The 717,848-nt window shown below is 63.3% G+C and carries 649 protein-coding genes, 13 tRNA genes, 1 other RNA gene and 5 pseudogenes (1 of these 668 only partly in view); 439 read left to right on the plus strand and 229 right to left on the minus strand.

What is annotated here, in order from left to right:
• Window positions 1–603, plus strand: the 3' portion of a protein-coding gene (locus P8T11_RS25795; RefSeq protein ID WP_268079409.1) for a methyl-accepting chemotaxis protein. It extends 1,005 nt beyond the left edge of the window; 603 of the gene's 1,608 nt are visible here — the last part of the coding sequence; its start codon lies beyond the left edge, outside the window; the stop codon is at window positions 601–603.
• 206 nt (window positions 604–809) lie between these two features.
• On the opposite strand, the gene P8T11_RS25800 is transcribed toward P8T11_RS25795, so the two are convergent.
• Window positions 810–900 (minus strand) — tRNA-Ser (locus P8T11_RS25800).
• Between the two features lie 287 nt (window positions 901–1,187).
• Between P8T11_RS25800 and P8T11_RS25805 the strand changes: the two genes are divergently transcribed.
• The 3 genes from P8T11_RS25805 (at window position 1,188) to yaaA (ending at window position 4,070) form a co-directional block, all read left to right on the plus strand.
• Window positions 1,188–2,393 carry a cation:proton antiporter gene (locus tag P8T11_RS25805; RefSeq protein WP_268079408.1) on the plus strand — a complete coding sequence of 402 codons (1,206 nt, stop codon included), beginning with the start codon at window positions 1,188–1,190 and terminating at the stop codon, window positions 2,391–2,393.
• Window positions 2,394–2,498: 105 nt separating this feature from the next.
• Window positions 2,499–3,281, plus strand: coding sequence for a 3-hydroxybutyrate dehydrogenase (locus tag P8T11_RS25810; RefSeq protein WP_268079407.1), 783 nt, complete (start codon window positions 2,499–2,501; stop codon window positions 3,279–3,281).
• A gap of 15 nt (window positions 3,282–3,296) precedes the next feature.
• Window positions 3,297–4,070, plus strand: a complete 774-nt coding sequence (gene yaaA, locus P8T11_RS25815) for a peroxide stress protein YaaA (RefSeq protein WP_268079406.1) — start codon at window positions 3,297–3,299, stop codon at window positions 4,068–4,070.
• A gap of 829 nt (window positions 4,071–4,899) precedes the next feature.
• Here the strand turns inward: yaaA and P8T11_RS25820 are convergent.
• Entirely contained in the window at window positions 4,900–7,200 is a 2,301-nt protein-coding gene (locus P8T11_RS25820) for an FUSC family protein (protein WP_268079405.1), read from the minus strand.
• Window positions 7,201–7,692: 492 nt separating this feature from the next.
• Between P8T11_RS25820 and P8T11_RS25825 the strand changes: the two genes are divergently transcribed.
• From P8T11_RS25825 to pssA, 4 genes are all read left to right on the plus strand, one after another.
• On the plus strand, window positions 7,693–9,408 hold the full coding sequence (locus P8T11_RS25825) for an acetolactate synthase 3 catalytic subunit (RefSeq protein ID WP_268079404.1): 1,716 nt from the start codon (window positions 7,693–7,695) through the stop codon (window positions 9,406–9,408).
• A 10-nt stretch (window positions 9,409–9,418) separates the two neighbouring features.
• Window positions 9,419–9,910 (plus strand): acetolactate synthase small subunit, encoded by a 492-nt coding sequence (gene ilvN / locus P8T11_RS25830; RefSeq protein WP_050447174.1) that lies wholly within the window; start codon window positions 9,419–9,421, stop codon window positions 9,908–9,910.
• A gap of 76 nt (window positions 9,911–9,986) precedes the next feature.
• Window positions 9,987–11,003, plus strand: a complete 1,017-nt coding sequence (gene ilvC, locus P8T11_RS25835) for a ketol-acid reductoisomerase (RefSeq protein ID WP_046807014.1) — start codon at window positions 9,987–9,989, stop codon at window positions 11,001–11,003.
• Between the two features lie 166 nt (window positions 11,004–11,169).
• Window positions 11,170–11,943, plus strand: coding sequence for a CDP-diacylglycerol--serine O-phosphatidyltransferase (pssA, locus tag P8T11_RS25840; RefSeq protein ID WP_050447173.1), 774 nt, complete (start codon window positions 11,170–11,172; stop codon window positions 11,941–11,943).
• An 82-nt stretch (window positions 11,944–12,025) separates the two neighbouring features.
• Here the strand turns inward: pssA and P8T11_RS25845 are convergent, their stop codons facing one another.
• The gene (locus P8T11_RS25845) at window positions 12,026–12,544 is read right to left on the minus strand and encodes a hypothetical protein (protein ID WP_268079403.1); all 519 of its coding nucleotides are present in this window, start codon (window positions 12,542–12,544) and stop codon (window positions 12,026–12,028) included.
• A gap of 316 nt (window positions 12,545–12,860) precedes the next feature.
• Here P8T11_RS25845 and rpsO point away from each other — a divergent pair, with 316 nt between their 5' ends.
• The 6 genes from rpsO to P8T11_RS25875 all read left to right on the plus strand — a co-directional run bounded on the left by rpsO (window position 12,861) and on the right by P8T11_RS25875 (window position 19,890).
• A complete protein-coding gene (rpsO, locus tag P8T11_RS25850; protein ID WP_006223612.1) occupies window positions 12,861–13,130 on the plus strand; it encodes a 30S ribosomal protein S15 in 270 nt (89 codons plus the stop codon).
• Window positions 13,131–13,224: 94 nt separating this feature from the next.
• Window positions 13,225–15,387, plus strand: a complete 2,163-nt coding sequence (gene pnp / locus P8T11_RS25855) for a polyribonucleotide nucleotidyltransferase (RefSeq protein ID WP_268079402.1) — start codon at window positions 13,225–13,227, stop codon at window positions 15,385–15,387.
• Between the two features lie 114 nt (window positions 15,388–15,501).
• Window positions 15,502–16,227 carry a hypothetical protein gene (locus tag P8T11_RS25860; RefSeq protein ID WP_268079401.1) on the plus strand — a complete coding sequence of 242 codons (726 nt, stop codon included), beginning with the start codon at window positions 15,502–15,504 and terminating at the stop codon, window positions 16,225–16,227.
• Window positions 16,228–16,242: 15 nt separating this feature from the next.
• Window positions 16,243–17,460 (plus strand): threonine ammonia-lyase, encoded by a 1,218-nt coding sequence (locus tag P8T11_RS25865; RefSeq protein ID WP_268079400.1) that lies wholly within the window; start codon window positions 16,243–16,245, stop codon window positions 17,458–17,460.
• A 492-nt stretch (window positions 17,461–17,952) separates the two neighbouring features.
• Window positions 17,953–18,375: a tripartite tricarboxylate transporter TctB family protein gene (locus P8T11_RS25870; protein WP_268079399.1), complete on the plus strand. Its 423-nt coding sequence runs from the start codon at window positions 17,953–17,955 to the stop codon at window positions 18,373–18,375.
• 9 nt (window positions 18,376–18,384) lie between these two features.
• Window positions 18,385–19,890 carry a tripartite tricarboxylate transporter permease gene (locus P8T11_RS25875; protein WP_268079398.1) on the plus strand — a complete coding sequence of 502 codons (1,506 nt, stop codon included), beginning with the start codon at window positions 18,385–18,387 and terminating at the stop codon, window positions 19,888–19,890.
• 146 nt (window positions 19,891–20,036) lie between these two features.
• Here P8T11_RS25875 and P8T11_RS25880 read toward each other — a convergent pair whose 3' ends face one another.
• The 3 genes from P8T11_RS25880 to P8T11_RS25890 all read right to left on the minus strand — a co-directional run bounded on the left by P8T11_RS25880 (window position 20,037) and on the right by P8T11_RS25890 (window position 23,649).
• Window positions 20,037–20,585, minus strand: a complete 549-nt coding sequence (locus tag P8T11_RS25880) for a PIN domain-containing protein (protein ID WP_277550937.1) — start codon at window positions 20,583–20,585, stop codon at window positions 20,037–20,039.
• Window positions 20,586–21,074: 489 nt separating this feature from the next.
• On the minus strand, window positions 21,075–22,610 hold the full coding sequence (locus tag P8T11_RS25885; RefSeq protein ID WP_268079396.1) for a tetratricopeptide repeat protein: 1,536 nt from the start codon (window positions 22,608–22,610) through the stop codon (window positions 21,075–21,077).
• 103 nt (window positions 22,611–22,713) lie between these two features.
• The gene (locus P8T11_RS25890; protein WP_268079395.1) at window positions 22,714–23,649 is read right to left on the minus strand and encodes an RDD family protein; all 936 of its coding nucleotides are present in this window, start codon (window positions 23,647–23,649) and stop codon (window positions 22,714–22,716) included.
• A gap of 335 nt (window positions 23,650–23,984) precedes the next feature.
• Between P8T11_RS25890 and P8T11_RS25895 the strand changes: the two genes are divergently transcribed.
• The 4 genes from P8T11_RS25895 to P8T11_RS25910 all read left to right on the plus strand — a co-directional run bounded on the left by P8T11_RS25895 (window position 23,985) and on the right by P8T11_RS25910 (window position 28,261).
• Window positions 23,985–24,911 (plus strand): LysR family transcriptional regulator, encoded by a 927-nt coding sequence (locus P8T11_RS25895; RefSeq protein WP_268079394.1) that lies wholly within the window; start codon window positions 23,985–23,987, stop codon window positions 24,909–24,911.
• A 145-nt stretch (window positions 24,912–25,056) separates the two neighbouring features.
• A complete protein-coding gene (locus P8T11_RS25900) occupies window positions 25,057–26,265 on the plus strand; it encodes a CaiB/BaiF CoA transferase family protein (RefSeq protein WP_268079393.1) in 1,209 nt (402 codons plus the stop codon).
• Between the two features lie 72 nt (window positions 26,266–26,337).
• The gene (locus tag P8T11_RS25905; protein ID WP_268079392.1) at window positions 26,338–27,297 is read left to right on the plus strand and encodes a Bug family tripartite tricarboxylate transporter substrate binding protein; all 960 of its coding nucleotides are present in this window, start codon (window positions 26,338–26,340) and stop codon (window positions 27,295–27,297) included.
• A gap of 37 nt (window positions 27,298–27,334) precedes the next feature.
• Window positions 27,335–28,261: a hydroxymethylglutaryl-CoA lyase gene (locus tag P8T11_RS25910; RefSeq protein WP_268079391.1), complete on the plus strand. Its 927-nt coding sequence runs from the start codon at window positions 27,335–27,337 to the stop codon at window positions 28,259–28,261.
• Between the two features lie 62 nt (window positions 28,262–28,323).
• Here the strand turns inward: P8T11_RS25910 and P8T11_RS25915 are convergent.
• Window positions 28,324–28,411, minus strand: a tRNA-Ser gene (locus P8T11_RS25915).
• 142 nt (window positions 28,412–28,553) lie between these two features.
• Between P8T11_RS25915 and P8T11_RS25920 the strand changes: the two genes are divergently transcribed.
• The 13 genes and pseudogenes from P8T11_RS25920 (at window position 28,554) to P8T11_RS25975 (ending at window position 44,175) form a co-directional block, all read left to right on the plus strand.
• Entirely contained in the window at window positions 28,554–29,531 is a 978-nt protein-coding gene (locus P8T11_RS25920; RefSeq protein WP_268079390.1) for an NAD(P)H-quinone oxidoreductase, read from the plus strand.
• A gap of 130 nt (window positions 29,532–29,661) precedes the next feature.
• Complete coding sequence (gene tpiA / locus P8T11_RS25925) at window positions 29,662–30,408, plus strand: triose-phosphate isomerase (protein WP_268079389.1); 747 nt, start codon at window positions 29,662–29,664, stop codon at window positions 30,406–30,408.
• A gap of 21 nt (window positions 30,409–30,429) precedes the next feature.
• Entirely contained in the window at window positions 30,430–30,909 is a 480-nt protein-coding gene (gene secG, locus P8T11_RS25930; protein ID WP_100857442.1) for a preprotein translocase subunit SecG, read from the plus strand.
• A gap of 161 nt (window positions 30,910–31,070) precedes the next feature.
• Window positions 31,071–31,155 (plus strand) — tRNA-Leu (locus P8T11_RS25935).
• Between the two features lie 166 nt (window positions 31,156–31,321).
• Entirely contained in the window at window positions 31,322–32,596 is a 1,275-nt protein-coding gene (locus P8T11_RS25940; protein ID WP_268079388.1) for a tyrosine-type recombinase/integrase, read from the plus strand.
• Between the two features lie 606 nt (window positions 32,597–33,202).
• On the plus strand, window positions 33,203–33,448 hold the full coding sequence (locus P8T11_RS29275; RefSeq protein WP_431521708.1) for a helix-turn-helix transcriptional regulator: 246 nt from the start codon (window positions 33,203–33,205) through the stop codon (window positions 33,446–33,448).
• A gap of 101 nt (window positions 33,449–33,549) precedes the next feature.
• A complete protein-coding gene (locus P8T11_RS25945; RefSeq protein ID WP_268079387.1) occupies window positions 33,550–34,857 on the plus strand; it encodes a hypothetical protein in 1,308 nt (435 codons plus the stop codon).
• Between the two features lie 783 nt (window positions 34,858–35,640).
• A pseudogene (locus P8T11_RS29150) lies at window positions 35,641–36,845 on the plus strand (reverse transcriptase domain-containing protein).
• Window positions 36,846–37,297: 452 nt separating this feature from the next.
• Window positions 37,298–38,671, plus strand: a complete 1,374-nt coding sequence (locus P8T11_RS25955) for a metallophosphoesterase (RefSeq protein ID WP_268079385.1) — start codon at window positions 37,298–37,300, stop codon at window positions 38,669–38,671.
• Complete coding sequence (locus tag P8T11_RS25960; protein WP_268079384.1) at window positions 38,664–39,680, plus strand: GTPase-associated system all-helical protein GASH; 1,017 nt, start codon at window positions 38,664–38,666, stop codon at window positions 39,678–39,680. The genes P8T11_RS25955 and P8T11_RS25960 overlap by 8 nt, the downstream gene beginning before the upstream one ends.
• The gene (locus P8T11_RS25965) at window positions 39,677–40,696 is read left to right on the plus strand and encodes a TRAFAC clade GTPase domain-containing protein (RefSeq protein WP_268079383.1); all 1,020 of its coding nucleotides are present in this window, start codon (window positions 39,677–39,679) and stop codon (window positions 40,694–40,696) included. Before P8T11_RS25960 ends, P8T11_RS25965 begins: the two co-directional genes overlap by 4 nt.
• Window positions 40,693–41,541 (plus strand): hypothetical protein, encoded by an 849-nt coding sequence (locus P8T11_RS25970; RefSeq protein ID WP_268079382.1) that lies wholly within the window; start codon window positions 40,693–40,695, stop codon window positions 41,539–41,541. The genes P8T11_RS25965 and P8T11_RS25970 overlap by 4 nt, the downstream gene beginning before the upstream one ends.
• Window positions 41,542–41,550: 9 nt before the next feature.
• The gene (locus P8T11_RS25975; protein ID WP_268079381.1) at window positions 41,551–44,175 is read left to right on the plus strand and encodes a hypothetical protein; all 2,625 of its coding nucleotides are present in this window, start codon (window positions 41,551–41,553) and stop codon (window positions 44,173–44,175) included.
• A gap of 71 nt (window positions 44,176–44,246) precedes the next feature.
• On the opposite strand, the gene P8T11_RS25980 is transcribed toward P8T11_RS25975, so the two are convergent.
• Complete coding sequence (locus P8T11_RS25980) at window positions 44,247–44,855, minus strand: site-specific integrase (RefSeq protein WP_268079380.1); 609 nt, start codon at window positions 44,853–44,855, stop codon at window positions 44,247–44,249.
• A 70-nt stretch (window positions 44,856–44,925) separates the two neighbouring features.
• Here P8T11_RS25980 and P8T11_RS25985 point away from each other — a divergent pair.
• A protein-coding gene (locus tag P8T11_RS25985) for an IS3 family transposase (RefSeq protein ID WP_418910268.1) occupies window positions 44,926–46,043 on the plus strand; the annotation gives its coding sequence in 2 pieces (ribosomal slippage) (window positions 44,926–45,175 and window positions 45,175–46,043; 1,119 coding nt in all).
• On the opposite strand, the gene P8T11_RS25990 is transcribed toward P8T11_RS25985, so the two are convergent.
• The 4 genes from P8T11_RS25990 to P8T11_RS26005 form a co-directional block, all read right to left on the minus strand.
• The gene (locus P8T11_RS25990; RefSeq protein ID WP_268079378.1) at window positions 46,036–46,422 is read right to left on the minus strand and encodes a hypothetical protein; all 387 of its coding nucleotides are present in this window, start codon (window positions 46,420–46,422) and stop codon (window positions 46,036–46,038) included. The two genes, P8T11_RS25985 and P8T11_RS25990, sit on opposite strands and share 8 nt — an antisense overlap.
• A gap of 67 nt (window positions 46,423–46,489) precedes the next feature.
• Complete coding sequence (locus P8T11_RS25995; RefSeq protein WP_268079377.1) at window positions 46,490–47,161, minus strand: hypothetical protein; 672 nt, start codon at window positions 47,159–47,161, stop codon at window positions 46,490–46,492.
• Window positions 47,162–47,265: 104 nt separating this feature from the next.
• Window positions 47,266–47,631: a hypothetical protein gene (locus tag P8T11_RS26000; protein WP_268079376.1), complete on the minus strand. Its 366-nt coding sequence runs from the start codon at window positions 47,629–47,631 to the stop codon at window positions 47,266–47,268.
• Window positions 47,632–47,675: 44 nt separating this feature from the next.
• The gene (locus tag P8T11_RS26005) at window positions 47,676–48,155 is read right to left on the minus strand and encodes a hypothetical protein (protein ID WP_268079375.1); all 480 of its coding nucleotides are present in this window, start codon (window positions 48,153–48,155) and stop codon (window positions 47,676–47,678) included.
• Window positions 48,156–48,271: 116 nt separating this feature from the next.
• Here P8T11_RS26005 and P8T11_RS26010 point away from each other — a divergent pair, with 116 nt between their 5' ends.
• Window positions 48,272–48,499: a helix-turn-helix domain-containing protein gene (locus P8T11_RS26010; RefSeq protein WP_054480506.1), complete on the plus strand. Its 228-nt coding sequence runs from the start codon at window positions 48,272–48,274 to the stop codon at window positions 48,497–48,499.
• A gap of 2 nt (window positions 48,500–48,501) precedes the next feature.
• On the opposite strand, the gene P8T11_RS26015 is transcribed toward P8T11_RS26010, so the two are convergent.
• The 4 genes from P8T11_RS26015 to P8T11_RS26035 form a co-directional block, all read right to left on the minus strand.
• The gene (locus P8T11_RS26015) at window positions 48,502–49,011 is read right to left on the minus strand and encodes a hypothetical protein (RefSeq protein ID WP_268079374.1); all 510 of its coding nucleotides are present in this window, start codon (window positions 49,009–49,011) and stop codon (window positions 48,502–48,504) included.
• A gap of 488 nt (window positions 49,012–49,499) precedes the next feature.
• Window positions 49,500–49,805 (minus strand): hypothetical protein, encoded by a 306-nt coding sequence (locus P8T11_RS26020; RefSeq protein WP_268079373.1) that lies wholly within the window; start codon window positions 49,803–49,805, stop codon window positions 49,500–49,502.
• A gap of 369 nt (window positions 49,806–50,174) precedes the next feature.
• The gene (locus tag P8T11_RS26030; RefSeq protein ID WP_268079371.1) at window positions 50,175–50,954 is read right to left on the minus strand and encodes a tyrosine-protein phosphatase; all 780 of its coding nucleotides are present in this window, start codon (window positions 50,952–50,954) and stop codon (window positions 50,175–50,177) included.
• 81 nt (window positions 50,955–51,035) lie between these two features.
• Entirely contained in the window at window positions 51,036–51,530 is a 495-nt protein-coding gene (locus P8T11_RS26035) for a MarR family winged helix-turn-helix transcriptional regulator (RefSeq protein ID WP_268079370.1), read from the minus strand.
• Between the two features lie 143 nt (window positions 51,531–51,673).
• On the opposite strand from P8T11_RS26035, the gene P8T11_RS26040 reads away from it, so the two are divergent.
• From P8T11_RS26040 to P8T11_RS26060, 5 genes are all read left to right on the plus strand, one after another.
• On the plus strand, window positions 51,674–52,939 hold the full coding sequence (locus P8T11_RS26040) for a flavin-dependent oxidoreductase (RefSeq protein WP_268079369.1): 1,266 nt from the start codon (window positions 51,674–51,676) through the stop codon (window positions 52,937–52,939).
• Entirely contained in the window at window positions 52,936–53,421 is a 486-nt protein-coding gene (locus P8T11_RS26045; protein WP_268079368.1) for a DUF3237 domain-containing protein, read from the plus strand. The genes P8T11_RS26040 and P8T11_RS26045 overlap by 4 nt, the downstream gene beginning before the upstream one ends.
• A 50-nt stretch (window positions 53,422–53,471) precedes the next feature.
• On the plus strand, window positions 53,472–54,437 hold the full coding sequence (locus tag P8T11_RS26050) for a Bug family tripartite tricarboxylate transporter substrate binding protein (protein WP_268079367.1): 966 nt from the start codon (window positions 53,472–53,474) through the stop codon (window positions 54,435–54,437).
• Between the two features lie 777 nt (window positions 54,438–55,214).
• Window positions 55,215–55,814, plus strand: coding sequence for a nitroreductase family protein (locus tag P8T11_RS26055; protein ID WP_268079366.1), 600 nt, complete (start codon window positions 55,215–55,217; stop codon window positions 55,812–55,814).
• A gap of 214 nt (window positions 55,815–56,028) precedes the next feature.
• A complete protein-coding gene (locus P8T11_RS26060) occupies window positions 56,029–57,084 on the plus strand; it encodes a sensor domain-containing diguanylate cyclase (protein ID WP_268079365.1) in 1,056 nt (351 codons plus the stop codon).
• A 260-nt stretch (window positions 57,085–57,344) separates the two neighbouring features.
• Here P8T11_RS26060 and P8T11_RS26065 read toward each other — a convergent pair whose 3' ends face one another.
• The gene (locus P8T11_RS26065) at window positions 57,345–58,283 is read right to left on the minus strand and encodes a hypothetical protein (protein WP_268079364.1); all 939 of its coding nucleotides are present in this window, start codon (window positions 58,281–58,283) and stop codon (window positions 57,345–57,347) included.
• Window positions 58,284–58,475: 192 nt separating this feature from the next.
• Between P8T11_RS26065 and P8T11_RS26070 the strand changes: the two genes are divergently transcribed.
• Both P8T11_RS26070 and P8T11_RS26075 read left to right on the plus strand, forming a co-directional pair.
• On the plus strand, window positions 58,476–59,336 hold the full coding sequence (locus tag P8T11_RS26070) for a lysozyme inhibitor LprI family protein (RefSeq protein WP_268079363.1): 861 nt from the start codon (window positions 58,476–58,478) through the stop codon (window positions 59,334–59,336).
• Window positions 59,337–59,495: 159 nt separating this feature from the next.
• Window positions 59,496–65,621, plus strand: coding sequence for a DUF3320 domain-containing protein (locus tag P8T11_RS26075; RefSeq protein WP_268079362.1), 6,126 nt, complete (start codon window positions 59,496–59,498; stop codon window positions 65,619–65,621).
• A gap of 36 nt (window positions 65,622–65,657) precedes the next feature.
• Here P8T11_RS26075 and P8T11_RS26080 read toward each other — a convergent pair whose 3' ends face one another.
• A complete protein-coding gene (locus P8T11_RS26080; protein WP_268079361.1) occupies window positions 65,658–66,050 on the minus strand; it encodes a hypothetical protein in 393 nt (130 codons plus the stop codon).
• A 307-nt stretch (window positions 66,051–66,357) separates the two neighbouring features.
• Between P8T11_RS26080 and P8T11_RS26085 the strand changes: the two genes are divergently transcribed.
• The 3 genes from P8T11_RS26085 (at window position 66,358) to P8T11_RS26095 (ending at window position 70,055) form a co-directional block, all read left to right on the plus strand.
• A complete protein-coding gene (locus P8T11_RS26085) occupies window positions 66,358–67,080 on the plus strand; it encodes an META and DUF4377 domain-containing protein (RefSeq protein WP_277549606.1) in 723 nt (240 codons plus the stop codon).
• Window positions 67,081–67,346: 266 nt separating this feature from the next.
• Window positions 67,347–68,969, plus strand: coding sequence for a sulfatase family protein (locus P8T11_RS26090; RefSeq protein ID WP_268079358.1), 1,623 nt, complete (start codon window positions 67,347–67,349; stop codon window positions 68,967–68,969).
• A gap of 51 nt (window positions 68,970–69,020) precedes the next feature.
• Entirely contained in the window at window positions 69,021–70,055 is a 1,035-nt protein-coding gene (locus P8T11_RS26095; RefSeq protein ID WP_268079357.1) for a Bug family tripartite tricarboxylate transporter substrate binding protein, read from the plus strand.
• Between the two features lie 114 nt (window positions 70,056–70,169).
• Here the strand turns inward: P8T11_RS26095 and P8T11_RS26100 are convergent, their stop codons facing one another.
• From P8T11_RS26100 to P8T11_RS26120, 5 genes are all read right to left on the minus strand, one after another.
• Window positions 70,170–70,496, minus strand: a complete 327-nt coding sequence (locus P8T11_RS26100; RefSeq protein ID WP_268079356.1) for a DUF4148 domain-containing protein — start codon at window positions 70,494–70,496, stop codon at window positions 70,170–70,172.
• Window positions 70,497–70,644: 148 nt separating this feature from the next.
• Complete coding sequence (locus P8T11_RS26105; RefSeq protein ID WP_268079355.1) at window positions 70,645–71,730, minus strand: LuxR family transcriptional regulator; 1,086 nt, start codon at window positions 71,728–71,730, stop codon at window positions 70,645–70,647.
• A gap of 100 nt (window positions 71,731–71,830) precedes the next feature.
• Entirely contained in the window at window positions 71,831–72,973 is a 1,143-nt protein-coding gene (locus P8T11_RS26110; RefSeq protein WP_268082502.1) for an ABC transporter substrate-binding protein, read from the minus strand.
• A complete protein-coding gene (locus P8T11_RS26115; RefSeq protein ID WP_268079354.1) occupies window positions 72,966–74,420 on the minus strand; it encodes a sensor histidine kinase in 1,455 nt (484 codons plus the stop codon). The genes P8T11_RS26110 and P8T11_RS26115 overlap by 8 nt, the downstream gene beginning before the upstream one ends.
• 3 nt (window positions 74,421–74,423) lie before the next feature.
• Window positions 74,424–75,128, minus strand: a complete 705-nt coding sequence (locus P8T11_RS26120) for a response regulator transcription factor (RefSeq protein ID WP_268079353.1) — start codon at window positions 75,126–75,128, stop codon at window positions 74,424–74,426.
• A gap of 189 nt (window positions 75,129–75,317) precedes the next feature.
• Here P8T11_RS26120 and P8T11_RS26125 point away from each other — a divergent pair, with 189 nt between their 5' ends.
• Together P8T11_RS26125 and P8T11_RS26130 are read left to right on the plus strand one after the other, a co-directional pair.
• Entirely contained in the window at window positions 75,318–76,658 is a 1,341-nt protein-coding gene (locus tag P8T11_RS26125; RefSeq protein ID WP_277549605.1) for a CitMHS family transporter, read from the plus strand.
• 37 nt (window positions 76,659–76,695) lie between these two features.
• Window positions 76,696–77,436 carry an SDR family oxidoreductase gene (locus P8T11_RS26130; RefSeq protein ID WP_268079352.1) on the plus strand — a complete coding sequence of 247 codons (741 nt, stop codon included), beginning with the start codon at window positions 76,696–76,698 and terminating at the stop codon, window positions 77,434–77,436.
• A 40-nt stretch (window positions 77,437–77,476) separates the two neighbouring features.
• On the opposite strand, the gene P8T11_RS26135 is transcribed toward P8T11_RS26130, so the two are convergent.
• Together P8T11_RS26135 and P8T11_RS26140 are read right to left on the minus strand one after the other, a co-directional pair.
• On the minus strand, window positions 77,477–77,869 hold the full coding sequence (locus P8T11_RS26135) for a type II toxin-antitoxin system HicB family antitoxin (protein ID WP_268079351.1): 393 nt from the start codon (window positions 77,867–77,869) through the stop codon (window positions 77,477–77,479).
• A 49-nt stretch (window positions 77,870–77,918) separates the two neighbouring features.
• The gene (locus tag P8T11_RS26140) at window positions 77,919–78,101 is read right to left on the minus strand and encodes a type II toxin-antitoxin system HicA family toxin (protein ID WP_268079350.1); all 183 of its coding nucleotides are present in this window, start codon (window positions 78,099–78,101) and stop codon (window positions 77,919–77,921) included.
• A gap of 168 nt (window positions 78,102–78,269) precedes the next feature.
• Here P8T11_RS26140 and P8T11_RS26145 point away from each other — a divergent pair, with 168 nt between their 5' ends.
• Complete coding sequence (locus P8T11_RS26145; protein ID WP_268079349.1) at window positions 78,270–78,611, plus strand: hypothetical protein; 342 nt, start codon at window positions 78,270–78,272, stop codon at window positions 78,609–78,611.
• Between the two features lie 18 nt (window positions 78,612–78,629).
• Here P8T11_RS26145 and P8T11_RS26150 read toward each other — a convergent pair whose 3' ends face one another.
• Window positions 78,630–79,067, minus strand: a complete 438-nt coding sequence (locus tag P8T11_RS26150) for a hypothetical protein (RefSeq protein ID WP_268079348.1) — start codon at window positions 79,065–79,067, stop codon at window positions 78,630–78,632.
• A gap of 463 nt (window positions 79,068–79,530) precedes the next feature.
• Between P8T11_RS26150 and P8T11_RS26155 the strand changes: the two genes are divergently transcribed.
• The 9 genes from P8T11_RS26155 (at window position 79,531) to P8T11_RS26195 (ending at window position 88,220) form a co-directional block, all read left to right on the plus strand.
• On the plus strand, window positions 79,531–79,734 hold the full coding sequence (locus P8T11_RS26155; protein WP_050448526.1) for a cold-shock protein: 204 nt from the start codon (window positions 79,531–79,533) through the stop codon (window positions 79,732–79,734).
• A gap of 68 nt (window positions 79,735–79,802) precedes the next feature.
• Complete coding sequence (locus tag P8T11_RS26160) at window positions 79,803–80,060, plus strand: hypothetical protein (RefSeq protein WP_259251979.1); 258 nt, start codon at window positions 79,803–79,805, stop codon at window positions 80,058–80,060.
• Window positions 80,061–80,252: 192 nt separating this feature from the next.
• A complete protein-coding gene (locus P8T11_RS26165) occupies window positions 80,253–81,170 on the plus strand; it encodes a DUF808 domain-containing protein (protein ID WP_268079347.1) in 918 nt (305 codons plus the stop codon).
• Between the two features lie 250 nt (window positions 81,171–81,420).
• A complete protein-coding gene (locus P8T11_RS26170) occupies window positions 81,421–82,290 on the plus strand; it encodes an alpha/beta hydrolase (RefSeq protein WP_268079346.1) in 870 nt (289 codons plus the stop codon).
• Between the two features lie 61 nt (window positions 82,291–82,351).
• On the plus strand, window positions 82,352–83,296 hold the full coding sequence (locus P8T11_RS26175; protein WP_268079345.1) for an ABC transporter permease: 945 nt from the start codon (window positions 82,352–82,354) through the stop codon (window positions 83,294–83,296).
• On the plus strand, window positions 83,293–84,114 hold the full coding sequence (locus P8T11_RS26180) for an ABC transporter permease (RefSeq protein ID WP_268079344.1): 822 nt from the start codon (window positions 83,293–83,295) through the stop codon (window positions 84,112–84,114). The genes P8T11_RS26175 and P8T11_RS26180 overlap by 4 nt, the downstream gene beginning before the upstream one ends.
• Window positions 84,111–85,766: an ABC transporter ATP-binding protein gene (locus P8T11_RS26185; protein ID WP_268079343.1), complete on the plus strand. Its 1,656-nt coding sequence runs from the start codon at window positions 84,111–84,113 to the stop codon at window positions 85,764–85,766. The genes P8T11_RS26180 and P8T11_RS26185 overlap by 4 nt, the downstream gene beginning before the upstream one ends.
• Window positions 85,767–85,849: 83 nt before the next feature.
• Window positions 85,850–86,470, plus strand: a complete 621-nt coding sequence (locus tag P8T11_RS26190; protein ID WP_268079342.1) for a GntR family transcriptional regulator — start codon at window positions 85,850–85,852, stop codon at window positions 86,468–86,470.
• A 190-nt stretch (window positions 86,471–86,660) separates the two neighbouring features.
• On the plus strand, window positions 86,661–88,220 hold the full coding sequence (locus P8T11_RS26195; protein WP_268079341.1) for an ABC transporter substrate-binding protein: 1,560 nt from the start codon (window positions 86,661–86,663) through the stop codon (window positions 88,218–88,220).
• A gap of 225 nt (window positions 88,221–88,445) precedes the next feature.
• Here the strand turns inward: P8T11_RS26195 and P8T11_RS26200 are convergent, their stop codons facing one another.
• The 5 genes from P8T11_RS26200 to P8T11_RS26220 form a co-directional block, all read right to left on the minus strand.
• Window positions 88,446–90,035, minus strand: a complete 1,590-nt coding sequence (locus tag P8T11_RS26200; RefSeq protein WP_268079340.1) for an ABC transporter substrate-binding protein — start codon at window positions 90,033–90,035, stop codon at window positions 88,446–88,448.
• Between the two features lie 35 nt (window positions 90,036–90,070).
• On the minus strand, window positions 90,071–91,207 hold the full coding sequence (locus P8T11_RS26205) for a C45 family autoproteolytic acyltransferase/hydolase (RefSeq protein WP_268079339.1): 1,137 nt from the start codon (window positions 91,205–91,207) through the stop codon (window positions 90,071–90,073).
• A 202-nt stretch (window positions 91,208–91,409) separates the two neighbouring features.
• Complete coding sequence (locus P8T11_RS26210) at window positions 91,410–92,936, minus strand: efflux transporter outer membrane subunit (protein WP_268079338.1); 1,527 nt, start codon at window positions 92,934–92,936, stop codon at window positions 91,410–91,412.
• Window positions 92,936–96,124: an efflux RND transporter permease subunit gene (locus P8T11_RS26215; protein WP_268079337.1), complete on the minus strand. Its 3,189-nt coding sequence runs from the start codon at window positions 96,122–96,124 to the stop codon at window positions 92,936–92,938. The genes P8T11_RS26210 and P8T11_RS26215 overlap by 1 nt, the downstream gene beginning before the upstream one ends.
• Window positions 96,121–97,212, minus strand: coding sequence for an efflux RND transporter periplasmic adaptor subunit (locus P8T11_RS26220; protein WP_268082500.1), 1,092 nt, complete (start codon window positions 97,210–97,212; stop codon window positions 96,121–96,123). Before P8T11_RS26220 ends, P8T11_RS26215 begins: the two co-directional genes overlap by 4 nt.
• A 228-nt stretch (window positions 97,213–97,440) precedes the next feature.
• Here P8T11_RS26220 and P8T11_RS26225 point away from each other — a divergent pair, with 228 nt between their 5' ends.
• From P8T11_RS26225 to P8T11_RS26280, 12 genes are all read left to right on the plus strand, one after another.
• A complete protein-coding gene (locus P8T11_RS26225) occupies window positions 97,441–98,094 on the plus strand; it encodes a TetR/AcrR family transcriptional regulator (protein WP_268079336.1) in 654 nt (217 codons plus the stop codon).
• Window positions 98,095–98,313: 219 nt separating this feature from the next.
• Window positions 98,314–100,284, plus strand: a complete 1,971-nt coding sequence (locus tag P8T11_RS26230; RefSeq protein ID WP_268079335.1) for a BCCT family transporter — start codon at window positions 98,314–98,316, stop codon at window positions 100,282–100,284.
• Between the two features lie 171 nt (window positions 100,285–100,455).
• Window positions 100,456–101,622 (plus strand): efflux RND transporter periplasmic adaptor subunit, encoded by a 1,167-nt coding sequence (locus P8T11_RS26235; protein WP_268079334.1) that lies wholly within the window; start codon window positions 100,456–100,458, stop codon window positions 101,620–101,622.
• A gap of 16 nt (window positions 101,623–101,638) precedes the next feature.
• Complete coding sequence (locus tag P8T11_RS26240; RefSeq protein ID WP_268079333.1) at window positions 101,639–104,740, plus strand: MexW/MexI family multidrug efflux RND transporter permease subunit; 3,102 nt, start codon at window positions 101,639–101,641, stop codon at window positions 104,738–104,740.
• Between the two features lie 10 nt (window positions 104,741–104,750).
• The gene (locus P8T11_RS26245; protein ID WP_268079332.1) at window positions 104,751–106,202 is read left to right on the plus strand and encodes an efflux transporter outer membrane subunit; all 1,452 of its coding nucleotides are present in this window, start codon (window positions 104,751–104,753) and stop codon (window positions 106,200–106,202) included.
• 29 nt (window positions 106,203–106,231) lie between these two features.
• Window positions 106,232–106,900 (plus strand): helix-turn-helix transcriptional regulator, encoded by a 669-nt coding sequence (locus tag P8T11_RS26250; RefSeq protein ID WP_268079331.1) that lies wholly within the window; start codon window positions 106,232–106,234, stop codon window positions 106,898–106,900.
• Between the two features lie 198 nt (window positions 106,901–107,098).
• Complete coding sequence (locus P8T11_RS26255) at window positions 107,099–107,995, plus strand: LysR family transcriptional regulator (RefSeq protein ID WP_268079330.1); 897 nt, start codon at window positions 107,099–107,101, stop codon at window positions 107,993–107,995.
• Window positions 107,996–108,182: 187 nt separating this feature from the next.
• On the plus strand, window positions 108,183–109,685 hold the full coding sequence (locus P8T11_RS26260) for an ABC transporter substrate-binding protein (RefSeq protein ID WP_268079329.1): 1,503 nt from the start codon (window positions 108,183–108,185) through the stop codon (window positions 109,683–109,685).
• 83 nt (window positions 109,686–109,768) lie between these two features.
• On the plus strand, window positions 109,769–111,598 hold the full coding sequence (locus P8T11_RS26265) for a gamma-glutamyltransferase family protein (RefSeq protein ID WP_268079328.1): 1,830 nt from the start codon (window positions 109,769–109,771) through the stop codon (window positions 111,596–111,598).
• Window positions 111,599–111,718: 120 nt separating this feature from the next.
• Window positions 111,719–112,693 carry a diacylglycerol/lipid kinase family protein gene (locus tag P8T11_RS26270; protein WP_268079327.1) on the plus strand — a complete coding sequence of 325 codons (975 nt, stop codon included), beginning with the start codon at window positions 111,719–111,721 and terminating at the stop codon, window positions 112,691–112,693.
• Window positions 112,690–113,484, plus strand: coding sequence for a metallophosphoesterase family protein (locus P8T11_RS26275; RefSeq protein WP_268079326.1), 795 nt, complete (start codon window positions 112,690–112,692; stop codon window positions 113,482–113,484). The genes P8T11_RS26270 and P8T11_RS26275 overlap by 4 nt, the downstream gene beginning before the upstream one ends.
• Window positions 113,481–114,245, plus strand: a complete 765-nt coding sequence (locus P8T11_RS26280) for a phosphatase PAP2 family protein (RefSeq protein WP_268079325.1) — start codon at window positions 113,481–113,483, stop codon at window positions 114,243–114,245. The genes P8T11_RS26275 and P8T11_RS26280 overlap by 4 nt, the downstream gene beginning before the upstream one ends.
• Here P8T11_RS26280 and P8T11_RS26285 read toward each other — a convergent pair.
• Genes P8T11_RS26285 through P8T11_RS26295 form a run of 3 tightly spaced genes read right to left on the minus strand, consistent with a single transcriptional unit; the run spans window position 114,219 to window position 115,740 of the window.
• On the minus strand, window positions 114,219–114,686 hold the full coding sequence (locus tag P8T11_RS26285; RefSeq protein ID WP_268079324.1) for an NAD(P)-binding domain-containing protein: 468 nt from the start codon (window positions 114,684–114,686) through the stop codon (window positions 114,219–114,221). The two genes, P8T11_RS26280 and P8T11_RS26285, sit on opposite strands and share 27 nt — an antisense overlap.
• On the minus strand, window positions 114,683–115,126 hold the full coding sequence (locus P8T11_RS26290; RefSeq protein WP_268079323.1) for a PaaI family thioesterase: 444 nt from the start codon (window positions 115,124–115,126) through the stop codon (window positions 114,683–114,685). Before P8T11_RS26290 ends, P8T11_RS26285 begins: the two co-directional genes overlap by 4 nt.
• On the minus strand, window positions 115,123–115,740 hold the full coding sequence (locus tag P8T11_RS26295; protein WP_268079322.1) for a TetR/AcrR family transcriptional regulator: 618 nt from the start codon (window positions 115,738–115,740) through the stop codon (window positions 115,123–115,125). The genes P8T11_RS26290 and P8T11_RS26295 overlap by 4 nt, the downstream gene beginning before the upstream one ends.
• Window positions 115,741–116,201: 461 nt before the next feature.
• Here P8T11_RS26295 and P8T11_RS26300 point away from each other — a divergent pair, with 461 nt between their 5' ends.
• From P8T11_RS26300 to P8T11_RS26380, 17 genes are all read left to right on the plus strand, one after another.
• Entirely contained in the window at window positions 116,202–117,311 is a 1,110-nt protein-coding gene (locus P8T11_RS26300; protein ID WP_268079321.1) for a porin, read from the plus strand.
• Window positions 117,312–117,608: 297 nt separating this feature from the next.
• Window positions 117,609–117,968: an NADH-quinone oxidoreductase subunit A gene (locus P8T11_RS26305; protein WP_006217959.1), complete on the plus strand. Its 360-nt coding sequence runs from the start codon at window positions 117,609–117,611 to the stop codon at window positions 117,966–117,968.
• A 42-nt stretch (window positions 117,969–118,010) separates the two neighbouring features.
• Window positions 118,011–118,487 (plus strand): NuoB/complex I 20 kDa subunit family protein, encoded by a 477-nt coding sequence (locus P8T11_RS26310; RefSeq protein WP_006217960.1) that lies wholly within the window; start codon window positions 118,011–118,013, stop codon window positions 118,485–118,487.
• Between the two features lie 75 nt (window positions 118,488–118,562).
• Window positions 118,563–119,189: an NADH-quinone oxidoreductase subunit C gene (locus tag P8T11_RS26315; RefSeq protein WP_050448543.1), complete on the plus strand. Its 627-nt coding sequence runs from the start codon at window positions 118,563–118,565 to the stop codon at window positions 119,187–119,189.
• A gap of 3 nt (window positions 119,190–119,192) precedes the next feature.
• Entirely contained in the window at window positions 119,193–120,449 is a 1,257-nt protein-coding gene (locus tag P8T11_RS26320; protein WP_268079320.1) for an NADH-quinone oxidoreductase subunit D, read from the plus strand.
• Between the two features lie 47 nt (window positions 120,450–120,496).
• Window positions 120,497–120,991: an NADH-quinone oxidoreductase subunit NuoE gene (gene nuoE, locus P8T11_RS26325; RefSeq protein ID WP_006217963.1), complete on the plus strand. Its 495-nt coding sequence runs from the start codon at window positions 120,497–120,499 to the stop codon at window positions 120,989–120,991.
• Entirely contained in the window at window positions 120,988–122,355 is a 1,368-nt protein-coding gene (nuoF, locus tag P8T11_RS26330) for an NADH-quinone oxidoreductase subunit NuoF (protein ID WP_268079319.1), read from the plus strand. The genes nuoE and nuoF overlap by 4 nt, the downstream gene beginning before the upstream one ends.
• Window positions 122,356–122,370: 15 nt before the next feature.
• The gene (gene nuoG, locus P8T11_RS26335) at window positions 122,371–124,698 is read left to right on the plus strand and encodes an NADH-quinone oxidoreductase subunit NuoG (protein ID WP_268079318.1); all 2,328 of its coding nucleotides are present in this window, start codon (window positions 122,371–122,373) and stop codon (window positions 124,696–124,698) included.
• Window positions 124,698–125,771 carry an NADH-quinone oxidoreductase subunit NuoH gene (gene nuoH, locus P8T11_RS26340; protein WP_268079317.1) on the plus strand — a complete coding sequence of 358 codons (1,074 nt, stop codon included), beginning with the start codon at window positions 124,698–124,700 and terminating at the stop codon, window positions 125,769–125,771. The genes nuoG and nuoH overlap by 1 nt, the downstream gene beginning before the upstream one ends.
• A 21-nt stretch (window positions 125,772–125,792) precedes the next feature.
• Window positions 125,793–126,281, plus strand: a complete 489-nt coding sequence (gene nuoI, locus P8T11_RS26345) for an NADH-quinone oxidoreductase subunit NuoI (RefSeq protein ID WP_006217967.1) — start codon at window positions 125,793–125,795, stop codon at window positions 126,279–126,281.
• Window positions 126,282–126,298: 17 nt separating this feature from the next.
• The gene (locus P8T11_RS26350; RefSeq protein ID WP_268079316.1) at window positions 126,299–126,955 is read left to right on the plus strand and encodes an NADH-quinone oxidoreductase subunit J; all 657 of its coding nucleotides are present in this window, start codon (window positions 126,299–126,301) and stop codon (window positions 126,953–126,955) included.
• A complete protein-coding gene (nuoK, locus tag P8T11_RS26355) occupies window positions 126,952–127,260 on the plus strand; it encodes an NADH-quinone oxidoreductase subunit NuoK (protein ID WP_006217969.1) in 309 nt (102 codons plus the stop codon). The genes P8T11_RS26350 and nuoK overlap by 4 nt, the downstream gene beginning before the upstream one ends.
• A gap of 17 nt (window positions 127,261–127,277) precedes the next feature.
• Entirely contained in the window at window positions 127,278–129,320 is a 2,043-nt protein-coding gene (gene nuoL, locus P8T11_RS26360) for an NADH-quinone oxidoreductase subunit L (RefSeq protein ID WP_268079315.1), read from the plus strand.
• Entirely contained in the window at window positions 129,317–130,819 is a 1,503-nt protein-coding gene (locus tag P8T11_RS26365) for an NADH-quinone oxidoreductase subunit M (RefSeq protein WP_259251950.1), read from the plus strand. The genes nuoL and P8T11_RS26365 overlap by 4 nt, the downstream gene beginning before the upstream one ends.
• Before the next feature lie 9 nt (window positions 130,820–130,828).
• Window positions 130,829–132,313, plus strand: a complete 1,485-nt coding sequence (gene nuoN, locus P8T11_RS26370) for an NADH-quinone oxidoreductase subunit NuoN (protein ID WP_268079314.1) — start codon at window positions 130,829–130,831, stop codon at window positions 132,311–132,313.
• A 13-nt stretch (window positions 132,314–132,326) separates the two neighbouring features.
• Window positions 132,327–132,656, plus strand: a complete 330-nt coding sequence (locus P8T11_RS26375) for a DUF2818 family protein (protein ID WP_268079313.1) — start codon at window positions 132,327–132,329, stop codon at window positions 132,654–132,656.
• 261 nt (window positions 132,657–132,917) lie between these two features.
• Window positions 132,918–135,197: a TonB-dependent receptor gene (locus P8T11_RS26380; protein ID WP_268079312.1), complete on the plus strand. Its 2,280-nt coding sequence runs from the start codon at window positions 132,918–132,920 to the stop codon at window positions 135,195–135,197.
• 70 nt (window positions 135,198–135,267) lie between these two features.
• Here P8T11_RS26380 and serB read toward each other — a convergent pair whose 3' ends face one another.
• Window positions 135,268–136,125 (minus strand): phosphoserine phosphatase SerB, encoded by an 858-nt coding sequence (gene serB, locus P8T11_RS26385; RefSeq protein ID WP_268079311.1) that lies wholly within the window; start codon window positions 136,123–136,125, stop codon window positions 135,268–135,270.
• Between the two features lie 24 nt (window positions 136,126–136,149).
• Complete coding sequence (gene mfd / locus P8T11_RS26390; protein WP_268082499.1) at window positions 136,150–139,614, minus strand: transcription-repair coupling factor; 3,465 nt, start codon at window positions 139,612–139,614, stop codon at window positions 136,150–136,152.
• 47 nt (window positions 139,615–139,661) lie between these two features.
• Here mfd and ispD point away from each other — a divergent pair, with 47 nt between their 5' ends.
• The 3 genes from ispD (at window position 139,662) to P8T11_RS26405 (ending at window position 143,084) form a co-directional block, all read left to right on the plus strand.
• Window positions 139,662–140,345: a 2-C-methyl-D-erythritol 4-phosphate cytidylyltransferase gene (ispD, locus tag P8T11_RS26395; RefSeq protein ID WP_268079310.1), complete on the plus strand. Its 684-nt coding sequence runs from the start codon at window positions 139,662–139,664 to the stop codon at window positions 140,343–140,345.
• On the plus strand, window positions 140,342–140,833 hold the full coding sequence (gene ispF, locus P8T11_RS26400) for a 2-C-methyl-D-erythritol 2,4-cyclodiphosphate synthase (RefSeq protein WP_268079309.1): 492 nt from the start codon (window positions 140,342–140,344) through the stop codon (window positions 140,831–140,833). The genes ispD and ispF overlap by 4 nt, the downstream gene beginning before the upstream one ends.
• Window positions 140,834–140,951: 118 nt before the next feature.
• Entirely contained in the window at window positions 140,952–143,084 is a 2,133-nt protein-coding gene (locus P8T11_RS26405) for a DUF4344 domain-containing metallopeptidase (protein WP_268079308.1), read from the plus strand.
• A 109-nt stretch (window positions 143,085–143,193) separates the two neighbouring features.
• Here the strand turns inward: P8T11_RS26405 and P8T11_RS26410 are convergent, their stop codons facing one another.
• From P8T11_RS26410 to risA, 4 genes are all read right to left on the minus strand, one after another.
• On the minus strand, window positions 143,194–143,712 hold the full coding sequence (locus P8T11_RS26410) for a carboxymuconolactone decarboxylase family protein (protein ID WP_100857370.1): 519 nt from the start codon (window positions 143,710–143,712) through the stop codon (window positions 143,194–143,196).
• A gap of 73 nt (window positions 143,713–143,785) precedes the next feature.
• A complete protein-coding gene (locus P8T11_RS26415; RefSeq protein ID WP_006217982.1) occupies window positions 143,786–144,334 on the minus strand; it encodes a peroxiredoxin in 549 nt (182 codons plus the stop codon).
• A 59-nt stretch (window positions 144,335–144,393) separates the two neighbouring features.
• Window positions 144,394–145,788 (minus strand): sensor histidine kinase RisS, encoded by a 1,395-nt coding sequence (risS, locus tag P8T11_RS26420; protein ID WP_050448558.1) that lies wholly within the window; start codon window positions 145,786–145,788, stop codon window positions 144,394–144,396.
• Window positions 145,789–145,822: 34 nt separating this feature from the next.
• Window positions 145,823–146,557, minus strand: coding sequence for a response regulator transcription factor RisA (gene risA / locus P8T11_RS26425; RefSeq protein WP_003813882.1), 735 nt, complete (start codon window positions 146,555–146,557; stop codon window positions 145,823–145,825).
• A 131-nt stretch (window positions 146,558–146,688) separates the two neighbouring features.
• On the opposite strand from risA, the gene tsaB reads away from it, so the two are divergent.
• Together tsaB and P8T11_RS26435 are read left to right on the plus strand one after the other, a co-directional pair.
• A complete protein-coding gene (gene tsaB, locus P8T11_RS26430) occupies window positions 146,689–147,996 on the plus strand; it encodes a tRNA (adenosine(37)-N6)-threonylcarbamoyltransferase complex dimerization subunit type 1 TsaB (RefSeq protein ID WP_268079307.1) in 1,308 nt (435 codons plus the stop codon).
• Window positions 147,993–149,003 carry a uracil-DNA glycosylase gene (locus P8T11_RS26435; RefSeq protein WP_268079306.1) on the plus strand — a complete coding sequence of 337 codons (1,011 nt, stop codon included), beginning with the start codon at window positions 147,993–147,995 and terminating at the stop codon, window positions 149,001–149,003. The genes tsaB and P8T11_RS26435 overlap by 4 nt, the downstream gene beginning before the upstream one ends.
• A 79-nt stretch (window positions 149,004–149,082) precedes the next feature.
• Here P8T11_RS26435 and lplT read toward each other — a convergent pair whose 3' ends face one another.
• Window positions 149,083–150,396, minus strand: coding sequence for a lysophospholipid transporter LplT (gene lplT / locus P8T11_RS26440; protein ID WP_268079305.1), 1,314 nt, complete (start codon window positions 150,394–150,396; stop codon window positions 149,083–149,085).
• A 263-nt stretch (window positions 150,397–150,659) separates the two neighbouring features.
• Here lplT and smc point away from each other — a divergent pair, with 263 nt between their 5' ends.
• Genes smc through ligA form a run of 3 tightly spaced genes read left to right on the plus strand, consistent with a single transcriptional unit; the run spans window position 150,660 to window position 157,421 of the window.
• Window positions 150,660–154,193 (plus strand): chromosome segregation protein SMC, encoded by a 3,534-nt coding sequence (gene smc, locus P8T11_RS26445; RefSeq protein ID WP_268079304.1) that lies wholly within the window; start codon window positions 150,660–150,662, stop codon window positions 154,191–154,193.
• Window positions 154,194–154,238: 45 nt separating this feature from the next.
• On the plus strand, window positions 154,239–155,318 hold the full coding sequence (locus P8T11_RS26450; RefSeq protein ID WP_268079303.1) for a cell division protein ZipA C-terminal FtsZ-binding domain-containing protein: 1,080 nt from the start codon (window positions 154,239–154,241) through the stop codon (window positions 155,316–155,318).
• On the plus strand, window positions 155,319–157,421 hold the full coding sequence (gene ligA, locus P8T11_RS26455) for an NAD-dependent DNA ligase LigA (RefSeq protein ID WP_268079302.1): 2,103 nt from the start codon (window positions 155,319–155,321) through the stop codon (window positions 157,419–157,421).
• A 164-nt stretch (window positions 157,422–157,585) separates the two neighbouring features.
• On the opposite strand, the gene P8T11_RS26460 is transcribed toward ligA, so the two are convergent.
• From P8T11_RS26460 to msrB, 4 genes are all read right to left on the minus strand, one after another.
• The gene (locus P8T11_RS26460) at window positions 157,586–158,362 is read right to left on the minus strand and encodes a peptidylprolyl isomerase (protein WP_259251931.1); all 777 of its coding nucleotides are present in this window, start codon (window positions 158,360–158,362) and stop codon (window positions 157,586–157,588) included.
• Between the two features lie 17 nt (window positions 158,363–158,379).
• Window positions 158,380–158,649 carry a BolA family protein gene (locus tag P8T11_RS26465; protein ID WP_100857899.1) on the minus strand — a complete coding sequence of 90 codons (270 nt, stop codon included), beginning with the start codon at window positions 158,647–158,649 and terminating at the stop codon, window positions 158,380–158,382.
• A 91-nt stretch (window positions 158,650–158,740) separates the two neighbouring features.
• Complete coding sequence (locus P8T11_RS26470; protein ID WP_268079301.1) at window positions 158,741–159,316, minus strand: septation protein A; 576 nt, start codon at window positions 159,314–159,316, stop codon at window positions 158,741–158,743.
• Complete coding sequence (gene msrB, locus P8T11_RS26475) at window positions 159,317–159,715, minus strand: peptide-methionine (R)-S-oxide reductase MsrB (RefSeq protein WP_050447599.1); 399 nt, start codon at window positions 159,713–159,715, stop codon at window positions 159,317–159,319.
• A gap of 52 nt (window positions 159,716–159,767) precedes the next feature.
• Between msrB and P8T11_RS26480 the strand changes: the two genes are divergently transcribed.
• From P8T11_RS26480 to P8T11_RS26510, 7 genes are all read left to right on the plus strand, one after another.
• Entirely contained in the window at window positions 159,768–160,445 is a 678-nt protein-coding gene (locus P8T11_RS26480) for an energy-coupling factor ABC transporter ATP-binding protein (protein WP_268079300.1), read from the plus strand.
• The gene (locus tag P8T11_RS26485) at window positions 160,442–161,038 is read left to right on the plus strand and encodes an energy-coupling factor transporter transmembrane component T family protein (RefSeq protein ID WP_268079299.1); all 597 of its coding nucleotides are present in this window, start codon (window positions 160,442–160,444) and stop codon (window positions 161,036–161,038) included. Before P8T11_RS26480 ends, P8T11_RS26485 begins: the two co-directional genes overlap by 4 nt.
• A gap of 55 nt (window positions 161,039–161,093) precedes the next feature.
• Window positions 161,094–161,651, plus strand: coding sequence for a biotin transporter BioY (locus P8T11_RS26490; RefSeq protein WP_268079298.1), 558 nt, complete (start codon window positions 161,094–161,096; stop codon window positions 161,649–161,651).
• A gap of 297 nt (window positions 161,652–161,948) precedes the next feature.
• Entirely contained in the window at window positions 161,949–163,112 is a 1,164-nt protein-coding gene (locus P8T11_RS26495; RefSeq protein ID WP_268079297.1) for an ABC transporter substrate-binding protein, read from the plus strand.
• 167 nt (window positions 163,113–163,279) lie between these two features.
• A complete protein-coding gene (locus P8T11_RS26500; protein WP_268079296.1) occupies window positions 163,280–164,317 on the plus strand; it encodes a branched-chain amino acid ABC transporter permease in 1,038 nt (345 codons plus the stop codon).
• 5 nt (window positions 164,318–164,322) lie between these two features.
• Window positions 164,323–166,161 (plus strand): branched-chain amino acid ABC transporter ATP-binding protein/permease, encoded by a 1,839-nt coding sequence (locus tag P8T11_RS26505; RefSeq protein ID WP_268079295.1) that lies wholly within the window; start codon window positions 164,323–164,325, stop codon window positions 166,159–166,161.
• Complete coding sequence (locus tag P8T11_RS26510; RefSeq protein ID WP_268079294.1) at window positions 166,158–166,919, plus strand: ABC transporter ATP-binding protein; 762 nt, start codon at window positions 166,158–166,160, stop codon at window positions 166,917–166,919. Before P8T11_RS26505 ends, P8T11_RS26510 begins: the two co-directional genes overlap by 4 nt.
• A gap of 108 nt (window positions 166,920–167,027) precedes the next feature.
• Here P8T11_RS26510 and P8T11_RS26515 read toward each other — a convergent pair whose 3' ends face one another.
• From P8T11_RS26515 to fdxA, 12 genes are all read right to left on the minus strand, one after another.
• The gene (locus P8T11_RS26515) at window positions 167,028–167,879 is read right to left on the minus strand and encodes a branched-chain amino acid aminotransferase (protein ID WP_268079293.1); all 852 of its coding nucleotides are present in this window, start codon (window positions 167,877–167,879) and stop codon (window positions 167,028–167,030) included.
• A 102-nt stretch (window positions 167,880–167,981) separates the two neighbouring features.
• Window positions 167,982–169,019, minus strand: coding sequence for an ABC transporter substrate-binding protein (locus tag P8T11_RS26520; protein ID WP_268079292.1), 1,038 nt, complete (start codon window positions 169,017–169,019; stop codon window positions 167,982–167,984).
• A 107-nt stretch (window positions 169,020–169,126) separates the two neighbouring features.
• Window positions 169,127–170,110 (minus strand): branched-chain amino acid ABC transporter permease, encoded by a 984-nt coding sequence (locus P8T11_RS26525; protein WP_268079291.1) that lies wholly within the window; start codon window positions 170,108–170,110, stop codon window positions 169,127–169,129.
• Window positions 170,107–170,994, minus strand: a complete 888-nt coding sequence (locus tag P8T11_RS26530) for a branched-chain amino acid ABC transporter permease (protein ID WP_268079290.1) — start codon at window positions 170,992–170,994, stop codon at window positions 170,107–170,109. Before P8T11_RS26530 ends, P8T11_RS26525 begins: the two co-directional genes overlap by 4 nt.
• Before the next feature lie 97 nt (window positions 170,995–171,091).
• Window positions 171,092–172,306 (minus strand): ABC transporter substrate-binding protein, encoded by a 1,215-nt coding sequence (locus P8T11_RS26535; protein WP_268079289.1) that lies wholly within the window; start codon window positions 172,304–172,306, stop codon window positions 171,092–171,094.
• Between the two features lie 61 nt (window positions 172,307–172,367).
• Window positions 172,368–173,078 (minus strand): ABC transporter ATP-binding protein, encoded by a 711-nt coding sequence (locus P8T11_RS26540; RefSeq protein WP_268079288.1) that lies wholly within the window; start codon window positions 173,076–173,078, stop codon window positions 172,368–172,370.
• Window positions 173,075–173,848: an ABC transporter ATP-binding protein gene (locus P8T11_RS26545; protein ID WP_268079286.1), complete on the minus strand. Its 774-nt coding sequence runs from the start codon at window positions 173,846–173,848 to the stop codon at window positions 173,075–173,077. Before P8T11_RS26545 ends, P8T11_RS26540 begins: the two co-directional genes overlap by 4 nt.
• Before the next feature lie 543 nt (window positions 173,849–174,391).
• Window positions 174,392–175,027, minus strand: coding sequence for an endonuclease III (gene nth, locus P8T11_RS26550; RefSeq protein ID WP_268079284.1), 636 nt, complete (start codon window positions 175,025–175,027; stop codon window positions 174,392–174,394).
• Entirely contained in the window at window positions 175,024–175,662 is a 639-nt protein-coding gene (gene rsxB, locus P8T11_RS26555; protein WP_268079282.1) for an electron transport complex subunit RsxB, read from the minus strand. Before rsxB ends, nth begins: the two co-directional genes overlap by 4 nt.
• A 390-nt stretch (window positions 175,663–176,052) precedes the next feature.
• Window positions 176,053–177,279, minus strand: coding sequence for a polyhydroxyalkanoate depolymerase (locus P8T11_RS26560; RefSeq protein WP_100857345.1), 1,227 nt, complete (start codon window positions 177,277–177,279; stop codon window positions 176,053–176,055).
• Between the two features lie 212 nt (window positions 177,280–177,491).
• The gene (locus tag P8T11_RS26565) at window positions 177,492–178,292 is read right to left on the minus strand and encodes a ferredoxin--NADP reductase (RefSeq protein WP_268079280.1); all 801 of its coding nucleotides are present in this window, start codon (window positions 178,290–178,292) and stop codon (window positions 177,492–177,494) included.
• A 49-nt stretch (window positions 178,293–178,341) separates the two neighbouring features.
• The gene (fdxA, locus tag P8T11_RS26570) at window positions 178,342–178,665 is read right to left on the minus strand and encodes a ferredoxin FdxA (protein WP_013392198.1); all 324 of its coding nucleotides are present in this window, start codon (window positions 178,663–178,665) and stop codon (window positions 178,342–178,344) included.
• 123 nt (window positions 178,666–178,788) lie between these two features.
• On the opposite strand from fdxA, the gene pncB reads away from it, so the two are divergent.
• Both pncB and P8T11_RS26580 read left to right on the plus strand, forming a co-directional pair.
• Window positions 178,789–179,997, plus strand: coding sequence for a nicotinate phosphoribosyltransferase (gene pncB / locus P8T11_RS26575; protein WP_100857897.1), 1,209 nt, complete (start codon window positions 178,789–178,791; stop codon window positions 179,995–179,997).
• A gap of 71 nt (window positions 179,998–180,068) precedes the next feature.
• Window positions 180,069–180,419 carry a RidA family protein gene (locus P8T11_RS26580; RefSeq protein WP_268079279.1) on the plus strand — a complete coding sequence of 117 codons (351 nt, stop codon included), beginning with the start codon at window positions 180,069–180,071 and terminating at the stop codon, window positions 180,417–180,419.
• Window positions 180,420–180,537: 118 nt separating this feature from the next.
• Here the strand turns inward: P8T11_RS26580 and P8T11_RS26585 are convergent, their stop codons facing one another.
• Both P8T11_RS26585 and P8T11_RS26590 read right to left on the minus strand, forming a co-directional pair.
• Window positions 180,538–181,047 carry a flavodoxin family protein gene (locus P8T11_RS26585; RefSeq protein ID WP_268079278.1) on the minus strand — a complete coding sequence of 170 codons (510 nt, stop codon included), beginning with the start codon at window positions 181,045–181,047 and terminating at the stop codon, window positions 180,538–180,540.
• Window positions 181,044–181,877, minus strand: a complete 834-nt coding sequence (locus tag P8T11_RS26590) for a zinc-dependent peptidase (protein WP_268079277.1) — start codon at window positions 181,875–181,877, stop codon at window positions 181,044–181,046. Before P8T11_RS26590 ends, P8T11_RS26585 begins: the two co-directional genes overlap by 4 nt.
• A 104-nt stretch (window positions 181,878–181,981) precedes the next feature.
• Between P8T11_RS26590 and P8T11_RS26595 the strand changes: the two genes are divergently transcribed.
• Window positions 181,982–184,306: a RelA/SpoT family protein gene (locus P8T11_RS26595; protein ID WP_268079275.1), complete on the plus strand. Its 2,325-nt coding sequence runs from the start codon at window positions 181,982–181,984 to the stop codon at window positions 184,304–184,306.
• 126 nt (window positions 184,307–184,432) lie between these two features.
• Here the strand turns inward: P8T11_RS26595 and P8T11_RS26600 are convergent, their stop codons facing one another.
• On the minus strand, window positions 184,433–185,746 hold the full coding sequence (locus P8T11_RS26600) for an MFS transporter (RefSeq protein ID WP_268079274.1): 1,314 nt from the start codon (window positions 185,744–185,746) through the stop codon (window positions 184,433–184,435).
• A gap of 135 nt (window positions 185,747–185,881) precedes the next feature.
• Here P8T11_RS26600 and argE point away from each other — a divergent pair, with 135 nt between their 5' ends.
• The 5 genes from argE to P8T11_RS26625 all read left to right on the plus strand — a co-directional run bounded on the left by argE (window position 185,882) and on the right by P8T11_RS26625 (window position 190,949).
• Window positions 185,882–187,030, plus strand: coding sequence for an acetylornithine deacetylase (gene argE, locus P8T11_RS26605; RefSeq protein ID WP_268079273.1), 1,149 nt, complete (start codon window positions 185,882–185,884; stop codon window positions 187,028–187,030).
• A 126-nt stretch (window positions 187,031–187,156) separates the two neighbouring features.
• Window positions 187,157–188,356 (plus strand): tryptophan synthase subunit beta, encoded by a 1,200-nt coding sequence (gene trpB / locus P8T11_RS26610; RefSeq protein ID WP_268079272.1) that lies wholly within the window; start codon window positions 187,157–187,159, stop codon window positions 188,354–188,356.
• Between the two features lie 4 nt (window positions 188,357–188,360).
• Window positions 188,361–189,224 carry a tryptophan synthase subunit alpha gene (gene trpA, locus P8T11_RS26615; RefSeq protein ID WP_268079271.1) on the plus strand — a complete coding sequence of 288 codons (864 nt, stop codon included), beginning with the start codon at window positions 188,361–188,363 and terminating at the stop codon, window positions 189,222–189,224.
• A gap of 36 nt (window positions 189,225–189,260) precedes the next feature.
• Window positions 189,261–190,136, plus strand: a complete 876-nt coding sequence (gene accD, locus P8T11_RS26620) for an acetyl-CoA carboxylase, carboxyltransferase subunit beta (protein ID WP_268079270.1) — start codon at window positions 189,261–189,263, stop codon at window positions 190,134–190,136.
• 264 nt (window positions 190,137–190,400) lie between these two features.
• Complete coding sequence (locus P8T11_RS26625) at window positions 190,401–190,949, plus strand: acyloxyacyl hydrolase (RefSeq protein ID WP_268079269.1); 549 nt, start codon at window positions 190,401–190,403, stop codon at window positions 190,947–190,949.
• Between the two features lie 152 nt (window positions 190,950–191,101).
• Here the strand turns inward: P8T11_RS26625 and P8T11_RS26630 are convergent, their stop codons facing one another.
• Window positions 191,102–194,266 (minus strand): Rne/Rng family ribonuclease, encoded by a 3,165-nt coding sequence (locus tag P8T11_RS26630; RefSeq protein ID WP_268079268.1) that lies wholly within the window; start codon window positions 194,264–194,266, stop codon window positions 191,102–191,104.
• Window positions 194,267–194,790: 524 nt separating this feature from the next.
• Here P8T11_RS26630 and P8T11_RS26635 point away from each other — a divergent pair.
• From P8T11_RS26635 to msrQ, 4 genes are all read left to right on the plus strand, one after another.
• On the plus strand, window positions 194,791–195,753 hold the full coding sequence (locus P8T11_RS26635) for an RluA family pseudouridine synthase (protein ID WP_268079267.1): 963 nt from the start codon (window positions 194,791–194,793) through the stop codon (window positions 195,751–195,753).
• Window positions 195,754–195,755: 2 nt separating this feature from the next.
• Complete coding sequence (locus P8T11_RS26640; RefSeq protein WP_268079266.1) at window positions 195,756–196,421, plus strand: HAD family hydrolase; 666 nt, start codon at window positions 195,756–195,758, stop codon at window positions 196,419–196,421.
• 178 nt (window positions 196,422–196,599) lie between these two features.
• A complete protein-coding gene (msrP, locus tag P8T11_RS26645; protein WP_268082498.1) occupies window positions 196,600–197,562 on the plus strand; it encodes a protein-methionine-sulfoxide reductase catalytic subunit MsrP in 963 nt (320 codons plus the stop codon).
• 7 nt (window positions 197,563–197,569) lie between these two features.
• Window positions 197,570–198,217 (plus strand): protein-methionine-sulfoxide reductase heme-binding subunit MsrQ, encoded by a 648-nt coding sequence (msrQ, locus tag P8T11_RS26650; protein ID WP_268079264.1) that lies wholly within the window; start codon window positions 197,570–197,572, stop codon window positions 198,215–198,217.
• Between the two features lie 9 nt (window positions 198,218–198,226).
• On the opposite strand, the gene P8T11_RS26655 is transcribed toward msrQ, so the two are convergent.
• From P8T11_RS26655 to P8T11_RS26665, 3 genes are read right to left on the minus strand one after another with little or no spacing between them, the layout of a single operon-like run.
• Complete coding sequence (locus tag P8T11_RS26655; RefSeq protein WP_268079263.1) at window positions 198,227–199,012, minus strand: N-acetylmuramoyl-L-alanine amidase; 786 nt, start codon at window positions 199,010–199,012, stop codon at window positions 198,227–198,229.
• A gap of 3 nt (window positions 199,013–199,015) precedes the next feature.
• Window positions 199,016–199,726, minus strand: a complete 711-nt coding sequence (locus P8T11_RS26660) for an SAM-dependent methyltransferase (RefSeq protein WP_268079262.1) — start codon at window positions 199,724–199,726, stop codon at window positions 199,016–199,018.
• The gene (locus P8T11_RS26665) at window positions 199,723–200,325 is read right to left on the minus strand and encodes a Maf family nucleotide pyrophosphatase (RefSeq protein WP_268079261.1); all 603 of its coding nucleotides are present in this window, start codon (window positions 200,323–200,325) and stop codon (window positions 199,723–199,725) included. Before P8T11_RS26665 ends, P8T11_RS26660 begins: the two co-directional genes overlap by 4 nt.
• Window positions 200,326–200,523: 198 nt before the next feature.
• Between P8T11_RS26665 and P8T11_RS26670 the strand changes: the two genes are divergently transcribed.
• The 18 genes from P8T11_RS26670 (at window position 200,524) to P8T11_RS26755 (ending at window position 217,456) form a co-directional block, all read left to right on the plus strand.
• Window positions 200,524–201,120, plus strand: a complete 597-nt coding sequence (locus tag P8T11_RS26670) for a YceD family protein (protein ID WP_268082497.1) — start codon at window positions 200,524–200,526, stop codon at window positions 201,118–201,120.
• Between the two features lie 52 nt (window positions 201,121–201,172).
• Window positions 201,173–201,355 carry a 50S ribosomal protein L32 gene (gene rpmF, locus P8T11_RS26675; RefSeq protein ID WP_006218037.1) on the plus strand — a complete coding sequence of 61 codons (183 nt, stop codon included), beginning with the start codon at window positions 201,173–201,175 and terminating at the stop codon, window positions 201,353–201,355.
• 59 nt (window positions 201,356–201,414) lie between these two features.
• Window positions 201,415–202,482 (plus strand): phosphate acyltransferase PlsX, encoded by a 1,068-nt coding sequence (gene plsX, locus P8T11_RS26680; RefSeq protein ID WP_050447630.1) that lies wholly within the window; start codon window positions 201,415–201,417, stop codon window positions 202,480–202,482.
• On the plus strand, window positions 202,482–203,468 hold the full coding sequence (locus P8T11_RS26685; RefSeq protein WP_268079260.1) for a beta-ketoacyl-ACP synthase III: 987 nt from the start codon (window positions 202,482–202,484) through the stop codon (window positions 203,466–203,468). The genes plsX and P8T11_RS26685 overlap by 1 nt, the downstream gene beginning before the upstream one ends.
• A gap of 92 nt (window positions 203,469–203,560) precedes the next feature.
• Window positions 203,561–204,496, plus strand: a complete 936-nt coding sequence (gene fabD, locus P8T11_RS26690) for an ACP S-malonyltransferase (protein WP_268079259.1) — start codon at window positions 203,561–203,563, stop codon at window positions 204,494–204,496.
• A 4-nt stretch (window positions 204,497–204,500) separates the two neighbouring features.
• Window positions 204,501–205,250: a 3-oxoacyl-ACP reductase FabG gene (gene fabG / locus P8T11_RS26695; RefSeq protein WP_268079258.1), complete on the plus strand. Its 750-nt coding sequence runs from the start codon at window positions 204,501–204,503 to the stop codon at window positions 205,248–205,250.
• A gap of 215 nt (window positions 205,251–205,465) precedes the next feature.
• Entirely contained in the window at window positions 205,466–205,705 is a 240-nt protein-coding gene (gene acpP, locus P8T11_RS26700; protein ID WP_003813816.1) for an acyl carrier protein, read from the plus strand.
• Between the two features lie 185 nt (window positions 205,706–205,890).
• A complete protein-coding gene (gene fabF / locus P8T11_RS26705) occupies window positions 205,891–207,120 on the plus strand; it encodes a beta-ketoacyl-ACP synthase II (RefSeq protein ID WP_100857325.1) in 1,230 nt (409 codons plus the stop codon).
• A 492-nt stretch (window positions 207,121–207,612) separates the two neighbouring features.
• Complete coding sequence (gene rpoE / locus P8T11_RS26710; RefSeq protein ID WP_006218045.1) at window positions 207,613–208,212, plus strand: RNA polymerase sigma factor RpoE; 600 nt, start codon at window positions 207,613–207,615, stop codon at window positions 208,210–208,212.
• A 12-nt stretch (window positions 208,213–208,224) separates the two neighbouring features.
• Window positions 208,225–208,740, plus strand: a complete 516-nt coding sequence (locus P8T11_RS26715; protein WP_268079257.1) for a sigma-E factor negative regulatory protein — start codon at window positions 208,225–208,227, stop codon at window positions 208,738–208,740.
• Complete coding sequence (locus P8T11_RS26720) at window positions 208,740–209,786, plus strand: MucB/RseB C-terminal domain-containing protein (RefSeq protein ID WP_268079256.1); 1,047 nt, start codon at window positions 208,740–208,742, stop codon at window positions 209,784–209,786. The genes P8T11_RS26715 and P8T11_RS26720 overlap by 1 nt, the downstream gene beginning before the upstream one ends.
• Before the next feature lie 47 nt (window positions 209,787–209,833).
• Window positions 209,834–211,306 (plus strand): DegQ family serine endoprotease, encoded by a 1,473-nt coding sequence (locus P8T11_RS26725; protein ID WP_268079255.1) that lies wholly within the window; start codon window positions 209,834–209,836, stop codon window positions 211,304–211,306.
• A 290-nt stretch (window positions 211,307–211,596) separates the two neighbouring features.
• Complete coding sequence (gene lepA / locus P8T11_RS26730) at window positions 211,597–213,390, plus strand: translation elongation factor 4 (RefSeq protein WP_268079254.1); 1,794 nt, start codon at window positions 211,597–211,599, stop codon at window positions 213,388–213,390.
• Window positions 213,391–213,413: 23 nt separating this feature from the next.
• Window positions 213,414–214,298: a signal peptidase I gene (gene lepB / locus P8T11_RS26735; protein WP_268079253.1), complete on the plus strand. Its 885-nt coding sequence runs from the start codon at window positions 213,414–213,416 to the stop codon at window positions 214,296–214,298.
• A 2-nt stretch (window positions 214,299–214,300) separates the two neighbouring features.
• Entirely contained in the window at window positions 214,301–215,062 is a 762-nt protein-coding gene (gene rnc, locus P8T11_RS26740; protein WP_046802607.1) for a ribonuclease III, read from the plus strand.
• Window positions 215,059–215,949 carry a GTPase Era gene (gene era / locus P8T11_RS26745; protein WP_268079252.1) on the plus strand — a complete coding sequence of 297 codons (891 nt, stop codon included), beginning with the start codon at window positions 215,059–215,061 and terminating at the stop codon, window positions 215,947–215,949. The genes rnc and era overlap by 4 nt, the downstream gene beginning before the upstream one ends.
• Window positions 215,942–216,529, plus strand: coding sequence for a DNA repair protein RecO (gene recO / locus P8T11_RS26750; RefSeq protein ID WP_259251871.1), 588 nt, complete (start codon window positions 215,942–215,944; stop codon window positions 216,527–216,529). The genes era and recO overlap by 8 nt, the downstream gene beginning before the upstream one ends.
• Window positions 216,530–216,547: 18 nt before the next feature.
• Window positions 216,548–217,456 (plus strand): LysR family transcriptional regulator, encoded by a 909-nt coding sequence (locus P8T11_RS26755; protein ID WP_268079251.1) that lies wholly within the window; start codon window positions 216,548–216,550, stop codon window positions 217,454–217,456.
• 61 nt (window positions 217,457–217,517) lie between these two features.
• Here P8T11_RS26755 and P8T11_RS26760 read toward each other — a convergent pair whose 3' ends face one another.
• The 10 genes and pseudogenes from P8T11_RS26760 to P8T11_RS26800 form a co-directional block, all read right to left on the minus strand.
• A complete protein-coding gene (locus P8T11_RS26760; RefSeq protein ID WP_268079250.1) occupies window positions 217,518–218,618 on the minus strand; it encodes a pyridoxal-phosphate dependent enzyme in 1,101 nt (366 codons plus the stop codon).
• 3 nt (window positions 218,619–218,621) lie between these two features.
• Window positions 218,622–219,602, minus strand: a complete 981-nt coding sequence (locus tag P8T11_RS26765) for a succinylglutamate desuccinylase/aspartoacylase domain-containing protein (RefSeq protein ID WP_268079249.1) — start codon at window positions 219,600–219,602, stop codon at window positions 218,622–218,624.
• A gap of 31 nt (window positions 219,603–219,633) precedes the next feature.
• Window positions 219,634–219,696 (minus strand): annotated as a pseudogene (locus P8T11_RS29280) (hypothetical protein); the annotation flags it as partial.
• Window positions 219,697–219,708: 12 nt separating this feature from the next.
• Window positions 219,709–220,665, minus strand: coding sequence for a Bug family tripartite tricarboxylate transporter substrate binding protein (locus P8T11_RS26770; RefSeq protein ID WP_268079248.1), 957 nt, complete (start codon window positions 220,663–220,665; stop codon window positions 219,709–219,711).
• A gap of 90 nt (window positions 220,666–220,755) precedes the next feature.
• Window positions 220,756–222,048 (minus strand): NTP/NDP exchange transporter, encoded by a 1,293-nt coding sequence (locus tag P8T11_RS26775; protein WP_268079247.1) that lies wholly within the window; start codon window positions 222,046–222,048, stop codon window positions 220,756–220,758.
• 3 nt (window positions 222,049–222,051) lie between these two features.
• A complete protein-coding gene (locus tag P8T11_RS26780) occupies window positions 222,052–222,969 on the minus strand; it encodes an aldo/keto reductase (protein WP_268079246.1) in 918 nt (305 codons plus the stop codon).
• 68 nt (window positions 222,970–223,037) lie between these two features.
• A complete protein-coding gene (locus P8T11_RS26785) occupies window positions 223,038–223,748 on the minus strand; it encodes a Bax inhibitor-1/YccA family protein (protein ID WP_268079245.1) in 711 nt (236 codons plus the stop codon).
• Window positions 223,749–223,867: 119 nt separating this feature from the next.
• Window positions 223,868–224,284, minus strand: a complete 417-nt coding sequence (locus P8T11_RS26790; protein ID WP_268079244.1) for a hypothetical protein — start codon at window positions 224,282–224,284, stop codon at window positions 223,868–223,870.
• A 63-nt stretch (window positions 224,285–224,347) separates the two neighbouring features.
• The gene (locus tag P8T11_RS26795) at window positions 224,348–224,818 is read right to left on the minus strand and encodes a DNA polymerase III subunit chi (RefSeq protein WP_268079243.1); all 471 of its coding nucleotides are present in this window, start codon (window positions 224,816–224,818) and stop codon (window positions 224,348–224,350) included.
• A 22-nt stretch (window positions 224,819–224,840) separates the two neighbouring features.
• Entirely contained in the window at window positions 224,841–226,349 is a 1,509-nt protein-coding gene (locus P8T11_RS26800; RefSeq protein WP_268079242.1) for a leucyl aminopeptidase, read from the minus strand.
• A gap of 57 nt (window positions 226,350–226,406) precedes the next feature.
• Between P8T11_RS26800 and lptF the strand changes: the two genes are divergently transcribed.
• Window positions 226,407–227,516, plus strand: a complete 1,110-nt coding sequence (lptF, locus tag P8T11_RS26805) for an LPS export ABC transporter permease LptF (RefSeq protein WP_268079241.1) — start codon at window positions 226,407–226,409, stop codon at window positions 227,514–227,516.
• Window positions 227,517–227,594: 78 nt separating this feature from the next.
• Here lptF and P8T11_RS26810 read toward each other — a convergent pair whose 3' ends face one another.
• Window positions 227,595–228,515 carry a LysR family transcriptional regulator gene (locus P8T11_RS26810; RefSeq protein ID WP_050447653.1) on the minus strand — a complete coding sequence of 307 codons (921 nt, stop codon included), beginning with the start codon at window positions 228,513–228,515 and terminating at the stop codon, window positions 227,595–227,597.
• Window positions 228,516–228,729: 214 nt separating this feature from the next.
• On the opposite strand from P8T11_RS26810, the gene P8T11_RS26815 reads away from it, so the two are divergent.
• The 4 genes from P8T11_RS26815 (at window position 228,730) to P8T11_RS26830 (ending at window position 233,151) form a co-directional block, all read left to right on the plus strand.
• A complete protein-coding gene (locus P8T11_RS26815) occupies window positions 228,730–229,947 on the plus strand; it encodes an ABC transporter substrate-binding protein (RefSeq protein WP_268079240.1) in 1,218 nt (405 codons plus the stop codon).
• 98 nt (window positions 229,948–230,045) lie between these two features.
• Entirely contained in the window at window positions 230,046–231,539 is a 1,494-nt protein-coding gene (locus P8T11_RS26820; protein WP_230693665.1) for a CoA-acylating methylmalonate-semialdehyde dehydrogenase, read from the plus strand.
• Window positions 231,540–231,635: 96 nt separating this feature from the next.
• The gene (locus P8T11_RS26825; protein WP_268079239.1) at window positions 231,636–232,580 is read left to right on the plus strand and encodes a CysB family HTH-type transcriptional regulator; all 945 of its coding nucleotides are present in this window, start codon (window positions 231,636–231,638) and stop codon (window positions 232,578–232,580) included.
• A gap of 247 nt (window positions 232,581–232,827) precedes the next feature.
• Window positions 232,828–233,151, plus strand: coding sequence for a DUF2325 domain-containing protein (locus P8T11_RS26830; protein ID WP_035212827.1), 324 nt, complete (start codon window positions 232,828–232,830; stop codon window positions 233,149–233,151).
• A gap of 169 nt (window positions 233,152–233,320) precedes the next feature.
• Here P8T11_RS26830 and P8T11_RS26835 read toward each other — a convergent pair whose 3' ends face one another.
• A complete protein-coding gene (locus P8T11_RS26835) occupies window positions 233,321–233,992 on the minus strand; it encodes a C40 family peptidase (protein ID WP_268079238.1) in 672 nt (223 codons plus the stop codon).
• Window positions 233,993–234,238: 246 nt separating this feature from the next.
• Here P8T11_RS26835 and P8T11_RS26840 point away from each other — a divergent pair, with 246 nt between their 5' ends.
• From P8T11_RS26840 to ltaE, 6 genes are all read left to right on the plus strand, one after another.
• Window positions 234,239–236,167 carry a propionate--CoA ligase gene (locus P8T11_RS26840; protein WP_268082496.1) on the plus strand — a complete coding sequence of 643 codons (1,929 nt, stop codon included), beginning with the start codon at window positions 234,239–234,241 and terminating at the stop codon, window positions 236,165–236,167.
• Window positions 236,164–236,571 (plus strand): heme-binding protein, encoded by a 408-nt coding sequence (locus P8T11_RS26845; protein WP_006218075.1) that lies wholly within the window; start codon window positions 236,164–236,166, stop codon window positions 236,569–236,571. The genes P8T11_RS26840 and P8T11_RS26845 overlap by 4 nt, the downstream gene beginning before the upstream one ends.
• The gene (locus P8T11_RS26850) at window positions 236,568–237,911 is read left to right on the plus strand and encodes an MFS transporter (RefSeq protein ID WP_418910267.1); all 1,344 of its coding nucleotides are present in this window, start codon (window positions 236,568–236,570) and stop codon (window positions 237,909–237,911) included. Before P8T11_RS26845 ends, P8T11_RS26850 begins: the two co-directional genes overlap by 4 nt.
• A 269-nt stretch (window positions 237,912–238,180) precedes the next feature.
• Window positions 238,181–240,160, plus strand: coding sequence for an acetate--CoA ligase (gene acs, locus P8T11_RS26855; RefSeq protein WP_268079237.1), 1,980 nt, complete (start codon window positions 238,181–238,183; stop codon window positions 240,158–240,160).
• Window positions 240,161–240,301: 141 nt separating this feature from the next.
• Window positions 240,302–241,198, plus strand: a complete 897-nt coding sequence (locus P8T11_RS26860) for a DMT family transporter (protein WP_268079236.1) — start codon at window positions 240,302–240,304, stop codon at window positions 241,196–241,198.
• Window positions 241,199–241,248: 50 nt separating this feature from the next.
• The gene (gene ltaE / locus P8T11_RS26865; protein WP_268079235.1) at window positions 241,249–242,259 is read left to right on the plus strand and encodes a low-specificity L-threonine aldolase; all 1,011 of its coding nucleotides are present in this window, start codon (window positions 241,249–241,251) and stop codon (window positions 242,257–242,259) included.
• A gap of 15 nt (window positions 242,260–242,274) precedes the next feature.
• Here the strand turns inward: ltaE and P8T11_RS26870 are convergent, their stop codons facing one another.
• The 4 genes from P8T11_RS26870 to P8T11_RS26885 form a co-directional block, all read right to left on the minus strand.
• Window positions 242,275–242,619: an antibiotic biosynthesis monooxygenase family protein gene (locus tag P8T11_RS26870; RefSeq protein ID WP_268079233.1), complete on the minus strand. Its 345-nt coding sequence runs from the start codon at window positions 242,617–242,619 to the stop codon at window positions 242,275–242,277.
• Window positions 242,616–243,719: a cytochrome gene (locus P8T11_RS26875; RefSeq protein WP_268079232.1), complete on the minus strand. Its 1,104-nt coding sequence runs from the start codon at window positions 243,717–243,719 to the stop codon at window positions 242,616–242,618. Before P8T11_RS26875 ends, P8T11_RS26870 begins: the two co-directional genes overlap by 4 nt.
• A 71-nt stretch (window positions 243,720–243,790) precedes the next feature.
• Window positions 243,791–244,654, minus strand: a complete 864-nt coding sequence (locus P8T11_RS26880; RefSeq protein WP_268079231.1) for an NAD-dependent epimerase/dehydratase family protein — start codon at window positions 244,652–244,654, stop codon at window positions 243,791–243,793.
• Window positions 244,655–244,730: 76 nt separating this feature from the next.
• Window positions 244,731–246,377, minus strand: coding sequence for an electron transfer flavoprotein-ubiquinone oxidoreductase (locus P8T11_RS26885; protein WP_268079230.1), 1,647 nt, complete (start codon window positions 246,375–246,377; stop codon window positions 244,731–244,733).
• Window positions 246,378–246,490: 113 nt separating this feature from the next.
• On the opposite strand from P8T11_RS26885, the gene P8T11_RS26890 reads away from it, so the two are divergent.
• The 3 genes from P8T11_RS26890 to P8T11_RS26900 all read left to right on the plus strand — a co-directional run bounded on the left by P8T11_RS26890 (window position 246,491) and on the right by P8T11_RS26900 (window position 248,563).
• Window positions 246,491–246,952, plus strand: a complete 462-nt coding sequence (locus P8T11_RS26890) for an acyl-CoA thioesterase (protein ID WP_268079229.1) — start codon at window positions 246,491–246,493, stop codon at window positions 246,950–246,952.
• 249 nt (window positions 246,953–247,201) lie between these two features.
• Window positions 247,202–247,900, plus strand: a complete 699-nt coding sequence (locus tag P8T11_RS26895; RefSeq protein WP_050447666.1) for a CoA transferase subunit A — start codon at window positions 247,202–247,204, stop codon at window positions 247,898–247,900.
• Between the two features lie 12 nt (window positions 247,901–247,912).
• The gene (locus P8T11_RS26900; protein WP_050447667.1) at window positions 247,913–248,563 is read left to right on the plus strand and encodes a CoA transferase subunit B; all 651 of its coding nucleotides are present in this window, start codon (window positions 247,913–247,915) and stop codon (window positions 248,561–248,563) included.
• Between the two features lie 177 nt (window positions 248,564–248,740).
• Here the strand turns inward: P8T11_RS26900 and P8T11_RS26905 are convergent, their stop codons facing one another.
• A complete protein-coding gene (locus tag P8T11_RS26905) occupies window positions 248,741–249,193 on the minus strand; it encodes a GNAT family N-acetyltransferase (RefSeq protein ID WP_268079228.1) in 453 nt (150 codons plus the stop codon).
• Window positions 249,194–249,373: 180 nt separating this feature from the next.
• Between P8T11_RS26905 and P8T11_RS26910 the strand changes: the two genes are divergently transcribed.
• The 9 genes from P8T11_RS26910 to P8T11_RS26950 all read left to right on the plus strand — a co-directional run bounded on the left by P8T11_RS26910 (window position 249,374) and on the right by P8T11_RS26950 (window position 260,613).
• The gene (locus P8T11_RS26910; RefSeq protein WP_259251853.1) at window positions 249,374–250,249 is read left to right on the plus strand and encodes a MurR/RpiR family transcriptional regulator; all 876 of its coding nucleotides are present in this window, start codon (window positions 249,374–249,376) and stop codon (window positions 250,247–250,249) included.
• Window positions 250,246–251,226 carry an isoaspartyl peptidase/L-asparaginase family protein gene (locus P8T11_RS26915; RefSeq protein WP_268079227.1) on the plus strand — a complete coding sequence of 327 codons (981 nt, stop codon included), beginning with the start codon at window positions 250,246–250,248 and terminating at the stop codon, window positions 251,224–251,226. The genes P8T11_RS26910 and P8T11_RS26915 overlap by 4 nt, the downstream gene beginning before the upstream one ends.
• Window positions 251,227–251,265: 39 nt before the next feature.
• Complete coding sequence (locus P8T11_RS26920) at window positions 251,266–253,152, plus strand: dipeptide ABC transporter ATP-binding protein (RefSeq protein ID WP_268079226.1); 1,887 nt, start codon at window positions 251,266–251,268, stop codon at window positions 253,150–253,152.
• 66 nt (window positions 253,153–253,218) lie between these two features.
• Window positions 253,219–254,772: a glutathione ABC transporter substrate-binding protein GsiB gene (gene gsiB, locus P8T11_RS26925; protein WP_268079225.1), complete on the plus strand. Its 1,554-nt coding sequence runs from the start codon at window positions 253,219–253,221 to the stop codon at window positions 254,770–254,772.
• 89 nt (window positions 254,773–254,861) lie between these two features.
• Entirely contained in the window at window positions 254,862–255,782 is a 921-nt protein-coding gene (gene gsiC, locus P8T11_RS26930; protein ID WP_268079224.1) for a glutathione ABC transporter permease GsiC, read from the plus strand.
• A 7-nt stretch (window positions 255,783–255,789) separates the two neighbouring features.
• Window positions 255,790–256,689 (plus strand): glutathione ABC transporter permease GsiD, encoded by a 900-nt coding sequence (gene gsiD / locus P8T11_RS26935; RefSeq protein ID WP_268079223.1) that lies wholly within the window; start codon window positions 255,790–255,792, stop codon window positions 256,687–256,689.
• A gap of 152 nt (window positions 256,690–256,841) precedes the next feature.
• Window positions 256,842–257,936, plus strand: coding sequence for a P1 family peptidase (locus P8T11_RS26940; RefSeq protein WP_268079222.1), 1,095 nt, complete (start codon window positions 256,842–256,844; stop codon window positions 257,934–257,936).
• A 20-nt stretch (window positions 257,937–257,956) separates the two neighbouring features.
• Window positions 257,957–258,802 carry a M55 family metallopeptidase gene (locus P8T11_RS26945; RefSeq protein ID WP_268079221.1) on the plus strand — a complete coding sequence of 282 codons (846 nt, stop codon included), beginning with the start codon at window positions 257,957–257,959 and terminating at the stop codon, window positions 258,800–258,802.
• Between the two features lie 14 nt (window positions 258,803–258,816).
• Window positions 258,817–260,613, plus strand: coding sequence for an aminopeptidase P family protein (locus tag P8T11_RS26950; RefSeq protein ID WP_268079220.1), 1,797 nt, complete (start codon window positions 258,817–258,819; stop codon window positions 260,611–260,613).
• 350 nt (window positions 260,614–260,963) lie between these two features.
• Here the strand turns inward: P8T11_RS26950 and P8T11_RS26955 are convergent, their stop codons facing one another.
• Window positions 260,964–261,953: a hypothetical protein gene (locus P8T11_RS26955; RefSeq protein WP_268079219.1), complete on the minus strand. Its 990-nt coding sequence runs from the start codon at window positions 261,951–261,953 to the stop codon at window positions 260,964–260,966.
• A gap of 218 nt (window positions 261,954–262,171) precedes the next feature.
• Here P8T11_RS26955 and P8T11_RS26960 point away from each other — a divergent pair, with 218 nt between their 5' ends.
• The 4 genes from P8T11_RS26960 to ftsB all read left to right on the plus strand — a co-directional run bounded on the left by P8T11_RS26960 (window position 262,172) and on the right by ftsB (window position 266,075).
• Window positions 262,172–263,824: a CTP synthase gene (locus P8T11_RS26960; protein ID WP_259251845.1), complete on the plus strand. Its 1,653-nt coding sequence runs from the start codon at window positions 262,172–262,174 to the stop codon at window positions 263,822–263,824.
• Between the two features lie 202 nt (window positions 263,825–264,026).
• A complete protein-coding gene (locus P8T11_RS26965; RefSeq protein WP_046802646.1) occupies window positions 264,027–264,311 on the plus strand; it encodes a DUF1330 domain-containing protein in 285 nt (94 codons plus the stop codon).
• 4 nt (window positions 264,312–264,315) lie between these two features.
• A complete protein-coding gene (gene eno, locus P8T11_RS26970) occupies window positions 264,316–265,602 on the plus strand; it encodes a phosphopyruvate hydratase (protein ID WP_268079218.1) in 1,287 nt (428 codons plus the stop codon).
• Window positions 265,603–265,673: 71 nt separating this feature from the next.
• Window positions 265,674–266,075, plus strand: coding sequence for a cell division protein FtsB (gene ftsB, locus P8T11_RS26975; RefSeq protein ID WP_268079217.1), 402 nt, complete (start codon window positions 265,674–265,676; stop codon window positions 266,073–266,075).
• Window positions 266,076–266,082: 7 nt separating this feature from the next.
• On the opposite strand, the gene P8T11_RS26980 is transcribed toward ftsB, so the two are convergent.
• The 13 genes from P8T11_RS26980 to P8T11_RS27040 form a co-directional block, all read right to left on the minus strand.
• The gene (locus P8T11_RS26980) at window positions 266,083–266,802 is read right to left on the minus strand and encodes a TadE/TadG family type IV pilus assembly protein (RefSeq protein ID WP_268079216.1); all 720 of its coding nucleotides are present in this window, start codon (window positions 266,800–266,802) and stop codon (window positions 266,083–266,085) included.
• Between the two features lie 89 nt (window positions 266,803–266,891).
• Window positions 266,892–267,821: an Hsp33 family molecular chaperone HslO gene (gene hslO / locus P8T11_RS26985; RefSeq protein WP_268079215.1), complete on the minus strand. Its 930-nt coding sequence runs from the start codon at window positions 267,819–267,821 to the stop codon at window positions 266,892–266,894.
• 73 nt (window positions 267,822–267,894) lie between these two features.
• Window positions 267,895–268,416: a gamma carbonic anhydrase family protein gene (locus P8T11_RS26990; RefSeq protein ID WP_268079214.1), complete on the minus strand. Its 522-nt coding sequence runs from the start codon at window positions 268,414–268,416 to the stop codon at window positions 267,895–267,897.
• Between the two features lie 3 nt (window positions 268,417–268,419).
• Window positions 268,420–270,282: an acyl-CoA synthetase gene (locus P8T11_RS26995; protein WP_418910266.1), complete on the minus strand. Its 1,863-nt coding sequence runs from the start codon at window positions 270,280–270,282 to the stop codon at window positions 268,420–268,422.
• 129 nt (window positions 270,283–270,411) lie between these two features.
• Window positions 270,412–271,284 (minus strand): UDP-2,3-diacylglucosamine diphosphatase, encoded by an 873-nt coding sequence (locus P8T11_RS27000; protein ID WP_268079213.1) that lies wholly within the window; start codon window positions 271,282–271,284, stop codon window positions 270,412–270,414.
• Between the two features lie 96 nt (window positions 271,285–271,380).
• The gene (locus P8T11_RS27005) at window positions 271,381–271,899 is read right to left on the minus strand and encodes an RDD family protein (RefSeq protein ID WP_268079212.1); all 519 of its coding nucleotides are present in this window, start codon (window positions 271,897–271,899) and stop codon (window positions 271,381–271,383) included.
• 115 nt (window positions 271,900–272,014) lie between these two features.
• A complete protein-coding gene (locus P8T11_RS27010; protein WP_035212795.1) occupies window positions 272,015–272,203 on the minus strand; it encodes a hypothetical protein in 189 nt (62 codons plus the stop codon).
• Between the two features lie 257 nt (window positions 272,204–272,460).
• The gene (locus P8T11_RS27015; protein WP_326494535.1) at window positions 272,461–273,819 is read right to left on the minus strand and encodes a THUMP domain-containing class I SAM-dependent RNA methyltransferase; all 1,359 of its coding nucleotides are present in this window, start codon (window positions 273,817–273,819) and stop codon (window positions 272,461–272,463) included.
• Between the two features lie 574 nt (window positions 273,820–274,393).
• A complete protein-coding gene (locus P8T11_RS27020; protein WP_268079210.1) occupies window positions 274,394–274,822 on the minus strand; it encodes a CopD family protein in 429 nt (142 codons plus the stop codon).
• A gap of 255 nt (window positions 274,823–275,077) precedes the next feature.
• Window positions 275,078–276,526 carry a bifunctional 2-methylcitrate dehydratase/aconitate hydratase gene (locus tag P8T11_RS27025; RefSeq protein ID WP_268079209.1) on the minus strand — a complete coding sequence of 483 codons (1,449 nt, stop codon included), beginning with the start codon at window positions 276,524–276,526 and terminating at the stop codon, window positions 275,078–275,080.
• Window positions 276,527–276,602: 76 nt separating this feature from the next.
• Window positions 276,603–277,796 (minus strand): bifunctional 2-methylcitrate synthase/citrate synthase, encoded by a 1,194-nt coding sequence (gene prpC, locus P8T11_RS27030; protein ID WP_230693649.1) that lies wholly within the window; start codon window positions 277,794–277,796, stop codon window positions 276,603–276,605.
• A 96-nt stretch (window positions 277,797–277,892) separates the two neighbouring features.
• Entirely contained in the window at window positions 277,893–278,783 is an 891-nt protein-coding gene (prpB, locus tag P8T11_RS27035; RefSeq protein ID WP_259251834.1) for a methylisocitrate lyase, read from the minus strand.
• Window positions 278,784–278,961: 178 nt separating this feature from the next.
• Window positions 278,962–279,951, minus strand: a complete 990-nt coding sequence (locus P8T11_RS27040) for a malate dehydrogenase (RefSeq protein WP_006218122.1) — start codon at window positions 279,949–279,951, stop codon at window positions 278,962–278,964.
• A 346-nt stretch (window positions 279,952–280,297) separates the two neighbouring features.
• Here P8T11_RS27040 and P8T11_RS27045 point away from each other — a divergent pair, with 346 nt between their 5' ends.
• From P8T11_RS27045 to P8T11_RS27080, 8 genes are all read left to right on the plus strand, one after another.
• Window positions 280,298–281,077 (plus strand): GntR family transcriptional regulator, encoded by a 780-nt coding sequence (locus P8T11_RS27045; RefSeq protein WP_050449837.1) that lies wholly within the window; start codon window positions 280,298–280,300, stop codon window positions 281,075–281,077.
• 121 nt (window positions 281,078–281,198) lie between these two features.
• Window positions 281,199–281,615 (plus strand): succinate dehydrogenase, cytochrome b556 subunit, encoded by a 417-nt coding sequence (gene sdhC, locus P8T11_RS27050; protein WP_100857263.1) that lies wholly within the window; start codon window positions 281,199–281,201, stop codon window positions 281,613–281,615.
• Entirely contained in the window at window positions 281,616–281,999 is a 384-nt protein-coding gene (sdhD, locus tag P8T11_RS27055) for a succinate dehydrogenase, hydrophobic membrane anchor protein (RefSeq protein ID WP_100857262.1), read from the plus strand.
• A gap of 3 nt (window positions 282,000–282,002) precedes the next feature.
• Entirely contained in the window at window positions 282,003–283,781 is a 1,779-nt protein-coding gene (gene sdhA / locus P8T11_RS27060; RefSeq protein ID WP_268079207.1) for a succinate dehydrogenase flavoprotein subunit, read from the plus strand.
• Between the two features lie 18 nt (window positions 283,782–283,799).
• A complete protein-coding gene (locus P8T11_RS27065) occupies window positions 283,800–284,516 on the plus strand; it encodes a succinate dehydrogenase iron-sulfur subunit (RefSeq protein WP_268079206.1) in 717 nt (238 codons plus the stop codon).
• 37 nt (window positions 284,517–284,553) lie between these two features.
• Window positions 284,554–284,814, plus strand: coding sequence for a succinate dehydrogenase assembly factor 2 (locus tag P8T11_RS27070; protein WP_006218128.1), 261 nt, complete (start codon window positions 284,554–284,556; stop codon window positions 284,812–284,814).
• A 20-nt stretch (window positions 284,815–284,834) separates the two neighbouring features.
• Window positions 284,835–286,145 (plus strand): citrate synthase, encoded by a 1,311-nt coding sequence (gene gltA / locus P8T11_RS27075; protein WP_268079205.1) that lies wholly within the window; start codon window positions 284,835–284,837, stop codon window positions 286,143–286,145.
• Window positions 286,146–286,245: 100 nt separating this feature from the next.
• Window positions 286,246–287,379 carry a hypothetical protein gene (locus P8T11_RS27080; RefSeq protein WP_268079204.1) on the plus strand — a complete coding sequence of 378 codons (1,134 nt, stop codon included), beginning with the start codon at window positions 286,246–286,248 and terminating at the stop codon, window positions 287,377–287,379.
• Here P8T11_RS27080 and P8T11_RS27085 read toward each other — a convergent pair.
• The 3 genes from P8T11_RS27085 to mdeB all read right to left on the minus strand — a co-directional run bounded on the left by P8T11_RS27085 (window position 287,369) and on the right by mdeB (window position 293,400).
• Complete coding sequence (locus P8T11_RS27085) at window positions 287,369–287,821, minus strand: DUF2214 family protein (protein ID WP_268079203.1); 453 nt, start codon at window positions 287,819–287,821, stop codon at window positions 287,369–287,371. The genes P8T11_RS27080 and P8T11_RS27085 overlap by 11 nt on opposite strands.
• Before the next feature lie 153 nt (window positions 287,822–287,974).
• The gene (locus tag P8T11_RS27090; protein WP_268079202.1) at window positions 287,975–290,272 is read right to left on the minus strand and encodes an NADP-dependent malic enzyme; all 2,298 of its coding nucleotides are present in this window, start codon (window positions 290,270–290,272) and stop codon (window positions 287,975–287,977) included.
• 440 nt (window positions 290,273–290,712) lie between these two features.
• Entirely contained in the window at window positions 290,713–293,400 is a 2,688-nt protein-coding gene (mdeB, locus tag P8T11_RS27095) for an alpha-ketoglutarate dehydrogenase (RefSeq protein ID WP_268079201.1), read from the minus strand.
• 218 nt (window positions 293,401–293,618) lie between these two features.
• On the opposite strand from mdeB, the gene P8T11_RS27100 reads away from it, so the two are divergent.
• The gene (locus tag P8T11_RS27100; RefSeq protein ID WP_268079200.1) at window positions 293,619–295,676 is read left to right on the plus strand and encodes an OPT family oligopeptide transporter; all 2,058 of its coding nucleotides are present in this window, start codon (window positions 293,619–293,621) and stop codon (window positions 295,674–295,676) included.
• A 49-nt stretch (window positions 295,677–295,725) separates the two neighbouring features.
• Here P8T11_RS27100 and P8T11_RS27105 read toward each other — a convergent pair whose 3' ends face one another.
• The 4 genes from P8T11_RS27105 to puuE all read right to left on the minus strand — a co-directional run bounded on the left by P8T11_RS27105 (window position 295,726) and on the right by puuE (window position 301,417).
• Complete coding sequence (locus tag P8T11_RS27105) at window positions 295,726–297,231, minus strand: nucleobase:cation symporter-2 family protein (protein ID WP_268079199.1); 1,506 nt, start codon at window positions 297,229–297,231, stop codon at window positions 295,726–295,728.
• A gap of 215 nt (window positions 297,232–297,446) precedes the next feature.
• Window positions 297,447–298,676: a M20 family metallopeptidase gene (locus tag P8T11_RS27110; RefSeq protein WP_268079198.1), complete on the minus strand. Its 1,230-nt coding sequence runs from the start codon at window positions 298,674–298,676 to the stop codon at window positions 297,447–297,449.
• 6 nt (window positions 298,677–298,682) lie between these two features.
• Window positions 298,683–300,461, minus strand: coding sequence for a 2-oxo-4-hydroxy-4-carboxy-5-ureidoimidazoline decarboxylase (gene uraD, locus P8T11_RS27115; protein ID WP_268079197.1), 1,779 nt, complete (start codon window positions 300,459–300,461; stop codon window positions 298,683–298,685).
• An 11-nt stretch (window positions 300,462–300,472) separates the two neighbouring features.
• Window positions 300,473–301,417, minus strand: coding sequence for an allantoinase PuuE (gene puuE, locus P8T11_RS27120; RefSeq protein ID WP_268079196.1), 945 nt, complete (start codon window positions 301,415–301,417; stop codon window positions 300,473–300,475).
• 212 nt (window positions 301,418–301,629) lie between these two features.
• Between puuE and uraH the strand changes: the two genes are divergently transcribed.
• Together uraH and P8T11_RS27130 are read left to right on the plus strand one after the other, a co-directional pair.
• The gene (gene uraH, locus P8T11_RS27125; protein ID WP_268079195.1) at window positions 301,630–301,992 is read left to right on the plus strand and encodes a hydroxyisourate hydrolase; all 363 of its coding nucleotides are present in this window, start codon (window positions 301,630–301,632) and stop codon (window positions 301,990–301,992) included.
• Window positions 301,993–302,209: 217 nt separating this feature from the next.
• Window positions 302,210–303,415 (plus strand): urate hydroxylase PuuD, encoded by a 1,206-nt coding sequence (locus tag P8T11_RS27130; protein ID WP_268079194.1) that lies wholly within the window; start codon window positions 302,210–302,212, stop codon window positions 303,413–303,415.
• A gap of 76 nt (window positions 303,416–303,491) precedes the next feature.
• Here P8T11_RS27130 and P8T11_RS27135 read toward each other — a convergent pair whose 3' ends face one another.
• Window positions 303,492–304,508 (minus strand): 1-aminocyclopropane-1-carboxylate deaminase, encoded by a 1,017-nt coding sequence (locus P8T11_RS27135; RefSeq protein WP_050449820.1) that lies wholly within the window; start codon window positions 304,506–304,508, stop codon window positions 303,492–303,494.
• A 194-nt stretch (window positions 304,509–304,702) separates the two neighbouring features.
• On the opposite strand from P8T11_RS27135, the gene P8T11_RS27140 reads away from it, so the two are divergent.
• The 13 genes from P8T11_RS27140 to P8T11_RS27200 all read left to right on the plus strand — a co-directional run bounded on the left by P8T11_RS27140 (window position 304,703) and on the right by P8T11_RS27200 (window position 321,327).
• Window positions 304,703–305,173, plus strand: a complete 471-nt coding sequence (locus P8T11_RS27140; RefSeq protein ID WP_268079192.1) for an Lrp/AsnC family transcriptional regulator — start codon at window positions 304,703–304,705, stop codon at window positions 305,171–305,173.
• Window positions 305,174–305,503: 330 nt separating this feature from the next.
• On the plus strand, window positions 305,504–308,371 hold the full coding sequence (locus P8T11_RS27145; RefSeq protein ID WP_268079191.1) for a 2-oxoglutarate dehydrogenase E1 component: 2,868 nt from the start codon (window positions 305,504–305,506) through the stop codon (window positions 308,369–308,371).
• A gap of 103 nt (window positions 308,372–308,474) precedes the next feature.
• Window positions 308,475–309,707: a 2-oxoglutarate dehydrogenase complex dihydrolipoyllysine-residue succinyltransferase gene (gene odhB, locus P8T11_RS27150; RefSeq protein ID WP_259251815.1), complete on the plus strand. Its 1,233-nt coding sequence runs from the start codon at window positions 308,475–308,477 to the stop codon at window positions 309,705–309,707.
• Between the two features lie 129 nt (window positions 309,708–309,836).
• A complete protein-coding gene (gene lpdA, locus P8T11_RS27155; protein ID WP_050450282.1) occupies window positions 309,837–311,264 on the plus strand; it encodes a dihydrolipoyl dehydrogenase in 1,428 nt (475 codons plus the stop codon).
• Window positions 311,265–311,343: 79 nt separating this feature from the next.
• Window positions 311,344–312,435, plus strand: a complete 1,092-nt coding sequence (gene zapE, locus P8T11_RS27160) for a cell division protein ZapE (RefSeq protein ID WP_268079190.1) — start codon at window positions 311,344–311,346, stop codon at window positions 312,433–312,435.
• Between the two features lie 168 nt (window positions 312,436–312,603).
• Window positions 312,604–313,116, plus strand: coding sequence for a sigma-70 family RNA polymerase sigma factor (locus P8T11_RS27165; protein ID WP_268082495.1), 513 nt, complete (start codon window positions 312,604–312,606; stop codon window positions 313,114–313,116).
• Complete coding sequence (locus P8T11_RS27170) at window positions 313,109–314,068, plus strand: FecR domain-containing protein (RefSeq protein WP_268079189.1); 960 nt, start codon at window positions 313,109–313,111, stop codon at window positions 314,066–314,068. The genes P8T11_RS27165 and P8T11_RS27170 overlap by 8 nt, the downstream gene beginning before the upstream one ends.
• Window positions 314,069–314,180: 112 nt before the next feature.
• Window positions 314,181–316,673: a TonB-dependent siderophore receptor gene (locus P8T11_RS27175; RefSeq protein ID WP_418910349.1), complete on the plus strand. Its 2,493-nt coding sequence runs from the start codon at window positions 314,181–314,183 to the stop codon at window positions 316,671–316,673.
• A gap of 192 nt (window positions 316,674–316,865) precedes the next feature.
• Complete coding sequence (locus P8T11_RS27180) at window positions 316,866–317,498, plus strand: DUF4198 domain-containing protein (protein ID WP_277549601.1); 633 nt, start codon at window positions 316,866–316,868, stop codon at window positions 317,496–317,498.
• A 23-nt stretch (window positions 317,499–317,521) separates the two neighbouring features.
• Window positions 317,522–317,803, plus strand: coding sequence for a DUF3649 domain-containing protein (locus P8T11_RS27185; protein ID WP_268082493.1), 282 nt, complete (start codon window positions 317,522–317,524; stop codon window positions 317,801–317,803).
• Window positions 317,800–319,506, plus strand: a complete 1,707-nt coding sequence (locus P8T11_RS27190) for a PepSY-associated TM helix domain-containing protein (RefSeq protein WP_268079188.1) — start codon at window positions 317,800–317,802, stop codon at window positions 319,504–319,506. The genes P8T11_RS27185 and P8T11_RS27190 overlap by 4 nt, the downstream gene beginning before the upstream one ends.
• A complete protein-coding gene (locus tag P8T11_RS27195; protein ID WP_268079187.1) occupies window positions 319,503–319,826 on the plus strand; it encodes a DUF3325 domain-containing protein in 324 nt (107 codons plus the stop codon). The genes P8T11_RS27190 and P8T11_RS27195 overlap by 4 nt, the downstream gene beginning before the upstream one ends.
• 148 nt (window positions 319,827–319,974) lie before the next feature.
• Window positions 319,975–321,327 carry a tryptophan--tRNA ligase gene (locus P8T11_RS27200; RefSeq protein WP_268079186.1) on the plus strand — a complete coding sequence of 451 codons (1,353 nt, stop codon included), beginning with the start codon at window positions 319,975–319,977 and terminating at the stop codon, window positions 321,325–321,327.
• A gap of 86 nt (window positions 321,328–321,413) precedes the next feature.
• Here the strand turns inward: P8T11_RS27200 and P8T11_RS27205 are convergent, their stop codons facing one another.
• Window positions 321,414–321,920, minus strand: coding sequence for a hypothetical protein (locus tag P8T11_RS27205; protein WP_268079185.1), 507 nt, complete (start codon window positions 321,918–321,920; stop codon window positions 321,414–321,416).
• Between the two features lie 317 nt (window positions 321,921–322,237).
• Entirely contained in the window at window positions 322,238–324,616 is a 2,379-nt protein-coding gene (gene tex, locus P8T11_RS27210; RefSeq protein ID WP_268079184.1) for an RNA-binding transcriptional accessory protein Tex, read from the minus strand.
• Window positions 324,617–324,830: 214 nt separating this feature from the next.
• Here tex and P8T11_RS27215 point away from each other — a divergent pair, with 214 nt between their 5' ends.
• Window positions 324,831–326,981, plus strand: coding sequence for an ATP-dependent DNA helicase (locus P8T11_RS27215; protein WP_268079182.1), 2,151 nt, complete (start codon window positions 324,831–324,833; stop codon window positions 326,979–326,981).
• A 118-nt stretch (window positions 326,982–327,099) separates the two neighbouring features.
• Here the strand turns inward: P8T11_RS27215 and P8T11_RS27220 are convergent, their stop codons facing one another.
• Window positions 327,100–327,888, minus strand: coding sequence for an outer membrane protein assembly factor BamD (locus tag P8T11_RS27220; RefSeq protein ID WP_268082492.1), 789 nt, complete (start codon window positions 327,886–327,888; stop codon window positions 327,100–327,102).
• 107 nt (window positions 327,889–327,995) lie between these two features.
• Between P8T11_RS27220 and P8T11_RS27225 the strand changes: the two genes are divergently transcribed.
• The 10 genes from P8T11_RS27225 to P8T11_RS27270 all read left to right on the plus strand — a co-directional run bounded on the left by P8T11_RS27225 (window position 327,996) and on the right by P8T11_RS27270 (window position 337,410).
• On the plus strand, window positions 327,996–329,003 hold the full coding sequence (locus tag P8T11_RS27225) for an RluA family pseudouridine synthase (protein WP_268079181.1): 1,008 nt from the start codon (window positions 327,996–327,998) through the stop codon (window positions 329,001–329,003).
• Window positions 328,991–329,755 (plus strand): peptidoglycan editing factor PgeF, encoded by a 765-nt coding sequence (gene pgeF / locus P8T11_RS27230; RefSeq protein WP_268079179.1) that lies wholly within the window; start codon window positions 328,991–328,993, stop codon window positions 329,753–329,755. Before P8T11_RS27225 ends, pgeF begins: the two co-directional genes overlap by 13 nt.
• 123 nt (window positions 329,756–329,878) lie before the next feature.
• The gene (locus tag P8T11_RS27235; protein ID WP_268079178.1) at window positions 329,879–331,513 is read left to right on the plus strand and encodes a PHA/PHB synthase family protein; all 1,635 of its coding nucleotides are present in this window, start codon (window positions 329,879–329,881) and stop codon (window positions 331,511–331,513) included.
• A gap of 78 nt (window positions 331,514–331,591) precedes the next feature.
• Window positions 331,592–332,329 carry an acetoacetyl-CoA reductase gene (gene phbB / locus P8T11_RS27240; protein ID WP_050447831.1) on the plus strand — a complete coding sequence of 246 codons (738 nt, stop codon included), beginning with the start codon at window positions 331,592–331,594 and terminating at the stop codon, window positions 332,327–332,329.
• Between the two features lie 119 nt (window positions 332,330–332,448).
• Window positions 332,449–333,018 carry a polyhydroxyalkanoate synthesis repressor PhaR gene (gene phaR, locus P8T11_RS27245; protein WP_268079177.1) on the plus strand — a complete coding sequence of 190 codons (570 nt, stop codon included), beginning with the start codon at window positions 332,449–332,451 and terminating at the stop codon, window positions 333,016–333,018.
• A 235-nt stretch (window positions 333,019–333,253) separates the two neighbouring features.
• Window positions 333,254–333,790, plus strand: coding sequence for an iron transporter (locus P8T11_RS27250; protein WP_268079176.1), 537 nt, complete (start codon window positions 333,254–333,256; stop codon window positions 333,788–333,790).
• Between the two features lie 2 nt (window positions 333,791–333,792).
• Window positions 333,793–334,146 (plus strand): cupredoxin domain-containing protein, encoded by a 354-nt coding sequence (locus P8T11_RS27255; protein WP_050447918.1) that lies wholly within the window; start codon window positions 333,793–333,795, stop codon window positions 334,144–334,146.
• 13 nt (window positions 334,147–334,159) lie between these two features.
• A complete protein-coding gene (locus P8T11_RS27260; protein ID WP_268079175.1) occupies window positions 334,160–335,011 on the plus strand; it encodes an FTR1 family iron permease in 852 nt (283 codons plus the stop codon).
• Window positions 335,012–335,052: 41 nt separating this feature from the next.
• Entirely contained in the window at window positions 335,053–336,450 is a 1,398-nt protein-coding gene (locus P8T11_RS27265) for a 4Fe-4S binding protein (RefSeq protein ID WP_268079174.1), read from the plus strand.
• Between the two features lie 87 nt (window positions 336,451–336,537).
• Window positions 336,538–337,410 (plus strand): PhzF family phenazine biosynthesis protein, encoded by an 873-nt coding sequence (locus P8T11_RS27270; RefSeq protein WP_268079173.1) that lies wholly within the window; start codon window positions 336,538–336,540, stop codon window positions 337,408–337,410.
• Between the two features lie 114 nt (window positions 337,411–337,524).
• On the opposite strand, the gene P8T11_RS27275 is transcribed toward P8T11_RS27270, so the two are convergent.
• From P8T11_RS27275 to P8T11_RS27285, 3 genes are all read right to left on the minus strand, one after another.
• Window positions 337,525–337,860, minus strand: coding sequence for a BON domain-containing protein (locus P8T11_RS27275; RefSeq protein ID WP_268079172.1), 336 nt, complete (start codon window positions 337,858–337,860; stop codon window positions 337,525–337,527).
• Window positions 337,861–337,955: 95 nt separating this feature from the next.
• Complete coding sequence (locus P8T11_RS27280; protein WP_083447431.1) at window positions 337,956–338,120, minus strand: DUF1328 domain-containing protein; 165 nt, start codon at window positions 338,118–338,120, stop codon at window positions 337,956–337,958.
• 44 nt (window positions 338,121–338,164) lie between these two features.
• Complete coding sequence (locus P8T11_RS27285) at window positions 338,165–338,365, minus strand: CsbD family protein (protein WP_050447836.1); 201 nt, start codon at window positions 338,363–338,365, stop codon at window positions 338,165–338,167.
• A gap of 382 nt (window positions 338,366–338,747) precedes the next feature.
• Between P8T11_RS27285 and P8T11_RS27290 the strand changes: the two genes are divergently transcribed.
• Window positions 338,748–338,876 (plus strand): hypothetical protein, encoded by a 129-nt coding sequence (locus P8T11_RS27290; protein WP_259251789.1) that lies wholly within the window; start codon window positions 338,748–338,750, stop codon window positions 338,874–338,876.
• 162 nt (window positions 338,877–339,038) lie between these two features.
• On the opposite strand, the gene cphA (P8T11_RS27295) is transcribed toward P8T11_RS27290, so the two are convergent.
• Together cphA (P8T11_RS27295) and cphA (P8T11_RS27300) are read right to left on the minus strand one after the other, a co-directional pair.
• The gene (cphA, locus tag P8T11_RS27295; protein ID WP_268079171.1) at window positions 339,039–341,609 is read right to left on the minus strand and encodes a cyanophycin synthetase; all 2,571 of its coding nucleotides are present in this window, start codon (window positions 341,607–341,609) and stop codon (window positions 339,039–339,041) included.
• A gap of 14 nt (window positions 341,610–341,623) precedes the next feature.
• Entirely contained in the window at window positions 341,624–344,239 is a 2,616-nt protein-coding gene (cphA, locus tag P8T11_RS27300; protein WP_268079170.1) for a cyanophycin synthetase, read from the minus strand.
• A gap of 269 nt (window positions 344,240–344,508) precedes the next feature.
• On the opposite strand from cphA (P8T11_RS27300), the gene P8T11_RS27305 reads away from it, so the two are divergent.
• Together P8T11_RS27305 and P8T11_RS27310 are read left to right on the plus strand one after the other, a co-directional pair.
• The gene (locus tag P8T11_RS27305) at window positions 344,509–346,794 is read left to right on the plus strand and encodes an ABC transporter ATP-binding protein (RefSeq protein WP_268079169.1); all 2,286 of its coding nucleotides are present in this window, start codon (window positions 344,509–344,511) and stop codon (window positions 346,792–346,794) included.
• 24 nt (window positions 346,795–346,818) lie between these two features.
• Window positions 346,819–347,301, plus strand: coding sequence for a DUF1854 domain-containing protein (locus tag P8T11_RS27310; RefSeq protein WP_268079168.1), 483 nt, complete (start codon window positions 346,819–346,821; stop codon window positions 347,299–347,301).
• Between the two features lie 27 nt (window positions 347,302–347,328).
• Here P8T11_RS27310 and P8T11_RS27315 read toward each other — a convergent pair whose 3' ends face one another.
• A complete protein-coding gene (locus P8T11_RS27315) occupies window positions 347,329–348,459 on the minus strand; it encodes a GNAT family N-acetyltransferase (RefSeq protein ID WP_268079167.1) in 1,131 nt (376 codons plus the stop codon).
• A gap of 95 nt (window positions 348,460–348,554) precedes the next feature.
• On the opposite strand from P8T11_RS27315, the gene P8T11_RS27320 reads away from it, so the two are divergent.
• The 5 genes from P8T11_RS27320 (at window position 348,555) to P8T11_RS27340 (ending at window position 352,941) form a co-directional block, all read left to right on the plus strand.
• On the plus strand, window positions 348,555–349,400 hold the full coding sequence (locus tag P8T11_RS27320; RefSeq protein ID WP_268079166.1) for a ferritin-like domain-containing protein: 846 nt from the start codon (window positions 348,555–348,557) through the stop codon (window positions 349,398–349,400).
• Window positions 349,397–350,110 carry an MOSC domain-containing protein gene (locus tag P8T11_RS27325; RefSeq protein WP_268079165.1) on the plus strand — a complete coding sequence of 238 codons (714 nt, stop codon included), beginning with the start codon at window positions 349,397–349,399 and terminating at the stop codon, window positions 350,108–350,110. Before P8T11_RS27320 ends, P8T11_RS27325 begins: the two co-directional genes overlap by 4 nt.
• A gap of 47 nt (window positions 350,111–350,157) precedes the next feature.
• On the plus strand, window positions 350,158–351,399 hold the full coding sequence (locus tag P8T11_RS27330) for a lytic murein transglycosylase (RefSeq protein ID WP_268082491.1): 1,242 nt from the start codon (window positions 350,158–350,160) through the stop codon (window positions 351,397–351,399).
• A 118-nt stretch (window positions 351,400–351,517) separates the two neighbouring features.
• Window positions 351,518–351,931: a YidB family protein gene (locus tag P8T11_RS27335; protein ID WP_050447845.1), complete on the plus strand. Its 414-nt coding sequence runs from the start codon at window positions 351,518–351,520 to the stop codon at window positions 351,929–351,931.
• Window positions 351,932–352,017: 86 nt separating this feature from the next.
• On the plus strand, window positions 352,018–352,941 hold the full coding sequence (locus P8T11_RS27340; protein WP_268079164.1) for a DUF4434 domain-containing protein: 924 nt from the start codon (window positions 352,018–352,020) through the stop codon (window positions 352,939–352,941).
• A gap of 47 nt (window positions 352,942–352,988) precedes the next feature.
• Here the strand turns inward: P8T11_RS27340 and P8T11_RS27345 are convergent, their stop codons facing one another.
• From P8T11_RS27345 to ompA, 9 genes are all read right to left on the minus strand, one after another.
• On the minus strand, window positions 352,989–355,817 hold the full coding sequence (locus tag P8T11_RS27345) for an NfrA family protein (RefSeq protein ID WP_268079163.1): 2,829 nt from the start codon (window positions 355,815–355,817) through the stop codon (window positions 352,989–352,991).
• Entirely contained in the window at window positions 355,814–357,508 is a 1,695-nt protein-coding gene (locus P8T11_RS27350) for a glycosyl transferase family protein (RefSeq protein ID WP_268079162.1), read from the minus strand. Before P8T11_RS27350 ends, P8T11_RS27345 begins: the two co-directional genes overlap by 4 nt.
• Before the next feature lie 18 nt (window positions 357,509–357,526).
• Entirely contained in the window at window positions 357,527–359,740 is a 2,214-nt protein-coding gene (locus P8T11_RS27355; protein ID WP_268079161.1) for a cellulose biosynthesis cyclic di-GMP-binding regulatory protein BcsB, read from the minus strand.
• A 35-nt stretch (window positions 359,741–359,775) separates the two neighbouring features.
• On the minus strand, window positions 359,776–360,936 hold the full coding sequence (wecB, locus tag P8T11_RS27360) for a non-hydrolyzing UDP-N-acetylglucosamine 2-epimerase (RefSeq protein WP_277549600.1): 1,161 nt from the start codon (window positions 360,934–360,936) through the stop codon (window positions 359,776–359,778).
• Between the two features lie 217 nt (window positions 360,937–361,153).
• Window positions 361,154–361,543: a transfer-messenger RNA gene (ssrA, locus tag P8T11_RS27365) on the minus strand.
• A 91-nt stretch (window positions 361,544–361,634) separates the two neighbouring features.
• Complete coding sequence (locus tag P8T11_RS27370) at window positions 361,635–362,813, minus strand: MFS transporter (protein WP_268079159.1); 1,179 nt, start codon at window positions 362,811–362,813, stop codon at window positions 361,635–361,637.
• 441 nt (window positions 362,814–363,254) lie between these two features.
• A complete protein-coding gene (locus P8T11_RS27375) occupies window positions 363,255–363,929 on the minus strand; it encodes an HAD-IA family hydrolase (protein ID WP_268079158.1) in 675 nt (224 codons plus the stop codon).
• Window positions 363,926–364,654, minus strand: a complete 729-nt coding sequence (gene ubiG, locus P8T11_RS27380) for a bifunctional 2-polyprenyl-6-hydroxyphenol methylase/3-demethylubiquinol 3-O-methyltransferase UbiG (RefSeq protein ID WP_268079157.1) — start codon at window positions 364,652–364,654, stop codon at window positions 363,926–363,928. The genes P8T11_RS27375 and ubiG overlap by 4 nt, the downstream gene beginning before the upstream one ends.
• Before the next feature lie 152 nt (window positions 364,655–364,806).
• Window positions 364,807–365,388, minus strand: a complete 582-nt coding sequence (gene ompA / locus P8T11_RS27385) for an outer membrane protein OmpA (protein WP_268079156.1) — start codon at window positions 365,386–365,388, stop codon at window positions 364,807–364,809.
• A gap of 412 nt (window positions 365,389–365,800) precedes the next feature.
• Between ompA and gyrA the strand changes: the two genes are divergently transcribed.
• The 15 genes from gyrA to cysM all read left to right on the plus strand — a co-directional run bounded on the left by gyrA (window position 365,801) and on the right by cysM (window position 382,420).
• Window positions 365,801–368,485 carry a DNA gyrase subunit A gene (gene gyrA / locus P8T11_RS27390; protein WP_268079155.1) on the plus strand — a complete coding sequence of 895 codons (2,685 nt, stop codon included), beginning with the start codon at window positions 365,801–365,803 and terminating at the stop codon, window positions 368,483–368,485.
• Window positions 368,485–369,615 carry a 3-phosphoserine/phosphohydroxythreonine transaminase gene (gene serC / locus P8T11_RS27395; protein ID WP_268079154.1) on the plus strand — a complete coding sequence of 377 codons (1,131 nt, stop codon included), beginning with the start codon at window positions 368,485–368,487 and terminating at the stop codon, window positions 369,613–369,615. Before gyrA ends, serC begins: the two co-directional genes overlap by 1 nt.
• Window positions 369,608–370,693 carry a prephenate dehydratase gene (gene pheA, locus P8T11_RS27400; protein WP_268079153.1) on the plus strand — a complete coding sequence of 362 codons (1,086 nt, stop codon included), beginning with the start codon at window positions 369,608–369,610 and terminating at the stop codon, window positions 370,691–370,693. Before serC ends, pheA begins: the two co-directional genes overlap by 8 nt.
• A gap of 9 nt (window positions 370,694–370,702) precedes the next feature.
• Window positions 370,703–371,824, plus strand: a complete 1,122-nt coding sequence (gene hisC / locus P8T11_RS27405) for a histidinol-phosphate transaminase (protein WP_268079152.1) — start codon at window positions 370,703–370,705, stop codon at window positions 371,822–371,824.
• Entirely contained in the window at window positions 371,821–372,723 is a 903-nt protein-coding gene (locus tag P8T11_RS27410) for a prephenate dehydrogenase (RefSeq protein ID WP_268079151.1), read from the plus strand. Before hisC ends, P8T11_RS27410 begins: the two co-directional genes overlap by 4 nt.
• Before the next feature lie 5 nt (window positions 372,724–372,728).
• The gene (gene aroA, locus P8T11_RS27415) at window positions 372,729–374,051 is read left to right on the plus strand and encodes a 3-phosphoshikimate 1-carboxyvinyltransferase (RefSeq protein ID WP_268079150.1); all 1,323 of its coding nucleotides are present in this window, start codon (window positions 372,729–372,731) and stop codon (window positions 374,049–374,051) included.
• 12 nt (window positions 374,052–374,063) lie between these two features.
• Entirely contained in the window at window positions 374,064–374,774 is a 711-nt protein-coding gene (cmk, locus tag P8T11_RS27420) for a (d)CMP kinase (RefSeq protein WP_268079149.1), read from the plus strand.
• 217 nt (window positions 374,775–374,991) lie between these two features.
• Window positions 374,992–376,704, plus strand: a complete 1,713-nt coding sequence (rpsA, locus tag P8T11_RS27425; protein WP_006225145.1) for a 30S ribosomal protein S1 — start codon at window positions 374,992–374,994, stop codon at window positions 376,702–376,704.
• A gap of 3 nt (window positions 376,705–376,707) precedes the next feature.
• On the plus strand, window positions 376,708–377,067 hold the full coding sequence (locus tag P8T11_RS27430) for an integration host factor subunit beta (RefSeq protein WP_046802728.1): 360 nt from the start codon (window positions 376,708–376,710) through the stop codon (window positions 377,065–377,067).
• Window positions 377,068–377,206: 139 nt separating this feature from the next.
• A complete protein-coding gene (locus tag P8T11_RS27435; RefSeq protein WP_006225143.1) occupies window positions 377,207–377,521 on the plus strand; it encodes a LapA family protein in 315 nt (104 codons plus the stop codon).
• 60 nt (window positions 377,522–377,581) lie between these two features.
• On the plus strand, window positions 377,582–378,796 hold the full coding sequence (gene lapB / locus P8T11_RS27440; protein ID WP_268079148.1) for a lipopolysaccharide assembly protein LapB: 1,215 nt from the start codon (window positions 377,582–377,584) through the stop codon (window positions 378,794–378,796).
• Window positions 378,793–379,734 (plus strand): D-glycero-beta-D-manno-heptose-7-phosphate kinase, encoded by a 942-nt coding sequence (gene rfaE1 / locus P8T11_RS27445; RefSeq protein ID WP_268079147.1) that lies wholly within the window; start codon window positions 378,793–378,795, stop codon window positions 379,732–379,734. The genes lapB and rfaE1 overlap by 4 nt, the downstream gene beginning before the upstream one ends.
• A complete protein-coding gene (gene rfaD / locus P8T11_RS27450) occupies window positions 379,731–380,720 on the plus strand; it encodes an ADP-glyceromanno-heptose 6-epimerase (protein ID WP_268079146.1) in 990 nt (329 codons plus the stop codon). The genes rfaE1 and rfaD overlap by 4 nt, the downstream gene beginning before the upstream one ends.
• Before the next feature lie 187 nt (window positions 380,721–380,907).
• Complete coding sequence (locus P8T11_RS27455; RefSeq protein WP_268079145.1) at window positions 380,908–381,429, plus strand: ComEA family DNA-binding protein; 522 nt, start codon at window positions 380,908–380,910, stop codon at window positions 381,427–381,429.
• Between the two features lie 82 nt (window positions 381,430–381,511).
• Complete coding sequence (gene cysM / locus P8T11_RS27460) at window positions 381,512–382,420, plus strand: cysteine synthase CysM (RefSeq protein ID WP_100857887.1); 909 nt, start codon at window positions 381,512–381,514, stop codon at window positions 382,418–382,420.
• A 98-nt stretch (window positions 382,421–382,518) separates the two neighbouring features.
• Here cysM and mltB read toward each other — a convergent pair whose 3' ends face one another.
• On the minus strand, window positions 382,519–383,673 hold the full coding sequence (gene mltB, locus P8T11_RS27465; RefSeq protein WP_268079144.1) for a lytic murein transglycosylase B: 1,155 nt from the start codon (window positions 383,671–383,673) through the stop codon (window positions 382,519–382,521).
• 10 nt (window positions 383,674–383,683) lie between these two features.
• On the opposite strand from mltB, the gene P8T11_RS27470 reads away from it, so the two are divergent.
• From P8T11_RS27470 to P8T11_RS27550, 17 genes are all read left to right on the plus strand, one after another.
• Window positions 383,684–384,607 (plus strand): histone deacetylase family protein, encoded by a 924-nt coding sequence (locus P8T11_RS27470; RefSeq protein WP_268079143.1) that lies wholly within the window; start codon window positions 383,684–383,686, stop codon window positions 384,605–384,607.
• A 70-nt stretch (window positions 384,608–384,677) separates the two neighbouring features.
• The gene (locus P8T11_RS27475; protein ID WP_268079142.1) at window positions 384,678–385,427 is read left to right on the plus strand and encodes an electron transfer flavoprotein subunit beta/FixA family protein; all 750 of its coding nucleotides are present in this window, start codon (window positions 384,678–384,680) and stop codon (window positions 385,425–385,427) included.
• Window positions 385,427–386,356, plus strand: coding sequence for an electron transfer flavoprotein subunit alpha/FixB family protein (locus P8T11_RS27480; protein ID WP_268079141.1), 930 nt, complete (start codon window positions 385,427–385,429; stop codon window positions 386,354–386,356). The genes P8T11_RS27475 and P8T11_RS27480 overlap by 1 nt, the downstream gene beginning before the upstream one ends.
• A gap of 197 nt (window positions 386,357–386,553) precedes the next feature.
• A complete protein-coding gene (aspT, locus tag P8T11_RS27485) occupies window positions 386,554–388,245 on the plus strand; it encodes an aspartate-alanine antiporter (RefSeq protein WP_268079140.1) in 1,692 nt (563 codons plus the stop codon).
• Window positions 388,246–388,270: 25 nt separating this feature from the next.
• Window positions 388,271–390,097 carry a bifunctional aspartate transaminase/aspartate 4-decarboxylase gene (locus tag P8T11_RS27490; RefSeq protein WP_268079139.1) on the plus strand — a complete coding sequence of 609 codons (1,827 nt, stop codon included), beginning with the start codon at window positions 388,271–388,273 and terminating at the stop codon, window positions 390,095–390,097.
• A 26-nt stretch (window positions 390,098–390,123) separates the two neighbouring features.
• Window positions 390,124–391,824 carry an aspartate-alanine antiporter gene (gene aspT / locus P8T11_RS27495; RefSeq protein WP_268079138.1) on the plus strand — a complete coding sequence of 567 codons (1,701 nt, stop codon included), beginning with the start codon at window positions 390,124–390,126 and terminating at the stop codon, window positions 391,822–391,824.
• A gap of 71 nt (window positions 391,825–391,895) precedes the next feature.
• Window positions 391,896–393,722, plus strand: coding sequence for an acyl-CoA dehydrogenase (locus P8T11_RS27500; protein ID WP_268079137.1), 1,827 nt, complete (start codon window positions 391,896–391,898; stop codon window positions 393,720–393,722).
• 148 nt (window positions 393,723–393,870) lie between these two features.
• Complete coding sequence (locus P8T11_RS27505) at window positions 393,871–394,512, plus strand: peroxiredoxin (protein ID WP_100857180.1); 642 nt, start codon at window positions 393,871–393,873, stop codon at window positions 394,510–394,512.
• Between the two features lie 214 nt (window positions 394,513–394,726).
• Window positions 394,727–395,755: a sulfate ABC transporter substrate-binding protein gene (locus tag P8T11_RS27510; protein WP_268079136.1), complete on the plus strand. Its 1,029-nt coding sequence runs from the start codon at window positions 394,727–394,729 to the stop codon at window positions 395,753–395,755.
• Window positions 395,756–395,779: 24 nt separating this feature from the next.
• A complete protein-coding gene (cysT, locus tag P8T11_RS27515) occupies window positions 395,780–396,670 on the plus strand; it encodes a sulfate ABC transporter permease subunit CysT (RefSeq protein WP_268079135.1) in 891 nt (296 codons plus the stop codon).
• Window positions 396,667–397,569 carry a sulfate ABC transporter permease subunit CysW gene (gene cysW / locus P8T11_RS27520; protein ID WP_268079134.1) on the plus strand — a complete coding sequence of 301 codons (903 nt, stop codon included), beginning with the start codon at window positions 396,667–396,669 and terminating at the stop codon, window positions 397,567–397,569. Before cysT ends, cysW begins: the two co-directional genes overlap by 4 nt.
• Window positions 397,570–397,596: 27 nt before the next feature.
• Window positions 397,597–398,661: a sulfate/molybdate ABC transporter ATP-binding protein gene (locus P8T11_RS27525; protein WP_268079133.1), complete on the plus strand. Its 1,065-nt coding sequence runs from the start codon at window positions 397,597–397,599 to the stop codon at window positions 398,659–398,661.
• Window positions 398,658–399,404 (plus strand): phosphoadenylyl-sulfate reductase, encoded by a 747-nt coding sequence (locus tag P8T11_RS27530; RefSeq protein ID WP_268079132.1) that lies wholly within the window; start codon window positions 398,658–398,660, stop codon window positions 399,402–399,404. The genes P8T11_RS27525 and P8T11_RS27530 overlap by 4 nt, the downstream gene beginning before the upstream one ends.
• Before the next feature lie 41 nt (window positions 399,405–399,445).
• Window positions 399,446–400,354, plus strand: coding sequence for a sulfate adenylyltransferase subunit CysD (gene cysD, locus P8T11_RS27535; protein WP_268079131.1), 909 nt, complete (start codon window positions 399,446–399,448; stop codon window positions 400,352–400,354).
• Window positions 400,355–400,393: 39 nt separating this feature from the next.
• Window positions 400,394–401,692 carry a sulfate adenylyltransferase subunit 1 gene (locus tag P8T11_RS27540; RefSeq protein WP_268079130.1) on the plus strand — a complete coding sequence of 433 codons (1,299 nt, stop codon included), beginning with the start codon at window positions 400,394–400,396 and terminating at the stop codon, window positions 401,690–401,692.
• A gap of 212 nt (window positions 401,693–401,904) precedes the next feature.
• Window positions 401,905–403,383, plus strand: a complete 1,479-nt coding sequence (locus P8T11_RS27545; RefSeq protein WP_268079129.1) for a PA0069 family radical SAM protein — start codon at window positions 401,905–401,907, stop codon at window positions 403,381–403,383.
• 62 nt (window positions 403,384–403,445) lie between these two features.
• On the plus strand, window positions 403,446–403,952 hold the full coding sequence (locus P8T11_RS27550) for a hypothetical protein (RefSeq protein WP_268079128.1): 507 nt from the start codon (window positions 403,446–403,448) through the stop codon (window positions 403,950–403,952).
• A gap of 30 nt (window positions 403,953–403,982) precedes the next feature.
• On the opposite strand, the gene P8T11_RS27555 is transcribed toward P8T11_RS27550, so the two are convergent.
• Complete coding sequence (locus P8T11_RS27555) at window positions 403,983–404,855, minus strand: DMT family transporter (protein ID WP_268079127.1); 873 nt, start codon at window positions 404,853–404,855, stop codon at window positions 403,983–403,985.
• 219 nt (window positions 404,856–405,074) lie between these two features.
• Between P8T11_RS27555 and rplS the strand changes: the two genes are divergently transcribed.
• Both rplS and P8T11_RS27565 read left to right on the plus strand, forming a co-directional pair.
• A complete protein-coding gene (gene rplS, locus P8T11_RS27560) occupies window positions 405,075–405,455 on the plus strand; it encodes a 50S ribosomal protein L19 (RefSeq protein WP_006218237.1) in 381 nt (126 codons plus the stop codon).
• Window positions 405,456–405,578: 123 nt separating this feature from the next.
• The gene (locus tag P8T11_RS27565) at window positions 405,579–406,310 is read left to right on the plus strand and encodes a CoA pyrophosphatase (protein ID WP_268079126.1); all 732 of its coding nucleotides are present in this window, start codon (window positions 405,579–405,581) and stop codon (window positions 406,308–406,310) included.
• Between the two features lie 86 nt (window positions 406,311–406,396).
• On the opposite strand, the gene rsgA is transcribed toward P8T11_RS27565, so the two are convergent.
• A complete protein-coding gene (gene rsgA, locus P8T11_RS27570; protein WP_268079125.1) occupies window positions 406,397–407,353 on the minus strand; it encodes a ribosome small subunit-dependent GTPase A in 957 nt (318 codons plus the stop codon).
• Window positions 407,350–408,600 (minus strand): M48 family metallopeptidase, encoded by a 1,251-nt coding sequence (locus tag P8T11_RS27575; RefSeq protein ID WP_268079124.1) that lies wholly within the window; start codon window positions 408,598–408,600, stop codon window positions 407,350–407,352. Before P8T11_RS27575 ends, rsgA begins: the two co-directional genes overlap by 4 nt.
• Before the next feature lie 60 nt (window positions 408,601–408,660).
• Between P8T11_RS27575 and orn the strand changes: the two genes are divergently transcribed.
• Together orn and P8T11_RS27585 are read left to right on the plus strand one after the other, a co-directional pair.
• Entirely contained in the window at window positions 408,661–409,206 is a 546-nt protein-coding gene (gene orn, locus P8T11_RS27580; RefSeq protein WP_050447887.1) for an oligoribonuclease, read from the plus strand.
• Between the two features lie 70 nt (window positions 409,207–409,276).
• The gene (locus P8T11_RS27585; RefSeq protein WP_268079123.1) at window positions 409,277–409,906 is read left to right on the plus strand and encodes an NAD(P)H-hydrate epimerase; all 630 of its coding nucleotides are present in this window, start codon (window positions 409,277–409,279) and stop codon (window positions 409,904–409,906) included.
• 57 nt (window positions 409,907–409,963) lie between these two features.
• Here P8T11_RS27585 and paaX read toward each other — a convergent pair whose 3' ends face one another.
• Window positions 409,964–410,893 carry a phenylacetic acid degradation operon negative regulatory protein PaaX gene (gene paaX, locus P8T11_RS27590; RefSeq protein WP_268079122.1) on the minus strand — a complete coding sequence of 310 codons (930 nt, stop codon included), beginning with the start codon at window positions 410,891–410,893 and terminating at the stop codon, window positions 409,964–409,966.
• Window positions 410,894–411,066: 173 nt separating this feature from the next.
• Between paaX and paaA the strand changes: the two genes are divergently transcribed.
• The 9 genes from paaA (at window position 411,067) to paaK (ending at window position 419,300) form a co-directional block, all read left to right on the plus strand.
• Window positions 411,067–412,056, plus strand: a complete 990-nt coding sequence (gene paaA / locus P8T11_RS27595; RefSeq protein WP_268079121.1) for a 1,2-phenylacetyl-CoA epoxidase subunit PaaA — start codon at window positions 411,067–411,069, stop codon at window positions 412,054–412,056.
• Between the two features lie 136 nt (window positions 412,057–412,192).
• Entirely contained in the window at window positions 412,193–412,477 is a 285-nt protein-coding gene (gene paaB / locus P8T11_RS27600) for a 1,2-phenylacetyl-CoA epoxidase subunit PaaB (protein ID WP_050447891.1), read from the plus strand.
• A gap of 14 nt (window positions 412,478–412,491) precedes the next feature.
• Window positions 412,492–413,256 carry a 1,2-phenylacetyl-CoA epoxidase subunit PaaC gene (paaC, locus tag P8T11_RS27605; RefSeq protein WP_268079120.1) on the plus strand — a complete coding sequence of 255 codons (765 nt, stop codon included), beginning with the start codon at window positions 412,492–412,494 and terminating at the stop codon, window positions 413,254–413,256.
• Window positions 413,253–413,759, plus strand: a complete 507-nt coding sequence (gene paaD / locus P8T11_RS27610) for a 1,2-phenylacetyl-CoA epoxidase subunit PaaD (RefSeq protein WP_100857884.1) — start codon at window positions 413,253–413,255, stop codon at window positions 413,757–413,759. The genes paaC and paaD overlap by 4 nt, the downstream gene beginning before the upstream one ends.
• Before the next feature lie 13 nt (window positions 413,760–413,772).
• On the plus strand, window positions 413,773–414,858 hold the full coding sequence (gene paaE / locus P8T11_RS27615) for a 1,2-phenylacetyl-CoA epoxidase subunit PaaE (RefSeq protein WP_046802758.1): 1,086 nt from the start codon (window positions 413,773–413,775) through the stop codon (window positions 414,856–414,858).
• Window positions 414,859–414,905: 47 nt separating this feature from the next.
• Complete coding sequence (gene paaN, locus P8T11_RS27620; protein ID WP_268079119.1) at window positions 414,906–416,570, plus strand: phenylacetic acid degradation protein PaaN; 1,665 nt, start codon at window positions 414,906–414,908, stop codon at window positions 416,568–416,570.
• Window positions 416,571–416,584: 14 nt separating this feature from the next.
• On the plus strand, window positions 416,585–417,373 hold the full coding sequence (gene paaG / locus P8T11_RS27625) for a 2-(1,2-epoxy-1,2-dihydrophenyl)acetyl-CoA isomerase PaaG (protein WP_050447896.1): 789 nt from the start codon (window positions 416,585–416,587) through the stop codon (window positions 417,371–417,373).
• The gene (paaI, locus tag P8T11_RS27630) at window positions 417,373–417,843 is read left to right on the plus strand and encodes a hydroxyphenylacetyl-CoA thioesterase PaaI (protein WP_268079118.1); all 471 of its coding nucleotides are present in this window, start codon (window positions 417,373–417,375) and stop codon (window positions 417,841–417,843) included. The genes paaG and paaI overlap by 1 nt, the downstream gene beginning before the upstream one ends.
• 137 nt (window positions 417,844–417,980) lie before the next feature.
• Entirely contained in the window at window positions 417,981–419,300 is a 1,320-nt protein-coding gene (gene paaK, locus P8T11_RS27635) for a phenylacetate--CoA ligase PaaK (protein WP_100857161.1), read from the plus strand.
• A gap of 100 nt (window positions 419,301–419,400) precedes the next feature.
• Here the strand turns inward: paaK and P8T11_RS27640 are convergent, their stop codons facing one another.
• From P8T11_RS27640 to radC, 7 genes are all read right to left on the minus strand, one after another.
• On the minus strand, window positions 419,401–420,801 hold the full coding sequence (locus P8T11_RS27640; RefSeq protein WP_268079117.1) for an MATE family efflux transporter: 1,401 nt from the start codon (window positions 420,799–420,801) through the stop codon (window positions 419,401–419,403).
• Window positions 420,798–422,528, minus strand: coding sequence for an ArnT family glycosyltransferase (locus P8T11_RS27645; RefSeq protein WP_268079116.1), 1,731 nt, complete (start codon window positions 422,526–422,528; stop codon window positions 420,798–420,800). Before P8T11_RS27645 ends, P8T11_RS27640 begins: the two co-directional genes overlap by 4 nt.
• A gap of 124 nt (window positions 422,529–422,652) precedes the next feature.
• On the minus strand, window positions 422,653–422,919 hold the full coding sequence (locus P8T11_RS27650) for a type B 50S ribosomal protein L31 (protein ID WP_268079115.1): 267 nt from the start codon (window positions 422,917–422,919) through the stop codon (window positions 422,653–422,655).
• Window positions 422,920–423,171: 252 nt separating this feature from the next.
• Entirely contained in the window at window positions 423,172–424,020 is an 849-nt protein-coding gene (gene kynA / locus P8T11_RS27655; protein ID WP_268079114.1) for a tryptophan 2,3-dioxygenase, read from the minus strand.
• On the minus strand, window positions 424,017–424,139 hold the full coding sequence (locus P8T11_RS27660) for a hypothetical protein (protein WP_268079113.1): 123 nt from the start codon (window positions 424,137–424,139) through the stop codon (window positions 424,017–424,019). Before P8T11_RS27660 ends, kynA begins: the two co-directional genes overlap by 4 nt.
• A 66-nt stretch (window positions 424,140–424,205) precedes the next feature.
• A complete protein-coding gene (gene kynB, locus P8T11_RS27665) occupies window positions 424,206–424,832 on the minus strand; it encodes an arylformamidase (protein WP_006218257.1) in 627 nt (208 codons plus the stop codon).
• A gap of 194 nt (window positions 424,833–425,026) precedes the next feature.
• Entirely contained in the window at window positions 425,027–425,704 is a 678-nt protein-coding gene (radC, locus tag P8T11_RS27670; RefSeq protein ID WP_268079112.1) for a RadC family protein, read from the minus strand.
• A 49-nt stretch (window positions 425,705–425,753) separates the two neighbouring features.
• Here radC and P8T11_RS27675 point away from each other — a divergent pair, with 49 nt between their 5' ends.
• Genes P8T11_RS27675 through maiA form a run of 3 tightly spaced genes read left to right on the plus strand, consistent with a single transcriptional unit; the run spans window position 425,754 to window position 427,900 of the window.
• Window positions 425,754–426,230, plus strand: a complete 477-nt coding sequence (locus tag P8T11_RS27675) for an FKBP-type peptidyl-prolyl cis-trans isomerase (RefSeq protein WP_083447433.1) — start codon at window positions 425,754–425,756, stop codon at window positions 426,228–426,230.
• On the plus strand, window positions 426,230–427,207 hold the full coding sequence (gene ispH, locus P8T11_RS27680) for a 4-hydroxy-3-methylbut-2-enyl diphosphate reductase (RefSeq protein WP_127183819.1): 978 nt from the start codon (window positions 426,230–426,232) through the stop codon (window positions 427,205–427,207). The genes P8T11_RS27675 and ispH overlap by 1 nt, the downstream gene beginning before the upstream one ends.
• 48 nt (window positions 427,208–427,255) lie before the next feature.
• Window positions 427,256–427,900: a maleylacetoacetate isomerase gene (maiA, locus tag P8T11_RS27685; protein WP_268079111.1), complete on the plus strand. Its 645-nt coding sequence runs from the start codon at window positions 427,256–427,258 to the stop codon at window positions 427,898–427,900.
• Between the two features lie 22 nt (window positions 427,901–427,922).
• Here maiA and P8T11_RS27690 read toward each other — a convergent pair whose 3' ends face one another.
• The 4 genes from P8T11_RS27690 to P8T11_RS27705 all read right to left on the minus strand — a co-directional run bounded on the left by P8T11_RS27690 (window position 427,923) and on the right by P8T11_RS27705 (window position 431,671).
• Window positions 427,923–429,365 carry a DegQ family serine endoprotease gene (locus P8T11_RS27690; protein ID WP_268079110.1) on the minus strand — a complete coding sequence of 481 codons (1,443 nt, stop codon included), beginning with the start codon at window positions 429,363–429,365 and terminating at the stop codon, window positions 427,923–427,925.
• Window positions 429,366–429,464: 99 nt separating this feature from the next.
• Window positions 429,465–430,799 (minus strand): ATP-binding protein, encoded by a 1,335-nt coding sequence (locus tag P8T11_RS27695; RefSeq protein WP_268079109.1) that lies wholly within the window; start codon window positions 430,797–430,799, stop codon window positions 429,465–429,467.
• Window positions 430,796–431,455 carry a response regulator gene (locus P8T11_RS27700; protein ID WP_268079108.1) on the minus strand — a complete coding sequence of 220 codons (660 nt, stop codon included), beginning with the start codon at window positions 431,453–431,455 and terminating at the stop codon, window positions 430,796–430,798. The genes P8T11_RS27695 and P8T11_RS27700 overlap by 4 nt, the downstream gene beginning before the upstream one ends.
• Before the next feature lie 140 nt (window positions 431,456–431,595).
• Window positions 431,596–431,671 (minus strand) — tRNA-Thr (locus P8T11_RS27705).
• Between the two features lie 235 nt (window positions 431,672–431,906).
• On the opposite strand from P8T11_RS27705, the gene P8T11_RS27710 reads away from it, so the two are divergent.
• From P8T11_RS27710 to P8T11_RS27720, 3 genes and pseudogenes are all read left to right on the plus strand, one after another.
• Window positions 431,907–431,982: transfer RNA gene (locus P8T11_RS27710), tRNA-Asn, on the plus strand.
• A gap of 156 nt (window positions 431,983–432,138) precedes the next feature.
• Window positions 432,139–433,169 (plus strand): annotated as a pseudogene (locus P8T11_RS27715) (CobW family GTP-binding protein).
• Between the two features lie 114 nt (window positions 433,170–433,283).
• Window positions 433,284–434,189 (plus strand): LysR family transcriptional regulator, encoded by a 906-nt coding sequence (locus P8T11_RS27720; protein WP_268079107.1) that lies wholly within the window; start codon window positions 433,284–433,286, stop codon window positions 434,187–434,189.
• A gap of 628 nt (window positions 434,190–434,817) precedes the next feature.
• Here P8T11_RS27720 and P8T11_RS27725 read toward each other — a convergent pair.
• Window positions 434,818–434,894: transfer RNA gene (locus P8T11_RS27725), tRNA-Met, on the minus strand.
• A gap of 67 nt (window positions 434,895–434,961) precedes the next feature.
• On the opposite strand from P8T11_RS27725, the gene scpB reads away from it, so the two are divergent.
• The 8 genes from scpB (at window position 434,962) to typA (ending at window position 446,659) form a co-directional block, all read left to right on the plus strand.
• A complete protein-coding gene (gene scpB, locus P8T11_RS27730) occupies window positions 434,962–436,155 on the plus strand; it encodes an SMC-Scp complex subunit ScpB (protein WP_418910348.1) in 1,194 nt (397 codons plus the stop codon).
• Between the two features lie 35 nt (window positions 436,156–436,190).
• Complete coding sequence (rluB, locus tag P8T11_RS27735) at window positions 436,191–438,014, plus strand: 23S rRNA pseudouridine(2605) synthase RluB (protein WP_268079105.1); 1,824 nt, start codon at window positions 436,191–436,193, stop codon at window positions 438,012–438,014.
• A 483-nt stretch (window positions 438,015–438,497) separates the two neighbouring features.
• A complete protein-coding gene (gene rimP, locus P8T11_RS27740; RefSeq protein ID WP_268079104.1) occupies window positions 438,498–439,001 on the plus strand; it encodes a ribosome maturation factor RimP in 504 nt (167 codons plus the stop codon).
• Window positions 438,998–440,476, plus strand: a complete 1,479-nt coding sequence (nusA, locus tag P8T11_RS27745; RefSeq protein WP_268079103.1) for a transcription termination factor NusA — start codon at window positions 438,998–439,000, stop codon at window positions 440,474–440,476. Before rimP ends, nusA begins: the two co-directional genes overlap by 4 nt.
• Window positions 440,477–440,571: 95 nt before the next feature.
• Window positions 440,572–443,622 (plus strand): translation initiation factor IF-2, encoded by a 3,051-nt coding sequence (gene infB, locus P8T11_RS27750; protein ID WP_268079102.1) that lies wholly within the window; start codon window positions 440,572–440,574, stop codon window positions 443,620–443,622.
• A 23-nt stretch (window positions 443,623–443,645) separates the two neighbouring features.
• A complete protein-coding gene (gene rbfA / locus P8T11_RS27755) occupies window positions 443,646–444,047 on the plus strand; it encodes a 30S ribosome-binding factor RbfA (protein WP_006218273.1) in 402 nt (133 codons plus the stop codon).
• Between the two features lie 39 nt (window positions 444,048–444,086).
• Window positions 444,087–444,839 (plus strand): tRNA pseudouridine(55) synthase TruB, encoded by a 753-nt coding sequence (truB, locus tag P8T11_RS27760; protein WP_050446074.1) that lies wholly within the window; start codon window positions 444,087–444,089, stop codon window positions 444,837–444,839.
• Window positions 444,836–446,659: a translational GTPase TypA gene (gene typA / locus P8T11_RS27765; protein ID WP_050446073.1), complete on the plus strand. Its 1,824-nt coding sequence runs from the start codon at window positions 444,836–444,838 to the stop codon at window positions 446,657–446,659. Before truB ends, typA begins: the two co-directional genes overlap by 4 nt.
• A gap of 94 nt (window positions 446,660–446,753) precedes the next feature.
• On the opposite strand, the gene P8T11_RS27770 is transcribed toward typA, so the two are convergent.
• A complete protein-coding gene (locus tag P8T11_RS27770) occupies window positions 446,754–447,152 on the minus strand; it encodes a tautomerase family protein (RefSeq protein ID WP_268079101.1) in 399 nt (132 codons plus the stop codon).
• Between the two features lie 108 nt (window positions 447,153–447,260).
• Here P8T11_RS27770 and P8T11_RS27775 point away from each other — a divergent pair, with 108 nt between their 5' ends.
• Both P8T11_RS27775 and P8T11_RS27780 read left to right on the plus strand, forming a co-directional pair.
• A complete protein-coding gene (locus P8T11_RS27775) occupies window positions 447,261–448,127 on the plus strand; it encodes a LysR family transcriptional regulator (RefSeq protein ID WP_268079100.1) in 867 nt (288 codons plus the stop codon).
• 88 nt (window positions 448,128–448,215) lie between these two features.
• Window positions 448,216–449,637, plus strand: coding sequence for a M20 family metallopeptidase (locus P8T11_RS27780; RefSeq protein WP_268079099.1), 1,422 nt, complete (start codon window positions 448,216–448,218; stop codon window positions 449,635–449,637).
• A gap of 38 nt (window positions 449,638–449,675) precedes the next feature.
• On the opposite strand, the gene P8T11_RS27785 is transcribed toward P8T11_RS27780, so the two are convergent.
• Window positions 449,676–450,302, minus strand: coding sequence for a TIGR00730 family Rossman fold protein (locus P8T11_RS27785; RefSeq protein ID WP_268082489.1), 627 nt, complete (start codon window positions 450,300–450,302; stop codon window positions 449,676–449,678).
• Between the two features lie 52 nt (window positions 450,303–450,354).
• Between P8T11_RS27785 and polA the strand changes: the two genes are divergently transcribed.
• The 3 genes from polA (at window position 450,355) to P8T11_RS27800 (ending at window position 454,894) form a co-directional block, all read left to right on the plus strand.
• Window positions 450,355–453,072, plus strand: coding sequence for a DNA polymerase I (gene polA, locus P8T11_RS27790; RefSeq protein ID WP_268079098.1), 2,718 nt, complete (start codon window positions 450,355–450,357; stop codon window positions 453,070–453,072).
• 117 nt (window positions 453,073–453,189) lie between these two features.
• Window positions 453,190–454,029, plus strand: coding sequence for a ZIP family metal transporter (locus tag P8T11_RS27795; protein WP_268079097.1), 840 nt, complete (start codon window positions 453,190–453,192; stop codon window positions 454,027–454,029).
• 76 nt (window positions 454,030–454,105) lie between these two features.
• On the plus strand, window positions 454,106–454,894 hold the full coding sequence (locus P8T11_RS27800; RefSeq protein ID WP_268079096.1) for a dienelactone hydrolase family protein: 789 nt from the start codon (window positions 454,106–454,108) through the stop codon (window positions 454,892–454,894).
• Between the two features lie 49 nt (window positions 454,895–454,943).
• Here the strand turns inward: P8T11_RS27800 and P8T11_RS27805 are convergent, their stop codons facing one another.
• Window positions 454,944–456,605 carry a Na/Pi cotransporter family protein gene (locus P8T11_RS27805; protein WP_268079095.1) on the minus strand — a complete coding sequence of 554 codons (1,662 nt, stop codon included), beginning with the start codon at window positions 456,603–456,605 and terminating at the stop codon, window positions 454,944–454,946.
• A 173-nt stretch (window positions 456,606–456,778) separates the two neighbouring features.
• Between P8T11_RS27805 and P8T11_RS27810 the strand changes: the two genes are divergently transcribed.
• Complete coding sequence (locus P8T11_RS27810; protein ID WP_268079094.1) at window positions 456,779–458,170, plus strand: L-serine ammonia-lyase; 1,392 nt, start codon at window positions 456,779–456,781, stop codon at window positions 458,168–458,170.
• Between the two features lie 95 nt (window positions 458,171–458,265).
• Here P8T11_RS27810 and htpX read toward each other — a convergent pair whose 3' ends face one another.
• The gene (htpX, locus tag P8T11_RS27815; protein ID WP_268079093.1) at window positions 458,266–459,147 is read right to left on the minus strand and encodes a protease HtpX; all 882 of its coding nucleotides are present in this window, start codon (window positions 459,145–459,147) and stop codon (window positions 458,266–458,268) included.
• Window positions 459,148–459,300: 153 nt separating this feature from the next.
• On the opposite strand from htpX, the gene P8T11_RS27820 reads away from it, so the two are divergent.
• Together P8T11_RS27820 and P8T11_RS27825 are read left to right on the plus strand one after the other, a co-directional pair.
• The gene (locus P8T11_RS27820) at window positions 459,301–460,155 is read left to right on the plus strand and encodes a DMT family transporter (RefSeq protein ID WP_268079092.1); all 855 of its coding nucleotides are present in this window, start codon (window positions 459,301–459,303) and stop codon (window positions 460,153–460,155) included.
• Between the two features lie 31 nt (window positions 460,156–460,186).
• On the plus strand, window positions 460,187–461,053 hold the full coding sequence (locus tag P8T11_RS27825) for a sulfurtransferase (protein ID WP_268079091.1): 867 nt from the start codon (window positions 460,187–460,189) through the stop codon (window positions 461,051–461,053).
• A gap of 122 nt (window positions 461,054–461,175) precedes the next feature.
• On the opposite strand, the gene P8T11_RS27830 is transcribed toward P8T11_RS27825, so the two are convergent.
• Both P8T11_RS27830 and P8T11_RS27835 read right to left on the minus strand, forming a co-directional pair.
• Window positions 461,176–461,745: a phosphonate degradation HD-domain oxygenase gene (locus tag P8T11_RS27830; protein ID WP_100857135.1), complete on the minus strand. Its 570-nt coding sequence runs from the start codon at window positions 461,743–461,745 to the stop codon at window positions 461,176–461,178.
• A gap of 52 nt (window positions 461,746–461,797) precedes the next feature.
• Window positions 461,798–462,661, minus strand: a complete 864-nt coding sequence (locus P8T11_RS27835) for a LysR family transcriptional regulator (RefSeq protein WP_268079090.1) — start codon at window positions 462,659–462,661, stop codon at window positions 461,798–461,800.
• Window positions 462,662–462,807: 146 nt separating this feature from the next.
• On the opposite strand from P8T11_RS27835, the gene P8T11_RS27840 reads away from it, so the two are divergent.
• The 5 genes from P8T11_RS27840 to P8T11_RS27860 all read left to right on the plus strand — a co-directional run bounded on the left by P8T11_RS27840 (window position 462,808) and on the right by P8T11_RS27860 (window position 468,824).
• Window positions 462,808–463,881 (plus strand): putative 2-aminoethylphosphonate ABC transporter ATP-binding protein, encoded by a 1,074-nt coding sequence (locus P8T11_RS27840; protein ID WP_268079089.1) that lies wholly within the window; start codon window positions 462,808–462,810, stop codon window positions 463,879–463,881.
• Window positions 463,859–465,670 (plus strand): putative 2-aminoethylphosphonate ABC transporter permease subunit, encoded by a 1,812-nt coding sequence (locus tag P8T11_RS27845; RefSeq protein WP_418910265.1) that lies wholly within the window; start codon window positions 463,859–463,861, stop codon window positions 465,668–465,670. The genes P8T11_RS27840 and P8T11_RS27845 overlap by 23 nt, the downstream gene beginning before the upstream one ends.
• 15 nt (window positions 465,671–465,685) lie before the next feature.
• Entirely contained in the window at window positions 465,686–466,516 is an 831-nt protein-coding gene (gene phnX, locus P8T11_RS27850) for a phosphonoacetaldehyde hydrolase (RefSeq protein WP_268079087.1), read from the plus strand.
• A 141-nt stretch (window positions 466,517–466,657) separates the two neighbouring features.
• Window positions 466,658–467,680: a putative 2-aminoethylphosphonate ABC transporter substrate-binding protein gene (locus tag P8T11_RS27855; RefSeq protein ID WP_268079086.1), complete on the plus strand. Its 1,023-nt coding sequence runs from the start codon at window positions 466,658–466,660 to the stop codon at window positions 467,678–467,680.
• Between the two features lie 13 nt (window positions 467,681–467,693).
• On the plus strand, window positions 467,694–468,824 hold the full coding sequence (locus tag P8T11_RS27860) for a TIGR03364 family FAD-dependent oxidoreductase (protein WP_268079085.1): 1,131 nt from the start codon (window positions 467,694–467,696) through the stop codon (window positions 468,822–468,824).
• Between the two features lie 89 nt (window positions 468,825–468,913).
• Here P8T11_RS27860 and P8T11_RS27865 read toward each other — a convergent pair whose 3' ends face one another.
• The 3 genes from P8T11_RS27865 to P8T11_RS27875 form a co-directional block, all read right to left on the minus strand.
• Complete coding sequence (locus P8T11_RS27865; RefSeq protein WP_268079084.1) at window positions 468,914–470,059, minus strand: aromatic ring-hydroxylating oxygenase subunit alpha; 1,146 nt, start codon at window positions 470,057–470,059, stop codon at window positions 468,914–468,916.
• Between the two features lie 293 nt (window positions 470,060–470,352).
• Window positions 470,353–471,363: an acyltransferase gene (locus P8T11_RS27870; protein WP_268079083.1), complete on the minus strand. Its 1,011-nt coding sequence runs from the start codon at window positions 471,361–471,363 to the stop codon at window positions 470,353–470,355.
• Window positions 471,364–471,615: 252 nt separating this feature from the next.
• Window positions 471,616–472,584 carry a Bug family tripartite tricarboxylate transporter substrate binding protein gene (locus P8T11_RS27875; RefSeq protein ID WP_268079082.1) on the minus strand — a complete coding sequence of 323 codons (969 nt, stop codon included), beginning with the start codon at window positions 472,582–472,584 and terminating at the stop codon, window positions 471,616–471,618.
• A 168-nt stretch (window positions 472,585–472,752) separates the two neighbouring features.
• Between P8T11_RS27875 and P8T11_RS27880 the strand changes: the two genes are divergently transcribed.
• From P8T11_RS27880 to P8T11_RS27935, 12 genes are all read left to right on the plus strand, one after another.
• Window positions 472,753–473,607, plus strand: a complete 855-nt coding sequence (locus tag P8T11_RS27880; RefSeq protein ID WP_268079081.1) for an IclR family transcriptional regulator — start codon at window positions 472,753–472,755, stop codon at window positions 473,605–473,607.
• A gap of 82 nt (window positions 473,608–473,689) precedes the next feature.
• Window positions 473,690–473,956, plus strand: coding sequence for an exodeoxyribonuclease VII small subunit (locus tag P8T11_RS27885; RefSeq protein ID WP_268079080.1), 267 nt, complete (start codon window positions 473,690–473,692; stop codon window positions 473,954–473,956).
• A gap of 7 nt (window positions 473,957–473,963) precedes the next feature.
• Window positions 473,964–474,875, plus strand: coding sequence for a polyprenyl synthetase family protein (locus tag P8T11_RS27890; protein WP_268079079.1), 912 nt, complete (start codon window positions 473,964–473,966; stop codon window positions 474,873–474,875).
• A 53-nt stretch (window positions 474,876–474,928) separates the two neighbouring features.
• Window positions 474,929–476,791: a 1-deoxy-D-xylulose-5-phosphate synthase gene (gene dxs / locus P8T11_RS27895; RefSeq protein ID WP_268079078.1), complete on the plus strand. Its 1,863-nt coding sequence runs from the start codon at window positions 474,929–474,931 to the stop codon at window positions 476,789–476,791.
• 186 nt (window positions 476,792–476,977) lie between these two features.
• A complete protein-coding gene (folE2, locus tag P8T11_RS27900) occupies window positions 476,978–477,775 on the plus strand; it encodes a GTP cyclohydrolase FolE2 (RefSeq protein WP_050446047.1) in 798 nt (265 codons plus the stop codon).
• Between the two features lie 7 nt (window positions 477,776–477,782).
• Window positions 477,783–478,706 (plus strand): DUF817 domain-containing protein, encoded by a 924-nt coding sequence (locus P8T11_RS27905; RefSeq protein ID WP_268082488.1) that lies wholly within the window; start codon window positions 477,783–477,785, stop codon window positions 478,704–478,706.
• Between the two features lie 250 nt (window positions 478,707–478,956).
• On the plus strand, window positions 478,957–479,331 hold the full coding sequence (rpsF, locus tag P8T11_RS27910) for a 30S ribosomal protein S6 (RefSeq protein ID WP_006218306.1): 375 nt from the start codon (window positions 478,957–478,959) through the stop codon (window positions 479,329–479,331).
• A gap of 51 nt (window positions 479,332–479,382) precedes the next feature.
• The gene (gene priB / locus P8T11_RS27915; RefSeq protein WP_050446043.1) at window positions 479,383–479,706 is read left to right on the plus strand and encodes a primosomal replication protein N; all 324 of its coding nucleotides are present in this window, start codon (window positions 479,383–479,385) and stop codon (window positions 479,704–479,706) included.
• 120 nt (window positions 479,707–479,826) lie between these two features.
• Entirely contained in the window at window positions 479,827–480,099 is a 273-nt protein-coding gene (gene rpsR / locus P8T11_RS27920; protein ID WP_006218308.1) for a 30S ribosomal protein S18, read from the plus strand.
• Window positions 480,100–480,113: 14 nt separating this feature from the next.
• Window positions 480,114–480,569 (plus strand): 50S ribosomal protein L9, encoded by a 456-nt coding sequence (gene rplI, locus P8T11_RS27925; protein WP_268079077.1) that lies wholly within the window; start codon window positions 480,114–480,116, stop codon window positions 480,567–480,569.
• Window positions 480,570–480,697: 128 nt separating this feature from the next.
• Entirely contained in the window at window positions 480,698–481,537 is an 840-nt protein-coding gene (locus P8T11_RS27930; RefSeq protein WP_268079076.1) for a hypothetical protein, read from the plus strand.
• Window positions 481,534–482,916 carry a replicative DNA helicase gene (locus P8T11_RS27935; protein WP_006218311.1) on the plus strand — a complete coding sequence of 461 codons (1,383 nt, stop codon included), beginning with the start codon at window positions 481,534–481,536 and terminating at the stop codon, window positions 482,914–482,916. The genes P8T11_RS27930 and P8T11_RS27935 overlap by 4 nt, the downstream gene beginning before the upstream one ends.
• A gap of 68 nt (window positions 482,917–482,984) precedes the next feature.
• On the opposite strand, the gene P8T11_RS27940 is transcribed toward P8T11_RS27935, so the two are convergent.
• The 5 genes from P8T11_RS27940 to P8T11_RS27960 form a co-directional block, all read right to left on the minus strand.
• Window positions 482,985–483,962 (minus strand): bile acid:sodium symporter family protein, encoded by a 978-nt coding sequence (locus tag P8T11_RS27940; RefSeq protein ID WP_268079075.1) that lies wholly within the window; start codon window positions 483,960–483,962, stop codon window positions 482,985–482,987.
• Between the two features lie 126 nt (window positions 483,963–484,088).
• Complete coding sequence (pdxA, locus tag P8T11_RS27945) at window positions 484,089–485,069, minus strand: 4-hydroxythreonine-4-phosphate dehydrogenase PdxA (RefSeq protein WP_268079074.1); 981 nt, start codon at window positions 485,067–485,069, stop codon at window positions 484,089–484,091.
• Window positions 485,066–485,374 carry a hypothetical protein gene (locus P8T11_RS27950; protein WP_268079073.1) on the minus strand — a complete coding sequence of 103 codons (309 nt, stop codon included), beginning with the start codon at window positions 485,372–485,374 and terminating at the stop codon, window positions 485,066–485,068. The genes pdxA and P8T11_RS27950 overlap by 4 nt, the downstream gene beginning before the upstream one ends.
• Window positions 485,375–485,465: 91 nt before the next feature.
• Complete coding sequence (locus P8T11_RS27955) at window positions 485,466–485,924, minus strand: Lrp/AsnC family transcriptional regulator (RefSeq protein WP_268079072.1); 459 nt, start codon at window positions 485,922–485,924, stop codon at window positions 485,466–485,468.
• Window positions 485,925–486,001: 77 nt separating this feature from the next.
• Window positions 486,002–486,607, minus strand: a complete 606-nt coding sequence (locus tag P8T11_RS27960) for a hypothetical protein (RefSeq protein ID WP_268079071.1) — start codon at window positions 486,605–486,607, stop codon at window positions 486,002–486,004.
• 190 nt (window positions 486,608–486,797) lie between these two features.
• Between P8T11_RS27960 and P8T11_RS27965 the strand changes: the two genes are divergently transcribed.
• Window positions 486,798–487,043: a hypothetical protein gene (locus tag P8T11_RS27965; RefSeq protein WP_268079070.1), complete on the plus strand. Its 246-nt coding sequence runs from the start codon at window positions 486,798–486,800 to the stop codon at window positions 487,041–487,043.
• A gap of 199 nt (window positions 487,044–487,242) precedes the next feature.
• Window positions 487,243–487,515 (plus strand): hypothetical protein, encoded by a 273-nt coding sequence (locus tag P8T11_RS27970; RefSeq protein ID WP_230693601.1) that lies wholly within the window; start codon window positions 487,243–487,245, stop codon window positions 487,513–487,515.
• Between the two features lie 7 nt (window positions 487,516–487,522).
• On the opposite strand, the gene P8T11_RS27975 is transcribed toward P8T11_RS27970, so the two are convergent.
• On the minus strand, window positions 487,523–488,089 hold the full coding sequence (locus P8T11_RS27975) for a DedA family protein (RefSeq protein ID WP_268079069.1): 567 nt from the start codon (window positions 488,087–488,089) through the stop codon (window positions 487,523–487,525).
• Window positions 488,086–489,525 (minus strand): PLP-dependent aminotransferase family protein, encoded by a 1,440-nt coding sequence (locus P8T11_RS27980; RefSeq protein ID WP_268079068.1) that lies wholly within the window; start codon window positions 489,523–489,525, stop codon window positions 488,086–488,088. The genes P8T11_RS27975 and P8T11_RS27980 overlap by 4 nt, the downstream gene beginning before the upstream one ends.
• A 169-nt stretch (window positions 489,526–489,694) precedes the next feature.
• Here P8T11_RS27980 and P8T11_RS27985 point away from each other — a divergent pair, with 169 nt between their 5' ends.
• The 4 genes from P8T11_RS27985 (at window position 489,695) to P8T11_RS28000 (ending at window position 492,357) form a co-directional block, all read left to right on the plus strand.
• Window positions 489,695–490,072: a hypothetical protein gene (locus P8T11_RS27985; RefSeq protein ID WP_268079067.1), complete on the plus strand. Its 378-nt coding sequence runs from the start codon at window positions 489,695–489,697 to the stop codon at window positions 490,070–490,072.
• Between the two features lie 24 nt (window positions 490,073–490,096).
• A tRNA-Met gene (locus P8T11_RS27990) sits at window positions 490,097–490,173 on the plus strand.
• Between the two features lie 193 nt (window positions 490,174–490,366).
• Entirely contained in the window at window positions 490,367–490,711 is a 345-nt protein-coding gene (locus P8T11_RS27995) for a hypothetical protein (RefSeq protein WP_268079066.1), read from the plus strand.
• A 332-nt stretch (window positions 490,712–491,043) separates the two neighbouring features.
• Window positions 491,044–492,357: a TIGR03862 family flavoprotein gene (locus P8T11_RS28000; RefSeq protein WP_268079065.1), complete on the plus strand. Its 1,314-nt coding sequence runs from the start codon at window positions 491,044–491,046 to the stop codon at window positions 492,355–492,357.
• A gap of 3 nt (window positions 492,358–492,360) precedes the next feature.
• Here P8T11_RS28000 and P8T11_RS28005 read toward each other — a convergent pair whose 3' ends face one another.
• Both P8T11_RS28005 and P8T11_RS28010 read right to left on the minus strand, forming a co-directional pair.
• Window positions 492,361–492,768 carry a hypothetical protein gene (locus P8T11_RS28005; protein ID WP_268079064.1) on the minus strand — a complete coding sequence of 136 codons (408 nt, stop codon included), beginning with the start codon at window positions 492,766–492,768 and terminating at the stop codon, window positions 492,361–492,363.
• A gap of 62 nt (window positions 492,769–492,830) precedes the next feature.
• Window positions 492,831–493,190 (minus strand): hypothetical protein, encoded by a 360-nt coding sequence (locus tag P8T11_RS28010; protein WP_268079063.1) that lies wholly within the window; start codon window positions 493,188–493,190, stop codon window positions 492,831–492,833.
• Between the two features lie 164 nt (window positions 493,191–493,354).
• Here P8T11_RS28010 and P8T11_RS28015 point away from each other — a divergent pair, with 164 nt between their 5' ends.
• From P8T11_RS28015 to P8T11_RS28035, 5 genes are all read left to right on the plus strand, one after another.
• On the plus strand, window positions 493,355–493,483 hold the full coding sequence (locus P8T11_RS28015) for an entericidin A/B family lipoprotein (RefSeq protein WP_050446030.1): 129 nt from the start codon (window positions 493,355–493,357) through the stop codon (window positions 493,481–493,483).
• 127 nt (window positions 493,484–493,610) lie between these two features.
• The gene (locus tag P8T11_RS28020; protein WP_268079062.1) at window positions 493,611–494,042 is read left to right on the plus strand and encodes a BPTD_2524 family lipoprotein; all 432 of its coding nucleotides are present in this window, start codon (window positions 493,611–493,613) and stop codon (window positions 494,040–494,042) included.
• 3 nt (window positions 494,043–494,045) lie between these two features.
• A complete protein-coding gene (locus P8T11_RS28025; protein ID WP_268079061.1) occupies window positions 494,046–494,453 on the plus strand; it encodes a hypothetical protein in 408 nt (135 codons plus the stop codon).
• Window positions 494,454–494,561: 108 nt separating this feature from the next.
• Window positions 494,562–495,854 (plus strand): aspartate carbamoyltransferase, encoded by a 1,293-nt coding sequence (locus P8T11_RS28030; RefSeq protein ID WP_268079060.1) that lies wholly within the window; start codon window positions 494,562–494,564, stop codon window positions 495,852–495,854.
• A 126-nt stretch (window positions 495,855–495,980) separates the two neighbouring features.
• Entirely contained in the window at window positions 495,981–497,402 is a 1,422-nt protein-coding gene (locus tag P8T11_RS28035; RefSeq protein ID WP_268079059.1) for a diguanylate cyclase, read from the plus strand.
• A gap of 231 nt (window positions 497,403–497,633) precedes the next feature.
• Here P8T11_RS28035 and P8T11_RS28040 read toward each other — a convergent pair whose 3' ends face one another.
• Window positions 497,634–498,533: a recombination-associated protein RdgC gene (locus P8T11_RS28040; RefSeq protein WP_259251670.1), complete on the minus strand. Its 900-nt coding sequence runs from the start codon at window positions 498,531–498,533 to the stop codon at window positions 497,634–497,636.
• Window positions 498,534–498,684: 151 nt separating this feature from the next.
• Between P8T11_RS28040 and P8T11_RS28045 the strand changes: the two genes are divergently transcribed.
• Window positions 498,685–498,894 carry a hypothetical protein gene (locus tag P8T11_RS28045; protein WP_259251669.1) on the plus strand — a complete coding sequence of 70 codons (210 nt, stop codon included), beginning with the start codon at window positions 498,685–498,687 and terminating at the stop codon, window positions 498,892–498,894.
• A gap of 309 nt (window positions 498,895–499,203) precedes the next feature.
• Here the strand turns inward: P8T11_RS28045 and P8T11_RS28050 are convergent, their stop codons facing one another.
• The 3 genes from P8T11_RS28050 to P8T11_RS28060 form a co-directional block, all read right to left on the minus strand.
• Entirely contained in the window at window positions 499,204–500,865 is a 1,662-nt protein-coding gene (locus tag P8T11_RS28050; RefSeq protein ID WP_418910347.1) for an MFS transporter, read from the minus strand.
• A gap of 221 nt (window positions 500,866–501,086) precedes the next feature.
• Entirely contained in the window at window positions 501,087–502,463 is a 1,377-nt protein-coding gene (locus P8T11_RS28055) for a sensor histidine kinase (protein WP_268082487.1), read from the minus strand.
• Window positions 502,464–502,575: 112 nt separating this feature from the next.
• Complete coding sequence (locus P8T11_RS28060; protein ID WP_006218337.1) at window positions 502,576–503,265, minus strand: response regulator transcription factor; 690 nt, start codon at window positions 503,263–503,265, stop codon at window positions 502,576–502,578.
• 262 nt (window positions 503,266–503,527) lie between these two features.
• Here P8T11_RS28060 and recA point away from each other — a divergent pair, with 262 nt between their 5' ends.
• Together recA and recX are read left to right on the plus strand one after the other, a co-directional pair.
• Window positions 503,528–504,589 carry a recombinase RecA gene (recA, locus tag P8T11_RS28065; RefSeq protein WP_268079057.1) on the plus strand — a complete coding sequence of 354 codons (1,062 nt, stop codon included), beginning with the start codon at window positions 503,528–503,530 and terminating at the stop codon, window positions 504,587–504,589.
• A gap of 122 nt (window positions 504,590–504,711) precedes the next feature.
• Window positions 504,712–505,440 carry a recombination regulator RecX gene (gene recX / locus P8T11_RS28070; protein WP_268079056.1) on the plus strand — a complete coding sequence of 243 codons (729 nt, stop codon included), beginning with the start codon at window positions 504,712–504,714 and terminating at the stop codon, window positions 505,438–505,440.
• 114 nt (window positions 505,441–505,554) lie between these two features.
• Here recX and P8T11_RS28075 read toward each other — a convergent pair whose 3' ends face one another.
• Window positions 505,555–506,475, minus strand: a complete 921-nt coding sequence (locus P8T11_RS28075) for a LysR family transcriptional regulator (protein ID WP_268079055.1) — start codon at window positions 506,473–506,475, stop codon at window positions 505,555–505,557.
• 141 nt (window positions 506,476–506,616) lie between these two features.
• On the opposite strand from P8T11_RS28075, the gene metE reads away from it, so the two are divergent.
• The 11 genes from metE (at window position 506,617) to ppa (ending at window position 518,872) form a co-directional block, all read left to right on the plus strand.
• Complete coding sequence (gene metE / locus P8T11_RS28080) at window positions 506,617–508,914, plus strand: 5-methyltetrahydropteroyltriglutamate--homocysteine S-methyltransferase (protein ID WP_268079054.1); 2,298 nt, start codon at window positions 506,617–506,619, stop codon at window positions 508,912–508,914.
• Window positions 508,915–509,006: 92 nt separating this feature from the next.
• On the plus strand, window positions 509,007–509,609 hold the full coding sequence (locus P8T11_RS28085) for a DUF2889 domain-containing protein (protein ID WP_268079053.1): 603 nt from the start codon (window positions 509,007–509,009) through the stop codon (window positions 509,607–509,609).
• Window positions 509,610–509,619: 10 nt separating this feature from the next.
• Window positions 509,620–510,780 (plus strand): ADP-forming succinate--CoA ligase subunit beta, encoded by a 1,161-nt coding sequence (gene sucC, locus P8T11_RS28090; protein WP_100857097.1) that lies wholly within the window; start codon window positions 509,620–509,622, stop codon window positions 510,778–510,780.
• Between the two features lie 103 nt (window positions 510,781–510,883).
• Window positions 510,884–511,765, plus strand: a complete 882-nt coding sequence (sucD, locus tag P8T11_RS28095; protein WP_050446014.1) for a succinate--CoA ligase subunit alpha — start codon at window positions 510,884–510,886, stop codon at window positions 511,763–511,765.
• Between the two features lie 286 nt (window positions 511,766–512,051).
• Window positions 512,052–512,750 carry a TerC family protein gene (locus P8T11_RS28100; protein WP_050446013.1) on the plus strand — a complete coding sequence of 233 codons (699 nt, stop codon included), beginning with the start codon at window positions 512,052–512,054 and terminating at the stop codon, window positions 512,748–512,750.
• 117 nt (window positions 512,751–512,867) lie between these two features.
• The gene (locus tag P8T11_RS28105) at window positions 512,868–513,587 is read left to right on the plus strand and encodes a TerC family protein (RefSeq protein ID WP_039883011.1); all 720 of its coding nucleotides are present in this window, start codon (window positions 512,868–512,870) and stop codon (window positions 513,585–513,587) included.
• A gap of 118 nt (window positions 513,588–513,705) precedes the next feature.
• Window positions 513,706–514,653, plus strand: coding sequence for a hydroxymethylbilane synthase (gene hemC / locus P8T11_RS28110; protein WP_268079052.1), 948 nt, complete (start codon window positions 513,706–513,708; stop codon window positions 514,651–514,653).
• Entirely contained in the window at window positions 514,653–515,453 is an 801-nt protein-coding gene (locus P8T11_RS28115; protein ID WP_268079051.1) for a uroporphyrinogen-III synthase, read from the plus strand. The genes hemC and P8T11_RS28115 overlap by 1 nt, the downstream gene beginning before the upstream one ends.
• 37 nt (window positions 515,454–515,490) lie before the next feature.
• Window positions 515,491–516,684: a uroporphyrinogen-III C-methyltransferase gene (locus tag P8T11_RS28120; protein WP_268079050.1), complete on the plus strand. Its 1,194-nt coding sequence runs from the start codon at window positions 515,491–515,493 to the stop codon at window positions 516,682–516,684.
• A gap of 5 nt (window positions 516,685–516,689) precedes the next feature.
• Window positions 516,690–518,309, plus strand: a complete 1,620-nt coding sequence (locus P8T11_RS28125; protein WP_268079049.1) for a heme biosynthesis HemY N-terminal domain-containing protein — start codon at window positions 516,690–516,692, stop codon at window positions 518,307–518,309.
• A 32-nt stretch (window positions 518,310–518,341) separates the two neighbouring features.
• Window positions 518,342–518,872 carry an inorganic diphosphatase gene (gene ppa / locus P8T11_RS28130; protein WP_050446009.1) on the plus strand — a complete coding sequence of 177 codons (531 nt, stop codon included), beginning with the start codon at window positions 518,342–518,344 and terminating at the stop codon, window positions 518,870–518,872.
• Here ppa and P8T11_RS28135 read toward each other — a convergent pair whose 3' ends face one another.
• The 4 genes from P8T11_RS28135 to P8T11_RS28150 all read right to left on the minus strand — a co-directional run bounded on the left by P8T11_RS28135 (window position 518,873) and on the right by P8T11_RS28150 (window position 522,195).
• A complete protein-coding gene (locus P8T11_RS28135) occupies window positions 518,873–519,709 on the minus strand; it encodes an IclR family transcriptional regulator (protein WP_268079048.1) in 837 nt (278 codons plus the stop codon).
• Between the two features lie 15 nt (window positions 519,710–519,724).
• Window positions 519,725–520,486, minus strand: coding sequence for an SDR family oxidoreductase (locus tag P8T11_RS28140; protein WP_268079047.1), 762 nt, complete (start codon window positions 520,484–520,486; stop codon window positions 519,725–519,727).
• Window positions 520,486–521,697, minus strand: a complete 1,212-nt coding sequence (locus P8T11_RS28145; protein ID WP_050446003.1) for an ABC transporter substrate-binding protein — start codon at window positions 521,695–521,697, stop codon at window positions 520,486–520,488. The genes P8T11_RS28140 and P8T11_RS28145 overlap by 1 nt, the downstream gene beginning before the upstream one ends.
• Before the next feature lie 99 nt (window positions 521,698–521,796).
• The gene (locus P8T11_RS28150; protein ID WP_050446001.1) at window positions 521,797–522,195 is read right to left on the minus strand and encodes a cupin domain-containing protein; all 399 of its coding nucleotides are present in this window, start codon (window positions 522,193–522,195) and stop codon (window positions 521,797–521,799) included.
• Between the two features lie 174 nt (window positions 522,196–522,369).
• Here P8T11_RS28150 and P8T11_RS28155 point away from each other — a divergent pair, with 174 nt between their 5' ends.
• The 7 genes from P8T11_RS28155 to P8T11_RS28185 all read left to right on the plus strand — a co-directional run bounded on the left by P8T11_RS28155 (window position 522,370) and on the right by P8T11_RS28185 (window position 527,835).
• Complete coding sequence (locus tag P8T11_RS28155) at window positions 522,370–523,149, plus strand: SDR family NAD(P)-dependent oxidoreductase (protein ID WP_268079046.1); 780 nt, start codon at window positions 522,370–522,372, stop codon at window positions 523,147–523,149.
• 10 nt (window positions 523,150–523,159) lie between these two features.
• Window positions 523,160–523,930, plus strand: a complete 771-nt coding sequence (locus tag P8T11_RS28160) for an ABC transporter ATP-binding protein (protein WP_268079045.1) — start codon at window positions 523,160–523,162, stop codon at window positions 523,928–523,930.
• Between the two features lies 1 nt (window position 523,931).
• Window positions 523,932–524,624, plus strand: a complete 693-nt coding sequence (locus P8T11_RS28165; protein WP_268079044.1) for an ABC transporter ATP-binding protein — start codon at window positions 523,932–523,934, stop codon at window positions 524,622–524,624.
• Window positions 524,625–524,637: 13 nt separating this feature from the next.
• Window positions 524,638–526,515 carry an ABC transporter permease gene (locus tag P8T11_RS28170; protein ID WP_268079043.1) on the plus strand — a complete coding sequence of 626 codons (1,878 nt, stop codon included), beginning with the start codon at window positions 524,638–524,640 and terminating at the stop codon, window positions 526,513–526,515.
• Entirely contained in the window at window positions 526,515–526,817 is a 303-nt protein-coding gene (locus P8T11_RS28175) for a Dabb family protein (protein WP_268079042.1), read from the plus strand. The genes P8T11_RS28170 and P8T11_RS28175 overlap by 1 nt, the downstream gene beginning before the upstream one ends.
• Before the next feature lie 151 nt (window positions 526,818–526,968).
• Window positions 526,969–527,664 (plus strand): fumarylacetoacetate hydrolase family protein, encoded by a 696-nt coding sequence (locus P8T11_RS28180; RefSeq protein WP_268079041.1) that lies wholly within the window; start codon window positions 526,969–526,971, stop codon window positions 527,662–527,664.
• Between the two features lie 39 nt (window positions 527,665–527,703).
• A complete protein-coding gene (locus tag P8T11_RS28185) occupies window positions 527,704–527,835 on the plus strand; it encodes an entericidin A/B family lipoprotein (protein WP_006218367.1) in 132 nt (43 codons plus the stop codon).
• Window positions 527,836–527,948: 113 nt separating this feature from the next.
• Here the strand turns inward: P8T11_RS28185 and P8T11_RS28190 are convergent, their stop codons facing one another.
• The 3 genes from P8T11_RS28190 to P8T11_RS28200 are packed head-to-tail and all read right to left on the minus strand — an operon-like array spanning window position 527,949 to window position 530,628.
• Window positions 527,949–529,649 (minus strand): PhoH family protein, encoded by a 1,701-nt coding sequence (locus P8T11_RS28190; protein ID WP_268079040.1) that lies wholly within the window; start codon window positions 529,647–529,649, stop codon window positions 527,949–527,951.
• Window positions 529,650–529,705: 56 nt separating this feature from the next.
• Entirely contained in the window at window positions 529,706–530,170 is a 465-nt protein-coding gene (locus P8T11_RS28195) for a peroxiredoxin (RefSeq protein WP_050445991.1), read from the minus strand.
• Window positions 530,167–530,628: an Mth938-like domain-containing protein gene (locus tag P8T11_RS28200; RefSeq protein WP_268079039.1), complete on the minus strand. Its 462-nt coding sequence runs from the start codon at window positions 530,626–530,628 to the stop codon at window positions 530,167–530,169. The genes P8T11_RS28195 and P8T11_RS28200 overlap by 4 nt, the downstream gene beginning before the upstream one ends.
• 328 nt (window positions 530,629–530,956) lie before the next feature.
• Between P8T11_RS28200 and alaC the strand changes: the two genes are divergently transcribed.
• The 4 genes from alaC to P8T11_RS28220 all read left to right on the plus strand — a co-directional run bounded on the left by alaC (window position 530,957) and on the right by P8T11_RS28220 (window position 535,307).
• Complete coding sequence (gene alaC, locus P8T11_RS28205) at window positions 530,957–532,144, plus strand: alanine transaminase (protein ID WP_050445988.1); 1,188 nt, start codon at window positions 530,957–530,959, stop codon at window positions 532,142–532,144.
• A 47-nt stretch (window positions 532,145–532,191) separates the two neighbouring features.
• A complete protein-coding gene (locus P8T11_RS28210; RefSeq protein ID WP_268082486.1) occupies window positions 532,192–533,496 on the plus strand; it encodes a homoserine dehydrogenase in 1,305 nt (434 codons plus the stop codon).
• On the plus strand, window positions 533,493–534,902 hold the full coding sequence (gene thrC, locus P8T11_RS28215; RefSeq protein ID WP_268079038.1) for a threonine synthase: 1,410 nt from the start codon (window positions 533,493–533,495) through the stop codon (window positions 534,900–534,902). The genes P8T11_RS28210 and thrC overlap by 4 nt, the downstream gene beginning before the upstream one ends.
• A gap of 183 nt (window positions 534,903–535,085) precedes the next feature.
• Window positions 535,086–535,307, plus strand: coding sequence for a YgdI/YgdR family lipoprotein (locus P8T11_RS28220; RefSeq protein ID WP_050445986.1), 222 nt, complete (start codon window positions 535,086–535,088; stop codon window positions 535,305–535,307).
• Between the two features lie 73 nt (window positions 535,308–535,380).
• Here the strand turns inward: P8T11_RS28220 and P8T11_RS28225 are convergent, their stop codons facing one another.
• Window positions 535,381–536,400, minus strand: coding sequence for a class 1 fructose-bisphosphatase (locus P8T11_RS28225; RefSeq protein WP_268079037.1), 1,020 nt, complete (start codon window positions 536,398–536,400; stop codon window positions 535,381–535,383).
• Between the two features lie 10 nt (window positions 536,401–536,410).
• Window positions 536,411–539,116, minus strand: coding sequence for an aminopeptidase N (gene pepN, locus P8T11_RS28230; RefSeq protein WP_268079036.1), 2,706 nt, complete (start codon window positions 539,114–539,116; stop codon window positions 536,411–536,413).
• Window positions 539,117–539,266: 150 nt separating this feature from the next.
• Between pepN and P8T11_RS28235 the strand changes: the two genes are divergently transcribed.
• Window positions 539,267–539,914: a DUF4136 domain-containing protein gene (locus P8T11_RS28235; protein ID WP_268079035.1), complete on the plus strand. Its 648-nt coding sequence runs from the start codon at window positions 539,267–539,269 to the stop codon at window positions 539,912–539,914.
• A gap of 87 nt (window positions 539,915–540,001) precedes the next feature.
• Here the strand turns inward: P8T11_RS28235 and P8T11_RS28240 are convergent, their stop codons facing one another.
• Window positions 540,002–540,385, minus strand: a complete 384-nt coding sequence (locus P8T11_RS28240; RefSeq protein WP_268079034.1) for an H-NS histone family protein — start codon at window positions 540,383–540,385, stop codon at window positions 540,002–540,004.
• 814 nt (window positions 540,386–541,199) lie between these two features.
• Between P8T11_RS28240 and tldD the strand changes: the two genes are divergently transcribed.
• The 6 genes from tldD (at window position 541,200) to glcF (ending at window position 549,579) form a co-directional block, all read left to right on the plus strand.
• Window positions 541,200–542,660, plus strand: coding sequence for a metalloprotease TldD (tldD, locus tag P8T11_RS28245; RefSeq protein ID WP_050445979.1), 1,461 nt, complete (start codon window positions 541,200–541,202; stop codon window positions 542,658–542,660).
• 278 nt (window positions 542,661–542,938) lie between these two features.
• Window positions 542,939–544,012, plus strand: coding sequence for a 3-deoxy-7-phosphoheptulonate synthase AroG (gene aroG / locus P8T11_RS28250; protein ID WP_268079033.1), 1,074 nt, complete (start codon window positions 542,939–542,941; stop codon window positions 544,010–544,012).
• A 138-nt stretch (window positions 544,013–544,150) separates the two neighbouring features.
• Complete coding sequence (locus P8T11_RS28255) at window positions 544,151–545,560, plus strand: FAD-binding oxidoreductase (protein ID WP_268079032.1); 1,410 nt, start codon at window positions 544,151–544,153, stop codon at window positions 545,558–545,560.
• A gap of 165 nt (window positions 545,561–545,725) precedes the next feature.
• On the plus strand, window positions 545,726–547,225 hold the full coding sequence (locus P8T11_RS28260; protein WP_230693586.1) for an FAD-linked oxidase C-terminal domain-containing protein: 1,500 nt from the start codon (window positions 545,726–545,728) through the stop codon (window positions 547,223–547,225).
• Between the two features lie 11 nt (window positions 547,226–547,236).
• Window positions 547,237–548,337 (plus strand): glycolate oxidase subunit GlcE, encoded by a 1,101-nt coding sequence (glcE, locus tag P8T11_RS28265; RefSeq protein ID WP_268079031.1) that lies wholly within the window; start codon window positions 547,237–547,239, stop codon window positions 548,335–548,337.
• Window positions 548,338–548,343: 6 nt separating this feature from the next.
• Window positions 548,344–549,579 (plus strand): glycolate oxidase subunit GlcF, encoded by a 1,236-nt coding sequence (gene glcF / locus P8T11_RS28270; RefSeq protein WP_268079030.1) that lies wholly within the window; start codon window positions 548,344–548,346, stop codon window positions 549,577–549,579.
• A gap of 93 nt (window positions 549,580–549,672) precedes the next feature.
• Here glcF and P8T11_RS28275 read toward each other — a convergent pair whose 3' ends face one another.
• The 5 genes from P8T11_RS28275 to P8T11_RS28295 all read right to left on the minus strand — a co-directional run bounded on the left by P8T11_RS28275 (window position 549,673) and on the right by P8T11_RS28295 (window position 554,998).
• On the minus strand, window positions 549,673–551,112 hold the full coding sequence (locus tag P8T11_RS28275; protein WP_268079029.1) for an NAD(P)(+) transhydrogenase (Re/Si-specific) subunit beta: 1,440 nt from the start codon (window positions 551,110–551,112) through the stop codon (window positions 549,673–549,675).
• Window positions 551,109–551,426, minus strand: coding sequence for an NAD(P) transhydrogenase subunit alpha (locus P8T11_RS28280; RefSeq protein WP_006224972.1), 318 nt, complete (start codon window positions 551,424–551,426; stop codon window positions 551,109–551,111). The genes P8T11_RS28275 and P8T11_RS28280 overlap by 4 nt, the downstream gene beginning before the upstream one ends.
• A gap of 2 nt (window positions 551,427–551,428) precedes the next feature.
• Window positions 551,429–552,547 (minus strand): Re/Si-specific NAD(P)(+) transhydrogenase subunit alpha, encoded by a 1,119-nt coding sequence (locus P8T11_RS28285; protein WP_268079028.1) that lies wholly within the window; start codon window positions 552,545–552,547, stop codon window positions 551,429–551,431.
• A gap of 515 nt (window positions 552,548–553,062) precedes the next feature.
• Window positions 553,063–553,938, minus strand: a complete 876-nt coding sequence (locus P8T11_RS28290) for an N-formylglutamate amidohydrolase (RefSeq protein ID WP_268079027.1) — start codon at window positions 553,936–553,938, stop codon at window positions 553,063–553,065.
• Between the two features lie 70 nt (window positions 553,939–554,008).
• Complete coding sequence (locus P8T11_RS28295) at window positions 554,009–554,998, minus strand: Bug family tripartite tricarboxylate transporter substrate binding protein (protein ID WP_268079026.1); 990 nt, start codon at window positions 554,996–554,998, stop codon at window positions 554,009–554,011.
• Between the two features lie 260 nt (window positions 554,999–555,258).
• Between P8T11_RS28295 and P8T11_RS28300 the strand changes: the two genes are divergently transcribed.
• From P8T11_RS28300 to P8T11_RS28310, 3 genes are all read left to right on the plus strand, one after another.
• Complete coding sequence (locus P8T11_RS28300; protein ID WP_268079025.1) at window positions 555,259–556,185, plus strand: LysR substrate-binding domain-containing protein; 927 nt, start codon at window positions 555,259–555,261, stop codon at window positions 556,183–556,185.
• A 7-nt stretch (window positions 556,186–556,192) separates the two neighbouring features.
• The gene (gene mnmA / locus P8T11_RS28305; RefSeq protein ID WP_268079024.1) at window positions 556,193–557,311 is read left to right on the plus strand and encodes a tRNA 2-thiouridine(34) synthase MnmA; all 1,119 of its coding nucleotides are present in this window, start codon (window positions 556,193–556,195) and stop codon (window positions 557,309–557,311) included.
• A 102-nt stretch (window positions 557,312–557,413) separates the two neighbouring features.
• Window positions 557,414–558,235, plus strand: coding sequence for a sulfite exporter TauE/SafE family protein (locus P8T11_RS28310; protein WP_268079023.1), 822 nt, complete (start codon window positions 557,414–557,416; stop codon window positions 558,233–558,235).
• A 120-nt stretch (window positions 558,236–558,355) separates the two neighbouring features.
• Here P8T11_RS28310 and P8T11_RS28315 read toward each other — a convergent pair whose 3' ends face one another.
• Window positions 558,356–558,967 carry a glutathione S-transferase gene (locus tag P8T11_RS28315; RefSeq protein ID WP_268079022.1) on the minus strand — a complete coding sequence of 204 codons (612 nt, stop codon included), beginning with the start codon at window positions 558,965–558,967 and terminating at the stop codon, window positions 558,356–558,358.
• A gap of 161 nt (window positions 558,968–559,128) precedes the next feature.
• Between P8T11_RS28315 and purB the strand changes: the two genes are divergently transcribed.
• The gene (purB, locus tag P8T11_RS28320; RefSeq protein WP_268079021.1) at window positions 559,129–560,505 is read left to right on the plus strand and encodes an adenylosuccinate lyase; all 1,377 of its coding nucleotides are present in this window, start codon (window positions 559,129–559,131) and stop codon (window positions 560,503–560,505) included.
• Window positions 560,506–560,563: 58 nt separating this feature from the next.
• On the plus strand, window positions 560,564–561,022 hold the full coding sequence (locus tag P8T11_RS28325) for a c-type cytochrome (protein WP_268079020.1): 459 nt from the start codon (window positions 560,564–560,566) through the stop codon (window positions 561,020–561,022).
• 102 nt (window positions 561,023–561,124) lie between these two features.
• Here the strand turns inward: P8T11_RS28325 and P8T11_RS28330 are convergent, their stop codons facing one another.
• The 3 genes from P8T11_RS28330 to P8T11_RS28340 form a co-directional block, all read right to left on the minus strand.
• A complete protein-coding gene (locus tag P8T11_RS28330) occupies window positions 561,125–561,817 on the minus strand; it encodes a cytochrome b/b6 domain-containing protein (RefSeq protein WP_268079019.1) in 693 nt (230 codons plus the stop codon).
• A 133-nt stretch (window positions 561,818–561,950) separates the two neighbouring features.
• Window positions 561,951–562,232 (minus strand): hypothetical protein, encoded by a 282-nt coding sequence (locus P8T11_RS28335; RefSeq protein WP_268079018.1) that lies wholly within the window; start codon window positions 562,230–562,232, stop codon window positions 561,951–561,953.
• Between the two features lie 754 nt (window positions 562,233–562,986).
• A complete protein-coding gene (locus P8T11_RS28340) occupies window positions 562,987–563,346 on the minus strand; it encodes a hypothetical protein (RefSeq protein ID WP_268079017.1) in 360 nt (119 codons plus the stop codon).
• Between the two features lie 236 nt (window positions 563,347–563,582).
• Here P8T11_RS28340 and P8T11_RS28345 point away from each other — a divergent pair, with 236 nt between their 5' ends.
• Both P8T11_RS28345 and P8T11_RS28350 read left to right on the plus strand, forming a co-directional pair.
• Window positions 563,583–564,287 (plus strand): DUF3053 family protein, encoded by a 705-nt coding sequence (locus tag P8T11_RS28345; protein ID WP_268079016.1) that lies wholly within the window; start codon window positions 563,583–563,585, stop codon window positions 564,285–564,287.
• A 67-nt stretch (window positions 564,288–564,354) separates the two neighbouring features.
• A complete protein-coding gene (locus P8T11_RS28350) occupies window positions 564,355–565,446 on the plus strand; it encodes an AI-2E family transporter (protein ID WP_268079015.1) in 1,092 nt (363 codons plus the stop codon).
• Between the two features lie 29 nt (window positions 565,447–565,475).
• Here P8T11_RS28350 and P8T11_RS28355 read toward each other — a convergent pair whose 3' ends face one another.
• Window positions 565,476–567,329 (minus strand): DUF4153 domain-containing protein, encoded by a 1,854-nt coding sequence (locus P8T11_RS28355; protein ID WP_268079014.1) that lies wholly within the window; start codon window positions 567,327–567,329, stop codon window positions 565,476–565,478.
• A gap of 261 nt (window positions 567,330–567,590) precedes the next feature.
• On the opposite strand from P8T11_RS28355, the gene P8T11_RS28360 reads away from it, so the two are divergent.
• On the plus strand, window positions 567,591–569,165 hold the full coding sequence (locus P8T11_RS28360; protein ID WP_268079013.1) for a sensor domain-containing diguanylate cyclase: 1,575 nt from the start codon (window positions 567,591–567,593) through the stop codon (window positions 569,163–569,165).
• A 20-nt stretch (window positions 569,166–569,185) separates the two neighbouring features.
• On the opposite strand, the gene P8T11_RS28365 is transcribed toward P8T11_RS28360, so the two are convergent.
• Window positions 569,186–569,440, minus strand: a complete 255-nt coding sequence (locus P8T11_RS28365; RefSeq protein ID WP_268079012.1) for a 6-phosphofructokinase — start codon at window positions 569,438–569,440, stop codon at window positions 569,186–569,188.
• Between the two features lie 163 nt (window positions 569,441–569,603).
• Between P8T11_RS28365 and yddG the strand changes: the two genes are divergently transcribed.
• Complete coding sequence (yddG, locus tag P8T11_RS28370; protein ID WP_268079011.1) at window positions 569,604–570,509, plus strand: aromatic amino acid DMT transporter YddG; 906 nt, start codon at window positions 569,604–569,606, stop codon at window positions 570,507–570,509.
• A gap of 32 nt (window positions 570,510–570,541) precedes the next feature.
• On the opposite strand, the gene P8T11_RS28375 is transcribed toward yddG, so the two are convergent.
• Window positions 570,542–570,733: a hypothetical protein gene (locus P8T11_RS28375; protein WP_050445949.1), complete on the minus strand. Its 192-nt coding sequence runs from the start codon at window positions 570,731–570,733 to the stop codon at window positions 570,542–570,544.
• Between the two features lie 261 nt (window positions 570,734–570,994).
• Between P8T11_RS28375 and P8T11_RS28380 the strand changes: the two genes are divergently transcribed.
• The 3 genes from P8T11_RS28380 (at window position 570,995) to P8T11_RS28390 (ending at window position 572,732) form a co-directional block, all read left to right on the plus strand.
• Window positions 570,995–571,246, plus strand: coding sequence for a hypothetical protein (locus P8T11_RS28380; RefSeq protein WP_268079010.1), 252 nt, complete (start codon window positions 570,995–570,997; stop codon window positions 571,244–571,246).
• A 152-nt stretch (window positions 571,247–571,398) separates the two neighbouring features.
• Window positions 571,399–571,590: a hypothetical protein gene (locus P8T11_RS28385; RefSeq protein WP_268079009.1), complete on the plus strand. Its 192-nt coding sequence runs from the start codon at window positions 571,399–571,401 to the stop codon at window positions 571,588–571,590.
• Window positions 571,591–571,811: 221 nt separating this feature from the next.
• The gene (locus P8T11_RS28390) at window positions 571,812–572,732 is read left to right on the plus strand and encodes a hypothetical protein (protein ID WP_268079008.1); all 921 of its coding nucleotides are present in this window, start codon (window positions 571,812–571,814) and stop codon (window positions 572,730–572,732) included.
• A gap of 95 nt (window positions 572,733–572,827) precedes the next feature.
• Here P8T11_RS28390 and P8T11_RS28395 read toward each other — a convergent pair.
• From P8T11_RS28395 to egtD, 3 genes and pseudogenes are all read right to left on the minus strand, one after another.
• Window positions 572,828–572,904: transfer RNA gene (locus tag P8T11_RS28395), tRNA-Met, on the minus strand.
• Between the two features lie 127 nt (window positions 572,905–573,031).
• Window positions 573,032–574,347, minus strand: a pseudogene (gene egtB / locus P8T11_RS28400) (ergothioneine biosynthesis protein EgtB).
• 36 nt (window positions 574,348–574,383) lie between these two features.
• On the minus strand, window positions 574,384–575,361 hold the full coding sequence (gene egtD, locus P8T11_RS28405; protein WP_268079006.1) for an L-histidine N(alpha)-methyltransferase: 978 nt from the start codon (window positions 575,359–575,361) through the stop codon (window positions 574,384–574,386).
• A gap of 333 nt (window positions 575,362–575,694) precedes the next feature.
• Here egtD and P8T11_RS28410 point away from each other — a divergent pair, with 333 nt between their 5' ends.
• Both P8T11_RS28410 and P8T11_RS28415 read left to right on the plus strand, forming a co-directional pair.
• Window positions 575,695–576,027: a DUF883 family protein gene (locus tag P8T11_RS28410; RefSeq protein ID WP_268079005.1), complete on the plus strand. Its 333-nt coding sequence runs from the start codon at window positions 575,695–575,697 to the stop codon at window positions 576,025–576,027.
• A 126-nt stretch (window positions 576,028–576,153) separates the two neighbouring features.
• On the plus strand, window positions 576,154–577,539 hold the full coding sequence (locus P8T11_RS28415) for a phospholipase D-like domain-containing protein (RefSeq protein WP_268082485.1): 1,386 nt from the start codon (window positions 576,154–576,156) through the stop codon (window positions 577,537–577,539).
• Window positions 577,540–577,575: 36 nt separating this feature from the next.
• Here the strand turns inward: P8T11_RS28415 and P8T11_RS28420 are convergent, their stop codons facing one another.
• The 5 genes from P8T11_RS28420 to P8T11_RS28440 form a co-directional block, all read right to left on the minus strand.
• A complete protein-coding gene (locus tag P8T11_RS28420; RefSeq protein ID WP_268079004.1) occupies window positions 577,576–579,216 on the minus strand; it encodes an FMN-binding glutamate synthase family protein in 1,641 nt (546 codons plus the stop codon).
• A gap of 117 nt (window positions 579,217–579,333) precedes the next feature.
• Complete coding sequence (locus tag P8T11_RS28425) at window positions 579,334–580,557, minus strand: YeeE/YedE family protein (RefSeq protein WP_268079003.1); 1,224 nt, start codon at window positions 580,555–580,557, stop codon at window positions 579,334–579,336.
• 166 nt (window positions 580,558–580,723) lie between these two features.
• Entirely contained in the window at window positions 580,724–582,004 is a 1,281-nt protein-coding gene (locus tag P8T11_RS28430) for an arsenic transporter (protein ID WP_268079002.1), read from the minus strand.
• Window positions 582,005–582,013: 9 nt separating this feature from the next.
• Window positions 582,014–582,958, minus strand: coding sequence for an AEC family transporter (locus P8T11_RS28435; RefSeq protein ID WP_268079001.1), 945 nt, complete (start codon window positions 582,956–582,958; stop codon window positions 582,014–582,016).
• A 28-nt stretch (window positions 582,959–582,986) separates the two neighbouring features.
• The gene (locus P8T11_RS28440) at window positions 582,987–583,895 is read right to left on the minus strand and encodes a DMT family transporter (RefSeq protein WP_268082484.1); all 909 of its coding nucleotides are present in this window, start codon (window positions 583,893–583,895) and stop codon (window positions 582,987–582,989) included.
• 112 nt (window positions 583,896–584,007) lie between these two features.
• On the opposite strand from P8T11_RS28440, the gene P8T11_RS28445 reads away from it, so the two are divergent.
• Complete coding sequence (locus P8T11_RS28445; protein ID WP_418910264.1) at window positions 584,008–584,457, plus strand: GNAT family N-acetyltransferase; 450 nt, start codon at window positions 584,008–584,010, stop codon at window positions 584,455–584,457.
• Between the two features lie 145 nt (window positions 584,458–584,602).
• On the opposite strand, the gene P8T11_RS28450 is transcribed toward P8T11_RS28445, so the two are convergent.
• Window positions 584,603–584,687 (minus strand) — tRNA-Leu (locus P8T11_RS28450).
• Between the two features lie 140 nt (window positions 584,688–584,827).
• Here P8T11_RS28450 and P8T11_RS28455 point away from each other — a divergent pair.
• Entirely contained in the window at window positions 584,828–585,439 is a 612-nt protein-coding gene (locus tag P8T11_RS28455; RefSeq protein WP_268078999.1) for a tRNA-uridine aminocarboxypropyltransferase, read from the plus strand.
• A 208-nt stretch (window positions 585,440–585,647) separates the two neighbouring features.
• Here the strand turns inward: P8T11_RS28455 and P8T11_RS28460 are convergent.
• Window positions 585,648–585,732: transfer RNA gene (locus P8T11_RS28460), tRNA-Leu, on the minus strand.
• A gap of 106 nt (window positions 585,733–585,838) precedes the next feature.
• Window positions 585,839–585,923 (minus strand) — tRNA-Leu (locus tag P8T11_RS28465).
• A 279-nt stretch (window positions 585,924–586,202) separates the two neighbouring features.
• Here P8T11_RS28465 and rnr point away from each other — a divergent pair.
• From rnr to P8T11_RS28500, 7 genes are all read left to right on the plus strand, one after another.
• Window positions 586,203–588,668 carry a ribonuclease R gene (gene rnr / locus P8T11_RS28470; protein WP_268078998.1) on the plus strand — a complete coding sequence of 822 codons (2,466 nt, stop codon included), beginning with the start codon at window positions 586,203–586,205 and terminating at the stop codon, window positions 588,666–588,668.
• 142 nt (window positions 588,669–588,810) lie between these two features.
• Complete coding sequence (rlmB, locus tag P8T11_RS28475; protein ID WP_100857043.1) at window positions 588,811–589,548, plus strand: 23S rRNA (guanosine(2251)-2'-O)-methyltransferase RlmB; 738 nt, start codon at window positions 588,811–588,813, stop codon at window positions 589,546–589,548.
• Window positions 589,549–589,609: 61 nt separating this feature from the next.
• The gene (locus P8T11_RS28480) at window positions 589,610–590,854 is read left to right on the plus strand and encodes a cystathionine gamma-synthase family protein (RefSeq protein ID WP_268078997.1); all 1,245 of its coding nucleotides are present in this window, start codon (window positions 589,610–589,612) and stop codon (window positions 590,852–590,854) included.
• A gap of 56 nt (window positions 590,855–590,910) precedes the next feature.
• Complete coding sequence (locus P8T11_RS28485) at window positions 590,911–591,591, plus strand: Fe2+-dependent dioxygenase (protein ID WP_268078996.1); 681 nt, start codon at window positions 590,911–590,913, stop codon at window positions 591,589–591,591.
• A 358-nt stretch (window positions 591,592–591,949) separates the two neighbouring features.
• Window positions 591,950–592,222: an HU family DNA-binding protein gene (locus P8T11_RS28490; protein ID WP_003812968.1), complete on the plus strand. Its 273-nt coding sequence runs from the start codon at window positions 591,950–591,952 to the stop codon at window positions 592,220–592,222.
• Window positions 592,223–592,391: 169 nt separating this feature from the next.
• Window positions 592,392–592,467 (plus strand) — tRNA-Val (locus P8T11_RS28495).
• 232 nt (window positions 592,468–592,699) lie between these two features.
• On the plus strand, window positions 592,700–593,761 hold the full coding sequence (locus tag P8T11_RS28500) for a site-specific integrase (protein ID WP_268078995.1): 1,062 nt from the start codon (window positions 592,700–592,702) through the stop codon (window positions 593,759–593,761).
• On the opposite strand, the gene P8T11_RS28505 is transcribed toward P8T11_RS28500, so the two are convergent.
• Genes P8T11_RS28505 through P8T11_RS28540 form a run of 8 tightly spaced genes read right to left on the minus strand, consistent with a single transcriptional unit; the run spans window position 593,682 to window position 599,184 of the window.
• Complete coding sequence (locus P8T11_RS28505; RefSeq protein WP_347404732.1) at window positions 593,682–594,095, minus strand: helix-turn-helix domain-containing protein; 414 nt, start codon at window positions 594,093–594,095, stop codon at window positions 593,682–593,684. The genes P8T11_RS28500 and P8T11_RS28505 overlap by 80 nt on opposite strands.
• Window positions 594,034–595,278 carry a hypothetical protein gene (locus P8T11_RS28510; protein ID WP_268078994.1) on the minus strand — a complete coding sequence of 415 codons (1,245 nt, stop codon included), beginning with the start codon at window positions 595,276–595,278 and terminating at the stop codon, window positions 594,034–594,036. Before P8T11_RS28510 ends, P8T11_RS28505 begins: the two co-directional genes overlap by 62 nt.
• Entirely contained in the window at window positions 595,275–596,843 is a 1,569-nt protein-coding gene (locus P8T11_RS28515; protein WP_268078993.1) for a DNA cytosine methyltransferase, read from the minus strand. Before P8T11_RS28515 ends, P8T11_RS28510 begins: the two co-directional genes overlap by 4 nt.
• Window positions 596,843–597,373, minus strand: coding sequence for a hypothetical protein (locus P8T11_RS28520; protein WP_268078992.1), 531 nt, complete (start codon window positions 597,371–597,373; stop codon window positions 596,843–596,845). Before P8T11_RS28520 ends, P8T11_RS28515 begins: the two co-directional genes overlap by 1 nt.
• On the minus strand, window positions 597,370–597,837 hold the full coding sequence (locus P8T11_RS28525; RefSeq protein WP_268078991.1) for a hypothetical protein: 468 nt from the start codon (window positions 597,835–597,837) through the stop codon (window positions 597,370–597,372). Before P8T11_RS28525 ends, P8T11_RS28520 begins: the two co-directional genes overlap by 4 nt.
• Complete coding sequence (locus P8T11_RS28530) at window positions 597,834–598,628, minus strand: ParB/RepB/Spo0J family partition protein (protein ID WP_268078990.1); 795 nt, start codon at window positions 598,626–598,628, stop codon at window positions 597,834–597,836. The genes P8T11_RS28525 and P8T11_RS28530 overlap by 4 nt, the downstream gene beginning before the upstream one ends.
• A 14-nt stretch (window positions 598,629–598,642) precedes the next feature.
• Window positions 598,643–598,951 carry a hypothetical protein gene (locus P8T11_RS28535; RefSeq protein WP_268078989.1) on the minus strand — a complete coding sequence of 103 codons (309 nt, stop codon included), beginning with the start codon at window positions 598,949–598,951 and terminating at the stop codon, window positions 598,643–598,645.
• Complete coding sequence (locus tag P8T11_RS28540) at window positions 598,948–599,184, minus strand: hypothetical protein (RefSeq protein WP_268078988.1); 237 nt, start codon at window positions 599,182–599,184, stop codon at window positions 598,948–598,950. Before P8T11_RS28540 ends, P8T11_RS28535 begins: the two co-directional genes overlap by 4 nt.
• A 184-nt stretch (window positions 599,185–599,368) precedes the next feature.
• On the opposite strand from P8T11_RS28540, the gene P8T11_RS28545 reads away from it, so the two are divergent.
• Together P8T11_RS28545 and P8T11_RS28550 are read left to right on the plus strand one after the other, a co-directional pair.
• Window positions 599,369–600,109, plus strand: coding sequence for a hypothetical protein (locus P8T11_RS28545; RefSeq protein ID WP_268078987.1), 741 nt, complete (start codon window positions 599,369–599,371; stop codon window positions 600,107–600,109).
• A gap of 356 nt (window positions 600,110–600,465) precedes the next feature.
• Window positions 600,466–600,867 (plus strand): hypothetical protein, encoded by a 402-nt coding sequence (locus P8T11_RS28550; RefSeq protein WP_268078986.1) that lies wholly within the window; start codon window positions 600,466–600,468, stop codon window positions 600,865–600,867.
• Window positions 600,868–601,096: 229 nt separating this feature from the next.
• On the opposite strand, the gene P8T11_RS28555 is transcribed toward P8T11_RS28550, so the two are convergent.
• The gene (locus P8T11_RS28555; protein WP_268078985.1) at window positions 601,097–602,455 is read right to left on the minus strand and encodes a sensor domain-containing diguanylate cyclase; all 1,359 of its coding nucleotides are present in this window, start codon (window positions 602,453–602,455) and stop codon (window positions 601,097–601,099) included.
• Between the two features lie 1,338 nt (window positions 602,456–603,793).
• The gene (locus P8T11_RS28560; RefSeq protein ID WP_268078984.1) at window positions 603,794–604,825 is read right to left on the minus strand and encodes a S24 family peptidase; all 1,032 of its coding nucleotides are present in this window, start codon (window positions 604,823–604,825) and stop codon (window positions 603,794–603,796) included.
• Between the two features lie 70 nt (window positions 604,826–604,895).
• Here P8T11_RS28560 and P8T11_RS28565 point away from each other — a divergent pair, with 70 nt between their 5' ends.
• The 13 genes from P8T11_RS28565 (at window position 604,896) to P8T11_RS28620 (ending at window position 611,603) form a co-directional block, all read left to right on the plus strand.
• Window positions 604,896–605,138, plus strand: coding sequence for a transcriptional regulator (locus P8T11_RS28565; protein ID WP_268078983.1), 243 nt, complete (start codon window positions 604,896–604,898; stop codon window positions 605,136–605,138).
• Window positions 605,139–605,285: 147 nt separating this feature from the next.
• Window positions 605,286–605,732, plus strand: a complete 447-nt coding sequence (locus P8T11_RS28570) for a phage regulatory CII family protein (protein WP_268078982.1) — start codon at window positions 605,286–605,288, stop codon at window positions 605,730–605,732.
• Window positions 605,733–605,758: 26 nt separating this feature from the next.
• Window positions 605,759–606,034, plus strand: a complete 276-nt coding sequence (locus P8T11_RS28575) for a hypothetical protein (RefSeq protein WP_268078981.1) — start codon at window positions 605,759–605,761, stop codon at window positions 606,032–606,034.
• Window positions 606,027–606,332 (plus strand): hypothetical protein, encoded by a 306-nt coding sequence (locus tag P8T11_RS28580; RefSeq protein ID WP_268078980.1) that lies wholly within the window; start codon window positions 606,027–606,029, stop codon window positions 606,330–606,332. Before P8T11_RS28575 ends, P8T11_RS28580 begins: the two co-directional genes overlap by 8 nt.
• Window positions 606,332–606,823, plus strand: coding sequence for a nuclease domain-containing protein (locus P8T11_RS28585; RefSeq protein WP_268078979.1), 492 nt, complete (start codon window positions 606,332–606,334; stop codon window positions 606,821–606,823). The genes P8T11_RS28580 and P8T11_RS28585 overlap by 1 nt, the downstream gene beginning before the upstream one ends.
• A complete protein-coding gene (locus P8T11_RS28590; protein WP_268078978.1) occupies window positions 606,820–607,644 on the plus strand; it encodes a helix-turn-helix domain-containing protein in 825 nt (274 codons plus the stop codon). Before P8T11_RS28585 ends, P8T11_RS28590 begins: the two co-directional genes overlap by 4 nt.
• On the plus strand, window positions 607,641–609,005 hold the full coding sequence (locus P8T11_RS28595) for a replicative DNA helicase (RefSeq protein WP_268078977.1): 1,365 nt from the start codon (window positions 607,641–607,643) through the stop codon (window positions 609,003–609,005). Before P8T11_RS28590 ends, P8T11_RS28595 begins: the two co-directional genes overlap by 4 nt.
• Window positions 609,006–609,011: 6 nt before the next feature.
• The gene (locus P8T11_RS29285; RefSeq protein WP_418910263.1) at window positions 609,012–609,206 is read left to right on the plus strand and encodes a DUF7696 family protein; all 195 of its coding nucleotides are present in this window, start codon (window positions 609,012–609,014) and stop codon (window positions 609,204–609,206) included.
• Between the two features lie 8 nt (window positions 609,207–609,214).
• A complete protein-coding gene (locus tag P8T11_RS28600; protein ID WP_278072157.1) occupies window positions 609,215–609,565 on the plus strand; it encodes a putative PDDEXK endonuclease in 351 nt (116 codons plus the stop codon).
• Window positions 609,566–609,626: 61 nt separating this feature from the next.
• Window positions 609,627–610,268 (plus strand): hypothetical protein, encoded by a 642-nt coding sequence (locus tag P8T11_RS28605; RefSeq protein WP_268078975.1) that lies wholly within the window; start codon window positions 609,627–609,629, stop codon window positions 610,266–610,268.
• A gap of 190 nt (window positions 610,269–610,458) precedes the next feature.
• Window positions 610,459–610,803, plus strand: coding sequence for a hypothetical protein (locus tag P8T11_RS28610; protein WP_259246314.1), 345 nt, complete (start codon window positions 610,459–610,461; stop codon window positions 610,801–610,803).
• A 221-nt stretch (window positions 610,804–611,024) separates the two neighbouring features.
• Window positions 611,025–611,360: a hypothetical protein gene (locus P8T11_RS28615; protein ID WP_268078974.1), complete on the plus strand. Its 336-nt coding sequence runs from the start codon at window positions 611,025–611,027 to the stop codon at window positions 611,358–611,360.
• A 169-nt stretch (window positions 611,361–611,529) separates the two neighbouring features.
• Window positions 611,530–611,603, plus strand: a tRNA-Gly gene (locus P8T11_RS28620).
• On the opposite strand, the gene P8T11_RS28625 is transcribed toward P8T11_RS28620, so the two are convergent.
• Entirely contained in the window at window positions 611,572–611,847 is a 276-nt protein-coding gene (locus tag P8T11_RS28625; RefSeq protein WP_268078973.1) for a hypothetical protein, read from the minus strand. The two genes, P8T11_RS28620 and P8T11_RS28625, sit on opposite strands and share 32 nt — an antisense overlap.
• A gap of 182 nt (window positions 611,848–612,029) precedes the next feature.
• Window positions 612,030–612,470: a hypothetical protein gene (locus P8T11_RS28630; RefSeq protein WP_268078972.1), complete on the minus strand. Its 441-nt coding sequence runs from the start codon at window positions 612,468–612,470 to the stop codon at window positions 612,030–612,032.
• Window positions 612,471–612,838: 368 nt separating this feature from the next.
• Between P8T11_RS28630 and P8T11_RS28635 the strand changes: the two genes are divergently transcribed.
• Window positions 612,839–613,609 (plus strand): DNA adenine methylase, encoded by a 771-nt coding sequence (locus P8T11_RS28635; protein WP_268078971.1) that lies wholly within the window; start codon window positions 612,839–612,841, stop codon window positions 613,607–613,609.
• Window positions 613,610–613,643: 34 nt separating this feature from the next.
• Here the strand turns inward: P8T11_RS28635 and P8T11_RS29155 are convergent, their stop codons facing one another.
• On the minus strand, window positions 613,644–614,381 hold the full coding sequence (locus tag P8T11_RS29155) for a response regulator (protein ID WP_326494511.1): 738 nt from the start codon (window positions 614,379–614,381) through the stop codon (window positions 613,644–613,646).
• A gap of 270 nt (window positions 614,382–614,651) precedes the next feature.
• Here P8T11_RS29155 and P8T11_RS28650 point away from each other — a divergent pair, with 270 nt between their 5' ends.
• The 28 genes and pseudogenes from P8T11_RS28650 to P8T11_RS28785 all read left to right on the plus strand — a co-directional run bounded on the left by P8T11_RS28650 (window position 614,652) and on the right by P8T11_RS28785 (window position 640,660).
• Window positions 614,652–615,437, plus strand: coding sequence for a hypothetical protein (locus P8T11_RS28650; protein ID WP_268078970.1), 786 nt, complete (start codon window positions 614,652–614,654; stop codon window positions 615,435–615,437).
• Window positions 615,434–615,928, plus strand: coding sequence for a terminase small subunit (locus P8T11_RS28655; protein ID WP_268078969.1), 495 nt, complete (start codon window positions 615,434–615,436; stop codon window positions 615,926–615,928). The genes P8T11_RS28650 and P8T11_RS28655 overlap by 4 nt, the downstream gene beginning before the upstream one ends.
• 2 nt (window positions 615,929–615,930) lie before the next feature.
• Entirely contained in the window at window positions 615,931–617,997 is a 2,067-nt protein-coding gene (locus P8T11_RS28660) for a phage terminase large subunit family protein (RefSeq protein WP_268078968.1), read from the plus strand.
• Window positions 617,998–618,042: 45 nt separating this feature from the next.
• On the plus strand, window positions 618,043–618,249 hold the full coding sequence (locus P8T11_RS28665) for a phage head-tail joining protein (protein ID WP_100856701.1): 207 nt from the start codon (window positions 618,043–618,045) through the stop codon (window positions 618,247–618,249).
• Window positions 618,246–619,765 (plus strand): annotated as a pseudogene (locus tag P8T11_RS28670) (phage portal protein). Before P8T11_RS28665 ends, P8T11_RS28670 begins: the two are co-directional and overlap by 4 nt.
• 11 nt (window positions 619,766–619,776) lie before the next feature.
• Window positions 619,777–620,925, plus strand: coding sequence for a head maturation protease, ClpP-related (locus tag P8T11_RS28675; RefSeq protein WP_268078965.1), 1,149 nt, complete (start codon window positions 619,777–619,779; stop codon window positions 620,923–620,925).
• 26 nt (window positions 620,926–620,951) lie between these two features.
• Window positions 620,952–621,302 carry a head decoration protein gene (locus tag P8T11_RS28680; RefSeq protein ID WP_268078964.1) on the plus strand — a complete coding sequence of 117 codons (351 nt, stop codon included), beginning with the start codon at window positions 620,952–620,954 and terminating at the stop codon, window positions 621,300–621,302.
• 78 nt (window positions 621,303–621,380) lie between these two features.
• On the plus strand, window positions 621,381–622,385 hold the full coding sequence (locus P8T11_RS28685; RefSeq protein WP_268078963.1) for a major capsid protein: 1,005 nt from the start codon (window positions 621,381–621,383) through the stop codon (window positions 622,383–622,385).
• Window positions 622,385–622,696, plus strand: coding sequence for a head-tail joining protein (locus tag P8T11_RS28690; protein ID WP_268078962.1), 312 nt, complete (start codon window positions 622,385–622,387; stop codon window positions 622,694–622,696). The genes P8T11_RS28685 and P8T11_RS28690 overlap by 1 nt, the downstream gene beginning before the upstream one ends.
• Window positions 622,693–623,109 carry a hypothetical protein gene (locus tag P8T11_RS28695; RefSeq protein WP_268078961.1) on the plus strand — a complete coding sequence of 139 codons (417 nt, stop codon included), beginning with the start codon at window positions 622,693–622,695 and terminating at the stop codon, window positions 623,107–623,109. The genes P8T11_RS28690 and P8T11_RS28695 overlap by 4 nt, the downstream gene beginning before the upstream one ends.
• Window positions 623,110–623,131: 22 nt before the next feature.
• On the plus strand, window positions 623,132–623,329 hold the full coding sequence (locus P8T11_RS28700; RefSeq protein ID WP_268078960.1) for a hypothetical protein: 198 nt from the start codon (window positions 623,132–623,134) through the stop codon (window positions 623,327–623,329).
• Window positions 623,330–623,371: 42 nt separating this feature from the next.
• Window positions 623,372–624,307 (plus strand): phage tail tube protein, encoded by a 936-nt coding sequence (locus P8T11_RS28705; RefSeq protein ID WP_268078959.1) that lies wholly within the window; start codon window positions 623,372–623,374, stop codon window positions 624,305–624,307.
• 80 nt (window positions 624,308–624,387) lie between these two features.
• Window positions 624,388–624,798 carry a hypothetical protein gene (locus P8T11_RS28710; RefSeq protein WP_268078958.1) on the plus strand — a complete coding sequence of 137 codons (411 nt, stop codon included), beginning with the start codon at window positions 624,388–624,390 and terminating at the stop codon, window positions 624,796–624,798.
• Window positions 624,799–624,818: 20 nt separating this feature from the next.
• Window positions 624,819–625,181, plus strand: a complete 363-nt coding sequence (locus tag P8T11_RS28715; RefSeq protein WP_268078957.1) for a DUF1799 domain-containing protein — start codon at window positions 624,819–624,821, stop codon at window positions 625,179–625,181.
• Between the two features lie 35 nt (window positions 625,182–625,216).
• Window positions 625,217–628,213, plus strand: a complete 2,997-nt coding sequence (locus tag P8T11_RS28720; protein WP_268078956.1) for a phage tail tape measure protein — start codon at window positions 625,217–625,219, stop codon at window positions 628,211–628,213.
• Between the two features lie 2 nt (window positions 628,214–628,215).
• Window positions 628,216–628,551 carry a phage tail protein gene (locus P8T11_RS28725; RefSeq protein WP_278072158.1) on the plus strand — a complete coding sequence of 112 codons (336 nt, stop codon included), beginning with the start codon at window positions 628,216–628,218 and terminating at the stop codon, window positions 628,549–628,551.
• A 5-nt stretch (window positions 628,552–628,556) separates the two neighbouring features.
• Window positions 628,557–631,163, plus strand: coding sequence for a pyocin knob domain-containing protein (locus tag P8T11_RS28730; protein ID WP_268078955.1), 2,607 nt, complete (start codon window positions 628,557–628,559; stop codon window positions 631,161–631,163).
• Between the two features lie 7 nt (window positions 631,164–631,170).
• Complete coding sequence (locus tag P8T11_RS28735) at window positions 631,171–631,611, plus strand: hypothetical protein (RefSeq protein WP_268078954.1); 441 nt, start codon at window positions 631,171–631,173, stop codon at window positions 631,609–631,611.
• A 9-nt stretch (window positions 631,612–631,620) separates the two neighbouring features.
• Window positions 631,621–632,349 (plus strand): phage minor tail protein L, encoded by a 729-nt coding sequence (locus P8T11_RS28740; protein WP_268078953.1) that lies wholly within the window; start codon window positions 631,621–631,623, stop codon window positions 632,347–632,349.
• Between the two features lie 2 nt (window positions 632,350–632,351).
• Window positions 632,352–633,131, plus strand: coding sequence for a C40 family peptidase (locus P8T11_RS28745; protein ID WP_268078952.1), 780 nt, complete (start codon window positions 632,352–632,354; stop codon window positions 633,129–633,131).
• Window positions 633,128–633,721 (plus strand): tail assembly protein, encoded by a 594-nt coding sequence (locus tag P8T11_RS28750; RefSeq protein ID WP_268078951.1) that lies wholly within the window; start codon window positions 633,128–633,130, stop codon window positions 633,719–633,721. The genes P8T11_RS28745 and P8T11_RS28750 overlap by 4 nt, the downstream gene beginning before the upstream one ends.
• Complete coding sequence (locus P8T11_RS28755; RefSeq protein WP_268078950.1) at window positions 633,718–637,128, plus strand: host specificity protein J; 3,411 nt, start codon at window positions 633,718–633,720, stop codon at window positions 637,126–637,128. Before P8T11_RS28750 ends, P8T11_RS28755 begins: the two co-directional genes overlap by 4 nt.
• 1 nt (window position 637,129) lies before the next feature.
• Window positions 637,130–637,423 (plus strand): hypothetical protein, encoded by a 294-nt coding sequence (locus P8T11_RS28760; RefSeq protein WP_268078949.1) that lies wholly within the window; start codon window positions 637,130–637,132, stop codon window positions 637,421–637,423.
• On the plus strand, window positions 637,424–638,089 hold the full coding sequence (locus tag P8T11_RS28765) for a hypothetical protein (protein WP_268078948.1): 666 nt from the start codon (window positions 637,424–637,426) through the stop codon (window positions 638,087–638,089).
• A gap of 103 nt (window positions 638,090–638,192) precedes the next feature.
• The gene (locus P8T11_RS28770) at window positions 638,193–638,636 is read left to right on the plus strand and encodes a hypothetical protein (protein WP_268078947.1); all 444 of its coding nucleotides are present in this window, start codon (window positions 638,193–638,195) and stop codon (window positions 638,634–638,636) included.
• Window positions 638,637–638,638: 2 nt separating this feature from the next.
• Window positions 638,639–639,133: a hypothetical protein gene (locus P8T11_RS28775; protein ID WP_268078946.1), complete on the plus strand. Its 495-nt coding sequence runs from the start codon at window positions 638,639–638,641 to the stop codon at window positions 639,131–639,133.
• Window positions 639,117–639,383: a hypothetical protein gene (locus P8T11_RS28780; protein ID WP_268078945.1), complete on the plus strand. Its 267-nt coding sequence runs from the start codon at window positions 639,117–639,119 to the stop codon at window positions 639,381–639,383. The genes P8T11_RS28775 and P8T11_RS28780 overlap by 17 nt, the downstream gene beginning before the upstream one ends.
• 665 nt (window positions 639,384–640,048) lie before the next feature.
• On the plus strand, window positions 640,049–640,660 hold the full coding sequence (locus tag P8T11_RS28785; RefSeq protein ID WP_268078944.1) for a ferritin-like domain-containing protein: 612 nt from the start codon (window positions 640,049–640,051) through the stop codon (window positions 640,658–640,660).
• 277 nt (window positions 640,661–640,937) lie between these two features.
• Here the strand turns inward: P8T11_RS28785 and P8T11_RS28790 are convergent, their stop codons facing one another.
• From P8T11_RS28790 to P8T11_RS28800, 4 genes are all read right to left on the minus strand, one after another.
• Window positions 640,938–641,114 (minus strand): DUF3606 domain-containing protein, encoded by a 177-nt coding sequence (locus P8T11_RS28790; protein WP_268078943.1) that lies wholly within the window; start codon window positions 641,112–641,114, stop codon window positions 640,938–640,940.
• Window positions 641,115–641,833: 719 nt separating this feature from the next.
• On the minus strand, window positions 641,834–642,244 hold the full coding sequence (locus P8T11_RS29160; protein ID WP_347404733.1) for a CrpP-related protein: 411 nt from the start codon (window positions 642,242–642,244) through the stop codon (window positions 641,834–641,836).
• Window positions 642,195–642,503, minus strand: coding sequence for a hypothetical protein (locus tag P8T11_RS28795; RefSeq protein ID WP_268078942.1), 309 nt, complete (start codon window positions 642,501–642,503; stop codon window positions 642,195–642,197). The genes P8T11_RS29160 and P8T11_RS28795 overlap by 50 nt, the downstream gene beginning before the upstream one ends.
• A gap of 54 nt (window positions 642,504–642,557) precedes the next feature.
• Window positions 642,558–643,247: an SOS response-associated peptidase gene (locus tag P8T11_RS28800; RefSeq protein WP_268078941.1), complete on the minus strand. Its 690-nt coding sequence runs from the start codon at window positions 643,245–643,247 to the stop codon at window positions 642,558–642,560.
• A gap of 554 nt (window positions 643,248–643,801) precedes the next feature.
• Between P8T11_RS28800 and P8T11_RS28805 the strand changes: the two genes are divergently transcribed.
• From P8T11_RS28805 to P8T11_RS28830, 6 genes are all read left to right on the plus strand, one after another.
• Complete coding sequence (locus P8T11_RS28805) at window positions 643,802–644,617, plus strand: energy transducer TonB (protein ID WP_268078940.1); 816 nt, start codon at window positions 643,802–643,804, stop codon at window positions 644,615–644,617.
• A 1-nt stretch (window position 644,618) separates the two neighbouring features.
• On the plus strand, window positions 644,619–645,572 hold the full coding sequence (locus tag P8T11_RS28810) for a MotA/TolQ/ExbB proton channel family protein (protein WP_268078939.1): 954 nt from the start codon (window positions 644,619–644,621) through the stop codon (window positions 645,570–645,572).
• The gene (locus P8T11_RS28815) at window positions 645,572–646,075 is read left to right on the plus strand and encodes an ExbD/TolR family protein (RefSeq protein ID WP_268078938.1); all 504 of its coding nucleotides are present in this window, start codon (window positions 645,572–645,574) and stop codon (window positions 646,073–646,075) included. Before P8T11_RS28810 ends, P8T11_RS28815 begins: the two co-directional genes overlap by 1 nt.
• 63 nt (window positions 646,076–646,138) lie before the next feature.
• Window positions 646,139–646,810, plus strand: coding sequence for a response regulator transcription factor (locus P8T11_RS28820; protein WP_006218435.1), 672 nt, complete (start codon window positions 646,139–646,141; stop codon window positions 646,808–646,810).
• Between the two features lie 66 nt (window positions 646,811–646,876).
• Entirely contained in the window at window positions 646,877–647,992 is a 1,116-nt protein-coding gene (locus P8T11_RS28825; protein ID WP_259251588.1) for a sensor histidine kinase, read from the plus strand.
• Window positions 647,989–649,917 (plus strand): potassium transporter Kup, encoded by a 1,929-nt coding sequence (locus P8T11_RS28830; protein WP_277549588.1) that lies wholly within the window; start codon window positions 647,989–647,991, stop codon window positions 649,915–649,917. Before P8T11_RS28825 ends, P8T11_RS28830 begins: the two co-directional genes overlap by 4 nt.
• Window positions 649,918–650,020: 103 nt before the next feature.
• Here P8T11_RS28830 and argG read toward each other — a convergent pair whose 3' ends face one another.
• The gene (argG, locus tag P8T11_RS28835; RefSeq protein WP_046805493.1) at window positions 650,021–651,361 is read right to left on the minus strand and encodes an argininosuccinate synthase; all 1,341 of its coding nucleotides are present in this window, start codon (window positions 651,359–651,361) and stop codon (window positions 650,021–650,023) included.
• A 265-nt stretch (window positions 651,362–651,626) separates the two neighbouring features.
• Window positions 651,627–652,535, minus strand: a complete 909-nt coding sequence (locus P8T11_RS28840; RefSeq protein ID WP_268078936.1) for a LysR substrate-binding domain-containing protein — start codon at window positions 652,533–652,535, stop codon at window positions 651,627–651,629.
• Window positions 652,536–652,604: 69 nt separating this feature from the next.
• Here P8T11_RS28840 and P8T11_RS28845 point away from each other — a divergent pair, with 69 nt between their 5' ends.
• The 5 genes from P8T11_RS28845 (at window position 652,605) to P8T11_RS28865 (ending at window position 655,829) form a co-directional block, all read left to right on the plus strand.
• Window positions 652,605–653,510 carry an amidohydrolase family protein gene (locus P8T11_RS28845; protein WP_418910346.1) on the plus strand — a complete coding sequence of 302 codons (906 nt, stop codon included), beginning with the start codon at window positions 652,605–652,607 and terminating at the stop codon, window positions 653,508–653,510.
• A gap of 78 nt (window positions 653,511–653,588) precedes the next feature.
• Window positions 653,589–654,542 carry a Bug family tripartite tricarboxylate transporter substrate binding protein gene (locus tag P8T11_RS28850; protein ID WP_268078935.1) on the plus strand — a complete coding sequence of 318 codons (954 nt, stop codon included), beginning with the start codon at window positions 653,589–653,591 and terminating at the stop codon, window positions 654,540–654,542.
• 2 nt (window positions 654,543–654,544) lie between these two features.
• Window positions 654,545–655,075, plus strand: coding sequence for a carboxymuconolactone decarboxylase family protein (locus P8T11_RS28855; RefSeq protein ID WP_268078934.1), 531 nt, complete (start codon window positions 654,545–654,547; stop codon window positions 655,073–655,075).
• Window positions 655,076–655,096: 21 nt separating this feature from the next.
• The gene (locus P8T11_RS28860; protein ID WP_268082480.1) at window positions 655,097–655,660 is read left to right on the plus strand and encodes a DUF4286 family protein; all 564 of its coding nucleotides are present in this window, start codon (window positions 655,097–655,099) and stop codon (window positions 655,658–655,660) included.
• Window positions 655,661–655,691: 31 nt separating this feature from the next.
• Window positions 655,692–655,829: a hypothetical protein gene (locus tag P8T11_RS28865; RefSeq protein ID WP_268078933.1), complete on the plus strand. Its 138-nt coding sequence runs from the start codon at window positions 655,692–655,694 to the stop codon at window positions 655,827–655,829.
• A gap of 278 nt (window positions 655,830–656,107) precedes the next feature.
• On the opposite strand, the gene argF is transcribed toward P8T11_RS28865, so the two are convergent.
• Together argF and P8T11_RS28875 are read right to left on the minus strand one after the other, a co-directional pair.
• On the minus strand, window positions 656,108–657,046 hold the full coding sequence (gene argF / locus P8T11_RS28870; RefSeq protein ID WP_268078932.1) for an ornithine carbamoyltransferase: 939 nt from the start codon (window positions 657,044–657,046) through the stop codon (window positions 656,108–656,110).
• 14 nt (window positions 657,047–657,060) lie between these two features.
• Window positions 657,061–658,284, minus strand: coding sequence for an aspartate aminotransferase family protein (locus P8T11_RS28875; RefSeq protein ID WP_268078931.1), 1,224 nt, complete (start codon window positions 658,282–658,284; stop codon window positions 657,061–657,063).
• A gap of 188 nt (window positions 658,285–658,472) precedes the next feature.
• Here P8T11_RS28875 and P8T11_RS28880 point away from each other — a divergent pair, with 188 nt between their 5' ends.
• The gene (locus P8T11_RS28880; protein WP_100857029.1) at window positions 658,473–658,763 is read left to right on the plus strand and encodes a DUF3579 domain-containing protein; all 291 of its coding nucleotides are present in this window, start codon (window positions 658,473–658,475) and stop codon (window positions 658,761–658,763) included.
• A gap of 100 nt (window positions 658,764–658,863) precedes the next feature.
• Here the strand turns inward: P8T11_RS28880 and P8T11_RS28885 are convergent, their stop codons facing one another.
• Entirely contained in the window at window positions 658,864–659,583 is a 720-nt protein-coding gene (locus tag P8T11_RS28885) for a GntR family transcriptional regulator (RefSeq protein WP_268078930.1), read from the minus strand.
• A 257-nt stretch (window positions 659,584–659,840) separates the two neighbouring features.
• On the opposite strand from P8T11_RS28885, the gene P8T11_RS28890 reads away from it, so the two are divergent.
• From P8T11_RS28890 to P8T11_RS28925, 8 genes are all read left to right on the plus strand, one after another.
• The gene (locus tag P8T11_RS28890; protein ID WP_278072159.1) at window positions 659,841–660,569 is read left to right on the plus strand and encodes an aspartate/glutamate racemase family protein; all 729 of its coding nucleotides are present in this window, start codon (window positions 659,841–659,843) and stop codon (window positions 660,567–660,569) included.
• Between the two features lie 110 nt (window positions 660,570–660,679).
• Window positions 660,680–662,257 (plus strand): ABC transporter substrate-binding protein, encoded by a 1,578-nt coding sequence (locus P8T11_RS28895; protein WP_268078928.1) that lies wholly within the window; start codon window positions 660,680–660,682, stop codon window positions 662,255–662,257.
• A gap of 75 nt (window positions 662,258–662,332) precedes the next feature.
• The gene (locus P8T11_RS28900; protein WP_050445919.1) at window positions 662,333–663,325 is read left to right on the plus strand and encodes an ABC transporter permease; all 993 of its coding nucleotides are present in this window, start codon (window positions 662,333–662,335) and stop codon (window positions 663,323–663,325) included.
• On the plus strand, window positions 663,315–664,256 hold the full coding sequence (locus tag P8T11_RS28905) for an ABC transporter permease (RefSeq protein WP_268078927.1): 942 nt from the start codon (window positions 663,315–663,317) through the stop codon (window positions 664,254–664,256). The genes P8T11_RS28900 and P8T11_RS28905 overlap by 11 nt, the downstream gene beginning before the upstream one ends.
• Window positions 664,257–664,282: 26 nt before the next feature.
• Window positions 664,283–665,476: an amidohydrolase family protein gene (locus P8T11_RS28910; protein WP_268078926.1), complete on the plus strand. Its 1,194-nt coding sequence runs from the start codon at window positions 664,283–664,285 to the stop codon at window positions 665,474–665,476.
• On the plus strand, window positions 665,476–666,975 hold the full coding sequence (locus tag P8T11_RS28915) for an amidohydrolase family protein (protein WP_268082479.1): 1,500 nt from the start codon (window positions 665,476–665,478) through the stop codon (window positions 666,973–666,975). Before P8T11_RS28910 ends, P8T11_RS28915 begins: the two co-directional genes overlap by 1 nt.
• Window positions 666,972–667,997: an ABC transporter ATP-binding protein gene (locus P8T11_RS28920; RefSeq protein ID WP_268078925.1), complete on the plus strand. Its 1,026-nt coding sequence runs from the start codon at window positions 666,972–666,974 to the stop codon at window positions 667,995–667,997. The genes P8T11_RS28915 and P8T11_RS28920 overlap by 4 nt, the downstream gene beginning before the upstream one ends.
• On the plus strand, window positions 667,987–668,970 hold the full coding sequence (locus P8T11_RS28925; RefSeq protein ID WP_268078924.1) for an ABC transporter ATP-binding protein: 984 nt from the start codon (window positions 667,987–667,989) through the stop codon (window positions 668,968–668,970). Before P8T11_RS28920 ends, P8T11_RS28925 begins: the two co-directional genes overlap by 11 nt.
• A 46-nt stretch (window positions 668,971–669,016) precedes the next feature.
• Here P8T11_RS28925 and P8T11_RS28930 read toward each other — a convergent pair whose 3' ends face one another.
• From P8T11_RS28930 to P8T11_RS28940, 3 genes are all read right to left on the minus strand, one after another.
• Window positions 669,017–670,294, minus strand: coding sequence for a TRAP transporter large permease (locus P8T11_RS28930; protein ID WP_268078923.1), 1,278 nt, complete (start codon window positions 670,292–670,294; stop codon window positions 669,017–669,019).
• 35 nt (window positions 670,295–670,329) lie between these two features.
• Window positions 670,330–670,830, minus strand: a complete 501-nt coding sequence (locus P8T11_RS28935; RefSeq protein ID WP_268078922.1) for a TRAP transporter small permease — start codon at window positions 670,828–670,830, stop codon at window positions 670,330–670,332.
• Between the two features lie 102 nt (window positions 670,831–670,932).
• A complete protein-coding gene (locus P8T11_RS28940) occupies window positions 670,933–671,907 on the minus strand; it encodes a TRAP transporter substrate-binding protein (RefSeq protein ID WP_268078921.1) in 975 nt (324 codons plus the stop codon).
• Between the two features lie 101 nt (window positions 671,908–672,008).
• Here P8T11_RS28940 and P8T11_RS28945 point away from each other — a divergent pair, with 101 nt between their 5' ends.
• The 9 genes from P8T11_RS28945 to P8T11_RS28985 all read left to right on the plus strand — a co-directional run bounded on the left by P8T11_RS28945 (window position 672,009) and on the right by P8T11_RS28985 (window position 680,916).
• Window positions 672,009–674,546 (plus strand): ABC transporter permease, encoded by a 2,538-nt coding sequence (locus tag P8T11_RS28945; protein ID WP_268078920.1) that lies wholly within the window; start codon window positions 672,009–672,011, stop codon window positions 674,544–674,546.
• On the plus strand, window positions 674,546–674,968 hold the full coding sequence (locus tag P8T11_RS28950; protein WP_167401057.1) for a group II truncated hemoglobin: 423 nt from the start codon (window positions 674,546–674,548) through the stop codon (window positions 674,966–674,968). Before P8T11_RS28945 ends, P8T11_RS28950 begins: the two co-directional genes overlap by 1 nt.
• 70 nt (window positions 674,969–675,038) lie before the next feature.
• On the plus strand, window positions 675,039–675,707 hold the full coding sequence (locus P8T11_RS28955; RefSeq protein WP_268082478.1) for a 3-deoxy-D-manno-octulosonic acid kinase: 669 nt from the start codon (window positions 675,039–675,041) through the stop codon (window positions 675,705–675,707).
• Window positions 675,708–675,849: 142 nt separating this feature from the next.
• Window positions 675,850–676,953 carry a polyamine ABC transporter substrate-binding protein gene (locus tag P8T11_RS28960; protein WP_268078919.1) on the plus strand — a complete coding sequence of 368 codons (1,104 nt, stop codon included), beginning with the start codon at window positions 675,850–675,852 and terminating at the stop codon, window positions 676,951–676,953.
• A 6-nt stretch (window positions 676,954–676,959) separates the two neighbouring features.
• Entirely contained in the window at window positions 676,960–678,087 is a 1,128-nt protein-coding gene (locus P8T11_RS28965) for an ABC transporter ATP-binding protein (RefSeq protein ID WP_268078918.1), read from the plus strand.
• Window positions 678,084–679,004 (plus strand): ABC transporter permease subunit, encoded by a 921-nt coding sequence (locus P8T11_RS28970; protein WP_268078917.1) that lies wholly within the window; start codon window positions 678,084–678,086, stop codon window positions 679,002–679,004. Before P8T11_RS28965 ends, P8T11_RS28970 begins: the two co-directional genes overlap by 4 nt.
• Window positions 679,001–679,810, plus strand: coding sequence for an ABC transporter permease subunit (locus P8T11_RS28975; RefSeq protein ID WP_268078916.1), 810 nt, complete (start codon window positions 679,001–679,003; stop codon window positions 679,808–679,810). Before P8T11_RS28970 ends, P8T11_RS28975 begins: the two co-directional genes overlap by 4 nt.
• Window positions 679,807–680,163 carry an arsenate reductase gene (locus P8T11_RS28980; RefSeq protein WP_268078915.1) on the plus strand — a complete coding sequence of 119 codons (357 nt, stop codon included), beginning with the start codon at window positions 679,807–679,809 and terminating at the stop codon, window positions 680,161–680,163. Before P8T11_RS28975 ends, P8T11_RS28980 begins: the two co-directional genes overlap by 4 nt.
• A 15-nt stretch (window positions 680,164–680,178) precedes the next feature.
• Entirely contained in the window at window positions 680,179–680,916 is a 738-nt protein-coding gene (locus P8T11_RS28985) for a DNA-3-methyladenine glycosylase (RefSeq protein WP_268078914.1), read from the plus strand.
• On the opposite strand, the gene P8T11_RS28990 is transcribed toward P8T11_RS28985, so the two are convergent.
• A complete protein-coding gene (locus P8T11_RS28990; protein WP_268078913.1) occupies window positions 680,913–681,614 on the minus strand; it encodes a PhoP regulatory network YrbL family protein in 702 nt (233 codons plus the stop codon). The two genes, P8T11_RS28985 and P8T11_RS28990, sit on opposite strands and share 4 nt — an antisense overlap.
• Window positions 681,615–681,747: 133 nt before the next feature.
• Here P8T11_RS28990 and rmuC point away from each other — a divergent pair, with 133 nt between their 5' ends.
• From rmuC to phoU, 5 genes are all read left to right on the plus strand, one after another.
• Window positions 681,748–683,175 carry a DNA recombination protein RmuC gene (gene rmuC / locus P8T11_RS28995; RefSeq protein WP_268078912.1) on the plus strand — a complete coding sequence of 476 codons (1,428 nt, stop codon included), beginning with the start codon at window positions 681,748–681,750 and terminating at the stop codon, window positions 683,173–683,175.
• A gap of 253 nt (window positions 683,176–683,428) precedes the next feature.
• On the plus strand, window positions 683,429–684,955 hold the full coding sequence (locus tag P8T11_RS29000) for an amidase (RefSeq protein ID WP_268078911.1): 1,527 nt from the start codon (window positions 683,429–683,431) through the stop codon (window positions 684,953–684,955).
• Window positions 684,956–685,022: 67 nt separating this feature from the next.
• Window positions 685,023–686,699, plus strand: a complete 1,677-nt coding sequence (locus P8T11_RS29005; protein ID WP_268078910.1) for an isovaleryl-CoA dehydrogenase — start codon at window positions 685,023–685,025, stop codon at window positions 686,697–686,699.
• 39 nt (window positions 686,700–686,738) lie between these two features.
• Window positions 686,739–687,419: a ribose-5-phosphate isomerase RpiA gene (gene rpiA, locus P8T11_RS29010; RefSeq protein ID WP_259251559.1), complete on the plus strand. Its 681-nt coding sequence runs from the start codon at window positions 686,739–686,741 to the stop codon at window positions 687,417–687,419.
• A gap of 228 nt (window positions 687,420–687,647) precedes the next feature.
• Complete coding sequence (gene phoU, locus P8T11_RS29015) at window positions 687,648–688,370, plus strand: phosphate signaling complex protein PhoU (RefSeq protein WP_100857007.1); 723 nt, start codon at window positions 687,648–687,650, stop codon at window positions 688,368–688,370.
• A gap of 111 nt (window positions 688,371–688,481) precedes the next feature.
• Here the strand turns inward: phoU and P8T11_RS29020 are convergent, their stop codons facing one another.
• From P8T11_RS29020 to argA, 3 genes are all read right to left on the minus strand, one after another.
• Complete coding sequence (locus P8T11_RS29020) at window positions 688,482–690,431, minus strand: phosphocholine-specific phospholipase C (protein WP_268078909.1); 1,950 nt, start codon at window positions 690,429–690,431, stop codon at window positions 688,482–688,484.
• 185 nt (window positions 690,432–690,616) lie between these two features.
• A complete protein-coding gene (locus tag P8T11_RS29025; RefSeq protein WP_006218476.1) occupies window positions 690,617–690,889 on the minus strand; it encodes an oxidative damage protection protein in 273 nt (90 codons plus the stop codon).
• Between the two features lie 119 nt (window positions 690,890–691,008).
• Window positions 691,009–692,367: an amino-acid N-acetyltransferase gene (argA, locus tag P8T11_RS29030; protein WP_268078908.1), complete on the minus strand. Its 1,359-nt coding sequence runs from the start codon at window positions 692,365–692,367 to the stop codon at window positions 691,009–691,011.
• Window positions 692,368–692,584: 217 nt separating this feature from the next.
• Here argA and hrpA point away from each other — a divergent pair, with 217 nt between their 5' ends.
• A complete protein-coding gene (gene hrpA, locus P8T11_RS29035; RefSeq protein WP_268078907.1) occupies window positions 692,585–696,619 on the plus strand; it encodes an ATP-dependent RNA helicase HrpA in 4,035 nt (1,344 codons plus the stop codon).
• Window positions 696,620–696,688: 69 nt separating this feature from the next.
• Here the strand turns inward: hrpA and lpxO are convergent, their stop codons facing one another.
• Window positions 696,689–697,588 carry a lipid A hydroxylase LpxO gene (gene lpxO / locus P8T11_RS29040; RefSeq protein ID WP_268078906.1) on the minus strand — a complete coding sequence of 300 codons (900 nt, stop codon included), beginning with the start codon at window positions 697,586–697,588 and terminating at the stop codon, window positions 696,689–696,691.
• A gap of 129 nt (window positions 697,589–697,717) precedes the next feature.
• Here lpxO and dnaE point away from each other — a divergent pair, with 129 nt between their 5' ends.
• Genes dnaE through P8T11_RS29075 form a run of 7 tightly spaced genes read left to right on the plus strand, consistent with a single transcriptional unit; the run spans window position 697,718 to window position 706,888 of the window.
• Window positions 697,718–701,209: a DNA polymerase III subunit alpha gene (dnaE, locus tag P8T11_RS29045; RefSeq protein ID WP_268078905.1), complete on the plus strand. Its 3,492-nt coding sequence runs from the start codon at window positions 697,718–697,720 to the stop codon at window positions 701,207–701,209.
• Window positions 701,209–702,309, plus strand: coding sequence for a glycosyltransferase family 4 protein (locus P8T11_RS29050; RefSeq protein WP_268078904.1), 1,101 nt, complete (start codon window positions 701,209–701,211; stop codon window positions 702,307–702,309). The genes dnaE and P8T11_RS29050 overlap by 1 nt, the downstream gene beginning before the upstream one ends.
• The gene (locus P8T11_RS29055; RefSeq protein WP_268078903.1) at window positions 702,306–703,154 is read left to right on the plus strand and encodes a polysaccharide deacetylase family protein; all 849 of its coding nucleotides are present in this window, start codon (window positions 702,306–702,308) and stop codon (window positions 703,152–703,154) included. Before P8T11_RS29050 ends, P8T11_RS29055 begins: the two co-directional genes overlap by 4 nt.
• Window positions 703,151–703,903, plus strand: a complete 753-nt coding sequence (locus P8T11_RS29060) for a glycosyltransferase family 2 protein (protein WP_268078902.1) — start codon at window positions 703,151–703,153, stop codon at window positions 703,901–703,903. Before P8T11_RS29055 ends, P8T11_RS29060 begins: the two co-directional genes overlap by 4 nt.
• On the plus strand, window positions 703,900–705,024 hold the full coding sequence (locus P8T11_RS29065; protein WP_268078901.1) for a glycosyltransferase: 1,125 nt from the start codon (window positions 703,900–703,902) through the stop codon (window positions 705,022–705,024). The genes P8T11_RS29060 and P8T11_RS29065 overlap by 4 nt, the downstream gene beginning before the upstream one ends.
• Window positions 705,025–705,033: 9 nt before the next feature.
• Complete coding sequence (locus P8T11_RS29070; protein WP_268078900.1) at window positions 705,034–705,759, plus strand: polysaccharide deacetylase family protein; 726 nt, start codon at window positions 705,034–705,036, stop codon at window positions 705,757–705,759.
• On the plus strand, window positions 705,734–706,888 hold the full coding sequence (locus tag P8T11_RS29075) for a glycosyltransferase family 4 protein (RefSeq protein WP_268078899.1): 1,155 nt from the start codon (window positions 705,734–705,736) through the stop codon (window positions 706,886–706,888). The genes P8T11_RS29070 and P8T11_RS29075 overlap by 26 nt, the downstream gene beginning before the upstream one ends.
• Before the next feature lie 34 nt (window positions 706,889–706,922).
• Here P8T11_RS29075 and P8T11_RS29080 read toward each other — a convergent pair whose 3' ends face one another.
• From P8T11_RS29080 to P8T11_RS29090, 3 genes are read right to left on the minus strand one after another with little or no spacing between them, the layout of a single operon-like run.
• Window positions 706,923–707,204 (minus strand): YkgJ family cysteine cluster protein, encoded by a 282-nt coding sequence (locus P8T11_RS29080; RefSeq protein WP_391442059.1) that lies wholly within the window; start codon window positions 707,202–707,204, stop codon window positions 706,923–706,925.
• Window positions 707,201–707,965 (minus strand): YdcF family protein, encoded by a 765-nt coding sequence (locus P8T11_RS29085; RefSeq protein WP_268078898.1) that lies wholly within the window; start codon window positions 707,963–707,965, stop codon window positions 707,201–707,203. The genes P8T11_RS29080 and P8T11_RS29085 overlap by 4 nt, the downstream gene beginning before the upstream one ends.
• Window positions 707,966–707,981: 16 nt before the next feature.
• A complete protein-coding gene (locus P8T11_RS29090; protein WP_268078897.1) occupies window positions 707,982–708,953 on the minus strand; it encodes a glycosyltransferase family 9 protein in 972 nt (323 codons plus the stop codon).
• A gap of 107 nt (window positions 708,954–709,060) precedes the next feature.
• Here P8T11_RS29090 and msbA point away from each other — a divergent pair, with 107 nt between their 5' ends.
• The 4 genes from msbA to P8T11_RS29110 all read left to right on the plus strand — a co-directional run bounded on the left by msbA (window position 709,061) and on the right by P8T11_RS29110 (window position 714,715).
• The gene (msbA, locus tag P8T11_RS29095) at window positions 709,061–710,836 is read left to right on the plus strand and encodes a lipid A export permease/ATP-binding protein MsbA (protein ID WP_268078896.1); all 1,776 of its coding nucleotides are present in this window, start codon (window positions 709,061–709,063) and stop codon (window positions 710,834–710,836) included.
• A gap of 66 nt (window positions 710,837–710,902) precedes the next feature.
• Window positions 710,903–712,711: a monovalent cation:proton antiporter-2 (CPA2) family protein gene (locus tag P8T11_RS29100; RefSeq protein ID WP_268078895.1), complete on the plus strand. Its 1,809-nt coding sequence runs from the start codon at window positions 710,903–710,905 to the stop codon at window positions 712,709–712,711.
• 121 nt (window positions 712,712–712,832) lie between these two features.
• Window positions 712,833–713,063 carry a hypothetical protein gene (locus tag P8T11_RS29105; protein WP_268078894.1) on the plus strand — a complete coding sequence of 77 codons (231 nt, stop codon included), beginning with the start codon at window positions 712,833–712,835 and terminating at the stop codon, window positions 713,061–713,063.
• Window positions 713,064–713,248: 185 nt separating this feature from the next.
• A complete protein-coding gene (locus P8T11_RS29110) occupies window positions 713,249–714,715 on the plus strand; it encodes a sensor domain-containing diguanylate cyclase (protein WP_268078893.1) in 1,467 nt (488 codons plus the stop codon).
• 12 nt (window positions 714,716–714,727) lie between these two features.
• Here the strand turns inward: P8T11_RS29110 and P8T11_RS29115 are convergent, their stop codons facing one another.
• Both P8T11_RS29115 and rng read right to left on the minus strand, forming a co-directional pair.
• The gene (locus P8T11_RS29115) at window positions 714,728–715,429 is read right to left on the minus strand and encodes a DUF3053 domain-containing protein (RefSeq protein WP_268078892.1); all 702 of its coding nucleotides are present in this window, start codon (window positions 715,427–715,429) and stop codon (window positions 714,728–714,730) included.
• 188 nt (window positions 715,430–715,617) lie between these two features.
• Window positions 715,618–717,099: a ribonuclease G gene (gene rng / locus P8T11_RS29120; RefSeq protein ID WP_268078891.1), complete on the minus strand. Its 1,482-nt coding sequence runs from the start codon at window positions 717,097–717,099 to the stop codon at window positions 715,618–715,620.
• Window positions 717,100–717,848 lie beyond the last annotated feature (749 nt).

Raw genomic sequence — 717,848 nt, forward strand, 5'->3', positions numbered from 1 at the left:
GCGACGGTGTCCGAGGTGGTCAGCACCATGAGCGCGATTTCGTCCAGCTCGGTCAAGATCGCCGATATCGTGTCGGTGATCGACGGCATTGCCTTCCAGACCAACATCCTGGCGTTGAACGCCGCGGTGGAAGCCGCGCGGGCGGGCGAGCAGGGCAAGGGTTTCGCGGTGGTGGCGGCCGAGGTCCGCACGCTGGCGCAACGCAGCGCGCAGGCCGCCAAGGAAATCAAGACGCTGATCGAAGACACGGTGCAAAAGATCAGTCAGGGCTCGATCAGCGCCGAGCGCGCCGGCACCACGATGCAGGAAATCGTCAGCTCGGTGCAGCGCGTGACCGACATCATGGGCGAAATCGCCGCGGCATCGGCCGAGCAGGCCGACGGCATCGAACAGGTCAACCGCGCGGTGTCGCAAATGGACGAGGTGACGCAGCAGAACGCGGCGCTGGTGGAAGAGGCCGCTGCCGCGGCCGGCTCAATGCAGGACCAGGCAGCGGACCTGACGCGCGCGGTCAGTGCGTTCAAATTGCCGGGGGGAGGAAGTGTGGGGCGGGCTCCGGAACGGATCGCGATCGGCCACGCGCTTGCTACCGTGGGGCAGTAGGACAGCGCGAGGGAAGTAGTCCAGGCGCAATCTGGGCTACGACCATGGGTCCATGGCCGGGGTCATAGTCATGGGTTTCAGCCATGGGTCTAAGCCATGGGTCTAAGCCATGGGTCTAAGCCATGGGTCATGGCTTGGCCCATAGCCCACCCAGCGCCACAAAGAAAAAAGCCCCTGATTTCTCAGGGGCTTCGTTCTTGAATACTTGGCGGAGAGGGTGGGATTCGAACCCACGGTACGGGGATACCGTACGCCTGATTTCGAGTCAGGTACATTCGACCACTCTGCCACCTCTCCGTGGCTGGGTTCCAAAACGGTGATCACTTATTTGAAGGGTTCCTTCTTGAGGATTTCCCTTCACGTTTCGTTTTCACTTCAAGATCCCTGGTCGGAAGGATCTTCGTTGTTGGAGCAGCGAAGCCCGCAATTCTACAGGAAATTTTTCCTGTGTGTAAAGAGGGCAAAAAAAATTATTGAAAGGGTGCAGAGCGCACTTCCGGCGGCGCCGATCTTTGTCCAGAATTCGCCCATCCGGGCATCGCGCGCCCAAGCCTACACCAGCCGCCAAGGCGGCATCCTGTTTCATGGACCTGATTCTTATCCTCTTGCTTGCCGCCGTGCTGTGCGTGCCCATTACGCAGCGGCTGGGGTTGGGCGCCATTCCCGGTTACCTGATCGCGGGGGTACTGATCGGACCGTCGTGTCTGAAGCTGGTGACCAATGTCGACACCATGATCAATGTGTCGCAGTGGGGTGTGGTGATGATGCTGTTCATCATCGGGCTGGAGCTGTCGCCCAGGCGGCTATGGGCCATGCGCAGCGAGGTCTTCCTGGTGGGAAGCTTGCAGATGCTGGTTTGCGGGTTGCTGCTGGGGCTGGTGTTTGGCGTGGCGCTCAGGCATCTGGCCGGGATGGAGTGGCAGGCGGCGGTGTTGTGCGGGCTGTCGCTTGCCTTGTCGTCGACGGCGGTGGCGTTGCGGCTGCTGGATGAGCGCAGCTTGACCCGAACGCCGTTGGGCCGCTCGGCCTTGGGCGTGTTGCTGTTTCAGGACATGGCGGCCATTCCGATGCTGGTGGCGGCGGGCTTGCTGGGGTCTGAGGGCACGTCGGCCCCGTCTTTCAAGGAAGCGCTGATCGCCGTGGCGGTGGTGGCGCTGGCCTACCGGCTGCGGCTCTTGGGCTGGGCCGCCAAGGCGCAGTTGAATGAACTTTTTACCGCGGCGGCCTTGCTGATGGTGGTGGGCGCCGCGCAACTGTTCGACTATGCGGGCCTGTCGGCGGGCCTGGGCGGATTTCTGGTCGGGGTGTTGATGGCTGAATCCCGCTATCGGCACGACCTGGAAAAAGCCATCGACCCGTTCAAAGGGCTATTGCTGGGCCTGTTCTTCCTGGCGATCGGCATGTCTGTCAACCTGAAGGTGGTGGCCGACCACTGGACGTTCATCATCGGCTGCGTTGCCGCCTTGCTGGCGATCAAGGCGCTGGTCCTGTATGGATTTGCGCGCTTCATGGGCCTGCCGCGCTACCACCGGCTGCTGTTCGCCATGGTGCTGGCGCAGGGCGGGGAATTCAGTTTCGCCATCTTCAATGAGGCCTGGGACAATCACTTGATCAGCCTGGAGCATCGCGACGTGCTGTCCGTGGTGGTCGCCATATCAATGGGCGTGGTGCCGGTGTTGATCAAGCTGTTGGAGCGCGTGCCGGAGAACCGTGGCGGCATGGCGGATCTGCCTTCGGCTGCCGATGCGGGGTCTGGCTCGGACTCGTCCGACAAACCACCAGGCGCTTGACCCCGCGGCCCGTGGGGTCATGACAAGATTACCGTCAGGTCGGGCGGCTACACTTGACCACGCTTTACGCTTTTCGTCCCTATGCCAGACCACAGGAGAATGCTCATGCTCAAAGGAAAAGTTGCCCTTGTCACCGGTTCCACCAGCGGTATCGGCCTGGGGATCGCCACCGCCTTCGCCCAGCAAGGCGCCGATATCGTCCTGAATGGTTTTGGCGACGCCGCCGCGATCGAGAAAGAGCGCGCGGGCCTGGCCGAGAAGTATGGCGTGAAGGTGATCTACGACGGTGCCGACCTGTCCAAGGGCGATGCGGTGCGTGGGCTGGTGGAAAACGCGGTGCGTCAGATGGGCCGCATCGACATCCTGGTCAACAACGCCGGTATCCAGCACACCGCGCTGATCGAAGACTTTCCGGTTGAAAAGTGGGACGCCATTTTGGCGCTGAACCTGTCGGCGGTGTTTCATGGCACGGCGGCCGCCCTGCCGCACATGAAGAAGCAGGGCTTTGGCCGCATCATCAATATTGCGTCGGCGCACGGACTGGTGGCGTCGGCCAACAAGTCGGCCTATGTGGCCGCCAAGCATGGCGTGGTGGGCTTCACCAAGGTCACGGCGCTGGAAACGGCCGGGCAGGGCATCACCGCCAACGCCATCTGCCCGGGCTGGGTTCGTACCCCGCTGGTGGAAAAGCAGATCACCGCCATGGCTGAAAAGAACGGCGTTGACCAGGAAACCGCCGCGCGCGAACTGCTCAGCGAAAAGCAGCCGTCGCTGCAATTCGTGACCCCGGAACAACTTGGCGGCACGGCCGTGTTCCTGGCATCCGACGCCGCGGCGCAAATTACCGGCACGTCGGTCTCGGTCGATGGCGGCTGGACGGCGCGTTAATAGAGGAACTCTGGAATGTTGTTTTTGCTTTCTCCCGCCAAGAAGCTGGACTACGACTCGCCCCTGCATATCGAGACGCACACCCAGCCGCTGTTCGTGGACCAGGCCGCCGGCCTGATCAAGGTGCTGAAGACCAAGTCGGCGGAAGATATTGCTGACTTGATGAGCCTGAGTCCGGCGCTGTCGGAACTGAATGCGCAGCGTTACGCGCATTGGAAGCGCAGCTTCACCCAGGCGAATTCGCGTCAGGCCGTGTTGGCGTTCAACGGCGATGTGTACGAAGGGCTGGATGCGTCCAGCCTGTCGGCCAAGCAGCTGGATTGGGCGCAAGAGCACGTGGCCATCCTCAGTGGCTTGTACGGCGTGCTGCGCCCGTTGGACCTGATGCAGCCGTATCGCCTGGAAATGGGTACGCGGCTGGAGACGTCCAAGGGCAAGAACCTGTATGAGTATTGGGGGTCGACGATCGCCGATTATCTGAATGAGCGTCAGGCGGGCAAGAAGTCGCCGGTGATTGTCAACTTGGCGTCCGAGGAATACTTCAAGTCGGTCGACTTGAAAACGCTGAAGGCGCGCGTGGTGCAATGCGTGTTCCAGGACTGGAAGAACGGCGCCTGGAAAATCATCAGCTTCCACGCCAAGCGCGCGCGCGGGCTGATGGCGCGCTACGCGATCCAGCATAAGGTTGCCAAGCCGGAAGGGTTGCAGGGCTTTGACCTGGAAGGCTACGCCTACGACGCATCTGTTTCAACGGAAGACAAGCTGGTGTTCCGTCGTAAGGTGGGGTGATTGTGATGGGTTCCGCGCGTTAAGCGGTAGGTTGCTTGCGCGGTCTAACCCGCGCTGCACCCATCCTACGTTTTGTGGTGCGTCGGGGCGATCGTGATGGGTTTCGCGCGATTGGCGGTGGGTTCTTGCCCCGGGTCAACGCGCGCTGCACCCATCCTACGTTTCGGGGCGAATTGGGGCGATCGCGATGGGTTTCGCGCGATTGGCGGTGGGTTCTTGCCCCGGGTCAACGCGCGCTGCACCCATCCTACGTTTCGGGGCGAATTGGGGCGATCGTGATGGGTTTCGCGCGATTGGCGGTGGGTTCTTGCCGGGGGCAACGCGCGCTGCACCCATCCTACGTTCCGGGGCGAATTGGGGCGATCGTGATGGGTTTCGCGCGATTGGCGGCGGGTTCTTGGCCGGGGGCAACGCGCGCTGCACCCATCCTACGTTTCGGGGCGAATTGGGGCGATCGTGATGGGTTTCGCGCGATTGGCGGCGGGTTCTTGCCGGGGGCAACGCGCGCTGCACCCATCCTACGTTTCGGGGCGAATTGGGGCGATCGCGATGGGTTTCGCGCGATTGGCGGTGGGTTCTTGCCGGGGGCAACGCGCGCTGCACCCATCCTACGTTCCGGGCAAACTGGCACGATCGTAGGATGGGTGTGGCGCGAGACCGTTTTAAAAAGAAAGAAATCGCTCAACGCGCGAACCCATCAAGCAGCGCTGAATTTTTAACAGGATCAGCCACAAGCTCGCGGGTGTCTGATGGGTTGCGCGCGATCGGCGGACCCTTCTTGCCCACGTCAACCCGCGCTGCACCCATCCTACCTATCCAACCGCATCATTCACGCTGCCGCCGCTACGGGCGGGCTATGCGTGGGGTCGGCCAGCGCTTGCAGTTCCTGGCGGATCATGTGCGCTGCTTTCAGCATCTGCTTCAGCGGATACGCCAACGCCGCCTGTTCGCCGGCCGTGTCGAACTGCGTGGGCAGGGGCGTGGCGATTTGGGGGCGCTTTTCGTCCAGCAGGTCGACCATGCCGTTCAGCGCCAACTGCACCGCTTCAGGCGTCTTGGGTAGCGCCGCCAGAATGGGTATTGCCGCCGTGATCTGCGACGCCAGCACATGGTTCTGGATCAGCAGGTTGTTTAATTCCGGCACGCTGAGCTGGTGCGATTTGGGTTCGCTCATCATGCGGTAGAACGCTTCGGCGAAATTGCTGAATGCAATGTGCACGTTCTTGCGAGCCAGGCGCCAGGCCAGGTCGGCATCGATGACGGCGGGGGTGTCCGCGGCGGCGGTGGCGTTTGTTGCGGCGTTCGCGGCTGTGGTCGTGGCGGTATTCGTACCCGCAGTCGTACCCGCATTTGCGCCCGCATTCGTGGCGGGCCCCGCGTGCGTTTGCATGGCTTCAACGTAGCGCAGCCCGGCCAGCAAGTATTCCCGGTTGGCGCGGGTGGCGGCGGCGGCCAGAGGTTTCAGATAGCGTGCTTCCCACCACGGCAGGATGTAGCTGCAGATCAGCGCCAGCGCGCAGCCCAGCAGCGTGTCGATGGCGCGTTCGCCAATCACCGACATCGACACGGTGCCCGGCGACACGAAGTGGAACACCAGCACCACGAAGAGCGTGTTGAAGATGGCGCTGGCCATGTAGTTCAGTTGCACCAGGCTGTTGCCCATGATGCAGGCGCCCAGCAGCACGGCGAACAGGATCTCGGGGCGGTCGGTCAGATTGAACAGCAGCAGCGCGCAAATGCAGCCGATCAAGGTGCCGCCCAGCCGCCAGCCATTGCGCTGCCGCGTCAGCGCGAAGCCGGGCTTCATGATGATGACGATGGTCAGCATGATCCAGTAGTTGTGCGCGGAAAACTCCGGCGACAGCCAGCGGCTGGCCAGTGTCATGGCGATGGCGGCGGCCGCTGTCACCCGCAGCGCGTAACGGAAATGCGGCGAATCCAGCCGCAGGTTGCTGGTCAACAGCCCAAAGCGGAATTCCTGGCGCGAGATGAAGCGCGTCAACGATTTGTTGATGCGCAGCACGTCGGTGGGCTTGGCGTCCGGCGATGCCGCCGTGTGGTCGGCCAGGCGGTCGACGATGCGGGCCGAATTGCGCAGGCGGCGCAGTACCTGGATGATCAGCGCCAGCATCTCGGGTTCGCGCTCGCCCAGGCCTTGCTGCTTGAGCTGTTCGATTTCGTATTCGATGGCGCGCAGTTCCGCCTTGGCGCTGCTGCGGTACTGCACCTGGCGGCCGCGCGACACGTCCAGCGCAATGCGGTTGAGTTCCAGCGACATCTTCACCAGCGCGTCGCGCATGAACATCAGGCAGTCATTGCCCGCCAGCGTGCGACGCAGCGCGGCGTAGTCGGTGTGGGTGGCGACCAGCGTGTCCAGCAGTTGCAGCATGTCGACGAACATGTTCCAGATCATCACGCGCTGGCGGTCGCCCACGCCCTTGCCGCGCGGCAGGGCGCGCAGCACCATGTCGCGCGCCGCCTGGTGTTTTTCCGTCATGACGGACTGGCGCTGGATCAGGGTGCGATAGGCCTCGTCCAGGTCGGCCGTCTCGTCGTAGAAGGCGGCGCGGGCGGCCACGTAGTCGGCCGTGGCGAACAGCGCCACAGACATGGCCTGCTGTTCCTCGCGCAGCCAGAACAGGCGCGAAAATCCCAGGCTGAACACCACATAGAAAAGCGCCCCGCCCAAGGTGGCGACGGCGTGCGCGAACACTTCGTGTGGCTGTAGCGGCGAATGCATCGTCAAGGTCATCAGCAGCAGGCCGGCAAAGCCGATCAGCCCGCCGCGCTTGCCGAACACCGTGAACATCGAATAGACGAAGCATTGTGCAATCACCACCAGCCAGATCAGGATGGGATTGGTGGAAGCGAGCCCCGTGATGATGACGGTAATGGTGCCCAGCGCGGCCCCGCCCAGCATTTCATTGGTGCGATGGCGCTGCGGCCCGCCCGGTTGGTCGATGATGGCCAGGCACTGCGCGCCGAAGGTCGCAACCAGCCCGGTGGTGTAGTTGCCGAACAGCCCGCCCAGCACCAGCACGGGCAACAGCATGCCAACCCCCTGGCGCACCCCTCCGAAGAAGTAGTGGCTGTAGAGGAAACGGCGAATGCTGGCAATGCGCAAATCCATGGGGCGGGTCTGGGTTCGAGGCGACGCAACAAGTATAGAGAGGCCGAGGGATTTTTAGGGGTCGGATGGTTACCGGACTTTCCCGCAATTTGCACTGCATCGCGCGCGCAACGGTCGTTTCACGTCGATTTGCTACCTTTGACGCAACGCGGTAAATTCCACCTCTTGCGCCGGTCTGCCTATCCGATACCGGCGCGTTGAGGCGGATGGTACGGGTCACCTCCCCAGCCATCCTGCCGCAGTGATACTTGCTGTTGGCCGCGCCACAAGCGTGTGTTGCCAAAGCTTCCATTTCGACCTCCAGCGTCCCCAAGGGGCGTTTGCACTGCGTTCTGTCGAGCGTGTGCCGGGTCGGCAGGGTGTCCGGGTGGCGTGGCTCCGTGAGCCGCTAAGCGCCGGATCATGTTGTCGTAGCCGGTATGGGTTCCGTTGCCGCCGTATCCGGGCGAGCAGCAGTCAGGGTTGCAGGGCCGGTACTGAAAGGAAATAAACATGGAAATGAATGGCGCCGATATCGTCGTGCGCTGCCTGGCCGATGAGGGCGTGGAACACGTTTTCGGCTATCCCGGCGGCGCAGTGCTTTACATCTACGACGCGATCTTCAAGCAAGACAAATTTCAGCATATCCTGGTTCGTCACGAGCAAGCCGCCGTGCACGCCGCCGATGCCTATTCGCGCTCGTCGCAAAAGGTTGGCGTCTGCCTTGTGACCAGCGGCCCGGGCGTGACCAATGCCGTCACCGGCATCGCCACCGCCTATATGGATTCCATCCCCATGGTCATCATCAGCGGGCAAGTGCCCACTGCGGCCATCGGCGAAGATGCGTTCCAGGAATGCGACACCGTCGGCATCACGCGCCCCTGCGTCAAGCACAACTTCCTGGTGCGTGACGTCAAGGATCTGGCCGAAACGATGCGCCGCGCGTTCTACATCGCGCGCACGGGCCGCCCCGGCCCGGTGCTGGTCGATATCCCCAAGGACATCACCGTCGCGCAGTGCAAGTACACGCCGCCCAAGGGCGAGATCTCGATGCGTTCCTACGCGCCCGTCAACAAGGGCCACCAGGGGCAAATCAAGAAAGCCGTGCAGATGCTGCTGGCCGCCGAACGGCCCATGATCTACACCGGTGGCGGGGTCATCCTGTCGAACGCCGCGCCCGAGCTCAACAAGCTGGTGTCGCAACTGGGCGCGCCCTGCACCAGCACCCTGATGGGTCTGGGCGGCTACCCGGCCAGCAGCGGCCAGTTCGTGGGCATGCCCGGCATGCACGGCACCTACGAAGCCAATATGGCGATGCAGCACTGTGACGTGCTGCTGGCCATTGGCGCGCGTTTCGATGACCGCGTGATCGGCAACCCCAAGCACTTCGCGCAGAACGCCCGCAAGATCATCCATATCGATATCGACCCGTCGTCGATCTCCAAGCGCGTGCGCGTGGACGTCCCGATCGTCGGCAACGTCAAGGATGTGCTGGCCGACCTGTCCACCCAATTCGAAGTGGCGGCCGCCGAGCACAAGCCCGCGTCCATCACCAAGTGGTGGGAGCAGGTCGAGACCTGGCGCGGCAAGGAATGCCTGAAGTTCGCCAATTCGGACGAAGTCATCAAGCCGCAGTACGTGGTGGAAAAGCTCTGGGAAGTGACGGGCGGCGACGCTTTCGTCACGTCCGACGTGGGCCAGCACCAGATGTGGGCGGCCCAGTACTACAAGTTTGACAAGCCGCGCCGCTGGATCAACTCCGGTGGCCTGGGCACCATGGGTGTGGGGCTGCCGTACGCCATGGGCGTGCAGATGGCCAACCCTGGGCACGACGTCGCCGTCATCACCGGCGAAGCGTCGATCCAGATGAACATCCAGGAACTGTCGACCTGCCATCAATACCGCCTGACGCCCAAGATCGTCTGCCTGAACAACCGTTTTCTGGGCATGGTCCGGCAATGGCAGCAGATCGATTACGGCTCGCGCTATTCCGAGTCCTACATGGATTCGCTGCCCGACTTCGTCAAGGTGGCCGAAGCCTACGGCCATGTGGGTCTGCGCATTGAGCGTCCGGCGGATGTCGAACCCGCGCTGCGCGAAGCCTTTGGCAAGCACAAGGAACGCCTGGTCTTTCTGGACTTCATCACCGACCGCACTGAAAACGTGTGGCCGATGGTCAAGGCCGGCCGTGGGCTGACCGAAATGCTGCTTGGCTCTGAAGACCTGTAAGGAGGCCCCCATGAAGCACGTGATTTCCGTCCTCCTCGAAAACGAACCCGGCGCGCTGTCGCGCGTGGTGGGGCTGTTTTCCGCGCGGGGCTACAACATTGAAACCCTGACCGTGGCGCCCACCGAGGACGCCACGCTGTCGCGCATGACCATCGTGACCACCGGCTCGGATGATGTGATCGAACAGATCACCAAGCACCTGAACCGCCTGGTGGATGTCGTTAAAGTGGTGGACCTGACCGAAGGCGCCCACATCGAGCGCGAGCTGATGCTGGTGAAGGTGCGCGCCGTTGGCAAGGAACGCGAAGAGATGAAGCGCATGGCGGATATTTTCCGTGGCCGCATCATCGACGTGACCGACAAGTCCTACACCATCGAATTGACCGGGGTGCAGGAAAAAGTACAGGCCTTCCTGGAGGCCCTGGACCGCAGTGCCATCCTTGAAACCGTACGCACCGGCGTGTCCGGCATCGGACGCGGTGAACGGATTTTGAAGATTTGACCGGCCTTCCAGGCCACGCCACACCCTACATCTGAATTAATCGAATATCCAAAATACTGGAATCTGGAGCACAACCATGAAAGTTTTCTACGACAAAGACTGCGATCTGTCCCTCATCAAAGGCAAGACCGTTGCCATCATCGGCTACGGTTCGCAAGGCCATGCGCACGCGCAGAACCTGCATGAATCGGGCGTGAAGGTCATCGTCGGCCTGCGCAAGGACGGCGCTTCGTGGAACAAGGCCGCCAACGCTGGCCTGGAAGTCAAGGAAGTGGCTGATGCCGTGAAGGCCGCCGACATCGTCATGATGTTGCTGCCCGACGAGAACATCGCCTCGGTCTACAACAAGGAAGTGCACGGCAACATCAAGGCCGGCGCCGCCCTGGCTTTCGCCCACGGCTTCAACGTCCACTACGGTCAGGTCGTGCCGCGTGAAGACATCGACGTCATCATGATCGCCCCGAAGGCCCCCGGCCACACGGTGCGCAACACGTACAAGCAAGGTGGCGGCGTGCCCCACTTGGTGGCCGTGTACCAGGACAAGTCGGGCGCCGCGCGTGACGTGGCCCTGTCGTACGCCAGCGCCAACGGCGGCGGCCGTGCCGGCATCATCGAAACCAACTTCCGCGAAGAAACCGAAACCGACCTGTTCGGCGAACAAGCCGTGCTGTGCGGCGGTACCGTCGAACTGATCAAGGCCGGTTTCGACACCCTGGTGGAAGCCGGCTACGCGCCCGAAATGGCGTACTTCGAATGCCTGCACGAACTGAAGCTGATCGTCGACCTGATCTATGAAGGCGGCATCGCCAACATGAACTACTCGATTTCGAACAACGCCGAATTCGGCGAGTACGAAACGGGCCCGAAGATCGTCACCGACGAAACCCGCAAGGCCATGCGCCAGTGCCTGACGGACATCCAGACCGGCGAATACGCCAAGAAGTTCATCCTGGAAAACACCGCCGGTGCCCCGACGCTGACCTCGCGTCGCCGCATCAACGCGGAATCTCAGATCGAGCAAGTGGGCGGCAAGCTGCGCGCCATGATGCCCTGGATCGCCGCCAACAAGCTGGTGGACAAGTCCAAGAACTGATCGACGCCCGGCGCGGGCTGGCCCCGCGCCCCGTCTGCCAAGACGGCATGCCTCTACAGGGCATGCCTTTTTTTATTGCCTTTTCCCCAGGCATGGCACTTGCTCTGTCCCGCAAGCGGGGCCATATGAGTTAACCTTTCACAGTCCGTTGTAAGTTATTGAGACCATGCCCAATTTTTCCATGCGCGATTCCGAGAACCGCCACCGAAGTATCTACTTGCTGCCCAACGCATTCACCACCGCTGCGCTGTTTGCGGGGTTCTATGCCGTTGTGCAGGCAATGAATGATCGCTTCGAAGTTGCCGCCATCGCCATTTTCGTGGCCATGGTGCTGGACGGCATGGATGGCCGGGTGGCTCGCCTGACCAACACGCAATCGGCATTTGGTGAGCAATATGACTCTTTGTCCGACATGACGTCTTTTGGCGTGGCGCCCGCGCTGGTCATGTACGAATGGATTCTGAATGACCTGGGCCGTTGGGGCTGGCTGGCCGCCTTTGTCTATGTGGCCGGTGCAGCGCTGCGCCTGGCGCGGTTCAACACCAACATCGCCGTCGTCGACAAACGTTATTTCCAGGGCTTGCCCAGCCCGGCCGCTGCCGCGCTGGTGGCGGGTTTTGTGTGGCTGGCGGTGGACAACAAGCTGCCCATTCACGACAGCCTGATGGCTTGGGTGGCGTTCACGCTGACCATGTACGCTGGCATCACCATGGTGTCCAACGCCCCGTTCTTCAGTGGCAAGAGTTTTGCGCTGGGCCGTAGCGTGCCGTTCTGGGGCATCCTGCTGGTGGTGGCGGTATTCGTGTTCGTGTCCAGCGACCCCCCGGTCGTGCTGTTCGGGCTGTTCGTGCTGTATGGCTTGTCGGGTTGGGTCATGTGGGGCTGGCGCTGGAACAAGGCGCGCCGCCTGACGCAAGAGCGCCGCAGCCATTCGTCCTGATCCGCTGATCGCTGCTTTTCAACGCGCAGCCATTTAAAAAACCCGCCAGTTCTTATTGGCGGGTTTTTTGTTGATGGCGAGTTCAGCGCCACATGAATCTGTCGTCGTCGTACATGGGGTCGGGGCCAGGGTGGAAGTGCGTCACCTTGCTGCCGTCGCGGCTCATGTAGACGTACATCAGCGAATTCCACACGCCGTTTTCCTTGTACCGATACGACCACACGACTTCGCGCTTTTCGCCCAGGCCCGTTTGATCGATTTGGGCGGGTGGCCCGAATTCGCAGCGTACGCGGTCTGGCCCCCAATCGCCGGTTTCCAGCACTTTGAAGTGCGCGTCCGTCAGCAGGGGCAGCACCTGGCCCACGCGGCCGTCGGTGCCGACGTTGGTACCCCAGGCGTATTGGCCCATGGGCTGTTGCGTCCAGATGACGCGGCGCCCGCCACCGGCTTGGGGGCATTCGAAGTTGGGTTGGCCGAATTGGGTAAGCACTTCCCCGTAGGGAGTACCGGGCGGGATCTGAGTCATGTTGGCGCAAGCCGCCAAGCTGGCGATCGCCAGGGTCGCCAGGGCCACACGCGCGGGCCTGAAATATTTAGACATGTGTTTGCTCCTCAAGGGCGCCGGTCGGGGCGCTGCGGCCGGTACCGGCCCCCAAAACCACCTGTGGGGTAATTCTAGCGAATCAGCTATAATCGCCGAGCTTTATCAAGTGTATTGATTTTGCAAGATGCTTTGCGCCGGCAGTCTGGCTGCAGAGTGGCCCCCAACCTGGAACATTCCGTGTGTGGTGGACCATTCTGGCAGCTATTGAAGCAGCAGTGAGAAAGCAAAAACGCTTATCGCCGGAATTCACGCAAATTTTTTCCAAACCACGTCAGGGCACCTCGGCCCTGTCGCATGTCCGAAGAGGTCATCAATGTCTGTAGCTGACATCAAGAAATCCGATATCGTTGCGCAATTCCAACGCGCTCAAGGCGATACCGGCTCCCCCGAAGTTCAGGTGGCTCTGCTCACCGCCCGTATCAACGAACTGACTGGTCACTTCAAAGAACACATGAAGGACCATCACTCGCGCCGCGGTCTGCTGCGTATGGTCAGCCGTCGCCGCAAGCTGCTCGACTATCTCAAGGGCCGCAATCCCGATTCGTACCGCGCTCTGATCGAAAAACTCGGTCTGCGCAAGTGATCGACGGGGCTGGCTCCCCATGACGCAATAACCGTGGTCGGTGCGACGTATTGTCGCAGCGGCCACGGTTTTTCATTTGTAAGGAATAATCGTCATGTTCAACAAAGTGACAAAATCGTTCCAGTACGGCCAGCACACGGTCGTCCTGGAAACTGGCGAGATCGCTCGCCAGGCCTCCGGCGCCGTTGTGGTGTCGATCGAGGACACCGTTGTCCTGGCCACCGTTGTGGCCTCCAAGAAGGCCAAGCCGGGTCAAACGTTTTTCCCGCTGACCGTCGACTACATCGAGAAGACCTACGCCGCCGGCCGTATTCCGGGTGGGTTCTTCAAGCGTGAAGGCAAGCCCTCCGAAAAGGAAACGCTGACCTCGCGCCTGATCGACCGTCCGCTGCGCCCGCTGTTCCCGGAAGACTTCTACAACGAAGTCCAGGTGGTCATCCACACGCTGTCGGTCAACCCCGAGATTGATCCCGACATGGCCGCCATGATCGGCGCCTCGGCCGCACTGGCCATTTCGGGCATCCCGTTCAACGGCCCGATCGGCGCCGCGCGCGTGGGCTACATCGACGGCCAATACGTCCTGAACCCGACCGCGTCGCAACTGAAGTCGTCCAAGCTGGACCTGGTGGTTGCCGGTACGGAAAACGCCGTACTGATGGTGGAATCGGAAGCCCAACAGCTTTCCGAGGAAATCATGCTGGGCGGCGTGGTGTTTGGCCACGAGCAGATGCAGTCCGTCATCAACGCCATTCACGAACTGGTCAAGGATGCCGGCAAGCCCGAATGGGATTGGCAAGCGCCCGCCAAGGATGAAGCCCTGATCGCCGCCGTGACCGCGGCTGCCCAGGATGGCCTGAACGCCGCCTACCAGATCCGCGACAAGCAGGCCCGCACCGCCAAGCTGCGCGAAGTGTCGGCCGACGTGTCGGCCAAGCTGGCTGCCGCCGCCGCTGAAAAGGGCGAGCCGCTGCCTGACGCCGTGACCGTCGACAACATCATGTTCTCGCTGGAATCGGCCATCGTTCGCGGTCAGATCCTGAACGGCGAACCGCGTATCGACGGTCGCGACACCCGCACCGTTCGCCCCATCAGCGTGCGTCTGGGCGTGCTGCCCCGCGCACACGGCAGCGCGCTGTTCACCCGTGGTGAAACGCAGGCGTTGGTCGTGGCCACGCTGGGCACCAAGCAAGACGAGCAGATCATCGACGCGCTCATGGGTGAATACCGCGACCGCTTCATGATGCACTACAACATGCCTCCGTTCGCCACCGGCGAAACGGGCCGCATCGGTGTACCCAAGCGCCGCGAAATCGGTCACGGCCGTCTGGCCAAGCGCGCGCTGATCCCGCTGCTGCCGGCACCGGAAGATTTCCAGTATTCGATCCGCATCGTGTCGGAAATCACCGAGTCCAACGGCTCGTCGTCGATGGCTTCGGTCTGCGGCGGCTCGCTGGCCATGATGGACGCTGGCGTGCCGGTCAAGGATCACGTGGCCGGCGTGGCCATGGGTCTGATCCTGGACGGCGGCAAGTTCGCCGTGCTGACCGACATTCTGGGTGACGAAGACCACCTGGGCGACATGGACTTCAAGGTTGCGGGCACCGAAAACGGCGTCACCGCACTGCAGATGGACATCAAGATCCAGGGCATCACCAAGGAAATCATGCAAGTGGCGCTGGCGCAAGCCCGCGAAGGCCGCCTGCACATCCTGACCAAGATGAAGGAAGCGCTGGACGGTTCGCGTGGCGAGCTCTCGGCTTTCGCCCCGCGCATGCTGACCATCAAGATCAACCCCGAGAAGATCCGTGACGTGATCGGCAAGGGCGGCGCCACCATCCGCGCGCTGACCGAAGAAACCGGCACGCAGATCGACATCTCCGACGACGGCACGATCGTGATCGCCAGCGTTGACGAAGCGCAGGCCAAAGAAGCCCAGCGCCGCATCGTCGAACTGACGGCCGACGTTGAAGTGGGCCAGATGTACGAAGGCTCGGTCCTGCGTCTGCTGGACTTCGGCGCCATCGTGCAAGTGCTGCCGGGCCGCGACGGCCTGCTGCACATCTCGGAAATCGCCAACTACCGCATCGCGAACATCAACGATGTGCTGAAGGTCGGCCAGCAAGTCCGCGTCAAGGTCATCGAGGCCGACGACAAGGGCCGCCTGCGCCTGTCCATCAAGGCAATCGGCGGTATCGAAGCGCAGCAACCCGCTGCCGCTCCCGATGCAGCCCCCCAATCGGAACCGCAAGCTGAATAAGCTTGCTGCCTGATTGAACGAAGAACGGCACCGCAAGGTGCCGTTTTTTTTGGGCCTGGCCACCTTTCCTGTAAAGTCTTGCGCCAGACGGAGGGAATAACGGATGAGCCAAGCATGAGGGGATGGGCGGCGGGCACCACCGCCGTGGCGCTGCTTGCCGCGCTGCTGACCGGCTGCATGAGCAGCCCCGGTCCGGGCCAGCGCGGGCCCAAAGGCGAAGCCATGTCCGCCGACCAGTTCGGCCAGACGGATTTCAACCGCACGGTCACGCTGGAAGTGCGCGACAACCTGGACAGTCTGTATTCGCTGCTGGACAAACTCTACCGCCGCAACCCTCGCGAATGGCGCAAGACCGGCGTGGCGGACCACAAGACAGCCGTTGACCGCGTCAAGCACGCCATCGAAGTCCGCGTTCCGCCGGGCGACCTGGCCGGCCTGCGAGACATTCAGATCCTGGCGGTGTCGTTGGACCCGAACTACACCGGCGACCGCGTTGGCGCCTTCATTTATGGCCTGGCGGACACCATCATCGCGGCGCACAACGGCAAGACCCGCCTGTACGCCACCGACGCGCTGGACGGTCAGCGGGTCTACAATGCCGCACGGAATGTCGAGGCCGCCGCCTGGCTGCTGGCGTCGCGCCGCAACAACCAGGGCGAACTGCTTTTGCTGGCCAATGAAATGTCTCCCACCGCCACGAACCTGAGCTTCGAGCGCGAGTTCGGCGCCATCATTGGCCGGCTGGACCTGATCGCCAACCTGCTTGGTGAAAATTCGCGCCGCATCGGCATCAACTATGCGCAGGGCCTCCTGCTGTTCAATTTTCTGCCTGTGCGTTAACAGGATCTTCCCATCGTGATCGATATCGTTTCCATCCAGACCGCCCGCGACAACCTGCGCGGCCAGGTGCTGAAGACCCCCTTTACCCTGTCGCGCACGCTGTCCGACATCTTCGGCGCCGAGATCTGGCTGAAGTTCGAGAACCTGCAGTTCACGGCATCGTTCAAGGAACGCGGCTCCCTGAACCGCATGCTGACCCTGTCGGCCGACGAGCGCGCCAAGGGCGTGATCGCGGTGTCGGCTGGCAACCACGCCCAAGGCGTGGCCTACCATGCGCAGCGCATGGGCGTGCCCGCGGTGATCGTGATGCCGCGCTTCACGCCCACGGTCAAGGTGGCCAACACGCGCCGTTTCGGCGCCGAAGTGGTGCTGGCCGGCGATTCCTTTGACGATGCCAAGGCACATGGCTACGAACTTGCCCAGGCGCGTGGCCTGATCATGATCCATCCCTACGATGACGAGGCCGTCATTTCAGGGCAGGGCACCGTAGCGCTTGAAATGCTGGAAGATCAGCCGCAGCTCGATATGCTGGTGATCGCCATCGGCGGCGGCGGTTTGATGTCAGGGGTTGCCACGGCGGCCAAGGCCTTGAAACCGGGCATCGAGATCGTGGGGGTGCAGACTGAACGCTTTCCGTCCATGTACGCGGCCGTCAAGGGCGTGGCCATGCCGCAGGGGCAATACACCATCGCGGAAGGCATTGCGGTGAAGTCGCCCGGCGCGCTGACGCAGCCCATCGTCGCCAAGCTGGTCGACCATATTGAACTGGTCAGCGAAAGCGACATCGAGCACGCTATCGTCGTGCTGCTGGAGATTGAGAAGACCGTGGTTGAAGGCGCGGGCGCCGCGGGGCTGGCCGCGCTGCTGCGCGCGCAGGAAGCGGGCAGCGACCGGTTCAAGGGCAAGCGCATCGGCCTGGTGCTGACCGGCGGCAATATCGACCCGCTGATGCTGGGCGAACTGATCGAACGCGGCATGGTGCGCGCCGGCCGCCTGGCCCGCATCCGCGTGGACCTGCGTGACCTGCCCGGCGCGCTGGCGCATGCCACCAAGCTCATCGCCGATGCCCAGGCGAACATCACCGAAGTGCACCATCAGCGCGCCTTCACGTCGCTGCCGGTACGCAACGTTGAAGTGGACTTCGTGCTGCAAACGCGCGGGCCGGAACATATTCTTGAAGTGATCGACGTGCTGAACGCCGCGGGCTTCGCGGCCAGCAACCATGACCACTGACCACTGACCGGGGCGGCCACAAAGGCCGCGATTCCCTTCCGTTCAGACATCAAGCGCCCGCACTTCGCGGGCGTTTTCATTTGCTCCTGCCCGGTTCAGTCGGAAGTCGTTGCAAAAAAAAATGTGGGGCGCAGGCAGCGCACAAAATTTTTTTTTGCCGCCCATGGAACTTTTTTCAATCTTTCAAACATCCCCACGCTGTCTGGGCTGAAAGCAAATTGAAGGTATCTCGCAAGCCGGCATCCGAGCTGATTGCGAATAATTTGTCCACTATTTGACCTAGGGATATCCCGGAAAAACTTATGGTTCCCCCGGATGTTCGATATGTCGCCATGCGATTTAGCATTCCCCACTTCGCTTTTCCGCCTGTCGCTCTGTTCAGGGCGGGAGGGCGTAGAGATAAGGCGCGCCACTTTTCAGCGATGTTCCGGCGCGTCAGACTAGGGAGACTGCAGCTTGATAAGAAACAGACAGGACTTTTGGTCCGGAGCCATGTTTATTGCTATTGGTGGCGCCTTTTCCATACAGGCCACCGAATATTCCATGGGAAGCGCGGCCCGCATGGGACCGGGATACTTCCCGTTCTGGCTGGGCATCGTGCTGGCGCTGATGGGCGCGGTCGTGCTGATCAGCGCGCTGGCCAAGAGCGCCGATACCACCACCATCACCCGCTACGATTTCCGCATCCTCTTCCTGGTGATCGGGTCGGTGGTGCTCTACGGTTTCGCGCTGCGGTACCTGGGGCTTTACATCTCGGTGTTCCTGCTGGTTCTCGTCAGCAGCCTCGCCAGCCATGAATTCAATTGGAAAGTCGCCGTCGCCAACGGCCTGTTCCTGGTGGCGTTCTCCTACCTTGCCTTCATACGCGGCCTGGGTTTGATATTTCCGCTGTGGCCCAGCGTTTTCGGCAACTAGGAGACAACAATGGAACTTCTACAAAACCTGATGCTGGGTTTCTCCGTGGCGTTCACCCCGGAAAACCTCAGCTATGCATTCCTGGGTTGCCTGCTGGGCACGCTGGTCGGCGTTTTGCCGGGGTTGGGCCCCGTTCCCACCATCGCCATGCTGCTTCCCATCACGTATGTGTTGCCGCCCACGGCCGGCCTGATCATGCTGGCGGGCATTTACTACGGCACCCAGTACGGCGGTTCGACCACGGCCATTCTGGTGAACTTGCCCGGCGAGACGTCCGCGGTGGTGACGGTGCTGGACGGCCACCAGATGGCGCGCAATGGCAGAGCGGGCGCCGCGCTGTCCCTTGCCGCCATCGGCTCATTTTTCGCGGGTAGCGTAGCCACCGTGCTGATCGCGGCATTTGCGCCGCCCTTGGCGGAAGTGGCGTTTGCGTTCGGCCCGGCGGAGTACTTTTCGCTGATGGCGCTGGGCCTGATCGGTGCGGTCGTGCTGGCCTCGGGCTCGCTGCCCAAAGCCATCTGCATGATCTTGCTGGGCCTGCTGCTGGGCATGGTGGGTACCGACGTCAATTCCGGGGTCGCCCGCTACGACTTCAGCATTCCGGAGCTGCAGGACGGTATCGATTTCGCGATTGTGGCCATGGGTGTTTTCGGCCTGTCGGAAATCATGGCCAACCTGGAGCAGAAAGAGAATCGCGTCGAGATCACCGACAAGGTGGGTTCGCTGTACCCCAGCCGCCAGGAATTCCGCGAAGCGGCACCCGCCATCATCCGGGGTACCGCCCTGGGTTCGGCGCTGGGTATCTTGCCCGGTGGCGGTTCGGTGTTGTCGGCGTTTGCCTCCTACACGCTTGAGAAGAAGCTGTCGAAAGAGCCCGAGCGCTTTGGCAAGGGCCATCCGGCCGGTCTGGCGGGGCCGGAGTCGGCCAACAACGCCGGCGCGCAAACCTCGTTCATTCCCTTGCTGACGCTGGGTATTCCGGGCAACGCGGTGATGGCGTTGATGGTGGGGGCTATGACCATCCACAACATCCAGCCCGGCCCGCAAGTGATGACCAGCCACCCCGATCTGTTCTGGGGCCTGATCGCCTCGATGTGGATCGGCAACCTGATGCTGGTGATCCTGAACCTGCCGCTGATCGGCATCTGGGTGAAATTGCTGCGCGTGCCTTACCGCATGCTGTTCCCGGCCATTCTCGTGTTCTGCACGATCGGGGTGTACTCACTGAACTACAACGTGTTCGATATCTTCATGTTCGCCATCTTTGGCGTCATTGGGTATATCTGGAGCAAGTTGGGTTGCGAGGGCGCGCCGCTGTTGCTGGGCTTGGTGCTGGGTCCCATGATGGAAGAAAACTTCCGCCGGGCGCTGTTGCTGTCGCGAGGTGATTTCAGCACGTTCGTCACCCGCCCGCTGTCGGCGACGCTGCTGGCCATGGCCGCCATCCTGCTGGTGCTGGTGATGCTGCCGGCCCTGCGCAAGAAACGCGAGGAAACGTTCGTCGAGGTCGACTGACCACGGGGAACAAGATTGGCTCCGGGCCTGGTGCGGCGCAAGCTGCCCAGGCTCGCTTTTTTTGAGTCTGCCTTGCTGACACGTCCCGAATTTCCTTCCAGCCAACTCGACTTTCAGGAAGCTGTCAGATTGCTTTCAGCTTTCTTTCAGGCTGTCTCGCGCGCCACCAGGCTCTTTAAGCCATACAAGCGTTCACGATGCAAGATGGTGGCCAACGGCAACGGCTCGCGGTCCAACGCGATGTAGTCGGCGGGAATCTGGGCCACGGCCTCGCGCATGCGCGCCGCGTCGGCCTGCCACCATTGCACCAGCATGCGGTCCGGGTTGTAGACGTCCAGGCCCTGGCGGCGCAATTCCGAACGGTTGAAATCCTTCAGATTCCAGGTCAGCACCTGCACCACGGGCGGCTGCTGCAAGCCACAGCGTGCTCGCCGCGCCAATCCGGCCGCAATCACATGGAAGTCCTTCGGGTCGCTGTAGCGCAGCGATGCTTCGTACACCTGCGTATCGACCTCGTTGGCCAGGGGAAAGCTGGCGTTCATCTCGGCCCAGAACTCAGCCAGCACTTCGGGCGGAATATCCCAGATGCGCGCCGCGTTGCGCCGCCATTCTTCACCGATGCGTTCGGTCCAGACGGGGGTGAACACGCCAGCCGCGGCCAGACGCAACAACAGCCTGCGCAGGATGCCGGACATCAGGACGCAGGCGTCCAGGACGATGAAGGGAGGGGGGGCGGAAGGAGCGGTCAAGTGTGGTCGTCCGGCCAAGCGCAATGGCCTGGCCTGTGCAAGCTGCGGGCGCAGCAGGTGGTGCCCGAGACCGGAATCGAACCGGTACGGCCTTGCGGCCGAGGGATTTTCTTACCACTTCGGCTTTCGCCGCCAGCGCGGGTGCGCTGTTCGTGGTCTGGAGCACGCCTTCACCATAGCCTTGCGGCCGTAGGTGCCCGCCGTCTGCTCTCTACACCTTCCCCGATTTTTCAATCGGGGCTTGGCTCGGCGTTGGCTCGGAACAGGTCCAGGGCGTTCGCCGAGTTTGACGGGCTACACCTTTGGAGTTTCCCCCAAAGGGCTCAAATTTTTTAAGTCCCTTGTGTCTACCAATTTCACCACTCGGGCGGTGCGCGGCCCTTTGCAAGGGTCGGCAGCGGGCGTGACTATAACATCCCGCTGCCCGCGCCCGGGCTACTTGCGGCCGAACAGCCGGCCAAGCAAGCCGGCGGGTTTGGAGGCGGCCGCTTCGGCTTCCAGCGCGTTCTTCATCGACAGCTCTTGAAAATAGGGCTTGCCGTTTTGCTGGTAGGACGCGGAGGCCTGGCGATAGGCCACGGCCGATTCGGCGTGACGCTTCATCTGGCCGAAGATCCTGCCACGCGCAAACAGCGCCCAACTGCGATAGTCGGGGTCCAGCGCAAGCAGGCGGTCGCAGGCCGCCAGCCCTTCGTCATGGCGCTTGGCGGCGATCAGCGCGTTGATGCGTTCGGCATGCAGGGGGCCGCTGTCGGACCAGCGTTCCAGGGTGGTGTCGGCGTAGGCTACGGCCTCGTCGGCGCGGTCCAGGTGGGTCAGCGCTTCGATGCGCGCGCGGCGCCATTTCAGCCAGTCCGGGTCCAGCGAAATGGCCACTTCCGCCAGCGGCAGCGCTTCGTCGTGGCGTTCCAGGTAGTTCAGCATGTCGGCGGCGTTGCCGGGCAGGAAATCGTCGCCGGGCGCAAGCTCGTAGCCTTTCAGGTAATACGCCAGCGCGGCTTCCCAGTTGCGCTGGTCGCGCTGGGCGTTACCCGCCACGAACAGCAACTGGGCGTCGCCGCTATCAAGCGGATCCAGGCCTAGCAGCGCCTGTTCGGCCAGTTCGGGTTTGCCGGCGCGCACGTATTCGCGGGCTTGTTCCTTGCGGCCTTCCCAGCCCGTGTCGGACAGCGCATCCAGATGGCGCCACAGGGGCACGGCTTCGTCCGCGCGACCCAGCCGGTGTAGCGAGCGTGCCTTGCCTTCCAGCGGCCAGTCCCAGTCGGGTTCGCGCCGCAGCAGGCTGGTCCATTCTTCCACCGCGTCGGCGTCGCGGCCCATGGCTTGCAGGCAGGACGCGCGGTTGTGCTGAATGGCGTTCTCTTCGCCCAGGATGGCGCGGGCGCGGTCGAACATGGCGATGGCGTTGTTCAAATCGCCCAGGCGGCGGTAGTTGTTGCCGGCGTCGTACAGAAAGCCACCATTGTTAGGCGCCAGGGCGACGGCGCGCTGATGGTAGGGCAGGGCATCCGCGTAGCGGCCGGCGTTGTGCAGGTTTGAGCCGATATAGCAATGGGGTGCGGCGGCGGCCGATCGGATCTGAGAGGCTCGCGTCCAACTGGCGATGGCGTCGTCCAGGCGGCGATCGTTGATCAGCAGATAGGCTTCGGCCATCAGCAAGCCGTAGTGGGAGGGGGCGCGTTGCCGAGCGTCGCGCACGGCGCGCCAGGCTTCCTGTTCGTCGCCTTCGTCGTAGCGCACCACGGCCTGCACGGCGATGGCGTCGCTGCATTGCGGGTCCAGCGCCAGGGCGCGGGCCACGTCGGCGTCACGCTGGGCGTAGGCCTTGCGCTGGGCGTGGCAGCGGGCGCGCAAGCCCCAGACGGTGGCTGAACCGGGCTGTTCGCGCACGGCCTGTTCGCACAGCGAGAGCATTTTGGGCAGGTCGCTGCCGTCTTCGGCGCGTTGGATGGCTTCGATCAAGGCGGACATGTGTGGGGTTCCGTCGTGGGGGGCTGTCGTGGGGTTCTGCCGCGGGGTTCTGCCGCGGGTTTCTGTCGTTTTACAAGGCAGCTTGTGACCAAGGCCGGGCGGCTTATCGCGCGAAGGCGCTGGCGTCGTGGCGGCAAGAGTAGGTGCGGTCGCTGGCGGGGATGTCGTCGCTGCCGCATTCCCACCGCCGCACGCCGCCGCCCTTGCGTTCGGCGCGCAGTTCCGGCACGTAGACCAGATGCTTGCCCGCCAGGCTGGGGGTGCCGTCGGTACTGGGCATGCCGGCAATCGTGAAGCGCAAGACGCCGTTGACCGGATTCATCTCCACCTTGGAAAACCCGCTGTCCTGCATCGACTTCGCGCTGATGCCCAGGTCGTCCAGGCTGGCCGGAAATTTCTGGGTGCGCCGATAGTGATTTTCCGCCAGCCGTCGCACGGGGTCGGAGACCAGGTCCAGGCGGTTGATGTCCGCGTGCAGCGGGTTGTCGCTGTTGCTATCGCCGGTGGCATTGATGCCAATGACGATGCCCACCACGACCAGCGCCAGGATGCCGAAAACGGTGAACAGAAACTTGCCCGCGCCGGTGACTGAGGGGGCTCGGGCGACGGCGGCATGCATCGCGCGCGGGTTCGCATCGCGCGTGACCACGTGCGTGCCCGCCAAGGCGTTGTGCATGGCGCGTTCGCCAAAGATCATCTGCTGCAAATGGTGGAACAGGCCGGGCAGCAGCAGGTTCACCGTGTACTTCAGGCTATGGCGCCATAGCGAGCGCAGCAGGCCCGGGGCCTGGCCCTTGCGATTGACCACCCGCTGCTTCAAGACACGCTTGCCCGGCGAACCGTTACCCCAAGCGTCCATGAAAGCGGGCAGGAACCAGCCGATCAAGCCGGCGGCAAAGGCAATCAAAAAGGGCGGTTGGTTGCCGGTCAGGCCTTCGTAGGTCAGTTGGGCGGCCATGATCAAGACGATCATCCCGACCGCCATGACGATGGCGTCGATGGCGCTCGCGCCCAGCCGGGTCCAGATGTTGGGAAACACTTGCGCAGTGTGTTGCGCGGACTGGGCAGGCGCTTTGGACGCGGGGACTTTTGATGGTTTGGTTTTTTGTTTACCGGGAGCAGGCGCGGCGGGGACGGGCAAGGGCGCCTGGCAACTGAAGCATTGCGTATTGGAGGCGGGGTTTTGCCAATTGCAGCGGGGGCATTGCATGGAAGCGGGAATCCTGGTGATGCCGGGGCCGTACAACCACGACCGGAGCGCGGATGATACTCAAGTCTTGCGCTAGGGAAAACCCGAATCACCGCGCCCACGAACAACGCGGGACACTCTCGGCCATGAAGCCCGCCCAAGCCCCATCAAGCGCACCAAGTCCATTGAGCGCCTCCAGCCCCTCAAGCGCCTCCAGCCCCGTCCGCGATATCGATCCCTTGTCGCTGCGCCTGTTCTTATCCGCCTTGGAAGAAGGCAGCCTGGCACGGGCCGCCGCGCGCGAGAACATCGTGCCGTCGGCGGTCAGCAAGCGCATGTCGGAAATGGAGGAAGCGTTTGGCGTGCCGTTGCTTGAGCGCGGCGTCAAGGGCGTGCAGGCCACGCCGGCCGGCAACGCGCTGGCCACGCATGTGCGCCGGCTGTTGCAGGACCTGGAACACATGCACCGCGAGATGGCGGGCTTTGCGACGGGCGTGCGCGGGCGCGTGCGCCTGGCGGTCAGCGTGGCGGCCTTGTCGGGCGACTTGCCCGCGCAGATCCAATCGTTTCGCCGGGCGCACCCCGAGATCGACATCCTGCTGCAGGAAGACACGACGCAAGCCGCTTTTCGCGCCGTGCTGGAAGGGCAGGCGGACGTGGCGGCGGGGTCGGACTTCGGGCATGACGGCTTGCAGGTGTTCCCGTACGGGCATTGCGAGCTGGCCGCCGTGGTGCCAGGCCAGCATGTGCTGGCCCAGCGCGAAACGCTGGACTATGCGCAACTGCTGCCTTTCGAGCAGATCGAACTGAACCGTGACAACGGTATCAGCAGCGTGTTCGAGCAGACTGCGCAGGCGATGGGCGTGACGCGGCGCATCAGCGCCCGTGTCAGCGGGCACGAGACGATCTGCACGTTGGTTGCGCGCGGCATGGGCGTGGCGGTGGTGCCGCTATATCTGAAGGCACGCCAGGCCCATCTGGATATCCGCTTCATCCCGCTGACGGGGCCGTGGTCCAGCACGCCCTTGTGCATCGCCGTTCGGGACCCGGATGCACTGGCGCCCGCCGCGCGAACCTTGCTGGCGCATCTGGGGGTGCTGCCGTCGGCGTGAAGGCGAGCAGGCTCGGGCCTACCTACTTAGGGGCTTACCCGGACGTTCCCAAACGAGAATGCCCCGGTGATGAAAGACCGCTACCCGCGATGCGCCGACGCCCGCGATCATGCTTGCATCTTCACCGGCCAACAAGGACATTCCGATGAGCGCAGCACCGCCTTCACCCTTCATGGACAGCGCTGAATTGCCGTTGCGCGGCATCAAGGTGCTGGAACTGTCACACATGATCATGGGGCCGGCGGCGGGCCTGTCGCTGGCTGATCTGGGCGCCGACGTCATCAAGGTGGAACCGATAGACGGTGACCGTACTCGCCGGCTGAAGGGTTCGGGCAGCGGCTACTTTCCGGTGTTCAACCGCAATAAACAAAGCCTGGCCATCGACCTGAGATCGGCCCAGGGCCAGGAGCTGGTGCGCCAGTTGGCGCTGCAAACCGACATGGTGGTGGAGAACTTCCGCGACGGCAGCCTGGCGCAGTATGGGCTGGACTATGAATCGCTGTCGGCCGAAAACCCCAGGCTGATCTACGTGTCGCTCAAGGGTTTCTTGTCGGGCCCTTACAAGCACAGGACGGCGCTGGATGAAGTGGTGCAGATGATGGGCGGCCTGGCCTATATCAACGGCGGCGCCGACACGCCCCAGCGCGTGGCCGCGTCGGTCAACGACATCCTGGGCGGCACGTTTGGCGTGGTGGGCGCCTTGGCCGCACTGCACGATCGCCACGCCACGGGGCGCGGCCGCCACGTGCGGTCCGGCCTGTTCGAAAACAACCTTCTGCTGGTCGCGCAGTTCATCGCGCAATTCCAGTTGACCGGCACCGCGCCCAAACCCATGGGCGCCGAGCGCAAGCCGCCATGGGGCGTGTACGACGTGTTCGAAACCGCTGATGGCCGCGTGTTTGTGGCGGTGGTGGGCGACGCGCAATGGCGCAACTTCGCGCAAAAATTCCTGCCGCCCGAATGGGCCGCCGACCCGCGCCTGGCCACGGCGGTCGACCGCGAAGCCGCGCGCTCCTGGCTGGTGCCGGGCGTGGCCGAGATCCTGAAATCCTGGAACACCGCCGACCTGTGCGCCGCGCTGGAAGCGGCCAACCTGTCTTACGGCCCGATCCGCCAGCCCCACGACTTGCTGGATGATGCCCATTTGACCGCCGGCGGCGCGTTGCTGAAGACGCGGCTGCCCGACGGCGGCGAGATATCGGCGGCGGCGCTGCCGCTTGAATTCGACGGCCGCAAGGCCGGCAAGCGCATGGATCCGCCCGACCAAGGCGCCCACACCCACGCCATCTTGCAGGGGCTGGGGCTGGATGCCGCGCGCATCGACGCCCTGCGCGCCGCGGGAGTGATTGCATGACCGGGCCTTAGCGCCCGGAACCCTGTCGAGGCGGCGTCAGACCGCCAAGACATCCATCAAAGAGGAGACAACATGATCCGTAAACTCGCCGCGCTGGCTGTACTGGCCGTCGCCTGCACCGCTCAGGCCCAGGACTATCCCAGCAAGCCGATCCGCATCATCATCCCGTCCACGCCGGGCGGCGGCACCGATTACATCGGCCGCCTGATGAGCACCAAGCTGCATGAACTGAACGGCTGGACGGTCGTGCCCGAAAACAAGCCCGGCGCGGGCACGGCACTAGGCCTGGCCGAGGCGGCGCGCGCGCCCGCACAGGGCTATGACCTGGTGATCGGCCAATCGGACAAAGTCACGCTGATTCCGCTACTGATGAAAGTGGCTTATGACCCTGTCCAGGACCTGACGCCGGTCGCGCTGGTGGCCACCACCCCGATGGTGCTGCTGGTGTCTGACGCGTCGCCCTACAAGACGCTGCCCGACGTGATCGAGGCGGCCAAGAAAGCGCCCAACCAGATTTCATACGGCACCTCGGGAACCGGGGGCGGCGTGCATATCGCCATGGAAATGCTGCAGCACGAAGCCGGCTTCAAGATGCAGCACGTGCCTTACAAGGGCTCGGCGCCGGCGCTGGCGGACCTGATGGGCGGGCATTTGCAGTTTGCGGGATCGTCGATTTCGTCGGCGGCTTCGTTGATCAAATCGGGCAAGGTCCGCGCGCTGGCGGTGACCTCGCCCAAGCGCAACGCCGCGCTGCCCGACGTGCCCACGGTGGCCGAGCTGGGCTACAAGGATTTCAGCGTGGTGACCTACTACGGTGTGCTGGCGCCCTCCAAGACACCCAAGAACATCGTCCAGCGGCTGAACGCCGACTTCAACAAACTGCTGTCTAAGAAAGACGTGCGTGACGCGCTGGCCGCGCAGGGCCTGGAAGCCGATCCCGTTTCCAGTGCGCAGTTCGCCTCGCTGATCCAGGCGGATATTGGCAAGGCCAAGCAGACGATCAAGAGCGCGGGCATTGTGGTCCAGCAATGATCTTGCAGCGGTATCGGCAGCGACAACGGAGCACCATATGAACCAGGAAGTCAGGATTTGCGAAGTGGGTCCGCGCGATGGGCTGCAGATGGCGCGGGGCATGATGCCCACCGCCGCCAAATTGCGGTGGATCGGCCAACTGGCGGCGGCCGGCCTGCGTGAAATCGAGGTGGGCAGCTTCGTGTCGCCCCGGCTGGTGCCGCAGATGGCCGATACGGGCAGCGTGTTGCCCGAAGCGCTAGGAATCGACGGGCTGACCGTCTGCGCGCTGGCATGCAACCTGAAAGGCGCCATCGCCGCGTACGAGGCCGGTGCGCACGTCCTGTCGTTTCCCATTTCGGTCAGCGACACGCACAGCCGCGCCAATGTGGGCAAGGGCACGGATGCGCAGGTGGAAATGATGGCGTCCATCGTGGACTGGGTGCGCGCGCAGCCGCGCCCCATGCGGATCGACGCGGCGGTGGCCACGGCGTTTGGCTGCTCGCTGGAAGGCCCCGTGCCCGTTCACCGGGTGGCCGAGGTGGCCGCCGCCGTGGCGCGCACGGGCGTGGATGAAATCGCACTGGCGGACACGGTGGGCTACGCGCACCCAGAGCAAGTACGCCAGGTCGTGCGCGCCACCCAGGACGCGGTGGGCGCTCGGCTGACCAAACTGCACCTGCACGACACGATGGGGTTGGGGCTGGCCAATGCACTGGCGGGGCTGGACGAAGGCATCCGTGCGTTCGACTCCTGCCTGGGCGGCCTGGGCGGTTGCCCGTTCGCGCCGGGGGCGTCCGGCAACATCGTCACGGAAGACCTGGTGTTCATGCTGGAAAGCATGGGCTACCGCACGGGCGTGGATTTGCCCCGTCTATTGGCCGCGCGTGCGTTGCTGGCCGACGCCCTGCCTCAGGAAGCGCTGCGCAGCGGCGTCGCGGCGGCGGGCATTCCGAAGACCTTTCGGGCCGGTATGCAGGGGTGACGAGGGGGGGCACGGAGGAAAGCAGCCGCGCCGCAAGGGCGTGGTGGCTGCCATCGAGGGTCTGGCGGAAGCGGTGAGATTCGAACTCACGAACGGTTGCCCGTTGCCGGTTTTCAAGACCGGTGCAATCGACCACTCTGCCACGCTTCCGGGTGATGCTGTGCCGCGGGTCAGGCTGCGGCGTTACGGCTGTTGGGCGATTCGGCCGTCAGGCAAACATTCTGCCAAAACCAAAACGCGAGATGCCGTAAAGGGCGCAATAATAATCTATTTGCTGCAAAGGAGGCACGCGATGCATGCTGTAGAAATCTCCCGCCCCGGCGGCCCCGACGTTCTGGTCCCCGTAGAACGTCCCACGCCCGAGCCCGGCGCGGGTGAAGTCCTGATCAAAGTCAGCGCCGCGGGCATCAACCGCCCCGACGTGTTCCAGCGCAAGGGCAACTACGCACCGCCGCGCGGCGTGTCCGATCTGCCGGGCCTGGAAGTGGCTGGCGAAATCGTCGGCGGTGACGTGGCCGACAGCGGCTTTGCCATCGGCGACAAGGTCTGCGCCCTGGTCGCGGGCGGCGGTTACGCCGAATACTGCGTTGCGCCGGCCGCGCAATGCCTGCCCATCCCCAAAGGCCTGTCCGACATCGAAGCCGCCGGTTTGCCCGAAACCTATTTCACGGTCTGGAGCAACGTGTTCGATCGCGGCCGCCTGTCCGAAGGCGAGATCCTGCTGGTGCATGGCGGCGCAAGCGGCATCGGCACCACGGCGATCCAGTTGGCGCGCGCGATGGGCAATAAAGTCTATGCCACGGTCGGCAGCGATGACCGGGCCCGCGCCGTCGAAGCGCTGGGCGCCGAAAAGGGCATCAACTACAAGACTCACGACTTCGTGAAGGAAGTCATGGACGCGACCGACGGTAGCGGTGTGGACGTCATCCTGGACATGGTGGCCGGCGATTACATCGCGCGCGACATGCAGTGCCTGGCCGACGACGGCCGTATCGTCATCATTGCGCAGTTGGGCGGATCGCGCGCCGACGTGGACACTTCGCAGGTCATGCGCCGTCGCCTGACGATCACGGGGTCCACCTTGCGTCCCCGTCCGGTCGCCTTCAAGGGCGCCATCGCCCGCGCCTTGCGCGAGCAGGCCTGGCCCTTGCTGGAAAAAGGGGCCATCAAGCCGATCGTGCACGCTACCTTCCCGCTGGCCGAAGCCTCCAAGGCCCACGCCATGATGGAAGGCGGTGAAAACATCGGCAAAATCATCCTGACGATGTAAGAATCGCGCGGCGTTCGGCGTATCGCCGCGCAACAGGATACAATCTCGGGTTTCGCCTGGAATTTTTTCCAGGCAGTCCCGTGCGCGGTTGCATCATCCCCCCGGGGCTCACCCACTCTGACACCCTGCCATGACTTCAGTCGAAAACCGCGCCCGCCTTGTGCTGGGCAACTGGAAGATGCACGGCAACCTGGCCGAGAACGCCGCGTTGCTGACCGAGCTGCGCGCCGCGGACGCCGCGAGCCACTGCGAGATCGGCATCTGTGTTCCGTTTCCCTATCTGGCGCAAGCCGGCTCGGCCCTGACTGGAAGCAGCGTGTCCTGGGGCGCGCAAGACGTCAGCGCGCACGAAAAGGGCGCCTACACGGGTGAAGTGTCCGGCGCCATGCTGAAAGAATTTGGTTGCCGCTGGGCATTGGCTGGCCACTCCGAGCGCCGCGTGCTGCACGGTGAAACCGACGAAATCGTCGCCGCCAAGGCGCAAGCCGCGCTGGCCGCTGGCCTGACCCCGGTGGTCTGCGTGGGCGAATCGCTCGCTGACCGCGAAGCCGGCAATACGCTGGCCGTCATCGAACGCCAGTTGAAGCCTGTGTTGGCGCTGGGCACCGATGCCGTGTCGCGCATGGTCCTGGCCTACGAGCCCGTCTGGGCCATCGGCACCGGCCGCACCGCCAGCCCCGAGCAGGCACAGGAAGTCCACGGCGCCATCCGCGCCGCCTTGCGCGCGCTGGGCGCCGCGCAAGTACAGGTTTTGTACGGCGGCAGCGTAAAAGCTGCCAACGCCGCCAGTTTGTTCGCCATGACTGATATCGACGGGGCCCTGGTCGGCGGCGCGTCGCTAGTGGCTGAAGAATTTTTGCGTATTGCCGCCATCTAAGTTTCCGTTCCGGAGTCTGTAATGCCCTTGATGCTTAAACTTTTGCTGGCCGTCCAAGTGATATCGGCGCTGGCTATCATCGTTCTGGTCCTGCTGCAGCAGGGCAAGGGCGCCGACATGGGGTCCGCTTTCGGTAGCGGCTCGTCCGGCAGCCTGTTCGGTGCCACTGGCGCCGCCAACTTCCTGTCGCGCGCCACCAAGTGGGCCGCCGTGGTCTTCTTCGCGTCCACCGCCGGCCTGGCCTACGTCAGCCACAAGGGCACCAGCGGCCCCGCCGTTGATTCGGGCGTGATGCAGAACTTCCCGGCCGACCGCTCCGTGCCGCAAGTGCCGGGCGCCGCTCCCGCCGCACCGGCTACCGGTGGTGCTTCGGTTCCGGGCGCCGCATCGGTTCCGGCTGCTCCTGCTGCTCCCGCCGCGCCGGCCAAGCCCGACGCCTCGGTGCCGTCCGCACCGGCTCCCGCCACGACGGAAAAGCCGGCGGAAACGCCCGCCAAGTAAATTCAGGCATGCTCAAAAAGGCCGGCGCGCAAACGCCGGCTTTTTTTCGCGCGGGCCGGATCGCCTTGCCTTGCAGGCGGGCTTCCGGCGTCAGCAAATTCCGTGCTAGAATGCTCGACTTTCTGGCCTTGCCTACGGGAAAGCCTAGAAAACTGGTGAAAGCCGACGTGGTGAAATTGGTAGACACGCTATCTTGAGGGGGTAGTGGCGAAAGCTGTGCGAGTTCGAGTCTCGCCGTCGGCACCAAGAATTTGTCCCAGGTTGTCCCTGGGTGTGTAAAGAGCCCGCATCTCTCTCTATGAGAATGCGGGTTTTTTGTTGCCTGCCGTCTCAGTTTGTCCATTAGCATCCATTGCGTTTGAGTAGCGGTTTGAGTATGTTTTTGGCCACATACTCAAAATGGGCCCTATTTATGCCTAGCTTGGCAAAAGGACTGACTGACCTTGCGGTCAGGAATGCAAAACGGAAAGACAAGCGCTATACCCTTGCAGACGGCGGAGGCTTGCATCTGGACGTACTACCTTCTGGCAGAAAATCTTGGTTCGCGCGGTACCGGCTGCCCGACGGAAAGCAGCGCACCGTAGTCCTAGGTTTATATCCAGTTGTGAGCCTCGCCGAAGCTCGTCTTAAGACGGAAGAGGTCCAGTTCGCTAGCAGGACTGGTGGACCCATTGTCGGGGCGCGAGTTGAGGCAAAGATGCACGTTCAGGCGCTGACCACGGAGCAAGAGCGTGTTCAACAGGCGGCCGAGGAAGCTAAACGCTATTCGTTCGCCCAGCTGTCCGAGGCATGGCTATCATTCCGGAAGGCCAGTTGGGCTCCTGAGAGCTATCGCAAGGCCCAATATGTCGTTCGGAAATTACTTCAACCGGCCATCGGCGGACGAGACATGCGCACATTGCGTAGTCCTGATGTGACCGACACGCTGCGGGACATTGCGGCTGCTACTCCTAGCTTGGCCAAGAAAGCCCAGCAGTACCTAAACGGCGTTATTGAGTATTGCATCCACGAAGGTGTCCGTTCGGACGATCAGGTGCTCAGGCTAAAGGGTGTTCTTCCGAGTCATGCGGGTGGGCACGTGCCGGCGGTGACCCGTCAGCAAGACGTTGGCCGATTGATGAGGACGATCCAAACCTATGAAGGCAGCGTGGTGGTTCGTTACGCGTTGCTGCTCGCAGCCTGGACTGCCTTGCGCCCGGGAGTGGTGGCGAGCGCAATGTGGTCGGAAATCAATCTGAATATGGCGGAATGGCATATCTCGGGCAGGAACGCCGACGGATCTCTACGCATGAAGACGGGGCATGCCCACATCGTTAGTCTGCCAACTCAGGCTGTCGCGATGCTGCTGGAGATGCAGCGATTCTCTGGTGGGGATGTGTTCGTCTTCCCCGCAGTAGGAAAGCTGAAAAATCCCCATTTGCATCGGGATGCGCTTTCCCGGGCGTTGCGATTGATGGGGTTCGCCGGCGAACACAGCCCTCACGGCTTTCGCGCCATGCTTCGGACCATTGCGCGCGAGCGACTTAAGGTCGACTTCGACGTGCTGGAAGCGCAGCTTGCCCATGCCAAAAGGGACCAAATCCAGAAAGCTTATGATCGAACGGGCTTTGTGGACGAACGTCGCGAGGCAATGCAGCGATGGGCAGACTATTTGGATGCACAGGCAGCGCAAGTAAGTGGAACCTGACCGTCACCTTTGACCACGTGAGGTGTTTGAGTCCTGATGCAGCCTTAACACTATGGTCCATGACAGCCGGGCACGCGAAGCGGGCCACCGCTATAACGGTGTATCGCCACCACTTTCAGGTGCGCCAGTTGAGCTGATTTCACGTAATGGTGGATCCCACCCCAGCGCGTAGCTCGTGAACTCTGGTACGCTTCTCGTAGCCCTACATGTGCCCGGTCATACCGGGGCGTGCCAAGTCTCTCAGGCTTGGAAATCAATTGGTTTGAATGTCCAGCCAATGAGCCCGAGCACCTGCCAGGTGCGCTTGTCTACAGGTCCGCTAGGCCTGTCAGGCTCCAGTTCGAGACGAAGAGACTCCTTCGTCAAGACTGCTCGACTTGCTGCTTCGGTGTAACGCCGGAGGAGAGGTTTCCCTTCAAACCTCTTGCAGTCAAAAATCAGACGCTTGCTTGTGATGCGAAGCCGTTGGGGCGGCTGCTATTGAGACAGGATGTGGGTAACTCTCGCTCCGCCTTGTTTCGCCATCCCGGTAAGCACCTCACAATCCCGAGAGTGCACAAGGATGCACTTATGCACCACAAGACGCTTGTAAGCGTGCCGCGAGCTATGGAGCTTAGCGGTCACCACAGCCGATCCTCGTTCTATCGTCGCATCAAGACTGATCCCATGTTCCCGCGGCCCATAAAGCTCGGCCGATCCACACGTTTCGTGCTGGAAGAGATCGTAGATTGGGTTGAAGGCAAGATTGCGGAACGAGATGGATCCTCTCATCTTGAGCATTTGAAGCTGAGGCGGGGAGGAGGCTTTCAGCAGCGTGCAGATGGCGAGAGGCCGGCGCAAGACTCCAGTTGATCGTCACACTCGACGCTCGAACAGAAGAACGCGGAGGTCGTCGGTAACGCAGTTGCTGTTGCCGACGGCCCATATGCCAATCCCTCAGTTTTTTGCACACGATGATCGACTATATCCACCTCAAAGGGTGCCTTGGGGTCGTCCAAAGCCACCATTCGCTATGCTTTGATCATGTGACGTTTTCTACGTTTGATGGGAAGAGAACAAAGCAGACAACGACCTATTTGACTAGCCCCCTCACTGGCGCCCAGATCGAGCTTAGACCTACCGTCGAATACAGACCAGAAGGGCGCATTCTTTACGCTGAATTCCGCATACCCGTCGCCGCATCCCTAATCGGCCAGAACTGCATCCATGGTGGATTGAGCAGCGTGCTCTTTGAAATGAAGCTTCTGTCGACGCTCATTCGCCTCCTATTGATCGAGCAAGGCTTCACCAAAGCCGAAAGCGAATTGTTCATCAGCTCCGCCATCATCACGATGCTGGAGCTGACTTGGCACGTGCAAACCAAAAATCAGTCGGCGGCGAATAAGCGTTTGCGGGCAGCCATCGAACATCTCGCTGCTTTGGAATCGGTCAGTTCCCGTCATGACATTCACGTTCGTAAGGTGGATCAATGGACTTCGCGGGGCGCGACTTCCGTGCTGGCGCACGCTAAGAGCGACTGTTCGTTGCGCATGTACATCAAGGGCGAACAGATGAGAGGGGGCGGCAGCGGATCAAAACAAGGAGGCTTTCTTACGCATGACTTGCGTATCCGGCGAGATGACATTCTTGGCGCGATCGAAGGGCAAGTGCGAGTGGAGGTTTTGCTTGGGGAGGTTGTGCTTCGAAGGTGTGGGCTAGAGCGGCCAAGGCGACTGCAGGATGCTTCTCACCTTCAATTGGTCAAGGCTATCTGTTTTGCCCTAGGGGAGTTTCGGCTCGCTCATTTGGGTGACGGGGAGTACCAGGATTTCGACAATGCCAAAGATGGCTTGTCCCAGGACAACAAGCAGCTGCTGGAGCGTTATGAGTCTGGCGAGGATGTGTTGGTGGCGTTGTCCGATTCGAAGGGAACGCGAACGCGCCAGACATTGTTGAGTTGTGGGGTAGACATTGCCTTGCCTAGGCCATTGGGCTTGGACCCGTTTCGACGGTCATTGTCAGGCCAGATTGCGATTGAGAAAATGGCCCGCTTCGGGCGGAAGGCAGCGGATCTAACGGTAACGACGGAGACTAGTAGGAGAATAGGTAGTTCCTTGCTGCTTATGCTTCAGCATGCTCGTGACGCTGAGTATCCCAGCAAAATTCCGCCGGATTCACTTTCTGAATGGCTTACCGCGCGTGACGCGCGGCTGGGGCGGGCGCGTATGGTTCGCCGGCGACGGGAATCGAACGATGCCATCTGTGATCAAGTGGATGTTTAGCAATAGTTGTTCGAAAGTTAAGTCCTAGACGAAGATGACCGTCGATCCCTTTCGTTGGCGTTCTGGGGGCAGTCGGATGAGAGGCGGCAGCAAGGGAACTGGTCTATCGTGTTGTTGGCCGCCCGCTGTCTAGCGCGTTCATCTGAGCATCAAAGCCTTCACTGCGATAGAATCGTCAGCGCTAGAGCGCCAATTGCATCTTTGCGGTTGCGCTGCACGTGACCAAGCGGCCAAATGGCGCTACCGCGAGATATCGCGGGAGCGTCACCGGCGGCATCAACGGAACAGTGACCTCCCACGAGGCGCGAGGCGTTGGGGCTGTCGGCTTGACTTGCCTGGAGTCGCCTTCTTCCCCGGGTTCTATTGGGAGGGCGAATAAGAAGCGAGCAGGGCATGCCAAAGGCAGGGACGCGGGCGATCAAGCAAACACGACTGAGAGTCGCGGCCGATTTCCTTTCCTAGCGCGCGCCTTCGTATATTTCTGGACTTTGGCGGCTGCTATCGCCATCTGCGAAGGCACTTTTGGTATAAAAGGAGAGTTAATGGGACGCATTCTTATTTGTGGCAGCGATGTTGCATGCAGCGAGTCTGTTTCATCAGTAACGGTTGCGCTGCACGTGACCAAGCGGCAAAATGGCGCTACCGCGAGATATCGCGGGAGCGTCACCGGCGGCATCAACGGAACAGTGACCTCCCACGAGGCGCGAGGCGTTGGGGCTGTCGGCTAGGCCTTCAAACACGCTGAGACCCGGGGAATTCAAACTCAGCGTTGTACCTGGATGAATGGCAAACGCATACCAGAAAGTTTTCTCTAGAGATTCACTGTTGGGTGCTTGGCGGCATTTATATAAAAATGCAAAGCCCTCAAGCCGTAACACGGTCGGTAGTGACGAAATCTCGATAAACGACTTCGAGCGAAATGTCCACGTGCATCTTCGCTTGCTCCACAACGATCTTGCGTTGGGTCATTACAAATTTAGCGACCTGCGTCCTGTGTTGCTGAAGAAGCGCAACGGAAAAGATCGGCTGATTTGTATTCCGACCGTGCGGGATAGGGTGGTCCAAAGGGCCATTCTCAATTTTCTCGCGGACAAATACAGTCCCAAACTACAAAACAGAATAAGCTATGGCTTCCTGCCTAATAGGTCGGTACAGGAGGCTGCCGCAGTCGCGGTACGTATTCGGAATGTGAAGAAGTGGGTGTTCAAGACGGATATCACGGCTTTTTTTGACAGAATTCCGAGAGAGGAATTGATTCGGAGAGTTCAGTCTCTCGTCCGGGAATCCAGTCTTCATCAGCTGTTGAGGTCTGCGGTGTCCTGTGAGGTCGGAGCAGCCGAGAGAAGTCACCAGCGCCGTATAAGTAAGCTAGGGATTCGTTCTGGTATCGGGGTCAGGCAAGGAATGCCGTTGTCCCCTTTTTTTCGAATGTCTTGCTGCGGGAATTTGATGAGACCTTGGTCAAACGCCAATATCAGGCGGTGAGGTATGCTGACGACTTAATATTTTTCGCCGACTCTGAAGCTGAGTGTTTAAAAATATTTGATTATTGCCATGCAGAGTTGGGAAAATTCGGACTCGAAATTCCTTCAATAGGAAAAGATTCGAAATCCGAGATCTACGCTCCTTCCTCTGCTGCGGAATTTTTGGGGCTGTCATTGGCACCAGTGAGGAATAGCGATAGCTATACCTTGATGCTCTCTTCCAAACAGATCGAGCAAATTCGCAAAGAAATGGGAGCGTTCTCGTCCCTTGGGGAACTGCTTTCTCGAGGTATTACGCTGAAGAATATTGTTCCCGCTGTGAGCGCAAAAGCTGCCGGGTATTTGCACGCCTACCAGTGTTGCAGTAATTACCCTGAGCTTGAAAGTCTATTGGTGGAACTCACTGATGACGCGTTGAGGCGACTATACAGGAATGGGCTTGGCTTAGACCTCCATAAAATGTCGAGTGCGGCCTTGCGGTTTTTGGGTCTTCCTGGGCGCTAGACCCCGCCCATTGCTCAAAAAATGATGGTCGCTCAAACTATCGATAATGGTGTGTTTTCGTTGCTTGGTGTTTGGCCGCCAGTATTATTGTGGGTGGGTATTAATCTAATTATAAATATTCTTTTTCCACTTGTTGGTAGTTGTTTTTTAATATGAACTTTACTAAAGAGTGGTGCGTTTCGTACTATTTTATGGTCAATCATTCGGCACGAGATGCTGCTGATGTTAGTCAGCGGTTGTTGTGTCTGTGCGGGATGTGTTCCGGAGGTGGCGGCGTCATGCAACGGAACCGCGGCTCCCCGCAGTGGAAAGTGCGCCTAAGGCGTAACCTCTCCGCACTCGATTTATGGGTTCGGGGGTGTGCTAGGGATGCGAGCGTCGGTCGTATAGAACTTCGTGTGTCGAAATGTTAGACTCTTGGAAAGCGGATTGGGCCGCAAGAGACTCTTCATATGCCAGCAGTTTTCGTCCACGTTTCTGATATTCACTTCGGCCAAGAAAAAGGCGACGCGATACAGACGCACACTGATGTAAAAGCGCAACTGATATCGGATGCCTCCAGCGTAGTTAGATCCTTATCTTCCAAAGTGGCGACTGGCATTCTTGTCACAGGTGATATCGTTCAGTCAGGAAAATCTGATCAGTATCATGATGCGGGCGAATGGCTTGATCAATTGGCGGAGGCCGTAGGGTGTCAGAGATACGATATCCAAATGGTGCCAGGAAATCATGATCTGGACCGAGCAAAAATGTCACACAGCGTTGAGAGTCTTTTACCCAAACTCCGTAGTGGTGATGCGGCAGAATATGAGAATATTCTTAATAATGATGTCGATCGAGCTGCGTTGTTTTCTCGGTTTGAGAATTATGCACGGTTTAGCGAGGCATATAATTGCCCACTTAATAGTCATGGCAAGTTTACCGATAAAGCAGTAGAACTCGCGCCGCATCGTCGGATTCGGTTTGTGCGTATGAATTCTGCACTGCTATGTACAGGTACTGAGAAGCAGGACTGCCCCGAGCTGTTTGTTGGTGCTCGACAGTTCGCCCATATTCCTAGGGTTGCGGGCGAGGAAAATATAGTGCTAATCCATCATCCATTGAGCTGGTTCAAGGATGCTGGTGATGCAAAACGGTATATCCGAAGCCGAGCCCGAATTTTTATCTCCGGACACGAACATAATCCGAGGGTAATGGTGGAATCCGTGGAAAGTGGCTGCGACTTTATGATGCTTGCCGCCGGGGCGACCGTCCCTTTCAAGTCTGACGAACGCTACACTTATACCTATAACGTGCTTGTTTTCGACTGGGACGTCACTCATGATGCCCTAAGGGTCGACATCATTCCTAGAGCTTGGAACGCCGAGTTGACTCGGTTTGATCCTGATGAAGTGCGTCTTGGTACTCGAGAACCTCGATATATACTTCAATCGCCAAATTTCCGCAGGGCCGCCAAACTTGGTGCGGAACTGGTGCGTGGTTCCGTCCAAGACGTGGATACACTTGTGGCTGTCGAGGCTGTTACATCGGACGACGCATCGTCGGCACAATCATGCGATTCAAAGGTGATAGATGCCATGATTTCGCAAGAGCCGGATGGTTACCGACTTCTATTGCTGCGGTTCTTCAGAGATATCTCGGCATTGGATAGGCTCCGCATATTAATTGAATTTGGTGCGGTGCCCGAGGATCTTGAAGAACCAATCACGCATAGCGTTGAACGAGAATTCTTAGATCAACTTATTGATGATGGTTACTTAGAACACCTAAACCAGAGAATTGATCAAACGATTTCGGCCCGGGGCCATGGAGGAGCCAATGAATAGACTTGCAACACATATGCGAATCGCCAATCTCTCGGTTTCCAATGAGGAAATCAGGGAGCGTGAGCAAGCGATCAGTACTCTATTAACAGCATGGAAATCTCTGGATCAACCGGGCCAGCTTATTGATAAGGCGGCAGATATAGCCAGTTGTCTCCACGGCGACGGTACTCCCTCGGTGCTCCTCGGTCAGGAGGTCGAAGCGGCGATCCAGGTGAATGGACCCGCTTACGTTTACATGGAGCGTCCTTTAGATGTGGGTGTTTGCGCGGCGCTAGTCGCGATGGATATGGTTTCGGCCCTTGAGGATCGTACTGGGACGTCGCCGTTAGATTTATTTGCCGCTGCATTGTGGTCGGCACTCGCCTATCAGGCGCCACTTGTCGAAATCCGGCGTGAAGCCTTGCGCGGCGAATTGCTTTCGGCCTGCCGCGATCGCTGTATTTCCGCCGCCAACGCAGCTCGCGAGCGCTACGACGTGGACGAATTTGACGAGGATGAAACGTACGAAGATATCGATGCTGTCAAAGACGTTGCATGTTCAGCAGTTGCGTCGCTCAAACAAAATGCACTTCTAGACCGAGAGGAGTTGAATTTTTTATGGTGGGTGCTACTACAGCGCAGCCGGCTTTTAAATAAGCCGCTTGAGAAAATTGCTGAACCGGTTCGTCTGCTTGCGTGCGCCATTGAAGGAGCTACGTATCTCACAGCGCTGCCGGCAGAAGCTCATCGAGATATGGTTCTCCGTACTTTAGATGCCGATCCGAAACTTAATCATAAAGGGCTATTGAAGGCCATAGGTTCTGATCGCGAAGCGTTGGCTGTGGCATATAGTGCTGCCAATATTGTGACTCGGTTGCCTACGGTCTTTCCGGTTCTACATTCATTGAGTGCAGATATCTCAGGGAACGAAGGCATCGCGACCGTACGGTCGTCCTCGGAGTGGGCTATGCGCACCTTCCTGGAGGCTGCAATCGTAAAACTCTACCACTCAAGTACGGTGGTTTCGTGAATATCACCTGCTCCTACGATGGTTGTACTGTTGCGGAGACGGAGATTTGCGTTCTCGATAATGCGCCGGAGAGCTGCCCTAATCGTATTACGATGATGGCGGTTCCAAACTCCACGTCGACACCGGAAGCGTGGGATGCTCTAAATCCTGGCGATGTTGTACTTCCCTCGCCAGGAGAGTATCGCTCGTTCCCCGCGAGTACCACGCTCGGTCCTGAGGCTGTCAATAGTCTTATGCGTCGACGCTATGTGACCGTCGTTGGAATTCTAGGGGAGCCGGAGTCTGGTAAAACCGCAGCCTTGGTAAGTCTTTATTTGTTGATTGCTAACGCAAAATTGGCCGGTTGGTCTTATGCTGATAGCCAAAGCTTGCTGGCATTTGAGGATATCGCTCGCGGCAGCCGGCAGTGGAATAGTGGAGCTCCACCAGAGCAGATGACTGTTCATACGCACCTCGCGGATGAGCGAAGCCCAGGCTTTCTTCATTTACGTCTGCGCAGGGATTTGGATGGGAAGCACATTGATTTTGCTTTGCCGGACCTGCCTGGCGAATGGACTACAGATTTGCTCCTATCGGCAAAGTGGGAGAGATTGGAATTCTTGAGTTCTGCTGACGTTATTTGGCTAGTGGTGGACGGCCGTACTCTGATAGATAGGGGCAGACGGCAAATGGTAACTGTTCGCTTGGGTCAGTTGGCGGGTCGGCTTAAAGCATGTATGCCAGAAGGAGTTCCCAGGCTCCTACTGGTCGTAACTCATCGAGATGTCGGAGCAGTCCCACGTGAGACGGTAGACCGTATTCGTGGTGAATTCGCAAAACATGAACAACAGTTGGAAATCATTGAAATCGCGTCATTTTCGAAGATCACCAATGCGGAGGGCATCAAGCCAGGGCATGGAATGGTCAATCTTGTCGAAAGAAGTATAAATTCTTCGGCCGACCCGTTCCCGTTTTGGCCTGATGGTCAATCCACTAATAGTCAGCGGTCCTTTCTGAATTTTCGGAGAGAGATTTGAATAGCAACTCAATTATTGTTCTAGGAGGTCCAGATTCGGGGAAGACCAACTATATCGGTCGCCTCTGGCTGTCCCTCGATTCTCAACAGAATGCGCTAGTGGCTAAAGATGTTGCGCCAAATCTGGACTATGTGATTGATACCGCTGAACACCTCTGCGCGGGAAATTTTGCGCCGAGATCTGAGCATTCGGATGCTCGTCGTGACTTCGAGGTTGTCGTACATGAGGCCAATGGTAGCAGTAGCGCTACGATAGTCATTCCAGATATTTCTGGCGAGTTGTGGCGGGTTGCCGTTGACACAGGCGAACTGGATTCGTCTTGGATGGAAACACTAGAGAATGCTAGTGGCGCCCTCCTGTTTGTTCGTTTTGGATCTAAGAAAAATGTTGGCGCGATGAATTGGGTCACGCACGCGGCGCTGATGGCAAAACGCCGCAGGCAGGGGCCTTCTGGCACTCCGACTCAAGTTATGCTGTGCGAACTATTCCGCTTTTTGGAGCTTAAGCTGCGGACACGCGTCGACGGTAGTCCGCCCCGAGTTGCTCTTGTCGTGGCTGCGTGGGACTTAGTTGATAAAGAAACTTTCGATGCCGGGCCCGAAAAATATCTCGCTAAGGAGTTTCCGTTGATTGCTGGGAAGCTCTTGGACACAAGGTTGGATGTCAGAGTTTTTGGAGTCAGCGTTGTGGGGGGAGACCTGCAAGATGACGCGGAGTATCGGCATCGCTTCCTCGATGGATCCATTCATGACCATGGATGGGTGGCATTGAAGAATCCGAGCAACAGTCAATGGTCTAAGGTATCTGACCTTACCCTGCCTGTGGCTTGGGTGGTTGGGCTGTGAGCACATCACGTGATTAAGATCGAGTCGCAATTGCATGGTTACCGCCACGGTCACGAGTTGATCGAGACGACAGTGCCGTTGGAAAAGGGGGATCAGGCTGTTGTCGACCGCTTATCTGATGTCGCCGGTCCATTGCGATCGGGCGACACTTTTTCACCCTATTTCGCAACCTATCCGCTGCCAAGCGGTAAGTGGACAGTGTTGGCACGGACATGGCCCGATGATACCGTGTCCCGTCCTGGATGTGTTCGCACGCTAAGCTTGCTCATACCGGCCGAAGCGTGGGCCAATTCGCCGAGTGTCTCGCCCTTTATCAAGCTGTTGGATAAGCGTGAGCTTCCGTCGGCGGCATTGCGAATGAGTATTACGGAACCGCAGGAAATGCCGTTGCCGCCTGCTCCACTATTTAGCGCCTCTGAGCTGCTGGAAGCCTTGTTTCTTGAGGAGCAACGTCCTGTTGCGATTTTTGACGCCCCGGAGCCGGAGCTCATCGCTACACGGTTACTTACGGCACTTTGGCCCTCGATGCGTCGCCAGTTTGCCCTATCCACCTTGGCATTGTCTCCCCGCCGCATAGAGGGTCGAGAATTCAATCTGGTGTTTGCGCCTCGAAGCGCGCGACAAAAGTTCTCCGAGTGGGCTGGCCGACGTGTGGACGGTCAAGCGAGAGTTGGGGCTCGTCACCGCTGGACGAGTTCCATTGTGGAACGAGTGTTCGGAGCTCCTGTCCCGAGGCTAGTCGAGGATAGCGATCTGTATGGTGCGAATCAGGTTGAGGATGCTACTGGCGCATTGTTACGTATTTCTTTATTGTGGGACGAGTTGCTGACCAAGGTGGAGCATTCTCCAGCCGCGGCATTGGGTTTGCTCGACATTGCTAAGAGTCGGTCCGTGTTGTCTTCCCAGGCGATGACTACTGTGCAAAGTGTATTAGCGAGTGCAACACGCAGGGCAGTCGATGAGTTACCTATTCAAGACGCTTGGATTCTAATCGGAGCTATAGCCCGCAAAATACATGCCACCCCCTTCGCCACAGAATTCCACTCGCTGCAATCCGCTGCTGCACTACTAGCGCGAAAGGATCCAACCGGTGCATTGCACCTGTTGACCTTGGATGATCCGGTGGATGCTTTATCGAGTTTAGTCGCGCCAATCGCGATGGGAGTCGCTGAATATTGCTCCATGAGGGGGAAGGTGTTGCCATGGGATGTTTTTTCTGCCGTTCCCCAAAAGAGAGTCGTACAGCTTCTGATAGATGGGCCTGCACTTGCGCGTACCATTGCGTTTTCGCGAGAGATGCAGGCTGAGGTTTTGGCTTATGTGGTCGGACTCTCACTTGAAATGTTCGTGGCCGTCCGTGATGCGTTGTTGCCAAATCTAGTGGAAAACTTTCAAGTCGGGCTGGCCAGTCATTTTATCGCATCGTTGGATGCCGATACGCTTTTGAAAACTGTTCATGAATTGATCGGAACGAATGATCTTTCTGCTACATCTTTCCTAAGACCGCTTGCGGCGCGCGCCCGCGCTGTCCAGGCAGCGAATGGATTGCGAGGTTTACTTAAGAGAGTACAAGATGATGCACGCCGCATCGCGCTCATCCAGGCTTCGCTTGATCCTAGAAAGGAAGACATTGAATGGCTGCTGAACGATTCTGATTTGACTGAAACAGAGTCGCAAAAAATACTAGTCGACCTCCTCGTCTCCGCGGATGAGCAACAGTTCCGGGCACTGCTGTCTGAGGAGATGTTGCGCAACACCCTTTTGGTTCGTATTCCTTCTTCAGCGCGAGATGTATTTTGTCGCTTGTTGCGCGAAGGAAATCTCCCTCTTGATCAGCATGTGGCGGTGCTACGGCGGGTGCTCGATGACCGCTGTCTTCAAGATGATGACCATATTGATATCGCATTCGGTGCACTCGAGCGTTGTCTCGTCGATCATTTTTCCGGCGATGAGATTGAGGTAATCGGGAGCCTTCTAAATTTTGTGGGTCCAGTACTGAATCCAAGATGGGCAATTTCGCAGGGACTCGGAAATTCACTGGATGGGTCGTTAATTCGTCGTAACTTACTTGCGTTTGAAAGTACATCCACGGATGCGCGGTCACGTATAGTGAATTCACTTGATGAGCTCTCGGAGGCCCTCGGTAAACGTTGGTCTCTGGATTTAGATGCGCACTCCGCGCAGGCCTGCGCTAATCTATTTTGGAGTGCTGCACAGCTACAATCCCCGGACCTGCTAACCGCTACGGCCCGGATGGTGCGCCTTTTATTCCGCTCCCGAGAATGGCCAGTTTCCGCAATAATGCCGGCTACATTTCCAGTGGTGTACCGAGAGCTCGCTGCCGGCGACGACGTGCCTGATATGCTTAAATTCATGTCTTTTTTTGACTGGGACAAATGCAAGGCGGCACGGCGGGAGTTGATCGACGCGTTTGATTCTTCAGAGTGGGACGTTGCCGATCTTGCATTAACAATATGTCTATGCCCGCATGAAGAGAAATTCGTGCATCGCATAGCTCGAAGCTTCCGCGGGGATGCGCTTTTAAACAAGTTGGCGCGAAGCCTGGAGCGCCTGCCGCAGTCATGCGGCGAACGCTTGGAGGTTGCCATACGTGACGTTCGGATGGACCGCTAAGTTGCTATTACTAGTGTGTCTCTGAATCGGGTCGCGGTTATTGGTTACGACAGGCGAAGGAACTTGATTCCCTATAGCAAAGATGGAATCGCGCGCCTATCTAAAGGTCTAATGTACTGAACGAGTGTTGCCGTTGAGCGGTGCCCCGTCTGTTGTTTAATCTGAAAAAGTTGTAGTCCTGACATCGCAGCGGTGGTGACATATCCGGCTCGCAAGCTGTGACCCGAGACGAATTGGGGATCGGAACCAATACGCCGATATGAAGCCTTGACAATTAGCGCCACTGATTGATCGGTGAGGGCATTTTCGCCTATGGTGTCGTGACGAGTGACGCGTCGGAACACATAGCCAGACTCAATGCCCGCCAAGGCTTTCCATTGTTCTAAGGCCTCAACCGGGCATCTAGCGCCTTTGGCACGAGGAATGAATACCATTCGCCCCGCACCTTCTTGGTCTGTCTTGGAGCGTCGAAGTTCGATCTCGATACCTTCATTGACTGTCGAGATATGTTCGCATTGAATGGCGACCAGTTCCGCACGTCGGAATGCTCCAGCGAAGCCAATAAGTAAAAGGGCGCGATCTCTCGCCGCCTTCATTGGCTTCTGCTGGTCGACTAGGGCAAGCATCTCCAATAAATCATCTTTGATGATCGCCCGCACACGGCGTTGTGAAATGCCCAAGGCGTAAGCTCCCCCTTCAGGTAGACACCGCCCGGTAGAATTTCGGAGCCTCCCTGAGTTGGAGATTCCCTTGAAGAAAAGCAGATTTACCGAGAGCCAGATCGTTGCTGTTCTGAAGGAAGGCGAAGCCGGCATGCCGGTCGCCGAGCTGTGCCGCAAACACGGCATCAGCAACGCCACGTATTACCTTTGGAAGAGCAAGTTCTCCGGCGTTCAAGTTTCCGAGTTGCAGAGGCTGCGCGAACTGGAAGCTGAAAACGCCAAGCTCAAACGCATGTTTGCCGACTTGGCGCTGGAGAATGCAGCGATCAAGGATGTCTTGAATCGAAAATCCTGACGCCGTCGGCCAGGCGCGAAGTGGTGGGACAGCTGGTGCAAGCCAAGCTCTCAATCACGCGCGCTTGTCAGATTGCCGGCCTATCGCGGGCGGCGTACTACAAGAAGCCAATGCCGGCATCTGAGCGGGATTCCCAAGTCATTGATGCTCTCAATGCCATTGTGACTCGGCATGGGCGTTGGGGATTCTGGAAGTGTTTCACCCGGCTGCGCCTCGACGGTCGCGGCTGGAACAAAAAGCGCGTTCATCGGGTGTACTGCGACATGGGTCTGAATTTGCCTCGGCGCTGCAAAAAGCGGCTTCCCGACCGACCGCGACAGCCGCTGGATCTGGCCACAGAGCCTAATCGTTGTTGGGCGCTCGACTTCATGCATGACGCTCTCTACTGCGGCCGGCGGTTTCGCACTCTGAACGTGATCGACGAGGCGAACCGGGAGTGCTTGGCCATCGAGGTAGGCGTGTCCATCCCGTCTGCACGCCTCATTCGGGTATTGAGCCGTTTGATCGACTGCTATGGGCCGCCTGACGCAATACGCCTGGATAACGGTCCGGAGATGATCTCAGAGGCGTTCACCCAATGGGCTAGCGCAAAGGGCATCGCGATCCGCTATATCCAGCCGGGCAAGCCAAACCAGAACGCTTTCATTGAGCGCTTCAATCGAACTTATCGAACCGAGGTGCTCGACGCGCACCTGTTCGCCAACCTTGAGCAGGTCCAGGCGATTACCGATCAATGGCTGGTCGATTACAACCAGTACCGCCCGCATGAATCGCTGGGTGGCCTCCCGCCGGTGCAATTCATGCCCCGGCTAACCCTTGCTCCGATCGTCTATCAACCGATGTCTACTTGACAGGGGTGCTTACGAAGGTTTTACGAATACCTTGCATGGTCTGTCGCACGCTGACGTGGACGGCAGGAGACTTCAGGTTTTGATCTTGATGGGCACAGTGGATGCCGATCAGTCTGCGCTCTATGGTCGCTACGGCCAAAGTTGCTGCGAGCTTGGCCAGATATGCGCACAGCTGTTGTGGCGTCGCCGGCAGCTTTCCACCGTTCGCCAAAAAGTGAGCGAGATCGGTCGCATATGCTTTCTTCGTGACGGCTGATCGGGCTGCATCAATGTAACGCTCTGCCGTCATTGACACGGCAGTACTCTCGGGAACGCTTCGAGAGGGCTTGGAGGCATTAGTCTTTGATGCCATGGCGGCATTTCTGCTGGTGTTTTTCATGGTCGGAATGAAGTCCTCTTGGAACGTGCCCTATTGACGTCGGGAAGCTGGGCGAACGGGAGCCAGGTCAAGGGTAGTAATCAGCCAGATGGGATCGACAAGCGATAGGGAGCTCGCGGATATACAGGAGTACCTGCCCTAAATCGGCAAGTAGCGAACCAGCACTTGCAATGGACTGTCGTGGCGCGGCGGCATTACCTACATGGTCCAGCGGGACACTGGCGAGAAGCGAGCCAAGCCCCGCGATGCCTTGATGCAGGCAATCGAGCTTGAGGTCTAGTTGTGAGGCCAATGCCAGCAGGAGTTCAGGATCTGCCTCTGCGAAGTCGACACGAGGATCTGCAGTTTTTGGCAACAAGCAGAGCATCGCGCAAGGGTCACGCAATAGGGCTCTATGGGTGGCTGATTTCGGTTCGAGCCCATGTTCAAATTCCTTTGGCAGCAGGAGCGTCGTAGCGGACCTGTCAGCCTCGGTAATGACCCATAGCCGCTCGCCCGCTACTTCACACGAGGATATGACGGGGTTGCCATGTATAGCCGCTGCCTCGTTGGCCAAGGCGTCCTCCGGTTGTACATCGCCCCAATCGCCAGACCGGTGGCGTAACAACATCTGGAATGGGTTCAGGTTCGCGCGCTGCAATAGGTTCAATGCGCCTGGAGTTGCCACGACTTCACTAAGTGGAATGGGTAGACCGCGGCGCTGCGCAGCTGAGGAAGTGTCACAGTGAGATGCTTGCATGGGATTTCGCTTTTGATTGGCAAGAAGGCGTTGGGCATCAGAAATGCAAAAGAGCCAAGGTGTGTGGCCTTGGGTCCTGCGGAGGATGCTGCTAGTCGAGAGGGTTACTTCTGGCCGTACTTGCCAGCCATAGAACCGGCAGCGTTCATGCCGCAGTAGCTGTCGCATCCCTTTGTGGTCACTTGAACGGCGCGATTGGAGAAGTTCAACAGCACGACGCACTGGTCCGCCGGGTCTTCCGACGTCCAGGCCGCTCGGGTGCCGTCAATAGGGCGAGCAAATAACGGCTCGTCTTCTCCCAGGCTGCATGCATGGGTACCCACATTGGTGTTAAAGGCGAACTGGACGCCTTGCGGGGATTCTTTGACGATTAGCTCGCCGCCTTGCTTGATGTATTTGCCCGTGACTCCTGCAAGGGCAGGTGGGCTAGACAGAGCTAGAAGTAGTGCCAACGCGTACGAACGCATCATGAGTTCCTTAGAGAGTTGGGATGAAACACAGAATGGGCGGATTGCTAGCGGCCTGGCATGACGAATTCTTCTTGAGGGCGTCCTAGAAGTCGCCAGCCTTGTTCGGACTGGATTAGCAGCACCGCACCTCGCAGGACGGTCTGTCGCGTTTGCGCGTTCACTGCGCCCGCCATACCAGCGACGACATTGCCCATTTCGCCCATGCAGGGTTTGTTGCGAGGGTCATCGACGAATGCACGCACACCTGCGTAGGTGGTGCGGGCGAAATCGTCGCGGAGCGTCAATGTCGCTTCGTAGTCGAGTCGGAACTTGTCGCCTCGGCGGACGCTGTCGATCTTCCTCGCGTTTGAAATAGTCCACAGAGGCCAGCCAGAGAATCGGCCTTCAAGATAGTTTTTGGCTTCCGCATTGCCTGGCGCCGCTGCTCCGCAGCCTGTCGTGAGAAGAGCCGCAACAATGCCTACGAAGGCTAGCGTCGCTTTGTGGATGGGGTGTCTGCTAAAGGCTTTTAGTTGGGTCGGCATATCAAGGGGCTAAAAATTCTTAAAAATCACACTTTGGGTTTGGTTGCAGGGCTAAATGTACCAAAACCAAACTCAAAGTGTGTGGATGGGAGGTAAGGGATAAGAAAAACTGCGGCATGTCTAACCCAACGCAAAAGTGTGATGCGCAGGTGTTGTTCGCCGCGAACATGCGCCGCATTCGCAAAGAAAAGCAGCTAACTCAGGAGCAGGTGGCTGAAAGGGCGGGCCTGCATCCGAACTACGTGTCTTCTGTGGAGCGCGGGGAACGCAATCTATCGATCGCCAACATCGAACGCATCGCAGCCGCACTCGGTGTCACGATGGCGGAACTGGTCACCCCATAGTTCTACTTGCCGGCGGCGCTTTTCGTGGCCATGGGATGCACGCCGATGTACCAGGCCGCACCAAGCGGCTTAAGGTCAGTTCGGACATGCTCGGGCGTCTCGATCCAGTATGCAGGGTCAATCACGTAGGCAATGGTGGTCTTTGGAGTGTGGCTCGCCGACGCTCGGTGGAATAGCACGTGGCGGCCGATTTCCTTGTCGGGGTCGTAGTTCACCATCAGGATGGCCAGATCCGGGACATCCGCCAACTTGCTCACTTCTTTGTAGACAGTGGCAACCCAGCCGTAGTGCGCCAGAAGTCCGGCAATCAGGTCTTCGGTGATCCAGTAGGGACCATGCTCGGGATGCTTGAACTGCCTCACAGCGAGGTCGCGGACCTCTGCAAGCGGTTTCCCTGTGATGCTGGCGATGCATGCGAAGGCACAATCGAAGTCGTTGTTCTGGGCGACGCGAGCGAAGGCGGGCTGGAAGCCCTCTGCGGTCGAGGTTACGGTGCTGGGTATGCTGGGCATGACACATTCCTTCGTTTCAGGTGCGCGCAACGAAGCCGCCCAGGGACATCAGGGGCACTCAATGGACAAACGGGGAGAGGCGGAAAGTGCAGATTGCCGTTGAGGCAGTCGTCTTTCTGGCAGCGTTGCGGCGCTGGTTGAGGGGCGCGCCGAGGGCTAAACTCCGGCGTGCTAAAACCAGCTTAGGGGTGGCTGCCGTGTCGGATCAACAACAAAATAACTTTGGCAGTTGGCAACTAGAGCGCGGCGTTGTCTCGAAGCAGGCAGCCCTGTAGCGGGTTGCTCTGGCAACGAAGAAGGGCCCAGTCAGCCAAATTTGAGTATGTTTTTGAGTAGGTTTCGCCGATAGGTGGAGAAATTTACCTATGTAGTTCGAGTTTCGCCGTCGCACCAAGAATTCCTCGCAAAAAGTTCGCTAAGGACAAGCCCGCTGAAAACGCAAAGTTTCAGCGGGCTTTTTGCTTTTGGCTTTTAACCCAGCGTTTGGCTCAATGAAGATTGCCCCCAAACGCCAGCACCCCCACCACAAACGTTATCCCTCCCACCGCCGCTAACCCATACGCGCGCTTCGCCGCCATCGCGTTGCCACGGCTCATGCCGATGGCCAGCGTAATCAGCGACCATAGTCCCGTGAAGGATAGAAGCGCCAGCGTGTACACCCAGTCCGAAAGATCGTAGCCGCCGCCACCGATGGACGGGCTTGCGGAATGCTTGGGCCATAGCAAGGCCACGAGCGTGCCCGCAACCACGGCAAACACGGCGAGCCAGGCCAGGAAAGCGCGGTCTTTCAGCATGGTTTCGATCCTGATGTTTGAGTTAGGGGATGTAATGCACGCCTCTAAATGGGGACAAACGGCTGGTATAAAGACCGTTGTAGTGTCAACGTAGGCGAGCAAATGTCGATTCAATCATTGGTCCGTTGCGGGGCGGCAGTGGCGCTTCTCGCAATGGGTTCGGGGTGTTCTTTAGTCGGACTTGGAGATTCCCGGAGTAGCGAGTGTCAGTGGTACCGCAGCAGTTGCATGCACGAGGGGTCATACGACCCGGGCGAAGAGGACTACGCGGAAGAGGAAGCGAAGCGCCTGAACGAAGAATCTGCCGACCGCTTGCGGCGCAGTTCCGGCGATTGATCCCGCAATGGACCCTGCCTTGGGCCGCACCGGTCAGCGCTCCAGATAGTGGTCCCGCAAGACGTCCACGTCTATCTTCAGCACATCCTTCAGATAGCGGTCCATGCCACCAAATTCCTGCTTGATGGCTTGCACCGAGGCATCCAGGTAGGCGGGCGCCACTTCCAGCAGAGGCATCATCACGTCTTCCGTGACGCCGCGCTCGGAGGACTTGGTGAGGATGTCCTGAAAGAACCGGGCGTTGCAGTGATTCGATTCCAGATAGTTCGACACGATCTCGTCATGCGCCACGCCTAGGGCCGACAACAGCAGCAGCGACGCGAAGCCGGTGCGGTCCTTGCCCGCGGTGCAATGGAACAGCAGCGTCTTGCCGGTCATCGCCGTTTTCAGGAAGCCGCCGAACGGCTCTTGGTAGCGCGAGGGAAACTCGCGATAAATCTCCATCATCATGGTGGTGCTGAAGGCTTGCGTGGCCTCGCGCAAGCGTGGCAACAACACGGCCATGGCCATATTGCCGTCCAGCACCGGCGATGCAATCCAGTGGAAGCGTTTGCCGAAGTGCGCTTCGTCCTGGGCTTTTTCAGGATCGGCGCGAAAGTCGATGACCGCTTCCAATCCCAATGCGCCTAGCCGTTCCAGATCGGCGGCGCTGGCCCGGCCCGGGTTGCCGCTGCGAAAGAGCTTGCCCGTGCGCAAGCGCCGCCCATCAATGCCGGTCAGCCCGCCTAGGTCGCGCGCGTTGTGGACTTTTTCCAGGGGCAGGCGGCGTTCAAGCGCTGCCTGGGTGGCGACGAAGCTTTCCGTGCGAGGCATGGCGGTGGGCATGGGTACCTGAAGGGCAAGATTGAGTCGGACGATCGTATCACCGCGACGTGACTCGCATTACCCGAAGCGCTATCCGCCCAGCTTTCCCAGCAAGCCGATCAGTTGCCGCTTTTCCGCCGCGTCCAGCTGATGGCTGATACGGGCGTCGTGTGCCTCGACGGCCTGCGTGATGTCGGCCAGCACCTTGCTGCCCGCCGCCGTCATCGTCAGTGAATAGGCACGCTTGTCGTGCTCGACGTCCAGCTTTTCTACGTACCCCAAGCCTTGCAAGTGGTTCACGATTTGCACGGCGCCTGAGCGGGCGATGCCCAGGATGCGCGCCAGGTCGGTGAGCTTCAGGTTGGCATTGGCCGCGATCAACGTCAGGGCGGAAAAGCGTTGCGGCGTGATGTCCCACGGCGCAAGGGCGGCCAGGAAGTCTTCGTAGATGACGATCTGCGCACGCCGGATGGCGTAGCCGATCAGGCCGTCCAGCGCGCCGTACTGGATACCCGGGACATGGGGCTCAAATTGCTCGCCGCGCGCGGCGGGGCGGCGGGGGCGTTGGGATGCGGCTCGGGACATGGGGGGGGCAGGGGTCTTGATGCCGGGGGCCTCAACACTAATGCAGTCGGGGGCGCCGCGCCATGGGGTTACGGGAAATCCCCGGGGTGCGCAGAGTATCTGATTTTTGTTATGTTGCATAACAAATAAAACCAGGAGTAGACATGCAAATCGTCATTGCCGGGGCCGGCATCGGCGGTCTGACGCTTGCGCTGATGTTGCATCGGCGCGGCATCGATTGCCGCGTGTATGAAAGCGCGCAGGAACTCAGGCCCTTGGGCGTCGGCATCAACCTGCTGCCGCACGCCGTCAGTGAACTGGAGCAGCTAGGGCTGATGCCCGGGCTGGCCGAGCGCGCTATCGAAACCTCGCAACTGCACTACTACAACAAGCTTGGCCAGCCGATCTGGCGCGAGCCGCGCGGGCTACAGGCGGGCTATCCCTTGCCGCAGTTTTCCGTGCATCGCGGAGAGTTCCAGATGATGCTGGCGCAAGCCGTGCGCGAACGCCTGGGCGAGGGCGCCATCGTCACGGGTATGGTGCTGGAATCCGCCGAGCAGGACGCAAGCGGCGCCACCGCCGTGTTCCGGCGGCGCGCGGACGGGACCACGCATCGCGTGCATGGCGACATCCTGGTGGGGGCGGATGGCATTCATTCCGCGCTTCGCCGCCAACTGCATCCCATCGGCGACGAACCCCGCTTTTCCGGGCGCATGTTGTGGCGCGCGGTGACCGAGGCCCCGCCGTACCTGGACGGCCGCAGCATGTTCATGGCGGGCCACCAGGACCAGAAGTTCGTCTGCTATCCCATTTCGGAACCCTTGCGCCGCCAAGGGCGTTCGCTGATCAACTGGATCGCGGAGCTCTCGGTGCCGGATGCCGAACTGCCCGCCACCGACTGGAACCGCCAGGTCGACAAATCCGTCTTCGCGGATCGCTTTGCCGATTGGCGCTGGGACTGGATCGACATTCCCGCCATCATCGATGGCGCAGAAGCCATTTACGAATTTCCGCTTGTGGACCGTGACCCCCTGCCGCGTTGGACGCGGGGCCGCGTTACGCTCTTGGGCGACGCCGCGCACCCCATGTACCCCATCGGTTCGAACGGTTCGGCTCAGGCCATCCTGGACGCGCGTTGCTTGTCGGACTGGTTGGCGCAAGCGGCCGCCGGCGGTGTTCGCACGCTTGACATCGCGTTGCTGGAATATGAGGCCGAACGCCTGCCGCGCACGGCCGGCATCGTATTGCGCAACCGCTTGAATGGCCCAGAGCAGGTCATGCAGATGGCCGAAGAGCGCGCGCCGCAAGGCTTTACGGACATACACGACGTGATCACGCAAGAAGAGCTGGCGGCGGTATCGCTGCGCTACAAACAACTGGCAGGGTTTGACCCCGCCGCCTTGAAGAAGCGCCGGGAGTCAACACCATGAGCCGTCCCGAGGCATCGGCGGACGCCCTGGCGCCGCGACTGGAACATATAACGACGGTCATCGTCGAGGTCGGCCCGCCGCAAGAAGTGGGCGACACCCCGCAGGGCCGACGCCGCGTCATTCCGATCACGGGCGGCACGGTGGATGGCCCGCGCTTGCGCGGCAAAGTGCTGCCGGGCGGTGCGGATTTCCAGATCATCCGCTCGGCCACGTACACCGACATCCATGCGCGCTACGTCATCGAAACCACCGACGGCGAACGCATCTACGTCGAAAACACCGGCATACGCACAGGCCACGCGGATGACATCGCCCGCCTGGTGCGCGGTGAACCCGTGGACCCCGCACGCATTTATTTCCGCAGCTATCCGCGCTTTGAAACCGCATCGCCGGGTTTGGCGTGGATGAACGAAAGCCTTTTCATCGGCACAGGCGCGCGCTATCCCGACCGGGTTGAGCTGCGCTTCTACCGCATTTGCTGAACCCTCGGCATCCGCCGTGGCATGAATATAAAAACGACCTGGAGACAACCATGACCTCAACGCTGCGCCGCCTGTTGGGCGGTTTCATGCTGTGCCTGCCCATCGCCGCGATGGCGCAATTTCCCAATGGCCCCGTGCGCCTGAATGTGGGTTTCCCGCCAGGCACCGGGCCCGACATCGTGGCGCGCACGCTGTCGCAACACATGGGCCCGCTGCTGGGCGAAAGCGTGGTGGTGGAAAACAAGGTGGGCGCGGGCGGGCAGATCGCCGCGCAGACCGTGGCGCGCAGCCCGGCCGATGGCCAAACGATCTTGCTGGGCGAGGTCGGCTCCATCAGCATTTCGCCCGCCACCTATCGCAACCTGAACTACGACCCGCCGCGCGATTTTGCGCCCATCTCCGAAGTGGTGCGCGCCGACTTCGTGCTGGTGGTGCCGGTCGACTCTCCGTACAAGGACCTGGCTGCGTTCGTTGCGGGTGGCAAGAAGGCGTCGGACAGAATCAACTTCGCCACCTTCGGCGCGGGCACGCCAGGCCACTTCGGCGCCGAGCTTTTTGCGCGCGAAGCGGGCATGAAGATCGAGGCCATCCATTACCGTTCAACGGGTGATGCGGTGTCGGGCCTGGTGTCCGGCGCGGTGCAGGCGGCGTTTGTGACCACGGCGCTGGCCGTGCCGCAGGTGCAGGGCGGCAAGATGCGCGCGCTGGCCATTACCGGCGCGCAACGTTCGCCCGCCTTGGCCACGGTGCCCACCTTTGCCGAAGGCGGCTTGCCGGATGTCAATTTCGGGGCGTGGTTCGCCTTGTTCGCGCCCGCCGGTACGCCGGACGCGGTGTTGAACCGTTTGCAGAAAGACAGCGCCGCCGCGCTGCGTCAGCCGGCCGCGGTGCGCAGCCTGACCGAGGCCGGCTTCGTCGTTGTCGGTTCCGACCGGAAGGCGTTGCAGACCTTGTTGTCCGCCGAATCCAAGCGCTGGTCAGACGTGGTGAAAGCCACGGGCTTTCGGGCGGATTGATCGGGCGTGGGGCCGAGATGGCGGAATAACCCCAGCAAGTCGCCCGCGCGTCGCCTTAAAAATGACACAGCGCAACTCGTAGGATGGGTGGAGCGCGAGAGGCCCTTGGGCGAGAACACGGCCGACCAACGCGCGAAACCCATCAAGCAACGCCGAATTTTTGAAAGGCTTAGCCCCCATACAAGCGCTGCCCGATGGGTTTCGCGCGTTCAGCGGTGATGTTCTTAGGAACAGTCTCCCGCGCTCCACCCATCCTACGGACTACGTCGCCGCCAGATGACGTGATGTAGCTCGTAGGATGGGTGGAGCGCGAGAGGCCCTTGGGCGAGAACACGGCTGCCCAACGCGCGAAACCCATCAAGCAACGCTGAATTTTTGAAAAGCTTAGCCACCATGCAAGCGCTGCCCGATGGGTTTCGCGCGTTCAGCGATGGCGTCTTTAGAGACAGCCTCCCGCGCTCCACCCATCCTACGAGGTGCTACGTCGGCGTGCGGGTCGCGCCCGAGTATGCCTACCACCTGGTGTACCCGGCAGGGAGCGATGCGGATCCACGGGTCTGTGCGTTGCGGGATTGGATGCTGGAAATCGTGCGGGCGGGGCAGTCGGAAATTGCCCTGTAGGTGACATCATTCGCGCCATTGGTTCCATCAATAGAACAGTTTGTTCCGTCCAAAATCGGCCGTTTTGAGGCGGGAGCTAGTGCAGCCGTCACGGTCCTGCCGTTAGAATTCCTTCCCATATCACCCCCTATCTACCAGTCGAAAGGTCAAAGTCACATGAGCAACGCTTATCTCGACGCACTGAAAAAGCGCCGTACGCAGTATTCGCTGGGTCGCAACGTGTCGGCCTCCAAGGAAGCACTGACGACCCTGATTCAAGACGCGATCAAGCACAGCCCGTCGTCGTTCAATTCGCAAAGCTCGCGCGCCGTTATTCTGTTTGGCGCCGAAAGCGTGAAGCTCTGGGACCTGGCTATTGAAGAGGTGCGCAAGGTGGCCCCGGCTGAAGGGTTCGACAAGACCGAAGCCAAGCTCAAGAGCTTTGCCGCCGGCGTCGGCACAGTGTTGTTCTTCGAAGACCAGGACGTCGTGCGCAGCCTGCAAGAGAAGTTTGCCCTGTACGCCGACAACTTCCCGGTGTGGTCGGAACAGGCGGGCGGCATGGCCCAACTGTCGGTCTGGTCAACCCTGGCCAACGCCGACGTCGGCGCCAGCCTGCAACACTACAACCCGCTGATCGACGGCGTGGTGGCGCGTGAATGGAACGTGCCCGCCTCGTGGAAGCTGCGCGCGCAAATGCCCTTCGGCTCGAACGAAAACGGCTTTGGCGACAAGCCCTTCATGGACGACGCCGAGCGTTTCCGCGTGGCAGGCTGATCAGCCTGAAGCGGGCGGTGCAAGCCGCCTGAGTGCTCCAGTAACGAAAACCCGCACTTCCCCCAACTGGGGGAGTGCGGGTTTTTGCATGATGCGCCGTCCGGGCGAGTCAGCGCTACCTCGCGTGCATAATGTTCGTTTGACCGGCCCGGCCCGTATGCGCCGGGCTCGCCATACCGCGCGGCAGGCGTCGCGCGCCTCGAGGAGACGCAATATGGATCCGATACTTGCCGGACTGTCGAATTCACTGCCTCAAGCCAAGACGGTTGAGCAATTGACCCGCCCGCTGCTGGACATGTTGGGCAGCGTGACGGGGCTGGAATCCACCTACCTGACCGCCATCGACCTGAAAGCCGATCTGCAGCATGTGCGGTTCGCCCGCAATGTGGGCGACATGCAGATTCCCGAGGGCCTGTCGGTGCCGTGGTCGGACACACTGTGCAAGCGAGCGCTGGAAGAAGGCCGCATGTGCACAAGCGACGTCGCCACCTGCTGGTCGGATTCCGAAGCCGCCCGCCAGTTGGGCATCCAGACATACGTGAGCGCGCCGGTACGCACGGACGAAGGCACGTTGCTTGGCACGCTGTGCGCGGCCAGCGCGCAACAACATCAGATTCCGCCGCAGGCCGAGGCCGTGTTGAAGTTGTTCTCCAACGTCATCGCCAATTTCCTGGAACGCGAAATCTTGATGGAGCAACTGCAGGCCGCGAATGTCCAGTTGATGTCCTACGCGCTGACTGATCCCTTGACCGGCCTGCCCAATCGCCGCGCCGTGTACGAAGAACTGGAACGGCTGGAAAAGCGGGCGCTGCGCGAAGGCAGCAGCGTCCTGGTCGGTGTGATCGACCTGGACGGCTTCAAGGGCATCAACGATACCTATGGCCACCAGCAAGGCGATGTGTTCCTGCAAGACATTTCCCGGCGGCTGGCCAGCTCCTTGCGCACGTCCGACATGCTGGGCCGCATCGGCGGCGACGAGTTCGTGCTGATCGGCCCCGGCCCCGCCATCGAACGCGGCAATATCGGCCCGGGCGGCGAGGCGCAAGGCGGCGAAGCCGCAGACGCCGCCCGCGCGCTGGAGGAACGCGCCACCGAAGCCACCATCGGCCGCTATCAACTGGGCGATGCGGTGGAACCCTATGAAGGCGCCAGCGTCGGCGTGGTGGCGGTCGACCCGCGCGGCCTGGACGCCGAAGCCGCGGTCCGTCTTGCCGATGCACGCATGTATGACATCAAGCGCGCGCGCAAAGGAGCGCGGACGATACATTGAGAGGCTCTTCCAGCGCATGCCTGCGCACGGGACGTCGTTCCCCCAATTCGTAGGATGGGTGAAGCGCGAGATACCAACAACAAGAACGCCGCCGCCGCAACGCGCGCAACCCATCATGCAGACGTTGCGTTGTGGCTGCAGGCCAAAAGAACCGGGATGCTGCATGATGGGTTGCGCGCGTTGAGGCGGTTGGATTTTTGCCTTGAGTCTTTCGCGCTTCACCCATCCTACGCCGTCAAATTGGTGGAACGCCGTGCCCATCATCGATACCTGCGTTCCACCGCCGACCACTTCAACGTCTTGCGCCACTTGCCGCCTTGCTGGCGCAGTTGCAGGTCAAAGTACCCGTCTGTTTTCTCTGGCAGCACCACCAGGATGTTGCTGGCGTCGGACATGTCGTGGTCGCGTGTGCCGTCGGGGTGCCAGTCGCCGGCGATGGATTTGAAGAATGACATGGGCTGCGCGAACACCACGCGCAGCGTGGGGCCGTCGATGTGGAACAGGTACAGGGCCTCGAAGTTGGCGCCACCGCCGGAATACCCTTCGCTCCATCCGGCGCGCACGCCGAAGGCCACGGCGCCGGGGGCGATCTTGTAGGCGGCCAGGTCGAAGCGCTTCCATTCCGTGGGCATCGACAGGAGAGGGGCGTTGGGGTCTTCCGTTGCCAGGTCCTGGGGCAAGTCGATGTCGGTATTGCGCCAGTCGGTGGGCGTCTTGACGGGGCCATCGGTGCGGGCCAGCAGCGTGGGGGCCTTGCCCGGCGTCGTGCCGAACACGCCGAACCAGACGCTGTTCTTGTCATCGTCGCTGGACAGGTCGGCGCATTCGCCGCCGCCGAACTTGATCAGTCGCGCCGCGCGTTCGGGCGTGGCCGCCAGGCACACCATCGCGACAAACGTTCCCGGGCGTTGCGCCCAGGGTTTGGCACCCGCTACCAGCAGCCGTTTGGGATCCTGGCCAGGGGCCAATTGCTGCACCAGGAAGTCGCGTGTGAAGCCGGCGGGCAGCGCAACGCCAAGCCCGTCGGGTTGCGGCGCGCCGCTCATCTGGCTGTCGTACATTCTGCGGGCGTCTTCCGTCTGGATGGCGCTGCGGGCCTTGTCCAGCGAGGGCACGGTGGTGTCCGCCCATGCCGAGGGCACGTGCAGCCCGCAGGCCAACAGCGGGGACAACAGGAGCGGGGCGAGTCGGATGCGCATGGGTAGGGAGCGGGTCTCGGTAGAGGAAGCGGAAGTGGAAGTGGAAGCCGGCGCAGGATAGCCCGGGTACACGTTTCAGAGCGTTGAACTCTGTTTCTATTTTGTAAGTGGTTTTCATGCAGAATGGCGCGCTGCGCTTGCGTCACTAGCCGCAAAGCCAAACCGGCAGCCCTTGCAAGAGAGAAGAACGCAATGACATTGGCACGTTCCGCATTTTCCGCACGCTCCGCAGGTTTCGCGGGTTTCGCAGTTAAGGGCCTATTCCTGGCCGGCGTGTTCGCGCTGTCCTCGCCGGCGATGGCGATCAATTGCGCCAAGGCCGGCACCGCCGTCGAAAAGCTGATCTGCGCCGACAAGGCAACGGTGGCGGCCGATGCCGGGCTGAACCGCGCTTACCAGGCGATCTTGAAGCAGGCCCCGGACGACAGCATCCGCGCGATGCTGGTCGCCAGCCAGAAGCGCTGGCTCCAGGCGCGTGACCGTGCGCTGGACCGCCTGCTCACGGACCCTGACGCCGTGCCGGATGACAAGAGCGCGAGCAAAATTGCGCGCGAGCTGATCGAGAACCGCAGCGCGCAGTTCAAGGAAACCGGCAAAGGGTCCGCCACGCCCACCATCATTCGCCGGGCAGTTCAGCAGCAGCAGTTCCAGTCCCAATTCACGGGCGGCGCGTTCGCGGGCTTTTGGACGTCTTGCGACGTGCTGCCGCATGATTACTACGACTGCTTCGCGATTCGCCACTACCAGAACAACGACCGCGTGTGCTCGGTGGACGAATCCTGGGCGTCGGGGGCGGTCTACACCAAGCGCTACGTCGCCAACGTGGTTGACGGCAAGCCGCGTGTGATCGCGTCCTGCTCGTTCAGTAGTGCCGACGAGGCCTGCGCCACCGTCGGCGATACGAAGGCGAATTGGAACCGGCAGCCCCAGGCGCCGCAGTACGTGTATGCCGACAAGCCGCTGCCGAAGCTGGATGGCGAGATCGACGCGTCGGACGATACCGAATGGGTGCAGGCCTGCCTGACGGACCCGGCATATCCACCAGGGCAATAGCACGGCGGGGGCTGTGTAAGGCGCATACCGCTGATATTCACGCCGATACGCAAAACTTTCTGTTTCCAGCGGGCAGCGGCGTCATCGCGTCTTAAAATCCTGCATTGCAGATTTTCGCTGCCGGCATAGGCCCGCGCGGAACCGAACCGAGAGATATCGATGGATAAGCGACAAGACCTGGAACCGCCGGCGATCCAGGAGGGCGCGGCGCAGACCGGCGCGATGCAGGCGGACGTGGTGGATGCCCCGGGGCCGAACACGCTCGACGCCATCACCATCGATATCGAAGCTGATCCCACGCTAGGCTACGCCTCGATTCAGAACGCGGTTCCCATCGTTCGGACGCTGCGCGTGACAAACCGCTCGGCGCACACCTTCGAGAACATCGAAGTCCGGCTTCGCTGCAACCCCGCCTTTGCCCAACCGGTGACGCTGCGCTTTGACGTGTTGGTGCCGGGAGAAATTCACCGGATTTCCCCGCTGGACCTGACGCCCGACCACAGCTACGTGGCCGACTTGCAAGAAGCCGTGCGCGCCAGCATCGGTGTGGTGGTGCAGTCCGGCATGCAGGAAATAGGCCGGGCTTCGCAAGCGATTACCGTGTTGGCCTATGACCAATGGGCCGGCACGCGCGCCTTGCCGGAATTGTTGGCCGCGTTTTCCATGCCGAACAATCCGGCCGTGGACGGGCTGATCGGCAAGGCGTCCAAGCTGCTGCGCGCGCAGCACGCCGATCTGCAGATGAACGGCTACCAGTCCAAAAGCCGCGACGTTGTGTGGAAGCAGGTGTCTGCCATCTACAGCACGCTGGCGGCCGAATCGCTGCATTACGCCGAGCCGCCCGCGTCTTTCGGCGTGGACGGCCAGAAGATCCGCACGCCGGATCGCATCATGGACGCGCGGGTCGCAACGTGCCTGGACCTGGCGATGCTGTTCTCGTCCTGCCTGGAGCAGGCCGGCTTGCGGCCGGTCATCCTGATGAAGGACGGGCACGCCTGGGTGGGCGTGTGGCTGCATCAAGCGTGCTTTGCAGACCCGTTGACGGACGACGTGCAGGCGGTAAGAAAGCGCGTGGACAGCGGCGAATTCCTGGTCTTTGAAACGACCGGCATCGCGCAGCATCCCAACTTCCGGCCGTCGTTGCGACGCGCGTTGGAACAGGGCGCGGCGCATCTGCGCGAAGAGAACACCTTTCGATACGCCATCGACGTGCATCGCGCGCGGGAATTGCAGATCAAGCCCTTGCCGTCGCGGGGGGTGTCGGTTGCGCCGACGGATGCCGATGACGCCGAGCTTCCCGCCACCATCGAACCCACGCCTGACCTGCCGCCGCTGGACCCGGAATTCGTGATCAGCCTGGAGCCCGCCGACGACACGCCGGAAGGCCGGCTGGCCAAGTGGAAATCGCGCCTGTTGGACCTGACGCTGCGCAACCGTCTGCTGAACTTCAAGCTGACCAAGTCGACCTTGCCGCTCGTCGTGCCGGACCTGGCGCGGCTGGAAGACGCCATTGTCGATGGCAGCGAATTCCGCATTCGCCCGTTGCCCGCCGCGTTGATGGATGGCAGCGACCCGCGCGTGGCCGAGGTGCATGTGGGCCGGGGCGGCCGTGCGCCGCTGGACGACATGGCGCTGGACGCACTGAGCAACAAGGAACTGATCGCGCGCGTCGCGCAGGAAGCGCTGGACGCCAACCTGCTGACCATCTTCGGCGCGGCACGCACCGGGCAGGAAGAGGGCGGCGCCAACACGCTGTACCTGGCGATGGGCATGCTGCGCTGGACCGAAAGCCCCGGCGCGGAAAGCGCGCATCTGGCGCCGCTGATCCTGGTGCCGGTGTCGCTGCAACGGCAGTCGGTGCGCAGCGGCTTCCGGCTGGTGCGCCACGACGACGAGACCATCATCAACCCCACCTTGCTGCAGATGCTGCGCAACAACTACGAGCTGCGCATTCCGGGCCTGGATGTCCTGCCCGCTGATGACAAGGGCGTGGACGTGGCGCGCGTGTTGCAGGCGTTCCGGCTGGCCGTGCGGGAAATCGCGGGCTGGGAGGTGCTGGAACAGGTGCATCTGGGGATCTTCTCGTTCACCAAGTACCTGATGTGGAAAGACCTGCAAGACCGCACCGAGCAGTTGAAAGCCAACCGCGTCGTCAGGCATTTGATTGATCACCCGGGGCAGGCGTTTGCAAAAGAACCTTTTGATCAACGCTTTGACCGCCTGGACGACAGCTACAAGCCCGAAGACCTGCTGACGCCGCTGCTGTCCGATTCGTCGCAATTGAAGGCGATCTGCGCGGTGGACGCGGGCCGCGACCTGGTGCTGGAAGGACCGCCCGGCACGGGCAAGAGCCAGACCATCACGAACCTGATCGCGCATCTGCTGGCGCGCGGCAAGACGGTGTTGTTCGTCTCGGAAAAAATGGCCGCGCTGGAAGTGGTGCACCGCCGTTTGGCCAATATTGGCCTGGGCCCGTTCTGCCTGGAACTACATTCGTCCAAGGCGCGCAAATCCGAGGTGCTGCAACAGCTTGGAAAGGCGCTGGACCACAGCGGCCAGCGCACCGGCGATGACTGGGCGCGTGAAGCCGAGCGCCTGACCGTGCTGCGCCAGGACTTGAACGGCTTGGTCGATGCGCTGCATCACACGCATGCCAATGGCCTGACGGTGTATGACGCCATTGGCACCTGCATCCAGAACGCGGGCAAGGAGCCGTCGCCGATGTTCTGGGCCGATGCGCAGGCGCATCAAGTCAAAGACCTTGCGCAACTGCGCGAGACCGCGCGCCGCATGTCGACCTTGTCCAAGGAACTTGGCGTGTTGCATGGCCATCCGCTGGCGCATATCGGCATGGCCGAATGGAGCCCCAGTTGGCAAGATGCGCTGCTGGCGGCGGCGCAGGCGCTGGAGCAAGCGGTGGCAGGCTTCCAGGCGCAGGCGATTGCTGCGGGCGAGGGCGTCGGGGTGCCGGCGCAAGGCTTGAGCCTGGATGCCTACGCGCATCTGGATCAGTTGTTCGACGTGCTGCTTGCCGCGCCCCAAGTGCCTGCGGGCTTGGCCACGCAAGCGCACGACCCGGCCGCCCGCTTTCAAGTGCAGGTGCTGGCTCGCCACGGCCTGGCGCGCAACGCGCATTGGGCGCAGGTGGGCGCGCAATGGAACGCGCAGTTGGCCGAGCTTGATGCGAATACGCTGAAGGCCGAGTGGCTGTCCGCATGTTCGGCATGGTGGCCGAAGTCTGTCTTCGCCAAGGGCGGCATCCGCAAGCGGCTGGCGATGTATCGCACGGACGGCCAGCGGCCGGACGAGGCCGCGATTACCGCCATGCTGGCGCCCTTGGCGCTGGTGAATACCGAAGACCGCGAACTGGCTGTGTTGAAGGCAGACGCGCAGCGTTTGCTGCAAGACAGCTACACGGGTCTGTCCACGGATTGGGAACAGGTCCAGCGCCATGAGCAATGGGCGGCGCGGTTTGCCGATGCGGTCACGCAGGTGGCGGGCGACCCCGTCTCCGCTGCCGACTTGCGAACCCGCCTGCAAGCGCTGGTGGGTGAAAACCGCGCCTTCCTGCAACCGGGTTCGCCGCTGGGTAAGTCGTTGCTGGCCTATCGGGACGCGTGGCGTGCATTGCAAGACCGGATGGCGGAAGTTGATGCGCTGGCCAAACCCACCGAAGCGCTGGCGGGCGCATCGGATGCCAACGGCGCGTTGGAACGCATTCAGGGCGTGCTGGCGGGCTGGCGTCATAACAAGCAGTTCTTGATGCCGTGGTGTGTATGGCGCCAGGCGCGCGAGCAAGCCATTGCGTCGCAACTGCAAGGCCTGGTCGCATCTCTTGAGCAGGGCCGCGTGCCGTTGGAGCAGATCGAAGCGCATTTTGAGTTCAGCTACCGCAACTGGTGGGTGAAGAAGGTCATCGACCATACCCCCGTGTTGCGTGCGTTTTCCAGCGCCGACCACGAGCGCAAGATCCGCGAATTCCGCGATGCCGACGACCGCTTCCAGAAACTGACGTCGTCCTACATCGCCGCTGTGTTGGCCGGCAAAGTTCCCGATGGCAACGGCGTGCTGGTCAGCCCGGACAGCGAGCTGGGCCTGCTGCGCCGCGAACTGCAAAAGAAGACGCGCCACGTTCCCGTGCGCCAACTGATGCAGCGCTTGCCCTCCCTGCTGCCCAAGCTCAAGCCTTGCCTGCTGATGTCGCCCTTGTCGGTTGCGCAGTATCTGGACGCCGGCCATTCGCAGTTTGATGTGGTGGTGTTCGATGAAGCCTCGCAGATTCCAGTGTGGGATTCGGTAGGCGCCATTGCGCGCGGTCAGCAAGTGGTGGTGGTGGGCGACACCAAGCAGTTGCCGCCCACCAGCTTCTTCAGCAAGTCCACGCCGGAAGACGATGGCGCGGGTGACGATGGCCAGGTCGAAGACCTGGAGAGCATCCTGGATGAATGCCTGGGCGCCGACATGAACCGCCTGCGTTTGCAGTGGCATTACCGCAGCAAGCACGAGAGCCTGATCACGTTCAGCAACGTCACCTATTACGACTCGCAGCTGATCACCTTCCCGTCGCCCGTGACGGATGACTTGGCCGTGCGCCTGGAGAAGGTCGCGGGCATCTACGACCGGGGCGGCAGCCGCACCAACCGCCGCGAAGCCGAAGCCATCGTGCAAGGCATCGAACAGCACTATCTGGACAAGTCCCGCCGCCGTCAGACCTTGGGCGTGGTGACGTTCAACCAGCCGCAGCAATCCCTGATCGAAACCCTGCTGGACGCGCGCCGCCGCGCCAATGCGGAACTCGACAAGGCGATCTCGGCGCAATCCCGTGAACCGTTGTTCATCAAGAACCTGGAGAACGTGCAGGGCGACGAGCGTGACGTGATTTATTTTTCGATTACGTTTGGCCCGGACCCCGCCGGAAAGATGACGATGAACTTCGGGCCGCTGAACGGCGAAGGCGGACACCGCCGTCTGAACGTGGCGATCTCCCGCGCGCGCGAAGGCGTGGTGATCTACAGCACGTTGATGCCGGAACAGATCGACCTGTCGCGCGTGCGCGCCCGGGGTGTGCGCGACTTGAAGCACTACCTGGAGTTTGCGCTGAAAGGGCCGCGCGCCTTGGTCGAGCAGTCGCTGCCGACCGGCCGCGAGCCGGACAGCCCGTTTGAAACCCAGGTCATCAAGGTGCTGCGCAATCATGGCTGGGTGGTGCACCCGCAAGTGGGCTGCTCCGGCTACCGCATCGACATGGGCGTGGTGGACCCGCGCGCGCCGGGGCGCTATCTGATGGGCATCGAGTGCGACGGCCGTGCGTATCACTCAGGCGCCACCGCGCGCGATCGCGATCGCTTGCGTCAGGTGGTGCTTGAAGGGCTGGGCTGGCGCTTGCATCGGGTGTGGTCCACCGACTGGTGGATCAACCCTGAACGAGAGGTGGAGAAGATCTTGGCCCGCTTGAATGCGGAGCTGGAACGCATGGTCGAGGGCGAGCCTGATGTGGAGGACGCAGAGGCTGAAGGCGAAGCCGAAGTTGAAGCCGAGGTCGAAAGCGAAGTTGACGCCGAAGCTGCTATTCAAGCGGAAGCCGCAATCGGAGCCGGAGCCGATGCCAGAGCCGATGCCAGAGCCGCTACCGAACCCGAAGGCGCCGTGGAGTTTGTGATCAAGACCGAAGAGGGCGATATCGCGTGGGCGTCGGCGCACAGCGCGAAAGTCAGCGCATCCACGGGCGGCATCGCGACCTATCAACTGGCCGACCTGAGCACTGCCGCCGGTGACCCAGACGCCTTCTACAGCCGCGCCAACAACGCGCAATTGGCGGAACAATTACGCCTGGTCATCGACACTGAAGGCCCCATTGCCGAGACCGTGCTGCACCGTAAAGTCGCCCGCGCCTGGGGCCTGGAACGCACAGGCGTCCGGATCGTTGAACGGTTGCGGACCTTGACCCCGATGGAAGTGGGTCAGACGGATGAAGGCGAGGCCACGTTCTATTGGCCCGCCGGCGTCACACCCGAAACCTGGACCGGCTTTCGCGGCGCAAGCGACGACGACGCCACGCGCCGCCGCGTGGATGATGTCTGCATCCAGGAACTGGCGAACGGCGTGCTGCACGTGCTGGCCATGACCGGCAACGCGCCGAAATCGGATGTGATCAAGTCAGTGTGCCGGCTGCTGGGCATGTCGCGTACGTTGGCGGATGCGGAAGCACGCATCGGACACGCGATAGCCGGCCTGGCGCAGCGAGGCGTGGTGCGGGAAGAGATGGGGATGTTGCGGGTGGGGTAGAGGGGGCGTGCGGGGCGTTACGGCGCAGTGACAGGGTCACGCATAAAAATTCCGTAGCGCTCCTCCGACGATCAATGCCAAGACCGAAACGGTCATTCCGCCGTAAGCGAGGAACAGCGGAATTTTTATATCGGAAGGTATGGTGCGAACATCGCTTTCAACATAAATCTTATGAATATTGTTGAGTGGCCAAAAATTCGCTTTATGAAGGGATAGCCATATCAAAAGCGTTGTGGCAATGGCCAGTTTTTCATAGAGCGTTAGCTGGGATCTGGTCCTGCCCTTCGCTATAGGGTGGCTCGTCAATCGGATGGCGTCGTCAAGTTTGAAGTAGTAGAAGTACGCTGCAGAAGAAATATAAACGACGAACGCCAAGACGAAGACCAGTCCTGCAATGGCGCCGATGTGTTGTCCGCTTAGTTCTGTCATTCAAATCAACTCGTATCCGTTTGTACTCAAGTTGGCGCCCAGCGACTTACCAAGAGCGGCCCGTTTCATTGCTTTGGACTCCGGAATAGCGGGCCCAACAACCGCGCCCTCCAGCAAGATTTTGAAACCCTCTGGCCCGCGCTTCGCCTGATCCGTCCATACCACGGACGTAGAATGCCGCTTTTGATCAGTGCCATACGGCTCATAGGAACGAACCATGAAAAAAATAATCCTACTTGCGTCCGCATGCGCCGCGCTGCTACAGGCTTGCGCTCCCGTTTCGTCTCCCAGCGAAGGATCGTCCTCCATGCCCACTTCTACCGCGACGTCGCCCGCCAGCCAACTGAGCTTGCCCGCGTATTACTGGCGTCTGGTCTCCGCCACCGATGCAGCCGGCAAGTCGATTCCGACCTTGCAGCCGGGCGTTGAGCATCAGCTGCGCCTGGCCTTCACGAAGGAGGCCTTGAATATCCGGGGGGGCTGCAATACGCAGTTTGGCGGTTATCGCTATCAGAATGGCGTGCTGCAAGTGGATAACCTGGCGTCCACGATGAAGGCTTGCGAGCAGAGTTTGATGCAACTGGATGCCGAGATCAACGAGCGCCTGAAGGGCGATCTGCGGACGACGCTGTCTGGCGATACGCATGAGCCCGCGCTGGAGCTCGTGGGCAAGGACGGCACCGTGCTGAAGTTCGTGGGTGAACCCACGCCCGAGACGCTGTATGGCAGCGCGGGCGAGATCATGTTCCTGGAAGTGGCTGCCAAGAAGGCCGAGTGCAGCCATCCCATGATTCCCAACTACCAATGCCTGATGGTGCGTGAGCGCCGCTATAACGAAGCCGGCGTGCAGCAGCCGACGCAGGAAAAATGGCATCCGCTGTATCAATCCATCGAAGGGTTCGAGCACCAGGAAGGCGTGCGCACCGTGCTGCGCGTGAAGCGCTACGACTGGAGGAACCCGCCGGCCGACGCACCGTCCAAGGTGTATGTGCTGGATATGGTGGTGGAGCAGGACGCGTCGAAGAAGTAAGCGTAAGGACGTCAATCAAAATGCCGGGCCGCTCAAGCGGCCCGGCATTTTTTTGGGCGAGACGTTCGTCGGTTTCCTGACAGCGTGAGCGTCAGCGAATTGGCTCAGCGTGTTCTGCGTCCGCGGGTTATCTCAATCGACAGTGCTAGCGACCCCGCGAATACGTCCTACATAAGGGGCTACAGGCTCGCAGGCGCTCAAAGCGCTACCCATAATGGCCGCATCAAAACAGCCAGGCCGACATGAGCCAAAGGCAAGGAGACCCGATGCAGCCCGCTATGCAGTCCAACTTGCAGCCCAACTTGCAGCCCAACTTTCTGCTGTTCATCACGGATCAGCAGCGCGCGGATCACGTGGGGAGTTACGGCAACGCCCTGCTGCAAACCCCGGCGCTGGATGCCTTGGCCGAACAGGGGTGGTCCGCCGACCGCTTCTATGTCGCGTCACCGATCTGCATGCCCAATCGCGCCACATTGATGACGGGCCGCATGCCTTCGGCGCATGGGGTGCGCCACAACGGCATTGCACTATCCCAGCGCGCAACGACTTTTGTTGAACGGCTGCGCGGCGCCGGCTACGCCACCGCGCTGATCGGGAAATCGCACTTGCAGAACATGACGGGAGCGGGCCCCGCCTGGCCACCGCCAAACGACAACGTTACACGGGGCGAAGCGTGGCGGCCCGAGCCCGGCGACTACGACCAAGAGTGGGGGCCAATGTGGCGCGATCATCCCGGCCATGACGTGAAGACGCCGTTCTACGGCTTCGACCACGTGCGCTTGGCGCTTGATCACGGCGATCAGGTCGGTGGCCATTACGCACGCTGGCTTGCCCTGGAACACCCAGAAGCGCGGCGGGTGTGGGGGCCGGAGCACGCTTTCAGCACGCCGGATTTCGTGCTGACCCAGCACCGTCAGGCGTGGCGCACGCGAGTCCCCGAGGAATGCTCCACCACCGCCTACATCGGTGACCAAACCATTGCTCAACTGCGCCAGCACGCCGCCGGCCCAGCCCCGTTCTTCATCCAGTGTTCATTTCCTGATCCGCACCATCCCTACACGCCGCCTGGCAAATATTGGGACCAGTATCGGCCGGACGACGTGACGCTGCCGGTATCGTTTCACGCCAGCCGGGCCGTCCATCATCATCCACCCCCGCACGTGGCGTGGTTGTATCGGCAGCGCGATCTGAACATGGCGGTCAAACACACGCCGGCCGTATTCGCCTGCACCGAACGCGAAGCGCGGGAAGCGATTGCGCTGAACTACGGTTCCATCAGCCATATCGACGCGACGATCGGTCGCGTCATTCAGGCGTTGCGCGACACGGGCCTGGACAAGAAAACGGTGGTTATTTTCACCAGCGACCACGGCGACTTCTTCGGCGACCACCAACTATTGTTCAAAGGCCCCATCCACTATCAGGGCCTGATCCGCACGCCGTTCATCTGGCACGACCCACAAGCCACGCCGGCCGCCTCGCGCAGCCAAGCGCTGTGCTCCACGGCTGATATCGCCGCCACCGTGCTGGCGCGCGCGGGGGTGCCCGCCTACAACGGCATGCAAGGCCAATCCCTGCTGCCCTTGATGGCTGGCGCCTGTGACACGGTGCGCGATGCGCTGCTGATCGAAGAGGAAGGCCAACGCACGATGTTCGGCTTTCCCGGCCGCACGCGAATGCGAACGCTGCAAACGACGCGCCACCGCTTGAGTGTGTACGCCGACGCGGATTGGGGCGAACTGTACGACCTGCACGAAGACCCGCACGAACTGCGCAATCTCTGGCACGACCCCGCTGCGGAGACGCGGCGCGGTGAGCTGCTGATGGCGCTGTCGCAAACGATGATCCGCCACGCGGAAACCAGCCCGAACCCCTCGGCAATGGCCTGATTTTTTCGCCAGGCAGGCTGCCTGCCAGCCGCCGCCACCCAGGAGAACACCATGTTCAAGTCATCGCGGTTCTTGTTTTGCTCGGCGTCGTTCATTTGCACGGCGTTGTTCGTTGCAAGCACGACGGCCGCTGCCCAGGCCGCCGCGGCACCGGCTGCCGCAGCACCGGCCGCCGCTCCCACCAATTACCCCTCGCGTTCCATTCGGCTGATCGTCAATTCCTCGCCCGCGGGTCCTTTGGATATCTGCGCCCGCGCCATTTCAATGCACGCCGGCAAGCTGTTGGGCCAGACGATCATCGTCGAGAATCGTCCGGGGGCATCCGGCAACATCGGCGCCAAGGCCGTCGCCAATGCTGATCCTGACGGCTACACACTTCTGCTGACCCTGGATACTCTGATGACGGTCAACCCGCACGTCTTCAAGGACCGGGCCGAAGACTACACCCAAAGCCTGGAGCCGCTCAGCATCGCGGGCAGCTTCGGATTGGCGCTTGCCGTTCGCCCCGACCTGGGCGTGGCGACGCTACAAGATTTCTTGCACTTCGCCAAATCGAATGTCATCACTTATTCGTCCGCCGGCTACGGCAGCCCGGGAAACCTGGCTTTCGAAAAGCTCAAGCTGAGCCTCGGCTTCGACGTGACGCACGTTCCTTTCCGGGGCAGCGCGGGCGCCGTCAACGCCTTGCTGGGAGATCAGATCCAGGCTGGATTCCTGGCGGCGTCGGCGGTGCAGCCGCACGTCAAGGCAGGCAAGATGCGCGCGCTGGCCGTTTCATCGCGCGACCCCGACCCTGATTTGCCCGGCGTGTCAGCGATGGCGCAGTTGGGCGTGGAATCCTTGAAGGACTTTGAAGCGGCCTTCGCCTTTCTTGTGATGGCGCCGCGGGGTGTACCGGCCGATGTTGCCGCGAAGTGGGACGAAACCCTGGCGCAGGTGTACGCGTCGCCGGAGTTTCTGGCCAGCATTGCCAGCCTGGGCATGCGTGCACCATTTTCCGGCCACGCTGTAGCGAAAGAATGGGTGCAAACCCGGTCGGGAAGTTGGGCCGACGTGATTGAATCGGCGGGGATCAAGGGCGAGTAGCAGAACGAAGAAAGCGCAGAGAACGCAGCGGCAACCATCAAGATCACACCGCCCGATGGCGGCAGACCGGAAAACTTCACTACCGGCCTTTGCCGCCATGCCTATCCGCCATGCTCACCATTTGCCTTGACCCTGCGACGGCGACTGCATCGGGGGCGTGGCATTGGTGGGTTGCACCGTGTCCACGTACTTTCTATAGCTGGCGACATATGCCCCACTGTAGATGTCGGGCGTCTCATCGCCTTCCCATTTTTGCTCGACGCCAGACTCCCGCCAGGCGGTCAGGTCGCGCATGACGTCGTCGTGGCTTTTCGGGACATCGGGCGTTTGCACGGCGGTCGTAGGCGCGACGGCCTGTTGCGCAAAAGTGGGGCCGGAGAGCAGGCCGGCGGCGGCCAGCACCACCGGGACGAACACACGGAACGAAAGGACAGTCTTCATGAACGACTCCTTGATCACGATAGCAATCCCTCTCCCTCATGGCTTCGGACTCATCGTAGGGCCGCATGGGTGCCCACCGCATACCCAAAATTGATTACGCCCGGCGTGGACGCCCGGGACGGCTACCGGGGCGCATACTGCGTTTGCGCTACAGCAGGGATGCCAGCCGCACCAGTTCCGCCTGACGGCTGCATTCCATCTTGCTCAGCAACGAGGCAACCTGCTTGCGCACGGTCAGCACGGATGACTGGCGCAGCGTGGCCACCTCTTCCACGCTGTGGCCCGCCGCCAGGCCCGCCAGCACGGCGGCTTCGGCGTGGGTGATGTCGAACACGGATTGCAGCTTGTCGACGTCGGGCTTGGCGAAGGCGCTTTTGCGGCGCAAGCGCACCAGCAGCAGCCGGCCCCCCAGCAGGCTCAACGCATCGGGCGCGGCGCTGATGTCCATCCAGTCGAATTCACCCCAGCCTGCGGCCGTGGCCAGCGATCGTGTGCGGCCGTCGTTGAAGGTGGCGGCGCAGTAGACATCGAAAAGGCGCTGGCTTTTGGCGTCGATGTGGCGCAGCTTGTCGCCGCGCACGATCCAGCCGCGGGCCTCTTCCACATAGTGCCGAGCCAGCGCCGAGATCTTGTTGACCATGGACGCCTGGTTGATCAGCAGCACCGCTTCGTTGACTTCCGAAAAGGCGCTTTCCACCGATTTCCAGCCGATGGCCAAGGCCTTCTGGCGCTGTGCAAGCTGGCTTTGCAGCAGGCGGAAGTACTGGGCGAAGTCGCCCGTCTGCAGGCGCTTGCTGGCTTTGGCGTCGATGGTGGAGCGCTGGAAGCCGATGGACGCATGCAGCACGGAATTGGACTCGACGATCAGCGAAATAATCTGCGCCATGCGGTGCTTGACCATGAAGTCGGCGTAGAACTCCGTGCGCTGCAGTTGGGCGCTGCTGTACATGCGGGCGGTGTCCAGCCAGGTGCCGGCGGGCGCCGTGCGCGAGTCATGTTCCAGCACGTCGTGACGGTAGTAATGCCCCTGGTAGTCCGCGAAGCAGGCGTCGGAAAAGCCGATGGCGGACAGGTTTGACAGCTTGTTGCGCGCGTCGAACACGATCAATGTGCCGCTGTCGGCGCCAACCAGATCGCGCGCTGTGCGCAGGATGTCTTGCCAGGGCGGGTTGGAGTCGGTCAGATGGTGCACGGCCTCCATTGCGCGGGAGAAGACAATCTGATGCTTGAGCATGGTGTGTCTCCAACGTGGCCGTCGGGCCGAGCGGAAATTATGCGCGCGAATTTGCGATCATTGCGCAACATTCATGCGTCATCCAGGCTGCGGCGTTGAATTAATGATCAGCTTGATGCGTGCGTACCGGGATGTTTCCATCAGGGCGGGGCGCGTCACCCGGCGGCAGGATCGCTGCCCGCCATAGATCCAGGAAATGACGTTTTTTCAGCGTATCCAGATACACCAGCAATCCCACGCCCAGCGCCATCGGGCGGATGCCCGTTGCCGGAATGACCGAGGCATTGACGGGCCGCATGCCGGATTGCTTTGCCAGCATTTCCTGTCCGCGTGGCGATAGCAGGTAGTCCAGCAACAAGGCGCCCAGGTCGCCACGCGGCGCCTGCTTGGGAATGATCGCGGACCGCGACAGCATCAGCGTGTAGTCCTGCGGGTAGATGATGGCCAGTGGCGCGCCCTGGTCGATGCGGTGCCGCGTGTAAGACTCCAGCAGGTTGTAGGCCAGCGTGATCTCGCCGCGTTCCAGCTTGTCCAGCGCGTCTTCGGTGGATTCGTGGGTGGTGACGCCATTGCGGCCGAACGCGGCCAGCAAGGCGCCGGCCATGCTGTCCAGGCGCGTGTCCTGCGTGGCGGCCAGATAGCCGATGCCGCTGCCCTGCACGTCGTAGGTCGAAATGCTGTTGGCCAACGGGCGGTCGGGGGCTTGCAGCAGGGAAAGCAGCGCGCGGCGCGTATGCGGCACGCGCGCGGCGGCGAGTTTGTCCGTGTTGTAGACCATGACGATGGGGTCGGTGCCGATGCTGAACACTTCGTCGCGCCAATTCGCCCAGGCGGGCAGGGCGCGGGTTTCCGCCGACACGTGGCGCTGCGCATGGCCGTCGTTGACCAGCTTGGTCTGCAGATCCATGGCGCTGCTGATGATCAGGTCGGGGCCGCGCTTGGCGGTGGCGTCGCCCTGCGCGCGCGCGACCGTGTCCTGATACAGCTGCTGCGTGGACAGCTCGGTGTATTCCAGCCGGATGCCGGGGTTCAACCGGCTGAAGTCTTGCAGGACGCCCTTGAACACCTCCACGCTGTTGGACGCATGCAGGACCAGCACGTTCTTGCTGTCCGCGGCGCCAAGCGTCAGGCCGTCGCGGCTGACTTCGGCGGCCGTCGCGTTGCTCACGGTCGCCACGGCCGCAACCGACAGCAAGGCGGTGGCGCCAAGCAGCCTGCCCACCCCGGCCAGCGCGCTACGCATCATGATGGCTCGCCGGTAAGGTAATGACCGCATCCAGGCCGCCGCCCACGCGGTTGCTCAAACTGAGTTGGCCTTGGTGGATAACAACAACGCGCTTGACGATGGACAGGCCCAGCCCCGCACCGGCGGCGCGCGGGTTGGGGCCGCGCGTGAAGCGATCGAACGCGGCGTTGGCCAACGCGGGTGGGATGCCCGGCCCGGGGTCGGAGACGGTGATGCGCCAGCCCTTATCGTGGGCGTTGAGCGTGATGTCGATGTGACCATCAGGGTGGCTGTCGGTGGGGCTGGACGGACGGCTGGAAATGCCGGCGCCGTGTCGCAAGGCGTTGTCGATCAGGTTCTTGAAGGCTTCGCGCAGCATCAGGCTGTCGCCCTGGATGGTTGGTGTTTGGCGGCCAGGCACTTGGCCGGACGCGACGTCGGGCAGGTGCAGGCGCACATCGGGCTGGGGGGCGGCTTGCGGCACGGTGTCATAGGCGGCCTGGCGCAGCAGTTCGGCCAGGTCGACCGCTTGAAACTGCTTGACGTTGCTGCGGTGGATGACGCTGGCGTCGCTAAGCAATTGGTTGACCAGCCGTGACAGTTTCTCGGCATTGCGCAAGACGGCCAACAGGCTGCGGCGCTGTTCGGCGGGGTCGTCTTCATCCAGCGCCACTTCCATCTGCGCATGCAGCGCGGCCAGCGGCGTGCGCAACTGGTGGGCGGCTTCGGCGATGAACAGGCGCAAGGTGTCGAGGTTGTCGGATAGCCGGGCCATGAACCCGTCCAGCGAATGCACCAGCGTATCCAGTTCCTGGGGCACGGGCGCCGCGATGGGGTGCAGGTCGGACGCGCTGCGCGTGGCCAACTCGTGTTCGATGCGTTGGATGGGCGACAGGGAACGTTGCAAGCCCCAGTAGGCCAGCGCAAGCGCCGCACCGATGAAACCGATCAGCGCCAAAGTGCCTTGCCAGAGAATGCTGTCGGCCAGCGCGTTGCGGGCTTCTCGGGTCTGCGCAACCTGGATCACGGCAGCTTCGGCGCTGCGCGGCCCGGCGATCTTGCGTTCCATCCAGGCAACGCGCACGGGCTCGCCCTGGTAACGGGCGGTATACAGCTGAGGCGTATCGTCGGCGTTTGTGCGGTCCGGTGCCGTGGGCAGATCGGCGTAACCGGAAATCAGCGATCCCGCCGTGGTCGCGACGCGATAGAACACCCGGTCGCGCGGCGCCTGTTCCAGCAAGGCCAGCGCGGCGTAGGGCATGTCCATCTGCCATTCGCCTTGCACCAGTTGCAGGCTGTCGGCCATGGACAGGACAGATGCGCGCAGCAACTGGTCGTAGGTGGTGTCCGCGGTTTGCTGGGCGTAGCCGCGCACCAGCAGGTAGAGCGCGGCCAGGCCTACGGCGAACAAGGCCAGCAGCATCGCCAACAGGCGGCGTCGGATGGAAATGCGGCCTGGCTTCACGGGCTAGTCCTGCGGCGTGCCGGGCGCGGTGCTGTCAGACGGGGCCGTGGACGTCAGCAGGTAGCCGGTGCCGCGCTGCGTTTCGATGCGTAGCGGCGAGCCTTCCAGCTTGCGGCGCAGCCGGGCGATGTAGACCTCGATGGCGTTGGGCGCGGCGTCATCGTCGAAGGCGAAGAGCTTGTTGGCAATCTCGGTCTTGCTGACGGCGCGGTTCATGCCGGCCAGCAGAATCTCCAGCAGGCTGTATTCGCGTTTGGGCAGGTCGATGCGCTGTCCGCCCAGGGACACGTGGCGCGCGGCGCTGTCGATGATCAGGTCGCCAAAGCGCAGGACGCCGGCGGCTTGCGCGCTGGGCCGGCGCAGCAAGGCGCGGCAGCGCGCTTCCAGTTCGCGGAAGTCAAAGGGCTTGGCCAGATAGTCGTCGGCGCCGGTATCCAGGGCGTGGACGCGGTCTTCGATGTCGATGCGGGCCGTCAGCGCCAGTACCGGCGTCTTGCTGCCCCGGTCGCGCAGGCGGTGCAGGATGTCAAAGCCCGACATGCGGGGCAGGCCGATATCCAGGATGACCAGGTCGAAGGTTTCGTATTGCAGTACGCCGTCGGCGCTAAGACCGTCGCCTTGAAGGTCCACGGCATGGCCGAGACGGCGCAGCCGGCGGACGAGGGCGTCGGCCAGATCCTCGTCGTCTTCGATCACCAGGATGCGCATCGGCTGATTGTAGCTGCGTCCAAACGCGTCACTTTCCCTGGGGCGGCCGCCTGTGGAACGGCGCGAAGAGCCGCCCGGGGTTTTAGAAAACGACAGGTTCCAGACAGCTTTTCTTCCTAGTCTTCCGCACCTGCCTCCCTTGCTGGGGGCGGCGCCACACATAACAACGACTAGTCGGAGATACCCCTCATGCTGTTGACCCTGCTTGGCTTTGGCATGGTGATCACGTTCATGACGTTGATCATGACCAAGCGCCTGTCGCCCTTGGTCGCCCTGATTCTTGTCCCCATTATTTTTGCGCTGCTGGGCGGCTTTGGCGCCGGCATCGACAAGATGATGCTGGACGGCATCCGCAAGATTGCGCCCACCGGCGTGATGCTGATGTTCGCCATCCTGTATTTCGGGGTGATGATCGACGCCGGCCTGTTCGACCCCATCGTCGGCCGCATCCTGCGCGCCGTGAAGGGCGACCCGCTGAAGATCGTGGTGGGCACGACGGTGCTGGCGCTGGTGATTTCATTGGATGGCGACGGCTCGACCACCTACATGATCGTGGTGGCCTCGATGCTGCCGCTGTACCGCCGCCTGAAGATGAACGCGCTGTCCATGACCTGCCTGGCCATGCTGGCCAGCGGCATCATGAACCTGACGCCATGGGGCGGGCCGACGGCGCGTGCCGCCAGCGCCCTGCATGTGGATGCGGGCGACATCTTCATTCCGCTGGTGCCGGTGATGGGGGTGGCCATCGTGGCGCTGCTGATCCTGGCTTTCCTGCTGGGCCTGAAAGAGCGCCGCCGCCTGGGCGTGCTGTCGTTGCCGGATGGCGCATCGCTGCATGCCGGCTACGACGAGGACGGCCCCAAGAACCTGCCGGAAATCGAGGTCGACCACGACCTGCGCCGTCCCAAGCTGCTGTGGGTGAACGCCGGCTTGACGCTGGCGCTGATGGTCAGCCTGGTGATGGGTGTTCTGCCGCTGCCGGTGCTGTTCATGATCGCGTTCGCGATCGCCCTGATCATCAACTATCCGAACCTGGCCGAACAGCGCCGCCGCGTTGCGCAGCACGCGGGCAATGTGCTGTCGGTGGTGTCGTTGATTTTCGCGGCGGGCATCTTCACGGGCATTTTGTCCGGCACGGGCATGGTGGAAGCGATGTCGCGCAGCCTGCTTGCCGTGATTCCGGATGCGATGGGCCCGTACCTGGCGGTCATTACCGCGCTGGTCAGCCTGCCGTTCACGTTCTTCATGTCGAACGACGCCTTCTATTTCGGGGTGCTGCCCATTCTGAGCGAAGCGGCGCAGGGCTACGGCATTTCGGCCGTTGAAATGGCGCGCGCGTCACTCATCGGGCAGCCGGTGCACTTGTTGAGCCCGCTGGTGCCGTCCACCTATCTGCTGGTGGGCCTGGCCGGCGTGGAATTCGGCGACCACCAACGCTATTCGCTGAAGTGGGCCACGCTGGTCTGCATGGTGATGCTGGTAGCCGCCCTGGCGTTTGGCCTGTTCCCGCTTGTGGGCGCGGTCGCTTGATTCGCGGCGCATGCCGCACATTGATTAAGGAGTGGTCATGGCTTTGCGTATCGCTTATGTCACCAGCGGAATGGGCCACACAGGCACCGCCATTTGCCAGGCGCTGCATCAGGCGGGACACCGCGTGGTGGCTGGCTGCGGCCCGCGTTCCTTGCGCCGGGATAGTTGGTTGAAGGAACAGACGTCCTTGGGCTACGACTTCGTCGCGTCCGAGGGCGATGCCACTGATTGGGCATCGACGGAGGCGGCGTTCGCGAAAGTCCGCCGCGAGGTCGGCGAGATCGACGTGCTGGTCAACAACGCCGGGTCGATGCTGGACATGCGCTTTCGCCAGATGGGCTATGCGGACTGGGCAGCGGTGCTGCGCAGCAATCTGGACACGCTGTTCAACAGCACCAAGCAGGTGGTCGACAGCATGGCCGACCGGGGCTGGGGGCGCATCATCAACATTGGTTCGGTGGCGGCGGAAAAAGGGCAGATCGGGCAGATCAATTACGCCACGGCCAAGGGCGCGGTAATAGGCTTCACGCGGTCGCTGGCGCAGGAGGTGGCGGCGCGCGGCGTCACGGTGAACCTGGTGTCGCCAGGCTTCATCGCCGACGACACCGTGAAGGCCTTTCCGCCCGCGCTGCTGGACCGCATCATCGAAAGCGTGCCGGTCGGACGCCTGGGCACCGCCCACGACCTGGCCGGGCTGTGCGCCTGGCTGGCCTCCGACGAGGCCGCCTTCGTGACGGGCGCCAACTACGCGATCAACGGCGGCGTGTATATGAGTTGAAGGCGGGGGGCGGGTGTGGGCTGTCTGCTAGTCGCGGAATCTAGTGCGTCAACGCCAGATGAGCGATGTAGCCAGATCGGCTTTCTCCCGCCGCACGCGCTTTGGCGTCGATCCTTGCAAGGATTCGGCGGGGCAGCGTGATGTTGATGCGTTCGATGGTGTCGTCCATGACGGCCGGATCGATTTCAACGATGGCCCAAATCCAGCCTGCGAATTCTGGATTCGCTTGGTGACCCGCAATGCTGGTGGCAACGGGCACGGGGGTGCCACTATCCAACGCGGTTTCAATCCACAGTTCGATCGCTTCTTTTGCGTTCTCGATAGCTTCGTCTATGCCTGAGTCGGCGGCGGAAAAGCAGCCCGGCAGATCTGGCACGACGACGCCCCACGCTTGCGTCTCGCTGCCGGGTTCAATGGCGATTGGATATTTCATGAGTTTCCTTGGCAAGCCATGTGCGGACCAGTGGTCCAGCGATACCGGGCTACTTCAGGCCGGCTTGCGTCAGCAGCTTCGTAACCAGTCCGATTCCCAAGTCTTTCTTGGGGTGAGGCACGCTGATATGCCCAGGTTTTTGCGGGTGGACGAAAATGTGATGCGAGCCTTTCGCATGTCGGAATACCCAGCCCGCTTGGCGAAGCTGTCTGATGATCTCGCGGCTGTTCATGATGTGTACCATACACACCGAGAAATTGGGAAGGGGCCAAATGGGTCGTTTATCGGACCCAATTACACGAATCGGCGCTCACGTGGGGCGATCCTGGCCAGGATTGATTCGCGAGCAAAGTCCCTGTGCCAAAATGCACCGTTTTGAATTTCAACAGGGAGCGGTTCGATGCAAGCTAAGTGGTTGGCGGTGGCAGGCGCGTTGGCTATGTTGGGGCTGGCCGGATGCGGCAAGAAAAACGAATACCCCGAGAGCGTGCGCCGCGTGACCTATAGCGCTTGCGTGGAAGGCTTCAAGAAAAGCGCGGGCGCGCTGCCCGATGTGGACGCGCGTGCAGACACCTATTGCAATTGCGTGCTGGACGGCTTGCAGAAGTCCGTGCCGCTCAAGGACTACACCGCCTATGACAGCATGCTGATCACGAACGAAAAAGGCGCGGAGCGCGATCGGATTGAAGCACTGGTCAATGGCGTCGTGAATATGTGCGTGGCGCAGCAGACGCAAAAGTAGTGCTGCTTGCCCGGGCGACTAGCGCCCCAGCTTCATCGACACGTCCGTATGCGTGCCACGGTCCAGGTCCGCGCCCAGGGGCTGATCCCATTCGGGCAGGTTGAGAAGTTCCTTGCTGACTTCGCCCGCTTCGATGCGGCGTGCGATGTCGTCCAGCAGCAGCGTGCGGCTGGCAAAACCCTTGCCTTGCAGGTCGCGGGCAAACAGCCGGTACGTCAGATTGGGTTCTTCGCCTTTCATCACGCCCAGATCCAGGATACGGCCTTGCTCGTTGCGCATCAGCAAATGGCCGGGCCGGGCATAGATGCGGTAAATGCGCCATGGCGAAGCAATGGCGGCGTGGTCGCGCTGCGGTTCGCGCCTGGGCTCGCCACTCGGGGTAGGGCGCTGCGCCGATGGCAGCAACTTGACGCAGGCGTTGGCGAATCTGGCGATCGACCTTCGGATAGCGCTCACGCTTGAACCGTGAGCCGCGCGTGCGCGAGGAAAGACAGTTGCGTGTTGAGGCTTGTGCGCGCGTAGCGCTTGGGCTGGTGGTGCATGGCCATACTCCTGTATGGCGATACGGCGAGGTGACGCGCGTTCAAGCACCATTGCGGCAGCATACGCCCTTTCTCGTTCGGGTATACGCTTATCCAGGCTTGGTTACGCAATAAGCAATGCCAAGGGGAATTCCCAGGTCCTTATTACACGGTGATTTCGTGAATTCGTGTTTATTTGTCGCGTTACTCATGCTTGCGTGGTAATTGGAAACGCCGATTGACATTGCCCACCCCTGCACCCATAGTGGATATGAAGCTTTTCGAGCATCGCGATTTTCGTCCGGTCTTGCTCCCCTTGGGGCGCTTCATTGTTCGCAGTCCTTTCCTTGATAGGCTCATCTTCGCGAGCAGTGCTCGCATTTAAAAGGAATGAGATTATGGAAACCGGAATCGTCAAATGGTTTAACGATGCGAAAGGATTTGGCTTCATCATGCCCGAGGACGGCGGCAAGGATTTATTCGCACATTTCTCGGAAATCGTCAGTGAAGGGCACAAAGTGCTGATGGAAAACCAACGCGTCAGCTACGTCACCGCACAAGGCGCGAAAGGCCCTCACGCCACGCAAATTCGCGCTTTGTAAATAAAGGCCCGGTGGGCCTTTTACTTTGGGCCTTTAATGTTGGGCCTTTAAATACAGAAGGGGCTTTCATGTTTCACAACAATATGGTTTACAAGGGCTATCGGCTTACCGCCAATGTTTCCCGGATAGCAGTCGGGGGCAGCGGCCGGCCCGCGTTCACCGCAACGGTAGCGGTTGAATTGGCGGCCGACCAAGACAAATTGAACGAGCATCATGCCGTGCCGCTGTTCGAATCAGGCGGATTTGTCTCCAGCCCGGGCATGGCGGTGGATGCCGCGATCAATCATGGCCGGCTTGTGGTTGATTCGCATGCCAGGCCGTCTTGAAATGCCGTGGCATCGCGCTGCGCACCGTCCAGTCAGGGCCGCCCAATCGGGCGGCCTTTTTGTTGGCGCGCGTGGCGCACTTGCGTGCCGGTGTGTGGGACCGCGCGGCATAATGCGACGGTTGCCGGGTGACAAGAAAACGCGCTGCCGCCTGTAAACTCGGAACACCTTCATGGGTTCAGGAGATGCTTGATGGCCGGCAGCAGTTTCTTTGCATTGTTCGACGACATCGCGACCATTCTGGACGATGTTTCCGTCATGACCAAAGTCGCGGCCAAGAAGACGGCCGGCGTGCTGGGCGATGACCTGGCGCTGAACGCGCAGCAGGTGAGCGGGGTGCCGGTCAACCGGGAACTGCCCGTGGTGTGGGCGGTGGCCAAGGGCTCGTTCATCAACAAGCTGATCCTGGTGCCGTCGGCGCTGCTGATCAGCGCGTTCGCGCCCTGGGCGGTGACGCCGCTGCTGATGCTGGGCGGCGCGTTTCTCTGCTACGAAGGCGTAGAGAAACTGGCGCACAAATTCCTGCCGCATGGCGAGTCTGACGAGGGCAACCACGCGGCGCGCGCGCAAGCCCTTCAGGACACAGCGGTGGACATGGTTGCGTTTGAACGCAACAAGATCAAAGGCGCCATTCGGACAGACTTCATCCTGTCGGCCGAAATCATCGTCATCAGCCTCGGGGCGGTGGCGGGCGCGGATTTCACGCGCCAGGTGGCGGTGCTGTCCATCATCGCCATCGCGATGACGGTCGGCGTGTATGGCCTGGTGGCCGGTATCGTCAAGCTGGACGATCTGGGCTTGCACCTGAGCCAGAAGCGCACGCAGGCGGTGGCGTGGCTGGGCCGGGGCATCGTGGGGGCCGCGCCCTATCTGATGAAGACCTTGTCGGTGGTTGGCACCGCCGCGATGTTCATGGTGGGCGGCGCCATCCTCACGCACGGCATTGCGCCGGTACACGCGGCCGTTGAACACGCCGCGGCCGCGGTGGGCGGCGGTGGCGTGGTGCACGCGTTGACGTCCACCGTTCTCAACGCCCTGTTCGGCATTGTGGCCGGCGCGGTGGTGCTGGGTGTGGTCAACGTCGTCAAACGGCTGTTCAAGAAAAGCTGAATGCGGGATTAAGTCCCAAGACGAGACTTTAGGACGAAGCCCGAAGACCGTCCCGGAGTGGCCATTTCCGGCCCTCCGGGCCTTGTCGTTGCGCGCTTGGCTGCGCATCACGCCCCAGCCTAGGGAATCCCCTGCCTTGTTGCCCGGAAACGCATATGCCTAAAATTGGCGCCAATTTATGTGATCATTATCTCGATCATCGGCAGCCAACCATGCGTCCGCCCCTAGCGGCCATGGACATGAGGAAATCATGCAGTCCAACGCAGCTATCGCCTTGACTCCCGACGCCGCCCTGGCGCGGGCCATCTACGACCTGGGCCACAGCACGGTCTTCGCGGCGCGTACCGATCCGCGCTTTTCCTATTGCATGTATGTGCCACCGCACATCGACACCGCCAAGCATCCGATGGAGCTTGTCGTGATCATGCACGGCACCGGTCGCGCCTTCGTGGAATACCGCGATGCGTTCGCGGAGTTCGCGCGCTGGAATGACTGCATCGTGCTCTGCCCGTTGTTCCCCGTGGGCCCCTTGGGCGACGGCAACCGCGACGGCTTCAAGCAACTGCTTGAAGGCGAGATCCGCTACGACCAGATCCTTCTCGACATGGTGGCCGAAGTGGGCGAGAAGTTCGGCCTGCCGTTCAAGAAGTTCGGCTTGTTCGGCTATTCCGGAGGCGGCCAGTTTGTGAACCGCTTCGCCTACCTGCATCCTGAACGCCTGTGGGCCGTATCGATCGGCGCGCCAGGCTCGGTGACGCTGCTGGACCCCAGCCAGGATTGGTGGGTTGGCGTGCGCGACGCCGAAACCCGCTTTGGCAAGGGCGTTGACATCGAAGCGCTCAAGCAGGTGGCGGTGCACATGATTGTGGGCAAGGCCGACCTGGAAACCTGGGAAATCACCCATCGCGAAGGCGGCAAGTTCTTCATGCCCGGCGCCAACGACGCCGGCAAGACGCGCCCCGAACGACTGGAGTCGCTGCGCCGTTCTTTCGAAGCGGCGGGCGTGAAGGCAGTGCTGGACGTGGTGGACAACGTGCCGCACGACGGCCTGAAATGCGTGGGTCAGGTGCAGGACTTCCTGGCGCGCGCGCTGCGCAAGTTGCGGCATCAGGAAAACTGACATTGCCGGGCCGGGGCGGCGCGGATATCCGCCCGTCCGTGTTCAGGATTAGGAGAGGGGCATGCTGCGTTTCGCACTATCCCGAATTGTCATGGCGATACCGACCCTGCTGATCGTGGCGGTGACGGTGTTTGTGATGATCCGGCTGATTCCGGGCGATCCCGCCCAATTGCTGCTGGGCGACCTGGCCACGCCGGCCGCGCTGGCGGACCTGCGGGCGCGGTTGGGGCTGGACCAGACCTGGCTTGCCCAGTTCGGCATCTGGTTTGGCAACATGTTGCACGGTGACCTGGGCGCGTCCATCAATACCGGCCAACCCGTGCTGCCCCTGGTGTGGGAGCGCTTCCTGATCAGCGGGCGCGTGGTGCTGGTGGCCGTGCTGTTCGCCGCATTGGTGGCGGTGCCGGCGGGCATGATCGCGGCCTGGAAGCAGAACAAATGGCCCGACCTGTTCCTGGTGGGCTCGGCCACGCTGCTGGTGTCCATCCCGACCTTCTGGCTGGGTTTGCTGCTGCTGATTTTCTTTGGCTTGAAGCTGCAATGGCTGCCGGTGGTGGGGTATGTGTCGATCGGCGAAGACTGGAAGGCCGGCCTGTTGTATCTGGCCATGCCCATCCTGACGCTGTTCCTGCACGAAATCGGTGTGCTGATGCGCATGGCGCGCGCCAGCACGCTGGAGGTGCTGCGGCTGGACTACATCACGCATGCGCGCGCCAAGGGCCTGTCTGAATCGGCCGTGCTGATGCGCCACGCCTTCCGCAACGCGTTCGGGCCAACCTGGACGTTGATCGGCCTGGTGCTGGGCAACCTGCTGGGCGGCATCGCGGTGGTGGAAACGGTGTTCACCATTCCCGGGCTTGGGCGCCTGCTGGTGGACTCCATCTTCGCGCGCGATTACCCGGTGATCCAGGGCTGCCTGCTGTTCGTAGGCGTGGTCTATGTAGTGGTGAACCTGCTGATCGACCTGTGCTATCCCATCTTCGACCCGAGAGTGACCGCCGAATGAAAAAGCGAATTCCCGCCAACGCGCTCCTGGGCGGCCTGATCGTCGGGGCGATGATCGTTGCGGCGCTCATGGGCGCCTTCTGGACACCGCACGATCCGCTAAAAATCAACTTCGTCGCGCGGCTCAAGCCGCCGGGCGGAGACTTCCTGCTGGGCACGGATGAGTTCGGCCGCGACGAACTGTCGCGGTTGCTGGCCGGTGCGTCCAGCAGCGTCTGGATCAGCCTGTTGACGGTGACCTTCGCCATCGTGGCGGGCACCGCCATCGGCACGCTGACCGGCTTCGTGCGCGGTTGGACCGACCGCATCATCATGGCTTTCAACAATGCACTGCTGGCCTTTCCGGGCCTGCTGTTGGCCTTGGGCCTCTTGGCCGTGGTGGGCGCCAACAAGTACGGCATCATCCTGGCGCTGGGCCTGGCGTATACGCCATCGGTGACGCGCATCGTGCGCGGCACGGTGCTGTCCCTGCGCGAGAAGGAGTTCATCGAATCGTCCCGCGTGCTGGGCAATTCCGAGCTCTACACCATGTTCCGGCATGTGCTGCCCAACTGCGTGGCGCCCTTGACCGTGCTGGCCACGTCCATGTTCGGCTGGGTGATCCTGGCGGAAAGCGCGCTGTCCTTCCTGGGCCTGGGGGTGCCGCCGCCCGCGCCCACCTGGGGCAATATGCTGGCCGCCGCGCGTCCGTTCATGGCGCAGGCGTCGTACCTATCCATTCTTCCCGGCCTGGCCATCGCGCTTGCGCTGCTGGGCATCAACCTGCTGGGCGATGCGGTGCGAGACCGTCTCGACCCCCGCATGAGGGGCGTGCAATGAGCGCACTGGTATCCGTATCGAACCTGACCCTGACCGTGGGGCAGGGAGGGCGCGAGATCGTCAGCGAGGTGTCGTTTGATGTGGCGCCGGGTGAAATGGTGGGCATCGTGGGCGAATCGGGCAGTGGCAAGACGCAGGCCGCCCGCGCCATCATGGGCCTCACGCCCGCGCCGTTGGTGGTGGCGGGCGGCGCCATCCAGTTCGAAGGCGTGGATGTGACGAAGGCGGACGCCTCGGTGCTACGCAAGCTGCGTGGCGCGCGCATCGGCATGGTGTTCCAGGAACCGATGACATCCCTGAACCCGTCCATGCCGATCGGCCGTCAACTGGACGAGGGCTTGAAACTGCATCGCCGGACCTTGTCCACGGCGCAACGCCGCGAACGCATCCTGGAAATGCTGCGCCGGGTGGGAATCCGCGACCCCAATGCCGCGATGGACGCCTGGCCGCACGAGTTTTCAGGTGGCATGCGCCAGCGCATGATGCTGGCTTCGGTGATGCTGCTGCAGCCCGCGCTGCTGATTGCCGATGAACCCACCACCGCGTTGGATGCCGTGGTGCAGCGCGACGTGCTGGAATTGATGGTGGACCTGACGCGCGAGCACAACACGGCCGTGCTGATGATCAGCCACGACCTGCCGATGGTGGCGCGCTACACCGAGCGCATGGTCGTCATGCAGCACGGCAAGGTACTGGAAGCCGGCACCACCGCGGGCATTCTGGAGCGGCCGAGGCACCCGTACACGCGCAAGCTGCTGGACGCGATGCCGCGCCGGCTGCCGGCTCGCAAGCTGGCGCAGGAGGCGCCCATCGTCGAGGTCCAGGGTCTGGTGGTGGACTACGCCGGCCACCAGCGCCTGTTCTCGCGCACCAGCGCCAAGCGGGCGTTGAACGGCATCGACCTGCACGTCAAGCCGCGCGAGGTTGTCGCGGTAGTGGGCGGGTCCGGCTCGGGCAAGACGACGCTGGGCCGCGCCATTGCGGGGCTGCTAGCGCCCACGTCCGGCCAGATCCTGTTTCGTGGCCAGCCGGTTAGCCGTCGGTCGGCGGCCTGGCGCGATTATCGATTGAACTGCCAGATGGTGTTCCAAGACCCGTATTCATCGCTGGATCCGCGCATGACGATCGGCCAATTGGTGGGCGAAGGCCTGCGCATGGTGGACGGCCTGTCGGCGGCCGACAAGCGCCGTCGCGTGGACGAGGTGCTGGCCGAAGTGGGCCTGGGATCCGAATACGCCAAGCGCTTTCCGCACGAAATGTCGGGTGGCCAGCGCCAGCGCGTCGCCATCGCGCGCGCCATCGTGCGCCGGCCGGCATTCGTGATTGCCGATGAGCCCGTGTCCGCGCTGGACGTGACCGTGCGCGCGCAGGTGCTGGATCTGTTTGCCGACCTGCAGGAACGGCACGGCTTTTCGTGCCTGTTCATCAGCCACGACCTGGGCGTCGTGGAGCAGGTGGCTGACCGCGTGGTGGTCATGCGCGATGGCGGCATCGTCGAGCAAGGTTCACGCGACGCGGTGTTCGACCGGCCGCAAGAGGAATACACGCGCAGCCTGTTGCAGGCGATCCCGGCGCTGGAATCCACCGAGAGCGGGGGCGTGCGGCTGCGTTGGCGCCTGGAGGGGCAGGAACCCATGCGGGCGATCGCTTGATGCGGGGCAGGGAACCCCCTGCTTTCGCTGCAAGCACTTCCGCCTAAAATACGCGCTTTGGAACTGACACACGGGAGTGGTCCATGCCGAAAGCGGCAGCGATGCAACCCGGCCTGGTTGACCGTATTGCCCATGATATTCAGTCGGGTGTGTATGGTCCCGGCGCCTGGTTGAAACAGATCGACCTGCAAGAACGCTATGACGCCAAGCGCCTGGACGTGCGGCGGGCGCTAGATCAATTGGCCGCCAAACGGCTGATTGCGCACATCCCCAACCGGGGCTATCACGTCTACGCCATGGACCCGGACGTGCACCTGCAGATCCGTGACATCCGCATCCTGCTTGAGACGGGCGCGGCTGCTGATTTGATGCCCAACGTCACGGCCGCCAAAGTGCGCGCGCTGCGCACGCTGGCCGAACGTTTCGCGAAACTGCTGCAGGATGGCACCTTGCTGGAACAGTACGAGGTCAATCTGGCGTTTCATGCGGCCATGTACGACATGTGCGGCAACCGCGAACTGGCCGCGCTGATCCAGGAAACGCGCGCGCGGGGTCCTGCCGCCCCGGCCAAGGAATGGGTCACCCGTTCACGCATTGAGATCTCGGCGCGCGAGCACTTCGACATGGTCGATGCGTTGGAAGCGCGCGACGTGAAGCGGTTGCAGAAGATCATCTCGCAGCACGTCGGGCAGGACATTTCCTGACGCGCGCGCCAGACCCGGAATCTGACCTTGCCACGCCCACGCGGCGGCCTCCTGCAAAGAGGCCGCCGTTTTTTTGTCTGCGTTTCAGGGATACCCCGTATGGCGGCCGAGATCGTAGCCTCCATAATTAGCAGATTATTTTGGCGCCAAAATATGCGTGAAATCTGCGCCACACGCCGGGGAGTCTTGCATGCACCACCCATTCGTTCCCAGAGCGCTCTCGCTCTGCCTGGCGCTTGCCGCCGCCGCGCCGGTTCATGCCGCCGTGCTCACTATCGCGCAGCCGGCCGACATCCGTTCGACAAACCCGGGCGTCAACCGAGATAACACCACGGACGGCGTGGTGCTGAACATGGTGGAGGGGCTGGTGGGCTACCGCGAAGACGGCACCGTCGGCCCGCTGCTGGCCAAGTCGGTGGACTTGTCGGCGGATGGGCTGACCTACACCTTCACGCTGCGTGATGGCGTCAAGTTCCATAACGGCGCCACGCTGACCTCGGCCGACGTGCTTTGGAGCTGGCAACGCTACATGGACGCCAAGACGGACTGGCGCTGCCGCAGCGATTTCGACGGGCGCAACGGCTTGAAGGTCACGGAGGTAAGCGCGCCGGACCCGAAGACGGTCGTGATGAAGGTGGACCGCAAGTCGGCCGTCTTCCTGGATTCCCTGGCGCGCACGGACTGCGGCATGACCGCCATCTTGTCCAAGGATTCGGTGGCGGCCGATGGCTCATGGATCAAGCCGATCGGCACCGGCCCCTACATGTTCAAGGAATGGAAACGCGGCGAATATACGCTGCTGACCGCGTTCAAGGACTACGCCTCGCCGCCGGGCGACAAGCCTGACGGCTACCTGGGTTCGAAACGGCCGTTGGTGGACGACGTGAAGTTCCTGGTGGTGCCGGACCCGTCCACCTCCAAGGCCGGCCTGATGTCGGGTGCCATCGATGCCAGTCAGATCACCAACACGGATGTGGGCGAACTGAAGAGCGTCAAGACACTGACCGTGTTCAGCCCGCATGATGCCGTCAAGCATGTGCTGTTGTTCCAGACGCGGGACCCGGTGCTGAAGAACGTGAAGATGCGCCAGGCAATCGCTGCGTCGTTGGACATTCCGCAAGTGGTGGCAGCTGCGTCCGAAGGCTTGGGTCAACTGAATAACTCTGCCGTCTACGCGGGGTCGGCCTATTACAAGGACGCCGAAAAGCGGGGCTACAAGTACGATCCGGCACGCGCGCAGCAGTTGCTGAAAGAAGCCGGCTACGCGGGCGAGCCAGTGGTGATCTATGCGAACAAGCGCGCCCACGTGCCGAGCTATCAGGTGGCGGTGATTGCGCAAGCGATGATGCAGGCGGTGGGTATCAACGCCAAGATCGAGGTGCTGGAATGGGCCACGCAACTGGACCGCTACAACACAGGTAAATACCAGATCAGTTCATTCTCTTATTCATCGCGGCTGGACCCGGCGCTTAGCTTCGAGCAGTTCTCGGGCGACAAGACGAAGCAGCCGCGCAAGGTCTGGGACGACCCGGCGGCGCAGAAGCTGATTGATGAGAGTTTCCTGGAATCAGATCCGGCAAAACGCCAGGCGCTGTTCGATAAGTTGCATGCGTTGATGCTGGAACAAACGCCGATGCTGATGCTGTACAACGGGGCAGACGCCTGGGCGACGAACAAGCGGGTCGAGGGGTTTTCGGTGTGGGAAGGGAAGCCGAGGGCTTGGGAGACGAGGTTAGTGGGGGGGAAGTAGGGTAGGACGAGATGGGTTGCGCGCGGCGTATATCGGGGTTCGAATCGTGGGTGGTTCGCGCTTCACCCATCCTACGGGGCGTATTTGTAGGATGGGTGAAGTGCGCGAATGTCTGGCCGCGAAAGCCGGCGCGGATCGCACGTAACCCATCAGCGGCGGCTGCTGATGGGTTGCGCGCGGCATGTATCGGGTTTCGAACAAGCGGTGTCTCGCGCTACACCCATCCTACCGGGGGGGGCCTTGCGCGGGTGCCGTTGGCGCTGCGCGCTCGACTTCCCAGGCTCGCGGTTTTTTCACGGCCCAGGGTTGGTAGCCCTTGATGTTGTCTCGATAGGCGCCGATATCCAGTCCGTTGTAGAGCGGGATGCTGGGCACGTCAGCCAGGAACAACCTATGCAACTGATCAAACGACGCCTGTCGCTTGGCCGGGTCGGAATCCACCGACGCTGCTTCCACCAGCTTCAACGCCTCTGCGTTGTCCCAGATCTTGCGTGGCTGCTTGGTCTTGTCGCCCGTTACCATCTCGTAGTTCAGCGCCGCGTCCAGGCGCGCCGAATACGGGAACGTCATCATCTGATATTTGCCTGCGTTGTAGCGGTCTAGCTGGGTCGCCCATTCCACCACCGACAACTGTGCGTTGATGCCCACCGATTGCAGCATCGCCTGCACGATCACGGCCGAGTTATACGATTGCGGATAGCGCTTGGTGGTCAGGATGGTCAGCGCCTGCCCCTTGTAGCCGGACTCCTTCAGCAGCTTCTGCGCCTGGGCGGGGTCATAGTCCCACCCAAGCTTTTGCGTGGCATCGTGGTAGGGCGACACCAGCGGCACGATGGAATTGTTGGGCTGGGCCAGGCCTTCGGTGACGGCGGCGGCCAACTGCTTGTAATCGATGGCGTGCGCCAAGGCCTGGCGCATCTTCACGTTCGACAAGGCCGGGTCCTTGGTTTGCAGCAGCAGCGCCGTCATGCTCATCACCGGCGCATAAGCCACCTTCACGTTCGGCGTGCCTTGCAATACTGGCACGTCGTTGTTGGACACGTCTTCGATGATGTCGATGTTGCCGCGTTGCAAGGCGGCCTTGGCGGTGGAGTCGTCCGGCACGATCATGAAGCGCACTTCGTCCACCAGCGGGCGCTTGGAACCCGTGTAGCCGTCGCGCTTGCCGTCCAGGTTGGCGTAGCCCGCGAACCTGGTCAGGCGGATGTATTCACCGCGCTTCCATTCCGCCAGCTCGAAAGGGCCGGTGCCAATGGGCTTGATCCAGGCACCATCCGCACCGACCGAATCCTTGGAAAGAATGCCGGTGCCGCCGCAGTCGATGCGGGCCAAGGACGCCAGGAACAAGCTGCTGGGCTTTTCCAGGTGGTAGATGACCGTGCGCGCATCGGGCGCTTCCACGCCCGTCACCTTCACCGTGCCGCGGCCATCGAATTCGCTGGCACAGCGCCAGCCGGAATTCGCGGCGGTGTAGTGTTGCCAGCTCCACAGCACGTCGGCCGAGGTCATCGGCTTGCCGTTGTGGAACGTCACCCCGTCACGCAAGGTGAACGTGTAGGTCTTGCCGTCCGGGCTGACCTGCACGGACTTGGCCAGCAGCGGGCGCACCTCGGCATCTTCGCCATAGGCGACCAGGCCTTCCACGATGTGCATCACCACCGCGTCGCTGTTGCTGTCGCGGTTGACGCCCGGTTCGGTTGAGCGGATGTCGGCGGTCATCGAGATGCGCAGCGGCAAGTTGGCTTGCGCATGGGCCGTGCCGGCCAGGCTGGCCAGCGCCAGCGCAACCGCGGCGTTCAGGCAATGGATCTTCATTGAAACTTCCTTGGGTTGCGCGGGCGTGCCAGGGGTCAGGCGGCGGCCAGCAGTTCGGGTTCGGCGGTCAGGCTGTAGCGGGTAAACGTGCGGTTCAGCGCGGGCAGGGGCGCCACCTCCATCAGCCCGGCGGCGGGTTCCATGACCACCATGGCCACGGTGGCCGACAGGTTGTCGTGGCTGCCGGGGCGAGGCGGGCGGCATACGGAATAGGGCGCGCCGAAGTCGTCGAACAGCGCGCGCTTGAGGTCTTCGCGCGTCAGATGTTTCTTCTCATTCAGCAGACGGCGCACGCGCCAGTCGCGGTAGGCGCTTTCCGGCGTGCTGGCGCGTCCCGTGTCGCGCAACTTCGACAGTGCCACTTCGCTGACCCAGTGGTTGGCGTGCACGATCAGGTCATCGCTGCCCGGGTAGATCGGGAAGGCCTCGTCGGTGGTGCACTCATAGTCCACGCCAAAACCCGCCGCCATGCCCAGCATGATGTTGTTGGAGCATGACTTGGCCGTCGTGGCCACGGCCTTGATGGCCAGGGCGAAGTGTTCCTGTTCCAGCACCTTGCGGCGAATCAGTGACAGCGGCACGCCCAGTTGGCGGAAGTCGCGGTCGGATTCCAGGTAGTTGGCGGTGATGGACACGCCGGCGCTGTTCAGGCCGCTGCGGGCCAGGCCGCCCGCTTCCACGAAGGTCAGCATGTCCGGGCCGTTGTCGTTGCGCACGCGCAGCACGATGGCCGTCTCGGCGCATTCGGCGCGCCAGTCCCAGTTTTGCCCGTGGATCAGCTTGCCGTTGGCCGAGCGCGTGGGCAGGATCAACGCGCCCGTGCAGCCGTCCCCGGGTTCCAGTTCGGCCGCCTTCTTCTTGTCGGCGCGGGCCTTGGCCACGACTTCCGTGCGCGCGTTGACCATCACGATGTCTTCGAACGGCACGTCGGCGCCGGCCGCGATGCCGCGCATTTCTTCCACGTAGTGCGGTGCAAAGTGCTCGATTTCGCGGGCGAAGTGGGCGATGAGTTCGGTGCGCGCCATGGCGTCGTAGCCCAGTTCGACCAGCGTCTGGCCGTACATGGCCGCGCTTTTGCGCACGCGCGCCGCGGCTTGCTGGCCATAGGAACGGCCGCGGGCCTCGGGCGTGCCGGAAACTGATACGAAGGGAAATTGGGTGGTTTGGGTCATGGACGGGATGCGGCGTTGCGCGCCGTGAAGTCGGAAGGGGAGAAACCAGCGTTGCAAAAATGTTAGCTTATTTTGGCGCCAATATTGCTCAGGGTTTACCCAATGGAGAAGAAAAGCGGGCACAAAAAAACAGGCCCCCGGCGCTGTACGCATGGGGGCCTTTTGTGCGGTCAAGCCGCGCTGATGACAACCGTGCGCGCTGTCAGGGTACCTGCGCCGCCATTTCCGATGCACGCGCGGGGGAACCCATGGCCTGGAACAGAGCCGCCGTTTCCGTCAGCCGGGCATTCGCATATTCCAATTCACGCAGGCGCGCCGCCACATAGTGCTGTTCGGCCGCGAACTCGGTGTAAGGCGCCAGCGCACCCAGGCGTACACGGCTGGCTGTGTTGCGGTAGGACTGCTCGGCCGCGCGGCGGGAGGCCTCGGCCGAGGCCAGCGCCTGCCCGTCGGCGTCCAGCCGCGCCAAGGTATCGGCCACGTCCTGGAATGCGGTCAGCACGGTTTGCTTGTATTGCAGCACCGACGCCTCGTAGCGTTCCTTGGCCGCGCGGCGCTCGGCCAGCAGGGCGCCGCCATGGAAGATGGGCTGGGTGAGCGATGCGCCGATGGCCCAGATGGAACCCGCGCCCGACAGGGCCGCCGGCCAACTGAAGCCGCCTTTGCCCATGGAGGCGGACAGCGACAGGCTGGGGAACAACTGCGCGGTGGCCACGCCCACGTCGGCGGCGGCAGCCTGCACCACCGCGTCGGCCACCAGGATGTCGGGGCGCGAGGCCAACAGCTCGGAGGGCACGACCACCGGCACCTGCGCCGGCACCGCCAGCATGCTGAAGGCCAGGTCGTCCGGTGCCTGGTCGGGGCTGCGGCCCAGCAGCACCGCCAGCGCATGGCGCGTGGCCTGCCATTGCGCACGCAGGCCGGGCAGCGAGGCCTCCAGCGTGGCGGCATCCTGGTCGGCATCCAAGGCGTCGTTCTGCGAGGCCGACCCCAGTTCATAACGGCGTTGCGTATCGCGCGCCACCTGGCGCAGCAACACCACCTGCTTTTCGGTCAGCGCGACCCGTTCGGCCAGTGATGCCGACCTGATGGCGCCGGTGACGATATTGCCGGCCAGTGAGCGCCGCGCGGATTCCAGCTGGAAGGCCTGCTGCTCGACTTGCGCCGCCAACGAGGCATTGGCAAAGCGCGCCGCGCCGAACAGGTCCAGGTCATAGCTGGCCTGGACCTGGCCGGTGAAGACGTTATAGAGCGCCGTGGGCTGGGGCAGGTTGGGCATGGTCAGCGCGCGGTTGCGCGTGGCGCTGGCGCCTGCGTCTACCGAGGGCAGCAGCGACGAATTCACCTGCGCGCGCAACTGTTCGCGCGCGCTGGCCAGGTTGCGTTCGGCTGCCGCCAGGTTGGGGCTGTTGGCCAAGCCTTCCTGCACCAGGGCGTTCAACGCATCGGAACCATAACGCTTCCACCATTCGGGCACGGGCCGCGCGCCCTGTTCAAAGCGCTGCGCCACACCTTGTGCGGTGGCGCCCTGGGCGGGCGTCGGTTCCACGCCGTACCGGGCAGGCGAGGCCATCGCGGGCGGCTTGCTGTCCGGCGCGAAGGCGCAGGCGCTCAAGGCCAGCAGCAAGGGTAAAACCACGGGCAAAGCCAAGGGCCGGGTCAGCGGCCGCGCGCCAGGGCGGGCGGAAGGGATCGCCGGGGTCGGACGAGTCGGGTGGATCTTCATCATCAAGCTCCTCGTTCCAGCGTGTCGGCGGCGTTGGCGCCGGGCGGCACGCCTTCGGGCTCGTCGCGCTCGTCGTGCCGTACGCGGAACCAGGCGGCATACAGCGCGGGCAGGAAGAACAGTGTCAGCACCGTGGCGCTGGTGATGCCGCCCATCAATGCGGTGGCCATGGGGCCGAAGAAGTTGCTGCGCAAGAGCGGAATCAGCGCCAGCACGGCGGCGGCGGCCGTCAACACAATCGGACGGAAGCGCCGCGCGGTGGCGCCCACAATCGCATCCACGCGCTTGTGGCCGTTCAGGATGTCTTGCTCGATCTGGTCAACCAGAATCACCGAGTTGCGCATGATGATGCCGAACATGGCGATGACGCCCAGCATGGCCACGAAGCCGAAGGGCTTGCCGAACAGCAACAGCGCCGCCACCACGCCGATCAGGCCCAGCGGCGCGGTCAGCACCACCATCAGCACACGCGCGAAGCTTTGTAGTTGCACCATCAGCAGCGTCAGCACGGCCACCGCCATCAACGGCATTTGCGCGTTGATGGACGATTGGCCCTTGGCGCTTTCCTCGACGGGCCCGCCGACTTCGATCCGGTAGCCCACCGGCAGGTCGGCGCGGAGCGCGTCCAGCTTCTTGTTGATGGCATGGGTGACGTCGATGCCTTCCGCGCCGCTCACCACGTCGGCCTGCACCGTGATGGTGGGCTGGCGGTCGCGTTCCCAGATCACGCCGTATTCCAGGTCGTAATGCACCTGCCCCAGGCTGCCCAGCGGCACGGGGCCATTGGGTGTGGGCATGGCCAGCGTGGCCAGGCGGGCCGGGTCCACCCGTTCTTCGCGCGGCGCGCGCAGGCTGACGTTGATGAGCTTGTCGCGTTCGCGGTACTGCGTCACGGTATAGCCCGACAGCGTCATGGCCAGGAAGTCAGAGATGTCGCTGGAACTGATGCCCAGTTCGCGCGCCTTCTGCTGGTCGATCTCGAAACGCACCGACCGTTCCGAGGGCTCGTCCCAGTCGAACTGTGTGTTGACCGAGCGGCTGTCGGCACGGACTTCCGCGGCCACTTTCTCTGCCACCGCGCGCACTTCCGGAATCTTGTCGCCACTGACGCGGAACTGCACCTGGTAGCCGACGGGTGGCCCGTTTTCAAGCCGCGACAGCCGGGTGCGGATGGCCGGAAAATGCTCGCGCAGCATCGGTTCCAGCCAACTGGCCAGCTTTTCGCGGTCTTCCACGGAATGCGCGGTAATGACCAGTTGGCCAAAGTTCGGCGTGGCCAATTGCTGGTCTAGCGGCAGGTAGAAACGCGGCGCGCCGGTGCCCACGAAGCTGACCGTGTGGTCGATCTCGGGCCGACCCTCCAGCGCCTTTTCCACGCGCTCGACCTGGCGCAGCGTAGCCGCGAACGACGCGCCTTCTTGCAGGCGCACGTCCACCAGCAGTTCGGTGCGGTCCGAGCTGGGAAAGAATTGTTGCGGCACGAACTTAAAGCCCGCCATCGCGATGACGAAGATCACCACCGTGCCCGCCAGCACCCAGAAGCGGCGGTCCACGCACCACGCGACCCAGCCGCGCAGCCGCTGGTAGAAGCGGGTGTTGTAGATGTCGTGTTCGTGATCGTGCGGCAGATGCGCTTCACGCTTGCGTTCAGGCAGCAGCCGATACCCAAGAAGCGGAATCAGGACCACGGCGGCGAACCACGACGTGATCAGCGCAATGGCCGACACCTGGAAGATTGAACGGGTGTATTCGCCGGTGCTGGACTTGGCCAGCGCAATCGGCAGAAAGCCCGCCACGGTGACCAGCGTGCCGGTCAGCATGGGAAACGCGGTGCTGGTGTAGGCAAAGGCGGCGGCGCGCGCGCGGCTCCAGCCCTGCTCCAGCTTCACCGCCATCATTTCCACGGCGATGATGGCGTCGTCCACCAGCAGGCCCAGCGCCAGCACCAAGGTGCCCAGCGACACCTTGTGCAGGCCGATGCCGAACATGTCCATGAACAGCGCGGTGATGGCCAGCACCACCGGAATGGAAATCACCACCACCATGCCGGTGCGCAAGCCCAAGGACACCAGGCTGACGATCAGCACGATGGCCACGGCCTCGGCGACCGAGCGCAGGAATTCATCCACGGAATCCGACACGGCGTCCGGCATGCTGGAGACTTCGGTCAGCGTCAGCCCGGCAGGCAGTTGCGCCTTCAGCTTTTCAAAGCTCGTGTCCAGGGATTCGCCCAGGCGCACCACGTCCTGGCCCGGCTGCATGGTGATGCCGATGCCCAGCACGGGGGCGCCGCCGAATCGCATTTGTTCAATGGGCGGGTCGTCGTAGCCACGGTGGATGGTGGCGATGTCGCCCAGCCGGATCGACTTGCCGTTTACGCGGATCAGCGTATCCGCCAGCGCGCGGCTGTTGTCGAACTGCCCGGTGGGCCGCACGAAGATGCGGTCGTCGGCGGTGGTCAGGGTGCCGGCGCCGGCCACCGCGTTCTGCGTGTTGATGGCTTGCGCAATCTGTTGGGGCGACACGCCCAAGCGCGTCAGTTGCGTGTTGGAGATTTCGATGTAGACATGTTCGGCCGGGTCGGCAAAGTAGTCGACCTTGGCCACGCCGGGCACACGCAGCAGCACGGTGCGCAGGCGGTCGGCGTAGTCATGCAGTTGGGCGGGCGTGAAGCCGTCGCCGTGCAGGGTGTAGATGTTGGTGTAGACGTCGCCAAATTCATCGTTGAAGAACGGGCCTTGCACGCCTTGCGGCAGCGTGGCCTGGATGTCGCCCACCTTCTTGCGGATCTGGTACCACTGGTCGGCCACCGTGTTGGCGGGCGCCGAGTCTTTCATGGTGTAGAAGATCAGCGATTCGCCGGGCCGGGAATAGCTGCGCAGGAAGTCCGTGTTGGCGGTTTCCTGCAGCTTCTTGCCGATGCGGTCGGTGACCTGTTCCTGCACCTGCTGCGCGGTGGCGCCGGGCCACAGGGTCTTGATGACCATCACGCGGAAGGTGAAGGGCGGGTCTTCGGACTGGGCCAGCTTGGAATACGACAGCACGCCAAACAGCGTGACCAGCGTAATCAGGAAAATCACCAGCGGCTGGTGGCGCAGCGCCCAGGCCGACAGGTTGAATTTGCCTTCGTTGTGCTCGTGGCCCGGGGCATTGCCGGATTCTTGACCAGGTTCTTGGGGGCCGGCGCTCATGATGCGAAGTCCTCGGGGTGCAAGGGCGCCACGGGGCGGACTTTTTCACCGGCGGTCACCGTATGCACCCCTTGCCAGACCACGCGCTCGCCGGCCTGCACGCCGTTGGACAGCGTGACCGTGCGAGCGTCGTAGCGCAGCACCTTCACCCGGCGCAGTTCCAGCGTGTCTTCTTGCGGCTTAACGACCCACACGGCGGGTTCCTTGCCGTCATGGAACAGCGCCGTGGCGGGCACGGTGTAGGTGGCCTGGCTTGCGGCGCCGGGGTTGTCGAAGCTGATGTTGGCGGTCATGCCCAACCGCACCTCGGGCGATGGCGATTCCAGCGTGAGCTTGACGCGGTAGGTGCGGCTTTGCGGATCGGCGGCGGGCGCGATCTCGCGCAGCACGGCGGCAAAGGTCTGGCCGGGCAGGGGCCCCAAGGTGACGCTGGCGCGTTGCCCCACGGTCAGCCCCGCCAGCACGCTTTCCGGCACGTCGCAGATGGCGTCGATATCGCCGGCCCAGGCCAGTTGGTAGACGGGCGTGCCCGCGGCCACGTTCTGGCCCGTGTCGGCCTCTTCGGCAGTGATGACACCGGCCTGGTCGGCTTGCAGCGTGGTGTATTCAAGCTGGTCGGCCGACAGCGCGGCCTGTTGCGCGGCCTGGTCGCGTTGCGCCAATGCCGAGGCATAGGCGTTGCGGGTCTGTTCCAACTGGTTCGTCGCGATCAGGTTTTCGCGCGCCTGGGCGCGGTCGCGTTCCAACTGCTGGCGGGCGTACGTCAATTGATGCTGTGCGGCCGACAACTGGGCCTTTGCGGCCGCGGCGTTCTTGGCGGCGTCGGCCGGGTCCAGCTTGGCTACGACCTGCCCCGGCACCACGCTGTCACCCAGCCTGACCTTGCGTTCAATGATCTTGCCGCCCACGCGGAAGGACAGCGGCGTGCTGTAGCGCGCCTGGACTTCGCCCGGCAAGATCCACGCGGGCAGTCGCTCGTCGGCCTGGGTCGGCATGGCGACCACGGGGCGGGGGGCGGGGGCCGGCGCGTCTTTGCGCCCGCAGGCCGATACGGCCAAGGCCAAGGCCAGCGCGGCCGGCAGCGCCAGGCGACGCGTCCAGGTCCAGCGATGCGCAAAGGCAGGGGAGGAGGCCGCGTCGACGGCAGGGGTGCTCACCGGCGAATGTGGGCGGGAACCAGGGAAATTCACGAAACACCTCGCGGCGCGAAGGGGGGAAAAGAGGAATGGAACTCGATACGGCCTGAATTCTAATGCGGCAATGTATTCGGATACAAGACTGTATTTGAAATTGCGGCCAATGCTAAACTTCCCGCCATGTCAAAAGTCCGCCTTACCCGTGAACAAAGCCGAGACCAGACGCGCCAGCGTCTGCTGGACGCTGCGCAATCGGTTTTTCTCAGCAAGGGTTTTGTGGCCGCTAGCGTTGAAGACATCGCCGAACTGGCGGGATACACCCGCGGGGCCTTCTATTCCAATTTCGGCAGCAAGTCCGAACTTTTCCTGCAATTGCTCAGGCGCGATCACGACAAAGTGATGGCCGACATGCGCGCCATCTTCGAAGCAGGCGAATCGCGCCAGCAAATGGAGGCGCGCGTGCTGGCGTACTACAGCACGCACCACCGCGAAAACGACTGCTTCCTGCTCTGGATGGAAGGCAAGCTGCAAGCGGCGCGCGACCCGGATTTTCGCGTGGGCTTCACCGACTGCCTGCGTGAGTTGCGCGCGGCCACCACCGAATACGTGCGTCAGTTTTCCGCCCAGGTCGGCACGCCGCTGCCGCTGCCCGCCGAACAGTTGGCGGTGGGTTTGCTGGCCTTGTCGGACGGCATGCAGTTCAGCTATGCCTTCGACCCGCAAGGGGTCAGCCTGGAAATGACCGAAGCCGTGCTGGCGGGCTTTTTCCGCCGCGTGGTGTTTGGCGAGCCATCGCCAGAGACGGCGGCGGACGCTCAGTCGGACGGCGACTAAGCCGGCACCAAGGCGGCACCAAGCCGGCACCAAGGCGGCCAACAGGGCGGTCAGTCCAGACAGCGAAACTCGGCGATACCCATGATGTATCGCCCGGTACACAATTTTTTGAGATTGTCATCCGCACGCTGGCCGTGATAGTAATACCTGCGGCGCACAGTCGGACTGAGGGGGACTGCGCGCCGGATATTTCCACCCTCGGGCGAAAGGAGCTGCTGCATGACTTCAGAAACCCGACCATCCACCATCAATCGACCTGTGTTTTTTCCGGCGGCCATTTTCACGCTGCTGCTGGTCGGGTTCGCGATTCTTGCGCCCAAGCAGGCGCAGACCGTGTTCGACGCCGTGCAAGGCTGGATCCTGGGCAACGTCAGTTGGTTCTACATCCTGGTCGTGGCGATTATCTTGCTGGCCGTGGTGTTCCTGGCGGTCAGCCGGTATGGCGACATCAAGCTGGGGCCTGATCACAGCGAACCCGATTACCGCAACTTCACCTGGTTTGCGATGCTGTTTTCCGCGGGCATGGGCATCGGCCTGATGTTCTTCGGGGTGGCCGAACCGGTGATGCACTTCATGTCGCCGCCCGTGGGCGAAGGCGGCACCGCCATCGCGGCGCGCGAGGCGATGAAGATCACCTTCTTCCACTGGGGCCTGCATGCCTGGGCCATCTACGCAGTGGTGGCGCTGGTGCTGGCGTTCTTCAGCTATCGGCATGGCTTGCCGCTGACGTTGCGCTCGGCCTTGTATCCGCTGATCGGCAACCGCATCCATGGGCCGATCGGGCACGCCGTCGACATCTTCGCCATTCTTGGCACCGTGTTGGGCGTGGCGACTTCGCTAGGGCTGGGCGTGGCGCAGATCAACAGCGGGCTGAATCACCTGTTCGGCATACCGGTCGGGGTCACGACGCAGATCATCCTGATCATCATCACCTGCGGGCTGGCGACGATATCGGTGGCCAGCGGGCTGGACAAGGGCATCCGCATCCTGTCCGAAACCAACCTGGTGCTGGCCGCGGTGCTGCTGCTGTTTGTGTTGGTGGTGGGCCCCACCGTGTTTCTGCTTCAGACCTTTGTTCAGAACACGGGCACGTACCTGTCCGATATCGTCAACAAGACCTTCAACCTGTACGCCTACGAACCCACCGACTGGATCGGCGGCTGGACGCTGTTCTATTGGGGCTGGTGGATTGCGTGGTCGCCCTTCGTGGGCATGTTCATTGCACGTATCTCGCGCGGGCGCACCATCCGCGAGTTCGTCACCGGCGTGCTGCTGGTGCCGGCGGGCTTCACGCTGTTCTGGATGACCGTGTTTGGCGACACCGCCATCCACATGATCCTGGTGGACAAGGTGCAGGGCTTTGCGGAAGTGGTGGACGCCGATTCCTCGCTGGCCTTGTTCGCCTTTCTTGAGCAACTGCCCTGGAGCGGGCTGCTGTCGATCATTGCCATTGCGATGGTGGCGGTTTTCTTCGTGACCTCGGCCGACTCGGGGGCGCTGGTGGTTGATTTGCTGGCCTCGGGCGGATCCGACCGCACGCCGGTGTGGCAGCGCATCTTCTGGTCGCTGCTGATGGGCGCGGTGGCTATCGCCCTGTTGCTGGCGGATGGGCTGAAAGCCTTGCAGACCGCCACCATCGCCAGTGCGCTGCCGTTCTCGGTCATTTTGCTGTTGTCCCTGTGGGGCTTGTTCAAGGCGCTGAAGCTGGACGCCACCAAGCGCGGCATCCGCTACCAGTCATTGACCTTGTCGCGCCCCGCGCGCGGTGGGCAGTCCTGGGAGCGCCGGCTGCGCAACATGGTGATGATGCCGCGCCGTTCGCACGTGCAACGCTTTATCAGCGACGTGGTCCGGCCCGCGCTGGAAGACGTGGCTGACGAACTGCGCAAGCAGGGCTACGCCGTTGAAGTGCGCGAAAACGAAACTGACGGCAGCGCCGTGCTTGAGGTGTCCCATGGCGAGCACCTGGACTTCTCGTATGCCGTGCAGCCCGAGGCCTTTGTGCGCCCCAGCCTGACGCCGGACGAGGCCGCCGACGAAGATGAACGCAAGTACTTCCGCGCTGAAGTGCATTTGCGCGAAGGCGGGCAGGACTACGACATCATGGGCTGGAGCCGAGATGCCGTCATCGGCGACATCCTGGACCAGTACGAACGCCATCGCCATTACCTGCACATGGTTCGAACCTGAACCCCCGCCTTGCCGGAACTTCGCGTCTGACCCAAAACCGCCAGCATCGCCTGGCGGTTTTTTTTGCCCGATAGCATGGCGCTATCCCTTGCATTGCATCGTCCACTTTGACGAACCGAGCCGAATCATGGATTATCCAAGCTTATTCTTGGATAAATAAAAGAGAGAATCATGAAGGCGAAATCTGGGGCATGGGCGGCGGCTATCGCCGTGCTGGTGCTGGCGGTGGCAGGTGGGCTGGCGTGGAAGTACAGCCAGGCGTCGCAGCAGGGCGAATGGGCGATGGCACCCGCCAAGGTGGCCGTGGCGCCCGCGGTGCAGGCGGCGTTTCCGATGGCCTTGAGCGGGATCGGGTCCCTGGAGGCGACGCGCCAGGTGCAGGTGCCGGCGGAAGTGGACGGCCGCGTCACGCAGATCCTTTTCACGGCGGGCCAGCAGGTCAAGGCCGGCCAATTGCTGGTGCAGATGAACGATGCGCCCGAGCAGGGCGAGCTGGCGCGCCTGCAAGCGCAGGCCCGCAATGCGCGCGCCTTGCTGGAACGCACGCGGCGCCTGGTGCCGCAACAGGCGGCCACGCGGGAACAGTTGGAGCAGGCGCAGGCGGACTATGACCAAGCCGCCGCCGACATCAAGCGGGTGCAGGCCCTGATCGAGCAAAAGCGGGTCAAGGCGCCCTTTGATGGCGTGCTGGGTGTGCGGCGCGTCAACCTGGGCCAGTTCGCCCGGGCGGGCGACGCGCTGGTATCGCTGACGGACGCCTCCACCATGTACGCCAACATCACTTTGCCCGAACAGGCGCTGGGCGCGGTGCGCGCCGGGCAGCCGGTGACGGTGACGGTGGACGCCCACGCCGGACGCGCGTTCGCCGGCCAGGTGACCACAGTAGAACCACAGGTGGATGCCGGTTCGCGCACGGTGCGCGTGCAAGCCACCTTGGCCAACGCCGACGGGGCGCTTGCGGCCGGCATGTTCGCGCACGGCCGCATCGGCCTGCCCGACCGCCCCAATGTGATCACCGTGCCCGAAACCGCCGTCAGCTACAGCGCCTATGGCGATTCCGTGTTCGTGCTGGCGGGCCCCAAGGCCGACCAGAAAGGCGCTGCCGCCACGGTGCGGCAAGCCTATGTCAAAACCGCCGAACGCGTGGGCGGCCGGGTGGTCGTGACCGAAGGCCTGGAAGCGGGCGACCAGGTGGTGACGGCGGGCCAACTGCGCCTGCACAACGGCGCGGCGGTTGAAGTCATTCCGTCCGATACCGTTGCGCTGGGCGCGTCTGTACAAACCCCGGCGCAAACCCCGACGCAAACCGTGGCGCAGGCCCCGGTGCAGGCTGATTGACGCGGCGGAGGCAAGCATGACTTTCACCGATCTCTTCGTGCGCCGGCCGGTGCTGGCCCTGGTGGTCAGCACCCTGATCCTGCTGCTGGGCATCAAGGCGCTAAGCGGCCTGCCGGTGCGGCAGTATCCGCTGACTGAAAGCACCACCATCACCATCACCACGCAATACCCGGGCGCATCGCCCGAGCTGATGCAGGGCTTTGTCACGCAACCCATCGCGCAATCCGTGGCCACGGTGGAAGGCATCGACTACCTGTCGTCGTCCTCCACCCAGGGCCGCAGCGTCATCACGGTGCGGATGAAGCTGAACGCCGACTCCAACAAGGCCATGACCGAGGTCATGGCCAAGGTCAACGAGGTCAAGTACCGGCTGCCGCAAGACGTCTACGACCCGGTGCTGGTCAAGTCCGCGGGCGAGGCGACGGCCGTGGCCTATGTGGGCTTCTCCAGCAGCACGCTGTCATTGGCGGCGCTGACCGATTACCTGTCGCGCGTGGTGCAGCCGCAGTTGTCGTCGATAGACGGCGTGGCCAGCGTGGAACTCTACGGCGGGCAAAAGCTGGCGATGCGTGTCTGGCTGGATCCCAACCGTATGGCGGCCCGCGGCATTTCGGCCGGCGAACTGGCAGAGGCGCTGCGCGACAACAACGTGCAGGCGGCGCCCGGCCAGGCCAAGGGCCTGTATGTCGTGTCCAACATCCAGGTCAACACCGACCTGGTCAATGTGGCGGAATTCCGCGACCTGGTCGTCAAGCGCGATGGCGATGCGCTGGTGCGCTTGGGCGATGTGGCCACGGTGGAACTGGGGGCGGCATCCACCGATTCCAGTGGCCTGATGGACGGCGAACCGGCCGTCTACTTCGGCCTGAACGCCTCGCCGGTCGGCAACCCGCTGGTTATCGTCAAGCGCTTGCAGGAACTGGTGCCCAACATCAAGCAGAACCTTCCGCCGGGCACCAGCGTGCAAGTGCCCTTCGAGCTGGCGCGCTTCATCAGCGCGTCCATCGACGGCGTGATGCAAACCCTGCTGGAAGCCATTGCCATCGTGGTGGTGGTGATCTTTCTTTGCCTGGGCTCGTTGCGCGCGGTGCTGATTCCCGTCGTCACCATTCCGCTGTCCATGTTGGGCGGGGCGGCCATCATGGCGCTGTTCGGCTTCAGCGTGAACCTGTTGACGCTGCTGGCGATGGTGCTGGCTATCGGCCTGGTGGTGGACGACGCCATCGTGGTGGTGGAAAACGTGCACCGGCATATCGAAGAGGGCAAATCGCCCGTGCGGGCGGCGTTGATCGGCGCGCGTGAAGTCGCGGGGCCGGTGATCGCCATGACCATCACGCTGGCCGCGGTGTATGCGCCCATCGGCCTGATGGGCGGGCTGACCGGGTCGCTCTTCAAGGAGTTCGCCTTTACGCTGGCGGGCGCGGTGGTGGTGTCGGGGGTCATTGCGCTGACCCTGTCGCCGGTCATGAGTTCGTTTCTGCTGAACAGCCGTGTGTCCGAGGGCTGGATGGCGCGCCGCGCCGAGCACTTCTTTGGCCGCTTGGGCAACGCCTATGGCAGCGTGCTGGACGTGTCGCTGCGGCATCGTTGGGTGACCGGGCTGATCGCGGTGGCGGTGCTGATCAGCCTGCCGTTCCTGTACAACGCCGCGCAGCGTGAGCTGGCGCCGGTGGAAGACCAGTCCACCGTGCTGACCGCGATCAAGTCGCCGCAGCATGCCAATATTGATTACGTGGAGAAGTTCGGCAAGAAGTGGGACGACGTAATGAAGACCGTGCCCGAGCAGAAGGGGCGCTGGCTGATCAACGGATCAGATGGCGTGTCCAACAGCATCGGCGGGGTCGACTTCGTGGACTGGCAGGACCGCAAGCGCAGCGCCGACGAGATCCAGGCTCACATGCAGTCGCTGGCCAATCAGGTGGAAGGCAGCAACATCTTCGCGTTCCAGTTGCCGTCGTTGCCGGGTTCCACCGGCGGCCTGCCGGTGCAGATGGTGCTGATGAGCGCGGCGGATTACCCGGTGGTCTACGAGGCCATGGAAGGCTTGAAGAAAGCCGCGCGCGAAAGCGGCCTGTTCATGGTGGTGGATAGCGACCTGGACTACAACAACCCCGTGGTGCAGTTGAAGGTGGACCGCGCCAAGGCCAACAGCCTGGGCGTCACCATGAAAGCCATCGGCGATACGCTGGCGGTGCTGGTGGGCGAAAACTACGTCAACCGCTTCGGCATGGACGGGCGTTCGTATGACGTCATTCCGCAAAGCCAGCGCGACCAACGTGTGTCTCCTGAAGCGTTGGCGCAATTCCACGTCAAGAGCGCCAGCGGCGCGCAGGTGCCGTTGTCCAACCTGGTCACGGTGTCCATGGGCGTGGAGCCCAATTCGCTGACCCAGTTCAACCAGTTGAATGCCGCCACCTTCCAGGCCATACCGATGCCCGGCGTCACCATGGGTGATGCGGTGAAGTTCCTGTCGGCACAGGCGCAGCGCTTGCCCGCCGGCTTCAGCTATGACTGGCAATCGGATGCGCGCCAGTTCAGCCAGGAAGGCTCGGCGCTGATGATCACCTTTCTCTTTGCCATCATCGTCATCTATCTGGTGCTGGCCGCCCAGTACGAGAGCTTGCGCGACCCCTTCATCATTCTGGTCAGCGTGCCCATGTCGATTTGCGGCGCGCTGATTCCGCTGGCGCTGGGCATGGCCACCATCAATATCTACACGCAGATCGGCCTGGTGACGTTGATCGGCCTGATCAGCAAGCACGGCATTTTGATGGTGGAGTTCGCCAACGAGATGCAGCTTAGCCACGGGCTGGATCGGCGCGCGGCGATGGAGCAGGCCGCCCGCATTCGGCTGCGTCCCATCTTGATGACAACGGCCGCGATGGTGATGGGGCTGATCCCGCTGCTGTTCGCCACGGGGGCGGGCGCGCATAGCCGCTATAGCCTGGGTCTGGTGATTGTGGTGGGGCTGTTGGTGGGCACGCTGTTCACGCTGTTTGTGCTGCCCACCGTGTACACCGTGTTCGCCCGTGACCATCGGGCCGCCCACGACACGCCGCGAGCGCGTGAATTGTTGACGGCGCAGGCGGAAGACGCCCGTCCGGCGACCACGCATTAAGGATGCAACCATGACTCATATACCTCGACTCCATCGCATCCGCCGCGCGACGGCTGTATCGATGGCCACCCTGGCGCTGGCGGGCTGCGCTGTCGGCCCTGACTACCAAACACCGCAAGCCGCGCCAGTGACGCTGGACAGCCCCGAGCAAGCACTGTTTTCCGCCGATCAGGTGCAGCGAACCTGGTGGAAACAACTGCAAGACCCCCAGTTGGACCGCCTTGTGGACCTGGCGTTACGCCGCAACCACGACATCCGCATCGCCCAGGCCCGCCTGGCAGAATCCCGCGCGGTGCTGGATGAAAAGGAACTGGACCGCCTGCCCGCCGTCACGCTGGACGGACGCTACGAGCGCAGCCTGTCGCAAGCCAACGCCGGCGAGGCCGGCCAGCGCAATCTGGCGCAAAGCTACCGGGCGGGCTTTGACGCCACCTGGGAGCTGGACCTGTTCGGCCGGCTGCGCTACGCGGCGCAAGGCGCGGCGGCGCGCAGCGAAGCGCAAGCGGCGGACCTGGCCCAGACGCGCATCGTGGTGGCGGCCGAGGTCGCGCGCAATTACTTCGAACTGCGTGGCGCCGAGCAGCGCCTGGCCGTGGCGCAGGCGAATCTGGACAGCCAGCGCGACAGCCTCCGTGTAACGCAGGCCCTGGTTGCGGCGGGCCGGGGCGACGAAGGCGACCTGGCCAGCGCGCGCGCCGAACTGGAAACCGTGCAAGCCAGCGTGCCGGTGCAGGTGACGGCCAAGCGCCTGGCGCGTTACCGGCTGGCGGTGCTGGCGGGGCTGCGGCCGGTGGAACTGGCTGAGCTGGACGCAGGGTCGCCGCTGGCTCCCTTGGCTGCCCGCCTGCCGATTGGCGACGTGGCGGCCTTGCTGTCGCGCCGGCCAGACGTGGCGGCGGCCGAGCGCAACATGGCGGCTGCCAACGCGGACGTGGGCGTGGCCACCGCCGAGCTCTATCCGCGCATCGACCTGGGCGGCTTCCTGGGCTTTGTCGCGTTGCGCGGGGCCGACTTCGGGTCGGCCTCAAGCCGGGCATTCAGCGTGGCGTCCGGCGTAAGCTGGCCTGCCTTGCATCTGCCGACGGCGCTGGCCCGCAAGCGCGCGGCGGTTGCGCGGTCGGAAGGCGTGGTGGCGCGCTACGAGCAGACGGTGTTGCAGGCGGTGGAAGAACTGGAATCGGCGCTGACTGAATTCGGCCAGACGCAGCAGCGCCTGGGTAACCTAGCGCAGGCGGCAGCCTATAGCGGCCGCGCGGCCGAGCTTGCGCAACTGCGCTATCGCGAGGGCAGCGCGCCGTATTTGACGGTGCTGGACGCGCAGCGTACGCTTTTGCGCGCCCAGGACGCCGTGGCGGTGGCCGAAACCGAATCCTATACGCGCCTGGTTGCCCTGTATAAAGCCGTGGGCGGAGGCTGGCAGGCGCCGGGCCAGGCGGAATCGGCCGAGATCATGGCACCATAGGAACCATCACCCGGAGTATCGAACCCCTCATGTCCGACAGCCTGTCCCACCCCGTCACCTGGATGCCACATCAGCCGGCGGACCGCGTGCTCATGATCTTGAAGACGCGCGGCCCGCAGTCCACCGCGGTCATCGCGAAGGCCATGGACGTGACCGCCGAGGCCGTGCGCCAGCAGGTGACGCGCTTGCATGCCGACGGGCTGGTGGACTCCGAAAGCCGCAGTGCGGGGCGCGGCCGGCCTACCCAGATCTGGTTCCTGACCGAGGCCGGTCATAGCCGTTTTCCCGACACGCACGCCGAAATGACGGTGCAGATGATCGGCGCCGTGCGGCAGGTGTTCGGCGAAGAGGGGGTGGAAAAGCTGATTCAGGCGCGCGAGGGCGCGATGCTGGACGGCTACCAGAAGGCGATGGCGGGGGCGCAGGATTTGCAGGCCCGGTTGGAACGCCTGGTGCAGGTGAGGTCAGCCGAAGGCTATATGGCGGAATTGCGTGCTGACGGTGACGGCTTTTTGTTTATCGAGAACCACTGTCCGATATGTTCGGCGGCCAAGGCCTGTATGGGGTTTTGCCGGAGCGAGCTGGACCTGTTCCGCAAGGTGTTGGGGGCGGGGGTTAGAGTAGAGCGCGAAGAGCATATTCTTGGCGGGGCGCGGCGGTGTGCTTATCGGGTGGGGGTGGGGGCTGGCGTTGATTGATGGGTTGCGCGCGTTGGGGATCGGGGTTTTTGGGGCGGGGGTTGCGCGCTTCACCCATCCTACGCGGGCTTAGGCGTTGCCCATGTCGCCGAACAAGCGTTACCCATGTGTCCGAACGGGCGTTACCGATGTCGCCGAACAGGTTCCGCGTCTGTCCCTGGTCCATGCGGGTCCGTATACCCTATTTGACGTTTGCTTATGACTCTCAAGCAACTTGAAGCGTTTTACTGGGCGGCTACCTGCGCCAGCTTTGCCGTGGCCGCTGAACGCTTGCACCTGTCGGTGTCGTCGCTGTCCAAGCGCATCACCGAACTTGAGGATGCGCTGGGGCAGCCGTTGTTTGATCGCAGCGGGCACAAGGCCGCGCTGACCGACGCGGGGCAACGGCTGGTGCCGCAGGCGCGCGAATTGCTGGCGGCGGCCGACCAGGTGCGCGCATCGATGGCTGAAACCCCGGGCTTGCGCGGCCGCTGTCGCTTCGGCGTGGGCGAGCTGACCGCGTTGACCTGGCTGCCGCGCCTGATCGGGGTGGTGCGCGCGGCGTATCCCGACCTGGTGCTGGAACCGTATGTGGACATTGGCCAGGTGCTGGAGCAGCGGGTGGCCGATGGCGAACTGGACTTCGCCGTCATCGCGGGCAGATCCTCGCGCGCGAACATCGCATCGACCCCGATTGGCGAGGCCCGCTTCGCCTGGGCGGCGGCGCCCGCCGTGCTGGAGGGCGAAACCCGCATGACCCCGGCCTTGCTGGCCCGCTTGCCGTTGGTGATGCTGCCGGCGGGTGCGGGCACGACCCGCATCATTGACGATTGGTTGGCGGGGCGCGAGGCGGCGGGCGAACGCCTCTGCTGCAACAACTGGGGCGCCATCGTTGGCCTGCTGATCGAAGGTACGGGCGTCGGGTTGATTCCGGAGCATTGGGCGCGGGCGCTGCAAGCCGAGGGCAGCCTGCGCATGCTGCAAGGCGACCCCGAACCCGCCGCCTTGCCCTATGCGTTCCAGCAGCGGCGCGACGACGCCCGCCCACTGGTCGCCCGCCTGCGTGAATCGGTGGCGGCGGCCGTGGATTTTTCCGCGCCTTGCCGCTTGCCCTGATCCTTCGTCAGCCTGATCCCTGCTTGGCCAACCTCGGCCTGTCCTGCCCCAGCCGCCTGACTTTCGCGGCGGGCGTCCGCAAGGCGGCCGATCCTTGCCCGAGGACGGGGGCCTGACCCGCGCCCCTCTATACAATCGCCGCGCGCCTGGCGCAGAATCCAACAAGATGCATCGACGGAGATCTTTCATGCGTAAACTTTGCCTCGCCATGGCCATGGCGGGAATGCTGGCTAGCGGCCTGGCGCAAGCCCAGTCCACCCTTCGTATCGGCTTGCAGGACGATCCGGACGTGCTGGATCCGGCGCGCGCGCGCACGTTCGTGGGCCGCATCGTGTTCGCCTCGCTGTGCGACAAGCTGGTTGATATCTCGCCCGATCTGAAGTTCGTGCCGCAGTTGGCACAGTCCTGGACGATCGGCCCCGACAACAAAACCCTGACGTTCAAGCTGCGCACCGACGCGGTCTTCCATGACGGCACGCCAGTCAACGCTGCCGCGGTCAAGGCCAACCTGGATCGCGCCCGCACGCTGCCCGACAGCAACCGCAAGAGCGAACTTGCCACCGTGGCCAGCGTGGATGCGCCCGACGAGCACACCGTTGTGCTGAACCTGTCGCAACCCGACGCCTCGCTGCTGTCGCAATTGTCTGACCGTGCCGGCATGATGATGTCGCCCGCCAGCTTCGACAAGGATCCCGGCGGCAAGCCGGTGTGTTCCGGCCCGTACCAGTTCAAGGAGCGCGTGCAGAACGACCGCATCGTGCTCGAGAAATTTCCCAAGTATTGGGACGCCGCCAACTACCATTTCGACCGTCTGGTCTTCACGCCGATTCCCGACACCACCGTGCGCCTGAACAACCTGCGCGCGGGCGATCTGGACATCATCGAGCGCGTGGCGCCCAGCGACGCCAAGGCGGTGAAGGACGACAGCAACTTGCGCCTGGCGCCCGTGACCGGCCTGGGCTTCCAGTCCATCTCGATCAATCTGGGCAATGGTGCGCGCGCCGACAACCCGCTGGCCAAGGACAAGCGCGTGCGTCAGGCGCTGGACCTGGCGATTGACCGCGATGTGCTGAACCAGGTGATCGGTGAAGGCATGTTCCAGCCCGCCTACCAACCGTTCCCGCCCGCCAGCTTTGCCTACAACACCGCGTTCGAACACAAGGGCCGCGACCCGAAGAAGGCGCAGGCGCTGCTGAAGGAAGCCGGGTTTGACCGCGTGAAGTTCGAGATCACCTTCGGCAACAACACCACCATGCAGCAGGTGTTCGAGCTGGTGCAGGCGATGGGTTCCGAAGCCGGCTTTGACATCACGCTGCGTCCGGTGGAATTCGCGTCGCTGCAATCGTCGCTGGCGCGCGGAGATTTCCAGGTGGGCCAAAGCGGCTGGTCGGGTCGGGTCGATCCCAGCGGCAATATCCACCAGTACCTCAGTTGCAAGGGCAATCTGAACGACGGCAAGTTCTGCGACGCCGGCGTGGACAAGCTGCTGAACGACGCGCGTGCCGAAGCCGACACGGCCAAGCGCCGCGCCCTGTACGACCAGGTGCTGACCAGCATGCAGGACCAGCGCCCCATCATCTACCTGTTCTATCTGCCGTGGACGTTCGGCGTGCAGAAAAAGCTAGAGGGCTTCGTGCCTTACCCTGACGGCCTGATCCGCCTGAAGGGCGTGACCGTCGCCAAGAAGTAAGCTCGGCGGCCAACGACGGGATCCGGTTTCGGATCCCGTTTTTCATAGCGCGGGCGGCGCGTGCCGCCACTACAGGAAGCATCATGTTTACGACTCGCCCGGAAATCCTAGGCACCTTCGGTGTGGTGACCTCTACCCATTGGCTGGCCAGCGCGGCCGGCATGTCGCTGCTGGAGCGCGGCGGCAATGCCTTCGACGCCTGCGCGGCGTCGGCCTTTGTGCTGCAAGTGGTGGAGCCTCACCTGGTCGGCCCGGCCGGCGAAGTGCCGGCGGTTTTCTATTCGGCGCGCACCGGCAAGTTGGAAGTGCTGTGCGGCCAGGGCACCACGCCCGCCGCCGCCACGCTTGAACGCTACCGCGCCGAAGGGCTGAAGCTGATCCCCGGCAATGGCCTGCTGGCCACGGTGATACCCGGCGCCTTTGACGCCTGGATGCTGCTGCTGCGCGACCACGGCACGATGCGTGTGCGCGATGTGCTGGAACCCGCCATCTATTACGCCGAACACGGCCATGCGCTGATGCCGCGCATTTCGAACACCATTGCGGGTCTGAAGGATTTCTTTGAAACCCATTGGCCCAGTACCGCCCAGGTCTACGTGCCGGGCGGCAAGGTGCCTGAAGCCCGCAAGCTATTCCGCAACCCGGCGCTGGCGCGCACGTGGACGCGCGTGCTGAAAGAGGCCGAAAGCGTAGGCGCCGACCGCGAACGCCAGATCGAGGCCGCCCGCGACGCGTTCTATCGCGGTTTCATTGCCGAAGAGATCGACCGGTTCGCACGCAATACGGACGTCATGGACGAAAGCGGCACCACGCACCGTGGCGTCATCACGGCCGATGACCTGGCCGGCTGGTCGGCCAGCTACGACACCCCACTGACCTACGACTACCACGGCTACACCGTGGCCAAGGCGGGCGCCTGGAGCCAGGGGCCGGTGTTCCTGCAAACGCTGGCGCTGTTAAAGGACATGGACCTGGCGGGCGTGGGGCCGAACAGCGTTGAATTCATCCACCGCGTCACCGAGGCGATGAAGCTGGCGTTTGCCGACCGCGAGGCCTATTACGGCGACCCGGCTTTCATCGACGTGCCGCTGGCGCATTTGCTGTCCGACGCTTACAACGCCGAACGTCGCGCGCTGATCGGCGAAACGGCGTCGCACGACCTGCTGCCTGGCACGGTGCCTGGCTTCGAAGCGCAGGTAGCGCGCGTGATGGATACGCTGCAACGCCTGTCGCCGGTGTCCGCGCCCGGCAGCGCCACCAATGAGCCCACGCTGGCGGATATGCGGGCGTCCGATGTGCGCGCTTCTGATATAAGCGCTTCCGCCAAGCGCGGCGACACCACGCATGTGGACGTGATCGACCGCTGGGGCAACATGATCTCGGCCACGCCCTCGGGCGGCTGGTTCCAATCGTCACCCGTGATTCCCGAACTGGGTTTTGGCCTGAATACGCGCGCCCAGATGTTCTGGCTGGAAGAGGGCCTGCCCGGCACGTTGGCGCCGGGCAAGCGTCCGCGCACCACGCTGACACCGTCCTTGGCGCTGCGCGACGGCAAGCCGTATCTGGCTTTCGGCACGCCGGGCGGGGACCAGCAGGAACAATGGCAGTTGCTGTTCTTCCTGCGTCACGTGCACCATGGCCTCAACCTGCAGGAAGCGATTGACCTGCCGATGTCGCACACCATGCATTTCCCCACGTCGTTCTACCCGCGCGATCGCAAGCCGGGCCACCTGGCGGTGGAAGCCAGCTTTGGCGCCGACGTGATCGATGGCCTGCGCCAGCGCGGGCATCAGATCGAAGAAGTGCCCGAATGGTCGGTCGGCCGCTTGACGGCCGCCTCGCGGGATGAAGACGGCCTCTTGCATGCGGCGGCCACGCCGCGCCTGATGCAGGCCTACGCCATCGGTCGCTGACGGTCGGCAAGCCGGGCGCCATGGATATGGCGCCCGGTTTTTTCGGACCTCTCCGGGCGGTTCGGCCCCTAGTGCGCTAGCGCCTTGCGGCGTTTTGCCGGCATGGGCTATCTTTCTCCCATGACCTTATCCGATCAGCGCCCAGGCACCGGAGCGCGCTCCCTGACGGGACAAGAGCCGCTATTCATCGTCCTCAACACAGGATCAGGGCGCGGCGACGCGCAGGTTCTGCAAGACACCATCCGCGGCATCCTCGACGAGGCGGGCCGACGCTACACGCTGATGGCGGTGGACGACCCCACGCACCTGACCGAAACGGCGCAGGCCGCCGTCAAGCGCGCCCAGGACGAGCAGGGCGTCGTCATCGCGGCGGGCGGCGATGGCACGCTCAACGCGGTCGCCGCCACCGTGCTGGGCAAGGGTGTGCCATTCGGCATCCTGCCGCAGGGCACGTTCAATTATTTCGGGCGAACCTACGGTATCTCGCAAGATACGGATGTCGCGTTGCGCGGCTTTCTTCAGGGGCAGATCGAACCCGTGCGGGTCGGCCAATTGAATGGCCGGCTGTTCCTGGTCAACGCCAGCCTGGGCCTTTACCCCACCTTGCTGGAAGACCGCGAGGCCTACAAGCAGCGCTTCGGCCGCAGCCGGATGGTGGCGCTGTGGTCGGGGCTGGTCACCTTGCTGCGCGCGCCGCGCCAACTGCGGCTGCAACTGGAAGAAGAGGGCGGCGTCCGCGACCTGCGCACGCCGACGCTGGTGGTGGGCAACAACAAACTGCAACTGGAACATGTCGGCATCGAGTCGAGTGACCTGGAACGCAACCGCCTTGTTGCGATGACGGTCAAGCCGGTCGGCACGCTTGCGTTGTACGGGCTGCTGGTGCGCGGCCTGTTCAGCCGCCTGGGCGAAGCCGAACACGTCATCAGCTTCGGTTTTGACCGCATGCGGGTGCGAATACGCGGGCGCAGCCGCGTCAAGGTGGCGATGGACGGCGAGATTTCCTGGCTGAACACGCCGCTTGAATTCAAGGTGGCAGATGAAAAGCTGCCGCTGGTGGTGCCCGCGGACTCGCCATTCCTGGACCGCTCATGACGCGGATACTGCAATTGTCCGACACGCATTTCGGTACGGAACGCAAACCCGTGGTGGAGGCGGCGCTGGATCTGGCGCGCGCGCTGAAGCCTGATCTGGTGGTGCTTAGTGGTGACATCACCCAGCGCGCGCGGCGGGCGCAGTTCGCCGTGGCACGCCGGTTCATCGAGCGCCTGTCGCTGCCCGTGCTGGCGGTGCCGGGCAACCACGACATCCCGCTGTACAACGTATTCGCCCGCGCGCTCAATCCTTACGGCAATTACCGGCGCGCGTTGGGCGCGGTGCTGGAACCTGTGTTCGAAAGCCCCGGGCTGCTGGCCGTTGGGGTGAACACCACGCGGCCGCGCCGCCATAAAGACGGCGAAATCTCTGACACGCAGATCGCCCGGGTTGCGCAACGCCTGCGCCAGGCGCGGCCGGGTCAGTTGCGCATCGTGGTGGCGCATCACCCCGTTCGCGCCAAGGTGGAGTCCGACTTGTCCAACTTGCTGAAAGGGCGCGAACGCGCACTGGCGGCGTGGGCGCAGGCGGGCATCGATCTGGTCTTGGGCGGGCATATTCATCTGCCCTATGTGCTGCCGCTGTCGTCGGCGAACGGTCCGGCGGGCTGGATCGTGCAGGCGGGTACCGCGTGCTCGCGCCGGGTTCGCGGCAGCGTGCCGAATTCGGTGAACGTGATCACGCACGAAGATGAGGGCGGCCAGCCGCTTTGCCATGTTGAACGCTGGGATTACGCGGAAGCCACGCACGTTTTCGCGCCTGTCGACAAGACGCTGGTGACCCTTACATGAACGACGTGTATGCGGAGTGGGTCGCGTCCCACGCCATGGAATTGTTTATTGCGCTGCCGGTGTTGACCGGAGCGGCAGCGCTGTTTGTCGTGCGTGCGTATGTCGGCGGGTCCACCGTGACGCGCCGCGTGATGGTCGGTGCCGGGGTGTCTGCCGCGCTGCTGACCTTTCTGGTGCTGGCCGCCGCCGTGCACAGCCAAGGGCGCGTCGTGGCCTTCGACGGCGCCCTGGCCAACGCGCTGAGCATGTCGATGGATGCGTCGCTGCTGTGGTTGCTGTCCTGGTTCACGTATCTGGGCGATCGCACCTTCCTGACCGTGCTCGGCGTGGCGATGACGCTCTATCTGCTTTGGACCGGGTGGTGGCGGCTGGCGGCGTTCTGCGCCATCACCACCGGCTTGGGTGGGGCGCTTAACTGGGTGCTCAAGCACACGTTCGAGCGCGTCCGCCCCGAACATGACCACGGGTTTGTCGCCGCCACGGGGTGGAGCTTTCCCAGCGGCCATGCCTCGGCGGCAATGGCCGTGTATGGTACGGCCTGCTATCTGGTCTGGCGTTTGGCGCCTGCCCCGTGGCGCTGGCCCTGCGTGGCGGGAGCGGCGGCGTTGATCATGGCGATCGGCCTTAGCCGCATCCTGCTGCAAGTGCATTTCGCCAGCGACGTGACGGCGGGGTTTGCCGTCACCCTGGCATGGCTGGCGGTCTGCGTGGCCATGGCCGAGCGCTATTGCGGTTCACGCCGGGCAGAGGAGCAGCTTTAACAGCCGCTGCCGCACGCTGCTCGCGGCTTCGGCTTCGGCTTCGGCTTCGGCTTCGGCTTCGGCGGTCGGCCCGGGTAGCCCCGTGTAGCGTCCACCCGCGTGGGCAATGGCGCGATCCAATTGCTGGGCGCGTTCTGGCGGCGGCGGGGTCAGGTCCACGATCAGCTTGCCCTGGATCGGCGCCGTCACCTCGCCGTCGCTGAACCGTTCCAGCGTGCGATCAATCTCGCGTTCCCGTGGCAAGGCCAGCACGATGGTGTCCGATTCCATCAGCGCCTCACGCGCCGACGTCGCCAGCGTGGCCGAGCCGCGAAATGGTTCGCAGCGTTCGGGGTCGATGTCATACAGGGTCAACGCGATGTCTGGTTCGGCGTCCAGCAAGCACCGGGCAGCCTTGGTGCCGGTGTCGCCCATGCCCACGATGCTGATGCGCAGGCTCATGGCTTGGGCACGGACCACGTGCTCACGATATGGGCAAGCGGTTCGTCCGAGCCTTCCCCAGTCAAAATGACTTCGCCTGCCGACAGCCTGCCCACCTTCAGGAGTCGGGCATCCGCATGGATGGCCCCGGCGGGGCTTTTGCGCAGAAAATTGATGGTCAGGCTGGCCGTGACGGCGTGGCTTTGACCCGTGGCGCCAACCACGGCGGCATACATGGCCAAGTCCGCCAGGCCCATCAGCATCGGGCCGGCGACAATGCCGCCCAGGCGCTGGTGCGCGTCGCGGGCGGGCAGCACCGCGCGGGCGGTGCCGCGGCCGATCTGCAGTACCTCGATGCCCAGCAAGAGAGAGAAAGGGTGCTGGTCGGCCAGCAGGATGTGGAAATCGGCCAGGCTGATCAGGGGCGCGTCGGTATCGGCGGCCAAGGCGGTTGCGGTCATCGTTGCTCCAGGGCGAGGCAATACTGGTCCAGCAAGTCGTCGGCCTGCTGATCCAGGGATTTCAGGCGATGGGTATGCAGCAACAGCAATAAGCCCATCAGATAGGTGAACAGGTTCATCTGCTCGATCGCCACGGTGCCCGCGTCCCATCCCTTGGTGCGGGCCAACGCGCCGCCCAGCAGGTCCACGCATTGCCGCAGGCGTGCATTCAGCTTTTCGTCCATGTCCCGGCCCAGGCCCCTGGGGCCCAGCCCCTGGAACAAATACATGCCCAGGGAAAAGTCGGTCCGGCGCTGGGCGTAATAGCCGAAGAAGGCGCGGATGGTCTTGCGGGCGGCGCCGGAGGCGGGGCCGGTGCTTGCCGCCTCATCCAGATGCACATGCAGGCGCCCGAGCGATTCATCCAACAACGCGCCGTAAAGGGTTTCCTTGCCTGCGAACCAGGGGTAAATGGCGCCCGTAGTGCAGCCGGCTTCCTTGGCAATTGCCCGTATCGTCGTTTTCTCGAGCCCGTCGCGCTCAAAAACGCGCTGCGCCGCGTCCAGGATCATCTGACGCCGCAGTGCGTTCAGCCGTTCGGTTCTTTCGGCGCGGGCGGTCGGGGTGGCGGCCATGAGGGGGGGCGGAAATCAGCGTGTGAGAGCACTGATAATATCGACGATTTTTTCAAATAACAATGTTATTTGCCGCGCCGAAATGGCTGCGGGAACGCCATGGTGTCTACAGACATTCAGACGGATTCGCGGTACAAACGCACCTGAAGCAGGCATGAAAGCGGGTTGAAAGAACGCCGGTCAAATCGCTTCAATAATTAGGGGCAGGGCTGAAAGTCGCATGGATACGTGCTTGCCTGTTTTTCCTCGGGTTAGCCCTAACACCTTTGCCGCGCCGCTTGCGCGATGTTGCAAGATCCCAACAGGGGTGTCGCAAACGTGCACTTTTCTGATGCCGACCATAGCCAGTCCCCCCGATTTTTGATGCAATAGCGTCAACTTCCCTTCGCGGAGTTAGGGGGGCGGCAGGCTGGTTTGCTGGATTGCTGCTCTTGTCACTCAAATCAACGGAGATTTCTTAAATGAAAAAGACTCTGCTCGCTGCCGCCCTGCTCGCCGGTTTTGCCGGTGTCGCCCAGGCAGAAACGTCTGTCACCCTGTACGGCATCATCGACACGGGCCTCGGCTACAACAAGATCAGCGGTGCTGGCGAAGCCAACGGCAGCCGTTTCGGCATGATCAACGGCGTCCAAAACGGTTCGCGCTGGGGTCTGCGTGGTTCGGAAGATCTGGGTGACGGCCTGCGCGCTGTTTTCCAACTGGAATCCGGCTTTGATTCGGGTAACGGCCGCTCGGCTCAAGGTGGCCGTCTGTTCGGTCGTCAAGCCACCGTCGGTCTGGCCAGCGACAGCTGGGGCCAACTGGACTTCGGTCGTCAAACCAACATCGCGTCGAAGTACTTCGGCTCGATCGATCCGTTCGGCGCCGGCTTCGGCCAAGCCAACATCGGCGTTGGCCTGAGCGCTGCCAACACGCAACGCTACGACAACATGGTCATGTATCAGACCCCGTCGTACAGCGGCTTCCAGTTCGGCGTTGGTTACTCGTTCAATGCTGACGACACCGACACCGCCGAAACCGGCTGGCGCACTGCCGACAACACCCGCGCGATCACCACCGGTCTGCGCTATGTCAACGGCCCGCTGAACGTGGCCCTGACGTATGACCAGTTGAACGCTTCGAACAAGCTGTCGACCGACGCTACCGACGCTACCCCGCGTATGTACGCCATCGGCGCTTCGTACGACTTTGAAGTTGTGAAGCTCGCCCTGGCCTATGGCCGCACGACCGACGGCTGGTTCGCTGGTCAAGGCGTGAACAGCGACGCTGGCAACATCGGCTTCGGTGGCAACCAGTTCGCAGACGGCTTCAAGTCGAACTCGTACATGGTTGGCCTGTCGGCTCCGATCGGCGGCGCAAGCAAGCTGTTCGGTTCGTGGCAGATGGTTGACCCGTCGAACACCGAGCTGACCGGTGGCGACGAAACGATGAACGTGTTCTCGCTGGGTTACACCTACGACCTGTCCAAGCGCACCAACCTGTACGCTTACGGTTCGTACGCCAAGGACTTCGCCTTCATCGACGGCGTCAAGTCGACCGCTGTCGGCGTCGGTGTCCGTCACCGCTTCTAATCCACTGCAGGGCGCAAGCCCTGTCTGGATTTAAAACGCAAGCGAACGAACGGGCTGCGGCTCGTTCGTATGAAGCCACCCTTCGGGGTGGCTTTTTTTCGTGCTTTGGTTTGATTTTTGATGACGCGCAGGTGCTTGTCAGTTGAGTCCTGTATGCTTGCCGTTCTGCCTTGAAAACTGCGATTGTTCCATTTGAAGAATGCAGTCTTTCACCTCTTGTTCAAGCTACAGAGTTCAGCCGGAAGTAACCACGCGAATGCTACAATCCTAAGGTTTGCGCATTTGACGGACGCCTGAATGAACCTGCAACAGTATTTTCCCGTCCTGCTGTTTATCGTAGTGGCCACCCTTATCGGGTTCGCGCTTCTAACGGCCGGCTCCCTCCTTGGCCCGCGGCGTCCCTACGCTGAGAAGCTGTCGCCCTATGAGTGCGGCTTCGAAGCGTTCGAAGACGCCCGCATGAAGTTTGACGTGCGCTACTACCTGGTGGCGATTTTGTTCATTCTTTTCGACCTGGAAATCGCGTTCCTGTTTCCGTGGGCCATCGCCCAAGGCACAGTCGGACTCGTCGGTTTCTGGACGGTCATGGTTTTCCTAGCCGTGTTGACCGTCGGCTTCATCTACGAATGGAAAAAGGGCGCGCTGGACTGGGAATAAACCCCCCGGGGTTTTCTTCACCGCACGCTATCAGAGACGAATATGGCAATAGACGGCATTCTCAAGCAAGGGTTCATCACAACCAGCGCCGACAAGTTCCTTAATTGGGCGAAGACCGGCTCCATGTGGCCCATGACCTTCGGTCTGGCCTGTTGCGCGGTTGAGATGATGCACGCGGGCGCGGCCCGCTACGACCTGGACCAGTTCGGCATCATCTTCCGGCCCAGTCCGCGTCAGTCCGATCTGATGATCGTTGCTGGCACGCTGTGCAACAAGATGGCGCCGGCGCTGCGCAAGGTTTACGACCAGATGCCCGAGCCGCGTTGGGTCGTGTCCATGGGCTCCTGTGCCAATGGCGGTGGCTACTACCACTACTCGTATTCCGTGGTTCGTGGCTGCGACCGCATCGTACCGGTAGACGTCTACGTGCCGGGCTGCCCGCCCACGGCCGAGGCGCTGGTCTACGGCTTGCTGCAAATGCAGAACAAGATCCGCCTGACCAACACGATTGCGCGCTGATCCTTCGCCCCGTTGGCGGCAGTGCTTGCCACCGACCCTGCGAAACCAGCGTATCGGTTCACCTAAGCGTACAAGATGATGACCAGGCTCGAAACCCTGAAAAACAATTTGCAGACCACCCTCGGCGCGGACATCGCGCTGACCGAGGCGTTGGGCGAGCTGACGCTCGAAGTGCCCGCGCAGCAGTGGTTCTCCGTCTGCAACAAGCTGCGCACCGAAGCCGGTCTGCGCTTTGAAACCTGTATCGACCTCTGTGGCGTCGACTACCTGACCTGGGGCAACGGCACGCGCCAACTGCCCGAGGAACCCACCGCCAAGGTGCACCGCGCGCGCTTCGCCGTGGTGATTCACCTGCTGTCCATCGAACACAACTGGCGCCTGCGTGTCCGCACCTGGGCCGCCGACGATGAATTCCCGATCGTCGCGTCGTTGATGGAATGCTGGCCGGCCGTGGGCTGGTTCGAGCGCGAAGCGTTCGACCTGTACGGCATCGTCTTCGAAGGCCACCCCGACCTGCGCCGCATCCTGACCGACTACGGCTTCATCGGTCACCCGTTCCGCAAGGACTTCCCGCTGTCGGGCACCGTCGAAATGCGTTACGACCCCGAACAACGGCGCGTCATTTACCAGCCGGTCACGATCGATCCGCGCGAGATCACCCCGCGCGTGGTCCGCGAAGACTCCTACGGCTTGGGGCGTTAAATCATGGCAGAAATCAAGAACTACACGCTTAACTTCGGGCCTCAGCATCCGGCCGCGCACGGTGTGTTGCGCCTGGTGCTGGAACTGGACGGCGAAGTCATCCAGCGCGCCGATCCGCACATCGGCCTGCTGCATCGCGCCACCGAAAAGCTGGCCGAGCACAAGACCTACATCCAGGCGCTGCCCTACATGGACCGCCTGGACTACGTGTCCATGATGTGCAACGAGCACGCCTACGTCATGGCCATCGAAAAGCTGCTGGGCGTTGAAGCCCCGCTGCGCGCGCAGTACATCCGCGTGATGTTCGACGAAATCACGCGCTTGCTGAACCACCTGATGTCCCTGGGTTCACACGCGCTCGACGTGGGCGCCATGGCCGTGTTCCTGTACGCCTTCCGTGAACGCGAAGACCTGATGGACTGCTACGAAGCGGTCTCCGGCGCGCGCATGCACGCGGCTTACTACCGTCCGGGTGGCGTCTACCGCGATTTGCCGGACACGATGCCGCAGTACGGCGACACCAGCAAATACCGCGGCGACAAAGAAATGCGCATCATGAATGACGCGCGTTCGGGCTCGCTGCTGGACTTCATCGAAGACTTCACCAACCGCTTCCCGGCCTGCGTCGACGAGTACGAAACGCTGCTCACCGACAACCGCATCTGGAAGCAACGCCTGGTGGGCATCGGCGTGGTCGACCCCGATCGCGCCAAGGCGCTGGGCTTCACCGGCCCGATGCTGCGCGGCTCCGGCGTCGCCTGGGACTTGCGCAAGACGCAGCCCTACGAAGTCTATGACCTGCTTGATTTCGACATCCCCGTGGGTGTCAACGGCGACTGCTACGACCGCTACCTGGTCCGCATCGCTGAAATGCGTGAAAGTAACCGCATCATCCGCCAGTGCGTGGAATGGCTGCGCAACAACCCGGGTCCGGTCATGATCGAGAATCACAAGATCGCCCCGCCCAGCCGCACCGCCATGAAGACCAACATGGAAGAGCTGATCCATCACTTCAAGCTCTTCACCGAAGGTTTCCACGTGCCCCCGGGCGAGTCTTATGCCTCGGTGGAGCATCCCAAGGGCGAGTTCGGCATCTATCTGGTGTCGGACGGCGCCAACAAGCCTTACCGCCTGAAGATTCGGGCCCCCGGCTTTGTCCACCTGCAAGCGCTGGATGAAATGTCGCGCGGTCACATGATCGCCGACGCCGTCACCATCATTGGTACGCAGGACATCGTTTTCGGCGAGATCGATCGCTGATCCGCCCAGACAGTCACGAGCACGCCCGCATAACCCGGATTCAAACTATGCTGCTTTCCGAACAGGCCTACCAGAAAATCGACCGAGAACTCGCGAAGTTCCCGGCCGACCAGCGGCAGTCCGCCATCATGGCCTCGCTTGCCATCGCGCAAGAAGAGAAGGGCTGGTTGGCTACCGAAACCATTGAAGATGTGGCCAATTACATTGGCGTCCCGCCCATTGCGGTGCAGGAAGTCGCCACGTTCTACAACATGTTCGACGTCAAGCCCGTCGGCAAGAACAAGATCGCCGTTTGCACGAACCTGCCCTGTGCCTTGCGCGATGGCGACCGTGCTGGCGAATACCTCAAGCGCAAGCTGGGTGTCGACTACCGCCAAACCACCGCCGACGGCCAGTTCACGCTGGTTGAAGGCGAATGCATGGGCGCTTGCGGCGATTCCCCCGTGCTGATCGTGAACAACAAGCATATGTGCGTGCGCATGACCGACGAGAAGCTGGACGCGCTGGTCGCGGCCCTCAAGGTGCAAGGAGAGTCGGCATGAACGCGCCCGACCTGTACAAGCAGTTCGCGCAGGGGCTGGACCCCAACCCGCTGAACGACGAGTCCAATTCGATGTGCCTGCACGGCCGCCACATCAAGCCGCAGATCATGGCTGATGTCGACGGCGCCAACTGGCGCCTTGAAGACTACGTCAAGCGCGGTGGCTACGAAGCCCTGAAGAAGATCCTGACGACCGGCATGAAGCCGGAAGACGTGATCGCCGAAGTCAAGGCGTCGGGTCTGCGCGGCCGTGGCGGCGCGGGCTTCCCGACCGGCCTGAAGTGGAGCTTCATGCCGCGCGCGTTCCCCGGTCAGAAGTACCTCGTCTGCAACTCGGACGAAGGCGAGCCGGGCACGTTCAAGGACCGCGACATCCTGCGCTTCAATCCGCACATCGTGATTGAAGGCATGGCGATCGCGGCCTACGCCATGGGCATCAGCGTCGGCTACAACTACATCCACGGCGAAATCTTCGAAGTGTACGAACGCTTTGAAGAGGCACTGGAAGAGGCGCGCGCCGCCGGCTTCCTGGGCGACAAGATCCTGGGTTCGGACTACAGCTTCCAGCTGCATGCATTCCACGGCTACGGCGCCTACATCTGCGGCGAAGAAACCGCGCTGCTGGAATCGCTGGAAGGCAAGAAGGGCCAACCGCGCTTCAAGCCGCCGTTCCCGGCCAGCTTCGGCCTGTACGGCAAGCCCACCACGATCAACAACACGGAAACGTTCGCGGCCGTGCCGTGGATCATCCGCAACAGCGGCCAGGCCTACCTGGAAGTCGGCAAGCCGAACAACGGCGGCACCAAGCTGTTCTCGATCACCGGCGACGTCGAACGCCCCGGCAACTACGAGATTCCGCTGGGCACCCCGTTCTCGACGCTGCTGGAACTGGCGGGCGGCATGCGCGGCGGCAAGAAACTGAAGGCAGTGATCCCTGGCGGATCCAGCGCCCCGGTGCTGCCGGCCGACATCATGATGGAATGCACGATGGACTATGACTCCATCGCCAAGGCCGGCTCGATGCTCGGCTCTGGCGCGGTGATCGTCATGGACGAAACGCGCTGCATGGTGAAGTCGCTGCAGCGCCTGTCGTACTTCTATTTCGAGGAAAGCTGCGGCCAGTGCACGCCGTGCCGCGAAGGCACCGGCTGGCTCTACCGCATGGTGCATCGCATCGAAAATGGTCACGGCCGTCCGGAAGATCTGGACTTGCTGGACAACGTGGCAGGCAACATCATGGGCCGCACCATCTGCGCCCTGGGTGACGCCGCCGCCATGCCCGTCCGTGGCTTCCTCAAGCATTTTCGCGACGAATTCGCGCACCACATCGAGCATAAGTCTTGTGTGGTCCCGCAATATCTGTAGGTCTCAGGAACAGCAATGGTTGAACTAACCGTCGACGGCAATCAGGTCGAAGTGCCCGAAGGCAGCATGGTCATGCATGCCGCTCAGAAAGTCGGGCTTTACGTGCCGCATTTCTGCTACCACAAGAAACTGTCCATCGCGGCCAACTGCCGGATGTGCCTGGTTGAAGTGGAAAAAGCGCCCAAGGCGCTGCCCGCCTGCGCCACGCCCGTGACCAACGGCATGGTCGTCCACACCTGCTCTGAAAAGGCTCGCGCCGCTCAGAAGTCGGTGATGGAATTCTTGCTCATCAATCACCCCCTTGACTGCCCGATCTGCGATCAGGGCGGCGAATGCCAGTTGCAGGATCTGGCCGTGGGTTACGGTGGCTCTTCCTCGCGTTACCAAGAGGAAAAGCGCGTCGTCTTCCACAAGGATCTGGGTCCGCTGGTTTCCGCCGAGGAAATGAGCCGCTGCATCCACTGCACCCGCTGCGTGCGCTTCGGCCAGGAAATCGCCGGCGTCATGGAATTGGGCATGCTGGGCCGTGGCGAGCACTCCGAGATCACGACGTTTGTCGGCCGCTCGATCGAGTCCGAACTGTCGGGCAACATGATCGACATCTGTCCGGTGGGCGCGCTGACCTCCAAGCCCTTCCGCTACAGCGCCCGCACCTGGGAACTGGCCCGCCGCCGTTCGGTCAGCCCGCACGACAGCCTGGGCGCCAACCTGGTGGTCCAGGTCAAGGGCGACCGCGTCATGCGCGTGGTGCCGTTCGAAGACGAAGCCGTCAACGAATGCTGGATCAGCGACCGCGACCGCTTCTCGTACGAAGGCCTGAACAGCGACGACCGCCTGACCGCCCCGATGATCAAGGGCACCGACGGCAAGTGGCAGGAAGCCTCGTGGGCTGACGCGCTGCAAGCGGTAGCCCAAGGCCTGTCGCGCGTTCGCGATAGCTTCGGCGCCGGCCAGATCGGCGCGCTGGCGTCCGAATACGCCACCACCGAAGAATATGCGCTGCTGGGCCGCCTGGTTCGCGCGCTGGGTTCCGAGAACATCGATTTCCGCCTGCGCCAGACCGACCCGGCTTTCGACGCCGCGTTGACCGGTGCTCCGTGGCTGGGCATGCCCATCGCTGAACTCGACAACCTGGACCGCGTCCTGGTCGTCGGCTCGTTCCTGCGCAAGGATCACCCGCTGATGGCGCAACGCCTGCGTCAAGCCGCCAAGCGCGGTACGCAGATCCTGATGGTCGACAGCGCCGCTGACGATCCTCTGATGCCCATCGCCGCCCGCATCACCGTGGCTCCGTCCGAGCTGCCGCGCGCGCTGGCCGAAGTGGCCGTCGCCCTGGCGCAAGCCAAGGAACAGGCCGTGCCGGCCGAATTCGCCTCGGTCACCCCGGGCGAAAACGCCAAGATCATCGCCGCCAGCCTAGCTTCCGGTGCCAACACCGCCGTGCTGCTGGGCAACCTGGCCGTGGCCAGCGCCCAAGCTTCGACGCTGGCCGCCAACGGCCGCGCCGTGGCGAACCTGGCCGGTGGCAAGTTCGGCTTCCTGACTTCCGGCGGCAACACCGTCGGCGGTTACCTGGCCGGCGCCGTGCCGGGCAAGGGCGGCAAGAACGCCGCCGCCATGCTGGCGGAGCCGCTCAAGGCCTACATCGTGCTGCACGCCGAGCCGCTGCTGGATGCCGACAACGGCCAGCAAGCCATCGCGGCGCTGCGTGGCGCGCAGTTCGCCGTGGCCCTGACGCCTTACCGCTCGGCCGCCGCCGAATGGGCCGACGTCATGCTGCCGGTGTCGCCGTTCACCGAAACCTCGGGCACCTTCGTCAACGCGCAAGGCCTGGCCCAGAGCTTCAAGGGCACGGTCACGCCGTTGGGCCAGACCCGCCCGGGCTGGAAGGTCCTGCGCGTGCTGGGCAACGTGCTGCATTTGGCCGGCTTTGACGATGAAACGTCGGAATCGGTTCGCGACGCCGCCCTGGCCGGTGGCATCGAAGGCCGCCTGTCCAACGACGTCAAGGCGCCGCTGAGCCTGGGTCAGGCACTGACCGGCCTGGAGCGCGTGGCCGACGTGCCGATCTACCGCACCGACGCCATGGTTCGCCGCTCGGAGCCGCTGCAAGCGTCCCCGGCCTCCAAGAAGCCGGCTGCCGCCATGAACGGCCGCACGCTTACCAGCCTGGGCCTGACGGCCGGGGTCAAGGTGCGCGTGGCGGGTGCGCAAGGCGCCGTCGAACTCGAAACCGTGCAGGATGATGCCGTGGCCGACCGTGCCGTGCGCATTTCCGCAGCCTTTGATAACACCGCAGCCCTGGGTGGCGCATTCGGTCAACTCAGCGTGGAGCGTGCCTGATGGAATGGCTTAATGTTCTTGAGCGCCACGGGCAGGAGCTGCTGGGCCCGACGGTCTGGATGGTCCTCTGGACCCTCATCAAGATTGTGATCATCGCCGTGCCGATCATTCTGTGCGTTGCGTACCTGACGTACTGGGAACGCAAGATGATCGGCGCCATGCACGTGCGCATGGGTCCGAACCGCGTCGGTTTCAAGGGGCTGTTGCAGCCGTTTGCCGACGTGTTCAAGCTGCTGACCAAGGAAGTCGTGGTTCCCAGCCAGGCCAACAAGGTGCTGTTCATCGTGGCCCCCGTGGTCACGCTGATGCCCGCGCTGGCCGCCTGGGCCGTGGTTCCCTTCGGCCCCGATATCGTGCTGGCCAACGTCAACGCCGGCCTGCTGTACATCATGGCCATCACGTCCATCGGCGTGTATGGCGTGATCGTGGCGGGTTGGGCGTCGAACTCCAAGTACGCCTTCCTGGGCGCGCTGCGCGCTTCGGCACAGATGCTGTCCTACGAACTGGCCATCGGCTTCGTGCTCGTCACGGTGCTGCTGGTGTCGGGCAGCCTGAACATGTCCGAAATCGTCAACGTCCAGAACCGCGGCTGGTTTGCGGAAAAGGGCCTGACGTTCATGTCCTGGAACTGGCTGCCGCTGTTGCCGCTGTTCGTGATCTACGTGATTTCGGCCGTGGCTGAAACCAACCGTCACCCCTTCGACGTCGTCGAAGGCGAATCGGAAATCGTGGCCGGCCACATGGTCGAGTACTCGGGTATGGCCTTCGCCCTGTTCTTCCTGGGTGAATACGCCAACATGATCCTGCTGTCCTGCATGGCGTCGATCATGTTCCTGGGCGGCTGGGCTTCCCCGATCGACATCGCGCCGTTGACCTGGATTCCGGGTTGGATCTGGCTGGGTCTGAAGACGTTCTTCGTGGTCTCGTTGTTTGTGTGGTTCCGCGCATCGTTCCCGCGCTACCGCTATGACCAGATCATGCGTTTGGGTTGGAAAATCTTCATCCCGCTGACCGGCGTTTGGCTGGTCGTGGTGGCGATCTGGATGCAGACGCCCTGGAACATTTGGCGCTAAGCCGCCAGGCAGAGGCAGGATATGGAAGCGATCAAAGATTTCTTCGGCAGCCTGATGCTGACCGAGTTGCTCAAGGGCATGCGCCTGACGGGCAAGTACTTTTTCAAGCGCAAGGTCACCTTGCGTTATCCGCAGGAAAAGACGCCCACGTCGGCGCGATTCCGCGGCCTGCACGCATTGCGCCGCTACCCCAACGGGGAAGAGCGCTGCATTGCGTGCAAGCTGTGCGAAGCCGTGTGCCCGGCCTTGGCGATCACCATCGAATCGGACCAGCGCGAGGACGGCACCCGCCGCACCACGCGTTACGACATCGATCTGACCAAGTGCATTTTCTGCGGCTTCTGTGAGGAAAGCTGCCCCGTGGACTCGATCGTGGAAACCCATATCCACGAATACCACGGTGAGAAGCGCGGCGACCTGTATTTCACCAAAGACATGCTGCTCGCCGTGGGCGACCGCTACGAAGCCGACATCGCCCGCCGCCGGGCCGACGACGCTCCTTACCGTTGAAGCCCAGGGTCTGATCCATGACTTTTACCACTGTCCTTTTCTACATACTGGCCGCCGTGCTGGTGATCGCGGCGTTCCGCGTGATCACCGCGCGTAGTCCGGTCACCGCGGTATTGCACCTGATCCTGGCATTCTCCAACGCAGCCATGCTGTGGATGCTGCTGGGCGCTGAGTTCCTGGCCTTGTTGCTGGTGCTGGTGTACGTGGGCGCCGTGATGGTGCTCTTCCTCTTCGTCGTGATGATGCTGGACATCCGCATGGATGCCATGCGCCAGGGCCTGAAGACCTACCTGCCGCTGGGCCTGGTGATCGGTCTGGTGCTGGTGCTGGAAATGTCGTTCGTGCTGGGTTCCACCTGGTACGGCGCGGGTCCGCAAGCCCCGGTCGCTGGCGACTACAACAACGCCCGCGCGCTCGGCGAAGCCATGTACACGCAGTACATCTACGCCATTGAAGTGGGTGCCGCGCTGCTGCTGGTGGGCATGGTCGCCGCGATTGCGCTGACGCTGCGCCGCCGCCGCGACGTGAAGTACAACGACCCGGTAGCCGCCGTGCGCGTCCGCTCGAAGGACCGCTTCCGCATGGTCAGCATGCCCGCCCAGAGCGAGCGTGCCCAAGCCAAGCGTGATGCGTCGTCCGGCGCCGCCGCCGCGCCCCAAGGAGAAAAACAATGACGCTGACGCTGGCCCACTATCTGATCCTTGGGGCGATCCTGTTCGCCATCGGGATCTTCGGCATCTTCCTGAACCGCCGCAACCTGATCATTCTCTTGATGTCCATCGAGCTCGTGCTCCTGGCCGTCAACATGAACTTCGTGGCGTTCTCCAGCTGGTTCGGCGACACCGCCGGCCAGGTGTTCGTGTTCTTCATCCTGACCGTGGCCGCCGCTGAAGCGGCGATCGGCCTGGCCATTTTGGTGCTGCTGTTCCGCAACCTGAACACGATCAACGTTGACGAACTCGATCGCCTGAAGGGCTGACGGGGTATTGGAAGAAAATGTCTAGCTCACCCAATCTCTACTTGCTCATCGCGCTGGCACCGCTGGCCGGAGCAATTCTCGCGGGCCTTTTCGGCACCGGCTTCCTGGGCCGTCCCATCGGCCGCCGCGCATCCCACGTCATCACCATTCTTGGCGTGCTCATCTCGGCCATCGGTTCGGTGGTGGTGCTGGGCGACGTCCTGAACGGCCTGCGCTTTGACGGCGCGGTCTACACCTGGAGCCTCATCGGCCAGACCAAGCTGGAAATCGGCTTCCTGATCGATCCGCTGTCGGCCATGATGATGGTCGTGGTGACCTCCGTGTCGCTGATGGTGCACATCTACACCATCGGCTACATGGCTGACGACCCCGGCTATCAGCGCTTCTTCTCGTACATCTCGCTGTTCACGTTCTCCATGCTGATGCTGGTGATGTCGAACAACATGGTGCAGCTGTTCTTCGGCTGGGAAGCAGTGGGCCTGGTGTCGTACCTGCTGATCGGTTTCTGGTACACCCGCCCGACGGCCATCTTCGCCAACATGAAGGCATTCCTGATCAACCGCGTTGGTGACTTCGGCTTCGTGCTGGGTATCGGCCTGTTGTTCGCGTACGCCGGCACGATGCACTACGGCGAAGTCTTCGCCCAAGCCGACAAGCTGGCCGCGATGACCCTGCCGGGTTCTGACTGGATGCTGCTGACCGTGGCGTGTATCTGCCTGTTCATCGGCGCCATGGGCAAATCGGCCCAGGTTCCGCTGCACGCCTGGCTGCCTGACTCCATGGAAGGCCCGACCCCGATCTCCGCGCTGATCCACGCCGCCACCATGGTGACGGCCGGTATCTTCATGGTGGCGCGCTTCTCGCCGCTGTTCGAACTGTCGGACGTGGCGCTGTCGTTCATCATCGTGATCGGCGCCATCGGCGCGCTGTTCCTGGGCATCCTGGGCATCATCCAGACGGACATCAAGCGCGTTGTCGCGTACTCCACGCTGTCGCAGCTGGGCTACATGACCGTCGCGCTGGGCGCCTCGGCCTACTCGGTGGCCATTTTCCACCTGATGACCCACGCCTTCTTCAAGGCGCTGCTGTTCCTGGGCGCGGGCTCGGTCATCATCGGCATGCACCACGACCAGGACATCCGCAACATGGGCGGCCTGCGCAAGTACATGCCCATCACCTGGATCACGTTCCTGCTGGGTACGCTGGCCCTGGTTGGCACGCCGTTCTTCTCGGGTTTCTACTCGAAGGAAAACATCATCGAAGCGGCCGGCCACGCCAACGTCTGGGGCGCAAGCTTCGCGTACTACGCCGTGCTGATCGGTGTGTTCGTGACGTCGCTGTACTCGTTCCGCGTGTACTTCCTGGTCTTCCACGGCAAGGAACGCTTTGACACCAGCGACCACGGTCACGGCCACGACGATCATGCCCATGACGACCACGGTCACGGTCACGATGACCACGGCCACGGCCATCATGGCGGCAAGCCGCATGAGTCGCCCTGGGTGGTGACGCTGCCGCTGATCCTGCTGGCGATTCCGTCGGTGCTGGTTGGCGCCTGGGCGGTTGACCCGATGCTGTTCGGCAAGTTCTTCAACGGCGTGATCACGGTGCTGCCGCAGCATCCGGCCATGCACGAACTGCAAGAAGAATGGCACGGCTGGGTTGCCTATGGCCTGCATGCCTTCCAGACCCTGCCGTTCTGGCTGGTCGTGGCTGGTTTCGTCATTGCCTGGTACTGCTACCTGATCAATCCCAAGGTTCCGGCCGCCATCAAGGCCAACCTGTCCGGCGTGAACAAGGTGCTTGAAAACAAGTACTACGTGGACTGGGTCAACGAGCAGATCATCGCTCGCGGCATGCGCGCCCTGGGCCGTGGCCTGTGGCAGACAGGCGACCGTGGCATCATCGATGGCCTGCTGGTCAACGGTAGCGCTCGCCTGGTCGGCTGGGTGGCCGCGGTCAGCCGCCACCTGCAGTCCGGCTTCATCTATCACTACGCGTTCGCGATGATCATCGGCATCATGGCGCTGGTGACTTTCTTTGTGCTGATTCCCCAATGATGGCAAGCGAGATGGCATCCAACACTTTCCCCTGGCTCACGCTTGCGATCTTTGTCCCGATCGTATTCGGCCTGCTGGTGCTGGCGGTGGGCCGTGACGACCGTCCCGGTCTGGCGCGCGGCTTGTCGCTGGCTGGCGCCGTTGCCGGTTTCCTCGTCACGATTCCGCTCTACACCGGTTTTGACAACACCACGGCTGCCATGCAGTTCGTGGAAAAGGCCTCGTGGATCGAAGCCTTCAACGTCAACTACCACCTGGGCATCGACGGCATTTCTCTGTGGTTCGTCCTCCTGACCGCGTTCATCACCGTCATCGTGGTGCTGGCCGGCTGGGAAGTCATCACCAGCCGCGTGGCGCAGTACATGGCCGCCTTCCTGATCCTGTCGGGTCTGATGGTGGGCGTGTTCGCCGCGCTGGACGGCATGCTGTTCTACGTGTTCTTCGAAGCCACGCTGATCCCGATGTACATCATCATCGGGGCGTGGGGCGGCGATAACCGTATCTACGCGGCATTCAAGTTCTTCCTTTACACGCTGATGGGTTCCCTGTTGACCCTGATCGCGTTCATCTACCTGTGGCATGCATCGGGTGGTTCGTTCGACATCCTGACCTGGCACCAGGTCAAGCTGGGCCAGACCGAACAGATCCTGATCTTCGTGGCGCTGCTGGCGGCGTTCGCGGTGAAGGTGCCGATGTGGCCGGTGCACACGTGGTTGCCGGACGTGCACGTGGAAGCGCCCACGGGCGGCTCCATCGTGCTGGCCGCAATCATGCTGAAGCTGGGCGCCTATGGCTTCCTGCGCTTCTCGCTGCCGATCACGCCCGATGCCTCGCACAGCTTGGCCGGCCTGATGATCACGCTGTCGCTGATCGCGGTGATCTATATCGGCCTGGTGGCGATCATCCAGGAAGACATGAAGAAGCTGGTGGCTTATTCGTCGGTGGCCCACATGGGTTTCGTGACGCTGGGCTTCTTCATCTTCAACACGGCCGGCGTCGAAGGCGCCATCGTGCAGATGATTTCCCACGGCTTCGTGTCGGGCGCCATGTTCATGTGTATCGGCGTCTTGTACGACCGCATGCACTCGCGCCAGATCGCCGATTACGGTGGTGTGGTCAACGTGATGCCGCGTTTCGCCACGTTCTTCATCCTGTTCTCGATGGCCAACAGCGGCCTGCCGGCCACCAGCGGTTTCGTCGGCGAGTTCATGGTGATCATGGGCGCGGTCGAGCACAACTTCTGGATCGGCCTGTTGGCGGCTACCGCCCTGATCATGGGTGCTGCGTATTCGCTGTGGATGGTCAAGCGTGTGGTCCTGGGCGACATCGCCAATGACCACGTCCGCGAGCTGACCGATATCAACCGCCGCGAATTTGTGATTCTTGGCGTGATGGCGATCGCCGTGTTGTACATGGGGATCTATCCCAAGCCCTTTACCGACGTCATGCACGTATCGGTCGAGGCCCTGCTGCAACACGTTGCCGTCTCGAAACTGTAAGACAAGACAATGATGCAATCCCAAATCGATTTCGCCCTGGCGGCGCCGGAAATCCTTCTGCTGGTTTCCGGCCTGGCTATCCTGCTCGTCGACGCGGTCAGCAATCACCCCGAGCGCAAGCCGACGTTTCTGCTGACCCTGCTGGTGTTGGGCGCGCTGACCGTCGTGTCGGCCGTCCAATGGATGAACGGCGTTGCGGGCGCGACCTTCCACGGTCTGTACGTCACCGACGAACTGTCGCACCTGCTGAAGATCGCGTCCTACATTGCCGTGGGCGCCACGCTGGTCTATGGCCGTGTCTATGCGCAAGTGCGTGACATGCTCAAGGGCGGCGAGCTCTACGTCCTGACGCTGTTCGCGCTGCTGGGCCAGATGGTCATGATTTCCTCCGGGAACCTGATCTCCATCTACCTGGGCCTGGAACTGATGTCGCTGGCGCTGTACGCGCTGATCGCGCTGCGCCGCGATGACGTCGTCGCCACCGAAGCCGCCATGAAGTACTTCGTGCTGGGCGCGTTGGCCTCGGGCTTCCTGCTGTACGGCATGTCGATGGTCTACGGCGCCACGGGTCACCTGGACCTGGCTGAAGTGTCCAAGGTCATCGCCGCCGGCCAAGCCGAGAAGATGGCGCTGGTCTTCGGCATCGTGTTCCTGGTGTCGGGCCTGGCGTTCAAGCTGGGCGCCGTGCCGTTCCACATGTGGGTGCCGGACGTCTACCAAGGTTCGCCGACTGCCGTCACGCTGATCCTGGGCGGCGCGCCCAAGCTGGCCGCCTTCGCCATCACCCTGCGCCTGCTGGTGGATGGCCTGCATGGCCTGGCCGCCGACTGGCAGCCGATGCTGATGATCCTGGCGGTGCTGTCGCTGGCGATCGGTAACCTGACCGCCATCGCGCAGACCAACTTCAAGCGCATGCTGGCGTATTCGACCATCTCGCACATGGGCTTCGTGCTGCTGGGCCTGATGTCGGGTGCGGTGGATGGCAAACCGGAACTGTCGTCGGCCGCCTATGGCGCGTCGCTGTTCTACATGCTGACCTACGTGCTGACCACGCTGGCCAGCTTCGGCATCGTGTTGCTGCTGTCGCGTCAGGGTTTCGAGTGCGAGCACATCGACGATCTGAAGGGCCTGAACCGCCGCAGCCCGTGGCATGCCTTCATCGTGCTGCTGCTGATGTTCTCGCTGGCCGGCATTCCGCCGCTGGTGGGCTTCTACGCCAAGCTGGCCGTGCTGCAAGCGCTGATCAGCGCGGGCCACGTGACGCTGGCGGTGGTGGCGGTGCTGTTCTCGCTGATCGGTGCGTTCTACTACCTGCGTGTCGTCAAGGTCGTTTACTTCGATGAGCCGGTGGCTGATGTGGCCCCGATCGTCGCGACCTGCGGCCAACGCGGTCTGCTGTCGATCAACGGCGCCATGATGCTGGTGCTGGGCTTGTTGCCCGGTGGCCTGATGGCACTGTGCGTACAGGCCATCCGGTCGTCGCTGAGCCTGTAAGCGGGATACAGCCATGAACCAGACGCTGGCGGTATGGCTGTTGATCGCGCTGGCGCTGGTCAGCGCCAACCTGCCGTTCCTGACCGAACGGGTGTTTGCCGTCTTGCCCTGGAAGCAGGGTGGGGCGGTGGCGGTCAAGCCGTTCTGGATGCGTCTGGTTGAAGTGCTGGTGTTTTACGCCATCGTCGGCGCGTTGGGTTTTGCCTTCGAGTCCACGCTGGGCAATCGGTTTGCCCAGACGTGGGAGTTCTACGCCATTACCCTCAGCCTGTATCTGGTGCTGGCCTATCCGGGCTTCGTGTATCGCTATTTATTCAAGCGTCACCCTCGCTTGCGGGTGTAAAAGCCCCGCCAGTACCTTGAAAACGCCCTACGGGGCGTTTTTCTTTTGGGTGCTTGAAACTCATCACACCTCGGGCCTCGCGGCTTGGAGAGGCTATGGCGGCCGGCGGCGACCGTGTCCCCCTATGCGCCGCCACTGTTGTTTTTTCATCTTTTTGCGCACCACTCAGCTTTCATTCAGGTGTCATTCAGCCGCCAGGATCAAAATCGCAACCTGTAAAAAAACAAGAATCGTTGCTATTCACGTTCTGGAGAAGCTGGTTTGAAGCCCCAAGATTCGTATTCACTGAATACGCTCGCTACCTCGCTTGCCGCGGCCATAGCGGCGCCCGCCCTGTTCATCAGCCCCTACGCCGCCGCGCAGTCCGCGGATTCGGGCGTCACGCAGCTTGCGCCGGTGCGGGTAGAGGGCGAAGGCTCTTCATACCAGACCACCACGGTGCCGTCGCCCAAGATGACGGCACCTCTGCTGGACACGCCGCGCACGGTGCAGGTGGTGCCGAAACAGGTGATCCAGGACCAAGCCGCGTCGACCTTGCAGGACGTGCTGCGCAACTCGCCGGGCATCACGTTCGGCGCTGGCGAAGGCGGCCGTCCGGGCGGCGACTTGCCCATCATCCGCGGTCAGAATTCCGCAGGCAGCCTGTTCCTGGACGGTATCCGCGATTCCAGCACGCAGGTGCGCGACACCTTCAACCTGGAACAGGTGGAAGTCATCAAGGGCCCGGACTCGGTGTATTCGGGCCGGGGGGGCGCGGGCGGCAGCATCAACATGGTCAGCAAGGCCCCCAAGGTGACGGACTTCACCGAAGCCACCGCGCAGATCGGCACCGACAACAACTATCGCGCCACCATCGACAGCAACTGGCGCCTGGCCGATAAGGCCGCGTTCCGCTTGAACGTGATGGGCAACAAGGGCGATGTGGCCGGCCGCGACAATGCCGTGGACTTCGAACGCTGGGGCGTGGCGCCGTCCTTGATGCTGGGCGTGGGTACGCCGACGCGCATCACGCTGAGCTACTACCACTATCAAGACGACAGCATGCCGGATTACTCGATCCCGTATGACCCCAAGACGGGGCAGTCGGTGACGGAGACCATGGGCGTCAGCCGCAAGTCGTTTTACGGACTGACCGGGCGCGACTTCATGAAGACGCGCGACGACGTGGCCACCGTGGACTTCCAGCATGATTTTTCCGACAAGCTGCAACTGCGCAACGTGACCCGCTATGGCCGTGGCACGACGGACTTCGCCGCCACCAACCCGGACGACAGCAAGCTGAACGTGCCCAATGGGCTGGTGTACCGTGCCTTGAAGTCGGGTTACTACGTCACCAAGAGCTTCGCCAACCAGACCGACCTGACGGGTGAATTCGAGACGGGCAGTCTCAAGCATTCGTTCGACCTGGGCTTCGAATACAGCAACATCAAGCAGGACAAGGATGGCTACAAGGAATCGGGTGTGCCCACGGGCGGCAGCAACTGCGTGACCGCAACCAGCGCCGCCGGCGTCAACACCTACGCCAACCCGGCACTGTGCGCGTCCTTGTGGGACCCGGACCCCGGCACCGACTACCCGGGCACCCTGACCCGCAACAACAACCCCGCGCGCTACAACACGGACACCTTGGCGCTCTACGGGTTTGACACCATCAAGTTCAACGAGCAGTGGCAAGCCAGCCTGGGCGCGCGCTGGGACAACTACCGTACCAGCGGCAGCAACATCGCCGCCGGCCGTAACGACCCGGCGGGCACGCCGGATTTCTACAGCACCAGCCGCAACGACAACCTGTTCAACTACCAGGTCGGCCTGGCGTACAAGCCCTTGCCCAACGGCACCATCTACGCCACCTACGGCACCTCGTCCACGCCCTCGGCCATTGCGGCCAGCGCCACCAGTGATGCCACGTCGCTGAGCAATTCATCGCTGGAACCTGAAAAGAGCCGCACCGTGGAAGTGGGCACCAAGTGGCAAGTCTTCGACGACCGCCTGACGCTGTCGGCAGCGGCATTCCACGACATCCGCAAGAACACCAGCGTGGCCGTGTCGGCCACTGAAGTGGCGCAGGTGGGCGAGGCCAAGGTGCGCGGCATCGAACTGGGCTTCTCGGGCAGCATCACGCCCAAGTGGAACGTGTTCGGTGGCTACACCTTCATGGACAGCGAAATGACCAAGGGCGCCTACAACAGCGGCGCCGTCGGCCAGGACCTGCCCAACACCCCGCGCAATGCCTTCAGCCTGTGGACCACCTACAAGGTATTGCCCAAGCTGACGGTGGGCGGTGGCGCCTATTACGTGGACAAGGTCTACGGCAATTCAGACGCCACCCGCAACGCCAACGGCACGCCCAAGGCGCGCTGGGTGCCGTCGTACTGGCGTTTCGACGCCATGGCGGCCTACGAATTCAACGAACACTATTCGGCGCAGTTGAACGTGCTGAACCTGTTCGACGAAACGTACTACACCAAGGCCTACGCGGCGCACTATGCGGCGCTGGGTACCGGCCGCGCGGCGTTGTTGACGCTGAAGATGCGCTACTGAGCGGGCGCGGGAATGAAAATAGCCACCTTGATCGGTGGCTATTTTTTTGCCTGCTGAAATCCGGCCGAAATCAGCTTTCAAACCAGTTCAACACGCCGTCCAGCCCGGTGACGTTCAAGGCGAAGCGCGTTTGCTCGCGCACCACCGGCTTGGCGTGATAGGCCACGGGGAAGCCCGCGGCGCCCAGCATCAGCAAGTCGTTGGCGCCATCGCCCATGGCGATGATCTGGTCTTTGGTGGCGCCGTGGGTACGCGCGAATTCGCGCAGGTAGACGGCTTTGGCCTGCGCGTCCAGGATGTCGCCCAGCACGTGGCCGGTCAGCACGCCGTTGTCGATTTCCAGCGTATTGGCGTGGGCGCTGTCCAGCTTCAGGCGTTCGCGCAGGCGGTCGGTAAAGAAGGTGAAGCCGCCCGACACCAGCAGCACCTTGATGCCGGCTGCCTGCGCCGTGGAGATGAGCCGTTCGGCGCCGGGGTTCAGGCGCAGCTTTTCCACATAGACCTGTTCCAGCGCCTCGGCCGGCACGCCCTTGAGCAGCGCGACGCGGCGGCGCAGGCTTTCGGCGAAGTCCTTGATTTCACCGCGCATGGCGGCTTCGGTGATTTCAGACACCTTGTCCTTCACGCCCACCACGCCTGCGATCTCGTCAATGCACTCGATGTTGATCAGCGTGGAATCCATGTCCATCGCCAGCACCTTGCAGTCAGACAGCTTCAGCCCGGCAGGCACGAACGCCACATCGACACCGTGCTGTTCGGCCCAGGCCACCACTTCGGCGCGGGTCAGGGCGTCGTGCTGAACGTCCAGCAAGCGGGCGGCGGTGTTGCTGATGCGCGCCACGCCCTGGGCCTGGGCCATGGCGGCCAGTTGCTCGGCCTGTTCGATGCGAAGGCCGGGGGATTGGACGACAAGGTGATGGGTGGTCATAAGAAAAGTAAGAAGGTCGTGGATTTACTTCAAGGCACGCAGCACGGCGCGAACGGCGTCTGAGCGAGCGGGGATCTGCGCGGCTTTGATCTCAACGCGCAATTTATCCTGTCCGGCCAGTTTGATGTTGCGTTGGCGTTGCACCAGTTCGATGATGCGGGCCGGGTCGACGCTGGTCTTGGGGCCAAACTGGATCAGCGCCTGGGTTTCGCTGGCGTCGATCTTGACAATGCCTAGCGGCTGCGCGGCCAGGCGCAGGCGATGCGAGGTCAAGAGAGTTTGTGCCGCTTCGGGCAGCTTGCCGAAGCGGTCGATGAGTTCTTCCTGGATGCGGATCAGGTCGTCTTCGTCGGCGGCGTGCGCCAGGCGCTTGTAGATGCCCAGGCGTGCATGCACGTCGGCGCAGTAGTCGGACGGCAGCAGGGCGGGCGCATGCAAATTGACTTCGCAGGCCAGGTTGAAGGGCGCGTCCAGGTCCGGCTCTTCGCCCGCGCGCAGCGCGCGTACGGCTTCGTTGAGCATCTCGTTGTACATCGAGAAGCCCACTTCCTGGATGTTGCCCGACTGCGAATCCCCCAGTACTTCGCCGGTGCCGCGGATTTCCAGGTCGTGCATGGCCAGGTAGAAGCCGGACCCCAGTTCCTCCATGGCCTGGATCGCTTCCAGGCGCTTCTTGGCATTGCTGGTGATGGCGTCTTCGCCGGGCGTCAGCAGGTAGGCGTAGGCCTGATGGTGCGAGCGGCCCACGCGGCCGCGCAACTGGTGCAACTGCGCCAGCCCGAAGCGGTCGGCGCGGTGGATCACGATGGTGTTGGCGGTGGGCACGTCGATGCCGGTCTCAATGATGGTGGTACACAGCAGCACGTTGTAGCGCTGCTGGTAGAAGCCCTTCATCACCTGTTCCAGCTCGCGCTCGGGCATCTGGCCGTGCGCCACCGCAATGCGCGCTTCCGGCACCAGTTCTTCCAGGCGGGCACGGCGGTTGTGGATGGTTTCCACCTCGTTGTGCAGGAAGTAGCACTGGCCGCCGCGCTTGAGTTCGCGCAACAGCGCTTCGCGCAGCGTGCTGCCGTCTTCGCGGCGCACGAAGGTCTTGATGGCCAGGCGCTTTTGCGGCGCGGTGGCGATGACGGAGAAATCTCGGATGCCTTCCAGCGACATGCCCAGCGTGCGCGGAATGGGGGTGGCCGTCAGCGTCAGCACGTCGACCTCGGCGCGCAGCGCCTTCAGCGCTTCTTTCTGGCGCACGCCAAAGCGGTGTTCCTCGTCGATGATGACCAGTCCCAGGCGTTTGAATTTCACATCCTTGGACAGGATCTTGTGCGTGCCGATCACGATGTCGACCCGGCCGTCGTTGATGCCTTCGACGGCGGCCGCCACTTCCTTGGCGGAACGGAAACGCGACAGTTCCACCACGCGCACGGGCCAATCGGCAAAGCGGTCGGAAAACGTCTGCGCGTGCTGTTCGGCCAGCAGCGTGGTGGGGCAGAGCAGGGCGACCTGCTTGCCGTTGGCCACGGCCAGGAAGGCGGCGCGCAAGGCCACTTCGGTCTTGCCGAAGCCCACATCGCCGCAGACCAGCCGGTCCATCGGGCGGCCCGACGTCATGTCGGCGATCACGGCTTCGATGGCGGCGCGCTGGTCGACGGTTTCCTCGAAGCCGAAGCCCTCGGCGAACGCCTGGTAATCGTTCAAGGGCAGGTTGAAGGCGAAGCCTTCGCGGGCCGCGCGCTGCGCATACAGCGCCAGCAGTTCGGCGGCGGTGTCGCGCACTTGCTTGGCGGCCTTGCGGCGCGCCTTGTCCCACTGGCCGGAACCCAGTTGGTGCAGCGGCGCCGCGTCGGGGTCGGCGCCGCTGTAGCGCGCGATCACATGCAGTTGTGACACCGGCACGTAGAGCGTGCTGCCGTTGGCGTATTCAAGATGGAGGAATTCCATCTCGCCTTCGCCCATATCCATGTTGACCAGACCGTGGTAGCGGCCGATGCCGTGCTGCGCGTGGACGACGGGATCGCCGGCGCGCAGTTCGGACAGGTCGCGCACCATGGCTTCGACGTTGCTGGCGCGTTCCTGGTCGCGCTTGCCACGGCGGCCCGTGTTGGCGTGGCCTGGGTACAGGTCGTTTTCGGTCAGGAAGGCCAGGTTGGCTTGCGGCAGGCCGAAGCCCGTGGCCAGCGGCGCGGCGACGATGCCGAAGTTGGCGTCCGACGCCAGGAAGGCTTCGATCGTGTCGGGCTGCGCGTCCGGCGTGACGCCGAATTCGTTCAGCATCTGCACCAGGGTCTCGCGCCGGCCGGCGGAGTCGGCGCATAGCAATACCCGGGTCTCGCGTGTTTGGACCAAGGCGCGCAGCTTGGCGATGGGGGCGTCGGAACGGCGCGCCACGCTGACGTCGGGCACGGCGCGGAAATCGGGATGCGGGTCGCCGGCGGTCAAGGACAGGCGGCGGAATTCCTTGAGCCGCGTGTACAGCGTTTCGTTATCCAGGAACAACGCCGAAGGCGGCAGCACGGGGCGCTCGCGGTCGCTCTTGAGGAAGTTGTAGCGGCTGGACGTGTCCTGATTGAAGCGCTGGATGGCGTCGTCGATATCGCCAATGGTGACGGTGACCGTGCCCTGGGTCAGGTAATCGAAGAGCGTGGCGGTTTCTTCGAAGAACAGGGGCAGGTAGTACTCGACGCCGGCGAACGGGATGCCGTTGCCGATATCTTTATAGGGCAGGGCGCGGGACGGATCGCCCTCGAAAATTTCGCGAAAGCGCGCGCGGAAACGGGTGCGCGAGTCTTCGTCCATGGGAAATTCGCGGCCGGGCAGCAACTGGACTTCGCGCACGGGGTACAGGCTGCGCTGGGTGTCCACGTCGAAGCTGCGGATGGTTTCGATTTCGTCGTCGAACAGGTCCAGCCGGTAGGGCACGACCGAGCCCATGGGAAACAGGTCGATCAGACCACCCCGCAGGCAGAATTCGCCTGGCGCGGTGACCTGGGTCACGTGGTTGTAGTTGGCCAGCGTCAACTGCGCGCGCAAGGCCGCTTCGTTCAGCTTGTCTTTCTGCCTGAACGAAAACGTGTAGGCGGCCAGGAACGACGGCGGCGCCAGGCGGTACAAGGCGGTGGTGATGGGCACCGTCAGCACGTCCACTGTCTTCATCATCAGCGAATGCAGCGTGTGCAGGCGCTGGGAAATCAGATCCTGGTGCGGCGAAAAGGCGTCGTAGGGCAGCGTTTCCCAGTCCGGCAACTGGCTGACGCGCAAGTCCGGCGCGAAAAGCTGAATCTCTTCGGCCAGCCGCTGGGCCTCCACCGGCTCGGCGGTCAGGATGACCACGGGCGCGGACGCCTGACGGGCCAAGTCCGCCAGTAGCCAGGCGTCTCCCGAGCCGGGCGGCCGGGGCTGCGCATAGCGCGCGCCGGCTTTCAGCGCGGACAAAGTTGAGGCGGTCGCGGGGACGGGCGGCGCGGCGGTGGCGGGGGAAGTGGGGGTGGGCATCAGGGTGGAAGCAGGCATCAAGCGGAAGATTATAAAATCACCGCACCATGTCTGACTCAATCATTGCAATCGTTCCCGCCGCGGGCGTTGGCGCCCGTGCCAGCCAGCCCGGCGCCGAGCCCGTGCCCAAGCAATATCGTCCATTGGCCGGACAGCCCATGCTGCGCCATGCGGTGCTTGCCTTGCTGGCCGATGAGCGCGTGTCGCAGGTGCGGGTGGCAGTGACGCCGGGCGATGGCTGGGTGGACGCGGCACTGGCGGGCTTGCCGCGCACCGTTTGGCGCGCGTGCGGCGGCGCGACGCGGGCCGATACCGTGGCTGGCGCACTGGCCGATAGCGGCGTGGCCGACGATACCTGGGTGCTGGTGCACGATGCGGCCCGCCCCGGGCTGCCTGAAAGCGCGTTGCGCCGCTTGATCGACGCCTGCCTGGCTGACCCCGTGGGCGGCCTGCTGGCGTTGCCCGTGGCCGACACCGTCAAGGGCGGGCACGATCGCGTCGAACGCACGCTGGACCGCAATGGCCTGTGGCTGGCGCAGACGCCGCAAATGTTTCGGGCCGGTGTGCTGCGCGATGCGCTGACGGCGGCCTCCGTGAATGGCGTGACCGTTACCGACGAAGCCTCGGCGCTTGAGGCGGCCGGCTACGCGCCGTTGCTGGTCCCCGGCGCCTTGCGCAATTTCAAGGTGACGTGGCCGGATGATTTCGAACTGATGGAAAAATGGTTATGAGCATTCCTTTTCGCGTCGGGCAGGGCTTTGACGTGCATGCGTTGGTCGAAGGCCGGCCGCTGATCATCGGCGGTGTCACGATCCCGCACACCCATGGTTTGCTGGGCCATTCCGATGCCGACGTGCTGCTGCACGCCATTACCGACGCGCTGCTGGGCGCAGCGGGCCTGGGCGATATCGGGCGGCATTTTCCGGATACCGATCCCGCCTTCAAGGGGGCAGACAGCCGTGTGCTGTTGCGCGAAGCCATGGCGCGCGTGCGCGCCGCGGGCTGGACGCCCGTCAACATCGACGCGACGTTGCATGCGCAGGCCCCCAAGATCGGCCCGCACGCGCCCGCCATGGTGAAGAACATTGCGGCCGATATCGGGCTGGCCGAGGCCGATGTGAACATCAAGGCCAAGACCAACGAAGGCTTGGGTTACCTGGGCCGCAAGGAGGGCATCGCCGCCACCGTTGTCACGCTGCTGGCCCGGACGGACGCGTGATCGACGCGTGATCACGCCTGCCATTTACGTTGGCATACATCTTTAACAAATGAATAAGCGGGTCCATATGATTCGGAATATTCTGCGCGCTACCTAAATCTGATCATGAGAAATTCGGATGCATTTACGTGGCGCAGCCCTGCTTTTCGTCCTTGGTGCAGTGTGCGCTCCGGCGCACGCCGAATTTGAACAACAGCTTGGGCCTCTGGCGGGCACGGTCAAGCAGCAGCTGTTGCAGGGCTGGACGGCAGGGCTGCAGGATGGCTGGTTCACCTTGCGGAACCCGGGTACGCCCGGTAGCGAGCAAACGCTTTACGTGAATGTGGGCCCTGCGCCGGATGCCGGCCGCATTACCGACGTCAACGTGGTCGTCAGTTCACAAAACCCCAAGGCTTCCATCGGCGTGGTGCTGAACAACCGCCCGCGCAAAAGCCTGTGCCTGCTTGAGATTTCGGCGGACAAGAATACTCAGCTATTCTGTCTGGAAGGCCAGAACCGCCGCGATTTCGGCTCGGTGCCCAATGTGGCCAAGCTGGACGGCTCGGACCGCATCAAAGTGGTTGAAGTGCCCGGCGCCGCGCGCTTCATCGTGAACGGCCAGAAGATCGGCGACGTTGCCGATGTGCCCGCGCTGGGCGGCGACATCGGCATCATGGCGTATGACGTTGGCACGTTCGGCGTTGCGGACTTTGCCATCACCACCAACAAGGGCACTCCGCAAGCCGCGCAAAATCCGCCGCCTGCCGGACTGCCGCCCCGGTCCGGACTACCGCCTCGTGGTGGTGGCGCGGGGACCAGTCCGCAGAACACGCAGCCGCCCGCCGCGCCGCCGCAGTCGGCACCCGCGCAAGGCAGCAATAATTCCGGCTTGCAGGGCGCGGGTCCGTACCCGCGTTTCGGCGGCGACACCGAGCGTATCGTCGCGGTGTACATCGGCCTGATGAAGAGCATTTTCATGCACGAATTCGGCCATGCCTTGATCGGCGAATTGGAATTGCCGTCGACCGGCGCGGAAGAAGACGCCGTGGATATCTACGCGGCGCTGCAGATCGTGGAACCCACCATGTACCCGTCGGGCAGCAAGGACGTGGACCGCATGGCGCGCGAAGCCGCAACCTATGCCGCTTTGCAGTGGTACTACAGCGGCAAGCTTTCCGAGGGTAAGGGCCAGGCCCCCTCGGCATGGCAGGACGAGCATACCGGCGACCTGAAGCGCTTTCGCAACATGCTGTGCATCATGTACGGCGGCAACCCCGAAGTGTTTGAATCCGTCGTGCGACAAACCGGCTTTGAAGACCGCACCAAGGCGCGTTGCACCGACGAATTCAACAAGCAGAATCGCGCCTGGCGCAAGATTCTGGCGCCTCATACCCGCGTGGGAACCTGGACACCCGATGGCTTGCAGCCCGCCAACGCGCCTGGCGCGCCAGTGAACGTGGTGTTTGAACCGTCCACGCGCAAGATCGGCAATCTGTTCGCCAAGCATCTGTCGGACGCCATCAGCGAAAACATCAAGCTCTTGGGCAAGACCTATGTGCTGCCGCGCCCCGTGAACGTGGTCTTCAAGGACTGCGGCAAGCTGAACGCCTGGTACAGCCCGCGTGAAGGCTCGATCACCATGTGCTATGAGCTGATCGAGAACATCGCGGTGATGATCTCGGACATTGAAATGGGCACCGTGGGTGGCGAAGTGGTCGCCAAGGATGGTTCGGCGCCGCCGCCGCGCCAGCAAGCGCCCGCTGGGCAAGGACAAGGGCAAGGCCGAGGGCAGGGCGCTGCCGCGCCGACCGGCCCCTTTGATGAACTGAAAGACAGCGGCGTGCCGGCCACCACCTTGCTGTTCACGGCGCCTTATAAAGGCCCGACGCCTGTTCAGCACTACCGCGCCAAGGTCATCACGACCAAGGACCTGGTGCCGCTGATAACGAACAACAAGAATATCGTCATCGTCGATACCAGCGGGCTGCGCGATACGCTGCCCATCGCCTATCCGTTGGCCGACGCGGGGTCGGACGGCAGCGTCAAGGACCACCTGCAAGGCGCGCTGGATGACTGGCTGTTGAAGAAGGCGGGTGGCAATCGCGGCGTGCCGATTGTGCTGATGGGCGCCAGCATGAATGATCGATCGTCGTACAACGCGGCCTTGCGTGTCGGGACGTTGGGTTGGGATGCCTACTGGTACCGGGGCGGCATGGAAGCCTGGGTGGCCAATGGGCTGCCGACGGCGCCGGTGAAGCCGGCGCAGAACTAAGCCTCGGTTGCCGGCAGACAGCGGCAAGCGATAAAAAGCCCGCCTGTTTTTACGCAGGCGGGCTTCTTCGTTTTCGGCCCGAGTTTTCAGGCTGGGGCTTCAGACCGGCTTACTTGCCCTGTGCGGCCAGCGCCAGGGCGGCGGCGTTGACGACCGCGGCAATCCGGCCGGCGTCGCGCAGTTGTTCCGTCGACACGCCGTCGTTCTTCAGGTTTTCATAGTGCGAGGCCACGCAGAAATGGCACTTGCCAATGATCGAAGCGACCAGCGCGAACAGTTCGAAGCGCTTTTTCTCGACGCCACCATGGGTGGCGTAGGCGTTCATGCGCAACTGGGCGGGCAGGCTCTTCAGGTTGGCGTCACCGGTCATTTCCACATAGGGATACCAGGTGTTGTTCATGCCCATCAGCGCGGACGCGGTCAGGGCGGCGTTGGCGTCGCCTTCCGACAGGCCGCTTTTGAAGGCCTCGACCAGCACCGGGCTGCGGGCGGCATACGCGGCCGACAGGGCGGCGCCCACGGCGTCTTCCGGCGCCAGGGTCGAACGGGCAATCACGGCGTCCAGATTCAGGCGGATATCCTTGGCCCAATCCGGGAGCTGTTCCTTAATGGTGGTAAGAAATTCCATAGTTTTTACCTATAATCTAGCGCAATGAAAGCCCAGCGAGGAGCCTGCAAGCAGGCCCCGGCTGGGCTGGAAATTACAGCGTAGCGCCGCCAACCGTACGGTTGCACGGGCACAGTTCGTCGGTTTGCAGACCGTCGAGCAGACGCAGAACTTCTTCCGGGTTACGGCCGACGTTCAGGTTGTTCACCGAAACGTGCTGGATCGTGTTGTCCGGGTCAACGATGAACGTGGCGCGCAGGGCAACGCCAGCACCCTTTTCGCGGACGCCCAGTTGGTCGATCAGGGCACCGGTGGTGTCGCCGAATTGGTAGTGGCCCAGCTTGTTCAGGTCCGGATGCTCACGGCGCCATGCCAGCTTGACGAATTCGTTGTCGGTGGAGCCGCCCAGCAGGACGGCGTCGCGGTCTTCGAAATCCTTGGCCAGCTTGTTGAAGCCGACGATTTCGGTCGGGCACACAAACGTGAAGTCTTTCGGGTAGAAGTAGATCACCTTCCACTTGCCGGGGAACGAGCTTTCGGTGATGTCTTCAAACGCCGACACGCCATTTTCTTCGTGCTGGTTGAAGCCGGGCTTGACGCCGGTGACCTTGAAGGGCTCGAGTTTGTCGCCAACAGTTTTCATGTTTACTCCCAGTAGTTGTTGGTGGAGATAAGGCAGTGCCTTAAACCATAAATTCTACGCTATGGATTATCGTTGTCTAATTGATAATTCCTAAACTTGGCTTTGGGCAACTCTATCCGCGCGGTCAGTCCGCCGCCCTCGCGCGGTAGCATCCGCAACGACCCGCCGACGTGCTTGAGCAGGCGCTCGACAATGGCCAGGCCCAGCCCCGCGCCGCTCACGCCAGTACGTGCCGCTTCGCCGCGCGAGAAAGGCCGCAGCAAGCGGTCGACATCTTCGGGCGCGATGCCCGGACCACGGTCGCAGACTTCGATCACGATCATGCCGCCCTCGGCTTGCAGCGTCATGACAAGATGGGCCATGCCGTCGGTGGATCGCCCATAGCGGCGGGCGTTTTCGATCAGGTTGCTGACCACGCGCTTCAGATCCAGCGCCGTGATCCGGGCGCGCAACCCGGGTTCCAGCGATGCCTCGAGTTCGCCGCCCAGCGACGCGGTGTGGCTGCGCTCGCGTTCGTACAGTTCGGCCAGCACGGCCGAAATGTCCGTCGCCAATTGCGGCAGCGAGCCCGCCGGCCGCGCGTATTCCATCAGCTGCCCGATGCTGTGGTCGATCTGGCCCAGGTCTTCGTCAATGGCCTGGCGCGCATCTTCCGACACGCCGCTGAGTTCGATTTCCAGGCGCATGCGCGCAAGCGGGGTGCGTAAGTCGTGCGAGATCCCCGCCAGCATCAGCTCGCGATCGGCCTCGGCCTGCCGCAAGTCCTTGGCCATCCGGTTGAACGAGGCGTTCAAGTCGCGGATTTCCAGCGGGCCTTGCTCCGGCAAGGCGGCAGGCGTTTCACCACGCGACAGTACTTGGGCCGCGCGCGCGAGCCGGGACAGGGGCCGGTTCACGAACCCCACGCTGACCGCCGCGCCGACAAGGGAAAGCAGCAACGCCGTGGCGCCCCATCCCAGCCATTCGATCCCGCCGGTCAGCCCGATCTGCTCTCGCTCGAACACCAGCCAGTACAGGTCTTTTTCAATCTGGAAGCTGACCCAGAAGCCGGGTACCTGGTTCACCCCCCAGGCGATCTGGGTTTCCGGACCGAAGCGCGTACGGATGTGCTGGGCCACCCGCTGCCAGTAGTCGTCGTCGGGAAGGGCTTCGGCAAAGTCGGTGACTTCGCGCGGATAGACCTGAATGCCTTCGTTGGTGGCCAGGTCAAGCAGGAGCTTGCTGCGTTCGCCGTTCTGGGAATAGATCAGCGCCGTGCGCGTGATATTGACGGCCGTGATCACCCGCTGCGCCATTTGATTGGCGCGCGGTCCCAGCTCCATGCTGAAAAAAACTTGTAGCCACGCGCCCAGGCTGACCAGCATCAGCGCGGCAAGCAGCAGGAACGTGCGGCCGAACAAGCCGAGCCGCAAACGTGAAGTCAGGTTCCTGAAGGTTCTGCGCAAGCGGGGCACGAGGCTGCGCTCCTGCCCAGGGCGGGCGACTCGGTCAGCTACCACCGTCCGGCACAAACACGTATCCAAGACCCCAAACGGTCTGGATGAACACGGGCTTGGACGGATTGGGTTCAATCAGCTTGCGCAGGCGCGAGATCTGAACGTCAAGGCTGCGATCGAAAGCTTCGTATTCGCGGCCACGCGCCAGTTCCATGAGCTTGTCGCGGGACAGGGGAATCTTCGGATGGCGCGCAAAGACCTTGAGCACCGAGAATTCACCCGTGGTGATGGGCACCTGTTCTCCGTTGCGCGTGAGCGTACGGGTGGACAAGTTCAGCACGTAGGGGCCGAAGGCGATGGATTCGTTCTCCTGGCTGGGGGCGCCGGGATGCTCCTCGGTGCCGCGGCGGCGCAGGATCGCGTTGATCCGTGCCAGCAGTTCCCGGGGGTTGAACGGTTTGGACAGGTAATCGTCCGCGCCCATCTCCAGGCCCACGATGCGGTCGATTTCTTCCGCTTTGGCCGTGAGCATGATGATGGGGGTGTTGTCGTGGCCACCGCGCAGCCGGCGACAGATGGACAAGCCATCTTCGCCGGGCAGCATCAGATCCAGCACGAGCAAATCAAAGTGCTCGCGTTGCCAGAGTTTGCCCATCTCTTTGGCGTCTTCGGCAACGAAAACGTTGAATCCCTGCTCGGACAAATACCGGCGCAGCAAATCGCGCAAGCGCGGATCATCGTCGACGACGAGGATTTTTCGGGTGGGGGTGGTGTTTTGCGTATTCATGGCCGGAAATGTAACAGTGACAAGAACCAGCGGCTAGTGGGCGTTCACAAGATATTACACATTGCGAACCATGGTTGAAATCCCCCTTACAACCGGGGGCGAAGCCGCCGTATTTCGTACAATCTGCATCTATGGAACTAAACCTGCTGGCTTTGGAAACGTCTTCGTCCCGTTGTGGGGTGGCCCTTTTGCGCGTGCTCGATGGCCGCCTGGAGGTCATGACCCGCGAGCACGAGGGGTCTCAAGAGCATGCGGAACGGCTCTTGCCGATGGCGGGCGAACTGCTGGCCGAGTCCGGCCTGAAGCCCGATGCGCTGCATGCCGTGGCGTTTGGGCAGGGCCCGGGCGGCTTTACCGGCTTGCGCGTGGCTTGCGGGATGGCGCAAGGGATGGGGTTGGGGCTGGGTATACCCGTAGTGCCCGTAGTGTCCCACCAGGCGGTCGCCGCCCAAGTGTCCCAGGCGACGCCGGCAGACGCCATCATTGTGGCGCTGGATGCCCGCATGAACGAGGTTTATCTTGCCGTCTACCGCCGCCAGGAGGCCGCAGTGGCTGATGACGCCGGCTGGGACGTGTTGCAAGCCCCCTTGCTGATCGCGGCGGCCGAAGTTGTGCCCTGGACGGCGCATTATCTGAGCCAGTGGTCGGCCCAGGTGGGCCAGCCGCTGCAACCGCTGCTGGCGGGCGATGCCTGGGATGCCTACGCGGCCGATATGAATCCGCCCGCCGCGTGGCGCCGCGCCACGGATGCATTGCGTCCCGAGGCTGCCAGCGTGGCCCGCTTGGCGCGCCAGGGCTGGCTGCGCGGCGAAGCGCTGCCGCCCGAATCCGCCGCGCCGCTGTATGTGCGCGACAAGGTCGCATTCACCACCGCCGAGCGCATGCGCGGCGAGGGCGGCAACCCCAAGGCTCAGCCTACGCTGGCGTCGCAGGCCCATCAAACCCCCGAAAGCCCCGCCATCCCCGAAACTCCTGCAACTCTGCAGCCGCTGACGCTAGCTGATCTGGACGACGTGGTGGCGCTGGAAGCGCAAGTGCAGGCGTTTCCCTGGACGCGCGGCAATTTCGCGGACGCGCTGGCGTCGGGCTACGGTGCCTGGGTGTTGCGGCGTGAGGGCAAGGTAGCGGCTTTTTGCATTTTGATGTTCGCGCCCGACGTGGCGCATCTGCTGGTGATCGCCGTGTCCAAACATTTGCATCGTCAAGGCCTGGGCGGCATCTTGCTGGACTGGTGTGAGCAGCAAGCGCGTGAGCGCGGGCTGGAAGGCGTGTTGCTGGAGGTGCGCCCGTCCAATACGTCGGCGGTCAGTTTCTACCAGCACCATGGTTATTTGCAGATCGGCGTGCGGCGGGGGTATTACCCCGCTGAGAAGGGCGCACGCGAAGATGCGCTGGTCATGCAGAAGCGCTTTAACGCCGTGGCCGAGGTGGCGGCATGAGCCTGCCAACCCCCGCGACGGCGCCACGCGTCAATCCGCTACAGCGGATCTGGCTGCGCGAAATCGGCATGGAGCGCCTGTGGTTAAGGCCAGCGCCTGTCGTCACTCCCCCGGCTGTCACGGCTCCGGTTGCGGCCCCTTCAGCTGACATGGCTTCCGCCGTCACGTCGCAAGCCACTGTTTCAAAAGCAGTTTCTCCAGTTCCGCCTGCCGCGCCGACGATTGCCGCGAACGCGGTCGCGCCTGCCGCCGCCGTGGCGCAAGACGCCGTCGCCGCGGTCGAGCAGCCTGCGCAGGCTGTCGTTCCCACAGGGCGGGCCAGCGGGCGTCCGACGATTCCGGCATCCATCCTGAACCGCAGCGGCCCGCCACCGCGTCCGGTCCCCAAGACGGTCGAGGACGAGGCCGTCGAAGCGCCGCGCGTTCCGGTGGCCGAAGCCGTCAAGAACGCCACCCTGGACGAATTGCGCGAGCAGGTCGTGGCATGCACGGCGTGTGGCCTATGCCAGGGCCGCCGCCACGCCGTGTTTGGCCAAGGTGCGACGCCCACCCGTTGGCTGGTCGTCGGCGAGGCGCCCGGCGAGCAAGAGGACCGGCAGGGCCATCCTTTTGTCGGCCGCTCCGGGCAGTTGCTGGACGCCATGCTGGCCGCCGTGGGCATGAGCCGCGACACCGATGTCTTCATCACCAACGTGATCAAGTGCCGGCCGCCGGGCAACCGCAATCCCAAGCCCGAGGAAATCGCGTCGTGCAGCCCCTATCTGATGCGGCAGATTGCGCTGCTCAAGCCCGAACGCATTCTGGTGCTGGGCCGTTTCGCGGCGCAGACGCTGCTGGGCACGGATGCCACGATCGGCAGCCTGCGCGGCCGCGTGCATCAGTTGAAGACGGACGACGGCGCCGAAATCCCGCTTATCGTCAGCTATCATCCGGCCTATCTGCTGCGCAGCCCGTCTGAAAAGGCGCGTGCCTGGCAAGACCTGAAGCTGGCGTCGCGAATGGTTTGATGTCGAATCGGTCGGCGCACGGGCGAAAAAAAACCGGGGGTTGGTTCACATCCCCGGTTTTTTCTTTCAGATCAATCGTTTAGTGCGTGGAGTCCAGTGCGCGACCGTGGCCTTCCTGGCCAATCTGATCGTGCAGCCCGGGGTCGTCCTGCATGTTGCGCTTGCTCCAGCGCATGAACACCACCATCAGCACGGCGACGACGGTGCCGAAGATGACGATGATGATGTTGATGGGTAGTTGCAGCCACAGCAGCAGCGTGTACATCGCCACCATCAACAGAATGTTGAGCTGTTCGTTGAAGTTCTGCACGGCGATGGAATGGCCCGCCGACAGCAGCACGTGGCCGCGATGCTGCAGCAGGGCGTTCATCGGCACGACGAAGAAGCCGGCCAGGCCCCCGGTGATGAGCAGCAGCAGGTAGACGCTCCAGGGCGAATAGACCAGCGGCATCAGCAGCACGACCAGGCCCATGGCGGCGCCCACCGGCAACACGGTCAGGGCGCGGCGCAGCGGGATTCGGCCGGCCAGGATGGAACCCACCACCGTACCCAGCGCGGCCACGCCCATCAGCATCGACGCCTTGTCCAATTGATAGCCCAGGTGGCTGCGGCCCCATTCGATGACGATAAGCTGCAGCGTTGCGCCCGCGCCCCAGAACAGCGTGGTGACGGCCAGCGAGATCTGCCCCAGCTTGTCTTTCCAGAGCACGCAAACGTAGCCCCAGAAGGTACGCATCAGCCGAACCGGGTTTTTCTGCTGCGGCGGATAACGCACGTGCGTGCGCGGAATCAACAGATTGCAAAGCGCTGCCAGCAGATACACAAAGGCGATCACCAGGATGGCGGCCTCGGCCGGCGTGTGCACCAGGCTGCCGATGAAGGAATGGCTGAGCAGCGCGGTGGATACCGACGACGAGATAAGCAGGCCGCCCAGCACCGTGCCCAGGATGATGGAGAAGACGGTCAGGCCCTCGATCCAGCTATTGCCCTTGACCAGCATGTGCGGGGGCAGCATTTCGGTGACGATGCCGTACTTGGCGGGGGAATACGCGGCGGCGCCGATACCCACGACCGCGTAGGCGGCGCACACCAGGTAGGTTTGGTATTCGGGGGCGACGCCGATGCTGGCGTACGAGAACATCAGCAGGCAGCCCGCCACTTTCAGGGCATTCGTGGAGAACATCACGCGGCCCTTGGGAAAGGAGTCCGCCAGGGCGCCGACAAAGGCCGCCAGCACCACATAGGCCAGCGCGAAGGACCATTTCATCATGGGCGCCAACCAGTCGGGGCCGTGCAGCTCCTGTATCAAGGCGATGGCTGCGATGAACAGCGCATTGTCCGCCAATGACGAGAAGGCCTGCGCGGCCATGACCAGATAGAAACCACGTTTCAAGAATGTCCCCGTTCTTTGGCCAGCGCCCGGCCAGTCCGCGTGAAAATTATGTGTCGTGCCAAAAAGTGTCAGGGAGTATAGCCGGTGCCTTGCCGTGGGCCATTGAGCGTTTGCCCGCGAGTTGACCGTTGCTGACGTTTGGCCACGGACTGCCTGCGGTATCATACGACCCATATGTGAGCCGGCCCTTCTTGGGCCGGTTTGCAATCTGTGCGGCAGGTCCGTTAACGCCTTTCGTCAACCCACCCCGTCGTCATCGTACTGTGCGTCTTACTCAGCTAAAACTCGCCGGCTTCAAGTCCTTCGTCGATCCCACCGTGATTCCCGTGCCCAGCCAACTGGTCGGCGTGGTGGGTCCGAACGGCTGCGGAAAATCGAACATCATCGACGCCGTCCGCTGGGTGCTGGGCGAGGCCAAGGCCTCGGAACTGCGCGGCGAGTCCATGCAGGACGTCATTTTCAACGGCTCGGGCAACCGCAAGCCCGCCGCCCGGGCCTCGGTGGAAATGGTGTTCGACAACAGCGAAGGGCGCGCCGCCGGCCAGTGGAGCACCTACGCCGAAATCGCCGTACGGCGGGTGCTGACCCGGGACGGCACCAGCAGCTATTTCGTCAACAACCAGCAGGTTCGGCGGCGCGACATCCACGACATCTTCCTGGGCACCGGCCTGGGCGCGCGCGGCTACGCCATCATCGGGCAGGGCATGATCAACCGCCTGATCGAGGCGCGCCCCGAAGAACTGCGGGTATTCCTGGAAGAAGCGGCCGGCGTGTCGCGCTACAAGGAACGCCGCCGCGAGACCGAAAACCGCCTGTCCGACACGCGCGAAAACCTGACCCGCGTTGAAGACATCCTGCGCGAGCTCAATAGCCAGCTTGAAAAGCTGGAGGCCCAGGCCGAAGTCGCCACGCGTTACCGCGAGCTTCAGGCCGACGGCGAAAAGAAGCAGCATTCCCTGTGGTTCCTGAAGGAAACCGGGGCGCGCGAAGAGCGCGCCAGGAAGGCCCAGGAAATGGCGCAGGCCCAGAACGAGCTCGAAGCCGCCATTGCTGGCTTGCGGGCGGGCGAAGCGGCGCTGGAATCCCGCCGTCAGGCCCACTATGCGGCCAGCGACGCGGTGCATACCGCGCAGGGCGCGCTGTATGAGGCCAACGCCCAGGTCAGCCGCCTGGAAGCCGAAATCCGCCATGTGGTCGATTCCCGCAATCGCTTGCAGTCGCGCCGCGACCAGTTGCAGCAGCAGATCGCGGAATGGACCAGCCAGCGCGAGCATTGCACTGAACAAATCGCCCAGGCCGAAGACGACCTGGCCGCCGCCGCCGCCCGCACCGAAGAGGCGCGCGCCGCCGCGGAAGACGCCCAGGCCGGCTTGCCCTCGGTTGAACAGCGCGTGCGCGAAGCCGCGTCCGGCCGTGACGAGATGCGCGCCGCCCTGGCCCGCGTCGAACAGAACCTGGCGCTGGTCGCCCAAACCCAGCGCGACGCCGATCGCCAGATGCAGGTGCTGGAGCAGCGCCGTGAGCGCTTGCAGCAGGAACTGCGTGAGCTGCACGCCCCGGATCCCATCCGCCTGGAACAACTGGCGGGCGACCGTCTGGCGGGCGAAGACCAACTGCAGGAAGCCCAGGAAGAACTGGCCACGCTGGAAGGCCGCGTGCCGGAAGCAGATGCCGAGCGCAGCCGCGCCCAGGCCGCCGCGCAGACCGACGCGCAGAACCTGGCTCGCCTTGAGGCCCGCCTGTCGGCCTTGGTGAAGTTGCAGGAAGACGTGCAGAAGCAGGGCGCCCTGGAACCCTGGCTGGCCAAGCACGAGCTTGCCGGTCTGTCGCGCCTGTGGCAGAAGCTGCATGTGGAGCCGGGTTGGGAAACCGCCCTGGAATCCGCGCTGCGCGAACGCATGGCCTCGATGGAAGTGCGCAACCTGGATTGGGCCCGCGCCTTCGCCGAAGATGCACCGCCCGCCCGGCTGGCCTTTTACCAATTGCCTGTCGCGGCCCCCGTGCCGCCCGCGCCCGCCGGTCTTACCTCGTTGGCCAGCCTGCTGCGCATCACGGATCCCGACCTGCGCACGCTGCTGAATGAATGGCTGGCCGGTATCTACACCGCCACCGACGTCACTCAGGCCCTGGCCATGCGGGCAAGCTTGCCCGCGGGCAGCGCCTGCGTGGTCAAGGCGGGCCATCTGATCGACGCGCACAGCGTTCGCTTTTACGCGCCCGATTCCGAACAGGCCGGCCTGTTGGCCCGCCAACAGGAAATCGAAAACCTGCAACGCGAGATCAAGGCCCAGCAGTTGATCGCGGATCAGGCCCGCGCGGCAGTCGCCCGCGCCGAAGCGGCCTGGCAGCAGGTCACGCAAGCCATCGCCCCGGCGCGCACGCGCGTGGCCGAGGTCACGCGCCGCGTACACGACATCCAGTTGGAGCACTCGCGGCTGCAGCAGCAGGCGGAGCAATCCGGCGAACGCGCCTCGCGTCTGCGTCAGGACCTGGAAGAAATCAAGGTTCAGGAAGAAGACCTGCGCGCCACCCGCGAAGAAGCGGAAGCCCGCTTCGAGACACTGGACGAAGAACTGGCCGAGCATCAATCGCGCTTTGCCGATGCCGAGATCGACGGCGAAACCCTGGCCGCCCAGGCCGAAGCCGCGCGCACGCGTCTGCGCGAGCTGGAGCGCGCCGCCCAGGAAGCCGAATTCGCCGAGCGCGGCATCCAGGTCCGCATCACCGACCTGCAACGCAATCAGCAATTGGCCGCCGACCAAAGCCAGCGTGGCGCGGTTGAGCTGGAACAACTGATGGGCGATCTGGTCGAGCTGGATGCCTCGGCTTCGCAAGCCGGTTTGCAGGACGCCCTGGAAGCCCGCGCCGAGCGCGAGGAAGCGTTGTCGCGCGCGCGCCAGGAACTGGAAAACCTGGCCGCCTTGCTGCGCGGGGCCGACGAAGACCGCCAGCAGCAGGAACAGACGTTGGAACCGCGCCGCGCGCGCATCATGGAACTGCAATTGCAGGAACAGGCCGCCCGCCTGGCCGAAGAGCAGTTCACCGAACAATTGAACGCGCGCGAAGTCGACCGCGAGGCGCTGGCGCAAGACCTGGCCAACCAGCCGGACGAATGGCGTCGCGCCAGTTGGCTGCAACAGGAAGTGGGGCGGATCTCGCGCCAGATCGAATCGTTGGGCTCGGTCAACCTGGCGGCCTTGGACGAACTGAACACGTCGCGCGAACGCAAGGGCTTCCTGGATTCACAACACCAGGACTTGATGACCGCCATCGAGACCCTGGAAGACGCCATCCGCAAGATCGACCGTGAAACGCGCGAGCTGCTGCAAGAGACGTTCAACATCGTGAACGGCCACTTCGGCGAGCTCTTCCCCAAGCTTTTCGGCGGGGGCGAGGCCAAGCTCAGCATGACCGGCGAAGAAATTCTCGACGCGGGCGTGCAGGTGATGGCCCAGCCGCCCGGCAAGCGCAACAGCACGATCCACCTGCTTTCCGGCGGCGAAAAAGCGCTGACCGCAACCGCGTTGGTGTTCGCGCTGTTCAAGCTGAACCCGGCGCCGTTCTGCCTGCTGGACGAGGTGGACGCGCCGTTGGACGACGCCAATACGGAACGCTATGCGAACCTGGTCGCCAACATGAGCGAGCAAACCCAATTCCTTTTCATTTCGCACAACAAGATCGCCATGCAGATGGCCAAGCAACTGATCGGCGTAACCATGCAAGAGCAAGGGGTTTCGCGTATCGTTGCGGTAGACATAGATTCGGCCGTGCAAATGATGGCCTCCGAAGCGGCATAAACCCTCTATTTAGAATGGCGCCGCCTTCTGGCGCGGGATGTACACATGAGTGATTTGCAGATCGGGCTGATAGCCCTGGGCGTCTTGCTGATACTGCTGGTGTTGGGATTCAACTGGTGGCAGGACCGTCGTGTCCGGCGCAAGATGCAGAGCCATTTCCCCACGTCTGAACAGGATCCGCTGCTGGGTGCGGGCGCCGCTGCCGGTGCCTCCTCGGCCACGGCGGCTGGCGCCAGCCGGCGCGAACCCGGCATGGGCGGGGACGCCCCGCGCGCGCAACCGGGCCAACCTGCCCCGGTGGATCCGGGCAGCGACGCCGACGACGCCGAAGAGCCCGATCCGGCCTGCGAAGTGGTCATTGAAATCAACTTCGCGGAGCCCGTGCGCGGCGCTGACCTGCTTCCCTATATGCAAAGCCTGCGTCATGTTGGCCGCAAGCCCATGCGCGTGTTTGCCGAAACCGACCAGCGCCGCCACCGCGCGCGCGTGCATCCTGCCGAGTCCTATGCATCGATGCAATTGGCCGTGTTGCTGGCCAACCGTAGCGGCCCGCTGACCGCCATCGAATGGTCGCAGGCCTGGGCGCGTGCCCAAGACATGGCTGAACGCTTCGACGCCACCATCGAAGGCCCGGACCAGCAAGCCGTGCTGGAGCAGGGCGCGCGCCTCGACGACACCTGCGCCGCACTGGACACCCAAGTGGGTCTGACCTTGTTGTTGGGTTCGGCCCAGCCGGCGGCGGAAGTGCTTGCCGTTGCCCGCGACACCGGTTTCCTGGCCGACGGCAACCGTCTTGCCTGGCCCGCTGAAAACGGCGTCACCCGCTTCACCTTGTCGCGCGCTGACGGCGCCACCTTCGATGCGGGCATGGGGGGCGTGGAACGCCTCTACCTGTTGCTGGATGTGCCGTGCGCGCCGGCTGACAAGCGCGCCTTTGGCCGCATGGTGGACGTGGGCCGCGACCTGGCCGCTCGCCTGCGCGCGGAACTGGTGGATGACCAAGGCAAGCCGCTGGCCGAAGGGTCGGAAACCGTTATCGACGAACGCCTGCAAGTGTTGTTCGAACAGCTTGAGCAAGCGGGCCTGCCCGCCGGAAGCGAGCGTGCTCAACGGGTGTTTGCATAAATGAGTGGCGTGTCTGGTGAGGTCAACCCCGCGGAAACCGCGGCGCGGCTGCGTGCCGAGATTGAGCAGCACAACGTCCGCTACTACGTCAATGACGAGCCCTCGGTTTCGGATGCCGAATACGACGGCTTGATGCGGCAGCTTGAAGCCCTTGAGGCCGAGCACCCTGAACTTGTCACACCCGAATCGCCCACGCAGCGCGTGGGTGCCGCGCCCGTCTCTGCCTTTGGCAGCGTGCGCCATGCGGTGCCGATGCTGTCGCTGAATAACGCATTCGACGAAGAAGAAGTCGTGGCGTTCGACCGCCGCGTGACGGATACCCTGCGCGGCGCGGGCCTGCTGGGCCCGGCGCAGCAGGCTGATTATTTCTGTGAACTGAAGCTCGACGGGCTGGCGATCAGTTTGCGCTACGAAGACGGCCGGCTGGTTCAGGCCGCGACACGCGGCGACGGCCAGACCGGTGAAGACGTCACCTCCAATATCCGCACGATCAAGGCCATTCCGTTGCAGCTACAGGGCGCTGCCCCGAAGGTGCTGGAAGTGCGCGGCGAAGTGCTGATGAACCGCGCCGACTTCGAAAAATTGAACGTGGCTCAGGCCAAGCGTGACGAAAAAGTCTTCGTCAACCCGCGCAATGCCGCGGCTGGCAGCCTGCGCCAACTGGACCCTCGCATCACCGCCAAACGCCCGTTGCGCTTTTTCGCCTATGGCTGGGGCGAGGTGCATGGCCTGCCTGGCAAGCAAAGCGGCTTGTTCGACGAGGCAACGGCGGGCGCCGGCCAGGCGTCGCAACTGCCTGAAGCGTCACATGGCGCCATGCTGGCCTGGCTCCACACCCTGGGCCTGCCCGTCAATCTGAAGCACAACCACCGCGCCACGGGCGCTGAAGGCTTGATGGCGTTCTACGCCCAGGTGGGTGCGATGCGCGCCAGCTTGCCCTACGACATCGACGGCGTGGTCTACAAGGTGGATTCCCTGCCGGCGCAGAAGGTGCTGGGTTTTGTGGCGCGCGCGCCGCGCTTCGCCCTGGCCCATAAGTTCGCCGCCGAGGAAGCCACCACGACGCTGCTGGACATCGAAGTCCAGGTCGGCCGCACCGGTGCCATCACCCCGGTGGCGCGGCTGAAGCCCGTATTCGTGGGCGGCGTCACCGTCACCAACGCTACGCTGCATAACGAAGACGAAATTCGCCGCAAGGACGTGCGCAAGGGTGACACGGTCATCGTGCGGCGGGCCGGTGATGTCATCCCCGAAGTGCTGGGCCCTGTGCTTGAAAAGCGCCCCGACGACGCGCAGGAATTCATCATGCCCACGGCCTGCCCGGTGTGTGGCTCGGCCATTGAACGGCTTGAAGACGAAACCATTGCGCGCTGCACGGGTGGCCTGTTCTGCGGCGCCCAGCGCAAGCAGACCTTGTGGCACGCGGCCAGCCGCAAGGCGCTGGATATCGAAGGCCTGGGTGAAAAGCTGGTGGACCAGTTGGTGGACAGCGGCCGGGTCAAGACCTTGGCCGACCTGTACAGCCTTCGCCCGCTGGAGCTCGTAGGCCTGGACCGCATGGGCCAGAAGTCCGCTGACAACCTGGTGGCCGCCATCGACAAGGCGCGCGAACCCGGCTTGAATCGCCTGCTGTTCGCGCTGGGCATCCGCCATGTTGGGGAAACCACCGCGCGCGATGTCGCACGGCATTTCGGCAGCATCGACGCCATCATGGACGCCGATGAAGACGCGCTGTCGTCCGTGCCGGACGTGGGCCCGGTGGTGGCGGCATCCATTCGCCGCTTCTTCGCCGAGCAGCACAACCGCGACGTGATCGAGCAATTGAAGGCGCAGGGCGTTAACCCCGTGGCCGAAGCCGTGCCGCAAAGCACCACGCTGGCGGGCAAGACCTTTGTGCTGACCGGCACCTTGCCCAACTGGACGCGCGAAGAGGCGTCGATGCACATCCAGGCGGCGGGCGGCAAGGTCAGCGGGTCGGTGTCCAAGAAGACCGCGTATCTGGTGGCAGGCGCCGAGGCCGGCAGCAAGCTGACGAAGGCGCAGGAACTGGGCGTCACCGTGTTGGACGAGGACGCGTTGAAAGAACTGCTGGGCATGTCGTAGCCGGACGTGATCAAAAGACGGTAGATCAACGGCAGTAGGCCAACACGCAAATCAAAAAGCTGCACGCCCCAAGGCGCGCAGCTTTTTTTTGGTTCTAGTGCACGATCCGCAAGCGCACAAAAAAACTGCCCGCATGGGCGGGCAGTTTCAGGTCTGGCGCAGGCTTACTGGATCTTGGCCTTGTCGCGCAGTTGCTTCTGGTAGTCGGCCAGGGTTTGCTGGCGCAGCATTTCTTCCAGTTGCGGACGCACTTGGTCCAGCGGCGGGAATTCCACCGGGCGAGTGTCGTCAACCTTGATGATGTGCCAGCCGAACTGGGTCTGAATCGGCTTGTCGACCATTTCGCCCTTCTTCAGTTGGGTCACGGCTTGCGCGAACGGCTGGACGTAGTTGGTCGGGGGAGCCCAACCCAGATCGCCACCCTTTTCGGCGCTGCCGGGGTCCTTCGAGTTCTTCTTGGCCAGATCGTCGAACTTGTTCTTGTTGCTCTTGATCTGGGCCAGCAGGTCATTGGCCGTCTTCTCGTCTTCGACGAGGATGTGGCGGACCTTGTATTCCATCTTGCCGGCTTGTTCCTGCTTGATCTTGTCGTATTCAGCAGTGACCTTGGCGTCCGACACCGGGTGCTTGGCCAGGTAGTCGGCCATCAGGGCACGAACCAGGATGCCTTGGCGGGCCAGTTCGATTTCGGTCTGAACGTCGGCTTGCTTGGCGATGCCGCTGGATTCGGCGGCCTGCACGAAGATCTGGCGGTTGATCATTTCTTGCTTGACCTGTTCGCGCAGTTGCGGCGAATCGGTGGCGCCCTGGCTGACCAGCAGCTTGACGAATTGATCCAAATTCTTTTGCGGAATGGCCTTGCCGTTAACGGTGGCCACGTTCTGCGCGAAAGCAGGCACGGCGATGACGCAGGCCGCAGCCAGCATGACGATGCGTTTCATGAATATCCTTTTACTTTCTATTTGGGAGCCTGGGCATCTAGCGCAAGCGCATGAATCGGATAGGGGATCAAATCTTGCAAATGATGATACACCAGCCTATGTCGCGCTACGGCGGAGAGCCCCGTGAAGCAAGGCGCTACGATGTGCACGCGATAGTGGCCGGCGCCGTTTTTACTGCCTTCGTGGCCGGCATGCAAATGCGAGTCGTCCAGGATGTCCAGCGTGACGGGATCCAGGGCGGCCAGGCGCTCCCGGATCAGGGTGATGCGGTCGGTGGTTTCTGACATGGCGGCAATATGAAAGTTCCGGCGCGCGCACTTGTCAGTGCGCGCTGATGATTGGACCGTTGGAGTGGAGCGTCTTGGGCCGTCTGGCGGATCAGGGTTTGCTCGGCGGGGTGTCCGAGCCAGCGTTTTCGTCGGTCTGGATGTGCTTGCCCAGCCAGACCGATTGCCCGATCACGAAGACGATCATCAGGCCCATCAGGCCAAAGGCCTTGAAGCTGACCCATTGCGACTCGGTGAAATGGCCCGAGAACGCCACATACAGGTTCAGCGCGCCCGCTACCAGGAAGAAGGCTGCCCAGACCAGGTTGAGCTTGTCCCATGCCGCATCGGGCAGTTGAATCTGTTTTTCCATCAGGCGGCGGATCAGGTTGCGGCCGAACAGCAGGCGGGCGAAGACCAGCGCGCCGCCGAACAGCCAGTACAGCACCGTGGGCTTCCACTTGATGAACACATCGCTATGCAGCCAGATGGTGGCGCCGCCGAAGACCAGGATGACGGTCAGGTTCACCCAATGCATGGCTTCGGTGGGGCGGCCCGTTACCTTCAACCAGACAATCTGCAATACGGCGGCCGCCATGGCGACGGCCGTGGCGGTGAAGATGTCCGTGTACCGATAGGCAATGAAGAACAGGAACAGCGGGAACAGGTCGAACAGAAACTTCTTCATTCAGTTTTCTATGGGTTCAAACGTCATCGACAGGGAATTGATGCAATAGCGCAGCCCGGTGGGCGGCGGGCCGTCGGGAAAGACGTGACCCAGGTGTGAATCGCAGACGTTGCACAGCACTTCGGTGCGGACCATGCCGTGGGTCGTGTCGCGCTCTTCGCGCACCAATTCGGGATCCAGCGCCTGGAAATAGCTGGGCCAGCCACAGCCGGCGTCGAATTTGGTGTCGGATGCGAACAGGGCCGTGCCACAGCCCACGCAGCGGTATATGCCCGGCGTGGTCGTATCCCAGTAACGCCCGGTGAATGCGCGTTCGGTACCTTTTTGACGGGTGACCACGTATTCTTCGGGGGAAAGTTGTGCGCGCCATTCGGCGTCGGATTTGCGTACTTTTTCCATATCAGCTCTTGGAGTCCCGATGCCCGAAATGGTTCGGGCATAATCCCGCCCCATGTTAATCGAGTTTGACCAGGCGGTAGTGTCGACGCCCCAGGCGGAAGTGTTGCGCGGGGTGAGCGTAACCCTGGCCGAACGGCGCATCGGCATTGTCGGACCCAACGGCGCGGGCAAGAGCACGCTGGCGCGCCTGGTCAACGGCCTGGTGGTGCCTTCGGCGGGCAGCGTGCGGGTGGACGGCCTGGATACCCGCCACGACTTGAAGGCCGTGCGCCGCCGCGTGGGCTTCGTATTCCAGAACCCGGAAAACCAGATCGTGTTTCCCAATGTGCGCGAAGACCTGGCGTTTGGCCTGAAGCGCCTGGAGCCGGACAAGGCGCGGCGCGAATCACGCATCGACAGCCAATTGAACGCGCTGGGCGTGGGCCACCTGGCCGACCGCAGCAGCCACACGCTGTCCGGCGGCGAGCGCCAACTGGTGGCGCTGGCGGCAGTGCTGGTCATGGAACCGGCGCTGGTCGTCTTTGACGAACCGACCACGCAATTGGACCTGCGCAACCGCAACCGGGTCCGCCATGCCATTGCGGCGCTGCCCCACGACGCGATTGTCGTCAGCCACGATCTGGAATTACTGGAAGATTTTGACCGGGTGCTGGTGGTGCGCGAGGGCGCCATCGCCGCCGACGACACGCCCGCGGCGGCCTTGCGCTGGTATCGGGAGCACTGCGCATGATCGAACCGCTTTACGTTGCCGGCCGCTCGGCGCTGCACCGGTTGCCCGCCTGGCTGAAGCTGGCCGCGCTGGTGGCGGCCGGGGCAAGCCTGTTCGTACTGCGCGACCCCCGTTGGCTGGGCGCGGCGTTCGCGGCGGCGGCCCTGCTGGTGTGGTCGACCGGCGTCTCGGCGGCTGCCGTCTGGCGCCAGGTGCGCGGGCTGTTGTGGGTGTTGCTGGCGGTGGGCGTGTTCACGGGTGTGTTCCAAGGCTGGGTTGAGGCCCTGGCGGTGGTGCTGCGCGTGGGGGCCATGGTGGGGTTGGCGCTGGCGGTGACGCTGGCGACTCGTACCTCGGACCTGATCGCCGTCTGCGAACGCGCCTTGATGCCGCTGGAGCGCATCGGGCTGCTGGACGCCGGCAAGGTGGCGCTGGCCCTGGCGCTGGCCTTGCGTTTCGTACCCGAAATCTGGCGCAACTTTCACGAGATTCGCGAAGCCCAGGCGGCGCGCGGCTTAGGCGCCCACCCGCTTGCGTTGATCGTGCCGCTGATTGTGCTGACCTTGAAGCGTGCCCAGGAAGTGGCCGAAGCTATTGACGCGCGCAGTGCCTGAGCGGACCGCCCGCCGTCGTGATCCCACGCCGTATTGATTCCATAAAGGTGAACCCATGAAATCCCACAACACCGTGCTGATCGCGCTGTTCGCGGCGCTGATCGTCGTCCTGAGCCTGATTCCGCCCATTCCCCTGCCGGGCATTCCCGTGCCGATCACCTTGCAGACGCTGGGTGCCATGCTGGCCGGCGCCATGCTGGGCCCGGTGCGCGGGGCGCTGGCTTGCCTGCTCTATCTGGTTTTGGCGGCGATCGGGCTGCCTGTGCTGCCTGGTGGGCGCGGTGGCCTGGGCGCATTCCTGGGGCCGACGGGCGGTTTCCTGGTGGGCATGGCGGTGGGCGCATTGGTGATCGGCTGGCTGGCGCGCATGCTGGCGGCGCGTGCAGCGCGGGATTGGGCGAAGCTGGGCGGCTACATGGTCGCCTGCGTGGTGGGCGGTATCTTGGTCGTGTATGCCTTCGGGGTGCCGTGGCTGGCATCCGTTACGAAGATGGGCTTGCCCAAGGCGGCGGCCGCCGTTGCGGTATTCCTGCCGGGCGATCTCATCAAAGCCGTGATTGCGGCGTGGGTGGCGTCGCGGGTAGAGCGTGTCTGGCCGATGCTGGGCCGTTAGCCGCCATGCCGGGCGTCGGGTGACAGCACCGTAACCGGGCACCGGCCGGCTTTGCGGCATGCTCCAATTTCCAAGGGAATCCCCCAACAGACGTGCCGAAAGTTTTTCAAGTACAAGTTCGCCATTAACGAATGCGTTTGCTGAATCAATGTTTCCGCAGCACATCAGGGATTTACCGTAGTTGCGCGGCGTCATTTGATACTGTTTTAACCCTATAATATTTTTTTCTGTATAACTTTAACTAGGCTCGCTTCGCCTCAATCGAGGCACATAAGAGCCATCACAGGAGACAAAAATATGCGCAAGCACTTCGGCTTGTCCGCGGCGGCTGCCGCTTTCGCCCTGGCCGTGCCGCTCCTGGCGAGCGCGCAGGTCAAGGTAGGCGTAACGGTGTCCAGCACCGGCCCGGCCGCCTCGCTGGGTATCCCCGAACGCAATACCGTGGCGCTGCTGCCCAAGGAAGTGGCAGGCCAGAAGATCGAATGGATCGTCCTGGACGACGCCACCGATACCACCCAAGCCGTCAAGAACTCGCGCAAGCTGGCCACCGACGACAAGGTCGATGTGCTGATCGGTACGTCCGTGACGCCGGGCTCGCTGGCCATGGTCGACGTGGCCGCCGAAGCCAAGGTGCCGATGATCAGCGTGGCCGCCAGCGCCAAGATCGTCGAACCCGTGGATGACAAGCGCCGCTGGGTCTTCAAGACCCCGCAGAACGACGCGCTGATGGCCGGCGCCCTGGCTGACGCCATGGCCAAGTCCAAGGTCAAGACGCTGGGCTTCATCGGCTTTGCCGACGCCTACGGCGACGGCTGGCTGGACGTGATGCAAAAGGCCGCCAAGGCCAAGGGCATTGAAATCGTCGCCATCGAAAAATACAGCCGTACCGACACCAGCGTGACGGGCCAGGTGCTCAAGCTGGTCGGCGCAAAGCCGGACGCCATCCTGATCGCCGGCGCCGGCACCCCGTCGGCGCTGCCGCAAAAGGAACTGAAGGCCCGCAACTACGGCGGCACCATCTACCAAACCCACGGCGCTGCCAACAACGACGTGCTGCGCGTTTGCGGCAAGGACTGCAATGGCATGTACCTGCCGGCCGGTCCGCTGCTGGTTGCCGCCCAATTGCCCGATTCGAACCCGGTCAAGAAGTCGGCCCTGGCTTATGTCGAGACCTACGAAAAGGCCAACGGCGCCAATTCCACCAACACGTTCGGCGGCCACATGTGGGATGCCGGCCAACTGGTCGTGACGGCGCTGCCCGTGGCGCTGAAGACCGGCGCCAAGCCCGGTACGCCGGAATTCCGCGCCGCCATGCGCGACGCCCTGGAAGGCGTGAAGAACCTGGCTGCGTCGCAGGGCGTGTTCAACATGTCGCCCACCGACCACGCCGGCTTCGACGAGCGTTCGCGCGTCATCGTCAAGGTCGAAAATGGCAAGTGGGTTTATCAGCCCGACCTGTAATTTCCCCAGGATTGCCCGATCCACGGATGTGCAACGCAAAGGGGGCGCCAGTGGCTGGCGCTTGCCTTGCGGCGCCTGAGCAATGCTTCGCACCGGCCTTTCCGGCCGGTGTGTCGTATCAGTGTTCCGGGCGGGGCCGGAACACCAAGAATCAATAAGGTTGTTAGATGGATTCCACAATTGCGCTGATCCTGCTGCAAGACGGTGTCGTCAACGGTGCTATCTATGCCCTTCTGGGTATGGCTCTGGTGCTGGTTTTCGCCGTTACGCGCGTCATTTTCATTCCCCAGGGTGAGTTCGTGGCGTTCGGCGCCCTGACCCTGGCCATGCTGGTTGACGGCAAAATGCCGGGCACGGCCTACCTGCTGCCACTGCTGGGCGCCTTGTGCCTGGCGATGGAACTGGTGCGTGCGCTGCGCACCCGCAACTTCGCCGGACTGCCCAAAACCTTCGTCATCAGCCTCGTCCTGCCTTTGGCCCTGTTCTGGCTGACCAAGAGCTACACCGCGCCCGACAACTCGTTGTGGCTGAACATGCTGTTGACGCTGTTGCTGGTGATCCCGATGGGGCCGATGGTCTATCGCATCGTCTATCAACCCCTGGCCGAAGCCACGGTGCTGGTGCTGCTGATCGTCTCGGTCGCGGTGCACTTCGCGCTGACCGGCCTGGCGTTGGTGTTCTTTGGCGCTGAAGGCTGGCGCACGCCGCCGTTCGTCAGCGGGCAAGTCGACTTCGGCTTCATGACCTGGTCCGCGCAAAGCCTCTTCGTGGTGGCCACCTGCGGGCTGCTCATCACCGCGCTGTGGCTGTTCTTCGGCAAGACGCTGTATGGCCGCGCGCTGCGCGCCACGGCCGTGAACCGTCGCGGTGCCCGCCTGGTGGGCATCAGCACCACCATGTCCGGCAGCCTGACGTTCACGTTGGCGACCGCCATTGGCGCCATGTCCGGCATGTTGATCGCGCCCATCACGACCGTGTATTACGACACCGGTTTCCTGATCGGCCTGAAGGGCTTCGTGGGCGCCATCATCGGCGGCCTGGCCAGCTACCCCGTGGCCGCCGCCGGCTCGCTGTTGGTCGGTGTGCTGGAATCGTTCTCGTCCTTCTGGGCAAGCGCCTATAAGGAAGTGATCGTCTTTACCTTGATTATCCCGGTTCTGGTCTGGCGTTCGTTCAGCACCCATCACGTGGACGAAGAGGAATAAACGCCATGAATCGCATTCTGCTTGCTGTATTCATCGTCGTCCTGGTGGGCCTGCCATTGCTGCCGGTCACGCCCGAATTCTGGGTGACGCAACTCAACTACATCGGTCTGGCCAGCCTGATCGTGCTGGGCCTGGTATTGCTGACCGGCGTGGGCGGCTTGACGTCGTTCGGGCAGGCCGCGTTTGTCGGGCTGGGCGCCTACACCACGGCGTTCCTGACCACGCAGTACGACGTGTCGCCCTGGCTGGCGTTGCCGGTGGGCCTGGTCTTGACCGCTGTCGTCGCCTACCTGCTGGGCGCGATCACCCTGCGCCTGTCCGGCCACTACCTGCCGCTGGGCACCATTGCGTGGGGCCTGTCCTTGTACTTCCTGTTCGGCAACATCGACTGGCTGGGCAAGCACGACGGTATTGCCGGCATCGAGCCCATCAGCATCTTCGGGGTGTCGCTGGCCAGCGGTCGCAACATCTATTACCTGATCTGGGTATTCGTGCTGCTGGCGCTGTGGGCCACCCGCAACCTGCTCAATTCGCGTCCGGGCCGTGCCATCCGTGCCTTGAAGAGCGGCGCGGGCATGGCGGAATCCATGGGCGTGAACACCGCGGCCTACAAGGTTGTGATCTTTGTCTGGGCGGCCTTGCTGGCCTGCATTTCGGGCTGGCTCTACGCACACATGCAGCGCGCCGTCAGCCCCAGCCCGTTTGGCATCAACTACGGCATCGAATACCTGTTCATGGCGGTCGTGGGCGGCGCGGGCTACGTCTGGGGCGCCTTGCTGGGTTCCGGCGTCATCCTGGTGCTGAAGGACCAGTTGCAGAATTGGCTGCCCAAGCTGCTGGACACCAACGCCAACTTCGAGATGATCGTCTTCGGCGTGCTGCTGATCCTGATGCTGCAATACGCACGCAATGGCCTGTGGCCCATTCTGGCGGGCTGGTGGAGCAGCATTACCGGCGCCGATGGCTCGCGCCGCAACCTTGCGCCGCCCGCTGCCGCGCCGGCTTTGCCGACGCGCGCCCGTCCCCAGGCGGGCCAGGTGGTGCTGGAAGTGGACGCCATCCGCAAGGAATTCGGTGGGCTGGTCGCCGTGAACGACATCACGTTCAAAGTCAGCTCGGGTGAAATCATGGGCCTGATCGGCCCCAATGGCGCCGGCAAGAGCACGACGTTCAACCTGATCAGCGGCGTGTTGCCGGTGACGCGCGGCAAGGTCACGTTCATGGGCCAGCGCATCGACAACCGCTCGGCGCGCGAGATCGCCAAGTTGGGCGTCGGCCGCACGTTCCAACACGTGCAATTGCTGCCGGGCATGAGCGTGCTGGAAAATGTGGCGTTGGGCGCGCACTTGCGGTCCGACGTGGGTGTGCTGGCGGGCGCCTTGCATTCGGATCGCGCCCGCGAGGCGCAACTGCTGCATGAAGCCGCCGAGCAGATCAAGCGCGTTGGCCTGGGCGAATACCTGTACGAACAGGCGGGCAACCTGGCGCTGGGCCAGCAACGCATCCTGGAAATCGCGCGCGCCCTGGCGTCCGATCCGGTGCTGCTGCTGCTGGACGAGCCGGCCGCCGGCCTGCGCTACAAGGAAAAGCAAGACCTGGCTCGCGTGCTGGAGCAACTGCGCTCGGAAGGCATGAGCATTTTGCTGGTCGAACACGATATGGATTTTGTCATGCGCCTGACCAACCACCTGGTGGTGATGGACTTCGGCACCAAGCTGGCCGAAGGCGTGCCCGCCGACGTGCAAAAGAACCCAGCGGTGCTGGAAGCCTATTTGGGCGGCATCGATGACGACCTGCCCGAAGCGGATCAGGCCAAGCCCGTGTCCGCGGGAGGTGTGCAATGAACGCAACCCAATCGCCCGTGCTGGAAGTCAGCAACCTGTCGGCGCGTTACGGCAAGGTCGGCGCGCTGGTCGGCGCATCGTTGACCGTGCCGGCCGGCAGCATCGTTACCGTGATCGGCGCCAACGGTGCCGGCAAATCCACCATGCTGAACGCCATGATGGGTTCCTTGCCGCAAACCGGCCATGCGGCCGGCAGTGTGCAATACGCGGGCACCGACGTGTCCGGCTGGCAGGTCGAGCGCCGCGTGGCGGCCGGCATGTCGCTGGTGCCCGAGCGCCGCGAATTGTTCGGCACCATGTCCGTCGAAGACAACCTGCTGCTGGGCGGCTTTCGCCGCTACCGCGCCCGCGAGGCCGGCTGGCGCGACACGCTGAATGAAGTGTTCGACCTGTTTCCACGCCTGCGCGAGCGCCGTGGGCAACAGGCCGGCACCTTGTCGGGCGGCGAACGCCAGATGCTGGCCGTAGGCCGCGCGCTGATGGCCAAGCCCACCTTGCTGATGCTGGATGAGCCCAGCCTTGGCCTGGCGCCGCGCATTGTGCGCGAGATCTTCCACATCATTGCCCGCCTGCGCGAAACCGGCGTGGCGATCTTGCTGGTCGAGCAAAACGCCCGCGCGGCGCTGCAAGTGGCGGATTACGGCTATGTGCTGGAAACCGGTGAAGTCATCCTGCATGGCCCGGCGCGCGAACTGGCCGGCAACCCGAAGGTGATCGAAAGCTATCTGGGCTTGGGCAAGGGCGCCGAAGCGGACTGACCCGTACCCTGAGTCACCTTTCTGGCTGATTCGATGGCCAAGAAAAATGCCGCGATCCTGATTCGGATCGCGGCATTTTTTTGCGCGCTTGCGGCGCGATGCAGGGCCCTATGCGGACTGGCGGCCGGTGCTTTCCGCGTAATCCATATACAGCTTGTGTGCGCGACGGGCCATCGGGCCGTACTCCAGCGCGCGGTCTTCCACGCGATTCACGTGCACCACCTTGCCGTAGTTACCGCTTGAGAACACTTCGTCCGCGTCTTCGATGTCGGCGCGGGTCAGGCTGCGTTCCTGCACCTCGACGCCATCGGCTTGCAGCAGGGCCAATACGCGGCGGCGCGTGATGCCGTTCAGGAAGGTGCCATTGTCCACGGGGGTGGAAACCACGCCATTCTTGGCGATCCACAGATTGCTGGTGGCGAACTCGGCAATATTGCCCGCGCCGTCCAGCATGATGGCGTTGTCGAAACCCTTCTCGGCGGCTTCGCGGATGGCGCGTTGGCCGTTCGGATACAGGCACGATGCCTTGGCGTCGGTGGGCGCCATGTTCGGCCACGAGCGCGCGTAGCTGGAAAAGCAGGCCGAAAAGCCAAGTTCGCCCGGCATCGGCACCTTGAACACGTGCAATACGAACTGGGTCTTGTCGGCATCCGGCAGCAGGAAACCGTCGGCGCAATAGAACATCGGCTTGATGTAGAGCTCGGTGCCGGCCGGGAACTTGGCAACGGCTTCCAGGCACAGCTTCTGGATGTCTTCCCAGCCAATCTGCGGCTTCATCAGCATTTTTTCGGCCGAACGCACGACACGCTGGCAGTGCAGGTCCAGGTCAGGCGTGAGGCCGCGGAAAGCGCGCGCGCCGTCAAAGACCATGCTGGCCATCCAGAAGGCGTGGTCGGCCGGGCCGAGCAGTTTGGGGTTTTCAGTGGTCCAGTGACCGTCGTGCCAATACAGGGCGTCCATGTTGGAATCTTCCTTCGCTTGAATCGGGGGGCGCCGCGTTGGCGCCGAAACGTCAGGATACAGGAGGCGGCCGGCGTCCACGGCCGGCCGCCCCTGGAAAATCTACTCCTTTTGCAGCGCCGCCTGCACGCGGTCGGCAACGTCCGCGGGCATCCATTGCCGCCAGACAGAGCCGTATTGCTTCAGGAAATAGCGCGAGGCGTCCTCGGGTTCCTTGCCTTCGTTTTCCAGCCAGCCCAGGGTGGCGTCGATGGCCTCATCGGGCACCGTCAGCTTGGTGAGAAATTCGGTGATCTTCGGCGCTTGCTTGGCAAACGCCGCATTGACGCCGGTGACCACGGGGTTGGGCTTGAATTCAGTGGCAACGGGATTGGCGCACTTGGGATCCGTCATGCAGGTGTAGGCGGCCTGATCGAAGGCGGGCAGTTCCAGCTTCACCAGGTCCAGCGCGCCGACCAGCGAGGTGGGTGTCCAGTAGTAAAAGACGATGTCGCGCTTGCGCTTGTAGGCCGATACGATGGCAGCCTTCTGCGCGGCGCCCGAGCCGGGCGCGAACAGCGAATAGTCCTTGTCCAGCTTCAGCGCGCGCAGCAGGTTGTCGTTCAGCGTGCCGCAGGCCCAGCCGGCAGGGCAGCCGTAGATGCGGCCGCGCCCCGGATCTTCGGGGTCGATGAATACCTCTTTGAAGCGCGTCAGGTCGGATGCGGACTTCAAGTCAGGATGGCGCTCGGCCGTGTAGCGCGGGATATACCAGCCTTCGCCTGCGTCGTACACGTGGCCCACGCCCAGTGCTTTGCCGCTGGCAAGCGCTTTTTTCCAGGCGCCTTCGATCTGGCCCGGCCAGACCTCCGGTGTCACGTCCACGTCGCCGCGTTGCAGCGCCGCCAGCATCGGCAGCGTTTCGCCGATTTCAACGGTGGTCTTGCAGCCGTAGCCATGTTCCAACACGTAGCGTTCGATGCCGGCCAGCACCAGGTTGGACTCCCAGTTCAGGCCGCTGAAACGGACCGGGCGATCAACTTCGCAGGTCGGGGCGGGCGATGTGGCTGGAGGTGGGGCGGCGGATGCGGTGGGGGCGATGAACGCCGCGGCCAGCGCGAATGCGCCAAGAACGGGGGCGAGCGGATGCGGGTTGCGCATGGTCAGGCACCTGTGAAGTTGGGTGCGTTTTATTGTACGGGCGGATGCCGGCATTCAATGCAAACGGGGCCGCGTGATGCGGCCCCGTTGGGATGGCGTGTCGCGCTTCAGGCGCGGGCAGCGCGGCGCTTTTCGATAAAGGCGCCAAGTTCGCCCACGATGCCGCGCCGGAACGCCAGCACGCAGATCACAAAGATCAGCCCGATCACGATGGTGACGGATTCACCCAAGCGCAGGAACCAATCCACGCCGGTCAGGTTGGCCATCATCTGGCCAAAGTCGCCCACCTTGTTCTCAAGCAGCACCACGATGAACGCGCCCAGGATGGGGCCGGTCAAGGTGCCCAGCCCGCCGATCAGCGTCATCAAGATGACCAGCCCGGACATTTGCCAAGTGGCATCCGACAGGGTGGCCGATACGAACACCAGCGTCTTGGTGGCGCCCGCCAGGCCAGCCAAGGCGGCGGACAGGACAAAGGCAAGCAGCTTGAAGCGATCAACGTCATAGCCCAGCGAAACGGCGCGCGGCTCGTTCTCGCGCAGGGCTTGCAGCACTTGCCCGAAGGGTGAGTGCACCGTGCGCCAGATGATGAAATAGCCAATGACGAAGATGGCCATCACCAGGTAGTACAGGTTGATGTCCTGGGATAGATCAATGAAGCCGAACAACGTGCCGCGCGGCACGCTTTGCAGCCCGTCTTCGCCACCCGTGAAATGGGCTTGCAGGAAAAAGAAGAACACCATCTGCGACAGTGCCAGCGTGATCATGGCGAAGTAGATGCCGCTGCGCCGGATGGCGATCGCGCCCATCGCCAGCCCCAGCAGCGCTGCCACGCCCACGCCGAACAGCAGGCCGATTTCGGTGGGAAAGCCCCATACTTTCATCGCGTGCCCGGCCGCGTAGGCCGCACTGCCCAGGAAGGCGGCGTGCCCGAAGGACAGCAGGCCGGTAAACCCCAGCAGCAGGTTGAACGCGCAGGCGAAAAGCGCGTAACACATGATCTTCATGACAAAGATCGGGTACACCCCCAGAAAGGGAAGAGCGGCCACCACGACGGCCAGTACCGCATAGCCCAGGAATTGACGATTCATTTTTCTTTTCCGAACAGCCCGGCCGGGCGGATCAACAGAACAATGGCCATGATGATGAACACGACGGTGCTGGAGGCTTCGGGCCAGAACACCTTTGTCAGTCCTTCAATCACACCCAGGCCCAGACCAGTGACGATGGCGCCCATGATGGACCCCATGCCGCCAATCACGACCACGGCGAACACGACGATGATGAGGTTGGACCCCATCAGCGGGGAAATCTGCAGAACGGGCGCCGCCAGCACGCCGGCAAAGCCCGCCAGCGCCACGCCGAAACCATAGGTCAGCGTAATCATGCGGGGCACGTTCACGCCAAAGGCCTCGACCAGGCGCGGGTTTTCGGTGCCAGCGCGCAGCAGGGCGCCCAGGCGGGTGCGTTCGATCACGAACCAGGTCGCCATGCAGACCACTACCGACGCCACCACGACCCAGCCCCGGTAGTTCGGCAGGAACATAAAGCCCAGGTTGGTCGCGCCGCGCAGCGCGTCGGGCGTGGGATAGGGTTGGCCCGACACGCCGTAGAAGCTGCGGAACAGCCCCTCGATCAGCAGCGTCAACCCGAAGGTGAGCAGCAAGCCGTAAAGGTGGTCCAGCTTGTACAGGTGCCTGAGCAAGAGCTTTTCAATGATGATGCCGAAGAGCCCGACGACCAGCGGCGCCAGAATCAACATCACCCAATAGTTCAACCCCAGGTACGACAGCCCCATCCAGGCGACGAACGCGCCCAGCATGTAGAGCGCGCCGTGCGCGAAGTTGATGACGTTCAGCAGCCCGAAGATCACGGCAAGCCCGAGCGACAGCATGGCATAGAAGGAACCGTTGACCAGGCCCAGTAATAGCTGGCCGAGCAAGGCCTGTATAGGGATGCCAAAAAGGTCAGTCATCTTGTGAAAATCCTGCGCGTACGGATGGAAGCGAGCAAATTCAAGGTGCGGCCAGGGCCTGGGCCAGGCCGCACCTTGGGGTCACATGAGCTGGGAATTATTTCTTGACCAGCTTGCAGGTGGATTCGGACAACTTGGTATAGACCTCGTCGCCGGGCAGCGTCGCCACGACCTTGTAGTAGTCCCACGGGGCCTTGGATTCGGCCGGCGTCTTGACCTGCATCAGGTACATGTCGTGGACCATGCGGCCGTCTTCGCGCACGTGGCCGTTCTGGGCGAAGAAGTCGTTGACCTTGTTCGACTTCATCCACTTCATGATGGTGTCGCCATCGTCCGACCCCGAGGCCTTGACGCCGTTCAGGTAGAACATGGCTGCCGAGTAGTCACCGGCCTGCAGCATCGACGGCTTGCGGCCGACCTTGCTTTCGAACTTCTTGCTCCAGGCGCGCGAGGCGTCGTTCAGATCCCAGTACCAGCCCGTGGTCAGGTACATGTTCTGGGTGGTCTTCAAGCCCAGCGCGTGGATGTCGTTGATGAACACGAGCAGGCCGGCCATCTTCATGCTCTGCGTCACGCCGAATTCATTCGCGGCCTTGACGGAATTGCTGAAGTCGCCGCCCGCATTGGCCAGGCCCAGGATCTGTGCCTTCGAGGCCTGGGCCTGCAGCAGGAACGAGGAGAAGTCGGCGGTGCCCAGCGGTGCGCGCACTTCGCCCTTGATTTCGCCGCCGGCGTCCTTGACGACCTTGATGGTGTCGCGCTCAAGCGCATGGCCGAAAGCGTAGTCGGCGGTCAGGAAGAACCAGCTCTTGCCGCCGTCTTTCACCACGGCCGAGCCCGTGCCGCGCGCCAGCGCCACGGTGTCGTAGGCATAGTGCACGGTGTAGGGCGAACATTGGGCGTTGGTCAGGTCGGAAGCGCCCGCGCCGATGGCGATGAACGGCTTCTTCTTTTCGGCTGCCACGGCCGCCATGGCCAGGCTGGTGGCCGAGTTCGTGCCGGCGATGATGACGTCGACCTTCTGTTGATCGAACCATTCGCGAGCGCGGGCGGATGCAATGTCGGCCTTGTTCTGATGGTCGGCGGAGACGACCTCGATCTTCTTGCCGTTGATGGTCCCGCCCATCTCGTCGATTGCCATGCGAATCGCGTCCAGACCGGCCTTGCCGTCGATGTCGGAATACACACCCGACATGTCGGTGATGAAGCCGATGCGGATGACATCGTCGGAGATACCTTGCGCGTGGGCGGTGGCCCCTGCAAATCCCAGGCCCGCCATGGCCAGTGCAGCAGTGATGGTGTGCAGCTTCATGGGATGACTCCTCTTCCCTACGGTGTAGTGTTGCCGGGGTTCCGGCGGATGACAGGTTGTTTTAGACGCCCAGCAATTCGTTGAGCGTGTCCTGTTTTTCTGAAAGTTCTGCAGCTTCGAAATGTTCGACGATCTGCCCGTGCTCCATGACATAGAAGCGATCGGCCAGCGGCGCCGCGAAGCGGAAATTCTGCTCGACCATGACGATGGTGTAGCCGCGCTGTTTTAGCGCCGTGATCATGCGGGCCAGCGACTGCACGATGACGGGCGCCAAGCCTTCGGAGATCTCGTCCAGCAGCAGCAGGTTGGCACCGGTGCGCAAGATGCGCGCGACCGCCAGCATCTGCTGTTCGCCGCCCGACAAGCGCGTGCCCGGAGAATTCCGGCGCTCTTGCAGGTTGGGAAACATGTCATAGATTTCGGCCAGCGACATGCCGCCGCCCAGCGAACCGACCACAGGCGGCAGCAGCAGGTTTTCTTCGCAAGACAGGCTGGCGAAGATGCCGCGTTCTTCGGGGCAATAGCCTACGCCCAGATGCGCAATCTTGTAGGTGGGCAGGTCGATGGCTTCGGTGCCATGGATGCGCACCGAACCCTTGCGGGATCCGGTCAAACCCAGGATGGCCCGCAGCGTCGTGGTGCGGCCGGCGCCATTGCGGCCCAGCAACGTGACCACTTCACCTTGGCCCACGCGCATATCCACGCCATGCAGGATATGCGATTCCCCGTACCAGGCTTGCAAGCCCGAGATTTCAAGTGCCGGGGTGCTCATGCGTGCGCTCCTTGAAGTTCGCCGTCGGTGGTGCCCATGTAGGCCTCCATCACGGCGGGATGGCGCGAGACTTCAGCGTACGAACCCTCGGCCAGCACCGAGCCGCGCGCCAGCACGGTGATGGTGTTGGCGATGGAGGACACCACGTTCATGTTGTGCTCCACCATCAGGATCGTGCGCCCGGCGCTGACGCGCTTGATCAGTTGCGTGACGCGGTGCACGTCTTCGTGCCCCATGCCCTGCGTGGGCTCGTCAAGCAGCATCAGTTCCGGCTCCATGGCCAGCGTCGTGGCGATTTCCAGCGCGCGCTTGCGGCCGTATGGCAGGTTCACCGTGGTCTCGTCCGCGAAGGCACCCAGGTCCACCTGTTCAAGCAGCGCGCGAGCGGGCTCGTTCAATGCGTCCAGGCGCTTGTCGCTTTGCCAGAAGTGGAACGACAGCCCGGTCTTGCGCTGCAGGCCGATGCGCACGTTCTCCAGCACGGTCAGGTGAGGGAACACCGCCGAGATCTGGAACGAACGGATAATGCCGCGCCGCGCGATTTGCGCGGGACGTTCGCCGGTAATGTCGACGCCGTTGAACTTGATGGTTCCCGACGTAGGCGATAAAAACTTGGTAAGCAGGTTGAAGCATGTCGTCTTGCCCGCGCCGTTCGGCCCGATCAAGGCATGAATCTCGCCCCGCTTGATACGCAAATCGACCCCATTGACCGCGACGAATCCGCGGAATTCCTTGGTGAGGCCTTTTGTCTCCAGGATTGTGTCATCCATGTCCGCTGCACCAGCGTTGTATTTATATGGTCTCTGCCTGCCGTCATTGCGCCAAGCCCCCGAAGGGCAGAAATCCTAACGATCTTTCGTAGTTTTCCGATGAGTTGCCGGCGAGTATGCGGACGTCCTCCTCAAAATTCCATGAGGGTTTTACATAGGTTTTGCAGTGCGGAAAGGGCAATTGTCGGCAGGCCGACAATACGAGCGGCGCAAGGCGGGAAAACCCTTTTTACTGAGCAATGCGTTGCAGCAAAACCGCTGTGACATGCGCTGTCTGTAGGATGGGTGTAGCGCGCACAGACCTACAAAAAAACCCGGATGGACAGCGCGCGAAACCCATCAAGCAGCGGTTGAACAATAAGAAATTCAGCCACAGCACAACGTCCGTGTGATGGGTTTCGCGCGAACGGCGTCAGTGTCCCAGGCGCAGGTCATGGCGCGCTGCACCCATCCTACGATTCGCCAAGCCCCGACAACGAGCCCACGGGAAGTCCACCACGAGCCCACCAAGAACCCGTCACGCCCACCCCGAATCATTCCAGATCACGCCACCGTCTTCTGCTTGAATTCGCACAAATCCGAGATGCCGCATTGCGGGCACTTGGGGGTGCGTGCCACGCAGATGTAGCGGCCGTGCAAAATCAGCCAGTGATGCGCGTCCTGGATGTATTCGCGGGGGACGAATTTGACGAGCTTGTCTTCAACTTCCAGCACGTTCTTGCCCGGTGCGATACCGGTGCGGTTCGACACGCGGAAAATGTGCGTGTCCACCGCCATCGTGGGTTGGCCGAAGGCGGTGTTGAGTACGACGTTGGCCGTCTTGCGGCCCACGCCGGGCAGCGATTCCAGCGCCTCGCGCGTTTGCGGGACTTCGCCGCCATGATGCTCAAGCAAGATCCGACAGGTGGCGATCGTGTTCTTGGCCTTGGTGCGATACAGCCCGATGGTCTTGATGAAATCGGACAGGCCTTCTTCACCCAGCGCCAGCAAGGCTTCAGGCGTGCCGTATTGCGGGAAGAACTTGCGCGTGGCGATGTTGACGGATTTGTCGGTGGCCTGCGCCGACAGCAGCACCGCGATCAGCAACTGGAACGGCGTGTCGTATTCCAGTTCAGTGGTGGGGTTCGGGTTGGCCGCTTGCAGGCGGGCGAAGATTTCACGGCGTTTGGCTGCGTTCATGACTGCGTGGGATTGCGGCGGGCCCGGGCGCGGGCCAGCGCGGATTCAATGGCAGAGCGCTTGCGGTCTTCGCTTTGTGCGTTGTCGGCTGCCGGAGCGCTGGGCGCGGCGGGCGTCTCTGGCGCCATCAGGCGCGCATTGTCGGCGGCCAGGCGCTCAACGCGAGCCAGGTGGTTGCGATGCCGCTGGCGGCTGATGGTGGCGTCCTGCACGGTCCAGGCGCGTCCGGCGGGCACCATCTGAATACAGTCCACAGGACAGGGCGCCACGCACAGATCGCAGCCGGTGCACCAATCGGCAAGCACGGTGTGCATGTGCTTGTTGGCGCCCACAATGGCATCGACGGGACAGGCCTGTATGCACAGCGTACAGCCGATGCAGTGCGATTCATCGATGCGAGCAACCAGCAGCGGACCCGGTTCGCCGCGCTCAAGATCCAGCGGCAGGGCAGGGGTTTGCAACAGCGCTGACAGCGCGGCAATCCCTTCATCGCCACCGGGCGGGCAACGGTTGATAGGCGCCAAGCCTTCCGCGATGGCCTCGGCATAAGGCCGACAGCCGTCATAGCCGCACTTGGTACATTGCGTCTGAGGCAGCAAAGCGTCAATACGGTCCGCAAGCAAACAAGAATCCATTAATCTGCAACAAAAAAACGTACGATGGCCGAAACGCGGCACCGGACGATGGCTGAAGCGCGCACCCGTGGCTGGGTGAAGCGCGCACCCGTGGCTGGGTGAAGCGCGCACCCGTAGGATGGGTGAAGCGCGCACCCGTAGGATGGGTGAAGCGCGGCACTGCCAAGGCAAGAACCCAATCCCCCAACGCGCGCAACCCATCAAGCAGCGCCCGCACCAAGCCACCCCCGCCACAGCACCAACGCACCCAACAAATAGCCCAACGCGCGCAACCCATCAAACTGCGCAGGTGCCGTGGCAACTTCCACCACAGCACCCACCCATCTGATGAATTACGCGCGCTAGAGGCCCAAGACCAGGATCAGGGGCAGGCTTCGAGCTTAGCTAAGCCTACGCCGACTGCCGGATGAATTCGGCAATTTTAGGGCAGATCATCTCGCGCCAGCGGCGGCCCGAGAAAATCCCGTAATGGCCGCAATTCGGCGCCGTGTAGTGCGACTTGCGCTCGGCCGGGATGTTCTTGCACAGCTTGATCGCCGCGCGCGTCTGGCCCTGGCCCGAAATATCGTCCAGCTCGCCTTCAATGGTGAAGAGAGCAACCTGCTTGATATCCGCGGGACGCACGGTCTGGCCGTCGACTTCCCACGTACCGCTGGGCAGCGCGAAGTCCTGGAACACCATGCGGATCGTGTCCAGGTAGAACTCGGCCGGCATGTCCAGCACCGCGTTGTATTCGTCGTAGAAACGGCGATGCGCCTCGGCGTCGCTATCGTCGCCACGCAGCAGGTCCAGGTAGAACTCGTAATGCGACTTCATGTGGCGGTCCGGGTTCATGGCCATGAACCCGGCGTGCTGCAGAAAGCCCGGATACACCTTGCGGCCGGCACCCGGATAGCGCGGCGGCACGGGGTGGATCACCTGGCTTTCAAACCAGGAATACGGCTTGGTCGTGGCCAGGCGATTCACCTGCGTGGGTGACTGGCGCGGGTCGATGGGGCCGCCCATCATCACCATGCTGCGCGGCTGGCAGGGGTCGTTGGCGGTCGCCATCAGCGACACGGCGGCCAGCACCGGCACGGTGGGCTGGCAAACCGAAATGACGTGCACGTCCGGACCCAGGTGGCGGATGAAATCCTGCACGTAGCGGACATAGTCGTTCAGGTGGAACGGTCCGGCCGACAGGGGCACCATGCGGGCGTCGACCCAATCTGTCACGTAGACGTCATGCGCGGGCAACAGGGCGCGCACGGTGTCGCGCAACAAGGTGGCGTGGTGACCGGAAAGCGGCGCAACCAGCAGTACCTTCGGGTCATCCTTGTTGGCGCCGCGCACGTCGCGGTGAAAGTGCACCAGTCGGCAGAAGGGCTTGTCCAGCGCAACGGCTTCGGTCACGCGGACCGACTTGCCATTGATGTCGGTGGCGGGCAGATTCCAGGCGGGCTTCTGGTATTCCTTGCCGATACGCGTCATCAACTCATACCCGGCGGCCATTTGGCGGGAAATCGGGGTGTAAGCAAGGGGGCTGTAGGGGCTGGAGAACAGCTGAGAACCGGCATCCGTGAATGCAGCGAACGGAGTCAGGAAGGCGCGCTGCATTTCGTGCAATTGGTACAGCATTTGGGAGATGTCCTTCTGGGTCGTGCGTGTGACCCGATTATTGCGCCGCGGACTAAAGATATATCCAATCAGCCTAAAGAAACTGCCACAACAACCGGGAATATGTTGCTAAAAAGAGACCCGTCATCCCATTACGCACCAGTTTAGGGCGTTTTTCGGCCATGCATAGAGACTAAACGGAGGATTTATGCACTACGCCGGGCAGTGTGGGATCACCAGTAATTTTCCACCGCCAGGTTGCCGGGAATGCCCCGGCGGCCGGGCTTGAAACCGCGTTCGCCCAGCAACTTGCGAGCGTCCGCCAGCATGTCCGGGTTGCCACACAGCATGACCTTCGCCTGCTCGGGATCCAGCGGCAGCCCGGCTAATTGTTCGAGCCGGCCATCGGCGATCAGGGTGGTCAGGCGTTCTTGCGGCATGCCGGGCAGCGCTTCGCGGGTGGCGATGGGCAGGTACACCAGCTTATGCGGATCGGCCGCGAACAGCGGCGCCAGGTCCGGCTGCTTGCCCCAGGATTCAATTTCTTCGCGGTAGGCCAATTCCGCCTTGGTGCGCACGCCGTGCACCAGGATGATGCGACGATAGGCGCGCCAGGTTGCGGGGTCGCGCAGGATGGACAGATAGGCTGACAGCCCCGTGCCGGAGGCCAGCAGCCACAGGTCGCCGCCCGGCGCGAAGCGCTCAAGGGTCAGGAATCCGTAGGGGGCTTTTTCGACGTACAACGCGTCGCCCGGTTGCAACTGCGCCATGCGCGGGCTGAACAGGCCGTCGGGGACCACGATGGAATAGAACTCCAGCCCGGACTCATGCGGGGCGGAAACCATCGAATATGCGCGCCAGAGCGTGGGCGGACCATCGGGATCATCGGCACTTGGCAAACCGACCCGGGCGAACTGGCCCGGCAGGAACGTATACCCGTCGTCGCGCGTCACGCGCAAAGAGAACAACTTGTCGGGCACCCAGGTATGAACGTGGGTTACGGTCTGGCGCGTGTATTTGGAGTCGTCGGTCATCGGGGCATCGCGCGAGGCCGGCCGCCAAAAGGAAGCCGGCTCTCGTGGATTATTTTTCCAGGTATTGCAGCTTGTCCTGCTTGCCGTTCCATTCGTCGGCGTCCGGCAGGGGCTTCTTGGCGCGGCTGATGCTGGCGAACTCGGGCGAGAGCTCAGCGTTCAGGGCGATGAAATTCATCTGATCCTGCGGCACATCTTCTTCGGCGTAGATGGCATTGGCCGGGCATTCCGGGATGCAGACCGCGCAGTCGATGCATTCGTCAGGGTCGATCACGAGGAAATTCGGACCCTCACGAAAACAGTCCACCGGGCACACATCAACGCAATCGGTGTACTTGCACTTAATACAGTTTTCGGTGACAACGTGGGTCATTCAGGAACTCCGGGATCGGCGGCTTTTGTGTCTTGTTGGGCGGATTTTACCCAATGCGCGCCCAATGTGCCGGTAATACCCGTATTGACATCGTGGCCCATGGCCCTGAACCCCGTGTTCTCTATGCTATGGTGTCGCGAAACGATACGCGCAACCATGATAATCACCTCGCTGCTCGACACCGATCTGTATAAATTCAGCATGATGCAGGTGGTACTGCATCAGTTTCCCGCTGCTCAGGTCGAGTACCGTTACAAGTGCCGCACCGCTGGGGCCGACTTGCGCCCCTATCTGGACGAAATCCGCGAAGAGGTGCACCAACTGTGCCAGTTGCGCTTCACCCAGGACGAACTGGATTACCTGGGCGGCTTGCGCTTCATCAAAAGCGACTTCGTCGACTTCCTTGGCTTGTTCCACCTGCCCGAGCGCTGCATCCACATCAGCGAAGGCGATGCGCCCGGCGAGATCTCGATTGAAGTGAAAGGCCCCTGGCTGCACACGATTCTGTTCGAGATCCCGGTGCTGGCCATCGTCAACGAGGTCTACTTCCGCAACACGCGCAAGAACCCCGACTGGGAAGAGGGCCGCCAACGCCTGCAGTCCAAGATGCACCTGGTGCTGGACGACCCCGCGCTGGCCGATTTCCGCGTGGCCGAATATGGCACACGCCGCCGCTTCTCGAAGGTCTGGCACCAGGAAGTGGTGTCCACCATGAAAGCCCAGATGGGCGAGCACTTCGCCGGCACCAGCAATGTGTTGCTGGCCAAGCAGCACGAAGTCCTGCCGCTGGGCACGATGGGCCACGAATACCTGCAAGCCTGCCAGGCGCTGGGCCCGCGCCTGCGCGATTCGCAGGTGTTCGCCCTGGAAGTCTGGGCCAAGGAATACCGTGGCGACCTGGGCATTGCCCTGTCGGACGTGTATGGCATGGACGCCTTCCTGCGCGACTTCGACATGTATTTCTGCAAGCTGTTCGACGGCGCCCGCCATGATTCCGGCGACCCCTTCGTCTGGGGCGAACGCCTGCTTGAGCACTATCGCAAGAACCGCGTGGACCCGCGCGCGAAGACGCTGGTGTTCTCGGATTCGTTGACGTTCCCGCGCGCCATCGAGCTGGCGCGCCAGTTCGCCGGGCGCTGCAAGGTGTCGTTCGGCATCGGCACCAACCTGACCAACGACCTGGGCCACGAGCCGCTGCAGATCGTCATGAAGATGGTTCGCTGCAACGGGCAACCGGTGGCCAAGGTGTCCGACGCACCGGAAAAGACCATGTGCGACGATCCCGCCTACTTGGCCTACTTGCGCCAGGTGTTCCAGCTACCCCCCGCCTGAGGGCGGCTCGGGGTACATTGCTGGCTTCCTTGTTTTGATCCAACCCACCACTTGACTCTAGGGGAATATTCATGAGCAGCATCAAGCGCTTCCACGTCACCAAGCGCCTGTCGGACATGGCCGTGTACAACGGTGTCGCGTATCTGGCAGGCCAGGTGCCGGACGACGCCAAGCTGGACATCACCGGCCAGACCGAGCAAGTGCTCGCCACGATCGACCGCCTGCTGGCCGAAGCCGGCACCGACAAGACCAAGATCCTGATGGCCCAGATCTACGTGGCCAACATCAAGGAATTCGACGGCATGAACAAGGCCTGGGACGCTTGGGTTGCTGACGGCAATTCGCCCCCGCGCGCCACCGTCGAAGCCCGTTTGGCCAATCCCGACTTCAAGGTCGAGATCATCGTGACGGCCGCGATCTAAGCGAACCCCGCTTGCTTGCGAAAAGCCCTTCGGCATGCCGAAGGGCTTTTTCTTGCGCGCTCATCAACGGTGACCCTGGTCTGGCGCGTCGTCAGTTCGCCGTGTCAGCCGTTCGGTGTCAGCCTCCCATCAACACCGTCGCCGCCAAAAACCCGCCCAGTTCCTCGCATCGAGCCAGATCCGCCTGCGGCACCACCTTCTCGGCCCAGATCTGCTCGCCCGTCTGCGCGCCCAGGTTGACGATCAAGGCGGGCGCTAGCGCCTTCAGCCGCCAGCCGTTGCAGATCCGCTCAAGCTGCCGCGCCGCGCCCGTGCCGTCGCTGCCGGCGCTGATGGCGCAGGCATAAGGCAGCCCCTGGATGCGATCCAGCACGGCGTAGTAATTGCGGTCGAAAAACTCTTTCATTTCCCCGCTCAGGCTGGCCAGATTTTCCGGCGCGCAGAACAGATAGCCCTGGCTGGCAAGCAGGGCATCGGCCTCGACGTCAGCCGCGCGGCGCAGCTCGATGCGCAATTCGTCGGCCTGTTCCAGTTGCGCCGCGGCCGCTGCCGCACCCCGGGCGGCGGCCTCGGACATTTGCCGCGCGGCGCCCGTACGCGAATGCCAGACGATCAGCAGTTGCTTCATGCGTAGCGTTCCAAGGTGTCTTGCCGGTAGTACGCCCGCAGCAGGGCATGCCATTCGGGCAAGGCCTGCTGCATGGGGGCGGGGTCCACAAAAAAGTGTTCGGAGCTGACGGCGAAGAATTCCGCTTCGTCCGTGGCGGCATACGGGTCCAGCGGCAGTTGGCCGTACCAGGCGTCCGCGTCTTCGCTCTCGGGGTCCACGTCGTGCGGGATGGCGGCTTCAACGGCATCCAGGGCGGCAATGAAGCGGTCCAGGCTGTCGTCCAAAACGCGGCGCCACACCTGCGGCTTCAGGTCGGGGTGGGCGGCCAGCGACGGCATGCCGTCCGCCATGCCTGAGCGCAGGTCCAGCTTGTGGGCGAATTCATGGATGATCACGTTGAAGCCGCCCTCGGACAACTGCGTGTCTTCCCAGGACAGCACCAACGGGCCGCCTTCCCAGGCTTCACCCGCCGCGTCCTCGATGAATTCGTGGACCACGCCGTCATCGTCCTGGCGTGTGCGCGGAATGCGGAAGCTGGCGGGGTACACGATGATCTCGTCCCAGCCTTCATACAGTTCGGGTGACAGGTTCAGGATGGGCAGGCTGGCCTGGGCGGCGATCGACAAACGCATGAAGTCCGAGACCTCAAGACCCTGCGCGCCATTGATGGTTTTGCTGGCCAGCAGCCAGGCCGACCGCGCCAGCAATTGCGCGGTTTCGTCGGCGTTCAACACCGCCAGGAAAGGATGGGCATCCAGCACCTGCCGCCACAGTTGCGGCGAGATGCGGGCTTGCATCTCGGCCACTGCCGACGGGCGGGCGCCCCGGCCCTTGAGCCAGCGCAACATAAGCTTTGGTTCCTTCTATATGCCGGAATCGGCGGGGGATTCAGCGTAACCAAACGCTAGTGTAGAGTGTCGGGATATCAACCTACCCACGCACGACGCCTGTGATGTCCGTCCCGCCTGTTATCGACGCGCCTTCGCCTTTCGACGCTTCCTGGCGGCAGGAGGTTGGCGCGGGTTTGGACGCTGCCGGCGTTGCCTTGATCGACCAGGCCGTTGCCTGGGCCATCCCCCGTTTTGAAGGGCAGCACGCCCTGACCGGCGAGCCTTTGGCAAGCCACGGCGCCGGTGTCGTCCGCATCCTGGCGGCCTTGCATACCGACGCCGCTACACGCGCCGCCGCGTTGCTGGCAGCCTTGCCCACCGACTTGATGGCGCCCGCACCGGCCTTGCGTAACGACCCGATCGCCACGGCGTTCGGCGCTGAAGTCGCGCGGCTGGTGCAGGGCACCCGCGCCTTGCTGCGCTTGGGCGTGGTCGCCCGGCAGGCCAGCGACGCCGAAGCCGAAACCGGTTCGCAAAAGGAAATGCAGCGCAAGATGCTGCTTGCCATGGCGGCCGACCTGCGCATCGTGTTGATGCGGTTGGCGTCCCGTCTGCGTACTTTGCGCTGGCACGCGGAAAGCAAGGCCCCGTGCTCGACCGACTTCGCCCGCGAAACGCTGGACCTGTACGCCCCGCTGGCAAACCGCCTGGGCATCTGGCAAATCAAATGGGAAATGGAAGACCTGTCTTTCCGCTTCCTGGAGCCCGACCGCTACAAGCAGATCGCCCGCTTGCTGGAAGAAAAGCGGATTGAGCGCGAGGCCTTCATCGCCGGCGCCATCGACCGCCTGCAAACGGCGCTGACCAAGGCCGGCATCGATGCCGAAGTCAGCGGCCGGCCCAAGCACATCTACAGCATCTGGAACAAGATGCGCGTCAAGCGTCTGGATTTTTCCCAGATGTATGACCTGCGCGCCCTGCGCATCATCGTCGACGATGTGCGCGCCTGCTACACGGCGTTGGGGCTGGTGCACGAAATGTGGACGCCGCTGTCCGACGAGTTCGACGATTACATTTCCCGGCCCAAGCCCAACGGCTACCGTTCGCTGCATACCGTGGTGGCGGACGATGACGGCCGCCCGTTCGAAGTGCAGATCCGCACGCGCGAGATGCACCAGTTTGCCGAGTACGGCATGGCGGCGCATTGGCGCTACAAGGAAGCGGGCGCCAAGGGCGGCCAGGTTGCCGCGTCAAGCGAGTACGACCGCCAACTGGCGTGGATGCGCCAGTTGCTGGCCTGGAACAGCGATGTCGAAGGTGGCGGCGAGCCGGGGCAAGAGGTCGGCAAATCCGACGCAAGCAAAATTGAATCCGGCAAATCCGACTCCGGCAAGACCGCTTCCGGCAAGCCCGCATCCAGCAAGAACCGCAATGCGATCAAGCCGCCGCCACACACGGATGAACGCATCTACGTGCTGACGCCGCAGGCGCGCGTGATCGAGCTGCCCGCCGGCGCCACGCCGGTGGACTTCGCTTACCACCTGCATACCGACCTGGGACACCGCTGCCGGGGCGCCCGTGTCGATGGGCAGATGGTGCCGCTGCAGACCCATCTGTCCACGGGGCAGACCGTGGAGATCATCTCGGCCAAGTCGGGCGGGCCGTCGCGGGATTGGCTGAATCCCCAATTGGGGTTTCTGGCAAGCCCACGCGCGCGCGCCAAGGTGAGGATGTGGTTCAACGCCATTGAATTGCAGCAACGCATCACGCAGGGCCAGGCGCTGGTGGAAAAAGAACTGCAACGCCTGGGCAAGACCGCGATCAACCTTGAACAGTTGGCGCAGAACCTGGGCTTTGCGCGCGCCGATGACCTATACGTGGCGGCGGCCAAGGAAGAGTTCAGCCTGCGCCAGATCGACAGCGTATTCCAGCAGCCGGCGCCGGCCACCGAACCGCAACCCGCGGCGCTGCGCCACGCCAGTGCCGGCAGTGCCGAGAAAAGCGGCAAGAGCGGTGTGCTGGTGGTGGGCGTGGGGTCCTTGCTGACGCAGTTGGCGCGCTGCTGCCGCCCCGCGCCGCCCGATGCCATCGCCGGCTTTGTCACCCGTGGCCGTGGCGTGTCCATCCACCGTAGCGACTGCCACAGCTATCTGGCGTTGGCCGCGCGCGAACCCGAACGCGTCATCGACGTGGCTTGGGGTGAAACGTCAGACACTTTCTATCCGGTGGACATCAGCGTGCGCGCGCACGACCGCCCCGGCCTGCTGCGCGACCTGTCAGAAGTGTTTGCGCGCTTGCGCCTGAACGTGGTGGGTGTGAACACGCAAAGCAAGCAGTCGCTGGCCCATATGGTGTTCACGGTGGAAGTGCGCGGGGGCGAATCGCTGACCCGGGCGCTGGACGCCCTGGCCGAAGTGGCGGGCGTGTCCTCGGCGTCGCGCCGATAGGGCTTATTTACGATAGGGCTTGCTGACGATAGGGCTTGCTGACGATAGGGCTTGCTGACGATAGGGCTGACTTATTAGCCCCCCCTGGGCCATGCGGCCGCAGGGGGACAGGGGTGGTGCCCAGGTTTAGTGGTCCAGATTGTCGTGCGCGCGATCGCGCATGAAGAACGACGCAACCAGGCCCAGCGCCACGCCGAACATCACGTAGTAGGCGGGTGCCATCGGCGAGCCGGTGGTCTTGATCAGCCACGTCACGATGAACTGCGCGAAGCCGCCGAAGATCATCACGGCCACGTTGTAGGCCAGGGACAGGCCCACGGACCGCACGCGCGCCGGGAACAATTCCGCCATCACCGTGCTGAACACGCCGAAGAAGGCCGACACGAAGAAGCAGACCACGATCTGCACCGTCAGCAGGCGGCCGATCGACGGCGCGTCCGACAGCCAGTGATACAGCGGGTACAGCACGATCAGGTAGCCGATCAGCGAACCGATCACCAACGGACGGCGGCCGATACGGTCGGACCACGCGCCCATGAACGGCGTCATCAGCACCATCAGCGCCGCGCCTGCCATCTGCACCATGAAGGTTTCCTTCATCGGCAGCTTCAGGATCTGCGTGGAGTAGGTCACCAGGTACGTGAAGGTGATGTAGATGGACACCGTGGCAGTCACGACCAGGCCCACGCCTATCATCGTTTCGCGCGTGTGGCTCTTGATCATCTGGACGAGGCTCAGGCGCTGCACTTCACCGCGCGCGGCGGCCTGACGGTCTTCTTCCTGCATCTGCTTGAAGACGTCGGTTTCGTCGATGTTGCGGCGGATATAGATCGCGATGGGAACAATCACCAGGCCAAGGGCGAACGGCAGGCGCCAGGCCCAGTCGGCAATCTGTTGCTGCGTGAAGAACTCGGTGATCAGCGTGCCGCAGGCCGCGCCGATCAGCAAGGCCAGCATCTGGCCGGCCATCTGCCACGACCCGTAGAAGCCGCGCTTGCCGTTAGGCGCCATTTCAATCAGCAGCGCCGTGGACGTGCCGAATTCCCCGCCCGCCGAAAAGCCCTGCAACAGGCGCGCGATCAAGATGAAGATGGGGGCCAGGATGCCGGCCGCGTGGTAGGTGGGGGCCACCGTGATCAGCGCAATGGACACGGCCATCAGCGACGTCACCATCACCATGGCCGCCTTGCGCCCCTTCTTGTCGCCGTACAGGCCCAGGATGATGCCGCCCACGGGGCGCATGAAAAAGCCGACGCCGAAGATGGCCGTCGTCATCAGGATGGCATTGAGCTCGCTGCCGGGCAGAGTGGGGTCGGTGGGGAAAAACAGCTTCGCGATGATAGGCGTCATGAACGCGAACACCAGGAAGTCATACCATTCAAGGGCGTTGCCTATGACTGCGGCCACGATGTTGCGTGTGGGAACTGCTTTGTGCTGCACGGTTTCTCCTAATGGGGCTGGCTTCAATTCGGGCGACATTCTAGGCGCTTAACGCGTGAACAGTGCGGGACGCTATTCGAGACGAACGCGCTTCCTGGCTTTACACTCCTGTTTTTTCCCCCAAAGAGAAGTGACATGAACGCGCGCACCTGGCTGGAAACGCTGGTGGGTTTCGATACCACCAGCCGCAATTCCAATCTTGCCCTGATCGAAACCGTTCGCGATTGGCTCAAGGGCCAGGGCGTTGATGCATGGCTCTCGCACAATCCCGAGCGCACCAAGGCCAACCTGTTCGCTACCCTGCCGGGGCAAGACGGCGAGCAAGGCGGCATCGTGTTGTCGGGCCACACGGACGTCGTGCCCGTGGATGGCCAGGACTGGAGCACGGACCCGTTCAAGCTTGTCGAAAAAGACGGGCTTCTCTATGGGCGCGGCGCCTGCGACATGAAGGGCTTCATCGCCGGTTCGCTGGCGCTGGTGCCGGAATTCCTGGCCATGCCGCGCAAGAAGCCGATCCATCTGGCGTTTTCGTACGACGAAGAAGTGGGCTGCGCCGGGGCACCGTACATGCTGGCCGACCTGCTGGAACGCGGCGTCCGGCCCGAAGGCTGCGTGGTGGGCGAGCCCACCGGCATGCAGGTGGTGGTGGCGCACAAGGGCATCAACCTGTTCCGCTGCAAGGTGCATGGCAAGGCGGCGCACTCGTCGCTGACCCCGCGCGGCTGCAACGCCATTGAATACGCCGCCCGCCTGATCTGCCGCATCCGCGACCTGGCCGACAGCTTCAAGGCCAACGGCCCGTACGACCAGTTCTATGACGTGCCGTTCTCCACGATGACCACCAACCAGATTCGTGGCGGCATTGCGGTCAACACCATCCCCGAGCTCTGTGAATTCACCTATGAATTCCGTAACTTGCCGGGCATGCAACCCGACCAGATCCAGGCAGAAGTCGAAAAATACGTGCGTGATGAGCTGTTGCCGCGCATGAAAGCCGAATTCGACGGGGCCACCATCGAAATCGAAACGGGCGCCGCGGCCCCGGCGCTGGAAGCCTCGGAAGAAGCCGCCATTACCCAGTTGGTGCGCGCGCTGACCGAAGACCGCGACACCCGCAAGGTGGCCTATGGCACCGAAGCCGGCCTGTTCCAGGGCATCGGCATCCCCACGGTGGTCTGCGGCCCCGGCCATATCGAACAGGCACACAAGCCCGATGAATTTGTGGCGATGGATCAAATGGCGTCGTGCGAGACCTTCCTGCGCCGCCTGGGCCAGTCGCTCTAAGTGTTTGCCGGGCCAGGCCGGGGACGGGTTCTCCGGCCCGGCTTGGCTCGGGTCAGGTAAAATAACGGGTTGCAAACCGGATTTGCGGCCGGCACTGGCTTGCCGTGATACCGGGGGAGATGCTTGGTGAAACCTTACGACTTTCCGGATGCCAAGGGCCATTTCGGTCCCTATGGCGGTGTTTTCGTGGCGGAAACGCTGATGCACGCGCTCGACGAGCTGCGGGCAGCCTATGACCATTACCGTGTCGATCCCGCCTTCCTGGAAGAGTTCAACTACGAACTCAAGCACTTTGTCGGCCGGCCCAGCCCGGTCTACTACGCCCGCCGCTGGTCGGAAATGCTGGGCGGCGCGCAGATCTGGTTCAAGCGCGAAGACCTGAACCACACCGGCGCGCACAAGGTCAACAACTGCATCGGCCAGGCGCTGCTGGCCAAGCGCATGGGCAAGCCCCGCGTCATCGCCGAAACCGGCGCCGGCCAGCACGGCGTGGCCACGGCCACGGTGGCAGCCCGCTACGGCATGGAATGCGTGGTCTACATGGGTAGCGAAGACATCCGGCGCCAAGCGTCCAACGTCTACCGCATGAAGCTGCTGGGCGCCACGGTCGTACCCGTCACGTCCGGTTCGCGCACCCTGAAAGACGCGCTGAACGAAGCCATGCGCGACTGGGTCACCAACATCGAGAACACGTTCTACATCATCGGCACGGTGGCGGGCCCTGACCCCTACCCCCGCATGGTGCGTGATTTCCAAACCGTCATCGGCAACGAATGCCTGACGCAAATGCCTGAAGCCCTCGGCCGCCAGCCCGACTACGTCGTGGCGGCGGTGGGCGGCGGTTCCAACGCCATGGGCATCTTCCACCCCTATATTCCCTACGAGAACGTACGCCTGATCGGCGTCGAAGCCGCGGGCGAGGGCATGGATAGCGGCAAGCACGCCGCGTCGCTGGCGGCTGGCCAGGTGGGTGTGCTGCACGGCAACCGTACCTATGTCATGCAGAACGCCGACGGCCAGGTTCAAGAAACGCATTCCGTCTCGGCAGGCCTGGACTACCCAGGCGTCGGCCCTGAACACGCCTGGCTGAAGGATTCCGGCCGCGCTGAATACGCGGGGATCACCGACGATGAAGCCCTGAAGGCCTTCCACGACTGCTGCCGCATCGAAGGCATCATGCCGGCGCTGGAGTCGTCGCACGCCATCGCACAAGCCGTGAAGATGGCCACCACGCTGCCGCGTGACGCCGTCATCCTGGTCAATTTGTCGGGCCGCGGCGACAAAGACATGCATACCGTCGCCGAACGTGCCGGTATCGAGCTCTAACAACATGACAACTCGCATTGATCGTATCGCTGCGGCCTTCGCCCGCACCGCCGAATCCGGCCGTGCCGCGGCGCTGATTCCCTACATCGCGGCTGGCGATCCTTCGCCCGCCGCCACCGTGGCCGTGATGCACGCGCTGGTCGAGGCCGGCGCCGACATCATCGAACTCGGGGTGCCGTTCTCCGACCCCATGGCTGATGGCCCCGTGATCCAGCGCGCGGCCGACCGCGCCATTGCCCAAGGCGTGGGCCTGGCCCGCGTGTTGGAACTGGTGGCCGAATTCCGTCAACGCGATACCGAAACGCCGGTGGTGCTGATGGGCTACGCCAACCCCATCGAACGCATGGGCCAGTCTGAATTCGCCGCCAACGCCGAACGCGCAGGCGTGGACGGTGTGCTGGTCGTGGACTATCCGCCGGAAGAAGTCATCGAATTCGCGTCGACGCTGGGCGCGCACGGCATTGCCCCAATTTTTCTCTTGGCCCCCACCTCGACCGAGGCGCGCATCAAGGCCGTGGCGCAGGTGGCGCGCGGCTATGTGTATTACGTGTCGCTCAAGGGCGTCACGGGCGCGGGCTCGCTCAATACCGACGACGTCGCCGAGCGCGTGGCCGTCATCCGCCGCCACATGGGCAGCATTCCGGTGGGCGTGGGCTTCGGCATCCGCGACGCCGAAAGCGCCCAGCGCGTGGCGCGCGTGGCCGACGCGGTGGTCATCGGCAGCAAACTGATTGAAACGATGGAGCAGGCGGTGGCGGACGCTCCGGCTGCCCAGCAAACCAACGCCGCAGTCACCGCCGCCAGCGGCTGGCTGCGCACCATCCGGCACGCGCTGGATCAAGTAAAACGAGACGGCGCGTCGGCCTGAGCGGCCGTGCGCGACCTCTAACGGGATGAAAAATCAATGAGCTGGATCGAAAAACTCCTGCCTCCTCGCATCAATAAAAACAGCGACAGCGGCGCCCGCCGCGTCCCGGAAGGCCTGTGGGTGAAATGCCCGTCGTGCGAATCGGTGCTGTACAGCGAAGACCTGGCCGCCAACCTGCACGTGTGCCCCAAGTGCGATCACCACATGCGTATTGGCGCCCGCGCCCGCATCGACTCGCTGCTGGACATGGAAGGCCGGGTTGAAATTGGCCAGAACACGCGGTCCGTGGATACGCTGAAGTTCAAGGACACCCGCAAGTATCCCGAGCGCCTGCAAGAGGCCGTCAAGCAAACGGGTGAGTCCGATGCGCTGGTGGTCATGAGCGGTTCGATTCGCGGCGTGCCCGCCACGCTGGCCTGCTTCGAATTCGAGTTCATGGGCGGGTCCATGGGTTCGGTTGTGGGCGAACGCTTTGCGCGTGGCGCCCAGGCAGCCCTGGACAACAAAACGCCGTTCATCTGCGTGGCCGCTTCGGGTGGCGCGCGCATGCAGGAAAGCCTGCTGTCACTGATGCAGATGGCCAAGACGAACGCCATGTTGACCCGCCTGTCGGCGGCCGGCCTGCCGTTCATCAGCGTGCTGACCGACCCCACCATGGGCGGTGTATCGGCCAGCTTCGCCTTCATGGGCGACGTGGTCATTGCCGAGCCCAAGGCGCTGATCGGTTTTGCCGGCCCGCGCGTGATCGAGCAGACGGTGCGCGAGAAGCTGCCCGAAGGCTTCCAGCGTTCGGAGTTCCTGCTGCAAAAGGGCGCAATTGATATGGTGGTTGATCGCCGCCAACTGCGCGAGGAAATCGCGCGCTTGCTGGCCTTGCTGACCAATCAGCCGGCGGATGTCGTGACGGCCTGATCCGCCGCGCGAATTTAGGGGCCGGCCGGGCCCAAATTCAATGACAAATGCCGTCGTCAGCTTAGCGCTCGCGACGGCATTTTCGTTCAGCCGCCCGTGGGGTTTGTGACGCCGCCTACTGGATCTCGTATCGATTGTGACTGCGGTTTTCGGAACAGTGTTTTCCACCCTGTTTATGTTGCCATATTGCGACAAGGCGCAAGCCATCCGGCCCGTATTTTGCTATGTTGCCTGCTAGTCCTAGATATCTACGGAGTTACCTTCATGCTGTCGACCAAAAAGAAACTGCTCACGCGCCTTGTCGGTGTGGCACTGGCCGGCGCGGCTACGATGGCCAGCGCCCAATCCTCGGAAGGCACCCAGGGCGGCGTAAGCCTGCATTACGGCATCGGTGACCACTACAAGCGCCTGACGTTGAACTACGAGACCCCGTCGGTCTGGACGTACCATTTCGGCGGCAATTGGGGCCGCCTGGATCTCACGCCCGAGATCGGCGCGTCGTACTGGCAGGCGGATGGCTCGCGTTCGCCGGGCCACGTCTGGCAACTGAATGCGATCCCCATGTTCCGTTGGTGGACGGGCGAGCGCTTCTACCTTGAAGCCGGTATCGGCGCCACCTTGTTTTCCAGCACGCGCTTTGCCGACGAGAACATCAGCACTGCCTTCCAGTTTGGTGACCACGTTGGCTTGGGCTTTTTGCTTACCCCGAACAACCGGATCGGCCTGCGTTACTCGCACTTCTCCAACGCCAGCATCAAGCGTCCCAACCCCGGCCTGGATGTGGTGCAGCTGACCTACACGTATCAGTTCTGATTCTGCGCTGGGCAGAATGTGAAAAACCCTCGCCACCGAGGGTTTTTTTTCGTCCTGCGTTTGCGTGCAGGTTTCGATAGGCTGCGGCAGGCAACAAAAAAAGGCCGCCCGGTTTTAACCGGGCGGCCTCTTGGCGCTTAGTGCTTTGCGGCTCAGTGGCGCGTTTCGACTTGAACCAGAGGTTCGTTCGATACCGCTGCAACCGGCTTGCGCTCACGGCCCAGACGGGTCGGCGTGTGCGCCGCGGCGATGCGCAGCTGGGTTTGCGCATGGCGGTCCGGATCGGTTTCCACCCACTTCAAACCAGCGGCGTTGACCACGTCGTGCAACGCTTGAGCCTTGGCCGACGGAGCCGTTGCCGGCATCACGATGGGCTGGGCATCGGTCTGTGCGGGGGCTGCCGGTACGGGGGGCGTCACTACGGGTTCGACTGCGGCGGCTTGCACCGGCTGCTCGGCGGGGGCCTGGGCCGGCGCGGCGGGTTCCACGGCAACCGGCTGGGTCACCTGAGGAGCCGCTTGCACGGGCTGGGCCACGGGTTCGACGGTGGTTTGCTCCGGTTCGGCCTTGGCGGCTTCGGCCGGCGTTTCTGCCGCGCTGGTTACTGCAGCAACCGAGGTTTCGGTCTGGGTTTCAGCCGGGGCTTCGACCTGGGCTTGAGCCGGGACTTGGGTCGGGACCTGAATCGGTGCTTGAGCCGGAACTTCGGCAGGCGCTTCAACCTTCACGGTTTCAGCCGGCTTGGACTCGACGATCTGAGCTTCCGTCACCTTGGTTTCGACAACTTGCGTCGGCGCCACCGGGGCGGCGGGAGCGGTTTCCGAGGCAGTGGCCGGAGCAGCAGCCGGGGTGGCTTCCACCGAGGCTGTCAACGCTGCGGGAACAGCGGCGTTGTCGGCTTGATCGGCGGATTCGTCATCCGAACCCTCATCCTGTTGCTCGTCGCTACCGGCCAGGCCAGCTTCGTCCGGGCTGCGGCGGCCACGACGGCTGCGGCGGCGGCGGCGCTTGCGTTCCGGATCGGCTGCGCCTTCGGCGCCTTCAGCCATGGGGATGCCATCAGCGGTTTGCTCGGCGGCGTCAGCGGCGTCGGTCGAGGCGTCGGCGGCGTGCTTGGTGTCGGGCAGGGCGGTCGCAACGGACTGCGCCAGCGCGGCCACCATGCTTTCCTGTTCGCTCATCGGCGCGTCGGACTGACCTTCTTCGCGGCGGTTGCGGCCACGGCCACGGCGGCGGTTACGGCCGGCGCCGGAGTCGTCGCCATTGGCCTGGTCAGCCTGGTCAGGGCGGTTGGACGCCAGGGCGGCTTGCGCTGCCTGGCCTTCGCGGTCGCCACGGGCCTCGTTGCGGTTACCGCGATCGCCACGTTCGCCGCGCTCGCCTTCACCGCGACGGTTGCCGCGAGCGTGGTGACGGCCGCCTTCGCTGCCTTCAGCGCCTTCGCCGCGCGATTCGCCACGGCGACTGTTGCGGTTGCGGTCCGAACCATGGCGTTCACCACGGCGTTCCTGGCCGTCATGTCCCGTGCGGCCCTTGCCACGGCCGGAAGCGGTGCGCTTGGTGCTGTCTTCCGTGGTGGCGGGGGCCGGCTTGGCGGCTTCGGAGCCTCCGGTCAGCCAGCCGACCAGGCGCTTGAACAAGCCACCCAGGCCACCGGTAGCGGCCGGAGCGGCAGGGGCGGCGACAGGAGCAGCGGGCGTGGAAACCGGGGCGGGCTGCGAGGGCGTAATACCCTTGACCAGCGCTTCCGGGCGAGCCTTGATTTCGCTTTCGCGCGGCTGCCAGGGAGCATCCGTGGCCGGCGCTTCAACCAGTTCGAAGCTGGTCTTCAGCTCTTCCAGGCGCGGATCATCGTGGCGCAGGCGCTCGATGTGGTGATGCGGTGTTTCCAGATGCTTGTTCGGGATCAGCATCAGGTTGACCTTCAGGCGGGCTTCCATCTTGGTGATGTCGGCGCGCTTTTCGTTCAGAAGGTAGGTGGCGACATCCACCGGCACCTGGGCGTGGACCGCCGCGGTATTTTCCTTCATGGCCTCTTCTTGCAGCAGGCGCAACACATGCAGGGCGCTGGATTCGGCATCGCGGATCACGCCGGTGCCGTTGCAGCGCGGGCAGGTGATGTGCGAGCCTTCGTTCAGGGCCGGGCGCAGGCGCTGACGCGACAGTTCCATCAGGCCAAAGCGCGAAATCTTGCCCATTTGCACACGGGCGCGGTCGAAATGGAGGGCGTCACGCAGGCGCTGTTCAACGGCGCGCTGGTTCTTGCTGTCTTCCATGTCGATGAAGTCGATGACGATCAGGCCGCCCAAGTCGCGCAAGCGCAACTGGCGGGCCACTTCGTCGGCCGCTTCGGAGTTGGTGCGCAGCGCGGTTTCCTCGATGTCGGCGCCGCGCGTGGAGCGGGCGGAGTTCACGTCGACGGAAACCAGGGCTTCGGTGTGGTCGATCACGATGGCGCCGCCCGAGGGCAGTTGCACCGTGCGCGAATACGCCGTTTCAATCTGGTGTTCGATCTGGAAGCGCGAGAACAGCGGGATGTCGTCACGGTAGCGTTTGACGCGCTGGACGTTGTCCGGCATCACCACGCTCATGAAGGCGGTGGCCTGGTCGGCGATCTCGTCGGTGTCGATCAGGATCTCGCCGATTTCGGGCGAGAAATAATCGCGGATGGCCCGGATGACCAGGCTGGATTCCAGATAGATGAGGATGGGCGCGGAGTTGTCGCGGGCGGCGCCGTCGATGGCGGTCCACAACTGCAACAGATAGGACAAGTCCCACTGGAGTTCTTCGACGTTGCGGCCGATGCCGGCGGTGCGAGCAATGATGCTCATGCCCTGGGGCAGATCAAGCTGCTCCATGGTGTCGCGCAGTTCCTGGCGGTCTTCACCCTCGACGCGGCGCGAAACACCACCGCCACGGGGGTTGTTGGGCATCAGGACCAGGTAGCGGCCAGCCAGCGAGATGAACGTGGTCAGGGCTGCGCCCTTGTTGCCGCGTTCTTCCTTTTCGACCTGAACGATCAGTTCCTGGCCTTCGCGCAGCGCATCCTGGATGCGGGCGCTACGGACATCGACGCCTTCCTTGAAGAAGCTGCGAGCCACTTCCTTGAAGGGCAGAAAGCCGTGACGGTCTTCACCGTAGTTGACGAAGCAAGCTTCCAGGCCGGGTTCGATCCGGGTAATGACACCTTTGTAGATGTTGCCTTTGCGTTGTTCGCGGCCGGCAGTCTCGATGTCGAGGTCGATGAGTTTTTGCCCATCAACGATAGCGACGCGTAATTCTTCCTGATGCGTCGCATTGAACAGCATGCGCTTCATGAGAGGGTTTCTCCGTTGTCATGACGCGCCGATATCGGCGCGTGACCTCGGGTCACTCGGGCTGCGGCTGAAGCGGGCAAGAAATGCGGACCGTACCTGGGCGGCGCCCAGGCGTATCCGCCGCGGGTCAGGCGGGCACGTCGTGCCGTGGGGCACGGGGTTCTGTCAGCAGGAGGGTCAGCTTCACTGAATGTGGTTTGACGGAAAAATTGCTGTGAACGGCAGTTGCGGTCGGATTGGTTGCCTACACGCAGCTGGTGCTTTAAATATGCGACGATTCTTGCAGTGCTTCAGAGCCGCTTGCGGCATGCAACGGACCTGCTGGGACAGCGGGCAAAGTGAATGCCACACCACTATCCGGCAGGGCGCGGTTGCGCCGGCGACCAAGAGACCCAGGGGTTGAATCAGCAGGCAGTACAATGGCGGCCCGCGCGCTCGACGGAGTTGCGTACTTGTTTGCATCTCTACGCCAGGCGGCTAGTTCAGCCCCTTAAGGCTGTCCCGATTATATGTCGCTTTCCGCAATGCGCAAAGAAACTTCCTCCCCCATATCCCCCTCTAAAGCCGCCCCCGCCGTCCGTATGGTGGAGGTCGATGGCGAACACGCCGGCCAGCGTCTGGACAACTTCCTGATGCGCTTGTGCAAGGGCGTTCCCAAAACGCATATCTACAAAGCCATCCGTGGCGGCGAGGTACGCGTAAACAAGGGACGCATCTCGGTCGACTATCGCATCGTCGAAGGCGACATCGTCCGCATTCCGCCCTTGCGATTGCCTGACCCGGGCAAGCCCCGCCCCGTGCCGGGCGCCGAGTTTCCCGTCGTGTTCGAAGACGATGCGCTGCTGGTTGTGGACAAGCCGGCCGGCGTCGCGGTGCACGGCGGCAGTGGTGTGTCCTTCGGGGTAATCGAACAACTGCGCGCGGCGCGGCCGGACGCCAAGTTTCTTGAGCTGGTGCATCGGCTGGACCGGGAAACGTCCGGGCTGCTCATGGTGGCCAAGAAGCGCAGCGCCTTGCTGGCCCTGCACGCCATGCTGCGCGAAGGCAAGGGCGACAAGCATTACCTGGCCCTGGTCGAAGGCGACTGGGTGAACGACCGTCAGCACATCAAGCTGGGCCTGTCCAAATGGACCACCCAGTCTGGTGAGCGCCGCGTCAAGGTGGACCCCGACGGCCAGACCGCGCACACCATCATCACGCTCAAACAGCGTTTTGGCCGTTACAGTCTGGTCGACGCGGAACTGCGCACGGGCCGCACCCATCAAATCCGGGTGCACTTGGCAGCCAGCGGCTTTCCCATCGTGGGCGACGATAAATACGGCCATGACGACGTCCGCGCCGAATTCTCGCGCATGGGTTTTGGCCGGATGTTTCTGCACGCCCACCAACTGACCTTGGCCCATCCGGTAACCGGCGAGCCCATGACGCTTACCGCCGAGCTGCCCCCTGCCTGCCAAAAATTACTGAAACAACTGGAGTCGGTCTGATTATGTCGTCGTATTCGCTGGTTGTTTTTGACTGGGATGGCACCCTGATGGACTCCACGCACAGCATCGTGGCCGCCATCCAGGGCGCGTGTCGCGACCTGGAACTGGCGGTGCCCTCGACGTCCGAGGCAAGCTGGGTGATTGGTCTGTCCCTGGAAAGCGCGTTGCGCCGTGCCGTGCCGGAACTGACGCAGGCCATGATGCCGCGCTTCCTGGAACGCTATCGCACGCACTATCTGCTGCGCGATCCCGAACTGCGCTTGTTTGACGGCATTCCCGAGCTGCTGACCGAACTGGCCGGCCAGAACGTGCGATTGGCCGTAGCCACCGGCAAAAGCCGGGTGGGCCTGACCCGCGCCCTGGCCGCGACCGGTCTGGGGCCCTTGTTTGACGCTACCCGCACGGCCGATGAAACCTTCAGCAAACCGCATCCCGCCATGTTGCATGAGCTGATGCAGGAGTTGGACGTGGAGCCTGGTCGTGTGGTGATGGTGGGTGACACCTCGCACGACCTGCAGATGGCGGTCAACGCGGGCGTGCATGGTCTGGGGGTGACATATGGCGCCCATACCATGAAGGAGCTTGAGGGTTGCGCACCCCAAGCTGTGCTGGATAGCGTGCCGCTTGTGCGCGATTGGCTATTGCCCCGCGTGTCGGCAAGCGCCTGATTGGTGAATGGTCAGATGCACGGCCATCCCGCGGGTCGGGAACGTCTGGCTTCGCGGCGAGTCAATCTGAACATGCCCAGCCGCTGGCGTGCCGCCGCGGAATATCATGGGGCTGCGCGACGTCTATGTGTTGCGCAGGGTGCTGCCATGGCTGGATAGTGCCAAACCGGAGACCACGATGTTGATACGCAAGCCCGACGATATTCTTCCGTCCGAAATCACCGACGAGGCGGTCTGGCGTTCGCGCCGTGAATTGATGCTGCGCGCCGGAATGACGGCGGCAGCCGTGGGCCTGTCCGGCTGGGCCTCTCGTAGCGCCTTCGCGCAGGACGCCGGGGCCTTGGTCGGCAAGTCAAACGCCGCTCTTAGCGTGATGGACAAGCAAACCTCGCTGGCTGACATCACCTCCTACAACAACTACTACGAATTCGGGCTCGATAAAGGCGATCCTGCCGCCAAGGCTGGCAAATTGCAGACCCGGCCCTGGAGCGTCAGCGTCGAGGGCGAAGTCGGCAAGCCGCGCACGTTCACCATCGAAGAACTGCTCAAGCTGGCGCCGATGGAAGATCGCGTCTATCGCCTGCGCTGCGTTGAGGGCTGGTCCATGGTGATCCCGTGGGTGGGGTATTCGGTGTCGGAACTGCTCAAGCAGGTCGAACCCACGGGCAATGCCAAGTACGTGGAATTCGTGACGGCGGTGCAGCGCGAGAACATGCCCGGCGTGCGCGCCGGAGTCCTGGATTGGCCGTATGTGGAAGCGTTGCGCATCGATGAGGCCATGAACCCGCTGGCCATGTTGGTGTTCGGCCTGTATGGCAAGGTCTTGCCCAACCAGAACGGCGCGCCCTTGCGGCTGGCCGTGCCATGGAAGTACGGCTTCAAGTCGGCCAAGTCCCTGGTGAAGATCCGCTTGGTGGAAAAAATGCCGACGTCGTCCTGGGTCAAGGCGGCGCCCCAGGAATACGGCTTTTACGCCAATGTGAACCCCAACGTGCCCCATCCCCGCTGGAGCCAGGCCACTGAGCGCCGCATTGGTGAAGACGGGCTCTTCACGCCCAAGCGTAAGACCCTGATGTTCAACGGCTACGGCGAGCAGGTGGCCTCGCTCTACCAGGGCATGGACCTGAAAGCGAATTACTGACAGCAACATGTCCGAGGCCTCTACCCAGCGAGCAAGCGCGCCGCCGCGCAAGGCGCAGCTTTCCGCCAAGACCGTTGGGCGCTTCAAGCCCCTTTTGTTTCTGCTGGGTCTGGCGCCGTTCGCGCGCTGGATCTGGCTGGGTCTGGACAATGGCCTGACGGCGAACCCGGTTGAGTTCCTGACCCGCTCGTCCGGCACATGGACCCTTGTCTGTCTGCTGGTCACCCTGTCGATCACGCCCTTGCGCCGATTGACAGGGCAGCCCGCGCTGGTGCGCGTGCGGCGCATGTGCGGCCTGTTTGCCTTCTTCTACGGCGCCATGCATTTCATGGCCTGGGTGTGGTGGGACCGGGGCCTGGATCCCCAAGCCATGTTGCAGGATATAGTCGAACGCCCTTTCATTACGGTGGGGTTCGCCGCCTTTGTGCTGATGACGGCGCTGGCTGCGACGTCCACGCAATGGGCCATGCGCAAGCTTGGCAAACGCTGGCAACAACTGCACCGAGCCGTCTATGCCATCGGCCTGCTGGCGGTGCTGCACTACTGGTGGCACAAGGCCGGCAAGAACGATTTCACCGAGCCCGCCTTGTATGCGGCCGTGCTGGCCTTGCTGCTGGGCTGGCGAATCGTGGCGTGGTGGCGCCGCAGGGGCTAGGGGCGGCTGCTACAGCATGGCCAGCATGATGGCGGCGGTTTCCGCGTCTGGCTGGCCGTCGTGCAGGGCAGGCCGGTAATGCATCTGGAACGCCGCCAGCGTGTTGATGGTGGCCCGATCAAGTACGCCGTCCTGCGGGCAGGCATAGCCCAGGCGCTGCAATTGCTTCTGAAACCAGGCCACATCGGGGACGCCTTCGATCCGCAGGCGTGCCAGGTGCTCGGCTGCTCCGGTTTCGTCGTACCAGCGTCCGATGCCCGCGGTGGCCAGCGCCTTCCAGGGGAACAGCGGTCCGGGGTCCACCTTGCGCTGCGGCGCGATGTCACTGTGACCGACCACGTTTTCCGGGGCGATGCCGTGGCGTTGAATAAGATCGCGCAACAGAATGGTCAGCGCGCGCACCTGGCGGTCGTCATAGGCATGCCAGACCGGCTTGCCGTCAGGGCCTTCGGTCCAGCCCGCGTTGACGATTTCGATGCCGATCGACGTGCTGTTCATGGCAATGTTGCCGTACCAGGAACTGGCGCCGGCATGCCATGCAGCACGATTTTCATCCACAAGGCGGTAGGCGCGGCCGGAGTCGGCAATCAGGTAGTGCGAGCTGACCTTGCCGCGCGACAGCAGTTTGAGCGACGTGGGGTCGTCAACGCTGGTGTAGTGCAGGACGATGCTGCGTACGCGGCTTGCCTGGCTGACGGCGGTGATTGAGGTGTCCAGGTCCAGCCCGGCCGGGCCGCGCGTGGCGCAGCCGGCCAGCACTGCCGTGGCCAGCAGGGTGGTAATAAGGCGTAGCATCGATCAGCGGGCCAGGTAGAGGAACAGCGTGGGTAGCTTGTCCAGTTGAGGTGCCGGCAGCTTTTTCCAGTCGGCGATGGTGTGCGTGACCACCCATTCGTCCGCGGTGGTGACCGAGCGCGCCACGCACAGCTTCGTGTCGCCTTTCAGGCTGGCCAGCAGCGTGGCGAACATGGCGGCGTTGCGATAGGGCGTTTCGATCAGCAACTGGGTCTGATTGTGCTTGGCGGAATGCTGCTCCCAGGCCTTCAGTTGCTTGGCGCGCTCGGCGGCATCCACTGGGGCGTAGCCATGGAAGGCGAAGCGCTGCCCGTCCAGCCCGCTCGCCATGAGGCCCAGCAAGATGGACGAGGGGCCGACCCAAGGCCGGACCGGTATTCCCATGCGATGGGCGGCGTCAACGACCTTGGCGCCCGGGTCGGCGACTGCCGGGCAGCCGGCCTCGGATACCAGGCCGATTTCCGCGCCTTGCTTCACCGGCGTCAACCAGGCATTGATCTGGCCGGCGTCGATCTTGTCGGTCAGGGTATGTATGGTGATTTCCTGCAGCGGGCGAGTGGTGCCGATCAGCTTGAGAAAGGCGCGCGCGGTCTTGGCGTTTTCGGCGATGTAGGTGTCCAGTCGTCCGGCCAGTGCGCGCACGTCGGTCGGCAACCAGCGTTCAGGTGGGGCGTCGCCCAGGCCGACGGGAATCAGGTGCAGGGCGCCGTTCATGCCGGTGCGCCCGGGGCGTCCAGCGGGTCTAGCCCGAACTGCGCCAGCATGCGTGTCAGCGCGATCAGCGGCAGCCCGATAATGGCGGTGGGGTCATCGCTCTGGATGCTTTCCATCAGGGCGATGCCCAGGCTTTCCGCCTTGGCGCTGCCTGCGGTATCGTAAGGTTCCTCGGCGCGCAGATAGGCGTCGATGGCGGATTCCGACAGTTGGCGGAAACGGCAGAGCGTAACGATGTCGGCTTTTTCCACCCGCTGGCCGTCGGTGACCGCCAGTGCGCTGTGAAATGCCACGGTTTGCCCTGACAATGCTCGTAATTGCGCTTGGGCGCCGGGAAAATTCCCCGGCTTGCCGATGGGCTGGCCATCAATGGTGGCCACTTGATCCGACCCGATCACGATGCTGCCCGGGTGTTTGGCCGCCACCGCCATGGCCTTGGCGATCGATAGCCGCAAGGCCAGCGCTTCAGGCGTTTCCCCGGGGTGTGGCGTTTCGTCTACATCAGGGGAAATGGCGGTAAAGGGCAGGCGCAGGCGCAACAGCAATTCCTTGCGGTAACGCGAGCTGGACGCGAGGATCAGGCTAGACTTTGAAGGCATTCGGTATTTGACGGTTAAGCGTAAGTCGCAGTATTATCTAACGTTTTGCGGGATTTTTGCAGCCGAAAAGGCATGGGGCTGAAAAGCATGGGGCTGAAAAGCGCGGGGCTGAAAAGCGCGGGGCTGAAAAGCGTCGGGCTGAAAAGCACTGTGCTGAAAAGCGAAAGGCAACAATCAAAGTCCCGCGAATGCAAAGGATTGATCATCAAGCGCATCGATGCATTCGCATTTGCCCATAGTGGCAAGGAAGCGCAAGGCACCATACCTCTTGTGCGGTTTACGCGCGCGGTTGAAGGGTTACCCGAACAACCGCTGGGCGAGGCTGGGCTTGTGACGTGGTCCGTGCGCGGTGAAATTGGCAAGTCGGGGCTGTTGCTTGGCCGGCCGCTTCTGCATGTTCATGTGCAAGCGAATCCGGTGCTGGTGTGCCAGCGGTGCAATGCGCCGTTCGTATACCCGATCGATAGCGAAGTCCTCTTGCAGCTGGTTAAGTCTGAATCCGATCTTGATGATGGTTTTACCAACGGTGATGTCACCGACGGTTATGCCGGCAGCGAAGACGAAGACGAAGAAGGAAATGGTTTTGTGTCCAACCAACCTGAAAAGGTGGTGGGTTCGCATCACTTTGATCTGCTGGCCCAGATCGAAGATGAGCTCATTCTGAGCGTTCCGTATGTGCCCAAGCATGAAGTATGCCCGGGCGCGCAGGCCAACGTCAGCGAAGTTCCTGAAGAACCCGCTGTCAAGCGTCCGTCGCCGTTTGCGGTGCTGGAACAACTGAAGCACAAAGATTGAGATCAACATCGGGCCGCATCGCGTACAATGCGCCCCGTTTCTAGGAGTCATCATGGCCGTTCAACAAAACAAGAAGTCCCCCTCCAAGCGCGGTATGCACCGTTCGCACGATTTTCTGGTTGCTCCGTCGACCGCCATCGAGCCGAACACCGGTGAAACCCACCTGCGTCACCACATCAGCCCCAATGGCTTCTACCGTGGCCGCAAGGTCCTGAAGACCAAGGCCGACGAATAAGGCCCCCGGGCCGAACTCGTACTCGGACCAATTCGGCTGAGCGCTGATACCTGGCACCCGTGATACGCATCGCCATAGACTGTATGGGCGGAGACTTCGGTCTGCCCGTCACGATTCCGGCTGCGATCGAGTTCGCCCGGCAATTTCCGGATACCCGGCTATTGCTGGTCGGGCTTCCCGACGCGATCGAAGCGGCGCTCTCTGAGCACCGCGACGTTGCGCGTGATCGTATGGAAATCGTGGCGGCTTCTGAAGTCGTCACCATGGACGACCCTGTCGAGGTCGCCCTGCGCCGCAAAAAAGACTCCTCCATGCGCCTGGCCGCCCAGTCCGTCAAGGATGGGCGCGCCGACGCCTGCGTTTCCGCGGGCAACACTGGCGCGTGGATGGCCATTTCACGCTACGTGCTCAAGACGCTGGACGGCATTGACCGCCCCGCGATCGCCACGTCCATTCCGAATCAGACGGGCCGCGCCACCACGGTGCTGGACCTGGGCGCGAATGTGGACTGCACGGCCGAGCACCTTCTGCAATTCGCCATCATGGGCGCCGCGCTGTCGCAGGCGGTCGACCATCGTGAGAATCCCACCGTGGGCCTGCTCAACATCGGCGAAGAAGTCATCAAGGGCAACGAAGTCGTCAAGGAAGCCGCCGAGCTTCTGCGCGGCAGCCCATTGAATTTCTACGGCAACGTGGAAGGCAACGACATCTTCAAGGGTACGGTCGACGTCGTGGTCTGCGATGGCTTCGTCGGCAACGTCGTGCTCAAGTCTGTCGAAGGGCTGGCGAAGATGCTGTCCAGCATCATCCACGAAGAGTTCAAACGCAATATTTTCACGTTGCTGGCCGGGGCTATCGCCAAGCCCGTGCTGAACCGTCTGCGCAACCGCGTCGATAACCGCCGCTATAACGGCGCCGCGTTGTTGGGCCTGCGCGGCGTGGTGATCAAGAGCCACGGTTCCGCGGATGTCTACGCCTACGGTTTTGCATTGCAGCGCGCCCGTGAAGCCGTAGTGAGTAAACTGCTGGAGCGCACCGCTCAAACGGTCGCTCAGATTACCAAGCGCGTTCAGTCGGAAGAGGGCGCCGCAACGCCTCCCGCGAACGTGGCTGGGGACACCGCTTGATGGATACCGCAATGAAATATTCCGCAATCGCGGGCACCGGCAGCTTCTTGCCGGAACGCGTGGTTTCGAATGACGAACTGGCAGCGGAACTGGCGACGCGCGATATCGCCACGTCCGATGAGTGGATCGTTGAGCGCACGGGCATCCGTCAGCGCCACCTTGCCGAGCGTGGCGTCACGACCAGCCAGCTTGCCACCGAGGCGTCGCGCCGTGCGCTGGCCGACGCGGGCGTTGAAGCGTCCGACGTGGACCTGATCATCGTCGCGACCTCCACCCCCGATTTCGTATTCCCCAGCACCGCCTGCCTGGTGCAAGCCAATCTGGGCGCCAAGGGCTCGGCCGCGTTCGACGTGCAGGCCGTGTGCAGCGGCTTCGTCTATGCGCTCACTACCGCCGACAGCTTCATTCGCGCGGGCCGTGCCCGTTGCGCGCTGGTGATCGGCGCGGAAGTTTTCTCCCGCATCCTGGACTGGAACGACCGCAGCACTTGCGTGTTGTTCGGCGACGGCGCGGGTGCCGTGGTGCTGAAAGCATCGGACGAACCGGGCATCATGGCCGCGCAGTTGCATGCCGACGGCAGCCAGATGAAGATCCTGAGCGCCGCGGGCAACGTGGCTTATGGCGACGTCACGGGCGACCCGTTCCTGCGCATGGATGGTCAGGCCGTCTTCAAGCAGGCCGTCACCGTGCTGGACCGTTCGGCGCGCGACACGTGCTCGGAAGCCGGTGTTGAACTCGCGGATGTCGACTGGCTGATCCCTCATCAAGCCAATGTACGCATCCTGAATTTCCTGGCACGCAAATTGGCCGTGCCGGTCGAGAAAGTCGTCATCACTGTTGATACGCACGCCAACACGTCGGCTGCCAGCGTGCCGTTGGCGCTGGATGCCGCGCGCCGCGATGGCCGCGTCAAGCCGGGTCAGCTCATCCTGATGCAAGGCGTGGGTGGCGGATTCACCTGGGGCTCGGTACTGGCCCGCATGTAAGCGTGTGTCCAGGCGGGTGGCGCGACGTGCGCCGCCGCCGAGTGCGCGCCCGACATTCCACACAGACACTGAATCAATCCAACCGGTTAATCATGAAAATTGCTTTTGTCTTTCCAGGCCAAGGGTCCCAGGCTGTCGGCATGCTGGATGCCTGGTCGGGCGTCGCTGCCGTCACGGACACCGTGGCGCGCGCTTCCGAGGCCCTGGGCCAGGACCTGGGTGCCCTGATCGCGCAAGGTCCTGCGGAACAACTCAATCTGACCACCAACACGCAACCGGCCATGTTGACCGCGGGCGTGGCGTTCTACGCCGCCTGGGCTGCCGCCGGTGGCCGCAAGCCCGACGTTGTCGCCGGTCATAGCTTGGGTGAATACGCGGCCCTGACCGCGGCAGGTTCGCTCACGCTGGAAGACGCTGTGCGTCTGGTGCGCGTGCGCGCCGATGCCATGCAGGCCGCCGTGCCCGTGGGTACGGGCGCCATGGCCGCCATCCTGGGGCTGGACGACGATGCCGTGCGCGCCGCATGTGCCGCCGCCGCTCAAGGTGAAGTCGTCGAAGCCGTGAACTTCAATGCGCCCGCGCAGGTTGTGATCGCCGGCCACAAGGCCGCTGTCGAACGTGCCTGCGAGCTGGCCAAGGCTGCGGGCGCCAAGCGAGCGCTGTTGCTGCCCGTGTCCGCACCGTTCCATTCCAGCCTGCTCAAGCCCGCCGCCGATGTGCTGGCTGGCGCGCTGGCGAACGCGACTGTGTCCGCGCCGCAGATCAAGGTCATCAACAACGTCGACGTGGCTTCGCCCACGGAAGCTGGTGCAATCCGGGATGCGCTGGTGCGCCAGGCATGGCATCCTGTGCGCTGGGTCGAAACCCTGCGCGCCATGAAGGCGCAGGGCGTCACGCACGTTATTGAATGCGGTCCTGGCAAAGTGCTGGCCGGCTTGACCAAACGCATTGATCCCGAACTTACTGGCCTGGCCATTACCGATCCCGCTTCGCTTGAAGCCGCGTTGGCCGTTGTTAACGGAAATTAAAGACATGGACAACTCGATCGAACTGCAAGGCAAGATCGCGCTGGTGACCGGCGCCACGCGCGGCATCGGCCGTGCCATCGCCCAGGAACTCGCAGCGCGCGGCGCTACCGTGGTCGGCACCGCCACCACCGAATCCGGAGCGGCTGCCATTACGGAAGCCCTGGCGCCGTTTGGTGGTCGTGGCGTGGTGCTGAACGTGACTGATGCCGAAGCCTGCGACGCGCTGATCGACGCGCTGGCCAAAGACGGCGGCGGCCCGCACATCCTGGTCAATAATGCCGGCATCACGCGCGATACGCTCGCGATGCGCATGAAAGACGACGATTGGTCCGCGGTGCTGGATACCAACCTGACCTCCGTATTCCGCCTGTCGCGCGCCGTCATGCGCAGCATGATGAAGGCCCGTTGGGGCCGCATCATCAATGTGACCTCGGTGGTCGGCTCCAGCGGCAACGCGGGCCAGGCGAACTACGCCGCCGCGAAGGCGGGCGTGTCGGGTATGTCGCGTGCGCTGGCCCGTGAGTTGGGTAGCCGCAACATCACCGTGAACTGCGTCGCGCCCGGCTTCATCGACACCGACATGACGCGCGCGCTGGCTGAGAGCCAGACCTCGGCGCTGCTGCAACAGATTCCGCTGGGCCGTTTGGGCTCGCCGGAAGACATCGCCCATGCGGTGGCCTTTTTGTCCGGGCCGCAAGCGGGTTACATTACCGGCACCACCCTGCACGTCAACGGCGGGATGTACATGCAATAAATCACGAATTGCGCGTCAGGCGGCTCCGGCCGCCGTGCCTTGCCGGGTAGCCGGCGTGGGCGGCACGCAGTTCAACCGGAAACGCCGCATACCGGTATTCCTGTGCCCCAACGGGCGACAGAACAAGTGCGCGGTGTTATTTTTGTCACGGCCAGGCGTTGCTTTCCTCTACGCTTGGCTATAATTCGCGGGATTTTTCCCAATTGGAGATCTGCATGGAAAGCATCGAACAGCGCGTCAAGAAGATCGTCGCTGAACAACTTGGCGTCAACGAAGCCGAGATCAAGAACGAATCCTCCTTCCTTGACGACCTCGGTGCCGATTCGCTCGACATGGTCGAACTGGTCATGGCGCTCGAAGACGAATTCGAGACCGAGATCCCCGACGAAGAGGCCGAAAAGATCACGACCGTGCAACAAGCGATTGACTACATCAATTCGCACGGTAAGCAGTAAGCTCGACTTATATCCTTCTGGTTGCCCGACTTTCGGGGTCAACCGGGAAACGGGGCGGTTTCAGGAATTTGCCGTGTGGTCCGCGTGCGGGAAGGGCGTTGTAAAGCCCGACCCGCTTTCGCGTGGGCCACACGTGCAGCGCATCCCGAAAACCGCCTTTCTTTTGTCTGTTTGAGGAGTCATCCGTGAAGCGACGTGTCGTCATCACCGGCCTGGGTATCGTTTCTCCCGTTGGAAACGACCTGACCACCGCTTGGGACAATATCGTCAACGGACGTTCTGGCATCAGCCGCATCACCCGTTTCGATCCCTCGGCCATCACCACGCATATTGCTGGCGAAGTCAAAGACTTCGACATCAGCACCTATATCTCGAGCAAAGAAGCCCGCCAGATGGATACCTTCATCCATTACGGCCTGGCCGCCGGGATGCAGGCATGGCGTGATTGCGGTCTGGAAGTCACCGAAGCCAATGCCGAGCGCATTGGCGTGATCGTGGGCTCCGGCATCGGCGGTTTGCCGCGTATCGAAGAAACCCAGGTCGAATACATGGCCAAGGGTCCGCGACGGATTTCGCCGTTCTTCGTGCCGGGTTCGCTGATCAACCTGATCTCCGGTCATTTGTCCATTGCCTATGGCATGAAGGGCCCCAGCTACGCCGTGGTTTCGGCCTGCACGACTGGCCTGCATTGCATCGGCGACGCTGCCCGCCTGATTGAATACGGCGATGCTGACGTCATGGTGGCGGGCGGTGCTGAATCGACCGTGTCGCCGCTGGGCATCGGCGGTTTTGCCGCCATGCGTGCCTTGTCGACCCGCAACGATGATCCTCAGACGGCTTCGCGCCCCTGGGATCGTGACCGCGACGGCTTCGTTCTGGGCGAAGGCGCCGGCGTCCTGGTGCTGGAAGAGTACGAGCACGCCAAGAAGCGCGGCGCGCGCATCTATGGCGAGCTGGCCGGTTACGGCATGAGCTCGGACGCGCACCACATCACGGCTCCGGACAAGGACGGCCCGCGCCGAGGTGTCATCAACGCGCTGCGCAACGGCGGCCTGAACGTGGACGACATCCAGTACGTCAACGCGCATGGCACGTCGACCCCTCTGGGCGACAAGAACGAGACCGACGCGCTGAAGCTGGCCTTCGGCGATCACGCCAAGAAGCTGGTGGTCAATTCCACCAAGTCCATGACCGGGCACTTGCTCGGCGCGGCCGGCGGCATTGAGGCGGTTTTCACGACCTTGGCCGTGTACAACCAGGTTTCGCCCCCCACCATCAACATCTTCAATCAAGATCCTGAATGCGATCTCGACTACTGCGCGAACGAAGCGCGGCAGATGAAGATTGAAGTCGGTCTTTCCAACTCGTTTGGCTTCGGCGGCACCAACGGCTCGATGGCCGTACGCCGGGTCTGATTTGGAAGGCTCCGACGCAGGACGCTGGTCGTTTCGTGTGCCCATCGGGCGGCCGGCCGGCGTCCATGCCCTGTGCGGTCTGGCCGTCGTTGTCGCGGCTGGCTGCGCCTTGAGGGCGCTGTCCTGGCACGGCACGGCGGCAGAGGCCGCGGCGATGGCGATTGCGTTGCTGCTTGTGCCGGCCTGGCTGTTACACTCTGCACGGAGCGGACCGTCCCCAGTATCGGCGTTGCGCACGGCTGGGGTGGGTAGCTGGCAGGTTCGCCAGCCGCAAGGCTGGCAAGACGCGCGGCTGTTGGATCGCCTGCGCGGCCCTCGCTGGCTTACGCTCATTTTGCAGCCATTGCCCACCGGGAGTACCGTCTTTACAAATAGCACAATCACCCTCACCGTCTGGCAGCGGACGTTGCACCCCGAGTCCTGGCGGCGCCTTTGCCTGCTGACCAGCACGGGGCAGCACGCTCGGCCGGCGGCACGTAGGCGGGAGACGTCATGAGCGAGCGCGAAGTCGACGCGGAGTTGGTCGCGCGCGTTCAACGAGGCGACAAGAAGGCCTTTGATCTGTTGGTGCTCAAGTACCAGCGCAAGATCCTGCGCCTGCTGGCTCGGATGATCCGCGACCCCTCGGAAATCGAGGACGTAGCCCAGGAAGCATTCATCAAGGCTTATCGGGCCTTGCCGCAATTTCGGGGCGATAGCGCGTTCTACACCTGGTTGTATCGTATCGCTATCAATACGGCGCGCAATTGGCTGGCCTCGCAGGGCCGACGCCCCAGCGCGCCCAATGCGATAGAAACGGAAGACGGTGAAACTTTTAACGAAACCGACAACCTAACGGACATAAGCACGCCGGAATCCATGGTTGCCAGCCGCGAAATCGCCGAGACGGTGAACGCGGCCATCGAGGAATTGCCCGAAGAGTTGCGCACCGCAATTGTCCTGCGTGAAATCGAAGGTATGAGTTACGAAGACATCGCCCAAAGCATGGATTGCCCCATTGGTACGGTGCGCTCCCGCATTTTTCGTGCGCGTGAGGCCATTGCGACCAAATTGCGTCCATTGCTAGGCACCGATGCCGAGCGTCGCTGGTAAGGAGTGGCAGTCATGCAAACAGCAGCCAAGTCCGTTGAGATCGCCGAGGCCTCCTGGGAGGAATCGGTTTCCGCCTGGATGGACGGAGAAGATTCCGACGATATTATTTCCAGCCTGTTGTCCAAGGAAGGACGTCAGACCTGGGACACCTATCATTTGATCGGTGATTCTCTACGCAATGCCGACCTGGCGTTGACGCCCAGTGCCGCGTTCCAGGCGCGACTGGCGCGCGCGCTTGATGCGGAGCTGCCTATCGTGGCCGCGCCGCGGCGACGTTCGCCGTTGCGGGTCGGCCTGTCTGGTCTGGCCGTGGCGGCTGCGGTGGCTACGGTCGCCTGGGTGGCGCAACCTTACCTGACCGGCACGCCGGCCACGGAAGTGCGCGTGCTGGCCGATGCCAGCGGCACGCCTGCCTCTGCCTCCGCAGCTGATGATGCCGGCCTGCGCGACTACCTCGAGGCCCATCGCCAGATGGCGGGCCCCAGCGCGGTGCGACAAGTCTCGTTCGACGCCGGAGCCGGACGTTGATGGCGCTGGCGTTACCGACACGTTGGCCGCGCGCAGCCTCCTGGAACGCACATCGAGCCGGATGGTTTGCCGCTACGCTTCTGACCGCTTTTCTGTCTGCCCATGAGCCTGCACGCGCCGCCGACGCGGCCCCCGCCGCCGATGATGTCGTCCAGCTGCTGACGCGCATCCAGCAGGCCGCGCGCAAGCAGGACTACGCGGGCGTCTTCATGTATCAGCAGGGCGAGTTGATCCAGTCTTCGCGGCTGGTGCACGTTTTGGACGGCACCGGTGAACGTGAACGGTTGGAGATCCTGGATGGCCAGCCGCGCGAATACCTGCGTCACAATGATGACGTACAGTGCCTGATTCCCGAGCGCAAGACCGTCCTGATCGAGCGCCGGCGCGGGGACCGCTTTCCCGGCTTGTTGCTGGGCGATCCGGCCAATCTTGCCGAGCACTACAAAATTCGCACCGAGTCCAAGCTGCATCGGGTGGCGGGCCGCGAATGTCGCCTGATCACGATCGAACCGCTGGACAAGCTGCGCTACGGTTACCGCCTTTGCGCCGACGTTGAAACCAATCTGCTGCTTAAGGCGCAAACGTTGAATGCGGCCCGCGGCGTGGTTGAGCAGGTGTCGTTCACGTCGCTGCGCCTGGGGGCGGATGTCGATCCGCAACAGTTGAGTTCGCAGTGGAGCACGCGCGACTGGAAGGTGCTGGAATCGGCCATGAAGCCGGTGGACCTGGCGGCCCAAGGTTGGCGCATTCCCGCTCCCAAGGGTTTCAAGGTGATCATGCAGGTGTCGCGTTCGATGGGACACGGCGCGGCGGTCAGCCAGATGGTGTTGTCCGATGGCCTGGCGGCTATTTCGGTCTTCATCGAGCCTTACGACAGTGAGCGCGGACATCATCCTCCGTTGGGTGCCGCGCAGCGTGGATCCATTACGGTTTACGGCACGCGCATTGCTGACTTCTGGTTGACGGCCATGGGCGAGGTGCCCGTGGAAACGCTGGAACAATTGGCGCAAGCGACAGAATACGTGCCGGCCGCTGGGGCCAAGTGATGCACGCTCAAGCCCCCAGGCAGCAAGCAGCAACTTCGGAGTAATTTATGAAAGCAATGACGGTGTCGAACGCTTTTTTCCGGCGCTTTCTGGCGGCCGTGGCGGCAGGGGTTTTCATGTCTGCCGCCTATGTGCCCGCTTCTGTGGCGCAAACGCCCTTGGTGGCGTTGCCCGACTTCACGGGAATCGTCGAAAAAGCCGACCCGGCGGTTGTCAACATCCGTACGACGGCCACCGTGCCGGTCCGCGGGGCAGGCCCCGGCGGCGGTAGCGACCCCTACGAACTCTTCCGCTGGTTCTTCGGCCCCGACATTCAACCCCCTGGTGGCGGCGGGCAAGTGCCTGCACCGCGCCAACGTCCCCAGCCTGAAGAGCGCACCGTGCCGCGCGGCGTCGGGTCCGGCTTTTTCGTGTCTGACGATGGCTACATCCTGACGAACAATCACGTTGTGGTGGATGCAACGGATATCTACGTCACCTTGACCGACGGCCGTGAATTCAAGGCCAAAGTTATCGGCACCGATGAACGTACCGACGTGGCGCTGATCAAGATCGATGCCAAGGACATGGTTCCGCTGGTCATTGGCGACCCCAAGAAGCTGAAGAAGGGCCAATGGGTGCTGGCGATCGGTTCGCCGTTTGGTCTGGACTCCACCGTAACCTCGGGCATTGTCAGCGCGATCGGTCGCGATACCGGTGAATATCTGCCGTTCATCCAGACAGACGTCGCCGTGAATCCGGGTAATTCGGGTGGGCCCTTGATCAACCTGGATGGCGAGGTGGTGGGTATCAATTCCCAGATCATTTCGCGTAGCGGTGGCTTCATGGGTATTTCCCTGGCCATTCCCATCGACGAAGCGATGCGTGTCGTGGACCAACTGCGCACGACCGGCAAGGTCACGCGCGGACGGGTTGGCGTGCAAATCGGCGAAGTGGGCAAGGACGTGGCCGAGGCCATTGGGCTGCCCAAGGCGGAAGGCGCGCTGGTCAGCAGCGTTGAAGTCGACGGGCCTGCCGAGCAGGCGGGCGTGCAGCCGGGTGACGTGATCCTGAAGTTCAATAATGAACCGATCAAGCGCTGGTCCGACCTGCCGCGCATCGTGGGCGAAACCAAGCCGGGCACGCGCGCCGCCATGGAAGTGTGGCGCAAGGGCAAGAGCCTGACGTTGTCGGTCAAGGTCGGTGAGATCCCGACCGAAAAGGCGGCGGCCGCCGACAAGAAGGCCGCGCCCGTGCCGGAAGTGACCAATGCGCTGGGCCTGGGTGTGGTGGATGTGCCGGTCGACGTGCAAAAGAAGCTGCGCATCAAGGGCGGTGTCCAGGTGAAGGTCGCCGAGGGCGCGGCCGGCAAGGCCGGTCTGCAGGAAGGCGACATCGTGTTGGCTTTGAACGACACCGACGTGACTGGCGCCAAGCAATTCGGCGAACTCGTGGCCAAGCTAGACAAGAGCCGCACCGTGGGCCTGCTGGTTCGCCGCGGGGACCAGACGCAATGGGTCGCGGTGCCTGCATCGAAGTAGGGCGGGTTCGCCCCGCTGGGGCGCCTTTTTGCCAGGCTGCGGGTAGCCGGCAGAAAAAAATGCCCAAGACCGGCTAAAATGGCTGGTTGCCGCAAGAGGGGGCGCTTGGCGCCCCCTCGTTTTGCCCGGGGGGCTGGGTGATGCCTGGATGTCGGGCCTTGCCTGGATGTCGGGTTTTGCCCGAATTTCGGGTTTCACCCGTCGGTGCCCCTCTCTCGTCAGCCGTGCCTTCTCCGGCGGCGCTGTCTTCCGGCCTGGTGCCAAGTGTTCCGTCCCTTATAATTTCAAGCATGCAGCATATTCGCAACTTCTCCATCATTGCCCACATCGATCATGGCAAATCGACCTTGGCCGATCGCTTGATCCAGCGCTGCGGCGGATTGGCGGATCGCGAAATGTCGGCGCAGGTGCTCGATTCCATGGAAATCGAACGCGAGCGCGGCATCACCATCAAGGCCCAGACCGCTTCCTTGCAATACAAGGCGAATGACGGCAAGGTCTACAACCTGAACCTGATCGACACCCCGGGGCACGTGGACTTTTCCTACGAAGTCAGCCGCTCGCTGTCGGCTTGCGAAGGCGCGCTGCTGGTGGTGGATGCGTCGCAGGGCGTGGAAGCGCAGACGGTCGCCAACTGCTACACCGCCATCGAGCTGGGCGTGGAAGTGGTGCCCGTGCTGAACAAGATGGACCTGCCGCAGGCAGATCCCGACGGCGCGCGTCAGGAAGTGGAAGACGTGATCGGCATTGATGCATCCGAAGCCGTGCTGGCCAGCGCCAAGACGGGCATGGGCATCGACGAAATTCTGGAAACCATCGTGGCGCGCGTGCCGGCGCCCAAGGGCGATCCCGAGGCGCCGCTGCAAGCCCTGATCATTGACTCGTGGTTCGATAACTACGTGGGCGTGGTCATGCTGGTGCGCATCATCAACGGCGTGCTCAAGCCCAAGGACAAGATCCTGCTGATGGCCTCTGGCGCCACCCACCTTTGCGAGCAGACCGGTGTGTTCACGCCGAAGTCGCAGCAGCGTCCGCATTTGTCGGCGGGCGAAGTGGGCTTCATCATCGCCGGCATCAAGCAGTTGGAAGACGCCAAAGTCGGTGACACGGTCACGCTGGCCAACAAGCCGGCACCCTCCGCGCTGCCCGGCTTCAAGGAAGTGAAGCCGCAGGTGTTCGCTGGCCTGTATCCGGTGGAAAGCTCTGAATACGATCAACTGCGCGATTCGCTCGACAAGCTCAAGCTGAACGACGCCGCGCTGATGTTCGAGCCGGAAGTGTCGCAAGCCCTGGGTTTTGGCTTCCGCTGCGGCTTCCTGGGCTTGTTGCACATGGAAATCGTGCAAGAACGCCTGGAGCGCGAGTTCGACATGGACATCATCACCACCGCGCCGTCGGTGGTGTATGAGGTCGAGCAGCGTGATGGTTCCGTGATTACCGTCGAAAGCCCGTCGCGCATGCCCGAAGTGGGCAAGATCCAGGACATTCGCGAACCCATCGTGAAGGTCACGCTGTTCATGCCGCAGGACTATGTCGGCCCGGTCATGACCCTGTGCAACAACAAACGGGGTTCGCAGGTCAACATGAGCTATCACGGCCGTCAGGTGCACCTGGTGTACGAGATTCCGCTGGCCGAAATCGTGCTCGACTTCTTCGACAAGCTGAAGTCGGTATCGCGCGGCTACGCGTCGATGGACTACGAATTCCTGGAATACCGCTCGGCCGACGTGGTGCGCGTTGATCTGCTCATCAACAACGACCGTGTCGACGCGCTGGCCGTGATCGTTCACCGCAGCAATGCCCGCCATCGCGCTCGTGACGTCGTCACCCGCATGCGTGGGCTGATTCCCCGCCAGATGTTTGACGTGGTCATCCAGGCTGCCATCGGCGCGGAAATCATCGCGCGCGAAAACGTGAAGGCGCTGCGCAAGAACGTGCTGGCCAAGTGCTACGGCGGCGATATCTCGCGCAAGAAGAAGCTGCTTGAAAAGCAGAAGGCCGGCAAGAAGCGCATGAAGCAGGTGGGTAGCGTTGAGATTCCGCAGGAGGCGTTCCTGGCCATCCTGCAAGTGGAAGACAAGTAGAACCAAAAGAAGGCGGTTAGCTGATGAGTTGGAACTTTGCCCTGATCCTGTTTGTTCTGCTGGTCTTGACCGGCATTATCTGGGTGCTTGATCTGGCGGTGCTGCGGCGTGGCCGTGAAGCGCGGGCGCAAGCGGCAATGGCGCAGTACGATGCGGCCCTGGTCGGAGACGCCCAGGAAGCCGAACGCCTGCGCCGCGAAGCCGGCGACATTGCGCGACGCGTGCCCTGGTGGATCGAATACGCCGTCAGCTTCTTTCCCGTCATTCTGTTTGTGTTCATGCTGCGCTCGTTCGTGGTGGAACCGTTCCGGATTCCGTCGGGTTCCATGTTGCCCACGCTGCAGTCCGGTGACCTGATCCTGGTGAACAAGTTCAGCTATGGCTTGCGCCTGCCCGTGATCGACAAGAAAGTGATCGACATCGGCGAACCCAAGCGCGGCGACGTGTTCGTGTTCCGCTATCCCGTTGATCCGGACGTGGACTACATCAAGCGCGTGGTGGGCCTGCCCGGCGATGAAATCGCCTACCTGGACAAAAAACTGTACGTCAACGGCGAACTCGTGTCCCATCTACGCGACGGTGACTACTTCGAGCCGGACCGGGTTTCGTATATTGCGCAATATAAAGAGAAGTTGGGCGATGTTGAGCACAAAATACTGCTAGATGAGAGCAAGCCCCAGGATTATGCGCCGATGTGGCAATTTCCTCACCGTCAGAACTGTCAATACAGCCGCAATGGGGTACGCTGCAAAGTACCCGAAGGCAGTTATTTCGCCATGGGTGATAATCGGGACAACAGCGCGGACAGCCGGTACTGGGGCTTCGTACCTGAAGCCAATATCGTCGGACGCGCGTTCTTCATCTGGATGAATTTCAGCGATCTCAGCCGCATCGGCCGGTTCAACTGATTATGTCGCTAGCCACGCTAGAAAACCGCCTGGATCACCACTTCGGTGATCCGGCTTTGCTTGAACAGGCACTGACGCATCGCAGTCATGGTGCGCGCCACAACGAGCGCTTGGAATTCCTGGGGGATTCCGTGCTGAACTTCGTCGTTGCGGCCATGCTGTTCGAGCGCTATTCAAAAATTGACGAAGGCGACCTGTCGCGGCTGCGGGCCAATTTGGTCAAGCAGGCCTCGCTGGCGGATATCGCTCAGCGCCTGGAGCTCTCGCAGTATCTGCGCCTGGGCGAAGGTGAATTGAAAAGCGGCGGGTTCCGCCGGCCATCGATTCTTGCTGACACGGTCGAGGCGCTGTTTGGCGCCGTCTTCCTGGACGCGGGCTTTGAGGCCGCGCGCCGCGTGATCGTGCGCCAGTACCAGCCGGTGCTGGCCTCGGTTGACCCCAAAACGCTGGGCAAGGACGCCAAGACCTTGCTGCAGGAATTCCTGCAAGGCCGCAAGTTGGCGCTGCCGTTGTACACGGTGGTGGCCACGCATGGCGCGGCCCACAGCCAGCAGTTCGAAGTCGAGTGCGCCATCCCGGCGCTCGAGATCAAGGTTACGGCGCCCGGCGCCAGCCGCCGCGCAGCCGAGCAATCGGCGGCCAAGCTGGCTTTGGAGGCTGCGCTGGCCATCAGCCCGGCCACCAAGGCTGCCCGCAAGTCGGGCAAGGCGCGCAAAACCGCGCAATTGTCGCTGCCCGTGGCAGTGGCTCAAGAGACTAAATGAGCGATACCCCTTTTCGTACCGGCTTTGTTGCCATCGTTGGCCGCCCCAATGTGGGCAAGTCCACGCTGACCAACGCCCTGATCGGTTCCAAGATCTCCATCGTGTCGCGCAAGGCGCAGACCACGCGCCACCGCATCCATGGTGTGTTGACGCGCGAACACGAGCAGTTCGTCTTCGTTGATACCCCCGGTTTCCAGACGCGCCATGGCGGCGCCATGAACCGCATGATGAACCGCGTCGTGACGCAGGCCCTGGCCGACGTCGACGTGGTGGTGCATGTGGTCGAGGCCGGCAAGTGGTCGGAAGGCGACGCCAAGTTGCTGCCGCTGTTGCCCAACCCGGAACGCACCATCCTGGTCGTCTCGAAGATCGACCAAATGAAGAATCGTGATGATCTCTTCGCCTTCGTTTCCAAGATCATGGCGCTGCATCCATTCGGTGCCGTGGTGCCCGTCAGCGCCACCAAGAACCAGCAACTGGATCAGTTGCTGGAAGAAATTGCCACGCGCCTGCCCGAAGGCGAGGCGATGTTCGAAGAAGACACTCTGACCGACCGCCCCATGCGCTTCATTGCCGCCGAACTGGTGCGCGAGAAGATCTTCCGCCTGGTCGGCGACGAACTGCCCTACGGCTGTACCGTCGTCATCGAGCAATGGGAAGAGACCGACAAGGGCGCCAGCATCAACGCCTGCGTGGTGGTCGAGCGCGACAGCCACAAGCCCATACTCTTGGGCACGGGCGGCATGCACATGAAGCGTATTGCCACGGAGGCGCGGCAGGACATCGCCAAGCTGCTGGACAAGCCCGTGCACCTTGAGGTCTACATCAAGGTGCGCAAGGGGTGGTCCGACCGCGAGGGTGCGCTCCGCGATCTGGGCTATGAGTAGACGGGCGCCTCGCGTCCAGGATCGCCCGGGCTTTATGCTGCACGCCACCGCGTGGCGTGAGACCTCCCTTATTGTTCAGACGTTTTCCCGCGATCATGGCTGTGTGGCCATGGTCGCCAAGGGCGCCAAGCGCCCTTACTCGGTGCTGCGGCCCGTGTTGTCGGCCTTTCAGCCCTTGCTGCTGTCCTGGACCGGCAACGGCGAAGTCAAGACACTGACGCGCGCCGAAATCGCGGGCATCCGCCCGTTGACCGGCACCGCACTGATGTCCGCCTGGTACATGAACGAGCTGTTGCTGCGTCTGCTGCCGCGCGAGGACGCCCACCCCTTGTTATTCGATGCCTACGACATGGCGTTGCAGCAGTTGTCCAACGGCACACGCGCCGCGGGCGCGTTGCGCCGCTTTGAATGGACCTTGCTGCGCGAGACCGGCTACGGCGTGGACGAAGCCGCGCCTGATTTCGAAGACACCGCTATCGAGCCCGCGCTGCGCCGCGACTTGCGTGAGCGCCTGGCTGAAATTCTTGCTGGCCGCCCGTTGTCCACCCGCCGCGTTCTGATGGACTTGCAGCGCGTCTGAGCGTGCTGCGCCGCGCCTATGACCTTCACACTGAAACAGGTCGAGACGTTCCGCACCGTATACGAAACGGAAAGCGTGACCGCTGCCGCCCGGCGGCTGGATGTGTCGCCCGCGACAGTCAGCGCGACCCTGGCCGCGCTGGAAGCCAGCATTGAGTTGCGCTTGTTCGAACGTGTGCGCCAGCGGATGCAGCGCACGCCCGAGGCCACCTTGCTGTACGAGGAAATCCGCCGCTTGAACGTGGGGCTGGAAAGCCTGGGGCGCAAGATCCGCGCGATCCGTGGCGCTGCGCAGCCGCGCCTGCGCATTGGTTGCATCCACGCGTACGGCGGCGCCATCGTCAGCGACGCGATCTCGCGATTTCGCACGCGCTATCCCGACACGCCCCTGTATCTGCAGATTCGAGACTCCAACACCTTGCGCGACATGGTGGTGTCGGGCGAACTCGACTTGGCAGTGGTGGCTGACGAATCTGAATTGGAAGGGCTGCTGGGCCATCGGCTCGCCAGTTTGCGGGCCGTGGCGGTGTTTCCCGCCGGCCATGCGCTGGCGCGCGTGGAGCGCGTGGAATTCAGCCATCTTGCGGATGCGGAGGTCATCGCCCTGAATGCGGAGGACGGCTCGCGCAAGCGTCTGGATGCGTTGGTTCTGCAGGCGGGGCTAAGCCTGAACGTGGCGATTGAAACCCCGTACTCCAGCACCGTGTGTCAATTGGCCCTGGCGGGGCATGGGATCGGTATCGCCAACCCGGCAACCGCCGTGGGGATGGAGGCCGCGGGCCTGTGCTATCGCCCGTTGACCGCACCCGTGCATTTTGAATGCCACATGATCCTGCACGGCAGCCGGCCCCTGTCCGAGGCCGGCAAATTCTGGGTCACCTGCCTGCGCGGCGCGTTGGCCCCGCTGGTGGAACGCTTCGGCGTGTGAGGCGGTAGGGCGGTAAGGCGCTACGGCGAAGATCGCCGGAGCTGCAGAGCCGGGGGCCCGTTCAGCCCCGGCGGCCGTCTGAAGTCAGCATCAGCACCACCGACGATTCGGCATCCAATACACCGGAACGCCGCAGCTTGGCCACCGCCGCCAGTGCAGCGGCCGACGACAGCTCGGTGCCGACGCCCCTGCGTTCCAGGCGTTGCTGCGCCTGGGTGGCGGCTTTGTCGTCAATATCAACAGGCGTGCCGCCCGAGCGCGACAAGGCTTCCAGTGACTGCAGCGTGCAGGTGCCGCCCGCAATCGAGTACTGCTCCGTTGCCGCGTCCCACAAGCCGCGCGCATCTCCCGTGGCCTGGGCCTGCGACAAGCGCGCATGGGGCTCGACGGCGTGCAGGCGGGGCAGGCGCTGGATACGGCCGCTTTGCAGCAGGTGCTGCCAACCGAGGAAGATTCCCCACAGCAGATCGCCGCGCGCGGTGGGCACGATGATGTCGGTCGGCGTGCCGCAGTGGTCCAGGATCTCGGCGGCGATGGGCTTGTAGCCCTCGACGCCATACGGGTGTGTGCCGACGGGCGGGTTCAAATAGTTGGTGCCCGCGAATGCGCCGTGGTTACGGCACAGGTCTTGCACGTAGGGCCAACGGGCAAGGCTGTCTTCGAAGGTGCTGAGCCTGGCTCCAAAGCGCAGCATGGCCTCGCGTTGCAAGGGCGGGCAGTTGCGGGTGATGGCGATATCGGCCTGCAAGCCGGCGGCGGCGCAATAGGCGGCGATCGACACGCCGGCATTGCCGCTGGAAGCTGCCGCCACGCGGGTCGCGCCGGCCAGCCTTGCCCGCGATACCAATTGGGCCGCCATGCGGTCCTTGTGGCTACCAGTGGGGTTGGCGCCTTCACATTTCAGCCAAAGCTGGCCGATGCCTTCGGTCTGGGCAAGGTCCGATGCTTCCAGGCAGGGCGTGTTGCCTTCACCCAGCGTGATGGCTGCCAGGACCGGCAAGGCAATGGCATGGTTGTCGCCGGGCGAGTCGTAGCAGCATTCCAGCGTGGCGGGGTGGCCTGCCGCGAGGCAATGGGGGCAGCCTTCGGGGTAGTCGCCGGGCGCCCACAGGCTTGCACAGCGGATACAACGCAGGCCGGACAATCTTGGGTTCATCTGCATGGGTCAGTATTTCGACACGAGGGATTCAAGGGGAAGGGCGGGCGCGACTTGCAGCAGGCAGTCGCCGTCGTCGCTGCGGGCCATGGCGCGCAGGCACACGACCGTGCCCGCCTGGGGGCTGTGCAAGGGGCGCATGGGAGTGTCCGGGCGGGCGGGTTCGATCAGGCGGCCAATCAGTTGGCCCGCCGTGACGGACTGCCCCAGTTCAACGCCAGGCACAAACACGCCGGCTTCGCCCGCGCGCAGGGTGGCGGCGGGGGCGTCCAGGTCATAAAGCAGGGGGTCTGAAGTGCGGGGGCTTGGCTGGCTGGGCAACAGGCCCAGCTCACCCAGGCAACCGAGCAGGCCATCGCGGCAGCGTTCGACCAGGCCGCTGTGGGTTTCCCTGCCGCCGCCGATTTCGGCGCTCAGGCGCAGGACGCCGTGGCGGCTGGCCGCGGCGGGCAGGGAACCCGCTTCATTGCCGCGAAAGAACACGCAATGCGGGAGCCCGAACGCGTGCGCCAGGGCTGGCAGGCGCTCGTCGTAGGCATCGTTGCCGTAGCGCGTGATCACGGATGACGGCAGATAGCGCAGGGACGCGCCACCGCTGTGCACGTCGACCATGGCCTGCACGCGGGGCAGCAGGCGCGCCTCCAGGGCGGCTGCGATGCTTTCCGTGTAGCCGCGCGCCGGGGCGCCCAGGAAGGCGCGATTCAGGTTGCCGCCATCGGTGGGAGACAGCCGTGTTCCGGCCAGCGAGGCTTCCACGTTGACGGCGGGCAGCAGATAGACCGTGCCGCGTTGCAGAGCGTTGGGCAGTTGATGCCACAGATCCAGGATGGCCGCCTGGCCTTCCCATTCGTCGCCATGCACGCCGGCAATCAGGGCAACGGCGGGGCCGGGGCCGGCATCGATCCGCAACACGGGGATGGTGATGCGGCGGTAGGCTGAGTCGTTGGTCGCGGCGGCGACAGAGAAGTCTTCCCGGCTTACCTGGATCATGTGGCGCCTCCGGCCGAGGTGCCTGCCGCAGGACCGCCTGCCGCAGGGTCGCCTGCCGCAGGGTCGCCTGCCGCAGGGTCGCCCGCCGCAGGATCGCCTGCCGACATTAATCCAGCGTGGCGGCCTTGATGATGTTTTCCCATTTGGGCAGCTCCTTGCGAATTTGGATTTGTACGTCTTGCGGGGTGCCGCCCAGTGGCGCCTGGGAACGGCTGCGCAGTTCTTTTGCGACATTTTCCGATCGCAACGCCTGGTTCATCGCCGCGTTCAGGCGGTCAATGGCGGCGGCAGGCGTACCGGCGGGGGCGATCAGCGCGCTCCAGGCGGACTGTTCATAGTCTGGGTAGCCTTGTTCGGCCACCGTCGGCACGTCGGGATTGGACGCGGCGCGCGACCGCGTCGTGACGGCCAGCGCGCGCAGGCGGCCGTCCTTCAGATTGCCGATCAGCGGGGGCAGGTTCTCCATCATGGCGTCCACGTGGCCGCCAAGCAGGTCGGAAAGCTGCGCGGCCGTTGCCTTGTAGGGAATCTGGCGCACGGCCGCGCCGGTCTGGGCAATGAAGAGCTTCACGCCCACCTCGCTGGTCGTGCCCGGATCCGCCGACGTCATCGTCAGGCGGTCGGGCTGGGCGCGGCTGGCCTCGATGAAACTCTTCAGGTCGCGATAGGGCGAGGCCGCGTTCACCACGATGACATTGGGTGTTTCTGCCACCAGGCCAATCGGCGTTACGTCGCGGTCCAGGTCGTAGAGTTGTTGTTTGAACAAGAACCGGTGCAGCACCAGCGTGCCGACGTGGGCATAGCCGATGGTGTAGCCATCGGCCGGGGCTCGAACCACTGCCTGGGTGCCGATGCGGCCACCGGCGCCAACACGGTTTTCGACCACGACGGGTTGACCCAGTTGACGGCTCATCTCCTGGCCGATCAGGCGCGCGGTGATGTCCGCGTTGCCGCCTGCGGCGGCAGGCACGATCAAGGTGATGGCCCTTTCGGGATAGGCGGCGTGCGCGGACGTGGCGCTAAGGCAAAGCAGCAGGGCGGCAAGGCAGGCAGAGCGTTTCATGACGATTCCCCAGGCGTTGAGAGCTGCGCCATTGTGCGGCGGCCGCCCGCGAGATCCGTTTGGTTTACTAAGATGCTTGTTTGGGAAAATCTAATGATCGTCCGGCTTTCTGGCGTCAGCTTGTTTTCCCAGCGCATAGCCCACGGCTGCCGCGCCTAGCGCCACGGCCGCGCCCAACAGTGCGATGAGCGACGCGCCATGGCCCAGCATGTCCACCCCTGCCTTGACCCAGCCGCTGGCGGCGTCTCCGCCACGGTACACAACGGTGTCGATGACGCTCTTGGTCTTGTACTTGTCTTCGGGCGGGACCGCCGTGAACAGCATTTCGCGACCCGGTCTGATCAAGGCGTATTCGCCGGCCCGGCGCAGGATCATCGCGGCGGCCAACACGCCGAAGACTGGAAACGCGGCTAACGCCAGGAACGACAAGCCCACCGCCAGCGGTACCGCGGTCAACAGAAAGCGCAGCCCCAGGCGCGCGGCCACGCGGCCCGTAATGAACACTTGCGACAGCAGCGCCAGCGTCTGCACGGTGAAGTCCAGCGCGCTGAAGACGCGGATGCGCTGCGCGGTGTCGGGAAACGTGTCAGCGACGAGTCGCGCCTGTTCCATGTACAGAAAGGTGTTGAGCGTGGCCAGCAGTACTACCAGCAGCGAAATGCCCAGCAGGTAGCGCGACCGGAAAATACGCGAAATGCCGGCCAGGACCGAGCCTTCAATAGGGTGCTTGATGTCTTCCAGGCTGATGTCCGTGCGCGTGGCGGCGCGCCATCGCAACAGCCATTGCTTGAGCGGCAGCGTTGCCGTAAGCAGCAGCGCCGACAGCAGCAACAGGCCCGCCGGGCCAAGCACGCCGGCCAGCAACGCGCCCAGCAGCGGACCGCACAGGCCGCCCGCGCTGGCGCCGGCGGCAATCAAGGCGAACAGGCGCTTGGCTGATTCCATGCGGAACACATCGGCCATCAGGCTCCAGGCGATGGACACCACGAACAAATTGAAGACCGACAGCCAAACATAGAACGCGCGCGCGGCCCAGATGCTGCCAGGTTGCAGGTACAGCAGGGCAGCGAAGCCCGCCATGGTCAGGGCAAAGAGGCCGTAGACCCAGGTCAGCAGCGTTGAGCGAGGCACGCGCGAGGACAAGACGCCAAACAGGGGCACTACTGCCAGGGTGGCGAAGAAGGTGGCGGTGAACAGCCATTGCAGTTGGTTCACGCCCGCCTGGATCCCCATGGTTTCGCGGATGGGGCGCAGCATGAAATAGCCGCAAAACAGGAAGAAAAAGAACGCGAAGCCGCAGGCTGCTGGCGCGATTTCCGCTTCATGGATGCCCAAGGCGCGCGCAATGCGGCCACGCAGGGAGCCAAGGCCGGCAGAGGCCATGGCTTATGCCAGCAGGGCGGCGATGCGGTCGCGCATGGCCGCGTCGGGTTGCGGCCCGAACCCTGCCAGTGCGTTGTCCGCCATGTTCTTGGGTTTGGAGGTGGCGGGAATGACCGCGGTGACGGCTGGGTGTCCGATGATGAATTTCAGGAAGATCTGCGCCCAGGAGGTGCAACCGATGTCGGCAGCCAAACCGGGCAGGGCGCGGCCTTTGACCTGGCGGAACAGGGCGCCGTCCTGGAAGGGGCGGTTGATCAGCACCGCGACACCGTTGGCCTGGCAAGCCGGCAGCAGACGCTTTTCGGCGTTGCGCGCACCCACTGACAGATTGATCTGAAGAAAATCGGGCTTTTCGCGTTCGACCAGTTCGGTCAGTTCGTCGTGGGCATGGTCCAGATAGTGCGTGATGCCGACGTAGCGGATCACGCCTTGCTGCTTCAGGTCGCGCAACAAGCCCAGTTGATTGCGGGTGTCGATCAGGTTGTGGATCTGGATCAGGTCCAGTTTGTCGCGGCCCAGGTACTTCTGTGATGCGCGGATTTGCGCCATGGCGGCGTCGTGGCCGCGCGCGCCAATCTTGGTCGCCAGGAAGTACGGATTGCCTTTGCCGCCTTCGCGCGCCAGCAGCGCTCCCACAACCGCCTCGGCCTGGCCGTAACTGGGGGCGGTGTCGATCAGGGTGCCGCCGGCTTTGGTGAAGGCTTCCAGTACCTGCGCCAAGGGCTGCATGGCCGCCGCGTCATCGGGAGAGGTGTTGAAGGTGTCGGCAGTGCCCAGGCCGATGACGGGTATCTGTTCCTTGGTGGACGGAATGGCGCGCTTCAGCATGGCTTGCTTGGCGCTCAGGGCCTGGGCGGCACCCGCGGGTCCCAGCAGGGCGGCGCAGGCGGCGGTCTGAAGGAAGCGGCGGCGATCGTGCATGGGAACGCTCCAAAGAAAAAGGCCTACATGCGAATGTAGGCCTTCGGTACTGAACTTGCGGGGCGCGATTACTCGCGGTTACCGCCGAAGATGCCCAGCAGCATCAGCAGGTTCGAGAAGACGTTGTAGACGTCCAGGTAGATGGCCAGGGTGGCGGACACGTAGTTGGTTTCACCACCATTGACCACGCGCTGCAGGTCAACCAGCATGAACGCCGAGAACACCAGGATGGCCATGACCGAGATGGTCAGCATCAGTGCGGGCATTTGCAGGAAGATGTTGGCCAGCGCCGCAACCAGGATCACGACCGCGCCGATGAACAGGAATTTCTGCATCCCGGACAGGTCGCGCTTGATGGTGGTGGCCAGCGTGGCCATCGTGCCGAACACGATCGCCGTACCGCCGAACGCCGTCATGACAAGCTGCGAACCGTTGCTGAAGCCCATCACGAAGCCCAGCAGGCGCGACAGCATGATGCCCATGAAGAACGTGAAGGCCAGCAGCAGCACCACGCCCATCGAGTTGTTCTTGTTTTTCTCGATGGCGAACATCATGCCGAAGGCGCCCACCAGGAACACGATGGCCGACAGGCCGGGGCTGGCGCCCATGACACGGTTGATGCCGGTGTAGAGGCCGACCGCCGCGCCCAGCACCGTGGGAATCAGCGAAAGGGCCAAGAGCCAGTACGTGTTGCGCAGCACCTGGTTGCGCGCGACCTCTCCCGGCGCGCCAGCGACCGAGCCGGAACGGTTAAAAGGGGACGGACGAAATTCGTTCATGGAGAACTCCTGTATGCGCCAAAATTAATTGCCTAGAAGGCTTAGAGGGGAAGGATACCTTACAGTTCCCTGAAGAATCCAGTTTTTGGAAGATTTAGACCTGCCGTTGGGCACCCTGTTTACCCGGGGCGAACCTCGTTCAATACCCGGGAAACGATACCCGGTAATTCGGCGTCCATGCGCGTTTGAATCTGCTCGATGGCATCGTCCAGTGCACGGCGCATCAGTTGCTCAACCTCGGCTTGCAGCCGCGCGCTCAACACCGACGCATCGGGTAGCGAGGTGGCGGCTTGCGCGGCACCAACGTGAACCGCCGCCGGGGCTTCGTCCACGTCCCAGTCCTGGCCACGTCCATCAGCGATGTCGGTCAGCAAGGGAAACGCGTCGTCGGCATCAGCGGCGGCGTCGTCGGCCAGTTCGGTCAGAACGGGTGTTTCGGGTTCGTCGGACTCTACCGGCGTGCGCGGCGCGTAGAGCGTCGGTTCGGCCCGCTGGGTCAGTGTGGGGATGCCGGCATCGTTGTGGCGAGAGGGCATGAGGGCTCCCAAGTATCAAAAACCCGCGACGGGTACCGCGCCCGTCGGGATGGATTGGGCTGGTCAGCCGCCGGGCGGTTGGCGGCTGAGGTCGTGGCTTAGCGGCGTGTGGCCCGCATTCTGGTAGACGCGCCAGCGCTGGCGAGCGGCTTGCTTGTCGTCCGGGTCATCCGACACGATTTCAAGCAGGCGCTCGAAGGTGTCGAAGCCGGGCGGGCAGTCGTTGTCCAGATTCAACAGCCATAGCGGGGCGGCGTCTGCCTCCGCCGCGGGCTGGGCGGCCTGGGCTGCTTGCTGGGGGTCTCCCGCCGTCAGGACAACCGGCGTTTCGGGCGCCAGCGGGTCGCTGGCCAGCACGTGCGGCACGAACGAGGTGTCGTCAAAGGCCCAGAGCATGCGGTCGAACGCGGCCAGCCGCGAACCGTCTTTACAGTACACCACCAGCCGCTGCCCTGCCAGAACGCGCTTGCGCACCACCTGGCAGGCCATGCGCAAGCGGTCGGGCGCGCCGAAGGCGAAGTCGATCCGCGTCATGCCCGGTTCCGTTGCAAAGGCTTCAAACCTGGTCCAGCAGGTATTGCATCAGCAGGGGCACGGGGCGGCCGGTGGCGCCCTTGTCCTTGCCGCCGCGCCAGGCAGTGCCGGCGATGTCCAGGTGGGCCCACGGGTAGGCCTTGGCGAAGCGCGACAGGAAGCACGCCGCGGTCACCGCGCCGGCCGGGGGGCCGCCGATGTTGGCCAGGTCGGCGAAGTTGGACTTCAGTTGTTCCTGGTAGGCGTCGTCCATCGGCAGGCGCCACGCGGTGTCCAGCGACTTGCGGCCCGCCGTGGCCAGGGCCTCGGCCAGCGCGTCGTCTTTCGAGAACAGGCCGCTGTTGACATGGCCCAGGGCCACGACGCAAGCGCCGGTCAGGGTGGCGATGTCGATCACGGCCGACGGCTTGAAGCGTTCGGCGTAGGTCAGGGCGTCGCACAGGACCAGGCGGCCCTCGGCGTCGGTGTTCAGGATTTCAATGGTCAGGCCGGCCATGCTGGTGACGACGTCGCCCGGCTTGTTGGCGGTGCCGCTCGGCAGGTTTTCGCAAGCGGGGATCAGGCCGACCACGTCCAGCGGCAGTTCCAGTTCGGCCAGGGCGCGAAACGATCCCAGCACGCTGGCGGCGCCGCACATGTCGTACTTCATTTCGTCCATGGTGGCGGCGGGCTTGAGCGAGATGCCGCCGGCGTCGAAGGTGATGCCCTTGCCGACCAGCACGATCGGGCCCTGGGCGCTCTTCGCGCCCTTCTTGGCGGCCTTGGCGCCGGCGTGGCGCAGCACGATGAAACGCAGCGCTTCGGCGGAACCGCGTGCGACCGACAGGAACGAACCCATGCCCAGCGCCTCGACCTGCTTGCGGTCCAGCACTTCAACCTTCAGGGATTTGAATTCGCGCGCTAGGCGCTTGGCCGTGTCGCCCAGGTAGGTGGGGGTGCAGATATTGCCCGGCAGGTTACCCAGCGTACGGGTCAGTTCCATGCCATTGGCGATGGCGGCACCTTCGCGCAGACCTTTCTGGGCCTGGGCCGCGTCGGCGCGCTCGACCACCTGGATGATCTTCTTGAGCTTGGGGCGGGCGTCGCGGTCGGGTTTGCCGAAGCTGGCGTCGTAGTGATAGGTGGCGGCGCCGGCCGCGATGGCGGCGCTGCGGGCGCGGGCAATGATGGCGACATCGGCGATGGGGTTGGCGGCCAGCGTGGACACGCCTTCCGTCAGTTGGGCGGCCACGCAGACCGAGGCGAACGCCTGTTCGGCCGATGCGTGGACGCGGGCCGAGTATTCTTCCTGCTTGCCCAGACCCACCAGCACCAAGCGCTGGGCGGTTACGCCGGGCAGCGTGCGCAGCGTCAACGTGGAGCCGACGCGGCCGCGGAACTCGGCCTTGACCACGGCGCGCACGGCGCCGTTGGAAGCGCGGTCGATGATGTCCGCGGCGGGGCTCAACACGCCATCCGCGTACACCCCGACAGCCAGGGCGGCGGTTTTAACCTGGTGCAGGGAAGCAGTGGTCTGTGTGCTAAATTCCATGAGGGTTTCCCGTGTACGTCTGTGTATGATGCGGTCGATTATCCCGCATATTCTCCCATGTCTCTATTTAAACGCTCTGTCGTCAGCGAGATCACCAGTCACGCTGGCGTTGTCTTTTCCACGTTGCTCGTCGTGTGGCTCAGCGTGCTTCTCGTGCGCCTGCTCGGTGAGGCCGCGGGGGGCAACATCGGAGCCGACGTCGTCGTGGTGCTGGCTGCGCTGTCCACCATCACTGCCTTGCCGACCATTCTGGCCGTGTCCATCTTCATCGCGGTGCTGACGACCGTCACGCGCAATTACCGTGAATCCGAAATGGTGGTGTGGTTTGCCAGCGGCCTGTCGCTGGCCGACTGGCTAAGGCCCGTGCTGCGCGTGGCCATTCCCGTGGCGCTGGCGGTGGCCGGCTTGACGCTGGTGGCCGCGCCGTGGGCCTACCGGCAGATTGGCGAATACCACGAACGGTTCGAGCAGCGTTCCGACCTGTCCAAAGTGACGGCCGGGCAGTTCGCGGAATCGTCTGGCGGCAGCCGCGTATTCTTCTCGGAAGACCCGGTCAAGCCCACCGACGAATTGGGTAACGTGTTCGCGCGCGAAACCGGGCCTGAATGGTTGAGCGTGCTGACGGCTAGCAGCGCGCACAGCGAAACCCTGCCCAATGGCGACCGTTTCCTGGTGCTGGGCGAAGGTCATCGCTATGACCTCAAGCCGGGTACGCCCGAGATTCGTCTGGTGCACTTCGAAAAGTACGGGTTGCGCCTGGAAAGCAAGGCGGGCGAAGACCCCATTGGAGAAGCCCGTGCCGCGGCCGAGCGCTCGTCCAAGGCGCGCGCCACCATGCAACTGATCGCGGATGACACCGACAGCAGTTGGTCGCAGGTCATGTGGCGCATTTCGTTGCCGCTGGCCGCGCTCAACCTGGCGCTGCTGGCCATTCCCCTGGGGGCGGTGAACCCGCGCCTGGGGCGTTCTGGCGATTTGCTGATAGCCGGCCTGGTGGGCTTGCTCTACATGAACATGATCAACCTGTCGCGCGCCTGGATCTCCAACGGCAAGCTCAGCTTCGGCGTGGGGGTGTGGGCGATCCATGGCGCGGTCGCCTTGCTGACCGTGTTCCTGCTGATGCGCCGTCTGCGCGTCAAGGCGCCCAAGAGCGCGACCCCGGCTTAGGGCCGGACAAGACGCTAACCAGGCAAGACGCAAAGAGGGGCCGGTTTCCGGCCCCTTTGCTTTACGGCAGGTATTCCATCACGGCAGGTACTTCATCGTGCCGCGCTTGCCCGCCAGCAGGTCGGCGTTCTTCAGCACCGACTTGCGGATGAATTCCCACAGCGCCGTCACGCGCTTGAGCTTGCGCAGGTCTTCATGGCAGTACATCCAGAACGAGCGCGTGATCTCCACTTCCTTTTCCAGCACCGGTTTCAGGCGCGGGTCCTGCGCGGCGATGAAGCAGGGCAGGATCGCCAAGGACTGGCCCTGCAGCGCCGCATGGTATTGCGCCACCACGCTGGTGCTGCGCAAGACCACATTGCTGGCGGGCAGCAGGTCTTCCAGGTAGCGCAGGCGTTCGCTGAACAGCAGTTCGTCCACATAGCCGATGAAGGTGTGCTGGGCCAGGTCCGCGCGCGTGGCAATCGGCGGGTGGCGCGCCAGATACCCCGGCGTCCCGTATAGGCGCAAGGTGTAATCGCAGAGCTTGCTGCACACATAGGGGCCGCGCTGCGGGCGTTCGATGGTAATGGCCAGGTCGGCCTCGCGCTTTGACAGGCTGACAAAGCGTGGCACGGGCAGGATGTCCAGCGTGATGTGCGGGTAGCGGCGCTGGAAATCGGCGGCCAGCGGCGTCAGCACATAGCTGCCGAACCCTTCCGTGGCGCCGATGCGCACGTGCCCCGACAAGGCCTGGCCGATGCCCGACAGGTTTTCGCGGGCGGTATGCACCGTGCTTTCCATCTGCTCGGCATGCACGAACAGGCGCTGGCCGTCGTCCGTCAGCATGAAACCCGCGCTGCGGGATTTCTCGAACAGCAGGGTGTCCAGCTCGGCTTCCAGCGCACGAATGCGGCGTGACACCGTGGTGTGTTCCACCCCGAGCTTGCGCGCGGCGGCGCTGACCCGCTGCGTTCGGGCGACTTCCAGGAAGTACCGCAGGCTATCCCAATCCAACACGATTTCGCTCTCCGCAGGCCCTGCGCCAACAGGGGCGCGAGGCAATTTTCTTATTGTGCATGAATGCACAAGGAATGTGCATTTCTGGTGTTGCTTGTTGATTTTCACACATCTACACTGGGCCGGCAGGCCTCGGGGAATGCCCCCGGGAGCCGCAGGCCGCAAAGACGGCATATCGCTACGACTCAGCGCATAACACTCAGGAGACAAATCCATGAAATTGCACGCACGCGGGCTGGCCGCAGGCTTGTGTCTGGGCGCTTTATTGGTAAGCCAGGCGCAGGCGGCCGACAAGCCGCCAGTGAAGATCGGCATTCTGACGGATATGTCCGGCACCTACGCCGGGATGGGCGGGCCGGGTTCGGTGGCGGCGGCGCAATTGGCCATCGACGACTGCCTGGCCGCGGAATGCAAGGGCATGAAGATCGAACTGGTGTCCGCCGACAATCAGAACAAGGCGGACGTGGGCGCCGCGAAAGCGCGTGAGTGGTTCGACCGCGATGGCGTGACGGCCATTGCCGACCTGACCAACTCGGCCGTGGCGCTGGCGGTGCAAGGCATTGCGCGCGAGAAAAACAAGGTGGTGATGTTCTCCGGCCCGGCCACCACCGCGCTGACGAACAAGGAGTGCTCGCCCGTCGGGTTCCATTGGATGTTCGACACGTATTCGCAGTCCGCGGGCGGCGCCAAGGCGACCGTGCGGGCGGGCGGGAAGTCCTGGTACTTCATCACTGTGGACTATGCGTTTGGGCACTCGCTGGAAGCGGATACGGCCAAGGCGGTGAAGGCGCTGGGCGGCACGGTTGCCGGCAACGTTCGGCATCCCTTGAACGCGCCGGATTTTGCGTCGTACCTGTTGCAGGCGCAAAGCTCCAAGGCGCAGGTCGTGGCGCTGGCCAATGGCGGCCAGGACACCGTCAACGCGGTCAAGCAGGCGCGTGAATTCGGCATTGTTGAAGGCGGGCAGCGCCTGGTGTCCTTGTTGATCTTCCTGTCGGACCTGCGCGCCTTGGGCCTGGAGAATGCGCAAGGCTTGTCATACGTGGACGGCTTTTACTGGGACTACGACGATGCGTCGCGCCAATGGGCCGCGCGTTTCGAAAAGGCCTTCCGGGGCCTGAAGCCCACGATGACGCAGGCGGGCGTGTATTCCAGCGTGCTGCATTACCTGCGGGCGACCGCCGCCGCCGGCAGCACCGACGGCAAGGTCGTGGCCGACAAGATGCGTGAATTGCCCATCAAGGACCCGATCATGCGCAATGCATCGATCCGCCCCGATGGCCGCGTGATCCACGACATGTACCTGTACGAAGTGAAGAAGCCCGCGGAATCCAAGGGCGGCTGGGACTATTCCAAGCTGGTGGCCACCATTCCGGCGGCCGAAGCCTTCCAGCCCCTTGCCGATTCAAGTTGCCCGCTGGTGAAGAAATAAGCCTGGCGCGCCGGCTGGGCCTCTGTCTGGCCGGTGCGCTGCAAGATCCAAGAACGCGGATTCCATCCGCATCGACTACGCAGTGTGAGGAGCATGAAATGAGTGAAGTCCCCCGCGTTCCGCTATTGATCGGCGGCAAGCTCGTGCAGTCCAAATCCACCGAATGGCGCGACGTGATCAACCCCGCCACCCAGGAGGTCGTTGCCAAGGTGCCTTTCGCCACGCGCGAAGAGCTGGACCTGGCTGTCTCCAACGCCAAAGAGGCCTTCAAGACCTGGCGCAACAGCGGGCAGGGCACGCGGATGCGCGTCATGCTGAAGTTCCAGGAACTGCTGCGTGCCAACACCGGCAAGCTGGCCGAGATGATCACGCGCGAACATGGCAAGACGCTGCCCGACGCCGAAGGCGAAATCGGGCGCGGCCTGGAAGTGGTTGAGCACGCCTGCTCGATCGCCAATCTGCAACTGGGCGAGTACGCCGAAAACGCCGCGTCCGGCATCGACGTCTACACCTTGATCCAGCCGCTGGGTGTTTGCGCGGGTATCACCGCGTTCAACTTCCCGGTGATGCTGCCTTGCTTCATGTTCCCGATTGCCGTGGCCTGCGGCAACAGCTTCGTGCTCAAGCCGTCCGAGCAGGATCCGACCGCGTCGCTGTTCCTGGCCCAATTGGCGCTGGAAGCCGGCCTGCCCCCCGGCGTGCTGAACGTGGTGCATGGCGGCCCCGACACGGCCAACGGCCTGTGCGAACACCCCGACATCAAGGCGGTGTCGTTCATTGGTTCGACCCGCGTGGGCACCGAGATCTACAACCGCGCATCGGCTGCGGGCAAGCGTTGCCAGTCGATGATGGGCGCCAAGAACCATTGCGTGATCCTGCCGGACGCGGACCCCGAAGTGGCGCTGAACCAACTGGTGGGCGCGGCTTTCGGCGCTGCCGGCCAGCGCTGCATGGCCTCGTCGGTGGCCGTGCTGGTGGGCGATGCCCGCAACTGGCTGCCCGATTTTGTCGAGCGTTCCAAGAAGCTCAAGGTCAATTCCGGCACCGACCGCGAAGCCGATCTGGGCCCGCTGGTGTCGCCCAATGCCAAGAAGCGCGTGGAAAGTTTGATCCAGAAGGGCGTGGACGAAGGCGCCAAGCTGCTGCTGGATGGCCGCAACCTGAAGGTGTCGGGATTTGAGCAAGGCAACTTCGTGGGCCCGACGATTTTTGACGGCGTCAACGAAGACATGACCATCTACACCGAAGAAATTTTCGGACCGGTCTTGTGCTGCGTGGGTGTGGAAACGCTGGAAGATGCGGTCGCCTTTATCAACCGCAATCCCAACGGCAACGGCGTTGCGCTGTTCACGCAGGATGGCGGCGCGGCGCGCTATTTCCAGAACAACATCGATGTGGGCCAGGTTGGCATCAACGTGCCGATTCCCGTGCCGGTGGCGTGGTTCAGCTTCACGGGTTCGCGCGGCTCCAAGCTGGGCGACCTGGGCCCCAATGGCAAGCAGGCCGTGCAGTTCTGGACCCAGACCAAGACGGTAACTGCCCGCTGGTCGGCCCACGCCAAGACGGTGAACACCACGATCTCGATGCGCTGAAAGAGGGGACGCCTTGCTCCTAAGCTTATATAAATAAGTCATATAGCGAGGCGTCCTTATTACTTATAATTGGCCGATCTATCAGGGGCCAATTCAATGAACCTCCAGCAATTTCGTTTTGTGCGTGAAACCATCCGGCGCGACTTCAACCTGACCGAAGCCGCCCGGATGCTCTATACCTCGCAGCCTGGAGTCTCCAAGGCCATCATCGAATTCGAAGACGAGCTTGGCATCAAGATCTTCGAACGCCATGGCAAGCGCATCAAGGGTCTGACCAAGCCGGGCCTGGCCGTGTCGCAAGTGATCGACCGCATCATGCGCGAAGTCGACAACCTGAAAAAAGTCAGCGATGAATTCGCCCGGCGCGACGAGGGCGGCCTGGTCATCGCCTGCACCCACACCCAGGCACGCTACCTGTTGCCCCGCGTGATCCCCGCGTTCCGCAAGCAGTTTCCCAAAGTGCATTTGTCGCTGGCCGAAGGCAGCCCGGCGCAACTGGCGGAAATGGTCTTGCATGAGCAGGCCGATCTGGCGCTGGCCACCGAGTCCCTGGCGCTGACGCCCGGCCTGGCCACCTTGCCCGTCTATACCTGGGAGCACACCGTGGTGGTGCGCCCGGACCATCCCCTGGCAGAACTGACGTCCAGCGCCGCCAAGCGCCTGTCGCTGGCGCAACTGGCGGAGCATCCCATCGTGACCTACGACCGCGCGTTCACCGGCCGCAGCACCATTGACGAGGTGTTCGCCAACCAGGGCATCCACCCCGACATCGTGCTGGAAGCCATTGACGCCGACGTGATCAAGACCTATGTGGACGTGGGGCTGGGTATCGGCATCATCGCTGGCGTGGCCTATGACCCGCGCCGCGACTCAAACCTGGTCGGCCTGCCGGTGGGCCATCTGTTTGGCACCCACACGACGCGCGTGGGTGTGAAATCGGGCGTGTTCCTGCGCGACTACGTCTACACGTTCCTGGAAATGCTGGCGCCGGCGCTGACGCGCGCGGTTGTCGCCGAGGCCGTGCAAGGCGTGCCGAAATAGGCGGGATACCGGTTCGCGATCCAATCAGCGCGGCGTCTTCGGACGCCGCGTTTTTTTGCGCTGCCGGACAGGGCCGGCATGGCGCGACCGGCCGGACAGCCGCGAGTTCCCTGGACGATAGCAAATCTCACTATCCCCTCGCACAAGCTCATATAAATAATTAAATAAGAACCGATCTCATTTAAGTTGACTAAAAAATAGGAATCATTATCATTACATCCAGGCTCAACGACCAGTGAGGTTCATCATGACGGCAGGACTCAGTGCAGTAGTGGTTGGGGCAGATCGACTGGGTAATATTCCGGATCTGCTCAAAGGACACAATATTTCGATCACGCATCACATCAGCGGCCGTGATCCCTCGCATCAGAAGAAGACGCTACAACTGCCTTCGGGCACGCAATTGGTTATTTTGCTGACTGACTTCCTTGGCCACAACGTCATGAAGACCTTCCGCAACGCCGCGCAGCGTGGCGGCATCCGGGTCGTGGCTTGTCGCCGTTCGGTATGCAGCATGCAGCAAGCCCTGCAGCAATGCGGCCTGTGCCCGCGTGCAGGCACCGTGCACTGAATTCACGCGTAGTCGCTGGACCATAAAAACTGGGGAGGCCGAAACGGCCTGCGGCCCCCGAGCCGCGAAGAGCAATGAAAAACGCCGTCAGACCAAAGTCTGACGGCGTTTTGCTTTTGGGGGATGGTGTTCCGGCAGTCGCTCGTGCGAGCATGCCGAAAGCAGGAAATCAGTTGGCGGCGCGGGCCGAAGCCATCAAGGTATTGTCCAACCGGCGGGCACCGTTGTAGCGCTTGGTCCAGTAGGACAGGGTCATGCTTTCCACCCGCACGACGCCACCCGCGCTGGGCGAGTGTACAAAGCGGTCGTCGCCCAGGTAGATGCCTACGTGTGAATAGCGGCGGCCCATGGTGTTGAAGAAGACCAGGTCGCCAGCCTTCAATTCGTTCTTGGCGACCGAGACACCTTGTCGGGCCATTTCGGCGGCGTTGCGCGGTAGCTTCAAGCCCAACGAGCGTTCAGCGGAATAGGAGACCAGGCCGCTGCAATCAAAACCGGTTTCGGGAGTGCTTCCGCCGAAGCGGTATCGGATGCCCAGGTAGTTCAGGGCTTCGCTGACCATGGCGTTGTCGCCGCTATTGGCGCCGGCGTTGCTGGCACTGCGACCTTGGCGATCGCGCTTGAATTTTTGTGTCACCAGCATGCCGATAGGGTCATCGGCGGTGGCGACCCATTCCATTTCGTACGGGTCAATCTCGGACGTATGGGCGGTTGACTTTTGCCCGGTGCCTGCACAACCTGCCAGACTCGCAACACATGCCATCAGCGCGAGCGTACGCAGACCGCGCTTTGCCTGGCCAGTGGATGAATTGAATCGCGCGAGTATGGAGTGTCGATGCATTCGCCTGGGTTGACCTGCTTTTCACAGCAAAAACCACGGAATTAGCCGTGGAATGGGCCGAAATGTCAGCAGAATCAACAATTATCTACAACTTCGCGGGGATTCTACCAAACTTTCATTACTAATCAGTGCCAGATCAGTAACGGTTCCGTGCCGCGTGGACATCTGGAAGAATCTTTTTTGACTTGTGGCAAGCCTCGTGCAAGGTTTGCCTACCAAAATGACCGAAAGATTCGCAAGAAATCAATCCGCCTTAAGGCGTACGAACAATACCAGGAGACACAAATGCAAAAAACTCGGGATTTCCATTACAGATCATTGCATGACCGGGATGCCTTCTGGCACGAGGAGGCGGGGCGCATCCACTGGGATACGCCTTTCAAGTCTGTCCTGGATTTCTCTCGGCCGCCATTCGCCAAGTGGTTCGTGGGCGGAACGACCAATCTTTGCTACAACGCGGTCGACAGATGGCTGCCGACCCAGGCTGAACACCCCGCGCTGATCTGGGTGTCCACCGAGGTGGAGCAAGAACGGACGTACACCCGGCAAGACGTTTACGAAGAGGTCAACGCGGCCGCCGCCATGCTTAAGGAGCTGGGTGTGGGGCGGGGCGACCGCGTGTTGCTGTACATGCCCATGGTGCCCGAAGCCGTGTTCACCATGTTGGCCTGTGCCCGGATCGGCGCGGTGCATTCGGTGGTGTTCGGCGGGTTTGCGTCCGTCAATCTGGCCCAGCGCATCGACGACGCCGCGCCCAAAGTCGTGGTGTGCACCGATGGCGGGTCGCGCGGCGGCAAGGTGGTGCCATACAAGCCCTTGCTGGACAAGGCCTTGGGCCTGGCGAAGTCGCCGCCCGCGTCGGTGGTGGTGTTTGACCGGGGGCTGGCGCCGTTCGAACCCGTGGCCGGACGTGACCTGGATTACGCCACCTTGCGCGAGCGCCACCGGGGCGCCCGGGTGCCGGTGCAGTGGCTGGAATCGTCCGAGCCCAGCTATATCCTTTACACCTCCGGCACCACCGGCAAGCCCAAGGGCGTGCAGCGCGACACGGGCGGCTATGCGGTAGCGCTGGCGTCGTCCATGGAATACCTGTTCAACGGCCGCGCGGGGGATACGTTTTTTTGCACCAGCGACATCGGCTGGGTGGTCGGCCATTCCTATATTGTTTACGGCCCCTTGATCGGCGGGCAGGCCACGGTGCTGTATGAAGGCACGCCGGTGCGCCCCGATGGCGCCATCCTGTGGAAGCTGGTGGAGCAGTTCGGCGTGAATACCTTGTTTTCCGCGCCCACCGCCGTGCGGGTGCTCAAGCGGCAGGACCCCGCGCTGCTCAAGCGCCATGACCTGTCCAGCCTGCGCGCGGTGTATCTGGCCGGTGAACCCTTGGACGAGCCGACCGCCACCTGGATTTCAGAAGGGCTGGGCAAACCCATCATCGACAACTACTGGCAGACCGAGTCCGGCTGGCCGATCCTGTCCGCGCAGCCCGGTGTTGAAAACGTGCCGACCCGATTCGGCAGCCCGTCTTTTCCGGTCTACGGCTTTGACGCGCGCATCGTCAGCGAGGCCACGGGCGAAGATCTGGGGCCGGACGAAAAAGGCGTGGTCGCGATCGTGCCGCCGCTGCCTCCCGGCGCCATGTCCACGATCTGGGGCGACGACGCGCGTTTCGTACAAACGTATTTCACGTCGATTCCCGGACGGCAGGTGTATTCCACGTTCGATTGGGGGCGGGTGGATGCGGACGGATACTGGTTCATCCTGGGCCGTACCGACGACGTGATCAATGTGGCCGGTCACCGTCTTGGCACCCGCGAGATCGAGGAATCCGTCAACAGCCACAGCGGCATTGCCGAATGCGCGGTGGTGGGCGTGGCGGATGCGTTGAAGGGCCAGGTGGCCATGGCGTTCGCCGTGCTGAAGAATCCCGCCGGGGCCGAGACGCCCGACGGGGCAAAGCAGCTGGAAGGCGATATCATGCGGCTGGTGGAAGATCAGTTGGGAGCGGTGGCAAGACCCGCCAGGATCCGGTTCGTGGGCGCTTTGCCCAAGACCCGTTCAGGCAAGGTGTTGCGCCGTGCGATCGTCGCAGTATGCGAAGGCCGCGATCCCGGAGACCTGACGACCATTGAAGACCCATCCGCCCTGGAACAGATCAAGGAGTCGTTGCAATGAATACCAAACCCGTGCTGAGCGCCGAAGACGTCAAGAAGATCCTCGCCGCGGCCGAAGCACACGCCGTGCAGAACAAGTGGGCCGTGACCATCTCGGTGGTCGATGACGGCGGCCACCTGCTTGGCATGCTGCGTCTGGATGACGCGGCCCCCATCTCGGCGCACATCGCGCCCGCCAAGGCCAAGACCGCCGCGCTGGGCCGCCGCGAATCGCGCATCTACGAAGAGATGATCAACAACGGTCGCGTGTCGTTCCTGTCGGCGCCGCTGATCGAAGGCATGCTGGAAGGCGGCGTGCCGGTCACCGTCAACGGCCATGTGGTTGGCGCCGTCGGCGTGTCGGGCGTGAAGTCGACCGAAGACGTGCTGATCGCGCAAGCAGGCATTGCCGCGCTGGGCCTGTGAGCCAGACGCAATTGCCGGAACCGCCCGCGGGCGGTTCCACGCCTGAAGTCGGGGCAGGGGGCGCCAGCCCCTTGAACCCTGGCGTGGCCAAACGCGAAGTCTGGGCCTGGGCCATGTACGACTTCGCGAATTCCGGCTACACCACCGTCATCCTCACGGCGGTGTTCAGCACCTATTTTGTTGGCGTGGTCGGCGGGCGAGCCCCGTGGGCCACGCTGGCCTGGACGGCGGCGCTGTCGCTGTCCTACCTGCTCATCATGCTGACGATGCCCACGCTGGGCGCGCGCGCCGACGCCAGCGGCAGCAAGCGTCGCCTGCTGTATTCCAGCACCATCGGCTGCGTGGCCGCCACGCTGGTCCTGACGCAAGCCGGCCCCGGCGACGTGTGGCTGGCGCTGGCCGCCATCGTGGTGTCCAACTATTGCTACTGCGTGGGGGAGTCCGTGGTGGCGGCGTTCCTGCCCGAGCTTGCCCGCCCGGCCGCGCTGGGCCGCGTATCGGGCTGGGGCTGGAGCTTCGGTTATTGCGGCGGCATGCTGACGCTGGGCTTGTCGCTGGTGGTGGTGACATCGGCCGAAGCCCGTGGCATGACGGCGGAACATTTCGTGCCCTGGGTCATCGTGGTGACTTGCTCGGTATTCGCGTTGGCGGCGCTGCCGTCGTTCTTTCTGCTGAAAGAGCGCGCGCGGCCACAGGCGGTCAAGCCGCAAGCGCTGCACATGTTGAAGCGCCTGGCCTATGCCTGGCGCGAAACCGGCCAGCATTTTCCCGAGTTCCGCCGGCTGCTGATGTGCATCGCCTGCTATCAGGCGGGTATCTCGGTCGTTATCACGCTGGCCGCCGTTTACGCCTCCGAAGTCATGGGGTTCACCACGCCGCAGATCATGCTGCTGGTCTTCACGGTGAACATTGGCGCGGCCGTGGGCGCGTTTTCGTTCGGCTATGTGCAGGACCGCATCGGCCACAAACCGGCGCTGGCCATCACCCTGTGCGGTTGGATCGTGATGGTGCTGGTGGCATATTCGGCCGTGACGGCACCGGTGTTCTGGGTGGCCGCCACGTTGGCGGGGCTGTGCATGGGCACCACCCAAAGCGCAGGCCGCGCCATGACCGGGGCGCTGGCGCCTGCCGGCCGCCTGGCCGAGTTCTATTCGCTGTGGACCTTTGCCGTGCAGTTGGCCGCGGTGATCGGGCCGTTGACCTACGGCATCGTCACCTGGGCCACCGATGGCAACCATCGCCTGGCCATCCTGGTGACCGGCGTGTTCTTCGTGGGCGGCCTCATCCTGTTGTCGCGCGTGGATATGAAGCGCGGCCTGGCGCGGCGTCCCGCCGTCTGAATCAACTCCTGCCGCAGCCTGCCGCGGTGTTGATCAGGCTGCTATCCTTATGAACTGCCTTCAAGGCATCACGTGTGATGCGTGATGCCTTGCGTTGATTGCTTGGGCTCTGGCCCGTATTTTGCGTAAGGTGCCCGTAAGAGCGTGGCGATACGGTGGTGGGTAGATAAGAAATGTCCCCGCGCCGCAATCCTTCACGACACTTGCGGTTCGGCGGCCAAGGCAAAACAGCGGCATCAACAACAAAATCACCGTTTGGAGACAAGATCATGTCGAATGCAATTGAGTCCGTCTTGGTAGAAACCCGTGTCTTCCCGCCGCCCGAGCGCGCGGCCGAGGGCGCGGCGATTCCCAACATGGACGCCTACAACGCGCTGTGTGCCCAGGTGGAAAACGACTTCGACGGCTTCTGGGCCGGCCAGGCCCGCGACAATCTGCAATGGACCAAGCCCTTCACGCAAGTGCTGGACGAGTCCGACGCGCCGTTCTACCGCTGGTTTGGCGACGGTGAACTGAACGTGTCGGCCAACTGCCTGGACGTGCACCTGACCAACGGCAACGCCGACAAGACCGCCATCATCTTCGAAGGCGACGACGGCACGGTGAACAAGGTCAGCTACCGCGAACTGCTGGCGCGCGTGTGCCGCTTCGCCAATGGCCTGAAGGACCTGGGCTACAAGAAGGGCGATCGCGCCATCATCTACATGCCCATGTCGATCGAAGCCGTGGTGGCCATGCAGGCCTGCGCGCGCCTGGGCGTGACGCACTCGGTGGTGTTCGGCGGCTTTTCGGCCAAGAGCCTGCAAGAACGCATCGTGGACGTGGGCGCCTCGCTGGTCATCACCGCCGACGAACAGGTACGCGGCGGCAAGACCATCCCGCTCAAGCCCGCCGTGGAAGACGCCATCGCCATGGGCGGCTGCGAAGCCGTCAACAAAGTGATCGTGTATCGACGCACCGGCGGCAAGGTGCAGTGGAACGAAGACCGCGACCTCTGGATGCACGAGGTCGAAGCCGGCCAGCCCAACACCTGCGAACCCGTGCCGGTCAACGCTGAACACCCGCTCTTCATTCTTTACACGTCCGGTTCCACCGGCAAGCCCAAGGGCGTGCAGCATTCGTCGGCGGGCTACCTGCTGTGGGCGTTGCTGACCGTGAAGTGGACCTTCGACGCCCGCAAGGATGACGTCTACTGGTGCACGGCCGACGTGGGCTGGGTCACTGGCCACACCTACATCACCTATGGCCCGCTGGCCGCCGGGTTGACGCAGGTGGTGTTCGAGGGCGTGCCCACGTACCCCAACGCCGGCCGCTTCTGGGACATGATCGCGCGCCACAAGGTCACCACGTTCTACACGGCGCCCACGGCGATCCGTTCGCTGATCAAAGCGTCGGAAACGACCCCGGACGCGCACCCGAAAAACTACGATCTGGACAGCCTGCGCATCATCGGCACGGTGGGTGAGCCCATCAACCCCGAAGCCTGGATGTGGTATCACAAGCACGTCGGCCGCGAACGCTGCCCGATCGTGGACACCTGGTGGCAGACTGAAACCGGCGGCCACATGATCACTCCCTTGCCGGGCGCCACGCCCACCAAGCCGGGCTCGTGCACGCTGCCGCTGCCGGGCATTGCCGCCGCCATCGTTGATGAAACCGGCGGCGACGTCGAAAAAGGCAATGGCGGGTTCCTGGTCATCAAGCGCCCGTGGCCCGCGATGATCCGCAACATCTGGGGCGACCCGGAGCGCTTCAAGAAGAGCTACTTCCCGTCGGAGTTGCGCGGCTATTACCTGGCCGGCGACGGCGCGCAACGCGATGCGGATGGCTACTTCTGGATCATGGGCCGCATCGACGACGTGCTGAACGTATCGGGCCACCGCCTGGGCACGATGGAAGTCGAATCGGCCTTGGTGGCGCACGAACTGGTGGCGGAAGCCGCCGTGGTTGGCCGCCCGGACGACACCACCGGCGAAGCCGTGGTGGCCTTCGTGGTGCTCAAGCAGGCGCGTCCCGAAGGCGAAGAGGCTCAGGCCATCGCCAAGCAATTGCGTGACTGGGTCGCCAAGGAAATCGGCCCCATCGCCAAGCCCAAGGACATCCGCTTTGGCGACAACCTGCCCAAGACGCGCTCGGGCAAGATCATGCGCCGGCTGCTGCGCGTGGTGGCCAAGGGCGAGGAAGTCACGCAGGACGTGTCCACGCTTGAGAATCCCGCTATTCTGGAGCAATTGGCCAAGCCGCTGTAAGTACGATCGGCCATAAACGGCCAATCGACTACCTGGCGACAGGAGCATAATGTCAGACGCCCGCACCGGTAATTGCCGGTCCGGGCGTCTTTTCTTTTTTCGCCCCTTGCTTTCAATCCCTTCCAAGACGGAGCCAACCACGTGAGCCGCAGCAGTTTCGATCGCGCAGGACTTGCCCTGATGTTCAGCACCATCGTGGTCTGGGCGGGTAGCTGGATTGCGATGAAACTGATCGTGCCTTACATCGGCCCCTTCGACTTCGTGGCGCTGCGCTATGTGGTGGGCAGCCTGGTGCTGTTCGCGCTGGCCATCGCGACCCGCCGGCCGCTGGGCATGCCCCCGTGGAAACTGACCCTGCTGATCGGCCTGACCCAGACGGCGGGATTCCAGGGCTTTGTGCAGACGGCGCTGGTGTCGGGCGGTGTGGGCAAGGTCTCGCTGATGGCCTACACCATGCCGTTCTGGGTGGTGCTGTTTGCATGGTGGCTGCTGGGCGAGCGCCCGTCGGCCAAGCATGGCGTGGGCATCGGCCTGGCGGCGATCGGGCTGGTCTGTTTTGTTGAACCGTGGAACGGCCTGGGCGATATACGCCCCGTGTTGCTGGGCCTGGGCAGCGGCCTGTGTTGGGGCGTGGGCACGGTGCTGTCCAAGCGCATGTTTGAACGCCACGCGCCCGACGTCATGACGTTCACCGCGTGGCAGATGCTGTTCGGCGGTCTGGTCATGGTGCCGGTTGCGTACCTGGTGCCGCAGATGACGGCGCAATGGGACTGGCCGCTATGGACGGGCATGACCTACATCATTCTGATTGCCACGGCGGCGGGCTGGCTGCTGTGGCTGCAGGTGGTGCGCCGCGTGCCCGCGTCGATTGCCGGTCTGTCCAGCCTGGGTGTGCCGGTGGTGGCCATGCTGCTGGCCTGGGCGATTCTGTCCGAGCGCCCTTCGCTGGTCGAACTGGGCGGCATGGCGCTGATCCTGGCCGGTATCTTCGTGGTGAGCCGGGCCGCGCCCGCCGCCCCGGCAACCCGCAGCTCCTGACTCCGCATTCACCTTCCCGATCCTCCTATTCCCCAATCAAGGATTCTCCAATGATCGATCTGCGTAGCGACACCGTCACACGGCCCACACCCGCCATGTTGCAGGCCATGGTTTCCGCCCCTTTGGGGGATGACGTGATGGGCGATGACCCCACCGTGATCCAGCTTCAGGCGGCCGTGGCCGAGCGCGCCGGCAAGGCGGCGGGGCTGTTCTTTCCGTCCGGCACGCAAAGCAACCTGGCCGCGTTGATGGCCCATTGCGACCGTGGTGATGAATACCTGGTGGGGCAACTGGCGCACACCTACAAGTACGAAGGTGGCGGCGCGGCGGTGCTGGGCAGCATCCAGCCCCAGCCCATCGAACACGCCGAAGACGGCTCGCTGCCGTTGGAAAAGCTGGCGGCAGCGGTCAAGCCCAAGGGGGATCCGCACTTTGCCCGCACCCGTTTGCTGGCCTTGGAAAACACGTGTCACGGCAAGCTGATTCCGGCCGGCTACATCCAGGCTGCCACGGATTGGGCGCGCAAGGAGGGCTTGGCGACCCACCTGGACGGCGCGCGCGTGTTCAACGCCGCGGTGGCCAGTGGCAAGCCGTTGGTCGACATGTGCCAGCCCTTCGACTCGGTGTCCATCTGCTTTTCAAAGGGCTTGGGCGCGCCGGTGGGATCGGTGCTGGTGGGCAGCAAGGAACTGATCGCTCGCGCGTACCGCTGGCGCAAGGTGCTGGGCGGCGGATTGCGCCAGTCTGGCGTGCTGGCCGCTGCCTGCCTGCATGCGCTGGAACATCACGTGGAGCGCCTGGCCGATGACCACGAGAACGCCCGTGCGTTGGCCGAGGGCTTGCGGGGTATTCCGGGTGTGAAGGTGCTGAGCCAGGACACCAACATGTTGTTCGTGGAATTCGAGCCGACGCGATGCGAGTCGTTGACCGAAGCGCTGGGCAAGGAAGGCATCCAGATGCGCGCCGTCTACGGCGGCCCCACGCGCCTGGTCACGCACCTGGACGTGTCGGCCGACGACGTCCAACGTGTGGTTCAAGCCGTGGCGCGCCACCTGGCCTGAACGGCGCAGACGGCGTCAGTCATGCCGCGTGCGGCTGTCGGCGGGCGCTTCGTCGCGCTCGGTCATGCCGTAGTCGCGCAGCACTTGCGCCACCCGCAGACGATAGTTCTGAAACACGCCGCCGCGTCCGGCTTCCTGGGCGCGGCGGTGCGACTCCAGTGAACGCCAGCGCTTGACGGCGTCTTCGTCGCGCCAGAATGACAGCGACAGCAACTTGCCCGGCGTGCTCAGGCTTTGAAAGCGTTCCACCGAGATGAAGCCGTCGATGGTCTTGAGTTCGTCGATCAAGCCGGCGGCAATGTGCAGATAGGGATCGGGGTTGCCATTGGCGGGTTCGACTTCGAATATCACGGCAATCATGGGGTGGGTTCCTTTGAAAACGCAAACTGTGGCACGCGTGCATTGGGCAGCGGCCGATACCGGAAACGGGATGCCAGGGCGGCCGCGTCGGCTCCGGCTTGCAGCAAATGAAACAGCGCGTCCGCAGCGTGGCGGCGCGCAAGCCCTTGGCCGGGACAGGCGTGGCGTTGCGCGCCGAATGTCCAGCCGGCATCGGGTTGGACCGTTGCCGCCGCGGCCAATATCAGCAGCACGGTCTGGCCGGCCTCGATCCGCTGGCCGCACACCGAGATGGCGTCCGCCAGGAACCGCCGCGTGTTGTGCAGGGGCGGATCGTGGCGGATGACGTGGTCGACGATCGCGTCGGCGTCGGCGGGGACGGCATCGGCAGACACGCCGCGCCTGCCGGCATGGATCAGCGCGTTGCCCAGCAGCCCGGCGCCGGCTTCGCAAGACTGAAACAACAGGCCGGCAAGGTTCGCCGCCAGCACGGCAGCGGGGATCTGCGCGCGGGCGCCGTCATCTCGCAGCTTGCGCAAGGCCGGGCCGGCGTCGGCGGCGAGCAGGAAGGATTCCAGGCGGCGTTGCAGCGCGTCGGCAGCGGCATGTCCGGCGGCTATCTGGTCCGCATCGGCGGTGGTGGGCAGGGCGGACAGGAACGCGGCAATCTGGGCAGCGCTATCGGCGTGCAGGGCGGGAGCCAGTCCCAGGAAGGCTGCTTGAGCATGCACGGGGGCGGCGGTCAGGTAGCGGTCTATGGCAGCGGCGTCCAAGGCCGGTATCGCGGGCCATCGCGGGGTACAAGCTTGCGTGCCTTGTTCCTGGATGTATGCCGCCAGCAAGGCCTTCAGCCGTGTGTGCATATCGCTGTCGTTCATGCGTACGAAGCGGCCGAAGAGCCGGCCTGCGGGGCCGGCGCACAGGGCGCGCGGCACTGGTTCCGATGGCGGACGGACGCGCGCAGCTGGATTGCGCATCACGGCCGTGATCGTGTCAGGGTGGCTGGCGACCCAAAGGCCTAGCGCGTCGTCGCGGTACAGGGGCTTCTCGCGCGCCAGCGCGGCGTAGTAGGAGTAGGGGTCGCCGTGCGTGACGGCAAGCAGGGGATGGGCGGGAAGCATGGCATGGCCGGTAGGAGATCCGGCTGCCAGTATCTGCTCCCCGGGCATGCAACGATTCGATGCCGGCCGAACTATGCCTGCGTCGTGCCTGGCTGGCGGGCGCCAGCGTCCGCCAGCAGCGCCGCGTAACCCTTGCGTGAATCCGGCCATTGCAGTGTGAAGCCGCTGGCGCGCAGCCGCCCGTTACTGAGCTTTTTGCTGCCCACATTCGCAGGCGCGGGCGCCTCGCGCGGCGCGGGGGCGCCGATCATCGCGGCCAGCTCGGTGTACAGCACGTGCAGCGGCAGTGGCGTGTTGTCGCACCCAATGTAGACCGGCGCCACGTCCGGCAACAGCGCCAGATGGAACACGGCCCCGGCGGCGTCGTCGATGTGGATGCGATTGGCCCAGTGCTCGGGCTCGCGTGGGGCGCCCGCCGCACCGCTACGCAAGCGCTCAATCAATTGCAGCCGGCCCGGCCCGTACAGCCCGGCGAAACGAATCGACGTGGATGAAAATCCACGCGCGGCCAGCGCCGCTTCGGCCTCAAGCAACACCCGGCCGTTGAAGCCCTGCGGCGCGGGTGGCGTGTCTTCGTCGACCCATTCACCGTGGTGCTCGCCATACACCGCGCTGGACGACACGAACACCACACGCTTGAGTTGCGAGGTGTCCAGCGCGTCAAGCACATGGCGCAGGCCGTCAATAAACACGCCCTGGTAGACGGCGGCATCGCGCCCGCCCGGGGCGGGTACGTGGATCAGCCGCGTGATGCCCTGGGGCAGCGCGGGCAGGGTGTCCGCGCGCGTGATGTCGCCTTGCAGCCATTGGATGCCGCTGTTGTCGGCGGGCGGATGGCGGCGCAGCGCGTACACCTGGTCGCCACGCGCCAGGAAGCGCCGGGCCACGCGCTGACCAAGGTCGCCACAGCCGATGAAAAGTACGCGTTCAGTCATGATGCCGCCTTGGTTCGTGAAAAAGGCGCCCCGGAAGGCGCCTTGAGGCAGGGTATCCGACAACCCTGGCCGGGGTTTACATGCCGCTGTAGACGGGCCCTTCGCCGCCTTGCGGGGCGACCCAGACGATGTTCTGGGTGGGGTCTTTAATGTCGCAGGTCTTGCAGTGCACGCAGTTCTGCGCGTTGATCTGCAAGCGGTCCTCGCCGTGATCGTCCTTGATGAACTCGTACACGCCGGCCGGGCAGTAACGCGATTCCGGGCCGCCGTACTTGGCCAGGTTCACCTGCACCGGCACGGATGGGTCCTTCAAGGTCAGGTGGATGGGCTCGTTCTCTTCGTGGTTGGTGTTCGAAATGAACACCGAGCTGAGCTTGTCGAAGGTGAGCTTGCCATCGGGCTTCGGGTAGTCGATGCGCGCGCATTCGGACGCCGGTTGCAGACAGGCGTGGTCGGGCTTGTTGTGGCGCAGGGTCCAGGGCATCTTGCCCTTGAGCAGCAGTTGCTCCACGCCCGTCATCAAGGTGGCGATGGTGCGGCCCTTCTTGAACCACTGCTTGAAGTTGCGCGCCTTGTTCAATTCCGCGTGCAGCCACGAAGCCTCGAAAGCCTTCGGATACGCGGCCAGTTCGTCCTGGCGGCGGTCGGCCAGCAGGGCGTCGAATGCGGCTTCGGCGGCCATCTTGCCCGACTTGATGGCGGCATGGCTGCCCTTGATGCGGGACGCATTCAGGAAGCCGGCCTCGCAGCCGACCAGCACGCCGCCCGGGAACGTCAGCTTGGGCAAGGACATCAAACCGCCGGCCGTGATGGCGCGCGCGCCGTAGGCGATGCGCTTGCCGCCTTCGAAGGTGCCGCGGATGGCGGGGTGCGTCTTGTAGCGTTGGAATTCGTCGAACGGCGACAGCCAGGGGTTGGCGTAGTCCAGGCCGACGATCATGCCCACGGCCACCAGGTTGTTGTCCAGGTGGTACAGGAACGAGCCGCCGTAGGTGTCGGAATCCAGCGGCCAGCCGGCCGTGTGGATGACGAGGCCGGGCTTGGATTGCGCCGGGTCGACTTCCCACATTTCCTTGATGCCGATGCCGTAGGACTGCGGGTTGCGGCCATCGTCCAGCTTGAAGCGTTCGATCAATTGGCGGCCCAGTTGGCCGCGCGAGCCTTCGCCGAACACGGTGTAGCGGGCATGCAGTTCCATGCCGGGCTGGTAGTGGTCGGTGTGCGAACCGTCGCGGGCCACGCCCATGTCGCCGGTGGCCACGCCGCGCACGGCGCCGTTTTCGTCGTACAGCACTTCAACCGCGGCAAAGCCGGGGAAGATGTCCACGCCCAGCGCCTCGGCTTGCTCGCCCATCCATTTGACGACGTCGCCCAGGCGAACGATGTAGTTGCCCTCGTTGTGGAAACAGGGCGGCAGCATCCAGTTTGGCGTGGTGCGCGCGCCGGTCTGGGACAGGAACATGAACTTGTCCTGCGTGACCGGCACGGTCAGCGGTGCGCCTTTTTCTTTCCAGTCGGGGATAAGTTCGGTCAGCGCCAGCGGGTCCATGACGGCGCCGGACAGGATGTGTGCACCCAGTTCCGCGCCTTTTTCCAGGACGCACACGCCGATTTCCTGATTCTTTTCAGCGGCCAGCTGCTTTAGACGGATTGCGGTGGCCAAGCCGGCGGGTCCACCGCCAACCACGACCACGTCATATTCCATCGACTCGCGTTCAGACATTTGCAAAGCTCCCCGTATGTATTCCATATTTGGCTGGAAGTATTATCGGCGATTGTATTGCAGGCGGAGGCCGTGCATGCCTTCGTATTTCTTTTAGCCTTCAGGAGTAATCGGTGAACCCGGACAATCTGTCTGCGCGGATTCTGGCGGTGGGCGATACCCATCAGGTGGAATTGCCCTTGCGTTGGGGCGATTCAGACGCCTTGAATCATCTGAACAACACGCTGTATTTCCGCCTCATGGAAGAGGCCCGCATGCAGATCCTGTATGACGCGGGCTTCGAGCTGCCCGCCGACAACGGCGCCATCCTGGCCCACGCCTCGTGCGATTTCCTGCGCCCGCTGACGTACCCGGCCACGGTCCGGGTCATACACAAGGTCACGCGTATCGGCCGTTCCAGCGCGGAATTCGAGCTGCTGCTGGAAAAGGTCGGCGACGATGCCGGTCCCTATGCGCGCGGACGCAACGTGCTAGTCTGGATGGACTACGTGGCCAATTCGTCCGCACCGTGGCCGCCCGAAGTGCTGGCCCAGATGGCCACGCAGTTCCAGGCGGCGGCTTCAGACGCAGCTTGAGATTAGGGGCGCGGAATCGCCCGTCATGCCGTTAAAATCAAGCGCAAAATCACAAGAGAAATAAAGGGGCGCGCCACCCTCGGCGCCGCGACCCAGAGACATCGGGCAGTGTTGCGATGCCGTCTGGGGCCGACGCCGGCAGCCGCGCTCCAAGGAAAACAGGGCTCACCCCGATTTTCTTGTTCCCCCATGGGACACACCGCGCGGGGCGGGCTCTCTTCGGTTAGACCTTAACTAGGAGTTGGAGCGATGGACAAGGTTTTTGCAAGCGCCCAGGAGGCGCTGGCAGGCATCGTCAAGGACGGTCAGATGATCGCCGTGGGCGGTTTCGGCCTTTGCGGTATTCCCGAGGCCCTGATCGCCGCGCTGCGCGATTCGGGCGTGAAGGACCTGACCTGCGTCAGCAACAATGCGGGCGTCGACGGCTTTGGCTTGGGCCAACTGCTGAACACGCGCCAAGTGCGCAAGATGATCGCGTCCTACGTGGGCGAAAACAAGGAATTCGAACGCCAATACCTGTCGGGCGAACTCGAGCTTGAGTTCACCCCGCAGGGCACGCTGGCCGAGAAGCTGCGCGCCGGCGGCGCGGGCATTCCCGCCTTTTTCACCCGCACCGGCGTGGGCACCATCGTGGCCGACGGCAAGGAAATCCGCGAGTTCGACGGCCAGCAATACGTCATGGAACGTTCGCTGACGCCGGACGTGTCGCTGGTCAAGGCGCACATCGCCGACCGCAGCGGCAACCTGGTGTTCCGCAAGACGGCCCGCAACTTCAACCCGAACGTCGCCATGGCCGGCAAGTTCACGGTGGTTGAAGTCGAAGAAATCGTTGACACCGGCAGCCTGGATCCCGATCAGATCCACCTGCCCGGCATCTATGTGCAACGGATCGTGCTGAACACGACGCCGGAAAAGCGCATCGAACAACGCACCACTCGCCCGGCCTAAGGAGAAGACGACATGGCATGGTCCCGCGATGAAATGGCGGCACGCGCGGCGCGCGAGCTGCAAGACGGTTTTTATGTGAACCTGGGTATCGGCCTGCCGACCCTGGTGGCCAACCACGTGCCCAAGGGCGTTGAGGTGTGGCTGCAATCCGAGAACGGCCTGCTGGGCATCGGCCCGTTCCCTACTGATGCTGAAGTTGACGCTGACCTGATCAACGCCGGCAAGCAGACGGTGACAACGCTGCCGGGCTCGTCGATCTTCTCGTCCGCCGATTCGTTTGCAATGATCCGCGGCGGCAAGATCAACCTGGCCATTCTGGGCGCGATGCAGGTGTCCGAAAAGGGCGACCTGGCCAACTGGATGATCCCCGGCAAAATGGTCAAGGGCATGGGCGGCGCGATGGACCTGGTGGCTGGCGTCGGTCGCGTCGTGGTCCTGATGGAACACGTGGCCAAGAAGAAGGACGGCACTGAAGACATCAAGCTGCTGCCAGAATGCAACCTGCCGCTCACTGGCGTGGGTGTGGTTGACTTGATCATCACCGACCTGGGCGTGATGGAAGTCACGGAAAATGGCCTGAAACTGCTGGAAACGGCACCGGGCGTGACGGTAGACGAAATCCAGTCCAAAACCCTGGCCAAGCTAGACGTGTCAGCCCTGTAGGATGGGTGAAGCGCGCGAACCTCCGGGCAAAAACAAAATTGCCGATCGCGCGCAACCCATCAAGCAGCGCAACAAACAATCCACGCCTCCCGCAAGAACCCGCAAACGCTCCCAGGGGGCGCGCATCAACAAACGCTCCCAAGGGAGCGTTTTTTTTCACCCCGCGGCAGCCCCGCTTCACCCCAACCGCATCCCCACATGCGGAATCCCGTCTTCCATATATTCCTCGGTCACCTCCACAAACCCGTGCCCGCCGTAGTACCCCCGCAGCCGCGCCTGCGCACCCAAATACATCGCCCGCCCCGGCCAGCGCCGGCGCACTTCCGCCATCGCATGGCGAATCAACTCATGCCCCAGCCCCTGACCGCGAGTCCAAGGCGCGCTGATGACCCGCCCGATCTCGATATCACCATTCTTATTCAGTGACGGATCCAAAATCCGGCAATACGCCGCCAACTGGCCGTCCTGCCAAGCCATCAAGTGCGAGGTCTGTCCGACCAGGTCCTTCCCATCAATGTCCTGGAAGACGCAATTCTGCTCAACGACAAACACTTCCGTGCGTAGCTGGAGAATCGCGTAGATCTCGGCAACGGTCAGTTCCTGATGGGGCTTACAGATCCAATTGGGCATTGCGGCATTCCAAGGCAAGAAAAGAGGCGCCAATAGCGTACCTCAAACCGACCCCGTTTCTTTTCGTCCACCGTTACATAAATTCACGGGTATACCCTTAGTATGAAAAGGAATTTTCTTATTTAAAATTTGTGTGTAAACAGATTTACACAAACACCCGCTAAGACGCACACCAAAAAGATGAACAAGGCCGTACTGTCGATCGCTGATCGGATCGCCCGGGCTCAGCCCGCGCTGAGCCGGACTCAGCACAAGATGGCCGAGTACGTGCTGGCACATCAGTTCCGCGTGGCCACCATGACCATCGACGAATTCGCCGTGGCCGTCGGGGTGTCGGTGGCGACGGCCAACCGCTTTGCGCGCGCCCTGGACTTGCCGGGCTATCCGCAGTTTCGTGCCGAGCTGGCTCGCGGCTTCGAAGCCGCGCTGGAACCCGTGGAAAAGCTGCGCACCGAGTTGGCGCATTCCGCCAGCGCCGTGCAGATCTTTGCCGCCACGCTGGAAGAAGACATCCGCAACGCCCAACGCAACCTGCAGGCGCTGGACTCGGGCGCCTGTGAACAGGCGGTGCAATCCATCCTGGCCGCCGACCGCGTCTTCATCATCGGTTTCGGGGCCAGCGGTTTCCTGGCCGGCCTGCTGCAGCGTGGCCTGTGCATGCACCTGCGTTCCGTCGAATCGCTGGCGGGGCCGGGCGGCGTATCGCACGCGGCGCGGCAGATGTCGCGCATGACCGCCAAGGACCTGGTCATTGCCATTGGCTTTCCCCGTTATCTGGCCGACACCGTGACGCTGGCCGCCGCCGCCAAGCAGGCGGGCGTGCCAGTGCTGGTGCTGACCGACAAGCCCACGTCGCCCCTGGCGCCCACGGCGTCTGTCGTGCTGTATGCGTACTCGGCGCGCCAGTTGATCCCCAATTCCGAAACCGCCGCGCTGGGCTTGATCGAAGCCCTGTCCGCGGCGGTGGCCTATCGGGCCGAGAATTCCGTTGCGGCAGCCGCTGGGGTGACCCAGTCCGTGATGCCGTGGCTTATCCATGGAGTAGGTAAACGATGATTCAACCCGTGATTGCCATTCACGGTGGCGCCGGCGCGATGTCCCGCGCGGCCATGTCGCCCGAGAAAGAACAGGAATACCTGGCCGCCCTGGAGTCCATCCTGACGGCTGGCCAAGCCGTGCTGGCCCGTGGCGGCAGCGCCTTGGACGCCGTGACCGAAGCCGTGCGCCTGCTGGAAGACTGCCCCTTGTTCAACGCTGGCCACGGCGCCGTGTTCACCAGCGCGGCCACGCACGAATTGGACGCGTCCATCATGGACGGCGCCACGCTGCGTTCGGGCGCCATCGCCAACGTGAACTGCGTGCGCAACCCGATTTTCGCGGCGCGCCGTGTCATGGAAAACAGCAAGCACGTGTTCTTCGTGGGCGAGGGCGCCGAAGCCTTCGCCAAGGCTGAAGGCCTGGAAATCGTGGACCCGTCGTACTTCTCGACCGAGGCTCGCCGCGAACAATTGCTGCGTGTGCAGCGCGAAACGCCGGACGCCGCCGTGCTGGACCACGATGGTCAAGCCATGGTTGCGCGCGGCCAGCCCGCGCCAGCCGACCCGCTGGATGCCGACAAGAAGTTCGGCACGGTGGGCGCGGTGGCCGTGGATGCCCAGGGCAACGTGGCCGCGGCCACCTCGACCGGCGGCATCACCAACAAGCAGGTCGGCCGCGTTGGCGATGCGCCCATGATCGGCGCCGGCACCTACGCCAGCAACAAGACTTGTGCCGTGTCCACCACGGGCACCGGCGAGATGTTCATCCGCATGGTCGCCGCTTACGACGTGGCGGCCCAGATGGAGTATTGCGGGGCGTCGCTGCAAGAAGCAGCAGACCGCGTCGTCATGGAAAAACTGCCCACTATCGGCGGCAAGGGCGGCCTGGTGGCCGTTGACGCTCAGGGCAATGTGGCCTTGCCGTTCAACACGGAAGGCATGTATCGAGGTTACGCCCGCGTTGGCGAGAAGCCGGTCACCGCCATCTACCGATGAGCGTGGCGGGTTTTGTTTTGATTTTGGGGATTGATAAAGATGGTTGATCGCGCAAACAGCCTGGCGCTGCCGGAAAACCGCGTGGTCCAGGTCGACGACCTGACGGTGCGCTTCGTGGGTTCGGAGCGCACGGTCGAAGCCGTGCGCAACTTGTCGTTCCATGTGGACCGGGGTGAAACCCTGGCCATCGTGGGCGAATCAGGTTCGGGCAAGTCGGTAACGTCCCTGGCCCTGATGCGTCTGGTGGAACATGGCGGCGGCCGTATCGCCCAGGGCCGCATGGCGCTGCGTCGGCGTAACGGCTCCGTGATCGATCTGGCCGGATCCAGCCAACGCGTCATGCGCAATGTGCGCGGCGCCGACATGGCCATGATCTTCCAGGAGCCGATGACGTCCTTGAACCCGGTGTTCACCGCCGGCGACCAGATTGCCGAGTCGATCCGCCAGCACCAGGGCATGGACGCCGCCGCGGCGCGCGCCGAAGCGCTGCGCATGCTGGAGCAGGTGCGCATTCCGGAAGCCAAGTCGGTGCTGGACCGCTACCCGCATCAGTTGTCGGGCGGCATGCGTCAACGCGTGATGATCGCCATGGCGCTGGCCTGCAAGCCGGCGCTGCTGATTGCCGACGAGCCCACCACCGCGCTGGACGTCACCATCCAGGCGCAAATCCTGCAACTGATCCGTCAGTTGCAGGACGAAATGCACATGGGCGTGGTGTTCATCACCCACGACATGGGCGTGGTGGCCGAAGTGGCCGACCGCGTGCTGGTGATGTATCGCGGCGACAAGGTCGAGGAAGGCCCGTCGGAACAGGTTTTCGCCGAGCCGCGCCACAGCTACACCAAGGCGCTGCTGTCCGCCGTGCCGAAGCTGGGCGCCATGGAAGGCACCGACTTGCCCGCGCGTTTCCCCTTGCTGCAAGTGGAAGGACAGGTGCAGCCCGTGGCCGAGCCCGGTATTGCCAGCACGCAGGAAGTCCCGGCCGCAAAGCGCGAGCCGATTCTTTCCGTGCGCAATCTGGTGACCCGCTTCGACCTGCGCGGCGGCATCCTCAGCCGCGTGCAACGCCGCGTGCATGCCGTTGAAAAAGTCAGCTTTGATCTCTACCCCGGCGAAACGCTGTCGCTGGTGGGGGAATCGGGTTGCGGCAAGTCCACCACTGGCCGTTCGTTGCTGCGTCTGGTGGAAAGCCAGGGCGGCGAGATCAAGTTCGGCGGCCGTGACATCGTCAGCCTGAAGAACAACGAATTGCAATCCCTGCGCCGCGACATCCAGTTCGTGTTCCAGGACCCGTTTGCATCGCTGGATCCGCGCGTGACCGTCGGCTTCTCCATCATGGAGCCGCTGCTGGTGCACGGCGTGGCAAAGGGCAAGGAAGCCGAGCGCCGCGTGGCCGATCTGCTTGAGCGCGTGGGCATGCCGCCTGAAATGGCGCAGCGTTATCCGCACGAATTTTCGGGTGGCCAACGTCAGCGCATCTGCATCGCGCGCGCGCTGGCCCTGAACCCCAAGGTGGTGATTGCGGACGAATCCGTGTCGGCGCTGGACGTATCCATCCAGGCGCAGATCGTGAACCTGCTGATCGACCTGCAGCGCGACATGGGCATTTCGTTCCTGTTCATTTCGCACGACATGGCCGTGGTGGAGCGCGTCAGCCACCGCGTGGCGGTCATGTACCTGGGCCAGATCGTTGAGATCGGCCCGCGCCGCGCCATCTTCGAGAACCCGCAGCACCCGTACACCAAGAAGCTGATGTCGGCCGTGCCGATCGCCGATCCGGCGCGCCGTCACCTGAAGCGCACCTTGTTGTCCGATGAAATTCCCAGCCCGATCCGCAAGCTCGGCGACGAGCCCGTGGTGCAGCCGCTGGTGCAGGTTGGAACCGATCACTTCGTTGCCCGCCATGCGGTCGGCGGCGCGTATTGATTCCGTTGTCGTACTTGTTTTTCTTCCACCAAACCCCCTAATTCCAATTTGGAACCAGGAGTTGCAATGATGAAAGTTCTGCGCCCCACCAAGCTGATGGCCGCCGCCGCGGTGGCCTTCGGCGTGCTCACTTCGCCGTTGGCGCATGCGTCCAAGGACGTGACGTTTGCCGTCTCCATCGCACTGGAAACGCTTGATCCGTACAACACCAACAGCACCCTGAACCAGGCTGCCGGCAAGGCCTACTACGAAGGCCTGTTCGAATTCGACAAGGACCTGAAGATCCAGAAGGTGCTGGCCACCGACTACTCGGTCAGCGAAGACGGCCTGGTCTACACGTTCAAGCTGCGTCCCGGCGTGAAGTTCCACGACGGCACCGACTTCAACGCCGAAGCGGTCAAGGTCAACTTCGATCGTCCGTCCAACCCGGACAACCGCCTGTCGCGCTACATCCAGTTCAGCGTCATCGACAAGACCGAAGTGGTTGACCCGATGACCGTCAAGATCACGCTGAAGAAGCCGTTCTCGGCCTTCATCAACGCGCTGGCCCACCCGGCCGCCATGATGATCTCGCCGGCTGCCCTGGCCAAGTACGGCAAGGAAATCGGTTTCCACCCGGTGGGCACCGGCCCGTTCGAATTCGTCGAATGGAAGCCGGCTGAATACCTGAAGGTCAAGAAGTTCGACGGCTACTGGAAGAAGGGCTACCCCAAGGTCGACACGCTGACCTTCCGTACCGTGACCGACAACAACACCCGCGCCGCCGTGGTGCAGACGGGCGAAGCGCAGTTCGCTTTCCCGGTGCCGTTCGAGCAAGCCGCCGTGCTGAAGAAGAACGACAAGCTGGACGTGGTCGATCACCAGAACTCGATCATGGCCCGCTACCTGTCGATGAACACGCAGCAAAAGCCGTTCGACAACGTCAAGGTGCGTGAAGCCATCAACTACGCCATCAACAAGGAAGCCCTGGCCAAGGTCGCTTTCTCGGGCTATGCCACCGTCGTTGACGGCGTGGTGCCCAAGGGCGTGGACTACGCGCACAAGACCGGCCCGTGGCCGTATGACCTGAAGAAGGCCAAGGCCCTGTTGGCCGAAGCTGGCTATCCCAACGGCTTTGAAAGCACCCTGTGGTCCGCCTATAACGACGGCACTTCGGTGAAGGTGGTTCAGTTCCTGCAGCAGCAGCTGGCGCAAGTCGGCATCAAGGTGCAAGTGGAAGTGCTGGAATCGGGTCAGCGCGTGCAGCGTGTGCAGCAAGTGCAAAAGCCGGAAGATGCCAAGGTCCGCATGTACTACGCTGGCTGGTCGTCCTCGACGGGCGAAGCCGACTGGGGCCTGCGTCCGCTGCTGACCACCCCCGCTTTCCCGCCGGTGCTGAACAACGTGTCCTACTACTCGAACAAGTCGGTTGACGACGGCGTTCAAGAAGCCCTGGCCACGACCGACCGCGCCAAGAAGACCGAAATCTACAAGAACGTTCAGGAAACCATCTGGAAGGATGCCCCGTGGGCCTTCCTGGTGACCCAGAACAACCTGTATGTGAAGTCGAAGAACCTGTCGGGCGTGTACGTGGAACCGGACACCTCGTTCTGGTTCGGCGACATCGACCTGAAGCAGTAAACCTAGCAGTCACTCTCGGGGCCTTCGGGCCCTTGTAAGGCCACATTCGGCGGGGGCGCGGTGTCCCCGCCGATGTTGCAGGAATTTCAATGCTGACCTACATCGTCAAACGTCTTCTGGGCATGATCCCCACGCTGCTGCTGGTAGCCGTGGTCGTGTTCCTGTTTGTGCACATGCTTCCGGGCGACCCGGCGCGACTGGCCGCGGGCCAGGAGGCCGACCAGCAAACCGTTGAGCTCGTGCGCAAGGAACTTGGGCTGGATCTGCCCCTGCCGCAGCAGTTCGTGCGCTACTTCAGCAACATGCTGCAAGGCGACCTGGGTACCTCGCTGCGTACCAAGCGCCCCGTCTCGACCGAAATTTCCGACCGCTTCATGCCCACGCTGTGGCTGACGCTCGCCAGCATGGCGTGGTCAGTCACCTTCGGCATGATCATCGGCATTGTCTCGGCAGTCTGGCGCAATCGGTGGCCCGACCGTCTTGGCATGACGCTGGCGGTGTCAGGCATTTCTTTTCCCGCGTTCGCGCTGGGCATGATGCTGATGCAGGTGTTCTCCGTGAATCTGGGCTGGCTGCCAACCGTGGGCGCCTCCAGTTGGAAACACTACATCCTGCCGTCCATCACGCTGGGCGCCGCGGTAGCTGCCGTCATGGCGCGCTTTACCCGGGCTTCTTTCGTGGAAGTCATCCAGGAAGACTTCGTGCGCACCGCTCGCGCCAAGGGCCTGACCGAGCGCCGCGTCGTCATCAAGCATGCGCTGCGCAATGCGCTGATTCCGGTCGTTACCATGATGGGCCTGCAATTCGGCTTCTTGCTGGGCGGCTCGATCGTGGTGGAAACCGTCTTCAACTGGCCCGGCCTTGGCCGCCTGCTGGTTGACGCCGTGACCCAACGCGACTATCCGGTGATTCAGGGCCTGGTGCTGCTGTTCTCGCTGGAATTCATCCTGATCAACCTGATTGTCGACGTGCTCTATGGCGTCATCAATCCCAGCATCCGTTACAAGTGAGGCGGCCATGAGCAATACGACACCCGCCACGACCATTGCCGCCGTTCCGAAGAACGACGTGCGTACGCCCGCCACCGAGTTCTGGCGCAAATTCAAGAAGCAGAAGCTGGGCGTGGGCGCCGGCATCTTCGTGCTGCTGCTGGTAGTGATTGCGGCCTTCGCGCCGTGGATCGTGCCCTTCGACGCCGAGAACTTCTTCGACTACGACGCGCTGAACGCCGGCCCGTCGCTGACCCACTGGCTGGGCGTGGATTCGCTGGGCCGCGACATCTTCAGCCGCATCGTCATGGGCGCGCGGATCTCGCTGGCCGCGGGCTTCCTGTCGGTGGCCATGGGCGCCATTGTGGGCACCTTCATGGGCCTGATGGCCGGCTACTACGAAGGCTGGTGGGAACGCATCACCATGCGTATCTCGGACGTGCTGCTGGCATTCCCGGGCATGCTGCTGGCTATCGGCGTGGTGGCCGTGCTGGGTTCCAGCATGATCAACGTGATCGTGGCCGTGGCCGTGTTCAGCGTGCCGGCGTTTGCCCGCCTGGTGCGCGGCAACACGCTGTCGATCAAGCAGATGACCTACGTCGAAGCGGTCAAGAGCGTGGGCGCGTCCGACTGGACGATCATCATGCGCCACATCCTGCCCGGCACGATCTCGCCGATCGTGGTGTACGGCACGATGCGTATCGGCACGTCGATCATCACCGCCGCCAGTCTGTCGTTCCTGGGCATGGGCGCATCGCCTCCCACGCCGGAGTGGGGCGCCATGCTGAACGAAGCGCGCGCCGACATGGTCATTGCCCCGCACGTGGCCATCTTCCCCGCGCTGGCAATCTTCCTGACGGTGCTGGCCTTCAACCTGCTGGGTGACGGCTTGCGCGACGCGCTCGATCCGAAGATCGATCGCAAGTGATAACCGCTAGTAAATAGGAAAAGGCCCCGCTGCCGGGCGGCCCCAAGGCGGGCAGCTAGCTCCGAAGGGGCGCGGCGCGGAGGCTCTACATCTCGCCGTCGCTCCTTAACGAAGGGCGGCGGCGTTTTGCATTAAGGACCTTGGCGAAAACCATGGACAAACAAGCACTGGACCTTCCCCGCATCGGCGTGCTGCCCTCGGGACCCTTGGATTCGATTTGCGACGTGGGTGATGTCACCGTCGGACACTGCACGCTGGCCGACGGCGCGCAACAGACCGGCGTCACCGTCGTGCGCCCGCATGCCGGCGACTCCTATCTGGACAAGGTGCCTGCTGCCGCGACGGTGTTGAACGGCTTCGGCAAAAGCGCCGGCCTGATCCAGGTGCAGGAACTTGGCGTGCTGGAAACGCCCATCGCGCTGACCAACACCTTTGGCGTGGGCACCGTGGCCAACGCGCAGATCCGCCAGGCCATCGCGGCCAACCCGGAAATCGGGCGCGGCATGGCCACCGTGAACCCGTTGGTCTTCGAATGCAATGACGGTTATCTGAACGACATCCAGGCGCTGGCCGTGCAGGAATCGCATTACGTCGATGCTTATGCCAATGCGGCAAAAGCGTTCGCCCAGGGCGCGGTCGGCGCGGGGCGCGGCATGTCGTGCTTTTCGTTCAAGGGAGGCATCGGCTCGGCGTCCCGCGTGGCGTCCATCCAGCCCGGCTTGCGTTATACCGTCGGTGCGCTGGTGCTGGCCAACTTCGGGCGCTTGCCCAACCTGACCGTGGCGGGCCGCCCGTTCGGCCGCCGGCTGGCGGACCAGTTGGACCGTGGCCTGGCGCAGCAAGGCGAGAACGCGGCGATCGTGCCGGAGAAGGGCTCGATCATCTTGCTGCTGGCCACCGACGCGCCGCTGGATTCGCGCCAACTGCGCCGCTTGTCGCTGCGCGCGGGCGCGGGCCTGGCGCGCACGGGATCGGTATTCGGCCACGGCAGCGGCGACATCGCGCTGGCCTTTTCCACCGCCTATACCGTGCCGCAACGGGCCGAGCAGCCCATGCCGGCGGTGGCGATGCTGCATGAAACCCGTATCGACCCGCTGTTTGAAGCGGCCGCCGAGGCCTGCGAGCAAGCCATCATCGCCGCGCTTTGGCGGGCTGATGCCGTCACCGGGCGCGACGGCCATCACCGCGCAGCCATCCGCGAGGCCGCGCCGCAATGGCGCCAATGGCTGTCCGACACCGCATTCTGAATTCATTGAAGGCTGACCCCATGAAGATCCTGATTTCCACCGATATCGAAGGCGTCGCCGGCGTCTTTCACCCCGAGCAGGTCCGCGCCGGCAATGGCGAATACGAGCGCGCTCGCGCCTGGATGACCGCCGAGGCCAACGCCGCCGTGCAAGGCGCGTTCGCGGGCGGCGCCGACGAGATCCTGGTCAATGACTCGCACGGCGGCTTTCGCAACCTGCTGCCCGACGGTCTGGACGAGCGCGCCCGCCTGGTGCTGGGCAAGCCGCGCTACCTGGGCATGATGGGCGGGCTGGAAGAGGGCTGCGACGCCGTCTTCATGATCGGCTATCACTCGCGCTCGCAAGGCCGAGGCATTCTGGCGCACACGATCAACAGCTTTGCGTTCGCGCGCGTGTTCATCAACGGCATGGAGTTGGGCGAAGCGGGCCTGTACGGCGCGCTGGCCGGTGAATTGGACGTGCCGGTGATTTTGGCGTCCGGCGACGACGTGTTCATCTCGGAAACGCGCGACACGTTCCCCGGCGCCGAGTGGGTGCAGACCAAAGTGGCCCATGGCCAGGGCAGTGGGGTGACCTTGTCGCCGACGGCATCGCGCCGCGCCATTGCCGCCGCCGCCGAAACCGCCGTGCGCAAGTTCAAGCAAGGCGTCTCCGCTTCCGGTGAGGTGAAATCCGTTCCTTTCCGCATTGCCGCCCCTATAGAATGCCGGTTGCAGACGCAGAGCGCGGCATTGGCCGACCTGTTCTGCATGTGGCCCACGCTGGAACGCGTGGACGGCGTCACCTTGCGATTCACCGTGGATAGCATGCAGTCGGCCGTCCGCACGCTGAACAGCCTGGCCGCCATGTCTTTCATGTTGCGCTAAGGATTCCATCCCCCATGTCTAGCACTGACGCCCGTATTGCCCAATTGCGGCAGGCCATGAGCCGCCGCGGCCTGTCCGCCTATATCGTTCCGTCTTCGGACCCGCACCTGTCCGAGTACCTGCCGGCGCGCTGGCAGGGGCGGCGCTGGCTGTCGGGCTTCACGGGGTCGGTCGGCACGCTGGTCGTCACGGCCGACTTTGCGGGCTTGTGGGTGGACAGCCGCTACTGGGTGCAGGCCGAGGCGCAACTGGCCGGCACGGGCGTGCAACTGATGAAGATCGCGCTGGCGTCCACGCCGGGCCATGTCGACTGGCTGGCCGCCAATACGCGCGCGGGCGACGTCATTGGCGTAGATGGGCAGGTGCTGGGCCTGGGGGCGTTCCGCGCCTTGTCGGCCGCTGCCGCCACGTCTGGCGCCACACTGGAAATCCGCGCGGACCTGCTGGACGACATCTGGACGGACCGCGCCGGCCTGCCCGACGCGAAGATCTATGAACACGTCGCGCCCGAGGCCTGCGTGGCCCGCGCCGACAAGCTGGCGCAGGTGCGAGACGCCATGCGCGCGCACGGCGCCGACGTGCATTTCATTTGCACGGTGGACGACATTGCGTGGCTGCTGAACCTGCGCGGCGCGGACGTGGATTACAACCCGGTGTTCGTCGGCCATGCCCTGATCGGCCTGGACCACGCCACGCTGTTCGTGGCGGACGGCAAGATCGACGACGCCTTGCGCGCCACGCTGGCCGCCGATGGCGTCGAAGTGGCCGCGTATGCGCAGGCCGCGGATGCCCTGGCTTCGCTGGAACTCGATCAAAAGCTGCTGATTGATCCGGCGCGCGTCACCTGCGGGGTGTTCCACGCCATGGACCCGGCGGTGCCGCGCATTGAAGCGATCAACCCGTCCACCTTGCTGAAGTCGCGCAAGACCGATGCCGAACTGGCCCAGGTGCGGCAAGCAATGGCGCAGGACGGCGCGGCGCTCTGTGAATTCTTCGCGTGGTTCGAAGGCGCACAGGGCAAGGAAACCATTACCGAACTGACGATCGACGAGCAGATCACCGCCGCTCGCGCGCGCCGCCCGGCTTACGTCTGCCCCAGCTTCGCCACCATCGCCGGCTTCAACGCCAATGGCGCCATGCCGCATTACCGCGCCACGCCGGAATCGCACGCCACCATCGAAGGCGATGGCTTGCTGCTGATTGATTCGGGTGGCCAGTACCTGGGCGGCACGACGGACATTACACGCGTGGTCGCGGTGGGCACGCCCAGCGCCGACCAGAAAGTGGATTTCACGCTGGTGCTCAAGGGCATGATCGCGCTGTCGCGCGCGTCCTTCCCGCGCGGCACGCCGTCGCCCATGCTGGATGCGATTGCGCGTGCTCCCATCTGGGAAGGCGGTGCGGAATACGGCCATGGCACCGGTCACGGCGTGGGCTATTTCCTGAACGTGCACGAAGGCCCGCAAGTGATTTCCTACCGCGCCATGCCGGGTCCGCACACCGCGATGGAGCCGGGCATGATCACGTCGAACGAGCCAGGCATCTACCGCCCAGGCCGTTGGGGCGTGCGTATCGAAAACCTGGTCGCCAACCGCAGCTGGCTGACGTCGGAGCTGGGCGAATTCCTGTGCTTTGAAACCTTGACGCTGTGCCCGATCGACACGCGCTGCATTGAAGTACCGTTGCTGCGCACCGACGAAATCGCCTGGCTGAACGACTATCACAAGACGGTCTTCGACCGCCTGTCACCCTTGGTGCAAGGCGAAGCCCTGGCCTGGCTGGAACGCAGCACGGCGCCGCTAAACGCGTAAGCACCACGCGGCACCGCCCGATGGGTTACGCGCGGCATGCGGCAAGTCACAGATGCCCAGCCGCGCGCGCTTCACCCATCCTACGATGCGGGTCCGTAGGATGGGTGAAGCGCGCCAGATCCAAGGCAAGAAAGAAGCAGCCCAACGCGCGCAACCCATCAAGCAACGGCGGCGCTTCAGCGGCCCACGGCAAGAACGCTACAGCGGCCCATTGCAAGAATGCTTCAGCGGCCCACTGTAAGAATGCTGCACCGCCTCACCGTAAGAACGCTGCACCGCCCGATGGGTTACGCGCGGCATGCGGCAATTCACTGATGCCCAGCCGTGCGCGCTTCACCCATCCTACGAGCCTATGTGGCGTGCGCCTGGCGATACAGCGCCAGCTTGCCGAGAATGCATCCCACGGCCAGCAGCGCGGCATAGATCGCCAGCGCGGCCACGGCGGCGCCTATGGATTCAGCCGCGCGCATCAGTTGGCTCCAGCTCATCGCCTGGATGGCCAGATAGGCGATGCCGATGCCTGCCGCCTGCGCCAGCCAGAACACGATCGTGCCGTGGACCACGGCACGCCCCGGCCCGGCTGTGCCCAGCTGGCGCGGCAAAATGTTCAGGCAGACCAGCGTGCACAGCACCAACAGCAGCGCGGGTAGGACCAGATACCCCAACACGAAAGACGGCCAGTCGGCATTCAGAAACATCATTTGCAGGTAACCGCCCAAAGCGATCGACACGGTCAACTGCCAGGCCAGCACGGTCAAGCCGGTGTTCCAGGCCGCGTGGCGCCGATCGTAGGCGGGTGCGCCCGCCGGCCCCGTGCGTTGTGCGGTCCAGGCAGCGATGCGCACGGCCAGGAACATGCCAAGAATTTCCAACACGATGGCCACGATCCGGAAGAGCACGCCCATGGCCAGGAACTGCCCGGCCATGTCGATGCCGAACCGCTCGGTCAGCGCGTCGCGCTGCGCCATAAGGAACTGCATGCCCACGTTGTGCAGGTACGCGATGGCGGCCGAGACCATCAAGGTGTAGAGCAACTGCAAGGCGATGAACGTGCCGAACAGCTTGCGCGGTTCGTCCACCGCCGTGGTGTCGCGGCGGCGCAACCAGTTGTGCATCGTGCCCCACACCGTCAGCCCGACCATGACGGCCGACGCCACGATGTTGGTCAGCATGGGCATCAGATACTGAGGCTGGCTATACATATCGCGCATCTGCTCCGATTGGGGCAGGCCCAGCATCGTGTAGCTTTGCACCAGCGCGGCGTAGACCAGGCGCACGATGACGGCGGCAAGCGCCAAGCGCCAGGCAAGCGAGGTGGGGGATCGGGTGGAAGGGATCATTGGCGATGGGCGAGTGTTGATAAAAAACAGCACCTGAAAATTAGGGATCGAACATATCACGGCGTTGTCCGCCCACACGCAAGCGCCGCGCCGTGGGGCTTGTTTGAGTGCTGCCAAATGTTACTCGTCATCGCTAGGGGAAAACCCAAATAACTTCCGCCTCCCGGCTATAATCCAAATTTCCCGCACGCGCCCGCTCGTCCCGGGTGCTCATTACGATGACCAAATACGTATTTGTCACCGGCGGAGTGGTGTCTTCCCTGGGCAAGGGCATCGCCGCTGCGTCGCTCGCCGCCATCCTCGAGTCGCGTGGTTTGCAGGTCACCATGCTGAAGCTCGACCCGTACATCAACGTCGATCCGGGCACGATGAGCCCCTTCCAGCACGGTGAAGTGTTCGTCACCGAAGACGGCGCCGAAACCGATCTGGACCTGGGCCACTACGAGCGTTTCATTTCCGCTCGCATGCACAAGGTGAACAACTTCACCACCGGCCAGATCTACGAATCGGTGCTGCGCAAGGAACGGCGTGGCGACTACCTGGGCAAGACTGTCCAGGTCATTCCGCACATCACCAACGAAATCCAGGACTTCATCGCCCGTGGCGCTGAAGCCGGCTGGAACGGCAACACGGACGTCGCCATCGTCGAAATCGGCGGCACCGTGGGCGACATCGAGTCCCTGCCTTTCCTGGAAGCCGCTCGCCAGATGAGCCTGCGCATGGGCCGCAACAACGCGGCCTTCGTGCATCTGACCCTGGTGCCGTTTATCGCCTCCGCAGGCGAACTGAAAACCAAGCCCACGCAGCATTCGGTCCAGAAGTTGCGCGAAATCGGTATCTATCCGAACGCGCTCTTGTGCCGCGCCGACCGTCCCATTCCGGACGACGAGCGCGCCAAGATCTCGATGTTCTCGAACGTGCCGCTGGACGCCGTCATTTCCGTTTGGGATGCCGACTCCATCTACAAGATTCCCGCCATGCTGCACAAGCAAGGCGTGGACAACATCGTCTGCGAAGCGCTGGGTCTGACCCCGCCGCCGGCCGATCTGTCCATGTGGGACAACCTGGTCGAAGCGCTGGAGCACCCGCAGCACCAACTGACGATCGGCATGGTCGGCAAGTATGTCGACCTGACCGAATCGTACAAGTCGCTGACGGAAGCCCTGGTCCACGCCGGCATCCACACGCGCTCGAAGATCAACATCGAATACATCGATTCGGAAGACATCGAAACCCGCGGCACCGACCAACTGAAGCATCTGGACGCCATTCTGGTGCCGGGCGGCTTCGGCAAGCGTGGCACCGAGGGCAAGATCGCCGCCATCCGCTTTGCCCGTGAAAACGGCGTGCCCTACCTGGGCATCTGCCTGGGCATGCAATTGGCCGTGATCGAGTTCGCGCGCCATGTCGCCGGCCTGGGCGGCGCCAACAGCACGGAATTCGATCCGTCGGCGCCCCACCCGGTGGTGGCATTGATCACCGAATGGATGGACCGCGAAGGCAAGGTTGAAAAGCGCGACAACTCGTCCGACCTGGGCGGCACCATGCGCAAGGGCGCGCAGCGCGTGCCGATCAAGCCGGGCACCCGCGCGCAGACCATCTACGGCGACGAAGTGAACGAGCGTCACCGTCACCGCTACGAGGTCAACAACGTCTACGTGCCGCGCCTGGAAGAGGCCGGCATGGTGATCAGCGCCCGCACGCCGACCGAAAACCTGCCGGAAATGATGGAATTGCCCGATCACCCGTGGTTCGTGGGTGTGCAGTTCCACCCGGAGTTCACGTCCACCCCGCGTGATGGCCACCCGTTGTTCTCCAGCTATATCCGCGCCGCCATCGAGCAGAAGTCTCGTCGCGGTCAGGGGGCGTAATGCGGGTTCGCGGTCTCGAGTTCCGTAAGCGGATCCTCGGGGCCGCGGCCCTGTCCCCCAGTGCCGCTCTATGCGGCGGCGCTGCTTTCGGATACAACCAATTAGCATCGGACAGGTGTCGCCAGGCCGCTTTGCGCGACACTGGCGGCTTTGCCGCATCCGGCGCCACCCCCTTTCAACGCCACTGCTCTGAAGGAACCCCATGAGTGCTTACATCATCGCCGAAGTCACGGTGACCAAGCCCGCGCAATACGAGGACTACAAGCGTCTGTCCACGCTCGCCATGCGCGCGTACGATGCCAAGGTCCTGGTGCGGGGCGGCGAGACCAAGCACCTTGAGGGCCGTAAGCCTGGCCGCACCGTCGTCATGGAGTTTCCGTCCATGACTGCTGCCCAGGCCTTCTACGACTCCTGGCAGTACCGCCGTGCCCGCAACGCCCGCGAGGGCGCGGCTGTCATGAATATGTTTATCGTTCAGGGAATGTAAAGTCATGAGTGCAATCGTCGATATCATCGGCCGCGAGATTCTGGATTCGCGCGGCAACCCCACCGTGGAATGCGATGTGCTGCTGGAGTCCGGCGCCATGGGCCGCGCGGCCGTGCCGTCCGGCGCATCCACCGGCGCCCGCGAAGCCATCGAACTGCGTGACGGCGACAAGGGCCGTTATCTGGGCAAGGGCGTGCTGCGCGCCGTTGAAAATCTGAACACCGAGATCTCCGAAGCCTTGATGGGCCTGGACGCCCAGGAACAGACCTTCGTCGATCGCACCTTGATCGAGCTGGACGGCACGGATTCCAAGGAACGCCTGGGCGCCAACGCCATCCTGGCTGCCAGCATGGCCGTGGCCCGCGCCGCCGCCGACGAATCCGGCCTGTCGCTGTACCGTTACTTCGGCGGCAGCGGCCCCATGAGCATGCCCGTGCCGATGATGAACGTCATCAACGGCGGCGCGCACGCCAACAACACGCTCGACCTGCAAGAACTGATGATCCTGCCGGTAGGCGCGGGCAGCTTCCGCGAAGCCCTGCGCTGGGGCGCTGAAGTCTTCCACATGCTGAAGAAGCTGATTCACGGCCAGGGCATGTCCACGGCTGTGGGTGACGAAGGCGGTTTTGCGCCCAACGTGCCCAGCCATGAAGCCGCCATCCAACTGATCCTGAAGGCCATCACCGAAGCCGGCTACGAGCCGGGCACGCAGATCGCCCTGGGCCTGGATTGCGCCAGCTCGGAGTTCTACCGCGACGGCAAGTACACGCTGGCCGGCGAAGGCGGCATCTCGCTGTCCTCGCAGGAATTCACCAACCTGCTGGCTACCTGGTGCGACAAGTACCCGATCATCTCCATCGAAGACGGCATGGCCGAAAACGACTGGGACGGCTGGAAGCTGTTGACCGACCAGTTGGGCAAGAAGGTGCAATTGGTGGGCGACGACCTGTTCGTCACCAACACCAAGATCCTGCGTGAAGGCATCCAGAAGGGCGTCGCCAACTCGATCCTGATCAAGATCAACCAGATCGGCACGCTGACCGAAACCTTCGCCGCCATCGAAATGGCCAAGCGCGCCGGCTATACCGCCGTCGTGTCGCACCGCTCTGGCGAAACCGAAGATTCCACCATCGCCGACATCGCCGTGGCGACCAACGCCATGCAGATCAAGACGGGTTCGTTGTCCCGTTCGGATCGCATGGCCAAGTACAACCAGCTCTTGCGCATTGAAGAAGAGCTGGCCGAAGTGGCCTCGTATCCTGGCCTGGAAGCTTTCTACAACCTGCGTTGATGGGAAGCGCGGTGGCAGCGCCTGGCGCCGCCACCGCATCCGCGCCACGACTGCTCTGAGGGTTCTCGCGTATGCGCCTGTTGTTCCTGGTGCTGTTCGTGCTGGTCGGCTTGATCCAATATCCGCTGTGGCTGGGTAAGGGAGGCTGGTTCAAGGTCTGGGATCTGCAACGCCAAGTGGCCGAGCAGCGCGAGACCAACGAAGGCCTGCGCGCGCGCAATGCGGCGCTGGAAGCTGAAGTGCGCGATCTTGAAGGTGGCACTGGGGCCATAGAAGAGCGTGCGCGCGGTGAACTGGGCATGATGCGCGAAGGCGAAGTGTTCGTTCAGGTTCTACCGCAGAATGTGCACCCGCCCGCCGGTGGCGCTTCGGTGGCGACCGGCGGAGCCGCCAAGCCGGCAACGCCCGCGCGCAGCGGCGCGGCGGCCGCCAAACCATCCGCCAACGCCGCAGGCACCGCCCCACGGCACTGACGCCCAGTCATTGGCAGCGGGCGTTGCGGCATGCGCCCGCCACAATCTCCGCGGGGTATCGCCCGCTTCCTGTCCAATCGACGGGATGTGAGTGCATTTCCATTTCCAGTTCAATCTGAATCGGCAGCAAGCCATGCTGGCGGGCCACGCCCGCGTAGCTGGCATCGTTGCGGCCCAGCGTTGCCAAGACGGCGCGCACGGGCGCAAACCACGGCTTGTGCAGATAGGTCAGGCGCAGCGCCAAGGTGTTGGCCTCAAAAACGCTGGGGCCACCAGGGCGTGGGGGCCTGCGCGCGTGTTGCAGATCTTGGTATTCATTGTCGATGGCGCGCCGGCCGGGTGCCCCGGGCACGTTCAGCCCGGCACGGCCGTGTTCGCGGAAGGCGCGGGCGTTGGGCCGCAGCACTTCAATGCGCCATGGCGTCAGGTCTGCGGATGCAACGCGTTCGGCTTGTTCGCGCGTCAATTGCCGCAAGGCGCCTGCTTTACCGAGGACGCTGGCATGCAGGGGCAGCAGCCCTTGGAGGAAGGCATCGCGCATGGGGATGGGGTTGCCGTGGGCGGTCGCACCCGCGCGCGCCGCCTCCATCAGCGCCACGTGCACCATGTGGCGTACGGCCTGCCAGCGTGCGGCTTCCACGCCCAGCAGTAACACCATGGCGCCAGCCACGGCGAATTCGATGGCGGCGGCGCCCCGCTGACGTGGCGCAAAGAAAAAGGCGGTCATGGCTGCGCAGTGTGGCGCGGGCATGACCGCCTGTCGATACGGACAATCCGGCGTGATGGAAACGTCCCGCGTGACGGGACGCGGCCCTATCAGTGCACCGTGGGAGGCGCGTCGTCGGCCGGGGGTTGGTTGGGGGAGAACAGCGTGGCGCAGTCGACGGCGTCGAACTTGTACGGCTTGCCGCAGAAGTCGCAGGACACATCCACCTGGCCGCGCTCGGCCAGGACGCTGTTGACTTCCTCTTCGCCCAGCGAACGCAGCATGCTGGCCACGCGTTCGCGCGTGCAGGGGCAATGCCAGCGCACGGCCACCGGGTCAAATGCCAACAGGGTGTCTTCCCAGAACAGGCGATGGATCAGCGTGTCGATGTCGGCTTCCAGCACTTCGTCGCGCTTGAGCGTGCTGGCCAATGCCACGACGCGATCCCAGGTGTCGGCCGCCGTCTGCTCGGTCAACAGCGGTGCATCGGTGCCGCCGTGGAAAGGCAGGCGCTGCACGAGCATGCCCGCGGCATGATCGGCGTCGGCAGCCAGCCACAAGCGCGTGTCGAGCTGTTCGGAAGCCTTCATGTAGTGCTGTAACGCCTGCGCCACCGTGTCGCCTTCCAGCGGGACGATGCCCTGGTAGGTTTGCTGGCCGGGCAGCTTGCGCTGCGGGTCCAGTACCACGATGAAGCGGCCGTTGCCGCCCGGGTTGAGCAGGCTTTGCATGGTGCCGTCGGCCGGCACTTCGTGGCCTTCGCGCACCTTGACGGTGGCGCGCAGGCTCAAGTCGGAACGGCATTCCACCACCAGCAACGCGATGGGGCCATCGCCCTGGATCTGTAGCACCAGCGAACCATCAAACTTGATGTTGGCGGCAAGCAGGGTGGACGCGGCGACCAGTTCGCCCAGCAGGTGGGTAATGGCGGGCGGATAGTCATGGTTGGCCTGAACGGCCTTCCAGGTCGCGTCCAGGCGCACGGCCTGGATGCGGACGCTGCGGTCTTCGGTAAGGTATTTTTTCAGCTGATCGGTCATGGGGGGAATCTTAGCCGATCAGGCGGCCCAATTCCCGCGTCGCCAGCAGGGCTTCGGGCCGCGCCCGGCGGGCTCAGGCCAGGCGTTTGAGCGCCGTCTTGTAGTGTTGGCCGCGCGCCACGTAATGGGCGGTGTTGTGGTGCAAATTGGCGATTTCTTCTTCCGAGAGTTCGCGCACCACTTTGCCGATTCCGATCACCAGCGAGTTGTCTGGAATGACCCGGCCTTCGGGGATGATCGCGCCTGCGCCGATCAGGCAATTCCGGCCAATCACGGCGTTGTTCAGCACGATGGCCTGCATGCCCACCAGCGCGCCTTCGTGGATGGTGCAGCCATGCAGCATGGCTTGATGGCCCACGGTGACGTTAGGGCCGATCGTCATGGGACAGCCGCTATCCACGTGCAGGACGCTGGATTCCTGGATATTGGTGCCACTCCGGATCAGGATGGCGTCGTTGTCGCCCCGGATCGATACGTGCGACCAGATGCTGACGCCGGCTTCCAACGTGACGTTGCCGATGATGTCGGCACTGTCGGCGACATAGGCGGCAGGGTCAATGTGGGGAATCAGGTCGTCAAGCTGGTAAATCGGCATTGCCTAGGTCTCCGATAGTTTTTCTGGGCCGGGCGGGGCTGATGGGGTCGATGGCGCCGATGCTGCCGGCTGGGCGGGTGCCGCGTCCGCGGCCCCGGCTTGCTCTGCGGCCGTAGCCAGGGAGGGCGCAGTCGGAGCAGGCGCAGTCGGAGCCGAGGCCGGGGCCGAGGCAGGCGCAACCGAGGCGGGCGCAACCGACGCAGGCGCGGGCATGGCGCGCGCGCGTTCTTCTTCGCGCAGGCGCAGGATGCGGCGTTGGATCTTACCGGTGGTGGTCATCGGCAATTCGTCGACGAACTCGATTTCCTTCGGATATTCGTAGGGCGCCAGGCGCTCGCGCACATGTTCCTGCAGGTTCTCGATGACGTCGGTGCGGTCGCGCTGGGCGAACTCGGGCGTCAGCACGACATAGGCCTTGACCAGCGCACCGCGCTCGGCGTCCGGCTTGGGCACCACGGCAGCGTTGGCCACGGCCGGATGGCCGATCAGGCAGCTTTCGATTTCTCCTGGGCCGATGCGATAACCGGCGGATTTGAACACGTCGTCGGCGCGGCCGGCATACCAGAGGTAGCCATCCGCATCGAGGGTGGCCAGGTCGCCCGTCAGGCACCAGTCGCCTTTGAACTTGGCCTGGGTGGCGGCTTCATTGCGCCAGTAGCCCAGGAACATCACCGGGTCCGGATAGCCGTGGATATCCAGCCGGTTGACCGCGATCTCGCCGGTTTCGCCCGGCGCCACTGCTTGCCCGGCCTCGTTCAGCACCGCCACCTGGTGGCCGGGATACGGGCGGCCCATGCTGCCCGCGCGGGCAGGCCAGCGCTTCTGGCTATTGCCCACCACGTAGTTCATTTCTGTCTGGCCGAACATCTCGTTGGGCGTCACGCCCAAGGCCGACTGGCACCAGCCAAAAACCGTCTCGCCCACGCTTTCGCCCGCGCTCATGATGGAGCGCAGCGCCAGCTTGTAGTGGTTGCGGGGTTCCGGCACCGCCTTCATCATCATCTTCAGGGCGGTGGGAAAGAGAAAGGTGTTGGTGACCTGGTAGCGCTCCATGAGCTCGAACGCGCGCTCGGGCGAAAAGCGGCCGCGCGTGCCCACGATGGGGTGTCCGAAATACAGGGTGGGCAACAGCGCGTCCATCATGCCGCCGGTCCAGGCCCAGTCGGCGGGTGACCAGAACACGTCGGCGGGCTTGGGAAACCAGTCTTGCGAGGCCACGAAGCCCGGCAGGTTGCCGATCAGCACGCTATGGGGCAGCAGGGCGCCCTTGGGCGCGCCGGTGGTGCCGGACGTGTAGAGCAGGATGGCGGGGTCCGACGAGCGGGTCGGGATTGCCTTGAATTCGTTGGGCTGGCGCGCCAGCAGGCTGCGCCAGGGCAGCACACGCTCATCCGCGAATCCGATTCCGATGATCTGCTGCAAATGGGGGCAGTTGTCGCTTACCGCCAGCAGGTTGGCGCTGGAGGCGTGGTCCACGATGGCGACTCGCGTTTCAGAGTCGCGCAGGCGGCTTTCCAGCGCCTCGGGACCGAACAACGCCGACAAGGGCAGCACAACCCCCCCAACGGTGTAGATGGCCATGTGGGCCACAACCGTTTCCGGCCGTTGCCCCAGCACCACACCGACGCGGTCGCCCCGGCCCACGCCCATCTTCACCAGGCCGTTGGCCAGTTGATTGACGGCTTCGGCCAGGCGGGCATAGGTCCAGACCTCGCGGTTGCCGGATTCGTCTTCGTAGTAGATGGCGATGCGCCGCGCATCCGGACTACTGGATGCCCAGCGGTGGCAGCACGCTTCCGCGATGTTGAACTGGGTGGGAACCAGCCAGCGGAATGATTGGTAGAGCGCCTGATATTGGTCGTTCATGGCCCTATGTTGTAAGCATGTTGCAGCTGCGTGAACGGACCGGCTCGCCCGTTGGCTCAGATGCAAGCATGACCTAGAGGGCCGTGAACTGCAATATCCCCGTTGCGTAATGGGGACGCATTCGGGTTATCACGGATGTTTGCCTTGGCGGCGCAGGGCTGACGGCAGCGCAGGAAGCGACAGCGAACGCGGAGGGCGGGCAGAGGGGTCCGTTTGACGTTCGGCCTGGATGGCGGCCCAGTCCAGCAGTTGCAACTGGCCCTCGTGGGTTTCCGCCAGAGCCGACAGGCTTTCCACCCAGTCGCCGTCATTGCAATACAGAATGCCGTTCACATCGCGCAGTTCGGCCTTGTGGATGTGTCCGCACACGACACCGTCCAGCCCGCGCCGGCGCGCCTCGCCCGCCAGCGCCTCTTCAAAATCCGTGATGAAGGACACCGCGTTCTTGACCTTGTGCTTCAGATACTGCGACAGCGACCAGTAGTGCAGGCCCAGTCGGTGGCGCAGCCGGTTGAAATGGTGGTTGATCCACAAGGCCAGTTGGTAGAGGCCGTCGCCCAGATGCGCCAGCCAGCGGCTGTGCTGGATCACGCCGTCGAACTGGTCGCCGTGCAGCACCAGCAGGCGCAATCCTTTGGCCGTGACGTGGACGTCTTCGTCCAGGATTTCAATGTCGCCAAATGCGTAACCCGCGAATTCACGCGCGAATTCGTCATGGTTGCCGGGGATGAACACCACCCGAGTGCCGTTGCGGGCTTTGCGCAAGATGCGCTGGATGACGTCGTTGTGCGCGCGTGGCCAGTGCCAGTGCTTGCGCAGTTGCCAGCCGTCCACGATGTCGCCCACCAGGTACAGGGTGTCCGAGTCGTTGTGATCCAGGAAATCGAGCAGGAATTCCGCCTTGCACCCGGCAGTGCCCAGGTGAATGTCGGAAATCCAGAGGGCACGCCAGTGTGCGGGGCGGATTTCGTTCACGGTCGCTTCCATGTGGGCTGTCGTCATGCCTAGGAATGAGACCAGCCGGCCATGACGGGCGTATGAAGTTTTCGTGACGCTGTTGTGACGGCTGACCGGCGCCGTCCTCGCCAGGGGGGGAGACTATTGCGTCTTCTGACGTCCAGGCGCGTTGCGCAGCCGCGTACCAAGCAGCCGGTCGTGCAGGAACTGGCCCTCGGGATCGAACCAGGACCAGATAAAGATCGTGAACGGTGCGGCGACGATGAACATGTCCACCGACGGCCAGCCGGTCAGGCTGGCGGCGCCCCACACCACGGCCGCGCCAGCCAGCACCAGTGGCCAGACCAGGACGTAGCGCAGAATCAGGCGCGGCATTTTCGGGGTGTTGCCGTCCCGGTCCACCAGCCTGATGTTCCAGGTTTTCATGGGCAGCGTCTGCCCACGGCGGCGCCAGCACAGCACGAAGTAGGCACCAATGGCGACGAACAACCACGCTTGGCGGGTCGGACGCAGCTCCAGCGCGTTCTTGCTTTGGGTCAGTGTGTCCAGCAGGTAGCCGGCCAGAAACACGACGCCGAAGAGCAGCACGGCTTCATACATCATGCAGGCGAATCGGCGCAGCCGATTGGGAGTCTGGTCGAGGTAAGCGTCGGTCGTCATGGGTCGCCATTATCCGACAAAAAAAAACCCGCCGGTAAGGGCGGGTCTATAAAAGGGGCTATGCAGCCCCCAAGGGGAAAATCGTTCGGGCCGCGAATCAGGCCCAGGTAAAGCTTCAGGCGGCGGAGTGCGCGTTCTTGGCGCTCGTCTTGCCAGCCAGGGCTTTCACGCCGTGGGCCAGCTTACGCAGGCCTGCGGCCAATGCCCGCATCGGGTGCGGACGGAATTGCTCTTCAATTGCCTGGAGCATCAGTTGACGCTCGAGTTCGTCGGTCAGGCGGATGGTGTTGTTCGGGTTGATCACAATAGCCTCCACGGGCTTGCTCAGTTGTTTAGCTACTAGGGATAACCCGAATTATAGGGGTTAACCCTGGGCCTGTGCAAGTGGCAGATGCAAGCTGGTGCAATGTGGCAACACCTTGGTGCTGATAATGCCCCAAATCCGAGCGTCGGGGCACCTTAAGCAAAGATACGGGCGCCATGTTGCGGCGCTTTTACAACGTGGCGGCAAGTCTGAAAGGGAGGAGGGGCCCGGGCGAGAACCGCCCGGGCCGAGATCGTTCAGACGTCGCGGTAGCCGGCGGCAACCAGCTCGAAGCCGAAGAGGCGGCAGTCCAGCGCACCGTTGTACAGCGGTACGCGGCGCTTGGGCTTCAAGCGCATCTGGTTGGGCAACGTCATGTCGCTGGTGATGACATGCAACTGCCAGCCCGCGAAATTACGTTTCAGGCAGGCGGCCCAGTCGCGCCACAAGTCGGCGTCTTGCTCGGTCAGCATGCGCTCGCCATAGGGCGGGTTGGTGACGATCCAGCCGTGGTCGGCGGGCGCCGTTATCTGGCGGGCATCGCCGACTTCAAAGCGGATCGAGTCGGCCGTCAGCCAGGCGCGCTCGGCGTTGTTCTGAGCGAATTCAATGGCTTGCGGATCCAGGTCGTAGCCGACCAGCGGCGCGTCCAATTGGGGCAGGATGCGTGAACGGGCATCGTCCTTCAGGTCGCGCCAGCGGTAGGCGTCGTGGTCGCGCAGACGTTCAAAACCGAACGGACGCGAAATGCCGGGAGGCACGCCAAGCGCAATCCAGGCCGCTTCGATCAAAATGGTGCCCGACCCGCAGAACGGGTCCAGCAGTGGCGCGGCGGGGTCCCAGCCGGCCAGGGCCAGCATGCCGGCCGCCAGGTTTTCGCGCAGCGGCGCCTCGCCCTTGTCCAGGCGCCAGCCGCGCTTGAACAGCGATTCGCCCGACGTGTCCAGATACAGCGTGGCCGTATGGCCCGTCAGGAACAGGTGGACGCGCGCGTCCGGGCGCACCGTATCGATGCTGGGGCGTTCGCCTTCCAGTTCGCGCAGGCGGTCGCAGATGCCATCCTTGGCGCGCAGGTTGCAGTACTGCAAGCTCTGCACCGGGCTCTTGATGGCCGAGGTGTCCACGCGCAGCGTCTGTTCGGCGCCGAACCAGCGTTCCCAGGGGGTGTCGCGGGCCAGGTCGAGGATATCGTCTTCATGCGAGATTTCGGCGTGCGCCACCTGCACCAGAATGCGGGTGGCCAGGCGCGAATACAAGTTGGCGCGCTGCACTCCAGCCCAGTCGGCCGTGAACGAGCAACCGGCTCGGCCGGCCTGGGCATCGTCGTAGCCCAGCGCCTGCATTTCGGCGGTCAGGGCTTCTTCCAGGCCTTGCGGGCAGGGGGCAAACACCGTGAACACTTCCGCCTGGTGGGTTTCGCGCGGGCGGCGGCTGCGGGTTTCGACGCGCGGTGCGCGGTCTTGATGGTCGTCCGGCGACGCGTGCTGGTAATCGTTGCGTGCCTCGGTGAATTCCGGTTCCGGGGTGTGCTCGGTCGCTTCGGCTCGAAAATCGGGAGCGGGGCCGTCATCTTCAAACGGGTCGTAGAAGCGGCCCGCCGGCGTGGCTGGCGCAATGTACTGGTCATCAAGGCGCGGTGCGCGTTGCGGCGGACGGCCTGAACGGGCGTTGGGTGCGGCGTCGCGGCGCGAGTCGTCGGAGCGCCCACGGGCGGGCTGCCCGCGATCGTACCGGCCGCGTTCGGAGTTGCCACGATCAGAGCTGCCGCGTTCGGAGCCACCCCGTTCGGAGTTGCCACGTTCGGACCCGCGACGTTCGGAGCCGCCCCGTGCAGATCCGCCGCGTTCGGGCGCGCCCCGTTCCGCCGAGCCTCGGCCGGCAGCGCCACGACCTTCGCCACGGCTCGGTTGCCCACGCTCATACTGGCCGCGTGCACCAGCGCCCGGTTTGCGGCGCGCCTCTTCTTCCTGGCGGCGTTGATAGCCTTCAGGGTCCTTTTGGCGTTCTACGTTTTCTTTGGTGCGCGAGATCTGCGCGACCAGCCTGGCGCGGGCACCGGTGCGGGTGCGCTTGGGCGCCTCTTCGGCATGGGCGTCGCGCGCCGTTTTTTTGATCGTCAGCGTCTTGCGCGGGCGGTCCTTGTCATCAGAGGACATACGAATCCTGGCGAATGTGCAAAGGTAGGGGGAATCAGAAGGGTTTGACGACGACCAGCGCCACCACCACCAAGAGCAGCAAGACGGGAACTTCGTTGAACCAGCGATAGAATTTGTGCGAACGGGTGTTTTTGCCCTGTTCGAACTTACGCAGCATCAAGCCACAGGCGTGATGGTAGCCGATGACGAGCAAGACGAAAAAGAGTTTGGCATGCATCCAGCCGTTGCCTGGACCCACGCCGATGCGGTAGCCCAGGTACAGCCACATGCCGAACACAACGGCGACCACGGCAAGAATGGTGGTGAAGCGGTACAGCCGGCGCGCCATGCCCAGCAGGATTGCCTGGACGGATGCGTCCGATTGCTGCGCCAGGTTCACGAAAATGCGCGGCAGATAGAACAATCCGGCAAACCAGGAAGCGATAAAAACAATGTGAAAGGTCTTGACCCAAAGCATGCCCATGGCAAGCCTCCGTCGAGGAAAGCCGCATTGTAAGGCCGCCCGTTGCCCGTAGGATGGGTGCAGCGCGATACGCCCGCCCCAAGAACTCCGACGTCAAACGCGCGAAACCCATCAAGCAACCGTGGACGGCAAGGGGCCCACCGCAAGAACCTCCGACAGATTCCGGCTCTCGATCAGGACTGGTTCTGCTCCAGCATGGGTTGCGCGCGTTCAGCACTTGCGCGTTAGCAAGCGTTCACGCGCGCTTCACCCATCCTACGTGTACAGGTCCACGTATTCGTGGACCGGCATGGCTTCCAGCGCGTGTTGATCCAGCGACACGTCCAGGATGCGGCGTTGCTGCTTGGCTGCGAACATGCGGGCCAGATTGGTGCGGAACTTGGCTTCCAGCAGCGGGATGCCGTCCGCGCGGCGGCGCTTGTGGCCGATGGGATATTCGCAGACGATTTCGTCCAGCTTGGATCCGTCGTTGAACTCCACCGTCAGCGCATTGGCTATCGAGCGCTTGTCCGGGTCGTGGTAGTCGCGGGTGTAGGCCGGGTCTTCCACGCAGACGATCTTGTCGCGCAGGATGTCGATGCGCGGGTCGCGCGCGACCTCGTCTTCGTAGTCGCCGGCAGTCAAGCGGCCGAACAGCACCGGCACAGCCACCATGTACTGGATGCAGTGGTCGCGGTCGGCGGGGTTGTTCAGCGGGCCCTTCTTGTCGATGATGCGGATGCACGCTTCATGCGTGCGGATCGTGATGGCCTTGATGTCGTCCGCGCTTTTGCCCAGTGCGTTGAGCTTTGCGTGGATGTCCATGGCGCATTCCACGGCGGTCTGCGAATGGAATTCCGCCGGGAACGATATCTTGAACAGCACGTTCTCCATCACGTAGCTGCCATACGGCCGCTGGAACTTGAACGGCTGCCCCTTGAAGAGCACGTCGTAAAAGCCCCAGGTCTTGGCGCTAAGCACCGACGGGTAACCCATTTCACCGGTTTTCGCGATCAGCGCCAGGCGCACGGCGCGGCTGGTGGCGTCGCCCGCGGCCCAGCTTTTGCGGCTGCCGGTGTTGGGTGCGTGGCGATACGTGCGCAGGCTTTGGCCGTCGACCCAGGCCAGCGACACGGCGTTGATGACCTCGTCGCGATCCAGGCCCAGCATCTGAGCCACCACGGCGGTCGACGCCACCTTGACCAGCACCACGTGATCCAGACCGACCTTGTTGAAGGAATTTTCCAGCGCGATGCAGCCCTGGATTTCATGCGCCTTGATCATGCCGGTCAGCACGTCACGCATGGTCAGCGGGGGCTTGCCGGCGGCGACGGCCGTGCGCGACAGCCAATCGGCCGTGGCCAGGATGCCGCCCAGATTGTCGGACGGGTGGCCCCATTCAGCGGCTAGCCAGGTGTCGTTGAAATCCAGCCAGCGGATCATCGTGCCGATGTTGAACGCGGCCTGCACGGGGTCAAGCTGGAACGGCGTGCCTGGCACCTTGGCGCCGTTGGGCACCACGGTGCCAGGCACGATCGGCCCCAGCAGCTTCTTGCACGCCGGGTATTCCAGCGCTTCCAGGCCGCAGCCCAGCGTGTCGATCAGGCAGTTGCGTGCGGTCTCGTACGCCAGGCTGCTCTTGATCTCGTAGTTGAGAACGTAGTCCGCGATATCGACCAGGACCTGATCGGGATCGGGACGTACGTTTGAGATTGGGGCGGACATTGCGAACCCTCCTTAGCGAAGAAGTGAATACAGGTGGCCATGCCGCGCCTTGTTCTCGTTCTGGTTGCGGGTCGCCTTACTTGCGTTTTTCCAGCGGCACGAACTTCTGGTCTTCCGGGCCCACGTAGTTGGCGGTGGGGCGGATGATCTTGTTGTCGATGCGCTGCTCAATGATGTGGGCCGACCAGCCCGCCGTGCGCGCGATGACGAACAGCGGGGTGAACATGGCGGTGGGCACGCCCATCATGTGGTAGCTGACGGCCGAGAACCAGTCCAGGTTGGGGAACATCTTCTTGATGTCCCACATGACCGTTTCCAGGCGTTCGGCGATGTCGAACATCTTGGTGCTGCCGGCCTTCTTGGACAGCTTCTTCGCCACTTCCTTGATGACCTTGTTGCGCGGGTCGGACACGGTGTAGACCGGGTGGCCAAAGCCGATGATGACTTCCTTGGCCTCGACGCGGCGGCGGATGTCGGCTTCGGCTTCGTCCGGCGTGTCATAGCGCTTTTGCACGTCGAACGCCACTTCGTTGGCGCCGCCGTGCTTGGGGCCGCGCAGTGCGCCAATGGCGCCGGCAATCGACGAGAACATGTCCGAACCCGTGCCGGCGATGACGCGCGCGGTGAAGGTCGACGCATTGAACTCGTGCTCGGCGTACAGGTTCAAGGAGATGTGCATCGCCTTGACCCATTCATCGCTGGGCTTTTCGCCGTGCAGCAGATGCAGGAAGTGGCCGCCGATGCTGTCGTCGTCGGTTTGCACGTCGATCATGTGGCCGTTGTGGCTGTAGTGGTACCAGTACAGCAGGGCCGAACCCAGGTTGGCCATCAGGCGGTCGGCGATGTCGCGCGCGCCCGGGGTGTTGTGGTCGTCTTTTTCAGGCAGCACGCAGCCCAGCACCGACACGGCGGTGCGCATCACGTCCATGGGGTGGCTGGATGCCGGCAACGCTTCCAGCGCCACTTGCAACTGGGCGGGCAGGCCGCGCAGACTCTTCAGCTTTTGCTTGTACGCGGCCAGTTCGGCCTTGTTGGGCAGCTTGCCGTGGACCAGCAGGTGGGCAATTTCCTCGAACTCGCTGGTGTGGGCGATGTCCAGGATGTCGTAGCCGCGATAGTGCAGGTCGTTGCCGCTGCGGCCGACGGTGCACAGCGCGGTGTTGCCCGCGACCACGCCCGACAGGGCAACGGACTTCTTGGGTTTAAAACCGGCTTTCTCTTCCGGCTTGGCGTCCGGCTTGGCTTCTTGCTTTTTGGGAGCCGTGCTCATGTCTCTACTCCTTTCCTTTCGCTGTGGTCGATGCAATGGGGAACTAGCATGGCGCCGCGAGGGTGTCGCGGCGCCGGATACCGAAGGCGCAGCGCTTTACGCTTTGCCCTTCTGGAAGAGTGCATCCAGTTTGGATTCAAATTCGTGATAGCCGATGCGGTCGTACAGTTCGTCGCGCGTCTGCATCAGGTCCACCACGTTTTTCTGGTGGCCGTCGCGGCGGATGGCGGTGTAGACGGCTTCGGCGGCCTTGTTCATGGCGCGGAAGGCGGACAGCGGGTACAGCACCATGCCCACGCCTACGCTCTTGAGCTCTTCGACCGTAAATAGCGGCGTCTTGCCGAACTCGGTGATGTTGGCCAGCACTGGCACCTTCACGGCTTTGACAAAACGGTCATAAGTGGGCAGGTCGTAGGCGGCTTCGGCGAAGATGGCGTCGGCGCCGGCTTCCACGCAGGCCAGCGCGCGTTCGATCGCGGCGTCCACGCCGTGGGACGCAATGGCGTCGGTACGGGCGATCAGGTAGAAGTCGCTGTCGGTGCGCGCGTCGGCCGCGGCCTTGACGCGGTCGGCCATTTCTTCGGTGGTGACGATTTCCTTGCCCGGACGATGGCCGCAGCGCTTGGCGCCGACCTGGTCTTCGATGTGGCAGGCGGCTGCGCCGAACTTGATCAGGCTCTTGACGGTGCGGGCGATGTTGAACGCCGACGGGCCGAAGCCGGTATCGATGTCCACCACCAGCGGCACGTCGCACACGTCGGTGATGCGGCGCACGTCGGTCAAGACGTCGTCCATGGTGTTGATGCCCAGATCGGGCAGACCCAGCGAACCGGCCGCAACGCCGCCGCCCGACAGGTAGATGGCGCGGTAGCCGGCCCGCTTGGCCAGCAGGGCATGGTTGGCGTTGATGGCGCCGATGATTTGCAGCGGGCTTTCTTCGGCAAGGGCGCGGCGGAAGAGGGCGCCGGGCGATTCGGGTCTGGACATGGAGGTCTCCGTTCTTATGGCTAGCCCACGACCTTATCGCGGGTCCGGAATATAAATCTGTCCCCTACGCGACAATCCCGGCGCGGCCGGGCCAAGAGACAGGTGTATGTTTCGGCATGATCGCTACACAGAAGAATTGGGCCCGCATCAACGGGCCCAATTCTGATTCAAGCGCTGCTTACTTCAGCAGGTCCTTGACGCCGTCGCGCTCTTCCAGCAGCTCTTTCAGCGTGAAGTCCAGGCGCTCGCGCGAGAAGGCATCGATTTCCAGGCCTTCAACACGCTTGTATTCGCCGTTCTCGGTCGTGACCGGCACGCCGTAGATGATGCCTTCCGGGATGCCGTAGGAGCCGTCCGACGGAACACCCATCGTGACCCACTTGCCGTTGCTGCCCAGGACCCAGTCACGGACGTGGTCGATGGCGGCGTTGGCGGCCGAAGCGGCCGAGGACAGGCCACGGGCTTCGATGATGGCGGCGCCGCGCTTGCCCACGGTGGGGATGAACGTGTCGCGGTTCCAGGCGTCATCGTTGATGAGCTTGGTGAGCGACTCGCCGCCGACGGTGGCGAAGCGGAAATCCGGGTACATCGTGGGCGAGTGGTTGCCCCAGACGATCAGGTTTTCGATGTCGGCAACCGGCTTGCCCGACTTGGCCGACAACTGCGACAGGGCGCGGTTGTGGTCCAGTCGCAGCATGGCGGTGAAGTTCTTTGCCGGCAGGTCCGGCGCCGACTTCATGGCGATGTAGGCGTTGGTATTGGCGGGGTTGCCCACGACCAGCACCTTGACGTTGCGGCTGGCCACGTCGTTCAGGGCCTTGCCTTGCGCCGTGAAGATCTGGGCGTTGACGGACAGCAGGTCCTTGCGCTCCATGCCGGGGCCGCGCGGACGGGCGCCAACCAGCAGGGCCACGTCGGCGTCCTTGAAGGCAGTGCGGGGATCGCTGTGAGCGGTCACTTCCTGCAGGAGCGGGAAGGCGCAGTCATCCAATTCCATGATGACGCCCTTCAGGGCCTTTTGCGCTTTCTCGTCGGGGATTTCCAGCAGTTGCAGGATGACGGGTTGATCTTTACCCAGCATTTCGCCGGAGGCGATGCGGAATAGCAGTGCGTAACCGATTTGGCCGGCGGCGCCGGTGACGGCGACACGCAAGGCAGGCTTGGACATGGACGTTCTCCGTAATGGTTTGGCGAGAAAAAATCTCACCAATCAGTGTAATCGTTGGGGCATCAAAAACAGCGCGCGGAAGCAAGCCGGCGCGGGGCCCTGACAGCCGTGAATCCTAGAACGATTTCCAGGGGGCGTCAAACGCTCTTCTATCTTATATAAGACATAAGACGTTGGACAGCGTCTGGCCCGATATGCCACAATAGAGCGTTTATTCGAATGCGTTGCAGCCCGGTCTGTTGTGCCCCCTGACAGCGCATTTTGGATGTGGGTTTGCATCCCGTTTGCATCTTGTTTGCGCTGCCCTCCCATCATCCGGATGAACATGACACTTTCAAGAAGATCCATGGCAGAGCCTCGGCCCGAAACCTCCTTACGCACACGCGCCGCCCGTTCAACGGGCGAGGGGGCCGCTTTCAGTCCGCTCTATCGCCAGATCAAGGATCTGCTTGTCCAAAGCCTTGAGCGCGGCGAATGGAAGCCCGGTGAACTCATCCCCAGCGAAATCGATCTGGCTGCCCGTTTTCAGGTCAGCCAGGGCACGGTGCGCAAGGCGGTCGATGAGTTGGCTGCCGAGCACATGCTGCTGCGCCGCCAAGGCAAGGGCACTTTTGTCGCCACCCACCACGAAGCCCGCGTGCGCTACCGTTTTCTGCGCCTGGCCGCCGATGAAGAAGGCGAGGCCGGCCGCGCGGAAAGCCGCATCCTGGAATGCCGGCGCCTGCGCGCGCCCGCGGAGATCGCGCGCGCCCTGGACCTTCGGGCCGGCGAAACCGTCGTAATGATCCGCCGCCTGCTGTCCATGGGGCAGACACCCACCGTGGTGGACGACATCTGGCTACCTGGTTCCATTTTCCGTGGACTCACCCTCGAGCTGCTGACCGCCAACAAGGCGCCGCTCTATGGTCTGTTCGAATCCGAGTTCGGCGTCAGCATGGTGCGCGCGGACGAGAAGCTGCGCGCGGTGATCGCGCCGGCTGAAGTCTGTCCGCTGCTTAATGTTCCCGCCGGCACGCCGTTGTTGCAGGTAGATCGGGTGTCTTACACCTATGGTGACCGCCCCATGGAAATCCGCCGGGGTTTGTACTTGACCGATCGATATCACTACCGCAATAGTCTGAATTGATGAGCTTTTTAACTACGATTTGATACCAACCCAATCTCTGGGCGAAAATAGCGTGTTTGCCCGAAAGGGCCACGGCACTTTCGCCGTCACGATTCCCTAGTTCAGAAACACCGAGGCCGTCATGTCCGACACCGCTGCCAAGCCACGTCCGCAGTTTCGCAATATTGGGCTTGCCCAAGTTGCGTTCTCCTATCGCCTGCCCCTGGCCGGCAAGCTGTCCATCCTGCACCGCATCAGCGGCATTTTGCTGTTCCTCTGTTTGCCCTTGGTCATCGTGCCGCTGTTCGCAGCAAGCGTGGCCGCTCCGCAAACGTTCGCCTGGATCGCCTCCATCGCGGCCAACCCGATCGTCAAGCTTGTCTTCCTGGTCCTCGTCTGGGGCTACCTGCATCACTTCTGTGCCGGCATCCGCTACCTGCTGCTCGACTTGCACATCGGTATCGACAAGCTGTCGGCCAAGAAAAGCGCCGGCGTGGTCTTCGGTGTCAGCCTGGCGCTGACGCTGGTGTTCGGTCTCAAACTGTTCGGAGTGCTGTAAATGGCCGCCGCTAAAAACTACGGACCCAAGCGCCTTGTCGTCGGCGCGCACTATGGCGTCATGGATTTCATCATTCAGCGCATCACCGCCGTCATCATGGCCGTGTATACGCTGGTGCTGCTTGTTGGCATCTTGATGATGCCTGCCTTCACGTATGAACACTGGGTCAAGCTGTTCAATTTCTACGTGGGCTTCATTCCGGTTGGCCAGATCCTGGCCTCCCTTGCATTCATTGCGTTGGCCTGGCATGCCTGGATTGGCGTGCGCGACATCTGGATGGACTACGTCAAGCCGGTGGGCCTGCGCCTGCTGTTGCAAGTGCTGACGATCCTCTGGCTGATCGGTACGGTCGTTTACTTCGCGCAAATCCTCTGGAGCATTTAAGCCGTGGTCTCTGTCATGAAATCCTTGCCGCGCCGCCAGTTTGATGTGGTGGTCGTTGGCGCCGGTGGAGCCGGCATGCGTTGTTCGCTGCAACTGTCCCAAGCGGGCCTGTCCGTTGCAGTGCTGTCCAAAGTGTTCCCCACGCGTTCGCACACCGTTGCCGCTCAAGGCGGCGTGAGCGCCTCGCTGGGCAACATGAGCGAAGACAACTGGTACTGGCACATGTACGACACCGTCAAGGGGTCGGATTGGCTGGGCGACCAGGACGCCATCGAATTCATGTGCCGTGAAGCGCCGAACGCCGTGTACGAGCTCGAGCACTTCGGCATGCCGTTCGACCGCAACCCCGACGGCACGATCTACCAGCGTCCGTTCGGCGGCCACACCGCCAACTTCGGTGAAAAGCCGGTGCAGCGCGCCTGTGCTGCCGCCGACCGCACCGGCCATGCGCTGTTGCACACCCTCTACCAGCGCAACGTTGCCGCGCGCACCCAGTTCTTCGTCGAATGGATGGCGCTGGACCTGCTGCGCAACGAAGCCGGCGACGTCGTCGGCGTGACCGCCCTGGAAATGGAAACGGGCGAAATCTACATCCTGGAAGCCAAGACCACGGTGTTGGCCACCGGCGGCGCCGGCCGTATCTGGGCCGCTTCCACCAACGCCTTCATCAACACCGGTGACGGCCTGGGCATGGCGGCGCGCGCCGGCATCCCGCTGCAAGACATGGAATTCTGGCAATTCCACCCCACCGGCGTGGCCGGCGCGGGCGTGCTGATCACCGAAGGCGTGCGTGGCGAAGGCGGCATCCTCTTGAACAAGGATGGCGAACGCTTCATGGAGCGCTATGCGCCCACGCTGAAGGACCTGGCCCCGCGCGACTTCGTGTCCCGCTCGATGGACCAGGAAATCAAGGAAGGCCGCGGTTGCGGTCCGGACGGCAGCTACGTTGTGCTGAAGCTGGATCACCTGGGCGCCGACGTCATCAACAAGCGTCTGCCCTCGATCCGCGAAATCGCCATCAAGTTCGGCAACGTCGACCCGATCAAGGAACCGATCCCCGTCGTCCCGACCATTCACTACCAGATGGGCGGCATTCCGGCCAACTACCACGGCCAGGTGCTGTCGCGCGAGAACGGCGAGAACAAGGTCGTCAACGGCCTGTACGCCATCGGCGAATGCGCCGCGGTGTCCGTGCACGGCGCGAACCGCCTGGGCACGAACTCGCTGCTGGACCTGATCGTCTTCGGTCGCGCCACCGGCAACCACATCGTGAATTCGCATCCGGAGCGCCAGCGCGCGCACCAGGAACTGCCGAAGCAAGCCGTGGAATTCTCGCTGGACCGCGTGAACAAGCTGGAATCGCGCACCTCGGGCGAAAAGACGCAAGACATCGGCAACGCCATCCGCTTCTCGATGCAGCGCCACTGCGGCGTGTTCCGCACGCTGGAACTGCTGAACGAAGGCGTGACGCAGATCGAAGATCTGGCCAAGACCGCCGACAACATCTACTTCAAGGACAAGTCCAAGGTGTTCAACACCGCGCGCGTCGAAGCGCTGGAACTGGCCAACATGACCGAAGTGGCCCGCGCCACGATCAAGTCGGCCGCTGCCCGTACGGAAAGCCGTGGCGCTCACGCGCTGGACGACCACCCGACGCGCGACGACGAGAACTGGCTCAAGCACACGCTGTGGTATTCCGAAGGCAGCCGCCTGGATTACAAGCCTGTGCAGATGAAGCCGCTCACCGTTGAGTCCTTCCCGCCCAAGGCGCGTACCTTCTAAGTCCGGATAGAGCCCATTATGAGCACCAAGAGAATCGTCAAGTTCGAAATCTACCGCTACGATCCGGACAAGGACGAGCGCCCCTACATGCAGAAGCTGGACGTTGAGCTTCAGCCCACCGACAAGATGCTGCTTGATGCGCTGGTGCGCATCAAGAACGACGTCGATGACAGCCTGGCCCTGCGCCGCTCGTGCCGTGAAGGCGTGTGCGGTTCGGACGCCATGAACATCAACGGCAAGAACGGCCTGGCCTGCACGACGAACCTGCGCGAATTGAAGCAACCCATCGTTCTGCGTCCGCTGCCGGGCCTGCCCGTCATCCGTGACCTGATCGTGGACATGACGCACTTCTTCAACCAGTACCACTCGATTCGTCCGTACCTCATCAACGACGCGCCGCCGCCCGAAAAAGAGCGCCTGCAGTCGCCCGAGGCACGCGAAGAACTGGATGGCCTGTACGAGTGCATCCTGTGCGCGTGCTGTTCCACTTCCTGCCCGTCTTTCTGGTGGAACCCGGACAAGTTCGTCGGCCCGGCCGGCCTGCTGCAAGCCTATCGTTTCATCGCGGACAGCCGCGACGAAGCCACCGGCGAGCGTCTGGACAACCTGGAAGATCCGTACCGCTTGTTCCGTTGCCACACCATCATGAACTGCGTCGACGTCTGTCCCAAGGGGCTGAACCCGACCAAGGCAATCGGCAAGATCAAGGAACTGATGGTCCGCCGCACGGTCTAGTTTTTAGTGTGAAGACTTTTGTTTTTATGGTGTAACGATGAGCAGGCTAACTGAACTGGAGCGGGCGCGTCTGCGTTGGCGGGCGCGCCGCGGCCTGCTCGAAAACGACTTGATCATCACTCGGTATCTTGACGCTTACGAGGCCGAACTTACCGATGATGATGTGGCCGCATTGACCCAGCTTTTCGAGATGGGAGACAACGATCTTCTCGACCTGCTGCTGGCCCGCAAGGAACTCGAAGGCGACCTGGACACCCCCAGGCTTCGGGGCATTATTGGCCAGATGCGCGCACTCTGATTAATGTGAGAGGAATAAACATGAACCTGTCTGACAAAAAAGCCACTCTATCCTTCTCGGATGGCAGCGCACCCATTGAGTTCCCTGTCTACAAGGGCACGGTCGGTCCGGATGTGATCGACATCCGCAAGCTGTATGGCCAGACGGGCATGTTTACGTTTGACCCCGGCTTCATGTCCACCGCGGCGTGCGAATCGGGCATCACGTACATCGACGGCGACAAGGGCGAACTGCTGTACCGCGGCTTCCCCATCGAGCAGTTGGCCGTCAACTGCGACTTCATGGACATCTGCTACCTGATCCTGAACGGCGATCTGCCGAACGAGGAACAGAAGGCCGACTTTGATTCGCAAGTGACCCATCACACGATGGTCAACGAGCAACTGCATTTCTTCCTGCGCGGCTTCCGCCGCGACGCGCACCCGATGGCCGTGCTGACGGGTCTGGTTGGCGCGCTGTCCGCGTTCTACCACGACTCCACCGACATCACGAACCCGCAGCATCGCCACATCTCGGCCATCCGCCTGATCGCCAAGATGCCGACGCTGGTTGCGATGGCGTACAAGTACTCGCAAGGCCAACCGTTCATCTATCCGCAGAACGACCTGTCCTACACGGGCAACTTCCTGCGCATGATGTTCGCCACGCCCTGCGAAGACTACAAGGTCAACGAAGTTGTTGAACGCGCGCTGGACCGCATCTTCATCCTGCACGCCGACCACGAGCAAAACGCGTCGACGTCCACCGTGCGCCTGTGCGGTTCGTCGGGCACCAACCCGTTTGCCGCCATCTCGGCCGGCGTGGCTTGCCTGTGGGGCCCGGCTCACGGCGGCGCCAACGAAGCTTGCCTGCAAATGCTGGAAGAGCTGCAAGCCAACGGCGGCATCGACAAGGTCGGTGAGTTCATGGAGAAGGTCAAGGACAAGAACTCGGGCGTGCGCCTGATGGGCTTTGGCCACCGCGTCTACAAGAACTACGACCCGCGCGCCAAGCTGATGCAGGAAACCTGCAAGGAAGTGCTCTCGGCCCTGGGCCTGGAAAACGACCCGCTGTTCAAGCTGGCCATGGAACTGGAACGCATCGCCCTGTCGGATCCGTACTTCGTCCAGCGCAAGCTGTACCCGAACGTGGACTTCTACTCGGGTATCGTCCAGCGCGCCATCGGCATCCCGACCTCGCTGTTCACGGCCATCTTCGCGCTGGCCCGCACGGTGGGCTGGATTGCCCAGTGGAACGAAATGCTGTCGGATCCCGACTACAAGATCGGCCGTCCGCGCCAGCTCTTCACGGGTTCGGTGACCCGCGACGTGCCCCCGATGGACAAGCGTTAATCCGCTTTTCCTTTCGGCAAGTGAATGACAAGAAACCGCCTTCGGGCGGTTTTTTGTTGCCTGCGCAAGGGGGCGATGGGGCGGCGGATATGCGGATATCATGCTGGCCATGATTCCTTTCTCGCTTCCTCCGGCCAGTTTCTACCTGCTGCTTTGGTTTGGCTTGCTTGCCGGCGTCGTGCTCGGCGTTTGGGCCCTGTTGCTGGCGATCAGTGCCGGCCATCGCCGTACGGTCCGCAAATACTGGAAGACGTCGGCCGTGCTGTTCATGGTGCTGGCGGTGCCCTTTGCTTTCTTCGTGTGGGTCCACTTCATGGTCCAGCAAATCGAGCGCGAGATCGAGCGGGCCGAGGCGGCGCGCAACGTGACGCTGGAACAAGCAACTACCGTGGGTGGCGTGGCCATGCCCGCCGGCACGCGCTTGAAGCTGCAAGACGAAGGGCAGTGGGAAACCTACGTCGAAGCCGAATTTCCGGCGCCTACGCCCGTCTTCGGCGTGCAGGCGATGCGGGTTCGCCGCTATCTGAATGCTGAGTACGAGAAAGACAGCTACGCGCTGATTCAGCGGTATCCGCGTAGCGTCATCCTGACCGGCCAGGGCGACCAGACGGTGCTGGGTTGGCGCTGCGACAGCACGCATGACATCGAGTTCGATACCGAGTCCGACGGCGCGATGAAGGCCTTGAGCCAGTGCCGGCTGGGTAGTGGCAACCAGATTGAAGGCCTGGCGATCCACTCGGGCTCGGTGCTGTACGGATCAAACGGCACGGTGTACGTGGACGGCTCGACCGACCCGGACCGCTGGCGCATCGACGTTAAGGATCCCGTGGCGGTGCAGGTGTTCGGGCTGATGTTGAGCGAGCCCCGGATATACCTGGATGCCGAGCGGCGCTTGCTGCGGGTCAGCGACGCCGAGCTTGCCTGCCGCGTGCGGCGGGGTGGCTTTGACTATGCAGCGGGTACGCGGGTCAAGTCCATCCGCCGCGTCATCGATGGGCGGCGCGAATCCTTTCCCGGCGTGCTGGTGTTCAGCCCCAGGGTGGGGCAAGTGGCCAGACGTGAAGGCCATGCCGATGTGCCCGAAGGCATGTCGGTCATGCAGGCACTGGATGGAACGTTTCTCGACATCGTGAAAAACGACCAGGTTGGCGTTTTTGAATTCGCGACCTTCGTCGTGGAAGGCAACGCGCCGGCCGCTCCCGCACGGGCGCGTTGCCCCTCCCTTACACGCTGATGTGGCGCGCCATCAGCACCGCGAACAGCGGCAGGAAAATGAACAGGTGCGCTTCGATCATCACCCAGCGGCGCACGCGCTTGATCTCGGGCAAGGTGGGCACGAAGTCCGCTTGTTGGCGCGCCTGCTTTGCCCAGCGGAAGATGGCCAATGTGGGCGGGATCGAACAGAGTGCAATGATGACAAACAGCGTGATCTTGGCGTGAAACCACGGGCTGCTCATGTAGAAGGCGGCGCCCTTCACGCCCTGCGTCAGCCGCAGCAGCCCGGTGATCAGCACCAGCACGGCGCTGACGCCATACAGGCGATCGTAGATCACCAGGCGCTTTACGCCACTGGCGCTCAGGTCGGGGCGCAGCAGCACGGCTTCGGCGGTCAGCACCACCACCAATACGAAGATCGCCAGGTAGTGAAACCAGGCATATAGGGCATCGGCCAACATGTCGTCTCCAGGAAATAGGTCAAGCATGGTTTTACCATCGGCCCGAGGCGCGGCGTCGATCAGGCGGCATGAAAATGCGGCTTCGGCGGTAAAAAATGTGCCATGAAAAAAGGCGCCCCGAAGGGCGCCTTTGGCATCAAGACCCGCGCGTGATCAACGGCGCTTCTTGGCGGCGTCGGCGGCTTCCTGCTGTGCATCCACCACGGCCAGGGCCGTCATGTTGATGATGCGGCGCACGGTGGCGCTGGTCGTCAGGATGTGCACGGGGCGCGCGGCGCCCAGCAGGATGGGACCCATCGCGACGCCATTGCTGCCCGTCATCTTCAGCATGTTGTACGTGATGTTGCCGGTGTCCAGGTTCGGCATGACCAGCAGGTTGGCGCGACCCTTGAGCGTGCTGTCCGGGTAGGCCAGCACACGGATCTTTTCCGACAAGGCGGCGTCGGCGTGCATTTCGCCGTCCACTTCCAGGTCGGGCGCGCGTTCCTGCACCAGCTTGCTGGCGGCGGCCATCTTCATCGACGATTCCGTGACGCGGCTGCCGAAGTTCGAATGCGACAGCAGGGCAATCTTGGGCACCACGCCAAAGCGCAGCATTTCGTCGGCGGCCTGGATGGTGATGTTGGCCACTTCTTCCGACGTCGGATTTTCGTTGACGTGGGTGTCGGTGACGAACAGCGTCTGGTCAGGCAGCATCAGCACGTTCAGGGCGGCGTAGGTCTGGCCTTCCTTCTTGCCGATGATTTCGTCGACATACTTGAGCTGGTTGTCGTACTTGCTGGCCACGCCGCACAGCAGCGCGTCGGCATCGCCGCGACGCAGCAGCATCGCGCCGATCAGCGTGTTGTGCTTGCGGATCATCGCCTTGGCGATGGCCGGCGTGACGCCTTCGCGGCCTTTCAACTGGTAGTACGCGGTCCAGGTTTCGTTGAAGCGCTCGTCGTCTTCCGGGTCCACGATTTCGAAATGCTCACCGGCCACCAGGCGCAGGCCGGCCTTGGTGATGCGCATCTCGATGACCGACGGACGGCCGATCAGGATCGGGCGGGCCAGCTTTTCGTCAACCACGGTCTGCACGGCGCGCAGCACGCGTTCGTCTTCGCCGTCGGCATAGATGACGCGCTTGGGCGCCTTCTTGGCCTGGGCGAACAGCGGACGCATCAGTTGGCCGGAGTGGTACACAAAGCCCATCAGCTTCTGGCGATAGGCTTCGATGTCTTCGATGGGGCGGGCAGCCACGCCGGAATCGGCGGCGGCTTGGGCCACGGCCGGCGCAATCTGGAAAATCAGGCGCGGGTCGAAGGGCTTGGGGATGATGTAGTCGGGGCCGAACGACAGTTCCTGGCCAGCGTAGGCGCGGGCCACTTCATCGTTCTGCTCGGCTTGCGCCAGTTCGGCGATGGCCTTCACGCAAGCCAGCTTCATTTCTTCCGTGATGCGCGAAGCGCCGGCATCCATGGCGCCGCGGAAGATGAAGGGGAAGCACAGCACGTTGTTGACCTGGTTCGGGTAGTCCGAACGGCCGGTGGCGATGATGCAATCCGGGCGGGCGGCCTTGGCCACTTCGGGGCGGATTTCCGGTTCGGGGTTGGCCAGCGCCAGGATCAGCGGGCGGTCGGCCATGGTCTTGACCATGTCGCCCGTCAGCACGCCAGAGGTCGAGCAGCCCAGGAACACGTCGGCGCCGTTGACCACGTCGGCCAGCGTGCGCGCGTCGGTCTTTTGTGCGTAGCGCTTCTTGTTGGCTTCCATGTTTTCATCGCGGCCATCCCAGATGACGCCACGCGAATCCACGACAAAGATGTTCTCGCGCTTGACGCCCAGGTGAACCAGCAGGTCCAGGCAGGCGATGGCGGCAGCACCGGCGCCCGAGCACGCCAGCTTGACCGAGCCGATGTCCTTGTTCACGACCTTCAGGCCGTTCAGGATGGCGGCCGACGAAATGATGGCGGTGCCGTGCTGGTCGTCATGGAAGACGGGAATCTTCATGCGCTCGCGCAGCTTCTTTTCAATGTAGAAGCATTCGGGCGCCTTGATGTCTTCCAGGTTGACGCCGCCCAGCGTGGGCTCCAGCGCCGCGATGATGTCGACCAGCTTGTCGGGGTCGTTTTCGGCCAGTTCGATGTCGAACACGTCGATGCCGGCAAACTTCTTGAACAGGCAGCCCTTGCCTTCCATGACCGGCTTGGCGGCCAGCGGACCGATGTTGCCCAGGCCCAGGACGGCGGTGCCGTTGGTGATCACGCCCACCAGGTTGCCGCGCGAGGTGTACTTGGACGCGGCGTCATCGCCCTGGTCGAAGATGGCCATGCAAGCTGCCGCCACGCCGGGGGAATAGGCCAGCGACAGGTCGTCCTGGTTGGCCAAGGTCTTGGTCGGGACGACCGAGATTTTGCCGGGGGTGGGATAGGCGTGATAGTCCAACGCCAATTTGGTAAGAGTTTCGTCCATGGGATCGGGGCCTCTGAGGCACTAACTGAGAAAGAAAACGGGATGAAAAACGAATGACAAACGGCGGGCTCGCGGCCCGCCGGTTTCTTTGCGAAATGCTTAGGGAACACCCGTATTTCACCAGAAAGCGCGGGCGCTTGGTTGTTGCAGTGCAGCGATCAGGCGCGTTTGATCAAGAACGGGTCGGATTATGTTTAAGTGGCGACGGGTTCCCCGCCAGCTCCCGTCGGATCGTAGGATGGGTGTAGCGCGCGATGGCCGGGACAAGAAACCGGTGCCGACCGCGCAAACCCATCAAGCAGCGGCTGAACAACAGACGCGATAGGCAAGAAAGCAGCGCGTGTTGTGGCTGCTCTATTTAAGGATTCCGCCGTTGCTTGATGGGTTTCGCGCGATCGTTGGTGGGGTTCTTGTCACCGGTCTTTCGCGCTACACCCATCCTACGAGTTCCACGGTGCGGTTTTACGGGTGCGGGTGTTCAGCTTGTCGCGCAGCTTGTCGGCGTCTGCTTGCCGGCCCAGGCTGTCCAGCGCGTAGAGCGTGATCCAGTCGGCGCCGACTTCGAAGAAGTCGCGCAGTTGCGCGCGGGTGTCGCTGCGGCCAAAGCCGTCGGTGCCCAAGGTGCGATACGGCGCCGGAACCCAGGCGCGGATCTGTTCGGGCACGGCGCGCACATAATCGGTGGCGGCGATGACGGGCGCCTGGCTGTCGCCCAGGCAGGTGCGGACCCAGTCCGCGCCGCTGGCCGTGTCCAGGCCCAGCACGCGGGCGCGTTCGGCTTCGCGGCCGTCGCGGGCTAGTTCGGAAAAGCTGGTGACGCTCCAGACCTCGGCGTCCACGCCGTATTGCTCGCGCAGCCGCTCGGCGGCCATTTCGGCCTCGCGCAGCATGGGGCCCGCGCCCAGCAAGCGAACGTCTGCCTGCTTGCGCGCGGCGCGCAGGCGGTACATGCCGCGCAGGATGCCCTCGCTGACGCCGTCGTCGGCGGGCATGTCCGGCTGCGCCAGGTTTTCGTTGGTGACGGTCAGGTAGAAGAACTCATCATGCTGCTCGTCCAGCATGCGGCGCATGCCGTGTTCGACGATCACGGCAACCTCGTAGGCGTAGGCGGGATCGTAAGCGCGGCAGTTCGGCACGGCGGCGGCCATGATGTGGCTGGAGCCGTCCTGGTGTTGCAGCCCTTCGCCGCCCAACGTCGTGCGCCCGGAGGTGGCGCCGATCAGAAAGCCACGGGTGCGCTGGTCGGCCGCGGCCCAGATCAGATCGCCGATGCGTTGGAAGCCGAACATCGAGTAATAGATATAGAACGGCAGCATCGGCAGGCCATTGACCGAATAGCTGGTGCCGGCCGCCGTCCACGACGAAATCGCCCCGGCTTCGGTAATGCCTTCTTCCAGGATCTGGCCGTCGCGCGCTTCGCGGTAGTACAGCACCGAGCCGATGTCCTCGGGCTCATACAACTGGCCTTGCGCCGAATAGATGCCGATCTGGCGGAACAGGTTGGCCATGCCGAAGGTGCGGGCCTCGTCGGCCACGATGGGCACAATGCGCGGGCCCACGGTGCCATCCTTGAGCAGCGCGGTAAGCATGCGCACGATGGCCATGGTCGACGACATTTCCTTGCCACTGGCGGCCAGCGCGAAGCGCGCCCAGTGTTCAGCGGAAGGCGGCGTCAGGCGCGGTGCTTCGGTGCGGCGGCGGGGAATGTGGCCGCCCAGCGCGGCGCGGCGCGCCTGCAGGTGGCGCAGTTCGGCGCTGTCTTCGGCGGGTCGGTAGAACTTCAGTGCCAGACAGTCGGCGTCAGAGATCGGCAGGGCGAAGCGGTCGCGAAAGGCCAGCAAGGCCTCGTCGTCCAGCTTCTTTTGCTGATGCGTCGTCATCTTGCCCTGGCCCGCCGCGCCCATGCCGAAACCCTTCTTCGTTTGCGCCAGGATCACGGTGGGCTGGCCGCTGTGCTTGGCCGCGCGATGGTAGGCCGCATGGATCTTCACCATGTCGTGGCCGCCGCGGTGCAGGCGGTCGATGGCCTCGTCGGTCCAGTCCGCCACCAGCGCGGCCAGCTCGGGGTGCTGATTGAAAAAATGCGCGCGATTGAACGCGCCGTCGTTGGCGGCGAAAGTCTGGAACTGGCCGTCGACCGTGTTGGAGAAGGCGCGGGCCAGCGCACCGTTGGCGTCGCGGGCAAGCAGGGCGTCCCAGTCGCTACCCCATACCAGCTTGATCACGTTCCAGCCGGCGCCCGCGTACAGCGTTTCCAGCTCGTCGATGATGCGGCCGTTGCCGCGCACCGGGCCGTCCAGCCGTTGCAGGTTGCAGTTGACGACGAACACCAGGTTGTCGAGCTTCTCACGCGCGGCCAGCGTCAGGGCCGCGATGGATTCCGGCTCGTCCATTTCGCCGTCGCCAAAAATGCCCCAGACCTTGCGGTCGCTGGCGGGCGCAAGCGAACGGTGCTCCAGGTAGCGCATGAAGCGCGCCTGATAGATCGCATTGATGGGGCCGATGCCCATGGACCCCGTCGGGAACTGCCAGAAATCGGGCATCAACCAAGGGTGGGGGTAGGACGACAGCCCGCGCAGGCCGCGCGTAGTAGCGGTGATTTCCTGGCGGAAATGCGCCAGGTCGTCCTCGCCCAGGAAACCTTCAAGAAAGGCGCGGGCGTAGACGCCGGGCGCGGAGTGCGGCTGCATGTAGACCAGGTCACCCGGGCCATCGGCCGATTGCGCGCGGAAGAAGTGGTTGAAGCCCACTTCAAACAGGTCGGCGGCGGAGGCATAGCTGGCGATGTGGCCGCCCAGTTCGCCGTGCGCCTGGTTGGCGCGCACCACCATGGCCAGGGCGTTCCAGCGGTTGATGCGGGCGATGCGTTCTTCCACGGCCAGATTGCCCGGAAAAGGCGGCTCTTGGCTGGCGGGAATTGTATTCAGGTAGGCGGTGCGCGTCTGGCTGTTGGCGCGCAACCCCAGCGACGCGGCATGCCCCAGCACGCTATCCAGCACATAGCCCGCGCGGTCTGCTCCGTCGGCCTCAAGCAGCGACTGCAAGGCGTCGCGCCATTCGGCGGTTTCCGTGGGATCGGCGTCAGACCCGGTGTGATGGCCGGGGGCGGGGTGGCTCGCGTCGCGCATGGGTGTTGTCTCCTGTTATCGCTCGATGCTAGACCTGTGTGGGTGGCATGAGTCATCAAATTCATAGGGAGATGCCGGGAATTTCAGCATAATCTTTTGCCGATGTTCCCCTTGCCGGCAGCTTCTGCGGCCTGGCGGCGCTTACTCGTGGTGACCACTGGGTGGACGCCGAAGCGCTAGAATGTGCGGTTTATTCGCATTCACAACGGGAGACTTCAATGACTCAACCCGTCAGCGTCCCGGCAAACGTCACGCTACCGGAACTGACGTTCCGGGGCATTTTGCTGGGCGCCCTGATTACCGTGATCTTCACGGCCTCGAACGTCTTCCTGGGGCTGAAGGTGGGCCTGACGTTTTCGTCCGCCATACCGGCGGCGGTCATCTCGATGTCGGTGCTGCGCATGTTCAAGGACGCCAACATCCTTGAAAACAATATGGTGCAGACGCAGGCCTCGGCGGCCGGCACCCTGTCGGCCATCATCTTTATCCTGCCGGCGCTGGTCATGATGGGCCATTGGCAGGGCTTCCCGTTCTGGCAGACGCTGGGCATTTGCGCGGCCGGCGGCATGCTGGGCGTGATGTTCACCATTCCACTGCGCCACGTGATGGTGGTGCAGAGCAAGCTGCCGTACCCGGAAGGCGTGGCGGCGGCCGAGATCCTGCGCGTGGGTAGCGCTGAACGGGCGCAAGACGCGGCCGAGGGCAACGCAGCGGACAAGACATCCAGCAAGCCCGCCGCGACCGGCATGGGCGATATCGTCGCGGGTGGCGTGGTGGCCGCGGTGGTCAGCTTTGCGGCCAACGGCTTGCGGGTGCTGGGCGACAGTGTCAGCGGCTGGTTCGCGCTGGGCGGCGCGGTGTTCCGGCTGCCCATGGGCTTTTCGCTGGCGCTGCTGGGCGCGGGCTACCTGATCGGCATCGTGGCGGGCCTGGCGATGCTGACCGGGCTGATCATTTCCTGGGGCATTGCCGTACCCGTGCTGACCGCGATGGGCGACATGCCGGCCGGGCAATCCCTGGCCCAGTACGCCACCGGCCTGTGGTCGTCGCAAGTGCGCTTCATTGGCGCGGGCGTGATCGGCGTGGGTGCAATCTGGACGCTGGCGACCTTGTTCGTGCCCATGGCACGCGGCGTCAAGGCCTCGTTTTCGGCGTTGACCAAGGCGGGCGCGGCGCGCGCGGGCCAGGCGCCGCGTACGGAACGCGACTTGTCGGCGGGCTGGATTTCGATCGTGACGCTGGTGCTGGTGGCGGTCTTGGTCATCACCTTCCAGGTGTTCCTGTCGGGCGCGCCCGTGTCGGCCGGCGCCGTCTGGAAACTGGTGGCCTACGCCGTGCTGTTTGCCTTTGTGTTCGGCTTCCTGGTGGCCGCGGCCTGCGGCTACATGGCAGGCCTGGTGGGGTCATCGACCAGTCCGATTTCGGGCGTGGGCATCGTGGCCATCGTGCTGGTGTCGCTGTTGATGCTGGCCCTGGGCGGCGAATTGCTCCAGGCGCAGAACGGCGTGCAGATGGCGATTGCGCTGTCCATCTTCAGCACCTCAGCGGTGGTGGCGGTGGCGTCCATTTCCAACGACAACCTGCAGGACCTGAAGACGGGCTGGTTGGTCGGGGCAACGCCGTGGCGCCAGCAGGTGGCGCTGCTGATAGGCTGCGTGGTTGGCGCGGCGGTGATTTCACCCGTGCTGGACTTGCTCTACAACGCCTACGGTTTCGCGGATGCGATGCCACGCGAAGGCATGGACCCCACGCAAGCGCTGTCAGCGCCGCAGGCCACGCTGATGCTGGCGATTACGCGCGGCATTTTCACGCACCAATTGAATTGGACGATGATCCTGATCGGCATGGCCGTGGGGGTTGCGCTGATCGTGGTGGACGAAATTCTCAAGCGTACCTGCCGCGTGGCGCGCATTCCGGTGTTGGCGGTGGGCATCGGTATCTATCTGCCGCCGACCGTGGCGGCGCCGATTGTCGCGGGCGCGGTGCTGGCTTGGTTGCTGGAGCGGGCCTTGCGCCGCCGTGCGGTCGCCGCCGGAACCCCGTATGAGCAATTCGCCGATGCGCCGAACCGGCGCGGCGTGCTGATTGCCTCGGGCCTGATCGTGGGCGAGAGCCTGGTGGGTGTGTTGATGGCGGGCATCATCGGCGCGGCCGGTACTGATGCGCCCTTGGCGATCGCGGGCGAGGATTTCTCGGCGACGGCGTCTTATCTGGGCCTGGCCGTCTTTGTCTTGGTGGCGGTCATGTTCTGGCGCCGGGTGATGCGGCTGGCATAAAGGGCCGGCCGGCCCCAACAGGGACCGGCCGCGACGGTCAACAACCCGATCAGTGTTCTTCGGCCTGTAGCGCAGCGGTGATGATGGCGCGTTGGTCGTGCGTGGCGCCATTGAGGAACAGGTTCAGCAGCACGGCCGATAGCGACGCCAGCAGAATGCCGGACTCAATCAACGTGTGCAGCGAGTGCGGCATCCACTGTTTGAAATTGGGCGCGATCAGCGGCACCATGCCGATGCCGATCGACACCGCCACGATCATGGAATTGTGGCGGTTGCCCTTGAAGTCCACGCCCGACAGGATGCGGATGCCGGTGGCGGTAACCATGCCGAACATGACGATGCCGGCGCCGCCCAGCACCACGGTGGGCAGTGATTCCACCAGCGCCGCCATCTTGGGCAGCAGGCCCAGCACCAGCAGGATGATGCCACCCGCCACGCATACGAAGCGGCTTTTCACGCCGGTCACCGCCACCAAGCCGACGTTCTGCGAAAAGCTGGTGTACGGGAATGTGTTGAAGATGCCGCCGATGAGCGTGCCCAGGCCGTCCGTGCGCAGCCCGCGCGCCATGTTCTCCTGGCTGATCTCGCGCTCGGTCATTTCGCCCAGCGCCAGGAACATGCCGGCGGATTCGATCATCACCACCACCATGATCAGTGCCATGCTCAGGATCAACATGGGGTCGAACCTTGGCATGCCGAAATGGAAGGGCAGGACGATGTCGAACCAGTCGGCCTGGCCGATTTTCTCGAACGTCATGATGCCGGTGGCCGAGGCCACGATGGCGCCGATCACGATGCCTAGCAGCACCGAGATGTTGGCAATGAAGCCGCGCGTGAATTTGACGATCAGCAGGATGGACGCCAGCACCAGCACGGCGATGCCGAAGCCGGTCAGGTCGGCATAACGCGGGTTGGGCATCGACGGCATGATGGCGAAGCCTTGCGGCACGGGCGGGATGGCGCTGCCCGGCGAGGTAACGTCGGCCAGCCACTTTGCGTAGATGGGGTCCACGATGACGGGCGCGGTGGGGCCGGACGGGTTGCCGAACACCCAGTTGATGCCGACCCGCATCAAGGTGATGCCGATGACCGTGATGATGGTGCCCGTTACCACGGGCGGAAAGTAGCGCAGCATGCGGCTGATCATCGGGGCAACCAGGATGGAGATGATGCCCGCCCCGATGATGGTCCCGAATAGCAGTTGTGCGCCGCCTGGGCCGGGGTTGGCGTTGGCCATCGCCACCATGGGGGCTACCGCAGCGAACGTGACGCCCATCATGACGGGCAGTTTGATGCCGAACCACTGCGTGGCGCCCAAGGTCTGGATCAAGGTCACCAGGCCGCAACAGAACAGGTCCGCCGAGATCAGCATGGCGACTTCGTCGGGCGTCAGGTTCAAGGCGCGGCCGACGATCAACGGTACGGCCACCGCGCCGGCATACATCACCAACACGTGTTGCAGGCCCAACGCCGCCAGTTTGCCCGAGGGCAGACGCTGGTCAACGGGGTGGAGGTCTTGAGACGCGCTGGACGGCGCGGGCGATGCAGCCTGCATGGGAAAGTCTCCTGGCGGAGTGAAATGTCGGTCGGGAAAATCCTGAAAAGCAGTTCTTGTGTACGAGGAATGTATACAGCCAGGCGGGGTTCTCGAAATAGAGGAAAACCCGAATCAAATAGACATTATTAGTTACGTTATGTAGGAAAGTTCGGGATGTACAGCAGTGATGGAACATGACGCCGCGCATGGGCGGCGTCATGTCTTGCCGTAACTCAGACCGGCTGAAGCAGGTCTGACAAGGTGCGCGCGATGACCTTGGTGGCTCGGCGCAAGTCTTCCAGCACGACGCGTTCGTCGTTGCGCTTGGCGTGTGATTCCAGCACGGTGCGCGGGCCGGCGCCGTAGATCACGCCGGGAATGCCGGCCTCGCCGTACAGGCGCACGTCGGTATAAAGCGGCGTGCCCATTGCGGGTATGGGTTCGCCAAACAGCGCTTCCCCATGCTTCTGGATGGCGTCCACCAGGGGCTGATTACCCGGCAGCGGGCGCATCGAATTGGCCAGCAACAGGCGTTTGATGTCGATGGTGATGCCTGGCGTGGCGGCCGCCGCTTCCTGGATGATCCGGCGGATGTCCGCTTCCACTTCAACGGCATTTTCTTCGGGGATCATGCGCCGGTCCAGCTTGAAGCTGACCTTGCCGGGCACCACGTTCGTGTTGGTGCCGCCTTCAATGCGTCCGACATTCAGGTAGGGATGGCTGATGCCGGGCACGTCCGACCTAATGTCCTGGTAGCGCGCGTTTTGTGCGTACAGCGCATTCAGGATTTTGACCGCGCCTTGCAGCGCGTCCACGCCGGTTGACGGAATGGCGGCATGCGCCATCTTGCCGTGCACCGTCACGTCCATTTGCAGGCAGCCGTTGTGCGCGGTGACCACTTCATAGCTGAACCCGGCGGCGATCATCAGGTCGGGCTTGGTCAGGCCTTGCGACAGCAGCCAGCCGGGGCCCAACAAGCCGCCGAATTCTTCGTCATACGTAAAGTGCAGTTCAACGGCGCCATGGCTGGGCTTGGCCACGGCTTCCAATGCGCGCACGGCGTAGGTGAAGCTGGCGAAGTCGCTTTTGCTGACGGCGGCGGCGCGGCCGTACAGGCTGCCGTCTTCAATGTCAGCGCCATAGGGGTCGTGCTGCCAGCCGTCGCCGGGGGGCACCACGTCGCCGTGGGCGTTCAGCGCCACGCGCCTGCCGGGGCCGTACTCGCGCCGCACGATCAGGTTGGTGATGGATTCCATGCCGTAGTCCCGCACCTGTTGCGTGGGGACGGCGTGCGCTTCGGCTTCAAGGCCCATTTCCTTGAGCAATTCGGCGGTGTGGACCGCGTGCGGGGCGTTGTTGCCGGGCGGCGTGTCGGTGGGTACGCGCACCAGCGATTGCAGGAAGCGCACCTGCTCGTCAAAGTGGGCGTCGACCCAGGCGTCTAGTCGGGCGTAGTCAGTCATGGCGGTTTAGCGTTTGATGTCGTTGGCAAGATCGTCCAGCAGGCCTTGCATGGCTTGCGCGGCCAGTTGGATGTCGTCTCGGGTGGTGGATTCGCGGGGGTTGTGGCTGATGCCGTGGTTCTGGCCGCGCACGAAAAGCATGGCCTGGGGCATGACTTCATGCAGCTTCATGGCGTCGTGCCCGGCGCCGCTGGGCATGCGATGCACCGGCACGCCCAGCGCATCGACGGCGCGTTCCCAGCGCTGTTGCCACGCGGGGTCGCTGGGCGCGGCGGCGGCGCGCATGGTTTCTTCAAGCGCATAGCGCAGGCCGCGGCGTTGGCAGATGGCGTCAAGTTCGGCCAGCACGTCGTTCACCAGCGCGTCGCGCTGTGGATCGCTGGGGGCGCGCAAGTCCAGGCTGAAGCGGCATTCGCCCGGCACCACGTTGATGGACCCGCTGGGCACTTCCAGCATGCCGATGGTGCCGACCGAATCGCCGTCACGCGCCGCGCGCTGTTCCACATACAGGGCCAGTTCGGCCGTGGCGGTGGCTGCATCGCGGCGCCGGTTCATGGGCGTGGTGCCCGCATGGCAGGCCATGCCGAAGATCTGCGCCTGGTAGCGCACGCTGCCGTTGATGGACGTGACGATGCCCAGCGGCAGGCCCATTTCGTACAGCACCGGCCCTTGTTCGATGTGGACTTCGACAAAGCCCAGATAGCGCGACGGGTCGCGGCGCAGCTTGGGGATGTCGTCAATGCACAGGCCCGCATGCAGCATGGCGTCGCGCATGGTGACGCCCTGGGCGTCTTGCTGGTCCAGCCATTCGGGTTTGAAGTGGCCGATCAGCGCGCCGGACCCCAGGAAGGTTGCGCGGTAGCGCTGGCCTTCTTCTTCGGCAAAGCCGATGACTTCCAGGTGGTAGGGCAGGCGGCGGCCCTGGCGGTGGAGTTCGCGCACGCAGGCCATGGGCACGAAGATGCCCAGGCGGCCATCGTATTTGCCGCCATTGCGCACGGTGTCGTAATGGCTGCCGGTCATCAGCGTGGGGGCGTCGGCGTGGTCGGCGCGGTAGCGGCCCACCACGTTGCCCACCGCATCGATTTCCACTTCGTCGAAGCCGCAATCGCGCATCCAGTGCGAAATGCGTTGCGCGCAGGCGCGGTGCGCCTCGGTCAGATAGGTGACGGTAAGCTGGCCCTTTTCGGCGTAGCCGGGGTCGCTATGGATGCTGAGGCGTTCCTGCCAGTCCCAGATGTCGTTACCCAGGCTCAGGTCCACGTCGAATTTATCCGCCAGGCGGATCTCGACAATGCGGTGGATGTTACGCAGCGCTTCCTGGCGTTCAACGTCGGGCGGGTTGTCGAGCCGGCGCGAGAATTCATCGATGATCTGCTGGCGGTTCAGACCCGTGCCGCGCGCGCCGCGTACGGCCAGGATGAACGGAAAGCCGAAGCGCGCGTGGTAGTCGGTGTTCAGTTGCTGCAAGCGCGCCAGTTCGTCGGGCGAGCAATGCGTGAGCCCCGCTTGATCCTGTTCGTTGGTGGACTCCGCGGTCAGGCTGTTTTGCAGCATGGCGCGGCCGGCCAGTTCCGGGTGCGCGCGGATCAATGCCAACTGCGCTTCGATATCGGCCTGGTCCAGCACCTGCCGCATCTGGTCCTGCAAATGCGCCAAGGACCGGAAAGGACGCGCCGCCAACGCTTGCCGCGCGATCCACGGCGAATGTTCGTACAGGCCATCAAGAATGGCCAGCGCCGCCTCGGGCGTGGCGGCATTGAGTTGTTCCAGCGTATGGGGCATGGTTGTCGCGCTCAACGGTTGGGTAGGTAGGGATGGGTGGCTTTCCAGTGCCGGGCGATGTCCAGGCGGCGGCACACCCAGACGTGGTCATGACTGGCGATGTGGTCCAGAAACCGCTGCAACGCCGTGATGCGGCCCGGGCGCCCCAGCAGCCGGCAATGCATGCCGATGCTGAGCATCTTGGGCGCTTCGTCGCCTTCGGCGTAGAGCACGTCGAAACTGTCCTTCAGGTACTGGAAGAACGGGTCGGCGTGTGAATAGCCCTGGGGCAGGGCGAAGCGCATGTCGTTGCAGTCCAGCGTGTAGGGCACGATCAATTGCGGGACGACGGCGCCGTCGCTTTTTTGTACCTGCATCCAGAAGGGCAGGTCGTCGCCGTAGTAGTCGCTGTCGTATTCAAAACCGCCGTAGTCCGCCACCAGGCGGCGCGTGCGGGGGCTGTCGCGCCCGGTGTACCAACCCAGCGGCCGCGTGCCGGTCAGTTGCGTGATGGCGTCCATGCCTAAACGCATGTGTTCGCGCTCGGTGGCTTCGTCCACGTTCTGGTAGTGCACCCATCGCCAGCCATGGCAGGCAATTTCGTGGCCCAGTTCGGTGAATGCCGCCGTCAGTTCGGGATGGCGCTGCAAGGCCATGCCCACGCCGAATACGGTCAGCGGCAGTTGGCGTTTTTCGAATTCGCGCAGGATGCGCCATACGCCGGTGCGCGACCCGTATTCATAGATGCCTTCCATGCTGAGGTGCCGGTCGGGGTAGCTGGCCGGGTTGAACATTTCCGACAGGAATTGTTCGGAACCAGGGTCGCCATGCAGCACGCTGTTTTCGCCGCCTTCTTCGTAATTCAGCACGAACTGCACGGCGATACGCGCGCGCCCGGGCCATTGCGCGTGGGGTGGGTTGCGGCCATAGCCGACGAGGTCGCGGGGATACGGAAGCGTGGAATCGTAGGTGTTCATGAAGGAATGGGCACAGAGCGGTGGGGCACAGAGCCGTGGGGCACAGAGCCGTGGGGCACAAAGCCGATGAGCGCGGCAGGGCGCGGGTGGGCGAACGGTTTCATGATGGGCTAAACAATAGCTGGAAAGCAAATAGCTGTATACAATTTATGTACATCATTAAGGATAACCATAAGATCACCGGGCGCAACGCCCGACCCACAGGAGACACCATGGGATTGACCACGCACGTACTCGACACCATGCACGGGTGCCCGGCCGAGGGCATGGCGGTTGCGCTGTATTCCACCCAGCCTTCCACCGAAGGCGCGGTGGCCACGCTGCTCAGCCTGTTCACCTTGAACCACGACGGCCGCAGCGCCAAGCCCCTGTTCAACGATGCCGAGCTGACGGCGGGCACCTACCGGCTGGTGTTCGATGTGGCCGGCTACTTCAAGGCCCGGGGCGTGGCCTTGCCCGAGCCCAATTTCCTGAATCTGGTCAGCCTGGATTTTGGCGTGGCGCATGCTGATCAGCACTATCACGTTCCGCTGCTGGTCAGCCCCTGGAGCTATTCCACCTATCGTGGGTCGTGATCGCCCGATGCCTGGCATCAGGGTATTCCTGATGCCAGGATGGCCCGCCTTCCATAGCGTTGTAAACAAAACCTGCATACAATTTCGCGGATCTTGATCGCAGCGGTGCGGGGCTTATCAACCAGGCCTTGTGCGCGATCTATCTTCTGCTTACAGCGCCCGCGGTGGTAGGCAGTGCGGCGGAGCCTATCAAGGCCCGCCCACTGCGGGGGCGTGTATGGAAAGCTACTACCTGGATTGGGTCAACCTGTTGCTGCGTTGGGCCCACATCATTACCGGCATCGCGTGGATCGGCACTTCGTTCTACTTTGTGATGCTGGACAACAGCCTGGAAAAGCCGCAAGACGCCGAGTCGCTCGACAAGGGCGTGGGCGGCGAGCAATGGGCGGTTCATGGCGGCGGGTTCTACAACATGCAGAAGTACGCGGTGCAGCCCAAGAAGCTGCCCGAACATCTGCACTGGTCATTCTGGGAAAGCTACAGCACCTGGCTGACCGGCTTTGCGCTGTTCACCGTGTCGTACCTGTGGAACGCCAGTACCTACCTGATTGACCGCTCAAAAATGGACTGGCAGCCCGGCACGGCCGTGGCGGTGGCGCTGGCGTTCTTCGTCGTGTTCTGGATTGTCTACGACGGCATCTGTCGCGTGTTCGGCCGGGGCAAGCATGGCGACACCATCGTAGGCGTGCTGGTTGCAGTGTTTATCGCCCTGGCGTCCTGGCTGGCCTGCCATTGGTTCGCGGGCCGCGCCGCGTTCCTGCTGGTTGGCGCGATGATGGCCACCACCATGAGCGGCAACGTGTTCTTCTGGATCATCCCCGGCCAGCGCAAGAACGTGGCGGCGATGCGGGCGGGCAAGCCGGTCGACCCGGTCCATGGCCAGCGCGGCAAACAGCGCAGCGTGCACAACACCTACTTCACGCTGCCGGTGGTGTTCACCATGATGAGCAACCACTACAGCTTCACCTATACCCATCACTACAACTGGATCGTGCTGCTGCTGATCATGCTGGGCGGCGCGGCGATACGCCAGTTCTTCGTGGTGCGCCATCGTTTCAAGCTGGGCAACGCACGCAATCCGCTGCCGTATGTGCTGCTGGGCGTGGCGGTGCTGGGCTTGACCATTGTGTGGATGCGGCCCGCGCCCGTGGCGGCGTCGGCGGCGGTGGTCGCGCCCGCCGAGGTGGCGTTTGCAAAAGTGCGCCAGGTGTTCGACCAGCGCTGCCTGCTTTGCCACGGGGAGCAAGTGCAGATGAAGAACGTGCGCCTGGATTCCGCTGAGCAGATAGCGGTGCACGCCCAGGCCGTGTACCAGCAAGTGGTGGTGTCGAAAATCATGCCGATGGCCAATTCCACCGGCATGACCGACGATGAACGCGCGTTGATCGGTGCGTGGTTTCAAGCCGGCGCAAAGACCCAATAGCCAGCGCGTGGCCGGTCAGCGCAAGTCGCCGGCCGGCCAGCCCATAACCCCGAAGCCGGCGGGCGGGCCGTCGGCGTCAGCCGTTGCGGTACAGAAAGCTGTAGGCGTTGATCGCCGGCACCCCTCCCAAGTGCGCATACAGAACCTTCGACCCAGCCGGAATCTCGCCTCGGCGAACCAGATCCATCATGCCCTGCATGGACTTCCCCTCGTACACGGGGTCGGTCATCATCCCTTCAAGCCGCGCGCAGGTGCGGATGGCGTCGTTGGTTTCGGCTGACGGCAGGCCATACGCGGGATAGGCGTAGCGCGTATCCAGCACCACGTCGCTGTCGGCAATGCCTGCTTCCAGCCCCACCATATCCGCGGTGCGGCGCGCGATGCGCAGGATCTGCGCGCGGGTTTGTTCGGGCGTGGCCGAGGCGTCGATGCCGATGACGCGGTTGGCCCGGCCGTCCGCCGCAAAGCCCACCACCATGCCTGCCTGCGTGCTGCCAGTGACGGCGCAGACCACGATGTAGTCAAACTTGAAGCCCAGGTCGGCTTCCTGGCGCCGCACCTCTTCGGCAAAGCCCACATAGCCCAAGCCGCCAAGTTCGTGATCGGACGCGCCGGCGGGAATGGCGTAGGGCTTGCCGCCGCGTTTGCGCACGTCTTCCAGCGCCTCTTCCCAACTGCGGCGAAAGCCGATGTCAAAGCCCTGGTCCACCAGCCGCACGTCGGCGCCCATCAGGCGGCTCATCATGATGTTGCCGACGCGGTCGTAGACGGCGTCGGAATAGTCCACCCAATTTTCCTGCACCAGCACGCAAGCCAGGCCCAGCTTGGCGGCCACCGCGGCCACCATGCGGGTGTGGTTGGATTGAATGCCGCCGATGGTGACCAGCGTGTCGCAACCTTGCTCGAGCGCCTGCGGGATCAGGTATTCCAGCTTGCGCAGCTTGTTGCCGCCAAACGCCAGGCCGCTATTGCAATCTTCGCGCTTGGCGTAGATGTCGACCTTGCCGCCCAGGTGCGCGGACAGGCGTTCAAGTTTTTCGATGGGGGTGTCGCCAAAGGTCAGGCGATGTCGGGGAAAACGTTGCAGATCCATGCGGGCTCCTGATGAAGGCATTCCGGCCGGCGAGTGAGGCTCGGATGGGAAAAATCATAGGAATCGCGGGTGGAAGTGGTCAATTGCGTATTGAGGGCAAGATGGAATATAAAAATCGATGAGTAATCAGATTTTCGATTTAATATTTTTTCAAATCCGACATTAACCAGATAATATTTTTGGGGACGCATTAAATGCCCGCGCTTTCCGGACTGGACCGTATCGACCGACACATTCTTCGCGTCTTGCAGGACGACGCGCAGATCACCAACCTGGATCTCAGCGCGCGCGTCCACCTGAGTCCCGCGGCGTGCTTGCGGCGCGTGGAAAAGCTGAAGGCTGAAGGCATCATCAAAAAGACGGTCGCGCTGCTTGAACCCGCCGAGGTCGACATGGCCACGCTGGTCATCGTGGGGGTGGTGCTGGACCGCTCCACGCCGGATTCCTTCACCGACTTCGAGGAAGCGGCGCGCGGCATCAGCGGCTGCCTGGAATGCCATCTGGTGGCGGGCGAGTTCGACTACTTTCTGATGCTGCGCATACGTGACCTGGACCGCTTCAACAAGCTGCATGCGGGCGAGATCATCAAGCTGCCGGGCGTACGCCAGATTCGCACTTTTTTTGTGTTGAAAGAGATCTTGTCGACGACGGCCTTGCCGGTGTGACGCGGCTAATGCGCAACACTCGCGCATCACGGTGTTCAATAATGACGCACTGCGGCATTTTGGAATGCCAGAAATTGGTGGCGCGTAGACGTCGCAATGTCAGGGGTTGAGCGGACATTCCATTGCAGCATGCAGGCATTCCGAAAGGGCTTTTTGCGCCACAAAAATGTCTCAAGACGCCCGTAAACTCAAAGGGTTATACTGCTCGGCATACGGCTTTCAAGGCTTGTACGCGCCTTCTGCCCCTGCGATCCGCTAAACGGGAAGCCCGTGTCGCGGAAGGTTTTTCCTGCATCGTGTCGAGTGAAGCACTCGCAAAGGTGAAGCGATATGTCTTCGGAAATAGAATCTCTATCCACGTCTTATCTCTTTGGCGGTAACGCGCCATATGTTGAGGAGCTTTACGAAGCCTACCTCGACAATCCCGGTTCGGTTCCTGATAACTGGCGCGAATATTTCGACCAGTTGCAGCACGCTCCCGCTACCGACGGCCAAGAGTCCACTCGTGACCAGGCCCACGCTCCCATCGTCGAATCGTTCGCCCAGCGCGCCAAGGCCAATGCCTTCGTGCAACGCTCCGCCGAACCCGACCTGAGCGTCGCCAGCAAGCAGGTGTCGGTGCAATCGCTGATTGCCGCCTACCGTTCGCTGGGCTCGCGCTGGGCCGACCTGGATCCGCTCAAGCGCCAAGAGCGCCCGCCGATCCCGGAACTGGATCCGGCCTTCTACGGCCTGACCGAAGCCGACCTGGATCAAACCTACTCGGCCACCAACACCTACTTCACGACCGCCAGCACCATGACGCTGCGCGACATCCTGAAGGCGCTGCGCGACACGTATTGCCGCAGCGTTGGTGCTGAATTCACGCACATCTCCGACCCCGCCGCCAAGCGCTGGATCCAGGAACGCCTGGAAACCACGCTGGGCGCGCCGGCCTACTCGGCCGAAGAAAAGCGCCACATCCTGCAGCAGTTGACCGAGTCCGAAGGGCTCGAGCGCTTCCTGCACACCAAGTACGTCGGCCAGAAGCGCTTCTCGCTGGAAGGCGGCGAAAGCTTCATCGCGTCGATGGACGAAGTGGTGAACCACGCCGGTGAAAACGGCGTCCAGGAAATCGTGGTCGGCATGGCCCACCGTGGCCGTCTGAACCTGCTTGTGAACATCATGGGCAAGATGCCCGGCGACCTGTTCGCCGAGTTCGAAGGCAAGCACGCCGAAGGCCTGACCGACGGCGACGTGAAGTACCACAACGGCTTCTCGTCCGACCTGTCCACCCGTGGCGGTCCGGTCCACCTGTCGCTGGCGTTCAACCCGTCCCACCTTGAAATCGTCAACCCCGTGGTCGAAGGCAGCGTGCGCGCTCGCCAGGAACGCCGCGGCGACGCCGAAGGCAAGACCGTGCTGCCGGTGCTGGTGCACGGCGACGCGGCTTTCGCCGGCCAGGGCGTGGTGATGGAAACGCTGAACCTGGCGCAAACCCGCGGCTACGGCACGGGCGGCACGCTGCACATCGTCATCAACAACCAGATCGGCTTCACCACGTCCGACCCGCGTGACTCGCGTTCGACGCTGTATTGCACCGACGTGGTCAAGATGATTGAAGCCCCGGTGTTCCACGTCAACGGCGACGACCCCGAAGCCGTGGTGTTTGTCACCAAGCTGGCTCTGGACTACCGCCTGCAATTCCGTCATGACATCGTCGTGGACATCGTTTGCTTCCGCAAGCTGGGCCACAACGAACAAGACACCCCGTCGCTGACGCAGCCCCTGATGTACAAGCGCATCGGCCATCACCCCGGCACGCGCAAGCTGTACGCCGACAAGCTGACCACGCAAGGCGTGCTGGCTGAAGGCGAAGCCGATCAACTGGTCAAGGACTACCGTCAGTTGATGGAAGACGGCCAGCGCACGATCGAACCCGTGCTGACCGACTACAAGAGCAAGTACGCAATTGACTGGTCGCCGTTCCTGGGCGCCAAGTGGACCGACCAGGCCGACACCGCCGTGCCGCTGGCTGAACTCAAGCGCATCGGCGAGCGCATCACGACGGTTCCGGAAGGCTTCACGGTGCACCCGCTGGTCGCCAAGCTGTTGAACGACCGCCGCACGATGGCCAAGGGCGAACTGAACCTGGACTGGGGCATGGGCGAACACCTTGCCTTCGCCACCCTGGTGTCCTCGGGCTACGCCATCCGCATCACCGGCCAGGATTCGGGCCGTGGCACGTTCACGCACCGCCACGCCGTGCTGCACGACCAGAACCGCGAACGCTGGAATGACGGCACCTATATTCCGCTGCAAAACGTGTCGGACGGCCAGGCGCCGTTCACCGTCATCGACTCCGTGCTGTCCGAAGAGGCGGTGCTGGGCTTTGAATACGGCTACTCCAGCGCTGAACCGAACACGCTGACCATCTGGGAAGGCCAGTTTGGCGACTTCGTCAACGGCGCCCAGGTCGTGATCGACCAGTTCATCAGCTCCGGCGAAGCCAAGTGGGGCCGCCAGTCGGGCCTGACCCTGATGCTGCCGCACGGCTACGAAGGCCAAGGCCCCGAGCACTCGTCGGGCCGCATCGAGCGCTTCCTGCAACTGTGCGCCGACAACAACATGCAAGTGGTCCAGCCGACCTCTGCCTCGCAGATCTTCCACGTTCTGCGTCGCCAGATGATCCGCCCGTTCCGCAAGCCGCTGGTGTTGTTCACGCCGAAGTCGCTGCTGCGTAACAAGGACGCGGGTTCGCCCCTGACCGACCTGGCCGGCGGCAGCTTCCAGCCGGTGATCGGGGAAGTCGACGAGGCCATCGACGCCAGCAAGGTCAAGCGCGTTCTGGCTTGCTCGGGCAAGGTGTACTACGACCTGGTCAACGCCCGCCGCGAGCGTGGCGCCGACCACGTCGCCATCGTCCGCGTCGAGCAGTTGTACCCGTTTGCGCACAAGTCGTTCGAGACCGAACTGCGCAAGTACTCGAAGGCCACCGAAGTGATCTGGGTTCAGGATGAACCGCAGAACCAAGGCGCCTGGTTCTACGTTCAGCATCACGTGTACGAGAACATGGTGGAAGGCCAGAAGCTGGGCTACGCCGGCCGCGCCGCGTCGGCATCGCCGGCCGTGGGCTACCTGGCCAAGCACCAGGAGCAGCAGAAGGCCCTGATCGAAACGGCTTTCGCTCCCAAGTTCAAGGTCATGTTGACGAAGTAACCCTGACTTGATGCACGCGCCGCGCGCGGCAAGCGTTTTGGAACCCGGTTTCGAACCTTGCCGCGCAGCGTGACCAGAACACAAACTTTACGGAACAAACAAAATGGCTATTACCGACGTCGTTGTCCCCCAACTTTCCGAATCCGTCTCCGAAGCGACCCTGCTGACCTGGAAGAAGCAGCCGGGTGCTGCCGTTGAAGCGGACGAAATCCTGATCGAAGTCGAAACCGACAAGGTTGTGCTGGAAGTGCCGGCCCCCGCTTCGGGCGTGCTGGCTGAAATCGTCAAGGGCGATGGCAGCACCGTGACCTCGGGCGAAGTGCTGGCCCGTATCGACACCGCCGCCAAGGCGGCCGCCGCCGCGACCGCGCCGGCCGAAGCCCCCAAGGCTGCTGAACAAGCCCCCGCTGCTCCCGCCGCTGCTCCGGCCTCGTCGGCCGCCGCTGGCGTGGCATCGCCCGCCGCCGCCAAGATCCTGGCCGAGAAGGGCGTTGACGCCGCTTCCGTGTCGGGCACCGGCCGCGACGGCCGCGTGACCAAGGGCGACGCCCTGGCCGCCGGCGCCGCACCCGCCGCCAAGGCTGCTCCGGCCAAGGCCCCGGCCGCGCCGGCCCCGACCACGCTGTCGCTGGACGGCCGTCCGGAACAGCGCGTGCCGATGAGCCGCCTGCGCGCCCGCATCGCCGAGCGCCTTCTGCAGTCGCAACAAGAAAACGCAATCCTGACCACGTTCAACGAAGTGAACATGCAAGCGGTCATCGATCTGCGCAGCAAGTACAAGGACAAGTTCGAAAAGGAACACGGCATCAAGCTGGGTTTCATGTCGTTCTTCGTCAAGGCCGCCGTGGCCGCGCTGAAGAAGTACCCGCTGATCAACGCGTCGATCGACGGCAAGGACATCATCTATCACGGCTACTTCGACATCGGTATCGCTGTCGGCAGCCCGCGTGGCCTGGTGGTGCCGATCCTGCGCAACGCTGACCAACTGTCCATCGCTGAAATCGAAAAGACCATTGCCGACTTCGGCCGCCGCGCCGCTGACGGCAAGCTGGGCATTGAAGAAATGACCGGTGGCACGTTCTCGATCTCCAACGGTGGCGTGTTCGGTTCGATGCTGTCGACCCCGATCATCAACCCGCCGCAATCGGCCATCCTGGGCGTGCACGCCACCAAGGATCGCGCGGTTGTGGAAAATGGCCAGATCGTCATCCGTCCGATGAACTACCTGGCCCTGTCCTATGACCACCGCATCATTGACGGCCGCGAAGCCGTGCTGGGCCTGGTCGCCATGAAGGACGCCCTGGAAGATCCGCAGCGCCTGTTGCTGGACCTGTAATCTCGACGCCCCGCGCGGCGCCGCCCCGGGCCTTCCGGCCCGCGGCGCCCCGGCAGGCCCGCTGCCTGCCTCCGGCTCGCAAACGTCGGGCGGGGCGTGTTCCACCCCACACTCATCCGCGAGAACACTATGTCCAAACAATTTGACGTCGTCGTGATCGGCGCAGGCCCTGGCGGCTACATCGCCGCCATTCGCGCAGCCCAACTGGGCATGTCGGTCGCTTGCATCGACGCCTGGCAAAACGGCCAAGGCGGCCCGGCTCCCGGCGGCACCTGCACCAACGTCGGCTGCATTCCGTCCAAGGCGCTGCTGCAATCGTCCGAGCACTTTGAGCAAGCCAACCACCACTTCGCCGAGCACGGCATCGAAGTCAAGGGCGTCAGCCTGAAGCTCGACACGCTGATCGGCCGCAAGAACACGGTGGTCAAGCAGAACAACGACGGCATCCTGTACCTGTTCAAGAAGAACAAGGTCACCTTCTTCCACGGCAAGGGCGCGTTCAGCGGCCAAGTGGAAGGTGGCTGGGCCATCAAGGTCACCGGCACTGCCGAAGAAGACCTGGTTGCCAAGCACGTGGTGGTGGCGACGGGTTCGTCGGCGCGTGAACTGCCCGGCCTGCCGTTCGACGAAAAGGTCGTGCTGTCCAACGACGGCGCACTGAACATCGGTGGCGTGCCGAAGACGCTGGGCGTGATCGGCGCTGGCGTGATCGGCCTGGAAATGGGCAGCGTGTGGCGCCGCCTGGGTTCGGAAGTGACCATCCTGGAAGCGATGCCGGAATTCCTGGCCGCCGCTGACGGCCAGGTCGCCAAGGAAGCGCTGAAGGCGTTCACCAAGCAAGGCCTGAACATCCAGATGGGTGTGAAGATCGGCGAGATCAAGGCCACCGCCAAGTCGGTGACCGTGCCCTACGTCGACGCCAAGGGCGCCGAGCAGAAGCTGGTGGTCGACAAGCTGATCGTCTCGATCGGCCGCGTGCCCTACACCGGCGGCCTGAACGCCGACGCCGTGGGCCTGAAGCTGGACGAACGCGGCTTCGTGGCCGTGGACGGCGACTGCAAGACCAACCTGCAAAACGTCTGGGCAGTGGGTGACGTGGTGCGCGGCCCGATGCTGGCGCACAAGGCCGAGGAAGAAGGCGTGGCGGTTGCCGAGCGCATCGCCGGCCAGCATGGCCACGTCAACTTCGACACCGTGCCGTGGGTTATCTACACGTCGCCGGAAATCGCCTGGGTCGGCAAGACCGAGCAACAGCTCAAGGCCGAAGGCCGCGAGTACAAGGCCGGCAGCTTCCCGTTCCTGGCCAACGGCCGCGCCCGCGCGCTGGGTGACACCACGGGCTTTGCCAAGGTGATTGCCGATGCCAAGACCGACGAAGTCCTGGGCGTGCACATCGTGGGCCCGATGGCCTCGGAGCTGATCTCGGAAGCCGTGACCATCATGGAATTCCGCGGCGCCGCCGAAGACATCGCCCGCATCTGCCACGCGCACCCGACCTTGTCGGAAGCCGTGAAGGAAGCCGCTCTGGCCGTGGACAAGCGCGCGCTGAACTTCTAAGCGTTCTTGACCTGAGCTAGACAGGGGGCGGGTTCAAGGACCCGCCCTTTTTTCATTTTGGTTGGTTGAGTTAAGCCCCATGAACGTCCGCGAATACTACGAACACGCCTTGGCCGAACGCGGCTACAAGCCCGATGCCGCGCAAAAGCAGGCCATCGACCGCTTGCAGCGCTATTACGACGAATGGGTCAAGTTCAAGTCGATGCGCTCGAACGCGCTGAAAAAGCTGCTGAACCGCCCCGATGTGCCGCGCGGCGTGTATCTGTGGGGCGGGGTGGGGCGCGGCAAGAGCTTCCTGATGGATGCCTTCTATGCCACCGTGCCGGTCGTGCGCAAGGCGCGGCTGCACTTTCATGAATTCATGCGGGGCGTGCATCGCGAGCTGGAAGAAGTGAAGGGCATGCAGGATCCGCTGGATGAAGTGGCCAAGCGGGTCGCCAAGCGCTATCGCCTAATCTGCTTTGATGAATTCCATGTGTCGGACGTGGCGGACGCCATGATCCTGCACCGGCTGCTGTTGAAGCTGTTCGAGTACGGCACGTCGTTCGTCATGACGTCGAACTACGAGCCGTCCACGCTATACACCGACGGCCTGCACCGCGACCGTGTGCTGCCGGCCATTGCGTTGATCCAGTCGCGCATGGACGTGCTGAACGTGGACGCTGGGGTGGACTACCGCCGCCGTTCGCTCGAGCAGGTGCAGTGCTATCACACGCCGCTGGACGAGCGCGCGCAAGCCGCGCTGCAAAAGGCCTTCGATAGCCTGGCCGATACGCCGCCGCAAGAGCCCTTGCTGCACATCGAACACCGCGAGATTCGCGCGGTGGCGCTGGCGGGCGCGGTGGTGTGGTTCGACTTCGCTACGCTGTGCGGCGGCCCGCGTTCGCAGAATGACTACCTGGAACTGGCCAGCCGCTTCCATGCCGTGATCTTGTCCGGCGTGCCGAAGATGGGGCCGCGCCAGGCGTCCGAGGCGCGTCGCTTCACATGGTTGATCGACGTGTTCTACGACCACCGCGTCAAGCTCATCATGTCGGCAGAGTGCGAACCCGAAGAGATCTACACGGAAGGCGCGCTGGCCAATGAATTCCACCGCACCGTGTCGCGCATTCTGGAAATGCAGTCGCGCGAATACCTGGAATCGGAACGCCGGCTGGCGGCGACGTTGTAGCAATGCCGCAAGCGGCCCGCGTGGCGCGGGCCGCCTGAAGATAGCATTGGTAATGCAAGTCATTATCACTTAACATTTTGAGACTTCAGGTCCTGCACCGCAGTCTCAATCGTGCCTCCCCCCTTTCTTTCCTCATCGGCCCCGTGTGCCGACGCCGCCGTCGCCGCCATTGATGGCCTCGTCGATGGTCGCGTCGATAGTCGCGTCGATAGTCTCTACCGCGAGCATCGCCCCTGGCTGTTCGGCTGGCTGCGCCGCAAGCTGGGCTGCGACCACCGCGCGGAAGACCTGGCGCAGGATGTGTTCGTCAGGGTGATCCAGGGGCGCAAGGCCGTGCGCGCCCATGACGCGCGCGCCTTGCTGACCACGATTGCAAAGGGGCTGGTGGTGGACCACCAGCGCCATGCCGCGCTGGAATACGCCTACCTGGGCTATCTTTCCACGCTGCCGCAGGCCTATGCGCCGTCGCCCGAGACGCAGGCCGAACAACTACAGGCGTTGGTGCGCCTGGATCACTTGCTGGACGGCCTGCCTCCCAAGGCCCGCGCCGCGTTCTTGATGTCGCAGTTGGATGGGCTGACCTATCCCGACATCGCAGAACGCCTGGGCGTCTCCCTGAGTTCGGTACAACAGTACATGGTGCGCGCGATGACCGCGTGCTATGCGGCGTTCTATGAATAACGCCGCGCGCGACATGCCGCCAGACCCGGTCGTGCGCCAGGCCATCGCCTGGTGGGCCAAGCTGCAAAGCGGCGTGGCCGATGCGCACGACCGGGAAGCCTGTCGGATCTGGCTGGAGGCGGATGCCACGCATCGGCAGGCGTGGGACCGTCTGGAAGCGATCGGTCGTGATGCGCGACGGGTGCCTTCGCCGCTGGCCCATGCGGCGCTGAATGCTCCGACGTCTTCGGGGCGCCGCGCGGTATTGCGGTCGCTGCTCGCGGTTACCGCAATGTCCGCGATCGGGTGGACGGGCTATCGGCACACGCCCTGGCAGCGCCTGGCGGCCGACTTGAGCACGCGCGTTGGCGAACGCCGCAGCGTGGCGTTGGCCGACGGCTTGCGCATCACCTTGAACAGCGATAGCGCGGTGCGCGTGCGTGTGTCGGGCAGCGAGCGCGGCATCGACCTGTTGCGTGGCGAGATGCTGGTCGACACCGAGTCGCGCGCTGGCGTTGATGCGTTGCGCGTGGACTCGGGCCATGGCGAATTGCGAGCCGAGCGCGCCCGCTTCGACCTGCGACGCACGGATACGGATTCGCGCTTGGGCGTGTATGAGGGCAGCGTCGCTTTGCTGCGGGATGGGGCTTGGACCCAAGCCGCCGCGGGCGAACGGTTGGCGTTCTCAGACGCGCATGACGTTGTACGCAAGGCCTCGGACCCGGATCGGCTGGCCTGGGTGGACGGCCTGGTGGTCGCCAAGGAATGGCGTCTGGATGACTTCGCGCGCCATCTGGCGCGCCAGCGCGTTGGGGTGATCCGGGTGGACCCGGCGGTGGCGGGTCTGAGGCTGTCAGGCGTCTTTCCCCTGGACGATGCCGAGCGCGCGCTCAGGGCGCTTGAACCCGCGCTACCCATTACCGTCAGCCGGCACACCCAGTATTGGCTGCAGGTCGGACCGCGCCAGATCTGACCGTTACAAACTTTTTTGCCCGACGCATTGCAGGTTTTCGTTTCCCGTACGGAAAGGCAGAGATAGATCACCGTACAGGGAGAGTTTCGTGTCTGCTTCATCTCAACCGCGCATGCGCGCCACATTGACGGCTGGCCGCAAGGCCGTGCTGACCGCCACCTGCGCGGGCGCCTTTGCCGTCGGCATGCCGGCCGTGTGGGCGCAATCCGCGCCCGCCGCCGCCCCCGTCTCCGCCAACGCGCAGCGCGGCTACCAGATTCCCGCCGGCGCCTTGGCTGACGCGCTGACGCAGTTCGCGCGCACGGCCGGCGTGGTGCTGTCGTTCGACCCGGCATTGGTGCGCGGCCGTCATTCCGATGGGCTGAACGGCACCTATTCGGTGGGTGCGGGCTTTGCGCGGATTCTGTCTGGCAGCGGGCTGCAGGCGCGTGCGCAATCGGGCAATACCTGGACGTTGGCGCCCGCGCCGGCGTCGGGCGATGCGCACGTGCTGGCGCCGGTGACGGTGTCGGGCATGTCGGAAAGCGCGTTGGCGCCCACTGTGGGCTATGTGGCCAGCGCCAGCGTCAGCGCCACCAAGACAGACACGCCCCTGATCGAAACGCCGCAATCGGTGTCGGTGATCACGCGCGAGCAGATCAAGGAGCAGGGCGCGCAAACGCTTAACCAGGTCTTGCGTTATACGGCGGGCGTGGCCACCGAATCGCGCGGTGCCACCGCCACGCGCCTGGACCAATTCAGCGTGCGCGGCTTTTCGGCTTCGTCTTACCTGGACGGCTTGCGCGTGTTCGGCGGCCGTGACGCCTTGCCGCAAGTGGACGCCTACCGCCTGGAGCGCGTGGACGTGTTGAAGGGACCCGCCTCGGTCATGTATGGCCAGGGCGGCCCGGGCGGCGTGGTGAACCAGGTCAGCAAGCGTCCGTTGGAAGAGACGCTGCGCGAGGTCGAGGTGCAGGTTGGCAATTACGATTACCGCCGAGCCAACTTTGACTTTGGCGGCCCCATGGATGAAGAAGGCAAGTACCTGTACCGCCTGGTCGGCGCGGGCTATATGTCGGACGGCCAGGTCAAGGACACCAAGGAACGGCGCTACTTCGTGTCGCCGGCCTTTACGTGGAAGCCCAATGGCGACACCTCGCTGACCGTGCTGACCAACTTCCAGCGCGACCCGGACATGGGCTCTTACGGCACGGTGCCCGCCATGCGCACGCTGCTGTCGGCGCCGGACGGTATCCGCCTGCCGGCCAACTATTACGATGGCGACGCCAACTTCGAAAAGAGCGATCGCAAGAGCTATTCGCTGGGCTATGTGCTGGACCACCGCTTCAACGACACGTTCAAGGCCACGCAAAGCCTGCGCTGGACACGGTCCGAGGCCCAGTACCGCAGCGTCTACGGCGCCATGACGAACAACTACGGATACACGGACAAGACCTATCTGTACCATCAACGCGCATCCATCGCCACGGACGTGGACGTGGGCGCGCTGACCATCGACAACAATCTGCAGGCGCGCTTTAACACCGGCCGCTTCGGCCACACGGCGTTGCTGGGCTTTGATTATCAGCACGTGAAGACCGACACGTTGGCGGGCTACGGCAGCGCGCCGCCGCTGTCCGTGCTGAACCCGGACAATCACCAGCACATCGCCAGCCCCGCCTTCTCGTCCGACGCCACCTCAACGCAGTACCAGGCTGGCCTGTACTTCCAGGACCAGATCAAGATCGATCGTTTGTCGGTGCTGCTGGGTGGACGCTACGACTGGGCACGCACCGTGGGCGAGACCACGACGATCGCCACTGGCCGCGTCGCGCCGTCTTCCTTGAATGCCGAGAAGTTCACGGGCCGTCTGGGCGTGATCTACAACTTCGACAACGGCGTCGCGCCTTACTTCAGCTATTCGGAATCGTTCGAGCCGCAGTCGGGCACGGGCTGGCAGAACACGCCGTTCAAGCCCATCGAGGGCAATCAGTACGAGGTCGGCATCAAGTACCAGCCGCCTGGCAGCGCCACGCTGCTGACATTCGCGGCGTTCGACATCCGTCGCGAAAACATGACGACGACCGATCCGGATCCCACGCATATCTGCGGCACGGCGGGCGGGCGTTGCTCGATCCAGGCGGGTGAACTGCGCACGCAGGGCATCGAACTGGAAGCCAAGAGCGAACCGATGCGTGGCTTGACGGTGGTGGCGGCGTATTCCTTGATGAACAACGAGTACTCCAAGGCCAACCCCAACCTGGCCGGCTTGAACCTGCAGGGTAAATCGCCACCCGGCGTGCCGTCGCAGCAGGCTTCCGCATGGGCGCGCTATCAGTTGCAGGATGGACCGTTGGCGGGCATGGGCGTGGGCGGCGGCGTGCGCTACATCGGCTCGTCGTTCGTCAACGACACCAACACCCTGAAGGTGCCGTCCGTGACCTTGGTCGACTTGATGCTGGACTATGACCTGGGCCGGGTGTCGCCGTCGTTGAAGGGCATGCAGGTGGCGCTGAACGTCCAGAACCTGTTCGACAAGGAATACATCGCGTCGTGCACAGGGGATTCCTGGTGCTGGTATGGCTACCAGCGTTCGGTCAAGGCCAGCCTGCGTTATCGCTGGTAAGGGGTCCGGTGCTGCGCGCCTCGGCCATGTCGGCGCGCCACCGGGCAACGTGGGCGAATCAACGACTTGTACTCCGTCCCAATTTTTTGATGAAGCCCGTACTGAGAATAGTTATAATTCACGCAATTCCGAATAGGCATCGGCCGCGGGGCTTGCCTGTTCTCGGAATATCGGACTAAAGGAAAACCCATAATGAAATTCGCAAGAACCTTGGCCGCCATTGCCCTGATGGGCAGCGCGGGCGCTGCGCAGGCGCACTTTGTTTGGCTGGAACGCGGGGCCGAGGGACCGGCCAAGGCGTATTTTGGCGAATGGGCCGACGACCTGCGCGAAAAGCAGGATGGCCTGCTGGGCAAAGTGTTGGTAGCGCCGGTCGTGACCGCCGCCGACGGCACGGTACTGAAGACTTCGGAAAAGGGCGCTGATTTCGTGGCGTTCGCGGCTAGCGGAAAAGGCGACGTCCGCCTGGCTCAACCGATCCAGTTCAAGGAAACCCTGGTGAAGTACGGCGCCAAGGCCGGCCGCACCGACACGCAAGCCAAGCTGGACCTGGAACTGGTGCCGACCGCCGCCGGCGCCAATTCTTTCGTCCTGCAATTCCAGGGCAAGCCCTTGGCCAAGACGGAAGTCACCGTCTTCGGCCCCCCGAAATGGGAAAAGCGTTTCTGGAGCGATGAGAACGGCCGCATCGAAATCACGACGCCGTGGCCGGGCCAGTACGTGCTGGAAGCCGCGCACGTCGAAGAGAAGGCGGGTGAGGCGGACGGCAAGTCCTACGCCAAGATCCGCTACGTTTCCACCACGACCTTCAATGTGAACAAGTGAAAGCTCCCGCAGCCGGCGCAGGCATGATGCGCTATCGCATGGCCGTATTTTCCAGGGCGCTTGCCGCCATTCTGGGCGGCTATGCCCTGGCCTCGGCGGCTGCGGCCTGCCTGGCGGTCTGGCTGCCCATGGGGCGGGCAGACGCCGTCACCACGGCCCAGATGCTGTCCTTCGTGGTCTACGCCTGCGGCGTGATCTGGGTGTTCGCCACGCGCAACGCCTGGCGCGCCTGGGCCGGCATACTGGTGCCGACCTTGCTGCTGGGCGGCTTGTTCCTGGCCGGTCGCTCGATGGGGGTGGCATGAAGGCAGGAAAGGTCAAAGCGCAGGGCGAAGAAGGCCTGCGTCAATCAATGTCCTGGTTGCATACCTGGGCCGGGTTGATATTCGGCTGGGTGTTGTTCGCGATGTTCTTGACCGGCTCGCTGGCGTTTTTCCGGCCCGAGATCACACACTGGATGCAGCCCGAGATCCAGGTGAAGTCGGCGCCCGCCGTGCAGTCGGTCGAGGTGGCGCAGCGCTACCTGGCCGAGCATGCGCCGGACGCCAAGCGCTGGTTCATCACGCCGCCGTCGAACCGCGAGCCGTTGATCCTGCTGCTGTATCAAGTGCCCAAGCCCAAGCCGGGCGAGCGCGGGTTCGTGCGCGTGAAGCTGGACCCCGCCAACGGGCAGGCGGTGACGGGCCGCGAAACGCGCGGTGGCGAATTCTTCTACCGCTTTCATTTCGAACTGGAAACCGCGTTCCCGTGGGGGCGCTGGCTGGCCAGCATCGCGGGCATGTTCATGCTGGTGGCGATCATCAGCGGCATCATCACGCACAAGAAGATATTTACTGATTTCTTTACCTTTCGCCCTAAAAAGGGCGGGCAACGCGCGTGGATGGACGGCCACAATGTGCTGTCGGTCCTGGGGCTGCCGTTTCACTTGATGATCACCTTCAGCGGCCTGGTGCTGTTCATGGTGATGCTGATGCCGGCGGGCATCAAGGCCGTCTATGAAACCCCGCGGCAATACACGGACGAGGTCTTCAAGTCATTCAAGGTGACGCCGCCGCTGAACCAGCCCGCGCCACTGATACAGATCGCGCCGCTGGTCGAGCAGGCGCAACAGGAATGGCACGGGCGCGTGGGCCGCATCACGGTCAACAACCCCGGTGATGCCGGCGCCACCGTGACCCTGACGCGCGCCGCCGCCGATGGGGTGTCGTTTGGTTTGCTGGCGCCCTGGAAGCGTTTTGACGGTGTAACGGGTCAACTGCTTGAAGGGCAGGACACGCTAGGCGCGACCGCAAGAACCGCCGGCACCATCACTGGCTTGCACCTGGGCCTATTCGCCGAGCCGCTGTTGCGCTGGTTCTATTTCCTGGTCAGCCTGGCGGGCACCGGCATGGTGGGTACGGGGCTGGTGTTGTGGATTGCCAAGCGGCGTCAGAAGGCGCGTCCGCAAGATGCGCGCGAAGCGTTTTCGCTGCGGCTGGTTGATGGTTTAAACGCCGGCACCATCGCGGGCGTGGTGTTTGGCGTGGCCGCGTTTTTCCTGGCCAACCGGCTGTTGCCCGTGGATCTGCCCGGGCGCCAGTTCTGGGAGTCGCGCGCGTTCTTCTCGGCCTGGGCCTTGTCGCTGGTCTACGCCTTTCTTTTCCAGCATCGCAAGTGGCAAGACCTGCTGGCCATCGCCGCCGCCGCGCTGGCCTTGGTGCCGGTGGTCAACGCACTGACCACGTCGCGACACTTGGGGGTGTCTTTGCCCGAAGGGGATTGGGTCATGGCCGGTTTCGACCTGAGCTGCCTGGCCAGCGCCTTGTTGTTCGCCTGGATGTCGCGCAAGGCGGCTCGGGCTCGCCGCTTACCGGCAAAGGCGCCAGCCAAGGCTGCGGCCCAGGCATCTGCCAAGGCGCCGGCCAAGGCTGCGGGCACGCCGCGCAGCCCATCGCCCGTCGCCGCGACGTCTGCGGCCCAGTCTGCTCCCAACGCCGCCGTTTACGAACCGCGAGGTGATACGCCATGACGCTTGCCGCTTTTTGCCTTGCCTACGCGGGCTTTTCCGCCTTGTGCCTGGGCATGGATCGTCACTACGAAGACCTGTTCGACCGAGCCCTGCCGCGCCGCCATCGCGTGCCATTGCGGGTGTTCGGCTGGATCGCCTTGGCCCTGTCGCTCTATGCGTCCGCGACGGTGTGGGGTTGGAGCTACGGCACGGTGGAATGGATCGGCATTCTCAGCATTGCCGGCCTGCTGCTGATCTGGTTCCTGACGTTCCGGCCGCGCGCGGCGTTGACGGCGGGCGGGGTTTGCGCGTTGGCCGCTCCGTTGTTGGCGGTCTGGTAAGCCAGCCGATCTTCGGGCCGAACCCCGCCATCTCGAGCCGTGGCGGACGTTCGCGGCTTGACCGGCACCGCTGCGCTGAACCGCCGGGGCCGTCGTGGCGCCGGCACGTTACACTGCTCGTTTCCCCTCGCATACGCCTCTTCGTCCCATGAATACCCGCGTCCTTACCGGCATTACCACCACTGGCACCCCCCACCTTGGCAACTACGCCGGAGCCATCCGGCCAGCGGTAGAGGCCAGTACGCAGCCGGGTGTGGACGCATTCTTCTTCCTGGCCGACTACCACGCGCTGATCAAGTGCGACGACCCGGCCCGCGTGGCGCGTTCCCGTCTTGAAATCGCCGCGACCTGGCTGGCGGTGGGCCTGGACCACGAACGGGTAACGTTCTACCGCCAATCCGACATTCCGGAAATTCCCGAGCTGTGCTGGTTGCTGACCTGCGTCACCGCCAAGGGCATGATGAACCGCGCGCACGCCTACAAGGCGTCCGTGGACCAGAACGTGGCCAAGGGCGTGGATCCGGATGACGGCGTCACGATGGGCTTGTTCTCGTATCCCGTGCTGATGGCGGCGGACATCCTGATGTTCAACGCGAACCGCGTGCCGGTCGGCCGCGACCAGATCCAGCACCTGGAGATGGCCCGCGACATCGCCCAACGCTTCAATCATCTGTACGGACGCGACTATTTCACGCTGCCTGAAGTGGCCATCGAAGAAGACGTTGCTACCTTGCCGGGCCTGGATGGCCGCAAGATGTCCAAGAGCTACAACAACACCATCCCGCTGTTCGAAGGCGGCGCCAAGGCGTTGCGCGCGTCGGTGATGCGTATCGTGACCGATTCACGCGCGCCCGGCGAAGCCAAGGACGCCGAAAGCTCGCACCTGTACACGTTGTACCGCGCGTTCGCCACGCAGGCGGAATCGGCGGTGTTTCGCAAGCAGTTGGAAGATGGCATGGGCTGGGGCGACGCCAAGCAGGCGCTTTACGAGCACCTGGAAGAACGCTTGGCGCCGATGCGCGAAAAGTACGTGGACCTGATCGCCAACCCGGGCCGTATTGAAGACATCCTGCAAGCGGGTGCGGACAAGGCGCGCAAGCAGGCGCTGCCGTTGATGCAGGAATTGCGCGTGGCGGTCGGCTTGCGCAATCTGAACGCCGGCGCCGTGTCGGGCAAGCCGCAAGGCAAGAAAGACAAGGAAAAGGGCGCGCGTTTCGTCAGCTTCCGCGATGACACGGGCGGCTTCCGCTTCCGCCTGTTGGCTGCCGACGGTGAAGAATTGCTGCTGTCGCAGCGTTTCGCCGACCCCAAGCAAGCGGGCCTCTTGATGCGCCGCCTGCAATCGGAATCGGCCGATCAGGTACTGCAAGTGGCGGGTGAGGGCTATACGGCCGTCATTGACGGCGTGACGGTTGCCGAAGCGCCCGAGGGTGTGCAGGGCGATGCCGAAGCGCGCCTGACGCGCGTGCGCGAAGCGCTGGCGTCGTTGGCGCAAGAGTAGGCGCTTGCTGGATGGCGGCGCATTGCGTTGCCATCCATGATGCTGCGCCCGCTGCTACTCCCGCCGCAGCCGCTTTCCGTAAAGGCTCAGGCCGACCGCGCGCCCGCCACGATGCGGCCGTCGCGCACCTGGAAACGCTGCGCGCTGCCTTGGCCTGCGATCTCAAGCAGGTCGCCTTCCGAATAGCCGGTTACGTTGGGGCAGTCCAGCCATTCCGGGTTGATGAAGGGAAAGTACTTCAGTGTGCCGCTGCCTTGGCTGGCGAAATCAAAAGTCGTGTTGGCGACCACTTCGGGGTCCCACTGGCTGGCGTCAAAGGTCAGCGCGCAGCCCGCGCCGATGCGGTACACGATGCTGGCGCCCATGCTGGCAAAGCCCAGCGCGCCCACTTGGAGCTGGGCGCCATTGCGCAATTCAATCACCCGGGTGCCCAGGCGTTCCAGCGTGATGTGCTTGAAGGCGACTTCGACGCCGTCAACGATCAGATGCGCGTATTGGCCAAGCGTGACTTCGGCGTAGGTGCCGCTATGGCCAGCTTCTTTTTCGGTAATGGTTGCCGCTTCATTGGCGGCAAGCGTAATGGTAGTGCGCATGACGAATGGCTCTCCGGGGGCTCTACGGGATGGGGGCGCTTTTTCTTTTGCTTCTTGCCTGATAGACGGTTCGCGCCGCGGTTCGCCTGATCATGGATGCTTGTGTCTGCCGTGTTCCCCAATGCCACCGGCTTTTATTATTCGGACACAATTCGATATTTTCCCTTATTTTTCGAATTGTTGATTGAGCGCGCGCAAGAAAATGGGCCAATCTACGGGAAAGTCCTAGGGCAAAGCCGGCAATGAATAAACCCGGGACCCAATGAAAAAGCCAGGGCCGTTGGGCCCTGACTTTGTGGTCAACAGACGCGGGAAGATCAGCGCTTGAGCTTGGCGAAGGCGTCCGCCATGGCGCTGTTCATGCCGCTGGCGCCACCAGCCGCGTTGCCACGGCCGCCGTCGCCTTGAGCGCGGCGGGGGCGGTCACCGCCCTTGGGGGCGTCGCCACTGCGGCGCGCGGGGGCCGCGGTGTCGTTCAGCCGCATGGTCAGCGCAACGCGCTTGCGGGCGGCATCCACTTCCAGGACCTTCACGCTGACCGTCTGGCCTACGCGCACGACGTCGCGCGGGTCCTTCACGAATTTTTCGGCCAGCGCCGAAATGTGGACCAGGCCGTCCTGATGCACGCCTATGTCGACGAACGCGCCGAAATTGGCCACGTTGGTCACCACGCCTTCCAGCACCATGCCCGGGTACAGGTCGTTCAGGGTTTCAACGCCTTCCTTGAACTGGGCCGTCTTGAACTCAGGGCGCGGGTCGCGGCCGGGCTTTTCCAGTTCGGCAAAGATGTCGCGCACGGTGGGCAAGCCAAAGCGCTCGTCCGTGAAGTCAGACGGCGATACGCCTTTCAGGGCGTCGCGCTGGCCGATGATCTGTTTGACCTCGGCCTTGATCTTCGCCACGATGCGTTCGACCACGGGATAGGCTTCCGGGTGCACCGACGAGGCGTCCAGCGGGTTGTCCCCGTTGGGAATGCGCAAAAAGCCCGCGGCCTGTTCAAAGGCCTTTTCACCAAAGCGCGGCACCTTGCGCAGGATGTCTCGTGTGGGGAACGCGCCGTTTTCATCGCGCCAGGACACGATGTTCTTGGCCAACAGCGAGTTCAAGCCGGAGACCCGGGCCAGCAATGCGGCCGATGCGGTGTTCACGTCCACGCCCACGGCGTTCACGCAATCTTCGACCACGGCATCCAGCGAACGGGCCAGCTCGCGCTGGTTGACGTCGTGCTGGTATTGGCCCACGCCAATGGCCTTGGGATCGATCTTGACGAGTTCCGCCAGCGGATCCTGCAGCCGGCGCGCGATGGACACGGCGCCGCGCAGCGTCACGTCCAGGTCGGGGAATTCCAGCGCGGCGGTTTCCGACGCGGAATAGACGGATGCGCCGGCCTCGGACACCACCACGCGGGTGACTTTCAGGTCGGGGAAGCGTTCCATCATGTCACCCACCAGCTTTTCGCTTTCACGCGAGGCGGTGCCGTTGCCGATGGCGATCAGATCGACCTTGTGACGCGCGACAAGCGCGGCCAGCGTGTTGATCGTGCCGTCGCGATCGCGGCGCGGTTCAAACGGATAGACGGTGGTGGTATCGACAACCTTGCCGGTCTGGTCGATGACGGCGATCTTGCAGCCCGTGCGTATGCCGGGGTCCAGCCCCAACACGGCCTTGGGGCCGGCGGGAGCCGCCAGCAGCAGGTCTTTCAGGTTGGCGGCGAACACGCGGATGGCTTCGGCTTCACCGCTTTCACGCAGGCGGCCAATCAGCTCGCTTTCGAATGCCGTCAGCAGCTTCACGCGCCAGGTCCAGCGGCAGACTTCACCCAGCCAGCGCGCGCGCGGCGTGGCGTCCAGCGCGAACAGGCCATTGCCCAGTTTCAGGAAATTGGCGATGCGCGCCACGCAGGGGTGCGGCACCTGCGCTTCAAGCTCGGCTTCCAGCCCCAGGCGCAGTTCCAGCACGCCTTGCTGACGGCCGCGCAGCAGCGCCAGGATGCGATGCGAAGGCAGCGTGCGCAAGGGTTCGTTGAAGTCGAACCAGTCGCGGAAGTTGGCGCCTTCGGTTTCTTTGCCGTCGATCATCTTGGAATAGATCAGGCCGGTGGACCACAGGTGCTCGCGCATGTCGGCCAGCAGATCCGCGTTTTCCGCGTAGCGCTCTGCCAGGATGTCGCGCGCGCCGTCCAGCGCCGCCTTGGCGTCGTTGATGGACGCTTCGGGGTTCAGGTACTGCGCGGCCAGCGCGGCGGGGTCGCAGGCCGTGTCGGCCAGGATGGCGTCGGCCAAGGGCTCAAGGCCGGCCTCGCGGGCAATCTGGGCGCGCGTGCGGCGCTTGGGCTTGTACGGCGCGTACAAGTCTTCCAGGCGCTGCTTGGTGTCGGCGGCGGCAATTTCCTGCTGCAGCTCGGGCGTCAGCTTGCCCTGCTGCGAGATGGATTCAAGAATGGAGCCACGGCGCTCTTCGAGCTCGCGCAAATAGCCCAGGCGCACCTCAAGGTTGCGCAGCACGGTATCGTCCAGGCCGCCGGTGGCTTCCTTGCGATAACGTGAAATAAAGGGCACGGTGGCGCCGTCATCCAGCAGTTCCACCGCGGCAGCGATTTGGGAGACGCGCGCGCCAAGTTCGGTGGCAAGCTGCGCGACGATGCGGGCGTTGTCGACGCCGGCGGCGACGTTCGTGATAGCGGAAGTTTCAGACATCTCTATACGACGGCAAAAAGGAAAAACAAGGGGCGGATTGTGCCATAAGCCGCTGTTACGGAACGTGCCAGGGTGGATGGATCCGTCCCTCGTCCGCACGGAAAGCGAGCCTGGCAAAGGGTATCATTTGGTCCTTTCCCACATCAGTGTCTGGCGCCCGAACCGTAACCGGTACCGGTTCACCATAGACTCCGACCGACACTAGGCTGCCGTAATGCTGGACCTGGATATTTCCGAATTTTTTGATGAAGACGGGCCCTTGGCGACAGCCATGCCCGGCTACAAGCCACGCCCGTCGCAGGTGGAACTGTCGCAAGCCATTGGCGACGCCATCCAGGACCGCGCCACGCTCGTGGCCGAAGCGGGCACCGGCATTGGCAAGACCTGGGCGTATCTGGTGCCTGCCTTCATCCAGGGCGGCAAGGTACTGATTTCCACCGGCACGCGCACGCTGCAAGACCAGTTGTTCGCGCGCGATCTGCCGCGTGTGCGCGCCGCGCTGGCCGCGCCCGTTACCGCCGCCTTGCTCAAGGGGCGCGGCAACTACGTCTGCCACTATCACCTTGAACGCTTGCAGGGCGACGAACGCGCCTTGAAGTCGCGCACCGAAATCCAGCAGTTGCGCCAGATCCAGGTGTTCGCGGGCATTACCAAAACGGGTGACCGCAGCGATCTTGCCCAGGTGCCTGAAGACGCTGACATCTGGCAGCGCGTGACGTCCACGCGCGAAAACTGCCTGGGCCAGGAATGCCCGCGCATCCGCGATTGCTTTGTGGTCAAGGCGCGCCGCCAGGCGCAAGAGGCCGACGTGGTGGTCGTGAACCACGCGCTCTTCATGGCCGATCTGGTGCTGCGCGAAGAGGGCGTGACCGACCTGCTTCCCGAAGCCGACACCGTCATCTTTGACGAAGCCCATCAACTGCCCGACACCGCCACCCGTTTCCTGGGCAACAGCGTGTCCACGCATCAACTCATGGACTTCGGCCGCGCACTGGAAGTGGCCGGGCTGGCGTATGCGCGCGAGGCCGCCAAATGGAGCGACGTCAGCCGCCATCTTGAGACCGCCGCGCGCGAATTGCGCCTGGCCTGTGCGCCGCTGGACCGCATGCCCGGCCGCAAGGCCACGTTCGAGGCCATCCCCAACCCCGAAGAATTCGACGAGGCGTTGGCCACCTTGCGCGAGGCCGTGGACAGCGCCACCAAGGCGCTGGGCGCGGTGGCTGAAAAGCACCCCGACCTGATGGCGGCCGCGCGCAGCGGCGCCGAGATCTCGGTGCGGCTCAAGCGCTGGGCAACACCCGGGCGCGCAGGAACCGGCTTCGAGGACGAAGGCTGGGGCCGCGATGACCAGGCGCCAGAGCCCGCGCCTTATTCCGTTTCCGAACCCACGTCCCAACCCGCGCCCGACCATGCACCTCAGGCCGCGTTGGCCGATGGCCCGTCGACGCCCGCCGCCATCCTGGAAGGCGTGGCCGCGGCCGCCGAACAATGGACGGGGCCGGCCGTGCGCTGGGTCGAACACGGCCAGCACCATGTGCGCCTGCATTCCGCGCCGCTGTCCGTGGCGCAAGCGTTCTCCAAGTACCGCAAGCCCGGTCAAGCCTGGATCATGACCTCGGCCACGCTGTCGGTGAACGGCGAGTTCACGCACTTCACCAGCCAGTTGGGCCTGGAGCGCGCGCGCACGGGCAAGTGGGAATCGCCCTTCAACTATCCCGAGCAGGCACTGCTGTTCGTGCCGCGCGGCATGCCCGAGCCGCAATCGCCGCAGTTCCTGGACCGCTTCGTCGACACGCTGATGCCGCTGCTGGAAGCCAGCCCTGGCGGCACGCTGGTGCTGTGCACGACGCTGCGCGCCGTGGAGAAAGTGGCCACCTTGCTGGCCGATGCTTTTGATGACGCCGGCCATGACTGGCCACTCCTGAAACAAGGCGAGGGCACGCGCCGCGATCTGCTGGACCGCTTCTGCAAGCTGAAGCACCCGGTGCTGGTGGGTAGCGCCAGTTTCTGGGAAGGCATTGACCTGCCGGGCGACGTGCTGACCTTGGTGGCCATCGACAAGCTGCCGTTCGCGCCGCCCGACGACCCGGTCATCGAAGCGCGCCTGCGTGCGTGCCGCGCCCAGGGCGGCAACCCGTTTTCGGAATACCAATTGCCGGAAGCCGCCATTTCGCTCAAGCAGGGCGCGGGCCGCCTGATCCGCACCGAATCAGATTGGGGCGTGCTGATGGTGGGCGACGCCCGCCTGGTCGAAAAGCCCTACGGCAAGCGCCTGTGGCGCGGCCTGCCGCCGTTTGCCCGCACGCGCGAACTGGAAGAGGTGTTGGCCTTCTACCAGCGCAAGCAGAGCGGCGCGGACGCCTAGCGCGGCGGCTCCCATGCCCCACGCGCAAAAAGAAAAGCCCCTTGGATGTTCTCCAAGGGGCTGTTCGTTTCCCATGCGCTAAAGCCGACTGATCGGTCAACCAATCAGTCAAACTCAATCAGTCAAACGGGTTCCACCAATTGCGGTCAGCCTTCAGGCCCTGGGTCTTGAATGTGCTATCGGGAAAGTTCTTGTCGTAGACACGTTCGGCGTCGTTCTTCAGGTCGGTCATGCCCAGCTTGTCATAGGACTCAACCATCAGATAAAGCGCCTCTTCGGTGGCGGGGGCGCCCTCGAAGTCGGTGATGACGGTTTGCGCGCGGTTGGCGGCGGCCACGTACGCGCCCCGCTCGTAGTAGTAGCGGGCGACGTGCACTTCGTTCATGGCGATGGTGTTGACCAGCCAGGCGATGCGCTTCTCGGCGTCGACCGAATACTTGCTTTCCGGGTAGCGCTTGATCAGCTCGTTGAAGGCGTCGTAGGACGCGCGCAGGCCCTTGGGATCACGTTCGGCGGGATCCTGGCCCGTGATGTTGGACATGAACGCGCTGGCGGGCGTGAAGTTGATCAGGCCTTTCAGGTAGAGCGCGTAGTCGGTGCCGGGGTGGTTGGGGTAGAGCTGCTGGAAGCGGTCGATGGCAGCCAGGGCCTGTTCGTTTTCGCCATCTTTCCAGTTGACGTAGGCCAGCTCAAGCAGGGCTTGCTGGGCGTACACGCCGAAGGGGTAGCGGCTTTCGATGGCGGTCAGGCGTTCGCGTGCTTCCTTCCAGCCTCCGGAGGACATTTCCGCCTTGGCGTCGGCGTAGAGCTGTTCGGCGCTCCAGTTGGTGGTCTTGTCATATTTGGTGTTGGTCGAGCCGCAACCGGCGATGACCAATACGGCAAATAGCGCGATAACCACGCGCAAAACCGGCCCGCTTCGGGATGCGGGGTTCAAGGGAGCTGCGGGGTGGTGAATCACGAGAATCGTATCCTTGGTGTTAGCATGGCAGGCTGATTATATGATTTGTCTCCATGTCTGATACAGCCGCCGGCACAGATCTCGTTTCCGACGACGAATTCCCGGGCCTTCCTGATGAAAACCCCGCCGAAACTCGCGGCGAACCGCAACTTGTAACGGTACCTTCCAGTACCCGCGCCGACCGGCTTGACAAGGTGCTGGCGGGCTTGTTGCCTGACCATTCCCGCAGCCGCCTGCAAGGCTGGATTGAATCCGGCAATGTGCACGTCAACGGCGCGCCCGGCAAGATTCGCCAGACAGTGGGCCCGGGCGACGAGCTCCTGGTCTGGGCCCAGCCCGCTCCCGATGCGCGCGCCTTCACTCCCGAACCCGTTGAATTCACCGTCGTGGACGAAAGCCCCGACTGGATCGTGGTCAACAAGCCCGCGGGCCTGGTCACGCACCCCGGCGCCGGCAACTGGAGCGGCACGCTGCTCAATGGCCTGCTGTATCGCTACCCGGAATTGGCGGCGGTAGCGCGGGCGGGCATCGTTCACCGGCTGGACAAGGACACCTCCGGACTCATGGTGGTGGCCCGCAATGAAAAGGCCCAGACGCATCTGGTGCGCCAATTGCAGGCGCGCAGCATGGGCCGCGAATACGTGGCCCTGGCGCATGGCTGGGTGGCGGCGGCCGGCAAGGTCGACCGCGCCATCGGCCGAGACGCCCGCGTGCCCATCCGCATGAGCGTTGAGCGCCCGGTCGCGCCCAAACCCGCCATTACCAATTACGCACCCGCCCGTCGCGGGCAAGTCGACCCGGGCGGCCGCGTCACCGAAGTAGTTTGCCGACTGGAAACCGGCCGCACCCACCAGATCCGCGTCCACATGGCCAGCCTGGGGCACCCGCTGCTGGCCGACACCATCTACGGCGGCAAGAACATTGCCGGGGCAACGCGCCAGATGCTGCACGCCCGCGCCCTGCATTTCGACGATCCGGGCGGCAACGGCGAGGTGCAGTTTGCCGCCGACGTTCCCGACGACATGACACAGGTTCAGGAGACGATTGCATGGACCGCGTGATAGCCAGCCTGCCCGTCGTGACCGGCCCGACGTGGCCCGGCGTAACGTATTTCTGCACGACCCGAGCCGGTGGCGTGGGCGTGGCGCCGCACGACACCCTGAACCTGGGGCTGCGCGCGGGCGACGACCCCGACACCGTGACCGAGAACCGGCGCCGGGTACGCGCCGCCGTGCCGGCCGATCCGCTCTGGCTGCGCCAGGTGCACGGCAGCGAAGTCGTGGATGCCGATTCCCCCGACCTGCCCGACGAACCGGCGCTGGACGCCAGCGTGACCTCGCAGCCGGGCCGAGTGCTGGCCATCATGGTGGCCGACTGCCTGCCCGTCGTTATCGCCGATGCGGACGGCAAGGTGCTGGGCGCGGCGCATGCCGGTTGGCGAGGCCTGGCGGGTGGCGTGCTGGAACATACGCTGGCGGCCATGCGCGCCAAGGCGCCCACGGCGACCGGCTGGCGCGCCTGGGTCGGCCCCGGCATCGGCCCGCAGGCCTTTGAAGTCGGGCAGGACGTGCTGGACGCCTTCACGGCGGATGACCCCGCCACCGCGCGCTATTTCTCGCCACGGCCGGGCCTGCCTGGCAAGTGGCTGGCCGACCTCGCCGGTCTGGCGGATTTCCGCCTGCGCCGCGCCGGGGTACAAGAGGTGTCCTTGAGCGGCATGTGTACGGTATCGCAAGGGCAGCGCTTCTTTTCGTACCGCCGCGACACCGAAACCGGACGCATGGCGTTGCTGGCCTGGCTCGACCCGGTTTGATCTGACGCAAGGCTTTCGCGGAAGGTTTGAATGCCTGCCGCGAAACTCCTTGTATACCCGCATTGACAGTGATGGACCCGGAATGCAACATCAATTGAGCAGTGTCGATAACAAGGTGTGGAAGTGAACGCCAATCTCTCCGCAGGTCCCATTCCGGTGAGCGTGGCACCGGAAATCCTGGCCGACATTCAGGCCGAATTCTCTCGCGAATGGCAGCGCCTTTGTGACGACGCCCGGCGCGGCGCGCTCGTGCCCCCGGCCGACCGCCGCTTTGCCGGCGATGCCTGGGCCGCCAACAATTCCCATCTGCTTCTTGCGCATACCTACCTGCTGTCGGCGCGCGCCATGCAACGCATGGTCGACGCGGCCCAGGTCAGCGAACCCATGCGCAATCGGCTTCGGTTTTCCATCATGCAATGGGTCGACGCGCTGTCGCCGTCAAACTTCCTGGCCTTGAATCCCGACGCCCAGCAATCCATTGTGGAAAGCGCCGGCCGGGCCCTGAATGAAGGCTTGTCCAACCTGCTGGGCGACGTCAAGAAAGGCCGCATCACCCAAACCGACGAATCCCAGTTCGAAATCGGCCGCAACGTGGCGGTGACGCCCGGCGCAGTGGTGTTCGAGAACAAGCTGTTCCAACTGATCCAATACGCGCCCTCGACGGCCACGGTGCATGAGCGCCCGCTGGTGATCGTGCCGCCGAACATCAACAAGTTCTACATCCTGGATCTGCAGCCCGAGAATTCCTTCGTGCGCTACGCGGTTGAGCAGGGCCAAACGGTGTTCCTGATTTCCTGGCGCAACCCGGTGGCGGGCGATGCCGACGACGTGGACCGCGCCACCTGGACCGATTACCTGGACGACGCCGTGCTGCAAGCGCTGCGCGTGGCCAGCGACATCACCAAGCAGCCCAAGGTCAACGCGCTGGGCTTCTGCGTGGGCGGCACGATGCTGGCCTCGGCGCTGGCGCTGGCCGAGGCGCGTGGCGAACACCCGGTGGCCTCGCTGACCTTGCTGACCTCGCTGCTGGACTTCCACGACACCGGCATCCTGAACGTCTTTGTCGATGAAGCCCATGCGCTGCTGCGCGACCATCAGCTTGGCAACGGCGGGCTGATGCCTGGCCGCGACCTGGCCACCACGTTCTCGTTCCTGCGGCCCAATGAGCTGGTCTGGAACTACGTGGTCGGCAACTACCTGAAAGGCCAGAAGCCGCCGCCGTTCGATCTGCTGTTCTGGAATGGCGACAGCACCAATCTGCCGGGCCCGTTCTTCTCCTGGTATTTCCGCAATACCTATCTGGAAAACAACCTGAAAGTGCCGGGCCGCGCGCAAGCGGCCGGCATGCCGCTGGACCTGACGCGCCTGACCATGCCTGCCTATATATTCGGCTCGCGTGAAGACCACATCGTGCCGTGGGTGTCGGCCTATGCCTCCACGCAGTTGCTGCGCGGGACCCAGCGTTTCGTGCTGGGGGCGTCGGGTCACATCGCGGGCGTGGTGAATCCGCCCGCCAAGAAGCGCCGCAGCTACTGGGTGGCCGACAAACTGGGCCAGAAGGGCCATGACATGCCGGGTGATCCGAATACCTGGTTCGCGCAAGCCACGGAGCAGGCCGGCAGTTGGTGGCCGGACTGGACGGCCTGGCTGGCGGACCACGCGGGCAAGCAGGTCAAGGCACGTACAAAATTAGGCAATGCCAAGCACCAGCCGATCGAGCCGGCGCCTGGCAGGTATGTAAAGGTGCGGGCAGCCTGAAATCGCAACACGCGGTTTGCCCGGGACCAAGAAGAAAGTTAATCAACGAGGCGTCCGTCGCACACAGGAGGAAGTCCAATGAGCGGAAAACTGGCTTACGTAACAGGCGGGATGGGCGGTATCGGCACCTCTATTTGCCAGCGCTTGGCCAAGGATGGCTTTCGCGTCGTGGCAGGTTGTGGCCCCAGCCGCAACTACCAGCAATGGCTGGATGAGCAAGCTGCGCAGGGCTACACGTTCCACGCATCGGTGGGCAACGTATCGGACTGGGAATCCACGGTGAAGGCCTTCGAGAAGGTCACGGCCGAACTCGGTGGCGTCGACGTGCTGGTCAATAACGCGGGCATCACCCGCGATGGCCTGTTCCGCAAAATGAGCGCTGACGACTGGCGCGCGGTGATCGACACCAACCTGAACAGCCTGTTCAACGTGACCAAGCAGGTCATCGAGGGCATGGTCGAACGGCAGTGGGGGCGTATCATCAACATCAGCTCGGTGAACGGGCAGAAGGGCCAGTTCGGCCAAACCAACTATTCCACGGCGAAGGCGGGCATTCACGGCTTCACCATGGCGTTGGCGCAGGAAGTGGCCAGCAAGGGCGTGACCGTCAACACGATTTCGCCCGGCTATATCGGCACGGACATGGTCCGCGCCATCCGTCCCGAAGTGCTTGAAAAGATCGTGGCCACCATTCCGGTGCGCCGGCTGGGCACGCCCGAGGAAATCGCGTCGATGACGTCGTGGTTGGCGTCGGACGAATCCGGTTTTTCCACCGGAGCGGACTTCTCGCTCAACGGCGGCCTGCACATGGGCTGATGACGGTCAGCGGGCCGCCCCGGCGGCCCAAGGCGCTGGAAGGTCTCGGGGAGAGGGCCTTCCAGCATTACACTCCACCTTATTCGAAGTCTTAGAGATCGCCCGATCCGGGGACACACATGACGCAAGCACAAACCGGCGCCAGCCTGCGCCTGATTAAAAAATACCCCAACCGTCGCCTATACGACACCCGGACCAGCACCTACATCACTCTGGCAGATGTCAAGCAACTGGTCCTGGCCAACGAAGAATTCCAGGTGATCGACGCCAAAAGCGGTGAAGACCTGACGCGCAGCATCCTGCTGCAGATCATCCTGGAAGAAGAAAGTGGCGGCATGCCCATGTTCTCGTCGAACATGCTGTCGCAGATCATCCGTTTCTACGGACATGCCATGCAGGGCATCATGGGTTCTTACCTTGAGAAGAACATCCAGGCCTTCATGGAAATCCAGACGCGCATGGCAGAACAGTCCAAAGGCCTGTACGGCAGCCAGTTCGGACCGGAAGCCTGGACGCAGTTCATGAACGTGCAAACGCCCATGCTGCAAAACATGATGAACAACTACATCGACCAGAGCAAAAACCTGTTCGTGCAGATGCAAGACCAGATGCAGGACCAGACGCGCGCGATGTTCTCGACGTTTCCGTTCACGCCTGGCAGCACGCCGCCGGGCCAGGGTCGCAAGTAATTCGTCGCCGCGGGCGAGGGCGCATTCGTTGCCCATGAGCCCGCCAGCAGCCGGTATGGCACTCGCCTTGCCGGCTTTTTTGTGGCCGCTTTTTCCTTTGAGCAAACGCAATGAACTGACGCATTTCGGGCCTTTCGGTTCAGGGTGATGTCAGTTTTTTTCGTTACATTAATGCAAACGGTTCTTGTTTATGTTTCGTGAACCGCCATTCATTTGTGTCTCAAGGATTACCCACATGATCAAGAAAGCCTTGGCGCTGGCCATCGTCGCCCTGAGCGTGTCCGCCGCGAATGCGGCCGAATACCCCATCGGCAAGCCGGCAGAAAAGGGCGGCATGGAAATTGGCGCGGTGTACCTGCAGCCGATCGAAATGGACCCGCCCGGGATGATGCGTCCCGCCAAGGATTCGGACGTCCACCTTGAGGCCGACATCCACGCCACGGCCGGCAACAAGACCGGCTTTCCCGAAGGCGAGTGGGTGCCGTACTTGGTCGTGAATTTTGAGATCCAGAAGGTCGGCAGCCAGAACGTGCAGAAGGGCACCTTCATGCCCATGGTGGCCAATGACGGCCCGCACTATGGCGACAACGTCAAGCTGGAAGGCCCGGGCAAGTACAAGCTGAAGTACACGGTCCTGCCGCCGTCCGAAAACAAGATGGCCCACTTCGGCCGCCACATCGACAAGGAAACCGGCGTGGGTCCGTGGTTCGAGCCCTTTGAGCTGGATTACGAATTCGTCTACGCCGGCACCGGCAAGAAGGGCGGATATTGATCGTGCGCCGCCTGCATCGCCTGATTGCCGCCGGTTTGATCGGCCTGGCCAGCCTGGCTGGCATGGCGCCCGCGCAGGCGGCCGAACTGCCGACATTCACGCTCAGGTTCAAGCCGGACGGCACGTTCGAGCCGGCAACCCTGGAAGTGCCTGCCGGCCGTTTCAAGATTGAACTCATCAACGAAAGCAACGAGCCGGTGGAATTCGAGAGCATCCCGTTGCGCAAGGAAAAAGTGCTGGGCCCGGGGGTGAAGTCCTTTGTGGTCATCACCATTTCCCGCCCCGGCGAATATCCCTTCTTTGATGACTTTCACCAAGCAGTGAAAGGCACCCTGGTCGTCAAGCCCAAGGAATAAGCGGTAGCTACACATGGAACAGGTTCTTTTTATCGTCTGGCGTGAAAGCGTCGAAGCGTTGCTGGTGGTGGGTATCTTGTATACCTGGCTGCGCGCCACGCCCGAAGGCAAGCGCGGGCTGAACTACCTGTGGGGCGGCGTCGCGGCAGGCCTGGCGCTGGCCGTGGCCTTGGCGCTGGTGCTGCTGGGCGTGTCGTCCTGGCTCAGCGACGAAGGCCAGGAATGGTTCCAGGCCATCATGTCGCTGGCGGCGTGCGCGCTGGTCGTGCAGATGGTCGTGTGGATGAAGAAGCATGGCCGCACCTTGAAAAGCGAACTGGAAAGCGGCGCGCGCAGTTCGGTCGCCAACGACAACTGGTGGGGCCTGTTCGTGCTGGTGGCCATTGCCGTGGCGCGCGAAGGCAGCGAGACGGTGGTGTTCCTGTACGGCACCGTGTCGGCGGGCGAAGGCGGCAGCGACATGCTGATGCTGGCCCTGGCCGGTGTGGCCGGCTTTGCGGTGGCCTTGCTGACGTTCTGGCTGCTGCAACTGGGCGGCAAGCTGATTACGTGGCGCCGCTTCTTCCGCGTGACCGAAATTCTATTGCTGCTGCTGGCGGGTTCCCTGCTGGTTGGCGGCCTGGACCACCTGATCTCGCTAGACGTCCTGCCGACGATCATCGACCCCGTGTGGGACAGCTCGTGGCTGTTGGACGACAGCAGCGGCGTGGGCAAGGTGCTGGCCGATTTCGCGGGCTACCGGGCCTACCCGGCGTTGACCTCGGTCTTGCTGTGGGTGGCGTACTGGCTCGTGGTCTGGGCGCTGCTGCGCTGGGTGGGTGACAAGCCCGCCCGGGTGCCAGCCCCAGCCCGCAATGCATCCTGATTCCGACGTGATGCCGGACTGAACAATGTGAAGGTTTGACCATGGCTGCTGTACTCGGGAGGGTGACCTCCCGGATCGCCGATTTTCTTCGTGACCATGCCCCGCTGTTGCGCAAGCTGCAGTGGGGCATTGTTGCGTTGTACGCGTTCCTGTTGATCGTGCCCGCGATCATGCCCTTGCCCGACAACGCGGCATCGGTGTTCAACAACCTGACCGTCGTCGCGCAGTTCGCGTTCTGGGGCGTGTGGTGGCCGTTCGTGTTGATCTCGATGCCGATTCTGGGCCGCGCCTGGTGCGGCTGGCTGTGCCCCGAAGGCATGCTGACCGAATGGGCCAGTGAGCGCGGGCAGGGGCGCGCCATTCCGAAATGGATGCGCTGGGGCGGCTGGCCTTTCGTGGCCTTCGCGCTGACGACGGTCTACGGCCAGTTGGTCAGCGTCTATCAATATCCGCTGGCCGTGCTGGTCGTGCTGGGCGGGTCCACGGTGGCGGCGATGATCGTCGGGTGGCGCTATGGCCGCAGCAAGCGCGTGTGGTGCAAGTACCTGTGCCCGGTCAACGGCGTGTTCAATCTGCTGGCCAAGCTGGCGCCCTGGCACTTCAAGGTCGATGAAGAAAAGTGGCGCCATCCGGTCATCCGGATCGAACCCATCAACTGTGCGCCGCTGGTGCCCCTGCGCCACATGAAGGGCGCGGGCGACTGCCACATGTGCGGCCGCTGCAGCGGCTACCGTGGCGCCATTGAACTGACGCCGCGTTCGCCCGAAGAAGAAATCGTGCATGTCGCGGACGGCGACGCCTGGCAGACGGCCTTGCTGTGCTTTGGCCTGATGGGCATCGCCATCGGCGCGTTTCTCTGGAGCGCCAGCCCCTGGTACGTGACCGCCAAGCAATGGGCCGCGACCTGGCTGGTCGAGCGCGACATCATGTGGCCGTTGATGGACAACGCGCCCTGGTTCATCTTGACGCACTACCCCGACGTGAACGACAGCTTCTCGTGGCTGGACGGCGCGGGCATCCTGATGTTTGTCGTGGGCGCGACCATCGTGGTGGGCGGCGCGAGCTTCCTGTCGTTGTGGATCGCGGACCGGCTTGCGCCCGCGGCGGCCGTGGCCGGTGCGCCTGCTTCGCGCTGGATTCGTCCGGGCGTGCACAAGCTGGCGCAGGCGCTGATTCCTTCGGCGGGCATCGGCGTGTTTCTTGGCCTGTCCGCCACCACGATCAACCTGCTCAAGCACGAAGGGGTGCAAGCCGCTTGGGCTGGGCCGGTGCGCTTCACGCTCTTGACGCTGGCCGTGCTATGGACTCTGCGCCTGTTTGCCCGCCTGCTCAAGCCGCGTGCGGTCAGTGGCGTGCGCAAGCTGGCCGCGTGGATCGTGCTGGCGGCGGGCCTGGCGCCGTTCTGCCTGGCATGGGTGTTTTTCTTTGCAATCTGGTAAGCACTGCTTGATGGCTGGCAACGCGGCGCTGCGATAAAGTGGAACGCCTTGCCGGCCCGCCGGCGCTTTGATCCTACACGCCAGTCCATGACTTCCTACGCCTTTCGCCTGCTTAACGTATTTGCATCAACCACCTTCAGCGGCAACCAGCTTTGCGTGTTCGAAGACGCGCGCGGCATGGACGACGCGACGATGCTGAACCTGGCGGCGCAGTTCAATCTTTCCGAAACCACCTTCATCCTGCCGTCCGATAACGCCGATGCGCGCGTGCGTATTTTCACGCCTGGCTACGAAATGAAGTTCGCGGGCCATCCCACCATCGGCACCTCGCAAGTGGTGCGCGACCTTCGGCAAACGGGCGATGCCCTGACGCTGGAATTTGCCGCGGGCATCGTGCCGGTGCAAGCACAAGGCGACGCGTGGACATTCACCGCGCCATGCCCCGGCGGCGTACAAACGGCGACGCCCGAACTGGACCGCGCCGATATCGCGGCGCTGGTTGGGCTCACCACGGATGAGCTCGCGGCCGACCCGATCTGGGTGGATACCGGCGCGGACCAGTTGCTGGTGCCGCTGGCCAGCGTGGATGCGGTACGCCGGGCGGTGCCGGATGCCTCCAAGCTTGGCCGCTGGCAAGCCAGCAGCCTGGGCCGCAAGACGCTGTACGTGTTTGCGTTTGATGAAGGCAATGTGCGCGATGCTCGCCAGGTGGTGGTGGCGCGCTATTTCTTCGCGAAGGCGGGCGGGGGTGTCGACGAAGATGCCGGCACGGGCTCGGCCTGCGCCAACCTGGGCGGTTGGCTGCTACACCAACAACGAACCTTGCCGGTCAGCATCCTGGTTGAGCAGGGCGACCAGATGGGCAGGCCGTGCCGCCTGCTGCTGGACGTACTGGCCGATGGCCGCATCCAGGTGGGGGGCCGCGCATTGGAAATCGGTCGGGGCACCATCAGTATCTGACGGCGCGCCGGCTGCACCGATACGTCCAAAAAAACGGCGCCTGTGTCAGACACAGGCGCCGTGCTCTCTCTAGGCCTCGGTATGGAACGGGGCCGTCCTGCTACATGCTCTGGCTTACTTGTTCTTGGTCGCGTCGACCTTGATGTTGTTCTTCACTTGCTTCACACCTTCAATGCCACGGGTAACCTTGGCAGCGTGATCGGCTTCAGCCGCCGTGCCCACCGTGCCGGTCAGCGTCGCCACGCCGTTGTTGGTTTCCACGGCGATATCCAGGGCGCTCAATTGCTTGTCGGCAACATAGGCGGCCTTGATCTTGGTGGTGATTGTGGCGTCGGAGGCGTATTCGCCCACCGATTGTTCGGGCTTGCCGTCATTCGCAGCAAAAGCCATGGAAGTGAAGACAGCGCCAGTTCCCAGTGCGGCGGCGGCGATCAGCTTGCGAAATTCCATAGTCGTGCTCCTTGTCTGTAGGGTCTGCCGCGACGGATGGCGGCGCGACAGACCATCAACTTTTTGTGTAGGGGTATGCGTTCTATCGACGTGTTCTATTTCTTTTTCAAGGCGCCGCTCAAGATGGACAAGAGCGCCAGCACCAGGAATACGAAGAACAGGATCTTGGCGATACCCGCGGCCCCGGCGGCAATACCGCCAAAGCCGAGAACCGCCGCGATGATCGCGATAACGAAGAAAACTACGGCGTAATGCAACATGTCAGCTTCTCCAGTGGTTTCGACCGATCAAGGCGGGGCGGGATTCAGGGATTGCGGTCGAAGAAATCCCGAACTTCCTTTTGCGCTTCTTCCTTGGTCTTGCCGTAGCGCTCTTGGATCAGACCGGCCAGGCGTTCGGCATTGCCTTCCGTGCGGGTCAATTCGTCGTCGGTGAGTTCACCCCAGGCCGCTTTGGCCTTGCCAGTCATTTGCTTCCACTTGCCGGCGATGATGTCGTTATTCATGGTGACCTCTCTTCTTCTCTGCGTGCGACACAAGGCTCATGGCCTATAAGTCTTGCAGTCGCGGTTGACTAGGACACTGATCAGTTAGCCCCTACCGTACGAGCCGGCCGGGGGCTGTCAAACCCCGCTGTCGGCAAATGTAACAGCGGAAAGCTGGGTTCCTGACGCGCTTGTCGACGGAAAAATGAGCAGGGCGGTCATAGAGCAGGAGTTACATTCCGGCAATGTCTTGTCCCCTTTTGAACGGGCCTCGTAACGGAAGATGCGGGGTTTTTCGAGACGCGCGGCACTGGTTGGCTTGAGGGTGGGCCGGTATAGTCGTGACGGAACACTCAGTGGTTCAACACTTCATGCTTCATCAACGAAAAAGGAAGGGGTACGCATGACGCAACGACTTTGCAGCGCGATTTTGCTGACGCTGGCCGCCATGGCGGCAGTGGGCTGCACGCACGTGACGGATCGGTACCAGGCCACGGCGCCCACGCAGGCGGTGGCCACGCCCAGCACCTGATCGCGGTGGCCAAGGCCGTGGGCGGTGCTTGGTATGGCCATGGGCCGTATGCCAGTGGCCGTATGGCTGCCTGGCCAGGCAATGCAAACGGGGCGCCTGAGCGCCCCGTTTGCGTGTGTGGCGGCTGAGTTACCGCGCGGGTCTATCCACCGTGGCCCAGCGTCACGGCTGCGCGATGCGCTTGGCGATGTGGTCCAGCGCCTCTTCCACTTGGTCCACCAGGATCAGGCACAAATCCCCGGCTTGCAGCCGCGCCAACGCGGTATCGATAGCCAGGAATTCGCCGTGGATCTCTTCAATGTGCCGCGCGCGCGGGGCGTCCACCAGGCCTTCCTGCAGCAACGCCAGCACTTCGCCGTCGGCGCGTCCGCGTTGGCATTGGTCCTGGTACAGCAGCACGTCGTCAAACGCCGCGCCCAGAATTTCCGTCTGCATGCGGATGTCTTCGTCGCGGCGGTCGCCCGCCCCGCTGATGACCACCGAACGGCGCTTGGCGGGCATGGCGTCCACCGCGCGCACCAAGGCCAGGATCGCGTCGGGATTGTGGCCGTAGTCCGCAATGACCGTGGCGCCGCGATAGTCGAACACATTGAAGCGTCCGGGCGCGGTTTGGGCGTCGTTGACGAACGTGGCCAAGCCATGGCGGATGACGTCCCTGTCCAGGCCCAGGGCCCAGGCGGCCGCAATCGACGCCATCGCATTTTCAACCTGGAAGGTAATCGTGCCGTTGCGCGTGAGCGGGATGTCGGCCAGCGGGAAGCGCATTTCTTGTGCGCCCTGCGCGGCCACGATCGCGTCGCCGTCGCGGTACACCGAACGCAGGCCCTGCGCGCGGTGCGTGGTCAGCACCGGGTGGTTGCGGTCCTCGGCAAAGTAGGTGATGAAGCCCGGGCAACTGCCGGCCATCTCGGCCACGATGGGGTCGGCGGCGTTCAGCACGGCGGTGCCCGTCGGATGCACGTGCTGGACGATGACGCGCTTGACCACTGCCAGGTCTTCCACCGTGCTGATGTAGCCCAGGCCCAGGTGGTCGCCCATGCCGATGTTGGTGACGATGGCCACGTTGCAGCGGTCAAACGCCAGGCCTTCGCGCAGGATGCCGCCACGCGCCGTTTCGAATACGGCGGCATCCACGTCCGGGTGCATCAGCACGCTGCGCGCGCTGCGCGGGCCGCTGCAATCGCCCGTGTCGATGCGCAGGTTGTTGACGTACACGCCGTCGGAATTGGTCATGCCGACGCGGTTGCCGGCCGCGCCCAGCAGATGGGCGGTCAGGCGCACCGTGGTCGTCTTGCCGTTGGTGCCGGCCACGGCCACCACCGGAATGCGGCCGTCGTCGCCGTCGGCGTACATGTTGGCGATGATGGCTTCGCCCACGGGGCGGCCCTTGCCGAACGAGGGGTTCAGGTGCATGCGCAGCCCTGGCGCCGCGTTCACTTCCACCACGCCGCCATGCTGGTCTTCCAGGGGGAAGAGCACGCTTTCGGCCACCACATCCACGCCGCAGATGTCCAGGCCGATCATGCGGGCCGCGGACACGGCGCGTGCCGCCATCTCGGGGTGGACTTCATCGGTAACGTCGGTGGCCGACCCGCCGGTGCTGAGGTTGGCGTTGTTGCGCAGGAAGATCAGGGTGCCGGGCGCGGGCACGGAGTCCGCGTCGAACCCCTGCTTGTGCAACGTGGCCAGCGCAATGTCGTCAAAGCGGATCTTGGTCAGCGACGTGGCATGCCCATCGCCGCGCAAGGGATCGGCGTTGACCTGATCGACCAGTTCACGAATGGTGTGCTGCCCGTCGCCCGTAACCTGGGGCGGGTCGCGGCGCGACGCCGCCACCATGGCTCCGCCCACCACCAGCAGGCGGAAATCGTGGCCGGGAATATAGCGTTCGACGATGACTTCCGAACTGATTTCCTCGGCGGCCTCGAAGGCCTGGATCACCCGTTCGCGCGTTTCGATATTGACGGCCACGCCGCGTCCCTGGCTGCCGTCGCGCGGCTTGACGACCACCGGGCCGCCGAGCGCCTGCGCGGCTTCCCAGGCTGCTTCGGCAGACGTCACGGAACGGCCCATCGGCACCGGCACGCCAGCGGCGTCCAGCAGCATCTTGGTCAGGTCCTTGTCCTGTGCAATGGATTCCGAGATGGCGCTGGTCAGGTCGGTTTCAGCGGCCTGGATGCGGCGCTGCTTGCTGCCCCAGCCGAACTGCACCATGCTGCCTTGCGTCAGCCGGCGATAGGGAATGTTGCGCGCCACGGCGGCGTTCACGATGGACCCGGTGCTGGGTCCCAGGCGCACGTCTTCATCCAGATCGCGCAAGCGCTTGAGCGCGTCGGCCAGGTCGAACGGTGCGTCGTCCAGCGCGGCGCCAACGATTTGCTGGGCCAGTTCCATCGCCAGCAGGCCGACGGCTTCTTCGCTGTATTCCACCACCACCTGGAACACGCCGGGTTCGATGGTGGACGACGTGCGGCCAAAGGTGACCGGGCAACCCGCGTGCGCCTGCATCGTCAGCGCGGCAATCTGCAAGACATGCGCGATGGACACGGCGTCTTGATGGCCTTCGGGGCGCATCAGCCCGATTTGCGGCAGCCGCGCGCGCAGGCGGGCTTCGAACTCGGGCAGGTTGTCGATGGAACACTCGGCGTCGGCACAAGAAACAATGGCCTCGATTGCCGTGTTCTTGCTCCACAGATTGGGGCCGCGCAGGGCACGGATACGGGAAACTTCCATGGCAGGTGTTCCTGTCAGTATTGTTGAATCCAGCGGCGCACCAGATCGATGGTGGGGCCGGAGAAGGCTTCGTCGGATTGCAGCAGGACGAAGTCGCCCGCGCCGATGCCGTTCAGCACGCTCTCGATGGCCTTGCCATGGTCAGGCTGGTCCTGGATGTCTTTCACGCGGCTGCCTTGCGACAAGCCCTGGCGCAGCAGCGCGCGCGCCTGCCCCGTGGGACGCTTGCTTTGCACCGTGTTGTCGTCATAGAGCACAACGCGGTCAAAGGCTTCGCCCAGCAGGCGGCCTTGTTCGATCAGGTCCGCGTCGCGGCGGTCGGCGCCGGCGGAATAGACGGCGGCGCGGCTCGACGCGGGGAATTGATCCATGGCGGCGATCAGCGGGCGCAAGGCCGACGTGTTGTGCACGTCGTCCACCACCACGGTGGCGCCGTTGCGTTCAAACAGTGTGAACTGCCAGGGCGCGTCGGCCTGGTCGATGTCAAAGGTTTCGATGCCGGCGCGGATCAGCGCCACGGGAATGTCCAGGGCCCAGGCGGCGCCCACGGCGGCCAGCACGTTTTCCACCTGGAAGGCCACGCGCCCACTGTGGGTCAGCGGAATGGCGGCAACATCCGCCAAGCGTTCTTCACGGGTGCCCTGCGCCAGGACGATGGCGCCGTCGCGCACAAACACCGCGCGGCCGTCCTGTTGCAGATGGGCGGCAATGGCGGGCAGGGCGGGGTCGATGCCAAAGAAGATCACAGAGCCGTCACACAGCTCGGCCATGTCGACCACGCGCGGGTCGCGTGCGTTGAGCACGGCCACGCCGGTCGGCAACACCACGTCGACCTGCGTGCGGAACACACTGAACATGCGCTCCGTTTCGTTGATGTCGAAGTCGCCCAGATGGTCGGCGTCGTCAATGTTGGTGACCACGCCCACCTGGCAGCGGTCATAGGCCAGGCCTTGGCCCAGGATGACGCCGCTGTCGTTCTCGATGACGGCGGCGTCCACGTTGCGGTTCATCAGCAAACGGGTGGCGGAGGCGAAGTCGGCGTGGTCACCCTTGTGCGCCAGGCGGCGGTCCAGGTACAAGCCTTCGCTGCAGGCCAGGCCGGTGCGCTTGCCCGACAGGTGCAGCAAGCGCGCGACCAGGCGCGCCACGACGGTCTTGCCATTGGTGCCCGTCACACCCACGATGGGGATGCGGCCCGCGTCGCCTTCCGGGAACAGGTGGTCGACGATGGCGCGGCCCACCGGGCGCGGCTCGCCGTCGGCCGGTTTCAAGTGCATCAACAAGCCGGGGCCGGCGTTGACTTCCACAATGGCGCCGCGCTGCTCGGCCAGCGGCCGGGTGATGTCTTCGGCCACCAGGTCCACGCCGGCGATGTCCAGGCCCACCACGCGAGCGGCCAAGGCCACGGTGGCGGCAATGCTGGGATGCACGCGGTCGGTCACGTCGAAGGCGACGTTGCCGCTGCGCTGCACCAGCACGCGCTGCCCTTCAGCCGGCACGCTGTCTTCCGACATGCCCTGACGCGCAATTTCCAGCCGGGCGGCGGAATCCAGGCGCACGAAATTCAGCGGATGGTTCTCGGTGCGGCCACGGCGCGGGTCGATATTGATCTGGCTGTCTATCAGTTCGGTGATGCTGGACGTGCCGTCGCCCGTCACCCAGGCAGGTTCGCCGGCGGCGGCGGCCACCATGCGGTTGCCGACCACCAGCAGGCGGTGCTCGTTGCCCAGCACGAAGCGTTCGACGATGACGCCGCTGCCTTCGTCCACCGCCACGCGGTAGGCGGCCACCACGTCTTCGCGGGTCGTCAGGTTGGTGAATACGCCCCGGCCATGATTGCCGTCGTAGGGCTTGACCACGACCGGCAGGCCGATGTCTTCGGCAGCGTCCCAGGCGTCGTCTTCGCTGTCGACCAGGCGGCCTTCCGGCACCGGCACGCCGCAGGTCGACAAGAGCTCCTTGGTCAGGTCCTTGTCGCGCGAAATGCCTTCGGCGATGGCGCTGGTGCGGTCGGTCTCGGCCGTCCAGATGCGGCGCTGCGCCGAACCGTAGCCGAACTGCACCAGGTTGCCTTCAAACAACCGGATGTACGGAATATCGCGGTCATCGGCGGCATCCACGATGCAGGCTGTGCTGGGTCCCAGGCAGTGCTTGTCCACCAGGCTGCGCAATTTGGCAATGGTGGCCGGCACGTCGAACGGGCGGTCTTCAATGGCCGCCATGACCAGGTCGCGGGCCTCGTTCAAGGCGGTGCGCGTGACCTGTTCCTGCCAGGCACGCACCACCACCTTGTAGACGCCGCGAGTCGATGTTTCCCGGGCCTTGCCGAAACCACCGCGCAAGCCGGCCAGGTTCTGCAATTCCAGGGTGACATGTTCAAGAATGTGGCCGGGCCAGGTGCCTTCTTTCAGGCGGGCCAGGAAGCCGCCGCGCACGCCGGGGCTGCATCGGTGCTCGATCAGCGTCGGCAGCCATTCGGACAGGCGCTCGTAAAACCCGGGAATGGTGTTGGAGGGGTAGTCTTCCAGCTCACCAATATCCACCCATGCTTCCAGGACCGGGCGATAGGTCCAAATGTTCGGGCCGCGCAAAGCCACGACATCGAGAAATTCAATGTCTTTCTTTTTCATGTTTTAATTTACGTGAGAAGCAGGTTGGCACGCGCGGACGCCCCTAGGTAAGGCCGCGAATCTATTACGAATTTTCGGGGTTGCGCTTCAAGAATAATGCCAACGAGTGGGGGATCCCAGATATTCCTAATTAGAAAAATCGGCTGCTACTATACGACGCCTTCAAGGCGTCGATTCGTTGTGTTGTAAGGAAGGGACACGTTTGCCGCCGTGGGTGGTAAACCGGTTGCCGCCTAGTAGGGCAGAGTCCTGGCCCGGTATGCGTTCCAATGAAAAAACCACACCTGCTTTCCGGCCTTGCCGATGCATTTCCTGCCCGCTGGCGGGATGAAATTCGCGCTGAACTCGCGGACGACGAAACCTTATTGGCATGGGTTGAAATTGACCTGGACCAGCGGCTGAAGTTCCAGCCCGGGCTGGTCGCCGCCACCGACCGCCGCCTGCTGTCCCGCAACTCCGCTGACAACGGCTGGGAATCCTGGGCCTATGGGCCGCAACTGACGCTAAGTCTCACTGATCATGCGGGCGCCGCCGTGCTGGAATTGCACGACAATACTGCGCGACTGGCCATCTGGCGCTTCACCCTGGCCCGCAATCCGGCCGCGCTGCGCCTGCTGGCCCAATTTGAATCGCAGCAGGCGATCCGCTTGTCGGGTCAACGCGAAGACGCGCCCCAGGAACGCAACTGCACCGTTTGCAATAACGTCATTCCGGCGGGCGAAGAAGATTGCCCTACCTGCAACCAGGAACTGGCCGCGCCGTCGTCCACCTGGGCGCTGTTGCGCCTGTGGCGTTTCGCGCGGCCATATCGCGGCCCTTTGCTGGCGGGCTTCCTGCTGACCTTGCTGGGCACGGCCGCGACCCTGGTACCGCCGTACCTGACCATGCCGCTGATGGACGACGTGTTGATCCCGTTCCAGAACGGCGCGCCGATCGACTACGACAAGGTCCGCCTTTATTTAAGTGGACTGCTGGCGTCCGCCTTGCTGGCATGGGGGCTGGGCTGGGCCCGGACCTACATCCTGGCCTGGGTCAGTGAACGCATTGGCGCCGACCTGCGCACCACCACCTATGAACACTTGCAGCAGTTGTCGCTGGAATATTTCGGCGGCAAGCGCACGGGTGACCTGATTTCCCGCATTGGCAGCGAGACCGACCGCATTTGCGTATTCCTGTCGTTGCACCTGCTGGACTTCGCCACCGACATCCTGATGATCGTCATGACGGCGGTGATCCTGGTGACCATCAACCCCTGGCTGGCGTTGGTCACGCTGGTGCCGCTGCCGTTCATCGTCTGGATGATCCACGCGGTGCGCGACCGGCTGCGTCATGGTTTTGAAAAGGTCGACCGCATCTGGTCGGAGATCACCAACGTGTTGGCCGACACGATCCCCGGCATTCGCGTGGTCAAGGCATTCGCGCAGGAAAAGCGTGAGGTGGCGCGGTTTCGCGAAGCCAATAACCGCAACCTGGAAGTCAATGACCGCGTGAACACCACCTGGTCGCTGTTCTCGCCCACGGTCACGCTGCTGACCGAAGTGGGTTTGCTGGTGGTGTGGATATTCGGTATCTGGCAGGTGTCGCAGAACCAGATTACGGTGGGGGTGCTGGCCGCTTTCCTGGCGTATATCGGGCGCTTCTATTTGCGCCTGGATTCGATGAGCCGCATCGTCTCGGTCACGCAGAAAGCGGCCGCCGGCGCCAAGCGCATCTTCGACGTGCTGGACCACGTGTCCAGCGTCCCTGAACCGCAAAAGCCCGCCACGCTGCCGCACATCAATGGCCGCATCGAATTGCGCGACGTGGGCTTTCGCTATGGCAACCGCCAGGTGATCCGTGGACTGAACCTGAGCATCGCGCCGGGCGAAATGATCGGCCTGGTGGGGCACAGCGGTTCGGGCAAAAGCACGCTGATCAACCTGATCTGCCGCTTCTACGATGTGTCCGAAGGCGCGGTGCTGGTGGATGGCATCGACATCCGTTCGGTGCGCGTGACGGACTATCGGCGCAACATCGGGCTGGTGCTGCAAGAGCCTTTCCTGTTCTTCGGCACCATTGCCGAGAACATCGCTTACGGCAAGCCCGACGCCACGCGCGACGAAATCGTGGCAGCGGCGCGCGCGGCCCACGCGCATGAATTCATCCTGCGCCTGCCGCATGGCTACGATTCGCTGGTGGGCGAGCGCGGTCAGGCCTTGTCGGGCGGCGAACGCCAGCGCATCTCGATCGCGCGCGCGCTGCTGATCGACCCGCGCATCCTCATCCTGGACGAAGCCACGTCGTCGGTGGACACCACCACCGAAAAAGAAATCCAGAAGGCGCTCGACAACCTGGTGCGGGGCCGCACCACCATCGCCATCGCGCACCGCTTGAGCACGCTGCGCAAGGCTGACCGGTTGGTCGTGCTGGACCGTGGCCAGATCGTGGAGCAGGGGCCGCACGAAGAATTGATGGCCCGCGAGGGCGCCTACTATCGCCTCTACCAGGCACAGGCGCGCCAGGCGGAAGCCGACGCGCAGGCGTCGGGCAGCGAAGACATGGCCGCCGTGGCCTGACGCGGAACCGGGATTATTCACTTCATGACCTTGCCTTCCTCGTTGCCTCTCTTTGACTTGCGCCGCAATGCCTTCGGGCGCCTGGAATTCATCTCCGCCGACGGCGAGACGCACGAAGGGGTCATCCCCGTGCGCGCGTTCCCGATCAGTGAAGCCGGCCGAGGCCTGTCGCTGGTGACCAGCGACGGCCATGAACTGCTGTGGATCGAACACCTGTCCGACGTGCCGGCGCCGCAGCGCGCCTTGATCGAGGAAGAGCTTGCGGGGCGCGAATTCATGCCCGAAATCCGCAAGCTGAGCAGCGTATCCACCTACGCCACGCCCAGCACCTGGAAGGTCGAAACGGACCGCGGCCCGACATCGTTCACGCTGCGCGGCGAGGAAGACATCCGCCGCCTGAGCCCGCAGACGCTGTTGATTGCCGACAGCCACGGCATCTTCTATCTGGTGCGCGACATCCTGTCCCTGGACAAGCACAGTCGCAAGCTGCTGGACCGCTTCCTGTAGGAGGCAGGCGCGGTGCGGGTACGCGCGCTACGCGTTGCCTTTGAACGGCGTATGGGATTCCAATTCGCCCAGGTAATCCGTGACGGCGGAAGTCTCTTCATCCAGGAAGTTCTGGATGGCTTCGGCAAAGCCCGGGTGCGCCACCCAATGCGCCGACCACGTCGGCGTGGGCAGCAAGCCGCGCGCCATCTTGTGTTCGCCCTGCGCGCCGCCTTCAAAGCGGTTGATGCCATGCGCGATGCAGTACGCGATGGATTGCATATAGCAGGTTTCGAAATGCAGTCCGGGCACGTATTCCGTCGCGCCCCAGTAGCGACCGTATAGCGCGTCGCCACCCGCCAGGTTCAAGGCCATCGCCACCGGTTCGCCTTCACGTTCGGCCAGCACCAGCACGAAGGCGTCGGGTTGTTCGCGGTGCGCGCGCTGGAAGAAATCGCGGTTCAGATACGGGGGGTTGCCATGTTGGAAGTACGTGCGGCAATAGCAGTCGTAAAAGAAGCCGAGTTCAGCGGGGCCGATCTCGGCGCCGCGCAGCCAGCGGAACGTCACGCCGGCGGCGGCGACTTTCTTGCGGTCCTGCCGGATTTTCTTGCGCTTGTCGTGGCTCATCATCGCCAGGAAGGCGTCGAAATCCGCATAGCCGGGGTTGGTCCAATGAAACTGCACGCTCTCGCGCACCATGAACCCCGCGTCGCGCAGCACGCGCATGTCGGCGTCCGACGGAAACAGCACGTGCAGCGACGACACCTTGATTTCCTCGGCGAAGGCCACCAGGCCACGCGCGAGCGTGGCGCGGTCTTCGTCGTTGGCCGCCAGCAGGCGCGGCCCGGTGACCGGCGTAAACGGAATGGCCGACAGCAGCTTGGGGTAATAGCGCATGCCGTGGCGCTGAAAGGCGTCAGCCCAGGCGTAGTCGAACACGTACTCGCCGCGCGAATGCGACTTCAGGTAAAGCGGCACGGCCGCCGCCAGCGCATCGTCGCGCCACAGGGCCAGGTAATGCGGCGCCCATCCCGAGGCCGGCGCGGCGCATTTCGTTTCGTGCAGCGCGCACAGGAACGCATGCCGTAGAAAGGGTTGATCACCGGCCAAGGCGTCCCAGGCGTGGGCGTCGATGCGGGACAGGTCGGTTTCAATGGTCAGGCGCAGGGAATCCATCCGTGAATGATAAAGTCATCGACAGCGCACGGGTTTGAAACCGTGGGCTTTTTCAGGGTTTACGGTGGCATGCGCCACCTGGGATTGAAATCACCATGGACAGCAACACAATGCCCGCAATGCCGCGCGGGCACGTCGACGACTGCTTGCGCGGACAGGCGCTGGCGGCGCTGGCCGCGCAGGAATGGCCTGAGAAAATGGCGGCCGTGCGCGGTATCGCGGATAGCGCGCTGCTGGACTGCCAGCGGGAATTCGCGGCGCCCGCCGGCTTGCCCGGCCGGCCGCAACGCCCGGAACTGGTTGCGCCGGCCCAGGTCAAGCACCGTTCCATGGCCACGGTCGAGGGCCGCGCGGCATTGCTGCACGCGCTTGCCCACATTGAGTTCAACGCGGTCAATCTGGCATTGGACGTTCTGTGGCGTTTTGCCGGCATGCCCGAAACCTTCTATCGGGACTGGCTGCGTGTTGCGCGCGAAGAGGCCTATCACTTCGACCTGCTGCGCCAGCGGCTGGTGGCCTTGGGACATGCCTACGGCGACTTCCCCGCGCACAACGGTTTGTGGGACATGGCCGAGCGCACCAGCGCGGACTTGCTGGCGCGCCTGGCGCTGGTGCCGCGTACGCTGGAGGCGCGCGGGCTGGATGCCTCGCCCATGATCCGCAACAAATTGGCCGGGGCGGGCGACGCGGAAAGCGCGGCCATCGTCGACATCATTCTGCGCGACGAGATCGGGCATGTCGCCATCGGCAACCAATGGTTCAAGCACCTGTGCGCGCAAGCGGGCAAGGAGCCCGTGGCGTGTTACGCCGAGCTGGCGCAACGCTATGGCGCGCCCCGGTTGCGCGGCCCGTTCAATCTTGAAGCGCGCCGCGCGGCGGGGTTCGACGACGCCGAATTGGCCGCGTTGCAAGCTGATCAGCCGGAAGTGAATAGCCGATGACACCCATCACCATTGATGCCCTGCTGACGGGCACGGTGCGCCCGCTGGGGGATTCCGGCCGCGATAGCGGCATCGACAAGCATCCCGTGGCCGAGCGCTTGTGGCTAGGCGCCGAAGGCCTGCGCGGCGACGAACAAGCCGACCGCCGCTTTCATGGCGGCCCGGAAAAGGCGCTGCACCATTACGCCCGTGACCACTATCCGGCGTGGCGCGCCGAGCTGGGCGCGCGTGCCGTGCTGGATGCCCCGGGTGCGTTCGGCGAGAACATTTCCACCACCGGGCTGACCGAGGCGGATGTCTGCGTGGGCGATGTCTTTTGTGTCGGCACGGCGCTGGTCCAGGTGTCGCAGGCACGCCAACCGTGCTGGAAGCTGGACCATCGATTCGGCCAGCGCGGCATGGCGGCGCGCGTGCAATCAAGCGGCATGACCGGCTGGTACTACCGGGTGCTGCAAGCGGGCTGGTTATGCGCGGGCGATGCGCTGGCCCTGCGTGAGCGGCCCCACCCGCAATGGCCGTTGTCCCGCGTGCAAGACATTCTGAACCGGCGCGTGCTGGATGCGGACGTGCTGCACGCCCTGGCCACGATGCCCGAGCTGTCGCCAAATTGGCGCGCGCTGTTCGAGAAGCGCGCGCAGGCGGGGCAGGTGGAAGATTGGACCCGACGACTGGAAGGCGACGCCGCGCTTTCAGCACCCAAGGAACGTTGAACATGAAGCATCCCCGCATGAAGTATTCAGGCATGAAGTTCCCCGGCATGAAACACCCGTATCGCGCTGGAAAGCAGCTCCTGTCCCTGGCGCTTTGCAGCGCCGCGCTGGCATGGCCGGCGGCGGCGCAGGCCGCGGACGCCTACGCCACCTGCCTGTCGCAGTTGCGCGGCCCGGCGCAGAAAGCGGGCGTGTCCGCGTCCACCTTCGAGACGCATACGGCCGGGCTGTCGCCCGATATGACGGTCATTGATCTGCTGGATGCGCAGCCCGAATTCAAGACGCCCATCTGGGACTACATGGCGGGTCTGGTGGACGACGAGCGGGTGGCGGACGGCCAGGCGGGCATGGCGCGCTGGCAAGCGGAGCTGGCGCGCGCCGCCTCGCGCTACAACGTCGACCCGGCCACCATCGCGGCGGTGTGGGGCGTGGAAAGCAATTTCGGCCGCACACTCGGTGGCCGGCCCTTGTTGACGTCCTTGTCCACGCTGTCGTGCTTTGGCCGGCGGCAAGCGTATTTCCGGGGCGAATTCTTCGCCACCTTGAAAATCATCCAGGACGAGCACATCGCACCGGAACGGCTGGTGGGTTCCTGGGCCGGCGCCTTTGGTCAAACGCAATTCATGCCGTCCACCTATCTGCGGCTGGCCGTTGATTTCGATGGCGACGGCCGCCGCGACCTGGTCGATAGCGTGCCTGACGCGCTGGCCTCCACCGCCAATTTCCTGAAGCGCGCGGGCTGGAATCCGCAATTGGCCTGGGGCTATGAGGTGCGTCTTCCCGCCGGACTGAACACGGCGGGGGCGGGGCGCAAGAACAAGCGTCCGATGTCGGCATGGGTCAAGCAGGGCGTGACGCGCGTGGACGGACAGGCCTTGCCCGGGGGCGAGACGCCCGCCGGCCTGTTGTTGCCGGCGGGCAGGAAGGGACCGGCGTTTTTGGTCACGCGCAATTTCGATGCGCTGTATTCCTATAACGCCGCGGAAAGCTATGCGCTGGCCATCGCCCATCTGTCTGACCGGCTGCGTGGCGGTGGGCCGCTGGTCCAACCCTGGCCGACGGACGACCCGGGCTTGTCCCGGGCGGAACGGCGCGAGTTGCAGCGCCTCTTGATCGCCAAAGGCTATGAGCTGGGTGAACCCGATGGCATGGTCGGCACCCGCACGCGCCAGGCCTTGCAGGCCGCGCAGCGCGAGCTGGGCATGCCCGCGGACGGGCGGGCGGGGCAGAAGGCGCTACAGGCGCTGCGGGCTTCAGCCTCGGCCCCTACCTCAGCCACACCGCGCTGACCGCCCCGGCCGCCAGATTTACAAGTTTTGCAAAGATCCGGCGCCAGGTAACCACCCTGACACGCGCGACGCCAGCCAGGGCCCTATACTGGTTTTCCCACTTTTCAGGAGCACGGCGATGAGCCTGTTGGATACCTTGGCCTCGATGGCCGGCGGCGGTCAGCAAGGAGGCTCGGCGTCGCTGCTGCCGGCGCTGATCGAGCAATTGAACAAATACCCGGGTGGCCTTAGTGGCCTGATCGCCAGCTTTCAGAAAGGCGGCTTGAGCGAAGTTGTGGCGTCTTGGGTAGGCCCGGGCCAGAACTTGCCCGTCAGCGCCGACCAGTTGGGTTCCGTGCTGGACCCCGGCGTCGTCAACGAGCTGTCCGCCAAGACCGGGCAGGACACCGATTCGGTGCTGGCTTCGCTGTCTTCGCTGCTGCCGCAATTGGTGGACAAGGCCACGCCGGAAGGCGAAGTGCAACCTGGCCAACAGTTCAACCCGACCGATCTGCTGGCGTCGCTGTCCGGCATGTTCGGCAACCGCGGCTAAGGGCGGCACGGGGCTTTCCCCTGACGTACCGTCTGCTTCCATCCTCCTCGCGCCGGCGCCTGCTTCAGGCGCTGGCGCTTGGCGCGTTGGCGCCCTTGGTCGCCTGCGCGCCGCCCCTGTCCTTGAACGCCACCTTCCTGCAATTGTGGCGCAGCCACCTGGACCTGAGCCCCGATGACTGGCGTGTGCGCTTGTCGGCCTATCGCCGTTTGGGATGTCGCGAGATCTTCCTGCAATGGGTGGGCCTGCAAGGTGGCCGGCCGGACGATTGGATGGCGTCCGACGCCGTCCTGCGCATGATCTTTGACGAGGCCGAGCACCAAGGCCTGGGCGTGCATGTGGGCCTGCCCTATGACCAGCGCTGGTGGGACGTGCTGGCCAAGTCGGATCAAGCGGCGCTGACTGCCTATCTGGACCAGACGCGGGCTCGCGGCGTGGCGTACATGCAGGCCGCATCCTGGCCCAAGCGCAGAGCCTTTCGCGGTTGGTATGTGCCTTACGAGCTGGAGCAATACAACTGGGCATCCGCCGAAAGGCAGGCGCTGTTGATGCCCTGGCTGGATGCCTACTCACGCACGGCGCAGGCCACCAGCCCGGGTGTGCCCTGCATATCGACCTACTATTCCCGCCTGCCTGGCGAGGGGTCATTGGCGAAGCTGTGGAGCGGCATCCTGGACCGAGTACGCATCCACCCGATGATCCAGGACGGCGTGGGCGTGGCCGGCTTGGCCAACTACCAATCGCTTGCCCCCTTGCATGACATGCTGCTGGCGCGGCGCGCCTCGTTCGACTTGATCCTGGAATTGTTCGAAGAGCTGCCTTCGGGCAGTACGGACAGCTCCACCTTCAAGGCGCGCTCGGCGGATTTCGATCGCGTCGAACAGCAATGGGAGGTGGCTCGCGGCTACGGCGCCAAGCGGGTGGTGGCGTTTGCGATAGACCCTTGGGTGATCGACAACACGCCCGAGGCGCGGGCACTGATGCAAGCCTGGTTGGCGGCGCGCGTTTGAGGCCTGCCGGGCAGGGCGGCAACGCCCGCGCGCGGTCAGTACGGATGTCAGTACGACAGGGTCAGGTTGATGAACAGGCCGCGCGCCCGGTCGGCTGAGCCTCCGCCGATGTTGAAGCGGTACTGCGTGGTCAGGTCCAGATAAGACCGTGGCGCGTTGTAGTGGTCTTCTCGGAACCAGTAACGCACGTTGACGCCAGGCCCGGCGCCCAGCGACCACGATGAGCCGTTGCCTAACTGGTCGACGCTGAACGACTCGCCCTGAAAATTGGCGGATGCTCGGTTTTTATTCCACAGCCAGTCCGCGCCCACCACCGCATAGGGAAAGAGCACCAGCCGGTCGCTGATGGCGTCCATGCGATAGCTGCGGCCCACGCGCAATTCACCAGCGCCGAACGCCTGGTCGCGCTTCATGCGGCCAGAGACCTTTTCGCTGTCTTCGCCCGTGACGTTGTCGCGCAACCAGAATTTCGCGGGCATGTCCTGCCAGGAATAGCCGGCCTGCAGATAGCCTTCCATGGTGAACCAGTCGGGCCGGTCGATGCGCAGCGTCGTGCCTTCGTACAGGCCGTAGGTGACGTAGGCCAGCCAGGCGCCGTTGTCGGCGGTGGTTTCGTAGTGCGGCGATTGGTTGGTCTGATTCAAGGCGCAGCGCAAGGCGGCGGGCGCGGGGGCAAAGGTGCCGCGGCGGGTGGCGGTGCCCAGGTTGAACTGGCGTTCGATGCCGAACGTCAGCCCCACGTCGGTGGATGGCGTGAAGCGCATGCCCAGGGATCCGATCGTGGTGGGAAAGCCGGCGATGCCTTTGTTGCGGGTTTCGGCGACATCGATGCTGCCCCCGCAAGGGTCGGCCACGGTCTGGCCCGTGGTGGTGCCGCCGTTGTCATAAAGCGTATTGGAAACGCGCCCATACAGTTCGAAGGTCTGCGTAGCGGAGTTCATGAAATCCGCGGGACGCCAGAAGATCTCGGCCGTGCTGAAGATGGCGTCGCCCGGCACAGTGATGGCCGCACCGCCCAAGCCCGACGATGCTGGCCGCGCGCCGCGATAGCCGGCGGAAACGTAGCCGCCCCATTCACGCGACAGTTCGCCGATGCCGCTGCGGGTGTCAAAGCGCTGTTGCGGCGTCAGGGCCAGCTTGCCGGCATCGGCTTCATCGATAGCCTGCTTCAAGTTGTCGACCGCACCGCGCTTGTCGCCCGCGCCGGCTCGCGCGTAGCCTTCGTCCAGTATTACGGTGGGTGGCGCTTTGCCGGTGGCGCGCGCGGCCTCGAAATCCCGCAGCGCAAGCGCGGGCTGCCTCATGCGTTGATACAGATAGCCCCGCTGCATCAGCAGCGTGGGGTCGTCAGGCTGGGCCTCCAGCGCTTTGCTCATGCGTTGATCTGCCTCGACCAATTCGGCACCCTTGCCGGCCGCCAGCGTGGTCGTCAACAGGCGTTGGTACTCCTGGTTTTCGGGTTCTTGCGCGACTGCCTGGCGGGCCTGGGCGATGGCTTCGGCATACTCTTCCCGCGCGTAGGCGGCGTAGGCCAGCGCGGCAGGGCCGCCATTGCCGGCGGTGTCGGACGGCAGCAATTGGCAAACAGTGCCGGCAGGCGTGTCGCGGCAGTCCTGCACCGGCGCGGGGTAGTTGCCTAGCGTCAAGGTGGCGGGCACGGCGGGGCGGGAGCGCGCGCGTTTTATCCGTGCATCGGCCGCGTTGTCCTGTTGGCCCAAGGGTTCCAGCAAGGCCAACGCGCGCGCATTCTCGCCGGCCGCCAACGCCGCGTCGGCGGCAAGCAGGCGGATGTTGCGGCGTTGGGCACCGTCTTGCAAACCTTGCTTGAGTGCGGCGTCAAAGTCCGCATTCGCCAAAGTAGTCTTGCCCTGGCGTTGGCGCAGATAGCCGCGCATGACAAGCGCCGTGGCGTTGCCGTTGTCTTGTGTGATGGCGTCGGTGGCGGCCGCTTCGGCAGCGGCCAATTGGTCGTCCAGCATCAGGGCGTTGATCAACAGCAAGCGGTGGCTGGCGGTGTCGGGCGCCAGGGCCACGGCTTGGCGCGCCAGCGGCACGGCGTCGTCCGGGCGGTTGGCGCTTAGCGCCTGGTACGCCGCGTCAGCCTGCTTGGCGGCCATGCGCGTATTCATCGTCTGGCGACGGGTGGCCAGCTCTTTCTTGTTGGGGGCGCCCAGCGCAATCGCCTTGTCGGCGGCGGCTTCGGCCTGTGCGTACTGGTTCTGGGCTTCCAGCGCGTCCAGCCACAGCATGGCCCAGGCGCCTTGCTTGGGATCCATGCGAAAGGCCTGTTCGGCGCCACGCGCGGCAGCGGCGTAGTCGCCGCGCTTGTAGTCGGCGTAGGCGCGGGTGGCGATGGGGTAAGCGCGGCTGTAGGCAGAGGCGGGTCGGGAGGCGGGCGGGGTCGGTGTCGCAGTGGGTTTTGCGGTGGATGTGGCGGTGGTGGGGGGTGTTGTGGTGGATGTGGTGGCGGGTGTGGTGATTGTGGCGGTCGGTGTCACCGGCGTGACGGCCGGGCTGGGCGCGGGGCGCAGGTTGGCGCGGGCCTGCCGCAATGCGGGCGTATCCACCCCTTCCTTGACGGCGTTGGTGGCGGCCTGTTCAGCCTCTTTCATCTTTCCCTGCTTTTGCAGCGCGTAGATCAGCAGCAGGTGCAGCCGTTCCACGTCGGGTCGCAACACGATGGCCGACTCTGCCTGCTGCGCGGCCAGCTCGTACTTGCCTGCGTCGAAATTCTTGTAGGCCTCTTCGGCGAAGCGGTACGCCGCGCCTTCCAGCGGGGCCTCGGTCTTCGCTGCCGTCTGTGCCGTGGCGGACGGGGCTGTCCACACGCAGGCCAGCGCGGCGGACAGGATGAGCGAGCGGGTCAGCGGGGTCATGTCGTCGCGGGTTTGTCGTTGGCGTGTGGCTGCGGCGCCACCTGGCCCGTTTGTTGGAAGTCGATGGCTTCGTTCAGCGTGCCCTCGTCCAGCCAGCCTTGTTCGGTCAGGATCTGGCCCAAGGGCTTTTTTTCGCGCGCCTGGATCTCAAGCGCGCGCGCCAGCGTGTCCTGGTCGATGGCCTGCCACGACAACAGCAGCTCGCCCAGCCGCTGGCGTTGTTGCGACAACTGGTCGGTGCTGGGGAAGTCGTGCATGGTCTTGTCCCAAGCCAGGCGCTTGCCGGTGATCAGATGCATGATGAACAGGCGCCAGGCACGCGCCGCCGCCATGGCGTTGATGAAGTTGCCCACGATCATGCGGGGTATGGACAGCACCGCGTGTTCCCACCCATACATGTGGCCCACGAAGTACGCGCGCTGCACCACGCGCAATAGCAGGGCGACGGCGTTGATCCACATCAGCGTCACCAGCCAGCCGCCGGGCCGGAAGTACGATGGGTAATACACCGTCCACCAACCAAATTTATCCGCCAGGAAAAACAGGAAGAAATTGGCCAGGAGCACGTAAGCAAGAATCGCGATGAATGACGTGACCAGGCCCTTGCGGTCCCGGAACAGCAGATACCGGTTGGCCAGCGACCCCGTCCAACCCACTTGCTGCCAGCCTTGCAGGCCGATGCCCAGCGTCCAGCGCGCCTTTTGCCGATAGGCGGTGCGAAAGGTGTTGGGAAAGTATTCGCGCACACCCAGCGGCATGCGGATGGTGGACACCTTTTCCCGCCCCAGGCCGAACCAGGCACGCCGGCGCGTCACGTATTCCACCTGGAACTTCCCGAAAATCTGCTTCATGCCGCGTTGCGCCAGCCGCGCGCCGATGTCGTAATCTTCGGTCAGTGTGTCGGTATTGAAAGGTTGGTTGTTGGTCTCCGCCGCCAGTTCTTCCAGCGCGCGGCGCGAAAAGCAGGTGCCCACGCCCGCCGACGGCACCATCTTCGAAAGGCTTTCGCGCACCACCAGGTCCTTGGTGTGCCACTCGGCGAACTCGTCCATGTAGGTGCCGGCAACCAGCTCGTGCCAGTGACGTTCCAGCGACGTGACAGGCAGTTGGATGAAGTCGATGCGCGGCAGCAGATAGTTGTAGTACTTCAGCTCGAGCGGGTGCAGCACGTCTTCGCTGTCGTGCAGGATGACGCCCGCAAACGGCTCGGGCTGCTTCGCGTTCTGTGCAAAGATCGCCTGCACGATCCAGTTCAGGCAGTCCGCCTTGCAGGTCGGCCCGTCATGCGGCACTTCCACGCGGATCAGTTGGCGGTATCGGCGTCGCATGCGCTCTACCTCGTCGATCGTGCGTTGGTCGTTCTGGTAGGTGCCGGCGAAGATCATGTAGTTCTTGTATTCCAGCGTCGACACCATGGTTTCAAGCATCGACGAGATCACGTCGTACTCCAGCCAGGCGGGCACCATGATCGCCAGCGGCTGTTCCGCTTTGGCGCGCAATTCCTCGGCGGACAAGGCCGTGTAGCGGCGCTTGACCGTCAGCGAACGCCGCAGCTCTCGCACCCAGAACCAGGCGTCGATGAACAGATCATCCAGGCTGGATAGCAGGATGATGACGCCGACGATGGCGGTCACCACTTCCAGCCCGCGGTAATAGTCCGCGATGAAGTAGGGCCAGTAAAGGGAAGACATGGGGAAGACCTGGCTGGCTTACTTGGTGTCCCTGGTCTTCCTGCGATTCACGCGCCGGGCTAGGATCAGGACCAGGATCAGGACCAGCAGCGCGATGCTGATGGCCGGCACGCTCCAGGAGACGTAGCGGCGCCATTCGAAGAACGCGCTTTCGCCCGCGCCCGGTGGATGGCTGGCATCGGGGTTGGCACTGTCTATCCAGGCGATCGGCCCCGTGGCGCCGATGACGGCGACGTTGCCGCGGTTCAGCACGAAGGGGGCGTCCAGCATGCCGGGGTGCTGGCCCAGCGTGTGCCACAGCAACCCGTCCTGGCCATTGCCGCGCACCACTTCCGCCGTGCTCAGGTTGTCCAGCCCCGAGATGTCGAGCCACGTCGCGGTCTTGCCGGCTACCGTCAACTGCTTGCGGTCCGTGACCTTGACCATGGGTTCGGCGCCATCCACCGCCACTTCCATCGCCAGGAAGGGGCGACCGGGCTGGACCGCCTGGCCCGCGGGCGCCACCGACAGTTCCGCGCGCGTCGGCGATACGCCGCTGGCCGAGGCAATGCCGATCACGCGCTTGATGTTGTCGGGTGCGTCGGCCAGATAGCTGTCGGGAATGATCAGTTGCGGGTTGCCCGCCATCAAGGGCAGCAGCCCGACAAAACTACCGTCCGGTTGCGCCTTGCCCGGCTTCACATAGCTGGTCGGCAGGACGTTGACGGGGTAGCCCTGCGGGATCTCATTGCAGTCCACCGAGACCGGCTGCCGCTGGAACGTGACGCGCACCGCATTGTTGACGCCCAGCGCGTAGCCGGGTACGCGCGCCCTGAGGCGTTCGGGCTTGCCGTCCGCGTCCATCTGCTTGGCCGTCAGCAGGATGCCATTCCAGAAGACGGAGGCCACCGGTCGTGTGGACGAGGCGCCGGGCGCGGCGGCCAGATCCATCACCAGCTCGTCGGGCATGAGGCCGCCTGACGAGACGGCCGCCAGCGGGAACGTGGTGGTCCAGTCGCCGCGCGATACGACATCGAAGCTGTCGGCGGATCCGCCCAACGACGTCAGGCGCAATGCCCCATCAGCGCTTAGCGGCGGCGTGGCGGCCTTGACGTTGACCTGGCGGGTTACCAGGATGCGGCGCCATGCGCTGTCGAAGGCACCGGCGGCTTGCGCGCCCGCATCGGCGGCCACCGCGATCACGGCTTGCCGGCCCAGCGGCAGCAACCGGATGTCCTTGGCGGGCAGGTCGGCGCCGGCCAGCGGCATGCGCGCCTGGCGCCACGTCTTGAAAGCGTCGGCCGCGTCGCTGTCGGAGGCCAGTTGCGCCTGCAACGCATCCAGCGCTTCGTTGTAGCGGGCGCGAAATGCGGCATCCATAATCGCCACGTCAGCGCTGACGGCGGGGGCGCCCAGCACCAGCAAGGCGCCAAGTTCCGCCGGGCTGGCAAGCTTGTGCTTTTCCTTGCCTGCTATCGCGGCAAAGGCAGCCACCCGTTCCAGGCCCGCCGGCATTTGCAGGCCGCGCGTGTCAACCTCGTCGCCCACCGACGGGAACGCCCGGACCGCGACGCGCTTGCCCGTGCGTTCCAGCGCCACGCCAAGACGCCAGGCGCTATCGAAGGCCTGCTGGTCGAGCTTGGCGCTTGCCACCATCAGCACGGGCTTGCCGGGCAGGGTGCCCCAGGCGTCATCCAGATTCTTGAGGGCCGAGGCGTCGTAGCGGTAGCTCAACCGGGTTTGCGGCGAAATGGTCAGCGCGTTGGCGGTGGCGCGGTTGCTTTCGCAGTGGCGCAGCGCGATCTCCGACTGCCAGTCCACACCCAGACGCAGGAAGCCGGTCTGGCGGTTGCGCTGCTCGATCGTCAGATTGCGCGTCACCGACCCATCGCCGTCTGCAATCCGTTGAGCGGTTTGCGGTATGCCGTCCAGCCACAGCACCATGTTGGTCCGGCCCGGTTCACCCTTGGTGTATTTGGCATCGAAACCCAGGGTGGCGTCCAAGATGGGCACGCCGCGAGGCACGGGCAAAAAGAACTCGTGGTGCGCATCGCTGTTGGTCAGGACAACCGGCTCGGAAATGCCCAGGTCTTGCAGCGTGATGTTGCGCGTTACCCAGTCGTCGTTCTGCAAGCGTCGCAGCGCGTCGCCGGCCGGGCTGGCTGGGGCGGCCAAGGGAAGCAGTAGTCCCGCGGCCATCAGCGCGCGGCGTAGGGTTCGGGCAACAGGAAAGTGCAGGGCGGGGTGGTGCATGCGGACTCCGGGGCGGGAATGCGTCGCGGGATGCATCAGGCGGATGGGGTGATGGCGGTCCCGTAGGGATCAAATTCAGAGACGGCGCGGCCGCATAGCGCATCCACGATGCGCTGGCTGGCGCGGCCGTCGCCGTAAGGGTTGATGCGTCTTGAGAACGACGCATGCAGGTCGGCGTCGTCCAGCAGGCGATTCACGTCGGTCACAATGCGCCGGGCGTCCGTGCCGACCAGCGCCACGGTGCCGGCTTCAACCGCTTCGGGGCGCTCGGTCACGTCGCGCATGACAAGAACCGGCTTGCCCAGATACGGCGCCTCTTCCTGCACCCCACCTGAATCGGTAAGGATGAGGTGGGCGCGCTGCATGAACCAGACGAAATCCAGGTAATCCAGAGGATCAATCAGGTGCACATGCGACAGCCCGGCCAGGTCCGTCATCACCAGATTGCGCACCTGCGGATTCAAATGGACCGGGTAGACGATCTGCAAATCGTCCCGGCGCGCCAGTTCCGCCAGCGCGGCGCAGATATTCTTGAACCCGCCACCAAAGCTCTCGCGCCGATGGCCAGTCACCAGCAGCAGCCGCCGCGTGGGATCCAGCCAGCCGTAGCGGGCCTCCAACTGCCGTGCAAGCGGCCCCGTGGGATCCAGCTTGGCGCACGTCATCGCCAATGCGTCGATCACGGTATTGCCGGTGACGGTGATCCGCCCGGCCAAATTTTCACGCGACAGATTGCCGCGCGATTGCGCGGTGGGCGCGAACAGCCAGTCACCGATCGCGTCGACCACGCGCCGATTCATTTCTTCGGGGAAGGGCATCGCCAGATTGCCGGTACGCAAGCCGGCTTCGACGTGCCCGATCCGCACGCGCCGGTGAAACGATGCCAATGCGCAAGCCGAAGCGGTGCTGGTATCGCCATGCACCAGTACGCAGTCGGGCTGTTCGGCTTCCAGAACATGGTCCACGCGGGCAATAAGTCGCGAGTACAGGCCATTCAGGGTCTGGTTCGGCACCATGATGTCCAGATCATGCTGGGCGTGCAGCCCAAACAGTGTCAGCACCTGATCCAGCATCTCGCGATGTTGCCCGGTCACGCACACCACGCTCTGAATCGCCGGCTCTTGGGACAGGGCGGTGACAAGCGGCGCCATCTTGATCGCTTCGGGACGGGTCCCAAAGATGGATAGGACTTTCATCACAAGAATGACCTCACAGACGTGGTGGCATTTTCTTGCGTTGATTATGTATTGAGATTATTCGTAATATGTGACGGATTATTTCCACCCCGGTGAACCTTGGGGATATACCCCCATTTGTTACTTCCGGTATCCCGTATGTGTTGTGAACAGGCAAAAAAATGGCCAACTCCGAAGAGTTGGCCATTTGCTAAGCACTGTGCAATAAAGCGGAATTTGGTGGAGCCGGGGGAATTGAACCCCCGTCCGCAAGCCCTCTGCAATCAGTTCTACATGCGTAGTCGATTTATTTAGTTTTAACTTTGGACTTAGCCAACCGACAGGCCGGACCAAAGCGATTCACGTAATTTAAATCTGAGCCGTGTGACCCCAGCGCAGACCGATTCCTTGTGAATGTCGCTGCTGCGGTTCGAGGGTTACCCCCCCTAGGAAGTTGCCTTCCTCCGCCTGACCCAAGGACAGATCAGTGCAGCGGCTCACCGCTTAAGCGGCGAGAGCGAAACGCTCGTCGTTGGCGTTTGTAGTGTTTCCAGTGGTTTAACGAGCGAACTGGTGCTCGGCATGCCCTGAGTTGTTTCGCGACCCACGTCGAATCCGGATCGGCCCCAAGAACTTTCTATTGTACTGGTAAATGCCATAGCCTGCTGTACTGTCCACCGGCCGTTGCCCAGGCGTGGCGCGGTGGACACAAGCGGGGTTCAGGCGGCGTTCGCGCAGGCGGTTTTGGTCGACGGCTGCGTGCGCGACGCGACCATCAGCGCCAGCGCCAGGGCGACTGAAACCGCCACGATCAGGGCAGCGGCCCAACCCAGCGAGGCCAACCCGTATTGGTCAATGACATGGCCGCCCACCACGGCGCCCAGGCCAATGCCGATGTTGGCGCCCGATATATTCAGCGACGCCGCAAAGGCGGGCGCCTCGGGGGCGGCCTTCATCAAGCGCACGTGGCAAACAATGAATAGCGCCGCCTGCGCGATGCCCCACAGGCCCAGCGCCACGGCAAGCAGGCCATGCGATTGCATCACCGGCGCCACAAACACCAGCCCGGCCGCCATCAACGACGAAAACAGCGCGGTGGCACCCAAGGGGCTACGGTCCACCATGCGACCGCCCAGCGTGTTGCCGATCAAGCCCACCCCCCCGAACGCCATCATCGTCCAGCCGACGATCTGCCCGTCGAAACCCGCCAACCGCTCCAGCATGTCCGCCAGATAGGTGTAGGCCGTGAACATGCCGGTAAACACCAGCAGCGACAGCACCACGTGGCCCAGCACGATGGGATTGCGCAGGATGCGCAGTTGCGTAACCAATTTCACGCTGTCAGCGCGGATTCGTGTGCTGGGAAAGGCCAGCAACAGCAGCAGTGCCTTGGCGAACGCAACGGCCGACAGCACCCAGAACGCCGCTCGCCAGCCAAATGCGTCCGAGATCAACACCCCGATCGGGATGCCAAACACGGTGGCCGCCACGATGCCGAAAGCGACCATTGAAATCGCCCGGCCAGCACGCGCGGGTCCTACCAATTCGACGGCGGTAGCGCTGGCCAGTGACCAGAACACGGGCAAGGCCAACGCGGGCACAAAGCGGGCCACCGCCATGACCCAGATGTTCGGCGCCATGGCGGCAACCGTGTTTGAAACGCCGAACAACACCAGCACGCCGATGAACAGGCGCTTGCGTTCGACATTGGCCATCAAGGCGGTCAGCAAGGGGCCGGTTGCCGCCACCGTGAAGGCGAACAGCGAAACGAGCAGGCCAGCCTGGGACACGGTGACCTGCAGGTCGCGAGCCAAGGCGGGCAACAAGCCGACGATAAGGAATTCAGTGGTCAGAATCGTAAAACCGGCGGCAGAAAGTAGCAGGATGGGCAAAAGCATAGGCATTCCATTGGCGCGATGCCGAATGGCGTCGCGCGGGGGCGTTGTCAGCGAAAAGGTCGTCGATGCGCGCAAGCGTTGGCCGCGCACGGTGCACGAGGGTGTTTAACCGTCGGCGTGGAGGGGAGGGGTTGCGGAGGCAGGCTCCGCAGCGTCGGCGTCTGCCGGACCAGCAATCGGGTAGCACCCGACTGCCTTGCATGGGTCACACTTTAAGGGACTTGGAAATCCGGATAAAGCGTGCAATTCCGGAAAGATTGTTCGTCGAGTGCAACTAATAAAGGCAACTACCTGGCGCAACTACGAGGCGTCACTCATTGGCGCCAGGCATCGGCACGAGGCATTGGCACGAGGCATTGGCACGAGGCATCGGCACAACGAATTAGCGCGACGAATTGCAAGACGGCCGGCGGACCGTTGCGGTCCGCCAAGCCCGGCACCTTAGCGCAGGTCGATGGGCAGCAACGGTTGGATGGCCGCCCACAGTTCCTCGGGCGTATTGGCGCAGGTTTCCGCTTCCCAACTGATGATGTTGTCGTCTTCGCCCACGTAGCCGTAGGCCGCCGCGACGGCGGGCATGCCGGCGGCATGTGCAGCCTGAATGTCGCGCAGGTCGTCGCCCACGTAAACGCAACGATCGGTGGAAAAACCGGCTTCGCGCGCGGCATGCTGCAACGGCAGCGGATGCGGCTTGGCATGGGCGGTGGTGTCACCGCAGACAAGCACGGCGCTGTCGCGGGTCAGGTCCAGGAATTCAACGATGGGCAGCGTCAGATAAGTGACCTTATTGGTGACGATGCCCCACGACATGCCTCGGTTGCGGATATCCGCCAGCAATTCCTCGATGCCGGGGAACAGTTTGCTGTGCACGGTGGAATTGGCTGCGTAGTCTTCCAGGAACTGCAAGCGCGTTGGCTCATAGTCCGGGTCGCCCGGCGCCAAATCCAGGGCCACCCGAAGCAGGCCGCGCGCGCCTTGCGACGCCACCGGGCGCAGGGCTTCGAAAGGCATGGGTTCCAGGCCGCGGCGGATGCGCTGCTGATTGGCGGCGGCGGCCAGATCGGGGGCGGTGTCGGCCAGGGTGCCGTCGAAATCAAACAGAATCAGGGCGCTCATTTGCGGGTAGCCATCAGGTAGTTGACCGAGGTGTCGGATGACAGCGAGTAAATCTGGGTAATCGGGTTGTATTCCATGCCGCGCATGCTCACGGGTTCCAGGCTGGCGGCGCGCGCCGCGGCGGACAGTTCGCTGGGCTTGATGAACTGGTCATAGCTGTGGGTGCCGCGCGGCAGCAGCCGCAGGACGTATTCCGCGCCGATGATGGCAAACAGGAAGGCCTTGGCGTTGCGGTTCAGTGTCGAAAAGAACACCCAGCCGCCCGGCTTCACCAGCGTGGAGCAGGCGCGCACGATGGACGCCGGGTCGGGCACGTGTTCCAGCATTTCCATGCAAGTGACCACGTCGTATTGGCCGGGTTGCTCGGCCGCCAGCTCTTCCACGGGCACTTTTCGGTATTCCACCTTCACGCCCGACTCCAGGCCATGCAGGCGCGCCACCTTGAGCGATTTGTCCGCCAGGTCGATGCCGGTCACTTCCGCGCCGCCACGCGCCATCGCTTCGGAAAGGATGCCGCCGCCGCAGCCCACATCCAGCACTTTTTTGCCAACAAGGCTGCCCGCGCATTCCTGAATCCATTCCAACCGCAGCGGATTGATGGCGTGCAGCGGCTTGAACTCGCTTTCGGGATCCCACCAACGGCTGGCCAAGGCGCTGAACTTGTCGAGTTCAGCCTGATCAGCATTGACGGCAGGGCGGTCGGAGTCGTGAATTTGCGTGGTCATGGGAAGGTCCAGCGAAAGGCGACGCTATATATATAGAGGGGGCCCGCCGTGCGCCGGCGGGCAGGCCGCGCGCCGGCGCACCAGAGTGGTGCGCGGCGGACGAAAAAAGGGCCTCGCTATGCGAGGCCCCCTTATTGTAGCTAGTCCGGCAATTACTTGCGGCTACCCACGATTTCGATTTCAACGCGACGGTTTTGGGCACGGCCCTCTTTCGTCTTGTTGGAAGCGATCGGGTTCGACTCGCCCTTGCCTTCCGTGTAGATACGGTTGGGGTCGATACCCTTGCTGACCAGGTAGGTCTTGACCGAAGCGGCGCGGCGCTCGGACAGCTTCTGGTTGTAGGCTTCAGTACCGATCGAGTCGGTGTGGCCAACAGCAATGATGGTTTCCAGCTCGATACCGCGAGCTTGCTGGGCGACTTGATCCAGCAGCTGACGACCTTCGGGCTTCAGGGTCGACTTGTCGAAGTCGAAGAACGTGTCAGCGTTGAACACGACCTTTGCCGCCATCGGGGCCGGCTTCGCCTTCTGTTGTGCAACCGGGACACCGTCGCAACCGGGGATACCGGTGGCAGGGGTCCAGAAAGCATCGCGCCAGCACAGTTCGTTCGTACCGTTTTTCCAAACGTCACCGAACGGGTTGCGCCAGTTGTCCACGGTTTGCGCGGAAGCTACACCAGAGGCCGTGACGGCGGCGAAGGCGAGCGCCAGAGCGAATTTGGAGGGTTTGTTCATGTTTCTCCTCGTTGAGCTTGAAGCTGGATAAGTGACTCGCAGCGAACCCCCGCCGCATATCAGGAAAACGGGGCCAGTATAGCAACGCCAAGAGCTGGTTCAAAGTATTAGCTACTGGGTTTCCTGCGTGCTGGAAACAATCTTAAGGCATTTGGGGGCCTTTGGCTTCCCTGGAGAGCCGCATTAATGCTGGATACGACGTTTTCGGCGCTCGTTCGGTTTTCCATGTTGGTTTTTGACAACAGGGCCGAAGGGCACCATTGGGCGGCCAAACAGGCGGCCTGATCGATGGGCCAGTCGAGCGCCTGGCGGGTTCCTGCGGCAACCCCGTCAAACGGGAACGGAATCGAATGATAGAATTTCCTGTTTACCCGGCCCGGGTTCCTCCTTACACGATTCTGTCGTTATATATATGGATTCCTTTGCCAAGGAGACGCTTCCGGTTTCGCTGGAAGAAGAGATGCGCCGCAGTTACCTCGATTACGCGATGAGCGTGATCGTTGGGCGGGCGCTACCGGATGTGCGGGACGGGCTCAAACCCGTCCACCGGCGCGTGCTCTACGCGATGCATGAGCTGAACAACGACTGGAACCGCGCTTACAAGAAGTCAGCGCGTATCGTCGGGGACGTTATCGGTAAGTACCACCCCCACGGTGACCAGTCGGTTTATGACACCATCGTCCGCATGGCGCAGGATTTCTCCATGCGCTACATGCTTGTGGACGGCCAGGGCAACTTCGGCTCCATCGACGGCGACAATGCCGCGGCGATGCGTTACACCGAAATCCGCCTGGCGAAGATCGCCCACGAGTTGCTGGCCGACATCGACCAGGAAACGGTGGACTTCGGCCCCAACTACGACGGCAGCGAACAAGAACCGCTGCTGTTGCCGTCGCGCCTGCCCAACCTGCTGGTCAACGGCAGCTCGGGTATTGCCGTGGGCATGGCCACCAACATTCCGCCGCACAACCTCCAGGAAGTCGTCGACGGCTGCCTGTACTGCCTGCGCAATCCGGCCTGCACGGTCGATGAACTCATCGAGATCATCCCGGCGCCGGACTTCCCCACGGGCGGCATCATCTATGGCATGTCCGGCGTGCGCGAAGGCTATCGCACGGGGCGCGGTCGCGTCATCATGCGCGCCAAGACGCACTTCGAAGACATGGAAAAGGGCAACCGCCAAGCCATCGTCATCGACGCGATCCCCTACCAGGTCAATAAGAAGACGCTGCAGGAACGCATTGCCGAGCTCGTCAACGATAAGAAGATCGAAGGTATCTCCGATATTCGCGACGAGTCCGACAAGGACGGCATGCGCCTGGTCATCGAGCTCAAGCGCGGCGAGGTGCCCGAGGTTGTGCTCAACAACCTGTACAAGAACACGCAGTTGCAAGACACCTTCGGGATGAACCTGGTGGCGTTGGTCGATGGCCAGCCCCGCCTGCTCAACCTGAAGCAGATGATCGATTACTTCCTGCAGCATCGCCGCGAAGTGGTCACGCGCCGCACGGTGTTCCAACTGCGCAAGGCCCGCGAACGCGGCCACGTGCTGGAAGGCCTGGCGGTTGCGCTGGCGAACATCGACGATTTCATCACCATCATCAAGGCCGCTCCGACGCCTCCCGTCGCGCGCCAGGAATTGATGGCGAAGTCTTGGGATTCGTCGCTGGTGCGCGAGATGCTTTCGCGCGCCGACGGCGACACGCCGGGAGGCCGCGCGGCTTTCCGTCCGGACGACCTGGGTACCGAGTTCGGCCTGCAGGGCGACGGCATGTACCGCTTGAGCGATACGCAGGCTCAGGAAATCCTGAACATGCGCCTGCAACGCCTGACCGGGCTTGAGCAGGACAAGATCGTCGGCGAATACAAGGACATCATGTCCACCATCGCCGACCTGCTCGACATCCTGGCCCGCCCCGAGCGCATCACGACCATCATCAGTGACGAGCTCCAAGCCATCAAGGCAGAGTTCTCGACGAACACCAAGGACTCGCGCCGCGCGGAAATCGAACTGAACGCGACCGAACTCGACACTGAAGACCTGATCACGCCGACCGACATGGTCGTGACCCTGTCGCACGGTGGCTACATCAAGAGCCAGCCGTTGTCCGAATACCGCTCGCAAAAGCGCGGTGGTCGCGGCAAGCAGGCCACGGCGATGAAGGAAAACGACTGGATCGACCAGTTGTTCATCGCCAATACGCACGACTACCTGCTGTGCTTCTCGAACCGCGGCCGCGTGTACTGGCTGAAGGTCTGGGAAGTGCCGCAGGGCACGCGCAACTCGCGCGGCAAGCCCATCGTCAACATGTTCCCGCTGGCTGACGGCGAGAAGATCACCGTGGTGCTGCCGGTCAAGGAATTCAGCGAAGACCACTACGTCTTCATGGCAACCTCGCGCGGCACGGTCAAGAAGACCCCGCTGTCCGATTTCTCCAACCCGCGCAAGGCCGGCATCATCGCCGTCGACCTTGACGATGGTGATTACCTGATCGGCGCCGACCTTACCGACGGCAAGCACGATGTCATGCTGTTCTCGGATTCGGGCAAGGCGGTGCGCTTTGACGAAAACGATGTGCGTCCCATGGGCCGAAACGCCCGTGGCGTGCGCGGCATGATGCTGGAAGAAACGCAGACCGTCATTGCATTGCTGGTTGCCGGGGACGAAACGCAGACCGTGCTGACCGCCACCGAAAACGGTTACGGCAAGCGCACGCCCATCGGCGAATACACGCGCCATGGCCGTGGCACGAAGGGCATGATCGCCATCCAGACCACCTCGCGTAACGGCAAGGTCGTGGGCGCGGTGCTGGTCAACCCGACCGACGAAATCATGCTGATCACCACCGGTGGCGTCCTGGTGCGTACCCGCGTCGCGGAAATCCGCGAAATGGGCCGCGCGACCCAAGGCGTCACGCTGATCAACGTGGATGACGGCAGCACGCTGTCTGGCGTGCGTCGTGTTGTGGAAAGCGATGCGGACGACGACGGTGAACTGGACGAAGACGTCCAGGCCGAAGGCGGCGCGACGGAAGGCGGCGACGACAGCAACGGCGCAGCGGACTCGACGGATTCGACGGAACCTACGGAGCAATAATGGCCCGCCCCTGGAACTTCTCGGCAGGCCCCTCGGCCTTGCCCGAGGTGGTATTGCAGCAAGCAGCAGCTGAGATGCTGGATTGGCATGGCAGTGGCATGTCGGTGATGGAAATGTCTCATCGCGGCAAGCACTTCGTGCAAATCTGCGACGAAGCGGAATCCGACCTGCGCGATCTTCTGGGCTTGCCCGCCGATTACGCGGTCATGTTCATGCAAGGCGGCGGTTCCGGGGAAAACGCCATCGTTCCCATGAATCTCATGGGGCGCCGCGGCACACCGGCCGCGGACTTCGTCGTGACGGGCCATTGGTCCAAGCGGTCGTACAAGGAAGCTGGCCGCTACGGCAGCACCCATGTGGCGGCAAGTAGCGAACAAGCCATCCAGCTGGATGGCCGCGAGCAGGCTCCGCTGACCTGGGTGCCGCCGGTCGATACCTGGAACGTGCGCAAGGAATCGGCCTACCTGCACCTGTGCAGCAACGAAACCATAGGCGGCGTCGAGTTCATGGACTGGCCCGACACCGCTGCGCTGGGTGCGCCGGACGTGCCGCTGGTGGTCGATGCATCGTCGCATTTCCTGTCGCGTCCGATGGACGTGACGCGCTGCGGCATGATGTATGCTGGCGCGCAGAAAAACGCGGGCCCGGCAGGCGTGACCATGGTCATCGCCCGCCGCGACCTGATCGGCCACGCCCTGCCGATCTGCCCGTCGGCGTTCGATTACGCCAACGTGGCCGCCGAACATTCGCGTTACAACACGCCCCCCACTTTCGCGATCTATGTCGCGGGCCTGGTGTTCAAGTGGGTCAAGGCCAACGGTGGCGTGGCGGGCATGGAAGCCGCCAACAAGGCCAAGGCCGACTTGCTGTACGGCTACCTGGACAGCAGTAATTTCTATCGCAATCCCATTCATGCGCCCGTGCGTTCGCGCATGAACGTGCCGTTTGTGCTGCGCGACGAATCGCTGAACGACGCCTTTCTGCAAGGCGCCGATGCGGCGGGTCTGACCCAGTTGAAAGGGCACAAGAGCGTGGGCGGCATGCGCGCGTCCATTTACAACGCCGTGCCCCTTGCCGGGGTGTCGGCGCTGGTCGAGTACCTGAAGGAATTCGAGCGCCGCTATGGATGACGATCTGCAGCGCAAGCTGCGCCCCTTGCGCGAACGCATTGATGCGTTGGATGCGCAAATCCTCGAACTCTTGTCGCAGCGCGCCAGTGCCGCCCTGGAAGTGGGCGAGGCCAAGCATGCCGCGCAGGCCGATGGCCCGGTGCTGCGCCCCGAGCGCGAAGCCGAGGTCATTCGCCGTTTGCAGCAGATCAACCCCGGCCCCTTCCCGAATGCGGGCGTGGCGTCGGTCTGGACCGAGATCATCTCGGCCTGCCGGGGGTTGGAGCGCGGCATGACTGTTGCTTATCTTGGCCCGCAAGGCTCGTTTTCCGAGCAGGCGGCGCTGGAGCATTTCGGCCATGCCGTGCAGAAACTACCGTGCGTATCGTTCGACGAAGTGTTTCGCGCGGTCGAGGCCGGCCAGGCGGATGTGGGGATGGTCCCGGTGGAAAATTCCACCGAAGGCGCGGTCAACCGCAGCCTGGATCTGTTGTTGAACACGCCGCTGACGATTCTGGGCGAGCGTTCGCTGGTGATCCGCCATTGCCTGATGTCGCAATCGGGCGGCATGGACGGCATCAAGACCATCTCGGCGCATCCGCAGGCGCTGGCTCAGTGCCAGGGCTGGCTGACGCGCAACTATCCTGATGTGGACCGCGTCGCGGCGTCCAGCAATTCCGAAGCGGCGCGCGCCGCGGCGGGCGACCCGACCATTGCCGCAATCGCCGGCGAAGTGGCCGCACCCGCCTGGAATCTTGAGGTGATTGCGTCCGGCATCCAGGACGATCCGCACAATCGCACCCGCTTCCTGGCCATCGGCAACATCCAGCCGCTGGTCAGCGGCAAGGACAAGACCAGCCTGATCCTGGCCGTGCCGAACCGCGCGGGCGCCGTGTACGAAATGTTGGCGCCGCTGGCGGCCAATGGCGTGTCGATGACGCGCTTCGAGTCGCGCCCCGCACGCACCGGCCAGTGGGAATATTATTTCTACGTAGACGTTCTGGGTCACCGCAATGATCCGAATGTTGAGCGCGCCCTTGCCACGTTGCAGGCGCAGGTTGCCTACCTGAAGGTGCTGGGTTCCTACCCGGCACCGTGAGTCCACACCATGACCACCGCATCCAAGCCCCTCGTTGCCCCCGCGCACGTCAGCGCCATCGCGCCGTATCAGGCGGGCAAGCCCATTGAAGAACTGGCCCGTGAATTCGGGCTGGACCCGGCCGGCATCGTCAAGCTGGCCTCCAACGAAAACCCGCTGGGCATGCCCAAGTCGGCGCGCGCGGCCATGCTGGCCGCGGCCGAGTCCCTGGCCCGTTATCCGGACCCCAATGGCTTTGATCTGAAGGCAGCACTGGCCGAACGTTACGGCGTGCCGATGAACTGGATCACGCTGGGCAACGGCTCGAACGACATCCTGGAAATCGCGGCGCTCGCCTTGCTGGAGCCGGGCTCGTCGGCGGTATACGCGCAGCATTCGTTCGCGGTCTACCGCCTGGCCACGCAAGCGCGTGGCGCGCGTCACATCGTGGTGCCGGCCAAAGATTACGGCCATGATCTGGATGCGATGTTCGACGCCATTGCCGACGACACGCGCCTGCTTTTCATTGCCAACCCCAACAATCCCACCGGCACCTTTGTGTCGGGCGACAAGGTCACCGCGTTCCTGGAGCGTGTGCATGCTGCCCACGGCGATCGCGTCACCGTCGTGCTGGACGAGGCCTACAACGAATACCTGGATCCGGAACACCGCTTCGACAGCACCGCGCTGGCGCGTCGTTTCCCGAACCTGATCATCTCGCGCACGTTCTCCAAGGCTTACGGGCTGGCGGGGCTGCGCGTGGGCTTCTCGGTGTCGCAGCCGCCGCTGACCGACTTGCTGAACCGAGTGCGTCAGCCCTTCAACGTCAACACGCTGGCGCAAGCCGCCGCGATTGCCGCGTTGGGCGATACCGCCTATTTGGAAGAGGCCTATGCCTCGAACAAGTCGGGCAAGGCGCAACTGTGCGCCGCGTTTGACCGCCTTGCGCTTCGCTACGTGCCTAGCTATGGCAATTTTGTGCTGGTGCATGTGGGTGATGCGCCCCGCATCAATCTGGAATTGCTCAAGCGCGGCGTGATCGTGCGCCCCGTTGCGGGTGACGGTTTGCCGGAATGGTTGCGCGTGTCGATCGGCCTACCCGAAGAGAACGCCCGCTTTATTGATGCCCTGACCGACATTCTGGCCACATGAACGACGCGTTACCTTCTACCGATCAGGGGGCCGCTGGCCCCCTGATTCCTGTATTGGCCGTGGTGGGCGTTGGCCTCATCGGCGGGTCGTTCGCCGCGGCATTGCGTCGGGCGGGTCAGGTCGGTCGGGTTCTGGGTGTCGGGCGCAGCGCATCGTCGCTGGAGCGGGCGGTCGAACTGGGCCTGATCGACGAAGCCGTCAGCGCGGAAGACGCGGCGGCGCGGGCAGATCTTGTCCTGCTGTCCACGCCGGTTGGTGGCTTGAAAAACGTGTTGTCACGGATGCTGCCGCATCTGGGCGCGGCCACGGTAGTGACTGACGCGGGCAGCACCAAGGCCGAAGTCGTCGACGCTGCGCGTGAAGCCCTGGGCGAGCGGGTCGGGTGCTTCGTGCCCGGTCACCCGATCGCCGGCGCCGAGCGCACGGGCCCCGAGGCCGCTGATGCCAAGCTCTACGCCGGCCGCACGGTCATCCTGACGCCGCTTGCCGAAAACAGCGCCGCGTCCATCAGCCTGGTGCGCCAGGCATGGCAGGCCTGCGGTTCAAGCGTGATCGATATGGATGCTGCCGCGCATGACCGAGTGCTGGCGTCGGTCAGCCATCTACCGCACTTGCTGGCGTCGGTGTACATGGAGCAGGTGGCCACGGCAGCTGACGCCCGCACCCGGCTTGACCTCGCGGGTAGCGGTTTTCGTGATTTCACGCGCATCGCGGCAGGTTCGCCGGAGATGTGGCGCGATATCTTCCTATCCAATCGCGATGCGATGCTGGCCGAGCTTGCTGACGTGCGCGCCGTGTTGGATCGCGCCGAACGTGCCATTGCCGATGGCGACGACGCGGCGTTGCTGGCATTGTTGGATACGGCGGCCCAAGCGCGCCGTAACTGGCAAAAGGAGTAGCTGAAATGGGCGCTTTGCCTTATCTGGACCTTCCGCGCGTGCGGCAAGCGCGGGGCGTGCTGGCCTTGCCGGGTTCCAAGAGCATTTCCAATCGCGTGCTGCTGTTGTCGGCGATTGCCGAGGGCAGCACCACCATTACCGGGCTGCTGGATTCCGACGATACGCGCGTCATGCTGGGCGCCTTGCGCCAATTGGGCGTGCAGGTGTCCGACTTGGATGCCGGCAGCGTCACCGTGCAGGGCGTGCGGCGCTTTCCGGTGGAAAGCGCTGACCTTTTCATGGGCAACGCCGGCACGGCGATACGTCCGCTGACTGCCGCGCTGGCGCTCATGGGTGGCGACTACCGCCTGTCGGGCGTGCCGCGCATGCACGAACGGCCCATCGGCGATCTGGCGGACGCTTTGAATGCCTTGGGCGCCAGTATTGATTACCTGGGTCAGCCGGGTTATCCGCCGCTGCACATTGGCCAGGGCCAGATCTCGGATGATGCGGTGGCACGCGTGCAGGGTTCGGTGTCGAGCCAGTTCTTGACCGCCTTGCTGCTGGCGGCGCCCTTGCAAGCAGGCCGTAGCGGTAAGCCGGTAACGATTGAAGTGGTCGGCGAGCTGATCTCCAAACCCTACATCGAGATCACGCTGAACCTGATGGCACGCTTTGGCGTGCAGGTGCGGCGCGACGGCTGGACCCGCTTTGTGGTCGACGGCGGTGCAGGCTATCGCAGCCCAGGGCAGATCGCGGTGGAAGGCGATGCCTCCACTGCGTCTTACTTCTTGGCACTTGGCGCGATCGGCGGCGGCCCATTGCGGGTAACGGGCGTGGGCGCCGACAGCATTCAGGGCGACGTGGCGTTCGCCGATACGCTGGCGCAAATGGGTGCAAATGTTGCGTACGGACCCGACTGGATCGAGGTTTCCGGCGTGCTTGTGGCCGACGGTGCGCGTTTGAAAGCCTTCGACACGGATTTCAATCTGATCCCGGACGCGGCCATGACCGCCGCCGCGCTGGCGCTATATGCTGATGGCCCGTGCCTGCTGCGCAACATTGGTAGCTGGCGCGTGAAGGAAACCGACCGCATTCACGCCATGCAGACCGAGCTTGAAAAGCTTGGCGCCCATGTGGAGTCGGGGCCGGATTGGCTACGTGTCATTCCGCCCGCCCAGGATGCCTGGCGCGATGCGCAGATCGGCACCTGGGATGACCATCGCATGGCAATGTGCTTTTCGTTGGCGGCGTTTGGGCCGGCGGCCGTCCGGATCATGGATCCCGGCTGCGTCAGCAAGACGTTCCCGGGTTATTTTGATGTTTACGCAAGCCTGGTCTCGGCCTAGCGCACTTTCCACATGACTTTGATTTCATCGACTGATTCCCCCGCCGCCGTCATCACCATCGATGGCCCCACCGCGTCCGGCAAGGGCACGGTGGCGCATCGCGTCGCCAAGGCACTGGGCTGGGCGGTTCTGGATAGTGGCGCGCTGTACCGCCTGACCGCCTTGGCCGCGCTCAAGCAAGGTGTGCCTGCCGACGACGAAGCCGGCGTGGCGCGTGTGGCGGAAACCCTGGATGTTCAGTTCGACGGCCCGCACGTCTATCTGGCGGGGGTGGATGTCGGGCATGACATCCGTCACGAGGAGGTGGGTAATTTTGCTTCCCGCGTGGCGGCGTTCCCCGGCGTGCGCCGTGCTTTGCTAGAGCGCCAGCGTGCCTTCCGACTGCCCCCAGGGCTAGTTGCGGACGGCCGAGATATGGGCACGGTGGTCTTTCCCGATGCGTCCCTGAAGGTGTTCCTGGTTGCCGACGTGGTGGCCCGGGCGGAGAGGCGGCGTAAGCAGTTGATCGAAAAGGGAATTTCTGCTAATCTAGACGACCTTCTGCGAGACATGCGCGAGCGAGACGCCCGCGATACCGAACGCGCTACGGCGCCGCTGGCTCCCGCAGCAGACGCACACGTACTGGATTCGTCTAATTTGACGATTGCTGAAACGGTGCAGGCAATACTGGATTTTTGGCAGCAAGAGCAAGGCAAGGGTGGGTTGTTAAGCCCGGAGGGCTGAAACCCGCTCTGGCATTGGTAGGTTTTAGCCAATGCAGCCACGCCAAAACATCCAGGCCAAGATTTTTTACTTGATTAGGCCCTGTCCTAGCCAGGCGCAACCCCCACGGGCCACCCCGCAGGGCAAACCGGCAGGCAGGTATTTTGACTCCACTGTGGCGGGCAATCCGCTGCGGTGTGTTCTTAACGGCCATTTCGGCCCAATGGATTTCAACCCCATGTCTTCCGTTTCCACTACCGCCACCGGCGGCGAAAGTTTCGCCGACCTTTTCGCACAAAGCCTCAAGAGCCAGGACATGAAGTCCGGCGAGGTCATCAGCGCCGAAGTCGTGCGCGTCGACCATAATTTCGTCGTCGTCAACGCCGGCCTGAAGTCCGAAGCGCTGATCCCCCTGGAAGAGTTCCTGAATGACCAGGGCGAGCTCGAAGTGCAACCCGGCGATTTCGTCTCGGTGGCCATCGATTCCCTGGAAAACGGCTACGGCGACACCATCCTGTCGCGTGACCGCGCCAAGCGCCTGTCGGCCTGGCTGCAGCTGGAAAAGGCCCTGGAAAACGGCGAACTGGTTACCGGCACCATCACCGGCAAGGTGAAGGGCGGCCTGACCGTCATGACCAACGGCATCCGCGCGTTCCTGCCGGGTTCGCTGGTGGACCTGCGTCCGGTCAAGGACACCACCCCGTACGAAGGCAAGACCCTCGAATTCAAGGTCATCAAGCTCGACCGCAAGCGCAACAACGTTGTGCTGTCGCGTCGCCAGGTGCTGGAAGCCAGCATGGGCGAAGAGCGTCAAAAGCTGCTCGAAACCCTGCACGAAGGTGCTGTGGTCAAGGGCGTGGTCAAGAACATCACCGACTACGGCGCGTTCGTTGACCTGGGCGGCATCGACGGCCTGCTGCACATCACCGACATGGCATGGCGTCGTGTGCGTCACCCGTCCGAAGTCCTGCAAGTGGGTCAGGAAGTCGAAGCCAAGGTTCTCAAGTTCGACCAGGAAAAGAGCCGCGTCTCGCTGGGCGTCAAGCAACTGGGCGAAGATCCGTGGGTGGGCCTGGCTCGCCGCTACCCGCAAGGCACCCGCCTGTTCGGTAAGGTCACGAACCTGACCGACTACGGCGCGTTCGTTGAAGTCGAAGCCGGCATCGAAGGCCTGGTTCACGTCTCCGAAATGGACTGGACCAACAAGAACGTCGACCCGCGCAAGGTTGTTACCCTGGGCGAAGAAGTCGAAGTCATGGTCCTGGAAATCGACGAAGACCGTCGTCGTATCTCCCTGGGCATGAAGCAGTGCCGTCAGAACCCGTGGGAAGAGTTCGCCACGAACTTCAAGCGCGGCGACAAGGTCCGCGGCGCCATCAAGTCGATCACCGACTTCGGCGTGTTCGTCGGCCTGCCTGGCGGCATCGACGGCCTGGTTCACCTGTCCGACCTGTCGTGGACGGAAACGGGCGAAGAAGCCGTGCGCAACTTCAAGAAGGGCGACGAGATCGAAGCCGTGGTTCTGGGCATCGATACCGACAAGGAACGCATCTCGCTGGGCATCAAGCAGCTGGAAGGCGACCCCTTCAACAACTTCGTCGCCACGTTTGACAAGGGCGCGGTTGTTCCGGGCACCATCAAGTCCGTCGAAGCCAAGGGCGCTGTGGTTACGCTGTCCGTGGACGTTGAAGGCTACCTGCGCGCTTCCGAGATCTCCTCGGGCCGCGTTGAAGATGCCACCACCGTGCTGAACGCCGGCGAAAACATCGAAGCCATGATCGTCAATATCGACCGCAAGACGCGTTCGATCCAACTGTCGATCAAGGCCCGCGATAACGCCGAAACCGCCGATACGATCCAGCGCATGTCCGACGCCAGCGCTTCGTCCGGCACCACCAACCTCGGCGCGCTGCTGAAGGCCAAGCTGGACCAACAGCGCAACGACGGTTAATTCGTGACCAAGTCGGAGCTGATCGCCGCCTTGGCGGCCCGCTATCCTCAGCTGGCCGCCCGCGACACCGATTACGCCGTCAAGACCGTGCTGGATGCAATGACCCAGGCCCTGGCCTCGGGTCAGCGCATCGAGATCCGCGGTTTTGGCAGCTTTTCGTTGTCGCAGCGGTCTCCCCGCATCGGCCGCAATCCGAAGTCCGGCGAACAAGTGCTGGTGCCTGGTAAACAGGTGCCGCATTTCAAGGCAGGCAAGGAATTGCGCGAGCGGGTTGACCTGGTCGGCGGCAACGATGAGGACGCCCAGTCCTCAGGATCGGGTGAACCGATGACGTCAATGGCAAGCTTGCACGCCATGCACTGACGAATCGGCTAGTAAGGCTGCCTACGGGCAGATCGGACCGAGAACAGGCCCCTTGAGAAATCAAGGGGCTTTGTTTTTTTTCTTCGACTGTTAAGACGTCGCTTACAATTGACAGTCTTGAATCTCTGGAGCATGCGTCATGCGCTATCTCGTCTGGGCCCTGCGATTGCTCGTGTTTATTGCCGTATTGATGTTCGCCTTGAAGAACACCGATCCGGTTGCCGTGAAGTTCTATGCGGACTACGTCGTGCAAGATGTGCCGCTGATCGTCGTGATGCTGGTTGTGTTCGTTGCCGGCGCCTTGTTCGGCCTGTTGTTGACCGTGCCCGCCGCCATGCGTCGCCGCCGCGAAGCCATGCGCTTGCGCCGCGAGCTGGACCGCGTCCAGGCCGCCGTCAACGGCACCACGCCCGTCGTGCCGCCCGAAGCCGTTGCACCGATGTCGCCGCTCTGATGGCGGGCCGATCACCGCACGTCCTGTATCCCGCACTGAATTACCGCAAGAGCCCGAACCGTGGATTTTGAACCTTGGTGGTTGATTTTCGTGCCGGTGTTGTTTGCGCTGGGCTGGCTGGCCGCGCGCTTCGATATCCGGCAGATGCTTCGGGAAACCCGCAGCCTGCCTGACTCTTATTTCCGGGGGCTGAATTTCCTGCTCAATGAAGAGCCGGACCGCGCGATCGACGCCTTTGTCGAAGTCGCCAAGCTGGACCCGGAAACCACGGAGCTGCACTTCGCGTTGGGCAGCCTGTTCCGCCGGCGCGGGGAAATGGAGCGCGCCATCCGCGTGCACCAAAGCCTGCTCAGCCGCTCCGACCTGCCTGACGCCGAACGCGAGCACGCCCAGCATGAACTGGCGCAGGACTTTCTCAAAGCCGGCATGCTGGACCGCGCCGAAAGCGGTTTCGAGCAGTTGAAGGACACGCGCTACGCGCTGCCTGCGCTGCGTTCCCTGATCCGCATCTTCGAGTCCGAGCACGACTGGCCGCGCGCGATCGAAGCGGTCAAGACCTTGCAGGGCCTGGTCGACGAGCCGGTGCCGCAAATCGTGCACTATTACTGCGAGCAGGCGCAAACCGCGCTATCGGCCAAGCCCGCGGATGTGGATGCGGCGCACAAGGCGCTGGATGCTGCCGACCATGCCTTGTCGACCACCGATGCCACGGTAGGCAAGGGCGCCATGGTGCGCACCGCCATGCTGCGCGCCCGCCTGGCGTCGTTGGAGCAGGACCCGAAGCGCGAACGGCTTTATCTGGAATCGGTCATGACCGACGCGCCCGAATTCGCGGGTCTGGTGGCCGAGCAACTGCTGGCCAACTATCGCGCAGCCAATCAGATCGAGGCGGGCCTGGATTTCCTGATGAAGCAATATCAGCGCCACGCCTCGTTGGACCTCTTCAACGTCGTGTTCCGCGAACTGCGCGCGCAGCAAGGGTCGGAAGTGGCCTGGGCGTTCGCGCGCGGCGCGTTGCGCAGCCACCCGTCTTTGCTGGGCCTGGACCGCTTGCTGGAAGCCGAATTGGCCAATCCGGAAGGTGGCACCGAAAAGGGGCCGGTACCCGGCGCCGACCTGACGCTGCTGCGCAGCCTGATTCACAAGCATACGCAACGCCTGGACCGCTATGCGTGCCGCAGTTGCGGTTTTCAAGCGCGTCGTTTTTACTGGCAATGTCCCGGCTGCAACGCCTGGGAGACCTATGCGCCGCGCCGCCTGGAAGAACTTGAATGAAGCCTTTTCCCGCCGAAGCCATTTCCCAAGGCCGCGTCCTCGTGGTTGGCGACGTGATGCTGGACCGTTACTGGTTCGGTGAAGTCGAACGTATTTCGCCGGAAGCCCCCGTGCCCGTGGTGCGCGTTGCGCGCCGTGAAGACCGCCTGGGCGGCGCCGCCAACGTGGCGCGCAACGTCGCGGCGCTGGGTGGCCAGGTGACCCTGGTGGGCGTGCTGGGTGCGGACGAAGCAGGCGACAGCATTCGCCGCCTGTCCGCCGAAGCCGGTATTCATACCGACCTGATCGCTGACCCGTCCCTGCATACCACGCTGAAGATGCGCGTGCTGGGCCGCCAACAGCAATTGCTGCGCGTGGACTTCGAGCAGCATCCTGAATCCGCCGCCTTGGATAGCGTGGATGCCGCGCTGGCCCGGCATCTGGCCAATCACGATGTCGTGGTGCTGTCCGACTATGCCAAGGGCGTGCTGACGCGCGTTGAATCGCTTGTGGCCATGGCCCGCCATGCCGGCATTCCGGTGCTGGTGGACCCGAAGGGCGACGACTATTCGCGCTATCGCGGCGCGACGCTGGTCACCCCCAACCGGGCGGAAATGCAGCAGGCCGTGGGCCGCTGGAATTCCGAAGCCGAATTGACCGATCGCGCGCAACGCTTGCGCGCCAATCTTGACCTGGAAGCACTGCTTGTGACGCGTTCCGAGCAGGGCATGACATTGTTTACCGATGCGGGACGCGACCACATTGATGCGCAGGCGCACGAAGTGTTCGATGTGTCCGGCGCAGGCGATACGGTGCTGGCCACCCTGGCGGTTTCACGCGCCATCGGCTTGCCGTGGACCGAGTCGATGGGCTGGGCCAACAAGGCCGGCGGCATCGCCGTGGGCAAGCTGGGCACGTCCGTCGTTACCGCCGCGGAATTGGCAGGAGAATCCTCATGATCGTCGTAACCGGAGCCGCGGGCTTCATAGGCAGCAACCTGGTGCGCGGGCTCAACCGCCGCGGCATCCATGACATCATCGCGGTTGACGATTTGACCGAGGGCGACAAGTTCGTCAATTTGGTCGATTGCCAGGTCGCCGACTACATGGACAAGGACGACTTCCGCCGCCGTGTGGCTGACGGAAGCTTGCCCGAGGTGCGTGCGGTGCTGCATCAAGGCGCGTGCTCGGACACGACCGAGCGCAACGGCCGCTACATGATGGACAACAATTACCGCGTCACGCTGGAACTGTTCGAGTTCTGCCAGGCGCGCCGCATTCCGTTCCTGTATGCCTCGTCCGCCGCCGTCTATGGCGCGTCGTCGGTCTATGTGGAAGACCCGGCCAACGAAGGGCCGCTGAACGTCTATGGCTATTCCAAGCTGCTGTTCGATCAGGTGCTGCGCAAGCGCATGGACAGCCTGAGGGCGCAAGTCGTGGGTCTGCGCTACTTCAACGTCTACGGTCCGCACGAACAGCACAAGGGCCGCATGGCCTCGGTGGCGTTCCATAACATGAACCAGTTCCTGGAGCATGGCCACGTGCGGCTGTTCGCGGGCTGGGACGGCTATGTGGATGGCGGCCAAAGCCGCGACTTCATCTCGGTCGAAGACGTGGTGGCGGTCAACCTGCACTTTTTGGATCACCCCGAGCAATCCGGCATCTTCAACTGCGGCACGGGGCGGGCGCAGCCGTTCAATGACGTGGCCGCCGCGGTCGTGAACACGCTGCGCGCCGAACGGGGAGAGGCCGAGTTGACCTTGGCGCAACTGGTGGAACTGGACCTGATTCGCTATATCCCGTTCCCCGACGATCTCAAAGGGCGCTATCAGAGCTACACGCAGGCCGATGTCACGCAACTGCGTGCCGTCGGTTTTCAGGCGCCCATGCGGGATGTGCAGACGGGCGTGGCCGAATACGTTCGGTATTGGCGCGCTCGCCGCTGATATCGCGCTAAGGCGCCATGACAAGAAGCCACCCTTGAGGTGGCTTTTTTTTGCCCCCGAATTGCTTCGCCCGCGTAGTTCCCGAGGTGGATCATTCCATTCACTGCGCGGCCCAAAAGCGGGTCGGGAAGCCATGATCTGGGTGTGGTTCGGCACCTGCCGCGCCCATTCTTTCTGGAGACTTCCCATGAACGCTTTTTCCGTACCCACCGTCGCCCGGCGCTCCTTGACCATGCCCTGGCACAAACGCCATTCGCGCCAGGCGGCCGCGGGCACGCAAGGCGGGCGCCGCTTGTGGCAGCACACCCTGGGTGCGATCCTGCTCATTGGCGGCCTCGGTTTCGCCGCACCCGAAGCGCGGGCGCTGGATGTGAACCAGGCCAGCGCGCAGCAATTGGAGACCATCCGCGGTATTGGTCCCCGCACGGCCGAGATCATCATCAACGAACGCGAGCGGGGCGGCCGCTTTGATTCGTTCGAAGACCTGGCTGAGCGTGTGCGCGGTATCGGCGAGAAGAAGGCAAAGGCACTGGAAGCGGCCGGCTTGCAGGTGGGTGAAGGGGATGCCGCGGCCAATGCAACCGGTGCTGCGGCACCGGCGGCCCCGGCCGCAGCGCCAAGCAGTGCGGCCGCTTCCAAACCGGCCGACAAGCCCGCCAACCGGCCGGCCTCCGGCAAAGCCGCGACCCCACCGCCCAGCCGGCCCTGACGCCAGCCGGCAGTCTGGGAACCCCTGGCACGAGCGCGGCTTTTGCCCGCGCTCGCTGTCGGGCGGAGTTATGATCTTTCGCATGACTACTACCTACCCCACTATCGAGCAGACCGTCGGCAATACGCCTTTGGTGCGTTTGCAGCGCATTCCCGGTGCCGCGGGCGCCGCGCGTGGCAACGTCATCCTGGCCAAGCTGGAAGGCAACAACCCCGCCGGTTCCGTGAAGGACCGCCCGGCCTTGTCGATGATCCAGCACGCGGAAGCGCGCGGCGACATCAAGCCGGGCGATACCCTCATCGAAGCCACCAGCGGCAACACCGGCATCGCCCTGGCCATGGCGGCCGCGATGAAGGGCTACCGCATGATCTTGATCATGCCCGACAACCTGTCGGTGGAACGCCGTGCGGCCATGGCGGCTTATGGCGCCGAGCTGATCCTGACGCCGGCCGACAAGGGCGGCATGGAGTATGCCCGCGACCTGGCCACCGAGATGCAGGCGGACGGCAGGGGCGTGGTGCTGGACCAATTTGCCAACCCCGATAATCCGCGTGCGCACGTGGAATCCACCGGTCCGGAACTCTGGACGCAAACCGATGGGCGCATTACCCACTTTGTCAGCGCCATGGGCACCACGGGCACCATCATGGGGGTGTCTACCTACCTGAAGTCGCGCAATCCGGCCGTACAGATTGTCGGTGCGCAGCCGGCCGAAGGTTCGCAGATCCCCGGTATCCGCAAGTGGCCCGAGGCCTATTTGCCCAAGATCTTCGACCGCAGCCGTGTGGATGCCTACGAATCCATCGAGCAGTCGGAAGCCGAAACCATGGCGCGCCGCCTGGCGGCGGAAGAGGGCATCTTTGGCGGTATCTCGTCCGCGGGCGCGCTGGTTGCCGCGTTGCGCGTGGCCGAGCGCGTCAATGACGCGACCATCGTGTTTATCGTCTGCGACCGTGGCGACCGCTACCTGTCGACGGGCGTCTTCAACTAAGCCTGTCTTGGCTCGGGCCGCCAGCCCAACCCACAACAAAATCGCCCCGTCATGAACGGGGCGATTTTTTTCAGGTCGGGATATCAGCGGGTGGCGGATCAGTGGGCGACCCGCGCCTGGATCTCGTAGGCCAGGTCCGCCACCGAGGTGGCGTAGAAATAGCTGCGGTTGTACTTGGTCAAGGCGAAGAAGTTGGGCGTGCCGACTCGGTATTGGGCCGTGCCTCGTGCTTCCTCGACCAGGTCGACAACGCCCAGGGGCTGTGTGCTCCAGCCCGCGCTGGATGCGCCCGGTTGCAAGCGCGCGCCGGCCGCCGACAGCGTGTTCCAACTTTGCTTGGGCTCCAGCCCGCCGTCCACCAGGGCGGTTGGATCCGCCGGCAGCACCACGGGCGCGAAGACCGGCAAACCGCGTTGCCAGCCATGCTGGGCCAGGAAGCTGCCCACTGACATGACGGCGTCCTGCGTGTTGCTCGTCAGGTTGATATGGCCGTTGTCGTCGCCATCCACCGCGTAATGCATGATGCTGGTCGGCATGAACTGCGGCATGCCGATGGCGCCCGCATACGAGCCTTGCGTTTCAAGTTCCAGCTTGTCTTTCATGACCAGCGTCAGGAAGTCCGCCAGTTGGCCGCGGAACATCGTGGCGCGTTCGGGCTTGTTGGGGTCGGGGTAATCAAAGGCGAGCGTGGCCAGCGCGTCCAGTACCCGGAAATTGCCCATGTTGCGGCCGTACAGGGTTTCAACGCCGATGATCGACGCGATGATCGGCGCCGGCACGCCGAAGCGCTGGGCCGCCTGGTTGAGCAGGTCGCGGTTTTCGTTATAGAAGTCCACGCCCCAACTGATACGTTTGGGCTCCACGAAGCGCGAGCGATAGGTGAGCCAGCTACGCCAGATTTTCTTGCCCGGTGGTGACGGAGCGATCAAGCGCGACACCGTGGCGTTGTAGCGCGAGCTCTCAAGCGCCTTGACCATCGGGTCCAGCGGCAATTGGCGCTCGGCCGCCAGTTCCTCGACGAAGGTGCGCACTTCCGGGCGCAGTACGCCGGTGGCGGTCAGTGTGGCGGGCGCGTCGTCCGGCAGTTCGGAACCTGGTGTCGGCGTGGTGGGTCCGATGCGGATTGCGCCGTTGGCGGAGGCGGCCGTGGGTTGGGCCGAAAGCGAATTTGGAGCGGTGGGAGCGGTGGTGGAGCAGCCCGCCAGCAGGGCGGAGAGCGTTCCGAGTTGCAGTAATCGCCGACAGATGAACATAATCTTCCTTATGGAGACCATGTATCTTACCCACCCGACATGCCGCTTGCATGAAATGGGCAGTTGGCACCCCGAAAGCCCGCAGAGGCTGGACGCCATTTCCGACCAGTTGCTGGCCAGCGGCTTGATGCCTTATCTGGACGATCGGCAGGCGCCCCAGGCGTCGCGCCACGACCTGCTGCGCGTGCACACCGTCCAGTATCTGGACAGTTTGCGCGAACATACGCCGGACCAAGGGTATTACCCGATCGATCCGGACACGCTGATGAATTCCCACACCTATGAAGCCGCGCTGTACGCAGCGGGCGCAGGCGTGGCGGCCGTGGACGCAGTGATCGGCGGCGAAGCCCGCACGGCGTTCTGCGCGGTGCGTCCGCCCGGCCACCATGCTTGCCGTTCGCAGGCCATGGGGTTCTGCTTTTTGAACAACGTGGCGATCGCAGCGCGCCATGCGCTGGAATTCCACGGCCTGTCGCGCGTGGCCATCGTTGATTTCGATGTGCACCATGGCAACGGCACCGAAGACGTCTTCGCGGGCGACGAACGGGTACTGATGTGCAGTTTCTTCCAGCATCCGCTCTTTCCCAACAGCGGCACCGAGCAACCGGCGGCCAACATGGTGAACGTGCCCGTGGCCGCCTACACGGTGGGGGCCGCGGTCAGGACGATCGTCACCGACACCTGGCTGCCCAAGCTTGAGGCCTACCGCCCGGAATTGATCCTGGTTTCGGCGGGTTTCGACGCCCATCGCGAGGACGATATGGGCCAGATGGGGCTGGTGGAAGCCGACTACGCCTGGATCACCGAGCAGCTTGTAGAGGTGGCCGAACGGCATAGTCAGGGCCGGATCGTCAGCACGCTTGAAGGTGGTTACAACTTATCTGCCCTAGGGCGCAGCGTGGTTGCACATATACGAGCGCTGGCGAAGCTGTAGAATCAGGAAAAAATTGTGCAATGCGATCCCGGCGCATGCCGGGTATTTATTTCCATTTGGAGGCAGCGGGATGAAGGTGTTGGTACCTGTCAAGCGCGTCGTTGACTATAACGTCAAGGTGCGCGTCAAGTCGGATCAGACTGGCGTGGATATCGCCAATGTGAAGATGTCCATGAACCCCTTTGACGAAATCGCCGTCGAAGAAGCGACCCGGCTCAAAGAGAAGGGTGCCGTCGCTGAAGTCGTGGCGGTTTCTTGCGGCGTTGCGCAATGCCAGGAGACGCTGCGCACCGCCATGGCCATTGGCGCCGATCGCGGCGTGCTGGTCCAGACGGACGCCGAACTGCAGCCGCTGGCCGTGGCCAAGCTGTTGAAGGCCTTGGTCGACAAAGAGCAGCCGCAGTTGGTGATCTTGGGCAAGCAAGCCATCGACGACGATGCCAATCAAACCGGCCAGATGCTGGCCGCGCTGCTGGACTGGCCGCAAGCCACGTTCGCCAGCAAGGTTGAACTGGCCGATGGCAAAGTCACGGTCACTCGCGAAGTGGACGGCGGCCTGGAAACGTTGACGCTGACGTTGCCGGCTATCGTCACCACCGACTTGCGTCTGAACGAGCCGCGCTACGTCACGCTGCCGAACATCATGAAGGCCAAGAAAAAGCAGTTGGACACCGTCACGCCCGAAGAATTGGGTGTTGATTCCGCGCCGCGCCTGAAGACCCTGAAGGTCAGCGAGCCGCCCGCCCGCAAGGCCGGCATCAAGGTGGCCGACGTTGCGGCCCTGGTGGACAAACTCAAGAACGAAGCGAAGGTGGTCTGATGACGACGCTGGTTATTGCCGAACACGATAACGCCCAGTTGAAGGGCGCAACCCTGAACGCCGTCGCCGCCGCCGCCAAGATCGGAGGCGACGTGCATGTGCTGGTCGCCGGCGCCAACGCACGCGCCGTGGCTGACCAAGCCGCTGCCGCCGCCGGTGTCGCCAAGGTCCTGCTGGCTGACGCGCCGCAACTGGCCGACGGCCTGGCTGAAAACGTGGCTGCCCAGGTGCTGGCCGTGGCGTCGAACTACAGCCACATCCTGTTCCCGGCCACCGCGTCGGGCAAGAACGTGGCGCCGCGCGTGGCGGCCAAGCTCGACGTGGCGCAGATTTCGGACATCATCGGCGTGGAATCCGCCGACACGTTCCAGCGCCCCATCTACGCGGGCAACGCCATTGCCACCGTGCAATCGGCTGACGCCGTGAAGGTCATCACCGTGCGTACGACGGGCTTTGACGCCGTTGCCGCGCAAGGTGGCTCGGCCGCCGTGGAAGAGATCGCCGCCGTTGCCGATTCGGGCAAGTCCGCGTTCGTGGGCCGCGAAGTGGCCAAGAGCGACCGCCCCGAACTGGCCGGCGCTCGCGTCGTGGTCTCGGGCGGCCGTGGCTTGGGCAGCGCCGAAAACTTCAAGATCCTGGACCCGCTGGCTGACAAGCTGGGTGCCGCATTGGGTGCTTCGCGCGCCGCCGTCGACGCGGGCTATGCCCCGAACGACTGGCAGGTTGGCCAGACCGGCAAGATCGTCGCGCCGCAGTTGTACGTGGCCGTCGGTATCTCGGGCGCCATCCAGCATCTGGCCGGCATGAAGGACTCGAAGGTCATTGTGGCCATCAACAAAGATCCCGAAGCGCCGATTTTTGGCGTGGCGGATTATGGCTTGGTGGGCGACCTGTTCCAGGTCGTGCCGGAACTGACCGGCGCGCTGTAACGCACAGCGACTTCACTAGTATGAAAGCCCCGCGGACGCAGGTCCGCGGGGCTTTTTTTGATCTGCAATCTTCTTCGACTATTTGATATGCCTGTAGTATTTCTTTTGATTTTCTGAAAGATTCTGATAATGTGCTTCGCGCGCAGCAGGATTTTTCGCGCACGTGCTCGACCTGTACAGAACGAAGGAGATTCGGGATGGATTGGTTCTTTGAGACATTGCGTAAGTATCCAGAGTTGGCGGTTTTCCTTACCCTGGGCTTGGGGTATTGGATAGGAGCTAAAAAGCTCTTCGGATTTAATCTGGGCGCGGTAACGGGGACCTTGCTGGTGGGCGTGCTGGTCGGCCAACTTGATATCACCATCGCCCCGATTCTCAAGCAGGTGTTCTTCCTGCTCTTCCTCTTCGGTCTAGGCTACGGCGTCGGCCCTCAATTTTTCCGCGGCATGAAAAGCGATGGCCTTCCCCAGGTCATTTTCGCGGTCATCATTTGCGTCATCTGCTTGCTGGTCACCTGGGCCACGGCGGTGGGTTTCGGCTTTGACGCCGGTACCGGAGCCGGGCTGCTGGCGGGCGCGCAGACCATATCCGCTGTCATGGGCGTGGCAACGGACACGATCAACGGGCTTAGCGTGGACGCGGCGACCAAGAAGCAGTGGATCGACAGCATTCCCGTGGCCTATGCCGTCTGCTACATCTTCGGCACCGTTGGCAGCGCGTGGTTGCTGGCCTCGCTGGGCCCGAAGCTGATGCGCGTGGACATCGTCAAAGAGTGCAAGGAATACGAAGCCCAGATGTCTGGCGGCGGCGATTCCATGGAACTCTCGGGCTACCGCAAATTCACGGCGCGCGCCTACAAACTGGACCACACCGAACTCGTGGGCAAGACGGTTGGCGACCTGGAAGCACGCTTTGTCGACGCGCGCGTATTCGTCGAACGCATCCGCCGCGGCGATCAGATCATCGATAACGACTCCAGCACGGTGCTGCAGGCGGGTGATGTGCTGGGCGTGACGGGCCGCCACGACGCGCTGGTCTTGCAGGCGGGCGGCATCATCGGCAACGAAGTCGAAGACCGGGACGTGATCAACCTGCCGGCCGAGATTGTCGAGGTGGTGCTGACCAACAAGAACGTGGCCGGCAAGACCCTCAAGGAACTGGCGGAAAACGAGACCGTGCGCCAACTTGGCCGCGGCGTGTTCCTGCGCAAGGTGGTGCGTGGTGGGCACGAGATGCCGGTCAACTGGGGCCTGAAGCTGGACCGCGGCGACCGTCTCTTCGTATTGGGCGCGAAACGCGACGTTGAGCGGGTCGTGGGCAAGCTGGGCTATGTGGACCGGGCGACCGAGCAGACCGACATGGTCTTCGTGGGCTTCGGCATTTTGCTGGGCGGGCTTTTTGGCTCGCTGGTGCTGACGGTCAGCGGTATTCCCATCACCTTGTCGACCTCGGGCGGGGCGCTTATTTCCGGCCTGATCTTTGGCTACCTGCGATCCGTGCATCCTACCTTCGGTCGAGTACCGGAACCCGTGCATTGGTTCCTGACATCGGTTGGGCTGACCGCGTTCGTGGCCGTGGTCGGCATTACATCGGGGCCTGGCTTCGTGCAGGGCTTCCAGCAACTGGGCGCCAAGCTTTTTGTGGCCGGCATCATCGCCACCAGCGTGCCGATGATTTTGGGCGTTTTCATTGCCCGGTATGTCTTCAAATTCCATCCCGCCATCGTGCTGGGCGTGTGCGCCGGCGCCCGCACTACGACGGCGGCAATTGGACAAATCACGGAAACGGCGAAGAGCCAGGTGCCCGCCCTGGGCTACACGGTTCCTTATGCGATTGGCAATACCCTGCTCATTATTTGGGGCATTGTCATTGTCATGCTCATGACCTAGCGTTCCAAACCAGGAGTACTGAATAATGGCTACTACCTCGCCTCTTACTGTCAGTTTGGCCTCGGCTTTGAAGACCACCCGTTCGCGCCAGCGAGACCTGGAACAGCTGTCTCCGTTTGAACTGAAGGATTATCTGATCACCCTGGCCAAGGAAAATCAGCAAACAGCTGCCCTGACCATGTTGAACGCCGGACGTGGTAATCCAAATTGGATTGCCACCGAACCGCGCGACGCATTTTTCCTGATGGGCCAATTTGCCATGAAGGAAGCGCGCCGCGTGCGCGATGACGCCATCCTGGCGGGCATGCCGGCCAAGAAGGGCTGCGCCGACCGCCTGCGTAAATTCCTGTCCAAGCACAAGGGCGAGAACGGCTACGACTTTCTGGTGGGCGTGCTTGAGTATGGCGTGAAGATCAAGAGCTTTGATCCCGACGAGTGGATCCACGAGCTTACCGACAGCATCATCGGTGACAACTACCCCGTGCCGCCGCGCGCGCTGGTGCACATTGAACAGATCGTGCATGACTACCTGATCAAGGAAATGTGCGATGGTCGCCCCCCGAAGGGCAAGTTCGATTTGTTCCCGGTCGAAGGTGGCACCGCCGCCATGTGCTACATCTTCGATTCGCTGATGCAGAACGGCTTGTTGAAGCAGGGCGACACCATCGCGCTATTCCTGCCTACGTTCACGCCCTATATCGAAATTGCGCACCTTGAGCGCTTCCAGTTCAAGATCGTCGCCATCAACGCCAGCAGCGTGCGCGCCGACGGCACGCATGACTGGCACTATCCTGCCTCTGAAATCGCCAAGCTGGAAAATCCGAAGATCAAGCTTGCCGTCACGGTGAACCCCAGCAACCCGCCGTCGGTGGCGTTCAACGCGGTCGAGATGAAGCAGATCGTGCGCTTGATCCGCAAGAATCCGGACCTGGTGCTGGTGACCGACGACGTGTACGGCACCTTTGTGCCGAACTTCCGTTCGCTGATGGCCGAGGTGCCGCACAACACCATCTGCGTGTATTCCTTCTCGAAGAACTTCGGCTGCACGGGCTGGCGTCTTGGCGTGATTGCCACGCACGAGAAGAACACCATGGACAGGCGTATCGCCGAGCTGCCCGCGGCATGGAAGCAGCGGCTGAACAAGCGCTATGGCGCCATGACGATGGAACCCGAAAAGCTGAAGTTCATTGACCGCATGGTGGCCGACAGCCGCAATGTGGCGCTGAACCACACGGCTGGCCTGTCGCTGCCGCAACAGGTGCAAATGGGGTTCTTCGCGTTGTCGCACCTGCTGGATCTGAAGGATTCCTACAAGCATCTGACCATGGAGATCGTGCGCGCCCGCCGCGACGCGCTGTGGAGTGGGCTGGGCATACCGCTGCCGCCGGAAGACCCCGCCCGCGCCTGGTATTACGTGGAACTGGACTTCATGGTGTGGGCCAAGGTCATGTATGGCGACGCCTTCTGCAAGTACATGACTTCGAACTACGAGCCGGTGGATTTCCTGTTCCGGCTGGCTGAAAAAACCGGCGTGGTGCTGATGGACGGTGGCGGGTTCGGTGGGCCGCCGTGGTCGATCCGCATCTCGCTGGCCAATCTGGACGACGCGGATTACGCCAAGATCGGCAAGTACATGGTCGAGTCCGCGACGGAGTACGTCGAGGCATGGAAGGCATCCGAGCTGGTGCGTTCGGGCCCGACCGCCGGCAAGGGACAGACTGTGAAGGCGGTCGCCGCCAAGCGCGTGGCCAAGAAGGCGGCGAAGAAGGTAGCCAAGACGGCGGTGAAGAAAGCGGTGAAGCAGGCGGACACTGCCGCCAAATCCGCCAAGAAGGCCACGACTCGCAAGTAGACAACCACCACAGGCGACCTGATCTTATGACATGCTCAGTCGGGTTTTTCAACAGCGTCCCCATTGCGGTGTTGTTTGTCACAGTGGGCTTGGGATACCTGATCGGCAAGTTGAAGGTCGGGCCGATTCAGCTGGGCGGCGTGTGCGGCACGCTCATCGTCGCCCTGCTGATCGGCCAGACGGGTTGCCAGATGCGCGGCGACCTGAAAGAGGTTGCGTTCGCGCTGTTCATTTTTGCCATGGGTTACTCGGGCGGCCCGCAGTTCTTCGCCAACCTGAACCGGTCCAGCCTGCGTTACATCGCCTTGCCGATCATCGAGGCGCTGCTGGTGCTGAGTATCGTCCTGGCGGCCGTGCCACTGTTCGGCCTGGACGCCGGCACGGCGGCGGGCCTGGCGGCGGGTGCGGCGACTGAATCGGCGGTGGTGGGCACGGCCGCTGAAGCGCTCAAGCACCTGGGCCTGCCGGACGCCGAGGTGCAGCGCATGGAAGCCAATATTGCCACGGCCTACACGCTGACCTATCTGGTGGGCCTGATCAGCATCGTATTCTTCACCAGCCAGGTTGCGCCCGCGCTGCTGCGGATCAACTTGCGCGAGGCGTCCAAAGCGCTGGAAGCCAAGCTGGGCGTGGCGTCGGGCGATGACGAGGACGTTAACCTGCCTACCTTGCCGCGCCTGGTGGGGCGCGCGCACGTCGTCAAGGATGCCGACGGCATGAAGGTCGGCGACGTCGAGGCGCAGTTGGGCGGACGCACGGTGATCAGCCGCATCTTGCGCAACGGTGAAGCCGTAAACGCTGCGCCAGAAGACACCTTGGCCACCGGCGATGTGGTGGTGGTGCTGGGCTTGCGCCGTTTCGCGCTGCGGGCTGGCACGGTCGTGGGGCCTGAAATCCTGCTGCCCGAAGCGCACGCGGACGATCTTCATATGAGCGAGTTGGCCGTGATCGTCAATAAAAAGGCGATCAACGGAACCACGATGGGGGATCTGGCGAAACGGCCGGGGGCTCGGCGCGCGCGTGGCGTCTTCGTGCAATCGATCATGCGGTCGGGCCACCTGTTGCCGCTGACGCCGGCCACCGTTGTGCAGTATGGCGACCTGGTGACACTGGTGGGTACCGAACCCGAATTGTCGGAAGCCGGCGCCGCGCTGGGCAATGAACTTCGCCGCAGCGGCATCACCGATCTGGTGTTCCTGGCCTTTGGCATTCTTGCGGGCCTGATGATCGGCAGCCTGAGCGCGCGCCTGTGGGGCATTCCGGTGTCGCTGGGCAGTGGCGGCGGGGCGCTGGTCAGCGGGTTGGTCTGCGGATGGATCAACGCCAAGCGGCCTTCGCTTGGCCATATGCCGGACCACGCCGTGCAACTCCTGAAAGACCTTGGGCTGGCGGTCTTTGTGGCGTGCGTAGGCTTGTCGGCGGGGCCCGAGGCCTTATCGCTCATCCGCGAGCATGGCGCCGTGCTGCCTGTGATCGGCTTGCTGGTGTCGCTGGGACCCGCCTGCCTGTCGCTGTGGGTGGGCCACAAGATTCTGAAGATCGAAGGCCCCTTGCTGGTGGGGGCCATTGCGGGCCAGCACGTCAGCACGCCCGCCATCAGCGCCATCTTGAATGCCAGCGGCAGTTCCGTGCCACTCTTGGGCTACACGGTGACTTATGCCATCGCCAACGTGCTGTTGCCCGTGCTGGGACCGATCATTGTGTCCTTGGCGTACCATCTGAGTTAAGACGCGAATTCAAAAATGCAGCAGACGCGAGGCGCCAGGCGCCTCGCCGTCGTTTTGCACCCGGAGACACCATGCCCTATATCACCCCGCTACAGGACTTCCGCTTCACGCTGAAAGAACTGGCCGGCCTGGACGACATCCTTAAACTACCCGGCTTTGACGACGTGACGCCGGACCTGGTTGACGCCATCCTGGAAGAAAACGGCCGCTTCGTGGAGCAGGCAGTGGCGCCGTTGAACGTGCCCGGCGACACGCATCCGCCCGTCTGGAACGATGGGCAGGTCACCACCACACCCGGCTATGCCCAGGGCTTCAAGGACTACGCCGCGGGCGGCTGGCAGGGCTTGCAGCATCCGCAGGCCTGGGGCGGGCAGGGCTTGCCCAAGCTGGTTGCGGCCGCGCCGGCCGAGAACATCCAGGCCGCCAGCCTGGCGTTTTCCTTGTGTCCGATGCTGACTGATGGGGTTATCGAAGCGGTGTTGACCGTGGGTTCTGACGCGCAACGCAAGGAATACGTGCCCAACCTGATCGCGGGCAAGTGGACGGGCACCATGAACCTGACCGAGCCGCAGGCGGGTTCCGATCTGGCCCAGGTCGCCACGCGCGCGGTGCGGCAGGACGACGGCAGCTTCCGCCTGTTCGGCCAAAAGATCTTCATCACCTTCGGTGAACACGACCTGGCGGAAAACATCATTCACCTGGTACTGGCCCGCACGCCGGACGCGCCGGCGGGTGTGAAAGGCATTTCGCTATTCATCGTGCCCAAGTTCCTGGTCGAGGCAGACGGTAGCTTGGGCAAGCGCAACGACGTCTGGTGCGCCTCGTTGGAACACAAGCTGGGCATCCACGGTAGCCCGACGGCGGTGTTGCTGTACGGCTCGGGCAAGGGCGACGTCGGTGAGGGCGCGGTGGGCTACCAGGTCGGCGAATTGAACCGTGGCCTTGAGTACATGTTCATCATGATGAATGCCGCGCGCTTTTCGGTAGGCCAGCAGGGCATCGGCGTGTCTGAGCGTGCTTATCAGCATGCGCTGGCGTATGCGCGCGAGCGGGTTCAGGGGCGTGCGGTGGAAGGGTCGGCCGCGCCGGTGGCCATCGTGCGCCATCCCGACGTGCAGCGCATGTTGCTGACCATGAAAGCGTTGACGGAAGCGGCCCGCGCCGTGTCGTATGTGACGGCTGCCGCGCACGACAAGGGCACCCATCACCCCGACCCCGAGCAGCGTTCGCGCAACCGGGCGTTCTACGAATACATGGTGCCCATTGTGAAGGGCTATTCGACCGAGATCGCCGTCGAAGTCGCCTCGCTAGGTATCCAGGTGCATGGCGGCATGGGCTTCATCGAGGAAACCGGCGCCGCGCAGTTTTATCGGGATGCGCGCATCCTACCCATCTACGAAGGCACGACCGCCATTCAGGCCAACGACCTGGTGGGCCGCAAAACGCAACGCGACGGCGGTGCTACCGCCTACGCGGCCATTGCGGCCATGCGCGAGACGCTGCGCGCGGTCGAGGCCGAGTCGGCGCGCGCCGCCGCGCCCGAACGCGACGCGCTGCGCCTCTTGCGCGACAACCTGGATGGCGCCATCCAGGCCTACGAGGCGGGCGTGGGCTTCATTCTTGAGCAGTCGGCCGTGAACGTTCGCGCGGTGTTTTCCGGCAGCGTGCCGTACCTGATGCTGGCCGGCGTGGTGCACGGCGGATGGCAGATGGCGCGCGCGGTGCTGGCATGCCGCCGGCATCTGGCGGCGGGGTCATCGGACCCGTTCCACAAGTCGAAGATTGCGACGGGGCTGTTCTATGCCGCGCACATCCTGCCGCGCGCGCTGGCCTTGTCCGCCGCGGTGCGTGCAGGGGTCGTGGCGGACGCCTGCGGGGCGGACGCAAATATTGCATAAGGTTATATGGCTTGCGTATTTCGTCGGTCAAAGGTTTGATGGAAGAATCGTTTCTGACGCGCTAAGCTGATTATCCAAGCGCCATTCTGCGCTGCCCGTCGACGGGGCGGCCAGATCCCTCCCACTCAATCCGCATACAGGAGACACCATGAGTCATCTACGTCTGGGCGACACCGCCCCTGATTTTGAACAGGATTCCTCGGCCGGTCCCATCCGCTTTCACGAGTATCTGGGCAATAGCTGGGGGGTACTCTTTTCGCATCCGGCCGACTTCACGCCCGTGTGCACCACCGAACTGGGCTACACGGCCAAGCTTGCCGACGAATTCGCCAAGCGCAACGTAAAGGTGCTGGCCTTGTCGGTTGACGGCACGGATTCCCATTCCAAGTGGATCGAAGACATCAACGACACGCAGTCCACCCAGGTCAACTTCCCGATCCTGGCCGACAAGGACCGCAAAGTCTCCGAGCTCTACGACATGATCCACCCGAACGCCAACGCCACCTTGACGGTGCGTTCCGTGTTCATCGTGGACCCCAACAAGAAGGTGCGCCTGATCATCACGTACCCGGCCAGCACGGGCCGCAACTTCAATGAGATCCTGCGCGTCATTGATTCGCTGCAACTGACGGACAGCCACAGCGTGGCCACGCCGGTCAACTGGGAAGATGGCGATGACGTGATCATCGTCCCGTCCCTGCAGGACGAAGCCGTCATCAAAGAGAAGTTCCCCAAAGGCTACAAGGCCGTGCGTCCGTACCTGCGCGTTACGCCGCAACCGAATAAGTAAATTCGGATTTCCGGGGGTAGCCCCCGCGCTCCGCAGGCGGTTTTCCGCCGCCCGAACCGCCGCCGTTCCCATAGGGAAACGCGGCGGTTTTTTCTTGGTTGGGACGGCCGTCCTATATGCCTGCGAGCGATGAGCAATCAAATAATGATTCGTTCCGTTCAGCAAGCCCAACCCGCACACTTGCTTCCATATTGCCAAAGACAGGGAGCAAGGAATGGCGTTCGGGAAAGCGAATTGGTTGGCCGCGCTGGCGGTGGCGGCGGTTTCTCTGACGGCCATGGCACCGGTTCAGGCACAGCAGAAGCAAACGCTGTTGAACGTGTCCTACGACCCCACGCGCGAACTCTATCGCGCCATTGATGACGCCTTCATCAAGCAATACAAGGACAAGGCTGGTGTCGATCTGACCATCCGTCAGTCGCACGGTGGTTCCGGCCGGCAGGCGCGTTCGGTCATCGACGGGCTGGAAGCCGATGTGGTGACGCTGGCGCTGGCCTACGACATTGACGCCATTGCCGACCGCGGCTTGATTCCCGAGGACTGGCAGTCGCGCCTGCCGCGGAACAGCTCGCCCTATACCTCGACCATCGTGTTCCTGGTGCGCAAGGGCAACCCCAAAGGCATCAAGGACTGGGACGACCTGATCAAGGACGACGTGCAGGTCATCACCCCCAACCCGAAGACCTCGGGCGGCGCGCGGTGGAACTATCTGGCCGCGTGGGCCTACGCGCTGGAGAAGAGCGGCGGCAGCGAAGACAAGGCGCGCGCCTACGTGAGTGATCTACTCAAGCACGTACCGGTGCTGGACACCGGCGCACGCGGGGCCACCACCACCTTCGTGGAACGCGGTGTGGGCGACGTGCTGCTGGCCTGGGAAAACGAAGCCTTTCTGGCGCAGGAAGAGCTGGGTCCGGACAAGTTCGACATTGTGGTGCCCTCGCTGTCCATCCTGGCGGAACCGCCGGTGGCCGTGGTCGACAAGGTCGTGGACAGGAAGGGCACGCGGGCCGCAGCCCAGGCCTATCTGGAATTCCTGTACACCCCGGTGGCGCAAGAGATCATCGCCAGGAATTACTACCGGCCCATCGACAAGACGGTGGCCGCCAAGTACGAAAGCAAGTTTCCCAAGCTCAAGCTCGTCACCATCGACGACAAGATCTTCGGCGGCTGGCGCAAGGCGCAGAAGGACCATTTCAGCGATGGCGGCACCTTTGACCAGATCTATCTGCCGCAGAAAAAATAACGACAAGGTTCTGGGAAGATTTCCATGACGACAGCCTCCAACCCGACGGCAAGTGGCGCGCCAGCGCTGTTTGCCAGACGGCGCAACAGCCCGGGCGTGCTGCCCGGATTCGGTATTTCCATGGGGTACGCGGTGCTGTACCTGAGCGTGCTCGTGCTCATCCCCCTGGCGGCGCTGCCCATCAAAAGCGCCGAGCTTGGTTGGCAAGGCTTCTGGGATACCGTGACCGCGCCCCGGGTGATGGCGTCGTATCAATTGACCTTTGGCGCATCGCTGCTGGCGGCGCTGGTGAACCTGGTGTTCGGCTCGGTGGTGGCGTGGGTGCTGGTGCGTTACCGCTTTCCGGGCAAGAAGATCCTGGACGCGCTGGTGGATCTGCCCTTTGCGTTGCCGACGGCGGTGGCTGGCATCGCGCTGACCGCGCTGTATTCGCAGAAGGGCTGGCTGGGCGGGCCGCTGTCAGAATGGTTTGGATGGAAGGTGGCGTTCACGCCGCTGGGCATCGTGATTGCGCTGATCTTCATCGGCGTGCCCTTTGTGGTGCGCACCGTGCAACCCGTGCTGGAAGATGTGGAACGCGAGATCGAAGAGGCCGCCGCCAGTCTGGGCGCCAGCCGCTGGCAGACCATACGCCGCGTGCTGTTGCCGACCATTCTGCCCGCCTTGCTGACGGGCTTTGCGCTGGCGTTCGCGCGGGCGGTCGGTGAATACGGGTCAGTGGTGTTCATCGCCGGCAACATGCCCATGGTGTCCGAGATCACGCCGCTGTTGATCATCTCCAAGCTTGAGCAGTTCGACTACGCAGGTGCAGCCGCCATCGCAACCGTGATGCTGGTGCTGTCATTTGTGCTGCTGCTGGTCATCAACCTGCTGCAAGGCTGGCAAGCCCGCCGCAACCTCGGGAGGCTGGCATGAGCGCAGCGGATCGTCCTGCCCATTTGACCGAGCCGCGCTGGGTGCGCGGCATCCTGTTGTTCATTGCGCTGTCGTTCCTGACGCTGTTCCTGCTGGTGCCACTGGCGGCGGTCTTTGCCGAGGCGTTCAAGAAGGGCTGGCAGCTGTACCTGGCCGCCATCGTCGAGCCCGATGCGTTATCTGCGATCCGGCTGACCTTGCTGGTGGCCGCGATTGCGCTGCCGGTCAACCTGGTGTTCGGCGTGGCCGCCGCCTGGGCCATCACCAAGTTTCAGTTTCGCGGCAAGCAGTTCCTGATCACGCTGATCGACCTGCCGTTTTCGGTATCGCCCGTGGTGGCCGGGCTGGTCTTCATCCTGCTGTTCGGCACCCAAGGTTGGATGGGCGGTTGGTTGCAGGACCACGACTGGAAGATTGTCTATGCCGTGCCCGGCATCGTCCTGGCAACCTTGTTCGTGACTTTTCCCTTTGTTGCGCGCGAGCTGATTCCGTTGATGCAGGCGCAAGGCAGCGAAGAGGAACAGGCCGCGCTGACGCTGGGCGCCAGCGGCTGGCAGATCTTCTGGCGGGTGACGCTGCCCAACATCAAATGGGGGCTGCTGTACGGCGCCATTCTGTGCAATGCGCGGGCCATGGGCGAGTTCGGTGCGGTGTCGGTGGTGTCGGGGCAGATTCGCGGGCTGACCAACACCATGACCCTGCACGTCGAGATTCTCTACAACGAATACCAGTATTCCGCGGCGTTCGCCGTGGCGTCGTTGCTGGCCTTGCTGGCGCTGGTGACGCTGGTGGCGAAGAACGTGGTCGAGTGGCGTAACGCCCGGTTCCTGCGGGCCGCCGACCTGCCGGTCGAGTATCCCGGGCCGGCGACGGCAAGCCTCAAGCCGGCCGCGGCGTAACGCGCGGCGGCTCAGACGGAGACAAGCATGAGTATCGAAGTTCGCAATTTATCCAAGCGGTTCGGGCAGTTTCGCGCGCTGAATGATGTGTCGCTGCATATTGAAACTGGCGAGCTGGTGGCGTTGCTGGGACCCTCGGGCTGTGGCAAGACGACGCTGCTGCGCATCATCGCGGGCCTGGAAGCCCCCGATACCGGCAGCGTGCTGTTCGCGGGCGAAGACGCAACCGCCGTCGATGTGCGCCAGCGTCAGGTGGGCTTCGTGTTCCAGCACTATGCGCTGTTCAAGCATATGACGGTGTTCGAAAACGTTGCCTTTGGGCTGCGCGTGAAGCATCGGTCGCAGCGTCCTTCCGAAGACCAGATCCAGCGCAAGGTGCATGACCTGCTGACGCTGGTGCAACTGGACTGGCTGGCGGACCGCTACCCGGCGCAGTTGTCGGGTGGGCAGCGCCAGCGCATCGCCCTGGCGCGCGCGCTGGCCGTGGAACCCAGGGTGCTGCTGTTGGACGAGCCCTTCGGCGCGCTGGATGCCAAGGTGCGCAAGGAACTGCGCCGCTGGCTGCGGCGCCTGCATGACGAGCTGAACGTGGCCAGCGTGTTCGTGACGCATGACCAGGAAGAGGCGCTTGAAGTCGCCGACCGCGTGGTGCTGATGAACGCCGGCCGCATTGAGCAGGTGGGTTCGCCGCGCGAGGTCTGGGAAGCACCGGCGACGCCATTCGTATACGGCTTTCTGGGCGATGTGAACCAACTGCAGGGCGTGGCCGCGCGCGGCGTCTGGGAAGGGGCCGGGCTGTCGTTGCCCGCGCCCGACCTGGCACAAGCCGAGGCGCGGCGCGCCACCGCGTATGTGCGTCCGCATGAGTTCGAGATCGAGCGCTATCGCGCGGGCGGCGAGGGCATTGCCGTGCGCCTGTCGCACGCTTATCTGGCCGGCCCCAGCGCCTATCTGGAACTGGCGCGCCAGGATTCCGACGCCATCATCGAAGCGGAAGTGCCCGAGCACCTGTACCGGCAGATGGATCTGCGCGATGGCGATACCTTGTTGGCGCGCCCCCGTCGCGCCCAGATTTTTGCGGTGCAAGCATGACGACTGTTGCTGATCTTTCTTCCCACCTGGACGCGGCGCTGGCCGTGCGCTGGAACACCTTGACCGAACGCCTGGCCGAGGTCCAGCGGCGCTATCCCGACGCCGCGCTGGCCTCGTCGCTGGCGGCCGAAGACATGTTGCTGACGCACGCCATCTATGACTCCGGCCTGGACCTGGAAGTGTTCACGCTGGACACCGGCCGCCTGCATGCCGAAACGCTGGGCGTGCTGGACGCCGTGCGCGCGCGCTATGGGCGCGATGTCACGGTGTGTCGGCCGAATGCGGCGGCGGTGGATGAGCACGTTGCGGCGCATGGTGCGTATGCGTTCTATGAAAGCGTCGACCTGCGCAAAGCCTGTTGCCAGATCCGCAAGGTCGAGCCGCTCAAGCGTGCGCTGGCCGGACGCGGCGCCTGGATTACCGGGCAACGCCGCCAGCAATCCACCACCCGTGGCGAATTGCCGCTGGAAGAGCAGGACCCGGTCTTCGGCCTCTACAAGTTTAACCCGCTGGCCGAATGGACCGAGGACGAGGTCTGGGCCGTGATCCGCGTGCTGGGCGTTCCCTACAACCCCCTGCACGACCAGGGCTACCCGTCGATCGGGTGCGAGCCCTGTACGCGCGCCATTCGGCCGGGCGAGGACGTGCGCGCGGGGCGTTGGTGGTGGGAGTCGTCGGACTCCAAGGAATGCGGCCTGCATGCGGGTAACCGCGTTATCGGCATCGTGGCGCGCGGCGAGTGACGCCATCCATGAATTCACAATCTGTTTTAGGGGAATAACCTATGTCCGCTGTGATCCAACGCAGCCACCTGGATTGGCTGGAATCCGAAGCCATTTTCATCATGCGCGAGGTGGCCGCCGAAAGCGAAAAGCCCGTGCTGCTGTTTTCGGGCGGCAAAGATTCGGTGGTGCTGCTGCGCCTGGCCGAAAAGGCTTTCCGTCCGGGACGCTTCCCGTTCCCGCTCATGCACATCGATACCGGCCACAACTTCGATGAAGTCATCGCCTTTCGTGACCAGCGCGCCGCAGAGCTGGGCGAGGAACTGATCGTGCGCAGTGTTGAAGATTCCATCAAGCGCGGCAGCGTGGTGTTGCGCCGCGAAACGGATTCGCGCAACGCGGCGCAGGCGGTGACGCTCTTGGAAGCGATCGAGGAATTCGGCTTTGACGCCTGCATCGGCGGCGCGCGGCGCGACGAAGAAAAGGCGCGTGCCAAGGAACGCATCTTTTCGTTCCGCGACGAGTTCGGCCAATGGGATCCCAAGGCTCAGCGCCCCGAACTGTGGAACCTGTTCAATACCCGCGTGCATCGTGGCGAGAACATGCGCGTGTTCCCGATCTCGAACTGGACCGAGCTGGACGTCTGGCAATACATCCAGCGCGAGCAATTGGCGCTGCCGTCCATCTACTACAGCCACGAACGCGAGGTGGTGCGCAGGAAGGGCCTGCTGGTGCCCGTAACCCGCCTGACTCCGCCACAGGAAGGCGAACAGGTCGAGCGGCTGCCGGTACGGTTTCGCACGGTGGGTGATATCTCGTGCACCTGCCCGGTGGCCTCCGACGCCGCCGATAGCTACGCCATCATCGCCGAGACGGCTGTGACCGACATCACCGAGCGCGGCGCCACGCGCATGGACGACCAGACTTCCGAGGCCTCGATGGAGCGCCGCAAGAAGGAAGGCTATTTCTGAATGCACAACGCCGGCTGCGGCCGGCGGCAGGGGACGCACATGAATGCACTGAACGATTCTTTTCTTTCCGGCGCCGGCACGGGCGTGCTGCGCTTGATCACGGCGGGTTCCGTCGATGACGGCAAGTCCACCTTGATCGGCCGCTTGCTCTACGACAGCAAGGGCGTGTTCGCCGACCAGCTGGACGCCATCTCGCGCGCCAAGCACAAGCGGGTCGCGGGCGACGGCATCGACTTTTCGCTGCTGACCGACGGCCTGGAAGCCGAGCGCGAGCAGGGCATCACCATCGACGTGGCCTACCGCTATTTCTCCACGCCCGCGCGCAAGTTCATCATCGCGGACGCGCCGGGCCACGAGCAGTACACCCGCAATATGGTGACGGGCGCATCGACGGCGGATGTGGCGGTCATACTCATCGACGCGACGCGCGCGGCCGACGGCAAGCTGTTGCCGCAGACCAAGCGGCACAGCACGATCGCGCGGCTGCTGGGCATCCGCCACATTGTGGTGGCGGTGAACAAGATGGACCTGGTGGATTGGGACCGCGCCGTGTTCGACCGCATCCGCGATGCGTATGCGGACCTGGCCACCAAACTGGGCATTGCGCATTTTGATGTGCTGCCGTTGTCGGCGCTTAATGGCGACAACGTGGTGACGCTGTCGCCCAAGACGCCTTGGTACGAAGGCCAGCCCTTGCTGGCGTTGCTGGAATCGTTGGATCTTGCCAGCGACGGGCGCGCGTTGCCGCTGCGCTTTCCGGTGCAATGGGTGGCGCGGCACGGTGGCGATCAGAAGGAAGACTTTCGCGGCTACGCGGGGCGCGTGGCCAGCGGCGTGCTGCGCGCGGGCGATGCTGTCACGGTGCAACCGTCGGGCGTGACGGCGGTGGTTCGCGAGGTGCGCGTGTTCGACCGCGTGTTGGATGAGGCGGTGGCCGGCGATTCCGTCACGCTGGTGTTGGACCGTGATGTGGACGTGTCGCGCGGCGACGTGATCGTGCACACCGCCGCGCCCGCGCAAGTGACGCGCGAGTTCGAAGCCGAGCTCTGCTGGCTGGATGCGCAAGCCTTGAATCCGGCACGCAAGTATCTGTTGAAGTCGGGCACGCGACTGACGTCGGCGAAGATTCGCGCGGTGCTGTCGCATCGCGACATCCACGAATTGCAGGAAGTCGAGAACACCGAAGGCACCTTGCAGATGAACGACATTGGTCGCGTGACCTTCACCACGCGCGAGGCCTTGGCAGTGGATCGCTATGCCGATGTTCCGGCCACGGGGGCCTTTATTTTGATCGACGAAGCCACGCATCAGACTGCGGCGGCGGGCATGTTGCGTTAGGCCGGGATTGGGCTGGAAAACAACGAATTTTCAGCCCTTTTTTTTGTGTTGTATTTCTGCCAAACGTAATGCTGGTGCGGGTTTCCAGGCGATATCGCCTGGTGAAATCGATTTGTTCAGACGCGCTCCGCGTCTTGCGGTAAAGTGGGGCTGTTTTACGAAAAGGCTTTTGGTGCTTGTCAAAACCACTGTGTTTTTGTACAGTAGTTTTTATGGCACGCACCGATCATTCTTTTCCCGCCGGTTCTGGGTCCCCGGCTGCCGCCCCCGCCGCCTTGCGCGGTCGGGGTGCGGTTACTAATGTTCGGCATCGCTTTCAGCGCGATGACCGTGTGCAGGTCGATGACGGCTGGTCCGGCTCCGGCCTGCCAGCGGATTTCGTCGAATCCGTCCCTGATAATTCCTCCGACGATTCTCCCGAAAGCACGTCCGCCCATTCCCCCGCAGCCGGCTCTGGCTCCTTGCGCGGCGCGACGGTCATTCCCATCCTGCCCGATACGCGCCTGGAGCCGCCCGCTCCCAAGACGACGGTTACCGCGGAAGAAGCCCGCAAGATGCTGTCGCGCAATGATTCGCCCGATATCCCCTTCGACGTTGCCGTCAACCCTTACCGGGGTTGCGAGCACGGTTGCGTGTATTGCTACGCGCGGCCCACGCATTCCTACCTGGGCATGTCGCCCGGGCTGGATTTTGAAACCCGGCTGGTTGCCAAGGCCAACGCCGTCGAGGCCTTGCGCGCCGAGCTCGCGCGCCCTGGCTATAAGCCGTCGCCCATCAATATCGGTTCTGCTACCGACGCCTACCAGCCCATCGAACGCGACTGGCGCCTGACGCGCGGCATGCTGGAATTGATGCTGGAAACCCGGCATCCGGTAACCATCGTGACCAAGAACGCGCTGGTGGCGCGCGACCTGGACCTGCTGGCGGCGCTGGCGGAACAGAATCTGGTGGTGGTCTACATCAGCATCACCACGCTGGACGCCGGCATGGCCCGCACGCTGGAACCGCGTGCGGCAGCGCCCTGGCGGCGGCTGGAAGCCGTGCGCAGCCTGACGGATGCCGGCGTGCCGGTGGGCGTGCTGGTGGCGCCGGTCATTCCGTTCATCAACGACGAATCCATGGAACACATCCTCCAGGAGTCCAAGGCGGCAGGCGCGCATTACGCCAGCTACACCGTCTTGCGCCTGCCCTGGGAGGTCAAGACCCTGTTCGAAGACTGGCTCAACGCCCATTACCCCGACCGCGCGCAGCGTGTGTTGCACCGCATAGAAGACCTGCGCAATGGTCGCCGCAATGATCCGAATTTCGGTTCGCGGATGCGCGGTACAGGCATCTGGGCAGACTTGCTGCGTCAGCGCTTTGCCGTTGCCACCCGCAAGCTGGGGCTGAACCGCCACCGTCTGGCGCTGGATTGCGATCGCTTCCAGCCCCCGGTGATGGCAGGGGGTACGCCCTCGCTGTTCGCTGCGGGCTTTGCGGCTGGCTCTGCCGGTGGGTTTTCGGGTGCCACCTCTTTGGGTGCCAGGTCTTCAGGTGCCACCTCTTCTTCCGATTTCCTATCCCCGGTTGGCGCGCAAGCGTCTTCAGGGGTCCCCCATTCTGGCGGGTTGCCCGCAGTCAGCGGCGCCTATGGGCGCGGCGAACGCCAATTGCGCGCGTTGGCGGCTGGCCAGTTGTCGCTGTTCGATTGATCGCGGCTCGTCGCCGTGTCGGCCGCCATGGCGGCGTGGAATTATTTCTTCAAGGAGTTCTTATGAACACCGCTGATTTTTCCGTTTTGTCTGATGAGCTCGTCGTCTCGTTGAACCCGCTGCGCCGCGGAGCCCATCGCGCCCGTGCCGTGTGCGCCCGGCTGACGGGTCTGGCCATGCCTTGGACAAGCGCATCGGCAGGTGGCGAACGGCGCGACCGCAGCCGGTCGGGTACCGCGCCGGCACGCTGGCCGTTTCCGCCCGCGCCGGTTGAAGAGGGGACGCTAGTGGGGCAGGCTGTATCGGTGCCCATGCCGGCGCCCGTATCGGTGCCCGTCTCTGCGCCCGTATCGGTACCCGTATCCGGCATTCGTCCCGTGATCGCGCCAGCGGTGGCCCCGGCCACGCCGGCATCTGTCGCGCGCGAGCGCAGCCTGGGCAACGCCACGGTAGAACCCGTGAGCTCCCAAGTGACCATGAAGGCGATGGTGTTGGATGTGGTGATGGTGCTGGCCTGGGGGGCAATCATCCCCGGCCTGATGTGGCTGGGTGCGGCTGCTGGCTTCTAAGCAGTCAGCACCCATCACTGGGCAGCGCGATCAGCTGGAACCCAGCAGAACCACGCCCACCAAAATGGCAAGGCAGCCGGCCAAGCGGCCCGGGCCAACCTTTTCGCGCAGCAGGAACATGCCGGCCAGGGTGCCAAGCATCATCGACATTTCGCGGGCAGGCGCCACCAGGCTCAAGGGCGCGCCGTTGCGCAAGGCGTACAGCACCAGGATGTATCCCAACGGAGACAGCAGACCCACGGCCAAGGCCAGATGCCAGTGCCCGCGCATGGACTCCCAGGCTTGAGCACGCCGGCGCAGCATGTGGGGCGTCATCATCGTGGTTCGAGTGACACAGGTAAACCAGTCGAACAGCACGGGGCTGATCAGCAGTACCTTCACGCCATAGGCGTCCACCACGGTGTAGGCGGCGATGAACAGGCCGATCACCAGGCCCCAGCGCACGCCAACCCAGGCTTGCGCCTGCTTGAAGATGGTCAGCCGGCCCTGGGTGGCGATCAGCAGCACCCCGATGACCACGCACAGCATGCCGATAATACCGGTGCTGGTGGCGGGCTCGCCCAGTAGCAGGAAGGCCCCGGTGGTGGACAGCAGCGGGCCGGTTCCTCGCGCAATGGGGTACACCACGGACAAGTCAGCCACCTGATAGCCGCGTTGCAGGCACAGGCTGTAGCCCAGATGCAACAGGCTGGATGTCAGGATGGCGCCCACGACGGGCCAGGTCCAGCTCATGCCGTCATGTATCAGCACCCAGATCACCCATGGGGCATAGAGCACCGATGCGCATAGCCCGTAGGCAAACACGAAAGGCGCGCCCACCATGGCCGCGCGCTTGGCAAGCAGGTTCCACGTAGCGTGGGCCATCGCCGCCAGGACGACCAATATCAGGGACGTATACGACATGAGGGAACAGCGTCAGATGACGTGTTTGTTACAGAAGTGGCAAGGGTACAGCAAGCCACGGGAAGGGCGCCATTCTACTCGACGGCCGTCAGAACTTTTGGTGTAGAATCATTGGTTTGCCAAATCTCATCCTCTGCTTGCGGCACGAGTAACAACATCGGTAAAAATCGCACGGCAAAAATTTTTAGCCCGCAAAGACATGATGATCTAGGAGTTCTCATGAACCTTATCGCTATCCTGGAACAGGAAGAAATTGCCCGTCTGACCGGCGGCCAAGCCAAGCCTGAATTTGCTCCTGGTGACACCGTCATCGTGAGCGTGAACGTCGTTGAAGGCACCCGCAAGCGCGTGCAGGCCTTCGAAGGCGTTGTTATCGCCAAGCGCAATCGCGGCCTGAACTCCGCGTTCACCGTGCGCAAGATTTCGTCGGGTGAAGCCGTGGAACGTACGTTCCAGCTGTACTCGCCGCAAATCGCCGGCATCGAAGTCAAGCGCCGCGGCGACGTGCGCCGCGCCAAGCTGTACTACCTGCGCAACCGCTCGGGCAAGTCGGCACGTATCAAGGAAAAGCTGGTCAGCAAGCAAGCCTCGGCGGCTTGATCGCTTATCGGCACACGGCCCTTCCAGTGTCGGACGTTCGCGCCATTCAGCGTTTCCGTCCGGCACAGGTTTCCGGGTTAAAAAGGCACCTGCGAGGGTGCCTTTTTCTTTTTGCAAAGCCGTATGTCTGATTCCTCGTATTCCGCGCGGCCACGACGGCCGCTCGTGCGTCCCGGCTTCGATCCGGCGATGCAACCGTGGGTGGTGGCCAATGAGTCCTTGCCGGCCGTGCCCGCCAGCCTGCTGACCCCGCATCGCTTGCGGGGCACCTTGACCCAGCCGTCCACCTGGACGCTGGAGCTTTCTCGCGACAACGACCTGCGCTATCCCGGACGCGAAGGCACGCCCGTGCCTGCCGCCGTGCTGATCCCGCTGGTGACCCGTGACAACGGCGTGCACATCATGCTGACCCAGCGCGCCGCGCACCTGCATGACCATGCAGGGCAGATCAGCTTTCCGGGTGGTCGCATCGAGACCAGTGATTCGACGCCAGTTGCCGCCGCCTTGCGCGAAGCGCAAGAGGAAACGGGCTTGCCCGCCGACCATGTTGAAGTGTTGGGCAGCATGCCGCCTTACCTGACGGCAACGGGCTTTTCGATCATTCCGGTGGTGTCGCTGGTGCGTCCGGGCTTTGAGCTGGCGCCCGACGCTTTCGAGGTAGCTGAAGTGTTCGAAGTGCCGCTGTCCTTTCTGATGGACCCGGCCAATCACCGGCTGTATGAAGCCCGCCTGGATGACGGTCGCGTGCGCAATTATTACGGCATGCCCTATGGCAAGCACTTCATTTGGGGCGCTACGGCAGGCATGCTGCGCAATCTTTATCACCTGTTACGCAATGGGCTGCAGCCTGGCTGACAACCCAGGCTCGCAGCACCTTGCCCCTGCACACACAAAAAAAGACGGCCGTTTTCGGGCCGTCTTTTTTTTGGAGAGGGAGCCGATCAGTAGCGTTGCTGGCCCGCCAGGTTCTCTTCCAGAATGCGTTCGTACAGCGCGTAGCGCAGCGGGTTGATCTTGCCTGCCTGCAAGGCGGCGACCACGCCGCACCCGGGTTCGCGCCGATGTGTGCAGTTATAGAACCGGCATTCCTCGATGGGCTGCGTAAATTCCGGAAAGCCGCGGATGATGTCGTCGCGCGTCAGGTGCTGCAAGCCAAACGCCTGGAATCCCGGCGAATCGATCAAGTCGCCGCCGGGCTCGGGCAAATGGTAGAGCCGCGTGCTCGTCGTGGTGTGCTTGCCCATGTCCAGCGCGGTGGAGTGCTCGCGCGTAGCGGCGCGGGCGTCGGGGATCAGGGCATTGAGCAGGGTGGACTTGCCCATGCCGCTTTGGCCCAGCAGCAGGTTGGTGCGCCCGGCCAGGCGCGGCGCCAGCAAGGAATGCACCTTTTCCGGTTCCAGCGCGCTGAGTTCGACCACGGGCACACCCAGCGCCGCGATGGGCGCCAGGCGCGCGCGTGCCGCGGGCAGTTCTTCCGTCAGGTCGGTCTTGTTCAAGACGATCAGTGGCGAAATGCCGGCGCTCCAGGCGCCGGCCAGCGCGCGCCCGGTCAGGTCGTCCGAGAACGTCGGTTGCACCGCGATCACGATCAGCAGTTGGTCGACGTTCGAGGCGAACTGCTTGGAGCGCATGTCGTCCGACCGATACAGCAGGTTGCTGCGCGGCAGGATGGCGTCAATGGCGCCTTCATCCTTGCCTTGCGGGGCGATGCGCACGCGGTCGCCCACGGCGGCGCCGGTTTTCTTGCCGCGCGGAAAGCACTTGCGCAGGGAACCATCGGCCAGCTCTACCGTGTAGTGGCGCCCGTGCGCGGCGATGATGCGGCCGTCAATCTGGTCGCCCACGGCTTCGGACGGCGGGGCCGTGGCGCCGTTTCGGGTATTGCGCGCGTTGCTCATGCGGCAGTCGCCATCAGGTGGCGGATGCGCTCGGCGGCGGGGGGATGGCTGTCGTAGAAGGCGGAATGCACAGGGTCGGGAGTCAGCGTAGCAGCGTTGTCGTCATAGAGTTTGACCAGTGCGGATACCAGATGCGCTGGCGAACTCTGCTCGGCCGCATAGCGGTCCGCTTCGAATTCGTCGCGACGCGAGTACCAACTGGCCAACGGCGTGAACATGAAAGTAAAAACGGGAATGACCAGGAAGAACAGCAACAGCGCCATGGCGTCGTTGCGGCCACCCAACTGGGGCATCACGCCCAGGTCCACATAGAACCAGGGTTGCTGCGACACCCAGCCCAGGATGGCGAAGAAAGCCAGCGCGGCGCCGAAGCTGAAGAGCACGCGCTTGATGATGTGGCGCTTGGCGAAGTGGCCCAGTTCGTGCGCCAACACGGCTTCGATTTCATCGCCGTTCAGGCGGGCAAGCAAGGTGTCGAAGAACACAATGCGGCGCGACCGCCCGAAGCCGGTGAAATAGGCGTTGCCGTGCGCGGAGCGGCGCGAGCCGTCCATCACGAACAGGCCATTGAGCGCAAAGCCGCAGCGCTGCGCCAGGCGCTGGATGCGGCCGGCCAGTTCCGGGTCGGACAGCGGCGTGAATTTATTGAAGAGCGGGGCGATGAACATCGGGTAGATGATCAGCAGCGCCAGGTTGAATACGGTCCACAGCGCCCAGGCCCACACCCACCAGTAGGCACCCGCGCTGCCCATCAACCACAGCACGGCGGCAGCCAACGGCAGACCCAGTACGGCCGCCACCAGCAAACCCTTGGCGGTATCCGCGATGAACAATTCGGGCGTCATGCGATTGAAGCCGAAGCGCGCTTCCAGTTTGAACTGCCGCCATAGCGTGAACGGCAGGCCAAGCAGGCCCAGCACCAGCGCCACCACCACCAGCAAAAGCATCTGGCGCAAAAAGTCATTGCTGGTAAGCTGGCCCACCATCAGGTCAATGAATTGCAAGCCGCCCATCAGGGTCAGGCACACCAGCAGAATCGCGTCGTAAGTGCGTTCCAGCATGCCCAGCTTGACGCGCGCAACCGTGTAGTCGGCGGCGCGTTGATGGCTGGTCAACCCGATACGGGGCGAGAATTCGGCGGGCACCTGGTCGCGGTTGCGCGCGACGTGGCGGATCTGGCGGCTGGCCAGCCACAGGCGCACCGCGATATCGGCAAGCAGGAAAGCAACGAACAGCAGTGTGAACATGGGCGAAGCGGATGGCTCAATAGGGATGTGCGAAAATCGCGTGTTTTATAGGCAAATTATATGGCTGTGAACGAAAATCGCCTGGTCTGGCTCGACATGGAAATGACCGGGTTGGATCCCGAGAAAGAACGCATCATCGAGGTTGCCGTCGTGGTCACCGAACCCGACCTGACGGTGGTGGCCGAAGGCCCGGTTCTGGTCGTCCACCAGCCCGACAGCCTGCTGGATGCCATGGATAACTGGAACAAATCCACCCACGGCAAGAGCGGCTTGATCGACAAGGTCCGCGCGTCGACCGTGTCCGAGGCGCAGGCAGAGGATACGCTGTTGGCGTTTTTGGCGCAGCATGTGCCGGCGGGAAAATCGCCGCTGTGCGGCAACACCATCAGCCAGGACCGCCGCTTCATGTTTGCTTACATGCCGCGTCTGGAACAGTTCTTCCATTACCGCAACCTGGATGTCAGCACGCTGAAGGAACTGGCGCGCCGCTGGGCGCCGGCTGTCTACAAGGGCTTCGAGAAAAAGAGCCGCCACGAAGCGCTGGCCGATATCTACGAGTCCATCGACGAACTCAAGTACTACCGCGAACACTTCCTGAAAGTGTAAGCAGGCGGCTGGCGCCGGGCTTGCCCGGCAATCAGCCCGCCGCGCGGTAGGACCATACTCTTTTCACGCCATGCCCAGTCATTCCGTTGCTCAGATTCGCCGCGCCGAGCAGTTGGCTTTGGCCGAGGGGGCGTCGCTTATGCCCAGGGCTGGCGCGGCGGCCGCGACATTTGCCGCCGAACGGGTTGGCCCTGGCGGCTCCGTCCTGGCCGTGGCCGGTCCCGGCAATAACGGCGGGGATGCCCTGGAAGCCGCGGCACGCCTGCTGGCGTTGGGCCTGCGAGTTCAGGTGGTGCTGCCGTCCGGCCCCGAAAAATTGCCCGCCGACGCGGCGCGCGCCTGGGGCGGCTGGCTTGACGCTGGGGGCCGCACGCTGGCTTCGCTTCCCTCCACGCCTCCTGATCTGCTTATCGACGGCCTGTTCGGCATCGGGCTGAACCGTCCGTTGGATTCCTCGTGGCAGCAGTTGGTCGATACGATCAATGCGTGGCGGGTGCCCGTGTTGGCGCTGGATGTGCCCAGCGGCATTGACGCCGATTCTGGCGCGGCGCTAGGCCGGCCGATCCAGGCCACCTGGACGCTATCTTTTATCGCTACCGCGCGTGGTCTGACTCACCCTGGTGCCGGTCGCGACGCCGCGGGCGAACGCCATGTGGACACATTGGGGGTGTCGATGCCGCCCGGCGATGCCGCCGGGTAGGCGGATTACCCCGACGTACCCTTGTCGAGGTCACGCGCTCGGAAGGCGCGACACCCCTCAGGCCGGCCGTCCGCCAAAACGGGATTCCACGTCCGCCGTCAACGGCGTGTAACGCTCATTGTCTTGCCCGGCACGCGCGTTCAGATGGGTTTCCGACGCATCGAACACCTTCCAGTAGATGCGTCCGCATAGTGCGCGGGCGGCATGGCCCGGCCAGTTGTCGGGCAGCATCGGTCCGGGCAGTTGCGGGTCGTGCAGCACGATCCGGCGCCAGTGGTGCAGCAGCATGACCCGCACGACAAAGGCGTCGGCGGGCGGCGGGCTTTCCTCCAGCAGTTTTTCCAGCGGACCGAAATTGCGCGAGAACTGACGGTACTGCTCGGCCACGTCGTCCAGGTTCCAGCACTGCGAGGCCAGGCTGGCGATGGGCAAGCCGCCCGCGCCGGCCAGGTCGCGGGCGGACAGCACCAGCGCCCGATCCGGGATGCCCAGCTTTTCCAGGATGTCGTGCGCGGCGCTCGCCTCGGTGTGCGGGTGCGCGAACAGGCCCGGCGCGATCATTCCGAACCCTTCCCAGACCAGTTCCCGGCGCAGTTCGGCGCGTTCGGCCAGCCCGTTGCCCGTGCGTGGCAGCGCCACCAGCGTCCATTCGCCGTTCCAGTCTTGCGTCGCGCCCTCATAAATGCGCTGCGAGGCATGCGCGGTGTGTCGCTGTCCCTGTTCAGAAATCAGATACAGGCTGCGTCGGCCGTGCCGCTCCGATTGCAGCCAGTTTTGCGCTACCAGCCGAAAGACGCTGGTGCGCAGCAAGCGTTCATTGATGCCCAGCGGGGCCAGCAGCTCGATCAGGTCGCCTAGCCAGATGGCGCCGCCGTGAGGCGCGAGCGCGTCTCCCAGCAAGCTGACGCAGAGCGATTTGGCACGGGGCGGGTCGCTTTTCAACAAGCGGGACAGGAAACGGTCCAAAGGCGACGTAGGGTTTGCCATAGGGTGGGCCAAATGTGGCCGATATCGGGATCCGCAATATGATACATAAATCCAATGTGATACAGCTTTGCGTTTGACAATGGTTTTTTTGTATTAAATAATCCACCTATGACATGACGGTGCTGCGGAGCGTTTGCCTTGCGTTTTCGCAACCCGTCTCAAGGAGACAAAACATGTACGCTCAACTCGTCGAAACCGGCGTCAAGCAGGTCAAGACCGCCGACCAGCTTGAAGGCCCCGAACAGACGTTCCAGCGCCGCATAGACGATGGCGTGCGCATTGAGGCCAAGGACTGGATGCCCGATGCCTATCGCAAGACGCTGGTGCGCCAGATCTCGCAGCACGCGCACTCGGAAATCGTCGGCATGCTGCCCGAAGGCAACTGGATCACGCGTGCGCCGTCCCTCAAGCGCAAGGCGATCCTGCTGGCCAAGGTGCAGGACGAGGCCGGCCACGGGCTGTACCTGTACAGTGCCGCCGAGACGCTCGGCGTATCGCGCGATGAGCTGATCGACGACCTGCACGCCGGTCGCGCCAAGTACTCCAGCATCTTCAATTACCCCACCCTTAGCTGGGCCGATATCGGCATGATCGGCTGGCTGGTCGATGGCTCGGCCATCATCAACCAGATCCCGCTGTGCCGCTGCTCATACGGCCCCTACGCGCGCGCCATGGTGCGCGTCTGTAAGGAAGAGTCTTTCCACCAGCGCCAGGGGTACGACCTCTTGATGCAGATGTGCCTGCACGGCACGCCCGAGCAAAAGGCGATGGTGCAAGATTCCCTGAACCGCTGGTGGTGGCCCGCCCTGATGATGTTCGGCCCGTCCGACGCCGACTCGCCCAATAGCGCGCAGTCGATGGCCTGGAAGATCAAGCTCTTCTCTAATGACGAGCTGCGCCAGAAAATGGTCGACCAGACCGTGCCGCAGGCCGAATACCTGGGCCTGACCGTGCCGGACCCCGATCTCAAGTGGAACGCCGAACGCGGCCACTATGACTTCGGCGAGATCGACTGGAGCGAGTTCTACGCCGTGCTCAAGGGCAACGGGCCATGCAACCGCGAGCGCCTGGCCGCGCGCGTCAAGGCGCACGAAGACGGCGCCTGGGTGCGCGACGCGCTGGTGGCCTACGCGGACAAGAAGGCGCAGCGCAAGGCCGCTTGAAGCGAACCGCCTGAACCGGCCGCAGCGCGTCTGCGTTCCTCTTCAAGCGCGCCTGCGTACCTTTTTCCACCCCGACTTCACATCATCATTGCCGTCCGGTGCGCGCCACGCGCCCGGCATTCCAAGGATATTCATCATGAGCAAAGACTGGCCTTTGTGGGAAGTGTTCATCCGCAGCCAGCACGGCCTGGCCCACAAGCACGTCGGCAGCCTGCACGCCTCGGACGCCGAAATGGCGATCAACCACGCACGCGACGTCTACACGCGCCGCAACGAAGGCCTGAGCATCTGGGTCGTGCGCGCCTCGGACATCTCGGCCAGCAGCCCCGGCGACAAGGAGCCCTTGTTCGAACCGGCCAACAGCAAGGTCTACCGGCATCCCACGTTTTTCCCGATGCCCGACGAAATCAAGCACATGTAAGGCGGCGGGCAGACATGGACAAGACTTTGTTTGAATATCTGCTGCGCCTGGGCGATTCGTCGCTCATCCTGTCGCAGCGCCTGGGCGCATGGACCGGCCACGGCCCCATCCTGGAAGAAGACCTGGCGCTGACCAATACCGCGCTGGACCTGCTGGGCCAGGCCCGTATGTGGCTGACGCTGGCGGGTGAAGTCGAAGGCGCCGGCCGCGATGAAGACGCGCTGGCCTATCACCGCGACGCCCATCAATTCCACAACGTGCTGCTGGTTGAGCGCGCCAACGGCAACTACGCCGACACCATGGCGCGCCAGTTCCTGTTCGACGTGTGGCACTACTTCCTGTTGCAACGCCTGGAACAGTCCAGCGACGAACGTGTCGCCGCCATCGCCGCCAAGTCCATCAAGGAAGTCACCTACCACGTGCGCCGCTCGTCGGACATGGTGGTGCGCCTGGGTGACGGCACCGACGAAAGTCACGCCAAGATGCAGGCCGCCATCGACGACGCCTGGCGCTTCACCGGCGAATTGTTCGCCGACGACGCCGTGGACCAGGACGTGGCCGCGCGCGGCATCGGCTGTGAACTTTCCGCCCTGCGCGAACCGTGGCTGGCCCACGTGCGCGAAGTACTGGAAGAAGCCACGTTGACCGTGCCCGATGAAACCGCCGCCAACCATCTGGCCTACCGTGGCGGCCGCCAGGGCAGGCACACCGAAGAACTGGGCTACGTGCTGGCCGAAATGCAGTACCTGCCGCGCGCCTATCCAGGAGCCACGTGGTGAACGCGCTGGCGCCCATTTCCGCCGACCAGGTCTACGCCTGGCTGCAGGAGGTTCCCGATCCGGAGATCCCCGTGCTGTCCGTGGTGGACCTGGGCGTGGTGCGTGACGTGACCTGGGACGGCGACACCTGCGTCGTCGTCATCACGCCCACGTACTCCGGCTGCCCGGCCATGCGCGAGATCACGCAGGACATCCAGCAGACGCTGGCGCGCCACGGTATTGACGAGGTCCGTGTCGACACCCGCCTGGCGCCCGCCTGGACGACCGACTGGATGAGCGAAAAGGGCCGCGAAGCCCTCAAGGGCTACGGCATCGCCGCGCCCGCCGAACGCGCCATCGACATCTCGGGCATCAGCCGCCGCGCCGCCGCGCCCGCCATCGCGTGCCCGCGCTGCGGCTCGCGCGACACGCGGATGGTCAGCAACTTCGGGTCCACGTCGTGCAAGGCGCTGTATCGCTGCGTGTCTTGCCGCGAACCCTTCGATTATTTCAAGACTCACTGAGAGCGGTTTCAAGATGAGCAACCAATTTCATTCCTTGAAGGTGGCCTCGGTGGCGCGCAATACGCGCGATGCCGTCGTCGTCACCTTTGACCTGCCCGACACGCTGACCGACGAGTTCGCCTTCCTGCCCGGGCAGTACCTGACCCTGCGCACGCAACTGAATGGCGAAGAGCTGCGCCGCTCGTACTCGATCTGTTCCGCCCCGCACGACAAGCTGCTGCGCGTGGCCATCAAGAAGGTCGACGAAGGCGCGTTCTCAAGTTGGGCCAACCACGAACTGCAACCGGGCCAGACGCTGGAAGTGATGGCGCCCGCCGGCAACTTCACCGTGGATTTCTCGCCCGAGAACCAGCGCCATTACGTGGCCTTCGCGGTGGGCAGCGGCATCACGCCGGTGTTCTCGCTGGTGAAGACCGCGCTGTCCATCGAACCGCGCAGCAAGTTCACGCTGTTCTTTGGCAACCGCGCATCGTCGGCCGTGCTGTTCCGCGAAGAAATCGAAGACCTGAAGAATCTGTACATGGAGCGCTTCTCGCTGGTCTACGTCATGAGCCGCGAGACGCAAGACATCGAACTGTTCAACGGCCGTCTGGACGGCGACAAGGTCGACCAACTGATGTCGGCCTGGATGAGCCCCGAAGACATCGATTACGCTTTTGTCTGTGGTCCGCAGACCATGACCGAAAGCGTGGTCGAGCGGTTGCAAGCCCGTGGCATTCCGAAGGCGAACATCAAGTTCGAGCTGTTCGGAGCGCCCAAGGGACCACGCGCGCTGCGCACCGGCCACGACGCGCCGCAGGCGCCGGGCAAGGGTCAGTGCGAAGTTACCGTGGTGCAGGACGGCCACAGCCGCATGTTCGTGATTGATAAGAATAAAGACAGCGTGCTGGACTCGGCGCTGGCGCAGGGAATCGAGCTGCCGTACTCGTGCAAGGGCGGCGTGTGTTCCACCTGCCGTTGCAAGGTCATCGAAGGTGAAGTGGACATGGACGCCAACTTCGCCCTGGAAGACTACGAAGTGGCGCGCGGTTTTGTATTGAGTTGCCAGAGCTTTCCGGTCAGCGACCGCCTGGTTATCGACTTCGACCAGGAAACCTGACGCGGCCTGTGCCAGTCAGACACCCCTAATTCATTGGAGAGACAAGCGTGTCCCAAAAATTCTTCGAACGTCACCAGTCCGTGCTGGAACAATCCCTGGCGGCAGCCGCGTTGCGTGGCTACTGGAGCCCGTTTGCCGAATCGCCCAGCCCGCGTAACTATGGGGAAACGGCCAATGACGACGGCCGCGCCGCCTTCGAAGCCCTGAAGGGCAAGCCGTTCCCGTTGAACCTGCACGATGCCGACGGCACCGTGGGCGGCGAAAAATCGCCCTATGGTTTCGACCTGGGTATTACCTACCCGCACGTGCCGGTCGACAAGCTGATTAGCGCTTCCAAGCGCGCGCTGGAAGACTGGCGCCGCGCCGGCCCGCAAGCCTGGGTGGGCGTGTCGCTGGAAATCCTGGCGCGCCTGAACAAGCTCAGTTTTGAAATTGCCTACGCCGTGCAGCACACCACCGGCCAGGGTTTCATGATGGCCTTCCAGGCCGGCGGCCCGCACGCGCAAGACCGTGGCTTTGAAGCCGTGACCTACGCCTGGCAGGAAATGTCGCGCATTCCGGGCGTGGCGATCTGGGAAAAGCCGCAAGGCAAGAATGACCCGATCCGCATGGAAAAGCAGTTCACCGTGGTGCCGCGTGGCGTGGCGCTGGTGATCGGCTGCTCGACCTTCCCGACCTGGAACGGTTACCCCGGCATGTTCGCCAGCCTGGCCACCGGCAACACCGTTATCGTCAAACCCCACCCGGGCGCGATCCTGCCGCTGGCCATCACCGTGAAGGTGGCGCGCGAAGTGCTGCAAGAGGCGGGCTTCGACCCCGATGTGGTGCTGCTGGCCGCGCACGAAGCGGGCGACGATACGGCGCAGAAGCTGGCGCTGGACCCGGCCGTCAAGATCGTGGACTTCACCGGCAGCACCGCCAACGGCGACTGGCTGGAAAACAATGCCCGCCAGGCACTGGTCTACACCGAGAAGGCCGGCGTCAACCAGGTCATTATCGATTCCACCGACGACTTGAAGGGCGTGGCGCGCAACCTGGCGTTCTCGCTGGCCTTGTACTCAGGCCAGATGTGCACGGCGCCGCAGAATATTTACGTGCCGCGCGACGGCATCAACACGCCGGAAGGCCGCGTCAGCTTTGATGACGTTGCCGCCGCCTTGGGCGTGGCGCTGGAGAAGCTGGGCGCGGATGCCGCTCGCGCCGTGGAACTGACTGGTGCCATCCAGAATGACGGCATCGTAGAACGCATCGAAAAGGCCCGCGCGCTGGGCCTGCCGGTGGTAGCCGACAGCAAGACGCTGACGCACCCGCAGTTTGAAAACGCGCGTGTGCGCACGCCGCTGCTGCTGCGCACGGAAGCGGGCAACGCGGCCATCAGCCAGGAATGGTTTGGCCCGATCGCCTTCGTGGTGGCCACGGATTCCACGGCGCACAGCGTCCAGTTGGCGCGCGACAGCGTCATCCAGCACGGCGCTTTGTCCTTGTCGGCCTACACGACCGACCCGCAAGTGGCTGACCAGGTGCAGGATGCGGCGGAAGTGTCCGGCGTGTCGTTGTCGTTGAACCTGACGGGTGCGGTGTTCGTCAACCAGACCGCGGCATTCAGCGACTTCCACGGCACCGGCGCCAACCCGGCCGCCAACGCGGCGCTGTCCGACGCGGCCTTCGTATCGAACCGCTTCCGCGTGGTGCAAACCCGCCGTCACGTCTAAGCAGGGCGACGCTTATGAGCTACCAGGATATTCAATTCGACCTGTCGGGCGGCATCGCGCGCCTGACGCTGAACCGGCCCGACAAGCTGAACAGCTTTACGGCCAACATGCACGCCGAAGTGGCCGACGCGCTGACGCGCGTGGAAACCGAAGGCGCCCGCGTGCTGGTGCTGACCGGCGCGGGCCGTGGCTTTTGCGCGGGCCAGGACTTAAGCGAGCGCAAGCCCGCCGAAGACGGCACGCCGCCCGACCTGGGCGAGACGGTCGACAAGTTCTACGCGCCTTTGGTGCGCCGCCTGAACGCCTTGCCCATGCCCGTTGTGGTGGGCGTGAACGGCGTGGCGGCAGGGGCGGGTGCCAACCTGGCGTTCGCGGGCGATATCGTCATCGCCAAGGCATCGGCCAATTTCATCCAGTCGTTTTGCCGCCTGGGCCTGATTCCCGACACCGGCGGCACGTTCGCGCTGCCGCGACTGGTGGGCCGCGCGCGCGCCATGGGCTTGGCCATGCTGGGCGACAAGCTCAGCGCCAAGCAGGCCGAGGAATGGGGCCTGATCTGGCAATGTGTGGCGGATGAAGAATTCGACGCCACGCTTGAGCGCTTGGCCAAACACTTCTCGACCGCGCCCACCAAGGGCCTGGCGTTCACCAAGCAGGCCATGCAGGCCAGCCTGGGCAATGACCTGTCGACGCAATTGGACCTGGAGCGCGACATGATGCGCGAGCTGGGTCGCAGCGCCGACTACGCGGAAGGCGTGGCCGCCTTCCTGGGCAAGCGCGAACCGCAATTCAAGGGGCAATGATGAGCGTACACGTTCCCCCCGTTGAAGCGCCGAGCGATCCGCAGGAACTGGCGCAGGCCGTAGGCACCGTGATGTACGCGGGCGACGCGGCCTCGCAGGGCCTGGATATGAAGATCGAGGAAATGGCGCCCGGCTATGCGCGGCTGACGATGCGCGTGCGCGCCGACATGCTGAACGGCCACAAGACCTGCCACGGCGGCTTCATCTTCGCGCTGGCCGACAGCGCGTTCGCGTTCTCCTGCAATTCCCGCAACGTCAGCACCGTGGCCTCGGGCTGCACCATCGATTACCTGGCGCCGGGCTTCGAAGGCGACCTGCTGACCGCCGTGGCGCAAGAGCGCTCGCTGGCCGGCCGCACGGGCGTGTATGACGTCACTGTCACCAACCAGGACGGCCGCAACGTCGCCCTGTTCCGTGGGCGGTCCTATCGCATCAAGGGCCAGATCGTGGGGGTTCCCGCCGAAGGCTGAGGATGACACTCCAACGCCAATAGAAACGTCGTCATCCAACCAAAGCCAAGGCCAACGGCAGGGCGGCAGCAGCGCGGACCGAGAACCCCGCGCGCCGTCCACACCGGTGTAGAAAGAATTTCAGGAGAGAGATAACCATGTCCAACACCATGAGCAAGCCGGGGCTGGACCCCATCGAGCATGCCAGCGAGGATGAACTGCGCGCGCTGCAGCTTGAGCGCCTGAAGTGGTCGCTCAAGCATGCGTACGACAACGTCCCGCACTACAAGAAGGCGTTCGACGAAGCGGGTGTGCATCCCGATGACCTGAAGCAGTTGTCCGATATTTCGAAGTTTCCTTTCACGACCAAGAAGGAACTGCGCGACAACTATCCGTTCGGCATGTTCGCGGTGCCGCGCGAGCGCATTTCGCGTATCCATGCATCCAGCGGCACCACGGGCAAGCCGACGGTGGTGGGCTACACCAAGGGCGACCTGGACAACTGGGCCAACTTGGTGGCGCGCTCGATCCGCGCGGCCGGCGGCAAGCCCGGCGACACCGTACACATTGCCTACGGCTACGGCCTCTTCACGGGCGGCCTGGGCGCGCATTATGGCGCCGAGCGTCTGGGTTGCACGGTCATCCCGATGTCGGGCGGGCAAACTGAAAAGCAGGTGCAGTTGATCAATGATTTCCGTCCGGACATCATCATGGTCACCCCGTCCTATTTCTGCAATATTCTCGAAGAACAGCGGCGCCAGGGCATTGATCCGCGTCAAAGTTCGCTGCGTATCGGCATCTTTGGCGCCGAGCCGTGGACGGGGCAGATGCGTGCCGACATTGAAGCCGAGGCGGGTATTGACGCCGTCGACATCTATGGCCTGTCGGAAGTGATGGGGCCGGGCGTGGCCAGCGAATGCGTGGAAACGAAGGACGGCCCCGTCGTCTGGGAAGACCACTTCTACGCCGAAATCATCAACCCCGACACGGGCGAGCCCGTGGCCGACGGCGAGCCGGGCGAACTGGTGTTCACGTCGTTGACCAAGGAAGCGATGCCCATCATCCGCTACCGCACGCGCGACCTGACCCGCCTGTTGCCCGCTACCGCGCGCAGCATGCGCCGCATCGGCAAGATCACCGGCCGCAGCGACGACATGCTGATTGTGCGGGGCGTGAACATGTTTCCGACGCAAGTGGAAGAGCTGGTGCTGAAGATCGCGCAACTGGCGCCGCACTACCAGTTGGTGCTGTCGCGCACGGGCAATATGGATGAGCTTGAGATCCTGACGGAAGTGCGTGCAGAGTTCTCGGGCCTGTCGGATGCCGAGCGCAACAACCTGGGCAAGCAATTGCAGCATGCGGTGAAGACGCACATCGGCGTCAGCGCGCGCATCCAGGTGTCGGATGCGGGCCATGTGGAACGCACGCTGACGGGCAAGGCGCGCCGCGTGATCGACAAGCGTCCGAAGGTGGTCTGACACCGTCGTGTCCGGTGCGATAAAAAAGCAGCCTTCTGGCTGCTTTTTTTGCGTAGTGCTGGCGTAAGGGCGTAAGGCCGCAAGGACGGGGCAGCGCTGGCTATCGGGCCAGCGTCCGCACGATGCGGCGATACCAGATGTGCAGCAGGATGGCGGACAGGGCCAGGCCCACCATCGCCATCAGCCACATGCTGCCAGCGCCTTCGGGCGAACCGGGCAAGAGCACGTCGCGGATGCCGTCCAGGCCGCCACGGCCCGGGCCAAAACCGAACCACCAGCCGCCGACCAGACCCACGCCCGCCAGCGCCACCACCTGCAACAGCAGCGGAACCACCGCCACTTTGTACGCACGCAGCAGGTACGAGTTGATGCACTGCATGGAATCGAACAGGTGAAACAGCGGCAACACCGCCAGCAGCGTCGTCGCCACGGCGGCCACGCCGATGTCGTCCGTGTACGCGGCAAGGATCAGCGGGCGGCCCGCCAGCAACACGGCGGCAGTCAGCAGCGCGCCGATCAGCCCCAAAGCCAGCCCGGCCATGCCGGTGCGGTGCGCGTGCGCAAGATTGCCCGCGCCAATGGCCTGTGCGGTCAGCGCGGCGGTTGCTACGCCCAACGCCATGGGCATCATGTAGCACAAGGCCGCCAGGTTCGACATGATCTGGTGCCCGCCGGTCACATACGTGCCTTCACGTGCCACCAGCAAGGCCATGAAAGTGAAGGCCGACACTTCCACCAGGTAGGAACCACCCATCGGGATGCCCAGGCGCAGCAATTCTTTCAGCGTCTTCCAATCGGGCTTGCCGATGCGCAGATTGAAGCGCCGGTAGAAACGGTCATGCGTGATGACCCACAGGCCCAGCCCCAGGCTCATCCACGAAACGATCGCGGTCGCCAGCCCGGCGCCGGTGGCGCCCATGGCGGGCAGGCCCAGGTTGCCGTAGATGAGCAGCCAGTTGAAGAATGCCTTGAAGGCAATGGCCGACAGGTTGATCGCCATGACGAGCTTGGGCCGCGATACCGAGGTGCCCAGCGCGTAGATGGTGCGAAATACCAGCGCGGCCGGTAGCGCCAGGACCAGCGCCTGCAAGTAGGACCCGATCCGTTCGCGCACGCCAGGGGCCACATCGCCTGACATCGACAGCCACACGTCCGGGAACAGCATCAGCACCGCGCCCACGACGGACAGGCCTAGCGCCAGCCAGACGCCTTGGCCCCAACTGCGGCCGACTTCGTCGTTATTGCCGGCACCGTAATGCTGGGCCAGGATCGGGATCAGCGCGTGAACCACGCCCATCAGACCCACGAAAACAGTGATGTAGATGGATGCGGACAGGGCCATCGCGGCCAGGTCGCTGGCGCTGGAGTGGCCCGTCATGGCGGTGTCCAGCACGCCGAACGAAATACCGGCCCACTGGCTGATCAGCACTGGCCAGGCCTGCTTGGCGATGCCGCGCAGGGTGGCGCCGAAAGATATCGGCACCGCGTTTGCAGGGGTCATCGGTTAGGGCCGACTCGCAGTAGTCGGAACACTTCCTGGCGGTCGGCGCGGCGGCCGCCTTGCCACAGCACGTCGGCGCCATCGCTATACGCGGCGGTGTTGTCGCGCAGGCTCTGGTTGTTGGTCTGTTGAAGGATCAGCGTGCACTTCGCGTCGAACGTGAAGCTCAGATTATTGAAAATCAGGAACGAGGCGCGTTGGCCGCTGCCCAGGCTCAAGCCGCGCACGCATTCGCCGGGCCGGGTGTGTTGCGCCAGCGCCTGGGCCAGTTGGCCCGATACAGTGCGGTAGCTGCGCGCGTAGTCCACGGCGGGTTGCCACAGCAGCACCAGCAGGATCCACGTCACGGTCAGGCCGCCGGCGGACAACACGGTGCCACGCCACAGGGCTTGCGGCCGCACGCGCAGACGCCACACCACCAATGCGATCCACGCCACGGTGAAGATCACCGCCAGGGTAAAGGCGCCCCACGAGATGACGGGCTCGTAGCCGGTCGTCTGGCGGGCGATGTTGCGGGAGATCTGTGCCGGCCAGTTGAAGTGCAGCGCCACCCAGCCCAGCCAGGCGGTCGCCGCCGTCAGCGAAAAACACATGACGGCAAACCAGTCCAGCGTGTTGACGACGCCGCGACGCAGGGTCGGCAACGAGAACGCGCCCAGCACCGCGCACGGCACCGCCAGCAGTACATATTCGGAATCGGTGGCTTCTTCCAGGCCGAACAGCACCGCGGCCGCGCAGACCAGCAGCATCAGCGGCAGCCAGATATGCGGCGCGTAGATCCAGTCGCGCCAGCGCCACGCGGCCAAAAGAGCCAGCGGCCAGGTCGGCCACAGATACCAGGGAAGATCGCGCAGGGTGCGGCCCACGTCATGCCAGGACGGTACGGCGAAGGACGACAGGTTCCATGTCTTCCAGTTGCGGATCCAGTACTGGCTGCTTTCGCTGGCCGGGATCCACCAGGCCAGGATCAGCGCAACGGTGACCAGTACGGCCCAGGGTAGCCAGCGTTTGCACTTCCACAACTGGCTGCGCGGGTAGAAGGCCAGCAGCGCGCCGATAATGATAGGTGTGGCGCCTACCCAGCCGCGCGTCAGAAAGCTCGCGGCCAGCGCGATACCCAGGGTGGTGGTGCCGGTGAAGGGCCGGTCGACACTGCGCGCCAACGAATAGAAGGCCAGCGCCTGGCAGGCCATGATGGCGGGCACGACCGTGGTTTCATGGGTGCGTTGCAGAATGCCGACCGTGGCCAGCAACAGCAGCAGGGCGGCGTCGGCCAGCATGCGGCCGTAGTCGCGCGGTTCGGGCTCGCCGCCAAAGGGCAGGGCCAGTGGTTGCGCTTCAGTGCGGCGACCCAGCAAGTATGTGCCGTACCAGACGCTTGCGGCGGTAATGCCGAACCAAAGCAGATTGGGCAGGCGGCCGGCGGTGATGTCGCCGATGAAGGGGCCGAACAGCCAGATGCAGATGGCGCCCACCCAGGTGATCAGCGGGCCTTCCTCGGCATGGGCCAGCAGGCCCACTTGAGGCAGCAACCAGGTGATGCCGCCTTCGCGGATCGCCGTGATCATCGTCGCCAGGCCAACCGCGTCGTCTGTTTTCCACGGGTCGCGCATGAACAGGCCGGCCACGATATAGGCCAGGGCCAAGCCCAGCAGAATCAGTCTGGGGAGCTTTGCGGTCGCCACGGAAGTAAGCCGGGCGGGAGTGGAAAAAGAAAGTGGGGACACGGGCGTTAATGTAACCGAGTGATCTGGTTGCGCCAGCCCCGAACCTGTAAAAAGCCGGCTAGGGGGGAAAAAAAAGCAGCCCGAAGGCTGCCTTTTTGCTGTGACTCCCGCAGGAGCAACAGGATCAGGAAGCGGACTTGACGGTGCCGGCCGTACGGGCGAAGCGGGCGCGGAACTTTTCCACACGGCCGGTTTCGACGATACGCGTTTGGGCGCCCGTGTAGAACGGGTGCGATTCGGAGGTCACGTCGCACTTGAAGAGCGGGTACGTCTTGCCGTCGATTTCAACGGTTTCGCGCGAGTGCACGGTGGAACGAGTGATGAACTTGTTGCCCGTTTGCAGATCGGCGAAAACGACTTCGCGGTATTCGGGGTGAATGCCTTCTTTCATGGTGCTTATCCTAGGACTCGCTAAGGAGTCTTTTTCAAGTTGTAGGGTCGCCAGCCAGGACGCGTTATGTCGTTCAGTTATGTCACGCACTCATGCCACGCACTTATGCCACACACTACAGAACGCCCACGCAAGGATTCCAGCCACGTATCCAAAAAGTAACCCCAAATTCTAGCACGGGTTTTTCCGGAGGCGCCAGCGTAAAACAGTCGAAACGCCTGCGCGCTGCCGGGCTGAAAATTGGGGGCAGGTTCAAAGTTCCGTGCGCAGTTTCCAGATTTCCGGGAACAGCACCACATCAAGCATCCGGCGCAGGTAGTCCACGCCGGACGTGCCACCCGTGCCGCGCTTGAAGCCGATGACCCGTTCCACGGTCGTCACGTGGCGGAATCGCCACAATCGAAAGGCATCTTCCAGATCGGTCAGCTTTTCGCCCAACTGATACAGGTCCCAGTAGCGGTCGGTGTCGCGGTAAACGGTCAGCCAGGCGGCTTCCACGCCCTCCGACGAAACATACGGCTGCGTCCAGTCGCGCTCAAGCCGGTCGGCGGGCACGTCCACGCCGTGCCGCGCCAGCAGCCGCAGCGATTCGTCGTACAGCGAGGGTGCGTCGTAGGCGCTGCGCACCTGAGCCAGCAAATCTTCGCGATGTGCATGCGGTTTCAACATGGCCGCGTTCTTGTTGCCCAGCAGGAACTCGATCTGGCGGTACTGGTAGCTTTGGAATCCGCTGGAACGCGCCAGGTAAGGGCGCAGCGCCGAATACTCGGGCGGCGTCATGGTGGCAAGCACATCCCAGGCGTGAACCAGTTGCTCCATGATCTTGCTGACGCGCGCCAGCATCTTGAACGCGGGCTGCAGCCGGTCGGCCGCCACGTTGGCGATGGCCGCGCGCAGTTCGTGCAGCATCAGCTTCATCCAGAGTTCGCTGGTCTGATGCTGGATGATGAATAGCATCTCGTTGTGTTCAGGCGACAGCGGGTGCTGCGCGCCCAGCACTTCATCCAGATGCAGGTAGTCGCCATAGGTCATGTCGCGCGTGAAATCCAGTTGCGTTTTTTCCTGGTGGACGATGTCTTCAGGGCGGTGCGGGCAGCTCATGCTTGGCCTCCGTGGCAAGGGGGCGCGGCGCGGCGGGCCGAGGCGGGCAGCGCGCGCCAGCCGGGCGAGCGGGTGCGGGCGCAGGCAAGCGCCACGGTGTGATCAAGGGTGATGTTCATGATCGTGCGTCTTTCAAGACGGGCGGGGCCGGTTGAGGGCGCCCGCCCGATGGCCAGCGGACCAGCCTACAGTTCGCGCAAGACGGCGCGAACCGGGCTGGCATCGGCCTGGACCAGCGCCAACGGCAGGGCGATCAACTCGTAATCGCCTTCGGGCACGTCATCAAGCACCAGATTTTCCAGTACCCGCATGTCGTGCCGCAAGATCGTGTGGTGGCTGTCCAGGGTCTTGCTGGACGCGGGATCGATGCTGGCGGTATCCAAGCCGATCAGCATGACGCCGCGTTCGGCCAGCCATTCGATCGTTTGGGGCGCATAGGCCGAGAAATCGTCGGTCCACCAGTCTTGCGCCGCATGCTTGGCGGTGCGCACAAGCACACGCGGCGGCAGGTTCAGGGCCGCGTGGGCCAGGTGGTCCGTGGTGATGAGCGGGCCGCAATCAATGGCGTGGATGACGCGACAGGGGCCTAGAAAAGGTTCCAGCGACACCGCGCCGATGGCCGCCGCGCCGTTCTGATAGTGCAGTGGGGCATCCGCGTGCGCGCCGATATGCGGCGACAGCGTGATCTCACTGACATTGACCGGACAGCCGGGCGTAAGCGACCATTTCCATTGCTGGCGATACGGCGTGTCGCCGGGGAAAACGGGCGACGCCGTGGAGACGGGCGGGGAAATGTCCCACAAGCGTTTCATCAGAAGGCGTTTCGTATCTAGCGGAAGAGGGCTGGCCGACGGCGGGCTATCGGGACCGGCCGATCGGGGCCAGCAATGCGAGGCTGCCCAAGCGGGTCGGGCCGCGCCGGAATAGGTTAAAGCCTAAAGCAATTTCGGGCGCTAGTCTAACGAATTCCGGCGCGCCGCTCGGCGCGCAGCGGGGCGGTTGTGAGCTAGACGCCGCCCAGCTCGGCCATGGAGATGACGGACGCGCCCGCGACGATCAAGTGGTCCACCAGTTTTACGTCCACCAGCGCCAAGGCCTGTTTCAATTGTTGCGTGAAGCCGCGGTCAGCCGCGCTGGGTTCGGCCAGGCCTGAAGGGTGGTTGTGGGCGACGATCAGCGCGGCCGCGTGGTGGCGCAGCGCCTCACGTACGACTTCGCGGGGGTAGACCGACGCCTGCGACAGCGTGCCGCGCGCCAGTTCGCCGGTGGCGATCACGCGCAACTGGTTGTCCAGGTAGAGGGCAATGCAGTGCTCCACGTGCCGATGGCCCAGCGCGGTCAGGCAATATTGCTTCACTTGGGCGGGGTGACGCAGGGAATGGGGACGGGTCAGGTCTTCTTCGATGGCCCGCCGGGCCAGTTCCAGCAAGGCGGCCAGCGTGCAGGCCTTGGCCGCGCCTAGCCCGGGAATGTTCATGAGCTCTTCGGGCGTGGCCCCCAGCAGGCCGCGCAGGCCGGAAAAGCGTTCAAGCAAACGGTTGGACAAGTCCACCACATTAAGGCCGGGAATGCCGGTGCGCAGGCCCAGCGCCAGCAGCTCCGCATCCTGGAGCGCGCTGGCGCCGTGGCGCAACAATCGTTCGCGGGGACGCTCGTGTTTTGCCAGCCGGACAGACAATTTCATAAGAGGCTCTAAAATCAGGGTTTATCCAATATCCATACGGTGGCAGATCTTGAGCATCGCCTCTAACGAAGTGAACGTTTTTGTCCGTCAGGATTCCTACCTGACGCTGCATTACCGAATCACGCTTGCATCCGGTCCTGGCAAGGATTCGGTGTTCACCAACACTTTCGACGGCCGTCCCGGCACGCTGCAAATGGGTAGCGGCCAGTGGGCGCCCGGGCTGGAAGCCGCGCTGATCGGTCACGCCGAAGGCGAAAAGTTCAGCGTTACCCTGGAGCCGGCCGACGCCTATGGCGACCGCAATCCTGAACTGATCCAACGGGTCACGCGCGCGATGCTCGCCGAACACGCGGGCGCCGATGCGACGTTCGAGCCGGGCGACCTGGTGGAGTTCACCGCACCCAACGGCGGGCGCTATTCGGGCGTGCTGAAAGAAATCAACGATGAGTCGGCGCTGTTCGACTTCAACCATCCGCTTGCGGGCGTCCGCTTGCAACTGGATGTGGCGCTGCTGGGAGTTCTCTGATGAGCAAGGCCGTTACCGCCTCCGACGCCGAAGTCGTGCTGGCCCAGCCGCGCGGCTTCTGTGCCGGCGTGGACCGCGCGATCGACATCGTCGAGCGCGCGATCGAACTGCATGGCGCCCCGATCTACGTGCGCCACGAGATCGTCCACAACCGCTATGTGGTGGAAGACCTGCGCGCCAAAGGCGCGATCTTCATCGACGAACTGGACGACGCGCCTGCGGGCGCCATTGTCGTGTTCTCGGCCCACGGCGTGTCCAAGGCGGTGCGGGCGGAAGCCGAATCGCGCGGGCTGCAGGTGTTTGACGCGACCTGCCCGCTGGTGACCAAGGTTCATATTGAAGTGGCTCGCATGCGTGCCGCCGGTCGAGAGATCATCATGATCGGCCACAAGGGCCATCCCGAGGTGGAAGGCACGCTGGGGCAGGCGCAAGGCGGCATGTACCTGGTTGAAACCGTGGACGACGTGGCTGGCCTGCAGGTGAACGATCCGGAAAACCTGGCCTACGTCACGCAGACGACCTTGTCGGTAGATGACGCGGCGGCGGTGTCGCAGGCACTGAAGGCGCGTTTTCCCAGCATTGTCGAGCCCAAGAAAAGCGACATCTGCTATGCCACGCAGAACCGCCAGGACGCCGTCAAGGTGATGGCGCCCGAGTGCGACCTGGTGTTGGTCGTGGGCAGCCCGAACAGCTCGAATTCCAATCGCCTGCGCGAAGTGGCCGAGCGCAAGGGCGTGGCGTCTTACCTGATCGACGGCGCGCATTCCATTGATCCGGCGTGGCTGGTGGACCGCAAGCGCATCGGCGTGACGGCGGGCGCGTCGGCTCCCGAAGTCCTGGTGCAGCAGGTGATCGACCGCGTCAAGGAATTGGGCGCGGTGTCGGTGCGCACCATGCCAGGCCTGGAAGAGAATGTGGCCTTTCCGCTGCCCAAGGGCTTGTCTCGCAAGGCCGCGCAGACGGAATCGCTGGAATAGGCAGGCGCCGCTTGTGCGCGGCGCCGGGAAAACCATCAAGGAGACTTCATGCAGTTGTACAGCTATTTCCGCAGCTCGGCTGCGTACCGCGTGCGCATCGCCCTGAACCTGAAAGGGCTGACGTACGAATACCTGCCCGTGCATCTGCTGAAGGATGGCGGCCAACAGTTGTCAGACGGATACCGCAAGCTGAATCCGACGGCGCTGGTGCCGACCCTGATCGATGGCGAGGCCGTCATCGGCCAATCGCTTGCCATCATCGAATACCTGGAAGAAACGCATCCCCAGACGCCGCTATTGCCGTCTGATGCGATTGGCCGCGCGCGGGTGCGCGACCTGGCGCTGGGCATTGCGTGCGACACGCATCCCTTGAACAATCTGCGGGTGCTGAAATACCTGAAGCACACGCTGGGCGTGGACGAAGCCGCGAAGACGGCCTGGTACAAGCACTGGGTGCAACAAGGCCTGGAAGCGCTGGAAGCGCAGTTGGCGCGTTCCAGCGCCACGGGCCGCTTTTGCCATGGCGACACGCCGACCATCGCCGACTTGTGCCTGGTGCCGCAGGTGGCCAATGCGCAGCGTTTCGACTGTGACCTGTCAGCCATGCCGAACGTGATGCGCATCGATGCCGCCTGCCGCGAGCTGCCGGCTTTCGCGGACGCAGCGCCGGGCAAACAGCCCGACGCTGAGTAAACCCGGGAAGCCGGCGGGGGGCTTAGCCGATCTGCACCGGCACGAAGATCTTGTCTTCGCCGCGCTGTACCAGCAGGGCAACGGTCTTGCCCGCCTTGGACAGCGCTTCCTTCACTTGCCCGATGTTGTGCACGGGCACGCCATTGAGCGACAGCAGCACATCACCCGGTTCAATGCCCGCCTTGGCGGCCGGCCCCGCGGAGCGCTCGATCAGCAATCCTTCGGTGCCTGACGCCTGCTGTTCCTGCGGGCTCAGGGGGCGCAGCGCCAAGCCCAGTTGGCCACGTTGCACTTCCTGATCGCCGGATGCCGTTTGCGCCTTGTCCTTGGGAATGCCGCCCAATGTGGCGACGAGTTCCTTCGGGGCGCCGGCGCGCCAGATGTCCAGCTTGATCTTTTCGCCGGGCGACGCCAGCGTGATCATCGATGCCAGGTCGCCAGAGGACACGATGGTCTTGCCGTTGATCTGCCTGACCACGTCGCCGGGCTGCAGGCCGGCCTTGGCGGCGGCGCTGCCTTTCTCCACGCTGGACACCAGCGCGCCAGACGGCGAATCCAGCTTGAACGAATTGGCCAGGTCCTGATTCACTTCCTGCACCGTCACGCCCAGGCGCGCATGCTGCACCTTGCCGTGCTCAAGGATCTGGTCCTTGATCTTGTAGGCCACGTCGATCGGAATCGAGAACGACAGGCCCTGGAAGCCACCGGTGCGGCTGTAGATCTGTGAATTGATACCCACGACTTCGCCGCGGTCGTTGAACAGCGGGCCGCCCGAGTTGCCCGGGTTGACCGCCACGTCCGTCTGAATGAAGGGCACCGACGTGTCGTCGGGCAGCGAACGGCCCTTGGCGCTGACGATGCCCGCGGTGGCGGTGTTTTCCAGGCCATAGGGCGAGCCGATGGCCAGCACCCATTCACCCACCTGCAATTGATTGACGTCGCCTACTTTGACCACCGGCAGGTTCTTGGCGTCGATCTTGAGCACGGCCACGTCGGTTTGCGGGTCGGCGCCCAGCACTTTCGCCTTGTATTCGCGGCGGTCGGTCAGCTTGACGGTGACTTCCTTGGCATCCTGTACCACGTGCGCATTGGTGAGGATGATGCCGTCATTGCTGATGATGAAGCCCGAACCTTCGCCGCGCATCGGCACTTCACGCGATGGCATGCCGCCGCGCGCCCCGGGAATCTGACCGAAGAACTGGGCGAAGGGGTCATCATCATCGGCCGACACCTTGCGGGTGCCGCTGACGCTGATGTTGACGACGGCCGGTCCAAAATCGCGGGTAATCTGCGCGAAGTTGGGCGGGCTGGAGGTATTGATGGATTGCGGGGCAGCGATCGCGGTCGGCGCGTTGGCCGCCATCGACACGCCGCCCATCACGGCGGTTGCGCCAGCGCCGCCAATGGCGCCAGCGGCCAGCAGCGCCAGCATCAGGCGCGAGGGTTTCAGTTGCGAGGTCTTCATGTCGGCTCCTGCGTTCATGTTTGAGGACATGGCGCTATCTTCGGGCCTGACACTTAGGGGAATCTTAAATCGCGTGGTCCCGTCGCTATTTCGTCGTTCTCAACGCGAAAGCGGAAATTCCACGCGGGCGCGCAGTCCTTGGCCGCCGGGCACATCGTCAAGGAAAATCTCGGCGCGGTGCTGGTCGGCAATGGCGCGTGCAATAGAAAGCCCCAGTCCGCTGCCGTGCTGCGTGTTGCCCTCGGCACGATAGAAGCGGTCAAACACGCGCTCGCGTTCGGCGGGCGGGATGCCGGGGCCTTCGTCATCAATGATGAAAGCCGCTTTGTCCGGCGACGTTTGCAGACGCAACTGGATGCGTCCGCCGGTAGGCGAGTGCTTGATGGCGTTGTCCAACAGGTTGCGGGCCAGCAAGACCAGCGCGTCGTGGTGGCCTTGTACGCGAACGTCAAGCGCACCTTCCAGGTCGACGGCGAGGGACTTGGCATTGGCCTGCGTCAAGGTTTCGGACAGGGCTTGGCGCAGTACGTCGGCCAGGTCCACGGGGCCGACCGGCGTCTGTTCGGTAGCGCTCTCGTGGCGGGCCATGGATAGCAATTGCTCGACCAGCCGGGTGGCGCGGTCGATGCCCGCTGCCAGCCGCTGTTCCGCCACTTGCCGGGTTTCCGGGTCACCTGCGCGTTGCAGCGCCTGCAACTGCAGTCGCAGCGCGGCCAGCGGCGAGCGCAGTTCGTGCGCCGCGTCACCCACAAACTGTTTCTGCTGCGCGAAGGCGCCGCGCATCCGCTCCAGCAGCAGGTTCAATTCCTGGATCAAGGGGCGGATCTCGTCGGGCAGCCCTTGCACATTGACGGGCGACAGGTCTTCGGGCTGGCGGGCCGCCACCTGTGCACGAGCACGCTTGACCGGCCGCAGGGACCAACTGACCACGCACCAGACGATAAGCATCAGCAACGGCGCGGCCGCTGCAATGGGGGCGATGGTGCGCAGCGCGAGTTCACGCGCCATGTGCTTGCGCACGGCCATGTCCTGCGCCACCTGGATCACCTGGAAGGGCGTGGCCAGCGAATACACGCGATACGTGGTGCCTTCCATTCGTGCATCGGAAAAACCCAGCACGATCTGGTCGGGCAGGGGGCGGCGGGAACGGGAGTTGAAGACGCGCAAGCCGTCCGGGGTCCATATCTGGATGATCAGGTCATCGGCCATGGGTGTCGCGGTGCCCCGGCTATGCGTGGGGCCAGTGCTGAGCAAGCCGTCGCCCGTGCCCAGCGACAGCGCGGTGCGCTGCAGCAGCGAATCAAAGATGTCGTCGGCCTGGGCGAGCGTGCTGCGATAGGCGATCGCGCCCTGCGCCAGCGCGCCGACCACGATGGCGGCCAGTAGAAAAAAAAGCAGGCGGGCGCGTAGTGAACCGCTAAGCCTGATGCTCATGCTTTGGGAATGACATAGCCGACACCTCTGACGTTCTGAATCAAGTCCGGACCGAGTTTTTTTCGCAGGCCATGAATATAAACCTCAACCGCGTTGCTGCTGACGCTGTCCTTCCAGCTGTAGAGTTTTTCTTCCAGCTGCGCGCGCGAAAAGATCATGCCGGGGCGCGAGATCAGGGGTTCCAGCACAGCCCATTCGCGGGCCGTCAGCGCCACAGGCGTGCCATCGACCATCGCGGCGTGCGCCTGCGGGTCGATGGTAATGCCGTCATGTTCGAACACGGGCTCGGCGCGGCCGGCGCTGCGGCGGATCAAGGCACGCATGCGCGCCAGCAATTCGTCCACATCGTAGGGCTTGACGATGTAATCATCCGCCCCGGCGTCCAGCCCCGCGATGCGGTCGCTGACGGCATCGCGGGCTGTGGCGATCAGTACCGGCGTGCGGTCCTTACGAGTGCGCAACTCACGCAGCAACGTCAGGCCGTCGCGCTTGGGCAAGCCCAGGTCCAGCAGGATCAGGTCATAAGTGTCGGTGCGCAGCGCCAGTTCGGCGGCGCTGCCGTCCCGGACCCAATCCACGGCATAGTGTTCCGCGCGCAGGCAATCCAGCACGCTTTCACCGATCATGAGGTCGTCTTCGACGAGGAGGATGCGCATGGTGGTCTTCGCTTGGCTGAATGAAATCCAGCAAGTTGGATGCGCGGCGGGCGGGTGGAGTTCCCAAGCCGACGAGAGAGCAAGGAATGTTCTGGCGCGGAAATGAAAAAAGCAGCCCGAGAGGGCTGCTTTTTGGAATTTGGTGCCGGCAATAGGAGTCGAACCTACGACCTTCGCATTACGAATGCGCTGCTCTACCAACTGAGCTATGCCGGCAAGACCATTTGCTTCAAATTTTGCGTGCTGAAATCAGGATTTCACCGGCGCTGAAAGTTAAGCAAAACATCTTTGTTCTTTCCAGTTTTTCGCCCTGTTTATGGGGCCTGATCTGGAAAGACCGAAATCATATCAGAGTTTTTTGGTGATGGGAAACGATCGGCCAAAAAAGCATCAAAAAAATTCGCCATTTGCATGCGCCAAAAATTTCGGTCATAATTGCGTTCTTGGCAGATCCCCGATAGCTCAGTCGGTAGAGCGACGGACTGTTAATCCGCAGGTCGCTGGTTCGAGCCCAGCTCGGGGAGCCAAAAAAATTCAGGGCCAAAATTCAGGGTCAACAAGCTGTAGCCAAGAAAGATGCTAAAGCTCACAGACCCAAGCCGAACAGAAGGGCCACTCGCGAAAGCGGGTGGCCCTTTTTGTTTTTCTCTTCTTTTTGGTTCTTTCGAGGCGAGTGGCGAGTGATGCAAAACGATAGGCAAAAAGAGGGTGGGCAAAAAGACGACACGCGCATCGGCGTGACGGTGCTCTCCGGCTTTCTGGGTAGCGGCAAGACCTCGCTGCTTAATCGCTTGCTGCACGAGCCCGCCTATTCGGATGCCGTTGTTATCGTCAATGAGTATGGCGACGTTGGGGTGGATCATCATCTGGTCAGGTTGGCGCCCGCCAATGTCGTGCTCATCGAGGGTGGCTGCCTGTGCTGCGTGGTAAGTGGTGCAGTGGTCGATACCCTGCGCGAGCTCTTCATGCTGGCGGTCAGCCGCCGGATCAAGCCGTTTCGCCACGTGATCATTGAAACCAGCGGGCTGGCGGATCCTGCGTCGACGCTCTTCATGCTCAAGCACGATCGGTTTCTCTCGGAGCGCTATGTGTATCACGGCGCGATCGTGTTGGTGGATGTGCGTCACGGCGAAATGCAATTGGCGAGCCAGCCCGAGGCGGCGCGGCAATTGGCCCTGGCCGATACCGTCGTCTTGAGCAAATCGGATCTGGCGGACGCCGCGCAATTGCGGCGGGTCGAGCAGGCGGTTGCCGCGATCAACCCGGGCGCGCAACGCTGCGTGCAGCGTCAGGACTCGCCCTTGGCTGGCGTGCTGCGCGAGGGGCCCGACACGCGCATGCGGCGCGATGGTGTCGCGTTGTCGAGCTGGCTACGGGCTTTTTCGCGGTCCGCGTCTGGCCGGCATGTGGGCGTGGGCAGTTTTTCGGTGGTTCTGGCGGCCCCGCTGGGGCGGGCTGCGTTCCTTGCGGGCGTGTCCCTGATACAGGAACGCTTTGGTGAGGCTATTCTGCGAATGAAGGGTCTGGTCTGTTTCGAGGGGAAACGCTGCCTTGTGAGGTGCACGGTGTGCATGGCGAGTTGTACCCCTTGCGGACGCTGGCCCAATGGCCAAGCGATGATCGTGCCTCAAGCCTTGTCTATATCGTGCGTGGTCTGGATGTTGATGAGGTTCGCGGGGTGGTGAGTGCCGCACTGGGTCAGTTGCCGAGTTAAGCGGAACCTGATTCTGTGGTCCGCCTCGGTGCTCAAAATGTCGCCATTTGGGCGCGGATGTTGCACAGAAATACGGTATAACCGGTACGGTCTGATGCAAGAACCGAGACAATCATGGATCGTTTGAAGGCGATGCAGGTGTTCGTGGAGGTTGCCGATCGGGGGAGCCTGTCGGCAGCGGCAATTCATTTGGATATGTCGCGTGCAATGGTGTCGCGCTATCTGGCTGAAATGGAGCAGTGGGTCGGTGTGCGCTTGCTGCATCGCACGACGCGCCGCCTGAGCCTGACGCCCGCGGGAGCGGAGACGCTGCCGCGCTGCCGGCAAATGCTGGATATGGTGGGCGACCTGCGCAGCGCGGTAGCCACCCCCGAAGACACGCCACGCGGCTTGTTGCGGGTTACCACCAGCATGTCTTTTGGTTCGCGCCACCTTGCGAAGGTGGTGGCTGATTACGTCAAGCTGCACCCGGATACGTCGGTTGATCTGATGCTGGTCGAGCGCGCCGTCAATTTGGTTGAAGAGCGCGTGGATTTGGCGGTCCGCATAACAAACGACCTGGATCCCAATCTGATTGCCCGCAAGTTGGCGGTGTGTCGGTCGGTGGTGTGCGCATCGCCCGAGTATCTGTCTCGCGAAGGGCTGCCGGCGCGTATCGAAGACCTGTCATCGCGAAACTGCCTTACCCACTCCTACTTCGGCAAAAGCCTGTGGCGTTTTGAGCGCGACGGTCAGCCGGTGGATGTGCCGGTTAGCGGGAATATCAGTGCAAATGAGGCGTCCGTGCTGCTGAGCGCCGCATTGGAAGGGGCGGGTATTGCGATGTTGCCTACTTATTGCACGACCGAATATATTGCGGCGGGTCGGTTAAAGGCGATTCTGCCGCAATGCAAACCACAGGAACTCGGTATTTATGGCGTGTACGCATCGCGTCGGCAGATGCCGCTGATATTGCGTTCCATGTTGGACTTCCTCGTCGAGCGGCTGGGTTCCGCGCCCTGGGACAAGCCGGGCGGCTAGGCTTGCCCCATTTTGCGGGTTCCCGATCTTGAGGGGCAGGGTTATGGCGGTATAATTTCGCAAATGCGCGGGCTTGGTTTTGGTCTTGATGCCGGGTTTGGTATCGTTAGCCTGAGCGCTTTCCTTGAAGTCATTCTGCGGCAAGCCATTGTCCGCTAGCTACTGATTGCCGCAGGACGAAGGCGCCGGATTCCGGCGTGTCCCGCAGGCGTGTTGGCAATTGATGCCAGCTTTTCCAGAATTTGCATAAGGCGTTTGCCGCGATACGAAGTGGCAGGCGCATTGCCCTATCTTGATCGACGTACCCGCTTCGGCGCGTGCTTGTCGCGCATGGCAATCAACGCAGAACCCAGGAACCTTGTGAACACTACGCTCGTCAATGTCGTCTATCGCGGGTCCCCATGTATGGTGGGCCGGCAAGCTGGTGTTGATATGGGCCTGGTGGTGTTCGCTATTGCCTGGTTTGTCTTTGTGGGGCAGGCCGTTCGCGCTTTTCTTTTTTCTGCCCGCGGTAAAAATTGCGGCCCAGATCGCGGCATGAATTATTGCGGCGCAAATGAAAATTGCGGCGCAAAAAATGCGGCGCAAATGAAAAAGGCCCGGCGCATTCGCCAGGCCTTGATCAATTTGGTTGCGGGGGCAGGATTTGAACCTACGACCTTCGGGTTATGAGCCCGACGAGCTGCCAGACTGCTCCACCCCGCGTCTGAGAAAAGAATATTAACCTTATTTTCCACCTGGTGCAAGTTGGCCCTTTTGAATTTGAATGTCGATGAACGATAGCGAGGCAATACTCGTGCTGGAAACCGCGTTGCTATGCGCGGTGCAGCCGATGCAACTGTCCGATATGCGCAAGCTATTCGGGGACGATGAGCAGTTCGACAACAGCAAGCTGCGCGGGCTGTTGGAGACGCTGCAAGCCAACTGGGCCGATGGCGGCTTGGAGCTTGTGCAACTGGCAAGCGGGTGGCGGTTTCAAAGCCGCCCGCATATGCAGCGTTATCTTGAGCGGCTCAGTCCCGAAAAGCCGCCCAAGTATTCACGAGCCGTCATGGAGACGCTGGCCATCGTGGCTTGGCGCCAACCTGTAACCCGGGGCGATATCGAAGATATACGCGGCGTGACCGTGTCGTCGCAAATCGTGAAAGCCCTGGAGGATCGAGGGTGGATCGAAGTGATCGGGCATCGCGATGCGCCGGGGCGTCCAGCCCTGTTCGGTACCACGCGCCAGTTTCTGGACGACCTGGGCCTGAGAGCGCTCGACGAGTTGCCACCCCTGGAATCCGCCCATGCCGCTGCCGCGCTGGCGGGACTGGATCTGGGCGAGGTGCAGCAATTGACCGGCGAGGTGCCCGCCCCCGCGGACTCGGCGGCTGGCGCCGAGGCCGAAGCCGTGAGCGATTCGTCTGAGGAAAGCGGCGTTGGCGAGGAGGGCGCTCAGGGCGAGCTTGCCGCCGAAAATGTGGCTGAAACCAGCGAAAATGACGATATCCCAGTTGCGGAATTGTCAGTTTCGGAACACGATGCACCCATAGACCCGGTCGATAGCGTAGAATCCATCGTTTCGCGCACAGAAGAAGGCGCGGATCCCGATGACGAACCCACCGTCCGGGAGCAAGCCGAAGGCTTGTCCAATACGTCGTCCCTGTCCGGTTTTCCCGACGACAGAGCCGGCAACGACATTTCCGATATAGCCGCCGACCCCACTGAGGTCGGTGCTGCAAAGGAAAGTGTCGAAAACGCAAAACACGCGGAACCGACCGACCCGATTGACGAGACCGATCACGCAGCGCCTGGCGCAGCCGGGCATGAGCCCGATTTCGGTCTTGATGATCCTGTTCGGCCCGAAACCGATGCCGCTTCCTCGGCTTCGGACGACGTGGATCCGGCGCAACCTGGCGCTGGCCGCGATTCGGCGTCCCCTGATGATGACGAGCCCGCCCCTGGCAGGCCTACCCAAGTTTGAAATTCGGAGCTGTCCCAGTGACAACGAATACAGCAATGCAGGACGACAATCCCCGTTCGGATGACACCGTTTCCAATGGTCAGCCGGATTCCTCCTCCGTGCGCGAATCCGCAGCCGAAGGCGAGGCCGGTGCCCGTGGGCGCGGCCGCAAGCTAAGGACGCCTTTCCGCCGCCGTCGCGGCGATGCCGCGACAGAACAGGCGCCAGCGGCGGATGGCCAACCGGCGGCGGCTGCATCGGTCGAGTCCGCTGACTCCCGGGGTGGCGAGCAAGAGGCGGAACAAGCGTTGTCGTATCTTGACAGCGCTGACCGCATGGAGCAGCGCCTGGGCAAGTACCTGAACAGCGATTCGGTCATGCCCAAGCTGCACAAGGTGCTGGCGGACGCCGGCATCGGCTCGCGCCGCGAGATGGAAGAGCTGATTGTGGCCGGCCGGGTGTCGGTCAATGGCGAGCCGGCTCATATTGGTCAGCGCGTTGCGCCGAATGATCAAGTTCGCGTGAACGGCAAACCCATCATGCGGACCAATACCAAGAAGCCCCCGCGCGTAATCCTGTATCACAAGCCCGCGGGTGAAATCGTCAGTCACGATGATCCGGGTGGGCGCGCCAGCGTGTTCGCCCGCCTGCCCAAGCTGCGCACGGGCAAGTGGTTGTCGGTGGGGCGCCTGGACTTGAATACGGAAGGTCTGCTGATTTTCACGACCTCGGGCGACATGGCCAACCGCATCATGCATCCCCGTTACGGCACCGAGCGCGAATACGCCGTTCGCGTGCTGGGCGAGATGGACGAAGCGCAGCGTCAATCGCTGGTTGATGGCATCGAGCTGGAAGATGGTCTGGCGGCTTTTGGTGCGCTGGATTATCTGGGTGGCGACGGCAGCAATCGCTGGTACCGCGTCACCTTGCAGGAAGGGCGCAACCGTGAAGTGCGGCGTATGTTCGAGGCGGTTGGCGTAACGGTCAGCCGACTGATCCGTACTCGCTTCGGAGATGTGGTGCTGCCCCGCTCGTTGCGCCGTGGACGCTGGGAAGAGCTGGATGGCTCGTTGGTCACCGCGCTGATGGTCCAGCTTGGACTGTTGCGCGAAGACGACGAATCGGGTGGTAACCGCCGCCGTTCCAAGCAGCCCCAATCCCATGACAGCGCGCTGCCTCCGGGCTTCGGCACCATGGATCGCAACGGCATGAATGGCGCCCGTATCGGCCGTCGCGGCAAGCTGCAAGGCGGCCGCTTGGGCAGTGCGGGGCAGGCGGCGGCGTGTCCGTCCGACCCGTTCGGTACCGGCCTGATGATCGCCGGCGGCTATGCCAATGGCCATCCGCTAGCCGCGGAAGGTGCTGGCGGCAATCGCAAGGGCGGCAAGCCCGGCGGTGGTCGCTCGGCATCGGCGGGCGGCGGGCGCCCCGATGGCAAGCAGGGCGGTAAGCCTGCTGGCAAGACGGGCGGCAAACCGCGCGGGCCGCGTGGTCCGCGTGCGGCGGCAGCCGCGGGGCAGTCGGGCAATGTGGCGTCGGTGGATGTCGGTGCTGTCGGCAACGTGGCCGAAGGCCAGGTGGGCGGGGGTCGCAAGCCCTCCGGTGGCAAGCCGGGCGGCAAGCCGCAAGGCGCGCGCGGTGGCAACGGCGGCCGTAATGGCAAGCCCGCGGCTGCGGGTGGCCGCGGCGGAAACAAGTCTGAAGGGCCTCGCAGCGCGGGCGGTCCGGCGGCCAATAAGGGCCCAGGTGCGGGCGGCAAGCCGCGTGCACCGCGTGCAGCTTCGTCGGGGCCGCGTGGCGATGATTGGCAACCCCGCAGCGCGTCGGCACATGAATCCCGCTTGGGCGTCATGGGCGGGCGCGGTCGTCAAGGCCGTTGATTTGCCTTCCAGCGGCGTGCTGGCTGTGCCGCTGGCCTCGATATGTCCCGTATAAGCGTAAGCCCTAGATGAATCAGGCGTTTTTCCTGTTTATCTGGTAAAATCAATGGTTTTCATGGCTTCGCGTCATTGCCTTTTGCGCGCCTGCCCTTGGCTGGTGGGTGCGGAAATGGATTGGCTTGAATTGATCGGGCTTTAAATTGATCGGACTTTAAAACGTCCGGCTAGCCAATGATCAAGTTGGCGCGCAAGGCAAGACAAGGCATAGCGCAGTTCAATAGCAGTTGGCATCAGATATGCGCCAAGTGTCGCCGGACCTGAAGGCTTGGGTTTGGGCTGGCAGGGTTGGGACAACCCATGGTGCATCAAATTAGGTCGCAATATAGGGCGCTGCCCAGCATTGCTCCTTACGTGTAGTAGGGAAGCGGCTGGGCTCTGCGCAATATCGGTGGGCTGGGCGTGCAGCCCATTTTTTTTGAGTATATGGCTGATTTATTCGCATTGACCGAAGAGGCTCTGGCCGGCATGGACGTCGAACTCGTGGACGTCGAGCGTGCCGCCCTGGGCCTTTTGCGCGTAACGATCGATCGGGTCGGCGGTGTGCGCATCGAAGACTGTGAACAGGTGTCCCGCCAATTGTCGCGGGTGTTCGAAGTCGAAAACGTCGACTACAAACGGCTGGAAGTCGGTTCGCCGGGCATTGACCGCCCGTTGCGCAACGAGGCTGAATTCCGCCGGTTTGCAGGCGAGCGCATCGAAATCAAGCTGCGCGAGGCATTAGACGGACGTAAGGTTTTCTCCGGCACTTTGACCGTGCCAGAAGACAACGACGCCGCTTCGGACGCCGCTGCTGGGATGCACAAGACCGTCTTCGGTCTCGAATTTGAGGCAAAAAAGAACGAAATCCAGGTGTTGAATTTCACGGTCGAAGATATCGAACGTGCAAAACTGGATCCCGTTCTGGATTTCAAGGGCAAAAAGCGATGAGTCGCGAAATTCTTCTGTTGGTCGATGCCTTGGCGCGTGAAAAGAACGTCACGCGCGACGTCGTGTTCGGTGCGCTGGAAAGCGCGCTGGCCTCGGCCATGAAAAAGCGCTTCAAGGATGATGCGGACATTCGTGTCGCCATCGATAGGGAAACCGGCGATCACGAGGGCTTTCGCCGCTGGCTGGTAGTGCCCGACGAAGCGGGCCTGCAAGAGCCCGACAAGCAGGAAATGCTGTCGGATGCGCAAGAAATCGTTCCTGATATCCAGGAAGGCGAATACATCGAAGAGCCGCTTGAGCCCATCGAATTCGGCCGTATCGGCGCGCAGGCGGCCAAGCAGGCCATCCTGCAAAAGATCCGCGACGCGGAACGCGAACAGGTACTGAACGACTTCCTGGACCGTGGTGAAACCATTGTGTCCGGCACGATCAAGCGCATGGACAAGGGCGATGCCATCGTCGAAACGGGCAAGATCGAAGCGCGTCTGCCGCGTTCCGAAATGATCCCGAAAGAAAACCTCCGGGTTGCCGACCGCGTCCGCGCCTTCGTGTTGCGTGTTGACCACGCCGCGCGTGGCCAGCAAGTGATCCTGTCGCGCACCTCGCCCGAGTTCATTCGCCAGTTGTTCGAGAATGAAGTTCCGGAAATCGAACAAGGCCTGCTCGAGATCAAGGCCGCCGCTCGCGATGCGGGTGTGCGTGCGAAGATCGCCGTGGTGGCTTACGATAAGCGTATCGATCCGATCGGCACGTGTGTGGGCATGCGCGGTTCGCGCGTCACCGCGGTGCGCAACGAACTCGGCGGCGAACAGGTCGACATCGTGTTGTGGTCGGAAGACCCCGCGCAGTTTGTCATTGGCGCCTTGGCGCCGGCCAACGTCGAATCGATCGTCGTTGACGAAGACAAGCATGCGATGGACGTCGTCGTCGACGAGGAAAACCTGCCCAAGGCCATTGGCGCCAAGGGTCAGAACGTGCGCCTGGCGTCCGAACTGACTGGCTGGCAGATCAACATCATGACGCCGGAAGAAAGCCTGAACCGCCAGGAAGTCGAGCGGTCGGGGTTGCGCACCACGTTCATGAGCAAGTTGGACGTTGATGAGGAAGTCGCTGACATCCTGATTGACGAAGGTTTCACCGGTATCGAGGAAATCGCTTACGTGCCCATGCAGGAACTGCTGGAAATCGAAGCGTTTGACGAAGACACCATCAATGAATTGCGCGCCCGTGCCCGCAATGCGCTGCTGACTGAGGCAATTGCCCAGGAAGAGCGCCTTGAGACCGCACAGGATTTGCTTGAACTCGAAGGCATGACGCAAGACCTGGCTGCGAAGCTGGCCGAGCGTCAAGTGCATACGCGTGATGATCTGGCCGAATTGGCAACGGACGAACTGGCGGAAATCGCCGGCTTGACCGAGCAGGAAGCCAGCGACCTCATCATGCGTGCCCGTGCCCATTGGTTCGACGAAGAATAACCATAAGGACACGGGTCTGCGGTGGATAGTGCTGGATTCATCCACCGCAAGTTCACGTTGTTTGTAATTGCTGCATATAGGGAAGAGAGAGCCTAATGTCGAGTAACACCGTCGCCCAGTTCGCTACCGAGCTGAAAATGCCTGCCAATGTGCTGCTGGATCAGCTGCGCTCGGCTGGTGTTGACCTCAAATCGGTTGACGATTCCGTCACCGACAGCGACAAGGCGAAATTGCTCGAATCGCTGCGTCGCGCCCATGGCGCGACCGAAGGCAAGAAGATCACCCTGACGCGCCGCCAGACGTCCGAGATCCGGCAGGCTGACGCCACCGGCCGCTCGCGTACGATTCAGGTTGAAGTGCGCAAGAAACGCGTGTTCGTCAAGCGTGATCCCTCCGAAATTGCCCTGGAGCAGGCCGCGTCCGCGCGTGCCGAAGATGAAGTTGCTGTTGAAGAAGAGCAGCAGGTGTCCGCGCCGGCTGCACCCGAGGCTCCTGCCGTGGCCGAGCCCCGCGAAGCCACGCCCGTCCAAGCGGAGGCTCCGGCCCCCGTCGAGGCGGAAGAGCCTGTTGTTGTAGAAGCGCCCGCGCCGGTTGAAGCGCCCGCGCCTGTTGAATCCGTCGCGGCCGAAGTGCCCGCCACCGTCGAGGCGCAAGCCGCCGAAGTCCAGGCCCAGCCTGAACCCGAACCGACGCCGGCGCCTGCTCCTGCCGAGCCCGTGGCCGAAGAGGCCAAGCCCGAAGTTAAGACTGAATCCACCGAGCCCACGGCTGAAGAAGCCAAGCCGGAACCCGTTGTGCTAGCCAATAAGTCCGAAACACCTTCCCCCCAGGCCAATGCGCCGATCGCCCAGGCGCAGCCTGCCGCGAAGTCCGAACCTGTGCAGTCCGCCGCGCCCGCGCCGGCCACGCCCCCCGTCCGGGTGGGCAATCGTGCCGACAACCGCCGCGCCGGCCCGCCGCTTGCCGCCTCCGCTACGTCGGGTGGCCGCGATGAGGCCCGCCGTGCCGCCGAGGCCGAAGCCGCCGCGCTGCGCGAAATGTTGAACCGCCCGCGCAAGGTGCTGCGAGCCCCCGAGCCGGAGGCGCCTGCCGCCGCCGCTGCTCCGATTTCGGGCACGCTGCACAAGCCGGCCGGCAAGCCGGGCGCCACGCCCGGCGCCAAGAAAGACGCCAAGCCCGCCGCTCCCGGCACGAAGAAAACCATCAAGACCGCCGAAGTCGCTTCGACCTGGTCTGATGACGCTTCGCGCAAGAAGCCGGCCGACAAGCCCGCAGCCCCGGCCAGCCGTGACGGCTGGCGCGCAGGTGGCAAGGGTGGTGGCAAGGGCGGCGGCCGTGGTGGTCGCAACCAGCAGAACGACCGCCGCAACGAGCCCGCACCTCAGGAATTCATTGCACGTGAAGTGCACGTGCCGGAAACCATCAGCGTGGCCGACCTGGCTCACAAGATGTCCGTGAAGGCTGCCGAAGTCATCAAGCATCTGATGAAGCTGGGCCAGATGGTCACCATCAACCAGGTACTGGACCAGGAAACGGCCATGATCGTGGTTGAAGAACTGGGCCACGTGGCAATCGCCGCCAAGCTGGATGATCCGGAAGCGTTCCTGGACATCTCCGCAACGGTTTCCGAAGCCGAACAACTGCCGCGCGCCCCGGTCGTGACCGTCATGGGTCACGTCGACCACGGCAAGACCTCGCTGCTGGATTACATCCGCCGCGCCAAGGTTGCCGCGGGCGAAGCCGGTGGCATTACGCAGCACATCGGCGCCTACCACGTTCAAACCGAACGCGGCATGGTGACCTTCCTTGACACCCCGGGCCACGAAGCGTTTACCGCCATGCGTGCCCGTGGCGCCAAGGCGACCGACATCGTGATCCTGGTGGTGGCCGCCGACGACGGCGTGATGCCGCAAACGCGCGAAGCCATCCACCACGCCAAGGCCGCGGGCGTGCCCATGGTCGTGGCCGTGACCAAGATCGACAAGCCGTCGGCCAACCCGGAACGCGTCAAGCAGGAATTGGTTGCCGAACAGGTCGTGCCGGAAGAATACGGTGGTGACGTTCCCTTCGTGGGCGTGTCGGCCAAGACCGGCGAAGGCATCGACGACCTGCTCGAAAACTTGCTGCTGCAAGCCGAAGTGCTGGAACTGAAGGCTCCGGAAGACGCGCCCGCCAAGGGTCTGGTCATCGAAGCCCGTCTGGACAAGGGCCGTGGCCCGGTCGCGACGATCCTGGTGCAAAGCGGCACGCTCAAGCGCGGCGACGTGGTGCTGGCCGGCGCAAGCTTTGGCCGCGTGCGCGCCATGCTGGACGAAAACGGCAAGCCGATCCAGTCGGCCGGCCCGTCCATCCCGGTTGAAATCCAGGGTTTGACCGAAGTGCCGGCCGCCGGCGACGAACTGATGGCACTGTCCGACGAACGCAAGGCACGAGAAATCGCGCTGTTCCGCCAAGGCAAGTTCCGCGACGTCAAGCTGGCGCGCCAACAGGCCGCCAAGCTGGAATCGATGTTCGACAACCTGGGCGAGGGCACGCAAACGCTCACGCTTATCGTCAAGACCGACGTGCAGGGTTCGCAGGAAGCGCTGGTGCAGTCGCTGGTCAAGCTGTCGACCGACGAAGTCCGTGTCCAAGTGGTGCATGCGGCCGTTGGCGGCATCTCGGAAACCGACATCAACCTGGCCATTGCCTCGAATGCTGTCGTGATCGGCTTCAACGTGCGTGCAGAAGCAAGCGCCAAGAAGCTGGCCGAGAACAACGGCATCGACGTGCGCTACTACAACATCATCTATGACGCCGTGGATGAAGTTAAGGCTGCCATGTCGGGCATGTTGGCGCCCGAGAAGAAAGAAGAAATCATCGGCCTGGTCGAGATCCGTGAGGTCTACAGCATCTCGCGCCTTGGCAATATCGCCGGTTGTATGGTGCTTGACGGCATCGTCCGCCGCGATTCCCAGGTACGCCTGCTGCGCAACAACGTGGTTCACTGGACGGGGCATCTGGAATCGCTGCGCCGCTTCAAGGACGACGTCAAGGAAGTCAAGTCGGGCTTCGATTGCGGTCTTACGCTGCGCGGCAACAACGACATCCAGGTGGGTGACCAGCTGGAAGTCTTTGAAATCAAGGAAATCGCGCGTACGCTGTAAAGCGTCGCGAGGCATTATTGCTAATGAGCCGTCACAAGTCCAAAGCCATCCCCGGTCGCAATCTGCGGCTGGCCGACCAGATCCAAAAGGATCTGGCGGAGATCATCCAGCGCGAAATCGATATGTCTCGCGCTGGGCTGATCACGCTCTCCGGTGTGGAATTGTCGACCGACTACGCGCATGCCAAGGTGTGGTTCACGGTTTTGGGCGCCGAGCCCGAAGCCGCCACCGCCTTGCTGAACGAAAAAGCCGGTTGGCTGCATTCCCAGCTCTACAAGCTGCTGCACATACACACTGTCCCCACTTTGCGCTTCTTCCACGACGAGCAAATCGCCCGTGGCATCGAGATGTCGATCCTCATCGACCGCGCAAATCGGCCCGGCCCCCATTCGGGCGTGCCAGACGAACCTGAAGACCAGTCCTGATCGGGCTGTCGTCACTGCTTTTTCAACCGGATTCCGACGATGGCTAAACGACGCGGGCTTTTGCTCGACGGTGTGCTGTTGCTCGACAAACCCGTAGGTTTGTCGAGCAACCACGCCTTGCAACGCGCCAAGCGTTCCATGGACGCGGCGAAAGCCGGTCATACGGGCACGCTGGATCCCTTCGCCACCGGCTTGCTGGTGTGTTGCATGGGACGCGCAACCAAGATTTCCGGCGCGATGCTTAACGCCGACAAGGCGTATCGCGCTACGCTGCAATTTGGCAGCGAAACCGATTCTGGCGACCTGACCGGCAATGTCGTGTCGACCGCCGAACCCGGCTTTACCGTTGACGAACAAGCGCTGCGCGACGCGCTGTCACGTTTCTCGGGCACGATCGAGCAGATTCCGCCGATGTACTCCGCGCTCAAGCGCGACGGCAAGCCCTTGTACGAGTACGCCCGCGCCGGCATCGAGCTGGAACGGGCCCCGCGTCAAATCACGATTCACCGCATCGAGCTGTTGTCCCTGTCGGGGACGCAGGCAGAGATCGATGTGGCTTGTAGTAAAGGCACATACATCCGAACACTGGCCCAGGACATCGGGCGCGTGCTGGGCTGTTACGCCCACCTGACGGCGCTGCGGCGCACGCACGTCGGGCCTTTTTCTCTGGAACGCGCCGTTGAGCTGGAAGCCTTGCAGGCCATGCCAGACCCGAAGCAGGCATTGCTTGCACTGAACGAATTGCCGGAGGGCTTGCTGCCCTCCACCCTGACCTTAAAGGACTCGCTATGACTCGCGCCTTGCGCAACGTCGCCATCATCGCCCACGTGGACCACGGTAAAACAACCCTGGTCGACCAGCTGCTGCGCCAATCCGGCACCTTCCGCGAAAACCAGGCGCTGACCGAACGGGTCATGGACTCGAACGATCTGGAAAAAGAACGCGGCATCACGATTCTGGCCAAGAACTGTGCCGTTGAATACGAAGGCACGCACATCAACATCGTCGACACCCCGGGTCACGCCGACTTCGGTGGTGAAGTCGAGCGCGTGCTGTCCATGGTTGACGGCGTGCTGCTGTTGGTTGACGCCGTTGAAGGCCCGATGCCGCAGACCATTTTCGTGACGCGCAAGGCGCTGGCCCTGGGCCTGAAGCCGATCGTGGTCGTCAACAAGGTGGACCGCCCCGGCGCCCGCACCGACTTCGTCATCAACGCCACGTTCGACCTGTTCGACAAGCTGGGCGCGACCGAAGAACAGCTGGACTTCCCGGTGGTGTATGCCTCGGGCCTGTCGGGCTACGCCGGCCTGACCCCGGACGTGCGCGAAGGCAACATGCGCCCGTTGTTCGAAGCCATCCTGCAACACGTGCCGCAGCGCGAAGATGACCCCAACGGCCCGCTGCAGATGCAGATCATCTCGCTGGACTACAACAGCTACGTTGGCAAGATCGGCGTGGGTCGCATCAACCGTGGCCGCATGCGCCCCGGCATGGAAGTGGCTTACAAGTTTGGTCCGGACGGCCAGGGCGGCAAGGGCCGCATCAACCAGGTCCAGAAGTTCCATGGTCTGGAGCGCGTCGTGGTTGACGAAGCCGAAGCCGGCGACATCGTGCTGATCAACGGCATCGAAGAGCTGGGCATTGGCTGCACCGTGACCGACGTGCTCACGCAGGAAGCGCTGCCGATGCTGCGCATCGACGAACCCACGCTGACCATGAACTTCATGGTGAACACGTCGCCGCTGGCCGGCCGTGAAGGCAAGTTCGTGACCAGCCGCCAAGTGCGCGACCGCCTGGATCGCGAGCTGAAGTCCAACGTGGCGCTGCGTGTGCGTGACACGGGCGACGACACGGTGTTCGAAGTGTCGGGCCGTGGCGAACTGCACTTGACGATTTTGCTGGAAACGATGCGCCGCGAAGGCTACGAGCTGGCCGTGTCGCGTCCGCGCGTGGTGTTCAAGGAAGTCGACGGCGTGAAGTGCGAGCCGTTCGAATCGCTGACCATCGACGTTGAAGACGCCCACCAAGGCGGCGTGATGGAAGAGCTGGGCCGCCGCAAGGGCGACCTGCAGGACATGCAGCCGGACGGCCGTGGCCGTACGCGCCTGGAATACCTGATCCCGGCCCGTGGCCTGATCGGTTTCCAGAATGAGTTCCTGACGCTGACGCGCGGCACGGGCTTGATGAGCCACATCTTCCACGAATACGCCCCGGTCAAGGAAGGCGCGATCGGTGAGCGCCGCAACGGCGTGCTGATCAGCCAGGACCAAGGCGACGCCGTGGCCTACGCACTGTGGAAGCTGCAGGATCGCGGCCGCATGTTCGTGAGCCCGGGCGATGCGCTGTACGAAGGCATGATCATCGGCATCCACAGCCGCGACAACGACCTGGTTGTGAACCCGATCAAGGGCAAGCAACTGACGAACGTGCGCGCCTCGGGTACCGACGAAGCCGTGCGCCTGGTTCCGCCGATCCAGATGTCGCTGGAATACGCCGTTGAATTCATCGACGACGACGAACTCGTGGAAATCACGCCGAAGTCGATCCGTCTGCGCAAGCGCCACTTGCTGGAAAACGAACGCAAGCGCGCCGCGCGCGAAGCCTCGGCCTAAGCGGGCACGACGGCCACATCCGCTGTGGCCTTCGCATAAGACAAGCCGCGCACCTTCGGGTGCGCGGCTTTTTTTGTACGATGCGCGGCCCGTCTTATAGCCCGCTTTGCTGATGCCGGTATTCCTGGGTAACGCCACCATACCCATACGCGGCTGCGCGCGCGTCGATCACATGCACGTAAGAGCATTCGTGCAGTTCGCCCAGAATCCCTTGGAACGCCGCGTAGATCTCCTTGATGAAGCGCGCCTTCTCGGCCTTGGTATTGGTTTCGTCCGTGACGCTGATGTCCAGGTGAAAGGCGTTCTTGCCCTGCTCGGATAGTGGCTTGCCGCCGATGAACCAGAGATCGTGCGGGATATGCTGCAAGGTAATCGCAATGACTGGCAGCTTCTTGCCCAGCACGGACTGGGTCAGTCCTGCCACGGCGTCGACGACGCAACGATTGATGGCGGGATCGGATTGGCCAGAAAGATGTACGACGATATGGGGCATGACAGGCTCCGGTTTGTGAGGGGTACAAGGCCAGTGTAGAAACCTGATTGACATCGGAAAAGCGGGAATTTACGATTTCATTCATCGATTAATCCGTTGGATAAAGCCATGTCGGGTTTTGATCTGGACCAATTGCGCACCTTGGTCGCCGTGCTGGACGCGGGCAGCCTGACGGCGGCGGCGCCGAAGGTGTTTCTGTCGCAATCGTCGGTCAGCGAACAGATGCGCAAACTGGAAGAGCGTGCCGGCCAGACCCTGCTGGTGCGGGGCAAAACCGGCGTGACGGCCACGCCCGCGGGCGAACGCCTGCTGCAACATGCGCGCGCGATCCTGGCCTTGAGTGACGAGGCCTATCGGGATCTGCGTGGCGTGGCGCTGCGCGGCGAATTGCGGTTGTTCATCACGGATTACTTTCGGCCCGGCGACGTGGCGCGCATGCTGCGGCGTCTGAACGAGCAGTACCCGCAGGTGCGGCTGCATGTGACGATCATGAAAAGCGGCGCCATCGAGGCCGCCTACGAGCGCGGCGAAATCGACGTGGGCATATCGATGTCGATCCAGGAGCGCGGTGCGCCTCGGGCCCGTGCGCAGGGTGCGCTGTTGCGCCGCGAGCCGCTGCTGTGGATGGTGGCCGACGGGGCAGGCGCGCCGTCGCAGGACGAGCCCTTGCCCTTGCTGGTGCTGCCAGAGACCTGCGCATTGCGCCAATATGTGGAACGCCAGCTTGCGCGGCGTGACGTGCCTTACACGGTGGCGCACGTGGCGTCTGGGGTGGCGGGATTGCAGTTGGCGGTGGCGGCCGGGCTGGGCGTGGCCTGCCTGAATGAATCGGCCCTGGCGCCCGGGATCGAACGCTTGCATGCGCCGGGCCTGCCCGCGCTGCCCTCGGTGGAATTTCGTTTGCTACCTGCCCGCAGCGGGGAAAGCGAGTTCATCGGATTGGCGCGAGAGGCCATCGTCAAGGCCCTGGGCTGATCGAACCCGGCGCGGCCAACGGGGCTTCAACAGGCTCGCCTCTGACCGAAAAATGATCGACACTGCCGAAACCAGCAGAGGAGACAACATGGGTGCCATCGACAAACTTGCGCCGTTCATCGACGCGCGCAGCGAGCGTTATGCGGAGCTGAGCGACCGCATCTGGAGCTTGGCCGAACTACGCTACGACGAACACAAGTCAGCCGAATTGCACATTGCGATGCTGGAAGAAGCCGGCTTTCGCATTACTCGCGACGCAGCCGGCATTCCCACCGCATTCGTGGCCGAGGCCGGCCAGGGTGGACCTGTCATCGGCATCCTGGGTGAATACGACGCGCTGTCCGGCCTGAGCCAGGAAAGCGGCGCCTTTGCGTGCCAGCCGTCGCCGGAAACGCCCAATGGCAATGGCCACGGTTGCGGCCACCACCTATTGGGTACGGCAGCGCACTTTGCCGCCGTGGCGGTCAAGGAATTCCTGGAGGCCAATCAGTTGCCGGGCACCATCCGCTTCTATGGCTGTCCGGCGGAGGAGGGCGGGTCGGGCAAAACCTTCATGGCGCGCGAGGGCCTGTTCGATGAGCTCGACGCTGCCCTGACCTGGCATCCGGCTTCGCACACAGGGATCTTCCACCAGTCCACGCTGGCGAACATCCAGGCCTACTTCCGTTTTCGCGGCATCGCGGCGCATGCCGCGAATTCGCCGCATCTGGGCCGCAGCGCCCTGGACGCCGTGGAGCTGATGAACGTGGGCGTGAACTACCTGCGCGAGCACATGGTGCCGGACGCGCGCGTGCATTACGCCGTGACCAACAGCGGCGGCATTTCCCCCAACGTGGTGCAGGCCCGCGCCGAGGTGCTGTACCTGGTGCGCGCACCCATCAATTCGCAGGCGGCCGAACTGTATGAACGGGTCAAGAACGTGGCGCGCGGCGCGGCGTTGATGACGGGCTGCGAACTGGACATCGTGTTCGACAAGGCGTGTTCGAACTACATGCCGAACCGGGTGCTGAACGAGATCATGTACGCCAATATGCAGGCGCTGCAAGGCCCGGCCTACACGCCGGGTGAAGAACAGGTGGCGCGCCGGATGTGGGATTCGATCACGGAAGACGACATCGACAACGCTGGCAAGAACCTGGGCGCGGTACTGCGCAATCCCACGCCGTTGTTCGCGGGCGTGGCGCCGTTTGACCCGGCCAAGACCGAGATCACGTACGGTTCGACGGACGTGGGCGATGTCAGTTGGGTGACGCCCACGGCGCAATGCTGGGGCGCCTGCTACGCCTATGGCACACCCTTCCATTCCTGGCAGATGGTGGCGCAGGGCAAGATGTCGATGGCGCACAAGGGCATGGTGCACGCCGCCAAGATCATTGCGGCGACGGCGGCTGATTTGTTTGCGCGGCCGGAGGCCTTGGCGCAAGCCCGGCAGGAACTGCTGGATGCGCGGCGTGGGCAGCCTTACGTGTGCCCCATTCCGGACGAGGTGGTGCCGTCGTTCAAGCGCTAAGTGGCAGGGCGGCCCTCAGCAGAGAGCCGCCGCCGCGTTCAAGCTGGCAAGGATGGCGCGTATTGCGCTTCGGAAGTGACTTTGTCATGGAATTCCACGACGCGGCGCACCACTTTGACGGGGTCGTCCTCGATGATGAAAAGGTCTAGGTCGTGCGCGCCGATCATGCCGTTGCCCAGCACCTGATCGCCCAGCCAGTCGACCAGGCCGGACCAATATTCGCTACCGACCAGCACGATGGGCGCCGGTGGCACCTTGCCCGTCTGGATGAGCGTCAAGGCTTCGAAGAGCTCGTCCAGCGTGCCAAAGCCGCCCGGCATCGCCACGTAGGCGAAGCTGTGCATGAAGAACGTGGCCTTGCGCGAGAAAAAATACTCGAACGACAGGCTGATGGTTTGGTATTCGTTGTTGTGCGCCTCGTGCGGCAGGCTGATGTTCAGCCCGACGCTGGTGCCGCCAGCCTCGAAGGCGCCTTTGTTGGCGGCCTCCATGATGCCGGGGCCACCGCCCGCGATGACCGCGAAACCGGCGCCGGCGAGGGCGGCCGAGATGGCGATGGTGGTTTCGTAGTGGGGGGAATTACGGCTGACTCGTGCACTGCCGAAGACGCTGACTGCGGGCCCGATGTTCGCGAGCTTGTCTGCCGCCGTCCGTATCTCTGACATAATCAGCGGAATCTGTTTGCCGGCGGGTGTTTCCATATCTGCCTTTTTAACCATGAAAAAAACCTTATTACTGGTCGACGGTTCAAGCTACTTGTACCGCGCTTTCCACGCTATGCCTGATTTGCGCAATGCGCAAGGCGAACCCACGGGGGCGCTGTACGGCGTGGTCAATATGCTGCGCAAGCTTGTATCTGATCATAAGGCAGAGTATGCCGCATGTATTTTCGACGCCCGCGGCAAGACCTTCCGCGACGACCTGTACCCCGAATACAAGTCGCACCGTCCGCCCATGCCCGAAGACCTGGCGGCGCAGATCGAACCCATCCATCGCGCCGTGCGCGCGCTGGGTTGGCCGGTGCTGGCCATTGAGGGGGTGGAAGCAGACGACGTGATCGGCACCCTGGCCAAGCACGCCGCCGAACACGATGTACACACCATCGTTTCCACGGGCGACAAGGACTTGGCGCAACTGGTCAACAGCCACGTCACGCTGGTCAACACCATGACGGGTGAAGTGCTGGACGAGCCCGGCGTGGTCAACAAGTTCGGCGTGCCGCCCGATCGCATCGTGGACTACCTGATGCTGGTCGGCGATACCGTGGACAACGTCCCCGGGGTGACCAAGGTCGGCCCCAAGACAGCGGTCAAATGGCTGTCGGAATTTGGTTCGATCGACAAGCTGGTTGAAGGGGCAGAGGGCATCAAGGGCGTGGCCGGCAACAACCTGCGCGAGGCCATCCCCAATTTCCCGCTGACGCGCCAATTGCTGACGGTGAAATACGATTGCGATCTGACTGGCCACGTGGAAAACGTCAGCGACCTGACGCCGCGCGAACGCGACATTGCCACGCTGACCGAACTGTATGAACGCTACGGTTTCCGTACCTGGCTGCGCGACCTTACCGGCGACGCCGAACGTGTGCCCACGGGCGATGCGCGCATTGCGGCGGAGGTGCCGCAGGCGCCCGCCGAGCTGGACTACCGCATCATTGCCGACTGGGCCGAATTCGACGCCTGGTTCGAAAAGCTGCAAGGGGCGTCTCTGGTGGCGCTGGACACCGAAACTACCTCGCTGGACCAGATGCAGGCCCGGCTGGTTGGCCTGTCGCTGGCGGTGGAACCTGGCGTGGCTTGCTACATTCCCGTGGCGCACCGGGGGCCGGACGGCGCAACGCAGTTGCCCAAGGCCGAGGTGCTGGCGCGCTTGAAGCCGTGGCTGGAAGACGCCTCGCGCGCCAAACTGCTGCATCACGCCAAGTACGACGCGCATGTGTTCGCCAACGAAGGCATCAAGCTTGCGGGCATTACCGATGACACGATGCTGCAAGCCTATGTGCTGGAATCGCATCGTGGCGTGGGGCTCAACGACCTGGCCCAACGCTACCTGGGCCGCAGCGGTGTGTCGTACGAGGACCTGTGCGGCAAGGGGGCCAAGCAGATCGGTTTCGACGAGGTGGCCGTGGACAAGGCGGGGCATTACGCCGCCGAAGACGCCGACTTCACCTTGCAATTGCATCGCGTGCTGCGTCCGATGGTGGCGGCCAACGAAGGGCTTGACCGCATCTATCAATTGGAAATCAAGGTGTCGGCGGTGCTGACCACCATTGAACGCAATGGCGTGAAGGTGGATGCCGACGAACTCGGACGCCAAAGCCACAAGCTGGGCCAGGAAATGTTGCGGCTGGAGCAAAAGGCCTATGAACTGGCCGGGCAGCCCTTCAATCTGAATTCACCCAAGCAGTTGGGTGAAATCCTGTTTGATCGCATGCAGTTGCCGGTGGTGCGCAAGACCGCCAGCGGCGCGCCGTCCACCGACGAAGACGTGCTGACCAAGCTGGCGCTGGACTATCCGCTGCCGCAGGTGCTGCTGGAATACCGGGGGCTGTCCAAGCTGAAGTCCACCTACACGGACAAGCTGCCGCGCATGATCAACCCCGCCACGGGCCGCGTTCACACGCGCTACTCGCAGGCGGCGGTGATCACCGGCCGGCTGGCGTCGTCCGATCCCAACCTGCAGAACATTCCCGTGCGCACCGAAGCGGGCCGCCGCGTGCGCGAGGCGTTCATCGCGGAAGATGGCATGCTGCTGTCGGCCGACTATTCGCAGATTGAACTGCGCATCATGGCGCACGTGTCGGACGACGCCAACCTGCAACGCGCGTTTGCCGCCGGCGAGGACATTCACCGCGCGACCGCCGCCGAGGTGTTCGGCGTGGCGCTGCCGGATGTGTCGACCGACCAGCGCCGCGCGGCCAAGGCCATCAACTTTGGCCTGATCTACGGCATGGGGGTGTTCGGCCTGGCGTCCAACCTGGGCATTACGCGGGATGCGGCACAGGCCTATATCGACCGCTATTTCGCCCGCTATCCCGGCGTGGCGATGTACATGGAAAACACGCGCCGCGTCGCGCGCGAACAGGGTTACGTTGAAACCGTGTTCGGTCGACGCCTGCAATTGCCGGAAATCCGTGGCGCTTCCGGTCCGCGCCGGCAGGGGGCGGAACGCGCGGCCATCAATGCGCCCATGCAGGGCACCGCGGCCGACCTGATCAAGCTGGCCATGGTGGCCGTGCAGGACTGGCTGGAAGCGGAAAAGCTGCAGACCCGCATGATCATGCAGGTACACGATGAACTGGTGCTGGAAGCGCCGGACGCCGAGATCGAGTTGGTCAAGGAGGCCTTGCCGCGCCTGATGTGTTCGGTGGCTGAGCTGCGCGTGCCGCTGGTGGCGGAAGTGGGCATGGGCAAGAACTGGGAGCAGGCGCACTAAGCCCGCTGTTCTGTCCCCGCGAAACGAATGGGCCGTCTTCGGACGGCCCATTTCCGATTTCAGGATTGCAACAATATAATGTTGCGCTTCCTCCCCGCCTCTATTGCGTCCCCCCACATGTTGCTGCTCTGGGTACTTCTTGCCACCGTTACCGGCGGGCTGATCGCCGTCCTTGTCGCCAGTTGGCTGGCCTACAAGGTCTTCGCCCAGTATCTGCACCACATGGTCAGCCTGTCCGTGGGCGTGCTGCTGTCGGTGGCGCTTCTGCATTTGTTGCCCGAGGCTTTCGAAGGGGGCGTGGCCGATGCGCATACGCTATTCGGCTTGATGCTGGCGTCGCTGATCGGCTTTTTCGTGCTGGAGAAGATTGCGCTGCTGCGCCATAGCCATCACCACGAGGGCGACGGGCACCATCATCACAAAGGCCATGATCACCACGAAGCCGGGCGCGGGGGCGTGCTGATCCTGATCGGAAGCTCCTTGCACAACCTGTGCGACGGCATCCTGGTGGCGGCGGCTTTCCTGACCGATCCGCTGTTGGGGGTACTGACCGCCGCGTCGATCATCGTGCATGAAGTGCCGCACAAGCTGAGCGATTTCGTCGTGCTGCTGAACGCCGGGTTGGCCCGTCGCCGCGCCTTTTCGCTGATCCTGTTCACCAGCTTGTGTTCAGCCGTGGGCGGCATAATAGGGTACTTTGTGCTGCAGCAGGCGCAGGACTGGGTGCCGTATGTCTTGGTGGTTGCCGCCAGCAGCTTCCTGTATATCTCGGTGGCTGACCTGATGCCGCAGATGCACGAACGGGTGTCCCTTTCGGATGCCGTCCCGCAATTATTGCTGGTGGGCGTGGGCGTGGCGCTGATCTACAGCGTGACGACCCTGATGCACCATGGGCACGAGCACGAGGCCGATGCTGGCCGCGGCGCGCCTCATGCCGAGCACGGCCACTCGCACTAGGCATAGCCCGACCACCAGTACCTGGGCGCGCGCGGACGGGACACCTTGATGTCCAACCCATACACAGGAGTCCGCCATGAGTTTTTCCGCTGCCGCCGGCAACGTCGCCCCCACCGCCATACACACTGACACCGAAGGCCTGGTCCACGGGGATTTCAAGCTGCCCGTGGCCGATGGTTCCATTGCCGCGTATTACGCCGCGCCGGAAGGCCGCCGCGACCTGCCTGTCGTGCTGGTGGTGCAAGAGATTTTTGGCGTACACGAGCACATCAAGGATCTTTGCCGCCGCATCGCCAAGGCCGGTTATCTGGCGGTTGCCGCCAATCTGTACGAGCGTCAGGGCGACGCCTCCACCTACACCGATATTCCGAAGCTCATTGCCGACATCGTCAGCAAGGTGCCCGACGAGCAGGTGTTTGCTGACCTGGACGCCAGCGTGGCCTGGGCCGCGGACAACGGCGGCGATGCCAAGCGCGTGGCCATCACCGGCTTTTGCTGGGGCGGCCGCCTGACCTGGATGTACGCCGCGCACAACCCCGACGTCAAGGCGGCCGTGGCCTGGTACGGCAAGCTCAGCGTGGGCCATGGTCCGCTGATCAAGCGGGTGGCTTTCGACGTGGTCAATGATCTGCACGCGCCGGTGCTGGGCCTGTACGGCGCCCTGGACGCCAGCATTCCGCTGGCCGACATCGAGACCATGAAGACGAAGCTGGCGGCCGGCAACGCCGCGGCCAAGCAGTCGGAGTTCGTGGTGTACCCGGACGCAGACCACGCCTTCCTGGCGGATTACCGTGCCAACTACAAGCCCGAGGCCGCCAAGGATGGCTGGACTCGCATGCTGGCGTGGTTCCAACGCTACCTGTAAACCGATACGCGCTGCTGGGCGGGGCTGTGTGCCCCGCGTTGTTGCCGGCTTAGTTGCCCGCTTCCCTCAAGCGGCTGGGCAACAATTCCCCATGGCGGGCCAGAAGCGGGTACGCGGCCGCACCCACCAGGTGCGAGTTGATGCCCTTCATGTCGCGCAGGATATCCAGATACAGCGCGCCGACTTCGGCGGCATCGACCTCGCCCGACTTGATCTTCTGCAAGTGGGTGTCGGCCGCTTGTATCTCGATGGTCCGAAAGCGTGCCTTTTCACCGGCCAGGGCGCGCGCCTGGCGCAGGTCGTCGTTGACGAAGAGCGCGGCGGCCTGACGCTGGTTGGCGATCAATTGGCCCAGCGTGTCGTCCAGGCTGGCGCGCTGCTCGGGTGAAAATACCCAACCTTGCTTGCGCAGCTTGGCCACATGGCTCAACAGCCCGTGGTGGGCAATGTCGCCCGCATGGCCGATGTTGCTGGCGAAGGCCAGAATGTCATCCATGCGCTGGACGTCGTCGCGTGTCATGTTTTCCTGGTCCAGCGTGGCCAGGTAGGTGGTGATGGCGTTTTCCAGCTTGTCCAGCGCGGCGTCCAACTGGCGCGCCTGCACCATGCGGTGACGGTTGTCGCGCTTGAATCCGGCGCGCGCATAAAGCAGCAAGGTTTGCACCATGTCGGCCATGCGCAGGGCTTCGCGCGCCGCGTTGCCCAGCGCCACGGCGGGAACGTCGTGTGCCCATTCATCCAGGTACTGGGGGCGGGACGGGTCGTTTGGGTCGGCCCGCTTGGGCAGCCAACGGGTCAAGAGCGCCGCGTAAGGCGTTAGCAGCGGCAGGAACAGAAGGGCGATGACCGCGTTGAACAGTGTGTGGAAATTGGCGACGGCGCGCGCCGGGTCGCTTGCCATGTCGCTCATCAGCGGCTGCAGCGCCGGCAGCAGGATCAGCCCGGCCAGCACCCCCAGCACCCGGGTCAGCAGGTTGCCCAAGGGCAGGCGACGGGCGGCGGGGTCGTCGCCGGTCACGCCTTCAATCATCGGGTTGATGGCGGTGCCCAGGTTGGCGCCCAGCACCAGCGCAAAGGCCACGTGGGGCGCCACCATGTGATGGCTTGCCAGGGACATCACCAGCACCACCACCGCCACGCTGGAGTGCGCGGCCCAGGTGAACGCGGCCGACAGCAGCACGGCGGCCACTGGCTGGGTGGCCAGCGCGTCCAGAATCATGCCCAGCATGGGGGCCGTCTGGAACGGCTGGAAAAGCTCGACCAACTGATGCAGGGACAGCAGCAACAGCCCCAAACCGATGAATACCCGGCCCAGGTCGCGCGTGCGGCCTGGTGGGTAGCGGCGAAACATCCAGACGCCGGCAAGGATGAGAATGGGGGCAAGCGAGGTCAGGTCGAACGACAGCAGTTGCACGATCAGCGTGGTGCCGACGTTGGCGCCCAGCATCGCGGCCAGTGCCGGCACCAGGCCCACCACGCCGCCCGCCGCGAAGCCGGTAATCATCAGGCCCGTGGCCGTGCTGCTTTGCAAGGCGGCGGTGATGCCCAAACCCGCCGCGAAAGCGCGCAAGCGGGTGCCCAGGGCTCGGCCCAATGCCGCGCCCAGAGCAGCGCCGAACGCGCGCTGGACACCGGTTTGGACCATGTGCACGCCCCACAGGAGCAGGGCGACGTAGCCAGCGAAGTCAAGCAGGGTGATAAGACCAGACATCCAGGGGTGTTCCCGTTCTTTTTATGACAAGTAATAATTCTGTAATGATCGCATGCCTGCCCGGGTGGGGAAACCCGTAGCAGCGATACAGCATACGCTGGCCAGGTTTCCAGCGCGCGGTGTTGCCAGCGCGTATCATTGCCTGACTATTCGTTGATGTATTGGAGTGTGGCGTGGCCGTTTCCGTATTTGATCTGTTCAAGATAGGCATAGGCCCGTCTAGTTCCCATACGGTGGGCCCGATGCGGGCCGCCTTGCTGTTCGCGCAAGGCCTGGAACGCGACGGCCTGATTTCCCGGGTTGCGCATGTGCGCGCCGAACTCTACGGTTCGCTGGGCGCCACGGGCAAGGGGCACGGCACCGACAAGGGCGTGCTGCTGGGGCTGATGGGCGAGGCCCCCGACACGGTGGACCCGGCCGCCATTGAAGGCATGATCGCCTCGGTGCGCGCCAGCCGCCAATTGCCGCTTCTGGGCCGCTACCCGGTTGCTTTCATCGAAAAAGAACACATGGTGTTCTACCGGCGCGAAGCCATGGCCGAGCACCCCAACGGCATGAAATTCCACGCCATCGACGCCAACGGCGAGTCGTTGCGCGAATCGCGCTACCTGTCGGTCGGTGGCGGCTTCGTGGTGACGGCGGGGGCATCCAACAGCCAGGTGATCGCCGCCCACAACCAACTGCCGTACCCATTTCGCTCGGGCCGCGAACTGCTCACCATGTGCCGCGAGAACGGCCTGACGGTATCGCAGTTGATGATGCAGAACGAACTCACCTGGCGTGAGGCGGCAGACACGCACAGTGGCCTGGACCGCATTTGGCAGGTGATGCAGGACTGCGTGGCGCGCGGTTGCGGCATCAACTACCCGGAAGCCGACGGCGAATTGCCGGGTCCGCTGCGGGTACGCCGCCGGGCGCCCGAGCTTTATCGCAACCTGACCCAGCGCGCCGAGCGCACCTTGTCGGATCCGCTCTCGGTCATGGACTGGGTCAACCTTTATGCCATGGCGGTCAACGAAGAGAACGCCGCCGGCGGCCGGGTTGTCACGGCGCCCACCAACGGCGCGGCGGGCATCATTCCCGCGGTGCTGCACTACTACGACCGTTTCGTGCCCGGCGCCAACCACGACGGCGTGCGGGACTTCCTGCTGACCGCGGCGGCGATAGGCTTGCTGTACAAGTACAACGCGTCGTTGTCGGGGGCCGAAGTGGGCTGTCAGGGCGAAGTGGGCGTGGCCTGCTCGATGGCCGCGGGCGGCTTGGCCGCAGCGCTGGGCGGCTCGGTGGAGCAGGTTGAAAACGCCGCTGAAATCGGCATGGAACACAACCTGGGCCTGACCTGCGACCCCGTGGGCGGCTTGGTGCAAATTCCCTGTATCGAGCGCAATGCCATGGCGTCCATCAAAGCCGTGAACGCGGCCCGGATGGCCCTGCGCGGCGACGGACAGCACTATGTGTCGCTGGATTCGGTCATCAAGACCATGCGCGAAACCGGGGCCGACATGAAGACGAAGTACAAGGAAACCGCGCGCGGCGGCCTGGCGGTGAACATCGTCGAGTGTTGATGGAAGGGGGGCATTCCCCCTGCGGAACCTGCAAAAGAAAAGTCCCTCAGTTTGTGTCAACTGAGGGACTTTTTTCTGCCTGGAAATCCGCGGGTTCAGACCACGCGGGCGTTTTGCAGCGCGGCGATGCGCGACGGGATCGGCGGGTGCGAGGCGAACATGGCCGCCAGGCCGCCACGGCCGGTGATGCCCGAGGCTTCAAAGGACTTGGGCAGATCGCCCGGCTCCAGGCCGCCCAGGCGGGCCAGCGCGCGGATCATCGGTTCGCGCGCGCCCATCAGTTGGGCCGAACCGGCGTCGGCGCGGTATTCGCGCTGGCGCGAGAACCAGGCCACGATGATCGAGGCCAGCACGCCGAAGATGATTTCACAGACCAGCACGGTGATGTAGTAGCCCGGGCCGATGCCGCGTTCGTTCTTGAACACCACGCGGTCGATGAAGTAGCCGACCACGCGGGCCAGGAACACGACGAACGTGTTGATCACCCCCTGGATCAGGGTCAGCGTGACCATGTCGCCGTTGGCGATGTGGGCCACTTCGTGCGCCAGCACGGCAGCCACTTCCTCTTCGCTCATGCTTTCCAGCAGGCCGGTCGACACGGCGACCAGCGAGTCGTTCTTGAACGCGCCGGTGGCGAACGCATTGGGCGCGCCTTCGTAGACGGCCACTTCCGGGCGGCCAATGCCGGCGCGGTCAGCCAACTGGTGCACGGTGTCGAGCAGCCAGGCTTCGCGCTGGTTGCGCGGCGCGTTCGGGTCCAGCACTTGGGCGCCGGTGCTCCACTTGGCCATTGGCTTGCTGATCAGGAGCGAGATGATCGCGCCTGTGAAACCCACCACCACCGAGAAGATCAGCAGGGCGTTTAGGTTCAGGCCATTGGCCGTGATGTAGCGGTCTACGCCCAGGATGCGCAGCGTGGCCGACAGCACGAGCATGACGGCCAGGTTGGTGACGACGAACAAGACAATGCGTTTCATGTTTTTTGTGTTCCTCTGCGAGCGGGAAATCCCCGGGTTCGACATGACGGCGACCCGCCAGTTCCCCGACTCGCCGGCACCGCTCCCGATGGCGAAGAGTATAGTATCGCTTTCCCCTAGTTCCCCCCACTTTTCCCTTAGCGCAGAACCCCAATGCAGGCTCTCTGGATGTTGTTGGCGTCCGCCATGTTCGCCACCATGGGGTCGTTCGTGAAGTTCGGCACCGAACACGGCGCCTCGTTGCCGCAGATCGTGCTTTTTCGTGGGCTGCCTTCCGTTCTTCTCTTGTTGCTGTGGGCGCGCGCCGGCCGGCAATCCATTGTTCCGACCAGTTGGAAACTGCACCTGTGGCGCAACTTGTCCGGTGTGACGTCGATGTGGCTGGGGTTTTTCGCCATTTCGCATCTGCCGCTGGCCACCGCGACCAGCCTGAACTACACCGCGCCCCTTTTCATAGCCTGTTGGATGCTGGGCTGGGGCGGCGCGCAGCGCGACCCCGTCCGCATCATTGCCGTAGCCTTGGGTTTCCTGGGTGTGATCGCCGTGTTGCGGCCGAGCATCACCGACGACCAATGGCTGGCGGCGCTGATGGGGATGGGGGCGGGCGCCATGTCGGCAGTCGCCATGATGCAGATCCGCCAACTGGGCCGGATCGGCGAACCCGAGTGGCGCACCGTGCTGTTCTTTTCCGTGGCGGTCTGCGTGTCCAGCGTTGTCGGGCTGTGGTTCGAAGGCTGGGGCACCGCGGACTGGCAGGGCTATGCGTCGCTGGTGGGCGTGGGCGTGGCGGGCATGTTCGGCCAGCTTGCCATGACCCGGGCCTTCGGCGTGGGCTCGGCGCTGCTGACGGCGGCGCTGCAATACAGCACCATTATTTTCGCGGCCTTGCTGGGCATGGGCTTTTGGGGCGACCACCTGGATGGTCTGGCCTGGGCCGGCATGGGCTTGATCATCTCCGCCGGCCTGTTGTCGGTGTGGCGCACCATGCGCGACCCCAAGCCGGCCTGACGAGGCATCCCCTGAACCAGGAGCACACCGAATGACGATGACACTGATTTCCGCCGCCGATCTGGCTGGCCGCCTTGACGCTTCCGGGCCTGGCGTTTCCGACATCCGCGTCTTCGACGTGCGTCACGACCTGACCAATCACGCCGCGGGCCGCCAGGCATACGATGCCGGCCACATCCCCGGCGCCCGCTACCTGGACCACGAAACCGAACTGGCCGCGCCGCGCACCGGCAAGAACGGCCGCCACCCGCTGCCGTCGCGCGCCGAGCTGGGCGCACTCATGGCCGCCCATGGCGTGACGCCGCAAACGCTGGTCGTGGCCTATGACGCCAGCGGCGGCATGTACGCCGCGCACCTGTGGTGGATGCTGCGATGGCTGGGCCATGAACGCGTGGTGGTGCTGGACGGCGGCTGGCAGGCCTGGGTGGCGGCAGGGCTGCCGACCACGACTGACCCCGCCCCGGCCGTGCAAGCCGACCAGCCGGTTGAGCCCGGCGCGCCGCTGGTCGCTGCCGTTGACGCGCAGGCCGTGCTGGACAATATCGACCGGCCCGCCTTTACCGTGATCGACGCGCGCGCCGCCAACCGCTATCGCGGCGAAGTCGAACCGATGGATCCGGTGGCCGGCCACATCCCGGGCGCCCTGAACCGCCCGAACGGTGAAAACCTGCAAGCCGATGGAAGCTTCAAGTCCGCCGAGCAACTGCGCGTCGAATTCGACGGGCTACTTGGTGGCCGGGACCCTGGCGCCATCGTGCACCAGTGCGGCTCGGGCATTACCGCCTGCCACAACTTGCTGGCCATGGAAATCGCGGGTCTGTCTGGCTCGCGGCTGTACCCCGGCTCGTGGAGCGAATGGTGCAGCGACCCGTCGCGCCCGATGGCCAAGGGCACCTGAGGCGCAGCGGCGCACAAAAAAGCCAGGGTTCGCACCCTGGTTTTTTTTCGTCTCCGATGCGGTCCCCCGCGGCTCCTGCCGGGCTATTCCACCTGCGGCCCGTGCCGGACTATTCCGCCCGGCTACCAGATCGCCGCCAGCTTGACCCGCCCGGACACGCTTTCCGCGATCTCCAGGAAGTGGTCCAGTGGGGGCGTGGCCAGTCCCGGGACCTTGGCCATATCGTCCCAGCGCCGCAGGCGGATCGCATCGGGCGCGCCCGGCATGCTGGCGAAATCCACCGCTTGGCCGGCATCGAAACTGCCCCCTTGCAGCGCCAGGCTGCGTTTGGAATCCTCCGACAGCGACGCTTCGTATTGCGGCTCTACATAGCAGAGGTAGCGCTTGGCCTCCACGTGCAGGCGAATCGGATCCAGGACGGCGGAACTGAACAGCCCGCGCAGAAACGGCAGCACGAAATACTGGTGCTTGTCGTCAACGCCGCGCAGGGTAGGGGTGCCGGGGCGGTCGGCGATCAGGTGGCCCAGGTCATGCAGCAGGCAGGCGGTAATCAGCGAAGCGTTGGCGCCATGGCGTTCCGCCAGCGATGCCGTTTGCAGCGCATGCCGCAAATGGCTGACGGACTCGCCATGGTAGGAACGGTGTCCGCGTTCCAGGAAAATCTGTTCGATGTCTTGCAAGGTCAAGGCCATGGTTGTCTCCTGAGTGGCCGCAAGGGGGAGGGGGCGGGCAGTGACCTGTTGGTCAGCCGGCTGCCGGCGCCATCTCCAGAAAGCGCGCGATCAACTGCACCGGTTGGCGCTCGCGCAGGCAGTACAGGTATTCGTTCATCATGATCTCGGCGCCCTGGATGTCCAGGGCCGCCAGATCGGGGTGGGACGGGATTTCACGCGAGGGGATCAGGCTGATCCCCAAGCCGCAAAGAATTGCCTGCCGGATGGATTCCCGGCTACCGATCTCCAGCGTGCGGCGCACGCTGACGCCGGCCGCCGCGAGGGCGTCTTCCGTCAACTGGCGCGTCATGGAGCCGGGTTCGCGCAGCAGCAGGGCGTGCTCGGCCAGATCGGCCAGCCGGACCTGCCCACGCCGCGCCAGCGGATGGTCGCGATGGGTGACCACGCGGATCGGGTCGGCCGCGATCATCCTGCGGTACAGGTGCTTGTCATCCATCAGAAAGGAAGACGTGGCAATCTCGATGCGGTAGTCGTGCAGCGCTTGCAGCATCGACTGCGAATTCCCGATGGTGACCGCCAGGTCGATCCCTGGGTAGCGCTGGTTGTACCGGCGCACCGTGTCCATGATGTAGAAGGGGCCCGTCGCGCCAATGCGCAGATTGCCTTCGCGCAGGTCGCTGGCGTCGCGCAGGCGGAAATCGATCTCGGTTTCCTGCTGCACCAGCTTTTCCACCATGGGCATCAGGCTGTGCCCGGCGTCCGACAGCCGCATGCCCCGGCCCTGCCGGTGAAACAGTTCAATGCCGTAGCGTGATTCCAACTGACGCAACTGCCCCGTCACGGTCGGTTGGCTGACACCCAGTTGGGCGGCGGCCTTGGTGACGGTGCCGCAGCGGGCCACGGCGTAGAAGGATTTGAGTTCGGCGACAAGCACGATGTGGGGGCAGGAAAGGGACGCAATGCGCAAGACCGCCAGTACACCAAAATAATTTGATGTTTTTATTACTGCATTTGCGCGAAGTGTCATAAACGCTCAATACGCGCCTTCCATACTGGCTTCGTTCTCAGTCCGGAGGCAGCATGCCCCAACCCGATCGCGCCTTCCTCACAGTTAGAAATCTGGTCAAGCGTTTTGGCAGCCACACGGCGCTGGCCGACGTTTCGCTGGATATCCGCGCCGGAGAACTGGTGTGTCTGCTCGGCCCGTCCGGCTGCGGCAAGACCACGCTGCTGCGCGCCATCGCCGGCCTGGAGCGCCAGGACAGCGGCGCAATCGTGCTGTCGGGCCGTGATATTTCCCATGCCGAGCCGCAAGAGCGCGACTACGGCATCCTGTTTCAGTCCTACGCGCTGTTTCCCAACCTGACCGTGGCGCAGAACGTGGCTTACGGTTTGAGCGGCAAGCGGGCGCATCGCAACCACGTCGCCAACCGCGTCGAGGAAATGCTGAGCCTGGTTGGCCTGACGGGAGCCGCCGATAAATACCCCGGGCAGATCTCCGGTGGCCAGCAGCAGCGGGTGGCATTGGCGCGCGCGCTGGCCCCGTCGCCGTCCCTGTTATTGCTGGACGAGCCGATGTCGGCGCTGGACGCCCGGGTGCGCGAGCATCTGCGGATTGAATTGCGCGCGCTGCAAAAGCGCTTGTCGATCACGACATTGATGGTGACGCATGACCAGGAAGAGGCCATGGTGATGGCCGACCGCATCGCCGTCATGAACGGCGGCGTCATTGAGCAATTCGGGACGCCGCGCGAACTCTACCGCCAGCCGGCATCGGCCTTTATCGCCGATTTCGTGGGCGAGGCGAATTGGCTGCCGTTCGAACGCATCGATACCCATCGCGCCCGCGTCGGCCGCCAGGAACTGGCCGTGGACGAGGCGTTGGACGGCAAGTCCGGCAAGCTGTTCGTGCGCCCGGAAGCGGTGCGCGTCAGCATGGCGCGCTCGGAAGAACCCAACTCGATGCTGGCCGACGTACTGGACGGCGTGTTCCTGGGCCGGGGCTATCGCCTGGCCTTGCGCCTGGAAGGCGTGCCCGGCTCCACGGTGCATTCGATCGTGTCCCCTGAAATCGGAGACGCCCTGTTGGGCCCTCACGCCGCCAGCCGTTGCTGGGTGGAGCTGCCGCGCCATGCGATTCGCGCCTACGCTTGATTCCGCCATGACTGGATCGCCTTCCGTGGCCGAACTGGCCCCCGCCCCGGCCGCCACTTCGACCCCCGTCCCCGCGCCGACCACGCCCGCTTTGGGCCGCCGCCCCATGCCCGCCTGGATCGGCGCGCTGGGCCTGACCACGGGGCAGGGCGCGCTGGTGCTGTTTCTGGTGCTGTTCCTGGCGCTGCCGCTGCTGGCCATCCTGGCCAAGTCCGTGACCGACAGCGAAGGCGCCTGGGCCGGCCTGTCGGTGGTGTCCGGCATCATCGGCGCGGATGGCTTTCTTGCCATGGTCGGGCGCAGCCTGACCGTGGGTGTGGTGACGATGCTGGTGGTGGTGCCGTGCGCCTATGGCTTCGCCTACGGCCTGACTCGCACCCGCTTGCCGGGCAAGGGCCTGTTGCGCACCATCGCCTTGCTGCCCTTGCTGGCGCCATCGCTGTTGCCCGGCATTGCGCTGATCTATCTGCTGGGTAACCAGGGCCTGCTCAAGGGCCTGACGGGTGGCGCCACCATCTATGGCTTCTGGGGCATTGTGGTGGGCGAGGCTTTCTACACGTTTCCGCATGCGCTGATGATTCTGCTGACCGGCCTGACACTGGCCGATGGACGGCTGTACGACGCGGCGCGGGCCATGGGCGCGGGTCCGTGGCGCACCTTCCTGACCGTGACCCTGCCCGGCACGCGCTATGCCGTGTTCTCGGCCTGCTGCGTGGTGTTCACCTTGACCGTTACCGATTTCGGCGTCCCCAAAGTGGTGGGCGGTGACTACAACGTGCTGGCCATGGAAGCCTACAAGGCGGTCGTCGGACAGCAGAACTTTCCCAAAGGCGCGGCCATCGGCATCTTGCTGTTGCTGCCCGCCCTGCTGACCTTTGTGTTGGACCGCCGCCTGCGTGCCCGCCAGGGTGCGCAGATGAGCGGCCGCGCCCAACCCTACGCGGCGGGTCATAACCGACGCCGCGATGCCGCGTTCCTGCTGTTGGCGGGCGTGTTGGCCGCGTTCCTGCTGCTGATCATCGGCGTGGCCGTCTGGGCGTCGTTCGTGAAGATGTGGCCGTACAACCTGTCGATGTCGCTGCGTTCCTACGACTTCGACAACATGGACGGGGGCGGCTGGCTGGCTTGGCGCAACAGCCTGCAACTGGCGCTGTGGACCGCCTTGATCGGCACGGCCGTGGTGTTCGTGGGCGCCTGGATGATGGAAAAAGTGCCGGCGCGCGGCTCGGTGGCACGCGGCCTGCGCGCCACGGTCAGCATGCTGGCCTTGATGCCGATGGCCGTGCCTGGCCTGGTGCTGGGGCTGGGCTACATCTTCTTCTTCAACAGCCTGATGAACCCGCTGAACATGCTGTACGGCACGATGCCGCTGCTGGTCCTGTGTACGGTGGTCCACTTCTACACCAGCGCGCATCTGACGGCGGCCACCGCGCTGAACGCCCTGGATCCCGAGTTCGAAGCGGCTTCGGCGTCGTTGAAGGTGCCGCGCATGACGACGTTCCTGCGGGTCACGCTACCCATGTGCCTGCCCGCTGCGCTGGACGTTGCCCGCTACTTGTTTGTTTCCGCCATGACGACCGTGTCGGCCGTGGTGTTCCTGTACAGCCCGTCCACGGTGCTGGCCGCCGTCGCCGTGCTCAATATGGATGATGCCGGCTTCATCGGCCCGGCCGCCGCCATGTGCACCGTGATCATGGCCAGTTCCGCCACGGCGGCCCTGCTGCTGCATCTGGCAAGCCGCGCGCTGGTCGCGCGCAGCCAGGCGTGGCGCCGGCCCGTGGCCCTTTGATCGCTTATTTCTAGGATGACCCTCATGACTGTTTCAACCTTGCCCGTCCAACTGGAAGCCGTCATCTTTGACTGGGCCGGCACGCTGGTGGACTTCGGTTCGTTTGCGCCCACCAAGGTGTTCGTGGACGCCTTCTCGCAGTTCGGCATGGAGGTGTCGCTGAAGGAAGCCCGCGGCCCCATGGGCATGGGCAAGTGGGACCATATCCGCGCCCTGTGCGACCAGCCCGCCATCGCCAGCCAGTACCAGGCCCAGTTTGGTCGCTTGCCTTCCGATGACGACGTGACCGCCATCTACGATCGCTTCCTGCCGATGCAACTGGAAAAGGTGGCGCAATATTCAGCGGCCATTCCGGGCGCGGCGGAATTGCTGCGCGCCCTGCGCCAACACGGCTTGAAGATCGGCTCGTGCTCGGGCTACCCCGACAGCGTCATGCGCCGGGTGGTCGAGCGCGCGGCGTCCGAGGGCTTGGAGCCGGACTGCATCGTGGCCAGTGATGATGTGCCGCGCGCGCGCCCGGCGCCTGCGATGGCCTTGAAAAACGTGATCGAGCTGGGGCTGTTGGACGTGGCCGGCTGCATCAAGGTCGACGACACCGCGCCCGGCATCGAGGAAGGGCGCCGCGCGGGCATGTGGACGGTGGGCCTCCTGCTGTCCGGCAACGCCGCCGGCCTGACGCTGGACGAATACCTGAGCCTGGATGAGAACGGGCGCGAGCGCGCACGCACGGAGGCTCGCGTTGAGCTGTCGTCCGCCCACCCGCATTACCTGATCGACACGGTAGCCGACCTGCCCGCCGTGATCACCGACATCGAAGCCCGACTGGCGCGAGGCCAACGACCCTGAGCGCAGCCCCCTCTGCCTTGACGCCATCCGCCCGGCGTTGCCGGACGTAGTTCCACTTTTCGTTTCACCGCGACCGCGGTCGGCAATGTCCGGCCGTGGCGGCGACCTTCAACCTTTTTCCGCTCAAACACGGAGTTACTCATGAATCGCTACAAGCTGCTTGCCCTGGCCACCGCCCTGACGGGCGTGATGGGCGCCGCCTCCGCCGAGACCACGCTGACGGTCTACACCGCGCTCGAAGCCGACCAGATCAAGGTCTATCAAGCCGCGTTTGAAAAGGCCAATCCCGACATCAAGATCCAGTGGGTCCGCGATTCCACGGGCATCATCGCCGCCAAGCTGTTGGCGGAAAAGAGCAACCCCAAGGCGGACGTGATCTGGGGCTTGGCCGGCACGGCGCTGGGCCTGATGGACAAGGAAGGCATGCTGCAACCCTACGCCCCGAAGGGCCTGGACCAGATCGCCGCGAACATGCGCGACGCCAAGGCCGAGCCGTCGTGGGTCGGCATGGACGGCTATGCCGCCGCCGTCTGCTTCAACACCATCGAAGCCGAAAAGCAGAAGCTGCCCAAGCCGACCTCGTGGCAAGACCTGACCAAGCCGGTCTATGCCGGCAAGATCGTCATGCCGAACCCGGCGTCCTCGGGTACGGGCTTTCTGGACGTCAGCGCCTGGCTGCAGATTTTTGGCGAAGAGAAGGGCTGGGCCTACATGGATGCCCTGCACAAGAACATTGGTTCGTACACGCACTCGGGCTCCAAGCCGTGCAACATGGCGGCCGCGGGTGAGTTCCCGATCGGCGTGTCGTTCGACTATCGCGCGGCCAAGCTGAAGGCCGACGGCGCGCCGGTCGAAGCCGTGTTCCCGTCGGAAGGCCTGGGCTGGGAAGTGGAAGCCACCGCCATCATGAAGGGCACCAAGCACCTGGAAGCCGCTCGCAAGCTGGCTGACTTCTCGGCCAGCCGCGAAGCCAACGAACTGTACAAGGCCAACTTCGCGGTGCTGGCGATTCCGTCCATCGCCACGGCCAACCCGAACCTGCCGGCTGACCTGACCAAGCGCATGATCAAGAACGACTTCGTGTGGGCCGCCACGAACCGTGAACGCATCATCGCCGAGTGGACCCGCCGCTACGACGGCAAGTCTGAGCCGAAGAAGAAGTAAGGCGTTGCCCGCGATGAAAACTTATGACGTGATCGTGGTGGGCGCGGGCATGCTTGGCATCGCCCACGCCTGGGCGGCTGCCAAGCGCGGCCTGTCGGTGGCGGTCATCGAGCGCAGCCGCCAGGCGCACGGCGCCACCATCCGCAACTTCGGCCAGGTCATCGTGACGGGCCAGCCGCCCGGCATGATGCTGTCGCATGCGCAGCAGGCGCGCGAGCTGTGGCTGGACCTGGCCGCCAAGGCGGGCTTTCATGTGCGGGCCAACGGCGCGTTGGTACTGGCGCGCAACCTCGACGAGGCCAGCGTGCTGCAGGAATTCGCGGACACGCGCCTGGCGCAGGAAGGCTACCGCGCCAACCTGTTGTCGGCGCGCGAGGTTGCCGGCCTGTATGGCGGACAGCTTGCGCACCACTGCCTGGCGCTGCAGGGGCATGACGACCTGCAGATCTATTCGCGCGAAGCCTTGCCCGCCATGACCCGCTATCTGGCGGAGTCGCTGGGGGTGACGTTCATTACCGGCACGCTGGCGCGCGCGGTGGAAAACGGCCTGGTCGGCACCACGGCCGGCGACTTCCAGGGCAAGCATGTTTTCGTGTGCCCCGGGCATGATTACCTGACGCTGCTACCCGAGCGTTTCGCGCCGCTGAACCTGGAAGTCTCGCGCTTGCAGATGCTGCGCGCGGCGTTCGACACCAACGCCATCGCCTTGGACCGCCCGGTGCTGACCGGCCTGTCGTGCGTGCATTACGGCGCATTCTCGGACCTGCCCACGGCGCAGGCCTTGCGCCAGGTGATCCAGGAACGCACGCCGATGCTGGTTGAAAACGGCATCCACCTGCTGATCAGCCCCACGCCGAATGGCGAACTGATCATCGGCGATTCGCATCACTACGGGCAGGATGCGTTCCCGTTCAACGATGAGGCGGTCGACAACGCCATGCTGGACCTGGCATCGCAGGCCTTGGGCGCGCGCTTGCGTGTGCTGGAGCGTTGGCAGGGCGTGTATGGCGCACACGGACCGGCGCCGTTCTCGGTCATGCCGGTGGACGCCGCCACGACCGTGGCGGTCATGCATTCCGGCGTCGGCATGACGGTGGGACTGGCGATCGGTGAACGCACGGTGGCGGGCGTGATCGGACATTGACGGGCACGGGCAAGCATTTGCCGCGTGCAATGAAACGGGCCTCGCGAAAAATTCGCGAGGCCCGTTGCTTTACGGATGCAAACCCGGGTTCAGAGGTCCTGCATGATGCGTCGATACCATTCATGAAAGTGCTGCATGCCGTCTTCCATCGGTGATTGGTAAGGGCCGGCCTCATTCACGCCGCGCAACATCAGGGCCCGGCGGCCGGCGTCCATGCGTTCGGCGATCTCATCGTCTTCGATGGCCGTCTCCATGTAGGCAGCGCGCTGGGCTTCGACAAATTCGCGTTCGAACGCCGAGATTTCCTCGGGGTAGTAGAACTCGACGACGTTCACCGTTTCCTGCGGGCTCTTCGGGTACAGCGTGGACAGCACCAGCACATGCGGATAAAGCTCGATCATGTGGGTCGGAAAGTACGTGACCCAGACCGCGCCGAAGTCGGGCGCATCGCCTTCGCGGAACGACAGCAGGCGGTCGTGCCATTGCTTGTACACGTCTGAACCCGGTTGGGCCAACGCATTGTGCACGCCCACTTTCTGCAGGCTGTACCAGTCGTTGAATTCCCAGGTCAGGTCGTCGCAGGTAACGAAACGGCCCAGGCCCGGGTGGAACGGCCCAACGTGGTAGTCCTCGAGGTAGACCTCGATGAATGTCTTCCAGTTGTAGTTGCACTGATGCACTTCAACGTGGTCGAGCACGTAGTCACCGAAGTTGAACTCGGGGCGCGAGAACAACGGGGCCATGTCCGATGCCGGGTCGCGCGGGCCTTCAAACAGCAAGCCGTGGCAATCGCGCAGGCGAAACTTCTGCAAATTCATGCAGGGGGTGGTCTCGAACTGAGGCGCGCCCAACAACTCGCCCTGGTTGTTGTACGTCCAACGGTGCAGCGGGCAGACAATATTGCCGCCGGTTGCCTTCAGATTGCCTTGCGTATTGCAGTTGCCGGCCACATTGCCGGCTTCGCCGCCCAGCATCAATGCCTGACGGTGGCGGCAGACATTTGAGATGAGTTCAACGCCTTGCTGGTTACGAACCAGCACGCGCCCTCCGTTTTCCTGGACCAACGACCGCCAATCCCCAATCTCGGGCACTAATTTCTGGTGTCCGACGTACTGCGAGGATTGCTTGAAAATGAGTTCTTGCTCGCGGGCAAAGAGGGCTTCGTCAAAATATGCGCTGACGGGTAGCTGGGTGCGAGCTGGCACGACATGTGCCATCCGACCGATGTCGGTCATGATTCCCTCCGCTCGGATAAAAAAGCCAGGACGGTTTGAGCTCTGCCAAGCGTTTTTGTTCAAGCCCAGCGGTGTCAGGAGACGTCCTGGAAACCGCTTGGAGCTCAACGATGAGCTTGGCTACATACGTGCTGGCGCGAAGAAAAATCGGTGTCTGGCCGATCAAATAAGCCGTGAATTGTACCCCAAGGGCCTCCCTCACGCCCGCGAAGATGGACGAGGGTTCGTCCAGTGTTCACGGGGCCTGCGGGCCCCGTTCGAACGTCCGATTAACCCTTCGCGGCGTAGGTCTTTCAGACGAGCTTGCGCGTAGCCGGGTGGCGCTTCAACAGCCAGCAACAGGCTGCTGACAAGGCAAAGACGGCAAGGGTCAGCAAGGGCACTGTCCAGGCGTCGCGCGGATTGCCGGAAATGGCGCCGGCCCGGCGCGCCACATCCAGGAACACGGGATGGATCAGGTAGATGCCGAAGGTCAGCGGCGCCAGGGCGGCCAGGCGCGGCAGTCGAGGAGAATCCACGATCCATTGGAACGCGGCCAGCGACATGAAGGGCACGGTCAGGCTGAAGTAGTCGTAGAAGTAGGTGTCCAGCTTATGGCCGTCGGACATCAGGTTCACGCCCAGGGCGGTGGCCGCCACGCTGGCCAGCAGCATCAGGCCGGGCCGGGGAATGCGCAGGTCGCCGTCGAAAATCAAGCGGCCGGCCACGAAGTAGCCCAGATACGGCAGGAACCACGTCAGGAAGAATCCATGTGGCGCGCCCAGCGCGCGTCGGTAGAGTGCGTCCAGGATAGCCACGCCCAGGATGCCCACCACCCAAAGCGCCCGCCCGCGCGGCGTGCTGCGCGCATACAGCATGCGGGCCAGCGGGGCGAACAGGTACAGGCCCACGATCATGTACAGGTACCAAAGGTGGTAATACGGTTCGCCTTGCGCCACCTTGCGCGGCCAGAACGAAAAATCGATACGGCCATCGTCCCACCAGTCCAGGCCGGTGCGCCAGGCCAGGTAGAACAAGGTCCAGAACAAGAGCGGCGCGCAGATACGCGCCATGCGGCGGCTATAGAACTGGCGGGCGTCCTGCGGCTTGTTGGGGTCCAGCAGCAGGGCGCCGCTGACCATCACGAATACGGGTACGCACCAGCGTGCCGCCGAGTCATAGAGATTGGCGGCCAGCCAGGCGCCCCGGCCGTAGGAAGCCGGGTCACTGACGATCAGCGCCGCGCTGTGCAACAGGACGACGGCCACGGCCGCCAACCAGCGGGCGGCATCCAGGCGGGCATAACGGTCTTCGGTCAAAGGCATCGGGCTCCCGCCGGGTGTTTGGTCCTTTTAACCTTAGCAGCGGGGCAGGTCCGGCTTCTGTATCCAGCGGTTAAGCAAGGCATAAAAAACCGACAGGGCCAGAAAAGGCGCTGTCGGCCGAAAGGGTGGCGGGGCGCGTGGCTGGCCGCCTGATCGCGGGCCGGCGGGACCGCGAACGATTTGTCACGAAACCGTTTGCGATAAGCCGCCTGGCGGCCTACTGCAGACGGGGCACTGCTTACCGAAGACGACTTACTGCACCACGATATTGGCTTGCTTGATCAGTTGAGACACGATCGGCTGTTCGGCCTTGATCTGTTTGTCGAGCTCGGCGGCCGTACCCGAACGCGGGTCGATGCCCATGTCCAGCATGCGCTTCTTCACGCCTTCATCCTTCAGCGTTTCGGTCAGCGCGGCTTGCAGCTTTTCCAGCACCGGCGCCGGCGTGCCCTTCGGCGCAACAAAGCTGAACCACGCCGTCATGTCGAAGCCTTGATAGCCCTCTTCGGACAAGGTCTTCAGCTTGGGCAGCGTGGCCAGGCGTGACGGGCTGGTAATGGCGAACACCTTGACCTTGCCTGCTTCTGCCTGCGGAATGCCGGTGGCGACCATGTCAAAGAACAGGTCCACGTCGCCGCTGATCAGGGCCGGCAGCGCTTGCGTGGCGCCCTTGAAGGGCACGTGAAGAATGTCGATGCCCGCGCGCGACTTGAACAGTTCACCCGCCAGGTGCGACGAGGTGCCGGGGCCGAAGGTGGCAAACGTCAGCTTGCCCGGGTTCTGCTTGGCATAGGCCACCACGTCCTGCGTGCTGTTGAAGGGCTGCTTGGGGCTGGACAGCAGCACCAGGGGGCCGACGCCCACCATGCCGATACGCGCGAAGCTGTCCGGGTCGTAGGGCAGGTCCTTGTACAGATAGCGGTTCGTGACGAGCGTGGAGTTGGTGGCCATCAGGATCGTGTAGCCGTCCGGCTGCTCGCGCGATACATAGGCCGCGCCAATGGACGTGCCCGCGCCCGCCTTGTTTTCCACGATCATGGATTGGCCCAGCGTCTTGGCCATGCGTTCAGCCAGGATGCGGGTCAGCACATCGGTGGCGCCGCCGGCCGGGAAGGGCGAGATGATCTTGATGGGCCGGGCCGGATAGGTCTCGGCTTGCGCGCCCAGTGCGGCCGCTCCCAGAACCAAGGTAGCCAGTAGTTTGATGCTCGTGCGAATCATGTTTTCCCCTTGAAATCGCGTGCGTGAGTGGATCGCCGGGCCTGGCTTTGGCGGCTGCGCGGTGAAGCGCGTGCGGTGCTTGCCAGGTCTCCTTGGATGCTTTAAATTCCGTTGTATGAAATTTAGTTTTGTCATTCGAAATAAACTATAAAAACGAAGCGTAGTGAAATGCAATCTTTTTCTGACCCCAAGCGCGTTGTTCATGCCGCCACCAAGCCGGACGAAAGGCTGGAACTGAGCCAGCCGGCACGCCGCAAACGCGCGGCCGGCGTGGGCGAGGGCGCCAGTTCGCCAGATTTCATTACCGCCTTGGCGCGGGGGTTGGATGTCTTGCGTTGTTTTCGCCATGGCGTGACGGCGCTGGGCAATCTGGACCTGGCCCGATTGACCGGGCTGCCCAAGCCCACCATCAGCCGCATCACGTACACGCTGACCGAACTGGGTTACCTGCGTTATCACCCCGACACCGGCAAGTATTCGCCGGGCTATGGGGTGCTGGCGCTGGGCTTTGGCTTGTTGGCCGGACTGGAAGTGCGCGAACTGGCCAAGGCGTCGATGAGCGACCTGGCCCGCGACACCGGCGGCGCGGTCGCGCTGGGCGCCTTCGATGGCGATGCCATGACGTATGTCGAGGCTATCCACGGCTCGTCGGCCTTGTACCTGCGCCTGCCCGTGGGCTATCGCGCCAGCCTGGACAGCGCCATGGGCCGGGCATATCTGGCCAGCCTGCCGCAAAGCGCCTGTGATGAGGTGATGGCACGGCTGGGCCAGGCGGCGCCGCCTGCCGATGCGATCCTGCGCGCGCGCGCCGAGCTTCAGGAATTTGGCTGCTGCTTCGCGCTGGGCGAATGGCAGTCGGGCATCAACGCCGTGGCGGTGCCGTTCACCTCGATCACCGGCGAAGGCGTCTTTGTCATGAGCTGCGGCGGTCCGGTAAGCCTGCTGCCGGAGCCTGACTTGCGCACCCGCGTGGGGCCGGCGTTGCGCGCCGCGATCGTGGGGCTGGCGGGGGCCTCGACCTGATCCCCGCAGCACATCCGGGTCTGGTTTGGCTATCTCGTACAATTCACAAATTGATCCACCCCTAGCGCCCTCGGAGACCCGTTTGGCCAAGCCCGCACAAGCCGATCCGCAGATTGATGACCGTCCCCTGCCTCAAGATTTCGAAACGGCCCTGGCCGAACTGGAGTCCTTGGTGGCGGCCATGGAAGACGGCTCGTTGCCGCTTGAGCAATCACTGACCGCCTACCGGCGCGGCGTGGCGCTTACGCGGGTCTGCCAGGAACGCCTGGCGCAGGCCGAACAGCAGGTCAAGGTTCTGGAAGGCGACCTGCTGCGCCCGCTGGACCCGGCAGCGCTGGATGACGAATAAGAATCCGATGAAGCAAACTCAACTCCCCTTTGCGGAGTGGTTGCAGGGTCGCGTGCGGCACGTCGAAGACGTGCTGGACGACCTGATGCCCCCCGCGGACGTGCTGCCTGTCCGCCTGCATGAAGCCATGCGCTACGCCGTGCTGGGCGGTGGCAAGCGTGTACGCGCCGCCATGGTCTACGCTGCGGGGCAGGCCTGCCCGGTCAGCGGCAGCGTGCTGGCCATCGAGGCATCGCTGGACCGCGCCGCGGCTGCCGTCGAATTGATCCATGCTTATTCGCTGGTGCATGACGACCTGCCGTGCATGGACAACGACACTTTGCGCCGTGGCCGGCCCACCACCCATGTGCAGTTCGACGAAGCCACCGCCATGCTGGCGGGCGACGCCTTGCAACCGCTGGCTTTCGACTTGCTGGCCTCGATGCCCATCGCGCCCGCGCTGATCGTGCAGGCGACCCAATCGCTGGCGCGCGCCGCCGGCAGCCAGGGCATGGCGGGCGGCCAGGCCATCGACCTGCTCAGCGTCGGCCATTCGCTGTCGCGCGACGAACTCCAGACCATGCACAGCATGAAAACGGGCGCCATGCTGGCGTGCAGCGTGGCTCTGGGCGGCATCGTGGCGGGCGCCAGTTCGGCCTCGCGCCAGGCGCTGGACGCCTATGCGCAAGCCATGGGCCTGGCGTTCCAGGTGGTGGACGATATTCTGGACGTTACCGCCGACACGGCCAGCCTGGGCAAGACGCCGGGCAAGGACGCGGCGGAAAACAAGCCCACCTACGTATCGCTGCTGGGCCTGTCCGAAGCGCGCGCGTTTGCCGAGGAATTGCGCGTGGCCGCGCGGGCGGCGCTGGAACCGCTGGGCGACGCGGGCTTGCGTCTGGCGCAATTGGCTGATTTCATCGTCCTTCGAGACCGCTGATCCGTGATAAGCCCGGCCTGGGTTCAGGCCGGGGCAACGAACCCCATACAAGCATGACGACTGATTTATTGGACCGCATTCAATCCCCGGCCGACCTCAAGCGCCTGGATCGCCGCGAGCTGAAAAAGCTTGCCGACGAACTGCGCGGCTTTGTGCTGGAGTCGGTATCCAAAACGGGCGGGCACCTGTCGTCCAACCTGGGCACGGTCGAGCTGACGCTGGCCCTGCATCAGGTGTTCGACACGCCGCATGACCGCATCGTCTGGGACGTGGGGCACCAGTCCTATCCGCACAAGATCCTGACTGGCCGCCGCGCCGGCATGGCCAAGTTGCGGCAGCAGGGCGGCATTTCGGGCTTTCCCAAGCGCAGCGAATCCGAGTACGACGCCTTTGGCACCGCGCACTCGTCCACGTCCATCTCGGCGGCGCTGGGCATGGCGGTGGCCTCGCGCAATGCGGGCGTGCAACGCCAGCACATCGCCGTCATTGGCGACGGCGCCATGTCCGCGGGCATGGCGTTCGAGGCCATGAACAACGCGGGCGTCACGCCCAACATCAATCTGCTGGTCATCCTGAACGACAACGACATGTCGATCTCGCCGCCAGTGGGGGCGCTGAACCGCTACCTGGCGCGCCTGATGTCGGGCCGCTTCTATGCCACCGCCAAGAACGTTGGCCGAGCCGTCCTGCAGCATGTGCCGCCCGTGCTGGAACTGGCGCGCCGGTTTGAAGAACATGCCAAGGGCATGGTCACGCCGGCCACGCTGTTTGAAGAGTTCGGCTTCAACTATGTCGGCCCCATCGATGGGCACGACCTGGACGCGCTGGTGCCCACCCTGCAGAACCTGAAGGCGCTGCAAGGGCTGCAATTCCTGCATGTGGTCACCAAGAAGGGGCAGGGCTACAAGCTGGCCGAGGCCGACCCGGTGCTGTATCACGGCCCGGGCAAGTTCGATCCCGCGGTCGGCATCCAGCAATCCAAGGCGCCGGGCAAGCGCACGTTCACGCAGGTGTTCGGCCAGTGGCTGTGCGACATGGCCGAGCAAGACCCGCATCTGGTCGCCGTCACGCCGGCCATGCGCGAAGGCAGCGGCCTGGTTGAATTCGAAAAGCGCTTTCCGCTGCGTTATTTCGACGTGGGCATCGCTGAACAGCACGCCGTGACGTTCGCGGCCGGCGTGGCCTGCGAGGGGCAAAAGCCCGTCGTGGCGATCTACTCCACCTTCATGCAGCGCGGCTACGACCAGTTCATCCATGACGTCGCGCTGCAAAACCTGGACGTGACCTTCGCGCTGGATCGCGCCGGTATTGTCGGCGCCGACGGCGCCACCCACGCCGGCAATTACGACATCGCCTTTCTGCGTTGCGTGCCGAACATGGTGGTGGCCACGCCTTCCGACGAAAGCGAAAGCCGATTGTTGCTGTCGACCTGTTATCAGCACCCCGGCCCGGCTTCGGTGCGCTATCCGCGCGGCGCCGGCTGTGGCGCCCCGGAAGGCGCGGGCTTGGAAACGGTGGAACTGGGCCGTGGCGTGGTGCGGCGCGAAGGCAAGAAAATCGCCATCCTGGGCTTTGGCACGCTGGTGCAAGCGGCGCTTGCCGCGGCCGGCAAGCTGGACGCCACGGTGGCCGACATGCGCTTCGTCAAGCCGATCGACCTTGACCTGATCCTGGACCTGGCGCGTCGCCACGACGCGCTGGTCACCATCGAAGACGCCTCGATCATGGGCGGGGCCGGCAGCGCGGTGCTGGAAGCGTTGAGCGCCGCGGGCGTGCAGATTCCGGTGCTGCAACTGGGCCTGCCGGACGTCTTCATCGACCATGGCGATCAGGCGGCGCTGCTGGCCGGCATTGGCCTGGATGCCGCCGGCATCGAGCAGTCGATCCGCAATCGCTACGCCGATCTGCTGGCTTGAAGCTGGCGCGACATCCGGTCGAGGGCGGTGCCCTCGTCCGGATTTGCAACACACTGTTCCGCCCCAACCGACCTACGGATAGAAGGGTTTTCCCTGGCGGTCGCGGGGCTTTGGGCGATAATGGCCCCCTCTCAAAGTTTCCTAGGCCTTGCGCAAGCGATTGATTGCCTAGACAGGTAAGCCGAAATGAATTCTCCGATCGACCCCGCCATCGTGATGCCTGACGTCCAGAGTTCGGCGGACACCCGGCACATCCCGATCCAGCGCGTGGGTATTCGTGGCGTGCGCCACCCCATGCTGATTGAAAGCGGTGATGGTTCGCCCCAAGGCACCGTCGCCAACTGGACGCTGACCGTGGCGTTGCCGCCCGAAGAAAAGGGGACGCATATGTCCCGCTTTGTGGCGCTGTTGGAAAAGTATCGCAGCACGCCCATGACGCCGGCCTTGTTCCGCGCCATGGCGGCCGACATGCTGCCGCTGCTGCACGCAGAGCGCGGTGACATCACCGCGGCGTTCCCGTACTTCATCAACAAGTCGGCCCCCATTTCCGGTGTGCAAAGCCTGCTGGACTACGAAGTCCAGTGGATCGCGCGCGCCCAGGGCGACAGCGTTGAATTCGAGCTCGTCGTGCAGGTGCCGGTAACCAGCCTGTGCCCGTGTTCGAAGGCCATCTCGGAATACGGCGCGCACAACCAGCGTTCGCACGTGACCGTGTCGGCCATCCTGAACGGCGACATCAGCATGGACGGCGTCATCCGCCTGATCGAAGAAGAAGGCTCGTGCGAACTGTGGGGCCTGCTCAAGCGCCCCGACGAAAAGTACGTGACCGAACGCGCCTACGACAACCCCAAGTTCGTCGAAGACCTAGTGCGTGACGTGGCCGCGCGCCTGACCGCGCACCCCGGCATCGCCCGCTATCGCGTCGAAGCCGAGAACTTTGAATCGATCCACAACCACTCGGCCTACGCCGTCGTGGAAGGCTGAGCTTCCCGTGCACCATCCGGCGGCCAACGACTGGCCGCTTATCGCGGGGCTGCAAGCCTGGGAATCGCGGCTGGCCAATAACCTGGCCGGCCGCGGTCGTTTGGGCGTGGCGTTCTACGAGTTCTTTCGCTTTGGCGTCAAGCAGGCCTGGGCCTGCCTGTTTGGCGGGCTGATGTGCGCGTTGCTGCTGGGCACGCACTGGTGGTATCCCAAGGACGCGTTGCTGGCGCGCTACGACTTCCTGACGATCGCCGCGCTGGGCATCCAGGCCTTGTTGCTGGCCTTGCGTATGGAGACCTGGAGCGAGGCCCGCGTGATCCTGATGTTCCATGTGGTCGGCACCGGCATGGAAATCTTCAAGACGGCGGCGGGGTCATGGATCTATCCCGAGGCCAGCGTGCTGCGCATCGGCGGGGTGCCGCTTTTTACCGGCTTCATGTATGCGGCGGTGGGTAGCTACCTGGCGCGGGTGTGGCGGCTGTTCGACTTCCGGTTTCGCGCCCATCCTCCCATGGTCGCCACCGTGGCCTTGTCGGTGCTGATCTACCTGAACTTCTTCGCGCACCACTTCATCATGGATTTCCGGTGGGTGCTGTTCGCGCTGACGGCCGTGCTGTTCGCGCGGACCTGGGTGTATTTCCGCATATGGCGCGTCTACCGCCGCATGCCCTTGCTGCTGGGCTTCGTGCTGGTGGCCTTGTTCATCTGGTTCGCCGAAAACATCGGCACCTTCGCCAACGCCTGGCGCTATCCCAACCAGTCGCACGCCTGGCAATGGGTATCCATCGCCAAGCTGGGCTCGTGGTTTCTCTTGATGATCATCAGCTACGTGATGGTCAGCCTGGTAAACCGGCCGCGTGAAATCGATGTTGCCGATCTGCCGCAAACGGCAGAGGTGGGCGGCGGAAAAGCCCCGTCCCTGATTTCCTGACGCCCCGATCGCTTGCGAAGCAATCCTCAATCGGTAATAATCGAGGGCTTTCTTGCTCGACCGCCCATGGTTTTTGGGTAGCGGGCTGCCCCTTGCGGGCTAGTTGTCTTTTGCTGATTTGGATAAAAGCAGTGGCCGCTGTGGCAAACCCAGTGGCAAACCAGTGTGAATCCAGGTACGCAACCACCCATGATGGAAAGCGCGGGTGCAAGACGCTTGGCCAGCAAGACATCCTCAAGGAGTTTTACTCATGCGTCACTACGAAGTAGTGTTTATTGTTCACCCCGACCAAAGCGAGCAAGTGCCCGCCATGGTCGAACGCTACCAAGCGCTGGTCACGGGCCAAGGCGGCTCGGTTCACCGCCTGGAAGACTGGGGTCGCCGTCAACTGGCCTACCCGATCCAGAAGCTCGTCAAGGCTCACTACGTTTGCCTGAACATCGAGTGCGGCCAAGCCACGCTGGATGAGCTGGAACACTCGTTCCGCTACAACGACGCCGTTCTGCGCCACCTGGTCATCAAGACCAAGAAGGCCCAGACCACGCCCTCGATCATGATGAAGTCGGTTGAGCGCGAAGAAGCCCGTAAGGCTTCGGCTGAAGCTGTCGCGGTTCAGCCCGAGTAAGCAGGGCTCACGCAGAGCTCATCCCATGAAGTCCCCTCGGTGCCTGGCAGGATGAATAAGCTGGAACTCAGCGCCCGCGTTCTTGAATGCGAGCCTTTGCGCCACACTCCCGCCGGTCTGCCCGCACTGGAAATGGTGTTGGCGCACGAGTCCGAAGTCATCGAAGCCGGCCACCCGCGCCGTGTTGAATTGACGATCACGGCCGTGGCATTGGGCGATCTGGCGTTGCTGTTGAAGAACACCGCGTTAGGGTCTGAATTGTTGGTGCAGGGGTTTTTGGCTCCCGTCCGCAAAGACTCGGTGAAGATCAAGCTGCATCTGCAGCAGGCACGCAAGATCAGCGGTAGCGCAGGACGCGATCCGCAGGTGGCTTGAAAGGGTTGAGCAAGAGGTGCGAGAGCGCCTTCTGAATACGGATAGGTTATGGGGTGCTGGGCCCGGTTTTCAAAAAACCCCGGGTAAAACCCGCCCCCCTCAAACATAGAGGCACATATCATGGCTTTCTTCGGAAAACGCAAAGAAAAACGCAAATTCACGCAGCAGAACCCGCTCTTCAAGCGTCGTAAGTTCTGCCGCTTTACCGCAGCCGGCGTCGAAGAGATCGACTACAAGGATCTGGACACCCTGCGCGACTTCGTGCAAGAAAACGGCAAGATCATCCCGGCTCGCTTGACCGGCACCAAGGCAATCTACCAGCGCCAGCTGGACACCGCCATCAAGCGCGCGCGCTTCCTGGCCCTGTTGCCTTACACCGACAACCACAACTAATCCGGGGCACTGAAATGCAAGTTATTCTGCTCGAAAAAGTCCTCAATCTGGGCAACCTGGGTGAAGTCGTCCGCGTGCGTGACGGTTACGCCCGCAACTTCCTGATTCCCCAGCGCAAGGCCCGTCGTGCTACCGACGCCGCCCTGAAGGAATTCGAAGCTCGTCGCGCTGAACTGGAAAAGGCCCAGGCTGAAAAGCTGGCCGCCTCCCAGGCTCTGGGTGAGCGCATCGCCGGCTTCCAACTGAAGATCGCTCAGAAGGCCGGCGTTGACGGTCGTCTGTTCGGCTCGGTGACCAATGCCGACATCGCTGAAGCGCTGAAGAAGGCTGGTTTCGAAGGCGTTGAAAAGGGCCAAGTGCGCCTGCCCAACGGTCAACTGAAGTCGGTTGGCGAGTTCCCGATCCAGGTCGCTCTGCACGCTGACGTTGTTGTTGACGTCACGGTCCTGGTCGAAGGCGAACTGTCCTAAGCCGGTACCCGCGGTAAAAAGAAGCCGGCCCGCGCGCCGGCTTTTTTTCTTGTTGTCTGGTCGTCTCATGCTTGCCGCCTTGTCGGTGCCACGCCCAAGACGCCACCTTGCTTCGCACAGAGGACCCCTTGACTCAGCCGCCCGTCCATCGCAATGCGCCGCCCGGCCTGCGCGCCTGGCTCGACAGCGTCGACGCCCAGCGTGAACCTTCGGTGCGCGACGTGAGGATCGACGGCGTGCGCTGCATCGTCAAGCGCCGGCGTCCAAGTTTTGGGCGCGGCGTCAGCTACGCGCTGCGCTATGTGCGCGCGCTGTTCCTGGGCTTGGGATGCAAGGTCTTCCTGGGCGAGTTCCCACGTCCTGGTGTGCTGCTGCGCAATGGCCTGACGCACGAGGCCCAGCGCTTGTCCACGTTGCTGGAAGCAGGCTGCCGCGTACCAGAAGTGTGGTGGCAGGAGCAGGGCCTGTTGGTGCTGGAATACGTGGGCGACGACCTGGCCGACCTGATCCGCAACGAAGACGCCACCTCGCAGCTTTGGTTGACCCGTGCGGCGGCCGCTGATCTGGCGGCCTTTCATGCGCGCGGCATGTGGCATGGCGGCGCGCAAATCCGCAATATCACCCTGCGTGATGGCGAGCTGTGGCGCATCGATTTCGAAGAGAACATCGGCGCAACCCTGTCTCGGCCGCTGGCCCAGGCCTACGACCTTTTCCAGATGTTGTCGTCGCTGGTGTCTTTGCGTAAATTGCCCGACGATGTGGCCGTCACGCTGGGTAAACTGGCCCTCGACGTCTACCTGGAAAGCAACCCGGACACCGCGGTCAAGGCGCGCATGAAGCGCCTGGCCCGCGTGCTTTGCGGCGTTGCGGCGCCTTTGCGTCCCCTGTTGCGGCGCCTTCCGTCGCGCGATATCCAAGGTTTTTTCCGCGTTGCCGATATCCTGCAGCCGTTACTATTGAAGCCATGAACACACCTGCCGATCCCCAGCTTGAATACCTGCGCGTTCCTCCCCATTCCATCGAGGCGGAGCAGTCGGTGCTGGGCGGCCTGTTGCTGGACAACACCGCGTGGGACCGTATTGCCGACGTGCTGGTCGAAGAAGACTTCTACCGCCACGACCACCGGCTGATCTGGCACCACATCGCCCGCCTGATCGGCTTGGCGCGGCCCGCCGACGTCATCACTGTCAATGAATCGCTGATCAGCGCTGGCAAGGCCGAAGACTCGGGCGGCCTGGCGTATTTGAACGCGCTGGCGCACAACACTCCGTCGGCCGCCAACATCCGCCGCTACGCCGAGATCGTGCGCGAGCGCGCCATGCTGCGCAAGCTGGTGTCGATTGCCGACGAGATCTCGTCGGCCGCGCTGAACCCGCAAGGCAAGGAAGCGCGCCAACTGCTGGATGAAGCAGAATCCAAGGTCTTCAAGATTGCCCAGGAAGGCTCGCGCGGCGCAGCCGGTTTCCAAGAGATCCAGCCGCTGTTGACCCAAGTGGTCGAACGTATCGACGAGCTCTACCATCGCGAAGGCAGCTCCGACGTCACCGGCGTGCCCACCGGCTTCACTGACCTGGACAAGATGACGTCCGGCATGCAGGGCGGCGACCTGATCATCGTGGCCGGCCGTCCGTCCATGGGCAAGACCTCGTTCTCGATGAACATCGGCGAACACGTGGCCATCGAGCAGGGCTTGCCCGTGGCAGTGTTCTCCATGGAAATGGGCGCGGTGCAGTTGGCAATGCGTATGTTGGGCTCGGTCGGCTTGCTGGACCAGCATCGCATGCGTACCGGCAAACTCATCGCCGATGACTGGCCGCGCGTGACGCACGCCGTGCAACTGATGCAGGACGCGCAGGTCTACATCGACGAAACCCCCGCCCTGAGCCCCATGGAAGTGCGTGCGCGCACACGCCGCCTGGCGCGCCAGTGCGGTCAGCTTGGCCTGATCATCATCGACTACCTGCAGCTGATGTCGGGTAACGGCTCCGGCGAAAATCGGGCTACCGAAGTGTCGGAAATCAGCCGGTCGCTGAAAGGCCTGGCGAAGGAACTGAACTGCCCGCTGATCGCGCTGTCGCAGTTGAACCGAAGCCTGGAACAACGCCCCAACAAGCGCCCCGTGATGAGCGATCTGCGCGAATCCGGCGCTATCGAACAGGACGCCGACGTGATCCTGTTCATCTACCGCGACGAAGTCTACAACCCGGATTCGCCGGACAAGGGTACTGCCGAGATCATCATCGGCAAGCAGCGTAACGGCCCCATCGGTACGGTGCGCCTGACCTTCCAGGGTTCCAGCACGCGCTTCCTGAACTTCTCCGGTGCGCAGCCGCGCGACATGTACTGACCCAACGCCGGCATAAAAAAAACCGCGTCACAGTTGAATGTGACGCGGTTTTTTTTGTGCGGAAGGGTTCAGTCCTTGATTTCCGGACGCTTGCCGTAGCGCGCGGCCAGCACGCCGCAGACCATCAACTGGATCTGATGGAACAGCATCAAGGGCAGCACGATGGCGCCCACGGCGTGGCCGGCGAACAGCACCTGCGCCATCGGAATACCGCTGGCCAGGCTCTTTTTCGAACCGCAGAAAAGCAGGGTGATGCGGTCTTCCACGTTAAAGCCGAAGAGCTTGCCGGCCAAGGCGCACAAGCCCAGCGCAAGCGCCAGGATGACCGCGCAGCACACCACCAGGCCGACCAGCGCGGGGATGGGCGTGGTGCTCCACAGGCCTTCGTTGATGGCTTCGGAAAAGGCCGTGTACACAACCAGCAGGATCGAACCCTGGTCAACGAACTTCAGCATGGCCTTGTGCTTGTGGACCCAGGCGCCGATCCAGCGACGCGCGACCTGGCCCAGCACGAAGGGCAGCAGCAGTTGCAGCATGATCTTGCCGACCGCATCGAACGAGATCGGCGCGCTGCCGGCGTTGGCCACGACCGTGCCCACCAGCAGCGGGGTCAGGAAAATGCCCAGCAGGCTGGAGGCCGACGCGCTGCACACTGCGGCCGGCACGTTGCCGCGCGCCATGGAGGTGAAGGCAATCGCCGATTGCACCGTGGCGGGCAGGCAGCACAGGAACAGGATGCCCAGGTACAGCTCGGGCGTAACCAGCGGTTCCAGCACGGGCTTGAGCGCCAGGCCCAGCAAGGGAAACATCAGGAACGTGGCGGAGAAGATCGTCAGGTGCAGCTTCCAGTGCGTCAGGCCGGCGATGATGGCCTCGCGCGACAGGCGCGCGCCGTGCAGGAAAAACAGCAGGCCCACCGCAATGTTGGTGATCCAGCCGAACACCACCACGCCTTGCCCGTGCGCGGGCACGATGCTGGCGATGATGACGGTGCAGATCAGGTAGAGGGTGAAGCGGTCGGGCAGAAGGCGGACTAGGCGTGACATGGACGAATCAAAGGGCGGACGGAAAGCGGGAAAGGCTAGCGGGAACGGCAAGCTGGAATGACGGTCAGCGGCGCGACAGTCACGCCGAAACGGGGCGTATTGTAGTCCCGAGGCGCGCTTGGCGCGCTAGGGCGTCATCGCCAGTGCCAGGTCGAACGCGGCGACCAGCGAGGCGTGGTCGGCCACACCCCGGCCGGCGATGTCGAAGGCGGTGCCGTGGTCCACGCTGGTACGCACGAAAGGCAGGCCTACGGTGACGTTCACGCCGTGATCCAGCCCCAGGTACTTCACCGGGATCAGGCCCTGATCGTGGTACTGGGCCACGACGATGTCGAATTCGCCACGGCGTGCGCGCATGAAGACGGTGTCGCCGGGCCAGGGGCCGCTGGCGTCGATGCCTTCGGCGCGTGCGCGAGCGATGGCCGGTTCGATGATGTCAATGTCTTCGCGGCCAAAATTGCCGCCTTCGCCGGCGTGGGGGTTCAGGCCCGCCACGGCCACGCGCGGGGCGGCGATCCCCATTTGCCGGCAGGCCCGGTCGGCCAGCCGCATGGCGGTCAACTCGGCTTCGGGCGTGATGCGCGCGATCACGTCCGCCAAGGCCACGTGTATGGTCACCAGCAACACGCGCAATTCGTCGTTGGCCAGCATCATGGCGAAGTCTTGCGTGGCGGAGCGGTCGGCCAGGATCTCGGTGTGGCCGGGATAGTCGATGCCGGCCTCGTGCATGGATTTTTTGTTCAGCGGCGCGGTAACGATGGCGCGGATGCGACCGGCCTGCGCGTCGTCGATGGCCGCGCACACATAGTCATAGGCCGCGCGTCCGGCGGCGGCATTGATCTGTCCCAACGGCAGATCGTCGGGCAGGGCGGGGCTACAGGCGATGACATGAATGCGACCGGCGTCGGGGCTGGCCTGGGTGGCGTCGCGGATTTCCACGACGTCCAGGCGCGCGCCCAGTTGGACAGCGGCGCGGCGCAGCGCGCCCGCATCGCCGTAAACCACGCAAGGTGCGTTCAGGCCTTGCGCTATTGCCTTGACGACGATTTCAGGGCCGATGCCCGCGGCATCGCCCATGGTGATGCCCACGGGCAATGCGACGTTCACGATGCCTTGTCCTTGGGCGGTTCGATGGCGCCGCATTCGAACGTGACCGTGGCGCGCTTGGAGCCCAGCCCCGTTGCGTGGTTGGAAGTCACTTCCGGCTTTTGCAGCTTGCGGCCGATTTCCTGGCAATACTGGTCGGCGCGTTGCAGCGTCTGATTCTTCAGTTCAACCCACGTCAGCAATTGCGTGCCCGAACTGTAGGTGACGCTGTAGGTGTCTTTACCGACAGACGTCACCTCGCTCATGCTGGAGCAGGCGGAGAGCAGGGTCAGCAAGGCGGCGGCGGAGGCAAGGCGTACAAACATGGGTCATCCAGAAATCACGATATCCGTCATTACAACACCATGTCGGTCCTCGAGAAAAGACGGCGGGATGGCTCCAGCCCCCCGGCGTGCGTCAGGGTACCGCCACAGCGCTGCGCCTGTCCACCTTGCGGCTCAACACGATCGATGTCTGCGTCTGCTTGACGCCGTCGATCAGGCCGATGCGGTCCAGCAGCTCGTCCAGTTGCTCATGGGTTTCACAGCGCAGGAAGATCAGGTAGTCATACGGCCCGCTTACCGATGACACCTCTTCCACTTCCGGCATGCGTTCCAGTTCGCGGATGACGGCGGCCGGCGTCTTGGGCAGCACGCTGATAAAGCAATATGCCCGCACCGCGGCTTCTTCCAGGCGTCGCCCCAGCCGCACGCCATAGCCCGACACGATGTGTTCGCGTTCCAGCCGCGCGATGCGCGCGACAACGGTCGTGCGCGCCAGGCCCAGCTTGCGCGCCAGGATGGCCGCGGGTTCGCGCGCGTTGGCCGAAAGCAGGCTCAGCAATTGCCGGTCGATATCGTCGAGTCGTTCGTTCATGCAAAGGGCGTGCGGCGAGTTACGGAGTGGCGACGGTACAGGCGTGATCCCGCCCGCGTCAATGCAGTGGGGCGCGGCTAACCGTCTGATTCGGGCGGAATGCCGCCGTGGTAGATACGCCCGTCGAACTCGAAGCGCGTGATGGTCTTGTGCGCGGCATCGAAAATGCGGTCGCGGCTGGCGCCGTCCAGTCCGTCGTGGTCGGCGAAGCGAAAGCGGCATAGGTCGATGTCGCTGTCGTAGAACACCGAATTTACAAAGCGGCTGACGTCGGCCTCATGCGCAAAATGCGCAAATTCCCGCAATTGCTCCATTTCGTGGAAGGCGCCGTTGCGGCTGACCAGCAGCATGCCGAATTTGCGTTCTTCGTCGGCCACCAGTTCCGGCGCTGCCGGCGCACTGACTGACAAGGCGTCTTCGTAGTCGAAGCGGGCGCCAGCGTCATGCATGGCATCCAGCACGGTTTGCCATTGACGTTCGTCCAGCGTCAGGCGGGCCATCATGTAGAACAGGCGTTGTCGGCCCAGTGTGCGCGGCTCGGGTCCGCCGACATAACTTGGCCATGGCGTTGCGGCGTCCAATCCGGCCAGTTCGGCCATGCGCGCATCGCTGAATCCCAGTTTGTCCTGCAGGCGCTGCAGGGATTGGGCGTCTGGGGGTGCATAGTTCTGGATCGTCTTCATAAGCGCTCCGGTGTCCCCGGATGCCGCAGATGGCGCCGGTGGCGTGCGCCGCGGTGCCCCGGCGGCTACGCTTTATGCTAGCGCGGGGCCTGGCGCTTGCCTAGCACCCGCGCGACAGGGCGGGCGGCGGGAAGTGTATGGGCGCCATGCTAGGATTTGCGCCGATCATCAATGCCAGGAGGCTTACGCCATGGATACCCAAGAACAAATTGCCGTTATCGTTCACACCATTTCGCATCAGGGCGGCCGCATCGATGCGTTGAATTCGACCCTGTTGTCGATGCTGCATCTGGTCAAGGCGTCGCCGGGCCTGCGCGAAGCGATCGAGGCACAGTTGGAGCAGAACTATTCCAGCCTGTTGGCGCGCTCGGAAAACCCGCAGTACGTGGCGGGCTTCGAAAGCGTGCGCGACATGATCATTGCTGCCCTGAAATGAGCGTTGCGCGGGCGTCGCGCATCAGAAAGTTACCCACAGCTTCTGTGGACAAGCCTTGGGATAGTGGGGGCATAGATCCACAATTTCCTTTGATTACAAAGGCTTGGGGGTGGCGGTCAAAGGTGGCTCCTTTTGCGCGTTTCAGACACGCAATTGTGTAATCTCCACAAGCGCGTCAAGCCGGGTAATATGCGGCCCCATGCGGAATCAGTATCGATTGGAACACCCGGGCACCGCCATGTTGGCGCGCGTTTCGGAAGCGGCAAAGCTGGCGGCGTTCGACCCCGGCAAACTCTCGCCCCAAGCGCGTGAGAGCTGGGAGCGCATGGGGCATGGCTTCAAGGCGTGGCACGACTTCGACCAACGCCACCCCATCCTGCGCCGCTTGGCGCTGCTGCCTCTTGTGGGCGGCTGGTACCGCAAGGCACGGCGGCGCCATGTGTTGCGCGCCAGCGGTCGCATCGTCTGTTGATGGTGGCTTAGCGTTGCCGTCGTCGGGCAACCAGGTGATAGGTCAGCCCAATCAGCAGGCCGATCGCCGCAGCCACGGCCAACTTCGTTTCCACGCCATGCAGACGGCCAAGCAGGGTCTCGATGGTCTGGCCAAACGCATAGCCCACCACGCTGAAGCACACCGCCCAAATGACGGCGGCGATGGCATTGAGCATCAGGAAGCGCAACGGCGGCACGCGCGACATCCCTAGCGCCACGGGCCCCACGGTGCGCAGCCCATACAGGAAGCGCAGGCTGAGGATGAAGCCATGCGGATAGCGGTCGATGGCGGCCAGCGCTTTTTCAAATGCCGGCTTTTCGCGGATGCGTCGCACGAAGCGGTGGTCGCGATAGCGCCGACCCAGAAAGAACAGCAGTTGGTCTGCCCCGAAGGAACCGGCGAAGGCGCACAGCATCACGTACGGCAAATGCAGAAGATGCTGGTGTGCCAGAAAGCCCGCGAATACCACCACGCTTTCGCCTTCCAGAAAGGTGCCGGCCAGCACTGCCCACAGGCCGTAATCAACGATGAATTGATGTAGGGAAGTGCTCATGCCGTGCGTTCGCCCACGATGCGCGCCAGGGTCAACAAGGCGCGCGAGATGTCTGGCGTGGTGCGCTGGCCGCAACTGATGCGCAGGAAATGGTTGTAGCGCGTGCCGTTCGAGAACATGGCGCCGGGGGCAACGCGTATGCCTTCCCGCAAGGCCGCTTCAAATACGTCCATGCCCGAACGGCCGCCGGGCATTTCCACCCAAAGCAGCATGCCGCCTTGCGGCACGCTCAAGCGCGTACCCTGCGGAAAGTGCGCGGCGATGGCCTCGGCCGTCTGGTCGCGCTGTTGCTTCAAGTGACGCCGCAAGCGCGTCAGGTGGCGGTCGTAGGCGCGGGACCCCATGTACTCGGCCACGGCGATCTGCGCCAGGGGTTCATTAGGCCGGCTTTGCGCGAATTTCAGCATGGCGATGCGCGCTTTCCAGCGTCCGCCCAGCAACCAGCCCAAGCGCATGCCCGGGGCCAGCGTCTTGTGCATGGACGAGCAATAGATCACGTTGCCGGTCGCATCCCAGGACTTGGCCGCGACCAAGGGCGTGTCGTCATCGGTCAGCGCGCCGTAGGTGTCGTCTTCGATCAGCGGCACCTGCTGGCGCTCGCACAGCGCCACCAGCCGGGCCTTCTCGGCATCCGGCATGACGCAACCCAGCGGATTCTGGAAGTTGGGCACGACGACCACGGCGCGAATATTGCCGTGCGTCTGGAAGGCCAAGTCCAGCGCCTCGATCGACAAGCCGTGTTGCGGGCTGGTCGGAATTTCCAGCGCGCGCATGCCCAGGCTTTCCAGAATCTGCAGCAGCCCGAAGTAAGTGGGTGACTCGACGGCGATGGTGTCGCCCGGCCGGGCCACCGCGCGCAGAGCCAGGTTCAGGGCTTCGATGCAGCCGTGCGTGACGATGACGTCATCCGGCGTGGTGTTGATGCCATTGGTCAGCGCCCGACGCGCCAGCACTGACCGCAATTCGGGATGCCCCTGCGGCGGTACCGGGCTGACCAGCACGTGGGGTGACGCGCGCAACGCGCGCGTCATCGCCTGCTTCAGCGCGTCCATCGGATAAGCCTCGGGCACCGCGGCCGCCAGCGCGAAGTTGGCGCTGACGGGGTGGGCTTCGCACTTGGCGATGAAGTCCGAGACGCGGTCATGGATGCCTACGTACTGCGCGGCCCCCAGCGTTTGGCGGACGTCGGGCTCGTTGACCGGAGGAATGCTGTTTCGTCGGGCCTGCAATACGAAATAGCCCGACCGTGGCCGGGCCTCGATCAAGCCGTCGTCTTCCAGTTGGCGGCAGGCTTGCAGCGCCGTGGATAGGCTGACATGGTGCGTGCGCACCAGCGTGCGCACCGACGGCATGCGCTGAGCGGGCGCCAGGACGCCCGTCTGGATGGCGCGCCGGTAGTGGTTCGCCAAGCGGAGGTACAGCGGTTGTGGATCCATGCGCCGATCATGCTCCCCGAGCTTGGAATATAGGAAGGCACAGATTGACAAAAAGTACACCATAACAGCCACAAAATCGAGCATCTGCATCGGTACAGAAAGGGCGGGATTGTGGCTGTTGCGCAAAGCAGCGCCCGCGTAGCCTGTCAGTGTCCGATTGGAGATGATCATGCAAGCCGATACTTACGCCGACAGCCCGTCCCACCGCCTGGAAATCGCCGCCGGCGCATCCCGTGATTTTGTTCTGCGCGCCGGTGCAACGCTTATCTGCGTCGCCGGCAGCGTGCGCCTTGAAGAACGTGTCGCAGACGCGCAAGCCACGGGCAGCGTGCCTTTGCCGGTTGCCGTGCGGCTGAATTCTGGCGAAGCGCATGCGCTTGTCGACGGGGGCGTGGTGCGCGTCACCGCCATCAACGCCGCCGACGTCATTTGCCTTGAGGTTCCGGACCCAATTAGCCGCTTTTTCAAGGCAGCCACAAGAATATTTCGCCTGAAAGTACTGAAATCTTCGAATAAAGGGCTGGGTGCGCTGCACAAGATTTCATAATGGTGTATGATTCATCACATCAGACGCGGGGTGGAGCAGTCTGGCAGCTCGTCGGGCTCATAACCCGAAGGTCGTAGGTTCAAATCCTGCCCCCGCAACCAGTTTTAAGAAAAAGCCGCGATTCCTATCGCGGCTTTTTTGCGTTCGTCTTTTGCGCTTTCTTTCGTCCGGACTTGCCCTGGGTCAACCCAATGTTCCAGCCCGGAGTTTCCCGGATGTTCGTGCCTGCACAGCGCCGCAACCCTGAGCTACCATGGGCCACGCGCGCTAGGTTGCCGCACAGGAGGAGGGTCCATGGGTACAGCAAAATACGATCATCCCGGTTTTGTCGCCGACACCGGCGCTGAAGGCAAGTACCACGTAGGCATCTGGTGCCCGCACGGCTACCCGGCCCACATCCATATCGGCCGGCCCGCGGAGCGCGGCGATCCCCAGGCGCTGCTGCGCTTGCGCATTCCCGATGGCGTCTTTCAATCCCTGCCCGACGATCCCGAAACCCTGTGCCGGCGCGCGCTGGGCCAGGCGATGGGCGCGGGCTTGCTGCGTTCCGTGGCCGTGGACGGCGAGTACCAGGAGCTGCGTTTCGAAATGGATTCGGAGCCATGGTCGGGACCCATGCAGGCGGCCGGCAACGCCTGAGCTTGGAAAGCCTGAATTCGGAAATCAAGGCAGGAAGTTACCCACAGCGACTGTGGACAAGCCTTGGGATAGGCTCTGTGCATGTCGAAATTGTTCTTGCATAACAAAGGCTTGGCGCCTGCGGTCAATCATTGGCCGGTGCCAGGCCTTTTTCTCGTCGATGGGAGGGGATGGCGGGAACGTTGAGCGCCCTGTTCGCAGGGCCGTGCGACAATTCTTCCCCGCTGCGCGCGGCATGTTTTTTGCCGCTTCTGGCCGCTCCTGATCACACCGTGTGCCCTCATGCCTTGTCCCCTACCCAAATCTTTTCCCGTCCTGACGGGGCTGGTGCAATGACCGCCCCGACGCCACGCGACGCTCCGTGCGTTGCCGTCATCGGCGGTGGCCCGGCCGGCCTGATGGCGGCGGAACGATTGGCCGCTGAAGGCTTGCAGGTTGACGTGTTCGACGCCATGCCCTCGGTTGGGCGCAAATTCCTGATGGCGGGCCGGGGAGGGCTGAACCTGACACATAGCGAAGCCGCGGCGCCGTTCCTGGCGCGCTACGGCGAGCGGGCCGCGCAGCTTGCCCCTTGGCTGCAAGCGATGGACGCGACTGCGCTGCGAGATTGGGCGCACCAGTTGGGCATCGACACGTTCGTCGGGTCTTCGGGGCGCGTCTTTCCCCAGGAAATGAAGGCCGCGCCCTTGTTGCGTGCGTGGCTGGCAAGATTGCGCGCCAGCGGTGTCCGGTTTCACATGCGGCACCGTTGGCTGGGTTGGCCGCAAGATGTCTCGGTTGACACGGGGGTGCTGCGCTTCGATACGCCGGAAGGTGTGCATACGAAGGCGGCGGATGCCGTCGTGCTGGCCTTGGGCGGTGGAAGCTGGGCCAAGCTGGGGTCGGACGGGGCGTGGGTGGCCGGGTTGCAGGCGCACGATATCGAGGTAGCACCGCTACGGCCCGCCAATTGCGGATTCGATGTCGCGTGGTCGTCGCATTTTTCCGAGCGTTATGCGGGGCTGCCAGTCAAGTCCGTAGCCATGGCCTGTGCCAGCGAAACCGGTGGCGCGCGGCTTGGCGGCGCGCGGCTCAGTGGCGCGCCGTATCGCCAAGGCGAATTCGTTGTGTCCGAAACGGGCATTGAAGGCAGTCTGGTGTATGCCTTGTCCGCATCGTTGCGCGACCGGATTGAGGCGGAAGGCAGCGCGGTTGCCCTGTTGGACCTGGCGCCAGACTGGACTCAGGACAAGGTTATAGCGGCCGTCACGCATCCCCGTGGCGCGCGCTCCATGTCCAGCCATTTGCAAAGCCGAATGGGGCTGACGGGGGTCAAGGCGGGCTTGCTGCGCGAATGCGCGTCCGCGGAAGATTTCAAGGATCCGGCGCGCTTGGCCTTGCGAATCAAGGCCTTGCCCGTGACGCTGCTGCGTGCGCGTCCGATGGACGAAGCCATCAGCACGGCGGGCGGCGTGTCGTTCAAGGCAGTGACCGACAGGCTGATGCTGCAATCTGCTCCCGGCGTGTTCTGCGCCGGCGAGATGCTGGATTGGGAAGCCCCAACGGGCGGCTATCTGTTGACGGCCTGCATGGCCAGCGGCGTGGTGGCGGCAAGCGGCGTACTGGACTATTTGGCTGGCCAGCATGAAGGCTGGCCGCGGCCGTGACGGTCAGGACCCGGACGGGTAGGGCGCCATGCCCAGCGGCGGGCGCGGCGCAAGGTCGCCGACCACATGGCCCACCACGGGGGCGGCGCCATCTTCGGGCTGGGTGAGGATGCCGATCACACGAGTGATGGCGCTGGCGGGAATGCCCGTGCCGTTGGCGGGATCTTGTACCAGTTGCCAAATAACGGCGTCAGCCGGGCCGGCGTCCGTCTGGGTAGTGGAAGAAGAATCCAGGCAACTGCGGGCAAAGAAAGACCAATCCGAAGCGCTGCAAGGCAAGCCGTGTGCCGTGGCCAAGCGAGCCAGGGCCAGAGGTGCATCCGCCTGGCCCGCGGCATGCTGGGCGGCTGCGCCCAGCGATACATCCAGGGACAGCAAGCGGAGAAACTCTACGACGTTGTCTGATTTCATTGCGGGTCTCCTAAGAGCTGGTCTGGATCTCGATCGGCCTTCAATCGCGTGACAAAAGCGGGTCAGCCGGGGCTTTGGCCCAGCATCGACACAAGCGATTGCTTGAGGCGGGCAGAAAAGATGGGCACCGTATGGGAAACCCCATTGCGGTCTACGCCTTCTTTCAGTTCAACCGTCTGGCCCAAAAAAATCTCGGGCGCGGCGTTGATCTCGTTATAGCGGGCAAGCAACTCGTCCACCTGTTCCTGGGCGTCAACCAGCGTGCTGCTGTCTGCAAGCCTGCCGGCGGCATGGGCTTGCAGAATTCGGTGCAGATCGTCGATAAACAGCGCCAACGCCGCTTGGCCGCGGCACTGTGGCTGTTCCCAGCCCCAGCCTTCAACGGCGGCGCCAGCGTTCTGTGATACGGGTTTTCTGTTCATTTTCGAATCCTAATCCATTGGCGGCAAATACGCGACAGCCCAGGCGTGCCGGGGATGTCACGGCCGCGTAAGGGCGGTTACGGGGTTTGTGATTCCAGTGATGCGCAATCGGGATCCTTTGCGGTATGCTGGCTTCGGTTTCCACGCCCAGACAGGAGATGTTTATGAAAAACAAGGTTGTTTTCGTCATGCTGCTTTCGATCGCCGCACTTTCGGCGGGCTGCAATACTGTTGCGGGCGCCGGCAAGGATATCCAGCGAGGCGGTGAGAAGATCGAAGGCGCTGCGAAGTAGGGCGGCGCGCCCTGACGCTGTTCAGGCCGCTCAAGGCCACGCGGGAAATGCCCTGGCATTTCCCGCGTGGCCTTTTTGCAGCCGCTGGCATAATCGCAGAAGTCCGAATTTCAATGCGGGAAGAATCATGCGCAAGTCAGTATGGGTGGGTGTAACGCTGGCCGTGTCTTTGGCCGGCTGCGCAAGCACCGGGGTTTACGAATCCGAGGCCGTGCAGAAAGAGACCTTCAGCGTCGACACCAACTATCAAGCCGCCTTCCGCCGTGGCGGTGAATATGTGCGCACCTGCCACATGAACGTGAAGCATCCCTATGGCGTTGCTTACGCATGGCGCCACATCTTGGGCGAGAAGGGCGCGCCCGACGAAATCCAGGTCTACAAGGTAGGCGAGCCCGCCACGGTGCTTGAATTGATTTCCGCCGAGGCCGACGGCCCGGCCAAGTCCAAGGTGACGGTGACGGTACTGGGCGAAGGGCGCTGGGACAAGGCCGAGATCGCCGCCGTGCGTACCTCGATCCAGACCGCGACGCCGGCGTGTCGCGCCGCCAGCGGCAGCTGATACATGGATTCCCGCAGCCAGATTCGTTCGTCCGGAACGTCTTTTTCGTTGCTGACGGGCGGATTCCGGGTTCTTGTCTGGCTGAACGGCGCCGCCGCATTGGCCTTGGTGGCCTTTTCGCTGGGCATCGTGGGCGGGGACATCGCGGCACCCGACCTCCAATTGCCGCTGGCACTATTCCTGGCTGGATTGTTATCGTCGTGCCTGGGCTTGTTGTTTGCCTATCTGGCCCAGGTCAGCCTGTTGCGGCAAGGCTACACGGGCCATCTGACGCGCGGCCACTGGCCCGGCCAATTGCTGGCCATGGCCTGCTTTCTGCTTGGTGCCCTGGCGTTTTGCGCCGCGTGTTGGTTTTCCTTGGATCAGTCTGTGCCCGACGCTCAGCAGGCGACCTCCTACGCAAGCCGATAGTGCGTAAGTTGCGGGTAAACCCGTGTACGCAAAATCAGTGGACTTGCAATTGCGTTGGGAATAATATGCGCGCTGCGTATATAAATCCTCTTGCCTTGAGGCCCTGCCATGACCATTTCCCAGCAAGCTTTCCTGCGCGACGCCATGCGCCGCCTGAACCTGACGCGCGACGTGTTCGCTACCCGGATCGGTGTGAAACGTAGAGCGTTGGACACCTGGTTGTTGCCCGAAGGCTCGCAGGAGTTCCGTGCCATGCCGGAAGTCGTGCAGCGCTTCGTCAGCGAAATCGTGCAGAACGGCGTGCTGCTGGAAAAATATACGCAAAGCGTACAAGACGGCCCCTTGCGCGATCGCATCGCCGTCGAAGGCAAAAATCAACTGCTGTCAGTGGATCAGTTCACCCGCGAATCGGTCGAAGACCTGTTCCGTGTCGCCGACATGATGCAACCCATTGCGCGCCGCCAGAAGGTGTCGCGTGTGCTGGAAGGCGCCGTGTTGGGCAACCTGTTCTTTGAAGCCAGCACTCGCACCCGGGTCAGCTTCGGTTCGGCGTTCTGCCGCCTGGGCGGTTCGGTGTGCGACACCACGGGCTTCACGTTTTCTTCGATGGCCAAGGGCGAATCCATCTACGACACCAGCCGCGTCATGAGCGGCTACGTGGATGCCATGGTGATCCGCCATCCCGAGCAAGGCTCGGTGGCGGAATTTGCGCGCGCCACCAATATTCCGGTGGTCAACGGCGGTGACGGCCCTGGCGAGCACCCGAGCCAGGCCTTGCTGGACCTGTACACGATCCTGACCGAGTTCTCGCGCCTGGGTAAGTTGCTGGACGGCGCGCACATCGCCATGGTCGGCGACCTGAAATACGGCCGTACCGTGCACTCGCTGATCAAGCTGATGGCGCTCTACAAGAACGTGAAGTTCTCGCTTGTCTCGCCTCAGGGCCTGGAAATGCCCAGCTACATCATTGAACAGGCAAGCCGCAACGGCAACATCATCGAACAAAAGACCTCGCTGGCGGAAGGCCTGGCGGGCGCGGATGTGATCTACGCGACCCGCGTGCAGAAAGAGCGCTTCGCCAACGAAGAGAACGAGGGCTACACGCCGGACTTCCAGATCAACCGCGCCATCATTGATGCGTACTGCAGCCCCGAAACCATCGTGATGCACCCGCTGCCGCGCGATAGCCGCCCGGGCGCCAACGACCTGAGCGTGGACCTGAACCACGATCCGCGCCTAGCCATCTTCCGCCAGACCGACAACGGCATTCCCATTCGCATGGCGATCTTCGCGGTACTGCTGGGTGTTGAAGGTCTGGTGCAGCATTCGCTGCGCGATGTGACCTGGCAACATCCGTCGCACGTCGGGCCCGACGATTCCGTCTTCCACGGCTTGGAATAAGCGGCACTTGCCCCATGCGCGTGGGCCCCGGCAGGGGCCCATTTTCTTTTAGCGCATAATCCGCGCTGGTTTTTCCGTGGCGTGTCGTTCCGAGACACGCGCGGCGTCTTTGGGGCGGATGATCTTATGTCTTCAAGCAAGAGCGCATTGCCGGCGTGGGCAAGCGGCGCCGACCATGCGTGCTACCTGAGCGCGTCTAACGCGCAAGCCTGGGAAGCGGTCTATCAATCAGTGGACGCCTATACACGCGGCCAGGTGGCCGCCGTGGTGGGCGACAGTGCAAAGGAACTGGTGGATGCCTTCTATTCCACCTTGCTGGCGGACGCCGAAGCCGGGCCGCGCCTGTCGCATGAAATCGTGTCGACGCGGCTGCACAAGGGCATGAAGCACTGGCTGCTTGGTTTGCTTTGTGTGCGCGACCAGGGCGACATCGTGGCGCTAATGGCCACGCAGAAAAAGGTGGGCGAGGTGCATGCCCGCGTCCATATCCCGATTCATCTGGTGATGGCGGGCGCGCGCGTGCTGAAGAATGAAATTGCCGAACGTCTGCGCGCAAGCGACCTGGACGGCACGGCAGCGTCCATCGCCACGCAGTACGTCTGTAATCTCTTTGACCTGGCCATTGAGCAAATGAGCCGCGCCTTCATGCGCGACATCAATCGCGGGGCGCGCAACGATGAGGCTTACCGCCTGTTCGCGCTGGGGCAGAACATTTCGACCGAACGGGAACGCCAACGCGCGGCGCTGCTGGAATGGAGCCAGGCGGTGTTGATCGGGCTGCATTACCGAGCGCCCGAGCAGGCCTTGCCCAGGCTGGCGGCATCGGAGTTCGGTTTGTGGCTGCAGCACAAGGGCGGCGTGCTGTTCGAAAGCGCGCCCGCCTTGGGCCAGATTACCGAGGCCGTCATGCGCTTGGACGATGTGGTGCTGCCGAGCCTGATGATGGACGACCGCGAGCGTCAGCTTTCCTTGCCCGACCAGGTGCGCGAACTGCAGGAATTGGTGGCGCGCATCAAGCATCTGCTCAATGGCTTGTTCGACATGGTGGCCGAGATTGAAAGCGGCAGCGACCCGCTGACCAATGTGCTGAACCGGCGTTTTCTGCCGTCAGTGATTGGGCGCGAGATTTCCATATCGAGCCGGCAGGGCAGCCGGTTTTCAGTGCTGTTGCTGGATATCGACCATTTCAAGGCCATCAACGATGCGCATGGGCACTCCGGTGGCGACCACGTGTTGCGACAGTTTGCCGAGGTGGTGCACCAATCGTGCCGGTCCAGCGACTTCGTATTCCGCTATGGCGGCGAAGAGTTCCTGGTGGTGTTGGTGGATACGGGCGAGGACGCCGCGCTGGCCGCCGCCCAGAAGTTGGGCGCCGAGATCCGCCGCCACGATTTCACGATTCCGGAGGTCGGCGCCCTGCGCATCACGGCCAGCATCGGGGTGGCTACTTTCGACGGTCATCCCGACTACGCCTACCTGATCGACCGCGCCGACAAGGCCCTGTACCAAGCCAAACTAGCCGGCCGCGACCGCAGCGTGGCCGCCTGACCAAGCGGTACTGCACGGTGCCGCAACGACGCGGCACCGATGCGGAAAACGACGCGGCACCGATGCCGAAAACGACGTGGCACCGACGGGAAAAAATGCGGCACCGATGCGCAAAAATAATGCGGCACCGATGCGGAAACGATGGCGAACGTAGGATGGGTGAAGCGCGAGAAGCCTGATGCAAGAACTCCAGCATCTCAACGCGCGCAACCCATCAATCAACCAACCCCATCAAATCTTCTTCTCACCCCCCAGCGCATCCACCAACTCAGCCATCATCTTGGCCAGCTCCCCCGTCATCAGCATCATGTCGGAATCGAACTTTTCATCGTCGTTGGTGGCTACGCCTTCGTTGCCTTCCTTCAACACGTCCAGCGGCGATACGCGTTTGACATCCAGCCCTTCGGTCAGCACGAACGAAATGCGGTCGGCCCACGTCATGGCCAGGCGCGTGCACTGCTTGCCCGACTGGATGTGGCGGCGCACGTCGTCGGCGTCGATGGAGTGCTTGACGTAGCGGATGGCCGCGCCGCTTTCGCCCGACGAACGCAGCTCGGTGTCCTGGTCGATGCTGAAGTTCGAGGGGGCCTCGTCTTCAGCCAGCCAGCCCGTCATGGCGGAGGCGGGCGACTGCGCCACGTACAGATTTTCCAGCGGGAACGGATCCACGCACTTGGCCAGCAGGCCGATGACTTCATCCGCCTTCGCCGACGCGGCGGCGTCGATGACCAGCCAGTGATTTTGCGGGTCGATCCAGACGCGCGTGTCGCGGTAGACACTGAAGGCGCGCGGCAGCAGTTCGTCGGTGACGCGCTCCTTGATTTCCTTCATCTGCTTGCGGCCCGGCTTGTAGCCTTGCTGCTCTTCGATTTCCTGGGCGCGCGCCTTGGCGACCTGGTTCACGACAGTGCCCGGCAGCAGCTTCTTTTCCGCGCGCAGGCTAAGCAGGATCTGGCCGTTCACGACGTGGGCAAGCCCACCGTTTTCGCGCGGCGGCACCCAGCCCAGGCTTTGCATTTCAAGGTTGTTGCCCGCTTGGTAGGCGTGGCGCGCAAGCGTTTCTTCAAGCTGATCGCCAACGAGAGTCCACGGCGAGGAAAGGCGGTAAATCTTGAGGTTTTTGAACCACATGAGCGTCGGCCAAAAGGGTTGATTCTATACGACCCGGACGGTTTGCCGAAGTGGTGCAATACGCTTGCGACAGGCGACACGTTCTGTCACTGACAGGGGACGATCGATGCGTTAACTTCCGCGCACCGACATGGAACCGGAGAGGAAAAACATGAAAATCATTGGCGCGATTCTGATCGTCCTGGGTATTGCAGCGTTGGCCTACAAGGGCTTTGACTACAAGTCCGAAGAGACCGTTTTACAGATCGGTTCGGTCAAGGCCACGGCCGAAACCGAGAAGTCGGTGCCGATCCCGATGTGGGCCGGCATTGCCGCGATCGTGGCGGGCGTGCTGATCATCGGCGTGGGCATGCGTCGTTAAGCGCACAAAAAAAAGCGGCCCGGCTCAATAAAGGCCGGGCCGGTACGGGAGCACACAATACCGCGTCATAAAAGGCTCGCGGGGAACGCGGTATCGGTGTCAGAACACTAGCCCTGCAATCGTCTGACAGGGGGATCAATCGTCAGTCGATCTGGCGCAAGGCCGTAATCTGAAGCGCCAGTCTAAGCGCGAGGGTCTGACATCGTCCTGAAAGCGGCGCATCCATCGCAGCAGGGCAAAAAAAAAGCTCCATAAGGAGCTTTCAAGGCCGGGCAGGCGCAGCAGTCCCGCCCGGCGGGGGATGGTCGTTTATGCGTTGATGTCGTTGTCCTTGGATTCGCGCACGAACAGCGTGCCGATGACCAGGGTCATGACTGCAATGATGATCGGATACCACAGGCCGTCGTAGATGTTGCCGGTGGCGGCCACCACGGCGAAGGCGACTGGAGGCAGGAAGCCGCCGAACCAGCCGTTGCCGATGTGGTACGGCAAGCTCATCGAGGTGTAGCGGATGCGGGTCGGGAACATTTCGACCAGCATGGCCGCGATAGGACCGTAGACCATGGTCACGTAAAGAACCAGGATCGCCAGCAGCACCACCACCATGACGTAGTTGATTTGCGCCGGGTCCGCCTTGGCCGGATAACCGTGGCCACGGATCGCCGTGGTCAGCGCCTTGTCCAGTTCAGTCGCTCGGGCCTTGAAGTCGGCGGGAGCCATGGCCTTGCCGTCGAACGATTCGAACTCGTCGTTGCCGATCCTGACCTTGGCCACCGCACCGGCGGGCGCGGCTTCGTTCTGGTAGTTCACCGAGTTGCGGGCCATGAAGGACTTCACGACATCGCAAGAGCTGGTGAACGCCGAGGTACCCACCGGGTTGAACTGGAACGAGCACGTGCTGGGGTCGGCAATCACGGTGACCGGCGCCGTGGCCTGGGCCTTCTCCAGCGCCGGGTTGGCGAAGTGGGTGATGCCTTGGAAGATCGGGAAGTACGTTGCCGCGGCGATCAGGCAGCCCGCCATGATGATGGGCTTGCGGCCGATCTTGTCGGACAGCGCGCCGAAGACCACGAAGAAGGGCGTGCCGATCAAGAGCGCGATGGCGATCATGATGTTGGCCGTGTTGGCGTCGACCTTCAGCGTTTGCGTCAGGAAGAACAGGGCGTAGAACTGGCCCGTGTACCAGACCACAGCCTGGCCGGCGGTCAGGCCCAGCAGCGCCAGGATCACGACCTTCAGGTTCTTCCATTGGCCGAACGATTCAGCGATCGGCGCCTTCGAACCCTTGCCTTCTTCCTTCATGCGCTTGAAGGTCGGCGATTCGTTCAGTTGCAGGCGGATCCACACCGAGATGCCCAGCAGCACGACCGAGATCAGGAACGGAATGCGCCAGCCCCAGGCCCGGAAGTCCTCTTCGCCCATGACCGTTCGGATGCCCAGGATGACCAGCAGCGACAGGAACAGGCCCATCGTAGCGGTCGTCTGGATCCACGATGTGTAGAAGCCACGGCGGCCGTGCGGGGCGTGTTCGGCAACATAGGTTGCCGCGCCGCCGTATTCACCACCCAGGGCCAGGCCCTGCAGCAGGCGCAGCACGATCAGGATGGCCGGAGCGGCCAGGCCGATGCTGGAATAGCTGGGCAGCACGCCCACCAGGAACGTGGACAGGCCCATGATCACGATCGTGACCAGGAAGGTGTACTTGCGTCCAACCAGGTCACCCAACCGGCCGAATACCAACGCGCCAAAGGGGCGCACGGCAAAACCGGCGGCGAACGCCAGCAAGGCAAAGATGAAGCCCGCGGTGGGGTTCACGCCCGAGAAAAAGTGCAACGCGATAATGGCTGCAAGCGAGCCGTATAGGTAGAAGTCGTACCACTCGAAAACCGTGCCCAAGGATGACGCGAAGATGACGCGGCGTTCTTCCTTGGTCATCGGGCGCCGTTCCGCGGAAGGGCCGCGGCCTGCCATGGTTGTTGTGCTCATGATGTCTCCTCGTTTTATGGCCGGCGGTTTTCCGCCGTGCTTTAGCCCTTTGCCGACGCACCGACACCGAGCCTTACGCAACATTGAGGCGCAACCCTGACGAGGTTCTGACGTAACCCTTACTTGAATCTTAAAATTGAAACTAAAGGTAACTGTTGCGTGCGCGGCTAGGGATAGTCCCTATCGGCGCGGTAGTAACGCCGGACCTAGCTTTCGCGCGAATCCGGCGTGTCGGCGTACAGCGGGAACACCAGGCTGATGCGCGTGCCCGGCAGGTCCGAGTGCGGGTTGGGGTGGTCGTTGATCAGCACGCTGGCCCCGTGCTTTTGCGCGATCTCGCGCACGATCGCCAGCCCCAGGCCGCTGCCGTCTGACGCTGTGCCCAGCACGCGATAGAAGCGGTCGAACACCCGTTCGCGCTCGTCTGGCGGGATGCCCGGGCCGGAATCTTCCACTTCCAGCAGCGCGTGGTCGTCATGGCGCAGCACGCGCACGGTGATGTGGCCGCCGCGCGGTGTGTAGCGCAGGGCGTTGTCCACCAGATTGTTCAGCAGTTCGGCAAGCAGCAAGGGGTTGCCGTTGATGTTGACCGGATCGTCCGCGCCCTCGAACCCCAGGTCGGTACTCAGCGACAACGCCTGCGGCACCCAATGCATGGCCTGCTCATAGGCGATGGCGTTGAGGTCCGTGCGCGTCAGCCCGATGGCGCTGGGGTTTTCCGCGCGGGCCAGGAGCAGCAACTGGTTGACCAGCCGCGTGGCGCGTTCCGATCCCGTCACCAACTGCCGCAGGCTGGACTGCATTTCTTCGGGGCTGGCGTCGCGCAAGGCCAGCTCGGCCTGCGTGCGCAAACCGGCAAGCGGTGTCTTCAACTGGTGCGCGGCGTCCGCCACGAAACGGCGTTGGGCCTGGACGTTGGCCGACAGCCGGTCCAGCAGGTCGTTCATGGCGGCGACCAATGGCGCGATTTCGGACGGCGCCGCCCGTTCATCGATGGGTGACAGGTCGTCGGGCCGGCGCGCGCGCAGCCGTTGCTGCAACGCGTTCAGCGGGGCCACCCCGCGCGACAGCCCGAACCACACCAGCAGCACCGCGATCGGCAGCACCACGAACTGCGGAATGATCACGCCCTTGATGATGTCGTTGGCCAGTTGCGTGCGCTTTTCCACGGTCTCGGCCACGATCAGCAGTGCGGGCTGGGTGTTGGGCAGGTTCAGGTCCACCCAGGTGTAAGCCAGGCGGATGCCGAAGCCGCGCAAGGTGTCGTCGACATATTGAACTTCGCCGGGGCGCGGCTGGCCCACGGTGGCCGGCAGCGGCAGGGCGCGATCGCCACCCAGGTATTCGCCGCGGCTGCCCAGCACCAGCCAGAACACGCTGTCGGTCTCGTCCGCGCGCAACACCTCACGCGCGGCGTCGGCCATCTTGAGCACCGCGCGGCCATCCTGCGCGTGGACCTGCCGGGTCAATACATGCAGATTATTGGCCAACGCGCGGTCATACGGCACGTTGGCTATGTTCTGGGCTACCACGTACGTGATGGCGACGCTCATGGGCCAAAGCAGGAAAAGCGGCGCCAGCATCCAGTCCAGAATCTCGCCCAGCAGGGAACGCTGGGGCGGCGCGAAGCTTGGGCCCTTGGACCCGGCTTGCATGATATCCAGCGCTTCCTGATTCAGTCGCTCTGGCCGGGAATCAACTGGCGAGGTACGCGGCACCCTGGTCCCGCTCCAGACAGTAGCCCAGGCCGCGCACGGTCACGATCTTCACGCCGCTGGGTTCGAGCTTCTTGCGCAGGCGGTGCACATAGACTTCGATGGCGTTGGTGCTGACTTCCTCGCCCCATTCGCACAGGTGGTCCACCAACTGCGTCTTGCTGACCATGCGGCCGCTGCGCGTCAGCAGGATTTCCAACAGGCTGACTTCGCGCGCGGACAGGTCCAGCGTCTGGTCGTCGACGATGGCCACGCGACCGGTCTGGTCGAAAAGCAGCCGGCCATGCTTGAGCATCGTGGCGCCGCCGCCCGCCCCGCGCCGGGTCAGGGCGCGCACGCGCGCCTCGAGTTCGGACAGGGCAAAGGGTTTGGCCATGTAGTCGTCCGCGCCCAGGTCCAGGCCTTTTACACGCTGCTCGATGCTGTCGGCGGCCGTGAGGATCAGGACGGGCAGGGCGGAGTTGCGGGCGCGAAGGCGGCGCAAGACTTCCAGCCCGGCCAACTGAGGCAGGCCCAGGTCAAGGATAAGCAGGTCGAATGCCTGGGCCGCCAGGGCCGAATCGGCCGCCAGCCCGTCGCGCACGGCGTCAACCGCGTAGCCGTTGTGGCGCAGTGACCGGGATAGGCCATCGGCCAGAATGCTGTCGTCTTCGGCGATCAGGATACGCATGGGGCTGCAAAGGGAAGCGGCAAGGGAAGCGGCAAACGATATCGCTGCAAAACGCAGAGGGGAACGCCGGGGTCGGCTTCGATTCTGTCATACGAGGCTGGAGTTGCCCACTCAGGGAATACGTGAAAACTCTGGCACACTGGTTTTTTGTACAGTACAATCCGATGCAATAATCTGAACCTGATTCGAAACAGCACGCTGCGGTTCAAGTTTCAGGCTCTTGACGCCGCAACCACCAGATACGTTACAGACAGGACTCTACATGGACGACAAAACCACCAAGGCCGCCGCTTCGGAAAAGGCCAAGGCGCTTGCCGCCGCGCTTTCCCAGATCGAAAAGCAGTTCGGCAAGGGCTCGATCATGCGCTACGGCGATAACGAGGTCTCGCACGATATTCAGGTGGTTTCCACGGGCTCGTTGGGTCTGGACATCGCGTTGGGTGTCGGCGGCTTGCCGCGCGGCCGCGTGATTGAAGTCTACGGCCCGGAATCGTCCGGTAAAACGACGCTGACGCTGCAAGTCATCGCCGAAATGCAGAAAATCGGCGGCACCTGCGCGTTCGTCGACGCCGAACACGCGCTTGACGTCCAATACGCCAACAAGCTGGGCGTGAACCTGACCGACCTGCTGATCTCGCAGCCGGACACGGGCGAACAGGCGCTGGAAATCACCGACGCGCTGGTGCGCTCGGGTTCGGTTGACCTGATCGTGATTGACTCGGTGGCGGCACTGGTGCCCAAGGCTGAAATCGAAGGCGAAATGGGCGACTCCCTGCCGGGCCTGCAAGCCCGTCTGATGAGCCAGGCACTGCGCAAGCTGACCGCCACGATCAAGCGCACCAACTGCATGGTCATCTTCATCAACCAGATCCGCATGAAGATCGGCGTCATGTTCGGCAACCCCGAAACCACCACCGGTGGCAACGCGCTGAAGTTCTACGCCTCGGTGCGTCTGGACATCCGCCGCATCGGCTCCATCAAGAAGGGTGACGAGGTCGTCGGTAACGAAACCCGCGTCAAGGTCGTGAAGAACAAGGTGGCGCCGCCGTTCAAGCAGGCCGAATTCGACATCATGTATGGCGCCGGCATTTCGCGCGAAGGCGAAATCATCGATCTGGGCGTGGCCGCCAGCGTGGTGGACAAATCTGGTGCGTGGTACAGCTACAACGGCAACCGCATCGGTCAGGGTAAGGACAACGTCCGCGAGTATCTGAAAGAGCATCGCGACATGGCCATCGAAATCGAAAACCGCGTTCGCGAGAACCAGGGCATCGTCAGCCGTGCCGCCGAGTTCGTGCCCACGGCGGAAGACACCGCTGAATAAGCCATCCACCGTCCGCCAGCCAGTTTGCGCTGGCGGCTTTGGCAGCTTTTGTGCCGGCTAGCGAGCCGGTTACACGCGGCAGGCGCCATGATGGGCCTGCCGTTTTGCATAGCAGGAAGCGCATGAGCTGGAAACCGACCCCCGCGTCAGCCGACCGTCTTCGCGCTAAGTTGGATGACGAATTTGAAACCGTCGCCAAGCCGGAAGGTTTGCGGCGCAGCTCGGATGCGCGCCGCGAACGGGAAGCGGCGGCACCCGCCGTCGAGCCAGACACCTGGCAGCGCAGTTCCGAACGGAGGGGCAACGCGCGTGGCGGATCGCGTATCGGCGCAGCATCTGGGCGAGCCGCCGATCGTGCCTCCAGTGCCGAAGACGAAGCCACCGCCCAAGATGGCGGCAAGCCAGCCCGCAAAGGGCCGTCGCTGAAAATGCGCGCGGTCGGCTACCTGTCACGGCGCGAGCACGCGCGCGAGGAATTGGCGCGCAAATTAGCCGCCTACGCCGAAGACGCCGATGAAATTGAAAGCGTGCTGGATGCGCTGGAAAAAGAGGGTTGGCTGTCTACCGAACGGTTTGCGCAAAGCCTGGTGCATCGCCGTGCCTCGCGCCAGGGCGCGGCGCGCATCGTGCAGGAATTGCGCCAGCATGGCGTGGACGACACGCAGGTGGCGGAACTTCGAGAGCAACTGCGCGCAACCGAATACGACCGCGCGCTGGAAGTCTGGAAAAAGCGCTTCGACGCCAAGCCGGAAGACCGCGCCGCGTATGCCAAGCAGGCGCGCTTTTTGGCCAGCCGGGGATTTGCGCACGATGTGATCCGTCGCATCCTGGGTGAAGGGGAGGACGACTGATCAACTGATCGACTGCGCAACTGATCGACTGCGCAATTTATCGACCGCGCAACTGAGCGACTGATCGGATCCGCCTGGCGCCCGGCCCACCCCGCCGCCCGACCAGGCGGCTTTTTACGCCTTGGCCGATTTGATGCCCGACAGCGTCTTGAAGCAGACGTCGCGCGTGATGGTCAGGAATTCATCGATGTACGAGGCGTCCGTGTCTTCGCTGCGCACGGTGGCGTACAGCGTGCGCCAGACGCCTTGCGGCCCTAGCCTGCACAGCCGCAACCATCCCTGATTCATGTATTCGGTCAGCGCCCAATTCGGCAGCGCCGCCACGCCCCGATTGCTGGCCACCAGTTGCGCAATGATGGGCGTCAGCTCGGCCTTGCGGATCGCGGCCGGCTCAACGTCGGCAGGGTCCAGGAAGGCGGTGAACACGTCCAGCCGCTGCTTGTCCACCGGATAGGTGATGAGCGTCTGGTCCGCCAACTGTTCGGGCATGATGAATTTGTTGGCGGCCAGTGGGTTCGATTCCGACACGGCCAGCACCAACTCGTACTTGAACAGCGGCAGGTATTCCACCGAATCCAGCGGCTGCGGGTCGGACGTGATGACCAGATCCAGGTCGCCGCGCACCAAGGCAGGCAGGGGAGCGAACGAGAACGCCGCAGTCAGATCCAGCGCTACGTCGGGCCATTGCACCCGGAACGCATCCAGTGCCGGCATCAGCCACTGAAAGCAGGAATGGCAGTCGATGGCCAGATGCAACCGGCCGGTGCGGCCGGCCGCCAGCCGTTGCAGATCGCGTTCCGTGGCGCGGATGCGGGGCAGCACTTCGTCGGCCAGCGCCAGGACGCGCAGCCCTGCGGTCGTCAACCGGGCGGGGCGGGTGCGGCGGTTCAGCAGGGGCGTGCCCAGCCGGGTTTCCAGGTCGCGCAATTGATGTGACAGGGCGGACTGGGTCAAGTGCAGCCGCTCGGCGGCTTCCTGCAGGCTGCCGCCGTCACGGATGGCGCTCAGCGTTTCAAGATGGCGGATTTCTAGCATGGGCGTCCGGCTTGGAAAATATAAGCGTGAATTGTATGAGAGTTTCTCATTCTATGGATGTATAGATTGATTTTGATTCATATAGCTTTGCTTGCACAATAGCCGTCACTTGAACAAACTTTGTCTAACGGCGGTGTTGTCATGACTATTATTCATAATCTGGGGTTCCCCCGTATTGGCGCCCAACGCGAACTCAAGCGTGCTGTCGAAGCCTATTGGGCGGGCAAGCAAACCGCCGAAGCGCTGGAAGAAACGGGTCGGGAACTGCGCGCCAAGCACTGGAAGCTGCAAGCGGCGGCCGGGCTGGAGTTCGTGCCGGTGGGCGACTTTGCCTGGTATGACCAGATTCTGGAATGGAGCACGCTGCTGGGCGCCGTGCCCGCGCGCTTCGGCCAAAAAGACAACGAGCCGGTGACGCTGGACACGCTGTTCCGCATGGGCCGTGGCCGCGCGCCGTCGGGCAAGCCCGCCGCCGCTTGCGAAATGACCAAGTGGTTCGATACCAACTACCACTACATCGTGCCGGAGCTGGTCCCTGGCCAGACCTTTCGTATTGCCCGCGAATCCCTGTTCCAGCAGGTCCAGGAAGCGCAGGCGTTGGGCCACGCCGTCAAGCCGGTGATCCCGGGTCCGCTGACCTGGCTGTATCAAGGCAAGGGCGATGCCTTTGCCGGCGGCGCGGCTGACGAAGGCAAGCTGCGACTGCTGGCCGCCTTGCTGCCGGTGTACCAGGAAGTGTTGGCCCGCTTTGCCAAGCAAGGCGTGCAATGGGTGCAGATCGATGAGCCCGTCCTGGTGCTGGATCTGCCGCAAGCGTGGCGCGATGCGTTCAAGCAGGTGTATGACACCCTGGCCGCAAGTCCGGTCAAGCTGCTGGTCGCCACGTACTTCGACGGCCTGAAGGACAACCTGGCTACCGCGCAGGCGCTGCCCGTGGCCGGCCTGCATGTGGATCTGGTGCGCGCGCCCGAACAACTGGCCGACGTCGTGGCCGGCCTGCGTGCCGACCAGGTGCTGTCTGCCGGCGTCATCAACGGCCGCAATATCTGGCGCACCGACCTGGACGCGGTCATCGCGGCCTTGGCGCCGGTCAAGCAGCAATTGGGCAAACGCCTGTGGCTGGCGCCGTCGTGCTCGCTGTTGCACGTGCCGGTGGACCTGGCCAATGAGACGGACCTGGACGCCGAGCTCAAGAGCTGGCTGTCGTTTGCCGCGCAAAAGCTGCAAGAACTGAGCCTGCTGGGCCGTGCCCTGGACAACGCGACGGATGCGTCGGTGCAGGACGGCCTGATCAAGCAGCGCGCCGCCCTGGCCGCACGTCGCTCGTCGACCCGCATTCACAACCCGGTCGTGGGCCAACGGATGGCCAGCGCCGCCGCCGTGTCGCGCGACCGCGCCCCGTTTGCCGGCCGCATCGCCCGCCAGCAAGAGCAGTTGGGCTTGCCCGCCTACCCGACGACCACGATCGGTTCCTTCCCGCAAACCGCCGAAATCCGCGCGCTGCGCCGCGATTGGAAGACGGGCGCGTTGACGGATTCCGGCTACGAAACCGCCATCCGCAAGGAAATCGAGGAAGTCATCCGCTTCCAGGAAAAGGTTGGCCTGGACGTCCTGGTGCACGGCGAGCCCGAACGCAACGACATGGTCGAGTACTTCGGCGAACTGCTGGCTGGCTTTGCCTTCACCAAGAACGGCTGGGTGCAAAGCTACGGCTCGCGCTGCGTCAAGCCGCCGATCATTTTCGGCGACGTGGCCCGTCCCGCGCCGATGACGGTGGGCTGGTCGTCGTACGCGCAGTCGCTGACAGACAAGCCGGTCAAGGGCATGTTGACCGGCCCGGTCACCATCCTGCAATGGTCGTTCGTGCGTGACGACCAGCCGCGCGAGCAGACGTGCCGCCAATTGGCGCTGGCCTTGCGCGACGAAGTCGTAGACCTGGAAACGGCGGGCATCAGCGTCATCCAGATCGACGAGCCGGCCATCCGCGAAGGTCTGCCGCTGCGCCGCGCCGATTGGAAGGCCTACCTGGACTGGGCGGTGGATTGCTTCCGCCTGTCGACGGCCGGCGTGCGCGACGAAACGCAGATCCATACCCACATGTGCTATTCGGAGTTCAACGACATCATCGAATCCATCGCGGCCATGGACGCGGACGTGATCACCATCGAAACGTCGCGCTCCAACATGGAATTGCTGAAGGCGTTTGAAGACTTCGACTACCCCAATGACATCGGCCCGGGCGTGTACGACATCCACTCGCCGAATGTGCCGGAAGTGGACTGGATGGTGGGCCTGATGGAAAAGGCGGCCGCCCGCCTGCCCAAGGAGCGCCTGTGGGTGAACCCGGACTGCGGCCTGAAGACCCGCGCCTGGCCGGAAACCGAAGCCGCGCTGATCGGCATGGTGCAAGCCGCCCGCGCACTGCGTCAGTCGGCCTGACGCCGCCACGCCCTGGTCGGCCTGCGCTATACTTTGAAGGTTTTGTTGCCGCGCACCATGCGCAGGCCATCTTCGCCCCGCAGGCCCCCAGCATGCCCTTGCCACCGCCGGATTACCCTCGCCAACCGCTGCACACGCGTTCCATACGTGTGCAGTCGTATGCGCGCGAGGACGGTAATTGGGACCTGGAAGCCGAACTGATCGACGTCAAGGCGTACGATTTCCCCAAGAGCGACGGCAAGATGTTCAAGGCCGGGCAGCCCATCCACCATATGCATCTGCGCATCACCATCAACGAGGAATACTCGATCCTGGACGCGCAGGCTGTCTATGATGCGGCCCCTTATGGTGGTCATTGCAAGGCCATCGAGCCGGCTTACACTGACTTGATCGGCATGAATCTGCTCAAGGGATTCCGCCGCCAGGTCAAGGAGCGGTTCGGGCATGTAGAGGGCTGTACGCACATGACCGAGCTGTCGCAGGTGCTTCCCACCGCGGCGGTCCAGACCATGGCCAACCGCCGGCGGCAGGATCCCGACCCGAACCGGCGTCCATTCCAATTGGACGGCTGTCATGCGTTGAGCACTGACGGCCCGGTGGTGGCTGAGCACTATCCCAAGTGGTACACCGGGGGCAGCGCTGAGGCATCCGCCGATTCGTCCTCCGATTCACCTTCTCTTTCTCATACGTCCTGACAGGTAACACATGAAAATCCACGAGTATCAAGGCAAGGAACTGCTGAAGCAATTTGGCATCCCGGTGCCGCGCGGGATCCCCGCTCTTTCCGTCGACGAGGCCGTGGCTGCCGCTGAAAAGCTGGGTGGACCGGTGTGGGTCGTCAAGGCACAAATTCACGCGGGCGGTCGCGGCAAGGGCGGCGGCGTCAAGCTGGCGCGCTCGCTGGACGACGTGCGCAAGCTGGCCTCGGAAATCCTGGGCATGCAACTGATCACGCACCAGACCGGCCCGGAAGGCCAGAAGGTTCGTCGCCTGTACATCGAAGACGGCGCCGACATCCAGAAGGAATACTACGTGTCGCTGGTCACTGACCGCGCCACGCAAAAGGTTGCCTTCATCGCTTCCAGCGAAGGCGGCATGGACATCGAGGAAGTGGCTCACTCCACGCCCGAAAAGATCATCACCGAATACATCGACCCGCTGACCGGCCTGTCCGCCGAGCAAGCCACCAAGATCGCCAACGCGATCGGCCTGCCCGCCGACTCCACCGCCCAAGCCGTGGATGTGTTTCAGAAGCTGTATCAGTGCTACATGGACACCGACGCGTCGCTGGTTGAAATCAACCCGCTGAACCGCGACGGCAAGGGCAACATCATCGCCCTGGACGCCAAGTTCAACTTCGACTCCAACGCTCTGTTCCGCCACCCGGAAATCGTCGCCTACCGCGACCTGGACGAAGAAGATCCCGCTGAAATCGAAGCCAGCAAGTTCGACCTGGCCTACATCCAGCTCGATGGCAACATCGGCTGCCTGGTGAACGGCGCCGGTCTGGCCATGGCCACGATGGACACCATCAAGCTGTTCGGCGGCGAGCCGGCCAACTTCCTGGACGTCGGCGGCGGCGCAACGGCCGAGAAGGTCACCGAAGCGTTCAAGATCATGCTCGCGAACAAGAGCGTGAAGGCCATTCTGGTCAACATCTTTGGCGGCATCATGCGCTGCGACGTCATCGCCGAAGGCGTGATCGCGGCTTGCAAGGCCGTCAACCTGAACGTGCCGCTGGTCGTGCGCATGAAGGGCACCAACGAAGAACTCGGCAAGAAGATGCTGGCCGACTCCGGCCTGCCGATCATCAGCGCCGACACGATGGCCGAAGCGGCCACCCGCGTCGTAGCCGCCGTTAAGTAAATATGCCCCCTCGCCGCGCCCCTTCGTGGCTAGCTGCCCCCCATGGGGGAGCTTGCCACCTTGGGACGGCCCGGCGGTAAAAGAAATTGCCAAGGATTCACAAATGTCGATTCTGATCAACAAGGACACCAAAGTCATCACCCAGGGCATCACGGGCAAGACGGGCCAGTTCCACACCCGTATGTGCCGTGAGTATGCCAATGGCAAAGCCGCCTTCGTGGCCGGCGTGAACCCCAAGAAAGCGGGTGAAGACTTTGAAGGCGTGCCGATCTTCGCTTCGGTGAAGGAAGCCAAGGCCGACACCGGCGCAACCGTGTCCGTCATTTACGTGCCGCCCGCCGGCGCTGCCGCCGCCATCTGGGAAGCGGTCGAAGCCGAACTGGATCTGGTGATCTGCATCACCGAAGGCATCCCGGTCCGTGACATGCTGGACGTCAAGAACCGCATGAAGGCCAAGGGCAGCAAGACGCTGCTGCTGGGCCCGAACTGCCCCGGCCTGATCACGCCGGACGAAATCAAGATCGGCATCATGCCCGGTCACATCCATCGCAAGGGCCGCATCGGCATCGTCAGCCGTTCGGGCACCCTGACGTATGAAGCCGTGGCGCAAGTCACCGAACTGGGCCTGGGTCAATCCAGCGCCGTCGGTATCGGTGGCGACCCCATCAACGGCCTGAAGCACGTCGACGTCCTGAAGATGTTCAATGACGATCCCGACACCGACGCCGTCATCATGATCGGCGAAATCGGCGGCCCCGACGAAGTCAACGCCGCGGAATGGGCGAAGGACAACATGAAGAAGCCGGTCGTCGGCTTCATCGCTGGTGTCACCGCTCCTCCTGGAAAGCGCATGGGCCACGCTGGCGCCCTGATCTCTGGTGGCGCCGACACGGCCGACGCCAAGCTGGAAGTCATGGAAGCTTGCGGCATCCGCACCACGCGCAACCCCTCCGAAATGGGCAAGCTGCTCAAGTCGGTGCTGTAAGTCTTTCAGCATTGCGTTCGAAAAGCCCGCTTCGGCGGGCTTTTTTTCGTTCGGATGCCGCTGGTTTTGGTGAGGATTTTCCGCGTGCCCCTAGGGTAATCCCGCGTTCCAAAAACGCGGTCGTGCAACCATTCGGCAAGCTGAACGAAACTATAATGAAAGAAATTTCGCTCGTACCCAGCAAGAATGCCGTCGCGCTCGCACCAAGACGGCCAGTACGGCTTTTGTTTTGTTCATCCATTAATTTGGTTCGTCCTAGGGGGATCAACACCTAGGAAAGAGAGGCATGGAACTCAGTTCAGCGGCATTCTGGATAGCGCTGCTCCAGATCATTTGGGTCAATATTTTGCTGTCCGGCGACAACGCCGTGGTCATTGCGCTGGCGGCGCGTTCTCTGCCTCCAGCCCAACAAAAGAAAGCGATCACAATCGGTTCGGCCGCCGCGATCATCATGCGCATCGTGCTGACGCTGGTAGCTGCCAAGTTGTTGCTGTTGCCGTACTTGAAGCTGATCGGCGCGTTGCTGCTGGTCTACATCGGCGTGACGCTGTTGTTGCCGGAAGGCGAAGAAGATGGCGCGGGCAAGACGCAAGGCAATCTGCTGACCGCGATTCGCACTATCATGATCGCCGACTTGGTCATGAGCCTGGACAACGTGGTGGCCGTCGCCGCCGCGGCAATGGGCGATACGACCCTGCTGGTGTTGGGCTTGGCCATCAGCATCCCCTTGGTCATCTTTGGCAGCACGCTGCTGCTGAAGGTCATCGAGCGCTTCCCCGTCATTGTCTGGGTGGGCGCGGCGTTGCTGGGCTTTATTGCGGGTGAATTGCTGGTGGGTGACCCCGCCTTGCAGGAACCGGTGGCGCGTATTGACGCGGCCTTGGGTATTACCCATCACAGCTTTGCGCTGATGACGGGCGCGCTGGGCGCGGTGCTGGTACTGGCAATTGGTAAAGTTTTACTGATGCGCCAGAAAGCTGAATGAAAGCTGAATTACAATAATCAGTTGTTTTGAATGATCCTGCCGCGCCGCGCGCGGCGCGGCAGGATGGCCGGCTCGGGACCGGCCTTTCTTTTCATAAATGCCTTCGGGGGTTCTATAGTGCTTGAGTTTTTCCAGACGCTGAGTTGGGCAGCGGTATTCCAGATCATCCTCATCGACATCCTGCTCGGCGGCGATAACGCGGTCGTGATCGCGTTGGCGTGCCGTAACTTGGCGCCCAAGCAGCGCATGCAGGGCATTCTGTGGGGCACCGCGGGGGCCATCATCCTGCGTGTCGTGCTGATTGCATTTGCATTGACGCTTCTGTCGATTCCGTTCCTGAAGGTCGTGGGCGGTTTGCTGCTGGTCTGGATCGGCGTCAAGCTCCTGATCCCCGAAGACGATGCACATGGCAATGTGAAGGGCGGAACGTCCATCGCCGCTGCCATCAAGACCATCATCATTGCCGACTTCGTGATGAGCCTGGACAACGTGATCGCCATTGCCGGCGCGGCCCAGAACGCCCACGCCGACCATCAGATCGGCCTGGTTGCCTTCGGCCTGATCGTCAGTGTGCCGATCATCATCTGGGGCAGCACGCTGGTTCTGAAGCTGATCGACAAGTATCCGCTGGTTGTTACCTTTGGCGCGGCTCTGCTGGGCTGGATCGCGGGCGGCATGCTGATTACCGATGTGGTTGTCGAACGTCAATTCGGCGTTCAGCCGACTACGGTTAAAATCGCTGCAGAAATTATCGGCGCCTTGCTCGTTGTTGTCCTTGGACGGTGGCTTGCAAGCCGCAAAACCGCTTCCAAGGAATCAGCACATGAGTCTGCGTAGATCCGTCGATCCCCAGCAATCCGAATCGGGCCTGAGCCTCCTTCAGGGCCTTTTCGTGCTGGCCATCCTCGGGGTAGTCGCGACGGTCATCGTCTCCAATTTCGTTTGATGACCGCTCGTGTCTCTTCCGCAACGCCTGGTCATCGCGACCCGCGCCAGCCGGCTTGCCCTTTGGCAAGCTGAGCATGTGCGTGACCGACTGCGCACGCTGTACCCAGCGTGCGCGGTTGAACTTCTTACCCTGACGACCCGAGGTGATCAGATCCTGGACCGAACCTTGTCCAAGGTCGGTGGCAAGGGTTTGTTCGTCAAGGAACTTGAAAACGCGTTGCTCGACGGACGCGCTGATCTGGCCGTGCACTCCTTGAAGGACGTGCCGGTGGATCTGCAAGCCCCGTTCGAGCTGTGCGCCATTCTTGATCGCGCGGATCCGCGCGATGCGCTCGTATCCAATCGCTATGCCAGCCTGGCCGATCTGCCAGCGGGCGCTGTCGTGGGTACGTCCAGCCTGCGTCGCGAATCTCAGATACGCGCGCGCTTTCCGGAACTGGTGGTCAAGCCGCTGCGCGGCAATCTGGACACCCGCCTGGGCAAGCTGGATAAAGGCGAATACGACGCCATTGTGCTTGCCGCCGCCGGCCTGGAACGCCTGGGGCTGGGGGCGCGTATCCGCAGCCTGCTGGACCCCGCCGATAGCCTGCCGGCCGCGGGGCAGGGCGCGTTGGGCATCGAAATCCGCAACGACCGCGACGACATGCGCGCGTGGCTGGCGCCGCTGATCAGCGCGCCCACCACGTCGTGCGTGCTGGCCGAACGGGCAGTGTCGCGCAGGTTGGGCGGTTCCTGTCAGGTTCCGTTGGCGGCGTTTGCCCAGATTTCGGGCGACACGTTGTCGCTACGCGCGCTGGTGGCCTCGCCGGACGGCGTGCGCATGGTCCATACGGCCCACAGCGGCCCCGTGGCCGATGCTGAAACGCTGGGCGAAGCCGCCGCACAAGAGCTGCTGGATGCCGGCGCCGCCGCCATCCTCCAGGAACTGCTGCAAGCCGACCCACGGCCGGACTGATGTCCAGCCCCGCCCGAGTCGCCGTTCTGACGCGGCCCGAGGGCCGCAACGAGGCGCTGGCCGGCCGTCTGACCGACGCCGGCTGGTCGGCCTGTATTCTGCCGGCGTTGGAAATCCATACACTCGACGTTCCCGCTGCGCAGTTGCCGCGTCCGGCTGACTTTGATCTGGTCGTTTTCGTCAGCGGCAATGCGGCCAGGCAATACCTGCGGCAACTTTCAGCCGGATACGGTGAAGGCGCGTGGCCCTCTGATGTCATGGCCGCCACGGTCGGCCCGGCCAGCGCGCAAGCGCTGCGTGAATCGGCCGCCTTTGGCGCGAATACAACAGTCCTGCATCCCGGCGACGATGCCCCCAGCCACGATTCCGAAGCCTTGTGGGACGTACTTTGTGGCCTGCCGGCCTTGCCGTCCCGCGTGCTGCTGGTGCGCGGCACACAGGGCCGTGACTGGCTGGGCGACAAGCTCCAGGCCCACGGGGTTGCCGTCACGCGCCACGCGGCCTATCTCAGGCGTCCGGTTGTGTGGGATGCCCAGGCGCTGGCGGCATTGCAGGGCTGGGCGGATGCGAGCGTTTGCGCCACGTGGCTCATCACCAGCGGCGAGGGCGCGGATGCCGTACGCGCGAACCTGGATGCGGCCGGCCTGGCGCCATGGTGGCGACAATGCCGTTTTGTGCTGACGCACCCCTCGCTTGCGCGGCGCGTCCTACCGGCCTGTCATGGCGCCGACGCGTCTGCAATGGTAAAAATCTGCTTGCCCAACGACGAGTCGATATTCCAGGCTTTTGTTGCTGCTTGATTCGTTGCATCGGACTGACACCGAATACAATCGCGTCATGACAGACAAGACTCCCGCTACCGATCCGGTCGTTCACTCGGCCGCCCCGGGCGCAAGCGCGCCCGCATCGGCCCCGGCCGATCCCGTCAAGGCCCGTCCGGCCAAGCGCGGCAATGGCTCATTGGTCACTGCCCTGATAATCGTCATCCTGCTTGCCGTCGGCCTGGGTTATGCGCTGTGGAAGCAACGCACCCAGTTTGTGTCCGCCGGACGCGAGGTTGCTACGCGTATCGACACGCTGACCGCTGACGTGGCGCAGGCACGCAAGGACACACGCGAAGCCCTGGCCCTGGCGCAGGCGCAAGCCGGCCGCGTGGGCGAGCTTGAAGACACCGTCCGCGAAACGCAAAGCCAATACAACGCGCTGCAACTGGCGTGGCAGAACTTCAACGACAGCGCCAGCGACGAACTGCTGGCCAACGACGTTGAGCGCCTTCTGACCATCGCCAACCAGCAATTGCGCCTGGCCGGCAACGTGTCCAACGCCATCGTTGCGCTGGAAACCGCGCAATCGCGCCTGGCGCGCGCCGACCGCCCGCGTTTCTCAAGCTTGCAGCAAGCCATCAACGGCGACCTGGACCGCTTGCGCGCGGTCTCCACCGTTGACATCCCCGCCCAATCCGCACGCATCGAACGCCTGGTGGCGCTGGTGGGCAAGGCGCCGTTGCTGGTGCCCGATGCCGTGGCGCCGGGCGTGGCCGCCGCTGGTGAAACCCAACCGGCTGTCGCGCCAGCGCCTGCCATTGATCCGCAAGCCGGCCTGCCTGCCGACGCGCCGTGGTGGCAGCGTTGGCGCGCGGAGGTCGTGTCGTGGCCTGGCCGTGCCGGGTCGGCACTGGCCCAGGAACTGGGCGGCTTGATCACCATCCAGCGCGTTGACGAACCCGCCGCGCTGCTGCTGTCGCCGGAACAGGCCGACCAGGTGCGCGGCACGCTGCGCCAGCGCCTCTTGACCGTGCAACTGGCCATGCTGATGCGTCAACCGGCCATCTGGAAGAGCGAGCTCGACAATGTCGGCGTGACCTTGTCCAAGTATTTCGACAGCCGCTCCCCCGACACCGTCGCCGCGCAAACGCTGGCACGCGAGTTGGCGCAGACCGACATCGCCGTGCGCATGCCCGAAGTGGCTGACAGCTTGAACGCCGTGGCCGCCTTGCGCGCCGCGGGTTTCAAGACTAGCGAGCAGGACTGAGCCTTATGCGTACCTGGTTCTGGACACTGCTGCTCGCCGTCATCGCCGTCGCCCTGGCGGTGGTGCTGCGCTCGCATTCCGGCAACGTGCTGTTGCTGGTTTGGCCTTGGCGCATCAACATGTCGCTCACGCTGGCGGTGCTGCTGGTCGTGGCGACCTTCATCGTGCTTTATGTGGGGCTGCGCCTGTTGGCCTGGCTGCTAGCCATTCCGGACCGCGTCCGCGTGTGGCGCGGCAAGCGTGCGCAGGCGCGCGATCATGAATTGCTGGAACGTGGCTGGATCGGCCTGCTCGAAGGCCGTTACGCCGGCGCCGAAAAAGACCTGACCAAGCTGCTCGACCAGACCAAGGTGCAGACGCGCCGTGTGCTGGCCGCCTTGTCCGCGGCACGCGCCGCGCACGCCTTGGGCGAGTTTGATCGCCGCGACCGCCTGCTGGCGACCGCGCAAGAGCAAGCCGGCGCGGACCCGGGCATGGTGGAAGCCACGGCAACGGTGTCGGCCGATATGCTGCTGGACCAAGGCCGCCCCGAACGTGCGCTGGCGGTGCTTGCTCCGTTGGCTGACGGCGGCGCCCGCCACCTTCACACAATGCGCCTGCTGCTGCGTGCACACACCGCGCTGCACCACCACGACCAGGTGTTCACCCTGGCTCGCGGCCTGGTGCGCCGCAACGCCCTGGCTCGCTCCGAAGCCGACGTCCTGATCGACGCTTCCGGCGCGGCGCGTTTGCGCGCGGCGGCCCATGGCGACGCCTGGCGCGCCATCTGGAAAGACCTGAAAGCCGAAGAACGCCTGCTGCCCGACATCGCCTTGTCTGGCGCGGCCGCGTTTGACGCCGCCGGCGAGGCCAACGAAGCGGCGCGCGTGCTGGAAGCCGCCATTGCCGTCAAGTTCAACCCGACCTTGGTGGCGGCGTACGCTCGCTGCGAATCAGACCAGGTGTCGCGCCGCCTGGCCAAGGCCGAGACGTGGCTGCAGCAGCGCCCGACCGATCCGGATCTGCTCACCGCGTTGGGCATGCTCTGCCTGAACGGCCAACTGTGGGGCCAGGCCGAGCGCTATCTATTGCGTAGCCTGAGCCGGCGCAGCGACGCGCAGACGCATGCCTTGCTGGGCAGCCTCTACGACCGTCTGGACCGGCCTGCCGACGCCATGCGCCACTGGCGCCTGGCAACCGCCGCCAGCATGGCGCTGCCGGTGTTGGCGGCCGATGCCGCCTTGCCCGCCGCGGATACCGGTTCCGACCCGTATCATCTGGACGCCGAAGGCGGCTATGCGGTGGGCATGTCGGACTCGGACAGCGATGCAAGCGTATCCGGCGATTATCCGCCGCTGCCGCCGGCGGTGGCGGCCTCGGCCGCTGACTACGTGCTGGACCCGGACGCCCGCGTCAGCCGTGACCAGCGTGACCGCGCGCTGGCGCCCGAAGACGCGCCGCTGGCCGGCGGCACGTCCGACATCGACGAGTACTTCGACAGCGCCCCGATTCCGGCGGCGGCTTTCGATGACCCCGTGCCCACGTATTCGCAGGCGCCCGCCGCCAACCCGAAGCCCACGCCCGCCCCGGCGTCGGCTCCGGTGCCGGCGACCAAGCCGCCGTTCAAGGACGACGGCTCGCTTTGAACATTTCTTCAGACAAACAACAAGGTTGAATCATGAGTCTTGATCGCGTCTCCCCTGGCAAGAAGCTGCCGGAAGACTTCAACGTCATCATCGAAATCCCCATGAACGCCGACCCGGTCAAGTACGAGGTCGACAAGGACACGGGCGCGATTTTCGTTGACCGCTTCATGCTGACCGCCATGCACTACCCGTGCAACTACGGCTACATCCCGCAAACCCTGTCGGAAGACGGCGACCCCGCCGACGTGCTGGTTCTGACCCCGTTCCCCATCCAGATCGGCGCGGTCGTGCGCTGCCGCGCCATCGGCGTGCTGGAAATGGACGATGAGTCGGGCGGCGACGCCAAGCTGTTGGCCGTGCCGATCGAAAAGCTGTACCCCCCGTACCGCAACATCAAGTCGTACGAAGACCTGCCGACCGAAGACGTCGCTCGCATCCAGCACTTTTTCGAGCACTACAAAGATCTCGAAAAGGGCAAGTGGGTCAAGGTCAAGGGTTGGAAGGGCGTGGACGCCGCGCACGAAGAAATCGTGAACAGCGTCGAACGCTACAACAAGGCCTGATCAGGCTTTGGACCGCGCCGGTGCTGCACCGGCGGGGGCCTTGAGGCGGCGCGGCCGCGACGGCATGATGCCGATCGCCGCCGCGCCGTTGCTTTGTGGGGCTTGCAGGTTCTGCGATACCTCGGCCGCCGCCACCTGGATGCGCGCCTGCAATATCTCCAGGCGCTGCGGCGTCGTATGCGCCTGGGCGGCGATGAACACCAGACTGCCCACCACTTTTTGCTCGGGGCTGAAAATGGCCGCGCCGATCCCCATCAGGCCGCGGTCGACCTCACCGTGCGACACGCACACGCCCGCTGTGCGCAGCCGCTTCAGGTTGGCGCGGAATTCATCCCAGTCTTCGCCCAGGCCGGCCTCGCGGATTTCGGCCGCGTGCCACAGCATCAGGTTGCGCAACTGGTAGGGCGGCAGGTTCGCCAGAATGGGCTTGGCCGTCGCGCCCCGGAACATGGGGAAGGGCCGGCCGCGCGCGTAGCTGGATTCAATGGAGTTGTCGGTCCAGTAGCGGTCCACGCACATGACCTTGTCGCCGTAATAGCTGCACAGCATCAGGTTGGCGTGCAGTTCGTCGCCCGTGGCGCGCATGACGTCGCGCGCGGCGCGCATCAAGGGATCGTGCTGGCGCAGATGGCGATCCAGTTCAATGATGCGCGATCCCAGCACATACGCGCCGCCCGCCGTGGGTGCCAGCAGCCCGCTTTCGGTCAACGACTTCAGATACCGATACGCCGTGGCGCGCGAACAATCCAGATGCGCCATGACGTCCTCCTGGAACGCGGCGGTGGTGTCGTCGCGAAAAAGGTCGAGTATGGACAGCATGCGATCGGGGGTGCTCATTGCTTCGGGACGTGCCTAGTGAATGTGGAAGCCGCCGTTGACGTCGACCACGATGCCGGTTGAATACGAGGACAGGTCCGAGGCCAGGAAGAGTATGGCTTGCGCCACTTCGGCGGGTGAGCCGAAACGTTGCAGCGGAATGCCCTGTTTGAGTTCTTGTTCCCAATTTTCGCCGAATTTTCCCAGCGTCATGTCGGTTTCGATAATGCCCGGCGCCACGCAGTTGGCTCGCACGCCACGCGGGCCCAATTCGCGCGCGAGCGCTTTGGTGAAACTGATGACGCCGCCCTTGGACGCCGCGTAGTGGGACCCGCCCAGCAGCCCGCCGCCGCGCAAGGCGGCGGTGGACCCCAGGTTGACGATGGCAGGTTGCCGTGTGCTTTCCAGCAGCGCGGGCAGGGCGGCATGCGTGATGTTGTAGGTGCCGGTCAGGTTGACGTCGACCATGCGTCGAAATTCCTCTTCGGGCAAATCCCAGATGCGCGTGGCGGCGACGATGCCGGCATTGTTGACCAGCACGTCGATGCCGCCCAGGGCCGCGTTGGCCAGTTCCATCGCGGCCTTGCACGAGACGCCGCGCGAGACGTCGCAGTGCAGGTTGACGCGGCGATCGGTCAGCGCGCTGGCGCCGCCTTCGGGGTAGGCGTAGTCCAGCACCGCGACGCTCGCGCCTTGCGCAAGAAACAGGTCGACCACCGCCGCGCCAATGCCACGGGGGTTGGCGCCCCCCGTGACCACGGCGCGCTTGCCGGCCAAGAGCGACAGCGCGCCGTCCATCACGACTTCACCAGCGAGCAGCCGCCTTCCTTGAGCGGGCGGAACGCCTGTTCGGCCGGAATCTTGCGTACCAGCTTGTAGTAGTCCCAATCGCGCTTGGACTCCGACGGCTTCTTGACCTGGAACAGGTACAGGTCACGCATGATGCGCCCGTCTTCACGGATGCGTCCGTTCTCGGTCATGAAGTCATTGATGGGCGTCTCGTGCATTTTCTTCAGCACGGGTTCCGACGCATCCGAGCCAGCGGCCTTGATGGCGTTCAGGTAGTGCATTGTGGCGCTGTAGTTGCTGGCCTGCACCATCGACGGCATGCGGCCCGTGCGCTTGAAGTAGCGTTCGGACCACTGGCGCGCCTTGTCGTCCTGGTCCCAATAGAAGGGTTCCACCAGGTTCAGGCCCTGCGCATATTCCAGCCCCACGCTGCGCACGTCGACGATGCTCATGAAGAGCGCGGCCACCCGCTGCTTGCTGCCCATGATGCCGAATTCGAACGCTTGCTTGATGCTGTTGATGGTGTCGCCGCTGCCGTTGGCCAGGCCGATGACCTGCGCTTTCGATGCCTGCGCCTGCAACAGGAAGGATGAGAAGTCCGAGCTGGCGATGGGGTGGCGCACGCTGCCCACCACTTGCCCGCCCTTGGCCTTCACCACGGCCATGGCGTCGCGTTCCAGAGAATGGCCGAAGGCGTAGTCGGAAGTGATGAAGAACCAGCTCTTGCCGCCGTCCTCGATCACGCCATTGGCCACGCCGGTCGCGTAGGCATAGGTGTCGTAAGTCCAGTGCATGCCGTTGGGCGAACACGCCTTGCCCGTCAGATCGGCCGAGCCCGCGCTGGTGAAGATCACCACGCGCTTCATCTGGCGGGTCAGGTCCTGCACGGCCAGGGCGATGGCCGAGTTGGGCACGTCCAGGATCAGGTCCACCTTGTCGTTCTCGTACCAGCGGCGAGCGACCGACACCCCGATGTCCACCTTGTTCTGATGGTCTGCCGAGATCACTTCGATGGGCTTGCCCAGTACGGTGCCGCCGAAATCTTCAACTGCCATCTTCACGGCCTCGACGCCGAACTTGCCGGACAGGTCCGCCATCATGCCGGACTGGTCGCCCAGCACGCCGATCTTCACGACATCGTCCGATACCTGCGCCATGGCGGGCACGGACAGGGCGCCCAACACGCAGGCGGCAAGGCTGTTCTTGAAACGGGTCTTCATGGGGTGTCTCCTTGGGGGCTAGTTCTTTTGCGCGCCACCCTGTGCCGGGCGGTCATGCGGGTTAGTGCAGGGTCTTGCAGGGTTGAAAAGCCGGTTGGCCTATTCCAGCGTCTGGCCGGCGTAGGCGTCGATGAACAGATTGGGCTTCAGGAAAAAGCTGAGCACCAGCGCGCCATTGGGCGCGCGCGCCACGTGCTGGTTGCCGCGCGGACGCCAGACGTAGTCGCCCGCGCAGACCTCGCCTTCGGCGTCCACGATGGAGCCTTCCAGCACATAGGTTTGTTCCACTTCCACATGCTCATGCAGCGGCAGTTCGGTGCCGGGCTGCCAACGGAACAGGGCGGTCAGCAGGCCGCTTTCCTTGTCCTGCATCAGCACCTTCATGTCGATGCCTTCCACCTGCGTGGGCTTCCAGGGCAGCTCGGCCACTTTCAGAAAGCGCGATGCCAGGGGCGGCAGCGCATTGGCGGCGGGGCAGCCGGGGGTTTCGAGGGCCATGATTGTCTCCTAGCCAGTACTCGTTATCGAAGATAAAGCAAGAATCTTGTTATTGAGCGTTTAAAAATAGTCGCGTATATTGAGATTGATGTCAACTTTGTTTTTGCAGCCGGAAAGCAAGGACGACACAGGCCGGACCTAGAGATTCGGTGCGTATAAAACAAGGAGACAAGCTTGAAACACGACTATCTGGACCAGACGTTCGGTCTGGCGGGGCGCGTCGCGCTGGTGACGGGCGCGGCCCGGGGGTTGGGCTACGCCATTGCCGAAGCGCTGGGCCGAGCGGGCGCACGGGTGGTGATCAACGACCTGTCGCAAGCCGCGTGCGATGCCGCTGCCGCGAAGCTGGCGGCGCTTGGTATCGACGCCCATGGCGCGCCCTTCGACGTGGCCGACGCCGGGGCGGTATCCGATGCGGTGGCGCAGTTGGAAAACACCGGCCTGGCCATTGACGTCTTGGTCAGCAACGCCGGCAATCAAAATCGCAAACCCGTGGTCGAGATGACGCCCGCCGAATGGCAGGCCTTGCAGAACGTGCACGTCAACGGCGCCTTCCATTGCGCGCGCGCCGTGCTGCCGGGCATGGGCAAGCGCGGCTTTGGCCGCATTGTGCTGATGTCTTCCGTGGCGGGGCAGGCCACCATGCCCAACATCGCGGCCTATGCCACCGCCAAGGGCGCCATCGCCGCGTTCACGCGCGCATTGGCCGTGGAATACGGCGCCAGCGGCGTGACCTGCAACGCGCTGGCGCCCGGCTTTGTGCGCACCGACTTCACGCAGGGCCTGCAAGACAACCCGCAGTTTCAATCGTTCCTGTCGGCCTCGGTGCCGGTGGGCCGTTGGGCGACGCCGGAAGATGTCGCGCCCGCCGTGGTGTATCTGGCCTCGAAGGCCGCCTCGTTCGTCAACGGGCATGTCCTGGCGATCGATGGCGGCCTGTTGGCCCGCATGTAAGAGGCCCATCATGACGACCCCGAGCACCCAAGCGGTTCTGTCCGCTCAGGGGCTGGTCAAGCGCTTCGGCGGCTTTAATGCCGTCGACGGCGTGACCCTTGCCCTGCACGAAGGCTCCATCCACGCCCTGATCGGCCCCAATGGCGCCGGCAAGACCACCTGCTTCAATCTCCTGACCAAGTTCCTGACGCCTGATGCAGGCGTCATCCACTACCGTGGCCGCGACATCACGGCGCTGGCGCCGGAGCAGATCGCGCGCCTGGGCATCGTGCGCTCGTTCCAGATCTCGGCGGTGTTCCTGGGCCTGACGGTGCTGCAGAACATGCGCGTGGCGCTGATGCGCCAGCATGGCGACGGCATGCGCTTCTGGCGCAGCCGGCGCAGTGTGGACCACCTGAACGAACGCGCGATGGAACTGCTGGATGCGGTCGGCCTGGCCAATCTGGCGGACGCGACAGCGGCGCTCTTGCCCTACGGCCGCAAGCGCGCGCTTGAGATCGCGATGACGCTGGCGCTGGAGCCCGAGATCATGCTGCTGGACGAACCCATGGCCGGCCTGGGCCAGGAAGACGTGGTCCGCATCACGGCGCTGATCCGGCGCGTGTCGGCCAATCGCAGCATCCTCATGGTCGAGCACAACCTGTCCGTGGTGGCGGACCTGTCCGACACCATCACAGTGCTGGCGCGCGGCGCCGTGCTGGCGCAGGGCGACTACGCGGCGGTGTCGCGCGACGAGCGCGTCATCACCGCGTACATGGGTTCGGACGAGGAGGCGCATTGACATGCTGGCGATCAACGACCTTAACGCCTGGTACGGCGAATCGCACGTGCTGCACGGCGTGAACATCGACGTCCACCGGGGCGAACTCGTCACCATCCTGGGCCGCAACGGTGCCGGCAAGACGACCACCTTGCGCGCCATCATGGGCATCATGGACAAGCGGCGCGGCTCCATCCGCTTGAACGGACAAGAAACCGTGGGCATGGCGCCGCATCGCATTCCGCGTCTGGGCGTGGTGTATTGCCCCGAAGAGCGCGCGGTGTTCCGCAGCCTTAGCGTCACGGAAAACCTGATGCTGCCGCCGCGACTGGCCGACGGCGGCATGTCGCTGGACGAGATCTACACGCTATTTCCAAACCTGCGTGAACGCAGCGCCAGCTCCGGCGGCAACCTGTCGGGCGGCGAGCAGCAGATGCTGGCCATCGCGCGCATCCTGCGCACGGGCGCCCAGTTGATCCTGCTGGACGAGCCCACCGAAGGCCTGGCGCCCGTCATCGTGCAGCAGATCGGACAAGCCATCCGCACGCTGAAAGCGCGCGGCTTCACCATCGTGCTGGTCGAGCAGAACTTCCGCTTTGCGACCAAGGTGGCCGACCGCCACTACGTCATGGAGCACGGCTGCGTGGTGGATCAGTTGTCGGCGGATGAGGCGCGCCGCGATCCCGCCCGGATCGCACGCCGCCTGGGCGTCTGAAAGGAGAATCCCTGTGTTCGAAATTTTCGGTGTGCCGTCCTCGGCGCTGTTCGGCCAGCTTCTGCTTGGCCTGATGAACGGTTCTTTCTACGCCTTGCTCTCGATCGGGCTGGCAGTAATTTTCGGCCTGTTGAACATTATCAACTTCGCCCATGGCGCGCAGTACACGGCCGGCGCGTTCCTGGCCTGGATGCTGCTGAATTACCTGGGCGTGAACTACTGGGCCGCGCTGGTGCTGGTGCCGCTGATCATGGCGGTGTTCGCCGTCGTGGTCGAACGCCTGCTGATTTCCCGCACCTATCGCATGGACCACTTGTATGGGCTGCTGCTGACCTTTGGTATTGCCCTGCTGATTGAAGGGGGGCTGCGCCAGGCCTATGGCGTGTCGGGCTTACCCTACACCATTCCCAAGGCGCTGACGGGGGGCGTGAACCTGGGTTTCATGTTCCTGCCGTGGTATCGCGGTTGGGCGGTAGTGGTGTCGTTGGTGCTGTGCCTGGCGGTATGGGTGCTGATCGAGAAAACGCGCGTGGGCGCCATGCTGCGCGCCGCCACCGAGAACCCCACCATCGTGCGTTCGTTTGGCATCAACGTGCCCTTGCTGATCACGCTGACCTACGCGCTAGGCGTGGCGTTGGCGTCGGTGGCGGGCGTGATTGCGGCGCCCATCTACCAGGTGAGCCCGATGATGGGGTCGAACCTGGTCGTGGTGGTGTTCGCGGTGGTGGTGATTGGCGGCATGGGGTCCATCATGGGTGCCATCGTCAGCGGCTTCGGGCTGGGCATCATCGAAGGCCTGACCAAGGTGTTCTACCCCGAGGCCGCCAACCTGGCGATCTTCATCATCATGGTGCTGGTGCTGCTGTGCAAGCCGGCCGGGCTGTTCGGCAAGCCCTTGCAGGTGCAAAACGTGCTGGCGGCCGAAGCCACGCGCCAACCCGTGCAATTGAGCCGGCGCGCCATGCGCGTGGCGATGGCAGTGCTGGCCGTGGTGGCGTTGGCCGCGCCCTGGTTCGTGTACCCCACGTTTCTGATGAAGGTGTTGTGCTTTGCGCTGTTCGCCGCGGCGTTCAACCTGCTGGTGGGCTACGTGGGCCTGCTGTCGTTCGGCCATGCGGCATTCTTTGGCGCGGCCGCGTATGCAACCGGCATCGTCATGAAGTTGCTGGGCACCACGCCGGAACTCGGGCTCCTGGCGGGCGTGGTGACGGGCGGGCTGCTGGGGCTGGTGTTCGGCGCCATCGCCATCCGCCGCCAGGGCATCTACTTCGCGATGATCACCCTGGCGCTGTCGCAACTGGTTTACTTCATTGCGGTGCAAGCAGGCTTCACGGGCGGCGAGGACGGCTTGCAAAGCGTGCCGCGGGGCAAGCTGTTCGGCATTTTCGATCTGCAAAACGTGATGCCGATGTACTACTTCACGCTGGCGGTATTTGCCCTGGGCTATGCCTTCGTGTTGCGCGTGTTGAATTCCCCCTTCGGTGAGGTGATCCGGTCGGTGCGCGACAACGAGCAGCGGGCGCGGTCCCTGGGCTATTCCACGTCGCGCTACAAATTGCTGGCGTTCACGCTGTCGGCCTCGGTGGCGGGCTTGGCGGGTGGGCTGAAGGTGCTGGTGTTCGGCGTGGCGTCGCTGACGGACGTGCACTGGCACGCCAATGGTGAAGTGGTGCTGATGGCGCTTCTGGGCGGCATCGGCACGGTGTTCGGTCCGCTGGTCGGCGCGCTGACGTTTGTATCCCTGCAGAATTACCTGGCGCCGCTGGGGTCGTGGGTGCTGATCGTGCAGGGGGCAATCTTTGTTCTATGCGTGCTGCTGTTTCGAGACGGCATCATGGGCCTGGTGTCGCGCGCCTGGTTGGCCGCGACGGGCGCTAAAAAGGAGTCCTGATGTTCCTGCATGTGGTGATGTTGCAACTGTCGCCCGCCGCCGACGGCGATTTTCATGCCCGCGTTCAAGGCTATTGCGAGCGGATCCTGGCCGAATGCGAGGGGGTGTCGGGTTATGCGTTCCGGCCCAATCAGGCCAGCCGCGCCGATGGCCTGACGCATGCCGTGGTGGCGGCCTTTGCGGACAGCGCGGCGCATGACCGCTATCAGGTGTCGCCCGCGCATCAGGAAATGAAAACCTACATGGCCGATTTCATCGACCGCCTGGTGGTTTTCGACGGCGAAATCCCTACGTTTTCCTGAACGAAACGCAGGCGCGCCGGGCGGCCCGGAAAGGGATAAACTCGCGAATGATTTTTATCGCCGGGCGGGCAGCCCGGCTGAGAACCCCCGGTCGCCGGGGGTAAGATATTGGCCGGTTTACAGTCACGTACTTGTCATAGGTTGATCGCTCATGGACTACGTATTACCTCCCCAACCGCCCGTGGCGGTCCCCGTTGCCGGCAGCGCCGCGCTGTTCCCGGTGCGCCGCGTCTATTGCGTGGGCCGCAACTACGCCGAACACGCCAAGGAAATGGGTTTCACCGGCCGTGAAGACCCGTTCTTCTTCTGCAAGCCCGCCGACGCCGTGCGCTCGGTGGCTGATGGCGAGACGGGCAAGATGACGTACCCGCCCAAGACCTCGAACCTGCACTACGAAATGGAATTGGTTGTGGTGCTGGGCAAGGGCGGCCGCGACATCCCGGTCGACGAAGCCAACGATTGCGTGTGGGGTTACGCGCTGGGTCTGGACATGACCCGCCGTGACCTGCAAGGCGAAATGAAGAAGCAGGGCCGCCCCTGGGAAATCGGCAAGGCCTTCGATGAGTCCGCCCCGATCGGCCCGATCCACCCGCGCAGCGTCGTGGGCACGCTGGACAAGGGCGCGATCTGGCTGGACGTGAATGGCCAGCGCAAACAGTCCAGCGACATCTCGCAGATGTTGTGGAATATTCCGGAAAGCATTTCCTACCTGTCGGGCCTGTTCGAGCTGCAACCGGGCGACATCATCTTCACCGGCACGCCCGAAGGCGTGGGCGCCGTGTTGCAAGGCGATGTGATCACCGGTGGCGTGGAAGGGCTGGGCGAACTGCGCGTGCAGATCGTCTGACCCCTTTGCTTCGATAATTTTTGTTCAGGAGTTGACAGCATGCGGGGCAAGATCGTGCTGACCGCCTTCGTCGTATTCGGATTCGTGCTCGCCGGTTGCAATACCGTGGCGGGCATGGGCCGCGATATGTCCCGGGCCGGCAATGCCATCACCAACGCGGCCGACAAGTAAGAACGTCGGCTTGGGTGTTCAGGCAGGAAAAAGCCCCTTGAAATTTCTTTCAAGGGGCTTTTTTCGTGCGACGGGCGCAGTGCCATGACGGCACAGGCCTTATAGAACATGCCTTACAGCACATCCCCCGCATAGTCGGCCAGGCGCGAACGTTCGCCGCGCTGCAAGGTGACGTGGCCGGAATGCGGCCAGCCCTTGAAGCGGTCAACGACGAACGTCAGGCCCGAGCTGCCTTCGGTCAGGTAAGGCGTATCGATCTGGGCGACGTTGCCCAGGCAGATCACCTTGGTGCCGGGGCCCGCGCGGGTTACCAGCGTCTTCATCTGCTTGGGCGTCAGGTTCTGCGCTTCGTCGATGATCAGGTACTTGTTCAGGAACGTGCGGCCGCGCATGAAGTTCAGCGACTTGACCTTGATGCGCGAACGGATCAGGTCCATGGTGGCGGCGCGCCCCCAGTCCCCGTTGCCTTCGCCTTCGCCCATATTGAGCACATCCAGGTTGTCTTCCAGCGCGCCCATCCAGGGCAGCATCTTTTCTTCTTCCGTGCCGGGCAGGAAACCGATGTCTTCACCAACCGGCACCGTGACGCGCGTCATGATGATTTCGGTGTAGCGCTTGGTCTCAAGCACCTGGGTAATGCCCGCCGCCAGTGCCAGCAGCGTCTTGCCCGTACCCGCCTGGCCCAGCAGCGAGACGAAGTCGCACTCCGGGTTCATCAGCAGGTTCATGGCGAAGTTCTGCTCGCGGTTGCGCGCCGTGATGCCCCAGACGTTGTTCTTGCCGTGGGTGTAGTCGCGCAGGGTGGCCAGCACCGCCATCTTGCCGCTGACTTCGCGCACCTGCGCGTAGAGCGGCATCTGGCCTTCGAAGTAAACGAACTGGTTGACGACGAACTGCGAGCACAGCGGGCCATGGATGCGGTAGAAGGTGGTGCCGCCTTGCTGCCACGATTCCACGTCCTTGCCGTGCTTGTTCCAGAAGTCTTCGGGCAACTGCATCACGCCCGAATACATCAGGTCCGAGTCTTCCAGGACGTGGTCGTTGAAGTAGTCTTCCGCGGCCATGCCCAGCGCACGCGCCTTCAGGCGCATGTTGATGTCCTTGGACACCAGCACCACTTCGCGCTGCGGGAATTTTTCCTGCAGGGCGCGAACCACGCCCAGGATCTGGTTGTCGGCCTTGCCCATGGGCAGGTCGGACGGCAGCGTGCTGTGGATGGCGGTCGTCTGGAACATCAGGCGGCCGGTGGCGTCCTTGTTGCCCAGCTTGGCCAGTTCCAGCCCTTCGTCCAGTTGCGTGGCGTCCTGCACCAGCGCGTCCAGCGAGCGGCTGACCTGGCGCGCATTGCGCGCCACTTCCGACATGCCTTTCTTTTGGTGGTCCAGCTCTTCCAGCGTCATCATCGGCAGGAAGATGTCGTGCTCTTCAAAGCGGAACAGCGAGCTGGGGTCGTGCAGCAGCACATTGGTGTCCAGGACGAACAGCTTGCGCGGTTCGTTCTGGGCGCGCGGCTTGGCGCGTTTGGTCGGGCTGGTTGCGGCCTTGGCCGGACGCGCCGGTGTGCTGGCGGCGGGTGCGGGGGCGGGCGGAGGCACTTGGCGAGCAGGCGCGGGAATCTGCGCCTTGCGGGCCGGCGCCGTCATGCCGTCGAGTTCAGGCTGCATGAGCAGCTCGTCGTCGTCATCGGCAAGTACGGCTTGGGCGTTGGACTGCGCAGCGGCAGTCTTGGTGGTGCGGGCCTGCGCCCGGGCGGTTTCGCCCGAGGGGAAGGTCAGGATGGCTGCGGGACGGGTGGGCAACTTCGGAAGCGGCATATGCGTCACTCTCCAGGGTGGGCCAGCTATAGCGCCTGACGGCTGTTCCGGTACGGCTAACCGATGCTTTTTGCGGCCTGCAGGACTTCCTTGGCGTGGCCCGGGACCTTCACCCCGCGCCACTCCTGCACCAGCACGCCATAGGCGTCGATCAAAAAGGTGCTGCGCTCAATGCCTCGCACCTGCTTGCCGTACATATTCTTCTGCTTGATGACGCCGAACAGATTGCACACGGTTTCGTCGGCGTCGGAGATGAGGGGGAAAGGAAGTTCGTACTTGGTCTTGAAGTTCTCATGCGACTTCAGCGAGTCGCGCGAGATACCAATGACCACGGCGCTGGCCGCCAGGAATTCGGCGTGCAGGTCGCGGAAGTCCTGGCTTTCGGTGGTGCAGCCAGGCGTGTTGTCCTTGGGGTAGAAATACAGGATCACGGCGCGGCCCTGGCATTGTTCCAGGCTGATCGGGCCAATGGTGCTTTCCGCGGTGAACGGCGGGGCGGGCTTGCCGATGCTGGGCGTCATTTCTGTGATTCTCCGTTGGGAGGGATAAGGGCGACGACCACGCGCCGGCCCTCGGCCATCAGGATGTTGTAGGTGCGAGAGGCGGCGTGCGTGTCCATGATCTCGACGCCGATTCCCATGGCCAACAGGGGACGCAACACTTCGGGACGCAGGAACTGTTGCCGGGCGCCCGTGCCCACCAGCAGCACTTCGGGCGCATTGGCCGGGCGGCTGGGGCTGGCTTCCGGTTCATCCAGGAAGGCCATCGGGTCGCGGACGGGCTCGGTCAAGCCGGCCGCCTGATGCAACAGGGAAGAGGTGATGTCGGCCGGCGATTCAGCGGGCCATTCGGCAACTTCGCCTTCGGGGCCAAATGCGACCGACGAAGAAAAACGGACTTGGTTGACCTCGATGTAACCCTCACCGTAGGCGGTGACGGTGTTCAGCGCGGCCGTTGCAGGATCGGTATGCAGCTTCAATAAAAACTCCGGCTTGATGGGCTTGATGATAGCGCATCAGACTCGCCATGGGTTGCCATGTGGGGCGCTTCGTTGCTCGGCGGCATAAGCGGATTCCCTGCCTTGCAACAACGTGGTTTTTGGCGCTTGTGGGCAGTTGAAAAAAAGCCTGTCTTTTCAATGGGGAAACGGACCCGTTTTCGCCCCATTTGCCGCAGGGCCGTCGTTGCGCTAGATTACAGGGTTTTGCTGCGCTGCAATCGTGTGCTGGCGCGGCTTCGAGCCCTTTTCCCCTTCGCGCGACCGCGCCCTGGTTTTTTCGCCCTTTCCGCCCCTAAGGATTCCCATCATGAGGAAGTTCTCTCGCATCGAGCGTTTGCCCCCGTACGTTTTCAACATTACTGGCGAGCTCAAGATGGCGGCGCGTCGGCGGGGCGAGGACATCATCGACATGTCCATGGGTAATCCGGATGGTGCAACGCCCAAGCACATCGTCGACAAGATGGTTGAGGCCACCTCGCGCCCGACCACGCACGGCTATTCGGTGTCCAAGGGCATTCCGCGTCTGCGCAAGGCTATCTGCGACTGGTATCAGCGCCGCTACGCGGTGGAATTCGACCCGGATTCCGAAGCCATCGTCACGATCGGTTCCAAAGAAGGACTGGCGCACCTGATGCTGGCCACGCTGGATCGCGGCGACACGGTGCTGGTGCCCAACCCCAGCTACCCGATTCACATCTATGGCGCGGTGATTGCCGGCGCCAACATCCGCTCGGTGCGCATGACGCCCGGCGTCGATTTCTTCGAAGAGCTGGAACGCGCGGTGCGCGAGTCCATCCCGAAGCCCAAGATGATGGTGCTGGGCTTTCCCAGCAACCCGACCGCGCAGTGCGTGGATCTGTCGTTCTTTGAACGCGTTGTGGCGCTGGCCAAGGAACACGACATCCTGGTGGTGCATGACCTGGCCTACGCCGACATCACCTTCGACGGCTACGTGGCGCCGTCCATCATGCAGGTGCCCGGCGCGCGCGATGTGGCCGTCGAGTTCTTCACGATGAGCAAGAGCTACAACATGGCGGGCTGGCGCATCGGCTACATGGTCGGCAACCGCGAGCTGGTCAACGCGCTGGCGCGCATCAAGAGCTATCACGACTACGGTACGTTCACGCCGATCCAGGTGGCGTCCATCGCTGCCTTGGACGGCCCGCAGGACTGCGTGAACGAGATCGTGGCCCAGTACCAAAGCCGCCGCGACGTGCTTGCGCGCGGTCTGCACGAAGCAGGTTGGAATGTGGAAATTCCGAAGGCGTCCATGTATATCTGGGCGCAGATCCCCGAGCCCTACAAGGCGATGGGTTCTTTGGAATTTGCCAAGCGTGTCCTGTCGGATGCGAAAGTGGCCGTGTCCCCCGGGATCGGCTTCGGCGAGTATGGCGACGACTACGTACGCTTCGCTCTTATCGAAAACGAGCAGCGCACCCGGCAAGCGGTGCGCGGCATCAAAGATATGTTCCGCAAGGACGGATTGCTGAAATGAATACCCCTGAACGCTCACCCGTCGCGCAAGGCCCCGAGGGCGGCGCGATGCGTCCCATGAAGGTGGGCCTGCTTGGTCTTGGCGTGGTTGGCGGCGGCACATGGAGCGTGCTGTCGCGCAACGCGGAAGAAATCGCGCGCCGCGCCGGCCGCCGCATCGAAGTCACGCGCGCCGCCGTGCGCGACGTGGCCAAGGCGCGCGCCCGAGTGGGCGACTCGATCCTGGTTGATACCGATGTGCACGCGCTGGTGCGCGACCCGGAAATCGACATCGTCGTTGAATTGATCGGCGGCGACACGCTGGCGCTGGAATTGGTGATGGAAGCCATCGCCAACGGCAAGCATGTCGTCACCGCCAACAAGGCGCTGCTGGCCAAGCACGGCAACGAGATCTTCGCCGCCGCCTACGAGCGCGGCGTCATGGTCACGTTCGAAGCCGCGGTGGCCGGTGGCATCCCCATCATCAAGGCGATCCGCGAAGGCCTGACCGCCAACCGCATCCAGTGGGTGGCGGGCATCATCAACGGCACCACCAACTTCATCCTGTCCGAAATGCGCTCGCGCGGGCTGCCGTTCGCCGACGTACTGGCCGAAGCCCAGCGCCTGGGCTACGCCGAAGCCGATCCCACGTTTGACGTGGAAGGCGTGGACGCTGCGCACAAGCTGACGCTGTTGGCGTCCCTGGCCTTCGGCGTGCCGGTGCAGTTTGACCGCGCCTACATCGAAGGCATTTCGCAACTGGCCGCCGAAGACATCGAGCACGCCGAACGCCTGGGCTACCGCATCAAGCTGCTGGGCGTGACCAAGCGCCGCCCCGACGGCATCGAGCTGCGCGTGCATCCGGCCCTGGTGCCGTCCGAGCGTTTGCTGGCCAATGTGGAAGGCGCGATGAACGCCGTGCTGGTCAAGGGCGACGCGGTTGGCCCCACGCTGTACTACGGCCAGGGCGCGGGCGAAGAGCCCACCGCATCCGCCGTGGTGGCCGACCTGGTCGACGTGACGCGCCTGCACACCGCCGACCCGGGCAACCGCGTGCCGCACCTGGCCTTCCAGCCGGACGCCATGTCGGACACCCCGATCCTGCCGATCGAACTCGTCAGCACCTCGTACTACCTGCGCCTGCGCGTGGACGACCAGCCGGGCGTGCTGGCGGACATTGCCCGCATTCTGGCCGACCGGTCCATTTCGATTGGTTCGATGATCCAGCAGCCCTCGCACATCGGTGGCGCCGACATCATCTTCCTGACGCACGAAGCGGTGGAAGGCAACGTCAATCAGGCCATCGAGCACATCGAATCGATGCCATTCGTGCGGTCCAAGGTCACCCGCTTGCGCGTGGAGAACCTCACATGAAATACGTCTCGACCCGTGGCGGCATGGCCGCCCAGCCGTTCTCCGACATCCTGCTGGAAGGCCTGGCGCCCGATGGCGGGCTGGCCGTGCCGGAGCAACTGCCGCAAGTGTCCGAGCAAACGCTGGAATCCTGGCGCGGCCTGTCGTACGCGGATCTGGCGTTCGAAGTGCTGTCGCTGTTTGCCACCGACATTCCCGCCGACGACCTGCGCCGCCTGACCCGCGCGGCCTACACGCAAGAGATCTTCAACAGCGAAGACATCGTTCCGCTGCGTCCGCTGGACGGCGGGTTGACGCTGCTGGGCCTGTCGGAAGGCCCGACGTTGGCGTTCAAGGACATGGCCATGCAGTTCCTGGGTCAGGTCTTCGAATACGTGCTGGCCAAGCGCGGCACCACGCTGAACATTGTGGGCGCCACGTCCGGCGATACCGGATCGGCCGCCGAATACGCCTTGCGCGGCAAGCAGGGCGTAGCGGTGTTCATGCTGTCGCCCCATGGCCGCATGAGCACCTTCCAGCGCGCGCAGATGTATTCGCTGCAAGACGAAAACATCCACAACATCGCGGTGCGTGGCGTGTTCGATGAAGCCCAGGACATCGTCAAGGCCTTGGCCAGCGACCTGGAATTCAAGACCAAGTACCGCCTGGGCGCGGTCAACTCGATCAACTGGGCGCGCATTGCCGCCCAGGTGGTGTATTACTTCCACGGCTGGTTGCGCGCCACCGACAAGCCGGGCCAACAGGTGTCGTTTGCCGTGCCGTCGGGCAACTTCGGCAACATCCTGTCGGGCCATATCGCGCGCAGCATGGGCCTGCCGGTACGCCGCCTGGTGCTGGCCACGAACGAGAACAACGTGCTGGAGGAATTCTTCCGCACGGGCGTCTATCGTCCGCGTCCGGCCGAGCAGACCTACGCTACGTCCAGCCCGTCCATGGACATCTCGCGCGCATCGAATTTCGAACGTTTCGTCTTTGATCTGGTGGGCCGCGATGCCGCCCGGGTAAAGGCCTTGTGGGCGACGCTGGCGCAGGACGGCTCGTTCGACTTGTCCGACCTGAAGCCGCAATTCGAATCGCACTACGGATTCGTGTCGGGCCAAAGCTCGCACGAAGCCCGCTTGGCGACCATACGCGCGCTGTACGACGAGACCGGTGTGCTGGTCGATCCGCACACGGCGGACGGCGTTAAGGTCGCGCGCGACTTCGTCGAGCCGGGTGTGCCGATGCTGGTGCTGGAAACCGCCTTGCCGGCGAAGTTCTCCGAGACCATCGAAGAAGCCCTGGGCCGTCCGGCAACGCCGCCGGGCAACCTGGCCAATCTGGAATCGCTGCCGCAGCGCGTGGAGATCATGGACTGCACGCTGGCTGATGTGCGCCGCTTCATCGAGGCGAACGCGAAGGTCTGAACCTGTAACCGCTTGCGGTTTATGTAAGTGCAAAAACCCCCTGCAGGGATATCTGCAAGGGGTTTTTTATAATGTGGGACGAGGGTATTACGTTCTTTCGCAATTTGGCCACAACCCGACACCTTATTGGGGCCAGGTTCCCGATACAGTGAATTCACCTATTCACACTTGGAGAACACGCCCATGAACCTGAAGACCATGACGTTGGCCCTGGTGGTGACCGGAGTTGGGGTACTGGCCGGATGCTCGTCGCCCTCGGTCATTCAGCAACGGGACGGGAGCTCGACCGTGACGTCCGATGCGCCGTCTTACGATGAAGATGCCGGCATGTATGAGTACGACAAGGACGGCAAGAAGGTCAAAGTGAACAAGGACGACGTGAAGTCCATCGAAGAGGTCAAGTGACCGCCGTTGCGCCAGAGCCGCAATGAAAAAAGCCCCTTGAGCAATCAAGGGGCTTTTGCTTTTCAGCGTGGCATTACTTCGCCGCTTCTTCCGCGTGGTAGCGGCCCACGCGCTCGACTTCGTTCTTCGAGCCCAGGATCACGCTGACGCGCTGGTGGAGCTTGTCGGGCTGGATGTCCATGATGCGCTGGACGCCGTTGATCGACGCGCCACCGGCCTGTTCAACCAGGAAGCTCATCGGGTTGGCTTCATACATCAGGCGCAGCTTGCCGGCCTTGCCGGGTTCGCGGGCGTCCCAGGGGTACATGAAGATGCCGCCGCGGGTCAGGATGCGATGCACGTCCGCCACCATCGAGGCGATCCAGCGCATGTTGTAGTCCTTGCCCAGGGGGCCTGTGGTGCCGGCCAGGCAATCGTCGATGTAGCGCTTCACGGGCGGAGCCCAGTGGCGCATGTTCGACATGTTGATGGCAAATTCCTTGGTGTCTTCGGGCACGCGGATGTTGTCATGCGTCAGCACCCAGGAACCCATCTCGCGGTCCAGCGTGAAGCCCACCACGCCGTTGCCGATGGTCAGCACCAACATGGTCTGCGGGCCGTACACGGCATAGCCGGCCACGACCTGCTTGTTGCCCGGTTGCAGGAAGTCGTCTTCGCAGACCGGGGCGCCGGACACGTTGTGCGGTGCCTGCAGCACCGAGAAGATGGTGCCGATGGAGACGTTCACGTCGATGTTGGACGAGCCGTCCAGGGGATCGAACAACAGCAGGTATTCGCCCTTGGGGTAGCGGTTCGGAATCAAATGGATGGTTTCCATTTCTTCCGACGCCATGGCCGCCAGGTGGCCGCCCCATTCGTTGGCTTCCAGCAGGATTTCGTTGGACAGCACGTCCAGCTTCTTCTGCACTTCGCCTTGGACGTTTTCGCTTTCCAGGCTGCCCAGGACGCCGCCCAAGGCGCCCTTGCTGACCGCATGGCTGATGGCCTTGCAGGCCCGCGCGACCACTTCGATCAGCAGTCGCACTTCCGGCGCCAGGGCTTGGGCGGAGCGTTGCTGCTCCACCAGGTATTGAGTCAGTGTTTTACGTTTCAAGAGGGTCTCCCTATGCTGCGAATTCTAAAGCCTTGGATACGATTTCCTGCACGTTGCGCGACAGCCCCTCGTGGGCGCGCACCTGTTGCAGGGCGGCCTGCATGGGGGCGCGCAGGGCGGGCACAAAACGCGCCCAGTTGTCCAGCGCGCGCGCCAGCCGGGCCGCGATTTCGGGGTTGAGTGCGTCCAGCGCCAAGACCTGCTCGGCCCAGAACGCATAGCCCGAGCCGTCCGGGTGGTGCATGCCGCGCGCGTTGTTCAGGCAGAACTGGAAAATAAGCGCGCGGGCGCGGTTGGGATTGCGCAGCGTGAAGGCGGGGTGCGTCATGAGCTCGCGCGCGGTATGCACCGTTGTCGAGCGCGCGGCGGCCTGCAAGGCGAACCATTTGTCGACCACCAGCGGGTTGTCGCGCCACTTGTCGTAGAACGCGGCCAGCGCTTCCTGCGGGAAGTCGCCCTGGCCGTAGTTGATCAGGGCGGACAGCGCGGCCATGCTGTCGGTCATGTTGCCGGCGCGTTCGTACTGCTGCTCGGCCAGGCGCTGGGCGTCGTGCTCGCCGGCGGCCAGCAGATGGCTCAGCGCCAGGTTCTTCAGCGCGCGCATGCCGGCGGGCACGGGTGCGGGGCTGTATTCGCCCGGCGTCTGGTTCTGTTCGAAAGCCAGGCGGAACTCAGCGGCCAGTTGGCGGCCCAGTTCGGCCCGCAGGAAGTCGCGGGCCACGGCCAGCGCGGGCGGGTCCACGGCGTGCATGCGCTCGGCCAGCGTCTTCTCTGACGGCAGCGCCAACGCGCGGGCGCGGTAGGCGGCGTCGATGGCCGGGTCGGTCAGCAGTGCGCGCCAGGCGTTGATGAAGGCGGCGTCGGCATGCAGGGTGCGGCCAGCCTGGCGGGCTTCGGCCAAGGCAAGAATCTGGCGCGTAGCCAGTTCCTGACCGGCTTCCCAACGGGCGAAGGGGTTGGTGTCGTGCGCCGACAGCAGCGCCAGTTCTTCGTCGGTCCAGTCGTAGTCGACGATGACGGGGGCCGAGAAATCGCGCAGCAACGACGGCACGGGGCGCTCGTCGATGTCTTCGAACACCCATTGCTGGCTGGACGTGGTCAGCTCCAGCAGCGCGGTTTCCTGGACGGCGCCGTCATGGCGCAGGGGCAGGGAGCGGCCATCCTGGTTCAGCAGGCCGATCGCGAACGGGATGTGATACGGCGCCTTGACGTAATCGGCGCCGGCTTTTCTCTCGACGCCCACCGGCAGGCATTCCTGGGTCAAGGTGACCGTGCAGCGGCGCGTGGCGGCGTCATGTTCAAGCTTGACGGCCACTCGCGGCGTGCCGGCCTGGCGATACCAGCGGCGGAAGACGGACAGGTCGCGGCCGGGGTGTTGGCGGACGTAGACCGATTCCATGGCGTCAACGAAGTCGTCGCAGGTGACGGCCTGCCCGTCGTGGCGGCGGAAGTACTCGTCCATGCCCGCGCGGAAACCTTCCTCGCCCAGCAGCGTGTGCTGCATGCGGATGACTTCGGCGCCTTTTTCATACACGGTTGCCGTGTAGAAGTTGCCGATTTCCTGGTAGCTCTCGGGGCGGATGGGGTGGGCCATGGGGCCGGCGTCTTCGGGGAACTGGGCGGCGCGCAGCGCCACCACGTCGTCGATGCGCTTGACCGCGCGCGCGCTGGCCGCCGCGGCGGCATCCATGTCGTGCGCCATCATGTCGGCGCTGAATTCCTGGTCGCGGAAAACCGTGAGGCCTTCCTTCAGGCTCAACTGGAACCAGTCGCGGCAGGTGACGCGGTTGCCGGTCCAGTTGTGGAAGTATTCGTGGCCGATCACGGATTCGATGCCTTCGTAATTGGCATCCGTGGCGCTGTCGGCATCGGCCAGCACGTAGGCGGCGTTGAAGATGTTCAAGCCCTTGTTTTCCATCGCGCCCATGTTGAAGTCATGGACGGCGACGATCATGAAGCGGTCCAGATCCAGTTCCAGGCCGAAGCGGGTTTCATCCCAGCGCAACGCGCGGACCAACGAATCCAGCGCCCATTCAGTCTTGGTTTCGGAACCTGGGTCGCTATAGACCTGAAGCAGCACGTCGCGGCCGCTGGCCGTCTTGACGGTGGTTTCGCGGTGGGTCAGGTTGCCGGCCACCAACGCGAACAGGTAGCAGGGCTTGGGGAATGGGTCTTCCCATTCCACCTCATTGCGGCCGTCGGGCAGTTGGCGCGAGGCCATGAGGTTGCCGTTGGACAGCAACACCGGGTATTGCGGCTGGGCGCGCAGCGTGACGCGATATCGCGACATTACGTCCGGGCGGTCGGCAAACCAGGTGATGCGGCGAAAACCCTCGGCTTCGCATTGCGTGAAGAAATTGCCGCCGGATACGTAAAGGCCCATCAGTGTGGAATTGGCGGACGGCTTGCAGCGGCTGATGATCTCGACGGTGGCATCGGCCGGCAGCCCGTAAATGGCCAGGTTCTGCTCGGACAGGTGATAGCTGTCGGCCGTGAGCGCGGCCCCATTGACGCCTACCGACACGAGTTCCAGGTCTTCTCCATCCAGGATCAAGGCCGCGTCGGCGCTGGCGCCGGGCTTGCGTTGCACGTGCATCGTGCAGCGCACCTCGGTGGCGTCAGGCGCCAGATCGAAGGCCAAAGCGACTTCGGGAATGTCGTAGGGGTAGGGCTGGTAATCCTTGCGATAAACGGTAATGGGCGTGTCGGTGCGCATGGAGTTGCAGTCCTGGTTGAACGAGGGGTCTATTGTAGTAGGTGGGCGCGATGCGTCGTCTGGGGCTTGCGGGCTACGGCAAACTTTTTACGGTGGCCCCAGTCAAAGCTCAGTATGATGGCGCCGTCGTGCGCAACAGGAGTCGCAAAAATGTTCCAAATGTCATCGTTCAGTGCGGGTCGTTGGGCTGGATTATTGGCTTTGGCGGGGGCGCTGACATTGACGGGTTGCGCCGCACCTTCCGTATCGGCGCGCGTCACATCATTCCAGCAATGGCCCACCGGTGTCGAAGGGCAGACATATCAGTTTGTGCCCGCGGATCCGAACCAGCTCAATAATCTGGAATACCAGTCTTATCAGGACATGGTGCGCGCCGGCATCGGTGCAACTGGCTTGGTCGAAGCGCAGCCGGGTGCCAAAGGGCGGTTTGATGTGTCATTCACTTATGGCACCAGCCAGACGCAGGTGATGGTGCGCCGGGCCTACGATCCCTACTTCTACGGCGGGTATGGCTATGGCGGCTATGGCGGTTTTTATGGACCGCGCCCCTGGGGGCCAGGCTTCGGCTATTGGGGGCCGGACTGGGTGGATGTACCCATGGCGGTGCAACGCAACACACTCAGCTTGAAGATCCGCGATACCCAGCGCGGGGGCGCGGAGGTATATCGGTCCACCGCCTTCATACTGAGCCAGGGTGATGATTTCGTGCGCACAATGCCGTATCTGGTGCGCGCGATATTCGACAATTTCCCCGGAAATAATGGGGCCGAGCGTGAAATCGAGTTCCCGCTGAGGTAGGCGCGGGCGCGATCCTGAGCTAAGTTTCAAAAATAAATCGGCGCACCATTTTGGTGCGCCGATTTATTTCTTACTGCAGAATAGGTTTTATTCTTTGATAAGAAAACTCTCGCGGGTGGCGCCGGAAGCTTCTTCAGCGGCGAGCCAGCGCGGTGCTTTGCCGCGACCGCTCCAGGTTTCGCCAGTTTGCGGATGACGGTACTTGGGTGCAACGGCGCGTTTGGGGGCGGTAGCGGGGCGGGCAGCCGCGCCAGCCTTGCGTCGCGCGCCAGGAGCCACGCGAGCGGGCTTGCCGGAGCCGTAAGCCGCAATGATTTCTTCCGGGGTAATGTCGTATTCGCGCATGGACGTGATGATGGAGCTGATCACGGGCTTGCGGCGCTTCGTTTGAAGGACTTCCGCCTTCTTTTGAAGCTTGTTGATTTCCTTCTCGATCTTTGCTTGCAGTGCTGCGTATGTTTCTCGGGCCATGGTTTATTCCTGATTATGGAACTGCTTTAATCGCCGGCGAAGTTATGTTTATTTGTTGTGCTTCGCATAATACAGAAGTTACGGCTTGACTTCTCTATTTTCGTGCTAATTACTTTGTATCAAAAGAGCCGCAAAGCCCGCGAGTATGCGGCTGGACGGGTGGCGCAAGATCTGGGAAGGATATTCCCAAATTTGGGACGATTTGAAACAAACGTCGCGTTGGTTCGCTGGGCGGACGAAACCGCCTAACAACGCCGCTTGCAGGCCCGTGTTGTTTCAACTGGCGAGCGAATACAGGTGTATGTCAGTTCATGTCCGAAGCATTTTCGCGTGGCCCGACTTCCATTTAACGGGGCGCGCTCAGGGTCTGTTTCGCTAAGCCATCATGCGTGATCCGAGGTTCCAAACCAGGCCCGGCAAAGGCGCACTATGCATTTTGGCATTGCTGATTTCGCGGATTGATATGGGAGCAAAACCGAACGCCTTTGGCCGCACGTGTATTTTCGGTGGTGCTTGTATGACGACCTATGACTATCCGCTTACCTTGTAGGCCAAGGGCGCCGCACGGGAACAAAACCGGATTCGGAGCCGGCAAAGTTGTTATGGCACCGAACAATATTTAGTTGTAATTGCTTAACTTGATACTCACTCTTGCGTCCCCATCTTATTGGGATGCCAATAATGTCCGCCCGTGCCGCTACCTGATCTGGACCTGGGTGGGACGCCGGACCCCGGTCGGCGGTACGATACGGTCTTGCGCATCAATGCAAAGCGCGCGGGCTCATGCCGCGCCGATGCCCCCTGAATAGAGCCTATGAAAATCACTGATCCCGCTATTGCTTCCCTTGCCACCGCCAAATCGCTACTGCTGGACCCTTGGGGCCTGACCGAAGCGGACATGGCTCGCGCGCTGGGTGAGATCTTCACCCACAAGGTCGACTACGCCGATCTGTACTTCCAGTACACGCGCAGCGAGGGGTGGAGCCTGGAAGAGGGCATCGTCAAGACCGGCAGCTTTTCGATCAGCCAGGGCGTAGGCGTGCGCGCCGTCAGCGGCGAGAAAACCGCCTTTGCCTATTCCGATTCGCTGTCCGCCGACGCGCTGCTGTCCTCGGCGCATGCCGTGCGCGGCATTGCGCGTCGTGGGGCGGGCAAGGTCAAGGTGGCGGCGCAGGTCGAGGCCGAAATGGGTCGCAGCCTGTACGCCGACATCGACCCCGTGGCCACCTTGAGCGCGCCGGAAAAGGTGGCGCTGCTGGAACGGATCGAGCGCATGGCGCGCGCGCAAGACCCGCACGTGATCCAGGTGATGGCGGGCTTGGGCGCTGAATACGACGTGGTGCTGGTGGCGGGCAGCGATGGCCGCCTGGCCGCGGATGTGCGCCCGCTGGTGCGCCTGTCGCTGACCGTGATCGCCGAGCGCAATGGTCGCCGCGAAATGGGTCACGCCGGGGGCGGCGGACGCCTGGGGCTGGCGTACTTCACCGACGAAATGCTGCAAGGCTATGTGGAACGCGCCGTGCACGAAGCCATGGTGAACCTGGAAGCGCGCCCCGCGCCCGCTGGCGAGATGACGGTGGTGCTGGGCTCGGGCTGGCCGGGCATCCTGCTGCACGAGGCCGTGGGCCACGGGCTGGAGGGCGACTTCAACCGCAAGGGTTCCAGCGTGTTCTCCGGTCGCATTGGTGAACGTGTCGCCTCCAAGGGCGTGACTGTCGTGGACGACGGCACCTTGCCGGACCGCCGTGGCTCGCTCAACATCGACGACGAAGGCAACGCTACCCAGCGCAACGTGCTGATCGAAGACGGCATCCTGCGCGGCTACATGCAAGACACGCTGAACGCCCGCCTGATGAAAACGGCCGCGACTGGCAACGGTCGCCGTGAGTCCTTCGCGCATCTGCCGATGCCGCGCATGACCAATACGTACATGCTGGCTGGCGACAAGCCCGCCGAAGAAATCGTCTCGTCCGTCAAGCGCGGCCTGTATGCGGTCAATTTCGGCGGTGGCCAGGTTGACATCACCAGCGGCAAGTTCGTGTTCTCGGCGTCCGAGGCTTACATGATCGAAGACGGCAAGGTGACCTACCCGGTCAAGGGCGCCACGCTGATCGGCAACGGCCCTGACGCCATGACCCGCGTCACCATGATCGGCAACGACCTGCAACTGGATTCGGGCGTGGGCACCTGCGGCAAGGACGGCCAAAGCGTGCCGGTGGGCGTAGGCATGCCGACCGTGCGCATGGAAGGCCTGACCGTGGGCGGCACCGCCTGATTGCAAAACGGGGCTGCCACATTCGATTAAAAACGATGTGACGGCCCCAAAAAACTGTGCTAGAGTCGTTTCCCATGAAATTCGCGTCCCCCGCCTTTTACTTTTATTTTTATAAGTTTCTGAAGCCGCTGGCGGAGGAAGGGACGCGCTCAATCTGAAGTTTGGAAAGAATCCCCCCCAAAAAAGCCGCCAGCGAACTGGCGGCTTTTTTTGTGCCGCCGGGATCGGAATAGACCGATCGGATTGGACCCGTTGGCGGGCAACCCAGGAGCAGTACCGTGTCACACAATACCGACGACCTTCGCATCCGAGAAATCAAGGAACTGAATCCGCCCGCGCACGTGATGCGCGAGTTCGCGTGCACCAAGGAGGCGTCCGATACCGTGTTCGCCGCCCGCCAGAGCATGCACCGCATCCTGCATGGCATGGATGACCGCATGATCGTCGTGATTGGCCCGTGCTCGATCCACGACACGCGTGCCGCCATTGAATATGCGAAGCGTTTGAAGCCGGTTCGTGACCGCCTGAGCGCCGACCTTGAAATCGTGATGCGCGTGTATTTCGAAAAGCCGCGCACCACGGTGGGCTGGAAGGGGTTGATCAACGATCCGGACCTGGACGGCAGCTTCGATATCAACAAGGGTGTGCGCGTAGCCCGCGAACTGCTGCTGGACATCAACAGCCTGGGGTTGCCGGCGGGCTGCGAGTTTCTGGACATGATTACGCCGCAGTACATCGCGGATCTGGTCTCCTGGGGGGCGATCGGGGCGCGCACGACGGAAAGCCAGGTGCACCGCGAACTGGCGTCCGGCTTGTCGTGTCCGGTGGGGTTCAAGAACGGTACGGACGGCAATGTGAAGATCGCTGTTGACGCGATCAAGGCCGCGTCGCAGCCGCACCACTTCCTGTCGGTGACCAAGGGCGGGCATTCCGCCATTGTGTCGACGGCGGGCAACGAAGACTGTCACGTCATCCTGCGCGGCGGCAAGACGCCGAACTACGACGCGGCCAGCGTGGACGCAGCGTGCCACGACGTGTCCAAGGCCGGCCTGGCGCAACGCATCATGGTCGACGCCAGCCACGCCAACAGCAGCAAAGACCCCGAAAACCAGCCCCGCGTCATCGACGACGTGGCGCGCCAGATGGAAGCGGGCGATGCTCGCCTGGTCGGCGTCATGGTGGAAAGCCACCTGTTGGGCGGCCGCCAGGACATGGTGCCCGGCAAGCCCCTGGTCTACGGCCAGAGCATTACCGACGGCTGCATCGATTGGGATGCCTCGGTTGCCGTGCTGGAACGCCTGGCACACGCCGTGCGTGAGCGCCGCCGCGTTGCGCTGACGTCGGGCAAGTAAGCGGGACACGCCGCAAGCCGTCTTCCTGGGGCGGTTTGCGGTGCAGCATGCGCAGCGGCGTAGAATATTTGGGTTGACGAACCCCGCAGATCCCGCGAACCCCGCAAACTCCTGCGACTCCCCGAGAACACGCTGATCATGAACGCTCCCTTGCACGCTGAAACGTTGCGCCGTCCGGTGCCCGCCGCCTGTCTGGATGCCTTGCGCGCGCGCTTTGGCGACCGCCTGTCCGAGTCCGCCGCCGTCCGTGAACATCACGGCCGCGACGAATCGCCGTATCCCGCCATGCTGCCTGATGCCGTGGTCTTCGCGCACAGCACCGAAGACGTGGCCGCGGTTGCCAAGCTGTGCAACGAGCACCGCGTCCCCTTGATCCCTTATGGTGCCGGCTCGTCGCTGGAAGGCCATATCCTGGCGATCCAGGGCGGTATCAGCCTGGATCTGTCCCAGATGAACAAGGTGTTGGCCATCAACGCCGAAGACCTGACCGCCACGGTGCAGGCAGGCGTGCTGCGCAAGCAGCTCAATGAAGAAATCCGTAGCACCGGTTTGTTTTTCCCGATTGATCCGGGCGCCGATGCCAGCTTGGGCGGCATGGCGGCCACCCGCGCGTCGGGCACGAACGCCGTGCGCTACGGCACCATGCGCGAAAACGTCATGTCGCTGACCGTGGTGACGGCCGACGGACGCATCGTCCGCACGGCGGGCCGGGCGCGCAAGTCGTCCGCCGGATACGACCTGACCCGCATCTTCGTGGGTAGCGAAGGCACGCTGGGCATCATCACCGAAGTCACGGTTCGCCTGTATCCGCAGCCAGAAGCCGTATCGGCCGCGGTCTGCAACTTCCCGACGTTGGACGACGCCGTGCAAAGCGTCATCGAGATCATCCAGATGGGCGTGCCGGTGGCGCGCGTGGAGTTCATGGACGCGGCCAGCGTGCGGTCGGTAAACCAGTACAGCAAGCTGAGCCTGCGCGAGACGCCGCTGCTGGTGTTCGAATTCCATGGCAGCCCGGCTGGCGTGCAAGAGCAAGCCGAAACCGTGCAAGCCATTACCGCCGAACATGGCGGCATGGACTTTGAATGGGCCGAACGCCCCGAAGACCGCAGCCGCCTTTGGACGGCGCGCCACAATGCTTACTTTGCCGGCCTGCAATTGCGGCCCGGCTGCCGCGCCAGCACCACCGACGTCTGCGTGCCGATCTCGCGCCTGGCCGACTGCGTGCGCGATACCGTCGAAGAGCTGGATCGTGCCAGCTTCCCGTACACCATCGTGGGCCACGTCGGTGACGGCAATTTCCATGTACTGATGTTGTTGGACGCCGACAATCCGAAGGAATGGGAAGAGTCGGAAACGATCAACCACAACCTCGTGCGCCGCGCGATTGCCGCTGACGGCACCTGCACCGGCGAACACGGCGTGGGCTTGCACAAGATGCAGTTCATGGCCGAAGAACATGGCGACGATGCGCTTGAACTGATGCGCAGCCTGAAGCATGCGTTTGACCCGAACAACATCTTGAACCCGGGCAAGATCGTGTCCTGGTAAAAGCCACGGCGCAGCGCCATCAAGCCGACGCATTTGCCGTCGGCTTTTTTTGCGTCTGATGCGCGCGCTATTACTGCTGGTTACGTATCGTGCGCAGCGGTAATCCCATGGATGCGGGTAAATCCCGGCCTGTTTTCATAGAGCGCTCGCGCTATTGTTGCGCTCATGAATTCACTGGTCGAAACCGGCCTGGCACAAGTGCAGGCGCCTTATTCTTTGCAGCAGCTCATTGAGGCGTTGTCGGCCGCGTTGCCCGCGCACTGCGTATTGTTCCGCGAAGAAGATACCCGTCCCTACGAGTGCGACGGCCTGTCGCTGTATCGCGCGCTGCCGGCTGTTGTTGCCTTGCCCGAAACCGAAGAACACGTGCAAGCCGTCATGCGGATCTGCAAGCGGCTGAACGCGCCCGTGGTGGCGCGTGGCGCGGGCACGGGTTTGTCGGGCGGTGCCATGCCGCACAGCCAGGGCGTGTTGCTGGGGCTGTCCAAATTCAACCGCATCAAGCATATCGATTTGGCCAGCGCCACGGCGGTCGTGCAGCCCGGCGTGCGCAACCTGGCCATTTCCGAAGCGGCGGCGCCCTACGGCTTGTATTACGCGCCGGACCCGTCCAGCCAGATCGCCTGTTCCATCGGCGGCAACGTGGCTGAAAACTCCGGCGGCGTGCACTGCCTGAAGTACGGCCTGACCGTGCACAACGTGCTGCGCGTGCGGGTCGTGACGATTGACGGCGACATCGTTGAACTGGGTTCCGAAGCGCCCGATGCGCCGGGCCTGGATCTGCTGTCCGTCTTCATCGGTTCCGAAGGCATGTTGGGCGTGGTCACCGAAGTGACCGTGAAGCTGATTCCCAAGCCCGCTTGCGCGCAGGTCGTCATGGCCAGTTTTTCCAGCGTCGAGGCGGCGGGCAATGCCGTCACGCAGGTGATTGCGGCGGGCATGATTCCCGCCGGTCTGGAAATGATGGACCGCCGCGCCACGCACATGGTGGAACCCTTCGTGCGCGCGGGCTACGACATGGACGCGCAAGCCATCCTGTTGTGCGAATCTGATGGCACGCCCGACGAAGTGGCCCACGAGATTGCGCGAATGGAAGCGGTATTCCGCGATGCGGGCGCCACACGCTGCCAAGTGTCCACGTCGGAAGCCGAGCGCCTGAAGTTCTGGGCGGGCCGCAAGAATGCGTTTCCGGCGGCAGGGCGCGTGTCGCCCGATTACTACTGCATGGATGGCACGATTCCGCGTCGCCATCTGGCGCGCGTGCTGGGCGCCATCGAGCAGATGGAGGACGAGTTCAGCCTGCGCTGCGCCAACGTCTTCCATGCGGGCGATGGCAATCTGCACCCGCTGATTCTGTTTGATTCGAACAAGCCGGACGAGGTGGAGCGTGCCGAGAAATTCGGCGCGGCCATTCTTGAGCTGTGCGTGCAGGTAGGAGGCACCGTGACCGGAGAGCACGGTGTGGGTATGGAGAAAATAAATCAAATGTGCGTGCAATTCTCTCGCGAAGAACTCGACGCGTTCCTGGCGGTCAAGCGGGCATTCGACCCGCCGTGCCTGCTGAATCCCGAAAAAGTCATTCCCACGCTGGCCCGCTGCGCCGAATACGGCAAGATGCACGTCCATGCGGGTGAGTTGCGGTTCCCCGATCTCGCTCGTTTCTAGGACGTATCCCTATGGATTTTGTCCTGTCGGAATTGTGCGACCAGGTCATGACGGCCCGTGCGGGCCACAAGCCGCTGTTTGTGATGGGCGGCGGCAGCAAGGCGTTCTACGGCAATTACCGCCCGGTGACGCCGCAAGACGGCCACTGCCTGTTGGATATGACGCCGTATCGCGGCATCGTCAGCTATCACCCGTCCGAGCTGGTGGTGACGGTGCGCGCGGGAACGCCCTTGGCCGAACTGGAAGCGACGCTGGCCGAGAACGGACAGATGCTGGCCTTTGAACCGCCGCACTTCGCCGATACCGCGACCGTGGGCGGATGCGTGGCGTCGGGCCTGTCCGGCCCGCGCCGCATGAGCGCCGGCGCGCTGCGTGATTTTGTACTGGGCACGCGGCTGCTGGATTCAGAAGGGCGCGTGCTGTCGTTCGGCGGTGAAGTCATGAAGAACGTCGCGGGCTACGATGTGTCGCGCCTGTTGGCCGGATCTCACGGTATCTTCGGCGCCATTCTGGATGTGTCGCTGAAAGTGGTGCCCCGTCCCATGGAAGAGCTGACCTTGCTGCTGCCCGCCACGCAAGCGCAGGCCTTGGCCAGCTTCGCGCTGTGGCGCGGCAAACCCTTGCCGATCTCGGCCACCAGTTGGACGGGTGATGACGACGATGGCGCCATGCATGTGCGCCTGTCGGGCGCTCCGCCGGCAATCGCCAGTGCACGCCGCATCATCGGGGGAGACCCGCTCGAGCCTGACGCGGCCGATGCGTGGTGGCAGTCCCTGCGCGAACAGACCCACGAGTTTTTTCATCCGGACCGCCCGTTATGGCGGCTTGCCTTGCCACCGACCGCCGCCGTGCTGGGTCTGGGCCAGACCCTGATTGAATGGGGCGGCGGGCAGCGTTGGCTGTCCGGCCAGCACGACGCGGCCATGCTGCGCGAAACCGCGGCGCGGATGGGCGGGCATGCCACCTTGTTCCGCGTCGGTAATACCAAGCCGCCGGCCGACGGTGTCTTTCATCCCCTGGCGCCCGGTATCTCGGCGATCACGCGCCGGCTCAAGCAAGAGCTTGACCCGTCCAGCCTGTTCAACCCTGGCCGACTGGTTCTGGAGCTATAGCGCGTCATGCAAACCAACCTGGCATCCTGGGCCCGCGACACCGACTTGGGCAACGAGGCCGACGCCATTCTGCGCCGATGTGTGCATTGCGGCTTCTGCACGGCTACCTGTCCCACGTATCAGGTGCTGGGCGACGAACTCGACAGCCCGCGCGGGCGCATCTATTTGATCAAGCAAGTGTTGGAGGGCGCGCCGCCCACGCAATCCACGCAACTGCATCTGGACCGCTGCCTGACCTGCCGCAATTGCGAAACCACTTGTCCGTCGGGTGTGGAGTATGGGCATTTGATCGATATCGGCCGCAAGATCGTCGATGAGCGTGTGCCGCGTTCCTGGGCGGACAGGACCAAGCGCAATCTGCTGCGCCGAGCCATGTTGTCGCCGCTGTTCGCGCCCGCGATGCGGGTGGGGCAGGCGATGCGTGGACTCTTGCCCGATGCGCTCAAGCGCAAGGTGCCCGAGCGCCGCGAGGCGGGCGTGTTGCCCCAGGTTGCGGGGCACGCGCGGCAAGTGCTGATGCTGGCCGGTTGCGTGCAGCCGGCCATGATGCCCACGATTGATGCCGCCACCATCCGGGTGCTGGACGCCGTGGGCATCGGTGCGCGCATTGCGCCCGGCGCGGGCTGCTGTGGCGCGGTCAGCTTCCATCTGGATGCGCAAGAAGCGGCGCTGGCGCAGATGCGCGCCAACATCGACGCTTGGTGGCCGCTGGTGCAAGACGGCGCGGTCGAGGCCATCGTCATGAATGCGTCCGGCTGCGGCGCGATGGTGAAGGAATACGCGCATCACTTGAAGCATGATCCCGCCTACGCGCAGAAAGCCGCGGACATCGTCGCGTTGGTCAAGGACGTGGCCGAGATCGTGGCGCCGCATGCCGCGCAACTGCGCGCGCGCTTGCCTGATGGCGTGCGTGCCTCCTTTCATCCGCCGTGCACGCTGCAACATTGGCAGGGCTTGCGGCCCTTGTCCGAGCAACTGTTGGTGGATTTGGGCTTTGACCTGCAGCCCTTCGCCGACAAGCATTTGTGCTGCGGATCGGCGGGGGCGTACTCAGTGTTGAACCCGGAGATTGCCCTGGAGCTGCGCGACCGCAAACTGGGCGCCATTGCAGCCGGCGGGCCGGATGTGATCCTGTCGGCCAACATCGGCTGCATCGGCCATCTGCAAAGCGGCACCGATACGCCGGTGCGGCATTGGGTGGAAGTGGTGGACGAACAGTTGCGCCAAGCGGCTGCCGCGTAAAGCCAGTCAGTGCCGGCCGCGTCGCGTGCCACGAACGCCTGGCGTCAGGCGTTCGTGGGCCGCTTGGGCTTTGGGCTGTAGGTAATCAGCGGTCTATTCGACCGCTTTCACCATGTCTTCCAGCACCTTCTTCGCATCGCCAAACACCATCATCGTGCGGTCCATGTAGAACAGCTCGTTGTCCAGGCCGGCGTATCCCGAGGCCATGGAGCGCTTGTTCACGATCACGGTGCGTGCCTTGTAGGCTTCAAGAATGGGCATTCCGGCAATGGGCGACTGGGGGTCGTTCTTGGCGGCGGGGTTGACCACGTCGTTGGCCCCCAGCACCAGCACCACGTCGGTCTGCGCGAACTCGCTGTTGATGTCTTCCATTTCGAAGACCTGGTCGTAGGGCACTTCCGCCTCGGCCAGCAGCACGTTCATGTGGCCCGGCATGCGGCCGGCCACGGGGTGTATGGCGTACTTGACCGTCACGCCGCGCTCGGTGAGCTTGGTCGCCAGTTCCTTCAGCGCGTGCTGCGCGCGTGCCACGGCCAGGCCGTAGCCCGGCACGATGGTGACGCTTTCGGCGTTGCTCATGAGGAAGGCCGCATCATCCGCGCTACCCGACTTGACGCTGCGCTGCTGCGCCGTGCCCGCATCCGCCGCGCCGCCCGCCTGTCCGCCGAAACCGCCCAGGATCACGTTGAAGAACGAGCGGTTCATCGCCTTGCACATGATGTAGGACAGGATGGCCCCGGACGACCCCACCAGCGAGCCGGCGATGATCAGCATCGGGTTGTTGAGCGAAAAGCCGATGCCGGCCGCGGCCCAACCCGAATAGCTGTTCAGCATCGACACCACCACCGGCATGTCGGCGCCGCCGATCGGGATGATGATCAGCACGCCCAGCACGAAGGCGATCAGCGTCATGATGATGAAGGGCGTCCATTCCTGCGTCAGCATGAACCACACGCCGCAGCCCAGCATCACGAGCGCCAACGCCAGGTTCAGCATGTGCTGGCCGGAAAACACCACGGGCGCGCCTTGGAACAGCCGGAACTTGTACTTGCCCGACAGCTTGCCGAACGCAATGACCGAGCCCGAGAACGTGATGGCGCCCACGAACGTGCCGATGAAGAGCTCGAAGCGGTTGCCGGTGGGGATCAGCATGCCCGCCGGCACGATGCCGAACGCATGTGGTTCGGCCACCACCGCCACCGCGATGGCGACCGCCGCCAGGCCGATCATGCTATGCATGAAGGCGACCAGTTCGGGCATTTTCGTCATCTCGACGCGGCGCGCCATCAAGGTGCCGATGGAACCGCCCACCAGCAGGCCCAGCACGACCCAGCCCAGGCCGATGGTGGCGGTGCCCTCGCGCGCCAGGCCGATGATGAGCGCCGCCGTGGTCAGCACCGCGATTGCCATGCCGGCCATGCCGAAGGCGTTGCCCAGCCGCGATGTGGTCGGATGCGACAGGCCCTTCAGCGCCTGGATGAAGCAGATCGAGGCAATCAGGTAAAGCAGGGTGACGAGATTCAGCGAGATCATTTCGCTTCCTCCTTGCCCGGCTTGCGATCTTTTTTCTTGAACATTTCCAGCATGCGCCGCGTCACGAGGAAGCCGCCGAATACGTTCACCGCGGCAAGCGCCACCGCGAACACGCCCATGCCGCGCGCCAGCCCGCCTTCGGTCAGCGCGGCCGCCAGCATGGCGCCTACGATGATGATGGCCGAGATGGCATTGGTGACCGCCATCAGCGGCGTGTGCAAGGCGGGCGTGACATTCCAGACGACGTGATAGCCGACATAGATGGCCAACACGAAGATGATGAGGTTCATCAGGGTGGGGTTGATCGCTTCCATGTTCAAGTCCTCCGCGCCACATTGCCGCCTTCGCATACCAGGCAGGCCGCCACGATTTCATCGTCGCGCTGGATCGCCAGCGCGCCGTCCGCGTTGATGATGAGCTTCAGGAAGTCCATGACGTTGCGCGCATAGAGCGCGGACGCATCGGTGGCGACCAGGCCCGGCAGGTTGGTCAGGCCGATGATCGTCACGCCATGCTTTTCAACGATCTGGCCTTTTTCGGACAGCGGGCAATTGCCGCCGCGCTCGACAGCCAGGTCGACTAGTACCGAGCCGGGCCGCATGGCGGCAACGGTGTCGGCGGACACCAGGGTCGGGGCGGGGCGGCCGGGGATCAGCGCGGTGGTGATGACGATGTCGGCCTGCTTGCAGCGTTCGGACACGAGCGCCGCCTGACGCGCCATCCAGCCGGGAGGCATGGCGCGCGCGTAGCCGCCCTTGCCTTCGGCAATTTCGCGTTCCTCGTCGGTTTCAAAAGGCACGTCGATGAACTTGGCGCCCAACGACTCCACCTGTTCGCGCGCGGCGGGGCGCACGTCGGACGCTTCAACCACCGCGCCCAGCCGCTTGGCCGTGGCGATGGCCTGCAAGCCGGCAACGCCGGTGCCCAGCACGACGGCGCGCGCGGCTTTCAGGGTGCCGGCCGCGGTCATCATCATGGGAATCAGCCGGCCGTAGTGGTGGGCGGCCAGCAGTACGGCCTTGTAGCCGGCCAGGTTGGCCTGCGAAGACAGCACGTCCAGACTTTGCGCGCGCGTGATGCGCGGCGCGGCCTCCAGGGCGAAGCCGGTAAGCCCCGCGGCTGCCATTTGTTCAATGCCTTGGGCGTCGAACGGATCGAGCATGCCGATGACGACGGCACCCGATTTCATCTGGGGCAATTCGGTGGGGGAAGGGGCGCGAACCTTCAGGACGAGTTCCGCGCCCAAGGCATCCTGGGTGGAACCGAGCGTGGCGCCCGCGGCCTCATAGGCGTCGTCCGGATAGCGGGCGGCGTCGCCTGCCCCTCGCTCCACGACAACGGTGTGTTTGCCGCCCAGGTACTTCTTGACGGTCTCCGGTGTTGCTGCGACACGGGTTTCCCCGTCTCGGGTCTCTTTTGGTATCCCGATGTGCATCGACGCCTCTCCTCAGAAGGTTCGCCGTAGTTATACACGTTAATGTTGCCCCCACGCTGCGCTCATTGCATTCGCTTGCTGCCCCCGAGGGGGCTGGCCCGCCTTGGGAGCGGCCCGGCGGCGGGCCGTTGCCCCAAGAGGGTGTGCCCCCACGCTGCGCTCATTGCATTCGCTTGCTGCCCCCCGAGGGGGCTGGCCCGCCTTGGGGCGGCCCGGCGGCGGGCCGTTGCCCCAAGAGGGTGTGCCCCCACGCTGCGCTCATTGCATTCGCTTGCTGCCCCCCGAGGGGGCTGGCCCGCCTTGGGAGCGGCCCGGCGGCGGGCCGGCTTCCTGCTGGCGCGTTCGTTGCTTGCGCGCATCTTGGGCGGCAAGGGGGGGTTAGTTCTTTTGATTGAGGGCTTTTATAGGGCGAAAAAAAGCCCCATGGCGAACCATGGGGCTTGGGCTTTGCAGCCCGCTTGCTCCGGCCAGTCTTACCACGCCGCTGGCCGGCACTTGTGCGTAAACGTCCGGCGTCAGGCCGTTTGCGCGCGAGTCCAGTTGATCAGCGCGGCGGTGAGGTCGCGCAGATCGGCCTTCAGGCGGCCATAGTTTTCGGTGGGACGCAGCGTCACTTCGTCCATGTACAACTTGCGGTTGATTTCGATCTGCAGGCTGTGGCGGCCTTCTTCGGGGCGGCCGAAGGCGCGCACCAGTTCCACGCCCTTGTAGGGGTCGTTCACGGTCACGTTGTAGCCGCGTTCGCGCAGCCAGGCCGCGATGAATTCCCGGAAGGCCGGGTCGCTGGTGCTGCCGTCGCGGTCACCCAGCACGAAGTCGGGGTGGACCAGGCCGGGGCGGTCGGTGGCGAAGGCGCCGGCCACGCTGGGCATGGAATGGCAGTTGATGTGCCAGACCTTGCCGAACTTCTTGTGGGCGGCATCCAGCACCTGGCCAAGCGCGGCGTGGTACGGCTTCCAGCAGGCGTTGATGCGGTGGCGCACTTCTTCCACCGTCAGCTTGCGCTTGTACAGGGGTGTGCCGTCATCCAGCATGCGCCAGATCAGGCCCTTGCCCAGCTTCACCTTGGGCGACGCATTGATGGCGTCAGGCCAGGCTTCGTCCAGCAGCAATTCGTCGATCTCGTCGGGTGCGCGGTTGGCGTCGATGTAGGCGCGCGGAAACGCGGCGGCAACCATCGGTACGCCCAGCTCAAGCGCGTCGCCCCACAGGTCGTCAACCCAGGTGTCCTCGGCAGTGCGCAGCGCGCCAAAGTCCACCGCGGCGGCGAAGTCGGGAGGGTAGGCGGTGCCGCTGTGCGGAGAGTCCAGCACGAGCGGGGCCGAGGATTCCGAATCCGGATATTGCTGCGGAAGGTCGAGCCGGTAAGACAGGGGTTGGGTAATTCGCATATAGAGGTACTGCGTTCGTGAATCGGAGGCCCCCGCGGCCGAAGACGGCGCGGCGGGGGCCGAAGATCGCTTAGTCGATCTTCACGTTGGCTTCTTTGGCGATGCGCTTGTTCTTGGCGATTTCGGCAGCGATCTGCTTGCTGAAGTCGGCCGGACTATTGGCGGCGGGCGAGGCGCCCAGCGCTTCCAGGCGCGTCTTGACGTCGGCTTCCGCGCTGACCTTCTGCACGGCAGCGTTCAGCTTGGCCAGGATGGGCTCGGGCAGCTTGGCCGGGGCAACCAGGCCAAACCACGACGAGTCGTTCACGGCGGGCAGGCCGGCTTCGGCGAACGTGGGCACGTCGGGCAGGGCAGCCACGCGCTTGGGCGAGGCAACGGCCATGGCGATCAGGCGGCCGGATTGCACGTGCGGCAGGGTGGACGGCAGGTTGTCATACATGACGTCAACCTGGCCGGCCAGCGCGTCATTCAGCGCCGGGCCCACGCCACGGTAGGGCACGTGCATCAGGTCGGTGCCCGACGACATCTTGAACAGCTCGCCCATCATGTGCGAGACCGAACCGTTGCCGGCCGACGCGTAGGTCAGCTTGCCCGGCTCGCTCTTGGCCAGCGCGATCAGTTCGGCAATGTTCTTCGCCTTGACCTTGGGGTTGATCGTCATGATGTTCGGCACGGCCGCCAGGTTCGAGATGGGCGTGAAGTCCTTCTCGCCATCGAACGGCAGGTTCGGGTAGATGGCCGGGTTGATGCCGTGGGTGCTGACAGTGGCGATGCCCAGGACGTAGCCGTCCGGCGCGCTGCTGGCAACGAAGGCGCTGCCGATCGAGCCGCCGGCGCCGCCGCGGTTTTCAACCACCACGGTCTGGCCCAGTTCCTTGCTCAGCTTGTCCGCGAACAGGCGGCCGACGATGTCGGTGGTGCCGCCGGGCGGGAAGGGAACGATCAGGCGGATGGGCTTGCTCGGGTACGCGTCTTCAGCGTGCGCGATACCCGAGGTCAGCGGCATGGCCAGGGTCGCGGCAGCGACACACAGGCCCAGTACTACGTTACGGCGTTGCATGGATTCCCCTAATAAATTGGAAAGCGGATGCGCAAAGGCAGACGCAAACGCAATGATTCTTTCCTGGCGGGGCGGTTTGCGCAAACGAAAGTTTCTCCGTAAGCTATGACTTTTTTTCATGCCTCCTCTTTGCCGACACGGATCGGACGTTACTTTTATGTAACTTTTTCGTGGCACGGCTACTGCTGGAAGGCTGGGGCCAACACGCCCCGATCACGCCCCGGCCGGGGCAGGAGTCCCACGCACGGTGGGCACGATACATGCGACGTTTCTGTCCCTCATTAACCGATTTACAGGCGTTTGAAGTGGCGGCGCGGCACAGCAGTTTTACGCGCGCGGCGCAAGAATTGTGTGTCACGCAGGGGGCCGTCAGTAAACAGGTGAAACATCTGGAAGAGTTCGTCGGCGTCGAACTATTCCTACGGATCAGGCAAGGCCTGGTATTGACCGAGGCGGGCCGCAGCTATCTGACCAAGGTCCAGGCCGGCCTGGGCCAGATCGAAGCGGCTACCGTCGAACTGATTGCGCATCAGGGGCAAGGCGGCACGCTCAACCTGACCTGTATGCCCACGTTCGGCGCCCGCTGGCTGATTCCGCGCCTGACCGCCTTCATGCGGCTGCGCCCCGACATCCATGTAGAGTTCCTGCCGCACCGCCAAGGCTATGATTTTTCCACGCCTGAACTGGACGCGGCAGTCCGGTTTGGTGAAGGCCTGTGGCCGGGTAGCGGCGCCGACTACATCGTGGGCCGAGACATCGTGCCGGTGTGCAGCCCCCGCCTTATTCCGGGTGGCTGCCCCTCGCCGGAGGCGCTGCTGACCTATCCGCTGCTGCACCATACGTCGGCGCTGGAAGGTTGGCGCGATTGGTTCGAGCAGGCCGGCTGCGACAGCCGGCGCAGCCTGGAAGGGGCGCGCTTTGACCAATACGCGCTGCTGTCCCAGGCCGCCGCGGCCGGTTTTGGCGTGGCGCTGATTCCGCGCTGCCTGATTGAAGACGAACTGCGCGACGGCAAGCTGGCCGTGGCCATGAAGCTGCCGATCCGCGCGCGCATGGGCTACTACCTGTGCTATCCCGAGCAGAAAGCCAACCTGCCAACCTTGCAGGCGTTTCGCGCCTGGCTGATGGAAGTCTCCCGGGCGGCCGAGCCGCAGCCCAGGGAAGACGCCGTGTCCGAACTAAAATAGCCGCATCATGAGTCAAATATCCACCAAAAAAGGCCGCGTGGTCGTGGGCATGTCGGGCGGGGTCGATTCTTCGGTCACGGCCTGGCTGCTCAAGCAACAAGGCTATGACGTCGTCGGCTTGTTCATGAAGAACTGGGAAGACGACGACGATTCCGAATACTGCTCAACTCGCCAAGACCTGTTGGACGCCGCCAGCGTTGCCGACCTGGTTGGCGTTGAGTTCGAATTCGTCAACTTTGCCGCCGAATACAAGGACCGCGTGTTCGCGGAATTCCTGCGCGAATATTCGGCGGGCCGCACGCCCAACCCCGACGTGCTGTGCAATGCCGAAATCAAGTTCAAGGCTTTTCTTGACCACGCCATGGCGCTGGGCGCCGAGCACATCGCCACGGGCCATTACGCCCGGGTGCGCGAAGTGCCGGCGGCCGGCGGCGGCACGCAGTTCCAGTTGCTCAAGGCGCTGGACGCCTCCAAGGACCAAAGCTATTTCCTGCATCGGTTGAACCAGGCCCAGTTGTCGCGCACGCTGTTCCCGCTGGGCGAGATCCACAAGACCGAAGTGCGGCGCATCGCACACGAGATCGGCCTGCACAATGCTGCCAAGAAGGATTCCACCGGCATCTGCTTCATTGGCGAGCGTCCGTTTCGCGAATTCCTGAACCGCTACCTGCCGACCGAGCCGGGTCCTATCCTGACGCCGGAAGGCCAGCAGGTGGGGCGCCACGAAGGCCTGTCGTTCTACACGCTGGGTCAGCGCAAGGGCCTGGGCGTGGGCGGCGTGAAGGGGCGCCAGCGTGAAGACGGCACGGCCGAGGCCTGGTACGTGGCGCGCAAGGATCTGGAGCGCAACATCCTGTACGTGGTGCAGGGGCATGATCATCCGTGGCTGCTGTCCGGTCAATTGCAGGCGCAGGACGCCAGCTGGGTGGCGGGCAATCCGCCCGAGATCGCGGGCTATGGCGCCAAGACACGCTACCGCCAGGCGGATGCGGCCTGCCGTCTGGACAAGGCTGATGGCGACACCTTCGCCCTGGATTTCGCCGAGCCCCAGTGGGCCGTGACGCCTGGCCAGTCGGCCGTGCTTTACGATGGCGACGTTTGCCTGGGCGGCGGCATCATTCTGTAGCACGCCCCTCCGGCGCGTGTGCGATCAAGCAGGGCCCCGTGGGTGCGACGCCCGCGGGGCCTTGTTCATGAACCTAAGAATTCAAAACGAGAGGAGAGGGTTGTGGACGTTTCGATGGTGATTTGCCTGCTGGTGCTGGGCGCGGTGGCCGGCTTTGCGGCGGGGCTGCTGGGAATCGGCGGTGGGATGCTGCTGGTGCCGCTGTTGACAATGCTGTTCTCTTGGCAGGGCATGCCGCCCGAGCTTGTGGTGCACGCAGCCATCGCCACGTCGATGACGTCCATCCTGTTCACGTCGATTTCCAGCGTGCGGGCGCATCAGCAGCGCGGCACGATCAAATGGAACATCGTATGGGCCATGGCGCCGGGCATCATCATTGGCGGCCTGGTGTCGGGCGGCGCGGTGTTCGCCGCGCTCAGCACCTTGTGGCTGTCCTTGTTCTTCGCGTTGTTCGTCGGCTATTCAGGCTGGAGCATGCTGCGCAACAAGAAGCCCAAGCCAGCTCGCCAGATGCCAGGCGTGGTGGGCACCAGCGCGGCGGGGGCGGGTATCGGCTTCCTGTCGGGGCTGGTCGGCGCGGGCGGCGGATTCCTGTCGGTGCCTTTCATGGTCTGGTGCAACGTGGCCCTGCACAACGCGGTGTCGACGTCGGCCGCGCTGGGCTTCCCGATTGCGCTGGCAAACAGTGTGGGCTATGTGGTGTCGGGCCTGAATGAAGGTACCTCGCGTCCCGGCATGCTGGGCTACATATACTGGCCGGCCTTGCTGGCGCTGGTGTGCACCAGCGTGCTGACCGCGCCGTTGGGCGCGCGGATGGCGCACCGCTTGCCGGTGCAGACGTTGAAGCGGGTGTTTGCGTGCCTGTTGTTCGCTCTGGCGGCGTACATGCTGTTCAAGGCCTGGCAGACCTTTGCGGGGCAATAGCCGCAATAGGGGCAAGAGGTCGGTAGCGGCGGCTTGCCATGCCGCTGCCGCAACGCAAACCGGCCGCGCGTGGCGGCCGGTCGTCAAGTGCGCCTGCCTGGTGGGCAGGCCACGCGCACTTCAGGCGGTTTGGGGCATGGTGTCGATGAACGACTGGCGCTGAGCCAGTTTGTCGTGCAAACGGGCCAGGTTCAGATGGTTGGCGCGCCAGTCCAGCGCGGCAAAGCGCAGGTCCAGGTAGCCCAGCGCGCAACCGACGGCAATGTCGGCCAGGCTGTAGTTGATGCCCATGCAGTGGGCGTTGTCACCCAGGCTCTTGTTCATGGCGTCCAGGCTGGCGTGGATCTTGCCGAATTGGCGTTCGATCCATTCCGGGCTGCGCTGAGCTTCGGGGCGCTGGTTTTCCTTGACGATGGCCACACAGGCGTCCAGGACGCCATCGGCGATGGCTTCCCAGCATTTGACGGCCGCGCGGTCGCGCCCCTGCTGGGGAATCAGGCGGGCCACGGGCGACAGGGTGTCCAGGTACTCGACGATGACGCGCGAATCAAACAGCGCGCCGCCATCTTCCATGACCAGGCACGGAACTTTGCCCAGCGGGTTGTACGTTTGGATCTGCGTGTCGGCGGACCAGACGTTTTCGAGTTCAAGCCGGTAGTCCAGCTTTTTCTCGGCCATGACGATACGCACTTTGCGTACGTATGGACTGGTAAGCGAGCCGATCAGTTTCATGGAGTCACAAGCGGAGTCGAAAAGCGGCCGAAGTATAGCAGGCCGCATGACGGTCACACCGTCCGCGGGTCGGAATCTTCGCCAGTTTGCCACAATGTTGCATGCCCCCGGATGATAAAATCGTCGGGTTTTCCCATCCGTAGCCATTTCTACCCCAGACCATGCAAATCGCCGATCAATTGAGCCAACTTAATGCCCTTTCGCCATTGGATGGCCGTTACGCTTCCCGGAGCGACGCGCTGCGCGGTCTGCTGTCCGAAGCCGGCTTCATGGCGCACCGCGTCGAAGTCGAGGTGGCCTGGCTGGTCGCCCTGTCCGACGCAGGGCTGCCCGAGCTGCCCGCCTTTTCCCAGGCCGCGCGCCAGCGTTTGCAGCAGTTGGTGCAGGATTTTTCGGAATCCGACGCCGCGCGCATCAAGGACATCGAACGCGTCACCAACCATGACGTGAAAGCGGTCGAGTACTGGCTGAAGGAAAAAGTGGCCGACGACGCTGAACTGGCGCGCGCCGCCGAGTTCATCCACTTCGCCTGCACGTCGGAAGACATCAACAACACCTCGCACGCGCTGATGCTGTCGCGCGCCCGCGATCAGGTGGTGGTGCCGCGCCTGCGCGAACTGGCCGCCAAGCTGAACGACATGGCGGTGGCCCAGGCTGACCAGCCGATGCTGTCGCGCACGCACGGCCAGCCGGCCAGCCCCACCACGCTGGGCAAGGAATTCGCCAACGTGGCCGCGCGCCTGAACCGCGCCATTGCTGCCGTCGAGGCCGTGCAACCGCTGGCCAAGCTGAACGGTGCCACCGGCAACTACAACGCCCACCTGTCGGCTTATCCGGAAATCGATTGGCCCGCCTTCAGCCAGCGCGTGCTGGCCGGGCTGGGTCTGACCCAGAATCGCCACACCATCCAGATCGAACCGCATGACTGGATGTCGGCCCTGTTCGACGCTATCACGCGCGCCAACATCATCGTGCTGGACCTGGACCGCGATATCTGGGGTTATGTGGCGCTGGGCTACTTCAAGCAGCGCCTGAAGGAAGGCGAGGTCGGTTCGTCGACCATGCCGCACAAGGTCAACCCGATCGACTTCGAAAACTCCGAAGGCAACCTGGGCCTGGCCAACGCCGTGCTGCGCCACTTGGCCGACAAGCTGCCAATTTCCCGTTGGCAGCGTGACCTGACCGACTCCACCGTGCTGCGCAACCTGGGCGTGGGCCTGGGCTATTGCCTGGTCGCGTGGGATGCCTGCATGCGCGGCCTGGGCAAGCTGGAAGTCAATACGGCTGCTATCGATGCCGACATCGATGCTTGCTGGGAAGTGCTGGCCGAGCCGGTGCAAACCGTGATGCGCCGCTACGGCTTGCCGCAACCCTATGAACAACTCAAGGCCCTGACCCGTGGCAAGGGCATCACCGAAGAAGCCCTGCGCGAGTTCATCCAGGGCCTGGCTCTGCCGGAAGAGCCGAAGGCGCGCTTGCTGGCGATGACGCCCCGGTCATACATCGGGCTGGCCGCAGAGCTGGCCCGGGCGGTATAGTCGCCATGCCGCGCGCGTCATGCGCGCGGCATTCTTGATGTACTTACGGGAGATTGCAATGCAAAAGTTGTCCACGCTTGTCGCGTTGGCCTGTATGACCGTGGCGCCGTTGCTAGCGACGACCGCCTCGGCGCAGTTCGCCAAGCCCGAAGATGCGGTCAAGTACCGCCAATCGGCGCTGACGCTGATGGCCTCGCACTTTGGTCGCATGGCGCCGGTGGTCAAGGGTCAGGCGCCGTACGACGCCGCGCAGATCAAGGCCAACGTCGAGGTCTTGAAGACCCTCTCGGCGCTGCCGTGGACGGCTTTTGGGCCGGGTACGGAAGGCGGCGATGCGCGCCCCGAAATCTGGAGCGATGCCGCGGGTTTCAAGCAAAAGCAGCAAGCCTTCCAGGACAACATCGTGAAGCTGTCGGCCGCGGCTGACTCGGGCGATCTGGACAAGCTGCGAGCCGCCTTTGGCGACGTGGGCGCCAGTTGCAAGGCCTGCCACGATTCGTACCGCAAGAAGAAGTAAGACGTTGCCGTCTTCGGGCGGCATCGATACTTACCACGCAAAAGCCCTTCGACGTATCGAAGGGCTTTTTGTTTTTTGGCTGCTGGATCGGCGCGTGGCGGATTACGAAAAAGACATGTCGGCTACGACTTCTATCGACCGTATCCACAACACCAGGCCCGTCACGCAGGCGCCCAGCACCAGGGCGCGCAACCACACGGCAAAGCCGTCCTGCGCGGGCGGTGTGCCGGCGGGCAGGTCCTTGGCGTCGACGTCGCCTGTGATGATGGCGCGCACCAGGCGCTTGCGGCGCACCAGCGCGTACCAGGCCACCGCCAGAAGGTGCAGCGCGATCAGGGCGATGATGACCCATTCGTTCAGTTTGTGCCACGAGGTCAGTGCGCCGGAGGTGGCCGCGCTGACGTAACCGAACAAGGGTCCTTGCGTCATGATGTCGTCGGTGGTGAACAGGCCGCTTACGGCTTGAAAACCGACGACCAGCAGCAGCGCCAATACCGACAGGGCGCCCAGCGGATTATGCCCGGCGGGCGCGGCAGCGCCCTTGAGGTATTTGGCCACCGCGCCGGGGCCGCGCACGAAGGTGGCAAAGCGGGCATAGCGCGGGCCGACAATGCCCCACAACAGGCGGAAGATGATCAGGCCCAGCGCCGTACAGCCAAAGCGCACGTGCCAGTCCATATATAGGCCGCCCAGCTTGACGCTGACAAACGCGCCGACGATACAGACGACTAGCGCCCAGTGGAAGAGGCGGGTGGGAAGGTCCCAGATGCGTACCGCGAGTCGGTTGTTCTGCATGGGGGAAATTACTCAGGCTACGTTGCCAGCGACTTTATCACGCAAGAAATGAAATCGCCGTGGCTCAAATTGAAATCGCCGCGGTTCAGGCGCGGCGAGCGGGCAGAAAAATCGGCGCCGTGGCGCCGATGGTTTAGTACGAAGCGTTGCGCACCGACTCGATGCGATGCACGTGCTCGTGGCGGAAGCGGATGCGTTGGCCGGGCGCCTTTTGTGCCGAGCCGCCGCAAGCGACGACTTCAGTCGTGTAGGTCGTCGTGCCGTTGATCGGCGCGTTGAAGATGACCGTTGCACGAATGGCCGGGCCATTGGCCGGTTGCAGATGAACGATGTCGCCGATGTGAATCGGGGTGTTGTCCAGCTTCGTGTGAGCGGGGCGGCGGATCAGGTCCGAGGTAGTGAAACGAGTATTCATGGTGTGTGTTCTCTTAAGTTCTAGTTATTAGAAAAGCTGCGTGTTGCGCATGCTGCGAAGGGCGGACGTACCAAAAGCGCCTCGCGTCCTCGCGGTTGCCTTGTCGCCGGGTTTTTTCCGACAGGGCAGGCATGACACTAACGCATAAGTGTTGCCATCAGTTTGCGCATTCTCATGTTTTTTGCGTGCGCGCGTAACGGGGTGGTGCAGCCGATGCCATCAGTCAGTCCTGGACGGTATCGGTTCGGGCTCAAGTGGCGTGCTTGCGGTAGCAGGCGGCCGTCAGGCCCGAGAGGTCGCTCAGAGAGGGTTGGCTCTGGCGGTTGCTGTGCGGCTGTTCGTCGTGGTTACGACTTGGGCTGCAACGTGTCTTGTTGCTTGTTTTTAAACTTCTTTCCAAACCGGACTGGCGGGATGGTGAAGATGTACTTGGCTGTTGCCGTGCTTTCCAGGCGGAGGCCGACGATTTGCGTTTTCGCGTTATGGGTTTTCGCAAACCGGATCGAATTTCCGGGTGGTTGGCAGGCTGCTGGCAAAGCGCGCTTGTGTGGCGCTGTTGAGTCTGGTTCACCAGAATCAAGCCAGGAGTGTGACCAACTTCTTGAATACTTCTTCTTGAATGCTTCTTGAATGTTTCCGGCCTATTTATTCTGGGAAATATGGTGGCGCAGAAAACATTAGTCGTCGATATTATCGGAAAAAAAACGCGGTTGCAAGCCTTTTTTGATGGCGGCTTGCAAGGCCGCCATCGCGCTTAGTGCTCAGGCGCGCGGGCTTGGCGCTGGGCCTCGATGATCAGGCCTTCCAGCCGAGGAGACATTCGCAATGCCACCTGCGCGCCCATCGATCCGTCTGGCTGGCGTTCGGTTTCCAGCGCCAGGCCAATGCGTTCGTCATTGAACGCGTCGGGCGCGGCTTCAATCTCGACATAGCGGGCAAGCAAGGCATCAACGGCCTTTTGGGCGTCGGCCAGGGCCTCTTCCGACAATTGTCCCTGCCCCAGGTATTGATTCACGACGCGCGCCAAGTCGTTCATGAAGAACAGCAGGGCGGCCGCGCCGCGGCAATCGGGCTGGGTGAATCCCCAGGGGGCGGAAGTGGCGGGTTGAGTCATGGGCAAAGACGTGTTGGGGGTTGCGGGCGGCCAGGGCCGGAATCCGGCATTTTAAGGGATAGGAATAAGGGCGCCACCCGCTCGAAACCGGACCCGCCCTGTGTCAACTCGCTTCGATCGCAACAAAATCCGCCCGAGCGCGGTTGCGATCGGACGCTTCGGGATAATCTGCGCACTGGCGCCCGCCATTGACGGGGGGGGCGTCAACCGGTTCATCAACCCGCTGGAGGATACGCATGTCACTGTGGCGAGCCTGCCTGACGGGGCTGGCGATGGCTTCTATGCTGTTCGTGACGGCCTGCGTCAACAAAGAACCGCAAGAGCGCGCGGCCTTCATCCAGTTGCTGCAAGCGCGGATGAATAGCAATGTGCTGCTGCCGATCGCCGCGCTGAGCAAGGTCGAAAAAGAGGCGCTGGGCGACTATGCCGATGCCTACAAAGTCATTACCGATTTCCAGCAGGAGATGGCCGAATCGGCCCGCGCCATGCGCGACGTGCTTGCGGTGGAGACGATCCGCTCAGTGGGCGAGATCGTTGAACGCAAGGCCGGCTTCGAAACGGCGCGCAAGACGCTCGCTGACAGCGCGGGCAAGCTTTCCAAGGCGCGGGAGAAGGCGGACAAGGCGCGAGCCGGCCTGCAGCTGCCGGCCGATCTGGCGCCCGTGTACGACGGCGTGTACGACGAATCTGTCACTGGGCCCACCGTTGAACTGATGCGGGCCGCCTCGCGGATGGACGCGGTGGCGCGCGATGCCTTGGGCATCGCAGACCTTGTGGCCGCCAATGCCGCGGAAATACAACTGGTCGACGGGCAGGCGCGCGTGGCCACGCCCACGCTGCAGCATGAATTGAATCTGCGCTTGCAGGGGCTGAATGCGCAGGCGGACGAACTGGCGCAAGCGCGAGAGACCATCCTGCTTGCCGCGGGCGGCGGTGCCTGAACCGGCGTGCGTGCCTGGGCTTTGTACAATGCGGGTCTCGCGGCGTTCGCCGTGCCTGGAACGAAACATGAGCCAATCATCCAGCTTGCACTACAGAACCTTTCTGCTCCTGCTCGTGGTGGTCTCCATCGCGTTCGGCTGGCTTTTGTGGCCTTTCTATGGCGCCGTATTCTGGGGCGCCATTCTTGCCATCATCTTTGGACCCCTGCAGCGCCGCCTGGTCAAGCGCATGGGCGGGCGGCGCAATCTGGCCGCGCTGATCACCTTGCTGGGCGTTTTGCTGCTGGTGATTTTGCCGCTGGTGGTGATCAGCGGTTCGCTGGTTCGCGAAGGCGCGAACCTATATCAAAGCATCAAGTCGGGCGAACTGAATTTCGGCCTGTATTTTCAGCAGGCGATGGAGGCGTTGCCCCCGTCGGTGCATGACGTGCTGGCGCGATTCGATCTGGCCGATATTCCCAGCCTTCAGGAAAAGCTCAGCGCGGGCGCGATGCAGGCCAGCCAGTTCCTGGCGACGCAGGCACTCAGCATCGGACAGGACACGTTCCAGTTCATGATCAGCTTCGGCATCATGCTGTATCTGCTGTTTTTCCTGCTGCGTGACGGGCCCGCGCTGGCGGATCGCGTCAAGCGCGCGATGCCCTTGAGCGACGGGCACAAGCAGCATCTGTTCCGCAAGTTCACCACCGTTGTGCGCGCCACCGTAAAGGGCAACATCGCGGTGGCGGCGGTGCAGGGCGCGCTGGGCGGCATCATCTTTTCGATCCTGTCGATTCAGGGGGCGCTGCTGTGGGGCGTCATCATGGGCTTCCTGTCGCTGCTGCCGGCCGTGGGCGCCGGCCTGATCTGGGTGCCCGTGGCCGTCTATTTCCTGCTGACGGGCGCCGTGGTCAAGGGCGCGGTGCTGATCGCATTTGGCGTGCTGGTCATCGGCATGGTCGACAACGTGCTGCGCCCGATCCTGGTGGGCAAAGACACCAAGATGCCCGACTACGTGGTGCTGATTTCCACGCTGGGCGGCATGGCACTGTTCGGCCTGAACGGCTTTGTGATCGGGCCGCTGATCGCCGCGCTGTTCATGGCAAGCTGGGATCTTTTCACGCAGACTTCCGACGGCATGCTGGGTCAGGGGGAAGAGCCCCCGGCGTCGCGCAAATAACGACCCCGGGGTGTTGCGCCTGCGTGGGATCAGCGCAGGCGCAGCAACAGGTCGCCAATGATCAGATCGCGGTCCGCTCGGGCCTGGGTTCGCACCAGCCCCTGCTTCAGCGCCTGCGCAACGTCGTCGACGCCCGTTGCGTCTTGCAGGGGCTGCTCGAAACTCTCGGCGTACAGGTAGCCCAGATGGCGCCATTGGCCGGCGGCGTTCGGCGCAAACGCAATGAACCATTCCCGCGAGCGTCGCTTCCCGCGCTGTTGCGGCGCTACATACAGGATGATCTCGTCCTGCCCGTCGCCGGTCAGGTCAGCGTAGATCACTTGGCAAGGTTGCGTGCTTGATGCGTCATCTTTCGGGGGATCGATGGGTGTTGCGCACCCCCGTGCCTGCTCCGCAAACTCGGCCCGCAGAAATTCCCACCACTCCGACGGAACGTTACGGCCCGAGGGCGTGGTCGCCAGCGGCGGCGCGTCGACGGGCGCCGCGTCGGCGGCGGCTTGCCCGGGCTTGTCCCATTGGAAATAGCCGCCCTTCAGGGTTTCGGCCGCCGCGGTGGCTATCCGTGGGTCCCGTGCATTGGCGGCGCCTTCCGCCAGGCGCCGCAGGGCATTGCGCCCCCACTGGCCGTAGTCGTTTCCCATGGCGTAAAAGCTGAAGTCCTGCGGGTCCTTACGCCCGTCGACCAGGCGCTGCAACTGGCTTTCGGCGGTCAACTTCATGGGGTTGGCGATCGGCGTGTTGAACGCCAGCAGCAACGCGAGTGTGGCGAAGGCCGCGATCAGGTTGGTGGCCGCGATCGTTGCGTAGTCATGTTTGCTCCGTAGCGCGGCCCAGGCATAGCCGGCCCCGTACAGCACGAGGATCGCGCTGCTGCCCACGCCCCACGCGCGCAGCACCGTCCACCCGTATTGGTCCACGCGGACCGCCGCGCCGTACAGCGCGACAGCCGCCAGCGGCAGCAGGCAGGCCATCGCCCAACGCAGTGCTCGGCGCAGGCGCGGGCCGAACGGAGCGGCATTCGGGCTATCTTGCCAGGCGGCGTTGATCAGCTTGATCCACACCAGCGAAAACGCAATCAACGCGCCTGCGGACAACTGCACCGCTTCCAGGCCCAATGCCAGCCTGGCAGCCAGCGCAAGGGTAAAGGCCAGCCCCACCAGCGTGACCAGCGGCAGCAGCCATGCGTTCAGGGTCAGCCAGGAACGCTGCAATGTGTCCGTCAGAGCAGGGCGGCGCCGCACCCCCACAAGGCAAGCGGCCAGGATCATCGGCCAGACGGCGAAGCGGAACGCAGCGTCTTCGACGAGCCGGCGGATGAGCCGGATTCCGATCATGTCAAACATGGCGCCCGCTGCTGCCAGCAACAGGCAGACACACGACGCCAGGCAAAGGCCTAAACCCAGATGGACGGCATTACGCCACGCCGCGCGAAAGACAGCGGGGTAGTTCCACTGCGGCCGGCGTAGGTCCAACGCCTGCACCAGCGGCAGCAACACGAATCCCGCGATGCCGGTCAGCAGCAGCGGCATGGCGGAGTCGCCACGGCTGAGCCATCCTCCGCGTTCGTTGGGTAGTGCGCCAAAGGCGGCCGTCAAGCCATAGGCCGTCACGGCGGGCAGCAGCAAGCCGTAGATGGCCAGCGCGGCAAGCCAGCGTCTGGTGCTTTGCATGCCCGACAGTAGCGCGCCGGCAAGCGGCACCAACGCCAGCCATTGCAGCAGGAAATACAGGGCAAAGGGGTGCCCCCATGGCCACGTTCGATGGGCCGTGAGTTCGTGCAGACACACGCCTAGCGAAGCGGCAATGGCTCCATACAGCAGGACGGTCCGGTCAGACGCGTCCAACGAGCCAGGGGCGTTATTTTTCAGGGACGGATTCTTCATGCCGCGCATAGTAGCAACCCGGCGGTCTTGCGCCTTTTGATGGCGATTCGCCAGTGATGAAACCGTCGCCTGGCCGGTCATTTCAGAGTAAATTGGGGACGCGGTACGGCTAGCTGAAAGGCGCATTCAGCGCCTGCAATAGGCGTCTGAGCGAGGATTGTGCGGTTGCGGGGTTCTGCAATAATTTCTGAATTTCATCCGGCCTGGATGCATCATCAGGCAGGACGTATCGGGAGGCGCATGGGTCCAAGGGGGAAAGCGATGGCTGATGGCGAGAGCCTGGCTGGCGCCAGGGCGCGCGCTCCACACCGGTATTCCATGCGGACCGGTTTGCTGACTCTCGTGTTCGCCTGTATTTCGCCGGCGCTGGTCGTGGCGTCGGTGGCGGTATATGAAAGCTACATCGTTCAGCAAGAGCGGATCTTCCGCGACACGATCTTTCTAGCCCGCAACCTCACCTCTATTCTTGACCGCGAACTCACCGGCGTTGAAGCCGGCGTGCAGATGCTGGCGTCCTCGCCCGACCTGCTTGCCGGCGACCTGGCCAGTTTCCATCAGCGCGCGCGGGATTCGGTGCGTTTTCAGATCGTGGACAGCTACGTCCTGACCGATCGGGAAGGGCGCCAGGTCATCAATACGTTGGTACCCTACGGAGCGCCCTTGCCTTTGAGCGGCGCGCCGGAAGAACTGCGCCGGGTTTTCGCCACGCGGGGGCCGGTGCTGACGGGCCTGTTCAGCGGCGGGGTCACCAAGCGGCCAACGATTGCGATGGGTGTGCCCGTGGTGCGCGGCGACAGCGTCATCTACAGCTTGAACGTGGGCTTGTCTCCGGACCGCATCGGCAGCGCGCTGGGGCGCCGCGCCTTGCCGGAAGGCTGGGTGGCAGCCGTTCTGGATGAATCCGGAACCATCATCGCCCGCACGCGGGATGCCTCGACGTTCGTTGGCCAAAAAGCCGTGCCCGCCTTGGTGCAGGCGGTGCAGCGGGAAAACGAGGGCGCTTTTGAATCGGTGACCAAAGAGGGAACGCCCGTCTATACCGCCTTCAGCCGTTCGCCGCTGTCGGGGTGGACGGTTGCCGCCGGGGCGCCCATGACCTTGGTGACGACGAATCTGTACCGTTCCATCGCCTGGGTGGCGTTTGGCACCTTGGTCGCATTCGGCCTGGGTCTGTGGCTGGCCCTGCGTCTGGCCAATCGCCTGACCTCGGCGGTGCAAGGCCTGGTGGGGCCGGCACTGGCGTTGGGGGAAGGGCGCACGGTTGAATTGGCGGGCACCAGCGTCAAAGAGGCCGAGGAAGTGGGCACCGCGCTATTGCAAGCGTCGCGCATGCTTGCGCATGCGCAGCATCTGGCGCACTACGACCCTTTGACCGGCCTGTGCAACCGCGTGCTTTTCGGTGAACTCATCCTGCGCGAACTGGCCGTGGCGCAGCGCAGCGGCGACTCCTTCGCGCTCCTCGCCATTGATCTGGATGGGTTCAAGGCGGTCAACGACCTGCACGGCCATGCCGCGGGCGACACGGTGTTGAAGGAAGCCGCGGACCGAATGGCGCGCGCCATCCGCGTGTCCGACGTGGCGGCCCGGCTTGGCGGCGACGAGTTCGCCGTGCTGTTGATGGGCGTGCACCAAGAACAGGCGCAGCGGGTAGCCGAGGCCCTGGTCGACAGCCTGTCGCTACCCTATCCGGGAATCCGCGTGGCTGTGTCGGCAAGCGTCGGGATTGCCATGTATCCCGACTCGGGCGTCACGATGCTGCAGTTGATGGAGCGCGCCGACGTCGCGCTGTACAAGGCCAAGGGCGAGGGCAAGCGGCGGGTGGCGTCGGACGTTTGACGCCGCGCGCGGGGGCATGTTCAGGTGTCGGGCTGGGGCGCTTGTTGCGGCGCCAGCGCCGTCAGGACTTCACCCGATGTCAGGCGATACCGCCGTTCGCCCAGGGCGACCACGCCTTCTCCGTCCGACGTCCTGAGGATGTAGCGGGAGGCCGCTGGCGGCCGGGGAGTGGAGGGGCCCGGGTCATCCGCCTGCAAGAAGACCTCTATCCGGTAAAGCCTGCCCGACTCCGTGCTGGCAAGCACATCGCTCAATCTACGTATGGAAATGGCCATGCGGCTAATGCTCCCTCTTCTTTGATGTTTCAGTGGGTCTGTCGCGTTTCGCGGTGCGGGTATCCCCACGCCGGCTGGTCACTACGATAACGATAGGTTTTCGCTACACTGCCCGCCTGCCGCCGCGCCAGGGGTGGCACCAAGCAAACAAGCGGAAACGTTAATGCGATCTTTTTCCGGCCGGAATGCGGCCACTATCCTCGGTCTGTTGGCGATCCTGCTTTGGGGAACGGTCGTCGGGCTGATTCGTGGCGTCAGCGAGAACTTTGGTGCCATTGGCGGCGCCGCGCTTATTTATACGGTAGGTTCTGCATTCCTTGTGTGTCTGCTTGGGTTTCCGGCATTACGGAGTTTTCCGCGTCCTTATCTCTTCGTCGGCAGCCTGCTGTTCGTCGCCTACGAAATCTGCCTGTCGCTGTCGCTGGGCTTTGCCATAGATCGTAGCCAGGCAATCGAGCTGGGCATCGTCAATTACCTCTGGCCTTGCATGACCGTGTTGTTGGCTATCGTGTTCAATGGCCAGCGCGCCAACGCCTGGGTGGTGCCGGGAATACTGCTGTCGGTTTGCGGTATAGCCTGGGTTGTGGGCGGATCCAGCCTGTCTTGGCAGCGCACCGTCGCAAACATATCCAGTAATCCTCTCAGCTACGGATTGGCATTCGGCGGCGCCATTATCTGGGCCGCCTATTGCAATGTGACCACGCGCCTGGCCAACGGCAAGAACGGGGTGGCGTTATTTTTCATGCTTACCGCTGGGGCATTGTGGGCGAAGTACTTTTTCAGTGCCGAACCGCCATTGGTATTTACCGGCCCGGCTACGTTCGAGCTATGCGTAACCGGCGGCGCCATGGCGGCCGGCTATGCCCTGTGGAACGTGGGAATACTGAAGGGCAACCTGACCTTGCTGGCAACCGCGTCCTACTTCACCCCGGTGTTTTCCACTTTCTTTGCGGCCGTGTGGCTCTCCACTCGTCTGACCGCGTCATTCTGGCAAGGCGTGGCGATGGTCACGGCAGGTTCGTTGCTGTGTTGGGTAGCGACAAGAAGCAAATCCGCCCGGGGCGATTAGCCCGGGGCGGCTAAAACGCTTGGGAGGCGCTGTCAGTCGATCAACATGGATTGCGCAACGGCATATCCCAGCGGAATCAATAACAACGACGCAAAGGTTGAACTGACAATCGCCGCCGATATCTTCAGCCAGGGCTCAGGCCCCGCGCTTCGAATCGTTTGAATCACCAACCCGACGATACCCATAACCATCAAACAGCTGATTACCACTGCTACGTAAGTCATGTTGTCTCCGTCCTCGCCTGATTAAAGGGATTCGGCGCCGCGTTGCGCGGTCTGTATGTTTGTACTGATTGTGCGCCTGTATCAGCGGACTTGGCCCTAGGGTTTTCCTGGCACGATCATGCCAGTGTGGTGTTTTTGCCGCGGGGCCTGCAGCATGAATTCATGTGCGCGTGCAACATTTCAAACGGCGTGCGAAAGCGCGTTGATGCGTCGGCCGATTGCGCTACGATGGGCGAACACCCCCGACGGAAAATCCCAAAGATGACGCAGAAATTGCGCCCCGGCACGCGCGCCACGCTTCAGGTCAGGCAACTCCTGCCAGGAGAGTTTGCGTGGATCATTACCTTGCTTGATCCCGAAAGCGGTAATGTGCATAGCACCAATTATTCTGAAAAGCGCTACGGCAGCCAGGATGAAGCGTCGGCCGCGGGTAAGGCCGCAGTCGTGGAATTTCTTGGCGCAGGCGGAAAAAATGGCTTGGCGGGGGTGAAAGACGGCAAGCTCAAGCCTTGAGCGCGCCCGATCGGTGCACCGCCGATTGCTGAACAGCTTATGGAAAGCCCTCGCAAGAGGGCTTTTTGCTGTGCGTGAACAGCGTGTTGCGTGGGAACGGCATTTGCTGAAGGGCTGGCGGCGCGCTTGGCGCCGCCAGAGGAGAACAAGCCATGTCCCAATTTCCGCATCGAGAGCCGGGCCTGCCCGACGACCTGCCGCCGGATGATCCGTCCTTGCCGGGTAACTTGCCGCCCGATGACCCCCTGCCGGACCCGAACCAGCCGCCCGACGATCCCCCGCTGGTTGATCCGACCCCGCCGGCACCGGATCCACGCCTGCCGGGCGCGATCGACCTGGCTTGAATGCCGGGACCGCGCGATTCAAAAACCCTAAAAGGAGACTGTCATGCGTTCCATTCTGCTGTGGCTGCTTGGCGTGCCTATTCCCATCATCATCCTGCTGGCGCTTTTCTGGCATTGACGCCGGGCGGCTTGCGTATCGGCGCCTTTCGGTTTCTCTGTGCAGGTGTTCCGACGAGCACTACGTACGGACGGCGCCACAAAACAATGAACAAGGAATCACCATGGAAAACGCGTCATCTTCAAGCTTGGCTTACGGCGGTGCCGTGCCACCCCGTGAGTCGGCAATCTCGGCGGTGTCCTGGGCGGCGGTGTTCGCTGGCGCCGTGATCGCGGCGGCGCTGTCGCTGGCATTGTTCGCGGGCGGAACGGGTCTGGGCTTCCTCTCGGTTTCGCCTTGGGGCGACGAGGGCATGTCGGCGCCTGCCGTTGGTATAGGCATCATTGCCTGGATGCTGTTTACGCAGATCATCTCTTACGGCATTGGCGGCTACGTGGCCGGACGCTTGCGCACGAAGTGGGTGGATGTGCATTCGGATGAAATCTACTTCCGCGATACCGCGCATGGCTTTCTGGTGTGGGCCTTGAGCGCGGTCGTCAGTGCGGCGCTGCTGGGTTCGGCGCTTGCAACGCTTGCGTCGGGGGCGGCCAAGGCCGGTGCGTCGGTGGTGGCGGGAGCAAGCACGGCGGTCACGGCAACGGCGGCGGCAGGCGCTGCGGGAGCGGGCGGCGGCGGCATGGACCGCGCGACCGAGTATTTCACCGATACGCTGATGCGCTCGGAACGACCGGACGCGGCCGGCGACCGTGACACGGCACGCGCGGAAGTGGGCCGTATCGTCGCTATGAGCCTGGCGCGCGGTGATATGACGCCCGAAGACCGCGACTATGTGGTCAAGGTGGTAGCCGCGCAAACCGGCCAGGATCCTGCCGTTGCACAGCGCCGCGTTGAGCAGACCATCGCCAATGCCAAGAAGGCGGCGGAAGACGCCAAGCAAAAAGCCAAGGAAGCCGCCGACCAGGCCCGCAAAGCCGCCGCCGCGTTCGCGCTGTGGGGCTTCGCATCCATGCTGATTGGCGCCTTTGTGGCAAGCCTGGCCGCAACCTGGGGTGGCAAGCGCCGCGATACCTTGCGGACGCTGTAGTTGTGTTTGTGTTGCCGTTGCACGGTGGTTGCGTTGCAGTTTCGTGCGCGGTAAATGCAAAAGGCCCTCACCGAAGTGAGGGCCTTTTTAATTCTTGGTGGCGCATCCCTGATTCGAACAGGGGACCTGCGGATTATGATTCCGTCGCTCTAACCGGCTGAGCTAATGCGCCATTCCATGTTCGTTATTCAGTGTTGCTGCGGCATCTGTTCCGTAGCGCTGATCAACGAAGAACGAAATTCTAGCATGAAACTTTTTTTGTTTGCAAGCGGGATTGCGGCAAAAAAATAGGAAGTCATTCAGACGTCCCTGGCCAGGCGAATTCCCGAAAACTGCCAGCGGGCTTCGGGGGAAAGAAGTTGCGATAGCTTGCGCGCACATGGTCGCGCGGCGTGGCGCAGGAGCCGCCGCGCAGCACGTACTGGTTGCACATGAACTTGCCGTTGTATTCGCCCACGGCGCCGGCGTCGGGCTTGTAGCCGGGGTAGGCATCGTAGGCGCTTGAGGTCCATTCCCAGGTATCGCCAAACAGTTGAACCGGCCCGCCCGAGCCGTTTCGAGCCGGGGCCGGGCGCGGATCCAGGTGTCCGTTTTCAAGCATGTTGGCGCGGCCTGGAAACGCGGGGTCCGCCTGTTGCCGGGCGGCGTGTTCCCATTCCGCTTCGCGAGGCAAGCGCACGCGCGCCCAGCGCGCGTACGCATCGGCTTCGAAGTAGCTCACGTGCGTGACGGGAGCCTGCAGTTCCAGTTCATGCATGCCGCGCAAGGTGAAGACGCGCCAGTCGTCGCGTTGGCCTTCCCAGTAAAGCGGCGCGCGCCAACCTTCTGCGCACACGCGGTCCCAGCCCGCCGACAACCAGAGTTCGGGCCGCTTGTAGCCACCGTCCTGGATGAATGCCAGGAATTCGTGTTGCGTGACAAGCCGGTCGGCCAGATGGAACGGCGCCAGCAGCACCTCGTGGGCCGGGCCTTCGTTATCGAAGCCGAAGCCTCGGCCGTCGTGACCAATCCGCGTGATGCCGCCACCGTAGCGCGTCCAGCCGGCGGGTGTCGCAGGCGGCAAGGCCGGCGAACCCGAGGCCACGTAGGCGGGCTTGAGCGGGTTGAAGGACAGCATGTGCTTCACGTCGGTAAGAATCAGTTCCTGATGTTGCTGCTCGTGGTTCAGGCCCAGTTCCAGCAAGGCGTCGAAGGCAGGGTCGTTCCCGCCCAAGCGCGAGATCAGGTCGTGCATGGCGGCGTCGACATGATGGCGGTACTGCTGCACGTCGGCTAGCGTCGGCCGCGACAATAGTCCGCGCTGGGGGCGCGGATGTTTGGCGCCGATCGCGTTGTAGTAGGAATTGAACAGCATGCGGTACTGCGGGTGGAAGACGCTGTAGGCAGGGTGGAAGTGCGTCAGCAAAAACGTTTCGAAGAACCAGGTGGTGTGCGCCAGGTGCCATTTGACGGGGCTACAGTCCGGCATGGATTGCACTTGGCAATCTTCAGGGCTTAGCGGCGCCGCGAGCGCCGTGCTGGTGGACCGCACGGCGTCGTAGCGATCGTGCTGGCCAGCCTGCCCGCCAGCGTAGGGTCCGGTAGCGGGATGAGTCAGCAGGCAGGCAGGTTCCATGGCGATCCTCCAGTGGCGTTGAGGGGAAGGCCCACGTTATGCGCGGGCGCTGAAAACCGAAAACCAGCCGCGTGAATCCGACCAGTGGGCAATGTCGTGAAAGCCCGCGCTTTGCAGCAGATCGGAAAAAGCCTGGGGCGTGAACTTGTAGGAATTTTCGGTATGAATGCGTTCGCCGGCGCGGAATTCGCGCTCGCCGCCCGGCCAGCACACGCGCACCGCGCGCAGGGCTTCCAGGTGCATTTCCACGCGCGATCGTGCGCTGTTGAAGTGGGCCACGTGGCGCCAGTCGGCAACATCGAAATCGGCGTCCAGTACGGTGTTGACGTGCCGCAGCAGATTCAGATTGAAGGCGGCGGTAAGGTGCAGGGCGTCGTCGTAGGCGGGTTCCAGGACTTGCTTGGGCTTGACCCGGTCCACCCCCAGCAACAGGCCGCCGCCTTCGCATTGCGCGCGTATGCGTTGCAGCATGGCGTGCGCGTCTTCAGGGCTAAGGTTGCCGATGCTGGAACCGGGGTAGAAGAACAGCCGCTGTGCTTCAGGCACGCCGGCGGGCAGTGCCAGCACCTGCGAAAAATCCTGCCCGACCGGCGTGACGTTCAATTCCGGGTACGACAGCCGCAGGCGTTCTACCGCGGTCTGCAGGTAGTCGGCCGAAATGTCGATAGGTATGTAGTGCGTGGGGCGCAGGCGAGCGAACAAGCGCTCGGCTTTCACGCAATCGCCAGCACCCAGGTCAATCATGGATTGGACTGGCCCGACATGGCGCGCGATGTCCTGACCGTGGCGCAGAAAGATCTCCGCTTCGCAACGCGTGGGGTAGTACTCGGGCAACAGGGTGATTGCCGTGAACAGCGATGAACCCAGCGCGTCGTATAGGTATTTGGGATCGATATGCGCGGGATCGTCCAGCAGGCCGTCGCGCAGTTCGGCTTGTTCAGGGCTGGGGGCCGGGGAAGCGCGCTCGAAGAAGTCGGATGCGGCGTGGGCAAGCACTGCGGAAGGGGAAACCATGCGTTCATTCCTTTTCTGAGGCTGTTGAAGCGCATTGCAAGGGGGGTATTGTGGCGGCCAGGGGGGTTCCGGTGTCAAGCGCCAAGCCGCACAATGCAATGGACTTTTACGAAATCGGAAAACGGGGGCCGGAAAGCCGGCTCCCGGTCCTTGTGCAGGCACCAGCAAGTTTCGGTCCGCTGAAATATCGAATTACGGCTGGTTGCGAAAGCTGGAGCAGCGGCGCGGAATGATCGGCACAATGAAGTTCTGGTCAACGGGTTGACGTTGCCATGCGCCATGATGCATGTGGCGGGCGGCGCCCCAAGGCCCCATTATTTTCAAGGAGCGACTATGAATCGAAAGCACCAACGCGCCGAGATGGCTCTGCATCGCGATCGGGTCAACGACAGCTTCCGCGACCTGGTCGCCGGAACTGAAGATCTCTTGCGCTCAACGGCTTCCTACACGGGCTCCGAAATTGAAACCGCGCGTGCGCGCTTGAAGCAGCAATTGGCCGAAGCTCGTCATCATGCGGGCGACTGGGAAGGCGCGGCGCGGGAACGTGCGTATCGCGCCAAGGCCTATGCCGACGAGTACGTGCATGAAAATGCCTGGAAGTCGGTAGGCGTGGCGGCGCTGCTGGGCGCTGTGCTGGGGTGCCTGGTGGCAAGCGGCCGGCGTTAAGCCGGGCTTCCCATCATGAAGCCGCTTCCGGCCCTGGGCCGGAGAGGATCCGCGCCGGGCAAGCCTTCATGGCTGCCCGGCGCGTGGCGTTGGGCGTATGCGCTGCTGCTGATCTGTGCCGCCACGATGGCGGCGGGTTGCGCAAGCGTGCCGGATGCGCAGGAACGCCAGGCGCGCAAGGCGCAGGCCGGCCAGTCCGCTGACGCCGCGCGTGAAAGTTACCGCCGCGGGCACGGCATCGCGACGAATCCCGATACCCCTGAAGACGATTTCCTGGCGCGGCACCTGGCGGTGGAGCAAGCCGTCAGCGGTGCGCCATTGTCGGCCGGCAACCGAGTCAGGCTGCTGGCGGATGGACCCACTACGTATCGGGCCATGCTGCAGTCCATCGGGCAGGCCCGCCGCTACGTGCACATGGAAACGTACATCTTCGATGATGATGCTGAAGGTGCGCGCTTTGCCGAGGCCTTGATCGCCGCGCGCAACCGGGGTGCCGAAGTGTCGCTGATGGTGGATGCCGTCGGCACCATCAAGACCCCCGACGCTCTGTTCCAGCGCCTGCGCGACGCAGGGGTGCAAGTTGCGGTGTTCAACCCTGTCAATCCAGTCGTCGCGCGCGCCGGGTGGTCGCCGAACCAGCGCAATCACCGCAAGGTGCTGGTGGTGGACGGCAAGGTGGGCTATCTGGGCGGCATCAATGTCAGCAGTGTTTACGAATCGTCGCCAGGCTCCGCCTCGGGTTCCGGCCTAGGCTTGGGCGGCGGTTCGGGCGCAAAGCAAACCGGTCAAAACGACGCAAAGGCCGAGGGCGATGCCAAGGCCGCGCCGTGGCGCGATACGCATCTGCGCATTGAAGGGCCGGCGGTGGCGCAACTGGAGCAGGTGATACAGGCAGGGTGGGCGTCTCAGTCAGACGAACCGATCAAGGGGGGCGGCACGTATGTTGCACCGCCCGTGGGTTCGACCACCGTGCGCATCCTGGCCAATCAGCCCGATCGCAGCGACGGCTACACCGTCTACCTGACATTGATGTCCGCGTTTGAAAGCGCGCAGAAGTCCATCCACATCACCATGGCGTACTTCGTGCCCGACCCGGCGTTCATCGACGTGCTGTCGGCGGCCGCGCTGCGAGGCGTGGACGTGGTGCTGGTGCTGCCGGGATTCAGCGATTCGTCGCTGGTGTTCCATGCGGGGCGCTCACACTATGCCGATTTGCTCGATGCCGGTGTGAAGCTCTATGAACGGCGCGACGCCTTGCTGCACGCCAAGACAGCGGTTGTTGACGGGGTCTGGTCCACGGTGGGGTCCAGCAATATGGACTGGCGTAGCTTTGCCCTGAACTACGAAGTCAACGCGGTAGTGCTGGGGCCGGAATTCGCCACTGAAATGGAAGCCCTGTTCCAGCGCGATGTTGCCGACTCGGTGCCCATTACGCCGGAGGCGTGGCGCCAGCGCGGCGTCGATGACCGCTTCATGGAAACCTTTTCGCGGATGTTCGAGCGCTGGCTGTAACCCGCGCATCGCCCATCCGCGAAAAGGGCCGCAACGCTATGCGCGGTGCTCGGCCATCGCCGTGGTGATGTCCTGGGTGGGTTGGAACGACGCCGCTTGCGCCATCGCCCAACCCACGCGGAACACCTGGTGGCGGAACTCGCCGCGCAGCAGTTCGCCGGGCGCCAGCTCGGGAAAGAGCGCGGACAGCAGACGGATTTCGCTGGGCGAGATGCGGCGCGCGATGTGATGCGGACGCAACTGGCTGGGGTGGGTCAAGCCCGCGGCGGCCAGAAGCTCAGCCAGGGCGTGCAAGGTGTTGCGGTGAAAGTCCGCCACGCGTTGCGCCTTGTCCGGCACCACCAGCGCGCGTTGCCGCAAGGGGTCTTGCGTGGTGACGCCGGTCGGGCATTTGCCCGTGTGGCAGGCTTGGGCCTGGATGCAGCCGATGGCAAACATGAAGCCGCGCGCGGCATTGCACCAGTCGGCGCCCATGGCCATCACGCGCGCCATGTCGAACGCGGTGATGATCTTGCCCGATGCGCCCAGCTTGATGCGGTCGCGCAGGTTCACACCGATCAGCGTGTTGTGCACCAGACGCAATGCCTCGCGCAAGGGCGTGCCAACGTGATCCACGAATTCGACGGGCGCGGCACCCGTGCCGCCTTCCGCGCCATCGACCACAATGAAGTCCGGCGTGATGCCGGTTTCAAGCATGGCCTTGACGATGGCGAACCATTCCCACGGGTGACCCACGCAGAACTTGAAACCCACCGGCTTGCCGCCCGACAATTCCCGCAGGCGCGCCACGAATTTCAGCAGTCCGATGGGCGTATCGAAGGCCGAATGGCTGGCCGGGGAATTGCAGTCCTGCCAGGGGGCGACGCCGCGTGCCTCCGCGATTTCAAGCGTGACCTTGCTTGCAGGCAAGATGCCGCCATGACCGGGCTTGGCGCCTTGGGACAGCTTGATTTCAATCATCTTCACCTGTGGCGTACAGGCGTTCTTGACGAAGGCTTCTTCCGAAAACGCGCCGTGTTCGTCGCGGCATCCGAAATAGCCCGAGCCGATATTCCACACCAGGCCGCCGCCAGGCTGGCGATGGTAGCGGCTGATGCCGCCTTCGCCGGTGTCGTGCGCGAAGTTGCCCTGGCGCGCGCCTTCGTTCAAAGCCAGGACGGCGTTGGCCGACAGTGCGCCGAAGCTCATGGCCGACACGTTGAACGCCGACATGGAATAGGGCTGCGTGCAATCGGCGCCGCCCACGGTGACGCGAAAATCCGTGTCGTTGATGTGCGAGGGCGACATGGAATGGTTGATCCACTCATAGCGGTCGCCATAGACGTCTTCCTGCGTGCCGAACGGACGCTTGTCGACTTCGCGCTTGGCGCGCTGGTAGACGATGGAGCGTTGCGCGCGCGAGAACGGCGCCGCATGCGTATCGTCTTCCAGGAAATACTGGCGGATCTCGGGCCGAATGAACTCGAACAGAAAGCGCAGGTTGCCTATGACGGGGTAGTTGCGACGGATGGCGTGACGGGTCTGGATCAGGTCGTACACGCCAAGCGCGCCCAGCATCGCCAGGGGAACGGCGGCCCACAGCCACCAGAGCGAACTTGTGAAAGCCAGGGCGGCGGTGACGGCGGCGCCGGCCAGGGTCAACAAAAAGGCCGTGTAACGGCCAAGTATCCAACTCATGTTCCTCTCCGTGATGCGGAAATGCAGCAACCATACACCAGGCGGCCGTGCTCAAAAAAGAAAGCCCCCTGAAAACAGGGGGCCGTGCGTGGAACACTGTTTTTCAACAGCGCGGCCTTAGCAGCTGGAGGCCTGCGAGGTTTTTTCCACCGTCAGGCCGAAAGCGGGGCGTAGCCGCACGCCCAGCGCGCTGCCCGCGAAGGCGGCCGGCAGCCACAGCCAGGCATGCAGGCTGCCCGATAGGATGCCGCTGAAATAGGCGCCGATATTGCAGCCGAACGCCAGGCGCGCGCCATAGCCCAGCAACAGGCCGCCAATGACCGCACCCGCCAGCGAACGCGCGGGCACTTTCCAGACGGGGGCGAATTTGCCCGCGGCGCTGGCCGCGGCCAAGGCGCCCAGCATCAAGCCGATGTCCATGACGGTGGTGACGTCTTGGCGAAGGGGCGCGCCCAGCGACGGCTGCTTGGCCCAGTAGGCCCAGCTTGCCACGTCCCCGCCGGCGGCGTTCAAGACCTTGGCGCCCCACAGGGCGAAGGCAGACGTGATGCCCCAGGGACGGCCGGCCAAGGCCAGCGTGGCAAAGTTCAGCACCACCAGCGCCACGCCACCCCAGATCAGCGGCCACGGGCCTTGCAGCAAGGACACGGGGCGCGACGTGCGAGAGGCGAAGGAAATCACGTGCCCGTGGCGGCGCTTTTCCAGGACCGTTGCGCCCCAGGCAATCAGCGCGAACACGGTCAGGTTGGCGATCAACGCGGGCGCCAGGCCCCAAGTCTTGATCAGCGAGGTGGGCTTCAAGGCGGGCAGGGTAGACCACCATTCGAAGTTGGCGGTGCCGATGACCGAACCCACGATGAAGAACAGCAGCGTGACCAGCATCCGGGTATTGCCCCCGCCCGCCGCGAACAGGGTGCCTGACGCGCAGCCGCCGCCCAACTGCATGCCGATGCCAAAGAGAAACGCGCCCAACACCACCGACACGCCGGGCGGAGACACAAAGCCCGTGACCGGTTGGCCAAACAGCGTGCCCGCTGCCAGGAAGGGGAAAAACAGCAGCACACCCACACCCAGCATGAGCATCTGCGCGCGCAGGCCCGCGCTGCGGCGGTCGGATACAAACACCCGCCAGGCCTGCGTGAAGCCGAAAGAGGCGTGGTACAGCGTAACGCCCAACAGCGCGCCGATGACCCACAGCGCACCTTGTCGCCAACTGACGGTTTGAAGCAGATACAGCGCGCCGGCCAGCAACAGCAGCAGGGCAATCCACAGCGGCTTGCGGTTGATATGGATGGGCGGCAGGGCCGAGGGCAGGGGCAGGGTCGAGGCGTTGGAGCTCATGGGGTATCCCGGTGGGATCGGATTCGTCAAAGCAAACGGGCGCAAGAAGCGGCGCCCGTGGAGATGGATGAAAGTTTACGGCGGCAGTTTAATTGCTCATACCATCAATTAATGCTTGGTTAATAGCTAAAAGTTATTAGCGGCGGTGCGACGAGGCATGCCGGATTCACTGCAAGCGCCACACCAGCGCCGCCAAGGTCAAGAGCAGCACCGGCAGCGTCAGCACGATACCCACCTTGAAGTAATAGCCCCAAGTGATGCGCAGCCCTTTGCGCGCCAGCACGTGCAGCCATAGCAGGGTAGCCAGGCTGCCGATGGGCGTGATCTTCGGACCCAGGTCGCTGCCGATGATGTTGGCGTAGATCATCGCGTCTTTCAGCGGGCCGGTGGCGCTGGTGTCGGCGATTGACAGCGCGCCCACCAGCACGGTGGGAAGGTTGTTCATGATGGATGACAGGAACGCCGTGATCAGTCCGGTGCCCATGGCCGCGCCCCACAGCCCATACTCGGCGCACCAGTCCAGCACCCGCGCCAAATGCGCGGTCAGCCCGGCGTTGCGCAGGCCGTAGACAACCAGGTACATGCCCAGCGAGAAGATCACGATGTGCCAGGGCGCTTCGCGCATGATCTTGCGCGTGCCCACGATGTGCTGGCGACCCGCGATCAACAGCAGGCCCAGCGCTCCGGCCGCCGCGATGGCGCTGACCGGAATGCCCATCGGTTCCAGCACGAAGAATCCGGTCAGCAGCAAGCCCAGCACGATCCAGCCGGCCCGAAAGGTGATCGGGTCGCGAATGGCCGAGGCGGGATCGGGCAGTTGGCTGACGTCATAACGTGGCGGAATGCTCTTGCGAAAGAACAGCAGCAGTACTACCAGCGTGGAGCCCACCGCCATCAGGTTGACCGGCAGCATCACCGAAGCGTATTCGCCAAAGCCGATGCCGAAGAAATCGGCCGACACGATGTTCACCAGGTTCGAGACGATCAGCGCAATGCTGCCGGTATCGGCGATGAAGCCCGCCGCCATCACGAAGGCCAGCGACGCGCCCGGCCCGAAGCCCAGCGCCAGCAGCATTTCCATGACGATGGGTGTCAGGATCAAGGCCGCGCCGTCATTGGCGAACAAGGCTGACACCGCGGCGCCCAGCAGCACGATCAGCACGAACAGCAGCCGCCCGCGTCCGCCGCCCCAGCGCGCCACGTGCAGTGCGGACCATTCGAAGAAGCCGGCTTCGTCCAGGATCAGGCTGGTGACGATGATGGCGATAAAGGTGGCGGTGGCGTTCCAGACGATGCGCCAGACGTCCGCGATGTCGGCCACATGAACCACGCCGGTGGCCAACGCCAGGCCGGCGCCGATGACCGCGCTCCAGCCGATGGACAGGCCCCGCGGCTGCCAGATGACTAGCGTGATGGTCAGGATGAAGATGGCGGCGGCAAGCAGCATGACAGGCAATCAGGAAATGGGGTGGGCGCTGATCCAGGCCACCAGCAAGCTGACGGTGAGCACGGACGCGACGGTGGAAACGAGAATGGCGCGCGAGGTCACGCGGGCGTCGCGCCCATACATCTTCGCCAGCATGAAGGGCCCCGTGCCGATGGGAAGCGCGCTCATCAGCACGGCGGTCCAGGCCCACAGCGGCGGCATCGAAAATACATAGAACGCCAGCACGGCGGTGACGATAGGCTGCAGCAGCAGTTTGCCGAGTACCAGGCGCAGCACGCCGGGGCCTGCCGTGGCGGTTTCAGTCTGCGCCAGGAACAGGCCGATGGTGACCAGCGCGCATGGGCTGGCTGACGCGCCCAGCAGCGCAACGTAGCGGTCGATGCCCTCGGGCAGCGTCAGGCCGGTGGCCGCCCAGGCCAGGCCGAGCACCGGCGCGGCCAGCAAGGGGTTGCGCATCAACGCGCGGCCCACCTTCAGCAGCGTGACGCCGACGTTGGGGGCTTGTTGCCGGTCGAACTCGATCAGGGCGATGGCAAAGCCGAATAAAACACTGGCAGTCAGCAGCGTGGTGAATGCAGCGGGTGCCAGGCTTTCCGCGCCAAACAGCGCCACGCACAAGGGGATGCCCATGTAGCCCGCATTGGCATAAGACGCCGCAAGGCCTTCGATGCTGCGATCGGTCAGCGGGCGCCGGGCGCCACGGCCGGGCAGGAAAGACACCAGGAAGGTGACGGCGATGCCGCCCGCGAAGGCACCCACGAACCCCCAGTGCGCCATATGCGCCAGATCCACCTGCGTCATGGCGCGGAACAGCAGCGCCGGCAATGACAGGTAGACCACATAGCGGTTCAAGGCGTCTGTGGCGCCGGGACCCAGCACCTTGCCCCGTGCGGCCAGCCAGCCGGTCAGGATCAGCGCAAAGACCGGCAGGGCGGCAGTAATGACGGCGTTCATGGATAGGGGCGTGGGCGCGGGAAGGCGCTCATTCTACTTTGGGCGGATGTGGATTCTGGCGCGCGCTGCGGGTGACCAACAGAATGCCTCCTGCGGCCAAGGCCATGCCTGGCCACGCCAGCGCCGGGATGGGTTCGCCCAGGGCCAACAGCGCAAAAATGGCGGCGCAGGGCGGCACCAGGAAGAAGAGGGCGGACACGCGCGAGGCTTCGCCGTGCCGGATCATGGTCAGCAGCAAGGTGATGGCGACAAGCGAATTGCCCACGACAAGGTACGCCAGCGAGGCCAGCAACGGGCCGGTCCATTCAATGTGCATGGGTTCCAGGGCGAATGCCAACGGCGCCGTCACGGCCAGCCCGACGGCGTACTGCACCAGATTGGACGTGATGGGATGGGTGGCCACGCCGTAGCGCTTTTCGTAGAGCGTGCCGCTGGTGATGCAAAGCAGCGCGCCCACGGCAAACAGCAGCCCTAGCGGCGCCAGCACATCGATGGACGCCTTGGCCACGATGACGAGCGCGGCGCCCGCAACGCCCAGGCCCAGCCCCGCCCAGCGCCAGGCGTCGACCCGTTCGTGCGCGATCATGGGCGCCAGCAGGCCGATCAGAATGGGTTGCAGCGATGCAATCAGCGCAAGTCCGGCGGCGGACATGCCCAGTTTCAGCGACAGGTAGGTGCAGCAGAAATAACCGGCCTGCAACAACACGCCCACCATGGCCAGATGGCCCCATGCGCGCGCACCGCGGGGCAGGGGCGGGCGCATGATCAGCATGAATGGCGCCAGGATGAGCACGACGCAGGCGTAACGCACGGCCAGGAAAGTCAGCGGGTCGGCATAAGCCAGGCCGATCTTCAGCACCACGAAGCCGCTGGACCACAACAACAGGAAAAGCGCGGGGGCGGCTTTCAACCAGGTCGGGGGTGCGGCGGGCGTCATGTTGGGTGCGGGCAACGTGGGCAAGCCGCGATCGTACCCCTTTTCGTCTCGTTGTCATCCCTGCGAGAATGCGGCGTAGGATATTTATTGTTGATCTGCCGCACGCGAGGAAATGGAGATGTCGACCAACAAGCAATCAGCGGTGCGTATTGCCCTGGGTACCTGGGACCGCCTGCGCGAAGACGCCTATTCGGTCCGCTACGAGGTGTTCGTGCTTGAACAGAAGGTGCCGCCCGATGTCGAGCTGGATGACGACGACGCTGTGTCGGTGCATGCGGTGGCCTATGGCGCCGACGGCACACCGATGGGCACGGGCCGTCTCTTGCCTGATGGGCATATCGGCCGCATGGCTGTTCACAAGCGAGCGCGTGGCATGGGGGTGGGCGCTCAGTTGCTTACCGCCCTGATCGAGCAGGGCCATGGCGACGGGCATCGCATGCTGGTGCTGCACGCGCAAAAGCATGCCGCCGGATTCTACGAGGCGCACGGCTTCACCGTCGAGGGCGAGGAATTCATCGAAGCCGGCATCCCGCACGTCGTGATGACGCGCGAACTGAAGTAGGGCGATACAAGTAGGGCAACACAAGTAGGGCGATACAACAGCCGGCCGATACAGCGCCGCGCCGTGCAAAAGAAAAAACCCCGGTCGTTTTCACGAACGGGGTTCTTCTTGGCGCATCACGACAGGTACCTCGTGATGTAATAATTGGTGCCCAGGAGAGGACTCGAACCTCCACACCTTGCGGCACACGGACCTGAACCGTGCGCGTCTACCAATTCCGCCACCTGGGCTATGTTGCTCTTCCCTTTGCTTCACATGCTTCGTCGCTTTCGCGTCGTTTCCCGTTCAGCAGCAGAGAAGTGAGATTATGCACATTTTTTTTGGCGTGCGCAAGCAAGAGTTTATAGGCAAGAGTTTATAGTGTCGCCCCATGTCCCGAGCCCTATGCACGCGTTGTCTGCGTCCCGAATCCCACTGTCTGTGCCCGCTTATTCCGGCCTTGTCGTGCCGCACCCATCTGCTGGTGCTGCAGCACCCCAGTGAAGCACGCCATGCGTTGAACACGGCCAGGTTGGCGGTGTTGGGATTGGCTGGCGCGCGTCGCGTCGTGGGCGAAACCTTCACGCCCGATGTGTGGGAAAAGCCGGGCTACACGTCCCGTCTGCTGTTTCCCGGACCCGCCGCCGAAGTCTTGACGCCCGGTTATGGTCGGGATCTGGATCAGCCGATTCAATTGATTGTGCCGGATGGCACCTGGGGGCACGCGCGCAAGCTGCTGCACATCAACCCGGAGCTGGCGGCGTTGCCGCGTGTAATGTTGCCGGCGGGGTTGACGACGCGCTATCGCGTCCGTCATGCCGACATTCCGGGCGCACTATCCACTATAGAAGCGGTGACGCACGCCTTGAACGCAATCGAATACCCCATGAATGTCGACGCCTTGTTGCGGCCCTTCGAGGCGTTGATAGATGGGCAGATCGAAGGCATGGGTGCGGATCTTTATGCGCGCCATCATTTGCAGCGCAAGGTGCCATGGCGTTGATGCCTTCATCATTAGCGAGGCGAGAAGGGCGGATAATCAAATCGGCTCGGCGCAAGCCGGGTGCATCGCATAATGCGCCCGGTATATCGAATGTCAGCCGCTTGCGCTTATTGGTGCACAAAGCAAAAGCCCCGATCATCTTTCGATATTCGGGGCTTTCAGCCTTGCCATCAACCCAGCGCGGACGCTGTTCTGACTTATATGCGGGTGGTGCCCAGGAGAGGACTCGAACCTCCACACCTTTCGGCACACGGACCTGAACCGTGCGCGTCTACCAATTCCGCCACCTGGGCACTGGAAGAGCTATTTGCTCTAGCAGGTTTGCTGCTGGTACTGCCTGTATTGCTGCTTCTTGCTATCCAACCCGTTTTCTGAAAAACGGATTCGATTTAAATTCCGTGGTGCCCAGGAGAGGACTCGAACCTCCACACCTTGCGGCACACGGACCTGAACCGTGCGCGTCTACCAATTCCGCCACCTGGGCACTGAGAGATACTTGTCAGAACTATGTGATACGCTGCGGCCCTAGTTGCATGGTTTTTATTAAGTGCTGTATGTGGATTTCAACTTGCGTTGTTTTCAACATACTGACTTAACTAAAACATGCGTCCTGAGCGCACTTGGTTTTACAATGTGGTCTTTCGACCCAGGGTTGCAAGCTTGGTTTTGACACCTGATTAGCAACCCTTCTGACCATTTCTGCTTCAGTGTTCAGCCTTGGGCGAACCACAGAAGCTGCGCATTATATACGGAAATTTCAGCTTTGGCAAAACGATCGAATAACGAATCGAAAAACAACAGATCAACATCCTTGCCCGAAGCGCCGCCGGACTTCGACCCTGACGTCCCGTCCCGTGAAGCCATTCTGACCGCGCTGCGTACCGCAGGTTCGCCGTTGTCTCCGGTGGAATTGGCCGAACGCATGGGCGTTGAGCGCGCGGCGACGATGGTCGGATTTGAACGCCGCCTGGGCGCCATGGAGCGCGACGGCCAGCTTATGCCCAACCGCAAGGGCGTGTTGTTGCTGGCCACCAAGTTGGACTTCGTTGCTGGCAAGGTGCTGGGTCACCGCGATGGCTTCGGTTTCCTGCTGCGCGATGACGGTGGGCCGGACCTGTTCCTGTCCCCGCGCGAAATGCTCAAGGTGCTGCATGGCGACCGCGTGCTGGTCAAGCCTACCGGCGAATATCGTGGCAAGCCGGAAGGCACCATCGTTGAAGTCATTGAGCGCCGCACCAATAAGCTGGTGGGCCGTTTCCTGCACGAGCATGGCTTGTCCATCGTTGTGCCTGAAGACCAGCGCATCAAGCACGACATCCTGATTCCTCCCAGCGATACCAATGGGGCCCAGCATGGGCAGGTGGTCGCGGTTGAAATCATGGAGCAGCCCACTCGCCACACGCAGCCGCTGGGCCGTGTGGCCGAAGTGCTGGGCGAAATCGACGACCCCGGCATGGAAATCGAAATTGCCGTGCGCAAGTTCGACGTGCCGGTCGAGTTCTCGGAAGCCGCCCGCAAGCAGGCTGCCCGCCTGCCTGACGTGGTGCGCAAGAGCGACCTGAAAGACCGCGTTGATTTGCGCGACGTGCCGCTGATCACTATCGATGGCGAAGACGCGCGCGACTTCGACGATGCGGTGTATTGCGAACCCGTCGAACTGGGCACGGGCCAACGCAAGCGTCCCGGCTGGCGCCTGCTGGTGGCCATTGCCGATGTCAGCCATTACGTGCGCCCCGGCGATGCGCTGGATGATGACGCCATCGAGCGCGGCACCAGCGTGTATTTCCCGCGGCGCGTCATTCCGATGTTGCCGGAATCCCTGTCCAACGGACTGTGTTCGCTGAACCCCGACGTAGATCGCCTGGTGCTGGTGTGCGACATGGTGATCCCCGCGACGGGCGCCAAGGCCGGCACGGTCACGGCCTATCAGTTCTACAACGCGGTCATGCACTCGCATGCACGCACCACCTACACGAACATCTGGGCGGCGTTGCAGCAGCCCGGTGGCCCCGCCGCCGCCGCCATGCGCAACGTGTTGCCGCATGTTCAGCATCTGTACGAACTGTTCCAACTGTTGGTGCAGGGCCGCAAGAAGCGGGGTGCCATTGATTTCGACACCGTCGAAACCAAGATCGTGTGCAATGAACTCGGCCGCATTGAACAAATCGTGCCGTCGGTGCGCAACGATGCCCACAAGCTGATCGAAGAATGCATGCTGGCCGCCAACACCTGCGCGGCCGATTTCATGACGCGCAGCAAGCATCCTGGCCTGTACCGCATTCACGAAGGCCCCACGCCGGAACGCCTGCAGTCGCTGCGCGAATTCCTGCGTACGATGGGTCTGTCGTTGGGTGGGGGCGAGATGCCCACGGCCAAGGACTACGGCGACTTCCTCGATACCGTGCGCGGCCGTCCTGATTACCAACTGCTGCAGTCGATGTGCCTGCGCTCCATGCAGCAGGCCGTCTACAGCCCCGACAACATGGGCCACTTTGGCTTGGCCTACCCGGGCTACAGCCACTTCACGTCGCCCATTCGCCGCTACCCCGACCTGCTGACGCACCGTGTCATCAAGGCGTTGTTGGCCGGGCAGCGCTATGTGCCCAGCCTGGACGACCACGCGGTGGTCATCGGGCGCACGCAGAAAGAACACGAACAGGCCATCTGGGAAAAGATGGGTCTGGTGCTGTCGGCCACTGAGCGCCGCGCTGATGAGGCGTCTCGCGACGTCGAGGCCTGGCTCAAGTGCTGGTTCGTTAAAGAGCGTGTGGGCGAGGACTTCAGCGGCACCGTGACCGGCGTGGCCAGCTTTGGCATCTTCGTGACGCTGGATACGTTGCACGTTGAAGGGCTGGTGCACGTGTCCGAACTGGGTGGCGAGTACTTCCAATTCAACGACGGGCTGCACGAACTGCGCGGCGAGCGCACGGGCATGCGCTACCGCCTGACCGACAAGGTGCAGGTGCAGGTGGCGCGTGTTGACCTGGAGGCGCGCCGTATCGAGTTCCGTCTGGTGCAGGGCACGAGTTTCGACGCCTTGCGCAAGGCATCCGCCCGTGGGGCCGACGAACCCGTGCGCCGCGTGAAGAAAGCGGCGGCGCCGAAGCCGGCCGCGCTGAAAGGCCAGACCGCCAAGGAACGCCGCGCGGACGCCAAGAAAGCGGGCAAACCGCCCAGGGCGGCCAAGCGCGCCGCCCCGGCAAAAAAGGCGACGCACAAGCGCCATTGACCTCCAGGTTGATGGTGCCTTCATGGCCGTCCCGCCGTAGGGCGGTACGGCCATAAGGGGTAACATTGCGTTGATGGCCGGCTTGGTCCGGTGGCCCGCCCCCTTTGGGGCGGGTATTCGTTTATCTAAAGGTATTGCATTTATGGCGTCGACCCAAGTTCTAGCCGGGTTTCACGCGGTGGTCGCGCGGCTGCGCCACGCGCCCGAGTCGATCAAGGAAATCTATGTCGAGGCCTCGCGCCGCGACAAGCGCATGCAGACGTTCATCGAACAGGCCGAGAAGGCGGGTTGCCGCGTGCATCCGGTTCCGATGGAGCGCCTGGACGGGCTGTCGCGCGGCACGCGTCACCAAGGCGTGGTTGCCCTGGCCGACGAGCGCCAACTTGCCGTGGACGTGGACGAAGTGCTTGATGTGATCGAAGGGCCGCCGCTGCTGCTGATTCTGGACGGCGTGACGGACCCGCACAATCTGGGTGCCTGCCTGCGTACGGCCGATGCGGCGGGCGTGCACGCCGTGATCGCCCCGCGTGACCGCGCAGTGGGTTTGAACGCTACGGTGCAGCGCGTGGCATGCGGCGCGGCGGATACCGTCCCCTATCTGATGGTGACTAATCTGGCGCGCACCATGCGCAGCCTGAAGGATCGCGGCGTGTGGCTGGTGGGCACTGATGACCAGGCCACCGAAAGCATGCACCAGATCGACGCGCGCCAGCCGATGGCCTGGGTCATGGGGGCCGAAGGCGAGGGCATGCGACGCCTGACCCGCGAAACCTGCGACCAGTTGGTCAACATTCCAATGCTGGGTTCGGTGGAAAGCCTGAACGTCAGCGTGGCCAGCGCCGTCTGCCTGTACGAAACCGTGCGTCAGCGCAAAGCCTGAGCGGTTCGCCCGACTTTTTAGCCTGAGCTTTTTTTCCAGATCTTCCTTTATTCAGCCCATCATGCACCAGAACGGCTTTACCACCACGATCCTCCATTCCGACCGCCAGCAATCCGTCGAGCACGGAGCGGTGCACAAGCCGATGCATCCGTCATCGGAATTCGCCTACGACGACGCGCGTGAGCTGGCCGCGGTGTTCCAGGGCAAGGCGGGCTTTACGTACGCGCGCCAAGGCACGCCCACCACCACGGCGCTGGAAGCCAAGATCAACCACATGGAAGGCGGCAAAGGCACCGTCAGCTTCGCCACGGGCATGGCGGCGCTGTCGGCCATCTTCACGACCCTGCTGCGTCGGGGCGACCATCTGGTGTCCAGCCAGTTCGTGTTCGGCAATACCAATAGCCTGCTGGGCACGCTGCTTGAACTGGGCATCGAGATCACTTTTGTTGACGCGACGGACGCGGCGCAAGTGCGCGCGGCCATTCAACCGAACACGCGCATGGTCTTCACGGAAACCATCGCCAACCCGGGCACGCAAGTGGCCGACCTGGCCGTGATTGGCGAGATCTGCCGCGAAAAGAACCTGGTCTATGTCGTGGACAACACCTTGACGTCGCCCTGGATGTTCCGCCCGTCAACGGTGGGGGCGTCGCTGGTGATGAATTCGCTGTCGAAGTACATCGGCGGCCATGGCAACGCGCTGGGTGGGGCGGTGACGGATACCGGCCTGTATGACTGGGCCGACTATTCCAACATCTACGATGCCTACCGCAAGGGGGCGTCCACCAGTTGGGGGCTGACGCAGATCAAGAAGAAAGGCCTGCGCGACATGGGCGGCACGCTGGCGGCCGAACCCGCGCACCGCATCGCGGTGGGCGCCGAGACGCTGGCGCTGCGCATGGCCAAGCACTGCGCCAACGCGCTGGCGCTGGCGCGCTTTCTAAACGAGCACCCCGGTGTGGCGAAAGTACATTACCCCGGTCTGGCCGGCCACGCGCAGCATGCGCGCGCCGCCGCCTTGTTCGGCTTGCGTTTCGGCGGCCTGCTGGGCGTGGAGTTGGCCGATGGGGTGGACTGCTTTGATTTCCTGAACCGCCTGCGCATCGTGTTGATGGCGACGCACCTGGGTGACACCCGCAGCCTGGCCCTGCCGGCCGCGCACACCATCTATTACGAGATGGGCGCCGAACGCCGCAAGCAAATGGGCATCGCGGACAGCCTTATCCGCGTGTCGGTCGGCATTGAAGACGAGGCTGATCTGCTGTTTGATTTCGATCAGGCGCTCAATGGCTGCCTGAAGGGATAATTCGGCAACGGCGTGCCGGGCGGCTTTGCGACTGGCGCGCTTCAAGGACCCGGCTCATGCTTATACAGATTGCAGACGTTTTCACGCCCGACGAGGCGGCTGATATCCGCCAGCGGCTGGATGCCTCCGAATGGGTGGACGGCAAGGTCACGGCGGGCTACCAGTCCGCCGAGGTCAAGCGCAACCGCCAGTTGCCCGAACAGCATCCGCTGGCGCAGGAGCTGGGCAACCTGATCCTGCAGCGGCTTGCCACGAACAACCTGTTCATGTCAGCCGCCTTGCCGCGCAAGATCTTCCCGCCCCTCTTTAATCGTTATGAGAGTGGCGAAGCCTTTGGCTACCACGTGGATAACGCGGTGCGGGGCATCACGGGTACGGCCGAGCGCGTGCGCACCGACTTGTCCGCCACCTTGTTCTTCTCGGAACCTGATTCCTATGACGGCGGCGAACTCGTCATCGATGACACGTACGGTCCGCGCGCGGTGAAACTGCCCGCGGGGCACATGGTTCTGTACCCGGGCACCAGCCTGCACAAGGTGAACCCCGTGACGCGCGGTGCGCGTGTCAGCTCGTTTTTCTGGATGCAAAGCCTGGTGCGCGAGGATAGCCAACGCGCATTGCTGCTGGAGATGGACGTGGCCATACAGCGGCTGAATCAAGACGTGGCGGGGCATGCATCGATCGTGCAGCTGACCGGCATTTATCACAATTTGCTGCGCCGCTGGGCGGATGTTTGATTCAGGCTTGAAGTGTTTTCAGTGGTGTCGCGCAAACCCCGAAATTCGCGTTTGTGTTTATTGCGAAACCGGCTAAAAGCTAGTATTGGCGCGGGTTGTGGTGAGGTTTTTGCTTGACAGCCGCTCTGTGCCAAGGCCTAATACACCTCTGCGTCGCTGACGGTTTGAAGGCATTTATGCCATCAAATCCTAAGCGGCGCAGCAGTTTAAAAGTTGTGCTTTTGCAGCGCAAGAAAAAGTCTATCCACTGTCTGTTCGTCGTTTGTCGGACCTTGCGATTTGTTGGTGGCGTCCCCTCATGACAGCCATGAACCACACGGTCTCGCCAGACTCCATACCTTGTGAGGGGTACACCTGAATGAACAAAACTGAACTCATCGATCACATCGCCAGCAAGGCCGATATCTCCAAGGCTGCCGCCGGCCGTTCGCTCGACGCCCTGATCGGTGCCGTCAAGACCACGCTGAAGAAAGGCGGCACGGTAACGTTGGTTGGCTTTGGCACGTTTGCCGTGTCGGCTCGCGCTGCTCGCACCGGCCGTAACCCGCGTACGGGCGAAACCATCAAGATCAAGAAGGCCAAGGTGCCGAAGTTCCGTCCGGGCAAAGCCCTGAAGGACGCCGTCAACTAATTGACGGCAAGGCAGTCGCCGGGCACCGGCCCCACGCGATTTGCCTACAATGACGCGGTCCGGTATACTCCGGCCCGCGTATTGCTTTTGAGTACCCCGAGTTGGCTGCGAATTGGTCACTGCCTTGAACGAGTCATCATGTTCAAGCAGCACTGAAAGTGTCAGGATCGGGTGCTTAGCTCAGTTGGTAGAGCGGCGCCCTTACAAGGCGTAGGTCACAGGTTCGACCCCTGTAGCACCCACCACCCAAAAGCACGTTAAATCAGGCACTTAGGCTCAGCCAAGTGCCTTTTTTATTGTCTTTTTGCCACCCGAATAGGGAGCCTAAGGGAGCCTCAACCAACCATAAAGGACTTGCTACCAACCGTGCTACGCCCTACATTGGCCGCTCTTAGCGAGTAGGCGCAGGGGGTAGCGGTGGCAGGAAAGAGGCAGCGGGCAAACGGCACCTGGGAGTACATTTTCAAGCGCGCGGGCGTGCTGGAAAAGCCCATCTACATGACTTTCGCGTCGGAAGAAGAAGGCGACGCCTACGCGGCCCGCCTTGAAACGCTACTCGACAATGGAATCGTTCCGGCAGAGCACCAGCTTGAAAGCCGGGTGCTCACGATTGCAGATCTAGACAAAGAGTATCAACGTAATGCGCACCCGTCGGACAAGGACGTGACAGCGCTGCGCGTGGTCGTGCGGATGGAGGGGCGGACGCCGCTGAGCGGCATTTCCGCAGCTTGGGTGGACAACTGGATCGCCGGCATGAAGCGTGTAGAGAAGCTGGCCCCGGCGTCGATCCGGGCGCGGGTGGGGGCGCTGGCGCGGTGTACAGACTGGGGCATGAGAAAGCGATTCCTGACGATGCCGGACCATCCCTTCCGGTCGCTGCCCATTGGATACGCTCAATACACTGCGGAAGACCAAGCGAAGGCTGGGGGCGTCAAGCGCGAGGATATCGAGCGCGAGCGGAGGCTTGAGCGGGGAGAGCATGAGGCGCTCTTGACGGTGATTGATGGCGGGGTACTTGAGCGCAAGCGAACGCCGTATGAGATCCCAGATAAGGACGCCATGCGGCTGCTTTACCTGCTGGCGATAGAGTCTGCGATGCGAATGCGTGAGATGTACACATTGCGCGTGTATCAGGTGGATCTTTCGAAGCGCACGATCTTCCTGGATAAGACGAAGAATGGTGACAAGCGCCAGGTGCCGACTTCTAGTGTGGCGCGGGAACTTCTTGAGACCTTCATTGCCAGCCGTGGGCTGGGTGATGATGATCTGCTCTTCCCGTGGTGGGATGGAGATACAGATAAGCGTGCCCTGGCGCGCCTGAGTGACAAATTATCGAAATTGTTCGTAGGCATCGCGGAGCAAGCGGGATGCGTGGATCTGAAGTTCCATGATCTGCGGCATGAGGCAACTAGCCGGCTGTTTGAGCGCACGCAGCTTTCCGAAACGCAGATCATGAAGATCACTGGGCACAAGAGCCGCCGGATGATGATGCGCTACGCGAACCTGCGCGGCTCGGACCTTGCCGCTGGGCTTTGGTAGGCGCTCGCATTCGGGCGCTGGTCTGCACGACGATCATCTTTTCCAAGTAGGCAATCACGTCCTTGACCAACATAACGTAGGCGCGGCCGACCTTGGCGGCCGGAATGGCGGCATCGTCGATCAAGCCAAGAACGGTTTTCGGGTGAACGCTCAGTAATTCAGCGGCGCCCCGCACGTCTGTGGTGGGGGAACTTGCGCCGAATTGGGCGCGTGATTGGTGTTTGCCCATTGCGGGCGATTGCGCGGGGCGGGGGGCTGCCATATAGGCTCCGTTAATTTCTCGTGGGGTGCGCGACCAGGGCGGCGCGGGCTTGCCGAGCTGCGCGCAGCACATGCTCGTTTCCGTCAACGAATGAAGACGGTAGGCAGTTCAATTCCTTGGCGACGCTCCAGAACAGGTCGAGCCATGCTTTTGCATCCCCGCCGTCCTTGTCAGTCTGGGGCGGAATGTCGATCACGTCGCCCGCTGCGAACCGGTTCACCTTCTCTGACCAGTTGCCGATGGCTTCAGCGGTGGCGAACATGGGCAGCAGCGCGCGCGCCTCGCGGAGCAGGTACAGCGCTTCATTTCGCACCGCCTCGCTGGCCTGGGGCGCGGCATAGAGCCGCCGCATTTCGTATTGCCAGTCATGCAGCAGAGGAACGCGCTCGTAGTCTGCCGCTTGCTCGGCAGTGCAGTCTTCCCACTTCGACCAGGCATTTTCATCCGTGCGCCAGGTCGGGCGAATGCGCGCTTGATACAAAGTTACCGGCTGCGCCTCCCCGGCTACAGGGACGCTATGCGGTCTCGGCTTAGAACTGTTTGGGTGCATAGCCCGATCGAACTGCGCAGCGTGCCATACCGCTTTCCAGACATCGTAGGTCATGCCATCGGCGGCGAAGGGGCGTAGATCGCTGTCATAGTAGGCGCGGCAACGCTTTTCGCTGTCATACGGCTCGGCTACAGCGGCGCTTGCTTGGCGTACATTCAGAGCTTCCAAGGCGCTGACGAATGCCCGCACGCAATCAGGGCAATTCTCCGGACCTTCACCGCCAGTGTTGCTGCAACCCTTTCGATACTCAGCCAAGATTCCGCTTAGGCTCATGATGTCCGGACGCGCATTCCCGGCTACAGGGGCGCTTGCCAGGGCGGTGCTGGATGAGGACAGGAGCCATTCCCCGTACTCGGTCACGCGGTGCTTTCCGAACCCAAGCGATTCCAGCGCGCCCGCTTGCGCAAGCTGCTGGATCATCGGCTTACCGATCTTGGGGAACCCGTCCTGAATCACGGTCAACTTGAAATCGCGGAGCGCATCGAGCGCATCACTCGGGATCATCGGGGCGCCCGCCTGCACGCCCTCCGCGCGCAGCTTGGACAGGTGCTGCGCGAGGACGCAGGCGAAATCCGCCGCGAGCGTGCTGTTGATGTACCGGGCGAAGTCGTGTCGGCGCAGCTGCGTGGCGAAGTATTCCGCGATGTAGGCGCGGCCCCCGCTGCTCGTGCCGAGGTCATGGGCGGCGTTGTTCTGGTCGGTCATGATGACTCCAAGATTTTATTCACTCGATCGATCCGTTGGCCGATCCAGCGCACATTGGTCACGCACCAGGAATTGCCCAGTGCTTTGTATCTAGGGCCGTCCACGTCCCGGACGCGCCATTTATTGGTCTTCTGGGTCTGGCGGACCTCCATGCCGGCGGCACGGCAGGATTCGGGGGTTTCGTTGGCGTCCATTGCGCGCCAGCCGTTCCAGTTGGGGATGCGGGTGTAGCCGCGAGGGTAGGCCTGTAACGCCTCGCATTCTTCGGGGGTCAGACGACGAACCTGCATCGCGGTGAGCAGGGCTGGCGGTGGGCTGTTCCGATCAAGCCCGGCTGTGTATTCTCGGTAGACCTTGCCCGCTTGATTGCTCTGCGTGTTGTGCAGCTTGGTGCTGTATGCGAGGACGTGCGGCTTATCGCCACCGCCGCTACTGGCGCGCAGCGCATGCCCGACTTCGTCACCGAGTTCAGCAGTTGCGCCGCCATCCCGTCCGCGCAGGGCCACAGCAACGGCTTGATGCCCACCGCCGTTTGTGTGGCTGTTAGAGTGCGCCATAGCGCGCTGGGTGCCTGCAACCTCAATGCCGATCCCGAAGCCATTCTGGCCGCTACTCTTGCAGTCGAAGGCGATAGCGGGCATTGCGACAAGTGGTGTGCCGCGGCCCGTGCCGTCCTCGCTAGCGTCGAAACCCTCACCCCGCAAGCTATGGGTGATGTAGGTGTCTTGGTCTGCCGCATGCGAAGAGTTTGACTTGCCCAGCAACGTGTGCGCGATCAGAGTTTCCGATTCTGCGTCGTAGCGCTGGCCGCCACCAGAGCCGCGGGTGAGGCAACGCGCGATCAGAAGACCCGATTCGGCATCTTGTTGAGTGGCGCTTCCTGCCGCCTTCCCGTTCGCCTGGAGCGTTCCCGCGATCAGTCCCCCGTCGCAATCGAAATCGGTTCCGAGTCCGCCACCGCCTTGAGCGCAAGCGCTAAGGGTGGGGGCAGTACCTTGCCGCGTTTTTCTGCTCGGCGCAGGATTCCCCGACAAGCCGTGGCGCTCAAAAAGAACCGCTGCGGCACTTCTCCAGTCTCCAAGACATCCGACAACGAACACACGGCGGCGTCGCTGGGGTACTCCAAAGAACTGAGCGTCAAGAATTCGGTAGGCGAACCCATACCCGAGTTCGCCCAGCATCCCGAGGAAGGTTCCAAAATCTTTGCCCTTGTTGCTCGACAAGACGCCGGGGACGTTCTCCCATACCAGCCACTTGGGGCGGTACTTTGCAGCAATGGCACCAAAGGTGAGCATGAGGTTGCCACGCGGGTCATCCAGTCCTTTTCGAAGTCCTGCGATGCTGAAAGACTGGCAGGGGGTGCCTCCGCAAAGAAGGTCAATTGCGACATCTGGCCATTCCTTGTATTTGGTCATATCGCCCCAGTTGGGCGTATCGGGGTAGTGGTGGGCGAGGACGGCGGACGGGAACGGTTCGATTTCGCTGAAGGCCACGGCCTTCCAGCCGAGCGGGTTCCACGCCACGCTTGCCGCCTCAATGCCGCTGCACACGCTCAGGAATCGCATCACGCTTCCTTCCGCTGGGACTGCTGGGCGGCGGCGTGTCGAACCCAAACGCAGACCGGCCCCCAGTCTTCTGTATCGTGGATAGAGAGGATGAACCACCCCCAGCCTTTCGGCTTGGGCGGCTGCCATGCGCTTATGTCAATGCCGGCGTCTTCATTACCCCAGTAGCTGACGCATGCTGGGTGGCCACCATCTTCGCTTTCGAGGTAGGCGATGCAAGTTTCAAGCCGCTGAGACTTGTACCAGGCGGTAGCGGCATCGCTTTGCCCTTCGTCGAACGAGGGGAACGCCGGATGTGTCCAGTACCCATCCCCATCGCGTTGGACGGGGGCGGGCTGAATTCGACCGTCGGCGATGAAGGCGCGGTAGTTCTTCCATGCAATGCGCCCGAGTGCGGCTGAGCAGATGGCCGCGATGCTGAATAGCACCGCCATCACGTATTCGGCGTATGCCAGGCAGTAAACAACCAGAATGCACTGCACAGTAAAGGCGGCGATATGCAGTGCCATGTAGCGGATGAAGTTTTTCATTGCGCGTTTCCTTTGCCCTGCTGGGCGGCAACAACCGCAAGGCGGCGCCGCTCCAAGTCTTCGTCCGCCTTCTCGGCCCACTGGTTGCCGTGCTTCAGATAGAAGCCCAGTAGATAGTGGATGACCGTGGCCTGTTCGGCCTCGGCTTTCTTGGCGATTTCGACGCCTGATAAGCGCAGCAGCTGGGCCAACCGGATGCATGTGAAGTTCGGGCGGCCGAGAATGTCGATAAGGCCCGGGGTAAGTTCGGACAGGGATTGCTGTACCGCAGTGGGGCCGGGATCGGGGGCGCGGGCGGCGCAAGTCGCTGCGGCATCACCTTGCCGCACGACCGCAGACACTTTTGAGCCGATTTCCATCCAGCGTTTCGCTACGGACACGGAATCAGTGAAGAGGGCGGCGAATGTGCCCTCGCAGTACCAGCCGATGATCGGTTGCTGGACGGGCTTGCATGTGGGGGTCATGCGGCGTCCCCCTCGCCCTGTCCCAGCACCCAGCGCAATGCCGCCGCATATTCTCCGGTGGCTTGCGTCAACTCGGCCTGGATTTCTTTGCGGGATTTGAGGCGGGGGCGATCTCCCATAATGGCGGCTTGCTTGCGGCTTCGTTCGTGGGGCTTGGCACCCTGGCCGGCGGCGACCAGTTCGGACACCTTCGCGCGCTGTTCGTCGGGCGCCAGCTTCGCCAGGGCTTTAACGTGCGTTAGCGTTATCTGGCCCGCTTCGACGGCGTTCTGTACGACCTTGGGGCAGTCCAGCAACGCCAGCGTGTCGCGCACCGTCGTCACCGTGCAGTTGTAGATGACGGCGATTTGATCCTCGCCTTTTCCAAGCGCCAGGTGTCGCCGCATTTTCTCGGCACGGCCGAGAGGCGTGTCGGCGGTGCGGGCTTCGTTTTCGCTAACGATGGCATCGAGCGCATCCTGGCGCTTGCCGTTGTAGACGATGCCAGGGACCAGGCGCTCTGCAACTCCGCGCTCACGTCGCCACGTGTTGGCGAGGATGGCGGCCTTGACCCGCTGACGTCCGAACACCACTTCGGTTTCGCCGGTCTCCGGGTTTTTCGACACGCCGATGGGTTCGATTACGCCCTGGTAGTCGATGTTGCGGGCCATCGCCTCATCTATGGGTAGATTCACGCGGGGGTCATAGAGGGGGCTGGATTCGTCAGTGACCAGCGTCAGCTTGGCCGGATCGAAGGTGAGCAGATTGCTTTGGCCATCCGCACCGTAGACGTCTTTAGATTTCTTTGCCATTTCGTTGCTCTGATTTAGGGTGTTTGCGGCCGGCTGGCGGGCGCACGGTCGGGGGATTGGCGGTTGATCGCGCGTCCGGCATTGCGCACGCCCTTCCAGATGTTGCAGATGGTTCCGCGCGAGACGTGGAACTGCGCCGCCAGGTCATAGACGCTGACGAAGCCGCGCATGGCGTTGATGTAATCGATGTGTTCGTCACCCAACGGGTGGCCCTTTGGGGGCGGCGTCGGTGTTTCGAATTCGGGATGGAGGAATGGTGCAGGGGGCGTGACCGGGGGCGACCACCCGGCGCGGTCGCGCACCACAAAATCGATTCCGTTCATATCGCGAAGCTCAAGAGCCAGCCGAGGATCTGGCGGCCGAAGAGAACGAACGCCGCGAAGCCGATGCCAGCGGCCCATGCCCACACGCGGGGAATGTCCGCGTCCTTGTTCCAATTGCCCCGGCCTGCGTGGTCACGCGGAGCAATGAAGTTGGTCAGCCTGCACGTCGCTTGCGTGATGGACAGCAGCTTGCGGCGGCGCGCGGCAGGCGCGGTTGCAGTGATTGCGTTCATGTTGCTTTCCAGGGATCTGCCGCGACATAGCGGCGGTTGAGGTATTCGCAGGCGGGGACCAGGGCCACCGCCGCCAAGGCGAGCAGGGCCAGGCCCCACCAGATGGCGGGGATGCTTGGGGGCATGCTGACGTAATGGAAGTGTTGGGATACGATGCGCGGCAGATTTATCCAAGGGGCCGCGTATGAAGAACTTCAAGTGGTATGACTGGGCGACGTTGACCGTTTTAATGGCTATGCTCTTGGGCGGCTTTGCGTTCTCGCCATGGGGCCGCTCGATTTTGCAATCGGATTCCGCGCCAGCCTGGGTGCAGGCAGTAGGAGCATTATTTGCCCTGGGGATTGCTATTTGGGTTCCCGCTCGACAGCACCAACTAGAACTCTCGCATGCCCGTGATCGAGAGGCGGAAGATCTACGACGAACATTGACGTCCATCCGGGATGAACTGGAGGTGCGGTACGAGCAGTATCGAGCACTAATTCAACCCAAAATCTATGAGGCTAAGGAGAAGGAGTTTCTTGCTTGTTATTGGCTTCTGCCGGGAAATTCTTTTCCGGTTTATCACAGCGTCCTGGCAAAGTTATCAGCCATCGAAAGTGCATCCCTTCGCAAAACAATAGTTCGTTGCTATGCGCTCATGGAGGGTTTGCTGAAAACGATAGACTGCAACTCTGATCTGGCTCGAAGCTATATGGCAGCCCAAGTTTCATTGACGTTAAATCCATGTCAACAAACGCACGACGCCTTTGAACTCGCGCGGCAAGCGCTCGAGGACTATTTCCCTAGAGTGCTAGAGTCGGACGAGCATGCTGTTGCTTCCTTACATGACCTTTTGGCAATGCTGCCCCAAGGCGCTCCATTAGCGAATTGCGGTGAGCAGCCACCAGTGGCGGCGCCGCAGGCCGGAGGCCCGGTTAATCCCTGAAAGTCACTTTCAGCGTCGGTGATGTTGCGACGCCGACCCGCTCTCCAAAGCCGCCCCGACGGTTCGGGGCTGGAGAGGTGCTACTTGCTGATGTTGCTGCCGAAGTTAAAGACGTCGATCAATTCTTCGATGAAGCGGACGATCATTGCGACCATGGTGAAAGCTCCGGGGTAGGGTGATGAGGGATCAGGCAGCGCCTGCCGATACCCCGCACGCGGGGCATGAGCCGGGACTGTTACATGCGACGGGTTTTGACGGGCGCGATGTGGCTGGCGGAACTGTAATGCGGACGGTCCAGGCTTCTGATTTAAGCTAAGCTGAGTCGGCAAGATTGAACGATGCGCTAGGAGACTGATATGTCTTTAGTGTTCGCTAGAGTGATACTTGTTTTTATGCTGGCTCCGTTTTCCAGCTATATCGTCTGGGCGGGCTACTCATTGACGTGGTATTGGGGCAAGCAGCCCGGCACGGAGCCATGGCTTTCTGCTGTTGCCCTGACGTCTGCCACCGTTATCATTTATCTCCCAATGGCCGTCGTTGTTCTTGGACTGTGGGTTTATTGGACGCGGAAGGCTGTGAACACGTTTCCACGGCTGATAATCAGTGGATTGGTCTGTGGCGGGCTGGTGGGTTTTGCGTTTGCAAGACACTATGGCCCGCTCCAACTGTATCTGGGGCTATCTGTCGGTGCCGTTGTTGGCATTACGCTGGCGCTGGGTACCCGGTGGGTTCAGCGCCATCCCGCACGCGGGGCATGAGCCGGCAACCGGGATGCAGTGGCTGACGGCTACGCAGCGGGGGGGCTTAAACCAAATATCGGCAGAGTGACCGCACGGCACCCAGGTGCGGGTCCTGTTCTTATATTGGTTGGCGGGTCGTCAATGGCCGAGACATATTCGGCGGTTTTGCCCCGCTACTCGTGGGCATCTTGCATTCGCCATATCGCGCGCGATTGGTATGAGTCGGGGACTCTTTATTCTGGCGATCCTAACGGAGTGTCGCGCGGTGCAATGCTCGGCCTCGGCCTGCGCGCTTCGCGGCATAAAGGGCTGCATCTGCTTCCGCGAGGAGCGAAGTTAGGTCGATCCCGTCTGCGGGAAAAACCGAGATGCCTACGGACGCGCCCACCGATACGGTCACCCCCGGATATTGTTCGGAAAGTGACTTGACCAAGCTGTTTCCCACGGACAGAGCATTTTCCGCGTTCGCATCGTCCATCAAAACGAAGAACTCGTCACCGCCGAATCGGGCTATGACGTCCGCTGCGCGGAATGCACTTCTCATGCGTCGTGCGACAGTTTTCAGCACGGCATCGCCCACGGCATGTCCTCGGGTATCGTTGACGTCTTTGAAGTTATCCAGATCAATGGCGAGGAAGGCTACCGGGCGGCTTGCTCTGGTCGCGGCTGCCAAAGCCTGGTTTGCGAGCTCTGCGAACAAAACTCGATTGCACAACCCTGTAAGGGGGTCGTGATAGGCCATTTGTTGAGCGCGGGCCAGCATATGCGAAGTTTCTGTCAGCGCCGCTCCGAGTGCTGCGGTTTCTACAAAGTGCGTTGGAGGGGCCACGAAGGCCCCCCCTCGCCCTAGGTCGACGGCCGGTTCAATAAGCGCAGCAATGGATCTTTCTATTGCATGAGCCATCCAAACTGCCAGCGCCACGCCTAGACCTATAATTGTGGCGCCAGCCAGGATAACTTTGATTAAAGCGGCCGTAAGCTCATCCAAGAGTACGTTGGTTGGCGCGCCAACAACGACAGTCCACTTGCCGTCCATCGTATGCGTGAACGCGGTAAAAACCGAGATTCCCTCTTTGGTAGTGCTTTCCAATGTGTCTTCCGACCGTGCCATGACGGCGCTACGGAGTAACGATACTGCGGGTTGCCCTATGAATCGTTCTTCATCGCGCGTACGGCCCGCGATGATGCCTTGCGAGTCGAGCAATGCGGCCACCCAACCTTGCCCGAGAGCCTGCCGACGTAATACTTTGCCCGCGATGTCAGGGCTAATACCCGCCTGTAAGCTGTAACGTACATCGTCGTTGATGACAACAGGAACGCTGATCGCGACTAGGTAGCGGTTTGTGGGCGTTCTGAATAAATCGGTTTGTGCCACGGAGCGGTACGAGAACACACGATTTAGCATTTCCTCGGGGACCGAGGCGCGTACCGCTGGGCGAGCAGCATCGTGCCTTGTATTCAAGACTTGCATGCGGCTACTATCAATAAGGGTGTAGCTATCGACGTCCTGCAATTGAGCAATCTGGCGCGCCTTCGCGTGAAAAGTCTGCAGGTCGCCACGATACAGTTCTTCTGAAGCCGCGAGGACTTGCAGTCCGGCCGTCACTCCGTGAATCTCCCGCTCCCAATCGACTCTGATGCTCCGAGCAATCGACACAGTTTCTTGGTAGACCCGCTCCTTTCTCAAGCGAAAGTCTTCGTGCACTGTCAGAGACGCGACTAGGACAGCCGGCAACGAGCATGCTAAGCCCAGCAGAACAAGCGCTTGGCGCAGCGACAACAGTAGTCGGGGGCGGGTAGTGGTCTTGCGTGTTGCGGGCACTTTTGCAGTCACTGTGCGGCGTGTGTATGTAAACGTAGTCTAACAATGGCGGTGCGCCATCGCCGCTTTGCATCTTTGGTTTCTGGAAAACCATGCTGTTTGTGCAACCGACCGTCGCGCGGTGTTGCCTTCGCGCGACGGCGGCTTCCATTTCTTATACAAGCTTTGTGCCGGGGTTATCGTCGCCACGCCCGGCTGGGCGTTGCCTGGGCGCGGTGGCCCATGCACACAGGGTCCGGGGCGCGCTGGCGCCTGGTTGTCCTGTTTCGCCCGTCCTCCCTTCTCGGGGGCGGGCGGCCTAAGTTGTTAAAGAGCGGGTTCTCGCCTTCCCCAGTCCGACTTTGTGGCGGTGACGTCTCCCGCTTGAGGCGATGGCCTGACTGCTGCCTGCGGGTCCGTGGGGTTTTGCGTGGCCAAAACTGGCTTAAGGCGATATTAGTAAGTACTAAACACAAAGTCAAGTAAATACTAAACTTGAGGGCAGCACGGGGCTAGACCAAAGCGGCCGTTCAACTGCGGTGAGGGGGGCGCTACTGACGCCAGCGTCGGGCGACGGTGGGCAGCACAAAAAAAGCCACCAGACGGTGGCTTCATTTAAATGTGGGGAGGGCAGGTTAAGGGGCGAGCCCTAGCAGACTTGCTTGCCCCACCAGTTGCCTTTAGGCACGTACTGGATTACTGCGCCGTTTTTGATCAGAAGGGCGTCCGTGGAGTATCCGGTGTATCCACCAAAAGAGTTCTTGGCATTCACTGATGCGCAGGTAAGCCATCCGTACTTGGTTTCGCCTACTCGAGAGCCGAGATAGGCTCTGTATGGGGTCGAGATATTGCCGTACCTTGCGGACTCGGGATCTTTCAGCGCCATGTTGTAGAACCCCTTGACTATCGCCTCGTAATTCTCGGGATATTGACCGTAGTCCGCGGTGCTAATTTGCTCAGGGGTTGGGAGGCTTGTGCATCCGCCAAGAAGAGCTAGGGACAAAACTGCGACACGAAAAGCCGGCATCGATCTCTCTCTCTATTAATTTGTGTGCGTAACCAAATCGTACAGAGAGAGCATAGCTCATTACCGAGAGATCGTTTTGGGGGCTGCAGCGAGGGGGCTATCCCTTGTATGGTGGATTAAGTCCGCATCCATTGGCCGGCTTCGTCGTCACGCAGTCTTGCTCCAGCCCAGACGACTTGACCTAGAACCCGTACCGAAGTCCCATTTTCAAGGGGTATATCCGGGTATGTCGGATTAAATGAACGAGCTACCCAGCTCTTCGTCAACCGATCTCGGGTCACGGTCTTCACGATCATCTTGCCGTCGTAGTTGATGGCATAGACGCCGCCGGCCGCTATGTCTTGCAGTGCCAGGTTTTCGTTTGGCACCACCAACAGCGCAGCCCCATCCCGAATGATCGGCTCCATGCTGTCGCCCTTGGCGTAGACGACGCGGGCCTTACCTGCGCCAGCGCCGATCGACCGGAGGAAAGACCGCCGGAATTGAACCGTGCCGGTTTCCTCTTCCGCGAGGTTCTCGATGCCGTCGCCCGCCGCCAAACGAACGTCAGCCATTTCCGGCACTTTTTCGAACTTGTCATTGACGGCACGCGGCTCTCCCGGCCCCACGTTAGCGACCACACCCGTTTGGGTGCTGATTCGAATTCTGCTATCGCGTTTGGCTTGCAGTGTTGTGTGACCGCCTTCCCAGGGAGCAGCCTGCGCCCCGCCGATACGCATAGGGAACGGATCGTCGGCCGCACCCATATCGACCAGTGCGCCGCGCGTTGCGGGCTGGGGGCGCGGTTGCGCCGGAGGGACTACGTTTATGCCCAGCTTCAGTTGCGCGATAGCGAGTGCAATGGCGCCCTCAAGCGCACTGAGTTGTGTCGGCGGCAACGCACGGACTTCAGCCTCTGCGATGGACTCAAATGGCCATGTTGAGGGCGGGTTCGCGTCTGGGATGGGCTTGCTGTCGCCGTGGTGGGGCGGCGTATCTAAAAATCCCTCGCCCATCCGGTAATCCCGCTCAAGCCTGCGCGCGGCACGTTCCCCAATGGGGGCCGTGCCGGATAGGACTTGTGAGAAGTAGCTCTTCTCCTTGCTGGGCGCGCCGTTTTGCTGCACCCACGCACGAAGATTCGCCCGTCGAATTTCTTGGATGGTCATGGCGAAAGTTTATAGGACACTAAATTAGTAAACACTTGACCTTACGGTTTAGTTCTCACTAAACTTGGGCATGGACCTTAAGACCTATATCAGCACTAGCCCACGTGGCACAGCGGCGACCTTAGCTAAGGCAATTGGCGTCTCGCCTTCTTATCTATCGCAGATGGCATCCGGGCAATCGCCCATCTCGCCTGAACGCTGCGTAGCAATCGAGCGGGCGACCGGTGCCGTTGTCAGCCGCCGTGATCTTTGGCCGGACGGCTGGGATCGCGTTTGGCCCGAACTCAAGGAGGCTGCACGTGGACACCAGTAACGAACCCACCCCTACCCAACCGTTAACGCCACTCCCCAACCCGGACGACCGTGTGCAGATCGGACCATTGGATTGCTGAAAGTCGTTTTCCATGCAGCGCATCGTAAAGCCGCTGCTTCGCAATAGATACGTTCAGGAAATCAAGAAATGAACATCACCACTGCGGCCGATTTGACGGTTCATGAATACAAGGGCGGCAGCGAGTCGCTGGGGCCGCTGGTCGGCATTTCGGCAGCAGTGCTGCGCAACAAGGTCAATCCCAACAACACCACGCACCATCTGACCTTGGCCGAGGCTGACCGTCTGATGCGTATGACAGCCGACTTCCGCATCCTTTCGGCGCTGGCGCACTCTCACGGCTTTTTGCTGGTGAAGGCTCCGAGTCACTGCCAGGCCGAAAGCGACATGTCGGTGCTTGAGCAGGTGGTGGGCTTCATGGTGGCGAGCGGCGTTTACGGCCAGGAGATCCACAAGGCCTTGGCCGATGGCGGCGTAGACCGGCAGGAATTGACCAAGATCCGTGAGGCCGGCGCTGGCGTTATGTCGGCGGTGGGCGAAATCAACACGCGCCTGGAAGGGATGGCCGAACAATGATGCACCGTGGAACTTCTGGTGTACCCGTGCGGGCGCGTATCGCGTCCACGGAGCGTAAGGGGGCGGCGCTGTCGCGCGCGGCTGCAATGATGTGCAACGGCGCGAAGTTTCAGCGGTGGGTTGAATCCCGCGTTGGCGCCGCCCCCGATGGCGTGTCGGCCCAGCAGCACGCCGCGCAGTATGTGCGCGATATGTGCGGCATTACCAGCCGCGCGGACCTGGACCACAACGCCGGCGCGGCCACGCTCTTTCATGAAGCCATCCGCAAGCCGTTTGTGAAGTGGAGCGGCATCTATGGCTGACTGCCTGCACATGTTCCGAGGCTACCGCGTGCCGCCTGAGACGGTGGAAGCAGTCAAGCAAGCCATCATCGACACCCCGCGCCGGGTCGATATCAAGGCGCTACAGGAAATCGTTCAGCCCGCCCTGGTGCCGGTGGACCCGTGGCCCAGCACGTCGCGTGCTGTTGCTGCGGCCCGCGCGGTTGAATCGTTCCTGTTCGATGCGACTCAGACCGGCCTGGTCAAGCGCCACACAAACGGCTGGAAGTTCCCGTACTGGTGGCGGGTCAAAGCTGCATCGGGGGCGGAATGTCGTTGATGCGCCGCACCCCGCTCAAGAACAAGACGCCCATGAAGCGCAGCGCCACGCCGATGATGCGTGCTGCGCCGATTCGGACCACCCCAATGCCTCCGCCCCGTGCCGCCATGAAGGCGCGCAAGAAGCGCAAGAAGAAGCCCAAGACCGTCTATCGCAACCCCGCGCTGTTGGCGCTTGCCAAGGGCGAGGAATGCCTCACGCGGGTTCCCAGCTACTGCTGGGGCGGAACTGAAAGCACGGTATCGGCCCATTCGAATCGGACGCGAGACGGCAAGGGGAAGGGCATCAAGGCTCATGACTGGGCCATCGCGTTCGCCTGCGGCGGTTGCCACTTCTTCCTGGACCAGTCCAAGGCTCCGAGAGAAATGAAGCTGAGCTATTTCATCCCTGGCTTGCGTCTTACGCGCCAGCGAATCATGGACTTGGGTAAATGGCCCGCTGAAGCCGAAGCCGGCTATCAGAATTTGTATGGAGGGGCATCGACCCTATGAGCACCATCGTAATGTCGGCCTGCTGGCCGCTACAGACCAAAACGCCAGCTCAGAAGGCTGTATTGATGAGCATGGCGGATAACGCGAACGATGAGGGCGTGTGCTGGCCCTCCGTCGCTTACATCGTGATGCGCACCTGCGCTGGTGAGCGGACGGTCCAGGACGCCATCAAGTGGCTGATCAAGTATGGCGCTATCAGCGTCTCCAGGCGGACAGGCCGGTCCACGGTGTACACCATCACCCCCGCGAAATTCGCACCCCCGCAAGATTCGCACCCCCGCGAAATTCGCACCCCCGCAAGATTCGCACCCCCGCACGATTTGCACCCCCGCGAATTTCGCACCCCCGCAAATCCCGCACCTCCACCCCCGCAGGATTCGCACCTCAGAGGTGCGAATGCCGCACCCAGAACCGTCATAGAACCTAAAGAAGAACCGTCATTAAAAGATTCCCCCAGACCCCCAGAGGGGGCTTCAGGTCGTGGCCGGAAAAAGAACGCCGTTTCGTTCAAGACGTTCGTCGATGCCTGCCAAGCCAACGGCGAGAAGGTCATCGGTGATTACCAGCCGGTGCTGGACTACTGCGAACAAGCCAAGCTGCCAGCGGAGTTCGTGAACCTGTGCTGGGCCGAGTTCAAGCGGCGGCACCTTCCGGGTGGCACGGCCGAGGGCAAGCGGTACACGGACTGGCGGCGGGCGTTCCTGAACTGCGTGCAGGGCAACTGGTACGGCATCTGGTTTGCCGACAAGGCCACCGGCGCCTTTGCCTTGACCACCAAGGGTGTCCAGGCTGAGAACGTCGTCAAGGGGGCGGAGCAATGACCGACGTGCTTGTTCCCCAGGCCACCGACTCCGAGCAGGGCGTCATCGGCGGTTTGTTGATCGACAACAACGCCATCGACAGGCTGGGCGACCTGCGGGTGGAGCATTTCTATCGGGCGGATCACCGGGTGATGTACGGCGAGATTCTGGCGATGATCGGGCAGGGAGTGGGGGCGGACGTCATCACCCTGGCAGACCGCATCCGGGCCAAGGGGGCCGACGCGGGCGGGCTGGAGTACCTGAGCGACATCGTTGCCAATACCCCGAGCGCCGCCAACATTGCCCAGTACGCGGCGACGGTCCGCGACCGTGCGCAACAGCGCGGCTTGCTGGAGCTGGCGCACGACACCATTGACGCCGTGCGGGCTTCTGGAGCAATCGGCGCAGCGGCCTTGATCGACCAGGCCCAGGCCGGGCTGGAAAGCTTGGCCGAAGGCGCAACCCGCCAGTCTGAGCCGGTCAGGGCAGGCGATGACCTGATTAACTTTGTGGAATATCTGGAACTGCACGCCGATGATGAAACTGCCGGCGTCATGTCTACCGGCTATCCGGACTTGGACGCAAAGCTGGCTGGCGGCATTCGTGGCGGCGACCTGATTGTGATCGCCGGTCGGCCGAAGATGGGAAAAACGGCGCTCGCGCTCAACATCGGCCTGCATGTTGCCAATGGCGGGAATGTCCTGTTGCTGTCGATGGAAATGCCCAAGCGGCAATTGCACACTCGCAATGTGGCGATTCTCGGGGGCGTGCCGATCCCTCGCTTACTGCAACCCAAGCTGATGTTGCAGTCCGACTACGAGGGGCTGACGGCAGCGTGCAAGCACATCGAATCGCTGGGCCTGTGGCTGGAAGACCAGGGCAATTTGAGCCTGATGGACGTGCGCCTGAAGGCCCGGCAGATCAAGCGAAAACATGGCCTGAACCTTCTGGTGATCGACTACCTGCAACTGATGCGCGGCGAAGGGCCGAACCGAAACGCGGAAATCGAGGGGATCACGCGCGGCCTGAAGGCGCTGGCGATGGAATTGGACATTGGGATTGTTCTGCTGTCGCAACTAAATCGCGATCTTGAGAAACGCCCCAATAAGCGCCCGATGCCGTCTGACCTTCGGGATTCGGGGGCGATTGAGCAGGATTGTGACGCCATCCTGTTCGTGTATCGGGATGAGGTCTACAACGCCGACAGTCCGGATAGTGGCGTTGCGGAAATCATCATTGGCGCTGGCCGCCAGGTGGACCGTGGAACCGTCGGGCTGCAATACATCGGGGAGCGGACGAAGTTTCAGAGCCTGGCCCAGGGTCAAGCATTCGGGAATCGGCCTGTTGCCAGGGGCGTGCGCTACAGCCTGATGGATGAGTAGAGCCATATGACGAACAGCGCGAGCAAAACCAGCAGCGAGTCATGGCGCCTGCAATGTGAGGCCCGCCATGTCCTATCCCTTCCGTTCGACCGTCGGGTTCCCTATCTGAATCTGGTTGGCAGGAAGCGCGGTATCGAAGCCCAAAAGTACTTGGGCCAAGAGGTAAGGCGACAGTTCGCCAAACGGAGGAAAGCGGCATGAGTGGAGCAATGGCACGCAATAAGGGCGCATCGTATGAGCGCAAGGTTGCCAACATGCTGACAGAGGCGACCGGCAAGGTGTGGCGGCGGCGCGTGCGCAACGCGGTCGGTGATAGCGATGTGGTGGCGGACGATCCAGCCTTCGCGCGGATCAGCATCGAATGCAAGCACGCCAACACGCTTTGCCTGCCCACATGGTGGCGCCAAGCGCAACAGCAGGCCGGCGAACAGGGCGTACCGGTGCTGATCTACAGGCAAACGGGGGCGCGTGGCGAATCGGTCATGGTTGACGCCCACGACGTGAACCCGAAGATTTTTCCCGTCCGGGGCGGCACACCGTCACGATGGGCTGGGATGTAGCAATGCAATGGATGCGGGAAATGCTGCCCGCGAAAGTGACTTTTTCTCCGGGGATTTACTGATGACCACCTTGACCCTTTCCCGCCTGGCTTCGACCCCGGTCGTAGAGGCGAAACCCAGCCGACTGTTTGCAACCGCTCATGCGGCGCTGACCTTCGCCTATAACCACACCGACCAAGTGTATGACAAGCCCATGATGGCTCGCATGGCGCAGGCGCCGTCAGAGGGTAAGGGCTTGGGTGGCACTGACGGGGCAGGGCAGGCCGCCTTTGTCTTCGGGGCGCTGGATCCGCTGCCCCGCCTGTACCGCGCCATCCTAGTTGCACGCTTTGCGCCCCGAACGGACCGCTGCAAATGCTGCCAGGGCACCGTTGATCGGCATGATTGGCTCGCGGCGGTACGCGAAATCTCTGACGCGGCTGCGTGCGGTGCCATGTCGGCGCATCCGACACCGCGTGTGCTGCGTGACGCGATTGTGGCGCGTTACTTTGGCAAGGACCTGAAGCTGTCGGAGGCCGCCGAACGTGCAGGCGTGAGCGCTGCCACGGCGACCAATCACAACGGCAAGATCAAGCTTTGGCTCTACGGCACTCGCACCACGAAACACAAGGGCGGTGAACGTGGCGCAGGCCAGAAGGGCGTCGAAGCGCTGGCGATGGAGCATGCGGCGGACCTGCTGTCGGCAAAAGGCCTTTGTGATTGAGATCTTGCGAGGTTGAATTTTCTCTGCTAAATTTCGCTCTGTTTAGTCACTTTGAATAAGTGCGTACATAGAAAGCCCGCCAGCGAAAGCAGCGGGTTTTTTCATTGGTGCCTGGCTTTTTTTTTCTTCTGGCCGCGCTCATATCGAAGTATCTTCAATGCTCCTACTTGGAATTCCTCGGGATGTGAGCATGAAAATGAAAGTAAGCAAGTTCGGGCGCGCCGCCCTGCTAGCGTGCGTGCTGGTTGTGCCTGCGATACAGGGGTGTGCGACAAATACTGACCCCCGCGTTGCGGCGGCAGTGGACGACAAGCCCTTCTATACTTGGTTTAACGGTTTAGTGGACCAGATCAAGGCAGACCCGAACTACAAGCGCATGCCCATCGATACGGAAGCCGAGGCGAACCAGTTTATGGTTGAGTTGCACGACGCTTACCGTCACCGAATCTCCAAGAAAGACTTCGCCGCGCTCCAAAATAGTCGATACCCTAACCATCAAAACGAAGTCTCGTTCATCGTATCGAGGCTTCCATAGTCGGTGCTATATCTTCCGATTGACAGCCGTTTTGGCTTAAATGCCCGCCACCGAATGCAGCGGGCTTTTCATTTCTCGATTGCCTTGCTTGCGTTTCTTGCTCCCTAATTTCAGGGATGCCCAACGACGTAATGTTTTGTTAGAGTTGAGTGCATACTGTTAAGGTAACTCCGCACAGCAAATTGCGCGGGGCTTACGAACAACGTCAACTAGGTGAACGAATGAAAGCTCGGCATTTCGCAGTTGCAGCATTGGCATATTTTCCCATAATGGCATCTGCTGCGGACGTGGTATTTGTCAACCAGTCATCCTGGGAAATTCACGAGATCTATTTTTCACCGGCAAAGCAAAAAAGCTGGGGCGAAGACCACTTGGAATCTGATGTGCTCCAAAAAGGCGATTCTCTTACTTTGACCGGTGTGACACGGGGCAAATGGGATGTTCGTGTTGTAGATGAGGATGGCGACGAGTGCGTCCTCGAAGACGTTCAGATCGACGGTGCAGATAAGTGGAAGATTACTGATAAGGAACTTTTAGCGTGCCAAGCGGCAAGCTAGCTGTTTGATTAAGTTAGCCTGCCAGCGAAAGCAGCGGGCTTTTGCTTTTTGCGCGGTGCCCGAGAGTTGCCGAAAGGCCGGCCAAAGGGTGATGCCGCTAGAGGCTTCGCAGTGGGGCGCGCACCCGATACTGAGGAGTCCCTGGGTTCGAATCCCAGCCGCGCAACCAGCGGGCTTGGCCGAATGGTCAGGCTGCGGCCTTCCACGCCGCTCACGCGGGTTCGATTCCCGCAGCCCGCTCCAGATTGCTGTCCCCGGGCGTTGTGAGGCGGCATGCAACGGCGAGTAGCGTTGTACCGTCCGCTAACTGGTAGTAGTTCTCGCCCATCCAGGATACGGCGCTTCCGTCCTGCAAGCAGCAATAGAAGAATGCCTGCTCGCCATCATCGCATGGGAGCGATCGGCATCGACGCTCGATAACAAAGGTGGTGCCGTCTGGGCTTACCGCAATCAACACCGTAGGACGCTTTGTGTAGACCGTTTGCATGGCGCGACTCCATTGACGTGGCTTGCCGAGTTCAGCGCCTTGATTGGGACACTATCCAGCCGGTGGGTCAATACACCTTTAGCCCACATCCATCGTCACAGCGGGGCGGCAGCAAGGGCAATCCCTGTTTCATGCAAAATTCCGCGAGGAACTTTGCGTTTCTCGCTGCCATCGCAAGACCCTTATTGATCCTGCCGACTGCTCGCTGCCGCGCCTTTTAAAAGCGCGGTCATATTTGTGGTCTTGACTTGGATGACGGGGCCTGGCGCCGTTGAGTACCGAATGTCTACCCAGTTGCACTCAGCGATACGACGGAAATGGTCTTCAATGGTTGCCAGTTCGACGTCGATGCCCACGGTTACGAGCACCCACAAAGAGGTGCCGCCTCGCGCGGGCAGGTCTTCTAAGGCCAAGGCGAACAGGAGCGCCGCCGTATCCGCTCCCAAGTCTTGATGCGCGACAAGGAACACTTGGATCAACGGATTTGAAGTTGGCTCCCAGCCCCCAAAATTCTCTTCAAGGGAAATGCCCTCTGGACATCTGGAACAAATGCCGTTGACCGTCTCTAGGTCTCCAATTACTTCCACCAGAAATTTTGTTGTGCGAGGGGCGGCGTGGCCCATGAGCTGTGGCTCCAGTTCGTAGCGGCGGGGTATTCGGAATGCAAGCACTGCGGTTGCCTTCAGGTGTCGTGATCGGCTGATGACCTCAGTTTATCGGCCGAGTGTATATCAGCGCGAGTCAAGAACCCTCGGTTGATTTGGCCAAGCGCACAGCCGGGCGAGGACCCGATGCCCTCTGCCTACTTCTCATACAACAAAGCCCCGAGACGGAGTTCCGTTCGGGGCTTTTGCATTACAGCTATAGAAGACGGCGACAGCCGGAGAATCGCGAGTTCCCCAGCTGACAGCCGAAACACGGAGTGAGCCGTGATCGACCCAAGGCCGTCCCACCTGTACAGGCGGCGGTCAGTTTACATGGACGTTCACAAGTGGCAAAACCGATCATTCCCTGGCTGGGTGGCAAGCGCCGCCTGGCTGACAAGATTCTTCCCTTTTTCCCGAAACATTCCTGCTACGTCGAACCCTTCGCCGGGGGCGCGGCCCTGCTGTTCGCCAGGCCCGAGCCGGCCAAGGTTGAGGTTCTTAACGATATCAACGGCGACCTGGTCAACCTGTACCGCGTGGTGCAGCATCACCTAGAAGAGTTCGTGCGTCAGTTCAAATGGGCACTGTCCAGCCGGCAGATGTTTAAGTGGCAGAAAGAGACCCGGCCCGAAACGCTGACCGACATTCAGCGGGCGGCACGGTTCTATTACCTCATGCAGAACTGCTTCAGCGGCAAGCTGGAGGGCATGACGTTCGGCACGGCGACGACTTCCCCGCCAGGTCTGAACCTGCTGCGCTTGGAAGAAACACTGTCAGCGTCGCATTTGCGCCTCGCGCGCATCTTCATCGAGCATTTGCCGTGGCTGGATTGCGTGAAGCGATACGACCGGCCGCACACGCTCTTCTATATGGATCCGCCTTATTGGGCCACCGCAGGCTACGGCGTCGAGTTCGGGCTTGAGCAATATGCCGCGATGGCGGACATCATGCGGGCGATGAAAGGCCGAGCGCTAGTCAGCGTCAACGATCATCCGGAAATGCGGAAAGCGTTCGCCGGGTTTCCCATGCACGTCCTGGACATCCGGTACACGGTGGCCGGGGGCGCTGGCGTGCCCAGGCGCGAACTTCTGATTCAGAGTTGGTCGGGCCAGTAGCTGGTGGGGGCAGACTTTAGCTGCCGATGCGCCTTCAGGTGGAATCGGGTTTTCCTGTAATACACGCTTGAATTTCCGCAAGGTGCGCAGGCTTGGCAAGCCAGGCGTCTACGCCTGCCGGTAACGATCCAAAGTTTAATCTTGGAACGGTGCCGCTGAATACGATGATGCGGGGTTCCCGGCCCGGGCATAGCCTCTTTAGTTCTGGCGCCAAGTCAAGGCCCGACTCGCCACGGAGATCGACATCAAGAAGAATTGCATCGGGCGCAAAGTCGGCAACCGCGCGTAGTGCAGCGTCACCGTTGCTGGCGACCTGGACGGTGACGTCGCCATCCACCATCAAGCATTCGGCTGTCAGCTCGGCGGTGTCCGAATCATCGTCAACGATAAGTACGCGCATAGACCACCTCGATTCGGCAACAGTAGCGGCCAAGCGGCGGCCCAATTCTCGAAACGCAGCCTCCATCGCTTTGAGCTTTGAACTGTGCGCCAGATCCAGAAGGCGGTCAACTGGGTTGTGGATGCCGAGTCGTCGCGCCAGTTCGGTTTTTAGCACGCCTTGACGCACCATCTCGTTTGACAGAAAGACCTTCGCGGTAGGCAGCGCGCCGAGCGTCACGCTGCTGGCGCCCACGGCTTCAAGCCCTTCTGATGCGTCGGCTTGTAGATCGTGCTCGCCTTCGCTTACGGATGCGCCTTCCGGCAAGTCCGGATACTGAATCAGGTTCGTGCCGTTCGTGTCCGACGTTAGGGTGTAGCAGTAGATCAACATGGTGTGTCCTCTGTGATCGGGTGCGTGCATTTCGCTTCGAACCTGGATGCAGATCGACGGCATCTGAGGGGGAAAACGCCGGGGGCCCCTGGAGAAATCCGTGCCGTAAGGGTAATTCGAACCCCGGACGCTCGCTAGTTATGAGGTGCGCTAGGGGGGGTAATAATAATTTTGGCTCAAGGTTCAATAAAAACAACGGGTTAGCCTCTGATGGCCCGTTATCGACGCCCTTCCTTCTCTGGGGAGGGGGGTTATATCTGAGGGGTCGCCATGTTGAAGTTCACGTCCACGCTCCGCGCTGGCGCGGACTACTACGCCGCGGCGAAGCGGCAATTGCCATTTGCGACTGCGGTGGCTCTCAACAAAACGGCTCAAGCGGTTCGCGAGGCACTGGTGGAGCAGAGCCGCCAGGTCTTTGATAGGCCCACGCCGTACACGCTCAACGCGCTGCGGGTCAGCCGCGCGACAAAAGAGAACCTGTCGGCCAGGATCGATTACCGCGATGCCACGGCGAAGGGAATCGGCGCCGACAGGTATCTCTCGCCGCAGGTGCTGGGCGGGGCGCGCCGTCACAAGCGCTCGGAGCGGGCTTTGCAACGATCTGGGCTTCCGGCCGGCAGCTTCCTCATGCCGGCGGCCGGCGCTGAACTCGACGCCTACGGAAATATGTCGCGCGGTCAGATCGTCCGCCTGCTGTCGTACTTCGAGGCCTTCGGGGAGCAGGGCTATCGCGCGAACTCGAGTGCCAAATCCCGCGCACGCATTGCGCAGGTGTCGGCCTCGAAAGAGGGCTATCGCAAGATCAACGGCGTGCAGTACTTCATTTCCCGCGGCAAGGGGTCCATGAGCGGCAATCGCCGCCAGCACTTGCCGGCTGGCGTTTGGCGCAAGACTGGTACGCACGGCGCGGATGTAAAGCCGGTGCTGTTGGCTATCGACCAGCCGACGTACACGCCGCGCTTGCCGTTCTATGAGACGGCCACCGAGGTCTATGGCGAGCGGTTTGACGCTGAGTTTTCAACGGCATGGGACGCCGCCTTGGCGACCGCAAGATGATTGACCCGGACAAGAAGACAACGCAGGCGCGCTTCGCGCAACTGGTGGGTGTCACGCAGCCCGTGATCAGTGGCTTGCTGATGCGCGGGGTGATGACCGCGGGCGATACGCTCGGAAACTGGCTGCTGGCCTATTGCGGGAACCTGCGGGACACCGCTGCCGGGCGCAACCAAGACCCTGACGCACCCGGTCTTGATCCGGCGGCAGAAAAGGCACGACTGAATGCGGCTCAGGCTGACAAGGTGGAAATGGAAAATGCCGTCACGCGGGGCGAGCTTGCCCCGGTCAGCGTGCTCGAGGATGTGTTGGTGCGCGCTGGCACGAAGGTGGCCGCCACTCTAGACGCCATCCCGGCAATCCTGAAACGCCGGTTGCCCAATCTGACGGATGCGGATCTGACGATCTTGCGACGAGAAGTAGCCAAGGCGCGCAATGCCGTTGCGGCTCTGTCCTTGGAGGATATCGAAGCGGACGAAGACCATGAGGACTAGGGATGCTCGTAGAAGACAATCGCGCGGCGGTCGCTCGCGCGCTTCGACGCGGGCTTGCCTCCTTTGGCGCGCCGGAGCCGATGACGCTGCGGGAATGGGCGGAGCGCCACTTTTATCTGTCGGCGGAATCGTCGTATGTCGAGCAGCGGTGGGAGGCTTGGCCTTTCCAGCGCGCGATCCTGGCCTGCATCGGTAGCGATGATGTCCACGAAGTAGACGTCATCAAGTCGGCTCGGGTCGGATACACAAAAATCGTCTTGGCGGCGCTCGGGTACTTCGCCGAACACCGTCGCCGCAACCAAGCGCTATGGCAGCCGACTGACAGCGCCCGGGACGAGTTCGTCAAAACGGAATTGGAACCGATGCTGCGGGACGTGACCGCCATGCATCCGATTTTTCCGGCCCGGCTGGCGCGCCACAAAGACAACACGCTGCTGGTGAAGAAATTTCGCGGCAGCGTCCTGCACCTGCGCGGGGGCCGGTCCGGCGACAACTATCGGCGCCTGTCAATCAGCGTTGCCGTGCTGGACGAGTTCAGCTCGTTTGATTCGAACATCGACGGTGAAGGCGACCCCGGTCAGCTGGCGAGCAAGCGCCTTGAGGGCGCCACCTTTCCCAAGCTGGTGATCGGGTCCACGCCGAAGCTCAAAGAGACCTGCCTGATGGACAAGCGCGCGGCCGGCGCGGATGCGCGCTACGACTATCACATAGCCTGCCCACACTGCGGAGAGCATCACGCATTGACCTGGGGCGGGAAGGACGAACCCCACGGATTCAAATGGTTGAATGGAGACCCTGAGACGGTCCGCCACTTGTGTCCGCATTGTGGGGTGTTGACGACTCAGGGCGAGCACTTGGCCGCGGCGGAGGATGGATTCTGGAACGGCACGGACGGAACGACGATTGATCGTGACGGAATTTTCCGCAATGCGGCCGGCGATATCGTCCCGGCTCACAAGCGGGTCGCCTTTCAAGTCTGGACCGCTTACAGCCCGATGGTGAGCTGGTCGAAGCTGGTGCGCGAGTTTCAGGACGCCTATGCCAAGGCGCAACAGGGCGACGACGAGCCGCTAAAGACGTTCTGGAACACGACGCTGGGCCAGGCTTGGGAAGGCGAAATCGAGAAAATCGAGGCCGACGAACTCAAGCGGCGCGCGGAGATCGAGGCGTACCGACTGCCGGGGCAGCGCGACAACATGGTGCCCATGGGCTGCACCTTGTTGCTGGCAGGTTGCGACACGCAGGGCAACCGGGTCGAAGTCGGCGTCTGGGGGTTTGGGCGCGGCCAGGAAATGTGGACGATCGATCACCAGATTTTTCACGGCAACCCAGCCGAGGATGAGGTCTGGGTCAGCGTAGCGGAATACCTGTTCGAGCGCCGCTTCCAGCATGAGGGCGGCCAGCAGATGAGCATTTATGCATCCGCCATCGACTCCGGTGGCCACCATTCGAATGCCGTTTATGACTTCGCGCGACGCTACAAGGCGCGCCGGGTGTTCGCAGTACGTGGGCGACCCTTCGGGGAGAAGGCAATCAAGGATGGCGCCGGCCAGGTAGATATTGACTGGCGTGGCAAGCGTTTGAAGAAGGGCGTCATCCTCTGGCACGTCGGCACGAACCTAGCCAAAGACCTGCTGCATAGCCGCTTGGCTATCGAGTCGCCGGGGGCGGGCTATGTCCACTTGTCGGCGGATCTGTCAGAAGAGTGGTTTAGACAGTTCTCGGGCGAGGTGCGGGTGGCGCGCAAGACTGCTACCGGGGTTCGCACGCTCTGGACGGCGATTCGAAAGCGCGTGGAAACGTGGGACTGCGCCGTCTACGCCCTCTGGGTTGCTGAGCACCTGGGCCTTTCTCGCAAGACCGTCGCCTGGTGGGACGCGATGGCGGCCAAGCTGGATGCGTTGCCGCCACCCGCCGAGCATGACGACGAAGCGGCGCAATCAACTGTGCCGCAGCCAGTTAAGCCAGTTCGTGCGGTGCCAGTTTCGCCCGCATCGGCCCCTAGGACGCCAGCGCGCCCAGCCCGTCGCCGTGCTGCGCCCTCAAGCTATTTGAAGGGTCGGAGGTAAGGCGGGCGCCTACCAGCAACCAAATCAAAGAAATAGGACAGGTCCATGGCATACACCCAGGCCGATCTAGAGAAGTTGGACCGCGCTATCGCCGGCAGCCAGTTGGAAGTCCAGTACGACGGCAAGCGCGTTCGCTTCCGAAGCATGGACGAACTCATGCAGGCGCGTGTGCATGTGTCCCGCGAACTCAACAAGGGCAAGCGGCAATCGCGCCAGTTTCGCGTGCGTAGTGCGGGGAAGGGGTTGCGATGAAATACACCAGAAATCGGCGCTCTGGCCTGTTACTGCCGCAGCGCTTGAGTGCGCAGATGAGTTCCAGCTACGAAAGCGGCAGTGCCACCGGAAGCCGGGCGCGCAACTGGAATCCTTCCAGTGCCGGCCCAAATGCATCGGTGGCCCAGGGCCTGGGTTTACAGCGTCGGCGCGCACGGGATGCCGTGCGAAACGATCCCTGGGCTACCACTGCCGTGACCCGTTGGACGAGCAACGTTATAGGCACGGGAATTCAGCCATACCCGCAGCACCCGGATAAGGAGGTTCGGCGGCTTCTGAAGGAATTGTGGGCGGACTGGTGCCCTGAGGCTGACGCAGACGGACGGCTCGATTTCTACGGTATGCAGGCTCTGGCGGCCCGCTCAATCTTCACTGACGGCGAGTCATTGTGTCGCTTTCGGCACCGCCGACCGCAGGATGGCCTCACGGTGCCTCTACAGCTTCAATTACTGGAGGGCGATCAGCTACCCGTCGAGCGCACCTATTCGCTTCCAAACGGAGGCGAGGTCGTGAATGGTGTCGAGTTCGATGCGATTGGGCGGCGGGTGTCATATCACCTGTGGCGGCGCCATCCGGGAGAGTTTGGCCGCCCTGCAACCGGACAAGATCTTGTGCCTGTACAGGCAGACCAGGTCGTGCATGCGTTCCCAGTCCTGCGCCCTGGGCAGGTGCGGGGCGTGACGTCATTGGCGTCTGTTTTGCTGCGGCTGAAGTCCATCGACAGCTTGGACGACGCTGTGATGTACAGGCAGGAAGTGTCAAACCTGTTTGCCGGATTTATCACCCGGCCAGATCCTGATGAGGATCAGAACAACCCCCTGACCAATCGGCCTGAAGACTATGTACAGGATGACGACGGCATTCCGCTAGTTTCGATGGAGCCGGGCACCATGCAAACCCTTGCTCCGGGGGAGGAAGTGACGTTTTCGGCCCCCCGGATGCGGGAAGCAATTACGAAGGATTCATGCGGCATCAGTTGATGGCGGCATTCGCGTCTGTCGGTATTCCCTACGAGATTGCGACGGGTGACCTTCGGGGTGTCAGCGACCGCGCATTGCGGGTAGTCGTCAACGAATTCCACCGCCTTGTCGAGCAACACCAGTGGCACTGCATCATCCATCAGTTTTGCCGCCCCGTTTGGGCCGCGTGGATTGATGCTTTGGCGCTGTCCGGCACGATCCCGATGCCGGACTACCACCGCCGCCGCAGAGATTGGCTGCGCGTCCTCTGGGTGCCTCAGGGCTGGCCGTACTTCAACCCAGTGCAAGACATTCAGGCCAAGAAGGATCAGGTCCGCGCGGGCTTTGCCAGCAGAGCGTCAGTCATCTTGGGGCAGGGCGATGACCCTGACCAGGTCAATGCCGAGATTCAGGCGGACAACGCTACTGCGGACGCGGCTGGTCTGGTCTTCGATAGCGACCCGCGCCATACGACCGCCGCCGGCAAGGCGGCAGGGCTTGATGGGGGCGGCAGTCCCGATCCCCTCAATCAATGAACGGAGCCAATATGGCCAAGAAAGGAAACTTCTATTCGATCGGTCCCGGCATGCGGATGGGCGAGCAAGTCGTCGAGCTGCGCATCTATGACGATATCGGATTCTGGGGGAAGTCGGCGGCGGACTTCATTCAAGAACTGGATGCCGCCGCATCGACGGGCATGAAAATCGTTGTGGCGATCAATAGCGGCGGAGGCAGCGTGTATGACGCGTTTGCCATGTACAACGCCCTGCGTCGCTACAGCGGACGTACTGTCGGCCGGGTCGACAGCGTGGCCGCATCTGCCGCCACGTTGCCGCTCATCGCCTGCGACACCATCGAAATGCCGGAAAACGCGCAAATCATGATCCACGAGCCGACTACGGTGGCGTGGGGGAATCTTGCGGAACTGAAGGCGTCCGTGTCGCAGATGGAGAACATCCTCGACAGTGTCATTTCCGCCTACGTCCGTCGCAGCGGGCAGCCGGCCGAAAAAATTGCAGAAATGATGGAGGCCACGACGTGGCTGTCGGCCCTCGACGCGCAGGCTATGGGCTTCTGCGACGTGATCGAAGAGCCGGTCAAGATCGCGATGTCCACCAATTCGCGGGAGCTTCTTTCCCGCTTTCCCAATTTGCCCGAGCCGCTGAAGATGCTGGTGGACGGTGAGGCTCCGGCCGGTGATCCGCCCTCCCCGAAGCCGGTGGACCCAGAACCCGCGGACCCCAAGCCGAACGATCCGGCTCCGGCCGATCCCGCGCCCGCTGATCCCGCTCCGCTGCCCCCCGCACTGCCTGCGGGCCTGCCCACCGCTTCTGCCATGTTGAAGCACGTCTACGCATCTTGCCGGGCCGAGGGCATTCCGCATCTTGCCGAAGGCGTGCTGATGAGCGGGGCATTAGCCGGTGAGACACAGGCGAATCATCGTGTCGTTCAGGCGAAAGAGATCGCAGGCATCTGCATGGCGGCCAAATTGCCGGACAAGGCAGCCGAGTTCGTGGCCCAGGGTCTGGACGTTGATCAGGTCCGCGCGCGACTGTTCGACGCGGTAGCAAGTGCGTCGAACCAGCAAATCAGCAATACGCATCGCCCCGAGCCGACGGCATCGTCGAGCGCTCCGGCATTGTCCACAACCAGCATTTACGAGGCCCGTGCTGCTGCACGCCGCCGCGTGCCGTAAGCAGTCACTTCCTTCCTGGAGAGAATATGAACATCTTGCAAGAAAAGCCCCGCACCGCCGAATTTTTGCTGTCCGAAGGGGCGGGCGAAATTTCGCGCGAAAAGATCACCCTCGCTGCAACCGCTACGGGCTATCCGTCCGGTCAGGTTTTGGGGGTGATTACTGCATCGAAGCATTATGCCAACTACGACCCCGCCGCGACTGACGGGACGGAGAAGGCGGCCTGCGTCCTCTACGGCGCAGCGGAGGCCTCGGATACTCCGCAGTCGGCCACTGGCATCGTGCGATTGGCCGAAATCACCGCCTGGTCCTTGACGGGACTGGATGCCGATGCTCGGGCGGATCTTGCCCCGGCGTTTCTGGTGGTTCGCGACTGAGCGAATATCTACCCGCGTTCCCCTATCTCTTGATTCCGGCCCGCTTCTCGCGGGCCACTTCTATTTTGGGAGCCATAGATGGCCCATATCGACATTTTCAAAGACGACGCCTTCAAGCTGGGTTCGCTCACCTCCACGGTCAACGCTTCCCCGGAAGGTCAGGCCGTTCCGACCACGCTCGACTCCCTGTTCGATGAGGAAGGCGTGACGACGACGACCGTCAGCATCGAGCGTTCGAACGGCAAGCTGGCCCTCGTGGCGGACGCGCCCCGCGGCTCGCCGGGCGCTTCGTTGGAACCGGACCGCCGCGACCTCATCCCGTTCAATACCCTGCATTTGCCCCTGCGCGACACGATCTATGCGGATGAAATCCAGAACGTCCGGGCCTTTGGCACGGAATCGGAACTGGAAGTCATGCTGTCCGTCGTAAACAAGCGCGCGAACAAGCTGCGCAAGGCCATTGATGTGACCCTGGGTTACCACCGCCTGGGCGCCGTGACGGGGAAAATCTTGGATGCCGACGGCCAGCGTGTGCTGCTCGACCTGTATCAACGCTTCGGCTACACGCAGAAGACGGTGAATTTCGCGCTGGGGACTGCGTCCACCAAGGTGCGTCAAAAGGTGATCGATGCCAAGCGGCAAGCGGAAGATGCGCTGGCTGGCGAAGCGGTGATCGTGGGCTGGCTTGGCGTCGTGGGCCGTGGCTTCTACGACGCGTTCACGGGTCATGACAGCGTTGAGAAGGCATTTGATCGGTGGAAGGACGGCGAGTTCTTGCGCCAGGATTTGCGCTCGGGCTTCATGTTCGAGGGCGTCGAATGGAAGGAGTATTACGGCAAAGTCGGGGGTATCTCGTTCATTGAGCCGGACGATGCTTACCTCATCCCGATCACCAGCGACGATCTGTTCCAGACGAAGTTTGCTCCGGCAAACCACATCGACGCCGTGAATACGATTGGTGTTCCGTACTACGCCAGCCAAGAAATCTTGCAGCACGGCGTCGGCGTTGATCTCAAGGTGCAGTCGAACCCCCTCACGATCAATACTCGCCCCAACGTCGTTATCAAGCTGAAGAAGGCTTGATGGCAATGCGCTGGGACAACGCCATTTTTGATGAGGCGTTCGATGCAGCGGGGATGCGGGAGCCGGTCAAGCTGATCGGCTCTGTGCCTCTTGTCGAGTTTCCGGCCAGGTTCGACAGGCCCGGTTTGATCGACGAGTCCACGATGGTGCATTCAACCGATTACGAAATCGAATTCACCACCGCTGACGCGCCCGGCCTGGAGTACGGCAGCGAACTGGATATCGCCGGGGAACGCTACCGTGTCCGCCAGGAGCCGGTGACCGTCGGCGACGGGTACTGGACGCGGGCACATTTGGAGTTGCTGAAATGACCACGCTTGCCCTGACCTACGTTCAAGAACTGCGGGCGGCCTTGAAGGTGGCGGGCTTCCCTGCCGTGATGGAGCCATCCCCCGTTCGGGCAATCACCCGAGAAGATCCTCGGGTGGTTTCCGTTCAGTTGGGGGCGGAATCCGTCGAGAGCATCGCAGTGCCCCGCGTCACCCGCGTTCGCGAGATTCACCTGATCGTCCATACCTGCGGTGACGACCATCTGGAACTGGCGGAGGCCGTGTTTGATGCGGCCCACCCGCTGGTGATGGGCTACGGCGGGCCAAACGTCGTTGCGGTCGCCGAGTTCGGCACGGACGAGCCGAAGTATGCCAACGCCGATTTGCGGCGCCAGGTCGTGACCAGGCGCTATCGCATCACGTATCAGACCGACGAGCAGTCCCTTAGCGCGTAATCGTCCGATCTTGGGAGCATTAATGTCCACACCGAAGAACTCCACGGCCGCAGTCGTGGCCGACCAGGCCGGGGCTGACACCGAGGTGATCGCCCCTGCCCAGCTTTCCGCCGACACGCCCGATAAGTACCACGGGCAGGGCGGCAGTTACTTGCGCGACCCCGAGACGGGTGAGCGCATGCTCATCGAGCGTACCGGGCCGTGTGATTGCGCCGGCTAAGCCGCGCGAGTCCACCCCCCCCGGGTATACATGGAGCCATAAATGGCAAAATCGATTCGAAAGACCTTGCTGCTGGCGAAGATCCAGACCGCAGCGGGCACCGACCCTGTGCCGACCGGCGCCGCGAATGCCATTCTGCTGCGCAATGTCACGGCCACGCCTTTGTCCGCCGAGTTTGTGGAGCGTGCGCTGTTGCGCCCGTACATGGGCAATTCGGGGCAGATCGCTACGACGCAGTACGCCCAGATTGAGGGCGAGGTGGAACTTGCCGGCTCGGGAACGGCCGGCACGGCTCCTGCTTGGGGGCCTCTGCTGCGCGCCTGCGGATTTTCGGAGACGGTCACGGAAGACACCGACACACGGTATTTGCCCGTATCCGACAACTTCGAACGGCTGACGCTGCATTACTACCTCGACGGGCTGTTCCACAAGATTCTTGACGCGCGCGGCACTGTTTCCTTTGACCTGACGGCCAAGGGCATTCCCTTCATGCGCTTCCGCTTCATGGGCGCGTATCAGCCCATCACCGACGGCGCAAATCCTTCGGTGGTCGATTACACCGCCTTCCAGATCCCGAAAGGTGTCAACAAGCAGAACACGCCGACATGGTCCCTCGGTGCTTATTCGGGTTGCCTTCAATCGCTGAACTTCGACATTGCGAACCAGCTTGTCTGGCGCTCCCTTATCGGCTGCGAGGGCGCGGAAATCACCGACCGCCAGCCCACTGGAAAGATCGCGCTGGAACTGCCTTCGATTGCCCAGCTCGATTGGCCGACGATGGTCCTGGCCGGCGCCGGAAACCCGGTCTCCATTACGCACGGCACCGTGGCGGGCAACATCGTCGAGATCAATGCGCCGGCCTCGCAGTTGACCAACCCCGCATATTCCGAGCAAGACAACGTGGCGATGTTGGAACTCGACATGAACGTGAATCCCGGCGTTGCCGGTAACGACGAGCTGGAAATCATCGTCCGCTGAGCCGCACAAGCTCTAGTCCATCAAATTCACAACTCTGCGCCCGGCATGCCCGGGCGTTTTGCATTCCGGGAGAAATAAGCATGGCATTCGTAACAACCAAGCGCGCCGTCGCTGCGTGCCCGATCAAGGTTGAGGTGCATGACGAGAACGGCGAGGTCGTCGCCATCGAGTTTGTTGCTCAGTACAAGCGCCATACGCTGGATCAGGTCGCCGACCTTCAAGACTCGATGGCCAATGCCCTCAATGAGCGCCTGGGGCGTCCGCCTGTCGCGCGTGCGAAGCCGGCGCCCAAATGGCCGTACTCCACCGATGTGGAGTTCATCAAAGACAAGATGACGGGCTGGCTGGGCGCTCGCGATAGCCAAGGCGAAGCGATTCCGTTTAACGCGAAGTCGCTGGGTCAAGTGTTGAGCGACTGGCCGGAAATCGTTGGACCTCTGTTCAACGGCTTCTTTGAAGCCCACCAGCAGGTGCGCGAAAAAAACTCGTAGCCGCCGCCCGTCATTGGGCCATGGGCGGGAAGGCTGAGCAATCGGCAGGTGCATTCGACGCTGATGCGGTCGTACTCGAAGCACTAGCCAAACTCGGTGCGCCGACCGAAGTGCTGGAGCAGGCACAGACCAGCGAATCCGAGACGCACTTCGAGGTATTCGATGACAACTGGCCCATCCTCGAAGTGTTCCTGCAACTGGCGACGTGCTGGTCTTGGTTTGTTCCTCCCATGGGAACGCCGATACGAGCAGGTATCCCGGCCACCGAGATCCAGGCCACGATCCAAATGCTATTGCCCAGCGGCTCAGACCACCGTCAGGCGTTCCGGGATATCAGGGCGATGGAAAGTGCGGCGCTGGAAGTATTCATGGCTGCGCAATAGCGCCAAAAGATGCACACGGTAGTGGGCGGGATGACATGACAGAAAAGATCCTTGGCGTAACGCTGACCGCGAACGAAGCGGACTTGACTCGCGGATTTGGCGCGGCCGAAGCGGCCACTACGCAATTTGCGGCCAAGACGGAAGCCGCTCTGGGGCGGGCGGGCGCCGCCACCGCCCAAATGGGAGCAGCGGCGGGGCAGATGAATCAGGCGGTCAATGCCACCGCTACTGGCGGACGCGCCTTCACTCAAACGTCTGAGCGGTTCGTGCAGGCGCTTGAGCGGCAAGTGCTCGCGATTGGGAAAACTCGATCAGAGCTGTTGGAGCTGCAAGCCGCTGAGCTTGGCGTGGGCAGCCGCGCAGCCCCGCTTATTGCGCGACTGCGCGAGCAAGAGGTTGCGATGGGGGTGGCTGGCCGCTCCTTCGACAAGTATGGGAACTCCGCTGCGCAGACGGCGGCCGCCATGCGGGGTGTCCCGGCCCAGCTGACTGACATAGTTGTCTCCCTCCAAGGGGGGCAACAGCCGATGACTGTCTTGCTCCAACAGGGCGGCCAGCTAAAGGATATGTTTGGTGGTGTCGTGCCTGCGGCGAAGGCGCTGGGCACCACGCTGCTGGGATTGATCAGCTCGTACACGCTGGCGGCTGGGGCTGTTGCTGGCTTTGCGCTGGCCGCTTATTCGGGGCATGAAGAGGCGCAACGCTGGAATCGCACGATACAGCTGACGGGCAATTACGCTGGCGTTACGGCTGGCAATATTCGCGCCATGTCCGCGGCTGCCGCGTCGTTCGGCGGCGGAAGCCTTGGGAATGCCCGGCAGGCGGTTGAGGCGCTTGTCAGCACCGGTCAAATTACGAAGCAGACCATCGAGAGCCTTAGCGGCACGATGGTGGAGCTGCAACGTGTATCCGGCCAGTCCATGGATGACATTTCCAAGGACTTTGCTCGGATGCCGGAGGGGGTCACGAAGTGGGCGGAAGAACATAACCGCTCAATGAACTTCATGAGCCTGGCTCAGTGGGACTACATCCGCACGCTGGAGGAAACCGGGGCGCGCGAGGCAGCCATGCAGGCGACCTCCAAGGCGTTGCATGACTACCTAGGCTCCGAAGCGACCCAGAAAGTTGGCATGCTGGAGCGCGCGTGGAAAGGGCTTAAGTCTGAGGTGACCGGCGCCTGGGAGGCAATGAAGGCGTTCGGCCGTGACGCCACTTACGACGACAAGATTGCCGACGTCGAGGAGCGCATTCGCGATCGCGAGACGAAGCTACAGCGAGGTGCGCTTAACCCCCATAACCGACGGCGAGTGGAGATGAATCTCGCCGCGGACAGGGCTGAGCTTGCGAGTCTGCGAGATCAGAAGGGTGTCGACGAGGCAACCGCGCAAGTCAAGGGGTTGAATGGCGCTGCGAACGCTGGATCAATCGACGCAGCCAAACGGCTGGACGCCTTCGACCGCGAAAACAACAAGGTCAAGCAGCTCAATCTGGCGCTAGCCGAAAACCTGCGGTTGGAAAATGCTATCCGCGCGGTTGACCCCAACGACAAGCGGATATCGCCAGAGGCGGTCAAGGCGCGCGAATCCGCCACGCGTAAGAAGTTCGAAGACAAGGACGCATCGAGCACGGGCCAAAACGGCCTATCTGCTCAGTTGGCCCCAATGCAAGCTCAGGCGCGGTTACGCGAGGAAAGCTTGCGTGCAGAAACAACCGCACTGGAAGGTCAACGAGCGGCAGGGCTGCTGTCGGAAGAGGACTTTATACGCAGGCGAGCTGCTGCGCAGCGTGCCGCGCTGGTCGATGAACTGGCGATCGTTCGCCAGCAGGCGGACTTAGCCGGCGGCAAGAAGCAACTGGCCGAGCGCGAGCGATATCTCGGCCGCGTGCAGGAACTGGAGGCGCAGATTGCGCGGTCGCAGCAGCAGGAAGCGACCGACATCGAGAAGTACCAGGCCAAGATTCGCGGGGCGTTGCGGGCGACGCAGTTGGACATTGCCAACTACCGCGAGACGCGCGACTTGCAGGTCAGCCGGCAAATGAACGCGCTGACGTTGGGGAGCAATGATCGAGCGTTTGCCGACTCGGTCAATCAGGCGCAGGATCGCTTCAGGCGCATTCAGGACGGTTTCACCGACAAGATGCTCCGCGAAGGCGGGGCGGGCGCGTTGGATTCCGAGCAGTATCAGCAAGGCATTGCGCAGATCGACGCTGCCATGCAAGCGCAGGTGCAGCGCGAGCGCGAGTACATGCAGCAACGTGTCGCCTTGCAAGGGGACTGGAAGAACGGCGCGCTGCTCGCGGTAAACGAGTGGGTCGACGGTTCGGCCAACCTGATGGCGCAATCGCAGCAGGTTTTCTCTTCTCTTTTCACGGGAATGGAAAACGCGGTGGCGTCATTCGTGACCACCGGTAAGGCAAATTTCGGGGACTTCACAAAGAGCATTCTTGCCGATATGGCAAAGATCGCTGCGCGCCAAGCAATGCTCGGGCTAGTCACGAGTATTGCGGGATCGCTGTTCGGCGCGGCTTCGGGGGCTGCGGCCGGTACTGAAGCTATGGCGAGCAGTGTCCAGGCTGCGGGTGGCGACGGCATCGGATCGCTGATTGCATCCAACGGTTGGGGTGTGGCGAACGCAAAAGGGAACGTCTATACGTCGCCCAGCCTTTCCGCGTATTCGGGCGGCATCTATGACACGCCGCAAGTGTTTGCTTTCGCCAAGGGAGCGGGTGTGTTCGGCGAAGCCGGCCCCGAGGCCATTCTCCCGTTGAAGCGAGCGGCGGACGGAAGCTTAGGCGTCCGTGCGCAGATTCCGAACGAAGTTGCCGGCGGCGCTGGCAATGGATCGAGCGGTCCGGTGCAAGTGTCCATCTACGTTCAAGCCGGCGAGCAAACTCAATCGGAGTCGACACCAGGCTGGGAGCAGTTTGGCAAGGAGATTGGCGAGTTCGTCGACGCCCGGGTTAATCGCCTGCTGGCTCGCTCTTATAAGCCCGGCGGCGCGGGCTGGAACGCGCGAAATAACAGGTCATAGACATGGAAATTTTCACCTGGTGCCCTCGGAGGAATCCGCAGGGCAGCGTCAGCTTTGGCGTGCTAAGTGCTCAGTTTGGTGACGGCTATGAGCAGGTGGCAGAAGACGGAATCAATTCACGCCGTGAGTCATGGCCGTTGGAGTTCTTCGGCACCGAAGCCGAGATAAAGCCAATCAAAGAATTTCTTGACCGTCACGGCGGTTGGAAGGGCTTTCTCTGGACCCCGCCGCTCGGCAAGCAAGCCGTCTTTCTCATGGACGGTGGTTATCAGCCCGTGCCCCTTGGGGGGGGCTGGTTCACGTTGTCCGTGACGTTCAAACAAAAGTTCATTCCCTAAAGACCATGCCAATAATCGAAACCATTAAAATTGGCCTCGAGCCAAACGACGGCAAGGGCGAAGATCACCGGTCGGCGTTCCAGAAGGTCAACCTGAATTTCTCCGCGCTCAATACGGCGATTCAAGGCGTTCTGGACACGAAGGGCCAAGCGAACGGCTTTGCGAGCCTTGATGGCAACGGCCGGCTGCTTGCAGCGCAAGCGCCTCTTGCCTACGCGGCGGTGCTGCCCACATCCGCCCACGATCTGAACGACCTCATCACACCTGGCACTTACCACCAGAACACGAACGTGGGCGCGGCGACCGGTACCCACTATCCCACGCCCTACGCAGGGCTCTTGCTGGTTCGCGCTTCGGCGACGAACTTCTTGTATCAGTTCTACACGCGGTTCCGCAGTGGTCCAGGCGGTTCCCAGGCGACTTACTGGCGCACCTTCTACTCCAATGTATGGTCCGACTGGCAGGAGGTTGCTAAGAAAGCGGAACTCGATGCGCTGTCCACCGCAGTTACCGCTGTCCAGACAGTAGCCAACGCCGCGATCCCTATCGTGCAGAAAGGGGCCGCTAGCGGCGTAGCGTCGCTGGATTCCTTCGGCCACCTCCCAGCCGAACAAGCGCCCATCATGTATGCAGCCGTGCTTCCCACGGCCACGCACACGCTGAACGACTACGTTACGCCCGGCGTCTGGTACCAGGCATCGATCGCGGGCGCAACGGCGGGCGGCGCGAGCTACCCGACGGCGCAAGTGGGCTTCCTGGAAGTTGTGGCGACGGGTACGCCGGTCTTGCAGGTTTTCACCACCCGCAACGCAACGCCTGCTATTCAGCAGCGGTTTTGGCGCGTGCGCGTCACCAGTACCACGTGGTCGAACTGGAAAGAGGTTGTCGATACGACGATCGCGTACACCTACCAGGGCGGTCTTGCTTCGGGCGTGAACCTGAACGATTACACTCAGCGCGGTACGTGGGTGCAGGCCAGTTCGGCGGCGGCCGCTGCGGGAATAAACTACCCCATCGCGCAATCCGGATACCTTTCGGTTCTTTCGGCGGGCTACCCTGGAGGCACGGCGGCTACGGGGTGTTCGCAGATTTACCACGCGGCAAACTCAAACCGGCTTTTCTTTCGGGCTCTGGTCAACAGCACCTGGACGGACTGGGTAGAAGTGGGGAGGCTGGACGCTAACGGGCGCATCCCGAATACGCAGTTTCCCCTTTCCGTCTCCAACCCGGCCGGAACCGACGCCAATAACCTGACGTCGCCCGGCCTGTACTACAACAATTCCGACGCGCAAGCTACTGCGGCTTTGAACTGGCCGGAGCAACTGGCCGGGTCGTTGTTCGTGGAAGCGGCAGAAGTGGTGGCGGGGTCGGCCAACCAGCAAATCACCCAGACTTACACGACGCGCAACGGGTCGGGCGGAGTGCTGCGAACGTACAAGCGCGTTCGTTTTGGCGGCGGCGCGGGCGTCTGGGGGCTTTGGCAAGAATTGGCGCGGCGGGCGGATGTAATGTCGCACGTGTACCTGACCTCCGCGACTGACGCCAACACGCTGACGGCGGATAACACGTGGTGGACCGCGGCTAATTCCAGTGTTGTTTCTGGGGGTGCGAACTTCCCGCCCGCCCCTGTGGCGTCGTCCTTCATTTTCACCACTCAGGCAATTTCCGCGACGTACATGGTGCAGACCTGCATGATGACGCCCGGGAGCAATCGTCGCCCTATCGAGTACCGGCGAATCGGAAGCGGATCAACGACCTGGTCAGGCTGGAGGATCATCGCGCCGGTTCAACTGGCGACGGACTTGCCCACCGCTGACTGCGGCGATGTCTACGTGGACGGCCAGGGATGGTACGCGTGGGATGGGTCGGCGTATAAGCTGACTCGCGCCGGCATGGACCACGGACAGTGTCGATTCTTGTACGTCAGCACAACACAGTGTCGTTTGGTCCCGCAGAACGGCAACGGGTTGATCATCAATGGCCGCCAATATCGAATCCCTGATGCTGGGGTGAACATCGCAAACACGGCTGGCGTTAACAGCATCGTGCAGTACGTGTATGCCTATGACAACGCTGGCGCTATTGCGCTGGAGGCCAGTAGCACTTCCCACGCGCTGCATACGGACGGAGTTCGCATCAAATCCGGAGATCCGAGCCGAACACTTGTTGGCATGTTTATCAAGCCGACAAATGGGGAGTTCGTATTCACTGGTCCTCTGAACTACGTGTCGAGTTGGTTTAACCGCGCCCAACGCGGAGTGCAGCAATATTTCAACGCGACCACGTCAAGTCTAAACACTGCGGTAATCCTCTCCAACGGTGTAAGTTTTCTGGGATGGGCCGGCGACACTTTTTCTATGACCTGCACCGGCACTACCTACGCCAATGGCAGCGCGGGGTCGTACATAGCACTCCGAGTCAACGGTTCCGGAAACACCGGCAACTATGGCTATTCGTTAGGACCAGGGATAGGACAGCAAGGTTTCGCTATTACCGTCGCTGCCGGTCAGGCCACCGACAACCTGTACACGGTTGCTCCGTACGGATTCTCCAATGTCTCAGGCATTTCGGTGACATGGAGTGCAGATACTGGCGTTCTATACACGGGATGATACTCAAATGACCGAGATCAAAATTGGCCCCAGCTTTGCGCATGAGCTTGCTCAAGCAGGTCTCGCAGGAGCGGAATTTTCGTGGTCGCCGGACGGCGCCATCAACTACAACGATTCCGTACCGCAAGAGACTCGTGCAGCAGTGCAAGCCGTCTTTGACGCGCACGACCCTGAGACTCCAGCACCTCCGCTTGTGCCACAGGTCGTCAGCCGCTTCCAGGGCCGCGAAGCTATGTGGCAAACCCCGCACGGTGATACCACCCTATTCGAAGCGGCCGAGGTAGTGCTCGCAGATCCCGCCACGCCGGCCATGTATCGCAGGGCCTGGGACGACCTGCAAGAATTCCGTCGCGATAGCGAGATGCTTGCGGCAGTCGCGGGCGTGCTGGGCCTGACGGCAGCGCAGATCGATGCGCTGTTCATATTGGCCGCAAGCATCCAGGCTTAAGGAAACGATATGCGCATTTATGCAGACGTCCAGAAGCTGGAGGTCGGAGGCCTTGTCGACCTATTCGAACTGGACGCTACCGGCATCGGTGGTTCGTTTCAACGCTTTCACGGCTACACGCAGGTGGGGCCTATCTGGTGGCAGGGCAATCAGTACGACCCGTGGGCCATCAAGGCCGATGGGTTCGAACAGGTGGGGGAAGGGCAACAGCCCACGCCGACCTTGTCCGTCGGCAATATTGGGCAGGATTCTGATGGCAATCCCATCGCAGGCGTGATCTCGGCACTTTGTATCGCTTTGGATGATCTAGTGGGGGCGCGCGTTGTTGTGCGCCGCACGCTGGGCAAGTATCTGGATGCGCGCAATTTCGAAGGGGGCAACCCGACGGCTTCACCAGACGAAGAGTTGCCGCCGGAAATCTGGATCATCCAGCAGAAGACGGCCGAGACCGCCGAGTATGTCGAGTTCGAACTTTCCAGTGCGCTGGACTTCAATGGGCAGATGCTGCCAGGCCGGCAGATCATCGCTGGCGTGTGCGGTTGGCTGACGAAAGGCGGCTATCGCGGCACGTACTGTGGCTACACTGGGTCGCGGATGTTCGACATCAACGGAAACCCGGTTTCCGATCCGGCGCTGGATCGATGTTCGGGCCTGCTTTCCGACTGCAAGAAGCGGTTCGGCGAATACGAAGTAATCAACTTCGGCGGGTTCCCGTCAGCGGACCGCATCAGGGGATAAACATGCGCAAGAAGACTATGACCGCCATCCGGGCACACGCGATGGCGGCGTACCCGCGCGAGTGCTGCGGGCTGGTGGTAATGCGGGATCGGCGTGAAAGCTACCTGGCTTGCCGCAATCTGGCCGAGGGAACGGACCATTTCATCCTTGACCCGGAAGACTACGCGGCGGCCGAAGAGGCGGGGCGGATCTCCGCCGTCATCCATTCTCATCCAGACGCGCCGGCCGCGCCCAGCGAAGCCGACCGCGTTGCTTGCGAGGCGTCAGGCCTGCCGTGGTTCATTGTCGCGGTGTCGAGGGATGATGCCGGGGCAGTGGTGGCCGGCGAGTTTGTCGGCTTCGCGCCGGAGGGCTACGCCGCGCCGTTGCTGGGCCGCCCATTCGCACATGGCGTGCTGGACTGCTACAGCCTGGTGCGCGACTGGTACGCACGAGAGCGCGGCATTGTGCTGCCTGATTTCCCGCGCGAGGACGGCTGGTGGAACGCGGGCAAGAGCGAGGATCTGTACATGGACCACTACGCCGAGGCGGGATTCAGGCCGTTGACCATCAGCGAGCAGCTGGCGCCCGGCGACGTCGTGCTGATGCAGATCCGATCCGACAGGGCGAATCACTCCGGCGTGTTCATCGGCGCGCAGCCGTTGATCGACGCGCCCGAGCTGTTCCCCGTGCCAGACGCGATGCTCCATCACCTGTATGGGCGCGACTCGGAGCGGGTGGTGTACGGGGGCTACTGGCGCGAGGCTACGCGGCTGGTGCTGCGATACAAGGGGGGAACGTGAACGAAACGCTGCGAGAGATTCGGCTTTACGGGCGGCTGGGCGCACGCTTCGGACGGATCCATATGTTGGCGGTCAGCAGCGCAGCGGAGGCCATACGCGCCCTTCGCGTGCTTGTGCCGGGCTTTGAGCGGGCGCTTGCGGATAGCGATGCCCACGGGGTGCGGTACGCCTGCTTTTTGGGTAAGCGCAATATTGGCGAAGACGACTTGCACGAGCTGGTCGGGGCTGACGCGATTCGAATTGCCCCGGTAATAGCGGGCGCAAAACGCGCAGGTCTATTTCAAACGATTCTCGGCGCCGCGATTCTGGTGGTGTCTGCGGTCACCTATAACGGCTACGGCGCCACGGCCGGGTGGGCGATGATGACCAGCATGGGGGCGTCGCTGGCCCTAGGCGGTGCCACGCAGTTGCTTTCGTCGCAACAGCGAGGATTGAGCGCGCAGGACAGCCCGGAAAACGGGGCTTCGTACAACTTCAACGGCGCGGTCAACACCAGTGCGCAAGGTAATCCAGTGCCGCTTTTATACGGCCGGATGATCGTTGGATCCGCTGTGATATCGGCGGGGATATTTGCCGAGGACCAGGTATGACACTGCAACACTATCGAGCCAACAGGGCGCCTTCGGGCGCCCTTGTTTTTTCTGGTGCTGGACGCGGACGCGGCCTTCCGGTGGTCGGTTTCGGGGGCGGCAAAGGCGGGGGCGGCGGTCGCAGCCCGAAAGAATCGCCGGACAGCCTGCACAGCACCGCATTCGCGCGGATCATCGACCTGATTTCAGAAGGGGAGGTGTACGGACCCACGCACGGCCTGGGCGGCGCATTGCGGGACGTGCGTCTGGACGGGACGCCCATTGCGAACGAAGACGGAACGCTCAACTTTCAAAACGTCGCGATCGACTTTCGGACCGGAACGCAAACGCAAGACCCGCTACCGGGCTTTCCAGCGTCCGAAACCACGACGGGCGTTAACGTTGAACTGACGGCTACGACCCCATGGGTCCGGTCCTTCACCGACACCCAACTTTCGGCAGTGCGGCTTACGCTGGCGGTGAATGGCCTTTCACAAGCGAACACGAGCAACGGCGACATTTCCGGATACCGGGTCGAGTATCGAATCGAGGTAAGCACCGATGGAGGCGCTTATCAGCTTGCACTGGCCAGCGCCTTCGACGGCAAGAGCACGCAGCGATACGCTCGCTCGCACCGTATCGACTTACCCGCCGCGCGCTCCGGTTGGTCTGTTCGTGTTGTGCGCGCCACGGCGAACGCGGCGAACAGCACGATTGTGGACCGCACCTTTATCGATGCGTTTACGGAGGTGATAGACGCGAAGTTGCGATATCCGATGTCTGCGGTTGTGGGCATCAAGGTTGACGCTTCGCAGTTCCAGAACATTCCCACGCGCTCATACGATTGGAAGGGCCGGATTATCCGTGTGCCGTCGAACTATGACGCCGACAGCCGGGCCTACACCGGTACGTGGGATGGCACGTTCAAGCTGTCCTGGACCGACAACCCAGCGTGGATTTTCTTTGATCTCGTAAGCAATGATCGCTATGGGCTGGGCGAGCGCATTCCTGCCGGTTGGCTTGATAAGTGGGGGCTGTACCAGATCGCCCGGTATTGCGACGAGCTGGTGCCAGATGGATTCGGCGGCCAGGAGCCGCGGTTCACCTGCAACGCCTACTTGCAGACGGCCGCAGACGCCTTTCGGGTATTGCAGGATCTGGCATCAACGTTTCGGGGAATGGCGTATTGGGCGAGCGGATCAGTGTTCGCGGTGGCCGATATGCCGGGCGACCCGGTATACACCTTCACGTCGGCAAACGTCATTGACCGGCGGTTCAACTATGTCGGGTCGCCACTCAATACCCGCTACACCGTGGCGCTGGTGTCGTGGAACGACTTGTCCGACATGGGCCGACAGAAGGTCGAGTACGTGGAGGACCGGCAAGCGCTGGCTCGCTATGGGCTTAAGCAGGTCGAAGTAAGTGCGTTCGGTTGCACGTCTCGCGCGCAGGCTAATCGCGTTGGAAAGTGGCTTTTGCTGACGTCGCGGATGGAAACTCGTTCGGTGTCGTTCGCAGTGGGGCTGGACGCTTGCCGGGTACGGCCTGGCAGCATCATTCGCGTGGCTGATCAGCACTTGGCCGGCCGGCGTATCGGCGGGCGGATCCGTGATGCGACCGCGACGGTGGTCACGGTAGATGCGGAACTGGGTGTGAGGCCTGGGGATCGTCTGACCGTGAATCTGCCCAGCGGCGTGTCGGAGACGCGGATTATCAGCACGGCGGTGGGACAGGGCCTGACGGCCGACATGACGACGTTCACCGTCGACACCACGGAACTGACTGCGGACATGGTGGGCTTGCCCGGTACGGTCTTGATTTTGACTGTGACCGCACCATTTTCGGAGGTTCCCGAAGCCGAATGCGTGTGGACGCTGGAATCTGAATCGCTTTCGGCACAACGCTATCGCGTACTCAGAGTGAAGCGCAAAGACGGTTTGATTGGCGAAATCTCGGCCATACAGCATGAGCCAGGGAAGTTCGATAACGTGGACTTTGGGACGCGCCTGGACCCGGCCCCCATCACCGTTATCCCACCAGGTGTTCAGCCGCCGCCTTCGGATGTGACGATCACGTCGTATTCGGTGATCGACCAGGGCTATGCGAGTCATACGGCGGTATTTAGCTGGAAGCCCGCCGCCAGCGCCGTCGCCTATGAAGTGCAATGGCGGCGTGATAACTCGGAATGGGTCAATCTGCCACGCACGGGGTCCACCAGCATTGAGGTGCCGAACATCTATGCTGGCGCGTTCTTGTGCCGCGCGCGGGCGCTAAACGCGCTCGATATCGCATCGATCTGGGCATCGTCCACGCAGACGCAGTTGGACGGGGTACTCGCGCCGCCGCCGACGGTCACAAGCTTGACGGCCACGGCTCTGGTGTTCGCTATTCGCTTGAAGTGGGGTTTGCCCACCACTCCGTCGATCATCGAGCGGACTGAGATCTGGTACAGCGAAGCACCGTCGTTTCCCTCCGCTCAGAAGCTGGGTGATTTCGCATTCCCGCAGGACACCACCACGTTGATGGGGCTGTCGGCGGGGGCGCGGCTGTACTTCTGGGCAATCCTGCGTGACCGCAATGGTGTTGCCGGCGCGGGCTACCCGATCGGTAACGGCGTGCTGGGGCAGTCCAGTTCGGACGCGACCGAGATCCTGGAGTACCTGACGGGGAAGATTACTCAGACGCAACTGGCCCAGGACATTCTGGCGCCGATTGAGAAGATCCCTGTGCTGGAAACCCGCATTTCTGAGGAGGCTACGACGCGGCAGGAGCAGAACGACGCGATGGCGGAGACCATCAGCACCGTCAGCGCGAAGGTTGATACAACGAACGCGGCTATCCAGACACAGATCACTGCGCTGGCCAATGCCGATGAGGCTATCGGACGCAGGGTGGATACGGTGCAAGCTGTCGCGGAGGACGCACAGGGGGCGGCAGGCGAAGCCTTCTCGGCTGTTGAACAGACCAGCCAGGCGATAGCCAAGACGAACGGCGACTTGGCGGCCATGTGGAGCATCAAGACGCAAACCACCTCGGGGGGGCGAACCTACATCGCAGGAATTGGCGTAGGCGTCGAGAACTCAGGCGGCGTAGTCGAATCCCAGGTGTTGGTGGCCGCTGACCGCTTCGCAGTTATGCACCCCAACGGCGCAAACGTCACGCTGCCGTTCGTTGTCCAGGGGAACCAAGTCTTCATGGACGATCTGCTGGTTAGAAATGCGTCCATTGGTTCGGCGAAGTTCCGCGACTACTTGGACTCTGATGCGACCGGGTATGGCGGAAGGCCTCTGTTGCGACTGAATTTTCGCTCCGGGGTCGCTGAGTTCAATGGGCAAAGTGCGGATGGGTCACGCACGGAAATCAACAACAAGGGAATGCGATATTACTACCCCAACGGCGTGCTAGGCGCGCGTTTCGGAGGCGAATGATATGGCAATCGCACCGCTTGAAATTTGGGACGAACAGGGGCGATCGCTTTTCAACTTCAACACGCGAGTAGCGCGGCAGATGGGTAGCTTTTCAACGGGCACTTCCGATGGCAATCAATACGTGGCGGAACTGGCGGACGCAAACGGCTGGATGGCGGTGCAATTCTTCGGCGACTACGGTGTTGATAGTGCGCCGATGATCAACCGAGTAGGCGGGTCATTGTCCTGGCGATTTATCCCCAACCAGCCGAGCGGCGGGCGCGTCGCCGCAACGATAATTTACGGGGTGCGGTAAATGGCCGATGCAGCGGTGGTGCTCTACAACCAAAGCGGCGACCTCTTGGTTGACAGCCGGAACATCAACTTGTTCTTGCGACACTCTGGGGTTACGGGGGGCGAGCGCTTTAATAATGTGGTCCTGGAGTGCTTGGATCCGGTCGTCTTCATTCGCCCCGTGTCGGGATTAGGCGCACTGGTCGCAACGAGTCGAAGCGGCAATTCTTTCACGTTTCGCTTCCGTGGGCAGTGCGAGTATTACGTCTTCGATCGACCCTGGAGGACCGGCGGCCCAATCGACATTTGGTCTCAGGACGGGCGACACATTTTCATGAGCACTGCGCGGCCCATGAACGTCGTGCAGACGATCGATCTTCCCAAGTACTTTGACGCTTATCGGCTTGCGTTCCAGGACGGATGGACATACGCGGGCCTGCCGACTTCGAAGTACGCCTACAACGTCTCATATGTCCGGCAGGGCTACAACTGTATGCCGGAGCCTGGTGGCGGATGGTCGTCGAATCTTCAGACCGAGTACCTATCGGCCACGCCGAACGGCCTGCACGTGAACATGGGTGAGTGGCGGATGCGCTTTTTTGGGTGGGCGCCGTTGTATTCAAATTCGTTTGTCAGCTATGCGGGGAATTGCCCTGTTTCGTTTATCGATGTGTCAGGTTGGCTCTGACACGACCCATCTAATTTCACTCTGTCTTTGCCCGCCGCGTGCGGGCTTTTTTTCGTCCAAACGGGAGGCAATCATGCGCACCGTCTACAGGAGCAGTGCAACTATGGAACCAGGTACTACGGGGCTGGGAGGCCTCGCCGCCTTGAAGGTCGCAATGGCGTATGGCGTACCGGCGGCGCTGGCGGCCATGCTTGGCCTGCTGATTATGCCGCCAAGGTCGGCGCGCGAGTTCACCGTCCGCACGATTTCGACCGTCGCATGCTCGTTCATGTTTGGGCCTGCACTGGCCGGCGCGGTGATCGCGTGGAAGCCGGGGCTGATGGACGCCATGGTCTGGCTGGCGCAGCACGGGGCGGGCAGTGATGACGCGCTGCTGGCGAAGTTCTACGTGCTGGGGCCGAGCATGCTGTTGGCCGGTCTTCCTGCGTGGTGGGTATTGGGGGCGTACATGCGATGGATGGCAAGCATGCGCCAGAAGGGGCTGCTTGAATGGGTGGCCGAGGTCCGCGCGAAGATCTTGGGCGTGCGGCCTGGTGGGGAGGGGTGATTGTGGATCTGAAGACCGTTATCGATACCGCGATCGCGCCTGCGCTCAGGCTGCTACCGGCAAACCGAGACACCCGCGAAGCGCGCGTGATGCTTCTTGCCATCGGATTGCAGGAAAGTCGCTTTTTGCATCGCCGTCAGATCAAGGGGCCTGCCGTGGGATTTTGGCAATTCGAGCGGGGGGGCGGCGTGCGCGGGGTGCTGTCGCATGCGTCGAGTTGGGCCGATGCGCGCGCAGTGTGCGCCATTCGAGATGTCGAGCCGACCGCGACGGATGTGTACAACTCGCTGGCGCACGACGACATCTTGGCAGCGGCTTTCGCGCGCCTGCTGTTGTGGACTGACCCCCAACGCCTGCCGTCACTGGGTGACGTGGGCGGCGCATGGGCGCTTTATCTGCGGACGTGGCAGCCGGGGAAGCCGCACCCCGGGACGTGGCCGGCGCTGTATGCCCAGGCTCTCTCGGCAGTAGGGGGTGGCAATGTCCGCATGGGTTGAGCGGTTTAAAGGGGTCGTGCTGCTGATAGGCCTCGTGGTTGCGACGTTGGTCAGTGTGTTCTATCGGGGGCGCGCCACGGGGCGGCAGGTGGAGCGCCAAGAGAGATCCGACCAAATCAACGAACAGGCGGCCAAGGCCCGCCAGGAGGTGCGCGATGTGCAGCAAGAAACGGCCGGTATGGATGATGGCGCTATTGCTGATGAGCTTAAGCGTGACTGGGTGCGTGGCACCGGCACCGGTCGGCGTTGAGTTCTGCGACCACGCGCGACCGGTCTATTTCGATTCTGCCGCACAGGTTGATTCGACGCCGGCGCCGGTGCGTCGCCAGGTGCTGGAAGGGAACGAAATCTGGCATAAGCTTTGCCGGCCTTAAGGTTGGAGATTTTCAATCAGAATTGCGTCAAGAGATCTTGGATGGCTTCGGCCTGTGACGCTCGGCAGTCGCCTTGGGCACCTCGCTGATGCCGCTTTCGCTCGAGTCGGTGGTCGGTGGGAGCACTCGCGCCACCCGTGCCGTAGGCGCCTAAGATCCCGTCGCGAGCGCAGTACGCGCTTTCTGGGCAGGGGGCGGGGCAGCTTTGGAATGCACTGAGATTCGTCGAGCGCGGATTTTTGGGATCATTACTTGCGAAGCTCTGTTTTCGGCTATGTGGCCGAATAAGGTGAATCAAATGACGACACCCCTTCCAACTACGCCTGCCCAGCCGGAAACCTACGAACCCAAGAAATCGGGCCTTCCTGGCGACGAGATCGACGAGTCGTCTCCGACTACTGACGATGAGCCGGGCGAGTCGGACGAACTAGATCCGGAGGAGCCCGTGGGCACGCCGGCTTCAAATCAACCGACTCCGTAATTAAACCTGCGAGGGTGGCGCCAACATTGCCCACCCCCCCATAACCTCAGGAGGAGCCCTATGGCGACCAACAAAACCGGTGACATGGCTCGAATTCATGATTTGCTGTATCAAGCGTTGGAGACCGAGATCGGGGGGATCAATGTCTACACGGCCGCTCTAACCTGTGCGACGAATGAAGACTTGGCGAAAGAGTGGCAAAGCTATCTCGACGAAACCACGACTCATCGACAGGTATTGCTTACCGTCTTTGAAGAACTGGGCCTTGACCCTGATAAGCCGGTACCGAGCCGCGAAGTGGTCAAGCATCACGGTGATTCGTTGGTCGCGGCCATTTCGTTGGCAAAGTCACAGGGTGACCCTGATGCGGCTCAGGTCGCAGCCGCTGAATGTGTGGTCTTGGCGGAGACGAAGGATCATCAAAACTGGGAGCTCATTGGCCTCGTCGCGGAGAAGCTTAAAGGCAAGGAAGCGAAGATTCTAAAAAAGGCCCATGAAGCGGTGGAGAAGGATGAGGACCACCATCTCTACCATACGATGGGGTGGACACGAGAGTTATGGATTGAGGCTCTCGGGTTTCCCGCTGTGCTACCGCCTCCGGAAGAAGTCAGGAAAGTGGAGACCGCAATTGGTGCATCAAGGGCCGAGCAAGACCGGGACAAAATGCTGTAGCGCTGTTTTCTTGCTGTTTTGCCTAGAGGCTGGCCAAGCCCCATCCGTTTCGGAAGGGGCTTTTTTTGCGAGCTTGGTTTTATGCCCAGGGTCGTGTGTGGCCTAATGGCGCGGGCGGCGTTGTTGCCTCGCTACCGGAGGAGATGCAACGTAAGCACTTTGAGCTCCTCGGTCGCATTAGTAGCTGAGCAGAAAAGCTGGTAAGAATGTAGGCCGCGCCCGCATCGCAGGGCTGACGTGTGAGAGGGCCTACGAAAGCGTGCGTGGCACGCCGTAGCTATTTCCTAAGGTGCTCTCTTACTGACTCGACGGAGACGCCGGCCGCCTTCACTGCTTCCTTCAATCGCTCTTCGCTCACGCCCAGTTCTTTGGTCCAGTAGCGCAGCTCGTGGTCTTCGGTCACGTTGATCCGGGCACGGTCCTGGGGGCCTCGGTTCGTAAGATCGTCTGACATGCGAATCCTCCTTGTAAGAACGGGCGGAGCAGCAAGCAGTGTTCCTGCGTATCAATCGACAGGCCGCTTGTGGGCCACTGCCACGGCGATGCAGCCATTCGGCAGTCGGTATTTGCCATCGCCAAGCCACATGACAGTCTCGCCTGATGGGAGGGTGCAAACGTACTGGTGGACCGGCGCGCAATCAGGGCTGCGCTTTATAACTAGGCGCCTTTCTACCCTACAGGTTGACCGATCGGGCAGCTTGGCGATGACATCGGACAAGCGTGAGCCGGACGCCATAAATGTCCCCTTCTAAAGCTCGCGCGTCCGCATCCGGATGGATTTTAATGGCCAGCGGCCGGCGCGTTCTCCCGTGGTACTTCATTGTTAGCACTGCCCTAACAGCTCGGCATATCCGCCATGAGGTGGAGGGCCAAGCTGGCGTCAGGCTTTGGCAAGAAAAAGCGCCCCATCGCTGGGGCGCCAGTCGGGCGGGGGCCCGCTGTAGGCATTGAAATTGCTGCACACGCGCTCGGTGCGGAAATTGAGAGGTACGACCAATGCTACGAGACGAACTACTTGCAAAGATGATCGTTCAAACTTCCCCAGATCGCAATTTTGACGACTGGGCTGATGTACTGACAGAGTTCGCAAACTGTGTCGTCGAAGTCAGCCCGAAATTGAGCCGGGAAGAGTGCGAACGGCTGATTGCTGTCGGGGCTTCGTTTTATCGAACGTTAGCTCGCGCCGAGGACTATCGGCGGACTTCGGTGTTGGGTGACTAAGCGGTGAGCCCGGCTCCTGACGGTAGACGGGCGGCTCCGCACCTCTTTGCGCCAGCCGGCTTCCCATGCCTCCACTTTTTCTCGCCACTCGGCAATCGAGCCACCGCAGTGGCCTGGCATCTCCGAAGTGCGTAAATAAGGACAATCCAACAGGCTAAGACCCTCTCGGGCGGCTTGCGCGCCGAGCTTCTGGATGTCATCGCGTTGCATTGCCATTTCCTCCAAAAGAATGGTGATTGGAGAGGCTAGTATTGCCCAGTTGGAATGACGCTCGCAATAGTGTTGCAGTACTAAGGTGGATGTGTCGCGCGGATCATTCGCCGATCCACTGCATCCACCAGCCTTGGTAGTAGCGCTTGCCATCGATCTCCTCAAAACCGCAGACCATCATGCCTCGGTCGGACGCGAACGTTAGCAGTTCCGGCTGGAGCAGGTCGGGAATGGGACTTTTCTTCGTGGCGCCGAACGTGGCGAGGCTGTCCATGGTCATGACTCGCACGTACCGCTTCAAGTCATCGCGCATGATCGAGTACATGCGGACGTTGCCGGTGGTGGAGGGGCCGGGGTCGCGGTCAGGGCGCTTTTCGCCCAAGCAATGGGTGCGGGTGACGGTACAGAGCATCGTTTGCTGCCTAAATACTGGATAAAAAAACAGTATATTGCAGCAAAAAAGGGGTCACTTCACCGGTGTGGCGACGAGCTTGTCAGAGGGGAAGGCGACGAGAAAGTCACGGGTCGCCTCGATCGGTGCGGTAAGCCAGTCACCGTATGCGCCTTCCGGCAGGATGACGACCATGCGCTTTTCCTTGCCGGGCTGATGGTATAGCCGAAACAGCGGATCGTTGTCGGCATTGATGGTCAGCATGGTGTAGCTCTCTTGCCACTGGCCGCCCGCGTCCCGGTACCGATCCCAGAGACCTGCTATGCCGAGCGGCCCACCATCCGCACGTGTGAATCTGGTTGGCACCGATTTCTCGGTCTTGAACCTGGCCTTGGTTTCCTCGCGGTGGTCAGGCTCGAATATCGAGTCCGCCGGGATGATGCAGTGCTGGGCACGGCGCCAGGCGTTGCCGAAAGTGAACGACTTGGATGCCGTCTCGCTGCGGGCGTTGAACGTCGAAAGCTCGCCTGCCCTGTCCAGCCCCTCGGGCTTGGTCATGGTGCTTATGAGACCCCAGCGGCCAACGACAGCTTCCCGCTCAGGCACCGCTTCGTCGCCCGTGTCATGCTCGACAGGCCTGCGCACAAACACGCCCTGATACCTGGGCCACATGTCATACATGCTGATGGCGGCGGGCTTCTGCCGAACTCCGAATTTTTTGAGCAGTAGCTCGGCGTCTTTCAAGGTCTGGTAATGGCTGCACATAGCCTCTCCATCCGGAAGGCCCGGCCTGCGGGGGACGGGAGATGCTCTAATATATAGAGTCACGCCGCATGACCAAAACGAACTTTTTTAGTGCTGTTGGTTTTGTCGGGTGGTGTATGACGCAAGGCATTGATTTATAAGGGTCTATTACCCCCTTACAAGGCGTAGGTCACAGGTTCGACCCCTGTAGCACCCACCAGAAGCAACCCCGCCAGTCGGAACATTCGCATTTCTGCCAGTTCTTCCTGCAAATTTTTGCTGATTCTTCCAAGCGAAACCCGCACACCTCACCGTGGCGGGTTTTTTGTTTTGGGCGCCGTCCAAGGCCCTTGCGCCGGCCTTCTTTCCTTCCGTGCGTGCTTTCTTGTACACGTTTTGAGCTTTCTGGTTTGACGCGGTAGGGCAGTGTTACGCTATTCCAGACGAAATAGGACGTGCGAATCATTCGCATTTAAGATATTATGATCGGCTTGTACCGGCTGGCAGATGCCGCTTTTTTTTGGGCGGCGTCTTCGTCTAGCTGGCCGGATAAGTCAATGCACCCTGGCTGATTCATGCCTAGTTTTCAACGCGGTTCGAACTCTTCTTCGCCGTCTTCATTTGGTATACGCGCTGGCGCCGGGCTGGCGGTTGTCGCACTTCATGCGGCTGTGATCGGAGCCATTTTCATGGCGCCCACGAATCGCCCTGAGCTTGAGGAACCCGAGGCCGTCATGGTCAGTCTGGTGGATGCCCCCATCCCGCAGGTTGCCAAGGCAGAGCCCACGCCCGAACCGCCGGAGCCGGTGGTCGAGCCGCCGCCCGAGCCGCAACCCGAAATTGAACCGGAACCCGAGCCCGAGCCGGAACCCGAACTGAAGCCCGAGCCGGAACCCGAACCCGAGCCGGTGGTTGAAAAGCCGCCGGAGCCGGCGCCCAAGCCCAAACCGAAACCCAAGCCGAAACCCAAGCCCAAGCCGATTCCCAAGCAGGAAGTCAAACCCGAGCCCAAGCCGGAGACGCCGCCGCCGCAGGCAAAGCCCACTGGCGCGGTTGATGGCGCGCAGGCCACCCAAAGCCCGCAGCAAGGGCCGCCGCCCGATCAGCCCGTGCTGGTGTCGAGCATCGAATTCCAGGGCGCGCGGCCCATGCCTACCTATCCGATGGCGTCACGCCGCATGCGGGAAGAAGGGCGGGTGCTGGTGCTGGTGGAGATCAATACCCAGGGTCTGGTGGACCGCGCAACGATTGACACGTCGTCGGGCTTCGCGAGGCTGGATGAGTCCGCACTGACCGCGGCTCGCAAGGCCAGGTTCAAGCCCTATACCCGTAACGGCGTGGCCTATCCCGCCAAAGCCAAAATTCCGTTCGATTTCGTAATGAGGAACTGAGATGTCCAACGCACTGCATGGCGCCACCCTGGTGGCGCAGGCGACGACCAGTCCGGCCGCACCGGCTGCCGCCGCCGCTGCGCCCGCAGCCCAACAAGCCGTCACGGCTGGCGCCGGCGTCGTACAGCAATCGGCTGACGCGCTGCAGAATGCCGCCGCCGCGCTGCCGTCGCTGCCCGCCCCCGCGCCCTTGCCGGTCGCCCCTCCCGACATGGGTTTCTTGCACTTTGTCGCCCAGAGCGATTTCGTGGGCAAGAGCCTGTTCGTCATCCTGATCCTGATGTCGCTGGTGACCTGGTACCTGATCCTGGTCAAGGCCGCCAGCAACGTCAGCATGCGCAAGCGTTCGTCGGACTTCCTGAACAAGTTCTGGAACGCCAGTTCGCTGGAACAGGTCGAGCACGAAATCAGCACGCACGGCGCGCGTGACCCGTTTTCGCACCTGGCCAGCCACGCCATGCATGCGCAGGCGCACCACAACAAGTTCGGCGCCACCAAGCTGGAAGAGTCCGGCAGCAACTCCGATTTCGTCACGCGCACCATGCGCAAGGTGATCGACGAAGAAACCGCCAAGCTGGAAAACGGCTTGACGGTACTGGCCTCGGTGGGCTCCACGGCGCCGTTCGTCGGCCTGTTCGGCACGGTGTGGGGTGTGTATCACGCCCTGGTGGGTATCGGCCTGTCCGACGGCGTGACCATCAACCGCATCGCCGGTCCAGTGGGCGAAGCCCTGATCATGACGGGCCTGGGCCTGGCCGTGGCCATTCCCGCGGTGCTGGCGTACAACACGTTCGTGCGCAACAACCGCGTGTTCCTGTCGCGCCTGGACGCCTTTGCCCATGATCTGTTCGCGTTCCTGACCACCGGCCAGCAAGTCATGCTGTCCGACGGCAAGGTGCGCGCCTTGCGCCGCCAGAACGGTAACGGCGCCGCGGTTCAACGCGGGAGCGAATAATGGCCTTTGGCAGCTTCGAGGGAAAAGGGTCCGGAAGCCATACGGTTTCCGAGATCAACATGGTGCCCCTGATTGACGTCATGCTGGTGCTGTTGGTGATCTTCATCATCACGGCCCCGCTGCTGGCGCATTCAATCAAGATCAACATGCCCCAGGTGGCCGCCGAGCAGATCGAGGAAGAACCCAAGACGGTCGACCTGGCCATTGATGCCAGCGGCGCGCTGTTCTGGGACGAAAAGCCGGTCAATATTGATGACCTGCCCAACCGCTTCAAGTCGATCGCCGGCACCAAGCCGCAACCTGAGATCCGCATCCGCGCCGATCAGAACACGCGCTATGAAACCCTGGCCAAGGTCATGGCCGCGGCGCGCCGTTCGGGCATGTCGCGCATCGGGTTCATCACGACGCCGCCTTCCAGTGGCGCAGCGGCTGACGAAGCGCCGGCTGGGGCAGCCCCGGGCAGCGCTACCCCGGTTCCCGCCGGGGCACCGTCCGGCGGGTGAACGAATCCAGGAAAGGGGCGCATTTCGCGCCCCTTTTTTTTCGGATCGCGCTAGAATCGCGGCATGCGAGTTCTGGTAATCGAAGACGACACCACCCTGGGCCATGCGCTCCAGGAATTCCTGGCCGACCAGGGTTATGCGGTCGACTGGCTGACCGAAGGCGACCGAGTGCTGGGCGCCTTGGCTGGCCAGCCTTACGACCTCATGCTGCTCGACCTAAATTTGCCCGGCATGAGCGGGCTTGATGTGTTGCGGCAGTTGCGCCAAGACGGCAATCAAGTCCCCGTACTGATCCTCACCGCGCGCGACGGCATTGAAGACCGCGTCGCTGGCCTGGATGCCGGTGCCGACGATTACGTCACCAAGCCTTTTGAACTGCCCGAGCTGGCGGCGCGCGTGCGTGCCTTTGGCCGGCGGCGCGCAGGCCAGGCCCAACCTCTGATCGAAGTCGGTCCGCTCGTGTTCGATACGGTCGGCCGCGAAGTGCGTGCCAATGGCCAACGCCTGTCCCTGTCGGTGCGCGAGCTTTCCGTGCTGGAAATGCTGATGGCCCGCGTGGGCCGCGTCGTCACCAAGCGCCAGATCGTGAACTCCTTGTCCGCCTGGGATGCTGATTTCAGCGAAAACGCGGTCGAAGTCTATGTCTACCGCCTGCGCAAGCGTTTGGAAGGCACCGGCGCCAGCATTCAGACGGTGCGCGGCTTCGGCTACATGCTGGATGTGGAAACGGCCTGACGGGCCTGGCGCCGCCGGCAGGTTGCGGCTGCGCCCCTCCATCCACCCAAGCGAGGGTATCGCGTCATGACGCACGAACGCACTCCTTCTGCTCCTACGCCCACTCGCCCCTTGCTCCCTTCCCGCTCGCTTGCCCGGCATCTGGTCATTCGGTTGATGCCGCCGATTCTGCTGCTTGTCCTGCTGGACCTGGCGGCAACATGGGTGATCACGCACAAGATCGACATGTCGCTCTGGATGCTCGAAGACTTCTTCTGGCTGATGGTAGTGGGGCAGATTGCGCTGATTGCGCTGTTTACGTGGGTGGTGGTGCAGGGCGTGCGTTCCGGGCTGCGCTCGGTGAACCATTTGTCCGAGGAAATCCGGCAGCGCTCCATCGACGACATGCAGCCTTTGGAAGTGGCGGGGGTGCCGGTCGAGATTGAACCCCTGGTCACGCACACCAACGACATGCTGCTGCGCCTGGACGCCTCGCTGGCGGCGCAGCGCCGCTTCATCGGCCATGCCGCGCACCAACTGCGTACCCCCTTGTCCGGCCTGAGGCTGGAATCCGAACTGATGCTGGCCCGCCCGCTACCCGACGATGTGCGGGCGCGCGCCGAACGCATCAAGGCCGTGAGCGACCGGATGATCCGCCTGGGCCAGCAATTGCTGGTGCTGGCGCGTGCCGACCCCAATGCCCGGCCGCAAGACAGCTTTGTGCGCATCGACCTGTGCGAATGGGTGCGCGTGCATGGCGCCGAGTGGTTTCCACGCGTGCGCGAAGCGCGCTATGAACTGGATCTGGTGGCCCCGGACGCCCCGATCTGGATCGATGCCGACCCCCTGCTGTTGGCCGAGCTGCTCAGCAACCTGATCGACAACGCCTTGCGCTACGGCAACGAAACCGGCCGCATCACGCTGATCGTGGGTGCCAACCCACCGTCGTTGACGGTCGAGGACGATGGCCCCGGTATTCCGCCCGAGGAACGCGACCGCGTGTTCGAAGCCTTTTACCGGTCGCCCACCGCCACCGCCGGCGGATCGGGCCTGGGGCTGGCCATCGTGCGCGAGATAGCCCACGCCCACGGCGCCTGGTGGAAGTTGACCAGCCGCCCCGACTTCTCTGGAACACGGCTGTCCGTCGTGTTTCCCGGTCCCCGCAAAGGGGCACAACTTACCCGTCAAGAACTCCGATCATGAGCCAAGCCTCGGCTGATGTCCCTTCCCCGACTGGCGCCCACGCGGGCGGTGTGCATGCGCCGTCGTCGCGCGCGGCGCTGATCCTGGGGGCTTTGGGCGTGGTGTATGGCGACATCGGCACCAGCCCCTTGTATACGCTTCGTGCCTGCCTGACTGGCCTGAGCGTGCACACCGACCTGGAACCCGCGCATTTGCTGGGCGTGCTGTCCATCCTGTTCTGGATGCTGATGTTGGTGGTGTCCCTGAAGTACGTCACGCTGGTGCTGCGCGCCGACAACCGAGGCGAAGGCGGCACGCTGGCATTGCTGGAATTGGCGGTGCGGGCACGCGAAGGCAAACTGCGCTGGGTGCTGATCGTGCTGGGGATTTTCGGCGCAGCGCTGTTCTACGGCGACAGCATGATCACGCCCGCCATTTCGGTGCTGTCCGCGCTGGAGGGCATCGGCATTGTGTCGCACACGCTGGATCACTGGGTGGTGCCGATTGCGTTGGTGGTGCTGGTGGTGCTGTTCGCCATCCAGTCGCATGGGACGGGCCTGATGGGTAAGCTGTTCGGTCCGGTGATGCTGGTGTGGTTCGGCACGTTGGCCGCCTTGGGCGGCTGGCAAATCTGGCAGACCCCGGAAGTGCTGGCGGCCTTGAACCCCATGTGGGGCCTGCGCTTTGTCGTCGAATTTCCGCTGATCAGTTTCGTGCTGCTGGGCGCCGTCGTGCTGGCCTTGACCGGCGCCGAGGCGCTGTACGCCGACATGGGCCACTTCGGTCGCCCCGCCATTCGCGGCGCCTGGTTCAGCATGGTGCTGCCGGCCTTGACGCTGTGTTATTTCGGCCAGGGCGCGCTGTTGCTGCGCAACCCCGAGGCGATCCGCAACCCGTTCTTCCTGATGGCGCCGGACTGGGGCCTGGTGCCCTTGGTGGCGCTGGCCACCATCGCCACCATCGTGGCGTCGCAAGCGGTGATTTCGGGTGCGTATTCCGTCACGCGCCAGGCGGTGCAACTGGGCTTTTGGCCGCGCATGCAGATCCTGCATACGTCCGCCGTGGAGAAGGGTCAGATCTATCTGCCGCAGGTCAACGCGCTGCTGCTGTGCGCGGTGCTGGTGCTGGTGCTGCTGTTCCGCAATTCCGACAACCTGGCCGCGGCCTATGGGTTCGCGGTAACGGGCACGATGCTGACGACGTCGGTGCTGGCCTTTGCCGTGCTGCCGCGCGGTACGACGGGCATCAAGCGCATGGCGTGGTTTGGCGTGCTGGGCTTCTTGTTGCTGTTCGACGTGCTGCTGTTTTCGGCCAACGTGTTCAAGATCCATGAAGGCGGCTGGCTGCCGCTGCTGGTGGCCATTGTGGTGTTCACGCTGATGATGACGTGGCGCCGTGGGCGCCGCCTGCTGTCGGACATGCAGCAACGCGATCGGCAGCCGCTGAAGGAATTCATGGAGCAACTGGAGCAATACCCGCCATCGCGGGTGCCAGGCACTGCGATCTTCATGACGATGAATTCCGGCAACGTGCCACCGGCGCTGCTGCACAACCTGAAGCACAACAAGGTGCTGCACGACCACGTGCTGTTCCTGACGATCCTGGTGGCCGACGTGCCGTACATCTCGCCCGAAGAGCGTTTCGTGGTGAACAAGCTGTCATCGTCGAGCTGGACGGCGACCGTGAATTACGGCTTTAAGGAAGACCCGGACGTGCCCGAGGCGCTGCGTCTGGTGGCGGAGGCTTACCTCGAACTGGATCTGGAGCCCATGCGGACGTCGTATTTCCTGTCGCGTCAAACGGTGGTGGCCGCTCGCAAGCCCGCGCTCTGGCGATGGAGGCGCGCCGTGTTTTCCTTCATGGCCCGGAACTCGACGCGCAGCACGAAGTTTTTCAAGATTCCCGCCAACCGCGTGGTGGAAATGGGCATGCAGGTAGAGCTGTAGCGGGCCTATCAGATTCAAGCCCGCTGGCTTCCGTGGCGATGCCGGCGCAATAAAAAACCCCTCGATGACATGCATCGAGGGGTTTTTTGTTGGGGCTGAAGAATTACTTCTTCTTGGCCGCGTCTTTCAGTTGCGGCAGCGACGTACCGCTGGACGCCAGCAAACCGGTCTTCACGTAGGTGAAGAGCTTTTCGCGGGTGTCGACGATGTCGAGGTTGCGCATGGTGAGTTGGCCGATACGGTCGGCCGGCGTGAACGGGGCGTTTTCAACCTTTTCCATCGACAGGCGTTCCGGCGCGTACGTCAGGTTGGCCGATTCTGTGTTCAGCAGCGAATAATCATTGCCGCGACGCAGTTCGATGGTGACCTCGCCGGTGATGGCGCGGGCCACCCAGCGCTGGGCGGTTTCGCGCAGCATGATGGCTTGCGGATCGAACCAGCGGCCCTGGTACAGCAGGCGGCCCAGCTTGCGGCCGTTTTCGCGGTACTGCTCGATGGTGTCTTCGTTGTGGATGCCGGTGACCAGGCGTTCGTAGGCGATGAACAGCAGCGCCAGGCCCGGGGCTTCGTAAATGCCGCGGCTCTTGGCCTCGATGATGCGGTTTTCGATCTGGTCGCTCATGCCCAGGCCGTGACGGCCGCCGATGCGGTTGGCTTCCAGCAGCAGTTCAACCGGGTCGCTGTATTCCACGCCGTTCAGGGCGACCGGCTGGCCTTCTTCGAAGCGCACCGTGACTTCTTCAGCCTTCACGGCCACGTCGTCGCGCCAGAACGCCACGCCCATGATGGGCTTGACGATGCGGATGCCGGAATTCAGTTGTTCCAGGTCTTTGGCTTCGTGGGTGGCGCCCAGCAGGTTGGAATCGGTCGAATAGGCTTTTTCGGCCGACATCTTGTAGTCGAAGCCGGCTTGGCGCATGTATTCGGACATTTCCGAACGGCCGCCCAGTTCGTCGATGAAGCGCTGGTCGAGCCAGGGCTTGTAGATCTTCAGGTCCGGGTTGGTCAACAGGCCGTAGCGGTAGAAGCGCTCGATGTCGTTGCCCTTGAACGTGCTGCCGTCGCCCCAGATATTGACGTCGTCTTCCTTCATGGCGGCCACCAGCATCGTGCCGGTGACGGCACGGCCGATGGGCGTCGTGTTGAAGTAGGTGATGCCGGCGGTCGAGATATGGAAGGCGCCCGATTGCAGGGCGGCAATGCCTTCAGCCACCAACTGCGCGCGGCAGTCGATCAGGCGGGCATTTTCAGCACCGTAGGCCAGGGCCTTGCGGGGGATTTCGTCGTAGTCGGACTCGTCGGGCTGACCCAGGTTGGCCGTGTAGGCGTAGGGAATGGCGCCGTTGTTGCGCATCCACAGCAGGGCTGCGCTGGTGTCGAGACCGCCGGAAAAGGCGATGCCGACCTTCTGGCCGGTAGGAAGGTTCGGGAGGATAGTGGTCATTGTTTGAGGTGAGACGCCAACAGGACTTTGACAAAAGGCTTTGACAGCAGCAAGCCGCCAAACAAGAAAGGGTGCGGGCATTTTAACTCTTTTGCCTGGGGCGGCCAGATGCGGGCGAGCAGGGGGTATCGCGCCGCGCCGAGAGGCGGGCGGCCCGAGCTGCAGGCCCCGGGCGGGGCAGCGCCTGGCGGGCAGTCACGGGCGGGCAGCTCCGGGCGGGCAGCTCCGGGCGGGCAGCCCCGGGCGGGCAGCCCCGGGCGGGTGCTCAGGTCTTCGGCGCGAACAGCTCGGACAATTTCAGTTGCCGGATCAACTGCCCGGTGGCCGTTGCCAGACGCGTGGCGGGCCGATGGCGGGCGCTGGCCAGCACAAGATTGTTGGTGATGGTGGGTGAGCCGATGTCGCAGAGCGCCAGGGCATGCTCGGCGGCCGGGCCGCGCGCGGCCGAGCGCGGAAGAATGGCGTAGGCGTCGCCCTGCGCGGCCAGTTCCACGATGGTCTGCACGGCGTCCACCTCGGCGGCCACCTTCAGGCGCACGCCTTGCGCGCGGCACACGCTTTCGACCAGGGTGCGGATGGCATTGGGCAGGCTGGGCAGCACCAGGGGATAGTCGCCCAACTGCGCCACGGTCACGCGCGCGGGCAGCGGCGGCTGGTGGCCGGCGGCGGCGGCCAGCACCAGGTCTTCGCGGAACAGCGATTCGTAGGCAAGCTGGGGCGAGGGTGCGGGGTCATACAGCAGCGCCAGATCGACCCGGCCGGCCAGCAGCCATTCGCGCACCTGGGCGCTAAGGCCTTCGGCGACCGCAATCGAGGCCTCGGGGAAGCCGCGGCGAAACGCCTGCACAAGCGGCGGCGTCAGCACGCGGGCAATACGCGGGGGCAAGCCGACAACGACCTTGCCGGCAGGCGTGGCGCGCAGCGTTTGCAGGTCTTCCTTGGCGCGCTCGGCCAGGGTCAGCAGGGCGCGCGCATGCTCCAGGAATCGCAAGCCGGCTTCGGTGGGTTCGGCGCCACGGCCGTTGCGGTAGAGCAGGTGCTGGCCAAGCTCCAGCTCCAGCAGGCGCACCTGGCGGCTCAAGGTGGGTTGGGCGACGTCCATCATTTCAGCGGCGCGCGAGAAGCTGCGCCGTTCCGCCACCCTGACGAAGTACTCGATCTGCTTGAGATCCATGGGATATTTGATTGTTCTATATCTGAAATCAAAGATATAGCATTGTTTGTCGCACGGCAATCCGCGACGATGGCGTTCTACCAGCCGTTTTTCCAGCAGGAACCCACTGTGCTCGATTGCCGTCCTCCGCTTGCCTCGCCGTCCCGCCCTCGCCATGCCTTGCCGCCGGGCGCCTGCGATGCGCATTGCCATGTGTTCGGGCCAGCCGACGTGTTCCCGTATGCCGAGGGCCGGTCGTACACGCCGCCTGATGCGCCGTACTCGGCCATGGCCGCGTTGCATGCGCATCTGGGCATCGAGCGCGCGGTGGTGGTGCAGGCCAACTGCCATGGCTCGGACCACGGCGCCTTGCTGGATGCGCTGGCGCAAAGCGGCGGGCGCTATCGCGGCGTGGCCTTGCTGGGGGCGGACGCCACGGCGGCCAGCGTCAAGCTTTTGCATGAAGGCGGCGTGCGCGCCGCGCGTTTCAACTTCGTGCCGCATCTGGGCGGCGCGCCGGACCCGGCCGTGTTTGATCACGTGGTCGCCTTGATCGCGCCGCTGGGCTGGCATCTGTGCCTGCACGTGGACGGGGCAATGTTGCCCGAGCTGTTGCCGCGCTTGCTGGCGCTGCCAGTGCCATTTGTCGTGGACCACATGGGGCGCTTGAAGGCGACCGACGGGCTGGACTCCCCGGCGATGCGGGCCTTGCTTAGCTTGGCCGATGTCCCGCAGGCCTGGGTCAAGGTGTCGGGCATTGACCGTATCGCGTCGGGCAGGCGCCCGTTTGCCGAGGGCATCCCGTTTTTGCGCGCGCTGACCCAGGCCATGCCGGACCGCAGCCTGTGGGGCACGGACTGGCCGCATCCCAACGTGGCGGGCGACATGCCCGACGATGGCGAACTGGTGGACACGTTCTTTGAAGCGTGCCCGGATGCCGGATTGCGCCAGCGGGTGCTGGTGGACAACCCGGCAAGACTGTACGGATTCGTGTAAACGCCAGGCGGCTGCGCGGTAGCTTGGCGGGCAATAAAGATTTCGAGCCATAAAAATTCGATTCAACGAGGAGACATCATGTTCAAGAAAGTACTTTCGGCCGCCGCGCTGAGTTTTGCCGTCTTTGGTGCGGCGCATGCCGACGGCCCCGTCCGCCTGATCGTCGCGTTCCCGCCCGGCGGGCCGGTGGACCTGGTGGGACGCGTGCTGGCCGAGCAGTTGGGCAAAGAGCTCAAGCAGCAGGTCATCGTCGAAAACAAGGCGGGCGCCAACGGCAACATTGCCGCGGCCTATGTGGCCAAGGCGCCGGGCGATGGCTCGGTCCTGTTCCTGACCAGCGTGGGCGCGGTGGCGATCAGCCCGGCGCTGTACAAAGACATGCCCTACGATCCGGCGCGTGACTTCGCCCCGGTCTCGCGGGTGGTGAACAACGCCACGGTGTTCGTGGTGAATCCGTCCAACCCGGCGACGGACGCGGCGGACTTCGTCAAGCGCTCGCAGGCGGCGTCGCAATCGGTGGCGATCGGCTCGTCGGGCATCGGCAGCATTCCGCACCTGACTTTGGAAATGTTCGAAGACGCCAGCAAGGCCAACGTGCTGCACGTGCCGTACAAGGGCGCGGCGCCCGTCATCAACGACGTGATGGGTAACCAGGTGGCCGGCTTCTTCGGCGACGTGCCGGGCCTGATCGGCCATATCCAGGGCGGCAAGCTGAAGCCGCTGGGCATTGCGGCGCCGACCCGCCATCCGCTGCTGCCCGACGTGAAGACATTGGCCGAGCAAGGCATTGCCGGCGTGGAATCCAACAACTGGTATGGCATCGTGGCGCCTGCGTCCACGCCGGCCGCCACCGTCGACAAGCTGAACCAGGCCGTGCGCGCGGCGCTGGGCAATGAAGCGGTGCGCAGCAAGCTGGAGAAATTCGGTGCACAAGCGGCGCCCAGTTCGCCGCAGGAACTGGCCGACCTGATCGCGTCCGACCGCGCCAAGTGGACCGCGCTGATCCAGCGCAAGAACATCCGTCCGGAGTAAGCATGAGCGCCAGCCGAGTTGCGCCCGTAGAGCCGGGCACGCGCCCGGAATTGGCCACGCTGGAGGCGCGCATCAGCGCCGCCCGTGGCCGGATATCGCCGCTGTACCAGGTGTTGCTGAACAGCCCCGCCGTGGTGGAAGGCTGGGAAGCCATGCTGACCGCGATCCGCCAGAAGACGTCGTTGTCACCGCGCCTGCGCGAACTGATCATTTTGCGCGTGGCCACCTTGAACAATGCGCCGTACGAGTTTGACGCGCATGTGCCGCATGCCTTGGCGGGCGGCATGCCGCAGGAAGTGATCGACGCCTTGCGCGCCAACCCGGCGCCTGGCGACGTGCAGGGGCTGGCGCCCGGCGAGGCCGACGTGCTGGCGCTGACCGACGCCATGACGCGCGACATTGAGGTGCCTGACGCGGTATTCGCGCCCGTGCGCGCCCGCTACGATGACGCGCAATTGGTCGAGCTGGCGGCTACGGTGGGCGCGTACAACATGGTGTCGCGCTTTCTGGTGGCGTTGCGCGTCGGGCATTGAAAGGAGAAGACTGTGCAGGAAATGCAGCAAGAGGTATTGCTGGTGTCGTTCGGTGAACGCTTTGACAACACGCGCGCGGCCGACATGGCCCGGCGTTTGACCACGGGCCTGGACGGCGTGCGCGTCAATGCGTTCGCCGCGCTGGAAGAAGAAGATACCTACGTGTATTTGCATGGCCCGGTGGCCGCGCTGCCGGAACTCCAGGCGCGCCTGGCCGAGCACTTTCCAGGCGCCCGGGCGCGTGTGTTGCATCAGACCCTGGACTTGGCCGGCGCTTCCGCCGGCCAGGACGCGCCGTGGCACTACATCGTTGAAACCGATGTGCTGCCCGAGGCCGAGGCGGACTTGAACGCCTGGTACGACCAGGAACATTTGCCCGGCCTGGCGTCGGTGCCGGGCACGGTGCGCGCGATGCGCTACGAATGCCGAGATGAATCGCCGCGTTACCTGGCCTGCTACGACCTGCACACCCGCGAAACCTTCGGCAGCCCGCCGTGGCTGGCCGTGCGCGCCACGGACTGGAGCAGCCGCGTGCGGCCATCGTTTCGCAATACGCGCCGCACGATGTTCAAGAAAATCCTGTAAGGGCCCGTCGTGGTGCCGGCAAGGAGACATGATGATGAAGCGACTGTTGAACGGCCTGACGATCACCTGCGCGTTCGCCGCGGTGTCGCCGGCGCTGGCCGATGCGCCCACGCGTGTCAACGTACTGGTGGGCAACGGCGCCACCATCGAAGTGCTGGGTCAAGGTTAGGGGCCCGCGTGGTGATCGTGGCGGCCGCGGCGAAGCAGTATCTCGAGGGCTTGAGCGAACACGTGGATCGCCGATTTGTCGCTGCCTGACGCCAAGCGCTTGACGTCCATAGGGGCGGTTATTTGCGCTGGATGATGGGTTGCGCGCGATCGGGGGTGGCTCTGTGGCCGCTACCGGTGCGCGCTTCACCCATCCTACGGTCACCGGTGCGCGGTTCACCCATCCAACGGGTCATCGGTGCGCGGTTCACCCATGCAAGGCGTGAACCGCCGCGCGGGTCACACTTGGCCGAGTAGCAGGAATTCCATCAGTGCTTTTTGCACGTGCAGGCGGTTTTCGGCTTCGTCCCAGACCACGCTTTGCGGGCCGTCGATGACTTCACCGGTGACTTCTTCGCCACGGTGGGCCGGCAGGCAGTGCATGAAGACGGCTTGGGGGTCGGCGGTGGCCATCATTTCGGCGTCCACGCACCAGTCGGCAAACGCGGCGCGGCGCTCGTCGTTTTCGGCTTCGTAGCCCATGCTGGTCCAGACGTCGGTCGTGACCAGGTGCGCGCCCTGGCAGGCCTCCATGGGGTCCTTGAACTGGCGCAGCACCTTGTCGGAAGGCGTGCCGATGCGGGACGCTTCAAGTTCGTAGCCGGCGGGCGTGGACACATGCAACGTAAAGCCCAGCATCTCGGCCGCGTGCAGCCAGGTGTACGCCATGTTGTTGGCGTCGCCCACCCAGGCCACCGTCTTGCCCGCAATGGGGCCGCGATGTTCGATGTAGGTGAAGATGTCGGCCAGGATCTGGCAGGGGTGGAATTCGTTGGTCAGGCCGTTGATGACGGGCACGCGCGAGTGCGACGCGAAGCGCTCGATGCGGGTCTGCTCGAACGTGCGGATCATGACGATGTCGACCATGCGCGAGATGACGCGCGCCGTGTCTTCGATGGGTTCAGAGCGGCCCAGTTGCGAGTCATTCGAGGTCAGGTTGATGACCGACCCACCCATTTGGTACATGCCCGCTTCGAACGAGACGCGGGTCCGGGTGCTGGCTTTTTCGAACACCATCGCCAGGGTGCGATCGTGCAGCGGCATGTGGGGTTCGTAGCGCTTGAACTTTTCCTTGATGATGCGAGCGCGGTCCAGCACGTAGGCGATTTCCGCGGGCGAGAAGTCCTTGAACTGAAGAAAATGCCGCAACGGGCCGTTTTGAGTCGTGGGAGGAGTCATGGTGTTGTCGCAGGTCATTGAGCCCGGCCCGGCTCATGGCCGGGTCGGGACAGGGATGATGAATGTTCGGCCAGAAAGTGTTGGATGAGCGGGACCAGGGTGGCGACGATCTGGTCCGCCTCTTGCTTGTTCAGGATCAGCGGGGGCAGCAGGCGCACGACGCGGTCGCGGGTGACGTTGATGAGCAGGCCAGCTTCCATCGCGCGCAGCGCCAGCACGCCGCAGGGACGCGCCAGTTCAATGCCCAGCATCAGGCCACGGCCACGCACCTCGGTCACGCCGGCGGTGCCCGCCAGGGCGCTGGCAAGCGCGTTCTGCAAATAGCTGCCCACGGTGTGGGCGTTGTCCAGCAGCTTGTCGGTTTCCAGCGTGTTCAGCACGGCCAGGCCGGCCGCGCACACCAAGGGCCCGCCGCCGAAGGTGGTGCCGTGGCTGCCCGGCGTGAAGACGCCCGCCGCGGGGCCGGCCGCCAGCATCGCGCCGATGGGCACGCCGCCCGCCAGGCCCTTGGCCAGCGTCATGACGTCGGGCTTGATATCGGCCCATTGGTGCGCGAACCATTTACCGGTGCGCCCGATGCCGGATTGCACTTCGTCGATCATCAGCAGCCAGCCGCGTTCGGTGCAAAGTTGGCGCAGGGCTTGCAGGTACGTGATGTCGGACGGGCGGATGCCGCCTTCGCCCTGCAGCACTTCCAGCAGCACCGCCGTGGTGCTTGGTTCGGCGTCGCCGGCCGCGCGCACGGCGGCCAGGTCGTTGTAGGGCACCTGAATGAAACCGGTGGGCAGCGGTTCGAAGCCCTTGCGCGCCTTCTCGCTGCCCGTGGCCGCCAGCGTGGCCAGCGTGCGGCCATGCCAGGACGAGTCCATGGTGATGATGTGGGCGTGCCTGTTGCCGCGCTGGTAGGCGTAATAGCGCGCCAGCTTGATGGCGGCTTCGTTCGCTTCCGATCCGCTATTGCAGAACGCCACTTCCCGCATGCCGGACAGGGCCGTCAAGCGGGCGGCCAGCGCCTCTTGCAGGGGAATTTCGTAGATGTTGGACGTGTGGATGACGCGCGCGGCTTGCTCGCTGATGGCGGCCACCAGCTTCGGATGCGCGTGGCCCAGGCAGGAAACGCCAATGCCGGCCAGTGCGTCCAGGTATTTGCGCCCATTTGCATCCCACAGCCATACGCCCTGGCCGTGCGAAAACGCAACCGGCAGGCGAGCGTAGATATTGGCCAGAGGCGAGGTCATTGCGGATCCTCCTGGGGGATGACCAAAAAGCCGGTCCTTGATTCGATGTATCCCCAGGCGAAAGCGGGGCGGGATCGGCTTTTGGAAGAGAGCAAAGGATCAATCATATACAATTCGCGGCGCAGGGCGCATGTTTGATCACGCCGAAGATCCGGCTTTCGTGAAAGGCGCGCTGTAGTGAAGAACTCATGGCAACTAGCGTCAGACAATTCGTAATTCATGGCGTTACCGAAAGCGGTAGCCGATTCCGCCCCAGCGATTGGGCGGAGCGGCTCGCTGGCGTAATGGCTCAGTTCCGGCCCGCCGGCTGTGCCGGTAACCACCTCACTTATTCGCCTTATGTGCTGCCCGTCGTCATCGACGGCGTGCGCGGAATCGTGGTCGACTTGCGTTTGCGCGACCTGGAACCGTTGGCGTACAAGTTCGTGGTGGATTTCGCTCGTGACAACAACCTCAAGACGGAAGAACGCGAAATCTAAGCCCCAGAACGAAAAAGCGCCCCCACCGGGCGCTTTTCTCATTCGTGGGGAAAGCGGCACGCCCATCGGGCGGGCTTGAGGCTACGCCGCGCATCCGTGCTCACGTGCCGTAGCGATCCAGGATCTTGCGGATATCGCGCACGCCCGAACCGTCGGTGCTTAGCAACGCCCGCGCAGTGACGGATTCCAGGTGGTGTTCAAGCAGATGCAGCACGTGCTTTTCGTCACGCGCGCGCAGGCCTTCCACAATTTCCATATGTTCGCTGACCGCGCATTCGCTGGAATGCGGCCGCCCGTAAAGCGCCAGGATCAGCGAGCAGCGCGACACGATTTCGTTCACGTAGCGGGCATAAACCGCGTTGCCCGATAGTTCGGCCATCAGGATGTGGAATTCGCCCGACAGCCGGATGGATTCATTCGTGCTGTTGCGTTTTCGGGCCGTTTCCTCTTCCTCGACATGCCGGGCCAGGCGCGTCAGTCCGGCTTCGGTGATGTGCTGCACCAGCCGCCGCGCAACGTCGCGTTCCAGGCAGCGGCGCGCCTCGAAGATGTCGTGTGCTTCTTCCAGGCTGGGGCGCGCCACCGCCGCGCCGCGATTGGGGCGCAGGTCTACCAGGCCTTCACTGAACAAGCGCGTCAACACACCGCGGACGATGGTGCGGCTGACGCCGAAGCGTTCACCGATGATGTCTTCGGGCAGCTTGTCGCCGGGCAGCAAGGCCTGTTCGATGATGGCGCGGCGCAAGTTTATGTATACGATTTCGCTGCGATTTACGTCTTTCTTCGGGGGCTCGTTGGCCGGTGGCGCGAGAGTTTTCATCTTCTTCCTTGGCTCCTGGGCTCGCGCGTTTTTTTGTAATGCTTAGGGGCCACGGAAGCTGCGGCACCTCGCTGCGCGGGGCGTAGGCAAGCATATTACAACGCCGATAAGGGTTAGCGATAGCTTGAAGCCTGGCATGATGCGGGTACATTGTCGGCATAAATCGTATACAAACATTTATACAAAATGGCCAGTTAAAAGTTGTTCAAGTTTCACGTTTCGTATACAAACTTGCCGAGGTTTGTTTAATGCCAGCCATGCCCGACGCCGTATCCCTGGACCGGCCCGCCTTCTCGCCGTACCGCCTGCTGGTGGTCAACGGCAACACCACGTCCAGCCTGACAGACCGCCTTGCCGCGCAAGCAGACAGCTTTCTTGGCGGCGCTGCGCACATACACGCTGTCACCGCTGTGTTCGGCCCGCCCTATATCGCCAGCCGTGTCGAGGCCGCGGTGGCCGCCCATGCGGTGCTGGAAACCGTGGAGCGTGAAGTGGCCCAGGCCGACGCGCCCTTTGACGCCTGCCTGCTGGCCTGTTTTGGCGAACCCGGGATTGGCGCGGTGCGCGAATGCCTGACCGTGCCCGTCGTCGGCATGGCCGAGGCGTCCATCATGGCCGCCATGCAGCGCGGTGACCGCTACGCCATCGTCACGGTCGGCCAGCGCTGGCCGGGCATGTTGCGTGAACAGATCCGCCAGCTTGGGCTGGAAGCCCGATGCGCCGCCATCATCGCCTTGCCCGGCAATGCGCTGGACTACGTGTCGCAAACGCCCGAGTCGGCGGCCCAGGTCAGCCTGGCGCTGGACGCCGCCGTGGCGCAAGGCGCCGACGTGATCATCGTTGCGGGCGCCGCGCTGGCGGGTTATCTGCCGGTGCTGACGCGCCGGCCCGCCGTGCCGATCATCGATTCCTACCGCGCCGCGCTGGCGCAGGTGTTGGCCCTGGCATCGCTGGACCGGGTGCAACGCCAGTGCGCATGGACCTGATCCGCCGTTCTGGCACCACCGCGATGCCCGTGGCGCCAGGCCAAGGCTGATGGCAAGCCACAGACCGCAAACCACAACCACAAACCGATAGACAAGGGAGAGTTGCAGCCATGAAGACGTTGCTTAAATGGACCGCCGGCGCCGTGATCGCGCTGTCGGCCATCACCGGGGCTTCGGCCGCCAATACGCTGAAGTGGGGCGCCGCGCGCGACCTGGATTCGCTGGACCCGTATTCCTACGGCAGCACCTTCAATCTGGCGTTTTTGAACCATGTATACGAAGCGCTGATCCGCTACGACGACAAGTTCAACATCACCCCCGCGCTGGCCGAATCCTGGGAGGCCACGTCGCCCACCGTGCTGCGCTTCAAGCTGCGCCAGGGCGTGAAGTTCCACAACGGCGCGCCGTTCACGGCGGACGATGTCGTGGCCTCGATGACCCGCGTGTCCGACGCCGCCTCGCCCCTGAAGGGCAACCTGCCCGCCTTCAAGGCCGTGCGCAAGGTGGACGACTACACCGTCGACATCGAAATGACGCATCCGTACCCGTTGATGCTGAACGACCTGACCAACATCTTCATCTTCAACCGCCAGTGGCTGGTGGACAACAACAGCACCAAGCCGACCGATGCCGCCAAGAACATCGAAGGCTACGCCACGCACCACGCCAATGGCACCGGCCCGTTCAAGGTGGAGTCGTACCGGCCCGATACGCGCACCGTGCTGGTCGTCAACAAAGACTGGTGGGACAAGCCCCGCCACAACCTGGACCGCATTGAATTCACGCCCATCGCGTCCGCGCCGACGCGCGTGGCGGCGCTGCTGTCGGGTGACATCAACTTTACCGAAAACGCGCCCTTGCAGGATCTGGACCGCCTGCGCGCGGCGCCCAATGTAAAGGTGCTGGCCGCCACCGAACTGCGCACGCTGTACTTCGGCTTCAACCTGGGCGACAAGCTCGTCGGGTCGAACATCACCGACAAGAATCCGTTGAAAGACATACGCGTGCGTCAGGCCTTGTACATGGCCCTGTCGCCTGACCTGCTGCAAAAGCGCGTGATGCGCGGCCTGTCGCGCACCACGGGCGCGCTGGTTGCGCCGTCCATTCCCGGTTACGAGGCCAAGCAGGAAACGCGCCTGCCGTTTGACGCGACCAAGGCGAAGGCGCTGCTGGCCGAAGCGGGCTATCCCAACGGCTTCACCGTGTCGTTGCTGTGTTCCAACGACATGTTCGTGAACGAGGAGGAACTGTGCCAGGCGGCGGCGTCGATGTGGGCGCGGATCGGCGTGAAGGCCTCTCTGGCCAGCGGGCCCCGGTCGTTGCAGAACCCCAAGCGCTCGCGCGGCGAGTTCGACATCACCATCCATGGCTGGGCCAACGAGCCGCAGATCGATGCGCTGTCGATCCTGCTGCAAGTGATGCATAGCCGCACCGGCCCCGCCGGCGTTTTCAACTGGGGGCAGTGGGGCGACGCCGCGCTGGACGACAAGATCGACGCGGCCGCGGCCGAGATGGACCGCGCCAAGCGCATCCAGATGATGGCCGACGCCTTGCAGACCCTGCATGACGATGTGCGCTTCCTGCCCTTGCACCAGCAGCCCATGGCCTGGGCCGTGGGCGACAAGGTGGGCGACGTGCTGCAAATGCCGGACAACAAAGCGCGCCTGTGGACCGTGCGCATGCAGTAGCACATTCAGGGGGAACGCCACGCGCCGCGATGGGCGTGGCGTTCCAGAGTCCGACATCCGGTCTGGGAGCCGCACATGCTGGCATTCATTGTTAGACGGGTCTTCAACGCGGCTGGCGTGATGCTGGCGGTGGCGTTGCTGGCCTTCGTGATCTTCCGTTTTGTCGGCGACCCCGTCGACATGATGCTCAATGAGCAAGCCTCGCAGACGCAGCGCGACGAACTGCGCGAGCGCCTGGGGCTGAACGCCTCGATGGGTATGCAGTACGTCAACTTCGTCACCAACGCGGTGCAGGGCGAATTCGGCATTTCGTACCGCAACCAGCAAGACGTGTTCGCACTGGTGGCAGAACGCTTTCCCGCCACGTTCGAACTGGTGATGATGGCCACGCTGCTGTCGCTCGTGATTGGCGTGCCGCTGGGCGTGCTCACCGCCATCTACCGCAAGTCGCGCCTGGCGCAGGCCTTGCAGTTCGTGTCCATCCTGGGCATTTCGCTGCCCAGCTTCGTGGTGGGCATCATGCTGATCCTGGTCTTCTCGGTGCAGTTGGGCTGGTTGCCCGGCTTTGGGCGGGGCGAGACGGTAAAGATCGGCTGGTGGTCCACCGGCTTGCTGACGCCGTCGGGCCGCGCCGCGCTGGTGCTGCCGTCCATCACCCTGGCGCTGTTCCAGATCACGCTGATCATGCGGCTGGTGCGGGCCGAGATGCTGGAAACGCTGCGCACGGAATTCATCAAGTTCGCCCGCGCCCGAGGTTTGCCCGACCGCGTAGTGCACTTTCGGCTGGCGCTGCGCAATTGCCTGATGCCCGTCATCACGGTCACGGGCATGCAGATCGGCAACCTGATCGCCTTCGCGCTCATCACGGAAACCGTGTTCCAGTGGCCCGGCATGGGGCTGCTGTTCATTCAATCGGTCATGTTCGTGGACATTCCCGTCATGGCCGCCTATCTGGTGATCGTGTCTTTCATCTTCGTGACCCTGAACACGTTGGTGGACATGATGTATGGCGTGGTTGACCCCCGCCTGCGCAGCCAGCACGTCAAAGGAGGCGGCAATGCTCACTAACCCCTTTTCGGGCGGCACGCAGAGCCGGATGTCCCGCTTTCTGCAAAGCGACTTGTGGTGGAGCCTGCGCAATGATTATGTGGCGATGGGGGCGGGCATCGTGCTCCTGGCCGTGGTGTTGCTGGCGGTGTTCGCGCCCTGGATCGCGCCGCAGAACCCCTACGACCTGGCGCAACTGGACCTGCTGAACGCCGAACTGCCGCCGCTCTGGGTGGAAGGCGCCGACCCGCAATTCCTGCTGGGCACCGACACGCAAGGCCGCGACGTATGGTCGGCCATTCTGTATGGCTCGCGCATGTCGCTTGCCATCGGGCTGGCCACCGTGGTGCTGTCCTTGGCGATCGGGCTGCTGGTGGGGCTGGCGGCCGGCTATTTCGGCGGCTGGATCGACAACGCGCTGATGCGGGTGGGCGACACGCTGCTTAGCATTCCCACGATTCTTGTCGCCATTCTGGTGACGGCGGTGTTCCGCCAATTGCTGCCACCCGGCCTGCGCGAAACGCTGTCGGCGGTGATTCTCATCCTGGCCATCTCCATGACCAACTGGGTGCAGTACGCCCGCACGGTGCGCGCGTCGGCGCTGGTGGAACGCGGCAAGGAATACGTGCAGGCAGCGCGGCTGATCCGGGTCAGCCCGTTGCGCATCATGCTGACGCACATCCTGCCCAACACGCTGACCCCCGTGATGGTGACGGCCACGCTGAACCTGGGGCTGGCGGTGTTGATCGAGGCCACGCTGAGCTTTCTGGGCGTGGGCATGCCGCCGACCGAGCCGTCGCTGGGCACGCTGATCCGCCTGGGCAACCAGTTTCTTTTTTCGGGGCAGTGGTGGGTGGTGGTTTTCCCCGCGTTGTATTTAAGCCTGATCGTGCTGGTGGTGAACCTGCTTGGCGATTGGCTGCGCGATGCGCTCAACCCCCGTCTGCGCTGAAGGCGCATCTTCAATAGAGGTCAAGCATGGAAAACGCAACGCTGTACACCCAGGTCCGCCCCGCCGGTGGGGAGCTCACCACGGTGCTGGTGCGCGATGGCCGCATCCAGGCGCTGGGAGGCGCGGCGCCCGAGGGTGCCGCGGTGGTGGACGGGGGCGGCGCACTGATGCTGCCGGGGCTGATTGACGCCCACGCGCATCTGGACAAGACGATGTACGGCATGCCCTGGTACCGCAACGATGTCGGCCCGAGGCTCATCGACAAGATCGAGAACGAACGCGCCGAAAAAAAACGCCTGGGCATTGACCCGTACCGGCAATCGGCGCGCCAGATCGTGATGTCGATTGCGGATGGCACCAGCCACATCCGCAGCCATGTGGACGTGGACACCGACATTGGCCTGGCCGCCATTGAAGGCGTGATGCGCGCCCGCGAGCAATACCGCGACCAGATCGACGTGGAACTGGTGGCGTTTCCGCAAAGCGGCCTGTTGATCCGGCCGGGCACGCTGGAACTCATGGACGAAGCCCTGCGCATGGGGGCGGAGGTGGTGGGCGGGCTGGACCCGGCAGGCATGGACCGCGATCCCAAGGGCCATCTGGACGCCATCTTTGCCCTGGCCGACAAGCACGGCAAGCCCATCGACATCCACCTGCACGAATCGGGCGAGCTGGGCGCGTTTTCGATGCAGATGACCATCGACCGCGTGCTGGCGCTGGGCATGCAGGGCAAGGTCACCCTGTCGCACTCGTTCTGTCTGGGCATGCCCGACACGCAGGCGGTTCAGGCGCTGACGGATGGGCTCTTGCAAGCGGGCATACACATCATGACGACGGGTTCGGCGTCGCGTCCCGTGCCCAACGTGGCGCGGCTGCGCGCGGCCGGCGTCACCGTCTGTACCGGCAACGACGGCATGCGCGATACCTGGGGGCCCTACGGCAAGCCGGACATGCTGGAACGCACGATGCTGGTGGGCCTGCGCAACAACTTCCGCCGTGACGACGAACTGGCGATGGCGCTGGACGTGGCCACCTACGGCAATGCGCGTGTGATGAAGCTGGCCGACTACGGCCTGGCGCCGGGCTGCCACGCCGACTTCGTGCTGGTGGACGCCGAAACCGTGGCCGAAGCCATTGTGGCGCGGCCGCTGCGCAAGCTGGTCGTCAAGCGTGGCCGCGTCGTAGCGCGCGATGGGCACGCCTTGGTGAGCGCGCCGTGATGCGCGCCGCCGAAGGCCCCATCCTGCTTACCGCCCGCTGGGTGGTGGGCCACGAAAACGGGCGGCACTGCCTGTACGAAAACGGCGAGCTCGTCTTTGAAGGCGATCGCATCGTGTATGTGGGCCACCACTATCCCGGGGCCGTCGCGCGCCGCCATGACTACGGCCGCGCGGTGATCGGGCCCGGCTTCGTGGACCTGGACGCCTTGTCGGACCTGGACACGACCATCCTGGGTTTCGACAATTCCCCCGCTTGGCAAAAGGGCCGTATCTGGCCCGAGACCTATATGAAGCAGGGGCCGTACGAGATGGTCTCGGCCGCCGAACTGGCGTTCCAGAAGCGCTATGCCTTCGCGCAGTTGATCCGCAACGGCATCACCACGGCCTTGCCCATCGCCTCGCTGTTCTACCGGGTCTGGGGCGAAACCCGCGACGAGTTCCTGTCGGCCGCCAACGCGGCGGGGGAACTGGGCCTGCGTGTCTACCTGGGGCCGGCCTACCGCAGCGGGCACACCTATGTGGATGTCGAGGGCAAGATCCGCTGCCATTACGACGAAGCGCGCGGCATGGCCGGGCTGGCCGAGGCGCTGGCGTTTTGCGACGAGATCGATGACCGATATCTTGGCCGCTATAACGGCCGCATCCGCGCGATGCTGGCGCCCGACCGCGTCGAAACCTGTACGCCGGACCTGCTGCGTGCATCGGCCGCCGCCGCGCGCGAACGCGAACTCCCGATCCGGCTGCACTGCTGCCAGTCACGCCTGGAATACGACCTGGTGCTGGAGCAGCACGGCATGAGCCCGCCGGAATGGTTGCAAAGCCTGGGCTTTCTATCGCCACGTGCCTTGCTGCCGCACGGCACGTATGTATCCGGCTCACGCCATATTTCGCGCCCGGGCCGCGATCTTGAAATCATCCGCGACGCGGGCGCCAGCATCGTGCATTGCCCGCTGGTGTCCGCGCGCCATGGCGCGGCGCTTGCGTCGTTCGCAAGCTATCGCAAGCTGGGCGTCAACATCGGCATGGGCACCGACACCTGGCCGCCCGACATGGTGCAGAACATGCAGGTGGGCATGATGCTGTGCCGGGTGGCGGAAGGGGCCACCGAGGCGGTGCGCGCCGAAGACTATTACGACGCGGCCACGGTCGGCGGCGCCGATGCGCTGGGCCGCCCGGACCTGGGCCGCCTGGCCGTGGGCGCCAAGGCCGATATCGTCGTCTTTGATTTTTCGCACGATCGCAATGGCCAGATGATCGACCCGATCCAGACCCTGATGATCAGCGGCAGCGGCCGTGATGTGTCCCAGGTCATCATCGACGGGCGCTTCGTCATGGTGGATGGCCGCATCCCCGGCTTTGACGCCCGCCTGGCGCAAGAGCAGGCGCAGTCGCAGTTCGACGGCCTGGTGGCGCGCTACCCCGACCGCACCTGGGGGCATCCCCCGGTCGAACAGATTTTTTCTTCCAGCTATCCGCGTCCCGCAAGGAGCCCGTCATGATGGCAGTCGTACCCAACACCGCGCCGCCGCCCGCCGCCGTTCCGACCTTGTCGGTGCGTGGCCTGTCGGTTGAATTTCCCACACGCCACGGCACGCTGGTGGCCACGCGCGACATCAGCTTCGATATCCAGCCCGGTGAAATCCTGGGCATGGTGGGCGAGTCCGGCGCGGGCAAGTCCCTGACCGGCATGGCGGTGATTGGCCTGCTGGAGCCGCCCGGCCGCTTGGGCGCGGGTGAAATCCATCTGGCCGGCAAGCGCATCGACAACCTGCCGGCCAAGGCGCGCCAGCGTTTGCGCGGCAAAGAGATTGGCGCGATTTTCCAGGACCCGCTGACCAGCCTGCACCCGCTGTTCACCGTGGGCGACCAGTTGGTTGAAACCATTCGCCACCACGACAAGGGCTCCGCCACGGCCGCCCGTGCCCGCGCGCTTGAACTCTTGCAGGCCGTGGGCATACCTGCGGCCGACAAGCGCATAGACCACTATCCGCATCAGTTTTCCGGCGGCATGCGGCAACGGGTGGTCATCGCGCTGGCCTTGGCGGCGCGCCCCGCGCTGATCATCGCTGACGAACCCACCACCGCGCTGGATGTGTCGGTGCAGGCGCAGATCACCGCGCTGCTGCGCCGGCTGTGCCGCGAGCAGGGCACGGCCGTGCTGCTGGTCACGCACGACATGGGGGTGATTGCCGAAACCGCGGATCGCGTGGCGGTGATGTACGCGGGCCGCATTGTAGAGATCGGCCCGGTGCTGGACGTGCTGCGCCGCCCGGGCCACCCGTACACGCAGGGCTTGATGAATGCCATCCCCGGCCTGCGCCACCGCGCGGCCCGCTTGAACCAGATCGACGGCGCCATGCCGCGCCTGCACGCCATGCCCACTGGTTGTGCGTTCCACCCGCGTTGCGCGCAGGCGGGGCCGCGCTGCGCCCAGACTCGCCCGCCCTTGGCGGCATCGCCCTCGGGCGCCACTGTCAGCGCTTGCTGGCTGCATCAGGAAGGAGTGGCTCATGCCGCGTAACGACGATGTGCTGCTGCGGGCCGACGACCTGGCCTGCTGGTTCGATGTGTCGCCGCCCTGGCTGGAACGCACGCTGTCGCGCCAACCCGAGCAAACGCTGAAGGCGGTGGATGGGGTGTCCCTGGCGGTGCCGAGAGGCACCACCTTGAGCATCGTGGGCGAATCCGGCTGCGGTAAATCCACGCTGGCCAAGCTGTTGGTGGGCCTGGTCGCGCCCACGCGCGGCAAGCTGGAATATGGCCGCAACCGGTTGGGCGGCGTACTGCATCCGCAAATGATCTTCCAGGATCTCTATGCCAGCCTGAACCCACGCTGGCGCGTCGGCAACATCGTGGCCGAGCCCATCATCACGCTGGGCTTGCGGCAAACGCCGGCGGATACGCGCCGCCGCGTGGATGAATTGCTGGAACTGGTGGGCCTGTCCGCCAGCGACGCGGGCCGTTTTCCGCATGAGTTCTCGGGCGGACAGCGGCAACGGATTTCCATCGCGCGCGCGCTGGCGACCGAGGCGGAATTCCTCGTCTGCGACGAGCCAACGTCCGCGTTGGACGTGTCGGTGCAGGCGCAGATCCTGAACCTGATGGGTGATCTGCAAAAGGAATTCGGGCTGACGTATGTGTTCATCAGCCACAACCTGTCGGTGGTGCGTCACGTGTCCGACAGCGTGGCGGTGATGTATCTGGGCAGGATCGTGGAACAGGCCGCGGCGGATCAGTTATTTGAATCCCCCCAGCATCCGTACACGCGCATGCTGCTGGATACGATTCCCGACCTGGAAGACCCCCGGCGCGACCGCGAGCCCATGGGCGGCGAAGTGCCCAACCCGATCCAGCCGCCTTCGGGGTGTACGTTTCACCCGCGTTGTCCCGAGGCCAGGGATGAATGCCGGGTGGAGGTGCCCGAGGTCAGCCGGGTGGCGGGGCGCCAACTGCGCTGCCACGCGGTGCGATGGGAACGGGCGGTGGCGGCCTAGGGACGGGCATCGGGTGGCGCCAGGCCACCCGATACGCCATCGCCGACTATTTCGCGTAGACCATATCCCGCAGGCCCAACGACAAGCCGGGCCAGTACGTGATCACCAGCAGGCAGACGATCACCACCCCCACAAACGGAATCAGCGGTTTGATCAGGCGTTCAAGCGGCAGCTTGGCCACCGCCGACGCCGCGAACAGGTTCACCCCGAATGGCGGCGTGATCATGCCCAGCGCCAGGTTGACCACCATGATGATGCCGAAGTGCACCGGCTCCACGCCGAACTTCAAGGCCACCGGCAACAGCAAGGGCGCCAGCACCACGATGGACGCGGACGTTTCGATGAACATCCCGATCAGGAACAGCGCCACGTTCATGCCCATCAGGAACGTGAACTTCGTTTCGAAGATGTGCGACAGCCACGTGCCCAGCGCATCGGGTACGCCCGCGCGGTTGAGCAGGAAGCTGAACACGCCGGCATTCGCGATCACGAACATGATCACGGCGGTGGACACCACCGATTTGTGCAGCGTCACGGACAGTTGCTTGAAGCTCAGGCGGCGGTAGATGAACTTGCCCACCACCACCGCATACACCACCGCCACCACTGAGGCTTCGGTGGGCGTGAACACGCCGCCGTAGATGCCGCCCAGGATGATGGCGGGCATCATCAGCGCCAGCCAGGCGTTCTTCAGCGCCGGCCACAGCGGCAGGCGGCCTTCGCCGTCGCGCTTGCCCAGGTTGTTGCGCTTGGCGTAGAACCACACGTAGAACATCAGCGCCAGGCCGATCAGGATGCCCGGCATCACGCCGGCAATGAAGAGCTCGCCGGTCGACGTGTCGGTGGACACGGCGTACAGAATCATCGGAATCGACGGCGGGATGATCACGCCCAGTTCCGCCGCGCTGGCCTGTAGCGACGCAGCGAACGGGGCAGGGTAGCCGTGGCGGACCATCGCGGGGATCAGGATCGCGCCCACGGCAAACGTCGTGGCTACGCTGGAGCCGGCTACCGCCGCGAAGATCATGCAGGTCAGCACGCAGGTGCAGGCCAGGCCGCCCTGGATGCCGCCTACCACGCTCTTGGCAAATTCCACCATGCGTTCGGAAATGCCGCCGGCTTCCATCAGGTTGCCGGCCAGGATGAAGAAGGGAATGGCGACCAGTGGGTACTTGTCCAGCGCGGCGTACAGCTGCTGCGCGACAACCACCCAAGGCAGGCCGGAACTGCCAACCCCCGCCAGGCTGGCCAGGCCGATCGACACGGCGACCGGTACGGACAGCCCGAAGAAGATCAGCATCGAGACAATCATTAATTGGGACATGGCGATTTCTGCTGCGTAGGTTCGTTGGGGGCGGCTTAGCCTTGTGCGTCGTTGCGCACCGGCACGTCGTCTTCTTCGCCCGCGCACAAGCGAGCCAGCACGGCGATGGCGGCAAGCGTCGCGCCAACGGGGATCGCCAGATAGATCCACGAAATCGAGATATCCAGGCTGGGCACGTTCTGGAAGCGCACCCGATAGGTCATGTTGCCGCCGATCCAGGCCAGAAAGCCCAGGAAGCTGGCGCAGATCAGCCCGATCACGGTTTCAAGTACACGCCGCTTGGTGCCGCCCAACAAGTTGCGCAGCAGCTCGACGCTGATCATCGCGCCATGGCGAAAGGCCAGCGCCACGCCCAGCAGCACGGTCCAGATCAGGAGGGCGCGGGTCAGCACCTCGCTCCAGTCGGCGGGCGATTGCAGGATGAAGCGGGCAATGACCTGGTAGAAGGCGGCGGCCGCGGCGGCCACCATCAGAAGTTGGGCAAGGACCGAGACCAGCTTGAACAGGCCGCGGTCGAAAGCGCAAAGCAAACGCATGATGAATCCCGATAGCGATGGGCGCATAGGATGGAAAACGGCAAGCGGCGGGATCGGGATCCCGCCGCTCAAGGCGGTATGCCCCGTGGGGGCAGCGCCGGCTTACTTGGTGTCGCGGATCGCGTCGATCAGCTTCTTGTCGAACTTCTTGTAGTACTCGGGATAGGCGGGTTCGACGGCGGCGGCAAACGCGGCGCGATCCACCTCGGTCACCTGCATGCCTTCCTTCTTCAACTGCTCGACACCGGTCTTCTCGATGTTGTCCACGTAGGCGCGCATGGCCATGGCGGATTCCTTGCCGGCCTTGTCGAAGTTGGCCTTGTCGGCGGCCGACAGGCCTTCATAGACGTTGGCCGACATCAGCACCAGTGCCGGGCCGTACACGTGGCCGGTCAAGGACAGGTATTTTTGCAGTTGCGACAGCTTGGCCGACGTGATCACCGACAGCGGGTTTTCCTGGCCGTCGATGGTGCCTTGCTGCAAGGCGGTGGCGACTTCAGGCCAGGCCATGGGGGTGGGCAGGATGCCGATCTGGCGGAACGCCGTGATGTGGATGGGGTTTTCCGTGGTGCGGATCTTCAGGCCCTTGGCGTCAGCCGGGGTCTTGACCGGACGCACGTTATTGGTCAGGTGGCGAAAGCCTTGCTCGCCCCAGGCCAGGGCGATGATGCCGCGGCTGGGAAACTTGGCCAGCATGTCCTGGCCGATCTTGCTGTCCAGCACGGCGCGGGCGTGGTGCAGGTCGCGCAGCAGGAAGGGGATATCGAAAACCCCCGTCTCGGGAACAAAATTCAGGGTGGCGCCGGTCGAAACGATGGCCAGGTCGATCGTGCCGATCTGCAGGCCTTCGATCACTTCGCGTTCGCCGCCCAGCGCGCTGTTGGCGAATTGCTGTACTTTGTACTTCCCGTTCGTGGACGCTTCGATGGACTTGGCCAAGGCGTCGGCACCGGCGCCATAGTGCGACGAGGTCGACAGGGCGTAGGCCATCTTCAAGGTGGTTTGGGCTGCCGAGGGCAGGGATGTGGCGGCCGCGCAGGCGGCCAGAACCGTGGCCGCAAGCCAGGATTTACGCATTGTCTTCTCCGGTATTAGGTATCTTTAGGGGCGGCGTTGCCTCCCGCCCCGGGATGATATCGGGATTCGGACGCCGTTTAGGCGGTTTTTAACATTGATGAATGATGGATTTCCCTGATATGTCACAGGCCAAGCGCCCCGGTTTCTGGTCCACCCTGCGCCTGGGCGCCAGGATGATGATGCGCGACGCCCGGGCGGGCGAGCTGCGTTTGTTGGTGCTGGCGCTGGTGGTGGCGGTGGCCGCGGTGACCAGCGTGGGCTTTCTGGCAGACCGCGTCAGCCGGGCGCTGGAACGCGACGCCGGGCAGATGCTGGGCGCTGATCTCGTGCTGGATGCCGACGAACCCGTGCCCGCGCAATTCCTGGATCAGGCCCGCGAACGCGGCCTGACCGTGTCCCGGACCTTGCAGTTCCCGTCCATGGTCGGCGCCGGCGACGGCGCGCAACTGGCGGCGTTGAAAGCGGTGGAGCCTGGCTACCCGCTGCGCGGCGCCCTGCGCGTGGCCGAGGCGCCGTTCGCCCCCGACGCCGTCACCCGCGACATCCCGCCCGAGGGCGCGGTCTGGGTGGATGCCCAACTGCTGTCGCTGCTGAACCTGAAAGTGGGCGACACGCTGAACGTGGGCGATGCCCACCTGCGCGTGGACCGCGTCATCACCTATGAGCCCGATCGCGGGATGCAGTTCGTCAACGTGGCGCCGCGCGTGCTGCTGCGCGCCAGCGACCTGCCGGCCACCGGCCTGATCGCGCCCGGCAGCCGCATCGGCTACGCCATGCTGGTGGCCGGCCAGCCGGACGCCGTGGCGGGCTATGCCACCTGGCTGAATCAAAACTTAAAGCGCGGGCAAAAAGTGGCCACCCTGGAGTCGGGCCGGCCGGAAGTGCGCCGCACGCTGGACCGCGCGCAGCGCTTCCTGTCGCTGGTCGCGTTGCTGGCGGTGCTGATATCCGCCGTGGCGGTGGCGTTGGCGGCGGGCCGCTACATGACCCGGCATCGCGACGGCATCGCCGTCATGCGTTGCCTGGGGGCGGTGCAATCCCAGATCTCGCGCATGCTGACGCTGGAGTTCGCCTTGGTCGGCCTGTTCTCGTCGGCCGCGGGCTGCCTGCTGGGCTTTGCCGTGCACCAGGTGTTGGTGATGCTGCTGGGCTCCTTGATCGACACCAGCCTGCCCGCGCCGTCCGCCATTCCCGCCTTGCAAGGCGTGTTGACCGGCTTGCTGCTGCTGCTGGGCTTTGCCTTGCCCGCGCTGGCGCAACTGCGCCATGTGCCGCCCGCCCGCGTATTGCGGCGTGATGCCGACACGCTAAGCGCCCGCAGCGCCTTCGGCTACGTGGTGGGCGCCACGGGCTTTGCGCTGCTGATCTGGTGGTTCGCGGGCGACGCCAAGCTGGGCGCGGTGGTGGCGGGGGGCTTTCTGGGCGCCTTCGCCGTGTTCGCGCTGGTGGCGTGGTTGTGCGTGCTGGGCCTGGCGCGTGTGCGCGGCTTGGCCTCGGGGCTGCCCGCGCTGCGTTTCGCGCTGGCGGGCGTGGTGCGCCGCCGCGCCGCCACCATCACGCAGGTCTGCGCGCTGGCCGTCGGGCTGATGGCGCTGCTGCTCCTGACCATGACGCGCACCGACCTGATCCAGGGCTGGCAGCGCACCATGCCGGCGGACGCGCCCAACCGATTCCTGATCAACGTGCAGCCCGACCAGCGTCAACCGGTCAGCGACGCGCTGGCCCGCGAGGGCTTGGGCGGCATCACGCTGTCGCCCATGGTGCGGGGGCGCTTGATCGCCATCAACGGCAAGCCGGTGGGCCCGGACGACTACGAAGAGCCGCGCGCCAAGCGCCTGGTGGACCGCGAGTTCAACCTGTCCTATGACGACAAGATGCCCTCGTCCAACAAGATCGAGCAGGGCCGGTGGCTGAACCCCGACGCAACGGCGCCCGAGGTATCGCTGGAGTCGGGTCTAGCCAAGTCGCTGGGCCTGAACCTGGGCGACAAGATGACCTTCGACGTGGCCGGCCAGCAGGTGGAGGCGACCGTCACCAGCACCCGGCGGGTGGATTGGGATACGATGCGCGTCAACTTTTTTGCCATCCTGACCCCCGCCGCGCTGGCCGACATGCCCCAAAGCTGGATCACATCCTTTTACCTGCCGCCCGAAAAAGCGGCGGTGCTGCCCGCGCTGGTGCGCGAATTCCCGAACCTGACCGTGTTCGATGTCAGCGCCATCCTGCAGCAATTGCAGTCGGTGCTGAACGAAGTGGGCAAGGCGGTTCAGTTGCTGTTCCTGTTCACGCTGGCCGCCGGTGTGCTGGTGCTGTCGGCGGCGCTGACGGCCACCCGCGACGAGCGCATGCGCGAAGCGGCGGTGCTGCGGGCGCTGGGCGCCACGCGCACGCAATTGGCGCGGTCGCAGCGGATTGAACTGTGGGCGGTGGGCGGCCTGGCCGGCCTCTTGGCGGCGGCCGGCGCCACCGCCATTGCCTGGGTGCTATCCACCCAGGTGTTTGACTTCACCATTACCCTGAGCCTGTGGCCGTGGCTGACCGGCATCGGCGCGGGCATGTTGGGCGCCTGGGCCGGCGGCGCCCTGGCTCTGCGCGGCGTGTTGCGCACGCCGCCCCTGGTCACCCTTCGAGAAGCCTGATGACGACCCGCGTCCATACCATTAGCGAACCCGTGGAAAATTCCAGCAGCATCTTTGACCTTCTTGGCGGCGAGCCCGGCGTGCGTGCGCTGGTCGACCGCTTCTATGACCTGATGGACATGGAGCCCGACCTGAAAGAACTGCGCGCTGCCCACGGCCCCAGCCTGGACGAGGCGCGCAACAAGCTGTTCTGGTTCCTGTGCGGCTATTTTGGCGGGCCGGATCACTACATCGAACGCTTCGGCCACCCCCGACTGCGCGCGCGGCACCTGCCGTTTTCCATCGGCCAGGTCGAGCGCGACCAGTGGGTGATCTGCATCGGGCGCGCCATGGAAGACCAGGGCATCGACCCGGCGCTCGCGGAGCGGCTGCTGGAATCTTTCTACGGCGTGGCCGACTGGATGCGCAATCGTGAAGGCTGATGGCGCGCGCGCAGACGGCGCACGATCCGGCGTGCTGCGCCAGTCCTGGGCGGGTCCGCTGGCCGGCGCCATGTTGAGCGACGCGACGCGCCTGGCTGACGCCGGCCCCGACATTTTCAACCCGTCCCATTACGGCGACCGCGCCCGGCCGGTGGACGCCGGGGGCCGCCAAGCCGCCTGGTTCGTACAGGGCGCGGGCTGGCAGGGCGTGTTGCGGCGCTATCGGCGCGGCGGAATGATCGCCCGCATCAGCCGCGACGCCTATCTTTGGAACGGCGAGGACCGCACCCGCGGCTTCCGGGAATTCCGCTTGCTGGCCGAGATGCGCGCGCAGGGGCTGGACGTGCCGGCGCCCTTGGCCGCCGCCTATTGGCGCCAAGGCCCGATCTACCGCGCGGCCATCGTGGTGGAACGCATTCCAGGCGTGAAGCCCCTGGCCCACGCGCTGGCCGAGCCGCTGTGGGGCGCGGTGGCGCAGGCCATCGTCCGCATGCACCGCGCCGGCGTGTGGCACGCCGACTTGAACGCCTTCAATATCCTGATCGGCGGCGACAGCCGGGTCTGGCTGATCGATTTCGACCGCGGCACGCTCGGTGCGCTGTCCGAACGCCAGCGCCAGGGCAACCTGGACCGGCTGCGCCGCTCACTCGTCAAGGTGGCCGGCGACGAGGGCGAGCGCTTCTGGATGAAGCTGCGCGACAGCTACTGGACCGCCTGGGGCGTAGGTGTCCAACCCTGAGACGTCGCGGGGGCCGTCGCCGTCGCGATGCCTTCAATTGCGGCAACTCACCGGCAAAGTTGGGCAGACCATCGCTAAAAGGCTTTATCATTTCGCCTTTTGGTGGTCCTGACATACACGACATACGGCAAGGGGGCTTGTAATGGAACTAAGGGCGGGAATGCGCTGGGCGCTTGGCGCGGTGTTGGTCGCGGCATCGGCATCGTCGGCAGTCGCGCAGGACAAGGTCGTCAACGTCTACAACTGGGCTGAGTACACGGCGCCGGACACGATTCCGGGTTTCGAAAAGGAAACCGGCATCAAGGTCCGCTATGACGTCTATGACAGCAACGACACGCTGCAAGCCAAGCTGCTGGCCGGCAAGTCGGGGTACGACGTCGTGGTTCCGTCCACCCATTACGCCTCGCGCCAGATCCAGGCCGGGCTGTTCCAGAAGCTGGACAAGTCCAAGATTCCCAACTGGAAGTATCTGGACCCGGAACTGATGGCGCTGGTTGCCTCGGTCGACCCGGGCAACGAGCACGCCATTCCCTGGGGCTACGGCACCAACGGTCTGGGCTACAACGTTACCAAGGTCAAGGAGATCATGGGCGACAACGTAGATCTGTCCAACTGGGACATGATCTTCAAGCCCGAGAACGCCGCCAAGCTGAAAGAGTGCGGCATTTCGATGCTGGACGAAGCCGCGCAGGTGTTCCCGGCCGTGCTGAAGTACCTGGGCAAGGATCCCAACAGCACCAACGCCGACGACTACAAGGCCGCGCTGGATGTCTTGAAGCAGATCCGCCCGTACATCCGCCAGTTCAGTTCGTCGGGCTATATCGATGAGCTTGCCGTGGGCGACCTCTGCATGGTCTACGGTTTTTCGGGCGACGTGATGATCGCCCGCAAGCGCGCGCAAGAAGCCAAGAAGTCGTATGAAGTGAACTACTTCATCCCGAAGGGCGGCGCGCCCGCATGGTTCGACCTGATGGTCATTCCGAAGGATGCGCCGCATCCCGAAGAAGCCCTGGCGTTCATCAACTACATTGAAACGCCCCAGGTGCATGCCGCCATCACCAACACCATGTTCTATCCCAACGCCAACAAAGAGGCGCGGAAATACGTGGTGAAGGACGTGGCCGAGAACCCCATGATCTACCCGCCGGCGGAGGTCTCCAAGACCTTGTACGTGATCAAGGCGCTGCCCTTGAACATTCAACGCATGCAGAACCGGATGTGGTCCGAGCTGAAGTCTGGAAGATAAGTCATCATGAGCGATAGCCGTTACTCGGCGCCGCATACGGCCGACCCGGACGAATTCGTCCGGGTGTCCGATGTGGTCAAGATCTTTGGCGATGTGGTCGCCGTGCGTTCCGTCAACCTGTCCGTCAAGCGCAACGAGATCTTTGCGCTGCTGGGAAGCTCTGGCAGCGGCAAATCCACCTTGCTGCGCATGCTGGCGGGCTTTGAGGACGCCACGTCGGGGCAGATCCTGCTGGACGGCGAGGACATCACCGCCGTGCCGCCGTACCGCCGGCCCGTGAACATGATGTTCCAGTCCTACGCCCTGTTCCCGCACATGACGGTTGAAGCCAATGTGGCGTTCGGCCTGAAGCAGGAAGGCGTGGACCGCGCCGAAATCCACGACCGCGTGTTCGAAGCGCTGGACCTCGTCCAGATGGCCGGCTATTCGCGCCGCAAGCCGAACCAACTGTCGGGCGGCCAGCAACAGCGCGTGGCGCTGGCGCGCAGCCTGGTCAAGCGGCCCAAGCTGCTGTTGCTGGACGAACCGATGTCCGCGCTGGACAAGCAGATTCGCCAGAAGACGCAGATTGAACTGGTGAAGATTCTTGAACAGGTCGGCGTGACCTGCATCATGGTGACGCACGACCAGGAAGAGGCCATGACCATGGCGCACCGCCTGGCCGTCATGACCGAAGGCCAGATCGTCCAGTGCGGCACGCCGCAAGACGTCTATGCCTTTCCAAATTCGCGCTTCGTGGCCAGCTTCATCGGGTCGACCAATATGTTCACCGGCACCATCGTGGTGGACGAACCCGATCACGTCGCCATCGAATGCGCCGAACTGACGCGGCCGCTCTTCGTGAACCATGGCGTGAGCGAACCGCTGGGCATGGAAGTGCACGTGTCCATCCGGCCCGAGCGCCTGGTGGTGTCGCGCGACCAACCCGCCGGCGAATACAACTGGGCCCACGGCATGGTCAGCCACATGGCCTGGATGGGCAGCTATGCGCTATATCAGATCCGCCTGGATTCCGGCAAGACGGTCGAGGCCAGCGTGCCCAGCCTGTTGCTGGCCCAGATGGATGCCCCAGGCATTGACGAGGAAATCTTCGTCAGCTGGGATGCCGACAGCGCGACGGTGCTGGCGTCATGATTCGCTTTTCGCCCCGCGACTGGTTGCCTTCCGGCCGGGCGCTGGCGGTGGTGCCGCCGTTTGCCTGGCTGGTGCTGTTCCTGCTGCTGCCTTTCCTGCTGGTACTGAAGATCAGCTTTGCCGAAGTGGAATTCGGCATTCCGCCGTATACGCCGCTGGCGCAGTTTCAGGACGAAGCCGTGCAGTTCAGCCTGCACCTGCGCGGCTACCTTCTGCTGTTCACCGACAGCCTGTACATCAAGACCTACCTGAGCTCGGTGAAGATCGCCGGCATCACCACGCTGATCTGCGTGCTGATCGGCTATCCCATCGCGTACTACATCGCGCGCTCTTCGCCGCGGGTGCGCAACCTGCTGCTGCTGGGCGTGATCCTGCCGTTCTGGACGTCGCTGCTGTTGCGCGTGTACGCGTGGGTCGGCATCATGCGCAACGATGGTCTGTTGAACAACCTGCTGCAAAGCCTGGGCATCATTTCCAGCCCGCTGGAAATCTATCGCACCGACGTGGCGGTCTATATCGGCATGGTCTATGCGTACCTGCCGTTCTTCATCCTGCCGCTGTACGCCACGCTGGTGAAGATGGACCTGCGCCTGCTGGAAGCCGCTTACGACCTGGGCGCCAAGCCCTGGCAGGCGTTCTGGCAGATCACCGTGCCGCTGTCGCGCCAGGGCGTGATCGCGGGCGCCATGCTGGTGTTCATTCCCGCCGTGGGCGAATACGTCATCCCTGAAATGCTGGGCGGCGCCAACACGCTGATGATGGGCCGCGTCATGTGGAACGAATTCTTCAATAACGCTGACTGGCCGATGGCGTCGGCGGTGACGTGTGTGATGGTGCTGTTGCTGCTCGTGCCCTTGGTGGTCTTCCAGTACAACCAGGTCAAGCAGCAGGAACAAGCCAACGGAGGCCGCAAATGAAGGGCCCCAACAAGACATTGCGCGCCGTGGTGCTGGGGCTGGGGTACTTTTTCCTGTACGTGCCCATCATCAGCCTGATGGTGTTCTCGTTCAACGAGTCGCCCACCGTGACGTCGTGGGCGGGCTTCTCGTTTCGCTGGTATCACGCGCTGATCAATGACGACGCGCTCTTGCGGGCTGCGTGGCTGTCGTTTCGCATCGCGGCGCTGACGGCCACGGCCGCCGTCATCATCGGCACCTGGGCCGGCTATGTGCTGGGTCGCATGGGACGCTTTCGCGGCTTTTCGCTGTACGTGGGCATGCTGAGCGCGCCGCTGGTCATACCGGAAGTGGTGTTGGGCATTTCCTTGCTGCTGATGTTCGTGGAACTGCGTGGCAGCCTGGGCTGGCCCTCTGAAAATGGCGTGTTCACCATCTGGGTGGGGCACGTGACGCTGTGCATGGCATTTGTGGCCGTCGTCATCCAGACCCGCATCCGCGACCTGGACCGCTCGCTGGAAGAGGCCGCGCTGGACCTGGGCGCTACCCCCATGACGGTGTTCTTCAAGATCACGCTGCCGCTGATCGCGCCGGCATTGGCCTCGGCCTGGTTGCTGTCGTTCACGCTGTCGCTGGACGACGTCGTGCTGGCGTCGTTCCTGTCCGGCCCCAGCTCCAGCACGCTGCCGATGGAAGTGTTTTCGCGGGTGCGCCTGGGGCTGAAACCCGAGATCAACGCGCTGGCCACCTTGTTCATCCTGGCCGTGGGCACGTGCGTGATCCTGGCCAACCGCCTGCAATGGCGCAAGGAATCTGAATCCAAATGAAGCAAACTACCCTGTATGGCCTGACCAAGTGCAGCACCTGCGTCAAGGCGCGCGACTGGCTGTCGGAACACGGCGTCGATCATGTGTTCGTGGATTACCGTGATCACCCGGTTGACGCGGCCACGCTGAAATCGTGGTCCGACCAGGTTGGCGGTTGGGAAAAGCTGGTCAACCGCTCGTCGATGACCTGGCGCAACCTGCCGGAAGACCGTAAGTCGGCCGCGACCGACGCCCAATGGAGTGCGCTCATCGCCGAGTACCCGGCCTTGGTGCGCCGCCCGGTCACCGTGACGCCGGATGGCGAAGTCACCGTGGGCTTCAGCGAAAAGCGCTACGGCGAACGCTTCGCCTGACGCCTCCCGGCTGCGATGGCGTCCCCCATCCAGGCATCGCGCGGCGCCGGCAAGGCGTTGCCCGATGCCTTTTTTGATCGCGATGCCTGCACCCTGGCGCGCGACCTGTTGGGCAAGGTCATCCGTCATTGCGTGGACGGCCTGTGGCTGTCGGTGCGCATCATCGAAACCGAGGCCTACTACCTGGAAGAAAAGGGCAGCCACGCCTCGCTGGGCTACACCCACAAGCGCCGCGCGCTGTTCATGGATGGCGGCGTTATCTACATGTATTACGCGCGCGGTGGAGATTCTCTGAATTTCAGCGCCGCCGGGCCGGGTAATGCCGTGCTGATCAAGTCCGGGTATCCATGGACGGACGCGCTGTCAGGCCCCGATGCGCTGGCCCGCATGCAACAGTTGAACCCGGATGCGCGGGATCTGCCGCGTCCGCCGTCGCGCCTGTGCGCGGGGCAGACGCTGCTGTGCCGTTCGCTGGGGCTGAAGGTGCCGCAGTGGGACACGCGCCGCTTCGATCCCAACGCGCTGTATGTGGAAGACGTGGGCGGCTCACCGCAAGCCCTGGTCTGCACCACGCGCCTGGGCATTCCGCCAGGGCGCGACGAGCATCTGCACTACCGCTTTGTGGATCCGGCCTACGCCGCCTTTTGCACGCGCAACCCGTTGCGGCGCGGGCAACGCGCTGGCCATGACTACGTGTGGGTGGACCGCCAGGGTGTCGTGCTGCCCGAGGCGCCCGAACTTCCGGCGCGCTAGGCGGCCTTCGCGGCGTCGATGCGTGCTTGCAGGGACTGGCGCATTTCCTGGTATTTACGCGCAATGCGCTTGCGGTTCAGGCGCTTGCTCCAGGCGTAAAGCGGAATCAGCGGCAAGACCCCGAACCCGTCGATCAGGTACATGCCCTGCTTGCCCTCGGCGTTCTGGCCACAGGCGATATTGCTGGCGGAAATGTCGTGCAGCACGACATGCGCGTCGGCCAGATCGTTGAAGAATTCGTCCAACTGTTCGAAGAACTGCGCGTCCACCTTGCCCTGCGCGGCCAGGTCGGCCACGGTGGGCGCAATGTTGCCGTCGGCGTCGGTAATCTTTTCCACCACCAGGCCCAGGCCCAGCGAGGTTTGCGCCACGCCCAGGATGCGTGCCATGGGCACTTGCCACACGCCCGACGGGCGGGTGGTGGTGGTGACGTATTCCGAGATCTCGTTCAGGTAAACGCGGTAGGCGCTTTCACGCTGGTATTGCTTGTACCAACGCTTGAACGGCCGCGCCTCCAGATAGACCGCGCGGGCGCGCATGTCCATGACCTTCACGAGCAGGTCGGGGGAGTGCGGATGCTGGAAAATGTGGCGGTCGCCGCCGGTGGCGAGCGGGGTTGCGGCGTCCAGGTCCAGGGGACCGAACACCGATTGGAAAGAAACGCTGGATCGACGGGAAGAAAGGTCAGTTGAATTCAAGTTGGGTCGAACGTTGTATTCAAAGTGCGGGAAGTTTAATCCTGTTGCGCGGTCGCGGCGGCTCGGGTTGCATCAAGGGATGTCGTTTGCTTACAACGCAGTGATGATGCGTCCTACAATTCCGGCTTTGGAGATGCCTCTTTTGAATGACATTCTGCTTTGGGTAGCCGCGGGTGCCGCGGTACTGGCGTGTTTGGCGGCCATGCTGGCCTGCTTGCGTCCCGCTGCGAAGGATGCACGGCTGGACGCGCTGCTGGAAGGCCTGGAACGCACCGAGCGTGCCTTGCGCGCCGATATCGCTGAAGGGCAACGCGGCCTGCGCAGCGAATTTTCAGAGTCCACCCGCGCGCTGCGGGTAGAGCTGGCGCAATCGCATGGCGACTTGCGCACCGGCCTGGCGCGCGATGCCCAGGCCGCCCGCGCCGAATCGGCCGAGTCGCTGGCCCGCTTCGCCGCCGGCTTTGGCGAACAATTGCAGGGCCTGATCCAGATCAACGAGCGCCGCCTGATGGAAGTGCGCGCCACCGTGGACCAGCGGCTGCAATCGTTGCAGGCGGATAACAGCGCCAAGCTCGATGAGATGCGCCGCACCGTCGATGAGAAGCTGCATGCCACGCTGGAACAGCGCCTGGGCGAGTCGTTCAAGCTGGTGTCGGACCGATTGGAGGCCGTGCACAAAGGCCTGGGCGAGATGCAGGCGCTAGCGGCGGGCGTGGGCGACCTGAAGCGCGTGTTGACCAACGTGAAGTCGCGCGGCACCTGGGGCGAGGTGCAACTGGCCCGACTGATTGAAGACAACATGACGCCCGACCAGTACGCCAGCAACATCAAGCCGGTGCCGGGCAGCGATGCGGTGGTTGAGTTCGCCATCCGCTTGCCCGGGCGGGGAGACGGCGGCGCGCCCGTGTGGCTGCCGATCGATGCCAAATTTCCCAAGGAAGAATACGAACGGCTGATGGACGCCCAGGACGCCGCCGACGTGGACGGCGTGAAAACCGCCGGCGCCGCGCTGGGCCGCGCGGTGGAATTGCAGGCGCGGCTGATCGCCAGCAAATACGTGTCGCCGCCGCACACAACCGACTTCGCCATCATGTTCCTGCCCACCGAAAGCCTGTATGCCGAAGTGCTGCGGCGCCCGGGCTTGCTGGACAAGCTGCACGACCTGCGCATCAACGTGGCCGGCCCCAGCAACCTGGCCGCCTTGCTGAACAGCTTGCAGATGGGCTTTCGCACCTTGGCGATCGAGCAGCGTTCATCGGAAGTGTGGCAGGTGCTGCGGGCCGTCAAAACCGAGTTCGGCAAATTCGGCGACGCGCTGGCCAGCGTCAAGAAGTCGCTGGACACGGCCAGTAACAAGATCGGTCAGACCGAGGTCCGCACCCGCGCGATGCTGAAAAACCTGAAGAACGTGGAAGCCTTGCCCGACGCGGAAGCCTTAAGGCTATTGGGCGATGCCGACGCGGCGGGCGATGCGGATGAGGCCAACGGCGCTGACGATGACGCCGCCGTCATGCAAGCCCCGGCTACGCCACCCAACACGGCGTCTTCCGGCTCGGCCTGACCCGGCTCGGCCTGACCTGGCTCGGCCTGACTTGGCTCGGCCTGACCTGGCTCGGTCTGACGCGGCTCGGTCTGACGCGGCTCGGCCTGACGCGGCTCGGCCTGACGCGGCTCGGCCTGACGCGGCTCGGCCTGATTGCCGCCAGGCCGGCATGACGCGCGGCTAACGCGCCGCGCCGGCTTGTTGCCCGCGCGGACTGTCGATATCCTGGCATGTGCGGCATTTCGCCGTCGAACCCTGGAGCATCGCAAGCATGAGCACCGCTGACCGCCATGATTCCTCACCCCTCGACGCGACGGCGCTGGGCGCCGATATCGCCCAGGGCGTTACCACCGCGCTTGCCGCGATGCAGCAGGCGGTGGACCGGGTGGCGGCGCGCAATCCCGCCATCAACGCGGCCTGCGGCATTGAAGCCGACGCCGGGCTGCGCCTGGCCCAGGCGCTGGACGACGAGCTGGCTGGGCTGACGCCCGAACAGCGGCTGGCGCAACTGGACACTCGGCCCTTCCTGGGTGTGCCCACCTTGCTGAAAGACCTGGGCACGGCGGCCCTGGGCTTGCCCAGCGCCATGGGGTCGGTGCTGTATGGGCATGTCGAATGGGACGTGGATGCCGAAATCGTCAAACGCTATCGCCGCGCCGGACTGATTCCGTTCGGCCGCACCACCAGCGCCGAACTCGGCCTGAGCCCCACCACCGAATCGCCCGCCTATGGCCCGCCTACTCAGAACCCCTGGAAGGCCGGCCACAGCGCGGGCGGGTCCAGCGGCGGCGCGGGCGCCGCCTTGGCCAGCGGTATGGTGCGCATCGCGCACGGCAGCGACGGCGGCGGGTCCATCCGCATCCCGTCCTCGTGCTGCGGGGTGCTGGGCCTGAAGCCGTCGCGCGGGCTGATGCCGCTGGGCCCCTTGAAGGGCGAAGGGTGGGGCGGTCTGGCCACCGAACACATGATGACCCTGTCGGTGCGCGACTGCGCCGCGTCACTGGACATCAGCGCGGGGGCGGACGTGGGCGCGCCCTACGCGGCCCCGGCGCAACCCGAGTCGTACCGGGCGGTGGTGGCGCGTGTCGCCGCCGACCCGCATGGCGCGCCGCGACGCCGCATCGCCTTCATCAACACCACCTATGAAGGCGGGGCGATCCACCCCGAAGTCGCCGCCACTGTTGACGAGGCGGCGCGCCTTTTCGCATCGCTCGGCCATGAACTGGTGCCGGCCTTGCCACCCGTGGGGTCCGAGGAAGTGCTGTCGCCCATGCTGCCGCTGATCGCCAGCGCCGCCGCCAATGCCATCGACAGCTTTGTCGCGGCGCGGGGCCGTCGCCTGGCCGCCGACGAGCTGCAACCCACCACGCTGGGCGCGCGCGAATATGCGCGGGCGATATCCGGTGCGCAATACGTGGCCTGCGTGGACACCTGCCACGAAATCACCCGGCGCATCGGCCGCTTCCTGCACCGCGACGGCGCCCACGGCCATGATCTTTTCCTGAGTCCCGTCCTGGCGCAACCGCCCGCGCCCCTGGGCCGTTACGCCATGGACAACGCCGATTACCTGGCCTACCGTCTGGGCAAGAAGGGCGTGATCGGCTATTCGCCCTTTGCGCCGCTGGCCAACCTGACCGGCATGCCGGCTATCTCCATCCCGTTCGGCATGTCGTCCGATGGGCTGCCGATCGGCATCCAGGTCATGGGGCCCTTGGGCAGTGAAGCGCTGCTGCTGGAACTGGCGGCGCAGGTCGAGGCCTTGCGGCCCTGGGCGTTGGTGGCGCCCATGGCCAGATAGCCGGCGTTACCGCAGCGAGCTTTACCGCGGCGGGCGTTACCGAGAGCGGGCTTTACCAGGAGCAGCCATGTCGTCGTTTGCCACGCACACCGTGCAGAACCAGGTGCCTCCGCTGGAAGACTATTCGCTGTACGACACCGACCCCGCCTTGCGCGAGGCGGTGCGGCGCGAGGGCGCGCAGGCCTGGGAAGGCGACCTGGCCGCGCACGGCGCCTGGCTGGGCCGCGCGCAGACGCTCGCCGCCGGCGCCGAAGCCAACCGCTGTCCGCCCCGGTTGATGAGCTATGACCGCTCGGGGCACCGCATCGACCACGTGGAATTCCACCCGGCCTGGAACTTGCTGATGACCGGCATCATGGCGCGCGGACTGCATAGCCGCGCCTGGGCGCAAGCGGTGCCTGGCGCGCAGGTAGCCAGGGCGGCAGCCTATTTGATGCAAGGGCAGGTCGAGGCCGGCACGCTGTGCCCCACCACGATGACGTTTGCCGCCGTGCCGCTGTTGCAGCGCGAACCGTCCGGCGCCGTGGACTTCGCCGGGCAATGGCTGCCCGCCCTGTATTCGCGCGAATTCGATGGTGCCGATGCACCCCTGGCCGCCAAGCGCAGCGCGCTGGTGGGCATGGGGCTGACCGAAAAGCAGGGTGGCTCCGACCTGCGCGCCGTCAACACCCGCGCCGTGCCCTTGGGCGCGGCGGGCCGCGGCAATGCCTATCAATTGGTGGGACACAAGTGGTTCTTTTCGGTGCCGCAGGCGGACGCGCATCTGGTGTTGGCGCATACGGACGAGGGGCTTAGCTGCTTGTTTGTGCCGCGCTGGATTCCCGATGGCCCACGCAACGCCATTCGCGTGCGCCGCTTGAAAGACAAGCTGGGCAACCGCAGCAACGCCAGCGCCGAAGTCGAATTCGAGGATGCCTGGGGCGTGATGGTGGGCGAACCGGGGCGCGGGCTGGCCGTGCTGCTGGAAATGGCGGCCACCACGCGGCTGGACTGCGTGCTGGGCAGCGCCGCGCTGCTGCGCCAGGCGCTGGTGCAGTCCCTGCATCACGCGCAGCATCGCCACGCCTTCGGCAAGCCGCTGATCGCGCAGCCGCTGATGCGCAATGTGCTGGCCGACCTGGCGCTGGAAAGCGAGGCGGCAATGGTGCTGGCGCTGCGGCTGGCGCGCGCGGTTGACGCGTGTGCGGCTACCCGCGCCGATGCCCAGGCCCGCGCGCTGGTGCGCGTGGGCACGCCCGCCGCCAAGCTCTGGATTTGCAAACGCGCCATCCATGCCGTTGCGGAGTGCATGGAGGTCTGGGGCGGCAACGGCTATGTGGAAGAAGGGCCGATGCCGCGCCTCTACCGGGAAACACCGGTCAACTCCATCTGGGAAGGGTCGGGCAACGTGATGGCGCTGGACGTGCTGCGCGCCTTGCAACGCGAACCCGACGCCTTGCCCGCGCTGGAACAGGAATTCGCGCACGCGGCGGGCCAGTATCAGGCGTTCGACGCGGCGCTGGCGGCTTGGCGCGCGTTGCTGGCCGATACCGCCCAAGCCGAGTTCCAGGCGCGCCGCATCGCCTGCGGCCTGGCGCGGCTATGGCAGGGCGCCTTGCTGATCCAGCATGCGCCTGCCGCCGTGGCGCAAGCCTTTGTGGCCAGCCGCCTGCATGCCGATGGCGGCGTTTTCGGCGAGCTGGCGGCAGGCACGGATGCCGGGGCGATCCTGGCGCGTGCCTGGCCGCCTGCCGCCGCATGCTAAATTTCCCGGCTTGACCAACCTTTCCGCATTCTTCCCGCCATGCTCTCCCAGCAAGAACTCAAGCAACAAGCCGCCGACGCCGCCCTGGAATTCGTTGAACAGGTCGCCGGCCCGGACGTCATCATCGGGGTAGGCACGGGTTCCACGGCCGATCTGTTCATCGACGGCCTGGCGCGTTTCAAGGGCCGCATCGGCGGCACCGTCGCCAGTTCGGAGCGCAGCGCGGCCCGCTTGGCCGGCCACGGCCTGAAGGTGCTGGACCTGAACGACGTGTCGACCATGCCGATCTACGTGGACGGCGCCGACGAGATCGACGCCAACCTGTCCATGATCAAGGGCGGCGGCGGCGCGTTGACGCGCGAGAAAATCGTGGCGTCGGTGGCCGAACGCTTTATCTGCATCGCCGACGAATCCAAGCTGGTTCAGACGCTGGGCAAGTTCCCGCTGCCGCTGGAAGTGATTCCGATGGCGCGCGAATCGGTGGCCCGCGCCCTGGTGGCGCTGGGCGGCCAGCCGCGTCTGCGCGAGGGCTTCATTACCGACAACGGCAACATCATCCTGGATGTGTCGGGCCTGGCGATCTCGGACGCGCGCGCGTTCGAAGCGCTGGTCAACAACCTGCCCGGCGTGGTCACTTGCGGTTTGTTCGCGCTGGCCGGCGCCGATGTGGCGCTGCTGGCCACGCAAAACGGCATCCGTCGGCTGGACCGCGCGGCGTAAGCGGCCAGCGTCGCGCGGCCCGGGTGTGGCCTGAGTGGGCCCGGGCGTCGCCTGAATGTTGTCCGCGTGTTGCTTGTTTGTTGCGCCATCGTCCCGCCTTGCCCGCGGCGGGGCGTCGATTCATAATCCTGTCACACTTGGGTCATAACCTTGCCGGTTGTGCAGGCCCATCTTGTAATTCTCTTCTTTCGGGGCAATGCAATGAGACCAACCACGCAGGGAGCCCGGATGACGGAGCATACAAACAAGCAGTTCGACGCCGACCTGGAAAGCGTCCGTTCGCAATTCTTGCAAATGGGCGGCTTGGTGGAAGCCATGATCCAGGAAGCGATCGACGCGCTGGCCACGGGTGACTTGTCGCTGGTGGAGAAAGTCCGCGAGCGGGAAAAGGAAGTCAACCGCCACGAAGTCGAAATCGACGAAAGCATCAGCCGCATCCTGGCCCGTCACCAGCCCACCGCCATCGACTTGCGCATGCTGATGGCCGTGTCGAAGATGCTGACCGACATGGAGCGTTCCGGCGACGAGGCCGAGAAGGTCGCCACCGTTGCGCGCCGCATCCATGAAGCCGAAATGCGCCACATCCCGGTGATCGAACTGCGCCACATGGCCGCCAACGTGCGCACCATGTTGCACCAGGCGCTGGACGCCTTCGCCCGCCTTGACCCCATTCAGGCCGCCGCCGTGGTGCGCAGCGACAAGGAAGTGGACAAGGAATGGAAGGGCGCGCTGCGCCACCTGATCACCTACATGATCGAAGACCCGCGCACCATTTCGCGCGCCATCGACATGATCTTCATCGCACGCGCGTTGGAACGCATTGGCGACCATGCCAAGAACATGTCCGAACGTGTCATCTACATGGTCAAGGGCGCCGACGTGCGCCACACCGGCGTGAAGAACACCGAGCGCCTGGCGCGCGGCGAGGAAGAGTCGGAAGACGACGCCTGATTACGCCAGGTTTTTTGGCCGACGGGCCGACGCGCCAATAAGCCAATAAGCCAGCAGGTCAACAAAAAGCCCCGACACGGTTGCCGCGTCGGGGCTTTTGCACGGGCGGCACTACAGCGGCAGCACCGCGCCTTGGCAAAGCCTTGGATCCGGCACGCCTGGTTTGCCGGCATCAATGCGCCCGGCAAGCCGGCGGCCGAAGGCCGGCATGCCAGGGGCGCTGACTTCCAGGTCGTACCAGCCTTCGCAACCGATGTATTTCAGCTCCATTGCGCCGCCAGCGGGCACGTGCGCCATGGCGCGCCAGTTGTCGCCCATGCGGGATTCCAGCTTCACCGGCTGCGGCGCGTCGCTGTGGTTGATGAGCCGCACGCGCAGCCCCGACGTTACCGGAACCAACTGCGCTTCCAGCGTGCCACCGTCCTGGGAATCGCCCCGGAAGTGTCGGTGAAAGCCATCCGGACCCAGCAGCCACAGGTCGTAGGCGCCGCCCTGGCTCAGCCGCCAACCATCGTCCAGTCGCGCGCCGGCGCCGATCGTGTAGCGCCGGGGCGCGCGCGCCAGGTCATGGCGGTCGTACACATGCAGCACGGCGGCGGCGCTGCCCGGGTTGCGCAGCGTCAGCCGGTAGTGTTCGCCGTCGGCCGTCATGCGGCCCACGGCTTCCAGCGCATAGGGCAGCGCGCAGGCGTGACGGTTGCTGTCGGGATGGTGCGGGCCGCGATCACCGCTGAAATCAAAGGCCGAGGTCAGGTCGCCGCTGACCGCGCGCCGCCACGCGCTGATGTTCGGCTCAGAAACGCCGAAGCGGGCTTCCAGGAAGCGGATCACCGAGGTGTGGTCGAACACTTGTGAATTGACCCAGCCGCCACAGCTCCAGGGCGACACCACCAGCATCGGCACGCGCGGCCCTAATCCGAAACCGCGGCCATGCAGGTGGGTGGGGTCTTCCTGCGCAGTGCTGTGGCCAAGCCTGGCGTCGTGGTATTCGCCGTCCAGCTCAACGGTGGACAGCCCGCCCGAATGGCCATCGGCATGGCGCGCCGGCGGGGCGGGCGGAGGCACGTGGTCAAAGAAGCAGTCGTTCTCGTCATAGGTCACAAGAAAGACACAGCGGCTCCAGCATTCGGGATTGCTGGTCAGGATATCCAGCACGCGCTCGGTGTAGGCGCCGCCTTGGCGCGGCGACGAGACTTCGGGATGTTCCGAGTCGGCGGTGGGCGCGATGATCCACGACACCGCCGGCAACTCGCCCGCGGCGACGTCGCGCGCCAGATCATCCAGCGTATGGGTCGACAGGCCTCGGTCGCGCAAGGGGGCCGAGGCCGCGGCGCTGGCATGCGCCTGACGGTACTGACGAAAGCCGGCCAGCGGGTTGTCGTGAAAGTTGTCCGCCATGTCCTGGTAGATGCGCCAGTCCACGCCCGCGTCTTGCAGGCGCTCGGGGTAGGTGGTCCAGGCATAGCCTTCGTTTGCCGCGCCGAGCCTGTCGAAATGGTTCACCAACGCCGGGCCGCCCGCCGCGCCGGTGGGATCGTTCGTGCCGGTCCACAGGAACAGGCGGTTTGGATTGGTGCCGGCGTGCAGCGAACAGTGATAGGCGTCGCACACGGTGAACGCATTGGCCAAGGCGGCCTGGAAGGGCACGTCGGCGCAGGTGTAGGCGCCCAGCCCCAAGCGGCCTTTGGCGGGCAGCCATTGGTCCATGCGGCCGTCGTTCCAGGCCCATTGCGCGTCGACCCATGTGTGCGGCGTGATGAAGCCGGCGGGTGTGTCGCTGGCGAGTTCTTGCTGTAGCGCATAGGGGCGGCATGGCGTGGTGCCGTCCGCTTGCGTGAGCACGTTGCCGGCCAGGGTGGGCACAAGATGCGGATCGGCAAAGCCGCGCACGCCGGACATCGTGCCGAAATAGTGGTCGAAGGACCGGTTTTCCTGCATCAGGATGACCACGTGCTGTACGTCGTGGATCGTGCCCGTCTTGCGATCAGGCGGGATCGCCATGGCGCGCTGGATGGACGACGGCGGGTCGGCGGGGAGAGGCAAGCGCGATTCTTCTTTCATGACAGCATTAATACGGCCTGCAAACTTCGATCTTAAGGGCAATGTCAGGTCGCGTGCCGCCGATGGCGCGGCGGTGCCACGTCGGTGCCACGAAAAGCGAAGCCCCTCGCGCGCGAGGGGCTTCGTGATGGGGCCATGGCCGGGAGCCTGGGGCAAGCGGGCGCAGCCGGTTGCCGGCTGCCGAATCAGGCCGAAGGCGGAACGTAGCCGTGTGCTTCGACGGTGCCGTCTTCGAACAGGAAACGCTCCATCTGTTCCTTCAGGTACTTGCGCGCGCGGGCATCGGCCAGGTTCAAGCGGTTTTCATTGACCAGGCGTGTCTGGATGGCTTTCCATTCTTCCCAGGCTTCCTTGGAAATGCTCTGCCAGATCTTGGTGCCGAGCTCGCCGGGGTAGGGGGGGAAGTCCAGCCCTTCGGCTTCACGCTTCAATTTCACACAGTTGACGATACGGGACATGGTTCGCTGCCGAAAATAGGAATAACGGCGTATTTTAGCGGGCTTGGCGCGGCATCGGCGCCAAGCCCCTTCAGGCGCTGCGGTCAGGCATCGACGTCAGCCAGCGACACCGGGCTTCATTACAGCTTCTTGATGAACACCAGGCTGTTGCGCGACCGGTTGTAGTTGTTCTGCTTTTCGCGCGGCAGGTCGGTAATGCCGCCTTGCACGAAGCCGCGCTTGATGAACCAGTGCGATGTGCGCGTGGTCAGCACGAACAGCCGCTTGGCGCCGGTTGCGCGCGCACGCGATTCCATGTGGCGCAGCAGGATTTCGCCTTCGCCGGAGCCTTGCCATTCAGGGTGCACGATCAGGCAGGCCATTTCCGCCATCTGCTCGTCGGCGAAGGTGTGCAGCGCCGCGCAGCCGTAGATCACCCCATCGTGCTCCAGCACCGTGAAGTTTTCCACGTCGCGCTCGATCACGCTGCGCGGGCGCGGCACCAGGGTGCCGTCTGCTTCCAAAGGTTCTATCAGGCTCAGAATGGCGCCCACGTCGTCAATCGTGGCGGCACGCAGGTCGTCCAGCGTGTCTTCCACCACCATGGTGCCCACGCCGTCGTGGGTGAAGATTTCCAGCAGCACGCTGCCATCCAGCGCGAACGGCAGCAGGTGGGCGCGGGCCACGCCGCGTTTGACCGCCAGCGAGGCGTATTGCAGGAAGGCGTGGGTTTCTTCATCCAGTTCGCCGCCCGCCAACAGGGCGTCGGCATCGATGCGGGCCAGTTCGGTGTCCAGTGTGCCGTCATCGTTCAGCACCCCTTGCGAGCTGGACAGGAAGATCAGCTTTTCGGCGCGCAGCGCAACGGCCACGCTGGTGGCCAGGTCTTCCATGGCCAGGTTGAAGGCGTCGCCCGTGGGCGAGAAGCCCAGCGGAGACAGCAGCACCACCGACGAACCTTTCTCGATGGCGAATTTCAGCGCCTCGACGTCGATCTTGCGCACCTGGCCGGTGTGCTTGTAGTCCACGCCTTCCAGCACGCCGGTGGGGCGGGCCGTGACGAAGTTGCCGGAAATGACGCGGATGTGCGCGTGCGACATCGGCGTGTTGGGCAAGCCCTGGCTGAACGCCGCTTCGATGTCCAGGCGGATTTCGCCCGCGGCTTCCTTGGCGCATTCCAGCGCCGCGGCGTCGGTGGGCGCCAGACCACGGTCGAACTGCTGGGTATAGCCCTTCAAGCGCAGTTGCTCATTGACCTGCGGACGCGAGCCATGCACCAGCACCAGCCGGATGCCCAGCGACGACAGCAGCGACAAGTCCTGCACCAGGGTGTTCAGCGCGCCGGCCTGGACCAGCTCGCCGCCGAACGCCACCACGAAGGTCTTGCCTCGGAACGCATGCACATAGGGTGCTACGTCGCGAAACCATCGGACGAACTGCGCGGCTGCGAATTCCGGGGCTTCAAGGGCGGAGACGGTGTCTGGTTCCAGGTCGGGCATGATGGGCGGAGGGATTCCTGAGAGTCGGTAAAAACGCGGCGTCTTGCCGCGTCATAGCGCCGTCGCATGACGGCGTGGCGAAATTATATGGCCGACGAGGGGATGCGCAGGCGGGAAATCAGGGCCAATTTCGTGCCGGATTTCAACACGCTTACGCGCGCGCTCAGGCAGGGACGCCATAGAAATTTATAATGCCCGGCTAACCGGACTATCGTACATGCCTGAATCATCCCGCCCGCGGGCGCCCAAAGCGGCTTCCCCGGGGGCCAACGACGCGTCGGCCGCCCCGGCCGAGGCCACCCGCGCGCCCCGCCGGCCCGCGCGCCCGGCGCAAGCCGAACGCCCCGGCCGCCCGGAGCGGCCCGAGCGGGTTGACCGCCCCGAGCGTCCCGAGCGCCCGCCGCGCGCGGATCGCCCCGAGCGCCCGATCCCCGTCGTGGTTTATCCCGAAGACCTGCCCGTCAGCGCACGGCGGCAGGAAATCGCGCGCGCCATCGCCGGCCATCAGGTGGTGATCGTCAGCGGCGAAACGGGCTCGGGCAAGACCACGCAGTTGCCCAAGATCTGCCTGGAACTGGGCCGTGGTCGCCAGAAGATGATCGGCCATACCCAGCCACGCCGCCTGGCCGCCACGTCGGTGGCCAAGCGCATCGCCGAAGAGCTGAACACGCCGATGGGCGAAGTGGTGGGCTATCAGGTGCGCTTTAACGACCGCACCGGCCCCAATGCGTCCATCAAGCTGATGACCGACGGCATTCTGCTGGCCGAGTCGCAGCGCGATCCGCTCCTGCGCCGCTACGACACCATCATCATCGACGAGGCGCACGAGCGCAGCCTGAACATCGATTTCCTGCTGGGCTACCTGAAGCAATTGCTGCCGCGTCGCCCGGACCTGAAACTGATCATCACGTCGGCGACCATCGACGCGGACCGTTTCGCCAAGCACTTCGCGGCATCGGAAGACAAGCCCGCGCCGGTCATCGAGGTGTCGGGCCGCCTGTATCCGGTGGAAGTTCGCTACCGCCCCGTGCGCGAAGAATTGGCCGAGGACGCCGCCGCTCCCGCCGCCAAGCCGGGACGCGACCGCGAACGCATGTCGGGCGACGAAGAGCGCGACCTGATCGACGCCATCGTCGATGCCGTGGATGAGTGCGCCCGCCATGGCCCCGGCGACGTGCTGGTGTTCCTGCCCGGCGAACGCGAAATCCGCGAGTCCGCCGAAGCCTTGCGCAAGCGCCACCCGGCCGGCACCGAAGTGCTGCCGCTGTACGCGCGCCTGTCGCAGGCCGAGCAGGAACAGATCTTCCACCCGCGCACCAACGCGCGGCGCATCGTGCTGGCCACGAACGTGGCCGAAACCTCGCTGACGGTGCCCGGCATCCGCTTCGTGGTCGATAGCGGGTTGGCGCGCATCAAGCGCTATTCGTGGCGCAACAAGGTTGAGCAACTGCGTATCGAGCCGATCAGCCGTGCGTCGGCCAACCAGCGCGCGGGCCGCTGTGGCCGAGTAGGCCCGGGCGTGTGCATCCGGCTCTACGACGAACTCGACTTCAATAACCGCGCGGCGTTCACCGACCCCGAAGTGCTGCGTTCGTCGCTGGCGTCCGTCATCCTGCGGATGAAGTCGCTGAAGCTGGACGACATCGAGCAGTTCCCGTTCGTCGAGGCCCCGCCGGGGCGCGCGGTGGCCGACGGTTATCACCTGCTGCAAGAACTGGGTGCGATCGAGCTGGCGTCCGCGTCCGACGACGAGGCCGAAGCCTCGCGCACCGGCGCGTCGTTCGTGCTGACCGAAACGGGCCATGAACTGGCCAAGCTGCCGGTGGACCCGCGCATCGGCCGCATGATCCTGGCCGCGCGTGAACACCAATGCCTGGCCGAGATGCTGATCATCGCCTCGGCCTTGTCGGTGCAGGACGCGCGCGACCGCCCCATGCAAGAGCGCGAAGCCGCCGAAGCCGCGCACGCCAAGTTCGCCGACGATAAATCGGAATTCATTTCCTTCCTGAAGCTGTGGCGCTGGTATGGCGAACAGGTTCAGCACAAGGCGTCGCAGCGCAAGCTGGTGAACCTCTTGCGGCAGAATTTCCTGTCGCCCATCCGGCTGCGCGAATGGCACGATGTGCACACGCAACTGGCGGCGTTGGTGGGCGAGCAAGGCTGGCGCGTCAACCAGGCGGAAGCCACCTACGAGCAACTGCACCTGGCGCTGCTGTCGGGCCTCTTGGGCAATATCGGTTTCAAGAGCGACGAAGGCGGCCACTACCAAGGCGCGCGCGAAATCCGTTTCCACATCCATCCCGGTTCGCGCCTGGTGAAGAAGGCGGGCCGGTGGATCATGGCGGCCGAACTGGTCGACACCACGCGCCTGTACGCTCGCTGCGTGGCGCGCATTGACCCCGTGTGGTTGGAAAAGGTGGGCGCGCACCTGATCCGCAAGAACTGGTCGGACCCGCGTTGGGAAAAGAAGGCCGGGCAGGTCGTGGCCAACGAGCGCGCCACGCTGTATGGGCTGACCATCTACACGGGCCGGCGCATCCATTACGGCCGCGTCAACCCGACGCAAGCGCGCGAACTCTTCATCCGCCAGGCGCTGGTGCCGGGCGAGATCGACACGCGCCTGCCGTTCGTGGCGCACAACCGCAAGCTGATCGCCGGCATCGAAAAGCTGGAGCATCAGACACGCCGCCCCGACATCCTGGTGGACGACGAACTGATCTTCGCCTTCTACGACCGCCAGCTTCCGGCCGATATTTCGCAGACGACCTCGCTGGAAAAGTGGGTGTCCGGCCTGGACAAGGCCGCGGCCGCCAAGCTGATGCTGACGCGCGATGAACTGATGCGGCACGAAGCCGCCGGCGTCACCACCGATGTCTTCCCCAAAAAGGTGGAATGGCAGGGCGTGACGATGGCGCTGGACTACCACTTCGAGCCGGGTTCCCCGCGCGACGGCGTGACCCTGTCGGTGCCGCTGTTCGCGCTGAACCAGATAGACCCGGACCGCTGCGAGTGGCTGGTGCCCGGCATGCTGAAGGAAAAGGTCCACCTGCTGTTGAAGTCGCTGCCGCAGAAGCTGCGTCGCCATTGCGTGCCGCTGCCCGACTACGCGGCCGGTTTCTACGACCGCTGGTTTGAACGGCAGGCCGACCCGCAGCAGGGCCTGGTTGACGCGATCATCGCCGACATGTGGGACCAGGTGCAGGTGCGGCCGGCCGTGGGCGACTTCAAGCTTGAAACGCTGCCCGCGCACCTGTTCATGAATTTCCGCGTGGTCGACGAGCACGGCCGCATGCTGGCTGCCGGGCGCAACCTGGCGCAGTTGCGCGCGGAATTCGGCAAGCAGGCGCAAGCCACCTTCCAGCAACTGGCCGCCAGCGATACCCAGGTGGCCCAGGCGCTGGCGCACGAAAACCTGACGACGTGGTCGTTCGGCCCCTTGCCCGAAATCATGGAGATCAAGCGGCGCGGCCAGTCGGTCATCGGCTATCCGGCCTTGGTGGACCGGGGCGCGCATTGCGACCTGGACGTGTTCGACGATCCGGACGAGGCGCGCAAGCACCACCGGGCAGGGCTGCTCAAGCTGTTCCGCCTGGGGCTGCGCGAGCAGGTCAAGTTTCTGGAAAAGAACCTGGCCGACCTGACCAAGATCAGCATGCTGTACATGACGCTGGGCACGCAGGAAGAACTGCGCGACCAGATCATCGATTGCGCGCTGGGCCAGGCGTGCCTGGCCGAGCCGTGGCCGGTGAACGACCAGCAGTTCGATGCCCGCCGCGCGGAAGGCAAGGGGCGGCTGGGGCTGTTGGCGCAGGAAGTGGCCCGGCTGGCTGGCGCGGTGCTGACCGAGTACGCGGCGGTGCAACGCAAGCTGCCGCAAGCCAAGCCGCATGCCTCGGCCTATGCCGATCTGCAGCAGCAGTTAAGCGCGCTGATGCCCAAGTGGTTCATCCGCGATACGCCGTATGCGCAGTTGTCCCATTACCCGCGCTACCTGAAGGCCGCGGTCGCCCGCATCGACAAACTGCGGGCCGACCCGACGCGCGACGCCAAGCTGGTGGCCGAGATGGCGCCGCTGCTTACGCAGTACCAGCGCGCCAGATCGGCGTTGAAGGGCGCGCCGGACCCGCGCCTGGACGAATTCCGGTGGCTGCTTGAAGAACTGAGGGTGGCGTTGTTTGCGCAAGAACTGCGCACGCCGATGCCGGTTTCGGTGAAGCGGCTGATGAAAAGCTGGGAATCGATCAAGCGCTGAAGCTGGCTTGATCGGGCGGGTGGCGCGCGCTACGGCACGTGCCACCCGCCCGATGACAGCGTCTATCGTTCAGATGGCGATGAAGCCCAGGATCACCAGCGCAATCAGGGCGAACTTGGTCACCTTGTAAGCCGTGCGGTTCCAGGTCTTGAACGCCTTGCGCTTCTGGTCGATGACCCAGTGCGCGTGCGTCAGCCGGTTGATGGCGCCGGTTTGGTCGCCGCCGTCGTTGGGTGAACTGGCTGCTGACATCACCACGCGCCCAAACCAGCGGTTGAACGCCTCGGCCCAGCGCCATTTCAACGGACGTTCCACGTCGCAGAACAGGATGATGCGGTTCTGCTCCGAGTGGTTGTAGGCCTCGTGCACGTAGGTTTCGTCGAACACCACGCTTTCGCCGTCGCGCCAGCTATAGGATTCGCCATCGACGATGATGTGGCAGCGGTCATCGTTGGGTGTCAGCAGGCCCAGGTGGTAGCGCAGCGACCCGGCAAACGGGTCTCGGTGCGGATTCAACTGGCCGCCGGGGGGCAGCTCGGCGAACATCGCGGCCTTGACCTTGGGCAGCGTCTTCAGAATGGCCACCGTCTTGGGGCAGAGTTCTTCGGCGGAGGGGTGGCGGGCGTCATACCACTTCAGGTAAAACCGCTTCCAGCCGTACTTGAAGAAAGAATTGAAACCGATGTCGTTATGGGCGTCGGCGGCGCGGATCCGCTGCATCTCCGCCATTTGCACGGCTTCTTCGCGGATCGTCTCCCAGTTGTCGTCCAGCACCTTGAGTTCGGCGATTTCACTGGTCGTCAGGTAGGGGGTGGGCGGCACCCGCGAGGCCAACACCATGAAGGCGTTGACGGGGGCCAGCAATACCGAGTGGTCCAGCAGTTGCCTGCCCAGAGGCAGTTTGACTCGGCCTCGGAAGTGCGCAAACAGGATGGCGGCCAGCCATATCCCGGGTATTAACCATTTCATACGTAAACGTCGTCCTGCGACAGATGGGTCAGATCGACCCTATATTGTTACACAAGGGGCAGCATGCCCCGCTTTGGAAATCTTGGATGCAGGGGGCTTGGACCGTGATCCCTAGGTACAATTCCCGCTATGTCCGAAGCCGTAACAAACCCGACCCCCTTTGTGCATCTGCGTGTCCACTCCGAGTTCTCGGTCGTGGACGGTATTGTGCGCATTCCCGACCTGATCAAGCGCGTGTCCAAGCTGGGCCAGCCCGCCGTGGCGCTGACCGACCTGTCCAACCTTTTCGGCCTGATCAAATTCTACAAAGGCGCGCGCGGCGCGGGGGTCAAACCCATTGCCGGCTGTGACGTCTGGTTGAGCAATGATGACGATCCCGCCAAGCCTTTCCGCTTGCTGTTGCTGGTGCGCAACCATCAGGGCTATCTGAACCTGTGCGAACTGCTGTCCAAGGCGTTCCTGACGAACCAGGGCAAGGGACGCGCGGAGGTCCGCCGGGAATGGCTGCAAGGCCAGCAGGGCCTGATCGCGCTGTCGGGCGGCCGCATGGGCGACGTGGGCCAGGCGCTGGACGCCGGCAACGCGGTATCGGCGCTGGCGCTGGCGCGCCAATGGGCGCACCTGTTTCCGGGCAGCTACTACATTGAATTGCAGCGCGCCGGCATGGACGGCGACGAAGCCTACACGCAGGCGGCCATGCGGCTGGCGGGCGAAGCCGGCTTGCCGGTGGTGGCCACGCACCCCGTCCAATTCCTGGACGAATACGAATTCCAGGCGCACGAGGCCCGGGTCTGTATCGCCGAAGGCGAAATCCTGGCTAATCCGCGCCGCGTGCGCCGCTTCACCAAAGAGCAGTACCTGCTCAGTTCCGAGGAAATGGCGCGCCGCTTCGCCGACGTGCCCTCGGCGCTGGCCAACACGGTTGAAATCGCCAAGCGCTGCAACCTGAGCCTGGTGCTGGGCAAGCCGCGCCTGCCCAACTTCCCCACGCCCGAGGGCGTGACGCTGGACGACTACCTGGTCCAGTTGTCGGAAGAGGGCCTGGAAAAGCGCATGGCGTTTCTGTTTCCGGACGAGGCCGAACGTGAATCCAAGCGCGAGCAGTACTACGAGCGCCTGCGCTGGGAATGCAAGACCATCATCCAGATGGGCTTCCCCGGCTACTTCCTGATCGTTCAGGACTTCATCAACTGGGGCAAGAACAACGGCGTGCCCGTTGGCCCGGGCCGGGGCTCGGGCGCGGGCTCGCTGGTGGCCTACGCGCTGGGTATTACCGACCTGGACCCCATCCGCTATGACTTGCTGTTCGAGCGCTTCCTGAATCCCGAGCGGGTCTCCATGCCCGACTTCGATATCGACTTCTGCCAGGACAACCGCGAACGGGTCATCGACTACGTCAAGGAAAAGTACGGCCGCGCCGCCGTGAGCCAGATCGCCACCTTTGGCACGCTGGGCGCCAAGGCCGTGGTGCGTGACGCCGGCCGCGTGCTGGACATGCCCTACATGTTCTGCGACGGCCTGTCCAAGCTGATCCCGTTCAACCCGATGGACCCCTGGACGCTGGAACGCACCCTGAAGGACGAACCCGCCTTCAAGGACCGCTACGAACAGGAAGAGGAAGTGCGCGCGCTGGTCGACCTGGCCAAGCCGCTGGAAGGCCTGACCCGCAACATCGGCATGCACGCGGGCGGCGTGCTGATCGCGCCCGGCAAGCTGACGGATTTCTGCCCGCTGTATTGCCAGCCCGGCCAGGAAAACAGCGCGGTGTCGCAGTTCGACAAGGACGACGTCGAAGCCGCCGGCCTGGTGAAGTTTGACTTCCTGGGCCTGCGCAACCTGACCATCCTGGACTGGGCCGTGCGCTACGTGCGCCAGTTCAACGAGGACAAGCGCGACTTCGACGTGATGGCGCTCGAACTGGACGACCCGGCCGCCTACAAAATCTTGTGCGACGCCAATACCACCGCCGTGTTCCAGCTGGAATCGCGCGGCATGAAAGAACTGCTGAAGAAGCTGCGGCCGAACACGTTTGAAGACATCATCGCCATGCTGGCCCTGTATCGCCCGGGGCCGCTGGAATCCGGCATGGTGGACGACTTCGTCAACCGCAAGCACGGCCGCGCCGCGGTGGACTATTTCCACAACGACCTGGAAAGCACGCTGAAAAGCACCTACGGGGTTATCGTCTACCAAGAACAGGTGATGCTGATCTCGCAGATCATCGGGGGCTATTCGCTGGGCGGCGCCGACCTGCTGCGCCGCGCCATGGGCAAGAAAAAGCCCGAGGAAATGGCCAAGCACCGCGAATTGTTCGAACAGGGCGCCAAGGAAAAGGGCCACGACCCGGACCTCGCGGTCAAGCTGTTCGACCTGATGGAAAAGTTCGCGGGCTACGGCTTCAACAAGTCGCACTCGGCCGCCTACGCGCTGATCTCGTACCAGACCGCCTGGCTCAAGGCCTATCACCCCACCGAATTCCTGGCCGCCACCATGTCGTCCGATATGGACGACACGGACAAGGTGCAGATTTTCTGCCGCGACGCGCAGGACAACGGCGTTGAAGTGCTGCCGCCCGATGTCAATTTTTCGGGCTACCGCTTCGAACCGGTGAAGGACAAGTACACCGAAAAAGGCAAGCCGCCGCGCACCATGCGCTATGGCCTGGGGGCGGTCAAGGGCACGGGGCAGGGGGCGGTCGAAGACATCCTGCGTGCTCGCAAGGAAGGCGGCCCGTTCCTGAACCTGTTCGACTTCTGCCGCCGCGTGGGCAAGCAGGCGGTGAACCGCCGCACCATCGAAGCCTTGATCAAGGCGGGCGCGTTCGACACCATCGAACCCAACCGCGCCGCCATGCTGGCGTCGGTGCCCACCGCGATGGAAGCGGCGGAACAGGCCGCGCGCAGCGCCAACCAGGCTTCGCTGTTCGGCGACGACAGCGGCGACGTGGTCGCGGGCGAACTGGCCAAGGTGGCGCCGTGGGACCTGCACAAGAAGCTGACGGAAGAAAAGTCCGCGCTGGGCTACTACTACAGCGGCCACCTGTTTGACGCCTGGCGCGACGAAGTGCGCCGCATCGTGCCGATGCAGTTGGCACGCGTGGAACCGCAGCGCGATCTTCAATGGATGTGCGGCGTGCTGGCCAGCGTGCGCGTCATGATGACCCGCCGCGGCAAGATGGTGTTTGCCGTGCTGGACGACGGCACCGCGCAGGTCGAGATCTCGGTGTTCAACGAGCTCTACGAAAAGCACCGCAACCGTTTGCGCGAAGACCAGCTCGTCATCGTGCAGGGCAAGGTCAGCAATGACGACTACTCTGGCGGCATGCGCATCGTGGCCGAGCAACTGTACGACCTGCAACTGGCCCGCGAAGCGCGCGCCAAGTCGCTGCGCGTCAAGCTCAATGGTTCGGCCGATGCTGCACGCTTGCGCCAGATGCTGAACCCGTTCCGGGCCGAACCCGAGAACGGCATTCCGGGCGTGCCCGTCGATATCGTCTACACCAAGAATAATTTCAATTGCACTGTGCGCTTGGGCGAAGAGTGGCGCGTACGCATGGCCGACACGCTGCTGGAAAACCTGAATGCCTGGACCAAACCCGATGGGGTTGAGGTGACCTATTGATGCGAAGCCTGCGTATCGTCCATTCTGAAGCAGCCACCAGTTTCGGTGGCCAAGAGGGGCGGATCTTCAAGGAAATGACGGCCATGCGCGCGCGTGGCCACCATGTTGAAGCCATCGTCCAATCACGGGCCATGCTGGTCGAACGCCTGACGGACGCCGGTTTCACGGTGCACAAGGTCGACATGGACGGCCCGGCGAATTACTTCAAGGGCGTGGCCGCCGTCCGCCGAATTTTGCGGGAAGGGCGCTTTGAAGTGCTCAACACGCATAGCCGGCGCGACACGGTCATCGCGGGCATGAGCGGCCGCCTGGCTGGCACGCCGCTGATCGTGCGGACACGCCATCTGTCGAACAAGGTCGGTTCGATGTGGTCCTACACCTGGTTGCCGCACCGCGTTACGGCCGTTAGTGACCATGTGCGCAAATACCTGATCCAGCGCGGCGTACCCGCCGACAAGGTGGCCACGGTCTACTCGCCCATCGTGCTGCCGGCGCCGGTCGAACGGTCGACCCTGCGCGATGAACTCGGCCTGGCCGATGACGATGTCGTGGTGGGCTGTGTGGCCGTCATGCGCGCCACCAAGGGCCACAAGGACCTGATCGACGCGATGGTGCCGCTGATGGCAAGCCGGCCGAAGCTGCACCTGGTGTTCGTGGGGGGCGGCTCGCCGGTCTTCGAGCAAACGCAGGCCTACGTGGCCAAGCTGGGCCTGCAGCATCGCATCCACTTGATGGGCATGCGCCGCGATGTGCCTAATCTGCTGTCCGGATTCGACGTGTTCGCGTTGGCCACGCAGCAAGAGGCGTCGGGCACGGTCTATGTTGAAGCCCAGGCCAGCGGCCTGCCGGTGGTGGGCACCGACGTGGGTGGCGTATCCGAAATGTTCCGCAATGGCGATACGGGCATCCTGGTGCCGCCAAAAAATCCCCAGGCGCTGACCGATGCGCTGCAACGCCTGATCGACGACCCGGCGCTGCGCCGTCGCATGGGCGAGGCCGGCCGCAAGATGGTCTGGGAAGAGGCCGTGTTTTCGCCTGCGCGGCTTGCCGAAACCACCGAAGCCATCTACCTGAAGTGGCTGGCGGAACGCGCTGCATGAACGCGCCCAACGTCCCCGTGCTGATGTACCACCATGTCACCCCCGCGGGCGGCATGATCGCGGCGACGCCGGATGTCTTTGAATCCCAGGTTGCGCGTCTGGCGCGCGCGGGCTACCAGTCGCTGACGGCCACCCAGTTCGCCGGCTTTCTGGCCGGCCAGCCGGTGCCCGAGCGTTCCGTGCTGATCACCTTCGACGACGGCTACTTGAATAACTGGGTGCACGCGCATCCGATTCTGGCGCGCCATGGCATGCGCGCCGTGCTGTTCACCATCACGGGCTGGATCGGCGATGGCCCGGTGCGGCCGCACGCGGGGCAGGGCGGCGTGTTGCCAGCCACGCCCGATCACGACGCCTGCAAGCAACTGGTGGCGTCGGGCCGCGGCGACGAGGCGATGCTGCGCTGGAGCGAGATCGAGGCCATGCAGGCCGCCGGCACTTTCGAATTCCATTCGCACACGCACACCCACACCCGTTGGGACAAGGTCTGCGGTAACGACGCCGACGCCAAACGCGCCCACATCGCACAGGAACTGCACGATTCCCGCCAGGCCCTGGTGCAGCGCCTGGGTTCGGTCAGCGACCACCTCTGCTGGCCGCAGGGCTACTTCGACGCCGACTACGTGGCGGCTGCCCGGCAGGCCGGTTTCGCGCACCTTTACACGACCGACCCTTTCGGCCAGAACACGCCCGGCGCGGACCCCGAACACATCTATCGTTTCGCCGTGCGCAATCAGGGCGGAAGCTGGCTCAACCGGCGCATCTGGTTGTCGCGCGACCCCTTCTGGGGGCCCCGCTACCATGCCTGGAAAGCCTGGAAAAAGCGTCTTAGGAATCGCGGATGAAGCTATCAGTCATCATCATCACCAAGAACGAAGCGGCGAACATCGCCGCCTGCCTGAAATCGGTGTCCTTCGCCGACGAATTCATCGTGGTGGATTCGGGCAGCACCGACGGCACCGTCGAGTTGGCCCAGGCCTTGGGCGCGCGCGTCGAGGTCACGGCCGATTGGCCCGGATTCGGCCCGCAGAAAAATCGCGCATTGGACCTGGCGACGGGCGACTGGGTGTTGTCCATCGACGCCGATGAGCGCGTCACGCCCGAACTGGCGCGTGAGATCCAGGACGTTCTGGCCAGCCCGCGCGCCGATGCGTACGAGATCGCCCGTCTGTCGAACTTCTGCGGCAAGGATATCCGTCACAGCGGCTGGTGGCCCGACTACGTGCTGCGCTTGTTCAAGCGCGGCACGGCGCGCTTCACCGACGCCGCCGTGCATGAGCGGGTCGTGCCCGCCCAGGGCCAGCCGCTGAAATTGCAGGGCTATTTCAACCACTATCCCTACGACAACCTGGACGCCCTGATCAACAAGGTCAACCGCTATTCCTCGGACGCGGCGGCCATGATGTACGCCAAGGGCCGCCGCACGTCGGTGTTTGGCGCACTGGGCCATGGGTTCTGGACGTTTGTGCGCATCTACCTGATCCGGCGCGGGTTTCTCGATGGCAGGCATGGCCTGGTGTTGGCCGTGACCGCGGCCGCGGGCAGTTTTTTTCGCTATTCCAAGCTGATGTTCCTGGCCGAGAAGCAGAAGTGAAGATTCTCTACACGAACTTCCACGGCGGCAATGGTGGAGGGCACGTCACCTACATCATCAACCTGGCCCGTGCCTTGGCGCCCAAGCACGACATCACCGTGGCTGCGCCGGCCACCAGCCGGCTGCACCGCTACGCGCGCACGATTCCCGGCGTGACGGTGGTTGACATGCGCTACACGACGCGTCCGTCGTCCTGGTTCAAGGACCGCGCCCAGTTAAGCCGCCTGATCAAGACGGGCGGCTTCGACATCATTCACGTGAACGGCTCTGCCGACCACAAGCAGGTGATGCTGGCCACGCTGGGCATGGCGCGGCGCCCGCGCATTGTGTTCACCAAGCACAACGATCATCCGCTTTCCAGCTTTGGCCACAAGCTGCGGGTGGCGCTGGCCACCGACCACGGCATCGCGGTCAGTGATTACATCCATGGCCTGATGCAGCGGTCGCCGTACCGCAAGCGCCCCATCACGACCATCCGCCACGGCATCGACACAAACTTCTTCGCACCGCCGCCGCCGGAAAGCCTGGACAAGCTGCGAGCGCTGATCTTCGGCGCGGACTGGGAAGGCAAGCTGCTGCTGGGCAGCGCGGGCGGCACCGACTTCGACAAGGGCTGGCTGGACCTGGTGGCCGCTGTGGCGGCCCTGCCGCCGGCTGACAAGGCGCGCGTGCTGCTGATGGTGGCGGGCGACCCGCCGTCCGAGGCCAAGCTGGCGCGCGTACGCGAACTGGGCATGATCGATCAGGTTCGCTTTCCCGGGCTGCTTGATGACGTGCGCGCCTCGCTCGCGTCCTGTCACGCGGGGTTCGTGCTGTCGTATCGTGAAGCCCTGTCGTTCGCCTGCCGTGAAATCATGGCCCTGGGTTTGCCGGCGCTGGTGACCAACGCGGGTGGCCTGCCCGAAAACGTGACGGACGGCGTGGACGGCTGGATCGTGCCGGTGCGTGACGTGGCCGCCATGACGGACAAGCTGCGCTTCATGCTGGACCGTCCCGATGTGGTTCGCGAAATGGGTTCCCGCGCGCGTGAAACCAGCCTGCGCGACTTCAATCTGGAGCGTTTCGCGGCCGCCACAATGGACGTCTACCAGCGTACGCTGGATGGACGCCGGGCTCTATAATCCTGCCTTATGTCTATTCCAATTCTCATGTACCACCAGATCGGCGAACCCAATCCCAAGGGCACGCCGTTTCGTGGGCTGACCGTGCACCCCGACAGCTTTGCCCGGCAGATGCGCTGGATGCGCCGGCTGGGTTATCGCGGCCTGTCGATGCGCGACGTCATGCCGTATGTGCGTGGCGAACGGCAAGGAAAGGTATTCGGCATTACGTTCGACGATGGCTATCGCAACGTGCATCACAACGCGATGCCCGTGCTGAGCGAACTTGGCTTTACCGCCACCAACTATTTTGTTGCGCGCCAATTCGACGGCGGCAACGTCTGGGACTCGCATAAAGGCATTCCGTTTTCCGCCTTGATGACGGTGGGCGAAATGCGCGAATGGGCGCAGGCGGGCAACGAAGTCGGTTCGCACACGCTGGACCATGTCCATTTGCCCGAAATGTCGCCCGACGAAGCGCGTCGCCAGATCGTGGAATCCAAGAACGAACTGGAACAGGCGCTGGGCGCGCCGGTTACCGCCTTTTGTTATCCCTACGGCGATCACGGCCCGGAGCACCGCGCGATGGCGCGCGAAGCGGGCTATGACAACGCCACACTGACGCGGCGCGGCCTGGCCGCCGCGTCCGACGATCCCTTCGGCCTGCCTCGGGTGACGGTGGCGCGTTCCACCAACATCATCCGATTCCTGCAGAAGTGCCTGACCCGGTATGAAGACACCCGCCGGCGCCGTTGAGCGGCGGCTCCGCATCGCGTTGCTGGTAGACCGCTTCGGTAACCGCTTCGGCGGCGCCGAGGCTTACGGCGTGGAACTGATGCGGGTGCTGGGCCAGCGGCACGATGTGTCGGTCGTTGCGCGTGACTTCGATAGCGACCTGCCGTTTTCCTTCCTGCCCGTGCGCTTTCCCGCTTGGCTGCCAAGCTGGATGCGCGTGCTTTACTTCGCCTGGCGCGCCGATCGCCTGACACGTGGGCGCTTCGACATCGTGCATTCGCACATGAACGGCTGGGCGGGCGAAATCCAGGTCATGCACGTAACGCCGGTGCGCTACAACCGCGTCGCGCGTGTCAACCCGCTGCAGCGCATCAGTTCGTGGCTGAGCCCGCGCCTGGCAACCTATCTGCTGCTGGAAAAACTGCGAGTGCGGCGTGCGCCGGCTCGGCGCGTGGTGGCTGTGTCGGGCTTGATCATGGACCAGTTGCATCGCAGCTATGGCCCGGAGTTGCGGGTGGATATCATCGCGCCGGGGGTGAAACTGCCTTCGGCCGACATGGCCACAAGGCGCGATGCAATCCGTGCCCGCCTGGGTTGGGACGCCGACACGATTGGCTGCCTGTTGGTGGCCCGCAACCCGCTGCGCAAGGGGCTGCCCGCGCTGCTGGACGCGCTGGCGCAACTTCCCGCCCATTACAAGCTGCTGGTCGTGGGGGCCGACGAGCCCTCTCGGGACCGGGTCCGCGCGGCGGACGGAGTGGCGCACCGCGTCACGCTGATCGACCCGACGCCGGACGTGGCCCCGTATTTCAGCGCGGCGGATATCTACGCGCATCCCACGCTGAATGACAGCTACGGCATGGCGCCGCTGGAAGCGATGTCGCACGGCCTGCCGGTGGTGGTCAGTTCGCCCGCCTACTGCGGCTTTGCGCAATATCTGTCGGCGGGCAAGGACGCGCTGATCCTGCAGGACCCGCGCGATGGCGGCCAGCTGGCACAGGCGCTCGAGCGGCTGGGGTCGGAGCCGGCGCTGCGGGCCGAGTTGATCGAACGAGGCCTGGAGATTGCCCGCGATCAAAGCTGGGAAACGGTGGCTTCAAGGTATGAAGCACTGTATGAAAAGGTGCTTCAAGCGCGGCAGGGCGGGTAAGCGGGTTGGAGTGACCCGCCCAGCCGCGCCGGCCTCAATGCGCCGGCGCCGTCGCGCGTTCCAAGTCGCCTAGCCACTGAATCGCGTGTTCCCGGTTGGGGCCGCACATCTCTTGCTGTGGTTGCAGCCCACCGCAGAAGGCTGGGCGCGAAGGCTGGCCGAAGATTGCGCAGCGCATGTCGGGAAGCAGCTGGATACAGGGCACGCCGGCTGGCTTGCCTTGCGGCATGCCTGGAATAGGCTGGGTGATTGACGGGGCGATGCAGCATGCGCCGCAGCCCGCCCGGCAATCCAGCGCCGCGGCCGTCAGGCTCATACCCATCCGCGCAGCCAGTAAACGAACAGGCCGGCGTATTCCTTGATGATGGAGCGGCTGGCGTCGAACGTGCGCTGGTCAGGCAGCCAAAGCGGCAAGGACCCGTCCGCTGGCGCCACGATCTGCGGCGGGGCCGGCGCGGCGATGGCTTCCACGCCTTGCTTGGAGAAGGCCGCCATGGCGCGCGGCATGTGCAGCGCCGAGGTCACCAGCAGCACTTTGCCGATGCCGCGAGCCTTGAGCTTGTCTTCGGACAGGGCCGCGTTTTCATAGGTCGTGCGGCTGGAGTTTTCCAGGATCAGCGCGGTTTCGGGCACCCCCTGCTGGCGGATGGCGTGCGCCATGCCACGGGCCTCGGACACATCGCCTTCCAGTGCGCCGCCCGACAACAACACCTTGGGCGCGCGTCCGGCCAGGTAGAGCTGGGCCGCCGTGTCGATGCGGACGACGGCGGTCTCTTTGTCATAAGGCAGGAACCAGTTGGCGCGGCCATTGGCGGTATTGCCGCCCAGCACCACAATGGCGTCGGCCGTGGGCGAATCCGCGGGCGGCAGGTGCGGATAGCGGGTTTCCAGCGCGCCGCCCAACCACAGTGACGTCACCGGCAGCGACCATGCCAAGGCCCAGAGCAGGCCGGCGGCGATGAGGGTGCCACCCGTCTTGCGCAATCGGAACAAGCCAAGCACCAGGCCGACAATGACCAAAGTGACGCACAAGTTGAGAGGAATGATCAGATTTGCAAGATAGCTGGAAAAGGTCATGTGAAAACAGTCCTGATTACTTCGTCCCGTCCAGCAGGATTGACGCCTGCTGTTCAACTTCTTCGACGGACGGCCACGCGTGCTCGGATCCGACGCAGACGGCCCGAGGCGACCACGGGCCGGTCCGACCCGGCCGGGTCACGCCAAACAACGCCAGTTCGCGGGCGGATGCCGCGGCGGCAACGTGGGATACCCCGGAATCGTTGCACACCACCAGCGCCGCCCGTGCTGTCAACGCGGCAAACGCGCCCAGCGGCAAGGGGGGCAGCAATTGCGCCGTGGGTGCATTGCGCCGCGCCTCGTCGGTTTCGGCCGGAGGGGGGCACATTACCACGGTATGGCCACGGGCCTGCAAGGTGCGCGTCAGTGTATCGAATCCTGGCCAGACCTTGATCTTGCCCTTGTGCAGCCCGGTGGCGGTGGGGGCAATCAGCACAAAACGCTGGGCGCTCAGGCCTGCCGCCTGCAGCGCCTGGTCGGCGGCATCCTGGTGCGCCGCCGTCAGCGGCAGGTCAAGCGTGGGGCCGGGCTGCGCCGGGCCGCTGGGCAGGCCCCAGCGGTTCAAGGCCTGGCGGGTCAGATGGTGCCAGGACTGTACGGCGTGCAAGGTCTCGTCCGGTTTGGCCACGGGCCAACGCAGCAGGAAGCTGCGGCCGTCGTCCCGGTAACCGGCGCAGGGCAGGCCCGCCAGCCGGAAAACCAGCGCGCTGGACAGGGAGTCCGGCAGCAGCAAGCCCCGGGCGCGGCGGCCCAGCGCGCCAAGGCTGCGGCGGTGGGCGCTGACGGCGGCCCGGTCGGGGCCGACCTTGCTGCGCATGGGGACGAAATCGTGCTTGGGTACGCCGTCCAGCAGATCGCGGGCCCAGGGCCTTGCGCAGATCACCAGGGGCAGGCCGCTGGCTTCCAACGCCCGCAGGCTAGGCAGGCTCATGCAAACATCGCCCACCCAATTGGGTAGCCGGACGTATATACAGCGGATATCGGACATGGGTGGGTGGTGAGGCAAATTAGTCTTATTAGGGGGAGGGCGGCTCAGCGCGGCGGCGCGTAGCCGGTACAATCCTGGGCACAATTGTATAAAAGCGAGTGCTCCCTTTGAATTCTGCCGCACGCAACACACCCGCGGATTCCACTCCCGTCAAGTCCGAACTCTGGAACCGGATCTACAGCCGGGTGGGCGCCTACTGGAAGGGCTTGTTGCTGGCCGTCCTGCTGATGGCGGGCGCGGCGGCAACGCAACCTGTCCTGGCCGTCATTATGAAGCCCTTGCTGGACGGCGGCTTCTCTGGGGCCAAACCCTATTATGTCTGGGCATTGCCGTTGGCGGTGGTGGGCCTGATCCTGCTGCGCGGCATTTGCAACTTCTTCAGCGACTACCTGCTGGCCTGGGTGGCCAACAATGTGCTGCTGGGCATGCGTCGCGACATGTTCGAGCGCCTGCTGGGCTTGCCCGACGAGGACTTCAAGCGCGGCGACACTGGCCGCCTGCTCAACCGCTTCACCATCGATGCCGGCAACGTCACCGGCTACGCCACCGACGTCATCACGGTGCTGGTGCGTGAAACCCTGGTCGTCATCGCGCTCATCTGCGTGCTGCTCTACATGTCCTGGGTGCTGACGCTGATCATCCTGATCATGCTGCCCGTGTCGGTGCTTATCTCGCGCTTTTTCATCAAGCGCCTGCGCCGCATCAACCGCGACACCGTCAATATGAACGCCGAACTGACCCGCGTGGTCGGCGAAGGCATCGACGGTCAGCGCGTCATCAAGCTGTTCGACGGCTATGAAGTCGAACGCGGCCGCTTCGATTTCGTCAGCCGCCGCCTGCGCCGGTTCGCCATGCGTACCGCCACGGCGGACGCGGCCCTGACGCCGCTGACCCAGGTCTGCATCTCGATTTCGGTGGGCGCGGTCATCGCCGTCGCTCTCAGTCAAGCCAATAACGGGTCGCTGACCGTGGGCAGCTTCGCTTCGTTCATGGCCGCGCTGGCGCAAATTTTCGATCCCATCAAGCGGCTGACCAACGTGGCCGCCCGCATGCAGAAAATGCTGGTGTCCGCGGAAAGCGTGTTCACGTTGATCGACCAGAAGCCCGAGATCGATACCGGCACCAAGGAACTGGCCGAACCCGTGCGCGGCAAGGTGGAATTCCGCAGCGTCAAACATCGCTTTCCCGATGCCGACCGCGATACCGTCAACGACATATCCTTCACCGTGGAACCGGGCCAGACGGTTGCCCTGGTGGGCCGGTCGGGCAGCGGCAAGACCACGCTGGTCAACATGTTGCCGCGCTTTGTGCTGGCGGATAGCGGAACCATCCTGGTGGACGACACGCCGGTCAATGACCTCACGCTGCGCAGCCTGCGTTCGCATTTGTCGCTGGTCAGCCAGGATGTGGTGCTGTTCGACGACACCATCGCGGCCAACGTCGGCTACGGCGCGCTGGGCAAGTCCAGCGAACAAAAGGTGCGCGACGCCCTGGCGGCGGCCAACCTGCTGGAATTCGTGGAAGGCTTGCCGCAAGGCATCAATACCCCGGTGGGCGAGAATGCCGCCCGCCTGTCCGGCGGGCAACGCCAACGCCTGGCGATCGCGCGCGCGCTGATCAAGAACGCGCCCATCCTGATTCTGGACGAAGCCACCTCCGCGCTGGACAACGAGTCCGAGCGCCAGGTGCAGGCCTCGCTGGAACGCTTGATGAAAGGCCGCACCACGCTGGTCATCGCCCACCGCCTGTCCACGGTTCAGAACGCTGACCGCATCATCGTGCTGGACGCCGGCAAGATCGTCGAACAGGGCCCCCACTCTGAATTGCTGGCCGCCAATGGCCTGTACGCCTCGCTGTACAAAATGCAGTTCCGCGACGACTGATCACGAACGCCATCGGCATTTGCCGCATCCAGGGCGCCAGGCCCGCCGTGTAACCAGGAGCGCCCTATGGCTCTGCCTATGGAAGGCAATCAACTCGTCAACGTGGTCGTGCTGTTGGGCGCGGCCGTGATCGCCGTGCCCATCTTCAAGCGCCTGGGGCTGGGCTCCGTGTTGGGCTACCTGGCTGCGGGCTTGGCGATCGGCCCATTCGGCCTCGGCTTCTTTTCCGATCCCAAATCCATCCTGCACGTCGCCGAGCTGGGCGTCGTCATGTTCCTCTTCATCATTGGTCTGGAAATGCAGCCGTCGAGGCTGTGGAAGCTGCGTGGCGAAATTTTCGGGCTGGGCTTGGCGCAGGTGGTGGTCTGCGGCGGCCTGTTGACGGTGGTTGGCCTGTTGGCGGGCCTGTCGAGGCCGGCGGCTTTCATGGCGGCGATGGGTTTCGTGCTGTCTTCGACCGCCATCGTGATGCAGATCCTGGGCGAACGCGACGACAGCACCAGCGCGCAAGGCCAGCGGATCGTCTCCATCCTGCTGCTGGAAGATCTGGCCATCGTGCCCTTGCTGGCCCTGGTCGCCTTGCTGGCGCCCGCGGGCAGTGGCGCCGAACATGGCAATCCGTGGATGCAGTCCGCCATAGCCGTCGGATGCATCCTGGCCTTGCTGGCGGCCGGGCGTTGGTTGTTGAATCCCTTGTTCCGCCTGTTGGCCGCCGCGCGCGCCCGCGAGGTCATGACCGCCGCAGCGCTGCTGGTGGTGCTGGGGGCGGCCTTGCTGATGGAATTGGGCGGCCTGTCCATGGCCATGGGGGCTTTCCTGGCCGGCGTGCTGCTGTCCGAATCCACCTTCCGCCATCAATTGGAAGCGGAAGTCGAGCCGTTTCGCGGGATATTGCTGGGCCTGTTTTTCCTGGGCGTGGGCATGTCGCTGGATCTGTCCGCGGTGATACGCGAATGGCCCTTGATTCTGGCAGCCGTGGTCGCGTTCATGGTGGTGAAGGCCGTGGGCGTGTATGTGGTGGCACGCTTGTTGCGCGCCTCGCATGCGGAAGCCGTGACGCGGGCTGCGTTGTTGGTGCAGGGCGGCGAATTTGCTTTCGTGCTTTATGGCGCGGCGGCTACGTCGGGCATTTTCGACGCACATACGGGCGCCGTCCTGACGGCCGTCGTCATCATCTCCATGGCGCTGACGCCCTTGTGCGTGCTGGCGCTGCGTTGGCTCTTGCCCAAACCCGAGCAGTCGATGGACGGCGTGGACGTTGCCCAGGATCTGGACGGATGCGCCCTGATCGTCGGATTCGGCCGCTTCGGCCAGATCGTCAGCCAGGCGATGCTGGCCCGGGGCTTGACGGTGTCCATTCTGGATACCGACACCGACGCCATCCGGGCGGCCGCCAAATGGGGCGTCAAGGTGTACTACGGCGACGGTACCCGCATCGACATGCTGCGTACCGCCGGCGCCGAGCATGCCTGCGCCATCCTGATCTGTATCGACAACCCCCAGGCCGTGACGCACATGGTCAAACTGATCAAGTCTGAATTTCCGCTGGTGCGGGTCGTCGTGCGGGCCTATGACCGGATCCACTCGCTGGCGCTTGCCAAGGAAGGGGTCGATTACCAAATACGGGAAACCCTGGAGTCCGCTTTGCAGTTCGGCGGGGCCGCGCTGCGCGCCATCGGCGTGCCAGCGGACGAGGCGGCAGAGGTGGTGGAAGATGTGCGCAGGCGCGACGCCGAGCGTTTTGACCTGGAAGTTGCCGGTGGCCTGTTTGCCGGCCGATCGCTCATGTACGGCAATATGACAGGCCCGGCCGACGGTAAAAACGACAAACCCGACCGTGAGGCCACCCCGGCCGATCCGACCCCGATCGTGTAACGCTGTATATCTCTATATTTGCATTACTTTACGTATCATTTCATGCGCGGAATCAACGGACTGCGGTAGATTGGATCGCACTGACCCTTCGTCCATGAAGGGCTTTTGCCAGGGGGCTGCCATGCTGCATTCGGACCGGAGTTTCACGACACCGCACGCTGTAGGAATTGAGCTTGCCCGACGCCAGGCTTTGGCGTTGCGGTGCGGTTTTTCAGCTGACGTCATGCGTCAGTTGCTGTCCCAGGCGGGCAGTGCGGCGCCGGCCTGGGCGATCAATGCCCAGCGCGAAACGGACAAGGTCCGGGGCGTGCGCGCTTTTCCTTTCCGCATCGGCGCCACGGCGGCACCTTAACCGCCCTGGCGCCTCACCGGGCCGGCGCCCGGCATGCCAGCGGATCGTCTACGCTTTGAATTCCCGGTATCTACCCGTGCGCGCGCGCCATCTTGCGCCGCGCGCCGGCCAGCGGCATTATCTTGCTGGATACCATCCGGATGTAAGCCCCGACACCCCGAGCGGCATCGCCAAGGAGCGCCGGTTTGACGTCTCGCAGGTTTGTGCATCGCGCCCTGTATGCGCTGGCCGGACTCGTGGCCATCGGAATCTGCCTGGCGGCGGTTGCATTACTGTGGATCGATCGTCAGGTGACGTGGGCAGCCGCCCACAAATCCGCGCGTAACATCACCGGGGTGCTGGCAGCCGATATCGGTCGCACGCTTCATGTCTACGACTTATCCCTGCAAGGCGTGGTGGAGCGGCTGCGCGAACCGGGCATCGACCATGTCAATCGCCCCACGCTGCACCGCTTTCTCTTCGATCGGTCGTCCTCGGCGGGATACCTGGGTTCCATCCTGGTATTGGATGAGGCGGGGAATATTCGCTATGACTCGACGGCGATTGATCCCCCAGCCCTGAATTTTTCCGACCGCGATTTTTTCCAGGTCCATCGCGACGCGCCTGATGTCGGCCTGTACATCAGCCGCCCCTATGTCAGCGTGCTGCGCCCGGGTGATGAAAGCATCGCGATCAGTCGCCGCATCTTTCATCCGGATGGCAGTTTTGCGGGGGTGGTCAACGGTTCATTGCGACTGGCTTATTTCCGCGATCGCTTCGCCGAACTTTCTATCGGCAAGCACGACGCGATCACGATCTACCGCAATGACGGGGTGGTGCTCGCGCGCAATCCGTACTCGGTGGACGACTTTGAGCGCAACGCCGAGGGCTCGCTGGCGTTCCAGCAATTTCTGATCCGCCGCGAAAGCTCGTTCGTTGGCGAATGGGCGTTTGATGGCGTCAACCGGCTTCACACGTTTGACAGCGTTGACAAGACGCCGCTCGTAATCGACGTGGCGCTGGACGTCGACGACGTGCTGGCGCCGTGGGTACGGCGCGCGGTATTGGTTGTGCCGGTCACCTTGGCGCTGTTCTTGTCGGTGATGGCGCAGATCGTGCTTTTCCGACGCGAAATGCGCTTGCGCGAGGCCTTCGAACAGCAATTGGAAGCGCGCGCGCAAACCGATGGATTGACCGGTATTGCCAACCGGCGCACCTTTGACGAGGCGCTCGAGCGCGAGTGGGCGGCGGCGGCACGAGAGGCCACGCCGCTTTCGCTACTGTTCCTGGATGCGGACCACTTCAAACGCTACAACGACCGCTATGGCCATCAAGAGGGCGACGAACTGTTGCAGTTGCTGGCCCAGACGCTGATGCAAAAGGCGCGGCGCCCGCGCGACCTGGCGGCACGCTATGGGGGCGAAGAGTTCGTCGTGTTATTGCCCGGCACCGATAAGCAGCAGGCAGCGGCCATCGCAGAAACCATCCGCAGCGCCATCGAGGCGCTGCGCGTTCCGCATGAGGGTAACGACGGTGGCGTCGTCACGGTCAGCATCGGAGTCTCCTCTGCGGTGCCTACCGCGGACGAGGCCCCGTCCCGATTGATCGAAGCTGCCGATAGCGCGGTGTATCGGGCAAAGAAAGCCGGGCGCAACCAAGTCGCCGCGGCGTGATGGTGCGCAGGCTTATCGGCCCAGCATCAAGGCCTGCATGCGCGTCTGTGCCTGCTGCATGTTTTTCGCCTGATCATTCAGTTCTTGCAGCAGCTTATTCAGCTCGGCCTGCACGGCGGGGTCCTTTACTTTGACGATCGCGCCCGAGATTTCAATCTGCGCCTTGTGGGCCTCAACGTAGTCGGCAACCTTCAAGCCGCTGTCAAAGGTGGCGTTCAGTTGGGGCAGCACGTCGCGGAACGTGTCGGCGGGCAGGCTCACCGTCTTCTCATAGGCCTTGTCGTACACGGCCTTCAGGTCCGCGGGCTGGCTGAGCTGCGCATGCGCGGCGTCGGCCTTGGCCTGCTGTTCTTTCAAGGCCACGCCCATGTCCGTCAGCGACTGTTGAACGCTCTTCAGGTCGTCGCGGCGCGTCACGATGTCGTTCAAAGAACGCATGGAGCCTTTCTGCACGATGCTCGACAAAGGCTTGATCGATGCTTCCATGCCGGCGTTGAAGTCGGTGATCACGGCGTAGTGCGACGTGTAATCGCCAAACGACTTCTCTTCCTCATCCGTCAGCTTCGGCACGCGCACGCCGGGCTTGTCGACGATGCGGGTCTGCAAGTACTGCGTGAACGCGGCACGTTGCTCGGGCTCCTTGTCGCCGCAAGCGGCCAGCACCAGCGGCAACGCCGCAACCAGCAGCAGGAACGGACGGAATAGGGACTTCATTGCATGAACCTCCGAAAGCAAGAAAAAGGGCGCTTCAGGGTAAACCCTGTCAAAGCGCCCGCGAGCTTATCGGCTAGTTTTCTAAACCGCCATTCGTTTCAAACTTGTTTTCAAACGAATCGTTAAGACACACAATCTGCGTACATTGAAGTAAATGCCCGCTGATTATCTGTTAGACGCGCGAGGCATCAGACCAAAATGATGTCGTATTTTTCTTGCGAATACGTGCTCTCGACTTCCAGCGACACGCGCTTGCCCACAAAATCACCCAGCATGGCCAGGTGTTGGCTTTCTTCTTCCAGGAACAAATCCACGACATCCTGCGAAGCCAGGATGCGGAACTCCTTCGGATTGAATTGCCGCGCCTCGCGCAGTATTTCACGCAGAATCTCGTAGCACACAGTGCGTGGCGTGCGCACATTGCCCCGCGATTCGCACATGGGGCAGGGCTCGCACAATTGATGGGCAAGCGAATCCCGTGTGCGCTTGCGCGTCATTTCCACCAAGCCCAGTTGCGTGAAGCCATTGACCGTCATGCGTGTGCGGTCGCGCGACAGCGCCTTTTTCAGTTCAGCCAGCACGGTCTCGCGGTGCTCCTGTTCTTCCATATCAATGAAGTCCAGGATGACGATGCCCCCCAGGTTGCGCAAGCGCAGTTGCCGCGCGATGGCCTGGGCCGCCTCCAGGTTCGTCTTGAAGATGGTGTCGTCGAAATTGCGACCGCCTACAAAGCCGCCTGTGTTCACGTCCACGGTGGTCAACGCCTCAGTTTGGTCGATGATCAGGTAGCCGCCCGATTTCAGGTCCACCCGACGAGACAGCGCACGGGCGATCTCGTCGTCCACATTGGCGGTATCAAACAATGGCCGCTCGCCGCTGTAATGTTGGATGCGGTCCACCACGGATGGCGTGTAGACGCGCGCCCATTCCAGCATTGCCGCGCTCGTCGTGCGCGAATCCACCAGAATCGTGCCGGTGCTGGGTCCCACCATATCGCGCAAGACACGTTGCGCCAGCGTCAGGTCCTGATGCAGGACGGCGGGCGCGGGTTGAGTCCGCGCGGCTGCCTGCACACTCGTCCATAGCTTGCGCAGATACTCCAGGTCAGCGGACAGCTCTTCATTATTGGCGCCTTCTGCCTGAGTCCGCACAATGAATCCGCCTTTCTCTTCTGGCGGCATCAGCGCCTGAATCCGTTCGCGCAGTTGGATGCGTTCGGACTCGGCGTCAATCTTCTGCGAAATACCGATATGCGGATCGTGGGGCAGATACACCAGCATGCGCCCCGCCATGCTGATCTGCGTCGACAGTCGCGCACCCTTGGTGCCCAGCGGATCCTTGACCACCTGGACCATGAGGGTTTGCCCCTCGAAAAGCAGCTTTTCGATAGGCGTGGGGGTCAGCCCCTGGCTGCGTTCGCCCCGGTTTTCACGAAGGTCCGCAATATGGATGAAGGCGGCGCGCTCAAGGCCAATATCGATAAACGCGCTTTGCATGCCTGGCAGCACGCGAACCACGCGGCCCAGGTAAATATTGCCGACATGGCCCCGCTGGATGCTGCGTTCCACATGCAGCTCCTGTACCGACCCTTGTTCCACCAGCGCAACGCGGGTTTCAAATGGGGTCACATTGATCAGGATATCTTCGCGCTGGGCGATGGCTGGGGGCATAGCGTGCTCGTCTCCAAGTAGGTGCGGCGTACAGGCGAATAGTAAACGTACCCCAAGGCTAGGCAAGCCTGACGGATGACTATCTATATATAGGGCTCATCGTGCCGCGCACAGATGATATCGGCGCTCGTCGTCACGCAGGGCAAGACGGGTCTTTTAGATTCGCACAACTTTCTTGCTGTCCGAACTGACAGGCCAAAAACTTGTGCTATAGTCTCGCTCCTTCGCAGTTCAGGCAGTTTTTGAACCGCGAAGCCAAGCAAGCACAACAGGCCGTCCGGCAGGCAATCCGCAAGGAAACCTACCCAGCCTGCCGCAAAGCAGCCAGCGAGTAGTTAAGTTAATAGCTACACCGGGAGCCAAGCGGTTATTGCATGGATTGCGGCAAATCAGGCAAAAGCCAGTTGCGCAATCTGCAAAAATCGTGCTATAGTCTTGGGCTTGGCTGGTGATGGCGATTCAGGGTTTACCCGGATCAAGATTACAAGCCACCTGGTTCAGTAACCAGCCTCTGGATTCCAGAGCCAACGCGAAGCGCAAGCGAGCGGCGGGGTTGCAAGATAGGATGCAAATTAGGCAAGAGCCGGTTGCATAATCTGCAAAAGTTGTGTTATAGTTTCAGGCTTGGCAGTTGCCGAAAACTCAGGGTTAACCCGAACGGGTTCTGATGTTTCGATAGCTGCTAAGAGAGGGTGATCTGAAGAGGTTGCAAGCAAGAGGGCGGTGGCGCGAAAGCGAACGAAGCTGAC

The sequence above is a fragment of the Achromobacter spanius genome, from assembly GCF_029637605.1.
Taxonomy (GTDB): domain Bacteria; phylum Pseudomonadota; class Gammaproteobacteria; order Burkholderiales; family Burkholderiaceae_B; genus Achromobacter; species Achromobacter spanius_E.

Coding starts and splice junctions, on each gene's coding strand:
- P8T11_RS28610 (WP_259246314.1), top strand. CDS start 610,459: ATGAAAATGAAAGTAAGCAAGTTCGGGCGCGCCGCCCTGCTAGCGTGC.
- P8T11_RS28050 (WP_418910347.1), bottom strand. CDS start 500,865: ATGGCAGGCCGCGGCCCTTCCGCGGAACGGCGCCCGATGACCAAGGAA.
- P8T11_RS26470 (WP_268079301.1), bottom strand. CDS start 159,316: ATGAAGAAGTTTCTGTTCGACCTGTTCCCGCTGTTCCTGTTCTTCATT.
- P8T11_RS28720 (WP_268078956.1), top strand. CDS start 625,217: ATGACAGAAAAGATCCTTGGCGTAACGCTGACCGCGAACGAAGCGGAC.
- P8T11_RS26255 (WP_268079330.1), top strand. CDS start 107,099: ATGACTCTCAAGCAACTTGAAGCGTTTTACTGGGCGGCTACCTGCGCC.
- P8T11_RS27830 (WP_100857135.1), bottom strand. CDS start 461,745: ATGGCCTTGACCTTGCAAGACATCGAACAGATTTTCCTGGAACGCGGA.
- P8T11_RS28965 (WP_268078918.1), top strand. CDS start 676,960: ATGAGCGATAGCCGTTACTCGGCGCCGCATACGGCCGACCCGGACGAA.
- P8T11_RS28375 (WP_050445949.1), bottom strand. CDS start 570,733: ATGACTTACGTAGCAGTGGTAATCAGCTGTTTGATGGTTATGGGTATC.
- P8T11_RS28840 (WP_268078936.1), bottom strand. CDS start 652,535: ATGGATCTCAAGCAGATCGAGTACTTCGTCAGGGTGGCGGAACGGCGC.
- P8T11_RS26665 (WP_268079261.1), bottom strand. CDS start 200,325: ATGCCTTCAAAGTCTAGCCTGATCCTCGCGTCCAGCTCGCGTTACCGC.
- P8T11_RS28585 (WP_268078979.1), top strand. CDS start 606,332: ATGCGCCGCACCCCGCTCAAGAACAAGACGCCCATGAAGCGCAGCGCC.
- P8T11_RS26955 (WP_268079219.1), bottom strand. CDS start 261,953: ATGATCCCTTCCACCCGATCCCCCACCTCGCTTGCCTGGCGCTTGGCG.
- P8T11_RS28100 (WP_050446013.1), top strand. CDS start 512,052: ATGGAACTCAGTTCAGCGGCATTCTGGATAGCGCTGCTCCAGATCATT.
- P8T11_RS28680 (WP_268078964.1), top strand. CDS start 620,952: ATGAACATCTTGCAAGAAAAGCCCCGCACCGCCGAATTTTTGCTGTCC.
- nth (WP_268079284.1), bottom strand. CDS start 175,027: ATGAACGCAGCCAAACGCCGTGAAATCTTCGCCCGCCTGCAAGCGGCC.
- P8T11_RS25880 (WP_277550937.1), bottom strand. CDS start 20,585: ATGTCCGGCATCCTGCGCAGGCTGTTGTTGCGTCTGGCCGCGGCTGGC.
- P8T11_RS27310 (WP_268079168.1), top strand. CDS start 346,819: ATGACCTTGCCTTCCTCGTTGCCTCTCTTTGACTTGCGCCGCAATGCC.
- typA (WP_050446073.1), top strand. CDS start 444,836: ATGACTCGCGCCTTGCGCAACGTCGCCATCATCGCCCACGTGGACCAC.
- P8T11_RS27180 (WP_277549601.1), top strand. CDS start 316,866: ATGAAATTCGCAAGAACCTTGGCCGCCATTGCCCTGATGGGCAGCGCG.
- P8T11_RS25910 (WP_268079391.1), top strand. CDS start 27,335: ATGAACCAGGAAGTCAGGATTTGCGAAGTGGGTCCGCGCGATGGGCTG.
- lepA (WP_268079254.1), top strand. CDS start 211,597: ATGCAGCATATTCGCAACTTCTCCATCATTGCCCACATCGATCATGGC.
- P8T11_RS29005 (WP_268078910.1), top strand. CDS start 685,023: ATGTCGTCGTTTGCCACGCACACCGTGCAGAACCAGGTGCCTCCGCTG.
- P8T11_RS26205 (WP_268079339.1), bottom strand. CDS start 91,207: ATGACCCAAACCACCCAATTTCCCTTCGTATCAGTTTCCGGCACGCCC.
- P8T11_RS26815 (WP_268079240.1), top strand. CDS start 228,730: ATGAAATTGCACGCACGCGGGCTGGCCGCAGGCTTGTGTCTGGGCGCT.
- P8T11_RS28980 (WP_268078915.1), top strand. CDS start 679,807: ATGAAGCAAACTACCCTGTATGGCCTGACCAAGTGCAGCACCTGCGTC.
- pncB (WP_100857897.1), top strand. CDS start 178,789: ATGCTATGGTGTCGCGAAACGATACGCGCAACCATGATAATCACCTCG.
- rsgA (WP_268079125.1), bottom strand. CDS start 407,353: ATGAGCAACGCGCGCAATACCCGAAACGGCGCCACGGCCCCGCCGTCC.
- P8T11_RS28420 (WP_268079004.1), bottom strand. CDS start 579,216: ATGAGTTGGATACTTGGCCGTTACACGGCCTTTTTGTTGACCCTGGCC.
- P8T11_RS27375 (WP_268079158.1), bottom strand. CDS start 363,929: ATGAGCGCCCTGATTCTGTTTGATTTCGACGGCACCCTGGCCGACACC.
- P8T11_RS27650 (WP_268079115.1), bottom strand. CDS start 422,919: ATGAAAGAAGGCATTCACCCCGAATACCGCGAAGTCGTTTTCGCCGAT.
- P8T11_RS26065 (WP_268079364.1), bottom strand. CDS start 58,283: ATGCGCATCCGACTCGCCCCGCTCCTGTTGTCCCCGCTGTTGGCCTGC.
- P8T11_RS26410 (WP_100857370.1), bottom strand. CDS start 143,712: ATGGAATTTCTTACCACCATTAAGGAACAGCTCCCGGATTGGGCCAAG.
- P8T11_RS26590 (WP_268079277.1), bottom strand. CDS start 181,877: ATGTTGCGCTGGCTCAAGGGCCGGGGCGCCCGCCCGTCGGCAGTGGCC.
- P8T11_RS28960 (WP_268078919.1), top strand. CDS start 675,850: ATGGAACTAAGGGCGGGAATGCGCTGGGCGCTTGGCGCGGTGTTGGTC.
- egtD (WP_268079006.1), bottom strand. CDS start 575,361: ATGGTTTCCCCTTCCGCAGTGCTTGCCCACGCCGCATCCGACTTCTTC.
- P8T11_RS27145 (WP_268079191.1), top strand. CDS start 305,504: ATGTCTTCGGAAATAGAATCTCTATCCACGTCTTATCTCTTTGGCGGT.
- P8T11_RS28725 (WP_278072158.1), top strand. CDS start 628,216: ATGGAAATTTTCACCTGGTGCCCTCGGAGGAATCCGCAGGGCAGCGTC.
- argF (WP_268078932.1), bottom strand. CDS start 657,046: ATGACTCCTCCCACGACTCAAAACGGCCCGTTGCGGCATTTTCTTCAG.
- rnc (WP_046802607.1), top strand. CDS start 214,301: ATGTCGCTAGCCACGCTAGAAAACCGCCTGGATCACCACTTCGGTGAT.
- P8T11_RS28895 (WP_268078928.1), top strand. CDS start 660,680: ATGAAGACGTTGCTTAAATGGACCGCCGGCGCCGTGATCGCGCTGTCG.
- recO (WP_259251871.1), top strand. CDS start 215,942: ATGAGTAGACGGGCGCCTCGCGTCCAGGATCGCCCGGGCTTTATGCTG.
- P8T11_RS26225 (WP_268079336.1), top strand. CDS start 97,441: ATGTCAAAAGTCCGCCTTACCCGTGAACAAAGCCGAGACCAGACGCGC.
- P8T11_RS28815 (WP_268078938.1), top strand. CDS start 645,572: ATGGCCTTTGGCAGCTTCGAGGGAAAAGGGTCCGGAAGCCATACGGTT.
- P8T11_RS28880 (WP_100857029.1), top strand. CDS start 658,473: ATGGCAACTAGCGTCAGACAATTCGTAATTCATGGCGTTACCGAAAGC.
- P8T11_RS27880 (WP_268079081.1), top strand. CDS start 472,753: ATGCAATCTTTTTCTGACCCCAAGCGCGTTGTTCATGCCGCCACCAAG.
- argG (WP_046805493.1), bottom strand. CDS start 651,361: ATGACCACTATCCTCCCGAACCTTCCTACCGGCCAGAAGGTCGGCATC.
- P8T11_RS26685 (WP_268079260.1), top strand. CDS start 202,482: ATGGATACCGCAATGAAATATTCCGCAATCGCGGGCACCGGCAGCTTC.
- P8T11_RS28945 (WP_268078920.1), top strand. CDS start 672,009: ATGATGGATTTCCCTGATATGTCACAGGCCAAGCGCCCCGGTTTCTGG.
- P8T11_RS26980 (WP_268079216.1), bottom strand. CDS start 266,802: ATGACCGCCTTTTTCTTTGCGCCACGTCAGCGGGGCGCCGCCGCCATC.
- P8T11_RS26230 (WP_268079335.1), top strand. CDS start 98,314: ATGACTTCAGAAACCCGACCATCCACCATCAATCGACCTGTGTTTTTT.
- P8T11_RS26910 (WP_259251853.1), top strand. CDS start 249,374: ATGAACAAGGCCGTACTGTCGATCGCTGATCGGATCGCCCGGGCTCAG.
- P8T11_RS25945 (WP_268079387.1), top strand. CDS start 33,550: ATGATCGACTATATCCACCTCAAAGGGTGCCTTGGGGTCGTCCAAAGC.
- P8T11_RS27260 (WP_268079175.1), top strand. CDS start 334,160: ATGGAACAGGTTCTTTTTATCGTCTGGCGTGAAAGCGTCGAAGCGTTG.
- P8T11_RS26495 (WP_268079297.1), top strand. CDS start 161,949: ATGCGCAAGCACTTCGGCTTGTCCGCGGCGGCTGCCGCTTTCGCCCTG.
- P8T11_RS28595 (WP_268078977.1), top strand. CDS start 607,641: ATGACCGACGTGCTTGTTCCCCAGGCCACCGACTCCGAGCAGGGCGTC.
- trpA (WP_268079271.1), top strand. CDS start 188,361: ATGACAACTCGCATTGATCGTATCGCTGCGGCCTTCGCCCGCACCGCC.
- lpdA (WP_050450282.1), top strand. CDS start 309,837: ATGTCCAAACAATTTGACGTCGTCGTGATCGGCGCAGGCCCTGGCGGC.
- P8T11_RS28615 (WP_268078974.1), top strand. CDS start 611,025: ATGAAAGCTCGGCATTTCGCAGTTGCAGCATTGGCATATTTTCCCATA.
- P8T11_RS27575 (WP_268079124.1), bottom strand. CDS start 408,600: ATGTTCACACTGCTGTTCGTTGCTTTCCTGCTTGCCGATATCGCGGTG.
- nuoK (WP_006217969.1), top strand. CDS start 126,952: ATGACGCTGACGCTGGCCCACTATCTGATCCTTGGGGCGATCCTGTTC.
- P8T11_RS29085 (WP_268078898.1), bottom strand. CDS start 707,965: ATGACCTTTTCCAGCTATCTTGCAAATCTGATCATTCCTCTCAACTTG.
- P8T11_RS27720 (WP_268079107.1), top strand. CDS start 433,284: ATGGATCGTTTGAAGGCGATGCAGGTGTTCGTGGAGGTTGCCGATCGG.
- recA (WP_268079057.1), top strand. CDS start 503,528: ATGGACGACAAAACCACCAAGGCCGCCGCTTCGGAAAAGGCCAAGGCG.
- P8T11_RS26300 (WP_268079321.1), top strand. CDS start 116,202: ATGAAAAAGACTCTGCTCGCTGCCGCCCTGCTCGCCGGTTTTGCCGGT.
- pepN (WP_268079036.1), bottom strand. CDS start 539,116: ATGCGCACCGACACGCCCATTACCGTTTATCGCAAGGATTACCAGCCC.
- P8T11_RS28140 (WP_268079047.1), bottom strand. CDS start 520,486: ATGGACGGCGCGCTGTCGCTCTTGGCCGGCAAGCGCGCCGTGGTCACG.
- P8T11_RS27130 (WP_268079194.1), top strand. CDS start 302,210: ATGGAAAGCTACTACCTGGATTGGGTCAACCTGTTGCTGCGTTGGGCC.
- kynA (WP_268079114.1), bottom strand. CDS start 424,020: ATGAGCTGCCCGCACCGCCCTGAAGACATCGTCCACCAGGAAAAAACG.
- P8T11_RS26530 (WP_268079290.1), bottom strand. CDS start 170,994: ATGACTGACCTTTTTGGCATCCCTATACAGGCCTTGCTCGGCCAGCTA.
- P8T11_RS26770 (WP_268079248.1), bottom strand. CDS start 220,665: ATGAAACGCTCTGCCTGCCTTGCCGCCCTGCTGCTTTGCCTTAGCGCC.
- P8T11_RS27135 (WP_050449820.1), bottom strand. CDS start 304,508: ATGGATCTGCAACGTTTTCCCCGACATCGCCTGACCTTTGGCGACACC.
- cysM (WP_100857887.1), top strand. CDS start 381,512: ATGACTACTACCTACCCCACTATCGAGCAGACCGTCGGCAATACGCCT.
- htpX (WP_268079093.1), bottom strand. CDS start 459,147: ATGAAACGCATTGTCTTGTTCGTCGTCACCAACCTGGCCGTCATGCTC.
- P8T11_RS28525 (WP_268078991.1), bottom strand. CDS start 597,837: ATGACCCCCACATGCAAGCCCGTCCAGCAACCGATCATCGGCTGGTAC.
- infB (WP_268079102.1), top strand. CDS start 440,572: ATGTCGAGTAACACCGTCGCCCAGTTCGCTACCGAGCTGAAAATGCCT.
- P8T11_RS25805 (WP_268079408.1), top strand. CDS start 1,188: ATGGACCTGATTCTTATCCTCTTGCTTGCCGCCGTGCTGTGCGTGCCC.
- P8T11_RS28530 (WP_268078990.1), bottom strand. CDS start 598,628: ATGGCAAAGAAATCTAAAGACGTCTACGGTGCGGATGGCCAAAGCAAT.
- P8T11_RS27085 (WP_268079203.1), bottom strand. CDS start 287,821: ATGTTGGCCGATGCCCTATATGCCTGGTTTCACTACCTGGCGATCTTC.
- rfaD (WP_268079146.1), top strand. CDS start 379,731: ATGATCGTCGTAACCGGAGCCGCGGGCTTCATAGGCAGCAACCTGGTG.
- P8T11_RS29105 (WP_268078894.1), top strand. CDS start 712,833: ATGCTGCATTCGGACCGGAGTTTCACGACACCGCACGCTGTAGGAATT.
- P8T11_RS28010 (WP_268079063.1), bottom strand. CDS start 493,190: ATGAACAGAAAACCCGTATCACAGAACGCTGGCGCCGCCGTTGAAGGC.
- P8T11_RS28255 (WP_268079032.1), top strand. CDS start 544,151: ATGAACGCTCCCTTGCACGCTGAAACGTTGCGCCGTCCGGTGCCCGCC.
- P8T11_RS26725 (WP_268079255.1), top strand. CDS start 209,834: ATGAAAGCAATGACGGTGTCGAACGCTTTTTTCCGGCGCTTTCTGGCG.
- P8T11_RS28655 (WP_268078969.1), top strand. CDS start 615,434: ATGATTGACCCGGACAAGAAGACAACGCAGGCGCGCTTCGCGCAACTG.
- P8T11_RS27845 (WP_418910265.1), top strand. CDS start 463,859: ATGCGATTCGCGCCTACGCTTGATTCCGCCATGACTGGATCGCCTTCC.
- P8T11_RS26965 (WP_046802646.1), top strand. CDS start 264,027: ATGAGTGCTTACATCATCGCCGAAGTCACGGTGACCAAGCCCGCGCAA.
- P8T11_RS27070 (WP_006218128.1), top strand. CDS start 284,554: ATGAGCAGGCTAACTGAACTGGAGCGGGCGCGTCTGCGTTGGCGGGCG.
- P8T11_RS26275 (WP_268079326.1), top strand. CDS start 112,690: ATGACGCGGATACTGCAATTGTCCGACACGCATTTCGGTACGGAACGC.
- ltaE (WP_268079235.1), top strand. CDS start 241,249: ATGATCGATCTGCGTAGCGACACCGTCACACGGCCCACACCCGCCATG.
- tldD (WP_050445979.1), top strand. CDS start 541,200: ATGAAAATCACTGATCCCGCTATTGCTTCCCTTGCCACCGCCAAATCG.
- P8T11_RS25960 (WP_268079384.1), top strand. CDS start 38,664: ATGAATAGACTTGCAACACATATGCGAATCGCCAATCTCTCGGTTTCC.
- tpiA (WP_268079389.1), top strand. CDS start 29,662: ATGACTTCAGTCGAAAACCGCGCCCGCCTTGTGCTGGGCAACTGGAAG.
- P8T11_RS26080 (WP_268079361.1), bottom strand. CDS start 66,050: ATGACAGAACTAAGCGGACAACACATCGGCGCCATTGCAGGACTGGTC.
- P8T11_RS29100 (WP_268078895.1), top strand. CDS start 710,903: ATGGCTCTGCCTATGGAAGGCAATCAACTCGTCAACGTGGTCGTGCTG.
- P8T11_RS27555 (WP_268079127.1), bottom strand. CDS start 404,855: ATGTCGTATACGTCCCTGATATTGGTCGTCCTGGCGGCGATGGCCCAC.
- P8T11_RS28060 (WP_006218337.1), bottom strand. CDS start 503,265: ATGCGTATCCTGATCGCCGAAGACGACAGCATTCTGGCCGATGGCCTA.
- P8T11_RS27280 (WP_083447431.1), bottom strand. CDS start 338,120: ATGTTGCATTACGCCGTAGTTTTCTTCGTTATCGCGATCATCGCGGCG.
- P8T11_RS26245 (WP_268079332.1), top strand. CDS start 104,751: ATGACTCATATACCTCGACTCCATCGCATCCGCCGCGCGACGGCTGTA.
- P8T11_RS26835 (WP_268079238.1), bottom strand. CDS start 233,992: ATGCATCGACACTCCATACTCGCGCGATTCAATTCATCCACTGGCCAG.
- nusA (WP_268079103.1), top strand. CDS start 438,998: ATGAGTCGCGAAATTCTTCTGTTGGTCGATGCCTTGGCGCGTGAAAAG.
- P8T11_RS27190 (WP_268079188.1), top strand. CDS start 317,800: ATGAAGGCAGGAAAGGTCAAAGCGCAGGGCGAAGAAGGCCTGCGTCAA.
- metE (WP_268079054.1), top strand. CDS start 506,617: ATGACTATTATTCATAATCTGGGGTTCCCCCGTATTGGCGCCCAACGC.
- P8T11_RS26820 (WP_230693665.1), top strand. CDS start 230,046: ATGAGTGAAGTCCCCCGCGTTCCGCTATTGATCGGCGGCAAGCTCGTG.
- acpP (WP_003813816.1), top strand. CDS start 205,466: ATGGAAAGCATCGAACAGCGCGTCAAGAAGATCGTCGCTGAACAACTT.
- P8T11_RS27080 (WP_268079204.1), top strand. CDS start 286,246: ATGCTGGCCATGATTCCTTTCTCGCTTCCTCCGGCCAGTTTCTACCTG.
- P8T11_RS27955 (WP_268079072.1), bottom strand. CDS start 485,924: ATGAACGAACGACTCGACGATATCGACCGGCAATTGCTGAGCCTGCTT.
- P8T11_RS28715 (WP_268078957.1), top strand. CDS start 624,819: ATGGGCGGGAAGGCTGAGCAATCGGCAGGTGCATTCGACGCTGATGCG.
- paaC (WP_268079120.1), top strand. CDS start 412,492: ATGGACAAGACTTTGTTTGAATATCTGCTGCGCCTGGGCGATTCGTCG.
- P8T11_RS26285 (WP_268079324.1), bottom strand. CDS start 114,686: ATGAGCCTGCGCATCAGCATCGTGGGCATGGGCGACACCGGCACCAAG.
- P8T11_RS26885 (WP_268079230.1), bottom strand. CDS start 246,377: ATGTCTGAACGCGAGTCGATGGAATATGACGTGGTCGTGGTTGGCGGT.
- P8T11_RS27455 (WP_268079145.1), top strand. CDS start 380,908: ATGAACGCTTTTTCCGTACCCACCGTCGCCCGGCGCTCCTTGACCATG.
- phnX (WP_268079087.1), top strand. CDS start 465,686: ATGACCCTCATGACTGTTTCAACCTTGCCCGTCCAACTGGAAGCCGTC.
- P8T11_RS25940 (WP_268079388.1), top strand. CDS start 31,322: ATGCCTAGCTTGGCAAAAGGACTGACTGACCTTGCGGTCAGGAATGCA.
- pheA (WP_268079153.1), top strand. CDS start 369,608: ATGGATGACGATCTGCAGCGCAAGCTGCGCCCCTTGCGCGAACGCATT.
- P8T11_RS27265 (WP_268079174.1), top strand. CDS start 335,053: ATGGCTGCTGTACTCGGGAGGGTGACCTCCCGGATCGCCGATTTTCTT.
- priB (WP_050446043.1), top strand. CDS start 479,383: ATGAATAAGCTGGAACTCAGCGCCCGCGTTCTTGAATGCGAGCCTTTG.
- P8T11_RS27585 (WP_268079123.1), top strand. CDS start 409,277: ATGCCCAGTCATTCCGTTGCTCAGATTCGCCGCGCCGAGCAGTTGGCT.
- P8T11_RS26540 (WP_268079288.1), bottom strand. CDS start 173,078: ATGAGCACCCCGGCACTTGAAATCTCGGGCTTGCAAGCCTGGTACGGG.
- P8T11_RS27540 (WP_268079130.1), top strand. CDS start 400,394: ATGAATGCACTGAACGATTCTTTTCTTTCCGGCGCCGGCACGGGCGTG.
- P8T11_RS28190 (WP_268079040.1), bottom strand. CDS start 529,649: ATGCCGCTTCCGAAGTTGCCCACCCGTCCCGCAGCCATCCTGACCTTC.
- P8T11_RS28520 (WP_268078992.1), bottom strand. CDS start 597,373: ATGAAAAACTTCATCCGCTACATGGCACTGCATATCGCCGCCTTTACT.
- pnp (WP_268079402.1), top strand. CDS start 13,225: ATGTTCAACAAAGTGACAAAATCGTTCCAGTACGGCCAGCACACGGTC.
- pssA (WP_050447173.1), top strand. CDS start 11,170: ATGCCCAATTTTTCCATGCGCGATTCCGAGAACCGCCACCGAAGTATC.
- P8T11_RS28425 (WP_268079003.1), bottom strand. CDS start 580,557: ATGAGCTCCAACGCCTCGACCCTGCCCCTGCCCTCGGCCCTGCCGCCC.
- P8T11_RS27950 (WP_268079073.1), bottom strand. CDS start 485,374: ATGTTTGTACGCCTTGCCTCCGCCGCCGCCTTGCTGACCCTGCTCTCC.
- P8T11_RS26075 (WP_268079362.1), top strand. CDS start 59,496: ATGGATAAGCGACAAGACCTGGAACCGCCGGCGATCCAGGAGGGCGCG.
- rpsA (WP_006225145.1), top strand. CDS start 374,992: ATGTCTTCCGTTTCCACTACCGCCACCGGCGGCGAAAGTTTCGCCGAC.
- P8T11_RS25905 (WP_268079392.1), top strand. CDS start 26,338: ATGATCCGTAAACTCGCCGCGCTGGCTGTACTGGCCGTCGCCTGCACC.
- P8T11_RS27865 (WP_268079084.1), bottom strand. CDS start 470,059: ATGACCGACATCGGTCGGATGGCACATGTCGTGCCAGCTCGCACCCAG.
- lptF (WP_268079241.1), top strand. CDS start 226,407: ATGTCTCTATTTAAACGCTCTGTCGTCAGCGAGATCACCAGTCACGCT.
- P8T11_RS27320 (WP_268079166.1), top strand. CDS start 348,555: ATGGACAGCAACACAATGCCCGCAATGCCGCGCGGGCACGTCGACGAC.
- tex (WP_268079184.1), bottom strand. CDS start 324,616: ATGTCTGAAACTTCCGCTATCACGAACGTCGCCGCCGGCGTCGACAAC.
- P8T11_RS27840 (WP_268079089.1), top strand. CDS start 462,808: ATGCCCCAACCCGATCGCGCCTTCCTCACAGTTAGAAATCTGGTCAAG.
- P8T11_RS26200 (WP_268079340.1), bottom strand. CDS start 90,035: ATGAAGATCCATTGCCTGAACGCCGCGGTTGCGCTGGCGCTGGCCAGC.
- P8T11_RS28805 (WP_268078940.1), top strand. CDS start 643,802: ATGCCTAGTTTTCAACGCGGTTCGAACTCTTCTTCGCCGTCTTCATTT.
- P8T11_RS28705 (WP_268078959.1), top strand. CDS start 623,372: ATGGCAAAATCGATTCGAAAGACCTTGCTGCTGGCGAAGATCCAGACC.
- P8T11_RS27195 (WP_268079187.1), top strand. CDS start 319,503: ATGACGCTTGCCGCTTTTTGCCTTGCCTACGCGGGCTTTTCCGCCTTG.
- zapE (WP_268079190.1), top strand. CDS start 311,344: ATGAACGTCCGCGAATACTACGAACACGCCTTGGCCGAACGCGGCTAC.
- P8T11_RS26500 (WP_268079296.1), top strand. CDS start 163,280: ATGGATTCCACAATTGCGCTGATCCTGCTGCAAGACGGTGTCGTCAAC.
- P8T11_RS26105 (WP_268079355.1), bottom strand. CDS start 71,730: ATGCTCAAGCATCAGATTGTCTTCTCCCGCGCAATGGAGGCCGTGCAC.
- P8T11_RS26125 (WP_277549605.1), top strand. CDS start 75,318: ATGCTGTTGACCCTGCTTGGCTTTGGCATGGTGATCACGTTCATGACG.
- rplI (WP_268079077.1), top strand. CDS start 480,114: ATGCAAGTTATTCTGCTCGAAAAAGTCCTCAATCTGGGCAACCTGGGT.
- gsiC (WP_268079224.1), top strand. CDS start 254,862: ATGCTGACCTACATCGTCAAACGTCTTCTGGGCATGATCCCCACGCTG.
- aspT (WP_268079138.1), top strand. CDS start 390,124: ATGACATGCTCAGTCGGGTTTTTCAACAGCGTCCCCATTGCGGTGTTG.
- P8T11_RS26280 (WP_268079325.1), top strand. CDS start 113,481: ATGAACGACGTGTATGCGGAGTGGGTCGCGTCCCACGCCATGGAATTG.
- rpiA (WP_259251559.1), top strand. CDS start 686,739: ATGCTCTCCCAGCAAGAACTCAAGCAACAAGCCGCCGACGCCGCCCTG.
- P8T11_RS28600 (WP_278072157.1), top strand. CDS start 609,215: ATGGCACGCAATAAGGGCGCATCGTATGAGCGCAAGGTTGCCAACATG.
- P8T11_RS26295 (WP_268079322.1), bottom strand. CDS start 115,740: ATGGCCGCCACCCCGACCGCCCGCGCCGAAAGAACCGAACGGCTGAAC.
- P8T11_RS27185 (WP_268082493.1), top strand. CDS start 317,522: ATGATGCGCTATCGCATGGCCGTATTTTCCAGGGCGCTTGCCGCCATT.
- nuoI (WP_006217967.1), top strand. CDS start 125,793: ATGGAAGCGATCAAAGATTTCTTCGGCAGCCTGATGCTGACCGAGTTG.
- P8T11_RS27970 (WP_230693601.1), top strand. CDS start 487,243: ATGCGGAATCAGTATCGATTGGAACACCCGGGCACCGCCATGTTGGCG.
- P8T11_RS26990 (WP_268079214.1), bottom strand. CDS start 268,416: ATGCCGATTTACCAGCTTGACGACCTGATTCCCCACATTGACCCTGCC.
- uraD (WP_268079197.1), bottom strand. CDS start 300,461: ATGCCCCATACGCTGGAACAACTCAATGCCGCCACGCCCGAGGCGGCG.
- P8T11_RS27325 (WP_268079165.1), top strand. CDS start 349,397: ATGACACCCATCACCATTGATGCCCTGCTGACGGGCACGGTGCGCCCG.
- rsxB (WP_268079282.1), bottom strand. CDS start 175,662: ATGGATTCTTGTTTGCTTGCGGACCGTATTGACGCTTTGCTGCCTCAG.
- P8T11_RS27005 (WP_268079212.1), bottom strand. CDS start 271,899: ATGACGACCGACGCTTACCTCGACCAGACTCCCAATCGGCTGCGCCGA.
- purB (WP_268079021.1), top strand. CDS start 559,129: ATGCAAATCGCCGATCAATTGAGCCAACTTAATGCCCTTTCGCCATTG.
- P8T11_RS26110 (WP_268082502.1), bottom strand. CDS start 72,973: ATGCGTAGCGCGCTGGCCGGGGTGGGCAGGCTGCTTGGCGCCACCGCC.
- P8T11_RS26880 (WP_268079231.1), bottom strand. CDS start 244,654: ATGACTGAACGCGTACTTTTCATCGGCTGTGGCGACCTTGGTCAGCGC.
- P8T11_RS28780 (WP_268078945.1), top strand. CDS start 639,117: ATGTCCGCATGGGTTGAGCGGTTTAAAGGGGTCGTGCTGCTGATAGGC.
- P8T11_RS28590 (WP_268078978.1), top strand. CDS start 606,820: ATGAGCACCATCGTAATGTCGGCCTGCTGGCCGCTACAGACCAAAACG.
- P8T11_RS26640 (WP_268079266.1), top strand. CDS start 195,756: ATGTCGTCGTATTCGCTGGTTGTTTTTGACTGGGATGGCACCCTGATG.
- P8T11_RS26580 (WP_268079279.1), top strand. CDS start 180,069: ATGAGCAGCATCAAGCGCTTCCACGTCACCAAGCGCCTGTCGGACATG.
- P8T11_RS26520 (WP_268079292.1), bottom strand. CDS start 169,019: ATGCGCAACCCGCATCCGCTCGCCCCCGTTCTTGGCGCATTCGCGCTG.
- P8T11_RS28295 (WP_268079026.1), bottom strand. CDS start 554,998: ATGCAACGCCGTAACGTAGTACTGGGCCTGTGTGTCGCTGCCGCGACC.
- P8T11_RS26055 (WP_268079366.1), top strand. CDS start 55,215: ATGAGCAACGCTTATCTCGACGCACTGAAAAAGCGCCGTACGCAGTAT.
- P8T11_RS26960 (WP_259251845.1), top strand. CDS start 262,172: ATGACCAAATACGTATTTGTCACCGGCGGAGTGGTGTCTTCCCTGGGC.
- P8T11_RS28000 (WP_268079065.1), top strand. CDS start 491,044: ATGACCGCCCCGACGCCACGCGACGCTCCGTGCGTTGCCGTCATCGGC.
- rlmB (WP_100857043.1), top strand. CDS start 588,811: ATGGCGTCGACCCAAGTTCTAGCCGGGTTTCACGCGGTGGTCGCGCGG.
- P8T11_RS26020 (WP_268079373.1), bottom strand. CDS start 49,805: ATGCTGAAAGACCGCGCTTTCCTGGCCTGGCTCGCCGTGTTTGCCGTG.
- P8T11_RS29060 (WP_268078902.1), top strand. CDS start 703,151: ATGAAGCTATCAGTCATCATCATCACCAAGAACGAAGCGGCGAACATC.
- aspT (WP_268079140.1), top strand. CDS start 386,554: ATGGATTGGTTCTTTGAGACATTGCGTAAGTATCCAGAGTTGGCGGTT.
- P8T11_RS26825 (WP_268079239.1), top strand. CDS start 231,636: ATGAACCTCCAGCAATTTCGTTTTGTGCGTGAAACCATCCGGCGCGAC.
- P8T11_RS27975 (WP_268079069.1), bottom strand. CDS start 488,089: ATGAGCACTTCCCTACATCAATTCATCGTTGATTACGGCCTGTGGGCA.
- P8T11_RS26895 (WP_050447666.1), top strand. CDS start 247,202: ATGGACAAGGTTTTTGCAAGCGCCCAGGAGGCGCTGGCAGGCATCGTC.
- P8T11_RS26915 (WP_268079227.1), top strand. CDS start 250,246: ATGATTCAACCCGTGATTGCCATTCACGGTGGCGCCGGCGCGATGTCC.
- P8T11_RS26310 (WP_006217960.1), top strand. CDS start 118,011: ATGGCAATAGACGGCATTCTCAAGCAAGGGTTCATCACAACCAGCGCC.
- P8T11_RS28055 (WP_268082487.1), bottom strand. CDS start 502,463: ATGCTGGCGCCGCTTTTCCTGCTTTGGCCCATGAGCGTCGCCATCACG.
- cmk (WP_268079149.1), top strand. CDS start 374,064: ATGACTTTGATTTCATCGACTGATTCCCCCGCCGCCGTCATCACCATC.
- argA (WP_268078908.1), bottom strand. CDS start 692,367: ATGCCCGACCTGGAACCAGACACCGTCTCCGCCCTTGAAGCCCCGGAA.
- P8T11_RS28605 (WP_268078975.1), top strand. CDS start 609,627: ATGACCACCTTGACCCTTTCCCGCCTGGCTTCGACCCCGGTCGTAGAG.
- P8T11_RS26190 (WP_268079342.1), top strand. CDS start 85,850: ATGCCGAAAGCGGCAGCGATGCAACCCGGCCTGGTTGACCGTATTGCC.
- P8T11_RS27105 (WP_268079199.1), bottom strand. CDS start 297,231: ATGCAGGCTGCATCGCCCGCGCCGTCCAGCGCGTCTCAAGACCTCCAC.
- nuoN (WP_268079314.1), top strand. CDS start 130,829: ATGATGCAATCCCAAATCGATTTCGCCCTGGCGGCGCCGGAAATCCTT.
- fabD (WP_268079259.1), top strand. CDS start 203,561: ATGAAAATTGCTTTTGTCTTTCCAGGCCAAGGGTCCCAGGCTGTCGGC.
- P8T11_RS28795 (WP_268078942.1), bottom strand. CDS start 642,503: ATGCTCTGTACCGTCACCCGCACCCATTGCTTGGGCGAAAAGCGCCCT.
- P8T11_RS28730 (WP_268078955.1), top strand. CDS start 628,557: ATGCCAATAATCGAAACCATTAAAATTGGCCTCGAGCCAAACGACGGC.
- P8T11_RS27000 (WP_268079213.1), bottom strand. CDS start 271,284: ATGACGACAGCCCACATGGAAGCGACCGTGAACGAAATCCGCCCCGCA.
- P8T11_RS27270 (WP_268079173.1), top strand. CDS start 336,538: ATGACTTCCTACGCCTTTCGCCTGCTTAACGTATTTGCATCAACCACC.
- P8T11_RS26485 (WP_268079299.1), top strand. CDS start 160,442: ATGATCGAACCGCTTTACGTTGCCGGCCGCTCGGCGCTGCACCGGTTG.
- P8T11_RS28040 (WP_259251670.1), bottom strand. CDS start 498,533: ATGTGGTTCAAAAACCTCAAGATTTACCGCCTTTCCTCGCCGTGGACT.
- P8T11_RS28185 (WP_006218367.1), top strand. CDS start 527,704: ATGCGGGGCAAGATCGTGCTGACCGCCTTCGTCGTATTCGGATTCGTG.
- P8T11_RS28160 (WP_268079045.1), top strand. CDS start 523,160: ATGACGACCCCGAGCACCCAAGCGGTTCTGTCCGCTCAGGGGCTGGTC.
- P8T11_RS28675 (WP_268078965.1), top strand. CDS start 619,777: ATGGCCAAGAAAGGAAACTTCTATTCGATCGGTCCCGGCATGCGGATG.
- P8T11_RS26350 (WP_268079316.1), top strand. CDS start 126,299: ATGACTTTTACCACTGTCCTTTTCTACATACTGGCCGCCGTGCTGGTG.
- P8T11_RS27565 (WP_268079126.1), top strand. CDS start 405,579: ATGTCTGATTCCTCGTATTCCGCGCGGCCACGACGGCCGCTCGTGCGT.
- P8T11_RS26945 (WP_268079221.1), top strand. CDS start 257,957: ATGAAGATCCTGATTTCCACCGATATCGAAGGCGTCGCCGGCGTCTTT.
- P8T11_RS28360 (WP_268079013.1), top strand. CDS start 567,591: ATGGCTGATGGCGAGAGCCTGGCTGGCGCCAGGGCGCGCGCTCCACAC.
- rbfA (WP_006218273.1), top strand. CDS start 443,646: ATGAGCCGTCACAAGTCCAAAGCCATCCCCGGTCGCAATCTGCGGCTG.
- P8T11_RS28955 (WP_268082478.1), top strand. CDS start 675,039: ATGTTGAGCGACGCGACGCGCCTGGCTGACGCCGGCCCCGACATTTTC.
- P8T11_RS26490 (WP_268079298.1), top strand. CDS start 161,094: ATGAAATCCCACAACACCGTGCTGATCGCGCTGTTCGCGGCGCTGATC.
- radC (WP_268079112.1), bottom strand. CDS start 425,704: ATGAAATTGTCTGTCCGGCTGGCAAAACACGAGCGTCCCCGCGAACGA.
- aroA (WP_268079150.1), top strand. CDS start 372,729: ATGGGCGCTTTGCCTTATCTGGACCTTCCGCGCGTGCGGCAAGCGCGG.
- P8T11_RS28085 (WP_268079053.1), top strand. CDS start 509,007: ATGCCCTTGCCACCGCCGGATTACCCTCGCCAACCGCTGCACACGCGT.
- P8T11_RS28220 (WP_050445986.1), top strand. CDS start 535,086: ATGAACCTGAAGACCATGACGTTGGCCCTGGTGGTGACCGGAGTTGGG.
- P8T11_RS27315 (WP_268079167.1), bottom strand. CDS start 348,459: ATGGATTCCCTGCGCCTGACCATTGAAACCGACCTGTCCCGCATCGAC.
- P8T11_RS27860 (WP_268079085.1), top strand. CDS start 467,694: ATGAAAACTTATGACGTGATCGTGGTGGGCGCGGGCATGCTTGGCATC.
- P8T11_RS27875 (WP_268079082.1), bottom strand. CDS start 472,584: ATGATTCGCACGAGCATCAAACTACTGGCTACCTTGGTTCTGGGAGCG.
- P8T11_RS26415 (WP_006217982.1), bottom strand. CDS start 144,334: ATGAAAACTGTTGGCGACAAACTCGAGCCCTTCAAGGTCACCGGCGTC.
- P8T11_RS27285 (WP_050447836.1), bottom strand. CDS start 338,365: ATGAATAACGACATCATCGCCGGCAAGTGGAAGCAAATGACTGGCAAG.
- P8T11_RS27065 (WP_268079206.1), top strand. CDS start 283,800: ATGAGCACCAAGAGAATCGTCAAGTTCGAAATCTACCGCTACGATCCG.
- P8T11_RS28005 (WP_268079064.1), bottom strand. CDS start 492,768: ATGAAATCAGACAACGTCGTAGAGTTTCTCCGCTTGCTGTCCCTGGAT.
- P8T11_RS27410 (WP_268079151.1), top strand. CDS start 371,821: ATGAACGACGCGTTACCTTCTACCGATCAGGGGGCCGCTGGCCCCCTG.
- secG (WP_100857442.1), top strand. CDS start 30,430: ATGCCCTTGATGCTTAAACTTTTGCTGGCCGTCCAAGTGATATCGGCG.
- P8T11_RS28975 (WP_268078916.1), top strand. CDS start 679,001: ATGAAGGGCCCCAACAAGACATTGCGCGCCGTGGTGCTGGGGCTGGGG.
- msrP (WP_268082498.1), top strand. CDS start 196,600: ATGTTGATACGCAAGCCCGACGATATTCTTCCGTCCGAAATCACCGAC.
- P8T11_RS28890 (WP_278072159.1), top strand. CDS start 659,841: ATGCCCGACGCCGTATCCCTGGACCGGCCCGCCTTCTCGCCGTACCGC.
- P8T11_RS27690 (WP_268079110.1), bottom strand. CDS start 429,365: ATGAAGACCTCGCAACTGAAACCCTCGCGCCTGATGCTGGCGCTGCTG.
- P8T11_RS27040 (WP_006218122.1), bottom strand. CDS start 279,951: ATGTCCAAGCCTGCCTTGCGTGTCGCCGTCACCGGCGCCGCCGGCCAA.
- P8T11_RS27205 (WP_268079185.1), bottom strand. CDS start 321,920: ATGCGCACTACCATTACGCTTGCCGCCAATGAAGCGGCAACCATTACC.
- P8T11_RS26180 (WP_268079344.1), top strand. CDS start 83,293: ATGAAAAAGCGAATTCCCGCCAACGCGCTCCTGGGCGGCCTGATCGTC.
- P8T11_RS26950 (WP_268079220.1), top strand. CDS start 258,817: ATGTCTAGCACTGACGCCCGTATTGCCCAATTGCGGCAGGCCATGAGC.
- P8T11_RS26235 (WP_268079334.1), top strand. CDS start 100,456: ATGAAGGCGAAATCTGGGGCATGGGCGGCGGCTATCGCCGTGCTGGTG.
- P8T11_RS26760 (WP_268079250.1), bottom strand. CDS start 218,618: ATGCAGATGAACCCAAGATTGTCCGGCCTGCGTTGTATCCGCTGTGCA.
- rpsF (WP_006218306.1), top strand. CDS start 478,957: ATGCGTCACTACGAAGTAGTGTTTATTGTTCACCCCGACCAAAGCGAG.
- P8T11_RS26060 (WP_268079365.1), top strand. CDS start 56,029: ATGGATCCGATACTTGCCGGACTGTCGAATTCACTGCCTCAAGCCAAG.
- rfaE1 (WP_268079147.1), top strand. CDS start 378,793: ATGAAGCCTTTTCCCGCCGAAGCCATTTCCCAAGGCCGCGTCCTCGTG.
- P8T11_RS27770 (WP_268079101.1), bottom strand. CDS start 447,152: ATGCCCCATATCGTCGTACATCTTTCTGGCCAATCCGATCCCGCCATC.
- P8T11_RS26450 (WP_268079303.1), top strand. CDS start 154,239: ATGAGTGATTTGCAGATCGGGCTGATAGCCCTGGGCGTCTTGCTGATA.
- P8T11_RS28910 (WP_268078926.1), top strand. CDS start 664,283: ATGGAAAACGCAACGCTGTACACCCAGGTCCGCCCCGCCGGTGGGGAG.
- P8T11_RS25885 (WP_268079396.1), bottom strand. CDS start 22,610: ATGTCCGCCTTGATCGAAGCCATCCAACGCGCCGAAGACGGCAGCGAC.
- P8T11_RS28290 (WP_268079027.1), bottom strand. CDS start 553,938: ATGCGAATTACCCAACCCCTGTCTTACCGGCTCGACCTTCCGCAGCAA.
- P8T11_RS27435 (WP_006225143.1), top strand. CDS start 377,207: ATGCGCTATCTCGTCTGGGCCCTGCGATTGCTCGTGTTTATTGCCGTA.
- P8T11_RS28380 (WP_268079010.1), top strand. CDS start 570,995: ATGACGCAGAAATTGCGCCCCGGCACGCGCGCCACGCTTCAGGTCAGG.
- P8T11_RS26460 (WP_259251931.1), bottom strand. CDS start 158,362: ATGAAACGCATCGTCATGCTGGCTGCGGCCTGCGTCATCGCCGTGCCT.
- ligA (WP_268079302.1), top strand. CDS start 155,319: ATGAGTGGCGTGTCTGGTGAGGTCAACCCCGCGGAAACCGCGGCGCGG.
- P8T11_RS27475 (WP_268079142.1), top strand. CDS start 384,678: ATGAAGGTGTTGGTACCTGTCAAGCGCGTCGTTGACTATAACGTCAAG.
- P8T11_RS29275 (WP_431521708.1), top strand. CDS start 33,203: ATGGAGCTTAGCGGTCACCACAGCCGATCCTCGTTCTATCGTCGCATC.
- P8T11_RS28410 (WP_268079005.1), top strand. CDS start 575,695: ATGAATCGAAAGCACCAACGCGCCGAGATGGCTCTGCATCGCGATCGG.
- P8T11_RS26120 (WP_268079353.1), bottom strand. CDS start 75,128: ATGCGCATCCTGGTGATCGAAGACGACGAGGATCTGGCCGACGCCCTC.
- P8T11_RS28075 (WP_268079055.1), bottom strand. CDS start 506,475: ATGCTAGAAATCCGCCATCTTGAAACGCTGAGCGCCATCCGTGACGGC.
- paaB (WP_050447891.1), top strand. CDS start 412,193: ATGAGCAAAGACTGGCCTTTGTGGGAAGTGTTCATCCGCAGCCAGCAC.
- paaE (WP_046802758.1), top strand. CDS start 413,773: ATGAGCAACCAATTTCATTCCTTGAAGGTGGCCTCGGTGGCGCGCAAT.
- P8T11_RS28545 (WP_268078987.1), top strand. CDS start 599,369: ATGAAGAACTTCAAGTGGTATGACTGGGCGACGTTGACCGTTTTAATG.
- P8T11_RS26775 (WP_268079247.1), bottom strand. CDS start 222,048: ATGGCCTCTGCCGGCCTTGGCTCCCTGCGTGGCCGCATTGCGCGCGCC.
- nuoH (WP_268079317.1), top strand. CDS start 124,698: ATGGAATGGCTTAATGTTCTTGAGCGCCACGGGCAGGAGCTGCTGGGC.
- P8T11_RS28860 (WP_268082480.1), top strand. CDS start 655,097: ATGCAGCAAGAGGTATTGCTGGTGTCGTTCGGTGAACGCTTTGACAAC.
- P8T11_RS27935 (WP_006218311.1), top strand. CDS start 481,534: ATGAACACACCTGCCGATCCCCAGCTTGAATACCTGCGCGTTCCTCCC.
- P8T11_RS28115 (WP_268079051.1), top strand. CDS start 514,653: ATGTCCAGCCCCGCCCGAGTCGCCGTTCTGACGCGGCCCGAGGGCCGC.
- P8T11_RS27530 (WP_268079132.1), top strand. CDS start 398,658: ATGACGACTGTTGCTGATCTTTCTTCCCACCTGGACGCGGCGCTGGCC.
- P8T11_RS26405 (WP_268079308.1), top strand. CDS start 140,952: ATGCATTTACGTGGCGCAGCCCTGCTTTTCGTCCTTGGTGCAGTGTGC.
- P8T11_RS26940 (WP_268079222.1), top strand. CDS start 256,842: ATGGACAAACAAGCACTGGACCTTCCCCGCATCGGCGTGCTGCCCTCG.
- P8T11_RS28970 (WP_268078917.1), top strand. CDS start 678,084: ATGATTCGCTTTTCGCCCCGCGACTGGTTGCCTTCCGGCCGGGCGCTG.
- serC (WP_268079154.1), top strand. CDS start 368,485: ATGGCCCGCCCCTGGAACTTCTCGGCAGGCCCCTCGGCCTTGCCCGAG.
- P8T11_RS28325 (WP_268079020.1), top strand. CDS start 560,564: ATGCAAAAGTTGTCCACGCTTGTCGCGTTGGCCTGTATGACCGTGGCG.
- phaR (WP_268079177.1), top strand. CDS start 332,449: ATGACGCAAGCACAAACCGGCGCCAGCCTGCGCCTGATTAAAAAATAC.
- P8T11_RS26365 (WP_259251950.1), top strand. CDS start 129,317: ATGATGGCAAGCGAGATGGCATCCAACACTTTCCCCTGGCTCACGCTT.
- P8T11_RS28145 (WP_050446003.1), bottom strand. CDS start 521,697: ATGAAGACCCGTTTCAAGAACAGCCTTGCCGCCTGCGTGTTGGGCGCC.
- P8T11_RS25820 (WP_268079405.1), bottom strand. CDS start 7,200: ATGGATTTGCGCATTGCCAGCATTCGCCGTTTCCTCTACAGCCACTAC.
- P8T11_RS28560 (WP_268078984.1), bottom strand. CDS start 604,825: ATGACCATCCAAGAAATTCGACGGGCGAATCTTCGTGCGTGGGTGCAG.
- P8T11_RS26560 (WP_100857345.1), bottom strand. CDS start 177,279: ATGCTGTACCAATTGCACGAAATGCAGCGCGCCTTCCTGACTCCGTTC.
- P8T11_RS26525 (WP_268079291.1), bottom strand. CDS start 170,110: ATGAATCGTCAATTCCTGGGCTATGCGGTACTGGCCGTCGTGGTGGCC.
- P8T11_RS29050 (WP_268078904.1), top strand. CDS start 701,209: ATGCGAAGCCTGCGTATCGTCCATTCTGAAGCAGCCACCAGTTTCGGT.
- P8T11_RS29000 (WP_268078911.1), top strand. CDS start 683,429: ATGAGCACCGCTGACCGCCATGATTCCTCACCCCTCGACGCGACGGCG.
- P8T11_RS26655 (WP_268079263.1), bottom strand. CDS start 199,012: ATGCTACGCCTTATTACCACCCTGCTGGCCACGGCAGTGCTGGCCGGC.
- P8T11_RS27355 (WP_268079161.1), bottom strand. CDS start 359,740: ATGCACCACCCCGCCCTGCACTTTCCTGTTGCCCGAACCCTACGCCGC.
- P8T11_RS27820 (WP_268079092.1), top strand. CDS start 459,301: ATGCAGGCTCTCTGGATGTTGTTGGCGTCCGCCATGTTCGCCACCATG.
- P8T11_RS26830 (WP_035212827.1), top strand. CDS start 232,828: ATGACGGCAGGACTCAGTGCAGTAGTGGTTGGGGCAGATCGACTGGGT.
- P8T11_RS29070 (WP_268078900.1), top strand. CDS start 705,034: ATGTCTATTCCAATTCTCATGTACCACCAGATCGGCGAACCCAATCCC.
- P8T11_RS29075 (WP_268078899.1), top strand. CDS start 705,734: ATGAAGACACCCGCCGGCGCCGTTGAGCGGCGGCTCCGCATCGCGTTG.
- P8T11_RS28020 (WP_268079062.1), top strand. CDS start 493,611: ATGCGCAAGTCAGTATGGGTGGGTGTAACGCTGGCCGTGTCTTTGGCC.
- rmuC (WP_268078912.1), top strand. CDS start 681,748: ATGCCTCTTTTGAATGACATTCTGCTTTGGGTAGCCGCGGGTGCCGCG.
- P8T11_RS27090 (WP_268079202.1), bottom strand. CDS start 290,272: ATGGACGAAACTCTTACCAAATTGGCGTTGGACTATCACGCCTATCCC.
- P8T11_RS26630 (WP_268079268.1), bottom strand. CDS start 194,266: ATGAAGCGCATGCTGTTCAATGCGACGCATCAGGAAGAATTACGCGTC.
- P8T11_RS26155 (WP_050448526.1), top strand. CDS start 79,531: ATGGAAACCGGAATCGTCAAATGGTTTAACGATGCGAAAGGATTTGGC.
- P8T11_RS28135 (WP_268079048.1), bottom strand. CDS start 519,709: ATGAGCACCCCCGATCGCATGCTGTCCATACTCGACCTTTTTCGCGAC.
- puuE (WP_268079196.1), bottom strand. CDS start 301,417: ATGAACACCTACGATTCCACGCTTCCGTATCCCCGCGACCTCGTCGGC.
- P8T11_RS28175 (WP_268079042.1), top strand. CDS start 526,515: ATGTTCCTGCATGTGGTGATGTTGCAACTGTCGCCCGCCGCCGACGGC.
- scpB (WP_418910348.1), top strand. CDS start 434,962: ATGAACGATAGCGAGGCAATACTCGTGCTGGAAACCGCGTTGCTATGC.
- ispD (WP_268079310.1), top strand. CDS start 139,662: ATGTCTGACTCAATCATTGCAATCGTTCCCGCCGCGGGCGTTGGCGCC.
- P8T11_RS27785 (WP_268082489.1), bottom strand. CDS start 450,302: ATGTCAGAGATACGGACGGCGGCAGACAAGCTCGCGAACATCGGGCCC.
- P8T11_RS27275 (WP_268079172.1), bottom strand. CDS start 337,860: ATGGAATTTCGCAAGCTGATCGCCGCCGCCGCACTGGGAACTGGCGCT.
- acs (WP_268079237.1), top strand. CDS start 238,181: ATGTCGAATGCAATTGAGTCCGTCTTGGTAGAAACCCGTGTCTTCCCG.
- P8T11_RS27805 (WP_268079095.1), bottom strand. CDS start 456,605: ATGTCTGGTCTTATCACCCTGCTTGACTTCGCTGGCTACGTCGCCCTG.
- P8T11_RS26015 (WP_268079374.1), bottom strand. CDS start 49,011: ATGCCCAGCATACCCAGCACCGTAACCTCGACCGCAGAGGGCTTCCAG.
- gltA (WP_268079205.1), top strand. CDS start 284,835: ATGAACCTGTCTGACAAAAAAGCCACTCTATCCTTCTCGGATGGCAGC.
- P8T11_RS28385 (WP_268079009.1), top strand. CDS start 571,399: ATGTCCCAATTTCCGCATCGAGAGCCGGGCCTGCCCGACGACCTGCCG.
- P8T11_RS25875 (WP_268079398.1), top strand. CDS start 18,385: ATGGAACTTCTACAAAACCTGATGCTGGGTTTCTCCGTGGCGTTCACC.
- rimP (WP_268079104.1), top strand. CDS start 438,498: ATGGCTGATTTATTCGCATTGACCGAAGAGGCTCTGGCCGGCATGGAC.
- P8T11_RS28120 (WP_268079050.1), top strand. CDS start 515,491: ATGACAGACAAGACTCCCGCTACCGATCCGGTCGTTCACTCGGCCGCC.
- P8T11_RS26095 (WP_268079357.1), top strand. CDS start 69,021: ATGTTCAAGTCATCGCGGTTCTTGTTTTGCTCGGCGTCGTTCATTTGC.
- P8T11_RS26790 (WP_268079244.1), bottom strand. CDS start 224,284: ATGCCCTCTCGCCACAACGATGCCGGCATCCCCACACTGACCCAGCGG.
- P8T11_RS25870 (WP_268079399.1), top strand. CDS start 17,953: ATGTTTATTGCTATTGGTGGCGCCTTTTCCATACAGGCCACCGAATAT.
- P8T11_RS26100 (WP_268079356.1), bottom strand. CDS start 70,496: ATGAAGACTGTCCTTTCGTTCCGTGTGTTCGTCCCGGTGGTGCTGGCC.
- prpC (WP_230693649.1), bottom strand. CDS start 277,796: ATGAGCACGGCTCCCAAAAAGCAAGAAGCCAAGCCGGACGCCAAGCCG.
- P8T11_RS29160 (WP_347404733.1), bottom strand. CDS start 642,244: ATGGCAAGCGCTACTACCAAGGCTGGTGGATGCAGTGGATCGGCGAAT.
- P8T11_RS26845 (WP_006218075.1), top strand. CDS start 236,164: ATGAATACCAAACCCGTGCTGAGCGCCGAAGACGTCAAGAAGATCCTC.
- P8T11_RS26900 (WP_050447667.1), top strand. CDS start 247,913: ATGGCATGGTCCCGCGATGAAATGGCGGCACGCGCGGCGCGCGAGCTG.
- P8T11_RS28335 (WP_268079018.1), bottom strand. CDS start 562,232: ATGAATACTCGTTTCACTACCTCGGACCTGATCCGCCGCCCCGCTCAC.
- mltB (WP_268079144.1), bottom strand. CDS start 383,673: ATGTTCATCTGTCGGCGATTACTGCAACTCGGAACGCTCTCCGCCCTG.
- P8T11_RS27800 (WP_268079096.1), top strand. CDS start 454,106: ATGAGTTTTTCCGCTGCCGCCGGCAACGTCGCCCCCACCGCCATACAC.
- P8T11_RS26195 (WP_268079341.1), top strand. CDS start 86,661: ATGCACCACCCATTCGTTCCCAGAGCGCTCTCGCTCTGCCTGGCGCTT.
- P8T11_RS28485 (WP_268078996.1), top strand. CDS start 590,911: ATGCTTATACAGATTGCAGACGTTTTCACGCCCGACGAGGCGGCTGAT.
- P8T11_RS28785 (WP_268078944.1), top strand. CDS start 640,049: ATGGCGACCAACAAAACCGGTGACATGGCTCGAATTCATGATTTGCTG.
- ilvC (WP_046807014.1), top strand. CDS start 9,987: ATGAAAGTTTTCTACGACAAAGACTGCGATCTGTCCCTCATCAAAGGC.
- P8T11_RS28810 (WP_268078939.1), top strand. CDS start 644,619: ATGTCCAACGCACTGCATGGCGCCACCCTGGTGGCGCAGGCGACGACC.
- P8T11_RS26870 (WP_268079233.1), bottom strand. CDS start 242,619: ATGATTGCCGTGATATTCGAAGTCGAACCCGCCAATGGCAACCCCGAT.
- accD (WP_268079270.1), top strand. CDS start 189,261: ATGAGCTGGATCGAAAAACTCCTGCCTCCTCGCATCAATAAAAACAGC.
- P8T11_RS26260 (WP_268079329.1), top strand. CDS start 108,183: ATGCGTAAACTTTGCCTCGCCATGGCCATGGCGGGAATGCTGGCTAGC.
- dnaE (WP_268078905.1), top strand. CDS start 697,718: ATGTCCGAAGCCGTAACAAACCCGACCCCCTTTGTGCATCTGCGTGTC.
- P8T11_RS26250 (WP_268079331.1), top strand. CDS start 106,232: ATGTCCGACAGCCTGTCCCACCCCGTCACCTGGATGCCACATCAGCCG.
- P8T11_RS25810 (WP_268079407.1), top strand. CDS start 2,499: ATGCTCAAAGGAAAAGTTGCCCTTGTCACCGGTTCCACCAGCGGTATC.
- orn (WP_050447887.1), top strand. CDS start 408,661: ATGGCTGTGAACGAAAATCGCCTGGTCTGGCTCGACATGGAAATGACC.
- P8T11_RS26635 (WP_268079267.1), top strand. CDS start 194,791: ATGCGCAAAGAAACTTCCTCCCCCATATCCCCCTCTAAAGCCGCCCCC.
- rng (WP_268078891.1), bottom strand. CDS start 717,099: ATGCCCCCAGCCATCGCCCAGCGCGAAGATATCCTGATCAATGTGACC.
- P8T11_RS28035 (WP_268079059.1), top strand. CDS start 495,981: ATGTCTTCAAGCAAGAGCGCATTGCCGGCGTGGGCAAGCGGCGCCGAC.
- P8T11_RS29020 (WP_268078909.1), bottom strand. CDS start 690,431: ATGAAAGAAGAATCGCGCTTGCCTCTCCCCGCCGACCCGCCGTCGTCC.
- phbB (WP_050447831.1), top strand. CDS start 331,592: ATGAGCGGAAAACTGGCTTACGTAACAGGCGGGATGGGCGGTATCGGC.
- cysD (WP_268079131.1), top strand. CDS start 399,446: ATGTCCGCTGTGATCCAACGCAGCCACCTGGATTGGCTGGAATCCGAA.
- P8T11_RS25845 (WP_268079403.1), bottom strand. CDS start 12,544: ATGTCTAAATATTTCAGGCCCGCGCGTGTGGCCCTGGCGACCCTGGCG.
- P8T11_RS28920 (WP_268078925.1), top strand. CDS start 666,972: ATGATGGCAGTCGTACCCAACACCGCGCCGCCGCCCGCCGCCGTTCCG.
- P8T11_RS27505 (WP_100857180.1), top strand. CDS start 393,871: ATGAGTCATCTACGTCTGGGCGACACCGCCCCTGATTTTGAACAGGAT.
- P8T11_RS28760 (WP_268078949.1), top strand. CDS start 637,130: ATGGCAATCGCACCGCTTGAAATTTGGGACGAACAGGGGCGATCGCTT.
- P8T11_RS27140 (WP_268079192.1), top strand. CDS start 304,703: ATGCCCGCGCTTTCCGGACTGGACCGTATCGACCGACACATTCTTCGC.
- P8T11_RS28550 (WP_268078986.1), top strand. CDS start 600,466: ATGTCTTTAGTGTTCGCTAGAGTGATACTTGTTTTTATGCTGGCTCCG.
- P8T11_RS27980 (WP_268079068.1), bottom strand. CDS start 489,525: ATGGATCCACAACCGCTGTACCTCCGCTTGGCGAACCACTACCGGCGC.
- P8T11_RS26480 (WP_268079300.1), top strand. CDS start 159,768: ATGTTAATCGAGTTTGACCAGGCGGTAGTGTCGACGCCCCAGGCGGAA.
- P8T11_RS28650 (WP_268078970.1), top strand. CDS start 614,652: ATGTTGAAGTTCACGTCCACGCTCCGCGCTGGCGCGGACTACTACGCC.
- P8T11_RS28300 (WP_268079025.1), top strand. CDS start 555,259: ATGCGACGTTTCTGTCCCTCATTAACCGATTTACAGGCGTTTGAAGTG.
- P8T11_RS28950 (WP_167401057.1), top strand. CDS start 674,546: ATGACGACCCGCGTCCATACCATTAGCGAACCCGTGGAAAATTCCAGC.
- P8T11_RS28885 (WP_268078930.1), bottom strand. CDS start 659,583: ATGAAAACTCTCGCGCCACCGGCCAACGAGCCCCCGAAGAAAGACGTA.
- P8T11_RS26315 (WP_050448543.1), top strand. CDS start 118,563: ATGATGACCAGGCTCGAAACCCTGAAAAACAATTTGCAGACCACCCTC.
- P8T11_RS26765 (WP_268079249.1), bottom strand. CDS start 219,602: ATGATCCAGGTAAGCCGGGAAGACTTCTCTGTCGCCGCCGCGACCAAC.
- P8T11_RS26240 (WP_268079333.1), top strand. CDS start 101,639: ATGACTTTCACCGATCTCTTCGTGCGCCGGCCGGTGCTGGCCCTGGTG.
- P8T11_RS26795 (WP_268079243.1), bottom strand. CDS start 224,818: ATGACGCGGATCGACTTCGCCTTCGGCGCGCCCGACCGCTTGCGCATG.
- P8T11_RS28690 (WP_268078962.1), top strand. CDS start 622,385: ATGGCAATGCGCTGGGACAACGCCATTTTTGATGAGGCGTTCGATGCA.
- P8T11_RS26920 (WP_268079226.1), top strand. CDS start 251,266: ATGGTTGATCGCGCAAACAGCCTGGCGCTGCCGGAAAACCGCGTGGTC.
- P8T11_RS28315 (WP_268079022.1), bottom strand. CDS start 558,967: ATGAAACTGATCGGCTCGCTTACCAGTCCATACGTACGCAAAGTGCGT.
- P8T11_RS28770 (WP_268078947.1), top strand. CDS start 638,193: ATGGAACCAGGTACTACGGGGCTGGGAGGCCTCGCCGCCTTGAAGGTC.
- glcE (WP_268079031.1), top strand. CDS start 547,237: ATGGATTTTGTCCTGTCGGAATTGTGCGACCAGGTCATGACGGCCCGT.
- P8T11_RS27500 (WP_268079137.1), top strand. CDS start 391,896: ATGCCCTATATCACCCCGCTACAGGACTTCCGCTTCACGCTGAAAGAA.
- ubiG (WP_268079157.1), bottom strand. CDS start 364,654: ATGACCACGCAAATTCACGACTCCGACCGCCCTGCCGTCAATGCTGAT.
- P8T11_RS27170 (WP_268079189.1), top strand. CDS start 313,109: ATGAATAACGCCGCGCGCGACATGCCGCCAGACCCGGTCGTGCGCCAG.
- P8T11_RS27985 (WP_268079067.1), top strand. CDS start 489,695: ATGCAAGCCGATACTTACGCCGACAGCCCGTCCCACCGCCTGGAAATC.
- P8T11_RS26305 (WP_006217959.1), top strand. CDS start 117,609: ATGAACCTGCAACAGTATTTTCCCGTCCTGCTGTTTATCGTAGTGGCC.
- polA (WP_268079098.1), top strand. CDS start 450,355: ATGAAAAAAACCTTATTACTGGTCGACGGTTCAAGCTACTTGTACCGC.
- P8T11_RS26045 (WP_268079368.1), top strand. CDS start 52,936: ATGAGCCGTCCCGAGGCATCGGCGGACGCCCTGGCGCCGCGACTGGAA.
- fdxA (WP_013392198.1), bottom strand. CDS start 178,665: ATGACCCACGTTGTCACCGAAAACTGTATTAAGTGCAAGTACACCGAT.
- nuoL (WP_268079315.1), top strand. CDS start 127,278: ATGTCTAGCTCACCCAATCTCTACTTGCTCATCGCGCTGGCACCGCTG.
- rpsR (WP_006218308.1), top strand. CDS start 479,827: ATGGCTTTCTTCGGAAAACGCAAAGAAAAACGCAAATTCACGCAGCAG.
- P8T11_RS28830 (WP_277549588.1), top strand. CDS start 647,989: ATGAGCCAAGCCTCGGCTGATGTCCCTTCCCCGACTGGCGCCCACGCG.
- P8T11_RS28235 (WP_268079035.1), top strand. CDS start 539,267: ATGTTCCAAATGTCATCGTTCAGTGCGGGTCGTTGGGCTGGATTATTG.
- cphA (WP_268079171.1), bottom strand. CDS start 341,609: ATGGAAGTTTCCCGTATCCGTGCCCTGCGCGGCCCCAATCTGTGGAGC.
- P8T11_RS25825 (WP_268079404.1), top strand. CDS start 7,693: ATGGAAATGAATGGCGCCGATATCGTCGTGCGCTGCCTGGCCGATGAG.
- P8T11_RS28580 (WP_268078980.1), top strand. CDS start 606,027: ATGGCTGACTGCCTGCACATGTTCCGAGGCTACCGCGTGCCGCCTGAG.
- P8T11_RS27490 (WP_268079139.1), top strand. CDS start 388,271: ATGGCTACTACCTCGCCTCTTACTGTCAGTTTGGCCTCGGCTTTGAAG.
- P8T11_RS26995 (WP_418910266.1), bottom strand. CDS start 270,282: ATGAACGACCAATATCAGGCGCTCTACCAATCATTCCGCTGGCTGGTT.
- glcF (WP_268079030.1), top strand. CDS start 548,344: ATGCAAACCAACCTGGCATCCTGGGCCCGCGACACCGACTTGGGCAAC.
- P8T11_RS27345 (WP_268079163.1), bottom strand. CDS start 355,817: ATGACCCCGCTGACCCGCTCGCTCATCCTGTCCGCCGCGCTGGCCTGC.
- serB (WP_268079311.1), bottom strand. CDS start 136,125: ATGACCACCCATCACCTTGTCGTCCAATCCCCCGGCCTTCGCATCGAA.
- recX (WP_268079056.1), top strand. CDS start 504,712: ATGAGCTGGAAACCGACCCCCGCGTCAGCCGACCGTCTTCGCGCTAAG.
- P8T11_RS27330 (WP_268082491.1), top strand. CDS start 350,158: ATGAAACACCCGTATCGCGCTGGAAAGCAGCTCCTGTCCCTGGCGCTT.
- P8T11_RS26085 (WP_277549606.1), top strand. CDS start 66,358: ATGCCCACTTCTACCGCGACGTCGCCCGCCAGCCAACTGAGCTTGCCC.
- P8T11_RS27025 (WP_268079209.1), bottom strand. CDS start 276,526: ATGTCCGCCCCAATCTCAAACGTACGTCCCGATCCCGATCAGGTCCTG.
- P8T11_RS26780 (WP_268079246.1), bottom strand. CDS start 222,969: ATGCACGATCGCCGCCGCTTCCTTCAGACCGCCGCCTGCGCCGCCCTG.
- P8T11_RS26715 (WP_268079257.1), top strand. CDS start 208,225: ATGCAAACAGCAGCCAAGTCCGTTGAGATCGCCGAGGCCTCCTGGGAG.
- P8T11_RS25900 (WP_268079393.1), top strand. CDS start 25,057: ATGAGCGCAGCACCGCCTTCACCCTTCATGGACAGCGCTGAATTGCCG.
- P8T11_RS27200 (WP_268079186.1), top strand. CDS start 319,975: ATGAATACCCGCGTCCTTACCGGCATTACCACCACTGGCACCCCCCAC.
- ispH (WP_127183819.1), top strand. CDS start 426,230: ATGAGCAAGGCCGTTACCGCCTCCGACGCCGAAGTCGTGCTGGCCCAG.
- P8T11_RS28875 (WP_268078931.1), bottom strand. CDS start 658,284: ATGACCTCGCCTCTGGCCAATATCTACGCTCGCCTGCCGGTTGCGTTT.
- P8T11_RS28165 (WP_268079044.1), top strand. CDS start 523,932: ATGCTGGCGATCAACGACCTTAACGCCTGGTACGGCGAATCGCACGTG.
- P8T11_RS27545 (WP_268079129.1), top strand. CDS start 401,905: ATGGCACGCACCGATCATTCTTTTCCCGCCGGTTCTGGGTCCCCGGCT.
- P8T11_RS26005 (WP_268079375.1), bottom strand. CDS start 48,155: ATGCCGACCCAACTAAAAGCCTTTAGCAGACACCCCATCCACAAAGCG.
- lpxO (WP_268078906.1), bottom strand. CDS start 697,588: ATGAAATGGTTAATACCCGGGATATGGCTGGCCGCCATCCTGTTTGCG.
- P8T11_RS28515 (WP_268078993.1), bottom strand. CDS start 596,843: ATGCGATTCCTGAGCGTGTGCAGCGGCATTGAGGCGGCAAGCGTGGCG.
- P8T11_RS26625 (WP_268079269.1), top strand. CDS start 190,401: ATGCTGTCGACCAAAAAGAAACTGCTCACGCGCCTTGTCGGTGTGGCA.
- P8T11_RS26545 (WP_268079286.1), bottom strand. CDS start 173,848: ATGGATGACACAATCCTGGAGACAAAAGGCCTCACCAAGGAATTCCGC.
- cysW (WP_268079134.1), top strand. CDS start 396,667: ATGAGCGCAGCGGATCGTCCTGCCCATTTGACCGAGCCGCGCTGGGTG.
- sdhD (WP_100857262.1), top strand. CDS start 281,616: ATGGCCGCCGCTAAAAACTACGGACCCAAGCGCCTTGTCGTCGGCGCG.
- mnmA (WP_268079024.1), top strand. CDS start 556,193: ATGAGTCAAATATCCACCAAAAAAGGCCGCGTGGTCGTGGGCATGTCG.
- P8T11_RS28570 (WP_268078982.1), top strand. CDS start 605,286: ATGAACATCACCACTGCGGCCGATTTGACGGTTCATGAATACAAGGGC.
- P8T11_RS28355 (WP_268079014.1), bottom strand. CDS start 567,329: ATGAAGAATCCGTCCCTGAAAAATAACGCCCCTGGCTCGTTGGACGCG.
- P8T11_RS26050 (WP_268079367.1), top strand. CDS start 53,472: ATGACCTCAACGCTGCGCCGCCTGTTGGGCGGTTTCATGCTGTGCCTG.
- P8T11_RS28150 (WP_050446001.1), bottom strand. CDS start 522,195: ATGGCCCTCGAAACCCCCGGCTGCCCCGCCGCCAATGCGCTGCCGCCC.
- P8T11_RS27960 (WP_268079071.1), bottom strand. CDS start 486,607: ATGAAGACGATCCAGAACTATGCACCCCCAGACGCCCAATCCCTGCAG.
- hslO (WP_268079215.1), bottom strand. CDS start 267,821: ATGACCGATCAGCTGAAAAAATACCTTACCGAAGACCGCAGCGTCCGC.
- ompA (WP_268079156.1), bottom strand. CDS start 365,388: ATGAACAAACCCTCCAAATTCGCTCTGGCGCTCGCCTTCGCCGCCGTC.
- sdhC (WP_100857263.1), top strand. CDS start 281,199: ATGTCCGACACCGCTGCCAAGCCACGTCCGCAGTTTCGCAATATTGGG.
- P8T11_RS27290 (WP_259251789.1), top strand. CDS start 338,748: ATGACGCAACGACTTTGCAGCGCGATTTTGCTGACGCTGGCCGCCATG.
- P8T11_RS28540 (WP_268078988.1), bottom strand. CDS start 599,184: ATGAACGCAATCACTGCAACCGCGCCTGCCGCGCGCCGCCGCAAGCTG.
- risA (WP_003813882.1), bottom strand. CDS start 146,557: ATGAATACGCAAAACACCACCCCCACCCGAAAAATCCTCGTCGTCGAC.
- P8T11_RS27890 (WP_268079079.1), top strand. CDS start 473,964: ATGAAGCAAACTCAACTCCCCTTTGCGGAGTGGTTGCAGGGTCGCGTG.
- P8T11_RS26875 (WP_268079232.1), bottom strand. CDS start 243,719: ATGCTTCCCGCCCATCCCCTGCTTGCCGTCACGCACGGCGACCCCTAC.
- P8T11_RS26515 (WP_268079293.1), bottom strand. CDS start 167,879: ATGGACGCCCTGTATTGGCACGACGGTCACTGGACCACTGAAAACCCC.
- P8T11_RS27215 (WP_268079182.1), top strand. CDS start 324,831: ATGCTGGACCTGGATATTTCCGAATTTTTTGATGAAGACGGGCCCTTG.
- msrQ (WP_268079264.1), top strand. CDS start 197,570: ATGTCCGAGGCCTCTACCCAGCGAGCAAGCGCGCCGCCGCGCAAGGCG.
- P8T11_RS27640 (WP_268079117.1), bottom strand. CDS start 420,801: ATGACCCCTGCAAACGCGGTGCCGATATCTTTCGGCGCCACCCTGCGC.
- ilvN (WP_050447174.1), top strand. CDS start 9,419: ATGAAGCACGTGATTTCCGTCCTCCTCGAAAACGAACCCGGCGCGCTG.
- P8T11_RS28700 (WP_268078960.1), top strand. CDS start 623,132: ATGTCCACACCGAAGAACTCCACGGCCGCAGTCGTGGCCGACCAGGCC.
- nuoG (WP_268079318.1), top strand. CDS start 122,371: ATGGTTGAACTAACCGTCGACGGCAATCAGGTCGAAGTGCCCGAAGGC.
- P8T11_RS28915 (WP_268082479.1), top strand. CDS start 665,476: ATGCGCGCCGCCGAAGGCCCCATCCTGCTTACCGCCCGCTGGGTGGTG.
- P8T11_RS27470 (WP_268079143.1), top strand. CDS start 383,684: ATGGAGACCATGTATCTTACCCACCCGACATGCCGCTTGCATGAAATG.
- hisC (WP_268079152.1), top strand. CDS start 370,703: ATGACCACCGCATCCAAGCCCCTCGTTGCCCCCGCGCACGTCAGCGCC.
- P8T11_RS26090 (WP_268079358.1), top strand. CDS start 67,347: ATGCAGCCCGCTATGCAGTCCAACTTGCAGCCCAACTTGCAGCCCAAC.
- P8T11_RS27045 (WP_050449837.1), top strand. CDS start 280,298: ATGGCAGAGCCTCGGCCCGAAACCTCCTTACGCACACGCGCCGCCCGT.
- mdeB (WP_268079201.1), bottom strand. CDS start 293,400: ATGCGCGACGCGAGCCACCCCGCCCCCGGCCATCACACCGGGTCTGAC.
- paaK (WP_100857161.1), top strand. CDS start 417,981: ATGTCCAACACCATGAGCAAGCCGGGGCTGGACCCCATCGAGCATGCC.
- P8T11_RS27510 (WP_268079136.1), top strand. CDS start 394,727: ATGGCGTTCGGGAAAGCGAATTGGTTGGCCGCGCTGGCGGTGGCGGCG.
- P8T11_RS28210 (WP_268082486.1), top strand. CDS start 532,192: ATGCGTCCCATGAAGGTGGGCCTGCTTGGTCTTGGCGTGGTTGGCGGC.
- P8T11_RS26030 (WP_268079371.1), bottom strand. CDS start 50,954: ATGCCTCGCACGGAAAGCTTCGTCGCCACCCAGGCAGCGCTTGAACGC.
- P8T11_RS26130 (WP_268079352.1), top strand. CDS start 76,696: ATGGCTTTGCGTATCGCTTATGTCACCAGCGGAATGGGCCACACAGGC.
- P8T11_RS28455 (WP_268078999.1), top strand. CDS start 584,828: ATGTCCCGAGCCCTATGCACGCGTTGTCTGCGTCCCGAATCCCACTGT.
- P8T11_RS27525 (WP_268079133.1), top strand. CDS start 397,597: ATGAGTATCGAAGTTCGCAATTTATCCAAGCGGTTCGGGCAGTTTCGC.
- P8T11_RS28900 (WP_050445919.1), top strand. CDS start 662,333: ATGCTGGCATTCATTGTTAGACGGGTCTTCAACGCGGCTGGCGTGATG.
- P8T11_RS27250 (WP_268079176.1), top strand. CDS start 333,254: ATGATCAAGAAAGCCTTGGCGCTGGCCATCGTCGCCCTGAGCGTGTCC.
- P8T11_RS25955 (WP_268079385.1), top strand. CDS start 37,298: ATGCCAGCAGTTTTCGTCCACGTTTCTGATATTCACTTCGGCCAAGAA.
- P8T11_RS26785 (WP_268079245.1), bottom strand. CDS start 223,748: ATGAACGAATTTCGTCCGTCCCCTTTTAACCGTTCCGGCTCGGTCGCT.
- P8T11_RS28625 (WP_268078973.1), bottom strand. CDS start 611,847: ATGCAAACGGTCTACACAAAGCGTCCTACGGTGTTGATTGCGGTAAGC.
- rpmF (WP_006218037.1), top strand. CDS start 201,173: ATGGCCGTTCAACAAAACAAGAAGTCCCCCTCCAAGCGCGGTATGCAC.
- P8T11_RS28125 (WP_268079049.1), top strand. CDS start 516,690: ATGCGTACCTGGTTCTGGACACTGCTGCTCGCCGTCATCGCCGTCGCC.
- P8T11_RS28850 (WP_268078935.1), top strand. CDS start 653,589: ATGTTCAAGAAAGTACTTTCGGCCGCCGCGCTGAGTTTTGCCGTCTTT.
- paaI (WP_268079118.1), top strand. CDS start 417,373: ATGAGCGTACACGTTCCCCCCGTTGAAGCGCCGAGCGATCCGCAGGAA.
- pgeF (WP_268079179.1), top strand. CDS start 328,991: ATGGACCGCGTGATAGCCAGCCTGCCCGTCGTGACCGGCCCGACGTGG.
- rpoE (WP_006218045.1), top strand. CDS start 207,613: ATGAGCGAGCGCGAAGTCGACGCGGAGTTGGTCGCGCGCGTTCAACGA.
- P8T11_RS28285 (WP_268079028.1), bottom strand. CDS start 552,547: ATGCACATCGGGATACCAAAAGAGACCCGAGACGGGGAAACCCGTGTC.
- eno (WP_268079218.1), top strand. CDS start 264,316: ATGAGTGCAATCGTCGATATCATCGGCCGCGAGATTCTGGATTCGCGC.
- P8T11_RS28800 (WP_268078941.1), bottom strand. CDS start 643,247: ATGTGCAGCCATTACCAGACCTTGAAAGACGCCGAGCTACTGCTCAAA.
- P8T11_RS26290 (WP_268079323.1), bottom strand. CDS start 115,126: ATGACCGCAACCGCCTTGGCCGCCGATACCGACGCGCCCCTGATCAGC.
- P8T11_RS28505 (WP_347404732.1), bottom strand. CDS start 594,095: ATGTGCTGCGCGCAGCTCGGCAAGCCCGCGCCGCCCTGGTCGCGCACC.
- P8T11_RS28390 (WP_268079008.1), top strand. CDS start 571,812: ATGGAAAACGCGTCATCTTCAAGCTTGGCTTACGGCGGTGCCGTGCCA.
- P8T11_RS25990 (WP_268079378.1), bottom strand. CDS start 46,422: ATGAAAAACACCAGCAGAAATGCCGCCATGGCATCAAAGACTAATGCC.
- P8T11_RS28430 (WP_268079002.1), bottom strand. CDS start 582,004: ATGCTGCTTGCCGCCGCCATCTTCATCCTGACCATCACGCTAGTCATC.
- P8T11_RS28905 (WP_268078927.1), top strand. CDS start 663,315: ATGCTCACTAACCCCTTTTCGGGCGGCACGCAGAGCCGGATGTCCCGC.
- P8T11_RS26375 (WP_268079313.1), top strand. CDS start 132,327: ATGAACCAGACGCTGGCGGTATGGCTGTTGATCGCGCTGGCGCTGGTC.
- P8T11_RS27940 (WP_268079075.1), bottom strand. CDS start 483,962: ATGTCACGCCTAGTCCGCCTTCTGCCCGACCGCTTCACCCTCTACCTG.
- P8T11_RS26270 (WP_268079327.1), top strand. CDS start 111,719: ATGACCTTATCCGATCAGCGCCCAGGCACCGGAGCGCGCTCCCTGACG.
- P8T11_RS28660 (WP_268078968.1), top strand. CDS start 615,931: ATGCTCGTAGAAGACAATCGCGCGGCGGTCGCTCGCGCGCTTCGACGC.
- era (WP_268079252.1), top strand. CDS start 215,059: ATGAGCGATACCCCTTTTCGTACCGGCTTTGTTGCCATCGTTGGCCGC.
- P8T11_RS26565 (WP_268079280.1), bottom strand. CDS start 178,292: ATGACCGACGACTCCAAATACACGCGCCAGACCGTAACCCACGTTCAT.
- P8T11_RS29090 (WP_268078897.1), bottom strand. CDS start 708,953: ATGTCCGATATCCGCTGTATATACGTCCGGCTACCCAATTGGGTGGGC.
- P8T11_RS28415 (WP_268082485.1), top strand. CDS start 576,154: ATGGCGGCGGGTTGCGCAAGCGTGCCGGATGCGCAGGAACGCCAGGCG.
- P8T11_RS26175 (WP_268079345.1), top strand. CDS start 82,352: ATGCTGCGTTTCGCACTATCCCGAATTGTCATGGCGATACCGACCCTG.
- P8T11_RS29080 (WP_391442059.1), bottom strand. CDS start 707,204: ATGAGCCTGACGGCCGCGGCGCTGGATTGCCGGGCGGGCTGCGGCGCA.
- P8T11_RS26135 (WP_268079351.1), bottom strand. CDS start 77,869: ATGAAATATCCAATCGCCATTGAACCCGGCAGCGAGACGCAAGCGTGG.
- fabG (WP_268079258.1), top strand. CDS start 204,501: ATGGACAACTCGATCGAACTGCAAGGCAAGATCGCGCTGGTGACCGGC.
- P8T11_RS25860 (WP_268079401.1), top strand. CDS start 15,502: ATGAGGGGATGGGCGGCGGGCACCACCGCCGTGGCGCTGCTTGCCGCG.
- ftsB (WP_268079217.1), top strand. CDS start 265,674: ATGCGCCTGTTGTTCCTGGTGCTGTTCGTGCTGGTCGGCTTGATCCAA.
- P8T11_RS27100 (WP_268079200.1), top strand. CDS start 293,619: ATGACTCAACCCGTCAGCGTCCCGGCAAACGTCACGCTACCGGAACTG.
- P8T11_RS28490 (WP_003812968.1), top strand. CDS start 591,950: ATGAACAAAACTGAACTCATCGATCACATCGCCAGCAAGGCCGATATC.
- folE2 (WP_050446047.1), top strand. CDS start 476,978: ATGAATTCTCCGATCGACCCCGCCATCGTGATGCCTGACGTCCAGAGT.
- lepB (WP_268079253.1), top strand. CDS start 213,414: ATGAGTTGGAACTTTGCCCTGATCCTGTTTGTTCTGCTGGTCTTGACC.
- P8T11_RS26505 (WP_268079295.1), top strand. CDS start 164,323: ATGAATCGCATTCTGCTTGCTGTATTCATCGTCGTCCTGGTGGGCCTG.
- P8T11_RS25995 (WP_268079377.1), bottom strand. CDS start 47,161: ATGCAAGCATCTCACTGTGACACTTCCTCAGCTGCGCAGCGCCGCGGT.
- P8T11_RS26000 (WP_268079376.1), bottom strand. CDS start 47,631: ATGATGCGTTCGTACGCGTTGGCACTACTTCTAGCTCTGTCTAGCCCA.
- msrB (WP_050447599.1), bottom strand. CDS start 159,715: ATGGAAAAAGTACGCAAATCCGACGCCGAATGGCGCGCACAACTTTCC.
- thrC (WP_268079038.1), top strand. CDS start 533,493: ATGAAATACGTCTCGACCCGTGGCGGCATGGCCGCCCAGCCGTTCTCC.
- rplS (WP_006218237.1), top strand. CDS start 405,075: ATGAACCTTATCGCTATCCTGGAACAGGAAGAAATTGCCCGTCTGACC.
- dxs (WP_268079078.1), top strand. CDS start 474,929: ATGACGACTGATTTATTGGACCGCATTCAATCCCCGGCCGACCTCAAG.
- argE (WP_268079273.1), top strand. CDS start 185,882: ATGAACGCGCGCACCTGGCTGGAAACGCTGGTGGGTTTCGATACCACC.
- P8T11_RS28535 (WP_268078989.1), bottom strand. CDS start 598,951: ATGAACGGAATCGATTTTGTGGTGCGCGACCGCGCCGGGTGGTCGCCC.
- P8T11_RS28845 (WP_418910346.1), top strand. CDS start 652,605: ATGGCGTTCTACCAGCCGTTTTTCCAGCAGGAACCCACTGTGCTCGAT.
- paaX (WP_268079122.1), bottom strand. CDS start 410,893: ATGGCAAACCCTACGTCGCCTTTGGACCGTTTCCTGTCCCGCTTGTTG.
- P8T11_RS28935 (WP_268078922.1), bottom strand. CDS start 670,830: ATGCGTTTGCTTTGCGCTTTCGACCGCGGCCTGTTCAAGCTGGTCTCG.
- P8T11_RS27700 (WP_268079108.1), bottom strand. CDS start 431,455: ATGCGCATCCTCCTCGTCGAAGACGACCTCATGATCGGTGAAAGCGTG.
- P8T11_RS27110 (WP_268079198.1), bottom strand. CDS start 298,676: ATGACTGACTACGCCCGACTAGACGCCTGGGTCGACGCCCACTTTGAC.
- P8T11_RS26535 (WP_268079289.1), bottom strand. CDS start 172,306: ATGAAGCTGCACACCATCACTGCTGCACTGGCCATGGCGGGCCTGGGA.
- P8T11_RS28445 (WP_418910264.1), top strand. CDS start 584,008: ATGGAGATGTCGACCAACAAGCAATCAGCGGTGCGTATTGCCCTGGGT.
- odhB (WP_259251815.1), top strand. CDS start 308,475: ATGGCTATTACCGACGTCGTTGTCCCCCAACTTTCCGAATCCGTCTCC.
- P8T11_RS26660 (WP_268079262.1), bottom strand. CDS start 199,726: ATGAACGGCGCCCTGCACCTGATTCCCGTCGGCCTGGGCGACGCCCCA.
- P8T11_RS28260 (WP_230693586.1), top strand. CDS start 545,726: ATGAATTCACTGGTCGAAACCGGCCTGGCACAAGTGCAGGCGCCTTAT.
- P8T11_RS26165 (WP_268079347.1), top strand. CDS start 80,253: ATGGCCGGCAGCAGTTTCTTTGCATTGTTCGACGACATCGCGACCATT.
- yaaA (WP_268079406.1), top strand. CDS start 3,297: ATGTTGTTTTTGCTTTCTCCCGCCAAGAAGCTGGACTACGACTCGCCC.
- P8T11_RS28280 (WP_006224972.1), bottom strand. CDS start 551,426: ATGGAAGCGATCAACCCCACCCTGATGAACCTCATCATCTTCGTGTTG.
- P8T11_RS26145 (WP_268079349.1), top strand. CDS start 78,270: ATGCAAGCTAAGTGGTTGGCGGTGGCAGGCGCGTTGGCTATGTTGGGG.
- P8T11_RS26320 (WP_268079320.1), top strand. CDS start 119,193: ATGGCAGAAATCAAGAACTACACGCTTAACTTCGGGCCTCAGCATCCG.
- P8T11_RS26800 (WP_268079242.1), bottom strand. CDS start 226,349: ATGGAATTTAGCACACAGACCACTGCTTCCCTGCACCAGGTTAAAACC.
- P8T11_RS28345 (WP_268079016.1), top strand. CDS start 563,583: ATGTCACTGTGGCGAGCCTGCCTGACGGGGCTGGCGATGGCTTCTATG.
- P8T11_RS28930 (WP_268078923.1), bottom strand. CDS start 670,294: ATGTCCCAATTAATGATTGTCTCGATGCTGATCTTCTTCGGGCTGTCC.
- P8T11_RS28765 (WP_268078948.1), top strand. CDS start 637,424: ATGGCCGATGCAGCGGTGGTGCTCTACAACCAAAGCGGCGACCTCTTG.
- P8T11_RS26595 (WP_268079275.1), top strand. CDS start 181,982: ATGTCCGTCCCGCCTGTTATCGACGCGCCTTCGCCTTTCGACGCTTCC.
- P8T11_RS27995 (WP_268079066.1), top strand. CDS start 490,367: ATGGGTACAGCAAAATACGATCATCCCGGTTTTGTCGCCGACACCGGC.
- sucD (WP_050446014.1), top strand. CDS start 510,884: ATGTCGATTCTGATCAACAAGGACACCAAAGTCATCACCCAGGGCATC.
- rpsO (WP_006223612.1), top strand. CDS start 12,861: ATGTCTGTAGCTGACATCAAGAAATCCGATATCGTTGCGCAATTCCAA.
- P8T11_RS28710 (WP_268078958.1), top strand. CDS start 624,388: ATGGCATTCGTAACAACCAAGCGCGCCGTCGCTGCGTGCCCGATCAAG.
- truB (WP_050446074.1), top strand. CDS start 444,087: ATGGCTAAACGACGCGGGCTTTTGCTCGACGGTGTGCTGTTGCTCGAC.
- P8T11_RS29285 (WP_418910263.1), top strand. CDS start 609,012: ATGACGAACAGCGCGAGCAAAACCAGCAGCGAGTCATGGCGCCTGCAA.
- P8T11_RS28510 (WP_268078994.1), bottom strand. CDS start 595,278: ATGACCGACCAGAACAACGCCGCCCATGACCTCGGCACGAGCAGCGGG.
- P8T11_RS26465 (WP_100857899.1), bottom strand. CDS start 158,649: ATGTCAGAAACCACCGACCGCATCACCCTGATCCGGGAGCGCCTGGCC.
- P8T11_RS28820 (WP_006218435.1), top strand. CDS start 646,139: ATGCGAGTTCTGGTAATCGAAGACGACACCACCCTGGGCCATGCGCTC.
- alaC (WP_050445988.1), top strand. CDS start 530,957: ATGAGGAAGTTCTCTCGCATCGAGCGTTTGCCCCCGTACGTTTTCAAC.
- P8T11_RS27350 (WP_268079162.1), bottom strand. CDS start 357,508: ATGTCTTCCCTTTACTGGCCCTACTTCATCGCGGACTATTACCGCGGG.
- P8T11_RS27225 (WP_268079181.1), top strand. CDS start 327,996: ATGTCTGATACAGCCGCCGGCACAGATCTCGTTTCCGACGACGAATTC.
- P8T11_RS28695 (WP_268078961.1), top strand. CDS start 622,693: ATGACCACGCTTGCCCTGACCTACGTTCAAGAACTGCGGGCGGCCTTG.
- P8T11_RS28350 (WP_268079015.1), top strand. CDS start 564,355: ATGAGCCAATCATCCAGCTTGCACTACAGAACCTTTCTGCTCCTGCTC.
- phoU (WP_100857007.1), top strand. CDS start 687,648: ATGACGGAGCATACAAACAAGCAGTTCGACGCCGACCTGGAAAGCGTC.
- P8T11_RS28735 (WP_268078954.1), top strand. CDS start 631,171: ATGACCGAGATCAAAATTGGCCCCAGCTTTGCGCATGAGCTTGCTCAA.
- rluB (WP_268079105.1), top strand. CDS start 436,191: ATGCAGGACGACAATCCCCGTTCGGATGACACCGTTTCCAATGGTCAG.
- P8T11_RS28985 (WP_268078914.1), top strand. CDS start 680,179: ATGGCGTCCCCCATCCAGGCATCGCGCGGCGCCGGCAAGGCGTTGCCC.
- P8T11_RS28025 (WP_268079061.1), top strand. CDS start 494,046: ATGGATTCCCGCAGCCAGATTCGTTCGTCCGGAACGTCTTTTTCGTTG.
- P8T11_RS27305 (WP_268079169.1), top strand. CDS start 344,509: ATGAAAAAACCACACCTGCTTTCCGGCCTTGCCGATGCATTTCCTGCC.
- P8T11_RS29025 (WP_006218476.1), bottom strand. CDS start 690,889: ATGTCCCGTATCGTCAACTGTGTGAAATTGAAGCGTGAAGCCGAAGGG.
- P8T11_RS28435 (WP_268079001.1), bottom strand. CDS start 582,958: ATGAACGCCGTCATTACTGCCGCCCTGCCGGTCTTTGCGCTGATCCTG.
- P8T11_RS28240 (WP_268079034.1), bottom strand. CDS start 540,385: ATGGCCCGAGAAACATACGCAGCACTGCAAGCAAAGATCGAGAAGGAA.
- P8T11_RS27870 (WP_268079083.1), bottom strand. CDS start 471,363: ATGCCTTTGACCGAAGACCGTTATGCCCGCCTGGATGCCGCCCGCTGG.
- P8T11_RS26210 (WP_268079338.1), bottom strand. CDS start 92,936: ATGATGAAGATCCACCCGACTCGTCCGACCCCGGCGATCCCTTCCGCC.
- P8T11_RS26185 (WP_268079343.1), top strand. CDS start 84,111: ATGAGCGCACTGGTATCCGTATCGAACCTGACCCTGACCGTGGGGCAG.
- gyrA (WP_268079155.1), top strand. CDS start 365,801: ATGGATTCCTTTGCCAAGGAGACGCTTCCGGTTTCGCTGGAAGAAGAG.
- P8T11_RS27795 (WP_268079097.1), top strand. CDS start 453,190: ATGTTGCTGCTCTGGGTACTTCTTGCCACCGTTACCGGCGGGCTGATC.
- nuoE (WP_006217963.1), top strand. CDS start 120,497: ATGCTGCTTTCCGAACAGGCCTACCAGAAAATCGACCGAGAACTCGCG.
- P8T11_RS29055 (WP_268078903.1), top strand. CDS start 702,306: ATGAACGCGCCCAACGTCCCCGTGCTGATGTACCACCATGTCACCCCC.
- P8T11_RS28925 (WP_268078924.1), top strand. CDS start 667,987: ATGCCGCGTAACGACGATGTGCTGCTGCGGGCCGACGACCTGGCCTGC.
- P8T11_RS27480 (WP_268079141.1), top strand. CDS start 385,427: ATGACGACGCTGGTTATTGCCGAACACGATAACGCCCAGTTGAAGGGC.
- P8T11_RS27695 (WP_268079109.1), bottom strand. CDS start 430,799: ATGAGCATCAGGCTTAGCGGTTCACTACGCGCCCGCCTGCTTTTTTTT.
- P8T11_RS26905 (WP_268079228.1), bottom strand. CDS start 249,193: ATGCCCAATTGGATCTGTAAGCCCCATCAGGAACTGACCGTTGCCGAG.
- P8T11_RS26510 (WP_268079294.1), top strand. CDS start 166,158: ATGAACGCAACCCAATCGCCCGTGCTGGAAGTCAGCAACCTGTCGGCG.
- gsiB (WP_268079225.1), top strand. CDS start 253,219: ATGATGAAAGTTCTGCGCCCCACCAAGCTGATGGCCGCCGCCGCGGTG.
- P8T11_RS28940 (WP_268078921.1), bottom strand. CDS start 671,907: ATGCGTAAATCCTGGCTTGCGGCCACGGTTCTGGCCGCCTGCGCGGCC.
- sucC (WP_100857097.1), top strand. CDS start 509,620: ATGAAAATCCACGAGTATCAAGGCAAGGAACTGCTGAAGCAATTTGGC.
- P8T11_RS28365 (WP_268079012.1), bottom strand. CDS start 569,440: ATGGCCATTTCCATACGTAGATTGAGCGATGTGCTTGCCAGCACGGAG.
- P8T11_RS28825 (WP_259251588.1), top strand. CDS start 646,877: ATGACGCACGAACGCACTCCTTCTGCTCCTACGCCCACTCGCCCCTTG.
- P8T11_RS28440 (WP_268082484.1), bottom strand. CDS start 583,895: ATGACGCCCGCCGCACCCCCGACCTGGTTGAAAGCCGCCCCCGCGCTT.
- cysT (WP_268079135.1), top strand. CDS start 395,780: ATGACGACAGCCTCCAACCCGACGGCAAGTGGCGCGCCAGCGCTGTTT.
- P8T11_RS28195 (WP_050445991.1), bottom strand. CDS start 530,170: ATGACGCCCAGCATCGGCAAGCCCGCCCCGCCGTTCACCGCGGAAAGC.
- P8T11_RS28565 (WP_268078983.1), top strand. CDS start 604,896: ATGGACCTTAAGACCTATATCAGCACTAGCCCACGTGGCACAGCGGCG.
- P8T11_RS28865 (WP_268078933.1), top strand. CDS start 655,692: ATGATGAAGCGACTGTTGAACGGCCTGACGATCACCTGCGCGTTCGCC.
- P8T11_RS26720 (WP_268079256.1), top strand. CDS start 208,740: ATGGCGCTGGCGTTACCGACACGTTGGCCGCGCGCAGCCTCCTGGAAC.
- P8T11_RS28855 (WP_268078934.1), top strand. CDS start 654,545: ATGAGCGCCAGCCGAGTTGCGCCCGTAGAGCCGGGCACGCGCCCGGAA.
- P8T11_RS27825 (WP_268079091.1), top strand. CDS start 460,187: ATGACGATGACACTGATTTCCGCCGCCGATCTGGCTGGCCGCCTTGAC.
- P8T11_RS26215 (WP_268079337.1), bottom strand. CDS start 96,124: ATGAGCGCCGGCCCCCAAGAACCTGGTCAAGAATCCGGCAATGCCCCG.
- P8T11_RS28665 (WP_100856701.1), top strand. CDS start 618,043: ATGGCATACACCCAGGCCGATCTAGAGAAGTTGGACCGCGCTATCGCC.
- tsaB (WP_268079307.1), top strand. CDS start 146,689: ATGGAACTAAACCTGCTGGCTTTGGAAACGTCTTCGTCCCGTTGTGGG.
- P8T11_RS26170 (WP_268079346.1), top strand. CDS start 81,421: ATGCAGTCCAACGCAGCTATCGCCTTGACTCCCGACGCCGCCCTGGCG.
- prpB (WP_259251834.1), bottom strand. CDS start 278,783: ATGTCCAGACCCGAATCGCCCGGCGCCCTCTTCCGCCGCGCCCTTGCC.
- P8T11_RS28045 (WP_259251669.1), top strand. CDS start 498,685: ATGAAAATCATTGGCGCGATTCTGATCGTCCTGGGTATTGCAGCGTTG.
- P8T11_RS25920 (WP_268079390.1), top strand. CDS start 28,554: ATGCATGCTGTAGAAATCTCCCGCCCCGGCGGCCCCGACGTTCTGGTC.
- cphA (WP_268079170.1), bottom strand. CDS start 344,239: ATGAAAAAGAAAGACATTGAATTTCTCGATGTCGTGGCTTTGCGCGGC.
- P8T11_RS28630 (WP_268078972.1), bottom strand. CDS start 612,470: ATGGGCCACGCCGCCCCTCGCACAACAAAATTTCTGGTGGAAGTAATT.
- ispF (WP_268079309.1), top strand. CDS start 140,342: ATGAGCATTCCTTTTCGCGTCGGGCAGGGCTTTGACGTGCATGCGTTG.
- P8T11_RS27855 (WP_268079086.1), top strand. CDS start 466,658: ATGAATCGCTACAAGCTGCTTGCCCTGGCCACCGCCCTGACGGGCGTG.
- paaA (WP_268079121.1), top strand. CDS start 411,067: ATGTACGCTCAACTCGTCGAAACCGGCGTCAAGCAGGTCAAGACCGCC.
- P8T11_RS28685 (WP_268078963.1), top strand. CDS start 621,381: ATGGCCCATATCGACATTTTCAAAGACGACGCCTTCAAGCTGGGTTCG.
- P8T11_RS26010 (WP_054480506.1), top strand. CDS start 48,272: ATGTCTAACCCAACGCAAAAGTGTGATGCGCAGGTGTTGTTCGCCGCG.
- paaG (WP_050447896.1), top strand. CDS start 416,585: ATGAGCTACCAGGATATTCAATTCGACCTGTCGGGCGGCATCGCGCGC.
- P8T11_RS26160 (WP_259251979.1), top strand. CDS start 79,803: ATGTTTCACAACAATATGGTTTACAAGGGCTATCGGCTTACCGCCAAT.
- P8T11_RS28745 (WP_268078952.1), top strand. CDS start 632,352: ATGCGCAAGAAGACTATGACCGCCATCCGGGCACACGCGATGGCGGCG.
- ppa (WP_050446009.1), top strand. CDS start 518,342: ATGAGTCTTGATCGCGTCTCCCCTGGCAAGAAGCTGCCGGAAGACTTC.
- P8T11_RS28275 (WP_268079029.1), bottom strand. CDS start 551,112: ATGATCTCGCTGAATCTCGTCACCCTGCTTTACCTGATTGCCTCGATC.
- P8T11_RS27175 (WP_418910349.1), top strand. CDS start 314,181: ATGCGCGCCACATTGACGGCTGGCCGCAAGGCCGTGCTGACCGCCACC.
- P8T11_RS26140 (WP_268079350.1), bottom strand. CDS start 78,101: ATGAACAGCCGCGAGATCATCAGACAGCTTCGCCAAGCGGGCTGGGTA.
- P8T11_RS29115 (WP_268078892.1), bottom strand. CDS start 715,429: ATGAAGTCCCTATTCCGTCCGTTCCTGCTGCTGGTTGCGGCGTTGCCG.
- P8T11_RS29155 (WP_326494511.1), bottom strand. CDS start 614,381: ATGTTGATCTACTGCTACACCCTAACGTCGGACACGAACGGCACGAAC.
- P8T11_RS27780 (WP_268079099.1), top strand. CDS start 448,216: ATGGGTGCCATCGACAAACTTGCGCCGTTCATCGACGCGCGCAGCGAG.
- P8T11_RS27660 (WP_268079113.1), bottom strand. CDS start 424,139: ATGAACATCACCCTTGATCACACCGTGGCGCTTGCCTGCGCCCGCACC.
- hrpA (WP_268078907.1), top strand. CDS start 692,585: ATGCCTGAATCATCCCGCCCGCGGGCGCCCAAAGCGGCTTCCCCGGGG.
- P8T11_RS27550 (WP_268079128.1), top strand. CDS start 403,446: ATGAACACCGCTGATTTTTCCGTTTTGTCTGATGAGCTCGTCGTCTCG.
- P8T11_RS27020 (WP_268079210.1), bottom strand. CDS start 274,822: ATGGGCATGCTTTGGGTCAAGACCTTTCACATTGTTTTTATCGCTTCC.
- P8T11_RS27965 (WP_268079070.1), top strand. CDS start 486,798: ATGGATACCCAAGAACAAATTGCCGTTATCGTTCACACCATTTCGCAT.
- kynB (WP_006218257.1), bottom strand. CDS start 424,832: ATGAAACGCTTGTGGGACATTTCCCCGCCCGTCTCCACGGCGTCGCCC.
- nuoF (WP_268079319.1), top strand. CDS start 120,988: ATGAACGCGCCCGACCTGTACAAGCAGTTCGCGCAGGGGCTGGACCCC.
- mfd (WP_268082499.1), bottom strand. CDS start 139,614: ATGCCCACCCCCACTTCCCCCGCCACCGCCGCGCCGCCCGTCCCCGCG.
- maiA (WP_268079111.1), top strand. CDS start 427,256: ATGCAGTTGTACAGCTATTTCCGCAGCTCGGCTGCGTACCGCGTGCGC.
- P8T11_RS26070 (WP_268079363.1), top strand. CDS start 58,476: ATGACATTGGCACGTTCCGCATTTTCCGCACGCTCCGCAGGTTTCGCG.
- P8T11_RS28480 (WP_268078997.1), top strand. CDS start 589,610: ATGCACCAGAACGGCTTTACCACCACGATCCTCCATTCCGACCGCCAG.
- P8T11_RS26035 (WP_268079370.1), bottom strand. CDS start 51,530: ATGTCCCGAGCCGCATCCCAACGCCCCCGCCGCCCCGCCGCGCGCGGC.
- uraH (WP_268079195.1), top strand. CDS start 301,630: ATGGGATTGACCACGCACGTACTCGACACCATGCACGGGTGCCCGGCC.
- P8T11_RS28790 (WP_268078943.1), bottom strand. CDS start 641,114: ATGTCAGACGATCTTACGAACCGAGGCCCCCAGGACCGTGCCCGGATC.
- P8T11_RS27775 (WP_268079100.1), top strand. CDS start 447,261: ATGTCGGGTTTTGATCTGGACCAATTGCGCACCTTGGTCGCCGTGCTG.
- P8T11_RS27335 (WP_050447845.1), top strand. CDS start 351,518: ATGAGCCTGTTGGATACCTTGGCCTCGATGGCCGGCGGCGGTCAGCAA.
- P8T11_RS28740 (WP_268078953.1), top strand. CDS start 631,621: ATGCGCATTTATGCAGACGTCCAGAAGCTGGAGGTCGGAGGCCTTGTC.
- P8T11_RS27370 (WP_268079159.1), bottom strand. CDS start 362,813: ATGCTTTTGCCCATCCTGCTACTTTCTGCCGCCGGTTTTACGATTCTG.
- P8T11_RS28030 (WP_268079060.1), top strand. CDS start 494,562: ATGACCATTTCCCAGCAAGCTTTCCTGCGCGACGCCATGCGCCGCCTG.
- P8T11_RS26435 (WP_268079306.1), top strand. CDS start 147,993: ATGAGCCTGCCAACCCCCGCGACGGCGCCACGCGTCAATCCGCTACAG.
- P8T11_RS26755 (WP_268079251.1), top strand. CDS start 216,548: ATGACCTTCACACTGAAACAGGTCGAGACGTTCCGCACCGTATACGAA.
- P8T11_RS28015 (WP_050446030.1), top strand. CDS start 493,355: ATGAAAAACAAGGTTGTTTTCGTCATGCTGCTTTCGATCGCCGCACTT.
- P8T11_RS26585 (WP_268079278.1), bottom strand. CDS start 181,047: ATGAAGCAACTGCTGATCGTCTGGCATTCGCGTACGGGCGCCGCGCGG.
- P8T11_RS28180 (WP_268079041.1), top strand. CDS start 526,969: ATGGACTACGTATTACCTCCCCAACCGCCCGTGGCGGTCCCCGTTGCC.
- P8T11_RS26265 (WP_268079328.1), top strand. CDS start 109,769: ATGTTTACGACTCGCCCGGAAATCCTAGGCACCTTCGGTGTGGTGACC.
- wecB (WP_277549600.1), bottom strand. CDS start 360,936: ATGAAAGTCCTATCCATCTTTGGGACCCGTCCCGAAGCGATCAAGATG.
- P8T11_RS26040 (WP_268079369.1), top strand. CDS start 51,674: ATGCAAATCGTCATTGCCGGGGCCGGCATCGGCGGTCTGACGCTTGCG.
- yddG (WP_268079011.1), top strand. CDS start 569,604: ATGCGATCTTTTTCCGGCCGGAATGCGGCCACTATCCTCGGTCTGTTG.
- P8T11_RS28755 (WP_268078950.1), top strand. CDS start 633,718: ATGACACTGCAACACTATCGAGCCAACAGGGCGCCTTCGGGCGCCCTT.
- P8T11_RS28330 (WP_268079019.1), bottom strand. CDS start 561,817: ATGCAGAACAACCGACTCGCGGTACGCATCTGGGACCTTCCCACCCGC.
- gsiD (WP_268079223.1), top strand. CDS start 255,790: ATGAGCAATACGACACCCGCCACGACCATTGCCGCCGTTCCGAAGAAC.
- P8T11_RS28340 (WP_268079017.1), bottom strand. CDS start 563,346: ATGACTCAACCCGCCACTTCCGCCCCCTGGGGATTCACCCAGCCCGAT.